Annotated in this window: 801 protein-coding genes, 19 tRNA genes and 52 pseudogenes (2 of these 872 only partly in view); 423 read left to right on the top strand and 449 right to left on the bottom strand. The window is 72.4% G+C overall.

From position 1 onward, the window contains the following. From Prum_RS42800 to Prum_RS42790, 3 genes and pseudogenes are all read right to left on the bottom strand, one after another. Nucleotides 1-158, bottom strand: partial view of a hypothetical protein gene (locus Prum_RS42800; protein WP_173083016.1) — the 5' portion only. 298 nt of this gene lie to the left of the window's left edge; the window shows 158 of its 456 coding nt (coding positions 1-158); the start codon lies at nt 156-158; the stop codon falls past the left edge of the window. A gap of 50 nt (nt 159-208) precedes the next feature. After that, nucleotides 209-1415 (bottom strand): annotated as a pseudogene (locus Prum_RS42795) (IS3 family transposase). A 292-nt stretch (nt 1416-1707) separates the two neighbouring features. Next, nucleotides 1708-3893, bottom strand: a pseudogene (locus Prum_RS42790) (MMPL family transporter). Between the two features lie 208 nt (nt 3894-4101). Here Prum_RS42790 and Prum_RS42785 point away from each other — a divergent pair. Both Prum_RS42785 and Prum_RS42780 read left to right on the top strand, forming a co-directional pair. Beyond that, on the top strand, nt 4102-5316 hold the full coding sequence (locus Prum_RS42785) for a sensor histidine kinase (protein WP_173083014.1): 1215 nt from the start codon (nt 4102-4104) through the stop codon (nt 5314-5316). Continuing rightward, nucleotides 5313-5975 (top strand): response regulator, encoded by a 663-nt coding sequence (locus Prum_RS42780; RefSeq protein WP_173083012.1) that lies wholly within the window; start codon nt 5313-5315, stop codon nt 5973-5975. Before Prum_RS42785 ends, Prum_RS42780 begins: the two co-directional genes overlap by 4 nt. Here the strand turns inward: Prum_RS42780 and Prum_RS42775 are convergent. After that, nucleotides 5972-7603 (bottom strand): amidohydrolase, encoded by a 1632-nt coding sequence (locus tag Prum_RS42775; RefSeq protein WP_173083010.1) that lies wholly within the window; start codon nt 7601-7603, stop codon nt 5972-5974. The two genes, Prum_RS42780 and Prum_RS42775, sit on opposite strands and share 4 nt — an antisense overlap. A 77-nt stretch (nt 7604-7680) precedes the next feature. On the opposite strand from Prum_RS42775, the gene Prum_RS42770 reads away from it, so the two are divergent. Then, a complete protein-coding gene (locus Prum_RS42770; protein ID WP_173083008.1) occupies nt 7681-7800 on the top strand; it encodes a CorA family divalent cation transporter in 120 nt (39 codons plus the stop codon). Here the strand turns inward: Prum_RS42770 and Prum_RS42765 are convergent, their stop codons facing one another. Then, nucleotides 7801-8808, bottom strand: coding sequence for a LacI family DNA-binding transcriptional regulator (locus Prum_RS42765; protein WP_173083006.1), 1008 nt, complete (start codon nt 8806-8808; stop codon nt 7801-7803). It abuts the gene before it with no gap. A 245-nt stretch (nt 8809-9053) separates the two neighbouring features. Here Prum_RS42765 and Prum_RS42760 point away from each other — a divergent pair, with 245 nt between their 5' ends. Next, nucleotides 9054-10370 (top strand): glycosyltransferase, encoded by a 1317-nt coding sequence (locus Prum_RS42760; protein ID WP_173083004.1) that lies wholly within the window; start codon nt 9054-9056, stop codon nt 10368-10370. On the opposite strand, the gene Prum_RS42755 is transcribed toward Prum_RS42760, so the two are convergent. Beyond that, nucleotides 10367-11194, bottom strand: coding sequence for an NAD(P)H-binding protein (locus Prum_RS42755; protein ID WP_173083002.1), 828 nt, complete (start codon nt 11192-11194; stop codon nt 10367-10369). The genes Prum_RS42760 and Prum_RS42755 overlap by 4 nt on opposite strands. Nucleotides 11195-11274: 80 nt before the next feature. Between Prum_RS42755 and Prum_RS42750 the strand changes: the two genes are divergently transcribed. Together Prum_RS42750 and Prum_RS42745 are read left to right on the top strand one after the other, a co-directional pair. Continuing rightward, nucleotides 11275-12207: an AraC family transcriptional regulator gene (locus tag Prum_RS42750; RefSeq protein WP_173083000.1), complete on the top strand. Its 933-nt coding sequence runs from the start codon at nt 11275-11277 to the stop codon at nt 12205-12207. Nucleotides 12208-12238: 31 nt separating this feature from the next. Further along, on the top strand, nt 12239-13306 hold the full coding sequence (locus Prum_RS42745; RefSeq protein WP_218577640.1) for a DUF8832 domain-containing protein: 1068 nt from the start codon (nt 12239-12241) through the stop codon (nt 13304-13306). 82 nt (nt 13307-13388) lie between these two features. On the opposite strand, the gene Prum_RS42740 is transcribed toward Prum_RS42745, so the two are convergent. Further along, on the bottom strand, nt 13389-13838 hold the full coding sequence (locus tag Prum_RS42740; RefSeq protein WP_173082998.1) for a MarR family winged helix-turn-helix transcriptional regulator: 450 nt from the start codon (nt 13836-13838) through the stop codon (nt 13389-13391). Between the two features lie 94 nt (nt 13839-13932). Between Prum_RS42740 and Prum_RS42735 the strand changes: the two genes are divergently transcribed. From Prum_RS42735 to Prum_RS42725, 3 genes are read left to right on the top strand one after another with little or no spacing between them, the layout of a single operon-like run. Beyond that, nucleotides 13933-14889 carry an alpha/beta hydrolase gene (locus Prum_RS42735; protein ID WP_246278483.1) on the top strand — a complete coding sequence of 319 codons (957 nt, stop codon included), beginning with the start codon at nt 13933-13935 and terminating at the stop codon, nt 14887-14889. Nucleotides 14890-14946: 57 nt separating this feature from the next. Then, the gene (locus Prum_RS42730) at nt 14947-16500 is read left to right on the top strand and encodes a Na+/H+ antiporter (RefSeq protein ID WP_173082994.1); all 1554 of its coding nucleotides are present in this window, start codon (nt 14947-14949) and stop codon (nt 16498-16500) included. A gap of 29 nt (nt 16501-16529) precedes the next feature. Beyond that, nucleotides 16530-17450, top strand: coding sequence for a toll/interleukin-1 receptor domain-containing protein (locus tag Prum_RS42725; protein ID WP_173082992.1), 921 nt, complete (start codon nt 16530-16532; stop codon nt 17448-17450). 139 nt (nt 17451-17589) lie between these two features. On the opposite strand, the gene Prum_RS42720 is transcribed toward Prum_RS42725, so the two are convergent. The 4 genes from Prum_RS42720 to Prum_RS42700 form a co-directional block, all read right to left on the bottom strand. Further along, on the bottom strand, nt 17590-19713 hold the full coding sequence (locus tag Prum_RS42720) for an Hsp70 family protein (RefSeq protein WP_173082990.1): 2124 nt from the start codon (nt 19711-19713) through the stop codon (nt 17590-17592). Nucleotides 19714-19745: 32 nt separating this feature from the next. Continuing rightward, nucleotides 19746-20705 (bottom strand): threonine ammonia-lyase, encoded by a 960-nt coding sequence (locus Prum_RS42715; protein WP_173082988.1) that lies wholly within the window; start codon nt 20703-20705, stop codon nt 19746-19748. A gap of 5 nt (nt 20706-20710) precedes the next feature. Next, nucleotides 20711-21286 (bottom strand): TetR/AcrR family transcriptional regulator, encoded by a 576-nt coding sequence (locus tag Prum_RS42710; protein ID WP_246278482.1) that lies wholly within the window; start codon nt 21284-21286, stop codon nt 20711-20713. Nucleotides 21287-21777: 491 nt separating this feature from the next. After that, complete coding sequence (locus Prum_RS42700) at nt 21778-23577, bottom strand: lysophospholipid acyltransferase (protein ID WP_173082986.1); 1800 nt, start codon at nt 23575-23577, stop codon at nt 21778-21780. A 77-nt stretch (nt 23578-23654) separates the two neighbouring features. Between Prum_RS42700 and Prum_RS42695 the strand changes: the two genes are divergently transcribed. Together Prum_RS42695 and Prum_RS42690 are read left to right on the top strand one after the other, a co-directional pair. After that, nucleotides 23655-23987 (top strand): ArsR/SmtB family transcription factor, encoded by a 333-nt coding sequence (locus Prum_RS42695; protein WP_173082985.1) that lies wholly within the window; start codon nt 23655-23657, stop codon nt 23985-23987. A gap of 47 nt (nt 23988-24034) precedes the next feature. After that, on the top strand, nt 24035-24898 hold the full coding sequence (locus tag Prum_RS42690) for a TIGR03620 family F420-dependent LLM class oxidoreductase (RefSeq protein WP_173082983.1): 864 nt from the start codon (nt 24035-24037) through the stop codon (nt 24896-24898). 243 nt (nt 24899-25141) lie between these two features. Here the strand turns inward: Prum_RS42690 and Prum_RS42685 are convergent, their stop codons facing one another. The 4 genes from Prum_RS42685 to Prum_RS42670 all read right to left on the bottom strand — a co-directional run bounded on the left by Prum_RS42685 (nt 25142) and on the right by Prum_RS42670 (nt 27282). Beyond that, the gene (locus tag Prum_RS42685) at nt 25142-25810 is read right to left on the bottom strand and encodes an NAD(P)H-binding protein (RefSeq protein ID WP_173082981.1); all 669 of its coding nucleotides are present in this window, start codon (nt 25808-25810) and stop codon (nt 25142-25144) included. Between the two features lie 178 nt (nt 25811-25988). Beyond that, nucleotides 25989-26546: a hypothetical protein gene (locus Prum_RS42680; protein ID WP_173072782.1), complete on the bottom strand. Its 558-nt coding sequence runs from the start codon at nt 26544-26546 to the stop codon at nt 25989-25991. Further along, entirely contained in the window at nt 26456-26992 is a 537-nt protein-coding gene (locus Prum_RS42675) for an RICIN domain-containing protein (RefSeq protein ID WP_308785420.1), read from the bottom strand. Before Prum_RS42675 ends, Prum_RS42680 begins: the two co-directional genes overlap by 91 nt. A gap of 77 nt (nt 26993-27069) precedes the next feature. Then, a complete protein-coding gene (locus Prum_RS42670) occupies nt 27070-27282 on the bottom strand; it encodes a hypothetical protein (RefSeq protein WP_173082977.1) in 213 nt (70 codons plus the stop codon). A 195-nt stretch (nt 27283-27477) separates the two neighbouring features. Between Prum_RS42670 and Prum_RS42665 the strand changes: the two genes are divergently transcribed. Further along, a complete protein-coding gene (locus Prum_RS42665; RefSeq protein WP_173082975.1) occupies nt 27478-28062 on the top strand; it encodes a permease-like cell division protein FtsX in 585 nt (194 codons plus the stop codon). After that, nucleotides 28059-28604: a SigE family RNA polymerase sigma factor gene (locus Prum_RS42660; protein ID WP_218577639.1), complete on the top strand. Its 546-nt coding sequence runs from the start codon at nt 28059-28061 to the stop codon at nt 28602-28604. Before Prum_RS42665 ends, Prum_RS42660 begins: the two co-directional genes overlap by 4 nt. A gap of 212 nt (nt 28605-28816) precedes the next feature. On the opposite strand, the gene Prum_RS42655 is transcribed toward Prum_RS42660, so the two are convergent. From Prum_RS42655 to Prum_RS50280, 3 genes are read right to left on the bottom strand one after another with little or no spacing between them, the layout of a single operon-like run. Further along, entirely contained in the window at nt 28817-29950 is a 1134-nt protein-coding gene (locus Prum_RS42655; RefSeq protein WP_173082973.1) for a nucleotide disphospho-sugar-binding domain-containing protein, read from the bottom strand. 7 nt (nt 29951-29957) lie between these two features. Beyond that, nucleotides 29958-31934 carry an ATP-binding protein gene (locus tag Prum_RS42650; protein WP_218577638.1) on the bottom strand — a complete coding sequence of 659 codons (1977 nt, stop codon included), beginning with the start codon at nt 31932-31934 and terminating at the stop codon, nt 29958-29960. Continuing rightward, nucleotides 31841-32746, bottom strand: coding sequence for a LuxR C-terminal-related transcriptional regulator (locus Prum_RS50280; RefSeq protein WP_218577637.1), 906 nt, complete (start codon nt 32744-32746; stop codon nt 31841-31843). The genes Prum_RS42650 and Prum_RS50280 overlap by 94 nt, the downstream gene beginning before the upstream one ends. A 124-nt stretch (nt 32747-32870) precedes the next feature. Here Prum_RS50280 and Prum_RS42645 point away from each other — a divergent pair, with 124 nt between their 5' ends. From Prum_RS42645 to Prum_RS42635, 3 genes are all read left to right on the top strand, one after another. Next, the gene (locus Prum_RS42645; protein WP_173082971.1) at nt 32871-33227 is read left to right on the top strand and encodes a VOC family protein; all 357 of its coding nucleotides are present in this window, start codon (nt 32871-32873) and stop codon (nt 33225-33227) included. 35 nt (nt 33228-33262) lie between these two features. Continuing rightward, complete coding sequence (locus Prum_RS42640) at nt 33263-33703, top strand: iron chaperone (protein WP_173082969.1); 441 nt, start codon at nt 33263-33265, stop codon at nt 33701-33703. A gap of 72 nt (nt 33704-33775) precedes the next feature. Continuing rightward, nucleotides 33776-35029: an MFS transporter gene (locus tag Prum_RS42635; RefSeq protein WP_173082967.1), complete on the top strand. Its 1254-nt coding sequence runs from the start codon at nt 33776-33778 to the stop codon at nt 35027-35029. On the opposite strand, the gene Prum_RS52960 is transcribed toward Prum_RS42635, so the two are convergent. From Prum_RS52960 to Prum_RS42625, 3 genes are read right to left on the bottom strand one after another with little or no spacing between them, the layout of a single operon-like run. Next, on the bottom strand, nt 35026-35631 hold the full coding sequence (locus Prum_RS52960) for a DUF4872 domain-containing protein (RefSeq protein WP_246278481.1): 606 nt from the start codon (nt 35629-35631) through the stop codon (nt 35026-35028). The genes Prum_RS42635 and Prum_RS52960 overlap by 4 nt on opposite strands. Beyond that, the gene (locus Prum_RS52955) at nt 35568-36011 is read right to left on the bottom strand and encodes a BtrH N-terminal domain-containing protein (protein ID WP_246278480.1); all 444 of its coding nucleotides are present in this window, start codon (nt 36009-36011) and stop codon (nt 35568-35570) included. Before Prum_RS52955 ends, Prum_RS52960 begins: the two co-directional genes overlap by 64 nt. Then, the gene (locus Prum_RS42625) at nt 36008-36745 is read right to left on the bottom strand and encodes a PIG-L deacetylase family protein (protein WP_173082965.1); all 738 of its coding nucleotides are present in this window, start codon (nt 36743-36745) and stop codon (nt 36008-36010) included. The genes Prum_RS52955 and Prum_RS42625 overlap by 4 nt, the downstream gene beginning before the upstream one ends. A gap of 97 nt (nt 36746-36842) precedes the next feature. Here Prum_RS42625 and amaB point away from each other — a divergent pair, with 97 nt between their 5' ends. Together amaB and Prum_RS42615 are read left to right on the top strand one after the other, a co-directional pair. Further along, complete coding sequence (gene amaB / locus Prum_RS42620; protein ID WP_173082963.1) at nt 36843-38405, top strand: L-piperidine-6-carboxylate dehydrogenase; 1563 nt, start codon at nt 36843-36845, stop codon at nt 38403-38405. 61 nt (nt 38406-38466) lie between these two features. Further along, nucleotides 38467-39456 carry a pentapeptide repeat-containing protein gene (locus Prum_RS42615; RefSeq protein WP_173082961.1) on the top strand — a complete coding sequence of 330 codons (990 nt, stop codon included), beginning with the start codon at nt 38467-38469 and terminating at the stop codon, nt 39454-39456. Nucleotides 39457-39746: 290 nt separating this feature from the next. Here the strand turns inward: Prum_RS42615 and Prum_RS42610 are convergent, their stop codons facing one another. The 7 genes and pseudogenes from Prum_RS42610 to Prum_RS42590 all read right to left on the bottom strand — a co-directional run. Continuing rightward, complete coding sequence (locus Prum_RS42610; RefSeq protein ID WP_173082959.1) at nt 39747-40994, bottom strand: outer membrane protein assembly factor BamB family protein; 1248 nt, start codon at nt 40992-40994, stop codon at nt 39747-39749. Between the two features lie 6 nt (nt 40995-41000). Beyond that, nucleotides 41001-41471: a GNAT family N-acetyltransferase gene (locus Prum_RS42605; RefSeq protein ID WP_246278479.1), complete on the bottom strand. Its 471-nt coding sequence runs from the start codon at nt 41469-41471 to the stop codon at nt 41001-41003. A 145-nt stretch (nt 41472-41616) separates the two neighbouring features. After that, nucleotides 41617-43110 carry a LamG-like jellyroll fold domain-containing protein gene (locus Prum_RS42600; RefSeq protein WP_246278710.1) on the bottom strand — a complete coding sequence of 498 codons (1494 nt, stop codon included), beginning with the start codon at nt 43108-43110 and terminating at the stop codon, nt 41617-41619. Beyond that, nucleotides 43062-44453, bottom strand: coding sequence for a hypothetical protein (locus tag Prum_RS52950; protein ID WP_246278478.1), 1392 nt, complete (start codon nt 44451-44453; stop codon nt 43062-43064). Before Prum_RS52950 ends, Prum_RS42600 begins: the two co-directional genes overlap by 49 nt. Before the next feature lie 11 nt (nt 44454-44464). Next, nucleotides 44465-46174 (bottom strand): carbohydrate-binding protein, encoded by a 1710-nt coding sequence (locus Prum_RS42595; protein WP_246278477.1) that lies wholly within the window; start codon nt 46172-46174, stop codon nt 44465-44467. 46 nt (nt 46175-46220) lie between these two features. Next, nucleotides 46221-46625: a hypothetical protein gene (locus Prum_RS55510; RefSeq protein WP_371871343.1), complete on the bottom strand. Its 405-nt coding sequence runs from the start codon at nt 46623-46625 to the stop codon at nt 46221-46223. Between the two features lie 20 nt (nt 46626-46645). After that, nucleotides 46646-48136: pseudogene (locus tag Prum_RS42590) on the bottom strand (glycoside hydrolase family 127 protein); the annotation flags it as partial. Nucleotides 48137-48297: 161 nt separating this feature from the next. Between Prum_RS42590 and Prum_RS54180 the strand changes: the two are divergent. From Prum_RS54180 to Prum_RS42580, 3 genes and pseudogenes are all read left to right on the top strand, one after another. Then, nucleotides 48298-48873: pseudogene (locus tag Prum_RS54180) on the top strand (LacI family DNA-binding transcriptional regulator); the annotation flags it as partial. Nucleotides 48874-49001: 128 nt separating this feature from the next. Beyond that, a complete protein-coding gene (locus tag Prum_RS55505) occupies nt 49002-49337 on the top strand; it encodes a substrate-binding domain-containing protein (RefSeq protein WP_371871342.1) in 336 nt (111 codons plus the stop codon). Nucleotides 49338-49450: 113 nt separating this feature from the next. Beyond that, entirely contained in the window at nt 49451-50170 is a 720-nt protein-coding gene (locus Prum_RS42580; RefSeq protein WP_173082953.1) for a nitroreductase, read from the top strand. Here Prum_RS42580 and Prum_RS42575 read toward each other — a convergent pair. The 3 genes from Prum_RS42575 to Prum_RS42565 all read right to left on the bottom strand — a co-directional run bounded on the left by Prum_RS42575 (nt 50126) and on the right by Prum_RS42565 (nt 52960). Then, nucleotides 50126-51130: a fatty acid desaturase family protein gene (locus Prum_RS42575; protein ID WP_173084787.1), complete on the bottom strand. Its 1005-nt coding sequence runs from the start codon at nt 51128-51130 to the stop codon at nt 50126-50128. The two genes, Prum_RS42580 and Prum_RS42575, sit on opposite strands and share 45 nt — an antisense overlap. Nucleotides 51131-51409: 279 nt before the next feature. After that, on the bottom strand, nt 51410-52237 hold the full coding sequence (locus Prum_RS42570; RefSeq protein ID WP_173082951.1) for a serine/threonine-protein kinase: 828 nt from the start codon (nt 52235-52237) through the stop codon (nt 51410-51412). 273 nt (nt 52238-52510) lie between these two features. Further along, nucleotides 52511-52960: an STAS domain-containing protein gene (locus Prum_RS42565; protein ID WP_173082949.1), complete on the bottom strand. Its 450-nt coding sequence runs from the start codon at nt 52958-52960 to the stop codon at nt 52511-52513. Nucleotides 52961-53284: 324 nt separating this feature from the next. Here Prum_RS42565 and Prum_RS42560 point away from each other — a divergent pair, with 324 nt between their 5' ends. Beyond that, on the top strand, nt 53285-53749 hold the full coding sequence (locus Prum_RS42560) for a VOC family protein (RefSeq protein ID WP_173082947.1): 465 nt from the start codon (nt 53285-53287) through the stop codon (nt 53747-53749). Nucleotides 53750-53815: 66 nt separating this feature from the next. Here Prum_RS42560 and Prum_RS42555 read toward each other — a convergent pair whose 3' ends face one another. The 5 genes from Prum_RS42555 to Prum_RS42535 all read right to left on the bottom strand — a co-directional run bounded on the left by Prum_RS42555 (nt 53816) and on the right by Prum_RS42535 (nt 59398). Continuing rightward, nucleotides 53816-54946 (bottom strand): ABC transporter ATP-binding protein, encoded by a 1131-nt coding sequence (locus Prum_RS42555; RefSeq protein ID WP_218577636.1) that lies wholly within the window; start codon nt 54944-54946, stop codon nt 53816-53818. Continuing rightward, complete coding sequence (locus tag Prum_RS42550) at nt 54943-56688, bottom strand: ABC transporter permease (protein ID WP_173082945.1); 1746 nt, start codon at nt 56686-56688, stop codon at nt 54943-54945. The genes Prum_RS42555 and Prum_RS42550 overlap by 4 nt, the downstream gene beginning before the upstream one ends. Then, entirely contained in the window at nt 56685-57728 is a 1044-nt protein-coding gene (locus tag Prum_RS42545) for an ABC transporter substrate-binding protein (RefSeq protein ID WP_218577635.1), read from the bottom strand. The genes Prum_RS42550 and Prum_RS42545 overlap by 4 nt, the downstream gene beginning before the upstream one ends. 132 nt (nt 57729-57860) lie before the next feature. Next, nucleotides 57861-58595, bottom strand: coding sequence for a response regulator transcription factor (locus Prum_RS42540; RefSeq protein ID WP_173082941.1), 735 nt, complete (start codon nt 58593-58595; stop codon nt 57861-57863). Then, a complete protein-coding gene (locus Prum_RS42535) occupies nt 58592-59398 on the bottom strand; it encodes a sensor histidine kinase (RefSeq protein ID WP_173082939.1) in 807 nt (268 codons plus the stop codon). The genes Prum_RS42540 and Prum_RS42535 overlap by 4 nt, the downstream gene beginning before the upstream one ends. Nucleotides 59399-59491: 93 nt before the next feature. On the opposite strand from Prum_RS42535, the gene eccD reads away from it, so the two are divergent. Beyond that, complete coding sequence (gene eccD / locus Prum_RS42530) at nt 59492-60871, top strand: type VII secretion integral membrane protein EccD (RefSeq protein WP_173082937.1); 1380 nt, start codon at nt 59492-59494, stop codon at nt 60869-60871. 1 nt (nt 60872) lies between these two features. Then, complete coding sequence (gene eccB / locus Prum_RS42525; protein WP_173082935.1) at nt 60873-62294, top strand: type VII secretion protein EccB; 1422 nt, start codon at nt 60873-60875, stop codon at nt 62292-62294. Nucleotides 62295-62571: 277 nt separating this feature from the next. Here eccB and Prum_RS42520 read toward each other — a convergent pair whose 3' ends face one another. The 3 genes and pseudogenes from Prum_RS42520 to eccCa form a co-directional block, all read right to left on the bottom strand. Further along, on the bottom strand, nt 62572-64206 hold the full coding sequence (locus Prum_RS42520; RefSeq protein WP_173082933.1) for a hypothetical protein: 1635 nt from the start codon (nt 64204-64206) through the stop codon (nt 62572-62574). A gap of 4 nt (nt 64207-64210) precedes the next feature. After that, entirely contained in the window at nt 64211-64516 is a 306-nt protein-coding gene (locus Prum_RS42515) for a hypothetical protein (RefSeq protein ID WP_173082931.1), read from the bottom strand. Between the two features lie 73 nt (nt 64517-64589). Then, nucleotides 64590-68552, bottom strand: a pseudogene (gene eccCa / locus Prum_RS42510) (type VII secretion protein EccCa). A gap of 230 nt (nt 68553-68782) precedes the next feature. On the opposite strand from eccCa, the gene Prum_RS42505 reads away from it, so the two are divergent. Together Prum_RS42505 and Prum_RS42500 are read left to right on the top strand one after the other, a co-directional pair. Next, entirely contained in the window at nt 68783-69103 is a 321-nt protein-coding gene (locus Prum_RS42505) for a hypothetical protein (RefSeq protein ID WP_173082929.1), read from the top strand. Between the two features lie 30 nt (nt 69104-69133). After that, nucleotides 69134-69403 carry a hypothetical protein gene (locus Prum_RS42500; RefSeq protein WP_173082927.1) on the top strand — a complete coding sequence of 90 codons (270 nt, stop codon included), beginning with the start codon at nt 69134-69136 and terminating at the stop codon, nt 69401-69403. Nucleotides 69404-69498: 95 nt separating this feature from the next. On the opposite strand, the gene mycP is transcribed toward Prum_RS42500, so the two are convergent. Beyond that, nucleotides 69499-70785, bottom strand: a complete 1287-nt coding sequence (gene mycP, locus Prum_RS42495) for a type VII secretion-associated serine protease mycosin (protein WP_173082925.1) — start codon at nt 70783-70785, stop codon at nt 69499-69501. A gap of 132 nt (nt 70786-70917) precedes the next feature. On the opposite strand from mycP, the gene Prum_RS42490 reads away from it, so the two are divergent. From Prum_RS42490 to Prum_RS42455, 8 genes are all read left to right on the top strand, one after another. Further along, the gene (locus Prum_RS42490; RefSeq protein ID WP_173082923.1) at nt 70918-71310 is read left to right on the top strand and encodes a YbaB/EbfC family nucleoid-associated protein; all 393 of its coding nucleotides are present in this window, start codon (nt 70918-70920) and stop codon (nt 71308-71310) included. Continuing rightward, entirely contained in the window at nt 71298-71690 is a 393-nt protein-coding gene (locus tag Prum_RS42485; protein WP_173082921.1) for a hypothetical protein, read from the top strand. The genes Prum_RS42490 and Prum_RS42485 overlap by 13 nt, the downstream gene beginning before the upstream one ends. Further along, complete coding sequence (locus Prum_RS42480) at nt 71633-72319, top strand: WXG100-like domain-containing protein (RefSeq protein WP_173082919.1); 687 nt, start codon at nt 71633-71635, stop codon at nt 72317-72319. Before Prum_RS42485 ends, Prum_RS42480 begins: the two co-directional genes overlap by 58 nt. A 1524-nt stretch (nt 72320-73843) precedes the next feature. Further along, on the top strand, nt 73844-78022 hold the full coding sequence (locus Prum_RS42475; protein WP_173082917.1) for a hypothetical protein: 4179 nt from the start codon (nt 73844-73846) through the stop codon (nt 78020-78022). Continuing rightward, nucleotides 78019-78264, top strand: a complete 246-nt coding sequence (locus Prum_RS42470; protein ID WP_173082915.1) for a hypothetical protein — start codon at nt 78019-78021, stop codon at nt 78262-78264. Before Prum_RS42475 ends, Prum_RS42470 begins: the two co-directional genes overlap by 4 nt. Beyond that, on the top strand, nt 78261-78815 hold the full coding sequence (locus Prum_RS42465) for a hypothetical protein (RefSeq protein ID WP_173082913.1): 555 nt from the start codon (nt 78261-78263) through the stop codon (nt 78813-78815). The genes Prum_RS42470 and Prum_RS42465 overlap by 4 nt, the downstream gene beginning before the upstream one ends. After that, nucleotides 78812-79432: a hypothetical protein gene (locus tag Prum_RS42460; RefSeq protein WP_173082911.1), complete on the top strand. Its 621-nt coding sequence runs from the start codon at nt 78812-78814 to the stop codon at nt 79430-79432. The genes Prum_RS42465 and Prum_RS42460 overlap by 4 nt, the downstream gene beginning before the upstream one ends. A gap of 1 nt (nt 79433) precedes the next feature. Then, the gene (locus Prum_RS42455; protein ID WP_246278474.1) at nt 79434-79994 is read left to right on the top strand and encodes a hypothetical protein; all 561 of its coding nucleotides are present in this window, start codon (nt 79434-79436) and stop codon (nt 79992-79994) included. Between the two features lie 21 nt (nt 79995-80015). On the opposite strand, the gene Prum_RS52940 is transcribed toward Prum_RS42455, so the two are convergent. Both Prum_RS52940 and Prum_RS52935 read right to left on the bottom strand, forming a co-directional pair. Beyond that, nucleotides 80016-80417 (bottom strand): hypothetical protein, encoded by a 402-nt coding sequence (locus tag Prum_RS52940; protein ID WP_246278473.1) that lies wholly within the window; start codon nt 80415-80417, stop codon nt 80016-80018. Nucleotides 80418-80804: 387 nt separating this feature from the next. After that, the gene (locus Prum_RS52935; RefSeq protein WP_246278472.1) at nt 80805-81209 is read right to left on the bottom strand and encodes a hypothetical protein; all 405 of its coding nucleotides are present in this window, start codon (nt 81207-81209) and stop codon (nt 80805-80807) included. 48 nt (nt 81210-81257) lie between these two features. Here Prum_RS52935 and Prum_RS42445 point away from each other — a divergent pair, with 48 nt between their 5' ends. The 4 genes and pseudogenes from Prum_RS42445 to Prum_RS52925 all read left to right on the top strand — a co-directional run bounded on the left by Prum_RS42445 (nt 81258) and on the right by Prum_RS52925 (nt 84494). Further along, complete coding sequence (locus Prum_RS42445; protein WP_173082909.1) at nt 81258-81416, top strand: hypothetical protein; 159 nt, start codon at nt 81258-81260, stop codon at nt 81414-81416. Continuing rightward, complete coding sequence (locus tag Prum_RS42440) at nt 81413-83053, top strand: right-handed parallel beta-helix repeat-containing protein (protein ID WP_173082907.1); 1641 nt, start codon at nt 81413-81415, stop codon at nt 83051-83053. The genes Prum_RS42445 and Prum_RS42440 overlap by 4 nt, the downstream gene beginning before the upstream one ends. 53 nt (nt 83054-83106) lie before the next feature. Further along, a pseudogene (locus Prum_RS55500) lies at nt 83107-83673 on the top strand (protein kinase domain-containing protein); the annotation flags it as partial. An 86-nt stretch (nt 83674-83759) separates the two neighbouring features. After that, on the top strand, nt 83760-84494 hold the full coding sequence (locus Prum_RS52925; RefSeq protein ID WP_246278470.1) for a serine/threonine-protein kinase: 735 nt from the start codon (nt 83760-83762) through the stop codon (nt 84492-84494). Between the two features lie 2 nt (nt 84495-84496). Here Prum_RS52925 and Prum_RS52920 read toward each other — a convergent pair whose 3' ends face one another. The 7 genes and pseudogenes from Prum_RS52920 to Prum_RS42405 form a co-directional block, all read right to left on the bottom strand. Then, nucleotides 84497-86644 carry a transglutaminase-like domain-containing protein gene (locus Prum_RS52920; protein ID WP_246278469.1) on the bottom strand — a complete coding sequence of 716 codons (2148 nt, stop codon included), beginning with the start codon at nt 86642-86644 and terminating at the stop codon, nt 84497-84499. After that, a complete protein-coding gene (locus Prum_RS42425; protein WP_218577632.1) occupies nt 86641-87378 on the bottom strand; it encodes a DUF58 domain-containing protein in 738 nt (245 codons plus the stop codon). Before Prum_RS42425 ends, Prum_RS52920 begins: the two co-directional genes overlap by 4 nt. After that, nucleotides 87273-87767, bottom strand: coding sequence for a hypothetical protein (locus tag Prum_RS50265; RefSeq protein ID WP_218577631.1), 495 nt, complete (start codon nt 87765-87767; stop codon nt 87273-87275). Before Prum_RS50265 ends, Prum_RS42425 begins: the two co-directional genes overlap by 106 nt. A 2-nt stretch (nt 87768-87769) precedes the next feature. Beyond that, nucleotides 87770-88716, bottom strand: a pseudogene (locus Prum_RS42420) (AAA family ATPase). Continuing rightward, the gene (locus Prum_RS42415) at nt 88713-90548 is read right to left on the bottom strand and encodes a fibronectin type III domain-containing protein (protein ID WP_218577630.1); all 1836 of its coding nucleotides are present in this window, start codon (nt 90546-90548) and stop codon (nt 88713-88715) included. Before Prum_RS42415 ends, Prum_RS42420 begins: the two are co-directional and overlap by 4 nt. Nucleotides 90549-90600: 52 nt before the next feature. Continuing rightward, complete coding sequence (locus Prum_RS42410) at nt 90601-91860, bottom strand: sensor histidine kinase (RefSeq protein WP_173082905.1); 1260 nt, start codon at nt 91858-91860, stop codon at nt 90601-90603. An 11-nt stretch (nt 91861-91871) separates the two neighbouring features. Further along, entirely contained in the window at nt 91872-92567 is a 696-nt protein-coding gene (locus Prum_RS42405) for a response regulator transcription factor (protein WP_218577629.1), read from the bottom strand. Between the two features lie 37 nt (nt 92568-92604). Here Prum_RS42405 and Prum_RS42400 point away from each other — a divergent pair, with 37 nt between their 5' ends. From Prum_RS42400 to Prum_RS42385, 4 genes are all read left to right on the top strand, one after another. Next, nucleotides 92605-94404 carry an AfsR/SARP family transcriptional regulator gene (locus Prum_RS42400; RefSeq protein ID WP_246278709.1) on the top strand — a complete coding sequence of 600 codons (1800 nt, stop codon included), beginning with the start codon at nt 92605-92607 and terminating at the stop codon, nt 94402-94404. A gap of 4 nt (nt 94405-94408) precedes the next feature. Next, nucleotides 94409-95077: a helix-turn-helix transcriptional regulator gene (locus Prum_RS42395; RefSeq protein ID WP_173082901.1), complete on the top strand. Its 669-nt coding sequence runs from the start codon at nt 94409-94411 to the stop codon at nt 95075-95077. 25 nt (nt 95078-95102) lie between these two features. Further along, on the top strand, nt 95103-95756 hold the full coding sequence (locus tag Prum_RS42390; RefSeq protein ID WP_173082899.1) for a winged helix-turn-helix domain-containing protein: 654 nt from the start codon (nt 95103-95105) through the stop codon (nt 95754-95756). Between the two features lie 90 nt (nt 95757-95846). Next, complete coding sequence (locus Prum_RS42385) at nt 95847-96530, top strand: hypothetical protein (protein WP_173082898.1); 684 nt, start codon at nt 95847-95849, stop codon at nt 96528-96530. Here Prum_RS42385 and Prum_RS42380 read toward each other — a convergent pair. The 4 genes from Prum_RS42380 to Prum_RS42365 all read right to left on the bottom strand — a co-directional run bounded on the left by Prum_RS42380 (nt 96453) and on the right by Prum_RS42365 (nt 100835). Beyond that, on the bottom strand, nt 96453-98084 hold the full coding sequence (locus Prum_RS42380; RefSeq protein ID WP_173082896.1) for an alpha/beta hydrolase: 1632 nt from the start codon (nt 98082-98084) through the stop codon (nt 96453-96455). The two genes, Prum_RS42385 and Prum_RS42380, sit on opposite strands and share 78 nt — an antisense overlap. 109 nt (nt 98085-98193) lie before the next feature. After that, nucleotides 98194-99060: an LLM class F420-dependent oxidoreductase gene (locus tag Prum_RS42375; protein WP_173082894.1), complete on the bottom strand. Its 867-nt coding sequence runs from the start codon at nt 99058-99060 to the stop codon at nt 98194-98196. 42 nt (nt 99061-99102) lie between these two features. After that, on the bottom strand, nt 99103-100377 hold the full coding sequence (locus Prum_RS42370) for a hydroxyacid-oxoacid transhydrogenase (protein WP_173082892.1): 1275 nt from the start codon (nt 100375-100377) through the stop codon (nt 99103-99105). Beyond that, nucleotides 100374-100835 (bottom strand): acyl-CoA thioesterase, encoded by a 462-nt coding sequence (locus tag Prum_RS42365; protein ID WP_173084775.1) that lies wholly within the window; start codon nt 100833-100835, stop codon nt 100374-100376. The genes Prum_RS42370 and Prum_RS42365 overlap by 4 nt, the downstream gene beginning before the upstream one ends. 67 nt (nt 100836-100902) lie before the next feature. Between Prum_RS42365 and Prum_RS42360 the strand changes: the two genes are divergently transcribed. The 5 genes from Prum_RS42360 (at nt 100903) to Prum_RS42345 (ending at nt 105847) form a co-directional block, all read left to right on the top strand. Beyond that, on the top strand, nt 100903-101265 hold the full coding sequence (locus Prum_RS42360; RefSeq protein ID WP_173082890.1) for a metalloregulator ArsR/SmtB family transcription factor: 363 nt from the start codon (nt 100903-100905) through the stop codon (nt 101263-101265). After that, entirely contained in the window at nt 101262-101432 is a 171-nt protein-coding gene (locus Prum_RS54725; RefSeq protein ID WP_308785419.1) for an SRPBCC family protein, read from the top strand. Before Prum_RS42360 ends, Prum_RS54725 begins: the two co-directional genes overlap by 4 nt. A gap of 11 nt (nt 101433-101443) precedes the next feature. After that, nucleotides 101444-101800 carry an SRPBCC domain-containing protein gene (locus tag Prum_RS42355; protein ID WP_308785418.1) on the top strand — a complete coding sequence of 119 codons (357 nt, stop codon included), beginning with the start codon at nt 101444-101446 and terminating at the stop codon, nt 101798-101800. Between the two features lie 25 nt (nt 101801-101825). Further along, on the top strand, nt 101826-102500 hold the full coding sequence (locus Prum_RS42350) for a hypothetical protein (protein WP_173082888.1): 675 nt from the start codon (nt 101826-101828) through the stop codon (nt 102498-102500). Between the two features lie 131 nt (nt 102501-102631). Further along, entirely contained in the window at nt 102632-105847 is a 3216-nt protein-coding gene (locus tag Prum_RS42345) for a BTAD domain-containing putative transcriptional regulator (RefSeq protein ID WP_173082886.1), read from the top strand. On the opposite strand, the gene Prum_RS42340 is transcribed toward Prum_RS42345, so the two are convergent. The 4 genes from Prum_RS42340 to Prum_RS42325 are packed head-to-tail and all read right to left on the bottom strand — an operon-like array spanning nt 105842 to nt 110950. Then, nucleotides 105842-107455 carry a dipeptide ABC transporter ATP-binding protein gene (locus Prum_RS42340; RefSeq protein WP_173082884.1) on the bottom strand — a complete coding sequence of 538 codons (1614 nt, stop codon included), beginning with the start codon at nt 107453-107455 and terminating at the stop codon, nt 105842-105844. The genes Prum_RS42345 and Prum_RS42340 overlap by 6 nt on opposite strands. After that, nucleotides 107452-108330 carry an ABC transporter permease gene (locus tag Prum_RS42335; RefSeq protein WP_218577628.1) on the bottom strand — a complete coding sequence of 293 codons (879 nt, stop codon included), beginning with the start codon at nt 108328-108330 and terminating at the stop codon, nt 107452-107454. Before Prum_RS42335 ends, Prum_RS42340 begins: the two co-directional genes overlap by 4 nt. A 30-nt stretch (nt 108331-108360) precedes the next feature. Next, entirely contained in the window at nt 108361-109314 is a 954-nt protein-coding gene (locus Prum_RS42330) for an ABC transporter permease (RefSeq protein WP_218577627.1), read from the bottom strand. 10 nt (nt 109315-109324) lie between these two features. Beyond that, on the bottom strand, nt 109325-110950 hold the full coding sequence (locus tag Prum_RS42325; RefSeq protein ID WP_173082882.1) for an ABC transporter substrate-binding protein: 1626 nt from the start codon (nt 110948-110950) through the stop codon (nt 109325-109327). Nucleotides 110951-111109: 159 nt separating this feature from the next. On the opposite strand from Prum_RS42325, the gene Prum_RS42320 reads away from it, so the two are divergent. Then, nucleotides 111110-112396 carry an MFS transporter gene (locus Prum_RS42320; RefSeq protein WP_173082880.1) on the top strand — a complete coding sequence of 429 codons (1287 nt, stop codon included), beginning with the start codon at nt 111110-111112 and terminating at the stop codon, nt 112394-112396. 352 nt (nt 112397-112748) lie between these two features. Here the strand turns inward: Prum_RS42320 and Prum_RS42315 are convergent, their stop codons facing one another. After that, on the bottom strand, nt 112749-113804 hold the full coding sequence (locus tag Prum_RS42315; protein ID WP_173082878.1) for an alpha/beta fold hydrolase: 1056 nt from the start codon (nt 113802-113804) through the stop codon (nt 112749-112751). 106 nt (nt 113805-113910) lie between these two features. Here Prum_RS42315 and Prum_RS42310 point away from each other — a divergent pair, with 106 nt between their 5' ends. Together Prum_RS42310 and Prum_RS42305 are read left to right on the top strand one after the other, a co-directional pair. Next, nucleotides 113911-114471, top strand: coding sequence for a PadR family transcriptional regulator (locus Prum_RS42310; protein ID WP_173082876.1), 561 nt, complete (start codon nt 113911-113913; stop codon nt 114469-114471). A gap of 9 nt (nt 114472-114480) precedes the next feature. Beyond that, nucleotides 114481-116553, top strand: coding sequence for a tetratricopeptide repeat protein (locus Prum_RS42305; RefSeq protein ID WP_173082874.1), 2073 nt, complete (start codon nt 114481-114483; stop codon nt 116551-116553). On the opposite strand, the gene Prum_RS54170 is transcribed toward Prum_RS42305, so the two are convergent. Beyond that, entirely contained in the window at nt 116540-116668 is a 129-nt protein-coding gene (locus Prum_RS54170; RefSeq protein WP_281369103.1) for a hypothetical protein, read from the bottom strand. The genes Prum_RS42305 and Prum_RS54170 overlap by 14 nt on opposite strands. A gap of 239 nt (nt 116669-116907) precedes the next feature. Between Prum_RS54170 and Prum_RS42300 the strand changes: the two genes are divergently transcribed. After that, nucleotides 116908-117867, top strand: a complete 960-nt coding sequence (locus tag Prum_RS42300; protein WP_173082872.1) for an ATP-binding cassette domain-containing protein — start codon at nt 116908-116910, stop codon at nt 117865-117867. After that, nucleotides 117864-118655, top strand: coding sequence for an ABC transporter permease (locus Prum_RS42295; RefSeq protein ID WP_173082870.1), 792 nt, complete (start codon nt 117864-117866; stop codon nt 118653-118655). The genes Prum_RS42300 and Prum_RS42295 overlap by 4 nt, the downstream gene beginning before the upstream one ends. Here Prum_RS42295 and Prum_RS42290 read toward each other — a convergent pair whose 3' ends face one another. Genes Prum_RS42290 through Prum_RS42275 form a run of 4 tightly spaced genes read right to left on the bottom strand, consistent with a single transcriptional unit; the run spans nt 118656 to nt 124737 of the window. After that, a complete protein-coding gene (locus tag Prum_RS42290; RefSeq protein WP_173082868.1) occupies nt 118656-121829 on the bottom strand; it encodes an ATP-binding protein in 3174 nt (1057 codons plus the stop codon). Between the two features lie 2 nt (nt 121830-121831). Further along, nucleotides 121832-122446: a carbonic anhydrase gene (locus tag Prum_RS42285; RefSeq protein WP_173082866.1), complete on the bottom strand. Its 615-nt coding sequence runs from the start codon at nt 122444-122446 to the stop codon at nt 121832-121834. A gap of 60 nt (nt 122447-122506) precedes the next feature. Continuing rightward, nucleotides 122507-124423, bottom strand: coding sequence for an MMPL family transporter (locus Prum_RS42280; protein WP_246278467.1), 1917 nt, complete (start codon nt 124421-124423; stop codon nt 122507-122509). Next, nucleotides 124336-124737 (bottom strand): hypothetical protein, encoded by a 402-nt coding sequence (locus Prum_RS42275; protein ID WP_173082862.1) that lies wholly within the window; start codon nt 124735-124737, stop codon nt 124336-124338. Before Prum_RS42275 ends, Prum_RS42280 begins: the two co-directional genes overlap by 88 nt. A gap of 124 nt (nt 124738-124861) precedes the next feature. Here Prum_RS42275 and Prum_RS42270 point away from each other — a divergent pair, with 124 nt between their 5' ends. Further along, nucleotides 124862-125581 carry a TetR/AcrR family transcriptional regulator gene (locus Prum_RS42270; RefSeq protein WP_173082860.1) on the top strand — a complete coding sequence of 240 codons (720 nt, stop codon included), beginning with the start codon at nt 124862-124864 and terminating at the stop codon, nt 125579-125581. Nucleotides 125582-125638: 57 nt separating this feature from the next. Here the strand turns inward: Prum_RS42270 and Prum_RS42265 are convergent, their stop codons facing one another. From Prum_RS42265 to Prum_RS42245, 5 genes are all read right to left on the bottom strand, one after another. Then, complete coding sequence (locus Prum_RS42265) at nt 125639-129310, bottom strand: S8 family serine peptidase (RefSeq protein WP_173082858.1); 3672 nt, start codon at nt 129308-129310, stop codon at nt 125639-125641. Nucleotides 129311-129385: 75 nt separating this feature from the next. Further along, nucleotides 129386-129865 carry a hypothetical protein gene (locus tag Prum_RS42260; protein ID WP_173082856.1) on the bottom strand — a complete coding sequence of 160 codons (480 nt, stop codon included), beginning with the start codon at nt 129863-129865 and terminating at the stop codon, nt 129386-129388. A gap of 52 nt (nt 129866-129917) precedes the next feature. After that, on the bottom strand, nt 129918-131114 hold the full coding sequence (gene hppD / locus Prum_RS42255; protein WP_173082854.1) for a 4-hydroxyphenylpyruvate dioxygenase: 1197 nt from the start codon (nt 131112-131114) through the stop codon (nt 129918-129920). A gap of 92 nt (nt 131115-131206) precedes the next feature. Then, nucleotides 131207-132148, bottom strand: coding sequence for a serine/threonine-protein kinase (locus Prum_RS42250; RefSeq protein ID WP_246278466.1), 942 nt, complete (start codon nt 132146-132148; stop codon nt 131207-131209). 5 nt (nt 132149-132153) lie between these two features. After that, a complete protein-coding gene (locus Prum_RS42245; RefSeq protein WP_173082853.1) occupies nt 132154-134784 on the bottom strand; it encodes an EAL domain-containing protein in 2631 nt (876 codons plus the stop codon). Between the two features lie 188 nt (nt 134785-134972). Here Prum_RS42245 and Prum_RS42240 point away from each other — a divergent pair, with 188 nt between their 5' ends. Then, a complete protein-coding gene (locus Prum_RS42240; RefSeq protein WP_173082851.1) occupies nt 134973-135734 on the top strand; it encodes a hypothetical protein in 762 nt (253 codons plus the stop codon). Nucleotides 135735-135744: 10 nt separating this feature from the next. Then, nucleotides 135745-136155 carry a PPOX class F420-dependent oxidoreductase gene (locus Prum_RS42235; RefSeq protein WP_173082849.1) on the top strand — a complete coding sequence of 137 codons (411 nt, stop codon included), beginning with the start codon at nt 135745-135747 and terminating at the stop codon, nt 136153-136155. A 183-nt stretch (nt 136156-136338) separates the two neighbouring features. Here Prum_RS42235 and Prum_RS42230 read toward each other — a convergent pair whose 3' ends face one another. Further along, nucleotides 136339-136983, bottom strand: a complete 645-nt coding sequence (locus Prum_RS42230; protein ID WP_246278465.1) for a class I SAM-dependent methyltransferase — start codon at nt 136981-136983, stop codon at nt 136339-136341. A 182-nt stretch (nt 136984-137165) separates the two neighbouring features. Between Prum_RS42230 and Prum_RS42225 the strand changes: the two genes are divergently transcribed. Beyond that, entirely contained in the window at nt 137166-139034 is a 1869-nt protein-coding gene (locus tag Prum_RS42225) for a GTP-binding protein (protein WP_246278464.1), read from the top strand. Nucleotides 139035-139143: 109 nt separating this feature from the next. After that, nucleotides 139144-140754 carry an ABC-F family ATP-binding cassette domain-containing protein gene (locus Prum_RS42220; protein ID WP_173082847.1) on the top strand — a complete coding sequence of 537 codons (1611 nt, stop codon included), beginning with the start codon at nt 139144-139146 and terminating at the stop codon, nt 140752-140754. Here Prum_RS42220 and Prum_RS42215 read toward each other — a convergent pair. From Prum_RS42215 to Prum_RS42205, 3 genes are read right to left on the bottom strand one after another with little or no spacing between them, the layout of a single operon-like run. Further along, nucleotides 140744-142114: an aldehyde dehydrogenase family protein gene (locus Prum_RS42215; RefSeq protein ID WP_173082845.1), complete on the bottom strand. Its 1371-nt coding sequence runs from the start codon at nt 142112-142114 to the stop codon at nt 140744-140746. The genes Prum_RS42220 and Prum_RS42215 overlap by 11 nt on opposite strands. 1 nt (nt 142115) lies before the next feature. Then, nucleotides 142116-142967: a fumarylacetoacetate hydrolase family protein gene (locus Prum_RS42210; protein WP_173082843.1), complete on the bottom strand. Its 852-nt coding sequence runs from the start codon at nt 142965-142967 to the stop codon at nt 142116-142118. Beyond that, nucleotides 142964-143338: a TfoX/Sxy family protein gene (locus Prum_RS42205; RefSeq protein WP_173082841.1), complete on the bottom strand. Its 375-nt coding sequence runs from the start codon at nt 143336-143338 to the stop codon at nt 142964-142966. Before Prum_RS42205 ends, Prum_RS42210 begins: the two co-directional genes overlap by 4 nt. 28 nt (nt 143339-143366) lie before the next feature. Here Prum_RS42205 and Prum_RS42200 point away from each other — a divergent pair, with 28 nt between their 5' ends. From Prum_RS42200 to Prum_RS52905, 4 genes are all read left to right on the top strand, one after another. Next, nucleotides 143367-143684, top strand: a complete 318-nt coding sequence (locus tag Prum_RS42200) for a YkvA family protein (RefSeq protein ID WP_173082839.1) — start codon at nt 143367-143369, stop codon at nt 143682-143684. A gap of 225 nt (nt 143685-143909) precedes the next feature. Beyond that, complete coding sequence (locus tag Prum_RS52915; RefSeq protein ID WP_246278726.1) at nt 143910-144434, top strand: hypothetical protein; 525 nt, start codon at nt 143910-143912, stop codon at nt 144432-144434. After that, complete coding sequence (locus Prum_RS52910) at nt 144431-144970, top strand: hypothetical protein (RefSeq protein ID WP_246278725.1); 540 nt, start codon at nt 144431-144433, stop codon at nt 144968-144970. Before Prum_RS52915 ends, Prum_RS52910 begins: the two co-directional genes overlap by 4 nt. 10 nt (nt 144971-144980) lie before the next feature. Beyond that, nucleotides 144981-145136, top strand: coding sequence for a hypothetical protein (locus tag Prum_RS52905; RefSeq protein WP_246278724.1), 156 nt, complete (start codon nt 144981-144983; stop codon nt 145134-145136). A gap of 167 nt (nt 145137-145303) precedes the next feature. Here the strand turns inward: Prum_RS52905 and Prum_RS52900 are convergent. Then, a pseudogene (locus Prum_RS52900) lies at nt 145304-145648 on the bottom strand (class I SAM-dependent methyltransferase); the annotation flags it as partial. Nucleotides 145649-145845: 197 nt separating this feature from the next. Here Prum_RS52900 and Prum_RS42190 point away from each other — a divergent pair. Next, complete coding sequence (locus tag Prum_RS42190; protein WP_173084763.1) at nt 145846-147129, top strand: MFS transporter; 1284 nt, start codon at nt 145846-145848, stop codon at nt 147127-147129. Nucleotides 147130-147227: 98 nt separating this feature from the next. After that, nucleotides 147228-151373 carry an RHS repeat domain-containing protein gene (locus tag Prum_RS42185; protein WP_173082835.1) on the top strand — a complete coding sequence of 1382 codons (4146 nt, stop codon included), beginning with the start codon at nt 147228-147230 and terminating at the stop codon, nt 151371-151373. A 429-nt stretch (nt 151374-151802) separates the two neighbouring features. Here Prum_RS42185 and Prum_RS42175 read toward each other — a convergent pair whose 3' ends face one another. Continuing rightward, a complete protein-coding gene (locus Prum_RS42175) occupies nt 151803-152333 on the bottom strand; it encodes a DUF6584 family protein (protein WP_173082834.1) in 531 nt (176 codons plus the stop codon). A gap of 214 nt (nt 152334-152547) precedes the next feature. On the opposite strand from Prum_RS42175, the gene trpS reads away from it, so the two are divergent. Then, nucleotides 152548-153636, top strand: a complete 1089-nt coding sequence (gene trpS, locus Prum_RS42170) for a tryptophan--tRNA ligase (RefSeq protein ID WP_173082832.1) — start codon at nt 152548-152550, stop codon at nt 153634-153636. A gap of 1 nt (nt 153637) precedes the next feature. On the opposite strand, the gene Prum_RS42165 is transcribed toward trpS, so the two are convergent. Then, on the bottom strand, nt 153638-154324 hold the full coding sequence (locus tag Prum_RS42165; protein ID WP_246278707.1) for a GntR family transcriptional regulator: 687 nt from the start codon (nt 154322-154324) through the stop codon (nt 153638-153640). Between the two features lie 104 nt (nt 154325-154428). Between Prum_RS42165 and Prum_RS50260 the strand changes: the two genes are divergently transcribed. Genes Prum_RS50260 through Prum_RS42135 form a run of 7 tightly spaced genes read left to right on the top strand, consistent with a single transcriptional unit; the run spans nt 154429 to nt 161288 of the window. Further along, entirely contained in the window at nt 154429-155091 is a 663-nt protein-coding gene (locus tag Prum_RS50260; RefSeq protein ID WP_218577625.1) for an ATP-binding cassette domain-containing protein, read from the top strand. After that, entirely contained in the window at nt 155061-155918 is an 858-nt protein-coding gene (locus tag Prum_RS50255) for an ATP-binding cassette domain-containing protein (RefSeq protein ID WP_218577624.1), read from the top strand. The genes Prum_RS50260 and Prum_RS50255 overlap by 31 nt, the downstream gene beginning before the upstream one ends. Nucleotides 155919-155961: 43 nt before the next feature. Continuing rightward, a complete protein-coding gene (locus Prum_RS42155; protein WP_218577623.1) occupies nt 155962-157014 on the top strand; it encodes an ABC transporter permease in 1053 nt (350 codons plus the stop codon). After that, a complete protein-coding gene (locus tag Prum_RS42150) occupies nt 157011-157925 on the top strand; it encodes an ABC transporter permease (protein WP_173082826.1) in 915 nt (304 codons plus the stop codon). The genes Prum_RS42155 and Prum_RS42150 overlap by 4 nt, the downstream gene beginning before the upstream one ends. Before the next feature lie 11 nt (nt 157926-157936). Next, on the top strand, nt 157937-159073 hold the full coding sequence (locus Prum_RS42145) for a BMP family ABC transporter substrate-binding protein (RefSeq protein WP_173082824.1): 1137 nt from the start codon (nt 157937-157939) through the stop codon (nt 159071-159073). Between the two features lie 9 nt (nt 159074-159082). Continuing rightward, nucleotides 159083-160810 (top strand): allophanate hydrolase, encoded by a 1728-nt coding sequence (atzF, locus tag Prum_RS42140; RefSeq protein WP_173082822.1) that lies wholly within the window; start codon nt 159083-159085, stop codon nt 160808-160810. A 19-nt stretch (nt 160811-160829) separates the two neighbouring features. Continuing rightward, entirely contained in the window at nt 160830-161288 is a 459-nt protein-coding gene (locus Prum_RS42135; RefSeq protein ID WP_173082820.1) for a DUF4231 domain-containing protein, read from the top strand. Nucleotides 161289-161892: 604 nt separating this feature from the next. On the opposite strand, the gene Prum_RS42130 is transcribed toward Prum_RS42135, so the two are convergent. From Prum_RS42130 to Prum_RS42120, 3 genes are all read right to left on the bottom strand, one after another. Beyond that, nucleotides 161893-162252: a hypothetical protein gene (locus Prum_RS42130; RefSeq protein WP_173082818.1), complete on the bottom strand. Its 360-nt coding sequence runs from the start codon at nt 162250-162252 to the stop codon at nt 161893-161895. Then, on the bottom strand, nt 162249-162968 hold the full coding sequence (locus Prum_RS42125) for a CHAT domain-containing protein (protein ID WP_371871418.1): 720 nt from the start codon (nt 162966-162968) through the stop codon (nt 162249-162251). Before Prum_RS42125 ends, Prum_RS42130 begins: the two co-directional genes overlap by 4 nt. Nucleotides 162969-164064: 1096 nt before the next feature. Then, the gene (locus Prum_RS42120) at nt 164065-165165 is read right to left on the bottom strand and encodes a DnaJ-like cysteine-rich domain-containing protein (protein WP_173082816.1); all 1101 of its coding nucleotides are present in this window, start codon (nt 165163-165165) and stop codon (nt 164065-164067) included. A gap of 101 nt (nt 165166-165266) precedes the next feature. Between Prum_RS42120 and Prum_RS42115 the strand changes: the two genes are divergently transcribed. The 4 genes from Prum_RS42115 (at nt 165267) to Prum_RS42100 (ending at nt 170006) form a co-directional block, all read left to right on the top strand. Continuing rightward, complete coding sequence (locus Prum_RS42115) at nt 165267-166457, top strand: ROK family transcriptional regulator (protein WP_173082814.1); 1191 nt, start codon at nt 165267-165269, stop codon at nt 166455-166457. Next, complete coding sequence (locus Prum_RS42110) at nt 166454-167296, top strand: LacI family DNA-binding transcriptional regulator (RefSeq protein WP_173082812.1); 843 nt, start codon at nt 166454-166456, stop codon at nt 167294-167296. Before Prum_RS42115 ends, Prum_RS42110 begins: the two co-directional genes overlap by 4 nt. Before the next feature lie 68 nt (nt 167297-167364). After that, nucleotides 167365-168888 carry a cellulase family glycosylhydrolase gene (locus Prum_RS42105; RefSeq protein ID WP_246278463.1) on the top strand — a complete coding sequence of 508 codons (1524 nt, stop codon included), beginning with the start codon at nt 167365-167367 and terminating at the stop codon, nt 168886-168888. Then, nucleotides 168885-170006 (top strand): cellulose binding domain-containing protein, encoded by a 1122-nt coding sequence (locus tag Prum_RS42100; protein ID WP_173082808.1) that lies wholly within the window; start codon nt 168885-168887, stop codon nt 170004-170006. Before Prum_RS42105 ends, Prum_RS42100 begins: the two co-directional genes overlap by 4 nt. 48 nt (nt 170007-170054) lie before the next feature. On the opposite strand, the gene Prum_RS42095 is transcribed toward Prum_RS42100, so the two are convergent. Both Prum_RS42095 and Prum_RS42090 read right to left on the bottom strand, forming a co-directional pair. Further along, nucleotides 170055-171134, bottom strand: coding sequence for an N-acetylmuramoyl-L-alanine amidase (locus Prum_RS42095; protein WP_173082806.1), 1080 nt, complete (start codon nt 171132-171134; stop codon nt 170055-170057). Beyond that, nucleotides 171131-171460 carry a hypothetical protein gene (locus Prum_RS42090; protein ID WP_173082804.1) on the bottom strand — a complete coding sequence of 110 codons (330 nt, stop codon included), beginning with the start codon at nt 171458-171460 and terminating at the stop codon, nt 171131-171133. The genes Prum_RS42095 and Prum_RS42090 overlap by 4 nt, the downstream gene beginning before the upstream one ends. A 57-nt stretch (nt 171461-171517) precedes the next feature. On the opposite strand from Prum_RS42090, the gene Prum_RS42085 reads away from it, so the two are divergent. After that, entirely contained in the window at nt 171518-171973 is a 456-nt protein-coding gene (locus Prum_RS42085) for a GNAT family N-acetyltransferase (RefSeq protein ID WP_173082802.1), read from the top strand. A 25-nt stretch (nt 171974-171998) separates the two neighbouring features. Here the strand turns inward: Prum_RS42085 and Prum_RS54720 are convergent, their stop codons facing one another. The 3 genes from Prum_RS54720 to Prum_RS42075 all read right to left on the bottom strand — a co-directional run bounded on the left by Prum_RS54720 (nt 171999) and on the right by Prum_RS42075 (nt 174218). Continuing rightward, the gene (locus Prum_RS54720) at nt 171999-172121 is read right to left on the bottom strand and encodes a hypothetical protein (protein WP_308785416.1); all 123 of its coding nucleotides are present in this window, start codon (nt 172119-172121) and stop codon (nt 171999-172001) included. A gap of 103 nt (nt 172122-172224) precedes the next feature. Continuing rightward, the gene (locus tag Prum_RS42080) at nt 172225-173235 is read right to left on the bottom strand and encodes a DUF222 domain-containing protein (protein WP_308785415.1); all 1011 of its coding nucleotides are present in this window, start codon (nt 173233-173235) and stop codon (nt 172225-172227) included. Nucleotides 173236-173360: 125 nt separating this feature from the next. After that, on the bottom strand, nt 173361-174218 hold the full coding sequence (locus tag Prum_RS42075) for a lipase family protein (protein WP_281369148.1): 858 nt from the start codon (nt 174216-174218) through the stop codon (nt 173361-173363). Between Prum_RS42075 and Prum_RS42070 the strand changes: the two genes are divergently transcribed. Continuing rightward, nucleotides 174147-174491, top strand: a complete 345-nt coding sequence (locus Prum_RS42070; protein WP_173082798.1) for a hypothetical protein — start codon at nt 174147-174149, stop codon at nt 174489-174491. The two genes, Prum_RS42075 and Prum_RS42070, sit on opposite strands and share 72 nt — an antisense overlap. A gap of 10 nt (nt 174492-174501) precedes the next feature. Here Prum_RS42070 and Prum_RS42065 read toward each other — a convergent pair whose 3' ends face one another. The 3 genes from Prum_RS42065 to Prum_RS52895 form a co-directional block, all read right to left on the bottom strand. Continuing rightward, entirely contained in the window at nt 174502-175107 is a 606-nt protein-coding gene (locus Prum_RS42065; RefSeq protein WP_173082796.1) for a dihydrofolate reductase family protein, read from the bottom strand. A 259-nt stretch (nt 175108-175366) separates the two neighbouring features. Next, nucleotides 175367-176434, bottom strand: a complete 1068-nt coding sequence (locus Prum_RS42060; RefSeq protein ID WP_173082794.1) for a protein kinase family protein — start codon at nt 176432-176434, stop codon at nt 175367-175369. A gap of 78 nt (nt 176435-176512) precedes the next feature. Beyond that, nucleotides 176513-176923, bottom strand: coding sequence for a hypothetical protein (locus Prum_RS52895; RefSeq protein WP_246278462.1), 411 nt, complete (start codon nt 176921-176923; stop codon nt 176513-176515). Here Prum_RS52895 and Prum_RS42055 point away from each other — a divergent pair. The 3 genes from Prum_RS42055 to fxsT (Prum_RS42045) are packed head-to-tail and all read left to right on the top strand — an operon-like array spanning nt 176900 to nt 182197. Beyond that, nucleotides 176900-177226: a TetR/AcrR family transcriptional regulator C-terminal ligand-binding domain-containing protein gene (locus tag Prum_RS42055; protein WP_246278461.1), complete on the top strand. Its 327-nt coding sequence runs from the start codon at nt 176900-176902 to the stop codon at nt 177224-177226. The genes Prum_RS52895 and Prum_RS42055 overlap by 24 nt on opposite strands. Nucleotides 177227-177254: 28 nt before the next feature. Continuing rightward, the gene (locus Prum_RS42050; RefSeq protein ID WP_173082792.1) at nt 177255-177449 is read left to right on the top strand and encodes a hypothetical protein; all 195 of its coding nucleotides are present in this window, start codon (nt 177255-177257) and stop codon (nt 177447-177449) included. After that, on the top strand, nt 177407-182197 hold the full coding sequence (gene fxsT / locus Prum_RS42045) for an FxSxx-COOH system tetratricopeptide repeat protein (protein ID WP_173082790.1): 4791 nt from the start codon (nt 177407-177409) through the stop codon (nt 182195-182197). The genes Prum_RS42050 and fxsT (Prum_RS42045) overlap by 43 nt, the downstream gene beginning before the upstream one ends. Before the next feature lie 58 nt (nt 182198-182255). On the opposite strand, the gene rhaS is transcribed toward fxsT (Prum_RS42045), so the two are convergent. The 6 genes and pseudogenes from rhaS to Prum_RS52885 all read right to left on the bottom strand — a co-directional run. Beyond that, the gene (gene rhaS, locus Prum_RS42040; RefSeq protein ID WP_218577622.1) at nt 182256-183029 is read right to left on the bottom strand and encodes a rhamnose ABC transporter substrate-binding protein; all 774 of its coding nucleotides are present in this window, start codon (nt 183027-183029) and stop codon (nt 182256-182258) included. Then, nucleotides 183008-183304 (bottom strand): type 1 periplasmic-binding domain-containing protein, encoded by a 297-nt coding sequence (locus Prum_RS50250; protein ID WP_218577621.1) that lies wholly within the window; start codon nt 183302-183304, stop codon nt 183008-183010. The genes rhaS and Prum_RS50250 overlap by 22 nt, the downstream gene beginning before the upstream one ends. Nucleotides 183305-183376: 72 nt before the next feature. Next, nucleotides 183377-184348, bottom strand: a complete 972-nt coding sequence (locus tag Prum_RS42035; RefSeq protein ID WP_173082788.1) for an ABC transporter permease — start codon at nt 184346-184348, stop codon at nt 183377-183379. Then, nucleotides 184341-185381: an ABC transporter permease gene (locus Prum_RS42030; RefSeq protein ID WP_173082787.1), complete on the bottom strand. Its 1041-nt coding sequence runs from the start codon at nt 185379-185381 to the stop codon at nt 184341-184343. Before Prum_RS42030 ends, Prum_RS42035 begins: the two co-directional genes overlap by 8 nt. Beyond that, entirely contained in the window at nt 185378-186166 is a 789-nt protein-coding gene (locus Prum_RS52890; RefSeq protein ID WP_246278706.1) for an ATP-binding cassette domain-containing protein, read from the bottom strand. The genes Prum_RS42030 and Prum_RS52890 overlap by 4 nt, the downstream gene beginning before the upstream one ends. A 258-nt stretch (nt 186167-186424) precedes the next feature. Continuing rightward, nucleotides 186425-186921, bottom strand: a pseudogene (locus Prum_RS52885) (ATP-binding cassette domain-containing protein); the annotation flags it as partial. A gap of 300 nt (nt 186922-187221) precedes the next feature. On the opposite strand from Prum_RS52885, the gene Prum_RS42020 reads away from it, so the two are divergent. After that, nucleotides 187222-187743, top strand: coding sequence for a hypothetical protein (locus Prum_RS42020; RefSeq protein ID WP_173082786.1), 522 nt, complete (start codon nt 187222-187224; stop codon nt 187741-187743). On the opposite strand, the gene Prum_RS42015 is transcribed toward Prum_RS42020, so the two are convergent. Both Prum_RS42015 and Prum_RS42010 read right to left on the bottom strand, forming a co-directional pair. Continuing rightward, nucleotides 187703-188722, bottom strand: coding sequence for a PIN domain-containing protein (locus tag Prum_RS42015; protein ID WP_246278460.1), 1020 nt, complete (start codon nt 188720-188722; stop codon nt 187703-187705). The genes Prum_RS42020 and Prum_RS42015 overlap by 41 nt on opposite strands. A gap of 82 nt (nt 188723-188804) precedes the next feature. Beyond that, entirely contained in the window at nt 188805-190046 is a 1242-nt protein-coding gene (locus Prum_RS42010; protein WP_173082785.1) for a multidrug effflux MFS transporter, read from the bottom strand. A 61-nt stretch (nt 190047-190107) separates the two neighbouring features. On the opposite strand from Prum_RS42010, the gene Prum_RS42005 reads away from it, so the two are divergent. Next, nucleotides 190108-190554, top strand: a complete 447-nt coding sequence (locus Prum_RS42005) for a MarR family winged helix-turn-helix transcriptional regulator (protein WP_173082784.1) — start codon at nt 190108-190110, stop codon at nt 190552-190554. 2 nt (nt 190555-190556) lie between these two features. Further along, entirely contained in the window at nt 190557-190850 is a 294-nt protein-coding gene (locus tag Prum_RS42000; protein ID WP_173082783.1) for a hypothetical protein, read from the top strand. 19 nt (nt 190851-190869) lie between these two features. Here Prum_RS42000 and Prum_RS41995 read toward each other — a convergent pair whose 3' ends face one another. From Prum_RS41995 to Prum_RS41985, 4 genes are all read right to left on the bottom strand, one after another. Next, entirely contained in the window at nt 190870-193497 is a 2628-nt protein-coding gene (locus tag Prum_RS41995; protein ID WP_218577620.1) for a beta-galactosidase, read from the bottom strand. Further along, on the bottom strand, nt 193494-194369 hold the full coding sequence (locus Prum_RS50245) for a carbohydrate ABC transporter permease (RefSeq protein WP_218577619.1): 876 nt from the start codon (nt 194367-194369) through the stop codon (nt 193494-193496). Before Prum_RS50245 ends, Prum_RS41995 begins: the two co-directional genes overlap by 4 nt. Then, nucleotides 194366-195337 carry a carbohydrate ABC transporter permease gene (locus Prum_RS41990; protein ID WP_173082779.1) on the bottom strand — a complete coding sequence of 324 codons (972 nt, stop codon included), beginning with the start codon at nt 195335-195337 and terminating at the stop codon, nt 194366-194368. The genes Prum_RS50245 and Prum_RS41990 overlap by 4 nt, the downstream gene beginning before the upstream one ends. 109 nt (nt 195338-195446) lie before the next feature. Then, on the bottom strand, nt 195447-196748 hold the full coding sequence (locus Prum_RS41985; RefSeq protein WP_173082777.1) for an ABC transporter substrate-binding protein: 1302 nt from the start codon (nt 196746-196748) through the stop codon (nt 195447-195449). Nucleotides 196749-196902: 154 nt separating this feature from the next. Here Prum_RS41985 and Prum_RS52880 point away from each other — a divergent pair. Then, nucleotides 196903-197790, top strand: a pseudogene (locus Prum_RS52880) (cellulase family glycosylhydrolase); the annotation flags it as partial. 230 nt (nt 197791-198020) lie between these two features. Next, nucleotides 198021-198389, top strand: a complete 369-nt coding sequence (locus Prum_RS52875) for a ricin-type beta-trefoil lectin domain protein (protein WP_246278459.1) — start codon at nt 198021-198023, stop codon at nt 198387-198389. Between the two features lie 90 nt (nt 198390-198479). On the opposite strand, the gene Prum_RS55495 is transcribed toward Prum_RS52875, so the two are convergent. Then, nucleotides 198480-198755: a hypothetical protein gene (locus Prum_RS55495; protein ID WP_371871424.1), complete on the bottom strand. Its 276-nt coding sequence runs from the start codon at nt 198753-198755 to the stop codon at nt 198480-198482. Here Prum_RS55495 and ppk2 (Prum_RS52865) point away from each other — a divergent pair. Continuing rightward, nucleotides 198639-199213: pseudogene (gene ppk2 / locus Prum_RS52865) on the top strand (polyphosphate kinase 2); the annotation flags it as partial. The gene Prum_RS55495 and the pseudogene ppk2 (Prum_RS52865) sit on opposite strands and share 117 nt — an antisense overlap. Before the next feature lie 165 nt (nt 199214-199378). On the opposite strand, the gene Prum_RS41970 reads toward ppk2 (Prum_RS52865), so the two are convergent. From Prum_RS41970 to Prum_RS41960, 3 genes are all read right to left on the bottom strand, one after another. After that, complete coding sequence (locus Prum_RS41970; RefSeq protein WP_218577618.1) at nt 199379-201472, bottom strand: MMPL family transporter; 2094 nt, start codon at nt 201470-201472, stop codon at nt 199379-199381. Between the two features lie 108 nt (nt 201473-201580). Continuing rightward, the gene (locus Prum_RS41965; RefSeq protein ID WP_173082773.1) at nt 201581-202711 is read right to left on the bottom strand and encodes an acyl-CoA dehydrogenase family protein; all 1131 of its coding nucleotides are present in this window, start codon (nt 202709-202711) and stop codon (nt 201581-201583) included. Between the two features lie 59 nt (nt 202712-202770). Further along, nucleotides 202771-203241, bottom strand: a complete 471-nt coding sequence (locus Prum_RS41960) for a DUF5990 family protein (RefSeq protein ID WP_173082771.1) — start codon at nt 203239-203241, stop codon at nt 202771-202773. Between the two features lie 90 nt (nt 203242-203331). Here Prum_RS41960 and Prum_RS41955 point away from each other — a divergent pair, with 90 nt between their 5' ends. Then, complete coding sequence (locus Prum_RS41955) at nt 203332-203700, top strand: VOC family protein (RefSeq protein WP_246278458.1); 369 nt, start codon at nt 203332-203334, stop codon at nt 203698-203700. A 209-nt stretch (nt 203701-203909) separates the two neighbouring features. Next, the gene (locus tag Prum_RS41950; protein WP_173082759.1) at nt 203910-204458 is read left to right on the top strand and encodes a DUF1062 domain-containing protein; all 549 of its coding nucleotides are present in this window, start codon (nt 203910-203912) and stop codon (nt 204456-204458) included. A gap of 39 nt (nt 204459-204497) precedes the next feature. On the opposite strand, the gene Prum_RS41945 is transcribed toward Prum_RS41950, so the two are convergent. After that, complete coding sequence (locus tag Prum_RS41945; protein WP_173082757.1) at nt 204498-204686, bottom strand: hypothetical protein; 189 nt, start codon at nt 204684-204686, stop codon at nt 204498-204500. Continuing rightward, nucleotides 204656-209002: a serine protease gene (locus tag Prum_RS41940; protein WP_173082755.1), complete on the bottom strand. Its 4347-nt coding sequence runs from the start codon at nt 209000-209002 to the stop codon at nt 204656-204658. Before Prum_RS41940 ends, Prum_RS41945 begins: the two co-directional genes overlap by 31 nt. A 121-nt stretch (nt 209003-209123) precedes the next feature. Here Prum_RS41940 and Prum_RS41935 point away from each other — a divergent pair, with 121 nt between their 5' ends. Then, entirely contained in the window at nt 209124-209447 is a 324-nt protein-coding gene (locus Prum_RS41935) for a CU044_2847 family protein (protein WP_173082754.1), read from the top strand. A gap of 126 nt (nt 209448-209573) precedes the next feature. Here Prum_RS41935 and Prum_RS41930 read toward each other — a convergent pair whose 3' ends face one another. From Prum_RS41930 to Prum_RS41900, 7 genes are read right to left on the bottom strand one after another with little or no spacing between them, the layout of a single operon-like run. Next, nucleotides 209574-209972 carry a VOC family protein gene (locus tag Prum_RS41930; protein WP_173082753.1) on the bottom strand — a complete coding sequence of 133 codons (399 nt, stop codon included), beginning with the start codon at nt 209970-209972 and terminating at the stop codon, nt 209574-209576. 24 nt (nt 209973-209996) lie between these two features. After that, complete coding sequence (locus Prum_RS41925; RefSeq protein ID WP_173082752.1) at nt 209997-210404, bottom strand: MaoC family dehydratase; 408 nt, start codon at nt 210402-210404, stop codon at nt 209997-209999. Beyond that, nucleotides 210401-211159: a PIG-L deacetylase family protein gene (locus Prum_RS41920; protein ID WP_173082751.1), complete on the bottom strand. Its 759-nt coding sequence runs from the start codon at nt 211157-211159 to the stop codon at nt 210401-210403. The genes Prum_RS41925 and Prum_RS41920 overlap by 4 nt, the downstream gene beginning before the upstream one ends. Before the next feature lie 51 nt (nt 211160-211210). Further along, complete coding sequence (locus Prum_RS41915) at nt 211211-214339, bottom strand: ATP-binding protein (protein ID WP_173082750.1); 3129 nt, start codon at nt 214337-214339, stop codon at nt 211211-211213. Between the two features lie 35 nt (nt 214340-214374). Further along, nucleotides 214375-215538, bottom strand: coding sequence for an NAD(P)/FAD-dependent oxidoreductase (locus Prum_RS41910; RefSeq protein WP_173082749.1), 1164 nt, complete (start codon nt 215536-215538; stop codon nt 214375-214377). 16 nt (nt 215539-215554) lie between these two features. Continuing rightward, the gene (locus tag Prum_RS41905; RefSeq protein ID WP_173082748.1) at nt 215555-216769 is read right to left on the bottom strand and encodes a flavin-containing monooxygenase; all 1215 of its coding nucleotides are present in this window, start codon (nt 216767-216769) and stop codon (nt 215555-215557) included. 7 nt (nt 216770-216776) lie between these two features. Then, the gene (locus tag Prum_RS41900; RefSeq protein WP_173082746.1) at nt 216777-217349 is read right to left on the bottom strand and encodes an OsmC family protein; all 573 of its coding nucleotides are present in this window, start codon (nt 217347-217349) and stop codon (nt 216777-216779) included. A 137-nt stretch (nt 217350-217486) separates the two neighbouring features. Here Prum_RS41900 and Prum_RS41895 point away from each other — a divergent pair, with 137 nt between their 5' ends. Together Prum_RS41895 and Prum_RS41890 are read left to right on the top strand one after the other, a co-directional pair. After that, a complete protein-coding gene (locus Prum_RS41895) occupies nt 217487-218497 on the top strand; it encodes a hypothetical protein (RefSeq protein ID WP_173082745.1) in 1011 nt (336 codons plus the stop codon). A gap of 105 nt (nt 218498-218602) precedes the next feature. Further along, nucleotides 218603-219157: a toxin-antitoxin system YwqK family antitoxin gene (locus Prum_RS41890; RefSeq protein WP_173082743.1), complete on the top strand. Its 555-nt coding sequence runs from the start codon at nt 218603-218605 to the stop codon at nt 219155-219157. Between the two features lie 58 nt (nt 219158-219215). On the opposite strand, the gene Prum_RS41885 is transcribed toward Prum_RS41890, so the two are convergent. From Prum_RS41885 to Prum_RS41875, 3 genes are all read right to left on the bottom strand, one after another. Next, entirely contained in the window at nt 219216-221996 is a 2781-nt protein-coding gene (locus tag Prum_RS41885) for a tetratricopeptide repeat-containing protein (RefSeq protein WP_173082741.1), read from the bottom strand. A gap of 383 nt (nt 221997-222379) precedes the next feature. After that, nucleotides 222380-222874, bottom strand: coding sequence for a hypothetical protein (locus Prum_RS41880; RefSeq protein WP_218577617.1), 495 nt, complete (start codon nt 222872-222874; stop codon nt 222380-222382). Nucleotides 222875-222968: 94 nt separating this feature from the next. Further along, nucleotides 222969-223334, bottom strand: coding sequence for an SH3 domain-containing protein (locus Prum_RS41875; protein WP_173082737.1), 366 nt, complete (start codon nt 223332-223334; stop codon nt 222969-222971). Between the two features lie 209 nt (nt 223335-223543). Between Prum_RS41875 and Prum_RS41870 the strand changes: the two genes are divergently transcribed. After that, complete coding sequence (locus Prum_RS41870) at nt 223544-223741, top strand: hypothetical protein (RefSeq protein WP_173082735.1); 198 nt, start codon at nt 223544-223546, stop codon at nt 223739-223741. A gap of 132 nt (nt 223742-223873) precedes the next feature. On the opposite strand, the gene Prum_RS41865 is transcribed toward Prum_RS41870, so the two are convergent. Then, complete coding sequence (locus Prum_RS41865) at nt 223874-224083, bottom strand: hypothetical protein (protein WP_173082733.1); 210 nt, start codon at nt 224081-224083, stop codon at nt 223874-223876. Here Prum_RS41865 and Prum_RS41860 point away from each other — a divergent pair. After that, nucleotides 224082-224468 carry a hypothetical protein gene (locus Prum_RS41860; RefSeq protein WP_173082731.1) on the top strand — a complete coding sequence of 129 codons (387 nt, stop codon included), beginning with the start codon at nt 224082-224084 and terminating at the stop codon, nt 224466-224468. The genes Prum_RS41865 and Prum_RS41860 overlap by 2 nt on opposite strands. A 244-nt stretch (nt 224469-224712) precedes the next feature. On the opposite strand, the gene Prum_RS41855 is transcribed toward Prum_RS41860, so the two are convergent. From Prum_RS41855 to Prum_RS41845, 3 genes are all read right to left on the bottom strand, one after another. Next, nucleotides 224713-225339 (bottom strand): hypothetical protein, encoded by a 627-nt coding sequence (locus tag Prum_RS41855; protein ID WP_173082729.1) that lies wholly within the window; start codon nt 225337-225339, stop codon nt 224713-224715. A gap of 1343 nt (nt 225340-226682) precedes the next feature. Further along, complete coding sequence (locus Prum_RS41850) at nt 226683-226841, bottom strand: hypothetical protein (RefSeq protein WP_173082727.1); 159 nt, start codon at nt 226839-226841, stop codon at nt 226683-226685. 277 nt (nt 226842-227118) lie between these two features. Beyond that, nucleotides 227119-227769: an adenylate kinase gene (locus tag Prum_RS41845; RefSeq protein WP_173082725.1), complete on the bottom strand. Its 651-nt coding sequence runs from the start codon at nt 227767-227769 to the stop codon at nt 227119-227121. A gap of 105 nt (nt 227770-227874) precedes the next feature. Between Prum_RS41845 and Prum_RS41840 the strand changes: the two genes are divergently transcribed. Then, nucleotides 227875-228654 carry an SDR family NAD(P)-dependent oxidoreductase gene (locus tag Prum_RS41840; RefSeq protein ID WP_173082723.1) on the top strand — a complete coding sequence of 260 codons (780 nt, stop codon included), beginning with the start codon at nt 227875-227877 and terminating at the stop codon, nt 228652-228654. A gap of 3 nt (nt 228655-228657) precedes the next feature. On the opposite strand, the gene Prum_RS41835 is transcribed toward Prum_RS41840, so the two are convergent. Further along, complete coding sequence (locus Prum_RS41835) at nt 228658-232047, bottom strand: GMC family oxidoreductase N-terminal domain-containing protein (protein WP_173082721.1); 3390 nt, start codon at nt 232045-232047, stop codon at nt 228658-228660. Nucleotides 232048-232190: 143 nt separating this feature from the next. On the opposite strand from Prum_RS41835, the gene Prum_RS41830 reads away from it, so the two are divergent. Continuing rightward, nucleotides 232191-232781: an NADPH-dependent FMN reductase gene (locus Prum_RS41830; RefSeq protein WP_173082719.1), complete on the top strand. Its 591-nt coding sequence runs from the start codon at nt 232191-232193 to the stop codon at nt 232779-232781. Nucleotides 232782-232823: 42 nt separating this feature from the next. Here Prum_RS41830 and Prum_RS41825 read toward each other — a convergent pair whose 3' ends face one another. The 22 genes from Prum_RS41825 to Prum_RS41720 are packed head-to-tail and all read right to left on the bottom strand — an operon-like array spanning nt 232824 to nt 257667. Beyond that, entirely contained in the window at nt 232824-235412 is a 2589-nt protein-coding gene (locus Prum_RS41825; RefSeq protein WP_173082718.1) for a vWA domain-containing protein, read from the bottom strand. Between the two features lie 22 nt (nt 235413-235434). Continuing rightward, complete coding sequence (locus Prum_RS41820; protein ID WP_173082717.1) at nt 235435-237045, bottom strand: sialidase family protein; 1611 nt, start codon at nt 237043-237045, stop codon at nt 235435-235437. Next, the gene (locus tag Prum_RS41815) at nt 237027-237338 is read right to left on the bottom strand and encodes a DUF6519 domain-containing protein (RefSeq protein ID WP_173082716.1); all 312 of its coding nucleotides are present in this window, start codon (nt 237336-237338) and stop codon (nt 237027-237029) included. The genes Prum_RS41820 and Prum_RS41815 overlap by 19 nt, the downstream gene beginning before the upstream one ends. 11 nt (nt 237339-237349) lie before the next feature. Beyond that, nucleotides 237350-237889, bottom strand: a complete 540-nt coding sequence (locus Prum_RS41810) for a hypothetical protein (protein WP_173082715.1) — start codon at nt 237887-237889, stop codon at nt 237350-237352. A gap of 12 nt (nt 237890-237901) precedes the next feature. Next, a complete protein-coding gene (locus Prum_RS41805; RefSeq protein ID WP_173082714.1) occupies nt 237902-241939 on the bottom strand; it encodes a phage tail protein in 4038 nt (1345 codons plus the stop codon). Beyond that, the gene (locus Prum_RS41800; RefSeq protein ID WP_173082713.1) at nt 241936-243531 is read right to left on the bottom strand and encodes a baseplate J/gp47 family protein; all 1596 of its coding nucleotides are present in this window, start codon (nt 243529-243531) and stop codon (nt 241936-241938) included. Before Prum_RS41800 ends, Prum_RS41805 begins: the two co-directional genes overlap by 4 nt. A 10-nt stretch (nt 243532-243541) precedes the next feature. Next, on the bottom strand, nt 243542-243907 hold the full coding sequence (locus Prum_RS41795) for a GPW/gp25 family protein (protein WP_173082712.1): 366 nt from the start codon (nt 243905-243907) through the stop codon (nt 243542-243544). A 30-nt stretch (nt 243908-243937) separates the two neighbouring features. Further along, nucleotides 243938-244297: a hypothetical protein gene (locus Prum_RS41790; RefSeq protein WP_173082710.1), complete on the bottom strand. Its 360-nt coding sequence runs from the start codon at nt 244295-244297 to the stop codon at nt 243938-243940. After that, entirely contained in the window at nt 244294-245094 is an 801-nt protein-coding gene (locus Prum_RS41785) for a phage baseplate assembly protein V (protein WP_173082708.1), read from the bottom strand. Before Prum_RS41785 ends, Prum_RS41790 begins: the two co-directional genes overlap by 4 nt. A 7-nt stretch (nt 245095-245101) precedes the next feature. After that, a complete protein-coding gene (locus Prum_RS41780; protein ID WP_173082706.1) occupies nt 245102-246262 on the bottom strand; it encodes a hypothetical protein in 1161 nt (386 codons plus the stop codon). Then, the gene (locus tag Prum_RS41775; protein WP_173082704.1) at nt 246262-246579 is read right to left on the bottom strand and encodes a hypothetical protein; all 318 of its coding nucleotides are present in this window, start codon (nt 246577-246579) and stop codon (nt 246262-246264) included. The genes Prum_RS41780 and Prum_RS41775 overlap by 1 nt, the downstream gene beginning before the upstream one ends. 12 nt (nt 246580-246591) lie before the next feature. Beyond that, nucleotides 246592-247362: a CIS tube protein gene (locus Prum_RS41770; protein WP_173082703.1), complete on the bottom strand. Its 771-nt coding sequence runs from the start codon at nt 247360-247362 to the stop codon at nt 246592-246594. Nucleotides 247363-247370: 8 nt separating this feature from the next. Continuing rightward, on the bottom strand, nt 247371-249242 hold the full coding sequence (locus tag Prum_RS41765) for a phage tail family protein (RefSeq protein ID WP_173082701.1): 1872 nt from the start codon (nt 249240-249242) through the stop codon (nt 247371-247373). Between the two features lie 2 nt (nt 249243-249244). Continuing rightward, a complete protein-coding gene (locus Prum_RS41760) occupies nt 249245-251212 on the bottom strand; it encodes a hypothetical protein (RefSeq protein ID WP_173082698.1) in 1968 nt (655 codons plus the stop codon). Nucleotide 251213: 1 nt separating this feature from the next. Next, a complete protein-coding gene (locus Prum_RS41755; protein WP_173082696.1) occupies nt 251214-253040 on the bottom strand; it encodes a hypothetical protein in 1827 nt (608 codons plus the stop codon). A gap of 1 nt (nt 253041) precedes the next feature. Further along, nucleotides 253042-253182, bottom strand: a complete 141-nt coding sequence (locus Prum_RS41750) for a hypothetical protein (RefSeq protein ID WP_173082694.1) — start codon at nt 253180-253182, stop codon at nt 253042-253044. 23 nt (nt 253183-253205) lie between these two features. Beyond that, nucleotides 253206-254009, bottom strand: coding sequence for a T4 family baseplate hub assembly chaperone (locus tag Prum_RS41745; protein WP_173082692.1), 804 nt, complete (start codon nt 254007-254009; stop codon nt 253206-253208). A gap of 2 nt (nt 254010-254011) precedes the next feature. Beyond that, complete coding sequence (locus Prum_RS41740; RefSeq protein ID WP_173082691.1) at nt 254012-254482, bottom strand: phage tail protein; 471 nt, start codon at nt 254480-254482, stop codon at nt 254012-254014. 3 nt (nt 254483-254485) lie between these two features. Beyond that, nucleotides 254486-254866, bottom strand: coding sequence for a phage tail sheath C-terminal domain-containing protein (locus tag Prum_RS41735; protein WP_173082689.1), 381 nt, complete (start codon nt 254864-254866; stop codon nt 254486-254488). Then, nucleotides 254845-255501: a hypothetical protein gene (locus tag Prum_RS41730; protein ID WP_173082687.1), complete on the bottom strand. Its 657-nt coding sequence runs from the start codon at nt 255499-255501 to the stop codon at nt 254845-254847. The genes Prum_RS41735 and Prum_RS41730 overlap by 22 nt, the downstream gene beginning before the upstream one ends. Next, on the bottom strand, nt 255483-256592 hold the full coding sequence (locus tag Prum_RS41725; protein ID WP_173082685.1) for a hypothetical protein: 1110 nt from the start codon (nt 256590-256592) through the stop codon (nt 255483-255485). Before Prum_RS41725 ends, Prum_RS41730 begins: the two co-directional genes overlap by 19 nt. Nucleotides 256593-256644: 52 nt before the next feature. Further along, on the bottom strand, nt 256645-257667 hold the full coding sequence (locus Prum_RS41720) for a hypothetical protein (protein ID WP_173082683.1): 1023 nt from the start codon (nt 257665-257667) through the stop codon (nt 256645-256647). A 150-nt stretch (nt 257668-257817) separates the two neighbouring features. Between Prum_RS41720 and Prum_RS41715 the strand changes: the two genes are divergently transcribed. After that, nucleotides 257818-258543 carry an AfsR/SARP family transcriptional regulator gene (locus Prum_RS41715; RefSeq protein WP_173082682.1) on the top strand — a complete coding sequence of 242 codons (726 nt, stop codon included), beginning with the start codon at nt 257818-257820 and terminating at the stop codon, nt 258541-258543. A 17-nt stretch (nt 258544-258560) separates the two neighbouring features. Here Prum_RS41715 and Prum_RS41710 read toward each other — a convergent pair whose 3' ends face one another. Then, the gene (locus Prum_RS41710) at nt 258561-259175 is read right to left on the bottom strand and encodes an AfsR/SARP family transcriptional regulator (protein WP_173082680.1); all 615 of its coding nucleotides are present in this window, start codon (nt 259173-259175) and stop codon (nt 258561-258563) included. Between the two features lie 287 nt (nt 259176-259462). Here Prum_RS41710 and Prum_RS41705 point away from each other — a divergent pair, with 287 nt between their 5' ends. The 4 genes from Prum_RS41705 (at nt 259463) to Prum_RS41690 (ending at nt 264212) form a co-directional block, all read left to right on the top strand. Then, on the top strand, nt 259463-260155 hold the full coding sequence (locus tag Prum_RS41705) for a hypothetical protein (protein WP_173082678.1): 693 nt from the start codon (nt 259463-259465) through the stop codon (nt 260153-260155). Between the two features lie 514 nt (nt 260156-260669). Next, nucleotides 260670-261266, top strand: a complete 597-nt coding sequence (locus Prum_RS41700; protein ID WP_218577616.1) for a helix-turn-helix domain-containing protein — start codon at nt 260670-260672, stop codon at nt 261264-261266. Further along, nucleotides 261266-263689 carry a VIT domain-containing protein gene (locus Prum_RS41695; RefSeq protein ID WP_246278457.1) on the top strand — a complete coding sequence of 808 codons (2424 nt, stop codon included), beginning with the start codon at nt 261266-261268 and terminating at the stop codon, nt 263687-263689. Before Prum_RS41700 ends, Prum_RS41695 begins: the two co-directional genes overlap by 1 nt. 97 nt (nt 263690-263786) lie before the next feature. Beyond that, the gene (locus Prum_RS41690; protein WP_173082674.1) at nt 263787-264212 is read left to right on the top strand and encodes an ester cyclase; all 426 of its coding nucleotides are present in this window, start codon (nt 263787-263789) and stop codon (nt 264210-264212) included. Between the two features lie 120 nt (nt 264213-264332). Here the strand turns inward: Prum_RS41690 and Prum_RS41685 are convergent, their stop codons facing one another. Both Prum_RS41685 and Prum_RS41680 read right to left on the bottom strand, forming a co-directional pair. Continuing rightward, complete coding sequence (locus Prum_RS41685) at nt 264333-265028, bottom strand: phosphotransferase (protein WP_371871340.1); 696 nt, start codon at nt 265026-265028, stop codon at nt 264333-264335. Nucleotides 265029-265174: 146 nt separating this feature from the next. Further along, the gene (locus Prum_RS41680; protein ID WP_173082672.1) at nt 265175-265843 is read right to left on the bottom strand and encodes a PQ-loop domain-containing transporter; all 669 of its coding nucleotides are present in this window, start codon (nt 265841-265843) and stop codon (nt 265175-265177) included. Nucleotides 265844-265926: 83 nt separating this feature from the next. On the opposite strand from Prum_RS41680, the gene Prum_RS41675 reads away from it, so the two are divergent. Then, entirely contained in the window at nt 265927-266391 is a 465-nt protein-coding gene (locus tag Prum_RS41675) for an Lrp/AsnC family transcriptional regulator (RefSeq protein ID WP_173082670.1), read from the top strand. On the opposite strand, the gene Prum_RS41670 is transcribed toward Prum_RS41675, so the two are convergent. Together Prum_RS41670 and Prum_RS41665 are read right to left on the bottom strand one after the other, a co-directional pair. After that, a complete protein-coding gene (locus Prum_RS41670) occupies nt 266388-267851 on the bottom strand; it encodes a DUF7405 family protein (protein WP_218577615.1) in 1464 nt (487 codons plus the stop codon). The genes Prum_RS41675 and Prum_RS41670 overlap by 4 nt on opposite strands. After that, nucleotides 267848-275656: an RHS repeat-associated core domain-containing protein gene (locus tag Prum_RS41665; protein ID WP_173082668.1), complete on the bottom strand. Its 7809-nt coding sequence runs from the start codon at nt 275654-275656 to the stop codon at nt 267848-267850. Before Prum_RS41665 ends, Prum_RS41670 begins: the two co-directional genes overlap by 4 nt. Before the next feature lie 132 nt (nt 275657-275788). Between Prum_RS41665 and Prum_RS41660 the strand changes: the two genes are divergently transcribed. The 4 genes from Prum_RS41660 to Prum_RS41645 are packed head-to-tail and all read left to right on the top strand — an operon-like array spanning nt 275789 to nt 279335. Then, complete coding sequence (locus tag Prum_RS41660; protein WP_173082666.1) at nt 275789-276313, top strand: PadR family transcriptional regulator; 525 nt, start codon at nt 275789-275791, stop codon at nt 276311-276313. Next, nucleotides 276310-276999, top strand: a complete 690-nt coding sequence (locus tag Prum_RS41655; RefSeq protein ID WP_173082664.1) for an ABC transporter ATP-binding protein — start codon at nt 276310-276312, stop codon at nt 276997-276999. Before Prum_RS41660 ends, Prum_RS41655 begins: the two co-directional genes overlap by 4 nt. Nucleotides 277000-277005: 6 nt before the next feature. After that, a complete protein-coding gene (locus tag Prum_RS41650) occupies nt 277006-279093 on the top strand; it encodes an ABC transporter permease (RefSeq protein ID WP_173082662.1) in 2088 nt (695 codons plus the stop codon). Nucleotides 279094-279104: 11 nt separating this feature from the next. Further along, on the top strand, nt 279105-279335 hold the full coding sequence (locus Prum_RS41645; RefSeq protein ID WP_173082660.1) for a hypothetical protein: 231 nt from the start codon (nt 279105-279107) through the stop codon (nt 279333-279335). 112 nt (nt 279336-279447) lie between these two features. Here the strand turns inward: Prum_RS41645 and Prum_RS41640 are convergent, their stop codons facing one another. From Prum_RS41640 to Prum_RS41630, 3 genes are read right to left on the bottom strand one after another with little or no spacing between them, the layout of a single operon-like run. Next, nucleotides 279448-280101, bottom strand: coding sequence for a hypothetical protein (locus tag Prum_RS41640; RefSeq protein ID WP_173082658.1), 654 nt, complete (start codon nt 280099-280101; stop codon nt 279448-279450). Between the two features lie 10 nt (nt 280102-280111). Further along, nucleotides 280112-281230, bottom strand: coding sequence for an NAD(P)/FAD-dependent oxidoreductase (locus tag Prum_RS41635; protein WP_173082656.1), 1119 nt, complete (start codon nt 281228-281230; stop codon nt 280112-280114). Next, the gene (locus tag Prum_RS41630) at nt 281223-282491 is read right to left on the bottom strand and encodes a cryptochrome/photolyase family protein (RefSeq protein ID WP_173082655.1); all 1269 of its coding nucleotides are present in this window, start codon (nt 282489-282491) and stop codon (nt 281223-281225) included. Before Prum_RS41630 ends, Prum_RS41635 begins: the two co-directional genes overlap by 8 nt. Before the next feature lie 168 nt (nt 282492-282659). Between Prum_RS41630 and Prum_RS41625 the strand changes: the two genes are divergently transcribed. Next, a complete protein-coding gene (locus tag Prum_RS41625; RefSeq protein ID WP_173082653.1) occupies nt 282660-283256 on the top strand; it encodes a dihydrofolate reductase family protein in 597 nt (198 codons plus the stop codon). Between the two features lie 37 nt (nt 283257-283293). Next, a complete protein-coding gene (locus tag Prum_RS41620; protein WP_246278455.1) occupies nt 283294-284445 on the top strand; it encodes a lysylphosphatidylglycerol synthase transmembrane domain-containing protein in 1152 nt (383 codons plus the stop codon). Here the strand turns inward: Prum_RS41620 and Prum_RS41615 are convergent. After that, complete coding sequence (locus Prum_RS41615; protein ID WP_173082651.1) at nt 284358-285413, bottom strand: SMP-30/gluconolactonase/LRE family protein; 1056 nt, start codon at nt 285411-285413, stop codon at nt 284358-284360. The two genes, Prum_RS41620 and Prum_RS41615, sit on opposite strands and share 88 nt — an antisense overlap. Nucleotides 285414-285591: 178 nt before the next feature. Between Prum_RS41615 and Prum_RS41610 the strand changes: the two genes are divergently transcribed. Together Prum_RS41610 and Prum_RS41605 are read left to right on the top strand one after the other, a co-directional pair. Beyond that, on the top strand, nt 285592-287694 hold the full coding sequence (locus tag Prum_RS41610) for a GDSL-type esterase/lipase family protein (RefSeq protein WP_173082649.1): 2103 nt from the start codon (nt 285592-285594) through the stop codon (nt 287692-287694). 42 nt (nt 287695-287736) lie between these two features. Continuing rightward, the gene (locus tag Prum_RS41605) at nt 287737-290994 is read left to right on the top strand and encodes an AfsR/SARP family transcriptional regulator (protein WP_173082647.1); all 3258 of its coding nucleotides are present in this window, start codon (nt 287737-287739) and stop codon (nt 290992-290994) included. A gap of 89 nt (nt 290995-291083) precedes the next feature. On the opposite strand, the gene Prum_RS41600 is transcribed toward Prum_RS41605, so the two are convergent. From Prum_RS41600 to Prum_RS41590, 3 genes are all read right to left on the bottom strand, one after another. Next, nucleotides 291084-291716: a hypothetical protein gene (locus Prum_RS41600; RefSeq protein WP_173082645.1), complete on the bottom strand. Its 633-nt coding sequence runs from the start codon at nt 291714-291716 to the stop codon at nt 291084-291086. A 74-nt stretch (nt 291717-291790) separates the two neighbouring features. Further along, on the bottom strand, nt 291791-293533 hold the full coding sequence (locus Prum_RS41595) for a ferritin-like domain-containing protein (protein WP_173082643.1): 1743 nt from the start codon (nt 293531-293533) through the stop codon (nt 291791-291793). Continuing rightward, entirely contained in the window at nt 293530-294282 is a 753-nt protein-coding gene (locus Prum_RS41590; RefSeq protein ID WP_173082635.1) for a class I SAM-dependent methyltransferase, read from the bottom strand. The genes Prum_RS41595 and Prum_RS41590 overlap by 4 nt, the downstream gene beginning before the upstream one ends. A 137-nt stretch (nt 294283-294419) precedes the next feature. Between Prum_RS41590 and Prum_RS41585 the strand changes: the two genes are divergently transcribed. After that, complete coding sequence (locus Prum_RS41585) at nt 294420-295568, top strand: low temperature requirement protein A (protein WP_173082633.1); 1149 nt, start codon at nt 294420-294422, stop codon at nt 295566-295568. 87 nt (nt 295569-295655) lie between these two features. Then, a complete protein-coding gene (locus Prum_RS41580; protein ID WP_173082631.1) occupies nt 295656-298412 on the top strand; it encodes a helix-turn-helix transcriptional regulator in 2757 nt (918 codons plus the stop codon). On the opposite strand, the gene Prum_RS41575 is transcribed toward Prum_RS41580, so the two are convergent. Continuing rightward, nucleotides 298409-298981, bottom strand: a complete 573-nt coding sequence (locus tag Prum_RS41575) for a hypothetical protein (protein WP_173082629.1) — start codon at nt 298979-298981, stop codon at nt 298409-298411. The genes Prum_RS41580 and Prum_RS41575 overlap by 4 nt on opposite strands. A 450-nt stretch (nt 298982-299431) precedes the next feature. On the opposite strand from Prum_RS41575, the gene Prum_RS41570 reads away from it, so the two are divergent. From Prum_RS41570 to Prum_RS41560, 3 genes are read left to right on the top strand one after another with little or no spacing between them, the layout of a single operon-like run. Further along, nucleotides 299432-301534, top strand: coding sequence for a hypothetical protein (locus Prum_RS41570; protein ID WP_173082627.1), 2103 nt, complete (start codon nt 299432-299434; stop codon nt 301532-301534). A 17-nt stretch (nt 301535-301551) separates the two neighbouring features. After that, nucleotides 301552-302184 carry a hypothetical protein gene (locus Prum_RS41565; RefSeq protein WP_173082625.1) on the top strand — a complete coding sequence of 211 codons (633 nt, stop codon included), beginning with the start codon at nt 301552-301554 and terminating at the stop codon, nt 302182-302184. Continuing rightward, nucleotides 302181-305327: a helicase HerA domain-containing protein gene (locus Prum_RS41560; RefSeq protein WP_173082623.1), complete on the top strand. Its 3147-nt coding sequence runs from the start codon at nt 302181-302183 to the stop codon at nt 305325-305327. Before Prum_RS41565 ends, Prum_RS41560 begins: the two co-directional genes overlap by 4 nt. An 876-nt stretch (nt 305328-306203) precedes the next feature. Here the strand turns inward: Prum_RS41560 and Prum_RS41555 are convergent. Further along, nucleotides 306204-308615, bottom strand: coding sequence for a glycoside hydrolase (locus tag Prum_RS41555; protein ID WP_218577614.1), 2412 nt, complete (start codon nt 308613-308615; stop codon nt 306204-306206). 99 nt (nt 308616-308714) lie between these two features. Beyond that, nucleotides 308715-309155 (bottom strand): Lrp/AsnC family transcriptional regulator, encoded by a 441-nt coding sequence (locus Prum_RS41550; RefSeq protein WP_218577832.1) that lies wholly within the window; start codon nt 309153-309155, stop codon nt 308715-308717. A 146-nt stretch (nt 309156-309301) separates the two neighbouring features. Here Prum_RS41550 and pdhA point away from each other — a divergent pair, with 146 nt between their 5' ends. The 3 genes from pdhA to Prum_RS41535 are packed head-to-tail and all read left to right on the top strand — an operon-like array spanning nt 309302 to nt 312557. Continuing rightward, entirely contained in the window at nt 309302-310378 is a 1077-nt protein-coding gene (pdhA, locus tag Prum_RS41545) for a pyruvate dehydrogenase (acetyl-transferring) E1 component subunit alpha (protein ID WP_173082621.1), read from the top strand. Next, entirely contained in the window at nt 310378-311394 is a 1017-nt protein-coding gene (locus Prum_RS41540; protein ID WP_173082619.1) for an alpha-ketoacid dehydrogenase subunit beta, read from the top strand. Before pdhA ends, Prum_RS41540 begins: the two co-directional genes overlap by 1 nt. Further along, nucleotides 311391-312557 (top strand): dihydrolipoamide acetyltransferase family protein, encoded by a 1167-nt coding sequence (locus tag Prum_RS41535; protein ID WP_173082618.1) that lies wholly within the window; start codon nt 311391-311393, stop codon nt 312555-312557. Before Prum_RS41540 ends, Prum_RS41535 begins: the two co-directional genes overlap by 4 nt. A gap of 375 nt (nt 312558-312932) precedes the next feature. Here Prum_RS41535 and Prum_RS41530 read toward each other — a convergent pair whose 3' ends face one another. The 3 genes from Prum_RS41530 to Prum_RS41520 are packed head-to-tail and all read right to left on the bottom strand — an operon-like array spanning nt 312933 to nt 315201. Beyond that, nucleotides 312933-313931, bottom strand: coding sequence for an ABC-2 membrane transporter-related protein (locus tag Prum_RS41530; protein WP_173082616.1), 999 nt, complete (start codon nt 313929-313931; stop codon nt 312933-312935). Beyond that, the gene (locus Prum_RS41525; RefSeq protein WP_173082614.1) at nt 313928-314815 is read right to left on the bottom strand and encodes an ABC transporter ATP-binding protein; all 888 of its coding nucleotides are present in this window, start codon (nt 314813-314815) and stop codon (nt 313928-313930) included. Before Prum_RS41525 ends, Prum_RS41530 begins: the two co-directional genes overlap by 4 nt. After that, entirely contained in the window at nt 314812-315201 is a 390-nt protein-coding gene (locus Prum_RS41520) for a GntR family transcriptional regulator (RefSeq protein ID WP_173082612.1), read from the bottom strand. The genes Prum_RS41525 and Prum_RS41520 overlap by 4 nt, the downstream gene beginning before the upstream one ends. Nucleotides 315202-315368: 167 nt before the next feature. Here Prum_RS41520 and Prum_RS41515 point away from each other — a divergent pair, with 167 nt between their 5' ends. Next, the gene (locus Prum_RS41515) at nt 315369-315833 is read left to right on the top strand and encodes a (2Fe-2S)-binding protein (RefSeq protein ID WP_308785414.1); all 465 of its coding nucleotides are present in this window, start codon (nt 315369-315371) and stop codon (nt 315831-315833) included. Beyond that, entirely contained in the window at nt 315830-317872 is a 2043-nt protein-coding gene (locus Prum_RS41510) for a molybdopterin cofactor-binding domain-containing protein (protein WP_173082608.1), read from the top strand. The genes Prum_RS41515 and Prum_RS41510 overlap by 4 nt, the downstream gene beginning before the upstream one ends. A gap of 3 nt (nt 317873-317875) precedes the next feature. Here Prum_RS41510 and Prum_RS41505 read toward each other — a convergent pair whose 3' ends face one another. Further along, nucleotides 317876-318229 (bottom strand): YciI family protein, encoded by a 354-nt coding sequence (locus tag Prum_RS41505; RefSeq protein ID WP_173082606.1) that lies wholly within the window; start codon nt 318227-318229, stop codon nt 317876-317878. Nucleotides 318230-318337: 108 nt separating this feature from the next. Here Prum_RS41505 and Prum_RS41500 point away from each other — a divergent pair, with 108 nt between their 5' ends. Beyond that, nucleotides 318338-319765 (top strand): glycoside hydrolase family 30 protein, encoded by a 1428-nt coding sequence (locus tag Prum_RS41500; RefSeq protein WP_173082604.1) that lies wholly within the window; start codon nt 318338-318340, stop codon nt 319763-319765. Here the strand turns inward: Prum_RS41500 and Prum_RS41495 are convergent. Together Prum_RS41495 and Prum_RS41490 are read right to left on the bottom strand one after the other, a co-directional pair. After that, nucleotides 319755-320681, bottom strand: coding sequence for an SMP-30/gluconolactonase/LRE family protein (locus Prum_RS41495; RefSeq protein WP_173082602.1), 927 nt, complete (start codon nt 320679-320681; stop codon nt 319755-319757). The genes Prum_RS41500 and Prum_RS41495 overlap by 11 nt on opposite strands. A 73-nt stretch (nt 320682-320754) precedes the next feature. Next, nucleotides 320755-321465, bottom strand: a complete 711-nt coding sequence (locus Prum_RS41490) for a MerR family DNA-binding transcriptional regulator (protein WP_173082600.1) — start codon at nt 321463-321465, stop codon at nt 320755-320757. Between the two features lie 88 nt (nt 321466-321553). Here Prum_RS41490 and Prum_RS41485 point away from each other — a divergent pair, with 88 nt between their 5' ends. The 3 genes from Prum_RS41485 (at nt 321554) to Prum_RS41475 (ending at nt 322862) form a co-directional block, all read left to right on the top strand. Beyond that, nucleotides 321554-322012: a DUF6194 family protein gene (locus tag Prum_RS41485; protein WP_173082598.1), complete on the top strand. Its 459-nt coding sequence runs from the start codon at nt 321554-321556 to the stop codon at nt 322010-322012. Between the two features lie 173 nt (nt 322013-322185). Further along, nucleotides 322186-322371 carry a hypothetical protein gene (locus tag Prum_RS50235; protein ID WP_218577613.1) on the top strand — a complete coding sequence of 62 codons (186 nt, stop codon included), beginning with the start codon at nt 322186-322188 and terminating at the stop codon, nt 322369-322371. Nucleotides 322372-322379: 8 nt separating this feature from the next. Further along, a complete protein-coding gene (locus Prum_RS41475) occupies nt 322380-322862 on the top strand; it encodes a GNAT family N-acetyltransferase (protein ID WP_218577612.1) in 483 nt (160 codons plus the stop codon). On the opposite strand, the gene Prum_RS41470 is transcribed toward Prum_RS41475, so the two are convergent. Then, nucleotides 322845-323303: a MarR family winged helix-turn-helix transcriptional regulator gene (locus tag Prum_RS41470; RefSeq protein ID WP_173082596.1), complete on the bottom strand. Its 459-nt coding sequence runs from the start codon at nt 323301-323303 to the stop codon at nt 322845-322847. The genes Prum_RS41475 and Prum_RS41470 overlap by 18 nt on opposite strands. Before the next feature lie 92 nt (nt 323304-323395). On the opposite strand from Prum_RS41470, the gene Prum_RS41465 reads away from it, so the two are divergent. Together Prum_RS41465 and Prum_RS41460 are read left to right on the top strand one after the other, a co-directional pair. Next, nucleotides 323396-324229 carry an NAD(P)H-binding protein gene (locus Prum_RS41465; protein ID WP_173082594.1) on the top strand — a complete coding sequence of 278 codons (834 nt, stop codon included), beginning with the start codon at nt 323396-323398 and terminating at the stop codon, nt 324227-324229. 108 nt (nt 324230-324337) lie between these two features. Further along, nucleotides 324338-325096, top strand: coding sequence for an SDR family oxidoreductase (locus Prum_RS41460; protein ID WP_173082591.1), 759 nt, complete (start codon nt 324338-324340; stop codon nt 325094-325096). Between the two features lie 129 nt (nt 325097-325225). Here the strand turns inward: Prum_RS41460 and Prum_RS41455 are convergent. The 3 genes and pseudogenes from Prum_RS41455 to Prum_RS41445 all read right to left on the bottom strand — a co-directional run bounded on the left by Prum_RS41455 (nt 325226) and on the right by Prum_RS41445 (nt 326903). Next, nucleotides 325226-326145, bottom strand: a pseudogene (locus Prum_RS41455) (serine protein kinase RIO). 175 nt (nt 326146-326320) lie between these two features. Then, a pseudogene (locus Prum_RS52860) lies at nt 326321-326521 on the bottom strand (NUDIX hydrolase); the annotation flags it as partial. Then, on the bottom strand, nt 326490-326903 hold the full coding sequence (locus tag Prum_RS41445; protein ID WP_173082587.1) for a VOC family protein: 414 nt from the start codon (nt 326901-326903) through the stop codon (nt 326490-326492). The pseudogene Prum_RS52860 and the gene Prum_RS41445, both read right to left, overlap by 32 nt. 38 nt (nt 326904-326941) lie before the next feature. Between Prum_RS41445 and Prum_RS41440 the strand changes: the two genes are divergently transcribed. Beyond that, the gene (locus Prum_RS41440; protein ID WP_173082585.1) at nt 326942-327340 is read left to right on the top strand and encodes a MerR family transcriptional regulator; all 399 of its coding nucleotides are present in this window, start codon (nt 326942-326944) and stop codon (nt 327338-327340) included. On the opposite strand, the gene Prum_RS41435 is transcribed toward Prum_RS41440, so the two are convergent. From Prum_RS41435 to Prum_RS41425, 3 genes are read right to left on the bottom strand one after another with little or no spacing between them, the layout of a single operon-like run. After that, nucleotides 327252-327791, bottom strand: coding sequence for a deaminase (locus Prum_RS41435; RefSeq protein ID WP_173082583.1), 540 nt, complete (start codon nt 327789-327791; stop codon nt 327252-327254). The genes Prum_RS41440 and Prum_RS41435 overlap by 89 nt on opposite strands. Then, nucleotides 327788-328264 carry a flavin reductase family protein gene (locus tag Prum_RS41430; RefSeq protein ID WP_173082581.1) on the bottom strand — a complete coding sequence of 159 codons (477 nt, stop codon included), beginning with the start codon at nt 328262-328264 and terminating at the stop codon, nt 327788-327790. The genes Prum_RS41435 and Prum_RS41430 overlap by 4 nt, the downstream gene beginning before the upstream one ends. Then, the gene (locus tag Prum_RS41425) at nt 328261-328965 is read right to left on the bottom strand and encodes a response regulator transcription factor (RefSeq protein ID WP_173082579.1); all 705 of its coding nucleotides are present in this window, start codon (nt 328963-328965) and stop codon (nt 328261-328263) included. Before Prum_RS41425 ends, Prum_RS41430 begins: the two co-directional genes overlap by 4 nt. A 164-nt stretch (nt 328966-329129) precedes the next feature. Between Prum_RS41425 and Prum_RS41420 the strand changes: the two genes are divergently transcribed. Beyond that, entirely contained in the window at nt 329130-330527 is a 1398-nt protein-coding gene (locus Prum_RS41420; RefSeq protein WP_173082577.1) for a hypothetical protein, read from the top strand. Nucleotides 330528-330560: 33 nt separating this feature from the next. Next, complete coding sequence (locus Prum_RS41415) at nt 330561-330839, top strand: MoaD/ThiS family protein (protein WP_173082575.1); 279 nt, start codon at nt 330561-330563, stop codon at nt 330837-330839. Between the two features lies 1 nt (nt 330840). On the opposite strand, the gene Prum_RS41410 is transcribed toward Prum_RS41415, so the two are convergent. From Prum_RS41410 to Prum_RS41400, 3 genes are read right to left on the bottom strand one after another with little or no spacing between them, the layout of a single operon-like run. Then, nucleotides 330841-331155: a response regulator gene (locus tag Prum_RS41410; protein WP_173082573.1), complete on the bottom strand. Its 315-nt coding sequence runs from the start codon at nt 331153-331155 to the stop codon at nt 330841-330843. A 6-nt stretch (nt 331156-331161) separates the two neighbouring features. Beyond that, entirely contained in the window at nt 331162-331650 is a 489-nt protein-coding gene (locus tag Prum_RS41405; protein WP_173082571.1) for a sensor histidine kinase, read from the bottom strand. Next, a complete protein-coding gene (locus tag Prum_RS41400) occupies nt 331647-331961 on the bottom strand; it encodes a histidine kinase dimerization/phospho-acceptor domain-containing protein (protein ID WP_173082569.1) in 315 nt (104 codons plus the stop codon). Before Prum_RS41400 ends, Prum_RS41405 begins: the two co-directional genes overlap by 4 nt. 116 nt (nt 331962-332077) lie before the next feature. Here Prum_RS41400 and Prum_RS41395 point away from each other — a divergent pair, with 116 nt between their 5' ends. Beyond that, on the top strand, nt 332078-333832 hold the full coding sequence (locus Prum_RS41395; protein WP_173082567.1) for a sigma-54-dependent Fis family transcriptional regulator: 1755 nt from the start codon (nt 332078-332080) through the stop codon (nt 333830-333832). 49 nt (nt 333833-333881) lie between these two features. On the opposite strand, the gene Prum_RS41390 is transcribed toward Prum_RS41395, so the two are convergent. The 4 genes from Prum_RS41390 to Prum_RS41375 are packed head-to-tail and all read right to left on the bottom strand — an operon-like array spanning nt 333882 to nt 339023. Continuing rightward, a complete protein-coding gene (locus Prum_RS41390; RefSeq protein ID WP_173082565.1) occupies nt 333882-336320 on the bottom strand; it encodes a bifunctional FO biosynthesis protein CofGH in 2439 nt (812 codons plus the stop codon). 20 nt (nt 336321-336340) lie between these two features. Further along, nucleotides 336341-336676 carry a hypothetical protein gene (locus tag Prum_RS41385; protein WP_173082563.1) on the bottom strand — a complete coding sequence of 112 codons (336 nt, stop codon included), beginning with the start codon at nt 336674-336676 and terminating at the stop codon, nt 336341-336343. 2 nt (nt 336677-336678) lie between these two features. Further along, a complete protein-coding gene (locus tag Prum_RS41380; protein WP_173082561.1) occupies nt 336679-337521 on the bottom strand; it encodes a nitroreductase family protein in 843 nt (280 codons plus the stop codon). Beyond that, complete coding sequence (locus Prum_RS41375) at nt 337518-339023, bottom strand: class I adenylate-forming enzyme family protein (RefSeq protein ID WP_173084747.1); 1506 nt, start codon at nt 339021-339023, stop codon at nt 337518-337520. The genes Prum_RS41380 and Prum_RS41375 overlap by 4 nt, the downstream gene beginning before the upstream one ends. A gap of 104 nt (nt 339024-339127) precedes the next feature. Here Prum_RS41375 and cofD point away from each other — a divergent pair, with 104 nt between their 5' ends. After that, complete coding sequence (gene cofD / locus Prum_RS41370; protein ID WP_218577610.1) at nt 339128-340069, top strand: 2-phospho-L-lactate transferase; 942 nt, start codon at nt 339128-339130, stop codon at nt 340067-340069. A gap of 193 nt (nt 340070-340262) precedes the next feature. Continuing rightward, nucleotides 340263-340622: a SecDF P1 head subdomain-containing protein gene (locus Prum_RS41365; RefSeq protein ID WP_173082559.1), complete on the top strand. Its 360-nt coding sequence runs from the start codon at nt 340263-340265 to the stop codon at nt 340620-340622. 124 nt (nt 340623-340746) lie between these two features. On the opposite strand, the gene Prum_RS41360 is transcribed toward Prum_RS41365, so the two are convergent. From Prum_RS41360 to Prum_RS41350, 3 genes are all read right to left on the bottom strand, one after another. Further along, a complete protein-coding gene (locus Prum_RS41360; protein ID WP_173082557.1) occupies nt 340747-341661 on the bottom strand; it encodes a class I SAM-dependent methyltransferase in 915 nt (304 codons plus the stop codon). 32 nt (nt 341662-341693) lie between these two features. Next, nucleotides 341694-343127, bottom strand: a complete 1434-nt coding sequence (locus tag Prum_RS41355) for an RNA-guided endonuclease InsQ/TnpB family protein (RefSeq protein ID WP_281369102.1) — start codon at nt 343125-343127, stop codon at nt 341694-341696. Between the two features lie 143 nt (nt 343128-343270). Further along, the gene (locus tag Prum_RS41350; protein ID WP_173082553.1) at nt 343271-343717 is read right to left on the bottom strand and encodes a helix-turn-helix domain-containing protein; all 447 of its coding nucleotides are present in this window, start codon (nt 343715-343717) and stop codon (nt 343271-343273) included. 47 nt (nt 343718-343764) lie between these two features. Between Prum_RS41350 and Prum_RS41345 the strand changes: the two genes are divergently transcribed. Further along, nucleotides 343765-344967, top strand: coding sequence for an MFS transporter (locus Prum_RS41345; RefSeq protein ID WP_173082551.1), 1203 nt, complete (start codon nt 343765-343767; stop codon nt 344965-344967). Between the two features lie 75 nt (nt 344968-345042). After that, nucleotides 345043-347328 (top strand): M6 family metalloprotease domain-containing protein, encoded by a 2286-nt coding sequence (locus tag Prum_RS41340; RefSeq protein WP_173082549.1) that lies wholly within the window; start codon nt 345043-345045, stop codon nt 347326-347328. Nucleotides 347329-347334: 6 nt separating this feature from the next. Here the strand turns inward: Prum_RS41340 and Prum_RS41335 are convergent, their stop codons facing one another. Further along, nucleotides 347335-347907, bottom strand: coding sequence for a type VI secretion system tube protein Hcp (locus Prum_RS41335; protein ID WP_173082547.1), 573 nt, complete (start codon nt 347905-347907; stop codon nt 347335-347337). A 192-nt stretch (nt 347908-348099) separates the two neighbouring features. On the opposite strand from Prum_RS41335, the gene Prum_RS41330 reads away from it, so the two are divergent. Both Prum_RS41330 and Prum_RS41325 read left to right on the top strand, forming a co-directional pair. Then, entirely contained in the window at nt 348100-348396 is a 297-nt protein-coding gene (locus tag Prum_RS41330) for a hypothetical protein (protein ID WP_173082545.1), read from the top strand. Further along, nucleotides 348354-348800 carry a hypothetical protein gene (locus tag Prum_RS41325; protein WP_173082543.1) on the top strand — a complete coding sequence of 149 codons (447 nt, stop codon included), beginning with the start codon at nt 348354-348356 and terminating at the stop codon, nt 348798-348800. Before Prum_RS41330 ends, Prum_RS41325 begins: the two co-directional genes overlap by 43 nt. Here the strand turns inward: Prum_RS41325 and Prum_RS41320 are convergent. The 3 genes from Prum_RS41320 to Prum_RS41310 form a co-directional block, all read right to left on the bottom strand. After that, nucleotides 348797-349540 carry a hypothetical protein gene (locus Prum_RS41320; RefSeq protein WP_173082542.1) on the bottom strand — a complete coding sequence of 248 codons (744 nt, stop codon included), beginning with the start codon at nt 349538-349540 and terminating at the stop codon, nt 348797-348799. The two genes, Prum_RS41325 and Prum_RS41320, sit on opposite strands and share 4 nt — an antisense overlap. Before the next feature lie 561 nt (nt 349541-350101). After that, nucleotides 350102-351145, bottom strand: a complete 1044-nt coding sequence (locus Prum_RS41315) for a LacI family DNA-binding transcriptional regulator (protein ID WP_218577609.1) — start codon at nt 351143-351145, stop codon at nt 350102-350104. A gap of 89 nt (nt 351146-351234) precedes the next feature. After that, on the bottom strand, nt 351235-352008 hold the full coding sequence (locus Prum_RS41310; RefSeq protein WP_173082541.1) for an ATP-binding cassette domain-containing protein: 774 nt from the start codon (nt 352006-352008) through the stop codon (nt 351235-351237). Nucleotides 352009-352088: 80 nt separating this feature from the next. Here Prum_RS41310 and Prum_RS50230 point away from each other — a divergent pair, with 80 nt between their 5' ends. From Prum_RS50230 to Prum_RS41285, 7 genes and pseudogenes are all read left to right on the top strand, one after another. Continuing rightward, complete coding sequence (locus Prum_RS50230) at nt 352089-352727, top strand: glycoside hydrolase family 125 protein (protein WP_218577608.1); 639 nt, start codon at nt 352089-352091, stop codon at nt 352725-352727. Further along, nucleotides 352655-353451, top strand: a pseudogene (locus Prum_RS54710) (glycoside hydrolase family 125 protein). Before Prum_RS50230 ends, Prum_RS54710 begins: the two are co-directional and overlap by 73 nt. Before the next feature lie 80 nt (nt 353452-353531). After that, nucleotides 353532-353987: an ABC transporter permease gene (locus Prum_RS41300; RefSeq protein WP_173082540.1), complete on the top strand. Its 456-nt coding sequence runs from the start codon at nt 353532-353534 to the stop codon at nt 353985-353987. Continuing rightward, complete coding sequence (locus Prum_RS41295; RefSeq protein ID WP_173082539.1) at nt 353936-354580, top strand: ABC transporter permease; 645 nt, start codon at nt 353936-353938, stop codon at nt 354578-354580. Before Prum_RS41300 ends, Prum_RS41295 begins: the two co-directional genes overlap by 52 nt. A 44-nt stretch (nt 354581-354624) precedes the next feature. Beyond that, the gene (locus Prum_RS41290) at nt 354625-355626 is read left to right on the top strand and encodes an ABC transporter substrate-binding protein (protein ID WP_173082538.1); all 1002 of its coding nucleotides are present in this window, start codon (nt 354625-354627) and stop codon (nt 355624-355626) included. 63 nt (nt 355627-355689) lie between these two features. Then, nucleotides 355690-355983, top strand: a complete 294-nt coding sequence (locus tag Prum_RS52855; RefSeq protein ID WP_246278452.1) for a hypothetical protein — start codon at nt 355690-355692, stop codon at nt 355981-355983. A gap of 17 nt (nt 355984-356000) precedes the next feature. After that, complete coding sequence (locus Prum_RS41285; protein ID WP_246278451.1) at nt 356001-357050, top strand: transaminase; 1050 nt, start codon at nt 356001-356003, stop codon at nt 357048-357050. 25 nt (nt 357051-357075) lie between these two features. Here Prum_RS41285 and Prum_RS41280 read toward each other — a convergent pair whose 3' ends face one another. From Prum_RS41280 to Prum_RS41270, 3 genes are all read right to left on the bottom strand, one after another. Beyond that, nucleotides 357076-359334: a M4 family metallopeptidase gene (locus tag Prum_RS41280; RefSeq protein ID WP_173082537.1), complete on the bottom strand. Its 2259-nt coding sequence runs from the start codon at nt 359332-359334 to the stop codon at nt 357076-357078. Nucleotides 359335-359720: 386 nt separating this feature from the next. Further along, the gene (locus tag Prum_RS41275) at nt 359721-360422 is read right to left on the bottom strand and encodes a peptidylprolyl isomerase (protein WP_246278450.1); all 702 of its coding nucleotides are present in this window, start codon (nt 360420-360422) and stop codon (nt 359721-359723) included. Nucleotides 360423-360546: 124 nt separating this feature from the next. Further along, entirely contained in the window at nt 360547-361209 is a 663-nt protein-coding gene (locus Prum_RS41270; protein ID WP_173082535.1) for a phosphatase PAP2 family protein, read from the bottom strand. Nucleotides 361210-361278: 69 nt separating this feature from the next. Between Prum_RS41270 and Prum_RS41265 the strand changes: the two genes are divergently transcribed. Further along, complete coding sequence (locus Prum_RS41265) at nt 361279-361698, top strand: MarR family winged helix-turn-helix transcriptional regulator (RefSeq protein ID WP_173082533.1); 420 nt, start codon at nt 361279-361281, stop codon at nt 361696-361698. Nucleotides 361699-361778: 80 nt separating this feature from the next. Beyond that, the gene (locus tag Prum_RS41260; protein WP_246278704.1) at nt 361779-362912 is read left to right on the top strand and encodes an epoxide hydrolase family protein; all 1134 of its coding nucleotides are present in this window, start codon (nt 361779-361781) and stop codon (nt 362910-362912) included. Here the strand turns inward: Prum_RS41260 and Prum_RS41255 are convergent. Beyond that, the gene (locus Prum_RS41255) at nt 362845-363726 is read right to left on the bottom strand and encodes an AfsR/SARP family transcriptional regulator (protein ID WP_173082531.1); all 882 of its coding nucleotides are present in this window, start codon (nt 363724-363726) and stop codon (nt 362845-362847) included. The genes Prum_RS41260 and Prum_RS41255 overlap by 68 nt on opposite strands. A 199-nt stretch (nt 363727-363925) precedes the next feature. On the opposite strand from Prum_RS41255, the gene Prum_RS41250 reads away from it, so the two are divergent. The 4 genes and pseudogenes from Prum_RS41250 (at nt 363926) to Prum_RS41230 (ending at nt 366780) form a co-directional block, all read left to right on the top strand. Next, a complete protein-coding gene (locus Prum_RS41250; RefSeq protein WP_173082530.1) occupies nt 363926-364456 on the top strand; it encodes a hypothetical protein in 531 nt (176 codons plus the stop codon). Nucleotides 364457-364546: 90 nt separating this feature from the next. Continuing rightward, nucleotides 364547-365310, top strand: a pseudogene (locus Prum_RS41245) (AfsR/SARP family transcriptional regulator). Between the two features lie 31 nt (nt 365311-365341). Further along, nucleotides 365342-366559, top strand: coding sequence for a glycosyltransferase family 39 protein (locus Prum_RS41235; RefSeq protein ID WP_173082524.1), 1218 nt, complete (start codon nt 365342-365344; stop codon nt 366557-366559). A gap of 80 nt (nt 366560-366639) precedes the next feature. Next, nucleotides 366640-366780 (top strand): hypothetical protein, encoded by a 141-nt coding sequence (locus Prum_RS41230; RefSeq protein WP_173082522.1) that lies wholly within the window; start codon nt 366640-366642, stop codon nt 366778-366780. 7 nt (nt 366781-366787) lie between these two features. Here the strand turns inward: Prum_RS41230 and Prum_RS41225 are convergent, their stop codons facing one another. Continuing rightward, nucleotides 366788-367807 (bottom strand): TerC family protein, encoded by a 1020-nt coding sequence (locus tag Prum_RS41225; RefSeq protein ID WP_246278449.1) that lies wholly within the window; start codon nt 367805-367807, stop codon nt 366788-366790. 83 nt (nt 367808-367890) lie between these two features. Here Prum_RS41225 and Prum_RS41220 point away from each other — a divergent pair, with 83 nt between their 5' ends. The 4 genes from Prum_RS41220 to ppk2 (Prum_RS41205) are packed head-to-tail and all read left to right on the top strand — an operon-like array spanning nt 367891 to nt 372658. Next, entirely contained in the window at nt 367891-368505 is a 615-nt protein-coding gene (locus Prum_RS41220) for an Hsp70 family protein (protein WP_173082520.1), read from the top strand. Further along, nucleotides 368409-370124, top strand: a complete 1716-nt coding sequence (locus tag Prum_RS41215; RefSeq protein ID WP_173082518.1) for an Hsp70 family protein — start codon at nt 368409-368411, stop codon at nt 370122-370124. Before Prum_RS41220 ends, Prum_RS41215 begins: the two co-directional genes overlap by 97 nt. A 19-nt stretch (nt 370125-370143) precedes the next feature. Continuing rightward, nucleotides 370144-371832 carry a SulP family inorganic anion transporter gene (locus Prum_RS41210; protein ID WP_218577605.1) on the top strand — a complete coding sequence of 563 codons (1689 nt, stop codon included), beginning with the start codon at nt 370144-370146 and terminating at the stop codon, nt 371830-371832. Between the two features lie 19 nt (nt 371833-371851). Beyond that, nucleotides 371852-372658 (top strand): polyphosphate kinase 2, encoded by an 807-nt coding sequence (gene ppk2 / locus Prum_RS41205; RefSeq protein WP_173082516.1) that lies wholly within the window; start codon nt 371852-371854, stop codon nt 372656-372658. Here the strand turns inward: ppk2 (Prum_RS41205) and Prum_RS41200 are convergent. Then, nucleotides 372653-373615: a GlxA family transcriptional regulator gene (locus Prum_RS41200; protein WP_173082514.1), complete on the bottom strand. Its 963-nt coding sequence runs from the start codon at nt 373613-373615 to the stop codon at nt 372653-372655. The two genes, ppk2 (Prum_RS41205) and Prum_RS41200, sit on opposite strands and share 6 nt — an antisense overlap. A 68-nt stretch (nt 373616-373683) precedes the next feature. Here Prum_RS41200 and Prum_RS41195 point away from each other — a divergent pair, with 68 nt between their 5' ends. Next, entirely contained in the window at nt 373684-375057 is a 1374-nt protein-coding gene (locus Prum_RS41195) for a hypothetical protein (protein WP_173082512.1), read from the top strand. 6 nt (nt 375058-375063) lie between these two features. Here the strand turns inward: Prum_RS41195 and Prum_RS41190 are convergent, their stop codons facing one another. Beyond that, nucleotides 375064-375849: a YaaA family protein gene (locus Prum_RS41190; RefSeq protein ID WP_173082510.1), complete on the bottom strand. Its 786-nt coding sequence runs from the start codon at nt 375847-375849 to the stop codon at nt 375064-375066. Nucleotides 375850-376411: 562 nt separating this feature from the next. On the opposite strand from Prum_RS41190, the gene Prum_RS41185 reads away from it, so the two are divergent. Genes Prum_RS41185 through fxsT (Prum_RS41170) form a run of 5 tightly spaced genes read left to right on the top strand, consistent with a single transcriptional unit; the run spans nt 376412 to nt 383809 of the window. Beyond that, complete coding sequence (locus Prum_RS41185; RefSeq protein ID WP_173082508.1) at nt 376412-378439, top strand: VMAP-C domain-containing protein; 2028 nt, start codon at nt 376412-376414, stop codon at nt 378437-378439. Then, the gene (locus Prum_RS41180) at nt 378436-379491 is read left to right on the top strand and encodes an AAA family ATPase (protein WP_246278447.1); all 1056 of its coding nucleotides are present in this window, start codon (nt 378436-378438) and stop codon (nt 379489-379491) included. Before Prum_RS41185 ends, Prum_RS41180 begins: the two co-directional genes overlap by 4 nt. A gap of 12 nt (nt 379492-379503) precedes the next feature. Next, a complete protein-coding gene (locus Prum_RS41175; RefSeq protein ID WP_173082506.1) occupies nt 379504-380160 on the top strand; it encodes a hypothetical protein in 657 nt (218 codons plus the stop codon). Nucleotides 380161-380183: 23 nt separating this feature from the next. Next, nucleotides 380184-381461, top strand: a complete 1278-nt coding sequence (locus Prum_RS52850; protein ID WP_246278446.1) for an SAV_2336 N-terminal domain-related protein — start codon at nt 380184-380186, stop codon at nt 381459-381461. After that, nucleotides 381356-383809, top strand: coding sequence for an FxSxx-COOH system tetratricopeptide repeat protein (gene fxsT, locus Prum_RS41170; protein ID WP_246278703.1), 2454 nt, complete (start codon nt 381356-381358; stop codon nt 383807-383809). Before Prum_RS52850 ends, fxsT (Prum_RS41170) begins: the two co-directional genes overlap by 106 nt. A gap of 7 nt (nt 383810-383816) precedes the next feature. Here the strand turns inward: fxsT (Prum_RS41170) and Prum_RS41165 are convergent, their stop codons facing one another. The 5 genes from Prum_RS41165 to Prum_RS41145 form a co-directional block, all read right to left on the bottom strand. Further along, nucleotides 383817-385634, bottom strand: a complete 1818-nt coding sequence (locus Prum_RS41165; RefSeq protein WP_173082502.1) for an HEXXH motif domain-containing protein — start codon at nt 385632-385634, stop codon at nt 383817-383819. A 699-nt stretch (nt 385635-386333) separates the two neighbouring features. Further along, nucleotides 386334-387860 (bottom strand): glycoside hydrolase family 10 protein, encoded by a 1527-nt coding sequence (locus tag Prum_RS41160; protein ID WP_173082500.1) that lies wholly within the window; start codon nt 387858-387860, stop codon nt 386334-386336. Nucleotides 387861-388116: 256 nt separating this feature from the next. After that, nucleotides 388117-389106, bottom strand: a complete 990-nt coding sequence (locus Prum_RS41155) for a fibronectin type III domain-containing protein (protein ID WP_173082498.1) — start codon at nt 389104-389106, stop codon at nt 388117-388119. Nucleotides 389107-389138: 32 nt separating this feature from the next. After that, complete coding sequence (locus tag Prum_RS41150; RefSeq protein ID WP_173082497.1) at nt 389139-389519, bottom strand: VOC family protein; 381 nt, start codon at nt 389517-389519, stop codon at nt 389139-389141. Nucleotides 389520-389524: 5 nt separating this feature from the next. Further along, nucleotides 389525-393442, bottom strand: coding sequence for a S8 family serine peptidase (locus Prum_RS41145; RefSeq protein WP_173082496.1), 3918 nt, complete (start codon nt 393440-393442; stop codon nt 389525-389527). Between the two features lie 116 nt (nt 393443-393558). On the opposite strand from Prum_RS41145, the gene Prum_RS41140 reads away from it, so the two are divergent. Both Prum_RS41140 and Prum_RS41135 read left to right on the top strand, forming a co-directional pair. Next, nucleotides 393559-394437, top strand: a complete 879-nt coding sequence (locus tag Prum_RS41140; protein WP_173082495.1) for a helix-turn-helix transcriptional regulator — start codon at nt 393559-393561, stop codon at nt 394435-394437. Beyond that, complete coding sequence (locus Prum_RS41135; protein WP_173082494.1) at nt 394427-395296, top strand: hypothetical protein; 870 nt, start codon at nt 394427-394429, stop codon at nt 395294-395296. The genes Prum_RS41140 and Prum_RS41135 overlap by 11 nt, the downstream gene beginning before the upstream one ends. Here the strand turns inward: Prum_RS41135 and Prum_RS41130 are convergent. Next, nucleotides 395265-397286, bottom strand: a complete 2022-nt coding sequence (locus Prum_RS41130; RefSeq protein ID WP_173082493.1) for an alpha/beta hydrolase — start codon at nt 397284-397286, stop codon at nt 395265-395267. The genes Prum_RS41135 and Prum_RS41130 overlap by 32 nt on opposite strands. Before the next feature lie 584 nt (nt 397287-397870). Here Prum_RS41130 and Prum_RS41125 point away from each other — a divergent pair. Then, complete coding sequence (locus Prum_RS41125; protein WP_173082491.1) at nt 397871-400645, top strand: ATP-binding protein; 2775 nt, start codon at nt 397871-397873, stop codon at nt 400643-400645. 35 nt (nt 400646-400680) lie between these two features. Next, nucleotides 400681-401655, top strand: a complete 975-nt coding sequence (locus Prum_RS41120) for a YceI family protein (RefSeq protein ID WP_173082489.1) — start codon at nt 400681-400683, stop codon at nt 401653-401655. Here Prum_RS41120 and Prum_RS41115 read toward each other — a convergent pair. The 3 genes and pseudogenes from Prum_RS41115 to Prum_RS41105 all read right to left on the bottom strand — a co-directional run bounded on the left by Prum_RS41115 (nt 401649) and on the right by Prum_RS41105 (nt 406519). After that, entirely contained in the window at nt 401649-402566 is a 918-nt protein-coding gene (locus Prum_RS41115; protein WP_173082487.1) for a calcium-binding protein, read from the bottom strand. The two genes, Prum_RS41120 and Prum_RS41115, sit on opposite strands and share 7 nt — an antisense overlap. A gap of 943 nt (nt 402567-403509) precedes the next feature. Then, nucleotides 403510-405015: a serine/threonine-protein kinase gene (locus Prum_RS54165; protein WP_281369100.1), complete on the bottom strand. Its 1506-nt coding sequence runs from the start codon at nt 405013-405015 to the stop codon at nt 403510-403512. 47 nt (nt 405016-405062) lie between these two features. Then, nucleotides 405063-406519 (bottom strand): annotated as a pseudogene (locus Prum_RS41105) (aldehyde dehydrogenase family protein). Between the two features lie 146 nt (nt 406520-406665). On the opposite strand from Prum_RS41105, the gene Prum_RS41100 reads away from it, so the two are divergent. Then, a complete protein-coding gene (locus Prum_RS41100) occupies nt 406666-407775 on the top strand; it encodes an NAD(P)-dependent alcohol dehydrogenase (RefSeq protein ID WP_173082485.1) in 1110 nt (369 codons plus the stop codon). 59 nt (nt 407776-407834) lie between these two features. On the opposite strand, the gene Prum_RS41095 is transcribed toward Prum_RS41100, so the two are convergent. Next, complete coding sequence (locus Prum_RS41095; RefSeq protein ID WP_218577604.1) at nt 407835-408494, bottom strand: PaaX family transcriptional regulator; 660 nt, start codon at nt 408492-408494, stop codon at nt 407835-407837. 62 nt (nt 408495-408556) lie between these two features. Then, nucleotides 408557-408736, bottom strand: a complete 180-nt coding sequence (locus Prum_RS52845; RefSeq protein ID WP_246278445.1) for a hypothetical protein — start codon at nt 408734-408736, stop codon at nt 408557-408559. 101 nt (nt 408737-408837) lie between these two features. Between Prum_RS52845 and Prum_RS41090 the strand changes: the two genes are divergently transcribed. The 12 genes and pseudogenes from Prum_RS41090 to Prum_RS41040 all read left to right on the top strand — a co-directional run bounded on the left by Prum_RS41090 (nt 408838) and on the right by Prum_RS41040 (nt 419156). After that, on the top strand, nt 408838-409857 hold the full coding sequence (locus Prum_RS41090) for a cupin domain-containing protein (RefSeq protein WP_173082483.1): 1020 nt from the start codon (nt 408838-408840) through the stop codon (nt 409855-409857). Then, entirely contained in the window at nt 409854-410738 is an 885-nt protein-coding gene (locus Prum_RS41085) for a fumarylacetoacetate hydrolase family protein (RefSeq protein ID WP_173082481.1), read from the top strand. The genes Prum_RS41090 and Prum_RS41085 overlap by 4 nt, the downstream gene beginning before the upstream one ends. After that, complete coding sequence (locus tag Prum_RS41080; protein WP_218577603.1) at nt 410735-411952, top strand: FAD-dependent oxidoreductase; 1218 nt, start codon at nt 410735-410737, stop codon at nt 411950-411952. The genes Prum_RS41085 and Prum_RS41080 overlap by 4 nt, the downstream gene beginning before the upstream one ends. Before the next feature lie 11 nt (nt 411953-411963). Then, complete coding sequence (locus Prum_RS41075; RefSeq protein WP_173082479.1) at nt 411964-412383, top strand: acyl-CoA thioesterase; 420 nt, start codon at nt 411964-411966, stop codon at nt 412381-412383. After that, on the top strand, nt 412380-413969 hold the full coding sequence (locus tag Prum_RS41070; protein WP_173082477.1) for a long-chain-fatty-acid--CoA ligase: 1590 nt from the start codon (nt 412380-412382) through the stop codon (nt 413967-413969). The genes Prum_RS41075 and Prum_RS41070 overlap by 4 nt, the downstream gene beginning before the upstream one ends. Beyond that, nucleotides 413966-414793, top strand: coding sequence for an SDR family NAD(P)-dependent oxidoreductase (locus Prum_RS41065; protein ID WP_173082475.1), 828 nt, complete (start codon nt 413966-413968; stop codon nt 414791-414793). Before Prum_RS41070 ends, Prum_RS41065 begins: the two co-directional genes overlap by 4 nt. After that, on the top strand, nt 414793-415965 hold the full coding sequence (locus tag Prum_RS41060) for a thiolase family protein (RefSeq protein WP_173082473.1): 1173 nt from the start codon (nt 414793-414795) through the stop codon (nt 415963-415965). Before Prum_RS41065 ends, Prum_RS41060 begins: the two co-directional genes overlap by 1 nt. Before the next feature lie 124 nt (nt 415966-416089). After that, nucleotides 416090-416431 (top strand): annotated as a pseudogene (locus Prum_RS55485) (FAS1-like dehydratase domain-containing protein); the annotation flags it as partial. Between the two features lie 35 nt (nt 416432-416466). Continuing rightward, nucleotides 416467-416859 (top strand): MaoC family dehydratase, encoded by a 393-nt coding sequence (locus tag Prum_RS55480; RefSeq protein WP_173084732.1) that lies wholly within the window; start codon nt 416467-416469, stop codon nt 416857-416859. Nucleotides 416860-416886: 27 nt separating this feature from the next. After that, complete coding sequence (locus tag Prum_RS41050; RefSeq protein ID WP_173082471.1) at nt 416887-417189, top strand: hypothetical protein; 303 nt, start codon at nt 416887-416889, stop codon at nt 417187-417189. Then, nucleotides 417132-417944 (top strand): endonuclease/exonuclease/phosphatase family protein, encoded by an 813-nt coding sequence (locus Prum_RS41045; protein ID WP_173082469.1) that lies wholly within the window; start codon nt 417132-417134, stop codon nt 417942-417944. The genes Prum_RS41050 and Prum_RS41045 overlap by 58 nt, the downstream gene beginning before the upstream one ends. A gap of 249 nt (nt 417945-418193) precedes the next feature. Continuing rightward, entirely contained in the window at nt 418194-419156 is a 963-nt protein-coding gene (locus Prum_RS41040; protein WP_173082467.1) for a phosphotransferase, read from the top strand. Here the strand turns inward: Prum_RS41040 and Prum_RS41035 are convergent, their stop codons facing one another. Genes Prum_RS41035 through Prum_RS41025 form a run of 3 tightly spaced genes read right to left on the bottom strand, consistent with a single transcriptional unit; the run spans nt 419157 to nt 423702 of the window. After that, nucleotides 419157-419735, bottom strand: coding sequence for a GNAT family N-acetyltransferase (locus Prum_RS41035; RefSeq protein WP_173082466.1), 579 nt, complete (start codon nt 419733-419735; stop codon nt 419157-419159). Continuing rightward, the gene (locus Prum_RS41030) at nt 419722-422454 is read right to left on the bottom strand and encodes an NACHT domain-containing protein (RefSeq protein ID WP_173082465.1); all 2733 of its coding nucleotides are present in this window, start codon (nt 422452-422454) and stop codon (nt 419722-419724) included. The genes Prum_RS41035 and Prum_RS41030 overlap by 14 nt, the downstream gene beginning before the upstream one ends. 54 nt (nt 422455-422508) lie before the next feature. Beyond that, nucleotides 422509-423702, bottom strand: coding sequence for a pyridoxal phosphate-dependent aminotransferase (locus Prum_RS41025; protein ID WP_218577602.1), 1194 nt, complete (start codon nt 423700-423702; stop codon nt 422509-422511). 19 nt (nt 423703-423721) lie between these two features. Here Prum_RS41025 and Prum_RS41020 point away from each other — a divergent pair, with 19 nt between their 5' ends. Genes Prum_RS41020 through Prum_RS41010 form a run of 3 tightly spaced genes read left to right on the top strand, consistent with a single transcriptional unit; the run spans nt 423722 to nt 425664 of the window. Continuing rightward, nucleotides 423722-424261: a helix-turn-helix domain-containing protein gene (locus tag Prum_RS41020; protein WP_173082464.1), complete on the top strand. Its 540-nt coding sequence runs from the start codon at nt 423722-423724 to the stop codon at nt 424259-424261. A 48-nt stretch (nt 424262-424309) separates the two neighbouring features. Continuing rightward, nucleotides 424310-424630: a PadR family transcriptional regulator gene (locus Prum_RS41015; RefSeq protein ID WP_173082463.1), complete on the top strand. Its 321-nt coding sequence runs from the start codon at nt 424310-424312 to the stop codon at nt 424628-424630. Beyond that, complete coding sequence (locus tag Prum_RS41010; protein WP_173082462.1) at nt 424627-425664, top strand: hypothetical protein; 1038 nt, start codon at nt 424627-424629, stop codon at nt 425662-425664. Before Prum_RS41015 ends, Prum_RS41010 begins: the two co-directional genes overlap by 4 nt. 58 nt (nt 425665-425722) lie before the next feature. Here the strand turns inward: Prum_RS41010 and Prum_RS41005 are convergent, their stop codons facing one another. Next, nucleotides 425723-426661 carry a Bug family tripartite tricarboxylate transporter substrate binding protein gene (locus Prum_RS41005; RefSeq protein ID WP_173082461.1) on the bottom strand — a complete coding sequence of 313 codons (939 nt, stop codon included), beginning with the start codon at nt 426659-426661 and terminating at the stop codon, nt 425723-425725. A gap of 50 nt (nt 426662-426711) precedes the next feature. Here Prum_RS41005 and Prum_RS41000 point away from each other — a divergent pair, with 50 nt between their 5' ends. From Prum_RS41000 to Prum_RS40990, 3 genes are all read left to right on the top strand, one after another. Continuing rightward, on the top strand, nt 426712-428289 hold the full coding sequence (locus Prum_RS41000) for a sensor histidine kinase (RefSeq protein WP_173082459.1): 1578 nt from the start codon (nt 426712-426714) through the stop codon (nt 428287-428289). Then, the gene (locus Prum_RS40995; RefSeq protein ID WP_173082457.1) at nt 428286-428963 is read left to right on the top strand and encodes a response regulator; all 678 of its coding nucleotides are present in this window, start codon (nt 428286-428288) and stop codon (nt 428961-428963) included. Before Prum_RS41000 ends, Prum_RS40995 begins: the two co-directional genes overlap by 4 nt. Before the next feature lie 158 nt (nt 428964-429121). Further along, nucleotides 429122-429895 (top strand): hypothetical protein, encoded by a 774-nt coding sequence (locus Prum_RS40990; RefSeq protein ID WP_173082449.1) that lies wholly within the window; start codon nt 429122-429124, stop codon nt 429893-429895. A 111-nt stretch (nt 429896-430006) separates the two neighbouring features. Here Prum_RS40990 and Prum_RS40985 read toward each other — a convergent pair whose 3' ends face one another. From Prum_RS40985 to Prum_RS40965, 5 genes are all read right to left on the bottom strand, one after another. Continuing rightward, a complete protein-coding gene (locus Prum_RS40985; RefSeq protein ID WP_173082447.1) occupies nt 430007-431545 on the bottom strand; it encodes a tripartite tricarboxylate transporter permease in 1539 nt (512 codons plus the stop codon). After that, nucleotides 431542-432045: a tripartite tricarboxylate transporter TctB family protein gene (locus Prum_RS40980; RefSeq protein WP_173082441.1), complete on the bottom strand. Its 504-nt coding sequence runs from the start codon at nt 432043-432045 to the stop codon at nt 431542-431544. Before Prum_RS40980 ends, Prum_RS40985 begins: the two co-directional genes overlap by 4 nt. Nucleotides 432046-432074: 29 nt before the next feature. Then, the gene (locus Prum_RS40975; RefSeq protein ID WP_246278444.1) at nt 432075-433112 is read right to left on the bottom strand and encodes a Bug family tripartite tricarboxylate transporter substrate binding protein; all 1038 of its coding nucleotides are present in this window, start codon (nt 433110-433112) and stop codon (nt 432075-432077) included. Between the two features lie 619 nt (nt 433113-433731). After that, nucleotides 433732-434244: a DinB family protein gene (locus Prum_RS40970; protein WP_173082439.1), complete on the bottom strand. Its 513-nt coding sequence runs from the start codon at nt 434242-434244 to the stop codon at nt 433732-433734. Between the two features lie 11 nt (nt 434245-434255). Further along, a complete protein-coding gene (locus Prum_RS40965; protein WP_173082437.1) occupies nt 434256-434939 on the bottom strand; it encodes a lysophospholipid acyltransferase family protein in 684 nt (227 codons plus the stop codon). Nucleotides 434940-435008: 69 nt separating this feature from the next. On the opposite strand from Prum_RS40965, the gene Prum_RS40960 reads away from it, so the two are divergent. The 3 genes from Prum_RS40960 (at nt 435009) to Prum_RS50210 (ending at nt 436567) form a co-directional block, all read left to right on the top strand. Next, a complete protein-coding gene (locus Prum_RS40960; RefSeq protein ID WP_218577601.1) occupies nt 435009-435647 on the top strand; it encodes a TetR/AcrR family transcriptional regulator in 639 nt (212 codons plus the stop codon). Nucleotides 435648-435728: 81 nt separating this feature from the next. Beyond that, nucleotides 435729-436079 carry an alpha/beta fold hydrolase gene (locus Prum_RS50215; RefSeq protein ID WP_218577600.1) on the top strand — a complete coding sequence of 117 codons (351 nt, stop codon included), beginning with the start codon at nt 435729-435731 and terminating at the stop codon, nt 436077-436079. Further along, nucleotides 436076-436567 (top strand): alpha/beta fold hydrolase, encoded by a 492-nt coding sequence (locus tag Prum_RS50210; RefSeq protein WP_218577858.1) that lies wholly within the window; start codon nt 436076-436078, stop codon nt 436565-436567. Before Prum_RS50215 ends, Prum_RS50210 begins: the two co-directional genes overlap by 4 nt. Nucleotides 436568-436691: 124 nt before the next feature. On the opposite strand, the gene Prum_RS50205 is transcribed toward Prum_RS50210, so the two are convergent. Together Prum_RS50205 and Prum_RS55475 are read right to left on the bottom strand one after the other, a co-directional pair. Continuing rightward, on the bottom strand, nt 436692-436859 hold the full coding sequence (locus Prum_RS50205; protein WP_218577857.1) for a hypothetical protein: 168 nt from the start codon (nt 436857-436859) through the stop codon (nt 436692-436694). After that, nucleotides 436850-437146 (bottom strand): annotated as a pseudogene (locus tag Prum_RS55475) (GNAT family N-acetyltransferase); the annotation flags it as partial. The gene Prum_RS50205 and the pseudogene Prum_RS55475, both read right to left, overlap by 10 nt. A gap of 98 nt (nt 437147-437244) precedes the next feature. Between Prum_RS55475 and Prum_RS40945 the strand changes: the two are divergent. Both Prum_RS40945 and Prum_RS40940 read left to right on the top strand, forming a co-directional pair. Further along, nucleotides 437245-437994, top strand: coding sequence for a ThuA domain-containing protein (locus tag Prum_RS40945; RefSeq protein WP_173082433.1), 750 nt, complete (start codon nt 437245-437247; stop codon nt 437992-437994). An 82-nt stretch (nt 437995-438076) separates the two neighbouring features. Continuing rightward, entirely contained in the window at nt 438077-439810 is a 1734-nt protein-coding gene (locus tag Prum_RS40940) for an MFS transporter (RefSeq protein ID WP_173082432.1), read from the top strand. 80 nt (nt 439811-439890) lie between these two features. Here the strand turns inward: Prum_RS40940 and Prum_RS55470 are convergent. The 5 genes and pseudogenes from Prum_RS55470 to Prum_RS40915 all read right to left on the bottom strand — a co-directional run. Beyond that, nucleotides 439891-440184 (bottom strand): annotated as a pseudogene (locus Prum_RS55470) (class I SAM-dependent methyltransferase); the annotation flags it as partial. 49 nt (nt 440185-440233) lie between these two features. Then, nucleotides 440234-441243 (bottom strand): annotated as a pseudogene (locus Prum_RS40930) (NADP-dependent oxidoreductase). Between the two features lie 43 nt (nt 441244-441286). Continuing rightward, the gene (locus tag Prum_RS40925; RefSeq protein ID WP_173082430.1) at nt 441287-443770 is read right to left on the bottom strand and encodes a DNA gyrase/topoisomerase IV subunit A; all 2484 of its coding nucleotides are present in this window, start codon (nt 443768-443770) and stop codon (nt 441287-441289) included. A gap of 16 nt (nt 443771-443786) precedes the next feature. Then, entirely contained in the window at nt 443787-445823 is a 2037-nt protein-coding gene (locus Prum_RS40920; RefSeq protein WP_246278443.1) for a DNA gyrase/topoisomerase IV subunit B, read from the bottom strand. 35 nt (nt 445824-445858) lie between these two features. Beyond that, on the bottom strand, nt 445859-446611 hold the full coding sequence (locus Prum_RS40915; protein ID WP_173082429.1) for an SDR family NAD(P)-dependent oxidoreductase: 753 nt from the start codon (nt 446609-446611) through the stop codon (nt 445859-445861). Between the two features lie 103 nt (nt 446612-446714). On the opposite strand from Prum_RS40915, the gene Prum_RS40910 reads away from it, so the two are divergent. After that, the gene (locus Prum_RS40910) at nt 446715-447584 is read left to right on the top strand and encodes a helix-turn-helix domain-containing protein (protein ID WP_173082428.1); all 870 of its coding nucleotides are present in this window, start codon (nt 446715-446717) and stop codon (nt 447582-447584) included. Nucleotides 447585-447593: 9 nt separating this feature from the next. Beyond that, complete coding sequence (gene recQ / locus Prum_RS40905; RefSeq protein WP_173082427.1) at nt 447594-449543, top strand: DNA helicase RecQ; 1950 nt, start codon at nt 447594-447596, stop codon at nt 449541-449543. 16 nt (nt 449544-449559) lie between these two features. Here the strand turns inward: recQ and Prum_RS40900 are convergent, their stop codons facing one another. Then, nucleotides 449560-449922 (bottom strand): DNA polymerase ligase N-terminal domain-containing protein, encoded by a 363-nt coding sequence (locus Prum_RS40900; RefSeq protein ID WP_173082426.1) that lies wholly within the window; start codon nt 449920-449922, stop codon nt 449560-449562. 44 nt (nt 449923-449966) lie between these two features. Between Prum_RS40900 and Prum_RS40895 the strand changes: the two genes are divergently transcribed. Beyond that, the gene (locus tag Prum_RS40895) at nt 449967-451430 is read left to right on the top strand and encodes a M28 family peptidase (RefSeq protein WP_173082425.1); all 1464 of its coding nucleotides are present in this window, start codon (nt 449967-449969) and stop codon (nt 451428-451430) included. On the opposite strand, the gene Prum_RS40890 is transcribed toward Prum_RS40895, so the two are convergent. Beyond that, nucleotides 451330-452460 carry a hypothetical protein gene (locus Prum_RS40890; RefSeq protein WP_173082423.1) on the bottom strand — a complete coding sequence of 377 codons (1131 nt, stop codon included), beginning with the start codon at nt 452458-452460 and terminating at the stop codon, nt 451330-451332. The genes Prum_RS40895 and Prum_RS40890 overlap by 101 nt on opposite strands. Nucleotides 452461-452927: 467 nt before the next feature. On the opposite strand from Prum_RS40890, the gene Prum_RS40885 reads away from it, so the two are divergent. From Prum_RS40885 to Prum_RS54160, 7 genes are all read left to right on the top strand, one after another. Beyond that, a complete protein-coding gene (locus Prum_RS40885; RefSeq protein WP_173082421.1) occupies nt 452928-453614 on the top strand; it encodes a hypothetical protein in 687 nt (228 codons plus the stop codon). Between the two features lie 5 nt (nt 453615-453619). Beyond that, nucleotides 453620-453763, top strand: coding sequence for a hypothetical protein (locus Prum_RS40880; RefSeq protein WP_173082419.1), 144 nt, complete (start codon nt 453620-453622; stop codon nt 453761-453763). After that, a complete protein-coding gene (locus tag Prum_RS40875) occupies nt 453763-454716 on the top strand; it encodes a sensor histidine kinase (RefSeq protein WP_173082417.1) in 954 nt (317 codons plus the stop codon). The genes Prum_RS40880 and Prum_RS40875 overlap by 1 nt, the downstream gene beginning before the upstream one ends. Before the next feature lie 134 nt (nt 454717-454850). Then, the gene (locus tag Prum_RS40870) at nt 454851-455498 is read left to right on the top strand and encodes a response regulator (protein ID WP_246278442.1); all 648 of its coding nucleotides are present in this window, start codon (nt 454851-454853) and stop codon (nt 455496-455498) included. A gap of 9 nt (nt 455499-455507) precedes the next feature. Next, entirely contained in the window at nt 455508-455924 is a 417-nt protein-coding gene (locus Prum_RS40865) for an ASCH domain-containing protein (RefSeq protein WP_173082413.1), read from the top strand. 12 nt (nt 455925-455936) lie between these two features. Then, a complete protein-coding gene (locus Prum_RS40860) occupies nt 455937-456410 on the top strand; it encodes a macro domain-containing protein (protein WP_173082411.1) in 474 nt (157 codons plus the stop codon). Nucleotides 456411-456470: 60 nt separating this feature from the next. Further along, a complete protein-coding gene (locus tag Prum_RS54160; protein ID WP_281369099.1) occupies nt 456471-456605 on the top strand; it encodes a hypothetical protein in 135 nt (44 codons plus the stop codon). 31 nt (nt 456606-456636) lie between these two features. On the opposite strand, the gene Prum_RS40850 is transcribed toward Prum_RS54160, so the two are convergent. Further along, nucleotides 456637-458130 (bottom strand): hypothetical protein, encoded by a 1494-nt coding sequence (locus Prum_RS40850; RefSeq protein WP_173082401.1) that lies wholly within the window; start codon nt 458128-458130, stop codon nt 456637-456639. Then, on the bottom strand, nt 458049-461303 hold the full coding sequence (locus Prum_RS40845; RefSeq protein ID WP_173082399.1) for a P-loop domain-containing protein: 3255 nt from the start codon (nt 461301-461303) through the stop codon (nt 458049-458051). The genes Prum_RS40850 and Prum_RS40845 overlap by 82 nt, the downstream gene beginning before the upstream one ends. 315 nt (nt 461304-461618) lie before the next feature. Here Prum_RS40845 and Prum_RS54155 point away from each other — a divergent pair, with 315 nt between their 5' ends. Beyond that, entirely contained in the window at nt 461619-461747 is a 129-nt protein-coding gene (locus Prum_RS54155) for a hypothetical protein (protein WP_281369098.1), read from the top strand. A gap of 32 nt (nt 461748-461779) precedes the next feature. Here the strand turns inward: Prum_RS54155 and Prum_RS40840 are convergent, their stop codons facing one another. Then, nucleotides 461780-462154 carry an ArsR/SmtB family transcription factor gene (locus Prum_RS40840; protein WP_173082397.1) on the bottom strand — a complete coding sequence of 125 codons (375 nt, stop codon included), beginning with the start codon at nt 462152-462154 and terminating at the stop codon, nt 461780-461782. 78 nt (nt 462155-462232) lie between these two features. On the opposite strand from Prum_RS40840, the gene Prum_RS40835 reads away from it, so the two are divergent. From Prum_RS40835 to Prum_RS40790, 12 genes are all read left to right on the top strand, one after another. Beyond that, entirely contained in the window at nt 462233-462376 is a 144-nt protein-coding gene (locus tag Prum_RS40835; protein WP_173082395.1) for a hypothetical protein, read from the top strand. A gap of 77 nt (nt 462377-462453) precedes the next feature. Beyond that, complete coding sequence (locus Prum_RS40830) at nt 462454-462786, top strand: ArsR/SmtB family transcription factor (RefSeq protein WP_173082393.1); 333 nt, start codon at nt 462454-462456, stop codon at nt 462784-462786. Beyond that, nucleotides 462783-463280 (top strand): GNAT family N-acetyltransferase, encoded by a 498-nt coding sequence (locus Prum_RS40825; RefSeq protein WP_173082391.1) that lies wholly within the window; start codon nt 462783-462785, stop codon nt 463278-463280. Before Prum_RS40830 ends, Prum_RS40825 begins: the two co-directional genes overlap by 4 nt. A gap of 12 nt (nt 463281-463292) precedes the next feature. Next, nucleotides 463293-464486, top strand: coding sequence for an NAD(P)-binding domain-containing protein (locus Prum_RS40820; RefSeq protein ID WP_173082389.1), 1194 nt, complete (start codon nt 463293-463295; stop codon nt 464484-464486). A 92-nt stretch (nt 464487-464578) separates the two neighbouring features. Further along, on the top strand, nt 464579-465499 hold the full coding sequence (locus tag Prum_RS40815) for an ROK family transcriptional regulator (protein ID WP_246278441.1): 921 nt from the start codon (nt 464579-464581) through the stop codon (nt 465497-465499). After that, nucleotides 465472-465711, top strand: a complete 240-nt coding sequence (locus tag Prum_RS52840) for a hypothetical protein (RefSeq protein ID WP_246278440.1) — start codon at nt 465472-465474, stop codon at nt 465709-465711. Before Prum_RS40815 ends, Prum_RS52840 begins: the two co-directional genes overlap by 28 nt. Before the next feature lie 60 nt (nt 465712-465771). Continuing rightward, a complete protein-coding gene (locus Prum_RS40810; RefSeq protein WP_246278439.1) occupies nt 465772-466770 on the top strand; it encodes an extracellular solute-binding protein in 999 nt (332 codons plus the stop codon). Nucleotides 466771-466829: 59 nt separating this feature from the next. Further along, the gene (locus Prum_RS52835) at nt 466830-467078 is read left to right on the top strand and encodes a hypothetical protein (protein WP_246278438.1); all 249 of its coding nucleotides are present in this window, start codon (nt 466830-466832) and stop codon (nt 467076-467078) included. Between the two features lie 3 nt (nt 467079-467081). Beyond that, nucleotides 467082-468056: a carbohydrate ABC transporter permease gene (locus Prum_RS40805; RefSeq protein ID WP_173082387.1), complete on the top strand. Its 975-nt coding sequence runs from the start codon at nt 467082-467084 to the stop codon at nt 468054-468056. Then, nucleotides 468053-468871 (top strand): carbohydrate ABC transporter permease, encoded by an 819-nt coding sequence (locus Prum_RS40800; RefSeq protein ID WP_173082386.1) that lies wholly within the window; start codon nt 468053-468055, stop codon nt 468869-468871. Before Prum_RS40805 ends, Prum_RS40800 begins: the two co-directional genes overlap by 4 nt. Next, entirely contained in the window at nt 468868-470058 is a 1191-nt protein-coding gene (locus Prum_RS40795; RefSeq protein ID WP_173082384.1) for a family 4 glycosyl hydrolase, read from the top strand. Before Prum_RS40800 ends, Prum_RS40795 begins: the two co-directional genes overlap by 4 nt. 211 nt (nt 470059-470269) lie before the next feature. Then, a complete protein-coding gene (locus Prum_RS40790) occupies nt 470270-471013 on the top strand; it encodes an N-acetylglucosamine kinase (RefSeq protein WP_246278437.1) in 744 nt (247 codons plus the stop codon). Nucleotides 471014-471177: 164 nt separating this feature from the next. Here the strand turns inward: Prum_RS40790 and Prum_RS40785 are convergent, their stop codons facing one another. After that, complete coding sequence (locus Prum_RS40785) at nt 471178-472491, bottom strand: UDP-glucose dehydrogenase family protein (protein ID WP_173082382.1); 1314 nt, start codon at nt 472489-472491, stop codon at nt 471178-471180. A 149-nt stretch (nt 472492-472640) separates the two neighbouring features. Between Prum_RS40785 and Prum_RS40780 the strand changes: the two genes are divergently transcribed. The 11 genes and pseudogenes from Prum_RS40780 to Prum_RS40735 all read left to right on the top strand — a co-directional run bounded on the left by Prum_RS40780 (nt 472641) and on the right by Prum_RS40735 (nt 485509). After that, nucleotides 472641-472877, top strand: coding sequence for a hypothetical protein (locus tag Prum_RS40780; RefSeq protein ID WP_218577599.1), 237 nt, complete (start codon nt 472641-472643; stop codon nt 472875-472877). Further along, nucleotides 472867-474612, top strand: coding sequence for a fumarate reductase (quinol) flavoprotein subunit (gene frdA, locus Prum_RS40775; protein ID WP_173082380.1), 1746 nt, complete (start codon nt 472867-472869; stop codon nt 474610-474612). The genes Prum_RS40780 and frdA overlap by 11 nt, the downstream gene beginning before the upstream one ends. Before the next feature lies 1 nt (nt 474613). Then, the gene (locus Prum_RS40770; RefSeq protein ID WP_173082378.1) at nt 474614-475354 is read left to right on the top strand and encodes a succinate dehydrogenase/fumarate reductase iron-sulfur subunit; all 741 of its coding nucleotides are present in this window, start codon (nt 474614-474616) and stop codon (nt 475352-475354) included. Beyond that, nucleotides 475351-475740, top strand: coding sequence for a succinate dehydrogenase/fumarate reductase transmembrane subunit (locus tag Prum_RS40765; protein ID WP_173082376.1), 390 nt, complete (start codon nt 475351-475353; stop codon nt 475738-475740). Before Prum_RS40770 ends, Prum_RS40765 begins: the two co-directional genes overlap by 4 nt. Continuing rightward, nucleotides 475728-476096, top strand: a complete 369-nt coding sequence (gene frdD, locus Prum_RS40760) for a fumarate reductase subunit FrdD (RefSeq protein WP_173082374.1) — start codon at nt 475728-475730, stop codon at nt 476094-476096. Before Prum_RS40765 ends, frdD begins: the two co-directional genes overlap by 13 nt. A gap of 65 nt (nt 476097-476161) precedes the next feature. Then, nucleotides 476162-477148: a 2-dehydropantoate 2-reductase gene (locus Prum_RS40755; RefSeq protein WP_173082372.1), complete on the top strand. Its 987-nt coding sequence runs from the start codon at nt 476162-476164 to the stop codon at nt 477146-477148. Nucleotides 477149-477265: 117 nt separating this feature from the next. Then, a pseudogene (locus tag Prum_RS40750) lies at nt 477266-481069 on the top strand (Pls/PosA family non-ribosomal peptide synthetase); the annotation flags it as partial. A gap of 484 nt (nt 481070-481553) precedes the next feature. Continuing rightward, complete coding sequence (locus Prum_RS40745; RefSeq protein ID WP_173084720.1) at nt 481554-482876, top strand: M1 family metallopeptidase; 1323 nt, start codon at nt 481554-481556, stop codon at nt 482874-482876. A gap of 194 nt (nt 482877-483070) precedes the next feature. Further along, nucleotides 483071-483346 (top strand): DUF1876 domain-containing protein, encoded by a 276-nt coding sequence (locus Prum_RS40740; protein WP_173082370.1) that lies wholly within the window; start codon nt 483071-483073, stop codon nt 483344-483346. A gap of 667 nt (nt 483347-484013) precedes the next feature. Next, nucleotides 484014-484223 carry a hypothetical protein gene (locus tag Prum_RS52830; protein ID WP_246278436.1) on the top strand — a complete coding sequence of 70 codons (210 nt, stop codon included), beginning with the start codon at nt 484014-484016 and terminating at the stop codon, nt 484221-484223. Beyond that, entirely contained in the window at nt 484172-485509 is a 1338-nt protein-coding gene (locus Prum_RS40735; RefSeq protein ID WP_246278435.1) for an MFS transporter, read from the top strand. Before Prum_RS52830 ends, Prum_RS40735 begins: the two co-directional genes overlap by 52 nt. A 31-nt stretch (nt 485510-485540) precedes the next feature. Here the strand turns inward: Prum_RS40735 and Prum_RS40730 are convergent, their stop codons facing one another. The 8 genes from Prum_RS40730 to Prum_RS40695 form a co-directional block, all read right to left on the bottom strand. Next, nucleotides 485541-485981: a hypothetical protein gene (locus tag Prum_RS40730; protein ID WP_173082368.1), complete on the bottom strand. Its 441-nt coding sequence runs from the start codon at nt 485979-485981 to the stop codon at nt 485541-485543. Continuing rightward, complete coding sequence (locus Prum_RS40725; RefSeq protein ID WP_246278434.1) at nt 485906-487477, bottom strand: Hsp70 family protein; 1572 nt, start codon at nt 487475-487477, stop codon at nt 485906-485908. Before Prum_RS40725 ends, Prum_RS40730 begins: the two co-directional genes overlap by 76 nt. Before the next feature lie 55 nt (nt 487478-487532). Next, nucleotides 487533-489041: a peroxidase family protein gene (locus Prum_RS40720; RefSeq protein WP_173082366.1), complete on the bottom strand. Its 1509-nt coding sequence runs from the start codon at nt 489039-489041 to the stop codon at nt 487533-487535. Between the two features lie 150 nt (nt 489042-489191). Beyond that, nucleotides 489192-490115, bottom strand: a complete 924-nt coding sequence (locus Prum_RS40715; RefSeq protein WP_173082364.1) for an ABC transporter ATP-binding protein — start codon at nt 490113-490115, stop codon at nt 489192-489194. A 2-nt stretch (nt 490116-490117) separates the two neighbouring features. Next, a complete protein-coding gene (locus tag Prum_RS40710) occupies nt 490118-491068 on the bottom strand; it encodes an ABC transporter ATP-binding protein (protein WP_173082362.1) in 951 nt (316 codons plus the stop codon). A 2-nt stretch (nt 491069-491070) separates the two neighbouring features. Then, nucleotides 491071-491940 (bottom strand): ABC transporter permease, encoded by an 870-nt coding sequence (locus Prum_RS40705; protein WP_173082360.1) that lies wholly within the window; start codon nt 491938-491940, stop codon nt 491071-491073. Next, nucleotides 491937-492932, bottom strand: coding sequence for an ABC transporter permease (locus tag Prum_RS40700; RefSeq protein WP_173082358.1), 996 nt, complete (start codon nt 492930-492932; stop codon nt 491937-491939). Before Prum_RS40700 ends, Prum_RS40705 begins: the two co-directional genes overlap by 4 nt. A 19-nt stretch (nt 492933-492951) precedes the next feature. Beyond that, nucleotides 492952-494667, bottom strand: coding sequence for an ABC transporter substrate-binding protein (locus tag Prum_RS40695; RefSeq protein ID WP_173082356.1), 1716 nt, complete (start codon nt 494665-494667; stop codon nt 492952-492954). A 258-nt stretch (nt 494668-494925) separates the two neighbouring features. On the opposite strand from Prum_RS40695, the gene Prum_RS40690 reads away from it, so the two are divergent. Continuing rightward, nucleotides 494926-496728, top strand: a complete 1803-nt coding sequence (locus tag Prum_RS40690; protein WP_218577598.1) for a glycoside hydrolase 5 family protein — start codon at nt 494926-494928, stop codon at nt 496726-496728. Nucleotides 496729-496884: 156 nt separating this feature from the next. Here the strand turns inward: Prum_RS40690 and Prum_RS52825 are convergent, their stop codons facing one another. From Prum_RS52825 to Prum_RS52815, 3 genes are read right to left on the bottom strand one after another with little or no spacing between them, the layout of a single operon-like run. Next, nucleotides 496885-497049 carry a hypothetical protein gene (locus Prum_RS52825; protein WP_246278433.1) on the bottom strand — a complete coding sequence of 55 codons (165 nt, stop codon included), beginning with the start codon at nt 497047-497049 and terminating at the stop codon, nt 496885-496887. Continuing rightward, nucleotides 497043-497360: a CDP-alcohol phosphatidyltransferase family protein gene (locus Prum_RS52820; protein ID WP_246278432.1), complete on the bottom strand. Its 318-nt coding sequence runs from the start codon at nt 497358-497360 to the stop codon at nt 497043-497045. The genes Prum_RS52825 and Prum_RS52820 overlap by 7 nt, the downstream gene beginning before the upstream one ends. Then, nucleotides 497357-497608: a hypothetical protein gene (locus Prum_RS52815; protein WP_246278431.1), complete on the bottom strand. Its 252-nt coding sequence runs from the start codon at nt 497606-497608 to the stop codon at nt 497357-497359. Before Prum_RS52815 ends, Prum_RS52820 begins: the two co-directional genes overlap by 4 nt. 114 nt (nt 497609-497722) lie before the next feature. Here Prum_RS52815 and Prum_RS40680 point away from each other — a divergent pair, with 114 nt between their 5' ends. From Prum_RS40680 to Prum_RS40660, 5 genes and pseudogenes are all read left to right on the top strand, one after another. Continuing rightward, on the top strand, nt 497723-498700 hold the full coding sequence (locus Prum_RS40680) for a zinc-dependent alcohol dehydrogenase (RefSeq protein WP_173082354.1): 978 nt from the start codon (nt 497723-497725) through the stop codon (nt 498698-498700). 5 nt (nt 498701-498705) lie between these two features. Beyond that, nucleotides 498706-499104, top strand: coding sequence for a 6-pyruvoyl trahydropterin synthase family protein (locus tag Prum_RS40675; RefSeq protein WP_173082352.1), 399 nt, complete (start codon nt 498706-498708; stop codon nt 499102-499104). Beyond that, nucleotides 499101-500117 carry a glycosyltransferase family 4 protein gene (locus Prum_RS40670; protein ID WP_371871337.1) on the top strand — a complete coding sequence of 339 codons (1017 nt, stop codon included), beginning with the start codon at nt 499101-499103 and terminating at the stop codon, nt 500115-500117. The genes Prum_RS40675 and Prum_RS40670 overlap by 4 nt, the downstream gene beginning before the upstream one ends. Next, entirely contained in the window at nt 500117-500887 is a 771-nt protein-coding gene (locus Prum_RS40665; RefSeq protein WP_173082350.1) for a class I SAM-dependent methyltransferase, read from the top strand. Before Prum_RS40670 ends, Prum_RS40665 begins: the two co-directional genes overlap by 1 nt. Then, nucleotides 500884-501813, top strand: a pseudogene (locus Prum_RS40660) (lysylphosphatidylglycerol synthase transmembrane domain-containing protein); the annotation flags it as partial. The gene Prum_RS40665 and the pseudogene Prum_RS40660, both read left to right, overlap by 4 nt. Before the next feature lie 8 nt (nt 501814-501821). Here the strand turns inward: Prum_RS40660 and Prum_RS40655 are convergent. Next, complete coding sequence (locus tag Prum_RS40655) at nt 501822-502511, bottom strand: RibD family protein (RefSeq protein WP_173082348.1); 690 nt, start codon at nt 502509-502511, stop codon at nt 501822-501824. Nucleotides 502512-502599: 88 nt separating this feature from the next. Here Prum_RS40655 and Prum_RS40650 point away from each other — a divergent pair. Continuing rightward, a pseudogene (locus tag Prum_RS40650) lies at nt 502600-503229 on the top strand (GTP cyclohydrolase II); the annotation flags it as partial. A gap of 195 nt (nt 503230-503424) precedes the next feature. On the opposite strand, the gene Prum_RS40645 reads toward Prum_RS40650, so the two are convergent. Next, the gene (locus Prum_RS40645; RefSeq protein WP_173082344.1) at nt 503425-504339 is read right to left on the bottom strand and encodes a UbiA family prenyltransferase; all 915 of its coding nucleotides are present in this window, start codon (nt 504337-504339) and stop codon (nt 503425-503427) included. A gap of 91 nt (nt 504340-504430) precedes the next feature. On the opposite strand from Prum_RS40645, the gene Prum_RS40640 reads away from it, so the two are divergent. Then, on the top strand, nt 504431-505417 hold the full coding sequence (locus tag Prum_RS40640) for a glutamate ABC transporter substrate-binding protein (protein ID WP_173082342.1): 987 nt from the start codon (nt 504431-504433) through the stop codon (nt 505415-505417). Nucleotides 505418-505426: 9 nt separating this feature from the next. On the opposite strand, the gene Prum_RS40635 is transcribed toward Prum_RS40640, so the two are convergent. Further along, nucleotides 505427-506221 carry a 5'-methylthioadenosine/S-adenosylhomocysteine nucleosidase family protein gene (locus tag Prum_RS40635; protein ID WP_173082340.1) on the bottom strand — a complete coding sequence of 265 codons (795 nt, stop codon included), beginning with the start codon at nt 506219-506221 and terminating at the stop codon, nt 505427-505429. Between the two features lie 152 nt (nt 506222-506373). After that, the gene (locus tag Prum_RS40630; protein ID WP_173082338.1) at nt 506374-506517 is read right to left on the bottom strand and encodes a hypothetical protein; all 144 of its coding nucleotides are present in this window, start codon (nt 506515-506517) and stop codon (nt 506374-506376) included. Nucleotides 506518-506813: 296 nt separating this feature from the next. On the opposite strand from Prum_RS40630, the gene Prum_RS40625 reads away from it, so the two are divergent. Then, nucleotides 506814-507539 (top strand): NUDIX hydrolase, encoded by a 726-nt coding sequence (locus Prum_RS40625; protein WP_173082336.1) that lies wholly within the window; start codon nt 506814-506816, stop codon nt 507537-507539. Here the strand turns inward: Prum_RS40625 and Prum_RS40620 are convergent. After that, on the bottom strand, nt 507509-510346 hold the full coding sequence (locus Prum_RS40620; RefSeq protein ID WP_281369097.1) for an ATP-binding protein: 2838 nt from the start codon (nt 510344-510346) through the stop codon (nt 507509-507511). The genes Prum_RS40625 and Prum_RS40620 overlap by 31 nt on opposite strands. Nucleotides 510347-510468: 122 nt before the next feature. Continuing rightward, nucleotides 510469-511506: a DNA polymerase IV gene (locus Prum_RS40615; protein WP_173082332.1), complete on the bottom strand. Its 1038-nt coding sequence runs from the start codon at nt 511504-511506 to the stop codon at nt 510469-510471. Between the two features lie 35 nt (nt 511507-511541). On the opposite strand from Prum_RS40615, the gene Prum_RS40610 reads away from it, so the two are divergent. Further along, on the top strand, nt 511542-512411 hold the full coding sequence (locus Prum_RS40610) for an LLM class F420-dependent oxidoreductase (protein WP_173082330.1): 870 nt from the start codon (nt 511542-511544) through the stop codon (nt 512409-512411). Here Prum_RS40610 and Prum_RS40605 read toward each other — a convergent pair. Then, entirely contained in the window at nt 512395-513648 is a 1254-nt protein-coding gene (locus Prum_RS40605; protein ID WP_173082328.1) for an RNA polymerase sigma factor, read from the bottom strand. The two genes, Prum_RS40610 and Prum_RS40605, sit on opposite strands and share 17 nt — an antisense overlap. Nucleotides 513649-513656: 8 nt before the next feature. Further along, on the bottom strand, nt 513657-514013 hold the full coding sequence (locus tag Prum_RS40600; RefSeq protein ID WP_173082326.1) for a YciI family protein: 357 nt from the start codon (nt 514011-514013) through the stop codon (nt 513657-513659). Nucleotides 514014-514805: 792 nt separating this feature from the next. On the opposite strand from Prum_RS40600, the gene Prum_RS40595 reads away from it, so the two are divergent. Next, complete coding sequence (locus Prum_RS40595; protein WP_173073357.1) at nt 514806-516140, top strand: IS4 family transposase; 1335 nt, start codon at nt 514806-514808, stop codon at nt 516138-516140. A gap of 342 nt (nt 516141-516482) precedes the next feature. Here Prum_RS40595 and Prum_RS40590 read toward each other — a convergent pair whose 3' ends face one another. Both Prum_RS40590 and Prum_RS40585 read right to left on the bottom strand, forming a co-directional pair. Continuing rightward, the gene (locus tag Prum_RS40590; RefSeq protein WP_246278429.1) at nt 516483-517457 is read right to left on the bottom strand and encodes a serine hydrolase; all 975 of its coding nucleotides are present in this window, start codon (nt 517455-517457) and stop codon (nt 516483-516485) included. A gap of 97 nt (nt 517458-517554) precedes the next feature. Next, nucleotides 517555-518538 (bottom strand): pectate lyase family protein, encoded by a 984-nt coding sequence (locus Prum_RS40585; protein ID WP_173082322.1) that lies wholly within the window; start codon nt 518536-518538, stop codon nt 517555-517557. Between the two features lie 238 nt (nt 518539-518776). On the opposite strand from Prum_RS40585, the gene Prum_RS40580 reads away from it, so the two are divergent. Further along, entirely contained in the window at nt 518777-519445 is a 669-nt protein-coding gene (locus Prum_RS40580; RefSeq protein WP_173082320.1) for a cellulose binding domain-containing protein, read from the top strand. Here the strand turns inward: Prum_RS40580 and Prum_RS40575 are convergent. The 3 genes and pseudogenes from Prum_RS40575 to Prum_RS40565 all read right to left on the bottom strand — a co-directional run bounded on the left by Prum_RS40575 (nt 519442) and on the right by Prum_RS40565 (nt 521332). Next, nucleotides 519442-520454, bottom strand: a pseudogene (locus tag Prum_RS40575) (NADP-dependent oxidoreductase). The gene Prum_RS40580 and the pseudogene Prum_RS40575 sit on opposite strands and share 4 nt — an antisense overlap. Then, complete coding sequence (locus Prum_RS40570; protein WP_173082318.1) at nt 520454-520870, bottom strand: organic hydroperoxide resistance protein; 417 nt, start codon at nt 520868-520870, stop codon at nt 520454-520456. Before Prum_RS40570 ends, Prum_RS40575 begins: the two are co-directional and overlap by 1 nt. Before the next feature lie 24 nt (nt 520871-520894). Further along, entirely contained in the window at nt 520895-521332 is a 438-nt protein-coding gene (locus Prum_RS40565; protein ID WP_246278428.1) for a MarR family winged helix-turn-helix transcriptional regulator, read from the bottom strand. 82 nt (nt 521333-521414) lie between these two features. On the opposite strand from Prum_RS40565, the gene Prum_RS40560 reads away from it, so the two are divergent. After that, nucleotides 521415-522182 carry a cyclase family protein gene (locus tag Prum_RS40560; protein ID WP_173082314.1) on the top strand — a complete coding sequence of 256 codons (768 nt, stop codon included), beginning with the start codon at nt 521415-521417 and terminating at the stop codon, nt 522180-522182. Between the two features lie 11 nt (nt 522183-522193). Further along, nucleotides 522194-523804, top strand: a complete 1611-nt coding sequence (locus Prum_RS40555; protein WP_173082312.1) for a thiamine pyrophosphate-binding protein — start codon at nt 522194-522196, stop codon at nt 523802-523804. A 62-nt stretch (nt 523805-523866) separates the two neighbouring features. On the opposite strand, the gene Prum_RS40550 is transcribed toward Prum_RS40555, so the two are convergent. Further along, entirely contained in the window at nt 523867-526338 is a 2472-nt protein-coding gene (locus Prum_RS40550) for a putative bifunctional diguanylate cyclase/phosphodiesterase (RefSeq protein ID WP_173082310.1), read from the bottom strand. A gap of 474 nt (nt 526339-526812) precedes the next feature. Between Prum_RS40550 and Prum_RS40545 the strand changes: the two genes are divergently transcribed. Next, nucleotides 526813-527448 (top strand): TetR/AcrR family transcriptional regulator, encoded by a 636-nt coding sequence (locus Prum_RS40545; RefSeq protein WP_173082308.1) that lies wholly within the window; start codon nt 526813-526815, stop codon nt 527446-527448. 162 nt (nt 527449-527610) lie between these two features. On the opposite strand, the gene Prum_RS40540 is transcribed toward Prum_RS40545, so the two are convergent. Continuing rightward, on the bottom strand, nt 527611-529425 hold the full coding sequence (locus Prum_RS40540; protein ID WP_173082306.1) for an RNA polymerase sigma factor: 1815 nt from the start codon (nt 529423-529425) through the stop codon (nt 527611-527613). A 256-nt stretch (nt 529426-529681) separates the two neighbouring features. On the opposite strand from Prum_RS40540, the gene Prum_RS40535 reads away from it, so the two are divergent. After that, nucleotides 529682-530731, top strand: a complete 1050-nt coding sequence (locus Prum_RS40535) for a pectinesterase family protein (RefSeq protein WP_173082304.1) — start codon at nt 529682-529684, stop codon at nt 530729-530731. A 60-nt stretch (nt 530732-530791) separates the two neighbouring features. On the opposite strand, the gene Prum_RS40530 is transcribed toward Prum_RS40535, so the two are convergent. Beyond that, a complete protein-coding gene (locus Prum_RS40530) occupies nt 530792-531403 on the bottom strand; it encodes a DsbA family protein (RefSeq protein WP_218577596.1) in 612 nt (203 codons plus the stop codon). A 154-nt stretch (nt 531404-531557) separates the two neighbouring features. Here Prum_RS40530 and Prum_RS40525 point away from each other — a divergent pair, with 154 nt between their 5' ends. The 9 genes and pseudogenes from Prum_RS40525 to Prum_RS40485 all read left to right on the top strand — a co-directional run bounded on the left by Prum_RS40525 (nt 531558) and on the right by Prum_RS40485 (nt 539163). After that, nucleotides 531558-532436, top strand: coding sequence for a S1C family serine protease (locus Prum_RS40525; protein ID WP_173082300.1), 879 nt, complete (start codon nt 531558-531560; stop codon nt 532434-532436). Nucleotides 532437-532523: 87 nt separating this feature from the next. Further along, nucleotides 532524-533114, top strand: coding sequence for a sulfite oxidase-like oxidoreductase (locus tag Prum_RS40520; RefSeq protein ID WP_218577824.1), 591 nt, complete (start codon nt 532524-532526; stop codon nt 533112-533114). Next, the gene (locus Prum_RS40515) at nt 533084-533836 is read left to right on the top strand and encodes a ferredoxin reductase (RefSeq protein ID WP_173082296.1); all 753 of its coding nucleotides are present in this window, start codon (nt 533084-533086) and stop codon (nt 533834-533836) included. The genes Prum_RS40520 and Prum_RS40515 overlap by 31 nt, the downstream gene beginning before the upstream one ends. Nucleotide 533837: 1 nt before the next feature. Further along, nucleotides 533838-534092, top strand: coding sequence for a DUF6510 family protein (locus tag Prum_RS40510; protein ID WP_173082294.1), 255 nt, complete (start codon nt 533838-533840; stop codon nt 534090-534092). Continuing rightward, on the top strand, nt 534089-534838 hold the full coding sequence (locus Prum_RS40505; RefSeq protein ID WP_173082292.1) for a phosphotransferase: 750 nt from the start codon (nt 534089-534091) through the stop codon (nt 534836-534838). The genes Prum_RS40510 and Prum_RS40505 overlap by 4 nt, the downstream gene beginning before the upstream one ends. A gap of 617 nt (nt 534839-535455) precedes the next feature. Then, complete coding sequence (locus tag Prum_RS40500) at nt 535456-536229, top strand: SDR family oxidoreductase (protein WP_218577595.1); 774 nt, start codon at nt 535456-535458, stop codon at nt 536227-536229. After that, nucleotides 536226-537230, top strand: a complete 1005-nt coding sequence (locus tag Prum_RS40495; RefSeq protein WP_173082290.1) for a phosphotransferase family protein — start codon at nt 536226-536228, stop codon at nt 537228-537230. Before Prum_RS40500 ends, Prum_RS40495 begins: the two co-directional genes overlap by 4 nt. A gap of 2 nt (nt 537231-537232) precedes the next feature. After that, a pseudogene (locus tag Prum_RS40490) lies at nt 537233-538439 on the top strand (acyl-CoA dehydrogenase family protein). 10 nt (nt 538440-538449) lie between these two features. Further along, the gene (locus tag Prum_RS40485) at nt 538450-539163 is read left to right on the top strand and encodes a TetR/AcrR family transcriptional regulator (RefSeq protein ID WP_173082288.1); all 714 of its coding nucleotides are present in this window, start codon (nt 538450-538452) and stop codon (nt 539161-539163) included. A 258-nt stretch (nt 539164-539421) separates the two neighbouring features. Here Prum_RS40485 and Prum_RS40480 read toward each other — a convergent pair whose 3' ends face one another. Further along, nucleotides 539422-539820 (bottom strand): hypothetical protein, encoded by a 399-nt coding sequence (locus Prum_RS40480; protein ID WP_173082286.1) that lies wholly within the window; start codon nt 539818-539820, stop codon nt 539422-539424. Nucleotides 539821-539892: 72 nt separating this feature from the next. Between Prum_RS40480 and Prum_RS40475 the strand changes: the two genes are divergently transcribed. Next, nucleotides 539893-540117, top strand: coding sequence for a hypothetical protein (locus tag Prum_RS40475; RefSeq protein WP_218577594.1), 225 nt, complete (start codon nt 539893-539895; stop codon nt 540115-540117). Nucleotides 540118-540245: 128 nt separating this feature from the next. Here Prum_RS40475 and Prum_RS40470 read toward each other — a convergent pair whose 3' ends face one another. Continuing rightward, nucleotides 540246-540863: a DUF6230 family protein gene (locus tag Prum_RS40470; protein WP_173082282.1), complete on the bottom strand. Its 618-nt coding sequence runs from the start codon at nt 540861-540863 to the stop codon at nt 540246-540248. A 250-nt stretch (nt 540864-541113) separates the two neighbouring features. On the opposite strand from Prum_RS40470, the gene Prum_RS40465 reads away from it, so the two are divergent. Both Prum_RS40465 and Prum_RS40460 read left to right on the top strand, forming a co-directional pair. Continuing rightward, nucleotides 541114-541725: a sigma-70 family RNA polymerase sigma factor gene (locus tag Prum_RS40465; RefSeq protein ID WP_173082280.1), complete on the top strand. Its 612-nt coding sequence runs from the start codon at nt 541114-541116 to the stop codon at nt 541723-541725. Continuing rightward, on the top strand, nt 541718-542620 hold the full coding sequence (locus tag Prum_RS40460) for a zf-HC2 domain-containing protein (protein WP_173082278.1): 903 nt from the start codon (nt 541718-541720) through the stop codon (nt 542618-542620). Before Prum_RS40465 ends, Prum_RS40460 begins: the two co-directional genes overlap by 8 nt. Here the strand turns inward: Prum_RS40460 and Prum_RS40455 are convergent. Beyond that, nucleotides 542607-543554, bottom strand: coding sequence for a LysR family transcriptional regulator (locus tag Prum_RS40455; protein WP_173082276.1), 948 nt, complete (start codon nt 543552-543554; stop codon nt 542607-542609). The genes Prum_RS40460 and Prum_RS40455 overlap by 14 nt on opposite strands. A 68-nt stretch (nt 543555-543622) precedes the next feature. On the opposite strand from Prum_RS40455, the gene Prum_RS40450 reads away from it, so the two are divergent. From Prum_RS40450 to Prum_RS40410, 9 genes are all read left to right on the top strand, one after another. Continuing rightward, complete coding sequence (locus Prum_RS40450; RefSeq protein ID WP_173082274.1) at nt 543623-544495, top strand: FAD binding domain-containing protein; 873 nt, start codon at nt 543623-543625, stop codon at nt 544493-544495. Nucleotides 544496-544498: 3 nt separating this feature from the next. Then, a complete protein-coding gene (locus tag Prum_RS40445; RefSeq protein WP_173082272.1) occupies nt 544499-544984 on the top strand; it encodes a (2Fe-2S)-binding protein in 486 nt (161 codons plus the stop codon). Further along, nucleotides 544981-547374 (top strand): aerobic carbon-monoxide dehydrogenase large subunit, encoded by a 2394-nt coding sequence (locus Prum_RS40440; protein WP_246278427.1) that lies wholly within the window; start codon nt 544981-544983, stop codon nt 547372-547374. Before Prum_RS40445 ends, Prum_RS40440 begins: the two co-directional genes overlap by 4 nt. Nucleotides 547375-547520: 146 nt before the next feature. Beyond that, nucleotides 547521-548279 carry an XdhC family protein gene (locus tag Prum_RS40435; RefSeq protein WP_218577593.1) on the top strand — a complete coding sequence of 253 codons (759 nt, stop codon included), beginning with the start codon at nt 547521-547523 and terminating at the stop codon, nt 548277-548279. Nucleotides 548280-548292: 13 nt separating this feature from the next. Continuing rightward, a complete protein-coding gene (locus Prum_RS40430; protein WP_218577592.1) occupies nt 548293-548973 on the top strand; it encodes an SRPBCC family protein in 681 nt (226 codons plus the stop codon). Beyond that, a complete protein-coding gene (locus Prum_RS40425) occupies nt 548970-549794 on the top strand; it encodes an isocitrate lyase/PEP mutase family protein (RefSeq protein WP_173082268.1) in 825 nt (274 codons plus the stop codon). The genes Prum_RS40430 and Prum_RS40425 overlap by 4 nt, the downstream gene beginning before the upstream one ends. A 183-nt stretch (nt 549795-549977) precedes the next feature. Beyond that, the gene (locus Prum_RS40420) at nt 549978-550736 is read left to right on the top strand and encodes a pectate lyase (RefSeq protein WP_173082266.1); all 759 of its coding nucleotides are present in this window, start codon (nt 549978-549980) and stop codon (nt 550734-550736) included. 307 nt (nt 550737-551043) lie between these two features. Further along, nucleotides 551044-551430, top strand: coding sequence for a YunG family protein (locus Prum_RS40415; protein WP_173082264.1), 387 nt, complete (start codon nt 551044-551046; stop codon nt 551428-551430). A gap of 114 nt (nt 551431-551544) precedes the next feature. Then, on the top strand, nt 551545-552708 hold the full coding sequence (locus Prum_RS40410) for an MFS transporter (protein WP_173082262.1): 1164 nt from the start codon (nt 551545-551547) through the stop codon (nt 552706-552708). Here the strand turns inward: Prum_RS40410 and Prum_RS40405 are convergent. From Prum_RS40405 to Prum_RS40385, 5 genes are all read right to left on the bottom strand, one after another. Beyond that, nucleotides 552683-554185, bottom strand: coding sequence for an MFS transporter (locus tag Prum_RS40405; RefSeq protein WP_173082260.1), 1503 nt, complete (start codon nt 554183-554185; stop codon nt 552683-552685). The two genes, Prum_RS40410 and Prum_RS40405, sit on opposite strands and share 26 nt — an antisense overlap. 111 nt (nt 554186-554296) lie before the next feature. After that, nucleotides 554297-554506, bottom strand: coding sequence for a hypothetical protein (locus tag Prum_RS40400; protein ID WP_173082258.1), 210 nt, complete (start codon nt 554504-554506; stop codon nt 554297-554299). A gap of 24 nt (nt 554507-554530) precedes the next feature. Next, nucleotides 554531-555307 carry an isocitrate lyase/PEP mutase family protein gene (locus tag Prum_RS40395; RefSeq protein WP_173082256.1) on the bottom strand — a complete coding sequence of 259 codons (777 nt, stop codon included), beginning with the start codon at nt 555305-555307 and terminating at the stop codon, nt 554531-554533. Further along, entirely contained in the window at nt 555304-555495 is a 192-nt protein-coding gene (locus Prum_RS40390) for a hypothetical protein (RefSeq protein ID WP_173082254.1), read from the bottom strand. The genes Prum_RS40395 and Prum_RS40390 overlap by 4 nt, the downstream gene beginning before the upstream one ends. Further along, the gene (locus Prum_RS40385) at nt 555492-556067 is read right to left on the bottom strand and encodes a cytochrome P450 family protein (RefSeq protein WP_173082252.1); all 576 of its coding nucleotides are present in this window, start codon (nt 556065-556067) and stop codon (nt 555492-555494) included. The genes Prum_RS40390 and Prum_RS40385 overlap by 4 nt, the downstream gene beginning before the upstream one ends. A gap of 199 nt (nt 556068-556266) precedes the next feature. On the opposite strand from Prum_RS40385, the gene Prum_RS52810 reads away from it, so the two are divergent. From Prum_RS52810 to Prum_RS40260, 26 genes and pseudogenes are all read left to right on the top strand, one after another. Beyond that, the gene (locus tag Prum_RS52810; protein ID WP_246278426.1) at nt 556267-556509 is read left to right on the top strand and encodes a hypothetical protein; all 243 of its coding nucleotides are present in this window, start codon (nt 556267-556269) and stop codon (nt 556507-556509) included. Then, nucleotides 556482-556748 carry a GNAT family N-acetyltransferase gene (locus Prum_RS52805; protein WP_371871336.1) on the top strand — a complete coding sequence of 89 codons (267 nt, stop codon included), beginning with the start codon at nt 556482-556484 and terminating at the stop codon, nt 556746-556748. Before Prum_RS52810 ends, Prum_RS52805 begins: the two co-directional genes overlap by 28 nt. After that, complete coding sequence (locus Prum_RS40375) at nt 556745-557920, top strand: saccharopine dehydrogenase family protein (protein WP_173082250.1); 1176 nt, start codon at nt 556745-556747, stop codon at nt 557918-557920. Before Prum_RS52805 ends, Prum_RS40375 begins: the two co-directional genes overlap by 4 nt. A 44-nt stretch (nt 557921-557964) precedes the next feature. Next, nucleotides 557965-560181, top strand: coding sequence for a hypothetical protein (locus Prum_RS40370; protein ID WP_173082248.1), 2217 nt, complete (start codon nt 557965-557967; stop codon nt 560179-560181). A 297-nt stretch (nt 560182-560478) separates the two neighbouring features. Next, nucleotides 560479-560553 (top strand) — tRNA-Trp (locus Prum_RS40365). Nucleotides 560554-560738: 185 nt separating this feature from the next. Further along, a pseudogene (locus Prum_RS40360) lies at nt 560739-560972 on the top strand (HNH endonuclease); the annotation flags it as partial. 39 nt (nt 560973-561011) lie between these two features. Continuing rightward, nucleotides 561012-561083: transfer RNA gene (locus tag Prum_RS40355), tRNA-Gln, on the top strand. Between the two features lie 43 nt (nt 561084-561126). Beyond that, nucleotides 561127-562326, top strand: a complete 1200-nt coding sequence (locus tag Prum_RS40350) for an RtcB family protein (RefSeq protein ID WP_173082246.1) — start codon at nt 561127-561129, stop codon at nt 562324-562326. A 37-nt stretch (nt 562327-562363) separates the two neighbouring features. After that, a tRNA-Ser gene (locus tag Prum_RS40345) sits at nt 562364-562449 on the top strand. Between the two features lies 1 nt (nt 562450). After that, nucleotides 562451-562525, top strand: a tRNA-Ile gene (locus Prum_RS40340). Nucleotides 562526-562530: 5 nt separating this feature from the next. After that, nucleotides 562531-562603, top strand: a tRNA-Arg gene (locus Prum_RS40335). Nucleotides 562604-562608: 5 nt separating this feature from the next. Then, nucleotides 562609-562683, top strand: a tRNA-Pro gene (locus Prum_RS40330). 4 nt (nt 562684-562687) lie between these two features. Beyond that, nucleotides 562688-562774 (top strand) — tRNA-Ser (locus tag Prum_RS40325). Nucleotides 562775-562779: 5 nt separating this feature from the next. Further along, nucleotides 562780-562851, top strand: a tRNA-Arg gene (locus Prum_RS40320). Nucleotides 562852-562857: 6 nt separating this feature from the next. After that, a tRNA-Lys gene (locus Prum_RS40315) sits at nt 562858-562929 on the top strand. 1 nt (nt 562930) lies between these two features. Continuing rightward, nucleotides 562931-563004, top strand: a tRNA-Ile gene (locus Prum_RS40310). Nucleotides 563005-563122: 118 nt separating this feature from the next. After that, nucleotides 563123-563195, top strand: a tRNA-Leu gene (locus Prum_RS40305). Between the two features lie 78 nt (nt 563196-563273). Then, nucleotides 563274-563347, top strand: a tRNA-Gly gene (locus Prum_RS40300). A gap of 15 nt (nt 563348-563362) precedes the next feature. Then, a tRNA-Leu gene (locus Prum_RS40295) sits at nt 563363-563436 on the top strand. A gap of 5 nt (nt 563437-563441) precedes the next feature. Then, nucleotides 563442-563517 (top strand) — tRNA-Ala (locus tag Prum_RS40290). 1 nt (nt 563518) lies between these two features. Next, nucleotides 563519-563591: transfer RNA gene (locus Prum_RS40285), tRNA-Thr, on the top strand. Nucleotides 563592-563668: 77 nt separating this feature from the next. After that, nucleotides 563669-563742: transfer RNA gene (locus Prum_RS40280), tRNA-Leu, on the top strand. Nucleotides 563743-563757: 15 nt separating this feature from the next. After that, nucleotides 563758-563829: transfer RNA gene (locus Prum_RS40275), tRNA-Lys, on the top strand. 144 nt (nt 563830-563973) lie between these two features. After that, nucleotides 563974-564048, top strand: a tRNA-His gene (locus tag Prum_RS40270). Between the two features lie 76 nt (nt 564049-564124). Further along, nucleotides 564125-564197: transfer RNA gene (locus tag Prum_RS40265), tRNA-Arg, on the top strand. Nucleotides 564198-564545: 348 nt separating this feature from the next. After that, the gene (locus Prum_RS40260; RefSeq protein ID WP_173082244.1) at nt 564546-564686 is read left to right on the top strand and encodes a hypothetical protein; all 141 of its coding nucleotides are present in this window, start codon (nt 564546-564548) and stop codon (nt 564684-564686) included. A gap of 4 nt (nt 564687-564690) precedes the next feature. On the opposite strand, the gene Prum_RS40255 is transcribed toward Prum_RS40260, so the two are convergent. The 4 genes and pseudogenes from Prum_RS40255 to Prum_RS40240 all read right to left on the bottom strand — a co-directional run bounded on the left by Prum_RS40255 (nt 564691) and on the right by Prum_RS40240 (nt 566744). Then, on the bottom strand, nt 564691-565212 hold the full coding sequence (locus Prum_RS40255) for a sigma-70 family RNA polymerase sigma factor (protein ID WP_173082242.1): 522 nt from the start codon (nt 565210-565212) through the stop codon (nt 564691-564693). Nucleotides 565213-565266: 54 nt separating this feature from the next. Next, a pseudogene (locus Prum_RS40250) lies at nt 565267-566036 on the bottom strand (SAM-dependent methyltransferase). Between the two features lie 16 nt (nt 566037-566052). Further along, the gene (locus tag Prum_RS40245; protein ID WP_173082240.1) at nt 566053-566610 is read right to left on the bottom strand and encodes a hypothetical protein; all 558 of its coding nucleotides are present in this window, start codon (nt 566608-566610) and stop codon (nt 566053-566055) included. After that, nucleotides 566607-566744: a hypothetical protein gene (locus Prum_RS40240; protein ID WP_173082238.1), complete on the bottom strand. Its 138-nt coding sequence runs from the start codon at nt 566742-566744 to the stop codon at nt 566607-566609. The genes Prum_RS40245 and Prum_RS40240 overlap by 4 nt, the downstream gene beginning before the upstream one ends. Before the next feature lie 119 nt (nt 566745-566863). Here Prum_RS40240 and Prum_RS40235 point away from each other — a divergent pair, with 119 nt between their 5' ends. From Prum_RS40235 to Prum_RS40225, 4 genes are read left to right on the top strand one after another with little or no spacing between them, the layout of a single operon-like run. Beyond that, nucleotides 566864-567673, top strand: coding sequence for a polyphosphate polymerase domain-containing protein (locus Prum_RS40235; RefSeq protein WP_246278424.1), 810 nt, complete (start codon nt 566864-566866; stop codon nt 567671-567673). Nucleotides 567674-567678: 5 nt separating this feature from the next. Next, nucleotides 567679-568356 (top strand): DUF4956 domain-containing protein, encoded by a 678-nt coding sequence (locus Prum_RS40230; RefSeq protein WP_173082234.1) that lies wholly within the window; start codon nt 567679-567681, stop codon nt 568354-568356. Then, entirely contained in the window at nt 568356-568943 is a 588-nt protein-coding gene (locus tag Prum_RS52800; RefSeq protein ID WP_246278423.1) for a hypothetical protein, read from the top strand. The genes Prum_RS40230 and Prum_RS52800 overlap by 1 nt, the downstream gene beginning before the upstream one ends. Then, complete coding sequence (locus Prum_RS40225; protein ID WP_246278422.1) at nt 568898-569920, top strand: CotH kinase family protein; 1023 nt, start codon at nt 568898-568900, stop codon at nt 569918-569920. Before Prum_RS52800 ends, Prum_RS40225 begins: the two co-directional genes overlap by 46 nt. A 375-nt stretch (nt 569921-570295) precedes the next feature. Here Prum_RS40225 and Prum_RS40220 read toward each other — a convergent pair whose 3' ends face one another. Genes Prum_RS40220 through Prum_RS40200 form a run of 5 tightly spaced genes read right to left on the bottom strand, consistent with a single transcriptional unit; the run spans nt 570296 to nt 576534 of the window. After that, nucleotides 570296-572374, bottom strand: coding sequence for a beta-galactosidase (locus Prum_RS40220; protein ID WP_173082232.1), 2079 nt, complete (start codon nt 572372-572374; stop codon nt 570296-570298). After that, nucleotides 572371-573228 carry a carbohydrate ABC transporter permease gene (locus Prum_RS40215; RefSeq protein ID WP_308785412.1) on the bottom strand — a complete coding sequence of 286 codons (858 nt, stop codon included), beginning with the start codon at nt 573226-573228 and terminating at the stop codon, nt 572371-572373. Before Prum_RS40215 ends, Prum_RS40220 begins: the two co-directional genes overlap by 4 nt. Next, complete coding sequence (locus Prum_RS40210) at nt 573225-574142, bottom strand: carbohydrate ABC transporter permease (RefSeq protein ID WP_173082230.1); 918 nt, start codon at nt 574140-574142, stop codon at nt 573225-573227. The genes Prum_RS40215 and Prum_RS40210 overlap by 4 nt, the downstream gene beginning before the upstream one ends. 4 nt (nt 574143-574146) lie before the next feature. Continuing rightward, nucleotides 574147-575502, bottom strand: coding sequence for an ABC transporter substrate-binding protein (locus tag Prum_RS40205; protein ID WP_173082228.1), 1356 nt, complete (start codon nt 575500-575502; stop codon nt 574147-574149). 15 nt (nt 575503-575517) lie between these two features. Next, a complete protein-coding gene (locus tag Prum_RS40200; RefSeq protein ID WP_173082226.1) occupies nt 575518-576534 on the bottom strand; it encodes a LacI family DNA-binding transcriptional regulator in 1017 nt (338 codons plus the stop codon). Nucleotides 576535-577148: 614 nt separating this feature from the next. Between Prum_RS40200 and Prum_RS40195 the strand changes: the two genes are divergently transcribed. Together Prum_RS40195 and Prum_RS40190 are read left to right on the top strand one after the other, a co-directional pair. After that, nucleotides 577149-578312, top strand: coding sequence for an ROK family transcriptional regulator (locus Prum_RS40195; RefSeq protein ID WP_173082224.1), 1164 nt, complete (start codon nt 577149-577151; stop codon nt 578310-578312). 239 nt (nt 578313-578551) lie between these two features. Beyond that, entirely contained in the window at nt 578552-580159 is a 1608-nt protein-coding gene (locus Prum_RS40190) for a carboxylesterase/lipase family protein (RefSeq protein ID WP_173082222.1), read from the top strand. Here the strand turns inward: Prum_RS40190 and Prum_RS40185 are convergent. The 4 genes from Prum_RS40185 to Prum_RS40170 all read right to left on the bottom strand — a co-directional run bounded on the left by Prum_RS40185 (nt 580143) and on the right by Prum_RS40170 (nt 583741). Beyond that, complete coding sequence (locus tag Prum_RS40185; protein ID WP_173082220.1) at nt 580143-580973, bottom strand: heme ABC transporter ATP-binding protein; 831 nt, start codon at nt 580971-580973, stop codon at nt 580143-580145. The two genes, Prum_RS40190 and Prum_RS40185, sit on opposite strands and share 17 nt — an antisense overlap. Next, on the bottom strand, nt 580970-581998 hold the full coding sequence (locus Prum_RS40180; protein WP_173082218.1) for a FecCD family ABC transporter permease: 1029 nt from the start codon (nt 581996-581998) through the stop codon (nt 580970-580972). The genes Prum_RS40185 and Prum_RS40180 overlap by 4 nt, the downstream gene beginning before the upstream one ends. Next, entirely contained in the window at nt 581995-582987 is a 993-nt protein-coding gene (locus Prum_RS40175) for a heme/hemin ABC transporter substrate-binding protein (RefSeq protein WP_246278421.1), read from the bottom strand. Before Prum_RS40175 ends, Prum_RS40180 begins: the two co-directional genes overlap by 4 nt. 115 nt (nt 582988-583102) lie before the next feature. After that, nucleotides 583103-583741 carry a neocarzinostatin apoprotein domain-containing protein gene (locus Prum_RS40170; RefSeq protein WP_173082216.1) on the bottom strand — a complete coding sequence of 213 codons (639 nt, stop codon included), beginning with the start codon at nt 583739-583741 and terminating at the stop codon, nt 583103-583105. Between the two features lie 103 nt (nt 583742-583844). On the opposite strand from Prum_RS40170, the gene Prum_RS40165 reads away from it, so the two are divergent. After that, on the top strand, nt 583845-584819 hold the full coding sequence (locus tag Prum_RS40165; protein ID WP_308785411.1) for an HtaA domain-containing protein: 975 nt from the start codon (nt 583845-583847) through the stop codon (nt 584817-584819). Here Prum_RS40165 and Prum_RS40160 read toward each other — a convergent pair. The 8 genes from Prum_RS40160 to Prum_RS40130 are packed head-to-tail and all read right to left on the bottom strand — an operon-like array spanning nt 584788 to nt 590237. Further along, complete coding sequence (locus Prum_RS40160; protein ID WP_173082212.1) at nt 584788-585771, bottom strand: ABC-2 membrane transporter-related protein; 984 nt, start codon at nt 585769-585771, stop codon at nt 584788-584790. The genes Prum_RS40165 and Prum_RS40160 overlap by 32 nt on opposite strands. Further along, on the bottom strand, nt 585771-586346 hold the full coding sequence (locus tag Prum_RS40155) for an AAA family ATPase (RefSeq protein ID WP_173082210.1): 576 nt from the start codon (nt 586344-586346) through the stop codon (nt 585771-585773). The genes Prum_RS40160 and Prum_RS40155 overlap by 1 nt, the downstream gene beginning before the upstream one ends. Beyond that, complete coding sequence (locus Prum_RS54700; RefSeq protein ID WP_173082201.1) at nt 586322-586642, bottom strand: ATP-binding cassette domain-containing protein; 321 nt, start codon at nt 586640-586642, stop codon at nt 586322-586324. Before Prum_RS54700 ends, Prum_RS40155 begins: the two co-directional genes overlap by 25 nt. Further along, a complete protein-coding gene (locus tag Prum_RS40145) occupies nt 586639-587037 on the bottom strand; it encodes a GntR family transcriptional regulator (RefSeq protein ID WP_173082191.1) in 399 nt (132 codons plus the stop codon). The genes Prum_RS54700 and Prum_RS40145 overlap by 4 nt, the downstream gene beginning before the upstream one ends. 53 nt (nt 587038-587090) lie before the next feature. Then, entirely contained in the window at nt 587091-587612 is a 522-nt protein-coding gene (locus Prum_RS50195; protein ID WP_218577591.1) for a hypothetical protein, read from the bottom strand. Further along, on the bottom strand, nt 587591-588889 hold the full coding sequence (locus tag Prum_RS40140; protein ID WP_218577590.1) for a carbohydrate-binding domain-containing protein: 1299 nt from the start codon (nt 588887-588889) through the stop codon (nt 587591-587593). The genes Prum_RS50195 and Prum_RS40140 overlap by 22 nt, the downstream gene beginning before the upstream one ends. Next, nucleotides 588886-589644 carry a polyphosphate polymerase domain-containing protein gene (locus tag Prum_RS40135; protein ID WP_173082189.1) on the bottom strand — a complete coding sequence of 253 codons (759 nt, stop codon included), beginning with the start codon at nt 589642-589644 and terminating at the stop codon, nt 588886-588888. The genes Prum_RS40140 and Prum_RS40135 overlap by 4 nt, the downstream gene beginning before the upstream one ends. Beyond that, nucleotides 589644-590237 (bottom strand): DUF4956 domain-containing protein, encoded by a 594-nt coding sequence (locus tag Prum_RS40130; RefSeq protein ID WP_173082187.1) that lies wholly within the window; start codon nt 590235-590237, stop codon nt 589644-589646. Before Prum_RS40130 ends, Prum_RS40135 begins: the two co-directional genes overlap by 1 nt. 165 nt (nt 590238-590402) lie before the next feature. On the opposite strand from Prum_RS40130, the gene Prum_RS40125 reads away from it, so the two are divergent. After that, a complete protein-coding gene (locus Prum_RS40125) occupies nt 590403-591299 on the top strand; it encodes a phosphodiester glycosidase family protein (RefSeq protein WP_173082185.1) in 897 nt (298 codons plus the stop codon). Then, nucleotides 591292-592383, top strand: coding sequence for a bifunctional glycosyltransferase family 2/GtrA family protein (locus Prum_RS40120; protein ID WP_218577589.1), 1092 nt, complete (start codon nt 591292-591294; stop codon nt 592381-592383). The genes Prum_RS40125 and Prum_RS40120 overlap by 8 nt, the downstream gene beginning before the upstream one ends. Here the strand turns inward: Prum_RS40120 and Prum_RS40115 are convergent. The 3 genes and pseudogenes from Prum_RS40115 to Prum_RS52790 all read right to left on the bottom strand — a co-directional run. Next, nucleotides 592349-592927: an HAD family acid phosphatase gene (locus Prum_RS40115; RefSeq protein WP_246278420.1), complete on the bottom strand. Its 579-nt coding sequence runs from the start codon at nt 592925-592927 to the stop codon at nt 592349-592351. The two genes, Prum_RS40120 and Prum_RS40115, sit on opposite strands and share 35 nt — an antisense overlap. Nucleotides 592928-592993: 66 nt before the next feature. Next, the gene (locus tag Prum_RS52795; protein WP_246278697.1) at nt 592994-593410 is read right to left on the bottom strand and encodes a LysR substrate-binding domain-containing protein; all 417 of its coding nucleotides are present in this window, start codon (nt 593408-593410) and stop codon (nt 592994-592996) included. Nucleotides 593411-593717: 307 nt separating this feature from the next. Continuing rightward, nucleotides 593718-593843, bottom strand: a pseudogene (locus tag Prum_RS52790) (helix-turn-helix domain-containing protein); the annotation flags it as partial. 69 nt (nt 593844-593912) lie between these two features. Here Prum_RS52790 and Prum_RS40105 point away from each other — a divergent pair. After that, entirely contained in the window at nt 593913-594749 is an 837-nt protein-coding gene (locus Prum_RS40105; protein WP_218577588.1) for an EamA family transporter, read from the top strand. Here Prum_RS40105 and Prum_RS40100 read toward each other — a convergent pair. After that, the gene (locus tag Prum_RS40100) at nt 594684-595250 is read right to left on the bottom strand and encodes a CGNR zinc finger domain-containing protein (protein ID WP_173082181.1); all 567 of its coding nucleotides are present in this window, start codon (nt 595248-595250) and stop codon (nt 594684-594686) included. The genes Prum_RS40105 and Prum_RS40100 overlap by 66 nt on opposite strands. A gap of 170 nt (nt 595251-595420) precedes the next feature. Beyond that, a pseudogene (locus tag Prum_RS40095) lies at nt 595421-596107 on the bottom strand (alpha/beta fold hydrolase); the annotation flags it as partial. 109 nt (nt 596108-596216) lie between these two features. On the opposite strand from Prum_RS40095, the gene Prum_RS40090 reads away from it, so the two are divergent. Genes Prum_RS40090 through Prum_RS40075 form a run of 4 tightly spaced genes read left to right on the top strand, consistent with a single transcriptional unit; the run spans nt 596217 to nt 602320 of the window. Continuing rightward, nucleotides 596217-597026 (top strand): PaaX family transcriptional regulator, encoded by an 810-nt coding sequence (locus Prum_RS40090; RefSeq protein ID WP_173082179.1) that lies wholly within the window; start codon nt 596217-596219, stop codon nt 597024-597026. A 23-nt stretch (nt 597027-597049) separates the two neighbouring features. After that, complete coding sequence (locus tag Prum_RS40085) at nt 597050-598636, top strand: FAD-dependent monooxygenase (RefSeq protein WP_173082177.1); 1587 nt, start codon at nt 597050-597052, stop codon at nt 598634-598636. Further along, complete coding sequence (locus Prum_RS40080) at nt 598633-600696, top strand: acetate--CoA ligase family protein (RefSeq protein WP_218577587.1); 2064 nt, start codon at nt 598633-598635, stop codon at nt 600694-600696. Before Prum_RS40085 ends, Prum_RS40080 begins: the two co-directional genes overlap by 4 nt. Continuing rightward, nucleotides 600677-602320 carry a (2,3-dihydroxybenzoyl)adenylate synthase gene (locus tag Prum_RS40075; RefSeq protein WP_173082175.1) on the top strand — a complete coding sequence of 548 codons (1644 nt, stop codon included), beginning with the start codon at nt 600677-600679 and terminating at the stop codon, nt 602318-602320. Before Prum_RS40080 ends, Prum_RS40075 begins: the two co-directional genes overlap by 20 nt. Here the strand turns inward: Prum_RS40075 and Prum_RS40070 are convergent. The 4 genes from Prum_RS40070 to Prum_RS40055 form a co-directional block, all read right to left on the bottom strand. After that, the gene (locus Prum_RS40070) at nt 602313-603551 is read right to left on the bottom strand and encodes a M50 family metallopeptidase (RefSeq protein ID WP_173082173.1); all 1239 of its coding nucleotides are present in this window, start codon (nt 603549-603551) and stop codon (nt 602313-602315) included. The genes Prum_RS40075 and Prum_RS40070 overlap by 8 nt on opposite strands. Nucleotides 603552-603614: 63 nt before the next feature. Next, on the bottom strand, nt 603615-604016 hold the full coding sequence (locus Prum_RS40065) for a PLD nuclease N-terminal domain-containing protein (protein ID WP_173082171.1): 402 nt from the start codon (nt 604014-604016) through the stop codon (nt 603615-603617). 41 nt (nt 604017-604057) lie between these two features. Beyond that, nucleotides 604058-605104 carry a S66 peptidase family protein gene (locus Prum_RS40060; RefSeq protein WP_281369096.1) on the bottom strand — a complete coding sequence of 349 codons (1047 nt, stop codon included), beginning with the start codon at nt 605102-605104 and terminating at the stop codon, nt 604058-604060. A gap of 18 nt (nt 605105-605122) precedes the next feature. Beyond that, nucleotides 605123-605734 (bottom strand): dihydrofolate reductase family protein, encoded by a 612-nt coding sequence (locus Prum_RS40055; RefSeq protein ID WP_173082167.1) that lies wholly within the window; start codon nt 605732-605734, stop codon nt 605123-605125. A 168-nt stretch (nt 605735-605902) separates the two neighbouring features. Between Prum_RS40055 and Prum_RS55465 the strand changes: the two genes are divergently transcribed. Both Prum_RS55465 and Prum_RS40045 read left to right on the top strand, forming a co-directional pair. Next, nucleotides 605903-607504, top strand: coding sequence for a M28 family peptidase (locus Prum_RS55465; protein WP_173082165.1), 1602 nt, complete (start codon nt 605903-605905; stop codon nt 607502-607504). A gap of 71 nt (nt 607505-607575) precedes the next feature. Next, nucleotides 607576-608706: a hypothetical protein gene (locus Prum_RS40045; protein WP_173082163.1), complete on the top strand. Its 1131-nt coding sequence runs from the start codon at nt 607576-607578 to the stop codon at nt 608704-608706. A gap of 932 nt (nt 608707-609638) precedes the next feature. Here Prum_RS40045 and Prum_RS55950 read toward each other — a convergent pair. The 4 genes and pseudogenes from Prum_RS55950 to Prum_RS40025 form a co-directional block, all read right to left on the bottom strand. Further along, a complete protein-coding gene (locus Prum_RS55950; protein WP_503826948.1) occupies nt 609639-610097 on the bottom strand; it encodes an FtsX-like permease family protein in 459 nt (152 codons plus the stop codon). A 701-nt stretch (nt 610098-610798) separates the two neighbouring features. Next, the gene (locus Prum_RS40035) at nt 610799-612046 is read right to left on the bottom strand and encodes an FtsX-like permease family protein (RefSeq protein WP_173082161.1); all 1248 of its coding nucleotides are present in this window, start codon (nt 612044-612046) and stop codon (nt 610799-610801) included. Beyond that, nucleotides 612043-612818: pseudogene (locus Prum_RS40030) on the bottom strand (ABC transporter ATP-binding protein). Before Prum_RS40030 ends, Prum_RS40035 begins: the two are co-directional and overlap by 4 nt. Continuing rightward, entirely contained in the window at nt 612818-613339 is a 522-nt protein-coding gene (locus Prum_RS40025) for a PadR family transcriptional regulator (RefSeq protein ID WP_173082160.1), read from the bottom strand. Before Prum_RS40025 ends, Prum_RS40030 begins: the two are co-directional and overlap by 1 nt. 107 nt (nt 613340-613446) lie before the next feature. On the opposite strand from Prum_RS40025, the gene Prum_RS40020 reads away from it, so the two are divergent. From Prum_RS40020 to Prum_RS39990, 7 genes are all read left to right on the top strand, one after another. After that, nucleotides 613447-614712 (top strand): type I glutamate--ammonia ligase, encoded by a 1266-nt coding sequence (locus Prum_RS40020; protein ID WP_173084702.1) that lies wholly within the window; start codon nt 613447-613449, stop codon nt 614710-614712. Then, nucleotides 614702-615805, top strand: a complete 1104-nt coding sequence (locus Prum_RS40015) for an amidohydrolase family protein (RefSeq protein ID WP_173082159.1) — start codon at nt 614702-614704, stop codon at nt 615803-615805. The genes Prum_RS40020 and Prum_RS40015 overlap by 11 nt, the downstream gene beginning before the upstream one ends. Beyond that, a complete protein-coding gene (locus Prum_RS40010; RefSeq protein ID WP_218577585.1) occupies nt 615806-616981 on the top strand; it encodes a M20 metallopeptidase family protein in 1176 nt (391 codons plus the stop codon). 16 nt (nt 616982-616997) lie between these two features. Then, on the top strand, nt 616998-617921 hold the full coding sequence (locus Prum_RS40005) for a MurR/RpiR family transcriptional regulator (protein WP_173082158.1): 924 nt from the start codon (nt 616998-617000) through the stop codon (nt 617919-617921). 32 nt (nt 617922-617953) lie between these two features. After that, nucleotides 617954-619030, top strand: coding sequence for an N-methyl-L-tryptophan oxidase (gene solA, locus Prum_RS40000; protein ID WP_173082157.1), 1077 nt, complete (start codon nt 617954-617956; stop codon nt 619028-619030). Beyond that, a complete protein-coding gene (gene pepN, locus Prum_RS39995) occupies nt 619027-621522 on the top strand; it encodes an aminopeptidase N (RefSeq protein WP_173082156.1) in 2496 nt (831 codons plus the stop codon). Before solA ends, pepN begins: the two co-directional genes overlap by 4 nt. Before the next feature lie 127 nt (nt 621523-621649). Further along, nucleotides 621650-622525: a proline iminopeptidase-family hydrolase gene (locus tag Prum_RS39990; RefSeq protein WP_173082154.1), complete on the top strand. Its 876-nt coding sequence runs from the start codon at nt 621650-621652 to the stop codon at nt 622523-622525. A gap of 81 nt (nt 622526-622606) precedes the next feature. Here the strand turns inward: Prum_RS39990 and Prum_RS39985 are convergent, their stop codons facing one another. The 5 genes and pseudogenes from Prum_RS39985 to Prum_RS39965 form a co-directional block, all read right to left on the bottom strand. Beyond that, on the bottom strand, nt 622607-623776 hold the full coding sequence (locus Prum_RS39985; protein ID WP_173082152.1) for an ABC transporter ATP-binding protein: 1170 nt from the start codon (nt 623774-623776) through the stop codon (nt 622607-622609). Continuing rightward, on the bottom strand, nt 623773-624852 hold the full coding sequence (locus Prum_RS39980) for an ABC transporter ATP-binding protein (RefSeq protein ID WP_173082146.1): 1080 nt from the start codon (nt 624850-624852) through the stop codon (nt 623773-623775). The genes Prum_RS39985 and Prum_RS39980 overlap by 4 nt, the downstream gene beginning before the upstream one ends. Further along, nucleotides 624842-625818 (bottom strand): annotated as a pseudogene (locus Prum_RS39975) (ABC transporter permease). The gene Prum_RS39980 and the pseudogene Prum_RS39975 overlap by 11 nt, the downstream one beginning before the upstream one ends. 41 nt (nt 625819-625859) lie before the next feature. Further along, nucleotides 625860-627623, bottom strand: a complete 1764-nt coding sequence (locus tag Prum_RS39970; RefSeq protein WP_173082145.1) for an ABC transporter substrate-binding protein — start codon at nt 627621-627623, stop codon at nt 625860-625862. Nucleotides 627624-627657: 34 nt separating this feature from the next. After that, nucleotides 627658-628569, bottom strand: a complete 912-nt coding sequence (locus Prum_RS39965) for an ABC transporter permease (protein WP_173082144.1) — start codon at nt 628567-628569, stop codon at nt 627658-627660. A 65-nt stretch (nt 628570-628634) separates the two neighbouring features. On the opposite strand from Prum_RS39965, the gene Prum_RS39960 reads away from it, so the two are divergent. From Prum_RS39960 to Prum_RS39940, 5 genes are all read left to right on the top strand, one after another. Then, nucleotides 628635-630242 (top strand): amidohydrolase, encoded by a 1608-nt coding sequence (locus tag Prum_RS39960; protein WP_173082143.1) that lies wholly within the window; start codon nt 628635-628637, stop codon nt 630240-630242. Then, nucleotides 630239-631477, top strand: coding sequence for a serine hydrolase domain-containing protein (locus tag Prum_RS39955; protein WP_173082142.1), 1239 nt, complete (start codon nt 630239-630241; stop codon nt 631475-631477). The genes Prum_RS39960 and Prum_RS39955 overlap by 4 nt, the downstream gene beginning before the upstream one ends. Nucleotides 631478-631480: 3 nt before the next feature. Beyond that, a complete protein-coding gene (locus Prum_RS39950) occupies nt 631481-632107 on the top strand; it encodes an FMN-binding negative transcriptional regulator (RefSeq protein WP_173082140.1) in 627 nt (208 codons plus the stop codon). Nucleotides 632108-632110: 3 nt separating this feature from the next. Continuing rightward, nucleotides 632111-632743, top strand: coding sequence for a pyridoxamine 5'-phosphate oxidase family protein (locus tag Prum_RS39945; protein WP_173082138.1), 633 nt, complete (start codon nt 632111-632113; stop codon nt 632741-632743). Nucleotides 632744-632935: 192 nt separating this feature from the next. Further along, nucleotides 632936-633535 carry a hypothetical protein gene (locus tag Prum_RS39940; RefSeq protein ID WP_218577584.1) on the top strand — a complete coding sequence of 200 codons (600 nt, stop codon included), beginning with the start codon at nt 632936-632938 and terminating at the stop codon, nt 633533-633535. Nucleotides 633536-634338: 803 nt separating this feature from the next. Here the strand turns inward: Prum_RS39940 and Prum_RS39935 are convergent. The 5 genes from Prum_RS39935 to Prum_RS39915 form a co-directional block, all read right to left on the bottom strand. Further along, nucleotides 634339-635646 (bottom strand): aspartate aminotransferase family protein, encoded by a 1308-nt coding sequence (locus Prum_RS39935; protein WP_173082133.1) that lies wholly within the window; start codon nt 635644-635646, stop codon nt 634339-634341. A gap of 9 nt (nt 635647-635655) precedes the next feature. Further along, nucleotides 635656-637101: an amidohydrolase family protein gene (locus tag Prum_RS39930; protein WP_173082132.1), complete on the bottom strand. Its 1446-nt coding sequence runs from the start codon at nt 637099-637101 to the stop codon at nt 635656-635658. 10 nt (nt 637102-637111) lie between these two features. After that, nucleotides 637112-637813: a VIT1/CCC1 transporter family protein gene (locus Prum_RS39925; protein WP_173082129.1), complete on the bottom strand. Its 702-nt coding sequence runs from the start codon at nt 637811-637813 to the stop codon at nt 637112-637114. Continuing rightward, on the bottom strand, nt 637810-638028 hold the full coding sequence (locus Prum_RS39920; protein WP_173082127.1) for a hypothetical protein: 219 nt from the start codon (nt 638026-638028) through the stop codon (nt 637810-637812). The genes Prum_RS39925 and Prum_RS39920 overlap by 4 nt, the downstream gene beginning before the upstream one ends. A 127-nt stretch (nt 638029-638155) precedes the next feature. Further along, entirely contained in the window at nt 638156-638929 is a 774-nt protein-coding gene (locus Prum_RS39915) for a COG4280 domain-containing protein (RefSeq protein WP_173082126.1), read from the bottom strand. Between the two features lie 89 nt (nt 638930-639018). Between Prum_RS39915 and Prum_RS39910 the strand changes: the two genes are divergently transcribed. The 6 genes from Prum_RS39910 to Prum_RS39885 all read left to right on the top strand — a co-directional run bounded on the left by Prum_RS39910 (nt 639019) and on the right by Prum_RS39885 (nt 644395). Next, the gene (locus Prum_RS39910) at nt 639019-639567 is read left to right on the top strand and encodes a Chromate resistance protein ChrB (RefSeq protein WP_173082124.1); all 549 of its coding nucleotides are present in this window, start codon (nt 639019-639021) and stop codon (nt 639565-639567) included. A 60-nt stretch (nt 639568-639627) separates the two neighbouring features. Continuing rightward, nucleotides 639628-640458 (top strand): ABC transporter ATP-binding protein, encoded by an 831-nt coding sequence (locus Prum_RS39905; protein WP_173082122.1) that lies wholly within the window; start codon nt 639628-639630, stop codon nt 640456-640458. After that, nucleotides 640452-641483, top strand: a complete 1032-nt coding sequence (locus Prum_RS39900) for a FecCD family ABC transporter permease (RefSeq protein ID WP_173082120.1) — start codon at nt 640452-640454, stop codon at nt 641481-641483. Before Prum_RS39905 ends, Prum_RS39900 begins: the two co-directional genes overlap by 7 nt. Then, on the top strand, nt 641480-642508 hold the full coding sequence (locus Prum_RS39895) for a FecCD family ABC transporter permease (RefSeq protein WP_173082118.1): 1029 nt from the start codon (nt 641480-641482) through the stop codon (nt 642506-642508). Before Prum_RS39900 ends, Prum_RS39895 begins: the two co-directional genes overlap by 4 nt. Nucleotides 642509-642519: 11 nt before the next feature. Then, nucleotides 642520-643545 (top strand): iron-siderophore ABC transporter substrate-binding protein, encoded by a 1026-nt coding sequence (locus Prum_RS39890; protein ID WP_173082116.1) that lies wholly within the window; start codon nt 642520-642522, stop codon nt 643543-643545. Between the two features lie 343 nt (nt 643546-643888). Continuing rightward, nucleotides 643889-644395: a DinB family protein gene (locus Prum_RS39885; RefSeq protein WP_173082115.1), complete on the top strand. Its 507-nt coding sequence runs from the start codon at nt 643889-643891 to the stop codon at nt 644393-644395. Here Prum_RS39885 and Prum_RS39880 read toward each other — a convergent pair. After that, nucleotides 644297-644965, bottom strand: coding sequence for a hypothetical protein (locus Prum_RS39880; RefSeq protein WP_173082113.1), 669 nt, complete (start codon nt 644963-644965; stop codon nt 644297-644299). The genes Prum_RS39885 and Prum_RS39880 overlap by 99 nt on opposite strands. Nucleotides 644966-645018: 53 nt before the next feature. Here Prum_RS39880 and Prum_RS39875 point away from each other — a divergent pair, with 53 nt between their 5' ends. Both Prum_RS39875 and Prum_RS39870 read left to right on the top strand, forming a co-directional pair. Beyond that, nucleotides 645019-646332 (top strand): class I SAM-dependent methyltransferase, encoded by a 1314-nt coding sequence (locus Prum_RS39875; RefSeq protein WP_173082111.1) that lies wholly within the window; start codon nt 645019-645021, stop codon nt 646330-646332. Nucleotides 646333-647192: 860 nt separating this feature from the next. Continuing rightward, entirely contained in the window at nt 647193-650213 is a 3021-nt protein-coding gene (locus Prum_RS39870) for an AfsR/SARP family transcriptional regulator (protein WP_173082109.1), read from the top strand. Here the strand turns inward: Prum_RS39870 and Prum_RS39865 are convergent. Genes Prum_RS39865 through Prum_RS39855 form a run of 3 tightly spaced genes read right to left on the bottom strand, consistent with a single transcriptional unit; the run spans nt 650201 to nt 652545 of the window. After that, entirely contained in the window at nt 650201-650746 is a 546-nt protein-coding gene (locus tag Prum_RS39865) for a calcium-binding protein (protein WP_173082107.1), read from the bottom strand. The genes Prum_RS39870 and Prum_RS39865 overlap by 13 nt on opposite strands. A 15-nt stretch (nt 650747-650761) precedes the next feature. Then, nucleotides 650762-651628, bottom strand: a complete 867-nt coding sequence (locus Prum_RS39860; RefSeq protein WP_173082105.1) for a TIGR03619 family F420-dependent LLM class oxidoreductase — start codon at nt 651626-651628, stop codon at nt 650762-650764. A gap of 11 nt (nt 651629-651639) precedes the next feature. Continuing rightward, on the bottom strand, nt 651640-652545 hold the full coding sequence (locus tag Prum_RS39855; protein WP_173082103.1) for an alpha/beta fold hydrolase: 906 nt from the start codon (nt 652543-652545) through the stop codon (nt 651640-651642). Nucleotides 652546-652601: 56 nt separating this feature from the next. On the opposite strand from Prum_RS39855, the gene Prum_RS39850 reads away from it, so the two are divergent. Both Prum_RS39850 and Prum_RS52780 read left to right on the top strand, forming a co-directional pair. Then, nucleotides 652602-654281 carry an AfsR/SARP family transcriptional regulator gene (locus Prum_RS39850; protein WP_246278419.1) on the top strand — a complete coding sequence of 560 codons (1680 nt, stop codon included), beginning with the start codon at nt 652602-652604 and terminating at the stop codon, nt 654279-654281. Beyond that, the gene (locus Prum_RS52780; protein ID WP_246278418.1) at nt 654275-654520 is read left to right on the top strand and encodes a hypothetical protein; all 246 of its coding nucleotides are present in this window, start codon (nt 654275-654277) and stop codon (nt 654518-654520) included. Before Prum_RS39850 ends, Prum_RS52780 begins: the two co-directional genes overlap by 7 nt. Here the strand turns inward: Prum_RS52780 and Prum_RS39845 are convergent. The 3 genes from Prum_RS39845 to Prum_RS39835 all read right to left on the bottom strand — a co-directional run bounded on the left by Prum_RS39845 (nt 654477) and on the right by Prum_RS39835 (nt 657570). Further along, nucleotides 654477-655727 (bottom strand): RNA polymerase sigma factor, encoded by a 1251-nt coding sequence (locus tag Prum_RS39845; protein WP_173082101.1) that lies wholly within the window; start codon nt 655725-655727, stop codon nt 654477-654479. The two genes, Prum_RS52780 and Prum_RS39845, sit on opposite strands and share 44 nt — an antisense overlap. After that, the gene (locus Prum_RS39840) at nt 655717-656052 is read right to left on the bottom strand and encodes a YciI family protein (protein WP_173082099.1); all 336 of its coding nucleotides are present in this window, start codon (nt 656050-656052) and stop codon (nt 655717-655719) included. Before Prum_RS39840 ends, Prum_RS39845 begins: the two co-directional genes overlap by 11 nt. Before the next feature lie 672 nt (nt 656053-656724). After that, entirely contained in the window at nt 656725-657570 is an 846-nt protein-coding gene (locus tag Prum_RS39835; RefSeq protein WP_173082097.1) for a helix-turn-helix domain-containing protein, read from the bottom strand. An 18-nt stretch (nt 657571-657588) separates the two neighbouring features. Between Prum_RS39835 and Prum_RS39830 the strand changes: the two genes are divergently transcribed. Next, nucleotides 657589-658059: a VOC family protein gene (locus Prum_RS39830; protein ID WP_173082096.1), complete on the top strand. Its 471-nt coding sequence runs from the start codon at nt 657589-657591 to the stop codon at nt 658057-658059. On the opposite strand, the gene Prum_RS39825 is transcribed toward Prum_RS39830, so the two are convergent. Genes Prum_RS39825 through Prum_RS39815 form a run of 3 tightly spaced genes read right to left on the bottom strand, consistent with a single transcriptional unit; the run spans nt 658056 to nt 661839 of the window. Then, nucleotides 658056-660557: an FtsX-like permease family protein gene (locus Prum_RS39825; protein ID WP_173082095.1), complete on the bottom strand. Its 2502-nt coding sequence runs from the start codon at nt 660555-660557 to the stop codon at nt 658056-658058. The genes Prum_RS39830 and Prum_RS39825 overlap by 4 nt on opposite strands. Beyond that, nucleotides 660554-661264: an ABC transporter ATP-binding protein gene (locus Prum_RS39820; RefSeq protein ID WP_173082094.1), complete on the bottom strand. Its 711-nt coding sequence runs from the start codon at nt 661262-661264 to the stop codon at nt 660554-660556. The genes Prum_RS39825 and Prum_RS39820 overlap by 4 nt, the downstream gene beginning before the upstream one ends. Further along, complete coding sequence (locus Prum_RS39815) at nt 661261-661839, bottom strand: PadR family transcriptional regulator (RefSeq protein WP_173082093.1); 579 nt, start codon at nt 661837-661839, stop codon at nt 661261-661263. The genes Prum_RS39820 and Prum_RS39815 overlap by 4 nt, the downstream gene beginning before the upstream one ends. Before the next feature lie 114 nt (nt 661840-661953). On the opposite strand from Prum_RS39815, the gene Prum_RS39810 reads away from it, so the two are divergent. Continuing rightward, nucleotides 661954-663558 (top strand): CocE/NonD family hydrolase, encoded by a 1605-nt coding sequence (locus Prum_RS39810; protein WP_173082092.1) that lies wholly within the window; start codon nt 661954-661956, stop codon nt 663556-663558. A gap of 3 nt (nt 663559-663561) precedes the next feature. Here the strand turns inward: Prum_RS39810 and Prum_RS39805 are convergent, their stop codons facing one another. Together Prum_RS39805 and Prum_RS39800 are read right to left on the bottom strand one after the other, a co-directional pair. After that, on the bottom strand, nt 663562-664596 hold the full coding sequence (locus tag Prum_RS39805) for a zinc-dependent alcohol dehydrogenase (RefSeq protein WP_173082091.1): 1035 nt from the start codon (nt 664594-664596) through the stop codon (nt 663562-663564). A gap of 27 nt (nt 664597-664623) precedes the next feature. After that, nucleotides 664624-665208: a TetR/AcrR family transcriptional regulator gene (locus Prum_RS39800; protein WP_173082090.1), complete on the bottom strand. Its 585-nt coding sequence runs from the start codon at nt 665206-665208 to the stop codon at nt 664624-664626. Nucleotides 665209-665393: 185 nt separating this feature from the next. Between Prum_RS39800 and Prum_RS39795 the strand changes: the two genes are divergently transcribed. The 4 genes from Prum_RS39795 to Prum_RS39780 all read left to right on the top strand — a co-directional run bounded on the left by Prum_RS39795 (nt 665394) and on the right by Prum_RS39780 (nt 671848). Then, nucleotides 665394-667598: an MMPL family transporter gene (locus Prum_RS39795; RefSeq protein ID WP_173082089.1), complete on the top strand. Its 2205-nt coding sequence runs from the start codon at nt 665394-665396 to the stop codon at nt 667596-667598. A 72-nt stretch (nt 667599-667670) separates the two neighbouring features. Next, the gene (locus Prum_RS39790; RefSeq protein WP_173082088.1) at nt 667671-668402 is read left to right on the top strand and encodes a phosphatase PAP2 family protein; all 732 of its coding nucleotides are present in this window, start codon (nt 667671-667673) and stop codon (nt 668400-668402) included. After that, nucleotides 668399-669337 carry a lysylphosphatidylglycerol synthase transmembrane domain-containing protein gene (locus tag Prum_RS39785; protein WP_173082087.1) on the top strand — a complete coding sequence of 313 codons (939 nt, stop codon included), beginning with the start codon at nt 668399-668401 and terminating at the stop codon, nt 669335-669337. Before Prum_RS39790 ends, Prum_RS39785 begins: the two co-directional genes overlap by 4 nt. 51 nt (nt 669338-669388) lie before the next feature. Next, complete coding sequence (locus tag Prum_RS39780) at nt 669389-671848, top strand: immunoglobulin domain-containing protein (RefSeq protein ID WP_173082086.1); 2460 nt, start codon at nt 669389-669391, stop codon at nt 671846-671848. On the opposite strand, the gene Prum_RS39775 is transcribed toward Prum_RS39780, so the two are convergent. Then, a complete protein-coding gene (locus tag Prum_RS39775) occupies nt 671845-673056 on the bottom strand; it encodes a glycosyltransferase (RefSeq protein ID WP_173082085.1) in 1212 nt (403 codons plus the stop codon). The two genes, Prum_RS39780 and Prum_RS39775, sit on opposite strands and share 4 nt — an antisense overlap. 38 nt (nt 673057-673094) lie before the next feature. On the opposite strand from Prum_RS39775, the gene Prum_RS39770 reads away from it, so the two are divergent. The 5 genes from Prum_RS39770 (at nt 673095) to Prum_RS39750 (ending at nt 676332) form a co-directional block, all read left to right on the top strand. Then, entirely contained in the window at nt 673095-673709 is a 615-nt protein-coding gene (locus Prum_RS39770) for a hypothetical protein (RefSeq protein ID WP_173082084.1), read from the top strand. Between the two features lie 30 nt (nt 673710-673739). After that, complete coding sequence (locus Prum_RS39765; RefSeq protein ID WP_173082082.1) at nt 673740-674138, top strand: VOC family protein; 399 nt, start codon at nt 673740-673742, stop codon at nt 674136-674138. After that, the gene (locus Prum_RS39760) at nt 674128-674667 is read left to right on the top strand and encodes an RNA 2'-phosphotransferase (RefSeq protein ID WP_173082080.1); all 540 of its coding nucleotides are present in this window, start codon (nt 674128-674130) and stop codon (nt 674665-674667) included. The genes Prum_RS39765 and Prum_RS39760 overlap by 11 nt, the downstream gene beginning before the upstream one ends. Beyond that, nucleotides 674667-675956, top strand: coding sequence for a hypothetical protein (locus tag Prum_RS39755; RefSeq protein WP_173082078.1), 1290 nt, complete (start codon nt 674667-674669; stop codon nt 675954-675956). Before Prum_RS39760 ends, Prum_RS39755 begins: the two co-directional genes overlap by 1 nt. A 109-nt stretch (nt 675957-676065) precedes the next feature. After that, nucleotides 676066-676332 carry a helix-turn-helix domain-containing protein gene (locus Prum_RS39750; RefSeq protein WP_246278417.1) on the top strand — a complete coding sequence of 89 codons (267 nt, stop codon included), beginning with the start codon at nt 676066-676068 and terminating at the stop codon, nt 676330-676332. 9 nt (nt 676333-676341) lie between these two features. Here the strand turns inward: Prum_RS39750 and Prum_RS39745 are convergent, their stop codons facing one another. Continuing rightward, nucleotides 676342-679149 (bottom strand): AfsR/SARP family transcriptional regulator, encoded by a 2808-nt coding sequence (locus Prum_RS39745; RefSeq protein WP_173082076.1) that lies wholly within the window; start codon nt 679147-679149, stop codon nt 676342-676344. Nucleotides 679150-679291: 142 nt separating this feature from the next. Between Prum_RS39745 and Prum_RS39740 the strand changes: the two genes are divergently transcribed. Continuing rightward, nucleotides 679292-679774, top strand: coding sequence for a nucleoside deaminase (locus tag Prum_RS39740; protein ID WP_173082074.1), 483 nt, complete (start codon nt 679292-679294; stop codon nt 679772-679774). Between the two features lie 110 nt (nt 679775-679884). Here the strand turns inward: Prum_RS39740 and Prum_RS39735 are convergent, their stop codons facing one another. From Prum_RS39735 to Prum_RS39705, 10 genes are all read right to left on the bottom strand, one after another. Continuing rightward, nucleotides 679885-680742, bottom strand: coding sequence for a DUF427 domain-containing protein (locus Prum_RS39735; RefSeq protein ID WP_173082072.1), 858 nt, complete (start codon nt 680740-680742; stop codon nt 679885-679887). 107 nt (nt 680743-680849) lie between these two features. Further along, nucleotides 680850-682946, bottom strand: coding sequence for a cellulase family glycosylhydrolase (locus Prum_RS39730; protein ID WP_371871335.1), 2097 nt, complete (start codon nt 682944-682946; stop codon nt 680850-680852). A gap of 58 nt (nt 682947-683004) precedes the next feature. After that, entirely contained in the window at nt 683005-684201 is a 1197-nt protein-coding gene (locus Prum_RS39725; protein ID WP_173082070.1) for a hypothetical protein, read from the bottom strand. A 45-nt stretch (nt 684202-684246) separates the two neighbouring features. Then, nucleotides 684247-684456, bottom strand: a complete 210-nt coding sequence (locus tag Prum_RS39720) for an MbtH family protein (RefSeq protein ID WP_173082068.1) — start codon at nt 684454-684456, stop codon at nt 684247-684249. Next, nucleotides 684453-690050, bottom strand: coding sequence for a non-ribosomal peptide synthetase (locus Prum_RS50185; protein ID WP_371871334.1), 5598 nt, complete (start codon nt 690048-690050; stop codon nt 684453-684455). Before Prum_RS50185 ends, Prum_RS39720 begins: the two co-directional genes overlap by 4 nt. Beyond that, nucleotides 689957-694624 carry a non-ribosomal peptide synthetase gene (locus Prum_RS52775; protein ID WP_371871415.1) on the bottom strand — a complete coding sequence of 1556 codons (4668 nt, stop codon included), beginning with the start codon at nt 694622-694624 and terminating at the stop codon, nt 689957-689959. Before Prum_RS52775 ends, Prum_RS50185 begins: the two co-directional genes overlap by 94 nt. A gap of 17 nt (nt 694625-694641) precedes the next feature. Further along, on the bottom strand, nt 694642-697176 hold the full coding sequence (locus Prum_RS52770) for a condensation domain-containing protein (RefSeq protein ID WP_371871333.1): 2535 nt from the start codon (nt 697174-697176) through the stop codon (nt 694642-694644). Beyond that, nucleotides 697173-698843, bottom strand: coding sequence for an amino acid adenylation domain-containing protein (locus Prum_RS50175; protein ID WP_218577582.1), 1671 nt, complete (start codon nt 698841-698843; stop codon nt 697173-697175). The genes Prum_RS52770 and Prum_RS50175 overlap by 4 nt, the downstream gene beginning before the upstream one ends. Beyond that, a complete protein-coding gene (locus Prum_RS39710) occupies nt 698840-699847 on the bottom strand; it encodes an iron-siderophore ABC transporter substrate-binding protein (RefSeq protein ID WP_173082066.1) in 1008 nt (335 codons plus the stop codon). The genes Prum_RS50175 and Prum_RS39710 overlap by 4 nt, the downstream gene beginning before the upstream one ends. Nucleotides 699848-699869: 22 nt before the next feature. Beyond that, nucleotides 699870-701141 carry a lysine N(6)-hydroxylase/L-ornithine N(5)-oxygenase family protein gene (locus Prum_RS39705; protein WP_173082064.1) on the bottom strand — a complete coding sequence of 424 codons (1272 nt, stop codon included), beginning with the start codon at nt 701139-701141 and terminating at the stop codon, nt 699870-699872. 97 nt (nt 701142-701238) lie between these two features. Between Prum_RS39705 and Prum_RS39700 the strand changes: the two genes are divergently transcribed. Next, complete coding sequence (locus tag Prum_RS39700; RefSeq protein ID WP_173082062.1) at nt 701239-702195, top strand: methionyl-tRNA formyltransferase; 957 nt, start codon at nt 701239-701241, stop codon at nt 702193-702195. Here the strand turns inward: Prum_RS39700 and Prum_RS39695 are convergent. Both Prum_RS39695 and Prum_RS39690 read right to left on the bottom strand, forming a co-directional pair. Further along, nucleotides 702185-703474 carry a LuxR C-terminal-related transcriptional regulator gene (locus Prum_RS39695; RefSeq protein ID WP_173082060.1) on the bottom strand — a complete coding sequence of 430 codons (1290 nt, stop codon included), beginning with the start codon at nt 703472-703474 and terminating at the stop codon, nt 702185-702187. The two genes, Prum_RS39700 and Prum_RS39695, sit on opposite strands and share 11 nt — an antisense overlap. A gap of 190 nt (nt 703475-703664) precedes the next feature. Continuing rightward, nucleotides 703665-703949, bottom strand: coding sequence for an adhesin (locus tag Prum_RS39690; protein WP_173082058.1), 285 nt, complete (start codon nt 703947-703949; stop codon nt 703665-703667). A gap of 145 nt (nt 703950-704094) precedes the next feature. Here Prum_RS39690 and Prum_RS39685 point away from each other — a divergent pair, with 145 nt between their 5' ends. Genes Prum_RS39685 through Prum_RS39675 form a run of 3 tightly spaced genes read left to right on the top strand, consistent with a single transcriptional unit; the run spans nt 704095 to nt 706358 of the window. Beyond that, nucleotides 704095-705270 carry a sialidase family protein gene (locus Prum_RS39685; protein WP_173082056.1) on the top strand — a complete coding sequence of 392 codons (1176 nt, stop codon included), beginning with the start codon at nt 704095-704097 and terminating at the stop codon, nt 705268-705270. A 39-nt stretch (nt 705271-705309) separates the two neighbouring features. After that, nucleotides 705310-706020, top strand: a complete 711-nt coding sequence (locus Prum_RS39680; RefSeq protein ID WP_173082054.1) for a FadR/GntR family transcriptional regulator — start codon at nt 705310-705312, stop codon at nt 706018-706020. Between the two features lie 20 nt (nt 706021-706040). Then, nucleotides 706041-706358, top strand: a complete 318-nt coding sequence (locus tag Prum_RS39675) for a type II toxin-antitoxin system PemK/MazF family toxin (protein ID WP_173082052.1) — start codon at nt 706041-706043, stop codon at nt 706356-706358. Here the strand turns inward: Prum_RS39675 and Prum_RS39670 are convergent. The 4 genes and pseudogenes from Prum_RS39670 to Prum_RS39660 form a co-directional block, all read right to left on the bottom strand. After that, nucleotides 706297-707634: a hypothetical protein gene (locus Prum_RS39670; RefSeq protein WP_246278416.1), complete on the bottom strand. Its 1338-nt coding sequence runs from the start codon at nt 707632-707634 to the stop codon at nt 706297-706299. The two genes, Prum_RS39675 and Prum_RS39670, sit on opposite strands and share 62 nt — an antisense overlap. A gap of 121 nt (nt 707635-707755) precedes the next feature. Further along, a pseudogene (locus Prum_RS52765) lies at nt 707756-708121 on the bottom strand (sigma factor); the annotation flags it as partial. Nucleotides 708122-708251: 130 nt separating this feature from the next. Beyond that, on the bottom strand, nt 708252-709307 hold the full coding sequence (locus Prum_RS39665; RefSeq protein WP_173082050.1) for a lytic polysaccharide monooxygenase auxiliary activity family 9 protein: 1056 nt from the start codon (nt 709305-709307) through the stop codon (nt 708252-708254). Nucleotides 709308-709539: 232 nt separating this feature from the next. Beyond that, entirely contained in the window at nt 709540-710958 is a 1419-nt protein-coding gene (locus Prum_RS39660; RefSeq protein WP_173082048.1) for an LVIVD repeat-containing protein, read from the bottom strand. A 137-nt stretch (nt 710959-711095) separates the two neighbouring features. Between Prum_RS39660 and Prum_RS39655 the strand changes: the two genes are divergently transcribed. After that, nucleotides 711096-711779, top strand: a complete 684-nt coding sequence (locus Prum_RS39655) for a DUF305 domain-containing protein (RefSeq protein ID WP_246278415.1) — start codon at nt 711096-711098, stop codon at nt 711777-711779. On the opposite strand, the gene Prum_RS39650 is transcribed toward Prum_RS39655, so the two are convergent. The 3 genes from Prum_RS39650 to Prum_RS52755 all read right to left on the bottom strand — a co-directional run bounded on the left by Prum_RS39650 (nt 711780) and on the right by Prum_RS52755 (nt 714741). Further along, the gene (locus Prum_RS39650; RefSeq protein ID WP_173082046.1) at nt 711780-712535 is read right to left on the bottom strand and encodes a hypothetical protein; all 756 of its coding nucleotides are present in this window, start codon (nt 712533-712535) and stop codon (nt 711780-711782) included. A 332-nt stretch (nt 712536-712867) separates the two neighbouring features. Continuing rightward, nucleotides 712868-713533 (bottom strand): response regulator transcription factor, encoded by a 666-nt coding sequence (locus tag Prum_RS52760; RefSeq protein ID WP_371871414.1) that lies wholly within the window; start codon nt 713531-713533, stop codon nt 712868-712870. Beyond that, nucleotides 713521-714741 carry a sensor histidine kinase gene (locus Prum_RS52755; protein ID WP_246278413.1) on the bottom strand — a complete coding sequence of 407 codons (1221 nt, stop codon included), beginning with the start codon at nt 714739-714741 and terminating at the stop codon, nt 713521-713523. The genes Prum_RS52760 and Prum_RS52755 overlap by 13 nt, the downstream gene beginning before the upstream one ends. A gap of 131 nt (nt 714742-714872) precedes the next feature. On the opposite strand from Prum_RS52755, the pseudogene Prum_RS39640 reads away from it, so the two are divergent. The 3 genes and pseudogenes from Prum_RS39640 to Prum_RS39630 all read left to right on the top strand — a co-directional run bounded on the left by Prum_RS39640 (nt 714873) and on the right by Prum_RS39630 (nt 717440). Next, nucleotides 714873-715759, top strand: a pseudogene (locus tag Prum_RS39640) (ABC transporter ATP-binding protein). After that, nucleotides 715756-716481, top strand: coding sequence for an ABC transporter permease (locus tag Prum_RS39635; RefSeq protein ID WP_173082044.1), 726 nt, complete (start codon nt 715756-715758; stop codon nt 716479-716481). Before Prum_RS39640 ends, Prum_RS39635 begins: the two are co-directional and overlap by 4 nt. A 41-nt stretch (nt 716482-716522) precedes the next feature. Continuing rightward, nucleotides 716523-717440 carry a DUF3500 domain-containing protein gene (locus tag Prum_RS39630; RefSeq protein WP_173084688.1) on the top strand — a complete coding sequence of 306 codons (918 nt, stop codon included), beginning with the start codon at nt 716523-716525 and terminating at the stop codon, nt 717438-717440. A gap of 138 nt (nt 717441-717578) precedes the next feature. Here Prum_RS39630 and Prum_RS39625 read toward each other — a convergent pair whose 3' ends face one another. Further along, the gene (locus Prum_RS39625; protein ID WP_173082042.1) at nt 717579-717899 is read right to left on the bottom strand and encodes an STAS domain-containing protein; all 321 of its coding nucleotides are present in this window, start codon (nt 717897-717899) and stop codon (nt 717579-717581) included. 205 nt (nt 717900-718104) lie between these two features. Here Prum_RS39625 and Prum_RS39620 point away from each other — a divergent pair, with 205 nt between their 5' ends. Beyond that, on the top strand, nt 718105-718863 hold the full coding sequence (locus Prum_RS39620; RefSeq protein ID WP_173082040.1) for a class I SAM-dependent methyltransferase: 759 nt from the start codon (nt 718105-718107) through the stop codon (nt 718861-718863). Between the two features lie 4 nt (nt 718864-718867). Here the strand turns inward: Prum_RS39620 and lpdA are convergent, their stop codons facing one another. The 4 genes from lpdA to Prum_RS39600 all read right to left on the bottom strand — a co-directional run bounded on the left by lpdA (nt 718868) and on the right by Prum_RS39600 (nt 724867). Next, on the bottom strand, nt 718868-720253 hold the full coding sequence (lpdA, locus tag Prum_RS39615; RefSeq protein WP_173082038.1) for a dihydrolipoyl dehydrogenase: 1386 nt from the start codon (nt 720251-720253) through the stop codon (nt 718868-718870). 225 nt (nt 720254-720478) lie between these two features. After that, nucleotides 720479-722770 (bottom strand): accessory Sec system translocase SecA2, encoded by a 2292-nt coding sequence (secA2, locus tag Prum_RS39610; RefSeq protein WP_173082036.1) that lies wholly within the window; start codon nt 722768-722770, stop codon nt 720479-720481. Nucleotides 722771-722784: 14 nt separating this feature from the next. Then, the gene (locus Prum_RS39605; protein WP_246278412.1) at nt 722785-723879 is read right to left on the bottom strand and encodes a zinc-binding dehydrogenase; all 1095 of its coding nucleotides are present in this window, start codon (nt 723877-723879) and stop codon (nt 722785-722787) included. After that, on the bottom strand, nt 723863-724867 hold the full coding sequence (locus Prum_RS39600; protein ID WP_173082034.1) for a Gfo/Idh/MocA family protein: 1005 nt from the start codon (nt 724865-724867) through the stop codon (nt 723863-723865). The genes Prum_RS39605 and Prum_RS39600 overlap by 17 nt, the downstream gene beginning before the upstream one ends. A gap of 40 nt (nt 724868-724907) precedes the next feature. On the opposite strand from Prum_RS39600, the pseudogene Prum_RS39595 reads away from it, so the two are divergent. The 3 genes and pseudogenes from Prum_RS39595 (at nt 724908) to Prum_RS39585 (ending at nt 727770) form a co-directional block, all read left to right on the top strand. Further along, a pseudogene (locus Prum_RS39595) lies at nt 724908-725905 on the top strand (glucosyl-3-phosphoglycerate synthase). Between the two features lie 22 nt (nt 725906-725927). Then, nucleotides 725928-727055 carry a glycosyltransferase gene (locus tag Prum_RS39590; protein ID WP_246278411.1) on the top strand — a complete coding sequence of 376 codons (1128 nt, stop codon included), beginning with the start codon at nt 725928-725930 and terminating at the stop codon, nt 727053-727055. Nucleotides 727056-727222: 167 nt separating this feature from the next. After that, nucleotides 727223-727770 (top strand): annotated as a pseudogene (locus tag Prum_RS39585) (hypothetical protein). A gap of 1151 nt (nt 727771-728921) precedes the next feature. Here the strand turns inward: Prum_RS39585 and Prum_RS39580 are convergent. Beyond that, the gene (locus Prum_RS39580) at nt 728922-729896 is read right to left on the bottom strand and encodes a LacI family DNA-binding transcriptional regulator (RefSeq protein ID WP_246278410.1); all 975 of its coding nucleotides are present in this window, start codon (nt 729894-729896) and stop codon (nt 728922-728924) included. Nucleotides 729897-729957: 61 nt separating this feature from the next. Here Prum_RS39580 and Prum_RS39575 point away from each other — a divergent pair, with 61 nt between their 5' ends. Beyond that, nucleotides 729958-731124, top strand: a complete 1167-nt coding sequence (locus Prum_RS39575) for an MFS transporter (protein ID WP_246278409.1) — start codon at nt 729958-729960, stop codon at nt 731122-731124. 1 nt (nt 731125) lies between these two features. On the opposite strand, the gene Prum_RS39570 is transcribed toward Prum_RS39575, so the two are convergent. Continuing rightward, complete coding sequence (locus Prum_RS39570; protein WP_173082028.1) at nt 731126-732385, bottom strand: AMP-binding protein; 1260 nt, start codon at nt 732383-732385, stop codon at nt 731126-731128. An 18-nt stretch (nt 732386-732403) separates the two neighbouring features. On the opposite strand from Prum_RS39570, the gene Prum_RS39565 reads away from it, so the two are divergent. From Prum_RS39565 to Prum_RS48925, 6 genes and pseudogenes are all read left to right on the top strand, one after another. Next, entirely contained in the window at nt 732404-733057 is a 654-nt protein-coding gene (locus Prum_RS39565; RefSeq protein ID WP_173082026.1) for a DinB family protein, read from the top strand. 96 nt (nt 733058-733153) lie between these two features. Then, a complete protein-coding gene (locus Prum_RS39560) occupies nt 733154-734056 on the top strand; it encodes a DMT family transporter (RefSeq protein WP_173082024.1) in 903 nt (300 codons plus the stop codon). Nucleotides 734057-734080: 24 nt separating this feature from the next. Continuing rightward, nucleotides 734081-735561: pseudogene (locus tag Prum_RS39555) on the top strand (glutamate-cysteine ligase family protein). A gap of 207 nt (nt 735562-735768) precedes the next feature. Next, nucleotides 735769-736134, top strand: a complete 366-nt coding sequence (locus tag Prum_RS39550) for a hypothetical protein (RefSeq protein ID WP_173082022.1) — start codon at nt 735769-735771, stop codon at nt 736132-736134. Then, entirely contained in the window at nt 736041-737246 is a 1206-nt protein-coding gene (locus Prum_RS39545) for a hypothetical protein (RefSeq protein ID WP_173082020.1), read from the top strand. Before Prum_RS39550 ends, Prum_RS39545 begins: the two co-directional genes overlap by 94 nt. 24 nt (nt 737247-737270) lie before the next feature. Further along, entirely contained in the window at nt 737271-739517 is a 2247-nt protein-coding gene (locus Prum_RS48925) for a DUF1707 domain-containing protein (protein WP_178132684.1), read from the top strand. A gap of 167 nt (nt 739518-739684) precedes the next feature. Here Prum_RS48925 and Prum_RS39525 read toward each other — a convergent pair whose 3' ends face one another. The 6 genes from Prum_RS39525 to Prum_RS39500 all read right to left on the bottom strand — a co-directional run bounded on the left by Prum_RS39525 (nt 739685) and on the right by Prum_RS39500 (nt 746482). Then, nucleotides 739685-740077, bottom strand: coding sequence for a hypothetical protein (locus Prum_RS39525; protein ID WP_173082018.1), 393 nt, complete (start codon nt 740075-740077; stop codon nt 739685-739687). Next, nucleotides 739987-741477, bottom strand: coding sequence for a SigE family RNA polymerase sigma factor (locus Prum_RS48920; protein WP_178132683.1), 1491 nt, complete (start codon nt 741475-741477; stop codon nt 739987-739989). The genes Prum_RS39525 and Prum_RS48920 overlap by 91 nt, the downstream gene beginning before the upstream one ends. Nucleotides 741478-741529: 52 nt before the next feature. After that, nucleotides 741530-742813, bottom strand: coding sequence for a citrate synthase (locus Prum_RS39515; RefSeq protein ID WP_173082016.1), 1284 nt, complete (start codon nt 742811-742813; stop codon nt 741530-741532). Nucleotides 742814-742916: 103 nt separating this feature from the next. After that, nucleotides 742917-743678 (bottom strand): sulfatase-like hydrolase/transferase, encoded by a 762-nt coding sequence (locus Prum_RS52750; RefSeq protein ID WP_371871332.1) that lies wholly within the window; start codon nt 743676-743678, stop codon nt 742917-742919. A gap of 1248 nt (nt 743679-744926) precedes the next feature. Further along, a complete protein-coding gene (locus Prum_RS39505) occupies nt 744927-746303 on the bottom strand; it encodes a class I SAM-dependent methyltransferase (RefSeq protein ID WP_308785410.1) in 1377 nt (458 codons plus the stop codon). A 5-nt stretch (nt 746304-746308) separates the two neighbouring features. Further along, nucleotides 746309-746482 carry a hypothetical protein gene (locus Prum_RS39500; protein ID WP_173082006.1) on the bottom strand — a complete coding sequence of 58 codons (174 nt, stop codon included), beginning with the start codon at nt 746480-746482 and terminating at the stop codon, nt 746309-746311. Between the two features lie 232 nt (nt 746483-746714). On the opposite strand from Prum_RS39500, the pseudogene Prum_RS39495 reads away from it, so the two are divergent. The 3 genes and pseudogenes from Prum_RS39495 to Prum_RS39485 all read left to right on the top strand — a co-directional run bounded on the left by Prum_RS39495 (nt 746715) and on the right by Prum_RS39485 (nt 750973). Further along, nucleotides 746715-747100: pseudogene (locus Prum_RS39495) on the top strand (VOC family protein). 109 nt (nt 747101-747209) lie between these two features. Further along, nucleotides 747210-747896 carry a helix-turn-helix transcriptional regulator gene (locus Prum_RS39490; RefSeq protein WP_173082005.1) on the top strand — a complete coding sequence of 229 codons (687 nt, stop codon included), beginning with the start codon at nt 747210-747212 and terminating at the stop codon, nt 747894-747896. Between the two features lie 44 nt (nt 747897-747940). Continuing rightward, nucleotides 747941-750973 carry a TIR domain-containing protein gene (locus Prum_RS39485; RefSeq protein ID WP_173082003.1) on the top strand — a complete coding sequence of 1011 codons (3033 nt, stop codon included), beginning with the start codon at nt 747941-747943 and terminating at the stop codon, nt 750971-750973. Between the two features lie 420 nt (nt 750974-751393). Here the strand turns inward: Prum_RS39485 and Prum_RS39480 are convergent, their stop codons facing one another. From Prum_RS39480 to Prum_RS39450, 7 genes are all read right to left on the bottom strand, one after another. Then, the gene (locus tag Prum_RS39480; protein ID WP_173073570.1) at nt 751394-751987 is read right to left on the bottom strand and encodes a transposase; all 594 of its coding nucleotides are present in this window, start codon (nt 751985-751987) and stop codon (nt 751394-751396) included. Further along, nucleotides 751954-752457 carry a winged helix-turn-helix domain-containing protein gene (locus Prum_RS39475; protein ID WP_173073568.1) on the bottom strand — a complete coding sequence of 168 codons (504 nt, stop codon included), beginning with the start codon at nt 752455-752457 and terminating at the stop codon, nt 751954-751956. Before Prum_RS39475 ends, Prum_RS39480 begins: the two co-directional genes overlap by 34 nt. A 141-nt stretch (nt 752458-752598) precedes the next feature. Further along, nucleotides 752599-752826 carry a ferredoxin gene (locus tag Prum_RS39470; RefSeq protein ID WP_173082001.1) on the bottom strand — a complete coding sequence of 76 codons (228 nt, stop codon included), beginning with the start codon at nt 752824-752826 and terminating at the stop codon, nt 752599-752601. Next, on the bottom strand, nt 752823-754112 hold the full coding sequence (locus Prum_RS39465) for an NADH-ubiquinone oxidoreductase-F iron-sulfur binding region domain-containing protein (RefSeq protein WP_218577581.1): 1290 nt from the start codon (nt 754110-754112) through the stop codon (nt 752823-752825). Before Prum_RS39465 ends, Prum_RS39470 begins: the two co-directional genes overlap by 4 nt. Further along, a complete protein-coding gene (locus tag Prum_RS39460; protein WP_173081999.1) occupies nt 754109-754657 on the bottom strand; it encodes a ferric reductase-like transmembrane domain-containing protein in 549 nt (182 codons plus the stop codon). The genes Prum_RS39465 and Prum_RS39460 overlap by 4 nt, the downstream gene beginning before the upstream one ends. Then, nucleotides 754650-755549: an FAD:protein FMN transferase gene (locus tag Prum_RS39455; RefSeq protein WP_173081997.1), complete on the bottom strand. Its 900-nt coding sequence runs from the start codon at nt 755547-755549 to the stop codon at nt 754650-754652. Before Prum_RS39455 ends, Prum_RS39460 begins: the two co-directional genes overlap by 8 nt. Beyond that, nucleotides 755546-755890 (bottom strand): hypothetical protein, encoded by a 345-nt coding sequence (locus Prum_RS39450; protein WP_173081995.1) that lies wholly within the window; start codon nt 755888-755890, stop codon nt 755546-755548. Before Prum_RS39450 ends, Prum_RS39455 begins: the two co-directional genes overlap by 4 nt. Before the next feature lie 98 nt (nt 755891-755988). On the opposite strand from Prum_RS39450, the gene Prum_RS39445 reads away from it, so the two are divergent. After that, nucleotides 755989-757590, top strand: a complete 1602-nt coding sequence (locus tag Prum_RS39445) for a hypothetical protein (RefSeq protein ID WP_173081993.1) — start codon at nt 755989-755991, stop codon at nt 757588-757590. A 6-nt stretch (nt 757591-757596) separates the two neighbouring features. Here Prum_RS39445 and Prum_RS39440 read toward each other — a convergent pair whose 3' ends face one another. Continuing rightward, nucleotides 757597-758205, bottom strand: coding sequence for a TetR/AcrR family transcriptional regulator (locus tag Prum_RS39440; RefSeq protein ID WP_173081991.1), 609 nt, complete (start codon nt 758203-758205; stop codon nt 757597-757599). Nucleotides 758206-758234: 29 nt separating this feature from the next. On the opposite strand from Prum_RS39440, the gene Prum_RS39435 reads away from it, so the two are divergent. Then, nucleotides 758235-758798, top strand: coding sequence for a hypothetical protein (locus tag Prum_RS39435; RefSeq protein ID WP_173081989.1), 564 nt, complete (start codon nt 758235-758237; stop codon nt 758796-758798). On the opposite strand, the gene Prum_RS39430 is transcribed toward Prum_RS39435, so the two are convergent. Continuing rightward, entirely contained in the window at nt 758788-759411 is a 624-nt protein-coding gene (locus Prum_RS39430) for a histidine phosphatase family protein (protein WP_173081987.1), read from the bottom strand. The two genes, Prum_RS39435 and Prum_RS39430, sit on opposite strands and share 11 nt — an antisense overlap. Before the next feature lie 63 nt (nt 759412-759474). Between Prum_RS39430 and Prum_RS39425 the strand changes: the two genes are divergently transcribed. Next, nucleotides 759475-759888 carry an NUDIX hydrolase gene (locus Prum_RS39425; protein ID WP_218577580.1) on the top strand — a complete coding sequence of 138 codons (414 nt, stop codon included), beginning with the start codon at nt 759475-759477 and terminating at the stop codon, nt 759886-759888. Nucleotides 759889-760145: 257 nt separating this feature from the next. Here Prum_RS39425 and Prum_RS39420 read toward each other — a convergent pair whose 3' ends face one another. The 7 genes and pseudogenes from Prum_RS39420 to Prum_RS39390 form a co-directional block, all read right to left on the bottom strand. Further along, nucleotides 760146-760535: a cupin domain-containing protein gene (locus Prum_RS39420; RefSeq protein ID WP_246278407.1), complete on the bottom strand. Its 390-nt coding sequence runs from the start codon at nt 760533-760535 to the stop codon at nt 760146-760148. Nucleotides 760536-760584: 49 nt separating this feature from the next. After that, complete coding sequence (locus Prum_RS39415) at nt 760585-761406, bottom strand: phosphotransferase family protein (protein WP_173081983.1); 822 nt, start codon at nt 761404-761406, stop codon at nt 760585-760587. Then, nucleotides 761403-762007: pseudogene (locus tag Prum_RS39410) on the bottom strand (response regulator transcription factor). The gene Prum_RS39415 and the pseudogene Prum_RS39410 overlap by 4 nt, the downstream one beginning before the upstream one ends. After that, nucleotides 762004-763080 (bottom strand): sensor histidine kinase, encoded by a 1077-nt coding sequence (locus Prum_RS39405; RefSeq protein ID WP_173081981.1) that lies wholly within the window; start codon nt 763078-763080, stop codon nt 762004-762006. The pseudogene Prum_RS39410 and the gene Prum_RS39405 overlap by 4 nt, the downstream one beginning before the upstream one ends. Nucleotides 763081-763094: 14 nt before the next feature. Continuing rightward, on the bottom strand, nt 763095-763823 hold the full coding sequence (locus Prum_RS39400; protein ID WP_173081979.1) for an ABC transporter permease: 729 nt from the start codon (nt 763821-763823) through the stop codon (nt 763095-763097). After that, on the bottom strand, nt 763820-764713 hold the full coding sequence (locus tag Prum_RS39395; RefSeq protein ID WP_173081977.1) for an ABC transporter ATP-binding protein: 894 nt from the start codon (nt 764711-764713) through the stop codon (nt 763820-763822). The genes Prum_RS39400 and Prum_RS39395 overlap by 4 nt, the downstream gene beginning before the upstream one ends. Before the next feature lie 69 nt (nt 764714-764782). Further along, entirely contained in the window at nt 764783-765760 is a 978-nt protein-coding gene (locus tag Prum_RS39390; protein WP_173081975.1) for an NAD-dependent epimerase/dehydratase family protein, read from the bottom strand. A gap of 137 nt (nt 765761-765897) precedes the next feature. Between Prum_RS39390 and Prum_RS39385 the strand changes: the two genes are divergently transcribed. Genes Prum_RS39385 through Prum_RS39370 form a run of 4 tightly spaced genes read left to right on the top strand, consistent with a single transcriptional unit; the run spans nt 765898 to nt 768868 of the window. Next, a complete protein-coding gene (locus Prum_RS39385) occupies nt 765898-766719 on the top strand; it encodes an ABC transporter ATP-binding protein (RefSeq protein ID WP_173081973.1) in 822 nt (273 codons plus the stop codon). A gap of 6 nt (nt 766720-766725) precedes the next feature. Continuing rightward, complete coding sequence (locus Prum_RS39380; protein WP_173081971.1) at nt 766726-768363, top strand: putative bifunctional diguanylate cyclase/phosphodiesterase; 1638 nt, start codon at nt 766726-766728, stop codon at nt 768361-768363. A gap of 59 nt (nt 768364-768422) precedes the next feature. Beyond that, nucleotides 768423-768689: a type II toxin-antitoxin system Phd/YefM family antitoxin gene (locus Prum_RS39375; protein WP_246278406.1), complete on the top strand. Its 267-nt coding sequence runs from the start codon at nt 768423-768425 to the stop codon at nt 768687-768689. Nucleotides 768690-768706: 17 nt separating this feature from the next. Then, a complete protein-coding gene (locus Prum_RS39370; protein ID WP_246278405.1) occupies nt 768707-768868 on the top strand; it encodes a hypothetical protein in 162 nt (53 codons plus the stop codon). 87 nt (nt 768869-768955) lie between these two features. On the opposite strand, the gene Prum_RS55460 is transcribed toward Prum_RS39370, so the two are convergent. The 4 genes from Prum_RS55460 to Prum_RS39355 form a co-directional block, all read right to left on the bottom strand. Next, nucleotides 768956-769246, bottom strand: a complete 291-nt coding sequence (locus Prum_RS55460) for a S1C family serine protease (RefSeq protein ID WP_371871330.1) — start codon at nt 769244-769246, stop codon at nt 768956-768958. Next, nucleotides 769138-769755 carry a S1C family serine protease gene (locus Prum_RS39365; protein WP_371871329.1) on the bottom strand — a complete coding sequence of 206 codons (618 nt, stop codon included), beginning with the start codon at nt 769753-769755 and terminating at the stop codon, nt 769138-769140. The genes Prum_RS55460 and Prum_RS39365 overlap by 109 nt, the downstream gene beginning before the upstream one ends. A 71-nt stretch (nt 769756-769826) precedes the next feature. Beyond that, the gene (locus tag Prum_RS39360; RefSeq protein WP_173081967.1) at nt 769827-771269 is read right to left on the bottom strand and encodes a sensor histidine kinase; all 1443 of its coding nucleotides are present in this window, start codon (nt 771267-771269) and stop codon (nt 769827-769829) included. Next, nucleotides 771247-771978 (bottom strand): response regulator transcription factor, encoded by a 732-nt coding sequence (locus Prum_RS39355; protein ID WP_173081965.1) that lies wholly within the window; start codon nt 771976-771978, stop codon nt 771247-771249. The genes Prum_RS39360 and Prum_RS39355 overlap by 23 nt, the downstream gene beginning before the upstream one ends. Before the next feature lie 137 nt (nt 771979-772115). Between Prum_RS39355 and Prum_RS39350 the strand changes: the two genes are divergently transcribed. Both Prum_RS39350 and Prum_RS55945 read left to right on the top strand, forming a co-directional pair. Then, nucleotides 772116-772688 (top strand): FAD:protein FMN transferase, encoded by a 573-nt coding sequence (locus tag Prum_RS39350; RefSeq protein WP_173081963.1) that lies wholly within the window; start codon nt 772116-772118, stop codon nt 772686-772688. Next, complete coding sequence (locus tag Prum_RS55945; RefSeq protein WP_503826934.1) at nt 772685-772804, top strand: hypothetical protein; 120 nt, start codon at nt 772685-772687, stop codon at nt 772802-772804. The genes Prum_RS39350 and Prum_RS55945 overlap by 4 nt, the downstream gene beginning before the upstream one ends. Nucleotides 772805-773103: 299 nt before the next feature. Here the strand turns inward: Prum_RS55945 and Prum_RS39340 are convergent, their stop codons facing one another. The 3 genes and pseudogenes from Prum_RS39340 to Prum_RS39330 all read right to left on the bottom strand — a co-directional run bounded on the left by Prum_RS39340 (nt 773104) and on the right by Prum_RS39330 (nt 777123). Then, nucleotides 773104-773289, bottom strand: a complete 186-nt coding sequence (locus tag Prum_RS39340) for a hypothetical protein (RefSeq protein WP_173081953.1) — start codon at nt 773287-773289, stop codon at nt 773104-773106. Between the two features lie 50 nt (nt 773290-773339). Further along, on the bottom strand, nt 773340-774191 hold the full coding sequence (locus Prum_RS39335) for an SWIM zinc finger family protein (RefSeq protein WP_173081951.1): 852 nt from the start codon (nt 774189-774191) through the stop codon (nt 773340-773342). Next, nucleotides 774188-777123, bottom strand: a pseudogene (locus Prum_RS39330) (DEAD/DEAH box helicase). Before Prum_RS39330 ends, Prum_RS39335 begins: the two are co-directional and overlap by 4 nt. Before the next feature lie 83 nt (nt 777124-777206). On the opposite strand from Prum_RS39330, the gene Prum_RS39325 reads away from it, so the two are divergent. The 3 genes from Prum_RS39325 (at nt 777207) to Prum_RS39315 (ending at nt 781860) form a co-directional block, all read left to right on the top strand. Further along, on the top strand, nt 777207-777974 hold the full coding sequence (locus Prum_RS39325) for an aldo/keto reductase (protein WP_246278404.1): 768 nt from the start codon (nt 777207-777209) through the stop codon (nt 777972-777974). 80 nt (nt 777975-778054) lie between these two features. After that, nucleotides 778055-780910 carry a YfhO family protein gene (locus Prum_RS39320; protein WP_173081949.1) on the top strand — a complete coding sequence of 952 codons (2856 nt, stop codon included), beginning with the start codon at nt 778055-778057 and terminating at the stop codon, nt 780908-780910. After that, on the top strand, nt 780907-781860 hold the full coding sequence (locus Prum_RS39315; RefSeq protein WP_173081947.1) for a lysylphosphatidylglycerol synthase transmembrane domain-containing protein: 954 nt from the start codon (nt 780907-780909) through the stop codon (nt 781858-781860). Before Prum_RS39320 ends, Prum_RS39315 begins: the two co-directional genes overlap by 4 nt. Before the next feature lie 27 nt (nt 781861-781887). Here the strand turns inward: Prum_RS39315 and Prum_RS39310 are convergent, their stop codons facing one another. Both Prum_RS39310 and Prum_RS39305 read right to left on the bottom strand, forming a co-directional pair. Continuing rightward, on the bottom strand, nt 781888-782628 hold the full coding sequence (locus Prum_RS39310) for a class I SAM-dependent methyltransferase (RefSeq protein ID WP_173081945.1): 741 nt from the start codon (nt 782626-782628) through the stop codon (nt 781888-781890). Next, the gene (locus Prum_RS39305; protein ID WP_218577579.1) at nt 782625-783749 is read right to left on the bottom strand and encodes a glycosyltransferase; all 1125 of its coding nucleotides are present in this window, start codon (nt 783747-783749) and stop codon (nt 782625-782627) included. Before Prum_RS39305 ends, Prum_RS39310 begins: the two co-directional genes overlap by 4 nt. A gap of 77 nt (nt 783750-783826) precedes the next feature. Between Prum_RS39305 and Prum_RS39300 the strand changes: the two are divergent. After that, a pseudogene (locus Prum_RS39300) lies at nt 783827-784536 on the top strand (glycosyltransferase family 2 protein). A 59-nt stretch (nt 784537-784595) separates the two neighbouring features. Here the strand turns inward: Prum_RS39300 and Prum_RS39295 are convergent. After that, nucleotides 784596-785816 carry a S1 family peptidase gene (locus Prum_RS39295; protein ID WP_173081943.1) on the bottom strand — a complete coding sequence of 407 codons (1221 nt, stop codon included), beginning with the start codon at nt 785814-785816 and terminating at the stop codon, nt 784596-784598. 344 nt (nt 785817-786160) lie between these two features. On the opposite strand from Prum_RS39295, the gene Prum_RS39290 reads away from it, so the two are divergent. Continuing rightward, entirely contained in the window at nt 786161-787078 is a 918-nt protein-coding gene (locus tag Prum_RS39290; protein WP_173081941.1) for an META domain-containing protein, read from the top strand. A 30-nt stretch (nt 787079-787108) separates the two neighbouring features. On the opposite strand, the gene Prum_RS39285 is transcribed toward Prum_RS39290, so the two are convergent. The 3 genes from Prum_RS39285 to treZ all read right to left on the bottom strand — a co-directional run bounded on the left by Prum_RS39285 (nt 787109) and on the right by treZ (nt 791246). Next, nucleotides 787109-788353: a glycosyltransferase 87 family protein gene (locus tag Prum_RS39285; RefSeq protein WP_173081939.1), complete on the bottom strand. Its 1245-nt coding sequence runs from the start codon at nt 788351-788353 to the stop codon at nt 787109-787111. Between the two features lie 121 nt (nt 788354-788474). Beyond that, nucleotides 788475-789449: a glycosyltransferase family 2 protein gene (locus Prum_RS39280; RefSeq protein ID WP_173081937.1), complete on the bottom strand. Its 975-nt coding sequence runs from the start codon at nt 789447-789449 to the stop codon at nt 788475-788477. A gap of 39 nt (nt 789450-789488) precedes the next feature. After that, on the bottom strand, nt 789489-791246 hold the full coding sequence (treZ, locus tag Prum_RS39275; RefSeq protein ID WP_173081935.1) for a malto-oligosyltrehalose trehalohydrolase: 1758 nt from the start codon (nt 791244-791246) through the stop codon (nt 789489-789491). A 313-nt stretch (nt 791247-791559) separates the two neighbouring features. Between treZ and Prum_RS39270 the strand changes: the two genes are divergently transcribed. The 8 genes from Prum_RS39270 to larAH all read left to right on the top strand — a co-directional run bounded on the left by Prum_RS39270 (nt 791560) and on the right by larAH (nt 802379). Then, nucleotides 791560-792822: a glycosyltransferase family 4 protein gene (locus Prum_RS39270; RefSeq protein WP_173084676.1), complete on the top strand. Its 1263-nt coding sequence runs from the start codon at nt 791560-791562 to the stop codon at nt 792820-792822. Next, nucleotides 792822-794669: a 1,4-alpha-glucan branching protein GlgB gene (gene glgB / locus Prum_RS39265; protein WP_173081933.1), complete on the top strand. Its 1848-nt coding sequence runs from the start codon at nt 792822-792824 to the stop codon at nt 794667-794669. The genes Prum_RS39270 and glgB overlap by 1 nt, the downstream gene beginning before the upstream one ends. Before the next feature lie 1226 nt (nt 794670-795895). Then, nucleotides 795896-796513, top strand: a complete 618-nt coding sequence (locus tag Prum_RS39260; RefSeq protein ID WP_173081930.1) for a TetR/AcrR family transcriptional regulator — start codon at nt 795896-795898, stop codon at nt 796511-796513. A 21-nt stretch (nt 796514-796534) separates the two neighbouring features. Beyond that, nucleotides 796535-797341: a ferritin-like domain-containing protein gene (locus Prum_RS39255; protein WP_173081928.1), complete on the top strand. Its 807-nt coding sequence runs from the start codon at nt 796535-796537 to the stop codon at nt 797339-797341. Next, nucleotides 797338-797733 (top strand): SDR family oxidoreductase, encoded by a 396-nt coding sequence (locus Prum_RS54150; protein WP_173081926.1) that lies wholly within the window; start codon nt 797338-797340, stop codon nt 797731-797733. The genes Prum_RS39255 and Prum_RS54150 overlap by 4 nt, the downstream gene beginning before the upstream one ends. After that, a complete protein-coding gene (locus Prum_RS54145) occupies nt 797730-799598 on the top strand; it encodes an HAD-IB family hydrolase (protein WP_281369093.1) in 1869 nt (622 codons plus the stop codon). Before Prum_RS54150 ends, Prum_RS54145 begins: the two co-directional genes overlap by 4 nt. Continuing rightward, nucleotides 799595-800788 (top strand): zinc-dependent alcohol dehydrogenase, encoded by a 1194-nt coding sequence (locus tag Prum_RS39240; protein ID WP_173081922.1) that lies wholly within the window; start codon nt 799595-799597, stop codon nt 800786-800788. The genes Prum_RS54145 and Prum_RS39240 overlap by 4 nt, the downstream gene beginning before the upstream one ends. Before the next feature lie 40 nt (nt 800789-800828). Then, nucleotides 800829-802379, top strand: a complete 1551-nt coding sequence (gene larAH, locus Prum_RS39235) for an NPN-dependent hydroxyacid isomerase, LarAH14/15/16 family (protein ID WP_218577578.1) — start codon at nt 800829-800831, stop codon at nt 802377-802379. On the opposite strand, the gene Prum_RS52735 is transcribed toward larAH, so the two are convergent. Continuing rightward, a complete protein-coding gene (locus tag Prum_RS52735) occupies nt 802337-802678 on the bottom strand; it encodes a hypothetical protein (RefSeq protein ID WP_246278403.1) in 342 nt (113 codons plus the stop codon). The two genes, larAH and Prum_RS52735, sit on opposite strands and share 43 nt — an antisense overlap. Between Prum_RS52735 and Prum_RS55455 the strand changes: the two are divergent. Continuing rightward, nucleotides 802563-802874: pseudogene (locus tag Prum_RS55455) on the top strand (1-acyl-sn-glycerol-3-phosphate acyltransferase); the annotation flags it as partial. The gene Prum_RS52735 and the pseudogene Prum_RS55455 overlap by 116 nt on opposite strands. A 423-nt stretch (nt 802875-803297) precedes the next feature. On the opposite strand, the pseudogene Prum_RS39225 reads toward Prum_RS55455, so the two are convergent. After that, nucleotides 803298-804556, bottom strand: a pseudogene (locus Prum_RS39225) (serine/threonine-protein kinase). 76 nt (nt 804557-804632) lie between these two features. On the opposite strand from Prum_RS39225, the gene Prum_RS39220 reads away from it, so the two are divergent. Further along, nucleotides 804633-805589 (top strand): fibronectin type III domain-containing protein, encoded by a 957-nt coding sequence (locus Prum_RS39220; protein WP_173081920.1) that lies wholly within the window; start codon nt 804633-804635, stop codon nt 805587-805589. Here the strand turns inward: Prum_RS39220 and larE are convergent. Further along, entirely contained in the window at nt 805586-806425 is an 840-nt protein-coding gene (larE, locus tag Prum_RS55450; RefSeq protein ID WP_173084671.1) for an ATP-dependent sacrificial sulfur transferase LarE, read from the bottom strand. The two genes, Prum_RS39220 and larE, sit on opposite strands and share 4 nt — an antisense overlap. Here larE and larB point away from each other — a divergent pair. Both larB and larC read left to right on the top strand, forming a co-directional pair. Continuing rightward, a pseudogene (larB, locus tag Prum_RS55445) lies at nt 806424-807023 on the top strand (nickel pincer cofactor biosynthesis protein LarB); the annotation flags it as partial. The gene larE and the pseudogene larB sit on opposite strands and share 2 nt — an antisense overlap. A gap of 91 nt (nt 807024-807114) precedes the next feature. Continuing rightward, nucleotides 807115-808314, top strand: a complete 1200-nt coding sequence (gene larC / locus Prum_RS39205; protein WP_173081918.1) for a nickel pincer cofactor biosynthesis protein LarC — start codon at nt 807115-807117, stop codon at nt 808312-808314. 334 nt (nt 808315-808648) lie between these two features. Here the strand turns inward: larC and Prum_RS39200 are convergent, their stop codons facing one another. Beyond that, entirely contained in the window at nt 808649-809884 is a 1236-nt protein-coding gene (locus tag Prum_RS39200) for a cellulose-binding domain-containing protein (protein WP_173081916.1), read from the bottom strand. A gap of 190 nt (nt 809885-810074) precedes the next feature. On the opposite strand from Prum_RS39200, the gene Prum_RS39195 reads away from it, so the two are divergent. After that, the gene (locus tag Prum_RS39195) at nt 810075-811559 is read left to right on the top strand and encodes a PQQ-dependent sugar dehydrogenase (RefSeq protein ID WP_173081914.1); all 1485 of its coding nucleotides are present in this window, start codon (nt 810075-810077) and stop codon (nt 811557-811559) included. Here Prum_RS39195 and Prum_RS39190 read toward each other — a convergent pair. Genes Prum_RS39190 through Prum_RS39170 form a run of 5 tightly spaced genes read right to left on the bottom strand, consistent with a single transcriptional unit; the run spans nt 811556 to nt 815225 of the window. Beyond that, complete coding sequence (locus tag Prum_RS39190; RefSeq protein ID WP_173081912.1) at nt 811556-812554, bottom strand: aldo/keto reductase; 999 nt, start codon at nt 812552-812554, stop codon at nt 811556-811558. The two genes, Prum_RS39195 and Prum_RS39190, sit on opposite strands and share 4 nt — an antisense overlap. A gap of 34 nt (nt 812555-812588) precedes the next feature. Continuing rightward, a complete protein-coding gene (locus Prum_RS39185) occupies nt 812589-813260 on the bottom strand; it encodes a FadR/GntR family transcriptional regulator (protein ID WP_173081910.1) in 672 nt (223 codons plus the stop codon). A gap of 1 nt (nt 813261) precedes the next feature. Continuing rightward, on the bottom strand, nt 813262-814143 hold the full coding sequence (locus Prum_RS39180) for an amidohydrolase family protein (protein WP_173081908.1): 882 nt from the start codon (nt 814141-814143) through the stop codon (nt 813262-813264). Further along, on the bottom strand, nt 814140-814451 hold the full coding sequence (locus tag Prum_RS39175) for an L-rhamnose mutarotase (RefSeq protein WP_173081906.1): 312 nt from the start codon (nt 814449-814451) through the stop codon (nt 814140-814142). The genes Prum_RS39180 and Prum_RS39175 overlap by 4 nt, the downstream gene beginning before the upstream one ends. 18 nt (nt 814452-814469) lie before the next feature. Beyond that, nucleotides 814470-815225, bottom strand: a complete 756-nt coding sequence (locus tag Prum_RS39170; RefSeq protein ID WP_173081904.1) for an SDR family NAD(P)-dependent oxidoreductase — start codon at nt 815223-815225, stop codon at nt 814470-814472. A gap of 84 nt (nt 815226-815309) precedes the next feature. Between Prum_RS39170 and Prum_RS39165 the strand changes: the two genes are divergently transcribed. From Prum_RS39165 to Prum_RS39155, 3 genes are all read left to right on the top strand, one after another. Continuing rightward, the gene (locus tag Prum_RS39165; protein ID WP_173081902.1) at nt 815310-815558 is read left to right on the top strand and encodes a helix-turn-helix domain-containing protein; all 249 of its coding nucleotides are present in this window, start codon (nt 815310-815312) and stop codon (nt 815556-815558) included. A 179-nt stretch (nt 815559-815737) separates the two neighbouring features. After that, a complete protein-coding gene (locus tag Prum_RS39160) occupies nt 815738-816991 on the top strand; it encodes a low temperature requirement protein A (protein ID WP_246278399.1) in 1254 nt (417 codons plus the stop codon). 153 nt (nt 816992-817144) lie between these two features. Then, entirely contained in the window at nt 817145-817465 is a 321-nt protein-coding gene (locus tag Prum_RS39155) for a GYD domain-containing protein (RefSeq protein ID WP_173081900.1), read from the top strand. Between the two features lie 59 nt (nt 817466-817524). Here Prum_RS39155 and Prum_RS39150 read toward each other — a convergent pair whose 3' ends face one another. After that, the gene (locus Prum_RS39150) at nt 817525-817746 is read right to left on the bottom strand and encodes a hypothetical protein (protein ID WP_173081898.1); all 222 of its coding nucleotides are present in this window, start codon (nt 817744-817746) and stop codon (nt 817525-817527) included. A gap of 89 nt (nt 817747-817835) precedes the next feature. Here Prum_RS39150 and Prum_RS39145 point away from each other — a divergent pair, with 89 nt between their 5' ends. Together Prum_RS39145 and Prum_RS39140 are read left to right on the top strand one after the other, a co-directional pair. Then, complete coding sequence (locus Prum_RS39145; protein WP_173081896.1) at nt 817836-818369, top strand: SigE family RNA polymerase sigma factor; 534 nt, start codon at nt 817836-817838, stop codon at nt 818367-818369. Beyond that, a complete protein-coding gene (locus Prum_RS39140) occupies nt 818366-819430 on the top strand; it encodes a TolB-like translocation protein (RefSeq protein ID WP_173081894.1) in 1065 nt (354 codons plus the stop codon). The genes Prum_RS39145 and Prum_RS39140 overlap by 4 nt, the downstream gene beginning before the upstream one ends. Here the strand turns inward: Prum_RS39140 and Prum_RS39135 are convergent. Genes Prum_RS39135 through Prum_RS39105 form a run of 7 tightly spaced genes read right to left on the bottom strand, consistent with a single transcriptional unit; the run spans nt 819405 to nt 826102 of the window. Continuing rightward, nucleotides 819405-820424, bottom strand: coding sequence for an amidohydrolase family protein (locus Prum_RS39135; protein ID WP_173081892.1), 1020 nt, complete (start codon nt 820422-820424; stop codon nt 819405-819407). The genes Prum_RS39140 and Prum_RS39135 overlap by 26 nt on opposite strands. After that, nucleotides 820421-820945 carry a 3-hydroxyanthranilate 3,4-dioxygenase gene (locus Prum_RS39130; RefSeq protein ID WP_173081890.1) on the bottom strand — a complete coding sequence of 175 codons (525 nt, stop codon included), beginning with the start codon at nt 820943-820945 and terminating at the stop codon, nt 820421-820423. Before Prum_RS39130 ends, Prum_RS39135 begins: the two co-directional genes overlap by 4 nt. An 11-nt stretch (nt 820946-820956) precedes the next feature. Next, entirely contained in the window at nt 820957-821355 is a 399-nt protein-coding gene (locus tag Prum_RS39125) for a RidA family protein (protein WP_173081888.1), read from the bottom strand. Further along, complete coding sequence (locus Prum_RS39120; RefSeq protein ID WP_173081886.1) at nt 821352-822791, bottom strand: 2-hydroxymuconic semialdehyde dehydrogenase; 1440 nt, start codon at nt 822789-822791, stop codon at nt 821352-821354. Before Prum_RS39120 ends, Prum_RS39125 begins: the two co-directional genes overlap by 4 nt. Continuing rightward, nucleotides 822782-824083, bottom strand: a complete 1302-nt coding sequence (locus Prum_RS39115) for an FAD-dependent oxidoreductase (protein WP_173081884.1) — start codon at nt 824081-824083, stop codon at nt 822782-822784. The genes Prum_RS39120 and Prum_RS39115 overlap by 10 nt, the downstream gene beginning before the upstream one ends. Beyond that, nucleotides 824080-825297: a kynureninase gene (kynU, locus tag Prum_RS39110; protein WP_173081882.1), complete on the bottom strand. Its 1218-nt coding sequence runs from the start codon at nt 825295-825297 to the stop codon at nt 824080-824082. The genes Prum_RS39115 and kynU overlap by 4 nt, the downstream gene beginning before the upstream one ends. Before the next feature lies 1 nt (nt 825298). Continuing rightward, nucleotides 825299-826102, bottom strand: a complete 804-nt coding sequence (locus tag Prum_RS39105) for a tryptophan 2,3-dioxygenase (protein WP_173081880.1) — start codon at nt 826100-826102, stop codon at nt 825299-825301. 118 nt (nt 826103-826220) lie between these two features. Between Prum_RS39105 and Prum_RS39100 the strand changes: the two genes are divergently transcribed. Beyond that, the gene (locus Prum_RS39100; protein WP_173081878.1) at nt 826221-826652 is read left to right on the top strand and encodes an Lrp/AsnC family transcriptional regulator; all 432 of its coding nucleotides are present in this window, start codon (nt 826221-826223) and stop codon (nt 826650-826652) included. Between the two features lie 148 nt (nt 826653-826800). On the opposite strand, the gene Prum_RS39095 is transcribed toward Prum_RS39100, so the two are convergent. Then, nucleotides 826801-827817 (bottom strand): aspartate-semialdehyde dehydrogenase, encoded by a 1017-nt coding sequence (locus Prum_RS39095; RefSeq protein WP_173081876.1) that lies wholly within the window; start codon nt 827815-827817, stop codon nt 826801-826803. A 116-nt stretch (nt 827818-827933) separates the two neighbouring features. On the opposite strand from Prum_RS39095, the gene Prum_RS39090 reads away from it, so the two are divergent. Both Prum_RS39090 and Prum_RS39085 read left to right on the top strand, forming a co-directional pair. Continuing rightward, on the top strand, nt 827934-828899 hold the full coding sequence (locus Prum_RS39090) for an ATP-binding cassette domain-containing protein (RefSeq protein ID WP_173081868.1): 966 nt from the start codon (nt 827934-827936) through the stop codon (nt 828897-828899). Further along, on the top strand, nt 828896-829732 hold the full coding sequence (locus tag Prum_RS39085) for an ABC transporter permease (protein ID WP_173081866.1): 837 nt from the start codon (nt 828896-828898) through the stop codon (nt 829730-829732). Before Prum_RS39090 ends, Prum_RS39085 begins: the two co-directional genes overlap by 4 nt. A gap of 266 nt (nt 829733-829998) precedes the next feature. On the opposite strand, the pseudogene Prum_RS39080 reads toward Prum_RS39085, so the two are convergent. Continuing rightward, nucleotides 829999-831207: pseudogene (locus Prum_RS39080) on the bottom strand (D-alanyl-D-alanine carboxypeptidase family protein); the annotation flags it as partial. Between the two features lie 383 nt (nt 831208-831590). Between Prum_RS39080 and Prum_RS39075 the strand changes: the two are divergent. The 11 genes and pseudogenes from Prum_RS39075 to Prum_RS39035 all read left to right on the top strand — a co-directional run bounded on the left by Prum_RS39075 (nt 831591) and on the right by Prum_RS39035 (nt 840209). After that, nucleotides 831591-832931, top strand: coding sequence for an FGGY-family carbohydrate kinase (locus Prum_RS39075; RefSeq protein WP_173081862.1), 1341 nt, complete (start codon nt 831591-831593; stop codon nt 832929-832931). 6 nt (nt 832932-832937) lie between these two features. Then, a complete protein-coding gene (locus Prum_RS39070; RefSeq protein ID WP_173081860.1) occupies nt 832938-833834 on the top strand; it encodes a hypothetical protein in 897 nt (298 codons plus the stop codon). After that, on the top strand, nt 833831-834583 hold the full coding sequence (locus tag Prum_RS39065; RefSeq protein WP_173081858.1) for an ATP-binding cassette domain-containing protein: 753 nt from the start codon (nt 833831-833833) through the stop codon (nt 834581-834583). The genes Prum_RS39070 and Prum_RS39065 overlap by 4 nt, the downstream gene beginning before the upstream one ends. Then, nucleotides 834580-835110 (top strand): annotated as a pseudogene (locus Prum_RS55440) (ABC transporter permease subunit); the annotation flags it as partial. The gene Prum_RS39065 and the pseudogene Prum_RS55440, both read left to right, overlap by 4 nt. A gap of 119 nt (nt 835111-835229) precedes the next feature. Next, nucleotides 835230-835772, top strand: coding sequence for an ABC transporter permease (locus Prum_RS55435; RefSeq protein ID WP_371871413.1), 543 nt, complete (start codon nt 835230-835232; stop codon nt 835770-835772). Then, nucleotides 835681-836676 (top strand): ABC transporter substrate-binding protein, encoded by a 996-nt coding sequence (locus Prum_RS55430; protein ID WP_173081857.1) that lies wholly within the window; start codon nt 835681-835683, stop codon nt 836674-836676. Before Prum_RS55435 ends, Prum_RS55430 begins: the two co-directional genes overlap by 92 nt. A 60-nt stretch (nt 836677-836736) precedes the next feature. After that, complete coding sequence (locus tag Prum_RS52720) at nt 836737-837123, top strand: beta/alpha barrel domain-containing protein (RefSeq protein ID WP_246278398.1); 387 nt, start codon at nt 836737-836739, stop codon at nt 837121-837123. Next, on the top strand, nt 837012-837656 hold the full coding sequence (locus Prum_RS39050; RefSeq protein WP_246278397.1) for a beta/alpha barrel domain-containing protein: 645 nt from the start codon (nt 837012-837014) through the stop codon (nt 837654-837656). The genes Prum_RS52720 and Prum_RS39050 overlap by 112 nt, the downstream gene beginning before the upstream one ends. 2 nt (nt 837657-837658) lie before the next feature. Continuing rightward, a complete protein-coding gene (locus Prum_RS39045) occupies nt 837659-838207 on the top strand; it encodes a P-loop nucleotide/nucleoside kinase family protein (protein WP_173081855.1) in 549 nt (182 codons plus the stop codon). Between the two features lie 29 nt (nt 838208-838236). Next, entirely contained in the window at nt 838237-839199 is a 963-nt protein-coding gene (locus Prum_RS39040) for a 1-phosphofructokinase family hexose kinase (protein WP_173081853.1), read from the top strand. Beyond that, complete coding sequence (locus tag Prum_RS39035; RefSeq protein WP_173081851.1) at nt 839199-840209, top strand: LacI family DNA-binding transcriptional regulator; 1011 nt, start codon at nt 839199-839201, stop codon at nt 840207-840209. Before Prum_RS39040 ends, Prum_RS39035 begins: the two co-directional genes overlap by 1 nt. A gap of 51 nt (nt 840210-840260) precedes the next feature. On the opposite strand, the gene Prum_RS39030 is transcribed toward Prum_RS39035, so the two are convergent. Next, a complete protein-coding gene (locus Prum_RS39030; RefSeq protein WP_173081849.1) occupies nt 840261-840665 on the bottom strand; it encodes an SsgA family sporulation/cell division regulator in 405 nt (134 codons plus the stop codon). 127 nt (nt 840666-840792) lie between these two features. Here Prum_RS39030 and Prum_RS39025 point away from each other — a divergent pair, with 127 nt between their 5' ends. Next, nucleotides 840793-842106 (top strand): radical SAM protein, encoded by a 1314-nt coding sequence (locus Prum_RS39025; protein WP_173081847.1) that lies wholly within the window; start codon nt 840793-840795, stop codon nt 842104-842106. Continuing rightward, the gene (locus tag Prum_RS39020; RefSeq protein WP_173081845.1) at nt 842103-842735 is read left to right on the top strand and encodes a ThuA domain-containing protein; all 633 of its coding nucleotides are present in this window, start codon (nt 842103-842105) and stop codon (nt 842733-842735) included. The genes Prum_RS39025 and Prum_RS39020 overlap by 4 nt, the downstream gene beginning before the upstream one ends. On the opposite strand, the gene Prum_RS39015 is transcribed toward Prum_RS39020, so the two are convergent. Beyond that, the gene (locus Prum_RS39015; protein ID WP_173081844.1) at nt 842732-843541 is read right to left on the bottom strand and encodes an SAM-dependent methyltransferase; all 810 of its coding nucleotides are present in this window, start codon (nt 843539-843541) and stop codon (nt 842732-842734) included. The two genes, Prum_RS39020 and Prum_RS39015, sit on opposite strands and share 4 nt — an antisense overlap. Nucleotides 843542-843576: 35 nt before the next feature. On the opposite strand from Prum_RS39015, the gene Prum_RS39010 reads away from it, so the two are divergent. Further along, nucleotides 843577-845004 carry a M20/M25/M40 family metallo-hydrolase gene (locus Prum_RS39010; RefSeq protein ID WP_246278396.1) on the top strand — a complete coding sequence of 476 codons (1428 nt, stop codon included), beginning with the start codon at nt 843577-843579 and terminating at the stop codon, nt 845002-845004. Between the two features lie 41 nt (nt 845005-845045). Beyond that, entirely contained in the window at nt 845046-845660 is a 615-nt protein-coding gene (locus tag Prum_RS39005) for a response regulator transcription factor (RefSeq protein ID WP_246278395.1), read from the top strand. Between the two features lie 238 nt (nt 845661-845898). On the opposite strand, the gene Prum_RS39000 is transcribed toward Prum_RS39005, so the two are convergent. Beyond that, complete coding sequence (locus Prum_RS39000; protein WP_173081842.1) at nt 845899-847029, bottom strand: M24 family metallopeptidase; 1131 nt, start codon at nt 847027-847029, stop codon at nt 845899-845901. 112 nt (nt 847030-847141) lie between these two features. Here Prum_RS39000 and Prum_RS38995 point away from each other — a divergent pair, with 112 nt between their 5' ends. Together Prum_RS38995 and Prum_RS38990 are read left to right on the top strand one after the other, a co-directional pair. Continuing rightward, a complete protein-coding gene (locus Prum_RS38995) occupies nt 847142-850435 on the top strand; it encodes a galactose-binding domain-containing protein (RefSeq protein WP_173081840.1) in 3294 nt (1097 codons plus the stop codon). Nucleotides 850436-850618: 183 nt separating this feature from the next. Continuing rightward, complete coding sequence (locus tag Prum_RS38990) at nt 850619-851581, top strand: aldo/keto reductase (protein ID WP_173081838.1); 963 nt, start codon at nt 850619-850621, stop codon at nt 851579-851581. Nucleotides 851582-851714: 133 nt separating this feature from the next. On the opposite strand, the gene Prum_RS38985 is transcribed toward Prum_RS38990, so the two are convergent. The 25 genes and pseudogenes from Prum_RS38985 to Prum_RS38890 all read right to left on the bottom strand — a co-directional run bounded on the left by Prum_RS38985 (nt 851715) and on the right by Prum_RS38890 (nt 873539). Further along, nucleotides 851715-853187 (bottom strand): YcaO-like family protein, encoded by a 1473-nt coding sequence (locus tag Prum_RS38985; RefSeq protein ID WP_173081836.1) that lies wholly within the window; start codon nt 853185-853187, stop codon nt 851715-851717. Next, on the bottom strand, nt 853184-853960 hold the full coding sequence (locus Prum_RS38980) for an ABC transporter permease (RefSeq protein WP_173081834.1): 777 nt from the start codon (nt 853958-853960) through the stop codon (nt 853184-853186). Before Prum_RS38980 ends, Prum_RS38985 begins: the two co-directional genes overlap by 4 nt. Further along, on the bottom strand, nt 853944-854897 hold the full coding sequence (locus Prum_RS38975; RefSeq protein ID WP_173081832.1) for an ABC transporter ATP-binding protein: 954 nt from the start codon (nt 854895-854897) through the stop codon (nt 853944-853946). Before Prum_RS38975 ends, Prum_RS38980 begins: the two co-directional genes overlap by 17 nt. Continuing rightward, nucleotides 854894-856111, bottom strand: a complete 1218-nt coding sequence (locus tag Prum_RS38970; RefSeq protein WP_173081830.1) for an amidohydrolase family protein — start codon at nt 856109-856111, stop codon at nt 854894-854896. Before Prum_RS38970 ends, Prum_RS38975 begins: the two co-directional genes overlap by 4 nt. 37 nt (nt 856112-856148) lie before the next feature. Next, complete coding sequence (locus Prum_RS38965) at nt 856149-856844, bottom strand: CPBP family intramembrane glutamic endopeptidase (protein ID WP_173081828.1); 696 nt, start codon at nt 856842-856844, stop codon at nt 856149-856151. 10 nt (nt 856845-856854) lie between these two features. Beyond that, nucleotides 856855-857384, bottom strand: a pseudogene (locus Prum_RS52715) (SagB/ThcOx family dehydrogenase). A gap of 317 nt (nt 857385-857701) precedes the next feature. Then, nucleotides 857702-858478, bottom strand: a complete 777-nt coding sequence (locus Prum_RS38955; RefSeq protein ID WP_173081826.1) for a nitroreductase family protein — start codon at nt 858476-858478, stop codon at nt 857702-857704. A 28-nt stretch (nt 858479-858506) separates the two neighbouring features. After that, a complete protein-coding gene (locus tag Prum_RS38950) occupies nt 858507-859580 on the bottom strand; it encodes a TOMM precursor leader peptide-binding protein (protein WP_173081824.1) in 1074 nt (357 codons plus the stop codon). Nucleotides 859581-859823: 243 nt separating this feature from the next. Then, nucleotides 859824-859949 (bottom strand): hypothetical protein, encoded by a 126-nt coding sequence (locus Prum_RS54140; protein WP_281369092.1) that lies wholly within the window; start codon nt 859947-859949, stop codon nt 859824-859826. 308 nt (nt 859950-860257) lie between these two features. Further along, complete coding sequence (locus Prum_RS38945; RefSeq protein ID WP_173081822.1) at nt 860258-861136, bottom strand: discoidin domain-containing protein; 879 nt, start codon at nt 861134-861136, stop codon at nt 860258-860260. 33 nt (nt 861137-861169) lie between these two features. After that, a complete protein-coding gene (locus Prum_RS38940) occupies nt 861170-861970 on the bottom strand; it encodes an FAD-dependent monooxygenase (RefSeq protein ID WP_246278394.1) in 801 nt (266 codons plus the stop codon). Nucleotides 861971-862113: 143 nt separating this feature from the next. Beyond that, nucleotides 862114-862278 (bottom strand): annotated as a pseudogene (locus Prum_RS52710) (NAD(P)-binding protein); the annotation flags it as partial. A gap of 74 nt (nt 862279-862352) precedes the next feature. Beyond that, nucleotides 862353-863381 (bottom strand): alpha/beta hydrolase, encoded by a 1029-nt coding sequence (locus tag Prum_RS38935; RefSeq protein WP_173081820.1) that lies wholly within the window; start codon nt 863379-863381, stop codon nt 862353-862355. Between the two features lie 3 nt (nt 863382-863384). Then, nucleotides 863385-864053, bottom strand: a complete 669-nt coding sequence (locus Prum_RS38930) for an FKBP-type peptidyl-prolyl cis-trans isomerase (RefSeq protein ID WP_246278393.1) — start codon at nt 864051-864053, stop codon at nt 863385-863387. Between the two features lie 35 nt (nt 864054-864088). Then, nucleotides 864089-865054: a glycosyltransferase gene (locus tag Prum_RS38925; protein WP_173081816.1), complete on the bottom strand. Its 966-nt coding sequence runs from the start codon at nt 865052-865054 to the stop codon at nt 864089-864091. Then, entirely contained in the window at nt 865054-866163 is a 1110-nt protein-coding gene (locus Prum_RS38920) for a DegT/DnrJ/EryC1/StrS family aminotransferase (RefSeq protein WP_173081814.1), read from the bottom strand. Before Prum_RS38920 ends, Prum_RS38925 begins: the two co-directional genes overlap by 1 nt. Beyond that, the gene (locus tag Prum_RS54135; protein WP_173081812.1) at nt 866147-866779 is read right to left on the bottom strand and encodes an acyltransferase; all 633 of its coding nucleotides are present in this window, start codon (nt 866777-866779) and stop codon (nt 866147-866149) included. Before Prum_RS54135 ends, Prum_RS38920 begins: the two co-directional genes overlap by 17 nt. Then, the gene (locus Prum_RS38910; RefSeq protein WP_173081810.1) at nt 866769-867188 is read right to left on the bottom strand and encodes a hypothetical protein; all 420 of its coding nucleotides are present in this window, start codon (nt 867186-867188) and stop codon (nt 866769-866771) included. The genes Prum_RS54135 and Prum_RS38910 overlap by 11 nt, the downstream gene beginning before the upstream one ends. Then, complete coding sequence (locus Prum_RS38905; protein ID WP_173081808.1) at nt 867176-867790, bottom strand: Gfo/Idh/MocA family protein; 615 nt, start codon at nt 867788-867790, stop codon at nt 867176-867178. The genes Prum_RS38910 and Prum_RS38905 overlap by 13 nt, the downstream gene beginning before the upstream one ends. Next, nucleotides 867783-868292, bottom strand: a complete 510-nt coding sequence (locus Prum_RS52695; protein ID WP_246278392.1) for an O-antigen ligase family protein — start codon at nt 868290-868292, stop codon at nt 867783-867785. Before Prum_RS52695 ends, Prum_RS38905 begins: the two co-directional genes overlap by 8 nt. Further along, entirely contained in the window at nt 868196-869230 is a 1035-nt protein-coding gene (locus Prum_RS52690; RefSeq protein WP_246278391.1) for a hypothetical protein, read from the bottom strand. The genes Prum_RS52695 and Prum_RS52690 overlap by 97 nt, the downstream gene beginning before the upstream one ends. Nucleotides 869231-869271: 41 nt before the next feature. Beyond that, complete coding sequence (locus tag Prum_RS52685) at nt 869272-869754, bottom strand: hypothetical protein (protein ID WP_246278390.1); 483 nt, start codon at nt 869752-869754, stop codon at nt 869272-869274. Between the two features lie 89 nt (nt 869755-869843). Then, nucleotides 869844-870692 (bottom strand): annotated as a pseudogene (locus Prum_RS55425) (lipopolysaccharide biosynthesis protein); the annotation flags it as partial. Nucleotides 870693-870706: 14 nt separating this feature from the next. Continuing rightward, nucleotides 870707-871921 (bottom strand): glycosyltransferase, encoded by a 1215-nt coding sequence (locus tag Prum_RS38895; protein ID WP_173081804.1) that lies wholly within the window; start codon nt 871919-871921, stop codon nt 870707-870709. 49 nt (nt 871922-871970) lie between these two features. Next, a complete protein-coding gene (locus tag Prum_RS38890; protein ID WP_246278387.1) occupies nt 871971-873539 on the bottom strand; it encodes an MFS transporter in 1569 nt (522 codons plus the stop codon). A 63-nt stretch (nt 873540-873602) separates the two neighbouring features. Between Prum_RS38890 and Prum_RS38885 the strand changes: the two genes are divergently transcribed. Both Prum_RS38885 and Prum_RS38880 read left to right on the top strand, forming a co-directional pair. Beyond that, the gene (locus Prum_RS38885) at nt 873603-874061 is read left to right on the top strand and encodes a MarR family winged helix-turn-helix transcriptional regulator (protein ID WP_246278386.1); all 459 of its coding nucleotides are present in this window, start codon (nt 873603-873605) and stop codon (nt 874059-874061) included. A gap of 24 nt (nt 874062-874085) precedes the next feature. After that, the gene (locus tag Prum_RS38880; protein WP_173081801.1) at nt 874086-875003 is read left to right on the top strand and encodes a 5'-3' exonuclease; all 918 of its coding nucleotides are present in this window, start codon (nt 874086-874088) and stop codon (nt 875001-875003) included. A gap of 52 nt (nt 875004-875055) precedes the next feature. On the opposite strand, the gene Prum_RS38875 is transcribed toward Prum_RS38880, so the two are convergent. From Prum_RS38875 to Prum_RS38865, 3 genes and pseudogenes are all read right to left on the bottom strand, one after another. After that, a complete protein-coding gene (locus Prum_RS38875) occupies nt 875056-875877 on the bottom strand; it encodes an MHYT domain-containing protein (RefSeq protein ID WP_246278385.1) in 822 nt (273 codons plus the stop codon). Between the two features lie 163 nt (nt 875878-876040). Continuing rightward, nucleotides 876041-878781, bottom strand: a pseudogene (locus Prum_RS38870) (DEAD/DEAH box helicase). Nucleotides 878782-878798: 17 nt separating this feature from the next. Further along, nucleotides 878799-879830: a hypothetical protein gene (locus Prum_RS38865; protein WP_173081797.1), complete on the bottom strand. Its 1032-nt coding sequence runs from the start codon at nt 879828-879830 to the stop codon at nt 878799-878801. A 159-nt stretch (nt 879831-879989) separates the two neighbouring features. Here Prum_RS38865 and Prum_RS38860 point away from each other — a divergent pair, with 159 nt between their 5' ends. Further along, on the top strand, nt 879990-880733 hold the full coding sequence (locus Prum_RS38860) for an HAD family hydrolase (protein ID WP_246278692.1): 744 nt from the start codon (nt 879990-879992) through the stop codon (nt 880731-880733). Here Prum_RS38860 and Prum_RS38855 read toward each other — a convergent pair. From Prum_RS38855 to Prum_RS38830, 6 genes and pseudogenes are all read right to left on the bottom strand, one after another. Further along, nucleotides 880722-881614: pseudogene (locus tag Prum_RS38855) on the bottom strand (diacylglycerol kinase family protein). The gene Prum_RS38860 and the pseudogene Prum_RS38855 overlap by 12 nt on opposite strands. Next, nucleotides 881614-882546 (bottom strand): twin-arginine translocase subunit TatC, encoded by a 933-nt coding sequence (tatC, locus tag Prum_RS38850; protein ID WP_173081795.1) that lies wholly within the window; start codon nt 882544-882546, stop codon nt 881614-881616. The pseudogene Prum_RS38855 and the gene tatC overlap by 1 nt, the downstream one beginning before the upstream one ends. 15 nt (nt 882547-882561) lie before the next feature. Beyond that, nucleotides 882562-882828, bottom strand: a complete 267-nt coding sequence (tatA, locus tag Prum_RS38845; RefSeq protein WP_173081793.1) for a Sec-independent protein translocase subunit TatA — start codon at nt 882826-882828, stop codon at nt 882562-882564. 71 nt (nt 882829-882899) lie between these two features. Continuing rightward, nucleotides 882900-883157 (bottom strand): hypothetical protein, encoded by a 258-nt coding sequence (locus Prum_RS38840; protein ID WP_173081791.1) that lies wholly within the window; start codon nt 883155-883157, stop codon nt 882900-882902. 5 nt (nt 883158-883162) lie between these two features. Continuing rightward, nucleotides 883163-884140, bottom strand: coding sequence for a helix-turn-helix transcriptional regulator (locus tag Prum_RS38835; RefSeq protein ID WP_173081789.1), 978 nt, complete (start codon nt 884138-884140; stop codon nt 883163-883165). After that, complete coding sequence (locus tag Prum_RS38830) at nt 884137-885129, bottom strand: helix-turn-helix transcriptional regulator (RefSeq protein ID WP_173081787.1); 993 nt, start codon at nt 885127-885129, stop codon at nt 884137-884139. Before Prum_RS38830 ends, Prum_RS38835 begins: the two co-directional genes overlap by 4 nt. Before the next feature lie 92 nt (nt 885130-885221). Here Prum_RS38830 and Prum_RS55940 point away from each other — a divergent pair. The 3 genes and pseudogenes from Prum_RS55940 to Prum_RS38820 form a co-directional block, all read left to right on the top strand. After that, nucleotides 885222-885754, top strand: a pseudogene (locus Prum_RS55940) (cation diffusion facilitator family transporter); the annotation flags it as partial. 15 nt (nt 885755-885769) lie between these two features. Continuing rightward, complete coding sequence (locus tag Prum_RS55935; protein WP_503826947.1) at nt 885770-886072, top strand: cation transporter dimerization domain-containing protein; 303 nt, start codon at nt 885770-885772, stop codon at nt 886070-886072. A 12-nt stretch (nt 886073-886084) separates the two neighbouring features. Then, on the top strand, nt 886085-887158 hold the full coding sequence (locus Prum_RS38820) for a DUF3866 family protein (protein ID WP_173084659.1): 1074 nt from the start codon (nt 886085-886087) through the stop codon (nt 887156-887158). A gap of 55 nt (nt 887159-887213) precedes the next feature. On the opposite strand, the gene Prum_RS38815 is transcribed toward Prum_RS38820, so the two are convergent. The 5 genes and pseudogenes from Prum_RS38815 to rfbA all read right to left on the bottom strand — a co-directional run bounded on the left by Prum_RS38815 (nt 887214) and on the right by rfbA (nt 891211). Further along, on the bottom strand, nt 887214-887399 hold the full coding sequence (locus tag Prum_RS38815; protein WP_173081785.1) for a hypothetical protein: 186 nt from the start codon (nt 887397-887399) through the stop codon (nt 887214-887216). A 365-nt stretch (nt 887400-887764) separates the two neighbouring features. Next, entirely contained in the window at nt 887765-889123 is a 1359-nt protein-coding gene (gene pafA, locus Prum_RS38810; protein WP_173081783.1) for a Pup--protein ligase, read from the bottom strand. Nucleotides 889124-889156: 33 nt separating this feature from the next. Then, nucleotides 889157-889756, bottom strand: coding sequence for a dTDP-4-dehydrorhamnose 3,5-epimerase family protein (locus tag Prum_RS38805; protein ID WP_173081781.1), 600 nt, complete (start codon nt 889754-889756; stop codon nt 889157-889159). Beyond that, a complete protein-coding gene (locus tag Prum_RS38800; protein ID WP_246278384.1) occupies nt 889753-890337 on the bottom strand; it encodes a class I SAM-dependent methyltransferase in 585 nt (194 codons plus the stop codon). Before Prum_RS38800 ends, Prum_RS38805 begins: the two co-directional genes overlap by 4 nt. A gap of 11 nt (nt 890338-890348) precedes the next feature. Next, nucleotides 890349-891211 (bottom strand): annotated as a pseudogene (gene rfbA, locus Prum_RS38795) (glucose-1-phosphate thymidylyltransferase RfbA). A gap of 50 nt (nt 891212-891261) precedes the next feature. Between rfbA and rfbB the strand changes: the two are divergent. The 3 genes from rfbB (at nt 891262) to Prum_RS38780 (ending at nt 894155) form a co-directional block, all read left to right on the top strand. Next, nucleotides 891262-892233 carry a dTDP-glucose 4,6-dehydratase gene (gene rfbB / locus Prum_RS38790; RefSeq protein ID WP_173081779.1) on the top strand — a complete coding sequence of 324 codons (972 nt, stop codon included), beginning with the start codon at nt 891262-891264 and terminating at the stop codon, nt 892231-892233. A 70-nt stretch (nt 892234-892303) separates the two neighbouring features. Beyond that, entirely contained in the window at nt 892304-893146 is an 843-nt protein-coding gene (gene rfbD / locus Prum_RS38785) for a dTDP-4-dehydrorhamnose reductase (protein ID WP_173081777.1), read from the top strand. Beyond that, entirely contained in the window at nt 893139-894155 is a 1017-nt protein-coding gene (locus tag Prum_RS38780; protein WP_173081775.1) for a glycosyltransferase family 2 protein, read from the top strand. The genes rfbD and Prum_RS38780 overlap by 8 nt, the downstream gene beginning before the upstream one ends. A 1023-nt stretch (nt 894156-895178) precedes the next feature. Here the strand turns inward: Prum_RS38780 and prcA are convergent. From prcA to dop, 5 genes are all read right to left on the bottom strand, one after another. Beyond that, nucleotides 895179-896021 (bottom strand): proteasome subunit alpha, encoded by an 843-nt coding sequence (prcA, locus tag Prum_RS38775; protein WP_173081773.1) that lies wholly within the window; start codon nt 896019-896021, stop codon nt 895179-895181. A 39-nt stretch (nt 896022-896060) separates the two neighbouring features. Next, complete coding sequence (gene prcB, locus Prum_RS38770; RefSeq protein WP_173081771.1) at nt 896061-896903, bottom strand: proteasome subunit beta; 843 nt, start codon at nt 896901-896903, stop codon at nt 896061-896063. Next, nucleotides 896822-897508 carry an endonuclease VII domain-containing protein gene (locus tag Prum_RS38765; protein ID WP_173081769.1) on the bottom strand — a complete coding sequence of 229 codons (687 nt, stop codon included), beginning with the start codon at nt 897506-897508 and terminating at the stop codon, nt 896822-896824. Before Prum_RS38765 ends, prcB begins: the two co-directional genes overlap by 82 nt. A 22-nt stretch (nt 897509-897530) precedes the next feature. Then, nucleotides 897531-897749, bottom strand: coding sequence for a ubiquitin-like protein Pup (locus Prum_RS38760; protein WP_173081768.1), 219 nt, complete (start codon nt 897747-897749; stop codon nt 897531-897533). Between the two features lie 97 nt (nt 897750-897846). Continuing rightward, a complete protein-coding gene (dop, locus tag Prum_RS38755; protein ID WP_345539039.1) occupies nt 897847-899364 on the bottom strand; it encodes a depupylase/deamidase Dop in 1518 nt (505 codons plus the stop codon). A 179-nt stretch (nt 899365-899543) separates the two neighbouring features. Here dop and Prum_RS38750 point away from each other — a divergent pair, with 179 nt between their 5' ends. Then, entirely contained in the window at nt 899544-900650 is a 1107-nt protein-coding gene (locus Prum_RS38750; RefSeq protein ID WP_173081766.1) for a hypothetical protein, read from the top strand. Nucleotides 900651-901056: 406 nt separating this feature from the next. On the opposite strand, the gene arc is transcribed toward Prum_RS38750, so the two are convergent. The 4 genes from arc to Prum_RS38730 all read right to left on the bottom strand — a co-directional run bounded on the left by arc (nt 901057) and on the right by Prum_RS38730 (nt 905623). Next, on the bottom strand, nt 901057-902838 hold the full coding sequence (gene arc, locus Prum_RS38745; protein ID WP_218577574.1) for a proteasome ATPase: 1782 nt from the start codon (nt 902836-902838) through the stop codon (nt 901057-901059). A 130-nt stretch (nt 902839-902968) separates the two neighbouring features. Beyond that, nucleotides 902969-903556, bottom strand: a complete 588-nt coding sequence (locus Prum_RS38740) for a hypothetical protein (protein WP_173081761.1) — start codon at nt 903554-903556, stop codon at nt 902969-902971. After that, the gene (locus Prum_RS38735) at nt 903549-904472 is read right to left on the bottom strand and encodes a tRNA (adenine-N1)-methyltransferase (RefSeq protein WP_173081759.1); all 924 of its coding nucleotides are present in this window, start codon (nt 904470-904472) and stop codon (nt 903549-903551) included. The genes Prum_RS38740 and Prum_RS38735 overlap by 8 nt, the downstream gene beginning before the upstream one ends. After that, the gene (locus Prum_RS38730; RefSeq protein WP_371871325.1) at nt 904469-905623 is read right to left on the bottom strand and encodes a site-2 protease family protein; all 1155 of its coding nucleotides are present in this window, start codon (nt 905621-905623) and stop codon (nt 904469-904471) included. Before Prum_RS38730 ends, Prum_RS38735 begins: the two co-directional genes overlap by 4 nt. Before the next feature lie 68 nt (nt 905624-905691). Here Prum_RS38730 and Prum_RS38725 point away from each other — a divergent pair, with 68 nt between their 5' ends. The 5 genes from Prum_RS38725 to Prum_RS38705 all read left to right on the top strand — a co-directional run bounded on the left by Prum_RS38725 (nt 905692) and on the right by Prum_RS38705 (nt 912132). Then, on the top strand, nt 905692-906585 hold the full coding sequence (locus Prum_RS38725; RefSeq protein WP_173081757.1) for a RecB family exonuclease: 894 nt from the start codon (nt 905692-905694) through the stop codon (nt 906583-906585). A 9-nt stretch (nt 906586-906594) separates the two neighbouring features. Continuing rightward, nucleotides 906595-907827 (top strand): sensor histidine kinase, encoded by a 1233-nt coding sequence (locus Prum_RS38720; RefSeq protein WP_173081755.1) that lies wholly within the window; start codon nt 906595-906597, stop codon nt 907825-907827. 19 nt (nt 907828-907846) lie between these two features. Continuing rightward, nucleotides 907847-908524 (top strand): response regulator, encoded by a 678-nt coding sequence (locus Prum_RS38715; protein WP_173081753.1) that lies wholly within the window; start codon nt 907847-907849, stop codon nt 908522-908524. Between the two features lie 285 nt (nt 908525-908809). Then, nucleotides 908810-909580 carry an ABC transporter ATP-binding protein gene (locus Prum_RS38710; RefSeq protein WP_173081751.1) on the top strand — a complete coding sequence of 257 codons (771 nt, stop codon included), beginning with the start codon at nt 908810-908812 and terminating at the stop codon, nt 909578-909580. Next, nucleotides 909580-912132, top strand: coding sequence for an ABC transporter permease (locus Prum_RS38705; protein WP_173081749.1), 2553 nt, complete (start codon nt 909580-909582; stop codon nt 912130-912132). Before Prum_RS38710 ends, Prum_RS38705 begins: the two co-directional genes overlap by 1 nt. A 238-nt stretch (nt 912133-912370) precedes the next feature. Here Prum_RS38705 and Prum_RS38700 read toward each other — a convergent pair whose 3' ends face one another. Together Prum_RS38700 and Prum_RS38695 are read right to left on the bottom strand one after the other, a co-directional pair. Then, nucleotides 912371-913186 carry a class F sortase gene (locus tag Prum_RS38700; protein WP_173081747.1) on the bottom strand — a complete coding sequence of 272 codons (816 nt, stop codon included), beginning with the start codon at nt 913184-913186 and terminating at the stop codon, nt 912371-912373. Next, a complete protein-coding gene (locus tag Prum_RS38695) occupies nt 913176-913754 on the bottom strand; it encodes a hypothetical protein (RefSeq protein WP_173081745.1) in 579 nt (192 codons plus the stop codon). The genes Prum_RS38700 and Prum_RS38695 overlap by 11 nt, the downstream gene beginning before the upstream one ends. A 148-nt stretch (nt 913755-913902) precedes the next feature. Between Prum_RS38695 and Prum_RS38690 the strand changes: the two genes are divergently transcribed. Further along, nucleotides 913903-915134: the 5' portion of a serine/threonine-protein kinase gene (locus Prum_RS38690; RefSeq protein ID WP_173081743.1), read on the top strand. 61 nt of this gene lie beyond the right edge of the window; the window shows 1232 of its 1293 coding nt (coding positions 1-1232); it begins with the start codon at nt 913903-913905; its stop codon lies off the right edge, out of view.

The following is a 915134-nucleotide window of genomic DNA, read 5'->3' as shown; positions in this document are numbered from 1 at the left end:
GCCCTGCCCAGAAGCTGGCCGTTAACGCCGTACATGGCGCGATTCAGTTCGGCGCCTGGCCACGCCTGCGCGGGCGTCGCGGTGAAACTCGTGAACACGGTCACGGCTATGGCACACACGACCACCACCCGGCCGAGCCGCTGGCGAATGAACAACATGACTCCCCTTAGTCGATCTTGGGGCTTGACCCCTGATCTTGGACACGGGGTTATGCGGCTGATGCCAGGGTAGTTGATGTTGGTCGGAGTGTCTTCTCGTAGGCGATCGGGGATCGTTGTCCGAGCCGGGAGTGGCGGCGGACGGTGTTGTAGCGGTGCAGCCAGCGGAATGCGGTCAGGCGTCCCTCTCGTTCGTCGGTGAAGGCGCGGCGGCCTTGCAGGGTCTCGCGTTTGAAGGTGGCGTTGAAGGATTCGGCGGCGGCGTTGTCCGCGGAGCTGCCGACCGCGCTCATCGACTGGCGAACGCCGGCGGCACGGCAGGCGGCGGCGAACGCTCGGGAGGTGTACTGGGCGCCGTGGTCGGTGTGCAGGATCGCCCGGCCAGGCTGCCCCGGGTGCGCTGTGCGGCGGCCAGGGCGTCCAGGACGAGGTCGGTGCGCATGTGGTCGGCGATCGCCCAGCCGGCCAGCCGGCGCGAGTGCAGGTCCAGCACGGTGGCCAGGTAAAGAAATCCGCGCTCGCCGACGGGCAGGTACGTGATGTCACCGACATAGCGCAGGTTCGGCGCTGGTGCGGTGAAGTCCCGGCCGATCAGGTCCGGCGCCTTCGCCGCGGCCGGGTCCGGGATCGTGGTGCGCTGCCGGCGACGCAGTCGCAGTCCTTGCAGGCCGATCCCGCGCATCACCCGGGCGATGCGCTTGTGGTTGACCCGCTCGCCGCGGTCGCGTAGCTCGGCGGTGATCCGCGGCACGCCGTAGGTGCCGTCGAAGTCGGCGTGCACGGTCCGGATCCGGGCCGCCAGGGCGGCGTCGTCGGCCTTACGGGCCGCCCGAGCCGCCGCGGTGGCCTTCCAGTGGTAGAAGCTGGACCGGGCCACGCCCAGGACCCGGCACAACCGCTTCACGCCGAAGCGCTGCTGGTGGTCCTCGACGAACTGGAAGCGGTTCACCAGCGCGTCTCCCCGGCGAAATACCGGGCCGCCTTACGCAGGATGTCGCGTTCCTCCTCCAGTTCCCGCACACGGCGACGCAACTGCGCGTTCTCCGCCTCCACCGACCCAGCCGGCGCCGGCGCGGCTTCCGGCCGGATCACCGCCGGGCCGCTGCGCCGCCCATCCGCTAGCCGAATCCAGTTACGGAGCGTCTCCGGGTTCACGCCCAGGTCGTCGGCGACCGACTTGATCGTCGCGTCCGGCCGGGACCGGTACAACGCCACCGCGTCGGCCTTGAACTCGGGCGGGTAGTGCTTCATCACCATCTGTCAGGGACTCCTGTCCACCTGGACCATCAAGATCCAAGTCTCAGGTGTCCAAGATCAGGGGGCAACTCCCCTTCGACGAAGCACGCAGCATAGGGTTCCGTGGCCGACCGCAGGTGAACACAATATGCACAATGGACAGTGATCTTCTTGGCTTCCGGCGCGCGGCGCCCGGCGCGGCGGGCGGCGGCCCGGCTCGACCCGCCGACCTGGATCGGCAATGCCGGCACGCCGTATGGTTTCGGGAAACTGCACAGGTTGAGCGAGCGTGCTGCGGGCCCACCGGTAGAGGTCACGCGGACGCGTGTTCGGCGGCGCGAACGGGTGAGCTCTCCGGCGCGTCGTCGAGTTGGTGACGCAACTTCTCGCCTTCGACGTCCACATTGGGCAGTAGCTTGTCGAGCCAGCGCGGCAGCCACCACGCGGTCTTACCGAGCAGGGTCATCACGGCGGGAACGATGGTCATGCGGACGATGAGGGCATCAAAGAGCACGGCGATGCCGAGGGCGAAGCCGACCGACTTGATGATGGCGTCCGGGGCGAGGATGAAGCCGGAGAAGACGCTGATCATGATGATCGCGGCGGCGGTGACGACCCGAGCGCCGTGGCCGAAGCCGGCGACCACGGCTTCGCGCGGCGGGGTGCCGTGGACGTACTCCTCGCGCATCCGGGTGACCAGGAAGACCTGGTAGTCCATGGCGAGGCCGAAAACGATCCCGATCAGGACGACCGGCAGGAAGCTGATGATGGGTCCGACCTGGTCGACGCCGAGGACGTCGGCGAGCCAGCCCCATTGGAAGACCGCGACGACGGCGCCGAAGGTGGCCGCGACGCTGAGCAGGAACCCGAGCGTGGCCTTGACCGGCACGAGCAGGGACCGGAAGACCAGCATGAGCAGGATGAACGCGAGACCGACCACGATGGCGAGGTAGGGGATCAGCGCGGCGCCGAGCTTGGCGGACATGTCGATGTTGATGGCGGTCAGGCCGGTGACACCGATGGCCGCGCCGGCCGCGGTGCCATCTTGTTGCCGGATGGCTCGGACCAGGTCCTCGGTCGCGGTGTCGCTGGGGCCGCTTGTGGGGATGACGGTCAGGATGGCCGTGTCACCGGCCTGGTTCAGCACCGGTTCCGTGACCGCGTCAACGTTGTCGAGGCCACGGATCTGTCCGGCGACCTGGTCGGCAGCCGTCTGTACGGTGCCGGCGGGCGCGTCGACCGCGACGATGAGTGGCCCGTTGAAGCCCTTGCCGAACCCGGCCGAGAGCAGGTCGTACGCCTTGCGCTGGGTGGTGTCGGGGGCGGCGGTGCTGTCGTCGGGCATCCCGAGATGCAGGTCGAGGGTCGGGACCGCGACCACGCCGAGCCCGACGACGGCGATCAGCAGTGCGGCCACCGGGCGGCGGGTGACCGCGCGGGCCCAGCGGGTGCCGAAGCTGGTCGCGCCGGAAGCCTCGGGTCGCGGAAGCGCTTGCCGAGGATGCGGCGCCCGGCGAAGCCGAGCAGCGCCGGCAGCAGGGTGAGCGCGATGACCACGGCGACCGCGACGGTGAACGCGGCGGCCAGGCCCATCTGGGCCAGGAACGGGATGCCGACCACCGTCAGCGCAGCCAGGGCGATGATCACGGTGAGGCCGGCGAAGACCACGGCCGAGCCGGCGGTGCCGACCGCGCGGCCGACGGCCTCGTGCGGCTCGTGGCCGGCGGCCAGTTCGTGCCGGTACCGGGAGACGATGAACAGGGCGTAGTCGATCGCGACGGCCAGGCCGAGCATCAGCGCAAGGATCGGGGTCTTGGACGACAGGTCGACGAAGCCGGAGAGCATGGTGATGGCGCCGATCCCGATCCCGATGCCGAGGATCGCGGTCAGCAGCGGCAGTCCGGCGGCGACCAGCGAACCGAACGTGATGAGCAGCACGACCGCGGCGACGATCACGCCGATGATCTCCCCGACGCCCATGTTGGCCGGGGGCTCGAGGGCGTCACCGCCGACCTCGACGGTCAGCCCGCTCGCACGGGCCTGGTCCACCACCGCGGTGACCGCGTCACGGGCGCCGTCGGTGAGGTCGTCCGACGGTACCTGGAAGCTGGCCTGGGCGAACCCGATCGTGCCGGCCGGGTTGACCGCGCCGGAGGTGAACGGGTCGTTGACCGAGGCGACCTGCGGTGCCTGCTTCAGGTCGGCGACCGCGGTCTCGATCGCCTGCCGGTACGCCGGGTCGCTGAGCGTCTTCGCGGCGGGTGCCGCGAAGACCACGCGCGCGGTGGCGCCGTCGGCCGACGCCTGCGGGAACCGCTCGGCGAGCAGGTCGATCGCCTTCTGCGCCGGCGTGCCCGGAATGCTGAACGACTCCTGCGTCGGCCCGGACAGGGTGAGCGCGCCGATCAGCGCGGCCCCCAGGACCGCCAACCACACCGCGGTCACCGACCACCGGCGGCGGAACGCGAACCGGCCCAACCGGTATAGGAACGAAGCCATGCTCATTTCTCCCTGTTTGCGGCGTACGGGGTCGCTGTCCGCTTCCGCGGAAATGCGACCCTCGCATCGTTCGCCAGCACGGCCGTACCCGTCATCGGCCTGACGCGGCGACCGCACCCACCGCGATCGCGGTGGCGACCAGGTGCTGCCTACCGCGCTCGCAGTAGATTGTTTGCCGCCCCGCCACCCGGTTGCCTACTGTCAGCTCGTGGGAGCGAAAGACCTGGCCACGAGCCTGATACCAGTCGGCGACCGCATGCGCCGGCTGGCCACCGCGCATCCCACCGCCTTCCGCGCGGCGGGGGCCGGCTTGGTCTTCCTCCTCACCATCCTGGCCGCTGCGACATCGAGCTCGACCGCGCTCACGCCCGCCGTATACATCACCGGCGCGGTGGTCTCGGCCAGCTTCGTCGTCGTCCCCGCCCGGCACTGGCCGACCTGGCTCATTCTGGCCACCGCGACCGTGGGCGCGATCGCCATGAAGCCGACCGGACCAGCCGACTCCCCCGCCCGACCCGCCCTGATCCTGGCGATGCTCGTCTTCTCCGTGCTCAGTGAAAAGACCGCAGTGCTCGCCGCGACCATCGCCGTCAGTGGCGCACTCGCGCTGGCCGGCAGCGTTACGGCCGCCCTCGAAGGAAGGCTCGAACTGGCCAACCTCGCGGCACTCGCATGGGTCGTGGCGGCGGCCGCCCTCGGGCAAGCCATCCGGGCCAACCGCGCGCAGCGGGCCATGCTCGTAGAGCGGGCCCGGCGCGCGGAACAGAGCCGCGAGGACGAGGCCCGCCGCCGTGTCCAGGCCGAACGGCTACGGATCGCCCGCGAACTCCACGACGCCGTCGGCCACCAGGTAGCCCTCATCAACGTGCAGGCCGGCGCCATGACCTTCCTGCTCGAAAAGGACCCCGCCAAGGCCCGGGAGTCCCTGGAGCACATCCAGAACGCCAGCGAGGCCGCGCTCGCCGAGCTCAAGCTCACCGTTGGCCTGCTCCGCCAGCCCGGCGAGCACGAACCCGTCGAGCCGGCCGGACGGCTCAGCCGGCTCAACGAGCTGATCGCCTCCTTCACCGCCTCCGGGCTGCGGGTAACCTGCGACGTCACCGGCCCGGCCAGGCCGCTGCCCGACGCCGTCGACCTCACCGCGTACCGGCTGATCCAGGAATCCCTGACCAACTCCGCCAAGCACGCGGCCGGAGCCTCCGCATCCATCCGTCTCGCCTTCCGGCCCGGGACGCTGGCGCTGACGGTGGAGGACGACGGGGCACAGGCACCGGCTGGCGAGGCCGGCACGATGGGCCACGGCATCATCGGCATGCGGGAGCGAGCCGCCGCACTCGGCGGCCGGCTCTCCGCCAGCCCTCGCCCCGAAGGCGGCTTCCGGGTCACCGCCGAACTGCCCACCGCGGCCGGTGCGACCTCGTGACCGCCGTACGCGTGCTGCTCGCCGACGACCAGGACATCGTGCGCGGCGGCCTACGCCTGATGGTCGACAGCGCCCCCGACCTCACCGTCGTCGGCGAAGCCGCGACCGGCGCCCAGGCCGTGCGACTGGCCCGCCAAGCCCGCGCCGACGTCGTTCTCATGGACATCCGCATGCCCGACCTCGACGGCCTCGCCGCGACCCGCCGGATCTCCGCCGACCCGGATCTGGCCGGGGTAAAGGTGCTGATCCTCACCACCTTCGAGGTCGACGAGTACGTCTTCGAGGCGCTGCGCGCCGGCGCGAGCGGATTCCTCGGCAAAGGCGCCCGCCCGGAAGCCCTCATCGACGCGATCCGCACCGTCGCCCGCGGCGAGGCCCTGCTGTCCCCCGCCGCCACCCGCGGGCTGATCGCCCGCTACCTCGCGCTGAACGACCGCGCCCCGGCCCCGACCGCCGACCTCCTCGCCGTCCTGACCGACCGGGAACGCGAGATCGTCGCCCTCGTCGCCACCGGCATGTCGAACGCCGAGATCGCCGACCACTTCACCCTCAGCCCGCTGACGGTCAAGACGCACGTCAACCACGCGATGACCAAGCTCGACGCCCGCGACCGCGCCCAACTCGTCGTCATCGCATACCAGGCCGGCCTACGCAGTTAGGCGGCGTAGACGAGCGCCCCGCCGATGTAGGTGAGCGCGACCCGGGTGTGGCCGATCTGTTCGGGCGGCGTCGTGAAGGGGTCGCTGTCGAGCACGACGAGGTCGGCCCGGTTTCCGATCCGGAGCGTCCCGGTGTCGTCGAGGTGGTTCACGTACGCGCTGCCGGCGGTGTACGCGGCCAGCGCGGTGCCCAGGTCGAGGCGTTGCTCGGCTAGGAACACGTCGGTGTCCGCGTCGAGGTGGCGCCGGTTGACCGCGACGTGGATGCCGTGGAGCGGGTCGGGACTGCTGACCGGCCAGTCGCTGCCGGCGGCGAGGGTCGCTCCGCAGCGCAGTAGGTCGCCGAACGGGTACTGGCGGGCGGCCAGGTCGGCGGCGAGGAACGGGATGGTCAGGTCGTCCATCTGCGGTTCGTGCGCGGCCCAGAGCGGCTGTATGTTCGCCGAAACGCCGAGCTGGCCGAAGCGGTGCAGATCGTCCGGATGTACGACCTGCAGGTGTGCGAGGTGTGGTCGGGTGTCGCGGAACCCGTTCGCGGCCCGAGCCGCCTGAACCGCGTCGAGGGCCTCCCGGACGGCGCGGTCGCCGAGGGCGTGGAAATGCACCTGGAAGTCGAGAGCGTCCAGCGCGGTCACGTGGTCACGCAACGCGGCCGGGTCGACGAAGCTCAGGCCGCTGTTGGTGGTCGGATGGCCGCACGCGTCGCGGTAGGGTGCGGTCATCGCGGCGGTGTGGTTCTCCGCGACGCCGTCCTGCATGATCTTCACCGTGCCGCAGCGCAGCCGGCCGAGGGTGAGGGCGGCCCGCTTGTCGAGCAGTTCGGGGATCTGGCTGGCATCGCGGTCCCGGTCCCACCAGAGCGCGCCGACGACGGTCGCGGTGAGCAGCCCGTCCCGGGCCGCGGTGAGGTACGCGTCGGTGATGTCCGGGTAGCCGTTGGTGGCGCCGACCATGGCGTCCTGCCAGGCGGTGATGCCCAGCGAGTGCAGCATCGTCTGGGCGCGCAGCAGCCCGGCGAGCCGGTCCGCCGGGGTCACCTCCGGCAGCAGCGACGCGACGAGGCGTACCGCGCCCTCCTGCAGCGCACCCACCGGATTGCCGTCGACATCCCGGTTGACCACGCCGTCGGCCGGGTCTGTGGTGGCCGCGGTGATCCCAGCGCGTTCCAGGGCGAGGCTGTTGACCCAGGCGCCGTGGTGGTCCCGGTTCGTCAGGAACACCGGGCGGTCCGCGACGACCCGGTCAAGCGGTTCTTTTGTCGGAACGCCGCCTGGAAAGGTCTCCATCGACCAGCCGCTGCCGACGATCCACTCCGCGTTCGGGTGCGCGTCGGCGTAGCGCCGGACCCGCCGCAGATACTCGTCCAGGTCGGTGGTGCCGGTCAGGTCGCACTGGCCAAGCTCCATCCCGCCCATCACCGCGTGGACGTGTGCGTCCTGGAACCCCGGCAGCAGCAGCCGACCCGCGAGATCGACCACCTCGGTCCGCGGGCCGACCAGGCCGGTCAGGTCGTGACCGACCGCGACGATCCGACCAGCGCGGACCGCCAACGCACCCGTGCCGGCACGTGTCGCCGTGCGCAGCACCGGACCTCCGGTGAACAGCAGATCCGCGGTGGGGGCAGTCACCGGGTCGAGGCTACGCCGAAGGAGTCGGCGGCCGCCGCCACAGCGCGCGCGTGGTTTTATGCACCCGACGGCGGTGGATGAACTTCGACAAGATGCCCGAACTGAAATGGACCTACGGCTACCCCATGGTCCTGGTCCTGATGCTCGTCATCGCCGCGACCATGTACGTCGGCTTCCGCCGCAACAAATGGCTCTAACTAGCGCAGCGGCTTGGTGGACTCGCGGACGATCAGCTCGGGGGCGAAGACCTCCAGGCTGGGGCCGCGCTCCGCGTCCGGCTCGCGGGCCAGCGTGACCGCGCGCCCGAGGGCGTACCGGATGATCTCCTTGATCGGCATGCGCAGGGTGGTCAGCGCGGGCACCGTGTGGCTGGCGATGAGGATGTCGTCGAAGCCGACCACGGAGAGCCGGTCGGGCACGGTGGCGCCTTGCGCGTGCGCGGCGTGCAGGACGCCGATGGCGACCAGGTCGGTGGCGGTGGCGACCGCCGTGGGCGGCTCGGCCAGCGCCAGCAGGCGGCGGGTCGCCGCGTCGCCGCCGGCCAGGGTGTTGGAGCAGCGCTCCAGGTAGCCGTCCGGCGCGCCGCCGAACCGCTCGCGCATGAAGTCGAGGTAGGCGTCCTCCCGGACCCGGTACTCGCCGGGCAGTTCGGCGCTGACGAACGCGATCCGGCGGTGCCCGAGGGACGTGAGGTGGGCCAGCCCGGCCTGGATGCCGGCCCGGTCGTCGGTGTCCGCGGTCGGGAACTCCAGCGGGCTGGTGCCCTGCCACAGCGCCACCACCGGGACGAGCGAATGCCGCAGGTCGTCGACCACCTGGGGCTGTACCTGCATGTCGCCGAGCAGGATGATCGCGTCGGTGTGCCGGGTCTCCAGCACGGAGGTCAGCGGGGTGGCCTTGTCGAGCTTGCCGTGCACGTGCCCCAGCACGACGTTGTAGCCGTGCGCCATCGCCTCCACGACCAGCTCCTCGACCGCGCCGGCGTAGAACGGGTCGCTGAAGTCGCGTACCACGGCGCCGAGCAGGTTGGTGGAGGCGCCGCGCAGGCCGCGGGCCAGCGGGTTGGGCCGGTAGCCGAGCCGGCGGGACGCCTGGATCACCCGCTCCCGGGTGGCCGGCGCGATCGGGACGGCGGTCGGGACGTTGCTCAGGACCCGGGACACGGTGCTCTGGGAGACCTCCGCGGCCTCCGCGATGTCACGCATCGTCGCGACGGAGCGCCGGACCGCGGGTGGGGCCGGCGGGGGCGGCGGCGGCTCTTTCTGCCCGGGTGCGTCGTCCGGCTTCGATCGGGAACCTCGTGCTGGCGACATCAGCGCCAGACTAACACGCATACGATTGCATTCAGGTTAACGGCCTTTCGTCCATAGTGCACTCGCCGTACGGGCGAGGCGCCCCGCTCACGCCGGGTTCGAGCGCTCTTCAAGGTCCTCCTGCCTATGCTGACCGCGTGCCAAGCCCGCCTCGATTGAGCGTGGTGGTGCCCGCCTTCGAGAACGCCGCGGAGTTGGACGTCACCCTCGGTTCCCTCGCCCGGCAGACCATGCCGCCCGGCGAGTTCGAAGTGGTCGTCGCCGACGACGGCTCGGCGGCCCCGCTCGCGCCCGTCGTCGACAAGTACGCGGACCGCATCGACGTGCGGTGCGTACGCGACGAGCGCAACCGCGGCCGCTCGGCCAACCGCAACGCCGGGGCCGCCCACGCCCGCGCCGCCGTGCTGGTCTTCCTCGACTCCGACACGGTGGCCCACCCGGACCTGATCCGCCGGCACTGGGCGTTCCACGCGAGCCGGGCGGGCCGGCCGGGCGTGCTGCTGGGCCGGCGGCTCGACTGCGACTGGGCGGCCGGCGACGCGCTGCGCCGCGGCGAGATCCCCGCCGCGCCGCTGGTCGACCACTACCGCGGCGACCCGCGCGACGCGCACTGCAGCCTGCCGCAGCACTGGCAGGACTTCCGCCGGGCGCCGTGGCTGCTCGGCTTCACCCACAACGCCTCCGTGGACCGGGCCACCTTCCTGGCCGCCGGCGGGTTCGACGAGACGATGGTCAAGTGGGGCCTGGAGGACAACGAGATGTTCTACCGGGTCTTCCATCACCACGGCGGGCCGCCCGACCTGTTCGAGGTGGACCGGGACGCCGTGGCGTACCACCTGCCGCACTACCGCCGCACCGGCGAACTGCTCGGCACCATGGACAACCTGCGCTACGTGGCCCGCAAACACCCCCGGTACGAGTTCGAGGCCATGCACAGCCAGGGCACGCTCGGGCAGGTGATGGGCCGGGTCCGCCTGTACGGGGACGCGGTCGCCGCCTGCCGGCGCGAGGGTCTGGGCCGGCCCGACCACCTGCCGGCGCCGCTGCGGGAGACCCTCGCCGCCGGCAGCGCGCTGGCGATCGGCTTCGGGGTGGCGAAGCTCCCGCTGGGGCCCGGCTCGTACACGTTCGACCACGACGCCCCGCTCGGCGAGACCAACTGGCACCGGGTCGGGCTGATGCTGCACGACTTCAAGGCCGGCCAGTTCGACGTGCTGGTCAACGTCGACCTGTGGCGCTTCCTGCTGCCGGAGGACCTGAGCCTGCACCTCACCAAAGGGCTGCGGAAGGCCGACCGCATCGACCTGGTGGCCTCCCGCACCGCGCTGGACCCGGCCTCACTGCTCCCGCTCCCCTTCGTCACCGACCTGCCGTACCTGGCGGACCTGCTGCACCCGTCGCTCAAGGTCGAGTTGGCGCAGTACCCGCAGGTGACGGTGCTGAGCGTGCGCTAGGCGCGCCACACCCCGCTGGCCGCGGCGTCGCGCACGAAGTCGGCGAAGTCCCGGGCGTCCCGGCCGGTGACCGCCTTGACGTCGTCCGTGACGTGGGCGTTGCGGCTGTCGAGGATGCGGGAGAACAGGTCGGTCAGGCCCGCCGCCTCCTCGGCCGGCACGCCCTCGGCGATCATCCGGGCCGTGCACTCCTGCGGCGTCACCGGCTCGAACCGCACCGGGCGGCCGGAGGCCGCCGAGATCAGCTCCGCGGCCTCCGCGAACGTCACCAGCCGCGGCCCGGTCAGCTCGTACGTCCTGCCGTGGTGCCCGTCCTCGGTCAGCGCGGCGACCACCACGTCCGCGACGTCGGCCAGGTCGACGAACGGCTCCGGTACGTCGGTCGGCAGCGCGATCACCCCGGTCAGCACCGGCGGGAGCAGGAAGTGCTCGGTGAAGTCCTGGGCGAACCACGTCGAGCGCACCACGGTCCACTCCAGCGCGGACTCGCGTACCCCTTGCTCGGCGACCTCGGCCTCCTCCTCGCCGCGGCCGGACAACAGCACCAGCCGGCGGACGCCGGCCTGCTCCGCCAGTTGGGCCAGCGCCCGGATCGACTCCGCGGCGCCGGGGAACGCCAGGTCCGGGTAGTACGTGATGTAGGCGGCGCTGACGCCGTCCAGCAGCGGCTTCCAGGTGGCCGGGTCGGCGTTCCAGTCGAAGGGCGGCCGCATGGAGCGGGAGCCGGCGCGGACCGCGAGGCCGCGCGCGCCCAGGCGGCTCAGGACGCGGCGGCCGGTCTTGCCGGTGCCGCCGGTTACCAGGTAGGTCCCGTTATCAGTCATGGACCGATTCCATCGCGGCCCGGTGAGACGCTCCATGGTCGAGAAGCTCGGCCGCATACGCGATCGTCTAACCTGGCCGGGTGGACGCTCTCGCTGGCCTCCTCGACGGGCCGCGCGCCCGGCAGGCGTTCCTGCTCCGCGTCCTGCTCGACCCGCCGTGGTCGATGCGGATCCAGGACCGTGCGCCGCTGGCCGTCGCGGCGATCGTGCGTGGCGTCGCCTGGGTGCTGCCCGACACCGGCGACCCGGTCCGGCTGGACCCCGGCGACGTGCTGGTCGTGTGCGGCCCGGACCCGTACACGGTGGCCGACGACCCGGCCACGCCGCCGCAGGTGATCATCCACCCGGACGAGCGCTGCACCACCCTGTACGGCGAGGACCTGTCCATCGCGATGGACCGCGGCGTGCGCACCTGGGGCAACAGCGACGACGGCGCCTCGATGATGCTGGTCGGCACCTACCAGGGCACCGGCGAGATCACCGAACGGCTGCTGCGCGCCCTGCCGCCGCTGCTGGTGCTGCGCGCGGACGAGTGGGACAGCCCGCTCATCCCGCTGCTCGCCACCGAGATCACCAAGGACGACCAGGGCCAGTCGGCCGTCCTGGACCGGCTCCTGGACCTGCTGCTGATCGCGGTCCTGCGGGCCTGGTTCGCGCGCGGCGAGACGGCGCCGGGCTGGTTCCGCGCCCAGGCCGACCCGGTCGTCGGGCGGGCCCTGCGGATGCTGCACAACCACCCGGAGCACCCGTGGACCGTGGCCGGGCTCGCCGGCCGGCTCGGCCTGTCCCGGGCCGCGCTGGCCCGGCGCTTCACCGAACTGGTCGGCGAGCCGCCGATGGCGTACCTGACCAACTGGCGGCTGGCGCTCGCGGCCGACCTGCTCCGCGAGCCGGACGCCACCGTCGCCGCGGTGGCTCACCGGGTCGGCTACAGCAGCGGTTTCGCGCTGAGTGCCGCCTTCAAACGGGTACGCGGGGTGAGTCCTCAGGCGCATCGCGGACGGCCGACTTGATACCCCCACCCGGTATAGGTAGCATGACGCCATGCGAACCTCGATCAAGCTCGGCGGATACGCACTCGGCTTGGTGGCCGTGTTCGGCGCGGCCCTCGGCGTCGGCAACCTGGTCGGCGACCCGGCTCCCGTCGCCGGCGGCGCCGCCCCGGCCCATCCCGCGCCCGCCGTAGGGGTTCCCGGTGGCCTGCAGGTGTCCCAGGACGGCTACCGGCTCGTCCCGGCCAGCCGCGAGCTGGCCACCGGCGCACCGGCGCAGTTCGCGTTCCGCGTGCTGGGCCCCGACGGACAGCCGGTCACCCGGTACACGGCCACCCACGAGAAGGACCTGCACCTGATCGTCGTACGCCGCGACCTGTCCGGCTTCCAGCACGTACACCCGACACTCGCCGCCGACGGCACCTGGTCGATCCCGCTGCGCGCCGGCGCGCCCGGCCAGTACCGGGTGTTCGCCGACTTCCAGCCGGCCGGCCGGGACAGCGGCCTGACGCTCGGCGTCGACGTACCGGCCGCCGGCCTCTACCGGCCCGTCGCGGTGCCCGCGCCCGCGCCGGTCGCCGCCGTCGACGGCTACCAGGTCACCCTGGCCGGAGCTCTCGTCCCGGGTACGTCCTCGAAGCTCACCCTCACCGTGACCCGCGCCGGCCAACCGGTGACCGACCTACAGCCGTACCTCGGGGCGTACGGCCACCTGGTCGCGCTGCGCGACGGCGACCTGGCGTACCTGCACGTCCACCCGGACGAGGCCAGCACCGACCCCGGACCGGCGATCACCTTCTACGCCGAAGTCCCGTCGACCGGCACGTACCGGCTGTACCTGGACTTCAAGCACGGCGACACGGTACGGACGGCGGAATTCACCGCGGCGGCCGGCACGGGGGCGGCCGCCGCGGCCCCGCCGCCACCCCCACCCCCGACCACGGTCACGACTAGGGCCTCCCCCGCCGCCCCGCCGCGCAGGCCCCGCCAGGGGCGCGGGCGCGCCAGCGCCCTGCGGCGGCGCGTCGATCAAGGACTTCCCCGTCGATCAAGGGCGAAAGGCCGCGCTTTGATCTCCAAACCACGACCCTATGCCCTTGATCGACGGCCAAAGCCTTGATCGACGCGCCACGGCACGGCGCTGACGCGCCGCGGCGGGGGCCGCTCGCCGGGCGCACGGCTCGCGTGGGAGGGTGCGAGGGCTACGGGGTGGCGATGTTGGTGCTGACCTTGCGGAGGAGGGCGCGCAGCGTGTCCACCTCGGCGGTGGTGAGGCCCATCGCCTGGGAGATCGCGGGCGGGAGGCGGCGGGCCCGGTCGCGCAGTGCCTTGCCGTCGGCGGTGAGCACGATGTCGACGGTGCGCTCGTCGCCCTTGCGGCGTTCGCGGCGGACGAATCCGGCGGACTCCAGCCGCTTGAGCAGCGGCGTCAACGTGCCGTAGTCGAGGTGCAGGGCCGCGGCGAGGTCCTTGACCGGGCTGCTCCCCCGGCCCCACAGCACCAGCAGCACGAGGTACTGCGGGTACGTCAAGCCGAGCTCGTCCAGCAGCGGCCGGTACACGCCGGTCACCGCGCGCGACGCCGCGTAGAGGGCGAAGCAGAGCTGGTCGTCCAGCGCGAGCGAGTCGGACACGTGCACCTCGGTGGTCATGTGACAAACGTTATCACGTACACGTTTATCTTGTGCACGAGGTAATCGTGGGCTAGGTTTCGGCAGCAGATGGTCAACCCGATGGGAGATGACGATGAGCGACATCGTGCTGGAGCCGGCGGCCCAGGAGTTCGCGGACGCGACCGCCAACCCGCCCTACCTGTTCGACCTGGGCCCGGTGGCGGGCCGCGCGACGGTCGACGAGGTGCAGGCCGGCGAGGTGGACAAGCCGGCGGTGGACGTCGAGGACCTGACCGTGCCGGGCGGGCCGGGCGGCGGCGTGTCGGTACGGATCGTGCGCCCGGCCGGGGCCAGCGGGACGTTGCCGGCGATCCTCTACATCCACGGCGCGGGCTGGGTGTTCGGCAACGCGCACACGCACGACCGCCTCGTCCGCGAGCTGGCCGTGGGCGCGGACGCCGCGGTCGTGTTCCCGAACTACAGCCTGTCCCCCGAGGCCAAGTACCCCACCGCGATCGAGGAGAGCTACGCGGTCGCCACCTGGATCGCCGGGTCCGGGGCCGCGCACGGGCTCGACCCGGCCCGGATCGCGATCGCCGGCGACAGCGTCGGCGGCAACATGAGCGCGGCGCTCACCGTGCTGGCCAAGCGGCGCGGCGGGGTCCAGTTCGTGCAGCAGGTGCTCTTCTACCCGGTGACCGACGCCGCGTTCGACACGCCGTCGTACCGCCGCTTCGGGGAGGGCTACTTCCTGCGCCGGGACGCCATGCGGTGGTTCTGGGACCAGTACACGACCGACCCGGCGCAGCGTGCCGAGATCACCGCGTCGCCGCTGCGCGCCAGCCTCGACGACCTGACCGGCCTGCCGCCGGCCCTCGTCATCACCGCCGAGGCCGACGTCCTGCGCGACGAGGGCGAGGCGTACGCCAACAAGCTGCGGCAGGCCGGCGTGCCGGTGACCGCGGTGCGGTACCAGGGCATCATCCACGACTTCGTGATGCTCAACGCCCTGCGCGACACGAGCGCCGCCACGGCCGCCATCAACCAGGCCGCCACCACGCTGCGGGACGCCTTGCACGCCAAGCCATGAATCCGGCGTCCGGGCGCGGGCTAACCTGACGGCGATCACGTCGGCGGGAAGGCTCCGGTGCGTAGCTTCGAGGCGGTTCTGGTGTTGGTGGCGCTCGCCACCGTCGTCGCGGTGTCGGCCCGCCGGCTGCGCCTGCCGGCGCCTTCCCTGCTCGTGGTGGCCGGCGTCGTCGTGGGCCTGCTGCCCGGGGTGCCGGCCGTGCAGGTCAGCCCGGAGATCGTGTCCCTGGTGGTGCTGCCCCCGCTGCTGTACGCCGCCGGCGAGGATCTGTCCTGGCGGGAGCTGCGCGCCGTGTGGCGGCCGGTGGCCGTACTCGCGATCGGTCTTGTCCTGGCCTCGGCCGCCGCGGTGGGCGCGATCGCCGTGGCGGTGACGCCGCTGTCCGGGTCGATGGCGTTTGTGCTGGGCGCGGTCCTGGCCAGCACCGACCCGGTCGCGGTGACCGCGCTCGGGCGACGCCTGCCGCTGCCCGCGCGGGTGCAGACCCTGATCCAGGCCGAGAGCCTGTTCAACGACGCCACCAGCCTGGTCCTGGTACGCGTCGCGGTGGCCGCGGCCGTCGCGGGCGGCGCGGTGTCCTGGGCGTGGGGTGCCGGGCAGTTCGCGCTGCTGGCTGGGGGTGGCGTCGCGGTGGGTGCGGTCGTGGCGGCCGGCGTCGCCCTGATCCGGCGGCGCACCGAGGACCCGATCCTGGAGACGGTGATCGCGCTGGTCACCCCGTACGCCGCCTACGTGGCCGCCGAGGCGTTGCACGTGTCCGGCGTGACCGCCGTCGTGGTCGCCAGCGTCATCCTCGGCGGCCTCGCACCGCACCTGACGAACGCCGGCATCCGCCTGCAACTGCACGCCGTGTACGGCACCGTGGTCTTCCTGCTGGAGAGCGTCGTGTTCAGCCTGATCGGGCTGGCGCTGCCGGCGCTCCTGGACGACCTGAACGGCTCGCTGGGTGACCTGCCGTGGCAGGTGCTCGCGATCGCGGCCACCCTGCTGGCGGTCCGGGCGCTGTGGGTGTTTCCGCTGTCCCTGGTCATGCGCCCGCGCAGCCGGCCGCCGTGGGCGGCGCCCGCGGTGGTCTCCTGGGCCGGCGCGCGGGGCGTGCTGCCGCTGGCCGCGGCCCTGTCCATCCCGCTGACCACCGACGACGGCGCCCCGCTGGCACATCGCGGGCTGGTGTTGACCATCACCACCGCGGTCATCGTGCTGACGTTGACGGTCCAGGGATTCAGCCTCGGCCCGCTGGTACGCCGCGCCGGCATCGCCGTCACCCCGCAGCGCGCCCGCGACGAGGACGCCACCGCCCGGCTGCACATGGCCCGCGCCGCCCGCGACCGCCTGGACGAACTCGACGACCTGCAGGCGGTCCCCGACGCGGTCAGCCGCCGGCTACGACGGTCGCTGAACGCCCGCGTCGAGCAGGTCCACCCATCCGGCGAGGCCGAGGACTCGATCGAGCCCACGTACCGCAAGGTGCGGCGGGAGCTGATCGCGGTGGAGAGCCGGGAACTGCATAGGCTGCACGAGACCGCGCTCATCACCGAGACCACCCGGCGCCGGCTGCAACGGACCCTCGACCTGGAGGACGCCAGCCTCGCCGACAACCCGGGCGACTGACCCGAACCCGATCAGGGGATGGCGGGTACATGCAGGACTATCCAAAATGGACCATGCCGACGACCTCCGCGGGCCGCAAGATCTTCCTCAGCCATGCCGCGTACGACACGATCGTGGCGAAGGTGCTGCGCGACATCCTCGGACGGGCCGGAGTCGGGGACGTCTTTCTCGACGCCGACGATCTTCGACCAGGCGACCATTGGCTGCCGGACATCCGATCCGCCATCGTGGACTGTGCCGCGATCGTGACCGTGCTGACCCCCCAATTCAGCACCCGGCCGTGGATGGCGGCCGAGTGGGCCTGCTTCTGGGCGGCGGAAAAGCCCACCTACGTGCTGCGGCTCGGCGTCGCCCTGGCTGACGTATTCGAGCCCATGCGGGCGTCAATCATCGGCGACCTTTCCTCGCGCTCGTCCATGACGGCGTTCCTCGACGCGGTCGCGACGGGCAATCACGACAATTACCGGCTCGCGACCGCCCTGGTCGAGCGGGCGGCCGAGGCCCGCGTGGAGCAGGCCGCCGCCGATGCCGACGCGCAACTGGAACGGCTGGTAACCAGCCCCGAAGAGGTGCCCGACGACGTCATCCTCGCCTTGATCAAAGCGGGCCGCGAGGAGGATCTGTCCGCGCTGCATGAGCGAAGCGGCGAGCCGCGGGCGAACATCACCCGCCAGCGGCTGCACCGGGTCGCCCAGGCGCTCATCCGCGCCGGCATCTCCTCCGACCTGGTGCTGCCGCTCGCCCTGTCGATCGACAACTCCAACTACCAACGCGACGCCGTGATCGCCGTGATCAAGGGAGGCGAGCCTTTGCCGGCCCGCCAAGCGTTCGCCGACGAGCTTTACGGGCGCCTTTCGATCATTGCCCGGCGGCGCATCGTCCACGCGGCGCAGGATATTGGCATGCCGCTTTCCGAGAAATGGGAGGGCATACGACCGTTCGGCGACTAATTGGCGAGCCAACGAACCATTCGCCAAATCGCCTTTCGGCGATCAAGGAAAAGTACGTCGATCATGGGCATACGGTCGTGGATCAGAGATCGAAGCACGACCTTTTGCCCTTGATCGGCGGAGAAAGGGGCGCCGGGGGTCACAGCGTGAAGGGCACGTCCCGGGTGTTGGCCGCCGACGCCTTCTCGTCGTCGTGCGGGTCGACCACCTGCAGCACGTACCGGCCGGGTGCCGGCCACTTGACGGCGAACCCGACGTACACACCGGGATGTACGACGTTGTCGGTCATCAGCTCGTAGGGCGGCTCGGGGGCGCTGGTGAGCGTTCCGTCGGGCAGCTTGAGCCGCAGATGCTCCACCCGGAACCAGTGCAGGCCCCGTCCCGTGTACCGCACGTCGAACCGGCAACCGACGACGGCGTACCCCCGGGCTGCCTGTCGGTGCCGGGCGGAGAAGTCGGCCCGCAGATCGCAGCTGGTGAACGCCAACTCCAGGTCCCGGTGGGTGATCCGTAGGTCGGTGAGCACCACGCGGGGCTCGTTGGTGACCGCCTTGCCGGTGCCGAGCGGCAGCACCGACCGTGCCTCCTCGCCCCGACCGAAGACGAGTGCGGCGGCGGCGAGCGGGCCGTCCAGCCGATCGACCGGGAACTCCAGGTGGTAGTCGCTGGCCGCGCCGGACGGCACCGGGTTCGACTCGGTCACCGCGCCTTCGACGTACCGGCTGCCGGTCTGCACGAAGACCTTGAGCCGCCACAGGTCGTACTGCTCACCGGACTGGTTGTCCAGCCGGACGTCGACGACTAGTGGCGGCTGGCGGTTCGGGCGGTGGCTGACGGTGCCGACGGTCACCTTGAGCCCGGTGTACCACACCGCCCGGTCGACCTGGACTCGCTGCTCGCCGTCCGGCCCGGCGGCCTGACCGCTGGTGGCGCCGGCGCCGTCCGGCCGGTTGCCGTCGCCGGCCCGGCCGGCCGCCGACCACGCTTGCCAGCCGTACAGCCCGACGAGGATGGCGGCGACGAGGGCGACCGACACCGCCGGCAGCCGCCAGACCCGGTGCCGCACCACCCGCACCGGCGCCGGCGGTACCGGCGGCGCCATGCTCGGCGGCGGCGAAGTGTCCGGCGCCGCCGGACCGTGGTGCGGCGACCCGGCATTGGTCGACCCGGCGGCGCCAGGCTCGGCCGCGCTGGCGCCCGCCAGGCTGCCCAGCGCGACCACCAGCTCCGGCTGCTCGATCACCGTGGGCGCCACCAGCAGCCGCCGGTGCAGCAGTGTGCCGACGAGCGGGATCCGGCTCGACCCGCCGACCAGGAACACCCCGGCGACCTGGTCCGGACGGCCACCGGCGCGCTGCAGCGTCGCCGCGGTCAGGTCGACGGTGCGCTCCAGGTACGGCCGGGCGGCCCGCTCGAACTCCTCGCGGGTGACGATGGCGTCGGTCTCGAACAGCGGCACGCGTACCAGCGCCGAAGAGCTGCGCGACAACTGCTCCTTCGCGGCCCGCACGTCCTGCCAGAAGGTCAGGCTGCGGCGCTGGGCGACCTCGTCGCCGCCCGGCTCGACGAGGTGCCGCCAGCGATCCGGGTCGGCGCCGCCGACGCTACCGCGCAACTGACCGACAAGGGCGGCGTCGAGGTCCAGGCCGCCCACGTCGTCGAGGCCGGCGCTCGCCAGCACCTCCCACCCGCCGCCCGGCCGCTGCCGCAGGACGCTGGTGTCGAACGTCCCGCCGCCCAGGTCGTACACGATGAGGAGCTTTTCGGGCGGCACTGTCCGGCCCAGCGTCGTGGAGAAGTAGGCCGCGGCGGCGACCGGCTCGGGCACCATGGCCGGCGCCGGCAGGCCGGCCACCTCGGCCGCCTCGGTGAGCACCGCGCGGCGACTGGCGGCCCAGTGCGCCGGGTGGGTCAGCACCAGCCTTCCGGGCAATGCGCCGGCGACCCGGGCCGCCTCGTCGCCGACCCGCCGCAGCAGCGCGGCGACGAGGTCGACCACCCGGAACTCGCGCTCCCCCAGCAGCACGGTCCGCTCGTCGACGCGGCGCTTCGGGTTCGGCTCGTAGCGTGCCGGGTCGAGCCGGGCGGTGCGCTCCGCGTCCCGGCCCACCAGCAGAGCGCCGTCCGCGGCGCCGTAGACCGCCGACGGCAGCAGCAGGTTGGCGTCGAACAGGATGGGCTGCACGCGGCCGGCCGCACCGGTGAGCGCCGCAACGGTATGGGTCGTGCCGAAGTCGACGCCGAGGGTCCCGTCTGCCGCCACGCGGGCCACCGTATCGTCGCCCGGCAATGCCGCTACGCGTGGACCCAGCGGCGGTAGGCGCCGGGATCGACGTTGCCGCCGCAGATGACGGTGACCACGTGGCGGCCGGCGAACCGTTCGCGGTCCTCCAGGACGGCGGCGACGCCGAGGGCGGCCGAGGGCTCGACGACCAGCCCCGCGAGGTCCAGCAGGTCCCGCATCCCCGCGACGATCGACTCTTCCTGGACCAGGACGGCGTCGTCGGCCACCTGGAGCAGGTCGTCGAGTACCTCCGGGATGGGGTGGCGCCCGGCCACACCGTCCGCGATCGTGTCGGCCGAGTCGGTGGTGACGACCCGCCGCGCGTGCCAGGAGCGGGTCATCGCCGGCGCGCCCGCCGGCTGCACGCAGATCACCTCGGCCTCGGGCCGCAACGCCTTCAGGACGTGGCCCACGCCGGTGGCCATCGCGCCGCCTCCCAGGGCGATCAGGACCGCGTCGAACGGCGGGCCGGCGGCCAGTTCGAGGCCGATGGTCGCCGCACCCTCGCAGGTCTCGATGTCCAGGCTGTCCTCGACCAGCCGGATGCCGCGTCGCCGCGCGATCCAGTCCGCCCGCTCGCGGGCGTGCTCGATGTCGCCATCCACCAGCTCCAGTTCGGCGCCGAGGGCACGGATCCCGTCGAGCTTCGCGGCGGGCGCCTGCCGCGACGCCACCACCGTCGCGTGGACGCCGCGGCGGCGAGCCGACCAGGCAAGCGCCTGACCGAGGTTCCCGGCGCTGGCACACACCACCTCTCCGGCGCCGTTACCCGTCAGCAGGCTCGTCACCAGCTCGGTGCCCCGCGCCTTGAAGCTGCGGACCGGGTTGGCCGTCTCCAGCTTGACGCTCACCGCGCAACCCAGCCGGCGCCCGAGCGGCCCGCACTCGTACAGCGGTGTGTCCAGAAAGACCGGGTCGATCACCTGCCGGGCCGAACGGATCCGGTCGAGGTCCAAGCGCGTCTCGCCCACCTACATCACCTACTCGTGCGGCGATCGAGCAGCAGGTCGGCGGCGCGGACAAGGACCTGGGCACGGGTACGGCCGTCGTGGTCGGCGGCGAGGAAGTGCTCGCCGATCGCGAGGCAGAAGGCGAGCAGGCTGCGGGCCTCGACCTCGTCGGCGTCGGTGCAGAAGGTGCCGATCATCTCGCGCAATAGTGCCATGCGCCGGTTGTCCACCCGTCGCAGGCGCTCGGCGACCGCCTCGTCGCGCCGGGCCCAGTCACGGATCGCGAGGTCGGTCGGCAGCAGGCGGTCGCTGGAGAAGGTGAGCATGCCGGCGCGCTGGATCTTGGTGCGCGGATCGCCGCCCTCGCGCTCGATCCGGTCGAGCACCTCGTCGGTGCTTTCCCGCTCCCAGGCGTCGAGCATCGCCTCCAGCAGCGCCTCACGATCGGCGAAGTACCCGTAGAACCCGCCCTTCGTGACGCCAAGTCTCTTGGCCAGCACCTCGACCCGGACGGCGTCCAGGCCGCCGGCGGCGAGCGCCCGCAGCCCTTCCTCGATCCACCCCTCCCGCGGCGTACGCGTCGCGCCCACGATGTGCCTCACCTCACTCTCCTATATACGCCACCGTACAACATGGGTTAGCCTGCTTTTATACGGCAGCGTATAGATAAACGGAGGCCGTCAGATGACCGACTTCAGCTCGCTACCCGACATCGACTACGCCGACCAGTTCACCCTCTCCACGGACATCGACGCGACACCGGAGCGGTGGGCCCGCGCGATGTTCGGCGACACCCCCAGCCTCGCGGAACTGCTGATCTGGCGCGGCGTGCTCGGTCTACGCCTGAGCCGAGGACGTTCGCCGGCCACCGTGGCCGGATGGCTGATCGGCGCGCGCCGCGAAGACTGGATCCGGCTCGAGGCCGCCTCCTGGTTCCTGACCGCCAACCTGTTGGTACAGACCGCCGGCGGACGGGTGACGCTGCGGACCTTCGTGCACTATCGCGGGCCCCTGGGCCATGGCGTGTGGCCACCGTTGTCGGCCGTCCATCGCCGGCTGGTACCCGGCGTGCTCCGCGGCGCCGCGGCACGGCTCAGGCGGGAGCCGGCCGCTGCTGCGCCAGCTCGGCGACCACCGCCACCCGGCGGACCGTCTCGCGCAGCTCGTCGCGAAAGTCCACGCGACGCTGCCGCAGATCCGGTGCGCCCGGATCGAGCAGACCGCGGTGACGGGCCAGCAGCAGCGCCGGTTTGAACAGTTCCAGCGACACCGACTCCTCGCTGGCCAGTCTCCCCTGCAACGCCCACTGCTTGCCGACCCGCAGGCACTCGTCGAGGAACCGCGGCTCGTCGACCTCCTCGCCGTCGGCGGCGGCGAGCCGATCGGCGACGAGGTGGTACGCGTCCAGGAACGGCCGCAGCACCAGCGGGGCGACCAGCGGCCGGCCCTGCTCCAGCCAGCGGCGCGCGTTGGCCGGGGTGAACTCGTGCAGCCCGTCGCCGCCGCCCGGCTCGATGATCGCCAGCTCCAGCGCCATCTGCTCGGCGAAGTCCCGGCGGCGGGCGAAGAAGAAGTCGAACTTCAGCAGGTCACGCAGCCGCAGCGCCTCCTCGGTCGCCGTGGCCAGGCCGTCCGGACCACCTTCCGTCGCGGCGACCAGCGCGAGCTCGCCGATCGCCCGGTCGACCAGCATGTGGATCAGTGTGTTGCGGTAGAACGCGGCCACCAGGTGTTGGCCCGGACCGATCACCCACACCGTGTCGGTGCCGCCGTCGTAGCTGGTCAGCACGCCGGAGGCGACCAGCTCCTGCAACGTACGGCGGATCGTGGCCCGGTCGGTCAGGTTCGCCGCGCCCGCCACCGGCCAGCGCCGGGACTCGATGTAGCCGGCCATCGGCGCGACGGTGTCCAGCACCCCGTCCAGGGTCAGCGCCCGGTCGGCGGCCAGCATCGCCAGGCAGACGACCGCCGTGACGGTGACCGGGGTCGCCTGGTTGATGCGGTGCGAGGTGTCCAGGGCGATCCGCTCGACGACGTGCCGCCCCTGCTGGTCCGCGCCGCGCAGCTCGGCCATCCGCTCGCGGAGCGGTACGGGCTCGCCGAAGTCCAGGTAGGCCCGGCCGAGCCGGTTCGTCTGCAGCCGGGCAAAGTTGATCAGCCAGCGAACGTCCTCGGGCCGCTTTCTGGCCCCGCGCGCCTCGGCGGTCATCGACCCGACCTCGTGCAACTGTTCGTACACGATGGACACGGGAACGATCAGGGCCTCGGTGTCCGGGGCGGCTTCGATCGCGTCCACCACGTAGCGCACGATGCCGTACGTCGGTGGCCGCAGTTTGCCCGTGCGGGTCCGCCCGCCCTCGATGGACCAGCTGAGGTTCTTGCGGTTACGGATCAGTTGGCCGATGTAGGCGCGCAACGCGAGCTTGTACACCGGCTGGTCGTGCGTCGACCGTCGAATGTAGACGATGCCGGAGCGGCGGGCCAGGTGGTTGACCGGAAAGAAGTTGAGGTTCGACCCGCCCAGGGTGAACGCCGGGTCGAGCCCGTGCCGGTCCAGCGCCACCGGCACCGCCGCACCGTCCAAATACGACCGGTGGGAGAACAGGAACAGCAGCGAATACTTGCGGTCCAGCCGGTGCAGCCGGCGCGCGGCCTCCTCGTCCACCAGCAGCTCGTGCGCACGGAACATCCACGTCGTGAACCTGGACCAGGCGCTCATGGCTCGCGCGCTGTGCATCGCACCCATCTCGCGCAGATAGCCGGCGGCCTCGGCGGTCACCTCGCCCGGGTCGCGGCCGAGCGAGCCGGCCAGCTCGGCCAGCCGACCGGCGAACCCGTCGTCGGCCAGCAGCTGGACGACCTCAGGGGTGTCCGATGAGAGCCGACGATTCATCAACCACCTCGCTGGTGAGCGCGATCAACAGTGTGTGCCGTGGCCAATCTGCAAGAACAATATCTACCCTTGGCCGTATGACGCAGACCGAGGTCGTACCCGATCCTGACCTGGTCTTGGCGCTGCGGGCGCTGGCCAATCCGATCCGGCTGCAGTTGCTGTCCTGGTTGCGCGAGCCCGAGCGCAATTTTTCCTTGCAAGGGGCGATCGCCGACCCGATCAAGGTGGGCGTGTGCGTGACGCACATCCAGGCCAAGGCGGGGCTGGCCCAGTCGACGGTGTCGGCGTACCTGGCCGAGCTGCAGCGGGCGGGCCTGGTCCGGGCCACCCGGGTGGGCAAGTGGACCCACTACCGGCGGGACGAACAGCGCATCGCGCGGCTCGTCGCCGAGCTGGGGCAGACGCTCTAGGACGAGCCTCACATCGTAATTCCGCGATACTCCGATATGTTGGGCCAATGGATCTAGGTACCTTCGGGGTGTACACGTTCGACTTCGAGCGCCAGCCGGCCGCACGGATCCGCGACTCGATCCAGGAGCTTGAGGCGCAGGGCTGGCCGGCGTTCTGGTTTCCCGAACTGCTCGGGCGCGAGGCGTTCACGCATGCCGGGTACCTGCTCGCCAGCACCGAGCGGATGACCATCGTCAACGGCATCGCGCAGATCTGGTCGCGGGGTGCCCGATGGACGTACGGCGCGAGCCTCCTGCTGGCCGACGCGTACCCGGACCGGCACGTGCTCGGGCTCGGGTTCGGCGGTGAGCCGCGGCCCGGGACCAAGCCCGTGGCCGCCATGATCGAATACCTTGACCAGTTGGACACGCTCCAGACACCCAACCCGGTGGCCGGCGTCCGCCGCATTCTGGCCGCGTACGGGCCCCGGATGCTGGAGTTGGCCCGGGATCGCTCGGCCGGCGCCCAGACGTACCACGTGAACGTGGCGCACACCGCGCGGGCGCGGGAGATCCTCGGGCCGGACGCGTTCCTGGCGGTGGAACACGCGGTGCTGTTCGAGTCCGACCCGGACCGGGCCCGCACGCTCGCGCGCGAGCACCTGCACCCGTACCTGACCACGCCGTACAACGTCGCGAAGTTCCGCCGGCTGGGCTACTCGGACGACGAGATCGCCGGGGGCGGCAGCGACCGGATCGTCGACGACCTGGTGTTCTGGGGCGACCTGGACACCATCGTGCACAAGCTACGCGCCCACGTCGCGGCCGGCGCGGACCACGTCGCCGTGCAGGTGATCGGGATCGAGCCGGACCAGTCGGCGCTGCCGTACTGGCGGATGCTCGGTGAGGCGCTCCTGCCCGAGTCAGCGTGACCCCGCCCGACCCCACGGAGATCGAAAGCCAGCCGCGGCTGATCACCCGCATCGCCACCTGGCTGCGTCCCGGCGGCTGGGTGGCGCCGCCACCATGTGGTGGAGCCACGCCGACGGGGCCACCTACCGCGAATGGATCGACCAGGCGGGCCTACGCGTCGACACCGAAGAGTTCGTTCCGGAGGCGGACAGCGGCCACCAACTGTTCTGGGCGTCCAAACCAGCCCGGCAGGAAAGCGCCCGTTACGGGGCCGGCACGCGGGCCGCCACCGCTGCCGCGATCGGGGTGTCGCCGCCCACGAGCTCGAACGTCTGGCCGCCGGTGTCAGGGGTGTCCAGCAGGGCGACCAGCACCGCGGCGACATCCTCGCGCGCGATGCGGCCACGCCCGGTGGAGTCGGCGATTGTGACCCGACCGGTGCCCGGATCGTTGGTGAGCATGCCCGGCCGCACAATCGTGGTGTCGAGCCCGGCACGGCCGCGTACCGCCTCGTCGGCAGCGCCTTTGGCACGCAGGTAGGCGACGAACACCGGGTCGCGGCCGTTGTCCGGAGCCTGCGCATCAGCGCCGATCGAGGAGATCATCAAGTAACGCCGTACGCCGGCCGCCTCGGCGGCGTCGGCCAGCAGAATCGCGGCGTCGCGATCAACAGTCTCCTTCCGCGCTGCTCCGCTGCCCGGTCCCGCGCCCGCCGCGAACACCACGGCGCTGGCGCCCCGCAGGTGCTCGGCGACCTGCTCGACCGAACTGTGCTCCAGGTCCACCATCAGGACCTCGGCACCGGCAGCGACAAGATCCGCGGCATGGTCCGGGTTTCTCACCAAGCCGGCCACGGAGTCGCCCCGACCAGACAGCAACCGTTCCAGGCTAAGGGCGATCTTGCCGTGACCACCCGCGATGACGACCCGCATCCTTTACACCCTAGAGCGCTGAGGGCCCGGCCCGTCGTACGTCGCCAACTCGCGGTGATCATGGGCTAGGCAGCACTGAGAGCGCTCTTCGCGCGGCTAGCCCCATGATCGCCGCCAGTCGGTGAAGAACTCGGCCAGAGGTGGACGGCGGCGGGCCGTACCCCTTGGAATAGATCATCTAGAGGCCCATGTCCTGGCGGAGGGACGCGACCATCTTGACGTTCCGGACGTACTCGTCCGCGGATGTGGCCTCGCTGGCCTGGTTCAGCCCGTGCGGCCAGAAGTGTGCACCGTCCGCGTAGAGCACCGCCGACGAGTTGCCGTCCAGCGCGCGCAGCTGGTTGATCGCGTTGCTGCCGGTCCACCGACCGTTGGAGACGCGGGAGGCCCAGCCGCCGTACGTGCCCACGCCGAGGGTGTGCGCGATCTCGTGCTGGGCGGTGGCCTGCACCATGGTCGACTTGGCGCCGAAGCGGATGGTGCCGTTGTAGTTGCCGTCGGCCGTCGGCACGCTGGGCTCGTAGTAGATCGACAGCGACTTGCTGATTCTCAGGTAGCAGTTGTAGACCGTCAGGGCCAGGTTCATCGCCTCGGTGATCCGGTTGTACGAGTCCAGTTGGTCGGCGGTCGGCGCGGAAGCACGGTTCAGGGTGTAGGTGATGCCGCCGGCCCCGGGCAGCCGGCGCCGCCGGTGGTACTGCTCCACCGCTGGTTGGCGCCGCCGTTGCAGGTCCACAGGATGATCGCTGTCCCGTTGGCGGTGCCGCCGCCGCTGGCGTCGAGGCAGAGCCCGGACAGGGCGCTGGTGATGGTCCCGGTGCTGTTGAGGTTCCACTGCTGGTTGGCGCCGCCAGTGCAGTCCCAGATGACGACCTGCGTGCCGGCCGTGGTGCCGTTGTTGTACGCGTCCAGGCACTTGGTGCCCGCGTACGCCCGCAGTTGCTTACCGGAGGTGTAGTTCCACTGCTGGTTACTTCCGCCGTTGCAGTCGTACAGCTTCACCTGCGTGCCGTTGGTCTTGCTCGCGCCGGGCACATCGACGCAGCGGCCGGACGGGACGCCGCGGACCGCGCCGACGGCGGCCGAGGCCGGGTCGGCGACGGCGACCGCGAGCAGGGAGCCGACCAGTACGGTGGCGGCCGCGGCGACCGCGGCGAGGACCGGGCGGAGGGGTCGGGGCATTGACATTCGCCAACTCCTCATGGGGTTGGACGTGAACCTACCCATCCAGATCAATAGATGCAAGCGTCAGCGATCCTTCACCCTTGGCCGCGGTTGCGGGACCCCCTGACGAGCCGGTCGGCGGGGATGACCCGGGTGCGAGCCATGTCGGACAGCGGCCGGGCCCGCATCATCCGCGGCACCGGCGTGGACGCATCCGGCGGCACGTACTGGCGGGGCACCCGGCCGACCGGTCGATCAGAGAGGTCGAGGGTGGGCCCGTTCACCCACTCCGCATGCTGTTCGTCCACTGTGCTCCTCCGACGCCTATATGCCCTTTGCCGTCCGATAGTGGCCTCCGACTGCGGGGTAGCGATAGGCGCCGATCGGATGAGTGGCCTGTCAGCTACCGGACACCCGCCAATGAGGCAGACAGGTGTGTGTGACCGATCGGCTGGCCCACCCAGTCATAGAGGAGGAAGGCAACCACACGACAGGAGCGAGCCATGGACCAGGACCTTCGGGTGCTCTTCGAGCGAGCACTCAGTGACGAGCCCGTTCCGCCTCCTGGTGACCTGGCCCGGGAGGCCATGGCCTTTGGGCGACGTCGCCGCCGCCGGCGCCTGCTGGCAGGCGGTGTGGCGGGGGTGGTCATCGCGCTCGCCGCCGTCGTCGCCGTGGACGTGGTCACCGCGCCACCCTCAGCGCCGACCGCGATGTCGCTGGCGAGCAGGTCGGGGTGCGGCCAGCCGGTCGAGGTGCAGGACGAGATTGCCGTCTTTCTGAGACAGGACGTCACCGATCGGCAGCGTGCCGACCTCGACGAGTCGCTGCGGTCCGACCCGCGGGTCCGGCAGGTGCGATTCGAGACGAGGGAGGCGACCTACGAGAAGTTCAAGGAGACGTATCGGGACGCGCCTGACTTGCTCGCTGCCGTCAAGCGTGGGCAGATTCCGGAGTCGTTCCGGGTCACGCTGGCCCAGCCGGAGCAGAGCCTGCCGATGGAGGAGGAGCTCCAGCGGCGGCCGGGAGTGGAGGGCGTCGTCCGCACGGTGTGCGACCGTCTCCAGGGGACGGAGGAAGGCGAGTGACCGAGGGTCCGATCGCCCGGTGGAGCCTGGCCCGCCGCCGACAGCAAGCCGCCCGGGACGAGGAGTTCACCGAGTTCGTCACGGCGACCGCGCACGGCCTGCGCCGCACCGCCTACCTGCTGTGCCGCGACTGGCACCTCGCCCAGGACCTGACACAGACGGCGCTCGCGCGCATGTACGCCTCCTGGGGGCGCGTCCGGCGCAGCGGCAACCTCAACGCGTACAGCCGCCGCGTGCTCATGAACGCCATCTTCGACCAGCGCAAGCGGCGCAGCAGCGGCGAGGTGGTGGTAGCCGAGCTGCCCGAGTCCGCGGCGCGGCCGCGGGAGGCGACGGTCGAGGTGCACGTCACGCTGATGCGGGCGCTGGCCACACTACCGATCCGCGACCAGGCGATCGTCGTGCTGCGCTACTGGGAGGACCACAGCGTGGAGACGGTCGCCGAGATCCTCGACGTCTCCGCGTCGGTCGTCACGACCCAAAGCGCGCGGGCGCTCACCCGGCTGCGCGCGCTGCTGGGCGAGGAGTTCATCTGGACCTGAGCGGCGTACGACGTGGGGTGCGGTCCCGAAGCGCTTTGCTCTGCTTCCCTGCAGGAAACACTTGAGCGACCGCAATACGGACGCCGGACCGTTTGGTTGTGGATCGCGGAGGGTGCGGCCGCGGGAGCAACGGCCTGGACCGCGACGGGCGTCGCGGCAGCTCAACATCTTTCGATTTTCCCCTCTCGACCCGCCCTGCTATCGACAATCAGTTACTCGGTCAAGGCGGTCAGGCGTGGTAGCAGGCTTGCGGGGCTGGGCATTGCCCGCATCTCGGCCTGGACTTCGGCGGCGGTGTCGCGCAGGGCGCTGTCGTGGATAAGACGGTGGAGTTGGGCGCCGTCGACGTTGCCGGTCTCCGAGTGGATTCCCACGCCTCTGTCGTGGACCGCGCTCGCGTTGATGTGGCGGTCGGCACCGCTGGGTAGGACCAGTTGCGGCACTCCGGCATCGAGCGCCGTCAGCGTCGTGCCCGCGCCGCCGTGATGGATGATCGCGGTGCAGGAGTGAAGAAGCGTGTTGATCGGAATCCAGCCGGCCACGCGCACGTGCGGAGCGAGGGCGCCGAGCGTGGACGTGTCGATGTCGCCGAGGGCGAGCACGAGTTCGACGTCCAGTGCCGCTGCGGCGGCGATGATCTGCTGTACGGCGTCGAGCCCACCGCGTTCGGGCTCGAGGGTGCCGAGGGTTACCGCGATGCGGGGGCGGTCGACGGCCGGCTGGCGTGACCAGTCCGGCAGCACGCCGCCTCCGTTGTAGGGCACGTACCGCATCGACCAGCCGCACACCGGGCCGTCGAGCATGCTCGGGGGCGCGACGTCGATCGTGGCACTGCGTTGGGGAACGTCGGCGGCCGCGTGGCGGTCGAACGCCTCCGCCATGCGGTCGCGGTACAGCTCAGCCATCCCGTCGGTGCGGGCGAGGCCGAATCCGTGTGTTACCAAAGGGATCCCGAGTTTGCTGGCCACGACCGTGCCCGCGCCGTCAATCTGGGACTGCACCAGCAGGTCCGGGCGCCAGGCGGTGGCAACGTCGAGAGCACCGTCGACCAAGACGTTGGACAGCACGGCGAGGTAGTCGATCGCCTGCCGCAGGTCACGCAGCTTCTGCCCGCGCAGCGACCGCAGCCGTTCGATGACTTCCGGCCGTTCCCGCATGCGCCGCGCGCGGTCGGCGGCGAACCCGGTTGCCACGTCGACCACGGCCAACCCGGCCCGCTCGACGGCCAGCGCCGGGCCGGCGGTCGCGACGAGCACGTCGTGGCCGGCGCTGCGCAATGCCCATGCGAGTGGAACCATCGGGAACACGTGGCCGATGCCGGGCGTGGAGACGAACAGTACGCGCACGCGACGACTATTCCACGTACGTCGGCGCCAGGCCGAGGTCGGAAAGGGCCGCGGCGCCGGTTGCGGCATACTCACCGCCGGTGAGTACAAGCGTCCGCGCCCATTGGTAGCGGCAGCCGGCGGCGTCGAATGCCGCGGCGGCGGCGAGCATCCGGTCCTGGTCGCCGTCGAGCAGGGCCGCTGCCCGCTCCACCAGAGCGCCGGCGATCGGGTTTCCGGCCACGATCGACCGGGCGGCGGCGATGCGGTGGCGCGCGTCGGGGGTCCCGGTGAGCGCGGCCGCCTCGGCGCGCAGCGCGGCGTACCAGTGCAGCCACACCCAGATGACCCACTCGTCCATCTCGGCGGGCTCGGCCTTCAACCCCGCCAGGGCCCGGTCGGCCCGCCCGCGGTGGAGCAGGACGATCGCGTCGAATACCGCGCTGTGGCCGGCCTTCTGCTCCGGTGCCAATCCGAGCTTGTCCACAATGGCCAGCCACTCGGCTCGCGCCCCGTCGTCGCCGCGCAGGCCGTGGACCATCGCTACCGCGGCCGCCGCCATGGCGAAGTTGGGCGCGTGCAGGCTCTCGGAGCGTTCCCACGCGTCCAGGAACCGCCGGCTGCCGGCGAGCACGTCGTCGACGTTGCCCGCCAGCGCATCCGCCACCAGCAGCCGGGACGTGGCGAAGTCACCCCGTTCGGCCAGCAGCGGCAGGTCGCGAAGCTGCTCGCCCCATCGGCGGGCGCCCACCAGGTCACCCACTCCGACGCAGGTCTCGGCCGCTTCGGAGAGCGCGTTCGCCCGCTCATGCGCGCTGGCCGGCGTCACCGGCACCGAGGCGAGCAGGTCGACCCGCCGGCGGGTCGTGTCCGCGGTGGCGAAGGTGTCGCCCGCCCAGCACTGGGCGGCGGTGAGCGCGTCCAGGGCCGCGCTCTGGGCCAGCGGATCGCCGGTCCGGCGGGCCAGGTCGACCGCCCGCCGCGCCCGCGCGATCGCCCCTGCCGCATCCGAGTCGGCGGCGTCGTTGAGCACCCCGCACTCGGCCAGGGCCATCGCGGCCTGGGCGGCGGGGTCGTCGCCGGCCAGCTCGCGGGCCTCGGAAAGCAGCGCCGCGGCCTCGCCCGGCGGTGGCGGCTGGGAGAACGTGCCGGAGAACCGGTAGACGGTGGCCGCGGCCGTGGCCAGGTCGCGGGCGGCCCCGGCGGGGTCCCCGGCGCTCCGTGCGGCGTCCGCGGCGGCGCGGTGGAGCCGGTACATATCCTCACCACGCATCCGGCAACCGGCCACCGCCGCGGCGGACCGGAGCGCCGACCCCGCGGCGACCGGCTCGCCGGCCAGCGATGCCGCCTGTTCGTACCGCTGCTGCGCCTCACCGACCAGGTTGCGGGCAAAGGCGAGCGCGGCCAAGGAGCTGGCCAACTGGTACGCGCCGGCGCGGTGCTCGGGGACGCCGGCCGCCCAGCCGAGCGCGGCCCGCAGATCGTCGGCGATCGCGTCGAACCGCACCCGCCAGGGCCCGTCGGCCGCCCGTATCCCCTCGACCAGGTCGGCCGCGCTGGATATGCACCAGCGCAAGTGTCGAGATTGGACACCGTCGAGCTCGTCGGCGCCGGACAGCTGCTCGGTTCCGTACTGGCGGATGGTTTCCAGCACGCGATAGCGGGTGCCGCCGGCCGAAGGGGTCGCCGCCAGCAGGCTCTGCTCGGCGAGCCGCGCCAGCCCGTCCATGACCGCGGCCGGTTCGACCGGAGGGAATCCGGCAACCTGTCCGGCGGCGTCCACGGTGAACGGAGCCACGAAGACCGCGATCCGGCGCAGCAGCGTCCGATCCTGCGGCTCGAGGAGGGCGTGGCTCCAGTCCAGCATGGCCCGCACCGAGCGGTGCCGGTCGTCGACCCGGGCGCCGCCGGTCAGCAGCCGCAACTGGTCGGGGAGGACGTCGGCGAGGCCGTCCAGTCCGAGCGCGGGCAACCGGGCGGCCGCCAACTCGATCGCCAGCGCCACGCCGTCCAGCCCCGGCAGATCTCGGCGGCCTGCTGGTGCTGCTCCGGCGCCAGCGGCCAGCCGACCGCCGCGGCCCGTTCGAGGAACAGCGCGGCCGCGTCCGAGTCGCCGTCGCCGGTCAACGACAGCGGCGGGATCGGGTAGACGCGCTCGAACGGCACCATCAACCGGGCTCGGCTGGTGGCCAGCACGGTCAGCCGCGGGCAGCCGGCCAGCAGCCGTTCCAGGAACGGTGCCACGCCGTCCCGGACATGCTCACAGTTGTCCAGTACGAGCAGGGCGTGCCGGTCGGCCAGGGCGGCGATCACCGACTCGTCCATGGTGCGGTTTTGCTGTTCGCCGATGCCGATCGCCGCGGCCACCGCCGCTCCGACCATCGCCGGGTCGGTGATGGGGACCAGGTCGACGAACCACACGCCGTCGGCGAAGTCGCCGGCCGCCGCTGCCGCGACCGCCAGCGCCAGCCGGGTCTTTCCCACCCCGCCCGGGCCGACCGCGCTCACCTGCCGGTGGGCGGTGACCGCTTCGGCCAGCGCTCCCCGCTCCTGTGCCCGGCCGACGAACGACGTCACCGGCGAGGGCAGCGCCGAGGCCGCCTTGCCGCCGCGGGCGACTCGGCTCCACTCGGTGGCGACCTGCGCGAGCGCCCGCCGGTCCGGCGCACCGAGCTTGCGCAGCAGCGAGGACACGTGCGTCTCGACGGTGCGCACGGAGATGTACAGCCGCGCGCCGACCTCCGCGTTGCTCAGGTGCTCCCCGACCAGGGACAGCACCTCAGCCTCCCGGACCGAAATCCCCGCCTGAGCCACCACGGGCTCCATCCTGCCGTACCCGTGGGTCGGCTCCGTGGTGGTCCCCGTGGTCACCACGGATGTGGGCCGGCCGCGGCCGGGAGAGGCTCTTCGCAAGACAAGCTTCACGAGATCAGGAGTGACCATGACCGGCTCTGCCACCCAGGGGATCAAGACCGTGCTGCATCCCGTTTCCGACCTGGCTAAGGCCAAGGAGGTGTACGCGGCGCTGCTCGGCGCCTCGCCACAGACCGACTCGTCCTACTATGTCGGCTTCGAGGTCGAGGGTCAGCAGATCGGCCTGGTGCCGGGCGGCGGGCCGCAGGGCATGACCTCGCCGGTGGCCTACTGGCACGTTCCGGACATCGAGGTGAAGCTCGCCGAGGTGACGGCCGCGGGCGCCACCGTGAAGGAGCCCGTGCGGGATGTCGGCGGCGGCCGCCTGGTGGCCACCGTCACCGACCCCGACGGCAACGTCCTCGGACTGCTGCAGGACCGATAGCCAACTCGTAGGACCCGGAGGAGAGGAACCCCGCCATGAAGGACAAGACGTACGACGGATTCACCGCTGAGGAGCGGGACGCGATGAAAGAGCGCGCCCGGGAGCTGAAGGCGACGTCCCGCCGCGGCGCGCGCGCGGCCAACGCGGACGGCGAAAGCGAGGTACTCGCGAAGATCGCCGAGATGCCGGAGTCGGACCGCGCCCTCGGCGAGCGCCTGCACGCCATCATCAAGGCCAACGCGCCAACGCTCACGCCGAAACTCTGGTACGGGATGCCCGCGTACGCCAAGGACGGCAAGGTCGTCTGCTTCTTCCAGAGCGCGCAGAAGTTCAAGACGAGGTACGCGACGCTGGGTTTCAGTGACGTGGCGACCCTCGACGACGGCGCCATGTGGCCGAACTCCTTCGCGCTGACCCGGTTGACGCCCGCCGACGAGGCGAGAATCGGCGCGCTCGTGAAGCAGGCGACGAGCTGAGGTCGATATTTGCTTGAGGTCGGCACGGCGCCCCGGCTACGGTCCTGGCTGCGATATCGACAGGACCTCACCATGGACAGCCTCACTTCGACCTCGCCCCGGAACCTGTGGCGGCAGCGCGACTTCCAACTGCTGATCGGCGGGCGGCTGGTCTCGCAGCTGGGTGACCAGCTTCAGTTCCTCGCACTGCCTCTTCTCGTGGTGACGCTGACCGGGTCCGCCATCGAGGCCGGTGTCATTCTCGGTCTGCAGACCGTGCTCTACCTGGTCTTCGGGCCGGTGGCCGGCGCGCTGGCCGACCGGTGGGATCGCAAGAGCACGATGATCTGGTGCGAGGTCGGCCGCGGGGCGCTGACCGCCACCGTCCCCATCGCCGCGGCGTTCGGCGCGCTGGGTATGCCGCAGCTGTACCTCGTCGCGGTGCTGAACGGGGTGCTCAGCACCCTGTTCGGGGCGGCGAACAGCTCCGCGTTGCCGAACATCGTCACCAAGACCGACCTGCCCGCCGCGCTGGGGACGGTCGGGGCGATGTCCAACGCGCTACGCATCCTCGGCGGCACCGTGGCGGGCCTCGCCTACGCCGTGGGCCGCACGTTCCCGTTCGCGTTCAACGCCGCCTCGTTCCTGGCGTCGGCCGCGGCCCTGCGGGCCATCCGCGCCGACTTCCAGCAGGAGCGGGCCACGGCGTCAGCCTCGCCGCGCGTACTGGTGGCCGACATCGGTCACGGCCTGGCCTGGCTGTGGCGCAGGCCGGTGATCCGGACGCTGGCCGTGATCGACGCGGCGGACAGCCTGCGGTACGGCGCCGGCTACCTGCTGATCATCATGCTGGCCCAGCGCCTGGACGCGAACCCCACCCAGGTCGGGATCGTGTTCACCGGCGCCGGTGCCGGCGCGCTCCTCGGCAGCCTGCTGGCACCGGCGCTCACCCGCCGGTTTCCCCTCGGGGCGCTGTCCATCACGATGCTGTGGGTCGAAGCGTTGGCCTTTCCGTTCTACGCGGTGGCGCCGACGTGGTGGCTGCTTCTGGTCGTGGCGTTCGCGGAGTCGGTGGTCTCGCCGATCTACAACGTCGCCCTCGACTCCTACCGGCTCGCCGTCACCCCCGACGCGCTGCGGGGCAGGGTCACCAGCGCGATCGACGCCCTCACCACCGGGAGCGCGGCGATAGGGGCCCTGGTCAGTGGCGCCTTGATCGCCGTGCTCGGGGCGCCGGCACTGACCCTCGTCCTGGCCGGATGGCTCGCCGTCCTCGCGCTCGCGGCGACGCTGAGCCGAACCGTCCGCACCGCGACGTCAACGACCTCACCGGACCTGACCGCTTAGGGCCGGATGCCGGTCAGGGTCTGCATGGCGTGGCGTTCCCGGTCCGCGAGCTCGGTGAGGATCGCCGAGGCGCGGGTCAGGTGGTCCGGGTCGCCGGTCTCGCCGGCTGCCGTGATGTGGCCGGCGACCTCGGTCCACAGCGGAGCGATCTCGGCGTACAACCGGTGGCCGAGGCGGAGGTTGTCGTCGTCGACGATGGTGGCGCATTCGGCGAGGAAGTCGCGGTACATGGCGCGGAACAGGGCGCCGCCGGTCCCGCCGCGTTCCATCAGTGACGCGGCCAGCGGGAGGTCGCGGGACGGGTCGCTGGAGCGGTCGAGCCACCGCGCCACCCGTCCGGCCGCCTTGCCGATGCCGCGGTGGCCGAGGTTGGCGATGGGTGGGTTGAGGAACGCGTGCGCGTTGTCGCGGATGGCCGCCCGGATGGCGTCGCCCAGGTCGGGCCGGCCGGCGGGGGCGGCGATGGTGTAGGAGAGGTTGCGGGCGGCCATCGGTCCGCGCTCGTTGCGGGCCCGTTCCAGGCTCGTCAGCGTGGTCGTCACGGTGCCGCCCTGCTGGGCGGTGTCGACCAGGTAGGCGTGGGTGTCGTCGTAGCCGTACATCGCGGCGAAGTGGCCCCGAAGTGGACCTTGGTGGTGAAGTAGTCCAGGTGGTAGGAGTCCAGTTGCAGGCCGACCGGGCGTCCGGCGGTGAGGGCGGCGGCGACGTTGCGCCAGGCGGTACGGGTCGAGGCGGTCTCCTGGATGTGCAGCGCCAGGCCGAGCCGGTCGGCCACGGTACGGGTGATCGCGGTCGGCTTGGTGCGGCCGCCGAGGAACGGAAAGTCCATGTTCTTGGCGTCCCAGTAGACGAAGCCCAGACCCTCACCGAGGCCGAACAGCATAGGCTCGGACAGGTCAAGCCCCTCGTGACGCAGCAGAGCGCCGAGCGTGGTGGTCTCGCAGTGCTGACCGGCGGGGAACGAGACGTTCTCGATGATCATTCGATGAGGGTAGACAGATGGAAGTCGCCGTCGCGGCGGTACGCCTCGGCGAACGCGTACCGGCCGTGGTGTCCGGCTCCGTGGTAGATGTGCGCGGCCCTGTCGAGCACCTCGTGCAGGGCGCGGCCGCGCTCGTAGGGGTCGGCGATGTTGGCGTAGCCGGGCACGAGCGCGCCGAGGTCGGCCGGGCTGAGCTGGTTTTCCCAGTGCGCGGCGGAGAACTCCAGCTGCGTGCGCAGGGCGTTCATGGCGGCGACCTTGACCGGCCAGTACGGGGCGACGTCGACCACGCAGTTGGGGCGGGACGGGGTCATGTAGTAGACGGTCGGCACCGGGTGGGGCGGCAGGCCGTCCTCGGCGGCGTACCCGCGACCGGCCAGGCCGAGCGCCTCGAGGATCAGCGTCATGGCCGGGCGGCGGTCCGGGTCGAGGTCGGTCAGCGACTGCTCGGGGTCCTGGGTGATGACGATCGACGGGCGCACCGTGCGGATCACCCGGACCAGGGCGCGTTTGTGGGCCTCGTCGGCGGCGACGTGACCCTGCTGGAAGCCGAGAAAATACACCGGTACGCCGAGGATCTCGGCCGCGGCTCCGACGTCGGCGCGCATCAGCTCGTCGCAGACCAGCAGCGCCGCCTGCGAGCTGCCACCCGCGGCGGTGTTCGCGGCCAGCGCGCCGCCGCAGTCGACCAGCTCCGTGCCGTAGACGCCGATCAGCAGGACCCTGCTGCCCATCACACGCTCCTTCGCACCGCACAGCGATCTTGGAGGCCAAAGATAGGGTAACTTCCGGCTTCGCGCTCGGCGCCGCATCGATCAGAGGACAGAGACCATGAGTACGAGCACCGTCGCCCTGCCGACCACCGCCGACCTGCGGGAGCGCGCTCTCGACGCGCTCCTGCGCTGTGGTGTCAGGCCCGAGGCGACCTGGGCGCCCGGCACCGGCCCCGCCGGCTCGCTGACCGCCCGTACTCCCATCACCGGCGGCGACCTGCGCGACGTGGCCGCGGCCGGCACGGCCGACATCGACGCCGCCGTCGCTGCCGCCCACGACGCGTTCGGGATCTGGCGGAAGGTGCCGGCACCATTACGCGGTGTGCTGGTCCGCCGGCTCGCCGAACTGCTCCGCGACCATCGCCAGGAGCTCGCCGACCTCGTCACGGTGGAGGCCGGCAAGATCCGCTCGGAGGCGCTCGGCGAGGTGCAGGAAATGATCGACGTGTGCGAGTTCGCGGTTGGCCTGTCACGCCAGCTGTACGGCCGCACCATGCCGTCCGAACGCCCCGGCCACCGGATGATGGAGACCTGGCATCCACTCGGTGTCGTCGGCCTGATCACCGCCTTCAACTTCCCGGTCGCCGTCTGGGCATGGAACACCGCCATCGCGTTGGTCTGCGGCGACACGGTGGTCTGGAAGCCGTCCGAGCTGACCCCGCTCACCGCCTTGGCCTGCACCGCACTGCTGGAGCGGGCAGCGGCCGACAGCGGTGCGCCACACGACGTTCACCGGCTGGTGCTGGGTGACGGCGTGGTGGGCCAACACATCGTCGACTCGCCCCGGATCGCCCTGGTCAGCGCCACCGGCTCGACCCGGATGGGGCGGTCGGTCGGCCCGCGTGTCGCGGCCCGGTTCGGCCGCAGCATCCTGGAACTCGGCGGCAACAACGCGGCGGTGGTCACCGGCTCCGCCGACCTGGACCTCACCGCCCAGTCGATCGTCTTCGCCGCCGCCGGCACGGCCGGCCAACGGTGCACGACGCTGCGCCGGCTGATCGTGCACGCGGACGTCGCGGACGCGTTGACCGAGAAGCTCCGCGTCGCCTACGGCGCGCTGCCCATCGGTGATCCGTTCGCCGGGCAGACCTTGGTCGGTCCGCTGATCAACGCCGATTCCTACCAGCGGCAGCGCGCGGCCCTCGACCAGGCGCGCCGGGATGGCGGTGAGGTGCTCGCCGGCGGCAGCCGACGGCTCGCCGACACGGCCGCGGACGCCTACTACGTCGAGCCGGCACTGGTCCGCATGCCGGCACAGACCGACGTGGTACGCGAGGAGACGTTCGCGCCGATCCTGTACGTGCTCACCTACCACGAGCTGGACGAGGCGATTGCGCTGCACAACGCCGTACCGCAGGGATTGTCCTCGTCGATCTTCACCCGGGACCAGGCGGAGGCCGAGCGGTTCCTCGCCGCGGACGGCTCGGACTGCGGCATCGCGAACGTCAACATCGGTACGTCCGGGGCCGAGATCGGCGGCGCGTTCGGCGGAGAGAAGGAGACCGGCGGCGGCCGGGAGTCCGGCTCCGACGCGTGGCGGGCGTACATGCGCCGGGCCACGAACACCGTCAACTACTCCGGCGAACTGCGGCTGGCTCAGAACGTCAGCTTCACCGGTTGACCCGAGACGCTTTCGTATGACTTCGCTCTGACACGGATAGGGGGACACGTATTCTGCGAACATGGACGCCGGCGCCCGCAGTAGCAGCGATAAATGGTCGCCGACGCGGTCGAAGTCTCGGCGGAAACAGAGGTCGCCAGGAAGAAACCCACCACCCCACTGGCCGAAACAGCCCGGCGGAAACTGGCCGCAGATTTCTGCCACGGTTTCGGCGATAACCGCGCTGGTAGCCCTCGCCTTCACCGGTTTGTCGTTCATGACGACACGCGACCAGATCCGCATCGCGGTGAACGGTCAGATGGCGGACCGGTTCACCACCGCGACCAGCCAACTCGCCAGCGACGAACTGGAGATCAGGCTGGGTGCCATCCACGCGTTGGGTCGCATCGCCCACGACTCGTCGTACGATCACCCAGCCGTCATGGAGATGCTGGCCACCTTCGTGCAAACTCATGCCCCGCTTGTCCGGCGACCGGGCCGGGCACCGTTGTGCACGCGCGGGGAGGTCCCCACCGACGTGGTCATGGCGCTGTCCGCCATCGGCCACCGCAATCCCCTGCACGACGGGTCACGGGTCATTGATCTGCACGGCACCTGTCTGAACTTCCTCGACCTCGACGGGGCCGATCTCAGTTGCGTCAACCTGAGCGGCGCCCACCTGGAAAACGCCATCCTGGAAAATACGATCCTCACCGGTGCGCTACTCGGATCCGCGCGCCTGACCGGCGCGAATTTTCTCGCGGGCCGCCTTGACCATGCGTTCCTCGGCGGCGCCATCGTCGACGGCGAGCAGGGGCCCGCGATCTTCCAAGGAGCCAACCTGGTGGGCGCGCACCTTACCGGGACGCACTTCACCGGCGTCGATCTGACAAACGCGAATCTCGACCGGGCTTTGCTGGCCGGGTCGACATTTGCCGGCGCGGACCTCACCGGGGCGAGCCTTGGCACGTACCTGCGCGACTCGGACCTTACCGGCGCGATTGGTGTCGACCTATCAAAACAACTTTCCAATCCCCCGTGCCGAAGCCGGTGCCCTGCTCTTGACGGGTGAAGCTACCAAACGCCGGCCGCTCCACGGTGGACTTCAAGGAACTCAACCCGGGTCCGCCAGGCCCGTGCAAGCCTGGTCCCATGACATACACCGCTAACTCTTCGAGCCACGATGACCCGCCCTTCGACGACTTCCAAGTGAAGGGCAGCGGCGAGGAATGCCCGACGTCGGGCTACTGGGTACGGGTCGGTTCCGGCGGAAACGATCGGAGGTTCCTCAACGCGGGCGACGAATTCCCAGATTTCGATGGCAAACCCGCCAAGTGGCAGGGCGCGTACTCGAGTTAAGACCTAGCCCAGCCGCCACATGGTCAGCGTCCCGGCGCCGCTGCGGCAGGCCAGCAGCCGCTCGGACGTGACGCAGGAGTCGGCGGCGACCACCGCTTCCGCCAAGGGGTAGACCCGCTGGGACGCCAGCTCCACCGCCACGATCTGGGTCCGGCCGTCGACCCGCCAGCGGGTGGCCACCTGCCGGCCCGCCGCGGGCGCCCCGACGCCGGTCCAGCCGGCCAGCTCCAGCACGGGCCGCCCGGTGACGGGGTCGACCAGCGTCACGGCGGGTGCGGCGGGGTTGAAGGCGTGCAGCACGAGTGGCTGCCCCGGGGCGTTCGGCGCGCCGGGCCGCTGCCAGCGGACCTGCCCGTCGGCCGGGTCCACGGCGGCGGTGCCCTCCCCGTCCGTGACGCACAGCCAGGGGCCGCAGCGGCCCAGCAGCAGCCCGTTCAGCGGCGCGGCGACCCGCCAGCGCGGCCGCAGCGTGGCCCAGTCGTACATGACCAGCTCCACGCGGGCGTCGTCGAAGGCGCGCAGCAGCAGGCCGTCGTCCGTGCCGTACGCGTCCGTCGCCTGGGGCGTGTCGGGCAGCGGCCGGCTCCGCCGGGTGGCGGCGTCGAGCAGCACCGTGCGGCCGGCCGCATCGCGCTGGAGCAGGCCCGCCAGGGCACCGTCGGCCGCGCCCACCGGCGTCAGCGTCGCGCCGTCGGGACGGGCGCCCCACAGCCAAACCTCCTGCCCGGTGGCCAGCTCCAGCAGCCGGTACGAGAACGGTCCCGGGACGGCCGCCGGATCGTCCGCGAGCACGACCAGCCCGGCCGCCCGGTCGATCAGCCGGACGGTACCGTCCCGGCGCCAGCGCGGCACGCCGGTGGCGGCCTCGACCACGGCGGTGAACACCCTGCGAGGGCCGGTGTCCGCGACCACGCCCTGCAGCAGGACCAGGTCGCCGACGGCGTCGGCTACCAGCCTGTCCGCCTCGCCGAGGGGGGCGCTCCAGCGCTGCCCGCCGCCGGCGGGGTGCGCCGTCACGACGCCGCCGGGCCGAGCCAGGTAGAGCGTGTCGCCGGCCGCGGCCATCCCGCCGAGGGGGACGCCGTCGAGCACCACCGGCCGGTCCCAGGGGCGCTCCACCGGCACGGCGGCGCCGCCCAGCAGCAGAAGCAGCGCGGCAACGGCCGCGACCACCCCTGGCCAGCGGTGCCACGGCCGGTACCGCGCGGTGGGCGCCGCGGCGGACACGACGTCGAGGTCGATCACGGACACCGGTGGCTACTTGTCGGCTTGCTTGTCCAGGTGGACCAACACCACGCCTGGTTTCAACTCCTCCCGGCGAACCTCGGTGTATCCGTGCCGCTCGTACAGCCGGATGTTGGCGCGGCTGAGATGCCCGGTGAACAGCGTGTAGCGGTCGACGTCGCCGGCGGCCTCGCGCTCCAGAGCGGTCAGCAACCGGGTGCCGATGCCATGGCCCTGAAGATCTGGCGCAACCGTGAGTCGCCCGATGTGCAGGACCGATCCGTCGAGGCGGCCGCGGACCGCGCCGACGATGCGATGCCTCATCGTCGCCTTCAGCGCCAGGCTTGAGCTGAGCTCAGCCGCCAACTCCTCGTACGTCTGCGTGAGGGCGGGCAGCGAGGCATCGCTGTAGAGCTGCGCCTCGGTGACGTACGCGGCTCGCTGCAGGGTGAGGATCTCGCCCACGTCCGCGGTGTCCACGGGAGAAATCAGGGTGTCGGCCACCAGCCGAGGGTAGAAGATCTGCGCAGTAGTTGGATCTAGAGACGTTTTGGGTTTGGGGTCAGGCGGCGTCTTGGGGTTTGTCCGAGCAGATCTAGACGAGAAATGGTTCGGAGCTAACCATTTCTCGTCTAGATCCATGGATCGCCTAGGGTGCGAGGAGCACGTCGACGTAGTCGACGTCGACAACGCCGGGCTGTGTGGCCTTGGCGAACGTCAGTGTGGAGGTGCCGGCCGGCAGGTCGACGACCGCGGTCGTTTGGCGGATCATCTGCCGGAACTGGGTCGGGTCGTACCAGACCGGCTGCCACGGGCCGTCGTCTACGCGCAGGAGGTGTCCGGCCTTGATCTGGGCCCGCCGTTCCTCCTCGGTGCCGGCGGTCGAGTAGCCGATCTTCAGCCGGTACCGCCCGGCGGACGGCACGGTCACCGGTACGCGCAGGGTGCTGTCCGGCTGGCTGAGGTTGGCGACGTACGCGTCCCCGGACACGTAGGGGGCGAAGAAGTTGCCCTCGCCCATGTCCACGGTGACGAGGTTGGCGCCCGACCACTGGCCGTGCTCGGCCTCGACGCGGGTCCGGAACGGGGTCACGTCGATGTGGTCGACGCCGACCGTGCCGGGTCCGAGCCGGAGGCTGATCCGGTTGCGGCCGCGGGTGAGGTCGGCGTGCAGGCGGTTGGTCGAGAACGGCGCCGCCGTCGCGGTGGGTGGCAGGTCGATCGTCTGCCGCCGTCCGTTCACCGTCACCACGCCGTGGACCGGCGCCCCGGTCGGGTTGGTGTAGCGCAGGTCGAGGGCGTACGCGCCGGCCGTGGGTGCCGTGACGGTGAAGTCGAGGCGGTTCGCCCGCACGTACCGGTTCTCGGACGCGAGCGGGTCGGCCACCACCGCCGACCGGCCAGCGGCGGCCTCGGCCTCGTACCGCCGGACCGGTCCCGGGAAGCGTGGTGCCTGCCGCTCGGGTCGGATGACCGCCAGGTACGCGGCGGAGTCCTCGATGCCCGAGACCGGGACCGAGATGGCGCCCTCGTGGACCCGGTACGTGCCCTCGAACAGGGGCGCCGGGCCGTCGGAGACGCCGTCGGTGCCGGTCCACTCGGTGGCGAAGATCTGGACGTTGGCCTTGCCGCCGAAGTGCGGGAGCGCGGCGAGGCCGGCGACCTTGAGCTGGATGTCGCCGTCGCCGCCGCCGAAGATGACCCGGACGGTCCGGGTGCTCGGGTCGGCGCTGGCCAGGCCGTCCAGTTGGGGTACGCGCGGTACGTCGACGCGGGTGGTGACCGTGGCGTGCCGCTCGTTGCCGGAGGAGTCGGCCGCGGTGGTGCCCGCGGTCTCGTCGAAGTGGTACGCGGCGACGTTGCCGTTGCCGGGAGCGCTCAGCAGCGCCCCGAGTTCGGCCGGTGCGAGGGCGCGGTCGTAGATGTGGAAATCGTCCACTGTGGCGTCCAAAAGCGGGTCGGCGTACTGCGAGCGGCCGATCCAGTTGTTGGCGGTGTCGCCGCCGTTGAGGTCGGACGGGCTCAGGGTGAGGTTCGGGTTGGTGCCGACCGGCTCGCCGTTGACGTACAGGGTGCCGGTGGTGGCGGACTTCGTCACCGCGACGTGGGTCCATCCGGTGGGCAGCGGTGCGGTGCCGTCGATCCGCTGCTCCGCCCCGCCTCCGCCGTTGGTGATGGCGAACCGGACGGTGTTGCTGCCTGACTGGGGGTCAGGAACATGTTCACGCCCTGGCCGGTGCCGAAGTCGAAGATCCTCGACCAGGTGGCCGGCGAGCTGATGTTCACCCAGGTGGCGACGGTGAAGTCGGTGAGGCCGCGCAGCACGCCGGGCGGCATGGCGACGTACCGGTTGGCGTCCGTGCCGTTGAGCTTGATGGCGTTGCCGAACCCGGCCCGGCCGGGGACCCTTGTGGACGGTGCGGGCACCGGGTCTCCGACCTGGATGTACCGGCCGGCCCGCGCGGGCGGTGTGGTCTCGACCATGTTTCCGGTCATGTCGCCGTACCACTTGAACACCCAGTAGTTGCCGGTCGGCTGCGCCTCGTACGCCGGGCCGGACCCGCCGCCGACGGGCACCAGCAGGTCCGAGAGCCGGCCCGGCTTGTGCCAGAAGGCCAGGTTGGCGGTGTCCACTTTGGCGCGTTCGAGGCGGGCCACATGCCGGGTCAGCCACCCTGGCACGCCGGCGTCGCGCGGCGCCGCGTACTCGTTGATGCTGATCGGCAGCGGGCCGACGCCCAGCTCCCGCTCGAGTTCGCGGTAGCGCTGGACGCGGGCCTCGATGTCGACGCCCCGGTCGGTGCCCAGTTCATGCCAGGAGATGATGTCCGGCACGGTGCCGGACGCGACCGCCGCGGTGAGGAACTGCCGCATGCCGTTCTCGTAGTCCCGGTCGTGGCTGGGGCCGATGATGGGCGTGTGCGGGTCGAGGCTGCGGATGAGCCGGTAGGTGCGGGCCCACATCTCGTCGAAGCTGCCCCAGGCCGCGTTCCAGGTCCACTGTGGCTCGTTCCAGATCTCGTAGCCGTAGATGTTGTCGGCACCCGACGCGAGCGTGTCGCGCACGATCCTGTCGACCTGGGCGTACCAGTAGTCGTCGCCCTGCCACTGGTACGGGAACGTGGGGAAGATGTCGGGCAGGCGGATGGTGACGGTGGCGCCGTTGCGCTTGGCCGCCTGCCACACCTTGAGGGTGTCGCCGACCGGCGCCGGCTCCCCGTTGGGTCGGTGGGTCGCGCCGGGTGGCGGTTGGGTGAACATCGTCGGCCGGGTCGGTGCGATCCACCGGTCCGCCGGCCAGCCCTCGTCGGCCAGGCCGTAGAGGCCGCCGGACGCGGCGTGGTCGACCGGCTTGAACGGCTTGGAAACGTCGACGGCCAGCACCAGCGGCGCCCGGTCCGCCGCGGCCGCGGCGGCCTGGCCGGGAACGGCGAGGCCGGCCGCGACGGTGATCAGTGTGCTCGCGGAGGCGGCGATGCGCTTCACGGCAGGCCCCCTCACGTGAGTTGGATGTAGTCGAGCTCGGCGTACCCGGTGCCGCCGCCGAAGAACGGCGAACCCTTGGCGAGCCGGATGACGTTGTATCCGGCGCGCAGGTTCACGGTGGTGCTCACCGTGCTGCCGAACTGGCCCCAACCGGCCGTGGGCGGATAGCTGACGGTGGACCAGCCGCCACCGTTGTACGCCAACCCCTGTGTCGACGTGGCCCCCGTGCCGTTGGCGTACCCGATCGCCATGGTGTATGTCCGGGCGGTGGGCACGTTGACGATGAAGTCGACGTAGCTGTGGGTGCGGAAGTCGGTGCTGTTGTCGATCCTGCCCACGTACCCGCCGCTGGAGGCGCTGGCGGCGCTGAGCCGTTGGGCGTGGAAGACGGCCGCGTTCTCCGCCTCGTACCGCTGCTGGTAGCTCGGCACGCCGCTGGTCGGCTCGACCACGATGTGGTAGGCGCGGCCGGCGTCCATGTTGGGCACGCTGACGCTCACGGCGCCGCCGCTGACGGTCGCGGTGGTGTCCGAGTGCGCGGTCGGTGCGGTCACCGCGGTGAACCGGCCGGAGTTCGGCGTCGACTCCAGGCGCACCCGCACGGTGCCGCCCAGCGCGCCGAGGCCGGTCAGGCGCACGGTGTTGGTGCCGGACTCGTTGCCGAAGATGACGTGCACCTGCCGGCGGGTGGGGTCGTAGGACGCGAATCCATCGATCCCGCTCTGCGTCTGTGGCGTGGTGGTGACCATGTTGCCGGCCATGTCGCCGTACCACTTGTAGAGCCACCAACTGCCGGTGGGCTGGCTGTTGTTGACGACGAGTCCGTTGACGGTGCCGTACTCGTACCAGAAGGCGCGGTTGGCCATCTCGACGCCGGCCCGTTCCAGCTTGGCGATGTAGCTGGTCGCCCGGCCGGGCACGTCGATCTCGTCGGTCCAGCCGTACTCGTTGATGGAGATGGGACGCGGGCTGATGCCCAGCTCCGACTCCAGCGCCCGGTACGCCGACACGTGCGCGGCGACCTGCGCCGAGGTGCCGGGCAGCTCGTGCCAGCAGACGATGTCCGGCAGCGTGTTGGTGTTGCGGGCGTGGGTCAGGAACGAGCGCATCCAGGTCACGTTCCAGCCGGTGATGCTCGGGCCCAGGATCGGGGTGAGGGCGTCACGCGAGCGGACCCGCTGGTGGGTGCGCACCCAGCCGTCGGTGAAGCTGCCGGCGGCCCCGGTGTTCCAGGTGTAGTCGGGCTCGTTCCACAGCTCGTAAGCCTCCACATTGCTCACCGTGGTGGCGGCCATCCGCGCGTTCACCATGGTGTCCACCTTGGACAACCAGTCGTTCCAGCTGACCCACTGGTAGGGGAAGTTCGGGTAGATGTCGGGCAGCCGGATCACCATGCCGGCGCCGGTGCGGATCGCCTGCTGCGCGACCAGCAGCGCGTCGCCGCCGGGCGGCTGGCCGTTCGGGCGCTGCTGCACGCCGGGCGGCGGCTGCACGATGTTGCGCATCCTGATCGGCAGGAGCATCGAGTCGGGGGGCCGGTTGTTCTCGGCGAGGGCGTACAGCCCGCCGGAGGCGACGCGGGTCACCGGCCTGAACGGCGAGCCGACGTTGACGGTGAGGGTGGAGTTCGCGGCGTAGGCCGTGTTGGTGATGGCGACGCTGGCACCGGTGGCGGCCAGCGCGATGGCCGCCACCGCGGCGCGGGCGAGTCGTCTGTGCACGTGACACCTCTCGTGGGGGTTGGGGTGACGTGTGACGGGATTGGGGTTACGGGGTGGCGTCGGTCGGGATCCAGACGCGCATGGGGCCTTCGACGCGGTTGCCCCACAGGAAGTACGGGATCGCGGTGAGGGCGACCGGCCGGCCGGGCGAGACCTCGCGGGACTCGCCGTACAACGGCGGTGTCGACGGCGGCCGGGCGAGCCCGGTCGCCGTCAGGGCGACCACGCCGTCGGGCAGGTCGCCGACGGTCGACGGCCGCACCGCGGCTGAGGTGTCCACCCGCACGTCCGCCAGCGGAATCCCCGCGGGCAGATCGGCCTGCTCGACGCAGTAGACGAGCGGCCCTCGGGCGAGGGCGACGCAGCCGCGCACGGCGTCGACGTACGGGTGGGCGGTGACCAGGCGCGGGGCATGTCCAGGTCGAGGACGACGGTGCTGGTGGTGGGCCATGCCCGGCTGATCCGGGCGTACCCGGCCCGCACCGGGGCGGTGACCGGCGCGCCGTCGACCGTCAGCGTGAACGACGTACACCACGCCGGGATGCGCAGTGCCAGGGTCCATTCCCGCGGGGCCTGCGCGGGTTGCGTGGTGACCGTCATCCGGACCTGTCCCTGCCACGGATAGCCGGTCACCACGGCCAGGCCGACCGCGGTGTCGCCGACCCGGGCGCTCACCATGCCCGAGCCGTACAGGTGGACCTGCAGACCGTCCGCGTCGGTGGTGGCGAGGTAGGACTGCAGCGAGGCCATCAGCCGGGCCAGGTTCGGTGGGCAGCAGGCGCACGAGTACCACGGTTGGCGGCGGTCGGGCGCGTGGTCGTTGGCCGAGTCGTGGTCGGCGCGGCGTTGCAACGGGTTGGCGTAGAAGAAATGCCGGCCGTCGGTGGCGATGGCCGCGGCGATGGCGTTGTAGAGGGCGGTCTCCATCGCGTCGGCGTACCGGCCGGTGCCGGTGGCCAGCAGCATCCGCCAGTTCCACTGGAAGCTGGCGATCGCGCCGCAGGTCTCCGCGTACGCCCGCTCCGGCGGCAGCTCGTACGCGTTGCCGAACGCCTCGTCGCGGTGCCGGGCGCCCTGTCCGCCGGTGATGTACGTCTTCGTGCCGTGCGCGTCCTCCCACAGGCGTTCCGCGGCGCTGATCAGCTCGGGGTCGCCGGTCTCCACGGCCACGTCGACCGCGCCGGCCAGCAGGTACCACTGGCGCACGACATGTCCGGTGGCGGTGCTCGCCTCCCGGACGGGCACGTGGTCCTGCCAGTACGCCGGCCCGAACCGCCCGTGGCCGCCCAGTCCCTGTCCGCGCAGGTCGATGAAGCGGCGCGCGGTGTCCAGGTACGGGCGGTGGCCGGTGAGCCGGTACAGCTCCACGAGCGCCGTCTCGATCTGCGCGTGGCCGCACACGGCCGGCACGCCACCGGGCCCGTACCGGGCCACGATCAGGTCCGCGAAGCGGCGGGCCACGCCCGGCAGCCGCTCCCCCACGCCGACCCGCGCCGCCGCCACGGCGGCCTGGATCAGGTGTCCGGCGCAGTACAGCTCGTGGCTCCAGTCCAGTTCGCGCCAGCGCAGCTCCGGTTTCTCGGTGGTGAAGTAGGTGTTGAGGTAGCCGTCGTCGTCCTGGACCTTCGCCAGCAGCTCGGCGGTGCTCTCGACGAACTCCCGCAGCCGGGGGTCGGCGTCCGGGTGGGCCAGTTCCCAGGCCGCCGCCTCCAGGGTCTTGTAGATGTCGGAGTCGGCGAACCACATCGGCGTGTGCTCACGGTCGGTGAGCCCGAGGACCCGGCGCACGTTGTCCAGCGCGCCGGCCTCCTCCAGCTGCGCGACGCAGTGCGGCAGGGTGGCCGTGGCGTTGCGCCGCTGCCAGGCGCCGAGCAGGCCGCCGGCGTTCAGCCGAACGCCGTCGACGTCCAGCGGCCGCAGGGCGCCGTCCGTGGGGGCCACCGGCCCAGTACGTGGTGTCATCCCTTGAGCGCTCCCGAGGCAGCGAGGAAAACAAGGCAACCGGTTTCCGACAGGTTAAGGACCAGGCGTTCGACACGTCAAGACTGATGTCGATGCATAATCCATCGACGTGATCTGTTGACGTAAGATGGCGACGGAAACCCCGGTGGAAAGTAGGGAACGTGACCAAGCCAGGCCGCCCAGCAACCATCAGCGACGTGGCCGCGCTCGCCTCGGTGTCGGTCGGAACGGCCTCCAAGGCGCTCAACGGCAACGGTTCGCTGCGGCCGGAGACCCGCCAGCGCGTACTGCACGCCGCGGAACGCCTCGGGTTCCGGCCCAACGCCGCCGCCCGCGCGCTCAACGAGGGCCGCACCTACACCGTCGGCATGATCACCACCGACAGCATCGGCCGGTTCAGCATCCCGATCCTGATGGGCGCCGAGAACGCGCTCGGGGCCGGCCGCATGTCGGTGTTCCTCTGCGACGCCAGAGACGACCCGATCCGCGAGGAGTACTACCTGCACACCCTGCTCGGCCGCCGGGTCGACGGGATCATCGTGACCGGCCGGCGCAGCCAGGCCCGGCCACCGATCGCCGCGGACCAACCCGTACCGGTCGTGTACGCCTTCATCAGTTCCACCGACCCGCAGGACTGCTCGGTCGTCCCGGACGAGGCGGGCGGCGCGGGCAAGGCCATCGAGCACCTGCTCGCCGTCGGCCGGCGCCGCATCGCGCACGTGACCGGGCCCGAGCACCACCATTCCGCGCAGGTCCGGTCCGCCGCCGCGCGGGCCCGTCTGGCCGACGACGGCCTCGACCTCGTCCTGCCCCCTTGTACGGCCAGTGGAGCGAAGGCTGGGGCCGCCAGGCCGCGGGCCTGCTCGTGGCCTCCGGTACCCACGTGGACGCCGTCTTCTGCGGCAGCGACCAGATCGCTCGGGGCGTCTCCGACGGCCTGCGCACCGCGGGTGTGCGGATCCCGGACGACGTCGCCCTGGTGGGCTTCGACAACTGGGACGTCATGGCGCTGGCCTGCCAACCACCGCTGACCAGCGTGGACATGGACCTGGAGGGGCTCGGGCGGGCGGCGGCCAACCTGCTCCTCGCCGCCATCAACGGACAGCCCACCCCGGGCCGGCAGACCCATCCGTGCCGCCTGGTCGTCCGCGAGTCCACCGCCGCCCCGGGCGGCTGGCCGGCGCGGTCTTCGTCCCGTTGAGGTGCCCCGGGCGGGCGTACAGTGAGGGCGTCGCTCGGGACCCCGGTGAACGCTGTGCGCCGCCGGAAGGGACCTTCACCATGGCCATCAACTCCTGTCCCCACCCGACCGACATGAGAGCCGACACCCAGGCAGTGACCGAGGCACTCGCCTCGGCGGTGGCCGCAGCCGGACTCGCCCCGTCGATCCACGACACCCGGCCGTGGCGGTGGCGCATGACCGACAACGGGCTGGACCTCCACCTCGAATCCAGCCGACTCTCCGACGTCACCGAGCCCGACGTCCGCCTGGCGACACTGAGCTGCGGGGCAGCGCTGCACCACGCCCGGGTCAGTCTGGCCGCGCAAGGCTGGCGCGCCACCGAGACCCGGATGCCCGACCCCGCCCGGCCCGAGCACCTCGCCCGGCTCCAGGTGGACGGCCCCGCGCCGGCTCCGGTCGAGGCGCTGACGGTACGCCGTACCAACCGTCGCCCGCCGCCCGGCCGGCGGATCGGCCCGGACGAGCTGGCCGCGATCATCACAGCCGTGCACGCCGAAGGCTCGCTGCTGCACGTCCTGTACCCGAACCAGGCGGAGTTGGCGTCTTGGACCGGCGTCACCCGATCGACTGGCACCGGCAGCAGACACGACCGGTCAGCGCTGCTCGCGATCCGCTACAAGCGCGGCGAGCAACCGATGAACTGGCTTCGCGCCGGAGAAGCACTGTCCGCGGCTTGGCTCACCGCCGCCGAGATCGGCGTCTCCCTTCTGCCGCTCAGCGCCAACGTCACCTACCCGTACGTGGTCCTACACCTGAGCAGCATCGACCTGCCGATCAACCGGATCCCCTAGATGGTCGCCGCGGCCCACGGTGTTCAGGTGTGCCAGCGCCTGCCGGTAGGAGTCGATCAGGCTGGTCTGCGCGTAGGGCAGACCATGGCCCAGGCAATAGTCGCGGATGACCGGTTGTGCGTGCGGCAGCGACGGGCGCGGCATGTGCGGGAACAGGTGGTGCTCGATCTGGTAGTTGAGCCCACCCAGGAGTAGATCCGTCAGCCGTCCGCCCCGCACGTTGCGGGCGGTCAGGACCTGGCGGCGCAAGAAGTCGCTGTCGTCCTGCTTGGACAGGATCGGCATGCCCTTGTGGTTGGGGGCGAACACCGCTCCCAGGTACAGCCCAAGCAGTCCCTGATGGATCGCGACGAAGACCAGCGCCTTGACCGGAGACAGCACCAGCAGCACGACGGTGACGTACGCCGCGATGTGCAAACCGAACAGCAGCGCCTCCGGCAGCCGGTTGCGGTAGCCCGGGCGGGTCAACGCCTTGACGCCGGAAACGCGCAGGTCGATCGCCAACAGCAACAGCATCGGGAAGAACAACGCACCCTGGTGGCGGGCGACCAACCGGCCCAGTCCCCGCCGGGCGCCGGCCTGGGCGCTGGTGTAGACAAGGTTCTCACCGCCGATGTCCGGATCGAGACCCTCGTGGTTGGGATGGGCGTGGTGGCGGTGATGCTTGTCCACCCACCAGCCGAACGCCAACCCGATGCCAAGGTTGCCGTGCACCCACCCGACCAGGTCATTGGCGGGCCGAGATCGGAAAATCTGCCGGTGCCCGGCATCGTGGGCCAGGAACCCGTTCTGCGCGAACGCGAAGGCCAGGAACGCCGCGGTGAACACCTGCCACCACGAATTGCCCAGCAACACGAACACCGCCCAGCCGGCGGCGAGCATGAGCAGACACGCGGTGATGCACACGGCGTAGAAGGTGGGACGCCGCTCAAGCAGACCCGCTTGGCGCACCTGCCTCATCAGCTCGGCGTAGTCGCTGCCGCGGCGCGGCGAACCGGCGCGAACCTGCGGGATGGTCACGTCAAGAGTGGTCACTACGGCCTCCGGCAACGGGCGGTCATCACGTCGCCGGGGTCCTGGGCAACCATCGCCCCAGATCCTACCCGGGCCGGGGCGGCGCCAACCTCACCGAAACGGCGTCCATAGACGTCCGTCACAGTAACCGCCGCGCCTGGCAGATCGAGACCAGTTCGCGGGCGCTGGGCCGGTCGCCCGGGTCGCGGGCCAACGCCCACCGGATCAGCTCGTCCAGGTTCGGGGGCAGCCCGAACAGATCTGGTTGCGCCAACTGGACCCGCAAGATCCACTCCTCTTCACTGCGGCTAGCGAACGGGTGGAGACCGCTCCCAGGTGGGCGAGCAGACAACCCCACGCGAAGACGTCCACCGCCGGCGTGGCTGGGTCGGTACGCAGCTGTTCCGGTGCGGCCCAGCCACGGCTGCACTGCACCATCCCCTCATCGCCACACCGCTCGCCAACGTACCGGGCGATACCGAAATCAATGATGCGAACGTCATGCCCACGCACGAGCAGGTTCGCCGGCTTCACATCGCAGTGCACGATGCCCTTTCCGTGGATCGCCGCAAGCGTCTGGGCCAGCCCCCCTCCAAGCGTCCAGAGCTGCTCAGCCGGCGTCGGCCCGCCCACCAACGTGGTGCCGCTGCGATAGCCCGGAAGATGAGCCGTCACCAGGTACGCGCCCGCCGTGGACACGCCGTGACCGACGGCCGGCGCGGTGCAGTCCGGATCGACGGCGGACGCCAACCGGTACTCGCGCAGGCATGCCTCGGCAGCCCCGTCAACGGCGTGCAGGAGCTTGACCGCGACCGGCTCACCGGTGGGCGCTACCGCGTAGAACACGTCTGCCATCCCGCCCGCCCCGAGACGCGATACCAACCGGTAGCCGTCAACGTTGACCGGGTCGCTCTGGTGAAGCGCCCAGGTGTCGACAGTGGAGTCCGGGTCTGCCAACGCTCCTGCCTCGGAGGCGGTGGGCGCGGTCGTGGAGCGGTACCCCGGGTAGGCGGCGGTCGCGCTGAACGTAGGTGGCTCGGCGAGAACGGTCATCTGGTCAACGCTCTTTACGGGACACGCCGTAGGTGTGCCCGGCCGGGACGGCACCTCCACTGAAGCGCCGGGGAGTCGCTGGTCGTGACCGCAGGGTCGAGGACGCGGTGAGGTCCGAACAGAATGTGCGGGCGAGGTCCGGGCCCACGGCCTGCGAAGAGACCTCCCCTTGGGGAGGAGCCGCCAGCCTGACATGTACGGAAGCGCCCGCCTGTGGCGGCGCACGTACCCATAGGCTACTCCCGATATCGTCAGCACGCACGCCCAAGACCGTCAGGCGGCAATCGTCACATTGGCCTGCACCGTCACCGCCGTAGGGACGGGTTCGGCTCCCAACGGATATTCGGACCTTGCGGGCCGGCGCTGTGGCTGCTCGATCGGGGCGGTGAAAACCCCGAGCAACCCGGTCGCCTCCAGAACCCGGCGGACAATGGGCTGCGGATCGGTGACGCGCACCTGGCATCCGGCCCGGGCAGCGGCGTTGCGCACGCCGATGAGCGCACCGATTCCGGTGCAGTCCATGAAGGTGACCCCGGCGAGATTGACGTCGAGCAGGTTGAGACTGTGCCCGTGCAGCACGCGCAGCAGCCGCTCGCGCAATGCGGCCGCGGTTGCCAAGTCGACCTCTCCCGCGACGGCCACCCGGGCCGTGGCCGGCGACGGGATGCTCGTCTCGACGTACAGCGGCGCCAACGTCGCCAGCGGGGAAAAGGGTGCGGACATGGTGTTCCTCCAGCCCAACTGCCTACGAGGATGGCGAGTGTTGAGCGAGCGAGGACTGGGCCCGTGGCCGGGGACTGCAACCCGACATGTCGCGGTGGAGTTGCGGGCTCGACGAGCTGCGCACGTCGGTCGGCGCAGCTATACCGCAGGATACTCCCGAGACGGCTCCGTCGGGGCCTGGTCGTTCGCCGAATATCCCGTGCGGTCGCGTAGAGTTGGGCTCGTCGCTCGTGTCCCCGGTGGCGTGACAGTCCGCCACTGGCGGACGCATCGAGCGGGCCCCGAGATCTGGTGACCGGGCCACCAGCAGAAAAGTGGTCTGCCATGGCTGACGTGAAGCCCATCCCCGACAACTATCCCCAGGTCGTGCCCTACCTCTGCATCGACGGCGCCAGCACAGCGATCGATTACTACCGCACCGTGTTCGGAGCGACCGAACGGATGCGGATGTCCGAGCCAGACGGCAGGCTGGGCCACGCCGAACTGGAGATCGGCACAGCCGTAGTCATGCTGTCGGACGAGTTCCCGGACCTGGGCATCCGGGGACCGAAGAGCATCGGCGGCACGCCAGTCACCATCAGCCTCTACATCGAAAACGTTGACGACGTCTTCAATCGGGCGATCGAGGCCGGCGCCACCGCCCTACGCCCCGTCACCGATCAGTTCTACGGCGATCGCACCGGCCAGTTCGTGGACCCGTTCGGGCATCGGTGGAGTGTCGCCACCCGCATCGAGGATCTTTCCCCGCAGGAAATGGCCAAACGCGCCGCGACGGCGACAAGCGCCTGAACGCCACCTCGAACACGAGGACATGGCGATGATGGGCAACTTCACGGCCGAACGCTGACGAGCCCGCTACTCGCCGGCGAGCAGGTACGCGCGTTCCTGGTCGATCGTGATGTCGACGTTGGTGCCCTCGACCAGCAGCTGCCGGGGGTCGCGGCCAGGCTCGGTGACGGTGATGGTGCCGCTCGTGGTCTCCACCTCGTAGTCGATGGTCGGGCCGTGGAACGTGGAGCGCAGCACCACGCCGATCCCGGTGCCGCCGTCGGTGACCGGCACCAGCGCGATCGTCTCCGGCCGCATCATCAGGTACGCGTCGCCGCCGGCCGCCGCGTCCTGGTGGGCCGCCACCTCCAGCCGCTGGCCGAGCGTGTGCACGACGGCGGTGCTGCCGTGCACGCGCTCCACCATCACCTCGATGAAGTTGGCCCGGCCGATGAAGTCCGCGACGAACACGCTGGCCGGCCGCAGGTAGATCTCCCCCGGCGTGGCGACCTGCTCCACCCGGCCCCGGTTCATCACCACGATCCGGTCGGACATGCTCATCGCCTCGTCCTGGTCGTGGGTGACGTAGATGCTGGTGATCCCGAACATCCGCTGGATCCGCCGGATCTCGGCCCGCATCGCGCCGCGCAGCTTTGCGTCCAGGTTGGACAGCGGCTCGTCGAAGAGCAGCACCTTCGGCTGCACCACCAGGGCCCGGGCCAGTGCCACCCGCTGTTGCTGCCCGCCGGACAGCTCGTGCGGGCTGCGGTCCTCCAGGCCCACCAGGTTCATGCTGGTCAACGCCATCCGCATGCTGGTAGCGATCTCGTCGCGGGAGCGCCGCAGCAGCCGCAAGCCGTACCCGATGTTGCCGGCGACGGTGAGGTGCGGAAACAGCGCGTAGCTCTGGAACACCATGGCCATCGGCCGGCGCTGCGGCGGGATCGCGTCGATGACCTGGCCGTCCAGCCGGATGTGGCCGGCGGTGGCCTCCTCGAACCCGGCGACCATGCGCAGGGTCGTGGTCTTCCCGCAGCCGGACGGGCCGAGCAGCGTGATGAACTCGCCCGGTGCGACGTCGAGGGTCACGCTGTCGACGGCGGTCACCGCGCCGGAGCGGCTGGCGAAGCTCTTGGTCAGACCGTCCAGTTGCAACCGTCCACTGTGGGCGGCTGCCCGGATGCCGGTGGCGGTCGATTCGGTCATGGCGGTGGTCATGGCTTCTGCCTCTCCGTGGCGGCGACGCGTTGCAGGGTCGCCCCGCCGCCGACCACGAGCCGGATGAGCCCGAAGGCGGCCAGGACGATGGCGGTCAGCACGGTGCAGTAGGCGAAGGCGACGCCGTACCGTCCGGTGCTGGCGGCGCTGAGCACCTGCGAGGTGATGATTTTTGTCTGCGGGGTGACCAGCAGCACGATCGTCGATATCGACGTCATGCTCCGGGCGAAGCTGTAGCTGAGGCCGGTCAGCAGGGCCGGCCGGATGAGCGGCAAAGTGATCCGCCGGAATGTGTACAGTGGACCGGCGCCGAGGTCGGTCGACGCCTGCTCGACATGCGGGTGCAGCTGGGTGAGCGCGGCCACCGCCGTGCGCTGGCCCGCCGGCAGGCTGCGCACCACGTAGGCCAGGATGATGGCCGCCGCACCGCCGGCGACGGCGCCGCCGCCCACGAGGCTGGGAAACACCTCGAACGGGCCGACGTACCGTTCGGGACGGTACGCGAGCACGAAGCCGATGCCGAGCACGGTGCCGGGGACGGCGACGCCCAACGTGCCGGCCAGGTCCAGCAGGCCGGCGGTCCGCCGCAGATGCCGGACCACCAGCCAGGCGATGACGACGCCGAAGGCGGCGGCGACCGGGGTGGCGACGGCGGCGAGTACGACGGTGTCCCGCACCGCCTCCTGGCCCACACCCATCACCACCTCGCGCAGATACTCCAGGGTCAGCGTGTTGTCCACGCCGAACACGCGGGTCACCGAACCGGCGATGACGGTGCCGTAGATGCTCACGATGACGGCGGCCACCAGCACCGCCAGGCCGAAGATCGGCCAGCGCACCCAACCGGTGATCAGGTGCACGCTGCCGGACGGCCGCCCGGTGATGGTGGTCCGCACCTTGCGGCTGAGCCAGTACCGCTGGGCCAGGAAGAGCCCGACGGACGGGACCAGCAGGATGACGCAGTAGACGGCGGCGCTGGTGGTGTCGTACTCGCCGGACACCGCCAGGTAGGCGCGGCTGGCCAGCACGGTGTAGTCGCCGCCCAACACGAGCGGGTTGGCCAGGTCAGCGATGGCCTCCACGAACAGCAGCAGGAACGGGCCGACCAGCCCGGGTGCCAGCAGCGGCAGGATGACCGTGCGCAGGATGCGCCACGGGCCGGCGCCCAGGTTCATCGCGGCCTCCTCCAGAGCCGGGTCCAGCCCCCGCATCATGCCCAGCAGGCCCAGGTAGGCGACCGGGAACAGCGACAGCGACAGCACGAAGACCAGGCCGTCCAGGCCGTAGATGTCGTACTCCAGGCCGAAGACGCCGTTGCTGATGACGCCGCGGCGCCCGTACAGCACGACCGTGGCGGTGGCCACCGCGAACGGTGGGCTGACGATCGGCACCAGCGCCAGCACGTGCAGGATTCGCTTGCCGGGCACGTCGAGTCTGGTTTGGACGAACGCGAACAGGAAACCCAGCGCCGTGCCGCCGGTCCCGACGAGGGCGCCCAGCACCAAGGTGTTGCGCAGGATCTTCAGGTCCACTGAGGACGTGAAGAACTCGCCGTACCGGTGCAGCGCGCCCGGCGCGAATGCGGTCGCCAGGACCGCGGCGAGCGGCACCACGCTACCGATCGCCACCAGCAGCACGCTCGCCACGACGAACGCCCGGACGCCGAGGTCCGGCCGGCGCCGCCGGCGGGGTGCCGCCGCGGATGGCGGTGGCACCTCGCGATCGGTCAGCACGTCGGTCATGACTTCGGCGCCTGGGCGACGTCGATGTCGAACCGCTTGGTCAGCGCGGACTTCGCCTTCCCGGCGACGACCGGGTCGTACTCCACCAGCTTGATCTGGCTCAGGTCGACCACCTTGTCGGAGACCTTCGCGCCGGGGTTGGTCGGGAACTGGTACGCCTTGACCGTCGGGCCGACCTCCTGCGCCTCGGTGGTCAGCGCCCAGTCGACGTACTTCTTCGCGCTCACCGGGTTCTGCGCGCCCTTGACCAGCGCGACACCGCCGGTCTCGTAGCCGGTGCCCTCACTCGGGAAGCTCACCGCCAGGTCGGGAAAACCGCCCTCGCGGGCCGCGACGCAGTCGTGCGAGAAGATGACACCCACGGCGACCTCGCCGCGGGCGGCCATCTGCGCGGGTGCGGCCCCGGACTTGGTGTACTGCAACACGTTGGGGTGCAGCTTGCGCATGTACTGCATGGCCTTGTCCTCGCCCGCCGCGCCGCCGCCGCCGAGCACCACCTGCGTCCACAGCGCCGTGTACGCGGTGCCGGACGTGGACGGGTGCGCGATGCTGATGTCCTTGGCCAGCTTCGGGTCGAGCAGGTCCGCCCACGAGGCGGGGGCCGCGACCCCCTTTTCCGCCAACACCTTCGTATTGGCGCAGAACCCGAGCGCGCCGACGTAGACGCCGGTCCACATGCCACCGGGATCCTTGTACCGGGCCGGGATCGCCGCCGCGTTCGGCGAGACGTACGGCTCCAGCAGGCCCTCACCGCCGGCCGCGGCGAACCCGTCGGCCGGGCCGCCGTACCAGACGTCGAACTCGGGGTTGTTCTTGCCGGCCTTGATGCGGGCCAGCGCCTCCCCGCTGGACAGCCGCACGAAGTCCGCCTTGACCCCGGTGGACCGGGTGAACTGGGCGGTGGTCGCCGCGCACCACTCCTCGGTGGCGCCGCACACCACGTGGACGATCCCGCCGTCGTCCTGGGCCGGTGTGCTGCCGCCCGCCTCCCGCGCGCAGCCCGCCGCACCCGCCAGGGCGGCCGCCGCCAGCAACGCCAATGCTCGTCCGCCTCGTCCTACCTGACCCACGGTCATGACGTCGACCTCCTGCTGGAGCCAATGTTGCGGCCAGGTTAGAGGCGGATGGACGGTCCGCCGGTGACGGCGGTGTGAGCGCCGGTGACAGCGGTGTCACCGATCCGGCTCGGCCCGCTCCGCCGGGGCGAGGTCGGCCATCAGATAGCCCACGCCGCGCAGCGTGCGCACGTAGCCGGCGCCGCCCGGCACGCCGGCCAGCCGGGACCGGAGCCGGTACACGGTCGACTTCACGACGTCCCGGCCGCCCATCAGGTCGGCGGTGCCCCAGACCTCGCGCAGCAACTCCTGCCACGACTGCGGCACGCCCCGCCGGTTGGCCAGGTGCACCAGCAGCTTGAACTCGGTGAACGGCAGGTCCAGCCGATGCCCGGCCAGCACCGCCGTCCGGGTGGCCGGGTCGATCACCAGGTCGCCGACCCGGATCGCGGTGCCCGTGCCGCGCCCTCGCCGCACCAGCGCCTGCGCCCGCAGGGCCACCTCCCTCGGGTGGAACGGCTTGGTGACGTAGTCGTCGGCGCCGTGCTCCAGCCCGGCGATGACGTCGTCGTGCTGGGCCAGCGCGGTCAGCATCATGATGGGCACGTCGGAGCGGGCCCGGATCCGCTCGCACAGGGTCAGGCCGTCCATTGTGGGCATCAGCACGTCCAGCACGACCAGGTCGACCGAGCGCGTCCGCAACAGGTGCAGGGCGGTGGCCCCGTCCGGCGCGACCAGCACCGTGAAGCCCTGGGTTTGCAGGGCGAACTCGATGATCACGGCCATGTGCGGCTCGTCGTCGACGACCAGCGCGGTCGGGCCGGCCGTACCGGTCTTCGGGTCGGGGTTCATCGGGACTCGCCTCGGGGCAGCGTGAGCAGGAACGTCGTCCCGCGGGCCGACGCGGTGTGCACCATGATGTCACCGCCGTGCAGCTCCACGATGGTCTTCGTGATGACCAGGCCGAGCCCGGTGCCGTCGGCCAGTGGGCGGCCGGTGGCGAACCGGCGGAACAACCGGTGCCGCTCGTCCGGGGTCATCCCGGCGCCGTCGTCGGTGACGTAGACCGCGACGCCGGTGTCGATGACCGCCACCCGCACGTCGATGCTGCCGCCCGCGGTGGTGAACCGGCTGGCGTTGGACAGCAGGTTGGTCAGCGCCTGGGTCAGCAGCTGCGGATCGCCCTGGATCCGCGGCATGACCTGCGGCGTGTCCAGGCTGATCCGCTGCTGGCGCTGCGCGCACAACGGCCGCATCGCGGTGACGACGTCCCGGGTCACCACCGACACGTCGACCCGCTCCGGCCGCGGCGTGAACAGCCCGGCCTCGATCTTCGCCTGGATCAGCAGGCTCTCGCACAGCCCGATCACCTGGGTGCACTGGTGGTCGACCACCTGCAGAAACCGTTCCTGAGCCGGGGTCAACGGGCCCGGCGTCCCCTCCCGCAGCAGGTCCACCGCTCCCTTGATCATGCTCAGCGGGGTGCGCAGCTCGTGGCTGAGCGCGGTCACCTGCTCGGCCCGGCGCTTGACCAACTGCTCCAGATGGGCCAGCTCGCCGCCGCGGGCGGCGCCCACCCGGCGCAGGTACAGGGCCACGAGGCCGCCGCCCAGCAGGGCACCGAGCAACGCCACGATCGCCAACCGCACGGCCACCATCCCACTGTAGGGAGACCGACCAGCGCGGTCGCGTGGCCGCTACCGGCCGGCCCGGTTTCCCCGCCGGCGCCGCTGGGCCACCGTGGTCGCATGAATGCCACCGGACTGGTCCGGCTCACCGTCGCGGCGCCGGCCCGGCGGATCGACCTCGCCCTGCCCGAACGCGCACCCCTCGCGGAGCTGCTGCCCATCCTGTTAGGACAGGCCGGGGAGGACCTGCCCGACGCCGGGACAGCGGCGGACGGCTGGGTGCTGCGCCGCGCCGACGGCGCCATCCTGGAGCCGGCCCGCACGCTGGCCGCGCACCGGGTACGCGACGGCGAGGTGCTGCACCTGACCCACGCCGGCACCGACTGGCCCGAGTTGGAGTACGACGACGTCGTCGACGCCATCGCCACCGGCTCGGCCCGGACGGGTGGCGCCTGGGCGTACCGGCACACCCGGTGGACCGGCCTGGCCGCCGGCGTACTCGCGGTATTGCTCTGCCTGCTCGCGGTGCTGCGGGCCGGACCGCCGTGGCCCGGCCCGGCCGGATGGGCGCTCGGCGCCGCCGCCGTGCTGCTGTGCGCGGGCGCGCTGCTGGCCCGGGCCGGCGGTGACGCCGGGGCCGGCGCGGCCGTCGCGCTGGCCGCGCTGCCGATGGCCTTCGCTGGCGGCGGGACGCTCCTGGCCGGCGAACGCGCACTGACCGGGCTCGGCGCCCCGCACCTGCTGGCGGCCGGCACCGCGCTGCTGGTCGCCTCCATGGCCGGCGTGCTCGGTGTGGTGGACCGCGCGGCGTGGTTCGCCGGCGGCGCGAGCGCCGGCGCGCTCAGCGTCGCCGGCGCGTGGCTGAGCACGTTCGAGGCGCTGCGGGGGTACCAGGCCGCGGCGATCGTGGCAGGGCTGGGACTGGCGTTCTCCCCCGTGCTCGCGCCGCTGTCGATCCGGCTCGGCCGGGTGCCGATGCCGGTGCTGCCGCGGGCCGCCGCCGACCTGGTACGCGACGATCCGCAGCCGGCCCGCACGGCCGTGTACGCGGCGGTGCTGCGCGCCGACAGCCTGCTCTGCGGCATGGTGGGCGGCCTCGCGCTGGTCGCCGCGGTGTGCCAGGCGCTGCTGGTACGCCGCGGCGGCACCCCCGGGTGGGTGCTGGTGAGCATCCTGGCGGTCGGGTTCCTGCTGCGCGCCCGCCTGTACCCGATCGCCCGTCAGCGGGCGCCGATGCTGCTCGCCGGGCTCACCGGCGCGGTGTGCCTGGCCGCCGGACCGCTGACGGCCGACCCTGACCGGTACGCCACGACCGGGGCCGGCCTGCTCCTGGCCGGCGCGCTGGCCGTGCTGCTCGCCGTCCGGTACAGCACCCGACCGCCCGGCCCGTACCTGAGCCGGTACGCCGAACTGCTGGAGGTGCTCGTGGTGCTGGCGATCGTCCCGGTGGCCTGCTGGGTGCTCGGGCTGTACGGCTACGTCCGCGGGCTCGGTGGCTGACATGGCCTCCAAACGCGACCAGCTGCACGCGTACCAGTTCCTGGCGCAACGGGTCGTCTCCGCGCAGGTGACCAGGGAGAGCGACCCCGAACAGCCACCGTTTCGCCGGCCCGCCCTGGCCGCGGTCGGCAGCCTCGCCATCGCGGTGATCGCGCTGGCGGTGGTCGGCGTCTACGGGTTCATCGTGCCCGGCGGCAACCGCGGCTGGCAGGGCGCCGACGCGGTGGTGGTCGAGAAGGAGACCGGGACCCGCTACGTGTACCTGGACGGCCGGCTGCACCCGGTCGCCAACTACTCCTCCGCCCTGCTGGCGCTGGGCCGGTACGGGGACAGCCGCCGGGTGTCACGCAAGTCGCTGGTCGGGGTGCCGCGCGGGCCGCGGATCGGCATCCCGGACGCGCCGGACGCCCTGCCCGGACCGGACCGCGTGCTCGACGAGGGGTGGACGTTCTGCTCGCAGCCGGGCACCGACCGCACCGGCGCGACCGTGCCGCGGTCGGCCCTGATGGTCGGGCACCGGCCGGCCGCCGGCCAGCCGATGGGCGAGCGCGGGCTGCTGGTGCGGGTGCCCGAGACGGGCCGGCTGCACCTGGTACTGCGCGGCTACCGGCACGAGATCGCCGACCGGGACGCGGAACCGGTGGCGGTGGCCCTGGGCGCCGGTGCGGCGATCCCGATGAGCCCCACGGTGATCGAGGCGCTGCCGGCCGGACGGCCGATCGCCCCGATCGCGGTGCCGGACGCCGGCAAGCCCTCCCGAGCCGTACCGGGCCGCACCGACATCAAGGCCGGGCAGGTGCTGGTGGTGGGCGTGTCCGACGCGGCGCGCCACTACCTGGCCGAGGTCAGCCGCCTGCGCCCGATCAGCCCGCTGCAGTACGACATCCAGCTGGCCGCACCCGGCACCGCCGCCGCGTACGGCACCGAACGGCCTTCCGGCATCCCGCTGACCCTGCCGGAGGCGGCGTCCGCCACCCGGACCCCGGACCTGCCGGCCGCCGCCGGTGACCCGCCGCGGGTACGTCCCCGGCTCGCCGGCGGGGACGCGGCGACCACCGTCTGCCTCGTCTTCGAGCCCGGGCAGGGCGTACCCGGACTGCTGCTGGACCCCGCGATGCCGGCGACCGATCCGATGGCCGGCACGCCGGGGCGCACCGACGCGGGTGCCCGGCTCGCCGACCGGATGCTCGTGCCGCCCGGCTGGGTCGCGGTGGTGGAGTCGATGCCGAGCGCGGACGCCCCGGCGGGCACGCTGATGGTGGTGACCGACATGGGCATCGCGTACCCGGTGGCGGATCCGGCGCTGCTCGAGGTCCTGGGCTACCCCAACGTGCGGCCGGTCCGGGTACCCGCCGGTGTGGTCGCCCGGATCCCCATGGGCAGCGGCCTGAGCCACGAGGCCGCCCTGCGCCGCACCACCTGACGCCGCCCTTGATCGCCCGCCGCGCCCTGCGCGGCCCCCTCGCCGCGTCCGCGCCGGGCCGGGCCCTCTGCGTCGATCAAGGACTCCGCCGCCGATCAAGGGCAAACGGTCGTGGAATGGAGATCGAACCACGGCCCTATGCCCTTGATCGGCGCGGAAGTCCTTGATCGGCGCGGCCCGGGCCCGGCGCGCGCGGGTCCGGCGCGGCCCGCGCGGGTCAGGAGCGGGCCGCGCGGGTCAGGAGCGGGCCGCGCGGGTCAGGCGCGGCGCGCGCGGGTCAGTGGGCTCGGCTGGGCCGGGGTCGGGTCGTGGCCTCGTCCACCCGCCACAGGTCCTCGTCGACCACCTGCGCCTGGACCGCCACCGGCGGCTCCGCCTTTCGCTCCGGCCTGGCCCGGCGGGTCCGGACCGGGATCAGGCCCTGCTCCGACCTGCCCGCCTTGCCACTGAGCAGCTCGGGCAGGCCGGGTGTGGACGATGGGCCGTTCCCCCGCCCGGCCGGTGGGCGGCGGGCCGCACCCGACCCCGGCCGGCCACCGCCGCCCGTACCCGCCCCGGCGCCGCCCATCATCGGCGGCATGATCGGGGGTATCGCGCCGCCCGCCGTCGATGTCCCGGCGGGCGTGGCACCGCCCAGCGCGACCGGCGGCGACCCGGTCGCGGCCTGTTGCGCGGCGCTGACCGGCACCGCGGCCTGTGGCAGCGAGGTGGACCCGGACCCGCCGAGGCTCACGCCGGGCACGCCGGCGCCGCCCACCCCGGTCCCGCCACCGATCGGCCGCACCGCCGGCACGGAGCCGCGAGATCCGGTGTTTCCGCCGGGTGGGAGCCCCGGCGTGACGACCGGTGGCAGGACCGGCGGAACGTACGGCGTCAGCGGGGACGTGCCGGGAGGTAGCCCGCCGCCCGTCAGCGGGGGCAGGCTCGGCGGAAGGCTGGGCGCCAGGGCACCGCCGAGTCCGGACAGCGACGGCTCGGCGATCTGGTCCAGGCCCGCACCGCCGGCACCTGGCAACGCGGCGCCGTCGGGCAAGGCGCCACCGCCACCGGGCAAGCCGGCACCTTCCGGCAAAGTGGCACCGCCGGGCAAAGTGGTGCCGCCGTCTGGCAGCGTCGCGCCCTCCGGCAGTGTCACGCCATCCGTGGGGAGCAAGCCATCCGGAAGGAGCGTGCCGTCGGGTAGTGCGACTCCGGCCGGCAGCACGGCGCCGCCGCCGGGCCGCGCCGTCGCGCCGAGCGGGGCACCGCCGCCGCCGCCGCCGCCGCCAGCAGGCCCGCCACCCAGGTCCGGAAACTGTTGCCCGCTAGCGGCGGCGGTCAGCTTGCCGGCGGTTTGCTCGTACGCCGTGGCGAGTTGTCCCATCGCCTCGCTCGATCTCACATGCTGTTCCACGATTCCGGTGTTCGCCGCGTTGATCTGGTCCAACAACGAGCCTTCTTGGAGGGCGACTCCCATGGCGTATCCGGCGTCGAAATCCGCCCCGAACGGGGCCGGAGCCCGCAAGATGGCCAGATTCGCCTCGTGTTGGTCGCGCGCCGCTGTCAGCGCGAGCGTCTGTTCGTAGGCGTCTCGGACCGTCCCGAAGGTGCTCATGATCTGATTGCTCAGGTCGTACAGCGCCTCGAACGGGTTGTTGCCGGTGATGAGCCCCAACCAGTCGTTGAGGAGGCGCCGGATGTCTAGGGACGTTTCGGAGAAGGCGTCAAAGGCTCCGTCCGTCCAATCCCCCGCCAGGGCGTCGGCGGATTGCTTCAGCGAACCGTCCGCCTCAATCAACTCGATGCGCGCGTTCTCCCACATGCCCCCCTTCTTCTGGAGCAGCTCACAGTTTGTGAGCTCGTGGAGCATGATGTCGTACTGTTCCTTGATGGAAAGGCCCATGTAGTTCGCTGCGTACGCCGGCGCTTCCACCTGATCACTCCGTGGGTTCGACGATGCCGATGAAGGTGGCCGCCGCGGCGGAGCTCGCGTCGAGATACGCCACGCCGCTCGCCGTCACTCGCCGTGTGAGGCCCTCGAACTCGGCGTTCGCCGACGTGACGAACCGCGCCAGCAGATCGCCGGCCAGCATGTCCGCGTGGACGAGGAGCGCGCCGGCACCGGGCAGGCGGCTGTTGAGGGGTTGATGCGGGCCGACCAGGGCCGGGTCCGGGCCTTGCGGCGCGTACGCCATCATCGGGTCCGGCTTGCCATCGATGAAGCCGCCTGACGTCTTCGGCATAGGTCCTCCCAATCGACCGTTCGGTGCCCGCCAGGCGACCTGAGCGCCTGGTCGGGTGGAGTGCAGGGCTTGGTCATTCCGCCGGCGGGAGCCAGGCCAGCTGCACCAGCACGGAGGGCTGGCCGCGGGAGGTCAGGCGTCCTCGCCCGGGCGGCAGCGGCTCCGCCCGGAGTCCACCCAGCAGCGGACCTTCGGCCCGGTCGCCGGAGAGCATGAGGCCGGGCGAGCCGATGTCGCGCAGCCGGGCGAAGACCTGCTCGAACATCGCGCGACCGGCGCCACCGGTACGGCGGGTGAGGACCACGTGCAGGCCGATGTCGCGGCCCTGCGCCAGCATCGGCATCAGCGGCATCAGCGGGTTGCCGGTCGGGCTCGCCACCAGGTCGTAGTCGTCGACGAGGACGAACAGTTCCGGTCCCTGCCACCAGCTGCGGGTGCGCAGCTGGGCGGGGGTGACGTCGGGGCCGGGCAACCGGTCGGCGATCCCGCGGGCGGCCTCGGCCATCAGGCCCGCCGTCGACTCCTGGTCGACACCGAAGCCGAGCAGGTGTCCGGGCGGCACCTCGCCGAGCAGCCCCCGGCGGTGGTCGACCACGATCACCCGCGCCCGGTCCGGCCCGTACGTGTCCACGATGCGGCGGGCGAGCAGGCGCAGGAGGCTGGTCTTGCCCGACTGGGTGTCGCCGAGCACCAGCAGGTGCGGGTCGGCGCCGAGGTCGACGTGGGCCGGGCCGAGGTCCTGCTCGACGATGCCGACCGTGAGCCGCAGCCCGTCCGGATCGTCCGCCGGCAGCGCGCCATAGGGCAGCTTGGTGGGGAGCATGCGCACCGCCGGTGCCCGGTCGCCGGTCCAGGCCGCGGCCACCGCGTCCACCAGACCGGCCAGGCCGCCGGCCAGGTCGTCGGCCGCCTGGACCGAGTCCAGCCGCGGCAGCGCCATCAGGATCTGGTGCCGGCTCGCGCAGACGCCCCGGCCCGGCGCGTTCTCCGGTACGCGCAGCGCGCTCGCGCGGTCGACCATCGAGTCGATCGGGTCGCCGAGCCGCAGCTCCACATTGCTGCCGAACAGGTCTCGGAGGTTCGCCCGCAGGTCGATCGGGCGCGAGCAGCCGACCACCACGTGCACGCCGTAGGCCAGCCCCCGGGTGGCGACGCCGGTGACCGCCTCCTCCAGGTCGTCGAACTCCTTGCGCAGGGTCAGCCAGCCGTCCACGACCAGCACCACGTCGCCGTGCGGATCGTCGGTGACGGCGCCGGAGGCCCGCAGCGCCCGGTAGGCGGCCATTCCGTCGATGTTGTGCTCGGCGAACCGGCGTTCCCGGGCGGCGAGCAGCGTGACCACCTCGGCGACGGTGCGCCGTACCGCGCCGACGTTCTGCCGGCCGGCCACGCCGGCGACGTGCGGGAGCCCGCGGATCGAGCCGAGCGAGCCGCCGCCGAAGTCCAGGCAGTAGAACTGCACCTCGCGGGGGTGTGGGTGAGGGCGAGGCTGGTGATGATGGTGCGCAGCGCGGTGCTCTTACCGGCGCGCGGCGCGCCGACCACCAGGACGTGGCCGGCGGCGCCGCCCAGGTCCAACACGAGCGGGTCGCGCCGCTGCTCCAGCGGCCGGTCGACGACCCCGACCACGGCCCGCAGTCGCCCGTTGAGGTCGGGCCGTCGGGCGCGCAGGCCGCGTACCGGGTCGGCGGTCAGGCCGCCGAGCAGCTGGTCCAGGGTGGGCGACTCGGCCAGCGGCGGCAACCACACCTGATGCGCGGGCGCCCCCTGGCCCGCGAGCCGGTCCACCAGGATGTCCAGCAGGCTCTCCCCCACCGCGTCGGGGTCCTCGGCGGGCGTGACGACCGCCGCCTCGTGCTCGGCCTTCGGCGCGATGTAGGTGGTCGAGTACTCGGCCAGCCCGAGCGGCTCGCCCGCGTCGGGCTTGGCGACCGGGGCGACCGAGGGGCTGTGCACCCCGGACACGTAGGCCGCGCGAAACCGGGTCAGCGGGTCGGTGCCGAACCTCAGGAAGCCGTGCCCGGGGGCGGTGGGTAGCGAGAACGCGTCGGCCACGCCGAGCGCCGCGCGACTGTCCATGTCGGACAGCGTGCGCAGCCCGATCCGGTACGACAGGTGGGTGTCCAGGCCGCGCAGCCGTCCCTCGTCGAGGCGCTGGCTGGCCAGCAGCAGGTGTACGCCCAGCGACCGGCCCACCCGACCGATCTGCACGAAGGTGTCGATGAAGTCCGGCCGCCGCGACAGCAGCTCGCTGAACTCGTCGCAGACCACGAACAGCGTCGGCACCTCGGCCAGCGGGGCGCCCGCCGCGCGGGCCTTCTCGTAGTCGCGCAGCGAGGAGAAGTTGCCGGCCGCGCGCAGCAGTTCCTGGCGCCGCAACAGCTCACCGTTGATCGCGTCGGCCATCCGGTCGACCATCGGCAGCTCGTCCACCAGGTTGGTGATCACCGCACTGGTGTGCGGCAACCGGTCCAGCTTGGCGAATGTGGCGCCGCCCTTGAAGTCGATGAGCGCGAAGTTCAGCACGTTGGGCGGATGGGTCACGGCCAGCGCGAGCACCAGCGTACGCAGCAGCTCGCTCTTGCCGGAGCCGGTGGCGCCGATCAGCAGCCCGTGCGGGCCCATACCGTCCTGAGCGGACTCCTTGAGGTCCAGCTCGATGGGGGTGCCGTCGGCCCGGATGCCCAGCCGCACCCGCAGGCGGTCCCGGCTGGGCCGCTGCACCCAGGTGGCGGCCGGGTCGAACGCGTACGGGTCGCCGAGCTCGAGCAGCTCCGCCAGGCCGAGCTCGACGCTCAGCGGCTGCTCGCCCGGCCCGCCCCTGGTCAGCCGGAGTGGGGCCAGCTGGCGGGCCAGACCCTCCACTGTGGCCAGTGGTGCGTCGTCGGCCCGACCGATCTCGGTCTCCCCTCGGCCGACAGGCTGGACAGCCAGCCGTCGGCCGCGACCGCGAGCACGACCGCAGACCGTTCCAGCGCCCGGGCGGGCGGCGTGGTCAGGTCGATGACCGTGACGCCCTCGACTCCGCCGGCGCTCATGAGGTGGTCCGAGCCGGCGCTGTCACCCCGTCGAGCACCACGACCAGATGCGGCCCGGACACCAGCACGCCGCCATGGTCCGGGTCGAAGCGCGGCCGGGCGCCGAGCAGGTCCTCCAGCATCGCCTCCAGCGCGGTGATCGTCGTGGCGACGAGCCGCACCGGGCCGAGCGCGTCGGTGCGGTCCGGGTGCAGCGCGTGCGGCAGCCATTTGAGCCACTCCCAGTCCGGGCGGCGCTCCGCCGCGGCGCACACCGCGATCCGCAGGTCGTCCGGCGGGTGGAAGGTGGCCAGCTGGGCCAGGACCGCCCGGACCAGGCCGGTGGCCCGGTCCCGGTCGCCGCGCAGGTAGACCCGGCTGAACCCGTTGACCGCCATCGCCAGCGGCAGGTCCGGCAGCGCCGAGTACGTGGTGACGAACCGCCGCAGCGCCAACGCGGACAGCGGCTCCAGTTGCTCCATCGGCTTGGTGTCCGGCGGGATCAGCACGGTGGCCAGGCTCTGCCGGCCGACACCGATGCGCGCCACGCCGAAGTCCGGGTCGTCGCGGCGCCGTTCCCACAGCCGGTAGCTGGCCACCAGCGACCACAGCACCCGCGGGTCGGGGTACAGATAGGACAGTGCGGTCCGTTGCCGGCGGGCGGTGCGGGTGACGCGGACCCGGTGCTGCGCCAGCCCGCGCAGGTAGAGCCGGCGGGCCTGACCCATCTCGCGCTTGCTCGGCCCGCCGCTGTTGAGGAACGCCACCCCGACCATCGCCAGCATGCCCACCCCGAAGAGCCCCATGACCACATAGCGCAGGCTCCCGAACGACCCGCCCGAGACCAACGGGATCATCATCGCGCCCATGATGGCCACCATGGGCAGCACCATCACGGCCTGCGTCCACTGCCGGGCCGGTGGTGCCGGGATCTCGGGCGGAGCCTCCAGCGTCAGCTCCCCGGACGGCATCTCCGGTGCCGGCTGCCGGGACGGCCTGCGTACGACAACCGACGCCACGACAGTGACCTCCCCACGTTGCGCTCATGCGGCATCGTCGCCGCTGCCGGCCGGGTATGGGCCCGGATGGCAGGAAGGTGCCGGCGCGGCCGCCGGTCCGCCCGGCGCCCGTAGCGTCGCCATCGGACGCCGCATCCGCGGCCCCGGGCCGTCCGACGGGGCGGCACCCAGCGACGGCGAACGGGAGCTAGCCCATGCCGGATCCTTATCTTGCTGGCCAGACGGAGGCGATGAGTGCGGCGGGGGTCACCGCCGACGGCGTCGCCAAGGCCGTCGATGAGTACGTGAAAAAGCTACGACCGGTGGTAGCGGAGCAACGGGAGCACTGGCGGAACGCCGGGCTACCCATCTTCGAGGAGAAGGTCTTCGAGTGGGAGACGGCGAGTGCCCGGTTCATCACCCTGCTGGACCAGCTCTCACAAGCGGCGACCGGATCCAGCGCGGGCTACCAGACCGCCAGCGCGGACGGCGCGGCCGTCATGGCCTCCATCCAGAGCGCCCCGTTCAACGGCGTCCTCGGCGGCCCGACCAGCGCCGGCTACCAGGTCTGACATCTTCGAGTGGAAGGGTAGGGCGAAACTATGGGGCAGCCCGGGTGGGTCAGCGGCGACTTCGGACGGCTCGACACGCTGCAGCAAACGGTCTTCCAAACCGCCGCCGGCATCGACGGCGAACACGGGTACTGGACCAGTCAGGTCAACGCTCTCGCGGACCAATGGTCCGACCAGCCCGGCGTGAACTTCCAGGAGATCAGCGCGGCGGCGGTCGCGGTCGACAAGGCGAACAACGAACTCCTCCAGCTCCTGGGGGCGGCGTCGGACAGGTGCGGACCATCCTTGAGGACGCGCTGAACTACGCCACCAGGTTGACGTCCTTCCGGTAGTCCGCGACACCGGAAACAGAATGGCCCTGGGCACGCGGCCCGGGGCCATTCGCTGGCGGCCGGTCAGGGCCTCGGCGCCTCGACCGGAGGCGGGGGAAACAGGAAGATCTCCTCCGGCAGGTTCTCGCCGACCGGGACAGTGGGCGGCGACGCGGCCCGCGCGGGCGCCCAGCGCCGGCGCCGGCCCCGCAGCACCGACCAGGCCAGGGCCGCGGCTACCAGGATGGCCGCCACCGCCCCGCCCAGGCCGGCCTTCGCCAGGTGGCCGGTGCGGTGCCACCAGGCCGCGTCCCGGGCCGCCTGGTGATCCGGGGGCGGGAGCGCCACGGCGGCCATCGGGGCCGGGCCCTGCGCCGGCGGGGTCTCGGTCACCGCCCGGTACGGGTCGACGAGGCCGGCGCCGTACTCCCCGCTTTTGCGGCCGCCTCTGGCCGGTGAGGCGGTCGCGATGAGGCGCCGGGCCACCTGCTCGGCGCTCAGGTCCGGGTGGGCCGAGCGCACCAGCGCGGCGGTGCCGGCGACGAACGGCGTGGCGATGCTGGTGCCATCCCAGTACGCGTGGCCGCCCACCCTGGCGGCGGCGAGCACGCCCGCACCGGGAGCGACCAGGTCGACGTGGTCGCCGGCCTGTGAGCCGGACGCGCGCGCGCCGGCGATGTCGACCGCGCCGACGCCCAACACCCCGTCATAGGCCGCGGGGTACGACGCGCGGGTGCCCTGCCGGTTGCCGGCGGCCGCGACCAGCAGGACGTCCCGGGATCGGGCGTACGCGACCGCGTCGCGTACCACCGGGAAGTCGCCGTACCCCGACAGCGACAGGTTGATCACCTTGGCGCGGTGGTCGGTGGCGTACCGGATCCCCCGGGCGAGGGCGGCCGGGTCGATCGGGGTCGGGTCGCCGCTGTCGGCGAGTTCGCGGTCGGTGATCCGTACCGGCAGGATCGTCGCGCCGGGCGCGACGCCGTGGAAGCCGACCCCGTCCACCGGCGCCGCTGCGATCACGGAACCGACCGCGGTGCCGTGCGAGACGCAGTCGAACGCGCCCGGCAGGTTGCCCGCGAAGAAGAAGTCCCGTCCCCGTAGGACCTTTCCGGCCAGCTGCGGGTGGTCACCGTCCACTCCGGAGTCCACGACCGCGACCACGACACCCGTTCCGGTGCTGTGCCGCCAGGCGCCGCGCACGTCCAGCAGTTGCTGCGCCCATGGCTGGTCGGCGACGACCGGGCGGGCGGGCTCCGGGTCTCGGCAGGCGCCCGCCGGCGGCACGGCGGCCGGTGCGGGCGGAGCACCGACCATCGGCGCGGCCAGGACGATCGCGGTGGCCGCCAGGGCGGCCGTCGGTCTCCTCATGGTGCGCCATGGTCGGCTCGCGTTCACCCGTCGCGGTCAGCCATGGCCTGAACCGGACAGTGCGCCCCGCGCGGATTGGCCCCGCGGCACGCTATCAGCGCGCCGACGGATGTGCGACCAACGGGAGGCGGCATGGATGCGCTACCAGGCGGCCTGACCGAGCGACTGGCCGAGTACCAGCGGCTGGCCGCGCAGGTCCGCGCGCTGCGGGACGGGGTGGACGGGATCAGCGCGACCGCGTACTCGCCGGACGGTCTGATCACCGCCGTCGTCGGCGGCCGCGGCGAGCTGCTCGACCTCGTCCTCGACCCGCTGATCGGCCGGGACCAGGACGCCACCGCGCTGGCCGAGGCCATCGCGGAGACCATCCGGGACGCCGCCGGGCAGGCCACGCAGGAGGCCACGCGGCTCACCGAGCGGCTGGTGGGCGAGAGATCCGGGCGCCACGCGGACCCGACCTACGGTCCGGTCCTGTACGTGCTCGACGGCGAACGCGAACGGGGGAAGCGGCTGTGGGAGAGGTAGCCCCCAACGGGGACGGCATGGCCATGAACCTCCCGGAGATCCGGGCGGTGCTGGACGAGCTGGGCAAGCTGGGAGGCGACCTCAAGGCCGACTGGGGCGGCAGGCAGACCCAGATCGGCGCGCTGGAGCGCCCGCTCGGCAACGGACCGCTGGGCCGCTCGTTCGCCAGGGACTACAACACCGTGGTGGTGGATCTCACCGCTGCCGCCGACAAGCTCCTCGCCGCGCCGGAACGCCATGCCTCGACCGGCGAGCAATGCCTGGGGCCTACGACGAAGCCGGGGCCGCGGCCGACCGGGCGTTCCAGGTCTGAGCGCCGGCCATGGCGATTCCGGAGCCGGTCGACCCCAGCGGTCTGTGGGCACTCATCGTCGACCTAAGCGCCCACACGATCTGGCCGCCGGACAACGAGGACAGGGTGTTCGAGCTCGCGAACGCCTGGGACGCTGCAGCCACCATGGTCGAGGACGCGCGGGCCCCCCTCCTCGCGGCCCAGGTTCGGGTGCTGACAGCCTGGCCGGACACCGCCGGTGCGCAGTTCGCCAGCAACGGCATCCAGCTCGCCGAGTCGTACGGCGAGTTGGCCGCCGTCATGCGCGACCTCGCCGACTTCGTCCGCACGTACGGCCAGCAGATCGTCGAAGCGAAGGTCAACATCGGCGTCGAGATCGCCATCAACGCGGCGCTGTTCGCCGCGATCATCGCCCTTCCCGGCGGCGGCCTGCTGGCCGGCGTGCTGGCCCGGACGATCGGCACCCGGCTGGGCTCGATGATCGAGGCGATGGCGGGCCGGAGCCTTCTCGGTCCCCTGCCGGGCCGCGCCAACGCGCTGATCCGGGGCGCGGCGGAGATGGCCACCGAGGCCGGGGACGAGGTGATCAACCGGACGTTGACCATATTCGGGACCGTCCAGATCCTCGACGAGGTGGAGGAGGAAGGGTACGAGGTCGGCGTCCAGGACGTGTTCGTCGCCGGCGTCGCGGGCGCCCTCGGTGCCCCCTCGCCATGATCGTCGGCCGCCCCATCGGTGCGATCACCGACCGGCTGGAGGGCGGCCTGGCCGGTGCCGGCATGCCGGACTGGCTCTCCGCCCAGATCGGCACCGCCGTCCGGTCCAACCTCACGAACGGGCTCACGTCACCGGTCGCCGGCCACGTCGCCAACAACGCGGCGGACGGCAACTGGGAGGCGCTGGTCGACGGCCAGGCGTACGTCGACGCGGTCGCCCGGGACGGCGTCTCCGCCGGGATCGTGGGGTCGTGGCGCGCCAACACCGTGCTGGCCGCCACGCAACTGAACCCGCTGAGCACGTCGACCATCGAGGCGGCGCTGGCCGCGGCCGGGGTCGACGTCTCGGAGCTCACCCCGCCCGGCGGACCGCCGGATGCCAGTACCGGCCAGGGTGGCGGCCCGGCGCCGGCCACCGCGGCACCGTCCGGCGGCGCCGCCACCGCCCCACCCGCGGGTGGCCCACCGGGCGGGACCCCGGCGCTGCCCGCCGCCGACGCCGCCGGCACCCCGGCTCCCGCCCCGGCACCGGCCGAGCCCGGGATCGCGAGCAACGGCACCACCGACACCGGGATCGCGAGCAACGGCACCACAGAGGCCGGAGTCGCGGCCAACGGGTCCACGGACGCCGGGCAGAGCGGGATCGGCCCCGCCGCGACCGCCGATCCGGCCGCGGCTGCCCCCGGTGCGGTGTCCGGGCCGGCGTCGGACCCCGGCTCGGCGATCGCCCAGGGTTCGGCCAACGCCGCCGGGACGCCGGACCCCGCCGCGGGCACGGCCGGGCGGGAGGCGCCTTCGGGCGCGCTCGCGCCGCAAGCACCCGCCGGTACCGCCGGACTGGACACCTCCGCGGCGGCCCCTGCCGGCGCTGCCGCGATCGCCCCGGTCGCCGCGACGGCGGCGGCCGGCACTCCCATCCACACGACCACCACGTCCGCGCCGGCAGCCGCGCCCGCGGCACCGGCCGCCGCCGCGCCGACCGCCGCACCCACCGGACCGGCCGGGCCAGCCGGTCCACATGGGACAGCGGCGCCAGCCGGGACAGCCGCGCCGGCAGCGAACGGCGCGGCTACGCCGGCGGGCACGGCCACGCAAGCAGGTCCACATGGGACGCCGGCGCCTGCTGGTCCGAAGGGGACGGTCGCGGTAGCCGGCACGGCCGCGGCGAACAACGCCGGGCCGGTGGACGCCGCACCGGCGGCCACCACGACCACCGGCCGAGCGGCGAACTCCACCGGCCCCGACCCGACGCCGGCCACGCAGGACACCGCCGGCCGCACCCCGGCACGGCCGGCCCCGGTGTCCACGCCCGCCGCTGCCGGAGCGCTCGCGGCGGCGGCCGCCGCACCCGCCACGTCCGCAGGCCCCGCAACCCGTGGACCGGCACCCGCACACACCCGGGTCATCGGTCGGGACCGGCCCCGCGCTGCGACCGACAACTCCTACACGGCCACCTCCATCCCGGGGCACCCTCGACGAGTGGGCCGGCGGACGCCCCGGGACGTTCCAGGCGCTGCTGAAGGCAATGGCCGTACTGAAGGCTTTGGGGATATTGGACGTCACGCCGGTGGTCGACCCGGCGGAGCCGGACGTGGCGCTCGTGCGGCTGCCGGGACGGCCACCGCTGCGGTTCGTGGTCGGAAGTACGCCCGAGGGTGTGCGGTCGGAGCGGGACACCGTCGTGAAGGATGGCGAGACCTTCATCGAGGTCCTGATCTCGGACAGCACACCCATCGACGCCGACGCGCGCGTGCGGTGGCTGATGCGTGCCGTGGGCCATGAGGTGAGCGAGGACCACGCCGTACGGAGCGAGGGCTTCGTGGCGCGGCAGAAGGCGAGGCTGCGCGGCAAGGCGGGCCGGCCCGAGCGGCCCGCCCACCGCGACGCGCTGGGACACGGGGCCGACCCGCGGCTGGACCGGCTGAGCCCCCACGACGAGGGTCACCGGGCGGAGGTGCGGATCCTGCTGAAGTTGCTGAGCACGGACGCTGCGGCAAAGGAGGCGATCGAGGTCGAGCTGGGCCTGCTCCTGGATGAACTCGGCATCACCCATCCGGACGCGGCCGATCCCGACCGCAGGCACGGCGGACATCGCCTGGAACTGTTGAATCTCGCGGGGTTGAACCTCACCGCGGACGAGCTCAAGGCGCTCGACCCGTTCCTGGAAGAGAATCCCGACTGGCGCTCGGACGAGCGGCGGCTGAGCCACCTCGCGGCCACCGGCGAGGTCGGGACCGTGCGGCTCGGTGACGGCACCACCGTTCCGGTACGGGTCTCCAAGGGCACCCGCGCCGGAAGAGGGTTCCGGGTCGAGCCGGCGACGCCGAGGATGGTCGACGGAATACCCGTACGCGATGCGGACGGGCGCGTGGTCATGGAGCCAGCCAAGATCATCTTTGATAAGGGTGCCCAGATCCTGAAGGTGGCACGGCGCGCCTTGACCCGCCTGGCGCTGGAGACGGAGCCATCGGTCTTCGGCCCGAGGCCGCCGGCGCCGAAGCGGGTCCGCGAGGCGGCCAGGCTGGCCGCCGCCCTGGCCGCCGCGACCCCCGCCATCCAGGAGGGCCTGGACAAGGTCGGCGCGGAGCTGCTCGGCCCCCACCCCGCCGACGAGCGGCCCACCGTCCGGATCCGGACCGGCATCGGCGACATCGCCATGGAACTGCAGTTCGGTGCGCTGCCCGACGGTCAGGCGTACCGGGTGGAGGTCGCCACTCCGCTCGGCGCCGAGACGGAGCTGCGGGCCAGGGTGATCATCACGAACGCGAAGGGGATGACCAGGGCGCTCATCGCCGCGGCCATCGCCGAGGCGGTCACGCAGGGCGTCCTGACACTTCGCGAGTACGGCCCGGTGGGGCTGCTGGCGGCCGTCGAACAGGTGCTGCGCGCGGGCAAGCTCGACCAGCGCGCCGTCGAGGCGTTGCTCGCGACCGCCGCCCAGGCGGCCAGGATCGGCCAGCCCGACCACGTCGTGCGGTTTCTCGCCGCCGCGCAGGTGCTCACCGACCAGGGCGGGTCGCACCAGCGCGTCAAGGCGCTGCGGCGCTGGCTGGCCGAGATGGGCCACCCGGACCTCCTGTCGCGCATGTTCGACACCCGGTCCAAGGCGGACCCGGACGAGGTGTTGTCGTTTCTGCAGATGGCGCTGGACATGGCCGCGGAGAGGTTCACGCCCAGTTCGGTGAGCGGCGCGCTGATCCGGGACGGCGAGCTGCGGGTGGAGATCGGCGGCAAGCTCCACCACCTGCCGATCAAGGTCGTCGAGTCTGGTCAGCGCGAGTTCGCCGTCCGGCTGGTGGCGGACCCGGACGTCGACGGCGGATACCGGGTGGAGGTCCGGGAGGACGCGAGCGCCCCGGTGCTCCAGATCGAGGCCGCCGGCGTGCTGGCGGAGTTCGCCAGCCTGATGGCGCATGTCGAGTCCGGCGAGGCGCTGGACGAGCCCGCGAAACGCAGGGCCAACGGGGCCGCCCACCGGGCGCGGGTCGAGGCGCTCGCGGTGTACTACCGCATGGCCAACAAGGGCCAGCGGCTCCTGATCGAGCGGTACGTCCAGGCGACCACGCCCGTAGGGAGTGGACGCGTCCTACTCAGGCTGCGGGAATCGACCGGCTCGGGACGGTTCCGGGCCGGCAAGCCGCTGACCGCGGACCGACCCGACGTCCGGGTACACGGGCACCACATGTACCGGCGCATCGTCCAGACGTTCGGCAGCGCCGGCAACACCCTGTCCGTCGGGCCGGAATTCGGCCGCGACCCCGTCGGGATGTGGACGAGCGTGCTGTCCGGGCTCGCCGGCAACGTCTTCCAGGGGAACGCCGACGCGCGGCTCGGCAAGCCGTTGAGCCACACCCGGCTGATGGACAACCCCAGCGCCGAGCTGGCGAAGACGCCGGACGAACCGCCCGGCCCCAGCAAGGGCGACCCGTTCAGTGACAACCTCAACAAGCGGGTGCCGGCCGCGGTCTCCGCCAGCCTCGTCGCCCTGGCCGTCCAGCTCGCCGGTGGCGACGTGGCCAAGGCCGGCCTTGGCGGATCGGTCACGTTCCTCGCGTCGATCACGCAGGCGGTGGCGGACAAGCTCGCCGATCCGCTGGAGTTCACCGCGGTCGACAACCGCAAGGACCTGGAAAAGGCGGAGCCGGACACGGCCCGCAACCGCCTGGCGGAGAACCTCCTGCACCGGATCTGGCGACTCAACGAGGCGGAAGGGACGCCCGGCCAGCAGACACTGGACGAGTTGGAGTCCTCGCTCGACGGCATCGACAAGGCGATCGAAGGGGCGCAGGCGGAGGTCGACAGCAAGCTGGCCGAGCTGAGGTGGCGCCACGGCCTGACCCCACAGCTGGTCCGAACCCTGTGGAACAACACCGGCGGCAAGGTGACCCGGTGGCGGTTCGCGCCGCCGCCGAGCGGCCCGACCTACGACCTGGGCCTGCCGAAGGCCACCGCCCGCCCGTTCGCCAACCCGCTCCGGGTCGGGTTCCAGCAAGGGGTCATGCAGGTGCCGTCGCTGGTCCTCGGCTTCTTCACGACCCCCGCCCTGCTCATCGCGAACATGTGGATGCAGGTGGGTCGCGGCCTCGGGTACGGGTACGAGTGGACGTCGCTGTCGGCGCGGCAGGCCGACGACGCCAGCGCGGTGGCCGCCGCGCGAGCGCTGGCGCAGCTCCGGCTGGCCAGGGCCATGATCCTGCAGATGCTGAACGAGGGTGACGCGCGCCCGCGGCTGACCGATCCCGACGCCCAACTGCGCTCCGCCCTCGCCCAGATCATGCGGCAGATCCAGACGGACCGCGCCCGCGGCATCCCACGGGACGAGTCGAACCGGTCGCAGGCGCGCAAGCACGTGCTCGGCTTCATCGGCGGCGTGATCCTGGCCAAGCTCTTCGTGCCGGACATCCCGGCCGGCCCGACGCAGCCCGCCGGGGAGGGTGGCAACGATCTGGTCTGGCTGGCCGGGCAGCTGATCTACACCGCGTTCTACATCGTCGGCGAGGGAGCCATGCGGCTGGTCAACCCCATCCTCAAGCAGATCGATGCCGACGCGCAGCTGCGCGCCCAGGCGGACCGGCTCCCGCTCGCGGACCAGGAGATCGCGGCGGACGTGCGGGCGCTGTCGGAACGGATCGGCCAGGTGACCGACCAGATCAAGCCGAGGCCGAGGCCGGCGCCGGACGTGCCGGGCGGACCCATGGCCAAGACGGGCAGGAGTCTGATCCGCACGGCGCTCGCCGGCGGGCGCCTCGTGCGGGGACACGTCGCGCTGCGGCCGGGCGACAACCCCGTCGGCCGGGTATGGCTGGGCCGGGTCGACGGTCGGGCCGTCGACCGCCTCGTCAAGCATGTCCGCATCCTGGCCCGGGTGGCGGCGCTGGCGGCGACGAACGACCGGGTCCCCGTGGGGCTCGCCCCCGCGATCATGCGCCCGTACGTGCATCGGCAGCTCGAGCTGCTGGGCCTGCTGACGGAGCAGGCCGGCGCGAGCGCCCGGTGGACGGCGGTGGTCAACGACGTCAAGACCCGGTACGGCATCGACCTCGACACCTACACCGAAGTGACCAACCTGCGCGGCAACCCGGCGCAGAACCCCATCGTCAAGGCGCTCGACGTGATGGTCCGCAATGGATGGTCCACCTCGAACCCGAATGTCCCGGCGGCCAGCGCGATCTGCGCCCCATCGGCCCCAACCGCGTACGCGTGACCACAGTGGATGGATCGTTCGACCTGGTGGTGCGGGAGCGGGTCGGCGACCGGGCGGTGCTCGAGGCGCAACCGCGAGGACCGCACCGGCTGTACGTCGCCCCGGCCGTCCTGGCCGATCCGGCCCAGCTCGCCAGGGTGCTGCACGCCGCCGTCGACGCGCACGTGACCGGCCATATCGGCGCCGACGTGGTCCTGGTCCTGCAGGATCCCGATCCGAAGGTGTTGGAGGGGGACCTATGAGCACCGGCCCGGCGGGACTTGTCGCGGTCGGCCACTACCTGGGTGCCTTCCCCACCCACGACGGCCGGTGGCGGCACGAGATCCGGCGCGGACCCGAGGTCGAGGAGCTCACCGAGGCCGAGGCGGGCGCCTGGGCCGGACCCGGCGACCCGACCCACCGTCCGTACACACTGGACCGGTTGGTCGACCGCGGCCTGCTCGTGCCGGTCAGCTGGGACGACGGCGCCGACTTCGCCCGCGGTCACCGGCTGCTGCCGCTGCTGTACGGGCTAGGGCCCGACCCGGACGCCCCGGACCGGTGCCACATCGGCACGTTCGGGCGTCCTGTCGTCACGGTGGACCGGCTCGGCTACGACCTGTGGGCCGAAGCGGCCGCCCACCCTTCGCTGTGGCATGCCTGCCGCCGGTACGCCACCGCCGGCGGGCCGGGCCCGAACGATCCGCACGCGGTCCTCGTCGCCCTGCTGGAGCGCCTCGACACACTCACCGCCGCCGGTGCGGCCTGCCTCGACCTCGCCGTACCCGCCGACCCGGGAGCGGGGACGACATGACCGGTACACCCCTGATGTTTCCCGTCGGCCACTACCTCGGTCCGGACGGCGGCACCTCCGGCCGGCTGGCCGGCGCGCACCGCGTGCGGGCCGGTGGGCAGGTCAGGACCCTTCCCGGTGGCGACCCGTACACCCTGTGGCTGCTGGCCCACGGCGTCGCCGGTGGACCGCAGCCCTGGACGCCGGCGCACGCCTTCGCCGCCGCCGAGTGGCTGTCCACGGACCGGTTCCACCGGGCCGTCGAAGACCTCGCCCGCCGCGGGCTGCTGCTCGTCATCGACCCGGACTCGGCCGAGGCCGCCGCCATGGCGCGGTCGTACCGGTGGCACAGCATGCTCCACGGTCACGGCATGCGGCTGGAGTGGTCCGGCCGGTACGGCATCGGCGGCGCCGAAGGGCCGTGGCTGCTGGTGGACAACCTGGCCCACGACATCTGGCGCTGGGCGCCGATCACCCCCACGCTCTGGGACGCGTGCGAGGCCCTCGCACCGTCGTACCGGCGCCCGCCGAACGACGACGATCCGATCGTGACCGGCCCCGACGACCTGCTGCCGCACCTGCTGCGCAGGCTGCACCCGCTGGCCTGCGCACACGCCGGCTTCCTGGACGAGGCATAGCATGGGCCGTGTGGCACTGCGGCTGGCGCGCACGAGCGCGGAAGCGCACCTCTACATGGAGTTGCGCCCGTGCCAGGCGTGCGGCGAGAGCGCGTTCGAGCCGTCCAGTTCGATCATCGAGGCGGACGGCGACCTGGCCAGTCGCTACTCCGGCGCCTGCCCGTCGTGCGGCGCGGCTCGCGAGTTCACGTTCCGCCTGCCCGACGACATCCCGCTGCCCAGCGACGACGACCCCAGCTTCGGCGACGACCGGCCGTCCGAACTGCTGGACGCCGGGGAGTGGCTGTGGCTGGGTGACGTGCTCGCGAGCGACGCACCGGCGGACCCGGCGGGTTTGGCCGCCCCGGAGCGCAGGCTGGCCCGCATGGACCTGCTCACCGCGGCGTCCGCCCTGGCCGAGGTGCTGAAGTTCGTTCCGCCCGACGCCGACGCCGTGCCGCCGCAGGCGTTGTGGAGCGAGCGCGGGCGGGCGGTCTACGCGGCCGAGCCGGGCCGGTTTCGCCGGCTCCGGCTAGAAGCCGTCCGCGATGTCTACCGCGACGTCGCGGCCCGCTTCGCCTGACCGCCGCCGGCGGGGTGCACGTCATGAAAACCTCAGGTGCCCTGCCCGATCGTGGGTGAGGGCGCGCGAACCGCGCCGCCTGACCGCGAGGGACGGGAGGTCGGCCGTGGACGCCGCCGAGCGCGCCGCCGCCCCCGCACCCGGCGCGCCGGGCGTCGCCGCCGCGGACCGCACGGCCGGCGTGCCAGCCGTGCACCGCAGCGTCGCCGCCGCCCCGGTGCGGGTCGCCCCCGCGGCCACGGGCCTGACGGTGGCGGCCGCCCGGCAGGCGGCCCCGCGCATCTCCATGCCGGCCCGTCGCGTCCTGCCGCCACCGGCCCCGCCACGGAACCCGCCGAGCCCGCCGACGCGGGCCGCGGTGTCCGCGCCGCCCGCCGCGGCGGGCCGCCGCAACCCGATCCGCGAGTACGCCGCACGGCTCAACCTGATCCACGTGCTCTGCTGGCAGATCGCCGTGGCGGCGGTGGTGCTGGCCGTGCGCCAGCCGCTCCCGGTGCTGGTGGGCCTATCGGTGGGTGCGGCCGCACTGGTCGCGCTGACCGCCGTGCGGGTCGACGGACGCTGGCTCTGCGAGCGCGGCGCGCTGGCCGCAGGCTACCTGTGCCGGCCCCGGAGCCGCGAGCTGCCGGACGAGGCCGCGAAGGTGCCCGCGCTGCTGGACCTGCTGGTCCCCGGCTGCACGGTGCGGTCCGTGCAGACCGGTGACGGCCCGGCTATGGCGACAAGTCACCGCGGCGGCCTGACCGTGGTGCTGCGACCGCACAGCGAGCGGGTACCGGCGCCGCGGGCGCTGCTGTCGCTGGTGGACGGTCAGCCGGGCACGCTGGGCGTGCAGACGGTGCACCACGCCGGGGTCCGGCGGGGCGGCCCGGCGAAGGCGTGGCTGGCTGTGCACGCCATCCGCGCTGTCGACGCGCCGGACGACGACGATCTGGCGCTGGTGCTGCGCAACTCCGTACGCCGGATGCGGCGGGCGTTGACGCGGTCGGGCACGCCGGCGCAGCCGCTGGCGGAGGAGGCCGGGCGTGCGCTGATCGCCGGGCTGGCCCATGTCGCCGGCGGCCGCGACGACGTACGCGAGGACTGGCGGTTCTGGCGTACCGGCGGCGTCTGCCAGGCCACTTTCCAGCTGCGGGGGTGGCACCGGCTGGCCGACGCGCGGTCCGGGCGGCTGATCGCGGAGTTGTTGACGGCGGTCCCCGGGGTCGCGGTCACGGTGACCGTCGCCGCTCGTTCCGGTCCCGACCGGCCACGGGTGGACGGGTGCTGCGGCTGGCCGCGACCACCGAGGCGGCCGTCGAGACGGCGCTCGCCGCGCTGGCGGTCCGCGCCGCCGCCTGCGGCATCCGCCTCGTTCGACTCGACGGTACGCAGGCCCGTGGCGTGGCCGCGTCGCTTCCGATCGGAGTGTTCCCGACATGAACGCACCCCGCGCGCTGCTCGTCGCGGCCGGCCGGCACGGCGCCTACCCCACGATCGGTGCCGCCCTGCACGACGCGCCGGACGGCGGCGTCATCCGCGTCGCCGAGGGCCACTACCCGGAGACGTTCGAGCTGGTCGACCGGTGGCTGACGATACGGGCGGAGGACGGCGCGACGGTGACTCTGGACGGCACCGGCGGCGACTGGCCGGTGGTGAACGTGCACGGCGGGTCGCTGGTCCTGCAGGGCGTCGAGGTGCGCGGGAGCGTCACCGCCGTCCAGGCGTTCGACGCGGAACTGACGGTCGAGCGGTGCACGATCAGCGCCCAGCGCGGCGCGGCGCTCAGCGTGCGGGGGTGCCGGCGGTTCGCGGTGAGCCGGTGCACGGTCCGGGACGCGGCGGCCGGCATCGTGGTGGAGAACTCCTCCGGCACCGTCGAGGACACCTCGATCACCGACGTGGCCGGCGACGGCGTGGTGGTGGGGCTCGGCGCCGACCCGCAGATCCGCAACTGCACGATCTCCGGCTGCGGCCAGCGCGGCATGTACATCTACCAGTACGCCCGGCCGGTGGTAGAGGGCTGCGAGATCCTGCGGACCGCGGGCGAGGGCATCGCGGTGGCCCAGCACAGCCGGCCGCTCGTACGCCGTACCCGGGTGCGGGACGCCCAGCGGGTCGGCATCCTCGTCGGCGCCGGGTGCGGCGGGTCGGTGCAGGAGTGCCAGGTGGACAACACCGCCCCGCCCGGCGTCGAGGTGACCGCGGGCGCCACGACGACCGTGGTCGAGCCGGTACGGCCGCGCGCCGCCGGCGGCGACGCCGGGCTGGGCGACCTGCTCGCCGACCTGGACGGCATGGTCGGCCTGGCCGCGGTGAAGGCGGAGGTCCGGGCCCTGGTCGACGAGATCCAGGTCAACGAGTGGCGGCGCAAGGCGGGGCTCCCGGTGGGCGGCGTCAGCCACCACCTGATCTTCACCGGCGCCCCGGGCACCGGAAAGACCACCGTGGCGCGCACCTACGGCAAGCTGCTCAAGGCGCTCGGCGTGCTCGCCCGCGGCCAGTTCCACGAGGTGTCCCGGCGTGACCTGGTCGGCCAGTACATCGGGCACACCGCGGAGAAGACCTCGGTGGTGTTCGAGGCGGCCCGGGGCGGGGTGCTGTTCATCGATGAGGCGTACACGCTGTCCCGGCAGGCCGGTTCCGGCGGTGACTTCGGCCAGGAGGCGATCGACACCCTGGTCAAGCTGATGGAGGACCATCGGGACGAGATCGCGGTGATCGTCGCCGGCTACACCGCCGAGATGGCCGACTTCCTGGCCGTCAACCCCGGCCTGGCCTCGCGCTTCGCCAAGACCATCGAGTTCGACAGCTACACCCCGACGGATCTGGTACGCATCATCGGCGGCATGGTCGCCGAGGGCGAGTACCTCCTGGACGGCGCGGCGCATCCGGTGCTGCTGGAGCACTTCGGCCGGATCTGCGACGATCCCGCGTTCGGCAACGCCCGGGATGCGCGCCGGCTCTTCGAGGGCGTACGCAAGGCCCAGTCGCAGCGGCTGCGCGCGCTCGGCCGGATGCCGGAGGTGGCCGAGCTGCGCCGGCTGACGGCCGAGGACGTCGTCGCGGCGGCGGCGTGAGCGGCCTGGCCTGATCGGCCGGCGGCGGGGCAGACTTCTACTGTGGAGCCGGGATGAGCAGCAGCACCACGACCGACCCCGACGGCGACGGGCTGGTCCAGCTGGCCGACGGCCCGGTGGCGGCCGTGCTGGCCGGTGTGGACGCCACCACCGGCGAGGCGTTCGCGTTGAAGGTCTTCCCCGGCCCGCTGGACCGGCCTACCCGGGCCGCGCTGGACGCCGAACTGGCCCGGCTGTCCGCCTTGCGCGCCCATGCCCCGATCCTCGTCGCCGACCGGGTCGAGGCCCGCCCGGACGGGCGCTGCGCCCTGCGCATGGAGCTGTGCGCGCAGTCGTTGCCGGACCTGCTCGACTCGTTCGGGCCGCTGTCGGTGCCGGACGCTCTCGTGCTGGGCACCGTGCTCGCGACGGCGCTGGCGACCGCACACGGCGCGGGGCTCGTGCACGGCGGGGTGACCGCGGGCAACGTGCTGTTCCGGCCGTCCGGCGAGCCGGTGCTGTCGGACTTCGGCGGCACGCTGCGCCACGCGTTCCCCCGGGACCCGCTGCCGGGCGTGGAGCACCTGGCGCCGGAGACGGTCCGCGACGGCACCACGGACGAACGCTCGGACCTCTACGGCCTCGGCGTGATCCTGCACCTCGCGCTGTCCGGCCGTCTCCCCCATCAGGGCCGCCCGGCGAGGAGCAGGGTGAGCGGCTGCTGCGCGTGCTGGGGACCGCCGCGCCGCCACTGGTACGCGCCGACGCGCCGCCGGAGCTCATCGCGGTGGTGTCCGAACTGTTGGCCAAGGACCCGCACGCCCGCCCCGCCGACGCGGCGACGGTGGCCCAGCGCCTGGACACCCTGCGCCGGCAGGCCGTACCGCCGGAGGAGCCGGCGGCACCGTCGACTGTGGACGCGAGCGGCGCCCCACCGGCGTTCGACGACTTCGCCCGCGCGACGCCGCCGCCGAGCCCCACCGCACCGCTCCCCCACGGCAAGCCGATCCTGGTCTTCGGCCCCAAGGCGCCATCGTGGCGCACGGGCCGCAAGGCGTTGCTGTCCGCCGCGGCGGGCGTCGTGGCGCTGCTGGCCGCGGCGGGCGCGGTGCTCCTGGTGAGCCAGCCGGACGAGCTCGCCGACCCGACGCCACCGGCGCAGACCGCGACGGCCGGCCCGGCGCCCAGCCCGACCCCGGCGGGGCGGCTGGAGCTCGCCGATCCCACCGACCGCGGCGACGTCGTGGAGCTGTCCTGGCGCAGCAGCGAGCCGATGGACTTCGCGGTGGTCGTGGCGGCCGAGGGCGAGCGGGCCAAGGTGCTGTTCGTGCAGCGCAACACCAGCCACCGGGTGCCGGTCGATCCGGTGCGCAGGTACTGCTTCCGGATCCAGGGCACCGACGGCACGCACGTGGTGGAGAGTGAGGCCAAGCCGATCCGCGGGGCGCGGTGTGTGACGTGACGTCACGGCGGTAGCAGGCTGCGGGGATCGAGCCCGGCCCGCAGCCGCGCCCGCCACCCGCGGCGGGCCAGGCCCCGACGTACCGCCCGCACCGCGGCCCAGGCTTCAAGGCCGTCGCGCTGTCCCGGCGCCGCCGCCCACAGCGCCCGGTCCACAGTGGCGCCCAGCCGACCGATGCCGTCCACAGTGGCCTGATCGGTGACGGCCGCGGCCGCGGTGCCCAGGTCACGCACCGTCATTCCGGCCGATACCGCGACACCGTGCTCGCGCAACCGGTCGCGGACCTCCTCCCACGCGCCCACGACGGCGCCCGGTCCTGGCCGGCGCCGTCGCCGCCAGGTCCGCCCAGCCTTCGCGGCCGGCACGCCGAGCAGCCACACCGCCGCCAGGGCGACCGGGACGCCAAGCAGGTACGCCCACGGCAGCGAGCCGGCACCGCCGCGCGCCCCGCCGGGCCGCGGCTGGCTGACCGGCGGGTCGCGCAGGTCCTCCGGCGCGGGCAGCCGGGACCGCGCCTGGGCCGTCATGGCGGCCAGCCCGCTGCCGGCGGTGGCGCCACCGGCCGAGGCGGTGCCGCTGGGATCCAGCGGCACCCAGCCGATCCCGGCCACCGCGACCTCCGGCCAGGCCAGCACGTCGCCGTTGCGGACCGTGTAGCCGCCGTCCGGGTCCTGCCGGGCGGGGGCGCGGAAGCCGACGACCAGGCGGGCCGGGATGCCCCGGATCCGGGCCAGCGCCACGTACGCGGCGGCGAACTGCTCGCTCGTGCCCCGCCCGCCGCGCAGCAGGAAGTCGGCCAGTTGGGGCCAGGCGTGCCCGGTCGGCAGGTCGTCGCCCACCGCGGTCCGGTAGTTCTCCCGCAGGTGACGCTCCAGCGCCAGGGCGGCCTGGAAGGACGGGCGCACCCCGCGTACGGCCCGCTCGGCGACCGCGGCCACCCCCGGCGGCACGGTCCCGACGCCGCCGAGACCGCCCGGTATCCCGGTGTCGGTCGCGGCGCCCGCCAGCGCCGCCGCGCCGACCTCCGGCTGCCACCAGCTCAGGGTGTACCGCGCGGGGCCGCTGGATCCGGGCAGCAGCAGGGTGCCGTGCCGCTCCTCGACCAGCGGGGAGGCGCCCTGTACGCCGGCCGGCCACGTCTGGGTGGGCAGCCACGGGCCGCCGATGCCGGTGGCATCGATGTGCGCGGACCGGCGGTGCACCGGCACCGTCACCGCGGGGCTCGGCCGCAGGTCGACACCCATCCGCCGATACCGGTCGGAAGATGTCCAGTTGACCCCGTCGAAGGCGTCCAGCACCACCAGCGGCCAGCGGTCCACGCCCGCCGCACCCCGTACCCGGAACGCGGCGACGCCGGGGTGGGCGAGCCGGTAGGCGATCTCGTCGAGCGGGCTGGTCACCGCCGTGTCGGCGAGTGGGGCCGGCCGGTCCTGTCGCAGCGAGTACCGGGCCGGCCCGGCCGGCACCACCGGTCCGGCCAGGACCGCCGCCACCGAGGCCAGCGCGACCGCCGGGGTGACCCGCCGCACGGCCCCCGCCACCCGGCCCGGCCCGGCGGCCGGCGACTCGGCACCGTCCGGCGCCCCACCCGCGGCCAGCAGCAGGGCGGCGGCGGCCCCCGCGTAGGCCAGCGCCGCCACGGTGGCGGGGCCCGCGGGAAGCGGGGCGTAGAGCTGGGTGAGGACCGCGACGGCCAGGCTCGGCGCGAGCGCCGGCAACGGGCCCAGCCGGTACAGCACCTCGATGCCGGCGACGCCGGCGAGCACCACCAGCAGCGGGACGAACAGCAGCAGGTCGGGCTCCGGCCGTGCGGGCCAGGTCGACTGCAGGGTCAGCTGCCAGGAGTCGGTGACGCCGGTGGCCAGCGCCCGCAGCGTCCGCCCGGTGGGCAGCCCGGCCCGCGTGGTCGGCCACAGCGACGTCTCGGCGACGGCGAGGATTCCGGCCCCGGCCAGCAGCACCGGGCGCCAGGCCAGCAGCGCCGCGCGCCGGGCGCACGCCAGCGCGCCCAGCAGCAGCGTCGCCGCCGGCACGCCGACGGGCAGCAGCAGCGCGGCCCAGCCGAACGCCGGCGCGAACAGCAGCGCGGCGATCGCGGTGGCGAGCATCAGGCAGGCCGTGGGCAGGGCGCGCACCGATGCCGTGCTCACCCCAGGACCTCGTTCCAGCGGTGTACGGCCTGGGCGGCGCTGTCCGCGCCGAGGATCCGCACGCCGGGCAGCGCGGCGGGCGTACCCGCGGCGGTCAGGTCCAGGACGACGATCGGCGAGAACCGGTGCCGCAGCGCGGCGAGCTGCGCGGCGCCGGCCGTGACGACCACGAGGCCACCCCCGGCGGTACGGCCGGCGGACAGCGGCTCGGGTACCAGGGCCCCACCGCGCTGCCCGTCCTGGCGGAGCTCGCACAGCTCGTCCAGCAGCAGGCGGGCGGCCCGCACGCCGCCCGGTGTGCGCAGGTCCCGGCCGCCGGAGGTGACCAGCCGGCTGTGGTGTCCGGCCCGGGCGGAGGCGGCCAGCAGGGACGCCGCCAGGTCGACGGCCTCCTCGAACCCGTCCGCGCTCAGCGCGTGCGGGCGGGTGTCCAGCAACAAGGTCAGCCGCGGCTGCTGCGGATCGGCCAGGTCGCGCACCATCAGCCGGCCGGTCCGGGCGGTCGCCTTCCAGTGCAGGTGCCGCACCTCGTCGCCGGGGACGTACTCGCGGACGTCCCGCAGGTCCGCCGACCCCCGCACCGCGTCGGCGGTCGGGCCGTCGTGGTGGTGGCGGGGGTACGCCCCGGTCAACGTCCGCGCCGGAAGCTGCCGGGGATGCACCCACAGCTGCGCGGTCGCTCCGGTGGGGAGCCGGTTGCGGGCCAGCCCGAACGGGTCCACCCGGTGCAGCACCAGCGGCCCGACGGTCGTTCGGCCCGGGTGCCGGTCGGCAGCTCGTAGTGGTAGAACGCCTCGGCGCCGGCCGGCAGCGCCCGTACCCGGATGGTGCGCGCCGCGCCGCCGGCCGCGTCGGTGGCCAGAAAGCCGGGCATCCGCCGGGCGCCCGGGTTGCCCACGCGCAGGCTGGCCAGCGCGGGCCGCCCGCGCTCGACCCGGTCCGGGTAGACCGACCGGCGCACCCGCACGGTCAGGCCACGCACCGTGAGCAGGACCGCGGCCAGCACGGCGCCGAGCAGCGCCGCGCCCAGCGCGCGCAGGAACGGGTAGCCGCCCCACTGCCCGAACGGCAGCAGCACGGCGCCGGCGACGAGCACGGCCAGGCCGCGGCGGGTCAGGCGCACGGTCAGCGACCCGCGCTGGACACCGGCGTGGCAGTGGCGGTGAGCACCTCCGCGACGATCTCGGCGGTGCCGTCCCGGCTCAGCTCCGCCTCCGGGGTCAGGACGAGCCGGTGCGCCAGGACCGGGATCGCCACGTCCTTGATGTCGTCGGGCGTGACGAAGTCGCGCCGGTCGATCGCCGCCAGCGCCTGCGCGGTACGCACCAGCGCGATGCTGCCGCGCACGCTCGCACCGAACCGCACCGCGGCGTGCTCGCGGGTGGCCGCCGCGAGCCGTACGGCGTACTCGCACACGGCCCGGTCGACGTGCGAGGTCCGCACCTGCGCGATGGCCTCCCGCAGCGCGGCCATGTCCACCACCGCCGGCAGATCGTCCGCGGTCCTGCCCGCCTGGCCGTCCATAATCACGCTCACCTCGGCGTCGACGTCGGGATAGCCCACCGAGAGCCGGACCAGGAACCGGTCGAGCTGCGCCTCGGGCAGCCGGTAGGTGCCCTCCAGCTCGATCGGGTTCTGGGTGGCGATGACCAGGAACGGCCGCGGCACCTCGTGCGCCTGCGCGTCCACGGTGACCCGGCGCTCGGACATCACCTCCAGCAGCGCCGACTGCGTCTTCGGCGTGCCGCGGTTGATCTCGTCGGCCACCACGACGTTCGCGAACACCGCACCGGGATGGAAGGTGAACCGCTCGTCCTTCTGGTGGTAGACGGTGACGCCGGTGATGTCGCCGGGCAGCAGGTCCGGGGTGAACTGGATGCGGTTGCACGCGCCGCCGATGCTGCGGGCCAGGCAGCGGGCCAGGGTGGTCTTGCCCAGGCCCGGCACGTCCTCGATCAGCATGTGCCCTCGGCCAGCAGCGCGGCGACCGCCAGCCGTACCAGGTCCGGCTTGCCGCGGATCACCTGCCGCACGTTGTCCGCGATCCGCGCGGCGACGTCCGCCGCGCTCATCCGGAGACCCACAGGTAGTGGTTGGACTCGAGTCCGTCCACGACCACCCACACGCGCGTGCCGACGATGCCGTAGTGGAACGCCTCGAACGTCAGGTTGCCGCTGCCGTCGGTGGTCCGCGCGGCCCCGGGGTTGGTGTAGCTCTCGTGATCCGAGTACGGCGTGACCTGGTAGCTGGTGTTGGCCCGGAACCCCCGCAGCACCACGCGCATCAGCCCGCAGTCCGGCGCCAGGCAGGTCTGGCCGTAGGACTCGGTACTGCCCCGGGACACCGTGACGGTCCGGGTGACCGGCAGCGTCGCCTGCGCGGTCGCGGGTGCGCCACGGCCGGCGCTGTTCTGCGCCGCCACCGTGATCCGGTACGCGACGCCCCGGGCCAGTCCGGCGATGGTGTACGACCGGGCCCCGCCCGGCCGGGTGCTCGAGCCGCCACCGCTGCCGGCGGCGCGGGCCCAGGCGACGCGGTAGGCGCTCACCGCGGCGCCGTTGGCGGCGGCGGCACCCCAGGTGACCACCACGTTGCCGCCCTGGACGGTGGCGCGCAGGTTGGGTGGCATGCCGGGCGGGCTGGCCGGCAGCGCGGGCGGTCCGGTGCTCTCGTCGGTCTCCCGCGACGGTGGCCGGGCGGATCTCGGCGGCGGCTGCGGGCCTTCGCTGGCCTGGGTCGGCGGGGCCGCCGGCGAGGTGGACGGGGCGGCCGGCGTCGGTGAGGTCGCCGCCTGCCCACCGCCGGCCACCGGCACCTGGCCGACGCCGCCGCCGTGGTCCACGACCAGCACGTGCGTGCCCTCGGTGCCGTCGACGTAGACCCGCTCGTCCTCGCCGCGGCTCAGCCTGGGCTCGCCGGCGTCCGGGGGCACCTGAACCTCCCGCAACGGCTGCCCCGAGCCGCTGTACGTGCGCACCGTGTTGCCTTGCCGGTCCAGCAGCACCACCGACGACCGGCTGGCCGACGGCGCCGCGTACGCGCCGTCGGGCAGGTCGACGGTGACCGGCGCGGCGCTGTCCTTGTCCGTGCCGACCGCGGTGGCGTCCACCAGGTACATCCGCTGGCCGGTGGGGTCGAGGATGGCGACCCGGCCGTCCACGTCGGCCGGCGCGACGCGCGCGGTGGGTGGGGCGTCCACCCCGATCCGGGTCGGCCTGCCGAGTCCACCGTCGGTCACCGGACTCAGCGTGTTGGCCGTGGTGTCGACGAAGACGGGACGCTCCCGCACCACGGTGAGGGCGCCGGCGTGGCCGCGTGGCGCGGTGGCCGGGCAGGACATCCGGTCGGCGCCGCGGGCCAGCTTGCAGATCACGCCGGAGTCGACGCGGTGCAGCCACAGCGTGCCGTCCGGGGTGGTGACGGGCTCACCGAGCACGCCGCCGGCGGGGATCGTCGCGGGCGAGTCGCCCAGCCGTACGACGCTGCCGGCCTCCCGGTACACCAGGTAGGGCCCGCCAGCGACCTCGACGGCCACCGGGCGTTCCCCGGTCGGCGGCGTCACCGTCCCCTCGACCGACAGGCTCGACTTGCCGAACTCGACGATCCGGGACTGGCCGACCACGTAGCCGCTGGTGTCGCTCTGGACCACCTGGCTGCCCGGCTCGATGCCGTCCACCTTGGCCTGGGCGTCGACCGTCCCCGCCGAGCCGTTGATGTGGAACACGAGTTCCAGTGCCGGGCTGGCGACCCAGTGCCCGCCGGGCGCGAACCGCAGCCCGGGCCCCGGCCCGTCCGCCGCGGAAACCGCGGCCGTCACGACGACGAGGCTCGCACCGACCAGCAACGCCAACGGCATCTGGGCACGCCGCGCCCAGATGCGGCGGAGGAAACCCAATCCGGTCACACGCCGAGCATAGAAGCAGCCGTATAGATCCGGTCCATAGTGGGTACACGGCTCAGGACTCGGCGGCCGGCAGCACCAACTCGAATATCGCGCCGCCCTCCTCCGCGTTGTACACCCGCAGCGTGCCGCCGTGTGCCTGGGCCACCCAGCGCACGATGGACAGTCCGAGCCCGCTGGACCCGCCGCTGCTGCTGAACCGGTCGAAGCTCTCCCTGGCCACCGAGGCGTCGATGCCCGGTCCGTGGTCGGCCACCATGACGCGCCCGCCCGCGACGGTGATGTGGACGACGGCGGGGGCGTCCGGTCGCCGCCCGTGCCGCAGCGCGTTGTCCAGCAGGTTGCCGACGGCCCGCTGGACCAGCCCGGGGTCGGCGTTCACCTTGGTCGCCGCCACCGTCACCGTGACCTGCGCGTCGCCGGTGGGCGTCTCCTCCACGACGGTGGTGACCAGCTGGTCCAGCCACACCGGCTGGATGGCCAACTGCTCGACCCCGGCGGCCAGCCGCGCGCGCATCAGCAGGCCGTCGATGATCGTGCCCATCCGCGCCGCAAGGTCCACCGCGCGAGCCATCAGGTCGGCATGCTGGTCCGGGTTGGCCTGCGCCGTCTCGGCCAGCGCCCGCAGCCCCGCCACCGGCGTACGCAGGTCGTGCGCGGTGTCGGCCAGGAGCACCTCCTGCTGCTCCAGGGCGGCCACGACCGGCCGCGTCACCCGGCCGGACAGCAGGTGGCCGGCCAACCCGCCGGCGGCGGCCAGCAGCACGACGCCACCGATGACCAGCAGGATCATCCGGTCGTGCCCGTCCTCCTGCCCCGTCGCGTCCGCCACCGCGACGATGGCCCCGATGAACTGCCCGTCGGTGCTGCGAAACGGCTCGACGCCGACCCGTACCAGCTCATCGCCGGTGCCCCGCTCGTAGCTGTGCAGCCGGTAGCCGCTGCGCACCCCCAGCTCGGCGAGGCCGGCCAGCGTCGCGGGATCCACCGGTACGCAGGTGCGCTGGCTGACGTGGCCGGAGAACCGCGCGGCCTCCCCGGGGAGGATCGCGAACTGCGGGCACTGGGTGTTGATCTCGTCCCGGTTGACGAACGTCGTGTTGAGCGTGCCGTCGTACTGGACCAACCGGAGCACGACCGACGTCACCCGAAGCAGCTCCGCGTCCAGCCGCTCCTCCCGCCGCTGCGCGTCTTGGTCGATCAGCAGCCAACCGAGGACGGACAGCCCGATGGTGTTGATGGCGGTGAACAGCGCGGTGGGCCACCAGCGCAGCCGGCGCGACCGGTCCGCCGCCGACCTGCTGCTGTGCTTCATGGTTCGCTCGCTCACGTGCCCGGACGCGGCCCGGCCAGCCGGTAGCCGCGGCCCCGCAAGGTGTGAATCAGCTCCGGTTCGCGCAGCTTTCCGCGCAGCCTGCGCACCACCACGTCGACCACGTTCGACATCGGGTCGGTGCTGCTGTCCCAGCAGTGCTCGATCAGCTCGTCCCGCCCCACGGCCTGCTCCGGCCGCGCGATCAGGTACTCCAGCACGGCGAACTCCTTGGCAGTCAGGGTGAGCAGCACACCCGCCCGCCGCACCTCGCGGCGGGCACAGTCCACCACGAGGTCGGCGTGGCGCAACACCGAGGGTCGGCCGGCGCCGGCGCGCCGGCACAAGGCCAGCACCCGGGACGTCAGCTCCGCGATGGCGAATGGCTTGACCAGGTAGTCGTCGCCGCCGTGCTCGAAGCCCGCCACCCGGTCGGCCAGGCTGTCGCGGGCCGTCAGGAACAGCACCGGAACAGCCCAGCCCTGCTCGCGCCGCCGGTGTACATAGTGGACGGAGTCACCCTCGGGCAGCATCCGGTCGAACACGACGCAGGCGTAGTCGCCGGCGGCCAGTGCCGCGTCGGCGGTGGCGATGTCGACCGCCTGGTCGACCCGCAGGCCGGCGCCGGCCAGATCGGTCGTGACCGCGAGCCGCAGATCGTCGTCGTCCTCGACCACCATCACCCGCACGGTGTGCCGTCCCGCGGGCATGTCATCGGAACCTCAGGTCCGAGGGCCGATCGTGGAGATGGCGCGGGGCTCCGGGTCCGGCGAACGCGAGCGGGAGGGTGCGGCGACGGTGCTGTTCCATGTTCTGGGGCCCCTTGAGGTCCACGGCGGCGACGCGGCGGCATGCCGGCTGGGTGCGGGCAAGCCCGCCACGCTGCTGGCAACCTTGCTGCTGCAGCCTAACGCCTGGGTGGCGGCGGACGAGCTGACCGAGACGATGTGGCCGGAACATGCCGTGCCCGTCTCGGTCCGGGCCAACCTGAAGACGTACGTCTGGCAGCTGCGCCGTCTGCTGCCGGACCACGACGGCCAGCCCCGGTTCGAGCGCCGGGCCGGTGCGTACCGGATCCGGGTCAGGCCCGGTGAGCTGGACGCCCACCGGTTCGGCGAGCTCACCGCCGATGCCCGGCGAGCCGCGGCGGCGAACGAGCCGGACGCGGCGGCGACCCTGCTGGAGCAGGCGCTGCGGCTGTGGCGCGGGCGCCCCTTCGCCGGCCTCGACACCGCCGCGGCCAGGACCGTGTCGAGCCGGCTCGAGCAGCAGCGCGACGAGGCGCGCGAACACCTCGCCGAGCTGCAGGTCGCGCTGGGCCGCGGCGTGGACGCGGTGGCGACCCTGCGGGCCGTCACCGCCGAGGCACCGCTGCGCGAAGGGGCCTGGGTACGGCTGGTGCGCACGCTGCACGCGGCGGGCCGGCGTGCCGAGGCGATCGTCGCCTACCGGCAGGCCCGGGAGGTCCTGTCCACCGAGCTAGGCGTCGAGCCGGGAGCCGCGCTCACCGAGGCGTACCGGCTGGTGGCCGGCGGTACGCCGAGCGGGAAGGTCCGCCGCGAGCTGCCCCGGGACGTGCCGCTGACCGGCCGGGCGCACGAGCTGGCCACCGTCATGCGGGCCGCGACGGGCCTGATGCCCGTGGTGCTGGTCGACGGCATGGCCGGAGCGGGCAAGACCGCCTTCGCGGTGCACGCCGCCCACCGGCTGGCGCCGGCCTACCCGGACGGCCAGTTCTACCTGGACCTGTCGGGCGCCGACCAGCAGGGCCGGCCGGACACGGCGTACACCCTGGAACGGTTGCTGCGCGGCATCGGCGTACCCGCGGCGGCCGTTCCGTCCGATGTGGACGAGCGGTCCGCGCTGTGGCGCTCCGAGCTGGCCGACCGGCGGGTGCTGCTGGTGCTGGACGGCGTGCCCGACGGCGGCCGGCTGGCGCCTTTGCTGCCCGCGGCCCCCGCGTGCCTGACCCTGGTGACCACCGCGAGCCGTGGCTGGCACCTGGACGGCGCGGCGCGGATCGCGCTGCGGCCGTTGGCGCAGGTCGACGCCGCCGCCCTGTTCCGGTCGGCGGCCGGCCGGCGGGCGTTGGCGGAGCCGGCGGCCGTCGCGGCCGTCGTACGCCGCTGCGGTGGCCTTCCGGCCGCGCTGCGCGACGCCGCCGCCCGGCTCCAGTCGCGACCACAGTGGACGGTCCGGCGGCTGGCCGACGAGCTCGACGACGATCCCTGCCGGACGCTGACCGACACCGTCCGCCGCTCGGTCGCCGATGTCTGCCGGCGGTTGGCCGGTGCCGAGCAGGCCGCGTGGCGCGCACTGGGCGACCTGCCCGAGGACTTCGCCGCCGCCGCCGCGGCACCGGCCATGGGCGTCACCGCGGGCGCGGCGCGGGCTGCGATGGAGGCGCTGGTCGACCGCGGCCTGCTGGAGGTCGTCTCGCCCGAGCGCTACCGCAGCCATTGCCTCGTCCGGCATCTCGCCAAGTGCGCCGCGCCGGGGACTGGCCCGTCGAGGACTCACCTACGCGACCACCGCAGGGTGGCGTGAGGCGATGTTGGCTGCCCGCGGTGCCCGCCCGGCGGTGCTGTCGACGCACGCCGGGATCGACGCCGTGCTGTCGGCGGCCACCGGCGACGTGCTGATCACCAGCTCGCTGTACGCGGGTCCCGGCGACCCGATCGGCACGCTGCGCCGCGTCGACTACGAGAACCTGCGCCGCGGAGTGCGCTACCGGGTGCTCTTTCCGGACCGCGCCCGCGCCGTCCCGGTGCTGGCCGCACGGCTGGGCAGCCTCGCGCTGGCCGGCGCCGAGGTACGCACCCTGCCGGACGTGCCCATGGACGCGATGGTCGTCGACGAAGCGCTGGCCATCCTGCCCCACGAGCAGGGCGACGGCCGGCCGGGCGGCGTCGCCATCTTCCGGCTGCCCAGCATGGTGAGCACGATCATCGAGCTGTTCGAGCGGGTCTGGCCAGCGGCGGTGCCCCTCATCGCGTCCGACGTCCCGCAGGGCGCCGAGCTGTCCGAGCGCGAACGGGAGCTGCTGGCGCTGCTCTCGGACGGCTGGACCGACGAGTCCGCGGCGGCCCGCCTGGGCATCTCCGTCCGCACGGTCCGCCGCATGATGTCCACGATCATGAACCGGCTCGGCGCCCGCAGCCGGTTTCAGGCCGGGGTGAAGGCGGCCGACCGCGGCTGGCTCGCACGACGGGCGGGCTGACGGCCGCGCGCTACTGTTTGCGATTGTGCGGGTACTGGTCACCGAGGACGACGCGGCGCTGCGGTTGGCGGTCGACGCATCGCTGCGGGGCGCGGGGTTCGCAGTGGACACCGCGGCCGACCTTCCCCAGGCGGACGAGGCGCTGAGCGTCAACTCCTACGACTGCGCGGTATTCGACCGGATCCTGCCCGGCGGCGACGCCCTGCGGTACGTGGCGGTGCGCCGCCAGGCCGGCTGGTCCATACCCGTGCTGTTCCTCACCGCACGGGACGCCGTGAGCGACCGCGTCGCCGGTCTCGCCTGGGGCGATGACTACCTCGTCAAACCGTTCGCGGTGGCCGAGCTGGTGGTCCGGGTACGCAGCCTGTGCCGGCGCGGCGAGGCCGGCCAGGCCCCCGTGCTGCGACACGCGGACATCGAGCTCGACACCGGCAGGCACGAGGCCACGCGGGCCGGCGCGCCGCTCACCATGACCGCGAAGGAGTTCGCGGTGCTCCGGCGGCTGCTCACCGACGCCGGGCGACCGGTGCCGCGGGACGAGCTGATCGCCGCCGCCTGGGACGAGCTGGTCCCGCCCGCCTCGAACGTGCTGGAGGTCGTCGTCGCCCAGCTGCGCCGCAAGCTCGGGGCACCCGCGGTGCTGCACACGGTGCGCGGCGTCGGTTACCTGCTGCGCTGAGCGTGTCCGCTACCGGCCGACCCGCTTCCCCGGCCGATGCTCCCCCGGCACTCTGGACGCATTCCGAAGACCAGTGCCTGGGGAGCTGACATGAAAGCAACCGCCGCCCTCCTGCTCGCCCTGACCGTCGCGGTGGGCGGCGCGGGCGGTTGTGGTGCGGATACGCCGGTCGACGAGCCCGTCGTCTTCGGTAGCGCCCGACCGGCCGGGACCAAGCTCCCGATCACCGCGCCCGCCGGCACGGTGGTGCCGGCCGAAAGCTGGCCCAGCGCCTGCCAGTTCCTCACCGACGGGGAGATCACCGCGCTGCTGCCGCAGGCGACCGACATCGAACGGGCGCCGCACAAGGTCAAGGTCATCCAGCTCGCCACCAAGGCCCCGACCGCCGCCGAGGGCTCGTGCACGTTCTCGTTCTGGCTCAAGGGCGCCACGATCGAGGACGCCCGCTCCCGGGTCGAGGTCTCCATCGCGGCCCTGGCTGATCCCGACATCGTCACCCGGGCCTACACCAACCAGCTCAGCCGCGACCGCGAGCGGTCGGACCGCCCGCGCGTGGAGGACCACGGCGACCGGTTCGGACCGCAGGCATGTTACAGCTGGCTACAGGCGACCTTCTACCTCGTCTGCCGGCAAGGGCCGCTGATCTTCGAGGTGACCGGCACCGGGTTCGGCACCTTCGCCGGCGTGCCCACCGCCCTAGCGGCCAAGTCGGAGCACTGGCGGGACAAGGTGCAGGCCCCGGTCGCTCAGCTCGTCGCCAGCAAGGTCCCGTGAGGTCGTCCCCGCGAAGGGGATGGCATCCACGCCGCAAACCACGCGCCGGCCGGGGGCCTGCCCGGTGAGCAGGTACCGGCTGACGTGACCGTCCACACAGGAGGACAGGAACAGCGAGGTGTGCCCCCAACCCTCGACCGTGATCAGGGACGACCGCGGCAGCATCCTGGCCGTGCTCACCGCGTCCTGGTAGCGGGTGGCCGGGTCGAAGCGGTTGCCGATCACCAGGACCGTGTTGGCGGTACGCCGGTTGAACGGCCCGGTGTACCGGTCGCCGTCCCGGCCCGGCCAGAACGCGCAGATGCTGGAGCCCCAGTTCCAGATCCGGCCGAAGTACGGGTACTTCTGGTCCGCCCGCCGGGCGGCCCGCGCCCAGGCCGAGACGTGGTCCGGGTTGTCCGTGTCCGCGCACGTGACCCCGGCGAAGCCCTCCTGGACCTGCTCGTACGCCCGCCGCCCCGGCTGGCCGAGCCGGGCCCGCAGGGCGCGCAGCGCCTCGGCCGCCGCTGCCGGCTGGGCCAGCGTGTCGATCTGCTGGAGGAGGTCGGCGAAAACCGGCCAGATGAACGGGTCGAACAGCGCGCCGAGCGTCGAGGCCACCAGGTCGTGGTAGCCGAACGTGATCGTGCCGCCCGCGCCGTCGGGCAGGGTGAGGGCCTGGGCCTGCAGCCGCTTCGCCAGCCGGTCGTACCGCCGCTTCGGGTCGCCCGCCGAGAACGCGCAGTTGTCGCCGCCCCGGTCGCACAGCCGCAGGAACTCCAGCAGCGTCGCGTAGGCGCCCTGCTCGCTGACCAGCCGGGCGTCGACGGGCAGCGTCCTGGCCTGGTCGCCGCGGCCGGTCGCGAAGGACACCGGGTCGATCACCCCGTCGACGATGACCGCGCGGACCCGGTCCGGGAACATGTTGGCGTACGTGGAGCCGATGTAGGAGCCGTACGAGTACCCGGCGAAGGTCATCTTCCGATCACCGACCGCGCGGCGCAGAAGGTCCAGGTCGCGGGCCACGTTCGCGGTCGACATGTGGTCGATGATCGGTCCGGCCCGGCGGGCGCAGGCGGCGGCGTACGTCCGGTTGCTGGCGATCCACGCCCGCTCCTCCGCCCGGGTGAACGGGAACGCGAACGGTGGCAGGGCGGCCAGCGCCTCGTCGGTGGTGTCGAAGCACTGCACCGGGGTGCTGCGGGCGATGCCGCGCGGGTCGAAGCCGACCAGGTCGAACCTGGCCCGCACCTCGGCGGTGTAGAGCCGCTTGCCCTCGATCTGCACGAAGTCCACGCCGGAACCGCCCGGCCCGCCGGGGTTGAGGAACAGCGAGCCGATGCGGCGGGCCTTGTCGGTGGCCGGCAGCCGGGTCAACGCCAGCGTGATCTGCGCGCCCCGCGGCCGGTCGTAGTCCAGCGGCACCTGCGCGGTCGCGCACTCGAAGCCCGGCAGATCAGGCGCGCACGCCCGCCAGACCAGTGAGGGCACGGCCGGGCCGGACGCCGGCCCGGCCACCGCGCCCGCCGGAGCCAGGACCATCGCACCGGCGAGGACGACAGCCAGCACACGCATGCGTACCCCCAGGACCGTTCGTCAACCTTGTCCGAACCTGTCCCAATATAGGGGGTATCGCTCCGGCACGTGTGGCAAACGAACCTCGCGACGAATGGTCAGATGTCGGTCAGATGTCGGCGAGCCGGGGCACGACCCGTTCGGCGAGCTGGTGGACGAACTCGACCGGGTGCCCCTCCGGCATCGTCTGCACCTCGGTCACGCCGAGCTTGGCGTACTCGGCCACGTCCGCGACGAACGCGTCGACGTCGAGCAGGGCCGGGCGGGTCACGAGCACCGTCTTCTCGATGGCGTCGTAGCTGCGGCCCTCCGCCTCGCAGTGTCCACGCAGGACGTTCAACTTGTGCGCCACGTCCGCGGGCGCGGTGCCGAACACGTTGCACGCGTCGGCGTACCGGGCCGCGAGCAGGAGCGTCTTCCGCTCGCCACCGCCGCCGATCATGATCGGCGGGTACGGCCGGCTCAGCGGGGCCGGCACGCACAGCGTCTCCGCCAACTGGTAGTGCTTGCCCTCGAACGGACCGTTGTCCTCGCTCCACATCTGCCGGCAGATCCGCAGCGTCTCCTCCAGGCGCTCGAAGCGCTCGGCCACCGGTACGACCGGCACGCCCAGACCCCGCTGCTCGCGCTCGTACCAGGACGCCCCGATGCCCAACCGGGCCCGGCCGCCGGACAACACGTCCAGCGTGCTGACGATCTTGGCCAGGAGTCCCGGGTACCGGTACATCACCCCGGTGACCAGCAACCCGAGCGTCATCCGCTCGGTCCGGCCCGCCAGGTAGCCCAGCGTCGTGTAGCCCTCGAGCATCGGCTCGTCGGCCGCCGCCATAGCGTCCATCTGGAAGTAGTGGTCCATGACGGTGAAGGACGAGACCCCAGCCTGCTCCGCGACCCGCGCGGTCTCGGCCAGGGTCGGCGCGATCGCCGCCGGGTCGGCCGGCGTGGAGTAATTCCAGTAGTGCAATCCAAGCTTCATCGTTCCGCACGCTACAACTTCGAGCGCGCTCGAACACAAGGGTCAGGTCCAGAGCGTCAGCGAACGGGTGAGGATGCCGGCGATGTCGTCCTCCGTCACCGGCCGCGGCGCGGTGGCCAGCAGCCGCTGCTGCTTCATCGTGCCCGCGACCAGCGCGTCGATGTCCCGCTCGCGGTAGCCGACCGCGCCGATGCCGTTCGGCATCCCGATCGCGCGCATGAGCGAGATCAGTTCCGCGGGCAGCCGCTCGACCGGGTCGCCGGTCCGCCGCGGCGCCAGCAGTTGCGCGGCGCGCAGGTGGCGCTCCGGGCTGGACGCGAAGGTGAAGCGGAACGCCTCCGGGGCGGTCAGCGACACCGCCATGCCATGCGGCACCAGAGGCTCGCCGTCGGGGTAGCCGTCCGGGCGGAAGTCCCGCACACCACCGGCGATCGGGTACGCGTTGGCGTGCGGGAGGTGCACCCCGGCGTTCCCGAAGCCCATGCCCGCGAACGTCGCCGCCATCGCCAGATCGGTCCGGGCGTCGAGGTCCGCACCGTCCGCCACGGCCGCCCGCAGCGAGCGGGCCAGCAGCGCCAGCGCCTTCTCGGACCACATGTCGGCCACCGGGTTCGCGCCGCAGTACGGCACCCGCTCGTGCGGCGCCTTGCGGTCGAAGGCGGTGTACGGCTTGGCCGTGTAGCTCTCCAGCGCGTGGCACAGGATGTCCATCCCGCTGGCCGCCGTCACCTGGGGCGGTTGCGTGACCGTCAACAGTGGATCGACGACCGCGAGCGTGGGGCGCAGGGAGGCGTGACTGATGCCGGTCTTCACCTTGAGGTCGAGCACGTCCAGCACGCAGATCGTGGTGCTCTCCGAGCCGGTACCGGTGGTGGTGGGCACCGCGACGAGCGGTTTGAGTGGCTGCCGCGGGGCCAGTCCGGCGCCCACCGGCGGGTTGACGTACTCCATCAGGTCACCGGGATTGGTGGTGAGCAGGTTCACCGCCTTCGCCGTATCGATGCTGGATCCGCCGCCCACCGCCACGAACCCGTCCCACGGCCCGCCGTGGCTGGCCGCCTCGACGGCGTACCGCAGGGACACGTCGGTGGGCTCCACGTGCACCTCGGTGAAGATCTCGGCCTGGATGCCGTACCCGCGCATCGCCGCCACGATCCGGTGCGGGGAGCCGGTCGCGGCCACCCCCGCGTCGGTGATCACGAGCACGCGCTGAGCGCCGTACTGACCGAGGTCGAAGCCGATCTCGTCGGCCGCGCCCGCACCGAACTTCAGCCGCGGCGCCGCGTACGTGAAAACGGTCTCCCCGCCGGCGGTCATGGCGTCCCCTCGTCCGCGCTGGGTTCCAGCAGCCGCAGTGCACCGCGCACCTGGTCGGGCACCGGGACCGGCTGACGGGACCGGGCGTCCACGTACACGTGCACGAAGCGACCCACCGCCGCCGGCTCCTCCCGGCCACCGCCGAACAGCGCCAGCTGGTACACGACGCTGGACGTACCCAGCCGTTCCAGCCGGATCCCCGCGGTCACCACATCCGGGAAGCGGAGCTCGGCGAAGTAGCGGCAGCGGGTCTCCACCACGAGGCCGATCGCCGGCAGCCGCCGGATGTCGGTGCCGGACGCCTCGATCAACCAGCCGTTGACCGCCGTGTCGAACATCGAGTAGTGGATCACGTTGTTGACATGACCGTAGACGTCGTCGTCCGACCAGCGGGTCGGCAGTTCACGAAGCACCGGAAAGTCCGCGCGGCGCAGGCCGCGCACGTCGTCGCCGTCCATCTGGTCCACCACCGCAGCCTCGCACACACGCTTGCCTGACGCGTAACACGATGGTTACGCTTTCCCGGTGGACGAGGTGGCGGCGGCAATCGCTGACCCGGTGCGGCGCGACATCCTGGTGATGCTGCGCGAGCAGCGGCTCCCCGCGGGGGAGATCGCCGACCGCTTCATGATCAGCCGGCCCGCCGTCAGCCGGCACCTGCGGGTGCTCCGGGAAAGCGGCCTGGTCCGCGACACCCTCGTCGGCCGGCAACGCTTCTACGAGCTGGACACGTCACGGTTCGCCGGCTTGATCGAGTGGCTCGACCAGTTCACCCGGGCCGCCAGCTGGGAGCGCCGCCTCGACGCGCTGGAGACCGAGGTCTATCGCACCCGTCGCGAGCGCCGACAGCGCGGCACGACGGATCAACAACAGGAGAACACGGCATGATCAATCCACCCACCGGCCGGCTCTTCCCGACCGCCGACGGCCACGACCTCATCGTCAGCCGCACGTTCCGGGCACCCATCGAGGACGTGTGGGCCAGCGTGACCGAATCCGACCGCACCGCCCGGTGGTTCGGACCGTGGCACGGCGATGCCGCCCCGGTCACATGATCAAAATGCAGATGGCGTACGAGGATCAGGCACCCTGGTTCGACGTGCGGATCGACGCATGCGACCCACCCCGGCGACTGGCCCTGTCGACGACCGGCGAGTCCGGCAACTGGCGGATCGAGCTGCTGCTGTCGCACACCGACGGTCAGACCGAGCTCCGGCTCGTGCACCACCTCGACACCACCGACGAGATCGGCGAGATGGGTCCCGGCTGGGAGTACTACCTGGACATGCTGGTGGCGGCGCGGGACGGCTTGCCCACGCCCAGTTTCGACGACTACTACCCGGCGATGAAGCCCTACTACGATTCGCTTCGCGCTATCTCCGGCACGCTCGCGAATGTACCAACTCGGCGTTCGCTACGGTGAGCGGATGATCGACGGTGCTCGTAGCTTGCGACAGGGACAGGTCACCGAGGCGGAGGTCCGCGCGGCCGTAGGGATGTTCCGCGAGGCATACAAAGCGAAGCAGGTGATCGCCGCTCTCGCCGAGTTCGAGCACTACGTCACCGACGTGCTGCTTGTGGACGGTGACCTGCACGTGCCCGGCGACCTGGACCTGAGCGACGAGCGGGCCTACCTTCTTGTCGTGCGCGGTGACCTCACGGTCGGCGGCTACTACGGCGACAGCGATGACCCCGAGTCGTTCCTCCTTGTGACCGGCGACATGCGGGCGCGGGACGTGGTGACCGGCGGCTGGCTGGAGGTGCACGGCGACCTGCATACCGGCCGGCTCATCGGCGACTACAACGACTGCTCGGCCTTGATCGGCGGTGACGTACACGCGGAGCTGTTCTACGGCGAGGAGCACTGGTTCACGGTTGAAGGCCGGGTCAACGCGAACGTCGTCGTCGGCAGCCCGCGCATGTCGGGCAAGGCTCCCGCCGGTCTGGAGCTCGACGACGTACGACTGTTGGAATACTTCGACCGCGAGCTGCTGTGCGTCGACGACGACACCGACGACGACGGCTCGCCGCTGGTGGAGGTCGACGGCTTCCAAGACTTCGGCGCCCTCAAACGCCGCGTCTGGGCCGGGCAACCACTCAAGGGGCACGCCGAGCGGACTTAGCCCGCAGGCGGCGAACCTTGTCGCTGGGCAACTGCTGCGCCAAGAGGGGTGCGGTAGAATCCGGTCCGTCTACATAGGTTGCGAGAACGGGCGTAAGCGGCAGATCGTTTCATGTCATCCGGGGTAGCTGCGTGGCTGTACCAGTCCCTTCCGTCCTGCCCAGCGGCGAAGATCCGCCGGCTGGCGAACATTCTCTACAACTACGGATCCTCGGCCCGCTGCGGCTCTGGCGCGACGGTGTCGAACTGGATCCCGGCCCCCGGCAACAGGCATACCTACTGGCTCTGCTCCTGGCCCGCGTTGGCAGGCCGACCAGCACGAGTGAGCTGATCGACCTGATCTGGGGCGAGGACGTTCCCGTCAGCGCCCTCAATGTCGTCCAGAAATACGTCGGCGCGCTGCGGCGGCTACTGGAGCCCACGATCCCCCTCCGTGGCATCGGCTCATACCTGCATCGCCGCGGCAACGCCTACCTGTTCACCGCCGCTGCCGGCACGCTGGACCTGGTCACCTTCCGGGAACTCGTCGATACGGCCAGGGGCGCCCTGGCTCAGCAGCGCCCCGATGCGGCGCTTGACCACTACGTCGAAGCGCTGGGCCTCTGGCGTGGCCCGGCAGGCAACGGAATCGCCAATGGAACAACCGCGGCGCCGGTCTTCGCCGCACTCGACGACGAGTTCTGCGACACCTGCGTAGCGGCGGCCGAACTGGCGGTGTCGCTGCGCCAACCAGAGCGGGTGCTCCCGGCGTTGCAGCTGGCGGCGTCGGTGGCACTGTTGCACGAACCCGTGCAGGCCGGTCTTATCGGCGTCCTCGGCGCGGCCGGACGCCAGGCGGAGGCGCTGTCGGTGTTCCACACGGTCCGCGACCGCCTTGCCGACGAACTCGGCATCACCCCCGGCCCGACGCTGCAGGACGCGCACCGGAGGGTGCTGACGCAGCCCTCCACGTCGCCACCGCCGGCAGGGACGGGCGAGAGCGTGCGGGCGCCCGCGGTCGGCGACCTGGTCGGTCGGACCGAGGAACTCGCCATGCTGCGCCGCACTGTGGAAGGGGCGCTCGCCGGCCGCACAGCGGTCGGCATCGTCGAAGGCGAACCCGGTGTGGGCAAGACCCGCTTGCTCGAGGCTGCCGCCGCCGACGCGGACCGGCGCGGCGCGCTCGTCGTCTGGGGCCGCTGTCTGGAGGGCGACGGAATACCGTCGCTGTGGCCGTGGGAACAGGTGCTGGGCGCGGTCATCGATAGCTTGCCCGCGCCGTCGCGGGAGAAGTGGCTTGCCAGCGAGCTCGGCGGCCTGCTCGAGCCGCGCGACGATGACGCCGCCGCACGAGCTGTTCCCGACAGCAACGCCCAGTTCCGGCTGTTCGAGCACGTCGTTGCGGTCATCGGTCAGGGCTCGACGCAACGGCCGACACTTCTGGTTCTTGACGATCTCCAATGGGCCGACGCCGCCTCCCTGCAGCTCTTGAGCCATCTGGCGGGCCGACTGCCCAACGGCACCTCGATCATCGGCGCATTGCGCGACCGCGCGCCCACACCCGGCTCGGGCCTGTCCCGGGTGCTGGCTGCCGCCAGCCGTCTGCCCGGGCACCGCAGGTTCCGGCTCGGCCCACTCGACCCGTCCGGCGTGGCCGAACTCATCCGCCGCGAAACCGGCCACGATCCAGGCGTCGGCGTCGCCCGCACCATCCACGCCCGTACCGCCGGCAATCCGTTCTTCGTTCGGGAACTGTCCCGGCTGCTCAGCGACAGCGACGCGCTCAACGACGGTGCCGCAACAGCACGGGCCGGGGTCCCGTCCACCGTGCGGGACGTCGTCCGCGATCGGATGGCCGGCCTCGACGACGGCGCGCGCGACCTGCTGCATGTCGCCGCGCTCATCGGCCGCGACGTCGACCTCAGGCTGCTCTCCCGCGCCGCCGCTGTCGATGTCGCGGACTGCCTCGAACGCCTCGAACCGGTGCAAACGCTCGGCTTGCTCGAAGCCACGCCGGAGGACCCATCCTCGTTGCGCTTCGCGCACGACCTGGTCCGCGAGTCGGTCTCCGAGACCACGACGCAACAGCGGGTCACGCGGCTGCACCTGCGCGTCGCAGACGCCCTCGAACTAACCCACGCGGACGACGAGTCCACCATCGAACGCCTCGCCTACCACCTGTGGGCCGCCGGCCCCCTCGCCGACCCGGTGCGTGCCGCGGAGGCGTTGGTGCGCGCCGGCCACCGAGCGGCGAGCAGGTTCGCTTTCGACGCCGCCGATCGGCACTTGCAGTCCGCGGCGCAGATCGCGCAGGCGGCGGGACTCCTGGAAGTGGAGCTGTCCGCCCTTTCCGTGCTCACCGTTGTCGCCAGGCGGCAGGCACGATATTCCAGCCCCACCGTCGAGTTGGTGGAGCGCGCCGCATACCTGGCGGGCAAGCTAGGCCGGGAGGCGGATGCCGCCGACTTCCTCTACGTTCGCCTGAACGCGGCCTATGCCTCCATGGAGAGTGAACGGGGCAGATGGGCTCGCCAACTGTACGAGCTGGGTCAGGCGTCCACCGATCCGGTCGTACGCGTGTCGGCTCGGCAAGCGTGGGGCCTGCACCAGTGGGACATCGGCCAAATCGGCGAGGCGTACCGGTCCTTCAGCGGGAACAACTACTACACCATTTTCGACGGTGTCGTCACGCGGAGCGCGGAGCCCCCGTTTCGCCGTGACATTCCGCCAGGAGGCGGGGCTGGATGGCACGCCGTGATGACCGCGTTGCACGGTGATCCCGACACGGCGCGGACTTTCATCGACACGTGGGACGACCCGGGCGACCCGCACGTGGTCTCGGTCTGGGTCTACTACACCGGCATGATTGCTTCGATGGCCGGTGATGCGACCTTGGCGAGGCGCGCGGTCGAACGGTGGATCGCCGAAAACCTTGACCGCCTCAACACCCAGCGCGACCACTACATACGCCAGTACTGGTGCTGGGCACGTGCCCTCACCGGGGAGGACCCCGCCGGCGCTGCGGCGGAGGCCGAACAACTGCTGGTCGCGACGCTACTTGACCCGCCGCGGTGGGGCATCGCATACCAGTACGGACTGATCGCCGAGATGTGGCTGGCAGCCGGGGTGCCCGACAAGGCCCGCACCGCCCTCGATCGAGCCGACGAGGCCCTCGACGCCTATGGCCAACGCTTCGCCGAAGGACTTCTGCTGCTGCTCCGGGCCCGCCTACTGCATGCCTGCGGCGAGTCCACCGCCGTCGTCCGCGCAGCCGCGCAAAGGGCCCGCGCCCTGTCCACCAAACGCGAGGCCCACCTTTTCGCCGGCCGCGCCGATACATTCCTCGCGGAACTCGACCAGAAATCATGACGTCACCTCTTGGTGGTCGCGACGCCCGGGGATCGCGTCCAGCAGCTGGCGGGTGTACGCGCTGGCCGGGTTGGCGAATACCTCGGCGGTCGTGCCGTGCTCGACGACGCGTCCACGATGGAGCACCGCGACATGGTGCGCCACTTGCGCGACGACGGCGAGGTCGTGCGAGACGAAAAGGTAGCTCAGTCCCAGCTCCCGTTGCAGTTCGGCGAAGAGCGTAAGGATCTGTTCCTGGACCGAGACGTCGAGCGCGGACACCGGCTCGTCGAGCAGGAGCAGCTCCGGCCGCAGCGCCAGCGCCCGAGCGATCGCCACCCGCTGGCATTGCCCACCGGACAGCTCGTGGGGGCGGCGGCGCAGGAACGACCTGGGGAGGCCGACCCGGTCCAGCAGCTCGTCGGCGGCGGCGCGCCGCGACGCGCGGTCGCCGACCCGGAAGCTGACCAGCGGCTCGGTGACCACTTCCTCGACGCTGAACCTCGGGTCGAGGGAGGCGAACGGGTTCTGGTGGACGAGCTGGAACCGGCGGCGCAGCGGGCGCATCTGGCGCCAGCTCAGCCGGGTGATGTCGGTGCCGTCGAAGAGCACCCGGCCGCTGGTTGGGCGTTCCAGCCCGAGCGCGACCCGCAGCGTGGTCGTCTTGCCCGAACCGGACTCGCCCACCAGGGCGAGCGTCTGTCCCTTGGGGACGGTCAACGTGACGCCGTCGACCGCTCGCACGGTGCGGGCGGCCTTGGGCGACCGAGGGAGGGCGAAGTCCTTACTGATGTCCTCGATGCGCAGCAGCGGCGGTGCTGTTGGCACCTCGGTGAAGCGGGGGACGGCTCGGGGCGTGGCGGCGAGCAGCCGTTGTGTGTACGCCTCTCGCGGGCTCACCAGGATGCGCTGCGGTGCACCCTCCTCGACGACTCGGCCGTCATGCATGACGACGACCCGCTGGGCGCGTTCGGCCGCCACGGCGAGGTTGTGCGTGATGATGAGCAGCGATAGGCCGCGCGCGGCCACCAGCCCCTCAAGGTGGTCGAGGATTCGGTTCTGCACGGTGACGTCCAGCGCGCTGGTCGGCTCGTCCGCGATGATCAGCTTAGGATTGCCGGCCAGCGCGATCGCGATCAACGCGCGCTGGCGCATGCCGCCGGACAACTGATGCGGGTACTGCCGGGCCCGCAGCACGCCGTCGTCCAGGCCGGCGGCCTCCAGCGCCGCGACGACCTCGGCGTCCACCGACCGCTTGGTCACGTCGGGGCGCCGGCGCACCACCTCGGCGACCTGTGGGCCGATGCGCAGCGTCGGGTTCAGGCCGACCATCGGGTCCTGCGGCACGAGGCCGACGACGCTGCCCCGGATGGCGCGGAACGCCCGTTCACCGGCGCCGGTCAGGTCCCGCCCGTCCACCTCGATGGTCCCACCGGTGACCCTCGCGGACGCGGGCAGCAGCCCGAGGAGGGTGGATGCGAGCGTGGTCTTGCCGGAGCCGGACTGACCCACGACGGCTACCGTCTCTCCAGAGTGGACGGTCAGATCGAGGTCGCTGACCACAGCGGTGTGCCGGCGCTCCCCTCCGTACACGACCGACAGGCCGCGCACCCGCACGAGCGCGCTCATCGCTGGATCTCCTCGAGGCTCTTGGAGATGTGATTGAGGCTGAAGACGACGAGCCCGAGGAACAGCCCCGGCAGCAGGCTCAGCCAGGGCGAGGTGATCAGGTAGTTGCGGCCCTGCGCGATCAGGGTGCCCCACTCGGCGGCCGGTGGCGGCGCGCCGAGGCCGAGGAAGCTGAGCGCCGACACCATCAAGATCGCGACACCGAAGTCGAGCACCGCGAGCACCAGCACCGGTCCCCACGAGTTGGGCAGGATGTGCCGCACCACCACCCGAAGCCAGGACGCGCCGCCGGTGCGGGCCGCCTCCACGTACGGCAGAGTCTTGACCTTGAGCACCTCGGCGCGGGTGATCCGGGAGAAGCCCGGGAAGATTCCGACCGCCACCGCGATGGCGGTGGGCAGCATCGCGAAGCCGAGCGCGGTCACGATGGTCAGCGCGAGCAGGAGCCGCGGAATGGCGAGGGCCACGTCCACCGCCCGCATCAGCACAGCGTCCACCCACCCGCCGACGAACCCGGAGATCACACCGATCGTCAGGCCGGCGAGCAGGGCGAGGCCGACCGCGCTGAGGGTGGTCCTGATGGTGAGGGTCGAGCCGTACAGGACCCGGGTGAACAGATCCCGGCCGAGCTCGTCGGTTCCGAAGAGATGGACGCCGCTGGGCGCCTGGAGCTTCTGAGCCGGCGCGGTGGCGTACGGGTCGTAGTGCGTGAACAGGCTCGGAAAGAGCGCCGAGACGACAACAAGTAGGACGAACCCGACGGCCATCACCAAGCCCGGGCGGCGCAGCGCCGCCGGCCATCTCCGGCGTCTGGTGTGGACGGCCGGCGCGGCGGTACTCGACTGCCCGGCCTCCACGGCGACGTCGACTGGCACGGCAACCTCCGGCGGTCAGGCTCTGGTTGTTCAGTGCGTGCGGTGCGCGTGCGTGACGCGCGGATCAATCAGCGGGTAGATGAGGTCGACGACCAGGTTTATCGCGACGAACGCGGCGGCGACCACCAGCACGACCGCCTGGACGACGTGGACGTCCTGGGCGAGCACGGCCTCCTGCGCGAGGCGCCCGAGGCCGTCGCGGGTGAAGACGGTCTCGACGACCACCGCCTCGGCGACGGTCGCGCCGAGCAACATCCCGAGCAGGGTCAGCGCCGGCAGCGCGGCGTTGCGCAGCGCGTGCCGGGCCTGGACGACGTGGCGGGACAGTCCCTTGGCACGGGCGGTGGTGATGTACGGCTCCGCGAGCGAGTCGTCCAGGCTGCGGGTCAGCACCTGGGCGAGCATCGCGGACGTCGGGATGGCCATCGTGATCGCCGGCAGGATCAGCGTCTGCCAACCGTCCGAGCCTGTGGCCGGCAGCCAGCCCAGCGAGAACGCGAACACCTGGATCAGCAGCAACCCGATGAAGAACGGAGGGAACGACACCCCTACCGCGGGCAACCGGCGCAGCAGAACCCGAGCCGGGCGCCACTGCACGTACGCGGCCAGGTACGCGACGGCAACACCAACCACGACAGTGAGCAGGATCGCCGTCATGCCCAGGGCCAAAGTGGAGCCGAGGCGCGGCACCAGCAATTGGGACACCGGAACGTTCTTGGAGATCGAATTCCCGAAGTCGAGGCGCACCAGCTGCCACAGCTGATCGAAATACTGCACGTACACCGGCTCGTCCAGGCCGTACTTGGCCTCCAGAGCGGCCAACTGCTCCGGACTGAGGTCCTCGACCTGCACGTCCCCGGCCGCCAGCAGCAGCGCGACCGGGTTGCTCGGCAGCAGGTACAGCACCACGAACGTCACGGTGAACACCGCCCACAGCACGCCCACCGCCTGGGCGAGCCGGCCGAGGATGTAGCGCAGCATCATCACCTGCGTCCTACTTGGACAGCCAGATGTCGTTGGCCCGCAGGAACGCCTCGCTGGTGAAGGCGAAGCCGCGGACCTTGCTGGACAGGCCGGCGAGCTGCACCCGTTCGAACACCGGGAACGACACGCCCTGCTCGACCAGGTACTTCTGCAGGTCCGCGTAGACCAGCCCGCGCTTGGTCGGGTCGACGGCCTGCAGGCCCTTCGCGAACAGCTCGCTGACCTTGGTGGCGGTGGCTCCATCCTGGCTGTAGATGGCCGTGCCCTGCTTGCTCACCGCCTGGTCCAGCGCCGAACCCAGCACGCTCGGGTCCGCCCTGGTCAAGACCGTCAGAGCCAGGTCAAACCCGCCGGACGCGAAAATCTCGACCCGCTGCGCAGCGGTCACCACCTTCAGGCTCAAGTCGATGCCCACCTTCTTGAGCTGGTCCTGCACGAGTTGGTCGCCGGGTGACGCGACGGTGACCGGGTCGACAAGGGTCAGCTTCTTGCCGTCCTTGTACCGGTATCCGTCGCTGCCGAGCTTCCAGCCGGCCTCGTCGAGCAGGCGGGCGGCGCCGTCCGGGTCATACGCCAGTGCGGCAGACTGGTCGGCGAAGTGCGGTGTCGTGGAGTCGAAGACGCTGGCCACCACCGGGTAGTCGGCCCAGTAGATGGTTGAGGCGTAGGTCTTGCGGTCGATCGCCTTCTGCAGTGCCTGGCGGACCGTCAGGTCGGCCAGTGGCCCGCCCTTGGCGACGTTGGGCACCAGTTGGTAGCTGATGCCGGGCAGCGGGCGCGACTCGATGCTCCCGCCGGCGGCCTGGATGAGTTGCTGGTCGGCCTCGGAGATGGGCTCGCGCGGCCAGGCGATGTCGATGGCGCCGCTGGTGAGGCTGCCGACCCGGACACTGTCCTCCTTGATGTAGCTGACCTCGATGGCGTCCAGGTACGCCGCGCCCTGGTTCTTGACCAGCGAGGACGGCCAGGCGTAGTCCTTGCGCTTGGTCAGGCGCGCCTGCTTCGCCGCGGTGTAGCTGTCCAAGGTGAACGCCCCGGACCCGACGACCTTGCCGGCGCACCGCTGCTCGGGAGTCTCCTGGTAGGTCTTGGGCGACAGGATCGCCAGCGTGGTGGTCGACGTGGCCTGCAGGAAGGCCGCGTTGGGCGTGTCGAAGTCCACCGTGACGGTGTCGGCATCGACCACCGTGGACGATGCGTATCCGGCGAGGTAGGTCAGGCCCAGCACCGACCTCGGCCCGAGCGCGAACGTGCCGTCCAGGGATGTCTTCACCGCGGCCGCGTCCAGCGGCGTGCCGTCGCTGAACGTCACCCCCTTGCGCAGGTTGAACGTGTACGTCTTGGCGTCATCGGATACCGCCCAGTCGGTCGCCAGCCAGGGCACGATCTTGCCGGTCTCCGGGTCCTGGTCGGTGAGCGAGTCCGCGATCTGGCGGTCCAGTGAGCGGCTCTCGATCCAATACACCTGGTTGGGGTCGATGCAGCCCTGCGCGTCGTCCCAGAAAGCGATCTTCAAGGTGCCGCCGGGGACCGGTGTGTCACCGGCGGCGGCCGTCGGGGAGCCACCACCGCCACAGGCAGCAAGGCCCATCACGGCCGCGAGCGACAGGGCCCCGATGCGTCTGGGCTTTCTCATGGCGGTGCTATCAACGTCATGCCCGCATGCTAGGTGGACCCACTTGACGATGATGGAATCCGGCTGCGATGCGCTTCCAGCCTCGTTCAGTACTCGTCAAGTACCCGTCCTTACGCTGACCGGCTACCACGGCTTGTGAACGAGATTGAAGGGCACACATTGCATCAGCGTGCGTACGAGGGCCTGTGCACCGCCGAGGAGAAGCGGCACACCTCGCTCATCCGCAACCCGAAACTGACATTGTTCGCGCTCGCGCTGGGGACCTTCGCGATCGGCACCGGCGAGTTCGGCAGCAACGGCATCATCCAGCTGTTCGCGTCCGATCTGGATCTGTCGATCCCGGTCGCGACGTACGCGATCACTTCGTACGCCTTCGGGGTGATGGTCGGCTCTCCGGCGATCACCCTGCTCGCCGCCCGGGTCAACCGGCGCACCCTGCTGCTCGGCCTGATCGCGCTGTTCCTGGTCGGCAACGGGCTCTCCGCGCTGGCGCCGAACATCGCGCTGCTGGTCGTCTTCCGGTTCGTCGCCGGCAGCGTGCAGGGCGCATTCTTCGGCGCCGGGGCCGTCGTCGCCGCGTACGTGTACGGGCCTGGCAAGGGCGGCAAGGCGTTCGCCACCGTGATGGGCGGCCTCACCGTCGCCACCATCTTCGGGTCGCCGCTGGGCACATTCATCGGTCAGAACGCCGGCTGGCGGGTCATGTACTGGACCGTGGTCGCCGTCGGTCTGCTCGCCGGCGCCGCCCTGGTGACCTGGCTGCCGCGAACCGATGAACTGCGCGGCGGCTCCATCGCGAGCGAGCTGGGCGCGCTGCGCCGGTCGGGTGTCTGGCTGATGGTCACCGTCGCGGCGCTGGGCATTTCGAGCATCTTCGCCGTCTACACGTTCATCGGCCCGTTCGTCACCGACGCGGCCAGGCGGGACGCCTCGCTCATCCCGATCGCGCTCGCCGTCTTCGGTCTCGGTATGGCAGTCGGCAACTACCTCGGCGGACGCGTCGCCGACCGGTACGACCACCGCGGCCTGATCTGGGGCTACGGCGGCGCCCTGGCGCTCCTGGTCGTGATCGGCGTGGCCGGCGATGACTTGGCGGTCCTGCTGCCCTGTCTGTTCGGCGTCGGCGCGACCACGATGTTCGCGATCCCCACCATCCAGGTCCGGCTGACCGGCTTCGCCCCCGACGCCCCTACCCTGATGGGCGCGCTCAACCTCGCCGCCCTCAACCTGGCCAACTCGCTCGGCGCGATCGGCGGCGCGATCACCCTCGACGCCGGCTGGGGCACCCTGTCCACCGTCTGGGCCGGCTTCATCCTCACCACCGCCGGCCTGCTCCTGTACGTCGGGACCGTGGCCCGGGTGAAGCCCCTGGCTCAGGGTGAACAGCTACCGACTAGCTCTCGTCCTGGTACGCCGGCAGAGGTCCGGGCGCGCCCAGTCGCGTGAACCATTTCGGCGGTTCCGCGGCGGTGAATGCCTGCACCATCGAGGCGAGCCAAGCCGCGAAGGACGGGAAGTCCGGCCTCGCGAGCTCCGGAAACTCCCACTCGCCGCTGTCGACGTACCGCGCATGTCCTTCTTGGTCGTCTTGGTGGTGGTAGTACACGGGGTACTCCCCGTCCGCGTCCGGCTGGGTGACGTCGAAACACCAGACCGCCTCGCCGCCGGCCCCGGCGAAGCCGACGAGGTGGTTGGTGCTCAGATAGCGGTCGTCGCCCCGGCTGACTTCCTCGGGTAGGTGGACCAGCTCCGCATTGAGCTCCGCGATCTCGTTTTCGTCGACGATAGACCGTCCCGTCTACGCCGTTGCCAAGGGACGGACCCGGGTGAGCAGTTCGGTGAGGAACTGGTCGGGTCGGGTGAGCATCGACGTGTGTCCGGTGTCGGGCAGGCGCACGAATTCCTTTGCCGGCGCGTCGACGGCGGCGAGGTACTGCTCGGCGAGCGATGGCAGGGTGTGCAGGTCGGCGTCGCCGTGGAGGATGAGAAATGGCGTCTCGAATCGGGTGCCGAGCGTTTCGGGGGTGCAGGACATGGTTTCGGCGAACAGGCGCGGCGGCAGGAAGAGGGCGCCGAAGGCGCCGCGGTAGACGTCGGCGAGCGAGTACTCCGGCCAGAACAGCACGGCCGCCGGGGCGCTTCGCTGCCAGGCGCGCATGTCGGGGTCGGTCGCCATGCTCCAGCGCAGTTTGGTGATCCAGGTCCGGGCGTCGCGGTACGGCGGCGCGTGGCGTTCGAGGGCCTTGACCGCTCTGCGGTTGCCCGCCGTGCGCGCCCGGTCCAGTGCCAGCTGGTGGGTCAGGTGTTCGTTGCGGGCCATGTCGGCGATCTGTCCGGTGCCGACGTAGGCGTGCAACAGGTCGGGGCGGCGCCGGGCGATGGTGACGCCGACGATGCTGCCCTGTGAGTGACCGATGAGGATGACCTTGTCCTGGTGCAGGTGTCGCCGGACCCACTCGACGACTTCGATGCCGTCATCGGCGAGCTGGCCGAACGTCCACGTGTCGCTGCCGGCCTTGCCGTTGCGTCCGCGGGTCCGGCCGACGTCACGGCGATCCCACAGGACGACGGTGAAGTGCTGCTCCCACGCTTGCAGGGCCGTGGTGAACGGCTCCATCGGCAGGCCCGAGCCGGCGAGGATCAGCAGGATCGGGTTGGCCCGGTCCACGCCTCGGATCTGGATCCACTGATCGATTCCGCCGATCCTGATGTAGCGGCCCTCGGCGATGCCGGCGGGTGTGTCGATGGCGAGCGCGCGGGCGACGCGGCGTTGGCGCAGCCTGCGGTAGGCCAGCGGGACGGCGGCTGCGAGCGCGGCGATGCCGGCCGCGCTGCCGAGGACGATGCCGATCATGATTTCCCTCCGGGGCTCCAGCCAGTACGAAGAAAATGACATGTTGGTTTCTACATGTCAAGCCCTACATGTACGCTGTCGGGAGGACCGATCGGGAAGGCCGCCGATGTCATTGCGGTACGCGTTGCTGGGACTGCTCGCCGAGGAGCCGGCCAGCGGGTACGACCTGACCAGGAAGTTCGAGCGTGCGCTGCAGCGCTACGCCTGGCACGCCCAGCACAGCCAGATCTACCCGGAGCTCAACCGCCTCGCCGCCGATGGCCTGGCCATGGTGGTCGCCGAAGGGGCGCGGGGGCGACGGACGTACGCGATCACCGACAAGGGCCGCACCGAGTTGCGGAGTTGGATGCTCAATCCGCCGGACGTGTTCGTCGTCCGCCACGAGTTCGTGCTGCGCCTGTTCCTGTTGTCCACACTGGACCCCGACGACGCGCGCGCCGTGCTGCGTCCGGTCGTCGAGGACAGTGCACGGGAGCTGGCGACACTGCGCGAATCGATCGATACGGCCGACACCACGACCCCACCCGGCGCGCTGCCCGCGTTCGGCCGCCTGGTTGCCGAGTACGGCCTGCGTTCGTTCCAGACCATGCACGACTGGGCACTGTGGGCACTGGACCAGATCGACCAGGCCGACACCACCGCCCCGGAGATCAACCACAGCGAATAAACTCCACGAGTGACGGCCAGGTGGCTGCGCCAACGGCTCGTTCCCGCGTGGTGGGTGGCGACGTGCGCGCTCGCGGTGGCGGCCCCGGCCGTGGTCGCCGCGTTCGGCGTCACCCGGCCCCCGATCCTCGGCGCGGCCGCGGTGGTGGCCGCGCTTGCGACGGCGTTGGCGGGCAACGCACAGCAGCTGCACGCTCGCACGAGCGAGCGTGCCGAACGCCGGCGCCTCGCCATGCGGGAAGGCTTGCTCATCGACCGGCGGGGCCGGCCGCCACAGGTGCGGGACATCCGCGACGCGACCGTGCTCGGCGTCCATCCGGCCATCAGCGACGCGTCGGCCGGCAGGACGAACAAGGTACCCGCCTACGTTCCACGCGAGATCGACGACCGGCTGCGGGCGCGGCTGCGCGAGGGCGGCTTCGTGCTCCTCGTCGGCGACTCGTCGTCCGGCAAGTCCCGCACCGCGGTCGAGGCGATGTCCGCCGTCCTGCCGGACCACGTCCTGATCAGCCCGCTCACCAGGACGGCGGTGCCGGCCGCCGTCGAGACGGCCGGGCGAGCCCGCCGCTGCGTCGTATGGCTCGACGATCTGGAGCAGTACCTCGGCGCGGACGGACTGACCCGAGCCCGGCTCCTACAAGTGGTGGCCTGGCCCGATCCCGACCGGTTGGTCCTGGCCACGATGCGGGCGGCCGAGTACGCCCGGGTGATCGATCCGGCCGGCGACGAGCGGGACGAGCGGGCCTCCCGCGAGCAGGCCGAGGACGCGCGGGCCGTCTTGGCGCTGGCCGAAACGATCCCGCTGGCTCGGATCTTCACCGCGACCGAACTCCGCACACCCATCATCAAGGCCGGCGACCCCCGGCTCGCGGACGCACTGCGGCATGCCAACCGGTACGGCGTGGCCGAGTACCTCGCCGCGGGTCCGGAGTGCTTGACGTTGTGGAGCAACGGATGGGCGGCGGGGGTGCATCCCCGCGGCGCCGCGCTGGTGGCTGCCGCCGTCGACGCGCGTCGGGCCGGCGTCACCGCACCGCTGCCGCGCACCCTGCTCGACCAGGTCCACGAGCACTACCTGGACCGGCGGGGCGGGGCGACGCTACGCCCCGAGGTGCCCGCAGCGGCGTGGGAGTGGGCCACCCGGCCACGACGAGGCACCACGGGACTGCTGGTGCCCAACCCGCGGGTGGTCGATGGCGTCGACGTCTTCGACTATCTGGTCGACAGCGTGGAGCGGAACGCACGGGCAACGGACCGGATCCCCGACGAGCTGCTCTCGGCACTACTGCTCGTCGCCGATCCAGCCGAGTTGACCCGGGTCGCCGGCACCGCGTTCGAGGCCGGCCATGAAAACACCGCGCTGCGGGCACATCGCGGGGCGTACGAGCGTCGCCTGGCCGAGCTGGGTCCGGACCACCCCGACACGGTGGCCAGCCAGCACAGCGTCGCGTACGCGCTGACCCGGGTCGGCCAGCCCGATGCCGCCCGACCCATCTGGCAGGAGCTCGTCGCCACGTACACGAGGATGTCCGAGACGGACCAGGTCTGGGCCCTGCGGGCCCGACAAGGTCTGGCGAACACCCTGCCGCCGGCATCGGCGGCGGTCGAGCTGGCGCACCTGTACGAGGAGTTCCGTCGCGCCATCGGCCCAGACGACCGCCTGAGCCTGGCCTGCCGTAGCGACCTCGCCGGAGCCCTGTCCGCCGCGGGCCGTCACGACGAGGCCCGGACCGTGTTCGACGCGTTGCTCGACGATCTGCGGCGCGTGCCCGGCCACTGGTACAACGGGCCGGTCGGGGCACGTCACCAGATCGCCTACGTGCTCACCTCGCTCGGCCGGCTGGACGAAGCCGAACCCCTGTGGGAGGAGGTGGTCGCCGCGTACCTGGACGAGCGCGGCGTGGACCACCCACTCACGCTGCGGGCCCGGCAGGGAATCGCCTGGGTCGTACTCGAACGGGGCCGGCTGCCAGCGGCGCGAGAGCTTCTCGCACCGCTGCTCGGGGACTACCAACGCGTTCTCGGCCCCGAGCACCCGTGGACCGCGAGCTGCGTCGAGATGCTGGCCCTCACTCGGCGGTGATGTCGAGCGGTGCGGCACCGCGCGGCACGGTGAGCAGGGCGACGACGGCGACGGCCGCCGCGGCGATGGCGAGGACGCCGAGTGCGGGCTGCAGGCCACCGACGGCCGTGCCCACACCGGCGAGCAGCAGCGGTGAGGCGAACTCGCCGACGAAGAGGAAGCCGGTCCACAGCCCGGTGCTTGCGATCGACGGTGTCGACGATGGTGCCCGCGAACGGCGCGGCGAGTCCGATCATGAGTGCCGGCACGGTGAGCACGACGGGTACCAGCACGTCGACGCCGGCGACGGCGGCGAAGTGCGCGTGAAACCGCGGTGAAGCCGCCGTGATCCTGGGTGGGCGCAAGCTCTGCGGCATGACACACACGCCATCCCAGCCGGCGATCGTGGCGAGCGGGCTGCGCAAGTCGTTCGGCGACAAGGTCGTGCTCGACGGCATCGACCTGCACGTCTCACAGGGCACGATCTTCTCCATGCTCGGCCCCAACGGTGCCGGCAAGACCACGACGGTCCACATCCTGTCCACGCTGATCCGCGCGGACGGCGGCGAGATCCGCGTCGCCGGCCACGATCCGACCCGCGACCCCGACGCGGTACGCGCCGCGATCGGCCTGACCGGCCAGTTCTCCGCGGTGGACAAGTTGCTCACCGGCGAGGAGAACCTGCGGCTCATGGCCGACCTGCACCACCTGGGCCGCCGGGAGGGCCGGCGGCGGGCGGGTGCGCTGCTGGAGCGGTTCGACCTGGTGGAGGCCGGCAAGAAGACCGCCGCGACGTACTCCGGCGGCATGCAGCGCCGGCTGGACCTGGCCATGACACTGGTCGGCGACCCACAGGTGATCTTCCTGGACGAGCCGACCACGGGCCTGGACCCGCGCAGCCGGCGCGGCCTGTGGCAGATCATCCGCGATCTGGTCGCGGGCGGCGTCACGATCTTCCTGACCACGCAGTACCTCGACGAGGCGGACCAGCTGGCCGACCGGGTCGCCGTGCTGGACCACGGTCGGCTGGTGGCCGAGGGCACCCCGGCCGAGCTCAAGCGCCGGGTCGCCGGCGGGCATCTCAGCCTCCAGTTCGCCGACGCGGCCGAGCTGGACCTGGCCGCCCGGGTACTCGGCGACGTGACCCGCGACGACGACGCGCTGACCGTGCAGGTGCCGCACGACGGCGGCGTCCGGTCGCTGCGCGCCCTGCTGGACCGGCTCGACGACGCCTCGATCGAGGTCGCCGGCCTGACCGTGCACACCCCCGACCTCGACGACGTGTTCCTGGCCCTGACGGGCCAGGACAAGAAGGAAACGGAGACCGTCCGATGAGCACCATGTCGTACGCCCTGACCGACTCGGCCACGATGCTCCGGCGGCAGCTCAAGCGGATGGCCCGCTACCCGTCCATGACGTTGCAGTTGGCCGGCATCCCGGTGATCTTCCTGCTGCTGTTCGTGTACGTCTTCGGCGGCACCCTCGGCAACGGACTGGGCGGCACGGCCGGCGGGCGCGGCGCGTACGTCAACTACGTCACGCCCGGGATCGTCATGATGACCGTGGCCGCCGTCGCCCAGGGCACCGCGATCTCGGTCGCCATGGACATGACCGAGGGCATCATCGCCCGGTTCCGCACGATGGCCATCGCCCGCGTCTCGGTGCTGACCGGGCACGTCCTCGGCGCGCTGGTGCAGACCCTGCTCAGCGTCGCGGTGGTCGTGGGCGTCGCGCTGCTCATCGGGTTCCGGCCGACTGCCACCCCGGTGGAGTGGGTCGCCACGGTCGGCGTGCTGGCGATGCTCACGTACGCGCTGACCTGGCTGTGCGTCGCGCTGGGCATGGTGTCCAAGACGGTCGAGTCGGCGAGCAACCTGCCGATGCCGCTGGTGTTCCTGCCGTTCCTGGGCAGCGGGTTCGTGCCCACCGAGTCGATGCCGACCGCGCTGCGCTGGTTCGCCGAGTACCAGCCGTTCACGCCGATCATCGAGACGATCCGGGGGCTGCTGTTGGGCACCGGGATCGGCAACAGCGCGGTCCTCGCGACCGCGTGGTGCGCCGGCATCGCCCTGGTCGGCTACCTGTGGGCGAAGAAGCTCTTCAACCGCGACCCGACAACCTGATCAGATCCGGTCACGCTCGCGCAGCGCGGCGATCGCGGCGGCTCGCAGGCCGTCACCGCTCAGGCCGGCGTACGAGGACACCGCGTCCGCGTACGCCGGCCCGTCGGCCTGTGCGGCGGCCTGGTGGGCCCGGGTCGCCGACATCGTCGGCTGGAACCCGCGCAGGAAGCGGAACCGCTCGGCCAGCGCGACCAGCCGCGCCCCGCAGGCCACGACCCGCGCGTTGCCGGTCCGGGCGCCGCGGTCCAGGTCCATCGCCGCCAGAGCGAGCAGCAGCGCCCCGCACGTCGGCAGGTCCATGAAGAACGGCGGCGGCTTGTCCACCGGGTTCGCGAGCAGCGTCGACAGCCTCGGCGCCACCTCGCGGGCGAGCTGTTCGACGAGGTCCAGCCGGCCGTGGTACGCGTGCGCGACGACCACGACGGCGTGCGCTTCCAGCTCCCACGGGTCCCGGCCGGCCGGCTCGATCCGGTACAGCGAGCCGGCTGCCTCCCACAGTTGGTCGTACGCCCGCCGCCACAGGGCCAGGCCGCCCTCGACGTCGCCGCGGGCGAGCCGGATCTCGGCCCGGATCCCGGTGTCGAACGAGATCACGCCGTACTCGTCGCCACGCCGTTCCTCGGTCGCCACCGCCAGCCAGCGCTCGGCGGCGTCGTAGTCGCCGATGTGCATGCAGGCCACCACCACGCCCCACCGGAAGCCGATGGAGTCCGGCCACGGCCCGAGCAGCCGCAGCCCCGCCTCGAAGTGCCAGCGCGCCTCGGCGCCGTGGTCGAGTTGCAGGGACAGCTCGCCGACGCGGCCGTGGGCGAGCAGTTGGGCCCACGGGCTGGCCCGCTCGTCGAGACCGTCGAACATGCGCCGGGCCGCCTTCAGGGCCGCGTCCGGGTCGCCGGCGGACTCCCACAGGTAGCTGGCCGCGGCGTTGGCGCCCGCGGCGACCAGCGGCTCCTGGCTGTCGCACAGGGCGCGCAGCGCCGGGCTGTCCGGCCCGAGGATGTCGCCGATGGCGCCCAGCAGGATCGCGATGGCCCCGATCAGGGTGTCCGGCGGGGGCGGCGGCAGCCGGCGCAGCACGGCGAGGCAGCGCGTCGCCCGCGGCCCCTGGAGCATGACGGTGTTCGCCGCGCACACGGTCGCCGCCACCCGGGTGACGCCGACCATGTCGGGGGCGGGCCGGAAGTGCGAGAGCACCCAGCCGGCCTCGTCCTCCAGCGCGTACAGGCGGGGGTAGTTGGACTCCGCGGTCCACAGCTCGCCCAGGACGGCGGTGGTCGCCGCGACGGTGGGGCCGTCCTCGCGGGCGACCGCGTGCCGCAGGGCCAGCACCAGGTTGTCCTGCTCGCCCCGGACCGTACCGCCGGACGTGTAGGGGTCAGCGCCGAACAGCGCGCCGTGCCACGCCACGCCGAACTCGCGTGCCCACGCCAGGAAGCCGTCCACCACGCGGTCGTTCTCGCCGGCCTCCTCGCGGCGGGCGGCGCTGAACTCCCGCACCGTCTCCAGCATCCGCAGCCGGGTGCCGGACCCGGTCTCCACCACCTTGAGCAGCGACTGGTCCACCAGGTCCTCGACGATCGGCAGCGCGTCGTCCACGCCGAGCACGCGCCCGGCCGCCTCGGCGGTGAACCCGCCCGGGAAGATCGACAGCGCCCGCATCGCCGCCTGCCCGGCCGGTGCGAGCAGGTGCCAGCTCCAGTCGACCACGGCCTGCAATGTCCGGTGCCGCTCCGGGGCGTCCCGGGCGCCGCCGCGCAGCAGCCCGAACCGGTCCCGCAGCCGGTGGGCGATCTCGGCGACCGACATGACCCGCACGCGCGCGGCGGCCAGCTCGACCGCGAGCGGCAGCCCGTCCAGGTGCCGGCACACCTCGGTCACCGTGTCGTCGGGCAGGTCGGCGCCGGGGCGCGCGGCCCGCGCCCGCTGGCCGAAGAGCTCCACCGCCGTGGGCAGGCTCAGCTCCGGCAGCGGGTACACCGACTCGGAGGTCAGGCCGAGCGGCGCCCGGCTGGTGGTGAGCACCCGCAGGTCCCGGGTCACCGACACCAGCGAGCGGACCAGTTCGGCGGCGCCGCGGATGACGTGCTCGCAGTTGTCCAGCACCAGCAGCACCGGGCCGGGGCCGAGGGCGGCGGCGATGCCGGTGACGACGTCGGGCGGGATCGCGGCGTACCCGCCCAGGCTGAGCCGGCCCTCGCCGACGCCGAGGACCGAGGCGACCTCGGCGACCACGTCGTCGTCGGAGGTGACGCCGGCGAGGCCGACCAGGTGCACGACCCGCTGCTCGGCCTGGCGGCTGACCACCTGGGCGAGGCGGGTCTTGCCCAAGCCGCCGGGGCCGACGATCGAGGTGACCCGGGACGTGCGCAGCAGGTTGGTCACCGCGTCGATGTCGCCGTCCCGGCCGAGCAGCGAGTTGGGCTCCTCCGCCACGCCGTGCCGCACCGCCGGCGCCGTACCCGCCAAAAGCTCGTGGTGGACGGCCCGCAGCGCCGGGCCGGGGTCCGTGCCGAGGTCGTCGCGCAGCGCCCGCCGGTAGCTGTCGTAGCGGTCCAGCGCGGCCGCCGGACCCACCGTGCCGGCCTCGCAGCGCAGCAGCTCCAGCAGTACCTCTTCGTCGCGCGGCAGCGCGAGCACCAGGCCGGCCAGCGGCGCCGCGGCCTCCGCGTGCCGGCCGAGCCGGGCCAGCGCCAGGGCCCGCGTCCGCACCAGCGAGCGCCGCGTCGCCGCCCGCTGCGCGCGCAGCATGGACAGCGGATCATCGGGTACGGCGTCGCCGTCCTCGATGTCCGGCGAGAGCCCGAGGCCCGCCTCGGCCTCGGCCAGCGCGGCGAGGTGGTCACCGGCCCGCGCGTGGCGGTCGCTGGCGGCCGCCCGGGCCAGGATCGCGGCGGCGTCGACCTGGTCCTCGGCCAGCGCGAGCCGGTAGCCGGTCGGCGTGGTGAGGATGGCGCCGGAGCCGAGCAGCCCGCGGGCCCGGGAGACCAGGATCTGCAGCGCCTTGGTGGGGTTTTCCGGCCGCTCGTCCGGCCACAGCCCGTCGACGAGCCGGGCGGTGCCGCAGCCGGTACGCAGGTCGGCGGCCAGCAGCGCGAGCAGGCTGTGCAGCCGCGGACCGGTGATGTCCTGCCCGCGGTACGCCACGCGGGAGAGCAGGATCAGGTCGGCGGCCACGGTCAAAGCGTAGACAGCACTTCGACCCGGCCGGTGTCCACGTCGTAGACCGCGCCGGCCACGGTGGCCGCGACGCTCATGCGCAGCCGGCGGGCCGTGGCCACCACGTGTGCGCGGGTGGCGATCCGGGCGGCGTCGGTCCGGGCGAAGTCGACGGTGCCGATGTTCCGGTCGATCTCGTCGAGGACGGCGTTGGCGCCTGCGCCCGGCCGGCGTGGTTCCATTGCCGCGGCGATGGCGGCGCACCGGGTGTGCCCGAGCACGAGTACCAGCGTGACCCCGAGCATGTCGACGGCGAGCCGCGCGGACGCGACGGCGGCCTGGTCCAGCGCGTGCCCGGCCGTACGGATCGCGCACACCGCCCCGAAGTCCTGGTCGAACACGGCCTCCACGGGCACCCGCGAGTCCATGCACCCGACCACCGCCGCGTACGGCCGGGGGTCGGCGGCCGCGGCCAGCGCGGCGGCGAGCCGGTGCCCGTGCCGGGCCGCCCCGGCGACGAACCGCTGGTTGCCGGCGACGAGCTCCGCCAACACCCCTTCCGGCGTGGCCCTGCGCGCCGGGGCGGGCCGCGGAAACGGGATGGGCGCCGCCGTGGGATCGGGAAACCGGAACATACGTCTGATCGTGAAGGATCCGGGTCGTCATAGCGACCCGGATCCTTCGCGTTGTTCGCGCTACGCGTTGACCAGCTCGCGCTCGGGCTCGGCCACCGGGAGGTGTTGCTCGGGGCGGCCCTCGACGTGCAGTTCGGGCAGGCGGCGGGACAGCCAGGCGGGCATCCACCAGGTGGCGCGGCCGAGCAGGTGCATCACCGACGGGACCAGCAGCATCCGGACCACGGTCGCGTCGACCAGGATCGCGGCGGCCATGCCGACCCCGATCACCTTGAGTACGACGTCGGGGCTGGGCACGAACGCGGCGAACACCGCGATCATGATGGCGGCGGCCGCGGTGACCACGCGCCCGGTGCCGGCCAGCCCTTCGGTGATCGCGCGCCCGCTGTCGCGGGTGCGGATCCACGTCTCCCGCATCCGGCTGACCAGGAACACCTCGTAGTCCATGGACAGTCCGAACAGGACGGCGAACATCAGCACCGGCACGAACGCGGGCAGCGGCGTCTCGGTGTCGATGCCGATCAGCTTGCCGGCCCAGCCGCCCTGCAGCACGTAGGCCACCACGCCGTACGCGGCGGCGACCGAGAGCAGGTTCATGGCGGCCGCCTTGACGGCGATGGCGATGCTGCGGAACGAGGCGACCAGCAGCACCATCGACAGCAGCACCACGCCGGCGATCAACAGCGGGATGCGCCGGGCGATGTTCTCGGTGCTGTCGATGGAGGCGGCCGTGACGCCGCCGACGCGCACCGTCGTACCCGTGTCGCGGGTGGCGTCCGGGATGGTGGTGTCGCGCAGGTGGTGCACGAGGTCCTCGGTGGCCGCGTCCTGCGGGCCGCTGCCCGGGATGACGGTGATGACCGCGGTGTCCCCGGCCGGGTTGAGCTGCGGCGGTGTGACGGCGGCGACGCCGGGCGTGGCCGCGAGAGCGGCGCCGAGGCGTTCCAACGTGGTGGTGTCACCGGCGGTGGGCAGCTCCGCGGCGAGGACCAGCGGGCCGTTCGCGCCGGCGCCGAAGCCGGCGGCCTGCATGTCGTACGCCTGCCGGGTGGAGGTCTCCTCGCGGTTGTTGCCGGCGTCGGGGAAGCCGAACCGGACGCCCAGGAACGGCGCGGCGAGCGCGAGCAGCACGGCGGTCCCGGCGAGCGCGGAGATGACCCGGTGCCGCTGGACCAGCCGGCTCCAGCCGACCCAGCCGCGGCCGGGTTGGATGTGCCCGCCGACCGCGACGTCGACCCGACGCCGGCCCAGCGGCAGGCGCAGCCGGTCGACGTGCCGGCCGAGGTAGCCCAGCAGGGCCGGGAAGAGCGTGACGCTGGCCGCCATGACCACGAAGACGGCGAGGATCGTCACCAGCGCGGCGCCGCGCATGAACGACAGGCCCATCGCGAACAGGCCGAGCATGCTGACCACGACCGTGCTGCCGGCGACCAGGACGGACCGGCCGGCGGTGTCGAGGGTGGCGACGGTGGCCGCCTCCGGGTCCAGGCCGGCGGCCCGCCACTCGCGGAACCGGGTCACCATCAGCAGCACGTAGTCGATGCCGATGCCGATGCCCATCATCGTGGCGAGCGAGGTCGACCAGTCCGGCGCGTCGACCAGGCGCAGCAGCAGCCCGGTGAGCGTGCTGCTGACCGCGAGGCCGGCGATCGCGACGATGATCGGCAGGCCGGCGGCGACCACCGAGCCGAACGTCAGCAGCAGGATCACGGCGGCGGCGATCAGGCCGATGGTCTCGGAGCCGATCTCGCCCTGCTCGGCGAGCTGGACGGTCTGCCCGCCCAGGGCCACGTCGAAGCCTGCACCGTCGACGCCGTCGGCACTGCCGGCGCTGTCGGCAATCGCCAGCATCCGCTCGCTGTCGACGACCGGCATGTCGTTGGGGTTGGTCACGTCCAGGCGCAGGTGCGCAACCAGGGTACGGCCGTCGGCGGAGACGCCGCCGGGCGCGCTGAACGGGTCGTCGACGCCCGCCACGTGCGGCACCGCCGACAGGTCGGCGAGCAGCTTCTGGACGTCGCCGCGGGCCCCGCCACCCCCGCGTCGGCGCGGACCACGACGTTGACGATCTCGCCGGACTGGGCCGGGAACCGCTCGCTCAGCAGTTCCTCCGCGGCCTTGGAGTCGGATCCGGGGGCGGAGTAGTCGGCGGCGAAGTCGCCGCCGAAGGCGGCCGACAGGCCGATGGCGAGCGCCAGCGCCGCCAGCCAGAGCAGGACGGTGCGCCCGCGGCGCCGGTAGGTGAGGCGGGCAAGCCGGCCCAGTGGGCCGATCCGGGACTGTTCGTTCATCGTCTTACCTCACGCGAAGGGGCGTCATTTGCGTTACGGTTCATAACAAACACTATGAGCCGTCACTTGTCAAGCGGCTTCACGTCTGTAACGATGCTTAACGAAACGCTTACCTGGAGGACCCATGAGCACCGCCCAGCGCGCGGCCCCTCGGCGCGAACGGGCACGCGCCGCCACGATCAACGAGATCAAGCAGACAGCGCTGTCCCTGATGCGCGCGCACGGCCCGGACGCCGTGAAGTTCACCGACATCGCCCGCGCGATGGACATGACCCCGCCCGCGCTGTACCGGTACTTCGCCGACCGGGACGCGCTGATCAGCGCCCTGATCGCCGACGCGTACGAGGCGCTGGGCGCCCGCGTCGCCGAGGCCCGGGCCGCCGCGCCGCCCGGCGACATCAAGGCCGCCTGGCTGGCCGCCGGTCAGGCGTACCGGCACTGGGCGCGCGAGGAGCCGCAGCAGTTCACCCTCATCCTCGGGCTGCCGCTGCCCGACTACGCCGCCCCGAAGGACGGTGCCACCAGCGAGGCGGCCGGCCGGGCGATGGCCCAGCTCTCCGCCCTGTTCGTCGAGGCGATCCAGCGCGGCGAGCTGCGCCCACCGCTGATCCGTGACGTGCACCCCACCGTCGAGGCGTGCGCCCTGGTCAAAAGCGGCAAGCACGACACGCCACCCATTCCGGCGGAGAGCTTCCAGGCGATGCTGCACGGCTGGGCCGCGCTGCACGGGTTCACCTGCCTGGAGGCGTACGGCCACTTCGACTGGATGGACGAAGAGGCGCGCGACCAGCTCTTCCTCGGCCAGCTCAAGCTCGTCGCCGTAGCCGCCGGCCTGCCCTACTGACTGCAAGGAAGGGCCCCTTGTTATGCAAAAAGCGATAACAAGGGGCCCTTCCTTGCACTAGCCGATCTGGTACGCGCGCAGCACGGTCTGCTCCAGCGTGTTGCCGGCCGCGTCGGTCACCCGGGCGCGCAGTGAGGCGTGCCCGGTGGCCGGGTGGTGCACCGTGACCGTCCACCGTGGACCGTTGCGGGTCACCGCGGCCTTGCGCCAGGTGCGCCCGCCGTCGTACGACACGTCCACCGTGAACCGCTTGACCCGCACCGCACCGGCGTCCTGCCGCTCCACGTACGCCGGGAACGTGAACGCCCGCCCGCCGGGTGCCCGGTTGCGCACGTCCACCGCCGGGTCGAACCGGGTCGTCAACAGCGGCAGCGGCTCGCCCTCATCCGCCCCGGACGACCGGAACGTCCAGGCCGCCGACACCTCCGTCCACAGTGGCCACCAGTCGACCGCCCGCCGGGTCTGGGCGACCAGGCGGTACCGACCCGGCTCGTCCGGCACCGGGAAGCGGGCCGCGTCCGGCACCGGCGCGGTGCCCACCTCGACACCGTCGCGGTACAGGGTGATCGAGCCGGAGTCGGTGCCGTCCTCGGCGAACGGCACCCGCGGGCGGCCGGCGGCGTCGCCGTACATCGGCAGGACGGCGTCGATCGCGCCGTCCACCCGCCGGACCCACGGCCCGTCCCGGAAGGTCGGCCCGGCGACCGCCTTGTTCCACGCGATCCGGTACGCCTTGCCGGCCTTCAGGTCCAGCGTGTCGTGGAGCGTGTCCCGCGGGCCCCAGTACCCGTGCGTGATCAGCTCCCAGTTACCGGGCGTGAAGTACTCCACCTGCTCCCGTCCGGCGGCCGTCGGCTGCGACCAGCCGCCGCCCAGCCGGGTGCCGAAGAACGGGACGGACGCCACGTAGTACCGCGCCGTGCCGGGGGCGTTGTCGTGGTACGCCGTCCGCACCGCCGCCAGGTCCCGGGTGCGCGGCCGGTGCACCTGGGCGGTGCTCACCTGCCCCGTCACCCCGTACGCCAGCTCGTAGCGGTACTTGGGCAGCGGGCGGCTGGCGTACGTGGCGGTGAGCCCGCCCGCCTTGGCCAGGTCGGCGAAGCGGGCCGCGGTCGGCCCGTACCCGCGCAGCGTCGGCAGCGCGGGCACCGGCTCCTCCTCGGCGGCCCGCACGGCGGCGACGCCCAGGTCCTCGGTGACCAGCACCATCGCCAGCCGGCCGCCGGCCTGCTTGATGTGCTCGGTGCGCCGGTACGCCTCCTCGTACGTGGTCTCGCCGGACACCTCGAAGAGCACCAGCTTGCCCCGCGCGTCGACCTTGGCCAGGTCCTCGGGCGTGCCCGCGCCGGCGTGCACGACGGGCAGGGTGAGTGCCTCCTCCGGCGTGGGCGAGCCGGACAGCCAGCCGGCCGCGACCTCGAACCGCTGGTCGCCGGCCGCGAACAGCTCCAGGTCCGCCTCGGACGCCCGCCGCGACTGCCCGAACGCGAACGACGACGAACTGGTGCCCGGCACGGTGGCCGCGTACGCCTCGTGGAAGCGCGGATCCAGGGACGTGCTCATGCCATGGACGCAGCCGCAGTCGCTGACCTTCGTCATCGTCTGCACCACGTAGCCGCCGCCACGTGCCGCCGGGTTGTCCGCGGTGACCGAGACCTGCTTGCCGTCCCGGGCGTCCAGGGTCTGCGTGGCGTCCCGGTTCAGCTTGAGCTCCGGGTGGGTGATGAACGCGAACGTGGGCTCCTGCCCGGCCCGGGGCGTCTCGATGGTCGCGTGGACGGCGTACCGGCCGGCGGGCAGCCGGTGCGTGCCCACGCCGCCCCAGAAGAAGAAGTCACTGCGGTCCAGGTCGAAGATCACCACGCTGGGGTAGTCCGACTCCCCCACCGCGGCGCCGTCCCGGTCGACCAGGTTGAGGGTCAGGTCGTACATCTCCGGCTCCTGGGAGACGGACAGCGCGGTTCGGGTGGCGACCGCGCCGCCGGCGCCGCGGGCGGTGAGCACGCCGCCGTACGTGCCGGCGCCGCCGTCCCGGGCGGACACCAGCAGGTCCACGGTGGCGCTGCCGCCGGCGGGCACGGTCACCGTGCTCCCCGGGAGGCTCAACAGGCCCTCGGGTGCCGGGCTACCGTCGCGGCCGGTGAGCGCGGCGTCCAACTCCAGCGTCACCGCCTCGGTGCCGGTGTTGTGCCAGGTGACCGGCCGCTTCGCGGTGCTGCCCGCGGTGGGCCACTTCAGGTACGTCGACACGCTGCCGGTGGCGGTGACCGCCTGCCGGGTGGCCCGGTCGGCGTCCACCCGCCCGGTGCCCACCGCGTACGGCCCGGCGCCCTCGACCGGGACGGCGGTGCTCATCAGCGCGGCCTTGAGCCGGTCGCCGGTCCACTCCGGATGCTGCTGGGCCAGCAGCGCCGCCGTGCCGGCCACGTGCGGGGTGGCCATCGAGGTGCCGCTCAACCGCTGGTACGCGTCGCCGACCGGCTCGCCGAGCGGCGGCACGCCGGCCGGGCGGGCCGCGACGATGTCCTCGCCCGGCGCGGCCAGGTCCGGCTTGACCGCGCCGTCGCCGATGCGCGGGCCCCGGTTGGAGAACTCGCTGAGCACGTCGGTCTTGCTGAGGCTACCCACGGCGAGCGCCTCGTCGGCCGCGGCGGGCGTCGACACCCACTCGTCGGCGCCGTCGTTGCCGGCCGCCACCACGAAGAGGGTGCCGTGCTCGCGGGACAGCGTGTTCACGGCCGCCGACAACGGGTCGGTGCCGTCCGTGCCGTACCCGCCGAGGCTCATGTTGACCACGTCGGCGCCGGCGTCCGCGGCGGCCCACTGCATGCCGGCGAGAATGTCGTCGAATTCGCCCCAACCGCTGTCGTCGAGGACCTTGCCGACGGCGAGCGTGGCGTCCGGGGCGACGCCCCGGTACCGGCCCTCGGCGGCCGCGCCGGAACCGGCCACGGTGGACGCGACGTGCGTGCCGTGCCCGTTGCCGTCCGCGGCGCTGCCCTTGCCGGAGAAGTCCTTGGCGGTGGCCACCTTTCCGGCCAGGTCCGGGTGGTCGGCGGCGATTCCGGTGTCCAGCACGGCGACCCGCACCCCCTTGCCGGTGAGGCCGCGCTGCCAGGCGGCCGGGGCGCCGATGTGCGGCACGCTCTCGTCCAGGCTGGCCTTGGCCCGCCCGTTGAGCCACACCGTGGCGATGCCCTGGGTACGCAGCCCGCTCGCGGGCGACAACTCCCGCCAGAACGCGCCGGACCGGTCCGCGTCGACCGCGGTCATGCCCACGCCGGGCAGGGCCCGCCGCATGTGTGCCCCGGGCGGGGCGACCAACTTCGCCGCGCGGGCGCCGCCGGCGTACCCGATGAGCAGTGGGATGCGCGCGGCGTGCGCGTCGTCCAGGCCCTGCCGGACCAGGCCGGTGACGTTGAAGAGCTGCCAGTCCAGCGTGCCGGCCCGCAACAGGCCGGCGGCGTCGGCCGGGATCAGGTACCGGTCGCCGTGCCGGACCACCTCCTGGAAGCGCGCCGGGCGCGAGCGCGGCGCCGGCTGCACGGCCAGCACGCCGCTAGGCCGCACCAGCACCCGGTCACCGGTGATCAGGGTGACCCAGGTACCGGGATCGGCGGTGGCGGGCGGCGGCGGTGCGGCCCGGCCGGCGGGCGGCACGGCCAGCGCGGCCGCCAGCGCCACCACCACGGCGGCCAGGCCGCTGGTCAGGCGGGTACGTCGGATCATCCGATCTCCTCGATGCGTCGGGAACTGTCCACACAGTCCTTGCCCCGACGCGCTCGCGGTGTTCCCGTGGCCGGTTCACGGTTGGCTCCGGCTCCGTTCCACTGCCTCGAGGAACCGGCGGAAGACCGGCCAGGGAATCCAGCAGGTGCCGCGCACGGTCAGGCTCTCGCCAGGTACGACCTCGATCAAGCTGGTGACGCCGTCGTCTTCGGACAGGGTGTACGGGCCGACCGCGTACCGCTTGCCGTCATGGATCCAGACCTGCCGGGCCGGCAGCGGCTGGGCCGGGCCGCGCAGCCCGGACAGGTCGCCGATCGACATGACCTTGCCGAGGAACCAGTACAGCACCGCCCAGGGCACCGATCCGCCGGCGCGGGCGTGCACCTCGGCGTGCTGCGGCTCCATCGCGGTGAAATGGTCGCCGGACGGGGTCGCGTCGGGCAGGTGGATGTCGAGGTACGGGCCATCGGCGGCGGGGTCGGTCGAGCGCAGTTCGTAGGCGACGCCGTCGGTGCGGAAGCCGGCGACAATCCGGTACCCGGGTATCTCGTTCACGGCATCAGGCTCCCACCCGCATGCCTACCGAGATGGGGTACGGCGGGGATCCTCAGAGGTTGCCGCGCAGCTCCTGCTCCCGCTCGATGGCCTGGAAGAGGGCCTTGAAGTTGCCCTTGCCGAAGCCGAGCGAGCCGTGCCGCTCGATGAACTCGAAGAACACCGTGGGCCGGTCGCCGAGCGGCTTGGTGAAGATCTGCAGCAGGTAGCCGTCCTCGTCCCGGTCGACCAGGATGCCCCGCTTGTGCAGCTCCTCGACCGGCACCCGGACGTTGCCGATCCGGGCCCGCAGCTGCGGGTCCTCGTAGTACGAGTCGGGGGTCGCCAGGAACTCCACGCCCGCGGCCCGCAGGCTGTCCACAGTGGTCAGGATGTCGTTGGTGGCAAGCGCCAGGTGCTGGGCGCCGGGGCCGCCGTAGAAGTCCAGGAACTCGTCGATCTGGCTGCGCTTCTTGCCGACCGCGGGCTCGTTGAGCGGGAACTTGACCCGGTGGTTGCCGTTGGCGACCACCTTGGACATCAGCGCCGAGTAGTCGGTGGCGATGTCGTCGCCGATGAACTCCGCCATGTTCACGAAGCCCATCACCCGGTTGTAGAAGGCGACCCACTCGTCCATGTGCCCCAGCTCGACGTTGCCCACCACGTGGTCCAGCGCCTGGAAGAGCCGCCGCGGCGAGCCGTCCGGCTTGACCACGGTGGACGGGCGGGCGACGTACCCGGGCAGGTACGGGCCGTGGTAGGCGGACCGGTCGACGAGTGTGTGCCGGGTGTCGCCGTACGTGGCGATGGCGGCGATCCGGACCGTGCCGTGCTCGTCGGTCAGGTCGTGTGGCTCGTCGAGGACCCTGGCCCCCTGGGTACGCGCGTACGCCACGCACTTGTCGACGTCGGTCACCTCCAGGGCGATGTCGCTGACCCCGTCGCCGTGCTTGGCGTGCCGGGCGACCAGCGGGCTGTCCGGTGCCACCGCCCCCTGGATGACGAAGCGCACCGCCCCGCTCTTGAGCACGTACGCGCTGTGGTCCCGGTTGCCGGTCTCCGGACCGGAGTACGCGACCAGGTCCATGCCGAAGGCGAGCTGGTAGAACTTCGCCGCCTGGGCCGCGTTGCCGACCACCCACACCACCGCGTCCCAGCCCACCACCGGGAACGGGTCGGCGAGCGGGTCGTACTCGACCAGGCCCACCAGCTGCTTGAGCTGGTCGACGCTGAGCTCGGCCAGCCGTTCCTCATCGGTCAGAAGCTCCATGCAACCATCTCAGCCGCAGGCGTTGGGCTGTGCAAGGGTTGCGATTTCGGTTGGACAGCCTGAACAATCCGTCCAGGGTCAGGTGCCGAATACTAGGCAAATTGTCCAGATGCGAACAGGGCAGCGACGGCGGTCGCTACCAGCACGAAGCCGGCGACGGCGAGTTGGATGCGGGTCAGCCGGCGCAGCACCGGGTCGTCCGGTGCGGCCGCCCGCGGCTGCTGGCCGGACGCGATCGGCAGCAGCCACCGCTCCACCTCGCCGGCGGCGGGCCGGCGGGCCGGGTCCCGGTCGAGCAGCCGCTCCAGGACCGGGGCCAGCGGCCCGGCGCGGCGCATCGGGTCCGGCGGCTCGGCGGTCAGGGCGGCCAGCGTGCCGGCGGTCGTCGGCCGCTGGTACGGCGCCCGGCCCTCCACCGCGGCGTACAGGGTGGCGCCCAGCGACCACAGGTCGGTCGCGGGCGTGGACGCGCCGTCCCGCACCCGCTCCGGCGCGATGTACTGCGGCGACCCGATCAGCACGTCGCCCGGGGCCATCGGCCCGTCGCCCGCGTGCACCGCCAGCCCGAAGTCGGTCAGCACGACCCGCCCGTCGTGGCCGATCAGGACGTTCTGCGGCTTGACGTCGCGGTGGATCACCCCGGCCCGGTGCGCCGCCCGCAGCCCGGCCAGCATGCCCAGCCCGACCCTCGCGGTGTGCGCCGGAGTCAGCGGCCCGTCGGCGACGATCACGTCGTACAGGGAGCGCGACGGGACGTACTCCATGACGATCCACGGCCGGTCGGTGTGCAGGATGTCGTGGATCTGCACGACGTTGGGGTGGTTGAGGCACGCGCCGGTGCGCGCCTCGCGCAGCGTGCGCCGTACCCGGTCGAACTGCCCGTCCGCGGGGAGCCAGTCCGGGCTCAGCACCTCCTTGACCGCCACGTCGCGGCCGAGCATGTCGTCGGCGGCCAGCCACACCTGGCCCATCCCGCCGCTGCCGATCGCCTGCCGGAGCCGGTACCGCCCCGCGATCACCGTTCCTGTCGTCACGACCCTTATTCGGCGGCGCCGACGTGGCGGATGGGTCGGGAAAACAGATGTCCCTGCCCCAGTTCGCACCCCAGCTCGCGGAGCAACTCGTGCTGCACGCTCGTCTCGATGCCCTCGGCGATCACGTCCATGCCGAGGTTGTGCCCCATCAGGATGATCGTGCGGACCAGCTCGCGGGCCTTGCCGCTGGCGGCCATGTCGGCCACGAACGACTTGTCGATCTTCAGCGCGTCGATGGGCAGCTCGCGCAGGACGCTCAGCGACGAGTACCCGGTGCCGAAGTCGTCGACGTACAGCTTCAGGCCCTGGTCGTGCAGGGTCTGCAGCATGGTCTGGGCGGCCTCCAGGTCGTGCACGACCACGCTCTCGGTGATCTCCAGCGCGATGCAGCGGGCCGGCAGCCGGGCCTGGCGCAGGGCCGCGGCAACGGTAGCGGCTGCGTCGCCGTACCAGAACTGGCGGTCCGAGAGGTTGATGCTGACCCACAGGTCGTCCGGGACCGTCCCGGTCCGGCGCCAGGCGGCGAGCTGCTGGCACGCCTCGCCGACCACCCAGCTGCCGATCGGCACCATCAGCCCGGCCTCCTCGGCCACCGCCAGGAACTGCGCCGGCGGCAGCAGCCCGCGGGTGGGGTGCTGCCAGCGCAGCAGCGCCTCCAGCGCCACGGTCCTCCCGGTGGCCAGGTCCACGATCGGCTGGTAGTGCAGCTCCAGGTCCCCGTCGACGATCGCGTGCCGCAGTTCCGTCTCGATGCGCAGCCGGTCGACCGCCTCGGCCCGCATCGACACGTCGAAGACCGCGTGCGAGCCCTTCTTGCGGGACTTGGCCCGGTACATCGCGATGTCCGCGTTGCGCAGCAGGTCCTCGGCGTTCTCGTACTGGCTGCTCCCGGCCGCGATGCCGACGCTGGCGCTGACCACCAGTTCCTGGCCGGCGACCTTCTGCGGCCGGACGATGGCCTCCTGTAGCCGTTCCGCGATCGCGGTGAGCACGGCGGTGTCGCCGAGGCCGTCGACGAGCACCGCGAACTCGTCGCCGGCGAAGCGGGCGGGCGTGTCCGCGGGGCGAACCTCGGCGCTGATCCGCTCCGCGACCTGGCACAGCAGCCGGTCGCCGGCCAGGTGCCCGAGGCTGTCGTTGACCACCTTGAGGCCGTCGAGGTCGAGGAAGAGCACCCCGAACTGGTACCCCGAGCCGGTCTGCGCGCGGCGCAGCGCGTGGCCGACGCGTTCCAGGAAGAGGGTGCGGTTGGGCAGGCCGGTGAGCCGGTCGTAGAGGGCGGCGTGCCGCAGCTGATCTTCCTGCTCGCGCAGCGACGTCACGACCGCCCGGTGGTCGAGCATGCCGCACAGCAGCGCGGCCCACTGGTTGACGGTCTCGACGATGGACGACTTCTGGGTGTCGATCGGGCCGACGTGGGCCAGCATCCCGCGGTCGCTGGCGCGCAGCCGGACCGGCACCACCACGGCGATCTGCCCGGAGCCGGGGTCGGACTCCTCGATCAGCTCGGCCGGCGGAAAGGCGCTGACCGGGATCGGGTCGTCGGGCTTGATCTGGTGGTCCGGGTCCCGGTGGAACGTGCCGGCGATCTCCAGCAGCGGGTCGGCGGCCTGCTCGGCCGGCTGGTCGGGCAGCCACAGGCCGAGGCAGCCGCTGGTCGCCTGGGAGCGTTCGAGCCACTGCAGCGCCGTCGGGTCGCCGTCGCTGCGCAGCAACTCCATGGAGATGCCGTACTGGGTGTTGAGCGCGCCCTCCAGGTACTGGTTTTCGGCGGCGAGCCGGGTCTCCGAGGGCGGTTGCGGAGGGCATCCGCAGGACTGGCGGGTGACCAGGGCGGACCTGCCTTCCCGGGCGTACCGCCGTCCCGGTGGCACCGCCTGCCCCGCCAGCATCGCCAGTAACAGCACGCCGGCCTCCTCCCCCACCTCGTCGAAGCGCGACTCGACGGTGGTCAGGTTGGGCTCCACGTGCTGGGCGGCGGTCACGTCGTCGAAGCCGACCAGCGCCTGGTCGCGCGGCAGCGCGTACCCGGCGGCGGTGAGCCCGCGGATGACGCCGACGGCGTTGTAGTCGTTGGCGCAGAAGCAGGCGGTGGTCGGCAGGCCATCGGCGAGCATCCGCGCGGCGGCCACCTCGCCGCCGGTCGTGAAGTTGTTGTCGGCCGCGAAGGTCAGGGCCGGGTCGTACGGCAGGCCGTGCGCCGCGAGCGTCTCCTGGTACGCCAGGTGCCGCTCGCGGATATCCTCCTGGGCCATCCAGCCGACGAAACCGATCCGGGTGTGCCCGTGGCTGATCAGGTGCTCGACGGCGAGCCGGGTGCCGCTGCGGTTGTCCGGCACGACCACCGGACACTCGAACCCCGGCACCTCTTGGCTCACCATCACCACCGGCTTGCCCGCCGCGCGTAGCGCCTCCAGATACTGCTGGTCGGCCGAGTTGAGGATCACCACGAAGCCGGCCGCGTGCCGCCACGCGATCGGCGGCCGGAAGTCGGACAGGTTCAGGTAGGTGATCTCGTCCACGCCGGGGTCGAACGTCTGCACGGCGACGACATGCCCGTCCACCGCCGCGGTCGCACGCGCGATCCCCCGCAGCAGCCCGCCGAAGTAGTGCCCGGACAGCAGCGGCGTCAGCACACCGACAGTGACCCCTCGCGCCAAATCCGAACCCCCGCCCCCTCGCCATCGCGGACCCGGATGTGGGTTGAGCGTACCCAGCGTGACTGGGTACGGGGCCCGGCTGTTTGGTTGGTGGCTCTTGGCACCATCTCTAAAGCATCCTAGGATGTAGGTTACGGGGAGTCGTCGTTGCTACGCTGTCCGTTGTGGACGGTCGGCAGGTGCGGCGCGGACAGGTCACCCGCGCCGTGGTCGTCGCGATCGTCCTCCAGTTGCTGGGCAACGGCGCCGGCCTCCTGATCGCGTACGTCACGGGCGGTGAGTACAGCCCCGTCGTGGTCGCCCTGACCATCACCGGCGTCAGCGTCGTGATCGGGCTCGCCACCGCACTGCTGCCCTCCTCGCCGCCACCGCCCCCGCCCCCATATTCCCCGTACCCGCACCCCCGGCGGCCCGCGGGCGGCGTCAGCCGGATGTCCGTCGCGGCCGCCGTCGCCGTCATCCTGCTGCTGTGCGGAGTCGGCGGCGCCGCCGCGGCCTGGGGCATCCAGGAGGGCTTCCAGGCCGTCCGGGGCCTGGTCGACCCCGCCGCCGAGGAGGGCACGCCACGCCTCGCCAAGCCGGTCACCGGCAAGTCCGGGCCGCTGTCCATCACCGTGGAGGCGGTCGAGGTGACCAGCCGGGTCACCAAGGTGTCGCTGCGACTGGAGAACGGTGGCGCCAAGTCGATGACCGTCCCCGTCTACGGCAACGCCCAGTTCGTCCTCGCCGGGGGCCAGACGCTGCGCGCGGACGGCCAGGACATGATCGACGTACCGCCGGACGTCCCCGTCGAACGGGAGATCGTCTTCGACGGCACCCCTGCGCCGGCGGCGCGCACCGCCACGCTGACCTTCAGCCACGTGCTCGACCAGACCTTCGCCGTCGACTCGATCACCGTCCGGAATATCCGCCTCACCGCTCCGTAGGGTGGTGTCCATGGACCTCGACCGAGCCCTCGACTTCGTCCGGCACAACCACCGCGCCGTGCTGACCACGTACCACCGGGACGGGCGGGCGCAGGTCTCGCCGGTGACCGTGGGTACCGACGAGGCGGGCCACGTGATCGTCAGCACCCGCGAGACCGCCGCGAAGACCCGCAACCTCGCCCGCGACCCGCGCGCCCTGCTGTGCGTGATGAACGACGGCTTCTACGGCGACTGGATCTACGTCGAGGGCACCGCCACCATCGTCCACCTGCCCGAGGCGCTGGAGCCGCTCGTCGACTACTACCGCGGCATCTCCGGCGAGCACCCCGACTGGGACGACTACCGCGCCGCCATGGTCCGCGACCGCCGCGTCCTGCTCCGCATCACCCCCACCCACGCCGGCCCCGACCACTGGGGCTGACCCCCTTTCTCTCCTCTCTCCCCCACCCGCCGCGCTCCGCCGCGCCGATCAAGGCTTTCTGCGTCGATCAAGGGCGAACGGCCGTGCTTTGATCTCCGATCCACGACCGTTTGCCCTTGATCGACGGCGAAATCCTTGATCGACGCCGCGAAGCGCGGCGCGGCGTCCGGGAGCGCGGGGAGGTTAGGGCTTGTGGGCCAGGAGGTACGCCTGTGGGGTTTTCTCCTGGCCCTCGCGCTCCTTCACCACCCGCGTACCGAGCACGATGCCGGCGTCGGCGAGCAGTTCCGCGATCCGGTCGGGCTCGAGCCGGTACGCGTCGGCCGCCACCTCGTGCCCGTACGCCTGCTCGACGCGGACCACTTCGTCGCCCGCCTGGAACGCCAGGATCAGCTGCCCACCCGGCGCCAGCACCCGCGCGAACTCGGCGAACACCACCGGCAGCAGCTCCGGCGGGGTGTGGATGATCGAGTACCAGGCCACCAGGCCGCCGAGCGCGCCGTCCTTGAGGTCCAGGTCGGTCATGGTCCCGACCTGGAATGCCAGCCCCGGGTACGCCTCCCGCGCGACCGCGATCATCTCGGGGGTCAGGTCGATCCCGGTGACGTCGAGGCCGAGCGAGTCCAAATAGGTCGTGATCCGTCCGGGTCCACACCCGACGTCGGCGACCGGTCCACCGCCGCCGGCGCGTACCAGCTCGGCGAAGGTGCCGAGCAGGGCCCGCTCCAGAGGCGCCGCGGCGAGGTGGTCCTTCAACGTTTCGGCGTAGTCGACCGCGACGATGCCGTACGCGGTCCGGGTCTCGGTGATGTAGATCGGCTCACTCACCCGGAGCACCCTACCGAGTAATTCGGTCGCGGTTCGGGCGGCCGGGTGCTTGGCTAGCCGGAAGGACCCATGGGAGCCGAGGAGCACCGACATGCGAGCGACGTTCATCTCTATCGAAGTTGACCTGTACGTCGATTCGAAGGGCATGACGTTTGCTGCACGGCAGCTTGAACCTGGGGATTTTGGCGCACGTCGACGCCGGTAAGACCACCCTCACCGAGCGGCTGCTCTACGCCGCCGGGGTGATCCGCGAGCCCGGCCGGGTCGACGACGGCACCACGCAGACCGACTCGCTGGCGCTGGAACGGCAGCGTGGCATCACGATCCGGTCGGCGGTGGTGTCGCTGGCGATCCGTGGCACCGCCGTCAACATCATCGACACTCCCGGTCACCCCGACTTCGTCGCCGAGGTGGACCGGGTGCTCGGGGTGCTCGACGGCGCCGTCCTGGTGATCTCGGCGGTGGAGGGCGTGCAGCCGCAGACCCGCGTGCTGATGCGCGCGCTGCGCCGGCTGCGGGTGCCGACGCTGCTGTTCGTCAACAAGACGGACCGCCGGGGCGCCGACGTCGAGCGGGTGCTGGCGCAGATCCGGCAAGGCCTCGGCGTCACCGCCGTGCCGATGCCCGACGGTGGGCGGGACGCGCTGGTCGAGGCGCTCGCCGAGCACGACGACCGGCTGCTGGCGCAGTACGTCGAGGACGACCCCGGACTGACCGGCAAGCGCTTGCGCGCGGCGCTCGCCGCGCAGACCGGGCGCGCGCTGGTGCACCCCGTGTACGCCGGGTCGGCGGTCACCGGGGCCGGCGTCGAGGCGCTGATGGAGGGCCTGGTCGAGCTGCTGCCCACCGCGACCGGCGACCCGGGCGGGCCGGCCAGCGGCACCATATTCAAGATCGAACGCGGCACGGCCGGCGAGAAGATCGCGTACGTGCGGATGTTCGCCGGCACGGTGCGCGTCCGGGACCGCCTGCGCGACGGGCCGGACAAGGTGACCGGCATCAGCGTCTTCGAGGGCGGTGCCTGGGTGCGCCGGGACGCGGTGTCGGCGACCGAGATCGGCCGGCTGTGGGGGTTGACCGGCATGAAGATCGGCGACCCGATCGGCGCGCCGCACGCAGAGCGAAGTCACCACTTCGCCCCGCCGACCCTGCAGGCCGTCGTCGAGCCCGTCCGGCACGACGACCACGTCGCGCTGCGCTCCGCGCTGGCCCAGCTGGCCGAGCAGGATCCGCTGATCGACGTGCGGACCGACGACACCCACCACGAGCTGGCCGTCTCGCTGTACGGGGAGGTGCAGAAGGAGGTCATCCAGGCGACGCTCGCCGCCGACTTCGGCGTCGAGGTCACGTTCCGGCAGACCACGCCGCTCTACATCGAGCGCCCGGCCGGCGTCGGCGAGGCCGTGGAGTGGCTCAACACGCCGCAGAACCCGTACCGCGCCACGATCGGGCTGCGCGTCGAGCCCGCGCCGCCGGGCTCCGGCGTCGCGTTCCGGCTGGGCGTCGACTTCCGGGTGGTGCCGCTGTACGTCTACCGCAACCTGCCGGAGTTCGCGCGCGCCATGGAGCAGTACGTCCGCGACGCGCTGCGCGAAGGGCTGTACGGCTGGCCGGTGAGCGACTGCGTCGTGACGATGGTCCGCGGCGGCTACAGCGTCCCGGACGGGCCGCCGTCCACCCGCGGGCCGCTCAGCACCGCCGCCGACTTCCGCAAGCTCACACCGGTGGTGCTCGGGCAGGCGCTGGCCGACGCGGGCACGGCGGTGTGCGAGCCGATGTCCCGGGTCCGCATCGACGCACCCGTCGACGCGCTCGGCGCCGTTCTCGCCGCCCTCAGCGACCTCGCGGCCACCGTGGAGACGCAGTCGGTGCAGCGGGCGGACGTCACGGTCGAGGCGGTGGTGACCGCGGCCCGCGTACCCGATATCCAGCGCCGCCTGCCCAGCCTGACCAGCGGCGAAGGCGTGCTGGAGTCGGCGTTCGCCGGTCACCGGCCGGTGCCTGGACGGCCGCCGGTAAATCCGTTGCGGGCCGCGTCCGGCCGCGCGTAGCGTGGGCGGCGATGTGATCCATTGACGATGTCCGCGCTCGCGCCCGAGGCTGTTGCCCGGCGGGCGGAAGGACCGATCCCGTCGGTGGGTGTTCACAATGTCTCAGCCCATGTCTCAAGCACCTTTGCTCGCTCACGACCTCGTCCGCACGCTCGGCACGCGCCGCGTGCTCGACGGGGTGTCGCTGACCGCCGCGCCCGGCCACCGGATCGGGCTGATCGGCGAGAACGGCGTCGGCAAGACCACGCTGCTGCGCCTGCTGGCCGGCGCGGACGAGCCGGACGGCGGCACCGTGGTCCGCCCGGCCGACCTGGGCTTTCTGCACCAGGAGATGCCGTTCGACCACGCCGTCACGGTCGCGGCGGTGCTCGACGAGGCCCTGCGCGAGGCCCGCGACGACCTCGCGGCGCTCGACCGGCTCGGCCGCGCGCTCGCGGCCGGCGGCACCGACCAGCACGAGCTGCTTCGCGAGTACGGCGAGCGCCTCGACTCCGCCGAGCGGCGCGACGCGTGGGGTGCCGACCGGCGCGCGGAGATCGTGCTGGCCGGGCTCGGCCTCGCCGCGATACCGCACGACCGGACGCTCGGGTCGCTGTCCGGCGGGCAGCGCAGCCGCCTGGCGCTGGCCGCCCTGCTGGTACGCCGGCCCGCCGCGCTCCTGCTCGACGAGCCCACCAACCATCTCGACGACGCCGCCGCGGTGTTTCTGGAAGGGCACCTGCGCGAGCTGCCCGGCGTCGTGGTGCTGGCCAGCCACGACCGGGCGTTCCTGGACGCGGTCTGCACCGACCTGATCGACCTCGACCCAACCCTGTCCGGCCCCACCCGGTACGGCGGCAACTACACCGACTACCTGGCCGCCAAGCACGCCGAGCGGGAGCGCTGGCAGCGGCGCTTCGTGCAGGAGCAGGAGGAGCTGGCCGAGCTGCGCCACGCGGTCGCGGTCACCGCCCACCAGGTCGCGCCGGGCCGGCCGCGCCGCGACAACGAGAAGATGGGGTACGACTACAAGGGCGGCCGGGTGCAGAGCCAGGTCTCCCGGCGGGTGCGCAACGCCGCCCGGCGCCTGGAAGAGTTGGCGCGCGACCAGGTCCGCAAGCCGCCGGAGCCGCTGCGCTTCAGAGTGACCGTGTTCGCCGCCACGGCCACCGGAGCAGACACGCTGGTGTCGCTGCGGGACGTCCGGGTGCCGGGCCGGCTCGCCCTGGACCGGCTGGACCTGGCGGCCACCGACCGGCTGCTGGTCACCGGCGCCAACGGCGCGGGCAAGTCGACGCTGCTGGCCGTGCTGGCCGGGCGGCTGGCCGCGGATGGCCGGATGCGCGGGCGGGAGCGCCTGACGGTCGGGTTGCTGGCCCAGGACACCGTCTTCCACCGGCCCGACCGCACCGCACTGGAGACGTACGCGCTGGCGCTCGGCGCCGAGCGGGCGGAGTCCGTGCCGCTGCGGTCGCTGGGGCTCATCGAGCCGCGCGACCTGGGCAAGCGGGTCGGTGAGCTGTCAGTCGGGCAGCGCCGCCGGCTCGCGCTGGCCCTGCTGGTGGCGGACCCGCCGGAGCTGCTACTGCTCGACGAGCCCACCAACCACCTGTCCCCGCTGCTCTGCGACGAGTTGGAGGCGGCGCTCGGGCCGGGGCCGGGGGCGATCGTGGTCGCCAGCCACGACCGCTGGCTCCGCTCCCGCTGGACCGGCCGCGAGCTCCGCCTGCCTAGGGGGTGAGGGTCACCGTCACGGTCCGGGTGTAGAAGTCGCGCGCGGCCGGGCCCTGCTCGCGTGGGCCGTAGCTGGACTCCTTCTCCCCGCCGAACGGCGCGTGGAAGTCCACCCCGGCGGTCGGCCCGTTGACCTTGACCATGCCGGTCTCCAGCCGCGGGGCCAGGGTCAGCGCAGACGCCAGGTCCCGGGTGAACAGCGCGGCGACCAGCCCGTGGCGTACCGCGTTGGCGGCCCGGACAGCGTCGTCGGCCGACGCGGCCGGGACCACCGCGCAGATCGGGCCGAACACCTCCTCGGTCAGCAGTTCGTCGCCCTCCGGCACGCCGGTCACCACGGTCGGCGCGGCGTACCAGCCGTTCCAGTCCAGGGCGACGCCGCCGGTCAGGATCTTGGCGCCGCGCCCGGCGGCCCGCTGCGCCGCGGCCACCACCGCCGAGCGCGCCGCCGGCTCGATGACCGGCCCGACCGCGGTGCTGGCCTGCCCCGGGTCGCCGACCTCCAACGCCTCGACGGCGGCGACCAGCCGCTCGGCGAAGCCGTCCGCGTCGCCCACGACGATCACCCGGCTGGTGGCGGTGCACTTCTGCCCGGCGTACCCCATGGCGGCGCCGGCGATGGTCCGGGCGGCGAGGTCGAGGTCGGCGTCCGGCAGGACGACGGACGGGTTCTGCCCGCCCATCTCGCACTGCGCCGGTACGCCGCGCGCCGCCGCGGCCTGGCGGACCAGCCGGCCGACGGCCGTCGACCCGGTGAACGAGATGGCGTCGGCCGTCTCGACCAGCGCGGCGCCGGCCGCCCCGGCCCCGGTGACCACCCGCAGCACGCCGCCGGGCAGCGCGCCGGCGAAGAGCTCGGCCAGCCGCAACGCCACGGCCGGCGCCTGCTCGGCCGGCTTGAGGACCACTCCGTTGCCGTACGCCAGGGCCGGCGCCGCCTTCCACAGCGGGATGGCGACGGGGAAGTTCCACGGCGTGATCAGTCCGGCGACGCCGTGCGGGCGGCGCCGGGTGTGCAGCAGCGACACCCCGTCGGCGGCGGGAAACACGTCGCCCTCGGGCAGCAGCGCGGCCTGGGCGAAGTACCGCAGGATCGCCACACCGCGGGCGACCTCGCCGGTGGCTTCGCCGATCGGCTTGCCCACCTCGCGGACCACAAGCGCGGCCAGCTCGGCGGACGCCTCGGCCAGCGCCTCGGCGCAGGCGCTCAGCGCTATCGCGCGCTCGGTCGCGGGGCGGGCCGCCCAGTCCACGCCGGCCTCCCGGGCCTGCCGCACCGCCTCGGCGACCTCGCCTGGACCGTTGTCCGGCACCTGGGCCACGACGTCCTCGGGCGCCTGCGGAGAACGGCTTTCGATCAGCGACACGTCAGTCCCCTTCTCCTCGACCCACCACCGTCACCGGGTTGCGCAGGGTGCCCACCCCGTCGATCGTGATCTCGACGAGGTCACCGGCGCGCAGCGTGAAGTCACGATCCGGAACTACCCCGGTCCCGGTCAACAACACCACGCCGGCCGGGAAGTCCAGCGCCCGGGTCAGCCAGCCGACCAGGTCGGCGAAGCCGCGGGCCAGCCGCGCCGTGGACGTCCGCGCGGCGTACGCGCCGGCGCCGTCCCGCTCCACCCGCACCGACACCGCGAACGGGCCGGGGCCCGCCTCCCACGCCGGCACGATCGCCGGGCCGAGCGCGCAGGCCCGGCTGTAGATCTTGGCCTGGGGCAGGTAGAGCGGGTTCTCGCCCTCGATCGAGCGGCTGCTCATGTCGTTGCCCACGGTGTAGCCGAACACCTCCCCCGCCGCGGTGACGACCAGGCCCAGCTCCGCCTCGGGCACGTCCCAGCCGGAGTCGGCGCGGATGCCGACCGGCTCCCCGTCGGCCACCACCCGCGCGGCGGTGCTCTTGAGGAACAGCTCCGGCCGGGCCGCGGTGTAGACGTGGTCGTACAGCGCGGCGTGCGCCGACTCCTCCCGGCGGCCCTCGCGGCTGCGCTGGTACGTCACCCCGGCCGCCCACACCTCCTGCGCGTCCACCGGTGCGAGCACCGACACCGGCCCGCCGATCGGTTCGGCGGCGGCCTCGTACGCGGCGCGCGCCCGCGCCAGCGGCAGGGCGAGCAGGTCGGACAGGCCGGCGTCGAGGGCGTACAGCCCGCCGTCCCGGCGCACCGCCCAGCGGCGCGCCCCGGACCCATGATCAACGACGTGGATCAACACGGTCATGACCGCGATCCTGCCCGATGCGACGGCTCCCCGCGCCGCCTACTTCGCGGGGAGGCTCCGCGCGTACGCCACCCCCGCCCGACCCACCGGCCCAGGTCGGCGTCGCTCCGGCACGCCGACGGTGCGACGGTGAGCCAGCCGCGCAGCCGCCGCCCCCGCATCTCCATCAGGTCGGCACCGGGCTCGACCAGCAGGTCGTCGGACTCGTCCGGATCGACGCGGACCAGCAGCCCGCCCTGGCCCCGTACACCCACCGCCATGTTGCCGTTGAGCAGCATCGCCAGGCCACCGAACATGCGCTTCTCGGCCAGCCCGGGCTCGGGGCCGATCAGCTCCCGCACCCGATCCGCCAGCTCCTCATCAAATGCCATACTTCGCATCCTCCGCTACCGTGGCGACATGTCCCGCGAAGCCTGGACCGTCGTCATCGTCCTCGGCGTGATCATCGCGGTCGCGTCGCTGATCGGCGCGATCGTGCTGGCGGTACGGGTCTGGCGCACCCGCAAGCTGCTGGTCGGCATGGGCGCCGGCGGCAAGCTCGCGTTCTACGGCGCGCTGCTCTATACGATCCTCCCGGTCGACGTCCTGCCCGACCCGATCTACCTGGACGACATGGGCCTGCTCGCCGGGTCCCTGCTCTACCTGACCCACCTCGTCCGCAAGCAACGCGCCACCCCACCCCCGCCCCACCGCGACCGCGAACGCCTGCCCTCGTAACCCGAGCCGCCGATCAAGGACTTCTGCGCCGATCAAGGGCAAAAGGCCGCGAATCGGAGATCACACCACGACCATTCGCCCTTGATCGACGGCATTGCCCTTGACGCCCTGGACGAGCTGGCACCGGATGATCGGGGCAATCTCGCCCGCGGCGGGTGATCTGCGGTCACCCACCGTCGCGCAAGCTGGGACGCGTAGGACACCTGCCCACTTCTAGGGACTGCCGTGACGACGACGTACGGTGTGGTCCGGGCCTGGCCGGCGGCCGCCCGGGAGGCCGCGCGGCGCACGCTCGAGCGGTACGGCGAGCCCGACGAGGCGATGCCCAGCCGGCTGATCTGGCGGCACGCCGGCCCGTGGAAGCGGGTGGTGGTGCACCGCGACCCGGTCGAGCACCGGTTTCCCTACCCGCACGAGGACCGGGTGGAGGGCTGGATCGACTTCCGGGTGCCGCCGGAACGCGCCGGCGACGTGGCCGCCCTGACCGGCAGCGTCCGGGTCGAACGCACCCGCGGCGAGCTGGCCGCCCGCTGCGACGGCGAGCCGATGAACTTCCTCGCCCTCAACCTGGCCCACGACCTGGTCACCGGCCGGGTCGACGTGGCGCGGGCGCGGGCCGCGTACACCGAGCTGGCCGCCGGGCTGCTGCTGGGCCGCACCGAGCCGTACACCCGCGGTCTGGCCTTCGGCCCGCCCGGCCCGGGCGCCGCGGTGGCCGACGAGGACGAGCCGGGAGGAGGAGCCGGGTGAGCACCGACCTGACCCGCGACTGGCCGCGGAGCGCGGCCGACGCGGCCCGCGCCGTCATCGACCGGTACGGTCCGCCGGACGAGGCGGGCCCGAGCCTGCTCATCTGGTACGGCCGCACGCCGTGGCGACGCATGCTGGTGCACCGCGACGTGGCCCCGCACCGGTTCCCCAAGCCGCACGTCGACGTGCTGGAGCAGGTCGTCGCCCACCAGGTGCCGGCGGACAAGGTCAGCGAGCTGGCCCGGTTCAACGGCAGCCTGGTGTACGAGCGCACCCGCGGCGAGCTGTCCTGCCGCTGCGCGGACGAGGAAGGCAACCTGCTGGCCCTCAACCTGGCCCACGACATCGCCGTACACGGACTGGACGTCGCGGAGGCGCGGCGGCGCTGCTACGTGGCGATGCAGACCCGGCTCGGCGACGAACGCGACCCGTACCTGGACCGGCTCGCGTTCACGCCGGCCGGCGCCGGCGACCCGGACGAGGTGACCCTGACCGCCTTCACCCCGGGAGCGCCGGGCGGCGGGCAACCACGCTGACGTACCCGATGTGGCCGAAGAACTCGCCGGCGTCGGACCGCCGGCGGGCCTCGGCCTTGAGCGCCGCGGCCAGGTCGGGGCCGACCCGGCCCCGGCGAGCAGCGCGTCCGCGCCGCGGTCGATGATCGCCAGCAGGTACGCGCCGGAGGACGGCGCCTCGACGTAGCTGTGCCCGCGCAGCCGGCCCTGCTCGAACCCGGCGCCGCGCACCAGTCCGGGCAGCCGGCGGCCCAGCCAGCGGTCGTGGATCAGGTTCTCGGCGGTCGCGTCGGCGCACGCCTGCAGCGGGTCGTGGTCGCTGGTGGCGCAGCTGATCGTCATGTAGTCGCCGTCGAACACCGCCAGCCATCCGCCCGGCCGCAGCAGCCGGTACGCCTCGGCGAGCGCCCGCTCCGGCCCGGGAATGTGGCACAGCGTGGTGTGAAAGACGACCACGTCGACCGTCTGGTCGCCCAGCGGCACCGCCCGCCCGTCCCCGGCGACGAAGGTGACGTTGGGCAGGTCCCGCGCCAGCTCCCGGCCCCGGGCCAGGAAATACGGCGACGGGTCCACCCCGACCACCGACCCGACGCCCGGCAGGCCCGCCAGAAACCGCGCCACCGGCCCGGGCCCGCAGCCGATCTCGACGACCCGCGCGGCCGGCGGAAACTCCACATCGGACAGATACGCGCGCCGCATCGCCTGCTGCTGCGGATCGGCGCCGCGCAGCTCCAGGATCTCCGCCAGCGGTCCCGTTACGGCGGTAGCGGCGCGACTGATGGTCGCATAGACGTCCGGCACGGCCCATCCCCCCTCGCGGCCGCGGTCCCCGCCACCCTACTCGCCCGCCGCCCACACCACGTGCCTCTCGCGCGGCGCGCGGCTAAGATCAACCAATCCCCGCCGCCGAGTCCCCCACCGTCGCCGCGCCCGCACCGCGGCGCAACCGCCATTTCACCGCCTTCTGGGCGTCGCAGATCCTGTCCGTCTTCGGCGACTCCTTCTCGCAGTTGGCGGTGCCGCTGCTGGTGCTGGACCTGACCGGTTCGGTCGCGACCGCGGGCTTGCTCACCGGCGTCATGGGCACGACGACCGTGCTCACCGGCCTGTTCGCCGGGGTCGTCGTGGACCGGGTGAACCGTTCGCGGCTGCTGGTCGGCTGCGACGTGGCCCGGATGCTGCTGCTCGCGGTGATCCCGATCGTCACGCTCGCCGCGGGCGCGCCACCGATCTGGCTGCTGTTCGTGCTGCTCCCGCTGGCATCGGCGATCGGGATGCTCTTTCAGGTCGCGGCCGTCACCGCCGTACGCAGCCTGGTGGGCGCCGCCGAGGTGACCAAGGCCAACGGCCGCCTCTACGCCGGCACCGCCCTGGCCTCGCTCCTCGGCCCGGCCGCGGCGGGCGCGATCTCCGGATGGATCGGCCCGCCGGCCGCGATCGCCGTCGACGCCGCGACCTTCGGCGTCTCCGCGGCGTTCCTTCTTCTGGTACGCCTGCCCGCGCGCACCCCCGCGGCCGGCGCCGACCCCGGTCGCACCCGGCCGTGGGACGAGTTCCTGGCCGGCGCCCGCTTCCTGTTCCGGCACCCGGTGCTCCGCCCGCTGACCGGCCTGCTGACCGTGTTCATCCTGCTCACGTACGGCGTCGACGACGTCGTCGTGTACCACCTGCGCAACGGCCTCGACCAGCCGGACGGCACGATCGGCCTGGTCCTGATGGCCGGCGCGGCGGGTGCCATGACCGGTTCGCTGGTCGTGGCCGCGCTCCGCAAGCGGTTCGGCTTCGGCGCCTGCTGGATCGGCTCGGTAGCCGTCGGCGGCGCCGCCGTCGCCAGCCTGAGCCTGACCGGCGGCCCGGTCGACGTGGCCGCCCTGATGGGCGTCTACTTCTGCACCACCAGCGTCGCCGGCATCTGCTCGATGTCGCTGCGCCAGGAGGTCACGCCGGACCACCTGCTCGGCCGGGTCACCTCCACGTTCTGGACGATCCACTTCTCGCTCGGCGGCGTCGGCGCGGCGGGCCTGACCTGGCTCGCCCAGCACCACGGCGCACGGCTCGCGTTCGTCCTGGCCGGCGGCGGTGCCCTCGTGGTGGCGGGCGCCGCGCTGCTCACCCCGGTCCGCCGGCCCGTTATCGGTGTGTCGTCAGGGGTTTCGGACAGCTCCGAGCGGAAGGCGTGAACTAACGGATCCTGCCGGTAACGGCGGCGTCGGTCATCCACGCCCGTTCCGGAACCGGACCGTTCGCAGCACGTTCATGTCTTCTGTCGGAGGTGTACATGCGCACCCGCAGGACGTTCTCCGCCGCGCTGACCGTCGTGGTGACGGTGGCGATGTTTGGCGCCGCGCCGGCCGCGGCCGCACCGGAGCCGGGACCGGCGGCAGCACCGGAGCTGCCGTCGCTACCCGGCCAGACCGCACCGGCCGCCGGCGCGCTGGCGTCACCGCGGCCCGGCGACGTGACGGCCGGAATGGTCGTACTGGCCGCACCGGACCTCGCACCGGCGCAGGTCACGTACCAGTGGCGGCGGGCCACAGTGGACGATTGGGCCGACATCGACCCCGCCCACGTGTCCGCCGCGGCCGGCGGCACCGCTTTGGCGTGGAACGTCCGGGCTGCCCTCGACGCGGCCGAGTCCCCGGCCCGCGACGGGCCGCTGGAGGTGCGGGCGACGTACCCGGGTGGCGCGAGCGCGCCGGTGCGTTTCCTGTTCGACGGCGACCTCGCCTCGGCGGCGTCCCAGCCGCTCGGGCCGGGCATGGTGAACCTGGAGACCGGCGAGCTCACGCTGCCCGGCCGCGGTCTGTCCGTCGCGTCGTACGGCTCCGACCTCGCCGTTGGCACCACCTTCCGTAGCCGGCACGCCGGCGTGCTGGACGGCGCCGGGATCTTCGGCCCAGGCTGGGTGACCACCGTGGGCGTGTCCAGCCTGGGCGCCCGGTACGGCCGGCTGCGGGTCACCGGGTCACTCGTCCATGTTGGACTCGCCGACGGGACCGCGCTCGGGTTCACCGCCGTCGACCCGACCCGGTACGCCCCGCCGCCCGGGCACGAGACGCTGGCGCTGGTGCGTGAGGCCGGCGGCTTCCGGCTCACCGACGAGCGGGGCGTCGGCGTGACGTTCACCCCGATCGGCGACGCGTACTATCCGGCGGTCGTCAGCGCGCCCGGCACGGGCCAGGTCACGACCGTCTCGTGGGAGGCGACGCAGACCGCGGCCAGGCCGACCCGGATCCTCGCGCCGGCGCCGGACGGCGTCGACTGCACGGCACCGGTCCGCGGCTGCCGTCTGCTCACCTTCTCGTACGCCGACCAGGCCACCGGCGACGGCGACCACCCCGGCCGGCTCAGGCAGATCGCGCTGACCTCCTGGGATCCGGACGCCACGCCGCCGGGCATGCGCACGGTCCCGCTGGCCCGCTACCGCTACGACGAGGCCGGGCGGCTGCGCGCGGCGTGGGACCCGCGACTGGACTACCCGGACGAGGCCGGGGCGCACCACGTCGCCGACACCTACGGCTATGCCGCCGACGGCAGCCTCGCCGAGGTGGGGCCGGCCGGCGAGCAGCCCTGGCAGCTGACCTACACGACCGTGCCCGGCGACCCGGGCGCCGGGCGGGTCGCGGCGGTGAGCCGCACGACCGGGGCGGGCACGGCTCGCACGTCGGTGGTCTACCGCGTGCCGGTCGCCGGGCCGCCGTTCGACATGTCCGTGGCGCAGACCGCCCGCTGGGGCCAGGACCCTGCGCCGGTGCGGGCCACCGCGGTCTTCCCGCCCGGCCAGGTCCCCGACGGCGACCAGCCCGCGGGCGTACCCCCGGCGGCCTGGCAGCGGGCGACGGTGATCTATCTCGACGGCAACGGCCGGGCGGTCAACATGGTCTCGCCGGGTGGGCACGCGAGCACGACCTGGTACGACCGGTTCGGCAACGTGGCGCGCGGCCTGAGCGCCGCCAACCGGGCCCGGGCGCTGGCCGCCGGCGCCGACAGCGCCGCGCTGGCGGATCGACTGTCCACAGTGTACGTCTACGACGCCGGCGGTCGACGGGTGCTGGAGACGTTCGGGCCGGAGCACGACGTCATGGTCGACGGGGCGGTCGTGCGCGGCCGCCAGCACTCCCGGTTCAGCTATGACGAAGGGGCGCCGGCCTACCCGGACGGCACCGGCCCCGGCCTGTTGACCACCCGCATCGACTCGGTCCGGCACACCGGCTCGACCGACTCCGCGGCGCGGACGACCCGCTACGAGTACGACTGGGAACTGCGCCGGCCCACGGCGACGGTGGTCGACCCGGGCGGGTTGGCGCTGACCGAGCAGACCACGTACGACCCGGAGACCGGCCTGCCGACGCGAACCGCGTCCACCGCGCCGGCCGCCGTCACGCCGGCCGACCTCCCCACGTCCGGCGCCCGGCAGACCGTCTACTACGGCGCCGGCACCGGCCACCCCGAATGCGACAACCGTCCGGAGTGGGCCAACCTGCCGTGCCGGGTGCAGCCGGCCGACGCGACGCGGCCCTGGACCACCTACACGTACGACCAGTACTTCCAGCCGCGGACCGTCACCGAGCGCACCGCCGACGCGGTCCTGCGGACCACCACGATCGGCTACGACGGCGCCGGCCGGGCGCGCGAGGTCGCGGTGTCCGGGATCGGAGCGCCGGTGCCGGTGCGGCGCACGGCGTACGCGGCGTCGACCGGCCTGGTCGAGCGGACCGAATCGGTCCAGGGCGGCGCCGTGGTCGCCCAGATCCTGCGCCGCCACGACGGGCTGGGCCGCCCGGTCGGCTACACCGACGCCGACGGAACCGAGTCGAGCACCGCATACCATCCCGGCGGGCAGGTGGCGACCGCCTCGGACGGCAAGGGCACCCGCGCCTACGGCTACGACGAGCGCGGTCTGCCGGTGACGGTCACCGACTCGCTCGTGGGCACGTTCACCGCCGGGTACGACCCGGACGGCAACGTGGTCAGCCAGACCTGGCCGGCCGGCGTGAGCGTGCACACCACCTACGACGAGACCGGGCTGCCGGTCGGGCTGCGCTACGAGCGGCCCGGCTGCGGACAGCCGACCTGCACCCTGTACGGCGAGACGCTCGTTCCGACCGCACACGGACAGGTCGCCCGGCAGACCGGCACCGGGCCGCAGCGGTCCTACGGGTACGACGCCGCCGGGCGGCTGACCTCGGTAGAGGAGGGCGCCGCCGCCGACTGCGCGCGCCGGACGTACGGCTTCGACGGCTCGACCAACCGGACCACGTCGACGGCGGCTGCCTGCACCGGCGACCCGCCCACGTCGACCCGGTCCTGGGCGTACGACGCGGCCGACCGGCTCGTCACCCCGGGGACCACGTACGACCAGCTCGGCCGGACCACGGCGGTGCCGGCCGCCGACCTGGTCCAGGGATCGGATCTCGCCGTCACCTACCACGTGACCGACATGGTGCGCTCGATCACGCAGGCCGGCCGGACCGCCGAGTACGCCCTCGACGCCGGCGGCGACCGGATCCGATCCTGGACCGACAGCGGGGTCGAACGGCGCCACCACTACCAGGACGACAGCGACAGTCCATCATGGACGGAGGAGTCGACGTCGACGTGGAGCAGGCAGATCCGGTCCGTCTCCGGCTTCGCCGGCGTACACGGCGGTGGCGGGCTGGCCCAATGGCAGCTGACCAGCCTGCGCGGCGACGTGGTGGCGACGCTGGAGGGCGGCGGCCCGGCGGCACACCCAGCCGACGAGTACGGACGGGCCGGTCCCGGCACCGGCGTACGCCGCTACGGCTGGCTCGGCGCGTACCAGCGCGCCGCCGACACGCCGGGCGGGCTGGTGCTGCTGGGCGTCCGGCTCTACAACCCGGCCACCGGCCGCTTCCTGACCGTCGACCCGATCGACGGCGGCAACGCCAACGACTACGAATACTGCACCGGCGACCCGGTCAACTGCCATGACCTCGACGGCCGGGCCGGCGGGTTCTGGCGCAAGCTGCTCGGCGGCGTGATCGCGGTCGTCGGCGTCGTCGGGGCGCTGGCGTGCGGCGTCTCGGTGGTGTGCGGCGTGGCCGTCGGGATCGGGGCGGCCGGCGCCGGCTACACGGCGGTGCACGCGGGCACCCCGGACTGGAGCTGGCGAGGTCTGTTCACCACCATGGCGATCGGCGGAGGGCTCGGCCTGCTCGGCCCGCTCAGCTCCGGCGTACGCGGCAGGATCGGCCAGCGGGTCGCCGACCTGCCCTACATCGGACAGCGCAGCCGCCTGTTCGGCCGGCTCAACATACCCGGCGGCGTACAGGGCAGCCTCAACCACGGAGGGTTGCGGATCGGCTGGTGGTGGACGGGCACCGCCGCGGCGGGACGGCCAGTGTTCCGGATCGCCATCGGCGGACGCCACTACCGGATCAACTGGCACATCGACATCCTCTAGCAGCCGGACAGCAGCTTGCGACCGTCCGGGGACCACACCGGTTTGAAGAACTCAAACCGGTCCGTGCGTGCTCGGACGGTCAGCGGGCGGCCTGCTCGACGCGTTGGCGGGCGAGAGCCAGCGCCGCGGCGAAGGGTGTCACACCGGCCCGCGTAGCGTCCTTCAGGATTCCGGTCAGGGTCTGGCCAATGCCCTGAACGCGGCGTCGCAGACCGCGTGCAGCGCCGCGACGACCCCGGTGGCGGTGTGCGTGGAGGAGTCGCCGCTGCCGCCGTCCTCCGGCGGCCGGCAGAAGACGTACGGGGTGCGTCCACGTCGCCGTACCGAGCGTCGACGCCCTTCACGCGTTCCTGATGGACAAGTTCAGCAAGCGCCGCGAGATCGTCGGCTTCCGCAGCTCGGTGATCTACCAGCACTCCCGCAACCAGGTCATCGCGCCCCTACCCACGCACGAATGAGTGCGATCAGTCCGACGATCGCGAGGCCGAGCAGCCCGAGCGCGAACACCACGTACAGCAGGAACGGCCCGAGGATCAGCCACGAGAACGATCGACCCGCCTGCGCCACCGCCGGCGCCGGCTCGTCGGCGACGGCCGTGACCGCGCCGCCGGCCTCCGCCTCCACCTGCTCGATCAGGGAACGGTAGCGGCGGGCGGCCCGCTGCCCCAGCCGCCCGCTCGGGTCGTCGCGCAGCCGCAGGGCCGACAGCCGGGTCCAGGCCCGGGGCAGCGCCCGCTCGAACGCGGTGACCTCCGCCGCGGTGACCTCCTCGGTGAGGAAGCCCCACCGGCCGGCCTCGACCGGGTTGCCGATCCGGCGGTTGAGGGCCGCCCGGCGGGCCCGCAGTTCCAGGTCGTTCGGATAGGCCGCGACCAGGCTGGCGAGTCGCTGCATCGCCGGATGGACGTGGCCGAGCTCCAGATCGCGGTCCACCCGGGCCAACACGTCACGCAACGCCACGGTGAGCCATTATCGGCGAAGCTCGGTTGCGGTCCGCGATGGGCGTCGGGCACGATCGAAGCATGTCCCGCGTTCTCGTGAGCTGGCGGTGGTCGCCCGACCGGCGACCCTGACCACTCACGTCCTGGGCCGCCCTCTCGCGGCCGCCACCCGGGACGAACGCACGGCTAGGCAGCCTCGAAAGGTCGGCCTCCCGCACTCAAGGAGACCACCGATGTCTAACCGGACCCCATCACAGCAGGCCGCACTCGACCGCAGCGCCGCGCTCGAGCACCAGGTACGGGCGGCACCGCGCACGTTTCGAGTCCTGACCGGCGATCGGCCCACCGGCGCCCTGCACATCGGCCACTACCTCGGCACGCTCGCGAACCGGGTTCGACTACAGAACCTCGGCGTCGAGGTGATCGTGTTGATCGCCGACTACCAGGTGATGACCGATCAACAGGCCGGCCGGCGGCTGCCCGCCACGGTCCGCGGCGTCGTCGCCGACTACCTGGCCGCCGGCATCGACCCCGACCGATCAACGATCTTCACGCACAGCGCCGTCCCGGCCCTCAACGGACTGGTGCTGCCGTTCCTGAGCCTGGTCAGCGACGCCGAGTTGCACCGCAACCCCACCGTCAAGGCCGAGGCCGAGGCCACCGGCAGGCCGCCGACCGGTCTCATGCTGACCTACCCCGTTCACCAGGCCGCCGACATCCTGTTCTGCCACGCCAACCTGGTCCCGGTGGGTCTCGATCAACTCCCGCACCTGGAGACCACGCGGCTCATCGCCCGGCGATTCAACGAACGCTACGCCCAGCACGCGCCGCTGTTTCCCGAGCCCGACGCGCTGCTCACCGCCACGCCGATGCTGGCCGGACTGGACGGAAAGAAGATGAGCAAGACCCGGCGCAACGGCATCGCCCTGCAAGCGACCGAAGACCAAACCGCGGCGATGATCCGGCGCGCGCCCACCGACAGCGAACGGCGCATCACGTACGACCCGGTCGCCCGGCCCGCCGTCGCCAACCTGCTCGACCTGCTCGCGGCCGCCAGCGGCGCGGACCCGCGTCGGCTCGCCGACGAGATCGGCAACGGCGGCGCCGGCCGTCTCAAACAGCTGGTGACCGAGGCCGTCAACGAACTGCTCCGGCCCGTCCGGGAACGCCGGGCCGGCCTCGCCGACGACGTCTCCTATCTCGACAGCGTGCTCGACACCGGCAACACGCGGGCCCGCCAACTCGCCGACGCCACCCTCGCGAGGGTCCACCACCTGCTCGGGATGACCTACGCCAACCGGCAATTGCGGCTCGTCGGCTAGGTCACCGGCCCTCCGGGCCCTGCTGGTTGGCTTCGGCCCCGGGCCAGGCGCGGGCCACGTCGGCGCGGGTGCTGGCGACGTGGGCCCGCCCGATCCGCTCCGCCTCGGCGCTGTCCCGGCGGCGCAGCGCCTCGACGATGGCGCGGTGGTCGCGCAGCGACTCTTCCTTCCGGATCGGCGCCACGGTGGAGAAGTAGAACCGGGCGCGCATGCTGAGCGAGCGGACGAACCCGGTCATCCACTCGTTCTGGGAGCAGGCGGCCACCGCGATGTGGAACTCCGCGTTGACCCGCGCCAGGTCGAGCGGGTCTTCGGCGGCCGCCTGCCGGGTCAGGATGGCGTCCAGCTCGGCGAGCTGGTCGGCGGTACGGCGTTCGGCGGCCAGGGCGGTGGTGCGCCCCTCCAGTTCGAGCCGGGCCTCGAACAGGTCGGCCAGCTCGTCTTCGGTGCGGGCCCGGACGTACGCGCCGAGGTGCGGGCGGTAGTCGATCCAGCCGTCGGCGGCGAGGGAGCGCAGCGCCTCGCGTACCGGGATGTGGCTGACCCCGATCTGCTTGGCGAGGGAGTCCGCGTTGAGGTGGGTGCCGGGTGGCAGCAGGCCGCTGAGGATGCCCTCGGCGAGCATGTCGCGGACCCGGTCGCCGGTGTTGCCGGCGCCGGCCGCGCGCTCCAGCCGGGGCAGCCCCATGGTCGTCACCGAGCCATCCTATAGGAACTGGGCCATCCTATAGGAGCGTCACGCGTTACCACCCCGACACAGGGCGGTAACGAACGGACTGTCCTATAGGACGCATGAAACCACTCCTCGCGGTACGCGGGCTCACCTGCCGCTTCGGGGACGTCGTGGCCAACGACGGGATCGACTTCGACGTGGCACCGGGCGAGGTGCACGCGGTCCTCGGGGAGAACGGCGCCGGCAAGAGCACCCTCATGAAGCTCATCTACGGGGTGTACCGGCCGGACGCCGGGGAGTTCCTCGTCGACGGCGTACCGACCGCCATCGGCTCGCCGGCGGCCGCCCGCGCCGCCGGGATCGGCATGGTGTTCCAGGACATGCGCCTGGTGCCGGCGCTCACCGTCGCGGAGAACATCGCGCTGGCGCTGCCCGGCTGCAAGGTCAACAAGGCGGAGATAACCGCCGCCGCCGAGCGGTACGGCCTGCCGGTGCACCCCGGCGCGCTGGTACGCCACCTGTCGATCGGCGAGCGGCAGCGGGTCGAGATCCTCAAGGTGCTGATGAGCGGGGCCCGCCTGCTTATCCTGGACGAGCCGACCAGCGTGCTGGCCCCGCAGGAGGTCGACGCGCTGTTCGCCGCGATGCGGGCGCTGCGCGCGTCGGGGCTCTCCCTGGTGATCATCACGCACAAGCTGAACGAGGCCCGCGCGATCGCCGACCGGGTCACCGTGCTGCGCGGGGCAGGGTGGTGCTGCGCGACGCGGATCCGGCCGGGCTGAGCGACGCGGAGCTGGTCGAGGCGATGGTCGGCCGCGCCGTGCCGCCCCTTCCCCAGGACCGCAAGAGTCAGGAAACGGCAGCGGCCGTGGTCGAGCTGCGCGGCGTGCACGTCGCGGGCGACCGCGGGCACGCCGCGCTGCGCCAGGTCGACCTCGATCTGTACCCGGGCGAGCTGGTGGGCGTGGCGGGGGTCGCCGGCAGCGGGCAGCGGGAGCTGTGCGAGGTGATCCTCGGCCTGCGCAAGGCGGCCGCCGGTACGGTGCGGCTGGCCGGCAAGGCGCTGCACGGGCAGCCGCGCCAGGCCATCGCGGCCGGCGCGGTGGGCGTACCCGAAGATCCGATCACCGACGCGGTCGTGCCTGGACTCACGGTCCTGGAGCACCTCGCGCTGGCCGGCGCGCCGCGCGGCCGGCGGCGGATCGGGGTCGACTGGCGGTCGGCCGCCGCGGCGGCCGACCGCCGCGACGCGACGGCACGGTTGCGCATGGCGCCCCGGCACCGCGTGCTCGGCGAGCTGTCCGGCGGCAACATCCAGCGGGTCGTGCTGACCCGGGCGCTGGGCGAGCCGGCCGCGCTGGTGGTGGCCGCGTACCCGAGCCGGGGCCTGGACATCGCGACCACCCGGCGCACGCAGGAGCTGCTGATCGAGCAGCGGGACGCCGGCGCCGCGGTCCTGGTGGTCTCGGAGGACCTGGACGAGCTGCTGTCCATTTCGGACCGGATCGCGGTGCTGCACGACGGCCACCTCGCCGGGGTGGTCCGCCCGGCCGAGACCGACCGGTACGCGATCGGCCAGCTGATGGTGGGAGGTGGGTGGGCGGCATGAGCGCGCAGCGCGAATGTTCCGCCGCTTCTGGCGGGAGGGCAGCATGACCGACACCGCGGTCGCGACGACCGACGTACGCCCAGAAACTGTCGACAATCGACAAAAGAACACGGGGTGGCTGCGCTGGGTCGTCGGGATCGCCGCCGCGCCGGCCATCTTCGGCGCCTTCGCCGCCGCCAAGGGCGTCAACCCGCTCGCCATGTACGCCGACCTGCTGGCCTCGCTGGCCGACCCGGCCCAGGCCCAAACCGTCGTGGTACGCGCCGCGATCCTCATCCTCGCCGCGCTGGCGGTCGCCGTACCCGCGCGGGCCGGCCTGCTCAACGTCGGCGGCGAGGGACAGATCGTGATCGGTGCTGTGGCGGCGGCCGGCGTCGGCCTGGTCGCCGATCAGCGGCTGCCCGGCGGCCTGGTCCTGGCGCTGATGGCGCTCGCGGCGATGGCGGCCGGCGCGGCCTGGGCCGGGCTCGCCGCCGGGCTGCGGCTCACCGTCAAGGTGAACGAGGCGATCAGCACGCTGCTGCTCAACTTCATCGCCATCGACATCATGCTCGGGCTCATCTACGACCCGTGGAAGGACGCCTCCGGCTTCGGCCAGCCGTCCTCCCGGCCGCTCGCCGACACCGCCCGGCTGCCGCTGTTCACCACGGGCGGCACGGTGAACGCCGGCATCGTGCTCGCCCTGCTCGCCCTCGGCGGGGTCTGGTGGGCGCTGCGGTACACCGAGTGGGGCTTCCGGCTGCGCGTGGTCGGCGGCAACCCCGAGGCGGCCCGCCGAGCCGGCCTGCGGGTCGGCCCGCTGCTGCTGTCCGCGATGCTCGTCGGCGGCGCGCTGGCCGGCCTCGCCGGGCTGGTGCACTTCGCCGGCACCGAGTTCAAGCTGCGGCCCGGGATGACCACCGGCTTCGGGTACGTCGGGTTCCTCGCCAGCTGGCTGGCGATGCACCGCCCGCTGCGGGTCGGCCTCGCCGCGCTCCTGCTGGCCGCGATCGCGATGGGCGGGGACAGCCTGCAGATCGACTCCGGCCTGCCGGCCGCCTCGCTCAACGTCCTGATGGCCGTCGTCCTTCTGGTGATGCTGGGGAGAAAACGATGATCTTCGTCGACGTGCTGGCCGGCGGGGTACGCGGCGGGACGGCCATCCTCTACGCCGCGCTCGGCGAGACCCTCGCCGAGCGGGCCGGGGTGATCAACCTCGGCACCGAGGGCAGCATGCTCACCGGCGCCCTCGCCGCGTACGCGGTCACCGCCGAGACCGGCAACCCGTGGGCCGGCGTGCTCGCCGGTGCCCTCGCGGGCGGCCTGCTGGCCGCGGTGCACGCGTTCATGGTGCTCTCCCGGGGCGCCAACCAGCTGGCCACCGGCCTCGTGGTGCTCTTCCTCGGGGCGGGACTGACCGCCATGTTCGGCGCCGCGTACGTCGGGCAGGCGATCAGCCCGTTCCAGCCGTACCCGATCCCGGTCCTCGCGGACATCCCGTGGCTCGGACCTGTGCTCTTCGACCACGACCCGCTGGTGTACGTCTCCTACCTGCTCGCCCCGGCGCTGTGGTGGCTGCTGTTCCGCAGCCGGTGGGGCATCGTGGTACGCGCCGCCGGCGAGCGCCCCGAGGTGCTCTCGACGTACGGCCACTCCCCCGTGCTCGTGCGCTACCTGGCCGTCGTCGGCGGCGGGCTGCTCGCCGGGATCGGCGGCGCCCACCTGTCCACCGCGTACGCCAACGCCTGGTTCGAGAACATGACCGCCGGGCGCGGCTTCATCGCGGTCGCGCTGGTCATCTTCGCCGCCTGGCACCCGCTGCGGGCGGTCGGCGGGGCGTACCTGTTCGGCGCGGCGCTGGCCCTGTCCCCCGCGCTGCAGGCACGCGGCTACGGCTTCAACCAGTTCGTCCTGGACGCGCTGCCCTACCTGGTCACCATCGCCGCCCTGATCGTGCTGGGCCGGCGCCGCGTCAACTCCGCCCCGGAAGGGCTGTCCAGAGTGTTCGACCTGACCCCGACCCGATAGAGGTGCGACCCATGAGGATCCTTCCCGTGCTGGCGGCGGCCGTGCTGCTCGCCGGCTGCGCCACCAACAGCACCAGCGGCACCACCGGCGGCACCGCGACCGGCGCGCCGGGCACCGGCGGCACGAAGATCGGCTTCATCTTCGTCGGCCCCAAGGACGACTACGGCTACAACCAGGCCGCGTACGAGGGCAGTCAGGCGGTGGCCAAGGCGTACCCCGACCTGGAGGTGCTCACGGCCGAGAACGTGCCCGAGGACGACAACGCCACCCGCGTCATGGAAGGCATGATCCGCAAGGGCGCGAAGATCATCTTCGCCACGTCGTACGGCCACAAGGACCCCGCGCTGAAGGTGGCCGCGGCCAACCCCGACGTCGTCGTCCTCCAGCAGGGCAACATCGTGGACGGCACCGTGCCGGCGAACTTCGGCACCTACTTCGGCACCGTCTACGAGCCGGTCTACCTCGCCGGCATCGTCGCCGGCAAAGCCACCAAGACCAACAAGCTCGGGTACGTCTACGCGTTCCCGATCTCGCAGACGCTCGACAACATCAACGCCTTCCAGCTCGGCGCCGCGTCGGTCAACCCGGCCGCCAAGACGTACGTCGTGAACACCTCCAACTGGTGCGACCCGGCCAAGCAGGCGGAGGCCGCCAAGAGCCTGCTCTCCCAGGGCGTCGACGTGATCAGCCAGCACCAGGACTGCACCGCCACCGTGATCCGGGCGACCGAGGCCGCCGGGGCGTACACCGTCGGCTACCACGCCGACGCCAGCTCGCTCGCCCCGAAGGGCTGGCTGACCGGTTCCGAGTGGGACTGGGGCCCGCTCTACACGAAGATGGTGCGGACCGCGCTGGACGGCAAATTCACCGGCTCGGCGTACAACGCCAACTTCCGGGTCGGCCTCAAGACCGGGGACAACCCGTTCGTCCAGTCGCCGTACGGCCCGGCGGTGGACGCCGGCACGAAGACGCTCGTCGACGACGCGAAGGCTAAGATCAGCAAGGACGGTTCGCCGTTCCTCGGCCCGGTCGTCGACCAGGCCGGCACGGTACGCGTCACCGCCGGCACCGTGCCCGACTACAAGACCATCGAGTCGATCGACTACTTCGTGAACGGCGTGGTAGGCAAGATTCCCTCCGCGTCCTAAGAGGTGCATGTGCAGCCACTGTGGACCCTGCGGCTGGAGCAGACCGAGGTCGACGCGGCCACCCGCCGCGCCGACCCGGCCGCGCCCCTGGCCGGCGTGCCGTTCGCGATCAAGGACAACATCGACCTGGCCGGGCACCCCACCACGGCGGCGTGCCCGGCGCTCGCCGACACCCGCGCCAAGGCGTCGGCGACCGCGGTACGCCTGCTCGTCGAGGCCGGCGCGGTGCCCGTCGGCAAGACCAACATGGACCAGTTCGCGACCGGGCTGGTGGGCACCCGCAGCCCGTACGGGGCCTGCCACAGCGTCGCCAGCCCGGCCCACATCTCCGGCGGCAGCAGCTCCGGCAGCGCCATCGCGGTCGCGAGCGGGCTGGTGCCGCTGGCGCTCGGCACCGACACCGCCGGCTCCGGGCGGGTGCCCGCCGCGTTCAACGGCATCGTCGGCGTCAAGCCCACCCGCGGGCTCGTGTCCACCACCGGCGTCCTGCCGGCGTGCGCAGGCGTCGACTGCGTGACCACGCTGACGCGTACCGTCTCCGCCGCCCGACCGGCCCTGGCGGCCCTGACCTGGGCCGACCCCGACGACCCGTGGTCCCGGCCGGTCCCGGCGCGGCTGCCGGCCGGCATCGCGGCCCGGATGCGGGTCGTCGCCGTGCCCGACGCCCCGCTCGACCTGGACCCGGAGCACCGCACCGCCTGGGCGGCGGCCGTCGACCGGCTGCGCGGCCTCGTCGCGCACGTCGTACCGGTCGACATCACCCCGTTCCTGCAGGCCGCCACCCTGCTCTACGAAGGACCGTGGGTCGCCGCCCGGTACGCCGCCTTCGGCCATCTGCTCGAACCCGACGGCCCGCACCTGGACCCGACCGTCCGGCAGATCGTGCTGCGCGGGCGCGACATCGCCGGCCCCGACGTCTTCGCCGGCCTCGAACGGCTGGCCACCCTGCGCCGGACCAGCGAGGCGGTCTGGCCGGACGTCGACGCCCTGCTGCTGCCCGTCACCCCCGGGCATCCCCGGCTGGCCGACGTCGCCGCCGACCCCCTCGGCGTGAACGCCCGGCTCGGCCAGTTCACCAACTTCGCCAACCTGCTCGACCTGTGCGCCGTCGCCGTACCCGCCGGCGAACGCCCGGACGGGCTGCCGTTCGGCGTGCAGTTCATCGCCCCCGCGTTCGCCGACGCACCGCTGCTGGACCTCGCCGCCACGTGGTGCGGCGAGCCGGTGTCGCCGCCGCCGGTGCCGCCCGGCTCGACACTGCTCGCGGTCGCCGGCGCGCACCTGTCCGGCCTGCCGCTCAACCACCAGCTCGTCGGCGGCGGGGCCCGGCTCGCCTTCCGGGCCCGCACCGCCGCCGGATACCGCCTGTACCGCCTGCCCGGCCCCGGCCTACCCCGGCCGGGCCTGGTACGCACCGGCGACGGCCCGGCCGGTGGCATCGCCGTGGAGGTGTGGCAGGTGCCGCACCAGGCGGTCGGGCAGCTGCTGGACACGCTGCCCGGGCCGCTCGGGCTCGGCGGGATCACGCTCGACGACGGTACGACCGTGGCCGGCTTCCTCGCCGCGGAGCACGGCGTACGCGACGCCACCGACATCACCGCCTCCGGCGGCTGGCGAGCCGCCCAGTCCCCTGACCGCGCCCCGCCCGGTTTGTGCGTCAGACCGTGGGCCAGCCGGCCCTCCCCGCCACCGGTACAGTCCGACAGCGCGGACACTCGGACGCGACGGTGGCGATGACGGGAGACGGGCGCGAACCATGCCAGGCGGCGATCTTGCGGATTTTCCTGACGTCGGCCAGTCCCCGGCCGAGCTTCTCCTGGTCAAGCGGTTCCGCTGGTACTCGCGGCAGGCGACCAAGACCCGGCTCGGCTACCTGGCGTTCGGACTCGCCCAGCTGTCGGCCGCGCTGGTGATCGCGGCGTCGGTCGCGTTCAGTGCCCCACGCTGGTTCGCACCGGTGCTGGGCGCGGGCATCGCGTTCCTCGAAGGCGCCCGCGGCCTGCTGCGGATCCAGGACAACTACCCGGCATACCGTGCGGCGGCCGAGGAGCTCCGGAACGAGGGGTGGCTGTTCGCGCAGCGCGCCGGCCCATACGCCGACGCCAACTCCCCCGAGGTGTTGCTCGCCGAACGCGTCGTCGAGATCAGCACGCGCGAGAACACAGCTTGGGCCTCCGCCATACGCAGGGGCGACACGGCCGGCAATCCCGCCTGACCGATCGACGCCGCAAGGGCGGCTGTGGCGAGAAAATTCGCGAGCGAGCACGTTGCGCCCTTTGATCTTTCTTGGTGGGGCAGGGCCAGATCTTGTGGACGGAAATGCCCGACATAACCGGGCGCAAGATCCCGGTTTGGCCCACCAAGAAAGATCAAAAGGCTCCGTGGGGATCAGACACCCTGCGGGAGAGCTACGCGCCTGGCCCTCCAGGGGCAACCCGGCTTGCGCGTGGCGAGGCATACCAGGCGCTTGTCGACGAGGGTGACATGCCGCATAGATCTTGGCGACTTAGCGTTTCCCCAGCAGGAAGATCATCTACGCTGTGCCGCGCATTGCGCCACCCACAACCCCTAGCTCAACGACGTCGATCAAGGGATTCCACGCCGATCAAGGGCAAAGGGTCGTGGATCGGAGATCAAAGCACGACCGTTTGCCCTTGATCGACGGAGCGGGCGGCGGGGCGAGCCTCTACCGCCGCACGGGGCGGGCGCAGGGCGCACGGGGCCGACGCACGGCACACGGCGCGGACGCAGGGCGCACCGGGCGGACGCGAGCCCGAGTGGCGCGGGCGTGGGACGGGCGGGTGGCGTGGTGGCTTGGGTCAGGCGGCGTCTTCGGCGGCGGCTAGGGCGGCTAGCTGCTCGTCGTCCATCTGGTCGATGTCGACCTCCTCGCCGTCGACGTTGAGCACCACGCGCTTGAGGCCGCGCAGATCGGTGACCAGGCCCTGCAACTCCTGGACCAGGTGGCGCAGGCTCGCGACCAGGTCGCCGCCGCTGCGGGTGAACGCCACCGCGGCAGCCACCACCGCGATCACCGTCGCCAGGTCGCGGGTCTCGGTGGGCGCGGCCTGGACGCGGTCGACGCCGTCGAGCTGGCCGAGCCGCTCCCGCACCGCGGCCGCCACGGCGTCGGCCTGCCCAGGGTCGGCGAGTTCGATGTGGAAGCGGACGACGTTCATGCGGGGCTCCCAGAGGTGGTCGGCTGCGGCGTTCCCAGGCACATGAGGAAGAACGGCGCCCAGTGTGCCAGCCGAGTGAACAGCAGGTCGGTGTCGAGGTGGTGCAGGGTCGCGCGGCGCAGCGCCACGTCGGCGGGCAGGCCGTCGAGCAGGCCGCGGTGAAACGCCAGGGTCAGCGGCCGGGCGATGCCACCCTCCACTTGCCACAGTGCGCCGAGCACCTGGCGGGCGCCGGCGGCGAAGAACGCGCCCTGCAGGCCGAAGAGGTCGTCGCCGGGCAGTTCGGCCATCCCCCGCCCGCCGATGGCGCGCTGACCGGAGCAGCAGGCCGACAGCACGACGGTGGCGCCGTCCAGCCGCCAGTGGACCAGGTGCAGGCCGTCCAGGCGGGACGCGGCGAGCAGCAGCCACGACTCCAGCGGGGTGTCGCTTTCCACGTTGCTGCCGTGCACCGCCAGGTGTACGCAGGTCGGCGCCGTCGCGGGGTCGGACATCAGGCCGCGCAGCGTGTCCTGCCGGGCCGCGGGGCCCAGCAACGCCCGCGCCGGCACGCCCTTTTCCGTGTACGCCTTGGCGACCTGCGCCGCCTCCGGTTCGGCGCTCGGCAGCGGGGCGGGGGCACCGGGCCGCCGGCGTGCGGCGCCGCCCGGGTGTAGTCGGTGACGCCCACGCTCAGCACCCGCAGCGGGGGCACCTCGGTCGGGAGCAGCAGGCAGGTCAGGTTCGGGATGGTGGCCACGGCCATCGCGTGCAGCAGCCGGCGCCCCTCGAACGGCAGCGCGGCGAACGGCACGGCGTGCAGCGCCCGGTGCGGCGCGACGAGGAGCCGGCGGGCCCCGGCCAGCGCGGCGCGTACCGGGTCGGGCAGGACCGCGGGCGCGATCCGGTCCAGCAGCGGGGGCAGGTCGCGGGCGGTGACGCGGTCGGAGTACACGGCGGCGGCCAGCTCGTCGACGGCCCGGCGCTGGTCGGGGTCGACGGGCTGGAGGTGGCTGGTGGCCCCGTCCGGCGCGACGACCACGATCAGCAGCCGGGTCGGGTCGACCCAGTAGTAGGAGACGGCGCGCTGGTCCGGGGCGAGCGCACGGCGTACCCGGTCAAGGTGGAACGACGGCGCCGCCGGCCCCGCGCGGGCGCCGAGCGTCACGAGCCGGTCGAAGAGGGTGCGCCGGCGCTGCCGCAAAGGCAGCGGGTCGGCGCCGCCGTGCCGGGCGCGGTGTTCGTCGATCTGGCGGCTGAGGTCGGCGAGCTGCCCTTCCAGCGCCGCGTCGTCCGGCGCCCGGCCGGGGCGCGGCAGGGCGTGGCTCTTGGACAGCTCCATCCAGGTGAGCATGCGCGGGTCGCCGAGCTCGTGGGCGGCGCGCACACCGTTGGCGTAAAGGGAGATCACCCGGCGCAGGTAGGCCGCCTGCAGGTACGGCGCCGTCGTCTTGTGGCGGTCGCGCTGCACCAGCGCGATGCCGGCCGCGCACAGGTCCAGCACCCGGTCCAGGGCGCCGATTTCGAGGTACGCCTCGGCGGTGCGCGCGATCGCCGCGGCGAGCAGCCCGGTGGCGAGCGTCCCGTCCAGCTCCCGGGCGGCGGTCTCCAGCATCGGGACGGCCATGCCGGCGGGCCCGACGCGCAGGAGGATCTCGCCCTCGCGCAGCGCGGCTTCGGCGGCGAGGGCCGGCAGGCGCAGGTGCCGGGCCTCGGCGCGCAGCCGGCGGGCCCGGGCGAGCAGGTCGTCGCACGGGTCGCCGGGGCCGCGCAGGGCGTGGTCGGCCGCGAGCCGGTCCAGCGCCCGCATGACCATGCCGGTGCTGCTCAGGCTCACTGATCCCCGTGCTGGCGGCGGTTGAGCTGGTCGAAGATGTCGCCGAGCGACTCCGACATGCGCCGGGAGAAGTCGATGTTGTCCTGGCTGCCCTGCGCGATCGAGCCGTCCAGGTCGTCGCCCTTTCGCCGGTACCGGCTGGCCTCCGGCTCGGGCAGCACCCGGGCCAGCCCGCCGTAGACCTGGCGCAGCAGCGCGCGGATCCGGTTGGCCTCGACGACCGGCGTCTGCCCCGACGGCGTGGTTTCCCCCGACATCAGCGCCATCATGGACGACATCAGCGCGTCGGCCATGGCGGCGCCGGTGGCCTGGTCGGCCAGCGGGGCGACGACCCGCTCGGCCGCCCGGAAGTGGGCGGTCGCCTCGTACTCGTCGCCTCCGGCGCCATGTAGTTCGGCGATGTCGACGTGTGTCTCGGCGACGTCGAGCGGGTCGGTGACCCGGTCCAGCTTGCGGCCCAGGTACGCGAGCCGGGCGTCGACGTCGCGGTCCTGGGCGAAGCGCACCTCGCTGCGGCGGTCGGCGCAGTCGGCGATCTCGGAGGCCAGGTCGAGGTCCTCGTAGAACCAGCCGGCCTTGGTGTAGGCGTGCTCGGCGCGGATCAGTTCGCCGTTGTCGGCCAGGGCACGGGCGAGCATCTTGGTCGTGTCGGCCAGCCGCTTCTTCACGTCCCGCTGGTCGTCCCGGCCCAGCCGCTTCAGGTCCTCGATGATGCCGTCGAGGCTCTCGACGGTGTCGGCGCTGGCACCACCGACCATGCCGAGCAGCGCCTCGGAGGCGCGCCGGTCGATCCGGGACAGCTCCAGCATCAGCTCGACGTCGGTGAGCAGCTCCGGCGGCTTGTGGAACGTGGGTAGCCGGTCGAAGATCCCGCCGAAGTCGGGCGCGTGCCGCCGGAACGCGTCGGCCGCCTCGACCGCACCGCTGCTGAGGTCGGCGTCGCGGCCGAGGTCATCGTCGTCGTCCTCATCGGACGAACGTATGTACACGCCTGTGCCGTGACAGGCGCCGCAGTTCAGCACCAGGCCCTCGCGCATGGCGTACGGATGGCTGCTCGCCGGCGAGATGCCCGTGCCGTGACACACCGGGCAGTTCATCCCGCGACCGTACTACCGGTACGCAAGGGCATCGGCCCCCTTGTATGCTGTGCGGGCCGGCCAGCGAGCCAAGCGCAGAGGCCAACCAGTGCTGAGGAGTCGTGAGCGCGACGACATCGAGCAAGCCGCACGCGAGCAGCAAGGCGGCGGTCCTCGACGCCATCCGGGCAGCCGGCACGATCAGCCGCGTCGGCCTGATCAACGCCACCGGCTTCACCGCGCCGACCATCTCCAACCTGGTCCGCAAGCTCATCAACGAGGGCCTGGTCGTGGAGACCGGTCACGCCGAGTCCACCGGCGGCAAGCGCCGGGTCCTGCTCCAGCTCAACCATGCCGCCCGGTACGCGGTGGGCGTCCACCTGGACCACGGCGTCATGACGTACGCGCTGACCAACCTGGGCGGGGTCGCGGTGGCCCGGATCGCCCGGCCGGGCGCGGGCGCCGCGGAGCCGGCGGTGGTCGTCGCGCGGATCGCGGCCGAGATCGCGACCCTGATCGACAGCGTCGGCGTGGAGCGCGGCCGGGTGCTGGGGGTCGGCCTCGTCTTTCCCCGGCCGCTCGGCGGCCCGCTGGGCCCGGCGCTGGAGCACGCCACCGGGCTGCCGGTCGTCCTGGACAACGACGCGACGGCCGCCGCGCTGGGCGAGCAGTGGACCGGCGGGTTCGGCACCGCGACCGCAGCGGCGGCCCTCTACCTGGGCACCGGGATCGGCGCCGGGCTGGTCATCAACGGCATCACGTACCGCGGGCCGAGCGGCAACGCCGGCGACATCGGGCACGTGAGCGTGCAGGCGGACGGCCCGCCGTGCTGGTGCGGCGCCCAGGGCTGCGTCGAGGCGGTTGCCGGGCCGGCGGCCGTGGTCGCGCAGGCCCGCGCGGACCGGACGCTCGCCGCCGCGACGGGGCTGGCGGAGAGCGCGAAACGCGCCTCGGTGGCGACCGACTTCGCCGCGATCAGCCGGGCCGCCCGGCGCGGTGAGCAACGGGCCCTCGCCCTGCTGGAGCGGTCCGCCCGGTACGTCGCGACGGCCACCCGCGGCCTGGCGGCCATCATGGACCTCGACGTCCTCGTGCTCACCGGGCCGGGCTTCGCTGTGGCGGGCTCGGTGTATCTGCCCATCGTCCGGCGCGAGCTGCACGGGTACGCCGTGGACGTGCGGCTGTCCCGGTCGGCCGCCACCGCGTCCGCGATCGGTGCCGCCGCGCTGGCCCTGGAGTCCGAGTTGGTCCCGCTGAGCCACGGGCTGCGCCTGCCGGAGCGCCTGGACTCCTTCTCCGAGTCGGCCGGATGAGTGCGACAAGCGCGGTGGGCCTGGTGCTGGCCCGGCCGCCGCGGCTGCTGGGCGCCGAGCCGTTCTTCATGGAGTTCATCGCGGGCATCGAGGAGCGCCTGGCCGAGCGCGACCAGTCGGTGCTGCTGCACGTCGTCGCCAACCACGCCGCCGAGATCGCCGCGTACCGCCGCTGGGCCGAGCGGCGGCTCGTCGACGCCGTCGTGCTGGTGAACCCGGCCGTCGACGACGCCCGCCCGGCGGTCCTGCGCGAGCTGCGCCTGCCGGTCGTCGTGGCGGGCGAGCCGGCCGGCGGCGCCCCCGCCGTACGCCGGGACGACGTCGGCTCGGTCCGGGCGGCGGTGGCCCACCTGACCGGGCTCGGGCACCGCCGCATCGCGCGGGTCAGCGGTCCCGGCACGCTGGTGCACACGCGGACGCGTACCGCCGCACTGGTGGCGGCGGCCGGCGTGGCCGGCGTCGACGCCGTGGTGGTCGAGGGCGACTACGCGGAGGAGTCCGGCGCGAAGCTCACCGCCGCGCTGCTCGGCCGGCCCGAGCCGCCCACGGCGATCGTGTACGACAACGACCTGATGGCGGTCGCCGGCCTGCACACCGCCAAGGAGCTGGGCCTGCGGGTCCCCGCCGACCTGAGCCTGATCGCGTGGGACGACTCCAGCCTGTGCCGGCTGGCGTCGCCGCCGCTGACCACGATGAGCCTGGACGTGCACATGTTCGGCGACCTGGTGGCCGAGTCCGTGCTCCGGCTGATCGACGGCGAGCCGGTCGCCGAGCGATGGTGTCCAACGGAGACGGTGGTGGCGCGGGAGACCACCGCACCGCCCGCGGACTTGACTTAAAGAGGTTAATAAACAAAGCTCCTGGACGCGCTCCCATCGATGGTCACCTCAATGACAGAGGAGATCTGATGATGAAACGTCGTTATGCCCTGCTAGCGTGCGGCGCCGCCGCGACGCTGGCGGCAGCGGGCTTGGTGGCGATCACGCCGCCCGCGTTGGCGGCGACTGGATGCACCGTGGCGTACACCGTGCAGAGCCAGTGGCCGGGCGGATTCCAGAGCAACGTCTCGATCACCAACCTGGGCTCGCCGGTCACGAGCTGGACGCTGACGTTCGACTTCCCGAACACCGGCCAGCGCGTCACCCAGGGCTGGAGCGCCACCTGGACGCAGTCCGCGGCGCGGGTCACCGCGGCCAGCATGAGCTGGAACGGGTCGCTCGGCACCGGCGGGTCCACCGCGATCGGATTCGTCGGCGCGTACAGCAGCGCCAACCCGGTGCCCACCGCGTTCTCGCTCAACGGCACGGCCTGTACCGGCTCGGTCAGCTCGCCGACGCCCGGCCCGACGACCGCGTCCCCGACGGCGCCCACGGTCCCGCCGACCACACCACCCACCACCCCGCCGAACACCGGCGCGGCGCCGGCGCTGCGGGTGTCCGGCAACCAGCTGCAGACCGCGAGCGGAGCGACGTACCGGCTGCTGGGCGTCAACCGGGCCAGCGGCGAGTTCGCCTGCGTGCAGGGCAAGGGCATGTGGGACAGCGGCCCGGTGGACCAGGCGTCGGTCAACGCGATGAAGACCTGGAACATCCGCGCGGTCCGGATCCCGCTCAACGAGGACTGCTGGCTGGGCCTGTCCGGCTCGCCCAGCGGCGCCACGTACCAGCAGGCGGTCAAGGACTACGTGAACCTGCTGGTGGCCAACGGCATCAACCCGATCCTGGACCTGCACTGGACCCACGGGCAGTACACCGGCAACATCTCGGCCTGCGCGGACGTCAACGCGACCTGCCAGAAGCCGATGCCGAGCATGCAGTACACGCCGCAGTTCTGGACCGGCGTGGCCAACGCGTTCAAGGGCAACAACGCGGTGGTCTTCGACCTGTTCAACGAGCCGTACCCGGACGCGTCCAACAACTGGTCGGACATGCCCGCCGCGTGGCGCTGCCTGCGCGACGGCGGCACCTGCACCGGCATCTCGTACGAGGTGGCCGGCATGCAGGACCTGGTCGACGCGGTCCGCGCCACCGGCGCGAGCAACGTGCTCCTGGTCGCCGGCCTGACCTGGACCAACGACCTGACCCAGTGGCTGACCTACAAGCCGAACGACCCGCTGAACAGCATCGTGGCCTCCTGGCACTCGTACAACTTCAACGCCTGCGTCACGACGTCCTGCTGGGACAGCCAGATCGGCGCCGTCGCCGCGCAGGTGCCGGTGCACGCCGGTGAGATCGGCCAGGACACCTGCGCGCACAACTACATCGACCAGGTCATGGCCTGGCTCGACAGCAAGCGCATCGGGTACACCGCCTGGACCTGGAACCCGTGGGGCTGCGGCAGCGGCAACGTGCTCATCACCGACTACAACGGCACCCCCACCAGCACCTACGGCGAGGGCTACAAGGCACACCTGCTGGCGGTGACCCCATGAAGCGGATAGCCGCCGCGGCGCTCGCCCTGCTCACCGCGGCCCTCATGGTCACTGTGGCACTCACGGTCACCGTGCCCAACCCGGCGCTGTCGGCCGCCGCCGCGGTGAAGATCATGCCGCTCGGCGACTCCATCACCGCCGGGCCCGGCTGCTGGCGCGCCTACCTGTGGGACCGCCTGCAGCGCACCGGCTACACCAACATCGACTTCGTGGGTACGCAGTCCGGCGGCGGATGCGCCGTGCCGGTCGACCCCGACCACGAAGGACACGGCGGCTTCTCGGCCACCGGCATCGCGGACCAGAACCAGCTCCCGCCGTGGCTGTCGGCGACCAACCCGGACATCGTGCTGATGCACCTGGGCACGAACGACATGTGGGGCGGCTACATCCCCACCGACAACAAGATCACCGCGCTGACCAAGCTGGTCGGTCAGATGCGCGCCAACAACCCCAACATGAAGATCATCGTCGCGCAGATCATCCCGATGGGCGCGAACGCCTGCGCCACCTGCCCGGCCGACGTGGTGGCGTTCAACAACCGGATCCCGGCCTGGGCCGCCGGCCTCACCACGACCCAGTCCCCGATCGTCGTCGTGGACCAGTGGACCGGCTTCAACACCGCCACCGACACCGGCGACGGCGTGCACCCGAACAACGCCGGCTTCCAGAAGATGTCCGACCGCTGGTACCCGGTGCTCACCCAGGTCCTCAACGGCATCATCCCGCAGCCGACCGTCTCACCGACGGTCTCGCCCACCGCGTCCCCGACCGTGTCACCCACGGTGTCGCCGACGGTCTCGCCGACCTCCGGCGGCGGCCGGTGCACCGCGGCGTACAAGGTGGTCTCCCAGTGGACCGGCGGATTCCAGGGCGAGGTCACGGTGACCAACGGCTCGGCCGCCGCCTCCTCGGCCTGGACGGCGACGTTCTCGTTCGCCAACGGGCAGCAGGTCACTCAGGCATGGAACGCCACCGTGACGCAGAGCGGAGCGGCGGTCACCGCCCGGAACCTGAGCTGGAACGGCAACCTGTCCCCCAACGCCTCCGCCACCTTCGGCTTCCTAGCGAGCTGGACCACCACCAACGCACTTCCCACCGTTACCTGCACGCTCACCTAACCCCCGCCCCACCCCCGTCCCGGTGATCAGGGAGTGCCTGCTCCCTGATCACCGCGATCGGACGGCGGAGCCCAGGTCGAACGCGGTGTCATCGTCGTTCTGCCCGAGCAGGTAGAACTTCCGGATGCCGGAGGCGATGCCGACGCTGATCCGGTCCAGGCGCTCGTCGTCGGTCACGTTGGCGAACTCCACGCGCACGGTCGGCGCCTTCGTCTGCTCGAACAGCCGAGAGTATTCCGGGTGGACGCCCCGGTCGGGCACGTCGGCGATCCGGACGACCTCCGCCTGGATGAACTCCGCGAGCGGCCTGCCGACGTGGGAGTACACGTCGTCCGCGCTGCCGAAGTAGTACGTGGCGCAGCCGGGGCCCGCCACGGTCGAGTCCGCCACACTCAAAGTGATCATCAGCTCGGCCTTGATGTCGTTGGCGAACGCCGCGATCTCGTCCTCGTCCTGCATCGGAAAGTCGGCGCTGTTGAGCATCCACGACTGAACACCGCGGAACTCGGCGATATGCGCCTCCAGAAGATGCCCGACCCGATCGATCAGCGAGTCCGCGAGAACCGCGTGCCGGCCGGTCGTCATCGCCGTACGCGACACGAGATCGAGGATGACGAAGCCGCCCTGCTGCGTACGGACGATAAAGCTGATCATGTGTTGCTGCTGAATAGTGGGCCTGTGGTCACGGTCGATGCCATGCTCCTCGAGAAACTTCAGCACCCGCTGAGTGACCTTGCCGCAGACCCCGTCGTTCAAGATGTCGTAGTCGTTCTGCAGGCGCCGGACGGCGAGCTCGGTGCTCTCCTGAAAGACGCCGTCGATCAGCGAGTCGTCGCCGTAGCCGAGCTCCACCAGCTGCCGCTGCAGATCGAGGACGTCCTTGCCCTGCATCGGACGGGCCCGCAGCCGCGCGAGTGCCCGCGGTTTGCGCGTCGAGGACGGCAGGAGCGTGCCGGCCGCTCGCGGCCCCGGCGACTCGGTCGAATCCCGCTCGTCGATGTCGCGGGCGTCGGTCGCCGCGAGCTCGATCAGCCAGCGGGGCGAAGGCGTGGCGGTCTTTCGGTCGAGAGCGAGCTGCGCACGCGCGGCCAGCACCTCCAGTCGCGTGGGTGGTCGCCGGGTGGTCACTTCGACGCGCCTCCTCCGGACTGGTCGGCGAAGGACACGAGACTGACCTGGCTGATGATCGCCTGAAGCAACCCGGCATCGTCGTGCTCGATCGCGTGTGACGCACTGATCAGAGCGATCAACGCTGACATCCCGACGCATCGCCGGCGCTCGTCATCCGACGCTACCGCGTCGGCGGCCCACTGCACCCGTTTCCACCATTGCTCTTTGCGATCATTGCGCGCCTTCTGCCGAACGGTCAGCGCCACGCCGACAAGCACGATCACCGCCGCCAACAACGGAATCAGATCGATGATCACGTCGACCCACGTGGATTCCGGCGTCACGACGGCCATCGTAATCTGGTCGATCCACCCCGTAGCCGTCCACTATGGTTCCGCCGCATGCGACTTGAATTGATCACACCGAAGAACTACGAGGCGGCGCTGGCGCTTTCCGTGCGCCCGGACCAGGAGGACCTGGTCTCGCCGGTCGTGAAGTCACTGGCCGAGGCGTACGTCTTCGCCGACCACGCCTGGCCCAGGCTGATCTACGACGGCGACCGGCTGGTCGGCTTCCTGATGGCCTTCCTCGACATCCCCTGGGCTCCCGAGCGCGACCCCGACGATCGGCGTTCCGGCCTCTGGCGGCTGAACATCGCGGCCGACGCCCAAGGCAAGGGCTACGGCCGGTTCGCTGTGCAAGCCGTGTGCACGGAGATCGGTGCGCGCGGCGGCACCCGAGCGTACGTCACCTGGGAGCCCCGCGCCGGAGGGCCGGAGGAGTTCTATCTGAAGCTGGGCTTCCGGCCGACCGGCGAGCAGAGCGGTGGCCAGACCGTCGGCGTCCGCGACCTGTGAGACTTTGAGCCCCACCACGTGTCCCCTATTCGCGTTGGTGGTGGGTGTTGCGGCGTGGTCGGCGCTCCAGGTCCACATAGGCGGGTGGGATGAACTCGGGCATTCCGTCCGCGGCGATCCGGACCGTCCAATGCCCACGATGGATCAACCGATGGTGGTAGCCGCACAACATGACGCTGTTGCCCAACGTGGTGGGTCCGCCGTCGGCCCACGACCGGACGTGGTGCCCGTGACACCAGCGCGGTGGCCGGTCACAGCCGGGGAAGGCGCAGCCCTTGTCCCGTAAACTCCAGCGCCCGCCGCAACGGTCCGCTGATCAACCGTCGGGTGCGGCCCAGGTCGAGGATCTGCCCATCGCCACCCAGGATGGCGGGGATGATTTTGGCGTCGCAGGCCAGCCGGCGCACCTGCTCCGGACTGAGCCGCTCACCGGTGTCCAGGGTGCCTACGCCAAGGGCCAGGCGCAGCACGTCGAACGACACGGTGACCACCACGTGCGGCCGTTCCCCGCCGTTTTCGGGTAGGTCTTCGGTGCGCATGGCGAGGTCGCAGATCTCGACGAGGGCGTCGGCGCGGCGTTGGGCCGGGGTGCGCACGTCCACGTCATGCCGCGGCGCGCACAACGGATCCAACGCGGCGTTGACGGTAGCGGCGCCGTCCTCGTCCAGCCAGCCCGTCAGCCGCACCCGGCCGTCCCCGTGCCGGGTCAGATGGAACGCCCGCGTCTGCCGCGCACGCGCTTCCATCCGCTCCAACGCCTCCGCGTCGGCGGCCTCGGCGAGCTCGGGGGCCACGTAGGCGAGGATGCCTTCGCCGTAACGGCGAAGCGTGTTCGGCTCGAACTCGGCGGCCCGACCGATCATCGCCTTCTCCGCCTTACCCACCACCTCAGCCGGAAGACGCCGCAACGCGGCCGCGATCACCTGAGCCTGCTCGGTATTGACCAGGCCGTCGGCGACGGCCTTGGCCAGCACCGGCCGCGCGTCCAACGCCTGGGCCAGCTCCAGCATCCGCTTGGCCGCGTGCGGACTGATCCGTAGGTGCTCGCGCAGCCACGCTTTGGTGCTGGTGGCGTGCTGCGTGATGGCCAGGCCCCGGCTGTCGATCTCCCGAATCAGCCGGGACTGCACCGCTGCGACGGCCTGCACCACCGCGTGCACCAGGTCCAAACACTCGACCAGATCCTCGTCGCGCAACGACCACGTGGGTGTGCTGACGCTCGCGTCGGCCGTGGCCTTGAGCTCCGTCAACACATCCGGCATCACCCATCCATCGTCATACGCGCGCGCGAAGATCACTGTCCCATCCGGCGGCCAATTTGTTGATCAGGGAGCATCTCGCGCGGGTCGCGGCGTGTCGGCAAAGGGACAGAGCTAAGCGCGTATGGTCAACCCTCGCCGAAGAGGTGGTCGAGCCAGGTCAGGACCTGCGGCGCCGCCACGGAGAGCACCGTGAAGTGATCGGCTCCAGGCGCCGGCGCGTACTCGATGTCGGTGCCGGAAGCGGCGAGCTGAGCGGCCGTGATCTCGGTGAGCACGGCGGGCAGTGCGTCGCTCGTGCCGTGCGCGAGCCGGACCGGCCGCGGGTAGCGCGCCGTGGGCACCTCGTCGTCGGCGAAGAGCGCGGTGAAGGCGGTCATCGCGGCCGCCGGGTCGCGGAAGACGTCGGCGTTGGTGAGGCCGGCGACCGCCCCGGCGATCTCCTCGATGCATGCGCGGCCGGCCCGGCTCACCAGTTCCAGGCCGAACGGCGTGAACCACTCATCCGGCCGGAACTCGCCCGGATTCGTCACCGGCAGGGTCCGGCCCAGGTACGGCACGAACGGGCTCAGCGGCGCCTGCGGGTCGCGCGCCGCCGCGAACTGCAGCGCCCACTGCGTGGTCGGCGCGACCGCGACGGTGCCGACGTGGCGCAGCGACGGCGCGTACGACGCCGCGAGTGACCCGGCCCAGAGCGCGGCGTGGCCGCCGAGGGAGTAGCCGACCGCCGCCCAGGAGCGGGAGACCGGCGCGATCCGGCGCGCCGCCCGGACGGCGTCGATGAGGGCGTACGCCTCGGCGCGACCGTCCACACCGGACGCCTCGCCGGGCGTGCCGATGCCCTCGTAGTCGGTGACCGCCACGGCGTACCCGGCGGCGAGCAGGGCCTCCCGAACGGCCGCGCGAACGGCGGCGTGCCGGCCCGGGACGCGGCACAGGCGTCCGGCGTGCCGCTGAACCCGGGGCCGAACCCGACCAGCCGCCACCCGCCTCCCGGTGGGCGCCCCGGCGGCACCGACACCGTCCCGCTGACCACGGTCGGGCGGCCGTTCCACGTGGTCGACGCGTACCGGATCCGCCACGCGGCGCCGGTGCCGGCCAGGCGCAGGGCGGCCGGCAGCGGCTCGGCGACGACGACGGTCCCGGGCGGCCTGCCGGCGCCGGCCCCGGGCGGGGCCGCGGCGGCCTGGGCCCCGGGGACGGCGAGCAGGACGGTGACGAGGGCGGCGCGCAACACGCGACCACCCTGTCACACATAGACAGTTATCGCTACGACTGCGGCAGGTGCTCCTTGGCGTCCTCATAGGACGCTTCGGCGGGGGCGTCCGCCGGGGCGTAGACCAGGCTCAGCACGCCGGTCTGGAACGTCTGCGCCGACACCAGCTTCAGCGGGATGGGCTCGCCGACGTCGAACAGGCGCATGCCGTTGCGGACGGCAATCGGGTGGACCAGCAGGTGCAGCTCGTCCAGCAGGCCGGCGGCCAGCAGCTGGCGCACCACCGAGACCGAGCCGCTCATGCCGATGGTGCCGCCTTCCCCCTCCTTCAGCGCCCGGACCGTCTCGACCAGGTCGCCGTGGAGCTGCTCGGAGTTGCGCCAGGTGAACTCGAGCTTCTGGTTCGACGCCACGATCTTCCGGACGTCGCCGAGCGCCTTGGCGAAGGCGGCGTCCTCCTCACCTGCCGCCTCCCGCTCCGGCCACGCCCCGGCGAAGCTGTCGTACGTCTTCCGCCCGAAGATCATGGTGTCCGCCTGGCTGAACGTGGCGTCGACGGCCGCACCCATCTCGTCGTTGAAGTACGGGAAGTGCCACTGGTCGGGGGCCTCGACAACCCCGTCGAGCGAGATGAACAGCCCAGCAATGATCTTCCTCATGGTTGCCCTCCAGATAGTTGTCGCGTCCGCACGGGGTAAGACCCTCCACCCCGCCCAAAATCATCGCCGTCCCACAAACCTGCCGACCTTCAGTCTCCTCGCCCACAGGTGCGCCACCTGGCTGGTCTCATCCTGGGACGGGCCGTCGAGCGCGGGTCTTACGCGGTGACCTGGCAGTTCTTTCCGGCGAGCGACGTCATCGCGCTGTTCACCAGTACGGCCGCGTCGGCGCAGCCGTACCGGGCGGAGCCCCGGGACCTCAGCGGAAGGCTGGGGCGGTTTGCAATCGCAGGTCACCCCAGCGCTGCACGGTCGCGGCGAGGATCTCGTCGGCCAGGTCGGCGAGCGCCGGCACCACGGCGTGGCGCTGCGCCGTGAGCCGCATCCGGTGCTGGATGACGGCACGTCGGGTGGGGCCCGAAGTCCCGCCACCCGGAGCCTCGCGCTCCTCATCGAGCGCCCCGGCGAGAAACCACCCCGTGGACAGCAACGCGCAAGCGGCCACCGCCACATCGAGGTCCCGGTCGAATGCCGCGTCACTAACGACCGGAATGCTCGGACCCACCGCGGTCCGCCACCGCGCCAGCGCGGCGTCAGCGACCTCGGCCGGCAGGCCCCACGAGCACCAACACGATGGCCACGGTACGAGCAGATAGGCGGCATCCCAGGCCACGTGGCGCATCGCGGCCTGCTCGAAGTCCACCAGCACCAACCCCGCCGGTGTGACCACGTTGTTGTCGGGGCACGCGTCCGCGGGGGTCAGCGCCCACCCGCCCGGGCCGAGCGCGGCGGCGGCACCGCTCAACTCCGCCAATGCCTTCGCTCCGGGTACCACGCCAAGGGTCGGCAGCCGCGCGGCCAGCAGATCGGCTGCGAGCGCCAGGAGATCCGGCATGGAATCCAGCGAGGAGACGCCGCCCAGGGCGGCGGCGAATCGCGGTCCGTCGCCGGTGGTGGCCGCGTGGACCGTGGCGAGCGCATCGGCCCACCAGTACAGCCGCTGCGTCGCCACACCGGCATCGTCGCCCAGGAGCGCGTCGGCGAGGCTCGGCCCGTCGCCGACGTCCGCCAGCACCACCAGCGGCGGGTCATCGACGGCAGCGATGAGGTCCGGTACGGGCAGCCCGCGCCCGCGCAGCACCGCCAGGGCCGCCGACTCCCGCGACCAGTGGTCGGCGAACCCCGGCGCGTGCGCCTTGACGATGACCGTGCCCGGCCCGCCGTCCACCGTCGCCCGGACCACCTGGCTCCGTGAACTGCTGCGCAGCGTCTCCACGGCCGCCAGCGTGCAGCCGAGCGCCCGCCCCGCGTTCGCAAGTATGTCCATGTCGTGGCGGTCCCACCCTTGGCCGGAGGTGCTCGAACGGTCCGCGGCAAATTTTCCCAAGCACACCGGCGATCGTCTTCAGTAGCTACGCGTCCCGTTGCTGTACTCCACGCCCCAGGCCGAGCAGTGGCCCCAAGCAAACGACGTTACGCCGGCGTCGTACAGAACCGTCGTATGGCGCCAGAAGAAATGATCTCCGATTGATGGTCCGGCAGGCACCCCACCGTAGTAGTAGTTCAGGACGAGCGTCGCCAGGGACTCACCCGGCGGCCCGAGCCCGGCCAGCGCCATGATGATGACGGGCGCAGCAGCGGTGGTACCTGATCTACCAGATCGGCAACAACGAAGAACGCGATCTACCGCCGCTGGCCGGACCGTCTCGCCCTCGGCGTCGCCGCCTACCGGCAGCTGACCACGACCATCCAACCCCCGGACACCAGCGATCTGCGCGCCGACGTCCTGGAGATGCTGCGCCGCGCGAACCGGCACTGGAGCTCCCCGCTCGGCATGATCCTGCGCGATCTCATCGCCGCGGCCGGCGGCGCGCAGGCCCTCCTGGCGCAGCTGGGTGAGCAGTCCACCGACGCCGCGGCGGCCACCTGGCTGGTCATCCTGGGACGCGCCGTCGCACGCGGGGAAGCCTCCCCGGAATCACTGCACCCGCGCGTCGCGACCGTCGCCATCGTCCTGCTCCGCAACGAGTTCGTCACCCGAGGCGTGCCCGCGGCGCCCGACGAGGTCCTCATCGAGATCGTCGACGAGGTGTACCTGCCCCTCGTACGAGCCCGGTAGCCTCGTCAGGATCCCCTAGCCTGAGCGCGTGGCCGTTCCACTGTGGCTCGACGTCGCCGACAAGGTGGGCTCCGTCGTGGGCGCCCTGGCCGGTGTGACCAGCCTGGCCGTGGCGGTCCGGTTGAGCCTTCCGCCGCGCGGCGACGAGGCCGGCCGCCCAGCGGTTCCGGTCGCGCGGCGGTGGCTGTGGATCGGTGGGGTCCTGGGCCTGTTCGCCTGCTGACGCTGGAGCGTGGGCCGCTGCCGCTGGGACCGGACCTCAAGGCGTTGCTGCGCTCGCAGTGGGAAGACGCGAGCCACCACCGCTACCAGTTCTTCGACGGACACGCGCCGGCCCTGCCGAAGATCTATGTGGAGCAGCGCGTGGAGCGTTCGGCGCGCGGGCTCGTGACCGGCCAGGCGGGCGTGCCGGGCCTGTTGACGGTGCGTGAGGTGTTCGGCCAGCACGCCGACGCGTTCCCGAACGTGCTGGTGGTGTCGGGTCCCGGCATGGGCAAGTCGACGCTCGCCGCCCAGCTGGTGTACGAGCAGTGCGCGTGGTGGTTGGCGGCACGGCGCAACAGCCGTCCGGATGACGCGCCGTTCGGCGCCGCCGTGCCGATCGCGCTTCCGGCGCGGTACCTGGTCGGCCGGAGCCTGCCGGACGCCCTGCTGGACGCCACCCGTCGCCTGGCGGCCGGCGCGGACGGCGTCCGGTTTGACGATCATCCGCTGCCGGGGGTGCCGTGGCTCGTGCTCGTGGACGGCCTCGACGAGGTGCTCCGGCCGCACGAGCGGTCCCAGGTGCTGGGCAGCCTGACGGCATGGCTGTCGGACGATGGCGCGCCGTTCCGCTTCTTCGTCACGACCCGGCCGCTGCCCTACGGCGAGCTCGCCGACGTACGCTCCCGGCGCGTCGGCGAGTTCGTGCTGCGTCCGTTCAGCGAGACCGACATCCGGACGTTCGCCACGAACTGGTTCCTGGCGCGCGCCCCGGAGCAGGAGGCCCGGACGGCGGCGGACCTGTTCGGCAGCCGGCTGCTGTCCGCCCGGCTGCGCAACGTCGTACGGGTTCCGTTGCTGGCGACCATCGCGGCCCTGGTATTCGAGAGCGATCAGGACCAACCGCTGCCGACCAGCCGGGCCGGGCTGTACGAGCGGTTCGTCGAGCATCTCGTGGACGGCCGCCGGCAGACGAGGGAGCAACTGGACCGGCTGGCGCGGGAGTTCAAGCGGTCCGGCGCCGCGGGCGCCCAGGCCTGGCAGTGGCTGCGGGACAACCGGATGGTGCTGCTCGAACACCTCGCCGACGCCTACCTGACCGGCGCGGTGTCGCCGATCACCGCCCGCGCGGAGACGTGGGTGGCGAGCCACGCGCCGGCGCAGGCGTTCGACGGCGTGCCCGGTTGGAAACGGCACCTACGGGCCGTGCTGACCAGCACGGGCGTTCTCGCACCGCACCGCGGCGACCTCGCCTTCACCCACCACAGCCTGGCCGAGTACCTCGGCGCGGGTCCCCGGGCGAAGCAGTTCGAGTCCGCCACCTGGTTCGCCGACGTGCGCAGCCCGGAGTCGCGCAACCTCGCGCTCTTCGTCCTGGCGCGCAGCCTGGCGCCCGCCGACCCCCTCGTCCAGACCCTGCTGGACAGCCTGGGCGCGGACGTGGTGGCCGCCGGTGACGTGCTGGCCGACGGCATCGACGTGTCGGTGCCGCTGCGGCGCCGGGTGATCGACGCCCTCATCGGGCAGCTGACCGCCGAGGATCCGACCGCCCCCGAGGCGCTGCGCGTCCTTGTCGATCTCCTGTCCGACAAGGGTTTGGCGAACAGACTCGTCGGCATCGTCGAGGACGACACCGCCCTGCCGTGGGCCAGGGTGCTCGTCGCCGACGCCCTCGACCAGGTCGACGGGCAGAGCCGGTACCTGCGTCGCATGGCGCAGACGCCGGCATTGGAGCTGCGCGCCCGCGCCTGGGCGTTTCAGCAGCTGCGCCGGCGCGGCGGCGAGCACGACGCCGACGCTCCGGCGACGGATGTCGAGCCGGAGCCCGGGTTGCCGGAGCGCACGCCGCCGGGCCCGCTGGCGCGGCACGCGTACCGGCTGTCGCTGGAGAATCAGCCGCGCGGCTCCGCGTTCCGGCTCACCAGCGCGCTCGCGCTGGCCGGCGACGGCTCCCGGGCCGGCGAGGACGAGCTGCACTCCTGCGTCACCGACACCTCGCTGCGGATGGACCTACGGCTGGAGGCCGCGCGCGCCCTGGTGCGGGTGGGCCCGGAGCACGGGGAGGCGCTCCAGCGGGTGCTGGCCGACGCCGGCCTGGGTGTCGACGTCCGCATCCCGGTCGCGGTCGCGCTGACCGAGGTCAACGACGAGTCGGCCCGCGAGCTGCTGCGGGAGATGGCCGCGCAGCACCCGGCCCTCGCCCACTCGCTGCCCGCCGTGCACGTCGCGCTCGACACGGTACGGGTGGAGCGGAGGGTGCAAGAACGGCCCGTCGTGACCGTACCCACGGAGGCGGAGTCCGTCCGCATCTGGGCCGGCGTGCCGATCCGCAACCCGGACTTCACCGGACGCGAGGATCTGCTGGAGCGCTTGCGGGAGGCGTTGCAGAGCTCGTCCCGGGCGGTGGTGCGGCCGCAGACCTTGCAGGGCATGGGCGGCGTCGGGAAGACGCAACTGGTGCTGGAGTACGTCTACCGGTTCGCCGCCGACTACGACATCGTCTGCTGGGTGCCGGCGGAGCAACGGTCGTCGGTCGTTGCCACGCTGGCGGAGTTGGCACCGCGACTGGGTCTGCCCGTCAGCGAGGACCGCTTCGAGACGGCCCGGGTCGTGCTGGACGCGTTGGCTGTCAGCCCGGCACGCTGGCTGCTGGTCCTCGACAACGCGGACGACCCGGACATCATCGAGCCCCTTGTGCCGGCGGCGGGCGGGCACGTCGTCCTGACCTCCCGGAACCAGGAGTGGGCGCAGGTCTGGGACTCGATCGAGGTCGACGTCTTCCGCCGGGACGAGAGCGTCGAGCTGCTGCGCAGGCGCGCCGATGTGATCTCCGTGGACGACGCCGACCGGCTGGCCGAGCGGCTCGGTGATCTCCCGCTGGCGTTGGACCAGGCCGCGACCTGGCAGGCCGCCACCGGCATGCCGATCGCGGAATACCTCCAACTGCTGGACGAGCACATCGGGGGCCTGTTGTCCGAGGGCAGGCCGACGTCGTACCCGGTCACCGTGGCTGCGTTCGTCGGCCTGGCACTGGAGAAGCTGCGTGCGATCTCGCCGGCGGCCGCCCAGGTGATGGAGCTGTTCGCGTTCCTCGCCCCGGAGCCGATCTCCGTCGCGGTGCTGCGTAGGGGCCGCGACGCGGCGATGTCCGAGCCGCTCCACCAGCTACTGGGCAGTGCGGTCCCCCTGAGTCGCGCGATCCGCGAGCTGCGCCGCTACGGGCTGGCGAAGGTGGACCCCGACCAGCGGATGCAGGTGCACCGGCTGGTCCGGTTGGTCATGCGCGATCGCCTCTCGCCGGAGCGGTACCAGGAGGCCAGATCCAACGTGCACCGCCTGCTGGCGTCGGCGAACCCGGCCAGCCCGGACGACCCCGCCGCCTGGCGGACGTACGCCGAGATCGGGCCGCACGTGCTGGCGGCCGAGTTGATCGACGCGGACGACGAGGACGCCCGCCGGGTGGTGCTCGACCAGATCCGGTACCTGTGGGTCACCGGCGACTACGAGGGCGCCCGCCGAGTCGGTGAGACGGCTGTCGCGGAATGGCGCACGCACTTTGGCTCCGATGCGGAATTGACCTTGCTCGCGGCCCTCCACCTGGCGGACGCTCTCCGGTCGCTCGGCGAATACCAGGCGGCACGGGCCTTGACCACCGACGCGTTCGAGCGGCTCCGCGCGACCAGGGGCGAGGATCACGAGTTCACGTTCCAGGCGATGCGCCGACTCGGCGCCGACCTGCGGATCGCCGGCGAGCTGCGGGCGGCGTACGACCTGGAGGTCGACAACCTGGCCCGGCACAGTCGCGTCCTCGGGGACGAAGACGCCGAAACCCAGCGGGCCCGCGACGGCGTGGCGACCAGCCTGCGCCTGCTCGGCGACTTCGCCGAGGCGTACCGGATCGACCGGGCCACCGCGAGCGGGTGGGCGGAAATCCTTGGCACGACTCATCTCTGGACGCTGTCCAGCCAGGCGAACGTCGCCCGCGACCTCTACGCGTTGGGGCGCTACGCCGAGGCGCTGGAGCTGCAGCGGGCCACCTGGCCGGCGTACCGCGACCAGCTCGGCGACGGCCACATCGAGGTGCTGCTGGCGGCCCGCACGATCGCGATCGCGACCCGTAAGCTGGGGCGGTACGGTGAGGCGCTCAGCCTGGTCCAGGAGCACTACCGCGCGGTGCACGCACTGTTCCGGCCGGACCACGAACACGTCCTCGCGGCGACCACGAGTTACGTCAACGCGCTGCGCGCCACCGATCAGCTGGGCATGGCGCTGGGCCCGGCCACCGAAGCGGTGAGCCGCTACCAGCGGATGTTCGGGGAGCGGCATCCGCTGACCCTGGCCGCCGCCACCAACCTGGCCATCATCCTGCGCGCCCAGGGTGATGCGCGCGCGGCCCGGGAGCTGGACGAGAAGACGCACAAGGCCATGCTGGAGACGCTGGGACCCGACCACGAATACACCCTGTGCGTGGCCAACGGCGTCGCCAACGACCTCGCCCTGCACCACGACCTGGCCGGGGCCAGGGAGCTGTCCGCACGCACGCTGGCGATCTCCCGCCGGGTGCGGGGCGACGGGCATCCGTACACCTTGGCGTGCGCGGCCAACGCCGCGTTCGACCTGCGGGCAACCGGCGACCTGGCCGGCGGGCACGCGTTGCACAACCAGGCTCTCGCGGACCTGGCGCGGGTGCTCGGCGCGGACCACCCGGAGCACCTCGACGCGGCCCGGGGCAAGCGGGCCGAGTGCGACATCGAGCCACCGCCGATGTGAGCCGGGGTCAGGCCCCACTGCCCCGGCGCCGGCGGAGAGCCGGCGCCGGGTTTGTCGGTCAGAAGTTGAACTGGTCGATGTTGGCGGAGTCGAAGACGGTCGGCGGGCCGAGCACGACCACGCTGTCCGCGCCGATGGTGTACTCGCCGAGCTTGCCGGCGGTGAACTTCTCGCCCTCCTTGCCGGTGATCATCCCGGAGGCCAGCGCCGCGCCGGCGTACGCGGCCAGGTAGCCCAGGTCGGCCGGGTTCCACAGGGCGAAGTTCTTGACCGTGCCGTCCTTCACGAACTCACGCATCTGGTTCGGCGTGCCCAGCCCGGTCAGCGCGACCTTGCCCTTGTACTGCGACCCGGACAGATACCGCGCCGCCGCCGCGACACCCACCGTCGTGGGCGAGATGATGCCCTTCAGATCCGGGTACGACGCGAGCAGCCCCTGGGTCTCCTGGAACGACTTCTGGTCGTCGTCGTTGCCGTAGGCGACCGTGACCAGCTCGATCTTGCTGTATTCGGGCTTTTTCAGTTCGGTCTTCATCAGGTCGATCCAGGCGTTCTGGTTGGTCGCGTTCGCCGTTGCCGACAGGATGGCGATCTTCCCGGCGCCGCCGATCTGGTCCGAGATCAGCTTGACCTGGTTCTCCGCGATGCCCTGCGCGGTGACCTGGTTGACGAACAGGTCCCGGCAGTCCTTGTTGGTGTCCGAGTCGAACGTGACCACCTTCGCCCCACCCTGCCGGGCCTGGCCGATCGCGCCGCAGATCGCGTTCGGGTCGTTCGCGGAGATCACGATCACGTCGGAGCCCTGCTGGGTCAGCGTGTTGATGTACGACACCTGCGAGGACGCCGATGCCTCGGATGGGCCGACCTCCTTGTACTCCCCTTGAACTCCTCGACCGCGGCCTTGCCGCCGTTGTCGGAGGTGGTGAAGTACGGGTTGTTGACCTGCTTGGGCAGGAACGCGACGCTCAACCCCTCCTTGATCGACCCACCCGCACCGGCGGTGGCGTTCCCGCCGGACGGGGTGTCGCTTTCGTCGTCCGCGCACGCCCCGGTCGCCAGCAGCATGGACAGGGCGAGGACGGACGCGCCGGCCTTTATCGCTCTCATAGCTTCGGTCCTTTCTTCACATAACGGGTGGTCGACGGGATGGGTTGGTCGACGAGACGGGCACGGAGTGGGTCAGGCGGTGGCGGGTCGTCGCCGGCGGATCCGGGCGCGCAGCATGCTGGCCGCGTTGGGGCCGACGACCGAGATGATCAGCAGGGTGCCGGTGACCACGGTTAGCGTGTCGGCCGGCACGTCCGCCAGTTGCAGGGCGTTGCGCAAGGTGATCAGCAGCAGGACACCGGCCATGACGCCGACGAGCGTGCCCCGGCCGCCGAAGATGGACACGCCGCCGAGCAGCACCGCGGCGACGACGGACAGTTCCAGGCCGGCGCCGTTGTCGGCGCGGGCGGACGCGTAGCGCATGGTCCAGAAGAACCCGGCCAGCGCGGCGACCGTGCCGGTCAGCACGAACAGCCAGAACTTGGTCCTGGCCACGGAGATGCCGGAGAACGCCGCGGCCTGGTCGTTGTTGCCGATGGCGTACAGGCCCCGGCCGATCGGGGTGGCGTGCAGCACGACGGCGAACACCACGGCCAGGACGAGGACCACCAGCGCCACCCACGGCACGGTGGTGCCGGGCAGCGCCTCGATCATGTTTCCGGTCCAGGAGAACGGGAAGTCCGCCACCGCCTTGTCGCCCAGCACGACATAGGCGAGTCCTCTGTAGAGGGCGAGCGTGCCGATCGTCACCGCCAGGGACGGCAGCCCGAAGCCGGTGATGAACAGTCCGTTCACCGCGCCGAGCACGGCGCCCAGCAGGACCACGAGGGGCAGGATCAGCGGCAGCGGCAGCCCGTGCAGCCACAGCTGGCCCATCACCGCGCTGGACAGGCCGAGCACGCTGGCGACCGACAGGTCGATCTCGCCGGTGATGACGATCAGCGTCATCGGCAGCGCGATCAGCGCGATCGGGATGACGTCCAGCAGCAGGAAGCCCCAGAAGCGGGAGCTCGCGAATCCCTCGACCAGGATCGACGAGCCGATGATCACCGCCACCAGCACCACGATGACCAGTACGTCCCAGGTACCCAGTCGTTTAAGCACCGCGGGCCCTCCTTCCCCGGAGCCGGTGGGCGATCCGGGCGGTCAGCGCCCGGTCCAGGCCGATCGCGGCCAGGATCAGCGCGCCGACGACCGCCTGCTGCCAGAACGGGTCGATCCGCAGTACCGGCAGCGCGGCACCGATCGTGGACAGCAGCACCGCGCCCAGCGCCGCCCCGTACACCGAGCCGGAGCCGCCGAAGATGGCCACCCCGCCCACGACGACGGCGGCGACCACGTTCAGCTCGATGCCGGTGCCGGCGGCGGCGTCGAGGGTGCCGAACCGGGCCGCGTACAGCACGCCGGCCAGACCGGCCAGCCCGCCGGAGACCGCCATCGCGGCGAAGACCCGCTTGCCGACCGGGATCCCGGACAGCCGGGCCGCGGCCGGGTCCGACCCGATCGCGTACAGCTCCCGGCCCGAGCGGTAGTTGCGCAGGTAGAACCCGGCGACCAGCAGCACCACGACCGCGAACAACGCCAGCACCGGCACCCCGAGCAGGGTCTGTGTGCCCATGTTCTTGAACCCGCGCGGCATGTCGGCCGCGTTGATCTGCTGCCCGGCCGCCCACGAGTAGTCGATGCCGCGGAACACGTACAGCGTGCCGAGGGTGACCACGAGGGCCGGGACGCGGGCGACCGCGATCAGCGCGCCGTTGACGATTCCGCACAGCAGGCCCAGGCCGACACCGGCCAGCAGGGCCAGCACGATGGGCGCGTCCGGCATCGCCAGGAAGAGCTTGCCGGTCGCGAACGCGGACAGCCCCAGCACCGAGCCGACGGACAGGTCGACGTTGCGGGTGATGACGACGATGGCCTGCCCGACGGCCAGCACGACCAGGATGGTCGCGCCGAGCATCAGGTCCTTGCGGCCCTGCGCGTTCAGGAACCGCGGGTTGGAGATCGTCGTCACCGTGATCAGGAGGATGAGGGCGAGGGCGATGCCCAGCTCCCGCACCACGAACAGCCGGTGGGCGCCCCGTACGTCGCCGCGCGCTCGAGTGGGGCCGGGGGCCGGCTTGGTCGCGGTGGTCACGACTTCGCCCCCTGACCGGTCGCGGCCAGCATCACCGACTCCTCGTCGGCGGCCTCCCGGGCGATCTCCGAGACCAGCCGGCCCTCGTGCATGACCAGCACGCGGTCCGCCATGCCCAACACCTCCGGCAACTCGCTGGAGACCATCAGCACGGCCACGCCCTCACCGGCCAGCTGCGACATCAGCCGGTGCACCTCCGCCTTCGTGCCCACGTCGATGCCCCGGGTCGGCTCGTCCACGATCAACACCTTCGGCATCGTGGACAGCCACTTGGCCAGCACCACCTTCTGCTGGTTGCCACCGGACAATGTGGACACCGGGTCGGCCAGCCGGCCGGCCTTGACCTGCAACCGCCGCGTCCACGTCTGCGCGGCGCGCCGTTCCGCCCCGCGGCCCAGCAGGCCGAGCCGGGACAGCGACCAGCGGCGGGTCAGCGTGGCGTTGCGCTCGATCGACAGCTCCATCACCAGGCCCTGCTGGCGGCGGTCCTCCGGCACCAGCGCCACCCCGGCCGCCATCGCCGCCGCCGGCCGCCCCCGCGGCAGGCGCGTGCCGCCGACCCGGATCTCGCCCGAGTCGTACCGGTCGACGCCGAACACCGCCCGGACCACCTCGCTGCGACCCGCACCGACCAGGCCGGCCAGCGCGACGATCTCCCCACCGCGCACCGCGAAGCTGACGTCCTCGAAGACGCCGTCGCGGGTCAGGTGGCGCACGTCCAGGAGCACCTCACCGGCCCGCGTCTCCTCCTTCGGGAAGAGCTGGGACACCTCCCGACCGACCATCCGCCGCACCAGGGTGCTCACGTCCAGGTCCTCCGCCCGGTCCGAGGACACCCACCGCCCGTCCCGCATCACCGTGATCCGCTGGCAGAGCGCGAACACCTCGTCGAAGCGGTGCGAGATGAACAGCACCGCCGCACCGTGCTCGCGCAGCGACCGGACCACCGCGAAGAGCCGCTCGACCTCCACGCCGGACAGCGCCGCCGTCGGCTCATCCATGATCAAAATCCGGGCGTCAAAAGACAGCGCCTTCGCGATCTCCACGAGCTGTTGATCGGCGATCGACAGCCCTCGCGCCGGCCGATCCGGATCCAGGTGTACGCCCAACCGCGCGAACAGCTCGGCCGCCCGCTGCCGCATCGCCGCGCCGTCGATGCGCCGCAGTCCCCGCAGCGGCTGCCGCCCCATGAAGATGTTCTCCGCCACCGACAGGTCCGGAAACAGCGTCGGCTCCTGGTAGATCACCGCGATGCCGGCGGCCCGCGCGTCGGCCGGCCCGCCCAGCAGCAGCGGCTCCCCGTCCAGCGTCACCGTGCCCGCGTCCGGGCGTGTACCCCGGCCAGCACCTTCACCAGCGTCGACTTGCCCGCGCCGTTCTCCCCTACCAGCGCGTGCGCCTCGCCCGCGTACAGCTCCAGGTGCACGTCGATGAGGGCGTGCACGGCGCCGAACGACTTCCGGACACCGGACAAGGCCAACAGCGGCGCTTCGCCTCCCTGCCGCTCGGGCACATCAGCCTCCCGGTTAAAACGTTTCATTATGACCTGTGAGGGTCACGTTAAGGGCAGATTTCAAAGGCCGTCAAGAGGTCGTTGAAACCGTTGCCGAGCCGCGATCGAGGCAAGCCCTTTCCTGTTCAAGCGCGCTTCAGCACCCCGCGTCCCACCCGTCCCACGCCACCCTCAGCCGTGTCGATCAAGGACCTTCCCGTCGATCAAGGGCGTACGGTCGTGGTTCGATCTCTTTTCCACGGCCGTATGCCCTTGATCCGCGCGGAAGTCCTTGATCGGCGCGCAACGCACGAGCGGCGGGTTGAATGGGTCCACTATGGTCCAGTCGTGACCGACGAAGAGCTCGCGCCGCCTCAGGTTCCCGCGCCGGTGCGCACGCGACAGCGACGCTGGTGGCTGCCGGCGACGATCGGGGCGGCGGCCGTGCTCATCGCCGTCACCGTGATCGTCGTCGTCACGCAGCTCGGCGGCGGCCCCGCCGGCGACTTCGCCGACGCCTCGGACGAGTTCCGCTCGCGCGTCGACGACGCGCTGCCGCAGGTCGAGAGCGAGGTCAAGGCCGCGACCGGCGGTCAACTGCTCGACCCCAAGCTGCAACGGGCCGGCGACCACATGCGAGCGATCGCGGACGCGCTCGACGCCTACCGCGCCAGCGTGGAGAAGATCGACTTTCCCGACGGGGTGCCGACCAGCCGCCTGGTCGAGGTCCTGACCAGTACCGCAAAGATCGTCAACGTCTCGGCCGGAGGGTTCGCGAAGTCCGAGTTCGAGCAGTTCCTGAACCGGACCTGGCCGGCGCTCGACAAGGTCATCGAGGAGGCGGCGCAGGACGTCCGGGTCCAGCTGTGACCAGATAGTCGTCGGCGTCGGGGCTCCACTGTAGAGCGACCGCGCCGGTGGTGGCCGCCGCCTTGCAGAACTGAAGGAAGCTGCGATAGCCGAGCTTCTTCTCGCTGAAGTCCGGCCGTACCCGGCGAAGCTGGTTTTTGAGACCGGAAAGGGCGACCGAGCCGTCGCCGCCGGTCAGGTCCAGGACCACGACGCGCAGCAGCTCGAACGCCACCTCCCGATCGCCGTGTTCGGGAAGGGTGACCTCGGGGTCGCCCTTGGCGGGGCCTTCGGCCAACTCGATCACGTTGCGCTCGGCGAGGTGCCGCAACAGCTCGCCGAACGTGCGGAACCCGTAGTCGGACTCGCTGAACGTCGGGTCCTTGCGGAGCAGGGTGCGCTTCAGCGTCGAGGCGGTCACCTCGCCGCTGGAACTGCCCTGCAGGCCGGCCACGGTCTGGGCCACGAGGACGGCGAGCGTGTCGACGTCACGCGCGGGCTCCTCGACCGGCGGCTGCGGCTCGGGTTCCTGCTCCGCCTGCCGCGGATCGGGGGCCGGCGGCCGCGCCGAGGTGGGCCGCCGGCTACGGACCGGCGGGATGTCGACGCCCTCCAGGCGGTCGTAGTAGAGGAACTCGTCGCAGGCCGGCGGGAGCAGGGCCGACGTGGACTTCTCCACGCCGACGCCGATGACCCGCTTGTTGAGCTCGCGAAGCTTGTGGACCAGCGGGGTGAAGTCACTGTCGCCCGTGCAGATCACGAACGTCGAGATGTACCCGCGCTCGAACGCCAGTTCCACGGCGTCGACGGCCATCTTGATGTCGGCGGCGTTCTTGCGCGAGGCGCCCATGCGCTGGGGTATCTCGATGAGCTCGACGTGCGAGCGGGTCAGCATCCGGCGGTCCTCGTCGAAGAACGACCAGTCGGCGTACGCCCGGCGGACCACCACCCGGCCCCGCTCGGCGAGGGCGTCGGCGATGGGGCGAAAGTCGAAGGCCATCCCGCCCGGTGGTCGCGGGCGCCCAGCGCGAGGTTCTCATAGTCCAGGAACAGGGCAATCCGCTCTTCGAGATCCACGAAAGTCACCCTACGCCCAGGGACCGCGCTCCACGGGTCAGCACGGCAACGGTCGTCAGCGACAGCCCGGCCGCCGCTGTGATGATCAACGCCATGGGTACGGCGCTGCCGGTGCCGGCGAGGCCCACCAGCGGGGCGGCGAGGGCGCCCACGGTGGACTGTGCCGCGCCCAGGACGGCCGCCGCGGTGCCGGCGTGGCGGCTGTGCCGGTCGAGGGCGAGCGCGACGCCGTTGGGCATGACCATGCCCATGGTGCCCACGAAGACGAACAGCGCCACCACGACCGTGACGAGGCTGCCGATGGCGGCCCCGGCGAGCAGCGCCAGGGCCGCGCCCAGCCCGACGGCGAGCGTCGCCCGCAGCAGGGTACGCGGCGGGTACCGGTCCAGCAGGCGGGCGTTGAGCTGCCCGACCGCGACGAGGCCGACCGCATTGACGCCGAACAGCAGGCTGAACACCCCGGCGGGCAGGGCGAAGACGTCCTGGAAGACGAACGACGACCCGGAGATGTACGCGAACAGACCGGCGTACGCGAGGGACTGCGCCAGCGCGTACCCGATGAAATAGCGGTCGGCGACCAGCCGGCGGACGGCGCCCAGCGTCGTCGCGAGGCCGCCGGTGCTGCGCCGCTCGGCGGGCAGCGTCTCCGGCAGGCGCCAGGCCACGGCGGCGGCCAGGACCGCGCCGATCACGGCGAGCGCGACGAAGACGCCCCGCCACGACGTGAACCGCAGCAGCAGGCTCCCCAGGCTCGGCCCGGCGATCGGGGCCAGCCCGAAGACCAGCGTCAGCCGGGAGAAGTACCGCGCCGCAGCGCCGCCGGAGTACAGGTCGCGCACGATGGCCCGAGCGACCACGACGCCGACGCCGCCGGCGAGGCCCTGGACCAGGCGCAGCGCGACCAGCGCGCTGGCCGACGGCGCGAACGCGCACAGCAGGGACGCGAGCGCGTACGCGGCCACACCCGCGACGACCGGCCGGCGGCGACCCCAGCGGTCGCTGAGCGGGCCGGTCACGAGTTGGCCCAGGGCCAGGCCGATCAGGCACGCGGTGAGCGAGAGCTGCACCTCCGCGTCGGGCACCGCGAAACCGTCCGCGATCTGCGGAAACGCCGGCAGGTACAGGTCCATCGACAGCGGACCGACCGCGGTGAGCGCGCCGAGGAGGACGAGCAGCGCGCCACCGCCGCCGCGCCGGGCGGGCGTCGGCGGCCGGAGAGCGGTAGCTTGCTGCGTCAGTACGGCCACAAGCCGACGATAGCTCTGTACTCAGATATATTGCACTGTGAAGCACATTACGGGGACCGCGATGGACAACGACGAGACGGCAGAGGAACTGAGCTTCGTGCTCGGCCGGTTCCACCAGGTGCTGCGCCGCGCCGCCGTACACCGGGCCGGGCGGGAGATGCTGCCCAACGCCCAGGTCGAGCTGCTGCGCCTGGTCGAGCAGCGGCCCGGCGTCAGCGTCAAGGAGGCCGCCGAGGCGCTGCGGATGGCGGCCAACACGGTGAGCACCCTGGTCGGGGACCTGGTGGACGCCGGGCTGCTGGCCCGCACGCGGGCGCCCGAGGACCGGCGCTCCGTGCGCCTCGACCTGACCGAGGCGGCCCGCGAGCGCCTGGCCGCGTACGCCACCCACCGGCGCGCCCTGGTCGCCGACGCCCTCGCCCAACTCGACGCGGACGCCCGCCGCGACCTGGCCCGGGCCACCCCGCACCTGCGCCGCCTGGCGGACCTCGTCGCGGGAGAGGACTGACCATGGACGCCAACTCGGTCCGCGGCTCCGTCAACGCGGTGCCGTACGGCATCGACTTCGCGGCCGACCTGGGCGACGACACCGTACGGCGGTTGGCCGACAGCATGATCCATCAGCGGCACTTCCCCCGCCCCGCCGCGCAGTACGCCGAGGCGGTCAAGGCCGTCCTCGCCGCGGGCCAAATCCCGCCGCAGTCCCTGGCGATGAGCACGCGGTACCCGGAGGCGGAGTTGCTCGACTTCCTGCGCCGCCTCGACCGCCACCTGGACGAGCTGCGACCCTGGCCCGAGCCCTAGGGCCGCCCACGGCGACTTGTCAGTGGGGTTGCTGGAGGCGGACGGTGCGTAGGACAGGGGTCGCCGGGCCGGCGGTGCCCCGTACCAGCAGGGTCAGTCGGGTTCCGGCCGCAGTCCAGGCGGCCGGGATCCACAGCGCGTCCGCGTCGCCGCCGGAGAAGCGGGGCCGCTGCGGGTCGGCCAGCCACACCCGGCCGAGGCACTCGCCGCCGGCCCATCCGGTCGCGCGCAACTGCGCGCCGTCGAGCCGTACCAGCCAGCCCGCGCCGGACGACGGGAGGTCCAGGTCCAGCCAGACCTCCTCGCCGGCCGCCAGGGCGAGCGGCAGCGCGACCTGCTCCCCCACCGGCTGGGCGTCGTCGGCGTACGCGGTCAGCGCGCTGTCGTCCTGGACGGCGCAGGACCAGCCGGTCACCGGGCGCAGGCTGAGCAGTTCGGCCCGCACGGGCGCGCCGCTGGGGTTGTGCGACGTCGTCAGCGACACCTGGCGGGTGCCGGACGGCAGCAGCAGCCAGGGGTCCTCCGGGTGGACGGTCACCGGTGCGCCGGCGTCGACCGCGACCCGCACCGGTTCGGCCAGCCCGGCCAGGTGCAGGGCCGACACGCGGTCCGGATCGGGGTCCAGCGCGCGGGTGTACGTGACCGGCACGCCGACCCGGGTGCTGCTCCAGCCGCCCAGTGTGCGGGTCGGCGCGGGCTCGCCGGCCCACTGGTCGGCGCCGTCCACGGTCCAGAGGGCGGACAGGTCACGCGCCGCCTCGACCGTCCACAGTGTACCGAGGCCGCGCAGTCCGCCGAGGTGCAGGGCGGGCAGGCGGGCGTCGTCGAAGTTCGCGTGTCCCCAGATCTCCACGGTGGCCCGAATCTCGGTGGCACCGCTCTCGAGTCCGCTTGGTACGTCGCGCACGTCGATCCGCTCGGTGGCGCCGAAGCGGGCGATCGTCGGCAGCGCCCGGCCCGCGATCGACAGGTCCACCAGATCGGCGGCGCCGACCAGGAGCAGCTCGTCGACGCCGGTCAGGTCCGTGGTGCTCGCGTACGTCCCGCGGCCGCGGTAGACGCCGAGCGACTCCAGCGCCGGCGGCAGGTCGTGCGCGTCGCCGGCCGGCATGGCCGAAGCGGCGCCCGGCCGCCGCCGGGCGATGGTCACCTCGGTCGCCAGTCCCGGCGACCGCGGGGACGGCGGGGTGGCCACGTCCACGCTGCCGTCGGCGTGCAGGGCGGTGAGCCGGGCCGCCTGGGGCGGCGGCAACACCACCACAGAAAGCCCGGAGGCCTCCACAGTGGACCCGACCGCGACGACCACCGGTGGGTGTCCATCCAGGACAACCGTCACGGGTACGTCGGAGGCGAAGGCCAGGGCCAGCCGCCCGCCCTCGGCCGCGACGGCCACCAGGTCGGCGGAGGCCAGGCTCAGCGTCCGGTCGACGCCCCACGGGTGCAGCGGCAGGTCGAGCAGCAGCAGCGGGCTCGCGTCGGCCGGGACGGCGACGGACACGCCGCCCACCGTGGCGGTCCCCGGCGTGGTGCCGAGGTTCGGCAGCGCCAGCACCTGGCCGCCGCCGTCGAGGTCCAGCGCCGCTGGCGACGTACTCGTGGGGAAGTCCGTGGTGACGGCGTGCCGCGACCCGCCCGTCGTCGCCCGGGCCAGCCGCGGACCCAGCGCGCCCACGACGCGCGCCAGCACCTGCGCCTCGACGAACTCCGCCCGCTCGGCCCCGGTCGACGAGACGTACCCGCCGAAGTCGTAGCCGTGGCTCATCAGGTTGCCGGGTGCGCCCCAGTTGCCGGTGGACGGCGTGTAGCCGAAGTTCCAGCCGGAGGATTGGAGGTAGGGCGCGATCAGCGAGGCGCCGCTGGCCAGCAGCCGCCGCAGCGTGCGGTGCCGGCGGTTGGTCTCGGTGATAAGCAGCGGCAGGCCGCGCTCGGCCAGCAGGTGCGCGTACCGCCGCACCTCGGCCTCGATGTGCGGCGAGTCGTCGTCGGGGTAGAAGTTGCACGCCGGCACGACGCCGGCCACGTCTCCCGTCGCCCCGGTCAGGTCGCCCTGGCCCGAGCAGGCGATGAGGGGAACGGTGATGCCGTGCTCGATCGCGTGGTCGCGCAGGGCGGTCAGGTAGCCGGCGCGATCGGCGCAGTCGAAGAAGTCGAGCTCGTTCTCCACCTGCACCATGATCACCGAGCCACCATTGTGGAGCTGGCGGGCCGCCAGCAGCGGCAGCACCTGGTCGAACCAGCGGCGCACCTCGGCGAGAAAGCGCGGCTCGTTCTGCCGCACCCGCAGCTGCGGGTCCAGGCCGAGCCACGCCGGCAGCGCGCCGCCGTCCCACTCCGAGCAGATGTACGGGCCGGGGCGCGCGATGACGTACAGGCCGGCCTCGTGGGCGAGGTCGAGGAAGGCGGCGACGTCGTGCCGGCCGTCGAAGGACCACCGGCCGGGCGCGGTCTCGTGGAAGTTCCACGGCAGGTAGACGTCGACGCAGGTGTACCCGGAGGCGCGCACCTGCGCCAGCCGGGCCGCCCACTCCTCGCGCGGCAGCCGGAAGTAGAACAGCGAGGCGCAGAGCAGCAGCCGCGGCTGGCCGTCGATCCGGACGCCGCCGGCGTCGAGCTCGACGCCACTGTCCACGATGGTTTGTACCGTCACTTGACCCCTGCGCTTCCGCCGCTGATGTCCATTTCGTACAGGTACCGCTGACCCAGGTAGTACACGATGATCATGGGTAGCGTGAGCAGGATCGAGCCGACCATCACCAGGTTCCACGGCGGCGCCTGCATGGCCGCCGAGGTGCTGCTGATGTACTGGATACCGAGCGCCAGCGGCATCTTCGTCTCGTCGTTCAGGTAGATCAGCGGGCCCATGAAGTCACCCCAGGTGTACGTCAGGGTGAAGATGCCGATCGCGATGAGCGCCGGCATCAGCATCGGCAGCATGATCCGGCGGTAGACGCCGAAGAAGCCGAGCCCGTCGATCATGGCCGCCTCGTCGATCTCCCGCGGCAGCCGGGAGACGAACTGCCGAATCAGGAAGACGTTGAACCCGTTGGAGAAGAAGTTCGGGATGATCAGCGGCAGGTACGTGTTGATCCAGCCGAGCTCCTTGAAGAGGATGAACTGCGGGATCATCGTGATCTGCGTCGGGATCATCATAGTCGCGATGACCACCAGGAACAGGCCGTTCTTGCCCGGTGCGCGCAGCCGCGCGAACGCGTACCCGATGAGCCCGCTGGACAGCATCTGGCCGAGCACCGAGAAGACCGAGATGACGACGGAGTTCAGCAGGAAGCGGCCCATCGGCAGGCTGGTGTCGAAGACCCGGGTGAAGTTCTCCCAGTGAAACTCGCGCGGGATGATCGTGAACGTGTTCGCGTTCACCGTCTGGTCCGACGACAGCGCGATCGACACGACCAGCACCAGCGGCACGCACAGCAGCGCCGACACGATCATCAGCGTCGCGTACGTGAAGGGCGTGGCCCGGAACGCGCGAAGGGTGCGCGTGGTCGTAGCGGTCGTGGTCACTTGACCTCCGTCTCGTAGAACACCCACCGGCGCGCGGTCCGGAAGGCGATGAGCGTGAAGCCGAGGATCACGACGAACAGCAGCCAGGAGATCGCCGAGGCGTACCCCATGTGGTAGAAGGCGAACGCCTGGTCGAACAGGTACGGCACCATCGTCTGGCTGGCGTCCTCGGGTGCCTGCGTGCGGCCCCGGGTCAGCACGTACACCTGGGAGAAGACCTGGAACGCGCCGATCAGGCCCATCACCAGGTTGAAGAAGATGATCGGGGTGAGCTGCGGGACGGTGATGCTCCAGAACTGCCGGATCGAACCGGCGCCGTCCACTTCGGCCGCCTCGTACAGCTCGCGCGGGATGCCCTTCATCGCCGCGAGCAGCAGGACGGTGGCGCTACCGACGCCCCACACCGACAGCAGGATCAGCGACGGCTTGACCCAGACCGGGTCGAGCAGCCACGACGGGCCGGAGATGCCGACGAGGCCGAGCAGGTCGTTGACCGCGCCCGACGGCGCCAGCACCATCTTGAAAACCATCGCCGCGGCCACCAGCGGCACCAGCGTCGGCAGGTAGATGAGCGTGCGGAACAGCTTGCGCGCGCGGACGTGCTTGTTGAGCAGGTTGGCCAGCCAGAGCCCCAGCAGCAGGCCGAGCGGCACGGAGACCGCCGCGTAGTAGACCGTGTTCCAGAGCGAACTCCAGAAGACCGGGTCCTCGGTCAGCAGCTGGCGATAGTTGTCCAGCCCGACCCAGTTGGGCGCGGTGAACGAGTCCCAGTCGGTCAGCGAGAGGTAGATCGAGGCGATCATCGGGCCGAACAGGAACACCAGGAAGCCGATGATCCACGGCGAGGCGAACAGGTAGAACCAGAGCGCCTCCTTGCGCCGGCGGCTGCGTAGCCCGCCCAGACGCGACACAGGCCGCTCCGGGGCGGCACCGGCGCGGGCCGGTGCCGCCTCCGCGAGGTCGGTCATGCGCCGCCTCCCGCAGCCGCCACAAAGCGGAGCGACTGGCGGCTACAGGGAGGCTCAAAAGGCGCATGACCCGCGCGAGCGGAGCGAGCGCAAGCCAGTTCGGTCATCGCTACCCCGCAGGCTTGATGATGGTTTCGAGCCGCTTCTGGACGGCGTTCAGCGCCGTCCGGGCGTCCTCCTTGCCGAGCCAGACGTTGTTGAGGCCGTTCTCGAACGCCTTCTGCATCTCGTTCCACTCGGGGATGAACGGCGCCCGGTAGATGAACGAGCTCGACTCGCCGAATACGTCCATGTCGACCGGCTTGGTCATCCACGTCGGCTTGAGGAACGCGTCGCTCTTCTGCACGTCGAGGTTCGCCGGCACGTCCTGGCCGGTCTCGATGATGAGGTTCTGCGCCTCCGGCGAGCTCAGGAACTCGATCGCCTTGATGGCCGCCTCCGGGCTCTTCGACGTGCGGGAGATGGCCAGCCCGCTGCCGAAGGCCGTCACGGCCTGCTGCTTGCCGCGCCACAACGGCGCGACCCCCCAGTCCACATCGGACTTGAGGAGCCCGCTGATCCCCCAGAACCCGGTGGCGTTGACGGCCACCTTCCCGTTCGCGAACGCCTGGTCGCCGCCGACGTCGGTGCCCATGTCCGCGTACTGCTTCTGGGTCGGCACCACGCCGTGCTTGTGGGTCAGGTCGGCGACCCACTGCACCGCCTCGACCACCGCGTCGCTGTTCGCGGTCGGGCGGCCGCTGTCGTCGATGATCTTGCCGCCGTTCTGGTACGCCAGGCTCCACCACTGGGCCCACCAGCCGGCACCGGCGAAGCCCCACTGCTTGCCGGCGACGGTGAGCTCCTTGAACGAGGACAGCGCGGTGTCCCAGGTCCAGTCCGCCGTGGGCGGCTGGACGCCGGCCTTGGAGAACAGCGTCTTGTTGTAGTAGACGATCATCGCGCCGGAGCGGTCCGGGACCGCGTAGACCTTGTCCTTGTACGAGTACAGCGAGCCGACCGGGCCGAAGCGCTGCGCCAGGTCGATGCCGGCGCCCTTGGCCAGGTCGTCCAGCGGCAGGAGCTGGTTCTTGCTGGAGTAGACGTTGACGTTCTCGGCGACCTGCATGATGTCCGGGCCGCTTCCGCCCGCGATCATCGTCTGCACCTTCTGCTCGTACGTCTCGCTCGGGATGAGCTGCAGCGTTATCGAGATCTCCGGGTACTTCTTGACCAGCAGGTCGATGCGCTTCTGGTACGCGACCTTGTCGGTGTCGCCGCCCCAGACCGTCATGACCAGCTTGCCGCCACTCTTGCCGGAGCCGCTGTCGCCGTCGCTGTCCGAACCGCACGCGGTCAGCGTGATGATGCCCGCCGCCACACTCATGCCGAGGAATCCCCGGCGGGTGAACTGGATCTTGTCGGTGGTCATCGCGCTGTGCCTCCGGATGTTGGGGGAAGGTTTCCGGCCCGTTAAGTGATCACGAAGCCTAGGTACCCGCCAACCCTTCGTCAAGGGGAAAGAATAAGCTCCTTAAGAACCGGTAACGAAGTGGTAACAAGGGCTTGTGGGCAGCTCACAGGCCATGACACGGTGCCATCCCCCGCGAACCGTCCCTGGAGACCACATGCTCAAGGACCTGATCAGACCCAGAACGCCCCTGACCCGCGCATTGACCGCCGGATTCGGCGCGGCGGTGCTCCTGCTCGTGCTCCAACCCATGGCGTACGGCGCCACCGCGTCGCGGCCCGGCACCAGCGACTTCCGCGGCGTCAACTGGGCGGATCCGCGCGACAACTACGCCAGCGACCCGGTGGTGCCCAGCGGCCTGTCGCTGACCGACGACTACCGCACCGTCTACCGCACCACCCAGCGCATGGTGGCCGGCTTCCGGCAGAACCTGGGCGCCAACACGCTGCGACTACCGATCAACCCGGCCAGCGTGGGCACCACCTGGTGGAAGTCGTACAAGGCGACCATCGACGCGGCCACCCAGAGCGGTGACAAGGTCATCGTCAGCTACTGGGAGGCCAACACCAGCAAGGACGGCTTCGTCGACGACGACGCCGCCTGGACCGCGATGTGGGACACGGTGGTGAAGGAGTACAAGCGCAACCCCCGCGTCTACTTCGAGCCCATGAACGAGCCCCACGGCTACACCCTGGACCAGTGGGTGTCCGTCACCTCCGGATGGCTGGCCCGGCACAAGGACGTACCGCGCGGCCGCGTCGTGATCAGCGGGACCGGCTACAACGACAACGTCACCGGCGTCGGCGCCGCCCCACAGCTGCGCGGAACGCTGCTGTCCCTGCACTTCTACGGCTTCTGGGCGAACGACACCACGGTCGAGGCGTGGACCGCCAACCTGCTTCCCCGGATCGGCGACTACGCCAGCCGGACCATCATCGACGAGGCCGGCTCCCCGATGACGATCGGCCTGAACTACGGGGCCCGCGACGGCAACGTGTCCACCGCGTACTTCGCCACCGTGACCAACACCGCGCGGGCCCTGCGGATGGGCCTGGTGTACTGGCCGGGGCTGCGCTTCGGCGACTCGTACTCGATCGAATCCCTGACCGCGGACGGCAAGCTGGTCGACAACAGCGCCACCGGCGTCGCCCGGCTGCGCTGGGGCTACGGCTTCGGAAAGACCGAACCCGTCAACGACCTGCCGCCCGCGCCCCCGGCGAGCCCCTGCGCGGGGTGGGCTCCGGCCGCTGCGTGGACGTGCCCGGCTTCAGCACGACCAGCGGCACGCAACTCGACCTCTGGGACTGCAACGGCGGCGGCAACCAGTCCTGGAACTGGGCCGCGAACAAGCAGGTGCAGATCTACGGCACCAAGTGCATGACCGTGGGCGGCACCGGGACGACGGCCGGAGATCCGGTGGTCATCGCCGACTGCACCGGCGCCGCGGCCCAGCAGTGGGACCTCAACGCGGACCAGACGGTCACCAGCGTCGCCAACCCGGCGCTCTGCCTGGACGCCTCGGGCGGCGGCACCGGCAACGGCACCGCGGTCGACGTCTGGTACTGCAACGGCGGCACACACCAGGCGTGGACCAGAGGCTGATGGCCGTGCGGTGAACTTCGGTCGACGGCCTCGCCACCACGGCACTCCGCGCCTTAGCGTGTCGGCATGGTCGACGTGAACGAATCGCTGCTAGAACGCCTGGGCGACTACCGGGTCGTCGACGATGACGACGACGACCCGGTACTGGTCGGCCACGACGGCCAGCCGGTCGACACCTGGCGGGAGGGCTACCCGTACCCGGAGCGGATGAGCCGCGACGACTACGAACGGGACAAGCGCCTGCTGCAGATCGAGCTGCTCAAGCTGCAGAACTGGGTCAAGGCCACCGGTGCCCGGCTGGTGGTCCTCTTCGAAGGGCGCGACGCCGCGGGCAAGGGCGGCACCATCAAGCGGTTCATGGAGCACCTCAACCCCGCGGCGCCCGCGTCGTCGCGCTGGAGAAACCCAGCGAGCGCGAGGCCGCCCAGTGGTACTTCCAGCGGTACGTCGCCCACCTGCCCGCGGCCGGTGAGATCGTCCTGTTCGACCGGTCCTGGTACAACCGCGCCGGCGTGGAACGCGTCATGGGCTACTGCACCCGCACCGAGTACCTGGAGTTCATGCGACAGGCGCCCGAACTGGAGCAGATGCTGGTGCGTTCGGGCATCCATCTGGTCAAGTTCTGGTTCTCGGTGTCCCGCCGCGAGCAGCAGACGCGCTTCGTCATCCGGCAGGTCGACCCGGTCCGCCAGTGGAAGCTCTCCCCCACCGACCTGGCCTCGCTGGACCGGTGGGACGACTACACCGAGGCCAAGGAGGCGATGTTCTTCTACACCGACACGGCCGACGCGCCCTGGACGGTCATCAAGAGCAACGACAAGAAACGGGCCCGGGTCAACGCGATGCGCCACGTACTGAACCTGTTCCCGTACCACAACAAGGACGCCGACCTGGTCGGCGCACCGGACCCGCAGCTGGTCGGCAGCGCCGCGCAGATCTTCGAGACCGACGAACGACCGACCAGGCCATTCCCCAGCTGTAGCCGGCCGTCACGTGCCCGCCAGAGCGGGTTCGCGGGCGGACTCGCCCGCCGGCGGCGGATCGTCGTGCTGCTTGAACAGCTTGCTGGGCCACCACATCCATCGACCCACGTCCAGGGTCAGCGCGGTGACCAGCACCGAGCGGACGATCATGGTGTCCAGCAGCACACCGAACGCCACCGTGAACCCGAGCTGCGCCGCGAACACCAGCGGCAGCGAGCCCAGCGCCGCGAACGTCCCGGCCAGCACCAGACCCGCCGAGGTGATCACGCCGCCGGTGGCGGACAGGCCGGTCAGCGCGCCGCGCCGGGTGCCATATCGCAGCGCCTCCTCCCGTACCCGGGTGACCAGGAAGATGTTGTAGTCGATGCCCAGGGCGACCAGGAACACGAACGCCAGCAGCGGGAAGGCGGCGTCCGCACCGGCGAAGTGGAACACGTGGTTGAACACCAGGCTGCTCACGCCCAGGGCCGCGCCGAACGACAGCACCACCGTCGCCATGAGCAGCAGCGGTGCGACGATCGCCCGCAGCAGCAGGGCGAGGATCAGGAAGACCACGACGAGCACGATCGGGATGATCACCTTGGAGTCGCGGGCGGCCGCCCGCTGTATGTCGAGGGTGATCGCCGTGCTGCCGCCGAGCCGGGCATCCGCGCTGTCGATCTCGTGGACCGCGGTCCTGGCCCGCTCGACGGTACGCATCGCGGCCTTGCTGCTGGGCGCGTCCGCGAGCGTGGCGAGAATGAATGCCTCGCCGTCCTTGATCACCGGCGGCGCGACGTCGGCGACCCCTGGGACGCCGGACAGCACGGTCTTCACCCGCTCCGCCGAGGCGGCCTTGGCCACGACATAGATGGGGTCACCCGACCCGGCCGGGAAGTGCCGGGCCTGGATCTCCTCGCCGACCACCGTCGCCGGCTTGCTGGTGAACTGGTCCCTGCTGGAGATCCCGTCGGCCTTGAGCCCGAACACCCCGACCGCCATCACGCCGAGGACGAGCGCGGCGCCGATCCACACGATCCGCGGCCGGCCGGAGACGGCGGCGCCGACCCGGGTCCAGATGCCCTCCTTGGTCGACCCGGTCGACCCGTACGACGGCCGCACCGGCCAGAAGATCCAGCGGCCGCAGATGACCAGCAGGGCCGGCATCAGGGTGACCATGGCCAGCAGCCCGACGAGGATGCCGACGGCGCAGGCCGGCCCGAGCCCCTTGGTGGAGTTGAGGGTGGCCAGCAGCAGCATCAGCAGGCTGACCGCGACGGTCGCGGCGCTGGCGACGATCGCGGGACCGGAGCGGTGCAGGGCCACCGCCATCGCCTCGTGCCGGTCCTCGTGCCGCCGCAGTTCCTCCCGGTACCGCGAGGTGAGCAGGAGCGCGTAGTCGGTGGCGGCACCGAACACCAGCACGGTCAGGATGAAGCTGGTCTGCGCGTTGACGGTGAGCCCGGCGTGCTTCGCCAGCAGATAGATCACCGCTTCCGACATGACCAAGGCGCCGCCCGCGGTCAGCAGCGGCAACAGGGGCAGCAACGGGCTGCGGTAGGTGAACAGCAGGATGACGACCACCACCAACGCGGTGATCATCCCCAGGGCGCCTCCTCCGCCGAACGCCTTCATCGAGTCGGACGCGTAACCGGCCGGCCCGGTGACGTGGAAGCCGAGACCGTTGGCGTTCCGTTCGCCGATCTTGTTCATCTCGTCCACGGCCTTGCGGATCCCCCTCCAGCCCTCTGTGCCGGAGTGCACCTGGACCACGGTCTGGATGGCCTTGCCGTCCTGGGCCTTCGCCGGGCCCTGCGGCTGCCCCACGACGTCCTTGATGCCCGTGAACGCGTCGGCGTCGGCCTGGGCCTTGGCCAGGTCGGCGGAGGTGACGCCCGCCGGCCGGTCGTAGATCACGATCGCGGGCAGGGTCTCGGCGGGCTGGAACTTCTTGGCCTGCTCGACGACCTCGGTCGCCTCCGCGTTACCGGGCAGCCAGGCCGAACTGTCGTTCTTCTCCACGTCGCCGAGCTTGCCGGCGAACATGAAGGCCGGGACCAGCATGGCGATCCAGAGGGCCGCGATGACCCATTTCGCCACCCTGCCGCTGGGCAAGGACATCGCTTTTCGCATCGTGTCGCGCATCGGGGTGCCTCCTGTCGCGGTTAGCCCCCGAAGAGCGATCCAGGCGGCCGGAGTGTGACATCAGCTCCCGAAATGTGAGCCGGCTCACCGGAAGGCCGGGATGGTGGCCGGCTGTCCCATGAGGACGGCTCCCGCGGCGTCGTACATGGCCGGGCTGAGGAAGGCATGCTCCTGGGGCACCAGCGCGTCGCCGAGCAGCGCGGGCAGCGGGTGGTCGCGGTAGATGGCTACGACGCCGGACAGCGAGACGACCTGGTGGACCACCTCCGAGCAGGTCCGGGCGAGATACGCCGCCGAGAGCCGCAGATGGGCGTTCTGCTCCTCGCCGACCTGGCCACCGGCGACAACTGCCTCCCATGCCTCGTCAGCGGCCTCGTAGAAATAGGCGCGGGCCGAACGCAGCCTGGCCTCCGCCTCGGCGATACCGGCGCGGTAGTAGCCGCGGTCCGCGAGCTTCGGAGCACCCGTGGTGCTGGCCCGGCCGCTGCCCACCTCCTCGGCGAAGTCGAGCGCGGCCCGGGCCACGCCGGCGGAGACCACGGACAGCGACTGGGCGGCGTAGGCGATCGCCGGGTAGCGGAACAGCGGCTCGTCGATCACCGGCTCCCCACCACGGACGAAGGTCCACTCCCGGTCGACCTCGACGTCCTTGGCGACCACGTCGAACGAGCCGGTGCCCTGCATCCCGACGACGTCCCAATCCTGCACGATCTGAAGGCGTTCCGGACGGATGAGCGCCCCGCGCGGCCTGCCGAGCGCGTCGTCGCCGGGGATGCCGACGCAGATGATGTCGGCGGCCATACAACCGCTGGCGAACTTCCACCGGCCGTTGACAAGGAAGCCTCGCTCGGTCGGCGTCGCCCGCTGAGCCGGGTGCAGCGCGCCGGCCAGGACGACATCGGGGCCGTCGGCGTACAGCACCTCCTGCGCCTCGAGCGGCAACGAGCCGAGATAGATCGGCAAGGAACCAAAGCTCGCGACCCAGCCGGTGGAGCCGTCGACAACCGAGATCCGCTCGATCCGCCGCAGAAACTCCGCCGGCGACATCCGCTCGCCGCCGAACCGCTCCGGCGTCGCGACCCGGTACAGGCCAAGCCGCTTGAGCTGGGCGACGAAGTCCTTGGACACGTAGCGCTGCTCGCGGAACTCCCAACGACGCGCAACCAACTCGGCGAGTACCTCGTCCAGTTCGACCCCGCCCCGCGCCTGCACCATCGTCCACCTCACGCTCCGCGGGCCTGCGACCCGACGCTACGGAGAACGACGAACCCCCCTCAGTGGTGATCACCTCGGGCCAGGGTGTCATGCAGCGCCCACACGATGTTCGGTGGGCGGACACGGGCGCACAGCGGCTCGCCCTTGGCGTCGGTGAGGCCGACCCGGCAGACCAGCACCCCCGCGCCGTCGTGCGCGGCGCGCAGCAGGTCGGTCGGGACATCGCCGAACATCAACTTCGCCCGCCGGAACATCTCGAACCGGTCCCCCGTCACCGCGCCCCAGCTCAGGTAGAGGAACCGCGCACCCGGTCGTCCGTGGACCCAGGGCCCGCCGACGTCCAGCAGCCCGTCCACCTCGCGGCTGGTCACCTCGAACTGCCAGGTCGCCTCGGCCGCGCCGGCCGGTACTCGGTCGACCACCTCGGCCCGGCGCTGCACCCCCACGTGTACGTTGCCCAGCCGCAACGCGTCGGCCCCGGCGCCAGCACGCCGCCCAGGCAGGTCATGACCCTCGATCCGGATCTGCACACCGCCACTGTAAGTCGGGCATCGCCCAGGTCGGCGACGCGGGCGGTACGTCCCCCGCGAAGGCGTCAGAGCCGGCTAAGCTCTCACGCCGTGGCGGTTGGTCGTTTGGCGGCGGTGACACTGGACTGTGATGATCCGCCTGCGCTGGCGCGGTTCTGGGCCGAACTTGTTGGCGGCGAGATAGCGCTCGCCGGCGAAGCATTCGTCGCCGTGAAGACCGAGCGCGGCTGGTTGGCCGCCGTGCGGGTGCCGCACTACCAGCCGCCGACCTGGCCCGGCGCGGCGATGCCCAAACAGATCCACCTCGATGTCGCGGTCAGTGACCTCGACCAGGCGGAGGCAGCGGCGATCCGCCTCGGGGCACGCCGCGCCGCCACCCAACCGGCGCCGCATCGATGGCGGGTGATGCTCGACCCCGCCGGTCACCCGTTCTGCCTGTCCACCCAGATGCCGGAATAGAGCCCACGACGAGCTGGCGGTGAGGCGCTCGAAACCAGTGGCGCAGCGCCGCTGTGCGCCATTACCGTGCTGCCGAAGCAGGTCGTCTAGGCAAGGACGTGCCGTTGTACACCCTGTGAGACCTACCGAGCGCTGATTTGTCGCGCGTCGCGCATCTGCGCCGCGCTCCTTCTTTGCTGCGGACTTCTCACTGAAACCGGTGTATTTCTGTGCTCAAAAACTGGGTGGTCGTGCCCATCTGCCTGCCGCTCGTTCGCCGCCGCTGCCACGCGTGCGGGTCCGAGCGCTTCCGGCCAAGCGGCAAATTTCGCGTCAACGCAAACCACAAGCTCATCGACGCCTGGCTCCTCGTGCTCTGTACCGCCTGCGGGGAAACCGCAAAGCTCACGGTCCTGGAGCGGATGAATGTGCGCTCCGTACCACCTGATCTGCTGGACCGGCTGCATCACAACGACCCTGGCCTGACAGCTCAACTGCTCCAGGATCCGGTCGTGCAGCGCCGTAATCGCATCGCCCTCGACTGGGACAACGCCTGGCGCCTCGACACCGGCGGATCGGATCACCTGGACCGCGAGATGATCGACGTCTCGGTCCGCTTCGCGGCGCGGATCCCGGTCCGGCCGGTGCGACTGATCGCTGAAGGCTGCGGTCTTTCGCGGGCCGAGGTCGAGAGACTGATCACGGAGGGGAAACTCGTTTCGGCGGTCCGGCTGAGCGGCAAGCTCTCCGGCGACTTCACCTTCACGCTCAAGCGCTGAGCCCTCCTCGGGATCACGTGCCTGTCCCCAGCGCCACTCTTACGGCAAGCCGGCGGCGGCGAAGAAGGAACCGATCGCGGTGACGGTGGTCGGTAGGTCGCCGAGGCCGAGGGACAAGGCGTACCAAGCGGTGCCGGCCAGCGCGGCGGCCTTCGCGGCCGTGCGGAGCCGGGCCGGCCGCCGCGCCGCCTTCGTGATCAGTGGCAGGTGCGTGGTGAGGATGGCCACCCGATGCCCGCGGCGGCGACGGCCAGCGCGGGCCGGGCCGTGGCGGGCAGCGCGTCCAGGACGAAGCCGCCGGCGCGGTTCAGGATGTCCCGGACGGTGTCCGATGCCGGGACCCGCAGCTCGGCGGCGCCCGGTCTGGCCAGGAGCGCGGCCACGCCGCCGGCCGCCCAGGCCGCCCATCGGGCGCGGCGCGCGGCGACGAACGAGCGGGCCGGGCGGAGCAGCAGGCAGCCCATGACCACGAGCACGGGCAGCACGAGCTGGCTCTGCACCGCGGCGATCCGGGTGGCCAGCGGCGGTGCGAGCGCCTCGCCGCCGGCGACCAGGACCGCGGCGGCGCCGACGTAGGTCGCCGCGTAGGCGGCGGCCACGGCCAGGGCCAGGCTGCGCGCGTCGCGGCCGGCCACCGACAGCGCCGCCCGCCAGGCACCCGGCGGTGGTACGCGGAGCCGCCGCGGCCGGGGATACCGCTCGGCGGCCTCGCGGAGGGCGACCGCCAGCGCCAGCCGTGCCGCGTGGTCGGGCCCGTCGGTCTCGTCGAGCTCCCGCAGCAGCCGCGCGTACCACGGGCAGGCGCGGGCCGGGGACCGGCGCACGTGCCGCTCCGCGCGCCTGGCGTCGTGGGGATCGGCGACCAGCCGGGCCAGGGCGGCGCGTGCCACACGCGCGGCGGTCGGGCCGATGCTGGCCTCCAGGCGGTGGTCGGTCCAGTCCGGATGGGCCATGCCCGCCGGTGCCGCGATCCGCAGCGTCTCGGCACGGTCGTCCATGGCCCGCTGCGCGGCGGCGAGCTCCGCGCCGGCGGGGGCCTGCGGCGCCGGTGTCTCGTCGACGGCGGGAAGCAGTGCCGCCAGGATCTCGCCGGCCACGGCCGGGGACGACGCCGCGGCGATCGCGTGCGCCAGCGCGTCGTCCCGGTCGCCGCTGCTGCGCAACCATGCCCGCAGCCGGGCGCCCGCGGCGCCGTTCACCGTCGTCAAGGGCGGCAGGCGCCGCGCCGGCGGAAGGCCGTTGACCGCCGCGGTGAGCGTGTCGAGTTTGAGCGCGACGGCGCCGAACCGGGCGACGAGGCGCTGGCCGCGGGGCAGGTCCCGGTCGCCGGAGTGCGCGCGCAGCAGGTCGAAGGCGACGCCGTACTCGCCGCGGTGCCGGGCCAGGTCCACCGCCGCCATGACCTTGAACAGCACCGGTACGAGCGGGTCGGTGTGCCAGGCCAGGGTCAGCCAGGCCGCCGTTCCCGCCTCCCCGATGGCCTCCAGTTCGGTGATCGCGTCGAGCCGCTGGTCCGGGTCGAGCATCCAGTCGACGGCGCGGGCGGCCAGTTCGGGCGCTGTCGACGCGGGGCGGTCGGGTGGGAGGTCCGGGCCGGCCGACCTGGCGAGTGCGTCCGCGACCCGGCCGTGGCCCTGGCTCGTCAGGGCGTCGGTGAGGTATCCGGCGGCGCCGTCCGTCAGCCCGCCCTCGGCGCGCGCCGCGGCGAGGATCCGGCGGGTCCCGTCCGGGTCGCGGCCGGCCAGCCGTGCGGCGCCGTCCGCGAGCCAGAGCAGGTCGCCCACCCCGACCGACAGCACCTCGGCCATGGCGCTCGGCCTGGCCAGCCCGCCAGGACGGCTCAGGCCGGCCGCCCACAGGTGCTGGCGCACGTCCGCCAGCCGCTCGGTCATCGGCGCGCCGGCACCCGCCGGGCCGACGAGGCGGAGCGTCTCGATGGCCTCGATCCGCTGGGCGGGCGTCCGCGCCGGGCTGACCGCATGCACGAGCAACTGCCGGTCGGCGGTGGGCCCGTGCCCGAGCTCGGTCAGGAACACCGCCGCCCGCACCCGGCTCTCGGGGGCGCCCGCGGCGGCCACCGCCGTCGACAGATGGCCGATCGCCCGCTCGCGGTCCGCGGCATCACCGATCAAAGCCAGGGTGTACGCGGCCCAGAGCCCGCCCGCGTCGTCCGGGCGGCTGCCCGCGAGGATGGCCGCGAGCGCGTCGACGGCCACCCGGCGGTTGCCCTCGGTGCCGGTGAGGACCAGGGCGCGGGCCGCCGCGATGCGCTTGATCGGGGCGACCCGCCGGTCCAGGGCCAGCCGGGTGAGGCGTTCCGGTCCGGTGGAGCGGGCGTGCAGCGACCGCAGCGCGTACGTCAGGGCGGGCAGGGCGGCCTCGTCGACGACCTTGAGCCGGCGGACGGCGGCGAAGCCCGCGGCGAGCAGCCGGTCCACCGACCCGTCCGGCAGTGGGAGGCCGTCGCGCAGCACGGCGCAGAAGTCGAGCAGCTGCGGGCGCCGCACGAACGGCGGCCGCGGGTCCAGCCGTATCCGCAGCAGCCGGCGTAGCACCGGCGCCGGGTCGTTGCCGGCGTCGGCCCACCGGGCCAGCCGGAACATGTCGAGGTTGGTGACACCGTCCCGCCGCACCCGGCGCAGCCACTGCCGGGTGTCCCACTCGGCGCGGACGTTGTACCCGGCGGCGAGGTACTCGGCGAAGCCCCGGTGGATGAAGCGCAGGTCGTCGCCGGCGACGGTCAGCAGGCCGGTGCCGAGCAGCATGGCGCGCAGGTGCCGGGGCAGGTCGGGTACGTCCGGCGCGGGCCCAGCCTGCTGGCGCAACCAGTCGTGGGCCAACGTGGTCGTGGCGGTCTCCTCGCCCGCCTCCAGGCGGCGGTGCGCCACCTCTTCCAGCCACTCCTGGGTACGGTCGAAGAGCAGGTCCACCAGGCGGGTCGCGGCCGGCCCGTAGACGGCTAGCTGCTCGGACAGGGCGCGGTGCAGGTCCTGGCGGCGCTGCCGGGCGTACACCAGGTTGGTGACGAACCGCTCGTACAGACCGGTACGGCTCATCGGCAACGGCCCCTGTGGACGGTCCTCGAAGACGACGGCGGCGATCGTCGCCAGCAACGGCATCCGGACCAGCGGATCCAGTTGGCGGTGGTCGACCTCGTCGAGGAACGCGTCGGCGTTGCCCCGCGCCCGCCGGGGCGTACGGGCGGCGAACCACGACCCGGCGAAGCGCTCCAGGCCGGGCCGGTCGAACTGGCGCAGCTCGTAGTCGCCGAACCGCGGCTCGGCGGACAGGTCCGGCAGGTGCGCGCCGAGCCCGGCCAGCTCCCGCCCGAATAGCGGCCGGCTGGTGACCAGGAACCGCCAGGACGAGCCGTACTCGGCGACCCGGTGACCGAGCACGCCGATCAGCCGCTGGCGCTCGTCGCGGTCGAACACCTCGTCCAACCCGTCCACCAGCAGCAGCCACTCCACGCCGGGCAGCACCGCCGGGTCGAGCGTCTCCGGGTCGACCGGGCGGTCGAGGTAGTCGGACAGGTCCCGCTCCACCGCGCCGGCCAACAACTCCAGCCACGGCCGCCGGCCCAGCATGGCGGTCGCCGGCACGCGTACGGCCAGCGCCGGCCCGTACGGCGCGGGCGCCTCGCCCTCGGCGTCCAGCCACCAGGTGGCGGTCTCCCCGACGATGTGCTGCACCAGTGCCGACTTGCCGGCCCCGGGCCCGCCGACCACCAGCGTGTGCCGGTGCCGGCGCAGCACCTCGGCGACCGAGCGGACCGGGACGTCCGTGCCCGGCCCGGCGTACCGCGGCGCGGCCCGCTGCCGCACGTAGATGGTGGACAGCGCCGGCGACGGCCCGTCGACCAGCCGGTACGGCAGCCGCTCGGCCGCCCGGCACTGGGCCACAAGCAGGTCGTGCAGCGGGCTGCCGGGCTTCGGGCGGATCCGCGGGCGGGCCGGACCGGCCGGCGGCCCCAGCGCCGAGGCATGGCCGGACCGCACCAGCGCCACGTCGGTGGCCTGCACGATCCACCCGCCGCGCGGGGCGGCGTAGTCGCGCGAGCCCTTGACGATCCCGTACACCAGGCCGGTGCGGACATCGAGCGCCGGCGCGCCGCTCATCCCGTCGGCGATCTCGTCGTCCTTCAGGCGCAGGAACTGGCCGCTGCGCCCCACCACGGTCAGCCGGAGCGTGTGCTCGTCGAACCCGTTCGGCGTATCCAGGCTGAACCCGTACGCGAACAGCTCCGGCGGCACCGTGAGGTCGCCGGCCAGCCGGGCCACCGGATGGTCCGGCGCCGCCGTGACCCGCACGATCGCCACGTCCGGGTGCGCGTAGAACTCGCCGTCGCCCCGCTCCGCCGGCGCCCGCACCACCACCTCGCCGGCGAGGTCGTGCCCGCGCCAGCGCACCACGACCCGGTCCGGCCGCCGCCACACCACGTGCGCGCAGGTCACGACCAGGTGCGGCTCGATGAAGAACCCGCTACCCAGGAACTCCGCGCCGGCCCACACAGACACCGTGGCGCCGCGGACCACCTCGGCCATCGAAGACGCCTGCAGTACGATCGCCCACCCTCCCCGCAGCTACCAGGCACATCTTCTCCGACCACATCGGATCATGCGATAGTCCTGGCAGCCATCGGACCACCGCGACGTTGGGGAAGCCATGCCGGATCAGGCGCCGCAGACCAGAACAGTCCCGATCACGCTCCCGGATGGCTCCACCATCCTCGCCGAAGTGACCGCGGCCTCCACCGGCGGCGACGCGGGGCGGCGCCAGCTGCGCCTGGACGACATCCGCGAGGACATCGCGCGGATCAGCCAGTTCATGTCCGAGACCCTCACCCGGGCACTGCCGGACCCGCCGCGCCGCTACGGCGTCGAGTTCGGACTCAAACTCGGTGTGGAGACCACCGGCCTCACCAGCATCCTCGCCAAGGCCACCGGCGAGGCAACCGTCGTGGTCCGCCTGGAGTGGGAACGCCCGTAGCCGCTATGCCCGGCGCGCTACCGCGCAACCACCGCCAATGGCTGGCGCCAGCCTGCGGTGATCATAAGGTTAGCGTTGGGGAGAGCGCTTGCACTGACGCTCACTTCATGATCACCCCGCACACCCTCACGTGCCGGGCGGGGCGAAGAACTCCATCGGCAGGTCGTCCGGGTCCTTGAAGGACAGTCCGGAGCCGTAGTGGGCGTCGACAATGCCCCCGTGCTTGATGCCCAGCGTGTCGAGGCGTTCCTGCCAAGCCGCCAGCTCGCCGCGGTCGACGCAGGCGAACGAGACGTGGTCCAAGCCGGGCCGGCGCGGGTCGAAGCCGCCCGGCCATCCGCCGTCGGGGAAGTGGTGCAGTCCGAAGAGCATCCCGTCGCCGATCGCGAAGACCACGTGCCGGAACGGCCCGGTGTCCTCGTCCAGCACGGGCTCGCTGTCGAAGAGCTGGCGGTACCAGGGCACGCTCTTGTCCAGGTCGCTGACGGTGACGGCCACGTGGGTGACCGCAGGGAACGTCGTCATGTCCTTCTCCATGGGTTGAGTGGTCTAGCGGTCGAGTGGTACGCGGTAGACGTGCGCGTCGCCGTCGAGGACCTTGACGCCGTCGCCGTTGGTGACGGTGGTCCTTATCCGCGCGACCGGCTTGGTGGGGTGCACCTCCAGCACCTCGATCTCCGCGGTGATCTCGTCGCCGGGGCGTACCGGGGCCAGGAACTCCCACGCCACGCGCAGGAACACCGAACCGGGTCCCGGCAGGTCTTCGGCGAGTAGGGCGTTGAGCAGGCCGGAGGTCACTCCACCTTGGACGATGAGGCCGCCGAACCGGGTGCCCGCCGCCAGTTCCTCGTCGTAGTGCAGCGGGTTGCGGTCCCCGGTCATCTCGGTGAACAGCTCGATGTCGCGCCGCTGCACCACGCGGGTGCGGCGGGCGGTGGTGCCGACCGGCGGGATCATCGCGCACCTCCCGCGAACGCCGCGCTGCTCAGGCGCGCCGGTGCCGCCGCGGCGAACGCTTCGGTGGCCCACCAGTCGCGAAACGCGTCCTCGCCCAGCTCGTCGATGAGCGGGGTCGTCTGCGTAGCGTGCGCGCGCAAAGCCACCTGCTTGCGGTCCAGCGCCTCGTCGTCGAGGCGGACCAGCAGGGCGAGGTCCTCGGCGGCGGTGACCGGCCCGTGACCGGACATCCAGATGCCGAGGCGTTCGTTGACCGGCCCCCAGGTGGCGTGGAACGCGGGCGTGCACGTGGCGTACAGCAGGCGGGCCCGGGTGCCGGTGGCGCGCCAGGCGGCCGTGGTCCAGGCCGACACCGCCCGGTGGTCCGGGTGTCCGGTCATGCCGTCGGGTCCGAACGTCACGATCGTCCGCGGCCGTACCTCGTCGATCAGCCGGCTGACGGCGGCCACGCCGGCGGCCTCCGGGATCTGGGCGCAGGCGCCGTCGAGGAACCCGAGCCAGTAGTGCTCGGCCACGTCGACCGCGGCGAGGCTGGCCACCAGCTCGTGCCGGCGTACGGCCGCGAGGCGACCGGGCGGCCAGCGTCGCGGGTCGGGCGTGCCGCGTTCCCCGTAGGTGGCCGTCGCCACGGCGACGCGGTGGCCGCGGTCGCGGGCGGCCGCCATCAGGCCGGCGGACAGGTACGCCTCGTCGTCCGGATGGGCCCAGACGCCCAGCACGGTGCCCAGCTCCCCGATCGCCAACGGTTTGTGCATGACGCCCACCTTCCGCATCCCGCCTTCCCCCGACCTTCCCCACGAGATTGGCTATCCGGTGGCGGCCGGGAAGGACGCCAGCAGCCGCCGGCAGCGCGCCGCGTCCAGCGGCTGCACCGATTCGTCGAAGAACTCCGCGGCCCGGGTCAGCAGCGCCGCCGCGCCGGCGGTGTCGCCTTCGGCCCGCGTGATGTGTGCCCGCGCCTCCAGCAGGGCGGCCTGCCAGGCGGTGCCCTCCCAGGCCGCCGCCGACCGGCCGGCACGCTCCAGGTGCCGGCGCGCCTGGCCCAGCTCACCGGCGTGGGCGCTGGCGATGGCGGCGGGCACCTCGAACATCACGGCGCAGAAGTTGCAGAAGTCGCTCTCCCCGAGCGTCGCCTCGGCGGCGTCGACGATCGCCAGGGCGGAGGGCGCGTCCTCGGCGGCGGCGACCATCGTGCCGTACACCCGCTGCAGGAGGTGCATCGCGAGCAGCGACCACCGCGCCAGCGGCAGGGCGCGCCGCAGCAGCCGGCCGGCCGTGGCCCGGTCGCCCAGGGCGAGGTGCACCTCGGCGAGGCGTTGCAGCGAGTGCGCCTCGCCCGCGGTGGCACCGATCTCCCGGTGCAGGTCGGCCGCGTCGGCGAGCTCCCGCTGCGCCAGGTCGAGGTCGCCGTGCAGCAACGCCGCCTCCCCGATCAGGGCGCTGGCGAACGCGACCGCGCGCAGCGCGCCGGCCCGTTCGGCGGTGGCGCGCAGGGTGCCGGCGAGCTCCAGCACCTCCGCGTACGGGGTGGGCCCGTACAGCAGGTACTCCGCCACGCACAGGTGCGAGTCGAAGACCGCGGTCGCGAGCGCCGGATCCTCCCGCGTGCGCAGCAGCTCGATGCGCAGCAGCTGGCTCCACTCGCCCCGGTTGTGGGTGACCAGGCCCTTCAGTGTGATCAGATCCAGCTGCTGCCAGGTGGTGATGGCGCCGGACGCCTGGCTGACCGCCCGCAGCGCCCCGTCCAGGTCGCCCCGCCAGTAGGCCAGCTGCCCCCGGGCCAGCATGATCGTGGCGTCGTCGCGGCCGCCGTCGGTCTCCAGCCCGTCGAGCATCGCGGCCCCGGTCTCCAGGTCGCCGGAGTGCACCGCCAACCTGGCCATCCGCGCGCGCAACGTGCGCCGTTCGCCGTCGTCGTCCGCCGCCGCGATGGCCTGCCGGTAGGCGTTCATGAACGCGGGATCGCCGATCGCGCCGAGCAGGTCGGCGCGCAGCGCGAGGATCCGTGCCAGGTCCGGGCCGTCCGCCGCCGGACGCACCGAGTCCACAAAGGACAAAGCCGCGCGGTACGCGCCGACGGCCGCCTCCGTCTCGGCCGCCCGCAACGCGTACGGCACGGCCAGCACGGGCTCGCCGGCGGCCAGCAGGTGGTGACCGATCCGGGCCGGCGAGGCGTTCAGCGCGATGAGGCGCTGCGCGCAGTCCCGGTGCAGCAGCCGCCGGCGGTGCGGTGGTACGTCGCCGAGCAGCGCGTCCCGGATCAGCGGATGCCGGAACCGGTAGCCCGCCTGGGTCCGCTCGACGACGAGGGCGGCCAGCGCCGCGTCGAGGCAGTCGAACGCCTCCGGCTCGGGCAGCCCGCACAGCGCCAGGAACTCGTCGGTGTCGAATGTGGAGCCCGTGGTGGCGACGTGTTCGAGGGTGGCCCGTACCGCGGGAGTCAGCATCGCGAGCACGGCGTTGCCGGGCCGGCGGACGTCGACGCCCGGCTGGCCGGCCGTGCGGGCCAGTTCGACCACCGCGAACGGCACGCCCGCCGAGACCTGCCAGATGTGCTCGACGTCGGCGGCGGGCAGGTCCGGCCGGCAGGCCAGCGCCAGCGCCGCGGTCTCCGCCCGGTCCAGCGGGGACAGCGCCACCCCGGCGCCGGCGGCCCGGCCCAGCAGGCTAGACCTGACCTCCTCGAACGCCTCGGTCACCGGCTGGCGGCGATGGGCCAGCACGATCAGCAGGCGCTCGGTCGAGCAGCTGCGGGCCAGGTAGTGCAGCAGCCGGAGGCTGGCCTCGTCGGCCTCGTGCGCGTCGTCCACGGTCAGCAGCACGCCCGGCCCGGCGGCGGCGAGCCGGACCAGCTCCGCGACGGCGACGAACAGCCGCTGGTGGGACGCCTCGCCGTGCCAGTCCAGCGCCCGCCCGGACAGGGCCCGGTCGATGTCGTCGCGGCACTGGTCGTCCAGCCCGTCCAGCAGCGTCGGATGGCGCCGGCACAGGTCGGCCAGCGCCTCCAGGACCGGCGCGTACGGCCAGGCGCCCTCGATGGCGGAGGCCACCCCGTACCCGGTGCGCCAGCCGCGCCCGGCCGCCTTGCCGCGCAGCCACTCCGCGACCGCCGACTTGCCCATGCCGGCGGCGCCGGACAGGAACACCGCCCGGCCCCGACCCGCCGCGGCCAGCTCCATGGCGGCCTCCAGCGCGGCCGCCGCCGCGGCGTGGCCGACGAGCGCACCGGCCGCGGCCGGTGCGGTCAGGTCCGGCTCGGCGTCCAGCAGCGAGTCGCGCAGCGCCACCGCCTCGTCGCTGGGACCCACGCCCAGCTCCCGCTGCAACGCCCGGTCCATGCGCTCGAACTGGCGCAGCGCCGCCCGCCGGTCGCCCCGCGCCGCGTGCTCGCGCATCAGCGCGAGGTGCGCCTCGACGTCGGTGGAGTCGATCTCCACCAGGTCCGCCCAGCGCCCGGCCTGACGCAGTACCCGCAGGTAGAGCAGCTGCAGCCGGTCGCGGGGCTCGGACGCCCACGACTCGTAGCGGTCCGCCGGCAGCAGCGGTCCGGCGTACGCGTCGGCGGCCTTCGCGGCGGCCGTGGCGTCCCCGGCGTCCAGGGCGCTCGCCGCGAGCTCCTGGAAGCGCAGCGCGTCCACGCCGACCGGCACATCCGGACACAGCAGCACGGACGAGCTGCGCAGCACGACGCTGTCGGGGCCGAGGACACGGCGGGCGAAATGGGCCGCCTTGTGCAGCCGCGGGCCCGCGTCGTCGACGTGCACGTCCGGCCACAGCGCGTCGATGACCTGCTCGCGGTGCAGTTGGCGGCGCGGCGCCAGCGCCAGGATCTTGATCAGCGCGGCCGCCTGGCGCCGGGTCCAGGCCGCGTCCGGCACCGGGCGGCCGTCGAGGGCCACCTCGAACCGTCCGAGCAGCGAAATCTCGACCCCCATCAGGCCAGAATCCACCACGGCCCGCTGGCCAGCTATCAGGTATCCGAACGTATCGGGGAGAGCGCTTCCACCTCGTCGGTCATCGCCGAGCTCAACGCGAACAGCAGCCGCCGGACCGCCGGCGTGTCCCACTGGTACCCGGCGAGCTGGTCGACCACCGCGAACGTCGGGCCGGACAGCCGGTCCCGCCGGGCCTGGAACTGGGACAGCGCCGCCGCCTCCGGCGTACCGCACAGCACCGCACCGACCGCCTCGGCCAGCAACTGGGCGTCGCGCAGCGCGTCGGTCATGCCGTGCGTGCTCAGCGGATCCAGGAAGTAGCCGGCGTCGCCCACCAGGGCCCAGCCCGGACCCCACGCCCGCCGCAGGAAGCCGGGCCGCCCGGGAAACGCCCGCAGCCGGCGTGGCGGCTGCGCCGCGCCGAGCCGGCCCCGCGCCCCGCCGGCGACCTCCGCGAGCAGCCGGTGGTACCCGGCCCGCACGTCACCGGCGACCTCGCGGGCGAAGCGCTCGGACGACGTACCGGCGAAGACGCACACCTCGCCGTCGTTGGTGGGGATGAAGCCGGCGGCGCCGCCCGGCCGGTAGAACCACTCGTAGCCGGTCGCGTCCAGCCCCGACCAGTAGCCGTAGACGACGGCGCCGCGGTGGGCGCCGATGCGCTCGGTGCGCGCGCCGGCCCGCCGGGCGACCAGGGAGCGGACGCCGTCGGCGCCGACCGTCAGCCATGCCTCCGCGTGCACCGCCGCCCCCGAGCGGTCCCGCCCTCGCACACCGCTGACCCGGCCCTCGCTGTCGTACACCAGGTCTGTCACGGTGACCCCGTACCTGATCTCCGCGCCGGCCGCGACCGCCGCGTCGGCCAGCGCCGTGTCCAGCAGCGTGCGGCGCGGCGCGTACAGGGCGTCGACGCCGGCGGCCGGCCGGATCGAGACGGTGGCGCTCTCGCCCGGGTAGTGGAACCGCACCTGCCGCACCGGGGGCGTGCCGGCGGCGGCGATCCGCTCCAGCACGCCCCACCGGCGCAGCTGCGCGGCGCCGCCGCGCATCAACGCGTGCGTGGAGAGGGTGTCGGCGCCCCGCCTGGCCCGCTCCAGCACCAGCACGCGCAGGCCCCGGCGGGCCAGCAGCAGGGCGGTGCTGGCGCCGGCGCAGCGCGCGCCGACGACCACGACGTCGTACCGGTCGCTCGTGGGCATGGTGGTTCTCCGTTGTTCAGGCCCGCCGGCAGGCGAGGTGGTGGGCGGCGAGGTGATCGGCCAGGAAGGCGGCGTCGTGCCGGGCGCCGTCGACGTACGTCGCGCTGCGCCGGTGCTGGAACCGCAGGCCGATCGCGTACAGGCCCGGGGCCGCGGTCACGCCGCGCCGGTGCCGCAACAGTCCGGCGCCGTCGAGCACCGGCACGTTCAGCCACGGGTACGACGGCCGGAAGCCGGTCGCCCAGATGACCGTCCCGATCCCGGCGCGCTCGAGGTCGAGCCCGCGCGGCCCGGGTGTGACGGTCGCCGGGCGGATCATCGCCGCGGCTCCGGCACCCGCGCCCGCGTACCCGTCGATGGTCGTCAGGACGCGCCGCAACCGGGCGTCGGCGGCCGCGGTGGTCGCGGGCAGGTCGTCGGCGAACCGGACGCGTCCGCGCTCGACGGCGGCGAGCCTTCCGGCGAGGGTGACCCCGCGCCGCGCCAGGGCGGCCAGGTCGACCGCCCGGCCGGCGCCGCTCAGCTGCGGCGACGGCTCGGCGTGGGCGCGTTCGGGCAGCTCGTCGGCGGTACGGTCGAGCGACCCGACCCGGTCCAACCACCAGAAGATGTCCCGGCCGCGGTAGCGGCGCGGCAGCCGGGTGTGCCGGCCGACCGCGAGCGTGACCTCGCGGCCGGCCCGGCGCAGCTCGTCGGCGATCTGCACGCCCGACGCGGACGCGCCCACCACCAGCACGCCACCCGCGGGCAGCCCGGCCGGCTCCCGGTAGGCGGCCGAGGTCAGCTGCGCCAGGCCGACCGGCAGTGCGGCGGCGCACCCGGGCACCCGCGCCCGCGCGTGATAGCCGGTCGCGATCACCACGTTCGCCGCCGTCCAGCACCCCCGATCGGTACGCACCAGGTACCCGCCGGCCACAGCACGAACTTCCGTCACGGTGGTCTGATCCAGCACCGGCGCGGCGAACGAGGCGGCGTAGCCCTCCATATGGCGGACGAACTCCCCCGCGGTCATGAAACCGTCCGGCGCGCCGCCCCGGTACACCCAGCCGGGCAGCCGGCTGAGCCAGTTCGGGGTGAGCATGCGAAACGACTCCCACCGGGCGCTGCGCCAGCGCTCGGCCAGCCGGCCGCGCTCGATCACCACGTGCTCGACGCCCCGGTCGGTCAGGCAGCGGCTCACCGCCAGCCCGGCATGCCCCGCGCCGATGACGACGGTGTGGATGCTGGACACCGCTCGGTCAGCCCGTGGTGACGTCGATCTGGACCGGTACGCCGTTGGTCACGACGTCGTAGACCGCCGACCGGGCGCGGGACTGCTCGATCAGGCCGCGCAGCACCTCGTCCGGCGCGTCCCCGGAGATCCGGAAGCTGACCCGGATGCCCTGGTAGCCGTTGCGGACCTCACCGGACAGGCCCAGGATGCCGAGCAGGTCGATGTCGCCCTCGACGGTCGACTCCACGGCCGTCAGCGTCACGCCCCGGGCGGCGGCGATGTTCGCCAGCCCGGACGTCAGGCACGCGGCCAGGGCGTGCAGCACGAACTCGACCGGCGTCGGCCCGTTGCCGTTCCCGACGAGGATCGCCGGATGGTCGGCGTCGTACGTGAAGTCCTGCGTACGGCTGGTGTCCTCCTGACCGGCCCCGTAGAAGCCGCGGATCGTGCTGCGGTTGTGCGTCCCGCTGACCCACCGGTTGGTGGCCCGGAACTGAAACTTGGCCAGGCTCGGCTCGCCCCTCACCGCGTCCAGGGTGGCGAAAAGGGTCGGCGCGTCCACGCCGTTGCGGGGCGGCCGGCTCGTCGTGGTCGTCACGGTGCTCTCCTCGGTCGCCGGGCGGCCGGGCTGCGGAGGATTCCGCGGGCTGCGAACCGGCGCTGGCGACGGGTGGAAAGCTAAGAAGGCGGCCTTCCCCGGCCCTTCCCCGAGAATTCCCGTCGCACAATGGTCCGATGACGGGTGGCGGGCACGGGCCGATCGTCGAGACGCTCATGGCCTGCGCCGAGCCGTCCATCCGCTGGAAGATCCGCACCCAGGTGCTGGACGAAGACCCGGCCTCCGCCGGAATCCTGCGGCTGCGCGACGAGATCCGCCACGGCGATCGGGTACGCCGGCTGCTGGCGCCCTGTTTGTCGGCGGACCGGCCGCCGGTCTACGCCAAGTGGCAGGGGGCGCACTGGGTCCTGGCGGCCCTGGCCGACCTGGGGTATCCACCCGGCGACCCGGCCCTGCACCCGCTCCGCGAGCAGATCTTCGCCACGTGGCTGGACGAGTCGTACTACCTGGAGTTCGAGGCGACCACGAAATCCGCGGCGTACCGGCGGCGCGGCGTGCCGGTCATGCGCGGCCGCTATCGCCGATGCGCCTCGCAACAGGGAAACGCACTACGCTTCCTGGCCACGCTCGGGTTGGCCGACAGCCGAAGCGACGCCCTCGCGGAGCGGCTGCTGCACTGGCAATGGCCGGACGGCGGCTGGAACTGCGACAAGAACCCGGCCGCCGGTACGTCGTCCTTCTGCGAAACGCTGCTACCCATGCGCGGGCTGGCGGCGTACGCGGCGCGGGACGATGGCGCCGCGTCCGCCGCCGCTCGGCGCGCGGCCGAGGTCCTGCTCGCCCGCCGTCTGGCCTACCGGGTCAGCACCGGAACCCTGATACATCCCGAATTCGCGAAGCTCCACTGCCCGCTCTACTGGCACTACGACGTGCTCGGCGGGCTGACGGGCATGGCCGAGCTCGGCTTGCTGGGCGACGCGCGCTGCGCGGACGCGCTAGATCTGCTCGAATCGCTGCAACTCGCCGACGGCTGGCCCGCCCACGCCCGCTACTACCAGGTATCGACAGACATCGCGCACCATCACGACTCGGTGGACTGGGGTGGCACGAGCGTCCGCCGCGCCAACCCGTGGGTCACCGCGGCGGCCCTCGCCGTACTCAAGGCCGCGGGACGCCTCCAGCTATGAGATTGTGACGACGTCCCATTGCGCCGCGCCCGACCGCCTCGCACCAGCCGGTTCGTCTACTACATCCCGGTGCTTCGCGGCAGGACCCGGGACAATCCCGCTGGTGTGATCCGTCGCCGCTCTGTCAACGGCATCGCGGTCGACGAGGCGTTCACCCGCAACCTCGTCTGGGAACCCACCCACGCCCTACACGCGTCCGACATCGGCCGCAGCGATCGGGACTACACGCAGATCACGGCGGCCGAGGCCGAGGCGTTCGTCCAGCGGGTCACCGCGAAGCTTGGCCGCTACATCACCGAGCCGTCCCCAGGCGTACCCCTCCGGATCAACATCGACGACGCCACGGCCCACGAGGGACCGTCCTATCACTACCGGGGCGAACCGTTCAGCGGCAGCCTGCTTCGGATCGACGACACCGGCGCCGTCATCGAGATGATCCCGGTCCGCGACGGCGTCGTCCACGGCATCGTCCGCGAGTGGTTCCCGGACTCCACCCAGCGATCCCAGACCACCATGCGCGACGGGGTACCGGCCGGCACCGCCTACACCTGGCACCCCAACGGCCAGCTCGCCGAAGCACGGGAATTCGACGACGATGGCCACGTGGTACGAACGCGCCAGTGGACCGAGAACGGAAGAGTCCTGAGGTTCCCCCTCTAGCTCGCTGGCGGCGGCCCATACTCGGCCCGTACGGCGGCGGCGGCCTCCGGGTCGCCCGCTATCTCATACAGGTCCGCGAGGGTTTCGGCGGCGGAGTGCAGCCGGTCGGTGAACGCGTCCGGCTCGGTGGCGGCCAACACCGCGTACAGGCCCAGCCCTTCTCGCGCCGCTGCGATCGCTTCCACCGACGACTCGTCCAACGCCACGCACACGCAACCCGTCCCCCACAGAGACCCGGCCAGGTCGGGCACGTACGCGTCCCGGTTGCCTTCCACCAACTCCCGCCGAAGGGCGACAGCTTCCTCGCTGGCGGCCAACGCTTCGACCCGCCGCCCCGCCTCCGCCAACCGGACCGCGTAGTTGTTGACCGACATGGCCAGGTCGGGCAGGTACGCATCCCGGCCGCCTTCCACCAACTCCCGGTACAGGGAAACGGCTTCCTCGCTGGCGGGCAACGCTTCGGCCCGCCGCCCCGCCCCGCCAACGCGATCGCGTGATTATTGACCGAGCTTGCCAGGTAGGGCAGGTGCGCGTCCCGGTTGCCTGCCACCAACTCCCGCCGAAGGGCGACGGCTTCCTCGCTGGCGGTCAGCGCCTCGACCCGCCGCCCCGCCTCCGCCAACCTGCTCGCGTAGTTGTTGACCGACATGGCCAGGTAGGGCAGGTGCGCGTCCCGGTTGCCTGCCACCAACTCCCGCCGAAGGGCGACGGCTTCCTCGCTGGCGGTCAGCGCCTCGACCCGCCGCCCCGCCTCCGCCAACCTGCTCGCGTAGTTGTTGACCGACATGGCCAGGTAGGGCAGGTGCGCGTCCCGGTTGCCTGCCACCAACTCCCGCCGAAGGGCGACGGCTTCCTCGCTGGCGGTCAGCGCCTCGACCCGCCGCCCCGCCTCCGCCAACCTGCTCGCGTAGTTGTTGACCGAACCGGCCAGGTAGGGCAGGTAGGCGTCCCGGTTGCCTTCCACCAACTCCCGGTAGTAGGCGACGGCGTCCTCGATGGCGGTCAGCGCTTCGGCCCGCCGGCCCGCGTCCGCCAACCGGACCGCGTGGTTGTTGACCGACAGGGCCAGGGCGGGCAGGTACCCGTCCCGGTTGCCGGCCACCAACTCCCGAAATAGCGCGACCGCCTCTTGGCTGGCGGTCAGTGCTTCGGCCCGCCGACCCGCCTCCGCCAACCGGATCGCGTGCCAGGTACGCCACCAGGCTCGGTCGATGTCGGGGGTGTCGGGGGTTTCCTGGTCGAGGGCGGCGCGGGTCAGGGCGAGCGCGACCGGGTTCAGTTCCCGCGTCGGAAACGGCACCCTGCCGGCCAGGTCCCGCATTTGCTGAGGGTCGAGGTTGGCGGTGGGTAGCAGCGCGGCGAGCCGGGCCGCGAATGTTCCCGGAAATTGGAGGGCCACGGTCAGCACGGCATCGGCCATGACGGGGGTGTCGGTTTGCAGCGCGATCTCGATCAGGTCGACGGCGGCCGGGTGGTGGATGGTGGCGCGGCCCAGGATCGTCAACGCCTGGACCGCCTGCCCGGCCGTTAGGCCGGTGAAGATCGCCGCCCGCTGATCACGGGTGCAGGTGGTCAGTTCGTTGACGGCGAGGGTTTCGGCGAGCAGATCCGGTTGCAAGGTCCCCAACCGGTCTACCGCACCGGCCCCGTCGGCGGGGTAGAGATGATACAGCCATCCCACCCACCGCGCCACATCCACCCGATCCGGATCGACCAGCCCATCATTCTCCGTGCCGTCTGCGAGTGCCGTGCGCACGACGTGTTCGGCCTGCTCGCGGTCGGTAGCGCCGAGCAGCGCGGCGACCGCGACCACCCGCCGCAACATGACCCCGGCCTGTTCCGGGTCGCCTGGTAGCGGCAGCCGCGTCCGGTCGGCGGCGGCCCGCCAATAGCGGGCTTCGTGGCCGAGCACCTCGCCGATCACGTCAAAGCGGCCATCCGCGCTGCGCGGCCCGCCCAACACCAGCAACAGCGCCTCAGCATGCAGCCGCAACAACCCGGCGCCCCGATCCCGGACCCGATCCGGGACCACCGGTACCGGCCGGTCCAGGTGACCGGCGAACTGGGCCGCCGCGTCCGCCACCACCGCACCCGCCGACCGATCATCGGCAGCCGCGTCCAACGCGATCACGTTGGCGGAGGTGGTGAGCGCGTCCAGCACCGCCGCAGACGCCTTGTGATAGCTGGACAGCGACGTCCACCACGGCCCGGCAGTACGGGCCAGCAGCAGCACCCGCACCACCCGACGCCGAGGCTGGGACGCAGCTACGAGCAGCGCCGCCAAACCGGCCGGGTCACGGGCGTCGGCGTAGTCCACGACCAGCAACACCCGACCCGCACCGCCCGGCTCGTCCAACAACCCGGCGGTGGCTTCCTCCCGCTCGTGGGCGATCCACCAACACTCCCAGCCGTCCAACAAGCCGCAGAACCGGTACGCGAGCCGGGTTTTGCCGAACCCGCCCGGCGCGACGACCAGCCGCACCGGACCCGCGTCCCGGCCGGCGCACCAGGTTGTCAACTCGGTCAGCACCTGACGGCGGCCGAAGAACTCGACCACCCCGCTGGTCGGATGCAGCAGCCATGCCACCGACGGCGGCAACTGCGGCACCCGCACACCAGCCACCGCAGCCCGCCGCTCACGCAGCCGCACAGTCCCGGCGCCGACCGCGGCCACCAGGGTGGGGCCGAACGCACCAGCCAGCGCCGCAGCCACACCGGCTCCCACGGCAGACCAGTCCTTGCCATCAGCCACCAAGGCCCACGCAGCGGCAGCGCCGATCGCACCGACCAGCAGGCCCGCCACCACCCGGCCGGCCCAGCCCCGCCACCACAGCAGCACCCACGAAACCTACCGACCGTCGTCAACCCACCACGGCGTCTTGACCATGAACCGACACCAGCGGGCCAGAACGGAACACCCGTCAAGCCTCCAGGTTCGGCCGCTTCACCCTCCACACCCCATGACCCTGGTATTGCAGCTCTCAGGTTGAAACAGCTCAATGTGGCTGGATGGACCATTCCCGCCGGACGGAAGGTCAGCAAGGATGAACGGTCACGTGGCGTGCGATACGCCGATTCGTTGGAGGCCCAACATGCGTACAGTCAAACGACTCGTCATCGTCGTCGCCGCCGCGGCAGCTACGTTGCTGGCCTGGCAAGCCGCTGCCGCGGCGGCGTCGATGGTCGAGTACGCGCTGCTCTGAAGCACAGCACCTGCGCCGGTCAGATGGCTAAGTAGTGCAAGCAGGTCGTGCGGGTCTCACCACCCACCTGTCGCTGCCCCAGCCACTTGATGGCAAAGACCATGGCGATCTGGGTGTAGACGCCGACGCCCTCAGGCGGATCCGGCAGACCGACGGAACGGTATATCCACGTGACGGCATTCCTGGTGAGCGGACCGTACTTGCCGTCCTGGGTCAGCCCGGCCTGATGGCAGCTGTTCAAGCTTCCCTGGAGCACGAAGACCGCGGATTGCGCTCCGCCGCCGTTGTAGCCGTCATACAACTCGAGCTGGCAAAGGTAGTTGCCCGAGTTACGCCCGAGGGACGGAATGTGAAAGACGTAGCCGCTACTCGGGCGCAACGTGGTCCATGAGTTACAGGTCGGATAGGCCGCCGATGCGCTCGACGCCGGCGCGATGAGCGCGGTGGTCGCAACGATCGCACCGACTGCGGCGGTTAGGAGACGTCTCAGCTGTTTTCGCATCATCAACTCCACTCATGACTTCGACGAATGTTGATAAACCTGACAGCTCCACCGCCCCGGGCGCGCGCCGCAACCGGCGGAGAGCACCCTGCCGCCGCTGCGCCGGTCAGAGCCGCTGCAGGTAAATACGCGCCATCCAACCGATGCCGCCGGTGCCGAGCCGGACCGCTACCCATTCGTACCCATCCGCGTGCTGGATAGGAACGCACGGGACGACGACGATATCGCCCCGGTACTTCCTTCGCAGGATCGTGGCGGACAGGCCGGGGGCGGTCCGCACGGCGACGCCGTCGCCCGTTACCACATATCTGTGGTCGGTGCAGATCGCCGGCGCCTCAACTGCGGAGCCCGACGCACCTGGCGCTGCTTGTGCAGTGCCCGCTACCAGCACCGTCGACGCCAGCGTGACCCCCACGAGGAACACGCGGGTTGCGGTCAGCAGGTGGCGCTTCATGACATCGTCCCCCAACATTTGGTCGCCTTCGACGCCGAGCCGGTGCCATTGATGACGCAAGATCCATTGGGCTGCGGTGGATTGGTGCCACCATACGGGCGACCCTGGGGCCGTAGACAGAAATGAATGACGGCATGCGCCGTCAGCTGGAGAAGTGCCTGGTCAGGTCCACCCCAAGGTTTTCCGGTCCGGATCCGGCGGGTGACGGAAGCGGTAGGGTGTCCGAGGTGAGTGCTGGCCCGTACTCCCCCGTTGCCGTTCTGGCGGAGATCGCGTTCTGTTTCCGTTGCCGCAACGCCAAGGTCCTTTGGCCGGACGGGTCGAGGCGGCCGACGTGGTTCACCGTCGACCCGGACAGCAAACCTGCCCAAGACCTGCTACAACGCCTCGATGCGGCGGCCGGCGAGGACCGCGACGCGAGCTGACGCCTGTCGGCGGCATGACAGGGCGATCGAATCAGATGATCGGCCGGTACCCCACCCCGTTCGGGTGCCGTAGCTTGCGGCAGTATCCGTCGCCACAGAGTCTGTGGTTTGCATTTGGGAGAGTCGGTGGGATCACAGACCGGTAATGGTCGGCTCGACACGGCAAAGACACTTACCGAAATTGTCGGTGTCATTGCTGGCGTCGTTGCGCTCGTCTTCCTGGCTTGGCAAACCAGCGAGCTTCGCAGACAGAACGACGCCATCGCCGAGACGCTCAATCAAGCGTACCGGCAAGATACCTTCGACAAGACCCTCGGATTTGACGAATTTGTCGTGGAGCATGCAGACCGAAAACTGTCAGATAGGCACCTCCGCCCACCAGCGCCTGGCCGACGCTCAGTTCAGGCTCGGCGACGAACACAACAACGGCTGGCGGACCGAGCAGACAGGCCGCTGCCAGCAAGGCACCCACAGCCACCAACGCAGCGCTCGCCGGCACGCGGGCGGCCATGCGGACATCTGTCCTGCGAAGCGCGACCAGCAGCACCGCCCGCTCCCGCTCTTCGAGACCGGCGACACCGGCCAGTTCCCGCGCGTTGATCCGATGCACCCGCCGGGCGAGGGCGAGCACCCGTCGCCCACGAGGCCCGTACGTACCTGTCCACACCGGGGCCAGTACACCGTCCTGCCCACCGAGTCGCAACGGCTCATCGGACCCACCGCCTGACCTTTCCACCGAGGACGAGCCGACCAGTAGCGCATTCAGCGCCCAGGTCTCCTTCCGGCGGGCGCGCGCCGCACGACCTGCCCCCGCAAGTGCCGGCAACACAGCGCCCGCAGGCCGCCAGAACCCGGCAACAGACGTTTCCGTATCCCCTGACCTCGACGAGAACCACGGCTAGAGCCAAGTCGATCTCAACGCGGCAGCGCACGCTATTTGCGGCAGATGAGTGCAACTCGTATCTCGTTTCTTATGTTGGCGGCTGGCTGCCTGTCGTTCCGTTGGCCGGAATATTCATCCGGGACGCTCGCTTGGAAATTCTCGGATCTCGGGGAGACGTGGGTGGACAGCGGCGCAAGGAGCGATTGATCCGCTTTTGTTCTTTCAGCGAAGGCCAACCATATTGCTCTCGCGCCCAATCGATTGCACGAGTGTTCGGCAGGAGGCCACCAAAACGCGGCTTGTCCGGTAATTGACTGAAAGGAATGTAAACAGCCAACGCAGCAAGAGCCATGGTAGCCAGAAAGGCGATCGGCCCAGCGATCATGGTGATCCAATTTTCGACACCCAACAGCAGGACAACGAGAGCCGCAGCTTCGCCTGCTAAGAATAGCGCGACTCCGCACTGGATCGCTCGATATAGTTTCTGCTGTCGATAATACTCAACGAACGACTGGACAGTCATAACGTCAAGAGGTTCAAAAGGCGATTCTGGCTCATTATCGACATGTCTTGCCAGTGCTTCATAACGTTTTCTTAGTGCTTCACGCTGCCGCTCATTCTGCCGTCGCCAAACACCGGACAGCATAACTATCAGTGCGATGGCGAAGGCAGCGAGGAGTTGCGCTGCTGTCGTGTAGAAGTCCTCGTTGTCCACTTAAGTAGCGTGACATGTCTGCGCAACAGGCGCGATGCCGAAGTGGCGACGCACTGGTCCTGGCATGTCCGGGAGCATGCCGGCGCGTTAGCTGACCACCAGCGGAACGGCGCACCTCCAGCCAGCGCGCCTAATCGCGGCAGATGAGGACGTCCGGCCTGTAGGTCCACGGGTGCGGCGGCGGGGCTGGCGTGAGGTCAATACACTGCTCGATGTGGCCGACCAAAGGAAAAAGGGCGGAGACGCTACCGGGCTACTTCTATCACGCATTCCTACTAAGAAATGGCGCACTCGCCCAGCGTCTATACCCCTTGGCCATTCGCAACTCAAGAGCGCTCGCCGCCGTGCTCATTGGCCTGTTTACCGCAGCTCGGTCGACTGTGCCAGGGTCAATTCGGACCAGCGGAAATCCAGCAGTTCGCCGAGGCGGTTCCACTACTCCTGCGGGATGAACTAACCGCCGGTACAGACGAGGTTACTCGTGTAATTCTGCACGAGCTAGGCGATCCCAGCGCCCGCATCGACGATATCAATCCAGCTGCTCGCACCGCTATACAGCAAGCAGTCGTCGTTACGGCAACGCGTGATCTTGGCCTTCTGCCAAATGATATCGAGGAAATGGTCGCCAGGGCGGAGGCACTTGCCCGACAGTGGGGAATCAGCCCTCCAACATACAGACCTGGTCTTTTCATGAGATGGCGTTTCGAAACAGCAGAGCTTCGTTGGTACGGCTGGCCCAGGCGACGGCGGTGGTCAGAGGAACGAGCCGGAGCGTTTCTTCTCCGGCGTAGCCGCGACCTTCAGTGAGATGTGTCAAACCGACGCCAGATCGGATAGGCGGTGGACGCACTGTCATCGGCAGATGAGCGAGCCGATCAAGGACTCTCGTAGGCGGAGCTGTAACGCACTGTTGTCGGCTCATCTCGGCTTCTTATTGACGTGGAGGACGACGTGGCCGTGTTTGCGGTGGACGACCACGCCGCCTGGGCGACCATCGTACGCAGGCCACCGGCAGACGCACCCCGTCCGCCGCCTCGCAGAGCACGCGGACGACTTCCGCCACGTCGTCGATCGACCAAGGTCAGGGGCTCCGCACCGGAGTTACACACGCGCAACTTAAGACCGACCTTGAGGACCAGGGTTACCGCCTATCCGATCCGTGTCCACGATGGCCGGTCGCCCCGCTCTAACTCGCGGCAGAGACAGTCGTGGATCATTAGACTCCGAGAGCGCGTTGGGGGTCGAGTCGCCTCGGAGATCAACACCTCGAAACGTGGCCTAACCTGGCGTGTTGGGTTTGGGTGTGTCGGGAGCAACTCGCCGAGATCTATGCGGCCGATCCCCTAAACGATCGCGATTCCCGCGGCGATGAGGCCGTACTCGATGGCGGTGGCGGCGGTGGCGAGCGTGTACGCGGCGCCAGACGCGACGGCGACCAGGGCCGCTCCAGCAAGTGCGGTGGACACGACGGCGAGCCGGCGGAGCCGGAGGCGTACGGACATGGGTGACTCCTCCTCTTGAATGCCTGCCATCAGGTTAGGCAGCGCACCGGCCGCTGTCCTGAGCAGTCCGGCTCCCCAGTTGGGCTCGTGCGCGACGCCGCCCAACCCCCTCAAGCCGCGCGACGTCGATCAAGGAGAATGCCGTCGATCAAGGGCGAATGGTCGCGGTTTAGAGATCAAAGCACGACCATTCGCCCTTGATCGACGGGAAAACGGGAAGCGGGCCCGGCGCGCGGCGGGCGAGCGGGGGGGGGGAGGGAGGGAGGGAGGCGGGCGGTTAGGGCTCGCCGAAGGCGGCGCCTAGGCCGGTCAGGTCGACCGGGGTGCGTACCTGCTCGGGCACGTGATCGACGAAGGCTCTCATCACCTCGAGGGCGGCCAGGATCTCCCGCCCGACCTGCTCGGCCGGCCGCATCGCATCGACCGTGACGAGAATGCCGCGGGCGCCGTACCAGGCGACGATGGGATGGGTGACCTCGTGGTAGATGGCCAGCCGGCGCCGGATCACCTCCTCGGTGTCGTCGGAGCGGCCTTCCAGGGCGGCCCGGGCGAGCAGGCGCCGGATGAGTTCGTCGTCGGCGGCCTTGAGGTGCAGAGCGACGTTCGCGGTCATGCTCAGTTCGAGCCCGACCTGGTACAGGGCTCGGGCCTGCGCCATGTTTCGGGGCACCCCGTCGAGCACGTATCCGCCGGACGTCGCCGCAGCCGCCTCGATGGCCCGCCTGACCATATCCAGCACCAACTGGTCCGGCACGAGTGTTCCGCTGTCGAGGTGCCGTTGCACGGCCAGTCCCAGCTTGGTACGGCGTGCCACATGATCACGTAGCAGGTCGCCGGTCGCGATGTGCGGTATCCCGAAGTGTGTGGCGATAAGGGCGCCCTGGGTCCCCTTGCCGGCACCGGGCGGCGCCACCATCAACACGCGCATCCCGGCCTCCGTGTCCGTCGTTTCGATCCGTCGCCACCGACGATCACTACATCTCACAGTAGGCGCTGGCTCGGCCGGGAGCCGGCGTGTACCTATGATCTCCGCATGCACTCCGGCGGTGGCTTCACCGATCGATACGGGCCGTGGGCACTGGTGGCCGGCGCGTCAGAAGGTATCGGGGCGGCGTGGGCCCGCGCCCTGGCGGCGCGGGGACTCAACCTGTTCCTCGTCGCCCGGCGCGCCGAGCCGCTCGCGGCCCTCGCCGGCGAACTGCCCACCCGTACGGTCACCGTCGCCGCCGATTTGTCCACACTCGACGGGCTGGAGGCGGTGTACGCGGCGACCGCTGGGCACGACATCGGCCTGCTGGTGGCGAACGCGGCGCTCTCCCCCGCCGGCTCCTTTGTCGACGCCGAGCCGGCGGCCCTGCAACGGATGCTCGACCTCAACTGCCGGGCGCCGCTGCTCCTGGCCCGCCACTACCTGCCGGCGATGGTCGGCCGGGGCCGCGGCGGGCTGATCATCATGGCGTCGCTGGCCGGGCAGCAGGGCTCGCCGGGCCTGGCGACGTACGCCGCCACCAAGGCGTTCGACACGGTGCTGGCCGAGGGACTGTGGGGTGAGTTGCGCCGCGGCGGCGTCGACGTGCTGACCTGCACACCGGGTGCCGTGCAGACCCCCGGGCTGGCCAGGGCGTCGAGCACGCGGCCGCCGGGAACGGTGGACCCCGACACCGTGGTGGCGGCCGCTCTCCGCGCGCTGGGCCGCCGTCCACGCACCGTGCCCGGCCGGCTGATGCAGGTCTCCTCGGTCGTAATGTCCCGCCTGCTCCCCCGCCGCACCGCGATCAATGCCATGGGCCGGGCGTCGCGCAACCTCAGTTGATGATCACGCGACGTGGTGACGGTCCAGGTGGGCGCTGATGATCGGGTAGACGTCGTGGCGGGCGTTCCGGCCGATCAGCGCGTCGAGGTGGGCGTACCCGGGTAGCAGGATTCGCTCGTAGTGGTCGGCGCCGTTGGCGGCGACCAGCCAGCGCAGCGTCCGCAGGCTGCCCGCCGGGCGGAAGATGGCGTTGTGCTCGCCCTGCAGCAGCAGGATCGGCAGCCGCAGCCGTTCCGGGTGGGCGAGGTACAAGTCGGTGCCGTCGGCGTCGACCGCGACGCCGCGCCGGACCATCCGGGCGATGTGGGCGAGCGCGGCCAGGTCGCCGACGCCGAAGAGGTCGTCGATCCGGTCGTGGGTGGCCTCGTCGAGTTGGGCGTGCCGGTGCGTGCACCCGTAGATCGCGTTGATCCAGCGGCAGATCGCCCTGCCGCAGCGCTCGCCGGCCGGCATGGGCACGGCCCGCAGCAGCAGGTCGGCCACGGTGTTGGGCAGCGTCGGCCCGCGCAGCGGCTCGACGTTACGCAGTCCAGCCGCGGCGAGCAGCCGGTCCACCCGCAGCGCGAGCTTGGTGTGGTTGAGCGCCGAGCTCGCGATGTGCAATGTGGACTGCATGCAGACCGCCGACCGTACGCCATCGAGGCCGGCGGCGAGCGCCATCATCAACGTGGCCGAGCCCATGCAGTGCCCGACCGCCTGCACGTCGCCGGCGCCGGCGACGCGCCGCACCTCGGCCACGGCCGTCGGCCAGTCCCGCAGCGCGATGTCGTCGATGGTGAACGACGACCGCGCGGACGGCAGGTCGATGCCGGCCCGGTAGTCGAACAGCCAGACGTCGTACCCGCCGGCGACCAGGTGCTCGACCAGGTTGGTCTCGATCGTCTCCAGCAGGAACGAAGTCGCCGCCATGCCGAACCCCGCCGCCAGCAGGACCGGGCCGCGCTCCCCACCCCGGTACCGGATCAGCCGCAGCCACGCGTCGCGCCCGAGCTCGTCGCCCTCCCGCCACCGCCCGCTGCCGTCGCACCAGCGGGCCTGCGGCGCCGGCAGGCGCAGCGGGCGGGCGGCCGGCCCGGTGAGCGGGACGGACCGGCGGGTGGCGGGCAGGCCGCCCACCTCGCCCAGCGGCGCGGTGTAGATGGTCAGCAGCGACCGCAGGAACCGGGCGTGGAAGCGGGCCAGCCAGGCCGCCTGGTCGCGGCGGCCCGGCACGCCGGTGACCCGCATGCTGGCGACCAGGCGGGCGAGGTCGGCCGGGGTCAGGGTCATCAGCCCGGCGGCGACAAGTTCGCCGGTGCCGGCGTCGGTGATCGCCACCCGCAGCGTCGTGGTCTGGCTCCACAGGGCCAGCCCGAACGCGTCGGCGCCGTGCAGAATCTTGGTGCCCTCGAACCGGAACCGGCGCCCGTCGTCGGCCTCCAGGCCCATCGAGTACCGCATCTGCCAGGTGCCGACCCGCGTGGCGTCGCGTTGCACGAGGCGGAAAACGCCGTCCACCACGCGCAGCCGGCGCGGCGACAGCACGGGGGCGGTGACGGTGCCGGCCAGTGTCCCGGGCCGTGCGGGGTCCTCCAGCAGGCCCGGCAGGTCGTCGAGGCGTACCGTCACAGTGAACTCGATGCGGGTGCCGTCGGCCCGCCCTTGCGCCGCGCCCTCCTCGGCCGCGCCGGCGTGCGCCGCCGGCCCGGCGTACCCGGACATCCGGTCGGTGAAGGTGAGGCCGGGCCGCTCGGCGCGGTCCGGCGCCGCCGGCCGCGGCCTCGCGCGCGCGTCGCCGACGAGCGCGTCGGCGGCGCGTTCGGCCAGGGCGGTGATGGTCAGCAGCGGGTTCGTCGCCAGGGGTCGCGGCACGATCGCACCATCCAATACGAACAGTCCATCGTGGACAGCCTCGGCACCGCCGCGGAACACCCGGCCGCGGTCGTCGACCACGCCGGTGGCGCCGTCGTCGCCCATCGGGCAGCCACCGAGCGGGTGGACGGTCAGCGGCGCGTCGAGAGAGGTGGGCCGGGACAGCCGGGCGGTGACGAGCTCGGCGCCGAGCGCCGCCGAGGCCGCCCGCAGCACCGGCGCGCCGGCGCCGGACAGGACCTCGTCACAGGCCCAGGAGCTGGACATGCGCAGCCCCTCCGGCCCGTACGTGAGGCGGCCGTCGCCGGGATCGTCGCCGACCAGCAGGTACATGAGCGTGTGCTGGGCCGGCCGGCCCGCACCGGCGAACACACCGGCCAGCCCGGCCGGCAGCCGCCGGACGACGCGGCGCACGGCGGCCGGGATCCCGCCGGCCACACCGGCCGCGGCCAGCACGGCCGGGATCAGCGGACGCAGGACAGCGGGCACCGCGCCATCCTCGACGAGTACGGCCGGCGCGTCCCCGCCACCGACATGCAGCATCCCGGCGATGGTCGGCCCCACCGGTGCCCGCGGGTCGGGATCGCGCCGGCCGAGGCCGAATCCCCGCACCGGGTTGTCGCCGTCGTAGGCGTAGGCCAGCGCGTTTCCGTTGCCCGAGAAGGCGTGACCGAGCCGCGGCGACAGCGCCAGGCCGGCCGCGCGGGACCGGAACAGGAGCTCCGTGGAGCCCAGCGCGCCCGCGGCGAGGACGACCGTGGTGGCCCGGACGAACATCGACGGCCCGGACCCGTCGCCGGGCGCGCGGAACGCCACGATCCACCCGCCCACCGGCGACGGCAGCACGGTGCGGGCCTCGGCCTCGCAGAACACGTGCGCGCCGTGCGCCACCGCGAGCGGCAGGTAGTTCGTCGCCACCGTGTTCTTCGCGCCGTGGTTGCAGCCGGTCACGCAGTCGCCGCACAACCGGCAGGCGGACTGGTCGACACCCACGTGGTTGGGGCCGTCGCGAAAGCTCACCGCCACCGGGGCCCTGGTCATCTCGCCACCGGCCGCCGCGGCCGCCTTCGCCAGCGCGTCCAGCTTCGCCAGCCCCGGCCACCCGTCCGGGTACGCGGTGACGCCGAGCATCCGTTCGGCCCTGGCGAAGTACGGCGCCAACACGTCGCCGCCCCGTCCACGCAGCGCGCTCGGCCACCGGTCGTCGTCGAACACGTCCGGCGCCGGGCGGGCCGCCACGCCCGCGTTGATCAGCGACGTGCCGCCCAGCCCGCAACCGACCAGCACGTCGATGCCGTCCCCGGTACGCAGCTCGAACAGGCCCGTCCGCGATCCCCACCGGCGGGCGCCCGCGCGTACCTGGAACTCCCGCGCGCCCGCCCACAGCGTGGCCGGAAACTGACCGGGGTGGAATTCGCGCCCGCGTTCCAGGACGCACACCCGCCGGCCGGCCATCGCCAGCCGGGCCGCGGCGACGGCCCCGCCGTACCCCGAGCCGACCACGACGGCGTCGTAATGGTCCCGCAAATGATCGACAGTCACCGATAGTCGGCGCACTCTCACAGGCTGCCGGCCACGCCAACCCGGGTCAACCCCGCAGGCGTTGAAGCGTGAGCCGCCCGTTGGCGGGTACTCAAGACAAGATCCCGATCAGGCAATCACGCAGTCAGGAAAAGGGGAGCACCATGGCATACAAGGTCGGATACTTCATCGGCAGCCTGTCCTCGACGTCCGTCAACCGCGAACTGTCGAAGGCGCTCATCCGGCTCGCGCCCGACGACCTCGAATTCACCGAGATCCCGATCCGCGACCTGCCGCTGTACAGCCCGGATTTCGACGCGAACTACCCACCCGAGGCGCTCGCGCTCAAGGAGGCGATTCACCGGTCCCAGGCGGTCCTTTTCGTCACACCCGAATACAACCGCTCCATCCCGGGGGCGCTGAAGAACGCCATCGACTGGGCCTCGCGGCCGTGGGGTCAGAACTCCTTCGACCACATCCCGGCGGCGGTGATCGGGGCGTCGATCGGGCAGATCGGCACCGCGCTGGCGCAGCAGAGCCTGCGCGCGGTGCTCACCTTCTGCAATGCCCGGCAGATGACCGCGCCCGAGGCGTACATCGAGTACACCCGGCAGCTCTTCCCGGGCGATGGTGAGGTCACCGACGAGCCTATGAAGACGTTCCTCGCCACCTTCATGGCGGAGTTCCGCGACCACATCGTCCGGGTCCTGACCGTCCTGCCCCGCCAGTCCCACCTCGTCCAGACCTCCCGGTAGATGGGTTGGCGACCAAGCCAACCCATCTACCGGAGACCTCTGTCAGTCCTGCACGCGGATCTTGGGCAGCAGGGTGCCGTTGGCGAGCACGCGCAGGGTCGGCCGGTCGTGGTGGCGGAACAGGATCACGCGCCGGTACGTGCCGTCGGTGAACACCGGCGCCGGTACCTGGTTGTGCACGTGCTCGAAGGTGCCGTCTTCGAGCGCCCAGTACACCAGGTGGTCCTTGTTCGGCCCGAATAGCTTGCCGCGGCCATCCTTCGGCGTGATGGTCACCCGCACGGCGCGCAGCTTGCTGGGGTGATTGTGGATCCGTTCCTGCCGGATCCGCGTGGCCCGGGCGTCGACCTTGATGCCGGCGACGGTGGTGATGGCGAGCTGGCGGTCGAACGGGTGCCCCTGGGTGTCCTGGCCGTCGGCGAAGAGCGTCCAGCGGTACACGCCCTCGTCGAAGACCTGGGCGAAGGTGTTGGAGTAGTTGCCGTCACCGTCCGGGTCGTGCAGGAGGTTGGTGCCGTCGACGAACACACCGGTCGGGCGCGTGCGGGGCCAGGTCTTCCAGCCGCGCCGCCGCATCACGTCCTCGATCATCGCGGCCTGCAGCGGCGGCACGTCGCGGCGCTTGGGATCCACCAGGTCCTTGATGCTGACGTTCGGGCCCAGGCCGGCGAGCGCCTCGCCCAGGCTCTCCCCGGGTGCGTCCAGCTCCGCGCGGACGGTCGCACCGAGGATCGGGGAGCCGTCGTGGCGCAGCCGTACGGTCACCGTCATGTCGTCGCCGGTCAGGAACGCCGGCTGGTTCAGCGCGACCGTGCCCTTGACCCGCAGGTCCTCGTAGGCGAGCACGTTCGCGGCGGGCAGCGGGCCGAGCGGCGTGCCGTTGATGTCCACACTGGTCAGACGCCAGATGGCCGGGGCGCCGCCGGTGGAGCCGATGACGTCGACGACCGAGCCCGCGTGGTGCGTGGACGAGGAGATGGGATCCATCGGCTCAGCGTCGAACGCACTGGTGGCCGGGTTCCATCGTTCCAGGATCAGACCCACCTCGCCGGCCGGCAGGCCGCCGCGCAGCACCGCGAAAACAAGCCGCTCCGCCCCGGTGGCGGTGGAGAAGTACGCCCGGTTGGCGTCGACCGGCAACCCGGGCGGCGCCGTGTTGCTGGCCTGCTGGTGGGTGATCTCCTGGGAGAAGGCCAGCATGTTGCCGAATTCCCCGGCCAGTTGGCTGGGCTGGGCGGCCGAGCCGAACTGGCCGCCGGTGTCGGTCGCCAGCTCGTTGAGCAAGTCAGACTCCACAGTGACACCGAGGCCGATGATGAAGAGCCGGCCGGCGGCGTGGATGTCGGCCCGCAGGGGGTGCGCCGAGTCGGTCAGTGCCTGCGTGACCGACTGGATGGTGCCCGGCGGCAGGCCGGCACCCGCGCTCGGGTCGACCGATCCGATGAAGACGCCGCCGGCGTTCTGGAACCCGTCGGTGATTTCTATGATGGTGTACTGCTTGTCCCCCACCGGTCCACCGGTGGCGAGCAGGTCGTACCCGGCCATCAGGCCGTCGCCGATCGGCGTGCACGTGCCGGGCACCCCGAGGTCCAGCGTGAGGATGTCGTTCCTCGCCTTGGGCAGCTCGGTCATCGGCATCCGGGTCTGGATGGCGGACGACGGCGGCAGCGCGTGCCACGCGCAGGTGTTGTCCTCGAAGACCACGATGCCGATCCGGTCGTTCGGGTTGACCCCTTCCCGGACGTTCGCGAAGAGATGGACCAACGCGCGGGTGGCGGTCACCGCGCTGTCCCACCGCCCCTCCAGGCCCATGCTGCCGGAGCGGTCGAGCACGAGCACGATGTGCTGCGGCCGGGCGCGGATCTCCAGGTCGACCGGGTCGCTTTCGGTCTCCAGGAAGCCGGTCGTGTCGTTGGCGTCGGTGCCGCCGAACGCCGTCTTGACCCGCAATTCGATCGGCACCGGCCGGTACACCTTCGGCATGGCCAGGTCCTCGAACGTATCGTCATCCGTGTCCACCGGCAGTGGATCGATCACGATCGGTCCGGTGTGGCTCCACCGGAAACCGGGGTTGAGCGCCGCGGGCAGGCCGCCGAGGACGGTGCCCGCCTGCGGGTTGGCGGCCGTGAGCGTGATGTTCTCGCTCTCCAGCACCGCCCCGGCCACCGGGGCGGCCACCACGGCCCGCGGGTCGCACGCCACGAAGTTGCGGGTGACGGCGCCGGGCCCGCCCGTGGACAGCGTCCAGTCGGCCGGACCGTCCACCTTGGCGCGCAGCTCCCAGTCCTGCAGGAGGGCGCCGCCACCAGTGTCCTCGGCGATGTGGACGGTAAAGGTGATCCGGCCGCCCGACGGCGGCGTCTCGTCCACAGTGATCCTGAAGCCATCCACGACCACCCCCTCCGGCAGCCCCACGAGGCTCGGCAGGTTGATGACGACCGACGACGGGACGGGACCCGTCCGCTGCAGCGTGAGCGTGTCGACGGTCGCCGTGGCCGGGTAGGTGATGATGAAGTCCTGAATGTCGAAGTCGTTGAGCGTCAGGCTGTGATTCGCGATGAACGCCTTCGACTCGGTGATCGTGTAGCTGTTGGTGTTTGGTGCGGTCTCGGTGAGAGTGGGCGTGGGCACGTTCATTTCCCCCTTGTGCGGTTCAGATAGACGTGAGGATCTGGGTGGCGTACAGGTCGAAGTTGCCGGTCCGGTTGCTCATGAAGACCAGCCAGATGCCCTGCCCCGGGACGAGCACGGGATGGGGCCGCTGGTCGTTGGCGGCGTGCCGGGTGACCAGCTGCGGCGGGCTCCAGTCGCTGCCGATCGGCGGGCGGCGGCGCAGGACGATCTCGTTGTCGGATCCGGACAGCAACCGCTGGTAGAAGAGGTAGATGGTGCCGTCGGCGTCCCGGACCGCCGCCGGCTGGGTGTCATTGGTGTCGGTCCCGGGGATCACCGTCGCGCTGCCCCACGCGCCGCCGGTCGCGCTGATCACGCGCAGGTTGTCCCCGGCGTCGAGGAAGACCATCGCGTCGTTGGCGCTCAGCGCCAGCACGAACGGGTCGGCGGGTGCGCCGAGCGCCAGCGGTCCGGTGGTGGCGCCGACCGTACCGTCGGCCGCGTTCAGGCGCAGGCCGTGCAGGTTGGTGCCCTCGACGAAGGCGGCCCAGACGGAGCTGCCGGACGCGGCGGCGTGCAGGTCCCGCACGGTGGTGGTCACCGTGCTCAGCACCACCGGCGCGGTGTCGACGAACGTGGTGGCGACGTGGTCGTAGCGGCGGTAGGTCCACTGGTTGGTGGACCCCTGGTGGCTGAGGAAGACGACCCGGTCGCCGGCCAGCACCGCGTGCGGAGACTGGTCGCTGGTGCCGGACACGGCGGCGACGTTCTGCGTGCCGACGCCGGGCAGTCCACCCAGCGCCGCCCGCTTCATCACCACGTCGGTGGTGCCGGCCACGACCGTTGGGTACGCCACGATCAGGTCTCCGGTGGGCAGCGCGACCGCGGTCGGTTCGACGTTGGCGGTGGTTCCGCTGGTCACCGCGACAGCCGCGGAGAAGCCGCTGTCCGGGCGGGCCAGGTCCAACCGGGCCGCGAACACCTGGTTGATGTTGCTGACCCGCGACGAGTGCCAGACCACCACCAGGCCGCCGGTCGAGTCGAGCAGCGCGGCGCGGCGCAGCACGTCGTTGCCGGTGCCCGGGGAGACCGGCAGGTCCGATGTGGACGGCAGCCGGCCGGCGATCAACGCGTTGATCGCGTCGCGGAGGCTGACCACCGGCCGGTTCTCACCCCGCCGGTACGCGAGCGGGTCGCCACCCACCGTGTCGGCGATGAGGTGCGCGGGCGGTAGCAGCAGGCCCCGGCCGCGCCGGTCGGCCACGTCCGTGACGGCGATCGTGGCGACACCGCCGCGCCGGTTGAGCGTGGCCAGCGGGTAGTAGATGTGGCCGGGGATGTGATCGGATTGGCCAGGTGCCGGTACGGCGGTGCCGGGCCGGACCCGCACCACCCACTCCCGGCGCATCCGGGCGCAGCTCTCCACCCCCAGCCCCGAATGCACGAGGTCCGGCTCCTCGTCCCCGGTGATCAGCCGCTCCCACACGTCGAGGTACGCGGTGAGCGTGGCGGCGCTCCCCGGCGTGGTCAACGCGGCGGCGACCGGCACGCCGAGCCGGGTGGCGAGCGCCGCGGCCCCCGGCTGGGAGACGTGCAGCGGCTGCGCCGCGTACCGCACGTCCGCCGCGACGATCACGTCGATGCCGTCCACGATGATCCGCCCGGTGTGCCGCAGCCCGGCCTCGGCCGGTGACGTGCCGCCCGGGGCGGGGGTACCCCGGCGGCGATGGTGAAGTCGTTGTCGAGCCCGCCGACGACGCGGAAACCGTCGTTGCCGGCCGGGATCCCGTCTCCCACGTACCACTTGAGGAAGGCACGCAGCTCGAACTTGCGGACGTCGTCGAGCTCGTTCCAGTCCGCGTCGACGATGGGTACGCCCTGCTGCAGGCGCACGTTGACGTACTGCAGCAGCGGGTCGAAGGTGCTCGGGGTCATGGTGGCCATCGGCTTCTCCTTCAGAACGTCAGCCAGATGGTCCGCTCCAGCGTGCTGGCGGGGTCCTTGGCGATCACGAGATGGGTGACGTAGTTGATCAGTACGGTTGCCCCGCCGATCTGCCCGACGAGGCCGAACTCGCGCAGGTTGCCGGTCAGGTGGTTGCCGCCGGGCCAGGGCGGCACGCCGGGGCCCAGGGTGGCCTGGATCTGCAGCCGGTTGGTGGGCGTACCGGAGACGGTGCCCGCGTCCAGGAAGTCGATCTGCAGGCCGGACGGGCCGAGCGTGAACGGGTTGGGGTCGACGAGGGCGGTCTGTCCGGACGTGGCCGGGGGCGGCCCGGTCTCGTCCCACTGGCTCAGCCCGGCGCCGACGGCCAGTCCCAGCACGCCGGCCGACGCCGGGGCGCCGCGCATGAACGTGGCCAACAGGCGCCGGCAGTCGGTGACGATCGAGTTGCGTCGCCAGCCGCGGTCCCAGACCACCCGGCCCGCCGGATCGCGCAGCACGTCGCGGTATTCACCGCGCAGCTCGCCGGCGGGGTACTCCACTCGGGTCACGGTCGTCTCTCCTTACTGGAACGGCGGCCACCAGGTGCGGCGCCGGAGCGTGCTGAGTTGGGTGGGGTCGGCGGTGACGCTCGTGCCGTCGGTGGCCAGGTAGACCAGCCAGTCCCGCAGCGTCACGGCGATCTGTTCGCTCGGCCCCTGGTAGATCTCCACGAACGGGTAGTCGTCGCGGAAGGCGTCGGTCAGCTCGTGGCCCGGCGGGAAGACCGCCTCTTCCAGGGCCGCCGAGCGCAGCACGATGACGGCCCGCACGTTGACCGGCAGGAACCGGTCGAGCAGTTGGCGCAGCCGGTCGGCGTCCCGGCGGACCAGCGGGCGCCCGGCCGGGCCGCGCTGCACGTACAGGCCGATCGTGGCCGGTGTGTACAGCTCGTCCGGCGCGAGCGGGCCGCCGTCCGGCCGCTGCGGCGTGTAGTCGAGCAGGTCGCCGAACTGGCGGTGGCCCCGGTTGCGGTCGAGGTCGGCCAGGACGGCGCTGATCGAGCCGGCGTGCCGGCGCACGGCCGCCTCCTCGGGCGCCCGCCGGCTGGTCGCGGCGTCGGCGGCGCCCGGCACGCCGCCGCCCAGCCGGCCCAGCGCCACGTTGCGGTCGCTGCGAAACAACAGCCACTGGGCGCCGCCGGGCATCCTGACCGGCGCCGGGTTGGTGTCCGCGGTGGGTCCGGTGTGGACGGTGACGGGCGCGCCGGGGGTACCGGACGCGTTCACGAGGACGGACCACAGCCGTGGGCCGCCGCCGCGGTTGCTGCGCAGGAACACCTGCACCGCGCCGCCGGTGAGCGGAGCGAGCGCCGGCTCCCGGTCGGTGTTCCGGCCGCCCGCCGCGGTCGTGGTGACGGCGACCGGCGCGGACCACGAGGCCGCGGGCCAGGTGAGCGAGCGCAGCCGGATCAGCCACGGATCGGCTTCGTCGGCCGTGGCCTGCCGCTCGGCCCAGGTGAGCCAGAGCCGGTTGCCGTCGCGTACGGCGTGCGGGTCCCGGGCGCCGCTGCCGGTCGCCGCGAACCGCAGTGGTGCGGACCACGGCCCGTGCAGGGCGCGGACCGCGTTGCCCACAAGTCCATCCACAGTGGACACGACGCGCCAGGTGGCGGCCGGGTCCGGACCGCGGACGGCGAGCCCGGCCGGAGTACCCACCCACACCGTGCCGTCCGGTTGCGCCAGCACCGCGCGGCAGTCGTCGCTGGGCAGCCCGTCGCCGGTGCCGTGCCGCCGTGCCGTCATGGCCGAGGAGAGCTCGACCAGCCCGGCGGCCGTGGCCACCCACACCGGGCCGGTACCGGCCAGCGCGGGCGCGACCGCCCGGGTGTCGTTGGTGCCCGGTCCGGCGCCGGCGGCGACGAGGTCGACCATGGCCGCGGTGCCGTCGGCTCCGACCCGCGCGAGGCCGCTGCCGGTGGCGACCCAGACCGTCCCGTCGGGGCCCTGCGCCACCTGCCGCGCGCCGGCCGTCTCGGCCACCGCCTGCCAGGTGCCGCCCGGCACCCGCCGGGTCAGCCCGGCGGCGGTGGCCACCCAGACCGTCCCGTCGAGCGTGGCGAGCACGTGCCGGGTGTCGTTGCTGGGCAACCCGTCGGGCCCGGCGGTGACGGTCTGCCAGGCGCCGGTGGCGTCCCGAGCGCTGACGCCCGCCGGGTGGGCGAACCACGCCGTCCCGTCCGGCGCCACGCCGACGGCCCGTACGTCGTTGCTGGCCAACCCGCCCCCGGTGGTGGCGGTGGTGAGCACCGCGACGGTGCCGTCCGGCCGGAACACCGCCCCGCCCGCCGCGGTCGCGAACCACGACGAGCCGTCCGCGTCGACCGCGACGCCCCGTACGTCGTTGCTGGGCAGGCCGTTGGCGGTGGTCAGCGCGGACCAAGGACCGTCGCCGGTGCGTACGCCCACGCCCGCCGAGGTGGCGACCAGCAGCCGGTCGTCCCAGCGCAGCCGGGCCAGCTGCCAGGCGCCGCCGACGTGGGTGGACCAGAACAGCCGGATGGCGCCCCCCGGGTCGAGCAGCGCCGTGCCGTCGGCGTGCCGGCCGGCCGGCAGCGGAGTCTCGGCCGCCGGGCCCCAGTCGACGGTTGGTTCCCATCCGCCCTGCCCGTTCAGGTGCCGGTCGCCGAAGCCGAGCGCCCAGGCCGCGGTCGAGGCGGCCAGGTCGACGCGGAGCGCCACGCCGGGGCCGGTGGCCGTCGTGCGCAGCGCCAGCGAACCGTCCGCGGCCACGCTCGCGGCCACGCCGGCCAGCCCGCCGTTCAGCGCGGCCGCCACCTGCTCGGCGGTGGCCGCCGGGTTGGTGGCCGGCACGGTGAACGTCTCGGTGGTGCCGTACCCGGTCAGCGCCAGCCGGGTCCCGGCGGTGAGCCGGAACGGCGCGGTCACGTCGCCGCGCAGCCGCGCCGGCGTGAGTGGTCCGGCCGCGCCGAGCCGCCACCGCAGCCGCGCCTGCGGGGTGCCCGGATGCTCCACCCAGGACAGCCACAGCCGGCCGTCGGCCAGTGCGACGAGTGCCGGGTCGGCCTGCGCGGCGACCGGGCGCGCCTCGACCGGCTGCGTGTCGTACCAGCGTCCGCGCAGGTGCGTCTTGACGTGCAGGCGCGGCTCGCCGCCGCCCGCGCCGACGGTGCTGCCGTGGGCGACCCAGAGCCGGCCGGCCGCGTCGACGGCGGTCGCCAGCCGGCCCTGGGCGGCGCCTTCCAGCGAGACGAGGCTGGCCGGCGAGGCCATCACCTCGATCCGCGAGGACGCGGCCGGCAGCAGGGACCGCAGCCGGAGCGCACCACCGGCGGCCTCGGCGCGCAGCTCGTCGAGGGCGGCGTCGACCACCTCGGCCACCTCGGCCGCCGTCGCCGCGGCGGGGTCGGCGAAGTCCGCGGCGCCGAAGGTGACCGTCACCGGCAGCCCGCCGTCGACCGCGACGGTCAGGCAGATCCCGTCGTGCAGCGCGAACGGCTCGGTCTGGGCGCCGGTGAGCTGCGCGGCCACGCCCACCGCGCCGGTCGCCAGGTTGTTGGGGGCTGCGAAGCCCAGCGCGGTCACCGCGTCGTCGACGCCCTGCCAGGAGTTGGTCGACAGAACGCTGGCGAAGATGTTGCGTTGCGGGGCCGCGTTGGCGCGGGCCACGTGCTGGGCGAACTCGGCGACCTGCGTGGACCAGCCGGTGTAGTGGTCGACGAGGCTGCGCAGGCCGGGCAGGGTGCCGACCGCGCCGTAGAGTCGCGGCGCCGTCCGCAGTTCCAGCCGCTGCCGGGCGATCTCCTCGTCCGCGGTGAGGTCCCAGCCGATCCACTGGGCCAGCAGCGGCAGGAAGCGGGCGTCCACCTCGGCCGTGTCGCGCAGCCGCCGCAGGCCCTCGGCGGAGCTGCGCAGGCTGTCCAGGGCGGCGCCGAACGGGTCGACGAACCGGCGCAGCTGCCCGCCGGTCGCGCTGGCCTCCGGCAGCAGCCCGGTGGCCGCGTCCGGGGTACGCCCGATCGTGTCGTGGCGCCGGTACACCTCGGGGATCTGCTCGTAGAGCATGCGGTTGTGCCCGTACACCTCGCCCGCGGTGGCGGTGGCCCGCAGCCGCTCCCGTTCCGGGCCGGCCGGCAGGGTCGGGCTGTCGAGCTGGTAGTAGTACGGCACGCCGGCGTCGAGCTGGCCGCCGATCCCGCCGACGTCGAGCAGCTCGACCTCCTGGCGCAGCACCGTCCGGTCGGCGCCGAGAACGGTGCGCACGGTGCGCCGCAGCACCTCCCGCGGCTGCCCGCCGGCCAGCTCCGCGACGGTCACGGTCCGCTCGCGGATGCGCAGCGGGCCGTCGACCAAGTCGCGGTCGGGCAGGTCGACGACGGCCAGCACGCCCGGCTCGGGCGGCGGCGGGAACAGGGTGCTGTCGTAGAGCACGCCGGTGGCGCCGGGCGCAAGCGGCGCGAAGGCGAAGTCGCGCCGCTTGCGGCGTACGGTCACCTCGGGCGGGTCGGCGACGGTCTGTCCCGCCTCGGGGAGGAAGGTCCAGCGCAGCCGGATGCGCCGGCCGACCAGGTCGGCCGTCGCCCCGAACTCGGCGATTTTCACCGCGCCTCCCGGAGGCGGACGTCCAGCGCGCCGAGCGCCGGGATCTCGAACTCGCCCAGCTCGATCCGCCCTTCGGCGGGTACGTCGAGGGAGACCGCGTCGCGCAGGAACGCCGGCAGGGCGGCCAGCGGGGGCAGGTGGTGCTGGGCCAGCTGCGCGTCGGGGTCGAGCGCCGGCTGGTCCTGCCGCCGGAACCGGGTGATGGTCACCGCCACCACGCCCTCGGTCGCCTCGACCGCGGCGTAGAAGTCGCTGAGGTACACCGTCTGTCCAAAGTCGACGCCATCGAAGGCGAGCACCCGGGCGATCGCCGCCTCGACGCCGCTGATCACCGTGTCCGCCGCGAACCGCTCGTCGGTGACCACCTCCGCCACGATGTCGACCGCGACGTACCGGGCGTCCAGCACCCGGACCAGCGTGCCGGCCATCCGCTTGTCCTCCAGGTAGCCGACCAGCCGGCGGCGCAGCGTCTCGGGCACCGGCCGGCCCGCCGAGCCAGCCGGGGCCACGTACACGTCGACCTGGTTCCATGCCTGGCTGCGCGCGCGGACCTTGGCGACCGCGCCGGTGCGCTGGATCAGCGCGACGTAGTCGCTGGCGGTGACCGCGCGGTTGATCGCGCGGAACGCGAACGGGGCGAACCGGATCGCGTGGTCGGCCCGCTCGGCGTCGCTGCCGCCGGCGGCGCCCCGCGGGTTGGTGACCGCCTGCAGGGTCGGGATCGTGGTCAGCGCGGCGGTGATGGCGCCGGCCGCGACGTTGCCCGCCCCGCCCAGGCACACCCGGTACGTGGCCCGCACGTTGCCGGCGCCGACGGGCGGGGTGCGCCCGGCGCCGAAGACCACGTGGGCGGTCCCGGTGCCGTCCACGAGCACCTGGTAGTGCCGGGCCTCCGGGTGGGACAGCACCGCCCGGCCGTCGGAGGCGATGTCGAACAGCAGGCTGTCCCGGCGGTCCCAGACGACCCAGCCGGCGCCCTCTTCCACCTCGACCACCACGGACTCGACGAACACCGCCTGGTCGGGCAGGCGGAAGGTCTGGTTCGGCTCGCCGGTCGAGGAGCCGAGCACGGCCGGCCCGATGACGCGGCTCTGCTCGACGGGCAGGTTGTCGTAGCGGCGTACCGGCCGGCCCTCGCTGTCGACGCCGGCCCGGAGCTGGTCGGACCTCAGCGCCAGCGCCAGGTCCGGCCCGAGGTACGTGAACTCGACCGGCGCGCCCGAGGGTGGCCGGGAGGCGAACCGGGCGCCGTGCGGTACGACCACGGTCTGCGGACCGGAAGGGTCGGCAAAGGTCAGGGTCAGGTCGGCCGCCGCCGGGGTCGCCGGGCTCAGCTCGTACCCGACGAGCCGCAGCAGGTCCACGACGCTGTCCCGCTCGGTGGCGGTGGACGGGAACATCTCGCTGGCGATGCGGTCCTGGTAGTACAGGATCACGTCGCCCACGTACGCGAACATGTCGACCAGGAGCATGCCGAGGTCGGCCGGGGACTGGTCGGTCCACTCGGGCAGCCGCTGCTGGGCCAGGCGCAGCAGCGCCGCGCGCAGCGAGCGGAAGTCCTTGTCGGTGTAGTCGATCGCGGGGACAGTCATCGCGGATACCTCACACCAGCGGGACGATCATCTCGCCGGCCGCCGGCCGGTCGCTGTGGACGTACTCCAGGACCAGGCGCAGCTCGCCTTCGCGCCGGTCCAGGCGGGCCCGGGTCACCACGATCCGGCGCTCCCACCGCACGACCGCCTCGTGCGCCTGCTTGCGCAGCAGGTCGGCGGTCACGTCGTCGTCCGGCTCGTGCACCAGCGAGTGCACCCGGGTGCCGAACTCGCGCAGCATCGGTCGCTCGCCGAGCCGGGTACCGAGCAGCACGTGCAGGTCCTGGCGTACCTTCTCGGGGCCGGCCGACCAGGCCACACCGCCGGTCTGCGGGTCGACCCGGAACGGGAAGGCGGGCCCTTGGGGTTCTGGCATTGCGGCCTCCGGTATATGCACAGTGGACGGTCAGTCGAGCGGGCAGTCGGGTAGCGCCGGCGGTGCGGGCAGCGCGGGTACGGCCGGGACGGCGGGCAGGCCGGGGATGGCCGGTACGGGTACCGGGATGGCCGGCACCGGCGGCGCCGGCAGTCCGGGCATCGCCGGCACGCTGAGCGCGGGCAGCGCCGGCGGCGCCGGGATCGCGGGCAGGGCGGGGACCGCCGGTACGGGTACCGGGATGGCCGGCACCGGCGGCGCCGGCAGTCCCGGCATCGCCGGCACGCTGAGCACGGGCAGCGCCGGCGGCGCCGGGATCGCGGGCAGGCCGGGGATCGCCGGTACGGGTACCGCGATGGCCGGGAAGGCCGGGAAGTCGCAGGCGCTCACTTGACCACCACCGAGCTGGTCAGGTGCACGCCGGGCAGCAGTTGCAGCGGGGCGAGCTGGAGGCTCGTCAGAGTGGGACCCATCGCGTGCGGGTGGACGTGGGTCAGCAGGGTGTTCCACAGCGTCTGGAAGGCCGAGCCCATCAGCGTGGGCTCGCCGGCGCCGCTGCCGGCGGCGACCGTGGTCGCGTCCAGGATCACCTTGGCTGCGCTGATGTGGACGGTGTCGCCGGCGATGTTGACCGTGGTGCCGTCCGGGTTGACCAGCGCGGTGCCGTCCTCCCCCATCGCCAGGTGGTTGCCGTGCTGCTCGACCAGCGTCGCGGTCCCGTTCTCGGCGTCCAGGTGCAGGTGCGAGCCGGCCGCGTTGGCCAGCAGGATGTTGCCCTTGGCGTCGATCGAGACGAACGCGTTACTGGCGTGCCGGACCAGGACGCGCTCCTCGCCGGCGGTGTCGTCGATCTCGACGACGTGCCCGGCCGGGGTGTGGATCACCCGCTGGTCCGCGGTCTTCGCGGGCGCGCCGGCCTCGGTGTACCAGGCGCCGACCCACAGCGGGCGGCGGGTGTCGCCGGCCTCGAACTCCACCCACACGTCGGCACCCTTGGGTGGCACGAAGTAGTGCCCGTACGGCAGGCACGCCTGGGCCACCACCTCGACGCCCCTGCCGAACACGTCCGGGCAGGTGACCACCAGCGTGCCCCGGTGGGTCTCGTCGGTGTTGTCGACGACACTGCCCCGGTACTTGCCGTAGAAACGCCCCACGTGGCGGCTCAACTCGTTGGTGTACACGTTCACCTCCGGCTCACCTCGTCGCCGTGAACTTGGTGAAGTAGCTGGGCCGGAACCGGTTGTTGACGCGTTCCCGGGTGTAGACGTGGTTGACCTTGGCCAGGTACCACTCGCCCTCGGCCCACGGCGCGACGCCGGTGATGAGCACCCGGGACTTGGCCCGCAGCTGGACGTTGCCGACCGCCACGCCGCGCCCCCGCTGCCCCAGCCGCCGCAACGGATCCGGCCGCACCCGCACCGCCACCCCCGCGGCGTCGGCCGCCTCGCCGGTCACCTTGCCCTCCGGTGGCTTCAGCCGGGCGGTCGCCGCCGCGGACAGCTCGGTCAGGGCCTCGATCGCGGACCGCTGGCGGGGGGTCACGTTCCGGTCGGTGTCCGGCGGCGGCAGCGGGGGCGGCGGTGCCGGCGGCGTCGCGGGCAGCTCCACGGACGCGCCGGTGGCCGGGTCGGTGGTGCTGGTGGCGAGCGTCGGCGTCGCGCCCGAGCTGATCCGCTCGTAGTCGAACTCGATCAGCTCACCGATCCCGCGGCAGTAGCGCAGGTTTCCTTCCGGCTCCGCGGTGGCGAGGCGGTCGACGGGTACGAAGTAGAAGGCCGACACCTTGCCGTCGTACTCGACGAAGGTGCGGCACCCCTGCCGGTCCGCCTCGCGCAGGATGAACTGCCACTCGTTGAGGCCGTCGGCGGGGCGTCGCGCGTTCTGCGCGGTCAGCGGGGCGTCGTCGGTCGGCTGGATGTCCTCCGGGCGTTTCACCGCGATGTGGTAGTCCGCGCGCGTCGCGATCCGTTTCAGCACCTCGCTGAGCCGCTCGCCGACCGCCCACTCCGTCGGCACGTACGGCTGGCGGCTCATCCGGTATGTGAAGTCGAGCGCGGTGAGCTCGATCTTCTGCCCCTCGGGCTGGGCGAGCACCCGGGCACTGGTGATCTCGCCCTCGAAGATGGCCGCGGGCTGCGCCTGCCAGCCCAGCGTGAGCCGGACGAACAGCCCTTCGAACCCGGCGCCGGCGAGCGCGCCGGTGTGGTCGTCCAGGACGATCGTGGCCTTGTCGGTCAGCTGGTCGTGGTCCTCGATCTCGATGGACTGCACCGGCGGGGAGACGTCCCGCCAGTCGGTGCGGTCGAGGCTGACCTCCACCTCGCCCACCGGGCTCTTGTCGCTTGCCTCGGCCATCAGAACACCCGCTCCCGGCTGATCCGGCCCGGCTGACCGGTGGCGGGCACCGACACGACCTGGCCGGGGCGCAGGTCCAGCGGGAACGCCAGCGGGTTGGTGTCGGCGATCCGCCACCACGCCTCGCTGTCCTGGAAGAACCGCCACGCCACGTCCTCGATCCCGTCGAGGCCGGTCACGAGGTGCTGGTACGTCACCAGGGCGGCGGGGGGCGGCGCGTATCGGCGGATCGCCACCGTCGGATGCACGGTGCCGGTCGCGTCGGCGGCGGCGTACACGTCGAGGCCGCGGTAGCGGGAGGTGATCGGGACGGTCATGCTCGCCCTCCGTCAGGAGAAAATGGTCTGGGCCACGCCGGCGCCGGGCAGCACGTGCTTGAGGTCCGACAGGTTCAGCTGCCCGTACGACTTGGCGACCTCGACGTGCCGGCCGATCCAGTCGAGGCTCGTCGCGATCGAGTGGGTCTGCTCGCTGAGCGTCAGGCTGATCTCGGCGCGCAGCGGGGTGAGATCCTCTTTGAACTTCGTGATCTTGATGTTGAGGTCGGTCATCACGCAGACGAGGTCGATGTCGCCGAGCTTGAGGTTGCAGGTCGGCGGCCGGGTCGGCGGGCAGAACTTCTTCGGCCCGATAAAGGCCAGCACGTCGCTGAGCGCGTCCCAGGCCGGGTTCATGAAGGAGCGGAGCACGGCCAGGCTGGGCTCGATCCGGCCCGCGAAGCGCGGGTCGTCGTCGATCGGGATGACGTCGTCCGGCGCGGTCGCCGGCGGGACGATCGGCGGTGGCGGTATCTCGCTCGCGGCCCGCGCGTCGAGGGCGAAGTCGAGCGCGAACGTGCGCGGCTTGCCGGCGTCCGCCTCCAGCGGCTTGGTGCCCACCAGCAGGCTGCCCATCTCCTTGAAGTCGTCGAACACCCCCAGGCCGAAGCCGATCGCGCCGACGCCGGCCTCGCTCTGGTCGAAATCCCACGAGCCGAAGTTGTTGGCCTCCCGGTACCCGAAGCTCTTCTTCTCCGACAGCAGCTCCGGGTTGAACTGGAACCGGAAGATCAGCGGTGGGACGTTGGTGATGTTGGCCAGATAGCCGGTCTTGCGAGGCATGGCAGCTCCTAGGTCGGCACGGGCAGCCGGCTGTCGCCGCCGCGCAGGTTGTAGTCGAACCACATCCGGGCGTGCCGCTCGATGTCGTCCCGGTCGGGCGGCAGCGGGAAGTCGCCGGGGCCGAGCGGGTTCGGCGGCCCGGGTGGTGGCAGCGGGGTGAGTCCCGGCTCGCCGGCGCCCTCCACCTCGATGACCACCTCGTCGATCTGGACGGTGGCGCGCGGCCGGTCCATGGCGCCCTCGACGATCCGCTGCGGCACTCCCGCGCGGCCCTCCGTACCGGAGAAGTGGCGGGTGATGGTGCCCAGCAACGTGTCCAGGCCACCCCCGGTCAGCCACCGCTCGTACGCCTGGGCGACCGTCTCCAGGCCGGTTTTCGGCGTGGACTGCTCGCCGACCACCAGGCTCTCGGCGAGCGTGATGGACTGCGCACGGACCGCCGCCAACTGTCCGGCGAGCGTGCTGTCGGAGAGCCGGGCCTCGGCGACCGCCGCGGTGTCCAGCCGGGTGCCGAGGGTGCGCAGCCCCCGCTCCCCGGTGTCCGCCACGCTCCGCAGCCCGTCGGAGGTCACCTGCCGCAGCTTGTCGAACGCCCCGGTGGCCAGTTTGGCCAGGTCCGGGTGGGCGAGGTCGGCACTGAGGTCGGGGACCCGCGGCAGCGAGGTGACCGGTGGCCTGGCGCCGGGCGGGCCGGGCGTGACCGGGCTGGGGAAGACCATCTTGGCCGCGTCGGTGAGCGCCTTCTGCTGGTCCTGGGTGAGCGTCAGGGGCTTGTCGTTCTTCAGCTCGAAGATCGGCGGCAGGATGGCCGGAAGCACCCGGACGATGTGCATCAGCACGCGGAACACGCGCAGATCCCCGAAGTGGCGCAGGATCGCGTCGAGGGTCGGCACCAGCCAGTTGAGCAGTCCGTCCACTGTGAACTTGACCGCGACGCCCACGACCGCCACGAGTTGGAGCACGGCCAGCAGCGCGTCCTTCAGTGTGTCGAAGGCCGCCGAGAGGATCCCGTCGAGCGTGGTGGCCAGGACGCGGACCACGCCGGCCGCGAGCCGGGCCACCATCGCGACGGTGTCGAAGGCGACCACGGCGACCGCGCCGCGCAGCATCAGCGCGTTGCGCAGGGCGAACTGGAGGGTCTCGGCGATGGCCAGCCGCACGTCGCCGAGCCGCGTGATCAGTACGGCCATCGTGCCGAGCGCGATCGGTATCGCGATGATCAGGCCGTCCACCACCCGGCCGATCCCGGCCAACACGACGGTGGCGCTGTCGGCGAGGCGCTGCCAGCGCTCGCCCTCCGGGGTACCGGGCAATGTGGACACCTGGGCCGCGCCTTGGGTCTGGCCACCGGCGGCCAGGAACAGCCCGGTGAGGCTGTCGATCGCGACCCGGATGCTCTGCAGTTGGGCGGTGAGCGTGGAGCCGCCGATCGGCTCGCCGCGTCCGGTGACCGGGGTGGGCGGCTGCACGCCGGTGGTCTGCGGCTGCGCGCCCAGGCCGAGCAGCCCGATGATCCGCTCGACCCGCTCCGCGATGGCCAGGATCTCGGCGATCTGCGCGGCCAGCAGGACCGAGCTGATCGGGGCGGCCGCCAGGCCGCCGACCAGGTTGCCGACGAACCGGCCCACGCCGCCGAGCAGACCCTCCAGGAACGCGCCGAACCCGCCGCCAGGCGCCAGGTCGTTGATGTTGATGATGTAGACCTTGAGGGCGCCGTCGATCATCGGCGGTTCGCCGAACTTGGGGCCGGCGGCGATCACCGAGGTGAAGGCGAATGTCGCGTACGTCGAGGTGGCCCGCTCGATGTCCTCCAGCGCCCGCCGCGCGAACCGGGTCTGCGTCAGCAGCAGGCCGAGCTGGGTGATGATGGCGTCGTCCACGCTCACCGCCCTCCCGCGTCCGCGAGCTCGCGCAGCTTGCGCCGGCCGCTCGTGTACGCCTCGCGTACGGCGGCGGCGAAGTGGGCCGCGACCGCGTCGGCGAGCGACTCGTCCAGCTCCCGGCCGGGGGCGGCGCGCAGGGTGAGCCGGGGCACCAGCACGCGGCCGACCGCGGCCCGCCGCAACAGGATGTGCGGGGACGTGGGCGTGACCGGGACGGTCAGCTCGGTGCCCTCGGCCGCCTGCTCCCGCCAGTGCGCGGCGAGCCCCGCGACGTACCCGGCGAGCACCTCGCCGATCACGACGAAGCCGCCGTCGGCCAGCCAGGTCTCGAACCCGGCCGCCAGCGGGTCGGCCTGCCGGGCGGCGAGCGCCGCCCGTTCCCGGGCCACCTCCGACCCTTGGAAGCCTTCGGCCAGTTGGGCCGCCTGCGGGCCGATCCGGGCCAGCTGCCCGCCGGCGCGCAGGTCGGCGGCCCGGGCGGCGCCCCGGGCGAACTCGACGGCCAGCCCGTCCAGTCCGGTCGCGGTCGCGTCGAGGGCGCGGCCCAGCCCGGTCCGCACCGCGGTGCCGATCCGGCCGGCCTCGTCGCGCATCTGCTGGAACCGGCCCCCACCGAACGGCGTCTGGGACAGGTCCGGGAAGTCGGACCGGAAGCGCAGCGCCACGCCTTCGGGGAACGCCGGCAGCTTCGCGGTCGGACCGCCGGTGTCGAACAGCGCATGCACCAGGCGCCGCAACTGGGCGATCTTCGCGAACGGGTACCCGAAGTACGGCGGGATGACGTCGTCCGCCAGGTCCTCGGCCGCGTCGACCAGCTCCAGCAGGAAGTCGCGGAGGCTGGTGTTGATCCCCTCTCCGTCGCGGTCCAGCAGGTCACCGAGGGCGACCGGAGGGAAGATTTGGGCCCACCAACCGAGCAGCTCGCGCAGGTCGAAGCGCATGATCGCGTTCAGCACGGGGTCCAGCAGGACGATGAACTTCAGCACGCCGACCAGGTAGTCGGTCAGTTTGCCGACGAAGCCCCGGAGGCCCGTCCACAGGTCGGTGAGGAACGCGCGGGCCAGGCGCTGGGCGAAGAGCACGTTCGCGGCGACGACCTCGTGGCCGCCGAGGACCAGCCGCACGCCGCGGTCCGCCAGGCCCACCAGCGTGGTGAACGCCAGCTCGAACAGCGTGGCGCGCAGCTCGAGCACGTGCCGCTCGATCGCGGCGAACTCGTCCAGCAGCAGGATCCGCACCCGCAGCGCGACGCCCTCCAGCAGCACCCCGAGCAGGGCGGGCAGCGTACCCACGACGGTGGTCGCGCCGAGCAGGGCGAACGCCGCGGCGTCGAGCTGGTCCGCCAGCGGCCGAGCCGGCTGCTCCGTACCGGCCGGGACCACGTCGCCCGCCGCACCGGCGGCCGGCGCCGGGATGCCGAGCGTGTCGAGGGTGCGGCGGATCTCGCGGACCAGCCGCTGCACTTCACCGCCCTGCCGGCTCGCCTCGGCCAGCGCCCGGAACCCGAGCGCGGCGAGGCCGATCAGGTCCGAGGCGGTACGCGCGTCCGGGTCGAACATCGCCGGCCCCGGGGTGGCGAACCGGCGTACCGACGCCTCGATCTCGTCGAGCACCCGGATGGCGGCGGCGAGCAGGCGCGGGATCGCCGTCTCCTGGCTGTCCGGGCCGAACGGCGCGCCGGCCAGCCGGATACCGGTCAGGAACCCGAGCCCGCCCCTGGCCAGGTGCTCGGTGAACGAGGGCGGCGGTACTGCGAGCGTGAGCACCTCGCGCTGGCCGGGTTCCAGCCACAGCGTCACCGCGCCGTTGTAGAACCGCACGATGGGGAACCGCCGGGTCGCCAGCTCGACCGTCCGGCCGGCCGTGCGGCGCCGTTCCAGCGCCGGTGTGATGCCCCGCTGGGCGAGAACGGCGCCGCGCAGCTGCGTGGCGAAGGCGGCGGCGAGCGGGGCGAGGTCGATCGGCATCTCAGGCCCCGTCCGCGACGTACGACTGGCGCTGCAGCCGCTCGGTCAGCAGCGCCTCGAACCGGCGGACCACGCCGACCGGCGCGCCGGGCATCCGCAGCCGGAGGGTCTTCACGACCGGGCGCAGCCGGTTGTTGTCCGGCAGGTCCAGCACCGGCAGCCGATCCGGGACAACGTCGCCCGCGACACCGGCGGCCGGCGCCGGGAGCCCGTACACCAGCTCGTCGGCGGCGGCGAGCACCGCGGCCAGTTGCGGTGCGGCGGTCACCCGCAACTCGGGCGGCAGGACGCGGCCGACGACCGCACTGAGCGCCGTGCGGAACCCGGCCAGCCGCTCGCGGTTACGGGCGAGCGCGTCGGCGGGCGGCCCGAACCGCTCGGCCAGCGCCCGCCGCTCGGCGGCGAAGATGCTCGGCAGCCGACCGGCGCGGGCCGCCGCGGCCCGCGCGTCGGCGCTCAGCTCGACCGGGGCGATGGTGAGTCCGGCGGCGGCACGCTCGATGGCGGCCAGGTCCAGCGCCGGCACCGCCGCGCCCCCGAGGTCACGGCTGAGCTTGGCGGTGTCGGGCAGGGTGGGCAGGTCCGGGAACGGCGGGATCGGTGGCAGCTTGGGGAGCACGGCCAGCAGCGGGGCCAGCGGGTTCGGCCCGGGCGGCGGCTTCGGCTTCGGATTCCTCTTCTCCTCCTCCTTCTTTGCCACCTCCGCCGCCTCGAGCACGGCGGAGACGACGTCGAGCTGGTTCTTGAAGGCGGTGATCACGCGGCCGGTGGGGTTGGTGGTGAACAGGTCCAGGAGCTTCGCGCCGAGCTTGGCGACCCAGTCGCCGAGGCTGGCGACCAGCGCCGTCCCGGCCCCGCTGAACGCCTCGACGAGCACGTCGAACTGGGCCAGCAGCGCATCGCGGATCTGCCGCACCTGCCGTCCGGCCACCGCCATCGCCCCGACCAGCACGGCGGCGATCGACAGCCGGCCCGAGCGCAGCTCGTCGACGCGCTCGCCCAGTCCGCCGAGCACGATCCGCAGCGCGGCGGTGGTCCCCCCGGCCAGGTCGCCGAGCCGGACCAGGGTCAACGCCATCGGCTCCAGGATCGGCGTCAGCCGGGTGACCATTGTGGACACCGCGCCGAGGCCCTGCGCCAGCAGCGCGGCCAGCCGGTCGGCGAGGTCGAGCACCCGGCGCAGCAGCGGATTGCGCACGGCCGACCGGGCTCCGGTGAACTGGCCGAGCAGCGACACGGTCGCGTTCATCAGCCGGGCCAGCGCACCGAACAGGTCGAAGACGGAGCGCACGTCCCGGCGGTCGCCGAGGGCGGACATCAGCGAGAACCCCACCCCCGCCGCGGCCAGGCCGCCGCCGAACAGGATCGCGGTGCCGCCAGGCGCGACGGCCAGCCCGAAAATCAGCAGGCCGGGGATGGCGACCAGAACCAGCGCCTTCCACAGCACGCCCAGGCCGAACCCGCCGGCCTTGAGCAGCAGCGCGGCGCCGATGATCGCCCCGACCGGGCTCAGCAGCAGGCTGGCCAGGGTGCCGGCGAAGCCGAGCAGCGGTTCGGTGAGGTTCGGCCCGCCCGGGCTCTGCGCCACCGACCCCTGCACGGCCAGGAAACGCGCGTCCAGCTCGGCGAGGTTGGTGATGTGCGCCCGCAGGCTCAGCCCCTGGAACGGCAGCCGCGAGCCGAACCAGTGCACGAGGAACGCGCCGCGGGCACGCTCCACAATGGTCGATTCGAAGGCGACGATGTCGAGCCACGGCGTGAGCGCCCCGCCGGCCGCGCGCAGCGCGCCCAGCGACGACTTCAACAGCAGCGCCAGTGGCATCGACACGTCACCTCCTTCCGCCCTCGATCTGTGCGTTCTCCCGCTCGATCTGCTCGACGAGCAGTCGCAGGTACTGCTGCCGCTCGGCGGTGTCCAGGTCCATCAGTTCGGTCCACGACCAGTGCAGGTGGTAGCCGAGGAAGAACACCTCGCGGCGAAGTTGGTCGGCGTCTACTCCGGCGCTAAAAAATGCGTCATGTCCAGGCTGGCCCGGAAATGGTGGTCGCAGGCCGGACAGTCCAGCTCGCGGATCAGGTCGATGCCGGGCGCGGCGTCGTTGAACGCCCGGTCGATCAGCCGCCGGTCGGTCAGCGTCAGGTCCGCCAGGATCTTGGTGCCCAGCGCGTCGAGGCGGTGCGGCGGCACGTCGCCGAGCGAGCGCAGGCACCGCGACAGCAACGCGTTCTTGCCCAGCGAGGCGTTCTTGCGCATCTGCGGCGCGGCGGCCGACTCGTCGTCCCCGCGCGCCATCCGCAGCCGCATCGCGGTGTGCACGGTGCCGTCCCGGTCCAGGTACCCGTCCCGCAGGTCGACGATGATCTCTTCCGGCGACGCGCCCTCGGGCAGCGACCGGGTCGGCAGCGCGTCCAGGTCCTCGATCTGCTCGAAGTGCTCGCCGCAGGACGGGCAGTGGTACCCGGCCCGCAGCTCCGGCCCGAACGTGAACGCGCGCAGCTTGATCAGCAGGAAGTTGCGGTCGACCGAGTACATCGTCTCGACGTCGTAGTGGCGCACGTTGTCCAGTTCGCCGAGCCGGGTCACGCAGCTTTGCAGCAGCGCGGTCACCAGCTTGCCGCCGTTGCGCTGGTTGCCGGGGTCGGCGAGCAGCGCCTCATCGCGGCCGGTCATCTTGCGCAGCACGACCTCGCGGTGCACCCGGCCCTCCTGGTCGGTGTACCCCACCGGCAGCGTGACCTCGATCTCGCGGGACACGGGAACGCGCGCGCCGGACGGTGCGTCAGCGGTGACGGTCATGGTCAGTCCACCCTCTCGAGGCCCTCGTGCTCCAGCACGATCGTCTGGACGAACAGGTTGGTCGACCCCGCCTCGAGGTCGCTGAACTTGGATGACTTGACCCAGGCCCCGTAGAAGGCGAACCGCACGACGCTGACGCCGAGGTGGCGCTTCTCGACCATCCCGTTCTTGCGGACGGTCGAGCCGCCCTGCACCGGCGCGTTGAGCCGGAACGTCTGCCGGAACCAGTCCCGAAACCGCTTGTCCTGCGCGCTGCCGTCCACGTACCGCTCGATGGTCAGCGGCTCGAAGCGCACCTTCGCCGCGGACAGCTTGAAGACGTGCTCGCTGCCGCCGTCCGGCTGCTCGATGGTGTCCAGCTCGCCCTCGCTGAGCCCGGACACCTTGCTGACCCCCGGGCTCTGCGTCCCGTCGATCACCAGGACGAACTCGTTGGCCCGCAGGCTCTCGTAGAAGTCGCCTACCTTCGGCATTTCTCACGCCTCCCTGGCCGTGCCGCCGCTCGGCTGCTGGCCCACGATGATCACGATGGTTTCGGCCGGTCGCGAGGGGTAGAAGTAGACCTCGACGGTGAGCCGGCCCTGCTCGATCTGGTCCGGCGGGTTGTTCGTCGCGTCGACGATCACCGTGAACGTCTCCTCGGGCGAACCGGTGCCGAACGCTCCCTGCCGCCAGAGCCCGGTCAGGAACGGGTTGACGGTGCCGAATTTGATGGCACTCCACAGCGAGTCCCGGTTGGGCTCCTGGCGCACCCAGCGCAGCCCTTCCCGCAGGCTGCTCTTGACGAAGTTGAACAGCAGCCGGACGTTGACGTACCGCCACCGCGGGTCGGTGCTCAGCGTGCGGGAGGCGTCCACGATGACGCCCGCGCGAGGCACCGCCCGGACGCCGTTGACGCTGCCGTTGACCACCAGGTCGGTGTGATCCGCGTCGGAGAGCCGGTGCTCGACGTCGAGCACGCCGAGCAGGTTGGCCTCGTCGCCAGCGGGCGCCTTCCAGATCCCCGGGTGGTCTCGATGCGCGCGTACACGCCCATCACGTGGCCCACCGGCGGGATGGCGATGCGGGGATCGCCGCCCAGGCCGATCGGGTCCGGCACGATGATCCAGGGGCCGTACAGCGCGCCGTACACGTTCTTGCCCTGCAACGTCTGGCCGTACGCGACGGCCTGCCCGCCCGCGACGAAGTTCTGCGGCACCGCGGCGACCAGCATCGCGTCGCCGCGCCCGGCGCAGTAGGCGAGCCCGGCGTTGGCCACCGAGCTGTCCGTCCGCTCGGTACAGATCAGCTGCACGTCGTACGAGTCGAAGGCGAAAAAGCCGGTGCGGGCCGACTCGTCGCCGATGAAGTGGCTGGCCAGCGGGGTGCCCTCGGCACCGCCCAGCAGGGGCAGGAATCCGGTGGTGGCGGCCGGCCGGTCCGCGCCCGGGTTCGGGGTGCCGACGTCGTTCAGCCGGACGTACCGCGACCCGGTCAGCTGGTGGTTGAGCACCCGGGGGCGTAGTTGGCCAGGTCGGACTCCATCGTCAGGCCCGTGTGGGTCTCCACGACGTGCTCGTCGTCCCCGGCGCCGCTGGCCACGATCAGGTCGAACTCGGCGGTGCTGACGGTGACCGCGCGCAGGTCGGTGAAGGCGCCCGGATCGGGGACGTTCGGCGTCCAGGTCACCGCGCCGGTGGCCGGGTTGACCGACAACACCTTGACGCGGGCGGTGGTGGTGCCGTCCGTGATGATGACGGCGTCGCCGGCGGTGAATCCCGCGGACCGGGCCAGCTCGGTGCCGCCGGCGCTGAGCGCGACCGGCGTGCCGCGGGTCGGGTTGCCCATGACGGTGAACCCGAGCGTGGCGTTGGCGGCGGTCACCTGCAGGGCGCTCCAGTCGCCGGACAGCCGGGCCACCTCGCCGGTCGAGGTCAGCACCAGTTGGGCGTTGCCGGCGCCGCCGAGCGTGGCCACGAGCAGCGTGGTCCGGCGGTTGATCGCGTTGCGGACCTCGTCCCGGGTGGCCGCGGCCGGGTTGGCGAAATCGCTGGCGGCGAACGTGATGACCGTCGGGCTGGCCGCGCCGTCCACCCGTACCGAGAGCGCGGGCAGTGCGGACATGTTCACGGTGGCCGCGAGCGCGGTACCGGAGGTGGTGGCCGGCGCCGACTCGCGCAGCCGGGTCTGGGCGGAGAAGCTGTGCCGTATCCGCAGGTAGACGTCCCGGCCCCACAGGCCGGGGTCGGCCTGCCCGCGGAAACCAGCCTCGACGGCGAGGGTGGCGGCGTTCCCCGCGTCGTTGAGGGTGCGGGCGGCGGGTGCCGCGCCGGTACCGCCGGTCGTGTCGACCACCCGGTTGACGTACGCGGTCTGGCCGCCGTTGTCGAAGAAGCCCTTCACCAGGTACGCGCCGAGCCCTCCGCTGAAGTGCCCGCCGAACCGCTCGACGAACTGGGTGAAGCTGGTCACCCGGGCCGGTTGGTTCGGTACGCCGCGGCGGGTCAGGACGTTGAACGCGCCGACCGACGTTGCCGCGGCGGTGATGGACGGCGCACCGGCGCCGTCGACCTCGACGACGTTGACGCCGATGTTGAATGCCATTGCGGATCTCCTTAGCTTCCGTGCTGCCGGGTTCGGGCCCGCGCGAGCGGGGTCACGCTGCCTCCTGGTCCACGAAGACCTCCACCTCGCGGACGTCCCGCACCGGCTGGCCGGCGGCCGACGGCGACCGCGCCTCCACCCGGTAGTGCAGGACCGGGTCCGGGCCGGAGCCGGTGGCGAGGCGTTGCCGCCGGCTGATCCAGACCAGATCAACCGGCAGCCGATCGCTGTGGAAGGTGAGCTCGTCGGCGGGGGCGAGCCGGTCTACTACCGCCTCGATCAGGGCGGCCTGGCCGGCCCGGCTGTCGGCGACGGCCGACACGGCGTAGTCGATGTCGTACGGCGCACCCGGCGGCACCATCCGCGCCCCCTCGGTGGTGAAGTCCTGCAGCCGCCGGGTGTCGCGGACGCGGGCCGGTGCGAAGCGCAGGTCGATGTGGACGATGTCGATGGCCGGCGCGTCCGGCAACGGATCCCCGGCCGCCCGGACGGCGACCGGGACCGCCTGCCCGGCTAGGGAGATGCCGGACAGGCGGTCGACCACGGCCCGGTCGGTGTCGGCGAGCATCTGTGGCCGCACCGCGACCAGGTCGTCGAGGTACACGGTGAACGGCCGCCCGGTCGCGACGCACCGCAGCTGGATCGCGTTCACCGCGGTGGCGACGCCGGGATCGAGGTCGTGGGTGCTGAGCCGGACGCTCTCCCAGACCAGTGCCGTACCCACCGGCAGCAGCCGGTGCCAATGGTTGTCCGGGTCGCCCAGTGGCACCGCCGCCGATCCCAGGCGCAACTCCAGGAAGAACGGCGCCCCGCCGTGGCCGGCGGCACGGTCGGCCCGGATGGACAGCCGCAGTTCGGTGTGGCCGGAGATGTCCACGGCCGGTATGGAACGCCGCAGCGCGTGGCCGCCGGCGCCCGCGGTGGCCGTCACACGGACGGCGACCCCGTCTGGTCCCTCGCCGACCACGACCGTCTCATCGTGGATGGCGATGTCAGTGGAGGGGGTCACGCCGTCGGCGCGCACCGCCGTCCACTGCGCCGCCGCCGCGAGGGCGTCGATTGGGAGAGCAGTCATCGGCGGTGCGCTGCCGGCACGGTCGTTCGCATGCGGAGCACACTCCGGCACCGCCGTCACCCGGCCGTCACGACCCGGACGGCCCGCCGTGACGGCACGGTGACGGTCCCCTGCCAGGCTGCGTTTCGCTTGTCCGGTTGGGGGGATCAGTTGACCAGCGTTGCGGTGCCGTCCGCGGAACTTCGGCTGCGCCTGCTTGGAAGATGGGCGCTGTACGGCGCCGACGGCGGCCTGTTGTGCCCGTCCGGCAAGCGACTCTTGACGTTCCTGGCCCTGCGCGGCGCCTGTAGTCGACGCGTGCTGACCGCCACCATCTGGCCGGACGCCTCGGACGACAAGGCGCTGGCGAGCCTGCGCACCGCCCTATGGCGCATCCGCCGGGTCCACCCCGCGCTCGTGGTCGGCGGCGACGCCCTCGCGCTCGGCGACGGCGTACAGGTGGATGTGCCCGCACTGCTGGCCCTGGTACAGGCGCTGGCCGCCCGCGAGGGCGCGCGGTCCACCCTGACCGCCGTACCCGAGCAGCTCCTCAGTGGAGACCTCGTGCCCGGCTGGCGGGACGAGTGGCTGCTCGTCGAGCGGGAACGGATTCGCCAGCTACGGCTGCACGCGCTGGAGACGCTGGCTCGTACGTTCGCCGCCGACGGGCGGTACACCTTGGGGCTGGCGGCCGGGCTCGCGGCCGTACGCGCGGAACCGCTGCGCGAAAGCGCCCAGCGGGCGGTGATCGACCTCTACCTGCGCGCCGGTGATCGGGGCCGGGCCCGGCGCCACCTGGAGGCGTACCAACACCTGCTGTATCAGCGGCTCGGCGTCGCGCCCTCGCCGCGTACGCTCCGGCTGCTGCGTGACGACCAACCGGCCGGCCGGCCCTAGGGCCGGCCGGCCTTGAGTCACAGCAGTTTGGTCGCCAACCCGGACGGGATGCGGTCGGACAACAGGGTGCGCGTGGGCTCGGACGGGCGTACCCCCAACTCGACATCGAGGAGCCGGGAAAGCAACACGTACTGCCGCAGCGCCTCGCCGATGTTGTCCTCGGCGAGGTGCACCTCCATGACCGTCCGATGTGCACTTTCCCGCAGCGGTTCGAGACGCACGACGTCCAATGCGATGCTCAGCGCCTCGGCCCACCGCCCAGCCGCCAGATGCCGCGCGGCCTGCGTCTCCCGCGCCCGCAGGCTCGTCTGCCGCAGCCGTTCGCGCTCGTAGAGCACCCAGTCGTCGTACCAGCCCGGCAGCAGGTCGCCGACGTAGGGCGTGCCGGCCGCGGCACGCTCCACGTCATGGATGTCCACCCGCAGCTGCGCCGCGAGCGCGATCCCTTCCCCTTCGGCACGCAGCAGCCTCGGCACCGTGCGGCGCAGCCGCCACATGGCGGTGCGCAGCCGTGCCAGGGCGCGCTCCGCGTCCACGTCCGGCCACAGCGCGGCGGCCACCGCGGAACGGAAGCTCCGGCCCTCGATACCGAGGAACGCGACCAGGCGCTGGGCGTTCATCCGCAACGGCACGAGGACCCCGTCGACCCTCAGCGCGAAGCCCCAAGGAGCGTCAAGGTGGCCGGCGCGTCGAACGTAGACGGTGATCCAATCGTTGATGTGCTCATCGGTCCCCCTCCCAACGCCCCCAATGGAATCCACGATCGAGGGAACCGGACAAGGACTAGTCGGTTCTGCGACATGATGTATCAGGCGCCGGCGGATCACCGGAATCGGGTCCGCCGAACGGATCCTTACCCGGCTGGCTCGTGGAACCATCCGCCGGGTGCACGCCTCGTTATCGGTGGAGGTGATGGACGATGTCGATCAGGATCCGCCGCGGCCTCGCGGTCAGCGTCGCAGTTGTCCTGGCACTGGTCTTCGCTCCCGCACCGGCGCGGGCGGGCGGCTGGGCGGTTACGGTGCTCGACCCGCTGCCCGAACGGGTCGAGGCGGGCAACACCTACACGGTGGGGATGTGGCTGCTGCAGCACGGCTTCCACCCGTACGAAGGCGAGGATCTCGGCGCGGTCGAGCTCCACCTGGTCTCCGCCGCCGGCGAGACCACGGTATTTCCGGCCGTCGCGCTGAAGGAGCCCGCCCACTTCGCCGCCGTGATCGTCGTCCCGCACGAGGGCAACTACGCTGTCGTGGCCAACCAGGGATGGTTCCCCGACTACCGGATCGGCACGCTCACCGCGTCCGGACACCTCGACGTGCTCCCCGTCCCGGTCCAACTCACCAAGGAACACCTCGCCAAGTACTGGCCTGGCGCCGCCCACCCGCCGATCCTTCCGGCCGATGCGAGCCGAGACGCCGTCAACGAACAGGCCGCCCTACCGCCACCAGCCGCCGACACCACGGCACCGGTCCAGCCGGCATCACCGGGTACGCCGCGGCTGGCGATCCTGGCCGCGGTCGCCGGGCTGTTGGCCCTCGGTGCCGCCCTGTTCAGCCGCCGTCGCCTGGTAGCCCGTCGCCGCCCAACCGAGAGTCCGGCCGCCGCTCCGTGAGTGGGGCGCCCCTTCGCAGGCTGGCGCCGATCGCTCGACTTGGTGGGGTACAACGGGATCTTGGGCCCGGTTAAGTCGGATACATCCGGCGCCCCACTCGCGGCGAGGCACCCCACGCGGGCGCCCTACTGGGCTTGGCACGACTCGACGGCGATGCGGACCGACTCGCGTCATGACCGTGGCGAAGAGTTGCCCCTGGAGGGGCAATTTCTCGCCACGATCGCCAGATCGTGATCCCGCCCCACCACGACCGCGGGCACCTAGCCTCGTCCCGGCGCTCCCGCACCCGGGCCCAGGCCCACGGCGTCGACGCGTCGATCAAGGACTTCCGCGTCGATCAAGGGCAAACGGTCGTGGATCGGAGATCAAAGCACGGCCATATGCCCTTGATCGACGCGTAAGCCCTTGATCGACGTACAAGCCCTTGATCGGCGCGCATGTCCTTGTTGGGCGCGGAGGAGGGGCGGAGCCACTCGATGTTGACAGTGTTATTTGACAGTGTCAGTATGGGTGGATGGTGAGTGAGGGGTGGACGATCGACGAGTTGGCGTCACGGGTGGCGGCCGCGCTCGGCGACGGCTACCCCGGTGCGCCCAACGGGCGGGTGCGCGACGTGCCCGACGCGCGCGCGATCCGGTGGTACGCGACGATCGGGCTGGTCGACCGGCCCGCCGCCATGCGCGGCCGCACGGCCCTCTACGGGGCGCGCCACCTGCTGCAACTCGTCGCCGTCAAGCGGCGCCAGGCGAGCGGGCGGAGCATCGCCGAGATCCAGGCCGAGTTGGCCGGGGCGAGCCTGGACGCGCTGCGGACCATCGCGGCGGTGCCCGACGCCTTGCTGGCCGAGACCGAGGCCACTGAAACGCAGGCCACCGAAACGCAGGACACCCAAGAGCCGGCCCGCTCGGCCCGCTTCTGGACCGAGCGCCCCGCGCCGCCACCGCCGGCCACCGCCGCCGCGGCGGGCCTGCTCACCGGCGTACCACTGGATGGTGGCGCGATGCTGTTGCTGCCGGCGGCGCCCGACCCCGACGACCTGAACGCGATCGCGGCGGCCGCCCGGCCGCTGCTCGACCTGTTGTCCGCACGTGGCCTCTTGAGGAGCGCATGATGACCGTTGTCACCCCGATGACCGAGGCCGAGCTGACCCGCGAGCGTGACCGGGCGGGCGAGTCCGGGCTCGGCGCCCTGCGCACCGAGCGCGGCAACCTGCCGCTCGACCGCCTCGATGTGCGTGCCGACATCACCGGCCTGGTCGGCCGGATCGAGCTGACCCAGGACTTCCTGAACGTGCACGACCAGGCGCTTGAGGCGACCTATGTCTTCCCGCTGCCCGACCGTGCGGCCGTCACCGGGATGCGGATGGTCGCGGCCGACCGGGTGGTCGAGGCGAAGCTGGCCGAGCGCGGCGCCGCGCGGCAGGAGTACGAGCAGGCGATCGCGGCCGGCAAGCGGGCCTCGATCGCGGAGGAGGAACGGCCGGACGTCTTCACGATGCGGGTCGGCAACATCCTGCCGGGCGAGCGGGTCAGCGTCACGCTCACGCTCGCCGGCCCACTGTCCATGGAGGACGGTGAGGCGACGTTCCGGTTCCCCCTCGTGGTCGCGCCGCGGTACATCCCGGGCGCGCCGCTGCCCGGGCCGAGCGTGGGCGACGGGCACGGCGTCGACACGGACGCCGTGCCGGACGCGTCGCGGATCACGCCGCCGGTGCTGCTGCCCGGCTTCCCGAACCCGCTGCGCCTGTCCATCGACGTCGGCGTCGACCCGGGCGGCCTGCCGCTGGGTGCGGTCCGGTCCAGCCTGCACACGGTCGCCGAGGACGGTGGGCGGTTCCGGGTGCTGCCGGGCGAGCGGGCCGACCGGGATTTCGTGCTGCGCCTGGCGTACGGCGCGCCGCAGGAGGCGGCGGCGCTGGTCACGGTCGCCGACCCCAAGGGCGACGAGGGCACGTTCCAGCTGACCGTGCTGCCGCCGGCCGGTGCCGGGCAGCCGCGCCCGCGCGACGTGGTCCTGCTGCTTGACCGCTCAGGCAGCATGGGTGGCTGGAAGATGGTCGCCGCCCGGCGGGCCGCCGCGCGCATCGTCGACACGCTCGGCGACGCCGACCGGTTCGCGGTCCTGGCATTCGACCACACGGTGGAGACGCCCGACGCGCTGCCGTCCGGGCTCGTCGCCGCCACCGACCGGCACCGGTTCCGGGCCGTCGAGCACCTGGCCCGGATGGAGGCCCGCGGCGGTACGGAGTTGTTGCCGCCGCTGAAGATGGGCGTCGCCCTGTTGGCGGCCGGCGAGGGCGAGCGTGACCGGGTGCTGGTGCTGGTGACGGATGGCCAGGTCGGCAACGAGGACCAGATCCTGCGCGAGGCCGGCGGTGCGCTGGCCGGCGTGCGGATCCACACGGTCGGGGTGGACCGGGCGGTCAACGCCGGCTTCCTGGGCCGGCTCGCGTCGGCCGGCGGCGGCCGCTGCGAGCTGGTGGAGAGCGAAAACCGGCTGGACGAGGCGATGGACAGCATCCACCGCCGGATCGGCGCCCCGCTCGTGACCGGCGTCTCGCTCGTCGCAAATGGACTGTCGCTCATGGACGGTTCGCAAACGCCGGCCCGCCTGCCGGACCTGTTCCCCGGCGTGCCGTACGTGGTTTCCGGGCGCTACCGCGGCGCCCCGTCGGGTGCGCTCACGCTGCGCGGCTCCACTCGGGACGATCACGAGTGGACGGTCAGCGCCACCGCCGAGCCCAGCGACAACGCCGCACTCACCGCGATCTGGGCCCGAGCGCACCTGCGCGACCAGGAGGACCGGTACGTGTCGGCGCACGGCGACCCGGCCGCGCTGGAACAGCGGATCGTGGACACGTCGCTGCGCTTCAGCGTGCTGTGCCGGTTCACCGCATACCTCGCCGTGGACAGCCGCGTCGTCGCCGAGGGCGGGCCCGGCCACCGCATCGTCCAGCCGGTCGAGCCGGCCTCGGGGTGGGAGATGCTCGGTGCGGGCCCAGGCGCCGCGCCCGGTGCCGCCCAGCCGAGGTCGATGGCGATCGGCTACGCCCCGCAGGCCGGTACGCGCGGCGTCAAGATGTCCAAGCGGCGCGGCCGGGGTGGTCCCCCGCTGCCGCCGCCCGCCGCGTCCCCGGCGGCCGCGGCCGGGCCGGAGAGCGCGGCCGGATCCGGGTTCGCCGACGTCCTGTCGGTGAAGCTCGCGGGCGTCGTCCGGCCAGCCGCCGCACCCGCCATGCCCGCCCCGCCGGTGGTCGAGCCGGCCGCCCTCGCCCAGCAGGAGGCGCAGCGGCTGCGAGGGCTCACCGACCGGCCGCCGTACGAGCGGCGCGAGGCCCTCGAAGACCTCGGCAGCCGGCTGGCCGCCCTCGCCGGCGACGGCCCGCTGCGGGAGCTCGCCGAGGCGTTGCGCCCCGACGCGATCCGCCAGCGCCCGTTCGAGGAGCTGTGGGCGTACACCTTGGAGGTCCTGGACGCGGTGGCCGGTGGCGGCGCGGCGCCGGACCGGCGCGGCTCGTTCTGGCGCCGCCCGTGAGCTGTGCCGTTCTCCGGCGGTGGGCCCTGACCTCGGCCGATACTGGCCGAGGGGGGCGTCGCTCCAGCGGCGACGCCGGGCACAGGAGGGCGACACCATGAACGTCAACGAACTCAGGAAGCTCAACACCCACTTCTTCGACGAGGTCTTCCGCCGCCGCAACGTCGACGCGATCGACGAACTGCTCAGCGACGACTTTGTGGAGCACACGCCCGCGCCCGGCCAGGACACCGGGAAGCAGGGCGCCAAGGAGTTCATCGGGCAGGCGCTGGCGGCCTTCCCGGACATGGACGTGGAGATCGAGCACGAGATCGCCGAGGGCGACACGGTCGCCACCGTGGTGCGGTTCACCGGTACGCACCAGGGCGAGTTCGCCGGCGTGCCGGCCACGGGGCGCAAGGTGAGCGTCTACTTCATCGACGTGACCCGCTACCGCGACGGCCTGTGCACCGAGCACTGGGGTCTGCCGGACATCGGGAACCTCATGGTCCAGCTGGGCGCGGCCCCGGGCGGCCCCCGCTAGACCCCCGCCCCGGCCGCGGGCGCCGGGCGGCGCGGCGCCCGCGGGCGGCGGCGCATCGCGTGCCCGGCGGCGCGGCGCCCGCGCGCCTCGGCCGCGGGGCCGCACGCGGCGGCCGAGGGGTCAGGCGGCGGCCAGGCGGGCCAGGGTGCGCGTGCCCATCCGGCTCATCGGTGGGTTGCTCTCGTGGTAGTACCAGACCGCGCCCATCGACTGCTGGAACGCCCACGCCTTGCCGCGCTCCCACTCCAGGTCGTCGCAGCCGAGATCGGCGCGGAGCGCCCGCCGCGGTCTGTCCTCCAGCAGATGCCAGGCGCCCACGAGGTCCAGCGCCGGGTCCGCCGCGCGCAGGCCACCGACGTCGAGTACGCCGGCCAGCCGTCCCCGGGATACCAGCACGTTGCCGGGGATGAGGTCGCCGTGGGTCATCAGGTCCGGGACCGGGCCGCGCGGCAGGTCCCGCAGGACCGTCCACATGCGACGTAGCAGCGGTACGTCGAGGAACCGCTCGCTGCGCTCGAAGCAGGTCTCCATCCAGGTGTCGTGGGCACGCAGGTCTCCCCCGCGCCCGCCGCCACGGAAGGTCCGGCCGCGCGTGTCGATCCCGCGTACCCCGCCGATGAACTCGGCCAGGTCGTGCGCGAACGCCTCCGACTCCCCGGGTCGTCGTCGGTGGCCACGACGCCGGGCAGCCAGGTCTGCACCGACCACGGCAGCGGGTAGCCCGCCCCGGGGGCACCCAACGCGACCGGTTCGGGGGTGGGGAACCGGGTGCGTCCGGACAGTTCGCGGGCCGCGTCCGCCTCGGTCGACAGCCACCGCCGCGTCGACTCGACGTCCGCGGGTTCCAGCGGGAACCGGGCCGCGAGCCGGTCACCGACGCGGAAGATGGCGTTGACCGTCCCCGGCGAGTCGACGCTCTTGATCGGCAGGTCCCGCCACTGGGGAACTGGTCGTCGACCAGTTCACGCACCGTCCGCGGGGACACGGTCAGCTGGTTGGCATGCATCCGCACGCCGGCGAGCCTCGCGTGTCCCGATCATCGACCGCAACCGACTTTCCCGGGTACGCCAGATGCGGGTCAGCATGAGGACGGCCGCGGTGACCCCGGTGACGCCGAGGACGATCAGCCGCGGGTCGGACCGGTAGAACCCGTAGGTCAGCCAGCAGGACAGCTCGCCGAGGATGAGGAGCCAGGTGCCGTACGCGAGCCCGGTGGGGTGCGTGGTGCGGTAGGCGGTCCACAGCGACGGCGTGACCTGCACGATGGACGCCGCGGTGAGCAGGGCGCCGAGCCCGGCCCGGCCGAACGCGGCGTACGCCCCGACGAGCAGCACCGCCCAGCCGCAGATCACCGCCGCGGCCGGCCAGGTGGCGCTGCCCCGCCGGGCGAGCGTCACCGCGATCGCGCCGGCGAGCAGGGCGGCGGCGGACGACGGCAGCATCGCCGCCCAGTAGCCGGAAAGGACGAAGTAGCCGAGCCACGCCGCGTTGTTGACGCTGGTGAGCGTCGCCCACGACCAGGAGACGCCGGCGGTGTCGCCGGTGCTCCGCAGCTTGATGATCTGTGGCAGGTACTGGGGGATCCCGAACGCCGCGGCGACGATCGGCAGGTACGCGAGCAACTGCTCCATATCGGGCGAGAATAGGCGAGTTTGCCCGCACGAATATGGCGATTTTGTGCTCCCGATGGCCTATTTGAGATAGAGTTTTGCGCATGGATCGGATCGACAGAAAGATCCTTGCTCTGCTGGAGGCAGACGGCCGCCTCACCGTCACCGAGCTGGCCCAGCGGGTCGGCCTCACGCCGGCTCCGTGCCACCGGCGGCTGCGCGAGCTGGAGCGCTCCGGGGTGATCCGCGGCTACCGCGCCGTCGTCGACCCCGCCGCGCTCGGCCTGGGTTTCGAGGTCCTGGTGTCGGTGACGATGGACCGGGAGGACGCCGGCACGATCACCGAGTTCGAGCGCAGCCTGGCGACAGTTCCGGAGGTACGCCACGCGGAGCGGCTCTTCGGCGACCCCGACTACCTGGTCCGCGTCGCCACCGCCGACATCGCGGCGTACCAGCGGCTGCGCGACGAAAAGCTCGCCACGCTGCCCGGCGTGCAGCGGCTCACCTCGACGATCGTGATGAAGCGCGTCGTCAACGAGCGACCGTTCCCCATGGATCGCCCGCGCTAGGCCAGCTCCACCAGGGGAAACGCGCGGTGGCGACGGGGCGGTACGAGGAAGTTCTGCCGACGGGTGCAGGTGATGAAGCGCTCCAGCCCGTTGTCGTGCTCGGGCACCCGGTGCTTGCGGGCCAGGTCGACCGCCGCCTGGCTGCGCCGCATCGTGGCGAAGAAGTCGGCGCTGGGTACGAAGACGCTGAAGTGCAGCTTGGGCTGGTTGCCGCCGTCCGGCACGTCCAGCGCGTCGAAGCCCGGACCGTCCACCCGGATGTGCATGGGCGTGCCGTCCGGGGCGCGGGAGCTGCGTTGCAGGGTGGACAGGTGGCCCATGCGGCGTTCGCCCGCCGGCAGGCCGATGCCGCGGGCGGTGCGCTCGGCGTAGTCCGGGCCGCGGTTCTCGGCCGGCAGCAGGGTCGGCCCGCCGCCGTCAGTGAGGCGGTCGCCGCTGCCGGGGTGGATGGGCGGGGCGTGGAACATGTACTGCACCCGTTTGCCGAAGCCACCGTTCGGGCTCGGCGGGGTGGTCGCCGAGGCCATGTCGTAGTACTGCAACATGTCCAGGATCACGTGGGACAGGTGCTGGACGCCGCCGTTGTCGAAGTAGTCGCCGGGCCGGGCGGTGCTCAGCCGGGCGGACGGGTGGCCGGCGAAGGTGCAGATCGCCGGCGGGCCGGAGGCGCCCGCCTGCTGGTCGGAGAAGCCCATCCACATGGGAGAGTCGGGCTGGATGAATCCGGCGTACGGCAGCGTGTTCTGCTCGGCCACCGCGCGTGGCAGCCCGGCCTGGGTGAACATGTGCCGGCTGGAGGTGAGCGTGAGCAGGTCGCCGAAGGCCGGCGACGGCGTGTGGCGGCCGGCGAGCGTGTCGCTGCCGCGGATCCAGGCGAGCGCGTCCTGGATCACCGTGGCGCGGTCGCCGCGCAGGGTGAGGAGCAGGTCGTTGCCCTCGATCCGGACCGGGACGTTGAAGCGCCGCTTGGTGGCCGCCGGCACGTCGGTCGGCCCCGGCACCGCCTCCTCCAGGACGTACCGGCGCGGGTCGGCGCGCAGCCGGGGCATCGCCCGCGCCACCAGGTCCGGTGGCAGCCGGGCGAAGTACGGCAGTCCATAGGAGACGAACGTCATCAGCCCCGCCGCGCCGAACGCGTACCGGTCCTCCAAAGTAGACAGGACGCGGCGCAGCTCGGCCTGGTCCGCCGGCCCGGGCGTGCGGGACAGCGTCGCGGTCAGGAAGACGGTGTGCACCGGCGGGGTGACGACCGCACCGGCGGCGCCCGAGTCGTGCTCGGGCGTGCAGTAGGCGGCGACGTCGAACTGGATGTCCGGCAGCCCGCCGGCCGCCGGCGCGGACGCCCGCCGTGGGGCGCGCGCCACGGGTGCCGCCGCGCCGAGCCCGGCCAGCGCCATCGCGAGTACGCCGGCGCCGCGCAGCGCCGCCCGGCGGCCGACTGGGGAAGCCACGTCGCTCACTTCGACAGGTTCGGGAACATGCTCTTGTCCCAGATGTAGGTGTCCACCGTGACCTTGGTGTCCAAGGTGATGCTGCTCTTCGGGTCGCCGGCCCGTCGGATGATCTCGTTGATCCGGTGGTGCCCCTGCCCGATGAGACCGTCGTCGCGCAGCAGGACATGCTCGCCGCTGGACGGCTGGTTGAAGGAGCGGAGCAGGTCGTCGTCGTCCAGCCCGCGCAGCCGGTTGCCCTTGCTGGGGTCGAGGGTATGACTCGGCCGGGCGTCGAGGAGCTCCCGGACGGTCTTCTTGACCAGGCCGCCGCAGTTGTGCACCAGCAGCTGGCCGTCGGTGACGTAGTAGTTGTGGTCGCCGGCGACCTCGAAGTTGTAGACGGTCACCTGGGCGGTACGCCGGCTGATCGCGGTGATCGCGCGGGTGGTGCCGTCCCGGCTGAGCAGGCGGTCGCCCGCCTTCAGCTCGCCGGCGGCGACCCAGCCCCGGTCCGGCACCCAGAACGGGTGCTGCGGGGTGACCTGCACCGTCGCGTCGCCGGTGGAGATGGTGAGCAGCTCCTCGGCCGGCCGCTGGAAGAGCCCGGTGACGGTGCGCAGCCGGTTCTCGCCGGTGTCCAGGTCGCGGGCCCAGACCTTGTCGCCGACCTCGACGTCCTCGATGGGTTCGGCACCGTCCTCTGTGGAGACCGTCGTGCCGGCCGGGAAGCAGTTGCACGGCGCGGCGGAGGCCAGCCGCCGCAACGCCCCGCCGCCGCGGCGCAGCAGCGCGCCGGCGCCCGCGCCGAGCCCGCTGAACGCGGCGCCGAGCAGGAAGTCGGTGGCGGCGTCGCCCCAGGTGTACTTGCGGCCGGTGAGCTTGGCGATGAGGAAGCCCTCCAGCACGCCGGCGCCGCCGGCGAGCAGCACCGCCCCGCATACCGGGCACAGGCCGTCCGGATCGGACAGGTTGATCGGGTCGGAGTACGCGTAGTTGTAGAGGTTGGTGGTGCCGCCGGACAGGCCGATGGGGTCCTGGCTGAGGAAGCGGCCCAGTGCGGGGCTGTAGTCGCGGGCCCGGTTGTGCAGCAGGCCGGCGTCGGCGTCGTACTCGCGGCCGGCGTACTGCTGGGTGTTGGTGTCGTCCGCGCCGGAGGCGGTGACCGCGCCGTACGGGTCGTAGCCGTACCGGGTGACGATCTGCCCGTCCGGGTCGGTGAGCGCGAGGGTGCTGCCGAGGTGGTCGGTGATCGGGGTGCGGGCGTCGGCACCGCTGCCCCGCCGCAGGGTCTGGTCGGGCCCGCCGGTCCAGCGTGCGATCCCGCCCGCGCCGGTCAGCTCCCGCACCAGGTTGGTGCCGTCGTACTGGTACCGGGTGGTGGCGCCGGCGACGGTGCGGCTGGCCCGGCGGCCGACCGCGTCGTACGTGTAGGTGACGTCGTCGGCGGTGGCGAGCTGCCCGCGGGCGTTCCAGGTGTACGCGCTGGCGCCGTCGCCGGTCAGGTTGCCCTCGGCGTCGTACGTCAGGGCCTGCCCGCCGCGGCTGGTCATCCGGTTGTCGGCGTCGTAGCTGACCGAGGGGCCGGACGCCGGGATGGTGACCTGGGCCAGGCTGCCGGTGATCTGCTCGATCCGACCGGACGGGTCATAGCCGTAGCGCAGGTCGCCGATGCCGTCCCCGTCCGGGGTGGTGTACGCGATGGCGGACAGCTGGTTGGCGGCGTCGTACGCGTACGTGGCGACCGCGCCGGGGCGGCTGATCCGGGTGGCGCGGCCGGCGCCGTCGTGCTGCCAGGCGACCGTCGCCGCCCCCTGGGCCACGGAGGTGACCAGGCCGGAGTCGTCGTACGCGTAGGAGACCGGCGGCTGGCCCGGCACGGTCAGCTCGACCCGGCGGTCGGCGGCGTCGTACCGGTAGCCGACCGTCCCGTCCGGGCCGGTCTCGGCGACGACCCGGTCGTACGCGTCGTAGCCGTAGCGCAGCAGCCCGCCGCTGGTGTCGTCCACTTCGGACAGCCGGTCGACGGCGTCGTAGCGGTAGTCGACTGTGGACTCCTGGGTGGCGCCGTCGACGCCGTACCGGGCCCGGGTGGTGCGGCCGAGGGCGTCGTAGCCGAACGCCGCCACCGTGCCGCGCCGGTCGGTGAAGCCGGTGAGCCGGCCCAGCCGGTCGTACGCGTACCGGGCGGTGTTGCCCAGCGCGTCGACCGCGGTCGCCGTCCGGTCCTGCGCGTCGTACGTGAAGGCGCTGTCGTTGCCGCGGGCGTCCACGAGCCGGACCAGGTTGCCGTTGCCGTCGTACGCGTACGTGGTGGTGCCGCCCAGCGGGTCGGTCGCGGACAGCACCTCGTTGTCCGGGCCGTACCGCACCGACGTGGTGGCGCCCATGGGGTCGGTGACCGCGACGGGCCGGCCGACGGCGTCCAGGTGGGCGCGCAGGGTGCGGCCGAGCGGGTCGGTGGCGGCCACCAGGTCGCCGGCGTCGTACGTGTACGTGGTGATGTTGCCGAGCGGATCGGTGTACGTGGTGCGCTGCCCGGCGCCGTCGTACCCGGAGCGGCTGGTGCGCCCGGCCGGGTCGGTGACGGCGGTCAGGTTGCCGGCCGGGTCGTACGTGTAGCGGGTGGTGTGGCCGAGCGGGTCGGTGACCGTCAGGGGTTGGTCGTACCAGCCGCCGTAGCTGAACCGGACGGTCCGGGCGTCCGGCGTGCCGGCCCGCTCGGTGACCTCGACGGGGTTGCCGCGCTCGTCGTACGCGTACGTGGTGACCCGCCCGTACGGGTCGGTGATGGTCGCGGGCTGGTGGGTGGACGGGTCCCGGGCCACGGTGGCCCGCCGTTGCAGGGGCGTGCCGGCGGCCAGCGTCTGCGCCACCATCCGCCCACGGGCGTCGAACTCGGTCTCGCTGACCACGCCTTCCGGGTCGGTGACGGCGGCCTTCGTGACGGCGCCGCTCGCGTCCGTGGTGTAGGCGAACTGGTACGTGGACCCGTCGGCCAGGGCCTGGGTCTGTACCCGCCCGGCGGCGTCGTAGGAGTTGGTCAGGTAGGTGATGCCGCGCGGGTCGGTGATGGTGGTCATCCGGTCGCTCGCGTCGTACCCGTAGCCGGTGGCGCGGCCGCCGGGCGTGGTGACCTGGGTGAGCCGGCCGCGCGCGTCGTACGCGTAGCGGACGATCCGGCCGCCGCTGTCGGTGGCCTGGACGACCCGGTTGCCTGAGTCGTAGCTCAGCCGGATCCACCGGCCGCCGGGCGAGGTGATCTGGGTGATGTTGCCGGACTGGCCGCCGGAGGAGCGGGTGATGGTGATCTGGTTGCCGTTGCGGTCCCGGATCGCTTGCAGGGGCGCGTTTTCGCCGAACACGTACGTGGTGCCGTCGGCGCTGGCCAGGTCCCAGCCGTTGCCGTTCCAGCGGATGGTGCTGTTGCGGAACGGGCCGGTGGTGTCGACGGCGCCGAACACCGCGTCGGACCAGGAGGTGCCCGGGCTCGTCCGGACATAGTGGACCTTCGCGCTGTCCGGGAAGACCAGGTCCACCTCGGTGTACTCGTGCTGGGAGTGCAGGAACACGCCGTAGGTGAAGTTGGTGCCGAGGCCGAAGGCGCGCATCGCGGCGTCCTGCGGCCGGTAGGTGCGGGTGACGGAGATCGGCATGACGTCGGGCACCACCAGGTCGGTGTGCGTCTCGACGAACAGGCCGCTGCCCAGGTCGACCGGGTCGCCGCCGCTGGCGCCGTCCTCGTCGGGGCCCTCGCCGGCCGGGCGCATGCCGCTGCCGTTGAACATCGCCCCGGTGAACTCCCACACCCGTACGCCGGGGTCGGGCACGACCTGCTTGCCGTCCGCGCTGACGGTGCCGCGGCCGTAGACGTACCAGCCGGCCTCCGCGCCGGTCGCCGCGCACGCCGGCGGTGCGGTGGCGGGCCGGGCCGCCGTCTTGCGCGGGTACGACTTGACCGGCGCCGGTCGGCACGGCACCCGCTGCGGGTCGTAGTCCCAGAAGTCCAGCCGGGTGCCGGGCGCCAGCCCCTGGGTGTTGGGGTAGACGACCTGGGCGCCCTTGGGCAGGATCACCGCGCCGCCCGGCTGGACGGTGAAGTACGCCGGGGTCTGCACGCCGTGCGGCAGCGGGAACGGCGGCTGGTCCACCGGGATCGGCGTGATCGACAGCTCGGTGACCGGCTTGCCCTGCCGGTCGGTGACCACCGACCCGCGCGGCAGGCGCACCTCGAAGCCGGGGATCAGCGGGGTGGTCAGGACGGTCTGGGCCTTCGTGGTCGGCGACGGGATCCGCACCGCGTGCGCGGTGTCCAGCCGGGTCATCCAGATCGGGTACGGCAGCGCCTGCACCCGCCCGGCGGACACGTCGACGCCGACCTCGTACCGCCCGAACGACCGGCCCGGGGTGTTGGCCGTCGACCCGTCGATCACCAGCACGTGGTGCCCGGCGGCCAGCCCGGTCAGCAGGAACCGGCCGGTGTCGTCGCTGCGCACGGCGCGGCGTCCGATGTGGAGGGTCGCGCCGGGCAGCGGTCCGCCGTTGAGGAGCAGCACCTCGCCGGAGACCCCGGTGCTGCCGGCGGGCGCGGGCAGGGCCGGGCGGCCGGTCTTGGCCTGCGCGTCGGCCCGGTGGCTGCGCCAGTCCGCGCCGGCCAGGTTGAACCGGTCGGGTACCCAGGTCTCGGACCGGTCCGGTGGTGGCGCGGCGGCGCGCGGGCGGCGCTGCAGGGCCCGCTCCTGCGCCGAGACGGCCGGCGCGCTCAGCACCGCCGGGGCGGCCGCGGTCACCGCGGCGGCGGCGGTCGTGCTGGTCACCGCGACCGTGGAGCTGCCCAGGTTGGTCGAGTCCGGGTTGACCAGGATGGTGTACGTGCCGGCGACCGGCAGCGTCACCGTGGCCAGGTTGCCGCTGATCCCGCACCAGCCGCTGGCCAGCGTGGTGCCGTCCGGCCGCCGCAGGTACGCGGTGACGTAGTGGTTGGCCCCGTACGTGCCGGCGGTGCAGCGGACCGTCACCGCCTGGCCGGCGGTGCCGGGGAAGGACACCACGGCGTTCTGGCCCATGACCGTGGTGGTGACGGTCACCGCGGCCCCGTTGACCGTGGTCGCCGCCGCCGCGTCCGGCGGTACGCCGTACAACTGGACGGTGACCGAGCCGAGGTTCTCGCCGCCGGCGTTGATGAAGAGGGAGTACGTGCCGTCGACCGGCAGCACGGTGGCGTCGAAGAAGCACGTGGTCCCGCAGTAGGCGCTGGTGATCGTGCTGCCGTCCGGCCGGCGCAGATACGCCTCCACCGCGTAGTAGGTGGCGAACGTGCCGCCGGTGAACCGGATCGAGACGCGCTGGCCGGCGGTGCCGGCGAAGGAGACCAGCATGTTCTGGCCCGGCACGGTCGCCGTGACGGTCACCGGCGGGCCGTCCACCACCGCGGTCGCGGCGTCGTCGGGCGGCACCGCGTTCATCCGCACGGTGACCGATCCGGTGTAGTACGTGGCCGGGTTGAGCAGCAGCGTGTAGGTGCCGTCGACGGTCAGCGTCGCCGCGTCGAAGTAGCAGGTGGTCCCGCACCAGGCGCTGGTGATCGTGCTGCCGTCCGGCCGGCGCAGGTACGCGTCGAGCGTGTAGTACGGGTTGAACGTGCCGCCGCTGAACTTGACCGAGACCCGCTGGCCAGCGGTCGCGGCGAACGAGAGCACCGCGTTCTGGCCCGGCGCGGCCACGGTGACCGTGACCGGGTCGCCGCCGGGTGTGATGGTGCCGGTGAGGTCGGCCGGCACCTGGTACACCCGTACCTGCACCGACCCGGTCAGCGGGCCGGCGGGGTTGACCAGCACGGTGTACGTGCCGTCGACCGGCAGCGCGAGGGTGTCGATGAAGCACTCCACGCCGCACGGCCACTTCGAGGCGAGCGTGGTGCCGTCCGGCCGGCGCAGGTACGCGTCGACGTTGTTGCTGCCGCCGAACGCGCCGCCCTCCAGGCGTACGGCGATCCGCTGGCCGGCGGTCCCGGCGAAGGACAGCACCGCGTTCTGCCCCGGCGTGGTGAGCGTGACAGCGACCGGGTCGCCGCCCGGGGTGAGGACCGGCGTCGGGTCGGCCGGCACGGCGTACACCTGAAGGGTGATCGCGCCGATCTCCTTGGTGGCCGGATCGACCACGACGGTGTAGGTGCCGTCGGCGGGCAGCGCGGTGGTGTCGAAGAAGCAGCCGGTGTTGCACCAGGCGCTGGTGATCGTGCTGCCGTCGGGCCGGCGCAGCACGGCGGTCATCGCGCCGTAGAAGCCCGGGTACGCGCTGGCGGTGAAGTTGACCGAGATGCGCTGGCCGGCCGTGCCGGGGAAGGAGACGACCGCGTTCTGCCCGGCTACGGTGGTCACCCGGACCGGGTCACCGCCCGGCGTCGTGCTCGCCGCGACGTCCGGCGGGACGGCGTAGACCTGAGCCGTCATCGGGCCGGCGTTGGTGCCGGTCAGGTCGTACACCAGGCTGTAGGTGCCCTCGACGGGCAGCACCGCGGCCTCGAAGAAGCACCCGGTGCCGCAGGTGAGGCGGGACATCACCACGCCGTCGGGCCGCCGCAGGTACGCGTTCGCGCGGTCGTAGTTGTTGAACGAGGTGCCGCTGATCATGGCCGCGACCCGCTGGCCCGCGGTGCCGGGGAAGGTCACCACGGCGTTCTGGCCGGGCGCGGTGGTGGTGAGCGTGACCGGGGCGCCGCCGGCCGTGGTGGCGGCGGTGACGTCCGCGGTCACCTGCGTGAAGAGCGCGGTGACCGCGCCGGTGACGGTGCCGCCGGCCGTGATCAGCAGCGTGTACGTGCCGGCCACCCGCGCGGTGACCGAGTCCAGGTAGCCGGTCGTGGACAGGCAGCTGACCTCGCTGATCCGCCGGCCGTACGGGTCCAGGAGCTTGGCTGCGAAGCCGCAGGACGGGAACGTGCCGGCGGACAGGGTGGTGCTGACCCGCTGGCCCTCGGCGAGGTCGACCAGCAGCATGCCGATGTCGCCGGCGGTGCCGATCGTGACGGTCCGGGCGGTGCCCACCGCGGTGCGGCCGGTGTACACCACGTCGGTGGCGGCGTACGGCGACGGCGCCACGAACACGTCGGTCGTGCTGTCGGCGCGCCCGGTCGGCGTACGGACCCGGAGCCGGCCGGAGCTGGCGCTGAGCGGCGCCTGCACGGTCAACGACCCGGCGGCCGCCGCCTGGGTCGCGGCCGCGACCTGCCCGATCGTCACGCTGTTGTGGATGCGCTCGGCGGCGAAGCCGGCGCCGGTGACCGTGAGCGTGCCGCCGGCGGCGACCACCGCCGGGGAGACCGCGGCGATGCTCGGGCCCGCGGGCCCACTGTCCACGGTGAACGGCTCCGGGCCGGTCGCCGTCTGGCCGGCGACGCTGACCGTGACGGCGCCGGTGGTGGCGCCGGCCGGGACGGTGGCGACCAGCCGGTACGGCGACGCCGACGTCACCGTGGCCGGCTCGCCGTTGAACCGCACCTCGTTCTGCGCCGGGGTGGCGGAGAAGCACCCGCCGGTGATCGTCACCGGCGTGCCGGCCGGCCCGTGCGCGGGCACCAGCGCGCGTACCGAGACGGCGGGCGCGCCGAGGTTCTCGACCGCGGTGGTGTTGCCCACCGCGTCGTAGCCGTACCGGACCGCCCGCCCGTCCGGATCCGCCGCGCCGGCCAGCCGGCCGGCCGCGTCGTACCCGTAGGACACCGCGTCGCAGGGTGCGGCGGCGCTGGCCGGCGCGGGCGGCTCCCCCACCACGGCGGCCACCGGGCCGATGACCACGACGCTCAAGAAAGTCGCGATGGTTTTCTTGGTCCGCACGGCCGCACCTCCTGCGAAAGAAAGTGGCCGAACCGTACGGGCCGGCGCCGGCGGCGGGACAGAGCAAAGCGAGTACCCAGACGGCGGGGCGCTCTTCCCGTCGGGTATACCCGACGGGTATAGTCCTGGGTCATGACCGTGGGGTACGCGCTGCTGGGCCTGCTCGAGGAGGCCGAACGACACGGCTACGACCTCAAGCAGTCGTACGACCGCCGGTTCGGCGGATCCCGCCCGGTGCGGTTCGGTCAGGTCTACCGCACGCTGGCCCAGCTCCAGCGCGACGGCCTGATCGAGGTCTCCGGCGTGGAGGCCGGCGCCGGACCGGAGCGCAAGCGCTACTCGATAACGGCGGAGGGGGTGACCGACTTGGAGCGCTGGCTGTCCGAGCCGGAGGATCCGCAGCCCCAACTGCAAGCCGTGCTCTTCCAGAAGGTGGCGCTGGCCCTGCTGTCCGGCCGTTCCGCCGAGTCCTTTCTGGACAGCCAGCGCGACCGCCACCTGGCGGCCATGCGCGAGCTGACCGCCGCCCGGCGCACCGCCGCACCGCAGGACGCGCTGCTCATCGACTACCAGCTCTTCCACATCGAGGCCGACCTGCGCTGGATCGACCACGCCGCCGGGCGGCTGGGCACCCTGGCCGAGGAGATACAGCTATGAGCCCGCTGCTACACGCGCACGGGCTGCGCAAGAGCTTCGGCCCGACCCCGGCGCTGCGCGGGGTGGACGTCCAACTGAAGGCCGGCGAGGTGCTCGCGGTGATCGGGCCCAGCGGGTCGGGCAAGTCCACCCTGCTGCACTGCCTGGCCGGCATCCTGACCCCGGACGCCGGCGAGGTGACGTACGACGGCAGCCGGCTCGACCTGATGCCGGACAAGCGACGCGCCCAGTTGCGGCGCACCGAGTTCGGCTTCGTGTTCCAGTTCGGACAGTTGGTGCCTGAGCTGCCGGTGCTGGAAAACGTCGCGCTGCCGCTGCTGCTGGGCGGGCACAAGCGCCGGGCCGCGGTGGACACCGCCTGGCGGTGGCTGACCCGGCTGGGCCTGGACCCGGTGGCCTACGGGCTGCCCGGCGAGCTGTCCGGCGGCCAGGCCCAGCGCGCCGCGATCGCCCGGGCGCTGGTCGCCGGCCCGCGGCTGGTCTTCGCCGACGAGCCCACCGGCGCGCTCGACTCGGTCGCCGCCGACACGGTCATGGAGCTGCTGGTCGACGTGGCGAAGGCGGCGCGCGCCGGCGTCATCGTGGTCACCCACGAGGCGCGGGTCGCGGCCTACGCCGACCGCTGCATCACGGTACGGGACGGGCGCGTCGCGTACCCGGCGGCGGTGCCGGCACGGGGAACGTGAACGGCGGTGCGGACGCTCGCGCTCGGGGTCCGGATCGCCTTCGCGGGCGGCCGGGAGAGCACCGCCCGGATGGTGCTGATGGCCGGCGGCGTGGCGGTCGGCGTGGTCCTGCTGCTGCTCAGCCTCGCCACGCTGCCCGCGATGCAGGGCCGCATCGACCGCCTGGCCTGGCACCGCACGTCCGCGGCGAGCGCGCCGACCGCACCCGATCCGGCGCTGTGGCTGCCCGTCACCGACTGGTACGACGGCCGGCAGGTCATCCGCATCCAGGTGGCCGCGCTCGGACCGCGCCCGCCGGTGCCGCCCGGCCTGGACCGGCTGCCCGGCCCCGGTGAGGTGGCGGTCTCGCCGGAGCTGGCCGAGCTGATCCGTCGCGTGCCGGACGACCAGTTGCGCGACCGATTCCCCGGACAGGTGACCGGCACGATCGGGCCGGACGGGCTGATCTCCCCGGAGGAGCTGGTCGCCGTCGTCGGCCGTACGCCGCAGCAGCTGCGCGACACGGCCGGCGCGTACGAGATCCGCGGCATCGAGCAGCCGGGCGACGTCATCGACCTGCGCGGCATCATCCAGGTGATGATCATCCTGGTGACCGTGCTGATGGTCGGCCCGGTGGTGGTCTTCGTCGCCACGGTCACCCGGGTCGGCGCGGCCCGGCGCGAGCAGCGGTTCGCCGCGATCCGGCTGGCCGGGGCGACGCAGGGGCAGACCGGCGTGCTCGCCGCCACCGAGACCGCCCTCGCGGCGATCGTCGGGGCCGGGCTGGGCTGGGGCGGCTTCCTCGCGCTGCGCGCGGTCGCGACACGGCAGGTGACGATGGACGGCACCCTGTTCTTCGCCGACGACCTCACCGCGCCGGCCTGGCAGCTCGCGCTGGTACTGGCCGGGATGCCGCTCGTCGCGGTGGCCACCACCCTGGTCTCGCTGCACCGGGTGCGGATCACTCCGCTGGGCGCCCGCCGGCGCCGGCGCCCCCGGCCGCCGCAGGGCTGGCGGCTCATCCCGATCGCCGCCGGCACCCTGGGGATCGTGCTGGCGAACCGCAGCGTCGACGACGAAACGGCCCAGCTGACCGCGCTGGTGCTCGGCGTCGGCTCGCCACTGTCCATCCTGGTCGGTCTGGTGCTCGCCGGCCCGTGGGCGTGCATGTGGGTCAGCCGCGGGATGGCCCGGCTCAGCCGCCGCGCCACCACGCTGATCGCGGCGCACCGGATCGCGTCCGACCCGTACACGACGTTCCGTGCGGTCGGCGGGGTGGCGGTCGCGGTGTTCGCGGTGACGCTGGGCGCGACCGAGACGCCCGATGTGGACGCCGGCGCCCGGCCGGTGCTCGACCCCGGCGTGGTCGCCATCGAGACGCGCGGCGCGCCGGACGCCGCGCTGACACCCCTGGCGACCGCGGACGCCGTGGTGGCGCGGGTCCGCCCGGGCGGCCAGCTCGTCGTCCGCTGCGCCGACCTGGCCCGGGTCAGCGCGCTGACCTGCCCGCTGCCGGCCCGGCTGGCGGCCGGCTCCCATCCGGTCGACCTGCCGTCCACCGGGTACGCCGAGCCCGAGCCGGGCGACCAGAGCCTCCCGATCCACGCCATCTACGTGCCCACCGACGGCAGCACCGCGGCCCGGGAGCGGGTACGCACCGCCGCCGCGGCCGCCGCGCCGTACGCGCTGGCCCGCACCGCTCCAGAGTGGACGTACGACCCGGACTGGGAGCTGGACGGGGCGGGCAACGGGCTAGCGCTCGTCCTGGCGTTCGTGCTGCTGGTGGCGGCATGCAGCCTGACCGTCGCGGTGGTGGCCGGGCTGATGGAGCGCCGGCGCCCGTTCGCGCTGCTGCGCGCCTCCGGCGTACGCCTCGGCGAACTGCGCCGCATCGCCATGCTGGAGACCGCCGTGCCGCTGGTGGTCACCGTGCTGGGCGCGATGCTCACCGCCATGGCCATCCAGTACGTCATCAACCCGGACGCCTGGCGGCTGCCCGGCGCCGGCTTCTTCCTCGCACTCGGCGGCGGCGTGCTCGCGGTGCTCGCCGTGTGCACGCTCACCTGGCCGCTGATGGACGTGGCGACCCGCCACCACACGATGCGCTTCGAGTAGGAGGTCCACCCGTGCGACGTCCCGCTTCGCTGCTCCTGCTCGGCATGGTCCTCAGCGGCTGTGGCGCCGTCGACCTCGGTGGGGGTGGTCCGGTGGAAGGCGTGCCCGGTTCCTCGGCCGCCCACCCCGCCATCACCGGCGCACCCGTGCTCGACCTGCCCCCTGGCGCCGCCCCGCGCCGCCCCCGCGGCGCGCCGATCAAGGCTTTCCGCGCCGATCAAGGGCATATGGCCGTGCTTTGATCTCTTTTCCACGACCGTTTGCCCTTGATCGACGCGAAAGTCCTTGATCGCCGCGGAGCGGGGCGGGGCGGAGCGGCGTGGGGCGGAGCGGAGCGGCAGGGGGCGGCAGGGGTTAGGCGCGGGTCAGGGTCCAGGTGATGCCGCTGTCGTCGGCCGGTGCGAGGATCAGCGTGCCGGCCCGGCACTCGTACGTGCCCTTGCCCAGGAACGGGTCGACGTCCACGACGTTGCCGGTGTCGCCGGCCCCGTCGCCGAGGTAGTCGCCGATCCGCACGTTGTCGAAGACCCGCAGCCGCAGCGGCTCGGTCAGCTCGACGGTCAGCCGGGTGTCGCCCCACTCCACCGGCGGGACGGGCTCCCACGTACCCGTCTGGCCGGCTCCGGTGCGGACGGTCCCGGCCACCCGGCCGGCGTACGTGAACTGGCCCTTGACGTCGGCGCCGCCGACCTGGGCGGCGAAGTCCACCGGTCGCATCTGGGCGAAGTCGGCGGTCACGGCGCCGTTCGCGCCGATGGTGACCGCGACGCCGCTGCCACCGCTGAGGGTGGCGCTCGCGCCGCCGCCGCTGGCCGATCCGCGCGCCTCGGTGCTGGTCCACGAGCCGGTCAGGCACGGCGCCGCGGTGCCGGTGGCGGCGGGCGCGGGCGTCGTGGTGGCGGACGGGCTGGCGCTGGGCGACGAGCCCGCCGGGTCGGGGATTTCGCAGCCGGCCGCGGTCACGCCGGCGGCCACCACCGCGAGGGTCGCCAGTACTGGGGTACGCATGCCCCCTTCGCTACCCGGGATCGACGGATCGAAAACCGCCAGCATGCGCCGCGAGGCGCTCGAAGCGGAACGCGGACAGGGCCGCGTCCCGGTCCTCGCCGAGCGCCTCGGCGGCGACCAGGTCACCGGCGTGCAGGCAGAGGGTCGCGCCGCTGTGCGAGACGGCGAAGTGGAAGTTGGGTAGGTCGGCCACCCGGCCCAGCACCGGCAGGCCGTCGCCGGGGATGGGCCGCCGCGCCACCCGGACGCTTTCCACGCCCGCGTCCCGGATGCCCGGGTAGAGCGTCCGGCCGGCGGCCAGCACCCGTGCCGCGGCCGTCTGCTCGTCGGCGCCGTCCGTGTCGGGGTGGTGCAGCAGCAGCAGCCCGGCGCCGTCCGGACGGAGGTGGACGTGCGGGGCGTGCACGACGCGGGACACGGCGACCGCGGCCGGCGAGGTGTAGACGAGCACGCCGCGGGTGTTGCGCATCGGCAGGACCAGGCCGGCGAGCTCGGCGATCCGGGCGGCCTGGGGGCCCGCACAGTTCACCACCGCGTAGGCGGCCACCTGCCGTCCGGAGGCGAGCCGGACCGCGCGGACCGCGCCGGCGGCCAGCTCCAGGCCGGTGACCGCGTCGTGGCGGATCAGCTCGGCGCCGGCGGTGACCGCACGGGCGAGCAGGTGGGCGATCAGGCGGGTCGGCTCGATCCAGCCCTCGCGCGGATACGAGGCGATCCCGTCGGCGGGCAGCGCGGCCGGGTCGAGGTCGGGTTCGAGGGCGACCGCCTCCGCCCGGGTGAGCCAGCGCGCCTCGTACCCGTAGTCGAGGACGCCCGCGACCTTCTGGCGCAACTCTTCGCGGCCCTGCTCGTCGGCGGCCCACTCCAGGTTGCCGCCCTCGTGGTACCAGTCGCTGTGCGGCACGCCGGCCGCCAGGTCGCGGTGCGCCGCCATGCCCGCGACGCTCAGGTCGTGGTAGCTGCGCGGCTGCTTGCCGCAGGAGTTGGTCCACGAGAACGTCGCGCCGGAGGTGCCGCCCGCGGGCACACCGCCGTCCACGACGGTGACCCGGGCGCCGCGCCGGGCCAACGAGTGCGCCACCGCCGCACCGTAGAGGCCGGCGCCGATCACGACCACATGCTCAGCCATGCGATCCACCGTCCACGATGGGCGGCGGATAGTCCAGGCGCCGCGGGTCGGGCAGCCGCCACGGCTCGTGCACAGCGGGGCCCGGCACGCCGGCCAGCTCCGGCAGCCAGCGGCGTACGTAGGTGCCGTCCGGGTCGAAGCGGTGCGCCTGCCGGACCGGGTTGAACCGGCGGTACGGCTTGGTGTCGTTGCCGGTGCCGGCGACCCACTGCCAGTTGCCGCAGTTGTTGGCGACGTCGGCGTCCAGCAGCCGTTCGGCGTACCAGCGGGCGCCCTCGCGCCAGTCGAGTGCCAGGTGCTTGGTCAGGTACGCGGCGGTGATCAGCCGGGCGCGGTTGTGCAGGAAGCCCTCGGCGGCCAGCTGCCGCATGCCGGCGTCGACGACCGGTACGCCGGTGCGCCCATGCCGCCAGGCGTCCAGCGCCGCCGGGTCGTGCCGCCACTGCTCGGTGACACCGGGCCGGTACGGCTTGTCGGGCAGGTCGGGAAAGGCGGCGAGCACCTGGTGGTAGAAGTCCCGCCAGCACAGCTGGCGCACGAACGGCTCCACGCCGACGGACGCGGCGGTGACCGGGGACAGGCAGCCGAAGTGCAGGGCGGCGCTGAGCCGGGAGGTGCCGTCGCCGGCCAGGTCGTCGTGCCGGTCGGCGTAATCGGCGGCCGCGGGTCGCCAGGCCGCGAGCCGGTGCCGCGCCACGGTTTCGCCACCGGGTACGTCGTGGTCGGGCAGCTCGCCCGGCGCCAGGCCCGGCGGCAGCGCGATGCGGCGTGGTGCCGGCAGTTCGGCCCTACGCGGGTACGCCTGCCAGGCCCGCCAGTACGGGGTGAACACCTTGTAGTGGTCGCCGCCGCCGCTGGGTCGCAGGGCACCGGGCGGCACCACGCTCACCCCGTCGAAGAGCTTGAGCGCGAGCCGCTCCCGCGCGCAGGCGGTGGCGAGGCGGCGCTGGCGGTCCGCGGCATACCGGCTGGCGTCGGCGGCCAGGCCGATGCCGAACGCGCCCGCCGCACGCGCGACCCGGACCGCCTCGGTGACCGGGTCACCGTGCCGGATGACGAGGTCGCCGCCGCGCTCGCGCAGCGACCCGCGCAGGTCGGCGAGCGCCCCGGCCAGGTAGCGGTGCCGGTGCGCGCCGGCGCGGATCCGCGGGTCCAGCACGAACAGCGGCACCACCTGGTCCACCATCGCGCAGGCGGCGTGCAGGGCCGGGTTGTCGTGCACCCGCAGGTCGCGCGTGAACAGGACAACAACTGTCCGCATCAGACCGCCAATCGACGCACAAAACGACGCAACTCGTACTCACGGTAGCGGCCGCGATGGCCACCCGATCACCACGCCCCTCCGGGACACGGCGGCGCGCGACGCGCTCACCCGTACGCTGGCCCATCTGGGCTAGTTTCGTCCCGACTGAACGCATTGGAGGCTCCGATGAGCAGCGTCGTATGCGACATTTCGATCTCCGCCGACGGGTACGCCGCCGGCCCGAACCAGACCCGCGACAAGCCGTTCGGCGACGGGCCGATCGAGCGCCTGCACGCCTGGATGTTCGACACGCCCGACGAGAACAAGGCCGAGGTCGACGCCATCGTCGCGGCCGGCGCGTTCATCATGGGGCGCAACATGTTCGGGCCCATCCGCGGCCCGTGGGACCTGGACTGGCAGGGCTGGTGGGGCGACGACCCGCCGTACCACAGGCCGGTGTTCGTGCTCACCCACCATCCCCGCGACCCGCTGCCGATGCGCGGCGGCACCACGTTCACGTTCGTCACGGACGGCATCGAGTCGGCGCTGGCTCAGGCGCGCGCCGCCGCGGGCGAGCAGGACGTGGCGATCGCCGGCGGGGCGTCGACGGTCAACCAGTACCTGCGCGCCGGCCACATCGACGAGCTGCGCACCCACGTCGCGCCGGTCACGCTGGGCGCCGGCGAGCGACTCTTCGACGGCGTACCGGCCCTGGACCTGGAGCTCGCCTCGACCCGGGGCGCCACGCTCGTCACGCACATCACCTACCGGGTGCGGCCCTAACAGCGTTCTCACAGGTCGGCACGAGATCATGGAGGTCATGGCGGCGGCCCGGCGGTGGCGGCGGTGGCGGCTCCCCCTGATGGTGGCCGTCGCGGTCGCCGGCATGGCCGTGGTCTTCCTGAGCGGGCGGCTGCCCGACCCGCGCGAGCTGCTCACCGCGCTCGCCGGCGCGGAGTACGGTTGGGTCGCCCTCGCCGCGCTGCTGCAGGCCGTTTCGCTGGCCGCCTTCGCGTACCAGGAGCGCCGCGTCCTCGCCGCCATGGGCGTACGGCTGCGGCACGGCCAGGCCATGTCGATCACCCTCACCCGGGCGGCACTGGCCATCGCGCTGCCCGCCGGCGCCGCCGTCGCCACCGGGTACGCCGTCCGCGAGTACCGGCGCGCCGGAGGCACCCGCGAGATCGGGGCGGCCACCGCGGTCGTGTCCGGGATCGCCGCCATCGGCGGGCTCACCATCCTGTACGTGGGTGGCGGCGCCATCGTCGTGGCCGAGCAGTCGACGACGTTCCTGAGCTGGCAGCCGCTCGCGGTGGTCGCCGCGCTCACCGCCCTGACCTTCGGCGGCGTGGCACTCGGCCGGCGGATGTCGCGCTGGTCCGCGCAGGGCGGACGGGTGCCGCGCTACCTGCGCCGCCCGCTGGCCGCCGCCCGGGACGCGTGGCAGGCCGGCGCCGCCCTCCGTGGCCGGGACTGGGCGGCGGCACTGGCGTACGCGACGGTGAACTGGCTCGCCGACCTGCTCTGCTTCGCCGCCGCCACCCGCGCGTTCGGCCTGCCGATCAGCCTGGTCACGCTCGGCGGCATCTACCTCGCCGTCCAGGTCGTACGCCAGGTGCCGCTCACCCCCGGCGGCGCCGGCGTCGTGGAAACCACCTTCGTGGCGGGCCTGACCGCGGCGGGCGCCACCGCCATCCCCGCCACCGCGGCGGTCCTGGTCTACCGCCTGCTGTCCTGCTGGCTCCTGATCCCCATCGGCGGAGCCGCCGCCCTGACCCGCCGCCCCGCCCTGCGCCGTGGGCTCGCCTCCCCGCGCCGCAGCGTCGCCGCCCTGCGCCGATCGAGGGCGAACGACGCGAAAATCCCTGATCCCGAGGCGGGGTTCTATCCCCCGACCCAGTGCGGCAGCGGCGCGCCGGGGACAGGCGATCGGAAGGTGGGCAGCGAGGTCCCACCGAGGGACCCGACGTAGACGGTGCGCAGGTCCGGTCCGCCGAAGGTGACGCTGGCCATCCGCGGTGCCAGTCCGTCACCCGGCCTGGCGTCGAGGGCTCCGCTGGCGCCGCTGGTGGCGGCGGACACCAGGGCGTCCTTGACCGCACGGTCGCCGTCCTCCCAGATCGTGAGCACGTCACCCTCGGGAGTGATCGCGACCAGTCGGTCCTTGCCGATCAGCGTCGTCCACAGATTGCCGTACGCGTCGAAAGCGAACCCGTCGGGCGCTCCGTGCAGGCGCTCGGGCCCGTAGATTTCGCGGCCGGAAAGGCGCCCGCCGGGTTCGACCCGGAAGCGGGTCATATGGTCGGCGCCGGTCTCGGCGACGTAGAGCCACCGCCCGTCCGGGCTGAAGCGAACCTCGTTCGCCCCGCCCAGGTCGGTGGCGACCACCCGAGCCGGCGCGGGCGTGCCGGCGGACCAGTCGTCGACGACGGCCAGGTACCCGTCCGACTCCACGGCCCGCACCCGGTCGCGCCACGCCTGCGCCGAGGCGGTGACCGAGAACCACAGGCGGCCCTCGGCGTCGAACGCGGGAAAGTTGGCCTTGCCGATCGGCCGGGCGGTGCCGTCGGGCCACATCACCGTGTCGGCGACCAGGGACCAGTGCCCGTCGCGGGTGAGGTGCTCGATCCGGTTCGTGCCGAAGTTGGCGATGACGAAGTCGCCGCCGGCGTCGAAACAGAGCCCGTTCGGCATCGAGAAACCCTGGTTGCCGTCGATGTTCGGGTTCTCGTCGGGAGCGAACGGCCCGCCGCCGTCGCGCGGACGGATGACCTCCTGAACAGCGCCGGGATCGATGTGCACCACGCCACCGCCGAGGTCGGCGACCCACAGGTCGCCGGACGGCTGGGCAAGCACACACTCGGGACGGCGAAGGCCAACCCCGGTGAGCGTGATCTCGGCGGGGTCTACCGACCAGCCGGCCAGCGGGTTGTCGCTCATTCGATCATCGTGCGGCTGGTCGTGGCACGCCGGAAGCGGGTCCTTACAGATCGCAGCCATGGCCAGCGCCGATACCTGCTCCGTTGTTGATCACGACGCAAGAAACACTCAAGGTTTTGCGCAGGTCCGCCCACCACACTGTCCCCACAGGACCGAGCCACCCGATGAGGAGAGCGGCATGGCGGGCAGACTGTGGCGGCGCGGTGTGGTGGTCGGCGGGGTCGTTCTCGCCATGGTGCTGTCCGTGGGCGGGGTCGCGCTCGCCGCCGCCCCGCTGCGCCTCATGGTGGTGGGTGACTCGATCAGTCAGGGTTCGTCCGGCGACGTCACCTGGCGGTACCAGCTCCATCAGCATCTGGCCCGCTCCGGGGTCTCCTTCGACCTCGTCGGCGACCGGACGGACCTGTACAACAACATCACCAACCAGCACGGCGACCAGAGCTACCCGTACGCGTTCGACCGCGACCACCACGCGCTGTGGGGACGGGCGCTGGCACAGGAGAAGGACACCATCCAGGCCGCGGTGGCCGGCAACGGGGCCGATGTCGTCCTGGTGCTGCTCGGCATCAACGACGTGATCTGGTTTTCGCACAGCGCGGCGCAGATCGCCGACAACATGCGGGCTTTCGTCACCAACGCGCGGGCGGCCAACCCCGCCGTCACCGTCGTCATTGGACACACGCTGTCCCGCTGGGACCCGTTCGCCAGGACGTACCTCAACGTGGCTCAAACGGCCGACATCAACGGCCGGTACGACGCGCTGGCGGCGGCGATGTCGACGTCGACCTCGCGGGTGGTCAGCACGGCGAACCCACCAGGCTGGGATCCGGCGGTACACACCTGGGACGGCACGCACCCCAGCTCGACGGGCGAGGCGCGCATCGCGGCCGCGTTCGCCAACGCCCTGAGCGGCGTCGGCGTCGGCGCCGCCTACTCCGGGCCGGTGGATGTGACCTGGCCGTGGGCCGGGCCGGCGGTGAGCGCCACGTCGCTGGACCGCGCGGTCCGACTCAGCTGGTCGGCCACGCCCGGCGCGAACGCCTATGTGGTCGAACAGCGCAACATCAAGCCGTTGAACGAGGCCGGCTTCACGCGGCTGCCCATCCCCATCGAGGGCACCACCTGGACCACGCAGGGCCTCGCCGGAATGGAGGTCGACTACCGGCTGGTGCCGAGCAAAGGGCTCATGGAGGGCCTGCCGGGCGGCCACACCCGCGCCCTGTACGGCGGCGCCGCGCCGGGCCCGGTGACCCTCGACGGCGCGCCCGGCTCCACCGACAACACGGCACGCCTGTGGTGGTCCTCGACGCCGAACGCGACCGGCTACTACATCGAAGCCATCGACCTGGCCCGCGGTCCGGACACATGGACGCGGCTGCCGCTCCCGGTGACGGCGACGTCGTTCGATCCGGGGCTGCTGTACGCCGGCTCGTGGTACCGGTGGCGGATCGTGCCCGTCAACGGGCTGCTGGAGGGTCCGCCGTCCAGCCCGATCGAGATCCGCACCACGGGCGCGCCGTACTACACCCGCTTCTTCGCCCTCGGCGACTCGTTCTCCGCCGGCACGGGCAACCTGAACTCCATGTACGAGGCGTGCTACCGCTCCCCCACCGCCTGGCCGTACATGGCCAGAGCCCCGTGGGAACCGGCCACCGAGCTGCTGGCCTGCGCCGCCGCGACGGTGGCCGACGTGCGCGCCTCCCAGCTGGGACAGATCCCCTGGCACGGGCAGGGTCCGACCCTGGTCACGATGACCATCGGGGGCAACGACGCCGGCTTCGTCGACGAGCTGCTCAACTGCGTCATCGGCGCGACCTCGTGCACCACCCGGGAGGCCGCCTTGGCGACCCGGATCGACGGGCTGTACAGCCGGCTCCGGACGCTGTACCGGGACATCAGGCTGCGGGCGCCCGGCGCCGACATCTTCGTGGCCGGCTACCCGCAGCTCGTGGCGCCGCAAGGATCCTGCTCGATCCTGCTCGGCGGCCTCGACGAGGCCGAGCGGGAAATGATCGGGCGGCTCGGCGCCCGGCTGAACATCGTCATCCAGGCGGCCGCCACCGCCGCCGGCGTCGTGGCCTTCACCACCAACGTGACCACCCGGTTCAGCGGCAGCCTGCACGCCGCGTGCGGTACCGAACCGTGGATCAACAACCTCGTCATCGGCTACGAGATCTCGTCCTTCCACCCGCACGAGGCGGGAAACCTGGGGTACGCGCTCGCGCTCAACGACTCGCGGATCCTGCTGAACACGACCGGCGCCGTCCGCGAGGCACCATGACGAAGGCTTGAAGTCGCGAACGGCAACCGCTATGCCAGGAGCATGGCGACGGAGTTCGGGGTGCTCGGCGATGTCGAGATCCGCGTCGATGGCGTCCCGGTCGACGCCGGCCCCGCCCAGCAGCGCCGGGTGCTCGCGGCCTTGCTGGTGGACGCCGGCAGGCCCGTCCCGGTCGACCGGCTGCTGGGCCGCGCCTGGCCGGACGGCCCGCCGAGCCGGGCCACCCTCTACAGCTACCTGTCCCGGCTGCGCCAACTGCTGGCCCCCATCGGAGTACGCCTCGCCCGGCGGGCCGGCGGCTACGCCCTGCTGACCGATCCGGAGTCCATCGATCTGCACCGGTTCCGCGGGCTCGTTGCCGAGGCCCGCGCCGCGCCCGCCGACGAACGCGCCCACGCGCTGTTCACCCGGGCGCTCGCGTTGTGGCGCGATGACGCGTTCGCCGGCCTCGACGGCGCGTGGCTCGACGGGCTCCGCGACGCGCTGAGTCAGGAGCGGCTCAGCGCCGCCCTGGACCACCACGACGTGTTGCTGCGCCTCGGCGAGTACGCCGAAATGCTGTCCGGGGCGGCCGCCGTCGCCCTCGCGCATCCGATGGACGAGCGGCTGGCCCGCCAACTCATGCTCGCCAACTACCGGGCCGGCCGGCCGGCGGCCGCGTTGGACCAGTACCGGCGGATCCGGCGCCTGCTGGTCGCGGAGCTGGGCGCCGAACCCAGCGTCGATCTGGAACGGCTGCACCGGCTCATCCTCGCCGCCGATCCGGCACTCGCCGTCGACCTGGCGCGGCCGCCGTTCCCCGCGCTGCTCCCGCCCGACCTGCCGGACTTCACCGGACGCACCGACCAGGTCGCGGCGTTGGCCGAGTGGCTGGCACCCGGCGACGGGCACGGACGCACGGCGCTCGCCGTGGCCGGCATCGCCGGCATGGCGGGCATCGGCAAGAGCGCCCTCGCCGTGCACGTCGCGCACCAGATCGCCCGGTCCTACCCCGACGGCCAACTGCACATCGACCTGCGCGGCGCGGAACGCACACCGCCGGACCCCGCGGACGCGCTCGCGCTCTTCCTCCGCGCCCTCGGCGTCGACTGGCGGGCGATCCCCACCGACCCCACCGAACGGAAGTCGCTGTATCGCAGCCTGATGGCGGACCGCCGGATCCTCGTCGTCCTCGACAACGCCGCCTCCGCGAAACAGGTCAGGCCGCTGCTGCCCGGCGCGGCGACGTGCGCGGTACTCATCACCAGCCGGCCGCGGTTGACCGGATTGGAGGGCGCCCGCTGGATCGAGCTCGGGACGCTCTCCGCGGCCGGGGCGACCCATCTGCTCGGCCAGATCGCCGGCGAGGATCGGATCACCCGGCAGCGGGCCGACGCCGCCGAGGTGGTGCGCCTGTGCGGCGGCCTGCCGCTGGCCATCCGGGTGGCCGGAGCCCGCCTCACCGCTCGCCCCGGCTGGCCGCTGGCGCACCTCGCCGCGCTGCTCGGCGACGAACGGCACCGGCTGGACCAGTTGGCGACCGGCGACCTGGCGGTCCGCGCGTCGCTGGCGTTGAGCTACGAGGCGCTGGAGCCGCCGGCCCGGCGCCTGTTCGGCCTGCTCGGCCTGTTCGACGTGCCGGACTTCACCACCTGGCTCGCGGTCGCCGTGCTCGAGACGTCCAGCCACCGGGCGGACCAGTGCGTCGAGTCCCTTGTGGACGCCCAGCTGCTCACCCTGGTCGGCAGCGACCGCGCCGGCCAGCTCCGGTACCGCCTGCACGACCTGGTAAGGCTGTTCGCCCGCGAACGCGCCGAGGCCGACCTGACCGCCGAGCAACGCATCCGGGCGCTACGGCTCGGCCTTGGCGGATGGTTGGCGCTCGCCGAACGGATGGCTCCCCACGTGCCCGGCCCCTGCTACGCACCGATCAGCGGCTCCGCGCCGCGGCCGCCCATCGCCCTGGAGAGTGCCGGCGTACCGCCGCCCGATCCGGTGCGCTGGTTCGACGCCGAACGCGCCGCGCTGCTGTCCGCGGTACGCCAAGCCTGCGACCTCGGCCTGGAGGAACTCGCCTTCGACCTGGCCGGCTGCCTGGAGAAGTACTTCGACCTGCGCGGCATGTACGCCGACTGGGCGGCGACCAACAGCCGGGTCATGCGCGCCTGCCAGCACGCCGGCAACCTGCGCGGCGAGGCCGTGATGCTGCGCGGGCTGGTCGACGTCCGCACCTGGATCGCGGACGCCCCACCCGACCAGGCGATGACCGAGTCCGGGGCCAGTGCCGAGCGGCTGCTGGACATGTTCACCCGGCTCGGCGACGCCCGCGGTATCGCGGACGCCGAAGTCACCCACTCGTGGGCGCTCACCGCCCAAGGCCGCCACCTCGACGCCCTCGACGCCGCCACCCGCGCACTGCACCGCGCCGAAGGCGCCGCCCACCCCGGCGGGCAGGCGCGCGCCCACGTGGCCCTCGCGCTGGCCCACCGCGAACAGTCCCGGCTCGACCGCGCCGTCACGCACCTGACCGAGGCGCTGTCCGCCGCACGCCGCCTGGGCAACGCCCGGTACGAGGCGACCGTCCTGCAGTTCCTCGGCATCGGCCACCTCGAGATGGGCGACCTGGACTCCAGCGAGCGGCACCTGGCCGAGTCGCTGGCCATCTCCCACCGGTTCCGCGACAACTACACCGAGGCGCTCACCCTGCTCGCCCTCGCCCGCCTCCAGCTACGGCGCGGCGATCCCCGCGCGCGCGTCCACGCCGACGCCGCGCTCGCCATCGCCCGCGAATACCACATGCCCCACCACCTCGCCGACGCGCTCGCCGTGCTGGGTGAGATCGAGCTCGCCCACGGTCGGCCGGCCCAGGCGGCCAGCCTGCTGACCGAGTCCGTCGCGATCTGGCGCACCCGCGGCTGGCTCTCCTACCAGGCCGCGACGCTGACCACACTGGGGCGCGCGTACGCGAGCATCGATCCGCCAGCCGCGCGACGCGTGTTCAACGAGGCCCGCGCCCTCTACCTGCGCCTCGGCCACACCAGCAAAGCGAACGACGTGACCGGCCTACTGACCCAACCCACCCCGAACCACCATAGCCCCGCCCGGCGCCGTCGCGTCGATCAAGGGCATATGGCCGTGGTCCGATCTCCAATCCACGACCGTATGCCCTTGATCGACGCGAAAGTCCTTGATCGGCGAGGCAGGCCAGGGCTGGGCGCGGGCCGAGTTCTGAGCTACCGCGACGCCCGTCGCGGCAGCTCAACATCTTTCGATTTTCCTCACCCGCGCCGCAAGACGCCTCGAGCACGTTGCACCTCTTGATCTTTCTTGGTGGGGCAGGGCGGGATCTTGCGGGCGGAAATGCCCGACATAACCGGACGCAAGATCCCGGTTCGGCCCACCAAGTGAGATCAAACGCGCCGGTGACGGCCGACGGTGCTGGTCACTGTCTCGGTGCGGTGTCGGCGCAGCGCGATGAGCAGTGCGAGGCCGCTGAGGACCAGCATGCCACCGAGCGTGGCGACGGCGTCCGCGGTCAGCCCGGACCGCGACCGACCGGTCACCGGGAGGCCGCCTCCGCCGGCCGGGCAGGTCTGCGCCAGGTCGAAGGCGCCGTCCGTGCCCGTGATCTCCGCGGTCGCGCCGGTGAGGTTGAACGGATTGACCAGTTCGCCGCTCGCGGTCGCCCCCGCCGACGTCCTGATCCACGCCTTGTCGCCGACGATCGCGCGGTCGCCCGCCGCGCTGGTGGTGATGGTCTCCGTCACGGGGCCGCCCTCGGTGGCGAACGTCAGTGCCAATGACGCGAAGGTGCCCTGCTGCGGTGTACGTAACGCGAAGACCCAGACGTCGTCGCCCGCGAACGGGCCGCCGCCGAGCGCCGCATCGCACTTCTGGGTCGCGAACGCGGCCGCGGTCGTACCCGTGTCCGCCGGATCGATCGTGGCTGTCGCCGCGGCCGACGCCGGTGCGGCGAACCCTAGACTCATGATGGTGGCGACGGCGGCGGCGCCGCCAAACCGGGTGAAGGAACGAGTGTCCACAGCCTTCAGACAAGCACGACCGTCCCGTCCGAATAGCCAGAATCGCACTCTTCGCCCAGGACGAGGAATCTCGACTACCCTGGCGCGGCTTCGGCCCGAACCTCACCGGCGTGCTCGTCGCGGAAGTCAATCTCGCGGTGGGTTCCGTCGCAAAGGGGCTTGTTGGCGGAGTGGCCGCAGCGACACAGCGTCATCCTGTTCCGGGTCTGGAGTGGCTGACCGTCCGCCCGGACGACAGGCACGTCTCCGGTGACCCAAAGGGCGCTGGCCAGACCGTTCTCCTCCGCGAGGACCGAAACGGCCTGCGGCAGGTCGGCTTCGATTGGTTCGCCCCCGCGGTGCAGGGCGTAGCTGTACGACCCGGACGGGCAGTGGTCGATCCGCCCCATGATGTTGGAGCGGACATCGCTGTCGGCACTGTCCGCGAGCATCGCCGCGATCGGCCTGGTGCGGCCGAGACAGAACGCGGCGTGGATGCACAGCTCGCCCACCCGCTGGGCCGAGATGCCGACCCCGTCGTGGACGTGCTGCAATTCCTCGTACGACCTAACGTCCGCCGTCTCCGTGCCGTCGAACCCGATCACCGCGTGCGTACCGTCGCAGAACGGTTTCGAGCCGGAGCGGCCACAGCGACACAGCACATACGTGTCCCCGGTCGCGATGGCGTCACCGGTTTCCCACGTCAGCGCGGCGTTCTCCGCGGACACGATCTTGCGTTTGCGGCGCAGCGGAATCCGTCCGTGGACGACGTATGGCCCATCGGGGAGTACCACGATCCGGCGGCTCGCCGCCCGGGACTCCGGTGGTACGTACTCGAATGTCGGGCCGGCGGTTGTGCCCTCGCCATCGGACATCTCAAACAGGCCCTGCGCCTGGGCCTTGAGGGCGTACATGGTGCCGGTCGCGACGCCGAGCATCTCCGGGCTGCCGTTGAACGCCTGCTCCAACAACCGCAGCACGGCGCAGTAGGTGTGGTTGAAGTCTTCCTGGGCGGTCCGGATCGGACTACCTGGAGCGTGGTCGGCCAGACGCGGGTTGCGTCGCATCGAATAGACGCCGTCGAGGTCGACCGAGAGGGTCTCGCCGGTCGGCCCGGACTGCGGGGTGTCACCGCGCCGGTATCGCCGGCCCATCTTGAGCTCCTGGAACCGGTAGTAGTGCGCGACCTCGTCCCGGTCCGGATGGAAGATGTCCTGGTCGCCGTCCCAGACCTCGCCACGCGCTGTGCCTTCGCCCTGCTCGACGATCTCCTCCAGCGCGGCCAATGCCGAGTCGAGATCGGTGACCGCTGCCAGTCGCCCGCCGCTGTGCCGGAATGGGCCGGCGGTGACCTGGCGAGCCGGGTCACCGCTGAACACCTTCCGCTCGCCGAGTTCGACGCACAGGCGGCGCAGTCCGTCCTCAATCGCGCCGTAGAACTGCCCGATCGTGTCAAAGTTGTCGCCCTCGGCCGGAGCACCGGGCGGTGCCGGCCGTTCGAGGCGGAGGAACATCTCGAGTGCTTCGGCCCCGAACGGAACCAGTGACAGCTCCAGAGAGCGGTCGCCGTGGGGCAGGCGCCTGGGATAGCGCGGCAGCATCCGCGGCGTGTCCAGCCGAGGGTGCCCGCCGACGGCGTTGAGCAGGTTCGCGGTCAGCGCCAGGTGGATCATCTCTTCGACGAAGACGCTGCCCACCACCTGTACGGCTTCGGGGTTCCGCGATGGGTCAAGCGAGTAGAGCGCGCAGAGGTACGGCGGCAGAGTGGCGTGTTCCAATTCGATCGCCCATTGAAGGTGCTGGCGAAGACCGTCGAGCCGCGGTTCTGGATGATTCACGGGCGCCTCACATGAATGAGTTGCATCGAGACCTGCTCGGTGGCGAACAAGCGGCCGAAGCGCTCGCCTTGACGAACCGCCAACGCGTATGCACGGGCCGCGTGGTGCCTCGCGGCGACGGCCGCGCGGACCTGCTCGACCCGCCGCGACCAGGACAGCGGCGCACCACCGGGCCAGCTGGTCTGCTCGAGCAGCTTGAATCCCGTACGGGTCAGGAGCGCCCCGAGCTCCTCCTGGGTCGGGAAGTGGTTGCCCTCCGGAACCGGAAGGGTTTGCGGGCTTCGGGCAACGACCACCAGCAGGCCCAGCGAGGCACCGGGCATCAGCACCCGATGGATCTCCCGGAGCAGAGCGGCCTTGTCCTCGACGGTGCACAGCACACCCAGGCACCAGGCCACGTCCACCGACCCCGCCCGAAGTGGAATCCTGGCTCCGTCGGCGGTGATGACCGGAAGCCCGAAGAGCCGGGCGGCGGCCCTGCATGCGGTCTGCATCGGTTCCAACAGGACGGGACGGACCCCGAACCGCTCGGCTGCCCACGCGGCCGGACCGCCCGCGCCCGCACCGACATCCAGCAGCCTGCTCCCGGCGGACAGCTCGCACGCCTCGGCCAGCCAGGCCAAGGCCGACGGGTTCGAGCTGCCACGGCAGGCGGCCGGTATCGCGTACCGATCCCCGAGCTGCTCGACCGCGTCGGCGGTCCAGCCCGCGACGTCGTCGAACTCGGCAATCATCGCCGCTACAGCCACAGCAGAGCTCCTGTCTGATCCGGTCCGCAGCTAAGACCGAACAGCCCCGCCGCCTGTGACAGCCCGTCCAGGAGAGATCAGCCTGTCACAAACCGCCCGGTTGTCCGGTCCTACGCGGTGTGGAGCTACACGAGCGGATGACGGGGCGTGCCGTCGACGAGCCGCACCGGGCGTCGACACAACTGGAGCTGCTGTTCGACCTGACGTTCGTGGTGGCGATCGCGGCGGTCGTGCTGCAGCTCGGTCACGGGTTGGCCGAGGGGCACGCCGCAGCGGTCGTGGGGCCGTTCCTGCAGGTGTTCTTCGCCATCTGGTGGGCATGGATGAACTTCACCTGGTTCGCCTCGTCCTACGACACCGACGACGTGCCGTACCGGCTGCTCACCCTGCTGCAGATGGGCGGGGTGCTCGTCCTGGCCGCCGGCGTGCCGTCCGCGTCCGAGGACGGCGACTACCGGATGGTGACGTTCGGCTACCTGCTGATGCGGGCGGGGCTGGTCGTGCTGTGGCTGCGGGCGGCACGGGAGGATCCGGAGGGCCGCCGGACGGCCGTCCGGTACGCCGCGGGTATCGGCACGCTCGAACTCCTCTGGCTCGTCCGCCTGCTGCTGGATGAGCTCGGTGTGCTCACGGGCGCCGCGCTGACCGTGGGGTTCGCGGCCCTGGCCGTGGCCGAACTCAGCGTTCCCCCGTGGGCCGAGCGCAGCCGACCCACGAATTGGCATCCACACCACATCGCCGAGCGGTACGCGCTGTTCGCCATCATCCTGCTGGGGGAGAGTGTTCTGGCGGTGTCGACCGGGATCGCCGATGTCCTCACCTCCGGTCTGGACGGATCGTTGGTCGTCGTCGCCGGCTCCGGCCTGGTGCTGCTGTTCGCGCTGTGGTGGCTCTACGAGCTGGAGCCAAGCGCGGACGGACTGTCCACCCGTCGTGAGCGCTCGTACCTGTGGGGCTACGGCCACTACGGGGTCTTCGCCGCCCTCGCCGCGCTCGGGGCGGGCCTGGAGGTCGCTGTCCGGCAGACCGGGGCGCACCACACGCTGGGCACGCTCGCCACGGGCTACCTGGTCGCGGTCCCGACGGCGGCGTTCCTGGCGCTGCTGTGGGTGAGCCACGCGCCGATCGTGCCTCGCTCCACCGTACGGCCATCCGTCGCGCTCGGCGCCTCGGCCCTCGTGCTGCTGGCCCCGGTGGCCGGCGCCGGGGCCGGTGTGGGCGCGATCGTCGCCCTCGTCGCGCTGGTCGCCGCCGCGGCGGTCGCGGTGACCGTCGCACGCGGCTGACTGTACGGACCGCGGCCACGCGTTGCATCATGGGGGGCGACCCGAGTTGATCAGGGTCTGGCCCTTGACCTGCGCGGGTGGTGGTGGATGTCGAGCAGCGCTCCTCGGCGCGGGCTGCGTGGCAGGCGTAGTGAGTGCGAGGCGCTGGATCGGTTGGTCGCGGACGCCAAGGCCGGGCAGAGTCAGGCACTGGTGCTGCGCGGCGAGGCCGGGGTCGGCAAGTCCGCACTGGTCGAGCACCTGGTGGGCAACGCGGCCGGATGTCAGGTCCTGCGGGCCGCCGGCGTCGAGTCGGAGATGGAGCTGGCATTCGCCGGGCTGCACCAGCTGTGCGTGCCGGTCGTGGGACACCTCGACCGCCTTCCCGGCCCGCAGCGTGATGCGTTGTCCATCGCGTTCGGAATGAGAGCGGGAAACGCGCCGGACCGTTTCCTCGTCGGGTTGGCGGTGCTCAGCCTGCTGGCCGAGGTGGCCGAGCAGCGGCCGCTCGTCTGTGTGGTGGACGACACTCAGTGGCTCGATCGGGTCTCCGCGCAGACGCTGGCCTTCGTGGCGCGCCGGCTGCTTGTGGAGCCGGTGGCCTTGGTGTTCGCGGTGCGTGCACCGACGCAGGGTCCGGGCGATGACCGGTTGACGGGACTGCCGGAGCTCGAGATCCGGGGTTTGCGTGAGAGCGATGCGCGTGCGCTGCTGGACGCGGTGTTCCCCGGGCGGCTGGACGAGGGCGTCCGGGACCGGATCGTCGCCGAGACCCGCGGCAACCCCCTGGCCCTGCTGGAGCTGACACGAGGGTTGACGGCGGCGGAGCTGGCCGGCGGGTTCGGGCGTCCCGACGCGCAGCCGCTGGCGAGTCAGATCGAGCAGAGTTTCCTGCGGCGCGTCGGAGGGCTTCCGGCGCAGGCGCAGCGGCTGCTGCTGGCGGCGGCCGCCGAGCCGGTGGGCGACCCGTCGTTGCTCAGGCGGGCGGCCGAACGGCTCGATATCGGCGCCGACGCCGCGGCGGCGGCCGAGGCGGCAGGGCTGATCGAGTTCGGTGCGCGGGTGCGGTTCCGTCATCCGCTGGTGCGCTCGGCCGCCTATCGCGCGGCAGACCCCGCAGACCGCCGGGACGTGCACCGGGCATTGGCCGAGGCGACCGACCCCGACTCCGACCCGGATCGCCGGGCCTGGCACCGCGCCCACGCCGCGGTCGAACCCGACGAGGCCGTAGCCGGCGAACTGGAGCGCTCAGCCGACCGGGCCCAGGCCCGCGGCGGTATCGCGGCAGCCGCCGCGTTCCTGCGGCGGGCCACCGAGCTGACACCCGACCCGGCCAGACGCGGCGCCAGAGCGGTGGCCGCGGCGCGGGCCACCTTCGAGGCCGGGGCCCCCGACGAGGCGCTCGAGCTCCTGGCCGCCGCGCAGCTGGGCCCGACGGACGAGCTCCTGCGCGGGCGGCTGGCCCGGCTCCGCGGCCAGATCGTCTACGCGCGCCGGCGCGGCGGTGAGGCGCTGCCGTTGCTGCTCGACGCGGCCAACCAATTGAAACGCGTCGATGACCGGCAGGCGCGGGAGGCGTACCTCGAAGCGGTCGGAGCGGCGGTCTTCGCCGGCCACCTCAACGGAGGTATCGGAGTGCGGGAGGCGGCCGAGGCCGCCCGCGCCGCACCGCGGGGACCGCAACCGCCACGGCAGGTCGACGTACTTCTCGACGGCCTGGCGACGCAGTTCGTCGAGGGCTACGTGCCGGCCGCGCCGCTGTTGAAGCGCGCTCTGCATGCGTTCCGGCGGGACGCCGAACGCAACGACGGCGACATCATGCGCTGGCTCTGGCTGACGTGGATGGTCGCCGGCGACCTGTGGGACGACGAGGCGTGGCACGAACTGACCACGCACGCGGTCCGGGCCGCCCGGCAGGCCGGCGCGCTCAACTTCCTTCCCCTGGCCCTGACCTACCGCGCCTCCGTGCACGTGCACGCCGGCGAGTTCGACCTGGCCTCGGCGCTGATCGAGGAGTCCGACGCGATCACGGAGGTGACCGGCAACTCGCCCCTCGGATATGCCTCGCTGGTGCTCGTCGCCTGGCGTGGCGAGGATGCCCAGGCAGCGGCGCTGATCCAGGCCCAAGGCCAATGGGCGACCACCTGGGGTGAAGGGCGGGCGGTCGGTTTGGGCCACTACCTGACCGCGGTGCTGTACAACGGCCTCGGTCAGTACCAGGCCGCCCTGGCCAGCGCGGAGCGGGCGGGCGAGCACGACGATCTGGCGGTCGTCGGTTTCGCCCTCGTCGAGCTCGTCGAGGCGGGCGCCCGCGCCGATGCCCCCGACGCGGCCGCGGCCGCCCTGCGACGACTCGAGGAGCGAGCGGGCGCCAGCGGCACGGACTGGGCCCTCGGCGTGCTGGCCCGGTCGAAGGCGCTGCTCAGCGACGGCCACGCCGCTGACCTGCTGTACCGCGAAGCCATCGAGCGGCTCCAGCGCAGCCGGATCGCCGTTGACCTCGCGCGCACCCACCTGGTGTACGGCGAGTGGCTGCGCCGCGAGAACCGGCGCCGCGACGCGCGCGAGCACCTGCGCACCGCATACGAGATGTTGCGGGGTTTCGGCGCTCAAGCCTTCGCCGAGCGCGCCCGCCGCGAACTGCTGGCCACCGGCGAGACGGTCCGCCAACGTGCGGTCGACGTACGGGAGGCCCTCACCGCGCAGGAAGCCCAGATCGCCCAGCTCGCCGCCGGTGGGAAGACGAACTCCGAGATCGGCGCCGAGCTGTTCATCAGCCCCCGCACGGTGGAATGGCACCTGCGCAAGGTGTTCACCAAACTCGACGTCAACTCGCGGAACAAGCTCCGCGGAGTGCTGGCCTAGGGCCTGCCCTGAAGCGCCAAGCTGTGTACGTCGGCGCTCGGCAGCCACAGCCACGCGTCCGCCGCGTACTCCTTCTCGACGGCCACGACCCGGCGGCACCACCCGGGCCGTACCGACGACCGTCCACTGCGGACCCAGTCGCGGTGCACGCCGTCCGCGAAGATGACCGCGAGGTCGGCCTCGCCGGCCAGGTCGAGTGCCTGTCGCAGCGGCGGCGCGCTGACCAGCCGGCTGACCCCGATCACCGCCTGCCCGGCGAACCCGTTGCGCGACAGGTCGACCGGACCGTCGTCGAACGCCAGGCGCAGCCGCAGCCGGGCGGCCGGCTCGCACACCCGGTTGTACCGCCACAGCGCGGCCGACAGCTCCAGGCAGAAGTCGCCGACGACCCGGGCCAGGGGCTCGTCGGCCGGGATCAGCGCCAGTTCCTCGTCGCCGATCGGCTGCCGGATCCAGCGGCGGCGGTCCAGGCCGGCCCGCTCCCCCGCACGATCCAACAGGTCGATGAGGTCGCGCTGGACAATCGCCTGCCGGATGTCGTCGTGGCGGCCATATCCCTGAACGTCCACGGAAAGGCAGAGATAACGTGCGACGCCGTTCCGCCGGCCGATTCGGGGCCATTTTCGCGCGGTGGTCATGAGCATGTGCCGCATCGGGACTCCTCGGTGTCTTATCGCTTCGGGTCCCGGCCGGGGCTCCCTTGGTTGACGGTGAACAGTGCAGCAGCCGAAGCGGCCGTCCGGCCACGGAGCCGGACGGGCCCGGAGGTTCCCGGATGCGACGGACGGACCCAATAACGCGGAATGCGTGGCCCGAATGGACGATCGGCATCCAAACAGGACCGATGGTGTTCCGGATTGTCGATCAGTAGCCTGGCCGACGAGTCCGTTGGCGCACCCGCGAAACGCCGGCGGTTGGGGGTGAGCACGCTGACGCCCGAATCCGATTCCGACCCATCCCGAGCGCGCACGAGGGGCGAACTTGGCGCGGCGCTCAGGGCCCTCTGTCACCACAAGGGGATGTCGCTCGGCGAGATCGAGCAGCAAACCAAAGGCTGGGAGAAGCCCCTACGGCCACTCAAGAGTTCCACCCTGAGCAACGCGTTCACCGGCAAGACGCTGATCAGCCAGGAATTCCTGGTGGGCCTGCTCACCCTCTTCGAGGCACCGGAGAGCGTCCGGCGGCTGTGGCTGCACGCTCAGGCGCGCATCAAGGACGCGGAGCACGGCACCACCGTGCACCGCGTGATCAGCGTCAACCGCTTCGACACGGCGTCCCCGCGCGACCTCGGCATCCACAGCGCGATCATCACGCCGGACACGACCGACGAACTCCCGGCGTACATCGAGCGGGACTTCGACTTCCGGCTGCGGGCCGCGCTGACGAACGAGGGACCGACCCGCGGCTGCTTCGTGATCCTGGTCGGCGGTTCGTCGACCGGCAAGACCCGCTCGCTGTACGAGGCGATCCACGAGGTGGCGCCCAACTGGCACCTGGTCCAGCCGGCGGAGACCGAGGAGTTGCTGGAGCTGAAGGACCATCCGCCCAGCCAGACCGTCTTCTGGCTGGACGAGCTGCAGCGCTACCTGGGCAGCCGCCCACCGCTGTCGCTGGAGTGCGTCCGCGCGTTGACCCGGAAGCCGAACATCGTGGTCGGCACGCTGTGGCCCGACCAGTACGACGCGCGGGTCATCCCCCGGCAGTCCAACACCGGCACGGACGAGGCCGACGACGTCCGCCGCCTGCTGCGCAGCGCGATCGTGATCAGCGTCGAGGAGGACCTCACTCCGGACGAGCTCGAACGCGCCCACGGCCTCGCGGAGCGGGATACCCGGATCCGGATCGCGCTGCGGACGCGCGACGCGGGCCTGACCCAGGTGCTGGCCGGTGGTCCCGCCCTGGTGCTCCGCTGGGAGCAGGCGCCCGACCCGTACGCCAAGGCGATGATCACCGCCGCCGCCGACGCGCACCGCCTCGGCGTGCAGTCGCCGCTGAGCGAGAGCCTGCTGGCCGGCGCCACATTCGGGTACCTCCGGAACGCCCTGCGGGTGACGCCGCCGGACGTGTGGCTGGCCGAGGCACTCCCGCACGCCACCCGGCCGCTGCACGGCAACGTGTCGGCGCTGTCGCCGGTCGACGGCGGGCGACCCGGCACCCTCGCCGGCTACACCATCGCCGACTACCTGGCCCAGCACCTGCGACGGCACCGCCGTGTCGAGTGCGTCCCGCACGAAGCCTGGCGGGCCCTCGTCGCCGGGCTCGACCGCTCGGCGGACCTGCGCCGGATCGCCGACAGCGCCGCCGCCAGGCTGCGGTACGCCTACACCGAACAGGCCCTCGAACGGCTCGTCGACGAATTCGGCGACGGCGCCGCCGCGATCGAGCTCACCCACCTGCTGATCCGTCAGGACCGGTTCCAGCAGGCGGTCATGGTGTTGCGCCGGCGGCTGGAGGTCGAACCCCGGGACCGCGCCGCCGGCCGCCGCCTCGCCCGCGTCCAGGAGCTCTGGCAGCGGGTGGAGGAGATCCGGCCGGCCGCGCACGCAGGCGACCCGGCGGCGCGCGAGCGGCTCACCGAGATCCTCGCCGACGGGGGCGTCTGCGACGACCTGCGGACCCGGGCCAAGACCGGCGACGCGCTCGCCGCCGAGGAGCTGGTCGAGCGGCTCGTCGACCGCGGCCGCCTGCGGGAGCTGCGGCAACGCGCCGACGGTGGCCACCTGTACGCGGCGGAGGCCCTCGCCGACCTGTACGTCGCCTGGGGCGACGTGGACCTCCTGCAGGCCCGCGCGCGAGCGGGCGACCCGGCCGCGGAGCTGCGCCTGTCGAAGGTGCACGAGGAGGGTGTCCGCACGGCGGGCGCCGAGTCGGAGGCGGCCGACCTCCGGGCCGCCGCCGGCGGGGATCCGGAGGCCGCGCGGAGACTGTGCGCGCTGCTGTTCGAGCTGCGCGACCGGGCCGGACTGCGCGCCGAGTTGGAGGCCGGCACGTACGGCGCGGCCGACCGGCTCATCGCCCTGTACACGGCCGAGGAGACAGTGCCGGCCGAGCAACTGGCCAACCTACGCGCCTTCGGACTGACCGCCGACGGCGCGCCGATCACACCCACCCCCAGCCCATGACCTCCGGAGGACCACAGATGGCCGACGACCTGACCCACACGGACTACGCGTTCCTGATCCTGCTGAAGATCGAGGGCAGGGAGGTCGACAACACCGAGCTGTTCAACGCCCACGGCGTCCGGCTGTACAAGGACGACACCATGCGCCTCAACGGGCTGGGCTACCTGGAGTCGAACACGCGAGTCCGGCCCTACCGGCACAAGTTGACGCCGACGGCCAAGAAGCTGCTGGGCGACCCGTTGACGGTCACCGAGGACGGGGCCGACGTCAAGAAGAGCAAGAGCAAGAACGGCAGCAAGGAGCAGCAGCTGTGGGCGGCGCTGTCGGCCCTGCACGCGTACCACCTGGGCCGGCCTCGCGCGCCGGAGCCGGTGCACGGCGGTCTGGGCGATCTGGGCGAGCGGATCCGGTCCGCCTACGCCGGCCTGGCCACCGAACCCGGTGCGTGGGTGAGCCTGACCCGGCTGCGTCCCCTGTTCGGCGACGTGTCGAGGGCCGAGCTGGACAAGGCGCTGGAGCGGCTGCTCGACGCCCCGGACGTCGACCTCGAGCCCGAACCCAACCAGAAGACGCTGAAGGTGGAGGATCGGCGGGCGGCAGTGGAGATCGGCGGCGAGCACCGGCACGTACTGGCGATCGGCATGCGATGACCGAAGACGAACGCGCCGCGCTCGCCGCGCTGCGGCTCACCTGGGCGCCGGTGCCGGACGACGTCTGGCGGCCCTCGCCGCTGCACGTCGACGGCCTGCACACCGACGTCATACACGAACTGCAGGCCGGCATCGCCGACGCGACGGCCAGTCCCGGTCCCAGTCCGATCAGCCTGGCGCTGCTGGGCCGGCGCGGCTCGGGCAAGACCCACCTGCTCGGCTGGCTGCGGCAGCGCGTACAGGAGCAGGGCGGCTACTTCTTCCTCGTCAGCCTGCTGGACGAGCAGACGTTCTGGCCCAGCGTGCTGGCATACATGCGCGACAGCCTGGCCCGGCCGGTGGTGGGCCGGGAGACCCAGTTGCGGCTGCTGCTGCGCCGGCTGTCGTCGCGCATCGGCGCGCCCCGGGCGGCCCGCCGGGCGGTGATGGGCGAGACCGCGCTGACCCGGCCGGCCCTGGACGCCTTCGTCGACGGGCTGAAGGACTACGACCCGTACGTCGCGGACCTGAGCCGGGACACCGCGCGGGCGCTGGCGCTGAGCGCCTCGGACCGGTCCGAGCACCGCGACGTCGCCGACAACTACTTCATCTCGGACGAGGAGTCGATCCCCGGCGAGCGCACGGACTGGGGCATCCGCCGCAAGCCGCACACCGCGGAGGACATCGTCCGCGACCTGTCGTTGCTGCTGGCGCTGACCGGCCCGTCGGTGATCGCGGTGGACCAGATCGACACGCTGGTCGCCCAGTCCACGCTGAGCGCCGACCTGACGCTCAACGCGGACACGCGGGCCGAGCAGCGGCAGGCGTTGGCCCTGGAGAACGTCGCGAGCGGGCTGCTGCGGCTACGGGAACGCACGCGCCGCACCCTGACCGTGGTCGCTTGCCTGCCCACGACCTGGACGCTCATCGAGACCCGGGCGACCAACACGGCGGCCGACCGGTTCCGCCGATCGCCGGTGCTCAAGGGCATCCTGGACGCCCGGCTCGCGCAGGAGATCGTCGAGCGGCGGTTCGGCGCCCGGTACGGCGACATCGGCTTCACCCCCGCCTACAAGACGTGGCCGGTGCGCGGGTCCGCGTTCGCGGAGGCCGGCAACTACACGCCGCGCCGGCTGCTCATCGAGATCGACCGGCACGTCCGGGCCTGCCTCAAGGCCGGCGAGGTGCGCGAGCTGACGAGCCTGGCCAGCGCGCCGGACGACGACGAGGAGCCCGGCAGCCCGGCACCGGCGCCGGAGGCCCCCGAGGACATCCTGGCCCAGATCGACGCGCGGTTCGAGGAGCTCAAGCGGGACGCCGACATCACCTCCCCGCTCGAAGGCGACACCGAGGACGTGACGTTTCCGGCCCTGCTCACCGCGGGGCTGACCGCGTGGATCCTGGAACGCGGGGAGGGCGCCGAGGCGTTCACGCTGGACCCGCCGCCCAGCGACAAGCCGGACCTGCACGCCCGGCTGCGCCGCACCCTGGACGAGAACACCGAAGACCAGGTGCACTGGTGTTTCCGGGCGGTCAGCGACACCCACCACGCGGTGGCCGCGCTGAACCGGATCCGCCGCGCGCGGATGGCCGCCGGGCTGACCGCCGAGGTCGCCAAGCGCAAGCTGTTCCTGATCCGCAACGGCCCCTGGTCATCCGGGGTCAAGACCCAGCAAGCGGTCAAGGAGTTCCACCACGACGGCGGCCAGACCCTCGCCGTCGACGGCGCGGATCTGCGGGTGCTCGCCGCCCTGCACGGGCTGCGCGACGAGCACCCGACGGTGCTACAGGCGTGGCTGGTCAAGCGCCGGCCGGCGGCGCAGCTGACGCTGTTCAAGGAGGCGCTGGCGGACGCCGACGACTGGACGCGGGCAGGCCCGCCGCCGGTCGCGCCGGCGCGCGACGCCGGGCCGGGCGCGGGCACCGGCCACGAGCTCGTGATCGGGTACGGGCCGGAGGACGACGCACCCCTGCGGATGCCGTTGGAGGCGTTGCGCAAGCACCTGGCCATCTTCGCCGGGTCGGGTTCCGGAAAGACGGTGCTCATCCGCCACGTCATCGAGGAGTGCGCGCTGCTGGGTGTGTCCGCGATCGTCCTGGACCCCAACAACGACCTGGCCCGGCTCGGCGACCCATGGCCCGAACGGCCGCCGCAGTGGCGGACCGGCGCCGCCGAGCGCGCGGCCGAGTACCTCGCCAACACCGAGGTGGTGATCTGGACTCCGCGCCGCGAGTCGGGCCGCCCGCTGAGCTTCCAGCCGCTCCCGGACTTCGCCGGCGTCCGCGACGATCCGGACGAGTTCGGCGAGGCGGTCGAGGCGGCCGTGGCGGCCCTGGCGCCGCGCGCCAAGCTCGTCGGCCGCACCAACAAGGTCCACCTGGGCCTGGCGGTGCTGCGCCGCGCGGTGGACCACTACGCGCGGCAGGGTGGGCGCGACGTCCCCGGGCTCATCCACCTGCTCGACGACCTCCCCGACGGGGTCAGCGGCCTGGACGGCGCGGACAAGATCGCCGCCGGTCTGGCGCAGACGCTCACCGCCTCCATGGACAACGACCCGCTCTTCGGCGGCACCGGCACCCCCGTCGACCCCGGCATTCTGCTGACTCCGGCACCGGGCAAGCGCGCCCGGGTCTCGGTGATCAGCCTGATCGGCCTACCGGCCGAGGAGGCCCGGCAGAGCTTCGTCAACCAACTCCAGATGGCCCTGTTCGCCTGGATCAAGAAGCACCCCGCCGCGCACCGGCCGCTGCTCGGGCTGTTCGTGATGGACGAGGCGCAGACCCTGGCGCCCTCGGGTGCGATGACGGTGTGCACCCAGAGCACCCTGGCGCTCGCCTCCCAGGCCCGCAAGTACGGCCTCGGCCTGATCTTCGCCACCCAGGCGCCGAAGGGACTGCACAACCGCGTATCGGGCAACGCCACGACCCAATGCTTCGGGCTGCTGAACGCGCCGGTGCAGATCGACCATGCCCGGGACATGGCCAAGATGAAAGGTGGAGACGTACCGGATCTGGCCCGGCTCACCTCGGGCGAGTTCTACGTCGCGGTGGAGGGTGAGCCACCGCAGAAGGTGAGCGCGCCGCTATGCCTCACTTACCATCCGCGGGCTCCGCTCACCACCGACGAAGTCATGGCCCGGGCCCGGCAAGACGGACCTGCGTGATCGCGGACGGTGCCGGCTGGCGGCACGACGTCCGCAACCACGCTCGCCAAGAATCCCACTCTCAGGAACCTGGCGAGTCGTCCACCGCCAGAATATGCGACGTTCAGGCCGCGACGACCACCCGGTACGTGCGGGTCTGTGTGCCGTCTTCGCTGGTCGAGGTCACCACCCAGGTGGTCTCCCGGGCCGACGACGCGGCCCGCTCCACCCGGACGGTGGCGTACGGGTCGGCGGCGGTCGCGGTGACCACGCTGCGCGCGGGCTTGGCCACGGTGACCCGGTAATCGGGCCGGTCTGGGTCGAAGTCCGCGACCGGTACGCCATCCACCGCGATCGACGACAGGGTGGCGTCCGACGAGACGCCCGGCGACTTGGTGTACACCTCGATCTCGCCGACCGTCAGGTAGCCGCCGGGCCGGGGCGTGAAGACCACGCACACGGCGTCGGTGGTGGTGGCCGCCACCGGCACGTCGACCACGGGCGAGCCCGCGGTGCCCACGGCCACCTCGCCGCTCGCGTCGGCGCACGTGCCGCCGGCGCCGCGCACCTGGACGCGCACGCTCTGCGCCAGGCCGCCGCCGCCCGAGCTGTCCCGGTAGAAGTACGTCGCCACCCGTACCACGTCGACCGCGCGGGGCAGCGTGACGGTGATGGTCTCGGACGGGTTCTGGGTGCCGGGCCGCCAGTTCGACCAGGCTTTCTCCGCGGTGACCCCGTTGCGCAGCCCGGCCGTCGAGTAGCCGTTCTCGGTGTACGTCGCGGTGACCGAGGCGCCGTCCGCCAGCGCGGCGTTGGCCTGCGCCGCCTCCGTGACCTGCACCCGCACGGTCGCCGGCAGGGTGGTGCCGTCCAGCACCCGGGCCACGCCGGTCAGCGTCACCACGCCGGTGCGGTCGAAGGCGCCGGCCGGCGCCGGGTCCCAGGTGACCGGCAGGGTGGCCGTACCGCCGTTCGCGCCGAGGCCGACCACAGTGGACGGCAGGACCGGGTTGCCGCCGGCGTACGCCTTGGCCCGTCCCGGCTCGGTGGCTGTGAAGACGTCCACGGTGACCTTCGCGGTGGCCTTGACCCGCCGGCCGAGCACATCGGTCGCCGTGCCGCGGACGGTGACCACATCGGGGTACGCCAGGCCGCGGCCGGCGGTGTCTGCCAGGTGACCGGCAGGGCGCGCCGGGCGCCGCTGGCGAGGACCGCGGTCACGGTGTCCGGCAGCGTGGGCGTACGGCCGGGGACGGTGTAGAGCTGTGCGGTCTCGGTGCTGGCGACGTTCTCATCCAGCACGGTCCAGCGCTGGTTGCCGGCCCCGTTGGGCAGCCAGATCGACACCGGGCTGCCGTCCGCGGTGGCCGCGCCGCCCACGTCGAGCAGCCGCTTCGCCGCGACGTTGATGAACGTGTACGTGCCGTCGCCGGTGGTGGACAGGATCCACTGTGCACCGTCGTCGGGCGTGGTCGCGCCGTCCTCCAGGACGGTGGCTCCGTCGCGCACGGCCAACCGCGTGCCGCCGCCGGCGTTCACGATGGTGTAGCGGTCCCGGTTGGTCACGCCGTGGCGCACCTTGCGGACGTACCAGAGCTGGTCGGCGCGGCCCGTGTCGTTGGTGCGCAGCACCGTGGCCGCGCCATCCGCGGACGGTGCGAGCGACCGTCCACTCTGTACGCCCTGCAGCCGGTACGCGTGGCCGGCCTGGATGTGCTGCCCGTCGGCGGCCACCGAGGAGACGCCGCTGATCAGGAACGTGGTGACCGACTCGCCCGACACGGTGAGCGTCGCGGACCGGCCGGACACGCGGACCGGGGTGCCACGCACGAGCTTGCCGGCGGCGCTGGTCACGACCGGGGTGACGGTGGCGTTGGCGCTCACGTTGGAGAACCGGGACAGGTCCAGCGTCACCGCGCGCGGGTCGGGGTCGGCGTTGGCGTGCACCACGACCGCGCCGCGACTGGACTTCTTGACGGCCGCCACGCTGGCCGGGTCGTCCACTTTGACCAGCCGGTCGCCGGGGCGGATGTAGTGGGTGAAGTTGCGGATCGTGTCGAACTTGGTGTTCGTCCTGATAGGACACGTCTCCAGCGTGTCGGTGGCCGTGCAGGTGAACGGGACGTGGATGCTGCCCCACTGCAGGTTGCCCTCGGCCTGCATGTTCTCGCCGTCCTCGATGGGCTGCCACAGCACCCACGCCGACGGCTCCAGCTCGCGCAGGTCGTCGATGATGCGGCGAGCCATGCCCAGGCCCGAGTCCATGCTGGTGAAGTCCCGGCCCCAGCTGCCCTCGACCTCGCTCATCCACAGCTTGCGGCCCTCGGCCTTGGCCACGTCGCGGGCCGCGGTGCGCTGCCCGGTGCCGTACGTGTGCACGTTGAGCTGGCTCACCGCCGCCTGCGCATCGGCCGGGTAGCCGTACCAGTCCTGCAGGAACAGGCCCGGGTTGGTCTCGTCCGGCGCGGAGATCACCGCGTCGGTGCTGGCCGTCGCGAGCTGGCGCTGCAACGCCAGCACCACCTGCGCCTGCGACGCGGGACCGGCGTGCGCGCCCTCCTGGCGTCCGCCGGTCGGCTGGCCGTCCGCCCCGAGGGTGGTGCCCCAGTACGGCGTGTTCGGCTCGTTCAGCGGGTCGATGCTGTCGAATCGGATGCCGTACGTGCGCTCCAGGTGCTCGACGACCCGCACCAGGTAGGTGGCGAAGTCGTCCACTGTGTCCGGTCGAATCTGGTCGGTGCTGGAGTTGAAGCCGCCGGAGACGTACCCGCTGACGGTCTGGAACCACGGCGGCGAGTTGCTGAACGCCTCCCACGTGTCGACCTTGTCCTTGATCTGGTCGAGCCACCAGCGCTGGTTGGCGTCGGCGTCCCAGTTCCAGTGGTCCGGGTTGTCCGGGTCCCACCAGTCCTTGTCGGTCGGCCCGTACGGCTGCGGCGCGTTCCAGTACCCGGGCACGGCGCCGCCGCGGCGCAGGTAGTCGCGCACGGTCGGGGCGTTGCCGCCGCCGATGTTGTACCGGGCGATGTTGAGGCGCAGCCCGTCCTCACCGAAGAGCAGGTCGACGAGCTTGTTGCGGACCTCGTCCGGGTAGCCGCCGGTGGCGTTCGCGAACCAGACCAGGCTGGTGCCCCAGCCCTCGAACGCCGGCTGCTGGTACGACGGGTCGATCCGGACGACGACCCCGGTCGCGGCGGCCGCGGGCTCGGCTGCCGCCGGCACCGCCGCGGCGCTCGTGGTCAGTCCGGCGCCGAGCGTCGCCGCCACCGCCGCGCTGGCCAACCTGGTCACGCTACGCTGAGCCGTCATCGCACACCTTCTGATAAGGGTTAACGAAACCGTGAGGTAATCAGCCAAGCTACGGCAGCGACGACCGCCGCACAAGGCATCGATCAACGCTCCAACCCCTCAGACCAGGGAACGCCGGCCGGCCAGCTCCTCGAACACCAGCCAGGTGCGGGTCGAGCGCACCCCCGGCACCGCGTGCACCCCGGCGATCACCACGTCGCGCAGGGTCGCGTTGTCCGGCGTCCGGACCAGCATCATGATGTCGACGTCCCCGCCGACCAGCGCCATGTGCTGCACGTACGGCACGTCGCGCAACTGGTCAGAGATGGTGCGCCAGGCGTTCTGGTCGATGTTGAGCAGCACGTACGCCGTGGTGCCGAGCCCGGCCCGCGCCGGGTCGAGCCGAGCGGTGAACCCGGTGATCACCCCGTCGGCGGCCAGCCGCTCCAGCCGGGCGTACGCGTTGGTGCGGGAGACCCGGATCCGCTCGGCGAGCGTGCGCACGGACATCCGGCCGTCCGCCGCCAGCTCGCGCAGGATCGCCCAGTCGACGTCGTCCAGGGACGGTGCCGAACGTCCCGCCGGACCGCCCGGCAACGCGGGTGCGCTTGACAGATGGTCCACCGCTGCCCCCTATACAGATCCGATCGTCCTCACTTTACCGGCGCTGTTGAGCCATCTGGCCGCAGGCCGCACCATCTGGTGGCATGGCACTGCTCCTCCCCTCGGCCGAGCCGGTCCGGTACCTCACCGACACCGGCACGCCGGTGACCGACCCGCCGGCGTACCCGGTGCCGGACCTGGACCTGCTGGTGACCGCGTACCGCAAGATGGTCGTCGGCCGCCGGTTCGACACCCAGGCCACGGCGCTGACCAAGCAGGGCCGGCTCGCCGTGTACCCGTCCAGCCACGGCCAGGAGGCGTGCCAGGTCGGCGCGGTCCTCGCGGTCGGCGCCGGCGACTGGCTCTTCCCGACGTACCGCGAGTCGGTGGCGCTGGTGACCCGCGGCGTCGACCCGGTCGAGGTGCTCTCGCTGCTGCGCGGAGACGCCCACTGCGGCTACGATCCGCGCGCGCACCACGTCGCTCCACAGTGCACACCGCTGGCCACGCAGACCCTGCACGCCACCGGCCTGGCGTACGCGGAGCGCCGCAAGGGCTCCGGCGCGATCGCGCTGGCCTTCATCGGCGACGGCGCGACCAGCGAGGGCGACTTCCACGAGGCGCTGAACTTCGCGGCCGTGTTCCGGGCGCCGGTCGTCTTCCTGGTGCAGAACAACCGGTACGCGATCTCCGTGCCGCTGGAGCGGCAGAGCGCCGCGCCGTCGCTGGCCGCCAAGGGCATCGGGTACGGCGTACCGGCCGAGCAGGTCGACGGCAACGACCCGGTGGCCGTGCTGGCGGTGCTGACCGCGGCGGTGGCGCACGCCCGCTCGGGCGCCGGACCGTTCCTGGTCGAGGCGCACACATACCGGATGGACGCGCACACCAACGCCGACGACGCGACCCGCTACCGCGCCGCGGCCGAGGTCGACGAGTGGCGGCGCCGCGACCCCGTCGCCCGGCTGGAGGCGTACCTGCGCGGGCGCGGCGCGCTCACCGACGCGGACGCCTCGGAGATCGCCGCCGAGGCCGAGGAGTACGCCGCCGCCCTGCGCGCCCGCATGAACGCCGACCCCGACCTGACCCCGACCGACCTGTTCGACCACGTGTACGCCGAGCCGACCCCGCAACTGCGCGAACAGCGGGCGACACTGCTGGCAGAACTGGTGGAGGCGCCCTGATGGCACCCACGACGATGGCCCAGGCGCTCAACACGGCGCTGCGCGACGCCCTGCACGAGGACGACCGGGTGCTCGTGTTCGGCGAGGACGTCGGCGCCCTCGGCGGCGTCTTCCGGATCACCGACGGGCTCACCGACAAGTTCGGCGACGAGCGGTGCTTCGACACCCCGCTGGCCGAGGCCGGCATCGTGGGCTTCGCCGTCGGCCTGGCGATGGGCGGGTTCCGGCCGGTCGTCGAGATGCAGTTCGACGCGTTCGCCTACCCCGCCTTCGAGCAGATCGCCTCGCACGTGGCCAAGCTGCGCAACCGCACCCGCGGGCGGCTGAGCCTGCCGCTGGTCATCCGCATCCCGTACGCCGGCGGGATCGGCGGCGTCGAGCACCACTGCGACTCCAGCGAGGCGTACTACGCGCACACGCCGGGGTTGAAGGTAGCCACCCCGGCGACGGTGGCCGACGCGTACTCGATGCTGCGCGAGGCTATCGCGGACCCCGACCCGGTGGTGTTCCTGGAGCCGAAGAAGCTGTACTGGTCGAAGTCCGATGTGGACCTTCCACTGCGGACGGAGCCGTTCGGGCGGGCCGCGGTCCGGCGGGAAGGCCGGGACGCGACGGTCGTGGCGTACGGGCCGGCGGTGCCGGTCGCGCTCGCCGCCGCGGACGCCGCAGCCGGCGAGGGCTGGGATCTGGAGGTCGTCGACCTGCGCACCATCGTGCCGTTCGACGACGAGACGGTGACCGCGTCGGTGCGCCGCACCGGCCGCTGTGTGGTGGTGCAGGAGGCGCCCGGCTTCGCCGGGGTCGGCGCCGAGGTGGCCGCCCGCGTGCAGGAGCGCTGCTTCCACAGCCTGCACGCGCCGGTGCTGCGGGTCAGCGGCTTCGACGTGCCGTACCCGCCGCCGATGCTGGAGCACCACCACCTGCCGGGCGTCGACCGGGTGCTCGACGCGCTCGACCGACTGCAGCGCGACGACGAACCCGATCCGCGGTTCCTGGCCGTGGGCGGGCCGGCATGAGCACCGTCTTCCGCCTGCCCGACCTCGGCGAGGGCCTCACCGAGGCGGAAGTGCTCGACTGGCGGGTCGCCGTCGGCGACCACGTCGCGATCGACCAGATCGTCGTCGAGGTGGAGACCGCCAAGGCGGCCGTCGAGGTGCCGATCCCCGTCGCCGGCACAGTCGTCGAGCTGTACGCCCCGGCCGGCGCGACGGTCGCGGTCGGCGCACCGCTGATCGCCGTCGCCGCCGCGCCGGACGCGGAGGCCGGCTCCGGCAATGTCCTCATTGGATACGGCACCGGTGCCCTCGCGGGCCCGTCACGGCGACGCCGCCGTCCCACCCCGGTGGCCGCACCCCGGGTCATCTCCCCCGTCGTACGGCGGCTCGCCAAGACGCACGGCGTGGACCTCGCCACGCTGACCCCGAGCGGGCGGGGCGGGATCATCGTACGGCGCGACGTCGAAGCCGCCATCCCCTCTACTGTGGACAGTGTTGGTACCCGGATCCCGCTACGCGGCGTGCGCCGCGCCATCGCCGACAAGCTCGTGCGCAGCCGTACCGAGATCCCCGACGCCACCACCTGGGTGGACGTCGACGCCACCGCGCTGCTGGAGTTGCGCGCCGAACTGAACCGCGACGCCACCGAGCCGATCGGGCTGCTGGCCCTGCTGGCCCGGATCTGCGTCGCCGGCCTGCAACGCTTCCCGCAGCTCAACGCGTACGTGGACACCGCCCGCGAGGAGATCGTCCAGCTCCCGCACGTGCACCTCGGCTTCGCCGCGCAGACCGACCGCGGCCTGGTCGTACCCGTGGTGCACGACGCCCACCGGCGCACCCTCGCCGACCTGGCCCAGGCGCTGCGCGAGCGCACCGAGGCGGCCCGCGCCGGCACCCTCGCCCCGTCGCACCTCACCGGCGGCACCTTCACCCTCAACAACTACGGCGTGTTCGGCGTCGACGGCTCGACACCGATCATCAACCACCCGGAGGCCGCCCTGCTCGGCGTCGGGCGGGTGCTGCCGCGCCCCTGGGTCGTCGACGGCCAGCTCGCCGTGCGCAGCGTCGCGCAGCTGTCCCTGGCGTTCGACCACCGGGTCTGCGACGGCGGCGTGGCGGGCGGCTTCCTGCGCTTCGTCGCCGACTGCGTCGAGCGCCCCCAGCGACTCCTCCTGCACCTCTAGGGCGTCTCGCGGCGAGGGTGAGGAAAATCAAAAGATGTTGAGCTGCCGCGACGCCCGTCGCGGTCCAAGCCGTCGCTCCCGCGGCCTCGCCCTCCGCGTCCCACGATCCGCCGGCCCGCAGGGCCGGCAACCACGGCGGGCAGGCCGAGAGGTGGAGTGCCACCGCGAACAAGCTTCGCTCTGTCGATTGTGGACCGCGCAGGGCGAGGCCGCGGGAGCAGCGGTCCCGACCACGACGGACGTCGCGGTAGCCCAAGCCTGTCCCTTGGCAGTTAGATCTAGACGAGAAATGGTTCGGAGCTAACCATTTCTCGTCTAGATCCAGTCTAGATGAAGCCGCCGACCGCCAGTCCCACCACGACCGGCTGACCGGGTTTAGACGATCCGGTGGCGGATCCACCAGAAGCAGAACGCGCCGAGCAGTGCGGCCAGTCCGATGAAGACTCCGGCCTCCGCCCACTGCATCGGCCAGAAGTGGCTGTCGGGGTGGTAGAGAAGGTCCTGCCGCAGGCCGAGCGATCCGAGCCACTCGTTGCACTGGGTCATGGTGGCGTTCGGGCCGCAGGTCGTGAGGTCGACGGGACCGCTGAATGTGCTCCCGTCGCTCGTGATCGTGCGATTGCTGACGACCCAGCCGCCGTCGAGCCCTCTGCCGACGACGTCGATCGTGCCGGTGTCAGGGCTGATGGAGACCCCCTGGAGGTTCTGAGCTGTTAGCGCGAGCGTTTCGTGCTCGGCCGGGACCAGATGCGCCCGCACCCACAGCGGCATGGCCACCAGCGCCGCCACGTAGATCGCCAGCGTGGCCGCGATCGCCGGAACGACCCGGCGCAGGAGCATCCCGGTCGTGACGCCGAGCAGGAAGGCGAAGAGCGCGTACGCGACGGGCACGATCCCTCGCGACCCGTACAGCAGCGGAAGCATCCGGTCCTGGGAGGCGCTGTCGACGCGTTGCGACCAGACGGTCACCGCCAAGGCGAGCAGGCCGGTGCTCGTCGCCGCGATCGCGCCACCCGCCACGAGCTTGACCGCGAGCCAGCGGGTTCGGGTCACCGACTGATTCCACGCCAGACGATGGGTGCCGGCCTCGAGTTCCCGGGCGATCAGCGGAGCGCCCCAGAAGATTCCGAGCAGTACCGGCAGTAGATACGCGGCGCCCAGCGCGGCGACGTACGTCGGGAACGCGGCACTGCTGCGGAACCGGGAGAGGAAGACTTCGACGACGCCGTCGCAGTCGCCGCTACAGGCCGCGACCTCGGCGTACAAGTCGGTGATGGTGCGCGCGGTGATCAGGAGCAGGACGCCGAACGCCACGAGCGTCGCCGCCGCGATCACCGTCTGGGAGCGGAACTGACGCCAGGTGAACCAGATCATCGGGTGGGCTCCAATACCGGCCGGGACGACGTGGCCTGCGACATGTACGCCAGCACCAGGTCTTCGAGGGTGAGCTGTTCGACGGTGAACGGCGTTCCGTCGAGCGGAACGTCGGCGCGGACGATGAGCGTGGACTGCCGTTCGACGTGGCTCTCCTCGATGACCTCCACGCCGTCGGGCAGGTCGTCGACGTCCCGCCGGGCGCCGGTGAGCCGGAAGTGGCCCTCCAGCAGGTCGTCGACGTCACCGGCGACCCGTACCCGGGAAGCGACCAGCACGATGAGGTAGTCGCAGACGCGTTCCAGGTCGGACACCAGGTGGGAGGAGAGGATCACGCTGGCGTGGTGCTCGGCCGTGAAGCTCATCAGTCCTTTGAGGAATTCCCGGCGGGCCATCGGGTCCAGGCTGGCCACCGGCTCGTCGAGGATGAGCAGCTCCGGCCGTTTCGCGATGGCCAGCGTGAGCGCGAGCTGGGCGCGCTGGCCGCCTGAGAGCCGGCCGGCCTTCTGCCGCAGGTCCAGGCCGAACTGGGCGATCCGCTCCTCGGCCGCCGGCTGGTCCCACCGTGGATTGGCGGAGGCGCCGAACCTGAGGTGATCGGCGATCGACATGCCCGCGTACGTCGGCGTGTCCTGCGCGACGAACCCGACCTTGGCCAGCTGGGCCGCGCCGGACGCCGGTCGGCCGCCGAGGACCTCGATCGAGCCCGCCGTCGGGGTCAACATGCCGGCCGCCAGCTGCAGCAGCGTCGTCTTGCCCGCGCCGTTCGGGCCGACCAGCCCGACGACCCGGCCGGACGGGATGTCGAGGGTGCAGTCGGACAGTGCGGGATACCGCCCGTAACGCTTGGTAAGACCCACGGCCCTGAGCGCGGGTTTGGTCATGTGGACTCCTCGATGGGGGTGCGGACGGTGGTCGCGATGAGCGCGTCGATGCTTTCGTCGTCCAGCCCGGCGGCGCGCGCCTTGTCCAGCCAGGTGCGCAGCTCCTCGCGCAGCGACTCGTGCGCGGCGAGCGACTGATCGGTCAGGGTGCGGGTCACGAACGTGCCCACTCCCGGCCGGGCGGAGACCAATCCCTGGTACTCGAGCTCTCGATACGCCTTGAAGACCGTGTTCGGGTTGATCGCCACCTTGGCGACCACGTCCTTGACGGTCGGCAGGCGGTCCCCCTCGACCAGCAGCCCCAGCCGCAGCGCCTGCCGCACCTGCTGGATCAGCTGCATGTAGGGAGCGACGCCGGAGCGGCCGTCGAGATGGAACTCAATCACGGTGACGTCTCGTTTCACTAGATGCCTAGCACTATAGGGAAGGGGCCCGGGTACCTGTCAAGAAACCCGCCCGGTCACATCATTTCGGCCACAGTCATTGATCAATTTATCTACGGTTTTCGATACTGTGTGACGATCGGCCCGTTCGGGCAGCGCGGGGAGGGGATGTGGTGGGCGGATACCGGTTGCACGTCAACGGTCGGCGTCAGGTGGTCGATGTCCCCGGCGACACCCCGCTGCTGTGGGCGTTGCGGGACGAACTCGGGCTGACCGGGCCGAAGTACGGCTGCGGCGTCGGAGCCTGCGGGGCGTGCGTCTCGCTCGTCGACGGCGCCGCCGCGCGGCCGTGCGTCCGAACGGTCGCCGACTGCGAGCGCACCCGGATCACCACCATCGAGGGGATCCAGGACCATCCGGTGCAGCGGGCCTGGCTGGAACTCGACGTCGCACAATGCGGCTACTGCCAACCCGGCCAGATCATGACGGCCGTGGCCCTCCTCGCCCGCGTCCCGGATCCGACCGACGCGCAGATCGCGGAGGCGTTGCGGGACAACGTGTGCCGGTGCGGGACGTATCCGCGCATCCGGGCGGCCGTCCGGCGAGCGGCCGAGATCGCCCGGGGTGAGCGGTGATCACCCGGCGGTCCTTCCTGACGGCGGGCGCGCTGGTGGTGGCCGTGCCGGTGGGGACGGCGGCGGGACCCGCGAGTGCCGCACCCGGCACCGAGCTGCCGGACCTCGCCCCGACGGTGTTCGTCCGCGTCGACCACCACGGCCGGGTGGTGGCCACGGTTCCGAAGCCCGACACCGGTCAGGGCGTGCGGACCATGGCCGCTGTACTGGTCGCCGAGGAATTGGCCGTCGAGGTCGCCGACGTGACGCTGGAGCAGGCCCTCGGCAATACCGCCCGGTATGGCTCCCAGTCGGTGGGCAACTCCATGTCGAGCCGGCACATCACCCAGCCGTTGCGCACCGCCTCCGCCACCGCGCGCTGCCTGCTCGTGGCGGCGGCCGCCGCGCGGTGGCAGGTGCCCGTCGCGGAGTGTGTCGCGCGGCGCGGACGGGTCGAGCATCCGCGTCGGCGGCCGCTGCGCTACCGCGAACTGGTCGGTGACGCCGCCGCGATCGATCCGGCCACCGTGCCCGTCACCCTGACACCGCCCGACCAGTGGCGGCTCATCGGCCGTACCCCGGCCGGGCGGGCCGACGCGCGCGCCATCGTCACCGGCCGCGCCCGCTACGGCGCCGAGTCCGCGCCACCGGGCAGCCTGATCGCCGTCGTGGCTCGGCCGGCGTGGATCGGTGCGCGGGTCGACACGGTCGACCATGCCGCCGCGCTTGCGGTGGTCGGCGTGGTCGCGGTCGTCCGGCTCACCCCGCCGGGAGACGGGCAGGGCGGGGTCGCGGTCGTCGCGACGTCCACCGCCGCGGCGCTGCGCGGCCGGGACGCGCTGCGCGTCACCTGGACCGGCGGAAACCCGACGGCCGACAGCCGCGCCTGGCTGGCGGACCTGGAGACGGCGCTGCCGCCCCTTACAGGGACTCCGGACGTGCTGCGCGTGTTCCGCCTGCCGCTGCTCGCGCACGCGCCGATGGAGCCGATGAACGCCACGGCCCACGTCACCGCGTCCGAGGTGCGGGTGTGGGCGCCGGTGCAGAACCCTGGCGGGCTGCGTACCCAACTGGCCGCGCAACTCGGCCGGCCCGAGGCCGAGGTGACGGTGACCCCGACGCTGGCCGGCGGCGCGTTCGGCCGGCGCATCGAAATCGACCCGGTGCAGGAGGCGGTGGCCTGCTCGCGGACCGTCGGCCGGCCGGTCACGGTGCGCTGGACGCGTGACGACGACACCCGGCACGACTCGTATCGGCCGATGTCGGTGCACCGGCTGGGCGCGACGCTCGGCCCGGACGGCGTGCCCACCGGCCGCGTCCACCACGTGGCGACCTGGCCGTTGACCGTCTCGGCGCCGTTCAGCAACCCGGCGGTGGTCAGGGCCAGCGGCGACCACTTCCCCTACGCCGTGCCCGGCGAGGTGTCGGTGACGCTGCGGCCCGCCCCGCTGCGCACCGGTTTCTGGCGCTCGGTCTACGCCGGTCAGTTCGCCTACGCCGAGGAGTGCTTCCTCGGTGAGATCGCCCGGCGCGGCGGACACGACCAGGTGGACCTCCGGCGCCGCCTGCTGCCGGCGCCCTCCCGCCTGCGCGCGGTGCTCGACGCCGCAGCCGTTCGAGCTCCCGCACCGGACGCCGGGCAGAGCCGGGGCGTGGCCTGCCATTTCGAGTACGACTCGGCGATCGCGGTGATCGTCACCGCCGACCCGGCGGCCAGGAAGGTGCTGCGGGTCACGGCGGCCGTCGACGTCGGCGTCCCGATCCACCCCTCCGGGGTCGTGGCCCAGGTCGAGGGCACGGTGATCGACGCCCTGTCCACTGTGCTCGGTGCGCAGATCACCGTGCGCGACGGTGCGGTCGTCCAGTCGTCGTTCCGGGACTACGCGTGGGCGCGCATCACCGACTGTCCCGAGATCGACGTGGTCCTCGTACGGTCGGACGCGCCCATCGGCGGCCTCGGCGAACTCGCGTACCCACCGGCCGCGGCGGCGATCGCGACGGCCCTCGCGGGCAGCGGCGAGCCCGTCACCGGAATGCCGTACGGCGTCGAGGTCGGCTGAACGCTAGTCCTCCACCTCGGCCATGGATCGGGGGGCCGGGACGGGCTCGAAGTGGATGTTGCCGGCGGGCACCATCCAGGTCATCACCTGGACGGCGAGCCGCCCGGCCCGGACGGCCGGGTCGGCGCCGCACAGCTCGCGGGCGGTGGCCGGGTCGACCGACATCACGCTGATGCCGCGCAGCCGCTCGTCGTCCTGGTCGAGCAGCGGCCCGCCGCCGATCAGGTACCCCTGGTCGCGCAGGTCCGCCCGGAACGCGAGGTGCGCGTCCTGCAACGCGTCCGCCTCCTCCTCGCTCAACTCGGGCGCGTTCGGCGGCCGGACGAGGAGCACCAGGGTGTGCTGGTCGAACTTCATGGCGCGACTCTAAGCCCCCGGCGGGCGTTGACGCGCCGCTTCCATCGAACATAGGTTATGTCTAACGTTCGGAAAATTCCCGGAAGCTCGCCGCGCTCGAGGAGCCCCATGAAGCCACGCAAGGCGCTCGCCTGCGCGGTGGTCTCGGCCACCGTGCTCGCCATCGCTCCCAGCCCTGCCGGCGCGGACGCGGCCGGCACCGGCAACACGATCAGCTTCCAGCAGCGGCTGCAATCGATCGACGGCCTCGGCTTCGCCGCGGCGTTCCAGCGCGCCACGATCCTGCGCGGCGACCGCGGCCTGTCCCCGGAGAGCACCCGGGCCGTGCTGGATCTGCTCTTCGACCGCGAGACCGGGGCCGGGGCCTCGATCGTCCGCACCGGCATCGGCTCGTCGACGGACGAGGTCTACGACCACATGAAGACGATCCTGCCCACCGACCCGGGCGGCCCGGACGCCACCCCGGCGTACGTCTGGGACGGCAACGACGGCGCCCAGGTGTGGTTCCTCAAGGAGGCGCAGAAGTACGGGGTGCGCCGGTTCTTCGCCGACGCGTGGAGCGCACCCGGGTTCATGAAGACCAACGGCACCGACATCCAGGGCGGGGAGCTGTGCGGGGTGCCCGGCACCTCGTGCGCGAGCGGCGACTGGCGCCAGGCGTACGCCAACTACCTGGTGCAGTACCTGCGCTTCTACCGCCAGGAGGGCATCCGCATCACGGACGTCGGCTTCACCAACGAGCCCGACTGGACCGCCTCGTACGCCTCGATGCGCTTCACCCCCGAGCAGGCCGCCGACTTCGTCAAGGTGCTCGGCCCGACGCTGCGCCGCAGCGGGCTGGGCACCGAACTCGTGTGCTGCGACTCCTTCGGCTGGCACCACCAGGCGCCGTACACCGCCGCCATCGAGGCCGATCCGATCGCCAGGCGGTACGTCGCCACGCACGCCGGCCACATGTACGCGAGCCGGCCGGACACGCCGCTGCCCACCGACAAACCGACGTGGATGACGGAGTGGAACCCGACCGGCAACACCTGGAACGAGGCGTGGGACGACGGCAGCGGCTGGGCCGGCATCACCCTCGCGGAGAGCATCCACCAGACGTTCGCCGACGCGCAGGCCAACGCGTACGTCTACTGGGTCGGCATGTCGCTGGGCACCACCCGGGCGTTCATCCAGCTGCCCAACTCCGGCGACGGTTACCGCGCGTCCAAGCGGCTGTGGGCGTTCGCCGCGTACTCCCGGTTCATCCGGCCCGGCGCGGTACGCGTACCCGCGCAGGTGGCGGACCCGCTGGTGAAGGCGACCGCGTTCCGCAACCACGACGGCTCGATGGTCGTCGAGCTGCTGAACACCGGGACGGCCGAGGTGAGCACCTCGTTCGCCACCGACACGCGGATCCGCCACGCGACCACGTACCTGACCGACGAGACCCACTCCGTGGAGCGGGTCTCGGACGTGCGGTCACGCGGAACGCGCCTGCTCCCGGTGCGGTTGCCCGCCCGGTCGCTGACGACGCTCGTGCTCAGGAGTTGACGACGACCACCTCGTACGTCGGCGAGGTCGGCGGGATGCCGGTGTCGAAGTGCGCGTTGACGGCGGCGAGCTTGTAGCCGAACAGCGCCGCCGTGGTCGGGATGGCGAAGTTCGGGCTGGTGATCACCTTGGTCAGCGTGCCCTGGGTCAGGTCGCCGCTGAGCTGGAAGCGGGAGATCTGGTTGCTGAAGTTCTGCACCGCCCACAGCCGCCGGCCGTCGAGCACGATGCCGTCCACATTGGGTACGTCGACGCCCGCGATCTCGGCGCTGGCGCCGGTGACCGGGTCGACGGTGTAGAGGCGGGCGTGCGCCGTGTGGGCCACGATCAGGGTCTTGCCGTCGGGGGTGGCCACGATCCCGTTCAGGTTGAACTCCCCGCTGGTGTCGCTGGCCGGGCCGGTGACGGCCAGCGTGCTGAACGCCCCCAGCTTCCCGTGCTTGTCGACCGGTACGAAGTAGAGCTCCGCCTTGAAGGTGTTGGTGAACCAGGCGCCGCCCCGGGTGACGGTCACGTCGTTGATGAGGCTGGTGTTGGCGGGGCCGAATTGGTACGTGGCGACGGTCGCGCCGGTGCGGGTGTTGTAGACGTACGCCTGGCCGGTGAACCCGCCGGCGACGAAGAGCAGGTCGTGGCGCACGTCGGCGTACATGCCGACGGCCTGCCGGCCGGTCGGGACGTCGATGAAGAGTTCCGCGGTGCCGCGGCGGATGTCGCCGCGGAAGATGTCGCCGGCGAACAGGTCGCCGGCGTAGAAGGTCGAGCCCTTGCCGGCGGCGATGCCCTCGGCGGACGTCGCGCCTGGCAGGACGATGACCTTGTCGGCCCGGGGCGCGGCGACGGCCGGGGCGACCGAGGCGCCGAGCAGTCCCAGCGCGAGCAGCGGCGCGGCCACGCGTCGCAAAATCTTGGACATTTCCACTCCTAACGGTTGTCTCCGCCCGATTCTGCACGATAGTGACGACCGGCGCGGGCGATACGCGCCGTCTCTACGTACCCGCGTAGTAGGCCGCCAGGTACTCCTGCAGAGCGGCCGAGGCCCACAGCCGGCGCAGGCTGAGCTGGCGGACCTGCTCGTCACGGCGGGCAAGGTGCGCGAGGGCGTGCTCCACGCCGCCGTCCGCGCGCATCGTGGCGATGGCGGCATCGATGATCGCGAAGGCGAACCCGCCGGCGCGCAAGACCGCGACCAGGTGGGCCGCGCGCTGCTCGGTCGGACCGTACAGCCGGTACCCGGTCGCCCGGTCGCGCTGCGGTTGCAGCAGCCCTCGGCGTTCCCACAGGCGCAGGACCGGGGTGCGGACGCCGACGTCGGCGGCGACCTGGCCGATGCGGGCCTGGCGCCGCAGGACCGGCGCCGGCGCGGCGGCCACCTGGGCGAACGCGCGCGTGGCAGCGGCGATCGTGGCACGTTCGCGGGCCAGCTCGGCGTGGCTGTCGTCGACCTGCGCCAGGGCCGCGGCGAGGTCACCGCCGTGCACGGCGGTGAGGATCGCGCGGGCGCGCTGCCAACCGTGGCCGGCGGCGAGGGCGCGCACGGTGCGCACCGCGTCGGCGTGCTGGTCGGTCAGGACCCGGTAGTTGTTGGCGGCCCGCCCGGCCGGCGGCAGCAGCCCGGCGGCGAGGTAGTTGCGCACCTGCTGCTCGCTCACCCCGGCCAAGTCGGCCAGGTCCACCACCCGCCACCGCCGCTCGCCCACCTTGCCACCCTATTTGAGGGTTCACTCGGAAAGTTGCCGCCGTTCTCGCGCAAAGTCGCTAATAGCGATTGAATGAGAAAATTGAGACATGGATGCCACAGAAATGAGCCACTACGTCGCCGCGTCGTTCGACGGGGTCAGCGCCATCGAGAAAGACGGCGACACCTACTTTTTGTACGACCCGGACTGCGACCTGCCGCCCGAGCGCCAGTTCCCGTTCGTGACCATCGTGACCGGCGACCGCCACGACACCGTCTCCCACCTGGACCGGCCGGACACCTACCGCATCAACATCGGCCTGACCAAGGCCACCTACACCGCCCGCTTCGGCGCCGCACCAACCCAGCGCGACGCCGACGGCGTGCTGGAGACGGGGTACGACTACGCGGCGCAGGACACGCTCATGCCGCACCCCGTCTACGGCTCCCAGCACTGGGTGTGCGTGGTCAACCCCGGCGCCGCGACCCTGAACACCGTCCGCACGCTGATCGCCGAGGCGTACGAGTTCGCCGCCCGCAAGCACACCAACCAACGCACCCGCCGTTAGCCCAGGGGCGCCCGGGTCCGCGCGCCGCTTGCGCCGCGCCGCGCGCCGATCAAGGACTTTCCCGCCGATCAAGGACTTTCCCGCCGATCAAGGGCGAACGGCCGTGCTTCGATCTCCAAACCACGACCCTTCGCCCTTGATCGACGCACAAATCCTTGTGCCATGATCGACCGATGGAGCGCCTGAGCAGCCGCATCGTCTACACCAACCCGTGGATGACCGTGCGCGAGGACAAGGTCCGACGACTCGACGGCTCCGACGCGGAACTGAGGGACATGGTGCTCGCCGGCGACATCGTCGACGCGCCGTCGGTCGCCGCGCTCACCCTCTACACCCTGCACGGCGGGACGCCGTGTTGATCCGCCCGGTGAGCCGGCCGGACCTGGACAGCGTGTCCGCGCTGACACCCACCCGCGACGTCGCCGAGGTACGCCTGCAGGCCGCCGAACGGGGCGCCGAAGACATGCTGGTGGCCGTGGTCGACGGCGTCGTCGGGGCGGTGAGCGTCCGCTGGCAGCACGGCTGCGACACACCCAACCCCTGGCTGTACGGCCTGGCCGTGCTCGCCCCGGCCCGCCGGCACGGGATCGGGCGCGCACTCGTCGCGGCCGCCGAGGCGGCCTGCACCGCCCGTGGCGTCCACACGATCAGCTTGGACGTCGACACCGACAACCTCGGTGCGATCGCCTTCTACCGCAAGCTGGGATACGAGTCGGTCCGCCCGCATGAACACCGGTGGCGCTCGTTCGACCCCCGTACCGGAGCGGTGACCGGCGAGGGCACGGCCTCGACCTGGATCATGCGAGCGGACCTTGGGCGGCGTGCCGTCACGTCAAGCCGGCGCCCGTAGCGCGTCGATCGCGTCGACGTACTTCAGCAGCAGCCGGGCGAACTCCAGCCGCTCCTGCTCCGGCCAGTCGCGGGTGATGTACTCGAACGCGACCCGCTGGTGCTGCCGGAAGCGTTCCAGCGTCGCGGCGCCCTCGGGACTGAGCCGCAGGACGGTGCGTCGCCCGTCGCGCTGCGACGCGGCCCGGACCAGGTAGCCGGCGCCGATGCAGTCGGTGACCATGCGGCTGGCGACCGACGGGTCGACCGCGAGCCGCTCGGCCACCACGCCGACGGTGACCTCCCCGTCTGCACCGTCCTCGACGATGTTGAGCACGAGCGTGCGGGTGAGGTCCTTGGCCGGGACCGGGTTCTCCACGTCGAGCAGCACGCTGCGACGCAGTCGCGAGAACGCCGGACCGACCGCGTCCAGCAGGCCGGCCGTCTTCTGCCTCGGTGCCATGGGGCGATCTTAAACGTTTGACGGACACCAGGCATGTGCTAACTTGCAAACACATGCATGATGTCATGCACATATCTCGTTCGAGGAGACTCATGACCATCCTCATCACCGGCGCACGCGGCAAGATCGGCGACGGCGTCCTGAAACGTCTACACGCCGCCGGCCACGCCCTACGCGCGTCGAGCCGCGTACCGGAGCGCCTGCACGCGCCCGACGGTGTCGAAACCGCCCTGCTCGACCTGACCAAGCCCGACACATTCGGCGCCGCCCTGCGCGGCATGGACCGCGTGTTCCTCTACGCGGAGCCCGAGGGTATCGACGAGTTGGTCCGCGCCGCCGAAGCCGCCGGCGTCAAGCACATCGTGCTGCTGTCGAGCTCGGCGGCGCTGTCCCCCACCGCGCTGCGGGACCCGCTCGGCCGCCACCACGTCCTGGTCGAGCGCGCACTGCTGGCGTCCACCGTCCCGGTCACGATCCTGCGACCTGACGCCTTCGCCAGCAACGCGTTCGGCTGGAGCCACGCCATCCGGTCCGGCGAGCCGATCGAGCAGGCATATCCAGACGCCAACGTGGCGCCGGTCCACGAGGACGACATCGCCGACGTCGCGGTCGTCGCACTCACCGAGGACCGCCTCGTCGGCCAGGCCATCACGCTCACCGGACCGCGGTCGATAAGCCTGCGCGAGCAGATCGGCGTCATCGCGGACCGGCTCGGCCGCGACATCGCCATCCACGAACTGACCCGCGTCGAGGCCGAGGAAAAGATGGCCCGGTACATGCCGGCCGAGTTCGTCACCTCGCTGCTCGACTTCTGGGCCGGCGCCGTCGCCGATCCGGCCGCGGTCAGCGATGCCGAGCGAGTGACCGGCCAGCCGGCCCGCACCTTCGAGCAGTGGGTCGACGAGCACCTCCCCGCCTTCCGCTAAGCGGATTCTCGAAGAGATTTCGCCGGAGCCGTCACAGGCCGCCGGGCTGCCCGGTCTTAGCTGGTGACCGGACGGCAACCAATGCCCCGGCGTACAGGAGGGCTTGTCATGAAGATCGTGGTTATCGGCGGCACCGGCCTGATCGGCTCGAAGCTCGTGGCCAAGCTCGGCGAGCACGGCCACGAGGCGGTCGCGGCGTCGCCGAACACCGGCGTCAACACCCTCACCGGTGAGGGCCTGCCCGAGGCGTTGGCGGGCGCGTCGGTGGTGGTCGACGTGTCGAACTCGCCGTCCTTCGAGGCCGCCGCGGTGCTGGAGTTCTTCCAGACCTCCACCCGAAACCTGCTCGCGGCCGAGGCGGCGGCCGGGGTGGGCCACCACGTCGCGCTGTCGGTGGTGGGGACCGAGCGGCTGCCCGGCAGCGGCTACTTCCAGGCGAAGATCGCCCAGGAGAAGCTGATCGAGGACTCGCCGATCCCGTTCTCGATCGTGCATGCGACGCAGTTCTTCGAGTTCGTCCGCAGTATCGCCGACGCTGCCACGGACGGCGACACGGTCCGGATGGCGCCGGTGCTCTTCCAGCCCATCGCGGGCGACGAGGTCGCCCAGGCGGTCGGCCGGGTCTCGGTGGGCACGCCGTTGAACGGCCGGGTCGACGTGGCCGGGCCCGAGCGGTTCCGGATGGACGAGTTCTTCCGGGACGCCCTGGCCGGTTGGGGCGACCCGCGCGAGGTGGTGACCGACCCGCACGCGCACTACTTCGGCGCCGAGCTGGAGGAAGGGACGCTCGTACCGGTCGGCGAGGCGAGGATCGGCGAGATCAAGTACGCCGACTGGCCGGGCCGCACCGCGGCCGGCGGTCGCTAATCAGGAGTCGCCGCCGCCGCCGATCAAGGACTTTCGCGCCGATCAAGGGCAAACGGTCGTGGATCGGAGGTCAAACCACGGCCGTTTGCCCTTGATCGACAGGCGCGGGGCAGGGCGGGGCGGACTCGCTCAGGCGAGACCGGCCTCCTTTCGGAGCAGCGCGGGTAGCTCCTCGGGCGCCACCGTTCCCCGGTCAGGTCGTGCCCGGCGAACCACTTGCCCACGTTCAGCGCGTCGCGATCCAGGAAGTACCCGCCGCGGGGATTCGCCACGACGTCGACCACCTGCGGCAAGTCGATCATGACGACCCGGCCGCGGTGGACCAGCAGGTTGTAGGCGGACAGGTCACCGTGGGCCAGCCCGAAGCGGGCCAGCGTCGCGAGCATCTCCACGACCTGGTCCCACAGCGGGGCCAGGTCGGCTCCCCGGGTGCGGATCTCGGCCAGCCGGGGCGCCGCCGTGCCATCGGGCTCGCCGATGAACTCCAGCAGGACCTCGGTGCCGAGGATCTGCACCGGGTACGGCACCGGCATGCCCGCCTCGTACAGCCGGCACAGCGTGGCGAACTCGGCGTCCGCCCATTGCGCGGCGACCACCTGCCGGCCGAACGCGGTACGGTTCGCCATCGCCCGGTTCGTTCGGGACTCCTTGACCCGACGCCCCTCCAGGTAGCCGGCGTCGCGGTGGAAGAGCCGGTGTTCGGCGCTGCGGTAGCGTTTCGCCGCGAGCAGGCACGACTCCTCGGTGTGCGGGACGCCCCGCCGCAGCAGGAAGACGTCGGCCTCCTTGCCGGTCTTCAGCACGCCCAGTTCGGTGTCGACGGCGGCGAGCGCGGTCACCAGCCAGTCGGGGTGTGGTCGTGGCCCGCGCTGCCCGGCCGTGGACTGGTCCCAGGTGGACCAGCGGTCGCCTTCCGGCAGACCGTCGACGGCGTCTAGGGCGTCCTCGCTGGGCAGCGTGGAACGGCCTGGGTGGCGCTTGTCGAAGTGTGATGAATCGTCGTCGTCAAAACGCCGTTTGCCACGGCGTCGCGGCTCGAAGTCGCGCACGGATGGTGCTCCTCGGGACGAAAGCGGGAAGGGCAGGCGGCATCGCGCCCACAGCGGGCTTCAACACTCGGCTCGCCTCCCTCCGCTCGACCGGCACGCAGCCGGTCCCCGATCGACGTCGCGCCAGCTTGCCAGGCCCCTGCCGGCGGGCGCAACCGGTTTTTCTCGCTGTCCGCCGCAAGACACCGTGGTATCCGGCGGTGTAGCAGGTCATGCGCACCAGCGTTCCGTCAGGGTGTCCGTGAGCCTGGGCGTGGAAGGTGCCGACGCGTTCGGCGCTGTCCGCGGCGACGGTGACGCTGAGTTCCTCCCGGACCTCGCGCACCAGGGTGTCCAGATCGCCCTCACCAGGCTCTCGTTTGCCGCCCGGGATGTAAGGCGATCTTGTCGATGACGGTCACTGCGGACTCCCAGTAGACCTCCACGCGCCAGCCGTCCGGGTCGAGGCACTTGAACGACACGAGGGCTGGCTCGTCATCCCGTTCGACAACCGCCACACCGTCGGCCTCCAACCGTGCACATAGGACCCGGACCGCATCCGCGTCGGCCATGGCGAACCCGAAGTGCAGGAAGCCCGACGGCACGCTCACCTCGGCGTCCGGGTGCAGCGCCAGGTCGAACCCATCGGCGTTGCGAACGATCACGGTGCCGTCCGGGTACGACTGCGCGGTTGTCGCGTCGAACCCGAAGTACTTCGTGTAGAACCCGAGGCTGCGTTCGTAGTCGCGCACGGGCAGCGCGAGATGGCGAAGGTGCACGACTCAGGTCTACACGCTCGGGGCGCTTTAATGGGCGCATGACGTCAGTCGCTGCCTTGACCATCGGGGAGCTGGCTCAGCGGTTCGGGCTCGCCCCGCACGTGCTGCGGCATTGGGAGGCCATGGGCCTGCTGGCGCCCGACCGTGACAGCGGCGGGCAACGCCGCTACGGCGAGGCCGACGTGGTGCGTGTCGCGATGATCCTGCTGGGCAAGGATGCCGGGTTCGGCCTGCGCGACCTGCGCACGCTGTTGGGCGCCGGCAGTCCGCGGGACCACCCCGAGATACTGCGACGGCACGTGGCCATGCTGGAGGACCGCATCGCGCGAGCGACCGCGGCGAAGGTGCTTATCGAGCAGGCCCTGTCGTGCCCGCTGCCGTTCGATGAGTGCCCGGACGCGTGGGAGCACATCGCGGCGTACATCCCACCGCCGTGACGCCGAGGACGTCGTTGTTGATCTCGGCGACGAGGTACGCCAGGTCGCCGACCTCGACGACGTCCAGCCCGCCGCGGCGCAGTATTTCGGCGCCGTGGCAGTCGGCGAGCAGCGGCGGCTCGCGCATCGCGAACACCACGCGCCGGATGCCCGCGGCGAGGATCGCGCCGGCACAGGTCAGCGGCCGCGATCGGCGGGCAGTGCAGGGTTCCAACGAGCTGTAGAGCGTCGCTCGGGAAAGGTCGCATCGGCCGGCCAGTTTCGCCAGTGCGACCTCCTCCGCGTGATCGTGCGGATCGCTCTCACCGGTGTGGCCGGCGGCCAGCACGACGCCGCCGTGGTCGACGACGATCGCCCCGACGGCGTAGCGCGCCCGCGACGGCGGCGCGAGCCGGGACAGCGCGATCGCCGAGGTCAGCCAGCGGCGGTCCGGCACGGTGCTGACGCTCATGCCGCCGCCAGCGGGTGGAAGGCGCGCCGGAAGTAGAGCAGGGGATGGTCGTCCTGGACGGCCACGTCGCGTACCCGGGCGACCAGGATGCTGTGGTCGCCGCCGTCGTAGCGGGCGTGGGCCGCGCAGCTCAGGGTGACCGGCGCGTCCGGCAGGACGGGCACTCCGCGACTGTCCGATGTGAACTCGCCGCCGGCGAACTTGTCGCCGCCCCGGGTGGCGAGCCTGGTCGCCAGGGCCAGGTGGCGCGGGGCGAGGATCTGGATGGTCCAGTCGTCGCTCTGCTGGAACGCCGGGTGGCACGTCGCGCTCTTGGCCAGGCAGACCAGGACCAGCGGCGGGTCCAAAGACAAAGAGCAGAAGGAACTGGCGGTGAAGCCCCAGGGTTTTCCGGCCCGGTCCGCGGTGGTCATGATCGTGACGCCGGACGGGTACGCCGCCATCGCGTCGCGGAACCGGTTGGCGAAGGTCATCGCTGTGCCTCCCTCGGCTCGAAGCGGTAGCCGGCGCCGCGGACGGTACGGATCCAGCGCGGCTTCCGCGGGTCTTCCTCGATCTTGTTGCGGAGGCGGTAGACGTGCTCGGTGACGGTGGACTCCGAGGTCCAGCCGGACGTGTCGTGCCAGACGCTCTGCAGCAGCTTGCGGCGGGACAGCACGATCCGCGGCGCGCTCGCGAGACAGACCAGCAGGTCCAGCTCCTTGGCGGCGAGCTCGACCGGGGCACCGTGCAGCGACACCTCGCGCGCGTCGAGGTCGATCACGAGCTGGCCGTACACAATCTTGAAGTGGTCGCCGCCGCGACTGCGCCGCAGGATGGTCCGGACCCTGGCCACGAGCTCCCGGGGCGAGAAGGGCTTGACGACGTAGTCGTCGGCGCCCAGCTCGAGGCCGACGACCCGGTCGGTCTCGCCGGCCCGCCCGGTCAGCAGGATCACCGGGATCTGGCTGTCCGCGCGTAGGCGGTGCAGCACGTCCAGCCCGTCGACCGTGGGCAGGCCGATGTCGAGCACGACGAGGTCCACCTGCCGCTCCCAGGCGATGGCCAGGGCGTCCCGGCCGTCGCCGGCGGTCCGGGTCTCGAAGCCCGCCTCGCGCAGCGCGCGTTCGACGAGCGCGCGGATCCGCTCGTCGTCGTCGACGACGAGGACCCGCCTGCCCTCGGTCTCCGTCATGGGCTGAGCCTGCGCCGCGGTTCTCACGCCTCGCTCACCGTCCTCTCAATGGCCGATCAACGGCTCGACGCGTTGATCGGATGTTGTTGCCGGCGTCAGCTGCCCCCGAGAAAGCGGTCCCACGCTGAACCGCGTCGCCCACCCGTACCCGAGGAGGCAGTCAGATGCCGGCGATCACCTATGACGTCAAGACCAACGGCAGGGTCCACCCCACCACCAAGGAGCAGGAGGACCTGACCCGCGCGTTCCAGAACACCCCGCCGGTGTTCCAGTTGCTGTCCCAGCTGCGCACCCGCCGATTCGGCCGCGGCTTCACCTACGAGACCGGCGAGGAGGAGATCCACCCGGCCACCGGGCTGCCCCAGTTCCTTCCCGAGGGCGAATTCAAGTACAAGTCCCAGGCGGACCCGACGCCGCTGACCGAGGTCCAGGAGGCCCTGGTGCTGTGGGCGGCGGGCGGGCCGAACGGCCAGATCGTCATGGACCTGCCCTGCGGCGTGGACATGGCGACGTTCCTGTGCGTGTCCGGCCGTACGATCCCCGGCCCCTGCAACGACTCGCAGGTGCACTTCTTCGTGGTCAACGACCGGGGCACGTTCTTCTGGAAGCCCACCCGCAAGCGGGACAAGCCGGTCGAGATCGAGGGACCGGACGACTACTACAAGATCCTTCAGTGGTACCGGGACGGGCTGATCCAGCTCTCCGACCGCCGCATCGACCTGTCCTGGGGCGTACCGAACCGGCTCATGGGCGCCTGGCAGTGGAACTTCAACAAACCCGGCACCACGATCATCCTCCCGGTCGGCGAGATCGCGCTCGAACAGATCAACCTGCTGCTGACCTTCTACGAGTGGGCCGGCTGGTACATCGTCGACGACGACGGCGAGCCCAACGTGGGCGCGGACTTCCTGCGCGAGCACACCAAGCTCACGCTCCCGTACCCGCACAAGAAGTTCGAGGAGCTGTGCCTGCAGGCCAGCGACTACGTCGTCGGGCACGCGATCGCCAACGCGAAGCTCGCCGCCGAGGCGCTGGGCCTGGGCTACTGGAACTTCTGCGGCTTCGCCGAGGACCTGGTGCTCGGCAGCCTGCCCGAGATCGCGAACGGGCTGGGCTTCGCGTACAACGAGGTCAACGGCCAGCGCTACTCGATCGGCCGCGAAGGTGTGTTCGAGAGCTGGGCGTACCCGGCGCCGTGGTGGAACAGCATCGACGAGCTCGTCGACGCGGTCGTCGACTACCGGTACGGGAAGAAGGGCGACTTCTTCGGCAAGGGCGGGGCGTCCGGCTCCGAGCTCGACGAGCTGCCCTTCAAACGGGAGCAGTTGAGCAGTTTCCGGGGCAACCCTCGGCTGCGGTACGAGGACTGGACCATCGAGGCCGTCAAGCGCGACCTGAAGCACAACGTGGAGAAGTACGGCCGGTACCCGGTCAACTTCAGCGCGATGCAGTGCAACTTCATGATCCAGCTGCACAACGTGGACGCGGCGTACTACGACAAGTTCTACGTGCCCGGCTACATCACCGACCGGATCCGCAACCAGGACGCGGTCTGGCACTGAGCGATGACGGTCACAGTGCAAGTACCGCATGGCATGGCGTGGTGTACCGGTGGGCGGCGGGTCGTCGACGGCGAGGGCGCCACGGTCGGCGAGCTGTGGGCGCACCTGGCCGCCGCGTACCCGGAGCTGATGTGGCGGCTGTCCACCGAAGCCGGTGAGCCCAGCCGCTGGATCCGGGTCGCCCTCGACGGCCAGAAGGTCGCGCAGCAGGACGTGCCGCGGGCGTCCCTGGCGGGCGTCACGATCGTCGCCATCACCGTGATGGAGGCGGCGCCGGCAGCGGCGCCCATGGGAAGCAGAAACCCCTTCTAGGTCATCGAACAAGCACACGTTCGATCACCTCCGCCAGCTCCGCCAGCGTGTACGGCTTGCGGAGCAGCGCGGTGGCCTCGGGCGGGACCGGCGCGTCCCGCGGTCCGCCCGAGGTCGCCACGATCGGGACGGGCAGGCGTGTCCAGCCGCCGCCCGGCACTCCGATGTGGACGATGGCGAGATCCGCCGCCCACGCGCTGTCGAGCGCGGCCGCCACGTCCGCCACCGCGTACACCTCGTGTCCCAGCACGCCGAGCTGCCGTGTCAGCAGCGCGCGGACCCGGTCGTCGTCCTCCACGACGAGGATGCGAGCCATCCGCCGCTAGCCCGGGTACGCCGCAAGCTCGATCGAGAAGCACGAACCCCGACCGGGCGTGCTCTCGACGCGCAGCCGTCCGGACAGGGCCGCGACCAGCTCGCAGGTGATCGGCAAGCCGAGCCCGTGGGCGCGTTCGCCGCTGCGGGTGCGCATCAGCGCCGCGATCTGGCCGGCCGTCAGCCCCGGGCCCTGGTCCCGCACCGCGACCGTGACGGTGTCCGCGTCCCGGCTCACCGCGACGCTCACCTCGCTGTCCGGCGGGCCGCAGTGGATGGCGTTGGTGAGCAGGTTGAGCACCGCCTGGCGCAGCCGCAGCGGATCGGCGCGGACGGCGTCGTCCCCGGTCCCGCGGTCCAGCCCGACCCGCACGTCCGCCGCCTGGGCCTCCGCCGAGATCAGCAGCACGGCCTGGGCCACGACCGCGCCCGCCGACACCCGCGTGGGCTCCCTGACCCCGTCCAGCAGGCTGGCCATGTGCCGGCCGGCGGTCACGACGCCGAGCAGGCAGTCCCCCGCGCCTCGCCGACCAGCAGCATCTCCGCGAACCCGAGCAGCGCGTGCAGCGGGGTACGCAACTCGTGCACCAGCTCGGCCGTCAGCCGGTACGGGTCGGGCTCGGGCTCGACGCGTTCCAGCAGCGCCGCCAGGTTCCGCAGCGCGTCCAGCATGACGGCCACGTCGCGGTGTTGCTGCTCGGACAGGCCCGGCACCGCCGCGAACAGCTCGGCCGTGCCGTACAGGACGCTGAACTCGTTCGCGAACTCGTGCAGCAAGGGACGCGCGTACGGGATGGTCTGCGTCATACGCCCATGACAGGCGATGGCGCCGGTGCTGGCTGTTCCAGGTTGAGACAGCTCGCGCCTTCCGGAAACCGCGCCGCATCGTATCGTTAACGGGAAACCGCGAGGTGGTGGTGCGGATGGACTCTAACCACGTCGAGCGCGCCCGGGAGAAGTTCCTCCAGGGCGACAGCCCGGACGCCACCGTGCGTACACACATCCTCGCCTCGTGGCGACGGTCCGTGACGGCGGGCGTGCCGGCCGACCGGTTCGACATCCCGTACGACCCGGACCTCGACTTCGACGGCAGCCTCGCGGCGTGCGCCCAGCCGGTCCTGGACCGGCTGCAGGACCAGCTGTCCGGGATGGCGGTCAGCGTCGTGCTCACCGACGCCAACGGCCGGCTGCTCGACCGCCGGGTCGGCGAAAGCCACCTGCGCGACAAGCTCGACCAGATCTGGTTCGCGCCCGGATTCAGCTACGCCGAGCGGCACGCCGGCACCAACGGCGTGGGTACGACGCTGGAGAGCGGCGCGTCCACCCTCGTCGTCGGCGCCGAGCACTTCACCGACCGGCTGCGGCCGTTCGCCTGCGCGGGCTCGCCGATCCACCACCCGCTCACCCACCGGGTCGAGGGGATCCTCGACATCACCTGCCTGGCCGAGGAGGCCAGCCAGCTCATGCGGGTGCTGGCCAGCCAGGCCGCGCAGAGCATCGAGCGGCTGCTGCTGGAGCGGGTGTACGCCGGCCCGACCGCCCTGCTGAACGAGTTTCAAATGACCTGCGCCCGCTCGGCCAACCCGGTCCTGGCCGTGTCGGGCGACTTCATCATGTCGAACTCCGCCGCCACCCGGCTCCCGGCGATCGACCGGGAGCATCTGCAGCAGCTCGCCACCGGGCTGGCCGGCGGTGCGCGCGGCGAGACGCGGCTGCTGCTCAGCGCCGGCGAGTCTCGCCTGCACTACGTTCCGGTGCAGAGCGGGCGGCGGTCGTTCGGCGTCGTGCTGGAGGTCAGCTACCTCAAGCTCAAGTGGACGGGCGGCGCGGGCGCGGCGGCGCCCGCCCACCCGTTCCCCGGCCTGGCCGGCGCCGACGCGGCCTGGCTCGACGCCTGCGGCGCGCTGCGCCGCGCGGCCGCCCGGTCGATGCCCGCGCTGGTGCTCGGCGAGCCCGGGGCCGGCAAGTACGCCCTGGTGCGCGCCGCCCATCGGGAGCAGCGGCCGCACCAGCGGTTCACCGTCGTCGACTGCGCACCCGAGGCCGCCGCGCCGTGGGACGCCCTGCAGACCGCGCTGGCCGACGCGGACGGCACGGTTGTGCTGCGCCACCTGGACCGGGCCGACCGTGCCGTCGTGACGGCGATCCGCGCCGCGTTCGCCCAGCCCGCGCCGAGCCGCTGGCTCGTCGGGATGGTCGCCGCCGCGACCATGGAGGAGTCCATCCCGCCGTACGACCTGCTCGACCTCTTCGACGCGGCGATCGCCGTACCCCCGCTGCGGCACCGCACCGGCGACCTGCCGCCGCTGGTCGAGGCGCTGCTGCGCAAGCTGGCACCGGGCCGCCGGGTGGGCTGCTCGGCGGAGGCGGCCCGCCTGATCGCCGGCGGCCACTGGCCCGGCAACGTGGCCGAGCTCGAATCCGTCCTGCGTGCCGCGCTCAAGCGCCGCCCGGTCGGCGACATCGAAGCCGGCGACCTGCCGCTGAGCTTCGTCTCGGCCACCAGCCGGCGGCGGCTGTCCCGGCTGGAGGCCGCCGAGTGCGACCTGATCGTCAAGACGCTCTGGGAGACCAAGGGCAACCGGGTACGGGCCGCGGCCATCCTCGGGATCAGCCGGGCGACCCTGTACCGCCGGATGAGCGCGTTCGGGATCGAGTTCGTCGGCCAACGCCCATAGACGCGCCCCGGCTCTCCGCGTCGCGCCCCGGCTTTCCGCGTCGCGTCGATCAAGGCATTCCGCGTCGATCAAGGGCATACGGTCGTGCTTTGATCTCCAAACCACGACCATTCGCCCTTGATCGGCGGGCATCTCCTTGATCGACGTGATCGGCGGCGACCTCGGCGTACAGGGTGGTGCGTTGGCGTACCGGCCGGCCGACGGCGGCGGCGATGGCCGTGAAGTCCGCGGGCCGCAGCCCCTGGCCGTGGGTGGCGCCCGCGGCTCGGCTGATGTTCTCGTCCATCAGCGTCCCGCCGAGGTCGTTGACGCCCGCGTCGAGCAGCTGGCGCGCGCCGACCGGGCCCAGCTTCACCCAGGACGCCTGGATGTTGGGGATGTCGTCGCGGTACGCGATTCGGGCGACGGCGTGCATGAGCAGGGTCTCGCGCCAGGTCGGTCCGCGGCGCGCGCGGCGCTTGAGGTAGATCGGCGCGGCCATGTGCACGAACGGCAGCCCGACGAACTCGGTGAACCCGCCGGTCTCGCGCTGCAGCGCACGGGTCCGCAGCAGGTGGCGTACCCAGTGCACCGGCTGCTCGACCGAGCCGAACATGATGGTGACGTTGCTGCGCAGCCCGATCGCGTGCGCGGTGCGGTGCACCTCCAGCCACTGCTCGGTGTCCAGCTTGTCGGGGCAGAGCACGGCACGGACCTCGTCGTCGAGGATCTCCGCGGCGGTACCCGGCAACGACCGCAGCCCGGCCGCCCGCAGCCGCCGCAGGTACCGCTCCAGCGACTCGCCCGAGCGCCGGGCACCCTCCCGTACCTCCAGCGCGGTGAACCCGTGGAGGTGCAGGCCCGGCACGGCGTCGTGGATCGCCCGCGCGACGTCGACGTAGAACTCGCCGTCGAAATCCGGATGGATCCCGCCCTGTAGACACACCTCCGTCACGCCGAGCTCCCAGGCTTCGACCGCCCGGCCGACGATGTCGTCCAGCGTCAGCAGGTACGGCCGGCCGCGCAGATTCAGCGACAGCGGCCCCTTGGAGAACCCGCAGAACGTGCACCGGAACGTACAGACGTTGGTGTAGTTGATGTTCCGGTTGGCGACGAAGGTGACCTCCTCCCCCACCAACGCGCGGCGCAGCTCGTCGGCGACCTCCGCCACCGCGGCGACCTCGGGACCGCGCGCGCCGAACAGCGCCAGCAACTCGTCCGGACCGGTCTCCTGCCCGGCCAGCACCCCGCCGAGCACCTCCCTGATCTTTCCCGAGACGGCGGCCCGGCCCGGTACGAGCACGACTGGATCTGTGTCCGCGCCGGAGTACCAGGCGGTGGAGCGGCGGCCGATCTGGACGACCTCGGCGCCGGTGCCGACGTTCTTCGCTTCCGCGTGCCGCTCGGGCCAGTGCGCGCCCGGATCGTCGCGGCCCAGCGCGTCGGCGTCGGACCGGTCGAGCACGGGAAACCGCATCCGTTCGTCGAGCCACCGGTCGGCGGCACGGGCGTACTCGGGATAGATCGGCAGGCGGGACGCGAGGACGTGGCCGGCCCGCTCGGTGGCCTCGCGCAGGCGTTCGATGGCGGGCCAGGGGCGCTCGGGGTTGACGTGGTCGGCCGTCACCGGCGACACCCCGCCCCAGTCGTCGATGCCGGCGGCGATCAGGGCGCCGAGCGCCTGCGGGTCGGTGAGGTTCGGCGGCGCTTGGACGTGGACGCCGGCGGGCAGGATGAGCCTGGCCAGCGCCACGGCCCGGACGTGGTCCTCCGGCGGGCAGGCCGGTGCGCCCCGCATCGCGGTGCCCGGCTTGGGGAGGAAGTTCTGGACGATGACCTCCTGCACGTGGCCTTGCAGGGCATGCGTGGCGGCGATGGCGTACAGCGCCGCGATCCGGTCGGACTCCGTCTCGCCGATTCCGACGAGGATGCCGGTCGTGAACGGGATCCGCTGCCGGCCGGCTTCTTCGAGAGTCGCCAGCCGGCGGGCCGGGTGCTTGTCCGGTGCGCCGCGATGGGCCACGAGGTCGGGGTCCAGCGACTCGATCATCATCCCCTGCGAGGCCGACACCCGCCGCAGGGCGGCGAGCTCGCCGGCGGCGATCGCGCCCGCGTTGGTGTGCGGGAGCAGTCCCGTCTGCGCGACCACCAGCTCGCACATGGCCGCGAGGTAGTCGACGGTCGAGGCGTAGCCGCGCCCCGCCAGCCACTGCCGCGCCTGCGGGTACCGGGCTTCGGGGCTCTCGCCCAGCGTGAAGAGCGCCTCGTGGCAGCCCGCCTCCGCGCCCCGGGACGCGATCGCCAGGACCTCCTCGGGTGTCAGGTACGGGCTGGGCAGGGCGCGGGGCGCGGTCGCGTACGTGCAGTAGCCGCACCGGTCGCGGCACAGCCGGGTCAGCGGGATGAACACCTTCGGCGAGTACGTGACGCGGGTGCCGAAGGTGGTGTCGCGCAGCCGTCCCGCCGCCGCGACGAGGTCCGCCGTGGCGGCCCGGGCCAGATCGTCCATGGCGCTCTTCCCGATCGTGGTCAGCTCATCCAGGCCGGTTGCTCGGTCAGCAGGCGGCGCCCGTTGGCGATGAAGAAGGCCCGGATGACGTTGCTGCGGTGCAGCTGGGCGTTGGGCGAGCCACCCAGGCTCGCCGCGAACGCCTTTGCCGCGTTGGTGTAGAACCCGCGCTTGCGGTACTTGCGGGTCGCCTCGTCGAAGATCTCCTCGACCATCGTGTCCGGATCGCGCTCCACGTACACGGCGAACGACTCGAGCAGGTCGAGCCGTTCGCCGCGCTCCCCCAGCGTGAGGTCGGTGAGCGTCGCGGCGTACCGCTGGACCGATCGGTGTGCGGCGAAATCGGGGCTGGGCACGGTCAGTCCGGCAGGCCGAACATCGCCGCGAGCGCCCGGATCTCCCGGCGCCGGTACGGCAAGGGCGCCGCCTGCCGGATCATGCCCGCGTCGACCAGCTCCGCCACGACCGCCGGATCCCGGTACAGCGCCTCGCCCCAGCGGCCGTCGAAGTAGAGGTCCTCGAACTCGGGCCGGGGGCGTTGGCCGCCGGCCTCGGTGCCCTCCGCGGCGTACCCGAGCAGCTGGATCTGCGCGACGGTGGCCGTGTCGGGAATCCCGAGCAGGTCGGCCATCTGCTGGCGCTTGCCGGTCAGCAGCTGCGTGCCGAGGCCCTCGTCCTGGGCGGCCAGCAGGGCGGTGCCGATGGCGATGCCCGTCTCGATGGCCGACAGCCACTCGGCGAACCGCAGCTCCCCCGCCATGACGTTGAAGTCGGCGGTCTTGAGGACGATCTCGTCGATGAACTGCTCGCTCCAGCCGTAGCTGGACGTCAACGCGCCGGCGTCGATCAGGCCCTTCAGGTTGTCGCGCAGGTGCTCCCAGCCGGCCATGTCGATGGTCCAGTAGATGTGCACCGGCGCCTGCGCGGCCTGCGGCTGGTTGTAGAGGGCGTCGACGAGCCCGGCGAAGACGTCGGGGTCGGTCTCGTCCCGGTAGACGACGACGGCCTTGCGGACGTGGCCGGCGTTGCCGTGGCACGACTGGAGCCGGGCCGCCTCCAGGACCTTCTGGACCTTCTCCCGCTCGACCGGCTGCCAGGGCTTGTAGTAGCGGATCGAGCGGCGCTGGCCGACGGCCTCCTTGAACGTCAGGCCCAGCGCCGACGACGTCCCGGCCACCTTCTCCGGATGCACCATGGTCATTTCTTCACTCCTCGCAGTAGGTGTTTCTGGATCTTCCCGACGGACGTGCGGGGCAGCTCCGGGACGACGTACACCTCATCGGGGACCTTGAACTTGGCCAGCTCCCGGCGGCAGTGCGCGATCACGTCGGCCGGGTCGAGGTGGGCGCCCTGCCGCTGGACGACGTAGACGTGGATCGCCTCGTCGCGCATCGCGTCGGGTACGCCGACGGCGGCCGACTCCAGGACGCCCTCGACCTGGTCGACCACGCGCTCGATCTCCCCGCACGCGACGTTCTCCCCGGACCGCTTGATCATGTCCTTGGCGCGGTCGACGAAGTGCAGGAAGCCGTCGGCGTCGGCGCGGACCACGTCGCCGGTGCGCAGCCAGCCGTCGGCCAGCGCGGCCTCGGTCGCCGCCGGGTCGTCCAGATAGCCGCTCATCAACGTGCGACCGGGGTCCCCGCCGACCAGCAGCTGGCCGGGCTCCCCCACCGGGACGTCGGCCCCGCCGGCGTCGACGATCCGCAGCCGGGCACCGGGCAGCGGGCGGCCGATGCTGAGCGGGTTCCGCGGCCCGTACAGCGGATTGATCGTCGGTGGGATGACGGTTTCCGTCATGCCGTACAGCTGCACGAGGGGCGTGGCGAACCGGCGCTCGAACTCGGCGGCCTGCTCCGGCGAGACGTTCTGCGCGAACAGCGTCGCCCGTAGGCGGTGGTGGTGCGAGAGCCCGTTCCTGGCCAGGATCATCCGGATCGGCGCGGCGAAGAGGCTGGCGACGGTGGCGCCCAGCACGGCGGCCTGCTCCGACCAGCGGCTCGCGCTGAACCGGGGCGCCAACGCGATGGACGCGCCGGTGACGAGCGCCGACATCGAGCAGTAGTACTGGGCGTTCCCGTGAAAGAGCGGCAGGACGACGAGGAACCGGTCGTCGGGACGCAGCCGGACATGATCGGCCACGGCGTCGCCGACGGCGAGGTACGCCGCGTGCGTGATCTGCACGCCCTTGGGCCGGCTGGTCGTACCCGACGTGTAGAGCACGCCGAGCACGTCGCCCGGGGCGGCGGCCGGCGGACCCGGGCGCGGTGCCACGCCGCCGATCCAGTCGGTGGTGACGTCGACGACCGTCTCGGCGGCCGCCTCGCGTACGGCCGGCACCAGATCGGATCCGGTCAGCACGATCCGGCAGCCGGAGTGGCCGAGCAGGTAGCGCAGTTCGGCCACAGTGGACTGTGGATTCGTCGGCACGATGACCGCGCCGAGATAGGCAGCGGCGAACCAGATGTCGTAGAAGTCCGGGCAGTTGCCCAGGTGCACGCCGAACCGGGTGCCGGCGTTGACTCCGAGACGGGACAGGGCGGCGGCCGTCCGCCGCGCGCGAGTGTCCTGTTCGGACCAGGTCGTCGTCTCGACCGCTCCCGGTTCGCGTTCGAAGACCAGAAAGGGGGCGTCCCGGCGGATGGCGGCCTGCGACGCCAACACGCCGGCCACCGTGTCGCTACCCCGCGCCGGAACGATCATCACGCAGGCCATTGTGTGAGCCGGTTCTCACCCCGGCTTCAACCCTTTCTCAACGCCTCATCAACGAAACGGGCCGGCGCGGATCGCGGGCTTATCGTCGGCTGGTGAAGATCGTCGGGCTGGGTGGCGGCATCGGCGCGTCCAGGCTCTGGACGGCGCTTCTCGCCCGCGGTGGCGACATCGACCTGACGCTGGCCGTCAACACCGGCGAGGACCTCTGGATCCACGGCCTGCGGGTGTGCCCCGACCTGGACACGGTGCTGTACGCGCTGTCCGGCCGCCAGGACACCGAGCGCGGCTGGGGCGTACGGAACGAGACCTGGCGCTGCATGGACACGCTCCGCGAGATCGGCGGCGACCAGTGGTTCAACCTGGGCGACCGGGACCTGGCGGTACACCTGTACCGGACCGGGCGGCTACGCGCGGGCCACCCGCTCAGCGCGATCACCACGGATCTGGCCCGGGCGTTCGGGATCGGCTGCCGGGCGCTCCCGGCGACCGACGCCGAGCTCACCACCCGGGTGGTGACCGCCGACGGGCGGGACCTGCACTACCAGGAGTTCCTCGTCCGCGAGCACGCGAACCCGAAGGTCGCCCGGACGTACCTGCGGGGACCGGCGCCCGCCGAACCCGCCGTCGGGCTCCTCGCGCACATCGCGTCGGCCGACGCCGTCGTCATCGGCCCCAGCAATCCCATCGCCAGCCTCGGCCCGATCCTCCACCTCGCCGGGGTACGCGAGGCGCTGAAGCGCGTTCGGGAACGGACCGTGGTGGTGACCCCGATCGTCGACGCGGTACCGATCACCGACCCCGGCGAGCGGGCCCGCGCGCGCAGCCGTGCCCGCCTGCTCACGGCCGCCGGTTTCGCCCCGACCCCGACCGGGGTGGCGGCTTTCTACGCGGACGTGGCCGCCACGTTCGTCCTCGACCGGGCCGATCTCGCGCAACTGCCCGCGGTCGAGAAGGAAGGACCGCGGGTCATCGCCGTGGACACCCTCCTGCACCGGGGCGCCGACCCCGAACCGCTGCTCGCAGCGCTCGCCTGATCGCTGGCGGGCGCGCGTGCACCCGGATGCCATCATCGAATTCATGACCATGCGGTATCAGCGTTGGCGGTCCGCAGCAATCGTCGCCGTTGTCGCGAGCACTGTCGCCATCGGGTCAGCCGCTTGCACGGACTCGAAAGATGAGGATCAACCGCCGCCGCGGCAACTCCGCAACCCGGTGTCGGTGCATGTGGTGGATCGGATAGACAAGGCCGCGTGCGTCACGGGTGCGGGCGGTGTGCCCGGCCCGGGAGCCGGCGGGGACTGGTGCTACTTCCTCGCCCCGGGCCTCGACGTGACCAGGGCGGAACGGGTCGAGCTCATCCCGGAACAGACCGGCGACGCCGCCGTCGCGGTGACTCTCACGCCGGCAGACCGCGACTCCTTCGCCGCCTGGACCACACGGTCCGCCGGACGCCAGATCGCCTTCAACGTCCAGGGCCGGGTGGTGCAGGCACCCGACCTTCTCGAACCGCTCAGCGGCGACATGGTCTACATCTCCGCCCTCACCGAAGCCGACGCCCGCACCCTGTTCCGACAGCTATGGGAGTGAGTCCACTTTGTCCTCGAAGACCAGCCGGATCCGCGCGGGATTGGCTGCGTCGTAGAAGGCCCCGTACCGTCCCCGCCTACGGGGGCCGTGCCTTGCGTGGTGGACATGCGGGCTCCTCGGCGCGTCAGGCGAATGATGCCGCGTTCGGCGGCCGGCCGTCGCCTCGTGCGGGCCGGCGCGCCCGCAGGAAGGCCGTGGCCATCGTGCGGCGCGTCGGCGTGCCGGCCGCCGCCCGGTCGGTCATGTACGCGTCGAGGCGCCCGCGCTCGCCGACCGTCAGCGTCGCGGCGATCGCCTCACCGTACGTCGGGACCAGGGGGTTGGGCGCGACCCGCTTGAGGGTCTCCCAGTCGGCGATCGGATCGGCCGGCACGTCCAACTCGGCGCGGTAGTCCAGTTCCACCGCCGCGAAGCCCGCCGTCACCGCCCAGTCGACGAGGTCCCGCTCGTCGAAGTCGATCATCGGCCGCTCGGCCTCCTCGGTGGCGCCCCGGTAGACGTCGCGCACCTTGGCGAGCAGGTCGTCCACCGGCGAGGCGCCCAGGCCGAACAGGTCGTCGGGGCGGTGCCGTACCACGAAGCGGTTGATGGGCTCGAAGATGGACAGCCGTCCACCCGGCCGCAGCACCCGGAAGAACTCCGCGAACGCGGCGGCCTTGCGGTCGGAGTAGATGAGCACCGACCGGGTCGTGACGACGTCGACGCAGGCGTCCGGGATGCCGGCCAGATTCTCGGCCGGCGCCCGCACGAAGCTGCACCGCTCATCGCCGCCGGCGAGGCGCCGGCACTCGTCCAGCAGGTCCCGCGAGACGTCGCTGAAGATGACGCGGCCCGCCGGGCCGAGGCGGTCGAGCGCCCCGAACGCGATCAGCCCGGTCCCGCAGCCGACGTCGAGCACCACGTCGTCGGGCCGCAACTCGGCCCCGTCGAGGACACCGTCGCGGAACGCCGCCAGATCGAGGGCGCTGCGGGCGCGCAGCGCGGCGCTGTCGCCGTCTCGGCGGGTCAGCAGCCACTGCGCCCACTTGTCTCTGCTCACCGCGCAACCATAAGTGCGGTGTCCACTGACGTTCACCGGGTTTCCGGTGGGTGTTGTGGATCCTCGCCGGTGTGGGCGAGCGACTCCCCACCACTGTGTGGTGGGGCGGGCCACCGCTGGCCAACTGACCCTCGCGCCGCCCGTGGTGCGGGTGGGCGGCGGGGGTCACGCCGGGATCGGCCGGCACCGGGTAGGTGTCGGCCGGCTCGACGGTGCGTGACCACCCCAGGCAACACGACAGACGAGCCTGCCGGGGTGGTGGGTCCGCCGCCCGGGGTGCGGGTGGCGATGCTGGCAGCCGCGACAAGATCACGGTGCCCGGTCAAAGCACAGTGCGGGCAGGTCAGGACCCGCCCGGATGGTTTCGGTATCCGCCGCGAGCAGCCCGGGCAGGTGGACGAGGTACCCCGCTCGTCCACCAGGTGAACGGTGATGCCGGCCAGGGTCGCCTTGTCGACGAGGATCCGGATCAGCTGCCCAACCTGCCACTGCCGAAGTCGCAGGTTGTGCCGCCGGCCCGCAGCCAACTGGAGCACGCCGCGGGGGTCGCCCATGTGCAGGGTGCCGACCCGCTGCTGTACCGCCCAGGTGATGACGGTTTTGGCGGCCTCGTGCTGGGCCTGACGGACCCGCCGCCCATGCCGGCCTTCCACCGCCCGGGACCGGCGCCGGTATTTGCGCCACCGCCGGGAGCCGCGCTGCCCGCGCGTGGGCGCCCGGCCGGCGACCGCGCGACGGCGTTGTTTGGTGTCCGCCAGGTGCATGCGGTGTTCGCCGCGGATCGCCCGCCCCGACACCAACAAGGCTTGCCCGTCCGGGCCGGCGACCGCGTAGGGGTGGATGACGCCCAAATCTACGCCGGCTATCCGTGCTGGATCCGGTCCGCAACCAGGCTCGTACACGGTGACCGGAACCTCGGCAGTGACGTCCAGGAACAACCGCCCACCCTCGGCCAGCAAAGTCACGCTTCGGACCTGCTCGGCCGGGTACGGCAACGACCGGGCCAGGCGCAGCCACAACGGCCGGCCACCCCTAGCCGTCGGGAGTCGCACCCGCCGGCCCCCGGGGTCCAGGGTGAAGGTGCCGTGATACCAACGCACCGGCACCAGACCACGCCGCCGTCGTGGGAACCGGGCCGTGGCGTCACCGTCACGGCGGCGTTTGGCGGCGGCGAACCAGGCGTCGGAGAACCTGCGCAACACCGACCGGGCACCAGTACTGTCCAGCTCGCCGAAGGTGCCCGGACCGGAAGCGGCCAGTTCGCGGCACAACTCCTGATACGAGGCCAGCGGTTTGTCCCGCCGTTGCCTTCGCCAGGCGTTGAGCTCCAGGACGCACGCCCACACGTCACCAGCGGAACGCAGCAGTCCGAAACACCGACGGCGCTGCCCGACCGTCAACCGCAACCCGACCCGAGCCGTCCGATACACCACAGCCGGGGCGGCGGGATCGCGACGGCGTGGCATACCCGACAGCCAACACCACCCCTACGACACTTTCCGCGCACGGCCAACCCCTTCCCGTGCGGCTCCATCCCCCGCCCAGCGTGGAGGACCCACGAGATCACCTCACACAGGAGCGGAACGTGGAGCCGGCCGCTTTATACTGGCTAGCCGCGTGCGATGAGCACGGCGGCGTCAAGAATGCGGTGCCAGTCGAGCTCCGCCAGCGGCCGTGTCGACGCCAGCGAGCCCAGTCCGGCCATGGCCTGCAGCAGGCGTTCGCGCATGGCCGTCTCGGGTAGCTTCGCGGCCTTCGCCAGTCTCGCGGCTTCGGTCGCGAACCGCGGGGACCGCGAGAACTGCGTCAGCGAGTCGGGCAGCGCCGCCGGCGTCCGCGGCACCGGCTGATCGTCCTGCGCCAATTCCACGATCAGGCGCGCGCCCAGTGCGGTGGCGAGGCTGTTGACGGCGGACAGTGTCGGGTTGCCGCGGCCGTTCTCCAGGTTGGCGATGTACGGCACCGAGAGCCCGGCGTCCGCCGCCACCGAGGCGATCGTGCGTCCGGCCGCCGTCCGGCGGTTGCGCAGCCGGACACCGAGAGCTGCTATCTCCACAGAAGAAATCTTGCCACATAATGTTCTGTCGGAATAGAGTCCGCGGCATGCGGCTCGCTGTGCTGCGCAACCGGAACTTCCGCCGGCTCTGGATCGCCGCGACGATCGACTCGTTCGGCTCCTGGCTGCTGGTCATGGCGGTGCCGCTACAGGTCTTCGCGCTGACCACCTCCGTGCCGTCCACCGGTCTGGCGCTGGCCATCCAGGCCCTGCCCGCCATGCTGATCGCGCCGTGGGCGGGCGTGGCGGTGGACCGCTGGCACCGCAAGAAGGTCCTCGTGGCGGCCAACGTCGTGGCCGCGGCCGGAGTCGCCCTGATGCTGCTGGCGAACACGTCCGACCGGATCGCCTTCATCTACCTGGGGCTGATCGTCGAGAACGTCGCGCTCTGCTTCCTGCGGCCCGCGATCGCGGCCGTCACACCGGCGGTCGTCGGCCGCGACGCCGGCCTCGCCTCGGCCAACGCGCTGTCCGCCTTCACCAACAGCGCCTTCCGGGTACTCGGCCCGCTCGTGGGCACGCTCCTGGTCGCCGGTGGCTGGTTCACGGCCGTCGTCCTGCTCGACGTCGCGACCTACCTCGCCGCCGCCGCGATCATCACGAGCGTCGCCATCGGCCGCGCCGACCCACCGGTCCGTGTCCGCGCACGGCTCGTGCGCGAGCTGCGCGGCGGAGTCCGCCACATCGCGGGTACGCCGTTGCTGCGCGGCCTGCTGGCCACCAGCTGGGTCTACTGGACCGCGAACGCCGCGCTCACCGCGCTGCTGATCCCGTTCGTCGCCACCCGCCTGCACAGCTCCGGGCAGGCGCTGGGCTACCTCATCGCCGGGCTCGGCATCGGCTACCTCGGCGGATCCGCCATCAGCGGCACCCTGATCGCGCGGTACCCGACCCGCACCATCCTCGCGACCGCGTACGCATCGGTCGGGCTCTGCTTCCTCGTCATGTTCACCGCGACCGCGCTGCCCGTCGCCCTCATCGCCGTGACGGCCAGCGGCGTACCCGGCGCCGTGGCACAGGTCGTCACCGGGTACCGCGTGCAGACCTCGACACCGGACACCGCGCTCGGCCGAGTCTGCGCCGCCTTCTACACCAGCGACGCCGTCGCCGCCGTCACCGGCGCCCTCGCCGCCCCGGCGGTCGCGTCCCTCACCGGACTCGACACCGCCCTGCGCGCCTTCAGCGCCGCGATACTGGTCGCCGCGGCCATGGCCACCGTCGTATTTACCACTGTCGGCTCTGGAGGGTGAAGAATTCGGAATTCGGCTCGTAACGCCGGTGTCGAGGGAGGCTGTTCGTAGCACACGGGGCGGAAGGAGCCGGGCATGAGCGCGATCTTTGGAGAGCGGCTGCTCTTCCCCCAGGAGGCCGGTCCGAGCGTGCAGCTCGTCGTCTGGGGCGACGAGTTCTACGCACGCCGCGAGACGACGTCCGGCTACACCGTCGTGTACGACCGCGGCCTCGGTCTGTACTGCTACGCCCAGCTCGTCCTGGGTCGCTTCACATCGACGCGGGTGCCGATCGCCAAGCCGCCACCACCCCGGGTGCCGCCCCACCTGAGCGAGTGGGAGCTGGTACGCCGGGACCGGGCCGCCGTACGCAGCCGCGCGCTGCTGCAACCGGCCGTGGTGGCCGACTCCGACGTGCAGCTCACGTTCGGCTCCGCGGGTGGCCTGCTGCCCGGCCGCCGCGTCAGCCGCGGCAGGATCCGCGGGCTCACCGTCCTCGTGGCGTTCCCGGATCAGGGCTCGTCGGTCACGACCGCGCAGGTGGACGCGATGCTCAACCAGCCCGGGTACGCCTTGGACGGCAACCGCGGCTCGGTCCGCGACTTCTGGCTGAGCATGTCCAACGGGAAGCTCGACTACAGCAACGACGTGGTGGGGCCGGTGACGCTGTCCCGCCCGATGTCGTCGTACTTCGTACCCGAGGACACCCCCGCACCGGCGTCGGCCCTGGTCAACGAGGCGCTGGACCTGGTGCTGGCCGCGGGCGTCAACCTGCGCGACTACGACTCGCGCGGCGAGGGCGTCGTGGACGCGCTCAGCTTCATGTACGCCGGCCTGACCCTCTACCAGATGCCGTTCTGGCCGCACAACAGCGTGCATCAGCGCACGCTCCCCGGCGGCATCCGCACCCACTTCTACACGATCACCAGCATGGGCCGCAGCCGCGTCGACCTCTCGATCGGGACGTTCTGCCACGAGGCCGGCCACCAGCTGTGCCGATTCCCGGACCTGTACGACTACGGCAAACGCGACGGCGACCTGGAAAAGAGCGCCGGTCTGGGCCGCTACTGCGTGATGTCGTCGGGCAACCACCTCGGTGAGGGCCGGGGCCCCGCCGCCCTGTGCGCCTACCTGCGCGACCTGGCCGGCTGGCCGGACGAGGTCGTGACGCTGAACGGGCCCGGCACGTTCGAGGCCGTCCACGGCGACTACGCGCGGGTGCTGAGGTACGACACCGGCCTGCCCAACGAGTACTTCCTGGTCGAGAACCGCAGCCAGCTCGGCGCGGACGCCCAGCTGCCCGACGGCGGGCTGGCCGTGTACCACTGCGACACGCTGGGCTCGAACGAGCTGCAGGAGGGCACGGCCAGCAGACACTTCCAGTGCGCCCTGTTGCAGGCGGACGGCCACCTGGACCTGGAGAACGGGATCAACGTCGGCGACGCCGGCGACCTGTATCCCGCCCGGTCCGGCGTCGCGTTGGCCGACTCCACGAACCCGTCGTCACGGCGGTGGGACCGCACCGGCACCGGGCTGGTGATCAGCGAAATCGGCGCGCCCGGTCCGGTCATCCGGTTCCGGGTCGGCGGGCAGCCCACACCGCCGGCACCGGCCTCGACCGGCGTGACGAGCGCGGCGACCACCGCGGTGCTGCTGATCCCCGACGACGTGGCCGCGGGCGTCGACAGCCATCTCCAGCTCACCGGCACCGGCACCATCGCCGCGATACGTGTCCACGCCGACATCATCCACACGTACATCGGCGACCTGACCATCGAGCTGCGCGCTCCCGGCGAGGGTGGCGTCGTGCTGCGCGACCAGGTGGGCGGCGGCACGGACGACCTGCACGAGACGTGGACGTCCGCGACGACGCCGGCGCTGGCCGCGCTGGTCGGCAAGCCGTTCGCCGGCCGGTGGACCCTGCACGTCGCCGACCGCGCCCGGCGGGACGTGGGTCGCCTCGACCGCTGGCGCCTGGAGGTCGACCCCACCGCGCCGACGGCCGTGATCGAGGTGGCCGCCAGCATCCCGGCGGGCGGCATCGCGATTCCCGACGCCGACCCCGCCGGGATCGCCAGCACGCTCACCGTCGCGCAGACCGCCGTCGTGGCCGGCGTGCAGGTCACTGTCGACATCGGACACCCGTTCGTCGGTGACCTGGTCGTCGACCTCACCGGGCCGTCCGGCGCCGTCGCCGTCCTGCACAACCAGACCGGTGCCGGCAGCGACGACCTGCGCCGGTCGTACGACGCGACCAATGTGCCGGCGCTCGCCCCGTTCGCCGGCCTGGGCGCGGCGGGCACCTGGACGCTGCGCGTCCGCGACGTCGCCGCGCAGGACATCGGTCACCTGCGCGGCTGGACGCTGCGACTCACCACATAGGACGTTCTACACCGTGAACTGGCTCTGGTTGACCACCGCGCCGTTGCGCAGGAACTTCCAGGTGATCTGCCGGAACGCGAGCGAGAACCGGACCTGACCGTCGGCGGCGACCGCGACACTCGTCAGGACCGCGTCGGCGAGATCGACCGCGAGGTACGCCGTGGCCGCACACCTCTTCGGGTCGGCGCACAGGGTCAGCACCGCCGTACGCATGCGCCGGGCGGTGGTGACGTTCCGGAACAGCGCCGGGTATCCCCCGTCCACCACCCCGCTGACCTGCAGGTCGGCGAGCTGCGGCCGGCCGGCGCCGCCACCGGCGCCGACCGGTGCCTTGACCGCGTCGGAGAAGTCGACGACGTCGATCCCGCCCGCGATCGCGCCGCCCTGCCCGGCGACGCCCTCAAGGACGATCCCGCCGCGCACCGCCGCGGTGGTAGGCGCCGCCAGTGCCACCGCGACCGGCGCGGCGGCGTGTGCCGGTGGCGCGGCCGAGGCGGCCAGCCCGAGCCCGCCAGCCATCATCGTCACCGCGACCGACGCCCACACGCCGCGGTGGCCCTTCCGTCCCGTGATGCCCATCCTCGCCATCCCTTCAGACTGTGGACACCCCTCATACGAGCGGTCGGGGACGCCGGCCCACCTCCGTCCGGGATTTCTTTGTCAGATCATGGGCGACATTGACGCACGCCGTTACAAACCCTAAACTCGCCGGTAACTTACCGATCGGTAGCAACTCTCTGCGGGGCCCCGCACACCTGTGGAGGTGCACACGTGTCGATCACACGTCCGATCCCCGTACTCACCGCACTGCTCCTCATCGTGGCCACGGCCGCAATCCCCCAAACCCCTGCTATGGCGAGCCCGGCCTGCCCGACGGACGGCATCCCGTTCAGCAACCAACTCAGCAACGGCAACGTCAAGATCGGCCGACTCGACCCGGCCACCGGCGCCTCCGGCACCGCCTGCGGCGTCGTGGTCTTCACCCCCGAACTCACCCTGAAAGCCACCATCCCCAAGAGAACCTCGTGTTCGAGCCGCTGTCCGTGCCCATCGACAAGCTGGGCCTGATCAACGTGCCGGTACGCATCAAGCCCGCCAGCGACTTCACCGGCCCGGTCGAGTTCGCGGCGGACGGCATCCACATCGCACTCACCGGTGAGGTGGTCGCCGAGGCGGACATCCTGCTCAACACGTGCACGATCGGCCCGTTCCGCACGTCGCTCACCACTGACCACAGTGGAGCGTTGATCGGCGCGCCGTTCGCGGGCACCGACCCGGCCAACCTCACCGGCAAGCTGGTCGGCAACGAGGACGCCGTACCCCGCGCCAACCGCACCTGGAAGTGCCCGATCCTGATCGCCGACCTGTTCGATGCGATCACCGGCCTGCCCTCGCCGGCCGGCCAGTCGTGGCTGACGTTCGACAGCAGCCTCACCCTCACCCCCGCCGCAGCGACCACGCTGCGCGGCTAAACATTGGTGGAGGGCAAGGCGAGCCGGTCCGGCCCGGTGCCGAGGGCGGACCGGCGATGCGGGTTGGCGAGATAGAACTCGATCACCTCGGCGACCCGCTCGTCCGGGACCGCCGAGTCCGAGTCGCTGATCTCCACCGTGCGCGGGTATCCCGGCGGTCGCAGGCGCAGGTGGATGCCCTCCTCGTCCCGCTCGACGGAACCGATCCGGTCCCAGGGCAGCACCCGGCCGTTGAGCACAACGCCGCCCGCGGTGACGGACACGCCGCCGGACAGCCGGAAATCCTTGCACGTGATCACCGCGAGAGCCAGCGCGGTCCCGCCGGCGATCGTCGACCCGATCACGCCGGACCACGTCTTGCCGGCACCGACCTCCCCGCCGGCGAACACCAACCCGCCGCTCACCAGCGTGATCACCCCGAACGCCCGCAGGGCCAGCGTCCGGCGAAGCACGCGCGCGTGCAGGCCCGCGAGCACGCCGCCACGCACCACCAGCGCCGGCCGCCACCGCAAGTCGGCCGTGCGCCGGCGCCGGCGCTCCCACTGCGTGGCGGCGATATGCACGCCGGTCGCGACGAACACCACCCCGCTGACGTCCGGCGCGGCGGCACCGGCGCGCCGCCCGTACTCCCACAGCGCCCCAGCCGCGCCAAGGCCCGCGAGCGCCGTGACGGCGGCGATTCCGGCGCGGACCCACCACACCCGGTCCCGCCCCGGCTGCTCGATCACCACGCCGCGCACTATGCCACCCCCGCTCAAGGCCCTCCCACGCCGCCTGTGCGGCCCACGCGCCGCCTTCGGCGGCCCGGCCGCCACCTCTCGCGCCGCCCAGGCGGCCCGTCCGCCGCCCAAGGCGGCCCTCCGCGCCGATCAAGGAATCTTGCGTCGATCAAGGGCAAACGGCCGCGGATCCGAGATCAAAGCACGACCGTTCGCCCTTGATCGACGCGGAAAACCTTGGTCGACGCGGAACGCGCCGATCCGGCGCGGACCCGCGCCGACCCCACGAGGCCCGCTCGGGCCGCGCGGTGGCCGCGCGGTGCGCGGGCGCCGGCCCCTACGCCGACGCCGGCCCCTACGCCGACGCCGGCCCCTGCGTCGATCAAGGACTCCTGCGTCGATCAAGGGCAAACGGCCGTGGATCCGAGATCGAAGCACGGCCATTCGCCCTTGATCGACGCGAAAAACCTTGATCGACGCGGAACGCGCCGGCCCGGCGCGGGCCCACGCGCGGCGCACGGTGCGCGGCGGGCGGTGCGCGGTGCGTGGTGCGTGGGCGGCGGGGCGGGATGGGGTACGGGGTCAGGGGCGACCGGGGCGGCGGGTGGTGCGGGCGCCGGTCGGAGGTGGGATTTCGCCGCTGCCCCGGGGCACCAGCGTCGGCGGGATGACGCGCCGGGTTGGCGGGTCGCCCCAGCCGTCGATCCGCGCGAAGAGGGTCTGCGCCGCCGCCGTGCCGAGGACGACGGGGTCGCCGGCTACCACCGACAGCGGTACGGGCAGCATGTCGGCCAGCGGGAAGTCGTCGAACCCGACCACCGCCACGTCACGGCGCGGCCCGAGCGCGCGGAGCAGGCCCTGGGTCATGAAGCCGGTGGTGGTGAAGATGGCGGTCGGCGGGTCCGGCACGGCGAGCAGCTCGCGTGCGGACCGTTCGGCCTCGGCGACGGAGCCGGTTGACAGCCGGCGGATCAGTGTCGCGTCGATCGTGCCCACCTCCGCCCGCATGGCTTGGCGGAAGCCGCGCAGCCGCTCGGAGGTGGCCCAGCGGCTGGGTGCGACGATGGCGCCGATCCGGCGGTGTCCCTGTGCGGCCAGGTGTCGCACCGCCATCCGTGCGCCTTCGGCGTTGTCGAGCACCACCTCGTCCGCTGACAGGCCGCCGCCAGGCCGGTCGACGAACACCACCGGGGTGCCGATCTCGATCTCGGGGCGCAGGTAGCCGTAGTCGCGCCCGCCCGGGACGATGAGCAGTCCGGCGACCTGGCGGCCGAGCAGTCCGTCGATGGCGGCGCGCTCGGCCAGCGGGTCTTCGTCGGCGCTGGCGAGGACGGCGGCGTAGCCCCGGCCGCGCGCCTCGGCGATGACGGCGGACGCGACGCCCGCGAAGAACGGGTTGGTGAGGTCGCCGAGCAGCAGTCCGATGTCGACGGTGCTCTGGCCCGATCGCATGCCGCGCATGCTGCGGGCCACCTCGTTGCGGCGGTATCCGGTGGCCGCGATGGCCGCCTCGACCCGGGCCCGGGTCTCCCGGCTGACCCGGCCCTCGCCGTTGACCACCCGCGACACGGTCTTCATGCCGACTCCGGCGAGTCCGGCGACCTCCTTCATCGTCGGCCGTGCCACGACTGGTCCCCTCTCTACTCCGCGGCGGTCGCGGCGAAGCTACACCACGTTCAGCGCCGCGAAGCTACACCACGGCCAGCGCCGCGAAGCTACTCCGGCGCGGTCGCCGCGCCGAGCGCGCCCGTCATCGCCCCGAGCACGCGTTCGGCGGTGGCTTCGGCCCGGTTGAAGACGGCCACCCGCTGGCCGAGTCGCAGCACTTCGATGCGGTCCGCCACCTCGAAGACGAAAGGAAGATTATGGCTTACCAGGATGACGGACACGCCCTGCTCCCGTACGGACTCGATGAGCGCCTTGACGCGGCCGGTCTGGACGACGCCGAGGGCGGCGGTCGGTTCGTCCATCAGGACCAGCCGGCTGGCCCACAGGACGGCGCGGGCCACGGCGATGCCCTGGCGCTGGCCGCCGGACATCGTGCCGACGCGGCTGCGGGTGTCCTGTAGTCCCACGCTGAGCCGGCCGAACGCCTCGTCGGCGCCGGCCCGCATACGGGGTTTGTCGAGCATGCCGAGCATGCCGAGCAGACCGGGCCGCATCACCTCACGGCCGAGGTAGAGATTGGCGGCCGGGTCCAGGTCGGGGGCGAGCGCGAGGTCCTGGTAGACGGTCTCGATGCCGTACCGGCGGGGCGCGAGCGGGCTGCTGAACGCCACCGGCTGCCCGTCGACCTCGATCCGCCCGGCGTCCGGCTGGATGACCCCGGAGATCACCTTGATCATGGTGCTCTTGCCGGCGCCGTTGTCGCCGACGAGCGCCACGACCTCGTTGCGGTTCACGGTCATTTCGGCGCCCCGCAGCGCGCGTACGGTCCCGTAGCTCTTGGTGATCCCGGACAGCCGCAGGATCGGGGTATCGCTGGTCATCGGAGCTCCCTACTGTCAGGATGACAACGCTGTCGCATGACTAGGGCGACTGTCAACACCCCACCCACCAGGAGGTTTGCGTGCCACTGCCGGACGAGTCCCTGCCCGACAGCCTGGCCGCCGTGTCCGATCGGGCGTCCGCGCGGCTCGCCGCGGGCGCCGGCGGGGCGGAGACGTTTCGCCGCTGCTTCGCCAGCGCCTGGACCACGACCCTGCGCGGCGACCCGGCGTACCCGTTCGTCATCACCGGCGACATCCCGGCGATGTGGCTTCGGGACACCGTGGGCCAGCTGCGCCCGTACCTGACCGGCGCCGCCGACCCCGACGTGCGGCGCGTGCTCGGCGGCATCGTCCGGCGCATGGCCGCCGCGGTGCTCGCCGACCCGTACGCCAACGCGGTCAACGACGGGCCCACCGGGCACCGGGTCGACGACCACGACCGGCCGGTGCCCGGCCCCGACATCTGGGAACGCAAGTACGAGCTCGACTCGCTCTGCGCGGTGCTCTCCTTCGGGTACGAGCTGTGGGCGGTCACCGGGTCGGCCGCGCACCTGCGGGGCGAGTTCGTCGAGGCGGTGGCCCGGATCCTGCAGGTCTGGCGGGTCGAGCAGGACCACGAGCGGGCCTCCCGTACCGGTTCGAGCGGATCGACGGGCCCTTCCGGGGCGACACGCTGGAGCGCGGCGGCCTGGGCACGCCGGTGGCCAGGACCGGGATGACGTGGTCGGGGTTCCGGCCCAGCGACGACCGCTGCACGTACGGCTACCTGGTCCCGGCCAACGCGGCGGCGGTGGTGGCGCTGGACGGCGTCGTCGAGCTGTGCGAGCGCGGCGTGCTGCCCGGGCACCTGGGCGCCGAGGCGCTGGACCTCGCGGTCGAGATCGCCACCGGCATCGTCCACCACGGTGTCGTGCCCACCCCCGCCGGCCCGATCTACGCGTACGAGGTGGACGGGCTGGGCGGGGCGAACCTGATGGACGACGCCAACGCGCCCAGCCTGCTGTCCCTGCCCTACCTCGGCTGGTGCGCCGCCGACGACCCGATCTACCGGCGTACCCGGGCGTTCGTGCTCGGCGACGGCAACCCGTACTTCTACCGGGGCAAGCACGCCAGCGGGTGGGCAGCCCGCACACGCCGCACCGGTACGCGTGGCCGATGGCACTGTGCATGCAGGCGCTCACCGCGAGCGACCAGCGGGAGGCCGAGCACCTGTACGCGACGCTGCTGGCCACCGACGCGGGCACCGGCCAGATGCACGAGGGCTTCGACGTGGACGACCCGGGCGCGTTCACCCGGCCGTGGTTCGCCTGGGCGAACTCGCTGTTCGCCGAGCTGGCCCTGCGGCTGGCGGACCTGCCGGTGCCGCGCCCAATCCCGCCCGTCCCGGCCGCGGTGGCCGCCGCGATGCGCGCGATGAGCACCGGTGCGGCAGCCGGCCGTTGACGGATTCGATCAGCGGGGTTACCGTCCCTGGTCAAACAGGTGACAACGCTGTCACCACCCTGACCGGTAGAGGTGAGGCGATGGCGGTACAAGAGGCGTCACCGGAGGACGTCCGGCCCAACGAGACGATCCCGGACACCGCCGCGCCACCCGCGCGCCGCGTACGCCTGCAGGCCCTGCGCCGTACCCAGCGCAGCTGGTCGGTCGTGGTCCTGCTGGCCCTGATCGCGCTGTTCTCGGCCATGCGGCCGGAGCAGTTCGTGTCCTGGTTCAACGCCAAGAGCATCGCCGTCGACGCGTCCAGCTACCTGCTCATCGCGGTGGGCATGACGTTCGTGATCACGATCGCCGGCATCGACCTGTCGGTCGGCTCGGTGCTCGTGTTCTCCGGCGTGGTGAGTCTCAAGGCGATGCACGCCATCGGCGGCGACGGGCTGCTGGTCTGCCTGGCCGGGCTGGGCGTCGCGGTCCTGTCCGGGCTGCTGTGGGGGATGGTCAACGGCCTGCTGACCACCCGGGCGGGGTTTCGCCCCTGATCGCGACCCTCGGCACGTTCGCCGCCGCGACCGGGCTCGCGTACATCCTCGCCGGCGGCCAGGACATGCACGGCGTACCCACCGCGCTCGCCGACACCCTCGGCTTCGGCAGCTTCCTCGGCGTGCCGTACACCGTCCTCGTCGCGCTCGCCGTCGCCGCGGCCGGCGCGTTCGTCATGGCACAGACCCGGTTCGGCCGCTACACCGCCGCCATCGGCTCCAACGAGGAGGCGGTACGCCGCGCGGCTGTCAACGTCGACCGGCACATCGTCAAGGTGTACGTCCTGTCCGGCGCACTGTCCGGGCTGGCCGGCTTCGTCAGCCTGGCTCGATTCCAGACCACCACCCTCAACGGCCACCAGACCGACATGCTCCAGGCCATCCTCGCCGTCGTCATCGGCGGGACCAGCCTGAGCGGCGGCATAGGCACGGTCCTCGGCACCGTCGTCGGCGTCGCCATCCCGTCCGTCCTGACCGACGGCTTCGTCATCCTCGGCCTGGAACCGTTCTGGCAACAGGTCGCGCTCGGCGGCGCACTGGTCGGCGTCGTGATGGTCGACCAGCGCCGCCGCCGGCGCAACGCCCGCACCTAACCGGCTCGCAGCCCTTCCCCATCCACGTACCAGGAGGGTCCACAATGCACGCACGCGCCACGGCCTGCCTCGCCACGGCCGCAGCCCTAATGATCACACTCGCCGCCTGCGGTTCCTCGGACGACGGCGGCTCCAATACCGCGTCCAGCTCCGGCACCGGCGAAAAGAAGGTCAAGGTCACGTTCATCCAGGGCGTGGCCGGCGACCCGTTCTACGAGACGATGTCGTGTGGCGCCAAGGACGAAGCCGCCAAGGACAACGTCGACCTGACCATCCAGGGCGCCAAGAACTGGGACGTCAGCCTCCAGATCCCGCTGCTCAACTCGGTGATCGCCGCCCACCCGGACGCCCTGTTCATCGCGCCCAACGACTCCCAGGCCCTCGTCCAGCCGCTGAAGCAGGCGACCAGCGCCGGCATCAAGGTGGTGCTCGTCGACACCACGCTGTCGGACACCAGCTTCGTCTCCTCCGCCATCGCCAGCGACAACGTCAAGGGCGGCGAGGCCGCCGCCGACGCCCTCGCCAAGCTCGTCGGCGAGAAGGGCAGCGTGCTGCTGGTCGGCGGGCAGCCGGGCGTGAGCACCGCCGAGGCGCGGCAGAAGGGCTTCGAGGAAGGGCTCAAGAAGTACCCGAACATCAAGTACCTGGGCAACGTCTTCACCACCAACGGCGTTGCGAAGATCTCCCAGCTCGTCTCGGCCCAGCTCGCGGCCAACCCGGACCTGGCCGGCATCTTCGCGCTCAGCACCGACCAGAGCGAGGGCGCGAACAACGCGGTCAAGGCCGCCGGCAAGGCCGGTCAGGTCAAGGTGGTCGGCTTCGACGCCGGCCCGACGCAGGTCGAGCAGTTGCGCAACGGCGTCGTGCAGGCCCTCGTGGCCCAGCAGCCGGCCCAGATCGGCGCCGACGGCGTGCAGCAGGCCGCAGCCGCGGCGCGCGGCGAGACCGTGGAGAAGCAGATCGGCACCGACTCGACGGTCATCACCGCCGACAACGTCGACGACCCCGCGGTCAAGAAGTTCCTCTACACCACGACCTGTTCCTGACCCGGACGGCGTAAAGCGCCGGGGTGGCCTGGCCGGGCCACCCCGGCGCGTACGCTGCATGACATGATCGACCGCGCCCGCCTGACCGCGCTGCTGGCCCGCGAGCGGGCGGCGTACGCGGACCGCAACCCCCGCTCCGCGGCCGCCTACGCCCGGGCCGAGTACCTCTTCGGCCGGGTGCCGATGACCTGGATGAACAAGACCGCCGCCGGCTTCCCGATCTACCTCGACACCGCCCGCGGCGCGCGGGTGACCGATGTGGACGGACACGAGTACGTCGACTTCTGCCTCGGCGACACCGGCGCGATGGCCGGCCACTCCCCGCACCGGTCATCGAGGCCGTCACCCGGCGGCTGAGCGGCGGCCTGGCCACGATGCTGCCCACCGAGGAGGCCGCCGAGGTCGGCGCCGAACTGGCCCGCCGCTTCGGCGTTCCACAGTGGAGCTTCGCGCTCACCGCCACGGACGCCAACCGCTGGGCGATCCGCCTGCTGCGCGCCGTCACCGGCCGACCGCGGATCCTGGTCAACAGCTACTGCTACCACGGTTCGGTCGACGAGTCGCTCATCGTGGTCGGCCCGGACGGCCGGGCGCGCAGCCGCGACGGCAACGTCGGCGCCCCGTACGACGTCACCCAGACCAGCCGCGTCGCCGAATACAACGACCTGGACGGCCTGGCCCGCGAACTGGCCCACGGCGACGTCGCGGCCGTGCTCATGGAGCCCGCGCTGACCAACATCGGCATCGTCCTGCCCGAGCCGGGCTATCTGGCCGGCGTCCGGGCGCTGACCCGCGAGCACGGCACGTACCTCATCAACGACGAGACCCACACGTTCTCCGCCGGGCCCGGCGGCGCCACCGCCGCGTGGAGCCTCGAACCCGACGTCGTCACCATCGGCAAGGCGATCGGCGGCGGCATCCCCATCGGCGCCTACGGCCTGTCGGCCGCACTGTCCGCACTGCTGAGCGAACGCTCAGATCTGGACCTCGTCGATATGGGCGGCGTCGGCGGCACGCTCGCCGGCAACCCGCTCTCGCTCACCGCCGCCCACGCCACCCTGCGCCAGGTGCTGACCGACGCGGCGTTCGCCGGCATGATCGAGGTCGCGACGGCGTTCGCCGCCGGGGTCCGGAAGACCATCGACGAGTACGCGCTGCCGTGGTCGGTCAACCAGCTCGGCGCGCGGGTGGAGTACCGCTTCGTGTCCCCGGCCCCGCGTACCGGCGGCGAGTCGGCCGCGCACGCCGACGCCGACCTGGAGGACTACCTGCACGTCTACCTGGCCAACCGGGGCGTCCTGCTCACCCCGTTCCACAACATGGCCCTGGCCTGCCCGCAGACCACGGCCGATGACGTGGCCCGGCACCACGAGGTCTTCGCCGCCGCCGTGGCGGAGCTGATGGGCGGTCCCACCACCGCGTGATGGTGAGACCGCCCGCAGCACTGTCCTACAGCGACAGTGTCCAGCTGTTGATGTAACCGGTGTCTATGGACGCGGCGTCCTGGACCCGCAGCCGCCACGTGCCGTTGGCGGCCTCGGACGACAGGTTCACCGTGTACGTGGTGTCGATGTTGTCGGCGCTGCCGCCCGTCCGGCTGCGCAGCGTGTAGCTGCTACCGTCCGGCGCGACCAGCGAGACGACGAGGTCACCGACGTACGTGTGCACAATGTGGATCTCGACGGTGCTGGTCGACGAGGCGTTGCGGTTGCAGCCGGTGATGCCGACCGTCGACTCCACCGTCGTGTTGTCCGGGATCGTCACGTCGGTCGGGTTGACCGCGACGCAGCCGGGTGCGTTGTTGACGTTCAGGGTGAACGTCGCCGAGTGGGTGTTCGCCGACGACGTACCCGTGATGGCGACGGCGTAGCTGCCCGCCGGCGTCGTCGACGACGTGCTGATCGTGACGGTGGCGGAGCCGCCGGCCGTCACCGACGTCGGGCTGAACGTGGCGGTCGCGCCGGTGGGCAGGCCACTGGCGGTGAAGTTCACGGTCAGCGCGGTGCCGTTGGTGACCGCCGTGGTCACCGTCGCGGTGGTCGAGCTGCCCGGGTCCACCGACGCGGAGGCGGGCGCCACCGTGATGGAGAAGTCGTTGCCGGTCGGGCAGGCCGCGTCGTTGCCGGCCACGTTGACGGCGGTCCAAGCCGCCTGGACGGTCTTGTACTCGGTGGAGCACAGGCCATACAGGTCGGTCGCGGCGGAGAGCGTGTACGCCCGCGCCGTGTTGCTCGGCGTGCTGCTGTTGACGTACCGGGTGTTGGAGACGAAGTAGGTGTCCAGCGCCCGGAACCAGATCTTCTCCGCCTTGGCACGGCCGATGCCCACGACGGCCGCGGCCGAGCCGCACACCGGGGAGGTGCCGTACGCGGTGGCGCCGGTGCCCTCGGCCAGGTTGAAGAAGAAGTGGTTGCCCGGACCCGAGGAGTAGTGCACGTCCACGCTGTTGGTGCTCGACGACCAGCAGCCGTGCGACGAACCGTCCAGGGTCGGGTTGTACATGTACCGCAGCGGCGTGTTGTTGCCGTTGATGTTGATCTTCTCGCCGACCTGGTAGTCGCCGGGGTCGGCCGTGGTGTTCGCGTAGAACTCGACCATGTTGCCGAAGATGTCGCTGGTCGCCTCGTTGAGGCCACCCGACTCACCGGAGTACGTCAGGCCGCCGGGGACCACGTTCTCGGTGACGCCGTGGCTCATCTCGTGGCCCGCCACGTCGAGCGAGACCAGCGGCCGCGCGTTGCCGGAGCCGTCGCCGTACGTCATCTGCGCGCCATCCCAGAACGCGTTGACGTAGGCGTTTCCATAGTGGACCCGAGACGGCACGCCGGTGCCGTTGCCGAAGATGCCGTTGCGGCCGTGCACGTTCTTGAAGTAGTCGAACGTCATCGCGGCGCCGAAGTGCGCGTCGACCGCGGCCGACTGCCGGTTGGAGGTGGCGCCGGTGCCCCACGCGTTGTCGGCGTCCGTGAACGTCGTACACGTGCTGGTGCCGTTGTTCATGTCGCAGGTACGGCCGTTGCCGTGCGACGGGTCGATCATGCTGTACGTCGAGCCGGACAGGGTGGTGTCCACTGTGACCGTTCCAGCGTAGACACTCGCCCCGGTGCCGTTGACGCTCTCGATTTCGTCGAACTCCCCGATGTACGCGCCGGTCTGTGCGTCACTGATGACGTGCAGCCGGGACGGCGTCTGCCCGTCCGGCGCCCAGCCGTTGACCAGGGTCTCCCACGCGAGCCGGCCGTTGCCGCTGCTGGCGTCGACGAAGAGCTCAGCGGAGCCGACGCCGGTCACCGTGCCGGAGAACCGGCCCCGGGCGCTCTCGCGGGCCTGCGCGGCGGTGACCTTCGCGGTGGTGCTCAGCGTGAGCGGCGCGGCCAGGCCGACCGAGGTGCCCGCGTAGGCGCCGTCGGCCTTGGTGTGCACGATGAGGTCGCCGCCGTAGACCCGCAAACCTTGGTACGTGCGGGTGTAACGGACGTGGGCCGCGCCGCTGCGGTCGACCTTGCTGCTGTAGGCGGTGTACGCCTCGCCGCTCGCGGCGGCGACGTCCCGGGGGTGGGCCTTGAGTGCACGATCAGCCTTGCTGACCACCGACGAGTCCGGTCCCGCTGGTGCGACCGGTGGTGCGGCCGAGCCGCTCGCGGCGGTGGCCACGAGGGCGCCGCCGACCAGCATGGTAATGCTGGCCAGCGCGAGGGGTCTTTTCACGCAGTTCCTCCCGAATCCGGCAAGGGGGGTTCACTAATGCCCATATGTATATCCATGTACGTGCAGGGCCGGGAAGACGATCATGTATACCGGGGTGGTCATATCAATGGCGTGTACAAACCGTGTTCGGCGCACCGCCTATCCGTAGCCACGCCGCTGACCAGCCCCGCCGGCGCCGAGGTGACCACCGGCCCTTGCGCGCCGATCAAGGATCTCCCCGCCGATCAAGGGCATACGGCCGTGGATCAGAGATCAAAGCACGACCATATGCCCTTGATCGACGCACGAATCCTTGATCGACGCAGCCCCCGCGACGCGCGAACGCAGCCGCGCGACGGCGAAAGCGGCCCGCGCACCGAGGGCGAGCGCGTGCCGGGGAGGCGGTGTTAGTCGACGGTGACCGTCTCGAAGGTGAGGGGGATCTTGGGTTGGCCGCCGCCGGCGGTGCTGGACGCGTCGTGGCCGCCGGCGGCGATCTGCTCGACGATGTCCAGTCCGGCGGTGACCGTGCCGAACGGCGTGTAGGCCGGACTCAGCGTGCTGTCGCGGAAGACGATGAAGAACTGGCTGCCGTTGGTGCCGGCCCCCGCGTTCGCCATGGCCACCACGCCACGGGTGTACGTCGCGCCGGCGAGGTTCTCGTCGCCGAACTGGTAGTCCGGCCCGCCTCGGCCGGTGCCGCTGGGGTCGCCGCACTGCAGCACGAAGATGCCCTCGGTGACCAGGCGGTGGCAGCTCGTGCCGTCGAAGAACCGCTTGGCGGCAAGGTGCTGGAAGCTGGCCACCGTGCACGGCGTGGCCGCGCGGTCCATCGCGATGGTGATGTCGCCGCGGTTGGTGGTGATCCGCATCGTGGCCTTGCCGGCGCGGGGAGCTCCGTCGAAGTCGGGCGGCCCCACCGCCTTGATGTCGGGGCCGGCCGACGTGCTCGTGGCGGTGCAGGACGAGGACGTCGAGGCCGGCGAGGATGTCGCCACCCCGGTCGGGCTGGTCGTGACCGAGGCCGCGCCCGGATCCGGGTCCGAGTCCTGGTTGGCGAGGTACACGGCGGCGCCCGCCGCGCAGCCCAGGCACAGCAGGAGCAGCACCGCCCCGCCGACCGCCAGCCCGATGATCAGGCCGCGCCGGCTCTTGGCTGGCGGTTGCGGCGAGTACGGCGGCTGTGGCGGGTATGGCTGGTACGGCTGGCCAGGTGGGGCGGGGGTGCGTAGGTCACCGCGTGAGGGTACCGGCCGGCGTCGAGGTGCCGGCGTGCTCCAGCGGGAGGCGGGCGAGCGTACGCCGCAGGGCCAGGCCGAGCAGCAGCCCGGCGGCGCAGTCGGTGAGCCAGTGGTAGCCGAGGTACGTCACGGCCACGAAGACGATGAGCACCGGGGCGAGCAGCACGGCGCGCCGGGTCCGTACGCCCAGCGGCCGGCGCAGCAGGCGTTCGGCCAGCACGACCAGGACGGGGTACCAGATGACCGTGTTGACCACGTGCCCGGACGGGTACGACCACCCCGCGTCGTTGGCGAAGAGTTCCACCGCGTCGTGCCACGGCGCGTGCGGTGCGGACCGGTCGATCAGGATCTTCAGCGGCACCACGACGGCGTAGCTGGCCGCGGCGGTGACGAGGACCAGCAGGACCGGGCGGGGCGTGCGGTCCCGCACGGCCAGCAGGGCGGCCACGACGAGCAGGATCGAGGCGATGAGGTTGGCCGAGCCGAGGAAGTAGAGGCCCTTCGCCGCGACCCGCAGCGCCTCGGGGCGGTGCGCGTCGCACCAGTCCCGGACGGCGATGTCGGCGTCGAGGAACGCACCCGCCGCGAGGGCCCCGGTCAGGACGGCGAAGCCGGCGACGAGCCCGGCGTCCACCCGCCATCCGTACCGGCCCACCCGTCCACCTTACGGGTACCCGGCCGCAACCGTTAAGCAACTTATATAAGTTAGTGATACGGTTTCGCCATGCTGAGCGTCCCCGAGCTGACCTCCACGCTGGAGGAGTTCACCCGGATGTTCATCCGGTTGCCGTCGGTGCAGCGGTTGAGCTTCACGACACTGTCGGTGCTGCACACGCTCGCCGGCCGCGGCCCGAAGCGGCTGGCCGAGCTGACCGCCAGCGAGCAGGTCACCCAGCCGGCGATCACGCAGATCGTGACGAGGCTGGAGCGCGACGGCCTGGTCGAGCGCCGGCCCGACCCGTCCGACGGCCGCGCGGTGCTCGTGCACATCACCCCGGCCGGATCGGCCATTGTGGACGGCCGGCGGGCCGACCGGGTCGCGCACCTCGCCGACCTCACCAGCCGGCTGACCCCGGCCGAGCGGGCCGCCATCGCGGCCGCCCTGCCCGCCCTGGCCCGCCTGGTGAAACTCAACGAACGGTAGGAGAAGACCATGCAGCCGACACCCATCCACGTACCCGATGAGGTGCTCGCCGACCTGCGGCGGCGCCTGGAGCTGACCCGCTGGCCCGACGACGCGGGCAACGAGGACGGGTACTACGGGTCAAGCGCGCCTACCTACAGGGGCTCGTCGAGTACTGGCACACCGGGTACGACTGGCGCGCGGCCGAGGCGGCCATCAACGCGTACGAGCACTACCGGGTCGACGTCGACGGCGTGCCGGTGCACTTCATGCGCAAGCCCGGCACCGGACCCCGGCCGATCCCGCTCATCCTCACCCACGGCTGGCCCTGGACGTTCTGGCACTGGTCCAAAGTGGTCGATCCGCTCGCCGACCCGGGCGCGTACGGCGGCGACCCGGCCGACGCGTTCGAGGTGATCGTCCCGTCGTTTCCCGGCTTCGGGTTCTCCACGCCGCTGCCCGACCACCCGGACATGAACTTCTGGAAGGTCGCCGACCTCTGGCACACCCTCATGACGAAGACCCTCGGCCACCGGCGGTACGCGGCCGCGGGCTGCGACGTCGGGGCGCTGGTGACCGGCCAGCTCGGTCACAAGTACGCCGACGAGCTGTACGCCATCCACATTGGATCCGGGCAGAAGCTGAGCATGTTCAACGGCGACCGGGCCTGGGACCTGTCCGGCGGCCAGCCCATCCCGGACGGCCTGCCCGACGACGTCCACGCCCGGATCGTCGCGCTGGACAGGCGCTTCGCCGTCCACCTCGCCGCCCACGTGCTCGACCCGGGCACCCTGGCGTACGGGCTGTCCGACTCCCCCGCCGGGATGCTCGCGTGGATCCTGCGCCGCTGGGCCAACTGGAGCGACAACGGCGGCGACCTCGAGTCCGTCTTCACCCGGGACGACCTGCTCACCCACGCCACGATCTACTGGGTCGGCAACAGCATCGGCACCTCGATCCGCACGTACGCCAACAACAACCGCTACCCGTGGACCCCGTCCCACGACCGGCGGCCGGCCGTCGAGGCGCCCACCGGCATCACGTTCATCGGCTACGAGAACCCGCCCGGCGTCACCACCGACGGGCGGGTCGCGCACTTCCTCGCCAGCGAGCGCGGCGGCTGGTACAACCACGTCAACCTCACCGTGCACGAGCGTGGCGGCCACTTCATCCCGTGGGAGATCCCCGATCTGTGGGTGGACGACCTGCGCCGGACACTACGCGGGCGGCGCTGAGCCGGCGCCGGGTCAGCCGCAGCCGGCGCGGGTGCCGCCGGGCCGGCCTCGGGCGCCGGATCACCGCCGCGGGCGCGGCCACCGCCGGGTCGTCGGTCAGCACGGCGCGGTGCGCGGCCACCAGTTCCCGGCCCGGCCCGACCCCGAGCCGGTCCACCAGGACCTCCCGCACCGCCTGGTACGCCTCCAGCGCCTCGGCCTGCCGGCCCGAGCGGTACAGGGCCACCATCAGCCGGCACCACAGCGACTCACGCAGCGGCTGTTGCGCCGTCAGGCCCCGCAGGTGGGCCACCAGATCGGCGTGCCCGCCCGCGGCGAGCAGCAGGTCGACCCGGCGCTCGGCCGCGGCGAACCACTCCTCGGTCAGCCCCGGTCCGTACTCGCCGGCGAGCGCCTCCGATCCCACGTCCTGCAGCGGCTCGCCGCGCCAGCAGGCCAGCGCGCGGTCGAGCAGTGCCAGCTCCGCGGCGCCCGCCGCCGACCGGGCCGAGCTCACCAGCGCACGGAACTGGAACACGTCCACCGCCTGGGCGGGGACCGCCAGCGTGTACCCGCCGCGGGTGCCGGTGATGACGTCCATGCCGACGTCCTGCCGTACCCGGGTCACCACAGTGGACAAAGCCCGCCGGGCCAGCGCCGGGATGTCCTCGGCCCAGGCGTAGCGGGCCAGTGCGTCGATGCTGACCACCCGCCCGGGGGCGAGCGCGAGCGCGGCGAGGATCACCCGCCGCCGCGGCGCGGCGAGCGCCACCGTCCGTCCGTCCGCCACTACCCGGACCGGGCCGAGCAGGCCGACCTCAAGAGCACCGTTCACAGCACCCCCGTGTTGCTACCTGCCATGTACAACCACCCCGTTGGTTTGCGTACGCCGCGATACAAGCACAGTGGCATACCCGTGTCTGCGCCTCGCAAGATCATCGGCCGGATTCGTTGCGCTATCACGCAACGCCGCAGGCCGCCGCGGGTATGTCGGTGAAACCGATATGAAGGCGGCTCCGCCTACTCTTCCGGCCATGAGGCAAGCCGTGCTACATCGCTGGCCGAGCGCGCTCGGGCTGGCCGCCGCGGCGTTCCAGTTGGCCACCGGCGCGGACCGGGACTCCGTCGCGATCGTGATCGCCGTCGCGACGCTGTGCTATCTCGGCGCCGCCGCGCTCGACCGGCCGTGGATCGCCTGGGCCGGGGTCCTCGGCGCCAGCGTGGTCGTCACCGTCTGCGAGCTTGCCGGACTGCCGTGGTGGGCCGGCCTCGGCCTCACCGCCCTGGCCCTGCTCGGCGCCGGCCTCGCCGGCGGGGCGCCCCGGCCGGCGCTGACCGCACAGACCCTCGCCCTCGCCGGGTACGGCGGGTTGGCCATGACCGCGCTGGTCGTCGCTCCCCGCGCCGGCCTGGCGCTGGCCGGTGTCACGCTGGCCGCCCACGCCGCGTGGGACGTCGTCCACTATCGACGCAACACCGTGGTTCCCCGGTCGCTGGCCGAGTTCTGCGTGCTCCTCGACGTACCCCTGGGAATAGGCGCGATCGTCCTGGCGGTGGTCGACTGACCCGGTGCCCGGCGGACCGGCGTCCCAGGATTCCGGACATCGCCGCGCCGGCGGCGGGCGTCCGCACGGTCCACGACGGACAGTGGTGCGGTGACGGGGAATGCGGTCGGCACGGGGGTGCCGCTGATCGGGGTGTTGGGTTCGCTGACGGTGTCGGTGCGCGGGCGGCCGGTGGTGCCGACGGCATCGAGGCTCCGCACGATGCTGGCGGTGCTGGCGCTGGCCGCGGGCGAGCCGGTGCCGATCGGGCGGCTGGCCGCCGCCGTGTGGGGAGACGACCCGCCGCAGGACGTCCGCCGGACCACCCAGGTGTACGTCGCGCGGCTGCGCCGCCTGCTGGGCGCGGAGCTGATCCGCACGGTGCCGGCCGGGTACGCGCTGATGGTCGAGCCGGACAACGTGGACGCCCGGCTGTTCGTCCGGCTGGTCGACGCGGCCGCCCGCGCGACCGAACCCGATACCGAGCGGGCCTTGCTGGTGGCGGCGCTGGCGCTGTGGCGCGGCGACCCGTTCCAGGACGCGCGGTCGGCCTGGCTGGACCGGGTGGAGGCGCCGCGGCTGGTGGACCGGCGGCTGGCGGCGCTGGAACGGCGGATCGAGCTCGATCTGGCGGACCCGAGCCCGGCGCTGGTGGCCGAGTTGCAGGGCCTGACCGCCCGATACCCGCTCCGGGAACGCTTCTGGGCCAGCTGATGACCGCCCTGCACCGCGCCGGCCGGCAGGGCGAGGCGCTGGCCGCGTACCAGCGGCTGTACCGGCTGCTCACCGAGGAGTTGGGCATCGAGCCAGGCCCGGCGGTACGCGCGGTGCACCGCCGCGTCCTGGGGCAGGCCACGGTCGGCGGCCCGCGCTGACGCGGTTGCCTGCCTACGGGCATGCACCCATGTGAGCCACACACTCAAGCGGGCGGCACCTGCCCTGTTTTCCGCACTGGCGATGCTCGTCACCGGCGCCGTCGGACTCGGCCACCCCGCGCTGGGCTGGGACGAGAACGCCACGCACCTGGTCGGCCAGCGCAGCGTCGAGGACATCCTGCGGCAGGCCGGCGCCATGGACGGGGTCATCACGCCGTACTACCTGTTCATGCATTGCTGGACCGCCGTCTTCGGCACGTCCGAGATCGCGCTGCGGGCCCCGTCGCTGATCGCGATGGCGGCGGGCGTGGGCGTCGCGGCGGAACTGGGCCGGCGGCTGCTCGATCCGGCGGTCGGGCTCGTCGCCGGCCTGATCCTGGCGACGCTCCCACCGCTGTCCCGGTACGCCCAGGACGCCCGCGCCTACGGCTTCGCCTTCCTGCTCGCGACGCTCGCGACGCTGCTGTTCTACGAGGCGGTGCGGCGTCCAGGATGGTGGCGCTGGATCGGGTACGCCGCGACGGTGCTGCTGCTCGGCCTGGCGCACATCCTCGGCCTGCTGGTGCTCGCCGGCCACGCGTGGGCACTGGCCACCCGCTGGTGGCACGACCGGGACCGGGACCGGCGGCTCCTGCGCGCCGTGCCGGCGACCGCCGTGGCGCTGCTTCTCGTGGCGCCGCTGGTCGTGCTCGGCTTGGGCCAGCGCGGCGACCAGCTGGACTGGATGGCCCCGGTGACGCTGGGCACCGTGCGCGCGGCGCCGGGGAGCCTGGCCGGCTCGGGCACGGCCGCCCTGCTGCTGGCGCTCGCCGCACTGCTCGCGGTGGTCCGCCGGCCCGAACGCCGGCTGGTCGCGGAGCTACTCGTGGCGGTGACGGTGCCGCCGGTGTTGCTGCTGGGCGTGTCGTTCCTGCTGGATCCACTGTGGATGCCGCGGTACGCCCTCTTCGTCCTGGCCCCCGCGGCCCTGCTCGCGGCGGCGGGCCTGCGGACGGTACGGCCACCCGCGACGCCCTACCTCGCCGGTGCCCTGCTGGCCGCGCTGACCCTGGCGGCCCTGCCCGCGCACCGGACGCTACGCGGTCCCGCCGCCCACCACGGCCCGGACTTCCGCGCCGCGGCCCGGGTCGTCGCCGACCACCAGCGCGCGGGCGACGGCATCGTCTACCACCCCGCGGGCGCTGGTCGCTCCGCGCCGGCATCGACTACTACCTGCCGGGCGACGCCGCCCCGACCGACCTGTTACTGACCCGCCCGGCCGCCGACGCCGGCCGGCTCGACGCCGAGCAGTGCCCGGATCCGGTGCCCTGCCTCGGCGACACCGGGCGCGTGTGGCTCTTCCGGATGTGGTCCTCCGGCACCCCGTTGGATGGCGCCGGCGCCCTGGGCCGGGCGCTGGGCGACGGCTACCGCATGGTCGGGCTGTGGCAGGTCACCAAGGGCACCGTCGCACTCTTCGAACGACGGTGACGGCCGGTCATTGACGCGGTTCGTTGCGCTCGTTCACGGGAGTGGCGCGCAGCGAGCCGGCGTGGGCGCGCGCGGTCGGGTCGCGGCGGACCTTGACGAGGCTGGCGACGGTGGTGACGGTGAGGACCACCCCGATCACGCCCAGGGACAGCGCGGTGCTGACCTCGGGCACGCTGTCGTCGATGTCCTTGTGGGCCCAGTGCAGGACCAGCTTGACCCCGATGAACGCCAGGATGATGGCCAGGCCCGTGGACAGGTAGACCAGCCGGTCGAGCAGCCCGCTGACCAGGAAGTACAGCGCGCGCAGGCCGAGCAGGGCGAACGCGTTCGCGGTGAACACCAGGTACGGCTCCTCGGTGACGCCGAAGACCGCCGGGATCGAGTCGAGGGCGAAGAGCAGGTCGGTGCTGCCGATGGCGACCAGCACGATGAACAGCGGCGTCACGGCACGGCGGCCGTCCAGGCGGGTGAACAGCCGGCCGCCGGAGTACCCGTCCGTGACCGGCAGGACCCGGCGGGTGGCCCGGACCAGCACGTTCTCCTGCACGTCGGGGTCCTCGTCGCGGTGCCGGAAGAGCTGCACCGCGGTGAAGATCAGCAGGAGGCCGAAGACCAGGAACATGAACGTGAACAGGTTCAGCAGCGCGGCGCCCAGCAGGATGAACGCGGCCCGCATGATCAGCGCCAGGATGATGCCGAAGGTGAGCACCTTGTGCTGATACTGGGCCGGCACCGCGAACGTGCTCATGATGATGACGAACACGAACAGGTTGTCGACCGACAGGCTCTTCTCGACGATGTAGCCGGCGAAGTACTGGGTGCCGAATTCGCCGCCGTGCTGCGCGATGAGCACCAGCCCGAACCCGATCGCCACCGCGATGTAGAACAGCGACCAGGCGACGGCCTCCTTGAAGCCGATCACGTGCGGGCGTACCGCCGCCAGGGCCAGGTCCACAGCCAGTAGGCCGAGGATCAAACCGATCGTGACCAGCCATGCGACCGCACCGACGTCCACTGTCTCCTCCAATCGGCGAGCGTCCACTTGATCATAACGGGACAAACGATCACTAGCATGGCGGATCGGTTGACGGGCGTCGCTACGGTAGCGGCGTGTATGGATATGAATCCTCTCGGCTCGGCATCGACTTCGGGACGACACACACCGTCGCGGCCCTCACGGTGCAGGGCGCGCGCGTACAACAGTTGCTTTTCGACTCCGGTCCGCTGCTGTCCTCCGCGGTGTACGGCGAAGATGACCGGCCCCTGCTCGTGGGGCGCGACGCCCACCGCGGCGCCCGGGTCGACCCGACCCGCTTCGAGCCCAACCCCAAGCGTCGCATAGACGACGGGACCGTCCTGCTCGGCACCCGCGAGTACCCCGTGGCCGAGCTCGTGGCCGCCGTGCTGCGCCGGGTCGCCGCCGAGGCCGCCCGGGTCGGCGGCGGATCACCGGGGGCCACCGTTCTGACGTACCCGGCGAATTGGGCCACGACCAGGCGCGGCGTGCTCGCGGAGGCCGCCCAGCGCGCGGGCCTCGGGCAGTTGACCCTCGTGCCGGAGCCGGTCGCGGCGGCGGCCTACTTCACGACGGTGCTCGGCCGCCCGGTGCCCCCGGCGCCGCCCTGGTGGTGTACGACTTCGGCGCCGGCACGTTCGACACCAGCGTGCTGCGCCGCCGGCCCGACCAGGTGTGGGAGGTGCTCGCCAGCGACGGCGTCGACGTAGGCGGCCTGGACCTGGACGCCGCCGTGGTCGACCTGGTCGGCGAGGCGATGGCCACGCGCGACCCCGCACTGTGGGCGCGGCTGCGCGAGTCCGACGACGAGGCGGTACGCCGCCAGCGGCACACCCTCTTCGAGGAGGCCCGCGCGGTGAAGGAGCAGCTGTCCCGGGCGCCGTCGGCGACGGTGCACGTGCCGCTGTTCGACACGCACGTGCACGTGACGCGGGAGCAGTTCGAGGCGCTGGCCCGGCCGTGGCTGGCGCGTACCGTCGACCTGACCGCCGCGGCCCTGGCCCGCACCGGCCTGGCCGCCGACCAGGTCGCCGGGCTGTTCCTCGTCGGCGGATCGAGCCGGATCCCGCTGGTCGGCACGATGCTGCACCAGCGCCTCGGCATCGCGCCGACGGTCATCGAGCAGCCCGAACTCGTGGTCGCGCTGGGCAGCCTGGACGCCCTGCCCGGCGGCCGGCCCGCGGCCGCACCCGTCTCCGCGCCGCCGCCGCTCGCGCCCGTCTCCGCCGCCCCGATCTCGGCCACGCCGGTATCCCCCGTCGTACCCGCCTCGGCGGTCCCCACCGCCGGCCCGCCGCCCGTCCCGCTGTGGCCCACCCCGCCCCCGCTCACCAAGCCACCGGCCCGGCGGACCCGGCCCCGCATCGGGTACGCCCTCGCCGCGGCCGCGGTCCTGCTGGTGAGCGCGGGCGCGGTCGCCAGCTACCAGTTGCTCGGCAACGACACGGGCGGCGACAACACCGGCAACAACACCGGTAACGGCACCGGGGCGAGCCCCGACAGCAGCATCGTCGTCGGCGCCAAGCCGCAGGAGAACGACGCCCAGGCCGGCGCCGCCCGGCAGACCGCGAAGATCGACAAAACCGTGTGGTACGGCGGCTTCAAGCTGACCTTCGGCACCGCCCAGTACGACGACTCCCAGGACCCGCCGCTCACCATCGGCGTGACCCTGGAGAACCTGACCGACCGGCAGGAGTACCCGGACGTGGACCTCGTGGTCAAGCTCGGCGCCCAGAGCTACGAGGGCGGGTTCGAGGGCAGCAACCCCGTGCCCGCCCGGGCCACCAGCAACGGCACGGCGGCGTTCCGGCTCCCGGAGCGGCCGGAGCGCCTGACCGACGGCGTCCTGACGGTCGGGCGGGCCGGACTGCTCCAGGCGATTGTCCCGTTCGGCGGCGACGGCGAATTCGTCCCGCTGGAACCGAAGACCGTGCTGACCAACAAATCCGTGTCGGCGGGCGCCCTGACCATGACGGTCGCCAGGTGCGAGATCCGCGGCGACAACCTGGAAACCGGCTATCAGGTCAAGGACGGGCAGCGCCACCTGTCCTGCCGGATCGACATCAAGTACCACGGCGCGGACAACCGGCCCGGCGGGCAGAACATCGACACCGGGAACTTCCGCCTCCGCCTCCCCGACAAGCGCACCGTCGAGGCCCCGCTGCCCGGCACGTCCGCGCTGCTCAACCCGGACGAGGTAGCCAAGGACGAGGCGCTGATCTTCACATTGACGTGGCCCGCGCCGGGCGACTACGCCCTGCAGCTGCTCGACCTGGGCTGGCTCAACCACGACCCCCGTCCGCGAAAAACACCCGCGAAATCCCCCTAACCCTGACGTAGGTCCCGGGGTGCGACGATGCCAAGGTGATCACGTTGCTGCCGGGGCTCGCCCAGTTGCGCCGGTACCAGAGGTCCTGGCTGCGGGCGACCTGCTCGCCGGGCTCACCGTCGCGGCGTACCTGGTGCCCCAGGTGATGGCGTACGCGGGGCTGGCCGGCCTGCCGCCGGTGACCGGGCTGTGGGCGATCCTGGCACCGCTGGCGCTGTACGCGCTGCTCGGCTCGTCGCGTCAGCTGTCGGTCGGGCCGGAGTCCACCACCGCGCTGATGACCGCGACCGCCGTCGCCCCGCTGGCCGCCGGCGACCCGGGCCGGTACGCGGCGCTCGCGGCCACGCTCGCCGTGGTCGTCGGGGTGCTGTGCCTCATCGCGTACGCCGTCCGGCTGGGCTTCCTGGCCGATCTGCTGTCCCGGCCGATCCTGGTCGGCTACATGGCCGGCGTCGCCCTCATCATGATCTCCGGACAGCTCGGCAAGCTCACCGGCGTACCCGTCGAGGGCGACACCTTCGCCGCGGAGCTGGCCTCGTTCGTGTCCAACCTGGACGATATGCACACGGCGACGCTGCTGTTCGCGCTCGCGGTCCTGGCGTTCCTGTTCCTGGCCGCCTGGCGCTTCCCCAGCCTGCCGACGCCGCTGCTCGCCGTGCTGCTGGCCACCGCCGCCGTCGCGATGTTCGACCTGGAACGCCGCGGCATCTCGGTCGTCGGCCCGATCCCGGAGGGCCTGCCCACCCCGACGCTGCCCGATCTCGGCGACATGCGGGACCTGCTGCTGCCGGCGGTCGGCGTGCTGGTCGTCGGCTACACCGACACCGTGCTGACCGCCCGCTCCTTCGCCGAGCGGGGCGGCTACGAGGTCGACACCAACCAGGAACTGCTGGCGCTCGGCGCGGCGAACGTCGGCGCCGGCGTGCTGCGCGGCTTCCCGATCAGCAGCAGCGGCAGCCGCACCGCGCTCGGCGCCGCGGCGGGCAGCCGTACCCAGGTCTATTCGCTCGTCGCGCTGGCGGCGGTGCTCGGCGTCCTGCTGCTGCTCGGACCCCTGCTGGAACGCTTCCCCACCGCCGCGCTCGGCGCCCTCATCGTGTACGCCGCGGTCCGCCTCATCGACGTGCCCGGCTTCCGCAAGCTCGCCGCGTTCCGGCGGACCGAGCTGGCGCTGGCCGTCGCGGCGTGCACGGGCGTGCTGGTCTTCGACATCCTGTACGGCATCCTCGTCGCCGTCGGCCTGTCGGTCGCCGAGATGCTGCACCGGGTGGCCCGCCCGCACGACGCCGTCCAGGGGCTCGTGCCCGACCTGGCCGGCATGCACGACATCGACGACTATCCACAAGCGACGACCATCCCCGGCCTCGTGGTCTACCGGTACGACTCGCCGCTGTTCTTCGCCAACGCCGAGGACTTCCGGCGCCGCGCCCTCGCCGCCGTCGACGACCAGCCGGACCCGGTGGCCTGGTTCGTGCTCAACACCGAGGCCAATGTGGAGGTCGACAGCACCGGTCTGGACGCCCTCGACCTGGTGCGCGCCGAGCTGACCGGGCGCGGCATCGTCTTCGCCCTGGCCCGGGTCAAGCAGGACCTGCTCGACGACCTCACCGCGTTCGGGCTCACCGCGTCCGTCGGCGCGGACCGCATCTTTCCCACCCTGCCCACCGCGGTGGCCGCGTACCAGGAATGGCGGCGCACGCAGGGATAGCCCGGGCTACGGTGAGCGGATGGCACGTAAGACCGAGCGGCTCCCGCGCAAGATCTACGAGGAGGAGCTCTTCCGCCTCCAGGGCGAGCTGGTCAAGCTCCAGGAGTGGGTACGGGTGGAGGGCGCCCGCGTCGTGGTGATCTTCGAGGGACGGGACGCCGCCGGCAAGGGCGGGTCGGTCAAGCGGGTCGCCGAGTACCTCAACCCCCGCATCGCGCGGATCACCGCACTGCCCGCGCCGACCGAGCGGCAGCGCACCCAGTGGTACTTCCAGCGGTACGTGGAGCACCTGCCGGCCGCCGGGGAGATCGTGCTGTTCGACCGCAGCTGGTACAACCGGGCCGGTGTGGAACGGGTCATGGGCTTCTGCACCGAGGCCGAGTACCAGCGGTTCCTGCACCAGTGCCCGATCTTCGAGGAGCTGCTGGTGCAGGACGGCATCCTGCTGCGCAAGTACTGGTTCTCGGTCAGCGACGCCGAGCAGGAGCGCCGATTCCGGGCCCGGCTGGACGACCCGATGCGGCGCTGGAAACTGTCCCCTATGGACCTGGAGTCGATCACCCGGTGGGAGGACTACTCCCGCGCCAAGGACGAGATGATGGCCCGCACCGACCGGCCCGAGACCCCGTGGTACGACGTGGAGAGCGACGACAAGCGGCGGGCCCGGATCAACATGATCGCCCACCTGCTCTCGACCGTGCCCTACTACGAGGTCGAGCGCCCGCCGCTGCGGCTGCCCGAGCGCCCACCCGCCGGCGGCTACCAGCGGCCGTCGCGCAAGGCCATCACGTACGTGCCGGACCACGCCGCCACGCTGGAGTCATGAGCTCTGGTGGTCGAGCCGGTACCGCGAGGGCGGCACCGAGTAGTGCGTGAGGAACGCCTGCCGCAGCGTCTCCGTCGTACCGAACCCGCACCGCCGCGCCACCGCCGCCACGGGCAGCTCGGTCGACGTCAACAGGTGCGCGGCCGCCTCGGTCCGCGCCCGGCGTACGTACTGCGCGGGCGCCTCGTGGACGTACGTGAGGAACAGCCGGGACAGGTGCCGCTCACTGACGCCGGCGATGGCGGCCAGCGCGGAGATGCTCAGGTCGTCGCCGAGGTGGCTCACGATGTGGTTGGTCGTCCGGCGTACCACGAGGTCGTCGGTGGACCGGCGGGCCAGGAACATGCTCATCTGCGCCTGCGCCCCGGGCCGTTGCAGGTACGCGACCACGCCGAGCGCGACGCCCCGGGCCAGCGCCATCCCGTGGTCCTCCTCGATGAACGCCAGGGTCAGGTCGAGCGCGCTGGTGACCCCGCCGGACGTCGCGATGTGGCCGTCCCGGATGTAGATCGGATCCGGGTCGACCTGGACCTCGGGATAGCTGCGGGCCAGCTGCTCGGCGTACATCCAGTGGGTGGTGGCGCGGCGGTTGGTCAACAGCCCGGCCTCGGCCAGCACGGTCGCCCCGGTGCAGACCGACGCCACCCGGCGGGCCAGCGTGGCCAGCCGCCGGACGTGGCCGACCAGCAGTTGGCTGGCCGCGGCCTGGGTGTGGCCAAGGCCGCCGGAGATCAGCAGCGTGTCCATCGGGGCGTTGAACCGCTCCAGCGCCGCCTGCGCGTGCAGCTGTAGCCCCGAATCGCACGTGATGCTGTGCTCGCCGGGCGTGGCCAGCACGGCCCGGTACGGCGGGTTGGCGCCGATCCTGTTCGCGATGTCCAGGCTGGACGTGACGCAGGCGATGTCGAGCAGTTCCGCCCCGTCGTAGCCGACCACCAGGATGACCCGTTCCTGCATTCCTCAACGCTACTGGTCGCCACGCTCGTCGATGTCTCGGTAGGATGTGCCCGCTGCTGGAGGGGGCCATGTCCTTCAAAGAGGTATTGCGCGAGAAGGTCCACGAGCTCAAGGGCGAGGCGCTCGACGCGTACGCCGCCGAGCTGGAACGGCGCGGCCTGGGCTTCGACGCCGACGGCGAGCTGCTCTCCCTGCCGGACAGCAGCTATCCGGGGTACGCGCTGGAGTACATCCAGGCCGAGCGGGACGCGTACCGGCGCTTCACCCAGTCCCTCGACGAGCTGGTGACCCGGTTCGAGGGCTACTACGAGCTGAGCCCGCACCCGTTCACGGTCATGCGCGACAAGCTCGGCGGCCGGCACGAGGACGAGGGCCACTCGTGGACGCCGTACGGAAAGGTGCACCGCGCGGCGGACCAGTGGGTCGGCGACGTCAAGGTGATGATCGACTGGGAGGACTGGGCGGGCGACGGCGCGGCGGCCTTCCTGCTGACCTTCATCGCCCCGTTCGAGACGGCGGCGGCGCAGCAGATGGCCTGCCTGCGGGAGCTCACGGTCATCACGGAGTCGTACCGGCAGGCCGCCCTGAAGGGCCAGAAGGACCTCATCAACATCGCCAGGCTCGGCATCGCCGCCTTCGCCGCGATCAACCCGACCAGCGCCAACACCGACCCCGCCGCGCCCGGCTGGGGCAACACCTTCAGCCTGTTCAGCATCGTGCTCAGCGCCGTCGGGCTGACGATCGCCACCGGCGGCGCCGACATCGTCATCGGCGGCACCTCCCTCGCGTTCAGCACCGTGTCGACGCTGATGTCGGTGACCGAGGAGACCGACCCCGGGCAGATGGTCGTCACCGGCGCCACGGCCCAGGACGTCGTGCTGTCGACGTGGGACGCGCTCACCGAGTTCGACCGCCGGCTGGCCGACAACGACGACGTGATCCGCGGCGCGCTGGACACCGACCTGAACAGCACGACCTGCTACGCGAGCCCCACGCTCGCGCGCGAACCCAACCCGGGCATCACCATCGGCGACGACACGTTCCGCACGATGTCCGTCCAGTCCGTGCCCGGCACCCCGATCGGACGCGACAAGGTCGTGGTGTCCATCATGGAGCTCTACCGGGCCGGATACGTCGACCTGCCCAACGCCGCCGACCTCTACCAGCAGGCCCGCGACGTCCTGTACCAACTGGAGATCCCCTTCGACCAGACCTTCCTGGCACCGACGTCGTATCCGCTGTTCAACACCGCGCGCGACCGCCTCCGCGACGTGTTCACGTACGTCGAGAACGATCTTCGCTACGTGGCCACCGCGCTGATCGAGGCCGCCGACTGCTACCACCTGACCGACGAGCAGGGCGCGGAGGTGATCCGGCAGAAGGACCTGCTGGTGCCGCCGGCCGGCCCGCACGTCCCGGGGATCGTGTCCGGCATATCGTAGAGCGGCTCAGGTCAGCCGGACCGACAGGCCCTTGCCGCCGAACTCCCGGCACACGAAGGCCGGCTCGTTCGGCGAGCTGAGCGACTCGTCGTACCGGTAGCCGATGTCGGCGAACTCACGGATCGCCGCGGCGGTGTCCGTGACCCGTTCGGTGACGAGCCAGCGGGCGAAGCAACCACGGGCGATCTTCGCGTGGACCACGACGAACTTGGGCCGCTTGGACGCGGGGTCGACGGTGAGGAACGTCGGCGTCACCACCCGGTCCGGGTCGACGTGCGGCAGCACGGTCCGGCTGTACTCGTTGGCGGCGAGGTTGACGATGCGGCCGGACCCGGGCAGCTGCTCGGCGATCGCGGTGCCCCAGAACTGGTAGAGATTCTTGGCGACGCCGGGTGCGAGCCGGTGGCCCATCTCCAGCCGGTACGGGCTGATGCCGTCGAAGGGGCGCAGGATCCCGTACAGCCCGGACAGGATGCGCAGGTGCGCGTCCGCGTACGCCCGGTCGGCCGGGTCGAACGAGTCGACCCGCAGTCCACTGTAGATGTCACCGACGAAGCTGCCGGCCGCCGGTGCCTGCTGGTCCGCCGCGGTGCTCCACGCGGCGTACTGCCGGCCGGTCTTGGCCGCCAGATCGGCGGACACGGCCATGACCCGCGCGAGCTGCTCGTGCGACAGCGTCCGCACGTGCGCGACGAGCTCCTCCGCCCGGTCCAGGAGCACCGGCGTGCCGGTCGGCGCGGGGCCGGACGCCGGCGGGCGCATGGTCTTCGAGCTGTGCATCAAGATGATCACGGGCCGCCTGCCGCCTCCGGTGCTCGCCGTCTCCGACTCAAGGTCATTATGCCCGCCGCCGCCCGGGACCAAAGCACACGGGGTGACCGCGCCGATGCCCGGGCCATTGGGCGCGAGACAGGCAATTGGACAACATCAATAATGCACGTATTTGATATTCGCCGGGGATCCTCCGATCATCGTTTTGTCGATCGTGGAAGTGGCCGCCGTGGTGATCCCAACGATTCAGATCATTCGGATGCCGATCTCACTTTCGGCACGTAAGAGGGATTCCGGCGGACAGCCACCTGTACGACCGACGGTTCCTTTGTCATACTGTGGATCCCCTTTCCCTGTGCGGTCGCAGTCTTGATCCTTTTTCAGGATTGGAGTACGTCGAGTTGGCGTGGAGGAAGATCGACTCTGGAATAACGCAATGGGCAGTCCACTCGGCGCCTTCTCCGCGGCGGTGAACTGAAATGGCGCCCGCCTCGACTCCCCGGCTCGAGGCAACAAATCAGAGTCGAGTTGGTGGGACGTCACGATCGGAATCATCGCCCCACTGGCGGTCGAGGGAGCGGCGATGTCCGCGCTGCTGCGGGACGCCGTCGTGGTGCGAGTGGACGACGACCCGCACGACTACCGGATCGGCCACCTGGACAGCATCGACCCGAACCGGCCACACCGCGTGGCGCTGACCACGATGGCCCTGGACAACACCCGCAACGCCGCGACGACCTGCACAGACCTCCTGCGGACGTTCCCGAGCATCCGCTGTGTCCTGCTCACCGGGATCGCCGGCGGGGTACCCGCGCCACAACACCCGGAGCGTCACGTCCGCCTCGGCGACGTCGTGGTGCCGGTCAGCGGGGTCGTCGACTATGGACATACCAGGGAACGCGCCGGCGTCGCCGAGCCGCGGCGCCCGCTCGGCGGCCTGTCGATGGCGATGCTCCGCGCCGTGCGGCGCATCCAACAGTCGGCCTACACCGGCGCCCCGCCGGCCTGGCAGGAGTGGCTCCTGCCGGCCCGGGAGCAGCCGATGGCCACGTTCGCCCGGCCGCCGGCCACGACCGACCAACTCCACGCCGGCGACAACATGATCGACCACCCGGCCCCCGCGGCGAGCGGCCATGTCGACGGCGAGCCGAAGATCCACTATGGCCGGATCGGCTGCGCCGACGTCCTGCAGATGGACGAGAAACGCCGCGACGACCTGGCCACCCGACACGAGGTGCTGGCGTTCGAGATGGAGTCCGCCGGGGTCGCGGCGAGCGCGACAAGCCGCGGCGTGGAGTGGTTCATGGTGCGGGGCGTGGTCGACTACTGCGACCGGCACAAGACCGACCGCTGGCACCCGTACGCGTCACTGACCGCGGCCGGGTTCACCCGCCGCCTGCTCGCCGACTGCCGGCCCTTTCCGGTGTGGCGCACCGTGACCGGCAGCGGCGTCATCGCGCTCATGTCCGACCAGCAGGCGGACCGCCTGGTGGCGCTGCTCGACGAGGCACCACCGCTGGACCTACCGAGGCTGTGGCGGGCGGCGGTGGGCAACGCCGTACCGATGCCGGCGGCACCGCCGGACAACGTCACCGATCTCTTCCACCATCTGCTGGGGGTCAACGCGAATGCCGAGAACCTGCCGCCGGCGCTCGCCGCGGCCGAGGAAGTGGCCACCCACTGCGACAGCCGGCTCGCGTCCCGGATCCGCGACTGCGTCGACCAGGTGGCCCTCCAGTTGCAGATCGTCGAGGCGGTACGCCGCCGCCGCGGGCTCGCCGGTCCGCGCGCGCAGCCCCAGCCACCGGACCCGGCGCCCGCGGCTCCTATCCGCCCCTGCCTGCTGATCCAGATCGAGCGCGACGGGATCGACCAGCAGGCGTGCGAGGTCAGGTACTGGATCCAGCGGCGCTCGGACAGCTGGGACCCGGAGCCGGGCGAGCCCCGCCGGACCACCTTCCAGCGGGTGGAGCGGGTGATGCAGGAGGCGATCCGGCACGCCGAATCCGTGTGGCGGGACGGGCAGGGCCCGTTCGAGATCGAACTGTTGCTGCCGACCGACTTGTTGCACGAGGCGGTCGAGTGGTGGCGTACGGAGTTGGAAGAGCCGGCACCGACCCCGCTGTGCCTCGACTACCCCATCGTCGTACGCAGCCTGGACCGGATGCGCGCCACCTTTCGCCACCGGGTGTGGGCCGACCGGTGGAAGGCGCTGTGGCGGCCGCCGGCCCGGCACCGGCTCTACTGGGGGCGCCCGGCTACGGACGACAGCCTCGATCAGTGGAACGCCGTACTGCGCACGGACACCGAGATAACCACCGTCTCGCTCGGCACCTCGCCCGAGCGGTCCGAAGGCGGCGCCGAGCTACGGTCTGCCCTCAACGCGGGCGTGCCGGTCATCCTGTGGGACCGCCGCGTCCCGCTGGACAGCAGCACGATCCGGCTGATCGAAAAACTCGCCGAAGACGAGCCCGAACTGCTGCGCGACCGGCTCGCGGAGCTGCGCCGGGCGGCGGCGACGGCGGCCGACCAGCCGCACCACCCGGGGCGCCACCTGGCACTGCTCTGGGACGACCCGGAGCGAACCGTATACGAAGGGCCGAGATCGTGACCGATGTCGATGACCGCATCACCGTCCACGACGGCGGCCGCCGCGCTCCGGCCTGGTGGCGTTACCGCGGCGACGGCATCCCGGCAGACGACGATGCGCGCACCCGGCTGCCGGATCCGCCGCGGTGGCGTACTTTTCGCGGCCATCCAGCCCAGCCGGCCCCGCCGGACGACGAGGATGTCGACCGCAAGCTCGGCCAGATCGACTCGGACCGGTTACGCCGGCCCTCGCGCCGGGAGGGCGACATGGTGAACGCCGCCATCCTGCTGCGCAGACCGCTGCTGGTCACCGGGCTGCCCGGCACGGGAAAGTCGAGCATCGCCTTCCGGATCGCCCGAGAGCTCCGGCTCGGCCGCGTGCTCCAGTGGCCGATCACCAGCCGGACGACCCTGCGCGCGGGCCTGTACGAGTACGACGCCATTGGTCGCGCGCAGGCCGCGAAGGAAGCCGCCGACGGACCGGCCGGCCCGGATGTGAGCATCGGCGACTTCGTCCGGCTGGGTCCGCTCGGCACGGCGCTGCTCGGCTATCCCCGACCGCGGGTGCTGCTCATCGACGAGCTCGACAAGAGCGACATCGACCTGCCCAACGACCTGCTGCACACCTTCGAGAACGGCGAGTTCACCGTTCCCGAGCTCGTCCGGGCACGGCGGCGCGAGCCGGAGGTGTCGGTGTACACCGACGACCCGGACCGCACCGCGACCGTGCGGGACGGGTGGGTGCGCTGCCACGCGTTCCCGATCGTCGTCATTACCAGCAACGGCGAGCGCGAGTTTCCGCCGGCCTTCCTACGCCGCTGCCTGCGCCTGGAGTTGCAGCCACCGGACGCGGACGACCTGGCCGTGATGATCCGCGCGCAGCTACCCGAGCTCGGCGACGAGCAACGCGGGCTCATCGACGACTTCCTCGCCCGGATGTCGAGCGACGCTCTCGCCCGCGATCAGCTGCTGAACGCGGTGTTCCTGACCACCTCCGGCGCGTACGCCGACGACGGCGAGGGCTGGCAGAGCCTCATCTCGGCGGTGTGGCACTCGCTGTCGGCAGAACGCTGACGGAGGTCCACAGTGGACCATGACGACGGGACCAACGGCTACTCCGGTCCGCCCAGCTGGCAGGAACTGGCGGACGCCCTATGGCTGGCCGCGACCGCCCAGAGCGACCTGCCACACACTCCCGCGGCACCTTTCACCGAGACCGCGGGGCCGCCGCCGGTCGGTCCGGCTTCCAGCACCGACCCCGCCACCCACCTTCCGGCGGATACCCAGCCACCCGGCGCCCCAGACCTTCCGGCGGGCTCCGGCTCCGATCCGGTCCGCACCCGGACGGAGACGTTCGACGTCGAGGAGCTGGGCGAGCCCATGGTCGCGGCGCTGCCAGGGAGCCAGCGGATCGGCCGGGCGCTGCGGCCGTTCAAACGCCGGGTGCTGTCGGCAACCGAGACGGAGCCGGATGAGGAGGCAACCGCCGACTACGCCGCGGACACCGATCTGTGGATGCCGCAGAGCCGTCCGCTGCAGGCCCGCTGGCTCAGCCTCGTCCTGGTGCTGGACGGCAGCCCGTCGATGGCGGTGTGGCGGCCGACGATGACAGCGCTGCGTTTCCTGTTGGAGCGGCATGGCGCCTTTCGCAGTGTCCGCACTTTCCTGCTGTCGCCGGGCGATGGCATGGAGGGCCCCGCGTCCGCGGGCTGGGTGGGGGGACCCGCAGCCCGGCCGAGCTGATCGATCCCGCCGGCCGCCAGGTGATGCTGGTGTTCACGGACGGCACGAGTCCGCTGTGGACAGACCCGCGGACCGATGGGCTGCTTCGCATGTGGGGCGGCTCAGGACCGCTGGCGATCCTCAACCCGTTCCCACAGGCACACTGGCACCGCACCGGCCTACTGCCGAGGCGCTGCCGGCTCCGCGCGCCGCGCGCGGTCTCCGCCAACGACCGGCTCCGCATCCGGTACCCGGACGAGTACGCCGACCCGTTCACACCGCCGGCCGACCAGCGGTCGCTACCGGTACCCGTGCTCGAACTGGACGCCCGGTGGATCGGGTGGTGGGCGCGGCTGGTGACCGGCAAGACGAGCTGGGTGGATGGCGTCGTCCACGCGGTCGACCCCGCGGCGCGCCTGCTGCCCGAGCCGCCGCAGCAGGTCTCCCCCGGCGACCGGGTGAGCCGGTTCCGGAAGGCGACCTCCGCGACGACCTTCCGGCTCGCCACATACGTCGCCGCCGCGCCCCTGGACCTGCCGCTGCTACGGCGGGTCCAGCAGGCGATGCTGCCCAACTCCGCCCCGCACCATCTCGCCGAGGTGGTGACCAGCGATCTGGTCGTCTGGAACGCCGACACCAACCAGATCGACTTCGTCACCGGCGTACGCGAGGCGTTGCTGGCCTGCTCCACCCGCGACGACTCGGGGCGGGTGATCCGGACGATCGCCGCGCACCACCGTCCGGGCGGTGGCGGGCGCACCTTCACCCGGGTCATCGATGCCCCGGACGAAACCCCAGACCTCCCCGTCACGGCGGAGACGCTGCCGATGGCACGGATCGAACTCGCCGTACTCAACGCCCTGTCCGGGCCCTACGCCCGCCGCGCCCACCGCTTGCGGCGTGCGATCGACGCCGCCGAACGCGGTACCGACCAACCCCCCGGCACGCCCCGCCCCCGACTGGCCCGCCGAACCGGGCGGCAGTCGCCGCCCCCGGTGCATCAGACATCGGTGACCTCGAAGACGGTGATGCTCCCATGCCCACCCGCCCCGACCCCGACCGCCCGCTCGAAGACCCAGGATTCCTGCCGCCGTCGTACTGGGATCCGGCGGAACTGCCCGACGACGACCCCATCCAGTCGCTGCGGGCATTTCTCGAAGGGCCGGAGCATGAGACCGGCCCGGAAGTGTGGGGCGACATTCCCACCCGAAATCCGGTGTTCACCGGGCGTCGGGCCTTGCTGGAACAGTTGGAGCGCAGGCTCGAGACACAACGGGTCGCCGCCGTGCTGCCGCAGGCGCTACACGGCGAGGGTGGCGTAGGAAAATCACAAATCGCTATCGAGTACGCCTACCGCCATCGCGGCGACTACGACGTGATCTGGTGGGTGCCCTCCGAGCGGCCGGCGCAGATCCTCGCCTCCATCATCGAACTCGGCAACCGCCTGGGGATGGACGTCGGCAATGAGGTGATCACCGCCGTGCCCAAGGTCCGGGAGGCGCTGCGCGCCGGCACCCCGCACCCCAATTGGCTATTGATCTTCGACAATGCCGAGACTCCGGAAACGGTACGGGAATACATTCCCGAGGCCGGCACCGGCAAGGTGATCGTCACATCGAGGCGACAAGAGTGGGGCCAGATCAGCGAAACGCTCGAGGTGGACGTCTTCGATCGTTCGGAAAGCATGGAACTGTTGCAGGCGCGCAATCCCCAACTCGACGGCGTGGACGCCGACCGGCTCGCGGCGGCGCTCGGCGACCTTCCGCTCGCGATCGAGCACGCATCGGCCTGGGTGGCCACGACGGGAATGGCGGTCGACGAGTATTTGGAACTGCTCGCCCAGAAGCGCGACGAATTGACGATGGTGGTATCTTCGCCCGGCTACGAAATGCCCGTCGCAGCGGCGGCCAACGTGGCGCTCGACCGGCTCGCCACCGAAAATCCGGCGGCTCTTCAGCTTCTGCAGGTCTGCTCGTTCTTCGCCCCCGAGCCGATCGACTGGGACCTGTTCACCGGTCCGCGGAGCACTCCGATCGCGACGGAGCTCGATGAGGCTCTGCAGGACGCGAGCCAGTTCGACCGGGCCCTGCGCGATATCCAGCGGTACGTCCTGGCCAAGATCGACCATCGCAGCCAGACCCTGCAACTGCACCGTCTCGTCCAGGCGGTGCTGCGCGGCCGGATGCCGGACACCCAACGCGGTCCGATCGAGCACGGGGCACACATCCTGCTGGCCGGCGGCGGCAAGCCCGGCGAGCCGAGCGACCAGGCGCACTGGCTGCGCTACCAGGCCCTCGCATCACACCTCACCGCCTCCAACGCCACCCGCTGCGAGGAGTACTGGGCCCGCGAGCTCGTCCTCAACCTCATCGAGTTCTACTACTACTGGGGCGACTACCGCAGCGGGCGCAACCTCGCCCAGCAGGTCGTCGAGGAGTGGCGTGCGATGCCCGGCCTCGGCGCGGACCACCGCCAGACGCTGAAGGCGGAGAAGTGGCTCGCGTACTACTGGTGGGCGGAGGGCGAGTTCAACAAGGCCACCGAAATCACCACCGAGAGCCTCGACCGGTACCGGCGGACCGTCGGATCCGACCATCCAGAGACGATCGATGCGATGAACATGGTGGCCCTCACCCACCGCGCGTCCGGCCGGTTCTCCGCCGCCCGCGACACCGACCTGGAGGCGTTCGAGCGGGCCGGACGGGTGTTCGGCGAGGACCACCCGAACACCTTGCGGGCGGCGCACAGCCTCGGCGTGAGCCTGCGCCTGACGGGTGAATTCCGCACCGCGCGGCGGCTGGACGGCCACACGTACCGCAAGCGCGTCACCGTCCTCGGGCACGACCACCCGGAGACGCTGCGGACGCTGAACAACCTCACCATCGACGAACGCGAGTGCGGCGACTACGTGCGCTCGCGCCGGCTGGTGGAGAACCTCTACCAGCGGTACGTGGGGCTGTTCGGCGTCGGGCACCCCGAGACGATCAAGATCGCCCGCAACCTCGCCGTCGCCCGCCGCCGCTCCGGAGACCACGAGTCCGCGTACAAGCTGGCCGAGGACACCATGAGCCGCTTCGAGGAGCGGTTCGGGCCGCTGCACCACGACGCCATCGCCGCCGCGCTGAACTTCGCGGTCGACATCAGGGAGACCGGTGCCCTGGAACGCGCGCGGGAGCTGGCCGACCTGACCGCGGCCCGATACCACTCGACGCTCGGCGCCGAACACCCGTACACCTTGTACGCCCGGACGAACCTCGGCGTGGTGCTCCGGCTGCTCGGGGAAGTGCGCGCGGCCAGCGAACACAACGAGTCCTCCTGGCGGACGCTCAACCGGTTGCTCGGCCCGGGACACGTCCTCACCCTCACCTGCGCGATCAACCTGGCCAGCGACCGGATAGCCATGGGAGATCCGGCCGGCGCCCACGAACTCGACGCGCAGACCCTCCATCACTCCCGGCAGATCATTGGCGCCGACCACCCATCGACGCTGGCCTGCGCGCTCAATCTCGCCCTGGACCTGGTCGCGTTGAACCGGGACGCCGAGGGCGAGTCCCTGTTCGACGAGACCCTCCGGACGTACAACGACGTGCTCGGCGCGGGGCACCCCGCGATCGCGGCGGCACGCGACCGCGCCCGCGCGAACTGCGACGTGGATCCGATGCCGCTGTAAGGCGCCCTTACCCGGGCGGGCCGAGCGCCGGGGCCAGCCACGCCGCGATGTCGAGCGGGTCCGTACCTCCACCGATCCTCGCGTGCACGGCTCGGACGAGCTCCGGCCGTTCCCGAAGGGCCCGGGCCGTGCCCGCGTGGCGTCCCGCTCCCCCGGCGAGGGCCAGTCCGACCCATGCGCGAAGCTCGTCGTCCGGGCCGGGCTCGGCCGATGCCACGGCCTTGTTGTACGCCGCCTCCGAGGCCGCGAGGTCCCCCGCCACGAGCGCGTTCTCCGCGGCGGACAGCACATGCCAGCCCTGCGGATCCGTGGTCTCCGGCAGGCGCTTGCCCTGCGCGCGAAGCCGGGTGAGCGCGGGAATCCTTTGGTGCCACCGGATATCGGGGTGCGGCACGATCCGCGCCGGCCCGGCGGACGGAGGTGTGCCGCCGGCGGTCCACGCTGTCGCCAAAGCGGCCACCTGCCGCTCGTCGATGTGCAGGTGGCGCAGCCGCCAGCCGGCCCGATGACTGTCGGCGTTGATGCCGGCCAGCCGCGTCACCTCCGCCGGCACCGTTTCGTCGGACCACGTCAGGAGCCGGGCGAGGAGCCCGTCGACGAAGCGTCCACCCTGGTCGGTGAGCGCGGCCGCGCCCCGCACGATCCGGGCCGCCTCGATGGTCTGCGTGCGGGCGTACGCGAACTCCAGGTCGGCGAGGGCGGCCAGCGGTCCGCTGACCGTACGCCGGTGCCGGCGCCAGAAGTTGGCGATGCCGAAGAACGCGTAGACGCCCTGCAGCAATCCGTGCAACGGCCGTGGATCGTCGCGCCACGGCGCGTAGTACAGCGAGCCGTCATCCTCTCCGGCGAGCCGGAGCAGATGCATCAAACCACCAAGGCCAATGTGTTGATACTCGTGGACCAGGGCGACGGCCAGCGTCAGCGCGTCCGGCGGCTCGGAAACCATCACGCTGCCGAACGCCTCGCCGTTGGAGGCGCTGCGGGTGTCCCAGCCCGGCACCGGTGCCAGCGGCACCAGCGACACGACCCCGTCCGCCATCGCGGCCGCCTCGTCCGGATGGTCCCGGCACAGCAGGCTCCACGCGTCTTCCAACAGCGCACACCACCGCGCGAACGCCTGACCGTCCAATCTGGCCGGTGGCACCGGATCCGCGAGATCCCGGAACGGGTCGAGATCGTCAAGCCACACCGTCAGAGTCGGGCCGTCGCCGACCCGCACCCGCCGCAGGCACCACCACTCATCGGTGTCCATCTGGCGCCACGGCTCGATGACGACCTCACACTCGCCGTCGATGAGGCGGATCACGCCGCCCGTGGTACTGGCCTCCACTGTGGTCACGTCCGCCGACAGCCGCGCCATTCCCGCCGCCGGCAGCATCACGCAGCCGTCGCGTACCGGGACCGTGGTGGACCACGTAAGGCCGGCACGGGCCGCAGCGGCCAGACCGAGGGCGTGGATGCCCCCGAAGTCCACCCACAGCGGCAGGTCGCTGCTGGCCCCGCCCCGGTGCCGCCGCAACGCGTACGCCGCCCAGCTCCCCACCTGCGGGTAGAGCATGAGGTCGTCGAACGCCTCCGGCGCCGCCGCTTGGGCCGCGGTCAGGATGCCCCGGACACTCCCGGCCGCCGGCAGCGGCCCGAGGAGGCGGTCCGGGTCTTCCTCAGCGGTATCCAGCAGTGTGCTGATGAGGAGGAGCCGTCGACTCCGCTCCGTCTTCCACAGGTATTGGGTAATCTCCGCGGAGCCGGTACCGGTCGACAGCGTATCGAACCAAGCGACCGGCAACCGGTGGCGCGGAATGGCATTTGGGTGGGCGTCCGCCACCAATGGAGGCTCTCCTCGTCCGTAGCGTCCTGTTAAGATTAGTCAGCACGCCCAGGCGGACCGGAGCCCAGGTTGACCCGAGGTCGCTCGACCTGGTTCAGCATGGCATCGCGAAAGGGCTCAAGGGCGTCGGCGGGCCTGCGGCGGAGTTCGTCGAAAGACAAGCCGCCAAGGTCAGGCAGCTCTGTCTCGACGTCCGCTGAGCTAGTGTTCAACCGTGTATTCCGTTCTCGCCGCCGACCCATGCGCAGCAAAGGGCAACGGACGCACGAAGGCCAATATCCCGCGAGAGCCTATCTGAGACAGCCGATCTTGGGGGACGAACTCGCCGGGAATTGCTCAGCCGGCCGGGCGGCGGAGGCGCCCTTGTCGGGACGGCGGGACGGGCCCCCAGCAGTTCGATGCCGCCGTGCCGCAACGGCCGCCGCCTCCTCCATGCCGGATTGCCGCCCGCAGCCATTCCGGCTACCCCGCGCGTGAACGCCCCATCGGCGCTCCGGACGCGTGTACGACAAAGACGATCGCGCCGGCGCCGGACGCTTTGCGATCGTGTGCGGCGTGCCTCCAGCCAGCGCCGATCAAGGGAAACCGCGTCGATCAAGGGCGAACGGTCGTGGATCGGAGATCAAAGCACGACCGTTCGCCCTTGATCGACGACAAGAGGGGCCGCTGGACGCGGTCGGGGCGGATGGCCGGCCGTCAACAGGGCACACAGCACGGCCGGGACCAGCCACCGCCGGCGTGATCTCCAAAAGAAGCCGCCCGACCCGCGGACGAGTCGGGCGGCCTGGGTGGTGACCGGTCAGGTGGCGGTGCAGGTGGGGTCAGGCCGCTGCCGGTGCCGTTGGCCTGGAAGCCGAACTCGGTGCTCTGCCCGGCGGCGATCTGGCCGTTGTAGCTCACGTTCGTGAACTGGACCGCGCCGGTGTTACCGCTGCGGTTGGCGTTCCACGCGTTGGTGATGGTCGCGCCGGACGCGAGCGTGAGGTTCACCCGCCAGCCGTTGGTGCCGGACGACCCGGCCGTGATCCGGACGGTGGCCACGAAGCCGCCGGTCCACTGGTTCACCGACACGGTGGCGGTGCAGCCGCCCGGCCCGCTGGTCGGCGCGGTGGTCGGCGGCGTCGTGGGTGGCGTCGTCGGCGGGGTGGTGGGGACCGTCGTCGGCGGCGTGGTGGGTGCCGTGGTCGGGCCTACGTTCAGCGCGGCCAGCACCGCGTCGTACGCCGGCTTCTTGTTGCCACCGCCGTCGAAGAGCAGCGGGTTCTGGGACGCGCGCCAGGAGTCGCTGTCCCGGACGCCCCAGGTGGTGATGCCGTTGCAGCGCGCGACCGCGAGGCAGTCGGCGACCACGTTGCGGTACGTGGCGGCGGGTGCGCCTTCGATGTCCAGCTCGGTGATCTGGACGTCGACGCCCAGCGCGGCGAAGCTGGACAGCGTGGTGCGGTAGTTGCTGGGGTACGGCGAGCCGCTGTTGAAGTGGGACTGCAAGCCGACGCAGTCGATCGGCACGCCGCGCTGCTTGAAGTCCTGCACCAGCCGGTACACGGCCTGGGTCTTGGCGTGCGTCCAGTCGTCGGTGTTGTAGTCGTTGTAGCAGAGCTTGGCGCCCGGGTCGGCGGCGCGGGCGGCGCGGAACGCCGCCTCGATCCAGTCGTTGCCGGTGCGCTGCAGGTTGGAGTCGCGGCGGGCGCCGCTGCTGCCGTCCGCGAACGCCTCGTTGACCACGTCCCACGCCACGACCTGGCCGCGGAAGTGGGTGGCGACCTGGGTGACGTGGTTGAGCATCGCCGACCGCAGCGCGGTGCCGGACATGCTCTGCATCCAGCCCGGCTGCTGCGAGTGCCAGGCCAGGGTGTGCCCGCGCACCTGCATGCCGCGGGACCGGGCGTGGCTGACGATCCGGTCCGCGTTCGTGTAGTTGAACTGGTTCTGGTTCGGCTCGGTCGCGTCGATCTTCATCTCGTTCTCGGGCGTGACCGAGTTGAACTCCCGGTTGAGGATCGTCACGTACGCGGTGTCGCTGAGCTTGCTGGCGGCCACGGCGGCACCGAAGTACCGACCGCGCTCCGCGGCGCTGGCGCCCAGGGTGGTCGCGGCGGTGGCGGAGGTCGCCATGATCATCGTGACGCAGGCCGCGGAGCCGAGGACGGCCATCGCGGCCGCCGCCCGCCGTGCGGTCCGTGCCGACGGCCGCCGGAACAGGCGGCCGGAATCGTTTGTCATTTGTTGTGCCCCTCAGAACGGTGGTGGGTGGGTGCTCATCGGCGCGTGCGGACGCCATGGGCCGGGGTGCCACTCCGCCAGGCCCGTTGTGCTGGCGCACAACCCGTCCGAGCCTCCCGCCGGCTTCGGTCGCGCGGGCCCGGACCACGCTCAGATTACGGAAGGTTTCCGGTAAATCCAAGGGTGACGATGGGCGAGTTTCATCGACAGGTCCGTGAACAGGAAAGACGTGAGATCTACGCGCGGTAACCGTGCGTCAGCAGGCCGCGCCGTTGAGCCGGACGGTGGCGGGATCGGGCCGGCCCGGTCCGGTGAGCGCCATGTCCAGCGTGAGCGTCTCGCCGGGAGCCAGCGAGTCGGCCCAGCCCTCGTACCAGAAGACGACCTGGTCGCCGACCTGCTGCCAGCCCGCGGACCAGGACCAGGCCACGACCGTCCCGGCGGGCAGAGTGAACCGCACCGACCAGTGCATCCGGCCCGGGCCGGTGTACGTCACGGCCAGCCGATAGGTGCTCGGCATCCCCGGCGTCGGCCCGGCGAAGGCGACCCGGCACGCGGCGGCCGGGTCGGGCGGCGTCCGCAGCCGCAATGGGGCGGACGGCGCGGAGCGGTTGCCCGCGGGATCCTCGGCGACCACGACGACCGTGTAGTCCAGGTCCGGCACCAGGACGTTGAGCCGGCCGGTCGCGTCTTCGTACCCGTACGAGAACAGCGTCTGCTGGGTGCCGAAGACCCGGTAGATGAGGTACCGGATCACGGCGACGTTGTCCGTGGACGGCGCCCAGCGCAGCTCGGCGCTGGTCGGGGTGAGCGCGGTGACGACCGGCGTGCCGGGCCGGCTCGGCGGCTGCGACTCGACCGGCGCGGTCAGGGTCCGGAACGTGACCGGCTCCGACGCGGCCCCGTAGTTCTGCCCGTCCGAGGCCCGCAGGAAGAACGTGTACGACGTGCCGGGTGTCAGCCCGCCGAACCGGAACGAGGTGGTCCGGGCGACGTTGTAGAGCATGTCGCCGCGGTCGGGCGTGCGCTGCCAGATCGCGTACTCGGTGATGACGCCGCGGTCGTCGGTCGCCGGCGCCCAGGTCATCGTCGCGCCGGTGTACGTGATGCCGGTGATCACCGGACGGCCGGGCGGGCCCGGCGGCACGGTGTCCGGCGGGTCGGCGGCGGCCACCTGGCCGGGCAGCAGGACCACGGTCGCGGCCACCACCGCGACGGCGATCCGGCACACCCGACTCGGGGTCACCCACCCATCGTCGGACCTCTCATCGAGGATTGTCAATCAGAGGTGGTGAAGAATTCGATGGCGATGTTGTCCGGGTCCTTCGCGTTGAGGTGGACGCCGAACTGGTCCTCGACGATCGGCGAGTACAGCACGCCCTGCTCGTCCATGCGCCGCCGCCACTGCTCCAGCTCCGCGCGGGACTGGACGTGGATGCCGATGTGGTCGAGCCCGACCCGGACCGGATCGAACTCGGTCGCCTGCCGGGTACGGAAGCCGACCATGAGCGCGGGCCCGATGCAGACCGCCAGCGCCCCGTGCTCGTCGGTGGCCGACATGATGGTCTTCCCGTCCAGCAGCCGGTTGTAGAAGTCGGCGCTGCGCTGGACGTCGGTGACGGTGAGCATGATGTGCCCGACTCCCTGTGCCGACGGCATCGAGATCACCTCCCCGATAGACCGTACGCCCGGAGCACCGTCTGCGTGACCGTGTTGCCCGCGGCGTCGACCGCCCGCACCCGCAGGCTCATCGCGCCGGCCGTGCCCGGGTGCGTGACCGTGGCCGCGTACCGGCCACCACCGAGCGCCTTCGTCGGCACCTTCGTCCACTGTCCGCCCTCGTTGGAGGAGGTCCACAGCTCCAGCTTCCGGATCGCCGGCGCCGGGCGCAGGAACGGGCTGTGGTGGGCGTCGAGCGTGATCCGGTGCGTCCCGCCGGCGGGCAGCGTGTTGTCCAGGCGCAGGTTCAGGTCGTACCCGAGGAAGAGCTGGCTGGTGGGCTGGCAGACGTCCTTCGGCTTGGGGAACGTGATGTACCAGCCCATGCAGTTCGCGCCGTCCGCGGTGTCGGTGTAGCCGCTGGTGGGCCGCTGTGAGGTGAACGTCCACTCCGTGTCGACCGTGCGGGCGTAGCGCTGCGTCGTTAACCAGGTCTCGTAGCGCTCGGTCAGCCGGTAGTTGGCCTTCTCCGGCGGCAGCGTGAAGTACGGGTTGTAGTAGAGGAAGAACGGCGGCGCGATCCACACGATGCCGGTCTGCTGCGGCACCTCGACGCCGTCCCGGTACAGCTTCATCTCCGTCTGCTTGTCGCCGTACCAGCCATTGGTGATGTCCCACGCCTGGAAGCCGCCGCCGGTGCCGTCGTTGTCCAATGTGTGCACCGGGTTGAACATGTCGCCGTTGCGGCAGGACAGGCAGGTCGGCGTGAAGTACCGCGGCGTGCTCGGCGAGTAGATCGTGGTGTTGGACACCAGCGGCTGCTCGCCCAGCTCGTCGACCCGGCTGCCGGCGCGGGTGAACTCCTCGATCCGGGTCTCGGCCCAGCCGCCCGCCCGGGTGCCCGGCGGCGTGTCGTAGCTCATGCTCCCGCCGTGGAACCAGCCCAGATCCCGGCGCACCGGGCCGAGGTACGTCGTGACCACACCCGGCGCCCGCACCGGCAGGCCGTTTCCGCTGCCGACCCGCCGGATCGGAGAGATGCCGGGCAGTTGTGCGGTCCAGTCGAGGTTGGCCACGCCGGTGGTGTCGCCGTGCAGCCGGTTCTCGATCCGGTACAGGTCGTCCGAGCGGACCGTGCCGGTGAGCGTCGACGGGATCCGCCCCTCCCACGGGTAGCTCAGCGCGTACACGTAGTCCGGGCGGGTCGTGGCGTCGATGTCCACGGTGACCGGTCGCTTGGCCACCGCGTCCCGCAGCGCCCGGCCCTGCGCGGCGTCCAGGCTGACCGTCGGGATCGGGTAGAGCGGCCAGTACGGCCGCTGCGCGTACGGGTCGGGGTCGAGGAACCCACGCCCGCTGGCGCCGAACCCGGCCACCCCGGCCGCACCCGCCGTCGCCGCCGCGCGCACCCGGTCCAGGGCGTACCCGCTGCAGAGCGGGGCGCAGATGTCGGACAGGTCCAGCAGCACCAGCTTGCCGCGTACGTCCAGTGTGGACAGGTCGGCGCCGGGAGCGGCGTACACCACGGGCAGGGTGCTCCGCCCGTCGAACCGGGCGATCTCGTCGTCGCCGACGAAGGGGTTCGGCACCGGGTAGCGCGCGTCCAACGAGGAGCCGCGCGCCCGCATGCTGAGCCGCGGCTCGACGTACACCTGCTGGCTGAACGCGTAGAACGAGCCGACCGTCGGCTTCGGACCGGTGGGCAGCGTCCACAGCGTGATGTCACCGAACATGCGGACCTCGGTACGCACCCGCACCGCCCCGCCGGCGCCGGCGCTCTCGAAGCCGAAATGGTGGGCGTACCGCTCGGCCGGCTTCGGCAGCGCGGTGCCGATCCGGCGGGCGTTGCGCACGTCGAACACGACGGTGGCGTCGTTGCGCACGTCGGCGTCCGGGACGGTGACGAGGGCGGCGTTCATCTCACCGGCACTGTCGCGCCACTCCACGAACGTGCGCACCGCGTACCGGCCGGCGTAGATCTGCCCGCTCACCTCCGGCCGGTCCGCCGTGGTGCCGATGGCCGGCACCTCGTCCCGGCCGTCGATCCGGGCCAGGACGTACCCGCCCCAGAACAGGTTGGTGGCGCCGTCCGGCGGAATCGCGCGCAGGGTGAGGTTGACCTTCTTCAGGTCCCGGAACGCGCCGACCGCGGTGCGCACCTCGACCCCGTCCGCGCGGGCCACCACCGCGCCCTCGTACCAGGTGTCCGGGCCGCCGGCCGGGTGGAACGTGGCCGCGACCGCCGCCGTACCGTGTGCCGGCACGGTCACCGTCGCGGGGTCCAGGCGCAGCATGCCGGCCGGGGCGATCCCGGTGCGGGGCGTCACGCTCGCGCTCAGGGCCAGGGTGACCGGCTCGTCGCCGTCGTTGGTGTACGTGACGGTGCGGGCGACCGGCTCGGTCTGGGCGTACGGGATCCGTCCAAAGTCGACACCGCCGGTGCCGATCACGCCCTGCGTCGTCGCCCGCGCCACGTCCACCCGGCCGGCGCCCTGCTCGTACGCCCCGTGCCCGGCGTCCTTCGCGGTGCTCATCAGCGTGTCCTTGAGCCGCTCGCCGGCCCAGTCCGGGTGCTGCTGGGCCAGGATCGCGGCCGCGCCGGCCACGTGCGGGGCCGCCATCGACGTACCAGAAATGGTGGTGTATTTGTCGTCGACGACCGGACCGAGCGCGGTGCCGTCGGCGCGGGCCGCGGTGATGGCGACGCCCGGCGCGGCGATGTCGGGCTTGAGCCCGTAGTCGCCGAGGCGCGGCCCGCGGCTGGAGAACGGCGCGAGCCCGTCCTGCTTGTCCACCGCGGCCACGGTCAGCGCGGCCGCCGCGGCGCCCGGCGAGTTGATGGTGCGGCTGCCCAGCGCGCCGTTGTTGCCGGCCGCGACGACGAACAGCGTGTCTGACTGAGCGCTCAGCGTGTTGACGGCCTGGCTGAGCGGGTCGGTGCCGTCCGTGCAGCAGCCGCCCAGGCTCATGCTGACCACGTCGGCGCCCTGTTGCACGGCCCACTGCATGCCGGCGATGACCTGCGAGTCGAAGCCGCCGCCGTCGTCGCCGAGCACCTTGCCGACCAGCAGCGACGCGCCCGGCGCCACCCCCTTGCGCCGGCCGTCCGAGGCGGCGCCGGAGCCGGCGATGGTCGACGCGACGTGCGTGCCGTGCCCGTTGCCGTCCTGCACGGCCTGGCCCGGCACGAAGCTCTGCGAGGCGGTCACCTTGCCGGCCAGATCCGGGTGCCCGGCGTCGACGCCGGTGTCCAGCACGGCCACCGTGACGCCGGCACCGTCCAATCCCGACGCCCACGCCTGCGGCGCGCCGATCATCGGCACGCTCTGCTCCAGATCGGCCCGCACGCGCCCGTCCAGCCAGATCTTCTCCACCGGCCCGTCGCTCGCGGCGTCCCAGAACTGGCTGGCGCGCGGCTTGTCCACCGCCATCGCGACGGCGTCGACCACGGGCAGGGTCGCGGTGCGGGCGCTCGCCGGCAGGTCCGCCGGGGCGCGCAGCCCGTTGCGCTGCCGCACGATCACCGGCAGCGTCTTCGTGGTCGCGTCGGCGTACCCGTTGCGGACCAGGTAGGCCACGTCGAACAGGCGCCGGTCCAGGCGCCCGGCCTCGACCGCCCCGAGCGCGTCCGACGGGTACACGTAGAGCGCGTCGCCCTCGCGCACGGTGGAATACAGTGCGGCCGGCCCATCCGGCCGGTCCGCCGGCTTCGTGACCTCGGCGGTGAACTCGCCGTCCGGCTCGATCCCCACCGACACCACGTCACCGGTCAGGAGCGTGACCTGCGCCAGCGGCGTGCTCGCGCCGTACCGCGCGGCCTCCGTCGCGGAAGGCGCCGCGGGTGGCGGCGCCGCCGCGGCCGGCACCGCCACGAGGGATGCCATCAGCAGGAGTACGGCGGCAGCCGGCACCGATCGACGCATGGGCCCTCCCAGGGATGTTTGTTGATCTACCATGGCAGCGGCCGGCGCTGGCCGGAAGGCGGCAACGCGGCCACTTCATGCCAGTGGCAACAAGTGGCCAAGGCCAGGAGGGCACGGTGCCGGACGACGTCGACGCGGCCGACTTGGCCGACCGGTACGCGGCTCTGCTGGACCGCGAACGGCAGCTCGTCGCCGCCCGCGAGCGGGTGGCCGCGCTGGACGAGCGCTTCCGGCACGCGGCGCCGCACACCGACGGGCCGGCCGCGGTGGAAATGGTGCGCGGCGCGGCCGGCATACGTTGGCACTTCTTCCAGCTCCAGCGGGACGCCCCCGGCGAGGTACGCGGCACCGAGGGGCCGCCCTACCTCGTCCCGGACACCACAGTGGACAACAACACCCGGGAGGTGCTCGCGGCCGGCACCCGCTACCGGATCCTGTACGACCGGCGGGCGCTCGACGTGCCCGGCCGCCCCTACGGCGACCTGCTGGACGTCAGCGACGGCCGCCTGATCCGCATCGGCACCATCCCGGTGAAGCTGCTGCTCACCGACGCGCCGGCCGGCCTGCTGGCGGTGCCCGGCCCCGGGCCCGGCGGCGTCTGGACTGAGGAGCGAAGCGACGAGGGAAGGCGCCGCCTCCCAGGGCCCGGGGCCCGCGCGAGCGAAGCGAGTGCCAGCCGGCACAGCCCTGAGGACGGCCCGCCCGCCGTCGTGCTGGTGCGCGACCCGGCGCTGCTGGCCGCGCTGTCCGCGCTGTTCGAGCTGTACTGGGAACGGGCCGTGCCGGTCAGCGTGCGCGCCGAGGCCGACGTGCTCCCCCTGCTGGTCGCCGGCCTCACCGACCAGGAGATCGCGGCCAAGCTGGGCTGGAGCCACCGCACGGTCCGCCGCCGGGTGCGCGATCTGATGGCGCGGCTGGGCGCACAGACCAGGTTCCAGGCCGGGTACGCCGCGGTCCGCCGCGGCTGGCTGGAGGGCAACGACGATGCCGACTGACCAACCGCTCAGCGTCCTGGGACTGTCCGCCACGCAGGAGGCGGCGTACGAGTTGCTCGTGGACAGTCCGATGTCGACGGTCGACGAGCTGGCCGGCCGCTGGCCGTACCCCGAACCGCTGGCCCCGGCCCTGGCGGCGCTGGCCGCGGCCGGGCTGGCCCGCGCGACCGCCGGCCGGTACGCCCCGGTGCCGCCCCGGGCCGCGTTCGACGCCCTGCTCGCCGACGGCTGGCGGCGGCTGCACCGCGAGCGCGAAGAGACCGACCGGCTCGCCCGCGACCGGGTGTCCGGCGGCGGCGCCGGCCCGGTCGAGGTGGTGGTCGGCGCGGAAGCCGTACACGAGCACGTGGCCCGCGCCGTCGCCTCGGCGCGCCGGGAGGTGCGCCGGCTCGGCGCGGTCGGCCCGGAGCCGCCCGCATCCGTCGCGACCCGGACCATCCGGCCCGACCCGCCCGCCGAGCCCGGCCACCACGTGCGGACCGCCGGCGTACCCCTGGATCTGTGCCTGGTGGACGACCGGCTCGGCCTGGTGCCGGCGGACGGCGACCGCTACGGCGGCTGCCCGGCCCTGCTGGTCGTCCATCCGAGCGAGCTGCTGCGGGCGCTGGGCCTGCTCTTCGAGGCGCTCTGGGAGCGGGCCGGCACACCCCCGGCACGGCAGGAGCCCGACCGTCTGGTCGGGCTCTTGCTCACCGGGCTCACGGACGATGCCATCGGGCGGGCGCTGGGCGTGAGCACCCGCACCGCCCAGCGCCGGGTCGGCGCGATGATGGCCGCGGCCGGGGCCCGCACCCGCTTCCAGGCGGGCGTCCAGGCTGCCCTGCGGGCTATGCCTCCACCGGCGTCGCCACCGCGGTGACCGGCGCCTCGCCCGGGACGCGGCGCGGGCCGGAGCGCAGATCCAGCACGAGCAGGGCCAGGTTCGCCACCGCGGCGGCGCCCACGATCGTGGTCAGCAGGGACATCAGGTCCGCCGCCGCGCCGAACCCGAGCACCGCGCCGAGAAGCGCACCGGCGAACGCCGCCACCAGGCCCAGCCGGCGGGCCACCCGGGTCCGCTCCGGGCGTACCCAGGCCAGGTAGGTGCCGAGCGCGATCGCGAGGCCGATCGACGGCACCGCCAGCACCGCCTCGCCGACGAACAGCCGCGGCCACAGCGTCCAGAGGCCGAGCACCGCCAGGCACCACCCGCCGAAGCCGATCGGCAGCGGGGTCAGGATCCGCATCCAGGCGCCGCCCCGCGGCCCGAAGCCGCCCCGGCGGCGGACCCGCAGCACCATCCACCCCAGCAGCACCAGGGCCAGCAGCGCACCGCCGACCAGCAGGCCGACCAGGACCTTGGCGATGGTGGACATCGTGGGTCCGACCTCGAAGTCGACGGGCTGCCGCTCGTACCCGGAGTCGTCGACCTCGCCGCGGTCGAAGAACGCGGTGAGCAGCCGCGTGCCGGCCTCCTCCTGGTTGCCCCAGAAGTCCGCGGAGTGGCCGAAGTCGGCCAGCTTCACCTGGTGCCCGTTGGGCAGCGCCGGCAGCAGTTCGTCGGTGGCCAGCTCGGCCGGAGTGGTGAAGTCGACGGTGCCGCTGATCAGCAGCGTCGGCACCTGCGACGGGCGCACCGTCTGGTACTCGTCGGTGTCGGGGGTCGCCGGCCACACCGTGTGGATCCCCTGCGGGCCGCCGAAGAGCATGTCGGCGGCGGTGTTGCGCAGGATCGAGCCGTGGTCGCCGCCGTCCGCGTAGTGCCGCTCGACCGCCTTGGCGTCGATCATCCCGAACGAGGCGAACTCGCCCCACACGAACGAGCCCGGAATCGTCAGGTCGGCCAGCACCGACATCGCCCACAGGCTGCCGGCGTCGCCCTTCTGCGCGGCCAGGAACGCGTCCACGACGGTCGGTGCGTTCAGCGGCGCGGCCGCCTTCGTGCTGTGGAACATGCCGAACATCCCGGCCGCGCGCACGTTGCCCTCCTTGACCGCGAACGGCCCCCACCGACCGGGTACGTCGTCGGCGACCTCGCGAGTCGCGCCGGGCAGGTCGTCCGTGCGTGCCGAGCAGTTGGCGTCCTGCTGGCAAAGCTGGGCGTACTGGGCGAACTGGCGATCGGTGATCTCCGGATCCCAGATGAAGTGGCCGGGCGGGTTCACCGCGAGCATCACCGACCGGTTCAGCGCCGCGGGATGCCGCCAGGAGTAGACCATCGCGGTCCGGGTACCCGCGCTGGAGCTGATCAGGTTGATCTTCTGGTAGCCCAGCGCCGTCCGGGCCGTCTCCAGGTCGTCGACGCGCTGCGGGATCGAGTACCCGGTGACGTCGACCCCGTCGTCGGCCAGCCGCCGGGCGCACGCCGCGAACGCGTCGACGTACTCCTTCTTCGACTCCGCGCCGCCCAGGTCGGCCGAGTGCCGCAGCGCCTCCGTCACCTCTGGACAGTCCAGCCGCCGGGAGCCGTCGACGCCCCGGTAGCCGACCAGGACCACGTCGTGCCCCTCGGTCAGCCGGCTGGCCTGGGGAAACTCCAGGTTCGTCGCCCCCGGCCCGCCGTTGAGCCGGAAGATCGGCTCACCCGGGTTGGGCCCGGTCGCCTTGATCCGGATCACCGGCAGCGCGATCAGGTCGGACTCGGGGTCGCGCCGGTTCTCCGGCACCACCAGCGTGCCGCAGTCGGCGGCCAGGCTCCCCGCCTCGGTGTCGTACGTGCACTCCTCTAGGGACAGCGCACCGGAACGGGCGCCCGCCGGGACCGCCAGGGTCTCCTCGGGCCGCAGGCTCAGAAAGCCGAGGGCGAGCGTGAGCACGCCGGTGATGGCGAACGCCAGGAGGCGTGCCACGGAACGGAGGGATCGCGTCATGGCAGGGACGCTATGGCCACCCCGACGCGCAAACGTCCCCCGCGACGGTCACCCCCGTACCCTCCCAGGGGTACACCCCCGCCCCACCACTCACCGCGCGGTGATCATGGGCTTTGCGACCGGGAGAGCGCTCCCCTCCGCCGCACCGCCCATGATCACGCGTAGGCGGCGGGCCACCGACCGGGTGGGTGGCGGCGCGGCACGCAGAAAGGCGCCGTCCGGACCGAGCGATCTCACTTGGTGGGGCAGGAGGGATATCCTGCTGCGCCCCACCAAGTGAGATCCAAAGCGACCGACCGCCGGGCGGAGCAGGCACCGCGCGACGCGACCGTGCCGGGAGGCCGCGCCGATCAAGGAAAAGGCCGTCGATCAAGGGCAAACGGTCGTGGTTTGGAGATCAAAGCACGGCCATATGCCCTTGATCGACGGCGGATCCCTTGATCGGCGCGCGAAGGGCCGCCGCACGACGGGGCCGCACGCACGACGGGCCGCCGCACGACGGGGCCGCACGCACGAACGGGCGGGCGCGGGAGGGCGGGGCGCGGCGTGCGGTGTGGGAGGGGCGGGGGGCGGAGAATGTGGGGGTGGGTAGGGGGCTTGTGGGGCGGGAGGGGGAGTTGGCCGCCCTGGACGCGCTGCTGGCCTCGGCGCTTGCCGGGGACGGTGCCGTCGCGCTGGTCGTGGGCGAGGCGGGGATCGGCAAGAGCGCGGTTGTCGAGGCGGCGGCGCACCGGGCGGCCGGGGCCGGCGTACCCGTGCTGGCCGGGCGGGCCGTCGCCGAGGATGGGGCGCCCGCGTTCTGGCCGTGGCAGCGGGTGCTCGCCCAGGGGCGCCACCACGGGCTGGCGCCGGAGCTACTGGACCTGCGGACACGGCCGGACAAGGACACCGCCCGGTTCCGGGCGATCGAGGAGACGGTGGACGCCCTGTGCCGGGCCGCCGAGCCGGCCGGGCTGCTCGTCGTACTCGAGGATGTGCAGTGGGCCGACGACGCCTCGCTGGCGCTGCTGCGGCGGCTGGCCGCGAGCCTGTCCGGGGCGCGGCTGCTGGTGTTGGGCACGCTGCGCGACCCGGACGGCGGGCGGCCGGCCCCGCCCGCGCCGGCCGAGCTGAACGCGCAGGTGGTGGCCGTCGGCGCGCTCGGCGTCGAGGACGTCGCGGCGTACCTGGGCGACGGGGTGCACCGCTCCTGGCCGGGGCACGTGCACCGGCTCAGCGGCGGCAACCCGCTCTTCGTCCGTGAGCTGGCCCGGTTACTCACGCGCGAAGAAAAGAGCCAGCCGGCCGGCACCCTGCCGCTGCCGAACGAGCTGCGCCGGCTCGTGGCCCAGCGGAACGGCCAGCTGAGCCCCGGGTGCCAGCGCCTGCTCGGCGCCTGCGCGGTCGCCGGGCAGGAGATCGACGCCGCTCTCGTCACCGCGCTCGACCCGGACGCGGACGCGCTGCTGGCCGAGGCGGTCACGGCCGGGGTCCTGGTGGACGACCCGCTGACCCCGGCCACGCTGCGCTTCGCGCACGATCTGATCCGGCAGGCGACGTACGCCGACCTGCCGCGCACCGAACGCATCGGGTGGCACCGGCGGATCGCCGACGCCATCGAGGCGGCGGGCGTCGGCGAGCACCGGCTCGGCGAGGTGGCTCGGCATCGGGTCCGCGCTGCCGCGGGCACGGCGGAACGGCGTACCGCATCGGATGCTTGCGCCGCAGCGGGGCGGGTGGCGGCCCGCGGCCTGGACCTCGGCGGCGCCGGCGAGTGGTTTGGTCAGGCCCTGGACCTGCTGGACGGGGCGCCGGAGCGGCGGGCGGAGCTGTTGCTGGCGCGGGTGGCGGCGCGGTTCGCGGACGGGCAGTTCGCGTCGGCGCTGGCGGACTGCGCGCGGGTGGCCGACCTGGCCGAGCGGTTGGGCCGGGCGGACCTGGCGGCGGCCGCGGCGGTGGCGGTACGCGGGTTCGCGTACGGCGAGGAGGTCGCGGCCCTCTGCGAGCGCGCCCGGGCCCTGCTCGGCGGCGAGGACAGCGCCCGGCACGCGGAGGTCCTCGCCCAGCACGCGTTCATCCTGGCCCAGGCCGGCCGGTTCGCCGACGCGGACGGGATCAGCGGGCGCGCCATGGCGATGGCCGAACGCAGCGGCGACCCGGCCGCGCTCGTCGGCGCGATCCACGCCCGGCACCAGGTGACCGGCGCACCGGAGAGCGTCGGCGAGCGCCTGGTGCTGGGCGCGCGCATGGTCGCACTGTCCACGGAGGTCGGTCGGCCCGACACCGCGCTGTGGGGGCACCTGTGGCGCGTCGACGCGGCGTTCCAGGTGGGCACGCTGACCGCCGTGGACGCCGAACTGTCCGCCCTGTCGCGGCTGGTCGAGCGGCATGGCGGCCAGCTCGCGCGGTGGCACCTGCTGCGGGCCCAGGCGGCGCGGGCGGCGGTCACGGGACAGTTCGAGCGGGCGCTGCACTGCGCCGGGGAGGCCCGCGCGCTGGCCGCCGGGCTGCAGGACCCGAGCGGCGAGGGCATGTACTGGGCCTTCGTCACCTCCCTCGCCCCGTGGCTGGGTGAGCTGCCCGGCATCCGCGCGGGGCTGGACTGGTTCGCCGAGCACGCCCGGGACGACGCGCCGATCGGGACCGCCACGATGAGCCTCTACCACTCCCGGATCGGCGATCTCGACGAGGCGGCGGCCTGGTTCGACCGGCTCCGGCCACGCCTGGACGACCTGCCCCGGGACCTGATGTGGCTGCCCGTGACGGTGCAGGCGGCCGAGGTGGCGGCGCTGCTCGGCGACCAGGCCGTCGCTGACCGCTGCTACGACCGGCTGGTCCCGCACCGCGACTGCTATCTGTACGCGATCACCGCCCTGTACGGCGCCCTCCCCCGTGCCCTCGGCGTCATCGCGCGGGCCCGGGGCGACCTCGACCTGGCCGACCGGCACCTGGCCGAGGCGGTCGCGATGGAGGAGCGGATCGGCGCGCTGCCGGCGCTCGCCCTCGCCCGGCTCGACCACGCCCGGGTGCTCGCCGCCCGCAGCCGGGCCGGCGCCCTGGCGCTCGCTGAAAAGGCCGCGGGCGCCGGCCGCCGCCTGGGCATGCCGCCGCTGGCCACCGCGGCGTCCGCGCTGGTCGACGAGCTTTCCGGGGTACGCGGGGGTGCCGCGACCCTGACCGCCCGGGAGCGGGAGATCGCGGGCCTCGTCGCGGACGGGCTGGCCAACCGGGCGATCGCCGAGCGGCTGGTGCTGTCCGAACGGACCGTCGAGACGCACGTGCGCAACCTGCTGGGCAAGCTGGGCCTGACCAACCGCACCCAGGTGGCCGCGTGGGCCGCCCGGGCCGGGATACGTACCGGATCTGCGTGGAAGCACTGAGGCCCTAGCCGGCGGGGTACGCCGAGCATGGGCTCATGTTCGCTTCCATTGACACCGTTTCGATCCAAGCGCCCGCCGGTTACGTCCTGTCCGAGGTCGGGCGGGACCGCCGGCGGGTCGTGTCGCTGTGGCCGACCCTGGCGCAGGCCCGCGCGGCCGGCGGCGAGTGGTACGAGGTCGAGCAGGACCTGGCCGGTCCGGACGCCGGCGTGCCGGCGCGGGCCGCGACCCTGCTGGAGTTCGACGGGCCGCAGGGACCCGCGCGGATCGCCGCCGCCCGGCTGGCCTTCCACGACCGGCTCGCCCCGCTCCTGCGCGCCACGCCCGGCTGCGTCCGGGTCCTCGTGCTGTGGCAGCCCGAGACCTGCGCGCACGTCGTCGTCAGCCTCGCCACGTCGCTGCCGGCGCTGGCCGCCATCGGTCAGGCCGTCAACACCAGCCCGCTGCTGCCCGGCGAGGATCCCGCGCTGCTGCCCGGCCCGGACCGGGTGGCCATCAACGAAGTCACCGACCGCCCGGCGATCGCCACCGGGACGTACACGATCGACCCTGTGCGGACGACCGTCAGTTTTACCGTCAAAGAAATGTGGGGCCTGGTGAAGGTGCGCGGCACCTTCACCGTCACGGCCGGCACCATCGTCGTCGCGGACGACCCGGCTCAGTCGTCGGTCCGGGTCGAGCTGGACCCGGCCAGCTTCGCCAGCGGCAGCAAGCGCCGCGACAAGGACGTCACCGGCAAGAACTTCCTCGCCGCCACGGCGTACCCGGACATGGGCTTCACGGGCAACGGCGCGGCGTACGGCCCCGACGGGTGGACGATGCGCGGCGCGCTGACCGTCCACGGCGTGACCGCACCGGTGACCCTGCGGCTGGTCTCCGGGCGCGAGACGACGGACGGCTGCGCCTTCGTGGCCACCGCCGTGGTCGACCGCACCGCGCACGGGGTGAGCCGCGGGGCCGGCCTCATCGCCCGGGAGCTGACCGTGGAGATCTCGGTCGTCGCTCAGTAGATCTCCTCGCAATCGTGCAGGGCATCGGCGCCGTCCGTCGCGCACTGGTCGGTGCCGGTGCCCCCGTACAGCGAGTCGGTGCCCTCCGAGCCGTGCAGCAGGTCATTGCCGCCCAGGCCGTACAGCAGGTCGTTGCCGCCGTACCCCCACAGCGAGTCGTTGAGCGGGCCGCCGATGAGCAGGTCGGCGCCCCCGCCCCCGGTGAGGCTGGTCTTGGCCGATCCGGCGATGAGCGTGTCCGCGTACGCCGTACCGGTCACGCCCCACACCGACGCGCACACCGTGTCACCCTCGTCCGGCGCACCGTCGCCGCCGGCCGCGCCGCCGATCGTCACGTACACGCCCTCGGTGTGCTGGTCGTAGAACACCCACGCCCCGGCGCACATCGTGTCGGCCCCCGTACCGCCGTCCACCCGCAGATAGGCGGTGCCGACCGGGCGTTGCAGCGAGTCGTTGCCCGGCCCGAGGTCGACGTCGAGGTACGGGCCGGCGCCGCTGCCGATCTCGATCGTGTCGTTGCCGGTCCCGCCGTAGATGTAGGCGTACGTGTCGAAGGACGCGTTGTAGTCGAGCTGGTCCGTGCCCCCGCCCAACTGCACCCCGAACCAGGCGATGCCCGACTCCGGCTTGGTGCAGATCGCCTTCGTGTTGTCGCCGCTGACGTTGACGCACCCGTACCCGGGGACGATCCTGCTGACGTCGTCGATGAGGTACGCCGACGGTGACCCGTAGTTGGTGATCACGACGTCGTTGTTCTTGCCGATCCCGCCGTAGTAGCGCAGGTGGCTATCGTCCTCCCAGTACGCCTGATTCGGGGTCGGCTCCGGCTGGGCGCCGGCCGCGGCCGGAACAACCAGCCCGACCAGCGTCCCGAGCGATCCAGCAAGGGCAAGGCGCGTCCACTGTGTCACGGCGACCTCCGGCGATCCGCTACGTTGCGGATCATCGTGACGCACCCCGCGCCCCCACACAGTCACCCACCCGACTCCCCACCCCCGCATGCCCGCCGCCCCACGTCGCGGCCCCGCCCCACCCTCGCCCCGCCCCACGTCGCCCCCGCCCCACGTCGCGCCTCGCCCCACGTCGCGCCTCGCCCCGCGTCGCGCCTCGCTCGGCGCGCCGATCAAGGACTTCCGCGTCGATCAAGGGCATATGGCCGCGCTTTGATCTCCGATCCACGACCATTTGCCCTTGATCGACGCACGATCCCTTGATCGAGGAGCCGCAGACCGATGCCGGCACGCGAGGCCGCCCTGCCGCTTGGCGGAGCGCACGTAGATGATCTTCACTCCAGCGATATGCCACATTTGCACGACCGCCCTGTAGATCTTGGTCACCTACCGTCGCCAGGGCAACGCTGATATACCAAGATCTATGCGTTTGCCGACGAGCGGCCCTTCCTTGTGGGAGTAATGCGGCATATCGCCCTCGCCGGCAAGCGCGCGGCACACGCCGCCGCATCGCCCGCCATGCACCGCACCTCCCCCGGTCGATCCGGTCGCGAACACGCCACCCCGCCGCGCCACCCCGACCCGCCACGCCACCCCGACCCCGCCGCGCCACCCCACGGCCGCGTCGATCAAGGATTTCCCCGCCGATCAAGGGCAAACGGTCGTGGATCGGAGATCAAAGCGCGGCCATATGCCCTTGATCGACGCAGAAGTCCTTGATCGACGCGGCGCGCGAGGCAGGACACGGCGCGGGCGGCGTGAGGCAAGGCGCGGCGCAGGCGGCGCGCGGCAAGGCGCGGCGTGGACGGCGCGAGGTAGGACGCGGCGTGGGCGGCGCTAGGCGGGACGGGGCGGGGCGCAGCAGCGCGGGCGGGGCGGGGGAACGCGGGACGCGGAGGGCGGGCTAGGTGGGGGCGTTGACCCAGGTGGCTACGCCGGCCTTGCAGCGGATGCGCATCCTGATGAGGGTGTCTGCGCTCTTGAACCAGATGCGTACGCGCACGGCCGGGCCCGGCTCGGCTTTGGTGACCCAGTACCCGGGCTCGGTGGTCCACTTGACCGCGTGCGCCTGGTCCGCGAGGCACTCCACGGTCACCGTGCCGCCGCCGGATGTGAGTGTCTGCTGCTCCGGTGCCGGTGTGGTGGGGGCCGCGGTCGCCGACGGGGTGGGGGCGGCGGCGCCGGTCTCGGCCGGTCCGGAGCGGGTGGTGGGGCCGGTGGTGCCGTCGACCGGTGGGATGCCGGGACGGGGTGCCACCGGGGGTGGGGTGGTGACGGGGCCGGGCGTGGTTGACGGTCGGGTGGTGGGCTCTTCGAGGCCGGTGGGGTTGGCGCCGGCCGCCGCTTCGCCGTTCGTGCCGGCGGGGTTGGCGAGCAGGGCGGCGCCCACCGCCGTCGCGACGACGGTCCCGGCGACCACGGCGACGACGAGGCTGCGGCGGCGCCGGCGGTCTCGGGCGGGGCGGGGCTCGACCGTGGGCACGTCGGAGATCGGGTCCGGAACAGGCACGCCGCCAACGGTGCCGGCCGGGACGGGCGTCATGGGCAGCCGTACGCCGGCGGCGTCGGCGAGGACGGCGGCCACCTCGGCGGCGGTGGGCCGGTCGGCGGGGTCCTTCACCAGGCACTGCCGGCACAGGTCGACGACCTGCGGCGGCACTCCGGCGACCGGTGGCAGCGGGACCGGCTCGTGGTACTCGTGCGCCCGCAGCATCTGGGTGGTGGTCTCGACGTTCCACGGCAGGCGGCCGACCAGCACGCAGTGCAGCAGCAGGCCGAGCGCGTAGACGTCCGAGGCGGGCACGACGTCGCCGCCGGTGAGCCGCTCGGGCGCCAGGTAGGCGGGGGTGCCCACCATGCGGTCGTCCTGGTCCAGGTCTTCCAGCGGGCCGGCCGCGGCGGCGATGCCGAAGTCGACGACCTTGGCGCCGGACGGGGTGAGGACCACGTTGGCGGGCTTGATGTCGCGGTGGACCAGGCCGGCCTCGTGCGCCGCCGCGATGCCGCTGGCCACCTCGGCGCAGACGCGCATCGCCTCGGGCGGCGGGAGCGGACCGGCGGCGAGTCGCTTGCTCAGCGTGGGGCCGCGCAGCAGCTCCATCACCACGAAGGGGACCGGCTGGCCGGCGTCGTCCAGCGACTCGCCGAAGTCGTACACGCTGGCCACGTGGGGGTGGGCGAGGCGGGCGGCGGAGCGTGCCTCGGCCTGGATCCGTAACCGGGCCGAGGCGTCCACGGTCAGCGGCCGGGCCAGGACCTTGACCGCCACGGAACGGCGCAGCACCTCGTCGGTGGCCCGCCAGACCACCGCCATGCCGCCGGCACCGATCTGGTCCTCCAGTCGGTACCGGCCACCCAATACGCGCAGCGCCTCCACGCGGCACAGTCTGCCGTAGTCCAAACCGGTCACATAACCGTCGTCCGGACGATCAACATCGACTCCCAGCGATCATGCGCCTAACTCATCGGGATATATACGGATTTGGTCTGGGTGTACTCGTGCAGGCCCTCGGGTCCGTATTCGCGGCCGTAGCCGGATTGCTTGTAGCCGCCGAACGGCAGGGTGACGTCGAGCATGCCCCAGGTGTTGACCCAGACCATGCCGGCCTTGAGCGCGCCGGCCACCCGGTGCGCCCGGCCCAGGTCGCTGGTCTGCAGGCCGGCGGCCAGGCCGAACGCGGTGCCGTTGGCCAGCGCCACCGCCTCCTCCTCCGTGTCGAACGCCTGGACGGTCAGCACCGGCCCGAAGATCTCCTCCTGCACCACGCGGGCGTCCTGCCGGACATCGGCGAGGACGGTCGGCGCGAAGAAGTAGCCGTCGAGGGACTCGACCCGGTGGCCGCCGGCGACCAGCGTGGCACCCTCCTCGGTGACGCCGAGCTGCACGTAGGACTTCACCTTGTCCAGGTGGCGCTGGCCGGCCATCGGGCCCACGACCGTGTGCGGGGCGAGCGGGTCGCCCACCGGTACGCCGCCGGCCGCGCCCGCGACCCGGGCCAGCATCTCGTCGTACACGGGGCGCTGGACCAGCAGGCGGGTGCCGCCCATGCAGAACTGGCCGGTGTTGAAGACGAAGCCGGACACGGCGGCGTGGGCGGCGGAGTCGAGGTCGGCGTCCGCGAAGATCAGGTTGGCCGACTTGCCGCCCAGCTCGACGGTGGCCGGCTTGAGCGTCTCCGCGGCCGCCGCGGCGATCTTGCGGCCGACGGCGGTGGAGCCGGTGAACGCCACCTTGTCGACGCCGGGGTGGCGGACGAGGCGCTCCCCACCGCGCCGCCGCCGGTGACCACGTTGAGTACGCCGGCGGGCAGGCCGGCCTCGGTGAGCAACTCGGCCAGGCGCAGCGCGGTGAGCGGGGTGTCCTCGGCGGGCTTGTGTACGACGGTGTTGCCCGCGGCAAGTGCCGGCGCGATCTTGCTGGTGGACAGGATCAGCGGGAAGTTGAACGGGGTGATGGCGGCGACCACGCCGTACGGCTCGTGCCGGGTGTAGGCCAGCGCGGGCAGGCCGGTCTGGCGGGTCGCGCCGTCGATCGAGTACGCCAGGCCGGCGTAGTACTCGAAGTGGGTGACCGTGTTGCCGACGTCGATCATCCGGCTGAACTGGATCGGCTTGCCGGTGTCGAGGGTCTCCAGTTGGGCCAGCTCCTCGGCGTGCTCCTGGATCAGCGCGGCCGCGCGGTAGAGCACGCGGGACCGCTCCCGGCCGGACAGGCCCGACCAGACGCCGCTGTCGTACGCCCGGCGGGCCGCCTCGACCGCGGCGTCCACTTCCGCGTCGGTGGCGTCGGCCGCGGTGGTGACCGCCTTGCCGGTGGCCGGGTTGACGACGTCGCGCCGCAGGCCCTCGCCGGACCGCCAGCCGCCATCGATGTACAGCCGGCCGGGGGCCAGCGGAGCCGTGGGGGTGGTCATGTCAGGGCCCTCCGAAACGTCGGCGCAACAACTCTGCCATCTACCGTGACGCACGTTCGACATCATGTCAACCACAAGATGCTTGACGACCTTCAAGGTAAGTGTCACATAATTGGGCCGAGACAAGACAGACGAGAGGAGTCGCCATGTCCCGCACCGCGACCGCGGCGGTGGCGCCGTCCCAGGGCGCACCGTTCACGCTCACCGAAGTCACGCTCGACGACCCACGCCCGGACGAGGTCGTGGTCCGCATGGTCGCCGCCGGCCTGTGCCACACCGACCTGTCGGTACGCGACGGCCTGCTGCCGGCCCGCTTCCCGGTCGTGCTCGGCCACGAGGGCGCCGGCGTCGTCGAGGAGGTGGGCTCGCAGGTGACGGCGGTGGCGCCCGGCGACCGCGTGCTGCTGTCGTTCACCTCGTGCGGCCGCTGCCGCAACTGCGTCGACGGGCACCCGGCGTACTGCGACACGTGGCTGCCACGCAACCTCCTGGGCGGCGCCCGGATGGACGGCTCCGCCACGATCCGGTCCGGCGGCGAGGACGTCTCTGGGCACTTTTTCGGGCAGTCGTCGTTCGCTACGTACGCCTTGGCGGACGAGCGGAGCCTGGTGAAGGTGCCGGACGACGCCCCGCTGGACCTGCTCGCCCCGCTCGGCTGCGGGATCCAGACCGGCGCCGGCACGGTGCTCAACGTGCTGCGCCCCGAGCCCGGCAGCACCCTGGCCGTCTTCGGCGCCGGCACGGTCGGCCTGGCGGCCGTCATGGCGGCCGCCCTGCGGGGACTGTCCCGGATCGTGGCCGTGGACGTCGTACCCGCGCGGTTGTCCCTGGCCCTCGAACTCGGCGCCACCGACGCGGTGGACGCGCGCGGCGGCGATGTGGCCGCCGCGCTGCGCGAGCTGACCGGCGGCGCAGGCGTGGACTTCGCGGTGGAGGCGTCCGGCAACCTGGCGGCGCTGTCCGCGGCGGTGGACGCGCTCGCGCTGCGCGGCACCTGCGCGGTGGTGGGCGCGCCGCCGTTCGGGAGCACGATCCCGCTCGACGTCAACGCGATGCTCGGCGGCAAGCGCATCGTCGGGGTCACCGAGGGCGACGCCAACCCGCCGGTGTTCGTCCCGGTCCTCGCCGACCTGGTGACGCGCGGCATGTTGAAGCTCGACCGCCTGGTGGAACGCTTCGCGTTCGCCGACATCGAAAAGGCCGCCGACGCCGCCTCTCGCGGCGAGTCCCTCAAGCCGGTGCTCACCTTCGAGTGAGGTTAGGAAGGGCACCTTGCTATGCAGAAAGCGTTAACAGGGTGCCCTTCCTTGCAGCTCTAAGGCGCGAAGTCGCTGCCGTGACTGCGCACCAGCGCGGCCAGCGACGGCTCGAACTCGCTCACAATCTGCACCACCCTTTGCTCCGACAGCCGGGCCAGCCCGTCGTAGAGGTCGATGAACAGCTCCCGGGCGCGCGTACGCGGCCACCGCGGGGGCAGGAGCACCGCGGGCAGTTCGGGGTCGAGGTTGGGAAAGTTGCGCCAGTCGTCCATGAGGGCGGTGCGGGCGATCAGCGCCTCCGAGGTGCCCACCTTGCCGGCGCGCCACCGCTGCTGGACCGGCTCGTACTCCTCCAGCAGCCGCTCGTACTCGGCGCGCAGCGCGTCCAGGTCCCAGGCGCTGATCGGGTCGCCGCCGACCGGGCTGCCGTCGGCCACCTCCGCGGTGAACACCGTCGCGGTGTCCACACCCAGCTCGGCGAGGACCGCGGTGACCTCGGCGACCCGCTCGTGCGGGGAGACCCAGAGCCCGTCGTACAGGGACGCGAAGCCCCACCAGCCCAGCCGGGTGCGCAGCGTGTGCCGCAGGTCCCGGCGGTCTTCCGGCACCGAGAACGCGGCCACCGTCCAGCGGCCGGCCCACTCCTCGCCGCGCGCGCCGAACGACAGGATGTGCCGGCTGCCCTCGGTGAGCACCTCGGCGGCGCGGGCGCTCAACGCGTACGACGTGCGCCGCCCCGCCTTGGACAGCTCCAGCAGGCCACGCCGGGCCAGCCGGCTCAGCGCGGCGCGCGCGCTGACCTCGGTGATGCCGAACTCCCCAGCAACGCCACCAGGGCCGCCGACGGCAGCGGGGCGCGCTGGCCGTACCAGTAGTCGCCCAGCAGGGTCAGCAGCAGGTGTTGCGGGCTGCCGCCAGCCTGCATGCGGGGAAGGTCGACCTCGGCGTCGGTAGACATGCCGTCACTGTACAGATTCTCCGCCGCCCGCCACGGCCCCTGACACAGTGATATTAGACAGAAGTCTTGACGACAGGTCAGAGACGAGCCACTCTGGGGACATGACCGACCCGTACGAGGCGATTGCCCGGCTCGGCACCGCCCCGCTGTGGCGGTACTACGGCAACCTCTTCGCCGCCGAGCCCAAGAGCCGCGCGGTGCCGTACCTGTGGCGATACGCGGCCCTGCGGCCGTACCTGCTGCACTTCGCCGACGCGCTGTCGCTGGAGGAGGCCGAGCGCCGGGTGCTGATGCTGGTCAACCCCGGCCTGACCGAGCCGCCCGCGACCACCACCACGCTGTACGCGGGCATCCAGGTGATCGTGCCGGGCGAGACCGCGCAGGCACACCGGCACACGGCCGCCGCGTTCCGGTTCATCATCGAGGGCCGCGGGGCCTACACCACGGTGAACGGCGAACGGGTCCACATGCACCCCGGCGACCTGCTGCTGACGCCCGGCTGGCACTGGCACGACCACGCGCACGAGGGCGACGGCCCGATGCTGTGGCTGGACGGCCTGGACTACCCGCTCGTCAACGCCCTGGACGCCGGCTTCTTCGAGCTGTACGGCGAGCGCACGCAGAAGGCGGCCGCACCGGACGACCTGTCGTCGCGGCAGTTCATCCACGGCCGGCTCACGCCCGCCTGGGACCCGCAGCCCGGTCCGAACTCGCCGATCGGCAACTACCCGTGGACGGAGACGGCCCGGGCGTTCCACGCGATCGCCGACGACGCGGTCGGCAGCGACAGCGACGGCGTGGTGCTGGAGTACACCAACCCGTGGAACGGCGGCCCGGTCATGCCCACCATCGGCTGCCGGATCGCCCGGCTGCGCCCCGGCTTCCGCGGCACGCCCCGCCGGCAGACGCCGAGCACCATCTACCACGTCGTCCGCGGCGCGGGCGTGACCACAGTGGACGGCCAGCGGCTGGAGTGGGGCGAGAAGGACGTGTTCGCGGTGCCCGGCTGGGCGCTGTACGAGCACGCCAACGCGTCCGCCAGCTCCGACGCGGTGCTGTTCTCGTACACCGACGCCCCGGCGATCACCGCCCTGGGGCTCTACCGGGAGGAGATCCGGTGAGGCTGGCCGTATTCAGCTCCGACTGGGGCGCCCGGCTGGGCGCCGTCGACGGCGACGACCTGGTCGACATCACGGACCTGGTCGCCGCGCCGGCCGGGCTTGCCGGTCCGCTGCACGCTCTGCTGGAGCAAGGACTTGATCTGGTACGCCTGGCCGGCGCCAACCTGCGTGACCGTCCCCGGGTACCGGTGCGCGACGCGACGCTCCTGCCGCCCCTCCCCCGGCCCGGCAAGATCGTGGCGGCGCCGGTGAACTACCGCGACCACCAGGCCGAGATGGCCGCCCCGCTGACCGTCGCCGACCTGGGTGTGTTTCTCAAGGCCCCGTCGAGCGTCGTCGGCCACGGCGGCACCGTGTCCCTGCCGTACACGGACCTGCGCACCGACCAGGAGGCCGAACTGGCCGTGGTCATCGGCCGCCCGGCCCGGCACGTGAGCGTCGAGCGGGCCCTGGAGTACGTCGCCGGCTACACCTGCCTGTTCGACATCACCGTACGGTCCACAGAGGACAGGTCGACGCGCAAGTCGTTCGACACGTTCACCCCGCTGGGTCCGTGGGTCACCACGCCCGACGAGGTCGGCGACCCCGGCACCCTTTCGCTGCGCTGCTGGGTCAACGGGGTGCCCCGGCAGTCCGCCAGCACCGCCGACCTCATCTTCGGCGTCCCGCGCCTCATCGCGTACGCCAGCTCGGTCATGACCCTGTGGCCGGGCGACGTCATCGCGACCGGGACGCCGGCGGGCGTCGGGCCGATCCGGCACGGCGACCGGGTGTCGATGGCCATCGAGCGGGTCGGCCGCCTGGAGGTCACGGTGACCGCCGCGGACGCCATCCCGTACGCCTCCCGGCCGGGCGCGAAGACAGCGGCGGTGACCGCGTGAGCACGAACCACCGCCCCGTCGTCGTCGTGGGCGCGGGCCCGGTCGGCATGTCCGCGGCGCTGGCGCTGCGCGCGCTCGGCCGGCCGGCCACCGTCCTGGAGGCCGGCACCGAGGACCGGCTGCGGCCGGGCAGCCGGGCCATCTTCGTGCACGGGGCCACTCTGGAAGTGCTCGACCGGTCCAGTCCGGGCCTGGCCGGTGACCTCGCCGCGCACGGGCTGGTCTGGCAGACCAAGCGCACCTTCTACGCCGGCCGGCAGGTCTTCGCCCGCACGTACCCGCCGCCGGCCGCCGGCGTGCTGCCGCACTTCACCAGCCTGCCGCAGGTGGAGACCGAGCGGTACCTGCTGCAGGCGTGCAAGGCCGCCGGCGTCGAGTTCGTCTGGAACGCCGAGGTGGTGGACGCCGTCGCCGGCCCGGACGGGGTCACGCTGACCACCGTCGCCGGCACCCGCTGGAGCGCCGAGTACGCGATCGCCGCCGACGGCTCCCGGTCGGCCGTCCGCAAGGCGCTGGGCGTGCCGATGGAGGGCAGCCGCTCCGACGGCTGGTACGTCGTGGTCGACGTCGAGGAGGACCCGGGCGACCCGATGCCGGTCGAACGGGTGTTCCACTACGCCCATCCCCGGGTGGACGGGCGCAACGTGCTGCTCGTCCCGTTCGCCGGCGGCTGGCGGGTCGACCTGCAACTGCACGACGGCGACGACCCCGAGCGGCTGAGCCACGGCGACGGGCTGCGCGGCTGGCTGCGCGCGGTCCTGCCGCCCGCGTACGCCGAGCGGGTCGCCTGGGCTTCGACGTACCAGTTCCTGCAGGTGGTGGCCGACGACCTGGCCGACCCGTACCGGCGGGTGCTGCTGGCCGGCGAGGCGGCGCACCTGTTCGCCCCGTTCGGCGCGCGCGGGATGAACTCGGGCGTGCCGGACGCCGACGCCGCGGCCGCGGCCGTACACCTGGCGCTGTCCACGCCCGTGCCGGCGCGGGCGCGGGCCGCGGTGGAGGACTTCGCGCTGTCCCGGCGGCGCGCGGCGCTGTTCAACCGGGACGCGGCCGGTGCCGCGCTCGCCCACCTGCGGCCCGGCCCGCGCGAGCGGGCGGCGCTGGAGGAGGCGGCCCGCGGCGCCGACCGCGACGAGAGCTTCGGGCATTGGCTGGACACCGCACCATACGGGCCGCGCGACCTCCCGCCCGGCAATACGATCTACAAGTACTGAGGCTGTGAGTCATGGGTGAGCCCGCGTCGATCATCACGCGCCGTCGGCTGGAGTGGTCCGAGACCGATCCGATGGGCCGATGGCACTACTCGGCGATGCTGCGCTTCGTGGAGAGCGCCGAGACCGAGCTGCTCGTACGGCTCGGCGTCGAGCACGAGGTCGGTGGCCGGACGCCCCGGCTGAACCTGACCGTCGACTTCCTCGGCGCCCTGCACTACGCCGAGGTCGCCCAGACCACGCTGGCCGTCGAGCACGTCGGGCGCAGCTCGCTGCGCTACGCGTTCACGGTCAGCCGGTCCGGCACCGCGCTGGCCCGCGGGTCCCTGACCATCGCCTGGTTCGACCCGGATACGGGGCGGACCGCGCCCTGGCCGGAGCATCTGCGCAAGGCGTTCACCGAGGCGGGGCTGCAGGAAGGGGTGGACTCGTGAGAAGCACGATGGGGTCGATGCCGCTGTCCATCGGGATGGTGCTGCGGCGCGGCGCCGCGATGGGCCCGCACGCCCGGCTGGTCGGGTACGCGCCGGCCGGCCGGGCCGAACTGGGCTGGCCGGATCTGGCCGCGCGGGCCCGCCGGGTGGCGGCGGCGCTGCCCGGGCTCGGCGTACGCCCCGGCGACCGGGTCGGCACGTACGCCTGGAACGGGCTGCGGCACCTGGAGCTGTTCTACGGCGTACCGATCGCCGGCGCGGTGCTGCAGCCGCTCAACGTGCGGCTCTACCCGGACCAGATCGCCTGGATCGCCGAGCACGCCGACGACAAGGTGATCTTCGTGGAGGCGTCGCTGACCGCGCGGCTGGCCGAGATCCGCCCGAAGCTCACCGGCGTCCAGCGGTACGTCGTCCTGCCCGACGGCACGCAGCCGCACCCGGACTTCGAGGACGCCATCGACTACGAGGAGCTGCTGGCCGCCGCCACCGACGACGAACCGTCCGAAGTGGACGAGTTCGCGGCCGCGTGCCTGTGCTACACCGGCGGCACGACCGGCCGGCCCAAGGGCGTCGCGTACTCGCACCGCTCGCTGACCCTGCACGCGATGAGCGGCCTGTTCGTCGACTCGTTCGCGATCCGGGAGCGGGACGTCCTGCTGCCGCTGACCCCGCTGTTCCACGCCACCGCGTGGGGCATGCCGTACTCGGCCGCGCTCGCCGGCGCCGGCCTGGTCCTCGCCGGCCAGGACACCAGCCCGGCCACAGTCGTCCGGCTGATCCGCGAGGAGCGGGTGACCGTCGCGGCCGGCGTGCCCACGTTCTGGCTGGCGGTCGACCAGCTCGGGCCGGCGGCGGACGACCTGGCCAGCCTGGACCGGATCCTCTGTGGAGGGTCGGCGATCCCCCTCGAACTGATCCAGCGGTACCACCGGCGCGGGGTCGGCATGCAGCAGGGCTGGGGCATGACGGAGATGTCGCCGTCGGGCAACCTCACGATCGTCCGCGGGCACCTCGCCGGGCTGCCGGAGGCCGAACAGCTGGCGCTGCACGCCACCCAGGGCGTCACCACCGCCGGCGTGGAGCTGCGCGTGGTCGACGGCGAGATCGAGGTACGCGGGCCGTGGGTCACCGCGTCCTATTACGAGCCCGACGACGACGCCAACACCGCGCGCTTCCACGACGGCTGGCTGCGCACCGGGGACGTCGGCACCATCGACCCGGACGGCTACCTGCACCTGCTCGACCGCACCAAGGACCTGATCAAGTCCGGCGGCGAATGGATCAGCTCGATCGAGCTGGAAAACCACCTCATGGACCACGACGCGGTCGCCCAGGCGATGGTCATCGCGGTGCCGCACCCGACCTGGGGTGAGCGGCCGGCCGCCCTCGTCGTACGCAGCGGCGACGTCACCGCGGACGAGCTCATGACCCACCTGCGCGGCCGGGTGGCCAGCTGGTGGGTGCCCGACCTGGTGGAGTTCGTCGACGCGCTGCCGACGACCGCCACCGGCAAGTTCGACAAGCGCGGCGCGCGGGCGCGCTGGCAGGACAAGTTCGCACTCACCTTCAACGGAGGACCGCAGTGACCGGAATCTTGGACGGGCGGGTGGCCATCGTCACCGGCGCCGCGCGCGGGATCGGGCAGGCCACCGCCGCCCTGCTCGCCGAGCACGGCGCCCGGGTCGTCTGCGCCGACCTGGACGGCGACGCGCTCAAGCAGACCGTCGAGCTGCTCGGCGGGCGGGGCGTGGCGGTCGCCGGCGACCTGACCGACCCGGCCGTGCCGCAGGAGCTGGTCGCCCGCGCCATCGAGGAGTACGGCCAGCTCGACATCCTCGTCAACAACGCCGGCTACACCTGGGACGGCATCTTCCACAAGATGACTGACGAGCAGCTCACCGCGATGCTCGACATCCACCTGGTCGTGCCGTTCCGGCTGCTACGGGCCGCCGCGCCGGTGCTGCGCGAGGCGGCCAAACGGGACGCCGCCCAGGGCCGCGAGGTCTTCCGCAAGGTGGTCAACGTGGTGTCCATCTCCGGCACCATGGGCAACGTCGGGCAGGCCAACTACTCGGCCGCCAAGTCCGCGCTGGTCGGCCTGACCAAGACGCTCGCCAAGGAGTGGGGCCCACTCAAGATCAACGTGAACGCGGTGGCGTTCGGGTTCGTGGAGACCCGGCTCACCGCCGCCACCGCCGACGCGGGCACCTTCGACCGCGGCGACCGGCAGATCCAGCTCGGCATCCCGGCGCAGATCCGCGAGCAGGCCGCCGCCCGCATCCCGCTCGGCCGCGGCGCCACCCCCGCCGAGGCGGCCGGCGGCATCTTCCTGCTCTGCACGCCGTGGTCCAACTTCGTACACGGGCAGGTCGTCACCGTCGCGGGTGGACAGTCCGAGGGGATGAGCTGATGCGCCTAACCAACGTCGCCGTGCCGCTGGGGTTGGCGTGGTCGTCGCCGTTCTGCCGGTGGCAGGGGCCGCTCGCCGAGATGTCCAGTGTGGACCTCGCCGTCGACGTGACGAACCGGGCGCTGGACGCCCGCGGGTTCGACGTCCGCGAGATCAGCCATGTCGCCTTTGGTACGACCGTGCCGCAGGCCACCTCGTTCTACGGGGTCACCACCATCACGCCCCGGCTGGGGCTGCCCGGGGTGACCGGGCCGACCCTCGCGCAGGCGTGCGCCACCTCGGCCGCCGTCGTGCAGTCCGCCGCCGTACAGGTCGAGTTGGGCGCGCACCGGACCGCGCTGGCGCTGACCACCGACCGCACCAGCAACGGGCCGCTGATGGTCTGGTCCGCGCAGGGCACGCCCGGCGGCTCGCCGCACACCGAGCACTGGGTGCTCGACCCGATGAAGTGGGACCCCAACACCGGCGGCTCCATGCTGGACACCGCCGAGAACGTGGCCGCCGACGAGGGCTACACCCGCGCCGAGATCGACGAGGTCACGCTGCTGCGGTACGAGCAGTACTTCTCGGCGGGGCCTCGGAACTATCTCGTTGAGGCGCATGTCCCCGGGCGGCGCGGTTTCAGTATCGTCGGCGACGACTTCGGGGTGCACCAAACCACGGCCGAAGGGCTGGCCAAGCTCTCCCCGGTGCGGCCGGACGGGGTTGTCACGTACGGGTCGCAGACCCACCCCGGCGACGGCACCGCCGGGCTCGTACTGAGCACGGTCGAGCGGGCCCGGGAGCTGAGCGGCGGCGCCGGGGTGGCCCGCGTGCTGGCTGTGTCGTTCGCGCGCGCCGAGCGGGCCCGCATGCCCAAGGCGCCGGTGCCCGCCGCGCTGTCCGCCCTGGCCGACGCGGACCTGACCATCAAGGACATCGCCGTGGTCACCACGCACAACCCGTTCGCCGTCAACGACGTGTACTTCGCCCGGCAGACCGGCTTCCCCGTGGAGATGATGAACCCGTACGGCTGCAGCCTCGTCTACGGCCACCCGCAGGGCCCCACCGGGATGCGGGCCATCGCCGAGTTGATCGAGGCGCTGCGGGCACGCGGCGGCGGGCGCGGCCTGTTCACCGGGTGCGCGGCGGGCGACACCGCCGGCGCCGTGGTCGTGGAGGTTACCCCGTGAGCGAGCGAGCTGGCGCGGCGGCGTCTGGACTGAGGAGCGAAGCGACGAGGGAAGACGTCGCCTTTAGCGCCGCGCGAGCGAGCGAACCAGGAGGCACAGATTGAGCCCTTTTGACCTCTCCGTCGTGGACCGCTGGAGCGACGAGCGCACCGTCGAGGTCACCGCGGCCGGCGTCGAGGCGTACGCCGCGGTCGTCGGCGGCCCCTCGCCGGTGTACGCGGTGGCGCCGGCCATGGACCTCGTGTTCGCGGTCGCCGAGGCCGCGGTGCCGGCCGAGCTGCGCGCCCGCGTCGTGCACGGCCAGGAGGACCTCGTCTTCCACCGCCCGCTGCCGGTGGGCGAGAAGGTCACCCTGCGGGCCGCCGTCGTGGGCCTGCACGGGAAGGGCTCCGGCACCACCGCGACCATCAAGGTGGAGACCCGCGACGCGGCCGGCCAGCTCGTCAACGAGCAGTACGTCACCGAGTTCTACCGCGGCGTACCCACCGATCTGGCCGCCGGATCGGCGGCGCCCCCGCTGCCGCGCGAGCCGCTGGACGGTCCGCCGCTGCACACCGCCACCACCCCCCTGCCGCCCGACCTCCCCGCCAGTACGCCGACGCGTCCGGCGACCACAACCCGATCCACCTCGACGACGACTTCGCCCGCGCGGCCGGGCTGCCCGGCGTCATCGTGCACGGGCTCGCGTCGCTGGCCATCGCCACCGGCGTGGTCCTGTCCGCAAGCGGTAAGACCGGCCTACGCCGGCTCGGCTGCCGCTTCACCCGCCCGGTGGCGCCCGGCGACACGCTCACCACCCGGGTGTGGGCGCACGAGGGCGGCTACCGGTTCGACGCCGTGGACGGCCACGACCAGGTGGTCCTGGGGTCGGGGGTCGCCATTCTGACACCGTGAGGCGGCGTACCGCCCTACCGTAAAGGGATGATCCGCATCGCGACGTTCAACGCCAACAACCTCTTCTCCCGTTGGTCGTTCCAGACCGAGCTACCGCGCACGGTGTCCGACGCGGCGGTTCCCTCGGTGAACGTCGACGGTGCCGAGGCCGCCGGCGTAGCCGACCACGCCGCCACCAGCGACCAGCCGGTGCCCACGCCGGACGTCGTCGACGTGACCCTCCCGGACGGCACCCCGCTGACCGGCGTGCTGCGCACGTTCCAGGGCGGCTGGTGCGCGGCAAGGACCCCAAGGCGCGCGCCTGGATCGCACAACGAATCAAGGCGCTGAACGCGGACGTGCTGTGCCTGCAGGAGGTCGAGGACCAGGACGCCCTCGACGCGTTCCACCGCGACGACCTCGTGCCGCTGAACGTTCGGTACCCGTACCGGGTCGTGGTCGAGGGCAACGACCGGCGCCGCATCGACGTGGCCATCTGCTCCCGCCTGCCGATCACCCGGATCAGCTCGTGGCGGTTCTTCCCCAATGTGGACGACGCGGTGTTCAGCCGGGACCTACTCCAGGCCGAGGTGACCGCGCCCGACCGCAAGCCGCTGCGCATCTTCGTCAACCACCTCAAGAGCAACTTCATCGCCGACGAGTTCCGGCTGACGCCCGCCGAGATCGAGGCCGAGAAGAAGAACATCGCCGAACGCCGTACCAGCCAGTCCGAGGCGATCCGGACGATCCTGCGCCGGCAGCGGTTCACCGGCCGGGTCGTGATGACCGGCGACATGAACGACGCGCCCGACTCCCCCACCCTGGCACCGCTCGCCGACGTCGGGCTCGCCGAGCAGGTCGGCGCCGGCACCACCATCCCCAGCCCGAAGCGCAACGGCGCCCTGGTGGCGGACACGTTCGGCGACCTCAGCGCCCACATGTGGACCCACCGGCACCGGGCCAAGGGCGTCACCACGTTCCACCTGTTCGACCAGATCTGGACCACCCCCGACCTGCCGGTGGTCGGCGCGCACGTCATGCGCCGTACCCAGATCGGCGGCGACGGCTCCGACCACGACCCCGCCTGCATCGACCTAGACCTCTAACCCCTCCGCCCCTCCCCGCACCCGTCCGCACCCGGCGGCGCCGGTCCGCGCCGGTCCGCGCCGGTCCGTCGATCAAGGACTTTCGCGTCGATCAAGGGCGAACGGCCGTGCTTTGATCTCCAAACCACGACCGTTTGCCCTTGATCGGCGGGCAGGTCCTTGATCGGCGCGGGCAGGTCCTTGATCGGCGCGGGCGGGGGTCTTGTGGGCATGGAGTGCGGCGGGGACCGAGGGTCATATCATCTTAGGGTGGGCATTTTGGACACTGTGGTGTCCCGTACGCCGCTGAGCGAGCACGACGGGCGCTCCGGCGGCACCCTGGAGCGGGTCGTCCTCGCCGACGGCCGGCGGCTGATCGTCAAGCGCACCACCTTCGCGGCCGACCTCGGGCGCCGCCTCACCGGCGACATCGAGGGCCGCGAGTACGCCCTGTGGCGCGACGGCGTGCTCGACCGGCTCGGCGCGCCGCACGCGATCGTGGACGGCTGGCGGGACGGCGAGGAGACCGTCGTCGTCATGCGCGACCTGGGCGCCGCCGTCGTCGGCTGGGACAAGGTGCTGACCCGCGCCGAGGTGTCCCTGCTGCTCGCGACCGTGGTCGCGGTGCACCGCGCGGGCGCTCACGCGCCGGGTGACCCGCTGCTGCCGCTGCGGACCCGGATCCCGTTCTTCGCCCCGGCCCGGATGCGACCGGTCGCCGCCGAGTTTCCGCTGGCCGCCGCCGTGATCGAGGGCTGGGCGCACTTCGCGGACCTGGCCGACGCCGACGTGGCCGGCCCGGTCCTGGCGCTGCTGGACGACCCGGCTCCGCTGGTCGGCGCGCTCGCCCGGCGGCCACACACCCTGATCCACGGCGACCTGTGGCCGGTGAACACCGCGTTCACCGGCGACGGCGTCGTCCTGCTCGACTGGAACCTGGCCGGGTGGGCGCCGCCGGCCCTGGACCTGATGGAACTGCTCGCCGGGGCCGGCGCGGCCAACCTCGCCGTCACCCGCGAGGAGGCGATCGACGAGTTCCGCGAGCTGTGCGGCGCGGGCCACGACGAGCCGGGCCTGCGCCTGGCCCTGCTGAGCGGGCTGGTCGAGTTCGGCTGGAACAAGGCTCTCGACGCGGCGACCGACGCCGACCCGCAACGGCGGGACCGGCACCGCGCCGACCTCGACTGGTGGATCCGCCAGGCCCGGGTCGCGCTCGGACAGTTGACCGCGTGATCAGGCGGCCGGCCGCCGCATGATCCAGATCGTCAGCGGATCGGCCGAGACGGTGCGGACCACCTCGAAGCCGGCGCGCTTGTAGACCTCGACGTTGCCGGGGTTGCTGGTCTCCAGCACCGCCGGCAACCCGTCCTGCGCGGCGCGCCGCAGCCCGGCCGCCATGACGGCGTGGCCCCAGCGGCGCCCGGCCCGCTCCGGGTGCGTGCCCAGCACCCCGAGGTACCAGAACGGGCCGCCGGGCAGGGCCCCGTGCACCGCCTCGTCGTACGCCTCGACGCGGGCCAGCGCGTCCGGCGGGAGCTGGGCCGCGAGGTCGTCGCTGTCCGGCTCACCGGTCGGGGCGTCGGGCGCGTCCCACATGGCCAGCGCCGCGCCGCGCTCGACCGTCCAGATCGTGCCCCGGTCCACCCGCTTGTCGAAGAGGTGCCCGAAGAAGGCGGCCGCGTACGCCGGGTAGGTGTCCTCCTCGGGGAACAGGTACCGCAGGACCGGGTCGTGCGCGAACGCGGCCACCAGCGAGCCCATCGCGCGCTCGCGGTCCGCCCGGGTGGCCACGGTGATGTCAGGCGCCGTCATGATCACAACGGTATCCCGTCCGGATCGGCCGCTCAGGCACCAGCCAGTGCCGGCTGCGCGGATCGTCGTACATGTCGATGCACGGGTTAGGCCGGTACGGGTGGAACCGGACGGCCCGCGAGCACAGGCTCATGAGCGGCAACCAGTACAGCAGCAGCGGCCCGAGTGTCGCCAGCGCGACGTGAGCGGCAAGCGACCACGAGGCCACCGGCGCCAGCGCCACGGCGTAGGTGAGGGGAAGCGCGCCGAGGAAGACGATGATGCTTACTACGTCCGACAGATTCCAACCTTCCGTCACCCTCAACCAGTGCCCCGACTCCGCTAACTCTGGCACCCCGAAGTACCGCCGCGGCCACGACCCCTTGGCCGTGTTGTCCGTCCAAGTGCCCAGAGCGACGAAGACGCCGAACGCGACGCCCGCCAGCCCGATGTGGAGCAGGAGGGACCACCAGCCAAACGGCCGCACGAGCACGCGCCAGTCGATCGCCAGCACGGCGACCGTGCCGGCGAGGGCCGCCAGGCTCCCGACCACCGAACCGACGCGGCCCGGCCAGAAGAGCGAGAAGGACACCGACCGGGCGCGATCCCGCTCCACGCGCCCGAGCCGCCCGGCCGCACGCGCCTCGTAGAAGCGGTTGGGCTCGGGCGGGGTCACCTTCAGGTACTCCGCCCAGGCCAGCAGGGTGACCAGGTTGCTGGTGACCGGGAGGCCGTCGGTGAACGGGTACGCCAGCCCGCGGATCGCGGGGGTGAGGAAGGCCCGCTCGTACGGGTCCAGGCGGATCAGCTCGGCGAAGCCGTCCGGGTCCATGACCAGGGTCAGCAGCCGGCTGATCAGCGTCGCGCACTCGGGCTGCGCCTCGATGCCGGGTGCGGTGAGGCACCGCCACAGCGGCTCGACCAACCGAGGATCGTCAGGCGCCCGGGAGATGACGCGCGGCACCAGGCCGGCGATGCGGGCCGCGTTGGTGCCGGCGAGGGCGCTCAGCAGCGGCAGCAGCCCATCGATGTCATCGCGCAGCGCCCGCAGGTCGACGGTCGGGTCGGTCAGCGTCGTCGCCAGCCGGTGCACGGCCATCTCCTGCACGCTGGCCCGGGGCGAGATGGTGGCGGCGATCAGCGCGGACAGGTGCTGCTCGTCACCGTCCGGCGTCAGCCGGTCCAGGATGGCGGTGGCCACGCCGTCGGACGCCTTCGCCCGGCCGAGGCAGTGCCCGGCCAGCGCGGGGTCCACGGCGGACAGCCGGGGCAGGAAGTCGTTGGCGGACCGCTGCTCCAGGCCAGCGGTGTAGAACAGGATCACCTGCCGCCACTGCGCGTCGGTCGCCCGGCCGACCAGGACGTCGGCGCCGTCCGGCAACAGCCGCAACTCCTCGGCCACCAGGTGCTCCTGGATCGAGCGGTGCCCGAAGATGAACCGCCTACCCTCCACGACGTCGCTGAGCAGTCCCGAGCGGTCGACGATCTCGTCGACGAGCGCCCGCGGCTCGGCCAGGCTGTCCAGGTGCGGCGCCAACTGTTCGGCGAACCTGACGAGGGCGGTCTTCTCGAACTCGTCGAAGCCGGCCGGCTCGCGCGCGGAGGCGAGCGCGAACTCGCGCAGCAGCCGGTACTTGTCGCCCACCGGGAAGCGGAGCGCGTTCCCAACCGGGTCCCGTTTGAACCGGTGCCGGTCCAGCATTTCCTTGATCATCGTCTGGTACAGCTCGGCGATCGAGCTGGGGATCTCGTAGTAGTCCTTGCGGGCGTACAGGCCCACGGACATGGCCAGCACCAGCGGCGTGCGGTGCAGGTCGAGCGTGCCGGACGCGCGCACCGCCTGCAGGAAGCTCTCCGGCCCGTCGGCCGTCTTGAACTTCGACCGCAGCGCGTTGAGGTAGCTGAACACCTCCGAGTTGCGCAGCGGCGCGAGCGTGCAGACCCGGTCGGCGATCGGGCCGATCCACTGCTCGCGCAGTTCCCGGAAGTTCTGCTTGCGGCAGGTCACAATGATGCGCGCCAGATAGGTGGGCCGGTCCCGGTTGCTGTCCTTTGTGAACCGGTAGACGGCCTCCAGCACCGCCTGCTGCCGGTCGTCGGTGACCTCGTCGAGCCCGTCGAGCATGACGACGACCTGGCCGCGTTCGAGCAGGTAGGCGAGGAACCTGCCGGCCTCGTCCGGGTCCATGCCGGCGCCCGACACCAGGATCTCGCTGACCAGATAGTCGGCCAGCCCGCCGGAGTGCTCCAGGTAGCGGGAGAACTTACGGAGCTGGACGAGAAACGGCAGGTCGACCGAGGCCGGCCGGGGCCGGTGGACGCCGGGCCGCGGCCGGAGCACGCCAACCCCGTACGCCTTGAGCAATGTGGACTTTCCCGAGCCGGGGTCACCCTCGATGACCATATTGCCGGCAGCCCGGTCGGCGAGTACGTGGGTGGCGACGGCACGCACCTCGCGGTCGGCGTCCGGGTCGTGGAAGGAGAGCGAGACGAACGTCCGGGTGAGGTCCAGGTCCTCCTTGTCCTCCAGGTACGGGTTGTCGTAGACGCCCCACGTCTTGACGAACCAGGAGGCGTACCGGTGCTGCGGGCGCCCGGCCCGAAGCATCCCGGCGCGCCACCAGCGCCCGATCGCGCGGCGGCCAGGGGCGGCGACGAGCCCGACGACCGCGACGACCAGAGCCAGGAGCGCCAGGATGTCGCCGACGCTCCACTTGTGATCCCTGACCCAGTCCAGCACGCTAAACGGCTACCGGATCCACCGATCTGATCGCAACCTTCTGTCGGCCTTGTGTCACCCGTTGCGGGGAGCCAGGCCCGCGGCCGCCAGGCGCTCGGGCAAGGTGGCGAGGCGGTCGACCGGCTCGGCGCTGAAGACGAAGCGGACGTGCCGGGCGGCCACCGCGTCGCCCCAGCCGGTCATCGGGGTGGCCGCCACCGCGCCCTCGCGCAGCAGCGCCCGCGAGGCGTCGGCCGGATCCACCCCGAGCGCGACCGTGTCGAGCAGCAACGACCAGCCGCCCCCTGGGCGTACCAAAGGCAAGCCGGACAGTCCACTCAGGATGGTGTCGCGGCGGCGCTGTAGCTCGGCGGCGCTCGTGGCTATGTGTTTGTGGTCGCCGCGCAGTACGGCGGTGGCCGCGGCCCGAGCGATGCCGACCGGCGTGGTGGTGTTGTAGACGTGGGCCCAGCCGACGTGCTCCACAAGGGAGCGTGGGCCGGCGACCCAGCCGACCCGCCACCCGATCATGCGGAACTCCTTGGACAGCGAGCCGATCACCAGCGTGCGCTCGGCCATCCCGGGCTCGCGCACCGGGTGGATCAGCTCGCGGCCGTCGAAGAGCAGCGACTCCATCGCGCTGTCGTAGATGAGGATCAGGTCGCGGTCGCGGCACAGGTCGCACACCGCGCGCCAGTCGTCGTGGTCGAGCACGGCGCCGGACGGCATGGACGGGCTCATCAGCAGCAGCGCGCGAGTCTTCGGGCCGACGGCGGCGGCCAGCGCGTCCCGGTCGAGGCGCCACTCGCCGTCGACGACGAGGTAGGGCACGAACCGCGGCACGCCGCCGACCAGCCGGACCCGGTTGACCAGGCCGGCGTACGTCGGGTCGGTCAGCACCACCTCGTCGCCGGGGTCGATGGTGGCCAGCAGGCAGTCCAGCGCCGCCTCGGTGCCGCCGCTGGTCACCACGACCTCGTCGCCGGGGTCGTACCGGTGGCCGGCGCGGTCGGCGAGCACGTCGGCGATGGCGGCGCGCAGGTCCTCGTCGCCGGTGAACGGCAGCCACGAGTTGGCCGGCGGCGTGGTGAGCGCGGCCGCGGTGACCGGCACGGCCTCGGGCGGCAGCGGCAGGTCGGTGTCGAGGTTTTCCAGCCGCAGCACGGGCCAGCGCCCGGTGATGCGGTCGGCACTGTGGGCCACCTTGTCGATGCCGAAGCCGCGGACGGCCTCCATCCGACGGGCGGGCCTGACTCCTGAAGTAGCCATGGTGCCTACTATAGTAGGCATGACCGAGCCCGCGGCCAGGATCGCCGCAAACCTGCGCACACTCCGCGAAAACCGCGGTCTGTCGGTCGTGGCCCTGGCCGAGCGCAGCGGCGTCGGCCGGGCCACGCTGACCAACCTGGAGGCGGGCCGCGGCAACCCGACGATCGACACGCTCTACGCGCTCGCGGACGCGCTCGGCGCCGCGCTCGGCGACCTCATCGACGAGCGGCCCCGGACCCCGGTCGAGGTCATCCGCGCCGGTCACGGCACGCGCGTGGAGGGCGCGGTGTCCGCGCGCCTGCTTGATCGGGTACGCGGGCACCGGCTCGCCGAGTTGTACGAGGTGGACTTCGCCACCGTGGCCCGGCACGCCGACCCGCATCCGCCCGGCGTGATCGAGTCGCTGCTCGTCACCGCCGGGCGACTGCGGACCGGGCCGCTCTCAGCGCCAGTGGAACTGGGACCGGGAGACTTCATCCGGTTTCCCGGCGACGTCCCCCACCTCTACCAGGCGATCGGCGGCCCGGCGCACGGCGTGCTGGTGATGAGTCATCCCTAGAACGCGCCTCTCTAGGTATATACCGTGTCGCGATATATACTTCCGCGCATGAACGAACAGACCTTCCTCATCCTCACCGCGCTCGCGGGCGAACCGCAGCACGGGTACGGGGTGGTCGAGGATGTCCTGCGCATCTCGGAGGGGCGGGTGCGGCTGCGCGCCGGCACGCTGTACGGGGTGCTCGACCGGCTGCGCACCGACGGCCTCATCGAGGTCGACCGGGAGGAGGTGGTGCAGTCCCGGCTGCGCCGCTACTACCGGCTGACCGGGCTGGGCGCCGAGCGGCTGGCCGACGAGACCGCCCGGCTGCGTCGCAACGCCAACGCCGCCGCCGCGCGGCTGCGCCTCTTCGCGGAGGGGACGGCGTGAGCGACGAGTTGGAGAGCCGCTACCGGCGGCTGCTGGCCTGGTACCCGTGGTCGCACCGCAGGGTGTACGAGGAGGAGATGCTCGCCGTCCTGGTCGCCGGCGCGGAGCCCGGCCAGCGGCGCCCGACGCTCGGCGAGTCGGCCAACCTGATCGCGTCTGGGCTGGGCGCCCGCCTGCGGGCCGCGGTCCCGGGCTTCGCCAACCCGTCTTGGGTCGACGCGGCCGCCGTGTTCGGCCTGCTCGCCGCGCTGGTGCTGGTGTCCCAGCGGATCGTCCGGCTCTTCGACCCCTTCGGCCTGGCACCCGAGCTCTACCTGCGCGCCGCCGACTGGGGCGCGGTGGTGCTCGCCGCGGCGGCCGGCCTGCGCCGCGTCGGCGCCGTGCTCGCGTGGGCCACCGTCGTGGGTGAGGCCGCACTCCTCGCCGGGCGGTACGACACCGATCCGGTATCCACGATCCAGACGCTTTGGCCGTTCGCGCTCGGCGTGGTCGCCGCGGCCGCGCTGACCGTGCCGGCCCCGCCCCGGCGCGCGCTTGCGGTGCTGCGGGCGCCCCGGCTGGTCGCGTTCGTCGCGGGCGTCGGCCTGATCCACACCATGACCGTCGTCAACCGGCACCAGCGCGTCTCCATGTTCGAGGACGGCGGCGGGGTGTCCTACATGTGGTACGGCTTCGAGAGCACGTCGGAGACCGTCCTGTACCTGATGCTCGCGGCCGTCGTGGTGGGCGCGGTCGCCGCCGCGCTTGCCGCGTTCACCCTGCCCGGACCGGTGTGGCGGCGGATCGCCCTCCTGCTGGCACCGGTCGCGGCGATCGCGGCCATCGTCGAGTACACCCTAGAGGGGTGGGCGTACTCCAACATGCACATGGGACACCCGATCTACCTGGTACCGGTGCAGTGGACGCTGCTCATCGCCGTACCGCTGGCGGCATTCGCGGCCGGCTCGCTGCTAGTCCACCGCCTGGAGCACACCGCACGGCTGGCCGCCCTCGGCCGCACCGCCGACCGCGAACGCCTCGAACCCTCCCAGTGATCATGGGGTGTGCAGCAGAAATCGTCCGTTAGCTGCTGCACACCCCATGATCACGCGGCTACGAGCGGACGGCGGCGATGCGGGCGTTCTCCGCGGCGATGAAGGTGCCGAAGGCGTCGTCCGCCAGGTAGGCGTCGGTCCAGCCGTTGCGGGACAGCGCGTCCCGCCACTCCGCCGAGCCGTGCAGGTGAGACACCACCTCGCGGAGGGCGGCCCGGTCGTCCCCGCTCAGGTCGGGCGGGGCGACCAGGCCGCGCCAGTTGGCGAAGACCACGTCGACGCCGACCTCGCGCAGCGTCGGTGCGTCGACGCCGGGGATCCGGGCCGGGCTGGTCACCGCGAGCACCCGCAACTGGTTCGATCGCACCTGGTCGACCGTCTCGCCGATCCCCGACACGCCGAACGCGACCACCCCCCGGAACACCGCCGCCAGCAGGTCTCCCCCACCGTCGAAGCTGGCGTAGTTGACCCGGGCCGGGGCGATGCCCGCCGCCTCGGCCATCAGCATCAGCGCCAGGTGATCCGGCCCGGCCACGCTGGAGCCGCCGCCGGCCGGGGTCGCCGCCGGGTTGGCCCGCCACGCCGTAATCAGGTCGGCAAGTGTCCGGTACGGGGCCGCGTTCGGCACCACGACCAGCGCCGGCTCCTCGATGAGCCGCGCGATCGGGGTGGTGTCGCTCAGCCTCGCGCGCGCCTGTTCGGTCTGCTGGGCACCGACCACGCCCAGTCCCATCAGCATCATGAGGTCGCCGTTGCCGCGCTCGTACACCAGGCGCTGCAGGCCGACCGTGCCGCTCGCGCCGGGCAGGTTGAAGACCTCGGGATCACGCACGATCCGCGCCGCGTCGAGCGCCCGCGCGACCGTGCGCGCCGTGATGTCGTACCCGCTGCCGGGCGCGTTGGGCACCATGATCCGCAGGTCCGCGGACCCGGCGCCGCGCGAGCCGCAGCCGCCGGCCAGCAGCGCGGCGGCCGCGAGCACGGCACGGCGTCGCATGGGTACCCCCTCTTGCTCTTGTGACCTTCGGGCAGTTTGCTGTTTCCAGCATGTTGCCTACCAGCCTTCTCCGTCGACCGTGGCGCCTGTCCCTCGCCCGGCAGTTCCTGCTCCTGCAGCTCGGGATCGTGCTGCTGGTGGTGGGCGCGGTCGCGGCCGTCTCGGTCGCCCAGGCCGATGCCCGCTTCCGGTCCGGCGAGGGCCGCCAGTTGCGGTCCGTCGCGGAGACCGTGGCGGCAAACGCGACGGTACGCCAGGAGCTGTCTGAGTCGTCAGTCAACTTCGAGCGATTGTCCGCCGAGGCGGAGACGGCCAGAAGCGTGTCCGGTGCGTCGTTCGTCCTGATCGCCGACGCAGGCGGGGTGCTGCTGACCGGGCTCGACCGCAGCCAGACGGTGCCCCTCGGCGGCAGCACGGTCAAGGCGGGCAAGTCCTGGGTGGGCGTGGTGGGGAGCGCCCTCGTCGCGCACGTGCCGGTGCTCGGCGAGGACCGCGAGCTGGTCGGCCTGGTCGTGGTCGGCCAGGAGTACCCGACCTGGCCGGAGCAGCTCGCCGACGCGGCCACCGACCTGCTGACGTACCTGCTGCTGGGCACCGCGCTGGGCGTCCTCGGGTCATGGCTGCTGGCCCGCCGGGTCAAGCGGCAGACGCTGGGCCTGGAACCGCGCGAGATCACCGGCCTGGTGGAGCAGCGGGAGGCCATGCTGCACGGCATCCGGGAGGGCGTGCTCGGCAGCGACGCGGCGGACCGGGTGACCCTGGTCAACGACGAGGCGATCCGGCTGCTGGACCTGCCGGACGACGCGGTCGGGCGGTCGCTGCACGCGCTGAAGCTGGAACCGCGCCTGCTGGACGTACTCACCGGGCAGGCCGCCGGCGCCGACCAGATCGGCCTGCGGGCCGGCCGGGTGCTCGTGCTGAACCGGATGCCGGTGATGGTGCGCGGCCGGCGCGTCGGGTCGGTGACCACGCTGCGCGACCGGACCGAGCTGACCGCGCTGCGCCGCGAGCTCGACCTGAGCCGGCACACCACGGACACGCTGCGGGCGCAGGCGCACGAGTTCACCAACCGGCTGCACACCATCGCCGGGCTGGTCGAGCTGGGCGAGTTCGACGAGGTGGCCCGGTACATCAGCCGGGCCAGCCGGGCGCTCGCGGAGCTGACCAGCGACGTCACCTCGCGGGTGCCGGATCCGGCGCTGGCCGCGCTGCTCATCGCCAAGGCCAGCCTCGCCGCCGAGCAGGGCATCCAGCTGATCATCTCGCCGCGTTCGGAGATGCCGCCGGTCGACGAAGGGCTGTCGGCCGACCTGGTGACGGTCGTCGGCAACCTGGTCGACAACGCGTACGACGCGGTCGGAAGTGGGGGTTGGGTGGAGGTCGAGCTGACCGCCGACGGCGGCGACGTGCTCGTGGTGGTCCGCGACTCCGGTGCCGGGATCGCGCCGGAGCTGGTGCAAGAGGTGTTCCAGCAGGGGTACACGACCAAGGCCGCGGCCGGCCACCACGGCCTCGGGCTCGCCCTGATCCGGCTGGTCTGCTCCCGGCGCGGCGGGTCGGTCGAGGTGGCCGGGTCGACGTTCACCGCGCGGATCCCGCTCGCCTCGGTACGGGCGGTGCTGCCATGATCCGGGTGCTGGTCGTCGACGACGACTTCATGGTGGCGAAGGTGCACGCCGGATTCGTGGGCCGGGTGCCGGGCTTCACGGTGGTCGGCACCGCGCACACCGGCGCCGACGCGCTCACCGAGGCTTCGCGACTACGCCCGGATCTGGTCCTGCTCGACATCTACCTGCCCGACATGTCCGGGCTGGACGTGCTGCGCCGGCTGCGCGACTCCACCGCCGAGTCGGACGTCATGGCGGTCACCGCCGCGCGGGACGTCGACACGGTACGCACGGCGCTGCGCGGCGGCGTCGTGCACTACCTGATCAAGCCGTTCACCTTCGACACGCTGCGCGAGCACCTGGAGCGGTACACGGCCGCCCACCGCCAGCTCGCCGGCGCCGGCGAGGTCGGCCAGGACGACGTCGACCGGCTCTTCGGTGCGCTGCGGCCGGCCCAGGTCAGCCTGCCCAAGGGGCTCACGCCGCCGACCGCCGAGCTGGTCGGCCGGGTGCTGCGGGACAGTGCCGGCGACCTGTCCGCCGCCGAGTGCGCGGAACGCGCCGGCCTGTCCCGGGTCAGCACGCGGCGCTACCTGGAGTACTTCGTCGCCGCCGGCAAGGCCGAGGTCCGCCTGCGCTACGGCGGCACCGGCCGCCCCGAACGCCGCTACCACTGGGTTTCCTCCTCCCGCTGATCCTTTTTGCCCCGTTCCCCGCCTGCCCGTGTCCGTTGACCCTTCGCCCCGGTGATCATGAAGTTGTCGTGATCAGAGAGCGCTCTCCCTGGGGACAACTTCATGATCGATGGACGCCCGGGTTGACGTCGCTGGCTAATGGGGTTAGCTTTTAGGCTATGAAGACTAGCCAGGCTGCCGTCGGTGCCATCGCGCTCGCTGTCGCGGGTGTCCTGTTTGTTCTCTATCCCGCCGTTCGGCCGTGGCACGACGAGTCCACGGTGGACGGAGCCGTCGCGTCCATCAGTTCGGGGGCATGGGTGGCCGCGCATCTGTTCGCAATGCTCGGTTTCATCCTCGTGGCGCTCGGCCTGCTCGCCCTGCGGGACACGATCGGTGGCGGCCTCGCGCACGCCGCCGTGGTCACCACCTGGATCGGCGCCGGACTGACCCTGCCGTACTACGGCGCCGAGGACTTCGGCCTGCACGCCATCGCCGAGCAGTACCGGGACGGCCAGCGCTTCGACCTGCTCGGCACCGTCGACGCGTTCCGCTACCACCCGGTCGCGGTCACCCTCTTCGCCGCCGGGCTGCTCGCGCTGGCCGCCGGCGCGGTGCTGGCCGCCCTCGCGGTGCGCCGCTCCCTCGTCCTGCCCCGCGCCAGCGGCGTGCTCTTCGCGGTCGGGTTCGCGCTGTTCCTCCCCAGTTCTTCACGCCCGCGCCGGTCCGGATCGCGCACGGCGTACTGCTCGGCGCCGGCTGCGTGTGGCTGGCGATCGCGCTGTGGCGAGCCCGCCCAGCCCCAGGCCGTACCCACTGAGCGGCCCCACCCTCCCGGGGCCCGCGCGGCGTGGCCGCGCCGCGGGGCTGGCCCGCGCCGATCAAGGGCTTGCCCGTCGATCAAGGGCGAACGGCCGTGGTTTGATCTCCATTCCACGACCGTTTGCCCTTGATCGACGCAGAAGTCCTTGATCGACGAGCGCGCCACGTGACCGGCGAGCGCGCCGCGCGGCAAGCGAGCGCGTGACGAGCGCGCCGCGTGAGCCGCGAACGCGTCGACCGGCTCAGTCGTCCTCGGCCAGGGCGATCTTGGTGGCCTGGCCGCCGCGGATCCGGGCGACGACCCGCGGGGCGTACGGCACGAGGACCGCCAGCACCGCGAGCGACAGCAGGACCGTGGTGAGCGGCCTGCTCACGAAGACGGTGAAGTCCCCGTTGGCCAGCCCCAGCGCCCGGCGGAACTGCTCCTCCATCATCGGGCCGAGGATCAGTCCGAGGATGACCGGCGCGATCGGGAAGTCGTACCGGCGCATGAAGAATCCGATGACGCCGATGCCGTACGCCAGCAGCACCTGGAAGATGCTGCCGGACACCGCGTACACGCCGAGGGTCGCGAAGACCAGGATCGACGCGTACAGCACCGGCCGCGGCACCTGCAGCACCTTCACCCACACCCGGATCAGCGGCAGGTTGAGCAACAGCAGCAGCACGTTGCCGACGTACAGGGACGCGATGAGCGCCCACACCAGCGGGCTGCCCTCCTCGAAGAGGTCGGGCCCGGGCTGCACGTTGAAGATCTGGAACGCGGCCAGCATCACCGCGGCCGTGGCCGACGTCGGGATGCCCAGCGTCAGCAGCGGCACGAGCACGCCGGAGAACGACGCGTTGTTGGCCGCCTCCGGGCCGGCGACACCCTCGATGGCGCCGCTGCCGAACTCCTCCCGGTTGCGCGACCGCTTCTTCTCGTACGTGTACGACAGGAACGTGGGCAGCTCGGCTCCGCCCGAGGGCAGCGCGCCGAACGGGAAGCCCAGCGCCGTACCGCGCAGCCACGGGCGCCAGGACCGGCTCCAGTCCGAGCGGGTCAGCCACGCGAACCCGCGCGCCGGCTCCAGCGGCGCCACGGTCGCGGGCAGGTCGCGCAGCCGGCTGGCGATGTACAGCGTCTCGCCGATCGCGAAGAGCCCGACGATGACGACCACCATGTTGACGCCGTCGAGCAGGTTCACCGAGCCGAACGTGAACCTTGCCTGACCGGTCAGTGAGTCGATGCCCACCAGGCCGAAGAACAGGCCCAGGCTCAGCGACATCAGTCCGCGTACCATCGACCGGCCGACCAGCGCGGTGACCGCCACCAGGGCGAGCACGGCGAGCGCGAAGTAGTCCGCGGCCCGGAACATCACCGCGAACTTCGCCATCGGCACCGCGAGCAGGCTCAGCAGCACCGTCGAGATGGTTCCGGCCACAAAGGACCCGATGGCGGCGGTGGCCAGCGCCGCCCGCGCCCGCCCGCGCCGGGCCATCTGATAGCCCTCGATGGAGGTAGCGACCGACGCGGACTCGCCCGGCGTGTTGAGCAGGATCGAGGTGGTGGACCCGCCGTACATGGCGCCGGCGTAGATGCCGGCGAACATGATGAGCGCGCCCACCGGGTCGTTCATGTTGAAGGTCAGCGGCAGCAGCAGCGCGATGGTCAGCGCGGGACCGATGCCGGGCAGCACGCCCACGAGCGTGCCGATCGTCACCCCGATGGCCGCGAAGAGCAGGTTCTCCGGGGTGAGCACGGCGCCGAAGCCGTCGAAGAGGTTGGGCAGGAAGCTCATATCGGTAGCACTCCGGCGGGGAGCTGGATGTCCAGGAACCGGGTGAAGGCAAGGTAGATGACCAGCGACAGGCCCAGCGCGACCACGATGTCGCGCAGGATGACCTCGCGGACCGGCCGGCTGCTCAGCAGCCGGGCAGCCACGACGAAGAACACCGCCGTGGCGGGCACATAACCGACCACTGTGTACTCCAGCACCAGCGCGTAGCCCACCAGCGCGACCATCAGGGCCGCCGGGACGAACCACGACGTCCGCGCGGCGCTTTCGCCGTCGTCCTGCGCCGGCTTCGCCTTCCACGCCTGGATGAGGTACGCCGTCGCGAGTGCCACCCAACCGCTGGTGACGATGAGGGGCGCCAGCCGCGGACCGTCCACTGTGATGCCACGCTCGACCGCCTCGCCGATCGCTTGGGCCAGCAGGCCCAGGCCGGCGAGCAGTACGACCCCGCCGAGCACGCGCGGCCCGATCGGCGCACGCCCCGAGGGGACGGTGTCAGCCACCGTCCCCTTCGGACGTTCGTCGGTGATGCTCATTTGCTGGCCAGCCCGATCTCGCTCAGCACGGCGGTGATCCGGGTGGTCTCGCTCTCGAAGAACTGCTTGGCCTCGTCGCCGCTCTTGTAGAAGTCCTCCCAGCCCTGGTCGGTCAGCACCTGCTGCCACGGCAGCGACTGGTGCAGCTTGTCCACCATGGACACGATGGCCTGCCGCTGGGCGTCGGTGACGTCGGGCGGGGCCACGACGCCGCGCCAGTTCATCAGCTCCACGTCGTACCCGGCCTCTTTGATCGTGGGTGCCGGCGTGCCGGCGCCGGCGTCGACGCCCTTCGCACCGGAGACCGCGAGGGCCCGCACCTGGCCGTCCTTCACCAGATCCTTGAATTCGCTGACGCTGGACACGCCCACCGAAAGGTCGCCGGACAGCAGCGCGGCCTTGGTCTCGCCGCCACCGGAGTACGGGGTGTACTTGGCCAGCTTCGGGTCGACACCGGCCGCCTTGGCCAGCAGCCCGACGAGGATCTGGTCGGTGCCGCCGGCCGAGCCGCCACCCCAGTTGATCGACGACGGGTCGGCCTTGAGGTCGGCGACGAGCTCCTGCAGCGTCTTGTACTTCGACTTGCTCGGCACCACGATGACCTCGGCCTCGGCGGTGAGCGTCGCGATCGGCGTGGTCTGCGACAGGCTGACCGCGGACTTGTTGGTCACCACGCCGCCGACCATGACCAGGCCGGTCACCATCAGCCGGTGCGGGTCGGCCTTGTGCTTGCTGACCAGCTGCGCCAGCCCGATCGTCCCGGCCGCGCCGGCCACGTTGTCGACCTCGACGGCCTGCGAGGTGATGCTGGCATCCTTGAGGCTCTTCTGCATGGTGCGCGCGGTCAGGTCCCAGCCGCCGCCCGGGGAGGCCGGCGCCATGATCCGGATCGTGCTGGTGGGGTACTCCACCGTCTCGGACTTCGTACCGACGCTGTTGCCGCCGTCGGCGCACGCCGTGGCGCCGAGCACGAGGGGCACGCCAGCGGCGAAGGCGAGAACGCCCTGCCGTACCCGAATGGCTCTCTCTATCACCGATGTCGCTCCTCGTCCCAGATGTTGCGTGCGTGTTACGGCACATCGTGGTGGGACCGGTGACCCAGGTCACGGTTGTGATCGGAGAGTGCCTTCTGTTCCTTTTGGTCACAGACCCGCCGGCCACCGCCAGGCTCGGCGCACGCCGGCCCTGCGCAGGCCCGCGCGTCCCCGCCGCGTCCCGCCGCGTCCTGGCGCGTCCCGGCGCGTCCCGGCGGAGCCCGGCGCGTCGATCAAGGGCTCCCTCGCCGATCAAGGGCAAACGGCCGTGGTTTGGAGATCAAAGCACGACCGTTCGCCCTTGATCGACGGACATTCCCTTGATCGCGGAGCGCCAGGCGCGCCCGCGCGCCGCTGCGCGCTGCGCGCTGCGCACGGGGCCCGGGGGCGTGGGGCGCGGGCGCCCGCAGCGCAGGCCGCACGCCACGGCGCGTCGATCAAGGATTTCACCGTCGATCAAGGGCAAACGGCCGTGGATTGGAGATCCAAGCACGACCCTTTGCCCTTGATCGGCGCGGGAGCCCTTGATCGGCGCGGACGGCCTTGACCGGCGCGGGAGGCCCTTGATCGACGGCGGAGGTCCTTGATCGACGGAGGTCGCGGCGGGCGGGCGCGGGGGTTAGTAGTAGCCGCGTTCGCCGTCTAGGAGTTCGCGGATGGCGTCTAGGTGGCCGGCGTGGCGAGCCGTCTCCTCGACCATGTGGATCACCATCCAGCGCAGGGTCGCGGCGGACGACTTGAAGTCCGGATGCTTGCCCACCTCGTCCAGCGGGTGGGCCGCGATGATCTCGTTCGACGCGGCGCACTGGCGTTCGTACTCGTCCAGCAGTTGGGCCAGCGGTACGCCGTCCACCCGCATGTCGGCGTCTTCGGGCTCCTCCGCGAACTGTGGCCCGTCGGCCGGCCGGCCCAGGAAGAGGACCTCGAACCAGGTCCGCTCGGTCCAGCGCAGGTGCGAGACCACGCCGGCCATCGTCATCAGCGGCGACGCGTGCAGGACCGGCCGGTGGGCGTCCTCTTCGGACAGTCCCGCGCACTTCCACTGGACGATCGCGCGCTGCATGTCGAGCCAGCCGACCAGTTGGGTGCGCTCGTCGGCGACGAACGGAGGGCGTACACGGGAAAAAGTCATGGACCCCGACGCTAGCCCTCGGGGCCCCGCGGCGCCCGCGAGTTTTCCCCGGCGGGCGCGGTGTTGTAGGCGGCCACCCGCTCCTGGCCGGACAGTTCCGCGATGCGGTCCATGATCTCGTCGGTGACCCGGCGGCGGGCCTGGGCGTCGCCGGGCTCGCCGTACGACGGGTCGAACGTGAGCGGCACGCCGAAGCGGACCGTGACCGGGCGGATGCGGGGAAGGCGCGCGCCGATGGGCTGGATGTCGTCGGTGCCGGCGACGGCGACCGGTACGACCGGGGCGCGGGCGGTCAGCGCGAGCCAGCCGACCCCGGTACGGCCACGGTAGAGCCGGCCGTCCCGGGAGCGCGTGCCCTCGGGGTAGATGCCGAACGCGCCGCCCGCGCCGAGCACCTCCATGGCCGCGTCCAGGGACGCCAGGGCCGCGCGGTGGGCGCCCCGGCGGACGGGTACGGCGCCGAGGCCGGTGAACAGCCAGCGGGTCAGCCGTACGTCGAAGTACTCGGCCTTGGCCAGGAACGCCACCGGGCGCGGCGCGACCAGCGGGATCACCAGGCTGTCCACGAACGAGAGGTGGTTGCTGGCCAGGATCACCGGGCCGCGCCGGGGCACGTGGTGCCGGCCCTCCACGGCGGGGCGGTACAGGAGCCGGAGCGGGGGCGCCATCATGCGCCGGGTGACCGAGACGAGCATCCCCGCACTATAGCGACCGAACGTTCGTATGCTATATCGTTCTGCGCTGTGAGCCCCCGCAGATCTGTCGTGGAGACTGGCCGGACCCGGGCCGCGATCGTCGCCCGCGGCGTGGCCGTCGCCTCGGTCGAGGGGTTGGAAGGGCTGACCATCGGCCGGCTCGCCGCCGACCTCGGGATGAGCAAGTCCGGCCTGCTCGGTCACTTCGGCTCCAAGGAGGCGCTGCAGCTGGAGGTGGTCGACGCCGCCGCGGCGATCTTCACGCGCGAGGTCGCGGACCGGGCGACCGGCACCGCGCCCGGCCTGCCCCGGCTGCGCGCGCTCTGCGCCGCGTGGGTGTCCTATCTGGAGCGTGAGGTCTTCCCGGGCGGCTGCTTCTTCATCGCGGCGGCCGCGGAGTTCGACGACCGCGCCGGCCCGGTGCGGGACGCCGTCGCCGGGTTGACCGCGCTCTGGGAGCGGGACCTGCGCATCCACGTCCGGCTCGCGGTGGCGGCCGGCGACCTGCCCGCCGGTACCGACCCGGACCAGGTGGTCTTCGAGCTGGGCGGGGTGCTGATGGCGCTCAACTACGGCCTGCGCCTGCGCCGCGACCCCGGGGCGCCCGCCCGCGCCCGGCGCGCCCTCGACCAACTCATAGGGACGGGGCCGACAGTTGCGGCCCGGGCCGGCCGCGCAGCACCCGCAGCGCGACCGCCGGCCGCATGAGCGCCGTCGGCGGCGCCACAAGGTGCAGCACGTCGATGAGCACACGGCAGACGTACGTTAGGCCGGGCATACGATGACGGCGTGGCCTTTGCTGATCTTGCCGACGTCCGGCTCTTCTACACGGACGACGGCCCCGACGCGGCGGTGCCACTGCTGCTCGTGCACGGGTGGGGCGGTGACTCGAACAACTGGGCGCCGCACCTGCCCGAGCTGACCCGCGACCACCGGGTCATCGCGGCCGACCTGCGGGGACACGGCTACTCCTCGGTGCCGCCGTCCGGGTACGGCCCGCGCGACATGGCCTTCGACCTGGCCCAGCTCCTGGACCGCCTCGACGCCGGCCCGGTGATCGCGGTCGGGCACTCCATGGGCGCCCAGGTGGTCACCGCACTCGCCGTCGAGCACGCCCCCGGGTACGCGGGGTGGTGGTGATCGACCCGGCCTACGGCGCGACCGGGTCGGAGGCGGACCGGTTCGCCGAGCGCCTCGGCGAGCTGAACGCGGGCGGGGCGGAGGCCGCCGTACACGGGATGGCCGGCGCGTTCCGCCCGTCGACGCCGGCCTGGCTGCGCACCTGGCTGGTCCGGCAGATGCTCGGCACGCCGGGGCACGTGCTCGCGCAGGCGTACGCCGGCATGTACCTGGCCCCCGACGCGTTCGGCGAGCGGTCGGCGGCCGAGGCGTACCTGGCCCGGCGGACCTGCCCGGCGCTGTGCGTCGCGTCGCTGCCGGAGCCGGCGGCGTGGGAGGCCCGGCAGCTGCGCCATCCGCTGTCGACCACGGTCGTATGGGAGGGCACCGGGCACTACCTGCACATGGAACGCCCGGCCGAGTTCGTCGCGGTGCTGCGCCGCTGGCTCGTTACGACTATGGTCGCAGGCCCCGTCACTCCCCAGGGGGAGACGGGAGCGGCACCGTAGTGCGACGCGCCGGGCGGCGGCCCGCACTAGCGTCGATGGCATGGGGCGCACCGCATTGATCGCGATCGGGATGAGCATCGTGGTGATCGCGGGCGGGCTGGGCCCGTGGCGCGAGGGGCGCGAGCTACTCCAGGTCGGCCGGGCGCAGACGGAACACCTGCAGCCGCAGGCCGTAGTACTTTTCCGTCTCCCCGACCCACTGCATCCCGATGCGCCGGGCGGTCGCCCGGCCCGGGTGTTGGCCGGGCGGGCGACCGCTAGCACCTCGTCGAAGCCCTCGTCGAACGCCCACCGCGCCACCCGGCGACCGGCCTCCGCGGCGTACCCCTGGCCCCACGCGTCGGGGTGCAGCTGCCAGCCCATCTCCAGGTCGTCGCCGCCCGGCGGGAGCGGGAGCAGCACCGCACCGCCGATCACCTGCTTGTCGTCCTGGCGCTCGATCGCCCAGCGGCCGGCCGGCGCGACCAGGCGCTGGTCCTCGGCGGTCCACTGCTGCAGGATCAGGCGCATCGCGCCCAGGTCGGGGACCGTGTCCATCGCCGGGCTCAGCCACCGGGACACGCCGGCGTCGCCGTACACGGCAAGCGCCGCCTCGGCGTCGTCGAGCTCCCACGGGCGCAGGACCAGTCGCTCCGTCGTCAGCCGTCCAGCCACCCGCCAACTGTAGCCTCGTAGACGTGCGTCTTTGGCCCGCCGCCGCCCTGCTCCTGCTGGGCTGCGGCGCGGCCGAGGCGCCCCGGCAGCCGGCCGCGCCCACCGGGTACGACGTGCTCGTGTTCACCCGCACCGAGGGCTTCCGGCACGACTCCATCGCCGACGGCGTCCAGGCCATGCGGGAGTTGGGCGCGCGGGACGGGTTCGCGGTGACCGCCACCGAGGACCCCGGCGCGTTCACCGCCGAAAGCCTGTCCCGGTACGCGGCCGTCGTCTTCCTCAACACCACCGGCGACGTGCTGGACCCGCCGCAGCAGGCGGCCTTCGAGGGGTACGTCCGAGGAGGCGGCGGGTACGTCGGGGTGCACGCGGCGGCCGACACCGAGTACGACTGGCCGTTCTACGGCGCGCTCGTCGGGGCGTACTTCGCGCGGCACCCCGCCGTCCAGCCCGCCACGGTACGGGTGAGCGACAGGTCACACCCGGCGACGGCGCACCTGCCGGAGAGCTGGAGCCGCGTCGACGAGTGGTACGACTTCCGCGCCAACCCGCGCGGCACCGTGCGGGTCCTGGCCACCCTGGACGAGTCGACGTACGACGGTGGCGGGATGGGCGCCGACCACCCGCATGCCTGGTGCCACGAGTTCGCGGGAGGCCGCTCCTTCTACACCGGCGCCGGCCACACCGCGGCGGCGTACGCCGAGCCCGACTTCCGCGCCCACCTCCTCGGCGCGATCCAATACGCGGCCGGACGCACACAGTCTCGCTGCTGAGCGTACCGACCGAAACACGCACAGCCACTGGAAAGCTCGCTCACAAGGCCGTACCCAGAAGGTGGGCATACGCTAGGGCGTCATGGCCACCACCCGGGACTCGCACAACCTGCGCGCCGTGCTCGCCGTACGCGGGTTTCGGCGCCTGCTCGGCGTGCGCCTATCCAGCCAGCTCGCGGACGGGTTGTTCCAGGCGGCACTGGCCGGCAGCGTCCTGTTCAACCCCGACAAGCAGACCAGCGCCATGGCCATCGCGGCCGGCTCCGCCCTGCTCGTCACCCCGTACTCGCTGATCGGCCCCTTCGTCGGCGTCTTCCTGGACCGGTGGAGCCGGCGGCAGCTGGTGGTGATCACCAACCTGATCCGGGCGCTGCTGGTGCTGCCCGCCGCCGCCCTGATCCACGCCGGCGACAACGGCGTGGCGTTCGTCGTCGTGGCATTCGCGATCATCGGGCTGAACCGCTTCCTGCTGTCCGGGCTGTCCGCCGGCGTGCCACACGTGGTGGAGGACCGAAGACTGGTCACCGCCAACTCGCTGGCCAGCACGCTGGGCACGATCTGCTTCTCGGCCGGCCTGGGTATCGCCGTGCTCCTGGTCAACTCGACCGTGTCGGCCGGCAACTCCGGGTACGCCGTGATGGCCCTGCTGGCGCCGCTCGGGTGGGTCTTCTCCTCGCTGCTCGCCCGGCGCTCCTTCGAGGTGGACGACCTGGGCCCGGACCACACCCTCAAGACCCCGGCCTCGATGAGTTCGGCGCTGGCCGCGACCGTCCGCGGCATGGCCGACGGCCTGTCCCACCTGGCCGCCCGGCGCGGCGCCGCGTACGCGATGGCCGCCAAGGCCGGCTTCCGGGTGCTCTTCGGCGTCATGACCCTGGCCCTGCTGCTGCTCTACCGCAACTACTTCGTCACCGACGACAACGTGCACGACTCGATCACCGGCCTGGTCTTCGTGGTCGGCGCCGGCAGCGCCGGAGTGTTCGTCGCCGCCCTGGTCACGCCGCCGATCACCCGCCGCATCGGCGGCTGGGCGTGGATCGCCACCCTGCTCGTCGGCGTCGCCATCGCCCTGCCGATCTTCGCGGTGCCGTTCACCCAGCCGCTGCTCGTCGTCGCCGTGTTCTGCATCAACATCGCCGCCCAGGGCACCAAGATCGTCGTGGACACGTCGATCCAGCACGAGTGCGACGACGACTACCGCGGCCGGGTCTTCGCCGTCAACGACACCACCTACAACCTCTCGTACGTGGTGGGGCTCTTCCTCGCCGCGCTCACCCTGCCCGGCGACGGCCACTCACCCACCGCCGTGTTCGTCGTCGCCGCCGGGTACGCCGTGGTGGCCGGCTGGTACGCGCTGGTCGGCGGCCGCTGGGCCCGCCGCGAGGGCGACGACATCGCCCAGCCCGAACCCACCCCGGTCCCCACCCCGTGGGCTGACCCCGCCCCGGCTCGCGCGCCGCGCCCCCTCCCCCGTCGATCAAGGGATTCACGAGGGGCGGCGGGCCAGCGCGAGCGTGGTACGGAGGTCCAGCACCACCGCGCCGCCGAAGCCGTCCACAGTGGAGCGCAACGCCGCCAGCGCGCGGGCCTGGAGGTCGGGCTGCGCCGGCGGAACGGGGAGAACGTCTGCACCAGTTGCAGGTACCGCTCCGTGGACAGCGACTCGTGGCGGCGGAACACCCGCGCCTCGACGCCCACGAAGAGCCCACTCCCGGCGATGTCCTCGACGAACCACCCCTCCGTCCGCTCCGTCGTCCCCGGATCCGCCGCGTGCAGCGCATCCGCGATCGCCTGGGCGTGCACAGGATCCGCGTAGTCGTACTTGTGGCCGAACACGGCCAGCGTCCCGCCGGGGGCGAGCGCGGCACGCACCCGCTGGTTGCGGGTGGCCTCGTCGAGCCAGTGCCACGCCATCGCGCACGCGATCAGCGGCACGCCCCCGGCCGGCGGCGCCCACTGCTCGAACGTCCCGAGATGCACCCTGGCCTGCGGAAACCGCGACCCCAGCACCGCCGCCATCCGCGGATCCGGCTCCACACAGGTCAGCGGCGCCCCGAGCCGCGCCAGCACCGCCGTACCCTTGCCGGTGCCGGCGCCCAACTCGACCACCTCGCCCGGCACGCCGCCGTGGTAGTCCAGCACCGCGTCCGCGATGTCCGGCGGATAGCCGGGCCGCACGTCGTCGTACATGTCCGCGACCGCACCGAAGACCCCCGTCATGACGGACATCCTGGCACGCTCAGTCGATCAGCACGACCAGCTTTCCGCGCCCGTGGCCGGTCTCCATCTCGCGGTGCGCGTCCGCCGCCCGCTCCAGCGGAAACGTCCGGCGCACGTGGATGCGCAGGTCACCCTTCTCGTAGAGGTCCACCAGCGCGGCCAGCCGCTCCGCCGACCGCAGCGGCGGGGTCAGCCGGACGCCCAGGTCGGCGGCCTTGTCGTGCTCCACCAGGGTCAGGATCCGGTCCCGGTCCTTGACCAACTCCAGCGACACGTCCAGGGCGTCGCCGCCCGCCCCGTCCAGCGCCGCGTCGACCCCGTCCGGCGCCACCGCCCGCACCCGGTCCAGCAGCCCTTCCCCGTACGCCACCGGCGTGGCACCCAGCGACCGCAGGTAGTCGTGGTTGTCCTCCCGGGCGGTGCCGATCACCCGCGCGCCCCACAGCACCGCGAGCTGCACCGCCACCGTGCCGACCGACCCGGCCGCGCCGTGTATCAGCAGCGTGTCGCCCGGCCGCTGCTGACTGGCTCCCTTCGGTCGCTCCGGCCCTGGCTGCTGGATCAATCCGGGCTGATCGCTCCGCGCCCAGCTCCGGATTGATCCAGCCCCAGGCCCGATGCGCAGCTCGTTCAGCGCGATGTGCGCGGTCTGCGCCCCCGCGGTGAACCCGCCGGCCACCTCCCACGGCATGCCCGCCGGCTTCGCCGTGACGTGTGTGGCCGGCACCACCACGTACTCCGCGTACGCCTGGACCTGCCCGAAGCCGAGCACCTCGGCACCGAAAAAGACGCCTTCCACGCCCGAACCGACCTGGTCCACGACGCCTGCGAACTCGTTGCCCGGGATCTTCGGCAGGCCCGGCGCCACACCGGGCGGCGTCCAGCCCGCCCGCACCGCGCAGTCGTACGGCTGCACCCCCGCCGCCCGCACCCGCACGCGCACCTGCCCGGCACCCGCCTCCGGCGTCTCCAACTCCATCAGCCGGAGCACGTCCGGCCCCCGTACTCGCTGAACGCTGCCGCTCTCATGTGGACAGCCTCCAACCTCAACCAAGGTTGAAGTCAACCGCGGCTAGCCGCGCTCGATCAGGTGCCCGACCACCTTCGGCCCGTACATGGCCGCACCCGACCCGTCCCGCCGCGGGTCCACCGCCGGCAACGTCACCGGGTCACCGGTGCCGCTCGCCGCCGCCGGGCGCGGACCCACCCACGCCAACGCCAGCCGCCGCTCACCCTTGAGGAACCGCTGCGCGCGCACCCCGCCGGTCGCCCTCCCCTTCGGCGGGTACGCCGACAGCGGAGTCACCTTGACGCTGCCACCCGTGGAGGTGACCACCATCGGCTCCCCGTGCTCCGGGTCGTCCGTACGCACCGCGCCGAAGAACACCACCTGCGCCCCGGCGTCCAGGTTGATACCGGCCATCCCGCCACCCTTGAGGCCCTGCGGACGCACCACCCCGGCCGGGTACTTGAGCAGCGACGCGTCCGAGCTGACGAACGCCAGCGTCTCCGAACCGTCACCCAGCCACGTCGCGCCGACCACCTCGTCGCCCTCGCGCAGGCCGATGACCTCGAACTCGTCGGACCGGACCGGCCACTCCGGCGCGCAGATCTTCACCACGCCCTCCCGGGTGCCCAGCGCGAGCCCCGGCGAGCCAGCCGCGCCGGCAAGCGGGGCCAGCCCGATCACCGCCTCCCCCGGCTCCAGCGGCACCAGCTCCGACGCCGACATCCCGCCGCTCAACGACACCGTCCCGGTCTGCTCCGGCAGGACCGGCAACGGCAGCACGTCGGTCTTGAACGCCCGCCCCTTACTGGTCACCAGCAGCACCTGGCCCCGCGCCGTCGTGTGCACCACCGACCGCACGCTGTCGTGCTTGACCCGACCCTTGCGGCTGCGCCCCTCCGCCGCCTCCTCCGACTCCACCGCCGTACGGGCGACCAGCCCGGTCGCCGACAGGATCACCTGGCACGGATCGTCGCCGACCTCCAGCGGCCCGGACGGCACGGACGCGGCCAGCGTCACCTTCAGGTCGCCGTCGATCAGCGTCGTACGCCGCTCGCTCGCGAACTCCTTCGCCACCTGGGCCAGCTCGTCGGCGACCACCTTGCGCAGCACCGCGTCGTCGTCGAGGATCGCGGACAGCTCGGCGATCTCGGCGCGCAGCCGCTCGCCCTCGGTCTCCAGCTCGATCCGGTCGAACTTGGTCAGCCGCCGCAACGGCGTGTCCAGGATGTACGTCGCCTGGATGTCGGACAGCTTGAACTGCGCCATCAGGGCGTCCTTGGCCGCCTGGGCGTTGTCGCTGGCCCGGATCAGCCGGACCACCTTGTCGATGTCGATCAGCGCCAGCAGCAGGCCCTCGACCAGGTGCAGCCGCTCCTGCCGCTTGCGCCGCCGGTACGTCGTGCGCCGCGTCACCACCTCGTACCGGTGGGCGAGGAAGACCTCCAGCAGGGCCTTGAGCCCCAGGGTCTGCACCTGCCCGTCGACCAGCACCAGGTTGTTGACGCCGAACGACTGCTCCAGCGGGGTCAGCCGGTACAGGTCGGCGAGCAGCGCCTGCGGGTTGACGCCCACCTTGCACTCGATGACGAGGCGGGTGCCGTTCTCCCGGTCGGTCAGGTCCTTGACGTCGGCGATGCCCTGCAGCCGCTTGGTCTTGGTGACCTCGTCGGTGATCTTCTCGATCACCTTCTCGGCGCCCACCCCGTACGGCAGCTCGACCACCGTGATGGCCTGGCGCCCGCGGCTGCCTTCGAGCGGGCCGATCTCCACCTTGCCGCGCATCCGCACGACGCCGCGGCCGGTCTCGTACGCCTTGCGCACCTCGTCCAGGCCCAGCAGCATCCCGCCGGTCGGCAGGTCGGGGCCGGGGACGAACTCCATCAGCTTGTCCAGCGTGGCGTCCGGGTGGTTGATCAGCCACCGGGCGGCCGCCACGACCTCGCCGAGGTTGTGCGGGATCATGTTGGTGGCCATGCCGACCGCGATGCCGGACGTGCCGTTGACCAGCAGGTTGGGGAACGCCGCGGGCAGCACGACGGGCTCCTCCAGCGAGCCGTCGTAGTTGGGCCGGAAGTCGACCGTGCCCTCGCCCAGCTCACCGACCAGCAGCATCGCCTCGCGCGACATCCGAGCCTCGGTGTATCGCGAGGCCGCCGGTCCATCGTCTGGGCTCCCAAAATTTCCATGCCCGTCGATGAGTGTCGCGTTCAGCGAGAAGTCCTGCGCCAGCCGGACCATCGCGTCGTAAATCGCCCCATCCCCGTGTGGATGGTACTTACCCATGCAGTCGCCGACAACTCGGGCACTCTTCACATACGGGCGATCTGGCCGGTGGCCCTGCTCGTGCATCGAGAAGAGGATGCGGCGGTGCACCGGCTTGAGTCCGTCGCGCGCGTCCGGGAGCGCCCGGGAGTGGATCACCGAGTAGGCGTACTCCAAATAGGAGTCTTCGACCTCGGCGATCAGCGAGTTGTCGTGGACCGTCGCGCCCGCCTGGTCGAACGCGGACAGGTCGACCTTCGTCTGGGTGCCCTTGCGGCGTGCCATTGCTGTGCGCTCTCCCTCAGGCGTCGATCGTGTCGCGGTCGACCCGGCCGGCGGAGTCGATCAGCCAGGAACGGCGGGGCGGCACGGCGTCGCCCATGAGCAGCTCCAGCACCCGCTCGGCCTCGTCCACGTCGTCCAGGGTGATCCGCCGCACGGAGCGGGTGCCCGGGTTCATCGTGGTCTCCCACAGCTCGTCGGCGTCCATCTCGCCCAGGCCCTTGAAGCGCGGGATCGGCGTGACGACCTGTTTGCCGGCCTTTTCCAGCCGGGCGACCGTGTTGGTCATCTCGGCCTGGGTGTACGTGTAGATGGTCCGCGGCTCGCGACCCTTTGTCGTGATCTTGTGGAGGGGCGGCATCGCGGCGTACAGCCGGCCGGCCTCGATCGCCGGGCGCATGTACTTGGCGAAGAGCGTGATCAGCAGGGTGCGGATGTGCGAGCCGTCGACGTCGGCGTCCGCCATGATCAGGATGCGGCCGTAGCGCATGGCGCCCAGGTCGAAGGTGCGGCCGGAGCCGGCGCCGAGCACCTGCACGATCGCCGAGCACTCGACGTTGTCGAGCACCTGTTGCAGGTTGGCCTTTTGCACGTTGAGGATCTTGCCGCGGATGGGCAGGAGCGCCTGGTACTCCGAGGAGCGGGCCAGCCGGGCGGTGCCGAGCGCGCTGTCGCCCTCGACGATGAACAGCTCGCTGCGCTGCACGCCGGTGGATCGGCAGTCGACCAGCTTGGCCGGCATGGCCGCGCCTTCGAGGGCGGTCTTGCGGCGGGCGGCGTCCTTCTGCTGTTTCTGGACCAGCCGGACCCGGCCGGCGTCGACGATCTTTTGCAGGATCGTGCGGGCCTCGGTCTTGGTCTTGCGCCCGTCGACCCAGGCGCGCAGGTGCTGCTCGACCACGGCCTGGATGACCCGGGTGATGCCGGCGGTGGACAGCTCGTCCTTGGTCTGCGAGGTGAACTGTGGCTCCGGGATCCGCACGTGCACGACCGCGGTCATGCCCTCCAGGACGTCGTCGAGGACGGGCGGCTCCTCCTTGGGTCGCAGCAGGCCGCGGGTGTTGCGGATGGCGTCGACGAGGGCGCGGGTGACGGCGCGCTCGAAGCCCTTGCGGTGGGTGCCGCCGTGCACGTTGCGGATGGTGTTGGCGAAGCACTCGACGGTGCGGTCGTAGCCGGTGCCCCAGCGGAGCGCGACCTCGATCTCGGCCTTGCGCTCCACATTGGACTGCATGACGCCGTTTTCGTCGGCGGCGTTTTCCCGGTACGTCCCGGTGCCCTCGATCACCACGGTGCCGCAGACCGGCTTGTCGCCGTCCGGGGTGAGGTAGTCCACCATGTCGACCAGGCCGTTGGGGAAGTGGTTGACGTCTTCCCCGTCGGCGTGGCGCAGCACATAGGTGACGGTGGGCACGAGGAACGCCGTGTTGCGCACCTTGGCGCGGACGGCCTCCAGGTCGAGCGCGGCGCCGGTCTCGAAGTAGCGCGGGTCGTGCCAGTACCGGATGGAGGTGCCGGTCGGCTGCCCGGCCTTGAGCTTGCCGATGACGCGCAGGCCGGCCTGCGGGGTGAACCGGGCGGTGGGGCCGGGCCCGTCGAACACGCCCGGCACCCCGTACTCGAAGGACATCTCGTGGATCTTGCCGGCCCGCCGGACGGTGACGTCGAAGCGGCGGGCCAGCGCGTTGACGGCGGAGGCGCCGACGCCGTGCAGGCCGCCGGAGGTCTTGTAGCCCGAGCCGCCGAACTTGCCGCCCGCGTGCAGCCGGGTCAGCACCAGTTCGACGCCGGACAGGCCGGACTTGGCGTGCACGTCGGTGGGGATGCCGCGGCCGTCGTCGTCGACCTGGACGGAACCGTCGGCGTGCAGGGTGACCACGACGCGGGTGGCGTGACCTGCGACACCCTCGTCGGTGGAGTTGTCCAGGATCTCGTTGACCAGGTGGTTGACGCCGCGGCTGTCCGTCGACCCGATGTACATGCCGGGACGCTTGCGGACGGCGTCCAGCCCTTCCAGGTGGGTGAGGTCGTCAGCCCCGTACAGCGTCTCGGTCACGCCAGCAGCGTAGCCGCCAGCACCGACAACAGCCGTCAGGCGCCGCCGGTCACCCTGATCACCTGCCCGGTGATGCCCGTGTTGGCGGCCGAGCCGAGGTAGACGACGGCGCCGGCCACCTCGGCGGCGTCCAGCAGCCGGCCGATCGGCGCCAACGCGCTGTAGTGGTCGCCGAATGCGTCCGTGATCTCGGTGTTCCGGTCTGTCCGGGTCAGGCCGGGCATGACCACATTGGACAGGATGTCCCCATCCCGGCCGAGCCCGATCGCGGCCGACTTGCTGAACCCGTGCAGCGCCGCCTTGGCCGCGCCGTAGTACTCCCCGCTGGGCATGCCGTCCTCGGCGACGCTGGACGAGACGTGCACCAGCCGGCCCCAGCGGCGCTCGCGCAGGACCGGCGCCACGGTCCGGGTCAGCCGCAGCGCGCCCTCGATGTTGGCCCGCAGCACCGGCAGCCAGTAGTCGTCCGGCGCGTCCTCGAAGTGCCCTTGCGGCAGGCCGTCGGCGCCCCAGTTGACCGCGTTGTTGACCAGCACGTCGATCCGGCCGGTCCAGTCCAGCACCTGCTTGACCAGGGCCGTGGGCGCGGCGGGGTCGCTCAGGTCGTACCCGATGAGCAGGGTGCGGTCGCCGATCTCCTTGGCCACCTGCTCGGCGTCGGAGCGCGAGTTGCGGTAGGTGATGACCACGTCGGCGCCCTCCGCGGCGAAGCCGCGGGCGATGTGCCGCCCGATGCCCCCGGATGCGCCGGTGACGATGACGGTGCGGTTGGTAAGTCCTAGATCCATACCCACCACCGTCGTTGGTCGCCCGCCGCGGAACCAGACCGCGCCGAGGCTGGCCTTGTCAGGGCCACGATGGGGTACGCCGTGGGTGTGTAGCCTCGCAAATATGACCGACCTGGGGGCGTTCCTGCGCGGTCGCCGCGAAGCCGTCACTCCCGCCGAGGTGGGGTTGCCGACCGGGCCCCGCCGCCGCACACCTGGCCTGCGCCGGGCCGAGCTGGCCACCCTCGCCGGGGTGAGCGTCGAGTACCTGACCCGGCTGGAGCAGGGGCGCGACCGGCACCCGTCGATGCAGGTGCTGGCGGCGCTGGCCGACGCGCTGCGGCTGTCCAGCGAGGAGCGGATGCACCTGCGTGGCCTGGCCAAGGTGGCCGGGGGCGGCGGTGCGTTGGTGTGCGCGGGACTGGAGCCGCCGGCACGCGAGGTCCGGCCCACCGTGCGGGCGCTGCTGGACCGGCTCGAGCCGGCCCCCGCGTACGTGATGAACCGGCTGGCGGACGTGCTGGCGTACACGTCGGGGTTCGCGCGGCTGGTGGGACCGGTCGGGCTGCTGGACGCGGACCCGCCCAACCTGGCCCGGTACGTCTTCGCCGACGCGCGGGCGCGGGCGGCGTACCCGGATTGGGACCGGGTGGCGGGCGAGCGGGCCGCGACGCTGGCGGTGGCGATCGGCCCCGACGACCACCATCGGGCGGAGCTGGTCGACGACCTGACCGTGATCGCGGGGGCGGCGTTCGCCGCGCGGCTGGCGGCGGCGACCGTGCCGCGGCGCACCGGGATCGAGCGGCTCGCGCACCCCGAGGTGGGCGAGCTGCGGCTGGCGTACGAGATCTTGGAGCTGCCGGAGGCCGACGACCAGCGGCTGGTCGTCTACCTGCCGGCCGACGAGGCCACCTCGGCGGCGCTGGACCGGCTCGACGGGCGGCGCCCCGGCGCGCTGCGGTCGGTCCCCCAGGCTGTCGGTCGGTCGGCCTAGAATCGCCCGGTGGCTCTGGAGGTCCTGCAACGCGTATTTGGGTACGACTCGTTCCGGGGCGACCAGCGGGAGATCATCGACCACGTGAGCGGTGGCGGCGACGCCTTGGTGCTCATGCCCACTGGTGGCGGCAAGTCGCTGTGCTACCAGATCCCGGCGCTGGTGCGCGAGGGCACCGGGGTGGTGATCTCGCCGCTGATCGCACTCATGCAGGACCAGGTCGACGCGCTGCGGACGCTCGGCGTGCGGGCCGGCTTCCTCAACTCGACGCTGGACTTCGGCGAGCGGCGGGCGGTCGAGGCGGCGTTCCTGGCCGGCGACCTCGACCTGCTGTACCTGGCGCCGGAGGCGCTCGGCACCGCGGCCGTCCAGCGGCTGCTGGACCGGGGCACGATCTCGCTGTTCGCGATCGACGAGGCGCACTGCGTGTCGCAGTGGGGGCACGACTTCCGGCCCGACTACCTGGCGCTGTCGATGCTGCACGAGCGCTGGCCGAAGGTGCCCCGGATCGCGCTGACCGCGACGGCGACCACGGCGACCCACACGGAGATCGCGACCCGGCTGCAGCTCGGCGACGCCCGCCACTTCGTGGCCAGCTTCGACCGGCCCAACATCCAGTACCGGATCGTGCCGAAGAACGAGCCCCGCCGGCAGCTGCTCACGCTGCTGCGCACCGAGCACGCGGGCGACGCCGGCATCATCTACTGCCTGTCCCGCGCGTCGGTGGAAAAGATCGCCGAGTTCCTGGTGGAGAGCGGGATCCCCGCGCTGCCGTACCACGCCGGGCTGGACGCCCGCACCCGCGCGACCAACCAGTCCCGCTTCCTGCGCGAGGACGGCCTGGTCATGGTCGCCACGATCGCGTTCGGGATGGGCATCGACAAGCCGGACGTACGCTTCGTCGCCCACCTCGACCTGCCCAAGTCGGTGGAGGGCTACTACCAGGAGACCGGCCGGGCCGGGCGGGACGGGCTGCCGTCGACCGCCTGGCTGGCGTACGGCCTGCAGGACGTGGTGCAGCAGCGCAAGCTGATCGACTCCTCCGAGGGCGACCTCGCGCACCGGCGCAACCTGGCCGCGCACCTCGACGCGATGCTGGCCCTGTGCGAGACCGTCGAGTGCCGGCGCGTGCAGCTGCTGGCGTACTTCGGCGAGGAGAGCAAGCCCTGCGGCAACTGCGACACGTGCCTGACGCCGCCGGAGTCGTGGGACGGCACGATCGCGGCGCAGAAGCTGCTGTCGACGGTGCTGCGGCTGCAGCGCGAGCGCAACCAGAAGTTCGGCGCCGGCCAGTCCATCGACATCCTGCTCGGCCGCAAGACCGACAAGGTCACCCAGCACGGCCACGACGCGCTGACCGTGTTCGGCATCGGCACCGAACTGGGCGAGTCCGAGTGGCGGGGCGTGGTGCGCCAACTGCTGGCCCAGGGCCTGCTCGCGGTGCAGGGCGAGTACGGCGTCCTGGTCCTCACCGAGGGCAGCACGTCGGTGCTGAGCCGGCAGCGCGAGGTCCGGCTGCGGCGCGAGCAGGCGCGGCCGACCACACCCGCCAAGTCGCGCTCGGCGGCGGCCGCCGCGGAGCTGCCGGCGCAGGCGGCACCGGTGTTCGAGCGGCTGCGGGCCTGGCGCGCGGCCACCGCCAAGGAGCAGGGCGTGCCGGCGTACGTCATCTTCCACGACGCGACCCTGCGCCAGATCGCGACCGAACACCCCACCACCCTGGCCGCCCTGGCAACGGTGAACGGCGTAGGCGAAAACAAACTGGCCAAATTCGGCCAACAAATCCTAGACACCCTCGCGGCCCTTAACCCCGGCCGCGCCCCTCCCTCTGCCCGTCGCGGGGCCGCCCTTCGCGCCGTCGCGCGGGCCGCCCCCTTTGTGCGTCGATCAAGGGCATATGGTCGTGCTTTGATCTCCAAACCACGACCATATGCCCTTGATCGACGCGAGATTCCTTGATCGGCGGCCCGACGGCCTACGCGGCGGGTGGTTGCTCCTTCGTCTGGTGCATCAGCCACCCTTCGGCGGTACGGATCAACGCGTACCGCCGCGGCAGACCCCTACCGTGCAGCGTGAACAGCAGCCGCCGCTCGTTGCGATCGTGCTCTTCCCACCAGCCCAGATCGGCGATCGACTTGTCCTCGTCCTGGTAGGTGAGGTGCTCCATGTCGTGGTCGGCCACCTCGACGGCGAGGCGGTTGTGGGTCGGGTCGGTGGGCAGGCCGCGCGGCAGCGCCCAGGACCGGAGGACGCCGCCCTCCTCCAGGCGCAGGTCGAAGTGGTGCCGGGGCCGCCGGTGCTCGTGCAGCACGAATCGCGGACGGTCTTCGCCTGCCATAATCTCCCGTTCTAGCAGCGGCATAAGTCGACTACAGTCAATCCATGCGGCGGCGCGACGTGTTGCTGGGGTCCAGCGCGCTGGGCGTGGGTGCGGCGCTACCTGCTCTACCGCCGGCACCTTACCTCCCGGACGAGGACACCATCTTCGGCTGGATCAAAACCGTCTACTCGCACGGCATCCGGCGGCCCGGCTACCCGGCCGATGTGTGGGCCGAGCGGTGGATCGCCTCCCGGTTCCGCCGCTTCGGGCTGGAGCGCGTACGGCTGGAGCCGGTCCCCGCCCAGCGCTGGCGCCCGCATCGCTGGTCCCTGCGGGTCACCCCGAACGGCGGCGCGACCCGGTCGGTGCCGTGCTACCCGGTGCCGTACGCCGCTCCGGCCGACGGGCTGGAGCTGGAGCTGGCCGGATACGACCCTTCGGTGTCAGCCGCGGGCAAGGCGGTGTTGTACGACGTACGGTTCCTGCGGTTGCCCGCCGACCTCGGGCTCAGCGCTGTCCTCCCGGACCGCGTCGTCGACCCCGACCGGACCCTGCCCGGCACCGAGCACGTGCTGCCGTTCGGGCCGGAGCTGCTGGCCGTCATGGAGCCGTCGATCGCGGCCGGCGCGGCGGCGTTCATCGGCTCCCTGACCGGGCATCCCGACGACTCGCACCACTACTACGTCCCGTACGACGCGGTCCGCCGCCCGATCCCCGGCGTGTGGATCAGCGGCAGCGACGGTGCGTGGCTGCGCGGCCTGCTCGCCGCCGGGCCGGTCCACGTGCGGCTCACCGCCACATCCACAGTGGACACGATCACCTCGCACAACGTGGTTGGCGAGCTGCCCGGCGCCGACGACGACCTGGTGATCGTCGGCTCGCACCACGACGGCCCCTGGTCCTCGGCGGTCGAGGACGGCAGCGGGATCGCGCTGGTGCTCGCGCAGGCGGCGTACTGGTCGTCCGTGCCCGCCGCCGAGCGCCCGCACCGGATGGTGTTCCTGCTGCACGCCGCGCACGTGGCGGGCTTCACCGGCCAGCTCGACTTCATCGCCCGGCACCGCGCCGAGCTCGACCGCACCGTGCTGGAGGTGCACCTGGAGCACGCGGCACGCCTGCCCGCGAACGGGCTGCCGGTGCCGCGCTGGTTCTTCACCAGCCAGGTGCCAGCGCTGGAGGCCGCGGTACGCGGCGCGCTGGTCGCCGAGGGCGTACACCGGTCGCTGATCCTGACACCCACGGCGCTCGGCGAGCAGCCGCCCACCGATGCCGCCTTCTACTACCGCGCGGGCGTACCGATCGTGAACTTCCTGTCCGCGCCGTACTACCTGTTCGACCGCGCCGACACGCTGGACAAGGTGGACCGGGCCGGCCTGGTGCCGCTGACCCGCGCGACGATCCGCGTCATCCAGTCGACCCGCGGTGTCACGCCGGCGGACTGGCGCCGTCTTGTTTCGCGTCCACCTTCGACGATCGCCCGCCCAAACCGACGCCGTGCTGAAGCAGAGCGCCAAAAACGAAGCTGAACAACCCGCCGACCAGAAGGATCCCCAAGTCCCGGACCGTGCCGGCGTTTCGCGCCTCGATCACCGCCAATCCTCCGCAGCCGGCCGGCGCCGCGGCGTCGAGCGGAGGGCTGCTCTCGTTCCCGTCGGGACTGACCACCCCGGCATTGGGGTACTGCTCTCTCGATGCCGGCGGCTCACAGGTCCACACGCCCGCCTCTTCGCCGATCTCGCCAAGGGACTTCGTCCAGGGGTTGCCGTCAACCAACCGAGGAGCAGGTCTGGATTGGCCGTCCGCGATGTGGCCGTTGGTCCGCACAATGACCCGACCGAACGTCACCGCGGCTGGGAGAGTGGCGGCCTCGCCGCCGTTGGAACTGTTGAGCGCGACATCGAACACGCTCCCGGCGTCGTACGCCCCGGCCCGCGCTTGTCCCACCGCGGTGGACTCAACGGCCACCAGTTCCGGCAGTACGAGGTAGCAGGATCCGGTCGAGCGGGGCGAGGTCCATTTGGCGTCGAACTCGAGCACGAGCGGCGTCCGGTGGCTAGCCCAATCTTGAATCGACACCCCGTATAGGCTACCGCCGGTAGTCGAGTCCTCTCGATGCGTAAAGGTGACCTTTCCGCTCCGGTTCGGATTAGGCACCTGGTCGGGGCCGTATACGTTGAGCAAGGCATCCGGAAGGTCGTAGCCGGACCAGTCGAGCATTCGCAGTCCGTCGTACGTCGTGTGCAAGGCCAGCCCCAGATGGCCAGCGCCGCCTATCTGTGCACCGTGCGTCTTCCAGAATTGAGGCGTCCCGGAGACGATCGCCTTCACCTTGACAGTGTCTTCGCATCCCGTCAGGTGAACCGGCACGTCGACCAGGACGTCCATTCTTAAGCCCGCACCGTTGTCGGGGTTGACTCCCCTGATGACGGCGGTAATGTCCGCCGCCTGAGAGCTGGGCTGCGAGACGACGATGATTTGGCTGTAAACAATGACGATGACGATTGCGGCCAACGCGATGAGTCCGAGCTTTTGCCATTCCCGCGCCTTTGTCATCATGGCGCAGACCTTACGTCGCACCGCGAACCAGCCGCATCGACACGCCAATGGGTCCGTCGTCGATCAAGGAATACGCCGCCGATCAAGGGCAAACGGTCGTGGATCGGAGATCAAAGCACGGCCATATGCCCTTGATCGACGCGGAAAGCCCTTGATCGGCGCGGAAGTCGTTGATCGTGTACCCCAGCGGGGGTATGGGAAGGGTCCCCGGGAGGGCGACGGTTTGGGCGGCGCGGCGCCATAGCGTCCCACGCCATGAGAGGCATCCTGAAGCAGGTCTGGTACGCGGTGCGGCCGCTGACGGCGCAGCAGCGGTTCCTGTGGTGGTGCGGCACGCTGATGCTGGCGTCCGGTGCCGCGCACACCGTCGTGGCGGTGGTGGATTGGGCGCCCTGGTGGGGCGCGGTGTCGTGGCGCAAGCCGGCGGTGTTCGGGATGTCGTTCGGCATCCTGTCCTGGTCGGCGGTGTGGATCATGCGGCAGCTGCCGGTACGGCGGTGGGGTGGCTGCCGGCCGTACTGCTCGGCGCCGGGTCGGTCGTCGAGATCATCGCCGTCACGATGCAGCGGTGGCGGGGCGAGGCGTCGCACTTCAACTACGGTTCCTCGTTCGACGAGGCGGTCTGGTCCACGATGGGCAATGTGGTGCTCCTCGTCGCGCTCGCGCTCACGGTGTTCCTGGTCTGGTCGCTGGTGCGGTTCGAGGGTTCGCCGGCGGCCCGGATCGCCGTCGTGGTGGGCCTGCTGGCGATGGAGGTGAGCGGCTACATCGGGTTCGGCATGGCGGACAAGGGCGAGAAGGCGGTGGAGGCCACCGGCCAGGTGCCCGAGACGGTGAAGTTCGGCGCCGAGGGCAGCGCCAAGCTGGCTCACGCCGTGGGCATGCACGGGTTGCAGCTGCTGGGCTTGCTGGCGATCGGTCTGGCCATCGGGTCGGTCGCACGGCGTACCCAGATCAAGATCATGGTGTTGGCGGCCGCCGGCTATGCGGCGGTGTTCGGCGGGGTGGCCGCGACCGCGTACGCCGGCCGAGCCTGGACCTCGCCCACGGCGGCGATGGCTGCGCTCATCGCGGCGGGCGCCCTGGCCGTCATGGTCGCGGCCGCCGCCACCGTGACGCGGCTTAGCCCCGCTCGCGCCGACGTGGTGAAGTAAGCGTCATGAGACGGATCGTCGATCTGCCGCCGCAGGCCGTCGACGCGGCCCTGGCCGGCCTCGCGGTGGCGGTGATGGTGACCGTGCGGATCACCGCGTCGCCGCCACTGGGGCGCGGCTGCCGGCCGCGATCGCGCTGGCCGTGGTGATGGGCGGCGCCCTCGCGGTGCGGCGCCGGTTCCCGGTGGCCGCGTACGCGGCGGGCTCCGCGGCCCTGGTCGCGGAGTCGCTGTGGGTGCCGACGGACGGGCTGTCGCCGTTCGTGAACCTGATCGGCATCTACTCCATGGGCGCCTACGCGACCCCGCGGCGCGCCCTGCTCGGCCCGCCGCTCATGCTGCCCGGCATCGTGGCGTTCTTCGCCGGCAACGACACCGACGCACCGGCCGCGCTGGTCGCCGGGGTGGTGTTCGTCTGGCTGCTGGCCTGGGCCGCCGGGTACGCCGGGGCCCGGCGCCGCGAGCGCATGGAGCGCGAGCGGCGGCTGATGAGCCGCGACGCCGTGTCCGACGAGCGCAACCGGATCGCGCGGGAGCTGCACGACCTGCTCGGCCACACGGTGAACGTGATGCTCGTGCAGGCCGGCGCGGCCCGCGTGGTGCTGGACAGCGACCCGGACCACGCCCGGGAGATCCTGACCGGTGTCGAGCGGACCGGGCGGGAGACGCTCGACGAGCTCGACCGGGTGCTGGGCGTGCTGCGCCGGGAGGACGGCACCGACCTGCAGCCGGGCCTGGCCGAGCTGCCCCGGCTGGTGGAGCGGATGGCCGGCGTCGGCATGGACGTCGAGGTCCGGCTCGACCCGCCGGAGCCCGCGCTGCCGCGCAGCATCGACCTGTCCGCGTACCGGATCGTGCAGGAGGCGCTGACCAACGCGTTCCGCCACGGCCGGGCCTCGTCGGCCAGCGTCGAGGTGCGCTGTGAGGGCCGGCGCGTGCAGCTCGACGTGCGCGACGACGGGCGCGGCCCGCAGGCGGGCTACCGGCCGGGCCGCGGGCTGTTGGGGATCTCCGAACGGGTGGCGGTCTTCGCCGGCACCGTGGAGCACGGAGGAGGTGACGGAGGCGGCTTCCGCGTACGGGCCGTCCTCCCGTTGCCATGAGTGAGCGCAGCGGCGCGGCGTCGTCTTCACAGCGGCGTTACGAACCGCCACCGCCCTCGGACGCCGCCGCCGCTGTGAGGACGTCGCCTTCGGGCGCCGCAGAGCGAGCGAACCATCAGGCACGGCCCGTCAGCGTGCTGTTGGCCGACGACGACGCGCTCATGCGCGCCGGGCTCGGCGTCGTGCTCCGCACCGCCGCCGGCATCGACGTGGTCGGCGAGGCCGGCGACGGCATCCAGGCCGTGGAGCTGTGCCGCACCCTGAACCCCGACGTGGTGCTCATGGACGTACGCATGCCGGGCATCGACGGCATCGAGGCCACCCGGCGCGTCGTCGCGGCCGAGCTGCCGACGAAGGTCCTGGTCCTGACCACGTTCCGGCATGACGAGTACGTCTGGGGCGCGCTGCACGCCGGGGCGAGCGGCTTCCTGCTCAAGCGCGCCTCGCCGGAGCGCCTGGTGGACGCGGTGCTCACGGTGGCGGCCGGGGACACGCTGCTCGACCCGGCGGTCACCCGCGAGCTGGTCGAGCACTTCGTCCGGCGTACCGACCCGGGCACGGTCGAGGATCCCCGGCTGGCCCGGCTGACCCACCGCGAGGTGCAGGTGCTGCGCCTGATCGCCGAAGGGCTGTCCAACGACGAGATCGCCGACCTGCTCGTCATCGCCGAATCGACCGCGAAGACGCACGTGAAGCGCATCCTCGCCAAGATCGGCGCCCGCGACCGCGCCCAGGCGGTGGTGATGGCGTACAAGGCCGGCCTGGTCAAGCCGGGCGGCTAGTCTCACGCGGTGACCACCGACCTGCCTACCTTCGAGTTCGCCTTCCCCGGCCCGCTGCGCGACAAGCTGGTCGCCGCCGTGCTGGACGGGACCAAGACCACCACCACCGGTCTGCTCCAGGACTACGAGATCGACGACGAGCCGCTGCCGGTCGTGGGCACCCGGTCGGCCGTGATCGACTCCGCCGGCCGCCCGGTCGCGGTCATCGAACTGACCGAGGTCCGGGTCAGCCGACTCGGCGACGTCGATCTCGACCACGCCCGCGGCGAGGGCGAGGGCCACGACTCGGTAGCCGCCTGGCGAGCCGGGCACGAGAACTTCTGGCACGGCCCGGACTACCGAGGCTGGCTGGGCGACCAGGACTTCACCGTGGACGACGACACGCCAGCCGTACTGGAGCGGTTTGAGCTCGTCGCGGTCCTCTGACACCGTTGCGGCGTGGTACCGCTGCGGATCATCAGGGGCGACGCGACCAGTCCCCAGGCCAAGGGGCCGAAGGTCATCGCCCATATCTGCAACGACCTCGGCGGGTGGGGCAAGGGCTTCGTCCTGGCGATCTCGCGTCGGTGGCCGGAACCCGAACGCGCCTACCGGCAGTGGCACCGCGAGCGTTCCGGCAATGACTTCGGCCTTGGCGCTACCCAGTTGGTCCAGGTCCGGCCCGACACCTGGGTGGCCAACATGGTCGCCCAGCGCGGCATCCGCAGCGGCAGCAACGGACCACCGATTCGATACGACGCCGTCGAGCGCTGCCTGCGCACGGTCGCCGAGCACGCCACGCGGTTGACCGCCACCGTCCACATGCCACGCATCGGTTGCGGCCTGGCCGGCGGCCGATGGGACCGCATCGAACCACTCGTCACCGCGGCCTTGTGCGACCACAGCATCGCCACCACCGTGTACGACCAGTGAGCCCGCCTCGGTCGGCCTCGATCCGCTGCGGTAGATGGTGGCGAGGGGTACTTTGCTGGGGTGGAACAGCGCATCAGCCTGGTCACCCCGGGGGTCGCCGACCCGGATGGCCATGTCTGGGAGGTCGCCTACAACCCCGGTCTGCCCCTGGGCCCGGACGGCGCGATCAGCATCCCCGACCTCGGCGCCCAGTAGACGGTGCCGTTGGTGGCCGGCGGTCTCGATGTCACTCGGGGTGCTCGTATAGCTCATCAATGATCTTGACGACGACCTGTGGGTATCGGCGCGCCATTGCCGGTAGGAGGGCGGACCAGGACCCTACGGCCAGAGCGTGGCCGAACAGGTGACCGGCGCGGGCCGGGCTCGCCGTTTCCGCCAACATCGCCAGTGCCTGTGCCTGCTCCTCGGGTTCGGTGATGCCGCGGGCGACCGCCTCGGCACGATCCAACTCACCCGCGGCGGCGGCTTCGACCACGCCGGTCAGCACCCGCGCCCGCTCGTCGGGTTCGGTGATGCCGCGGGCGATCGCCTCGGCACGATCCAGCTCCCCCGCGGCGGTGGCCGCCTCGACCACCGCGACCAGGGCTCTTGCCTTCCCATACAGTTCGGTGACGCGGCCGGCGGCGGCCTCGGCATCCGTGATGAGCCGCCGGGTCGAGTGCGGGTCGCCGGCGACGGCGGCCACCGCGGCCAGTGCCTGCGCCTGTTGCTCCGGATCATCGATGCCGTTCACGATCGCCTCGGCTCGGTCGAGGTCGCCGACCGTGGCCGCCGCCTCGGCGATCAGGGTCAACATTCCTGTCCGCCGATGCGGATTGGTCACGTTGCGGGCGGCGTTCTCGACGGCGTCGACGAGCACCCGGGTACGGTCCCGATCGCCGACCGCGGCGATGGCCTTGGCCGCCGCGGCCAGCATCCGGGTTTGATCGTCCTGATTCCGACCGTTGACGGCGATGGCTTCGGCGCGATCGAACTCACCCACGGCGGCGGTCGCCTCGACCACCACGGTCAGCACCGGCGGCCAGTGGTAGGAGTTGGTGAGGCTGCGGGCCAATGCCTCGGCGCGGCTGAGCTCTCTGGCGGCGACGGCCGCTTCAACCACCCCGATCAGCGCCGTCTCGCGCCGATTCGGATCGCTGATGCGACGGGCGAGAACGTCGGCCCGGTCGATGCCCGCGGCGATGGCGATCTTCTCGAATGCCCGGGTCAGCGCATGGACGTCGAGCATGGAACCGGTGATGTCGAGCGCGGTCGCGGCGGCCGCCTCGGCCAGGTGCCGGGAGTGGTCCGCATCGACGACGGCCAACGCGGCCAGCGCCTGCATCCGCACCTCCGGCCCCGTAATGCCGCAGGCGATCGCTTCGGCGCGAGCCAGGTCGCCGACGACGGACAGCGCCTCGGCGACCTCCGCCTGCATCCACATCTGCGCGAACTGCCAGGTGATGCCGCGCGCGACCGCTTCGGCGGCATCGGCGAGCGGCCGGGCCCGGTCCAGGTCGCCGGCCGCGGCGGTGGACCTCGCCGCTGCGGCCAGCAGCTGCGCCTGTTCCCGGGGAGAGGTGACGCTCCGCGCGATCGCTTCGGCTCGGTCGACGTCTCCCGCGGCGGCGGCCGCGTTCACCACGGCCGCCAGCGCCTTCACCGACCTGCCCGGCCGGATGTCTCGGGCGGCGGCCTCGGCCCGGTCCAGATCGCCGGCGGCGGCGACGGCGGCGACCATGGCGATCTGTACGTCCGCCCCCGAACGAAGTCGTGGATGCGCGCGATCGCGTCGGCGCGGTCGAGATCTCCTGCCGCCACGGACGCCTCGACCAGTGCTGCCCGCACCTGCGTCCGCTGGTCGTGGTCGGTGATGCCGCGGGCGGCCTCGCGGGCCTCGTCGACGAACCACCCGGTGCGGTCCAGGTCGCCGATGGCGGCGGCCATCCTGGCCGCTGCCGCCAACGCGTGTGCCTGCGCCGACGTGCTCGGGGCGGCGACGCTCCGGGCGATGGCTTCGGTCGTGTCGTCCAGCAGCTGGCGGCGGACGCCGTTGTCGTCGGCGCGCAGTGCGGCGAGCGCCCCCGTTCGCAGGTCCCGATTGACGATGCCGCGGGCGGTCGCCTCAGCACGTTCGAGGTCATCGCTCGCGGCTCTCGCCTCGGCGACCACGGCGAAAAGGTGCGCCTGCCGGTACGGGTCGGCGACGCCACGCGTGGCCGATTCGGCCTCGTCGGCCAGTCGCCGGGTGCGGTCGAGGTCACCGGCGGCGCCGGTCGCCGTCGCCGCGGCGGCCAGGATCTGCGCATCTTGGTACGGGTCGGCAAGCATGCGTGCGGTCAGCCTGGTCAGTTCCGACCGGCCGGGTCCGGCCATGTCGGCCAGTTCGGTCATCCGCCGGGCGCTCTGACGCCGGTCGGCGATGCTGCGGTGCGCGACCGTTTCGGCCTCGTCGGCCAGTCGCCGGGCACGGTCGTGATGCCCGGCGGCGGCAGCGGCGGTGGCCACCGCGGCGAGCGCCTGAGTCTGGTTGTCCGGGTTGTAGATACGGTGGGCGACGGCCTCGGCCCGGTCGAGGTCCCCGGCGGCGGCGATCGCCCCGGCTGCCGCGGCCAGGGCCCGCGCCCGTTCGTAGCCGTGGTCGGCGCGGTCGGCGAGCGCTTCGACAGCGTCGGCGAGCTGGCCGGCGCGGCGGCGGTCACCGGCGCGCGCCGCCACGTCGGCCACCGCGGCGAGCGCCTGCACCTGCGGGTACAAATCGGTTGTGCTGCGGGCGGTCACCTCGGCGCGGTCGAACTCGCCGGCGCTGGCGATCGCCCGGGCGGCGGCGGCCAACGCCCGTGCCCGCGCGTACGGATCGACGGTCCCGCGGGCGAGCGCCTCGACCTTGTCGGCCAGCATGCCGGCGCGGTCCCGGTCACCGGCGGCGATCGCCGCCTCGGCCACCGCCGCCAGCGCCTGCAGCCGCGGGTACGGGTCGGTCGTGTCGCGGCCGACCTTCTCGGCACGGTCGAGGTCCCCGGCGGCGGCGATCGCCCCGGCTGCCGCGGCCAGCACCTGCCCGTGCTGGTACGGGTCGAGGGCAGCGCGGGTGAGCGCTTCGGCGCGGTCGAACTCGCCGGCGGCGGCGATCGCAGCGGCCACCGCGGCCTGGGCCCGGGTCTGCTGGTACCGGTCGTCGATCAGGTCACAGGCCGCCTCGGCGCGGTCGAACTCGCCGGCCGCGGCTAACGCCTTCGCCACGGCGACGAACGCGCGGGCCCGGTCGTGCGGGTCGGTCACGTTGCCGGCGACCGTCTCGGCGGCGAGTGCCGTCCGCTGCGCCCGGTCGAGGTCACCGGACCCGGCGGCCGCCATCGCCACGGCGGCGAGTGCCCGAGCCCGGCGGAACTGGTCGGTGATGCCGTGCGCGACCGCCTCGGCCCGGTCCGGTTGGCCGATCGCCGCCCACACGGCGGGCAGCACGGTAGGTATCTCGGCATTGCGCGACGCGACACGGTCGCGGCGGATCGACAGTCGGGCCATGGCCAGCAGGTCGGGCTCGGGTTGGGCGAGGACCAGGTCCTGCGCGGTGGTGATCTCGCCGAGCGCGGCGGCGTCCCCGCCGGTGAGCGACAGCATCCGGTCGTGCCGGGTCGGATCGGTGGCCAGGGCGACCAGACGCGGACTGTCGCGGGTCTCGGCGAGCAGTTGCGGGTAGCCCCGGATCAGGTACCGCGGAGTGTCGGCCGGCCAGTCCCGGGCGGCGTAGGTCGCGGCCCAGTCGTGGAGCCGTTGGCGCCAGTCATCGATGAGACGGACACCCAACCGCGCGACCGCCTGCACGTACAGGGTCTCGTGGGTGAACAGCAGCACCGGTGGCCCGGCTCCGCCGGGGCCGGCCCGGCTGCCGACGGTGCGGCCGAACACGCTGCTCAGGAGAGCGTCGAGCTCGTACGGGGCGCGGCCGGTCAGGTGCTCGAGGTCGGGCTGGGCCAGGCCGCCGCCGGAGGCGGTGACCAGACCGACGACGTCGCGGGCGAGGCCGTCGGGGTCGCTGGTCAGCACGTGGTCGAGTTCGGTCTGGGCGGCCTCGGTCAGGCTGCGCGCGTGCGGCGACGGCGGCAGCGGCCGGCGCGCGCAGGTGTGCAGCGGATGGTCGGGGTCGACGTCCCGGGGAAGTCTCGGGTCGGGCCGCCCGGCGACGATCACGCGTAGCCGCTCGTCGTGGCGGGGCAGCAGGGAGGCGATGCTCGCCAGCCCGGACCTGGGCCGGGTGCTGTGGTCCTCGTCGAGCCCGTCGACGACCAGGACGAGCCGCGCGCGCTGCCGCGCGGCTTCGACGAGGGCCGCTTCCAGGAGCCGGTGCCGGAGCGCATCGCGCTGAGCGACGGTGACCAGGTTCGGCAGGGTCTGGCCGGTGATCGCGGCCAGCTGCTCGAGCAGCACATCGGTGTAGGCGGTGGCGTCGGCGTAGCCGACCATCCGGCCGGTCACGAAGAACGACACCACCCACACGTCCGGCGGCGGATGGGTGACGAACCAGGCCATCAGCGCCGTCTTGCCCGCCCGGGCGTCGGCCCGCCACCACACGTAACGCTCGGCGCCGTCGCAGAACCCGGCCAACTCCGCGAGCTCCGCGTCCCGGTCGTGCAGCTCGACCGGGGCGATCGTCCGGACCTGCGCGACGTATCCCGACCGGATCCACCAGCCGGGGTGCTGGCGGACCACCGCGGCCTCGGCCGCATCGCGGGCCCGGCGGGCCGCGGCATGCTTGCGCAGCCCGAGGTCGACCTCGTCACCGACCGCGCCGAGCGCCTCCAGCAACCGTCGGGCCTGGTCCGCGTCGGCGGGCAGCAGACCGCGCAACAGCTCCCCGACCCGGGTCGGCGCGGACAGCCCCATCAGTCCCGCGACGGTCCGCTGGCTGGGCATGCCGTTGGCGCGGTGCAGCCGGTCGCAGTAGACGAACCACGACCGGACCGTGCGGTCCGCGGGCCACCCGGACGAGTCGATCGGCCCCCACGCGCCAACGCCACCCCCTGGCTGACATTGCGGGACTGTGCGGCAAGTGTCCTCCGATCGTCCCGAAGGTTCCACCACTCCACCCACGTCAACGCCGGGAACGGTTCGCCGCCGGCCGGCACAGCACATCGACGCGCCCGCAGCGCCCGTTCGATCGGCGACGCTGAGCCGGTCAGACGGAGCCGACGCCGGCCCGCAACACCTACCACCGACAGGAACTCCGCCATGGGTATCTGGACCGACACCATCACCAACGACCTGATCAAACTCGCCACCGCCACAGCAGTCCTGGCCACCGCGGTCGTCAACCGGCGCCGGCGCCGGCGGCGGGATGGCACCCGTCGCCGGCGCTGACCCAGTAGACGGCGCCGGGACGCCCTGCAGTACTACGCCTCGACTGTGTCTCGCGTTGCGAGCAGGGCGGCGAGTTGGCGGATGATGCCGGGTCGGGGGCGGTAGTAGACCCAGGTGCCGCGGCGTTCGGCGTCGACGAGGCCGGCGTCGCGAAGGGTCTTGAGGTGGTGAGAGATCGTCGGCCCGCTCAGCGTGAACGCCGGGGTGAGTTCGCAGACGCAGATCTCACCGGCGGGCGCTGAGGCGATCATCGACATGAGTTGAAGTCGGACCGGGTCGCCAAGGGCCTTGAACGCCGGAGCGAGCACGGCAGCCGTCTCGGGGGACACCGTCTGCTCGCTGATCGGCTCGCAGCACGCCGCTCCCGCGGAGAGGTCGGTGAGCGAGAGACCAGCCTGCTTTGACATTCGTCTAGCTTGACAGGTCTCGAAGCAGGGTGCAAACCTGATTAGAGAAGCGTCTAAACAGACTGAGGAGTGTGGGTCATGTTCCGGATCGTTCGCCGCCGGATCAGCGATGGGGTGCGGTTCTGCGACAGCTGCGCCGAGGTGACGACCGCCGCTCAACGGGCGGAGCGCCGGTACGAGCGCGGCCAGGCGTCGGTCCGGGCGTGGATCGTCCCGCGTTGACTGCGCTTCGCGAGACCAACAACCGAGGCGCTAAGCTTTCATCGTTGATCGGCGATAGACGATGAAGGTTCATATTGATGTCCGAGCTGTTGAATCGGAAGGTCGCGGAGCAATACGCGTCCTGGTTCCGCGCGTTGGCCGACCCGAGCCGGGTGCAGATCGTGGAGTACCTGGCCCGGCAGGACCGGCCAATGCCGGTCGGCGAGATCGTCGCCGCGGTCGGGTTGGCGCAGTCGACTGTGTCGCAGCATTTGAAGGTGTTGGCGGACGTACGGTTCGTCCTGGTCGAGCCGGTCGGCACGGCCCGGTACTACCGGATCAACCGCAACTGCGTCACCTGCTTCCCGTCCGCGGCGGACGTGGTGATGGGCAACCCCGCACCGGATCCTCCCGCGGAGGTGTGCGGATGAAGATCCGACCGATGCGCGAGGCGGACGCCGACGCGGTGCTGCGTATCTATCAGGCGGGTATGGACTGCGGCCACGCCAGCTTCGAGTCGGTGGCGCCGCCGTGGGCGGTGTTCGACGCGAGCAAGCTGCCCGATCACCGGTACGTCGCGGCCAGCGACCACGACGAGGTCCTCGGCTGGGTCACCGTCTCGGCGGTCTCCAGCCGGCAGGTGTACGCGGGGGTTGTCGAACACTCCGTGTACGTCGACCCGCGAGCCCAGCGCCGCGGCGTCGGCCAGGCGCTGCTCGAAGCTCTGATCGCGTCTACCGAGGCGGCGGGGATCTGGACCATCCAGTCCGGAGTCTTCCCGGAGAACACCGCCAGTCTTGCCCTGCACCGCCGGGCGGGCTTTCGCGTCGTCGGCGTCCGCGAACGGATCGGCCAGCACGCCATGCACGGCGGCTGGTGGCGCGACGTCGTCTTCATCGAACGCCGCAGCCCCGTCATCGGCTGAAGGAGTTCCACTGTGGACGTACGTGCGGATCTGCCGGTCGTGGTCATCGGCGCTGGCCCGGTCGGGCTTGCCGCTGCCGCTCACCTTCATGAGCGCAACCTTCCCTTTGCCGTCCTCGAGGCCGGCGACAAGCCGGCCGCGGCGGTGCGGCAGTGGGGCCATGTGCTGCTGTTCTCGCCCTGGCGCGACAACATTGACGGCGCGGCCCGCCGTTTGCTGACCGGCGAAGGTTGGGCCGAGCCCGACCCGGACGTCCTGCCGAGCGGCGCGCGGTTGGCCGCCGACTACCTTCAGCCCTTGGCGGATCTGCCCGCGCTCAAGCCGCATGTGCGCTACGGCGCTCGGGTCACCGCGGTCACCCGTCTTGGCGTGGACCGCGTCCGCACCGCCGGCCGGGAGGCGACGCCGTTCCTCGTCCGGCTCGCCGGCGGCGAAGACCTGCTCGCGCGGGCGGTGATCGACGCGTCCGGCACCTGGGAGACGCCCAACGTGATGGGCGCCTCTGGCATCCCCGCCCACGGCGAAACGGCCGCCGGGCGTTTCATCGAGCAGGCGTTGCCGGACGTGCTGGGCGCGGACCGGGACCGGTTCGCTGGCCGCCGCACACTGGTCGTGGGGGCCGGCCACTCAGCCGCCAACACGCTGCTGGCCTTGGCGGATCTCGCCGTGCGGGCGCCCGGCACGTCGGTGGTGTGGGCGATCCGATCGGCCAGCCCGACCCGCACGTACGGCGGTGGGGCCGCTGACGCGCTGCCGGCCCGGGGTGCCATCGGCAGCCGCCTCCGCGAGCACGTCGAGTCGGGCGCGATCGAGCTGCTCACCGGGTTCGGCGTCGATGCCGTCTCGCCATCCGGCGACGGTGTGGCCGTCTCGGACGGCACCCGGACCGTCACCGCGAATCGGATCGTCGCGGCGACCGGCTTCCGGCCCGAGCACGGCTTCCTGGCGGAGCTGCGCCTGGACCTCGATCCCGTGCTCGGCTCGACCCGGGCCTTGGCGCCGTTGATCGACCCGAACGAGCACTCCTGCGGCACCGTCCCGCCGCACGGCGTCGACGAGCTTGCCCATCCCGAGCCGAACTTTTACGCGATCGGGGTCAAGAGCTACGGCCGGGCGCCGACGTTCCTGATGGCGACCGGGTACGAGCAGGCGCGCTCGGTCGTGGCCGCGCTGGCCGGCGACTGGGCGGCCACGAGACCTACGTGAAGGATCCGAGTCGGGGGCTTGACCGGGGGTCGCAGCGAGACCTAACCTCTCGGATCAGTTAGTTAAGTTGCCTAACACTTCGAGGGGACGGGATGACGCGACTCGCCGGCTCGTCCAAGCTGCTGCGCGCCATGAACGAGAGCGCCGCGCTGGCGCTGTTGCTCGACCGTGGCACGCTCACCCGGGGCGATCTGCGGGAGCTGACCGGCCTGTCCAAGCCCACCACGTCCGAGGTGATGCGCCGCCTCACCGACGCGGGCCTCGCGCTCGTGGTGGGTCACACCAGCGGCGGCCCGGGCCCGAGCGCGGAGATCTACGCCGCCAACCCGGCCGCCGGGCACGCCATCGCCATTTCGGTACGGGAGACGCCGCCCGGCCTGGTGGGTGTCCTGTGCGATCTGACCGGCACGGTGGTCGCCCGCGCCGAGGCGGAGGCGGGCGAGCCGGTCGCGACGGTGAGCGGGCTCGCCGCCGACCTGACCGCCCGCGCCAGACTCACACCGGGCGCCGTCAATCTGGTCCAACTCGGGCTGCCCGGCTCGTACGACGCGCGGGCCGGCCTGGTCCGGCACATCGACGCGCCCGGGTGGGACCGACCCGGGCTGGTCGCCGACCTGGCCGCCCGCATCGGGGCCACGGTCGCGGCGGACAACGACGTCAACCTCGCGGCCATCGCCGAACGCCACCACGGCGTGGCCGGCGACGCCGACAGCTTCGCGCTCGTCTGGTTCGGTGGCGGCCTCGGCCTCGCCATCGATCTGGGCGGCACGCTGCTGCGCGGCGCGCGCGGGGGCGCCGGCGAGATCGGGTACGTCCCGGTCGGGCTCGGCGGCGGCGACCTGACCGACCTGGTCGGCGGCCCCGGCGTACTCCGGCTCGCGGCCGAACACGGCGTGGCCGCACCGACCCCCACGACGCGGTGGCCGCTGGCGGCGACGCTTTTCTCGACGCGCTCGCCGGGCGCATCGCGTACGGGCTCGCGGCGGTGGCCGCGGTACTCGATCCGCCCCTGATCGTCCTGGCCGGCGAGGTGGCGCGGGCCGGCGGCCCGGGGCTCGCCGACCGGGTGACCGCCGCGCTGCGCGCCACCACCCCGCTCGACACCGCCATCGCCGTCACCGGCATCACCGGGGACCCGGTCCTGCTCGGCGCGCTCGTCGCCGCGCACCAGGCCCTCCGCGAACAGATCATCGACAACCTGCGGGACGCCGTCCCAGCCGCCTAACCCCCTCATTTCAACACCGCACACGGGAGTGGATTCACCATGCCCACAATCAGCCGAAAAATGCGTGTAAGTAGTGCAATAGCCGCCGTGCTCGTCCTCGCCGCCTGTACGCCCGGCGCGGCCGAGAAGCCCGTCGCCTCCCCCGGCGTCGAGGCCAGCGGGACGGTGGAGTTCTGGCACTTCTTCACCGACCGCGAGGCCAAGGCGATCGACACGATCGTCGACGACTTCCGGGCCAAGCACCCGAAGATCACCGTGGTGGTGAAGTCCGGCCAGGACGACACCAAGATGCTCCAGGCCATCGGCGCCGGCCAGGGCCCCGACGTGGGCCTGTCGTACTCCACCGACACGGTCGGGAAGTTCTGCGCCAGCGGTGCCTGGCTCGACCTCAAGCCGTACGTCGAGCGGGACGGCGTCGACCTCGGCAAGCTCCAGCCGACGGTGCGCAGCTACACCGAGTTCAAGGGCAAGCGGTGCGCGATGCCGTTCCTGGCCGACACGTACGGCTTCTACTACAACAAGAAGCTCTTCACCGAGGCCGGCATCACCTCCCCGCCGAAGACCCTGAGCGAGCTCACCGACGCCGCCAAGAAGCTCACCAAGCGCAAGGCGGACGGCACCATCGAGCGCGCCGGCTTCCTGCCGCTGTTCGGCTTCTACGAGAACTCCCCCTCGCACCTGTCCCCCGCCGTCGGCGCGAAGTTCCTCAACGGCGACGGCACCAGCGCGATCGGCTCCGACCCTGCCTGGCTCGAGCTGCTCAAGTGGCAGAAGGACCTGGTCGACTGGTACGGCTACGACAAGCTGGAGAAGTTCCGCGCCAGCCTCGGCGACGAATGGTCCGCCGACCACGCGTTCCACAAGGGACAGGTCGCCATGATGGTCGACGGCGAGTACCGGATCGCGTTCCTGCGCGACCAGGCCAAGGACGTCCAGTTCGGCACGGCCCCGCTGCCGGTCAGCGACGCGCACCCCGACTGGTACGGCGCCGGCTACGTCACCGGCAACGTCATCGGCGTGTCCAAGACGGCCAAGAACCCGAGGCCGCGTGGGAGCTGATCCGCTACCTGACCACCGACACAGGCGCGATCGTCAAGCTGGCCAACCTCATCAAGAACGTGCCGAGCACCACCGACGCCCTCGCCGCCCCCGGCGATCTGGCGACCGACGCCGACTTCAAGGTGTTCATCGACATCCTCCAGAACCCGCACACCGTCACCACGCCGCCCAGCGCGGTCGGGCCGGCGTACGAGGAGACGCTCGCGACGTTCGTGCAGAAGTATCAGGCGGGCCGGGGCGGCGACCCGAGCGCCGGCCTGAAGGACGTCGACAAGCAGATCAACCAGCTCGTCCAGCTCGCGGGCTGAGCGATGACGGCTCTGTTGGAGAGGCGAGCCGGCCGCGCCACCGCGGCCGGCCCGCCGCCGGGCCTGCGCCAGCGCCGGCGCCGCGAACGCCTCGTCGTACTCAGCTTCATGGCCCCCGTCCTGCTGGGCCTGGTCGTCTTCCTGGTCTACCCGCTGCTGGCCAGCGTGTACTTCTCGTTCACCACGTTCGACCTCATCAACGCACCGCAGTGGGTGGGCCTGCGCAACTGGCGGCACCTGCTGGAGGACCCGAACGTCCGCAAGGCGGCCACCAACACCCTGTGGCTGGTCGCCGTGCTGGTGCCGGCCCGGATCCTCGGCGCGCTCGGCACCGGCGTACTCCTGGCGCGGTTCAAGCGCGGCTCCGGCCTGTACCGGACGCTGTTCTACCTGCCCGCGCTCGCCCCGCCGGTGGCCGCGACGCTGGCGTTCGTCTTCCTCTTCAAGCCCGGCACCGGCCCGGTCAACACGCTCCTGGCCGACCTTGGCGTGCAGGGTCCACTGTGGTTCAACTCGCCGACGTGGGCCAAGCCGTCGCTGGTGCTGCTGGGCCTGTGGGGCATCGGCGACCTGATGATCATATTTCTGGCCGCCCTGCTGGACGTGCCCAAGGAGCAGTACGAGGCCGCCTCGCTCGACGGCGCCGGGCCGGCACACCAGTTCCGCTACGTCACCCTGCCGAACATCGCGCCGGTGCTCCTGTTCGCCACCGTCACCGGGGTGATCCAGACGTTGCAGTACTTCACCCAGGCGGCGGTCGCGGCGAGCGTCGCCTCCGGCGCGGCCACCACCGGCGGCGGCATCTCCTCCACGTTCGGCTATCCGGAGGGGTCCACATTCACCTATCCACTGTGGCTGTACGTCGTCGGCTTCCGGTACGGCGCCCTCGGCTACGCCAACACCCTCGCGGTGGTGCTCTTCGTGGTCGCGATCGCGGTGACCGCGGTGCTGCTACGCCGGTTCCGGAGCTTCGCATGAGAACCCTCGCCTTCGTCGGCCGGCACGCGATCGCGATCGCGCTGTCCGTCATGTTCCTGTGCCCCATCGTGTTCCTCGCGCTGACCTCGTTCATGACCGACGACCAGGCGCTCACCGCCAGCCTGTGGCCGGCCAGCTGGCACCCCGGCAACTACACCGAGGTCTTCGCCCGCACGCCGCTGCCGCGCTACCTGCTCAACACCATCGTGTACGCCGTCTGCGCCACCTGTTTCATGCTGCTGGCCAGCGTGCCCGCGGCGTACGCGCTGGCGAAGCTGCGCTGGCGCGGCCGCACCGGCGTCTTCGTGGCCATCATCTGCATGATGATGCTGCCGCCGCAGGTGACCACTGTTCCCCTCTATCTCATGTGGGCGAACTACGGCCTCACCGGCACGATCTGGCCGCTGGTCCTGCCGATGCTGCTCGGCGACGCGTTCTCCATCTTCCTGCTCCGCCAGTTCCTGCTCACCATCCCGGACGAGTACCTCGACGCGGCCCGGGTGGACGGCTGCGGGGAATGGCGCACGCTGCTGCGGGTGGTGCTGCCGATGGCCAAACCCGGCATCGCCGCCGCCGCGATGTTCCAGTTCTTCTACGCCTGGAACGACTACTACGGCCCGCTGCTCTACACCAGCGAGAACGAGTCCAACTGGACGCTCTCCATCGGGCTGGCCTCGTTCCGCTCGCTGCACCACGTCGAGTGGAACCTGATCTCGGCGGCCACGCTGCTCACCATGGTGCCCATCGTCGTCGTCTTCTTCTTCGCGCAGAAGGCGTTCGTGCAGGGCGTGACACTCACAGGGGTCAAAGGATGAAAATCGCGGTCGTGGGCGGCGGGTCCACGTACACGCCGGAGCTGATCGACGGGTTCGCGCGGCTGCTCCCGGACGCGCAGGTGTGCCTGGTGGACCCGGCGGCCGACCGGCTGGCCGTGGTCGGGCCGTTCGCGGCGCGGCTGCTGCCGGGCACCACCTGGACCACCGACCTTTCGGCCGGCCTGGACGGCGCGTCCATTGTGGTCATCCAGCTGCGCGTCGGCGGGCAGCAGGCCCGGATCCACGACGAGACCTTCCCGCTCGCGTGCGACTGCGTCGGCCAGGAGACCACCGGCGCGGGCGGGCTCGCCAAGGCCGTCCGCACGGTGCCGGTGGTCCTCGACGTCGCGTCGCGGGTCGCACCGGACGCCTGGATCGTCAACTTCACCAACCCGGTCGGCATCGTCACCCGGGCGCTGCTGGACGCCGGCCACCGGGCGGTCGGGCTGTGCAACGTGGCGATCGGCTTCCAGCGCCGGTTCGCGGCGCTGCTGGGCGTCGCGCCCGAGGCGGTCGACCTCGACCACGTCGGGCTCAACCACCTCACCTGGGAGCGTTCGGCCTATGTGGACGGTGTGGACCGGATGCCGGAGCTGCTGCGCGACCACCTCGACGCGCTCGCCGCCGAGGTCCAGCTGCCCACCGCCGTACTGTCCACTCTGGGCAGCGTGCCCTCGTACTACCTGCGCTACTTCTACGCCCACGATCTCGTTGTCCGACAGATGCGGGGCAAGCCCACCCGGGCGCACGAGGTGGCCCGGATCGAGGCCCAACTGCTCGACCTGTACGCGGACCCGGGCTTGACGGAAAAGCCCGCCCAGCTGGCCCAGCGCGGCGGCGCGTACTACTCCGAGGCCGCGGTCGGGCTCATCGGCTCGCTGCTGTCCGGCGACGGCGCCCACCACGCGGTCAACGTCCGCAACCGGGGCACCCTGCCGTTCCTGCCCGACGACGCGGTCATCGAGGTGACCTGCGCGGTGGACCGGGACGGCGCCACGCCCCGCCCGGTCAAGGCCGTCGGCCCCGCCCTGTCCGGCCTCATCGCCGCGGTCAGCGGGTACGAGGAGCTGGCGCTGGCGGCGGCCCTGCACGGCGGACGCTCCCGCGTGTACGAGGCGCTGCTAGCCCACCCCCTGATCGGCCAGCACGAGCAGGCCGACGCCCTAGCCGACGAGGTCCTCGCGTGAGCGCGCCGCTAGGCGCCGGCCCTCGTGTTGATCAGGGACCGTCTCGGGCGTGTCGCAGCGTGCCGAGGGAGCAGGTCCCTGATCAACACCGGCGAGGGCTCTACGTCGCCGTCGACGGAGGGGCCACCAAGACCGCCCTTGTGCTCGGGACGTCCAGCGGGGAGGTGCTGGCGTCCGTGCGGGGGCGCGGTCGTCGCCACACTACGTGGGGGTGGACGGCAGCATCGCGGTGATCGACGCGCTGGTCCGCGAGGCGCGCGCCGTGGCCGGGCTGCCAGCGTCGGCGGTGCTGGACCGGGCCGAGGTCTACCTGGCCGGGGCGGACCTACCGGCCGAGGTGGAGGTGCTGGACAAGGCGGTCGGCGAGGCCGGCTGGGCGCGCGAGCACCGGGTCGACAACGACACGTTCGCCCTGCTGCGCGCCGGCACCGACGCCCGGGACGCGGTCGCGGTGGTGTGCGGCACCGGCATCAACTGCGTCGGGCGTACGGCCGACGGGCGCACGGCGCGCTTCCCGTCGCTGGGGCCTATCTCCGGCGACTGGGGCGGCGGTGAGCACCTCGGCCAGATCGCGCTGTACCGGGCAGCCCGCGGCGAGGACGGGCGCGGCGCGGCGACGGCGCTGTCCGCGGCGGTGGCCGGGCACTTCGGCCGGGCCTCGGTCGAGGAGGTGTCCGCCGGGCTGCACTTCGAGCAGATCCCGAAGACGCGGGTCGACGAGCTGAGCCTGGTGCTCTTCGCGGTCGCCGCCGCCGGTGACGCGGTGGCCCAGCGGATCGTCGCCCGGCAGGCGGAGGAGATAGTGAGCCTGGTCCGGGTGGCCGCCGGGCGGCTGGACCTGCACGACACCCCGTACGCGGTGGTGCTCGGCGGCGGGGTGCTCGCCGCCCGGCACCGCCTGCTGCAGGACGCCATCGAGGAGGGGTCGCGGCGCATTCGCCGTACGCCGCGCTGACGTTCCTGACCGCGGCCCCCGTGACCGGCGCCGCCCTACTCGCCCTGGACGCATTCGGCGCCCCACCGTCGGCGATTCGCGTGTTGCGCGCAGCCCTCCGTTGACCTTGCAAGGAAGGGCACCTTGTTATGCAAAAAGCGATAACAAGGTGCCCTTCCTTGCATCTAGGGGCGGCCTAGGGCGCGGTATTCCCAGCCGGCCGCGCGCCACGTCGCCGCGTCCAGGGCGTGCCTCCCGTCGACCACGCGGCGGTGGGTCACGGCGTCGCCGAGGACCGCCGGGTCGATCTGGCGGAAGTCGGCCCACTCGGTCAGCAGCACCACGACGTCGGCGTCGCGGGCCACGTCGAGGGTGCTGGTGCCGTACGTCAGCTCGGGGTGGATCCGGCGGGCGTTGTCCATGGCGGCGGGGTCGAAGACGCGCACCACGGCCCCGGCGCGCTGCAACGTGCTGGCCACGTCGAGGGCCGGCGCGTCGCGGACGTCGTCCGAGTTGGGCTTGAACGCGGCGCCGAGCGCGGCGACGCGTACCCCGGAAAGATCGCCACCGACCAGCTCGCGCACCAGGTCGACGGTCCGGGACCGGCGGCGCTTGTTGATGTCGTCGACCTCGCGCAGGAACGAGACGGCCTGGCCGACGCCCAGTTCCTCCGCGCGGTGCATGAACGCCCGGATGTCCTTGGGCAGGCAGCCGCCGCCGAAGCCCAGTCCGGGCTTGAGGAAGCGGCCGCCGATCCGGTTGTCGTAGGCCAGCGCCGCGGCGAGGTCGTGCACGTCCGCGCCGGTCCCCTCGCACACCTCGGCCATGGCGTTGATGTAGGAGATCTTGGTGGCCAGGAACGAGTTGGCGGCGACCTTGACCAGCTCGGCGGTGGCCGGGTCGGTGACCACGGCCGGGACGCCCTGGGCGAGCACCGGGGCGTACGCGGCCCGCAGCTGCTCCTCGGCCCAGGCGGATGTCACGCCGAAGACCAGCCTGTCCGGTTTCATGGTGTCGTCGACGGCGTAGCCCTCGCGCAGGAACTCGGGGTTCCAGGCCAGCTCGACCGCGTCGCCGGCCGGCGCGAGGCGGCGGACCAGCGCGGCCAGCCGGGCGGCCGAGCCGATCGGCACGGTGGACTTGCCGACCACCAGGGTGCGGCGGCGCAGGTGCCCGGCCAACTCGGTGACGGCGCTGTCGACATAGCTCATGTCGGCGGCGTACGACCCGGGCCGCTGCGGCGTCCCGACGCAGACGAAGTGGACGTCGCCGAACTCGCCCGCCTCCGCGGACGAGGTGGTGAACCGCAGGCGGCCCGATTCGAGGGCCTTGGCCAGCAGTTCCGGCAGGCCGGGCTCGAAGAACGGCACCTCGCCGGAGCCGAGGCGCTCGACCTTGCCCGGGTCGACGTCGACGCCCAGCACCTCGTAGCCGAGGACCGCCATGCAGATCGCGTGGGTGGCGCCGAGGTAGCCGGTGCCGATCACGGTGAGACGCATCCTGACCACGGTAGGGCCGGTTTCTAGTTGATCACGCCATCTGTCCGGAAACGGACTGTTTCAAGATCTGGAACGAAAGGGTTCCACGGCCGCTCAGGGAGTGGGACCATATTGACAGACTCCGCCCTAATCGATCAGAGGAGCGGGCGATGGTCGGACACCGGATCCATTTCGTCAGCGAGCGCGCGCCGTGCGGCCGGATGGTCGAGGGGGACCACTACCGGGACTCCGACGACTACGGTCTCGTCTTCACCGACGAGTACTACTCCTGCGGCTGCCGCAAGATCCAGCACCAGTTCCACGACGGCAGCGTGCAGACGCGGTCGGTCCGCCACGACGGCAAGGTGCTCTTCGACGACTGCGGCCCGCTGCACGATGCCTCCTGACCTCGCCACGACGCACGACGTCGTCATCGTGGGCGGGGGCGGCGCCGGCCTGCGCGCGGCGATCGCGGTCGCCGAGGCCGACCCGGGGCTGTCCGTCGCCGTGGTCAGCAAGGTCTACCCCATGCGCAGCCACACCGTCTCCGCCGAGGGCGGGGCCGCGGCGTCCATCACCGCCGAGGACAGCTTCGACGAGCACGCGTACGACACGATCTCCGGTGGCGACTGGCTGTGCGACCAGGACGCGGTGGAGATGTTCGTGCGCGAGGCGCGGGCCGAGTTGCTGCGCCTGGAGCACTGGGGCTGCCCCTGGAGCCGTACGCCGGACGGGCACGTCGCGGTGCGGGCGTTCGGCGGCATGAAGAAGATGCGCACCTGGTTCGCCGCCGACAAGACCGGCTTCCACCTGCTGCACACGCTGTTCCAGACGTCGCTGAAATACCGCCCGGTGATCCGGTACGACGAGTGGTACGCCACCAAGCTGCTCGTCGACGACGGCCGGGTCTGCGGCGTGGTGGCGATCGAGCTGATGTCCGGGCGGATCGAGGCGATCGGCGCCAAGGCGGTCGTCCTCGCCACCGGCGGCGGCGGAAAGGTCTTCCCGTTCACCACCAACGCCAACATCTCCACCGGCGACGGGATGGCCCTGGCGTACCGGGCCGGGGCGCCGCTGAAGGACATGGAGTTCGTCCAGTACCACCCCACCGGGCTGCCGTTCACCGGCATCCTCATCACCGAGGCGGCCCGCGCCGAGGGCGGCTGGCTGCTCAACAAGGACGGCTACCGCTACCTGCAGGACTACGACCTGGGCCAGCCCACCCCGGACCCGGTGCTGCGCAGCATGGAGCTCGGGCCGCGCGACCGGCTCTCCCAGGCGTTCGTGCACGAGGCGGCGAAGGGCCGGACCATCGACAGCCCGTACGGGCCGGTGGTGCACCTCGACCTGCGCCACCTCGGGGCCGCGAAGATCGAGGCCAAGCTGCCGATGGTGCGCGAGCTGTGCCGGGAGTACGAGCGCATCGACCCGGTGCGCGACCTCGTCCCGGTCCGGCCGGTCGTGCACTACATGATGGGCGGCGTCCACACCGACATACAGGCCGCCACCCCGCTGCCCGGCCTGTACGCGGCCGGCGAGACCGCCTGCGTCAGCATCAACGGCGCCAACCGGCTGGGCTCCAACTCGCTGCCGGAGATCCTCGTCTTCGGCGCCCGCGCCGGGGCGGCCGCCGCGGCGTACGCGGCCCAGGCACCGCCGATCGGCGCCGCGGTGGCCGCGCAGGCCGCCGACGAGACCCGCCGGCTGGAAGCGCTGCTGGCCCGCGAGGGCGGCGAGTCCGTCGCGACCATCCGGGCCGCGATGCAACATGCCCTGGAGGGCGCCGCCGGCATCTACCGCGACGGGGACACCCTGGCCAAGGCCGCCGACACGCTCCGCGAACTACAGGAGCGGGCCGCCTCCACGGGCCTCGGCGACAGCAGCCGTACGTTCAACACGCAGCTGGTCGCGGCGCTGGAGCTGGCCGCGATGCTCGACATCACGGAGTCCATTGTGCACAGTGCGGTGCGCCGGGAGGAGTCGCGCGGCGCGCATCAGCGCACCGACTTCCCGGCGCGCGACGACGTCAAGTACCTCGCCCATTCCCTGGCCCACCGCGAGGCCGACGGCGGCTGCCGCATCGAGTACGCGCCGGTCACCGTCACCCGCTGGCCGCCGGGCGAGCGCGTCTACGGGAGGTGAAATGGCGGAAATCACCCTGAGGGTCTCCCGCTACCAGCCGGAGACCGACACCGCGCCAACCTTCCAGGAGTACGCGGTGCCGCTGCGCGAGGACTGGGCGATCCTCGACGCGCTCAACTACATCAAGGACGAGCTCGACCCGACCCTGTCGTACCGCTGGTCGTGCCGGATGGGCATCTGCGGCAGCTGCGGCATGACCGTGAACGGCGAGCCGAAGCTGTCCTGCGGCACGTTCCTGGTCGACCACGCGCCCGGACCGATCCTGGTGGAGCCGCTGCGCAACTTCCCGGTGATCCGCGACCTCGTCATCGAGATGACCGACTTCATGCACAAGCTCGGCGCGGTGCAGCCCTGGATCATCCGCGACGAGACGGAAGACGACCCCAGCAGCGAGCTCCTCCAGACACCGTCCCAACTGGACGACTACAAGCAGTACAGCATGTGCATCAACTGCATGCTGTGCTACTCGGCCTGCCCGGTGTACGGCCTGGACTCCGCGTTCATCGGCCCGGCCGCGATCGCGCTCGCCCAGCGGTACAACCTGGACTCCCGCGACGAGGGCGCGGCCGAGCGGCTCGACGTGCTGTCCGACGACGAGGGCGTGTGGGGCTGCACGTTCGTCGGCGAGTGCACCCGGGCCTGCCCCAAGGGCGTCGACCCCGCCGGGGCCATCCAGCGCGCCAAGCTGGTCGCCGCCAACGAGGCGATGAAGGCGTTCCTGCTCCCCAAGTGGGCGCGATGACCGAGTTGCGGCAACGCCTGTACCGCCAGCGGGTATCGCTGTTCTGGTGGCTGTCCAAGCCGACCTACCTGCTCTTCGTGGTACGCGAACTGACCTCCGTCGCCGTGGTGTGGTTCGTGGTGTACCTGCTGCTGCTGGTGCGCGCGGTCGGCGCCGGACCGGAGTCGTACCAGGACTTCCTGGACTGGTCCGCGCGGCCGTGGATGGTGGCCGTCAACGCCGTCGCGCTGGCGCTGGCCGTCTTCCACACCGTCACCTGGTTCCTGGTGACGCCGCAGGCCATGGTGCTCAAGGTGCGCGGCCGCCGGATCCCCGGAGCCGCCCTCGCCGGCGCGCTGTACGCGATGTGGTTCCTGGTGTCGGCGGTGATCCTGTGGCTGCTGTGAAAGAGGATCGCGCCTCGCCCGAGCCGTTTCTGTGGCTGGCGTTCAGCGCCGGCGGGGTGGTGACCGCCCTGACCGTGCCGGCGGTGCTCTTCCTGTTCGGCATCGCGTTCCCGCTCGGCTGGCTGGACCCGCCGTCGTACGCCGACATCTTCACGCTGCTGCGCAACCCGCTCGCCCGGCTCGTCGTGGTGGGCCTGGCCGGGCTCGGGCTCATGCACGCCGCGCATCGCCTGCGCCACACGGTCCGCGACGGACTACAGCTCCAGCGGCACGGCACCGCCATCGCCGCCACCTGCTACGGCACCGCCGCCCTGATCACCGGCTACGCCGTCTACCTGGTGGTGTCAGCCCTCTAAGTGCAAGGAAGGGCACCTTGTTATCGCTTTCTGCATAGGAAGGGTCCCTTGCTAACGTCGCGGGTGTGAGGGTGTGCATCGTCGGGGCGGGCGCCGTCGGGAGCGTCATCGGGGGGCGGGTGGCCGCTAGCGGTGGCGCCACGACCACAGCTCTGGCGCGTGGGGGGACGTTGGCGGCGCTGCGGGCGCACGGGTGGCGGCTGCATACGGCGGACGGCCTCGTCACCGGGCCGGTCACGGCCAGCGACGACCCGGCGGAGTTGGGCGAGCAGGACGTCGTCGTGCTGACCGTCAAGGCCCACGCGCTGCCCGCCCTCGCCCCCGCGCTCGGACCGTTGATCGGCGCGGACACCGTGGTGGTGCCGGCCATCAACGGGGTGCCGTGGTGGTTCTTCGACGGCATCGGCGGGCCGTTCGACGGGCTGCGGCTGCGCGCGGTCGACCCGGACGGGTCGGTGGCCGCCGCGATCCCGACCGCCAACCTCGCCGGCTGCGTCGTCCACCTCAGCGCCAGCGTCGTCGAGCCGGGGTTGGCCCGGCACCACGCCGGCAACGGCCTGATCCTCGGCGAACCGCGCGGCGGGACGAGCAAGCGCGTGGACGCCCTCGCCGAGTTGCTGACACCGGCCGGCTTCGCGGTCACCGTCTCCACGCGGATCCAGAACGAGATCTGGTACAAGCTGTGGGGCAACATGACGATGAACCCGATCTCGGCACTCACCGGGGCGACCGCCGACCGGATCCTGGACGACGACCTCGTCGACGGGTTCATCCGCGCCGTGATGGGCGAAGCGGCGGCCATCGGCGAACGGATCGGCTGCCCGATCGCGCAGACCGCCGCCGACCGGAACGCCGTGACCCGCCGGCTCGGCGCGTTCAAGACGTCGATGCTGCAGGACGCGGAGGCCGGACGGCCGCTGGAACTGGACGCCATGGTCACCGTCGTACGCGAAATCGGCGCTGCCGCTGGCGTCGCCACCCCGTACATGAACGCGTTGCTGGGCCTGACCCGGCTGGCCGCACGGGAACGCGGCCTCTACCCCGCACCATAGGGACGCGTTGTGGCGGCGGACACGAAGCTGTCGTTCGGCCGTTACCTGCTCGTCAGGTCCCGTACCCTGGACGGTTGGCACGCGCGCCCCGATGGCGTCCGTCCAGGAAGGTGCGCGATGACCCTCACCCCTGTGCTGCCCGCCGCTGTGTACGCAACGGAACGCGCCCCCGACCGCCGCACGCTGCTGGACATCTTCGCCGCGACGGTCGCCCGCTATCCAGACGCGCCCGCACTCGACGACGGCACCGAGGTGTACGACTACCGCCGGCTGGCCGCCGAGGTCGAGGCGCAGTCCGAAAAGCTTGCCGCCGCGGGCATCGGCGCCGGCGACCGCGTCGGGATCAGGATCTCTTCGGGTACGGCCGAGCTGTACACCGCGATCCTCGGGGTTCTCGCGGCCGGCGCGGCGTACGTACCCGTGGACGCCGACGATCCGGACGAGCGGGCCGCGCTGGTCTTCGCGGAGGCCGGCGTGTGCGCGGTGCTCGGCGACGGCGGCGCGCTCACCATCCACGCTGCCGGCAACGAGCCGCGGCCGTACGACGACGCGTGGATCATCTTCACCTCCGGCTCCACCGGCCGGCCGAAGGGCGTCGCGGTCAGCCACGCGTCCGCGGCGGCGTTCGTGGACGCGGAGGCGCGGCTCTTCCTCAAGAACGCGCCCATCGGGCCGGGCGACCGGGTGCTGGCCGGGCTGTCGGTGGCGTTCGACGCGTCCTGCGAGGAGATGTGGCTGGCCTGGCGGCACGGCGCCTGCCTGGTGCCGGCGGCGCGGTCCCTCGTCCGCAGCGGCGTCGACCTCGGCCCGTGGCTGGCCGACCAGCGCATCACCGTCGTGTCGACGGTGCCGACCCTGGCCGCGCTGTGGCCCGCGGAGGCGCTGGACGACGTACGGCTGCTGATCTTCGGGGGCGAGGCGTGCCCGCCGGAACTGGCGGAGCGGCTCGCCGTGGACGGGCGCGAGGTCTGGAACACGTACGGGCCGACCGAGGCCACCGTCGTGGCGTGCGCCGCCCAGCTGACCGGCGAGGGCCCGGTGCGGATCGGGCTGCCGCTGGCCGGCTGGGAGCTGGCGGTGGTCGACGCGGACGGCGAACCGGTGCCGATGGGCGACACCGGCGAGCTGGTCATCGGCGGCGTGGGACTGGCCCGCTACCTGGACGCCGACAAGGACGCCGAGCGGTTCGCGCCGCTGCCGTCGCTCGGCTGGGACCGCGCCTACCGCAGCGGCGACGTGGTCCGCGCCGACCCCGCGGGGCTGATCTTCGTGGGCCGCAACGACGAGCAGGTCAAGCTCGGCGGCCGCCGGATCGAGCTGGGCGAGGTGGACGCCGCACTGCAGGCCCTGCCGGACGTCGCGGGCGCCGCGGCGGCGGTGCGCCGTACCGGATCGGGCAATCAGATCCTGGTCGGCTACGTGGCCGTGCGCGAAGGCGCACCGTTCGACCCGGCCGCGGCGCTCGCCCGGCTGCGCGAGCAGCTGCCCGCCGCGCTGGTCCCCCGGCTGGCGGTCGTCGAGGCGCTGCCCACCCGGACCTCCGGAAAGGTGGACCGGGCCGCGCTGCCCTGGCCGCTGCCCGACACGGAGGCGGCGGACACCGCGCCGGCGGAGCTGTCCGCGACCGAGGCGTGGCTGGCCGACGGCTGGGCCGAGGTCCTCGGCGTACGCGTCACCGCCCCGGACGCGGACTTCTTCAGCAACGGCGGCGGCAGCCTCGCCGCCGCGCAGCTCGTCGCGTGGATCCGGGCCCGCTTCCCGCAGGTCTCCGTCGGCGACCTCTACCAGCACCCGAGGCTCGGGCAGCTGGCCGCGGTGCTGGAGACGCGGGGCGCGGCCACCACCACCAAACGCGAGGTCGCACCCACCCCGCGGCGCGCTGGCGTGATCCAGACGCTGCTCATGGTGCCGCTGATGACGGTCGTCGGGCTGCGCTGGCTGACCGTCCTGGCCGCGGCGGCCGAGCTCCTCGGCACGCCGTGGGCGCCGGTGGTCTCCTGGTGGTGGGTGGCGCTGGGCTGGCTGGTGCTCTTCAGCCCGGTCGGCCGGATCGCCATCGCCGCCGGCGGGGCGCGGCTACTGCTGCGCGGCGTCCGTCCCGGTCGCTATCCGCGCGGCGGCGCGGTCCACCTGCGGCTCTGGACGGCGGAACGCCTCGCCGAGCTGAGCGGCGCCACCAGCGTCGCCGGGGCGTCCTGGATGACCCGGTACGCGCGTGCGCTGGGCGCCCAGATCGGGCCGGACGTCGACCTGCACTCGGCCCCGCCGGTCACCGGCATGCTGCGGCTCGGCCGGGGCGCGGCCGTGGAGCCCGAGGTCGACCTGTCCGGGTACTGGGTCGACGGCGACGTCGTACACATTGGACAGATCCGGATCGGCGCCGGCGCGCGGATCGGCGCGCGCAGCACGCTGCTGCCGGGCGTACGGGTGGGCAAGGGCGCGGAGATCGGGCCGGGCTCGACGGTGCGCGGGACGGTGCCGCAGGGACAGCGCTGGGTCGGCTCGCCGGCCACCCGGGCCGGCCGGAGCGCGCACGCCTGGCCGGAGGAGCGGGCGCCCCGGTCCCGGCGGTGGGCCACGGCGTACGGCGTCACCTCGGTCCTGCTGGGTGTGCTGCCGGCGGTGGCGGCGCTACCAGGCGTGGCGGTGCTGGCGTACGCGGTGCACGGCACCGCGACCGTGGGCGCCGCGGTGACCGCCGCCCTGCTCGCCGCGCCGCTGGCCGCCCTGGCGTACCTCGCCGCGTACGCGGCGCTGGTGCTCGGCGCGGTGCGGGCGCTGAGCGTGGGCCTGCACGCCGGCTACCACCCGGTGCACGGCCGGATCGCGTGGCAGATCTGGGCGACCGAACGGCTGATGGGCATGGCCCGGGTCGGGCTCTTCCCCTTGTACGCCAGCCTGCTCACGCCGGTGTGGCTGCGGCTGCTCGGCGCGAAGGTGGGCCGGGACGTCGAGGTGTCCACCGTGCTCGCCCTGCCAAAGATGACCACGGTGGCCGACGGCGCGTTCCTGGCCGACGACACGATGGTGGCCACCTACGAGCTCGGGCACGGCTGGCTGCACGCGGCCCCGGCCCGGATCGGCAAGCAGGCGTTCCTCGGCAACTCGGGGATGGCCGCGCCCGGTCACTCGGTGCCCAAGCGCGGGCTGGTGGGCGTGCTGTCCTCCGCACCGCGGAAGGCGAAGAAGGGCTCGTCCTGGCTGGGCATGCCGCCCATGCCGCTGCGCCGCTCGCCGGAGGAGGCGGACAGCAGCCGGACGTTCGACCCGCCGGTACGGCTGAAGGTCGCCCGGGCCCTGGTCGAGCTGTGCCGGCTGGTGCCGGTGGCCTGCGGCGCGGTGCTCGCCGTACTCGTACTGGCCGCGCTCGTCACGCTGTGGAACGCGTTCGGGCCGGTGGCGGCGGGGGCGCTGGCCGGCGCGGTGCTGCTGGGCGCGGGCGTGCTGGCCGCCGCGACGGCGACCGCCGTGAAGTGGGCGCTGGTGGGGCGGTTCCGGGCCACCGACCGGCCGCTGTGGGACTCGTTCGTGTGGCGCAACGAGCTGGCGGACACGTTCGTGGAGGTGCTCGCCGTGCCGTGGCTGATCGGTGCGGCCACCGGCACTCCCGTGCTCACCGGATGGCTGCGTACGATGGGCGCCAAGATCGGCCGTGGAGTATGGCTGGAGACGTACTGGCTGCCGGAGTCGGACCTGGTCCGCATCGGCGACGGAGCCACCATCAACCGCGGCTGCGTCGTGCAGACCCACCTGTTCCACGATCGGATCATGAGTATGGACGAGGTCACGCTGGCGCCCGGCGCGACGCTGGGCCCGCACGGCATCGTGCTGCCCGGCGCGAGCATCGGCGCCCGTACGACGGTCGGGCCCGGCTCCCTGGTCACCCGGGGCGACACCGTGCCGGCAGACTCCCGCTGGCTGGGCAACCCCATCGCGGCCTGGCCCCGGGGCCGGTCCAAGCCGGAGCTGGGCGCGCAGCGACCGGCCCGGCTTGGACCGGCAGCCGGGGCCGAAGCGAGCGCAGCGAGCCAGCCAGCAGAGCCCGGGGCCGGTCCAAGCCGGAGCTGGGCGCGCAGCGACCGGCCCGGCTTGGACCGGCAGCCGGGGCCGAAGCGAGCGCAGCGAGCCAGCCAGCAGAGCCCCGGGGCCGGTCCAAGCCGGAACTGGGCGCGCAGCGACCGGCCCGGCTTGGACCGGCAGCCGGGGCCGAAGCGAGCGCAGCGAGCCAGCCAGCAGAGCCCCGGGGCCGGTCCAAGCCGGAACTGGGCGCGCAGCGACCGGCCCGGCTTGGACCGGCAGCCGGGGCCGAAGCGAGCGCAGCGAGCCAGCCAGCAGAGCCCCGGGGCCGGTCCAAGCCGGAGCTGGGCGCGCAGCGACCGGTCCGGCTTGGACCGGCAGCCGGGGAATGAGGGAAGCCGCCAGGCCGGGTGCGGACCGGTCCGGAGACTCGTACCTTCCTCAGCACGGCAACGGCGGCTACCGGGCCATCCACTACGACCTGGACCTGGACTACCGGATCACCACGAACCGGCTCGCCGGGTCCGCCACCATCACCGCGCTGGCGACGCACGGGCTGTCCCGGTTCAGCCTCGACCTGGCCGGGATGCGGGTCGGCCAGGTACTCGTGGACGGCGCGCCGGCGAAGTTCGCGCACGAGGGCCGCAAGCTGCACGTCCGGCCGGCGGCGGCGATCCCGGCCGAGGCGGAGTTCCGGGTGGAGGTGCGGTACGCCGGCCGCCCCCGGCCGGTCGACGGACGGTGGGGCGACATCGGGTGGGACGAACTGTCGGACGGCGTCCTGGTGGCCAGCCAGCCGGTGGGCGCGCCGTCCTGGTTTCCCTGCAACGACCAGCCGTCGGACAAGGCCAGCTACCGGATCGCGGTGAGCACGGCCACGCCGTACTCCGTCATCGCCACCGGAAGGCTGGTGGAGCGCCGGCGGAGCGCGAGCACGACGGCCTGGGTCTACGATCTGCCGGAGCCGACCCCGACCTACCTGGTGAGTGTCCAGATAGGACGGTACGAGCGGATCGACCTGGACGCCGGGGGGCCGCCGCAGCGGGCGGCGCTGCCGACGCGGTTGCGCCGCCGGTTCGCGTACGACTTCGGGCGCCAGGGCGAGATGATGCAGGCCCTGCAGCGCTTCTTCGGCCCGTACCCGTTCGGGGAGTACACGGTCGTGGTCACGGACGACGACCTGGACGATCCGATCGAGGCGCAGGGCATGTCGATCTTCGGCGCGAACCACGTGGACGGCCGGCGCACGCACGAGCGGCTGGTCGTGCACGAGCTGGCGCACCAGTGGTTCGGCAACAGCCTGTCGGTGGCCGACTGGCGGCACATCTGGCTCAACGAGGGGTTCGCGACGTACGCGGAGTGGCTGTGGTCCGGCGCGTCGGGCGGGGCACCGGCGGAGGCGCTCGCCCGGATGTGGCACGCGCGGCTGGCCGCCCGGCCGGCTGACCTGCGGATCGCCGACCCGGGCGTGGCACGGATGTTCGACGAGCGCCTCTACAAGCGCGGCGCGCTGACCCTGCACTCGCTGCGCCGCGAGGTCGGCGACGAGCGGTTCTTCCGGCTGCTGCGGGCGTGGGTCGCCGAGCACCGGCACGGCACGGTGACGACGCCGGCGTTCACCGCGCTGGCGGAGCAGCACGCGGGCCGGCCGCTGGGCGAGTTCTTCGCGACCTGGCTGCACCGCGCGGCGCTGCCCGCCCTCACCGCCTGAGCCGGCGCACGCGGTCCCGGTAGGGGTCCCCTGTGGGGCGTTGCGACGTGAGCAGGGCTCCCCTATACCTGCCCAGGCGTGTACAGGGGAGCCCTCCTCACGGCCGGACGCCCAACGGGGGTCCCCCACGAAGGGCTGGCGCTACCGGCCGGGAAGGGCGACGCTAAGGATGAGTGCTCCAGGAGGTGGTCCCCATGGCTCTCGCGAAGCGGTGGACCGTGGATATCTTCATCGACGAGCAGGGCGACGAGCGGCGTACGCGCGCGGAGGCCCGGCTGGAGTCGCAGGACCGGGTGGGCCTGGCCGGCATCGGCACGGCGCGGCGCAACCCGGTCGATCCCGAGGTGCCCGCGATCGGCGACGAACTGGCCGTTTCCCGTGCTTTGTCCGATCTCGCCCACCAACTGCTGGACGCGGCGGCTGGCGACATCGAACAACACACCCACCGGCGAGCCCACCTCCGCGCCTGACCCACCACCCACGCACCGCCCGGCGTGGCCGCACGTCGTGCCGTGCGCCGCACCGCAGCCCGCCCGGCGCGCCGCCCGTCGATCAAGGACTCCTGCGTCGATCAAGGGCAAAGGGTCGTGGATCGGAGATCAAAGCACGACCGTTCGCCCTTGATCGACGGGCAGGGGCTGATCGACGGGCAAGGGCTGATCGACGCCGCGGCACCCCAGGCGGGCACACCCGGGCGCCGCACCGCGCCTCGCACGCCGAGGAGTACGAGGCCCGCGCGGTAGCCCCGCCCCGCCGCAGGGCTACCGCGGGCCCTACGCGCCGATCAAGGACTTTCCCGTCGATCAAGGGCAAACGGTCGTGGATCGGAGATCAAAGCACGACCCTTTGCCCTTGATCGACGGCTATGTCCTTGATCGGCGCACGCCCGCGCGCTGCGGGACGGCGCCGGCGCGGGGTGCAGCGCGGGGCGGGGCGGGGTGCCGCGCGGCGCGGGGAAGTCTGTCCATTGTGGTGGGTGGGCGGTACCTACCGGCCGGCCGGCTGTGATCAGCGACACCTTTACCGGTAATTGGTACGGATTCTGTCGCACCGGATCTTTATCTTCACCAGAGCCAGAAGGTGCCGGCAGTTCCCACTGGTGGGCCGGCACGGGGGACCTCACCGAAAGGCATTGAGATGTCACAAGACACCGCCGCGGCGACGCCGGTCGCGGGGGGCGCGGCCGACGTCGACCCCAAGCGCTGGCTGGCGCTCGTCGTCATCGCCATCGCCCAGCTCATGGTCGTGCTCGACGCCACCATCGTCAACATCGCGATGCCCGGGCGCAGGAGGCGTTGGAGATCTCCGACGCCAACCGGCAGTGGATCGTCACGGCGTACACGCTGACCTTCGGCGGCCTGCTGCTGCTCGGCGGCCGGATCGCCGACTACGTCGGGCGTAAGAAGGTCTTCCTGATCGGCCTGGTCGGCTTCGCCGGCGCCTCGGCGCTCGGCGGCATCGCCACCAACGCGGGCACGCTCTTCGCCGCGCGTGGCCTGCAGGGGGCGTTCGGTGCGCTCCTCGCGCCGGCCGCGTTGTCGCTCATCACGGTGACCTTCACGGACGTCAAGGACCGGGCCAAGGCGTTCGGCGTGTTCGGCGCGATCTCCGGTGTCGGCGCGGCGATCGGCCTGATCCTGGGCGGCCTGCTCACCGAGTACACGAGCTGGCGCTGGACGCTGCTGGTCAACATCCCGATCGCGCTGATCGCGGTGGCCCTGGCACTGCCGATCGTGCGGGAGAGCAAGGCGCACGGCAACACCAAGTACGACATCCCGGGCGCGGTGCTGGCCACCGGTGGGCTGGTCGCGCTGGTGTACGCGTTCACGAAGGCGGCCGAGGACGGCTGGTCCGCCGGGATCACGCTGGGCTTCTTCGCGGTCGCCGCGATCCTGCTGGTCGGGTTCGTGGTGTTCGAGGCCCGCTCGTCGCACCCGCTGCTGCCGCTGCGGGTGGTGCTGCACCGCAACCGGGGTGGCTCGTTCCTGACCTCGGTGCTGCTCGGCGCCGGCATGATGGGCATGTTCCTGTTCATGACGTACTACTTCCAGGGCACCCTGCAGTACTCGCCGATCAAGAGCGGCATCGCGTACCTGCCGTTCTCGTTCGCGCTCATCATCACCGCGATCGTGGCGAGCGGGCTGCTGCCCAAGGTGGGTCCGCGCGGCATGATGACGGTCGGCGGCCTGCTGGCCACGGCAGGCATGATCTGGCTGACCCAGCTGCGGATCGACTCGTCGTACCTGACGCTGATCCTGCCGGCCCTGGTCATCATGGCGGTCGGCATGGCCCTGGTCTTCGTGCCGCTGGGCAACACCTCGCTGACCGGCGTGGACGAGCACGACGCCGGCGTCGCCAGCGCGATGGTCAACACCACCCAGCAGGTCGGCGGCTCGCTCGGCGTCGCGGTGCTCAACACCGTCTTCACCACGGCGTTGGCCTCGTACGTCACGGACCACGGCCCGCAGTCCGCGCCGCTGGGCGTGGTGCACGGCTACAACGTGGCGTTCACGGTGAGCGCGGTGCTGATCGCCGCCTCCACGCTGATCGTCTTCCTGTTGGTCCGCAACACCAAGCAGGACACCGCGGCCGGCGCCACCGAGGAGGCCCGAGCGATGGTGCACGTCGGCTGACCCGCCGCCACACCACCGGCGAGCCCGTGCGTCACAGCGTGATGCACGGGCTCGTCGCCGTCTGGGTCTGCCCGCTCCAGACCGCACCGTCCAGGGTGTACTCCATCACCTGCAGCTTCGACTTGACGTAGAACTCGCCCGAGTAGCCGTCGATGTCGATGGTGAAGCTGTTCTGCGAGGACGCCTTCTCGATCACGCCGGTGTCCTTCTGCTCGACCAGCCCGCCGCCGCACTCGTACGTCTCGATCACGTACCGCACCTTCGACGACACCGTGTCGTAGTCGAAGACGTTTTCCAGGGTCATGCTGGCGCCGGCGTACGCGGGAAAGCCGTTGCGGCCCTTGATGGACGTGCTGAACCGGACCTCCGGCACCGTCCCGCTCCCGGACTTGCGGGTCATACGCACCCCGACGGACTCGGAGACCAGGTCCTCGTCGTCGGTCCGGTTGCGCGGGGCGATGGTCTGTTCCACGGTCGCCTTCGTCGGCGTGCTGCCGGCCCGGGTGGTGGTCGCCGTCCCGGGCGCCCGGCCGCCCCGGTCGGGCCGGCGGTGCCGCTCGGCCCGGTGGCCGCCGCCCCGGTCGCGGTGCCGCCCGGTGACACGGTCCCGGCCTGGCCGGTGCCGGCCGCGTCGACGAAGGCCGCCGAGCGCTCACCGGCCCCGTCCCCGGCCAGCCGGCCGCCGCGGTCCCCGTCCGACAGCAGGCCCTTGCCGACGACGACGCCGGTGACGGCCAGCACGACAGCCGCGGTCCCGCCGGCCACCGCCAGCACGACCCGCCGGCGCCGGCCCGGCTTGGCGTCCACGGCCGGGAGCGGTGCCGCGGCGCGTACCCGATCCATGACGACGGTGGCCGCGGCACCGACGGAGGCCGCAGAGAAGGCCGCGCGCAGGCTGCCCTCGGCCACCACCAGCTCGGGCTGCTCGAGGACGGTCGGCGCGATGCCGAGCGCGCGGTGCAGCTGGGTCGCCACGATGGGCATCCGGCTGGCGCCGCCGACCAGGATCACGCCGGCCAGCTGCGGCAGGTCGACGCCGGCGTCGAGCAGCGCGCCGCGCGCCACCGTCACGGACCGGTCCACGACCGGCCGGGCCAGCTGTTCGAGCTGCTCGCGGGCGATCGGGGCGTCCTGCTCCAGGACCGGTACGTGCACCAACGCGGTCCCGGTGCGGGACAGTGCCTCCTTGGCCGCCCGGACGCCGTCCCAAAGCTGCCGGTGCCGCCGCCGGTCGGCCGGTTCGGCCGGCGATTCCAGCCGGCGCCAGGCTCCCGGGTCGCGGCCGCCGTAGACGGCACCGAGGTGCGCCACGAGCGCGGCGTCCACGTCGAGGCCGCCGGTGTCGCCGAGCCCTTCGGAGGCCACCACCGCGAACCCCTCGGGCGTGCGCCGCACCACCGACGCGTCGAACGTGCCCGCGCCGAAGTCGTACACCAGCAGGTGGCCGCCGTCCGGGACGCGGGCGCCGAGCAGCTCCGCGAAGTGGAACGCGGCCGCCAGCGGCTCGGGGACCAGGGTCGGGCCGGCGATCCCGGCGCGGGCCGCCGCGTCCAGCAGCACGCCGCGCCGCCGCGCGGCCCACGACGCCGGGTACGTCAGGACGACCTCGCCCGGCCACCGGCCGGCGACCCGCCGCGTCTCCTCGACGACGCGGCGCAGTACCGCGGCGATCGCCTCGCTCACCGGCACCTCGGCGGCCCCGAGCAGCAGCACCCCCTCGTCGATCCGGCGTTTCGGGTACGGCTCGAAGCCCTCCGGATAGGACATCGCCGCGTTGACCGCGTCCCGCCCGACGAACAGTTCGCCGGACGGGTCCGCGAAGACGGCCGACGGCAGCAGCGGGGCACCGTCGAAGAGCACCGGCCGTGCGCGCCCGTCCGGCCACCTCAGCATGGCCACCGTGTTCGACGTGCCGAAGTCGACGCCGACCTGGAACGTGCCCAGGTCGGCGTCCAACTTGGTGCTCAAACCACAACCCCGTGGATATCGACCGATCTTGGTACCTACCGGCCGATGAGTGTACTCATTGCCCGCGGCTGGCCGGGTCCACCCGCGCCCAGCGCAGCAGGTCGGTCATCTTGAACGTGCCGGGGGTGACGGCGGGCAGGGTGGGCGTCCAGCCGGGCTGGACGCGCAGGTAGCCGTTGGGGTCGAGTTGCAGCAGGCCGATGAAGACCTCGCCGATGATCCGGCCGCCGGTCGGGCCGAGGGTGACGCCGTTGGCGAGGCGCTCGGCCTCGGCGAGCACGTAGTACCAGAGCGGGGTCTGGTTCTCCAGGGCCACTCCGTAGTCGGCCAGCTCCTGCAGGTGCAGCATCGGGTTGCCCATGTTCTGGGCGATGCGCTGCCCGGCGGGCACTCCCCAGGTCAGGGTGCGCAGCAGGTTCCGGGTGGCCAGCGAGGTCGGCGGGTCGCCGCTCGCGATCGCGCCGAGCGGCAGGTGGAACAGCGGCGTGGAGATCTTCGTGTCGATCCGCTTGTTCGGCCGTACGTGGGTGGTCTGCGCGCCGCCGAAGTCGAAGAACGTCTGCCAGCCCACGAACCGCCGGCGCGCCCGCGCCCCGCCGCGCAGGTCGACCGGGTCGGCCTGGCCCTCGCCGGCCGGGTCGAAGATGAACCCGAAGAACGGCGTGCCGTCCGCGTTGCCGGCGAGGTTCAGCCGGTACGACGGCCGGATCATGCTGTGCCCGAAGCGGTACGCGATCTGGAATTCGACCGGGATGAACGCCGGGTTGGGGTCGGGGCGGAACCAGCGGCGGCCCCCGCTGAGGATGGTGTTGACCATCGACTGCCCGACGATGGTCGGCAGGAACTCCTTCAGGATGATCCAGTGGTAGTGCCAGGTGAGGGTCCGCCGCGCCTGGGCGAACTGCTGCGCCGCCGGTACGCCCTGGGCCCGCAGCTCGTCGACGATCCGGTTGTGGGCCAGGATGAACGCGGACTGGAACCCGGCGATGATCGCGTTCTCGTCGTTGCGCGGGTCCCCGATGATCGCCGTCCCGTTGCTGCTGCGCGGCAGGTCCTCGAACAGTCCGTTGGACTCGATGCGCAGCTTGACCCGGTCGGACTCGTAGAGGGCGGGTGAGGCGACCGGGCCGCCGCCGTACACGGTGTCCAGGTCGAACGACGGCGTACGGCTGTTCGGCGACGACTCCGGCGTGGTCGGGATGCCCAGCGGCGAGGCGGTGTCGAACGTCATGTCGTGGTCGAGGAACTGGCCGAAGAACGTGACCCCGGCGGTCATGTGGATGGTGGTGCCGTCGGAGTTGTCGCGGTTGTTGGGGCTCAGCTCCGGGTTGGTGATGAGCCGGACCGGACCCTCGGCGAGCGGGTCCTTGGCGTCCAAGATGCCGCCGGGCTTGCCGATGTCGATGAGCGCGGCCCGGCGCCGGTCGTCGGCGGGGATGAAGGGGGGCAGGTCGGGGAACATGCGGCCGAACCGGTCGGCCGGGGTGGCGGCGTACGCCTCGTGGGCGCCGATGGCCGCGGGGGCCGCCCCGATCGCGACGGCGCCGGCCGCGGTGGCGCCCACCCGGGTGATAAACCCGCGGCGGCTGACTGAACTTGCTGAGGTGGACTCGTGACGACCTCGTCGTCGTGCACCCATGAGGGTCCTCCTGGATCGATGGATTCGATCCAGATTGTGGGACCGCTCCCACGATCTCCGCAGGACCCCCAAGGGTTACTGACCAAGCCGCGCGCACCCCACGAGATGGTCGCCATCCACGCTGGCCAGCGCCGGCACCTTCCCGTCGGCCTCGCAACTGCCGTCGGCGCGTAGCCCATGGTAGGCACAAGGATCCGCGGAGTCGATAGGGGGCCGGCTGCGCCACTTGCGGTGCAGCTGCGGCACCGACGCCAGCAGCGTCCGCGTGTACGGGTGCCGCGGGTCGCCGAACACCTTGTCCGCCGGCCCGGTCTCGACCACCACGCCGCGGCGCAGGATCACCGCCCGGTCGCTGAGGTAGTGGCCCAGGGACAGGTCGTGCGTGATGAACAGGATCCCGAGGCCGCGGGCCTTCAGGTCGGCCAGCAGATTGAGTACGTCGATGCGCGTCGACGCGTCCAGCATGCTGATGATCTCGTCGGCGACGAGCAGCTCGATGTCCAGCAGCAGCGCCCGCGCGATCAGCAGTCGCTGCAACTGGCCGCCGCTGAGCTGATGCGGGTACTTGTTGAGCACCTGCGCCGGGTCGAGCCGGACGGCTTCCAGGGCGGCGTCCACCTTCTCCCGCCAGCGCGCCGCCGGCACGCCCGGGAAGAAGCCGGCGCGGATCGCGTGCAGCACCCGGTCCGCCTTGAAGATGGGGTTGTAGCTGCTGAACGGGTCCTGGAAGACGCCCTGCACCCGGCGGTAGTAGCCGGTCAGCCGCCGGCCCCTGAGCCGGGACACGTCGGTGCCGTCGAACCGGATCGCGCCACGGGTGACCGAGGCGAGCCGCAGCACGAGCCGGCCGAGGGTGGTCTTGCCGCTGCCGCTCTCCCCGATCAGCGAGACCACCTCGCCGGGGCGTACGGCGAAGCTGACGTCGCGCAGCGCGGCCATCTCGCGGCCGCCGAACGCGCCGACCTTGTACGTCTTGCCGACCCCGTCGAGCTCCAGCATCGCTACGCCACCTTCCAGCAGGCCACGTAGTGCTCGTCGTCGACCTCCACGAACGGTGGCTCCTGCGCGCACTTGTCGAACGCGTACGGGCAGCGGGCCCGGAACCGGCAGCCGGCCGGCGGTTTGAGCAGCCCCGGTGGGCGGCCCGGGATGCCGGTCAGCGGCTTGTCGGCGTGCCGCACCCCCACCTCGGGCAGCGACGAGATCAGCATCTGCGTGTACGGGTGCAGCGGCGCGTTGACCACCGCCTCGGCCGGGGCCTTCTCGGCGAGCTTTCCGGCGTACATGACCATGATGGTGTCGGCGATCTGGTACACCAGCGAGATGTCGTGGGTGACCACGATCATGCTGGTGACGAAGCCGCGGTCGCGGAACTCCACGAGCGCCTCGGCCACCGCCCGCTGGGTCGACACGTCGAGTGCGGAGGTGACCTCGTCGGCGATGAGCAGCCGGGGATCGAGCAATGTGGACAGCACCATGACCACCCGCTGCTTCATCCCGCCGGACAGCTCGATCGGGTAGTTGTCGAGCACCTCCTTGGCCAGGCCCACCAGGCGTAGCCGCCGTTCCAGCTCGGGGCGGATCGCCGCGTAGTCGAACCCGCGCGAGGTCAGCAGCTCGGAGATCATCTTGCCGATCTTGCGGGTGGGGTTCAGTGCGCTCATCGCGTACTGCGGGATGACCGAGACGGTCTTGAACCGGAACGCGTTCATCGCCTGCGCGTCCGCGATCGGCAGGACCTGGCCGTCCAGCTCGACCGTGCCGCCGACGTGCTTCATGCGGCCGTCCAGCCGGACCAGGCTCTTGCCCAACGTGGACTTGCCGCAGCCCGACTCGCCGGCCAGCCCCATGATCTCGCCGTCGGCGACGGTGAACGTGGCGCCGTCGAGCGCCCGTACGTCGCCGCGCAGGGTCCGGTAGTACACCCGGAGGTTGTCGACCTTCAGTGCCATCCCTACATCTCCCGCAGCTTCGGGTTGAACACCTCGTCGAGCCCGACGTTCATGATGAACAGCGATCCGACGATCAGCGTGATGCCGAGCCCCGGCGGGATGAACCACCACCACAGGCCGAGCTGTAACGCGCTCCAGTGCACCGCGTTGTTCATCATCAGCCCGAGCGACATGGTGTCGGTGGGGCCGAGCCCGATGAAGTCGAGCGTCGCGGCCGCCAGCACCGCCCCGCCGAAGAGCAGGATGAACGTCATGAACAGGTAGGAGCTCATGTTGGGCGCGATCTCCCGGCGGATGACCGCGCCGGAGCGCATCCCGCTGAGCCGGGCCAGGTCGACGAAGTCCCGCGACCGCAGCGAGAACGTCTGCGCGCGGACCGCCCGCGCCACCCACGGCCAGGAGAACAGCCCGATGAACAGGGCCTGGCTCGGCACGCTCTTGATGCCGATGTACGAGTGCAGGATGATCAGCACCGCGAGGGCGGGCAGCACGAGCACGATGTTCGTCAGCATGTTGAGGATCTCGTCGACGAGGCCGCCGCGGTAGCCGGCCACGAAGCCGATCGTCATGCCGATGGCCGCGGCGATCCCGCCGCCGAGCAGGCCCACCAGGTACGTCGACCGGATGCCGTGGGTGAACTGCAGAAACACGTCCTGCCCGAACGTGGTGGTGCCGAACCAGTAGTCGGCGGACGGCGGCTCGCCGGGCGGCCCGACGTACTCGCTATGGCCGTGGTCGAAGAAGAGCGGGGCGATCAGCCCGAGCCCCAGGAAGCCCAGGACGACCACCGCGCCCCCGACGAACTTCCCGTTGCGCAGCGCGAAACCGAACGCCTCGCGGACTCGCCGGGCCTGGGGTTCGACGTCGGTCATGCCGCGCTCCCCTGCATGCCGGTCCTGGTACGCGGGTCGACCAGGACGTACACGATGTCGATGATGAAGTTGGCGAGCAGTACGCCGATGACGATGAAGAGGAAGGCGCCCTGGAGCAGGAAGAAGTCCTGGTTCTGGATGGCCATCAGGATAAGCCGCCCGAGGCCGGGATAGCCGAACACGATCTCGGTGACCAGGGCGCCGGCGACGAGCACGCCCAGTTGCAGGGCCAGGCCGGTCAGCTGCGGCAGCAGCGCGTTGCGGAAGGCGTACCGGCGGATCAGGCGGCGGGGCGCGCCCAGCGACTCCAGGTAGTTCGCGTAGTCGGCCTCCAGCTCGTAGATGATCAGGTTGCGCATGCCGATGGCCCAGCCGCCGAACGCCACCAGAAACAGCGACAGGAACGGCAGGAACCAGTGCTGCAGCAGGCTGTTCAGGAACGTCCAGGACAGACTGGGCTGCAGGTCGAAGGCGTAGCCGCCGGCCACCGGGAAGAGCCCCGCGACGATCGCGAGGCTCCACGCCAGCAGGATCGCCAGCCACATGTACGGCGTGGCCATCAGCGCGTACCCCAGCGGGAGCACGCTGTTGTCGAGCCATTTGCGGCGCGCGGCCAGCGCGCCCACCTTGTTGCCGGTGTACCAGCTGAGCAGGATCGACGGGATGAGGAGGGCGAGCGTGTACGGCACGGCGCCCAGGATGACCTCGGTGACCGGTGCCGGAAACAGCCAGACGCTCACGCCCATGTTGCCCTGGAACAGCTCGGCCCAGTAGTTCACGTACTGCCGCCACAGCGGCACGTCCAGGCCGAAGACGCTGTTGTAGTACTCGAGCATCGGTGCCACGGCGTCCGGGTTGGACACCGAATGGCGGCTGAGCATCCGGCTGACCGGGTCCCCCGGCATGAACCGGGGGACGATCCAGTTGATGGTCACGGCGACGAAGAACGTCAGGACGTAGATCGCCACCTTGCGGGCGAAGTACCGACCCACGCGCGCCCTCCTCTTTCCCTTACTTAGCCGCGACGGGCTTGATCTGGGTCAGTGTCTTGACCGCGCCCAGCTCCCAGATGTTGTTCCAGGTGCACGGGAACGACTTGGGCGCGCCCTGGGCGGAGGACGGCCAGTTGGTCCAGACCGAGTCGTTGAACTGTGCCCAGAGGCCGTTGTACCAGAGCGGGATCGCCGGCAGCTCGGCCAGATGCACCTTCTGCAGGTCGGCGATCGTCGTCTTGTACGCGGGGTCGTCGGAGGCTGTGCGCGCCAGCTTCTGCACCAGGTTCCACGCCTGCGGGTTCTGGTAGCGGGAGAAGTTCGCCGCGAACTGCTGCTTCTGCACCGGGAGTTGGTAGATGTAGTTGTAGTACGTCCACGGCGTGTTGCTGACCTCGGTCCAGTTGTTCAGGAGCAGGTCGAACTTGCCGGTGGTGCGCGCGTCGTCGACGGCCGCGCTGTCCGGGAACTCGGCGACGACGTTGATGCCCGCCGCCTGCGCCCCCTCGGCGATCACCCGGGCCGCCTCCATCCAGTCGGTCCAGCCGGACGGGACGATGAGCTTCAGGGCTATCGCCTTGCCGCCGGGCGCCTCGACCTTGCCGTCGCCGTTGGCGTCCCGGTAGCCGGCGCCGGCCAGGGTGCTCTTGGCCGCGCCGGTGTCGTACGAGAAGCCGGACTGGCTCACGGTGGCCTGGTCGACATACTGGTCGAAGAACGGCAGCAGGCCGGTCGGGTTGGCCGCCTTGACGATGTTGCCGTACACGCCCTCGGCGATCTTCTTGGTGTCGATCGCCTGGGCCAGCGCCTTGCGGAACGCCGCGTCGTTCAGCGGCGCCTTGGTGGTGTTCGGGATCAGCATCGCCGTGTTGATCGGGATCATGTACGGCGGCTCGGCGTAGTACGTCTTGATGTGGAAGTCGCCCTTGACCAGGTTGGCGACGCCGGGCAGGAAGTTGTTGCTCAGGTCGAGCCGGCCGGAGGTGAGCAGGCCGAGCGCCACCTCGTTGCTGGAGTTGACGATGTCGACGACGTACGTGGGCTTGACCTCCAGGCCCAGCGCCTTGGTCGCCCACCACTCGCTCTTCTTCTTCCAGACCATGCGGTCCTGCCCGTGGGTGGAGTACTCGTACGCCCCGGTGCCGACCGGCTTCTCGTTCTTGTGCGAGGTCAGGTCGGCCTCGGAGCGCGACTCCCAGATGTGCTTGGGCAGCATCGCGCGCTGGTAGAGCCAGTTCTCCCACTCCTGCACGCGGGGGTCGGAGAAGGTGACCCGCACGGTGCGCGCGTCCACCGCCTCGGCCTGGGACACCCAGTTCCAGATGTTGCTGTACGGCACGGCCTTGGCCTTGCCGACCTCGAGGGTGAACTTCACGTCGTCGGCGGTGAACGGCTTGCCGTCGCCCCACTTGACGCCGTCGCGCAGGGTCACCGTGTACTGCTTCTTGTCGGCGCTCCACTCGCCCTTCTCGGCCAGCCACGGCTCGAGCTTGAGCGTCTCCGGGTCGAAGAGGAACAGGGGCTCGTAGACCAGGCCCTCGGTGCCGGTGACGAGACCGCCGGGCACGAGGGGGTTCCAGTTCGTCGGCGGGCCCCACAGGGTGCCGCTGGTGTAGAGGGTTTCGTTGCGCGGGTACTGGCCACCGGAGGTGTTGGACTTGCCGTCGCCTCCCTGGCAGGCCGCCAGGAGGCCCACCACCGTGAGCGCCGCGAGATAACGCAATCGATTCCGCATTGACGTATATCCTCCCTCGGGGCGCACTCGCCCCCGCCGACACCGACCACGCAATACGGCTCGGGCGACTACGTCGATGATCAATGGGCCCAGCGCGGAAACTGAACCGCGTAAGTTACGACACTGAAACACGGTCGGGTGATCACGTCAAGTGTCGATGCAGCTTTGTTAGATCCGTTGACACTGAACCGGTTCGGTGATGTCATCAAGGCTCTTGCCCAAACCCCCGCAACCACCTGGCCGCAGAGGAGTCCATCCATGCGTCGCGCCTTCGCGCTGCCTCCCGCCGACCGCGTCTGGCTGGGAGTGAACTTCTGGTCCCGGGTGGGCGGGCCACGCATGTGGCCGCGCTACGACGGCCAGACCGTGGCGAAGGAACTACAGGTGCTGGCCGACCACGGCCTGACGATGACCCGGTCCTTCTTCTTCTGGCCGGACTTCATGCCCACCCCGGACACCCTGGACGAGACGCTGCTCGACCGGTTCGCCGACTTCCTCGACCTGCACGAGGCGATCGGCATGCGCACCGTGCCGACGCTCATCGTCGGGCACATGTCCGGCGAGAACTGGGACCCGGCCTGGCGGGACGGCCGCGACCTGTACGCCGACGTGTGGCTGGTCGGGCGGCAGGCGTGGTTCGCCGAGATGATGGCCCGCCGCTTCGCCAGCCATCCCGCCGTCGCCGGCTGGCTGCTGTCCAACGAGATGCCGCTGTACGGCGGCCTCGGCACCGTGCCCACCGTCACCGCCTGGGCGCAGCTGGTCATCCAGGGCCTGCGGGCCGGCGGCGCGCACCAGCCGGTGTCCATCGGCGACGGCGCGTGGACCGTGGAGACCAACGCCAGCCCGAGCGGCTACCGGCTGCGCGAGCTGGGCCCGCTGGTCGACTGGGTCGGCCCACACGTGTACCCGATGGGCGACGACCCGGTCCGCCAGCACCTGCGCACGGCGTTCCTGTGCGAGCTGGCCACGGTCGCCGGCAAGCCGGTGGTGCTGGAGGAGTTCGGCGCGTCCACCGACTTCGTCTCGGAGGAGAACCTCGGCCACTACTACCGCCAGGTTCTGCACAACTCGCTGCTGGGCGGCTCCGCCGGCTGGGTCGCCTGGAACAACACCGACTTCGACGACCTGATCGACGAGCCGCCGTACTCGCACCACCCGTTCGAGCTGCACTTCGGGGTGACCGACAGCAACGGCGCGCCGAAGTCCGCGCTGCGCGAACTGGCCGACTTCCGGACCGTGCTGGACGCGGTCGACCTGGCGCGGTGCGCGCGCGCCGACACCGAGGTCGGCATCGTGGTGCCGGCCCACGTGGACAGCGAGCACCCGTTCACCGACCTCGGCGACCAGGCCGCCGCGCTGGCCGCGATCGAGCAGGCGTACCTGACCGCCCGCGAGGCCGGCGTGCCCGCCGGGATCGTCCGGGAGAGCGGCGGCATCACCGACGACTGCCGGCTCTACCTGCTGCCGTCGGCCAAGCAGCTGACCGGCCCCGGCTGGCGCCGCCTGGAGGCCCTCGCCCACGCCGGCGCGACCGTGTACGTCTCGTACTGCCACGGCGGCACCGACAACCAGCGCGGCCCCTGGTACGCCGGGCTCAACGCGCTGTTCGGCGTACGCCACCGGCTCCGGTACGGCATCGTCGACCGGATCACCGCCGACACGGTGGAGTTCACGTTCCAGCGGGACCTCGGGTCGCTGGCCGCCGGCACCGTGCTGTCGTTCACCGCCGGCGGCAACCCGCACCAGCGCGCGTACCTGCCGGTGGACCCCGTGGACGCCGAGGTGATCGCCACCGACGCGGAAGGCCGGCCGGCCCTGCTGCGGCGCGCGGTGGGGACGGGCGCGCTGGTGCTGTGCACCTACCCCTGGAAGCGATGGCGGCGGCCACCCCGGAGGTCAACCCCGAGCAGACCTGGCGCCTGTACGCCGCGCTCGCCGACCACGCCGGCGTACGCCCCCCGGTCCGCTCCGGCGACCCGAGCGTGCTGGTCGACCGCCTGGTCCGCGACGACGGCACCCAGTTCATCTGGCTGGTCAGCCAATCCCCAGACCCGCTGACCGTCACCCTGGAGGGCACCCCCTGGCGGACCTCGACACCGGCACCCCCACCGCCACCGTCAACCTCCCGGCATACGGCGTCCGCGTCCTCCGCTCGTCCCGTTGATCATGAAGCTATCGCGCCGAAGGAGATCATCTCCGCGGATAACTTCATGATCAACGGGAGCGGATCTCGCGGTGGTGCCAGAGCCAGACGGTGTCGCGGGTGAAGGACCAGGTGAGAACCGCCAGGGATAGGGCGACGATCGCCAGTGCGGCCGGGTAGGGCAGGGCGCCGGAGGCGGCTACCACCAGGACTATGCCCTGGGTGGCGGCTACCACCTTGCGGGAGAAGCGAGGGGCAGCGAACCGCGCAGCCAGGGTAGCGCCCAGGCGGCCGCGACGAAGACGTACCGGAAGGCGCCGATCGCCAGCACCCAGGGGCCCAGCGACCCGGCGACGACGACGCTCAGCACCATGATCAGGACGGCGTCGACCTCCATGTCGAAGCGCGCGCCGAGCACCGACGTGGAGCCGGTACGCCGGGCGACCTGCCCGTCGACCGCGTCCAGCGCCAGCGCGACGGCCGCCAGGGTGACCAGGGCCGCGATCGGCACCGCCCCGCGGAGTGAGTCGGCCGTCAGCGCCGTCACACCCCGACCAGCGTCGCGCGGGCGAGGGTCACCTGGTTGGCCGGACCGAGCAGGCTCATGCCGGACCGGCGCATGGCGCGGCTCAGCACGACCCAGGTGACGCCGGCGTACGCCGTTCCGGCGAGCCATCCGGCGGCGCCCAGGCCCACTCCGGCGGCGAGGGCCCCCAGCAGGACGAACTGGACCGCCATGCCCACCGTCGGTCCGTCCACCGAGGGTGTGGCGATGGGGCGATCGCTGACAGTCAACATTCCTCCGCAGTCGTCTTAGCCGTTCCCGTCGCCGCGTATGGTTAACCGCAGCTCACCTGTTGAACGGTCGACAGGCGATTTCGGTTCAGCCGGGTTTGAGGAAGGACGCCAATGACGCTGCGTGACCGCGCGTTCTGGCTCCGCACTCCCGGTCACGGCGAGATCCGCCCGGTCACGGTCGCCCGGCACGGCCCCGACCAGGTGCTCGTACGGACTCTGTACTCGGGCGTGAGCCGGGGCACCGAGACGCTCGTGTTCCGCGGCGGCGTGCCGGCGAGCCAGCACTCGGCGATGCGCGCCCCCTTTCAGGAGGGCGACTTTCCGGGCCCGGTGAAGTACGGCTACCTCAACGTCGGCGTGGTCGAGGAGGGCCCGCCGGCGCTGCTCGGCCGGACCGTCTTCTGCCTGTACCCGCACCAGACGCGGTACGCCGTGCCGGCCACCGCGGTCACCACCGTGCCGGACTCCGTACCGGCTCGCCGGGCCGTGCTCGCCGGCACCGTGGAGACCGCCGTGAACGCCCTCTGGGACGCCGCTCCCCTGGTCGGCGACCGGGTCGCGGTGGTCGGAGCCGGCATGGTCGGCAGCTGCGTGGCCGCCCTGCTGGCCCGCTTCCCCGGCGTACGGGTGCAGCTCGTCGACGTCGACCCCGGGCGGGCGGAGGTGGCGACGGCGCTCGGCGTCGACTTCGCGCTGCCCGGCGACGCGGACGGCGAGCGCGACCTGGTCGTCCACGCCAGCGCCACCGAGGCGGGGCTGGCCCGGTCGCTGGAGCTGCTCGCCCCGGAGGGCACCGTCGTCGAGCTGAGCTGGTACGGCGACCGCCGGGTCAGCGTGCCGCTGGGTGAGCACTTCCACTCCCGCCGGCTGGTCGTACGCGGCAGCCAGGTGGGTACGGTGTCGCCGGCGCAGCGGGGCCGGCGCAGCTTCGCCGACCGGCTGGCCCTAGCCCTGGAGTTGCTCGCCGACCCGGCGTTCGACGCGCTGATCAGCGGCGAGTGCGACTTCGACGACCTGCCCGAGGTGCTGCCCCGGCTGGCCGGCGGCGACCTGCCGGCCCTGTGCCACGTCGTGAGATATGGAGACTGACGCCCTTGTTCAGCATCACCGTCCGTGACCACATCATGGTCGCTCACAGCTTCCGCGGCGAGGTTTTCGGCCCCGCCCAGCGCTTGCACGGGGCGACCTTTGTCGTGGACGCGACATTCCGCCGACCCGAACTGGACGCCGACAACATCGTCGTCGACATCGGCAAGGCGTCCGCGGAGCTGGGCGGCGTGCTGGCCGAGCTCAACTACCGCAACCTCGACGACGAGCCGGAGTTCGCCGGGGTCAACACGTCGACGGAGGCCCTCGCCAAGGTCATCGCGGACCGCCTCGCCGACCGGGTGCACGCCGGCGACCTCGGCGAGGGCGCCCGCGGCCTGACCGGCATCACGGTCACCCTGCACGAGTCGCACATCGCCTGGGCCTCCTACGAGCGCGGGCTGTGAGGTTCGTTGCACCGGAGCTGAGCGGCCCGAGCGGGGGCACCAACTACAACCGGCGGGTGTGCCAGGAGCTCGGTGTGCGCGAGGTCTTCGTGCCCGGGGACTGGCCCTGGGCGGGGGATGCCGAACGATCCGCGCTGGCCGGTGCGTTGCTTGGCGTACCAGATGGATCTGCTGTCTTCGTGGATGGCCTGGTGGCGTGCGCGGCGCCCGAGGTGGTCGTGCCGGCGGCGGCCAGGCTGCGCCTGGCCGTGCTGGTGCACCTGCCGCTCGCCGACGAGACCGGCCTGACCCCCGGCGAGGCCGCGGAGCTGGACGCCCGGGAGCGGGCCACGCTGCGGGCCGCGGCGGCCGTCGTCGCGACCAGCGCCACGACCGCGCGCCGGCTGGTCGAGCACCACGGGCTGGCGCCCGCACGGGTCCACGTGGCCGCGCCGGGAGCCGACCGCGCATCACTCGCATCGGGTACGCCGGACGGCAGGCGCTTGTTGTGCGTCGCCGCCCTGACCCCGCGCAAGGGGCACGACGTGCTGGTCGCGGCGCTGGCGAAGGTCGCCGAGTGGCCCTGGGAGTGCCTGTGCGCCGGCGCCGGCGACCCGGACCGGCTGGACCGGCTGGTAGCCGCGCACGGGCTGGACGGGCGGGTGCGGTTCGAGGGCGCGCAGGTCGGCGCCGACCTGGACGCCCGCTACGCCGCCGCCGACCTGCTGGTGCTGGCGTCGCACGCGGAGACGTACGGGATGGTGGTGACCGAGGCCCTGGCCCGCGGCGTGCCGGTGCTGGCCACGGCCGTGGGCGGGGTGCCGGAGGCGCTGGGGCACGCGCCCAGCGGCGCGGTGCCGGGGCTGCTGGTGCCGCCGGGCGACGTGGCGGCGCTGGCCGGGGCGCTGCGGCGCTGGCTCGGCGAGCCGGACACCCGGGAGCGCCTGCGGGCCGCCGCGCGCGCCCGGCGCGAGACCTTGACCGGTTGGGATGTCACCGCCCGCGCGGTGACCGACGTGGTGGGAATGATCTGATGGCGTTCAGCCCGACCTGGCTGGCGCTGCGGGAACCGGCCGACGCCGACGCCCGCGCGCTTTCGCTGCTCGAACCCCTGCTCGGCGCGGCACCGAAGGTGATCCGCGACCTGGGCTGCGGCACCGGCTCGATGGGGCGCTGGCTCGCCGGCCGGCTGCCCGGCCCGCAGCACTGGGTGCTGTACGACGCGGACCCGGACCTGCTCGCCCTCGCCGCGGCCGGCCTGCCCGCCGGCGTCTCGGTGGAGACCCGGCAGGCGGACGTCACCCGGCTGACCGCCACCGACCTCGCCGGCGCCGACCTGGTCACCGCGTCCGCGCTGCTGGACCTGCTCACCCGTGCGGAGCTGGACCGGCTGGTCGAGGCGTGCGCGGGCGCGGGGTGCCCCGCGCTGCTGACCATCTCCGTGACCGGCCGCGTGGAACTCACCCCGGCCGACCCGCTGGACGCGTCGATCGAGGCGGCGTTCAACGAGCACCAGCGCCGCCGCACCGGCGGGCGGGACCTGCTCGGCCCCGACGCGGTCGACGCGGCGGCCGCGGCGTTCACCCGGCTCGGCATGGCCGTGCGGGTGGCGCCGAGCCCGTGGCGGCTCGGCCCCGCACGGGCCGACCTCGCGGCCGAGTGGCTGCGCGGATGGGTCGGCGCCGCCGTCGAGCAGCGTCCGGAACTGGCCGGGCCGGCGGCGGCGGCGTATCTTTCGCGCCGGCTCGCGGACGGATTCGCGGCCGTCGTGCACCACAGCGACCTGCTGGCCAACTTCGAATGAACCCAAATGGGCTCGTCACCGTATGTGTTCCCGTGAGGCGGACGGTGTGGGCCTGGGTAAAGCTGCTCGGCGGGGCGGGCATCCTCGCGCTACTGGTGTGGCGGCTGGGCACCGGCGCGCTCCGGGACGGGCTGCGGGTGATCGACGGCGGCACGCTGCTGGTGGCCTGCGGGATCGGCCTGGCGACCACGGTGCTGAGCGCGTGGCGGTGGTGCATCGTGGCTCGCGGCCTGGGGATCCGGCTCCCGCTGGGCAGCGCGGTCGCGGACTCGTACCGCGCGCTCTTCCTCAACGCGGCGCTACCCGGGGGCATCGTCGGCGACGTACACCGGGCGGTGCGGCACGGCAAGGACACCGGCGACGTGGGCCGGGGCGTGCGGGCCGTGGTCCTGGAACGCTCCGCGGGACAGGCCGTGGTGGTCGCCCTCGGGGTAGGCGTGCTGGTCGTGTCGGGAACCCGTCTCGTCGAGGTCCCCGGGGCGGCGCTGGCCGTGCTCGCGGCGCTCGGGCTGGCCGCCGTGGCCGGCGGGTGGGCGCTGCTGCGGCGGGGCGCCTCGCGGTGGACCCGCGCCCTGCGTACCGCCGGCTCCGACGTGCGGCGCGGGCTGCTGGCGCGCGGAAGATGGCCGGGAATCGTGCTCGCCTCCGCGCTCGTGCTGGTCGGCCACCTGGCCACGTTCGTGGTCGCGGCGCGGGCCGCCGGGGCCTCGGTGCCGCTCCCCCAACTCGTGCCGCTGCTGATGCTGGCGCTGCTGTCGATGATGCTGCCGCTGAACGTGGGCGGCTGGGGACCGCGGGAGGGCGTCACCGCGTGGGCGTTCGCGGCGGCCGGGATGAGCGCCAGCCTGGGCCTGACGGTCGCGGTGGTGTACGGGGTGCTCACCTTCGCGGCGGCGCTGCCGGGCGCGGGCGTGCTGGTGGTGCGCTGGTTCGTTCAGCTCTCGAAACGCTCCGACAGGGCGTACCGGAGCAGCACCACGTCGCCGATCTGGCGTACCTCGGCCAGGACCGCCCGGCGGTCCGGCCCCCACGGGAAGGTGCCGTCGCGCACGAACCGCGGCGCCTGGGAGTCGCCGACGAAGAACGGGGCGATGACCAGGTGCAACTCGTCGGCCAGGCCCCCGGTGAGGAACTGGGTGTGTATCGCCCCGCCGCCCTCGACCATCAGCCGCCCCACCCCGCGGGCATGAAGATCCGCCACCACCAGGCACAGATCCACGGGGTCGCCGCCATCCACCACCGTCGCCACCGCACCGAGCCGCTCGCGCGCCGCCGCCACCGCCGGGCTCGCGCAGTAGACCAGCTTGTCGACGTCGCCGGCCACGAAGAACTCCGCGGCCGGGTCCAGCTCGCCGCGCCCGGTCACGGTCACCTTCACCGGCGTCGGCGGAAGCCCTCGCGCCACCCGTTCCTCCCGGCGGGTGGTGGAACGCACGAGCAGCCGCGGGTTGTCCCGGCGTACCGTGGTCGCCCCGACCAGGATCGCGTCGCATCCGGCACGTACGGCATCAACTCGGTCAAAGTCGGCGTCATTGGACAGTAGCAACCGTGTCCCCGCCGCGGTGTCAAGATAGCCGTCGATCGACATGCCGCAACTGAGCAGGATGTACGGTCGCTCGACCACGGCTGGCGCCTCCTTGCCGTCGGGACAGTTGGCCTGCTCGGAGAGTGTCTGGTCTGCTCGGAGAGTTATGAACGTACAGGGAGAGCCGATGACCCAATCGCCACCCGAGGTCCGCCTGGCGCCGGCCACGGTCCGGCGGCAGGTGACGGTGCCGCTGCGCTTCGCGGACGGGTACGCCACCACCGCGCGCGTCTTCACCTTCGACGGGCTCGCGGACGGCAAGGAACACCTGGCCCTCGGCCTCGGCGACTGGCGGACCGCGCTGCCCCTCGTCCGGCCGCACAGCGAATGCCTGACCGGGGACGTGTTCGGCAGCCAGCGCTGCGACTGCGGTCCACAGTTGCGCGAGGCGGTGGAGCGGATCACCGACGCGGGTGGGTTCCTGCTCTACCTGCGCCAGGAGGGCCGGGGCATCGGCCTGTACGCCAAGGTCGACGCGTACGCGCTGCAGGACACGGGGCTCGACACGTACGAGGCGAACCTGGCGCTCGGGCACGGCGAGGACGAGCGCGACTACACGGTGGCGGCCCAGATGCTGCTGGCGTTGGGCGCCGACCGGGTGGCGTTGCTCAGCAACAACCCGGACAAAAGCGCACAACTGAGCCGGTTGGGCGTGGAGGTGAGCGAGGTCGTCCCGACGGAGGTGCACCTGTCCGCCGCGAACGCCCGCTACCTCGCCACCAAAGCCACCCACTCGGCCCACACCCTCGACCTCCCCATCCCCCTCCCCGCCGCGAGTAGCCCTCGCTCTCCCGCCCCGCCGCGCGCCCCGTCCCCGTCGATCAAGGGCAAATGGTCGTGCTTTGATCTCTAAACCACGACCGTATGCCCTTGATCGACGGGAGGGGCGTCGGGGGACGACGCCCAGCATCGACGGGGAGGACGCCCGGCGGAGGGCGGAGGGCGGAGGGCGTTAGGGCGGGGTGGGGGTGGTGGCTACGCAGGTGGAGAGGAAGTCGGCGGCTGGCAGTGCGAACAGCAGCGACACGACCGCCATGCGTGGGATGGACGGCCGGCGGGCCAGCACGGCGTACCCGGCCAGCAGGACTGGCGCCATCAGGTCCTGGGTCGGCGACGCCTGGCCCGGAACCAGCAGCTCCAGGTGGCAGCAGGCCAGCCACAGTGCGATCGCGGCGGTCCACAGTGTCACGCCGAGGCGGTAGCACAGGCGCGGCCGCCAGCGTACGGCGGCGGTCGCGTCACCGGCGCCGCGGTCGGCGTCCAGGTCCATGACCGTGGTGGGCAGGTACAGGGCGGCGGCCAGCAGCAGGCCCAGCGCGACCATGACGGGCGGGAAGTCGCCGACCGGCCGGTACAGGGACCATCCCGCCAGCGGTCCCAGCACGCCCACCACGACGGCGTTGACGGCCACGTCGGCGCCCGGGCGGGCCTTGAGCCGTACCGGTGGGGCGCTGTAGAGCCAGCCCAGCAGCAGCACCGCGCCCGTCCCGGCGGTGAACGCCGGCCCGACCGCCAGGGCCACCGCCATCGCCACGACCGCGAAGAGCCGGCCCCACCGGGTCAGGTCGGCCTCGGTCACCTCACCGGTCACCAGCGGCGCGGTGGCCTTGCGCGGGTTGCGCCGGTCGCTCGGCAGGTCGTACCGGTCGTTGACGGCGAGCACCGCGCCCCACACCAGCGGGCCGAGGACCACCATGGCGGCCAGCGATTCGGGTACGGCGTGCGCGGGCGGCAGCCAGGTCCGGGTGGCCAGCACCGCCCCCAGGTACGCCCCGGCCCAGCCGAGCGGCCAGAACCACGGCCGGGTGAACCGAACCAGCACCGCCGCCCGGGCCAGCGGCTCGGCGGTCACGGCAACGTCAACCATGCCTCGACGCTATGAAAACGCCGGGTGCCGGGGCCTCCCCAGCGGGAGCCAACCGCCTCCCCCAGTAGAGGGAGGATGCAACGATGCCGGCATGGTCGACGCACGCCTACGGGGTCTCCTCCTCGCCGCTGTCCTCGTCGTCGCCGGCTGCGGACAGGGCGCCACGCCCTCGGCGGGCCGCGGGGTGGACCCGATCGCCGCGCCGCAGCCGCTCGGCGTACGAGATCCGGCGCCGCAGGCAAGTGCGGCGGCGTCCGGGCCGGCGGCGGACGCCTGCGACCGGCGGGCCAGCCTGCGCCCCGGCGGATCGCTGCCGGCGCCGCGCCGCATGCCGTCCGGGTCCACGATGGAGGGCATCTTCCGGGGCGGGCGGCTCATCGTCGGCATCGACCAGGACGCGTACCTGTTCAGCTACCGGGACCAGGACGGCCGGCTGGTCGGCTTCGAGATCGACATCGCCCGGCGGATCGCGGCCGCCATCTTCGGCGACCCGGACGCGGTGCAGTTCCGGGCCATCTCCACGGCCGAACGCGTACCGGTGTTGGAGCGGGGCGACGTGCACATGGTGATCCGCACGATGACGATGACCTGCGAGCGATGGCAGCAGGTCGCGTTCTCCACCGAGTACCTGTCGTCCGGCCAGCGCCTGCTGGTGCGCGCCGGCTCCGGCATCAACGGGCTGGCCGACCTGGGCGGCCGCAAGATCTGCGCGACCAACGGCAGCAGCAGCATCCCCAACATCCAGCGCGCCGCGTCCCGCCCGATCGCCGTGGCGACCGACCTGCTGGTGGACTGCCTCGTCCTGCTCCAGCAGGGCCAGGTCGACGCGATCTCCAGCATCGACACGCTGCTGGCCACGCTCGCCGCGCAGGACCCCAACACCACGATCGTCGGTGACCGGATCACCGACGACCCGGCCGGCATCGCCATGCCCCGCGACGACGCCGACCTCGTACGCTTCGTCAACGCCGTGCTGGACGAGATGCGCGCCGACGGGAGCTGGCGCACCAGCTACCGCCGCTGGTTCGGCGGCGTGGGCCCGGTGCCGCAGCCGCCGGCCGCGCGCTACCGCGACTGATCCGCATCGTCAGCCCAGACTCGCGCGGGACGCCCGCTCGTCGAGCGCGCCGCTGCGGATCGTGCCGATGACGAACGCGGCGGCGTTTCCCGCGGCGGCCTCCTGCGCGGCGTCGTCCTTGTCGTACCCCCAGTCGGAGATTCCCTTGACCACGATCCAGTCCACCTTCTCCGGGGCCGCGGCGGCGTACACCCCGGCTCCCTCCATCTCGCCCCCGGACGCCTCCGGGTCGAGCCGGCGCAGGTCGGCGCGCAGCTCCCGCGAGTCGACCAGGGCGCTGGAGGACAGCAGGGTGCCGTAGTGGACCTTCGTGGCGGTCCAGCCCACCTCCGCCGAGCGGAAGCGGTCGAAGAGCGTCACCGAGGAGGAGACGAAGTCGCCGCGGATGAGCACGATCCTCGGCCCGCCGTCGTCGGGGTCGATCTCCTTCCGGTGGTCGATCGCGCGCAGCTGGCGGCACACGATGACGTCGCCGAGGCGCTGTTCGGCCTCCCGCAGCCCGAAGCAGATGCCGGTCACCACCAGAAAATCCGGGCCCAGGCGGGAGATGAGCGCCGACGCGGTGATCGCGGCCGCGCCGGGGCCGACCGCGCCCGGCTGGGTCTGCGCCAGCAGCACCTCGGCGTCGCCGATCAGGCCCAGCTCGTACACGGTGTGGTGGGGCAGGAACCGCTTGGTCGGCTCGCTGCCGGTGACGGCCTTTGCCGCGGCGAAGACGGCCTCCCGCTCACTCGCGGTGGCGACCAGGAGCAGGACCCTGGAGCGCCGGTTGAGGTCGATCTCGAACTCCCGGAATCGTTGCATCTTGTCCCTCCGGAGGTGGGATGGGGAGTCGACGCCGGACACGAGCCGGGCGGGCCGCACGTGCGACCCGCCCGGACCCAGGCAGGATGGGAACCTGACGTCAGTGTCGCTCACCCACCTACCGGATTCCTGCCGCTGAGCTACCGATCAGCTCATTTGCAGGTGGTGCCGTCCCAGTTGGTGCCCTGCGGGCACTCGGCGTACGCGGGTGCGGCCCCGAAGGCCATTCCCGCGGCGGCGGGGACGCCTACCGCGATGGCGAGACAGAGCAGGGTGTTCCGGAAAAAGGCGCGCATGATCGTTGTCCTCTCAAGCAGAAACCGTGATTGCCGTACGCGAGGAGCCGAGACCTCGGCCGCGGACCGAGACGCTCCGGCTCGCGTCCCCGGGGACGCGAGCGAACCGGTCGGTGGGCCGTCGCCCGCCGGCGGATGACGGTGGCGCCCTGCACGGCGCCCCGCCGCACTGCCCGAGTCGTACGGCGTGCGGGCCCCGGGCAGTTGCGGGCTTCCTCGGCCGGACTTTACGTCACTTAGACATTAAGCCCTGCCGGCTGTTTGTGTCAAGGTGACATTTAGGTAGGCTGTCGACCATGACCGCTCGACCCCGCGACCACGCCACCCTGCGCCTGACGGCGGACCTGGCGATCCTGACGGTGCGCGACGGGCAGCTACAGGTCCTGCTCGTCCAGCGCGGCAACGAGCCGTACCGGGGGCGATGGGCGCTGCCCGGCGGTTTCGTACGCGAGGACGAGGACCCGGACGCGGCGGCCGCCCGGGAGTTGGCCGAGGAGACCGGGCTGGACGGCACGGCGCTGCACCTGGAGCAGGTCGCCGTCTTCGGCACCCCCGGGCGGGATCCGCGCGGCCGGGTCGTGACGGTCGCCTACCTGGCGATCGCGCCCGACCTGCCGCTGCCGGTGGCCGGCTCCGACGCGAGCGGGGCGTGTTGGCAGCCGGTGGACCAGGCGCTGGGAACGCTCGCCTTCGATCACAACGACATCCTGCGCACCTGCCTCGAACGGGCCCGCCAGGCGCTGGAGTACACCACGCTCGCCACGGCATTCTGCGCCGACGCGTTCACGATCGGCGAACTGCGCACCGTGTACGAGGTCGTCTGGGGCATGCCCGTCGACACCCGCAACTTCCACCGGAAGGTGACCAAGACCGCGGGCTTTCTCGTCCCCCTCGACGCCAAACGGACCTCCGAGGTGGGCCGGCCGGCGGCCCTGTACCGCCGGGGGCCGGCCACGACGCTCTACCCGCCGATGCTGAGGTCGACAGTGGACTACGACGAACCGAGCGCCTCCAGCACCTGATTCTGCAGGAAGAGCGCGTTGCCGCTGTCGAAGCACGACACCGCCTGGTCCAGCTCCTGGGTCGCCTCCCGGCCACGGCCGTTGGCCTGGTGCAGCTCGGCCAGCGACTGGTGGATCCGCCCCTCCAGCACCGCGTCGTGGCCGCGCCGGGCCAGCTCCAGGGCCGACTCCAGGTGGCGGGCGGCCAGCTCGCCGTCGCCCGCGAGCCGGGCCGCGTCGCCGAGCCCGTGCAGGGCGTACGCCCGGCCGATGCCGTCGGCGTCGCCGGCCGCGGCGAAGACGTACTGGAACTGCGCCACCGCCGGCGACACATCGCGGCGGGCCAGGTGCACCCGGCCGAGCCAGTACGCGGTCTGGGCCAGCAGGCGCGGCTGCCCCGACGGCCGGGCGATCTCGGCGGCGGCGGTCAGCACCCGCAGCGCCTCCTCGTTGTCCCCCAGGTCGAGGTGGGTCTGCCCGATGTACCGCAGCGACTGCCAGGCGCCGACCGTGTCGCCGCTCTCCTCGTACAGCTCCAGGGCGCGCCGGAACGTCTGGATGGCGTCGGCGAACCGGCCCCGCCGGCGCAGCGCGTTGGCCAGCGTACGCAGCGCGATAGCCTGCCCGTGCGCGTCGCCGCACCGCTCGAACGCCGCCGCGGCGGACGCCAGCTCGCGCGGCCCGGCCACGCCCGGACGGCCGCTGGCGAGCAGCGCCGGCTGGCCCAGGATCGCCGTCATCGCCGCCTCGCCGCGCACGTTGCCCACCCGCCGGCAGGCGTCCAGGGCGCACCGGTGGGTGGCGTGCCACTCGTCCAGGTACGCCCGCACGTTGTAGAACTCGTGCGTCGAGATGGCCAGGTCCCAGCACAGCTCCGCCAGGCCGAGGTCGGCCGTGTGGCGCACCGCGGCCCGGATGTTCTGCCGCTCCCGCTCGTACCACTCGGAGGGCGCCGCGTCGACGTCGGCCAGCAGCGCGCGCGGCGCGAGCCAGTCCGGGGTGTCGCCGTGGACCACCTCGAAGTCCCCGCCGTACGTGGCCCGGTGCGCGCGCCGGCACAGCGTCAGCAGGGCGCCGTAGACCCGCTCGGCCAGCGCCTGGCGCTCGGCCGCGGCCAGGATGTGCCGCTCGGCGCGGGCCCGCGCGTACTGGCGGGTCAGGTCGTGCAGCCGGAACCGCCCGACGGTGGCCGGCTGCAGCAGCCCGCACGCCGCGAGCCGGTCCAGCGCCGCCACCGGGTCGGCGCCCCGGCCGGCCAGGATCGCGGCCGCCGTCCAGACGCCGACGTCGACCACCCGCACCAACCCCAGGCCGACGAAGAGCAGCTGGGCGTCCTCGTCGAGCCGCTCGAAGCCGGCGCCGATGCTGCGCGCCACGCTGCGGTCGCCGTACACGAGCGCGCCGAGCTTCTCGTCGGCCAGGCGCTCCGCGAGCTCCGCGGCGCTGCGGTCCGGGTCGCTGGCCCGCAGCGCCGCGGCCACGCAGATCGCCAGCGGCAGGCCGGCGCAGAGCTCGACGATGGTACGCGTGGCGGCCGGCTCGGTCAGCGGATCCACCGCCGAACGGCGCACGATGCGCCGGAAGAGCTCGGCGGCCTGGGGCGGCGCCAGCGGCTCCAGGCTGGGCAGGTGGTGCGCGCCGGCGATGTCCGGCAGCCGGTGCCGCGCGGTGACCAGCACCCCGCACCCGGGGTTGCCGGGCATGAGGTCGCGGATCTGGGCCTCGTCGCGGGCGTCGTCCAGCACCAGCAGCACCCGCTTGTCGCCGAGCAGGGTCCGGTACAGCCCGCGCCGCTCGTCCGCCGACTCCGGCACGTCGACGATGCCGAACGCGCGCAGGACCTGCGCCAGCACCTCGTCGGTCACGGCCGGTTCGGTGCCGGTGCCGCGCAGCTCGACGTACACCTGGCCGTCCGGGTACCGCTGCCGGACGGCGTGGCCGACCCGGACCGCGAGGGCGGTCTTGCCGATGCCGCCCGGTCCGGTCAGCACGACGACCGGCGGCGCCCCCGCCGTTCCCTGGCGCAGCAGCCGGCCCGCCTCGGAGACCTGCCGGTCCCGGCCGACGAGGTCGGCGGCGTCCATCGGGAGCTGCCGGGGCACCGCGCCCTGCCGGGGCAGCGGCCACCGCCGCGGCGCGTTCACCCCCGCGTGCTCGGTGGCAGCCCGCTCGTCGTTGCTGGCGACCGCGTACCGCAGCCGGCGCAGCCGCGGATCGGGCGGGGCGGCCGCCTCGTGCTCCAGCGCCGCCGCGTACCGGTCGTACGCGGCCAGCGCCTCGGTCGCGTGACCCAACCGGAACAGCCCGAACATCAGCAGCTGGCACAGGCGGGCGTCGGTCGGGTCGTTCCGGGTCAGCGCCTGGAGGTCCGCGACGACCGACTCGTACCGCCCCCGCCCGAGCTCGATCTCGGCCAGCCGGACGACGGCCCGCTTGCGGCGCCGCCGGAGATCGTCGCCGAGTCCGGGCGGGAAGTCGCCGGGAATGCCGTCCAGCGGGTGCGGGCCGCGCCAGAGCGCCAGCGCCTCGCGCAGCAGCCGCGCCTCGTCGTCGGTGCCGTTGCCGACGGCGGCCTCCGCCTCCCGCAGGAGCCGCTCGAACAGCAGGCTGTCCAGGTCGTCCGGCGCGACCCGGAGCTCGTACCCGTAACCGGAGTGCGTCACGATATCGTCGCCGCGACCAATGGTGGCCAGCAGTCCCCGCAGCTTTGATACGCATTTGTATAACTGCGTCTCGTCTACATCTGTTTTGCCCCAGGCAACCCGCAGCAATTCACCGGTCGGAATCCGATCATTGGCGTTGATCATCAGAAACGCTAAGATCGACAACCGGTGCCCCGGGGGAGATCTATTCCGGGACCGGCGCCAATGATCAGCCGACCCAAGATTCGATACATCATCGCCGCGACTCCGTTCTTGATCCCGGAGTATATAGCCACCGTTGATATCTACTAATCGTCCATGGCCAGGTCGACGCGCACCCCGAGCAGCCGCACCGGCCGGTCGAGCCGGAATTTCTCCAATACGATCAGCGCCGCCCGCTCGATCACCGCGACATCGGTCGTCGGACCGTCGCGCAATTTCATCACCCGGGTGGGGGTATAAAACGAGGCGAAACGCACCTTGACCGCCACGTGCGTCACCCGGCGTCCGGCGCCGACGATCTCGGCGCCCAATTCCCGCGCCAGCACAGCGACGCCGGCGGCGATCTCTTCGCGATCGGTCAGATCACGGGGGTACGTCGTTTCGCGGCTACGGGACCGAGCGATCCATGGCTCGGTCACGATCTCGGTGTCCCCCAGGCCGCGGGCGAGCACCAGCAGCCACGCTCCCTGCCGCGGCCCGAACCGCGCCCGCAGCGCGTCGGCGTCGGCGGTCGCCAGGTCGGCGACGGTGTGCAGGCCCAGCTCGGTGAGCTTGGCGGCCGTCTTCGGGCCGATCCCCCACAGCTCGCCGGCCGGCCGTTCACCCATCACGGCCATCCAGTTCCCGGCGGTCAGCTCGTAGATGCCGCCCGGCTTGCCGAACCGGGCCGCGATCTTCGCGGTGGTCTTGTTGTCGCCGATCCCGATGGCGCAGCTCAACCCGGTCTTGTCCAGCACCGCGCGCCGCAGGTCGGCGGCCAGCGCCCACGGGTCGGCCACCTCGGCGCCCACGAACGCCTCGTCCCAGCCCCACACCTCGACGCGTACCGGAAAGGATCGCAGCGTGGCCATGACCCGCGCGGACGCCGCCTCGTACACCGGCGGGTCCGACGGCAGGAACACCGCCTCCGGACAGCGGCGGAACGCCGCGCGCAGCGGCATCCCGGACCGCACGCCGAACGCCCGCGCCTCGTACGACGCCGTCGCCACCACCTGGCGGGCCCGGGTCGGGTCCCCGTCGCCGCCGACGACCACCGGCCGGCCGCGCAACTCGGGGCGGCGCAGCACCTCGACCGCGGCGACGAACTGATCGAGGTCGACGTGCAGCAGCCACCACGGGCCCACCCGATCACCATACGGCCGACGTAGGCTGGTGGCCCGTGAAGCTTGGCTTGCACTACTGGAACTACACGACCCCCGCCGACCCCGCACGGATCGCGCCGACGCTGGCCCAGACCGCCCGGATCGCCGACGAGGCCGGGATCGCCTCGTTCAGCGTGATGGACCACTACTTCCAGATGCAGACCCGGCTGAGCGCCGCCGACGAGCCCATGCTGGAGGGCTACACCACGCTGGGGTACGTCGCCGCGCTGACCACCCGGATGACCCTCGGCGTGCTGGTCACCGGCGTGACGTACCGGCATCCCGGCCTGCTCGCGAAGATCGTCACCACCCTCGACGTACTGTCCGGCGGGCGGGCCCAGCTCGGCGTCGGCGCCTCCTGGTACGAGCGGGAGCAGCGCGGACTCGGCGTGCCCGTGGTGCCGGTGCGCGAGCGGTTCGAGCGGCTGGAGGAGACGATCCAGATCTGCCGGCAGATGTGGAGCGACGACAACGGCCCGTACGAGGGGCGGTACTACCGGCTGGCCGAGACGCTGTGCGTACCGGCACCGCTGGGTGGGCGGCGGCCGGAGATCCTGATCGGTGGCGGCGGCGAGCGCAAGACGCTGCTGCTGGTCGCCCGGTACGCCGACGCCTGCAACCTCTTCGCCGGCGTGGACCGGGTGGCGCACAAGCTGGACGTCCTGCGGGCGCACTGCGCCAACGAGGGCCGGGACTACGACGCGATCGAGAAGACCGTGATGGTCAGCGCCCCGGTGCTGGCGGACGTGGACGGCCTGCTCACCGAGGCCGAGGCGTACGCGAAGCTGGGCGTCAGCGAGATCCAGGTGCTGCCCGACCGGCACCCGGTCGAGTTCGTCGAGGCGGTCGCCGAGCGGATCGCGCCGCGGCTCAGCTCAATTCGCTGAGGCGGCGCTCCAGAAACCTGCGCTCCGGCTCGTTGCCGACCAGTTCGAGGGCCTGCCGGTACGCCTCCACGGCCTCGTCCCGGCGGCCGAGCCGGCGCAGCAGGTCGGCGCGGGCGGCCGGCAACAGGTGGTAGCCGGCCAGCCGCCGGTCGTCCACCAACTCGTCGAGCAGGGCGAGGCCGGTCGCGGGTCCGTCCACCATGGACAGAGCCACCGCGCGGTTGAGCTCGACCAGCGGCGACGGGGCGATCGAGCGCAGCACCGCGTAGAGCGCGACGATCTGCGGCCAGTCGGTGGTGGCGACGGTGGCGGCCTCGTCGTGCACCGCGGCGATGGCCGCCTGTAGGGCGTACCCGCCGGGGCGCCCGCCGGTCAGGGCGGCGACCACCAGGCGGCGGCCCTCCTCGATCTTGTCGCGGTCCCACCGCCCCCGGTCCTGGTCGTCGAGGAGCACGAGCTGCCCGCGGGCGTCGACCCGCGCCGCGCGCCGGGCGTCGACCAGCAGCATCAGTGCCAGCAGGCCGGCGACCTCGCGCTGCTCGGGCAGCAGCCGGCGCAGGATGCGGCCCAACCGGATCGCCTCGTCCACCAGGTCCGCCCGGGTCAGCGCCGACCCGCTGGTGGCCGCGTACCCCTCGGTGAAGATCAGGTAGACGACCCGCAGGACGGCCGGCAGCCGGTTGGGCAGCTCGGCGGCGTCCGGCACGCGGAACGGGATGCGGGCATCGCGGATCTTGCGCTTGGCCCGGACCAGCCGCTGCGCCATGGTCGCCGTCGGCACCAGGAACGACCGGGCCACCTCCTGGGTGGTGAGGCCGGCCAGGCAGGACAGCGTCAGCGCGGTCTGCGCCTCCAGCCCGAGCGCCGGGTGGCAGCAGGTGAAGAAGAGCCGCAGCCGCTCATCCGGCTCGTCGTCGGCGTCGCCCCAGTCCGGGTCCGGGGGCGGGCGGGGCGGCTCCGGCCGGTCGGCGTCCGCCTGGAGCAGCGCCAGCCGGGTCGCGAGCCTTTTGTCCTTGCGCAGGATGTCCACCGCCCGGTGGCGGGCCACCGTCAGCAGCCACGCCGCCGGGCGCGCGGGAACCCCGTCGCGAGGCCACCGCTGCAGCGCGGTGGCCACCGCGTCGGAGGCGACCTCCTCGGCGAGGTCAAGGTCGCCGAGGGTACGGACCAGCGCCGCCAGCAGGCGGCCCCACTCCTCCCGGAAAACCGCCTCGACCGAGTCGGCCGCCCCGTTCACCCAGGCTCCTAACCCGCCGTGTCGAACTCCATGATCGGCCGGACCTCGACCGAGCCGTACTTCGCGCCCGGGCACCGGGCCGCCCACTCGATCGCCGCGTCCAGATCCGGCACGTCGATCAGGTAGAACCCGCCCAGGACCTCCCGGGTCTCCGCGAACGGACCGTCCGTGACGACCCGCTCGCCGTCCTTGAGCCGCACCGTGGTGGCGGTCGTGCTGGGCTCCAGCGCGTCGCCGGCCCGCTGCACCCCCGCCTCGGCGACGGCCGTCGAGTACGCCCAGTAGTCGTTCATGACCTGCTCGGCCTCGGCCGGGTCAGGCGCGCCGGTCGGCTCCTCGCCGTAGATCAACAACATGTAGCGCATGACGTCTCCTACGCTCTCGGCAGCCGCGTACCGGCCACCTCTCATCCTGACGACGGCGAAGACGCCCGCAATCGACATCCCGGAGCAAAGAATCTCCGACCGGCTGCCCGCAGCCCACCGCCCGGACCCTCCGCAGGGAGCGCGGGCAGCGCTTTCCCGCCCGAGCGGGGGACCCCTGTTGGGCGATCCGTCGCGAGTAGGGCTCCCCTATTCCGCCCGCCCCCGCCCCCTACCCGTCGATCAAGGGCAAACGGTCGTGCTTTGATCTCTTTTCCACGACCATTTGCCCTTGATCGACGCAGAAGTCCTTGATCGACGACAGGCTGCGGTGAGGGCTTGCACCCCTCGGCCTGACCTCGTGCGCCGCCTCGCGGGAGCCGCCCGGCGAGGACGTGGGCAGTGTCGGGTGCGCGCGGGGGTTACCCCTGAGTAGGGCTGCCCTCTTGGGGGCGCGGACCCGAGTTGGGCGACCCTTATACCGCTGAGGTCGCCCATGATGGCGCCCTCAAGGCCAGGCAGTAAGGGACCTCGGTACAGCTCGGCCGGTAGCCCCGACTTCTGCGGTGATCATGAAGTTAGCGTCCGAGTAAGCGCTCTCCCCGACGCTAACCCCATGATCACCGCAGACTGGCGTCGATCTAGGAACAATGCCGCTCAGTTAAGGGTCTGGCCGGGCGTTGTTGATGGGGCCGGGGTAGACGGGCAGCGAGGCTCCGGTAGACATGGCTGTCCTCACAAGACGGTCATGATCTGTAGGGAGCCTCGCTGTCCACGTATTTTGTCACCCGCCGGATGATCAAGGTCGCTGCGGGTGTGTTCGCCCCAGGGCACGTTGGGGAGTTGACGCAGCATGTGCCGTTCGAGATGGTCGATGCCGCGTTGGCGGAGGCCGGTCTGGGTAAGTCCCGTGTGCGTGAGGTACCAGCCCGGGTTGTGGTCTACCTGCTGTTAGCCGGCGCGTTGTTCGCCGAGGTGGGCTACCGGCAGGTCTGGGACAAGCTGGTAGCGGCCCTGGACGGTGTGCCGGTGGCGAACCCGACCTCGGGTGTGCTGGCCCAGGCCCGCCAACGCATGGGACCGGCTCCTTTGCGGGCCTTGTTCGACCTGGTGCGGGGACCGGGTCCGGCGCCGCGTACCCGTGGGCGGTGGTGGCGAGGGCTGCTGGTCTGCGCTATAGACGGGACCAGCGCGGCTGTCCCGGCCAGCGCGGCGAATCTGGCCGAGTACACCCCGCATCGCTGCAACCATGGCGGGTCGGGCTATCCGAAGCTGCGGCTGCTGGTGTTGGTGTGCTGCGGAACCCGGACCGTCATCGACGCGATCTTCGGGCCCACCGGGGTGGGGGAGATGCCCTACGCCAAACGGTTGGTGGCCAGCCTGCGTCCGTCGATGGTCGTGCTGTTGGACCGGGCCTTTGGGGCGGCGGACCTGATCGAGGCGATCGCGCAGGCCAGGGCATACCTGGTGGTGCGGGTCAAGGACAACCGGAAACTGCCGGTGATACAGCGGCTGCCGGACGGCTCATACCTATCGGTGATCGGCCAACTGCGGGTCCGCGTGGTGGAGTGTCAAATCCACGTGCAGACCACGGCCGGGCGTGCCACGACCATGTACCGCCTCGTCACCACGCTGATTGAGCACCACCACTATCCGGCGTTCGACCTGGTCCGGCTCTACCACGAACGGTGGGAGGTCGAAACAGCGTTCCTGGAACTGAAATCGACGATCCTGGGCGGGCGGGTACTACGAGCCAGGACCCCGGCCGGGGTCCGCCAGGAGGTCTACGCCCTGCTGGTGACCTACCAGGCCATCCGCCTGGCCATGGCCGACGCCACCGACACCCAGCCCGACCTTGACCCCGACCGGGCCTGCTTCACTACCGCCTTGAGCGCGGCGCGTGACCTGGTCGTGCAGGCGGCGAACGCCATCACCGGCGCGGTGATCGACCTGGTCGGCGCGATCGGCCGGCGAGTCCTAGCCAACCTCATGCCCGAGCGTCGGACCAGGCGCGCCCCGCGGATCGTCAAACGAGCGATCTCCAAGTACAACGCCAAAGGCCCCAACATCGACCGGAAGACCTACCAGGCCACGATCAGCATCGACATCCTCGTGCCCCAGAGCCCTTGACGACGCCACACCACGCCTTAACTGAGCGGCATTGGATCTAGGAAGAATCGTGGGTATAAACCGGACTCGATACCCACGATTCTTCCTAGATCGATTCGGCCGCTCGACTTGGTGGGGCACACCGGGATCTTGGGCCCGGTTATGTCGGACACGTCCGGACGCAAGATCCCGCCCTGCCCCACCAAGTCCGCTGCCAGCAAGCGGACCTCGCCGCCGATCAAGGACTTCCACGCGGATCAAGGGCAAACGGTCGTGGAAAAGAGATCAAACCACGACCATATGCCCTTGATCGACGCGCAGAGGCGCGCAGAGGCGGCGAGGCGCGGAGGAGGAGCGTGGGGGTCAGCCGCCGTCTACGGCGTGGAAGGGGGTTACGGTCTGGCGGGCGGTCGCTGCCGGGACTGTCGCCGTGGCAATGGAGTCGAACAGCATCCGGCCCAGTACGGAATGCGCCTGCACCGCCGGCTGGGTGGCGCCGTAGTTGTTCACATCGGACAGACCCCCGGCGAAGAACGCAAACGTCAGCGCGGGCGCCCCATCCGCGCCGAACATGATGCCGACCTCGTGCCGCCGATCGCCGTCGGCGCCGTACTTGATGGCGATCCGGCTGCGCTCGGCGGACGACATGTTGCGCCGGATCCCGTCGTGGTAGCCGTTGATCCAGCGGGTGATCCGCAGCAGGAAGTCACACGACGCCGGCGACAGCAGCGTCTTGTTGGCCAGCCGCCACAGCAGGTCGTGCGTCTCGCGCGGGGTGGTCACGCCGAGGAAGAAGCGGTTCGGGTTGGCCACCGGCTCCACCCGCGTGTACGTGAACCCCTTGGCGGCCAGGATTTGGTTAATCTCCAGCGCCGGCACGACGCGCCCGCACATGCGTACCGCGGTGTTGTCGGAGACCAGCAGCATCGCGGTGAGGAAGTTGGCGATGGTGATGTCGTCACCCCACACGCCATGCAGGTGGTAGATGCCGCTGCCGCCGAGGATGATGCTGCCCGGCAGGTCCAGCTTCTGCCCGAGGCTCAGCTCGCCACGGTCCACCTTGTCCAGGACCGTCATCGCGACGAAGAGCTTCTGCACGCTGGCGCCGCTGATGACGAAGTCGATGTCGTCCTCGATCACCGTCTGCAACGCGCCGGTCGCGTCGACGGCGGCGACGTGCGAGTGCCAGTGCCCGCCGGCCTTGGTCTTCTGCCGCTCGTAGCAGTGCCGGATCGCGTCCGGTCCGGTAGCCGGTGCGGCCGCCGACGCCGGCCGGGCCACCGCCAGGGACGCCACTGCGGCGCCCGCTCCGATGGCTACGCGCCTGCTGATGCCCATGGACATTCATCCTCCCCGTGAGTCTGACGACCCCGCGGAGGCTACCCGCAAAGGGCGGCGGGCCAACGCCCGCCGCCCTTTCTTCATCGGAAACGCATCAGATCTTGCCGGTGCCGGCTCCGTTGATGACCGTGTTCTTCACGGTGCTCGCGGCATCCATCGAGTACGAGTACGGGATGCCGGCGACGCTGCCACCCGTCTGCCCGCTGCCGGAGTTGACGAAGTGGTTGTTGCGGGCCACCAGCGACCCGGCCGGCGAGCTGCCCTCTCCACGGTGGAACGGGTCCGAGACGTTCTCGAAGTAGTTGCCCTCGACGAGGACGCCGGCCTCGCAGGTGGACGCGACGCCGTAGCTGCCGATGCTGCGGTAGTAGTTGTTGAACACGTGCACGGGGTTGCCGAAGCGCACCCGCGGGTGTCGCTGGTTGCTGCCGTCGAAGTAGTTGTTGTTGTACGTCACCCGCAGGTGACCCCGGTCCTCGCCGCCGTTGCTGTCGGAGTGACCGAGCAGCGCGGTCTTGTCGTGGTTGAAGAACCGGTTCCACGACACCGTGACGAAGTCGGACGCGCGCTTGACGTCGACCGCCCCGTCGTACCCGCTGCTGAAGTTGTTGTGGTCGATCCAGACGCGGGTCGAGTACTGCACGTTGATGGCGTCGTCGCCCCAGCTCCGGAAGTTGATGTTCCGGATGATGACGTTGCTGACGCTGGCCACGTTGAGACCGCCGCCGGTGATGGCGGCACCGCTGCCCACCCCGATGATGGTCTTGTTGGCGGCCACCTTCTGCATGCCGCTGATCGCGATCGTGCCGGACACGCGGATAACCCGCGAGCCGCTGGCCTGCATGTTGCTGATCAGCGCGGAGGCGGTGGTGACGGTGACCGGCGAGGCGCTGCCGCCGCCGCTGGTGCCGCCGCCCTGCGTGGCCCAGCCTTGCAGGTTGAACGTGGCGGCGGACGCGTTGGGCATCGCGACGAGTACGCCGGCGCCGGCGAGCGCGAGGGCCGCTACGCCGATGAGCGGTCCGCGCCAGCGGCGTGACCGGTGCCGGTCGGACGGGTCGGCTTGGTGTTGCGTCATGGGGAAACCTCCCATAGGACGGTGAGTCGCATCCGGTCGGCGCCGTGGCAGAACGGCACCCGGTGAGTGCGGCCCGGTGGGAGCCCGGTGGTCGGGGAAGCGGCGGAAAGCGCTTTCCCGTCGATAGAGTATCGACTCACATAAATCATGTCAACGAGGGGATTCCCTGCCCGTTGTAGATCGCGTTACGCTGTCCCGCGCAGTGCAGATACCTGAAAAAGGTTCATGGGGAGAGTGAGTGCGCACCCGGCCCGACTTCCGGCCCTTCGGGAAGCCCAGCAACTCCGAGGTCCTCGTCCTGTGGGCACCGGCCGCGCTGGGCGTCGCCGTGGCGTTGACGCTTTTCGCGGCGGTCACTTTGACCCCGGGCGAGGCGCGGGAAGACGACGAGGTCCGGCCGCGCGCATCCATCAACTACGCGTGGACACCGCCCGCGTACGAACCGCCACCGGTGCCCGCCGACATCCCGGGGACCACGACGCCCAGCCCGTCGCCGAGCGCGTCCCCCAAGCCGTCCCCGTCGCGCTCGCCGGTCGCCCGGCGTACCACGGCGAAGCCGCCGACCACGCAGGCGCCGCCCGCGCCGCCCGCCGTGACCGGCGACTACCGGGTCCTCAACTCGTACGGCGACTCGTTCATCGCCGAGGTGTTGGTCACCAACTCCTCGGGCAGCGGCCGGGATTGGACGGTCCGGCTGCAGTTCCCCACGAACGTGGGGCGGCTGCACACGTTCTGGGTCGAAGGGGCGCCCCAGGCGACGCTTCAGCGCCTGGGGCCCGCGTACGTCTTCACCAGTGGGGTCGAGGTGCCGGCCCGCTCGTCGGTGCCGTTGCGGTTCCAGTTCGAGCGGTGGGGGCAGGACAACGACCCGAGCGCGTGCGCCGTCAACGGCACGCCCTGCGACTAACTCTCTATCCGTACCAGCATCTTGCCGACGTTCTCCCGCGCAGCATGCCGAGGAACGCGGCCGGCGCGTTCTCCAGACCGTCCACAATGGTCTCGTCGAAGCGGACCGTGCCGTCGCGCAGCCAGCCGGCCAGCTCGGCGGTGAACTCCGCCGCCAGATGCCTGTACGACGTGACGATGAACCCGCGCAGCGTCAGCTGCTTGGTGATGGCCAGCGCAAGGTTGCGCGGCGCCGGGGTCGGCTCGGTCGCGTTGTACTGCGCGACCGCGCCGCACAGCGCCACCCGGCCGTGCACGTGCAGCGCCCCGAGGGCCGCCTCCAGTTGCTCGCCGCCGACGTTGTCGAAGTAGACGTCGATGCCGTCCGGCGCCGCCTCGCGCAGCCGGTCCCGGATCGGCCCGTCGTGGTAGTCGAACGCCGCGTCGAAGCCCAACTCCCGCAGATACGCCACCTTGGCCGGGGAGCCGGCGCTGCCGATGACCCGGCCCGCGCCGCGCAGCTTGGCGATCTGCCCGGCGAGGCTGCCGACCGCGCCCGCCGCCCCGGACACGAAGACCGTCTCGCCCGGCTTCAGCTGGGCGATCTCCACGAGCCCGACCTGCGCGGTGAGCCCGATCCCGCCGAGCGCGCCGAGGTACGCGGTCGCCGGCGCGATCGCGGTGTCCAACACCTTGGTCTGCGCGGCGTCCAGCACCGCGTAGTCGCGCCAGCCCAGGCCGTGCGCCACGATGTCGCCCACCTTGCGGTCGGGCGACTGCGACGCGACGACCTCGCCGACCGCGGCGCCGTCGAGCGGGGCGTCGATCTGGAACGGCGGCACGTACGACTTCACGTCGTTCATGCGGTTGCGCATGTACGGGTCGACCGACATCGCCGTGTTGCGCACCAGCACCTGCCCGGCGCCCAGGTCGGGCACCGGCACCTCGACGAGCCGGAAGTGCTCCGGCGTCGGCCAGCCGGCACCCGGGCGCGACGCCAGCTGAATCTGCCTACCGATCAGGCCGGCCATCAGGCGACCGCCAGCGTCACGTCGATGTTGCCGCGGGTGGCGTTGGAGTACGGGCAGACCTGGTGCGCCTTTTCCACGACGTCCAGGGCGATCGCCCGCTCGACCGCCGGCATCGCCACGGTCAGCGCGGCCGTGAGACCGAACCCGCCGCCGTCGGTCGGGCCGATGCCGACCCGGGCGGTCACCGTCGAGCCGGTGGCGTCCACTTTGGCCTGCCGGGCGACCAGCTTCAGCGCGGAGTGGAAGCAGGCCGCGTAGCCGGCGGCGAAGAGCTGCTCGGGGTTGGTGGCGCCACCCGGGCCGCCCATCGACTTCGGCACGGCCAGGTCGGCCTCCAGCAGCCCGTCCGTGGTGCGGGTGTGGCCGTTGCGGCCATCGCCGGTCGCGACGGCCTCGGCGGTGTAGAGCACCTGCATGGGGGGATCGTCCCTTCTAGGGGGTCAGTGGGCGGCCGTGCGCAGCACGCCGGCCAGCTCGGTCAACGTCCGGTGCAATGTGGACAGCTCCGCTGTGGACAGTCCGGTGGCGGTCCCCAGTGCGGCGGGCACCTTCCGCGCGCGGCGGCGCAACGCCGTACCCGCGGCGGTGAGAGCGATCTCGACGACGCGCTCGTCGCCGGCGAACCGCCGGCGTGTCACGAGCCCCGCGGCTTCCAGGCGCTTGAGCAGCGGCGACAGCGTCCCGGAATCCAGGTCCAGCTCGTCGCCCAGCTCCTTCACCGTCCGCCCGTCGCGCTCCCAGAGCAGCAGGAGCACCAGATATTGCGGGTACGTCAGGCCGAGCTCGTCCAGCAGCGGACGGTAGAGCGCGGTCGCCGCCCGGGAGGCGGAGTACAGCGCGAAACACACCTGCCGGCGCAGGAGCAGCTCTTCGTCCACACCCAGAACGGTAGTGCACAACTCGATTGCACACAATCGAAGTGGGTGTGACGGGCCCGACAGGAGGCGGTAGCGTCGCCGCATGACGCTCCTGACGGACCTCGCCGCCGCGATCGCCTCGGGCGGTGTCGAGGTCGTTGACCTGACCGCTCCCCTGTCCTCGCGGACGCCGATCCTGACCCTGCCCGAGCCCTTCGGGCAGACGAACCGCTTCGCGCTGAGCCAGATCAGCCGCTACGACGCCGCCGGCCCGGCCTGGTACTGGAACAACATCTCCACCGGCGAGCACACCGGCACCCACTTCGACGCCCCGATCCACTGGGTCACCGGTCAGGACAAGGCCGACGTGTCCCAGGTGCCGCCGCGCCAGCTGGTCGCGCCCGCCGTGGTGCTGGACTTCAGCGCGCAGGCCAAGTCCGACCCGGACTTCCTGCTGGAGATCGAGCACGTCCTGGCCTGGCAGGAGGACTACCCCAGCGGGCTGCCGAAGGGCGGCTGGCTGCTGCTGCGCACCGGCTGGGACGCGCGCGGCGACGACGACGCGGCGTACCTCAACGGCGGCCACACGCCGGGCATCTCGGTGGCCTGCGCCAAGTGGCTCGCCGAGGAGACCTCGCTGCTCGGCGTCGGCGTGGAGACGGTGGGCACCGACGCGGGCACGGCACACTCGTTCGACCCGCCGTTCCCGTGCCACTCGTACCTGCTCGGCGCCGGCAAGTACGGCCTGACCCAGCTGCAGAACCTGGCCGCCCTGCCACCGACCGGCGCGGTCCTCATCGCCTCGCCACTGCCCATCGTGGGCGGCTCGGGCAGCCCGGCGCGAGTCCTGGCCCTCGTCGAGAGAGCATGAATCGAGAGAGCATGAAAGTCGCCGAGGTCGTCGGCAGGTCGCTGGCCGCGCACGGCGTCAAGCACGTGTTCGGCGTCGTGGGCAGCGGCAACTTCCACGTCACGAACGCGCTCGTGGCGGCCGGCGCCCGGTACGTGCCGGCCGCGCACGAGGGCGGGGCGGCCAGCATGGCGGACGGGTACGCCCGCGTCTCCGGCCGGCTCGCCGCGCTCTCCGTGCACCAGGGACCCGGCGTGACGAACGCGCTCACCGGCGTCGCCGAGGCGGCCAAGAGCCGTACCCCGCTGGTGGTGCTGGCCCCGGAGGCGACCAGCCCGCGCTCGAACTTCTTCATCGACCTGCCCGGGCTCGCCGCGTCGGTGGGCGCGGAGTTCCGCCGGGTGGGCGCCGCGACCGCGGCGGACGACGCGGCGTGGGCCTGCCGGGCCGGCCGCACCGTCGTTCTCGGTCTGCCGCTGGACGTGCAGGGTGAGCCGGCGGCACTCACGGCGGTGGCAGTGGCGGCGCCCGCTGAGGAGCCCGCGCCTCCCGTGGCATCCCTTGTGGACGCGCTCGCGGCGGCGCGGCGGCCGGTCTTCATCGCCGGCCGGGGCGCGAGCCGCCGGGGTGAGCCGGCGCGGGCCGCCCTCACCGCGCTGGCCGACCGGTGCGGCGCCCTGCTGGCCGTGTCGGCCGCCGCCAAGGGCCTGTTCGCCGGCGACCCCTGGTACGTCGACGTGTCCGGCGGGTTCGCCACGCCCCTGGCCGCCGAGCTGATCTCCGGCGCGGACCTGGTGGTGGCCTGGGGCAGCACGCTGAACATGTGGACCACCCGGCACGGCCAGCTGATCCCGCCGGACGCGGTCGTGGCCCAGGTCGACCGGGATCCGGCGGCGCTGGGCGTCAACCGGCCGGTGGACGTGGCGGTACGCGGCGACGTGGTCGCGGTGGCCCAGGCGTGCGCCGCGGCCCTGGCACCGGCGCCCGGCTGGCGCACCCCCGAGCTACGCGCCCGCATCGCCGCCGAGGGGCGCTGGCGCGACGTGTCCTACGTGGACGAGAGCGGGGCCGGCCGGATCGACCCGCGCACGCTCAGCGTCGCGCTGGACGACCTGCTGCCCGCCGAGCGCACGGTGGTCGTCGACTCGGGCAACTTCATGGGGTACCCGTCGATGTTCCTGTCCGTGCCGGACGCCGCCGGGTTCTGCTTCACGCAGGCGTTCCAGTCGATCGGGCTGGGGCTGGCCTCCGCGCTCGGCGCGGCGGTCGCCCGGCCGGACCGGCTCACCGTCGCGGCGCTGGGCGACGGCGGCTTCCTCATGTCCGCCGCGGAGCTGACCACCGCGGTACGCCTCGGCGCGCCGCTGCTCGTGGTGGTGTACGACGACGCGGCGTACGGCGCCGAGGTGCACCACTTCGGCCCGGACGGGCACCCGCTGGACACCGTCACGTTTCCGGACGCCGACCTCGCGGCGATCGCCCGCGGGTACGGCTGCGCCGGCCTGACCGTACGCGGGCGCGGCGACCTGGACGGCGTGCGGGCCTGGCTGGACGGGCCGCGGGAGCGCCCGCTCGTGGTCGACGCGAAGGTGGTCTCCGCCCGCGGCTCATGGTGGCTGGAGGAGGCGTTCCGCGGCCACTGAGCGAGTGCAAGGAAGGGCCCCTTGCTATCGCTTTTTGCATAGCAAGGGGCCCTTCCTTGCACTCACGCGGTCGGGCGGTGGCGCATCGCGATCACCCGCGCGCCAAGGTGCAGCGGCGGCGCGAGCGCGCCGGCTCGCAGCGCGGCGAGCAGCTCGTCGGCGCCGGACGGCGGGCCGAACAGCTGGCCCTGCCCCGCCGTGCACCCGAGCTCCCACAGCGCCCGCCGCTGCTCGGCGGTCTCCACGCCCTCGGCGACCACGTCCAGCCCGAGCGAGCGGCCAAGCTCCACTGTGGACCGCACCGCGGCCGCCGCCTGCGCGGAGGCGCGCATCGCGGCCACGAACGTCTGGTCGATCTTCAGCTCGTGGACGGGCACCTCGGACACCACCGCCAGCGAGGAGTGGCCGGTGCCGAAGTCGGCCAGGGCGAACCGTACGCCGGCGGCACGCAGCCCGGCGAGCACCTCGCCGACCGTCTGGAGCTGCCCGACCGAGGTGGTCTCGGCGAGCTCCAGCACCAGGGCCGCCGGCTCGATCCGGTGCGCGCGCAGCTCGGTCAGGACCAGCCCGGAGAACGTCGGGTCGAGGAGGCTGTGCGGGGACACGTTCAGCGCGAGGGCCAGCTCGAACCCGGCCGCCCGCCACTGGCGCAGCCCGGCGAGGGCCTGCCGCAGCACCCCGGCGGTGAACGCGCCGAACAGGTCGGACCGCTCGACCAGCGGCCGCCACAGCTCCGGCGGCAGGTCGCCGTGCCGGGGATGCCGCCACCGGGGCAGCGCCTGCGCACCGACCGCCTCGCCGCTGCCGAGGTCGACGATCGGCTGGAAGTCGACGGTGAACTCGCCACCGGCCACGGCCCGGGCCAGCTCGCCACCGAGCGAGAGCCGGCGGTGGTCGGCGGTGTCCCGGCCCTGCTGGTAGTCCACGATGGCCATCCCGGCGCGCTTGGCCTGGTACATCGCGACGTCGGCCCGGCGCAGCAGCTCGCCCGCGCTCATGCCGGGGCTGGCCAGCGCGATGCCGGCGCTCGCCTGCACGGTGACCTGCATGCCGGCGAGACCGACCGGCTCGCGCAGGCAGTCGAGGATCCGCCGGGCCCGGTGCAGCGCGGTCGCCGGGGCGGGCAGGTTGCTGAGCAGGATCGCGAACTCGTCGCCGCCGAGCCGGGCCACGGCGGCCTTCGCCGCGGTGGCGGCCGCCCGCAGCCGGCCGCCGACCTCGACCAGGAGCTGGTCGCCGAGGGCGTGGCCGAGCGTGTCGTTGACCTCCTTGAAGCGGTTGAGGTCGACCAGCGCCAGCGCCGTGGTGCCACTGGTGGGCGGCTGCTGCCCGGCCGCGATGAGGTCGAGCAGCTGGCGGCGGTTGGCCAGCCCGGTGAGCGGGTCGATCCGGGCGTCGCGGGCGTGCCGGTCGGCCTGGTCGGCGAGGCACTCGTACGCCCGCGCGTTGTGCACCGCCGTGGTGAGCGACGCGGCGTACGCGCGCAGCGTGCTCTCCTCCCGGCCGCTCAGGCCGGCGGCGGGCGGCAGGGCCAGCCGCAGGACGCCGATCGCGGCGCCGTCCCGGCCGCCGAGCACCCGGCTCGCGGTGAGGGCGGCCGGCGGCGGGGCGTCGGCCGCGGGGCCGTCGTAGACGATCTTGCCGGCGCCGGCCCGGACCACCCGCGGCGGCTCCGCGTCCCACAGCTCGACCTGCGCCTGGCGGGCGTTGAAGAGCGCGACCGCGCCCTGGGCGGCGGTGTGCAGCACGCCCTTGAGGTCGACGTCGTTGAGCGCGTCGGTGGCGGCGGCGAGCTGCTCCCAGGTGTGCCGCTCGGCGCGCAGGTGCAGCCGGTGCATGTAGACGAGGTACAGCACGAGCAGCGCCGGCGGGATCACGATCATCAGCCACGGGTCGATGACGGCCAGCGGGATGGCCCCGGCCGCGAGCAGAAAGCTGGCCGCGTTGATGCCGGCCCGGACGTCCCAGTCGGTGCGCGTCACCTGGCCCCACGTGCGGCCGGTGGCAAGGGACAGGGTCGTGCCGGTCAGCACCTCCTCGACGACGGTGTACGCCACCGCCGCCAGCAGCAGGGCCAACGCGTACGCGGTCCACTCGCGAAGGAGGTCGGTGCCGGTGGGGGCCGGGTGGACGCCGGCGATGGCGACCGCGCCGGTCGCGGCGGCCGCGGCGAGGACGTCCTTGCCGGTGTTGTGCAGGGCCTTGTGTACCCAGGTGGCGCTGCGCCGGCGGAACGCGGCGCGGGTGACGGCCGCGGCGGACGCGGTGCAGACGATCACCCAGGCGGGCGGCAGGATCAGGGCCGCGATGAGCACCGCGGCGGTGATGGAGGTCAGGCGCGTCTCGGTGCGGATGCGCACCGGCGCGGAGCAGCCGACGCCGACGGCGATCAGGCCGAGGGCCACCACCAGGTACGGGATCTCGGTCCGGGACGGCGGGGAGAGGTGGGCGAGGGCCCACGCGAGGCAACCGATGGCCAGAAGCAGGACGAGACCGGTCAACAGCCGTAGCTGCCCGGTCTCACCCTTGCGCACGCCAACCTGCTCTCTCCACTGTGGAGCGTTTCCATCGACCGGTCGACATCCGGTCAGGCTACCGCAGCGCAGAGTGAGATCGACACCCTCTCACCGCACTTAGTCCCAGTCCCATCCGCGCGTCATGACCGCCCCTCCTTCCCGTACAACCCCGGGACACGGTAAGGAGCAGTCATGCCGGATTGGAAGCTGAAAACGTCTTTTAGAGCAGACTAAGCCTATTCCGGCGGTGTTGTTACGTTGCGTCCCTTTCTCGGAACGCTCCGCAACCGTCGGATCGGCACTTTACCCAGCTCACGCACCACCGGCATCAGTGGTTCAACGCTGATGCGCACGTCTCACCGGCGGAATCATGGCGGACATCACCGCATCGACGCGGTTCGACCCCATGTGGACGCCTACCTGCGCGGGCCGGGGCACATCGGACCCATAGCCGGTGCGACCTGCGCTTCGGGCGCCGGATAAGCTCGCGCGGTGGACGATTCGGGGGCCCTACGGCGGCAGCGCGGCCGCCCCCGCGACCCCGAGATGGAGGCGCGGGTCTACAGCGTCGTCGTCCTGGTCTTCGCCGAGAAGGGCTGGGCCGGCTTCACCCTCGACGAGGTGGCCCGCCGTTCCGGTGTCGGAAAGGCGTCGGTCTACTTGCGCTGGCGCGACAAGCGCGAGCTGCTGCTGGCCGCGATGCGCGACCGGCTCGAGCCGTTCCGCGGCTGGACCCACACCGGCGACCTGCGCGAAGACCTCAAGGCGATGGCCCGGTACGTCTTCCGCATGTACTGGGGCTGGGCGGGCCTGGCGATCATGCGGCTGTGGCTGGACGCCCGCACCTACCCCGACCTGTTCGCCGAGCTGCAAAACTTCTACCTGTTCGGCAGCGTGAAGATGGTCGAGGACATGGTCCGGTCGGCGGCGGCCCGCGGCGAGCTGCCCGCGTCGACCTCCCCCGCGCTGGTGCTCGGCACGCTCTTCGGGGTCGCGACCGTCCAGGTGTCGATGGCCCCGCCCGCGCCGGACGAAGACGTCGCCTACCGCACCGAGGTGTACGTCAACCAGATCGTCGACATGGTCCTGCACGGCCTGCGCACCGCCGACGCCGGCACCGCGAGCTAGGGCCCGTTTTATAAGGGTCGGTCGAGCCGAGGCGAGGCCCAGGCGGCGATCCGGCAAGCCGGGCGGAAGGTCGCATACCGGTGTTGTATGCGGCCTTTCGACCGGTGCCGCCGGTCGTCGTCTGGGTCCGCCGCAGGCCGGCCAGCCCTTATAAAACGGGCCCTAGGTCACCATCGACCGCTGCGGCACCCGGCTCGGGTCGGCCGGCGTCGACCTGGTCAGGTACTGGGGCACCGGCGCGCCGTCGGAACCGGTGTCCCGCACGTGCCCGTACCGGATGGCGCCGCGCTGGTAGTCGGGCCCCTGGCGCAGGTCCTGGGTCACCCCGCTCCACGTCGTCGGCGTGACGGTCAGGTCGTAGTCGGCGGAGGTGCCGCTGCGCTCGTTGTGGTGCAGGGTCACCTCGCCGTCCAGGTAGTAGAACTCCGCCTGCCACATCTGCTGGGCGCCGGATGGCAGCCGGGCCGGGTCGCTGCCCGGCCGGCCCATCCAGGTGTACCCCGGCGTGGTGGTGCCGGGCATGCCGTCGTCCATGCGGCGACCGCCGCCGGACCCGGCGTGGAAGAGCTTGCCCTTCAGCCCGGTCCACGTCGGCATCGCGATCTCGCCGCCGCAGTTGTAGTACGCGACCGCCCAGCCGACGTGGAAGTAGCCCTGGCCCCGCAGGGTCACCTTCTGCCCGCGCTGTTGCAGCATCATCGGCTGCCCCGGGTACGGCTGCCAGTACGAGCCGCCCACCGGCTGGACGCGTGCGCCCTCGGGCCGCCGCGGCAGTGCCCCGGGCTTCCTGTCCGCGGGTGGCGCGGGGTCCGGACCGTCCACATTGCTGCCGTACCCGGGCTTCGGCGCCACGTCGACCGGCACCGGTGCGCGTTCCTCGGGAAGCTGGGCGCGCGCGCCGCGCCCGCTGTCCGCGGCGCTCGGCGACGGCTCCGCGGCGGCACTGGTGGCCACCGGCGGCGCGGCGGCGCCCGGCGGGTCGGCCGGACCATCGGGTACGAGCAGGTAGACGCCGCCGATCGCGAGGACCACGGCGCCGGCGTACAGGGCGGCGCGGGCCCCGGGCCGCTGGGCGAGCTGGTCGCGGGCCTGACCGAGCCAGCCCTCCCCGTCCGGCGCGTCGGCACCGCCGCTCAGCCCGTCCGCGGTGGCGTCCGCGACGACGAGGCCCTGCGCGGTGTCGCCGAGGCGGGCGGCCAGCTCGATCGGGATCGGCAGGAGCGAGATGCCGGCTAACAGGCGCTCGGCGGGGACCAGGTCGGCCCAGTGCCGGCCGCACTCGCGGCAGGCTTTCGTGTGCCGGACCAGGCGCTTGCGCCACAGCGTGCTGGGCTTGGCGTCCCAGCCCTCCAGCATGTCGATCAGGTCGGTGCAGTGCCGGTCCGACCACAGCGCCCGCACCACGACCCGGGCGGACTGCAACTGGGTCTTCATCCGCTGGACGCGGACGGCGGCGTGCGGCGTGCTGATCTTCAGCGCGGCGGCGAGCTCGTCGCGGGTCAGCTCGCCCGCGGCCTCCTGCCACCACAGCGTCAACAGCCGCCGGTCGTCCGGGTCGAGCCACCGGGTGGCCTCGGCGACCTCCTTGCGCTGCCCGGTCAGGCCGAGCTCGGTGATCGTGAGGTCGACGAAGTCGGCGGACGGGTCGGCGAGGTCGCCGGCCTCCTCCAGCCCGCTGCGGGCGAACATCTCCTGCCGCGCCCTCGCCCGGGCCCGGATCTGCTGCATCGCGATCGCCACCAGCCAGGACCGGAACCGGCTGGAGTCGCGCAGGCTGTCCAGCTTGCGGACGACCCGCAGCATCGTCTCCTGCACCACGTCGTCCACGTCGGGGTGGCCGTCCAGGGCCCGGCCGACGATGTTGTAGACCAGCGGCAGGTGCTCGGCGACCAGGTCGTCCAGCGACCGCTTGTCCCCGCCGCGCGCGGCGGCGACCGTGCCGACGTCAACCACGTCGAGCCGTGCGTGCCTCCCCATCGCGCACCACCTCGCCCGCATGCCCAGTGAATCGTTCCGGCAGGCCGCGCAGTACGTGTCGCTTCCGCTGCCCCCTGGGCAAAGTAGTTTATTGGACGCCGCGTGTCCATAATTCTGTCGGAACTTCTGTCCCACAGATCACATGGGCCCCTTCTGTTCACATCCCAGCCAATTTTCCGCCTAGTTGACGGGCCACCTATAGACATCTATGGTTTTCCCACTGGAAAGCCCTTTCCTCAGCAGCGGGAGGCCATTTATGCGGGCGATGACGGCGGTGTTCGCGGGCGTGTTCGCCGTGGTCGCGGCGGGCGCGGGCGGCGGTGCGGCAGTGGCCTGGCCGGGCCCGCATGTGACGGTCGCCGCAGACGGCAGCGGGGACTTCACGACCGTCCAGGCGGCCGTCGACGCCGTACCGGCGGGCAACGCCAGCACGTTCACCATCAAGATCAAGCCGGGTGTCTACCACGGCCAGGTGATCGTCCCCGCCACCAAGCCGTACGTCTTCTTCCGCGGCCAGGGCGCCGACCCGACCCAGGTGGTCATCGTCGACGACCGCGCCAACGGCACCCCCAAGCCGGACGGCGGCACCTGGGGCACCTCCGGCAGCGCCTCGGTCACCATCGACGGCCACGACTTCCAGGCGCGCAACCTCACGTTCGCGAACAGCTTCGACGAGGCCGCCCACCCCGAGATCAGCGGCAAGCAGGCGGTCGCGGTGCTCACCCGCGCGGACCGGCTGGTCTTCGACAACGTGCGCTTCCTCGGCAACCAGGACACGCTCTACGTCAACAGCCCGGACGCCGCCACACCGGCGCGGGTCTACCTGCGCAAGTGCTACGTCGAGGGCGACGTCGACTTCATCTTCGGCCGGGCGACCGCGGTCTTCGACCGCTGCCGCATCCACTCGCTCGACCGCGGATCGACCACCAACAACGGGTACGTCACGGCGGCCAGCACCAGCATCGCCAACCCGTACGGGCTGCTGTTCACCCACTGCACCTTCACCGGTGACGCCCCGGCCGGCACCGTCTACCTCGGCCGGCCATGGCACCCCAGCCAGGACCCGAACGCCATCGCGCAGACCCTCATCCGGGAGTCCACACTGGGCGCACACGTCATCGCCGCCGCACCGTGGACCGACTTCGGCACCTGGTCCTGGCGCGACGCCCGGTACGCCGAGTACCGCAACCGCGGGGCCGGCGCCGTGCCCAGCGCCGACCGTCCACAGTTGACCGCCGCCGAAGCCGCCACGCTGACCCCGCGCACCTATCTGTCCGGCGTGGACGGTTGGCACCCCGAGCGCTAGTCCCCGTGATCAGGGCGTCCTTCAAGTCGTCCGGACGACTTGAAGGACGCCCTGATCACGTCAGCCGCGCAGGAAGACGCCGAGCCGCTCCTCGACCTGCTGGGCCGTTGCCGCGCCGACCATCACCGGCACCATCCGGTCGCCCACCTGCACCAGCAGCGTCGGGAACGCCCGCACGCCCATCTCGCGTACCTTCGCGAAGTCGTCCTGCGCCACGCCGAGCGACCACGGGTGGTCGAACCCGGCCACCACGGCGTCCGCGTCCAGGCCGTACGACACCGCGATCCGCTTGTGCGTGGACGGCTCGGCCAGGCTCATACCGTCCACAAAGAACGCCTCGTGCAGGGCGGCCGACAGCTCGACCGCCCGCTCCGGCGCGGCCCGGCGCAAAGCGGCGAACCCGCGGGCGGCGGCGACGGAGTTCATCACGAACGAACCATCGGCGGTCAACCGCTCGTACCCGTCGCCGAACCAGACACCGGTGAGGTCGCTGATCCGCCGGTTCGTGGCCCGTACGTCGCGGAGCTGGCGGATCGGCACCCGCCCCTGGCCGACGTACAGTCCGCCGGACACCACCTCGACCTCGATGCCTGGATGCAGGGTGGCAATGTCCACCATGGTCTGTGCGAAGCCGTACGACCACGCACAGTAGGCATCGAACACGTAAATCATGCGTGCCACGTCCATCGGTCCCCAACGACCTGAAACGGTGTGCGGACCTACCGTAGTTGATCTGCGTTGAAAATCTCTTTTGCGTTTCACTCAGCCAAACGGGCCCAACATCCGTACCAACGGTTACGCGACGGACCGGGACGCTGGAGGGGCCATGACATCACCGCTGGGACTGCGGGATCTGGAGGGCCCACAGTTCGCGCCGCCGCGGTCGTACCCGAGACACCGGGCCGACCTGCCCCCGGGGACGGTGTGGGACTCGCCGCCGCCGCAACGGCCGCGCGGGCGCGGCCCGCGCCTTCTGGTGGCCGGCCTGGTCGTGGCCGTGGTGTCCGCCGGCACCGGCGGCGCCGCCGGCTGGTACGCGTCGCTGTGGGCCAACGCGCCCGGCCTGCAGACCCGCAACGTCGCCGCCAACACCGCGGTGCCGGACGCCCTGGTCAACGCCGCCGAACAGGCCCTCGCCGGCGTGGTGTCCATCGAGGTGGTCAGCGACGACGAGGCCGCCACCGGCTCCGGCTTCGTCATGGACGACCAGGGCCACATCATGACCAACAGCCACGTCGTGCTGGCCGGCGGCGACATCACCGTCGTGGGACAGGACGGCCGGGAACGCACCGCCCGCCTGGTCGGCCGCGTGTCGCGTACGGACATCGCGGTGATCAAGGTGAGCGGTGACCTGACCACGCTGCGCCCGCTCACGCTGGGCCGCAGCGCCGACCTGAAGGTGGGCGAGCCGGTGCTGGCGGTCGGCTCGCCGCTCGGCCTGTCCGGCAGCGTCACGGCCGGCATCGTCAGCGCCGTGGATCGGCAGGTACGGCTGGGCAACTCGGCACGGCAGAGCGCCGTGCAGACCGACGCGTCCATCAACCCCGGCAACTCCGGCGGCCCGCTGGTGAACGCCCGCGGCCAGGTCGTCGGCGTGAACACGGCGATCGCCACGCTGGAGGGCAACGGCTCGATCGGCATCGGGTTCGCGATCCCGATCGAGCGCGCCTCGCAGACCGCGCAGGAGATCATCGCGACGGCGTGATCAGGGCGTCCCTCAAGTCATGAGAGCAACTTGAGGGACGCCCTGATCACGCCGCGCGGACGTGGAAGACTGGGCCGGGTGGGAATCGTGACCCCCGGCTTCCGTGGCCGGCCGCGCTCGTCCGGGCCCAAACTGCCGCCCGGGCAGTACCTGACCGAAGACTTTCCGGTGCTCACCGCCGGACCGACGCCGCGCGTCCCGGTGGACCGATGGGAGTTCGTCGTCACCACCGAGACCGGCCAGCAGCACCGGTGGTCGTGGGCCGACCTGATGGCCCTGCCCGCCGAGACGCCGACCGTCGACATCCACTGCGTCACCAAGTGGTCCAAGCTCGGCACCGACTGGGTCGGCGTCTCCCTCGACACCCTGCTGTCCGATGTGGAGACCGCCGCCGACTTCGCGTTCGTCCACTCGTACGGCGGATACACCACCAACCTGCCGCTGGAAGACCTCCTCGACGGGCAGTCCTGGATCGCCTACCGGTACGACGGCGCCGACCTCGCCCCCGAGCACGGCGGGCCGGCCCGGCTGCTCGTGCCGCACCTGTACTTCTGGAAGTCGGCCAAGTGGGTGCGCGGCATCCAGCTCCGGCTGGACGACGAGCCCGGCTTCTGGGAGAGCGCCGGCTACCACGACTACGGTGACCCGTGGCGCGAGCAGCGGTATCAAGGCGACTGACGTGGCAGGTCGGCCAGCTCGTCGAAGCCCGCGCCGAAACCCCCACCGCCCGCACCCTCGTCCTTGACGTGCCCGACTGGCCGGGACACCTGCCCGGCCAGCACGTCGACGTACGGCTCACCGCCGACGACGGCTACAGCACCCAGCGCAGCTACTCGATCGCCGCACCCGCCGACGGCGACCGCGTCGAGCTGACCGTCCAAAGTGTCCCGGACGGCGAGGTCTCCCCGTACCTCACCGAGGTCTTCGCCGTCGGCGACCAGGTGGAGATCCGCGGCCCGGTGGGCGGCTGGTTCGTGTGGCGGCCGGCCGACACCGCCCCGGTCCTGCTGGTGGCCGGCGGCTCCGGGATCGTGCCGCTGATGGCGATGGTCCGGGCCCGGCGCGCGGCCGGCAGCCGTACCCTGTTCCGCCTCATCTACTCGGTGCGCACGCCGGCCGACGCCTACTACGCCGACGAACTGCGCCGCCGGGTCCGCGACGACGCCGGCCTGGACGTAACGTACGCGTACACCCGGACCGTCCCCGACGGCTGGCCCGGCCAGCCGCGGCGGCTGGGCGTCGCGGACATCAACACCGCCGGCTGGCCGCCCGACCTCGCGCCGGCCTGCTACGTCTGCGGGCCGACCGGCTTCGTCGAGACGGTCGCCGACATCCTCGTCGCGCTCGGCCACGACCCGCGACGGGTCCGCACCGAACGCTTCGGCCCCACTGGAGGTTGACATGGACTTCACCGACGGGAACGCGCTCGCCGGCCCGCTGCGGGAGATCTTCGCGGTCGACATGACCGCGGCCACCAGCCGATGCGCGGCCTGCGGCCACGCCGGACCTGTCGCGACCCTCCGGGTGTACGCCCACGCGCCCGGCCTCGTCGCCCGCTGCCCCGGCTGCGAGGAGGTCGTCCTGCGGCTGGTCCGCGCCCCGGACAGCGCCTGGCTCGACCTGCGCGGCGCCGCGTCCCTCCGCATCCCGCTATGAGGTTGGTGGGCTCCGGGCGGAACGCCGACGTGTTCGCGCTCGACGAGCAGCGCGTGCTGCGCCGGTACCGCGAGGGAGGGGACGTGGCCCACGAGGCGGAGGTGATGGCGTACGTCGCCGGGCGCGGCTACCCCGTGCCCGCCGTACACCGCGCCGAAGGCCCCGACCTGGTCCTGGAACGGCTGGACGGCCCGACCATGCTCGCCGCGTTCGACGCCGGGACGCTCGACCTGGACGCCGGCGCCCGACTGCTCGCCGACCTGCACACCCGCCTGCACGCGGTGCCACCCCGGGGCGCGGACTGCGTCCTGCACCTCGACCTGCACCCGGACAACGTGATCCTCAGCGCGCGCGGCCCGGTCGTCATCGACTGGCGCAACGCGACAGACGGCCCCGCCGACCTGGACGTCGCCCTGTCCGCACTGATCCTGGCCCAGGTCGCGACCACCCCCGGACAATGGTCCGAGCCGGCGCGCGCCCTGTTGCCGCCCTTCCTCCGCTACGCCGGCGGCCAACCGACCCGCATGCTCGACCGCGCGGTGGCGATGCGCGCCGCCGACCCAAACCAAACCGCCCCCGAAGCAGCCGCCCTCACGACCGCCGCCACCCTGATCCGCACCCACACCCCTAACAGCCCCTCGTCGCCCCGCCGCCCCGCCCACTCTTCTCGCCGATCAAGGGCATACGGCCGTGCTTTGATCTCCGATCCACGACCATTTGCCCTTGATCGGCGCGGAATTCCTTGATCGACGCGGTGAGGCGGGCGTGCTGAAGGTCGCCGGCTGCCGGGGCGCCCGCCCACCGCCGCACGCCCACCGCCGCACGCCCTGCCGCAGTCCACCGACGAACGGCCGCTGGCGAACGCCCGGCTGCCGGCCACGGGCGGTCTGCCCTGGCGACGACGGCGGCCCGACCTGGTGCACAGCGGGCCGGCCGCCCGAGCGCCGCGCATCACCGCCACGGTCGTGGGCAATGTCCCATCCGGCCAGCGCTGCGCCGCCGCGGGCCGCGGGTGACCCGTGAGTAGGGGCCCCTCCTGGGAGATCGGGCGTGAGTGGGGCGCCCCTGTACAGCTCAGCGCGGGTACAGGGGCGCCCCGCTCACGTCGGGACGCCCAATAGGGGCCCCCTTTAGGGTGCTCAACCCGGCCCACCCGCCCCACCCCGCCGATCAAGGAATACCCCGTCGATCAAGGGCATACGGCCGTGGTTTAGAGATCGAAGCACGGCCGTATGCCCTTGATCGGCGGGAAGAGAGGGCGGCGCGGCGCGGCGCGGGGATAGGGCGGCGCGGTGGGGAGTGGAGGGGTGAGGGGTGGGGCGTGGCATGCTGGGCGGACGTTACCAAGGAGTAGGAGCGAGGAGTGGGAGGCAGCCAGGTGGAGGGCCGACTCGACGGGAAGGTCGCGCTGGTCACGGGCGCGAGCCGGGGCATCGGGTACGCCGTGGCAGCGCGGCTCATCGCCGAAGGGGCCAGGGTGTGCGTGACCGCGCGCAAGGCGGAGCCACTCGCCGAGGCGGCCGCGGCGCTGGGCGGGCCCGGGTACGCCATCGCCGTACCGGGGAAGGCGGATGACGCCGACCACCAGGCGGAGGCGGTCGCGCGTACGGTCGAGACGTTCGGGAGCCTCGACATCCTGGTCAACAACACCGGCATCAACCCGACGTTCGGGCCGCTGCTCGACGTGGACCTCGCGGCGGTGCGCAAGACGTTCGAGGTGAACGTGCTCGCCGCCATCTCCTGGGTACGCCAGGCCCGCGACGCGTGGCTGGGCCAGCATGGCGGAGCCGTCGTCAACATGTCGTCCATCGCCGGGCTCGGTCCCGCGCCGGGGCTCGGGGCGTACGCGGCGAGCAAGGCGGCGCTGATGCAGCTGACCGAGCAGCTGGCCGTCGAGATGGCCCCGGCGGTACGGGTCAACGCGGTCGCCCCCGCCGTCGTGAAGACGGTCTTCGCCACCGCGCTCTATGCGGGCCGCGAGGAGCAGGTGTCCGCCGGCTACCCGCTGGGCCGGCTCGGGGTGCCGGAGGACATCGCCGCGGCCGTCGCGTTCCTGGTCTCCGCCGACGCCTCCTGGATCACCGGGCACACGCTGGTCGTCGACGGCGGCCTCACCCTCGTCGGAACACTGGGATGAGCCCACCGGGGCTCGACCTCGCCCGGCTGCGGGACTACCTGGGCAGCGCACACGAGCTGAGCGCCGAGGTGATCGCCGGCGGCAAGTCCAACCTCACCTATGTCCTGCGCGACGGGACGCACACCTGGGTGCTGCGCCGGCCGCCGCTGGGGCACGTGTTGCGTACCGCGCACGACATGGCCCGCGAGCACCGGGTGATCAGCGCGCTCGCGCCGACCGCCGTGCCGGTGCCCCGGACCGTCCTGCTGTGCGCCGACGCCGAGGTGATCGGCGTGCCGTTCTATCTCATGGAGTACGTCGACGGCACCGTCTACCGCACCGCCGAGCAGACCGCCGGGCTCGGGCCGGAGCGGGCGCGCACCCTGGCGTACACGCTCGTCGACGTCCTCGCCGACCTGCACGAGGTGGACCCCGAGTCGGTGGGACTCGGCGACTTCGGGCATCCGGCCGGATTCCTGGAGCGGCAGCTTCGCCGCTGGAAGGCCCAGCTCGACGCGTCCCGCAGCCGCGATCTGGCGGGCATCGACGAGCTGCACGCACGGCTCACGGCGAGCACGCCGGCATCCATGAAAAGCGGCATCGTCCACGGCGACTACCGCCTCGACAACGTCATCGTGGGCGCCGACGGCCGCGTGGCCGCCGTACTCGATTGGGAGATGGCCACGCTCGGCGACCCGCTCGCGGACGTCGGCCTGCTGCTGGTCTACTGGGACGGGCTGGCCGGGTTGGGCAGCAACGCGGTCTCCACCGCGGTGCACCCGGGCGCGGGGTTCCCGTCCGGCGACGCGCTCGCCGCCCGCTACGCCGCCCGCCGTGGCGCCGACCTGACCACATTGGACTGGTACATCGCCTTCGGCTACTTCAAGCTCGCGGTCATCGCCGAGGGCATCCACTACCGGTTCGTGGCGGGTAAGACCGTCGGCGCCGGGTTCGACCACATCGGCGAGGTGGTCGAGCCGCTGGTCGCCGCCGGCCACTCCGCTCTGTCGAAAGAGGACTGACCATGGACTTCGGTTACGACGCGACGACCGAGGACCTCCGCGCGCGGTTGCTGTCCTTCATGGACGAGTACGTCTATCCGGCCGAAACCGTCTTCGCCGAGCAGGCCGGCGCGGGTCCAGAGTGGACCACTCCCCGATCGTCGAGGAGCTCAAGGAACGGGCCCGCGAACGCAAGCTGTGGAACCTGTTCCTCCCGCACCACCCGGCCGGCGCCGGCCTCACCAACCTCCAGTACGCCCCGCTCGCCGAGATCACGGGGCGCAGCCCGTACCTGGCGCCGGAGGCGCTCAACTGCGCCGCGCCGGACACCGGCAACATGGAGGTGCTCGCGATGTTCGGCACGCCGGCGCAGCAGGAGCGCTGGCTGGCGCCGCTGCTGGCCGGGGAGATCCGGTCTGCGTTCTGCATGACGGAGCCGGACGTCGCCTCCTCCGACGCCACCAACATCGCCACCCGGATCGAGCGCGACGGCGACGCGTACGTCGTCAACGGGCGCAAGTGGTGGTCCAGCGGCGCGATGAACCCCCGCTGCGAGATCCTCATCGTGATGGGCAAGAGCGACCCGGAGGGGCCGCGGCACCGCCAGCAGAGCATGATCCTGGTGCCCGCGAGACGCCCGGCGTGACGGTGCGGCGGGGTATGCGGGTGTTCGGCTACGGCGACGGTCCCCATGGCGGTCATGCCGAGATCACGTTTGAGGGCGTCCGCGTACCCCTGGAGAATTTGATCGCGACGGAGGGTGACGGTTTCGCGATCGCCCAGGCACGGCTCGGGCCCGGGCGTGTGCATCACTGCATGCGGCTGATCGGCATGGCCGAGCGGGCGCTGGAGCTGATGTGCCGCCGCGCGGCGGCGCGGGTGGCCTTCGGCCGCCCGATCGCCGAGCACGGCGTGGTCGCGGACTGGATCGCCGAGGCCCGGGTACGCATCGAGCAGGCCCGCCTGCTGGTCCTCAAGACGGCCTGGCTGATGGACACGGTGGGTAACAAGGAGGCACACACGGAGATCCAGGCCATCAAGATTGCCACCCCGCAGATGGCCGAATGGGTGCTGGACAAGTCGATCCAGGTGCACGGCGCCGGCGGGGTGAGCCAGGACTTCCCGCTCGCGCAGCTGTGGACGGCGGCGCGGACGCTGCGCCTCGCCGACGGCCCGGACGAGGTGCACCGCGCGGCGCTGGCCCGCCGGGAGATCCGCCGGTACGCCTGAGCTGGACCCGATGCGGCACTATGAGGAGATGTCGGAGTTCGCCCCGCTGGGCACCGGGATCCCCGGGTCACGGTCCGCCACCGCCCCCGATCGGCGGCTGCCGCGGGGCCGGCACGACCTGCCCCGGGAGTTCGTGGCGCGGACCCAGCGCGACCGGCTGATCGACGCGATGGCGCGGACCGTCGCGGAGAAGGGGTACGCCAGCACGTCGCTCGGTGACGTGTGCACCGCCGCGGGCGTGTCGACCCGGGCGTACTACCAGCACTTCGCCGACAAGGAGGCGTGCTTCCTGGCCGCCTTCGAGAAGGGCGTGGAGCTGCTGCAGAAGAGCGTCGTCGTCGCGTACGGGCAGCCGGGGCGCTGGCCCGAGCGGATGCGGCGCGGCCTCGGCACGCTGCTGCACCTGCTCGCGGCGGAGCCCGCGTTCGCGGCGCTGGCGGTGGTGGAGGTGCTGGCGGCGGGGCCGCGGGCGATCGCCGGGCGGCGTGCGCTGCTGGGCAGCTACGTGGACTTCTTCGACGACGCGCCGCGCCGGGGCGGCCAGCCGGAGGTGCCCCGGGTCGCCGTCGAGGCCGTCATCGCCGGCGTGTACGGCGTGATCTACGACCACGTGTCGACGGGGCGCGCGGCGGAGCTGCCGGATCAGCTGCCCGGGTTGACGTACGCGGTGCTGTCCCCGTTCATCGGCCCCAAGGCGGCGGCCGCCGCGGCCGGACTCCCCTGAGGGTTGCTCTCCCCCTCGCCCTCGCCCCTCGCCCTGGCCCCAAAAGGGCTCCCCTATACCCGCTGAGACGGTGACAGGGGAGCCCTCCTCACAATTCACGCCCAAGAGGGCTGCCCTTTGGGGAGAGGCCGGCCACGGCGCGCGCCGATCAAGGGAAACCAGCGCGATCAAGGGCAAACGGTCGTGGCTCGGAGATCGAACCACGACCGTTTGCCCTTGGTCGACGGGGGACGAGGCCGTCGACGGGGATCCGGAGCGCTACGCCGTCACGGTGATCGGGGACGCGGGGTCCGTCGTGTTCGCCACCTCGTACGTGGCGCGGAAGACCGCGCTCGTCGCCGCGGTCGGGCAGCCGAGGCCGCCGGTGACGCGGATCGGGACGTTCACGCCGGCGGAGAAGTCCAGCCGGGGCGGGGCGCCGTCGACCCACGGGCCGGTGATGGTGGCCGGGCCGTCGGGGGCGACCACGATCGTGCAGGACGCCAGGCCGGAGATGGTGGTGACCACGCCGCCGGTCGGGATGGTCATGGTGCCGGTGGAGCCGGCCGGGTCGTACTGCAGGGCGATGGACCAGTCCCCGTTGGTGTTGTTGGTGACGCTGGTCGCCGTCGTGAGGAAGATGCCGGTCGGGCAGGCGCCGCCGTTGTTGTTGAACACCGGCGGGGCGACGACCGAGGTGACCGGGCCGTCAGGGCTGGCGTTGCCGGGCTCGGCGGGACGGCGCCGGTGGTGGTGGACGTGTTGCAGGCGACCGTGACGCTGCCGACCTGGAAGCTGGCGGTGGTGCCGGCTACCAGGGAGGCGCTGAAGCTGTGCCCGGCCGGGGTGACGGTGGTGGAGGACGCGGCGAGCGCCGGCGCCGCGGGGACGACCGCCAGGGAGGCGGCGACCAGCGCGGCGAGGACAGCGGCGCGCCGGAGGGTGGGGACGGGTTGCCCATCTCGATCTCCTTGATCGTAGGCAGGACGGGGGCGGGGAATCCCCTGATCCAGAAAATGAGGCTTTTCTGGATTGCTCGTGACGCTATTCCCAAGCGTCGATCTAGTCAAGGGACCCCCGCCCCGGCCCGGAGCCGCGACGTACTAGAAGCACTCGTCCTTGCCCGAGCTGACCTTCATCCGCAGGCCAGAGAGCTTGAACGTGCCGGCGTTGGTGGACCACGCCACCTGCTGCAGGTTGTCGATGTGCACCTTGTCGGCCTGCTGGCTGAACAGTCCCTGCAGGCCCTGCGCGCCCGGCGGGCCCTTGTCCAACGTGGAGGCGTCGCGGCCGATCTCGATGTTGGTGAAGGTCGCGTTGCCGTCCATCTGCGCCATGTCGACGAACATGTTCTCCGCCACCACCGGCGTCTTCGCACCAGCCGTGAGCTTGAGGCTGATGTCGCCGACGAAGGGCAGCGTGGTGAGCACCGACTGGCACAGGTTGGTCAGTTCCGCGTGCTTCATCGCGGCCACGGCGACGGGCTCGGCCGAGCCGTCGGCGTGTTGGTCGATCCAGCCGTAGTTGACGAAGCCGTTCGCGTCCAGGGTGTCCGCCGAGACCTTGAACTGCTGCCCGGAGACCATGAAACCGGCCGCCAGGACACCGTTCGAGATCATGATCAGCACCGCCGCGGTCACGGTCGTGACCACGCCAACGGCCACCGCGAACCGCCGCCACTGGGTACGGCCGGCGGCCGGGACGCGGTACGTAGCGCTCATACCATTGTTCCTCTCCGTGAGGGCCAATCGAGCAATCCAGAAAAGCCTATGCTTCTGGGTGGACGCACGGTATCCCCGGGGCCACGACGCGTCAAGATCTGAAGACTTCCTTAAATCTTCCTTAGGTTCGATCCATGCCCGGCTCAACCCCGTATGCGAGGACAACAAACGATCACGACTGGTTGGGGGACCGCGTGTGGAAGCTCTCATGTCATCGCCACGCCACCTAGAAGCGCGGCCGGAAACGGCTATGGCGTCCGGCGACGATGCCTGGTGGCGCCGCCCGGCGACGAGCCGCGGCCGACATTCTCGAACACCTGCGCGTCCGGTCGGGCGGACGGCCAACCGGACCGGCATCCATCGGGCCGAAGGCGGCCTGCTCCGGAGCCTGTACGACCAGCACGCCGAGCCGCTACTCATGATCGCCCTGAGCATGACCGACGGCGACCGGCGGATGGCCGAGGAGGTGGTACGGGAGACGCTCCTGTCGGCCTGGCGGGACGTCGACCAGATCGACGTGGCCGCCTCGTCGCTGCGCCCCTGGCTGGTCAGCCTGGCGCGGCGGATCGTCGACGACTGGCGGCGGGAGCCGGACGACGGCGCGCCGGTCAACCGGTCGCCGGTGGTGGAGGCCGCGGACGACGTTGGGCAGGCATTGCAACGCATGATGGTGCTGGACGGGCTGCGCGCATTGCAGCAGCCCGACCGTGAAATCCTCGTCGAGGCGTACTTCCGGGGACGCGGCGTGCGCGACGTCGCCGCCGAGCTGGGGTTGCCGCCGGAGACCGTCAAATGGCGGCTCTTCTTCGCCCTTCGCGCCCTGCAAAAGGTCCTTCTTGGACCGGGGAGTGACGATGTTTGATCCCTGCGTCCACCCTGACGTGGGCGCGTACGCCTTGGGCCTGCTCGAACCGGACGAGCTCGCGGCGTACGAGCGACACCTGCGCGGCTGTGCCGATTGCACCCGGACCCTCGCGGGCCTGGACCCCTTGGTGCAACTGCTCGGCACGGTCGACGCGGCGAGCCTGGTGGCCGCGACCGGTGCGGGAATGGGCCATCGATTTCCCGAGCGGCCACCCGAACCGGTCGTCACTCTTGTCCAGCGCCCCCGGCCGGCGCACCCGTACACCCGGCGGCTGACCCTGGCGGCGGCCGCCGCCGCGGTCGTGGTGCTGGTGGGCCTCGTGACCTACGTGGCCCGCTCCAGCGTGCACACGCCGGTCATCCCGCTCGCCGAGCCGCCGCCGGGCGCGGCCGCGGCGACGGCCACCACCGCTCCCCCGCCGCGCACGGCGCCGGCGAGCAACCGACCGGCCGCCACGACCTCGCCCCCGCGCCGGAACACCGGCCCGGAGCCGAGCCCGCCCCGGCGTACCCCGGCATCGACCCCGACGCCGACGCCCGGCGCGTCCGCGACGGACACCATCAAGGTCGGACCGGCCGGCGGAAACGGAAACGCCGAGCGGTACGACGGCAGCGACCCCGCGACCGGCACCACCGCGCAGGTCGAGGTGGTGCCGACGGCGGCCGGCGCCGACGTCACGCTGACCCTCGCCCACCTGTCCGGGCCGCGGGAGGGCACGCTGCTCGCCGTAACGACGAAGGGCACGACCGAGACCGCGCTGCGCTGGCGGATCCCGGCCGGCACCGACGAGGTCACCCTGCTCGGCGGCACGACCAGCAAGGCATTCGAACGCTTCGACGTGGTCGACGAGAACGGGCGGGTCCTCGTCACCATCCCGGTCAACTCCAAATAGTCACATACACCGGCGGACGGAACCGCGACGGCGGCACACCGGCACCCGGCGAGCACATCAGCTGCATCGCGTCCGGGGTGCCGAGGAAGTTGCGCAGCCGGCGGGCCGCGTCCGAGCGGCGGTCCGCGCCGAGCGTGGTCACGTGCCAGCAGGCGTGCACCGGCGTGCGTTCGGTGTCCACGATGGACAGCTCGCCGCGGCGCAGCTGGCGGCTGACCAGTCCGGAGACCGCGGGCGCGACGCCCGCGCCATCGGCCGCCGCGGCCCACGCCGCCGTCTGGTTCGGAAAGACCTCAATGCGCTCTTCGGGTACGCGGAATCCGCGCAGCAGCCGGCCGGTGTCGCTGTCCGGGTCGGCGCCGGACGGGTCCACCAGCCACCGCCAGCGACCCGGCGGGCCGGCGTGGCGCACGCGCGGCGCGCCGACCACCACCATCCGGTAGCGCAGCACCGGCTCGGAGGTCAGGCCCGCCTCCGGATCCGACCCGAGGTCGGGGCCGAGCGCGACGTCGGCCAGGCGGTTGGGCAGCAGCACCCGCATCTCCGCGGCCGACGCCACCCCGGACGACGTCTCGATCGCTCCGCCGAACCGGCGGCCGAACGCCTCCACCAGCGGTGTCGCGATGAACTCGGCGATCGTGCTGGTGACCAGCAACCGCAGCTGGGCGGGGGCGCCCTGCCCGGCGCGCACCGCGGCCTCCGCCTCCGCGCCGAGCGCCACCATCTGCGACGCGATGCCGAAGAGCCGGTTGCCGCCCTCGGTCAGGGCCATCGCGTTGCCGTCGCGGATCACAAGCTGGTCGCCCAGGTGCTGGCGCAGGGCAGCCAGCGAACGGGACACGGCCGGCTCGCTGACTCCGAGCACGTCGGCCGCTGCCTTCACCGACCGCAGGCGCGCGACGAGCACGAAAACCCCGAGCTGTGTGAGGGTCACAGCAGTAGTCCTAACCTTTCGGTTATCGCGGTATTGCTAGCCTCTCACAACGCTCCCACCATGGCATAATGCAGGTTCCCGCGCACTTTGAGTATGAACGGGCAACCAGCGTCGACCATGCCCTCACCCTGCTGGCTAAGTGGGGCAGCGAGGCGCGCGTCGTCGCGGGCGGGCACAGCCTCATCCCGATGATGAAGCTGCGGCTGGCACGGCCCGAAGCACTCATCGACATCAATGATCTTGACGAGTTGGCGTACATCCGGCTGTCCGGCGACGCTCTGGTCATCGGGGCGATGACCCGGCACGCCGACCTGCTCGCCTCGCCGCTGGTGGGCGAGCATTACCCGATCTTCCACGACGCCGAACGGGTGATCGCCGACCCGATCGTGCGCAACCGCGGCACCGTCGGTGGCTCCCTCTGCCAGGCCGACCCGTCCGAGGACCTGTCGGCGGCGTTCGCGGCGGTCGACGCGGCGGCGGTGATCCGCGGCCCGGACGGCGTCCGCACGGTGCCGGCCCGGGAGTTCCACGTTGGACCGTACGAGACCGTCGTCGGCCCCGGCGAGCTGCTGATCGAGCTGTCCGTGCCGGTCAAGCCGGGCGGCGGCAGCGCGTACGAGAAGGTGGAGCGCCGGGTCGGCGACTGGGCGGTGGCGGCCGCCGGCGCCGCGATCTGGCTCACCGGCGACACGGTCTCCGACGTGGGCATCGGCCTCACCGCGGTGGGCGCCGAGCACTTCCACGCGCCGGAGGCGGAGGCGTTCCTGCGCGGGTCGCCGGCGACCGACGAGAACCTGGCCGAGGCCGGCCGGATCGCCGCCGAGCACTGCGAGCCGGCGGCCGACCAGCGCGGCCCGGCCGACTACAAGAAGCACCTGGCCGGCGAGCTGACCGTGCGCGCGCTGCGCCGCGCGGTGGCACGAGCGAGAGGGACGGCGTAACCCATGCAAATCACCGTCACGGTGAACGGGCAAGAGCACACCGCGGACGTCGAGCCGCGGCTGCTGCTCGTCCACTTCCTGCGCGACCAGCTCGGCCTGACCGGCACGCACTGGGGCTGCGACACGTCCAACTGCGGCGTGTGCACGGTGTGGCTGGATGGCACTCCCGTGAAGTCCTGCACCGTGCTGGCCGTCATGGCGCACGGCCGCACCGTGCGTACCGTCGAAGGGCTCGGCCACGACGGCGAGCTCGACCCGGTGCAGCAGGGCTTCGTCGAGTGCCACGGGCTCCAGTGTGGATTCTGCACGCCCGGCATGATGCTGACCGCCCGCTGGCTGCTCGACCGCAACCCGGATCCGTCCGAAGAGGAGATCCGGGAGGCTATCTCCGGCCAGTCCTGCCGGTGCACCGGCTACGAGAACATCGTGCGGGCGGTCCGCTGGGCCGCCGAGCACCCGGCTCCTGCCGTCAGCGAGGTGACGTCGTGACCACTGTGGATTCCCCGCCCATCGGCTTCGGGCGGATGCACCGCAAGGAGGACGCCCGGTTCGTACGCGGCCGCGGCACGTACGTCGACGACGTCAACCTGCCCGGGATGCTGTACGGCGCGGTGCTGCGCAGCCCGTACGCGCACGCCCGGATCGTCTCCATCGACACCAGCGCGGCGCAGGCCCACCCCCGGGTCAAGGCGGTCATCACCGGCCAGGTCCTGGAGAGCCTCAAGCTCGCCTGGATGCCCACCCTGTCGTACGACACGCAGGCCGTGCTCGCCACCGACAAGGTCCGCTTCCAGGGCCAGGAGGTGGCGTTCGTCGTCGCCGAGGACAAGTACTCGGCGCGAGACGCCCTGGAGCTGATCGACGTCGAGTACGAGCCGCTGCCCGCCGTCGTGGACGCCCGCAAGGCCCTCGACCCCGAGGCCCCGGTGATCCGCGACGACAAGGAGGGCAAGGCCAACAACCACATCTTCGACTGGAGCGCCGGGGACGAGGCGGCCACCGACGCCGCGTTCGCCCGCGCCGAGGTCGTGGTCGCGCAGGACGTGCTCTACCCGCGCGTACACCCGGCGCCGCTGGAGACGTGCGGCGCGGTCGCCGACTTCGACAAGGTCACCGGCAAGCTCACCATGTGGTGCAACACCCAGGCGCCACACGCGCACCGCACCGTGTACGCGCTGGTCGCCGGCCTGCCCGAGCACAAGATCCGGGTGATCTCGCCGGACATCGGCGGCGGCTTCGGCAACAAGGTCCCGATCTACCCCGGGTACGTCTGCGCGATCGTCGGCTCGATCGTCACCGGCAAGCCGGTCAAGTGGATGGAAGACCGCTCGGAAAACCTGATGAGCACCGGCTTCGCCCGCGACTACCACATGCACGGCGAGGTCGCCGCCGACCGGGACGGCAAGATCCGGGCGCTGCGGGTGAAGGTCATCGCGGACCACGGCGCGTTCAACGGCACCGCCCAGCCGACCAAGTTCCCGGCCGGCTTCTTCCACGTCTTCACCGGCTCGTACGACATGGAGGCGGCGCACTGCGCGGTCACCGGGGTCTACACCAACAAGGCCCCCGGCGGCGTCGCGTACGCCTGCTCGTTCCGCATCACCGAGGCGGCCTACCTGGTCGAGCGCCTCATCGACGTGCTGGCGTACGAGCTGAAGATGGACCCGGCGCAGCTGCGCATGAAGAACCTGCTCAAGCCCGAGCAGTTCCCCTACCCCAGCCCGACCGGCTGGGAGTACGACTCCGGCGACTACCCCAAGGCGCTGCGCCTGGCCATGGACATCGCCGGCTACGAGGAGCTGCGCAAGCAGCAGGCGGCCGAGCTGCAGAACTGGCTCGCCGGCGACCACACCGGCACGCTCACCGGCATCGGCATCAGCTTCTTCACCGAGGCGGTCGGCGCCGGACCGCGCAAGCACATGGACATCCTCGGACTCGGCATGGCGGACGGCGCCGAGCTGCGGGTGCACCCGACCGGCAAGGGCGTGCTGCGCATCTCGGTGCAGTCGCAGGGCCAGGGGCACGAGACGACGTACGCCCAGATCGTCGCCGAGGAGCTGGGCATTCCGGTGGACGACATCGAGGTGGTGCACGGCGACACCGACCAGACCCCGTTCGGGCTGGGCACGTACGGCTCCCGCTCCACCCCGGTCTCCGGCGCGGCGACCGCCGTCGTGGCCCGCAAGGTGCGCGAGCGGGCCAAGCTCGTCGCGTCCGCGATGCTCGAGGTGGACGAGGGCGACCTGGAGTGGGAGAAGGGCCGCTGGTACGTGCGCGGCGACCGCGAGCAGGGCAAGACGATCCAGGAGATCGCGATGGCCGCACACTCCAGTTTGGAGCTGCCGGACGGCGTCGAGGGCCACCTGGACGCGACCACCGTCTACAACCCGCCCAACCTCACGTTCCCGTTCGGCGCGTACATCTGCGTGGTGGACGTCGACCCGGGCACCGGCCAGGTGAAGGTGCGGCGCTTCGTGGCGGTGGACGACTGCGGGGTGCGGATCAACCCCACCATCGTCGAGGGTCAGGTCCACGGTGGACTCGCGGACGGCGTGGGCATGGCGCTGATGCAGCTGATCGCGTTCGACGAGGACGGCAACTGCCTCGGCGCGTCCTTCATGGACTATCTGCTGCCGACCTCGGTGGAGTGCCCGTCGTGGGAGCTCGGCGAGACGGTCACCCCGTCGCCGCACCACCCGATCGGCGCCAAGGGCGTCGGTGAATCCGCCACGGTCGGATCGCCGGCCGCGGTCGTCAACGCCGTAATGGACGCGCTCAAGCCGTTCGGCGTACGGCACGCGGACATGCCGCTCACCCCGGCCCAGGTGTGGCGGGCGATCCAGGGCCGCCCACTACGCACAGACCTGGCAATCCAATGAGGAGCGAGGACCGCGGCGCGGCGCCGCTTTCCCAGCGGCGTCACGAGCATGCGACCCCCGCGGACACCGCCGCCGCTGGGAAGGCGGAGCCTTCGGGCGCCGCGGTCCTCGCGACCAGGAGTTACGGTTACGGTCGGTCGGATCTGTTGCTGCGTGCGGAGGACCTGCGAGCCCGGCGGACGCCGTTCGTGCTCGCCACGGTCGTCCGCGCGCAGCGGCCGACCAGCGCCAAGGCCGGCGACAGCGCGCTCGTGCTGCCGGACGGCACGCTGGACGGCTTCGTCGGCGGCACCTGCGCCGAGTCGACGGTGCGCCAGCAGGGCTTGCGGCTGCTCGCTTCCGGCGAGTCGACGCTGCTGCGCATCACGCCGTCACCGTCGTCTTCCGATGAGCCCGACGAGGGCTCGATCACCGTCGCCAACCCCTGCCTGTCCGGCGGCGCGCTGGACATCTTCCTGGAGGCGATGATCCCGCCCCCGCTGGTGCACGTCCTCGGCGCCGCGCCGGTGGCGCGGGCGCTCTGCGAGATCGGCAAACCACTCGGGTACGACGTGGTCGCCACCGAAGACCCCGGGGTCGCGGTGCCGGCCGACGCCGTGGCGGTGGTGGTCGCCTCGCACGGGCGCGACGAGGAGCCGGTGCTGACCGCCGCGCTGCGGGCCGGCGTGCCCTACGTGGCGCTGGTGGCCAGCCGCAAGCGGGGCGCCGCAGTACTGTCCACACTGGACGTGTCCGAGGTGGACCGGGCCCGGGTGCACTCCCCCGCCGGCCTGGACATCGGCGCCCGTACCGCCCCGGAGGTGGCGCTGTCGATCCTGGCCGAGATCGTGGCCAGCCGGCCCCGGTCGGCGGCGCCCCCACCGGTGGTGCCGGCTTCGGCGGCGTTCCTGCCGGTCATCGAGTAAGAGAGAGGTTTCCGTGCGGCTGGACAACGAGTTCGTCGTGCCCCGCCCCGTCGACGAGGCGTGGGCGGTGCTCACCGACATCGAGCGGATCGCGCCCTGCATGCCCGGCGCAAAGCTGACCGAGATCGACGGCGACGACTACCACGGCACCGTCAAGGTGAAGGTCGGCCCGGTGGTCGCCCAGTACGCCGGCGTGGCCCGCTTCCGCGAACGCGATGCGGACCGGCACCACGCGGTGCTGGAGGCGACCGGCAAGCAGAGCGGCGGCCCGGGTCGCGCGTCCGCACTGGTCACCGCCGACCTGGCCGCCGAGGGTGAGGGCAACACCCGGGTCACGGTCAGCACCGACCTGAGCATCGCCGGCCCGCTGGCCCAGTTCGGCCGGGGCGCGATCGCCCAGGTGAGCGGCCGGCTGCTGGACCAGTTCGTGGCGGAACTCCGCAACACCGTCCTCGCGGACGCTCAGCCTGCGCCCGCAGCGCCCCCGGTGGCCGCCCCTGATCTGGAGGCACCCCCGCCGCCGCCCCTCCCGCCGCGGACCCGGCCCCGCGAACCTGCTCCGGGTAGCCGCCGGCCCCATCCTGATCCGCCTGATCCCCCCGGTGCTCATCGTCGCCGCGGTCATCCTCCTCCTGATCTGGCTCATCTAACGCCGGTGCGCGTGTCGTACCTGCGTGGTGGACTGGCGGCATGACTTCGGAGCACCTTGAGAAGACCCGGGCTTTCCACGCGCTGCACGTCGCCGGCACCCCGCTCGTCCTGCCCAACGCGTGGGACGTCGCCAGCGCCTGCCTGGTGGAGGAGGCCGGGGCCGCGGCGGTCGCCACCACGAGCGCGGGCGTGGCCTGGAGCCTCGGCGCGCCGGACGGCGACCTACTCGACCGCGACCGCGCGATCGACCTCGTGGCCCGCGTTGTCGCCGCGGTAGACGTGCCGGTCACCGCCGACATCGAGAGCGGGTTCGGGGCCGATCCGGCCGGGGTCGCCGACACGATCCGCCGCCTGCTCGACGCGGGTGCGTCCGGCGTCAACATCGAAGACGCCCACCGCGACGGGCTGCGGCCGGTCGACGAGCAGGCCGCCCGGATCGCCGCGGCGCGGCAGGCCGCCGACGCCGCCGGGATCCCATTGTTCGTGAACGTGCGTGTCGACACCTACCTGCTGCGGGTGGGCGACCCGGCCACCCGCCTGCGCGAGACGCTCGACCGCGCGTCGGCGTACGTCGCGGCCGGCGCGGACGGCGTCTTCGTCCCGGGCGTCACCGACCCGGCCACGGTCGCCGAGTTGTCCGCCTCGATCGCCGTCCCGCTCAACATCCTGGCCGGGCCGGGCGCGCCCACGATCGCGGAGTTGGGCAGGCTCGGCGCCGCCCGGGTCAGCGTGGGCTCGTCGGTCGCCCTGTCGGCGTACGGGTTGGCCCAGCGGGCGGCTCGCGAGCTGTTCACCACCGGGACGTACGACGCACTGGCCGGGGCGCTCGACTACGGCAGGCTCAACGAGTTGCTCCGGCATTGACGGTTATGCGGGTCTTGCCCTAGCCTCGACGGGAGGAAACCGCTTTCTTCGGGAGGTCTATGGCGTAACCGCCCTGGTTCGCCACGCGGGGACGGTCGCGTTCCGTCCCCGGCTCTCCGCACGGTGACCTGGGCGCTCTTGCCGCACATCGTCCAGCAAGAGTCCCCATTGGAAGGTCACGACATGTCAATACGAGCACTCAGCAGATGGCGTGGTGGCGTCATCGTCGGGGCGGCCGCCGCCACCCTCGCCGCCGCCGGCGTGGTCGGCGCACATCTGGCCGCCGCCGACACCCCGCCCGCCACCGGGCAGGTCACCCTCACCGCAACCATGGCCGTCAGCGGCACCTTCGACGGCGCCAACCGCCGGTTCATCGGCGGCGGCGACCTCGGCGGCGGCGGTCAGGAGGAGGGTCAGGACCCCCTGTTCCAGCTCGCCGACGGCGCCACCCTGGAAAATGTGATCATCGGGTCGCCGGCCGCCGACGGCGTGCACTGCGCGGGCAGTTGCACGCTCCGCAACGTCTTCTGGGAAGACGTCGGCGAAGACGCCGCCACGTTCCGCGGCACCGGCGCGACGGTCGTCATCGAGGGCGGGTCCGCCAGCAACGCCGACGACAAGGTGTTCCAGGACAACCGGGGCGCAGGCGGTTCGGTGACGATCCGCGACTTCGAGGTGGACACCTTCGGCAAGCTCTACCGCTCCTGCGGCAACTGCTCCACCCAGGCCCGGCGCGACGTGGTGCTCAGCAACGTCACCGCGACCGCGCCCGGCGGCGTGCTGGTCGGCATCAACGTCAACTTCGGCGACACCGCGCGGCTGTCCGGCGTCACCGTCGACGGCGACATCGGCCTGTGCGACCTCTTCGAGGGCAACGACACCGGCGACGAGCCGGAAAAGGTCGGCGAGGGCCCCGACGGCACCAACTGCGTCGCCTCCTAGGACCCGCGGCGCGCGCCGATCAAGGGCTTCTGCGTCGATCAAGGGCATACGGTCGTGGATCGGAGATCAAACCACGACCATTCGTCCTTGATCGACGTGAAAGCCCTTGATCGACGCGCCGCTGCGCCACGCGCGCCGCAGCGCCACGCGCGCCGCAGCGCCACGCGCGCCGCAGCGCCACGCGCCGCACCCGCCCGACGCCGCGTTGATCAGGGACGGGCTCCCCGGCGCGCCGCAACCCGCCCGAGCCGTTCCCTGATCAACGGGGATAGAGAGGAGGAGGCGGGGCGTGGCATACGCTCCGGACATGCCGACGTGGACCTTGAACGATGTGGAGGGCGCGTTCCGCGGGGCCTGGGGCCGGGACACCTGCGACGAGCACGACCTGGCCCAGTGGCGGACGGATAACAAGGCCCGCGGGCAGTGTGGGGTGACCGCGCTGGTCCTGCGCGAACTGATCGGCGGCGACCTGCTCTTCGGCGACGTACGAGTCGCCGGGGTACGCACCGGCGGCCACTGGTGGAACCGCCTGCCCGGCGGCCTGGAGGTGGACCTGACCCGCGAACAGTTCGGCCCCGACGAGGTCGTCACGGGCGGCGAGGTCGTGGACGTGCCACCCGGTCCGCCGCGCCGCTGCCGCGAGCAATACGACCTCCTGCGCGCCCGCGTCCACACCCACCTGGGCCTGTCGTGAGCCGGTCCTACGTGGTCACCGGCGGAGGGCGGGGCGTCGTGGCGAGCTTCATCACCGGCGCGACCGTGCCGGTCGACGGTGGACGGTCGGTGCTGGCCCAGGACCCGAGGGCTGATGGAGGCGTACCGGACGCTGCTGCGCGTGCCGGGTGTGCCGGCGCAGGCCGTCGGCGGGCTGCTGGCCCAGGTCACCCAGGGGGTCGCGCCGATCGGCACGGTCCTGATCGTCGACGAGGCCGCCGGCTCGCTCACCGTCGCCGGCCTGGCCGTCGCCGGGTTCTCGCTCGGCGCCGGCGTCGCCCGGCCGGTCCAGGGCCGGATCATCGACGCGCGCGGGCCGCGGCCCGTTCTCGCGGCCACCGGCGCGGTGCACGCCGCCGCGCTGGTGGCGCTGGTCCTCGGCGCGCGGTACGGCGTACCGGCCTGGACCCTGGTCGCGCTCGCCACGCTGGCCGGGCTCGCGCTGCCGCCGGTCTCGGTCACGATGCGGGTCGCCTGGGGGCAGCTGGCCGACCCGGCCGGCCGCACCGCCGCGTACAGCCTGGTCTTCCTGGTGCAGGAGCTGGCGATCCTGGCCGGGCCGCTGGCGTTCGCGGTGATCGTCGCCGCCGTGTCCACCCGGACGGCCGTCGCGGTGGTCGCGGTGGCTGCGGGCGCCGGCACGTTCGCGCTCGCCTGGACGGTGCGCGGCGTGCGCGCGAGCACCGCGGCCGGCCCCCGCTCGAACCCGCTGCGTAGCAACGGCATGCGCCTGCTGTTCGCCGTCGTCGTGCTCGTGGGTGGGACCATCGGGGCGCTGGAGGTCGGCCTGCCGGCCCTGGCGTCCGAACGCGGCGCGCCGGCCGCGAGCGGCGCCCTCGTCGCGGCGCTCTCGCTCGGCGGCATCGCCGGCGCCATCGGGTACGGCGTGCCACGGTGGACGGTCCGCCCGGCGGCCCGCCTCGTCGCGCTCCTCGCCGCGATGGCCGGGGCGCTCGCGCTCGTCGCCGTGCTGGGCCCGCTGGCGGCGATCGGGGTGGCGCTCTTCCTCGCCGGGATCGCCCTCAACCCCGCGCTGACCACGGCGTCCCTGCTCGTCGACGAGCTGACGACGGCGCAGGCCGAGGCGTTCGGCTGGCTGTCGACCGCGATCGGGGTCGGCGGCGCCGCGGCCGGCGCGCTGGCCGGGGTGGTCGGGCAGCGGGCCGGCGCCGCCGGGGCGCTGGCCCTACCGGCCCTGTTCGCGATCGCCGGTGCCCTGCTGGCCCTGCCCCTTACGCGGCCGCCTCCCGCAGGCTGAAGCTCGGCTCCTCGCGCGGCGCCACCTCGCGGCTGGTCACGGCCAGCGTCGCGACGGCAAGGAACGCGAACGCGAGCCCGGCCGCACCGAACGCCCACCCGTACCCGCTGGTCGTGGCGACGTCCACGGCGTCGCCCAGGCCCACACCGCCGCCGGCGCCGCCGGTGTCCGTGCTGGCCACGTGCGTGGTACGCGCCGCGGCCACCGCCATCAGCAGCGCGACCCCGACGGTCGGCCCGACCTCCATGGCGGTGTTCATCATGCCGCCGGCCAGCCCGGCCTGGCGTGGGGTCACGTCGGCCATCGCGAGCACGGTCGAGCCGGAGAACGCCAGCGCCACCCCGGCCGGCAGCAGCACGAGCCCCGGGAGCAGGCCGGTGACGTAGTCGGTGCCCGGCGCCAGCGCGGCCAGGTGCAGGAAGCCGGCGGCGGCGAGCGCGAGCCCGGTGGCGATCACGGCAGGGGCGCCGTACCGCTCGATCGGCCGCCGGCCGATCCGACCCATGACGATCAACGAGATCGCGTACGGCACGAAGGCGACCGAGGTGCGCAGCGGCGACCAGCCCTGGACCTGCTGCAGATACAGGGCCAGCAGCAGGCAGATCACCGAGGAGCCGGCGGCGGACAGGCCGATCGCGAGCAGGGCGATCACCCGCTGCCGGTTGGCCAGGAACGACATCGGCAGCAGCGGCGTCCGCCCGGCCACCTCGACCAGCACGAACGCGCCGAGCAGGATCAGCGCCGCGCCCAGCGGGAGCAGCACCTCCGGCGAGGACCACGCGTGCTCGTCGGTGATCACGAGGCTGTAGCTGAGCAGCGTCACGCCCGCGGTCGCGAGGATCGCCGCCGGCAGGTCGAGCCGCGGCCGATCCACCGTGGACCGGGGCGCGCGGGGCACCAGCCGCGCCGTCAGCAGCAGCGCGAGCGTGGCCACGAAGACCGGCAGCACGAACATCCACCGCCACGACGCCCAGGTGCACGCGATGCCCGCCAGTACGATGCCGGCCGTCGCGCCGAGCACGGACAGCCCGCCCCACCGGACCATCGCGTGGTGGTAGCCGGCCGGGTCAGGGAAGATCCGGCGCAGCACCGACGTCGCGGCCGGCGCGATGAGGGCCGCCCCGATGCCCTGGCCGAACCGGGCGCCGACCAGCGTGGCGTACTGCGGCGCGAACGCGGCCACGGCGGACGCGCCCGCGAAGATCAGCAGGCCCAGGACGAGCATCCGGCGCCCGCCGTACCGGTCGGTGAGCCGGCCGCCGAAGAGCAGCAGGCCGCTGAACGACAGCGCGTACGCCGCGCTGACCAGTACCAGCTCCGAACGGCCGAGCCCCAGCTCACGGCCGATGGTGGGGAGCGGCACGGAGACCACGGTGATCGTGAAGATCAGGGTCGCCTGCACGAGGCCGAGCAGGGCGAACGCCCGCCTGCGCCGGGCACTCGCGCGTCGGGGAAAGGGTACAAGGGCTACTGTCACGGCTCCTCCCGCCAGAGAACCGCGGATGTGTTTCGACCAGTACGTCGACGCTCAGTATTTGGTTCACTACCAGGTGCATCTATTTTCGACGGGAGACCGCGATCTGTCTACTCAGTGCCCGTCGCCGATCTGGCCGCCCAACCAGCGCTGGGTCTGCTGCGTATCCCGCCCGGCCGCGAACCGCTCCTTGCGGAGCTCCGCCTCCCCGGTGGTGGCGGCATCTTCTGTGGAGCCCTGCCGGCGCCGGTCACGCCAGGCCACGAAACCGATGAGGCCGCCGAAGACGGCGGCGAACGCACCGACGATCGTCGCTATCACCATGCGCCGAGGGTAAGCCAGCGACGCTCACCCGAGCAGCCGCTGGATCTCGGCGTAGCCGACCAGGTCGGCCGCGATCGGCCCGCCCTCCGCGACGGCGGCCGCCGTACGCAGCGCCGCGTCCAGGGCCGCCCGGAACAGCAGCGACCCGGTGCTGATCCGCCGCACGCCCAGGCCAGCCAGCTGCGCGACGGTGTGCCGGCCGGGCGCGAACAGCACGTTGAGCGGGGCATCGACCGCCGCCACCAGGGCGGCGATGGCCTCGTCGTCCACCACTCCGGGCACGAAGACGCCGTCCGCGCCCGCGCCGGCGTACTCCTGGATGCGCCGGACCGCCTCGGGCAGCGCGGCCGCCGTCGCGGGCCGCAGCCAGTGCGTGTCGGTGCGGGCATTGACAAACATTTCGGGTACGCGGGCCTTGGCGGCCGCGATCACCTGGCGTTGCCGGTGGATCGGGGCGAGGGTGCCGTCCGGCCGGCCGTCCTCGATGTTGACGCCGGCGACGCCCAACTCGGCCAGCTCCGCGACCAGGTCCGCCACCGCGGCCGGGTCGTCGCTGAAGCCACCCTCGACGTCGACGCTGACCAGGCACGGCAGCCCGCGCAGGCGGCGGGCGAGATCAACGGTCTCGGCGCGGGTCGCGGCGACTCCGTCCGGCTTACCGGCCGCGGCGGCGACGCCGAGACTGGTGGTGCCGACGGCCGGGAAGCCGCGGTCGGCGAGGGCGGCGGCGGAGGCGTAGTCCCAGGCGTTCGGGAGCAGCAGCGGCCGGTCGGCGTGGTGCAGCGCGTGGAACGAGCTCATCCGCTCTCCTCCCCGTGCACGGCGCCGACCGCGATGGCGAGCGCGTGGTCGCGACCGGGGCAGACCCGTGGCTCCCCGCCGAACGGCAACCCCGCCGCGGCCAGATCCACGGTGACCGTGGCGCCCGCGGGCACGGCGACGTCGCCCACCGTCACGTCCACGGTGGCCAGTCGCCGGGTGGTGGTCACCGGCGGCGCCTCGCGCAGCGCCTCGGCGACCGACCCGCATCGCGCCCCTCGCGAATGAGCACCCCGGTCCCCACGTACGCCTGCACGAGAATGCTGATCCGCGCGACGCCCACGCCCCTTCCCGTCGATTCGGGCCTGAGAACTTCGAGATCGGCGAGGAGGGAGGCGACCGCGGTGTCGGCGACGCGCTCGCGCGCGGGGTCTCCCGGGGACAGGTAGACCGCGGCGATCTGCGCTACCGCGGTTACCACGGCGTCGATTCGGTCCGCGGGGACGCCTAGTGCGGACGCGAGGACGGCCACGGGCACGGTCCGGGCGGCTTCCTCGGCGGTGGCCGGGGCGGTCAGCTTCGCGGCCGCCTGGCGCAGGTCGGCCGGGTCCAGCGTGGCCAGCTCCGCCACGACGAGGGCGCGCCGCCGGGCGTGCTCGACGCCGTGGCTGAACCGCACCACCGCCGACCGCAGCCACGCCATGGTGCCGACCGGCCCGGCCGCTCCCGGTGGAGGCGGTACGAAGCGCGGGTCGGCCAGCACCGCGCGTACGTCGTCGGGCCCGCTAAAGACGATCTCCATGCCCCCGACGCTAGGTCCCCACCCTTCGGCCCCGACCGAACAATCCCGCCCCGCCCCGCCGATCAAGGCTTTTCCCGTCGATCAAGGGCGAATGGTCGTGCTTTGATCTCCAAACCACGGCCGTATGCCCTTGATCGACGGCGAAGTCCTTGATCGGCGCGAGGACGCGGCGGCGCAGCGGGGGACTAGATTCGCGGTCATGGCGGAGCTTTCGGTACGGCCGATGACGGACGTCGAGTTCGAGCGGTGGCAACGGCATCTGGCCGAGGAGTTCGCGGCCGAGCAGGTCGCGGCCGGCAACTGGGCAGCGGACGAGGCCCTCCAGCACGCCCTCGACGGCAACGCCGCGCTGCTGCCGGACGGCCTCGCGACCGAGGGCATGCTGCTGCTCAAGGGGTACGCCCGGACGGCACCGTGGTGGGCACGCTGTGGATCGGGCTGACCCATCCGCGCCGCACCCCCGACTGCGCCTTCATCTACGACATCGAGGTCGACCAGGAGCACCAGGGCGCCGGCTACGGACGGGCGCTGCTGGCCGCCGGCGAAGACGCCGTCCGCGCCGAGGGCGTGGGCTCCCTGGAGCTCAACGTCTTCGGCGGCAACACCAGGGCCATCGGCCTCTACGAGTCCTCCGGCTACACCGTGGTAACCCAACAAATGCGGAAGGCTCTTCGGTCATGACGGATCGAGCGTTCGACATCGCCCTGTTCGGCGCGACCGGCTTCACCGGCACGCTCACCGCCGAGTACCTCGCGGCTCAGGCACCGGCCGGTACCCGGTGGGCGCTGGCCGGGCGTGATGGCCGGCGGCTGCGGGAGCTGCGCGACCGGCTCGGCGCGGACGTCGAGGTCGTCGAGGTCGTCGAGGCGGACGCCGCCGATCCCCGATCGCTGCGCGACCTGGCCGAGTCGGCCCGCGTCGTCATCACCACCGTCGGCCCCTACATCCGGTACGGCGAGCCGCTGGTCGCCGCCTGCGCGGAAGCCGGCACCGACTACGTCGACCTGACCGGCGAACCCGAGTTCGTCGACCGCGTCTACCTCGCCCACCACGCCACCGCCGCCCGCACCGGCGCGCGGCTGGTGCACGCCTGCGGGTTCGACTCGATCCCGCCCGACCTGGGCGCGCTGTTCACCGTCCAGCAACTGCCGGCCGACCAGCCGATCCGCATGCGCGGCTACATCAGCGCCAGCGGCCGGCCGTCCGGCGGGACGTTCGACACGGTCCTGACCAACTTCGCCCGCTGGCGCCCGGCCGCCCAGGCGCACCGCGAGCGGCGCCGCGCCGAGCCGGCCGACCCGTCCCGCACGGTCCGCGGCGCCGCCGGCCGCCCGCACCACCAGCCGGCCATCCGCGCGTACGCCCTGCCGATGAACAGCATCGACCCGCAGATCGTCCTGCGGTCCGCCCGCGCGCTCGACCGGTACGGCCCGGACTTCTCGTACGGCCACTTCGCCGCTGTGCGTACCCCGGTAACCGCCGCCGGACTGGCTGTCGTGGCCGGCGGCGCTTTCGCATTGGCGCAGATCGGCCCGGCTCGGCGGGCGCTGCGCCGGCTCCGCCCGCCCGGCTCCGGCCCGACCGCCGCGCAGCGGGCGACCGCCTGGTTCCGGATGCGGTTCGTCGCCGAGGCCGGCGACCAGCGGATCGTCACGGAGGTCGCCGGCGGCGACCCCGGCTACGGCGAGACCGCCAAGATGCTCGCCGAATCCGCGCTGTGCCTGGCCCACGACCCGCTCCCGGCGACCGGCGGGCAGCTCACCACGGCCGTGGCCATGGGCGACGCGCTACGCGCGCGCCTGGAGCGGTCCGGCATCACCTTCCGCGTTCTCAATCTTGCGGAACGTCGATAGGCTGTGCGCATGAGAGATCTGTCCACTGTCGACGGCGCCGCCAGGTGACGGACACGGCGTGGCCGACGGTCAGTTGCTGGCTGGCGGCGGAGTTGACCGGCACGCGCGACAAGCGACCCGCCATCCTCGGTGACTTCCTGGCGCTCGCCCAGGACGGTTTCCTCGATGTCATCGCCAAAGCCGACATGTACACGCTGCGCCGGACGGAGGAGGTCCCACCGGGCCTGCCGTTCGAGCGGGCGGAACTGCTGGCCGGGCTCTTCTTCAGCCTGGAGGCCACGCTGCTGCGGCCCTCGGCGCGCAGCGCGATGACCGACTCGTGGGCCGACCGGATCGGACTCGACGATCTGCGAAAGGCGACTCAGCGCAGCGCCGCCGAGCTCGGCCTCACCCGCCGGCTCCCGCTGCCCGGATTGACGGCCGCGGGCAAGGCCGAGCGGCGGCGCCTGCAGGAGCTGCCGGCGCGGCTGGACACGGCGCACGGCGATCCGCGGGCGGTGCCGTGGGCCAGGTTGCTGCTCGACGACGACAAGTTCCGGCACTGGTACGGCACGCACGTGCTCCAGACCGGTCTGCCCGCCTGGTTGGTGTTGGGCGACGGCCTGCCCGACAGCTTCGACCTGCTGGGGCCGCTGGGCATCGGCGGGCTGTTCGAGGCGCTGCTGCACCAGGTCGTCCCGCGCCGGCCGAAGATGGCCCCCTCCCGCGAACGGGACTACATCGTGTCCTACGCACCGGCTCCCGCAGCGCAGCCAGCCGCGCCGGCGGCGGACGAGGACGATGTGGACCCGGCGGACCTGCTCGGTCCGCCGCTGCTGACCGCCGAACGGTTCCTGCGGGCCCGGGCCGCCGCCGGCCCGGACGCCGCGGCCGGCGTGACCGACGTGGCCGCCGCGCGCGACCTGCTGAGCCGGCTGCGCGAATCGGGCGACGCGAGCGCGATCGCCGACGCCGACGAACGCCTACTCGCCCTGGAGCGGATCGGGTCCACCGAGTACGAGCCCGACTGGCCCACCCAGGTGATCGCCCGCCGCCAGGAGCTGGCCGGATCCGACCCGCAGCGGCACGGTCCACTGCTCGGCCTCGCGCTGGCCCTACACGCCCACCTGCTGCTCGACGCCGACCTGACCGACGCGGCGAGCGCCGAGGCCGAACACGCCATCGCCGTGCTCACCCGGCACCTGTCCCGGGCCGGCCGCATCCAGCCCGCCCTCGTCCTCGCCCAGGACGCGGCCGCCATCACCGCGCTGGAGAGCGGCCGCCCCGCCGAGGCCGAGCGGGTGCTGACCCGGTCCACCGAGATCCTGCGACGCCTCACCGCCGACGACCCCGGCCACGCCGACGACCTCGCCCACCACGAGGCCCTGCTGACCGACGAGGCGCTGCCACTCATCGCCGGCCCAGCCATCGTCCAACTGGACCGGCAGCTCGACGAGGGCATCCAGCTCAGCCGCGCCGGGCGCCTGGCCGAGGCGGAGCCGCTGCTGGCCGACGCGATGGCAAAGTCCACATTGCTCATCGACCCCGACCTGCGACCGGATAAGGCGACCGGCTGGGACCGGGCGCTACTGTGCCGCTCCGGCAAGGCACACTGGCGGTATGTGATCGCGGCACACGCCCGGGGCCACGCGGCCGAGGCCCTGGACGCCGGGCAGCGGGCCATCTGGTGCTACCAAACCGCCAAGGACCTCGCCCCCGCCGGATCGGCCGAACTGGCCGAGGTCACGGCTCAGCTCATGACCGTCCTCGCGGACGTCGCCGAGATCGCGAACGGCACCGGCGACGCCGGCATGAGCACGGTGCTGACAGACGAGGGCATCCGGCTCGGCCGCCTGGACACCGCCGCGGACCAGGCGATCCAACGGGCGCTCGGGACGCTGCTGCACAACAAGGCGAACGCGATGACCAACGCCGTCGTACACAGCGCCCAGGCCGGCACGCCGCTGCCCTACACCGGGCCGCAGCTCGGCGGCACCATCGCCGACGCCGTCACGATCCGGGAAAGTCTCGCCCACGTCGACGGCCTCGCCGTATGGGAGCTGACCAACTCGCTCCTGCTCGGCGCGCACATCGCCGCGCTCGTGCAGAACCCCCGCGCCGCGGTCGAGCTCTTCTGCCGGGCCGGGGCACTGCTCGCCGGCCTCGGCACAGCCGCCGACTCGCTCGCCAACCGGCAGCGCCAGATCGGCGACATGCTCGCGGCGGTCGCACCCCAACAGGTGGCGGCGGCCCGCTCCGCCGGCCGATGGCCACTGCCATAGTCATTCCGACCGAAATACTGTTGCGCGGCACCGGAAAAGCGCCGTACCGTACTTACCACAAGAACAACCGAATGGGAGACGAAGACATGTTCTGGCAACCCTCATCCGAGCCGCGGCGACTAGCGCCGTGCGGGATCGCGGGCATGCCACGTGTCCGGCGATCCATAGACATCACCGCCAGCGAAAACCCCTACCTGGGCACCAGGCGGCGACGATAGCGCGCACCCAAAGCGCCAACGCCGCCCACCCAGTACGGGACCCGGGCGGCGTTTTTCGTTGCACCGCATCACATTTCTCAGGGGTGTAGCTCAGCACGGTCAGAGCGCCGGTCTCCAAAACCGGTTGTCGCAGGTTCGACTCCTGCCACCCCTGCTTCGCCCTGGGCTCCGGCCCGGAATGGCGCCGAAAATTGAGAACTCCACAGTGGATGGCACAACACGAAAAGGCCCGGCCGGCCGGCAAACACACCGGCTGGCCGGGCAATCGGGGACGACCGGCACGGCGACCGGGCCTGGTTTGGGACCAGGACGCAGCGCGTTCGACTCGCGCGTCTCCGACGGTCCGGCGTCCTGCACCGCGACGGCCACCGGTGCGGCTACTGCGGCGGTCCCGCCACGACCGTCGACCACATCCTGCCCCGCTCCCGCGGCGGCCGGAACACCTGGACCAACACGATTGCAGCTTGTGGCGGCTGCAACCAGCGCAAGGGTGACCGCACGCCCGCCGAAGCGGGCATGCGGTCGCGGTTCCGGGCGACCGTCCCGACGTGGGCGTCGCTCACCGTGCGCTGATGGTGCGGCCGGCGGACCTCTCGCTCCGCCGGCCGCCTCTGGGAGCTGATGTAACCGGCAGCATGGTTGCCTCTGAAGCAGCTCGTCCAGGTTCGAATCCTGGGCTCCCAGCGACGTACGTAGAAACAGCGCCGACCACAGGAGGCAGACGGTCATGGGATACGAGATGCTGGCGGGCACGAAGGTGCCCGTGCGGGTCTGGACCGACCCGTACGGCATCGAGCCGCAGGCCGCCCAGCAGCTGCGCAACATCAGTCAGCTGCCCTGGGTCGAAGGCGTCGCGGTGATGCCGGACGTCCACTACGGCAAGGGCGCGACGGTCGGATCGGTCATCGCCATGCGGCAAGCGGTCTCCCCCGCCGCCGTCGGCGTCGACATCGGATGCGGCATGTCCGCGGTCCGCACCTCGCTGACCGCGGCCGACCTGCCCGACGACCTCGGGCCGCTGCGCAGCGCCATCGAGGCGGCGATACCGGTCGGTTTCGCCCAGCGCGACACGGCCATCAACCCACGCCGGGTCCGCGGCCTCGACCAGCGCGGCTGGGACGCCTTCTGGGCCGGCTTCACCGGCCTCGACGACCGCGTGTCGCGGCTGGAGCACCGCGCCCACCACCAGATGGGTACGCTCGGCGGCGGCAACCACTTCATCGAGGTCTGCGTCGAGCAGGGCGGCCCCGACGACGGCCAGGTCTGGCTGATGCTGCACTCGGGTTCCCGCAACATCGGCAAGGAGCTCGCCGAGCGGCACATGGCGGTCGCCCGCGGCCTGCCGCACAACGACGGCCTGCCCGACCGCGACCTGGCCGTGTTCCTCGCCGGCACGCCACAGATGGACGCGTACCGCCACGACCTGTGGTGGGCCCAGGAGTACGCCCGCCGCAACCGGGCGGTCATGATGGCCGTGCTCTGCGACGTCGTGCGGCAGCACCTGCCGCAGGCGACCTACGGCGAGCCGATCTCCTGCCACCACAACTACGTCGCCGAGGAAACCTACGGCGGAGTGGACGTGCTGGTGACCCGCAAGGGCGCGATCCGTGCCGGCGCGGGCGACCTGGGCATCATTCCCGGGTCGATGGGCACCGGCTCGTACATCGTGCGCGGCCGGGGAAACCCGGACGCTTACTGCTCGGCGTCGCACGGCGCCGGGCGGCGGATGTCGCGGGCGCAGGCGAAGCGGACGTTCACGACCGACGACCTGGTAGCGCAGACCGCCGGCGTCGAGTGCCGCAAGGACGTGGGCGTGGTCGACGAGATCCCCGGCGCGTACAAGGACATCGGGGAGGTCATGGACCAGCAGCAGGACCTGGTCGAGGTGGTCGCGCGCCTCAAGCAGGTCGTCTGCGTGAAGGGATAGCCGACGCGGCGCCGGACTCCGGTCCGGCGCCGCACATGGAGGGTTCGCCATCGGCACGGCAAGCGGGTTGCTAACCCGTCGCGGGTCACACCGTTGTGGGTTCGACTCCCGCACCCTCCGCCAGGTCGTCGTGGCCAAGCTGGTTAAGGCACTTCGCTGATAACGAAGAGATGCGCTGGTTCGAGCCCAGCCGACGACACTCATGCCCCATGGCGCAGCCGGAAAGCGCGCGACGCTACGAACGTCGAGGCCGCAGGTTCGAGTCCTGCTGGGGGTACGCATCGGGACGTGGCGCAGCTTGGTCAGCGCGCCGCGTTCGGGACGCGGAGGCCGCCGGTTCGAGTCCGGCCAGCCCGACAGTGGAGAGGCCAGCCGATTGGTGCCGGCGCCCGTCTCGAAAACGGTGTAGGGCTTGCCCGTGTGGGTTCGACTCCCACCCTCTCCGCCACGCCTCTCCCGCTAGCTCAACGGACAGAGCACCGTCCTCCTAAGACGGCTGTCCGGGTTCGAGTCCCGGGCGGGAGACGACGAGCGCCGTTAGCTCAGTGGTAGAGCTGCCGCCTTTTAAGCGGACTGTCCGGAGTTCGATCCTCCGACGGCGTACTGCGGGTAGGAGCACCGGTCGTGCTCAACGGCCTCATAAGCCGAGTCAGGTGGGTTCGACTCCCACACCCGCCCCCGTCCCGATGGCGCGGTGGACGAATAGGACAATCTCCTCCACCAGCGGCGCGTCGGGCACGACACACGCCGGATGGTGGTTCCGAGGCGCTGCCCGTAAAGCTGCCCTCGGAGCCATGCCGCGGTAGCCCAACGGGAGAGGCAGCCGGCCCAAACCCGGCTCAGCGCGGGTTCGACCCCCGCTCGCGGTACTTACGCCTTCGCCCGACTGGTCGGGCCCTGCCCCGGTACGGCAGGTCAGCGAGTTCGAGGCTCGCCGGAGGCTCGTTGCGGTTGTAGCTCAACGGAAGAGCGTCGCCTCGCCATGGCGAAGATCCGAGTTCAATTCTCGGTAACCGCTCCAACTCCCAGCTATCTCGCCCTCGTAGCCCAATGGCAGAGGCACCGTCTTGAGGAGGCGGTCATGTGCGCGTTCGACTCGCGCCGAGGGCACGCACGCCGACGAAGCTCAACGGGTAGAGCATGCGCCTTGCAAGCGCAAGAAAACCGGTTCGAGGCCGGCCGTCGGCTCCATGCCAGCGCAGCACGACAGGTGGTGCACCGGATTCGTAACCCGGAGGTAGGGCGTTCGAGCCGCCCCGCTGGCTCTGTGGGCGACGCACAGGTGTGCAGCGCTGTCTTGCAAACAGCGCCCGCTCGGTTCGATACCGAGGTTGTCCACCATGCCCGGGTAGCCCAACGGCAGGAGGCGGCCGGTTCAGAGCCGGCATAGTGCGCGTTCGAGTCGCGCTCCGGGTACGCAGTACACAGCAAGGGTCGTGAGCATGGATGGTTATGCTCCGGGCTCTTACCCCGGAGAGCAGGGTTCGAGTCCCTGGCGGCCCACTTGAGTTGCTTCGTTGCGCCCGGCGGCCGTGGCTGCTCGGGTCGTCCGTGGCGAATTTCTGCCCCTGGAGGGGCAACTGCTCGCCACGATCACATTGGACCAGCCCTCTACCGGGTACGGGCACTGACCAGAAGGCCGAAGTTGTGACGGTAGCTCAACGGTAGAGCGCTGGGATGTGGCCCCAGTCGTTGCGGGTTCAACTCCCGTCCGTCACCCCATGCAGGCGCTCACGTGGCGCGAGGCGCTGGCTGTAAACCGGTAGCCCTGTGGGTTCAACTCCTGCCGCCTGCACCATGCCCTCGTAGCGCAGCGGAAGCGCACCCGTCTCCGAAGCGGGAGGTCGGAGGTTCGAGTCCTCTCGGGGCACGCTCGAGAATGCCATCCACTGTGGACAGCGTGAGCGCGGGCGTTGGCTGCCCGGCCGTCCCTCATAAGGACGGTGTGCCCGGATCGACACCGGGGCTCACGACGGCGGCGGGGCCGGCTCCCAGACGTGCTTCCTTCTATCTCGACTGTAAATCGATGCGATCAGCGCGTCGACTCAACGGCCCCGCCCGCGTTTCTCAACGGGCGACGAGCAGCCGCAACACGTCGGTGGCGGTGTCGACGTACGTGTCGTGGCTGCCGGCCGCTGTGCCGGGCCGGGAGACCAAGGCTCGCGGCCCGGCTGCGTGGTGGGGGCGCGGACGCCGTCGGTACGGCCCGGGACGCGGCGGTGGCCGCGCTGCAGTTCCTGGTCCGGGGTGACCTGCCGGTGCCGGTGGGCGCGCGGGTGTACGCGCTGCACCCGGCTGGGCTGGACGGCGCAGCCGTGACGCTGGTGGCCGCCGCGGATCTCGCTGCCGTGCTGGCGTGATCCGCTACGCCGCGGTGGTCAGGGCCGCCATGAGGTCTTCGCGCGCCCTGGCCACCCGGGACCGGATCGTCCCTATCGGACAGTCGCACACCTGGGCCGCCTCCGCGTACGTCAGACCGGCCACTTGGGTGGCCACGAACGCCTCGCGCCGGTCGATCGGCAGCGCGTCCAGCAGTTGGCGCAGTATGACCCAGTCCTCGAAGCGGCCCGCCGCGGCCTGCCGGGCGTCCAGGGCCACGACGTGCGGCGCGGCGCGCACGGCGTGGATGTGGTCCGCCGCTACCCGGCGGGCGATGGCCAGCAGCCAGGTCACCGCGGACGAGCGGGCCGCGAACCCGGGCAGCGACCGCACCGCGCGCAGGTAGGTTTCTTGCGTCAGGTCCTCCGCTGCCCGCGGGTGGACCAGGTGGGCCAGGAACCGCAGGACCCGCGGCTGGGTGGCGCGCACGAACGCGGCGAGGGCCTCTTGGTCGCCGTCGCGGGCCGCCAGCGCCAGACCGGTGACGTCGGGCTCGCGCGGCAGCATACGGGGAACGCTAGCGGTTTCGGCCGGCTCGGCGAACACCCCGGGGGGAACCGTCTAGGGCTTGCGGCCGATTCCGCAGTAGACATCCAGTTCGTCGGGCGGGTCGGTCGCCGGCCGCCACCGGGGCGCCGAGACGACGCCGGGCTCGACCAGGTCGAGACCGGTGAAGAAGCGGGCGATCTCGTCCGGGCTGCGCAGCAGGTACGGCGGCTTGGCCGACTCGTTCCAGATGCGCTCGGCCTCGGTGTGCCGCTCGCTGCGGGTGCCGTCCAGGACGGTCAGGTAGCTGCCGGACGGCAGGGCGCCGACGAAATGGTCCACGATGGACCGTGCCTCGCTGCCGTCGGTGACGTGCCCGAGCAGGCCGGACATGATCAGCGCGATGGGCTGGGTGAAGTCGAGCGTCCGGGCCGCCTCGCGCAGGATCGCGGCCGGCTGGCGGGCGTCCGCGTCGATGTAGTCGGTGGCCCTTCGGAGCTGGAGGTGAGCAGCGCGCGGGCGTGCACCAGCACCAGCGGGTCGTGGCCGACGTACACGATCCGGGAGGTCGGCTCGACGCGCTGGGCGACCTCGTGGGTGTTGTCCGCGGTGGGCAGCCCGGTGCCGACGTCGAGGAACTGGCGCACCCCGGCCTCGCCGGCCAGGTAGGTCACCGCCCGCACGAGGAACGCGCGGGAGGCGCGGGCGTTCTCGACGATCTGCGGGAACGCGGCCCGGATCTCGTCGCCGACCTGCCGGTCGACGGCGAAGTTGTCCTTGCCGCCCAGCCAGTAGTTCCAGATCCGGGCGGTCTGGGGGATGGACGTGTCCACGCGCGACAGCATAGCCCTGCGCGCGGCGTCACCGGCCGGGTACGTCGTGCGGGGTGTAGGCGGCCCGGAAGAAGCCGCGGATCGGGCGCTGGCCGAGCCCGAGGTTGTGCGCGAACGAGGTCGGCTTGGCCGGCGCGCCGGCGTCGAACGCGATGAAGACGTCGTCGCGGCGGCCCCGGTTGGGGTCGTACACCCGGACGGTGACGCGGCTGCCGGCCGTGTCGTACGCATACGCCAGCACCTGGTGGTTGCGGCCCAGGTCCTGCGGCCGCGCCGAGGCCACGGTGACCACGCCGATCGGCACCGGCAGGTGCCGGTCGATGTCCTTTTTGATCTGTGGCCATTGGACGCGGATCGTCCGCCAGCTGAGCCCGCGCTCAGTCAGTACCTTCCGGCCGAAGACCGTGAACGCGCTGTCGCCGTCCGGCAGGTTCATCCACTGGTAGTACTGGGCGACGCCGGCCGGCACGTGCCAGGAGTCGATGAGCCGCTGGACGATGTAGCGGTAGAGCGGGGCGCCGGCCGGCGGGCGCTCGGGTGGCGGTGCCGCGTCGGCCCGCCAGTAGTCCAGCGCGGCGAACGTCATGCCCCGCACAGCCCGTCGGCGGCGTTCCCCACGCCGATGTCGCCGAACGGCGTGGGCAGCAGCACGGCCGGCTGCGACGGCCACGCGTTGTCGAATACGAAGCCGTGCCGGGACGGCAGGAAGTTCTCCGCCATCCATCCACGCTAGCCGTGGCGGCGGCCGGGCGCGGTCAGCTTTCCGACGCCGCGTCGTTCACCTTTCGTTCGCTGTGCGTTTTGAGGTTGTTTTGATGTGTGTCAGCTTTGCTGGTGTGATGGGTTCGGAGGCTGGCCATGCCCTGCGCGGGCCGAGCAGGCTACACGCGTTCAACCGGTACGAGATCAAGTACCTGGTCGAGCGGTCGCTGGTCGACGTGCTGCGCGAGGAGCTCGCCGCGCGTCTGGACCTCGACACGCACGCGGCCGGCGGCGGCTACGGCGTCTGGAGCGTCTACTACGACACTCCTGGGCTGCGGTTCTACTGGGAAAAGATCGAGGGCTTGCGGTTCCGCCGCAAGCTGCGCCTGCGGCACTACGGCGACCGGTTCGCCGTCGGTGACGACACCCCGGTGTACGTCGAGATCAAGCAGCGGGTCAACAGGGTCACCCAGAAGCGGCGGGTGCGGGTGCCGTACCAGCAGGCGCGCCAGCTCTGCGACCAGCGCCAGATGATCGACGTGGGCGACTCGGGTGGCGGGTTCCTGCAGGAGGTGCTGGGCCTGGTCGGCCGGCTCGACCTGCGGCCGATGGCGATGACCGGCTATCAGCGCGAGGCGTTCGTCGGCCGGGCCGCCGACGTCGGTCTCCGGGTGACGCTCGATCATCGGGTACGCGGCCGCGACCGCGACTTCCACCTCGGCGCGGCGGCGGAAAACCGGTTCATCATCCCGCCTCGACTGGCGGTGCTTGAGGTCAAGGCCAACGACCGGGTGCCGTACTGGCTGACCGACCTCACCGCCAAGCGCAACCTCGCGGTCGTGCGGGTGTCCAAGTACTGCCAGAGCGTCGAGGCGTTCGGCCGGGCGCCACGGTCCGTGTTCCACGTGCCCGAAGAGCCAATCGTTCTCGCCGAAATGGAGTACTGACCACTATGGACCTCAACGTCCAGGATCTGTCCGGCACGTTCAGCGTCGGCGACATCGCGATCGCCCTGGCCCTGTCGTTCGTGTTGAGCGCGGCGATCGGCTGGGTCTACCGGGCCACCCACCGCAACGTGTCGTACAGCCAGTCGTACGTACAGACGCTGGTGATCCTCGGCATGATCATCTCGCTCATCATGCTCGTGGTCGGCTCCAACATCGCCCGCGCGTTCGCGTTGGTCGGCGCGCTGTCGGTGATCCGGTTCCGCAACGCCATCAAGGAGACCCGCGACGTCGGGTTCATCTTCCTCGTCATGGGCATCGGCATGGCCTGCGGCACCCGCTTCTACACCCTGGCCGTCGTGGCCACCGTCGCCATCTGCCTGGCCGTGGTCGTGATGCAGCGGTTCAACTGGTTCCACCTCAACGTGCAACGCCAGGTGGTCAAGATCCAGGTGCCGGCCGACGAGGACTACACCAACGAGGTCCAAGACGTGCTGATCCGGCACACCGCCGAGTTCGAGCTGGTCAGCATGGAGTCGATACGCGGCGGCGCGCTGACCGAGTTGCTCTACACGGTCAAGCTCAAGAAGGCCACCGAGCCCGGCGACCTGATCGCGGCGCTGCGCGAGCGCACGTTCGGCCAGCGGGTGACCATCTTGACCGGCTACGACCAGACCGACCTGTGATGCGACGCCTCCTGCACCGGCTCCCGGTCCGGCTGCGCCACCACTGGAAGGTGGTGGCCGCGTGCGGGCTGTTCTTCGCCGCCCTGGTCGGCCTCGCCGGCACCACGCGGGTGACGCCGATCGTCACCAGCGACGAACGGGCCGAGGCGGCGGTCGTCACGCAGGACGTCACCGGCACCGTCGACCTCTTCGACGGCACCAAACCGCACCGGCTCACGCTGTCCTATTCGGACGACGACTACCAGCGGATGCTCGACCAGTACTGGGAGGACGGCGAGAAGGAGTACGTCGAGGCGGACCTCGTCATCGACGGCACCGCCCTCGACAGCGTCGGGATCCGGCTCAAGGGCAACTCCACCCTGGCCGCGCTGACCCGCAACGGCGAGCGCGCCCCGAACGGCTTCGGCGGCCGGGCCATGGGTGGCGGCGGTCCGGCCGGCGGCGGTGCTTTTGGCGGCGGGGCTCCCCTGCCGGTGCTCCTGGCGGCGGGGCTCCTGGTGGTGCTTTTGGCGGCGGCGGTCCCGGCGGCGGCTTTGGGGGCATGGGCGCGCTCAAGGCCGAGGAGCCCGAGTCGCTGCCCTGGCTGATCAGCTTCGACGAGTACGTGAAGGGCCGCCGCTACCAGGGCCGCACCGAGATCGCCGTACGCCCCGCCGGCCGCGGCGGCAGCACCGGCCTGAACGAGGCCGTCGCCCTCACCCTCACCGGCGCCTCCGGCGAGCCCAGCCAGGAGTACGCCTACTCCACGTTCACGGTCAACGACCGCCCCACCGTGACCCGCCTGCTGGTCGAGCACCCGGACCAGACGTACGCCGACGCCCTGACCGACGACGGCGTGCTCTACAAGTCCCGGGCCAGCAGCCAGTTCACCGACCAGGGCGGCGACCCGACCGACTACCAGGACGACTTCGACCAGATCAACCTCAAGGGCAGCCAGGACCTGCAACCGGTGATCGACCTGATCAGGTGGGTAGAAGGCGCGTCCGACCAGGAGTTCGCCGCGGGACTCGCCGACCGGGTCGACGTACCGTCGCTGGCCCGCTACGTCGCGCTGCAGAACCTGCTGCTCAACTTCGACGACATGAGCGGGCCGGGCAAGAACTACTACCTGTACTACAACCTCGACACCAAGAAGTTCACCGTGCTCACCTGGGACCTCAACCTCGCGCTGAGCGGCGACGCCAACCAGGGCCCGCACGACGCCGGCCGGATGGGCGGCTTCCGGATGCCCGCCGGCGGCGCCACGGCTCCTGACGGCGGGGCCGCGGCCCCGGGCGGCGGTCAGGGCCCCGGCGGTGGCGGCCCCTCGATGGGCCACCCGCTCAAGGACCGCTTCCTGGCGGCCTCGGCGTTCACGCAGGTCTACGAGGACGCCTACCGCGACCTCTACCACAAGCTGTACGCCAGCGGCGCCGCCACCGCGGCCGTCGACCGGGCCGTGGCCGCCCGCACCGCCAACGGCGGCGACCAGTCCACCGCGGACCAGGAGGCCGCCACCCTGCGCACCCTCATCGCCAACCGCACCAAGAGCCTGGCCGCCAACGAGGTCATCGCCCGAAGCTGAACGGGGTGAATCCGGGCTGTCCGGTCACCACGAGCAGCACGGACACCGGCAGAAGCAGAAACACCACGATGACGAGCGTGGTCAGTCGCAAGCGTCGCACTTGTCTTCCCCCAGTCGTGGATGGGTGATGTGAGTGCGACGCTAAGGCGGCCCGCGACCGGCGAACAGGGACAGGTGTCCCGCCTTATTTCTCCCCGTCAACCCCGGCCGGTTCCGCTTCGTGCGGCCTCGTCGATCAGGGACTTCCGCGTCGATCAAGGGCTTCCGCGTCGATCAAGGGCAAACGGTCGTGGATCGGAGATCAAAGCACGACCATATGCCCTTGATCGACGGGAAAGCCCTTGATCGGCGCGGGGAAGGGACTGTGGGGAGGGGTTAAGGGCGGGGGTGGAGGATGCGGACGTCCCAGGCGGTCAGGGTTAGGGCGGCGCCCGCCTCGTACTCGGCGCCGGACAGGACGTCCCGCACCGGCTCGGGGGCGGTTACCGTGGCCGGCTCCCAGGACCAGTTGTGCAGGAAGCGGACGCGGCGCCCGTCAGGAGCGGTCGCGCCGGTGGAGGTGACCGTGGGCGGGGTGTCGCGCCAGCCCGTCACGTCCGGCACCGCCCAGCGGAAGAGCGCCTCGGCCAGCCCCGCCGACGGCACGGTACCGACGTACGTGATGCGGCCCGCCCCGTACGCCCGGGTGGTCGCGGCCGGCCACCGTCCAAAGTGGGGGTGCTCGTAGCCGGCGAGCACCTCGGCGCCGTCCAATTGCAGCCCGTCGACCCATCGGGTGGCGGCCGCCCCGTCCGGCAGCCGCAGCGGCGAGGTGTCCGCGGCGCGTACCGGCACGTCGGCGGTCAGGTTGGAGAACTCGTCGTACCAGACGCCGGCCGCGCCGGCGAGCCGCGCCGGCTGGACCTCGCGGCGGGCCCGCGCCTCCGGGTCCGCGTACGCGGAGCGGGGTCCGAGCACCAGGTGCCCACCGGCCTCCGCGTACGCCGCTAGCGCGTCCAATATGGAGTCGTCCGCGATGTAGAGCCCGGGCGCGACGAGCACCGGATGGCGGGCGGCGAAGGCGGCCGGATCACCCAGTTGCCCGGCGTGCAGCACCCGCACCTGGAGCCCGGCGTCGAACGCGCCGCGGTAGAACTGCTCGATGATGGTCTGGTACGTGCGGCGGTCCGGCCCGCCGTCCGGCGTGGCCAGCTGCGGCTGGGCCGACAGCGCCCACTTGCTCGGCGTCGAGTAGAGCAGCGCGACGTCGGCGTCCGGGACGAGGCCCGCCACCAGATCGCCGGCGGTCGCCAGCTCCGCGCCGATCCGGGCCAGTTCCCGGTACGTCCGTCCGGGCCGGCCGCTGTGCGGGAGCACGCCGCCCCAGTACGTCTCGGTGCCGAAGTGGATGCTGCGCCACTGCCAGTACTCCACCATGCGCGCCCCCCGGGAGACGAGCGCCCAGGCGGCTTGGCGCCACTGGCCGTCGTACCCGGGCTGGTTTGTCCATGGGTAGCCGATGGACTGCGCGTTCGTCTCCGTGACGAGGAACGGCTCCTGCCGGGACGAGAACATCCGGTCGGCGGTCAGGTACAGCGCCCAGGTGCCCTCGGTCAGCCAGAACTGCCGCGCCGACTCCCCCGCCGGCACCGCGAACCCGTCCTGCATCACGTAGTACGGGTTGCCCGCCGTGACGTCGAGGCTCCGGGTGAGGTCCTCATCGGACACTGCCGGCCGGTCGTACGAGATGCAGGTGGTGACGAACTGTCCCGGCCGGGCGTACTCCCGGACGATGCCGGCCTGCCAGGCGATGAACTCGTCGACGAGCGTGGCCTGGAAGCGCCGCCACGCCAGGTCGTACTGGGGCTGGTAGTTGCCGTCCGGCACCCACAGGTCGGCCCAGGTGGACAGCCGGTGCGACCAGTAGACTAGGCCCCATTCGCGGTTGAGCGTTTCCACGTCGCCGTAGCGCTCCCGCAGGTGGTCGACGAACCGCTGGAACACGCCGTGGTTGTGCAGCAGCTCGTTGCCCGGCTCGTTGTCCACCTGGAAGCCCACGACGGCCGGATGGTTCGCGTACCGGGCGACCATCTTGCGGATCACCCGCTCGGCGTGGAAGCGGAACGCCGGGTGCGTGAAGTCCACCTCCTGCCGGCCGCCCCAGGGGATCCGCTGACCGGTCGCGCGCTCCCCCGCGATCTCCGGGTATCGCCGGGCCAGCCATGGCGGCACCGCGTACGTCGGCGTGCCGAGCACCACGGCGATGCCCCGGTCGTGCGCGCCGTCCAGGACCGGCTGGAGCCAGTCCAGGTCGAACACGCCGTCCTCGGGCTCCCAGGTGGACCACACGGACTCGCCGACCCGGATCACCGTGAACCCGGCGTCAGCCATCAGGTCCAGGTCCGTCTTCAGCAACTCGTGGGGCTGGTACTCGTAGTAGTACGCGGCGCCGAACAGCACGCGACCATCGGTCATTGCTTGACTCCTCCGGTGGCCAGGCCGCTCTGCCAATACCGTTGCAGCATCAGGAAGGCGGCGATGAGTGGGATGACGGACAACAGGGAGCCCGTCACCACCAAGGACAGCAGCCCGCCGGTCGCGCCGCCGCCGGCCTGCGCCTGCGACGACCAGTTGGCCAGGCCCACGGTGACGGGGTAGAGCGACGGGTCGTTGAGCATGATGAGTGGCAGGAAGTAGTTGTTCCACGTCGCGACGAGCGTGAAGAGCAGCACCGTGACGAGGCCCGGCGCGAGCAGCCGCAGCGCCACCTGCCAGAAGATGCGAAACTCGCTGGCGCCGTCGATGCGGGCCGCCTCGATGAGGCTGTCCGGCACCGCCTCCTCGGTGTAGACGCGCATCAGGTAGAGCCCGAACGGGCTCACCAGCGAGGGCAGGATGATGGCCCACGGCGTGTTGACGAGCCCGACCTTGCTGAAGAGCAGGTACGTCGGGATCGCCAGCGCCGTGGCCGGCACCATGATGGAGCCGAGGACCGCGTTGAAGAGCAGGCCGTTGCCGCGGAACTTGTACTTCGCGAACCCGTAGCCGCCGAGCGCGGCCAGCAGCGCCGCGCCGCCCGCGCTCACCACGGCGTACACCGCGGTGTTGAGCAGCCAGCGGCTGTAGACGCCGCCGTCGTACGTCAGGGTCTCACGGGCGTTGGACAGCAAGGAGAAGTCGCCGCTGAACCACAGCCCGAAGCTGTTGAACAGGTCGCCGGTGGTCTTGGTGGAGGCGACGACGAGCCAGAAGAGCGGCAGCAGGAAGTACACCAGGAAGGCGAGCATCGCCAGGAACAGCAGGGTGCTGCGCGGGCGCCGCCGGGTCACGACGCCCTCCGGCGGTTTCCGATGAGCAGGAACGCGTACGACACGACGACGATGACGAGTCCGAGCAGGAACGACACGGCCGCCGCGTAGTTCACCTCCTGGCTGGTGAAGGCCAGCGAGTACGCGTACAGGTTGGGCGTGTAGGAGTTGGCGATGACGTTGGGTGCCAGCCGCTGCAACAGGTTGGGCTCGTTGAAGAGCTGGAAGCTGCCGATCACCGAGAAGATGAGGGCGAGCATCAGCGCCGGCCGGATCGCCGGGATCTTCACGCTCCACGCGGTACGCCACGCGCCCGCCCCGTCGACGGCCGCGGCCTCGTACAGCTCGCTCGGGATGGCGCGCAGGGCCGCGTACAGGATGATCATGTTGTAGCCGGTGTACTCCCACGTGACGACGTTCGCCAGGGAGCCGAGCATCAGGTCGTCGCTGAGGAACTTCGGCGCGGTGACGCCCAGCTTGTCGGCGAGCTGCGCGATCGGGCCGAAGTCCGGGCCGTACAGGTAGCCCCACATGAGGGTGGCCACGACGCTGGGCACCGCGTACGGGACGAAGATGCCCAGCCGGAACACCCTCGCCAGGCGCAGCACGCCGCTGTCCAGCGCGAGCGCGAAGAACAGCGCCAGGCCCAGCATGAGGGGCACCTGCAGGAGGAAGAACTTGCCGACCCGCACGACGCCCTCGACGAGCTGGTCGTCGGTGAGGGCGCGGCGGTAGTTGTCCAGCCCGGCGAACGTCGTACCACCGATGAGCTGCTCCTTGAACAGGCTCAGGTACGCGGCGTACAGCAGCGGCAGCACGAGCATCGCCAGGAAGACGACCAGGAACGGCGCGACGAACAGGTAGCCGCTGGCGGCCTGGCGGGCTTGCGCCCGCCGGGCCCGCCGCGGGATCGTGTTGGTGGTCACTGTGGACATCCGCCTACCCGACCGTGAATCCCTGGTTCTTGGCGTACGTCGTGATACGGGACTGCCATTGGTCGAGCGCGGCCGAGGTGTCCGCCTTGTCGGCCAGCGACTTGCCGACCGTCTCGTCCCAGTCGCTGACCGTCTGGTCCAGGAACGGCGGCCAGGTGAAGCCGGTGGAGACCGTGTCGCTGATGCCCGCGAAGAGCTCGTTGACCGTCTGTCCACCGTAGAACGCCGGCTTCTGCCCGGTGAAGCTCGGGTCGGCCAGTAGCGCCCTCGTCGGCGGGAAGAGGAACTGCTCGGTGGCGAAGAGCCGGGTGGACTCCGCGTCGGTGTTGAGGAACTCGGCGAACTTGGCGGCCGCGATCGGGTTCTTGGTGGACTTGATGACCGCGGACGTCGACCCGCCCCAGTTGCCGGACTTGTTGTCGCCCGCCGTCCACTGTGGAAGCGGTGCGGCCCGCCACTTGCCGCTGGTGTCCTTGGCGCTGGTGGACAGGAAGACCGGGCCCCACGCGGCAGTCAGCCAGGTGGCGTACTTGCCCCGGTTGAGGGCCTGGTACCACTGGTCGGTGAAGTCCGGGTCGGTCGAGACGACGCCCTCCTTGGCCAGCCCGCTCCAGTAGTCGGCCAGCTTCTTGGAGGTCGCGTCGTTGACGTTCACGCTGATCTGGTCGGGGGCCGAGCTGGTGAACGGCTTGGCGCCGGCCTGCCAGAGCAGGCCCATCCAGACGCCGTTCTGGTTGGAGGCCAGGTTGGTGATGTAGACGTCCGGGTCGGCGGCGTGCAGCTTGCGCGCGGCCGCGGCGAACTCGTCCCACGTCTTGGGCGGCTGGATGCCGTACTTGTCGAAGATGTCCTGCCGGTAGAGCATGCCCATCGGGCCGGTGTCCTGCGGGATGGCCCACACCTCGCCGTTGCGCCCGGTCACCTGCTGCCAGGTCCAGTCGACGAACTGGCTCTTCAGCGCCTCCGCGCCGTACGGCCGCAGGTCCAGCAGGCTGTCGGTGATCGTGAAGGTGGGGATGTACTGGAATTCGATCTGCACCACGTCGGGCGCGCCGCTGCCGGCCTTCAACGCCGTGCGCAGCTTGGTGTACTGCGGCTCGCCCTGGCCGGCGTTCACCACATTGACCTTGATGGCCGGGTACTTCTTCTCGAAGAGGGCGACCTCCTTCTCGATCTGCGGCACCCATGTCCAGAACGTCAGCTCGGTCGGCGTCTGCATCGCCTTGTCGATGTCGGCCTGGCTCACGCTGGCCGTGGTCTGGCCCGAGCCGCCGTCATCACCCCCGCCGCAGGCCGCGAGCGTCAGCGTGGTGGCGACCCCGAACGCCAACCACCGCATCGCGGATCGTCGTAGTGTCATGGCGGTACTCCTTACCTAGTGGGGTGGTGCGGTCGACTCGCGGACGACCAGGTGCACCGGTGGTTCGTCGTGTGGCGTCGGTGGGCTCGTGTCCTCGATGCGCTCCACCAGGAGTTCCAGGCCGTGCGCGGCCATGACGTCGAACTCCTGCCGGACGGTCGTCAGCGGCGGCGACAGGTACGCCGATATGGGGATGTCGTCGATGCCGACGACGCTCACGTCGTCCGGCACGCGGCGGCCGGCCTCGGCGAACGCGCGCATGACGCCGACGGCCATCTCGTCGTTGGCCACGAACACCGCGGTCAGGTCGGCCACCCGCGCCAACTGCCGGCCCGCGGCATAGCCGGACGTGGGCGACCAGTCGCCCTCGATGACCGGCGGTTCGGGTACGCCGGCGGCGGCGAGCGCCTGCCGCCAACCGCGCACCCGATCCCGGGCCGAGAACCACCGGCTCGGCCCGGCCACGTGCCACACCGTGGCGTGCCCGAGCCCGAGCAGGTGCTCGGTGGCGACGCGGCCCGCCACGACGCCCTCGTCGTCGAGGACCAGCACGTTCGGCCCGGCCAGCCCCGGCATCGGGCCGAGGCTGACCACCGGCACGTCCAGCTCCAGCCGGACGCCCTCGCCCTCGTCGACCGGGTCCGACAGGATGATCCCGTCGACGCCTTGGTCGAGCAGCGCCTCCATGGCCTGCGTGATGCCGGCCTGGCCTTCCAGGATGGTGACCAGGCTCAGCGAGTAGCCGACGCCGCGCACAGCCCGCTCCAGCGCCACCAGCGTCTGCGCCGGGCCGTAGAGCGCGCTGCCCAGCGTCACCACGCCGATCCGGTGGAACTTGCCCAGGTTGAGCGCGCGGGCCGCGGTGTTGCGCCGGTATCCGAGCTCGCGCGCCGCCGCCAGCACCCGGTCCCGTACGTCGACGCTGACGTAACGCTCGCCGTTCATGACGCGGGAGACGGTCTTCTGCGAGACGCCCGCCAGGCGCGCCACATCGGTGCTCCCCGGTGGGCGGCGAGGCGGCGACTCGGGCATGGCGAGGCTCCTGACTACGTAGTCATGGCTGTGTCGCCTCTCACTGTCTACGTAGTCACATACCACTGTCAAGAGCTTGTTACAGACACGTTGCCATAGCGCTCTCCGCCACCACGGCCGTTCGCCGATCAAGGCCCTCGCGCCCCGTCGATCAAGGCTTTCCGCGTCGATCAAGGGCATATGGTCGTGGATTGGAGATCAAAGCGCGGCCGTTCGCCCTTGATCGACGGGGAAAGCCTTGATCGGGTACGCGCCGGCGCGGTGCCCGGGGAGCGGGAGCAGCGCGTGGGGAGCGCGTGAGGGCGGCGGCGCGCGGCGAGGCCGGGAGCGCGGGAACGGCGGGAAGTGCGCGGACGCGGGGGCGGCCGGCTGCGTACTCGCCTGAGTTCCACCGCAGCTGACCGCGGTCCCGCGGCCGGCCGGCACTCTCGACCCGCGACTGGCCTGGCCCCGGGTCCGAGGACCGGATGGCGCACCGGCTCGGCCAACCGGACACACCTTTTCGGCTCATCCCGTTCAAATTCGAGCCGCGGACGACGCTATCCGTGCCGGAATGCCCCGTCAACACCCCTGTAATAGAACCGTTTTCGTTCTAATAGCGTTACGCTGGGCCGATGGATCTCAGCGCCAACGAACGGCTTGTCCTCGACGCCCTCGCCGGGGGTGGCGTGGCCAGCCGGGCGGAGCTGAGCGCGCGGACCGGCCTGCCGAAGACCACGGTCGGCGGGATCGTCGACCGGCTGCTGCGGCGCGGCGCGGTGACGCAGCGGCCGCCGGCGCCGCGCGCGGGTCGCGGCCGGCCGGCGGGTGCGCTCGCGCTCGCCACTCCTAGCGGGCCGGTCGCCGTCCTCGCGCTGAGCCACACGACGATCCGGGCCGCGGCGGTCGGCTGGGACGGCACGGTGCTGGCCCACCGCCAGGACGCGCTGGCGGGCGACCGCGACGAGGAGCGGGTGATCGGCCGCGGGGTCGACCTGCTCACCGACGCGCTGGCCGAGGCCGGGCTGCGCCCCGACCAGGCGAGCCGCGCGGTCGTCGGCGTGCCGGCGGCGTACGAACGCGGGGTCGGGCCCACGCTCGGCCGGATCCCCGAGACGGCGCGCGAGGCCGTACCCGGACTGGCGGAGGTCTTCGGGTGGCTGCGGTCCGATCCGGCGCCGGCCGTCGGCGCGCGCCTGGGCGTGCCCGCGGTGGCCGAGAACTACGCGAACCTGGCCGCGCTCGGCGAGGCCGCCTTCGGGGCCGGGCGCGGCGTGGACAGCTTCGTGTACGTCAAGGTGGTCGAGGGCGTCGGCGCCGGGCTGATCCTGGGCGGCCGGCTGCACCGGGGAGCCCGCGGCATGGCCGGCGAGCTGGCGCACGTGCAGGTCCTCGACGACGGCCCGTGGTGCGTCTGCGGCAGCCGCGGGTGCCTGGCCACCACGTACGGCGGCTTCGTCCCGCCGTTCCGGCCGGCATACCCGACGCCGCTGACCGTCGCCGACATCGGGCGGCTCGCCGCGGCGGGCGAGCGGGGCACCCGGCGCATCATGGCGGACGCCGGCCGGCGCGTCGGGCGCGTACTCGCGGACATGTGCGTGCTGCTCAGCCCGGACGCGTTCATCGTGGACGGCATGCTCGGCGCGGCGGCCGAGCCGTTCGTCGCCGGCGTGCGCGAGATGATCGACCGCCACACCCCGGGCGTGCTGGCGGACACGGTGCGGGTGCTCCCCGGCGAGCTGGGCGATCGGGCCGAGCTGCTGGGCGCGGTCGCCCTGGCCCGGACGGATCGGCCGTAGCCATTGCGCGGATCCCCGCCCACGGGATATGTTCTGGCACACAACAAAGCCTTCCCGACCTCGGCCGGCCGGTGAAGGCGCCAGCGCCGCGACCGTTCCACGCCGGCTTCCCGTCCGGCGTACCCGCCTGAACGTCGCCTGGCCAGCACTCCCCGTTCAATGCCTCGCACCCACGAGCGGCACCAGGTCCGGTGCACGCCGGGACCTGCCGTGCCCGCATAACCGGAGGTACGAACCAGATGCGAAAAGTGTTGATAGCCGTGGCGTCGGCTGCGGCGGTGGTCGCGACCGCCCTGCCCGCCATGGGCAACCTCGGAGGCGGACCCGACCCCGCCTACCCCGGCCAGTACCCCGTCGTCCACACCGACAAGGGCGCGGTCCGCGGTGAGGCCAAGTCGTTGGTGACCGTCTACAAGGGCATCCCGTACGCCGCGCCGCCGGTCGGCGCCCTGCGCTGGAAGGCACCCAAGCCGGCCGCGCAGTGGAAGGGCGTGCGCGACGCGACGCAGTTCGGCGGGTCCTGCGTGCAGGGCACCGGCTGGGATCCCGGCTACGACAAGCCCACGCTCACCGAGGACTGCCTCTACCTCAACGTCTACCGGCCGACCGACACGTCGAAGAAGAACCTGCCGGTCTTCGTGTGGAACCACGGCGGCGGCAACACCGGCGGGGCTGGCCGGGACACCAACCCGGACAAGTTCGTGACCCGGCAGGACGTCGTCTACGTCACCATCAACTACCGGCTCGGGGCCATGGGCTGGCTCTACACCCAGGGGCTGGACAGCGAGAACACGGACGGCTCCGCCGGCAACTTCGGCCTGCTCGACCAGCAGGCGGCGCTGCGCTGGGTGCAGAAGAACATCCGCGCCTTCGGCGGCAACCCGGACAACGTCACGCTGGCCGGCCAGTCCGCGGGCGCGCGCAACACCTGTACGCAGCTCGCCTCCCCCTCCGCGGCCGGCCTCTTCGACCGCGTCATCCTCCAGAGTGGAGGGTGCAACGCGCCGGGGCGGACCCGCGCCGAGGCCACGGTGAGCGGTGACCGGTTCGCGGCCGAGTTGGGCTGTCCGACCGGCGCCGGCCAGGTGAGCTGCCTGCGCGCGAAGAGCCCGGCGGACGTGCTCGCCACCCAGGGCAAGGTCGCCCAGTCGGTCTCCGTCGTGGGCACAAAGGTGCTGCCGACCGACCCGCTGGACCTGCTCAAGGCCGGCAAGCTGACCAACCTCCCGGTGCTCGTCGGCGGCACCTCCGACGAGTCGCAGCAGAGCGTCTTCGGCCAGTACGACTACCGGGGCAACCCGGTCACGCCGGCCCAACTCGACGCGCTGATCGCCGGCGCGTACCCGAACGGCGCCGCCCAGATCCGGGCCCTCTACCCGGCGGCGAACTACAAGTCCCCGACGGTTGCCTGGGGCACGATCCAGAGCGACCAGCGCGCCTGCCGCGACCAGACCCTGCGGGACCGGCTGGCGCGGGACACCCGCACGTACGCGTACGAGTTCGCGGAGAAGGACGGCCCGCCGTTCACCTCGATCTGGCGCCTGCACACCGACTACCCGTTCGGCGCCACGCACGTCAACGACCTCGGCTACCTGTGGGACTACCTCGGCACCGCGCTGCCGTTCAGCACGGCGCAGGTCGACCTGTCCAACCAGATGATCAGCTACTGGGGCAGCTTCGCCCAGGACGGTAACCCGGACGTGCGGTACGCGCCGGCCTGGCCACGGTACGCCCCGCAGGGCAACCTGCTGCAGTTCGCGGCGCCCAGCGCCCAGCGGGTGAGCCACGCCCAGATCGGCACCGAGCACCACTGCTCGCTCTGGGACGCGGTCAGTCCCGCGGTGTGACGGCGGCTCCTCGTACCGGCAGCACCAGCGGGCTGCCGGTACGGGGGTGCGCGAGCACCTCGATGTCGTGGCGGTACACCGCGCTGAGTGTGCCCTCAGTCAGCACCTCGGCCGGCGGGCCGGCGGCGACCAGCGCGCCGCCGGCCAGCAGCGCGATCCGGTCCGCGTACGCGGCGGCGAGGCCCAGGTCGTGCAGCACCACGACGACCGTGTCGCCGGCCCGGGCCCGATCGCGGGCCAGGGTGAGCACCAGTTCCTGGTGGTGCAGGTCGAGGGCGGCGGTCGGCTCGTCGAGCAGCAGGATCGCGGTGCGCTGGGCGAGCACGCGGGCCAGCGCCGCGCGGGCCTGTTCGCCGCCGGACAGCGCGGAGAACGGGCGCGCCACGAAGCCCTCCACGCCGGTCAGCCGCATCGCCTCGGCCACGGCGTCGTCGTCCTCGGCAGACAGCGGCGTGCCGGCCCACGGCGCCCGGCCCATGGCGACGACGTCCGCGACGGCGAACGGAAACGACAGCGCGGTCCGCTGCGGCAGCATCGCCCGCCGCCGCGCCAGCTCCACGGTGGACCAGTCGGTCAGGGGTACGCCGTCCAGCTCGACCGTGCCGGCGGCGGTGGGCAGGTCGCCGCACACGGCGGACAGCAGCGTCGTCTTGCCGGCCCCGTTCGGCCCCGCGAGGGCGAGCAGCTCCCCCGCCCGCGCGTCGAGGTCCACATCGGACAGGACCGGCGTCGCGCCGCGGTCGACCCGCAGACCGCGTACCCGGATGGCGACATCGCCCGGCGCGGGCCGCACCGGCGCGCGGAACCGCCTCATCCCCAGCCGCCCGCGCGGGTGCGGGTGCGGCGCAGCAGCCAGAAGAAGCAGGGTCCGCCGACCACGGCGGTGAGCACCCCGAGCGGCAGCTCCTGGTAGTCGACGAGGGTACGGGCGGCCAGGTCGCCGGCCACCACGACGATGGCGCCGCCGAGCGCGCTGGCCGGCAGCAGCACCCGGTGGCCGGGCCCGGCGACCATGCGCACCAGGTGCGGCACCACCAGGCCGACGAAGCTGATGACGCCGGTGAACGCGACCGCGGACGCGCCCAGCAGCGCGGTGACCGCGATCATCGTGACCCGCAGCCGTTCGACGTGCACGCCGAGGTGCCGGGCCGGCCGGTCGCCGAGGGCGAGCAGATCCAGGCGGCGGGCCGCGAACAGGGCGGCGGCGATGCCCGCGACCGCGCACGGCAGGGTCGTGCCCACGCTCGCCCAGGTGGCCTGGGCGAGGCTGCCGAGCTGCCAGAACGCGATGGCCCGCACCGCGTCCGCGTCGCCGAAGAACATCAGCAGGCCGATCAGCGCGCCGGCCACGGCGTTGACCGCGATGCCGGTCAGCACCAGCGTGACCACTTCGGTGCGGCCGCCGGACCGGGACATCGTGTAGACGAGAAACGTTGCGGCGAGCCCGCCGGCGAACGCGGCCGCCACGACCGTCCAACCGCCCAGTGTGGACACCCCGGTGGCGATGGCGGCGGCCGCACCGACCGCGGCGCCCGACGAGACGCCGATGACACCCGGTTCGGCGAGCGGGTTGCCGAACAGGCCCTGCATGAGCGCGCCCGCGCAGCCGAGCGAGGCGCCCACGATGACGGCCAGCACCACGCGCGGGAACCGGACCACCCACAGGGCGTTCTCGCCCTGCGCCGCGCTGGGCATCGGTCCGATGTCGACACCGGCCCGGTGCAGCAGCGAGCCGAGCACCTCGGCCGGCGGCACCCGGACCTGACCGGTGCCGGCGGCGGCCAGGCACAGCAGCGCGAGGCCGACGCCGAGTCCGATGAGGAGGGTGGTCCGCCTCACCGGCACGACTCGTGCACGGCCGTGGCGAGCGCCTGGATGGCCTTGCCGGTGCGGGCGCCGAAGTTCAGCAGCAGCCCGTCGTCCATGTCGACGATCCGCCGCTGCTGGCCCGCCGGGGTCTGCGCCACGCCGGGGAGCTTGAGCAGGCCGTCGACGCCGCCCACCGACGCCAGGCCCTCGGTCATCACCAGAATCACGTCCGGGGCGGCGTTGATGAGCCCCTCACTCGTGAGTGGACGGAACTTCCGCAGCCCGATCCCGGTACCCGCGTCGACCCCGCCGATCGCCGCGATCATCTCGTCGGAGCCGGCGCCCTTGCCGCCCATCAGGTAGACGCCGGCGGTGCCGCGGACGTACAGGAACGCGATGCGCGGCGGCGTCGTGCCGGCCGGCAGCGCCGCGCGGGCCTGCGCGATCTCCTCCTCGACGCGCTTGACGAGCGCCTCGCCGGCCCCGGGCACGCCGAGCGCCGCGGCGATCGCCCGGATGTGCCGGGGCACCGCGGCGAGCGTCTGCTCGTCGTCGATCAGCACCACCGCGATGCCGGACTTGCGCAGCTGGTTCAGCACCTCGGGCGGGCCGATGCTCTCGTCGGCGAGGACCACGGTGGGGTTCAGTTTCAGGATCGCCTCGCCGGACAGGTCGTGCCCGGCCGGGGTGACCACCGGCAGTCCCGCCGCGGCGGTGAACGTGGTGGACGTGTCCCGCCCCACCACGCGCCCGCCGAGGCCCAGGCTGAACACGATCTCGGCGATCGAGCCGTACAGGTTGACCGGCAGGATCCGGCTCGCGTCGGTCACCGTGACCGCGCGACCGTCTACTGAGGACACGGTCGCCGGCAGCGCACTGCCGGGGTCCGCGCCGATCGGCGCGACGTCGGTGGACGCGACCACGGCGGTGGCCGGGCCGCATCCGGCGGTCTCGGCCCGCGGTGCCGGGGCGCCGCAAGCGGCGAGGACCAGCGCCGTGGCCAGCCAGGCTCGCCTCACGACCGGGACCTCCGCCGCCACGCACGCATTCCCAGGAGTACGACGAGAGCGGCCCCCAGCAGGGCGACACTGACCATCCACCACCGTCCGGCGGTGGTGCTGTCGCTGACCCGGATCACTTCGAGGGGGCATCGGCTGGCGGCGTGGCCGGCGCCGGCGTGCTCGCGGCGGCCTGGCTCGGCTCCGGGGCCGGCGTGGTGGTTGTCGGCGCCGAGGTCTTCGGTGCGGTGGTTTTCGGTGCGGTGGTCTTGGGGGCCGCCGCCTGCTTCGGCGCGAACGCGATGGGCGCCCGCGCGTCCTGCGACCGGTCGGCGCTGCGGGTGTGGTCGTTGCGGGTCACCACCGCGCACTTGCGGACCGTGCAGTCGATGTCACCGATCTTCGGGGTCACCGTGATCCGCACCCGGAACGAGCCGCCCGGCCCGTACGGCACGGCCAGGCCCTCGCCGTACGACGGCGGGTTGGACGAGATCCAGTGCGAGGCGCCCAGGCTCCCGCTGGTGTCCGCGCCGCCGCCGCACGGGGTGGGCAGCTTGCCGGCCCCGTTGTCGACGCAGTACGCGACGTAGATGCCCTTCTTCTCGTCGTACCCGGAGCCGGAGACGGTCACCGTCTCCCCCGCCCGGTTGAGCCCGCTGGTCTTGCTGACGGTCAGCTTCTGCCCGCCCGGCCCACGGACGGTGGTGTCCGCGTACGCCGGACCGGCGCTCAGCAGAGCGATCCCGCAGATGGCGGCGACGACGCTGATCCGCAAGGCGGCCTCCCGGAATTTTGGTTAGCCTAACCTAAGTGGATCACGCGCTTCGCGCAAGCGGGTGACCGGAGGATTTCGCAGAAGATTAGGTGAGCCTAACCTAATGGCGTTTCTGGCGTCCAGAAGGAAAGGCATCAGCATGGACATACACCACACCGGCGGCATCCGCCGGTCCCTGCAGTGGGTGGCGGCCGTCGCCGTCGGCGTCGCCGCTTCGATCGCCGCCGTCGCGCCCGCCTCGGCGGCGCCCGTCGACGTCACCGGCGGCGCGCTCGACTGGGGCTTCAAGGCGTCGTTCCGGGCGTACGTGCAGACCGGCAACGGCAACCCGCCGATCGCGGTGAGCAACGGCGCGACCCGCAACGCGGACGGCACGTTCAAGTTCCCGGCGACCGGGTGCTCGTCCGCCTCGCCGGGTGGCCGGCCGGCACGGTGGGCATCGAGGTGTGCGGCGGTGCCGGCCGGGCGGCTCGGCGGACTGCGCGATCGACGCCGCCGTGCAGACGTACGTCGCCCGCACCGGGGCGGGCGGGGCGCCGTTGACCGTCACCGCGCCGCCCGGCGGCTGCCCCTGCGCCATCCGGGTGACCACTCTGGACGGTGCCGTCACCGCCACGGCCCCGCTCGCGGTGCGCGGCGTGCCCACCGTCCCGGCGACCGCAGCCCCCGCCACCGCCGTACCCGTCCTGGTCGGCGTCGACCTCGACGGCGGCCAGCCCTGGCTGGGCTGGCCGGCGCGGCGCACCCTCGTGCTGCGGGTCCGCAACGACGGCACCGCGCCGGCCGGCGTGACCCCGGTGGTCACGGTGGGCCGTGGCGCCGACCCGACCGGCTTCGTCGCGCCGCCGGCCGTGCCCCCGCTGGCCCCCGGCGAGGAGCGCGCGATCCGGATCCCGGTCACGCTCCCCGCCCCGGCCCTGGGCACCTACACCATCCGCGGCGAGGTGTCCGGCACCGCCTTCACCGCGACGGCACGGCACCACCCGTGGTCCGTCCCGGTGGCCCTGGCCCTCGTCATCGCGGCCCTCGCCGTACGCCGGCCACGCTCACGTCGTACGGCGGCGCACGATGGCGATGACGGCGGCGAGCAGGACGGCGGCGAGCCCGAGGAACAGCCCCGATTCGATGGCCTGGAACGTCCAGAAGGCGCTCGTGGGGTGGTACTCGGCGAAGTGCCGCAGCCCGTGGTCGGCCATGTACCGCTCGGCGGCGGTGTCGGACCCGTACATGGCGTGCTCGCCGTCGTAGATCTTCATGAGGATCGACCACCGCTCAGCGTCGGTGAGCCGGCGGCCGGAGCCGTCGACCCAGCCGCTTTCGACGACCCAGTCCGTGGTGGGCCGCCAGGCGGCGGACGCGTCGACCCCCGGATCGGTGATCCGTAGCCGCGGCGCCTGATACCGGGGCCGCAGGTACTCCTCCATCGGCACCCGGACCGCGACGAAGGCGACGAGGGTGACGCCCATGGCCACGATCGTCCGGCGCAGCAGGACGCCGGCCAGCGCGCCGAGCGCGAACGCGAACAGCGTGGCGGAGCCCAGGCTGGGCGCCGCGATGATGAACGCGGCGGAGCGCATGCGACCGTCGATGTCGTCCAGCGGGCCGCGCCACCACGTGAGCAGCGCCGCGAGCGCGACCGCGACCAGGGTCACGCCGAGGCCGACGGCGGCCAGCTTGGCGGTGAGCCAGCGAGTGCGGGTCACGCTCTGCGTGAACGCCAGCTTCCAGGTGCCGCGCTCGAACTCGCGCGCGAACAGCGGCGCGCCGACGAACACCCCGGCGAGGCCGGGCAGCAGGGCGACGAACACCAGCCGGTTGCTCCACTCCAGATTGCGGACCACGAACTGGTCGACGATCTGCGCGCAGGCGCTGCGGCTGGCGGAGTTGGTGACGCACGCGGCGACGCCGTCCGCCCGGTACGCCTCGTGCATGCCGATGCCGCCCAGCACCAGGGGTACGGCGATCGCGGCCAGCAGCGCCGCCGCGAGGACCAGCTCGGCGCGGTGCTGCCGCCAGGTCACCCAGAGCATCACTCCGCCTTCCCGTCGGCTTGCAGGTAGGCGAGGACGAGGTCTTCGAGGCTGACCGGATGGGACTCCCACCGGGGGTGAGCCGGCACGGCGGCGGGTTGCCGCACGAGGAGGTTGCTGTGCCGCTGCCCGTGGGTCGCGCAGACCAGCCCGTCGAACGGGCCGGTGTCGTCGCGGCGCGGGCCGGTCAGCAGGCGGTGGTCGGCGAGCAGGTCGTCCACCTCGCCGGCCAGGCGTACCCGGCCCTGGTGGAGCAGGACGAGGTGGTCGCAGACCCGTTCCATCTCGGTGACCAGGTGCGAGGAGAGCAGCACGGTCAGGTCGCTGTCCGCGACGGCCTCCACAAGGGACCGCATGAACTCGCGCCGGGCGACCGGGTCCAGGCTGGCCGCCGGCTCGTCGAGCACGAGCAGGCGGGGCCGCTTGGCCAGCGCCAGGGTGAGCGCGACCTGCGCCTGCTGGCCACCGGAGAGCTTGCCAGCCTTGCGCCCCAGCGGGATGCCGAGCTCGCGCAGGCGCGCCTCGGCGCCGGCCCGGTCGAAGCCGGGGTTCATCGACCGTCCGAAGTGGAGCATGTCGGCGACGCTGAAGCCGCGGTAGAGGGGTGGTCCTGGGCGACGAAGCCCACCTGGGCCAGCGCGGCCGGCCGGTCCATGCGCAGCGGCTGGCCGAACAGCTCGACCGTGCCCTCGGTGGGCTGCAACAGGCCGATGGTCAGGTGCATCAGGGTGCTCTTGCCGGCACCGTTGACCCCGACCAGGCCGACGATCCGCCCCGCCGGCAGGTCGAGGTCGCACTCGCGCAGCGCCCAGGCACCGCGGCCGTACCGCTTGCCCAGGCCCACCGTGCGCAGCGCGGGCTCGCCGGTCACGCGGCTCCCGCCTGGGCCTGCTCGTCGTCGTCGAGGGTCGCGCTCACCAGGGCGCGGACCTGCTCGTGGTCGAGCCCGCTGTCCCGGGCGGTGCGCAGCCAGCCGCGCAGGCCCCGGGACAGCCGGGCGTACGTCGCGGCGGGCACCTGGTCGACGTTGCCGCTGACGAAGGTGCCCTGCCCGGCCCGCGGGGTGACCAGCCCGGCCCGTTCCAGCTCCCGGTACGCCTTGGCGACGGTGTTGGGGTTGACCACCAGCGCGGCGGCCACCTCGCGCACCGTGGGTAGCTGGTCACCCTCGCGCAGGTAACCGAGCAGCAGGCCGCGGCGGACCTGATCCACCAGTTGGAGATAGGTCGGCACCCCCGACCGGGTATCGAGCCGGAACGCGAACATCGCACCACACCTTCAGACAGTGTCCTCTTGTACTAGTGCGATAGTACACAGGGCTAGCGGCGGCGGCCTCCGCCGGGGCCGCCGCCGCCCGCGGGGGCCTCGCCGGCCGTCACCGTCGCGATCGACGTCGCCGAGCCGAGGCTGCCCGACGCGGCCAGGCCGCCGGTCGAGTCGCCGGACGCCGTGCCACCGCTGTAGATCTGGTACTTCTCGCCCTTGGTGATGGCCGACGAGGAGTGCACGAGGTTCTGCACGTCGCTGCTGGTGACGAACGTGGCGACCACCTTGCCGTCCGCGTCGACCACCTGCAGGGTGGTGCCGGAGGCGACCGTCGAGGTGAACGTCGCCGACAGCCAGCCCTGCGCGGAGTCGGTGTCCGGCGCGACCGCCATCCCGGCGCTGCCGGCCGCCAGCAGCACACCACCGCTGATCGTGAATGTGCCGTTGACGTCGAGCGCGCCGTTGCCGTTGCTGGTCGGCCCGTTGACCACGACGGTGCCGCCGGTGATGGTCGCGGTGCCGTTGGAGTCGAACCCGTCGCCGTCCGCGTTGATCACCAGGGTCCCGCCGGACACGGTGACCGAGTAGTCCCCGACCGCCTCGCCGCCGCCCGGCCCACCGCCGCCCGGCGCGCCACCCCGCCGCCGGTGCCGCCGGCCGCGTTGATGCCGTCGTCGCGGGACACGATGTTCACCTCGCCTCCGCTCAGCACGATCGCCGCGCTCTCCAGGCCCTCGTTCGAGTTCGTGATGTCCAGCGAGCCGGCGTCGACGACCAGCTTGGCCTCCGCGTGTACGCCGTCGTCGCCGCTCGCCGCCGTGACCGTGGCGCCGCCCAGCCGGACGGCCGCGTCGCTGTTGATGGCGTCGTCGGAGGAGTCCAGCTTGACCGTGCCGCCCTCCAGCACCGCGGCCACGCCGGCCTTGAGCGCCTTGGTGGAGGTCTCGTCGGTCGGGGCGACGCCGCTGCCGCCGCCCGCCGTGACGGTCAGCGTGCCGCCGGTGACCACCAGGTCGGTGGCCGCGTCGGCGCCGTCGCCCTTGGCGGTGACCGTGACCGTGCCCCCGGCGACCGCGATGTAGCCGGCGTCCGCCTCGTCGGCGTTGTCGGCCTTGAGGCCGTCCCCGCCCGCGGTCACGGTGATCGTCCCGCCGTCAACAACCAGGTAGTCCTTGCCGCGGATGCCGTCGTCGGCCGCCTCGGCGGTGATGGTGCCGGACGCGATGACCAGACCGTCCTGGCTGGCGATCGCGTCGTTTCCGTTGCCCTTGACCGTCAGCGCGCCGTTTCCGGCGATGGTCAGGTCGGCCGCGCTGTAGAGCGCCGCGTTGACGTCGGCGTCGTCGGCGTACGCGCTGGCGTCGCTCAGCTTGTTCTGGCTGCCGTCGGCGAGGAGCACGACCACCTTGTCCGCCGCCGTGGCGGCGATCGCGGCCGTGGACGAACTGGAGATGTCGACCCCGTTCAGGATCAGCTTCACCGTGGCGTCCGCCGCCTTGATCACGACCTGGCCGTTGAGGCTGCCGCTGAGCCGGTACGTGCCACCCGCCGTGATCGTGACCGTGGCCCCGTCGACGCTCACCCCGTCGCCGCTCGCCGTCGCTGAGTCGCCGGTCAGCTTGACGTCGACCACCTGCGACTCGTCGTACGCGACGTCCTGATCCTCGGCGTGGTCGGACTCGTTGTCGGCCAGCACCGCGGCGGCGCTCAGGTCGCCGCTCACCGCCGCCGCGGCCGTCGTGGCCCCGGACGACGTGCTCGCGGCGTCCTCACCGGTCGAGCAGCCGGCCACCGCGGCAGTGGCCAGCACGGCCGAAAACACCGCCGCGGTCAACTTCCTGCGGATCCTCATGAATAGCTCCTGTCGATCGTCATCGGGGAGAGGTGCCGGCTCAACACCGGATGCCAGCGGTTGGCGGGAAGGTCGGGGCGCAGCACCGCCAGGCCGGTGCCGAACTTGGACAGCGCGCACGGCCGGTGCCCGAGTGACCACAGCAGACGGTCGACCGCGCTGGCCGAGGCGCCCGGTGACTTGGTCTCGACGACCGCCCGGTCCGGCATGCGCACGCCGGACCCGTCCGGCAAGGCGAAGGACAGCTCGGTGTCGATGGTCACCCGGCCGCCGCTGGCCGGGATGAAAAGCGTGGCGCGCTGGTAGTGGGTGACCAGCACCCGGTCCATCGGCCGCCGCCCGTGTCCGGGCAGGACCGCGTCGATGTGGGCGTACGCCGACGCGTCCAGGTCGTGCATCCCGCCATCCGGGTACGGGAACCGGTACTTGACCGTGTCGCCCCGCCGTTGCTGGGTCTTGACCTCCAGGAAGTGGCCGCCCGTGTCGACGTACTCGCGGATCCGGACCTTGAATCGGCGCCGGCGGCCGCGGGCGGTGGCGAGGTAGCTGTCCAGAGTGGACGTGTCGAAGTAGTCGGAGCGGTACCCGAACTCGCGCCGGCCCTCGATCTGCAGGATCCGCACGTCGGGTCCCAGGCCGTGCAGCAGCGCCGGCAGGTCGGCAGCGGGCAGCACGTACTTGCGGTCGCGGCGGGTCAGCAGGGCGGCCCGCTCGACGAGTTCGGCCAGCCCGATCGGGCGCAACTGGTCGAGCATCAGGACGCCACCCGCTCGATCCGCGGGCTCGGCTCGTGCCGGATCGCGCCCTGGCCGGCGCGGTACCGGACCTCCACCAGGGTGCTGTCGTTGACCAGGTCGACGTGCTTGACGTCCACATTGACCACCTGGCCGCCCAGCAGCATCTCCAGGTGCGAGCGCAGCGCCGCCTCGTCGGTGTACGCGGTGTCCAGCCGCAGGCTCTGCTGCTTGTAGCGGCGGAAGAGCTGCGGGTGGTCGCCGACGTACAGCGCGGCGAGGATGAGCGCCATCAGGCCACCGGTCAGCGCGCTGATCCCGCCGGTGATGCCGGCCAGCAGCCCCAGCGCGAGCGCGGCGAAGTAGTACGCGATCTCGTGCTGGGCGATCTCGTAGGAGCGCAGCCGGATGATGGACAGCACGCCGAACAGGCCCAGTCCGAGCCCGATCCCCACGCCGGAGGAGCCGAGCACCATCGAGACCGCGAGCACGCCGATGTTCACGCCCAGGAAGGCGGTCACCAGGTCCCGCCGGTGGTGCCGGGGGAAGTAGACGGCGAACGCGAGGATCGCGATGGCGGCGAGGTCGGCGGCGATGACCGTCAGCTGATTCACGGCTTTTCCTTCATCCGGGGTTAACGACGCGTTCAGTTGACCGGCCTTACCTGTGTGGTTCCTATGACCACGGTGTGCGGAGCGCATGAGTCCGCTCAGTAGACGCTGAGCTGGCACACAGGTTGGTCACATCGGGCCCTCACAAACGGCCGGTAGACCTGCCGCATGTTGCGAAGAGCGAAACGCGTCGTGGTGGCCACGGTGGCCGCGGTACTCCTGTCCGCGGGCGGCGGCACCGCCTGGGCGCTCAACCGGTACGTCGTCGACCACGTCGAGATATCCGACGTCCGCGCGTACGAGGCGGCACAGTCGGGCACCACGGTGGAAAGCTCGACCGGCGACGCCACCATAAAGATCAACAAGGTGACCACCGGTAGCGGCGCGGACACGGTGACGTACTACGTCGCCGACGTGACGCTCACCGACGCGACGCAACTGCGCTCCGCGTTCGCCGAGAACAGCTTCGGCGAGAACATCATCGAGAACACGTCGGCCATCGCCGAGGACAACGACGCCCTCTTCGCCATCAACGGCGACTACTACGGCTTCCGCGACACCGGCATCGTCATCCGCAACGGGGTCGTCTACCGCGACGAGGGCGCCCGCGCCGGGCTGGCGTTCTACCGCGACGGCACCGTCAAGGTGTACGACGAGACCGCCACCACCGCCGAGCAACTGGTCGCCGACGGCGTGTGGAACACCCTGTCGTTCGGGCCGGCCGTGCTGCAGGACGGCGAGATCGTCGCCGGCATCGAGAACGTCGAGGTGGACACCAACTTCGGCAACCACTCCATCCAGGGCGACCAGCCGCGCACCGCGATCGGCGTCATCGACAGCAACCATCTCGTCTTCGTCGTGGTGGACGGCCGCAGTTCCGGCTACAGCAAGGGCGTCACGCTCACCGGGCTGGCGCAGATCATGAAGGACCTGGGCGCTACCACGGCGTACAACCTGGACGGTGGCGGATCGTCCACGATGTACTACGACGGCGCACTGGTGAACAACCCGCTCGGCAAGGGCAAGGAGCGCGGCACCTCCGACATCCTCTACATCGGTGGGTGAGCCGGCCGTGATCGTGCTCATCCCCGCGTACGAGCCGGACCACCGGCTGGTGAACCTCATCGGCTCGCTGCGCTCCGCCGCACCGGACGCCCAAGTGGTCACAGTGGACGATGGCAGCGGACCCGCGTACCGGCGGGTGTTCGACGCCGTCGAGCGCCTCGGCTGCACCGTCCTGCGGCACGCGGTCAACCTGGGCAAGGGGCGCGCGCTCAAGTCCGGCTTCCGGCACATCGCCCAGGCGTACCGCGGGCAGGACGTGGTGTGCGCGGACGCCGACGGCCAGCACAGCGTGGTGGACATCCTGCGCGTCGCCGGGCAGGTGCGCCGCGACCGCCTGGTGCTCGGCACCCGGCGGTTCACCGGGCGGGTGCCGCTGCGCAGCCGGGTGGGCAACTCGGCGACCCGGGTGCTCTTCGCGGCCGCCACCGGGTGCCGGGTCCGCGACACCCAGACCGGGCTCCGCGCGTACCCGGCCTCGATGCTCGACTGGCTGCAGTCCGTGCCCGGCGACCGTTTCGAGTACGAGATGAACGTGCTGCTGGAGGCGGCGCGGACCGGGCGGCCCGTGGAGGAGGCCGACATCGCCACCATCTACCTGGAGCGCAACGCCTCCTCGCACTTCCGCCCGTTCGCCGACTCGGTGCGCATCTACCGGCCGCTGCTGCGGTTCTCCGCGTCGTCGGTGCTGGCGTTCGGCGTGGACACGGCGGCGCTGCTCGCGCTGCACGCGGTCACCGGCGCGCTGTTGCCGTCGGTGGTCGGCGCCCGCGCGCTCAGCTCCACCGTCAACTTCCTGGTCAACCGCAGGTACGTCTTCGCCGGCGAGCGGCGGACGTGGCACGCGGCCGCGGTGCGCTACTGGCTGCTCGTGGCCGCCCTGCTGGCCGCCAACTTCGCGGTGATGGCCGGGCTGACCGCGGCCGGCCTGGCGCTGCTGCCGGCGAAGCTGGCCACCGAGGCCACCCTGTTCACGGTCAGCTACCTGGTGCAGCGCCGGACGGTCTTCACCGTCCGGCGCCCACCTCGCCGCGTCGAGCAGCTACCGCCGGCTAGGACAGCTGACCACCGTAGTCGGGCAGCTTGAACGTCCGCTCGGCGTGCCCACCGGCCAGGTCGCTGTCGTTGTTGCCGATGTTCGCCACGATCGTGTAGCCGAGCCGCTCGATGGCGATCCGGGCGTTGGTCTTCATGGTCTGGTTGGACGAGAAGTCGAACGTGCCGCGCAGGTACAGCCCGCCGATCACGTACCCGACGGTCTCCAGGTTGTAGCGCGTCCAACCGGTGATGATCTCCGGCCGGGCGGTCACGAAGAACACCGTGGCGCCCGCCGCCCGGGCCTGCTGGGCGGTCCGCAGGATCGGCGCCGTCGCCGGGTAGACCAGGCCCGACGCGTACGCCTCTTCCAGCGCCGTGTTGTCGATGTCCAGCACGATGGCGGCCCGTACGGACGGGTCCGGCAGGCGGGTGCCGAGGTACTGCCGGGCGGTGTCGGCGACCGCGGTCACGTCGGCGACCCACGTCGCGTACGACGGGAGCGCGGCGGCGGCCGGCGCCGTAGCCGCAGGGCTGAGCAGGGCAAGAGTGGCGGCGACCGCGGCCACCGCCACCCGGAGAAGTCCTCTGCGCACGGGGGATCCTCCTTTAGGAACGTGAGACTTTCTCATTGTTGCCGAGGCAGTGACGGCTGTCGAGATCTACCGCCCGTACGCGTCGCGGCTCAGCGCGACCAGGTCGTCGAGGTGGGCCGGCGGGTCGTCCGTCCACCAGGCGAGCCATACCGGGATCGGCGGGGCGTCGCGCAGCACCCGGTACGCCACACCGGGCCGCGGGTTCTGGTTCGCGGTCGCCTCGGAGGTGACGCCGACGGCCTGCCCGGCCGCGATCAGCGTGAGCCACTCGTCGACGCCGTGCGTGTGGCGTACCGCGGGCGTGGCGTCCGGCGGCCACAGGTCGAGCGTGGTGGTGCCGGTGCGGGCGTCGATCGCCACCGTGTACCGGGCCAGGTCGCGCAGCCGCACGGACCGGCGGCGGGCCAGCGTGTTGTCGGTGGCCACCGCGGCGAAGCGGCGCTCCTGCCCCAGCAGCGCGGTCGCGAACCGGGCGTCGTCCAGGGCGCGGCGGACGACCGCGACCTCGGCGACCCCTCGGCGAGGCCGCCGGTCGGGCTGTTGGCGTGCACGAACACCAGTGGCACCCCGGGATGCAGCGTGGTCCAGGTCTTCTGCAGGCGCCGGGTGTGCTTGCCCAGCGCCGCCCAGGCGTATCCGACCCGCAACTCGGTGCGGGCCTGCTCGGTGACCCGGTGCAGGTGCGCCACCTCGTCCAGCACCCGCCGCGCGCCGGCGAGCACCCGCGTACCCGTGGGGTGAGGGCGATGTGGCGGGTGGTGCGCTGCAGCAGGCGGGCGCCGAGCGCGGCCTCCAGCGCGGCCACCGCGCGGGAGACCGCCGCCTGCGAGACGCCCAGGCGCGCGGCGGCGTCGGTGAACGTCCCCGCGTCGACCACCGCGACGAACGCGCGCAGCTGATGCAGCTGCAAATCCATGCGTCGAGCGTATAGGTGCAGCGGCTGGCGCATTTCTCATCCGCGCCGGCCCCCCGAACACTGGGCGCCATGAACGTGCTCGGTGGGGTGGCCACCATGATCGCCAGCGGCGGCAGCAACCAGATCGGTGCCGCGATCGGCGCCCGCGCGTTCGGTTCGATCGGGCCCGCCGGCGTGGTCGCGGTACGGCAGTTCGTGGCCGCCGCCGTGCTGCTGCCCGTGGCCCGGCCGGACGTGCGTCGCTTCACCTGGGGCCAGTGGTGGCCGACGCTGCTGCTCGGGCTGGTCTTCGCCACCATGAACCTGAGCCTCTACACCGCCGTCGACCGCATCGGTCTCGGCCTCGCGGTGACGCTGGAGTTCCTCGGCCCGCTGGCCGTCGCGCTGGCCGGCTCGCGTACCCGGATGGATTTGCTCTGCGCGGTCGGCGCCGCCGCCGGCGTGTACGTCCTGGTCCTGCCCGGCGGCAGCAGCGACTACCTCGGCGTCGGCCTGGGCCTGCTGGCCGCCGCCTGCTGGGCGGCCTACATCCTGCTCAACCGGCTGCTCGGCGCGCGGCTGCCCGGCCTGCAGGCGCCCGCCGCCGCGACCGCCGTGTCGGCCACCCTCTACCTGCCGGTCGCGGTGTTCCTGATCGCTCAGGGCCGCGTGGACGCCACCGGCATCCTGTACGCCGTGGCCGCCGGCGTCTTCAGCTCGGTCATCCCGTACGCCGCCGACCTGGTCGCCCTGCGCCGCGTCCCACCGCGCTTCTTCGGCCTGGTGATGAGCATCCACCCCGTACTGGCCGCCCTGGCCGGCTGGGCCATCCTGGCCCAGTCCCTAGCCGGGCACGAGTGGCTAGGCATCGCGATGGTCGTCGCCGCGAACACCGTCGCCGTCGCCGTGTCCAACCGTCGATCTTGAGCGATGCGCGGCGACGTTCACGCGGTTGGCGCAGGCGAGGGAGCAGAAGCGCCGGCGGCCGTTGCGGGACGTGTCGACGTACACCATGGCGCAGCCGGACCTGTCGCAGCGCCCCAGGCGCTGCCCGCCCGCTCCGCACAGCGCCACCGCCAGCCCGCCCGCGACGGCGGCCTTGATCCGCGCGACCGGGTCCTCGGTGCCGGTGATGTAGTGCAGGTGCGGCGGGTGCCCGTCGTGCGCCGAGACGCGTACCGAGGTGGTGGCCTCGGCCAGCAGCTCGTTGACCAGGCGGGTCTGCCGCGCCCGGTCGCGCTCGCCGAACACCGGCCGGACCCGGTCGACCCAGGCATCGAGCGCGCGGGCCTGGGTCGCGTCGAGCTTGCGGCTGGTCATCTCGTGCTCGGTCAGCATCCGCTCCAGCGCCGGCGGGCTGACGTCGTCGGCGTTGGCGAGCGCGGCGGCCAGGAACGCGCCGGTGCCACCGTAATGGTTGAACTGCACAAGACCATTACAGCACGCTGGAACGCATGGAGTTCTGCGACAGCTGCGGGCACCCGACGGCGCTCGCCGAGACGGAGTCGGCGCACCACACGTCCCAGGGGCTGGTCCGATACCGCCGATGCGCCTGCGGCCACCGCTGGGTGGAGCTCGCCCCTTCCTGCCCAGACCGGTCAGGCTTTGAGGAGGGCGGCGGCGAGCTCGGCGGGGCGGGTGAACTGGGCCTCGTGGCTGCCGGGCGTCTCGATCACGGGCACGTCGCCGAGCCGCTCCGGGAAGCGCGGCGTCCAGCCCCACTCGCCCGGCGGCAGCGCCAGGTCGTCGACGCTGATCACGTAGCTGGCCGGTACGCCCAGCGCGGCCGGGTCGATCGGTGCGACCGTCTCGGTGAAGTACCGCAACGGCTGCGGCGTGAGCAGCCCGTGCACCACCCGCTGGAGCTCCTCCCCCGCGTCCTGCATGAACGCCGACACGAACACCTCGTACGGGAAGATCACGCCGTCGTTGCCGGACGCGGCCGCGACCTGCCGGAACATCTCGGCGTAGTGCGGCGGCACCTCCTCGATCAGCGGCACCCCCTCGGCGGGCACGAACGCGCTCCAGTAGACGAGCTTGCGCAGTCGCGAGGCGAGCCGGGGCGCGGCGCCGGTCAGCGGGTAGCCGCCCCAGCTGTGCCCGACCAGGGTCACGTCGCGCAGGTCCTCGCCCTCGACGAGGTCGACCACGAAGTCGGCCACGTCGGCCAGGCTGTGCTCGCGGGGGTCGTCGCCGTCGGCGAGACCCGGCAGGGTCGGGGTGAGTACCCGGTGGCCGGCCGCGCGCAGGTGCTCGGCGACCGGGCGCCAGCTCCAGCCCCGTGGCCGGCACCGGTGATGAGGACGAAGGTCTCCGCCATGATGTTCTCCTTGAAAGGGCCTATCAGGGGTTTATAGTGAAACGTCTGTGGGACGATCGTCAAGAGGATGAAACATGAAGGCACGGTCGCTGGTGTTCGACCTGTTCGGGGACTACCTGCGCTACCGCGGCGGATCGGCCCGGCTGCGCACGCTGATCGCGCTCATGGACTGCTTCGACGTCCCGGAGCCGACCGTCCGGGTCGTGGTCACCCGGCTGCGCAGCGAGGGCTGGCTGGCCTCCACCCGGGACGGCCGGGAGACCGTGTACGCGCTGACGGACACCGCCTGGGAGCTGCTCGACGAGGGCCGGGACCGCATCTTCGCCCGAGCGAAGGGCCCATGGGACGGGCACTGGCACATGGTCATCTACTCGGTGCCCGAGTCCGAGCGGGCCTTGCGCGAGCAGCTGCGCAAGCGCCTGGCCTGGCTCGGCTTCGGCTCGCTCGCATCCGGCGTCTGGCTGAGCCCGCACGACCGCGTGGGCCAGGTCCGGGCCAGCTTCGCCGAGCACCCGGTGGTCCGGATCGACGCGTTCCGGGCGAAGTCCGAGGGGCTCGCCGCCGACCAGGACATGGCCGCCCGCGCGTGGGACCTGAACAGGCTCAACCAGGACTATGTGGACCTGCTGGCGCGCTACCGGCCGCAGGTGCTCGAGTACCGGGCCGGCGAGCGGCACGGCCGGGCGGCGCTGGTCGAGCGCACCCGGTTGATCCACGACTACCGGCTCTTCCCGTTCCGCGACCCGGATCTGCCGCCCGAACTGCTGCCGGCGGGCTGGTCCGGCCGCGCCGCGCACGAGGTCTTCCTGGAGGCGCACGGGCTGCTGCGCGGGCCCGCCGAGGCATACGTCGACGAACTTGTTTCGGAATCTGGACGGCCGTAGCTCGGACGTTATATGTTGGGTCGGTGACCAGCATCGCGGTGATCGGCGGCGGCCCCGGCGGCCTATTCTTCGCCACGCTGATCCGGCAGGCCGACCCGTCGGTCGAGGTGACGGTCTTCGAGCGCAACCGCGCCGACGACGCGTTCGGGTTCGGCGTGGTCTTCTCCGACCGGACCCTCGCCGGCATCCACGAGGCCGACCCGGTGCTGCGCGAGGCGCTGGACGCGCACGGCCGGCACTGGGACGACATCGAGGTGCGCGTCAAGGGCGAGCGGATCCGCTGCGGCGGCAACGGCATGGCCGCGATCGAGCGGCGCACCCTCCTGGCGCTGATGCAGGCCCGCGCCGTCGAGGTCGGCGCCCAACTGCGCTTCCGCACCGAGGTCGACCCCACCAACCTCACCGGGTACGACCTGGTCGTGGCCGCCGACGGCGCCGGCTCCCGCACCCGGGAGAGCCTGGCCGGGCTGGAGTCCACTGTGGAGACCGCCACGGCCAGGTTCATCTGGTTCGGCACCGACTACCTCTTCGACGGCCTCACCTTCGTCCACGAGCGCGGCCCGCACGGGGTCTTCGCGGTGCACGGCTACCCCATCAGCGAACGGGTGAGCACGTTCATCGTGGAGTGCGACGAGCCGGCGTGGCGGGCGGCGGGCCTGGACGGGTTCGACGCCACCCAGCCGCCCGGCCAAAGCGACCTGGACAGCAAGGAATACCTGGAGAAGCTCTTCGCCGAGCAGATCGACGGGCACCGGCTGCTGGTCAACAACTCCCGCTGGGCCAGCTTCCGCACCCGCCGCACCCGGCGCTGGCACGTGCTGCACCCGCGGCCGGTCGCGCTGCTCGGCGACGCCGTACACACCGCGCACTTCTCGGTCGGCTCCGGCACGAAGATGGCCATGGAGGACGCGATCGCGCTCAGCGCCGCCCTCGTGGCGCACGGCTACGACCTGGCGGCGGCGCTGCCCGCGTACGAGGCCGCGGCCCACCCGTCGGTGCGCGCGATCCAGGACTCGGCGCGCCCGAGCCTGGGCTGGTGGGAGCGCTTCGGCGAGTACCACGACGCCTTCGAGCCGTGGCAGTTCGCCTACCACTTCCTGTCCCGCAGCATCACCGACGCGCGGCTGGCCCGCCGGGCCCCGGACTTCGTCCGCGCCAGCCACGACCGGTGGCGCGCCAACCACGGCGCCGAGCCGCTGGCCAGCCCGCTCCGGCTCGCCGGCCAGACGCTGCCCGGCCGCGCGCTCGTGGTGACCCGGCAAACCGCCCGGCTGCCCGGCGCCGACCTGCCGCTGCTCGACGGCGGCGACCCGGCCGGGCCGGCGTGGGGCGCCTGGTTCGCCGCGCCGGACGACGAAGCCGGGCTGCCCGCCGCCGAGGCGAGACTGTCCACTGTGGTGGCATCCGGGCCGGTGCTGGTGGCGGTGCACGGCGGCACCGCGTACACCCGGGCCCGGCTCACCGAGCAGGTCCGGCTGCGGCATCGCGTTCCCGCGCTGCTGGTCGACGACGGCCTGGACCGCGATCGCGCGGTGACCGCGCTGCTGTCCGGCCGGGCCGACCTCGTCGGCGCCGCCGCCGACACCGTGGCCTCCTGGGCGGGACCGTGAGCCTTGTGCCGCTGTTCGCGCCGCGCGGCGTCGCGGTGGTCGGCGCGTCGCGCGACCCGGCCAAGCTCGGTGCCGCACTGGCCCGCTCGCTGCGCCCCTTTCCCGGGTACGTCGGCCTGGTCAACGCCCGCGAGCCGCGACCGGCCGACGGCGTGTACGCCACGGTCCGCGACGCCGCCGCGCAGGGCCCGCTGGACCTGGCGATGATCTGCCTGCCGGCGCCCGCCTGCGCCCCCGCGCTGGCCGAGGCCGCCGCGGCGGGCGCCCGGGCGGCGATCGTCTACGGCGGCGGGTTCGCCGAGGCGGGCCCGGACGGCGCCACGCACCAGCGCGAGCTGTCGGCCGTGGCCACCGACACCGGGGTACGCCTGCTCGGGCCCAACACGTCCGGTTTCCTCGCCCCCGGGCACGGCCTGACCGCGAGCTTCGTGCCCGGGGCGGCCGCGGTGCCCGCCGGCCGGATCGCGGTCGTGGCCGCCAGCGGCGGGGTCAACCACGCGCTGGCGTTCCTGCTCGCCGAGGCCGGGCACGGGGTGAGCCTCGCGGTCGGGCTCGGCAACGGCGCCGACGTCGCCGCCGCCGACGTCCTCGACCACCTGGCCGGCACGCCGGACACCGCCACGGTCGCGCTGCACGTGGAGTCGGTCCCCGACGGGCGGCGGCTGGTCGAATCCGTCGCGCGGCTGGCCGCCACCCGGCCGGTCGTGGCGCTCGTCGTCGGCCGGCACGAGATCGGCGCGTTCGCGGCGTCGCACACCGGGGCGCTGGCCACCTCGTGGCGTACCGCCCGGGCCGCGCTCGCCCAGGCCGGCGCCGTGCTGGTGGACGACGAGCGGGAGCTGGTCGACGCCGTCTCCGCCCTGGCCCTGACCCGGCTGCAACCGGCGGCCGCCCCCGGCGTCGGCGTGGTGACCGCCCAGGCCGGGCCGGGCCTGCTGCTCCTGGACGACCTGCGCGGGCGCGGCGCGCGGGTGCCGGAGCTGACCGCCGCGACCCGCGACGAGTTGGCGACCGTGCTGCCGCCGCTGACCTACCAGCGCAACCCGGTGGATACCGGCCGGCCGGGGCCCGGTTTCGCGCGGGTGCTCACCACCGTCGCCGCGGACCCCGGTGTGGACCTGGTCGCCGGGTACGCCCTCGCCGAGCCCGACGCGTTCGACCTGGTGGCGGCCGTGGCGGCGGCGGGCGACGCACCGCTGGTCTTCGGCGTCGGCGGCGCCGGACCGGACGTCCAGCGCATCCGCCGCGAGCTGGTGGCGCGCGGCGTGCCCGCGGCCGTGGACCCGACCGGGGTGGCGGCCATGGTGGGTGCCCTGATCACCGACGCCCGAGCCCGCCGCGATCCGGAGACCCCGGCACCCGCCGGCCACATCGTGGAGGTCGGCTCCGGACCCTTCGACGAGGACCGGGCCAAGGCCCTGCTGGAACGCCTCGGCGTGGCCACGATGCCGCGCCGCGCCTGCGCCGACCGCGCCGCCGCCCACCGGGCCCTAGCCGACCTGCCCGGCCCGGTCGCGGTGAAGCTGCTGGACGCGGCCGTCCTGCACAAGACCGACATCGGCGGGGTACGCCTCGGCGTCGCCACCCCGGACCAGCTCGACGCCGCCCTCGACGCGCTGGAGGCGGCCGGCGCCCGGCGGTTCCTCGTCGAGGCGATGGCACCGGACGGCGTCGACCTGGTGGTCGGCGCGCGCCGCGACCCGGACTTCGGCCCGCTGGTGCTCTGCGGCCTCGGCGGCACCATCGCCGAGGCCCTCGCCGACGTGGCGCTGCGGCTGGCCCCGCTGAGCCGGGCGCAGGCCGCCGCCATGCCGAACGAGCTGGCCGGCCGGGCGCTGCTGGACGGCTGGCGCGGCGGGCCGGCCCTGGACCGGGACGCCCTGGCCACGGTGCTGGTGGCCCTCGGCGACCTGCTGCACGCCCATCCCACGCTCACCGACATCGAGATCAACCCGCTCCGGCTGACCGCGCAGGGCCTCATCGCCCTGGACGCCGTGGTCGTGGCGGACACCGCGCTTGCCCAAGAGCTGGAGACACCCGATGGCCACACCGATTGCTGACGGCACCGTCCCCTGGCCGGACGCGGACGCCGCCCGATACGTCGCGGCCGGCTACTGGACCGGTGCGCCGCTGGGCGACCTGCTACGCGCCGCCGCGGACCGTACGCCCCGGGCCCTGGCCCTGGTCGACGGCGACGTGAGCCTGAGCTACGCCGAGCTGCTCGACCGGATCGACGCCGCCGCCGGCCGCCTGCTCGACCTGGGCCTTGTCGCCGGCGACCGCATCCTGGTCCAGCTGGCGAACGGGTGGGAGTTCGTCGTGCTCACCGGCGCCTGCCTGCGGTCCGGCATCGTGCCGGTGATGGCACTGCCCGGGCACCGCCGCACCGAGCTCGCCTACCTGGCCCGGCACGCCGAGGCCGCCGCGATCGCCGTACCGGACCGGCTGCGGGACTTCGACCACCAGGCGCTCGCGCACGAGCTGGCCGGCGAGGTGACGGGCCCCTGGCATGTGCTGGTGGCCGGTGACTTCGTCGCGCCGGGCAGCGTGGACCTGCGCGCGCTGTGCACCCCGGGCGCCTCGCCGACACCGGCCCTTCCGCCTCCGCACAGCCGCGACGTCGCCGTCTTCCTGCTCTCCGGCGGCACCACCGGACTGCCCAAGCTGATCGCCCGTACGCACGACGACTACGCGTACAACGCGCGGGCCAGCGCCGCGGTCAGCGGGGTCGACGCCGGCACCGTATACCTGGTGAGCCTGCCGGCCGGGCACAACTTCCCACTGGCCTGCCCGGGGATCCTGGGCACCCTGTTGGCCGGCGGCACCGTCGTCATGCTCCCCTCCCCCGAGCCGGCCCGGGCGTTCGCCACGATCGCCGCGCGGGGTGTCACGCACACCGCGGTGGTGCCCGCCGTCGCCGGCCGCTGGCTGGAGCACGCCGAGACGCACGGCGCCGCCGAGCTGGCGTCGCTGCGGGTGCTGCAGGTGGGCGGGGCACGCCTCGCCGACGAGCTGGCCCGCCGGGTCCGGCCGGTCCTCGGCGCGCGCCTGCAGCAGGTCTTCGGGATGGCCGAGGGCCTGCTCAACTACACCCGGCTGGACGACCCCGAGGACGTCATCTGCACCACCCAGGGCCGCCCGATGTGCCCCGACGACGAGGTACGCCTGGTCGACGAGGCCGACCGGGACGTGCCCGAGGGCGCGCCCGGCTCGCTGCTGACCCGGGGGCCGTACACGCCGCGCGGCTACTACCGCGCCGCCGAGCAGAACGCCCGCGCGTTCACCGCCGACGGCTGGTACCGCAGCGGCGACATCTGCCGGCGTACCCCGGAGGGCAATCTCGTGGTCGAAGGGCGCGACAAGGACATGATCAACCGGGGCGGCGAGAAGATCTCCGCCGAGGAGGTGGAGAACCTCATCTACCAGCTGCCCGGGATCAGCCAGGTCGCCGCCGTCGCCATGCCCGACCGGGAGCTGGGCGAGCGGGTCTGCGTCTACGTCGTACCGCAGCCGGGGCACACGCCGCGGCTCGACGCGATCCGGCTCGGCATGGAGGCGATGGGGATCGCGCGGTTCAAGCTGCCCGAGCGCCTCGTGCTCGTCGACGAGCTGGCCACCACCAAGGTCGGCAAGGTGGACAAGAAGGCGCTGCGTGCCGACATCGCGGCCCGGCTCGTCACCTGATGGTGATGGGGTTGACGACGTCGGCGGTCACCGTCAGGAGCGTGAAGGCTCCGCCGATCAGGATGACCGCGTACGTCAGCGGCATCATCTTCAGGTAGTCCACCCGGCCCGGATCCGGCCTGCCCAGCCGGGCCGCGACCCAGGAACGTGCCCGCTCGAACCAGGCGATGGCGATGTGACCACCGTCGAGCGGCAGCAGCGGCAGCAGGTTGAAGAAGCCCATGAACACGTTCAGCCCAATGAAGATCATCAACACCGTGGACCAGAGGCCCAGCGACGCCGCCTCGCCGCCGAGCAGGCTGACACCCACCACGCTGACCGGGGTGTCCGGGTCGCGCTCGGCGCCGGTGATGGAGCGCCACAGCGCCGGCACCTTCGACGGGATCCGCTTGGCCGCCTCGTAGGTCTGCCCGGCCATCCAGCCCGAGTACTCCACGGTCGCCCCGAAGGCACCGATCGGCCCGAAGGTGACCTCCCGCGGAGCGGAGACGTGCAGGCCCACGCCCAGGGCGGCCACGGTGCCGACCGGACCGGTCGGGTTGTCCAGCGGCGCCCGCCGCACCGCGCTCAGGTCCACCCGCACCGTGCCGGGCTGCCCGTCACGCGTGTAGGCCACCGACGCCGGCCCCGGCGTGGTCTGCCGGATCACCCGGAGCATGTCGGCGTACGTCGCGATCGGCACCCCGTTGACGGCGGTGAGCACGTCGCCGTCACGCAGCCCGGCAGACTTGGCCGGCGACACCGGGTCGGTGGGGGCGCACGCCCGGACCGCGTCCGCCGTGACACAGTCGCCGACCACGATCGCGGCCGGTTGGGCGGCGAGCTCGGCCTGGGTCTGCGGATAGTCGAGGTTGGGCACGCCGACGAACGCGGCCGCGAACCAGAGGCCGACGATCGCCAGCAGGAACTGCATCGTCACACCCGAGGCCATCACGACGGTCCGCTTCCACACCGGAAACCGCCACATCACCCGGTGCTGGTCCGCCGGGGCCACGTCGTCGTCCGCCGGCGTCATCCCGACGATCTTGCAGAAGCCCCCGAGCGGGATCGCCTTCAAGCCGTACTCGGTCCCGCCCCGGCGCCACGAGAAGATCGTCGGCCCGTAACCGACGAAGTACTGCGTGACACGCATCCCGAAACGCTTCGCCGTGATCAGGTGCCCGGCCTCGTGCAGGCTCACCGAGACGAGAATGGCCAGCGCAAAGGCCATCGTGAACAGCACCCTCGACATCAAGTTCCCTTCGCGGCCCGGCGACGCTGTCGCACAACGCCTGGAAAGGTACCCGACGTCCGGTCAGGACGGTTCGCTCTCGCCGTCCTGACGGCGCAGGTCTTCCTCGCGCCGGCGCAGGTCGGCCTCCCACTTGCGGAAGAGTTCGTCGTCGTCACGCCGCTCGCGGGACTTGCCGCGCAGGAACTCGGGGTCGTCGTCCGGGGCGACCGGGCGCGGCCGCTCGTACTCGGGGAATCCGCTGCCGGGCTTCCACGCGCCGGCCCGGCCGGCCCGCTGGTGCTGCGGGCGCCCGGCGACGAACCACACGATCGGGCCGATGGGCGGGAAGAGCAGGATGATGAATACCCACGCCACCTTCGGCAGGTTCCGTACCGCGAACTCCTCGGTGGACAGGCAGTCGATCAGCGCGACAACGACCAGGATCAGGTCGATGAGGAACAGCAGGCCGTAGAGACGAATCACGCCGGACATCTTGCCGCAAGATCAGGCAAACGTGTGCCCCGTCAGAAGTGGGCGGTGATCCGGCGGGCCGGGCCGTCGACGGTGACCAGCCCTCCGTACGGCAGGATCCACTGGGGATCGGTGTGGCCGAGGTCCACATCGAACACCACCATCGCGGACGCGTTGTAGCGGTCCAGGGCGCGCAGGATCGCGGCGCGCTGGTCGGCCCGGTACCGCTCCCGCTCGGCCGGCTCGGTCCGGCGTTCCAGGCTGCTGGCCTTGGCCGTGCCGACCACGATCGCCGGAAACTGCTCCAGCAGGCCGCGCTCGCCGGCGTTGCGCAGCATCCGGTACACCTCGGCGGCCGGCGGCATCTCCTCGGAGGTCTCCAGTAGCAACACGCAGCCGGCGTAGTCGCCGGCGGGGCGGATCCACCGGTTGGCGGCGAGGTTCCAGTGCAGGATCTCCAGGTTGCCGCCCCAGGTCGGCGCGGTCACCACCCGGTCCGGCTGGTGCCAGCTCCAGCCGGGCGCCGCCGCTGTCGGCGACGGGGTGTCCAGCGACGCCGGCTCGTTCCAGTCCAGCTCCTCCTCGCTGAACACGTCGACCTCGTGCAGCGCCAGGTCTTCCCGCCCGAACAGGGCCGCCCGCAGCGACGCCGCCGACACCGGGTGCGGCCCGCCGACCCGGCCGAGGTGCATCATGGTCGATCCGCCGTGATAGCTGACCACGCCCTGGTTCCACAGCCAGTTGAGCAGGTTGGTGTTGTCGCTGAAGCCGCAGAAGGGCTTCGGGTCGCCGGTCACCACCGCCGGGTCCAGGAACGGCAGGACGGTCAGCTGGTCGTCGCCGCCGATGCTCGCCAGGACCGCACGCACGCCCGGGTCGGCGAACGCGGCCATCAGGTCGGCCGCCCGATCCTCGGGTGCGGCGCCCAGGCGGCGGGTGGTCGGGTACTCCACCGGCTCCAGGCCGAAGTCGTCCCGCAGCCGTCGCATCGCCCGTTCGTGGATGGCCGGGAACATGCCCGGCGCGGCGAACGAGGGCGACACGACGGCGACGCGATCGCCGGCGGACAGCTTTCGTGGCACGGTGAGGTCAGGGCGCACGCCGCCCATCTAACACGGTCAGAAGTCCACCGTGCCGTACTCCGGGGCGCCGGCCAGGTCGAGGGTCTGCACCGTGACGCCGGCCGGGGTGCTGCGCACCGCGGACAGGCGGAACTTCGCCGGGGTACGTCCCTCGGCGAACAGGCGCAGGCCCGTGCCGAGCACCACCGGGAAGACGATGAGCCGGATCGTGTCGATGAGCCCCGCGTCGAACAGCGTCTGCGCCAGCGCGCCGCTGCCGTGGATCTGCAGCTCGCGACCGGGCTGCTCCTTGAGCTTGGCGACCTCCGCCACCACGTCGCCGCCGAGGACGGTGCTGTTGTTCCAGTCCGCCCGCGTCAGGGTGCGGGAGGCGACGTACTTGGGCAGGGTGTTGAGGCGGCTGGCGATCGGGTCGTCCGGGTCGGGAAAGTTCGGCCAGCTCCCGGCGAAGATCTCGTACGTGCGGCGGCCGAGCACGAACGCGTCGACCTCGTCGAACACGCCGCTCATGAACTGGCCCAGCTCCTCGTCGAAGAACGGGACCAGCCAGCCGCCCTGGGTGAAGCCGTCGCGCGGGTCCTCGGTCGGGCCGCCCGGCCCCTGGCAGACGCCGTCGAGGGTGACAAATTCGGTCAATGTCAGTCTCATGCCCCTAAGACTTACCAGCCCCACGGGACTCATCGGCGCCAAGCGAGATTTCCTGTGACGAGCTAGGGACAGAACGTGATGATCTTGGTCGCTCGCGCCTAGATTCTGAGATGTCGTTGCACATTCCCCGAGAGATCGTTCCACATTCCCCGAGAGAGAGGACACACCGTGGTGACTCGCTCGTTACGACGACGCCTCGGCGCGACCGCTGCCGTGGCGATGTTGCTGGGGACGTTCGCCGTCGCGTCACCCGCGCAGGCGACCTCCAGCAAGGTCAACCCTGACAAACTAGCCAAATCCGTCACGCTCGCGGGCGTCCTGCGGCACCTCGTGGCGCTTCAGGCGTTCGCCTCGCTCAACGGCGGCACCCGCGCGTCGGGCAGCCCCGGCTTCGACCGGAGCGCCGACTACGTGGCGACCCTGATGCGGCTCGCCGGCTACCGCGTCACCCGCCAACCGTTCCAGTTCAACTTCTGCGAGGACACCGGCTCGTCGTTCGCGCAGAACTCGCCCACCCCGACGACGTACGTCGACCAGGTCGACTACGACGTGCTGGACTGCTCCGGCGACGGCACGGCCGCCGGGCTGGTGGTCCCCGTCGACCTCGTGCTCACCACGCCGAACGCCAGCTCGTCGGGCTGCGAGGCGACCGACTTCACACCCGCGGTCAACGGCAACATCGCGCTGGTGCAGCGCGGCACCTGCCCGTTCGGGCAGAAGGCCGCGAACGCCGAGGCGGCTGGCGCGACCGGCGTTATCATCATGAACCAAGGCAATACGACCGGCCCGGACCGCCAGGACCTGTTCTTCGGCACCCTGGGCAACCCGGTCGGCATCCCGGCCATCTCGGTGTCGTACCCGATGGGTGTCGCGTTCGCCGGCACCGCGAACCTCAACGTGACGATCACGACCGAGACGATCGCCGAGGTCCGCAACACGGAGAACGTGATCGCCGAGTCCCGGTACGGCGACCCGAACGAGGTCGTGATGTCCGGTGCCCACCTCGACTCCGTGCCGGCCGGCGCGGGCATCAACGACAACGGATCCGGCAGCGCCGGCATCCTCGAGGTCGCGCTCCAACTGCGCAACGTCAAGACCAAGAACAAGCTCCGCTTCGCCTGGTGGGGCGCCGAGGAGGCCAACCTGGTCGGCTCGACGTTCTACATCAACAACCTGCCGGCGGAGGAGCACGCCAAGATCGCTCTCTACCTCAACTTCGACATGATCGGGTCGCCCAACTACACGTTCGGCGTGTACGACGGCGACGACTCGGCCGCCGAAGGCGCGGGTCCCGGGCCGGCCGGCTCGGCCCAGATCGAGGCCGTCTTCCAGGCGTTCTTCGCCAGGCGCGGTGAAGCCACCGCCGCGTCCGACTTCACCGGACGCTCCGACTACGGCCCGTTCATCGCGACCGGCATCCCGGCCGGCGGCCTGTTCACCGGCGCCGAGGTGCACAAGACCGCGGCGGACGTCGCGCTGTGGGGCGGTGTCGCGGGCGCGCAGTACGACCCGTGCTACCACCAGAAGTGCGACAGCCTGACGCCCGAACGGGACGGCGCCGACGCCGCCCTCTACCGGCAGCTCCGGCGGGAGTACCGGCTGTTCGGCAACGTCAACACGTTCGCGATCGACACGAACGCCGACGCCGTAGCGACGGCCGTCGCCACCTTCGCGAACGACACATCCACCATCCCGCCACGCGTCGTGGCAACGACAGCGGCCCGGTCAGCCCCCGCGGCGACCACCGCTCACGGCCTCTGGCTGGAGTAACTCTGATCGTGAAGGATCCGGGTCGTCATGGCGACTCGGATCCTTCGCGTTCCTTGGTGACTCCTCACGGCATGACGAGACGATCGCGGCGGGTACTGGCCGTCACCGTGCTGGTGCTGGCCACGGCCGCCTGCACCGCGCAGCGGCCCGAGCCCTCGCTCCCAGTCCCCGCGGAAACGGCGCACCTGACCGCCCGCCTCGACGTGCCGGCCGGGTACGCGCCGCTGTCCGTCGAGTTCGCCGACGCCCGGCGCGGGTACGCGCTGTTCGTCCGCTGCGGCGGCGAGCGGTGCGAGGCGCGGCTGTTCGGCACCGAGGACGGCGGCCGGAGCTGGCGGGCACGCACCCACCCCCGGCCGCAGGCGAAGAACCACCAGATCTACGTGGGCGGCGGACCGGTGGTGGTGCTGCTCGCCGAGCCGCACGCCTGGTACGTCTCCCGCACCGGCGCCGCGACCTGGCAATCCCGCCCGTACGACGCCTCGGGCGTGCCGCCGGCCGACTATCACTCCGCGGATGGACAGTTCTACCTGGACTGCCCGGAGAAGGGCGGCTGCGCCTTCCGGGACTGGACCGCGCCGGACTGGCACCAGGACGTACCCGCCGATCTGGACAGCGCCCGGTCGCTCACCAACGGCCGGGACGGGCGCCTCTGGCTGGCCGGCGTGGACGGCGGGCGGGCCGTCACCGCGTACGGCAAGTCCGCCGGCCACTTCACCCCGCTCGCCGTGCCCGAGCAGCCCGGCGGCACGATCTGGAACGCCCGGGTCGCGACCTCCGCGGACGGCCGCGACGTCTGGCTGGTCGCCGACCAGGAGCAGGCGTCGTCCGGCGGCCAGGGTGGTGGTCGGCTCGCCGTACGCCACGCAGCCGCCCGCAAGGGCACCGGCCTCCCGCTGATCTGGCAGCTCCAGGGCGGCTCCTGGGTGCCGCGCCCGATCACCGGCATCACCCAGGAGCGGCGCATGCCGTACGCGGTGGCGCCGGCCGGCGGTGGCCTGCTCGCGATCACCGGGCCCGACGTGTCCGGATACCTCGACGGCGGCGCCTACATCCCCTCCCCGGGCATGCCACGGCTCGACTGGGTGGGCCAGCTCCCGGACGGCACCCTCTACGGCCGCGACAACCAGCCCGGCATGACGTACCTGAGCACCGGCACCGGCGCCCGCCGCACATGGACCGCGGTGAAGGTAACCGCCTAGCTCCCACCCTCCCCCGCCGACCGCCGGCTTCCCCGCCGATCAAGGGCTTTCCCGTCGATCAAGGGCGAATGGTCGTGCTTTGATCTCCGATCCACGGCCGTTTGCCCTTGATCGACGCGAAAGTCCTTGATCGACGCGGGCGGGCTGTGGCGGGGCTGCTGGGCACGACACGCGCGACGGGAGCCCCCAAAAGGGGTCCCCTGTTGGCGGCCCGGACGTGAGGAGGGCGCCCCTATACCCGCCCCGGCGTGAACAGGGCGCCCCTCCTCACGCCACAACACCCAACCAGGGCGCCCGCAAGGCCGGATGGTTGGGGAACCCGGCACAGCGCAAGATGCCTCGCCGGTGGCCGCGCCGTTCCCTGACCACTCGGACGGTAGCCCGATAGCTGCGGTGATCATGAGGTTAGCGTCAGAGCAAACGCTCTCCCCGACGCCAACCTCATGATCACCGCAGGCTGGTGTCGATCTAGGAAGAATCGTGGGTATCGAGTCCGATTTATACCCACGATGCTTCCTAGATCGATTCGATCGCTCGACTTGGTGGGGCAGGGCGGAATCTTGGGCGGCCAAGAACCCTTAACTACCCGGCCATGAGGGCGCCCCACTCACGCAACGGGCGCCGCCCCACCTCCCCCGCGACCCCGCACCTCACCGATCAAGGACTTTCGCGTCGATCAAGGACGAACGGCCGTGGATCGGAGATCAAAGCACGACCATTCGCCCTTGATCGACGGGGAGGCCGGCACGGCGAGAGCGGCACCAGGAGGCCGGCACGAGGAGGGAGCGGCGCGGGGAGGGAGCGGCGCGGGGAGCGGCGCGCGCGGGGAGCGGCGCGCGCGGGGAGCGGCGCGCGCGGGGAGAGGAGGCCGCGGGGAGAGGAGGCCGCGGGGAGAGGAGGCCGCGGGGAGAGGAGGCCGCGGGGATGGAGGGTTACTCGGTGCGGAGGGCGTCGGGGCGGGTGGCGGCGCGGACGAAGGGCAGCGCGGCGACGGTGGCGAGCAGGCAGGCGGTCAGGGCGGTGCCGGCGATGGCCGCGTAGCCGGGCCAGGGCAGGTGGATGCCGGTGGCCGCCGGGTCGGTCGTCACCCGCAGGTACAGCCATGAGGTGGCCGCCGTGACGAGGAGCGCGAGGCCGACGTTGAGCAGCAGCGGCAACGCGGTGTGCAGCAGGAGGCTGCGGCGCAGCAGTCGGGCCGGCGTACCCATGGCGGTGAGCGCGGCGTGCGCCCGCTGGCGTTCGCGGACCGCGTCGGCGGTGGTGACGGCGAGCGACAGCCCACCAGTGAGGATGACGGCGAGCGCGGCGATCAGTGCCGCCTGCCGGTAGCCGTCCGATTCGGAGCGGGCCAGGTCCACCGCCTCCGCCGGCGTGGTCGGCGGCAGGACCATCGCGACCGGGCCGAGGGTGGTGCGGACGGCCTCGACCGTGCCGGGCCGGCCGTCGGTGCTGACCAGCAGCGTCGGGAACCAGCGGCCCGGCGCGTCGTACCCGGGCAGCAGCGCGGGCGGCACGAGCAGGTCGCCCCAGATGGTGAAGCCGTACGAGACGTCCTGCGTCAGGCCGCCGGGCAGGTCCACGGTGTCCACGGTGTTGGGTACGCGGACGATCGGCGCCGCCGGGTCGGACCGTTCCTCGGTCTCGGCGGCCGGTTGCAGCCGGCCGGCGGCGGCGAGGGTCTCGGCGTCGAAGGTGCTGGACGGTAGCCGGTAGACGGTGTCCGGACGGCAGCCGGGCAGGGCGCCCACCACGGCGGCGAGTTGGGTGCAGTCGGCCACGACCGCCGTCACGCCCCGGTCGACGCCGGTGCTGTCGGGCGTGGCCGCGACGCCGGGCGGGCGCAGCGTGACCGAGCGGATCGCGGCGGTCGCGGCGACTCCGGGCAGCGCGCGCAGGGCCGTGGCCGCGCCGTCCGCATCGGAGTCGGCGGCGAGCGTCACGATGACCGTGTGGTCCGGCAGGACGCCGGCCAGGTGGCTGTTGCCGCCCATGCCGCCCGGCGCCAGGATCGGCAGGAACGCGAGCACCCACCCGACCACGACCACCACCAGCGCCGTGCCGGTGACCGTGCGGGCCGCGCCGGCCGGGTCGGTCAGCAGCCGGCGCCCGGCGAACTGGCTGGACAGGCCGGGACCCCAGCGGGCCAGCAGCGCCCCGGCCAGCCGGGACAGCGGTGCCGCGCCGATCGCGATGCCGACCAGGCACGCCGCGCCCCGGCGAAGAGCAGCGCCTTCGCGTGCCAGGCACCGGTCGGCAGGGCGCCCCGGTCGGCGTACGCGCCGGCCAGCGCCAGCAGCCCGAGGGCGAGCGGCGCCAGCCGCAGTGGGCCGGCCGCGGGCCGGCCGGCCTGGCGGCGCGCGGTCAGCGGCGTGGACACCGCGCGGCGCAGTGCGAGCACGCCGGCCGCGCCGGTCAGGACGGGCACCCCGAGCAGGACGGCGAGCATGACCGGCAGGGGTGGCGCGAGGTCGCCGGCGTAGAGGCCGTCCCGGATCGGCATGATCTCGGCCGCCGGCGCTCGCAGGAGGAGGAATACCGCGAGCCCGGCCAAGGCGCCGAGCACGCCGACCGCGGCGCCCTCGACGGCACCGAGCCGGCGCAGCTGGCGGGGCGTGGCACCGACCAGGCGCATGGCGCTGGCACGGCGCTCCCGGCTGGCGGCCGAGAGTCGGGTCGAGGTGCCGACCAGGACCAGCAGCGGGGTGATCAGGCCGACCGCGGCCAGGCCCAGGATGATCGGCAGCGCCTCCACCGGGTTTCGGGTGCTCCGCATGCCGGTGCCGTCGACGAACGCGCCCTGCGACGCGAGCAGGCCCCTGGCCGGCTTGGCGAACCCGGGCGCGTAGTCCTCCCGCGCGCCGACCCCGTCCAGCTCGCCCGCGGCGACGCCGGCCACCGCGTACAGCTCGTCGGGGCCGACCAGCCCGGCCCGCGTCACCTCGCCGAGCACCCTGCCGGGCAGCCGGGGCGCCAGCTCGTCGCCGTGCTCGCCGGCCAGGGCCCGGCTCAGGGCGGGCGAGACGTAGACCTCGCCGGCCCGCGGCGTGCGCGGCAGGCCGGGCGGCGGCGGCACGTCCGGCCCCACCAGCTCCACCAGGAGTACGCGGACCTGCCGCTCCCGCCACAGCCCGACCGACAGGCGGGTGCGCACCCCCTCGGACCCCGACAGGGACTCGACGTCGGCGCCCCGGCCGGCGGTCTTGGCGACGCGCTCCGCGGCGGCCGGCAGCGCGCCGGTCATGCCCATCAGGAGCGCGACCGCGACGGCCACCCCGCCGACCATCATGACCAGCCGCACCCGGTTGGCGCTGAACGTCAACCGCAGCCCGAGCCCGATCACAGGGCGGCCGGCGGGGCCGAGCTGGCTGGCTCGCTCCGCTCGCTTTGGCGCCGGTTGCCGGCAGATTCCGGGCTCGTCGCTCCGCGCCAAGCTCCGGAATCTGTCGGCCCCGGCGCCATGATGCGGCCGTCGTGCAGGACGACCTCGCGATCGGCGTACGCCGCGATGCGCGCCTCGTGGGTGACCAGCACGACGGAGGCCCCTGGGCGCGGGCGGCCCGCATCAGCTCGTCCATGACCAGCTCGCCGTTGAGGCTGTCCAGCGCGCCGGTCGGCTCGTCGGCGAACACGACGCGCGGCTCGCCGACCAGCGCGCGGGCGACGGCGACCCGCTGCCCCTGGCCGCCGGACATCTCGCCGGGGCGCTTGCCTGCCACGTCGGGGACGCCGAGCCGCGCCAACCACTCCCGGGCGCGGGCCTCCGCCGGCCGCTTCTTGGTGCCGGCCAGCCGCAGCGGCAGCGCGACGTTCTCCGCGGCGGTCAGCTCCGGCACGAGCGAGCCGAACTGGAACACGAACCCGAACTCGTCGCGGCGCAGCCGGCTGCGCGCCTCCTCGGACTGGGCGTCGAGGCGGGCGCCACGGTAGCGGACCTGGCCGCCGTCCGGACGCAGGATGCCGGCCAGGCAGTGCAGCAGCGTGGACTTGCCGGAGCCGGACTGGCCCAGCAGCGCCACCACCTCGCCGGCTTGGATCGTGATGTCGACGCCGGCCAGGGCCTGGGTCGGGCCGAACGCCAGCCGCAGGTCCTCGGCGTACAACAGGGGCTCGATCACGCTAACTCCAAGGCGAGACGGTCGAGGCGGGCGGCGGTGTGCTCCAGCCAGCGCAGGTCGGCTTCGAGGTGGAAGATGGTGAAGTCGCAGGCCAGCACGGTGGTCAGGTCGGCGCCGCTCTTGCGCCGGATCAGCTCGCGCATGCTGGCCACGTGCGCGGTCCGCTGGGCGTGCAGCACCCGGCCGGCCGGACGGCCGGAGCGCAGCGCGAGGATCAGCTTGGTGAAGACCACCGACTGCAGGTACGGCGTGTGCCCCTCCGGCTCGGCGAACCACCGCTCCAGCCGGGTCACCCCGTCCGGGGTGAGCGCGTACGTCGTGCGCTCCGGCCCGCCGACCTGCTCGACGGAGACGACGTGGATGGCGCCGTCCCGGCTCAGCCGGCCGAGCGTGGCGTACACCTGGGCCGGCTTGATCGGCCGGCGCTCGCCGAACGAGTGCTCGTAGTCCCGGCGCAGGTCGTAGCCGTGCCGTGGGGCGGCCTCCAGCAGCCCGAGCAGAGTCTCCGCGATTGTCACGCCCAAAGTAGTAACCGAGTTACTAGTGGCCTGTCAAGCCGCCTCGTGCGGATCAAGGGAAGAAATGATAGTTTCAGGTTCCACTTGAAACGGGAGATGTGAGCAGAATGCTTCAGGCCGCACGGACCGTATTCGTCGGCACCTGCGATCTGTCCGGCCAGTACCGTGGGCGGTCCGTCCCGTACTCCCGGCACCAGGCCGTGCTCGACCACGGCACCGGCTGGGTGCCCGCCAACCTGGCGCTGACTTGCTTCGGCCCGATCGCCGAACCCAACGGATTCGGCTCGGTGGGCGACCTGCGGCTGCTGCCCGACCCGGCCACCGGCGTGGAGATGGACGGCGTCCTGCTCTACCTGGCCAACCAGACCACTACCGACGGTGAGCCCTGGCACGCCTGCCCGCGTGCGATGCTGGTCCGGACGCTGGAACGGCTCCAGCGGGAGACGGGCCTGCGCGTGGTGGCCTCCTTCGAGCACGAGTTCACGCTGCGCGGGGCGGCGCCCACGAGCGCGATGACGTTCGGCCGGCTGCGCGCCGCCGGCGGGTTCGGCACCGCGCTGGTGGACCTGCTCGAAGGCGCCGGGCTGGAGCCGGAGAACTGGCTCCCCGAGTACGGCGACGACCAGTACGAGATCACCCTGCGGCCCGCGGACGGGCTGGTCGCCGCGGACCGGGCCGTGCTGCTGCGGGAACTGGTGCGCGACCTGGCCCGCCGGCACGGGTCGAGCGCGACCTTCGCTCCGCTGACCGATCCGGACGCGGTCGGCAACGGCGTACACGTGCACCTGTCGCTGCGCGACGCGGACGGCCGGGCGGCGCTGTACGACCCGGCGCGGCCGGGCCGGCTGTCGACGCTGGGCGCCCGGTTCTGCGCCGGGGTGCTGCGGCACGCGTCGGCGGTCGCGGCGGTGACCGCGGCGAGCCCGGTCTCGTTCCTGCGGCTGCGGCCACACCGGTGGAGCGCCGGCGGCGCGTTCCTTGGCGAGCGCAACCGCGAGGCGCTGCTGCGGATCAGCCCGACGGTGCAGATGGCCGGCGCCGACCCGGCGGCACAGTTCAATGTGGAGTACCGCGCGGCGGACGCCACCGCGAACCCGTGGCTGACCCTCGGCGCGGTGGTCGCCGCCGGGCTGCAGGGCATCCTCGACGGGTACGACGAGGCGCACGTCCATACCGGCGAGCCGACGGACGTTCCCCCGTTGCCCGGCAGTCTGGAGGACGCGCTCGACGCCCTCGCCGCCGACCCGGTGGCCGCGAGCTGGTTCGACCCGACCCTGCTGTCCACGTACGTGTCCGTCAAGCGGGCTGAGATCGCCGCGCTGGACGGGCTCAAGGACGCCGACCGCTGCCAGCGACTCGCCGATGTCTACTGAGGACCTGCCACCCGTGCCGCTGGTCGACCACCACGTGCACGGGGCGCTGCGGCGGGACCTGACGCGCGCCGAGTTCGAGTCGTCGATCACCGAGTCCGACCGGCCGGTGCCGGCGTGGATATCCACATTCGACTCCTCGCTCGGCTTCGCGGTACGCCGCTGGTGCGCCCCCGTCCTGGACCTGCCGCCGTACGCCGACCCTTCGGCCTATGTGGAACGCCGCCGGGAGTTGGGCGCCGCCGAGGTGAACCGGCGGTTCCTCGGTGGCGCCGGGGTGGCGCGCTTCCTCGTCGAGACCGGCTTTCGTGGCGAGGAGCTGCTCGACCCGGCGGGGATGGCCGCCGCCGCACGAGCAAAGGCCGACGAGGTGGTCCGGCTGGAAACGGTGGCGGAGGAGCTGGCCGGCGTCGCCGCCGCGGACTTCGCCCCCCGGTACGCCGAGCGCCTCGCCGAACGGGCCGGCACGGCCGTGGGACTCAAGACGGTCGTCGCGTACCGGCACGGGCTGGACTTCGACCCGGCCCGGCCGAGCGCCCGCGAGGTCACCGCGGCGGCCGGGGACTGGCTGCGCGCGGGCGGCGGCCGGCTGACCGACCCGGTGCTGCTGCGGCACGTCATCTGGGCCGGCGTCGACAGTAGACTGCCGCTGCAGGTGCACACCGGTTTCGGCGACCCGGACCTGCGCCTGCACCGGGCCGATCCCCTGTTGCTGACCGGCTTCCTGGAGCAGGTCGAGCCGACCGGAGTGCCGGTGTTGCTGCTGCACTGCTACCCCTACCACCGGCAGGCGGCGTACCTGGCGCACGCGTACCCGCACGTCCACTTCGACGTGGGCCTGGCGCTGAACTACGTGGGCGCGGCCGCCTCGACCGTGCTCGCCGAGGCGCTGGAGCTGGCCCCGTACGCCAAGGTGCTCTACTCCTCCGACGCCTGGGGCCCGGCCGAGCTGCACTACCTCGGCGCGCTGCTGTGGCGCCGGGCGATGTCGGCCGTGGCGCGGGCCTGGGCGTGGCCGGCCGGCGAGGCGGCCAGGGTGGCGGAAATGATGGGGTCCGGCAACGCCCGCCGCGTCTACCGCCTCCGGGAGTCCTAGGTGAGTGTCGACGCGCGGCCCGACATCGAGTTCGCCGCCTTGCATGCCGCCCTCCGCGCGGAGCTGCCCGCCGCGCGCCGGCTGCGCCGCCGGATCCACGCCGACCCCCGCCTCGCCGCGGACGAACAGTCCACTCTGGACCTGGTGCTGGGGCAGCTGCCCGGCCCGGCCCAGCCGGTGGCGCAGACCGGCGCGCTGGTGCGCATGGGCCGGCCGGGCCCCGCCGTCGCGGTACGCGCCGAACTCGACGCCCTGCCGCTGGTCGAGGAGACCGGGGTCGCGTGGGCCTCGGTCAACGGCGCGATGCACGCCTGCGGCCACGACGTACACCTGGCCGCGCTCGTCGCCCTCACCCGGGCGGTGGCCCAGGTCGACGGCGCGGTCCCGCTCGTCGCGGTGTTCCAGCCGCGGGAGGAGACGTACCCGTCCGGGGCCCGGGACATCGTCGAGTCCGACGCGCTCGACCGGGAGGGCGTCGCCGCGGTGGTCGGCGCGCACGTGCAGCCGGTGCTGGCCGGCGGCCAGATCGCCTGTACGCCGGGGGCGGTGAACGCGGCCGCGGACGAGTTCGTGGTGAGCATGCACGGGCGGGCGGGCCATGCCGCGTACCCCCATCTGAACCGCGACGCGGTGCTGGCGCTCGCGCAGTGCGTGGTGAGCCTGCAGCAGCTGATCAGCCGGGACACCGACCCGATGGTGCCGGCGGTGCTCACGGTCGGTGCGATCGCCGGCGGCGAGGCGGCCAACGCGACCCCGGGCGTGGCCACCGCGCGCGGCATCATCCGGTCCATGTCGGAGGCACACCGCCGCACGCTGCACGAGCGGCTGCACACGGTGGTGGCCGGGGTGGCCCAGGTCCACGACTGCACCGCGACCGTGGAGATCATCAGCGGCGAACCGGTGCTGCACAACGACCCGGGGCTCGCGGCGGCCACGTCCGTCCTGCTCGCCGCGGCCGGCTACGAGGTGGTTGACTCGCTGCGTTCGTGCGGCGCCGACGACTTCGCGTACTACGCCGCCCGGTACCCGTCGCTCATGCTCTTCGTCGGCCTGGGCGACGGCCGGGGCCCGGCCCTACATCACCCTGCGTTCCTGCCCGACGACGGCGCCGTCGACCGGGTGGCCGAGGTGATGCTGGCCGGATACCTCGCCGCTACCCGCATCGGAGTTTACTGAAGGTAAGGTTCCGCCCATGGCCGAGGCAGGCAAGGCGTCGCACGGCACCCGCCCGACGGTGGGGGTGACCGTGCAGCGGCGCGTGCAGGACCGGATGGACGAGCTGAGCGCGGGCGAGCGCAAGGTCGCGCGTACCCTCCTGGCCACCTATCCCGCCGCGGGCCTGGAGTCCGCGGCGGACCTGGCCAAACGCTCGAAGGTCAGCACCCCGACGGTGCTGCGCTTCGTGACCCGGCTGGGCTACCAGGGCTACCCCGACTTCCAGCGCGTGCTGATCCGCGAGGTGCACGAGCGGATGGGCTCGCCGCTGGCCCAGTACGACGAGCAGGAGGCGCGCCGCGGCGGGCAGCAGTTCCTGCCGTACGTCTCGTCGACGTTCGTGACCACGGTCAAGGAGACGTTCGACAACGTGCCGCGGCACGACTTCCTGCGCGCGGTCGAGCTGCTGGCCGACAGCCGGCGCCAGATCAGGCTGCTCGGCGGGCGGTTCAGCCACGTGCTCGCCGAGTACCTCGCCGCGCACCTGCACATCATGCGCAACGACGTGGTGTGCCTGACCGGGGGCGACATGGCGCGGGCCGGCGCGCTGCTCGACGCGTCCCGACGGGACGTGTTCGTGATCTTCGACTTCCGCCGCTACCAGCGCACCACCATCGAACTGGCCACCGCCGCCGCCACGGCCGGAGCCTCGGTGGTGCTGCTGACCGACCAGTTCCTGTCCCCCATCGCCGACATCGCCGAGGCGGTGCTGCCGGCCCGGGTCGACGCGCCGAGCCCGTTCGACAGCCTGGTGCCCGCGATGGCGCTGGTGGAGAGCCTGGTCGCGGGCGTCAGCGAGAAGCGCGGCGAGGAGACACGCAAGCGGGTGCGGCGGCTGGAGGAGCTACGGATGGACGCAGGCTGGACCCCGGAAGCCGACGAGTCAATCATTTCACCTTGAGGTCTTGATGTGCTGTCTGTAGCGTTTGATACATGCAGGACGTGATCGTGGTCGGCGGCGGCGCCATGGGCTCGGCGACCGCCTGGGCCCTCGCCACGGCCGGCCGCGACGTGCACCTGCTCGAACGCTTCGAGCCTGGGCACGACCGCGGCGGCTCGCACGGCGCCACCCGGATCTTCCGGCTGGTCTACGCCGAGCCCGACTATGTGACGCTCGCCCAGCGCGCCCTGCGCCTCTGGCGCGACCTGGAGGAGGAGTCCGGCACCCCGCTGCTGACCACCACCGGCGGGATCGACCACGGCCCGGCGGCACTCGGTGTGGCCGACGTCCTGACCGCGCACGGCGTGCCGTTCACGGTCCTCGACGCCGCCTCGGCCAGCCGGCGGTGGCCCGGGATGGCCTTCGACTCCCCCGTCCTGCACCAGCCGGACGGCGGGCGCCTGCTGGCCGACGCGGCCATCCAGGTCCTCCAGCGGCTGGCGACCTCCACGGGCGCGCTGATCGAGCACGGCCGCCAGGTCACCGGCATCGCCGTCCGTGGCGACGACGACGTCGAGGTGCGCACAGCCGAAGGCATGCTGCGCGCGCGGCACGTGGTGGTGGCCGCCGGCGGGTGGGCACCCGGGCTGCTGCGCGGCATCGCCGACCTGCCGCCGCTGCGCGTGACGCAGGAGGAGCCGGCGCACTTCCAGGCCCTCGACGGCGACGCCACCTGGCCGAGCTTCATCCATTGGCGCCCCGACCACGACGCGTACGGGCTGCTCACGCCCGGCGAGGGCGTGAAGGTGGGCTTCCACGGCACCGGGCCGGTCGTCGACCCGGACCGCCGCGACTACACCCCGACCGAGGAGGGCAGCCGCATGCTGCGCGACTACGTCCGCCGGTGGCTGCCCGGGCTCGACCCGGACACCGCCACACCGATCAGCTGCCTGTACGACAACACGGCCAGCTCCGACTTCGTCCTCGACCGCGTCGGGCCGGTCACCGTGACCACCGGGTTCTCCGGGCACGGCTTCAAGTTCGTACCGGCGATCGGGCGGATCGTCGCGGACCTCGTGACCGGTGCGGCGCCCGCCCCGGCCCGCTTCTCGCTGGCGGCCCACGCGTGACGACCTGGCTGACCCGCACCGAGGCCCAGCAGCGCGCCGCGCTGCTGCGCGACATTTCCTATGACATCGCGCTCGTCGTGGACAGCGCCGCGGACACCTTCCGCTCCCGCACCACCATCACCTTCGCGTGTACGACTACCGGCGCGCACTCCTTTGTGGACGTTGCCCCGTCGGCGCCGCGGGTGGCGACGCTGAACGGGCGGCCGCTCTCGTTGACCGGCACCCGGCTCGAACTGCCCGACCTCGCCGCGCACAACGAGCTCGTCGTCGAGGGCGACTTCGCGTACAGCACGTCCGGCGAAGGGCTGCACCGCTTCGTGGACCCGGTGGACGGCGCCGTCTACCTGTACTCGATGACGTTCCTGGCCGAGGCCAAGCGGATGTTCGCCTGCTTCGACCAGCCCGACCTCAAGGCGCCGTTCACGTTCCACGTCACCGCCCCGGCGGACTGGGTGGTCGTGTCCAACGGCCCGGTCGCGTCACGGGACGGCGACACCGTCCACTTCGCACCGACCAAGCCGATCCCGACGTACGTCACCGCGGTGGTCGCCGGGCCGTACCACCGGGTCACCGACACCGTCGCCGGTCCGGACGGGCCGATCGAGCTGGGCCTGTACTGCCGAGCCTCGCTGGCCCAGTACCTCGACGCGGACGACCTCTTCGCGGTCACCAAGGCCGGATTCGACTTCTTCCACTCCGCGTTCGACTACCCGTACCCGTTCGGCAAGTACGACCAGGTCTTCGCGCCCGAGTTCTACGCCGGCGGGATGGAGAACGCCGGCGTGGTGGTCTACCGGGACGAGTTCGTGTACCGCTCCCGGGTCACCGGCAGCGAACGCTTCGAGCGGGCCGAGACGCTCGTGCACGAGCTGTCGCACATGTGGTTCGGCAACCTGGTCACCACCCGCTGGTGGGACGACACGTGGCTCAACGAGGCGTTCGCCACGTTCGCCGCCCACCTGTCGCTGGCCGAGGCCACCAGCTTCACCGAGTCGTGGACCGTGTTCGCCCAGCAGACCAAGGCGTACGCGTACGAGCAGGACCAACTGCCCACCACCCACCCCATCTCGGCGGACGTCCCGGACCAGCAGGCCGCCCTGCTCAACTTCGACGGCATCACGTACAACAAGGGCGCGTCCGTGCTCCGGCAGCTCGTCGCGTACGTCGGCCGGGACGCCTTCCTGACCGCTCTGCGCGCCTACTTCCGCCGCCACGAGTACGGCAACACGTCGCTTGCCGACCTGCTGGCGGCCCTGGAGGAGGCCAGCGGCCGGGACCTGCGCGCCTGGTCCGCCCAGTGGCTGGAGACGTCCCAGGTCAACACGGTCCGTCCGGCGTTCACAGTGGACTCCTCCGGCGCGTTCACCGCGTTCGCGGTTTCGCAGGATGCTCCGCCCGGGCACCCCACCCTTCGCCCGCACCGCCTCGCCATCGGCCTGTACAGCGGGACTCCCCTGCGCCGCGTGCATCGCGTCGAGGTGGACGTCACCGGGGCCCGGACCGAGGTGCCCGCGCTGGTCGGCGTCGCCCAGCCCGACCTCGTGCTGGTCAACGACGACGACCTGACGTACGCCAAGGTGCGCTTCGACCCCGCGTCCCTGGAGGTGCTGCGCGGCCGCATCCCGGACCTCGCCGACACACTGCCGCGCGCGCTGTGCTGGGCCGCGGCGTGGGACATGACCCGCGACGGCCAGCTGCCCGCCCGCGAGTACGTCGACCTGGTGCTCGCCGGCATCGACGCGGAGACCGAGTTCACCGTCTTCCACGCCCTGCTGTCGAATGTGGACACCGCCCTGCGCCAGTACGTGGCGGACCCGGACCCCGGCTGGACCGCGCTGGCCGCCAAGGCATGGTCCGCGCTGGAGACCGCCGAGCCCGCCAGCGACCGGCAACTCGCCTGGCTCGGCGCGTTCACCCGGTCCGCCGGCGGCACCGACCACGCCGGCCAGCTGCGCGCCCTCTACGACGGCGACGTCAAGGTGGAAGGGCTGGCACTGGACCTGGACGCGCGCTGGCGGATCCTGCAGGGCCTCGTCCCGTACGGCGCGGCCGGCGACGAGGACATCGCCGCCGAGCTGGCACGGGACCCGAACTCCTCCGCCGAGCTGCACGCCGCCACCACCCGCGCGCTGCGCCCGCAGGCCGACGCGAAGGAACGCACCTGGACCCTGCTGACCGGCGGCAGCCCGCTCAGCGGCCAGTCCCGGGCGGCGTACGCCGAGGGCTTCTGGCACCGCGCCTCGTCGCTGACGGCGTACGTGCCGCGCTATTTCGCCGCGCTGGACAGCATCTGGCGCCGGCACGACGCGGGGCTGGTCGCCAAGGAGCTGACCTCCGGTCTCTTCCCCGCCGTGGTCGCACCGTCCACCCTGGAGGCCGCCGACGTGTGGCTGGCCCGGGACGACACTCCCCCGGCCCAGGGCCGGCTGGTGCTGGAGAAGCGCGACGAGATCGCTCGGGCGCTGCGCAACCGCTCCGCCGACGCCAGGTGAGCTCGCCCGGCGGCGCGGCGATGTCTTACCGGCGGCGTCACGGACCCGCGCCACCCCCGGACCTCGTCGCCGCTGGTAAGTCATCGCCTTCGGGCGCCGCCGGGCGAGCTCACCAAGGAGGCAGAGCATGACCACCGTCGCCTATCGGGGCCACGAGACCTGGTACCGGGTCATCGGGGACGGCCCACGGGCGCCCGTCGTCATCCTGCACGGCGGGCCGGGCGCCGGCCACGACTACTGCGTACCGATGGGCGCACTCGCCGGCGACGGCCGCGCGGTCGTGCTCTACGACCAGCTCGGCTGCGGCAACAGCACCCACCTGCCGGACGCCGACCCCGGCTTCTGGACCGTCGAGCTGTGGGTCGAGGAACTCGCCAACCTGGTGCGTACGCTCGGCATCGCGGACCGCTTCCACCTGCTCGGCCAGTCGTGGGGCGGGATGCTCGCCGCGGAGTACGCGCTGGCGCACCCGGACGGCCTGCTGTCGGTGTCCATCTGCGACAGTCCCGCCGCCAACGAGCTGTGGCGCGCGGCCGCCCACCGGCTGCGCGCCGCCCTCCCTCCCGACGTGCTCTCCGCGCTGGAGCGCCACGAGGCCGCCGGCACCCTCGACGCCGAGGAATACCAGGCCGCGGTGCGCGTCTACGAGCAGCGCCACGTGTGCCGGCTCGATCCCATGCCGGCTCCGCTCGCGGCGACGTACGCCCAGATGGCCGCCGACCCGACCGTCTACCACACCACGAACGGCCCGCACGAGTTCTCCGCCACCGGCACGTTCCGCGACTGGACGATCGTGGACCGGCTGCCCGGCATCACGGCACCGACACTGGTGGTGGCCGGCGCGTACGACGAGGCGGCGCCGGAGGTATGGGCCCCGTTCGTCGAACGCATCCCGGACGTACGCTCGCACGTCTTCCCGAACTCCAGCCACCTGCCGCATCTTGAGGAGCCGGACGCGTTCCTGGCGGTGGTAGGCGCCTTCCTCCGCGCCCACGACGCCTGACCACCACGCCTGACCTCGGCCGCACGACCTACGCCGCCCACCGCGCTTGGCCGCGTGAGCCGGGCCACTGGGCCGCGTCGATCAAGGACTTGCGCGTCGATCAAGGGCATATGGTCGTGGATCTGAGATCGAAGCACGACCGTTTGCCCTTGATCGACGGGGAAGTCCTTGATCGACGCGGCCCAGCGGCGGGCGACGCGCGGGGCAGGCGGGCGCGGGCGACGCGCGGGCGGGGCGCGGGGGGCCGGGGGCGGGCGGGGGCGGGGGCGAGGGGTTAGGCGGGGGTGGGATCGGGGTGGGGGTGGGGGTTGGGAAGTGGCAGGCTACGCCGTCGGTCAGGTGCGGGGTGTCGGTGGCGCAGCGGGCGCGTTGGGTGTCGTCCAGCGCGTCCCGGTAGCGGGGGCAGCGGCCGCGGAAGGAGCAGCCCACCGCCGCCTCGCCGGCCTTCGGCGGGTCGCCGCGCAGCAGGATGCGGTCGGGGCGGTCGCGCCGGGTGGGGTCCGGCACCGGTACGGCGGACAGCAGGGCCTGCGTGTACGGGTGCTGCGGCGAGGCGTACAGGGTGTCGCAGTCGGCGACCTCGACGATCCGGCCCAGGTACATCACCGCGACCCGGTCGCAGATGTGCCGCACCACCGCCATGTCGTGGGCCACGAAGACGTAGGCCAGGCCGTACTCGTCCTGCAGGTCGTCGAGGAGGTTGACGACCTGCGCCTGGACCGAGGCGTCCAATGCGGACACCGGCTCGTCGCACACGACCAGCTTCGGGCGTAACGCGATCGCGCGGGCGATCCCGAGGCGCTGCCGCTGGCCGCCGGAGAACTCGTGCGGGTAGCGGTTCTCGTGCTCGGGGTTCAGGCCGACCCGCGCCATCAGGTCGCGCACCTCGGCCCGGACGCCGTGCGCCGGGCGTACTTTCTGGATGCGGAACGGTGCCGCGAGGATGGCGCCGGCGGTGTGCCGCGGGTTCAGCGAGGCGTACGGGTCCTGGAAGATCATCTGTAGGTCGCGGCGCAGCGGCCGCAGCTTGCGCTCCGGCCATCGGCCGATCTCGTGGCCGTCGAAATGAACGCTCCCGGATGTTGGATCCATGAGCCGGGTGACGAGTCGCGCGGTGGTGGACTTGCCGCACCCCGACTCGCCGACCAGTCCGAGCGTCTCGCCGGCGCGGACGGAGAAGGAGACGCCGTCGACGGCGCGTACGGGGCCGAAGTGCTTGCGCACGTCGGTGACCGTGAGCAGGTCGGTCATGAGGTCACCGCCAGGTGGCAGCGCGCCGTGTGCCCGTCCCCGACCGGCACCAGTTCCGGCCGCTCGGTGTCGCAGCGGCCGTCGGGGACCTCGCCACGGTGCGTGCAGCGGGGCGCGAAGGCGCAGCCGTCCGGCAGCGCGAGCAGCGAGGGCGGCTGGCCGCCGATGGGCACCAGCCGCTCCCGCCGGTCCCGGTCGATGCGTGGCATGGACTCCAACAACCCCCACGTGTACGGCGCCCGCGGCCGGCTGAACACGTCCGTCACCGACCCTTGTTCGACGCACTGGCCGGCGTACATGACGACCACCGAGTCGCAGGTTTCGGCGACCACGCCCAGGTCATGGGTGACCAGCAGGATCGTGGATCCGAAATCCCGGCGCAGGTCCTTGACCAGTTCGAGGATCTGCGCCTGCACGGTGACGTCGAGGGCGGTGGTCGGCTCGTCGGCGATGAGCAGCTTCGGCGTGTTCACCAGCGCCATCGCGATCATCACGCGCTGCCGCATCCCGCCGGAGAACTGGTGCGGGAACGCGTCGTAGCGGCGGTCGGGCTCCGGGATGCCGACCCGGTCGAGCAGTTCCACGGCGCGCGCCCGCGCGGCCCGGCGGCCGACCCGGTTGTGCGCCCGGTACGCCTCGCTGATCTGCCGTCCGACCGTGTAGTACGGGTGCAGCGCGGAGAGCGGGTCCTGGAAGACCATCGCCAGCTCGGCACCGCGCAGCCGGCGCAGCTGCGGCTCGGGCGCGGCGACCAGGTCCCGGCCGCCGTACCAGATCTCGCCGGAGACCCTCGGCCCTGCTGGCTGGCTCGCTTCGGCCCCGACGGCCGGCTGCGTCCGTCCTCGTCGCTGCGCTCCTCGAAACGGACGCAGCCGGCCGCGGGCCGGACCGGTGCGGACCAGCCCGAGGATCGCCTGGCTGGTCACCGACTTGCCGGAGCCGGACTCGCCGACGATGCCGACGATCTCGCCGGGCGCGACGTCGAAGGACAGCCCGTCGACGGCGCGGACCAGGCCGTCGTCGGTCGGGAAGTGCACGCGCAGGTCGCGTACGCGCAGCAGCGGCTCATCGGGCATGGCGCACCCGTGGATCCAGGATCCCGTACAGCAGATCCACGATGACGTTGGCGAGCACGATCAACAACGCGGACACGATCGTGACCCCCATGATCACCGGTAGGTCCTGTTTGGTGATGGCGGCGTAGGCCAGCCGGCCCATGCCGGGGAAGCTGAACAGCGTCTCGATGAGCACCGCGCCGCCGAGCAGCGCGCCGATGTCCAGCCCCACGAGGGTGACCAGCGGGGCAGGGCGGCGCGCAGCCCGTGCCGGCCGATCACCACGCGCGGGGCCAGGCCCTTGGCCCAGGCGGTCCGCACGTAGTCCTCGCCCATGGTCTCCAGCATGGTGGCGCGGGTCAGCCGGGCGTACAGGGCGGCGAAGAGCAGTGCCAGGCAGATCCACGGAGGGATCATGTTGACGAACCAGCCCACCGGGTCGTCGGTGAACGCGACGTAGTTGATCCCGTCCGGGTACCACCGCAGCCAGGCCGGCCCCGAGGTGAGCAGGTAGATCAGCAGCATGCCGGTGAAGAACTCCGGCACCGAGACGCCGACGAGCGCGACCGTGGTGGCGAGCCGGTCGAAGACCGAGCCGCGGCGTACGGCCGACAGCACGCCGGATGCGACGCCGAACAGCAGCCACAGCACGGCCGCGCCGACGGTGAGCCCCAGCGTCACCGGGAACGCCTCGCCAATCATCTCCAGCACCGGCCGGTTCTGCCGGAAGGAGTAGCCGAGGCAGGGCGCGGCGCAGTGCACCTCGGTGGCGCCGTCGCTGAGGTCGCGCCCGGCGACGATGCCGGACATGAACGTCCAGTACTGCTCGGGCAGCGGGCGGTCGAAGCCGAACTTCTGCGCGACCGCCGCCGCCTGCGCCTCGCTGGTGTTCTTACCGGTGTAGAAGAACGCGAGGTTGGCCCCCGTGAGCCGGGGCGCGAGCTGGAAGATGGCGAACGTGACCACGCTGATCACGAACACCACCATCAGCGCGCCGGCAAGCCGCCCGAGCAAGTACCGGACCATCGTCACTTTCCGTCGCTGACCCCGAGGTTGACCAGGTCGTACCCGCCGGCGTCGGCGCGTAGGTCCACATTGGTCACCCGCGGGTTCCGGTAGAGCAGGGCCTTCTGGTAGAAGTACGGCAGGTAGAGCGCGCGCTCCATGGTCTGCTTGTCCAGCTCCTTGAAGATCTGCGCCTGCTCGGCCAGCGGTGCGGTGGCCGAGCGCTTGATGAGTCCATTGAGGACCTCGTCGTTGACGCTGACGTAGTTGGTGGTGCCCTCCGCCTGGATCCGGGCCCCGTCGACCAGCAGGCTCAGGAAGCCGTTGCCGCTGGGGTAGTCCGGCGCCCAACCGATCGACGCGATGCCGAGCTGCTGCTCCTTGACGGTGGCGGGCGCGCCGATGTAGTTGCCGTAGTACACGCTCTCGTCCTGCTGCTTGCCGGTCACCGTGATGCCGACCCGCTTGAGCGCCGCCTGGACGCTGGCGAAGATCTGCGGGTCCTGGCCCGAGTTGGTGTACGCCATGACCGTGCTGAACCCGTCCGGCTTGCCGCACTCGGCCAGCTCCTGCTTGGCCTTGTCCACGTCACCGGTCCAGTCCGCGCCCGACGGGTACGCGTTGGCGTTCGCGTCGTGCCCCGGCACCGCGGGCGGCAGCAGCGTCGCCGCGTAGCTGCCGCCGTACGTCCCGCCCGACTGCACGAGCAGGTCGCGCTTGTCCAGGGCGTACGCGATGGCCCGCCGGCAGTGCACGTTGTCCAGCGACGGCGCCGTCGGGAAGATCGCGAAGAGCCCGACGAAGCCGCTGACCGGGTTGTCGGCGTTGGCCTTCAGCGCCGGGCTGCCCAGGATCTCGGACTGGAACGTCGGCTGCACGCCACCCCCGGCGGCCAGGTCCAGCGAGCCGTTCTTCAGCCGGGCGTCCAGGTCGTCGGGGTTGCTGAGCAGGGTCAGGGTGACCTTGTCCACCTTGGGGTGGCGCACCTCGTCGGTGTCCTGGCTCCAATGTGGATTGCGTTTCCAGGCCACGCTCTGCCCCGGCGTGTACGACTCGAAGACGAACGGCCCGGAGGCGACCACCGATTTCGTGTACGACGCGCCCTTGTCCTGCGCGCGCGGCACCGGGGCGGTCGCCGGGAGCGCCATCAGGTAGTCGAAGTCCGCGAACGAACCGGTCAGGCGGAACACGATCGTCTGCGCGTCCGGCGTCTCGATCCGCTCCAGCCCACCCTTCTTGTCCTTGTACGGCCCCTCGTACTCCGGCGTCCCCTCGTCGTCGCAGGTGTCCAGCAGGCACAGGAAGTAGCCGGCCGGCCCGCCGGAGATGACGTCGGTGGCCCACATCCGCTCGAAGCCGTACTTGATGTCGGCGCTGGTGATCGCCGCCCCGGTGGAGAACTTCAGCCCCGAGCGCAGCTTGTACGTCCACACGGTCTTGTCGGCGTTCGACTGGCCCAGCGCGGTGGCCAGGTCGGGCACCAGCTCGCCGGATTTCATGGTGCGGGCCTGGTCGCCGTACCCGGGCGAGGCGACCAGCGTGCGGGTCATCAGCCGCTGCAGGTTCCAGCAGTACCCGTTGTAGGTGGCGGCCGGATCCCAGGAGTCGCAGTCCGCCGTGCCGCCGAGCCGCAGCGTGCCGCCGGTCTTGTCGGAGGCGTTGACCACGCCGGTACGGGCCGCGTCGAAGCCGCCCGAGCCGTCGCCGCCCTCCTTCTTCTCCGCGGTTCCGGAACAGCCGGCCAGCATGACGGTGGCCAGCACGCCGGCCGATATCGAACGTCTCATCTGCGCCTCAATCAGAATCAGTGTCAAATTAGGGTTAATGTGACCGCGGGTCGAACGCGTCGCGAAGCCCGTCGCCGAGCAGGTTGAACGCCAGCACCGTGAGGACCACGACGAGGCCGGGAAAGAGCATGTAGGCCGGGTCGACCGTGAACACGTGCGAGGCCGAGCCGAGCAGTTGGCCCCACGAGGTCTCCGGCGGCTGGACACCGACGCCGAGGAACGAGAGCGCCGCCTCGGCGAGGATGCGCGTCGGGATGGTCAGCGCGGACACCACCAGGATCGGCGAGAGCAGGTTCGGCAGGATCTCGGCGAACAGGATGCGCCGGTTGGAGGCGCCCAGCGCGCGGGCCGCCTCGACGAACTCGCGCTGCCGCAGCGAGATGACCTGCCCGCGGATCAGCCGGCCCACGTACGGGAATCCGAAGAACCCGATGACCAGGATCAGCACCGCGACGCGCAGGCCGTTGCCGGACAGGAAGAACAGGCTGTCGACGCCGCCGAGCACGACCAGCAGAGCGATCGAGAAGAGCAGGACCGGGAACGCGAGCAGCACGTCCATGATGCGCGAGAGCAGGCTGTCGACCGCGCCGGGGAAGTAGCCGGCGACCAGCCCGAACCCGACGCCGAGCAGCATCGACAGCGCGGTCGCACCCAGCGCGATGAGCAGCGAGGTGCGCGAGCCGTACAGCAGCAGGGCGAGCACGTCCCGGCCGGTCTTGGGCTCGACGCCGAGCGGATGGTCGGCGCTGATGCCGCCGAAGGCGCCCTCCGGGAACCCGACGTTGTCGATGCTGAGCAGCTCGATGTGGCGTTCGGTGTCGATGCCGAGCAGCCCGCAGACCGCCGGCGCCCCGATCGAGAGCAGCGTGACGACGGCGAGGACGATGGCGCTCGCCAGCGCGGTCCGGTCGCGGCGCAGGCGCCGCCAGGAGGGGGATGCCGTCACTTCCCAAGTAATGTCACATACAGATCATGGTGTCAACGCTGATTCTGTAACGTATAGTTCTTCCCGTGCTCGACCTCCGGCTACAGAACGCGAACGTCCTCACCATGGATCCGGCCCGGCCCACCGCCACGGCGGTGGGGGTCTGGGCCGGGCGGATCATCGGCCTCGACGACCAGATCGCCGGCCTCCCGGCCCGGCGGACCATCGACCTGGGCGGCGCGACTCTACTGCCCGGCCTCGTCGACTCGCACACCCACCTGATCGCCGAGGGCTTCGCCCAGGGAGCCGTCGACGTCTCGGCCGGCACCACCGTCGAGGCCGTCCTGGACACGATCGCCGCGGCCGCCGCGGCTGCGGACGCCGGCGCCTGGATCGACGTCGTCGGGTACGACCAGCGCCGGATCGGCCGCCACCTGACCCGCGCCGAGTTGGACCGCGCCGGCGGCGGGCGCCGGGTGATCGTCGACCACATATCCGGGCACGCGGCCGTGGTCAGCTCGGCCGTCCTGGCGGGCTTCCCCGCCACCCACCCCGACCTCGACGGCGTCGCTCGGGGCGACGCTGGCGAGCCGACCGGAGTGCTGTACGAGCGGGCCACCGGGCTCGCCCGCGGACTCCGGTTACCCCTGTCCACCGGGGAACTGGTGGACGCCCTGGGGCACGCAGCCCAGACCTGCGTGTCCCAGGGTCTCACCGGCGCGGTGGAGGCCGGCGTCGGCGCGCTCGGGATCGGCTTCAGCCCGGCCGAGGTCGCCGCGTACCAGACCGCCCGCGCCGCCGGCCGGCTGCCGATCCGGGTACAGCTCATGGTCTCCGCCGACGCCCTGCACCCGCTGGCCGCGCACCGCGACGACCCCATCCGGCAGGGCATCGACCTCGGGCTGCGCTCCGGATTCGGGGACGACCACCTCGGCCTCGGCGCCGTGAAGATCTTCACCGACGGCGGCGTGATGGTGCGGACCGCCGCGCTGACCGCGCCGTTCGAGGGCACCGACAACGTCGGCGTGCTGGCCCAGCCCGCCGAGGAGATCCGCGCGGTCGTCCTGGACGCGCACGCCGCCGGCTGGCAGGTCGGCATCCACGCCATCGGCGACCGGGCGATCGACCTGGCCCTGGACGCGATCGAGGCGGCCCAGCGGGCGTACCCGCGGCCGGATCCGCGGCACCGGATCGAGCACTGCGGCATCACCCGCGACGACCAGCTCGACCGGATCGCGGCGCTCGGCGTCATCGCGTCCATCCAACCGTGCTTCCTCGTCGACAACGCCGAGGACTACGCGGCCGTGCTGGGCCCTGCGCGGATGCACTGGCAGTACCGCGGGAAGTCCTTTGTGGACCGCGGGATCGGCATCGCGGGCGGCTCGGACCGCCCGCTCGGCGCCGGCTCCCCGCTCGTGGGCATCCAGTTCATGGTCGAGCGGACCTCGCTGCGCGGCACGGTCACCGGCCCGGACGAAGGGCTCTCCGTCGAGCAGGCCATCGCCGCGTACACCAGCGGCGCCGCTTACGCGGCGCACCGCGAGCGCGACTTCGGCACGGTCAGCGCCCGCAAGCACGCCGACTTCACCGTGCTGTCCGACGACCCACGCCGGGTCGACCCCAGCCGGATCGCCAAGCTCGACGTGGTCGCGACGATCGTCGGCGGCAGCATCGTGTACGGCGACCTGGCGTGAACGACGTATTGGAACGGCTCGTCGCCGGCGCCGTCGCCGACCCGGGCGGGCCGGGGTGCGTCGTCGGGCTCGTCCGGCCCGGCGAGCCGCTGGTGACCGCGCGGCGCGGGCTGGCCAACCTCGAGCACCGGGTGCCGATCACCGACGACACGGTGTTTCACGTCGCCTCGGTGTCCAAGCAGTTCACCGCGTACGCCGTGGCGGCGCTGGCCCAGGACGGCAAGCTCGGCATGGACGACCCGGTGGCCGCCCACCTGCCGTGGTTTCCGTTCCCGGACATCACGCTCGACCACCTCGTCCGGCACACCAGCGGGCTGCGCGACCAGTGGGAGATGGTCGAGGCGGCCGGCCGCCGGATGGAAGACGTCATCACCACCGCCGACGTCGTCCGGATGGTCGCCGCGCAGCGCACCCTCAACTTCTCCCCCGGCGACCGCTACGCGTACTGCAACACGGGGTACACACTGCTCGGCCTGGTCGTCGAGGCGGTGTCCGGGCAGCCGCTGCGCGAGTTCTGCGCGGAACGCGTCTTCGAGCCGCTGCGGATGACCCGCACCCGCTTCGTCGACGACCACCAGGAGGTGGTCGAGGACCGTGCCGACTCGTACGCCACCCGCCCCGCGGGCGGCTACCGGCGGATCGCGCTGTCGTACGCCACCGCCGGTGCCACCAGCCTCAACACCACCGTGGGCGACCTGGCTCGGTGGGCGGCGCACACGATGACCCCGCCGATGCGGGCGCTGCGCGAGACGGGTGCGGGGTACGGGCTGGGCGTCCACGTGGACACCACGGGGGTGTGGCACGCGGGCGCCGACGCCGGCTTCCGCAGCCACTTCCTGGTGCTGCCGGACGCCGGGGTCGCCGGGATCGTGCTGGCCAACCACGCCGGCGTCGACACGGAACGGCTGTGCGCCGCGGCCGTCGGCATCCCCGAGCCGGCGCCCAAGCCCGCCCCGACCGCGAGTGTCGGCACCGCCGATCGGGTGGCGCCAGCGGCGTACCCCGGAATCTTTTATTGCGACGAGGCGGATGCGCACGTGCGGCTGGTCGACCACGACGGCGCCCTGTGTCTGGCCCGGCCGACGCTGGCGGCGACGCCGCTGCGGCCGGTGGGGCCCGAGACGTTCGAGGTCGACGTGGCCGGCGACGAGCGGGTCACCCTGGTGCTCGGCGCGGATCACCTGCTGTACAGCACCGACGGTGCCCGAAACCTCCGCTTCGACCGGATCCGGTGAGCGATGCTGGAGCAGCGCGGGTACGCGATGACGGACGTCGCCGAGGTGCGCGCGCTCGTGCGCGACCACGGCTGGGCCACGCTGGTCACCGGCACGGCGGCCGGCCCCGTCGTGTCCCACCTGCCGGTCCTGCTCGACCCGGACGGCGGCGATGACCTGGCGGTGCTGGGACACTTGGCCCGTGCCGACGCCGAACTGCACGGACTCGGCCAGCACGAGGTGGCGCTGGTGGTGCAGGGCCCGCACGGGTACGTCTCGCCCAGCTTCTACGTGTCCGGCCCGTACGTGCCCACCTGGAACTTCGTGGTCGCCCACCTGCACGGGCGGCCGGACGTGCTCGGCCCCGCCGACACCTACGAGGTGCTCGAACGAACCGTCGACCACTTCGAGCGCGACCGGCCGGTGCCGTGGCGGCTGGCCAGCGTCGCCGAGTACGCCCACCGGATTTCCGGCGGCACCACCGCGTTCCGGCTCCGCCCCGACCGGATCGTGGGCAAGGCGAAGCTCAGCCAGGACAAGCCCGCCGCCGACGTGGACAGCGTCATGGCGGCCCTGGACCGCGACCCCACCCACGCCAACCCCGCCCTGGCGCAGGCCATGCGCCAGCGCCTGGCTAGCTTGAAGGGATAGCTGATGGGCTCCGTCCTCCCCGAGATCGACGACCGGCTGCGTGGGTGGCTGCTGCGCCAGCCCATGTTCTTCGTGGCGACCGCGCCGAGCGGCGACGGCGGCCACGTCAACCTCTCGCCCAAGGGCGGCAAGGGCACGCTGGCCGTGCTCGGCCAGCAGGAGTTGGCCTACGTCGACCTCTTCGGCAGCGGCATCGAGACGGTCGCCCACCTGAAGCAGAACGGGCGGATCACGATGATGTTCTGCTCCTTCGAGGGCCCACCGATGATCATCCGGGTGCACGGCCGGGGCGAGCCGGTGGAGATGGCCGACCCGCGCTTTCCCGACCTGCTGGCCCGCTTCGACCTGGCCGAGGAGGCGCGCAGCTCGGTGCGCGGGATCGTCCGGATCGACGCCGCCCGGATATCCGACTCGTGCGGGTTCGTCGTGCCGGTGATGGCGTACCAGGAGGAGCGCCGGCAGCTCTACCGCACCGCCGAGGCGTGGCTGGAGCAGCGCGGGCCCAGCGCGATCCGCGACTACTGCGACGTCAACAACGAGCACAGCATCGACGGGCTGCCCGGCCTTTCCCCGTTCGGCGGGGACATCGGCGAAGATCAACGCGCGCGGGCCGCCCACGAGGGACGCAAGCTGTAGGGCCTTTACCAACGTGGGGGCCGGAGCGAGGCGAGGCCCAGGCGGCGATCCGGCAAGGCGGGCGGAAGGTCGCATACCGGTGTTGTATGCGGCCTTCCGCCCGGCGCCGCCGGTCGTCGTCTGGGCCCGCCGCAGCCCGGTCATCCACTTTGGTAAATGCCCTATAGGACGGTACCCGCTAAGCTCGCGCGCGTGTGGACAGTCACCCTCATCTGCGGCGCGGCCGGAGTGGGAAAGTCGAGCGTCGCCGCCGCGCTGGCCCGCCGGTACGGCACGCCCCTGGGTGAGGTGGACGACGTCGTCACCGCGCTGCGGGCCATGACCACCGCCGAGCAGCAGCCGCTGCTGCACTACTGGGACACCCACCCCCAGGTCAAGGCGTGGCCGCCGGAGAAGGTCGCCGAGCTGCACCTGTCGGTCGCCGACGCCGTGGAGCCCGGCCTGTCGGCGGTGATCGCCGACCACGTCTCGGCCGGGGCGCGGGTCGTCCTCGAAGGCGACTACCTGCTGCCCGAGCTCGCCACCGGGTACGCGGGCGGTGCCGTGCGCGCCGTCGTCATCGACGAGCCCGACGAGGACCAGATCGTCGCCAACTACCGCGCCCGCGAACCGGGCTACGGCGAGCAGCGCAACCGTGCCCGGGTGAGCGCCATGATCGGCGCCCAGTTGGCCGGACGCGCCGTGCGATGCGGGATCGCCGTGGTGCCCGCCCGGCCCTGGACCGACCTGCTCGACCGCGTCGACAACGCCCTACGCGGCCTCGGCTCCGGCGGCCCCAGCCGCACCACCTAACCCTTGCGCTTTCCTCGTCGCCGTTGGGCCTTCCTCGTCGCCCGTGGGCCTTCCTCGTCGCCCGTGGGCCTTCCTCGTCGATCAAGGACATATGGTCGTGATTGGATCTCTTTTCTACGACCGTTTGCCCTTGATCGGCGCTTAAGTCCTTGATCGACGAGCGTTGACGGCGGGACGGGCCGCTCCCAGCCCAACCACGAGCGGCACGCCGTCCGGGTCGGGGGTGACCCGCCAGTAGGGGTCCCCTCTTGGGCGACCGGCCGTGAGCGGGGCGCCCCTGTACAGCTCTGCGCGGGTACAGGGGCGCCCCAAGGCCGGGTAGTTAAGGAAAGTGGGCCCTTGTCAAGCGGTGTCGGCGCTGTTCGACGTGGCCGGGGCGATCGGGCCGGCCGCTCGGACGTATCCGGCATACCCGACCGCGAGACCCCAGGCCATCCACGACCGTGGCGAGTAGTTGCCCCGTGGACGGCAACTACTCGCCACAGTCGTCAAGACCCGCACCGGGTTCCCCTAACTACCCGGCCTTGGGGCGCCCCACTAACGCGCGAACTCCCCACAGGGGACCCCTACTGTGGGCGAGCCCCGCCCCGCGCAGGCCGCCCACCCCACCCCCGCGTTCGTCGATCAAGGAATTCCGCGTCGATCAAGGGCGAATGGTCGTGGATTGGAGATCAAAGCACGACCATATGCCCTTGATCGACGCGGAAAAACCTGATCGACGCGGAAACCCTTGATCTACGCGGAGGCCCTGATCGACGCGGAGGCCCCTGATCGACGAGGGGAGAGGGCAAGAAGGGGGCGCCTCACCAGCCGCGGTAGCGGGCGATCGCGTCCTCGGGGACCTGGCCGGACTCGACGTCGCCGAGGGCGGCGTCCAGGACCTGGACCGCCAGGTCGACCTCCTCCTCGGTCAGCACCAGCGGCGGGGTCAGCTCGATGACGTTGCTGTCCGGCCCGACGTAGTCGACCAGCACGCCCAGCTCGAACGCGCGGAACACGGTCAGCGCCGTCTCCAACGTCGCCGGCGCCTTCGTGGCGCGGTCGGTGACCAGCTCGACGCCGATGGTCAGGCCGCGGCCGCGTACGTCGCCGACGAGTGGGTGCCGTTCGGCCACCGCGCGCAGGCCGGCCAGGAACCGCTCGCCGAGGACGGCGGCCCGGGTCCACAGCTGCTCGGTCACGATGGTGCTCAGCACCGCGCGCCCGGCGGCGGTGCAGACCGCGTTGCCGATGGTGGTCAGCAGGATCTGGCCCTCGGCGGCCGCGTCGACCTCGGCGGGTAGCACGGCTGCGGACAGCGGCAGGCCGCCACCGAGCGTCTTGCCCAGCGTCAGTACGTCGGGGACGACACCGTCGGCCTCGAACGCGTGCAGCGTGCCGGTGCGCCCGAGCCCGACCTTGACCTCGTCGGCGCACAGCAGCGTGCCGTGCCGGTCGCACCGCTCGCGCAGGCCGGCCAGGAACCCGTCGGGCGGCACGATCACGCCGCCGTCGTTGGTGACCGGCTCGACCATCACCATGGCGACGTCCCCAGTGGACAGTTCCGCGTCGACCCGGCCCAGCACGTCGGCCAGGAGCGAATCAACAAAAGCGTGCGGCCGGTACGGGTACGGGTACGGCACCTGCGCGAGGCCGGGTTCGGGGCGCAGGCCGCCGGAGACGTACACGCCGGAGACGCCTTGCGACTCCCCCAGCCCGCCGTGGTACGAGCCGCCAAACGTGAGCACCCGGGACCGGCCGGTCGCCGCCCGGGCGGCCCGGATGGCAGCGGTGTTGGCGTCGGTGCCGGCGTGTCCGATGTAGACGCGGCGGTCGGTGCCGCCGGGCAGCAGGGCGAGCAGCTCCTCGGCGAACCCGACCGTCTCGGGCGTGGCTCCCATGAGCGCGGACACGCCGGCCATCTCGCCGGCCGCCTTCGTCACGGCGGCGGCGACGGCCGGGTGGGCGTACCCGAGGCCGGCGGCGCCGAACGCGGCCGTGAGGTCCAGCAGCCGCCGGCCGCCCTCCTCCACCAGCCACGGGCCGGACCCGCTCGTCGTGGCGAGCGGGTAGAAGCGCAGGTGCAGCACGCTCGCCACGGCGGCGAGGTCGCGTTCGTACAGCGCGGGCAACGAACCCCTTCAGGATGAGCCGCGGACCGGCCGGCCGGGCATGGCGTCGAGCACGAGCTCGTGGTCCCGAACCACGAATTCGCCGTTCACGAGGACGTGCGCGATCCCGGCGGACGGCCGGATCGCCGTGTAGGTGGCCCGGTCCGCGATCGTGGACGGGTCGAAGAGCACCAGGTCGGCGTCCGCGCCAGGTTGGATGCGGCCCTTGTTGCGCATGGCCGGGGCGACGCCCTCCAGCAGCTGCGCCGGCAGCAGCGAGCACCGCCGTACGGCCTCCATCATGGACAGTACGCCCAGCTCGCGCACCAGCCAGCGGAACGTGCGGGCGTACCCGCCGACGCTGCGCGGGTGCACGCGGGCGGTGGGCGGCACCGGCCACGTGTCGCCCGGCAGCCGCCGCCCACCGTCCACAATGGGCATCGTGTCGGTGGCGACGACGGTGTCGGTCAGCAACAGCGTGCGCAGCAGCAGGTCGCGCTCGACCGGGTCGGCCTCGTCGCGGAAGTCGATGATGACCAGGCCGCCCGGGTCGTCGGCGCGCAACTGGCGCAGCCGCGCCTCGTCGGCGACCCGCTCCCCCGTCGCCAGGTACGTCAGCACGGTCGTCGGCCGGCCCTGCGAAGCCAGCGCCTCGGGCGACAGGAACGGCGCGCCGATGTTCGTCGACGCCGCGCCGTACGGGTACGCCTCGGTGGTGACCCGCACGCCGCGGGAGCGCGCGCCGGTGATGGCCGCGCAGATCTCCTCCACGTCGTTCTCGGAAGAGCTGTTCAGGTGGCAGATGTGCAGCTGCGCGCCGGTCTGCTCGGCGGCGGCGAGCACCTCGGCGACGCCGGCCATCCCGGCGTACCGCATGTGCGTCCAGCACGGCACCCCGAGCGACGCGGCGCGGGCGGCGAGCGCCAGGTACTCCGACCGGTCGGTGTCCGGCGCGTACCCGAGCAGGACGCCGAACCCGAGCGCTCCGTCCGCGACCTCCTGGGACAGCAGGTCGAGCAGGCGTGCCAGGTCACCGGGCGAGCAGGGGCGGCTCCAGTTGGGCAGGTGCACGTTGGCCAGGCCGACGTCCAGCGCGTCGCCGTCCAGCGGCACCCCGTCGAACAGGTGCATCCGGCCGACCTCCCAGCCCGCCGAGTAGCCGAAGTTGATCGGCCGGCCCTCGTCCGCCGCCTGGCGGTACCGCGCGGCTACCGGCAGCCCGCCGGCCTCCAGCTCCAGCGCGGTCGTCACCCCGTCGAGGGCCTGCAACCGCATGCCGACCCGGTCCTGCGCGTGGCTGTGCAGGTCGATGAAGCCGGGCGCCAGGACCAGCCCGGTCGCGTCCAGCACCGTCGCGGCCGGCGGCGGCGTCTCGCTCACGCTGACGATGGCGCCGCCGCGCATGCCGACCGCGCGGACGGCGTCCAGGCCCGAAGCGGGATCGACGACCCGGGCGCCCACCACTACAAGATCCACCAGTCACACCCTAGCCGGCGAGACTGCCGATCGTGAACGTCACGGCCGCCGCCAACACGCCCAATAGGAGCTGCCGGCCACCGCCGCGCCAGAGCGCGCGCCCGGTCAGCCGGGCCACGGCCGCGCCGGTCGCGAAGAGCGCCAGCAGCGTCAGCGCGACCGCGCCGCCGACCGAGTCCAGCCCGAGCAGGAACGGCAGCAGCGGCACCAGCGCACCGAGGGCGAACGCGGTGAACGACGATACGGCCGCAAGCCACGGCGAGGGCAGGTCGTCAGGGTCGACGCCGAGCTCCTCGCGGGCGTGCACCCGCCAGGCCGTCTCCGGGTCGCGGTGCAGCTGCTGGGCCACCAGCTCGGCCAGGTCACGGTCCAGCCCGCGGGCCTGGTAGAGCAGCGTCAGCTCCTCCTGCTCGGCGTCCGGGTCCCGGGCCAGCTCGCGGCGTTCGATGTCCAGCTCGGCGCGGACCAGGTCGGACTGCGAGGCCACCGACGTGTACTCGCCGACCGCCATCGAGCAGGCACCGGCGGCCAGGCCGGACAGCCCGGCGAGCACGACCACGCTGCCGCGCCCGCCGCCGCCGACAACGCCGGCGATCAGCGCCGCGTTCGACACCAGGCCGTCCATCACCCCGAACACCGCCGGGCGCAGCCATCCGCCGGTCACGTCGCGGTGGTGCCGGTGCAGCTCCATCGGGTACGCCGAAGAGGTCATCGCGTGCTCCGGCGTACGTCGACGACCATGCTCAGCGCGAACAGGGCGAACAGCAGAACCGCTCCGGCCACCGGGACGGCGGAGACGCTGAGCAGGCCGGCCGCCCACAGCGCACCGGTGAGGGCCAGCGCGGTGACCACGGCGACCGCGATCTTCCAGTCGTCGCCGACGATGAAGTCGTACCAGAAGCGGCCGAACGCCCGCAGCGCGTTCATGACGAGACCTCCTGGTGAGTTCGCGCAGCGGCGCCGGAAGGCGACGCCTTCCCGCCGGCGGCGGTGTACGAGGGCGGTTTAGGTGCGCGACGCCGCCGGGAAAACGACGCCGCGCCGCTGCGCGAACTCACGGTACCTCCACAGTGGACTTGAGCCGGGGCAGGCCGGCGACCAGCAGGCGGGACAGGGCCAGCCAGCCGGCGAGCAGGACGAGGATCGCCCAGTCACCGCCGGGCCAGTGCAGGCTTTCCCGGCCGTCCCGGAAGAACCCGATGCCCTCGAACATCCAGTAGCTGCCGAACGCGGCCAGCAGCACGCCGACCCCGTACTTGAGCAGGTTCTCCGGGATCGCCGCGAGGGGGCGGTGCAGCGCCGCGCCGAGCCCGAGCACGATGACGCCCGCCGCGGCCGCGCCGGCGATCGCGCCGCCCATGTTGCCGGCGTTCAGGCCGAACGTGATGACGACGAAGACCACCTCGACGCCCTCCAGGAAGACGCCCTTGAAGGAGACGACGAAGCCGAAGGTGTCGATCCCGTACCGGCGCTTCTCCCCCGCCTCGCGGGCCGCCGCGGTCTGCGACGCGTACTCCTTGGTCTCGTCGTGCAGCGCCTTGAGCCCGCTGGAGCGCAGCGTGGCCTTGCGCAGCCACTGCAGCCCGAAGATCAGCAGCAGCGTGCCGACCACCAGTTGGAGTGCCGCCTCGGGCAGCCAACTGGACAGCGCGTAGCCGACGGCGGCGGTGAAGACGACCAGCGCGACCAGCGCGGCGGCGGTGCCGGCCAGGGCCGAACGCCAGCCGCGGGTGAAGCCCATGGCCAGCACGATGGTCAGCGCCTCGACGAACTCGACGAACGAGGCGGCGAACGTGGCGGTCAGAAGTCCCCAGGTCGTGGCGTCCATGCACCCACCCTTGATCAGATGTATCAGCTGTTACGACGCGACGGTAGTTACAGTGTGCTCGGATTGTCAACGATGGCTAGGCTCTCTTCATGTCACGGGACATGTCTTGGCTGCTGCTCGTCTACCGGGTGCCCACCCAGTCCTCCCGCGCCCGGGTGGCGGTGTGGCGGGAGCTGAAGCGCCTCGGCGCGCTCTACCTGCAACAGGCCGTCTGCGTGCTGCCCGACCGGGAGCCGGTGCGCGCCGCCCTGGAGAAGGTCCGCGCCAAGATCAACGAGATGGACGGATCGAGCCTGTTCTTCGTCCTGGACGGCGTCGAGGAGCACGAGCAGGCGTTCATCCTGGACGGGTTCCGGGCCAACTCCGCCAAGGAGTACGCCGAGATCGTCGAGGAGTGCGAGACCAAGTTCTTCAAGGAGATCGAGTTCGAGCGGTTCCGGGAGAACTACACGTTCGAGGAGACCGAGGAGATCCGCCAGGACCTGGAAAAGCTGCGCCGCTGGATGCAGCGGGTCGAGGAGCGGGACTGGTTCGAGGCGCCCGGACGGGCCGACGCCGTCGCGAAGATCGCCGAGTGCGAGCGGCTCCTGGAGGAGTTCGAGGCGGACGTGTACGAACGGGTCGGTGACCGCCCGTGAAACAGAAACTTCAACTCGTGGTATTGACTGTTCGTATGTAACGGCTGTTTCATTCGCTTCATGGCAGGCGAAGCGACCCCCCTGTACGCCACCGACTTGGCGCTCTGCTACGACGAACGGCGGGTCGTCGACGGCCTTTCTGTGGCGATCCCGGACAATTCACTCACCGTCATCGTCGGACCGAACGCGTGCGGCAAGTCGACGCTGCTGCGTGCGCTGGCCCGCGTTCTCAAGCCGACCGCCGGCGCGGTCTTCCTCGACGGCGCGCGCATCTCGTCGTACTCGACCAAGGAGGTCGCGCGCCGCCTCGGGCTGCTGCCGCAGACCGCGGTGGCGCCGGACGGCATCACCGTGGCCGACCTCGTCGCCCGCGGCCGCTACCCGCACCAGCGCCTCTTCCGCCAGTGGTCGGACGCCGACGAACGGGTCGTCGGCTGGGCGATGGACTGCACCGGGGTCGCCGACCTGGCAAGCCGGTACGTCGACGAGCTGTCCGGCGGGCAGCGCCAGCGGGTGTGGCTGGCCATGGCGCTGGCCCAGGAGACGCCCGTGCTGCTGCTGGACGAGCCGACCACGTTCCTCGACATCGCCCACCAGATCGAGGTGCTGGAGCTGTGCGCCCGGCTGCACGCCGAGCACGGCCGCACCCTGGTCGCCGTGCTGCACGACCTCAACCAGGCGGCCCGCTACGCCACCCACCTGATCGCGCTCAAGCACGGGAAGATCGTGGCGACCGGCCCACCCGCCGAGGTGGTCACCGCGGCGCTCGTGGAGAGCGTCTTCGACGTGCGCTGCCGGGTCATCGACGACCCCGAGACGGGCACTCCTCTGGTCGTACCCGCGGCGCAGCAGGCCCCGCGCGCCGAGCGGGCGGCGGTCGCACCGTGCTGACCGAAGCGGCCGGCCCGGTGGTGCGGCCCGCGCTGTCCCGGCGGGCCGTGGGCCTGGTCGCGGGCCTGGCTGTGCTGGCGCTGGTGCTCTTCCTGAGCGTCTCGGTCGGCACCCGGTCGATCCCGCTCGGCACGGTGTGGGACGCGATCGTCCACTTTGACGGGTCGCCGGACCAGCTGGTGGTCCGCGACCTGCGGGTGCCGCGCACCGTGCTCGGGCTGGCCGTCGGCGCCGCGCTGGGCCTGGCCGGCGCGCTCATGCAGGCGCTGACCCGCAACCCGCTCGCCGACCCCGGCATCCTGGGCGTCAACGCGGGCTCGGCGCTCGCGGTGGTCTGCGCGATCGCGTTCTTCGGCGTGAGCACGCTGACCGGGTACGTCTGGTTCGCGCTGGCCGGTGCGCTGATCGCCACCGTGCTGGCGTACACGCTCGGGTCGGTGGGGCGCAGCGCGGCCACGCCCGTGCGGCTGGCCTTGGCCGGCACCGCCATCGGGGCCGTCCTGACCGGCTTCACGTCGGCGGTGGTGCTGTTCAACCAGACCGCGTTCAACGGCTTCCGGGCCTGGAGCGTGGGGTCCCTGGCCGGCCGGGACGCGGGGACGGTCCGCCAGGTGCTGCCGTTCCTGCTGGTCGGCATCGTGGCGGCGCTGGCGCTGGCGGGCCCGCTCAACGCGATCGCGTTCGGCGAGGACCTGGCCCGCGCCCTGGGCGCGCACATCGTCCGTACCCGGGTCATCGGCGTCGTGGCGGTGACCCTGCTGTGCGGTGCGGCCACCGCGGCGATCGGGCCGGTCAGCTTCCTGGGCCTCACCGTGCCGCACATCGCCCGCGCGATCACCGGGCCGGACCACCGCTGGCTGCTGCCGTACTCGATGGTGCTGTCCGCGACCCTGCTGCTGGGCTCCGACGTGGTCGGCCGGGTCGTGGCGCCGCCGGGCGAGCTACAGGTGGGGCTGGTGACCACGGTGATCGGCGCCCCGGTCTTCGTCGCGCTGGTGCGCCGCCGCCGGCTGGCGCAGTCGTGAACACGCTGCGCCTGGGCGGCGCCGTGCGGCTGCGCTACCACCCGCGCTCGGTCGCGGTCACCACCGTCCTGCTGGCCGCCGCCGCGGTGATACTGGTGCTCGAGGTCGGCACCGGCGACCTGCCCATCGCGCCCACCCACGTGATCAAGACCATCTTCGGGTACGGGACGGCCGCCGACCACTTCATCGTGGTGACCCTGCGGCTGCCGCGGGCCGTCGCGGCGGCCCTCGTGGGCGTCGCGCTGGGCGCCAGCGGTGCCGCGTTCCAGAGCCTGTCCCGCAACCCGCTCGGCAGCCCGGACATCATCGGGTTCACGACCGGCGCCGCCACCGGGGCGGTACTCGTGATCGTGGTGTGGCACGGCACGCAGGTCGAGGTGGCCCTCGGCGCGCTCGTCGGCTGCCTGGCCACGGTCGCGCTGGTCTACCTGCTGGCGTACCGGAAGGGGGTGCAGGGCTTCCGGCTGGTCCTGGTGGGCATCGGCATCGGGTCGGTGCTCACCTCGATCAACTCGTACCTGCTGCTGCGGGCCAACATCGAGGAGGCGCAGCAGGCGTATGTCTGGCTGACCGGCAGCCTGAACGGCCGCACCTGGGACCAGGTCCGCCCGCTCGCGGTGGCCGTGCTGGTGCTGCTGCCCGCGCTGGCCGCCCTGGGCCGGCGGATGCGGATGCTGGAGATGGGCGACGACGCGGCCAAGGCGCTCGGCATCCGGGTCGAGGCCAGCCGCCTGTGGCTGATCCTCCTCGCCACCGGGCTGACCGCGGTGGCGGTGGCCGCCGCCGGCCCGATCGCGTTCGTGGGGCTGGCCGCGCCACAGATCGCGCGCCGGCTGGTCGGCACCGCCGGCGCCGGCGTGCTGCCGGCCGCCGCGACCGGGGCGCTCCTGCTGCTGGCCGGCGACCTGCTGGCCCAACGTCTGTTCACGTCCACGCCGCTGCCGGTCGGCGTGGTGACGGTCTGCCTCGGCGGGATCTACCTCGGCTGGCTGATCGTGCGCGAGTACCGGAGCAACCACGGATAAAGGAGCACTCCATGCGTTTTCTCCGCGTCACCCCCTTGGTCCTCGTCCTGACTACCACCCTCGCCTGCGGCTCCTCTTCCTCGGGGGATGAGCCGGCGGCGGCGTCCTCCGGCGGCGGCGCCTTCCCCGTCACGATCGCGCACAAGTACGGCAGCACCACCATCACGGCCGAGCCGAAGCGGATCGTCACCGTCGGTCTCACCGAGCAGGACCCGCTGGTCGCCCTCGGCGTGGTGCCGGTCGCGACCACCGAATGGCTCGGCGGCTACCCCGGCGCGATCGGCCCCTGGGCGCAGCCCAAGCTGGGCGGTGCCGCCCCGCCCGAGGTGCTCAAGGACGCCGGCGACGGGCCACAGTTCGAGAAGATCGCCGCGCTCAAGCCCGACCTCATCCTGGGCCTCTACTCCGGACTGACCAAGGAGGCGTACGGCACGCTCTCCCAGATCGCCCCGACCGTGGCCCAGCCCGCCGCGTACGGCGACTACGGCATCCCGTGGCAGGAGCTCACCGAGAAGGTCGGCCAGGCGGTCGGCAAGCCCGAGCAGGCCAAGCAGCTCGTCCAGGACGCCGAGGCCGCGTTCACGGCGGCCAAGCAGGCCAACCCGGCGTTCGCCGGCAAGACCGCGCTCATGGCCACGCCGTACGACGGCATCTTCGTGTACGGCAGCGAGGACCCCCGCTCGCGCATGCTCACCTCGCTCGGCTTCTCCCTCCCGGCCGACCTGGACAAGGTGCTCGGCGACAAGGTCGGCGCCAACATCAGCCGGGAACGCACCGACCTGCTCGACCGCGACGCCCTGGTGTGGATCGTCCCGAACGTCGCCGACGACGCCAAGAAGCTGCACGGCGACTCCGTCTACAACGGACTCAACGTGGTCAAGCAGGGCCGCGAGGTCTACATCGACGAGACCGGCGACTACGGCAACGCCATCTCGTTCGTGTCGGCGCTCAGCCTCCCGTACGTCCTGGAACGCCTCGTCCCCCAACTAGCCGCCGCCGCAGACGGCAACCCCGCCACCCCCGTCACCCCCGCCTAACCCCGCGCGCCCCTCCCCGCGCCCCTCCCCGCGCCCCTCTCGCGCGTCGATCAAGGGCTTACGCGTCGATCAAGGGCATATGGTCGTGCTTTGATCTCCAATCCACGACCGTTTGCCCTTGATCGACGGGGTTCTCCTTGATCGGTGGGGACATAACCGGGCGCAAGATCCCGCCCTGCCCCACCAAGTCCACTGCCGGCAAGCGACCGGCCCCGCCGAGCTGCCCGGTGCTGGCGGTGATCATGGGCTTAGCCGCGGAGGAAGGGCCCTTCCTGCCGCTAGACCCATGATCGCCGCCGTAGCCGCCGCAGCAGCGGGGGCCCGAGGGCGTCATGATCTCAGGATGGCTGACGAACGACCTGATCCGCCGCGCGTTGGTGGGGAGCGCGAGATGCTGCGCGCCTTCCTGGACTACCACCGCGCGACACTCGCCTGGAAGTGCGACGGGCTGTCCGACGAGCAGCTGCGCCGCCGGTCGATGCCGCCGTCGACGCTGTCCCTGCTCGGCCTGGTGCGGCACATGGCCGAGGTGGAGCGCACCTGGTTCCGGCGGGTCATCGACGGGGAGGACGTGCCGCTGGTGTGGTCGGCCGAGGGCGACTTCCAGATGGCGTACGAGGCGGGCACGGCCACCCGGTCGGAGGCGTTCGACGCCTGGCAGGCGGAGGTCGAGCGGTCCCGCCGGATCGAACGGTCTGCGCAGTCGCTGGACGTGACCGGGTATCAGGCCCGGTGGGGCGAGGACGTGTCGCTACGCTTCGTGATGCTGCACCTGATTCACGAGTACGCGCGGCACAACGGGCACGCCGACTTCCTGCGCGAGGGAGTCGACGGGACCGTCGGCGCGTAGGTCAGCCGGGCCGGTAAGCCCGCCGCCTGCGCCACACGACCACGGTGAGCACGCCGCCCACGGCGAGGCCAAGCACGGCGGCAGCCCCGCTCGCCGCCACCGTGGTCGCCAGCTTGCGCAGCAGCCGCCCGTTGTCGGGCTCCTCCCCACCGCGAGCAGGGCGCTGCGGGTCTGCGCCGCCGGGGCACAGGTGAGGTCCACGCTGCCGTCGCGGTCGGCCCGCAGCTCGTACCGCGCCGCCCAGGTCCGACCCCCGCTGAAGAAGGTGAACGTGTAGGGCGCCTCGGTGACGGCGACCGGCGCACCGGCCATCGTCCCGGTGCACCGCCAGTCGTACGAGGCGGTGTCCGGACTGACGTACAGCACCGCCGGCTGCCCAGCTCGCAGGTCCACCCGCACCGACTCGCCGCCGCGGAAGCGGTCGCCCAGCGCCGGGAAGTCCTCGATCCAGGACAGGATCCCGGTGACGAGCAGGGCGCCCGATGCGGCGACGCCGAGCAGTGCCGCCCCACCGGCCACCGCGTACCAGCGGCGGCCGGGCGGACGCCGGCTCGGGTCGATGCGGCTCATGACCGCCATCCTGCCCTGCGCGCTCGGGCGGCCGGCTGGGGGACCATTGGGGCATGCGTACGAGCCCCGACCGCGAGCGCTGGCCGGACGTGGCTACCGTCCCCCGGGCGCCGCTGCGGGCGGCCGCCGTCGCCGGGCTGGTGCGGTGGGTGGCCCGCCGCCTTCCGCTGCGGGTTGTCACCGACGGCGGCGGCACGCAGGGTCCGGACCGTCCCGGGGTGCCCGTGCTGCGGCTGCACCGCCCCGAGGCGTTCCACCGGCGGCTGGGCGCCCGCGGGCTGATCGGCTTCGGCGAGGCGTACCAGGCCGGCGACTGGGACACCGACGACCTGGCCGGGCTGCTGACCGCGTTCGCCGGCGGGCTGCTCGACGGCCGCCTCGGCCCGCTGCGCCAGCTCGGCCGGCTACGGCACGTCGCCGCGCTGCGTCCCTTGTACGGCGCGCGCATCCCGCCTGCCGAGGAGGACACAGTGGACGGTGCGCGGCGCAACATCCAGCATCACTATGACCTGTCCAACGACCTCTTCGCCCTCTTCCTCGACGAGACGATGACGTACTCGTCTGCGCTGTTCGACCCGGACCCGCGCGGGGCGACGGCGGCCGATCTCGGCGACGCCCAGCGCCGGAAGATCGACCGCCTGCTGGACCGGACCGAGGTCGGCGCCGGCACCCGCGTACTCGAAGTCGGCACCGGCTGGGGCGAGCTGGCCATCCGCGCCGCCCGGCGCGGCGCCCTGGTGCACACCGTCACCATCTCCGCCGCGCAGCGCGACCTGGCGGTACGCCGGGCCGCCGCGGCCGGCGTCGCCGACCGGGTGACCGTCGACCTGCGCGACTACCGGCACGTCGAGGCGGAGCCGTTCGACGCCGTCCTCAGCGTCGAGATGATCGAGGCCGTCGGGGAACGCTACTGGCCCACCTACTTCGCGACCCTGGACCGGCTCCTCGCGCCCGGCGGCCGGGTCGGGCTGCAGGCGATCACCGTGCCGCACGAACGGCTGCGCGCCTCCCGCACCGGTTCGCCACCGGCCACCTGGACGTGCAGCAGTTCGTCCTCGACCGCCAGACCGCTGCCTGGGGCCTGTATCAACGTGGATGACCGGGCTGCGGCGGACCCAGACGACGACCGGCGGCGCCGGTCGAAAGGCCGCATACAACACCGGTATGCGACCTTCCGCCCGCCTTGCCGGATCGCCGCCTGGGCCTCGCCTCGCTCCGGCCCCCACTTTGATACAGGCCCCAGGGCTACGCGGCGCAGACCGAGTACGACAGGACGTTCCACGGCCCGGCGCCGGTCCCGTTGTCGTGCGCCCGCACCTGGGCGACGCCGCCGGCCACCGCGCTCACGGTCAGCTCGTCCAGCGTGACCGCGCCCCGGCCGCCGCTGACCTCGCCGCCGACGCCGGTCTGCGTGGTGCCCGCCGGGCAGGACGCCGAGTGCACCGATTTCGGCGAGGCGTTGTCGGAGCCGCTGGCCGGGCTGGCGACAACACGCTCCATTGTGGTCGCCCGGTTGCCGCAGATGGCGTACGCGACAAGGCCCCAGGCGTGGTTGGGGTCGCCGACCTGGTACGCGCCGACGTTGACGAAGCTGAGGTCGTCGCTGATCTCCAGGTCGTCGAGGACCACGTCGCCCCGGCCGTCGACGATCTGCGCGCCGAGGCCGTACACGGACAGGTTGCCGGGGCAGTACGCGACGGCGTTCTTCGGCGACGTCCAGCTGCGCGGCAGCTCGTAGCTGACGCGTCGCAGGTTGAGCACGGGGTCGCCGCACATCGCCACCGCCGTGGCGGACCAGGCGCCGGCGACGCCGCCGTGTTCGAGCCCCCGCACGCTCACGCTGGTCAGGTCGGCGTTCGGCACGATCCGGTCGAGCACCACGTCGCCGAACCCGTTCGAGATGTAGCCCGCACCGCCCAGCACCTTCGTGTCGCCCGGACACGTCGCGACGGCGTCCTTCGGGTCCGAGTTCATCGGCGTTCCGCCGTACACGTTGACCCGGCCGGACACGGCGTAGCCGGCGCTGCCCGGCCCGACCACGACGGCGGCGGCGCTCAGCGCCACGGCGACCGCGGCGGCCGCCAACGCTCGCCTTCCCTTGGCCCGCATCGTTGCCTCCTTCCGTATCCAGAGCCGGCGACTACGGCCGGTGATGCCCGGTGTCGGCTTACCGACCCGCCGTAAGCGGCCGCGGGGTGCTCTACTTCACCAACCAGCGGGAGGTGGGATGGCATCCGGCAGCCTGCTCGTCGTTGCCGCGGCGGGCTACGGCAAGACCACGGCGTTGGAGGCCGCGTGCGCGGACGGCCAGACGGCGTACGTCACCGCGTCCGACCTGCTCGGCGGCGCCGCCGTCGGCGGGACGGTCGGGCACGTCGCCGTCGACGATGCCTGCCGGCTGGACCCGCCCAGGCAGGTCCGGCTGGCCCGGTTGCTCGCGGCATTCCCCGGCCACGTACGGGTCTCGGTCGCCTCCCGCCACCCGCTGGACCCGGCGGCCGTCGCCGAGCTGCCCGGCCCGGTCACCGAGCGTGGCCCGGCCGACCTCGCGCTCACCCCGGACGCCCTGTTCCGGGTGCTGCGGGAGGAGCACGGCCTCGCCGACGCCGACCTCGCGTACCACGTACACCACCTGACCGCCGGGTGGCCGGCCCTGACCCACCTGGCCGGCGACGTGCTGCGCCGCGGCGCCGGCCGCCACGACCTGCTGCCCGCGCTGGTCGAGGCCGCCACGACCTGGGTACGCGAGGAGGTGCTCGCCGGCCTGCCCGCGTGGCTGCTCGACCTCGTGGCGGACCTCGATCCCATCACCGAGCCGCTCTGCGCCGCCGTCATGGCGGCCACATCGGACGGTCCGGAGTGGACACCGGGCGAACTGCGCCCGCTCGCCCGCACCGGCCTGCTCGTCGCCAACGGCCTCGGTGCACCGCGGCTCGTTCCGGTGCTGCGGGCGGTTCTGCTCCGCGACCGGCACCTCCGGACGGCCGCCGAGGGCCTGCCCGGCCGGCTGCGCACGGCCGCCGCCTGGTATCAGCGGCACGGGTACGCCGTGGCGGCCGCCCGCGCGTTCCAGGGTGCCGGCGACGCGGGCGCGTGCGCCGCGCTGGTCGAGTCCGGCGGCGACGGCATGCTCGCGGCCGGCGGCGCGGCCGAGGTCGTCCGGTTGATCGACGAGCTGCCGGCCACCGCCCGCACGCCGCGGGTGCGGCTGATCCGGGCCGACGCGCTGCGCATGGCCGGGCGGGCCCTGGAGTCCGTACAGGCGTTCACGCCGCTCCTCGTGGACGCGGCGGAGACCGGCCACTGGACGGCGGGCCTGGTCTGGCGGGCGGCCATGCTGCCGTACATGCGCGGCGACTTCCGGGCCGCCCTCGACCTGCTCGACCGGGCACCGGAACCCCCCGCCGTGCCGACCGCCGACGACGCCTCGGTGCTGGCCTGCCGCGCCACCACGCTGCACCTGCTGGGCGAGAGCGACGCCGCCGCGGCCACCGCCGCCCGGGCGCTGTCCGCCGCCGGGACCGCCGGCGACGACCGGGCCCGGGCGTTCGCGCACATCGCCGCCGCGATGATCGCGATCGGGGTACGTCGGGAGGAGCACCTCGCGGAGGCGCTGGCCGCCGCGGAGCGGGCCGGCGACGTCGTCCAGCAGGCGCGGGTGCTGGCCAACCAGGCGGACTGCCTGCTGCGCGCGGCCCGCTACCCGCAGGCCCTGCGGGCGTCCGCCCGCGCCGTACGGACCGCGGAGGCGGGCGCGCCACCGGGCGTGCTGGTGACCGCCCTGCACAACGCGGGCGAGGCGCTCACCCGCCTCGGCCGGTACGAGGAAGCGACGCTCCACTGTGAACGTTCCATCCAGATCTCGCACCGCGCCGGGCTGCGCCGCACCGCGCCCGGCCTCTACGGCCTGGGCGAGATCAACCGGCAGCTCGGCCGGCCGGAGCAGAGCCGGGTGGCGTTCGAGGAGGCGATCGAGCTGGCCCGCGGCCACCGCGAGCCGCAGGTCCTCGTGCCGGCGCTGGCCGGCCTCGCGCGGCTGCTCGCGGACGGCGGCGATGTGCCCGCGGCGCTGGCGGCCGCGGCGGAGGCCGAGCAGGCGGCGCCGCCCGGGCTGGCCGCCGTGGCGCTGGTGGCGGCGGGCTGGGTGGCGCTGGCCGGTGGCGACGCCGACCAGGCGCGCGGGCGGGCCGCCGACGCCGTGTGCGCCGCCCGGGCCAGCCGGCACGCCGACGCGCTGGCCGAGGCGCTGGAGCTGTCCGCGGTCGCCGGCGCCGACGTCGAGGCGGCCCGGGCCGCGCTGCGCGAGGCGGAGACGATCTGGGAACGCGCCGGCGCCCCGCCCGCCGCCGACCGGATCCGGGTGCTGCTCGGCCGACTCCCTGGCGCCGACGGCCCGCAGCGCTGGGCGGCCAAGACGGCGGCGCGGCGGCTCGTCGCGCTCGGCGTCCCGGCCGTCGACGGCGCCGGGCTGGTGCCGGCCGACGCCGCCCCCGTGCGGGTGCGCGTGCTCGGCCGGTTCGAGGTGTACGTCGGCGGGCAACCGGTGCCGCTGCCGGCCTGGCGCTCCCGGCAGGCGCGTACCCTGCTCAAGATCTTGATTGCCCGGCGCGGGCGCCCGGTGCCGCGCGCGGAGCTGTGCGAGCTGCTGTGGCCGGACGACGAGCCGCGGCGCACCGGGCACCGGCTGTCCGTACTCCTGTCGGTGGTCCGGACCGTGCTGGACCCGACCCGGCTGCGGCCCGCGGACCACTACCTGCGCGCGGATCTGGCCGGGGTGTCGTTCGACCTCGACCGGGTGGCGCTCGACGTGGACGGGCTGCTGCGGGACGCGGCGCACGGGCTGCGCCTGGCCCGCGAGGGCGAACCGGACCGGGCGCGGGAGATCCTCACCGAGATGGACGCGGCGTACCACGGCGACCCGTTCGCGGAGGACCCGTACGAGGACTGGGCGGACGGCCTGCGCGAGGAGGCCCGCGCCGTGTGGCTGCGCGGCCTGCGCGAGCTGGCCCAGCTGTGCCGCCGCTGCGCCGACCTCGACCAGGCCGCGACGATCCTGGTACGGCTGCTGGTGGCCGACCCGTTCGACGAGCCGGCCCACCGGTCGCTGGTCGAGGTGCTGCTGGCCGCCGGGCGCCACGGCGAGGCCCAGCGGGCGTACGACCGGTGGGCCGGGGCGATGCGGTCGATCGACGCCCCGGTGCCGAGCCGTGCCGTGCTGCGCGTGCGGGCCGCCGCTCAGCAGGCATAGGTGCTGACCCAGTCGATGATGTAGACGATGTACTGCTCGTCCGAGGTGGGCTCGTCGGAGCACTCGTCGGCGCCCGACCCACCGTCCACAGTGTCCGCTCCCGGCCCGCCGATGAGGAGGTCGTCGCCGACGTTGCCGTTGACCACGTCGTCGCCGGCGAGTCCGGCGATGTCGTCGTTGCCCTGGTTGCCGTGCATGACGTCGGCGCAGTCGCCGCCGATCATGAGGTCGTCGCCGTCACCGCCGTTGATGGTGTCCCGCCCGCCGTACCCGAGGATGAGGTCGTCGCCGCCGTGCCCGCGGATGATGTCCGGTCCGGAGGTCCCCTCCAGCACGTCGTCGCCGGACGTGCCCTCGATGTAGGCGCCGATGTGCCCGTCACAGTCGTCGATGGCGTGCGCCGGCCCGCCACCCGGCACCGCCAGCCCCACCGCCGCCAGCGTGGCGGCCGACCACAGTCCCACCCTCGCCCGTACCCGCATGGTGTCCCCCTCCGTCGCGCCCGTGGGCCGCCCGACGGCGACCGCGGACACGGTCCCACCGGGACGTCATCGTGGCGTCATCGTGAGCCCGAACCGCTCGGCGAACACGGACATCTGGTCGTGCTGCTCGGCCGGATCGTCGGCGGTGGCCGCCACGACGATCCGGGTCACGCCCTGCGCGGCGAACGCCTCGACGCGTTCCGGGGGCATGTCGATCGACCCCCAGCGGGTGTACTCCAGCGCGTCCGGGTCGCGGCCGGCCCCGGCGGCGGCCGACCGGGCCAGGTCCAGCTGCCGGGCCCGCTCGTCGGGAGTGAGCGCGCCGCCGGGAAAGTAGCCGTCGCCCCGCCGCCCGGCCCGGCGCGCGGCCGCCCGGCTCGACCCACCAATGTGGACGGGCAGGGTGCCGCCGCCGTACGGCTTGGGAAAGCTGCACGCGTTGTCGAAGGCGAAGAACTCGCCGTGGAAGCTCACCCCCTCCTCGCCGCCGGCCCAGAGCAGCCGGAGCACGTCGATCGCCTCGTCGGCGCGGCGGCCCCGGCTGCCGAAGTCCACGCCCACCGCCGCCGCCTCGCCGGGCAGCGTGCCCAGCCCCACGGTCAGCCGGCGCATCCGGCCCCGGGACAGCACGTCGATGGTGGCCAGGCGCTTGGCGAGCACCACCGGATGGTGGTACGGCAGCAGCAGCACCGCCGTGCCGAGCAGGATCCGGCTGGTGGCGGCGGCGACGAAGCTCAGGCAGTCGAGCGGGTCGGCGAACGGCAGGGCCGGCGGCAGCGGCATCGGGCCGACCATCGCGCCCGGGTACAGCACGATGTGCTCGGGGATGTACAGGGCCTCGAAGCCACACTCCTCGGCGTGCCGCGCGTACCCGGCGAGCCGGTCCGGGTCGACGCCGTAGAACGGCGTGCTGTAGTTGATCGCGAACTTCACACCGCCGGATGCTAGACCTTGCCGCCGGTGTCAAGGCAAGGCCGCGCGAGCAACCCGCGCAGGGCCTTCACCACCTCGGCGGGGGCCTCCTCGGCCAGGAAGTGACCCGCCGACGTGGTGTGGTGCTCCAGGTCCGGGGCCCACGCGCGCCACAGCGCGGCGGCGTCGTAGCCGAGGACCGCACCCCAGTCCTGCTGTACGACGGTGACCGGCATACCCAGTCGCCGTCCGGCGGCCCGGTCGGCGCGGTCGTGGTCGGCGTCGATCCCGGCCGACGCCCGGTAGTCGGCGACGATCGAGGGCACCGCCTCCCGCGACGCCCGCAGGTACTCGGCGCGCACCTGCGCCGGGATGGCCCCCGGGTCGCCGGTCCAGGCGTCCAGGAAGTGGCCGAAGAACGCGTCCGCGCTGGCGCCGATCATCCGCTCGGGCAGGCCGGGCGGCTGGGCCATCAGGTACAGGTGGAACGCGACGGCGGCGCCGGCCCCGCGCAGCACGTCCCACATGTCCAGGGTCGGCAGGACGTCGAGCGCGGCGAGGTGGGTGACCACGCCCGGGTGGTCGAGGCCGGCGCGGACCGCCACCAGCGCACCGCGGTCGTGGCCGGCGAGGGCGAAGCGGTCGTGGCCGAGCGCCGCCGCGACGGCCACGACGTCCGCGGCCATGGTCCGCTTGGCGTACGTCGCGGGGCCCGCCTCGGCCGGCTTGTCGCTGGCGCCGTAGCCGCGCAGGTCGGGGCAGATCACGGTGTGGTCGGCGGCCAGGTCGGCGGCGACGTGCCGCCACATCAGGTGGGTCTGCGGAAAGCCGTGCAGCAGCACGATCGGGCGGCCCGCGCCGCCGACCGCCACGTTCAGGGTCACGCCGTCGGCGGCCGCGACGCGCTGGTAGTCGAATCCGGGAATGGCAAGCGTCATGCCCCCACCGTGCCGATCACCGATGAGCAACCGATGAGCGCGGTAGGTTTCTGCCCGTGGAGGTCGGCTTCGGGGTGCTCGGACCGGTCGTGGCCTGGGACCGCGCCGGCACACCCGTCGATGTGAAGGGTCCGCGGCACCGCGCGGTGCTGGCCCGGCTCATCGTCGCGCGCGGCCGGGTGGTGCCGGTCGACCGCCTCGTCGACGACCTGTGGGAGGCGCCGGCGCCGGGCGCGGTGGCCACGGTCCGCACGTTCGTGGCGGCGCTGCGCCGCGCGCTGGAGCCGGGGCGCCCGCCGCGCCAGCCGGCACGGCTGCTGGTCACCGAGGGACCCGGGTACGCCCTGCGGGCCGCCCCGGACGCGGTCGACGCCTGGCGGTTCGAGGACGCCGTCGCCGCCGCGGCCACGGCACCGCCCGCCCCGGCACACGAACGCCTCGACGCCGCCCTCGGCTGGTGGCGCGGTCCCGCGTACGCGGACTTCGCGGGCGAGCCGTGGATCCGCGCCGAGCGGTCCCGGCTGGACGAGCTGCGGCTGACCGCGGTGGAGCGGCGGGCCGAGGCGGCGCTCGCGCTCGGCCGGGCGGCGGACGCCGTACCCGGCCTGGATGTCCATGCGGCGGAGCATCCGTGGCGCGAGGAGGCGTGGCGGCTGCTGGCGCTGGCCCTGTACCGGGCGGACCGGCAGGGCGACGCCCTCGCCGTCCTGCGCCGGGCCCGCGACCTGCTGCGCGAGCAGTTGGGCGTCGACCCGGGCCCGCGCCTGCGCCGGCTGGAGAGCGACATCCTCCGGCACGCCGACACCGGGGACGCGGAGCGGGTCTGGACGGCGGCCACCGCCGCGTACGACCGGACGGTGACCGGCCCGGCCCGGCTGGAAACCACGGTCGGGCTGCTGCGGAGCCTGGCCGTGACCGGGGCGCGCGGGCTGGCGGCGGCCCGCGAGCAGCGTGCCGCGGCGGTCGCGGCGGCCGAGCGGCTCGGCGACCCGGAACTCACCGCCCGGGTGATCGGCGGCTACGACGTACCCGCGATCTGGACCCGGTCCGACGACCCGCAACAGTCCGCGCGGATCGTGGCGGCGGCGGAGCGCGCCCTGGCCGCGCTCGAACCGGACGGGCACGACGCGGCCCGGGCCCGGCTGCTGGCGACGATCGCGGTGGAGTCGCGCGGCACGCGCGCCGCGCGCGGGCCGCAGGCGGCCCGGGAGGCCGAACGGATCGCCCGCCGGCTCGGCGACCCGGCGGTGCTGGCCTTCGCGCTGAACGGCGTGTTCATGCAGAGCTTCCACCGCGCCGGCCTGGCCAGGCGGCGGGACGAGGTCGGCGCCGAACTCGTGACGCTGTCCGGGCGGCACGGCCTGTCCACCTTCGAGATCCTCGGTCACCTGATCCGCGTGCAGGCCCGCGGCGCGCTCGCCGACTTCGCCGGGGCGGACGAGCACGCCGCCGCGGCCGATCGCCTGGCCGCGCGGCACGAGCGGCCGCTGGTCGGGGTGTTCACCGGCTGGTACCGCGCCATGCGGCTGGCCGCGACCGGGGCGGCGCCGGCGGACGCGGAGGCCGCCTACCGCGCGGCCGCGGTCGGGCTCGACGGCGCCGGAATGCCCGGGTCGAGCGCGGCCTGCTGCCGCTGGCCCTGCTGTGCCTGCGGGTCTGGCACGACCGGCCGGCCGGGTTCGACGACGCCACCGACTGGGGCCCGTACGCGCCGTGGGCCCGCCCGCTGGTGCTGATCGCCCGCGACCGGCCGGCCGAGGCCGCGGCGGCGCTGCGCCGGATCCCGGACCCGCCGCGCGACCTGCTCTTCGAGGCCCTGTGGTGCCTGACCGGCCGGGCCGCCACCCTGCTCGGCGACCGCCCGCTGGTGGACCGCGCCACGGCGGAGCTGACCCCGGCGGCCGGCGAGCTCGCCGCCGCGAGCGGCCTGCTCACGGCCGGCCCGGTGGCGCTCCACCTGGCACGCCTGCGCTGACCTCCTCGGCACGGTGGAGGAGGGCGCGGCGCTCCGGGCCGTTGTCGGACCGGGCCGCCGCCTCGCGGAAGAGGCCGGCGGCGCGCTCCGGCTCGCCGGCCCGGGCGACCAGGTCCGCCTCCACGGCCACGGCCAGCGGATACCTGTCCAGCGCTCCCCCGGCCCGGGCCGCCGCCAGCAGGTCCAGCCCGGCCGCCGGCCCGTACGCGTAGCCGTGCGCGACCGCGCGGTTCAGCTCGATGACCGGCGAGGGCTGCCGCGCGGCCAACTCGTCGTACCACGCCGCGATCGCCGGCCAGTCGGTCGCCTCGGCCGTCGCCGCGGTGGCGTGGCAGGCGGCGATGCGGGCCTGCAGCGTGTACGGGCCGGCGCCCGGCGCGGTCTTCAGCACGCGCAGCCCTTCGTCGATGGCCGCGTGATCCCACCGGGACCGGTCCTGCTTGTCGAGCGTGCGCAGGTTGCCGGCGCCGTCACGGCGGGCGTCGCGCCGGGAGTGCTGGAGCAGGAACAGCGCCAGCAACCCCGCCACGTCGGGCTGGCCCGGCATGAGCCGGTCGAGCAGGCGGGCCAGCCGGATGGCCTCCTCCGCGAACGCCGGCTCGCCGTCGGCGTCGTACCCGCGGGTGAACAGCAGGTACAGCACGGCGAGGACGCCGGGCAGCCGCTCGGCGAGCGCCGGCCCGGTCGGCACCCGGTACGGGATGCGCGCGTCGGAGATCTTCGCCTTGGCCCGGGTCAGCCGCCGGGTCATGGTCGACTCGGTGACCAGGAACGCGCGCGCGATGTCGCCGGTCGGCACCCCGCAGATCGTGCGCAGCGTCAACGCCACCCGGGCCTCCAGCGACAGCGCCGGGTGGCAGCACGTGAAAACGAGCCGCAGCCGGTCGTCCACCACCTCGCCCGGCGCCACCTCCGGACCCGGGTCGGACAGCGTCAGCACGGCCAGGTCGCGCAGCTTGCGGCGTTCGACGGTGACCCGACGCAGTACGTCGGTCGCCCGGTTGCGGGCCACCGTCATCAGCCAACCGCCCGGGTTGCCCGGCACGCCGTCGCGCGGCCAGCGCTCCATGGCCTGCGCGAGCGCCTCCTGGGCACAGTCCTCGGCCAGCGTCCAGTCCCCGGTGACCCGGATCAGGGTGGCCACGATCCGGGCGTACGAGTCGGCGGCCGCCGCCGCGACGGCCTCCGCTGTCGCTTTAGAACTCATCGACCGCGAACGGGCGCAGCTCCAGCCGCCCGCCGCGCGCCATCGGGTGCGTGCGGGCCACCTCGATCGCCTCGTCCAGGTCGGCGCACTCCAGGATGTCGAAGCCCACGATGACCTCCTTGGTCTCGGCGAACGGCCCGTCGGAGACCAGCAGCTCGCCGTCGCGCACCCGGACCGTGGTGGCCGCGGAGGTCGGCGCCAGCGCGTTGCCCTTCAACCGCCGGCCGTTGCTGTCGTTGTCCGCCACCCAGACCTCGATGTCCGGTTCGGGAGCGGTATCGGTGTCGGGCGCGGTGTCGGTGCAGACGAACATCAGGTACTTCATCGTGCGCTCCTCCTCGTCGGATCGTCACCAGCATGACGAACCCCCACCCCCGAACCGGACACCCACCGCCCCACTCTGCGGTGGGTGTCCTACTCACGACCAAGGTGGTGATCATGAAGTTAGCGTGCGAGAGAGCGCTTCCTTCCGGGGACAACTTCATGATCACCCAAGCCGTTGGGCTTTGGGTCCACCCGGTACCGGGTCGATGCGCCCGCAGGAACCCGGACGCCGGTGATCGTGGTGACCAATTGCCCTCCGAGGGGCAATTGGTCACCACGATCACCCGAACAGACGCGCCCCCGCCGCCGCGCCACGCCCGCCCGGCGCCACGCCCCGCCCCGCCCGGCCCCGCCCCGCCCCGTGCCACGCCACGCCCCGCCCCGCGACGCGGCCACCGCGCCGCGCCCCCCGCGACGCGCTCCCCGCGCCGCGGCGCTTCGCGGCGATCAAGGACTTCTGCGTCGATCAAGGGCAAAAGGTCGTGGATCGGAGATCAAACCACGGCCGTTCGCCCTTGATCGACGGGAAAGTCCTTGATCGACGCCGCGCGGGCGCCCGCCGCGCGGCGCCCACCACACGGCGCCCACCACACGGCGCCCACCACGCGACGCCCACCACGCGCGGCGCCCACCACGCGCCGGGGCCAAGCGCGCGCGGGGGTGGGAGGGGGCGTCAGGTGGTGACGGGGTGTTGGTGGCGGGTGCAGGCGTCGGCGTAGGCGACCGGGGTCATGCCGACCGCGCGGGTGAAGTCGCGGATGAAGTGGGACTGGTCGAAATAACCCAGCTCGGCGGCCACCTCGCCCCAGGTGCCGGCGGTGCCCTCGGCGAGCCGGGCGGCCGCCTCGTGTAGCCGGTAGCGCTGCAGCACCCATTTGGGGCTGACTCCGACGTACCGCTCGAAGAGGCGCTGCAGCGAGCGCGGCGACATGCCGAAGCGCCCGGACACGTCGGACACCCGGGTGACGGACCGGTCGTGCAGCAGGGCGCGGACGACCTCGCCGACCCGGGCCACCTCCGGGTCGGGCGCCGGCCAGTGCGCGAGCAGGTGCCGCTCGGCGACGTCGACCAGCGCGTCGAGGTCGGGGCAGGCGGCCAGGTCGGCGGCGAACCGCCCGGCGTCGGCGGCGCCCCACAGCCAGGCCAGGGGCCGGACCTCGCCGGTCAGCTGGGACACCGGCTGGCCCAGGAACGGCAGGAACCCGCCCGGCCGGAACTTGACGCCGAAGACGCGGCCGCTCCCGGCGCACTCGTAGGTGAAGCGCTCGCGGCCGACGCCGCCGATCATGGCCTGGCCCCGGTCGACGATCAGGTTGACGCACGGGTGCGGCAGGAGGGTGACCGGGGCGCGGCGGCCCTCGGGCAGGTCCCAGCTGACCAGCCAGTGCCGCTCGACCAGGGCGGCGAGCCCGGCCGATGCCGGCACCCGGTCGATCCGGAAGTCGACGCCGCGCACCCCGAGCAGGCCGTACTCGCTGGTCGTCTGCTGTCGCGTTTGTCCAAGCCGATCCCCGTCCACCCGACCAGCATGGACGACATGACTGACAAAACCAGCCCGGCCCCCGCCGGTCACCGCTCGCTGTCGACCTTCTTCGCCGTGTACGACTCGGCGAAGGCGCTGGAGTTCTACCGGGAGGCGTTCGGCGCCGAGGTGGTACGCCGGATGGACGCGCCGGACGGGTCGGTGTCGCACGCCGAGGTGCGGCTGGGCGACTCGCTGTTCATGATGAGCGAGCCGATGCCGGCGTTCGGGATCGTCGGACCCCCGGCGGAGGGCAACGCCTTCACGATGACCTTCTGGACCGCGGACGTCGACGCGGTGTACGAGCGCGCGGTCGCGCTCGGCGCGACCGCGCTCTCACCCGTGGCGGACGTCTTCAGCGGCGACCGGATGGGCGTGCTGCGCTGCCCGTTCGGGGTGCGCTGGTGCATCGCCCGGCACGACCGTGACGTGCCCGACGCGGAGGTCGAGGCCGCCGCCCGGGAGTGGATGGCCGACCAGGGTTAGACCACCATCCGGCGGACCAGGATCAGCCGGGGCCGGGTCAGCAGGGTGGTGGCGACCACGGCGAGCACCGGTGCCGCCAGCACGGTGATCGCCAGTGGGAGCCACGGCACCTGCCAGGCCAGGTCCCGGCGGAACGCCACCATGCCGGCCGCCGGCGCGATGCCGCCCGCGACGCCGAGCAGCGCGCCGAGGCCGACGATCAGGCCGGCCTGGGCCGCCGCGATCCGCCGCCGCAGCCGTGGGCCGGCGCCGACGGCGGCGAGGGTGGACAGGTCGTTGCGCATCTCCGCGGTGGCCAGCCCGACCGCGACCGCGCTGGCGGCGAGCGTGACCAACCCGCTGATCACGGCCAGGACCAGGAACATCGGGCCGTACTTGCGGTGTGGGCTGTGCTTGCTGCCGACGGTGATCTCCGTTGGAAGGTGCTCCCCCGCCTCGACCTGTGCGGCCAGCGCTACCGAGTTCGCGGCGACCAGCTCGGCGCCGGTGGGCACCCGGGTGGTGTCGACGATCAGCCCGCCCGTCTCGACGGCGAGCTTGCGCGCGGCGGCGGTGGGTTCGGCGATGACCGCGCCGGGCACGTCGGTGTAGACGTCCGGTGCGGGCACCACGGTCGCCGGGAGCCGGAACGCGGGCCTGCCGTCCCTGGGGATCAGCTCGACCGTGCCGCCGTCCACAAGGGACGGCGCGAAGGCGACGACCCCGCCGCGGCGCAGCGTCTCCAGGGCCTCCGGCGGCGCCTGCGCACCGGTCACCGCGCGGATCAGTTCCGCGCCGCCGACGGCCACCAGCTGGGAGGGGAACGCGGGCAGCCCGGTCTGCCCGTACTCGGGAGCGCTGTCGGTGTGCGCCGCGGCGGTGGCGGCGACCGGGCGTACCGGCACGACCGCGCGGGTGGGCAGCGAACGCTCCAGCTCGCCGAGGCGTTCCGGGGTCAGCCGCTGGGCCACCGCCGCCGGCACGAGCACCTGCCCGGTGCGGGCGGTCGGCTGGATCGCCATGCTGTCGACGCTCTCCGCCGAGTGGTAGAGCATCAGCGCCATGCTGCCGGCCACGGCCGTACAGACGGCGGCGACCGAGGCGGCGGTGCGCAGCCGGTGCCGGGCGGCGTGCCGGGCCGCCAGCCGTACGGCCAGCGGCAGCCGGGGCGCGGCCCGGCCGGCGATGCTCACCAGCACCGGGGCGAACGCGGTGACGCCGAGCAGCACGGCCACCGTGCCGGCCGTGACGGTGACGACCCCATCGGTCGTTCCGGACGCGACCAGCGCGGCCAGCGCCCCGGCGCCGGCCAGCAGCAGGCCGCCGACCAGCCAGACCAGGTTGTCGCCCCGGGACGCTTCCTCGCGGCCGGAGGTCGCGGACCGGAACGACTGCCGGGCCGCCGCGCGCGCCGGCCCGAGCGCCGCCAGCAGGCCGACCGCGACAGCGAACAGGGCGATCAGGACCAGCCACGGTACGGGTAGCACGCCCTCGGTCAGCGGATGGTTGGCGATCCGCTCGACCCGGTCCCGGTTCAGCCCGTACGCCAGCGCGCCCAGCCCGACGCCGCAGACGCCCGCGAACGCGCCGAGGACCAGCCCGTTGGCCAGCACCATCCGGGCGACCTGCGCGGGCCCGGCCCCGACCGCGCCCATCATGGCCAGCTCGCGCCGCTGCCGGCGGGCACCGACCGCGAACGCCGCACCGGCCAGCAGCGCCACCTGCGTACCGGCGAAGCCGACGACCAGCACGAAGGCCGCCGTACGGGTGGCCAACTCGGCGGCGTCCGGCCGCAGGTCGGGCCGGTGGAAGGTGCTGAAGCTTGACGTGCAGGTCCGCCCACCGCCCACCTGGTCCCGGCAGGTCATGAGCGTGGCGGGGTTCGGCGGCTGCCAGCCTTGTCCGCCGGCGGGCAGCCCCACCAGGGTGTGCGGGCCGCTGGGGCCGAGTGGGTGGTCGGCGGGGCTGACCACGATCGGTTTGCCCAGCTCCTCGGCGCTGTCGATGAGGCCCACCACGGTCCGCTCGCGCAGCGGCAGGCCGGTCCACAGTGGATCGCCGACGCCGACGCCGACCGCCTTGGCGAGGCTCGCCGAGACCGCCACCTCGGCGGGTCCGCGCGGCGCCCGGCCGGCCCGGACCGCGAACATCCCACGGGTCAGCGGGTGGTCCACGTCGACCGCCTCGTAGTCGCGCAGGCTGTAGGAGCCGTCCGCGCGCACGACCGTGCGGCCGTACGTGATCCGGGTGGTCTCGCTGCCGGCCGGCAGGGTGGCGAGCACCTTGTCCGCGCCCGGTCCGTCGATCTTGTAGTCGGCCCGGCCCAGCCGCCAGGTCGCTTCGGCGTCGGCCGAGGTGTACGTGCTGGCGTAGGACAGGGCCAGCGCGGTGCCGGCGAACACCGGCAGCGCCAGCATCAGCACGACGAGCAGGGTGCGGGCCTTGCTCCGGTACGCCGTGCGGCGGGCGACGCGCACCGCGACCCGCCAGGAACCGGCGATCTCCACGAGACGTGTCACGGGACCAGCAGCTCCTCGACTCGGTCCGGCCCGCCGGTGGTGTCGACGATGCGCCCGTCGCGCAGGAACACGATCCGATCCGCCCAGCTGGCGAACCGCGCCTCGTGGGTGACCAGGACGGCCGCCGCGCCGGCGTCCACCCGGGCCCGGATCAGGTCCAGCACGGCCTGCCCGGTGCCGGAGTCCAGTGCCCCGGTCGGCTCGTCGGCGAGCAGCAGCCGGCGCTGCCCGATCAGCGCCCGCGCGATCGCCACCCGCTGCTGCTGGCCGCCGGAGAGCTGGTCCGGGAACCGGCCCGCCTCGTCGGCCAGGCCCACCTCGGCGAGCGCGGCCAGCGCCTCACCCCGGGCGGTACGCGCCGGCACGCCGGCCAGTTCCCGGGGCAGCGCCACGTTCTCCGCCGCGGTGAGCGCGGAGACCAGGTTGAAGTCCTGGAAGACGTACCCGATCCGGTCCCGGCGCAGCCTGGCGAGCGCGCCCGGGGCGAGGCCGTAGAGGCTGGTGTCCTCGACCCAGACCTGGCCGGACGTCGGGGTGTCCAGGCCACCGCCGATCGCCAGCAGGGTGGACTTGCCCGAGCCGGACGGGCCCATCACCGCGACGAGTTCGCCGGCGGCGACCTCGAGGTCCAGCGCGTCCAAGGCGCGGACGGTGGCCCGGCCGGACTGGTAGAGCCGGCTGACCTGGGCGAAACGCAGTACCGTCATCGTCCACTCCTCGTGCTGGCGCGGCCGGGCTTGCGCACGCGGATGACCGGGGTGAGGCGCCCGCCCCGGCGCAGCACGGTGGACTCGACGTGGTCGAGCCAGCGCACCTCGCCTTCGAGGGCGAACACGAGGCTGTCCAGCAGCAGTACGCCGGCCACGTCGTCGGCCTCGTCCGCGGTGCGGCGCAGCGTGTTGTAGTCGCGCATCAGCCGCAGCGACTCGGTGCGCTGCCGCTGCACGACCATGCCGACGTCCACGCCGGGGGTGGTCGCCGCCATCAGCAGCTTGATGGCCAGCTCGTTGCGCGGCCGGTCGGCGTCGGCCACCGGGGTGCTGAACCAGGTGTCCAGCGCGGCCCGCCCGGCCTCGGTGATCGCGTACAGGGCGCGGCCCTCGGCGTTGGTGCCCTCGGCGGCCACCATGCCGTCCCGATCCAGCCGCTCCAGCGTCGTGTACACCTGGCCGACGTTGACCGGCCAGGTGCCGCCGGTCCGCGCCTCGAACTCGGTGCGCACCTGGTAGCCGTACTTGGGCCCGTCGGCGAACAGCGCCAGCAGGCCGAACTTCACGCTCAAATCCCCCGCCACCTTACTCAGTAAGTAGTTACCGAGTAAGCAGTATGGGGGCGCGCATCACCAGCGTCAAGCTCAACGCTTGCCATTTATTTGACATGCGTCCAGTATTGTGTCGTGAGCCTGGTTAGCCGCGTCCTGGAACGCCAGTTGAAGCTGTCCCCGCCGCTGACCCGCGACCTGGTCGTCCAGCGGGACCTGCGGGTGCCGATGCCCGACGGGGTCGACCTGCTCGCGGACCGCTGGGCGCCGGGCGCCGGGGGCGAAGGGCTGCCGACCGCGCTGATCCGCACCCCGTACGGCCGCCGCGGTGTGTTCGGCGTGGTCATGGCCCGCCCGCTGGCCGAGCGCGGCTTCCAGGTGCTCGTGCAGAGCACCCGCGGCGGGTTCGGCTCCGGCGGCACGTTCGCGCCGATGCGGCAGGAGCGCGCGGACGGCCTGGCGACGATGGACTGGGTGGTCAAGCAGCCGTGGTTCGGTGCCGCGCTCGTGCTGGTCGGCGTCAGCTACATGGGGTACGTCCAGTGGGCCGTCGCCGACCGCCTCCCGCCGCAGGTCAAGGCGCTGGTCCCGCAGGTGTCCGAGTCCGCGCTGAGTCTGGGGTTCCTGCGCCGGGACGGCTTCGCGCTGGAGGCCCCGTTCATGTGGGGCGTGCTGGTCGGCAGCCAGGAGCGCCGCGCGGCGCTGCTCCGCCAGCCGTTCCAGATGCGCAGGACCCGCCGCGCCATGGACACGCTGCCGCTGAACCGGGCCGACGTCGCCGCCCTCGGCCACCCCTCGGCGTACGTGCAGGACATCCTCGCGCACGACGCCGACGACCCGTACTGGACCGACGTCGACCACCGGCACCGGGTGGCCGAGGTGAGCGTGCCGGTCAGCTCGATCGGCGGCTGGTACGACATCTTCCTGCCCGGCCAGCTGCGCGACTTCCAGGCTCTGCAGGAGGCGGGCCGACCCGCGCGGTTGACGGTCGGCCCGTGGACGCACGCCGAGTTCACCAGCGCCGGCGTACAGGAGGCGATCGAGTTCGCGCTCCCGCTGGCCCGCGGCGAGCAGCCGCCCGAGCGCGCCCCGGTACGCCTGTACGTGATGGGCGAGGAAGCCTGGCGCGACTTCGACTCCTGGCCGCCCGCCGGGTACGCCGCCCAGCGGTTCCACCTCCAACCGGGCGGCGGGCTGTCCACCGAGCCGCCCGGCGCGTCGGAGCCGGACCGGTACCGCTACGACCCGGCCGAGCCGACCCCGGCGGTCGGCGGCGTACGCCTGGAGCGCGGCTCGGCCCGGGTCGACAACGCGGCCCTGGAGGCGCGCCCGGACGTGCTCACCTACACCACCGCCGCGCTCGACCGGGACGTCGAGGTGGTCGGCGAGGTCAGCGCGGAGATCTGGTTCGGCTCCAGCCTCCCGCACGCGGACGTCTTCGTGCGGCTGTGCGACGTCGACCCGCGGGGCCGCTCGACGAACGTCTGCGACGGGCTGACCAGCCTGTCCGGCGCCGACGAGGTCAGCGCCGCCACGGTGTCGATGTGGCCGACCGCGCACCTGTTCCGGCGCGGCCACCGCATCCGGGTCCAGGTTTCCAGCGGCGCCTTCCCCCGGTACGCCCGCAACCCGGGCACCGGGGAGCCGATCGGCACCGCGACCACGCTGCGCGCCGCCGACCAGGCGGTCCACCACGACCCGGACCGCCCGTCGGCGGTGATCCTGCCGGTACGCGCCTGAGCGCTACCCTTCGTCGCCGAAGGTCACGATCACCTTCTCGGCCGCCCCCGGCGTGAGCGCGAGCCGGAACGCGTGCTCGACGTCGGCGAACGGCACGCGGTGGCTGATCAGCCGCGCGAAGCGGTCCCAGTGCCGGGCCAGTTGCGGGGTCACCTCGAAGATCTCCGTGGGGTAGCCCTGGGAGCCGAGGATGGTCATCTCGCTGCGCAGGATGGCGCCGAGGTCGATGGGCTCGGGCTTCTTGTGCACCGCGACCGTGACCAGCTTGGCGCCCCACTTCGCCGAGGTCAGCGCGGTGTTGACCACGGCGGCGACGCCGGCCGCGTCGATGTAGATGTCGGTGTCGGGGCGGGGCTGGCCCAGCGAGTTCGCGCCGGTGCCGTGCAGCTCGGCCAGGCGGGCGGCGACGTCTTCGCGGGAGGAGTCGATGACCGCGTCCGCCCCGACGGCGAGGGCGGTCCGCAGGCGCTCGGGCAGCACGTCGGCGACGGTCACGTGCGCCACGCCGCGCAGCTTCAGCCAGATGGTGGCGCCGAGCCCGATCGGGCCGGCGCCGAACACCAGGACCTTGTCGCCCGGCTTGGCCTCGGACCGGTTGACGCAGTGCAGCGCGACCGCCATCGGCTCGTTGAGGGCGGCCACGTCGTACGGCACCTCGTCGGGGATCACCGCGAGGCTCGTGCCCACGACCGCGTCCTCGATGAGCAGGTACTCGCTCATGCCGCCCAGCGCGCCGCCGCAGCCGATGATGCCGGAGGGCGCGGCCTGCGGGTTGACCACCACACGGTCGCCCACCTTGACGTCGGTGACCTCGGCGCCCACCTCGACGACCTCGCCGGCCGGCTCGTGCCCCAGCGGCACCGCCCGGGTCTGCCCGTCCGGGCCGATGGGCATGCCGCCCAGGTGCAGGAACGTCACGTCGGTGCCGCAGATGCCGACCGCGCGCATGCGCAGCAGCACGTCGCGGGGGCCGGGCGCCGGGCGTTCGATGTCGACGACGGCGATGGCGCCCGGGGCGCCGGTCTGGACTGACTTCATGATCGGACTCGCTTTTCTCGGAACCGTTTACTGAGGGCGGCGCGGCGCGCGCAGGCCGAGCGTGCGGCGGCCGGCGTCGAGCAGCAGCGGGCGCAGGGTTTCCGGGTCGAAGTCGGCGGCGAGCCGCGACGGCCCCACCGAGCAGGCGATCCCGGCCAGCGCCACGGCGGCCCTGACCTTTCCCGCGGGCGTCGGGTCGAGCGCCTCCAGGAGCGCGACCTGACGTTCGACGAGACCCTCCACGTTGTGCTGGGAGCGCAGCATCTCGACCGTCCCCGGGTCGCCCGCGAACACCGGGATCAGGTCCTGGTTGCGCACGACGAGGTCGACGAAACCGGTGAGCACGGTGTCCGCCCGGGCGTGCGCGGTGCGCTGCGCCTCGGCCGCCTCGACGGACTCCCGCATCTGCGTCACCAGCGGCTCGATCACCGCGGCGAGCAGCTCCTCGCGGGTACGGAAGTGGTGGTAGACGGCCGCCTTGGTGACGCCCACCTCGTCCGCGATCATCTGCAGCGACGTGCCGGCGAAGCTGTGCCGGGTGAACAGCCGGATGGCGGCGTCGATGAAGCGCTGCCGGCTGTCCTGCGCCTTCACTGCTGCTGCGGTGGACATGTTTACTCCTCCGTAACTTCCCTGGACCCGCAGCCTAGCTTGCCGTTCGGCTAGGCGCAAGCCTGTCGATCGGCAAGCCAGCAACTAGCCGATCGACTAGTGATCTGCTTCACGATCGGCTAGTGTTCGACTTGCCGATCGGCTAGCGTCCCGATGGTCAGCACAACATCCCAGAGGAGACACCGATGGCTTCGTTCCTGTACCGGCTCGGCCGGTTCGCCTTCCGCAGGCGCTGGCTGGTCCTCGGCCTGTGGCTCGCGGTGCTCATAGCGGCGCTGGTCGGCGCCGCCACCCTGTCCGGCAAGACCCAGGACGCGTTCCGGATCCCCGGTACGCAGTCGCAGCAGGCGATCGACCTACTGCAGGAGCGCTTCCCGCAGGCGTCCGCCGACGGCGCCACCGCGCGGGTGGTCTTCGCCGCACCGGACGGCCAGCAGCTCACGAGCGCGGCCAACAAGGCGACCATCGAGCGGGTCGTCGCCGAGTTGAAGCAGGCCCCGCAGGTCGCCTCGGTGTCCGACCCGTTCACCTCGGGGGCGGTCAACGAGGCCGGCACGGTCGGCTTCGCCCAGGCGACGTACCAGGTGCAGTCCGGGGAGCTGACCGACCAGACGCGGGACACGCTCACCGGCATCGTCGACGAGGCGCGCGCCCAGGGGCTGACCGTCGAGGTCGGCGGCGACGCGCTCCAGCTCCAACCGGAACAGGGCATCACCGAGATCGTCGGCGTCGCCGTGGCGGCCGTGGTGCTGGTCATCACGTTCGGCTCGTTCGTGGCCGCCGGCCTGCCGCTGCTGACCGCCCTGCTCGGCATCGGGATCGGCATCGGCGCCATCACCGCGGCGACCGGCTTCGTCGACCTGTCCTCGACCACCCCGACCCTCGCCCTGATGCTCGGCCTCGCGGTCGCGATCGACTACGCGCTGTTCATCGTCTCCCGGTACCGGCACGAGCTCGGCGCGGGGCGCGCCCCCGAGGAAGCGGCGGGTAGGGCGGTCGGCACCGCCGGATCGGCCGTCGTCTTCGCCGGGCTGACCGTCGTGATCGCCCTGGCCGCGCTGTCCGTGGTCGGCGTGCCGTTCCTGACCCAGATGGGCATCGCCGCCGCCGGCACCGTCGCGGTCTCCGTGCTCATCGCGCTGACCCTGCTGCCCGCCATGCTGGGCTTCGCCGGCAAGCGCATCCTCGGCAAGCGCGCCCGTAGCGGCCAGCACACCCGTGACCCCGAGGCCGGCACCAAGAACTTCGGCACCCGCTGGGCCCGCGGGGTCGCCCGCCGGCCGGTCATCGCGCTGCTGATCGGCGTCATCGGGCTCGGCGTCATCGCGATCCCCACCCTGGACCTGCACCTGGGCATGCCGGACGACAGCACCGCCGCGCCGGACACCACCCAGCGCAAGGCGTACGACCTGCTGGCCGGCGGGTTCGGCGCCGGCTTCAACGCACCGCTGACCGTTGTGGTCGACGCCCCGGCCGGCTCGGCGCAGACCTCCGCCGCCCAGGTCGCGAAGGAGATCACCGCGCTGTCCGACGTCGCCGCGGTTACTCCCGCGGTCCTCAACCAGACCGGCGACACCGCCCTGCTGACCGTCATTCCGAAGAGCGGCCCCAGCGACACCGCCACCGAGGACCTCGTGCACGCCATCCGCCAGCTGGACGGCTCGGTGCCGGACGCGAGCATCGGCGTCACCGGCCTGACCGCCATCAACATCGACGTGTCCAAGAAGCTCGGCGACGCGCTGATCCCGTACCTGGCGGTCGTGGTGGGCCTGGCGTTCGTCCTGCTGATGCTGGTGTTCCGGTCGATCCTGGTGCCGATCAAGGCCACCGCCGGCTTCCTGCTCAGCATCGTGGCCACGTTCGGCGCGGTCGTCGCGGTCTTCCAGTGGGGCTGGCTGGCCGACCTGCTCGGCGTCGACCACACCGGGCCGATCATCAGCTTCCTGCCCATCATCCTGATCGGCATCGTGTTCGGCCTGGCCATGGACTACCAGGTCTTCCTGGTCACCCGGATGCGCGAGGACTACGTGCACGGCATCCCGGCGAAGCAGGCCGTGGTCAGCGGCTTCGGCCACGGGGCGCGGGTGGTCACCGCCGCCGCGATCATCATGATCAGCGTCTTCTCCGGCTTCATCCTCTCGCCTGAGTCGATCGTCAAGTCGATCGGGTTCGCCCTCGGCGTGGCCGTCCTCTTCGACGCGCTCGTCGTCCGGATGACGATCGTGCCGGCCGTGATGACGCTGCTCGGCAAGTCCGCCTGGTGGCTGCCGCGCTGGCTCGACAAGCTCCTGCCCAATGTGGACGTCGAGGGCGAGAAGCTGCGCCACCAGCTCGACGACGTGCCCGAGCCGGCCCCCGCCGACCGCGTTCCCGAACGCGTTCCGGCCTGACGCACCCCGCGCGGGTCGCCGCCCACCCGGCGGCGGCCCGCGCACTCTCCTCCGTCCGAAAGGGACAACGCCGTGGAACGTCCGCGCCCGCTCCGGGAACTGCTGCTCGTCGCCGGACTGTTCCTGGCGTACAAGCTCGGACGGCTTGCCGTCGCCGGCGACGTGTCCACCGCGTACACCAACGCCGCCCACGTCTGGGACCTCGAACGCGCCATCGGCCTGCCCAGCGAAGCCGCCCTGCAGCACGCCATCCTCGGCGTCGACTGGCTGGTCCGCGCCGCCAACCTGTACTACGCCGGCGTGCACTTCCCGGCCACCGCCGCGCTTCTGCTGTGGACGTACCTGCGCCGCCCCGCCCTCTACCGCTGGGCCCGCACCACCCTCGCGGCCCTGACCGCGACCGGTTTCGCCGTCCAGATGCTGCTGCCGCTGGCGCCACCGCGACTGCTGGCCGCCGCCGGCATGGTCGACACCGGCCACGCGGTCGGACCGAGCGTCTACGGCAATCCCACCAGCGACGTGCTCGCCAACCAGTTCGCCGCGATGCCGTCCCTGCACGTCGGCTGGGCAGCCGTGGTGTCCATTGTGCTCATCCGCGCCACCCACGGCCCGTGGCGGTGGCTCTGGCTCTTCCATCCAGTCATCACGCTCGCCGTCGTCGTGGTCACCGCCAACCACTACTGGCTCGACGCCGCCGTCGCCCTGGCGCTGCTCGGCGCGATCGCCCTCGTCATGGCACGGCTGCCCCGCCCGGTCCGGATCGAGACGCGCACCCCGGTGCTGGCCGGCCGGCGGCTACCGTGACCACGCTCGCCGTACCCGTGCGCAGCCGCTGGTGGCGGATCGCCCTCGTCGCCGTGGCCGGCGCCGCCGCGGTCGTCGTGCTGCGCGGCCGCCTGCCCGACACCGGCGCGGTCCTCGCCGCGGCGCAGGCCGCCGACGTCCGCTGGGCCGCCCTCGCCGTGCTGGCCCAGACCCTGTCCCAGGCCATGTTCGCGCGGCAGCAGCGCCAGTTGCTGACCGCGTTCGGCGTCGGCATCTCGCCGCTGCGCGCCCTCGCCATCAGCTACAGCCGCTCCGCGATCAGCATGGCGCTGCCCGCCGGATCGGCGGTCTCGGCCGCCTTCGCCTTCCAGCAATTCCGGGTACGCGGGGCGAGCCGCAGCACGGCCGCGACCGTGGCCATCCTGTCCGGCGTCGCGTCCACGGTCGGCCTCGTCGTGCTGTACGCGGCGCTCCCGGTGGTGGCCCGGCCGTGGCTCGCCATCCCGGCGGCGGCGCTCCTCGGCGGCGCCGCGTGGTCCGCCGTCCACGTGGCCCGGACCTGGCGCCCGGCCCGGTTGCCGCGCTGGCGCGTACTCGCGCAGCTGGCCAACCTCGCCCGCGAGGCCCGCGCGGTGCCCGCCCGCCACTGGGTGGCGACCATCGCGTTCGCCGCCGCGAACTGGCTGCTCGACCTGGCCTGCCTCGCCGCCGTAACGCACGCCTGCGGCCTCACCGTGGGGTACGGCGAACTGGCCACGGTGTACCTGGCGGCCCAGGTCGCCCGGCAGATCCCGCTCACGCCCGGCGGGATCGGCCTGATCGAGACGAGCCTGCTCACCGGCCTGGTCGCGGCGGGCGCGGCGCAGACCGGCGCGGCGGCCGCGGTGCTCGGCTACCGGATCATCTCGTTCTGGCTGATCCTGCCGGTCGGCCTGACCACCTACCTCGGGCTGCGCCGCCAGCTAGAAAAATAGCTTAGGCTAACCTAAGATGATCTCCTCCGTGAGTCGACCGAGGAGATACCCGTGCGCCGAACGTTGCCCCTCTGCCTGGCGGTACTCGCCGCGGCCGCGACCGCCCTGGCCGTCCCGGCCGGCGCCGCGGCGGAGCCCGTCACCGGTACCGGCTCGGAAGGCCAGCGGCTGACCGTCTCGAAGACCGTGCTGGACCCCGCCGGCGAGACCGTGCGGGTGACCGGCACCGGGTACGACACGGCGAAGAGCATCTACGTCGCGGTCTGCCAGGACAACGGGGACGGGAACCTGCCCACACCGTGCGCGGGCGGCGCCGACACCACCGGCGGATCCGACGCGATGAAGTGGATCGGCACCGACCCGTACGGCAGCGGGCTGGCCATCCCGTGGGGACCGGGCGGCACGTTCGACGTGCAGATCGTGGTGCGGGGCAAGTCCGAAGGACTGGACTGCGCCCGGCTCACCTGCGCGGTGGTGACCAGAGTGGACCACCGCAACAGCGCGGACCGCTCCCAGGACGTACGGATACCGGTCACGTTCACCACGCCGCCGGCGGGACCGGGCGAGGGAGACGGAGTCGAGCCCGGCACGGTCGCGGTCAAGGAGACCGGCGTGCTGCGCGTACCGGAGGGCCCGTCGCCGGTGCTCCTGCACCCGGAGTCCGGCACGCTCTACGTCGGCGCCGTGCTCGGCAGCGGCAAGGGCGGCGTGTACGCGCTGGACCCGGCCACCGGCGCCGAACTGAGCCGGGTCACCGACGTCAACCTCGGCGCCACCGTCCGCCGCAACGCCAAGGTCAGCTATCTCATCGGCCCGGCGCCCGGCGACGGCGTGTACTTCGCGTCCGGCCCGGTCCTCGGGTACACCCGCACGGGCGACACCCAGGCGGTCGGCCTCGCCGCCCCGCTGGCCCGCACGGTCCGCGGCGCCGCGCCCGGCCTGACCCCGGACACGGTGTTCGTCTCCCGCGCGGACGGCACCCTGGAAGAGGCCCGGTACACGGACGGCGCCTGGCAGACCACCCGATCCGTCCCGATCGGTGGCAGCGGACCGGTCACAGTGGACACCACCACGGGTACGGTCTGGGTCGGCACCGGCATCGGCGCGCTGACCAAGGTCGACGCGGGCACGTTCACCGCCAGCACGCTCGCCATCGAGACCGGCAGCACCGAGGGACCCTCGTCCCTCACCGCCGATCCGCGGCGTGGACGGCTCGTGCTGACCGCCAACCTGCCCGCCGCGGTGGTGGTCGTCCACGCCGGCACCGGCGCCGTCCTGCACCGCGTGGCCGGCGAACCCGAGCGCCCGCCCACCCGGTCCTACCTGGACCCGAGCGGCGAGGTCCTGTACGTCCTGGCCCCCGGGCACCCCGAGTCGCGGGTGCTGCTCTACGACGCGGACACGCTCGCACCGCTGGCCGACCCGGTGACGGCACCGTCCAACGTGCACGGTGTGGCGGCCCGGCCCGGCGGCGCCGAGTTCTTCGTCACCAACAACGCCGAGGACACCGTCTCCCGGTACGCCAAGCTGGTCTCCCCCGCGGTCACCGCGCACCCCGCCGACCTCGCCGCCCAGCCCGGCGCCGACGTCACCTTCACCGCCGCGGCCACCGGCACGCCCGCGCCCACCGTGCGCTGGCAGGTCAGCCCGGACGGCGCCCAGACCTGGCACGATCTGGCCGGCGCGACCGAGACGACGCTGTCGTTCCCTGCGCGGTCCACACAGGACGGATACCGGTACCGGGCACTGTTCACCAACGAGCTGGGGACGACGCGTACGACGGCCGCGACGCTGACGGTCACCGCGCCGAGCCCGTCGCCGAGCGCCAGCACGCCGACGCCCGCGCCCACCCCGACCGTGACCGCCACGCCTACCGCCACCGCCACGCCCGACGGGCCGTACGGCACCGGCACGGGCACCGGGGCGGACGGCCAGACGCTGACCGTCACGCCGGTGAACAACCTCGACCCGGCCAGCCAGAAGGTCACCGTCACCGGTCGCGGGTACGACGAGTCCAAGGGCATCTACGTCGCCTTCTGCGCGTACCAGGGTGCCGGGCAGCTGCCCACGCCCTGCCTCGGCGGCGCCGACATGAGCGGTGACTCGCACACGTCCGCGTGGATCGCCAACGACGACCCGTACGGCGCGGGCCTGGCCACCCCGTACGGCCCGGACGGGTCGTTCGAGGTCGAGCTGACACTGAGCGCCAAGGACGAGAGCCTCGACTGCTTCCAGGTGACCTGCGCGGTGGTGACCAGAGTGGACCACCGCAACAGCGCGGACCGCTCCCAGGACGTCGCCGTCCGGGTCGGCTTCGCCGGTCAGGACCCGGTCGACCCGAGCAACCCGACCACGCCGGGCGGCGGGGGCGGCAGGCTCCCCCGTACCGGCAGCGCCTTCGTGCTGCCCGTGGCCGGGCTCGGCGGGCTGCTGATCGCCGCCGGCATCGCGATCGTCGTGGTGACCCGCCGTCGCCGGGTGCCGCGGGCCACCACCCCTAAGGCATCCTAGGATGAAGGTGTACGCACGTCCTCGTACGCCCGCAGGGTCTCGTCGGCGAACCGGTCCGGCGTGTGCTCCCGCGCGATCATCTGCCCGCGCCGGCCCAGGCCGCGCGCCTGGTCGGGCGCCCGCAGCAGCGCGGCGATGCCGGCGGCGAACGCGGCCGGGGCCGGGTCGGTGAGCCGCATGGCGGCGGACAGCGGGTGGCTCCCGTGCAGCGCCCCGTCCGTCAGCACGATCGGCACGCCGGACAGCGCCGCCTCGTGCAGCACGATGCCCTGCGTGTCGGTCGCGGACGCAAACGCGAACACAGTGCTGGCCCGGTACGCCCCGTGCACCTCGGCGGGGGGCAGCGCCCCGGTGACGACGGTGTGCGCGGCCAGCCCGGCCCGGTCGAGCCGGCGCTCCAGCCGCAGCCGCCCGGACCGGGGACCGACCAGCAGCAGCGTCGCCGCCGGCACCTGCCCGCGCACGATCCGGAACGCGGCGAGAAGCAGCCGGATGCCCTTCTCCGCGGACAGCCGGCCCACGAAGAGCACGACGGGGGCATCGCCGGCGATCCCGAAGCGGGCCCGGAACTCGGCACCCGTGGGACCGTCCGGCGGGAGGCTCGCCGGGGTGGCGATGACCCGCACCTTGCCGGCGTAGGCCGCCATCCGGCAGCGGCGCAGGGCGTTCGCCGTCGGCGCGATGATGACCCGCACCGCGTCGAAGATCCGCGCGTTGGCCTCCTCGACCGCCCCGTACTGCCCACCGGGGTGCACGGCCGGGCCGCGGCGCAGGTGCCGCCCGTACACGGCGGTGCCGGCCCGGATCACCGGGGTCGGGATGTAGTAGTGCTCCGCGTACCCGTGCATGTCGGTGTGGTACGTGTAGACCGCCGGGACGCCGAGCTGCCGCGCCACGGTGAGCCCGGCCGCCCCGAGCGGGCCCGGCGTGTGCACGTGCGCGACGTCCGGCCGCCACGCCCGTACCCGCTCGCGCATCGCCCGGATCGGGAAGAACGCGAACCGGAAGTCACCCATCCCGGTCGGCATCGACGGCACCCAGATCACCTCGCCCACCCCGGCCTCGGCGTCACCCCACAATGGACCGGTGCTGACCACCGCGCTGTCGTGACCGCGCCCGCCCAGCAACCGGACGAGCAGCCTGATCGAGGACGCGATGCCGTTGACGCCACCGACCGTGGCGTCGGTGAAATGTAGGATCCTGGTCAATGCCCCCGCGTCCCTCACCCGTCACGCCACTGTGGGCAGTGGGCACGGCCGTCGCCGTGTGCGCGGCTGGCTTCGGCGCGCTCACCGTATTCTCGGCGCTGCGGCCGGCGCCCGCAGCCCTGCCGGGCCTGTTCGACTTCGCCAGCGCCACGTGGGGCGACGGGCTGGCGCTGCCAATCATGTGCGGCGCCCTGGTGTACGCCGTGCGCACCCTCCCGGCCGCCCGGCGGGACGCGCCGCTCGCCACCGCGGCCGGCCTCCTCGGCGGCGCCCTCGGCATGGCCACCGAGGCGGTGTGGCTGCGCGCCGACTCGCCCCGGCTCAACTGGACCCTCCCCCAGGCGCACCACTTCACGGTGGCCGGCTGGTACCACGCCGCGTTCCTGGTGCTGGTGTGCACGGGGGCCGCCGCGCTGTGGGCGCTCGCGCTGCACCGCACCGCGCACGCCGGGCGGCTCCCCTGGCGTACCAAATGGTCTCTTGCCGTCGCGGCGGCCGCCGGGGCCGCGTTCCTCGCGCTGCTCATGGTCGACGCCCGCGCGGCCGTCGTGACCGACGGGCGGAGCCTGCTGGGACTGCTCACCGGGACGGCAGCGATCCTGGCGGCCGCCGGCGGGGCCGCCGCCCGGCGGCGCCGGGCGAAACCCGGTTGACCGGCCGGATCACGGCGGCAGACTACCGCCATGAGCCGGCTCGCCGCCATCGTCATCCACTGCCGCGACCCGTACGTCGCCGGGCCGTTCTGGTCGCGCGCGCTCGGCCTGCCGCCGGTCGACGAAGACCGCGACAAGCTCGCCAGCCGCACCCTCGAACCGGACGAGTCGGTGCTGCTGCGCGACCCGCAGGGCCGGTCGCCGGACGTGTGGGTGAGCCCGACCGAGGACGACCTGGACGAACGCGGCCGCGGCCTGGTCCACCTGGACCTGCGGCTGGACAACCTGGCCGAGCTGGACGCGCTGGTGGCCGCGGGCGCCACGGTCCGCTGGGAGGTTACCTCGCCGCACCGCTGGACGGTCCTGGCCGCGCCGGACGGCGTGCTCTTCTGCGCCATCCATCCGCGGGAGGACGAGCATGGAGCGTGACCGCCTCGTCAAGCTGAGCAAGCGGATGTCCAAGGCGCTGCGCCACAACCCCGGCCGGGTCGGCCTCGTCCTGGACGCCGCCGGCTGGGTCCCGGTGGACACCTTCCTGACCGCGATGGGGATCAGCCGGCCCGACCTCGACGCGGTCGTGGCCGGCAACGACAAGCAGCGCTTCGCCATCGAGCACGGCCCGGACGGGGTGGAGCGGATCCGCGCCAACCAGGGCCACTCGATCGCGGTCGACCTGGAGCTGCGCCCGCAGTCCCCGCCCGAGGTGCTCTACCACGGCACCAGCGCGGCCGTCCTGCCGTCCATCCGCGCCACCGGGCTCAACCGCGGCGGCCGCCACCACGTCCACCTGTCCGCCGACACCGCCACCGCCCACCGGGTCGGGGCCCGGCGCGGCGGCGCCGTCGTCATCATCACCGTGAACGCCGCGGCGATGGCCGCCGACGGGCACGACTTCTACCGCAGCGCGAACGGCGTCTGGCTCACCGAATCGGTCCCCCCGGCGTACCTTCTGACGTGATGGCCTCGCTGGTGTTCTTCCCCGCGCACAACGACCGCGGCCAAGAGCTACTGGACTCGTACGTGCGGCCGGCGTGCCGCGACCACCGCGTCCGCCTGCGGGTTGCCGACCGCGGCGCACACCGGGGTACGGCGCTCAAGGCCCAGGTGTTCGCGGACCTCGTCCTGTGGGACTGTTCCGTCGAGCCGGCCGGCCACGTGTACGGGGCGCTCGACACCTGGTCCAAGGTCCGCGAGAACAACCTGCTCGTCAGCCGCACCCCGCTGCCCCGCAATGTGCTCGCGCGGCACCAATGCGCGCCGATCCATGGCGCCACCTTCAGCAACGCGGTGCTCGGCGAATGGCTCGACCGCTGGCTGGCCAACCGGTTTGGCGACCCGGTCAGCGACGCACCTACCGCCGACCTCGCTCGGCACTACTGGATGTACGACCGGCCCGCCGACTACTTCCTCAGCTTTCGCGGCACCCACGAGGAGAGCGCCGCCGACTGGGCCGCCGCGTACGCACGGACCCACGGGGTGACCGTGCGCATGGTGCCGGCGGGCGAGTACTCGTACCCCACCGAGTGCGTGACCCAGCAACAGATGTGGGAGGGCGTGGCCCGCCTGCGGCTGGAGATGACCGCCACTCGGCGCGTGATAGTGCACTGGTCTGCCACCGGATACCTCGATTCGTTCTGGACGTCCAGCGAGCTGTTGCTGGCGCTGTGGATGCACAACCACCTCGACCGGTCCGGCCGAGCCATGCTGGACGAGGCCCTCTTCGTCGCGGACGGCAAGGCGCCGGCACCGCTGCGGGACATCGCGCTGCCACGGCCCACCGACCCCGAGCTCGACCGCCTCGTCGAGCTCCTCAACAACGCCGACCCGTACACGTCGGCGCCGGAGACCCAGATCGCGCCGCGCGGGCTGGGCCGGCTGACCCGGCTCTTCGTACGGCGGTTCGGTTGGTACAAACCGGAGTTCACCACGCCGAGCTTCTGGCACACGGTCCGCGTCCCTTGTCCGGGCTGCCGGCCAGCCGACCGCCAGCCCGGTGCCATCTCCTGGTCCCGCCACCTCGCGCTCCCTGGCGACGCGCCGGCCACGGACTATTTCGGCTACTTCCCGGCCGAACCCGCGAGCCTGGAAGGCGGCACGCTCACGTGCCCCGGCTGCGGCCATCGGCTCCGGCTGGTCAACCGGCGCGGCGTACGCACGTTGTGGGTGCCCGTGCTGACAACGGAGAAAGACCAGGACCGGCCGGTGATCCAGGAGCACAAGGTCTGGGAAGTGGTTCCGGCCGACTAGGTGCCCGATGCGCCATCGCGCAGCGCCACCTGCGTGATCGCGCAGGCGCCGGACACGAATCGGCAACGGGTGATGGACCCTGCCGGCCGGTGGGTGGTTACATGCCCGCGTGCCACAGGACATGCTCGACCCCCGCGAGCAGGCGCTGGTCAAGCTGCTCGCGCAGGGCCACACCGACGCCACCGCCGCCCGCGAGCTGCGCATCAGTACGCGGTCGGTCTCCTCGATCGTGCGGACCCTCATGGACCGGCTCGGCGTGGACAACCGCTTCCAGCTTGGCCTCGCCCTCGGCGCTCTGCACGCCGCCACCCTGCCGCCGAACCCCGATGTCCCCGATGTGGACGGGTCTAGACATGGTCGGGGACCGCATACCTGAGAGTCATATTTATACCTGTGAGGTATCTGCCTCACGTCTCGCATCCCGCCCGGCCGATTCGGCCTGGAGGGTCGCGATGGCGTCGCTGACCTCGCGGGCCTGCGGGTCGTCGAACTCCTTCAGGGTGGCCACGGCGCCGTCCCACGCCGCCCGGGCCAGCTCGGCGTGGCCGGCCAGGAAGAGGGACTTGCCCACGTCGACGCGGACCATGGCCTCGAAGCGCGGGTTGCCGAGCGAGCGGAACATGCCGATGGATCGGCGGAAGGCGTGCAGGGCCTGCCGGTGCCGCCCCAGCGCCAGGTACGCGCGACCGAGGTGATGCTGGTTGGTCGCCTCGCCGTTGACCTGATCCAGCTCACGGTTGATGGCCTGGGCCCGCACGTGGCAGTCGATCGCCGCGTCGTAGTCGCCGGCCGCCTGGAGCGCGACCCCGAGGTTGTCCAGGTTGAGGGCGCGCCCGCAGTCGTACCCGATCTTCTCGCAGTACGCCAGGGCGCGGCTGGCGTACCAGCGGGCGGTCTCGTGGTCGCCCTGCTCGCCGTATGCCAGGCCCAGGTTGCCCAGCACCATCGCCTCGCCGCGGGCGTCCCCCGCGTCCTGGAAGCAGGTCAGCGCGGCCTGGAAGTGGCCGGCCGCGGCCGGGTCGCCCTTGTAGTAACACATGCAGCCCAGGGCGTTGAGCACGTAGCCCTCGCCGATCCGCTCGCCGGCGACCGCGGCCGCCGCCACCGCCCACCCGTGCAGCTCGATCGCGTCGTGCAACGGGATCCGGCGCTCGAAGAACGCGATCATCGACATGACGATGCGCCACGAGTGGCCGCTCCAGCCGTTGTCGTGGGCCCAGCGGATCACCGACCGGATGCCGTCGTACTCCTCCTCGAACCAGGCCATCGCGGTCGTCACGTCCGCGAACCGCGGCGGCGTCGCCTGGGGCAGGTACGGCGCCACGTAGTCGCGGCGGCGGTGCGGGAGCAGGCGGCTGTCGGCGGCGACCGCCGCGTGCAGGTACCAGTCGAGTAGCCGGTGCACCGCCCGCACCCGCTCCGGCTCGCTCTCGTCGCGGCTGGCCTGCTCCCGCGCGTACCAGCGGACCAGGTCGTGCAGCTCGTAACGGCCAGGCCGGCGCTGCTGCACCAGGTGCGCGGCCACAAGGTGGTCCAGCACCCGCTCGGCCCGGTGCACCGGCAGGCCGGACAGCGCCGCCGCGGCCGCCAGCGAGACCTCGTCGGCCGGGTGCAGCCCCAGCTTGCGAAACATGCCGGCCGCGTCCGGGCTCAGCGCGCGGTACGACCAGGACAGCGCGACCCACAGGTCGTTGTGCGGGTCGCCGTCCCCGTCGCGGAACACGTCCAGCCGGGCCCGCTCGTCGGTCAGCGCCCGCACGACGCGGGTGAGGCCGCCCGCCCGCTGGGCCCGCTCGGCGACGATCGCCAGGGCCAGCGGGTGCCCCGCGCACAGCTCCACGAGGTGGGCCGCGGGACCGCTCTCGGCGGCCACCCCGTCCGGCCCGTACGCCGATGCCAGCAGCGCCAGCGCCTCGCCCGGCCGCAGCGGCCCGAGCGTCACCCGGTGCGCGCCGTCCCGTACCGAGAGGCCGCGCAGCTGGTTGCGGCTGGTGACGATGACCAGGCTGTCGCCGCCGGGCAGCAGCGCGCGCACCTGGCCGGCGTCCCGCGCGTTGTCCAGCAGCATCAGCACCCGCCGGCCGGCGAGCGTGCTGCGCAGCAGGGCGGCCCGCTCGTCGGCGCCCGGCGGGATCAGGTCGCTGCGCACGCCGAGGCCGCGCAGCAGCGCCTCCACCGCCGCGGACGGCGACACCGGCTCGCCGGGGCCGTAGCCCCGCAGGTTCAGATACAACTGCAGATCCGGGTACGCCGGCGCGATCGAGTGTGCGAAGTGGACGGCCAACGTCGTCTTCCCGATGCCCGGTGCGCCGTCCAGCGCGACGATGCGGGTCAGCCGCCGTTCGTCCCCGCCCATCGCCGCCGTCAGCCGGTGCAGCTGCTCCAGCTCGGCCCGGCCGGTGAAGTGGGCCACGTCGTGCGGCAGTTGCCGGGTGGCGCCGGCCTCCACCGGTGGCGCGGCGGACGCCCCGTCGCGCAGGACCCGGGCGTGCACCTCCTGCAACGCGCCGCCCGGCTCGATGCCCAGCTCGTCGACCAGCGCCGCCCGCACCTGCCGGTACGCCTCCAGCGCCTCCACCCGCCGGCCGGAGCGGTGCAGCGCGTCGATCAGCCGCGCCCACAGCGACTCGCGGGTCGGGTGCACCCGTACCAGATCGCGCAGCTCCGGGATGACGGCGCTGGACTGCCCGGACCGCAACTCCAGGTCCATCCGCCGCTCGGCGGCGGCCGACCACTCGTCCTCCAGCAGGGGTACGACCTCGCGGTCGAGCCACACCGACTCCACACCCGTGAACGGCCGGCCCCGCCACAGCGCCAACCCCTGGCGCAGCAGCTTGAGCTCCCCCTCGGACCCGTCGCCGGTCTCGGCCGCGCGCCGCAGCAGGTCGCGGAACGCCCACAGGTCGATCCGGTCCACCGCGACAGCGAGTTGGTAGCCGTCCCGCGCGGTCTGGATGGCGAACGGCCCGAGCAGCCGGCGCAGCCGCGCCACGTACGTGTGGACCGTGGCCCGCTCGCGGCGTGGCGCCCGCTCCGGCCACAGCCGCGCCGCCAGCAGGTCCACCGACACCGACTCTCCCGCCGACACCAGCAGCGCGGCCAGCAGCACCCGCATCTTTCCCGCCGGCACCGACACGGCCCGCCCGCCGGCGCGCACCTCCCACGGCCCGAGAATCCGGAAACGCACGTCCACCCCGCTGATCATCGTCCCCCCTCGATGACGCACCCACAAAAGTCAACCCCACCCAGCGACACAAACACTCATACGCCCCCTCCTGCGCTCCTTGATCGGCGAACGCCGAGGGCCACCGGGCGCGGCCCGTTAGGGTTCGGGCATGACCGGATCCACACAGGACGCGGCGCTGTTGGCCCGCGCCATACGGCTCGCCCTCGACAACGCCGCCGCCGGGCAACTGCCCTTCGGCGCGCTGGTGGTACGGGACGGCGCCGTCCTGGGCACCGGCGTCAACACCGCCCTGCGGGACCGCGACCCGACCGCGCACGCCGAGGTCGCGGCCGTCCGGGACGCCTGCCGCGCGGTGGGCCAGGTGCACGTCACCGGGGCCACGATCGTGTCCAGCTGCGAGCCCTGCGCCGTGTGCCACTCCGTCGCCGTGACCGCCGGCGTGACGCGCATCCTCTACGCCGCGCCCAAGGAGGCCGTACCGGACCTGGGCTACCCGGCCCCGAGCGACAACGCCGAGTTGCTGGGCCGGATGCAGGAGCTGCTCCGCTCGGCCGCGCCCGACCAGCTCATCCACGTACCGATCGAGGGCGCCGAGGAACCGTTCCGCCGCTACGTCGCCGGCCGGGCCTGACGCCGGCCGGCGTTCGCCGATCAAGGACTTTCCCGCCGATCAAGGGCGAACGGTCGTGGAAAGAGATCCAACCACGGCCATATGCCCTTGATCGACGCACAAATAGGGGGCTAGAGGTCGTTCTCGAAGCTCCGGTCGCGCCACCAGTCGGGGTTGGCCCAGGGGCCGCCGGGGCGGGTTTCGCGGACGCCGTCCACGTCGACGTCGACGCGCTCGTTGAAGAACGCCACCTGGTCGCGGGCCGGCGCGGCGTCCGGCCGCGGCTCGCGGTACGTCCAGGCCAGGTTCACGTACGGCGCGTCGCCGACCAGCACCGACCAGTAGACGGCCTCGCCCTTGTACGCGCACCGCGTGGTGTGCTCGGTCGGGGTCAGCGGGGCGACCACGTCCTCGATCGGGAAGTACCAGCGCGGCACGAGGCCGGTCTCGTAGATGACGGTGGCCCGGTGGCTCTCCGCCAGCGTCACCCCGTCCAGGCTCACCCGGACGTGCCGGGACGACTGGAGCGCGTCGACCCGGTGGTACGGGTCGCGCACGTGCGCGATCGCGAGCAGCTCCTCCTCGTACCACTCGTCCATGGCCCGCCAGAAGAGGGCGACCAGCCCGCGGAGCCGCTCGGCCTCCGGCGGCGGGGCCGGGTACGCGAGCGCCGCGCGTTCGACGAAGCGGTCACCGAGGCGCAGGTGCCAGAGCTCGCTCGCGCCGAGGAACGCCGACGGCTTGCCGGCGCCCGCGGGCTCCAGCAGGTCCATGCGCACGTCCTCGGGCGGGAAGTAGCAGCGCGGCAACCGCCCCGGCTCGTGCAGCAGCTGACCGCGCGCGCTGTCGACGATCGGCTCGCCGGCGACGAGGCCGCGCATGCGCCGCGGGTACGGATCGATCAAGACCGAGCCGGCCCGCGGCAGCTCGGGTGCGAACACACCGGCCGGGGCGTGGCCGAACGGACCGGTGCCCATCGTGAGTGCCATTGCCCCAGCCTCTCACTTCCCGGCCGGGCCCAACCCCGTCGATCTTGAACTTGTCAGGCCCACATGTCCGGAATGGAACCTGACAAGTTCAAGATCGACCGCAGCTCTCAGGTGAGCGTTCCCGTCACGTTGCCGCCCGACTTCGTCACGTAGTAGGTGAGCTGGGCGCCGCTCCAGAAGTGGAACGTCAACGTGACGCGTTGCCCCTCGTTGACCTCGGCGAAGAACTCGGGCTTGAGGGTGATGGTGTTGGCGGTGTAGTTGGGTGCGAAGGTGACGTCGAACTCCTTGAACGAGGTCCAGTTGTGCGGGCCGGCGTTGCTGCCGTCGGCGTACCTGGCCTCCATGGTGGCGAGCTGGTCGCCGCGGAACTGGGCGGGTACGGCGAACGCGCCGGTCGTACCCGTGGCGCCCGCGAGGATCGGGGTGTCGTAGGTGATGATGCTGATCCGCCACGGCACCCCGGCCGAGAAGCGGGCCTGGATGTTGGTGTTGACGCCGTACGCCCGGCTGCCGACCAGCCGGGTGACCGCGGCGGCGGTGAGCGTCAGGGTGCTGCCGGACACGGTGTAGTCGGCGCCGTTGGCCAGATCGGTGGTGCCCTGCCGCAAGCCTTGGAAGCTCAGCCCGTTCAGGTTCAGGGTCAGCGACTTGCTGGTGATCGCGGCGGTGCGGGAGACGTACACCTGGTCGGATGAGGCGGTGCCGGAGCGGGTGGTCCAGCTGGACTTGATCTGTCCGATCAGCTCCGCGTCGGCCCACGCGAACGACGTACGGCCGAGGTGCTGGCCGTTGTCCCACAGCATGGTGGTGATCTGCCGGTTGCGGGCGTAGTAACCGAAGTACTCGAAGAACTTCAGCTTCTCGCCCTGCTCGATGGTGCCGGTGTGCCGGTCGAAGCCGAGCAGGCCGTACTCGCCGATGATGACCGGGATGCGGCGGGCGACGAACGCGTTGTAGACCCGGTCGAACGCGCCGGTCAGGTCACTTTGGACGGTGGCGTCGAAGCGGGTGCCGCCGGCCACGTTCACGCTGAACGGCCAGTACCCGTAGTAGTGCACGGTGGCGATCAGGTTGGCGTCGCCGGTGGCGGTGAACCAGTTCAGCGCCGGGTCGACGCGGGCGGCGTCGGCGGAGGTGTGCAGGGTCGGGATGACCAGCAGCCGGGACGCGTTGCCGCCGCCCGAGGCGCGCACGATACTGCGGAACGACGTGTTCAGCTCGTTCAGCAGGCTGATGGACTGTGCCTCGTCCGACGCGCCGGTGAACTGCGGCTCGTTCACGCTCTCGAACACCAGCCGCGAGGAGTGGCCGCGGAACGCGGCGGCGATCTGCGTCCACAGCGCGTTGTACCGGGCCAGGACGTTGGTGCGGTCGCTGGGCATCGTGTTGATCCACTGCCACGAGTCGTGGTGAATGTTGATCATCACGTAGAAGCCGTCCGCGATGGCCCAGTCGACGACCTCCTTGACCCGGTTGAGCCAGGCGGCGTCGATCGTGTAGTTCGGCGCCGACCCGTGGTGGTTGCTCCACGTGACGGGGATCCGGATGCTGTTGAAGCCCTGCGCCCGCACGTTGTCCAGCAACGCGGCGGTCACCCGCGGGTTGCCCCACGCCGTCTCGTCGGCGCCCACCGCGTCCAACGAGTTGCCCAGGTTCCAGCCGGGCTGCATCGCGGCGACGGCCGCCATCGCGTTGCCGGGCTGCGGCGACGTCGTGGGCGAGACGGTCGGCGAGACGGACGGCGAGACGCTGGCCGACGGACTCACGGTCGGCGACGCCGTCCCACCCACGCTGCCGGTGCAGACCGTGCCGTTGAGCGCGAACGACGTCGGCGCGGTGTTGGAGCCCGTCCACGAGCCGTTGAACCCGAACGAGACCGTCGCGTTCGTCGCGATGGCCGCGTTGTAGCTCACGTTCCTCGCGGTGACCTGGCTACCCGACGACGTGACGGCCGCGTTCCACGCCTGCGTCACCGCCTGACCGTTCGGGAACGTCCACACCAGACTCCACCCGTTGATCGGGTCACCGAGGTTGGTCACCGCCACGTTGCCGGTGAACCCGCCCGGCCACTGGCTCGCCACCGAGTACGTCACCCGGCAGCCGGCCGCCGCCTGCGCGCTGACCGCCACCATTACCCCGGCCGCCAGCAGCGCGGCCGCGCCGCCCGCCACCAGACCGACCCGCCAACGGGTACCTCGCACGGTGCCACGCTCCTCGCTGAGACGACGCCAGACGTGGCACGCAGAGTAAGTCGGGTCGTCAAACTTTGTCAATCGGCGGATGACTATCTAGCCCGCGTACGGCCAGGTAGACGGCGCGGACGGCGAGGGTGCGTTCCACGTCGTCGATGATCGGTGCGAAGAACTGCCGCCGGTGGTCCGCGTCGCTCATCGAGGTGACCGCGAAGTACATGCTGCCGAACCCGGCGAAGAGCGTCGCGTTGCGCAGCAGCGCCACCGGCACCGCCGGAAACAGCACCGACCGCGCCGGCTCGCCCCCGATCCATTGCTCGGCCGTCTCGGGCGTCACCACCAGCACGCCCAGCACCAGGAAGAACGCGAACAGCGCCAGCCCGACCACGGCCGCCTGCACGAGCTGGCGGGTGGCGAGCACCAGCAGCAGGTTGCGGGACTGCCGGCCGTTGAGCGGCACCGCGGGGAGCGGCCCGTCCGGCGTGACGTCCTCGATCGGCGCGTCGGCCAGCGGCGTGTCGGCGCAGGCCGCGGACAGCCGCGGCGGGCTCAGGTCCTGCTCCACCCGGCCGATCTCGTCGCGCAGCCGGGCCGCCGCGGCGAGCACCGTCACGGCCGCGAACAGGCCCACGACCAGCGCCAGCCGCCACCACCCGAGCCGGTTCATGGCCTGCCACAGCTCGCCGGTGAAGAACAGGAACAGCGTCACGAACAGCAGCGCCGGCAGCGCCCGCCCCAGCAGATGCACGCTGTTGCGCAGGTCGTAGATCGTGTGCCGGACCGCGCGGCGCAACAGCGCCCCGAGGCCGTACGTGGTGACCAGCAGCGTCCCGGCGAAGACCGCGGCGAAGAAGATGACGAACCCGAGCAGTCCGACCACGCCGCCTCCGGGCGGCGTGACCGCGCCGTCCACGGCCAACTGCAGCAGGGGTACGGCGACCGGCATCGCCGCGTACCCGGCGAGGATCGCCACGGTGGTACGCCGGGACAGGCGCGGCGCGCGGCGCACGAGCGCCCCGATGGCCCACCGGACGGCCACCGTCACCGCGGCCACCGCGCCGAGCAGGACCCAGCGCCCCGAGCCCGCGGACTTCAGCGGCACCAGCCACACCAGGCTGGCCACGGCCACGAGCGTCAGCGACGGCAGCATCCGCGGCAGCACGTGCGACGCGAAGCCGTACCCCTCGATCATGGTCGGCACGCCGCGGCGGACGAACCAGCGCTCGGTCCGGCGCGTCAGCGCCCTGGTCGCGGTGAACGGCACGGCCCGATCATGTCAGGCTTGCGCAGCTCAAGCGGCCACCGCCACTCAATCGGCCATCGCCTCGCGCAGGCTGCGCGGGCGCAGGTCGGTCCAGTGCGTCTCCACGTACGCCAGGCAGGCGTCCCGGGAGTCCTCGCCGAACACGGCGGTCCAGCCGGCCGGGACCGCCACGAACGATGGCCACAGCGAGTGCTGGTCCTCGTCGTTGACGAGCACGAAGTACCGGCCGTCGGGGTCTTCGAACGGGTTGGTCACGGGGTCTCCTTCAGGTGTCGTACCAGGCCGGACAGGGCGCGCAGCCAGGTCTCGGCGACGTACCGCACGGCCGGCTCGGCCAGCACGCCGGACGGCCAGATCCAGGTGGCCCGCAGGCGTGGGCCCTCGGGGCGGTCCTCGGTGTGCGCGTTGATGGACAGGACGTACCGCTGCGGCATGTCCGGGTCCACGCCGATGTCGAGCGCGTCGGCCTCGGGGGCGAACGCCCAGTCGGTCGCCTCGGGCAGGTCGAACCGGCCGAGGTAGTTGAACTCGATCGGCGGCACCCCGTACGCCGAAAGCTCCGGCGCGGTGCGCGGGTTGAGGTGGCGCAGCAGGCCGTACCCGAGGCCGTGGTCCGGGATGGACCGCAGGTGGGCGCGGACCCGGGCGAGCGCCTGCCCGGCGGCCGGCCCGCCGGCGAACGCCTCGGCGAGGTCGACCGGGCCGGGGTCGAGGCACACCGGGTAGAGGCCGGTGAACCAGCCGACCGTGCGGGACAGGTCGACGCCGCCGGCCACGTGCTCCTGCCGGCCGTGGCCTTCGCGCGCCACGAGTACGGCACCGTCGCCCCGCCACCGCGCGACGGCGAGCGCCAGCGCGGTCAGGAAGACCTCGTCGACGTCCTGGGTCAGCAGCGGCGCGGTCACGTCCGGGGGCAGGTCGACGGTGAGCTGCCGGGCGGCGGCGGCCACGTCGCGCGACGGGTCGAGCGGGCGCTCCACGGGCAGCGGGTCGCCGCCGTCGAGGATCCGGGTCCACAGTGGCAGTTCGGCCTCCCGGGCCGGGTCGACCGCGCGCTCGGTCAGCAGCCGGGACCAGCGCCGGAACGACGTCGGCACCGGCGCCGGGTCGGTGCCGTCGCGCCAGGCTGCTGCCAGGTCGGGCAGCAGGATCGCCCAGGAGACCCAGTCCACGACGTAGTGGTGCACGACCAGCAGCAGGCGCCCCGGGCGCGGGCCGGCGTCGAACCACACCGCCTGCACGAGCACGCCGGCCGCGGGGTCCAGCCGTTCCTGGGCGGCGCGGGCCTGCGCCGCGATGGTGTCCCGGAGGTCCGCGCCGTCGACCCGGACGTGCCGTACCGGCACGGCCACCGACCCGGGCGGCGGCACCTCCAGGGCGTCCCCGACCAGCCGGGCGCGCAGCATGTCGTGCCGGTCCACTACGGCGCGCAGCGCCGCCGCCAGCCGGTCGGCGCCCAGCCCGGCCGGCACCTGGACCAGCACCGACTGGTTGTAGCCGTCGAGCGAGCCGCCGCCCTCGCGTACCCAGCGCAGGATCGGGGTGAGCGGGACGGTCCCGGTGCCGTCCACATCGGACACCACGTCGGCGGCCACGGAGGCCACCGCCGCGAGGCCCGCCACCGTACGGTGCTGGAGCACGTCCCGGGGCGTGACGGACAGCCCGGCCGCGCGGGCCCGGCGGACCAGCTGGATCGCCACGATGCTGTCCCCGCCGAGCGCGAAGAAGTCGTCGTCGACGCCCACCTCGGGCACGTTGAGGACCCCGGCGAACAGGCGGCAGAGCGCCTCCTCGCGCGGGTCGCGGGGGCGGGCGCCGGTGGCGGCGAACACCGGCGCCGGCAGCGCCTTGCGGTTCAGCTTGCCGTTCGGGGTGAGCGGCAGCGGCCCGTCCAGCACCAGCACCGTCGCGGGGACCATGTAGTCCGGCAGGAGGGCGGCCACGTGCGCGCGCAGTTCGGCGCCGTCGACCGGGTTGCCCTCCGGTACGGCGTACCCGACGAGGCGGGTGAGCGTGCCGGTGCGGTGCGGCACGACGGCCGCCTGGCCGACGCCCGGGTGGCTCGCCAGGGCGGCCTCGACCTCGCCGAGCTCGACCCGGAAACCGCGGATCTTCACCTGGTCGTCGACCCGGCCGAGGAAGTCCACCGTCCCATCGGCGCGCCAGCGGGCCCGGTCACCGGTGCGGTACATCCGCCCCGCCCCGAACGGGTCGGCGACGAAGCGGGACGCGGTCAGGCCGGGCTGGCCCAGGTAGCCGCGGGCCAGGCCGCGGCCGGCGACGTACAGCTCCCCCACCACGCCGGGCGGCACCGGGCGCAGGGCGGCGTCCAGGACGTACACGCGGGTGTTGGGGTCCGGGCGTCCGATGGGGACGGCGCCGGTCCAGCCGGGCTCGGCCGCCCACAGCGTGGAGTTGACTGTCGCCTCGGTCAGCCCGTACGCCGCGAACAGGCGCAGGTGGCCGGCCCAGCGGCCGATCAGGTCCGGCGGGACGGTCTCCGTGCCGACCAGCAGCACCGCGCCCGCCGGCAGCGGGCACTCCGGCGGCAGCGCGGACACCAGCGACGGCGGCAGGATCATGTGGGTGATGCCCTGCTCGTCGAGCAGGTCGGTCAGCACCTTGTCCGGCACCCGCGCCTCGTCGGGCACCAGCACCAGCCGGGCGCCCGTGCACAGCGCCATCGCCAGCTCGAACACGGCCACGTCGAAGCCGACCGAGGCGAAGTGCAGCACGTGGCTGTCGGCGCTCACCCCCATCCGGTCGACCGCGGTGGCGACCAGGCTGGCGATGCCGTCGTGCGGGACGGCGACGCCCTTGGGCCGTCCGGTCGAGCCGGAGGTATAGATGACGTACGCGGCCTGGTCGAGCCGGACGTCCACGGTGGGCGGTGCGGACGGCGGCAGATCGGCGAGGTCGCCGGCGCGGAGCACCACCCGCGCCCCGGCGTCGGCCACCATGTACGCCAGCCGGTCGGCCGGGTGCATGGTGTCCAGCGGCAGGTAGGCGGCGCCCAGCTTCAGCGTGCCGAGCACCGCCGCGACCATCCGCACCGAGCGGGGCATCTCGATCCCGACCACGTCCTCGGCGCGTACGCCGCGGCGGGCGAGCAGCCCGGCGACCCGGTCGGCCAGCTCGTCCAGCTCCCGGTACGACACCTCCCGGTCCCCGTCGACCACGGCCACCGCGTCCGGGCGGGCGGCCACCTGGCGGGCGAACAGCGCCGGCAGCGCCTCCTCCGGCACCTCCCGGTCGGTGGCGTTGAAGCCGGCCAGCACCTGCTGCCGTTCGTCCGCGCCCAGCACGTCCAGCCGGCTGACCGGCGACTCAGGGTCGGCGACGGCCGCGGCGACGAGCCGGTTCAGCCGCTCGCCGAGGCGTACCACGGTGTCCCGGTCGAACAGGTCGGTGCGGTACTCCAGCAGGACGCTCAGCCCACCGTCCACGTCGGACTCGACGAACCCGAACACCAGGTCGAACCGGGCCGTCCCGGTCTCCACCGGCTCCGGTGTGACCGCCAGCCCGGCGAGCGCGAAGTCGGCCGCCGACCGGTTGCGGTACACCACCATCACCTGGAAGAGCGGGTTGCTGGCCAGCGACCGGTCCGGGTTGAGCGCCTTCACCACCGCCTCGAACGGCACGTCCTGGTGCGAGAACGCGGCCAGGTCGGCCCCGCGCACCCGGGCGACCAGCTCCGCGAAGCTCGGGTCCCCGGTCAGGTCGGTGCGCAGCACGAGCGTGTTGACGAAGAAGCCCACCAGGTCGTCGAGCGCCTCGTCGGTCCGGCCCGCGATCGGCGCGCCGAGCGGGATGTCGGTGCCCGCGCCGAGCCGGTGCAGCAGCGCGGCGACCGCCGCGTGGGCCAGCATGAACATGCTCGCCCCGCTCTGGTGGGCGAGGCGGCGCAGGCCCTGGGCCGCCGCCGGGTCCAGCGCGATGCTCAGCGCCGCGCCGGCACCGCCCGCCGCGGCGTGCGCCGGCCGGTCGGTGGGCAGGTCGATCCGCTCCGGGACACCGGCCAGCGCGCCGCGCCAGAAGTCCAGCTGCTTGGCCGCGAGACTGTCCGGATCGGACTCCTCGCCCAGCAACGCCCGCTGCCACAGCGTGAAGTCCGCGTACTGCATCGGCAGCGGCGTCCACTCCGGACGGTGGCCGGCGCGCCGGGCCGCGTACGCGGTGGCAAGGTCGCGCAGGAACGGTCCGTCCGACCACTCGTCGGTGGTGATGTGGTGCAGCAGGATCGCCACCACGTGCTCGCCGGGCCCGTCCGGGACCACCGTGACGCGCAGCGGCAGCTCGGTCGCGAGGTCGAAGGGGCGCCGGACCGCCGCGGCGACGTCACCGTCCGGGGCGACGTCCACGATCGGGTACGCCGAGCCGGCGGGCAGGACCCGCTGGACCGGCCGGCCGTCCCGCTCGGCGAAGACGGTGCGCAGCGCCTCGTGCCGGTCGACCACGTCGCCGAGCGCGGCCCGCAGCGCGTCCACGTCGAGGTCGCCGCGGACCCGCATGACGATCGGGAAGTTGTACGCCGCCGACGCCGCCCCGTCGAGCTGGTCGAGCACCCACAGGCGCTGCTGGGCGTACGAGGCGGGGATCTCGTCCGGCCGCTCCAGGCGGACCAGCGGCAGGCGGCTGCCGCTGGTGCCGGCCCGACCGGCCAGCTCCGCCACGGTGGGCGCCTCGAAGAGGTCGCGGATGGCCAGCTCGGCGCCCAGCGCCGTACGGGCCCGGCTGACCAGGCGGGTGGCGAGCAGCGAGTGCCCGCCGAGGTCGAAGAAGTTGTCGTCGACGCCGACCCGGTCCAGGCCCAGCACCTCGGCGAAGAGTCCACACAGGACTTCTTCGTGCGGGGTGGCCGGCGCCCGGCTCGGCCCCCGCGCGGCGGCCGGCTCGGCGGCCGGGAGCGCCCGCACGTCCAGCTTGCCGTTGACGGTCAGCGGCAGCCGGTCGAGCGTGACCAGCGCCGGCGGCACCATGTAGTCCGGCAGGTGGCGCTTGAGGTGCTCGCGCAGTTCCCGCACCAGCGCGCCGGTGCCGCGCGCGGCCGCCGGGTCGTTGGTGAGCGGGCGGCGGCCGGCCGGGCGTACCGGCGCGAACGGCAGCGCGCCGTCCCGCAGGAAGTACGCGTCGAGGCTGCCATCGTCGGCCGCCGACCACGCGACGTGCACCTGGTAGCCGAGCCGCTCGCCGAGCGCGTACAGGTCCTCGGGCTCCACACCCCCGTCCACCAGGCGGGCGTTGGGGATGCCGGTGACCCGGGCGGCTGGCCCGGTGACGGCGTCCAGTGTGGTCGGTGCCGCGTCGACCGCGGGGGCCGAGCGCCTGAGCACGGCGTCGTAGCGGTAGCGTGTCAGCTCGTTGTGCGCCCGGCCGCGGCGCACCCGGACCGCCGCCGGGGCGAGGGTGGCGAAGTAGTCCGGGTCGACCAGCAGTTCCTTCTCCAGGGCGGCGACCCGCCGGGTGTCGCCGCCGGCCCGGGCCGCCGCGACGGCCGCGTGGAAGTGCCCGGCGAGGCGCAGGTTGCGCACGTCCCCGACGAAGACCGCGCCGTCCGGCCCGACCAGGTCCAGGGCGCCGGTCAGCACCCGGGTCAGGTAGTCGGCGCCCGGGAAGTACTGGATGACCGAGTTGACGACGACCGTGTCGAAGAAGCCGCGCGGCAGCCCGTCGAGGTCGTCCGCCGGCTGGCAGCGCAGCTCCACCCGGCCGGCCAGCTCCGGCACGGCGGCGACGTCGGCGCGCAGCTGCTCGATCACCGACGGGGCCAGGTCGGTGCCCCAGTACGCGTCGCAGTCCGGCGCCAGGCGGGACAGCAGCAGGCCGCTGCCCACGCCGATCTCCAGCACCCGCCGGGGTGCAGTTCGCGGATCCGGGCCACCGTGGTGTCCCGCCACTCCCGCATCTCGTCCAGCGGGATCGGCTGGCCGTCGTAGCTGCTGTCCCAGCCGGAGAAGTCCTCCTTGGACACCGCGGTGCCGATCTCGGCGTACTCGGCGTCGTAGATCTGTTGCCACTCACCGACCTGCGCGCGCTCGGCCTCCGCGCGGTCGCCGTCCGTGGGCGTGGCCGGCACGACGTACCCGGACAGGCGCCCGTCGCGGGCGACGACCGCGGCCTGGGCGACCCGCGGGTGCGCGCCGAGCACCGACTCGATCTCGCCCAGCTCGATCCGGTATCCGCGGATCTTGACCTGGTCGTCGGTGCGGCCGAGAAAGTCGAGATTTCCATCGGGGCGGCGGCGCACCAGATCGCCGGTGCGGTACATCCGTCCACCCGGGAGGGACGGATCGGCGACGAACCGGGCCGCGCTCAGTCCGGGCGCGTTGAGGTAGCCGCGGGCCAGCCCGGCGCCGCTGATGTACAGCTCCCCGGGGGTGCCGTCCGGCACCGGCCGCAGCCAGGTGTCCAGGATGTACGCCCGGGTGTTCCAGATCGGGCGGCCGACCGTGGGCGTGGCGCTCTCGTGGGTGCCGCCGCCGAGCGTGTTGATGGTGTACTCGGTCGGCCCGTACAGGTTGTAGCCGAACGTGCCGTCGGTGTCCCGCAGCCTGTTCCACACCGCGTCGGAGACCGCCTCGCCGCCGAGCAGCACGAGGGGCGGGCGGTGGGCGCCGTCGAGCAGCCCCTCCTCGATCAGGTGCTGGGCGTACGTCGGGGTGACGTTGACGACGTCGATCCGGTGCCGCTCGCAGTACGCGACGAGCGCCTCGGCGTCGCGGCGCAGCTCCTCGTCGCACACGTGCACCTCGTGCCCCTCGACGAGCCAGAGCAGCTCCTCCCAGGACATGTCGAACGCGAACGACACGGTGTGCGCGATGCGCAGCCGGCGCCCGCCGGCCGCCGCGATCGCCGGGGCGAAGATGGCCTCGCGGTGGTTGAGCTGCATGTTGGTGAGCCCGCGGTACGGCGTGACGACGCCCTTGGGCCGGCCGGTGGAGCCGGAGGTGTAGATGACGTACGCGGGGTGCCGCTGGTCGAACCGGCGCCCGACCGGGCTCCCGTCCAGCCCGGCCAGCTCGGCGGCCACGGCGGGCTCGTCGAGGGCGACGCACTCCCCCGGCAACGTCGCCGCGACGGCCACTGTGGACAGCACGCAGACCGGCGCGGCGTCGTCCAGCATGAGCGCCAGCCGCTCGGCCGGGTGGTCCAGCTCCAGCGGCAGGTACGCGGCGCCGGTGCGCAGCACGGCGAACAGCGCGACGACCATGTCGGTCGACCGCGGCAGCGCGAGCGCCACCACCCGTTCCGGCCCGGCGCCGCGGGCGATGAGCAGCCGGGCCAGGCGGTTGATGCGCGCGTCCAGGTCGGCGTAGGTGACCGCCTCGGGTTCGGGTGTCCCGGAGGACTCAGCGGCGAAGACCAGCGCCACGTCGTCCGGCGTACGGGCCGCCTGGGCGGCCAGCAGGTCCGCGACGGTGTCGTCCGGTACGGGGTGCCGGGTCGCGTCCCACTCGGCCGCCAGGCGGGCCGGCTCGCCGTGCGGCAACACGTCGAGCCGGCCCACCGGCGCGTCCAGGTCCCCGCCGGCGGCACCGAGCCGCTCCAGCACCGCGGCGAAGCGGTCGAGCACCGCGGCGGCGCGGGCCGGCTCGACCACGTCCGGCCGGTACGCGAGCATGACGCGCAGCCGCTCGGCCGGCGTGACCACCAGGGCGAGCGGGAAGTGGGTGGCGTCCACGCTGTCCACCTGCTCGACGCCGTGCCGCTCGCGCAGCGCCGTCAACTGGTCTTCGCCGCCCACGTTCTGCAGCGCGAAGAGCGTGTCGAAGAGCTGGGTGTGCCCGGTCTCCCGCTGGATCGCGCCGAGCCCGACGTGCTCGTACGGCATGAGCGCGGTCCGCTCGGCCTGGATCCGGCGCAGCAGGTCCCCGACCGACTCGCGGGGGTCGAGCGCGACCCGCACCGGCACGGTGTTGAGGAAGAGCCCGATCGCCCGTTCGATGTCCGGGATCGGCGCGGTACGCCCCGCCACCGTCACGCCGAACACCACGTCGTCCCGGCCGACCAGGTTGGACAGCACCAGCGCCCAGGCGGCGTTGAGCACGGTGTTGAGGGTGACGCCGTGCTCGCGGGCCACCGCGCGCAGCCGCTCGCTGACCCCGTCGGGCAGTTCGACGCGGCGGCGCTCGGGCAGCGTCGGCCTGAGTCCACGATCAGCGGTCGGGCCGACCAGGGTGGGCTCGGTCAGCCCGGCGAGCGCGTCCCGCCAGGCCCGCGCCGACTCGTCCGCGTCCCGCGTGGCCAGCCACGCCAGGTAGTCCCGGTACGACCCGCCCGGGGCCGGGGTGTCCCCGCCGTACCCGGACAGCAGTTGCTCCAGGAACACGGACGCGGACCAGCCGTCCCACAGCAGCACGTGGTGGGTGAGCACGAGCCGGTCGCGGCCGCCGCCGAGGCGTACCAGCAGCAGCCGGAACAGCGGCGGGTGGGCGAGGTCGAAGCGCCGGGTCCGGTCGGCGGCCAGCAGCTCGCCGAGGCGGGCGTCCCGCTCGGCGTCCGGCAGACCGGACAGGTCCACTTCGGACAGTGGTACGTCGACGGCCGCCCCGATGAACTGCACCGGTGCCCGCAGGCCGTCGCTGGTGAAGCCGGCCCGCACGCTCGGGTTGCCGGCCAGCAGCGCGGCACAGGCGGCCCGCAGCCGTTCGGCGTCGACCCCGCGGGTGAACTCGAACGCGGCCTGCGCGGTGTAGACGTCGATCGCCCCGGCGTCGTAGCTGGCGTGGAAGTACAGCCCCTCCTGCAGCGGGGACAGCGGCCACACGTCCGCGACCGGCACCGGGCTGGCCCGGCGTACCCGGTCGGTCTCCTCCGGGGTGAGGGTGACCAGCGGCGCGTCCGCGGCGGCCGGTGCGGCGGTGCCGACCGTGGCGGCCGCGGCGAGCGCGGCCGGCGTGCGGTGCGCGAAGACGTCGCGTGGGCTGACCTCGAGGCCGGCGGCGCGGGCCCGGCTGGACACCGCGATGGACAGGATGCTGTCGCCGCCGAGCGCGAAGAAGTCGTCGTCGACGCCGACGCCGGCGAGGCCCAGGACGCCGCCGACGATGTCGCACAGCAGCTGTTCGCGGGCGTCGCGCGGGGCCCGGGCGGGGGCGCGCTCCACCTCGGGGGCGGGCAGGGCGGCCCGGTCCAGCTTGCCGCTCGGGGTCAGCGGCAGCGCGTCCAGCACCACGAACGCGTCGGGCACCATCGGCGCCGGCAGCGACGCGGCCAGGGCGGCGCGCAGCGCGGAGGGGTCCACTATGGAGTCCGGTGCGGGTACGACGTACGCGACGAGCCGGCCGGCCGCGGTGGCCACCGCCTCGGCGATCCCCGGCTCCCGGCGCAGCCGGGCCTCGACCTCGCCCAGCTCGACCCGGTTGCCGCGGATCTTCACCTGGTGGTCGGCCCGGCCGAGGTACTCCAGCGCCCCATCGGCGCGGCGGCGCACGAGGTCACCGGTGCGGTACATGCGCCCCGGCGCGAACGGATCGGCGACGAACCGCGACGCGGTCAGGCCCGGCCGGCCGTGGTAGCCGCGGGCCAGCTGGGCGCCGGCGATGTACAGCTCGCCGGTCGTCGCCGGCTGCAGGAACGGGTCGAGGACGTAGAGCCGGGTGTTCCACACCGGACGTCCGATGGGGACCGTGCCGCCGCCCTCGTACGCCCAGGAGGTCACCTGGACGGCCGCCTCGGTGGGGCCGTAGACGTTGTGCAGCGGTACGCCGGTCGCGGCGCGCCACCGCTCGGCCGACTCGGCGCTGAGCGCGTCGCCGCCGGCGAGCACCCGCCGGACGCCGGCGAACGCGCCCGGATCGGCCTCGGCGAGCGGCCCCAGCATCGAGGACACCGTCAACACCGTGGTGACCCCGTGCTCCCGGACGAGCCGGGCGACCTCGCGCGGATCCCGATGCCCCTCCGCCCCGGCGAGCACCACGGTGGCGCCCGCCCCCAACGGCCAGAAGATCTCCAGGATCGACGGGTCGAAGCTGGTAGACAACTGATGCAGGACCCGATCGTCCGCCCCGAGCCGGAAGTGTTCCCGAGCCCACGCCAACTGGTTACCGATCGCGGCGTGCGTAACAAGCACCCCCTTCGGCTCCCCCGTAGACCCCGACGTGTACAGCAGATACGCCGCGTCGCTGGCCGCAGCCGTCGATCTTGGAGTTGTCATGCCCAGTTGTCCGGGTATGGAACCTGACAAGTCCAAGATCGGCCCCAGGGCACCCGAGTCCGCGAGCATGTAAGCGCGGCGAGCGCGGGGGTAGGAGGGGTCTACGGGGAGGTAGGCGGCGCCGGTTTTTAGGACGGCTAGGAGGGCGATGATGAGGTCTACGGAGCGGGGGATGGAGACGGCTACGATCTGGCCCGGGCCGGCGCCCTGGGCGCGCAGGCGGGCGGCCAGCGCGGACGCGCGGGCGTCGAGGTCCGCATAGGACACCCGCTCGTCGCCCGCGATCAGGGCGGTCGCGTGTGGACGGAAAGTGGCCTGCGCCTCGAAGTCGGCCACCAGCGTGGTGGCCGGCAGCTCGCGCACCGCGCCGGCGAGCGGGGCCCGCTCGGCCGGCTCCAGCAGGTCGACCCGCGCCACCGGGCGGTCCGGGTCGGCGGCGACCGCGGCGAGCAGGCGGGCGAGCCGGTCCGCGATCCGCCGTACGGCCGGGCCGTCGAGCCGGGTGGCGTCGTGCTTGAGCCGCAGCTCCAGCCGGTCCCCCGGGAGCACGATGAGCGCCAGGGGTAGTGCCCGGTGTCCACGTAGTCCGGGACCCCGGCGCGCAGCGTCCCCGCCGGATCGGCGAGGTCGCCGTCGACCGGGTAGTTCTCCAGCACCACGATGGTGTCGAACAGCTCGCCCAGCCCGGCCATCCGCTGCAGCTCGGCCAGCCCGGTGTGCTGGTGGTCGAGCAGCGCGGCGCGCTCCGCCTGCAGGGCGCCGAGCGCGCCGGCGAGGGACTGGCCGGGCCGCCACCGCATCCGTACCGGCAGCGTGTTGATGAGCAGCCCGACGAGCGACCCGACACCGTCCACATCGGACGCCCGGCCGGAGACGGTGGTGCCGAAGACGACGTCGGTGCGGCCGAGCAGGCGGCCCAGCAGCAGGCCCCAGGCGCCCTGCACGACCGTACCCAGGGTCAGGCCGCGCTCGCGGGCGCGGGCGGCGAGGCCGGCGGTGACCTCCTCGGGAAGCGCGACGCGGACCTCCCCGTGCCGCGGCGCCGCCGGGGGCCCGTCCGCGACCAGGCGGGTGGGCTCGTCGAGGCCGTCCAGGGTGGACCGCCACGCCGCGGTCGCCGCCGCCCGGTCGCGGCCGCCCAGCCACGCCAGATAGTCCCGGTACGGGGTGGCGGCCGGCAGCTCGGCGCCGCCGTAGCTGGCCATCAGCTCGCGCAGCAGGACGGAGACCGACCACCCGTCCGCGACGATGTGGTGAAACCCGATCAGCAGGTCGTGCCGTTCACGGTCGCGCCGCACCAGCGTGGCCCGCAGCAGCGGCGGCCGGGCCAGGTCGAACGGGCGGTCCCGCTCCTCCTCGGCGACCGCGCGCAGGGCCTGCTCGACGACGGCGTCGACGGCCGCCTGGGCCTCGTCACCCGTCGCACCGGCGGCGTGGGCGGCCCGCTCGGCGACGGCGAGCACGCCGGACAGGTCGACGTCCCGCCACGGCAGCTCGACCCGGTCGGCCACGAGCTGGACCACCCGGCCGTCGGGGCGCTGCCGGAAGCCGGCCCGCAGCGCGGCGTGCCGGTCGAGGAGCCCCTGGGCGGCCCCGCGCAGGGCGGCGGCGTCCAGCGGCCCGGTCAGCGCGACGGCGAGCTGGATGGCGTACCCGCCGGCGTCGCCGTCGGCGTACGCGTGGAAGTAGAAGCCCTCCTGCAGCGGCGTCAGTGGCAGCACCTCGGCCGCCCAGCGCTCGTCGGGCAGCGGCTCCAGCTCGACCGGCTGCTGACTGTCCGCACGGTCAGCCACGGTGCCGGCGACCGCCGCGAGCGCGGCCGCGGTGCGATGCCGGAACATGTCCCGCAGCGACAGGGCGAGCCCGGCCTTGCGGGCCTGGACGAGCAGGCCGATCGCGACGATGCTGTCGCCGCCGAGCGCGAAGAAGTCGTCGTCGACGCCCACGCCGGGCAGGTCGAGCACGTCGGCGTAGATGCGGCACAGCACGGCCTCGCGTGGGGTGCGCGGCCGGTGGCCGGTGACGAGCGCGGCGAAGTCCGGTGCGGGCAGCGCCTTGCGGTCCAGCTTGCCGCTCGGCGCCACCGGCAGCTCGTGCAGCGGCACGAAGGCGGCCGGCACCATGTACTCGGGCAGCCGCTCCCGGGCGTACCCGCGCAGCGCCCGGGTCAGCGCGTTGACGTCCTGGAACGCGGCCGGGACGTTGTGCCGTTCCCGGCCCGGCCGGCCGGGCCGGTAGACCTGGCCCGGGTCCTCCCCCGGCAGGGCGAACACCGCGTCCAGCTCGCCGCGGTCGCCGTCGCCCGACCAGGTGACGGCGGCGTCGTATCCCAGCGACTCGCCGAGCTCGTGGAGGTCGTCCGGGTGCACGCCGGCCGTGCTCAGGCGGGCGTTGGGCAGCCCGGTCACCCGCACGCGCGACGGCCGCCGCTCCCGCAGGTACGCCGGGAGGCCCTCCCACGGCACCACCGGTGCGTCCGATGTGGACGCCGGCCCGCGGCGGAGCACCACGTCGTACCGGTAGCGGCTCAGCTCGTTGTGGTAGCGCCCGCGCTTGACCCGCAGATCAGCCACGAAACCGGGCACGCCGGTGAAGAAGTCCGGGTCGAGCACCAGTTCGCGCTCCCACGCGATGGCCCGGTCGACCGCGGCGGGGTCGGCCGTGCCCGCGCGCTGGGCGGCGATGTCCACGCGCATGTGGCGCAGCAGCCGCAGGTTGCGCACGTCGCCGACGAACACCCTGCCGCCGGGCCCGACCAGATCGGCCGCCGACGCGAGTACGCCACGGAGGTACTCGGCGGTCGGGAAGTACTGCGTCACCGAGTTGATGACGACGGTGTCGAAGGACGGCAGCCCGGACAGGTCGCCGGCCGGCTGGCAGCGCAGCTCGACCTTGCCGGCAAGCGTGGGGTCGGCGGCGACCCGGGCACGCAGCGACCGGATGCCCTCCTCGGACAGGTCGATCCCCAGTACGCCTCGACCTGCGGGGCGACCCGGGACAGGATCATTCCACTGCCGACACCGATCTCCAGCACCCGGCGCGGGCGCAGCGCCAGTACGCTGTCGACGGTGGCGTCCAGCCAGGCGCGCATCTCGTCGAGCGGGATGGGCTCGCCGTCGTAGCTGCTGTTCCACCCGATGAACGGGTTGTCCTCGGCCACCTGGAAGAGCGCGTCGTGGGCGTCCTTCCAGCCCTGGACCTGAGCGTCCGGGTCGGCCGTGCTGCCCGCCGCCGGGACCGCGTACGCCACCAGGCGCCCCTCCCGGGCCACCACGGCGACCTGCGCGACCGACGGGTATCCACCGAGGACGGCCTCGACCTCGCCGGGCTCCACCCGGTAGCCGCGGATCTTCACCTGGTCGTCGGCCCGCCCGACGAAGTCGAGGCGCCCGTCGTCGAGCCGGCGCACCACGTCGCCGGTGCGGTAGAGCCGCTGCCCGGGCTCGAACGGCGACGCGACGAAGCGCTCCGCGGTCAGGCCGGGCCGGCCCAGGTAGCCGCGGGCCAGCCCGGCGCCGCCCAGGTACAGCTCCCCTTCGGCGGCGGGCCGCAGGGAATCGTCCAGGACGTACGCGGTGGTGCCCGGGTCGGGGACTCCAATGGGGACGGACGAGCCGCTGGCGTCGGGATCGCAGAAGCCGAGCGTCGAGTTGACGGTCGCCTCGGTCGGCCCGTACGCGTTGAACATCCGGCGCCCGCGGGCGTGCCGGGCCACCAGTTCCGGCGCCACCCGTTCGGTGCCGGCGAGCAGCGTGGCGCCCTCCGGCAGCACGCAGTCCGCGGGCAGCGCGGCGAGCAACGCCGGCGGCAGGATCAGGAAATCGGCGCCGTGCCGGTGGATGTAGTCGGTCAGCGCCGCGCCCGGCACCCGCCGCTCCGCCGGTACGACGATGAGCCGCCCGCCGGACAGCAGGCCGAGGCACAGGTCCCAGAACGCGACGTCGAAGCTCGGCGACGCGAACTGCAGCACCCGGCTGTGCGGCCCCACGCCGAGCCGCTCGACCTGGGTGGCGAGCAGCTTGGCCACGCCGGTGTGGGAGAGCACCACGCCCTTGGGACGCCCGGTCGAGCCGGAGGTGTAGATGACGTACGCGGCGTTGGTGACGCGCGACGACCTGGCCGGGTCGGTGTCCGGGTAGCCGGACACGTCCGGCACGCTGTCCAGCACGCAGACCGGGGCGGCGTCGGCCACCATGTAGGCGATCCGCTCGTCCGGGTAGTCCGGGTCGAGCGGCAGGTACGCCCCGCCGGCCTTGAGCACCGCCACCTCGGCGACGATCATGTCCACCGATCGCGGCAGGGACAGCCCCACCACCCGTTCCGGCCCGACGCCCCGCGCGATCAGGGCGTGCGCCAGGCGGTTGGCGCGGGCGTTCAGCTCGGCGTACGTCAGCGTGGTGTCCTCGAACACGAGGGCCACCGCGTCCGGCGCTTGCCGTACCCGCGCCTCGAACAGGTCCGGCCAGGTCTTCGCTTCCACCGTCACTTGCCCGTGCCCCCGGCGAGGATCGGCACCACCTGGTCAATGGCGTACGGGATGCTCAGCACCGTGTTGAACGACAGCGCCCCGCCCAGCGGCGGCTCCTCGTACGGCAGGAACACGGCCCGCTTCTCCTGGGCCACCTTCAGCCCGGCGTAGACCTTGTCGGCGGTGACCCGCTTCTCCGCGCCCGGGTCGCTGGTCAGGAAGAGCAGCCGGTCCACGTCGATCAGGTCGAGCCGCTCGGAGCTGATGACGGTGGCGTTCTCCTTGCCGGCCAGCTTGTCGATCTCGGCCGGCACGGTGAACCCCATCTCCTTCAGGAACACCAGCTTCGGGTCGGTGGAGGAGAACACCGCGTACTGGCCGGGCTCGAACGGGTCCACCACGGCCACCGTCTTGCCGGCCCAGTCCGGGTGCTGCTGCCGTACGTCCGCGAACTTCTTGTCGATCCCGGCGATCAGCTCCTCGGTCTGCGCCTGCTTGCCGAGCGCCTTGCCGATCGCCAGGGTCATCGCCTGCCACGGCGCCAGGTAGTCGCCGTACTCCTTGGGCTGGCCGACCGTCGGCGCGATCTGGGACAGCGTGTCGTAGTTCTCCTTCGTCATGCCGCTGTACTGGGCGATGATGAGGTCCGGCTTGAGCGCGGCGATCTTCTCGAAGTTGAACTCGTCCCGCTCGCCGACGATCTCCGGCGCGGTGCCGCCCCACAGCGGCTGCGCCCACGGCCACTTGCCGTACGGGCGCTCCTTGAACCAGTCCACGGCGCCGACCGGCTTGACGCCGAGGGCCAGCGCGGTGTCCTGGTCGCTGAGGCCGAGGGTCACCACCCGGGTCGGCGCGGACTTGATCTCGGTCGTGCCGTACTTGTGCGCCACCGTCACCGGGAAGGCGCCGGCCGTGGCGGACGCGGCCGGGCCGGCGGTGTCCTCATCGGACCCTCCGCCACAGGCGGATATGGCCAGGACCGCCACGGCGGCCAGGGCCAGGGGCAGGCGTGATCGCAACATGGGGTTCGCTCCCTGGGAATGCTCAGATGTACTGCGGTGCCGGGACTTCGCTGTCCACGATGGAACGGAGGATCTCGGCGGCCCGGATGGCGGTGTTGGACAGCAGCGACGACGTGATGCCGTGCGTGTGCTCGGTGCCGCCCTGCAGGTAGATTCCGGGCCCGAGATCCGGGTCGGTGAGCACGCGGTAGTCCCGCCCGACGCGCAGGCGCCCCTGCTCGTCGCGGCGGCACCCGCAGGAGTCCAGCAGCGGGCCGGGGTCGGCGGGTCGGTAGCCGGTGGCGTAGACGACGGCGTCGGCGTCCAGCACGGTGCTCGCGCCGGTGACCAGCGACCGCACCGTGGTCCGTACACCCGCGGGGGTCGCCGCGACGTCCTCGACGCGGGACACGTTGAACATGCGCAGCCGCGACGTGCCGAGCACCTTCTCGCGGTAGACCCGGCGGTACAGGTCGTCGATCAGGTCGGCGTCCACGACGGAGTAGTTGGTGTTGGCGTGGTAGTCCACAAGGGACTGCTTGACCTCCGGCGGCGCCTCGTAGAACTCGCCCACCGCGGCCGGGTCGAAGATGCGGTTGGCGAACGAGCTGTCGTCGGCCGGGCTGTAGCCGTACCGGGAGAAGACCGCACAGACCTCGGCGCGCGGGAAGCGCTCGTGCAGGAACGCGACGACCTCCGCGGCGCTCTGTCCGGCCCCGACCACGACGAAGCGCGACCCGTCCGACAGCCCGGTGACCCGGTCGAGCAGGTCGCGGTTGTGCCAGATCCGGTCCGTCGCCACCACCCCGTCCGGCAGGTGCGGGCGCAGGCCGGTGGCGAGCACCAGGTTGCGGGCGCGGTAGACGCTCACCCCGTCCTTGCTCCGCACGGTCACGTCGAGGTGGTCCCCGTCGACCGGCTCGACGCCCACCACCTCGTGGCCGTAGAAGACCAGGTCGTCCACCTTGGCCGCGGCCCACTCCAGGTAGTCGTGGAACTCCACGCGCAGCGGGAAGAGGTTCTTGTGGTTGATGAAGTCGATCAGCCGGCCCTTGCCGTGCAGGTAACACAGGAAGCTGAACTCGCTGGTCGGGTTGCGCAGCGTGACCAGGTCCTTGAGGAACGACACCTGCATGGTCGCGTCCTCGATCAGCATCCCGCGGTGCCAGCCGAACCGCGGCTGCCGCTCCAGGAACACACCGGTGGTCTTGTGCCGGGCGACCGCGTTGTGCTCGGTCAACGCGATGGCCAGCGCCAGGTTCGACGGGCCGAAGCCGACTCCGACGAGGTCGTACACGGGTACCGCCTGCGACATGCCTGCCCCATCACTCGGTTGCGACTTAGGACAGCCTTGCTTAAGTTATCGAGTTAGGCAAGCCTTGCCAAACTGATCACACTGTGGAGGGTCGTCAATGCGGGTCGTTATGTTCGGGTACCAGACCTGGGGTCACCGCACCCTGCAGGCCCTGCTCGACTCCGACCACGAGGTCGTCCTCGCGGTCACCCATCCCAAGAGCGATCACGCGTACGAGAAGATCTGGGACGACTCCGTCGCCGAGTTGGCCGAGAAGCACGGCGTACCCGTGGAGATCCGCAACCGCCCCGACGACAGCCTGGTGGAACGGCTGCGCGAGGTCAACCCGGACGTCATCGTCGCGACCAACTGGCGCACCTGGATCCCGCCGGAGATCTTCGCGCTGCCCCGCCTCGGCACCCTCAACGTGCACGACTCGCTGCTGCCCGCGTACGCCGGCTTCTCCCCGCTCATCTGGGCCCTGATCAACGGGGAGGAGCGGGTCGGGGTGACCGCGCACATGATGGACGGTGAGCTGGACGCCGGCGACATCGTGCTCCAGCGCGCCGTGCCCGTCGAACCCACCGACACCGCGACCGACCTGTTCCACAAGACGCTGGAGCTCTTCGGCCCGATCACCGTGGACGGGCTGGCGCTGATCGCCTCGGGGCGTACCGACTGGGTCAAGCAGGACCGCTCGCGGGCCAGCTTCTTCCACAAGCGCTCCATCGAGGACAGCCGCGTCGACTGGAACTGGCCGGCGCAGGACCTCGAACGCCTGATCCGGGCGCAGTCCGACCCGTACCCGAACGCGTTCACGTACCACCGCGGCGAGCGGGTGCGGATCCTGGCCGCCGCCGTCTCCGACGGCCGCTACGGCGGCACGCCCGGCCGGATCTTCATCCGCGAGGGCGACGGCGTCGTGATCGTCGCGGGCGCCGACGCGCGCCATGGCCGCAACCACGGCCTGCTCATCAAGCGGGTACGCCTCGACGACGGCACCGACGTGCCCGCGCTCGAATACTTCCGCACCATGGGCGGCTACCTCACCCCCACCCGCACGGTTAGGGGTTGAGGAGCTCCAGCATGCCGAGCGCGTGGGCGGTGGCCAGGGCGCCGGCGCGGTTGCGGGCGCCCAGCTTGCGGAACAGGCGCGCCTGGGTGTTCTCGACGGTCTTTTCGGCGATGCCGAGCGACCGGGCCGTCTGCCGTACGCTGTGGCCGGCCGCGATCGAGCGCAGGATGTCGCCCTCGCGGGTGGTCAGCTCGGGCAGGCCGCTTTCCGGCTCGCCCGCGTGGGTGCCGGCGGCGGCGAGGACCCAGTTGGCCGCGGTGGGGTCGATGATCAGGTGGCCGGCGGCGGCGAGGGTGAGGGCGGGCACGAGGGCCTCGCTGACGCGCTCCGCGGCGACGATCGCGACCGCGCCCCGCCCCAGCGCGTCGAGGGTCTCGCCACGGCTCATCGGCTTGGAGCAGACCACCATGACCGGTACGCGGGAGTCGCCGAGCCGCTGCCAGTCCTCGACGGCGGGGTCGACGAGGACCACGGGGACGGTGCCGGAGCCGGCGTGGTCCCACAGGTCCAGCCCGCCACCGGAGCCGCCGTCGGTCACGAACGGGATGCGCTGGGCGAGCAGCGCCACGGCGACGTCATACCGGGCGGGCACGTCGGGTCCACAGAGGACGACGAGGGTCAGGCCGCCCGAGGCGTACACCCGGGGGCGGGGCAGGGGCGCGCGGTTGACCAGCCCGAGGGTGATGGCGCGGGCGATGGCGTGGCTCTGGCTGGTCACGGCGAGCTTCTGGTAGATGCGCCGCTTGCAGTTTTCCACCGCGAACGGGGTCATGTTGAGCAGCTCGGCGACGCGGCACACCGGGTGGCCGGCGGCGGTCAGTGTGATGATCTCCCGTTCCTGGGCGCTGAGCCCGCCCGGGGCCGGCACCGGTACCCCGAAGCGCAGCGCGTCGACGTGCTGGTGCAGCAGCATGAGCAGCGCGTCGAGGCCGTGCGAGCTCGGGATCAGCGTGTCCACGCCGGCCTGCCGGCTGGCGGCCAGCTCGGCGGAGGACAGCCGCTCGTAGAGGACGATCACGCGGATGCGTTCGTGGCGGTCACGCACGGTACGCAAAGCCCGTAGGGCCTCCCCCACGACGGCACCGGCGTCGTACAGGATCAGGTCGGGGCCGCACAGGTCGCAGAGGCCGAGCAGGGCGGCGTCGTCGGCGACGTGACCCACGACGGTGAAATCGGGCTGCCCGGCCAGGCAGACCGTGAGTGTGTCCCGAAAGATTCGCTTATGGGAGCGGATCGCCACCCTGACGAGGCGCCCGCTGGACGGCGGTACCTGTCGCATTGCCGGCCTCCCCAGGCAGCCGCTCTCCCGGCTACCGGCTGGATCGCCGAGATTCGAGGCTACGTTTCAAGTTTGTTACATAGACCCGAGTCAGTGTCAACCTTCGGCGAGGCAGCCCTAGGGGGTTTCTGTCGTCCGGAAAGCGGCAGCGGGGGCACCGCTGCACCAGCGGAGCGCCCCCGCTTCACCGTCAACCAGGCTGCTCGCCCACGGCGAACTGCACGGCGCCATTGGCGTCCACGTTGGCGTCGAGCGCCTTGTCATCGAGGATGCGCGCCGCTTCGGACTCCAGGAACAGCCGGGCCCCGGCCTCGTCGACGACCTTGTCGCCCTCCATGGGCTCGGCGGCCAGGCTGAGCATGAGCGAGCCCGCGGTCGCGTCGGTGGCGATGCGCAGGCCGGCCCCCTCGGGCACCTGTGGCTGGTCGGTCAGGTTGCGGATCACTTCCACCGCGTTGTCGGTCAAGGTGAGCATCGTGAACTCCTCCGGTCGAAAGGCCAGTTCAGGCCGCCTTACCCAGCCCCGGGCGAACCGAACCTCCTTGACTGGCGCCGTCACACGCCCTTAACGTCTCCGCAACAGCGGACGTCCTATGTCTGATCCACGAGCGGAGACGAACATGAGACTTGCCCTCCTGGGTGGCGTGGCCCTGCTGGCCACCGCGTGCGCCCCACCGGCCACGCCGGCGGAGCGTCCCACCTGCGCCGAGTCGGTGCCGTACACCGCCGGGACCGAGGGGTACAGCGGGTTCCGCATCCCGGCCGTCGTCGCCACCCGGTCCGGCGCGCTGCTGGCCTTCGCCGAGGGCCGGGTCGGCGGGCTCGGCGACGCCGGCAACATCGACCTCGTGCTGCGCCGGTCCACCGACGGCGGCTGCACCTGGGGGCCCCTGACGGTGGTCGCGGACAGCGGCGCCAACACGTCCGGCAACCCCGCACCGGTGGTCACCGCGAGCGGCCGGGTGGTGCTGCTTTCGACGTACAACGGCGGGACCGCGACGGAGGCCACGATCATGCGCGGCGAGGTCCCGGCCGACCAGAGCCGCCGGGTCTTCGTCCAGTCCAGCGACGACGAGGGTACGACGTGGTCGGCGCCGCGGGAGATCACCGCGAGCGCCAAGGCGGAGAACTGGCGCTGGTACGCCACCGGCCCGGTGCACGGGGTCCGGCTGGCCCGCGGGCCGCACCGGGACCGCCTGGTCATCCCGGCCAACCACTCCATCGCCCCGCCGGCCGGCTCGGCGGACACCGGCGTCGAGGCCAAGTACTACGGCGGGCACACGCTCTACAGCGACGACGGCGGCCAGACCTGGCGGATCGGCGCGGTGGACGACAACCCGAACGGGTACCTCAACGTCAACGAGACCACGGTGGCCGAGCTGCCGGACGGCCGGCTCTACCTGAACACCCGCGAGCACAACGGCACCGGGCCGGGCACCCGGGCGGACGCGTACAGCCGGGACGGTGGCGCGACGCTGGAGGCCCCGTACCGGCCGCAGGCCACCCTCGCCGGGCCGGTCGTGCAGGGCAGCGTGCTGCAGCTCGCCGGGCCGGGCGCCGCCCTGCTCTTCGCCGGTCCGGCCGACCCCGCGGCCCGGGCGGCGCTGACGCTGCGGGTGAGCACCGACCAGGGGGCCACCTGGCGGCCGGCGCTGGCCCTTTCGGGGCTGCCGGCGGGCTACTCGGACCTCGTCCAGTTGGGCCACACCAGCATCGGCGTGCTGTACGAGACCGGTGACTGGGGGACGTACGAGAGGATAGCCTTCCGCCGGATCGCCATCCAGGACATTCGATAGGGTAACCTCGGACGTCCTATGACTTGCTAGAGGAGCACCATGACCCACCCGCGGCGGGGAGCCAGCGAAAACCAGCGGGCGCTGCAAGAAGCGATCAAGGACCTGATCGTCCGGCGCGGACTGGCTCCTGGCTCCCTGCTGCCCACCGAGAGCGAGCTGATGGCCGAGCTGTCGGTCAGCCGGCACCCGCTGCGCGAGGCGATCAAGGCGCTGCAGGCGCTCGGCATCGTGGACATCCGCCACGGTCTCGGCACGTACGTCGGCACCCCCTCGTTCTCGCCGCTCGAAGCCGGCCTGACCTTCCACAGCCACCTGTCCCTGCACGGTGACCTGCGCGACATCGGCGACCTGGTGCAGATCCGCGAGGTGCTGGAGACCGGCCTGGTACGCCAGGTGCTGGCCCAGATCGACGACGCCGACATCGACACGCTGGAAAACGCCGTGTCCACGATGGAACGGGAGGCCGCCCAGGGGCACTACTCCCCGGAAGCGGACTGGCTCTTCCACAAGACGCTCTACCAGCCGCTGCGCAACGACCTGATCAGCGACCTGCTGCGGGTCTTCTGGAGCGTCTTCGACAAGGTCAACGCGCAGCTCCCGCGTACCGAAGACAAGCCGGAAGCGGCGGCGGCCGCGCACCGGGCGATCCTGACCGCGCTGCGCGGCGGCGACCCCGAAGTGCTCGCCGCGGCGATGGCCGACCACTTCACCGACATCCGCGAGCGGATCTCGCGCGTGCCCCGCCGCTAGGGCGGGCGTACCATCTGCCCGTGAACCGCGGCGAGGTCTGGACCATCGGCGACCGGGCCGACCTGCGCTACCGGGTCGTCGTGCTCTCCGGCGATACGCACAACGAACGCCCCAACGCCGCGCCGTACTGCGCGCCCGTGGTCCGGCAGCGGGGCACCACGGACCTGCCACCGTTCGCGGTGCCGCTGTCCGAGACCGACCCGGTGTCCGGCGTCGTGGTGGTCAACCGGATGCGCCGCCTGCCGGCGGCCGCCGGCGCCGAACGGCTCGGCATGATCACCGGCGCCAGCCTGGCCCGGCTCGACTCGGCCCTGCGCGACCTGTTCGAGCTGACCTAGCAGCTCCAGACGAGCGGGTCGGCCAACTTCTCGACGACGATCCCCGGACCGGCGTGGGCTCGATCACGAGGGCGCGCAGCCCGTACAGGACGCGGGCGTCGTCGCTGAGGGACACCGGGTAGGCCGCCTCCGAGCCGGGCAGGGTGACCGGGGCGCCGTCGCGGGCCACCTGCGCCGCTCCCCCATCGGGCGCGGGCAGCACCACCCAGCCCGAGGAGTTCACCGCGATCGCCGGCTCGGACCGGTCCGGCCAGACGTCGACGTCGCCGGTCGCCAGGTTCCAGCGGGCCGCCATCCGGCGGACATTGTCGTTGCCCAGCGGGAGCAGCGGGTCGATGCCGGTGAAGCCCTTGTCGCTGGCCTGCGGCGGCGCGGTCTCGTCCGGCGCGGCGCCGACCCAGCCGGCGGCCCACTGCCCGCGTACGGCCAGCACCCGGCCGGTGTCCGCGCCCTCCGGCAGCGCCAGCCGGCGGCCGTTCCCGTCCGGCCCCCACGCGTACGGCAGGGTGCCGCTGCCCAGCGCGCCGACCACCGTCCCGTCGTCGGCGATGCCCGTCGCCCGGGCGTTGTCGGGGGCGTCCAGCACGACCGCCCGCTTCGGCTCGGCGGCCGGCCAGAGCACCACGACCGTCCGTTCGCCGCGCACCGCGTCGCCGACCACGTCGCCGCGCGCGTTGATCGCGTACGGCGTCACCGGGCCCGTCTTCGACACCAGTGGCAGCTTGCGGAAATCGCCGCCGCCGTCCAGCACCCACGCGAACTGCTCTCCGCTCGCCGGGGTGACGGCCGTCCCGACCACGGTGCCGGAGGCGTTGACCGCGACCGCGTCGACCGCCTCGGCCGGCACCTTCAGCACCTCGGGCGTGCCGTCCGTCCAGCGCACCACCATCGTGCGACCGTCCTTCGTGACCACGCCCCCGACCGCATACCGGCCCGTGGGGTCGGCCGCCACCCGCCCGGTGAGCGTCCCCACACCGGCCGGCGCCGCCAGCTTCCGTACCGTGCACGAGGCGAACGGGGCCGGCGTGGCGGTGACCGCGTCGCCGATGGGCGGCGCCGTCCGGTCGTTCCCGGTCGTGTTCAGGGCCTGACTGACCGACGCGGCGGCGACCGCCGCCACCACCGTCGCGGTCGCCACCGCGAGGTACCGGCGGCGCCGCCGCACGGTGACGCCCGCCGCCATCGCGCGCGCCAGGTCCGCGCGCGGGTCCGGCACCCGAGCCGTCTCCAGCAGCACGCGTACGTCGTTCGCCCGGTCCTCGATGTCGCTCCTCACGCCGGTTCCCTCCCGTTGCCGTCCCGCGCTGCCACGAAGGGCGTGTCCCCGAGACGCTCGCGCAGTGTCGCGAGCCCCGGGAGGTCTGTGCCTTGACGTTGCCGGTCGAGCAGCGCATCGCCGCCGCGACGCTCTCCACGGGCATGTCACAGAGGAACCGCATGACCAGCACCGTCCGCTGCCCCTTGGGCAGGTCGGCCAGCGCCCGGACTACCAGGTCGCGGGTCTCCACACCGGACTCGCCCAGGTCACCCCGCTCCGGGGTGGCCGACATGAGCCACACCTTCGACCAGGCCAGGCGACGCTCGTCGATGTACGACCGCACCAGCATCCGGTGCACGTACCCGTCGAGATTGTCCGCCTTCTGCGCGCGATCCCAGTGCACGTAGAGCTTCGTGACAGTGGTCTGCACCAGATCGTCGGCCCGGTGCTCGTCACCGCACAGCAGGTACGCCGCGCGGTGCCACCTGGCCAATCGTGCCGACACGAACTCCACGTACTCCGAATCCACACCCCCTTAACGGATGCGGCGGGGTCCGCGGTTGCGTCCGGATGCAAGGAAGGGCCCCCTGCTATCGCTTTCCGCATAGCAGGGGGCCCTTCCTAACCGGTGAACGCTAGGTGCAGACAGCGTTGTTTAGGCGTACGCCTGTGGGGCCGGGGGAGCCGCTGCTGACGAAGCCGATGGTCGCCGACGCACCGGCTGCCAGGCTGGTACTCCAGCTCGGCGCCGCGGCGGTCACCGTGGTGCCGCTCTGGGTGACCGTGGCGTTCCAGCCGCTGTTGATCGTCGCGCCGGCCGGCATGGTCCACGTGGCCGTCCACGGGTTGACCGCGGCGGTGCTGTTGTTGCGGACGGTCACCTCGCCCTGGAAGCCGCCGCTCCACTGGCTCACGGTGCGCACCGTCGCCGTACACGTGGCCGGGCCGCTCGTGGGCGCGGTGGTGGGCGGCGTGGTGGGTGGCGTCGTCGGCGCAGTGGTGGGAGGCGTCGTGGGCGGGGTCGTCGGCGGGGTGGTCGGCGTCGTCCCACCGAACTGCACGTCGACGCAGTTGTAAAACGCCTCTGGGCTGTCCGAGCGCTGCCAGATCGAGTAGATGATGTGGCGGCCCGTCTTGTTGGGCAGCCGGGCGGTCCAGGAGTACTCGGCGCCCGACGTCCCGCTGCCCAGCGGCGGGTTGGTGACCTGGTCGAAGGGCGTGGCGTCCAGGTCGGACCAGCGCAGCGGCTGGGTCGGGTCGAACCCGTCCCGGGTGATGTACTGGTACCAGGTGCCCGGGTGCGGCGCCCACGCGTTGTAGCGGAACGTCATCGTGGCGCCGGACTGGAGCTGGGTGACCGGCCAGTCGGCCCGCGCCGCGTTGTAGGCCGCGTACTTCGTGGTGCCGCCGCCGCAGAGCTGGCCGTCCGGGATGATCGTCCGGTGCTGGCCTGCGGCGTTGCTCTGGAGGATGGCGTAGAAGTCCCACAGCGGCTGCTTGCCGCCCTGGGCCACGGCGTCCACACAGGCCGGAATGGTCGGATTGAGGTCGCCGTTGCCGTTCGCCTTACCGTCCAGATAGCACGTGTACGTGCGGGTGGGCGGAGACACGAACGCGCCGTGCGCCAGCGCGGGGGTGGGTTTGATGAGCAGCGGGATCCCGCTACCCACCAGCGCGGCGGCGACAAGCACCGCCAACCTGCGTTTCGCTTTCACATCGTTGCCTTTCGTCGCAAGAGTCGTCAACGGCACTCGCCGGGGGTGTCGCCCGTTGACACCCACACCCGGCGCGCCATCGCGGTCGAGAAAGGCCACTCGCAAGCCAGCACGCGCGCGGCTATTGAATCATGGATGTGAATACGTGAGCAAACGAGCAGGCCCGGCCGCCCCTCGGCGGCCGGGCCCACGCGGTGCCCCTACGGCGTCAGTAGCGCGTCTGCGACTGCGCGTTGAGCCGGTGGAACCTGTTGAACTCGGCGCCGAAGAGCCGCCAGTCCCGCACCTGCAGGACGTCGAGGCCCTTCACGATGTCGCTGGAGTAGATGTAGCCGTTGTAGTAGTACGCCGACCACGATCCGCCGAGCGTCAACGTGGTCGCCGACAGCGGACCCCGCTCCCACCACGCGATTTCCTTGGGCCGGGACGAGTTGGTGAAGTCCCAGACCGAGATGCCGCCCTGGTACCACGCCTGGACCATGATGTCGCGGCCGGGCACCGGGATCAGCGAACCGTTGTGGGCCACGCAGTTCTCGGTGTCCGCGTTCACCCGCGGGATCTTGAAGTAGCTCTTGAACTCGAGCCGGCGGCGGTCGCCCCAGCCCTTGATGTCGTAGATCGCGTCGGCGCCCTTGGTGGGCCCGATGGCCGCGGTGCACTCCGCACCCACGCCGCCACCCAGCTCATCGGTGAAGATGACCTTGGTGCCGGAGTTGTTGAACGTGGCCGAGTGCCAGAACGAGAAGTTCTCCAGGTCGCGCACCCGGTTGATCACCCTGGGCGCTTCCGGCTTGGAGATGTCCAGCAGGATGCCGTCACCCATGCACGCGCCGGCCGCGATGTCCTTCGACGGGTACGCGGTGATGTCGTGGCAGCCGGTCGTGTTGCTGCTGGTGGTGCCCGGCCCGTTGCCGGTGTCACCCGGGAACAGGTTGGGCGTGGCCACCACGGCGGCGTCGGTCGGCGACTTGACCGGCACCTTGACGATCGAGATCAGGTCGTGCGGCGGCAGGCAGTCCGGGAACGTCGCCGACGGGAAGTACGACGACACGTACACGTACACGGTGCGGCCGTTCTTGGTCGGCACGATCGTGTGGGTGTGCGAGCCGCAGTTGGTCTCGACGGACTTGACGTACCGCGGGTTGGTCTTGTCGCTGATGTCGAAGATCCTGATGCCCTCCCACGACTCCTTGATCGTGGCCGACTGGCCCGTGCTGTTGCACGAGTCGTCGCTGCGGGAGGAGTCGGTGGACAGGAAGAGCAGGTCGTTGTAGACCGAGACGTCGTTCTGGCCGCCCGGGCAGAACACCGTGGCGACCACGCTCGGCGCGCTCGGCCTGCTGAGGTCGTAGATCGCGAACCCGTTGTAGTTGCCCTGGTACGCGTACTTCCCCTGGAAGGCGATGTCCGAGGTGATGGCGCCCGCCAGCGGGCCGGGCTGCGGCACGTTGACGAGCTGGCGGATGTTGTCGCTGCTGACGATCTCGTCGACGCCGGGGATCTCGGCGGCGGTCGGCGCTTGGGCGCTGCTCGGTGTGGCGGCCACGGCACCGGTGAGCAGGAGTGCCACCGATGCCACGGCCACGACGCGCAGCCGTCGTAACCCTTGTGGGGTCGGTCTTGTCATGGCTTTTCCCCGTTTCCCGAAAGGTATAGAGGATGGAGCACACCTTACCGACGCATCGTAACCGTCGATGTGACCCCAGTCACTTCGATGGGCATCGGCGAAAGGTACTATCGCGCGCACCGTAACGGGGGAGGTCGATGATCGTGACGCGCCGCGGATATACGATCGCTGCCGCCGTGGCGGTCGCGCTGGCCGGCGTGATCGTCGCCGTGGCGCTGCGATCGTCCGATCCGGACCGTCCGGCCGCGAGCCCGACCGCGACCGCCTCCCCCACCGGTTCGCCGATCCCGGTCATCATGCCGGGCCGGCCCGGCGAGTCCGCGTCCACTGTGCCGTCCGACCAGGTCAAGGCGCCGGACGGCTCCCGCTACAACACGCTGGACACGTGGTTCGTCCGGATGATGATCCCGCACCACCAGCAGGCCCTGGAGATGGCCGCGCTCGCGCCGACCCGGGCCAAGCACCCGCAGATCCGCGCGATCGCCGACCGGATCACCGCCGCCCAGGGCCCCGAGGTGCGGTTCTTCCGCACCTGGCTGCAGCAGCGCGGCCTCGGCGAGAAGTCCGACGAGGGCGGCCACGACCACGGCGCCATGAAGGGCATGCAGCCGCCGGAGGCGATCCGCGGCCTCGCCGGCCTGACCGGCGACGCGTTCGACAAGATGTTCGTGGACATGATGGCCGCCCACCACGAGGGCGCCATCACCATGTGCACCGACGTGCTGCGGGTCGGCGTCGACCAGCGGATCCAGGAGCTGGCCACCGGCATCGCGGCCGAGCAGCAGGCCGAGATCAACCGGCTCCGCGAGATCCCGCTCTAGCTAGCAGCCGATCTTGGTAGTGGCCAGCGCGATGTCGTCCAGCAGCACGTCGTACGCCGGGGGCGTCGGGTTGCCCTGGTAGAGCTGCCAGCCGATCTTCACGGTGTCGAAGCGCGGGAACACGAAGTCGACCGGGTTGCCGCCGTGCTGGGTGGTGGTGACGGTCAGGTCGGGCTGGGCCACCCCGTCGATCCACACCGAGATCCGGTTGTCGGAGGCGTCCGCCTCCCACTCGACGCACTGCCAGCGGGCGGCCACCGACGGCGCCGACTCCCGCCAGTTGGTCCAGTCACCGGTCGGGCCGCCGTCCCCGCCCACGCCCCACAGCGCCCGGTCCAGCGTCGGCACGTACTGCCCGCCGAGCGGGCGCACGATCTCCGCGCCCTGGCCGGTCGCCTCGACCAGCGTGTAGTGCGCCCAGTCCGGCGCGGTCGGAAACGCCGACACCCGCAGCCGGATCCGCCCGAAGAAGCTGTTGCCGGGCGCCGCGAAGTCGTCCACCCTCAGGAACGCCCGCCCGTTGCCCTCCGTGTGCACGCGCAGCACCTTGCCGCCGCCGCGCCGCTCCACCGTCAGCGTGCCGTGCTTGGTGTCGATCCCCCACCGCAGGCTGGCCGCGCCGCCGGCCGGCAGCCGCTCGAAGTCCTCGCAGAAGAGCAGGGCCTGCCGGGCGCATCCGCCGCCGGACGAGGCGGGCGCCGCCGCCGGTGACACCAACACCAGGAGTACGCCAAGAGCAGCCGCCACAGTACGCATATCGATATTCTTACATGCCTCGCTATCCCCCGTTGCCCCCACGCCCCACGCCCCACGCCGTGCGGTCTTGCGCCGTGCGCCGTGCTCCGCGCGGTCTTGCGCCGTGCGCCGTGCTCCGCGCGGTCTTACGCGTCGATCAAGGTCTTGTGCGTCGATCAAGGGCATATGGCCGCGCTTTGATCTCCGATCCACGACCGTTTGCCCTTGATCGACGTCGAATCCCTTGATCGACGCGCGACGCACGGCGCGCGACGCACGGCGCGCGGAGCACGGCGCGCGGAGCACGGCGCGCGACGCACGGGCATGGCACGGCGCGGGCGCGCACCGGGCCGTCAGGTGAGGCCGGCGTCGTGGGCCAGGAGGGCTACCTGGACGCGGTTGTTGAACTCCAGTTTGGTCAGGACGCGGGAGACGTGCGCCTTCACGGTGGCCACGCTCATGTAGAGCTCGCCGCTGATCTCCGCGTTGGAGCGGCCCTGGCCGACCGCCACCGCGACCTCGCGCTCCCGGTCGCTGAGCCGGCCGAGCAGGGCGAGCGCGCGCCGGCGGCGGCCGTCCGCGCCGGTGTCGCTGACGTGCGCGATGAGCTGCCGGGTCACCGCCGGGGACAGGATCGGCTCGCCGGCCGCGACCCGGCGTACGGCGCGCAGGATCTCGGCGGGCGGCGTGTCCTTGAGCAGGAAGCCGCTGGCGCCGGCCCGCAGCGCGCGCAGCACGTACTCGTCGGCGTGGAACGTGGTCAGCACGATCACGTCGGGCGGGTCGGTGCGGCGGCGCAGCGCCTCGGTGGCGGCCAGCCCGTCGAGTTTGGGCATGCGGATGTCCATGAGCACCACGTCCGGCGTGTGCGTACGGACGGCGGCGGCCACCTCGGCGCCGTCGGCCGCCTCGCCCACCACCTCGACGTCCGGGGCACCGCCGAGGATCATCGCCAGCCCGGCCCGGACCAGCGCGTCGTCGTCGACGATCAGGACGCGTACGGGGGTCACGCCGGCCACGGCAGCCACGCCCACAGCCGGAAGTCGCCGGAGGGCGTACGGCCGTGCTCCAGCCGCCCGCCTACCAGGGTGGCGCGCTCGGTCAGCCCGACGATGCCGGTGCCGGCGCCGGGGATCTCCGGGCCGAGCGGCACGCCGACCGGCCACGGGTTGCGCACCTCGACGGACAGCCCGTCGCCGGCCGCCCCCGACAGTGTCACGTCCACAGTGGAACCGTACGCGTGTTTGCGGGCGTTGGTGAGTCCTTCCTGCACGATCCGGTACGCGTTGCGCCCCACCCCGGCCGGTACGGCGGCGAGGTCGTCGACCTGGCGGTCGAGGCGTACCCGCATGCCGGCCAGGCGGGACTCGTCGATCAGGCCGGGCAGGTCGGCGAGGGTGGGCTGGGGGCGGTCCGGCGCCTCGTCGGCGGGGTCGTCGCGCAGCACGCCGATCACCTCGCGCAGCTCCTGCAGGGCCTGGTGGGCGCTCTCCCGGATGACGCCGGCCGCCCGAGCCACCTCGTCGGGCGGCGCGTCCGGCCGGAACTCCAGCGCGCCCGCGTGCAGGCTCAGCAGCGAGATGCGGTGCGCCAGTACGTCGTGCATCTCCCGCGCGATCCGGGCCCGTTCCAGCTGCCGCGCCTGCGCCACCCGCAGCTGCTGCTCGGCCTCGGCCCGGTGGGCCCGGTCGCGCAGCGAGATCACCAACTGCCGGCGGGCCCGCACGAACATCCCCCACGCCAGGATCAGCAGCGTCGCGAACGCGCTCCAGGCCAGGTCGACCCAGAGCGGGCTGCTGTCCCACTCCGGCCGCAGGAGCGGGAAGAGGAAGCCACCGGCGAACCCGATCGCGCCCACCGCCGCCGCGACGGCGAAGCGCCGGTGCACGGCGACCGTGAAGTACCCGACGACGGCCGCGCCGATGCTGGTCGCCGCGTACACGCCGACCGCGCTGAGCGCCAGCGCGACGCCGACCGGCCAGCGGCGGCGCAGCCACAGCGCGCCGCAGGACAGCAGGCCCAGGAGCAGGTCGAGCGTGTTGCGCCCCGGGTCGACGCCCTCCTCGTAGCCGATGGCCGCCATGGCGAGCGCCACGCCCACGGCCAGCACGAAGACGAGCACGTCCACGACCCAGTCGCGCGGCGTGCGCCGCGCGACGCCACCGGCGTCCGGGTCCGGCTCCGCGAGCAGGGAGCCGGGCAGCAGCGCGCGGTACTCCGTACTCATGATCAAAATGGTACGGCCGTCCGCCCGGCCGGGCATCCAACCAAAGTCGAATCCACGCCGTAGACCTCGGTCGCGGGCCGCCGACCTCGGGCCGACGCGCCCGAGCACCCCGAGGCCGCACGCTCGACCGCATGATCAGTGTGGAGCACCTGACCAAGCGGTACGGCCCGCACACGGCCGTCGACGACGTCTCGTTCCGGTGTGAGCCGGGCACGGTGACCGGGTTCCTCGGGCCCAACGGCGCCGGCAAGTCGACCACGATGCGGATGATCTGCGGCCTCACCCCGCCCACCGCCGGCGGCGCGACCGTCGGCGGCGTGCCGTACCGGCGGCTGCCCAACCCGGGCCGGCACGTCGGGGTGCTCCTCGACGCGTCCGCCCAGCACCCGGGCCGTACCGGCCGGGAGACCCTCGCCCTGGCCGCGCAGATCATGGGCGTCGACCGCGGCCGGGTCGGCGAACTGCTCGACCTCGTCGGGCTCGACACGGCCGCGGCCCGCAAGCGGGTACGGGCGTACTCGCTGGGCATGCGGCAGCGGCTCGGCCTGGCGTACGCACTGCTGGGCGACCCGCGCGTGCTCATCCTCGACGAGCCGGCGAACGGCCTGGACCCGGAGGGCATCTTCTGGATGCGCAGCGTGCTGCGCGGCTTCGCCGACCGGGGCGGCACGGTGCTGCTCTCGTCCCACCTGCTGCGCGAGGTGGAGGCGGTCGCCGACCGGCTCGTGGTCATCGGGGCGGGCGGGTCGTGGCCGACGGCACCAAGGAGGAGCTGCTGGCCGGTGCCGGCACCCGGGTACGGGCGCTGGAGCCGGAGAAGCTGGAGTGGGCGCTCACCACCGCCGGCGTCCCGGTCACCCGGGAGCACGACGGCGCGCTGACCACGCAGTCGGACACCGAGGCCGTGGGCCGGGTGGCCACCGCGGCCGGCGTGGTGCTGCTGGAGCTGCGCCCCGCCGACGGCGGCGGGCTGGAAGAACTCTTCCTGGAACTGACCGCGAAGGAGACCGCCCGATGACCACGCTGACCATGGTGGAACTGCGCAAGATGGCCGACACCCGGGCCGGGTTCTGGCTGCTGGCGGTGGTCGCGCTGGCGTACGCGGCGCTGGTGACCGTGATCATCTTCGTGGCGGACGCGCCGGACCTGACGTTCCAGTCGCTCTTCCAGGCGACGCTGCTGCCGTCCGGGATCCTGCTGCCGGTGCTGGGCATCCTGTCCGTCACCAGCGAGTGGACGCAGCGCGGGGCGCTGACCACGTTCACCCTGGTGCCGGAGCGGTGGCGGGTCGCCGCGGCGAAGCTGCTCGCCGCGGCCGTACTGGCGGCGCTGTCGGTCGCGGCCGGGCTGGTCTTCGCGGCGGTGGGCAACCTGGTCGGCATGGCGGTGGCCGACGGCGACGGCAGCTGGCACCTGGGCGCGTCCGCGCTCGGCGGTGCCGTGCTCTTCCAGGTCATCAACGTCGTCATGGGCGTCGCGTTCGGCATGCTGCTGATGAACTCGGCGCTCGCCATCGTGATGTTCTTCGTGCTGCCGTCGATCTGGGGCGTGCTCACCGGCATGATCGGGGCGCTGCGGACCCCCGCCGAGTGGCTGGAGCTGAGCGTCACCATGCAGCCGCTCGCCGAGGACACGATGACCGGGTCCGGCTGGGCCAAGCTGGGCACGTCGGTGGGCGTGTGGGTCCTGCTGCCGCTGGCCGCCGGGCTGATCCGGCTCATGCGACGGGAAGTGTCGTAGGAGCAGGGTATACAGGTCATGTGGTGGGCGTACCAGATGAGATGCGCGAAGCCGCGGTCGCGCTGCTGGCCGCGCTGGACGGTGAGCAGCGCGACCTGGCCCGGCGGAGCTTCGGCGACGACGCGGCCCGGCGCTGGATCGAGTATCGGCCGCGGGCGCGGCCCGGGGCCTGCCTGGCCGACCTGGACCGCGCCGGCCGCAAGGCCGCGCACCGGTTGCTGGCGACGGCGCTGAGCCCGCACGCGTACGCCCAGGCGATGGCGATCGTGGCGCTGGAGGAGGTGCTCGACCGGGCCGAGGGGTGGGCGCGCGGGCGGCACAGCAACGACTACTGGGTGGCGGTCTTCGGCGATCCGGGTGACGAGGCGTGGTCGTGGCGGTTCGAGGGGCACCACGTGTCGGTGACGATGACGGTGGCCGGCGCCCAGGTGTCGCCCGCGCCGGTGTTCCTGGGCGCCAACCCGCACCGGGTCAGCCACGCCGGCCGCACCGTGCTGCGGCCGCTCGCCGCCGAGGAGGACCTGGGCCGGGCGCTGCTGGAGGCGATGGGGCCGGCGGGGCGGCGCGCGGCCATCGTGTCCGACCGGGCGCCCGACGACATCCGCAGCGCGACCCGCGGCCGCACGGACCCGATCGAGCCGCGCGGCGTGCCCACCAGCCGGCTCGGCCCGTCCGCGCGCGCCACGCTCGACGCCCTGGTCGCGCTCTACCTGGACCGGCTCCCGGCCGAGCTCGCCGCGCGCGAGCACGCGCGGATCGCCGCCGGCGAGCGGCACTTCGCCTGGGAGGGCCCGACCGGGCCGGGCACCAGGCACTACTACCGGGTCCAGGGCGAGGACCTGCTGATCGAGTACGACAACACGAGCGACGACGGAAACCACGCGCACACGGTCATGCGGCGCCCGAGGAGCGACTTCGGCGACGACGTGCTCGCCGCCCACCGCGCGGTCGCGCACTAGCGGGCGCTCAAACAGGCCCCAGGGCCTGTTCTATGAGGGTCGGTCGAGTTTTATGAGGGTCGGTCGAGCCGAGGCGAGGCCCAGGCGGCGATCCGGCAAGCCGGGCGTCGTCTGGGTCCGCCGCAGGCCGGCCAGCCCTCATGAAACAGGCCCTAGGCCCAGGAGCGGCGCGACGCCGGTGATGCGCAGGATCTGGTCGACGATCCGGCGGGGGTTGCGGACCCGCAGCGTCGCGCCGTAGGTCTCCGCCGCCTGCCGGCCCCGCAGCAGCGCCCGGACGCCGCTGGAGTCGAGGAACGGCACGTTGGTCAGGTCGACCACGACCTCGCGTACCGGGCCGTCCAGGGCCGCCGCGACCGCGGCCACCACGCTGCGCTCGTTCTGGATGTCGACGTCGCCGTGCAGATGGACCACCGCGAGGCCGTGGCTGTCGCAGGGTTCCGTGCGCACGAGCGTCATACCGTGTCGGTACCCCCACGCGGCCGCGCTCACACCCCGGGCAGCTGATACCGGACGGGCGCCGCGATCGTGGCGAATGGTTGCCCCTGGGCGGGCAACTAGTCGACACAGTCGCCGAGTCTCTTAACTTCCCGGCCCTGGGGCGCTCTACACGCTGGGGCGGCGGCCCTCGACACGAGGGCGGGCGGTAACTAGTCTACTGAGTATGAGTCCTTACATACTCGATGCTTCGGCGTGGCAGGAGAGCTGGGACCGGCAGCAGGAGGCGTACCTGCCGGACCGGGAGGAGCGGTTCGCCGCCCTGCTGGAGGTGGTCGACGCGGTCACGGATGGGCGGCCGCCGCGGGTGCTCGACCTGGCCGGCGGCACCGGGTCGATCTCGCTGCGGGTGCTGCGCCGCTTCCCCGACGCCACCACCACGCTGCTCGACGTCGACCCGGTGCTGCTGCACATCGCCGGCGCCACCCTCGATGACCGGGCCACGGTGGTGACGGCGAACCTGCGTACCCCGCAATGGCTGGCGGCGTTGCCGCACCGGGAGTTTGACGCGGTGCTTACCGCGACGGCGCTGCACTGGTTGCCGGCGGACCGGTTGACCGACCTGTACGGCGAGATCCGCAGCGCGCTACGGCCCGGAGGCGTGTTCGTCAACGCGGACCACATGCCCGACGACGGGCTGCCCGGCCTCAGCGCGCGGCTGGGCGACCGGTCCGACGCCCGCCGCCGGGCCCGGTACGCCGCCGGCGCGGTGCTGTCCTGGGAGGACTGGTGGGAGCACGTGGGCGGCGACCCGGTGCTGGGCCCGCTCCTGCCCGAACGCAAGAAGGTCTTCGCCGAGCGGCACGCCACCGAGTTCGCACCCCCGGTGTCCTGGCACCTGGACACGCTGCGCGCCGCCGGGTACGCCGAGGCCGGCCTGGTCTGGCGCGGCGCCCGGGACGCGGCGGTGGCCGGCGTGGCCTGAGCCGTCACATATTGATCATGTGGCCGGCCAGGCCGTGGATCGCCTCCTTGACCGCCTCGCCGAGCGTGGGGTGGGCGTGGACGTTACGGGCGACCTCGTGCACGGTCAGGTCCCACTGCTGGGCCAGCGTCAGCTCCGGCAGCAGCTCGGTCACGTCCGGCCCGATGAGGTGGGCGCCGAGCAGCTCGCCGTACTTACCGTCGCTCAAGATCTTGACGAAGCCGGCCGTGTCGGCGAGGCCGTGCGCCTTGCCGTTCGCGGTGAACGGGAACTTCGCGACCCGTACGTCGAAGCCCTTCTCCCGGGCCTGCGCCTCGGTCCAGCCGAAGCTGGCGATCTGCGGCTGGCAGTACGTGGCCCGCGGGATCATCGTGTAGTCCAGCTCCATGGTCTCGGCGTCGGCGATCGTCTCGGCGGCGATGATGCCCATGGCCTCGGCGGCGTGGGCGAGCATCAGCTTGGCGGTCACGTCGCCGATCGCGAAGATGTGCGGCACGCTGGTGCGGCACCGGCCGTCGACGTCGATCGCGCCGCGCTCGGTGCGGCGTACGCCGGTCTTGTCCAGCCCGTAGCCGTCGACGCGGGGCTGGAAGCCGATCGCCTGCAACACCTTGTCGGCCTCCAGCACCTGCCGCTGACCGTCCCGGGACACGGTGACCCGCACGCCCGATGCGGACTCCTCGATCGACTCGACCTTCGTGGAGGTGAGCACGTCGATGCCCAGGCGCTTGTACCGGCGGGCCAGCTCGGCGGAGACCTCGGCGTCCTCCAGCGGCACCACGCGGTCGAGGAACTCCACAATGGTCACCTTGACGCCGTAGTTGTGCAGGACGTACGCGAACTCCACGCCGATCGCGCCGGCCCCGGCGATGACGACGCTGGCGGGCAGGGTGTCGCTGAGGATCTGCTCCTCGTACGTCACGACGCGCTCGCTCACCTGCGTACCGGGCAGCAGCTTGGTGGTCGCGCCGGCCGCGATAACGCAGTGGTCGAAGGTGACGGTCTGCTCGCCGACGCGCAGCGTGTGCGGGTCGGTGAACACCCCGCGGGCGTCGTACTGGGTGATCTTGTTCTTCTTCATCAGGTAGTGCACGCCCTTGACGCGGCCGTCGGCGACCTTGCGGCTGCGCTGGAACGCCGCCCCGTAGTCGAAGCTGACCGTGCCGTCCACCTGGATGCCGAAGGTGCCGGCCTCCTGGGTGAACAGGTGCGCCAGCTCGGCGTTGCGCAGCAGGGCCTTGGACGGGATGCAGCCCACGTTGAGGCAGACGCCGCCCCAGTAGCGCTCCTCGACCACCGCCGTCGACAGCCCGAGCTGCGCGGACCGGACCGCCGCCGTGTACCCACCCGGACCCGCGCCCAGGACCACCACGTCGAAGTGTGTGCTCATGCGTCCGATGCTATGGGCGCCGGGCGGCGCCCGCAGGCGACGTCGATCAAGGACTTTCGCGTCGATCAAGGGCAAACGGCCGTGGATCGGAGATCAAACCACGACCATTCGCCCTTGATCGACGGCACGGGCCTTGATCGACGCGCCCAGCCTGCCGGGCGAGCCCAGCGCGCCGGGCGAGCCCAGCGCCCGACGCGCCCAGCCCACGGCGGGGAGGGAGCCGGCTTAGCGGGAGGAGGACAGCCGGCGGCCCACCGCGGAGATCAGGCGGTCGAGCTCGGAGCCGAACGGGTTGTCGTGCACCAGGTACGTCCACGTGGCGCTCGGCCGGACCATGTCGGACCCCTCCGGCTGCCAGTCCTCGGTCACCTCGGTCTGCTCGAACGTCTCCAGCGTGCGCGCCTCGATCTTCGGGAACAGGTCGTTGAACGCCGGCACCGCCGAGCGGTGGAACTCGTCCAGCGGGTCCAGCCGCCCCAGCGCGCGCAGGTGTACGCCCTCGCGCACCTCGTTCAGCTCGGCGAGGTGCTCGGCCCACAGCCGGTCGAGGTGGTAGAGCGCGATCGAGCGGGCCACCCGGGACAGCAGCTCCTCGTCGATGTCCTCGCACTTCTCCTCGTACCGGTCGCGCAGCAGGTCGGTGGCCACCTCGGTGGTCAGCAGCCGCTCGCGCCGCGCGGCGAGGGCGATGCGCTGCTGCTCGATCACCACGCTGTACCGCCAGGTGTTGCGGTGGATCTCGTGGTTGACGCCCTCGGCGACCCGCTGGGCGTGCTCGACGGCGTACGTGACGGTCTCGTCGTGCACCAGGCCGTCGGCGTCCATCTTCGGCGAGCCCGGGATCAGCTCGGGCGCGTGCCGGACGACCAGTTCGTCCTCCAGGCTCACGAAGAACACCGAGTGCCCGGGGTCGCCCTGCCGGCCGGAGCGGCCACGCAGCTGGTCGTCGACCCGGCGGCTGTCGTGCCGGCCGCTGCCGATGATGTAGAGCCCGCCGAGCTCCTTGACCCGGTCGTAGTCGGCCTGGTCGCTGCCGCCGAGGCGGATGTCGACGCCGCGGCCGGCCATCTGGGTGGAGACGGTCACCGCGCCGTGCGTGCCGGCCTCCGCGATGATCGCCGCCTCCTCCTCGTCGTTCTTGGCGTTGAGCACGACGCACGCGATCCCGGCGGCGGTGAGGCCGGCGGCGAGCTGCTCGGACTCCTTGACGTCGAGGGTGCCCACGAGCACGGGCCGGCCGGCCTCGTGGTTGATGCGGATCTCCTCGATCAGGGCCTCTTCCTTCTCGGCCTGGGTGGCGTAGATGCGGTCCGGATCGTCCACCCGGATGCACGGGGTGTTCGACGGGATGACCGCGACCTCGAGCTTGAAGAACTCGCGCAGCTCGTGCCCCACCAGCACCGCCGTCGCCGTCATGCCGCACAGCGTCTTGTAGAGCGCGATGTACGCCTGCACGGTGATGGTGTCGAGCACCTCGCCCTCGGCGGTCGCGTTGAGCCCCTCCTTGGCCTCGACAGCGGCCTGCAGCCCGTCCGGCCAGCGGCGGCGCTGGGCCACCCGGCCGCGCATCTCGTCGACCAGCTCCACGGCGCCGTTGCGCACGATGTAGTCGACGTCCCGGTGCAGCAGGGCCTGGGCGTGCAGGGCCACGTTGATGGCGGAGAGCTGCTCGACGTTCTCGTCGGCGTACAGGTCGATGCCGTCCAGCTTGGCCTCGACGGCGCGCAGCCCGCGGTCGGTCAGCGCGACGCTGCGGCCGTCGTCGGCGATCTCGTAGTGGCGCCTGTTGACCAGGCCCTTCACCAGCGCGGCGGCGGCGTGCACCGGGTCCTGCTCGCCGGGCACGGTGCCGGCGAGGACCATCGGCACCCGGGCCTCGTCGATCAGGATGGAGTCGGCCTCGTCGACGATGCAGGTGGCCAGCTCGCGCTGCACCCGGTCGTCGATGTCGGTGACGAGCTGGTCGCGCAGGTAGTCGAAGCCGGCCTCGCTGACCGAGACGTACGTGACGTCGTTGCCGTAGGCGGCCCGGCGCTGGTCGTGGCTGGACGCCTCGGTGACCCAGCCGACGGACAGGCCGAGCAGGCGGTAGACCGGCGCCATCCAGAGCGCGTCGCGGCGGGCCAGGTAGTCGTTGACGGTCAGCACGTGCACCGGGCCCTTGCCGCGCCGGACGTGCCCGTACGCGGCGATCGCGGCGGTCAGCGTCTTGCCCTCGCCGGTGGCCATCTCGGCGACCTTGCCGGACAGGAGCGCCATCGCGCCGAGCAGCTGCACGTCGTACGGCGTCTGGTCGAGGCCGCGCTTGGCCGCCTCGCGCCCGAAGGCACAGAGGTCGTGGTACTCGGTGGCCTCACCGGCGGCCTCGGTCAGCTCGGCGTCGGAGAGCTCCGCCAGCTCCTCCGCACGTGCACTGATCTTGGGCAACTGCTTCTCCAGCGGGCCGAGGTCGACCGTCGTACCCGGGCGCTGGAGAAAGCGCTGCATCCTGCTCTTCAACCGTTGCGACACACCCATGAGGCGCAACGGTACTATTCAACCCTCCAAGATCGTCGACACCTCCTGGCGGCGCCGCGCGGCAAGGTCGGTGAGCAGGCCCGGCGCCTCGTCGAACGGCACCACCGCGGAGACCAGATGCCGCCGGATCGCCGCGCCGCGCTCGCGCAGCAGCGCGACCGTCTCCGCCGACAGCCGGTCCCGGTCCCACGCCGCCGACAGCCCGCGCGGCACCCGGCCGATCTGCGCGCACCGCACCGCCAGCCCGTTGTGGTGGAACTCCTCCCCAGCCGCACCGCGTCCGCCCCGCCCTGGTAGAAGGCCAGATCGATCACCGTCCCTTGCGGCCGCGGCAGCCGCAGCGCCAGGTGCAGCGCCGCCGCCCGGCCGCGGCACTGAAAGACCACGTCCGCGCCGGGCCCGGCCCGCCACCGGGTCTTCAGCGCGACCGCCGGGTCGCCGCCGGCCGGGTTGAGCGCCGCCAGACCGAGGGCCTCCGCGACCGCTCGCCGCCGCGACGTCTCATCGAGTACGACGACCTCCTGCGCCCCGTGGCGAGAGGCGAACAGCGCGGTCAGTAGCCCGACCAGGCCGGCACCGACGACCGCGACACGCCGTCCCCGGATGCCGTCGCCGAGGTCCCGCACCCCCGGGCCGTAGAGGTCGGCGGCCGCGTGCAGCAGTCCGTTGGCGCAGATCGGCCCGGCGTGCGCGACGTACACGCCGAGGATCGGGTCCAGGTCCGGCGGCAGCGGCACGAACCGGTCGGTCAGCGGGTCGGCGAGATAGCCGGTGCGGTGGCCGTACGCCATCGCGACCACGGCGCCCTCGCGCACGGCCGGGGTGGCGCTCTCGGCGACCCGGCCCACCTCCATGTAGCCGAGCCGGGTCACCGGGTACACAGTGGACGGCTCGCCGGGGCGGAAGAGTCCGAGGGCCGCGTCCCACGACGCCGACAGGTACGGGTTCGTGCCCTTGACGTAGCTCAGTTCCGTCCCGGCCGAAACTCCACTGTAGAGCGTGTTGACCCGGAAGGTGCCGTCCCGCACGGGTTCCCGCTTGACTCGCTGGACCTCCACTGTGCCCGGTCCACTCACGACGACAACTCGATCCTCAGTGTCCGCAGACATCGACGGCCTCCCCGGTGGCGGCCGCCTCCGCGATCGCACAGGCGAGCCGATGGGTGCGCAGCGCCTCGCCGTACGGGCAGCGGACGTCGTCGCCGACGCCGAGCACCGCGTCGACAAACGCCCGGTCCACGGCGCGGTGGGCGGCCCCGACGTCGGCGGGCATGCGCTCCTCGCCCGCACCGTCCCGCACCACCAGATGGTTCTCGTCGATCGACAGGGCAAGCCCTTCGGCGTACACCTCGATGCCCGCGCGATGCTTCCAGCCAAGGACGCAGGCCGTGGTGAGCGACCCGACCGCACCGCCCTCAAAGCTGAGCGTAGCCGCGCTGGCCGCGTCGACGTCTGCAAGGAAGGGCCCCCTGTTATCGCTTTTTGCATAGGAGGGGACCCTTGCTAACAGCTCGCCGGCGGTGGCGCGGACCTGGCGCACCTCGCCGGCTAGCACGCGGGCGAGGTCGAGGACGTGGGCGGCCTGCTCGACCACCGGGCCGCCGGAGGTGGCTCGGCGGGTCCACCAGGCCGCCGGCGGCACCGTGTCGAGCCAGGCGCCCACGACGAGCCGCACCGGCCGGTCCTTGAGCAGGTGGCGGGCGCGGTCGACGGCGGCCAGGTAGCGCCAGTGGTGGCCGACCGCGGTGACGACGTCCGCGGCGAGCGGCGCGATCCGCTCGGCGGTGGCGAGGTCGGCGGCGAGCGGCTTCTCCACGAACATCGGCAGCCCGGCCGCCAGCACCGCCTCCTCGGCCGGGCCGTGGGCGAACGGCGGGACGCAGACGTAGACGGCGTCCGGCTCGGCGTCGAGGAGCCCGGCGACGTCCGGGAACGCCCGGGTGCCGTGCTCGTCCGCCAGGTCCCGGGCCGCGTCCGCCCGCACGTCCGTCACCCCGACCAGCCGCACGTCCACGAAGCCCGCCAGGACCCGCGCGTGCCGCCGTGCGACGTTTCCGGCCCCAATGATCCCTACCGCACACTTCTTGAGGTTTTTCACGCCGGATTGAGTACCCGGATTCGCGGGAATTCCTACACCTATGTGGCATTCGCGTTCGGTGACGCCTGTCGTGGAAGCCTGGTCCGCCTACCGGACCCGCACCGCGACCCAGTGGAAGCCCCGCGATCTGGTCCGCGACAAGGGGGCAAGCTCGGTCAGCGTGGTCATCCCGGCCCGCGACGAGGAAGACACCGTCGGCCCGATCGTCCGTACGATCCGCCGGCACCTGGTCGACCGGGTACCCCTGGTCGACGAAATCATCGTGGTGGACTCCCGGTCCCGCGACGCCACCGCCCAAGTGGCGGCGGCGGCCGGCGCCCGGGTGGTCTGCCAGGACCGGATGACCCGCGGCCTGCCCCGCCTGGAGGGCAAGGGCGACGCGCTGTGGGCCGGTCTCGCGGCGGCGGAGGGGGACGTCGTCGCGTTCGTCGACGCCGACCTGCGGCGCTTTCAGCCGCACTTCGTCAGCGGCCTGCTCGGCCCGCTGCTGACCGACCAGTCAGTGGCGTTCGTGAAGGGGTTCTACCACCGGCCGCTGGAGGGCTCGGCGGGCGCCGAACGGGACGGCGGCGGCCGGGTGACCGAGCTGATGGCGCGGCCGCTGCTCAACCTCTTCTGGCCGGAGCTGGCCGGTTTCGTGCAGCCGCTCGCCGGCGAGTACGCGGGCCGCCGGACCGTCTTGGAGCAGGTGCCGTTCGTGTCCGGGTACGGCGTGGAGACCGCCATGCTGATCGACCTGCTGGAGCTGGTGGGGCTGGACGCCCTGGCCCAGGTCGACCTCGGCGAACGGCGGCACCGCAACCAGAGCACCGAGGCGCTGGGCCGGATGGCTGCGCAGATCCTCTACACCGCCTGGTCCCGGCTGCACCGGCAGGGCCTGGTGACCACGGCGAGGCCGCCGACGTCGGCCCTGACCCAGTTCCGTCGCGGGGCGGTGCGGAGGCGCTCCCGGGGCTGGACCGTGAGGTCGTGGTGACCGACGTGTCGGTGCGCGAACGCCCGCCGCTCGCCCGCGTGCGCGCGGTGGTCAGATCATGAGGGTGCTGATGAACGCCGGGCCGTGGCTACCGGTCCCGCCCGGCGGATACGGGGCATCGAGAACGTCGTCGCCACCCTGGTGCCGCCGCTGCGCGCGCTCGGGGTGGAGGTGGTGCTGGCCACGGTCGGCGCCAGCACGCTGCCCGCGGACGGCCGGGTGACGGTCTTCGAGGACGGGCAGTTCGCGGCGCTGCAACGGCCGTACAACCAGGTGAGCGGCGTCGCCCAGGCGCACCTGCACGGCGTCGTCCGGGCCCTGCGCTCGGGCCTCGACGTCGACCTGGTGCACGACCACGTCGAGGCGGCCGGCCTCGCCACCGTCGCCGCGCTCGGGCTGCCCGCCCTCCACACGCTGCACTGGGACCTCGGCAAGCACCCGGAGCTCTACGGCACCTTCGACGGCGGCGGCCGGGTGTGGGTCAACGGCGTCTCCGCGGCGCAGCTCGCCCGGGCGCCACAGGCCCTGCGGGACCACGCGATCGGGCACGTGCACCTCGCCACCCCGCTCGCCGACGGGGCCGACCGGCGCCCGCTGCCGGCCAAGGGCGACCACGTGGTGATCCTCGGCCGGATCACCCCGGGCAAAGGGCAGGACCTGGGCGCGCGGCTGGCCCACGAGTACGGCTTCGACCTCGTGCTGGCCGGGCCGGTGGGGCCTCATCACTCGGCTTCGTCGCTTGTTCTTGATTCGGACAATCCGGATGTGCGCTTCTTCCGTTCCTCGGTGGCGCCGTACGTGGACGGCGTACGGGTGCGGTGGCTCGGCACGGTGGCTCCGCCGTTCCGGGACGAGCTCGTCGGCACCGCCCGCGCGATGCTGGCGCCGCTGCGGTGGGAAGAGCCCGGCGGCACGTTCGTGGTGGAGTCGCTGGCGCTCGGAACCCCGGTGGTGGCGCTTGCCCGCGGCTGCCTGCCCGAGCTGGTGGAGCACGGGCGTACCGGCCTGCTCACCTCCGCGGAGGAGGAACTGCCCGACCTGCTACACGCGGCCGACAAGATCGACCCACGGGAGTGCGCGAAGGAGGCGGCGGCGCGCTTCACCCCGTCGGTAATGGCGACCCACTACCTGTCCCTCTACAAACGCGTCCTCAACTCACCTCCCCCGGCCTCGCCCCGCCTCGACTCAAAAGGGCAGCCCCTTGGGGCGTGAATTCCGAGAAAGGGTCCCGTATACCCGCCGACGCGGGTATACGGCAGCCCTTTTGGGGTCAGTGCGAGGCGCTGAGTACCCCGCGGGTGAGGAATTCACTCACTCGTGTTCATGAGCAACTCTCGATACGCTAAGTACTTGCGCGATAAACAATCAGTGGGGATGGGATGAGCTGGGACCGGGAACTCTTTCCCGAACCCGTGTCGCACCGGCCGGGGCCGATCATCACCGGGCACGTCGTACGCCTCTCACCCGGTTACCCCGCGAGGTCAAAGTGGGCCAGCCCGTCCTGGTCGCCGTGCTCGCCGCGGCGAGCGTCGCGCGGATCATCGGGAGGCTCGTCGTCTCGGTGCTGCGGGCCGGCAGCGGCGGCGGCTCCCGGCGCAGCTGGAAGGAGCTGCGCAAGGGCCCCGAGTACCTGGTGACGCCGCTGCGCATCAGGGCTACCGACGGCGTGCTGTGCGAGATGGAGATCCACGGTCACCTGCCGCAGAGCGCCCTGGAGCCGTCCGACCACGTCCAGATCACCGTGCGTCGCCAGAAGGACCCCGAACTGGCCCCCCGGGTGGAGCGGATCGTCAACCTGACCACCGCCCAACTGCTTACCCCGCACCCGCCGAACCTGTGGTCCCACCTCGGCCCCGCCCTCCTGGCCCAGGCCGCCATCGGCCTCCTCGTCTTCGGCACAGTGGCCGCCTGCACCCTGACCACGTAGCCCCGCCCTCCCCACCGCCTCTCCCCGCCGACACGCCGACGCGTCGATCAAGGGCCTCCCCGCCGATCAAGGGCATATGGCCATGGTTCGATCTCTTTCCACGACCGTTTGCCCTTGATCGACGGCGAAGTCCTTGATCGGCGCGGTGGGGACGCAGGGAGGTTGCCCACGTGGCGGCGGACGCCGGCGAATAGGGCCGGGCCGATGCAACGTGTGACCCGTGAGTAGGGGTCCCTCCTGGGGAATCGGGCGTGAGTGGGGCGCCCCCAAAGGCCGGGTAGTTAAGGGAATCAGGTCCATGTGAAGCGCTGATGTGACGCGGCCATCGCCCTCGACTTTGGCGACTGTGTCGAGAAGTTGCCCGCCCAGGGGCAACTGCTCGCCACGGTCGCGGCGTAGGTCGGCCCTGCCGTCGATCACATGACCGGCCCGGTGGGTGGACCGGGATCCAGTGGCCGGTTGTGTCGGATACATCCGGGTGCGGGCCCGGCCCACCCTTAGCCAGGTCGAAGCTGGCGGTGGATCTAGACGAGTTAGGGCTCGATGTCAGCCATAACTCGTCTAGATCTACCCCGCCTCGTCGTCGCGGCCTTGACGTCCGCACCGGCCCCCTGATGTTGCGGCCATGGAGGGCGCCCCTGTTGTGCGCTGTCCGGTGACAAGGGGGGTGTCATCAGGGTCAGGTGACCGCGCCGTTCCCGATCACCCGGACGGTGTGACCCGGCTCCTGCGGTGATCATGAAGTTGACGCCCGGGGAGAGCCCTTTTCCCTGCCGCTAACTTCATGATCACCGCAGGCTGGCGTCGGCTCCAACGCTGGGCAAGCGATCAGCCGCGCGGCTTGACAGCGCCCAGGAATCCTTAACTACCCGGCCTTGAGGGCGCCCCCACTCACGACATAGCGGGTACAGGGGAGCCCCACTCACGCCGGAGCGCCCAACAAGGGTCCCCTTTTGGGACTCGCCGGCCCAGCGCCGCCCCGCCGCCCGCCGAGCCGCCCACCCCGCCGATCAAGGATTTCCGCGCCGATCAAGGGCAAACGGTCGTGGAAAAGAGATCAAAGCACGACCGTTCGCCCTTGATCGACGCAAAAAGAGGTGCAAAAAAGAGGTGCAAAAGAGGGGCAAAAGAGGCGCAAGAGAGAGGCGGGGTTAGGCGCTTTCGCGGAGGAGGAGGTGGGAGGGGTAGGAGGTGGCCGCGGGGGCTCGGGTGCCGGTCAGGATGGCCGTGACGGCGGCTGCCGCGATGCGCTCCACCGGGTGGGTGGCCGTGGTGAGGGCGGGCACGCTGTACGACGCGAACGGGATGTCGTCGAAGCCGGCCACCGCGATGTCGCCGGGCACGTCCACGCCGCGTACGCGGAGCACCGCCAGTGCGCCCAGCGCCATCGCGTCGCTGGTGGCGAAGAGCGCGTCGGTGTCGGGCCACTGCTCCAGCACCGTGGACATCGCGGCCTCGCCGCCCGCGTAGGTGAAGTCGCCGGGCACCATGCGCACCGGCAGGGCAAGCTCCCGTACGGCGGTGCGGTACGCGTCGACGGGGCGCCGCGTGCACGGCATCCACTGCGGGCCGGACACCATGGCGATGCGGCGGCGGCCGGAGGCGTACAGGTGATGGATCATGGTGGTGGTCGCGCCGCCGTTGTCGATGTCGAACGCCGGCACGGTCGGAGAGCCGATGCCGATCGAGGCGACCCGCCCGGCCAGCCCGTCCGGCACGGCGGCCAGCACCGACTCGGTGGTGTTGAGGACGAGTACGCCGTGCACGCCCCGGTCGGCCGCGAGCCGGGCCAGCGCCGGGCCGGGCGCGTCGGCGGGCAGCCACTGCAACGAGACGCCGACGCCTTGGGCGGCTCCCACCTCGGCGGCGGCGCGGACGACGCGGTCGACGTACGGGTCGTCCAGGACGTGCGGGTCCATCCCGGTGACCGCCACGACCAGCCGGAACCCGGCGCCGGTCACGAGCGCGCGGGCGGCCGGGTTGGGTGCGTAGCCGAGCCGGGTCGCGGCGGCGTGGACCCGGTCGCGGGTGGTGGGCGAGGCCGGCCCGTACCCGGCGAGGACGCGCGACGCGGTGGACCGGGAGACGCCCGCGGCCCGGGCGACGTCATCCAGCGTGGGAGGCATGACACACATCATGCACCCCAACCGTTGATGTGAGAGCGCTCCCGCGGGTGTGATCAAGACCGTGACGGCGACGCTGACCCAAACCAACTCTGCCCGTACGGCGGTCGCCCTCGTCTTCGGGCTCAACGGCCTGTCGCTGGCGAGCTGGTTCGCCCGGGTCCCGGCCGCCCGCGACGCACTCGGGCTCACCGCGGGCGAACTCGGCGTGCTGCTGCTCGCGATCTCCGCCGGGGCGGTGCTGTCGCTGCCCACGGCGGGCGCGGTCGCGCACCGGGTCGGCGCCGCCCGTACCGTCGCCGGCGCCGCCGTCGTCGGGGCCGGCGGGCTGGCCCTCGTCGGGTTGGGGGCGGGTGTCCTGCAGAACGTCCCGCTGGTCGCCGCCGGCCTGTTCGCCCTCGGCTACGGCTCCGGCACCTGCGAGGTCGCCATGAACGTCGAGGCCGCCGCCGTCGAGCGCCGGCTCGGGCGGACCATCATGCCGCGCTTCCACGCCGCCTGGAGCCTCGGCACCGTGGTCGGCGCGGGCCTCGGGGCGGCCGCCGCACGGGTGGGCGTGCCGATCGCCGTACACCTGCTGGTGGTCGCCGCGGTGATGGGCGCCGGAACGGTGGCCGCGACCCGCGAATTCCTGCCGGCGGCGGAGCCGGAGGCCGCCGGGAAGGGCGGCGGCGTCCTCGCGGCCTGGCGGGAGCCGCGCACCGTCCTCATCGGACTGCTGGTGCTGGTGATGGCGTTCACCGAGGGTACGGCCAACGACTGGCTCGCGGTCGCGTTCGTGGACGGGCACGGGGTGAGCCAGGCGGCCGGGGCGCTGAGCTTCGGGGTGTTCGTGGCGGCGATGACGGTGGGGCGGACCGCCGGCACGGTGGCCCTGGACCGCTGGGGCCGGGTGCGGGTGCTGGCGGCCACGATGCTGCTCGCCTCGGCCGGGGCGGCGACGGCCGTGCTCGCCGGCGCGTGGCTCCTGGCGCTGGCCGGCGTCGCGCTGTGGGGTCTCGGCGCGTCGCTCGGCTTCCCGGTCGGGATGAGCGCCGCCGCCGACGACGAGCGCCACGCGCCGGCCCGGGTCAGCGTGGTGGCGGTGATCGGGTACACGGCGTTCCTGGCGGGGCCGCCGCTGGTCGGGCTGCTCGGCGACCACGTCGGCGTGCTCCGGGCGCTGCTGGTCGTGCCGATCCTGCTGCTGCCGGCGATCGCGCTGATCCCGGCGACCAGGAAACCCGCCTAGACTAGAGCCGCTGCTTCTGCACCTTGCCCATGTCGTTGCGGGGCAGGGCGTCGAGGAAGCGCACCCGGCGCGGGCGCTTGTGCACCGACAGCTGGGTGGCCACGAACCCGATCAGCTCGTCCGCCCCCACCCCGTCGGCCACCACGTACGCCACGATCTCCTGGCCCAGGTCGTCGTGCGGTACGCCGACCACCGCGGCCTCCCGCACCGCGGGGTGGGACAGCAGGGCATCCTCCACCTCGCCGGCCCCGATGCGGTAGCCGCCGCTCTTGATCAGGTCGGTGGACAGCCGGCCGACGATGCGGTGGCTCCCGTCGGCGTCGATCGCCGCCACGTCGCCGGTGCGGAACCAGCCGTCCGCCGTGAACGCCGCCGCGGTGGCGTCCGGCCGGTTGAGGTAGCCGGAGAAGAGCGTGGCGCCGCGCACCTGCAGCTCGTCGTCCACGATCCGGGTCCGCACACCGGACACCGGGCGGCCGACGTACCCGGGCCGGCGCTCGCCGTCCGCCCGCGCGGCGACCGTGATGAGGGTCTCGGTCATGCCGTACCGCTCGACCGGCCGGTGCCCGCTGAGCCGGTGCAGCGCCTCGAACACCGGCACCGGCAGCGCGGCGCTCCCCGACACCAGCAGCCGGGCGGGCGCGAGGGCCCGCGCGGCCGCCCCGTCCTGGACGATCCGGTGCCACACCGTCGGCACGCCGAAGTACAGGGTGCCGCCGGCCGCCGCGTACGCCGCCGGCTGCGGGCGCACCGTGTGCACCAGCCGGGACCCGGTGCGCAGCGCCCCGAGCACGCCGAGGACCAGGCCGTGCACGTGGTACAGCGGCAGGCCGTGCACCAGCACGTCGTCCGCGGTCCAGGCCCACGCGTCCGCGAGGGCGTCCAGGTCCGCGGCGATGGCCTCCCGGCTCACGAGTACGCCCTTCGGCGGGCCCGTCGTGCCGCTGGTGAACAGGATCAACGCCGCGTCCGGCGCCGACGCGGCGTCCGCGACCTCCGCCAGGATGTGCGACCGCTCCAGCGGCCCCGCGTCGGGCGGCACCGGCACCACGGGTACGCCCACGGTCAGCCCGGCGACCACCGCGACCACGGTGTCCAGGGAGGCGGTGGCGTCGACCACCAGCGCGGGCTGGCCGGCGATCTGGGCGGCGCGGGCGGCGGCAAGATCGGCCAACTGGGCCCAGGACGCCTGCCGCTCCCCCACCCGTACGGCGTCCGCCCGGTCCCCGAACCGCCCGGCCAGCGCCGGTAGAAGCTCCATCGCGCCTACCCTAAGGGCATGGCGACCGTGGTCGACATCGAGATCGGGGCCAAGAAGGTCTTCGTCTGGGCGGTGGACTGGCCGGGCTGGTGCCGCTCCGGGCGCACCGAGGAGGCGGCGCTCGCGGCCCTGGCCGACTACGTCCCCCGGTACGCCGTCGTGGCGGCCGAGGCCAGGGTGCGGTACCCGAAGTCGGCCGGGGACACGCTCGAGATCCGGGAACGGCTGCCCGGCAACGCGTCGACCGAGTTCGGGATCCCCGGGCAGGTCAGCGCGGGCGACGCCGAGCCGGTCCAGGCGGCCGAGGCGACCCGCGCCGGCAAGCTGCTCACCGCCGCCTGGTCGGTGCTCGACGCGGTGGCCGCCGTCACCCCGGCCGAGCTGCGCAAGGGCCCGCGCGGCGGCGGTCGCGACCGGGACAAGATGCTGGGCCACGTGGTCGAGGCCGAGGCCGGGTACGCCCGGATGATCGGCGTCAAGCAGAAGCCGCCGCCCTTCGACGACGCCGAGGCGGTCGCCGCCCTGCGCGCCGAGATCCTCGCGGTGCTGGCCAAGCCGTCCGACGGTGCGCCGCTGCGCCCCAAGGGCTGGCCGGCCCGGTACGCGGCCCGCCGGATCGCCTGGCACGTGCTCGACCACGTGTGGGAGATGCAGGACAGGTCTCCCTCTTGAGGATGAGGTCGCCTCGGCCGTCTACCGCGCATGACGTAGCACACAAACCCTCCGTTGGCTGACGCCAAGGGGCCGAACGCGAGCAATGATCAGTTCATGAGTGCGTTACCGCTGGCCGTGATCTTCGCGATCGCGTCCGCAGCGGCGTACGCGGCCGGAGCGGTGGCGCAGGAGCGCCTCGCCGCGGAAGCCGACCACGAACCCGTCCTGGCCCTGCTGCGGCGTGCGCGCTGGTGGCTCGCGGTCGGACTCAACGCGGCCGGCGGCGGGCTGCACGTGGCCGCGCTGGCGTACGGACCGCTGTCCCTGGTGCAGCCGCTGGGTGTGCTCACCCTCGTGCTGGCCCTGCCGATGGGCGCGGCCATGGTGGGGCGGCGCGTGTCCACCGGCCACTGGCGGGGAGCGGGCCTGACGGTCGCCGGTCTCGTCGTACTCCTGCTGCTTGTCGCTCCCGCGACCGGCGCGGAGGCCCTGGGATCCGGCGACGCCGGACTGCTCGCGGTGGTCGCCGCCGCGACGGTGGCCGCGCTGATGGTCGCCGCCCGGCTGGCGAAAGCAGCCATGGCCCGCAGCCTGCTCTACGCGACCGCCTCCGGGATCGCGTTCGCCGTCGCGTCGGCGCTGACCCAGACCGTGGCCCTGCGGGCCGCCGAAGACGGCGTGCGCGCGCTCTTCAGCCCGGTCGCCCTGGCGCTGGCCGTCATGGCGGTCGGCGGGCTGCTGCTGGCGCAGGTGGCGTACCGGGACTCGGGGCTCGGCGCCCCGCTCGCCACGGTGACCCTGGCCAACCCGATGGCGTCCGCCGTCATCGGCATGGCGCTGCTGGGCGAGCGGTTCGCCGGCGGCGCCGCGGGCGCGGCCCTGGCGCTGACCGCCGCGACCGCCGCCTCGTGGGGCGTGGTGCTGCTGGCCCACCCCGCGCCCGTGCCCGCCGCCGAGGAGGAGCCGGTCGGAGAGCCCGACACCGCCGAGGAACGCGAACCGGTACTAGTGTCCTAGCCCGCGCCGTGCCACCGTAATGGCATGGGCACCGAGGTCGGGCGGCACCAGTTCACCCGGGAGGACCGGGCCCGGCACCGCCAGAAGGTCCGGCAGTGTCTGGACGTGTTCGCCGAGATGCTGCGCGGGTCGAAGTTCGAGTTCGAGCGGCCGATGACCGGGCTGGAGATCGAGCTCAACCTGGTCGACGACGAGGCCGAGCCGGCGATGCGCAACGCCGAGGCGCTGGCCGCGATCGCCGATCCGGACTTCCAGACCGAACTGGGACAGTTCAACATCGAGATCAACGTGGCGCCACGCCGGCTGGCCGGGGACGGCCCCGCCGACTTCGAGCGGCATGTGCGGGCCAGCCTCAACGCCGCCGAGGACAAGGCCCGCACCGTCGGTGCGCACATGGTCATGATCGGCATCCTGCCGACCCTGCACCGCGAGCACCTGACCCTGGAGTCGCTGTCGGCCAACCCGCGGTACGCCCTGCTCAACGAGCAGATCTTCGCCGCCCGCGGGGAAGACCTGGAGATCCGCATCGACGGCGTGGACCGGCTCGCCGCCACCGCCGACACGGTGGCGCCCGAGGCGGCCTGCACCAGCACCCAGTTCCACCTCCAGGTCAGCCCGGGAGACTTCGCCGCGTACTGGAACGCCGCCCAGGCCGTCGCCGGCGTCCAGGTGGCGCTCGGCGCCAACGCGCCGTTCCTGTTCGGCCGGGAGCTGTGGCGGGAGACCCGCATCCCGCTCTTCGAGCAGGCCACCGACACCCGGTCCGAAGAGATCAAAGCCCAAGGGGTACGCCCGCGGGTGTGGTTCGGGGAGCGGTGGATCACCTCGGTGTTCGACCTCTTCGAGGAGAACGTGCGGTACTTCCCCGCCCTGCTGCCGGTGTGTGACGACGAGGACCCGGCGCAGATCCTGGCGCAGGGCGGCACGCCCCAACTGAGCGAGCTGCGGCTGCACAACGGCACCGTCTACCGCTGGAACCGCCCCGTGTACGACGTGGTGGGCGACCTCCCGCACCTGCGCGTGGAGAACAGGGTGCTCCCCGCCGGCCCCACGGTCGTGGACACCATCGCGAACGGCGCCTTCTACTTCGGCCTCGTCCGCACGCTCGCCGAGTCGGACCGTCCGCTGTGGTCCCAGATGTCGTTCAGCGCCGCCGAGGAGAACTTCCACAGCGGCGCCCGCCACGGCATCACCGCCACGGTGTTCTGGCCCGGCCTGGGCTACGTGCCGGTCACCGAGCTGGTGCTGCGCCGCCTGCTCCCGATGGCGTACGACGGCCTGGACGCGTGGGGCGTCGACGCCGGCGAGCGCGACCGCCTGCTCCGCATCATCGAGCAGCGCTGCCTGACCGGCCGCAACGGCGCCTCCTGGCAGGTGGACGCGCTGCACCGCCTCGAAGACGAGCGCAACCTGGAGCGCGCCGACGCGCTGCGCGCCGTGCTCCAGCGCTACATCCCCTCATGCACGCCAACCTCCCCGTCCACGAGTGGCCGACAGACGGCTAACCCCCGCGCCGATCAAGGGCTTTCCCGTCGATCAAGGGCTTTCCCGTCGATCAAGGGCGAACGGTCGTGCTTTGATCTCCGATCCACGGCCGTTTGCCCTTGATCGGCGCGAAAGTCCTTGATCGGCGCGCGGACGGGCCGGCTCCACCGCTTCGCTTACGATGACGAACGCGCTGGCGAACGGCCGCGCGGCACATCGGGGGCAGGGTGAGCGGGCAAGTGGTGACGGCGCCGGAACGCGCCGGCGTGGCCGCCGGGAGTCGCACGGTGTTCGCCGTGGGCGCGGCGGCGGTGCTGGCGCTGCTCCTGGCCCGCAACCACCGGGTGTTCACCGGCGCGGTGTACGAACGCGGCGACTTCGCCGCCAACTCGATCATCACGGCCGACGCCAAGCACTTCGAGCTGCTGGTCGGCAACTACTCCCGGCTGGGCTTCTCGCACCCGGGGCCGGCGTTCTTCTACGTGCAGGCGTTCGGCGAGTGGTTCTTCCACGACCTGCTGGGCGTCGTGCCCGCCCCTGGAACGGCCAGTGGCTGGCGCTGCTCGCGCTCAACGCCGTACTCGTGGCGCTGAGCCTGGCCATCCTGCACACCTGGACGGGCGCGTGGCGGGCGACCGCGCTGTCCGGCTCGGCCGCCCTGGTCTTCTTCGCGGTGCAGCCGCCGCTGCTGGCGTCGGCGTGGATGCCGCACCTGTACGTGGCGCCGTTCCTGCTGCTGCTGACCGCCGGAGCGTCGGTGGCGGCCGGGCGGGTCGCGCACCTGCCGGCGCTGGCGCTCGCCGCCGGGCTGCTGGTGCACGGGCACGCCGGGTTCCTGTTCTTCGTGCCGGTGCTGGTCGGCGCGGCCCTCTTCATGGCCTGGCGGGCGTCCGCCCTCACCCAGCGGGTGCCGTGGGCGGCCACCGGCGCGGTGGTCGGCGTGTTCCTGCTGCCGATCGCGATCAACCTGCTGCTGCACTGGCCGGGCGAGTTCAGCCGCTACTTCGGGTACGGCGGCAAGCAGGGGCTGCACGGGGCCGGCGCCACGGCCGGGTTCGTGCTGCACTTCTGGGCGGAGCGGACGGCGCTCGCGGTGGTGCTGTTCGTGGGCCTCTTCGGCGGGGTGGCGGCGCTCGCCCGGTGGCAGCCGGCCGGGCCACCGCGCCGGTTCCTCGGCGCCGGCCTGGCCATGGCCGCGCTGGCGACGGTCCTCTTCGCCGGGTACGCCGTGCGCGGCGTCGACGACTTGGAGCAGACGTACGTCGGGCACTTCTCCCGGGCGGTGCCGCTGCTCCTGCTGATGCTGCTGGTGGCCGGGGTGGGGGCGCGGCCGGTGGTGCTGGTGCTGGCGGTGGTGGTCGGCGCGCTCGGCATCGCGAGCCGGTCGCCGGCGCTGGCCAGCAACCCGGAGCACCTGCCCGAGCTGCCCCGGGTGCTGACCGCGCTGAGCGAGCACGCCGCCGGCCGGCCGGTGGTGGTCGACGTCCAGCAGGAGGCGTGGCCGGCGTTCACCTCGATCGTGGCGTACGGCGACCGGGTCGGGCAGCGGATCTGCGCCCGGGACGAGCGCTGGCGGTTCCTGGTCACGCGGGAGCACATCTGCACCGCCGACGACGTGGCACAAGGCCGCCCGGTACGCCTCACGACGTACCTCCCGGTGGGCTCGACGGCGGTGGCGGTCGTCGACGGCGCGTACCTGTATTGATCTTGTGCGCTAGGATGGCCGGCCGTGACGGCAAAGGAACGGCGGGACATGCTGCGCGCGTCGAGCGCTGACCGGCAGCGGGCCGCCGACGTGCTCGGGACCGCGTTGCGGGAGGGCCGGCTCGACGCGGCGGAGTACGACAACCGCTCCCGGTCGGTCCAGGACGCCAAGTCCGTCGGCGAACTCAACGCGCTGCTCGCCGACCTGCCCAGCCAGCTCGGGGTCCGGGACTGGGCCGACCAGTTGCGGGTCCGGCAGGGTGACCGGGAGCAGGTCAATCGCTGGCTCGCCGACGCGGTGACCGACGGCCGGTTGACCGAGGCCGAGCACGAACGGCGGCTCGCCGGGGTCGCGTCGGCCGGCACGTACGCCGAGCTCAAGCCGCTGGTGGACGGCGTACCCGGACCGCCGGAAACACCGCGCGCGGACCTGTTCGTGTCGGCCGCGGACCGGCAGGCGGTCCTGGACCGGCTCGCGGCGGCCCTGACCGACGGCCTGCTGAGCGCCGACGAGCACCGCGACCGGCGGGCCGACGTAGGGCGGGCCGAGCGGTACCGGCAGCTCGACGAGCTCGCCATCGACCTGGGCGAGCGGGCCAACCCGGCCGAGCGGGCGCGCGCGGTGCGGCGCCTGGACCACGCGCACGCCGCCGGCCAGCTGGACGCGGCCGAGCACGCCAAGCGGGTCGCCGCCGCCACCGCGGCGACCCGGGACCGCGACCTGGCCAAGCTGCTCACCGACCTGACACCGACGCCCGGCAGCCGGGCGACGGCGAATTCGCTGCTGGCGCTGAAGCGGCGGCACCGGCTCACCGACGCCGAGCGGGAACTGGCCGCGCAGGAGCTGCAGCACGCGCTGGACGACGGCCGGCTCACCCTCGACGAGTACGACGAGCGGGTGACCAAGGCGTACGCCGCCGGCACCGCGGGCGCGCTCCGGCCGCTGCTCGACGACCTGGTCGTACCCGACGAGCAGCCACCGGCCGGCACGGCGCCGCGGCGGCCGGCCAAGGGGCGCCCCGCCGGCCTGGCCGTGGCCGTGGTCATCGTCGTGGTCTTGGCCGTGATCGGCGCCGTCATCGGCCTGACCGACGAGGATCCCGGCACCGGCGACGCCGCCGCCGGGCCGAGCCTGGGCGTGCGGTGGATCGCGGCGTTCGACCGCCCGCCCGGCGCGAAGGGTCTGGGCACCTGGTTCACCGACGGCGCGGTCATCCGGGCCCGGGACGACCGGGTCGTCGCGTACGACCTGGCCGATGGCCACGTCGAGTGGACCTTCCAGGTGCCGGCCGACAACGAGCTGTGCACGATGAGCCGCGCCGTCGACGGCGACGTCGGCATCGTGGGGTACGGGCCGGAATACCGGTGCACGACGATCGTCGGCCTCGACCTCCGCACCGGGCAGCCGCTGTGGCAGCGGCCGCGCCCCGGGGGCGGCATCGACTACCGGTACGCCCACGAGGTCGCGCTCGCCCGGGACACCGCGGTCATCCGGGAGCCGACCGGTTTCGTCGCCGTCGACGCGCGGAGCGACGCGCAGCGGTGGCGGCTGCCGGTCGCCAAGGGCTGCCTGCCGTACTCGGTGACCGCCGCCGGCGACGTCGCCGCCCTGCTGACCGCGTGTCCCGACCGCACCATGACGCTCGCGCTCGTCGACGCCGCCTCCGGCAAGGAGCGCTGGCGCGCGCCGCTGCGGATGAGCCAGGACGACGACGAGGACGGCGCCTACAAGGCGACGGTGGTGCTCTCGCTCGATCCGGTCGTGGTCCGGACCAGCGACGCGGGCGGCGCGTTCATCGCGTTCGACGAGCAGGGCAAGCGGCGGGCCACCATCGCGCAGCAGCAGCCCGACTGGGACCTCGCGCTCGACGTGTTCCCGACCAACTGGGTCGCCCGGCCGTGGTACCCGGTGGTCGTGGTGGGCGACGTTCTGGTCGCCCCGACGCGCAAGCCCGGCGACAACGAGGACAAGGGCGTCGCCGGGTTCTCGCTCACCGACGGCCGGCGGCTGTGGCACACCGACCCGGGGTTCGTGTCGAGCCTCGGCCAGGCCGGGGACGACGTCGTCGCCGTGGCCTACGTGGACTACGAGCTGCAGTTGCTAGCACTGTCCACTCAGGACGGTACCGTGCGGGCGCGGGTGAAGCCCGGCGAGAACGCGCTCACCCTGGGCGGCGTCGACGTCGAGGTGCAGCGGGTGGGTGACCGGTACGTCGTGGTCAGCCCCGCGGGCGACAGCGTCCCGCCGGTCACCGTGATCGGTCCGCGCTAGCCGGTGGCGCGGCGCCCGCCGCACCACGACGGCGCCGATCGAGGGAAAGCCCGCCGATCAAGGGCAAACGGCCGTGGTTTGGAGATCAAAGCACGACCATATGCCCTTGATCGGCGGGGAGGCCCTTGATCGGCGCACAGAACGGGCGGCGCGCGGAACGGGTGGGGTTAGCCGGCGGTGATGTTGGTGGCGCCTGGGGGGAGGAGGGCGGCGTTGGGGGCGGCGTCGTGGCGGGTGCCGTTCAGGCGGTAGGTGATGCGCTTGCCCTCGGCCGCCACCAGGATGCCCTGCCCGTCCGGCAGTTCCAGGCGCACCGGCAGGGCCGCCTTCCAGTTCGCGAAGCCGCTGGCGACCGGCTGGAACGGCGCGTCGCCGCGGGCGAGCAGCACGATCACGCGGGACGGGTCGTCGTCGTACTGGATGGTCTGCACGAGCAGGCGGCGGCCGTCCGGGGTGACGCCGTAGACCGTCAGCAGCGGGGAGCCGTTGTGCGTGTGGTAGCCGGCCGGGTCGATGTACGGGGCGAGCGCGCTGACGTCGTCGACGTACCGCCGGACCACGCCCTGGCGGTCGGCGCCCCACACCTGTTCGGCCCCGGGGAGGGTGTGCTCGTACGCCGGCGGGGCGGGCCTGTCCTTGCCGCCGGGGAACAGGACCTCCGTCGCCTTCTCCACGAAGACGGCGTTTTTCCGGTCGGCCGGCGGGCGGACCAGCCCGATGGTGACCTTCTGCTTCTGCGACGCGAGCCGCAGTACGGCGGCGCCGCCCACGAACGCGATCCGCTGGTAAGTGCGCTCGACCCGCCCGTCCGACGTGTATCGCAGCGCCGGCGAGAAGTCCACCGGGACCCCGCCGTCGAGCACGACCAGCACGTCGTAGTCGGCCCGAGCAGCACCGCCTGGGGGACGAGGTCCAGGTTGGCGTCGGTGACTGTGCCGACCGTGCCGATCTTCGGCCCGCGGGTGGCCGGCTCGACCCAGGCCGCGACGGCGACCATGCGCTCCCCCGAGGGCTGGGCGACCACCGGGTTGGTGTTGGTGCGCTGGACGATGTACGCGGCCGGGCCGACCGGGGTCGTCCCGGCCCACAGGATGTTCGGCTCGCCGCGCACCCCGACCTCGATGTCGACCAGGTGGCTCCGCCAGGCGTCCCGCACTTTTCGCAGGTAGGCCGCGTCACCGGCGAGGTCGCCGCGGGTCGGGGTGTCGAGCAGCGGACCGGCGACCTCGAGTCCGCCGCCGGGCGTACCCGAGAAGCGCAGGACGCCCCCGGCGGACGCCGCGGCGGCGAGGGCGAGGCCGCCGCCGAGGAACGCGCGGCGCCGCACCAGGCGGCGGCGCCCGCCCCGGCGGACGTCGTCCACCAGCGTCGGCGGGGCGGCCAGGTCGTCGGTCGCCCGATGCAGGACGGTACGGATGTCGGTGTCGGTGAGGCTCATCGCGGGCTCCCAGTTCCGTCGGTCACGGGTACGACGAGGCCGGAGCCCGGCCAACTCCTCGCGGAGCCGGGCGAGCCCCCGCGAGGTGTGGCTCTTGACGGCTCCCTCGGAGCAGTCCAGCGCCTGGGCCACCTCGGCGACCGGCAGGTCCTCCAGGTAGCGGAGCACCACCGCGGCGCGTTGCCGGGGCGGTACGGCGCGCAGCGCCGTGATCACCGCCTCGCGCAGCGCCACGTCACCGGCGTGGTCGGGCGTGGGCGGGTCGAGGTCACCGAGCGCGCGTTCCGGCCGGCGGGCACGCCGCCGCCACCGGTTGGCGGCCCGGTTGACCAGTGCCTTGCGGGCATACGCCTCGGGTGAGGCGTGGACCCGGCGCCACCGCACGTAGAGCTGCTCCAGGACCTCCTGGAGCAGGTCTTCGGCCGCGTGCCGATCGCCCGTGAGCAGGTAGGCGACCCGCAGCAGCGGCACCGACCTGCTCCGGACGAACTCGTCGAACGCCCCACCCCGTGCGTCTCCCATCGGCCCTCCCGGTCTCGTCGACCATCAAGGACACCGGGTGGGGCGATCCGGTTTACCGCTGCTCGACGGGAACGAAGGCGCGCTCCGCGGAACCGGTGTAGACCTGCCGCGGACGGCCGATCTTGTTGGCCGGGTCGCCCATCATCTCGCGCCACTGCGCGATCCAGCCGGGCAGCCGCCCGAGCGCGAACAGCACCGTGAACATCTTCGGCGGGAAGCCCATCGCCTTGTAGATGAGGCCGGTGTAGAAGTCGACGTTCGGGTAGAGCTTGCGGGACACGAAGTAGTCGTCCGCGAGCGCGATCTCCTCCAGCTGCATGGCCAGGTCGAGCAGCTCGTCCGGCTGATGCATGCGGTCCAGCACCTCGCGGGCGGCCTGCTTGACGATCGCGGCGCGCGGGTCGTAGTTCTTGTAGACCCGGTGGCCGAAGCCCATCAGCTTGACGCCCGGCTCCTTGTCCTTGACCCGCCGCACGAACGACTGCACGTCGCCGCCGTCCGCCTTGATGCTGTCGAGCATCTCCAGCACGGCCTGGTTGGCGCCGCCGTGCAGCGGACCGGAGAGGGCGTGCACGCCGGCGGAGACCGAGGCGAAGAGGTTGGCCTGCGCGGAGCCGACCAGGCGCACGGTCGAGGTCGAGCAGTTCTGCTCGTGGTCGGCGTGCAGGACGAAGAGCATGTCGAGCACCTTGGCGACGACCGGATCCACCTCGTACGACGTGGCGGGCACCGCGAACGTCATGCGCAGGAAGTTCTCCACGTAGCCCAGCGCGTTGTCCGGGTACATGAACGGCTGGCCGATCGACTTCTTGTACGCGTACGACGCGATCGTGGGCACCTTTGCCAGCAACCGGACCGTGGAGATCTCCACCTGGTCGGCGTCGAACGGGTCGAGCGCGTCCTGGTAGAACGTGGACAGTGCGCTGACCGCCGAGGACAGCACGGGCATCGGGTGCGCGTCGCGCGGAAAGCCGTCGAAGAAGCGGCGCAGGTCCTCGTGCAGCAGCGTGTGCATGCGTATCTTGCCGCTGAATTCCGCCAACTGCGCCGCGGTCGGCAGTTCGCCGTAGATCAGCAGATACGAAACCTCGAGAAACGACGCCTTCTCGGCCAGCTCGCCGATCGGATAGCCGCGGTAGCGCAGGATCCCCGCGTCACCGTCGATGTACGTGATCGCGGAGGTGCAGGAGGCGGTGTTGACGAAGCCCGGGTCGTAGGTGACGTACCCGGTCTCCTTGAGCAGCTTGCCGACCTCGATACCCGATGCGCCCTCGACCGCATCGTGCACGGGCATCGACAGCTGTCCGCCATGGTGGTCGAGCTTCACATCGGTCATGTGGTCCCTCGCTTGGCGCCGCAGATTCTGTGTCAATGCGTTTACTCAACCGTAATACCTGCGGTTTTGACAGTGCCCGGCGCGCATCTGGCTGAGGGATGCGTCACTCCAAACGGATCACATCCACCTGGTTCTCGCCTGTGCGGAAAACGGACTCGTCGGTGATGAGTGCGCCGAAACGGTGCCCTTCCTTGTCCGGCTTGGCCACCTGGGTCACCGCGGCGATCCGGCCGTTGACCGCCACCGCCAGCAGGGTGCCGGCGGGCACCGAGGACGGCACCGTGCCGTACACGAGCGCGGGGATGGTGCCGGACGCGAGGTCGACGGCGCGGAAGTCGTCGGCGTTCGAGACGGTGGCGCTCGCCGTCCGGCTGCCGGCGGCCGGCAGCGCGGCCGCGGGCGTGCCGATGAGGTCCGCGCGGGGCTGCGCCAGCGCCGCCGGCCGCCCGGCCGAGCCGCGCAGGACCTCCGCGAAATTGGCCGGTCCGGGGACGGTCACCGGCTTGCTGGGTACGTCGTGGTAGCGCTTGTCGACCCGTTCGCGCGTCTCGCGTACGGCGGAGATGCCGTCCGTCTTCCACGGCACCGTCACGCCGGCGAGGTCGGCGACCGTGGGCAGCAGGTCGACGTGCTCCCAGTTGCGGTCGTCGACGCGGCCGGCCGCCTGGCGCGGCTCCTTGATGAACAGCGGCACCCACAGCACCTCGTCGCCGGCCTTCTGTACCGCGCCCATCCCGCGCCCCTGCGCGTCCGGCGTGAAGCTGACCCCGTGGTCCGCGGTGACCACGAAGAGCGCGTCCTCGTACAGCTTCGACGCCTCCATCGCGGCGATCGTCTCGCCGAGCAACCGATCCGTGTACGCCACCTGCGCCAGGTGCCGCTGCTGGGCCAGGCGCACCCAGCCCTCCCCGCGCCGTTGTCGTCGTTGGGCAGGTCGGGCGAGGAGTAGCGGACGCCGGACGGCAGGTAGCTCCACGGGCCGTGCGGCATCAGCAGGTGCAGGAAGTGCAGCGTGGGCTTGGCCGCCGGCTGCAACCCGGCCAGGAAATCGGTGAAGCGGGCCGGCTGGTTGTCGCCGAGCCGGTCGAACCGGAAGTCCGGCGAGGCGGGCGGCGGCGCGTCGTCACCGCTCTCCTTCTCGGTGGTCTCCTGGTACGACTCCTCCGGCTTCTGCGTGGAATCCGACGGCGAGGCGAGCTGGCGCAGCAGCTTCGCGCTCTCCCCGAGCAGCACCGGCAGCCCGCCCTTGGGCGTCTCCCGCTCGCACACGCTCGGCAGGCACAGCTGCGTGATGCTCTCCCGCACCTTCTCCTCGTACGAGTCGTCGAGCAACGTGAACAGGTTGTCCGGGTGCTCGGTGAAGTGCGGCGCGGCGTTGTCCTTGGCCGGGTACTTGCCGGTCAGCATCGCCGGCACCGCGTACGGGGTCCAGCCGCTGACCCCGGTGGCGTTGCGGTACCAGGTGGCGTCGCCGGCCAGGCGGGCGAAGTTGGGGTACGTGGCCGCGTCGATCCGGCCGTCCGGGCCGAGCAGCGACACCAGCGGAAACTCGTCGAGCAGCAGCACCACGATCGGCGGGTGCTCCTGCTTCGCCTTGCCGCCCGGCCCGGAGCCGCCGCCCTCGCGGGCGAGCAGCACGGCCGAGGACGGCGACGCGAACACGAACAGCAGCGCGAACGCCACCGGTCCCACCGCCGCGAGGCGCAGCACCTGGGCGGGCGCCCGCCACCGCAGGTACGCCGCGGTCAGCCCGGCCGCGGCGAGGATCGCGAGGAGGGCGAGCGGCACTCCGCGTACCGGAAGGAGATTTTTGCCGACCTGGACCGCGAGGACCGCGAGCAGCCCGCCCACGGTGGCGGCGTGCACGGCGAGGCGGGACGGCGCCCAGGCGAGGCCGCACAGCGCGCCCACGGCCCACAGCACCACCGGCGGCACCACCGTCACCGCCAGCACCAGCAGCAGCACCTCGCGCCGGCTGGCGCCGTAGAAGAGGAAGAAGTCGGGGCTCTTGCCGGTGATGTCCAGCAGCGGCTGGGCGACGGCGAGGCCGCACAGCGCGGCGACCTCCAGGAAGGCGAACAGCTCCCGCTTGGCCCGTCTTGGCGGCTCCTCCTCAACCACGACTCAGTCCACAGTAGAGCGTCCTGGTGCTGCGCTGCTCCCGGCGTTCCACGGTGAAGCGCTCGGCGAAGAGCTTCTCGAACGCGTCCCGCCGGTAGTCGGCGAAGAGCCCCTCGGGCTTGTTGGCCAGCAGCCGCCGCGCCATCGGGTCGTCCGGCTCGACGAACTCCACCACGACCCGCCGGCCCAGGGCGGCCAGCCAGTCCACGATCTCGGGAAGCGGTACGTTGCGCCCGATCGCGAGGTGGTGGACCACGGCGAGGGCGAGGACCGCGTCGGCCTGGCCGGCCCGCTGCTCGAACGAGGCCCGCTCCCGGCCGCGCCAGCCGATGCCGGGCGACGGGTCGGCGAGGTCCATGACGAGCGGCAGGATCCGCTTCTCGCCGTCGGCGCGCAGCCGGCGGTAGAGGCCGTCGACGACGGCGGCGTCGCTCTCCACGGCGACGACGTACTTGGCGTGCCGGGCCGCGATCCGCGAGTACGTGCCGTCGTTGGCGCCCAGGTCGAGCACCAATCCGTCCACAGTGGACAGTGCACTGTCGACGAACGCGGCCTTGGCCGCACGGTCCTCGTCGGAGTACGTGCACGTCTGCTGGTAGCCGGACCAGTGGCTGGCCGGTGGCTGCCAGTCCAGCCGCTGGACGAGCTTGTCGATGGCGCCGACGGTCGCCTTGCGCAGCTCGGCGCCGAAGCCGGCCTCCCGCAGCTCGGCGCGGACCGCCCGGGTGCTCTCCCCCGCGTTGCGGGACTGCACCGCGTCGTGCAGGTGGACGTGCTTGAGCACGCCGGCCTTGAAGCGCCGCCCCCCGCCGAGCAGCCGCCGCATCTGGGCCGGCTCGATCCCGTCGACCGCGGCGCGCAGCCACGGCTGGAAGTCGACGCCCAGGTGCGCCTGCGCCATCAGCGGGTAGAGCATGGTCTGGCAGAACTGCCGGTAGCCGGCCCACGGCTCGCCGTCGCGCGCCGGCTCGAACGAGCCGATGTCGATGAAGACCGGGGCGGCCCCGCGCCACTGCAGGTTGTACGCCGATCCGTCCTTGGTGGTCAGCCCCTCGTCGAGGGCCGCCCGCAGGATCTCCAGGTGCAAAAGGGCGGCGTCGCGCAGCATCGCGAAGGACCACTCGTACGGGTACGACACGAACGGGATCCGCTCGTGCCGGAGCACCAGGGCCCAATCGTCCCGCTGGCTGGCTTCCTCGGTCTCGCAGATCTTGCCTGCACCGACAAAGCGGCCGAAGAATTCGGTGGCGACCAGCGCCCGCCAATCGTCGGCGGCGCCGGGACCGAGCCCGCGAAGCACCTCGCCGTCGACATAGAAGACCCGGCCGGCCGGGTCGCGGAAGGACGCTGGCTCGGCGCGTACGGCCATGTGGGTCAGTCTTTCTCGGCGGCCGTGGTTTCGGTGACGCTGTCGGCGGGACGGCGGCGGAAGCGGCCGGTGAGCCGGCGCCAGTAGAGCTTCACCGCGACGGCCATGCCGGCCGCGCCCGCCACCACCGCTTGCACGATCAGACTGCCGGATCCGGCGTCGAGGTATGCGAGCCTCATATATCCACTCCCCTTTCCATCCCCCGTTGCAGTGTTTGACCTGGCTTAAACCCGGATGAATGTATCGGAGTGCACCTTAGAGGGACAACCTGGGAGAAACCTCAGAGCGGTTCATCACACCGCCAACCAGGCGACACTGCCGGTACACCTCAACCTACCCTGCCGCTCTGCCGGGCGCATGGCGTCCGATTTCTTCAAGACCATCGGTGACCAGCGCCTCTAGCGTGAGCCCATGGCACCTCGAGTTGACTGCGTCGGCCTGGTCGTGGCCGACATGAGCCGTTCCCTCGCCTTCTACCGCCGGCTCGGCCTGGCGTTCCCGCCCGAGGCCGACACCGCCCCGCACGCCGAGGCCCCCTGCCCGGCGGCATGCGCATGCTCGTCGACACGGTGGAGACGATCCGCTCGTTCGACCCCGACTTTCAGCCCGGAACGGGCGGCGGGTTCGGCCTGGCCTTCCTTTGCGACTCCCCCGCCGAGGTCGACAAGCTGTACGCCGACCTGAAAGCCGCCGGCTACGAGGGCGAAAAGGAGCCCTGGGACGCCGACTGGGGCCAGCGCTACGCCGTAATCACCGACCCCGACGGCAACGGCATAGACCTCTTCGCCCCCCTTTGACCGCCGCCCCGTTGATCAGCCCCCGTTGATCAGGGAATGGCTCTGGCGTGTCGTCGGCGTGCCGGAGAGCTGGTCCCTGATCAACAACCGATCCGGGTAGCCTCGCCGTGTGTACGAGGAGCGGCCGTCGCGGCTCCCCGGTGCAGTCGTCTGGCGGCGCACCCCGGAGCCGGAGGCGCGGGACGCGCGCGTCCTGCCCGACGGCTGCATGGATCTGCTCTGGTGGCGCGGCGAGATCGTCGTGGCGGGCCCAGACACGGTCGCCAAGGTGGCCTCCATCCGCCCCGGCGATCACCTCGTCGGCCTGCGGTTCCCGCCCGGCGTGGCGCCCGTGGTGCTGGGTATACCGGCCCAGGAGTTGCGCGACGCCCGGGTGCCGCTCGCGGCCCTGTGGCCGGCCCGGGAGGTACGGTCCGCCGTGGACGCGCTCGCTGCCGCCCCCGGCCGGGCCCTGGAGGCGCTCGCCGCGGACCGCCTCGCCACCACCGGCGGGCCGGATCCCGCGATCGCCCCGATCGTGGCCCGGCTGCGCGCCGGCAACACGGTCGCGGCGGTCGCCGACGAGGTCGGGCTGAGCGAGCGGCAGCTGCACCGCCGGTCGCTCGCCGCGTTCGGGTACGGCCCGAAGACGCTCGCCCGGATCCTGCGCATGGAACGAGCGTTGGAGCTTGCCCGCGCCGGCACTCCGCTGGCCACGGTCGCGGCGGTCAGCGGGTACGCCGACCAGGCCCACCTGTCGCGGGAGGTCCAGGCGCTGGCCGGTGTCTCCCTTCGGACACTGAGCGCAACCGCGTGACCGGTATGCTCGCCTGATCCCCGCGCCGTCCACTGAGGAGCGGCATGTCCACGGCCACTGACGAGCCCACCGGCGATCCGGCGCACGACGGACCGTCCGCGATCACCTTGCGGGCGCGCGTCCAGGTCCGCGAGGAGGCCGGGCACGACGCCTGGGCGGTCGCCTGGTCGTGCGACGGCCAGCGCCTGGCGATGGTGTCCAACCGCGGCGGCAGCGTGTGGACCGCCGACCCTGGCGGCTGGGAGTACCGGCCGGCGTTCGAGCTAGGCCACGGGAGCGAGGGCAGCTCCGGCTACGTCGCCTGGTCGCCGACCGACCCGCACCTTCTCGCCCAGTGCCGCGAGGTGACCGTGACGCTGCTGCGCGTCGACGCCGACGGCCGCGGCTGCTCGACGGTGTGGCGGGCACCCTACCCCGCCAACCACGGGCACCGGCAGAACATGTCGTTCTCGCCGGACGGTGCCCGGGTCGCCGTCGCGGACGGCGGCCCGGAGATCACCATCCTGGACGTCTCGACGGGAAAAGTCGCCGACAAGCGGCCCGCCGGCTTCGACGCCATGGAGGTCGGCTGGTCACCGTCCGGCGATCGGCTCCTTGCGCTCGGGAGCCGCGGTCATGCCGCGATCATCCCGCTGCGGGCCGACCTGAAGGGCTGGGATGTCGCGGAGCAGAGGTCGGAGATCATGTGGTCCGCGTGGTCGCCCGATGGCAGGCTCGCCTGGGACGCCGGCGACGCCGTCCACGTGTGGGATGGGACCGGGTTGCCGCTGGTCACCCTGGAGGGGCACACCGGCAACGTCGTAGGCGTGGAGTTCTCCCACGACGGCCGCCTGCTGTACTCGGTCGGCAGGGATCAAGCGCTCCGGGTCTGGCGCACCGACACGTGGCAGTGCGTGGCGGTGGTGCCGATCGAGGACGCGCACTACTACACCGGCGGCCTGCGCGCCCACCCGACACGGCCGATGCTCGCCCGCCGCACCCAGGAAATGCAGACCGTCGAGCTGTACGAGGTCGACGTCGACCGGCTGCTCGGCACGGTGACGACCACCTCCCGCACGTACGCCAACGCGAAGGTGCTGCTCCTCGGCGACACCGGCGTCGGCAAGTCGGGGCTCGGGCTGGTGCTCAGCGGCCAGCCGTACCGGCCGACCGACTCCACCCACGCCCGCCAGGTCTGGACGTTCGACACGCGCGAGGTCGAGCTGCCCGAGGGGCACACCGAGACGCGCGAGATCCTCCTCTGGGACCTGGCCGGCCAGCCCGGCTACCGGCTCATCCACCAGCTGCACCTGGCCGAGGCGGCGGCCGCGCTCGTGGTCTTCGACGCGCGCAGCGAGGCCGACCCGTTCGCTGGCGTGCGGTACTGGATGCGGGCGCTGCGGCACTACCGCCAGGGCGGCGGCCCGAGCGAGGTGCCCGCGATCCTGGTCGCGGCCCGGGTGGACCGGGGCGGCGTACCGGTGAGCCCGCATCGGCTGGCCGCGGTCTGCGACGAGCTGGGCGTCGTGGCGCACCTGGAGACCAGCGCGAAGGAGGGGCGGGGCGTCGCGGAGCTGGCCGAGGCGATCCACCGGGCGATCGACTGGTCGACGCTGCCCCGCTCGATCTCGACGGAGCTCTTCGAGACCATCAAGCGGTTCCTGCTTGAGGAGAAGGCCACCGACCGGGTCCTGGCCTCCGGCGACGACCTCTTCCGCCTCTACACCCGCCGGCATCCCGAGTACGTCGCGGACGGCGAGCTGCGGGCCGGCTTCGACACGTGCGTCCGCCTGCTAGAACGGCGCGACCTGGTACGCCGGCTGTCATTCGGCGGCTTCGTGCTGCTGCGCCCCGAACTGCTCGACGCGTACGCCTCGGCGATCATCGACGCCGCTCGTGGCCAGCCGGACGGGCTGGGCTACATGGCCGAGGACGACGCGCTCGCCGGCCGGTTCCCCATCCCCGAGGACGCGCGGCTACCCGGACCGGGCGAGGAGCGGCTGCTGCTGATCGCCACGGTCGAGGAGCTGCTGCGGCACGACCTGGCGCTGCGCGAGCCGACCGACGGCGGCGTCGACCTGATCTTCCCGTCCCAGTTCACCCAGGACCCGCCGGACGCCCCCGACACGGCCACCACCGACGTCGCGTTCCGGTTCGAGGGCGCGGTCAAGACGGTCTACGCCACGCTTGCCGTTCGGCTGTCGCACGTGGCCGCGTACCGGCGCGAGGAGATGTGGCGCAACGCCAGCACGTACCGGGCCAAGGTCGGCGGCCTGTGCGGCCTGCGCGTACGCGATCTGGACGAGGGCCGGGGCGAGCTGACGCTCTTCTTCGACGAGGCGGCGAGCGAAGAGACCCGGTTCCTGTTCGAGGACTACGTGCACGCCCACCTGACCGCGCGGGCGCTGCCGGGGTCGGTGCGGCGCGAGCGCGTGTTCACCTGCGGCCAGTGCGGCTACCGGCTGCCCGGCGACCTCGTACACCGCCGCCAGGGACGAGGCGACACGAGCATGACCTGCCCGGACTGCGAGCGGGTGAAGATCTCCCTGCTCGACCGGGAGGACCGCCTGGGGGCGGCGTCGATGCGTGAGGTCCGCGAGATGAACGCCACCGCCGACGCCACCCGCGACCTGGCGGCCGCCACGGCGACGATCCGGGGCAAGGAAACGGCCGGCGACTACGACGTGTTCCTGTCGTACAACACGAGGGATCGGGCGACGGTCGCCATGATCGCCGAGCGGCTGCGGGCCGACGGCATCCTGCCGTGGTTCGACACGGCCGACATCGAGCCCGGGCAGCGCTGGCACGACGAGCTGGAGCGGCGGATCCGCCAGGTCGACGCGGGCGCGGTGTTCGTTGGCCCGCACGGGCTCGGCCCGTGGCAGGACATGGAGCAGCGAGCCTTCGTGCATGAGTCGGCCCGGCGGGAGTTCCGGATCATTCCTGTGCTGCTTCCGGACGCGCCGAACGATCTGGTGCTGCCTGTCTTCCTGAGCCAATGGCACGCCGTCGACTGCCGGGTTACCGAACCGGACCCGTTCCAGCGGCTCCGCTGGGCGATCACTGGCGAACGTTGGCAGGACGCGCCGCCGGTCTAGAGACGTTTTGGGTTTGGGGTCAGGCGGCGTTGTGGTTTGTCCGAGCAGATATGCCCCGGCCCGCGCCACCTGCGGACCGCACGCTCCCGCGGGCACCGCGCAGGTCGGCGGCTCGCAAGCGCTCGCCGAAACCCCCGACCAGCGCTGCCAGCCCCGCCGCACAAGACCCAAGGACAACAGCCGAGCGCCGCCCGGGAGACGGCCCTGTGAAGGTGTCACGGGCTGTGAGGTCCATCCATTAGATCTTTCCGTGGTCCACACCCCATCGCCGCGCAGGCATCGCCCGTCGGGGATGGTTGTGGACCGCGCAGGATGCGGCCGCGGGAGCGACGGCCCGGACCGCGACGAGCACCGCGGCAGCTCAGAACTCGATCCTGACTCTGAACCTGACCCCGAAAGGTCTCTAGAGAGCTTTCGGGGTCAGGGTGGGGATAGTCCGGTAGCGGTGAGGTAGCCGTCGATGATGCCTGCGCGGTATTGCATGCGTTTGAGGCGGTTCTTCACGGCTGCGGTTAGTGCGGTGGCGGTGGTGGCGGGAAGGTTGGCCAGGCTGCGTTTCATCGTGGACCAGACCTTCTCGACCGGGTTGAGTTCAGGGGCGTAGCCGGGCAGCAGGTAGACCCTCAGCCAGGGCCGGTCGGCGATCAGTGCGCGCATCCGTGTGGACTTGTGTCCTGATAGCCGGTCCCAAACCAACACGATCGGCGCGGCGAGTTGTCGGTGGGCGGCGTCCAGCAGGTCGGCGAAGTCGGGTTCGCGGAAGCCCTTCGGGTCGCCTTTGCGGCCGCGGTAGGTGCGGGTGCGGTAGATCAGCCGGCTGGGGTGGCCGGGCCGGTAGCAGACCAGCCCGGCTATCGATACCCGGACGTTGCCTTTGGCGGTGACCTTGACGACCGGGGTGTGGCCGCGTGGGGCCCAGGTGGTCGCCTTGGCGGGGTGAAGAGTTTGGCCGGCTTCGTCGGCGAAACAGATCCAGGCGTTCAGCCTGCCCGCGAGTCTTTTACCGCTGGCCACTGATATCGGCGCCAGCGGGCGATGGCTTGCTCGTCCCGCTCGATCGCTCGCCGGGTCGGCAGTTGTGGGCTGAACCCGAGCCGCCGCATCGCTTCCCAGGTCGTGGTCACGCTGACCCGGACCTTGAACATCAACCCGATCAACGCCGCGACCCGGGCCAAAGTCCAGCGCTGGTCCTCGCGGTAACCAGCCGCGGCCGGACCTAGTTCCAGCCGCGCCTTGAGCTTGGCCAACTGCGCGTCGGACAGTGTCGGGTCCGGGCCCGGCGCACCTTTGGACGCCAACGCCTGCACGCCACCGCCCTGCCAGACCCGCCGCCACTGGTACGCCGACTTCTGCGACACCTCTAACCGTTTGGCGACCTCGACCGGCGCCACCCCTTGGGCGAACAGGTCCGCGGCCTGCCGGCGGACCTGCTCGCGCCGCACTCGCGCGGACTGGTTGACGCCGCCGCCATCGCCGTACCTCATACCCCCAAGCCAAGCGGACAAACCAGCAGAAAGCGATCACCCGCAAGAAGCATTGTGGACAGACAACAAACCCTAACCCCGAAAGCTCTCTAGACAATCCAGCGCGGTCACCGGCGAGCGCTGGCAGGAGGCCCAGCCCGGCTAGCGCTGGCGGGCCAGCTTGCCGTCTACGCGTAGCGCGAGCGTGGGGCAGGCGGCGACCGCGCGTCTCGCGTGGGAGACGAGGTCTGGGGGTAGGGGGTCGGTGCTGATGATCGGGTAGCCCCACTCGTCCAGGGTGATGCGCTCGGGGAGGAGTTCGCGGCAGCTCGCGTGGGCTACGCAGGCGATCGGGTCGACTTGCAGGCGCAGGCCGGGTTCGTCGCTCATTTCCACCCCTTGTCCCGGTGCCGCTTGTCGGGCAGCGGCAGGATCGGGTCGCGGCTCACGCCCGTGCAGGTCCAGCCGTCCATGTGTGTTTCCAGGTCCGCCGCGAACGTGGTGAGCGCGCTGTTCACCAGCCGGGTCGCGCCGTCCGGGTGCCGGCACGCGCCGCGCCCGGTGACCATGCCGATCCGGCGGGTCAGGCGCTGGCGGGTGGCCGGGTCGCAGCGGGCGAACGCGACGGCGGCCAGGTCGTTCGCGATCGCCGGCAGGCCGAACTGGCACGGGCCGCACTGGGCCGCCGACTCCTCGGCCAGGTAGCGGGCCACCCGGGCGGTCTCGGCCAGGCCGCACGCCCCGGCGGGCAGCGCGACGATGGCGCCGGCGCCGAGCGTCGTACCGCCCGGACCGGAGCGGTCGTGCGACAGCGGCAGGCTCCAGCCGTCCGGCAGCGACACCCAGGTGCCGAAGTAGCCGCCGACCAGCACCGCGCTCAGCGGCTCGGTCGCGCCACCGGCCGCGTCGAGGACCTCGCCGAGCCGCATGCCGGGCGCGATCTCGTACACGTTGGGCTGGGCCACCGCGCCGCTGATGGTGACCAGCGTGGACCCGGGGTCGCTCTCCGTGCCCAGCTCCCGGAACCAGTACGCCCCGTACGCGGCGATCAGCGCGATGTGCGCGAGGGTCTCCACGTTGTCGACGAGCGTGGGGCGGCCGCCGACGCCGCGCTCGAACGGCCGCGGCGGCACCGCGGTCGGGCGGGCGTCGCCGCTGTTGATGTAGTGCACGAGGGCGGACTCCTCGCTGGCCACGTACCGCCGGGGGACGCGGACGAGCCGCCACTTCACCGGGTCGTCGCGGCGCTGGGTGAGCTCGCGTTCGAGCCGGTCGGCGAGGCTGGAGCCGCGCTCGACGCAGAGCATCACCCGGTCCGCGCCGACCGCGTGGGCGGCCAGCACGGCGCCGTCCAGCACCAGGTGCGGCGCCGCGGTCAGCAGCATCCGGTCCTTGCGGCTGGCCGGCTCGGACTCGCAGCCGTTCGCGATCACCACGGGCCGTTTGTCGCCGCCGGCGACGGTCGCGAGCTTGCGCCCGGTCGGGAAGCCGGCCCCGCCCCGGCCGCGCAGCCCGGCCCCGAGCACCTCGTCGATGAGCCGCTGCCGCCCCGCCTCCCCGGCGTACCGGGCGAGCGGCATCGCCCCGTACGTCGAGCGGTGCTCCGCCAGCCGGCGCCCGCCGGCCAGGAGGCGGGGCAGGGTCGCGGGCATGGCCCGTTCCAACATGATCGTCATGAGAGCCTCGCCATGATCTTCTTGCGGGCGGACGCGAGCCGCCAGGCCATACCCGCCAGGACGGCGAGCGCGCAGAGCACCCCCAGGATCAACGGCCAGCCGGACATCGCGTCGGTGCCGATGCCCAGGCCGTGCGCCAGCGCGATCGGCCAGCAGATGTACGCCAGCCAGTGCAGCGCCCGCCACAGCCGCTGGTTGATCCGCGGCCGCAGCAGGCTGGTGACCAGCAGGGCCAGGATCAGGTCGAACGCCACCGTGCCCAGACCGAGCCAGAACGGGTGGTACGTCGACACGAACGGTACGACGTTGTCGATCCACCGGATCGGCACGTACGAGTCGGCGGAGACGCTCACGATGTGCACCGCCAGCAGTGCCAGCGTGAGCAGCGAGATGTTGCGGTGCAGCCCGGCGAGCGTGAACCGGGGCCAGGTGACCGTGCCCACCCGCATCGGCCCCAGGATGCCCAGCAGCACGGTGGCCGTGAGCAGGAGCATCGAGACCATGCCGCTGGCCCGCGCGGCATGCCAGAGCGACACGTCAGGCATGGTTGCTCCAATTGGCGACCGCCACGACCCGTCCGTCGTGGGCGACCAGGCGCGCCGGCAGGCCGGCGTCGCGCAACCAGGCGTCCGCGCCGTGCCCGCGGACGATCGCCGCGGTGGCCGCGGCGTTCGCGTCCACACAGGTCCGTGCGGCGACCGACACGGTACGCCACACAGGTTCCGGCACATCTCCGGTACGCGGGTCGACGATGTGGTGCACCGCGCGCCCGCCCCGGCGCCAGGCGCGCTGGGTGACGCTGGAGGTGGCGAGCGCCCCGGACCGGATCGTCACGAGCGCGTCGCCGCCGGTCCGGTGGTCGTCGCCGATCCCGACCAGCCAGCCGCCCTCGGGCGCCGGACCCGCGGTGGCCAGGTCGCCGCCCAGCGACACCAGGACGCCGCAGCCCAGCTCCGCGATCCGGGCCGCCGCCCGGTCGGCCGCGAACGCCTTGCCCGTCGACCCGAGGTCCAGCACCACGCCGTGGGGCACCAGCACCCGGCCGGGTTCGGTCCGGATCCGCCACCACCCGGGCGCCGGCCGCGGAGTCACCGCGGCGACGTCCACGTCGTGGGACAGCGCGGCGAAGTCCCGGTCGTACCCGAGGTCGACCATGGCCTGGCCGACCGTCGGGTCGACCAGGCCATCGGTGGCCGCGGCGGCGCGCAGGGCGGCGGCGAGCGCGGCGGCGAGCATTGGGCTCACCGGCGCGGCCCGCCCCCGGGGCAGCCGCATGATCTCCGAGTCGGGCCGGAACCGGCTGTACGCCTCGTCGACGGCGGCCAGCTCGGCGCGCAGGAGGCGTTCCGCCTCGGGCAGCGCGGCCTCGTCGGTGACCAGCAGCACCGCTGTGGTGCCGAGCGCCGGAAAGGCGACACGGTAGCGGGTGGTGGTCATGACCCGCCCGACTGCGCGTCGGGCTCTTCCTGGGGGGCCACCTCGGGAGCCTCTTCCGGAGCCTGCTCGGGCGGCTCCAGCGTGGCCTCCTCGTCCGGCGCCTGCTCCGCCGCCGGGCTCTTGGTGGCGGACGGCTTCTTGGTGGCCGGCTTTTTGGTGGCGGACGGCGACTTGGTCGAGCTCGCGGGCTCGACCGCCGGTGCCTCCTTGGGCTGCGCGAACGCCCATCCGAAGAGAACGGCGAGCGCGGCTGCGCCGCCCGCCGTCGCCTGGGTGACCGTACGCTGCCGGCGCAGTCCTTGGTCGCGCCGGTCCACGTGCCGGGCTCGGGGGCGGTCCATAGGCTCCCTCACAACGATGACGAGTACCCGGTGGTACGTGTGGTTCCGCCGCAGGGTTCATTTGTTCGTGCGGTACGGTGCCACCAGTGGAGCGGGTGGTGGCCGAAGCTAACGTCAGGGCGCGGCAGCGGTTGGGGTGGCTGGTGGTCGCGGCGGTCCCGGTCCTGTTCGCGGCGTACCTGGCGATATCCCGGGGCGTCGGGGTCAACTCGGACGGCGCGAGCAACGCCATCCAGGCGTGGGACATGCTGCACGGCAACGTCCTGCTCAGCGGCTGGACCGTCACCGACGTGTCGTTCTACACCAACGAGCTGCTCCTCTTCGCGCTCGTCGAGGCGGTGTACGGCTACCACGCCGACACCACCCACGCCGTCGCCGCCCTGGTGTTCACGCTGCTCGTGCTCGTGGTCGCCGCGGCGGCGAAGGGCCGGGCCACCGGCCGCGAGGCGGTCTTCCGGGTCGCGGTGGCGGTCGCGATCGTCGCGGTGCCGGCGCTGGGCTTCGCGGCGGTCACCCAGCTCAGCTCGCCGGACCACACCGGTACGGCCATCCCGCTGCTGCTCACCTGGCTCGTCCTGGAGCGCGCCAAACCCGGACGCTGGGTGCCGTACGCGATCGCCGCGATGCTCGCCTGGGGGCAGATCGCCGACCCCCTGGTGATGTACATCGGCGTGCTGCCGCTGATCGCCGTCGGCGGCTTCCGCGCGTTACGGGGGAAGGAGTGGCGCGGGCTGGACGCCCGGCTGGTCCTCGCCGGCCTCGGGTCGGTGCTGCTCGCGCAGGCCACGATGTACGCGATCCGGCTGGCCGGCGGCTTCGGCGCGCACGCCGCCGAGGCCATGCTGAGCCCGGTCGCCGACCTCGGCAAGCACCTGTGGCTGGGGGCGCGCGTGCTGGCGGTCAACTTCGGCGCGTACCCGCCGGACCGGGAAGGCCCGGCCGGTGTGGCGATGAGCCTGCTGCACCTGGTCGGGCTGCTCGCCGCCCTCGCGGCGATGGCCGTCGTGGTGAGCCGCGCGCTGCGCCGGCGGCACAGCGAAAGGCTGGACGAGCTGGTCGCGGCGGGCATCCTGGTGAACGTCGGTGCCTTCGTGGTCTCCGCCCTGCCCACCGACCTGCTGTCGGCCCGCCAGGTGGTGGCGGTGCTGCCGCTCGGCGCGGTGCTCGCCGGCCGGGTGTGGGGGCCGCGGCTGGCCTCCTCGCAACGGACTCTCGTCCCCGCCGTCGTGGTGCTCGCGCTGCTCGGCGCCGAGCTGGCCGCGCACGCGACCGCGCCGTCGAAGCCGGGGCACGCCGTGGACGTGGCGGACTGGCTGGAGTCGCGCGGGCTGCGCTACGGCGTCGGCGAGTACTGGAACGCCAACAACATCACCGTGCTCACCGGCGGCAAGGTGCAGGTCGCGCCGGTGGTGGCCGGCGAGCGGATCGCCGCGTACCGGTGGGAGTCCAAAGCGGACTGGTACGACGCCGGCGCGCACGACGCCACGTTCCTCGTCGTGGACACCCGCAACCCGGCGTCGCGTACGGAGGCGGTGGCGCGGGCGCAGTTCGGGCCGCCGGTGTCGCGGCACGCGTTCGACGGCGCGGTCGTGCTGGTCTACGACCGCGACCTGCTGGTGGGGCTGCCGGCGTACTGCGTACCCGAGATGGCGCCGAGCATCGAGGAGTGCCCGTCACACGGGTTCCCCTTGTTTGGTTGAGCAGGCTCAGCCGGATAGTCCTTTCAGGACGGCCCGCACGCCCTCGACGAGCACCTGCTCGCCGACCTCTGGGGTGCTCAAGAACCAGCCGGGCAGCGGGCTGCGCAGCGCGTGCGTCAGCTCGATGCTGACAATGCCGTGCATCGCGGTCCACAGCAGGTACGCCGCCCGCTGCGGGTCCCATCTGGCCGGTATGCCGGCCGCGGCGACCTCGTCGACAAGCAGCGTGAAGTTCATCGCGAGCGCCTCGGCGCGCAGCTCCGGTGAGGGGTCGAAGCCGGCGATCGGGCGCTCGAAGAGCAGCGCGTAGAGCGCGGGGTTGGCGAGCGCGAACTCCCGGTACGCCCGGCCCAGCGCGACGATGCGGTCCGGCGGCGACCCGGGCGGTACGGCGGTGAGCACGTCGCGCAGCAGCTCGAACCCGCGCCGGTAGACGGCCTCCAGCATGCCGGTCCGCCCGCCGAACCGGGTGTAGATGCCCATCGTGGACGATCCGGCGGCCTCGGCGACCCGCCGCACCGTCAGCTCGGCCGCGCCGTGCTCCTGCAGCACCTCGAGTCCGGCCGCCACGAACCGGTCACGAAGTTCTGACGAGGCGCTTACGTCCGTTGCCATGATCCATAACGTACCTTATAACAAGCGTTATGACTCCTTTCAGCCTCTACCGCCTGGCCGGCGCCGCCGCGACCGTGTGCGCGACCCTGCTGGTCTTCAACGCCGCCCGGCGGGCCGGAGCCCTCCCGGAGAACGGCTTCACCCACGCGATCGCCCCGTTCGCCGCGCTGGCCGGGCTCTTCACGGTCGCCGCGCTCTACCTCGTACAACGCGCCGAGTCCGGCGTGCTGGGCCTGGTCGGCTTCGCCCTCAACGCGGCCGGGCTCGCCGGGGCGTTCGCCATCGAGTACACGCTGCACTTCGTGTTCCCGTACCTCGGCGACGGCGTCGTGGACGGTCTGGTCGACGGCGCGACCGGCCGGGCGTTCGCGGTCACCGGCGTGGTCCTGGTGACCGGCGTCGCCCTCTTCGGCGTGGCCAGTTGGCGCGCCCGGATCCTGCCCGCCGTCCCGGTGGCCCTGTACGTCGGCGGCATGATCCCCGGCAGCCTCCGGACGCTCTTCCCCGCCCCGGTCTACCTCACCGGCCTCGTCGTCGCGGCGGCCGGCGTCGCCTGGCTGGGCCTTACCCTGCGCCGGCGGGCTATGCCGTGAGGTGGGCGGTGTCGTTGTAGCGCATCAGCAGCCACGGGCCGTTCGGCTCGGTGAACTCCCACTCCGTGATCGAGGTGAAGGCCGGGTTGATGTACGCGCCGGTGCCGGGGCGCGGCACGTCGAACCGGGTGAGCAGGGTCCACGAGATGAACCCGCCGTGGCTGACCGCCACCACCCGCCGGCCCGGAAAGCGCCGCGGCAGGTTGTCGACGGTACGGCGGACCCGGTTGACGAAGTCGTTCCAGCACTCGCCACCCGGGGCCACCACCCGGTTGGGCTCGGCCTGCACGTCGAATGACCCGTACCTCGCGGCGAACTCGGCGATCGGCAACCCGTCACCGAGGCCGGGGTGCAGCTCGCACAGGTCGCAGTCGACGATGAAGTCGTCGGACCGGTACACCGCGGGCGCCAGGATCCGTGCGGTCTCCTGCGCCCGCGGCGTACCGCTGGAAAGGAGCACGTCTGCGCCGAACTCCTCGTCCGCGAAGCGGCGGCGCAACGCCCGCGCCTGCTCCCGGCCGCGCGGCGTCAGGCCCGGACACCCCCGCGGGCCCGCGACGAGGCCGCGGCGCCCGTGCTCGGATTCACCATGACGGATGAGTACCAACCGCATGGCGCCCAAGCCTAGGACCCCAACTAGCCTTGGCGCGTGCCGTACACAAGTCCGATCGATGTGATGCTTCTCCTGATCCGCGCCGGCGACATCCTGCTCGCTCTGCGTGACGGCACGGGGTACGCGGACGGTCTGTGGAACCTGCCCAGCGGCAAACTCGAAGCCGGCGAGCACGCGCTTGCCGCGGTGCTGCGCGAGGCCCGCGAGGAGGTGGGCGTGCACCTCGGCCCGGCGGACCTCCGGCCGGCAGGCACGCTGCACTACCGCAATCCGGAAGGCCAAGGCCGGCTTGGCCTGTTCTTCGCGGCGACGGCCGACCCGGACCGGCACGGCGAGCCGGTCAACGCCGAGCCACACAAGTGCGCCGGGATCGGCTGGTTTCCGATCGGCACGCTGCCGCCGAACACGGTGCCCTACACCGCCGAGGGTGTAGGGCTCTACCTGCGCGGTGAGCCCTTCGGCGTCGCCGGCTGGTGACGCAGGCTGCGGCGCAGGGCCCGGCGCGGACAGCAAAAGCCGGACGGTGAGCCAGCCCAACCCCTCCAGCCGGGCCAGGATCGGATGGATCGTGCCGCTGGCCAGCCCGGCGGCCGCGCCGATCAAGGATTTGTGCGTCGATCAAGGGCATACGGTCGTGCTTTGATCTCCGATCCACGGCCGTTTGCCCTTGATCGACGCGAAAGTCCTTGATCAACGAGGGTCGGGCACCCGATCCGCGCTACGAGCTGGGCTGCCTAGGCCAGTTCGTGGCCGGTGGTGCTGTCGACGTGGTCGGGCACCTCGCCCTCGTGGCGGTCCCCCGTCGTGAGCGTGCCGGACGGCTCGAACATCAGGATCGACCCGCCCGGCGAGGACGGCTTGTGCTCGGTGCCCTTCGGTACGACGAACGTGTCGCCCTGGCGCAGCACCACCGTGGTCTCGTTACCGTCGGCGTCGCGCAGCGCGACGTCGAACTGCCCGTCGAGGACCAGGAAGAACTCGTCGGTGTCCGCGTGCACGTGCCACACGTGCTCGCCCTTGGTGTGGGCGATCCGCACGTCGTAGTCGTTCATGCGCGCGACGATCCGCGGGCTGTACACGTCGTCGAAGGAGGCCAGCGCCGCGGCCAGGTTCACAGGTTTCACGGGTGCGATCGTCCCCCGGCGCCGCGCCCGCGTCTTGAACGCTGGTGCGTTACGGCGGGAAGAGCCAGGCGAGGGCGGTCAGCGACTTGGTCACGTACGCGCCGCGGCCGGTCTCGACCCCGTACGCCAGGTCCTCGAAGACAGCGCACCGGGCGTAGAAGACGGCGCGCTGCTCCACATCGGACGACCCGTAGGCGCGCATCGCCGCCGCCAGCGCCGCCGGACCCAGGTCGCGGTGGATGAGGCCGAAGTCGAACGCGGGGTCCACGAGGGCCGCGTCGCTCCAGTCGATGACGCCGGTCACCGCCCCCGTACCCGGGTCGACGAGGACGTGCTCGATGCCCAGGTCGTTGTGGGAGAAGACCAGCGCCTCCGCGTCGTGCGGCGGAGCCGCCTCCAGGAACGCCTCGATCCGCCGCCGGAACTCGGCGGGCACCTGCCCGGCGATGGCCGCGTACGTCTCGACGGCCTCGCGCCGCCAGTCGGCCAGCGCCAGCTCGTCGGCGTCCACCAGCCGGGCCATCCGCTCGACCGGCGCGGCGTGCAGCGCGGCCAGCAGCTCGCCGAGCACGGCCGCGACGCGGACTCCGTCCACTGTGGGCGCTTCCAGCAGCGGGACGCCGGGCAGCTTCGGGTACGCCAGGCAGCCCGCGTCGGTGAACCGGGGCTCCGGGACGGGCAGCGGCGAGATGCTCCGCACGGCGGTGAGCAGCCGCGCCTCCCGGTCGGCGTCGGCGCCCTTGCCGAAGCGGACGATCAGCTCGCCGTTGACCTCGTACGCCACGTTGTCCAGCCCGCTGCCGAGCCGCACGACGGAGGTGACCACGTAGCCCGGCAGGTGCGCCTCCACCAGGTCGCGGACGGCGTTCACAGCCAGCCGCCCTGGTCGGCGAGGCGGACCGCTTCGGCGCGGGTACGCGCGCCGGTCTTGCCGATGGCCGAGGAGAGGTGGTTGCGCACCGTCCCTCGGAGAGGCCGAGCGCGGCGGCGATGTCCGCGATCGTGCCGCCGTCCCGGGCCGCGCGCAGCACGTCGGCCTCCCGCTGGGTGAGCGGGCCGTCCCCGCTGGCGAGCGACTCCGCCGCGAGGCCCGGGTCGACCACGCGCAGCCCGGCCGCGACCCGGCGTACCGCGTCGGCGAGCTGGCGGGCCGGCGTGTCCTTGACCACGAAGCCGCTCGCGCCGGCCGCCATCGCCCGGCGCAGGTACCCGGGGCGGCCGAACGTGGTCACCACGAGCACCTTGCAGGCCGGCAGCGCCACGCGCAGGGCCGCGGTGGCGGCCAGGCCGTCGAGGCCGGGCATCTCCACGTCCAGCAGCGCCACGTCGGGACGGGTGCGGCGGGCCGCCTCGACCACCTCGTCGCCGCGGCCGACCTCGGCCACCACCTCGAGGTCGGCCTCCATGGACAGCAGGGCGGCCAGGGCGCCGCGCACGAGCGCCTGGTCGTCGGCCAGCAGCAGGCGGATCACGGTACGCGTACCCGCAGCGTGAACCCCTGGTCGGGCGCGTGGCCGATGGTGAGCGACCCGCCGGCGGCCTCGGCCCGTTCCCGCAGGCCGGCGAGCCCGCGCCCGGCGGCGCCCTCCGACGGCCCGTGACCGTCGTCGGTGATCTCCACCTCGGAGGGCACGATCCGGATCCGGCAGCGCTTGGCGCCGCTGTGCCGCACCACGTTGGTGACGCCCTCGCGGACCACCCAGCCGAAGAGCGGGCGCCGGTCCGCCGGCACGGACTCCACGTCGTCGGGCAGGTCGGCCTCGATGCCGGCGGCGGTGAGGGCGGCCTGCGCGCCGGCCAGTTCCGCCGCGAGCGACGCCTCGGCGTACCCGGCAACCGCCGCGCGCACGTCGCGCAGGGACTGCCGGGCGAGCCGCTCCACGTCGGCGATCTCCTCCTCGGCGCGTTCGGGTGCCAGCTTGACCAGGCGCCCGGCCAGCTCGGCCTTGACCGCGACCACGGTCAGCGAGTGGCCGAGCAGGTCGTGCAGGTCGCGGGCGAGCCGGTTGCGCTCGTCGGCGACGGCCAGCCGGGCGATCTCCTCCCGGGCGGCGGTGAGCTGGGCGTTGCGGGTGATGAGCTGGACCACGCCCCACACCGCGAAGGACGCCAGGAAGATGGAGAACGCCAGGCCGTACTGGGGCTCCCAGCCGCCGACGAAGTGCGGCAGCACGATGGGCGTGGCGGCGAGCACGGCGGCGAGCACCAGGGCCGGCCGCATCGGCAGCGTGAAGAAGCCGGTGACCGCCACGTAGGTGAGCATGCCCAGCGCGCTTTCCCCGACGGCCGGCGCCACGCCGATCGTGAGGGCGAGCAGCACGCCCGGGATGGCCCACCGGGCGACCAGGGGGATCGGCTGACCCGTGAAACGGGCCTTCCGCATGATCACGAAGAAGATGACGAAGACGACCCCGAAGAGCGCCACGGTGGCGAGCCCGAGGTCGCGGGCCCAGGCGTCGTCGCTGCGCCACGCGTCGCGGAGCGGCTCGCCGAGGTAGACCAGCCAGATGGCCGCCCACACCCACACGAACCGCCCACGACCCATGGTCCGCACGGTACTCACGCCCGGGCCGTGTCCGCACGGAACCGGCGCAGCGCCACGAACCCGAGTCCCACCGCCCAGGCCAGCAGGACGGCGACCGCGTGCAGGTTCAGCGAGCCGTGGAAGAGCGGGCTGCGCGCGACCTGCCCGACCCAGTACGCCGGGGTCAGCTCGGCGATGTCGCGCATCACCCGCGGCATGGTCTCCACCGGCACCCACAGCCCGCCGAACGCCGCCAGCGCGATCGTCAGCAGCCCGGAGATGGGCTGGACGCTCTCCGGCGTGGCGATGTACCCGATCACCAGGCCGAGCGCCGCGAACGGCAAGGCGCCCAGCCACGACCCGATGGCGACCAGCGCCCAGGTGCCGGCCGGCAGGTGCACGCCGAGCGTGATCGCCCCGAGGACGTACACGACGGCCAGCGGCGGCAGCGCCATCAGGAACGACAGCAGCAGCTTGATGGCGACGTACCGGGACGGGCGCAGCGGGGTGAGCCGCAGCTGGCGGTTCCAGCCGATGCCGCGTTCCAGGGCGATCGAGCCGCCCAGGCTCATCGCGCTGCTCATCGAGCCGAAGACCCCCAGGCTCACCATCAGGTACGCGGTCACGGACGCGCCGTCCAGCGTCTGTCCCTTGTTGAGCCCGCCGAAGACCAGCAAGAGCAGGGCCGGCATCAGCAGACTGAAGATCACCACGCGCCGGTTCCGCAGCAGGCGCTTGAGCTCCATCTTCAGGTACGTAGTCATTGTGCCGCCGCCCCTTCCATGGTCAGCGCGACGAAGGCGTCCTCCAGGCCGCGCGCGTTCACCTCGATGTCGCGGGCAGGCGTGCTGGTGAGCAGTGCGCGCAGGGCGGCGTCCGAGTCGCGGCAGGTCAGCAGCACCGCGTCGCCGCGGCTTTCCACCTCGTCGACGCCGGGCAGCGCCGCGAGGGCGTTCAGGTCCGCGCCCGGCAGGGTGGCCCGGATGGTACGGCCCGACACGAGCGCCTTGATCTGTGCGGCGGTGCCGTCGGCGACCACCCGTCCGGCGCGCATGAAGACGATCCGGTCGGCGTACGCGTCGGCCTCGTCCAGGTAGTGCGTGGCGAACAGGACGGTCCGGCCGTGGCCGCTCTCGTCCCGCATCGCCGCCCAGAAGGCGCGCCGGGCCTCGACGTCCAGCCCGGTGGTGGGCTCGTCGAGCACGATCAGCTCGGGGTCGGCGACGAGTGCCATCGCGAAGCGCACCCGCTGCTGCTGGCCGCCGGACAGCTTGCCCACCCGGCGCTTGGCGAGGTCGGCGAGGCCCGCGCGCTCCAGCACCTGGGCGACGGGGCGACTCTTGGGCTGCAGCGCGGCGGCCAGCTCGACGATCTCGGCGACGCTCAGGTCGGGCAGCAGGCCGCCAGACTGGAGCATCGCGCCGACCCGGCCGCGGGCGATCGCCTCGACCGGGGGCAGCTCGAAGAGCCGGGCCGCGCCGCCGTCCGGCCGGGTCAGCCCGAGCAGCATGTCGATGGTGGTGGACTTGCCGGCGCCGTTCGGCCCGAGCAGGGCCACCACCTCGCCGGGCTGGATGGACAGGTCGAGGCCGTCGACCGCGGTCACGTCGCCGTACCGCTTGGTGACGCCGCGAAGAGCGATGGTTGGTGTCATGCCTCTTACGGTCGCCCGCTCTTCGCCCCCAAGGCGCTGCCGGCCGTCAGCCTCCGGGCATGACGGATGTCATGACCGCCAGGTACGCCGGTACCAGTAGAAGGTGCGCCGCACGCCCTCGGCCAGCTCCACCGAGGGCTCGAAACCGGTGAGCCGGCGCAGCTTGGACAGGTCCGGGGCGCGGCGGGCGGGCGAGTTGGACGCGGCCGGCTCGGCCAGCACCTTCGCCTCCACGCCGGCGATGCGCAGCACCATCCGGGCCAGGTCGCCGACCGTGGTCTGGGCCGAGTCGTTTCCGATGTGGACGATCTCACCGACGGCGGCCGGCTGCTCCATCAGCCGCAGCGTCGCCTCGACCGCGTCGTCGATGTAGCAGAACGCCCGGCGCCGGTGCGGCCCGGCGACCAGGAACGGGTCCTCGCCCTTGACCGCGCGCACGCACATCTGCGGGATCAGGTGGTCGGTGCTCATCCGCGGGCCGTACACGTCGTAGAAGCGCCCGACCACGACGCGGCTGCGGCCGGCGCGCGCGGCATGGACCAGCGCGGCCTCGGCCAGCAGCCGGCTGGCCGCGTACGCGGACCGGGGCTCGGCGAGGTCGCCGACCACGACCGGCTCGCTCTCCTCGGTGGGCACCTGCACGACGCCGTTCTCCACGCCGTCCGCGTGCACCTCGCCGGAGGAGGCGAAGAACACCTTGTCGCCGGGGGCGGCCCAGTCCAGCAGGTGCAGGGCGGCCAGCGCGTGCCCGCGCACCACCCGCACCGGGTCGGCCTCGATCACGCGGGGCAGCGGGCCACCGCCGAGCAGGTAGATCTGTGCCCAGCCGCGGGGCAGCGCGGCCCAGGTCGCGCCGTCGGACAGGTCGCCCCCGATGATCTCGACGCCGGGGACCGCGCCGAGAGCGGCGACCTCCTTGGGGTCACGCCCGCGCGTGAGGTTGTCGACCACCACCACGTGGTAGCCCTCATCCACCAACCGCCGGGCCAGGTGCAGGCCGAAGAAGTCGGCACCGCCAAGGACCAGTACCCGCTTACGCAGGCTCATCGCGCCGCCGCCGTTCACCGCCTACGTCCCCCAAGCCCACGCCCAGGTCAGACGTTATCAAGAACGGCAATCAGCGGCGTACGTCTATTCCCCGACACTTATGTTAGGCTCACCAAACTTGATAATGGAGGTGAACGGTGTCGGCACGCCTCACGGGCGAGGGCCTCACGCTGGCCTACGAGCAGCGGGTCGTCGCCGAAGGGCTGAGCGTCACCATCCCGGACAACTCGTTCACCGTCATCGTCGGCCCCAACGCCTGCGGCAAGTCCACCCTGCTCCGGGCCCTGTCCCGGATGCTCCGCCCGCGCACCGGCGCCGTCCACCTCGACGGCAAGGTCATCACGTCGTACCCGTCGAAGGAGGTCGCCCGGCGGCTCGGCCTGCTCCCCCAGACGTCGATCGCGCCCGACGGCATCACGGTGACCGACCTCGTGGCCCGCGGCCGCTTCCCGCACCAGCGCCTGCTGCGCCAGTGGTCCCGGGAGGACGAGCGGGTCGTGCGCGAGTCGATGGCGGCGACCGGCGTCAGCGACCTGGCCGACCGGCTCGTCGACGAGCTGTCCGGCGGCCAGCGCCAGCGGGTCTGGCTCGCCATGGCCCTGGCCCAGCAGACCGGCATCCTGCTGCTGGACGAGCCCACCACGTTCCTGGACATCACCCACCAGGTCGAGGTGCTCGACCTGTGCGCCGACCTGCAGGAGACCGGCGGCCGCACGCTCGTCGCGGTGCTGCACGACCTCAACCAGGCCTGCCGGTACGCCACCCACCTCATCGCCATGCGCGCCGGCCAGATCGTCGCCGAGGGCGCGCCCGGCGCGATCGTCGACGCCGACCTGGTCCGCGACGTGTTCGGCCTCGACTGCCGCGTCATCCCCGACCCCGAGACGGGCAGCCCGCTCGTCGTGCCCGCCGCCCGCCGACGCGCGGGTGACGCGGATCGCGCGTTGGCGGTAGCCTAGGGCCCGATGACCGAGGCGGAGCGGAGGCTCTTCGTCGAGGCGTGGGCGAGGGCAGTCTACGGCGCCTCGGCGGCTCCCCTGACGTACGTCGAGCTCGTGGCGCTGCTCGACCGGCTCAGCGCCAGGCTCCCCGACGCCGGCCCGGAGCTCGTCGCCGCCGGCCTGGGTACACCGGAGACCCTCGGCCGCACCGTCGCCCTTATGCACCAGCATTTCCCCGCAGACGTCGTCGAGGCGGTCGCCACCGGCTACGCCCGCGCCCTGCGCGACCACACGCTCGACGCCCAGGACTCGCTGCGGCACGCCGCACTCGCCGCCCGCGCGCAGGCCGAGGCCGCGCTGCGGGAGAGCGAGACCCGCTTCCGGTACGCCGTGCTGCATGACCCGCTCACCGCGCTGCCCAACCGCACGTTCTTCCACCGCGCCCTCGAGCACGCGTGCGCGGTCACCCGCCCCGGCGTACGGCTCGGCGTGTGCATCCTCGGCCTCGACGGCTTCCGGACGGTCAACGACAGCCTCGGGCACGGCGTCGGCGACCAGCTGCTGGCGTCGGTGGCCGAACGGCTGGGCCGGCTCGGGCGGCTCCTGGTGGCCCGGGTGGGCGGTCTCCTCGTGGCCCGGGTGGGCGGAGACGAGTTCGCGATCCTCATCGACGACACCACCTGCACCGACGACGCCGTCAAGGTGGCCGACGCGGCCCTCGCCGCGCTCGCCGACCCGATCCGCGTCGACGGGCACGACCTGCGGGTCTCCGCCAGCGTCGGGGTCGTCGAACGGCCGGTCGCCGGCACCGACCCCAGCGACCTGATGCGCGCCGCCGACATCACCCTGCACTGGGCCAAGGCCGACGGTCGGGGGCGGTTGGCGGTCTTCGACGCCGACCGCAACGCCACCGACGTGGCCCGCTTCCGGCTCTCCGCGGCGCTGCCGGCCGCCCTCGAACGCGGCGAGTTCACCCTGCACTACCAGCCGATCGTGGATCTGGAGGACGGCACCGTGGTCGGCGCCGAGGCGCTCGCCCGCTGGGAGCACCCACGGCTCGGCCTGGTCGGCGCGGCCGGCTTCATCGGCCTGGCCGAAAACACCGGGCTCATCGTGCCGCTCGGCGCCCGCCTGCTCGAACGCGCCTGCCGGGACGCCGCCGGCTGGCCCGAACCCCTCGTCGTCAGCGTCAACCTCGCCGTGCCGCAGGTGCGCGAGCCCGGCCTCGCACCCCAGGTCGCCTCGATCCTCGACCGCACCGGCCTGCCCGCCAACCGCCTCCAACTGGAGATCACCGAGTCGGCCGTCATGGGCATCGACGACGACACGATCCACACCCTGCGAGCGCTCGCCGACCTCGGTGTGCAGATCGCGATCGACGACTTCGGCACCGGCTACTCCAACCTGGCGTACCTGTGCGACCTGCCCGTACACGGGCTGAAGCTGGCCGGCCGCTTCCTGAAGGGCCGCCGCCCGCGCGGCGAGGTCGACCCGACCCGCGAGGCGCTGCTGACGACGCTGGTGGCGCTGGGGCACAAGCTCGGCCTGAGCGTGACCGCCGAGGGCATCGAGACAGCCGCCCAGGCCCGCCGCCTGCGCGGCATCGGCTGCGACCTAGGCCAAGGCTGGCACTTCGGCCACCCCACCCCAACGTTCCCGTGATGTAGGTACAACAGATGGGCAGCGTCTCCGTCCGAGAGTTCTCCTACGATCCAAGTGGCATGTTCGCCCGCGTCGAACAGGGCGAGACCATCGAGGTGACCAGGCACGGCAAGGTCATCGCTGTCCTGCTTCCGGGATCCGGCACGCTGGGCCGCTACGCCGATCTCGTAGCCAAGGGAGTCATCCGGCTCAAGGCAACGACCACGAGTGATCTCGACCGCGTTCCTCAATACGCCGTGCCAGCCGACATCTCTGCTTTAGACGTGCTCCTCGCCGAGCGGGCCGAGGGTTCGTCTTCCTCCACGCCTCCGCGCTCATCACCCTGATCGCGGGACGCCAGTACGTGTCCGAACTACGCGAGTTCCTGGCCGGACGCCCCGGCATGCCGATGGGGACCTCCACGATCGGGTTCGTGGAACTGGTCTCGTACGACAGGCGCATGTTGGACGTCGCCCATTCGATGGGTCTGCCGACGGCCGCACCAGGTCTCGCCGACGCCACCTAGAGCCCCAACCTCGTCGATCTAGGACGAATCGTGGGTATCGAGTCCACTTTATACCCACGATTCGTCCTAGATCGACGAGCGCAGACGTCACCCGGCGAGGCGAGCCGCAACGGCGGCGGCGGTGTCGATCGGGATGGCGAAGCCGACGCCGATGTTGCCGCTGTCCTCGCCCGTCGTGGCGATCGCGACGTTGATGCCGATGACCCGGCCGGTCGAGTCCACCAGCGCGCCACCCGAGTTGCCCGGGTTGATCGGCGCGTCGGTCTGGATCAGGTTGCCGAGGCTGCTGCCGCTGTCCTCGATCGTGCGGCCGACCGCGGACACGATCCCCGCGGTGACCGTCCCTTCCAGACCGAGCGGGCTGCCGAACGCCAGCACCGAGTCGCCCACCCGCAGGTTCGCGCTCGTGCCGAGCTGGGCCGGGTCAGGTCGGACACGCCCTCGGCGCGTAGCACCGCGAGGTCCGCGGTCGGGTCCGTGCCGACGACGGTGGCCGCGACGGTACGCCCGTCGGCGAGCGTCACCCGCACGCTGCGGGCACCCTCCACGACGTGGTTGTTGGTGAGGATTAGGCCGTCGGCGGTGAGCACGACGCCCGAGCCCTCGGCGCTGCCGCTCGACGTCGACACGAGGACCGTCACGACGCTCGGCTGCACCTCGGAAACGATCTGCGCGGCGGTCAGGGTGCCGGAGTTGGCGACCTGCGTGGTGCTCACCGTCGTCGTCGAGGCGGGCGCCGCGCTGGCCACCTGGGTGGCGAGCAGACCGCCGCCGACGCCCCCGGTGACGGCGAGCGCGGCAGCCACGGTCGCGGCCATCACGCGCCGGCGCCACTGCGAAGCCGGCTGCTGCGGAGTGAACTGCGGAGGAGCCATCAAGTCTGTCATGAGTCCACCTTGGACCTCGGCCTTGATGATCAGCTTTGCCGCCACTGTGCTGTCCCTGTGAAGCCAGGCGGTCAGCGGCCGGGCAGCGTCACGGTGAACTCGGTGTGGCCGGGCTTGCTGCTCACCTCGACGGTGCCGTGGTGCGCCTCCACGACCGCCGCCACGATGGCGAGGCCCAGCCCGGTGCTGCCGGCCGCCCGCGAGCGCGAACTGTCCCCGCGGGCGAACCGCTCGAACACCTCCGCCTGCAGCTCGGGCGCGATGCCGGGGCCGTTGTCGACCACGCTGATCACGGCGCTGCCGTCGGGCGCCACCCGCAGCACGGCGGTCACCTCGGTGCCGGGCGGCGTGTGCGTACGGGCGTTGGCGAGCAGGTTGGCCAGCACCTGGTGCAGCCGGGCGGCGTCGCCCGGAACCGCGATCGCCTCCTCGGGCAGGTCCAGCCGCCAGCGGTGGTCCGGGCCGGCCACATGGGCGTCGCTGATCGCGTCGATGAGCAACATGGACAGGTCGACCGGCTCGGTCTCCAGCGGCCGGCCGGAGTCCAGCCGCGCGAGCAGCAGCAGGTCGTCGACCAGCGTCGTCATCCGGGCCGACTCCGACTCCACCCGGCGCAGCGCGTGCGCCACATCCGGCGGTACGGCGTCCCGCCCGCGCCGGGTCACCTCGGCGTAGCCCCGGATCGCGGCCAGCGGCGTACGCAACTCGTGGCTGGCGTCGGCGACGAACTGGCGTACCCGCATCTCGCTGGCCTGGCGCGCGGTGAGCGCCCGCGCGACGTGCCCCAGCATGCGGTTGAACGCCGCGCCGACCTGGCCCACCTCCGTACGCGGATCGGTGTCCTTCTCCGGCACCCGCACCGACAGCGCGACCTCGCCCCGGTCGAGCGGCAGCTCGGCGACCCGGCTGGCGGTGGCCACGACCCGGCGCAGCGGGCGCAGCGAACCGCCGATGATCAGCGCGCCGACGCCGCCGGCCAGCAGCAGCCCGCCGGCCACCACCGAGACCTCGACCCACACCATCCAGAACACGGTGTCCTGCAGGTCCTCCATCGGCAGCCCGGTGATGGTCGTGCGACCGGCCTGCTCCGTGACGACCAGGCGGTAGTCGCCGAGGTCGTCGCCCAGGTCGACAGTGTGTGGCTTGCCGTCTTCGGGCAGGCCGGCGAGGGCCTGCACCGCCTCGGCGGACGCGGGCTGCTCGTCGGGCGGCCCGGGCCGCGACTTCAGCAATACGTACGCGCTGGTGACCGCGCCGTTGGAGACGGTGGCGGTCAGTGTGCCGGGCGGCTGCCCGGCGCGGAAATGGTCGGGGCTCCCGTAGCCGCCCGGCTTGCCGTCCGGCGGCGCCTGAGCCGCCTCGTTGAGCTGGCTGTCGAGCCGGTCGAGCAGGGAGTGCCGCAGCGCGAGCGTGGTCACCGTGCCGATCACCAGGCAGACGACGGCGAGCAGCGCGATGACCGCCGCGAGCAGCCGGGCCCGCAGCGACCAGCTACTCGGCCGGCTTGAGAACATATCCCGCACCCCGGAGCGTATGGATCATCGGGGAGCGCCCAGCGTCGATCTTCTTGCGCAGGTACGAGATGTAGAGCTCCACCACGTTCGCCTGCCCGCCGAAGTCGTAGTTCCAGACGCGGTCGAGGATCTGCGCCTTGCTGAGCACCCGGCGCGGGTTGCGCATCAGGAAGCGCAGCAGCTCGAACTCGGTCGCCGTCAGCGTCACCAGGTCCCCGCCGCGGCGCACCTCGTGGCTGTCCTCGTCGAGGCTCAGGTCGCCGACGACGAGCACCGCGTCCTCGCGGACGGTGCCCACGCCCGCGCGCCGCATCAGGGCACGCAGCCGGGCCACGACCTCCTCCAGGCTGAACGGCTTCGTCACGTAGTCGTCGCCACCGGCGGTCAGCCCGGCCACCCGGTCCTCCACCGCGTCCCGGGCGGTCAGGAAGAGCACCGGCACGTCCGGCATGACACCGCGCAGCCGGCGCAGCACCTCCAACCCGTCCAGGTCGGGGAGCATGACGTCCAGCACCACGGCGTCCGGCTCGAACTCCCGGGCCATCCGTACGGCCGTCATACCGTTGCCGGCGCTGCGTACCTGCCAGCCTTCGTACCGCAGCGCCATCGAGAGCAGGTCGGTAAGGGTCGCTTCATCGTCGACGACGAGCACCCGCACCGGCTCGCCATCGGGCCGGCGCAGCTCGGGGCCGGCCGACCTCGCGTTCATGCTGATCACGTCCTTTATGCTCGCGAGCGCCTCTGTGCCCGAGCTAAGGCCATTCTGTGTGGCGCCTGTGAGCATGTCACAGCCAGGGCACAGGCGTGTCTGATCCGCCACACAGTCTGGTCGCGGACGCTTCGGCCATGCATTTGGTACGGGTGGAGCTCGCCGACCCGGCGCACCTGCGGGCGGCCCGGCGAGCGGTGGACCGGGAGGTGGCCGCCGCACGGACGGCGCTGGCGCGGGAACTGCCCCGCGCACAGCTCGCCGCCGGCCGGCCGGTACGCGTCAGCGCGCTCCTCGCCGACCTCATCGCGGCGGCCCTGGACGCGGCCCGCCGTACGGACGGCGACGTGGACCCCACGGTGGGCGCCGCGCTGCTGCGGCTGCGGTACGCCAGCCACCGGCCCTGGCTGCCCGCGTGCGGCTCGGGCGCCGGCGTGCTGGAGAAGCCGGCGCCCGGCTGGCGCGAGGTACGGCTGGACGGGCAGTGGCTGACCGTGCCGCCGACGATCCTGCTGGACCTGGGCGCGACCGCGCCGGCGCGTACCGCCGAGCGCTGCGCGGCGCTGGTCCTCGAACGGTACGGCACCGCCGCCCGCGTGGAGATCGACGGTGACGTGGCCAGCACCTTGGGGCCCGCGCTGGGCAGATCCCGGGGGCGGTCCTGGACCCGTCGACCGGCCGCCCGGTGCAGCGGCGCTGGCGGGAGGTGACCGTGGAAGCGGCCACCTGCGTCACGGCGAGCGCGTTCGCCACCGCCGTGGCCGTACGCGGCGACGCCACCCTCCCCGACGGCGTCACCGCCCACCTGGAGTCAGTCGCCGCCTGACAAGTAGATCTAAAGCGGTTTGGGGGCCGGGGTGCCTCGCGAAGCCCGTCAGGCTTGATGTCTTCGCGAGTCACCCCGGCCCCCAAACCTGACCAGGTGACTCCAGTCGAAACACTCACCAACTTGGGAGTTGCCGCCGACCTTTACCACCCCGGGGTGGTAAAGGTCGGCGGCAACTCCCAAGTTCTAAAGCTTGACTGTCGGTCTTTGCTTGACCAGGTCGGTTTTGGGGGCCGGGGTGACCTGCGAAGACATCAAGCCTGACGGGCTTCGCAGGTCACCCCGGCCCCCAAAACTCCCTAGATGTCCTTGGCCCGGGCGCCCAGGTCGGTGGCCGGTCCGTCGAACGTCCGCAGCACCCGGAAACGACTGGGCGGTGGCGTGTTGACCAGCCGCAACGCGTGGCGCCGGAGCTCGTCAGCCTGGTCCGGCTCCAGCTGGTCGATCAACTCGTGGAGGTCGCTGTAGTTGTGTGCTGCGGTCATCGCGGCTCTCCCGGTCGGCGGCAGTACTGCCACGATAGCGGGCGGGCACGCTATGGCGGTGCCGTGGCGCCGAAGGCTTCGTACGCGGGGCGTAGGCGCTCCACGAGGCCCGGCCCGCCCAGCGCCGGCCCCGGCGTGGGCAGCTGGCGCAGCAACAGGTCGGGCTCGGTGTCCAGGGTCTGCGGGCGGGCCGGCAGCGGCTGGGGCGGGAGCCAGAAGCGGTCCAGCGCCTCGGACAGCGGCGCGTCCGGCACGTCGGCGAGCACGGTGGCCGTGCTGGCGAGGGTGCGGGCCGGCCGGCTCACGGCGGGCTCGTCGCTGCCGCGCAGCGCCCGCAGCCGGGCCAGCAGCGCGGGACGCGACCGGCCGCGCCAGTGCAGGATCTGGAACGGGTCGGCGTCGAACTCCTCGGCCAGCAGGTAGAACGTCGCCGCCAGGTGCTTGCACGGCACCGCCTGGTCCGGGCAGGAGCAGCGCATGGAAAGGTCCGCCACGGCCTGCGGGAAGAGCGGCGTGCCCTGCGCGGCGAGGAGCTCCTCCAGTTCGGGCGGTACGTCGCCGGCCAGCAGCCGGGCGCTGTAGATGGCCTGCCCGGCGAGGGCCGCTTCGATCCGATCCCACACCGCCGGCGGGAACGGGGCCAACCCGATCCGCACCGCGTACGGCGTGACGGCCGAGCCCTGCACCGACGCGGTGACCTCACCGGGCGCCACGGCGAGGGAGAGCACCTGCCCCTTGCGGGCGTACGACCGGCCGCGGGTGAGCCGGCTGCCGATGGCGAGGGACTCCAGCACGGCGAGGAACCGCCGCGACCACCATGACTCCCCGATCGCCCCGCGGGTGCTGCGCGCCTTCAGCCCGCCCTCCACCCGGCGGGTCGGCTGGTACTGCCGGAAATTCACTCCACCACCGCCCGGGCGTCGAGCCGCAACAGGTCCCGAAGATCCGATGTGGACAGTGAGGTGAGCCAGTCCTCGCCGGTGCCCACGATCCGCGCGGCCAGGCCCCGCTTGTCCCGGATCATGTCGGCGATCTTCTCCTCGACGGTGCCCGCGCACACGAACTTGCGCACCTGCACCGCCCGCCGCTGCCCGATCCGGTACGCCCGGTCGGTCGCCTGGTCCTCCACCGCGGGGTTCCACCATCGGTCGACGTGCACCACGTGGTTGGCGGCGGTCAGCGTGAGCCCGGTGCCGCCGGCCTTCAGGGACAGCACGAACAGCGCCGGCCCACCGTCGCTCTGGAAGCGCGCCACCATCGCGTCACGGTCCTTCTTGGACACTCCACCGTGGAGGTAGAGCACCTCGCGACCGAACCGGGCGGACAGGTGCGCCCGCAGCATCCCGCCGAACTCGGCGTACTGGGTGAACAGCAGCGCCTTCTCCCCGCCCCGAGCGCCTCGTCGAGGATCTCCTCCAGCCGGGCCAGCTTGCCGGAGCGCCCGGCCAGCCGGGTGTCGTCGTGCAGGAACTGCGCCGGGTGGTTGCACACCTGCTTGAGCTTGGTCATGGTGGCCAGCACCAGCCCGCGCCGCTCGATCCCGTCGCTCTGCTCGATCTTCAGCAGCATGTCGTCGACCACGGCCTGGTACAGCGACGCCTGCTCGCCGGTCAGGTTGCACAGGACGTCCATCTCCAGCTTCTCCGGCAGGTCCGAGATGATCGACTTGTCGGTCTTGAGCCGGCGCAGCACGAACGGTCCGGTGATCCGCCGCAGCCGCGCCGCCGCCTCCTCGTCGCCGTGCCGCTCCACCGGCTCGGCGTACTTGCGCTTGAAGGTCGCCGCCGCGCCCAGCAGCCCCGGGTTCGCGAAGTCCATGATGGACCACAGGTCGGCGAGGCGGTTCTCCACCGGTGTACCCGTGACCGCGACCCGGTGCCGGGCGGGCAGTGCCCGGACCGCGGCGGCCTGGCGGGTGGCCGCGTTCTTGATGGCCTGGGCCTCGTCCACGACGACCCGGTGCCAGGCGATCTCGCCGAGCGCCTCGGCGTCCCGCGCCGCGATCGCGTAGGTGGTGACGACCACGTCCGCCGCGCGCACGGCCGCGGCGAACTTCGCCCCGCGCGGCCGCTCCGCCCCATGGTGTACGTGGATCCGCAGTCCCGGCGCGAACTTGGCCGCCTCGCGCTCCCAGTTCCCCACCAGCGACATCGGACACACCAGCAACGTCGGCCCCACCTCCGGCGCGTCGCCCGCCATGAGAGCCAGCAATTGAATCGTTTTTCCCAAGCCCATCGAATCCGCGAGAATCCCGCCCAGGCCAAGCGACTCTAGGAACGAAAGCCAGGCCAACCCGCGCTTCTGGTACGGGCGCAACGTGCCCACGAAGCCGGCCGGCGGCTCCACCGGGGCCAGGTGCCGCTCTGCCTGACCGGTCAGTAGGTCGCCGAGCGCCCCGTCCGCCGTCACCGCCTGGATGGGCAGCGCGTCCGGGTCGTCCTCCATGGACAGTCCGAGGTGGAGCAGCTCCCCCACGCTCATCTCGCCACCGGACTTCAGCAGCTTGAGGCCGGCGGCCAGGTGCTTGGAATCCAGCTCGACCCACTGCCCGCGCAGCCGGACCAGCGGCGTCTTGAGCTTGGCGAGCGTGCGCAGCTCGTGCTCGGTCAGCGGCTCGTCGCCGAGCGCCAGATCCCAGCGGTAGTCCACAAGGGACTCCATGCCGACGGCGGAGCGGCTGGCGACGGTGCCGGGCGCGGTGCGGCTCTTGGCGTGCAGGCGGGCGCCGAGCCGGGAGCCGGCCTTGCCCCACCAGGTGGGCAGCAGCACGCCGAACCCGGCCGCGTGCAGCTGCGGCGCGCCCTCGCGCAGGAAGCGGTGGGCGCCGGAGACGTCCAGCCCGAGCGCGGCCGGCTTGGCGGTGCGCAGCGCGTCGTCCAGTTCGGGCCACAGCCGGCTGGCCCGGCCCAGCTCGGTCAGCAGGGTCTCCTGCGGCGCGTCGAGATGCCGGGCCAGGGCCACCAGCGCGCCGCGCGAGCGCCACACCTTCTCGGCGTCCACGACGAGGCTGGGCTCGTCGGCGGCCTGCAGCGCGAAGTCGACCCGCCAGTCCTGTACCTCCTCGTCGGAGGCCGGCTCGACCAGCCGGAAGCAGGCGCGCACCGCCCCGCCTGCCGCGTCGCGCTGCCACCCGCCGAGCTCGCCCGCGAGCGCGGACACGTCCGTGGGAATGCGCCGCTCGCGGCCGGTGAGCGCGGCCAGCCAGGCGCCGCTGGGGGTGCCCCGGCCGCCGGCCAGGCGTACCCCGTCGAGGGCCGCGCGGGCCGCGGCGTCGACCAGCGCGTCGAGCGCGGCGGCGGTGAGCTCGGTGGGCGTGCCCCCGGCGGCCCGGCCGGCGGGCGGCAGCGCGGCGGCGAGCGCGCGGGCCCACGCGGCGTCCGCGCCGGTCAGCAGCGGACGCCACACCGCAAGGTCGCCCTCGATCGTGGGCAGGACCCGGCCGCGCCGCACCAGGTCGGCCGCGAACGCGGCCACCTCGGCCAGGTGCCGCAGCGAGGCGCCCTGCTGGCTGGCCCAGGAGCCGCCCTGGCCGGCGGAACTGGCCAGGAGCAGCGGCAGGGCCGCGTCGGGGTCCAGTTCCAGCACGGGTACGCGCCACGCGCCGAGCGTGATCGCGCCGGTGACCTTGGCGGGCAGGTCGGTCCGGACCAGCTCGGGCGAGTCGAGCGGGCGGCTGCCGGCGGTGGGCAGGTCGAGCGCGGCCCAGCCGTGCGCTCCCTTGGCCGCGTGGTCGCCGAGCGCGGCGGCGACCGCCTCGGCCGGCGCGGCGAACGGGTGTGGGCGGGCGGCACGCCGGGAGGACCGGACCGGGGCGGCCGAGTCTTCCGCCCACAGGGCGAGCCGCCCCGCGTGCGACCAGAACCCGTGTACGACCAGCACCGCCCAAGTCTGCCAGCCCGGCTGGGTAGGTTGGTGGCATGACACAACCCAGCGTGAAGGTCGCCCCGGACCTGGACATGCCGCTGCTCGGCTTCGGCACCTGGCAGCTGCCCGGCGAGCAGGCGTACGAGCCGGTGCGGGTGGCGCTGGCGACCGGTTACCGGCACCTGGACACCGCCACGATGTACCGGAACGAGGCGCAGGTGGGCCGGGCGCTGAGCGGCAGCGGCGTACCCCGGGAAGAGGTCTTCGTCACCACGAAGCTGCCGGCGGAGCGCGTGGGCCGGGAGCGGGAGACGATCACCGCGAGCCTGCGCGCGCTGGGCATCGACCGGCTGGACCTGTGGCTGGTGCACTGGCCGCCGAACGGCGCGGCCCGGCCGGAGACGTGGCGGGAGTTCGTGGCGGCCAAGGCGGACGGCCTGACCCGCGCGATCGGCGTGAGCAACTACAGCATCGCCCAGATCGACGAGCTGATCGACGCGACGGGCGAGGCCCCGGTGGTGAACCAGATCCCGTACAGCCCGGCGCTGCACGACCCCAAGCTGCTGGCCGAGCACCGGGAGCGCGGCGTGGTGGTGGAGGGTTACAGCCCGTTCCGGCGCAGCAACCTGCGCGAGCCGGTGTTCGGACAGATCGCCCAGGCGCACGGTGTGACGGCGCCCCAGGTGATCCTGCGCTGGCACCTGCAGCACGAGATCGTGGTGATCCCGAAGTCGGCGACGCCGGAGCGGATCCGGCAGAACTTCGACGTCTCCGGCTTTACGCTCACCGATGAGGAGATGGCGCGGATCGACGCCGTGTGAGCAAGCCGTAGGCTGTGCGGGCCCGTGTTCGCGTACCACCGGCCGGCCCCCGAGGAAGCTTGATGGTCTTGTCGCGCGCAGTGCCGACACCTAGCGATACGACGCCCAGCGCCCCGCCGGAGCCAGACCGGCTCGCGCCGCAACCGAGGCTGCTGTCCGGCATCGTGCTGGCGGCCATCGCCTGTTTCGCGCTGCTCGGGATCGGCTCGCCGCTGCTCGGCCAGTCGGTCTTCGGGGCGACGGACGAGATGGTCACCATGTCGCCGTACAGCGAGGTGCCGGAGTTCGCCGCCGAACGGCCGACGAACAACTACCTCGACGACACGTGGGATTCGGCGATGCCGAACACGATCCTGTTCGCGGATCGCCTGCGCGCCGGCGAGATCGCCGCGTGGAACCCGTACACGGCCGGCGGGGTGCCGCTGGGCTCCACGCCGAACTACGCGCTGGCGTCGCCGCTGACCGTGCCGTTCTACGTGCTGCCCGGGTGGTTCGCCCCGGGCGTCATGAAGCTGCTGGAGATCCTGGTCGCGGTCGGCGGCACGTACCTGTTCCTGCGCCGGCTGCGCCTGCGGCCGGCGCCCGCACTGCTGGGCGGGCTGGTGTTCGCCAGCAGCGCGTTCATGGTGGTGTGGACGAACTGGCCGCAGACCCGGGTGGCCGCGTTCATCCCGGCCGTGTTCTGGGCCGCCGAGCTGATCGTGCAGCGACACCGGGCCCGGGACGCCGCCGTGCTGGCGCTCGCGGTGGCGGCGATGCTGTTCGGCGGGTTCCCCGCCGTCACGGGGTACACGCTGGCCACGGCGGGCGTGTACTTCCTGGTGCGGGTCTGGTGCGAGCACGGCCGGGAGCGCCGCCGGGCCGTCGGCACGCTCGCCCTCGCGGGCGGGGGCCTGGCCGGCGCGGTGCTACTCGCCGCGGTGCAGCTCGTCCCGTGGGTCGTGTTCATGCGCTCGGCGTACGTCGTGGGGCGCGGGCAGACGCCGGACGACCACCTGTCCATCGCCAGCCTGGTCACCTCCGTCGCGCCGTGGGCGCTGGGCTCCACCAACCCCTACGGCGACGTGTACTGGTACCTCAAGGAAAACCTGGTCGAGTCGATGTCGTACGTCGGCGCGGCCGCCCTGGTGCTGGCGGTGGCCGGCGCGGCGATGGCCCGGCGGGGGCGGGCGCTGCTGCCGCGCGGCGCCTGGGCGGTCCTGGTCGGGGGCGCCATCGCCTGGCTGGTGCTCATCTACGGCGGCCGGATCCCGCTGACGGTGGCGCAGAAGATGCCGTTCCTGTTCTCGGACAACTTCGTCGGGCGGGCCCGGTGCATCCTCGGGTTCCTGGTGGCGGTGCTCGCCGCGGTGGGGCTGGAGCTGCTGCTGCGCCGGCGTACCGCCACCGACCGGCCGCGTCGCGGGGCGCTGGTCTGGGCCGCCCTGGTGTGGGGCGGCGTCGCGCTGGGCGGGCTGCTCGCGCTGCGCCTGGCCCGGCAGTCCGCCTTCCGGGCCGACCGGCGACTGGACGGCGGCGGGTCGGCGCGGCTGGACCACCTCACCGGCGAGCTGGCGGTGGGCGTGGCGCTGGTGGTGCTGGCGCTGGCCTGCGCGGCGGTGCTGTGGTGGCAGAGCGGCCGGGACGGCGGTGGGCGGCCCGCGCTCCGGCTGGTCGCGGCCGGCCTGCTGCCCCTGCTGGTCGCCGGGCAGGCCCTGACATTCGTGGTGCCGTACTGGCCGCGGTCGGACAAGAGCACCTTCTACCCCGTGACGGATACGCACCGGTACCTGGAAGCACATCTGGGACACGACCGCTTCGCCAGCCTGTACCGGGCGCTGAGCCGCAGCGTCGACAGCGTGCACGAGCTGCGGTCGGCGACCGGGCACGCGTTCACCGAGCAGCGGTACGGCGAGCTGATCCGCTCGATGGGCAACGCCTCCGGCTGGACGTCCACCAACGTGTCGGTGGCCGGCGGGCTGACCTCCATCGCCAGCCCCACCCTGGACCGGATGGCGGTGAAGTACGGCGTGGCCGCCCTCGACGGCCCGGTGCCCGGCGAGGCGCGCGCGGCCCCGACGGCGAACGGCGTGGCCGCGCTGGCCCCCGGCACGGCGGTGACCCGCCCGGTGCCCGGCACCGGCCCGGTCCGGGCGCTGCAGCTCACCCCGACGGAGAGCGCGGACTGGACGCCCACCGACCGGATCGAGGCGGTGGTCACCGACGCCACCGGCCGCGAGGTGGCCCGGACCAGCCGCCGGCTCGGCAAGGTCACCGGCGGCGCGCCCCTGTTCATCCCGGTGGCGGCCGAGGACGTACCGCCGGGCACCGCGCTCACCGCGACGATCACCGTACGCGCCGCCGAGCCGCTGCCCGTCCAGGCGGTGGACGGGCAGGCCACGGTCGGCGCGGTCGGCTCGGCGGACGACGGGCTGAAGCTCGCGTACGTGGGCAGCGCCGCGGTGTACGAGCGCACCCGGGCGGTACCCCGCATCCGGTGGGCGGCGAACCCGGTGGTCGACCCGGACGGCGCCGACCGGCTCCGGCTCCTGCGCTCCGGCACGCTGACCGCCGACCAGGTGGTGCTGGAGCAGCCGGCCACGGCGGGCGGCGGCACGGCCCAACTGGAGGTCACCCGGGACGGCACCGACGACACCGAGGTCACGGTGACCGCGCGCGGCACCGGCTACCTGGTGCTGGCCGACCCGATCCAGGACGGCTGGACGGCCACGATCGACGGGGCGCCGGCGACGCTGCTGCGCGCCGACCACGCGTTCGTGGCGGTCGCCGTGCCGGACGGGCAGCACACCGTGCGGTTCGCGTACGCCAGCCCGCACGGGAACGCCGGCGGCTGGCTCACCCTGGGCACCGGGCTGCTGATCGTGGCGGTGTTCGCCCTCGGGGTGCTCCGGGATCGGCGCCGCAACCTGCGGCAATTAGGCTCGGCCGCATCATGAACAAGACATCGTCCTGGCGGTCGCGGCTGCGCGTCGCGGTCCTGGTGATCGTGCTGGCGGCCGCCGTGGCCGCCATCGTCCGCAACTGGGCCGAGCTCGAGGCGGCGCTGCGCGAGCTGTCGCCGTGGGCGGTCGCCGGGGCGTTCCCGCTGTCGCTGCTGGCGATGGTGGCCGCCCTGTTCACCTGGCGCTCGCTGATGGCCGACTTCGGCGCCAAGCTGCGGGTCGGTGACGCGGCGCGGATCTTCTACCTGAGCCAGCTCGGCAAGTACATCCCCGGCTCGATCTGGTCCATGCTCAGCCAGGCCGAGCTGGCCCGCGACCTGCACGTGCCGCGGCGCACCACGCTCACCGTCGGCGTGCTGACGATCGTCATCGCCGAGGCCGTCGGCCTGTCCGTGGCGCTGGTGACGCTGCCGTTCGCCGCGCCGGCCGCCGCCGAGGAGTACTGGTGGGTGGCGCTGCTCGCGCCGCTGTTCCTGATCGGGCTGCACCCGAAGCTGCTGACCTGGGGGGTCAACCTCGCGCTGCGGCTGCTCCGCCGGGCGCCGCTGGACCACCCGCCGTCGTGGCGCGGGCTGCTGCGCACCGCGGGGCTGCAGATGCTGGTGTGGCTGATGTTCGGGCTGAGCGCGTGGGTGCTGGTGCTCGGGCTCGGCGGGTCGCCCGGCGAGGCGCTGCCGGCGGCGATCGGCGGCTACGCGCTGGCCCACTGCGTCGGGCTGCTCGCGGTGGGGCTGCCCGCCGGCGCGGGCGTCCGCGACCTGGCGCTGGCGGCGGCGCTCTCCTCGGTACTGTCCGCGCCCGAGGCGTTCGTCGTTGCCCTGGTCGCCCGCATGATCATCACCGCCGTGGACCTCCTCCTAGCGACGCTGCAACTAAGGCGCCGCCGCCGAGCAGAGCCGTCGATCTTGGAGTTGTCAGGCGCCATTCCGGACAACTCGGCCTGACAACTTCAAGATCGACGGGCTGGGCGGCTAGGTGGGGCGGCGGGCTAGGGCTACTAGGCCGGGGCCCTTCCTCGGGGAGAGGGACTGGAGGGCTACGAAGGGGGCTACGCCGGCGCGGATGGCCAGGCCGCTGAGACGGGCGGCGGGTTGCAGGACGCGACCGCTGCCGGCCGTGCGTTCCTCCACCGTGGACTGGGCCACGTCGGACTTGCGGCGGGTGGCCAGGCGGTCTCTCACGCTGTCCAGGGCGTAGCCCAGCGGCCAGGCGTAGTGCCGCAGCGTGACGTCGACCGCCCCGGCCGCGGCCAGCCGCTCGCCGAGCTGGTCGGAGCTGTACCGCCGGTAGTGGCCCACGTGCTCGTCCCACGGGCCGAAGCGCTCCGGGTCGGAAGGCACGGACAGCAGCAGGTGCCCGCCGGGGCGTACCAGGGGCAGCCACTCCGCCAGCGCGCCCGCGTCGTCGGCCAGGTGCTCCAGCACCTCGAACGCGCACACCAGGTCGTACGTACCCGGGTCGGGCGCCTTGTGGTGGTCGCCGTGGATGACCGTGCCGCCGGCCGGGGTGATCTGGTCGTGCGCGGCCTGCCAGGAGGTCTCGTCCGGCTCCACGGCCGTGTACGTCGCCATCCGGGCCAGCCGCGCGCCGAAGCCGCCCCGGCCGCACCCCAGCTCAAGGATGGTCGACGGGGCGACCCGCCGTACGGCGTTGCGGACGACCGCCCAGCGCAGGGCGGCGCGCGGGGCGAGCGGGGGTGCGGGCTGGGTCATCTGTCTACCTTCGACTCAGGGTGGACGCGCTCGCGCAACGCCCGGACGGTCTCGACGGGACGGTAGCGGTCGCTGGCTAGGGCGTACCCGCTGCTCTTGAGGGTGGCGAGTTGGGTGGCGTCGCCGGCGAGCTCGCGCAGCGCGGCGGCCAGCGCCCCGGGGTCGCCCGGCGGGACCAGCACGGCGGCGTCGCCGAGCGCGGCGCGCTGCGGGGCGGTGTCGGAGGTGACGACGACGGATCCGGCGGCGAGGCCCTGGTAGACCTTGGTGGGGACGACCCGCAGCGCCTTGTCGGTGGTGCCGAAGATGCCGAGGCTCACGTCGTGTGCCGCCACCAGGTCGGGCAGCTCGGCGCCGGGCACCCAGTCGAGCCAGGTGACCCGGGGGTTGGCGGCGGCCAGCTCGCGGCAGCGCGCGTAGTCCTGGCCGGTGCCGACCATCGTGACCGCGACGCGGTCGTCGCCGGCCAGCTCGGCCAGCGCGGCCCCGATCGTCGCCGTGCCGTGCAGCGGCGTGAACAGCCCCACGAAGACCACGCTGAGCTGGCCGGCCGAGGGGCTTGGCAGGCCACCGCCACGAGCGAACCACTCCGATGAGGCGCCCACCGGTACGACGACGGCGCGGTCGGCCGCCTCGGCGGGCAGCGTCGCGGCCTGCTCGGCGGTGTCGACCACGACCACGTCGGCGCGCCGCAGCGCGGCGCGGTCGATCCAGCGCATGAGCCGGTGCTTGAGGCCGCCCTTGCCGGCCAGCCCGCGGTCCTGGGCGGTGCCGGCGGCGGAGACCAGGTGGTCGAGGGCGATCGGCGTGGACCGGAAGAGCAGCCGGGCCAGCCGTACGTCGAAGTGGCCGAGGTAGCCGACGAGCACCGCGTCGGGCCGCTGGCGGCGCAGCTCCCGGCGTGCCCCTACGACCAGGCGGGCCCAGCACGCGGCGAGCTTTCCGGCCAGCACCGGCAGGCGCCAGGGCTGGCGCAGCATGGCCACCCGGGCCGCGGTCGACAGGTGCAGCGGGGCGTTGACCTCGACGACCTCGTCACCGCTTGCCCGCAACCCCTCGATGAGCACGGCTACCCGTGGGTGCCGCTCGACGTCGTAGGTCCCGAACGCCAGCCAACGCACCCGCAGAGCGTACCGGACACACGTCAACCTGATATCGTCTGCGCGGCGCGGCGCCGAAAGCCACTATGAGAGGTCCCATGAAGCTATCGATCCTGATGCCCGTCTACAACGAGGCGGCGACGATCGCGGTCGCCGTCAAGCGCGTTCTGGACGTGGCGTATCCGGTCGACTTCGAGCTGGTCATCGTCAACGACGGCAGCAAGGACGGCACGCACGAGTCCCTCGCCGCCATCGACGACCCTCGGGCGCGGGTGATCACCCACGAGAAGAACCGTGGGAAGGGCGCCGCGATCCGCACCGCGGCGGAGGCGGCCACCGGCGACTACATGATCATTTGCGATGCCGACCTGGAGTACTCCCCGAGGAGATTCCGGGGCTGCTGGCACCGGTGATCGCAGGCGAGGCGGAGGTCGTCTACGGCACCCGGACGTTCGGCAGTCACTCGTCGTTCTCGTTCTGGTACGTGATGGGCAACCGGCTCGTGACCACGTTCGCGAACGTGGTCTTCAACTGCTACATCAGCGACCTGGAGACCTGCTTCAAGCTGATGCCGCTGGCGCTGTACCGCCGGCTCGACATCCGGTCCGCCGGGTTCGGCATGGAGGCCGAGGCGACCGGCAAGCTGCTCCGGTTGGGGCACCGGCCGTACGAGATCTCCATCTCCTACCGCGCCCGCGGGCGCGAGCAGGGTAAGAAGATCACCGCCTGGGACGGCGTCGAGGCGCTCTGGATCATCGCGCGTACCCGCGTGGCCATCCGTGGTAAGTACCGCGCCGGGGCGGCATAGGCACTTACGAACGCCGGACGTGCCCCGGATCCAGGGCACGTCCGGCGATATTGTTTCGCCTATCGCGTCTCGACCCGCAGCCCCGCACCTATAGCATCTTCGCCATCCCAGTACGCATTTATGTCGGGCAACGTGCTGAACAACGAGGTTCCTCCGGCAGGCGCGCCGTCCGCCGGACAACTGGTCGTACCACCATGGTGGATTCCAAAGGCCCATCGGCCGCTGCCGCCAGGCCAGTACCAGCCGCCGCCGCTATCGCCGGGGCAGCCGTCCGCATCCACACGGACCATACCTCTGGAGTCGACCGTATTTGTGACGACGCCACAGACCGCGCCGCGCCGGGCGTTCAGACACACGCCGTCGCCTACGGCAATAGACGCGCGGTACTGAATCGCGAGGTCAACGTCCACAGTCGTATTGGGATTGGTCTCGGTGTACATGTATCCACCTGTGACCCAATATGAGCTGTCGACCCTAATGCGGGCCACGTCGACATTTCCTACATTAAAAAACGACTGCAGCGGCCCGAACGGCTGCCCACCATGTCCCCACTGCACACCACGACCGCCGCCCTCCCCTTCGGCGCAATGTCCGGCCGTAATAATCCACCGGCTTACAGGAGGGGTCGAGGTCCGTGCGGTGAAGCCGAGCGAACACCATGCCCTGTCGCTATGATGCCAGATGTTGATCCCGCTGCGAGCCGGATTGCCGCAATGGTATCTGTCGGTGCAAACCTCCGGCACCGCATCACTGGCGGCAGGCGGGACCAGTCGCACCTGGGGCAGGGAGGCCGTCGCCGCTTTCGTCTGCGCCATCGCGCCCGGCTCCACAGCCACGACCACGCGATTGGAAGACACATCCACGCCCGCGTAGCGGAATCCGTGACCAAGGCCCCGAACCCCCTTCTTGTTCAACGAGTTGGCCACGCCTTCCAAGGCCCGATAGCTGAATTTGACGCGTCGAGTCATCACCTTGACACCAAACTGCGAGCCCAGTTCAACAACCCGGCGGTCTGTTTCGGCGTCCGTGACGGCCACCCGCTCTGTATTGGTCAACGGCTCGTAAGACGAGCCACCGAAGCCCGCAGGGCGCTCGGCGCTCAATCGCTCGCGCAGCAAAATCCGCTTTCCTTGGCCGGCGGCCGCCTCTTCGGCTTGTGCCCGGGTCAGTTGCGGAAAAGTCTTCAGATAGGCTCTCGTCAGGAGTTCAATTTCCGAGATTGCGGCTGGTGCCGCCGCCGCGCTCTGAAATGGCACGGCACTGACCAGCAACGCAAACACGACTCCGGCGACAATTCTTCGCGTGCGGATAATCCTTGAACGGCCACGGACCACTCCTGGTGGCACGGACATGGCGACCCCTCCTCGCTACCGTCGGGTACACGAGGGATACACGAACACCTATGGCCCCCGCCTTAGCCCGTCGCGTTGAATCTACATATCCGAATGCGCCTCGCGAAACGGTTGAACCTTGAGTCATCGTGTGGTAGCCCGGCGATCATTCCGTAGAATGTGGTGATACATGGCTTTGGGTCGTTCGCCCGCCGCACTGCCGGACAACATAAATACGACAAGGTGTAATAAACCATAGGTCCGGCACTCACGTCATCATCCAGAATGAGCACGTGGATCGAGGCAACCGTTGGACGTCCATCACCGTCGGAACCTACATGTACAAGAGAGCCGTCGCCCTGGCCGTCGTTCTGTGGTTCATCGCAGGTTGCGGCGCCGCCGCGCCAGACGGATCCAGCGGGCAGCCAACGGATGCGTCGGCGGCCGCCCAGGCTGCCGGATTCGACCCGGTTGCATTGATCGGATCCTGGCGCCTCACCGCTCCCGGTGAGCAGCCTGATGCAATTCTGCGTATTGCCGCGGAGGGCTACTTCCTGACATTATGGCGCTCCTGCGGCGTCCAGCCGGGATCCTGGCGGGCCGACCACGTTGGTCTGTTCGTCGCCCAGCTGGATGGTGACGGAGGATGTCCGGCGCCACACGGCGCTGACGCGACACCAGGGTGGCTGCGGCGGGCGACCGCCTTCCGGATCGACGGCGTGGATCGTGTGCTGCTCGACGCCAGCGGTGTCCAGGTCGCCCGCTTGGTGCCCGGCGGCCACCCGACCCCGATACCCGCCAACGTAGCGCCGGCTTGGGCGGAACCACCGGTCGTAACCGACGCCGCACGGCGTGAGCTCGCGCCGGCGGCGCCGTTGCCTCCGGGTCTAGTCCCGGCCTCGCGCGACGTTCTGGACCGCCGGTGGGTGCCGGCCGATAGCGGACGAGATGGTCCGAAAGGGCCCTTCGTTGAACTGCATCGCGACGGCCGCTGGCACGGATCCGACGGCTGCAATGACGTGGCCGGGCGGTGGACCACCGGGCCCTCCGGCGTCATGCTGGCGACCGCCGGGCCCACCACTGAGATCGGTTGCGCCAACATCCTGGTCGGGGAGTGGCTCGCCAGGACCCGACAGGCCGGCTTGGACCGGGAGGTGCTCGTGCTCATGGACGCCCGGGGCACAGAACTCGGGCGCCTCCGACCCATCTGACGGGCCTCCCGGGCGTCATTAGAGGACCGCTCACCCGCCTGCGGGTACGGGCTTTCGCGGGAGTTGGTCCGGCTTCGGGGCGGCTATGACGGGCTGCGTCGCCTCTTTGCTCCGGTCGCGCCACGGGATCGCCGCCACGCCGGCCGCGATGACGAGCAGCGACGACCACCGCAGGGTGTCCTCGGTGAAGTAGTTGAGCTTGGGGTACGGCACGGTCACCAGGTAGAAGAAGGCCGCCCATCCACTGGCGAGCAGCGCCCAGACCAGGCCCAGGCGCTTCTGCAGCAGCAACACGAACGGCAACGGCCAGAGCAGGTACTGGACGCCGAACCCGGCGGTGACGGCCAGGAACGCAAGGAGGAGCGCCGCGGTCAGCGCGATGGCGTCGGCCTTGCGGAAGAGCACCAGGACCGACAGCACGGCAACGGCGGTCACGAGCGTGCCAACCCGCTGAATGGTGTCGATCTTCGGCCCGGCGTAGCCGAATCCGGCGACGTCGAGGTAATTGAGCACACCCGCCCAGCCCCACCGGCCCACCAGCGACCGGTACGACGTAAGTACGTGCACCGCCTCCCGCACCGAGTCGTGCAGGAACAGCGGGATCGACGCCAGTAGCAGGAGTGGTGCCACCACCGCGCCCGCCGTGACCGCCCACCACCGCCGTACCGGCACCTCACGCAGGATGCCCGGGATTAGGATCACCGGCCAGGTCTTCGAGGCGACCGCCAGCCCGGCGAGGAGCCCGGCCCAGCCCGGACCACCTCGACGCGCCGCCAGTAGGGCGCCCACGCCGAGCGCCAGGGACACCGGCTCGACCTGGCCATGCACGGCCGTCACCAGGATGGCGAGCGGGCAGACCGCGTACAGGAACGCCGCTAGTGACCCACGTTCGGCGCCGCCGAGACGCATGAGGAGAACAATCATGGCGAGGTCGGCCAGTACCGGGGCGATCTTGCCGGCGACCTGCCAGGGCAGCCCGGTAGAGATCTCGGCACCGAAGATGTACGGCATAAGGGGCAGAAAGTTCCACTGGAACCTGGGCAGGCCGGTCAGTGGGTCCGCGCCGTCGAGGACGAGCCGTCCGGCGTTCTGGAAGTAGATCGCAACATCCCGCGGCGTCAGATCGTACGACAGGGCCACGGTGACCGCCCGCACGCCGAGACCGACGGCCAGCGCGACCCACAGCGGGGGCGCCCAGCGGCGCCAGAACGCCGTACCGAACGCCACGGCGCTCATGGCCACAAGAGCCCAGAGCGCGACCACAGGTCCCTGCACCGGCATATCCCTCATCTGCGGCACCCGATCATGGACTCTGACGCCGATCAAGGGCAAATGGTCGCGAACGGAGATCAACTCACGACCATATGACCTTGATCGACGGAAATGCCACACCCCGTCAGTCGGGTCGGGACCGGACGATCAAGTCGGCGAGCAGGGCCACGGCGGCGATGATGAGGCCGGCGACGATCAGCAACATCGCGTTGGTGGTGACCCGGAAGTAGTACTGGACGATGTCGACGATCGCCTTGATCCCGCCCGCGAAGATCATGAACAGGGCGAGCGGCATCAGCACCTTGATGGGGTTGAAGTACACCACCATCCGCAGCACCTGCAGGATGTAGCGGTACGCGTCCCGCACGAAGTGGAACTTCGAGGTGCCGGACCGCTTCGCGTAGTCGATCGGGATGTAGTCGACCTGGTGCTGGTTGGACAGGAACGCCAGCGTGATCGTGGTGACGCAGGAGAACCCGGGCGGCAGCAGCCGCAGGTACGGCAGCGAGACCTGGCGCCGGAACGCGCGCAGCCCCGAGTTGAGGTCGGGGATCTTGGTGCCGGCGAGGATCTCGGCGACCTTGCGGATGGTCCACTTGGCCGGCACCCGCAGCGCCTTGTGCGTGCCCTGCTCGGTCGTGCGCGCGCCCACCACCTGGTCCACGTGCGGGTTGTCGACCAGGTACTGCACGAACTCCGGGATCCGCTCGTTCGGGTACGTCATGTCGGCGTCGGTCCACACCACGACCGACCCGTACGCCTCCTGCGAGCCGATCCGCCGCGCGGTGCCCGACCCGCCGTTGCGCCCGAACGGCACCAGCCGCATGTGCGGGAACCGCGGCTCCGCATCGCGCAGCACGGCCAGGGTGTTGTCGGTCGACTTGTCGTCGATGACCATCAGCTCGTAGCTGAACCCGCTGGCGTCCATCGCCTTCGTGATCCGCTCGATCTCGGCCACCACGTGCTCCTGCTCGTTGTAGCAGGGCAGCACGATCGTGACGTCCAGCGTCTCCTGCTGGGCGTGGGCCGGCGCGGCGTGGCCGCCGGGCGCGGTCGGGTAGCCGGCGATGCGGCTCCGGGTCCCTTGCTCGATAATCATCCTTGATCACAATCTGGCTGCGTTGGCAGTGGGTGTGGCTCAGCGGGAGAATACCGGCCCGGTTTTACAGATTGACACCACGGCGGCCGACTCGGGCGGCATTTCGGCGAACTCCTGACCCACCGTCACACCCGGCTCCGTGGCCAACAGTACCGACTCCGGCTCGGCCGGCAGCGGCAGCCGCGCGGCCGCCGGCCCGAGGTTGGCGGCGACCACGGTGTCCCCGCGCCGGATCACGACAAACCGGTCACCCGACCACACCTGGACCCGATCCAGGCGCGGGTCGGACAGGTCCGGCCGGCTCTTACGCAGCGCGATCAGGCGCCGGTGGAAGTCGTACAGCTCGCGGTGGGCGGGCTTGTCCAGCTCGGCCCAGTCCAGCCGGGACCGGGTGAAGGTCGCGCGGTCCTGCGGGTCGGGCACGTCGTCCGGCGGCCAGCCGTGCGCCGCGAACTCCCGGCGCCGCCCGCCGGCAACCGCCGCCGCCAGCTCCGGCTCCGGGTGGCTGGTGAAAAACTGCCACGGGGTACGCGCGCCCCACTCCTCCCCCATGAAAAGCATCGGCGTGAACGGCGAGGTGAACAGCAGCGTCGCGCCGACCCGCAGCAACCCGGGGCGCAGCAGTTCGCTGATCCGGTCGCCCCTGGCCCGGTTTCCGATCTGGTCGTGGTTCTGCAGGTACGCCACGAACCGGTGCCCCGCCGTCCGCTCCCGGTCCACCGGCCGCCCGTGCGTACGCCGCCGGAAGCTCGACCACGTCCCGGCGTGGAAGAACGCCCCGGTCAGCACCGCGGCCAGGCACTCGACCGAGCCGAAGTCGGCGTAGTAGCCCTGCCGCTCGCCGGTCAGCAACGCGTGCAGGGCGTGGTGCGCGTCGTCGTTCCACTGCGCGTGCAGGCCGTACCCGCCGGCCTCCCGCGGGGTGATCAACCGCGGGTCGTTGAGGTCGGACTCGGCGATCAGCGTCAGCGGGCGCCCCACGGCCGCCGCGAGCGCGTCCACCTCCGCGGCCAACTCCTCCAGCACGTGTACGGCGCGGTGGTCGACCAGCGCGTGCACGGCGTCCAGGCGCAGCCCGTCGACGTGGTAGTCGCGCAGCCACATCAGCGCGCTGTCCAGCACGTACCGGCGTACCCCGTCGGAGAGCGGCCCGTCCAGGTTGAGCGACCGGCCCCAGGTGTTGGCCTCCGCGGACAGGTAGGGCGCGAACCGCGGCGCGTACGCCCCGGACGGGCCGAAGTGGTTGTAGACCACGTCGAGGATGACCCCCAGCCCGCGGGCGTGGCACGCGTCGACGAACCGCTTGAGCCCGTCCGGCCCGCCGTACGCCTCCTTCGGCGCGTACCAGCAGACCCCGTCGTAGCCCCAGTTGTGCATGCCGTTGAACGCGTTCACCGGCAGCAGCTCGACCAGGTCGACGCCCAACTCGACCAGGTGGTCCAGGCGCCCGATCGCCGCGTCGAACGTGCCCTCCCGGGTGAACGTCCCGATGTGCAGCTCGTACAGGACGCTGCCGGGCAGGGCGCGGCCGGGCCAGCGGGCGTCCGTCCACTCGAACGCGGCGTGGTCGTACGTCCGGCTGGGCCCGTGTACGCCGTGCGGCTGCCACGGCGAGCGCGGATCGGGCAGCGGCTCGCTGGACTCGTCGATCAGGTACGCGTACTCGGTGCCCGGCCCGGCCTCCGGAACGTCGGCGCGCCACCAGCCGTCGGGGTACTGGGCGAGGTCGCGCACCTCGCTGGCCAGGCTCAGGCGTACCCGTAACCGCTCCGGTGCCCAGACCGCGAATTCCCCCACGGTTCGTTCCTACCGTGTCTTCGCTCACCATGTGCCCGATTTGGAATGCGCTCGTAACACGAGTTCCTTTACCTTAGTGAAGGCCCACTCGGGCCTTCACTCCAAGATCACGCAGAGCCGCCGCAGGCGCCGGCCAGCGTTTCGCTGTACCTACTCCCCTCTGTACCTGCTCCCAAGAAATGGAGTCCTTGTGACCCTGCGGGTCGACCCCACCGACGGCGCCTTCCGTCCCACCCCGACCGCCTCGACCTTCCCGCACACCGGTCTACCGACCGCGACCGGCCCCGCGCCTGACGGGCGCCGTCGCATCCTGATGCTCTCCTGGGAGTACCCGCCCGTTCTCGTGGGTGGCCTGGGCCGGCACGTGCACCACCTCGCCACCACCCTCGCCGCCGCCGGGCACGAGGTCACCGTCGTCACCCGGCACGCGCCCGGTGCCGCCCTCGAGGAGTACGCCGAGGGCGTGCGCATCGTCCGCGCTCCCGAGGACCCGCCGGTCTTCCCGCTCGCGACCCCGTCGCTGCTGGCCTGGACGATGGCCTTCAACCACTCGCTGACCCGGGCCGCCCTGCGCGCCGCCCAGTCCGGCGAGTACGACGTGATCCACGCGCACGACTGGCTCGTCGCGCACGCCGCGGTCACCCTGAAGGAACAGCTGGACCTGCCCCTGGTCACCACGATCCACGCCACCGAGGCGGGCCGGCACCAGGGCTGGCTGCCCGAGGAGATGAACCGCACGATCCACTCCGTCGAGTGGTGGCTGAGCCAGGAGTCCGCCCGCGTCATCGCCTGCTCCGAGTACATGCGGTGGGAGGTCAACCGCCTCTTCGACGTGCCCGTCGAGCGGCTCGACGTGGTCGCCAACGGCGTGGAGATCGACCGCTGGCAGGTCCCCGCGGCCGCGGTCGACTCGGCCCGCAAGCGGTTCGCCGGCGACGGCCCGCTGCTGACGTTCGCCGGCCGCCTGGTGTACGAGAAGGGCGTGCAGGACCTGATCGCCAGCCTGCCGAAGCTGCGCGCCATGCACCCCGGCGTGCGCCTCGTGATCGCCGGCGACGGCCCGTACAAGCCGGAGCTCGAGGCCGACATCCACCGGCTGGGCCTGTCCCAGACCGTGACGTTCCCCGGCTTCCTCGGCGGCACCGACCTGCCCGCCGTGATCGCCGCCTCGGACTGCTTCGCGGTGCCGAGCATCTACGAGCCGTTCGGCATGGTCGCCCTGGAGGGCGCCGCGGCCGGCGCCCCGCTCGCGGTGGCCGCCACCGGCGGGCTCGCCGAGTTCGTGACGCCCGGCTTCAACGGCATGACGTTCCCGGCCAAGGACCCGGACGCCCTCGCCGACGCGGTCGGCGCGCTGCTGGCCGACGGCGAGATGGCTCGCACGCTGGCCGGCCGGGCCCGCGCGATGGTGCACGAGCGGTACGGCTGGCAGGCCATCGCGGCACGCACCGCGGCCGTCTACTCCGCGGCGATCGCGCAGGCGCCGGCGTTCAACGCGGCGCAGGCCGAGGCCCGCATGGCCAGCGGCCGCATGCCGATCACCATCCGCGAGGGCAACCTCCTGGCGGTCGCCTGATGCTGGACACCCTCGTGAACGACCGGATCAGCGAATTCGACCTGCACCTCATCACGCAGGGCCGGCACGAACGGCTCTGGGAGGTGCTCGGCGCGCACACCGTGGCCGGCGGCTCCCGCTTCGCCGTCTGGGCGCCGAACGCCCGCGAAGTACAGGTGGTCGGCGACTTCAACGACTGGGACGGCACGCCGCTTAAGGCCCAAGGCCCCAGCGGGGTGTGGGCCGGCTACGTGCGGGGCGCCGCGCCGGGGCACCGCTACAAGTACCGCATCCACGGCGCGGACGGCCGCTGGGTCGACCACGCCGACCCGCTCGCCCGGGCCACCGAGACGCCGCCGCTGACCGCGTCGGTGATCGACGAGTCGGCGTACGAGTGGGGCGACTCGGCGTGGCTCGCCGGCCGCCGTTCCGACCACCACGCGCGGCCGATGTCCGTGTACGAGGTGCACCTCGGCTCCTGGCGGCCCGGCCTGTCGTACCGCGAGCTGGCCGACCAGCTCGTCGGGTACGTGGCCGACCTGGGCTTCACACACGTGGAGCTGATGCCGGTCGCCGAGCACCCGTTCGGCGGCTCCTGGGGCTACCAGGTGACCGGGTACTACGCGCCGACGGCCCGGTTCGGGTCGCCGGACGAGTTCCGGTACCTGATCGACCGGCTGCACCAGGCCGGCATCGGCGTCCTGCTGGACTGGGTGCCGGCGCACTTCCCGCGCGACGAGTGGGCCCTCGCAAAGTTCGACGGCACCGCGCTGTACGAGCACCCGGACCCGCGCCGGGGCGAGCACCCGGACTGGGGCAGCCTGGTCTTCAACTTCGGCCGGTACGAGGTGCGCAACTTCCTCATCGCCAACGCGCTCTACTGGCTGGAGGAGTTCCACATCGACGGGCTGCGCGTCGACGCGGTCGCCTCGATGCTGTACCTGGACTACTCGCGCGAGCACGGCCAGTGGGAGCCCAACGCGTACGGCGGCAACGAGCACCTGGAGGCGATCGACTTCCTCCGCTCGCTGAACGAGACCGTCTACCGCCAGCACCCCGGCGCCGTGATGATCGCCGAGGAGTCGACCGCGTGGCCCGGGGTTTCCCGGCCGGTCGACTGGAACGGGCTCGGCTTCGGTCTCAAGTGGAACATGGGCTGGATGCACGACACTCTCGCGTACGTCGGGCGCGACCCGGTGCACCGCACCTTCCACCACGACGAGCTGACCTGGCCCACGGTGTACGCCTTCGACGAGCAGTTCCTGCTGCCGATCAGCCACGACGAAGTCGTACACGGCAAGGGCTCGCTGATCGGCAGGATGCCGGGCGACCGGTGGCAGAAGCTCGCCGGGCTGCGGGGGTTCCTCGCATACCAGTGGGCGTTCCCGGGCAAGCAGTTGCTCTTCATGGGCTGCGAGCTGGCCGACGACCGGGAGTGGAGCGAACAGGCCGGGCTGGACTGGACGCTGAGCGGTGAGCGGGTCCCCGACCTGCTGCGCGACCTGAACCGCGTGTACCGGGAGTCGCCCGCACTCTGGGCCCGCGACACGGATCCGGCTGGTTTCGGCTGGATCCGGCACGACGACCGCGCGTCCAACGTGGTCTCCTTCCTGCGCCACGCCGACGGCGAGGTTCTCGCCTGCGTGGTCAACTTCTCCGGCGTCCCCCGGCTGAACTACCGGCTCGGCCTCCCGGCCGCCGGCCGCTGGGACGAGGTCGTCAACACCGACGCGCACTGCTACGGCGGCTCAGGCGTGGGCAACTTCGGCGCGGTGCGCGCCGAGGACACGCCCGCGGACGGCCAGCCGTACTCCGCCGAGGTGCACATCGGCCCGTACGCCGCCGTCTGGCTCCGCCTCTCCACCTAGCCCCTCACCCCAACCGCCGCCCCCGCGCCCCGCAGTGGGCGGCGGCGCCCCGTCGATCAAGGACTCCCCCGCCGATCAAGGGCATACGGTCGTGGTTGGATCTCTTTTCCACAGCCGTTTGCCCTTGATCGGCGGGAAATCCCTTGATCGACGAACGCGAGGGTGGCACTCGCGGCCTGCGGGGCGTGGTGACCCGTGAGTAGGGGCCCCTCCTGGGGAATCGGGCGTGAGTGGGGCGCCCTCAAGGCCGGGTGGTTAAGGGAATCAGGTCCATGTGAAGCGCTGATGTGACGCGGCATCGCCCTCGACGTTGGCGACTGTGTCGAGAAATTGCCCGCCCAGGGGCAACTGTTCGCCACAGTCGCGGCGTAGGTCGGCCCTGCCGTCGATCACATCACCGGCCCGGTGGGTGGACCGAGATCCAATGGCCGGTCATATCGGATACATCCGGGTGCAGGCCCGGCCCACCCCTAGCCAAGTCGAAGCTGGCAGTAGATCTAGACGAGATAGGGCTCGATGTCAGCCATAACTCGTCTAGATCTACCCCCGCCTCGTCGTCGCGGCATTGACGTCCGCACCGGCCCCCTGATGTTGCGGCCTTGAGGGCGCCCCTGTTGTGCGCTGCCAGGTGACCGCGCCGCTCCCGATCACCCGGACGGTGACCCGGCTCCTGTGGTGATCATGAAGTTGACGCCGGGGAGAGCCCTTTTCCCTGCCGCTAACTTCATGATCACCGCAGGCTGGCGGCGGCTCCAACGCTCGGCAAGCGATCAGCCGCGCGGCTTGACAGCGCCCAGGAATCCTGAACTACCCGGCCTTGAGGGCGACCCACTCACGGGGGCACCAGCCAAGCGGGGCGCCCTTCTCACGTCGGAACGCCCAGTAGGGGCCCCCTTGGGGCCCTGTGCGCTCCGCCCCGCCCACTCCGGCCCCGCCCGCTCCAGCCCCGCCCTGCCCGGCTCGCCGATCAAGGGATTCCGCGTCGATCAAGGGCAAAGGGTCGTGGTTTGGAGATCGAAGCACGACCGTATGCCCTTGATCGACGAGAAGGGGGGCGCGGCGGCGGCGACGAGAAGGGGGCCGCGGGACGGGGCGCGAGATGGGGGCGGGGTGGGGTGTGACTGGGGTCGCTCTTGATGCGGGGGGTGCTGGCGTGACAGCATAACCGGAATCAAACTGGACCGTTTGGTTTGACGGGGAGCCACGACGGATCGCGCGGGGGTGCGGTGGAGCTGGATTCACGGCGTGCCCAGGCCAAGCGCGCCCAGATCCGCAACGGCGCTCTCACCGCCTTCCTGGAGTCGGGGGTCGCCGGCACCAGCATGGATCACGTCGCCGCCTGTGCCGGCGTCTCGAAACAGACTCTTTACGTTTACTTCCGCAGCAAGGAAGACCTGCTCGTCGACGTACTCGGTGGGATCGTGACGTCCCTCGACGAGCGCGCGCCGCTGCTGGCCGACCGCCCGGTCACCTCCCGGGAGGACCTGCGCGACGTGCTGTCCGAGGTGGGCTGGGTGATGGTCAGCCACCTCATGAGCGACGACTACCTGGCCCTGTTCCGCATCTTCATCGCCGAGATGGCCACCACGCCGGGGCTGCTCACCATCTGGCGGGAGACCGTCCCCGCACGCTTCCTGGCCCGCGTCGAGGCCGTGCTGGACCGCGCCCGCGCCGCCGGGGTCATCAAGAGCGACCTGGACCTCGACCTCGCCACCCGGCTCTTCATCGGCCCGATGATGACCTTCGTCTTCCTCGACGGGCTCGCCCGTCCCGACAGTGTCCTGGTTCCGAATCGCAAGCGGGTCGACGAAGTGGTCGACCTGTATTTGCACGCCGTCACCTGATCCCCCTCGGAGGCCGGCCGAATGTCATTCAACCTCGACCACTACAAACACACCGCCAAGGCCGTACAGGTGGACGACATCGACTTCGATGACTTCCGCGACCAGCCCTTGTCCGCCGATGCCCTGCGCTGCCTGCACTACATGACCGACGTGGAGACGCATACCGTCTGCTACCTGCGCGACCTGCTCGTCACCCCGTCGCACCAGAACCCACGGATCACCACGTTCCTGACCATGTGGAACTTCGAGGAGTTCTGGCACGGCGATGTCATCGACCGGATCCTCGCGGTGCACGACGAGATCAACGGGCTGCCCCGGCACGAGTCGGTGCGCCGGGCCCAGGGGTTCGCCGGCAACGTGGTCGCGCCGATCACGCAGTGCCTCGCCGCGGCGGTCCTGGGCGAGGATTTCATCGCCACGCACATGACCTGGGGAGCGGTCAACGAGTGGTCGGCGCACGCCGCCTACGGCAGGTTGATCGAGCTTGAACAGCATGCGACGCTGACGAAGATTCTGCAGCGTATCCAGCAACAGGAGAGCCGACACTTGGCGTTCTACATGTCCGAAGCCCGCGAACGGCTGGAGAAGAGCCGGCGTGCCCAGCGCATCACCCGGTTCGCGCTGCGCCGTTTCTGGGCCCCGGTGGGATCGACCATCACGCCCAAGGCGGAGACTCGGTTCGTACTCAACCACCTGCTCGGCGGGGAGGACGGCGGCAAGATGGTGCGGATGCTCGACGGGAAGGTCGACAAGCTGCCCGGCCAGGAAGGGCTCGACCTGGTGTCCAAGGCCATGGCGAGCTTCGGCGTGCGGGTCGCTACCGCATGAGCCACTTACACGGGGAGCACATCCTGCTGACCGGCGGCACCGGTTTCCTCGGTCAGGCGCTGCTGGAGAAGATCCTGTCCAGCTACCCCGAGACCCGGGTCACGCTGCTGGTCCGCCGCCGGGGCAGCTCGTCCGGCAGCGACCGGCTGGCCACGCTGCTGCGCCGGCCGGTGTTCAACCGCTGGCGGGACGCGGTCGGCGCGGACGGCGTCGCCGCGGCGGTCGCCGAGCGGGTCAAGGTCATCGACGGCGAGCTGGGCAACACCGAGTTCACGCTGCCCGGTGACGTCGGCGCGGTGATCCACGCGGCCTCGACGGTGTCGTTCGACCCGCCCATCGACGACGCCTTCCGCACCAACGTGCAGGGGTCGTCGACCTCTACGACGCCGTGAAGAAAGCGGGCGTCACGCCCCACATCGTGCACGTCTCGACCGCCTATGTCGCCGGGGCGCGCAAGGGCGTCGTACCCGAAAGATCGCTGGACCACGACGCGCGGTGGCGGACCGAGCTGGCCGCGGCGCGCGCGGCGCGGGAGAGCGTGGAGTGGGATTCGCGGCGCCCGGCGGTCCTGCGCCGCCTGCTCGCGGAGGCCCGCAAGGACCACGGCAAGTCCGGGCCGCAGAGCACCTCGGCCGCCGCCGAGGAGCGGCGCAAAGAGTGGGTCGAGAACCAACTGATCGAGTACGGCCGGCTGCGCGCGCAGAGCGTCGGGTGGCCCGACGTGTACACGTTCACGAAGGCGCTCGGCGAGCGGGTGGCCGAGGAGACCCTGATCGGCGTGATGCCGCTGTCGGTGGTCCGGCCGGCGATCGTGGAGAGCTCGCTCAAGCACCCGTACCCGGGGTGGATCGACGGCTTCAAGATGGCCGACCCGCTGATCCTGGCGTACGGCCGGGGCATCCTGCCGGAGTTCCCCGGCCTGCCGGACGGCGCGCTCGACATCATCCCGGTCGACATCGTGGTCAACGCGACCCTCGCGGTGGCGGCCGCGCCGCCGCCGGTGGACGAGCCCGCGTACTACCACGTGGGATCCGGCGCCCGAAACCCGCTCACCTTCCGCGGCATCCACGAGAGCGTCCGGGAGTACTTCACCGAGCACCCGATGCCGGACGGCGGGCGCGGCCAGATCAAGGTGCCGGAGTGGACCTTCCCCGGCGCCCGGCGGGTGGAGCGGCAGCTGCGTACCGGCGAGAAGGTGCTGTCGGTGGCGCAGAAGCTGCTGCTGTCCGCCCCGGCCACCAAGCGCACCCGGCACTGGCAGGACGACCTGACCCGGCAGCAGGACAAGGTCGACTTCCTGCGCAAGTACGCCGACCTGTACGGCGTCTACACCGAGGCCGAGGTCGTCTACACCGACAACAAGCTGCTGGCGCTGCACCGGTCGCTGCCGGCCGACCGGGTCGAGGACCACGGCTTCGACGCCGCCGTCGTCGACTGGCACCACTACCTGCAAGAGGTGCACTACCCGGCCGTCACCGCCACCATGCGCAAGGCGACCGTCGGCAGGCGCACCAGCAACAGCGCGCTGCCGCCGCTCAAGCGCTCGGCGAACGGCGGCGACGTGGTGGCCGTGTTCGACCTCGAAGGCACGATCGTGGCGTCCAACGTCATCGAGACGTACCTGCTGGCCCGGCTCTGCGACCTGCCCCGCTCCGGCTGGCCCGGCGAGCTGGCCGACCTGGTCCGCAAGCTGCCCCGCTACCTGGCCGCGGAGCGCCGCGACCGGGGCGAGTTCCTGCGCACGTTCATGCGCCGGTACGCCGGCGCCGACGAGGCGGGCCTGGCCCGGATCGTGCACGACCGGCTCGGCGACGCGCTGCTGCGCCGTTCCCACCCGGAGGCGATCCGGCAGGTGCGCAAGCACCGCGCGGCCGGGCACCGCACGGTCCTCATCACGGGTACGGTCGACGTCCTGGTCCAGCCGATCGCCGGCCTCTTCGACGAGGTGGTGGCCAGCCGGCTGCACGTGCGGGACGGCCGCTACTCCGGGTTCCTGGAGTCGCCCCCGCTGGTCGGCGAGGCCCGCGCCGCCTGGCTGCGCCGGTACGCCGAGAACGCCGGCGCGCTCCTGACCGAGAGCTACGCGTACGGCGACAGCTATTCCGACCGCCCGCTGCTGGAGGCTGTGGGGCACCCGATCGCGGTCAACCCCGACCCGCACCTGTACCGCCACGCCCGCTCCCGCCGCTGGCCGGTGGCGCAGTGGAAGGCGTACACGTTGCCCGTGGGCGACGCGTTCCTGGAGACCGTGCCATGAACCTGAATCTGGAGTACCACCGCTCGCCGGCCCGCTACATGGCCGCGCGCACCGCGACCGGCACCATCGCCAGCGGGCGGGCGTCGGGCTGGTGGGCTGCCAACATGTCGCCGCTGCGCCTGGTCAACCGCCCCGACCCGCGCCCGCCGGGGCCGGACTGGACCCGGGTCAAGCCGCTGCTGTCCGGCATCTGCGGCTCCGACCTGGGCCTGCTCACCGGGCGCAACTCGCCGTACCTGTCGGCCCTGGTCTCGATGCCCTTCACCCCCGGCCACGAGGTGGTCGGCGAGACCCTGGACGACCTGCCCGACCTGCCGCGCGGGTCGCGCGTGGTGCTCGACCCGGTGCTCGGCTGCCTGCCCCGCCAGGTCGAGGTCTGCCCCGGCTGCGCCGCCGACGAGCACAGCCGCTGCGACCACATCACGTCCGGCGCGGTCTCGGCCGGCCTGCAGACCGGCTTCTGCGCGGACACCGGCGGCGGCTGGAGCCGGATGCTGGTGGCGCACGCCAGCCAGCTGCACCGGGTGCCGGACGCGCTGGACGACGAGCGCGCCCTGCTCGTCGAGCCGCTCGCGTGCGCGGTCCACTCGGTGCGCCGGATCTCGATCCCGGACGGCGCCAGCGTGCTCGTGGTGGGCGCCGGCACGGTCGGCCTGTTCACCACGCTCGCCCTGCGCGAGTACACCAAGGCCGGCCCGATCTACGTCATCGCCCGGTACGCCCACCAGCGCGAACGGGCCCGTGAGATGGGCGCCACCGAGGTGCTCTCCTCGGACCGGGCGGCCCGGGCGCTGCGCCGCGCGACCGGCGGCTTCCTGGCCCGGCCGGAACGGGCGTCCGAGTTCCTGCTCGGCGGCACCGACATCGCGTTCGAGTGCACCGGCGGCTCCGGGCTGGACACCGCGCTGCGGGTCGTCCGCGCCGGCGGTACGGTCCTGATGTCCGGCATGCCCAATGCCGGTGCCGACCTCACGCCGGTGTGGTTCCGCGAGCTCAACCTGGTCGGGGCGTACGCCTCCGGCGGCAACGACTTCCCGGACGCGCTGGCGCTGGCCCAGTCGGCGCCGCTGACGGGGTACGTCGACGCGATCTACCCGCTGTCCCGCTGGCGGGACGCGATCGGCCACGCCAGCGCGGCTGGACGGTTGGGCTCGGTCAAGGTGGCGTTCGACCCGACGAAGGATCAATAGGGGGATTTGACCCGTGAGTAGACCAGGTTTCGTTCTCGAGGTGGACGAGCGCACCCCGGCATTGCTGATGCACGAGGGTGAGGGCTTCCGCCTGGAGAAGCTGCCGCTGGGCAGCCGGGTCATCTACCCGCCGGAGTCGCTGCCCGGGCTGCGCGACATCGACGCGCAGATCCGCAAGGCGCTGGCCAACCCGCTCGGCCGCGAGCCGCTGCACGAGCTGCTGCGCCCCGGCATGCGGCTGACCATCGTGTTCGACGACCTGTCGATCCCGTTGCCGCAGATGCGTACGCCGGACATCCGCCAGCGGGTCATCGAGCACGTGCTGGAGCTGGCCGCCGCCAAGGGCGTCGACGACGTCGAGCTGATCGCCGGCAACGCGCTGCACCGGCGGATGACGCCCGCCGAGCTCAAGCGCACCGTCGGCGAGCGGGTCTACCGGTCGTTCTTCCCGCGCCACCTGCGCAACCACGACGCCGAGGACAAGGCCAACCTCACCGTCATCGGCCACACCAAGCACGGCGAGATCGTCGAGATCAACCGCCGGGCCGCCGAGAGCGACCTCATCGTGTACGTCAACGTGTCGCTCACCGCGATGAGCGGCGGGCCGAAGTCGGTGTCGGTCGGGCTCGCCTCCTACCGCAGCCTCAAGCACCACCACAACGTGCACACGCTGCGGCACTCGCGGTCCTTCAACGACCCGGCGAACTCGGCCATGCACCACTCGTACGACCGGATGGCCGGGCTGCTCGGCGACAGCCTCAAGATCTTCCAGATCGAGACGACGGTCAACAACGACACGTTCCCGACCCAGCTCGGCTTCCTGAACAAGCGCGAGTGGGAGTGGTCGCTGAAGGACCAGGCCACCTACCTGGCGGTGAAGCGCGCCAACGACCTCGCCCCGGCCAAGCAGCGCCGGCAGCTCTGGCACAAGACCGCGTCGCCGTACGGGGTCACCTCGGTCACCGCGGGCGACCCGGTCCAGGTGCACGAGGTCACCATGCGCCACATCCTGCGCCAGCAGCTGACCGAGGTGGACGGTCCGTCCGACATCGGCATCTGGGGCCTGCCGTACATCTGCCCGTACAACGTCAACTCGATCATGAACCCGATCCTGGTGATGTCGCTCGGCCTCGGGTACTTCTTCAACCTGTACCGCAACCAGCCGATCGTGCGGCCCGGCGGGGTGGCGATCTACTACCACCCGGTGCAGAACGAGTTCCACCCCGTGCACCACCCGAGCTACATCGACTTCTTCGAAGAGGTGCTCGCCGAGACCACCGACCCGGTGGCCATCGAGACCAAGTTCGAGGAGCAGTTCGCCACCGACCCGTGGTACATCCACCTGTACCGCAACAGCTACGCGTACCACGGCGTGCACCCGCTCTACATGTGGTACTGGGGCGCGCACGCGCTGGAGCACCTGGGCGACGTCATCTTCGTCGGCGGCGACCGCAAGACGACGTCCCGCATGGGCTTCCGGTCGGCGTCCACGCTGAACGACGCGCTGGAGATGGCCCGCGAGCGGGTGGGCGGCTCCCCCACCATCACCTACCACCACACGCCACCGCTCGCGATGGCCGACGTACGGTGAGGGCACGTCATGGGCTTGATCAAGGATGTCCGGGCGCTCACCGGCGGGCGGGACTGGCGCGGCCGGTCGCGTACGCCCCGCTCGGCGATCGCGCACGAGCCGCCGGCGCCGCCCCGCGAGTTCCCCACCGGCTGGGCCCGCACCCAGGTGGCCCAGGCCGCCCGGCGGGTCCTGCAGCGCGGGGTGCTCACCCCGCTGGCCTGGAGCACGACCAAGCCGGAGATCGAGGGTCGGGACCGCCTCGCCGGGCTCAAGGGTCCGGTGGTGTTCGTGGCCAACCACAGCAGCCACCTGGACACCCCGCTGATCCTCGGCTCGCTCCCCCGCCACCTCGGCCAGCGGGTCGCGGTCGGCGCCGCCGCGGACTACTTCTTCGACGCCCGCGTGCGGGCGGTGGTGACCGCGCTGGTGTTCAACGCGTTCCCCGTCGAGCGGCACCGGTCCCGCCGGCTGCGCAGCCTCGCGCCGTACCTGCTGGCCAAGGGCTGGAGCCTGCTGCTCTTTCCGGAGGGCACGCGCAGCGAGGACGGCTGGATGTCCCCGCTGCGGCTGGGGCGGCGCACCTGTGCGTCACCCAGGGCGTGCCACTGGTCCCGATCGGGCTGCGCGGCACGTACGCCGCGATGCCGCGCGGCCGCAACTGGCCGGTGCCGGGACGGGCCCGCGTGGTGGTCCGGTACGGCACCCCGCTGCACCCCGAGGAGGGCGAGGGCGCCCGCGGGTTCAACACCCGGATGGCCGAGTCGATCGCCCAGCTGTGGGCCGAGGAGGAGCTCGGCTGGTACGGCTCGCTGCGCGCCCAGGCCAAGCGCGAGCTGTCGCTGCCCAACGGCCACCAGTACCCGCAGGGCTCCTGGCGCCGCACCTGGGAGTCCACCCGCCCCCTGGCCACCCCCGCCGCACCCCCGCCTGGGAGGACTAGCCGGCGGAGCCGGCCGAGCTTTCCGCGCTCGGGGTCGACCCGGCCGCCGGCACCGACCCGGTCGGCTCGGGCGCCGCGCTCGTCGGGTTGGACGGGGGCTCCGCCGACTCGCTGGGCTCCTCGCTCGGCGTGGCCGCCGCGCTCGTCCGTGGGGCCTGGCTCGGCGGGGCGGTCGTCCGCGTGCCCGGCGTGTTGGTCCGCTGCGGCTGGCCCGGCTGGGTGGCCCCGGTCGTGGCGGGCGCGCTCGTGGTGCCGTCGGCGGGCGGTGCGTCGCCGTTCGCGGCGAGCAGGAGCGCCGCCCCCACGGCCAGCACGCTCGCGGCGGCCACCGCGCCCACGACCGCTACGACCCGGCGGCGCCGGCCCGTAGCGGGCGGCCCGCCGGGAACGAGCACCGCGGGCAGTTCCGCCGTCGCCGTGACGCCCGTGCCCGCCGCGGCGGCCTCGGCGGCGTCCGCCATGGCGGCGGCGGTCGGGTACCGGTCGGCGGGGTTCTTGGCCATCGCGCGGACGACCACGGCGCGTACCGGCGGGGGCACGTCGGCGGGCAGTTCCGGCGGTTGCGCCTCGACGTGCATCATCGCGATGGCCAGCGGGCTCTCGCCCATGAACGGCGGATGCCCGGCCAGCGCGTGGTACGCCACCGCGCCGAGGGCGTACACGTCGGTGGCGGCCGAGACGGGCCGCTGGGACGCCTGCTCGGGGGCCATGTAGAACGCGGTGCCGAGCACGCCGCTGGTCCGGGTGAGGCTGGTCAGCTCGGTGGACCGCGCCACCCCGAAGTCCAGCAGCACCACCGTGCCGTCTGGCCGGATCAGCAGGTTGCTCGGCTTGACGTCGCGGTGCACGATGCCGCCGGCGTGCGCGGCGTCGAGCGCCCGCGCGGACTGGGCCACGACCGACATGGTCTCCGCGGCGGTCAGCCGCCCCTCCCGGGCGATCCGGGCGGACAGCGGCTCGCCGTCGACGTACTCCATCACCAGGTACGTCGCCCGGCCGCCCTCGGGCAGGTCGCACTCGCCCCGGTCGTACACCTGAACGACGCCGGGGTGGCGGACGGCGGCCATCATGCGCGACTCGGCGAGGAAGCGCGCCCCGAACGACGCGTCGTTCGACAGCGTGGGCAGCAAGATCTTGACCGCGACCGTACGGCCGAGGAGGAGATCGGTCGCCCGCCACACGTCTCCCATGCCCCCGTGGCGACCCGGGCGTCGAGGCGGTAGCGGTCGTCGAGCGAAACTCCAGAACTCAGCACGCTCTACCGATACCCACTCCCGGCGGCCTTGACCACCCCTTGACGCAGCCTTGACCCCGGCAGTCACGTTTGACGTATGAGGCGAATCACTATCAGTGCGCTCTGTGTAGCGCTCGCCGCGGCGCTCCTCGCCGTCGCCGCGGCACCCGCGGGGGCGGCGCCACGCCGCGATCGAACGCCGCCGACGACGCCCGGCAACCTGCGCGTCACCGCCGTCACGGCGACGACGATCTCGCTGGCCTGGAACGCGGCCAGCGACAACGTCGGGCTCAACGCGTACATCGTGTACCAGCAGTCCGCGCTGGGCACCTACGGGATCTACCACTCGCCGGGCTCGACCACCTTCACGGACACGATCGGCGTACGGGGGTACACCAAGACCTACTGGGTGGTGGCCGAAGACACCTCCGGCAACCGCTCCGGTGAGAGTAACCGGGTCACCGCCACCACGACGCCGGACACCTCGCCGCCCACCGCGCCGGTGCTGACCGTGACCGGCGTCACCCAGTCCACGGCGTCGCTGTCCTGGACGGCGTCGACCGACGACGCCGGCACACCCGGCTACCGGATCTTCGTCAACGGGGCACCCGCGCAGTTCACCACGCCGATACCGTCCGCCGGGATCCGGACGGCATCGGTCCGCCATCTCACCCCGGGCACGGCGTACACGTTCACCGTCCGGGCCGCGGACGCCGCCGGCAACCTCTCCCCGCCCAGCAACGCCGTGGTGGCGACGACCGCGCCCAGCGCGGACGCGACGGCGCCGACCACGCCGGGCAACCTGCGCATCACGTTCGACATGGGCTGCGCGGTCGACCTGGCCTGGAACGCGTCGACCGACAACAGCACACCCATCGAGTACGAGGTGTTCGTCAACGGCGGCATCCAGACGATCTTCGTCGGGGTGACGACCGGCTTCGTGTACCACACCAACGTCAATGGGCTGAACACGTTCGCCGTCCGGGCGGTCGACCCGTCCGGCAACAGCTCCCCGCTCAGCAACGAGGTGACGAGCGCCTTCGCCGAGTGCTAGACCCTCCGCCATTGCTCCGGGTCGGTGAGCATCTCGTTCATCGACCCGGAGCGGAACGCCTCCACCGTCAGCGCCGCCCCGTCGAACCCCGCCGCCAGGATCGCGGCGCGCAGGTCCGGGTCGTCGCGCGCCGGCTCGACCACGTGCTCGTCCACCTCTAGGCGGACCGAGCCGCCCAAGTCCCGTACCCGGACATTGTGCACATGATGGGCGGCGAGCAACCGGCGGGCGGCGGCCTCCGCGCGCTCCACCCGGGCCAGGCGCGCCGGCGTGATCGCCACGCCGTACGCGATGCGGCTGGACAGGCACGCGGCGGCCGGCTTGTCCGCGGTCCGCAGGCCCCAGGTCCGCGCGATCGCGCGGACCGCGCCCTTGTCCAGGCCCAGATCGGCGAGCGGGGTACGCGCACCGCGCTCGGCCGCGGCCCGGATGCCCGGCCGGAAGCCGGCGGCGACGTCGGAGGCGTTCGTGCCGGTGGCCACCGCGGCGAACCCGTGCTCCTCGGCGACCCGGGTCGCCGTGTCCAGCAGCGTGCTCTTGCAGAAGTAGCAGCGCCGCGGCCCGTTCTCGCGGTAGCCGGCCACGTCCATCTCGCGGGTCCGCACCGCGTGGTGCTCGACCCCCAGCCGCGCGCAGAACTCCGCCGCCTCGGCCACCTCCGCGGCGGGCACCGCGGGCGAGACCGCCGTGACGCCCGCCACCCCGTCCGGCCCCAGCGCCCGCGCCGCCGCGGCGAGCACCACGCTGGAGTCGACGCCGCCGGAAAGCGCCACGAGCGTCCGGCCGTATCCTGCGAGTTCGGCGACCAGCCGGTCCGCGGCAGATGGGGGCAGCATGACTGAACGGTACCCAAACGGGGCCGGCGCGGAGATCGCGGATCTCGGCTTCGCCCGGCTCGACCTGGACCGGGCGGCGCGCACCGGCGACCCGGAGGTGGTGTTCGGCCGCGGCAAGACGCCCCAGCAGATCGTCGCCGCGCTGCGCGCGCTGCACGAGGCCCACCCCGACAACGCCGTCCTGGCCACCCGGCTGTCCGACGAGGCGCTCGCCCGCTGCCGCGCCGAACTGCCCGGCGCCGAGGTCGACGAGGTCGCGCGGGTCGCCGTCCTCGGCGATCCGGGCCCGGCCCGCGGCCGGGTCGCGGTGGTCGGGGCCGGCACCGCCGACCTGCCGGTCGTCCGGGAGTGCGCGACCACGGTACGGGTCTTCGGCGCCGAACCCGACGTCATCGTCGACGTGGGCATCGCCGGCCTGCACCGGCTGCTCGCCCAGCGGGACCGCATCGACACCGCCGACGTCGTGGTCGCGGTCGCCGGCATGGAGGCCGCACTGCCGTCGGTGGTCGGCGGCCTCACCGGCGTCCCGCTGATCGCGGTGCCGACCAGCATCGGGTACGGCTGGCACCTGGACGGCCTCACCGCCTGGCTCGCCACGCTGAACAGCTGCGCTCCCGGGGTGCTGACGGTCAATGTGGACAATGGCTTCGGCGCGGGGTGGCCGCGGCCCGGATCGCCCGGCGCGCTCGATGAGCGCACTGTGGGTGGACGCCTCCAACGGGGCGGCCGGAGACATGCTGTTGGCCGCACTCGTGGACGCCGGCGCGTCACTGTCCACTGTGCGTTCCGGGCTGGACACTCTCGGCCTGCCTCTGTCCGTGGAGATCTCGCCGGTGCGGCGTCACGGGTTCCGGGCCTCCTACGCCCTCGTTACCTCTCCCGCGGAGTCGCACGTCCATCGTGGACTGTCCGATGTGCTTGCCCTGCTTTCCCCGCTCCCCGGCCCCGTGGGCGGCTTCGCGCGGGACGTCTTCACCCGGCTGGCCGAAGCGGAGGCCCGCGTGCACGGCACCGGCGTGGACCAGGTGCACTTCCACGAGGTGGGCGCGCTCGACGCGATCGCCGACGTGGCCGGCTGCGCCCTGGCCCTGCACGACCTGGACCTGCTGGCCGCCCCGGTGCGCGTGGTCTCCCCCGTCGCGGTCGGCTCCGGCACCGTCCACACGGCACACGGCCCGCTCCCGGTGCCCGCGCCCGCCGTCGTCGAACTGCTCGCCGGAGCCGGCGCGCCGATCGCCGCCCACAACGCGACAATGGAACTGTGCACCCCCACCGGCGCCGCCCTGCTGGCCACGCTCGCGACCGCCTGGGGCCCGCCGCCGGCCATGACACCGCGCGCGGTCGGCGTCGGCGCCGGCACCGCCGACCCGCCGGGCCACCCCAACGTGGTACGCGTGCTGGTGGGCGCCCCTTCCGGGGCCCCTTCCTCCGCTGACTGGATCTCCAGCGATCTGATGCAGGTCGAGGCCACGGTGGACGACCTGGACCCGCGGGTGTGGCCGGATCTACTGTCGCAACTGCGCGACGTCGGCGCCGCGGACGCCTGGTGCGTGCCGGCGCTGATGCGCAAGGGCCGCCCCGGGCAGGTGCTCACGGTGCTCGTCGACGCGGCCCGGGTCGACCTGGTGTGCCGGGTCGTGTTCACCCAGACCACCACGCTCGGCGTACGCCTCCAGGCGGTGTCGCGCCGGGCCCTGCGCCGCGACGAGGTCTCCGTCGCGGTGGCCGGCCACCCCGTCCGGGTCAAGCGCGGCCACCTCGGCGACCAGGTCGTGACCGTCCAACCTGAGTACGACGACGCCCTGGCCGTAGCCCACGCCACCGCCCTCCCCGTGGCCGACGTCCTCGCGACCGCCCGCTCCGCCGCCACCCCCGAACACCCACGGTGATCCGGGGCTTTTGCCGTGGGCTTTGCCGTCGATCAAGGGCATATGGTCGTGCTTTGATCTCTTTTCCACGACCATATGCCCTTGATCGACGGGGTTTCCCTTGATCGACTCGGGGTGAGCGCCCTGCGCGGTGGCCCTGAACACCGAAGACTACGTACGCCTCACCCGGCCCCGCCTCGCCTCCCTGACCGCCTAGCCGGGCCTGCCCTTCGGCGTTCGCGATCAAGGACTTTCGCGCCGATCAAGGGCGAACGGTCGTGGATCGGAGATCGAACCACGACCGTTCGCCCTTGATCGACGTGCTCAGGCGGGCCGCGACGTGCTTAGGGCGGGGTTAGTAGCCGTACCTGGACTTCAGGTGGCGCCACCAGTCGCGGAACATCCACTTGTCGAACTCGGTGATCGTGCTGGCGCTGCCCGCCTTCATGATGAAGCAGCACTGGCCGGTCGGGGTCCAGTCGTAGAAGTCGTCCAACCCATACGTATGGCCCAGTTCGTGCAGGAAGATGTGGATGTTGTCGGAGTTCAGGGCGCCCATGAAGTACTCGCTGCCGACGCGCTGTCCCCAGTCTCCGCCGGCACCTCCGCCGAACCCGGCCGTGAGCCACAGCGAGTGGTCGTAGTGCCGCGCCGCGCCGCCCGGGCAGTTCGGGTACGTGCCGCCCTGGTTGAAGAAGCGACCGCACGGCTCCGAGCACTGTGGAGCGTTCTCGCGGATGTTGTTGACGTAGATGTCGACCGAGGTGTCCGACCACTGTAGCTGCGCGCGGTCCCGCACGGCCCAGCCGACGACCCGCACCGGAACGTCGGTATACGGCCAGTTGTTGTGGCCGACCATGACGTCCATCCACTTCTTGTACTGCCGCTGCAGGGCGGCGTGGATCTGGTCGCGCTGCGTCGCCGTCACCGAGGCGGACGAGTCCCACCGGACGCAGTAGTTGATGTAGCCCCGGTTGGCCAGAAGCTGGTCCCAGCCGTAGTTCCGGAAGCCGTACAGGTTGCCGTTGTTGTAGGTCTGCTCCTGGTGCGTCCAGACCTCGTTGAGCGGCTGTACCAGGTTGGACGGCGGGTTCCAGCCGCTGGTGGGCGGCGGCGTCGTCGGGGGTGCGGTGGTGGGCGGCGCCGTGGTCGGCGGGGCGGTCGTCGGGGCTCCGGTGGTCGGCGTGACCGAACCCGTACAGGTCGTGCCGTTGACGGCGAACGACGTCGGGCTGGTGTTCGTCGTGCTGAACTGGCCGTTGAAGCCGAACGACACCGAGGCGTTGGTGGCCACCGACCCGTTGTAGCTCATGTTGGCCGCGGCGACCTGGCTGCCGCTCTGCGTCACGGTGGCGTTCCACGCCTGGGTGATCGACTGCCCGGACGGGAACGCCCAGGTCAGCCGCCAACTGGTGAGCGGGTCGCCAAGGTTCGTGATGCTGACGTTGGCGGTGAAGCCGCCGCTCCACTGGGACGGGACGGAATACGTCACCCGGCACCCGGCCGCGGCGGCCTGGGCCACCACGGTGGTGCCGATGCCGGCGGCCACCGCGACGGCAGCGACGCCGGCCGTTAGGACGGCACGTTTCATCGTGCTCCTCGCATGTTCTCGTGCGACCCCGCCCGGCGACCGCTGGATAGTTGAGGGCCTATACATACCACGAAGACAGCGAAGATCACGAATTCGTTCCGTGCGCGAGCGTTTCTCGACCCGCCCCTTGATCACGGGGTGGCGGGACACCCATCGGGCGGATATTGTCCCGTCAACGATGGGAGTGAATATGTTGCGACGTCGATGGGCGGCCGCGGCCGTCACGGTGGTCGTCGTCGGTGCGCTGCTGACCCCCACCGGGCCGGCCCACGCCGACGTCGTACCCCTCGATCAGCTCACGATGACCACGACGCAGGTGGCCTTCGGCCTCCAGCGCCCGACGGCCATCGCCGGCATCGACAACGGCCGCCTGCTCATAACCGAAAAGCCCGGGACCATCCGGGTGTACGACCCGGCCAGCGGCCTGGCCAGCACGCCGGTCCTCGACATCTCCGCGCGCGTCGACGTCTCCGGCAACGAGCGCGGCCTGCTCGGCGTCGCCGTGGCCGCCGACTTCGGCAATACCCAGACGGTGTACGTCGCCTACACCGCCCTGCCCGACGGCACGCTCACCCTCTCCCGCGTCCGCCTCGGCGACGCCGCCAGCGAGCAGGTCATCCTCACCCAGCCGCACAGCCAGTTCGGCAACCACAACGGCGGGCAGGTGGCCTTCGGCAGCGACGGCTACCTGTACTGGAGCCTCGGCGACGGCGGCTCGGCGAACGACCCGCTGGCCAGCGGACAGAGCCTGGCCACGCTGCTCGGCAAGATCGTGCGGCTGGACGTGAGCCGTTCCTGCGACGGGCGCAACTACTGCGTACCCGAGGACAACCCGTTCGTCGGCCAGGCCGGCGCCCGCGCGGAGATCTGGACGTACGGCCTGCGCAACCCGTGGCGGTTCTCGTTCGACCCGGCGGGCGGTTCACTGTGGATCGCCGACGTCGGCCAGGGCACCACCGAGGAGGTCAACCACCTGGCCGCGAACCAGGGCGGCGCCAACCTCGGCTGGTCCTGCCGCGAAGGGCTCGCGGTGTTCAACGCGGACCGGTGCGTGGCCGGCGCGACGTACGTCGACCCGGTGCACACCACCCGCACCTCGTTCGACGGGTGCGCGGTGATCGGCGGCTACGTGTACCGGGGTTCGCAGTTCGCCAGCCTGGCGGCGGGCACCTACGTGCACACCGACTACTGCTCGGCCGCCGTGTGGGCGGTCCGCCAGAAGGCCGACGGCACCCACGAGAGCGCCCGCATCGCGGAGCTGGACACCGTCCAGCCGACCAGCCTCGGCGTCGACTCCAACGGCGAGCTGTACCTGGTCAACGACCTGCCCGGCCAGCTGCACAAGCTGTCGTTCGCCCGGGTGGTGAAGTGCACGGTCAGCTACACCACGCAGACCTGGGGCACCGGCTTCCTGGCCAACGTCACGGTCACCAACACCAGCACCGCCCCGATCAACGGCTGGACGCTCGGCTGGACGTACCCGGGTCCGCAGAAGGTGGGCAGCGCCTGGAACGCCACGGTGACCCAGAACGGCGCGGCCGTCACCGCCCGAAACGCCAACTGGAACGGCACGATAGCGCCGGGTGCGTCCGTGACGTTCGGCTTCCTGGGTACGCCCGGCGGCACGCAGCCGCCGCCCACCACCTTCACCCTCAACGGCGGGACCTGTAGTTAGGCTCCGGCCTCGGCCAACCGCCGCAGCTGCTCGGCGCTCAGCTTGACGTCGAGCGCCGGCAGCGCGGCGGCGTACTGCTCGACGGTCCGGGGGCCGATGAGCGTGACCATCGTCGGGTCGTCCTGGTGCAGCAGCCAGGCGATGACGAGCTGGTTGGGGGTGACGCCGACCTCGGCGGCCACCTCGGTCAGCACCGCGATGCGCGCCTCGGCGTCCGGCCCCTCGTACGGCTCCATGATGCCGTGGCCGCGCCGCTTCTCCGGGTCGTCGTAGACGCCCTTGAGGATCGGCGAGTACGCGACCAGCGTCAGCTCGGGGTTGGCCCGCAGGAAGTCCATCTGCTCGTCGTCCACGATGGACGCGTGCTGCAGCCCCGCCCGGCGGCGCAGGTAGCTGTGCTGCTGCTGGAGGGCCACCGGCGCCGGCAGGCCGTACCGGTCGGCGAGCTGGCGGATCCGCTCCAGGCGCCACGTGCGCACATTGGACCAGCCGATGTAGCGCGCCTTGCCGGCCTTGACGATGTCGCCCAGCGCACCGAGCGTCTCCTCCAGCGGCGTGGACCGGTCGTCGACGTGGACGTAGTACAGGTCGACGTGGTCGGTGCCGAGCCGCCGCAGGCTGTCGTCGATGGCCCGGCGCAGCGTGTCGCCGCCGGCGCCCTCGAAGTTGCGGGCGATCAGGTCCCAGGACTTGCCGCGCACCTCGTCGGGGTCGTGCACCCACGCGCTGCCCTTGGTGGCGAGGAAGACGTCGTCCCGCTTGCCGGTCCGGGCAAACCAGCGGCCGAGCAGCTCCTCGCTCTCGCCGCCCTGGTCGCCCGGCCGGGTCCACCACGCGTAGCAGTTGGCGGTGTCGATGAAGTTGCCGCCCGCGCCCGCGTACCGGTCGAGGATCTCGAACGACGACTCCTCGTCGGTGAGCGTGCCCATCAGCATCGCGCCGAGGGCGAGCTGGCTGACCCGCTCGCCGGTGTTTCCCAAGGTCACGGTATTCATGAGAGTGACGCTACGACTTCGAGTGCGCGCGAAGTCAAAGGGCGCGGCGGAGCCAGTCTTCGACGCCGGCCACGTGCACCGTGGCCCAGGACCGGGCCAGCTCGGGCTGGCGCGCCGCGATGGCCTCGAGGATCGCCGCGTGCTGCTCGCGGGTCTTGGCCACCGCGCCCTCCTGGGTGAGGCCGCGCCAGATGCGGGCCCGGGTGGTCGGCCCGGAGAGGCTGTCGATCAGGGAGCAGAGCACGCCGTTGCCGGCCCCCGCCGCGATCCGGCGGTGGAACTCCAGGTCGTTGGCCACCAGCGCGTCGACGGTGGGGGCCTCGCCCAGTTCGTCCATGAGGACGCGCAGCTCCGCGATGTCCGCCTCGGTCATCCGCTGCGCGGCGAGCGCCGCGGCGCCCGGCTCCAGGATGCGGCGTACCTCGAAGAACTCCAGCACGGTGTCGTCGCGGTGGAAGTCGACCACGAAGCTCAGCGCGTCCAGCAGCAGGCCGGGGGCGAGGCTGGTGACGTACGTGCCGTCGCCCTGGCGCACGTCGAGGACGCGGATCAGGGACAGCGCCTTGACCGCCTCGCGCAGGGAGTTGCGGGACAGGCCGAGGCGTTCGGCGAGGTCGGCCTCGCGGGGCAGGCGGTCGCCGGGCCGCAGGTCGCCGGCCACGATCATGCCCTTGATCTTCTCGATCGCCTCGTCGGTGACCGCCACCTCAGCCTCCTTGTTCGACGAGGTACGGAGCCAGATCGTACGTCCGGATCGCCGTGTCGCCGTACACCGCCGCCCGCTCGGCCCGCGTCAACGCGGGCAGCGCCGCGTCCAGGGCAGCCCGCACCCGGGGGTACGTCGCGGCGAGCAGGCACACCGGCCAGTCCGAGCCGTACATCAGCCGGTCCGGACCGAACAGCTCGACCGCGGTCTCGACGTACGGGCGCAGATCCTCGACCGTCCACGTGGTCCAGTCCGCCTCGGTGACCAGCCCGGACAGCTTCGCCGTGACGTTCGGGTGGGCGGCGAGGGCGGCCAGCGCGCCCGCCCAGCCGTCCAGGCCGCGCTCCCGACTGTGCTTCCTACTGATCTGTGGCTTGCCCAGGTGGTCCAGCACGAACCGGACCTGCGGCAGATCGCCCGCCAGCCGGGCCGCCGCCGGGATCTGGTCCGCGCGCAACACCAGGTCGAACGGCAGTCCAGCGGCCGCCACGGTACGCAGGCCGCGGCGCACATCGGGCCGGTCGAGGTACCCGGGATCGGCCTCGCCCTGCACCTGAGACCGGACGCCGACCAGGTGCGACCCGCCCGGCAGCGCGCGGTAGCCGGCGAGGGTGTCGGCCAGCGCCGGGTCGGCCGGGTCCGCCCACGCCACCACGCCCGCGATCCGCGGCGTCTGTTCCGCGTACGCCAGCAGCACGGCCGCCTCACCGGTGTCCTCCCGACCGCCCTCCACCAGGACGGTGCGGTCCACATCGGACCCGTCGAGCGCGGCGTCGAGGTCCGCGGGGCCGAAGGTGCGCCGGATCGGGGCGAGCGCGGGTGCTTCGAGCCACGCGTAGCCCTCGCCGATCCGCCACAGGTGGTGGTGGGCGTCGACGGTCATGGCAGCTGCCACACCAGGCGCAGCCCGGAGTCGTTGCCGGAGTAGTCGTCCTCGACCTCCAGCAGCTCCGCCATCCGCGCCTGCCACGGTACGTTCGCCGGGTGGTCGCGCAGCGCCGCCCGCATGGCCCGGTAGTCCTCGACGTCGACGAGGTGGAAGAGGTCCCGGCCGTCCCGCCAGATCCGCCAGGCGTGTACGCCCGCGGCGCGCAGGGCGGCGTCCAACTCCGCTGGAATGGTGGAGTGCACCTCCTCGTACTCGATCTCCTTGCCCGGCTTGAGCCGGGTGTGCAGCGCGATACGCTCCATGCCGGTCCTCCGATGTTTTTAGGGGGTGCGCATCCGCAGGCCCTGCATGCCGCCGTCGACGGCGAGCACCGCGCCGGTGGTGGCGCCGGCGAGCGGGCTGGCGAGGTACGCGATGGCGGCCGCCACCTCGTCCGCGCTGACCAGCCGCCCGGTGGGCTGGCGGGCCTCCAGCGCGGCCAGTTCGGCGGCCGGGTCGGGCGCGGCCTCCAGCAGGCGCCGCACCCAGGGAGTGTCCACAGTGGCCGGGTTGACGCAGTTGACCCGGATGCCCTCGCGGACGTGGTCGGCGGCCATGGCGAGGGTCAGCGACTGCACGGCGCCCTTGCTGGCGCTGTAGAGCGCGCGCTGCGGCAGCCCGGCCGTGGCCGCGATCGAGCAGGTGTTGACGACGGCGGCGTGCCGGGACGCGCGCAGGCGCGGCAGCGCGGCCCGGGTGGTGCGGACCATGCCGACCACGTTGACGTCGAGCACCCGCAGCCACTCGTCGTCCGGGTTGGTCTCGACCGTGCCCCGCGCGCCGATGCCGGCGTTGTTCACCAGCACGTCGAGGCCGCCCAGCGCGTCCACCGCGGCGGCGACGGCGGCCCGCACCGACGCGTCGTCGCGCACGTCCGCCGCGAAGCCCAGCAGCGGCTCGGGCAGGCCGTCCGGCTCAAGATCGAGGCAGGCCACCCGGGCGCCCCGGGCGGCGAGCAGCGCCGCCGTGGCGAGCCCGATCCCGGACGCGCCGCCGGTCACGATGGCCGCGAGGCCGTCGAACTCGCCATTCCGCATACATCGGATGTTTACCAGGTCACTACGGCGCCGTCAAAACCATCGGCATGGCGAGTATTTTAATACCAGGACTATTATCTGACCATGGTCAGGACCCCGTTGACGGAGGCGGAACGCCGGCGCGGCCGCGCGCTCGGCCTCGCCCTGCAGCGTGCCCGCGGGCGGCGCAGCGCGGCCGAGGTGGCCCTCGCCGCCGGGATCAGCCTCGACACCCTCCGCAAGATCGAGCGCGGGGCGATCGCGACACCGGCGTTCTTCACCGTGGTGGCGCTGGCCCGCGCGCTGCGCCTAGACCTGGACACCTTGGCCCAGGTCGAGGACGCCGCCGCCTAGCCCTCCCGCCCCCTTGCCGCGCTCCCGTGCCCTTTTTTTGGCGTCGATCAAGGGCGAATGGCCGTGGTTTGATCTCCGATCCGCGACCATATGCCCTTGATCGACGCGAAAGTCCTTGATCGGCGCGCGCCGGCCCGGTTCCGCTTTGGGGTGGCCGGGCGACGCCTTAGGGTGGCGGCGTGACGCGTCCCGTACCGACCCGCCGGCCCTGGTACCGGCCGATGGTGGCCCGCCACCCCGACCAGCCGCACCGCGTGGCCACGCCGCTGGAGCTCTTCTTCGACCTGTGCTTCGTGGTCGCCGTCGCGCAGGCGGCCGGTGCGCTGCACCACGACGTCACCGCAGACCACATCGGGCACGCGGTGCCCAGCTACCTGATGGTGTTCTTCGCGATCTGGTGGGCGTGGATGAACTTCACCTGGTTCGCGTCCGCGTACGACACCGACGACGACATCTACCGGCTCACCACGCTGGTGCAGATCGCCGGCGCGCTGGTGCTGGCCGCCGGCGTTCCGCGCGCGTTCAAGGACGCCGACTTCACCGTCATCACGTACGGCTACGTGCTGATGCGGCTGGCCATGGTGGTGCAGTGGCTGCGGGTCGCCCGGTCCGACCCGGAGCGCCGGTCGGCCGCGCTGCGGTACGCCGGCGGCATTACGGTGGTGCAGCTCGGCTGGGTGCTGCGGCTCCACCTGCCGGACAGCCTGCTGACGGTCAGCTTCGTGCTGCTCGTCCTCGCCGACCTCGCCGTGCCCATCTGGGCCGAACGGCTCCAGAAGACCACCTGGCACCCGCACCACATCGCCGAGCGGTACGGCCTGTTCACCATCATCGTGCTCGGCGAGTCGATCCTGGCCGCGAGCATCGCCGTCCAGTCCGCCGTGGACGCGGACCTCGGCGACGCCGGGCTGTTGACGCTCGCCTGCGCCGGCATCGTCGTCGTGTTCGCGATGTGGTGGCTCTACTTCGATCGGCCCGCCCACGATCTGCTGACCTCGTTCCGGGCCGGCATCCTCTGGGGGTACGGCCACTACCTGATCTTCGCGTCCGCGGCCGCGGTCGGCGCCGGCCTCGCGGTCGCCGTCGACCACGAGATCCACGTGTCCCACCTGGGCTCGGTCGCCACCGGCTACGCGGTCGCGGTACCGGTCACGGTGTACCTGGTGAGCGTCTGGCTGCTGCACGTGTGGCCGCACCAGCGCGGCCCGAGCACCGTCGCGTACCCGCTGACCGCCGTCCTGGTCCTGGTGGCCCCGCTGACCCCCGCCCCGCTCCCCTGGTCGCCGCCCTGCTGGCCCTCCTGGTCGCGGTCACGGTCGTGGTCGCCCGCCGCACCCACCCCGCCCCCGCGCCCACCGACCCCGACCCCGACCCCGTCGATCAAGGGCAAACGGCCGTGGATTGATCTCCAAACCACGACCATTCGCCCTTGATCGACGCCAAAACCCTTGATCGACGCCAAACCCTTGCGGGCCTGACCGCGCCGGGGTGAGGCTGGAGGGTGGATCGCGCACGCGCTCCGAGACCGCCGGGCCCACACCCGTCCTGTAGCGGTCCGGCACCGCCTACTCAAGGACGGTGATCCCATGCCCAAATTTCTGATCAAGGCGAGCTACACCCTCGACGGGCTCCGCGGGGTGCTCAAGAACGGTGGCAGCAGCCGCGCCGACGCCGTTCGCAAGACGGCCGAGAGCGTCGGCGGCCACATGGATACGTTCTACTTCGCCTTCGGCGACGACGACGCCTTCGTGATCTGCGACCTGCCGGACAACAAGGCCGCCGCGGCGGTGGCCTTCACGGTGGGCGCCGCCGGCGGCGCCACCACCAAGACCGTAGTCCTGCTCACTCCTGAGGAGGTGGACGCCGCAACCCACCAGAAAGTCGACTACACGGCCCCGGGCGCCTAGTCGCACCCCCGACTCGCGGGTTTGTGAACGTTTCCTGTCGCCGGAGCAGCAGGAAACGTTCACAAACCCCGACCGAGATCCCACAGGCGCGCGACGGCGATGGGATCCGCGCTCACGTGGTGCAGGTGCCGGAGGACCAGGTAGTCGGCTATCCGCCAGAGGGTTTCCTCCACCGCCGCCAGGTCCTCCGCGTCCAGGTCGGGTCGGCGGCGCGCCAGCCGTTCCCGCTCCGCGTGCACGATGCCCCCGACTCGGTGCGCAAGATCGTTATGCGTGGCCACGCCAGCAGAGTATTACTACATTTCGTAGTAGTCATCGCCCCCAAGGGAAGCCAGCCAACCTTCCCGGGGCATCCCGCGTTTAACAGCGCATGGATCGGTACGAAGGGCTGCGCGAGTTCGTGCTCACCCGGGGCCCCTCGCTGTCCCGCACCGCGTACCTGCTGACCGGCGACCACCAACACGCCGAGGATCTGCTGCAGCAGGCGCTCACCAAGACGGCCGCGCACTGGCGCCGGGTCCTCGCCGGCGGCAACCCGGAGGGCTACGTCCGCCGCGTCATGGTCAACGAGCGCACCTCGCGGTGGCGCCGGCGCCGCTACCTCGAGGTCAGCGGCCCGGCCGCCGACGAGGTGCTCGCCGCCGGCCCGCCGTCAGGTCCGAGCGACGAGGCCGAGTCAGCGGTACGACGGATAGGGCTGCGCCGGGCATTGGCCGCGTTGCCGCCGCGGCAGCGCGCCGTGATCGTCCTGCGGTTCTTCGAGGATCTGACCGAGGCGCAGACCGCCGAACTCATGGGCTGCTCGACCGGCACCGTGAAGTCCCAGACCCATGCCGCCCTCAACCGGCTGCGCGCGCTCGCGCCGGAACTGCTCGCCGACTTCGCACCGGAGGTGACCCCGTGACCACCAACCGTCTGTCGCAGGCCCTCGACGACCTGTCGACCGAAGCCGGCTCGTACGCCAGCTACGACGCCGTGGTCGCCGCGACCGGACGGCGCCGCCGCCGGCGTACCGTGCTGATGGCAGCCGCCGCGGTGCTCGCGGTCTCGCTCGGCGGCGGCGTGGTCGCGGCCCTGGGGGCAAGCGCGCCACCGCCGGCGCCCGTGGCCGCATGGCCGGAGCCGGACGCACCGCCGCGGCCCCTGCCCGCGACGGGCGCCGTCGGCCGGGGCGCGTTCGCCTACAGCACCTGTGTGGACGACGCCACCTGCGGCAGCTGGCTCGTCACCGACGACGGGAGCCGGTACGCGCTGCCCAACCCGGGAAAGCTGTCCCCGGACGGCCGGTGGCTGGGCTACGGCCTGTCGCCGGACAAGTATCTGGTCCGCGACCTGACCGGCGACACAGTCTGGACGGTGACGGGCGGCATGGGCGGCGTGGTGTGGTCGACGGACAGCCGGTGGCTACTGCTGACCGACGGCACAGAGCCGCGCCAGAAGTGGTATCTGCGCCTCGACACCCGCACCGGCGAGCAGCGCACGTCGGACGTGCCGTTCGGGTTCGCCGACGCGGTGCTGCCCAGCGGCGAGGTGCTCTACACGGCGGACCCGTTCACGACCGGCAAGCAGCTGCTGCTGACCCGGTACGACCCGGCGACCGGAGCCAAGGCCGAGATCCAGCTCGCGGCGGGCGACAAGGAGTCCGCTGTGGAGCCCGACGGGCAGCGACACACCGTCGTGGCCGGACCCGGCAACACCGTCCTCATCGGACTGTTCAGCCCGGACCTGACCGCGCTGCTGGAGTACGACCTGGGCACCACCGACATGATCGCCCGGCACGAGGTGCCCGAGCAGGCCGGCGAGTGGCAGCTGATCGGCTACCTGCCCACCGACGGGATCGTGCTGACCCGGTGCGACGACGAGATGACCGACGTGGTGCTGCTGAACCCGGTCAGCGGGGAGTCCCGCGTCGTGCTCACCCTGCCGGGCAAGGCGGGCGTCACGCTGGCGGCGTCGGACCGGTGAGCCCCAGGAAGCGGTGCGCGTTGCCGGACAGCAGCTTCTCGCGCTGGGCGTCGGTCAGGAAGTCCGCCTTGCGGATGACCTGGCCGGCCGGCCGCTCGCCCAGCGGGTACGGGTAGTCGCTGCCCAGCAGCACGTGGTCCTCCCCCACGACCGACACCAGCAGCCGCAGGGCCGCCGGGTCGAACACGACGGTGTCCACGCAGAACCGTCCGATGTAGTGGCTGGGCGGGAAGGCGGAGCCGCCGCGGACCACGTCGCCGCGGCGGTGCCAGGCGTTGTCGGCCCGCCCCAGCCAGAACGGGAAGCTCCCGCCGCCGTGCGCGAAACACAGCCGCAGCGTCTCGGGCACCTCGTCGAAGACGCCGCCGAGGATCATCGCGAGCACGGACAGGTGGGTCTCCGCGGGCATGCCGGTCAACCAGCGGGCCATCCACCGGTCCAGCCGTGGCCCGTCCGGCATGTCCCACGGGTGCACGAAGACGGGCGCGCCCACCTCGGCGCAGTGCCGCAGGAACGCCACGATCCCCGGGTCGTCCAGGTCGCGGTCGCCGACGTGGTTGCCGATCTCGACGCCCGCGTGCCCGGCGGCCAGGCACCGGTCCAGCTCCGCGCAGGCCGCGTCCGGGTCCTGCAGCGGCACCTGGCAGAACGGCACCAGGCGCGGCCCGCCCGCCGTGGCGCACTCCAGCGTCAGGTCGTTGAAGATGCGCGCGACCTTGATGGCCTGGGCGGCCGGGCGCTCGTATGAGAAGAAGACCGGGGTGGGCGAGACCACCTGGACGTCGACGCCGTCGTCGTCCATGTCGGACAGCCGGGTGGGCGGGTCCCAGCAGTTCGCGCCGATCGGCCGGAACTCGGTCTCGCCCACCATGATCATGGCTTCGCGCTCGGAGTCGAGGCGCAGCCAGGGCCAGCCGGTGCCGCCCGCCTCAACGCTCAGATCCGGCCAGCCCTTGGGTACGACGTGCGTGTGCACGTCGACGACTCTGTTCATCCCTTACCGGGGTGCAGCGTGCCGCACTTGTCGCAGGTGCGGGCCTGCTCGTCGGCGTAGAACGCGCCGAACACCGGCGGCAGGTCCTGCACGATGTCCCGCACCTGGAGCTCCACCTCGTGGACGACGTTGCCGCACTCCGCGCAGTACCACTGGAACTTCTCCAGCGTGCCCTCCTCGCGGACCCGCTCGACGACCAGCCCGACCGAGCCGACCTCGGGGCGCTGCGGCGAGTGCGGCATGTTGCCGGGCAGCACCCACATGTCGCCCTCCTTGATGTGGACGGTGTCCGGCCCGTCCGGCGTCATCACGTTCAGGTGCATGTTGCCCTTGATCTGGTAGAAGAACTCCTCGTACGGGTCGACGTGGAAGTCGGTGCGCTGGTTGGGCCCGCCGACGACCATCACGATGAAGTCCGCCCCGGTGGGAAACATCTGCTTGTTGCCCACCGGCGGCTTGAGCAGGTGCTGGTTGTCCTTGAGCCAGTCCGGGAAGCTCACCGGCTGCGCGACGTCGGACATGGCGAAACCCCCTACGGTAGAAGTGCGACGGCCTGCATCTCGATCAGCAGGTGCGGGTGCGGGAGTTGGTGCACGGCGACGGTGGTACGCGCCGGGCCGCTCTCGTCGAAGTACTCGGCGTACACCTCGTTGTAGCCGCCGAAGTCGTTCATGTTGACCAGGTAGGTGGTCAGCTGGGTCAGGTCCTCCAGGTTGGCGCCGACGGCCCGCAGGATGTCCCGGACGTTCTCGATGACCGCCCGGGTCTGCACCCGGATGTCCAACGTGGTCGTGCCGAGTTCGTCCACAGTGGCGCCGGCGATCGTGTTGTCCGGGCGCCGGCTCGACGTGCCGGAGACGAACGCGAACCCGCCGGCGACCTTCACGTGCGGGAAGCGGCCGCGGGGCTTGGCTTTGTCATCCAAGATCATGACAGGTCCACACAGACGTTGGTCAGCTCGGAGTAGAACGCCAGCGAGTGCACGCCGCCCTCGCGCCCCACGCCGGACGCCTTCATCCCGCCGAACGGCGTGCGCAGGTCGCGCAGGAACCAGGTGTTGACCCAGACCAGCCCGGCCTCCAGCGCGGCCCCGGCGCGGTGCGCGCGCCCGACGTCCCGCGTCCAGACCGTCGCCGCGAGCCCGTACTCGCTGCCGTTGGCGAGCGCGTACGCCTCCTCCTCGGTGTCGAACGGTGCGACGTGGCAGACCGGGCCGAAGATCTCCTCCCGGTTGGTGCGGGCGTCCGGCGGGAGTCCGGTGAGGACGGTCGGCTGGACGTACGCGCCGCCGTCCCGGGCGTCCCCGAACGACGGCACGCCGCCGCCGGTCACCACCGTGGCGCCCTCGGCGCGGGCCAGCGCGTAGTGGGAGAGCACCTTCTCCCGGTGCTGCCGCGAGATCATCGGCATCGTGGTGACGCCCTCGTCCTGCGGCCAGCCGTACGCCAGCGCGCCGGCCCGTTCGGCGAGGCGGGACACGAACTCGTCGTACACCGGGCGCTGCACGTAGAGGCGCTCGGTGCACAGGCAGACCTGGCCGCCGTTGAAGAAGCTGGACCGGGCGCAGCCGTCCACCGCCGCGGTCAGGTCGGCGTCCGCGAAGACCAGGCCGGCGTTCTTGCCGCCCAGCTCGAACGAGACCGCCTTCACCCCGTCCGCCGCCGCCCGCATGATGGCGGCTCCGGTGGCCGACTCGCCGGTGAACGTGATGGCGTCGATCCCTGAGTGCCGGGTCAGGAACTCGCCGGCCGAGTCCGGGCCGAACCCGTGCACCAGATTGAAAACCCCATCGGGTACGCCGGCCGCGGCCATCGCCTCGGCGAGCAGCGACGCCGAGGAGGGCGTCTCCTCGGACGGCTTGACGACGACGGCGTTCCCGCACGCCAGCGCCGGCGCCACCTTCCAGGTGAGCAGCAGCAGCGGCAGGTTCCACGGCACGATGACGGCCACCACGCCCACCGGCTTGCGGACCGCGTAGTTCAGCACGCCGGCGGAGGCGAACGACTCGGTCGGCGCGCTCGACGCGATGTCGGCGAAGGCCCGGAAGTTGGCGGCGCCGCGTGGCACGTCGAGCGTGCGGGCCTGGGCGACCGGCTTGCCGGTGTCGGCCACCTCGGCGGCCACCAGGTCGTCGAAGCGCCGCTCCAGCTCGTCGGCGACCCGGCGCAGCACGGCCGCCCGGTCCCGCTCGGTGGTGCGCCCCCACGGGCCGGCGAGGGCGGCCCGGCCGGCGGCGACCGCGGCGTCCACCGTGGACCGGTCGGCCTCGCACACGTCGGTGACGAGGTCCCCGGTCACCGGGCTGTACGTCGGGAACGTCTTGCCCGACTCGACGAACTCCCCGCCGACGAAGTGCCTCAGCGCCATGCCGACCTCCCCAGCGCGGCGGCGGCCGCACCCGCGGCGAGCGCCACGGCCGCGCCGAGCACCTGGTGCTGGCGGCGCACCCGGCGGCGCACCTCCGCGTACGGCGTGGTGGTGAACGAGACCAGCTCGTAGCGGGAGACGTACCGGCCGGGCAGGGCGCGCTCCAGGGCGTGCTCGACCTTCTTGCCGAGCTGGAAGAGCGGGGAGGCCACCTTGTCCCGCATCTCCACGAAGTTGGCCAGCGCCATCTGGGCGATCGCCTCCACGTTCTCCCGGCGGCGGGCCTCGAACAGCGGCAGCGCGTCCGCCCACTCGTCGCCGGTCTCGGCCAGGCAGCGGTCCAGCTCGACGCAGTCCTCGAACGCGCAGTTCGCGCCCTGGCCGTAGAACGGGACGATGGCGTGCGCGGCGTCGCCGATCAGCGCCAGCCGACCGTCCACCTGCCATGGTCCACACCGGACGGTGCCGAGCTTGCCGACCGGGTTGTGCTGGTAGTCGTCGACCAGGTTGGGCATCAGCGGGAGCACATCCGGGTAGTGGACGCTGAAGTGCCGCTCGATCGCCGCCGGGCTGCTCAGCGACGCGAAGCTGGCAGTGCCGCCGTTGGGCCAGAAGAGCGTGCAGGTGAACGACCGGTCCGGGTTGGGCAGCGCGATCATCATGGAGGTGCCGCGCGGCCAGATGTGCAGGGCGCCAGGGTCGAGCGCGAAGTCGTTGCCCAACGGGGGGATCGTCAGCTCCTTGTACCCGTGGTCCAGGAAGTCCAGCGACTCGTCCAGCATCCCGTACCCGAGCAGCTGGCCGCGGACCGCGCTGCCGGCCCCGTCGGCGCCGAGGACGACGTCGGCGGCGGCCTCGACCTTGCCCTGCGGCGTCTCGAATACCAGCGGGTCGAGCCCGACGAGCCGGTGCTCGAAGACGAGGCGCACGCCGGGTGTGGCGGCGGCCGCGTCGAGCAGCGCGTTGTTGAGCGCCCCGCGGCTGATCGAGTTGATGGCCCGACGACCGTCCACACTGTACGGCTGGAAGTCCAGGTGCCCATCGATCGGGTGGATCATCCGGCCGCGCATCGGCAGGGCCGCGGCCATCACGTCGCCGTCGAGCCCGACCCGGCGCAGCGCGTCCAGGCCGCGCTCGGACAGGGCCAGGTTGATGGAGCGCCCCCGCTCGGCCCGGCCGGCACGCGGATCCGACCGTCGCTCGTAGACGGTCACCTCGTGTCCGCGCCGGCCCAGGAAGCAGGCCAGCAGGCTGCCGGCCAGCCCGGCGCCGACCACGGCGACGTCGGTCATCCGTCCACCTCCCGGGCGAGGGCGTCGGCCGCCCGCCAGCAATCGTGGTACGTCGAGTAGAGCGGGACCGGCGCCAGCCGTACGACGTCCGGCTCGCGGGCGTCGGCGATGACGCCGTACCGGTGGCGCAGCACCTTGGTGAGCCCGGCGGCGTCAGCGACCCGCAGCGACAGCTGGCTGCCGCGCCGCTCCGGGTCGCGCGGCGTCACCACGGTCAGCGGCAGCGCGTCCAGCAGCCCGTGCAGGTATCCGGTCAGCCGTACGCTGCGCTCGCGCAGGGCCGCCATGCCCACCGTGTCGAAGATCTCCAGCGAGGTGCGCACCGGGCTCATCGCCAGGATCGGCGGGTTGGACAGCTGCCAGGCGTCGGCGGTGTCCGGCGGGCGGGCCACCGGCGCCATCTCGAAGCGGGTGGCCGGCTCGGTGCTCCACCAGCCCTCGAAGCGCGGCAGGTCGCCGCCCGTGTGTCGCTCGTGGACGAACGCGCCGGCGACCGCGCCCGGCCCGCCGTTCAGGTACTTGTACGAGCACCAGGCCGCGAAGTCCACATTCCACTCGTGCAGCCGCAGCGGCACGTTGCCCACCGCGTGTGCCATGTCCCAGCCGACAACCGCCCCGGCGGCCTGCCCGGCGGCGGTGATGCCGGCGATGTCCCGCAGCTCGCCGGTGAGGTAGTCGACACCGCCGAGCAGCACGAGCGCGATCCGGTCGCCGTACTCCTGAATGGTTTTGCGGACGTCGGCGGTCCGGATGACGGCCGTGTCGGGGTCGAGGCCGTGGAAGCGGGCCTGGCTGCGGACCGCGTAGCTGTCGGACGGGAAGGTGGTGTCCTCCACGAGGATGTGCGTGCGCTCCCCGCGCGGGCGGTAGAACGACACCATCAGCAGGTGCAGGTTGACGGTGAGGGAGTTCATCACCACGGTCTCGCTGGGCAGCGCGCCGACGAGCCGGGCGGCCGGATCCCGCAGCAGCTCGTGGTACGGCAGCCACGGGCGGTCGGCGTCCAGGTGGCCCTCGACGCCGAGGGTGGCCCAGGCGTCCAGGTCCCGGGCGAGCTCCACTGTGGTCTGTCGCGGTTGGAGCCCGAGCGAGTTGCCGGCCAGGTACGCGGTCTCGGCGTAGTCGCCGCCCTCGGCCGGCGGGATGTGGAAGAGGTCGCGGTGGCCCGGGTCGGCCGCGTCCCGCTGGCGGGCACCCTCCTCCGGGGACGTCATCTCACATCGCCGTCCGCGCCGACCACAGCTCGGGGAAGACCACGCGCGCCATGCTGCGGGTCAGCCACGTGGCACCGGCCGAGCCGCCGCTGCCGGGCTTCGCGCCCATCGTGCGCTGGACCGCGACGAGATGCTTGTAGCGCCAGTCGCCGAACTGCTCGGCCACATCGGTGAGGGCCTCGCCGAGGGCGTGCAGCGCGCTGTCCGGCCGGTCGTCCCGGTAGATCTCCACCCAGGCGGCTTCGACTCCGGGGTCGGGTTCGTGCTCCTTTGTGAGGTCGGTGTCCACCGAGACCTCGAAGCCGCGGCGGGCCAGCAGCGCGATCACGTCGTCCCAGACGCTCGGGGCGTGCAGCGCCTCGACCAACTCGGCGTGCACCTCGGCCAGCCGGTGGAAGGGCCGGATCACCGGCTCGCTCTTCAGGCCGAGCAGGAACTCCAGGTGGCGGTACATCGCGGACTGGAAGCCGGACGCCTCGCCGAGCGCGCTGCGGAAGCGGTTGAAGTCGCCCGGGGTCATCCAGCGCAGGCTCCGCCAGGCCGCGTTCAGCCCCTCCAGGTGCAGGGCGGTACGCCGCAGCGGCGGCACCGCGCCCCACACGTCGTCGTCGCGCAGCGCCCGCTGCACCTCGCCCAGCTCGAACCGGGCCAGGCCGAAGTACAGCTCCATCACCTGGCTGATCATGAGGAAGGACATCTCGCCCGGGTCCTTGCTCAGCGGCTGCTGGAGCGAGTGCAGCGTGGTGGCGTGCACATAGGCGTCGTACGGGACCTGGTCGGGAAAATCGAGCTTCGGGCCGGTCACGCCTTCATCGTCGCTCCGTGACGGGCGATCGCGGAATGCGAGATCAACGGTCGTTTAGGCTGATTGGCAGCCGGTCGTGGGCACTTGGGCCGGTCGACTTAACGAACGGAAGGTCGCCGTGGACGACATGGACTGGGCGCTGCTCCGGGAGCTGCAGCGGGACGCCCGGCTGTCGTACAGCGAGCTGTCCCGGCGCGTACACCTGTCCCCGCCGGCCGTCGCGGAACGGGTGCGGCGGCTGGAGCAGGCTGGCATCGTGACCGGCTACCACGCCCACGTCGACCTGGCCAAGGCCGGCCGGCACGTGGTCGCCGTGATCCGGATGTCCTGTTACGGGGCGCGATGCGTCTTGCGTGATCCCAGGGTGGCCCAGTGGCCCGAGGTACTGGAGATCCACCGGGTCACCGGCGACGCCTGCTGCATCCTCAAGGTCGCCACCGGCGCGATGGAGGAGTTCGAGGAGGTCATCGACCGCCTGGCCCCGTACGGCCAGCCGTCGAGCACGATGGTCCTCTCCACCCCCTTGTCCTGGCGCCCCGTGGTCCCCTGACCCCCGCGACCCCAGCCCGTTGCGCGTCGATCAAGGGTTTCTCCCGCGATCAAGGGCAAACGGCCGTGCTTTGATCTCGGATCCACGACCGTTTGCCCTTGATCGACGCGGAAATCCTTGATCGACGCGCGGGGCGGGGGCGCCACCGTTAGGCGGATATAAGCTCCGCGATCTGTACGGCGTTGAGCGCGGCGCCCTTGCGCAGGTTGTCGCTGGAGCAGAAGAACGACAGCCCGTACTCGACCGTCTCGTCGGCGCGGATCCGGCCGACGAACGTCGGGTCCTGCCCGGCGGCCTGCAGCGGCGTGGGCACGTCGCTCAGCACCACGCCGGGCGCACCGGCCAGCAGCTCCCGCGCCCGCGCCGGGCTCAGCGGGGCCGCGAACCGGGCGTTCACCTGCAGTGAGTGGCCGGTGAACACCGGCACCCGCACGCACGTGCCGGCCACCTTCAGGTCGGGAATGCCCAGGATCTTGCGGCTCTCGTTGCGCAGCTTCTGCTCCTCGTCGGTCTCGTCCGACCCGTCGTCGACGATCGACCCGGCGAGCGGCAGCACGTTGAACGCGATCGGCCCGGCGTACACCCGCGGCTCGGGGTGCTGCACCGCCGCGCCGTCGAACGCCAGCTCGGCGGCCCGGTCCGCCATCTTGCGCACCTGCTCGTCGAGCTCGGCCACGCCGACCAGGCCGCTGCCGGACACCGCCTGGTAGGTGGACACCACCATGCCGAGCAGCCCGGCCTCCGCGTGCAGCGGGCGCAGCACCGGCATCGCGGCCATCGTCGTGCAGTTCGGATTGGCGATGATGCCCTTGGGCCGCCGCGCGGCGGCGTCGGGGTTGACCTCCGACACCACCAGGGGTACGTCAGGGTCCATCCGCCATGCGGACGAGTTGTCGATCACCACCGCCCCCGCGGCGGCGACCCGCGGAGCCAGCTCTTTGGCCGTGCCCTTGCCCGCCGAGAAGAGCACGATGTCCAGGCCGCTGTAGTCGGCCGTGGCCGCGTCCTCCACGGTCACCTGGGTGTCCCGCCAGGGCAGCGCGCGGCCGGCCGAGCGGGCCGACGCGAAGAGCCGGAGGCGGTCGACGGGAAACTGGCGCTCGGCCAGCACACGGCGCATCACGCCGCCTACCTGGCCGGTGGCTCCGACAATGCCGATCTGCATGGCGCCAGGCTACCGGCCCCGTCCGTCCGGCTCTGCGGCGATTTCCCACGTTGTGAGCTGGGCCGCTGCGAGCTCGGGGCGGAAAGTTGTCGGGGTATCGGGCAGCATGACGCTCCATGGACTACGCCATCGAAGCGCAGGGCCTCGTCAAGCGGTACGGGACGGTGGTCGCCCTGGACGGGCTGGACCTCGCGGTCCCCGAAGGAACGGTAATGGGCCTGCTCGGGCCCAACGGCGCCGGCAAGACCACGGCGGTGCGCGTCTTCACCACGTTGCTGAAGGCCGACGGCGGCACGGCGCGGGTCGCCGGGCTCGACGTGGTGACCGAGGCCCGCCGGCTGCGGGAGGTGATCGGCCTCTCGGGGCAGTACGCGGCGGTCGACGAATACCTCACCGGCTTTGAAAACCTGGACATGGTCGGCCGGCTGTACGGGTTCACCGCCAAGGCCAGCCGGGAGCGGGCGCGCGAGCTGCTGGAGCGGTTCGACCTGGTGGAGGCCGGTGACCGGACGGTCAAGGGCTACTCCGGGGGCATGCGGCGCCGGCTCGACCTGGCCGGGGCGCTGGTCGCCAAGCCGCCGGTGCTCTTCCTCGACGAGCCCACCACGGGCCTCGACCCGCGCAGCCGGATAGGCATGTGGGGCGTGATCGCCGAGCTGGTCGCGGCGGGCAGCACGCTGCTGCTGACGACGCAGTACCTGGAGGAGGCCGACCGGCTGGCCGACAAGATCGCGGTCATCGACCACGGCAAGGTGATCGCGCTGGGCACGTCCGACGAGCTGAAGGAGCAGGTGGGCGGCGAGCGGCTGGAGCTGACCGTCCAGACGCGGGCCGACCTGGACAGCACCCGGACGGTGCTGGCCCCGCTCGCGTCCGGCGACATCGCGGTCGACGAGCAGACCCGGAGGGTGACGGTGCCGGTGACCGGCGGTTCGGTGGCCCTGATGGAGAGCCTGCGGCTGCTGGACGCCGAGGCCGTCAAGGTGCTGGACGTGGGCCTGCGCCGGCCCAGCCTCGACGACGTGTTCATGACGCTGACCGGCCACGCGGCCGAGGAGGAGACGGAGGTGGTAAAGCGATGACCAGCGCGACGGTCAGCACCCGGGCGACGACCTCGCCGGCCACAAAATGGGTGCGCGACGGCCTGGTGGTGGCCCGGCGCAACCTCATCAAGATCAAGCGGGTGCCCGACCTGCTGGTGTTCTCGACCGCCTCGCCGATCATGTTCGTGCTGCTGTTCGCGTACGTCTTCGGCAGCGCGATCGAGATCCCCGGGGTCTCCTACCGCGAGTACCTGATGGCCGGCATCTTCACGCAGACCATGCTCTTCGGGGCGACCATCACCGGCAGCGGTCTGGCCGACGACATCCAGAAAGGGATCGTCGACCGGTTCCGCTCGCTCCCGATGGCCCGCTCGGCCGTGCTCGTGGGGCGTACGACCAGCGACCTGGTCAACAACGTCATCGTCATCATCATCATGTCGATCACCGGGCTGCTCGTGGGCTGGCGCATCCACTCGTCCCCGCTGGAGGCGCTCGGCGGGTTCGCGCTCCTGCTGCTGTTCGCGTACGCGTTCTCGTGGGCGATGGCGGTGATCGGGCTCTCGGTGCGCAGCCCCGAGGTGTTCAACAACGCGAGCTTCATCTTCGTGTTCCCGCTGACGTTCATCGCCAACACCTTCGTCGGCACGGACAACCTGCCCGGCCCGCTGAAGGTCTTCGCCGAGTGGAACCCGGTCTCCGCGGTCACCCAGGCCGCCCGGGAGCTCTTCGGCAACACCAGCCCGGCGATGCCGCCGCCGGACGCGTGGCCGCTGCGGCATCCGGTGGTGACGTCGTTCGCCTGGGTCGTCGTGCTGTTGGCGATCTTCGTGCCGCTCGCGGTGCAGCGCTATAAGAAGGCGGTGAGCCGTTAGGGCCTGTCGTCGCGGTAGCGGGAGCCGCCGCGGTAACCGTCCGGCGGCGGGGCATCCCGCCGGCCGGCGGGCGGCGGGCGGTCCCACGGGCGACCGGGCGACCGCGAGGCGTCCCGGTGGCCGGGCGACCGCGGATCGGCCCGGCGCGGTGCGCGAGCGCCGTCGGTCCGCAGTGGACGGCCGCCGTCCCGGGCGACCAGCGGCGCGGTCGGGTCGCGTAGGGCGCGGCGGCGTTCCAGCGCGGCGCGGCGGGCCCGGACGACGGCCCGGCGGCGGGTGACCATCACCAGCAGCACGAGCAGCACGGCCGCCACGGCGACCGCCAACCCGACCGCGGCGGTCGGCGACGACCCCGGCACGCCCGTGCTGGCGGACGCCCCGGCGGGCGCGTCCTGGCCGGCGCGGGGCTCGGCCGGCGCCGGCGTCGGGTCGACCTCGCCCGGGTCGACGAGGCGGCCGACCGTGGCCTCGGCCGGGAGCGCGAACCCCCAGTCGAGCAGCTTCGCGGTCTGCGCCGAGGCGCGCAGCGGGCGGGCCTCGGCGCCCAGCACGGCGGCCACCAGGGTGCGGTCGCCGCGCTTGGCCGCGCCCACGAACGAGTGCCGGGCCAGCGTGGTGAATCCGCTCTTCCCGCCCAACGCCCCCGGGTACGTCTTGAGCAGCGCGTTGTCGTTCTGGATCTGGAAGCCGCGCGGGTCCTTCGGCGGCTGGGCCGGGATCTTCGCGGTCTTGGTGGCCACGTACTTGCGGAAGTCGGCGCGGGCGAAGCAGGCGCGCGCGATCAGCGCCAGGTCGTACGCGCTCGTGAACTGGCCCGGCCCGTCCAGCCCGGACGGGGTGACCGCGTGGGTTTGCAGGGCACCGAGCCGGCGGGCTTCGGCGTTCATGGCGGCGACGCCGGCGGCCTGCCCGCCCGACCCGCCGCCGGTGCGGGCGAGCGCGTTGGCGGCGTCGTTGCCCGAGTCGAAGAGCAGGCCCATCCACAGCGTCTCGACCGTGTACTTGCCGCCCAGCAGCAGCCCGACCGCCGAACTGCCCGGCTCGATGGCGAGATCCTGCCGGGTCACCATGACGACCTGCTTCGGGTCCAGCTTCGGCATCATCGTGGCGGCCAGCAGCATCTTCTGCACGCTGGCCGGGGTGGCGTACTCGTGCGGGCCGCAGGCGCCGAGCACCTGGCCGGTGTCCAGGTCGGCGACGATCCACGAGGAGGCCGTCAGGCTCGGCGGGGTGGGCGCGCCGGCCGGGACGGTCAGCCCGGCGGTGGCGAGCCCTTCGCCGCCGATCACGGCCTGCTCGGGCGGCAGGGCCGGCGGCGACGGTTTGGGCGGCCGGGACGGCACGGGCGACGGCTGGGTGGCCGGGCACGCCACGAACTCCGGCGCCGCCACCGCCGGTCCGCTCACCCCGACAACCGCCCCGCTCGCCAGAACTGTGCCCGCCAGCACCGCGCCGAATCCCCGCTTACCCCACATCGCCGACGAGCCTAACGGCCTCTCCCCCGCCTTGGTAGGCCGACGATCTAGCGCGTGGCCGACGTGCTGACCGCCGAGTAGGGGGCGCGTGGCGGGCGGGGTAACGGGAGACCCGTGTGTAACGGAGAGGTTTCGGGTTCTTGACGAATCGTGGGCGCGGGAAATAGCGTCCCAGTCATGACATCGATGTCATAGGGGTGACCACTGGCATCAGGAGGCTGCGTGCGCGTCATGGGGACTCACGAGCATCGCCACAGGCGGGCGGTAGCGCTCCCAGAAATCGCTGTATTGCAGGGGAAGCAGCCAAGCGCCGGGTGCGCGGGCTGGGCTACGGAAGCACGCCGGACGCGACGTGGCACCGGTCACATCAACGAGATTCGTCCATGACTACGATGACATCCGCGCTCCTGGTCGGCGTCGACATGGGCACCAGCCGGGTCAAGGCGATCGCCGTTGACCTGGGCGGGGTCGTCCGCGGCGAGGCCGAGCGGCCCACCCCGTGGCGGCGCGAGGCCGGCCGTACGGAGGTCGACCCGGCCGCGCTCGCCGACCTCGCCCGCACGGTGGCCGCCGAGGCGGCGACGGCAGCCGCCGAGGAGCCGACCGTGCTCGGCATCGGCGTCACCGGCATGGCCGAGACCGGCGTCCTCGTCGACGGGCAGGACCGGCCGCTCGCCCCCGCGATCGCCTGGCACGACCCGCGCGGCGACCTGGACACGATCAGCAAGGAACTGGGCGACACGACGTTCCGGACGACGACAGGGCTGCCGGTCACCCCGATGCCGTCCCTGGGCAAGCTGCTGTGGCTGCGCCGCAACAACCCGGACACCAAGGACGCGACGCGCTTCTACTCCGTCGCCGAGTGGGTCGTACGGCGGCTCGGCGGCCAGCCGGTCGCCGAGCTGTCCCTGGCCAGCCGCACCGGCCTGCTCGACCTCGCCAGCACCCGGCCGTGGGACGCCGCCACCGCACTGCTGGACTGGCCGCCGCTGCTGTCCGACCTGGTCGTGGCCGGTACGCCGGCGGGCCGGGTCGGCGGGGACGACGCTCCCCCGGTCCTGCGTGGCGCGGTGCTGACCGTCGCGGGCCACGACCACCAGGTGGCGGCGTACGGCGTCGGCGCCGCCACCGACGGGGCCCTTTTCGACTCCCTCGGTACGGCGGAGGCGCTGGTCCGCACGATCCGCCCGCCGCTGGACCCGGTGGAGATCGACGGGCTGGCCCGGCGCGGGATGACGGTCGGCTGGGGCGTGGTGGCCGGCCACCTGTGCATCCTCGCCGGGCTGCCGACCGGGCTCACCCTCGGCCGGATCGCCACCATGATCGGCGCCGGCACCCCCGCCGACCGGGACGCGCTGGGCGAGCAGGCCCTGGCCGCCACGGCGCACCCCACGCTGCGCCTCGTCGACCCGCGCGACGGGCAGTTCGGGCTCGCCGGGATCAGCGACGGGGTCACGCCGGGCGTGCTCTGGCGTACCGCGGTCGAGGACCTCGTCGCCTCCGCCGAGCGGCTCCTTGAGCGGATCGACGCGCTGGCCGGGTCGTACCGCGATGTGGTCGCCGCCGGCGGCTGGCTGCGCAACCCGGCGCTGCTGGCGGCCAAGCGGCGGCAGTACCCGCGGATGCGCACGACCACCATCACCGAACCGGGCGCCTACGGCGCCGCGCTTTTGGCCGCCGCGGCGGCCGGCACCCCCCTCAACACCCAGCCCCAGGAAAGGTAACCCGCAATGCCCACCACCCTTGATCAGATCGCCAACGAGGCGGGGACGTTCGCCATCCTCGCCATGGACCAGCGCGGCACGCTGCGGAAGATGCTCGACAAGGCCGGTCAGCCGTCCGCCGACCAGGACCTGAGCGACTTCAAGGTGGACGTGATCGGCGCGCTGTCGCCGTTCGCGTCCGGGGTGCTCACCGATGTCGAGTACGGCGTCGGGCCGGTCCGCGCGGCCGCCGCCCTCGACGAGCGGGCCGGCCTGCTCATCTCCAGCGAGCGCTCGCCGCAGCCGACCTGGAACGGCGAGCAGCGCACCGAGTACTCGTCCGCCGAACGGGGTCCGGACTTCGTCGCGGAGAACGGCGGCGTCGCGCTGAAGTTCCTGGTCCGCTGGCGCCCGGACCGGCCGGCCGGCGCGGATGAGCCGGACCTGGCCCGGGAGGCCCTGGACGCGGTGCGCGCGGTCATCGCCGACTGCCGGAGGGCCGGCATGCCGTCCGTGATCGAGCCGCTGGTGACCCTGCTGCCCGGCGACGACCCGGCGCAGAAGCACCGGCTGGTGATCCGCTCCGCCGAGCTGCTCGCCGAGCTGGGCCCGGACCTGCTGAAGCTGGAGTGGCCCGGCGACGCGCAGGGCTGTGCTGAGGTCAGCAAGGTCTGCGGCGCCGTGCCGTGGGCGCTGCTGTCCGCGGGCGTGGCGTACGAGGAGTTCGTCCAGCGGGTGCTCACCGCCATGGACGCGGGCGCCACCGGGTACATCGCGGGCCGCGCGTTCTGGGGCGAGGCGGTGAACCTCACCGGCGACGAGCGGCGGCGGTTCCTGCGTACCACGGCGGTGGACCGGATGGCCGCGCTGAACGCGGCGATCGAGGGCCACGGCCGGCCATGGCGGGAGGTGGCAACGGCATGACAGAGCCAGTCTTGGGCGCGTACGGCGTGGTCAAGACCTTCGGCCACGTACGGGCGCTGCGGCACGCCTCGTTCGAGGCGTTCCCCGGTGAGGTCACCGCGCTGGTCGGCGACAACGGCGCGGGCAAGTCCACGCTGACCAAGATCCTGGCCGGCGTCTTCGGCCCGGACGAGGGCGAGGTACGCGTCGACGGCCAGCCGGTGCGCCTCGCCGACCCGCACGACGCCAAGCGGCGGGGCATCGAGACGGTGTACCAGGACCTGGCGCTGGCGCCGGACCTGGACGCGGCCGCCAACGTGTTCCTCGGCCGCGAGGTACGCCGGTTCGGGTTCCTGCACAACCACCCGGAGATGCGCCGGCGCACCGCGACCGCGTTCAAGGACCTCGGTGTGGGCCTGGTGCAGGACATGCGGGCGCCGGTGGCGGCGTTCTCCGGCGGGCAGAAGCAGTCGGTGGCGATCGCCCGCGCGGCGATGTGGGCCACCAAGGTGATCCTGATGGACGAGCCGACCGCGGCGCTCGGCGTCATCCAGACCGCGAAGGTGCTGGAGCTGGTCGAGCGGATCCGGGACCGGGGCATCGCGGTCGTGTTCATCTCGCACAACCTGCCGCAGGTGCTGCAGGTCGCCGACCGGATCGAGGTGCTACGGCTGGGCGCGCGGGTGGCCCGGTTCCAGCGCGGCGAGGCCGACGTCGACCGGCTCATCGCGGCGATTTCCGGCGCGTACGCGAACGAGGTGGGGAAATGACCGCGCAAACCAAGCCCACCGAGCCCGACACGCAGGAGCCGGTGACCCCGCGGGTCTCCTTCGTCTGGGCGCTGGTGCGCAACCCCACGATGGTCACCTTCGGCGTCCTGTTGCTGATCATCGCGGCGTTCTCCATCATGGCGCCGGACACGTTCACCCAGCGCAGCAACTTCGTGCAGCTCGCGCAGAACGTGGCCATCCTGACCGTGGTCAGCGTCGGCACCACGTTCGTCGTGATCACCGCCGGCGTGGACCTGTCCATCCCGAGCGGCATCGTGCTCGGCGAGGTGTTCGCCGTGCACGCGCTGCAGCTCATCAACACCGGCGACGGCACCACCGCGGCGGACGTGGCCGCGGACCAGACCAAGGGCTGGTACATGCTGGTCGCGCTCGCGGGGGCGCTGCTGGCCGGGCTGCTCATCGGCACGATCAACGGCCTCGTCGTGGCGTACCTGAAGGTGCCGCCGCTGCTGGCGACGCTGGGCACGCTGGGCGCCGGCCTCGGGTTCGCGCTGATCCTGCAGAACGGCGTCAACACCGCCACGTACGCGCTGGACCCGGTCGGGCACGGCTCGTGGATCCCGGGATCCCCAACCTCATCCCGATCGCGCTGCTCGTCGTCGCCGCCGGCTTCGTGCTGCTGCACATGGCGGTGTTCGGGCGGCACACGTTCGCCATCGGCTCCAACCCGGAGGCGGCGAGCCGGGCCGGCATCAACGTCAAGCGGCACCTGCTCAAGGTCTACATCATCGGCGGTACGGCGGCTGGCTTCGCGGGCTTCCTGTCGCTGGCGTACTTCAGCACCACCAGCATCGGCGGGCACTCGACCGACAACCTGCAGGCCATCACCGCGGTGGCCCTGGGCGGCACCAGCCTCTTCGGGGCGTCGGCTCGATCATCGGGACCCTCATCGGGGTGTGGATCCCGGCGGTGCTCAAGAACGGCTTCGTCATCACGGGGGTCCAGCCCTACTGGCAGGACGTCGCGGTGGGCCTGGTGCTCATCGTCGCCGTCTGGTTCGACCAGCTCCGCCGTCGCTCGCGCGACCGGGGCTGAGGCAATCCCGACCCACGGAAAGACCCCACAGGAGGAAACCCATGAAGAAGATCGCGGCGGTAGTCGCCGCCGGGGTGCTGCTGCTGGCCGCCGGCTGCGCGGACGACGACGGAGGCACCTCGGGCACAGGTAGCGACAGCGGCTCCGCCTCCGGCAAGAAGTTCGTGCTCATGGTCGGCGTCAAGGGCGACCCGTTCTACATCTCGATGGAGTGCGGCGCCCAGGAGAAGGCCAAGGAGCTCGGCGTCGAGCTGCAAGTGCAGGGCCCGGACAAGTTCGACGCCACCCTGCAGAACCCGCTGCTCGACGCGGTGGCCGCGGCCAAGCCGGCCGCGCTGCTGGTGGCCCCGAACGACGTGAAGGCGTCGGCCACGCCGCTGAAGCGGATCCAGGACGCCGGCAGCAAGGTCGTGCTCGTGGACACCACAGTGGACGACACCAGCATCGGCGCGTCCCGGATCGCCACCGACAACAAGCTCGGCGGCACGAAGGCCGCCGAGGCGCTCAACGAGCTGCTCGGCGGCGCCAAGGGCAAGGTGCTCGTCATCTCCACCGACCCCGGTGTGTCCTCCGTGGACGCCCGGGTGGCCGGCTTCGAGGAGGCCGTGAAGACCAAGTACACCAACTTCACGCTCGCCGCGGCCACCCAGTACTCGCACAACTCGCCGCAGACGGCCGCCAGCATCATCCAGGCCGAACTGCAGCGCAGCCCGGACATCGTGGGCGTCTTCGCCACCAACCTCTTCTCCGCGCAGGGCACGGCGACCGGCGTGCGCGCCGCGGGCAAGAGCAACCAGGTCAAGGTCGTCGGCTTCGACGCCGGCCCGGACCAGATCAAGCAGCTGGAGGCCGGTGACGTGCAGGCGCTGGTGGCGCAGAAGCCGTACGACATCGGGGTGCAGGGTGTCGAGCAGGCCGCCGCCGCGGTCGAGGGCAAGACGGTGACGGCGAGCATCGCCACCGAGTCCCTCATCGTCACCAAGGACAACATGAGCAACCCCGACGTCAGCAAGTACATCTACAAAGACAAGTGCTGAACGTGTGGGGCCGGACGACCGTGGGACGTCCGGCCCCACACCTCGTGTGAAGGGACCACAGTGGACCTCGGCATCGTTCGCCGCCTGACCCGCCTCGCCACCGACGACGGCTTCTTCTGCGTCGCCGCGCTCGACCATCCGGAGAACTACCTGGCGCTGCTCGACCCCGACATCACGCGGGTGTCGTACGAGACCGCCGTGGAGTCCAAACTGGACCTCGGCGCCGCGCTGGCCCGGCACGCGTCCGGCCTGCTGCTGGACCCCGTGTACGCGCTCGGGCAGGCGATCGCCACCGGCGCCCTCCCCGGGACACCGGGCTCGTCGCCCCGATCGAGGTGCTGGCGTACCGGCCGGACACGCCGCCCGGCTGGGACACCGCCACCCGGCTGCGTCCGAAGTGGACCCCGGAGAAGATGGCCAAGCTCGGCGTCGACGGGGTCAAGCTGATCCTGTTCTACCGGGCCGACCTGACCGAGACCGCCGCGGAGCAGCGCAAGCTGGTCGCCGACCTGGCCGCGGACTGCCACGCGTGGCGGCTCCCGCTGATCGTCGAGCCGATCTGGTACCCGCTGCCCGGCGAGGAGCCCGGCGAGACCCAGCGGGCCGACGCCATCGTCGCGTCCGCCGCCGAGTTCACGCTGCTGGGCCTGGACATCCTCAAGATGCAGTACCCCGGTTCGGCCGGCGCCTGCCGGGACCTGGACGCCGCCGCCACCGTCCCGTGGGTGCTGCTGAGCGAGGGCGCCGGCTTCGACGACTTCGCGGCCCAGATGGAGGTCGCGGCCCGCGCCGGCGCCAGCGGCTACATCGCCGGCCGCGCGGTCTGGGGCGACGCGGTCGGGCGTACCGCCGCTCTGGGACGCGTCGGCGAGCGCCTGGACGCCCTCAACGCCATCGTCCGCGCGCACGGCCGCCCCTGGGCCGAGCGGGTGCCGGCGGGCGCGATCACGCCCACCTGGTACGAGGCGTACGGGGAATAGGCATGGACGCCCGGGCGTACGTGGTGGCCGGGGCGCCGGCGACGGGCAAGAGCACGTTCGGCGCGGCGCTGGCCCATGCGGCCACCGCCGCGCCGCTGGACCAGGACGTGCTCACCGGGCCGCTGACCGCCGTCGTGGCCGGCCTCGTCGGCGCCGCGCCGGGCGATCTCGACGATCCCCGGGTACGCGGTGCCACCCGCACCGCCACCTACGACGCGCTCCTCGACACCGCCACCGGGTGCCTGGCCGCCGGGGTGTCCGTGGTGCTGGTCGCGCCGTTCACGGCGGAGCGGTCCGACCCGGGCGCCTGGGCCGTGCTCAAGGACCGCTTGAACGCCCCGGGCGGCGTCGTGCTCGCCTGGACCACCTGCCCGCCGGCCGAGGTGTCCCGCCGGCTGGCCGCCCGCGGCGCCCCGCGCGACGTGCGCAAGCTGTCCGACGTCGACGGCTTCCTGCGCTCCGGCGCCCTCGACCCACCGCGGGTGCCGCACGTCGTGGTGGACACCACCGCGCCCCCGGCGCGCCAGATCGCCGCAGTCCTGACCCGGTAGCCTGCCATCGGCTTTTCATTGGAGGACCCTTGCTCATCGCGACGCCGAACATCACCGTCGACCGGACGGTCCGGCTGCCGGAACTGCGGCCGGGGAGCGTGCTGCGGCCGTACCGGGCGGTGGTGACCGCGGGCGGCAAGGGCCTCAACGTGGGCCGGGTGTCCGCCGCGTTCGGGCGCCGGGCCACCCTGGTCAGCTTCCAGCCGGAGGCGGACGCGGACACCGTCGCGCGCCTGTTCGCCGCGGAGCCGGTGCAGTTCGCCGGCGTGCCGGTGCCGGGCGACGTCCGGGTGGCCACCATCTACCTGGAGGACTCCGGCCGGGTGACAGTGCTCAACGAGCCCGGCCCGCAGATCTCCGCCGAGGCATGGGCCCGGTACGAGGACGCGCTGGCCGCCGAGCTGGCCAGCGGCCGGCACGCCACGCTCGTCTGCTCGGGCAGCCTGCCCCCGGGCGTACCGGACGACGGGTACGGCCGGCTCACCCGGATCGGGCGCGACGCCGGCGTACGGGTGGTCGTGGATGCCGCCCGGTCCGCGCTCGCCGGCACGCTCGCGGCCGGCCCGGACGTGGTCACGCCCAACCTGGCCGAGGCCGAGGGGGTGCTGGCCGGGCACGAGGAGGAATCGGTACATGAGGACGACCCTGACGTACCAGATCGGGCTGCCGAAGCGGTGCGCGAGCTGTGCCGGCGGGGCGCGCGCTCGGCGGCGGTGACCGCCGGCGCGGCCGGTACGGCCTACGGCGACGCGACCGACGTCGCCTGGGTGCCCACCGTCCGGGTGGACGTGGTGAACCCGATCGGCGCCGGCGACTCGTTCGTGGGCGGCCTGGTCGAGGCGTTCGAGGAGGGGCGTACCGGGATCGACGCGGTGGTCTTCGCGGTCGCGACCGCGACCGCGTCCGTCGAGCAGGAACTGGCCGGCGGCGTCGACCCGGCGCGGGCGCGGGAGCTGGCCGCGGCGCTCGCGGGCGCCCGCCTGGGGGCCTGATGTCCCGCCGGCCCACGCTCCGCGACGTCTCGATCCTCGCCGGGGTGAGCGCCAAGACGGTCTCCCGGGTGGTCAACGACGACCCGGCCGTCGCCCCCGGCACCGCCGAGCGGGTCCAGGCGGCCATCCGCGAGCTGGGCTTCCACCCCAACCCGGTGGCCCGGTCGCTGCGCGTGGGCCGGGACGACGCGGTCGGCCTGGTGGTGGAGAACATCGCCGACCCGTTCTTCGCCGAGGTCACCAGCGCGGTCGAGGAGCTGGCCCGGGAGCGCGGCATGTTCGTCGTGATCTCCAGCGCCGGGTACGCGCCGGAGAACGAGCGGGTGGTGGTCAACGGCCTGGCCAACCGCCGGGTCGCCGGCCTGATCATCACGCCGACCTCGGGCGATCACTCCTACCTCGGGCACGGGCCGGCCCGCTTCCCCACCGTGTTCGTGGACCGGCCGCCGATCCAGCACGACTCCGACACCGTGCTCGCCGACAACGAGGGCGGCGCCCGGCTGGCCACCAAACACGTGATCGACCACGGGCACCGCCGGGTCGCGTTCATCGGCGACCGGCTGCACATCTACACCACCCGGCTGCGCTACCAGGGCTTTCGCGCGGCGATGCTGGAGGCCGGCCTGCCGGTCGACGAGCGGCTGGTCCGGGTCGACGCGATGGGCGCCCAGAACTCCACCTCCGCGATGGTGGACATGCTGCACGCGGACCCGTCCCCCACCGCGGTGATCTCGGCGAACGCGCGCACCTCGCTCGGCGTGGTCAGGGCCCTGCACCAGGAGGACCGCACCGACGTCGCGCACGTCAGCTTCGACGACTTCCAGGGCGCGGAGAGCCTCAACCCGCCGGTGACGGCGGTCTACCAGGACCCGCAGGGCATGGGCCGGCAGGCCGCCGAGCTGCTCTTCGACCGGATCAACGGCGCGGACGGCCCGCCCCGCCGCGTGGTCCTCCCCGTCCGCCTCATCATCCGCGGCTCCGGCGAACTCCCACCCCCACCGGGCGGTTAGGAAGGGCCCCCTCCTATGCAAAAAGCGCTAATAGGGTGCCCTTCCTTGCACCTAGGCGAGGAGGGAGCGCAGCTCAGCGTCGACGTCGATGTGGGCCTGCTCCGCGCCGCGCGGGACGATCGCCAGCATGTCGGCCGCGAAGCGGCACAGCGGCAGCCGCGGCAGGTCGATCTCCAGCACGTCCCGGCCGTTGCGCAGGGTCACGCTGACCACCCTCCCGCCGGGTTCGGTGCCGACCAGCACGTCGCCGACGCCCGCGGTGCCGGTCAGGCCCGCGATCAGCAGGTCGCGGGCGAAGACCCAGCACGATGCCGCCGTGTGGTCCGCGCTCACGATCAGGTGTACGGCGTACGGGTCCATCGCGGCATAACCCAGCCCGACGCTCACCACACCGTCCACCGACGGTGAGTACGCGTGGCCGCGCAGGAGTTGCCAAGTCGAGCGCTTCGTGGCCAACCGTTCCTCCTCCTTGAAGACCTAATGAGTACGAATCCCGGGGGCGAAAAGTTCGATGGAGCGTGATCGTGGGCACGCCGGCCGGATGCGGGCGGCCCTCCCGGCGCCGAGGTGGGAGGCTTAGGCCATGCGCACCGAGCTGATCGAAGACCTGATGAGCCGTTTCCCGCACATCCCGCGGGAGGCTGTGATCAAGGAAGACCTGCTCCGGGGCGGGATCGCCTTCGACGATTCGGTGCTCACGGACGGCGACGACGGGCAGGTCAAGCCGAAGTCGTACTTCATCTTCTCCTTCGACCACCGTACGCTGCCCGAGCTGGGCGCGGCGGCGCTGCGCCGCCCGCCGGAGGAGGTCGTGCTCACCGGTGGGCCGTACGACCTGCGCCGCACCGTCGTCTCGGTACGCGTCAACCCGGACTCGCCGTACACGGTCAAGGCGGACGAGGACGGCGTGGCCCGGCTCTTCCTGGACGGCCGGGCGATCGCCGACGTGGGGCTGCCGCCGATGCCCGACTACTACCGGCACACCCTCGCCAACGGCAAGTCCGTCATGGAGGTCGCGCCGACCATCCAGTGGGGCTACCTGATCTACCTGACCGTCTTCCGGGTCTGCCAGTACTTCGGCGCCAAGGAGGAGTGCCAGTACTGCGACATCAACCACAACTGGCGCCAGCACAAGGCGGCCGGACGGCCGTACACCGGGGTCAAGCCGGTCGCCGAGGTGCTCGAAGCGCTGGAGATCATCGACCGGTACGACACGGGGCGCACCTCCCACGCGTACACCTTGACCGGTGGCAGCGTGACGTCGAAGGTCGACGGGCTCGCGGAGGCCGACTTCTACGGGCGCTACGCCAAGGCGATCGAGGAGCGTTTCCCCGGCCGGTGGATCGGCAAGGTGGTGGCCCAGGCGCTGCCCAGGGCCGACGTGCAGCGGTTCCACGACTACGGGATCCGGATCTACCACCCCAACTACGAGGTGTGGGACAAGCGCCTGTTCGAGCTGCACTGCCCGGGCAAGGAGCGCTACGTGGGCCGGGCGGAGTGGCACCGGCGGATCCTGGAGTCGGCGGAGGTCTTCGGCCCGCGCAACGTCATCCCGAACTTCGTGGCCGGCATCGAGATGGCCGAGCCGTTCGGCTTCCGCACGGTCGACGAGGCGATCGAGTCGACGACAGAGGGGCTGCAGTACTTCATGTCGCGCGGCATCCTGCCGCGCTTCACCACCTGGTGCCCGGAGCCGACCACGCCGCTGGGCCGCACCAACCCGCAGGGCGCGCCGCTGGAGTACCACATCCGCCTGCTGGAGGCGTACCGCGCGACGATGGACGCCAACGGCCTTTCGACCCCGCCCGGGTACGGCCCGCCGGGCGCCGGCAACGCGGTGTTCTCGGTCAGTTCGTTCATGGACACCCTGCCGGCCGACGCCGTCGTCGCGGCATGATCCTCGTCTACTCGCGGACCACCGGGTTCCGGCACGACTCGATCCCGGCCGGGGTGGCCGCCCTGGCTTCCCTCGGCTTCGCGACGGAGGCCACCGAGGACCCGGAGGCGTTCACCCGGGCCAACCTGACCCGGTTCGACGCCGTCGTCTTCCTGAACACGAACGGCACCGTGCTCACCGACCCGGGCCGGGCCGCCTTCGAGGCGTACGTCCGGGCCGGCGGCGGCTTCCTCGGCGTGCACTCGGCCGCCGCCACCGAGTACGACTGGCCGTTCTACGGCGCGCTCGTCGGGGCGTACTTCGACCAGCACCCGCCCGTGCAGCCCGGCGCCGTCACGGTGTCCGATAACGATCACACGGCGACGGCCCACCTGCCGGCCACCTGGTCCCGCGTCGACGAGTGGTACGACTTCCGCACCCGCCCCGACGCCCGGGTGCTGCTGCGGGCGGACGAGTCGTCGTACGAGGGTGGCCGGATGGGCGCCGACCACCCGCTGGCCTGGTGCCACGAGCGTGCCGGCGGGCGGGCGTTCTACACCGCGCTGGGGCACACGATCGAGGCGTACCAGGAGCCGGCCTTCCGCGCCCACCTCGCGGGCGCACTGGCCTGGGTGACGAGCACGGACTAGGGCTTGCGCCCGACGGCGGCGTACGTGTGGATCGGGCCGGTGGGCCAGTCCGTTTCCGGCCGCCAGTCCGTGGTGAGCACCAACCCCGGCTCGAGCAGTGCGAAGCCGTCGAAGTACGCCAGCGCCTCGGCCCGGGACCGCAGCGTCATCGTGTCCGCGCCCCGCCCGTACGCCTTGTCGTACTCCTGTTTGAACGGCTCCATCTCGCTCTCCGGCCGCCCCTCGAAGGTGGCCACGGACAGCACCAGGTAGCCGCCCGGCGCGATCGCGTCCCGGTACCGCCGCACCGCGTCCAGCGGCCGGGTGCCGGGCAGGTGGTGCAGCACGCCGACCAGCAGCACCGCCACCGGCTCGGCGAAGTCGATCAGCCCGCGCACGGTCGGGTCGGCGAGCACCCGGTCGGCGTCCAGCAGGTCGGCCCGGATCACGTCGGCCTGCGGGTCGACGGCGAGGATCGAGGCGCTGTGCGCGGCCGCGATGGGGTCGATGTCGACGTACACCACCCGGGCGTCGGCCGCGTGCTTCTGCGCGATCTCGTGCACGTTGCCCACCGTCGGCACGCCCGACCCCAGGTCGAGAAACTGCCGCACGCCCGCCTCGGCCAGGAACCGCACCGCCCGGCGCAGGAACGCCCGGTTGGCCCGCATGGTGTCGCCCAGGTTCGGCTTGATCGCGGACAGCCGCGCCGCCATCTCCCGATCGACCGCGAAGTTGTGGCTGCCGCCGAGGAAGTAGTCGTACACCCGTGCGGGGCTGGGCGAGTCGAGGTCGAGCTTGCGGTACCAGGACTCGTCACCGTCGGGCACGCGGACAGCCTAGCTCACGCCTAGGATATCCAGACATGGACACTTCTCGACGGGCGTTCATGGTGTCCGCCTCCGCCGCAGCGGCGGTCCCGCTGATCGCCGGAGCGACACCCGCCAGCGCCTCAGGGACACCCCCTGGGCCTGGCCGCCCCAGCAAACCCCAACGGCCGAGCCGCGCCCTGCGGGCGCTGCTCGACGACATCGACCGGAGCCGGATCGAGGCCGCGGTACGCCGCCTGGCCGACTTCGGCACCCGGCACACGCTGTCCAGCCAGGACGATCCGGTCCGCGGCATCGGCGCCGCGCGGGACTGGATCTTCGACCAGTTCACCGGGTACGCGGCCGCGTCGGGTGGCCGCATGACGGTGGAGAAACAGTCGTACGTCCAGCAGCCGGGGCCGCGCATCCCCGTCCCGACGGTGATCACCAACGTGGTGGCCACCCTGCGCGGCACCACCGCACCCGAGCGGGTCTACGTGATCTCCGGTCACTACGACTCGCGCGTCACCGACGTGCTCAACGCGACCGCCGACGCGCCCGGCGCCAACGACGACGCGTCCGGCGTGGCCGTCGTGCTGGAGCTGGCCCGCGTGCTGGCCGGCCGCCCGACCGAGGCGACGATCGTGTTCACCGCGGTCGCCGGCGAGGAGCAGGGGCTGTTCGGCTCGGCGTTCCAGGCGCAGCGGTACAAGGCGGCCGGCGCCGACGTGCAGGGCATGTTCAGCAACGACATCGTCGGCAGCAGCACGGCCGACGACGGCACCCGCGACCCGCGTACCGTCCGGCTGTTCGCCGAAGGCGTGCCCACGTCGGAGACACCGGCGCAGGCCACGGTCCGCCAGTCCGTCGGGGGTGAGAACGACTCGCCCTCGCGCCAGCTGGCCCGCTTCGTGCAGGACGTCGCCGAGAACGACGCGACCGGCATGGACGTGCGGGTCATCTACCGCCGCGACCGCTATCTGCGCGGCAGCGACCACATCTCGTACCTGCAGCAGGGCTACCCGGCGGCCCGGTTCACCGAGCCGAACGAGGACTTCCGCCACCAGCACCAGGACGTCCGCGTCGAGGGCGGCGTGCAGTACGGCGACCTGCCGGAGTTCTGCGACTTCGGGTTCATCGCGCGGGTGGCGAAGGTCAACGCGGCGACCCTGTGGTCGCTCGCCCAGGCCCCCGGTACCCCAAGAACGCCAACATCCTCACGGCCGCGCTCACCAACGACACGACGCTGCGCTGGCAGCGCGGCACCGAGCCCGACCTGGCCGGATATGAGGTGGTGTGGCGGGAAACCACCGCTCCCGAGTGGACCCACGTCATCCCGGTCGGCGACGTCACCACGGTCACCATCGACCTGTCGAAGGACAACGTCTTCTTCGGCGTACGCGCCGTGGACCGCGACGGGCTGCGCAGTCCCGTCGCCTTCCCGACTCCCGCATCTAGCTAGTCGCGGCCCCGCTGGCCGCTAATCTGTACTCGCTTCATCGCTGTCAGTTACCGGGAGCGGCGGGTGATTCGAGTCCTGCTCGGCCAGCGGGGCCGGCTACTGCGCGAGGCGCTCGCCGCCGTGATGTCCGCGGAAGACGACCTGGACGTCGTCGCCGAGCTCGCGCACGCGGACGACGTGCTGCCCGCGGCCCGGCGCGACCGCCCACACGTGGCCGTCCTCGACGTCGCGCTCCCCGGCACCCTCGCCGTCACCGAGCTGTGCCCCGCGCTGTGCGACGCCCTGCCCGCGTGCGGCGTGCTGATCCTGCTCGACCGCCACTCCGGCGCCGGCATCGGCCGCGCCCTCGCCCGGCTGGCCCCGCGGGTCGGCCTGCTCGGCGCCGAGACGTCCCCGTTCGACCTCATCGAGAGCGTCCGGCAACTGGCCCGCGGCGAGCCGGTCCTGGACGCCGAGGTCGCGGTGGCCGCTTTGACCGCCGGGGAGAACCCGCTCACCGACCGGGAGTGCGAGGTGCTCCGCATGGCCATCGACGGCGCGCCCGCCAAGGAGATCGCGCAGCGCCTGTACCTGAGCGCCGGCACCGTCCGCAACTACCTCTCCCGCATCCTGGCCAAGACGGGCGCCAGAACCCGCATAGAGGCAATCCGCATAGCCCAAGAATCCGGCTGGATCTAACCCCTTGCCCTCTGCCCCGCGCTCCAAGCGATGATCATGGGCTCTGCAACACGAAAACGGCCCGATGACGCCGCACAGCCCATGATCGACGCGCAAGGGCGCCCGGCGCCTTCCTCGTGCGCCGATCAAGGGATTTCTCGCCGATCAAGGGCATACGGCCGTGGATTGGAGATCAAACCACGGCCGTTTGCCCTTGATCGACGGGGAATTGGCGGACGATCGACGAGCTCGGGCGGGGCTAGAGCGCGACCAACTCGGTGGGGAGGGTGTTGAGGCGGTCTACGCCGGCCTCGGTGCAGACGACGATGTCTTCGATGCGGGCGCCGTGCCGGCCGGCCAGGTAGATGCCCGGCTCCACCGAGAACGCCATCCCGGGCTCCAGCACCCGCTCGTCCCCCGCCACGATGTACGGCTCCTCGTGCCCGTCCAGCCCGATCCCGTGCCCCGTACGGTGCAGGAACGCCTCGCCGTACCCCGCATCGTCGATCAAGGAACGGGCGGCGGCGTCGACGGCGCCCGCGGTGACGCCCGGCCGCACCGCCGCGACGGCGGCCCGCTGCGCGGCGTACAGCACCTCGTAGTAGGCCACGAAGTCGGGCGGCGGCGCGCCGACCGCGTAGGTGCGGGTGGAGTCCGAGCAGTAGCCGGACGGCATGGTGCCGCCGATGTCGACGACCACCGGGTCACCGACCGCGATCACCCGGTCCGACGTGCCGTGGTGCGGGCTGGCGCCGTTCGGGCCGGACGCGACGATCACGAAGTCCACGGTGGCGTGCCCCGCGTCCCGGATCGCCCCGGCGATGTCCGCGCCCACCTGCGCCTCGGTGCGCCCGGGCCGCAGCCACTCGCCCATCCGCTCGTGCACCGCGTCGATCGCCGCGCCGGCCTCGCGCAGCGCCGCCACCTCCGCCGGCGTCTTGCGCATCCGCAGCGGCGCGAGCACCTCGCCGGCCAGGCGCTGCCGCGCCCCCGGCAGCGCGTCGCGCAGCGCGAGGGCGTGCATCGCCCACATCCGGTCCGACAGCCCGACCGCACCTACCGGTCCACTCTTGTTTCCTGCTCCGCTGCCGCGACCGCTGAGCGCCTTCACCACCAAGGGGTACGGGTCGGAGCCGTCGACGTGGTCCACGATCTGCACCCCCGTGCCCCGCGCCGGGGACGTCTCCGCCGCCGGACGCTCCAACCGTGGAACGATCAGCGTCGATTGACCGGATGCCGGGACAACCAGGCAGGTCAATCGCTCCAGCACGTGCGCGTCGTACCCGGTCAGATAGCGCAGATCGGAGCCGGGCGTGATGAGCAGGGCGTCGAGGCCGGCGGCGGCGATGGCGTGTTGGGCGCCGGCGAGGCGTTCCGGTGGGTAGAGCACGGGCCGAGCGTAATGTACGCTCCCCTGTACGCATGACGTGAGCGCGACCGGGCGGCGTCGCTCAGTACCGGCCTATGGCCGTTCCCACCCGGTCACCTCAAGGAGTTTCGCGATGCGAAAAACTCTGTCTATCCCCTTGGCCGCCCTCCTCGCGGTCGGGATCGTGGCGACGCCGGCGAGCGCCGCGCAGACCATCGGCTTCCCCACGTTCTCGGGGCCCGCCATCCCGCAGCCGCCCGTCGCCTACAACACCGGTAACACGATGCAAGCGATCTACGACGCGGAGAGCGGCGGCACCGACTTCTGGGTCGACCGCCTGCTGTCCCGGTCGGGCAGTGACCCGTCCGACGCCGACGGCGGCATCCTGATGACCCGCGGACGCGGCGCGTTCATGAAGCTGCACACCCCCGGGACCATCGGCTTCGCCGGGCGGGTCGCCTACTTCGAGAGCATCAGCGACCAGAGCGCCTACACGGTCGCGATCACCCCCGGCACGTTCACCGAGCAGGTGGCCCAGCGCTGGCAGGCGCCCAGCCACTTCAAGAGCGTGCACACGTCCGGCTCGATCCGGGTCAACCAGACCAAGTTCATCACCGACAACAACGTGCTGGTTACCAACCTGTCGATCACCAACACCGGCACCGCCTCGTCGACGCTGCAACTGCGGGCCACCTCGCCGTACGCGACGACCGCCAGCGGCACCGAGCTGACCGGCTCGCGGGCCTCGTTCAACAGCCTGACCACCCTCTTGCCGCGACTGGGCGGGGACAGCGGGTTCGCCGTCAGCAGCGGCGGCCTCAACCGGTCCGTCACCGTCGCCGCCGGGCAGACCGTCGAGGCCAAGGTCGTGATGGGCTTCGCCGTCAACGAGATCCCGGAGTCGCTGTCCGAGTACAACACCTACCGCGGCTTCACCAACGCCACCGCGTTCGGCACCCACGTGCGGGCGTACAACAAGTGGTGGGCGGACAACGTCCCCTACATCGACGTGCCCGAGGCGGCCATCAAGAAGAACATCTTCTACCGCTGGTGGCTGATGCGCTTCAACAACTTCGACGGCGACATCCCGGGTCAGACCTACCAGTTCCCCACCTCGACCGAGGGCGTGCTGGGGTACAACAACGCGATCGTGCTGACCCAGCCGATGCACATCGACGACCTGAAGTACCTGCGCAACCCGATGTACGCCTACGGCAACTGGCTCAACGTCGGGACGGTGTCCCGCAACGGGCGGTACATGGACAACCCCGGTGACCCGGCGAACTGGAACAACTCCTACACCCAGTACATCTCCGAGGCCGGCTGGCGGGCGTACCAGATCCACGGTGGGCAGACGGCGATGCTCGCCAACTTCGCCCGGTACGCCGAGCAGGACGTCAAGGGCCAGCTGTCGTTCTACGACCACGACAACGACGGCGTCATCGAGTACGACTGGGGCGCGCTGACCGGCAACGATGCCGACGCGGTGTCGTTCCACTGGCGCTCGGGCTGGCTGGACCGCGCGGAGGGCGCGTACGTCTACAGCAACGCGCTCGCCGGGCAGCAGGCGTACGCGATGCTGGGCAACACGGCCAAGGCGAACGAGATGCAGACGCTCGCCAACCGGGTCCGCGACGGCATCATCAACCAGCTGTGGAACCCTTCGCGCCAGCTCCTCGAACACCGGCACGTGTCCACCAACGAGTTCGTGCCGTGGAAAGAGATCAACAACTACTACCCGTACTCGGTGGGCCTGATGCCCAACACCGACCAGTACCGGCAGGCCCTGCGCCTGTACGACAACCCGGCCGAGTACCCGATCTTCCCGTTCTTCACCGCGAACCAGGTGGATAAGGCGGCGGCCGCCGCGGCGGGCCAGCCGGGCAGCAACAACTTCTCCACCATCAACTCGACGGTGCAGTTCCGGCTGTACTCCTCGGTGCTGCGCAACTACCCCAACTCGTGGATGACCGCCGAGAACTACAAGCAACTGCTGTACTGGAACACCTGGGCGCAGTACGTCGGCGGCAACACGGCCTGGCCGGACGCCAACGAGTTCTGGGCCGACTGGAACGGCGGCTCCCGGACCATCCAGTACCGGTCCTGGATCCACCACAACATCCTCGGCAGCAGCAACTGGACCGTCATCGAGGACGTGGCCGGGCTCCGGCCGCGCAACGACAACCAGGTCGAGCTGTCCCCCATCAACATCAACTGGACGCACTTCGCGGTGAACAACCTGCGCTACCGCAACAGCGACCTGTCGATCGTGTGGGACGACCCGGCCGACGGCATCACCCGGTACGCGGGCGTGCCGCAGGGCTACTCGGTGTACGTCAACGGCACCCGGGCGTTCACCGTGGACCGGCTGACCCGGGTGATCTACAACCCGACGACCGGCGCGGTGTCGCTGCCCAACGGCGGCACGACGTCGTTCAACACCGCGATGCCGAACATGCAGGCCCCGCAGAACGTCAACCAGAGCAGCGCCCGCGTCGTCGACATGTTCGCCAAGGCCGGCGTGGACCTGACCTCGACCCTGCCCAACCTGGCGCAGGGCGCGACCTCCTCCGCGTCGTTCACGGCCTCCGGCACGACGACCGCGGCGGCGATCGACGGCTTCACCATCAACGACCCGATCTGGGGCGCCAACGGCTCCGCCAACGCGACCGACTGGTACGAGATCAACTTCGGCCAGTCGCGGGCGGTGGACGAACTGCGGATCCACTTCCGGGACAGCCGGCCGCAGAACGCCACCTACCGGGCGCCGTCCTCGTACAACGTGCAGTATCTGAACGGCAGCACGTGGACGAACGTCGCGGCGCAGGTCAAGACGCCGGCCGCGCCGCGAGCGAACTACAACAACGTGCGGTTCACGCCGGTCAACACACAGCGGATCCGGATCCAGATGACGCACGCGTCCGGTTCCAAGGCCGGCCTGACCGAGGTGAAGGCGTACAACCGGGGCGGCACCATCCCCGACCCGAACCCGCCGACCGGCAACCTCGCGCCGTCGGCGACGCCGACCGCGTCGTACACGTCGGCCTGGGAATCGGTCGCCGCGCTGAACGACAACATCGACCCGCCGTCGTCCAACGACACGGTCAACCCGCGCTGGGGCACCTGGCCCAACGAGGGTGAGCAGTGGGCGCAGCTGACCTGGCCGTCGGCCGTCTCGCTGAACCGGGCCGAGGTGTACTTCTTCGACGACAACCAGGGCATCGACCTGCCCGCGTCGTGGAAGCTCCAGTACTGGAACGGCAGCGCGTTCGTCGACGTGGCGGGCGCGAGCGGCTACCCGATCGTGGCCAACCAGTACAACAACGTCACCTTCACCACCGTCAGCACCACCCAACTCCGGGTGGTCCTGCAAAGCGCCGCCGACTCCGTCGGCCTGCTAGAGATCAAGGCATACGCGCCAGCGTGATTGTGATCCGGGCGTCCCTCAAGCCGCTGACGCGCCTTGAGGGACGCCCGGAAAGCCCGCCGATCAAGGGCATATGGTCGTGCTTTGATCTCCGATCCACGACCGTTCGCCCTTGATCGACGCGGAAGTCCTTGATCGCCGCGGGCCGCCGCGCGGTCCGCGCGCGCCGCATAGGGTGGAGTCATGGAGTACGTGCGTCTCGGCTCGACCGGCCTGAAGGTCTCCCGCATCTGCCTGGGCATGATGAGCTACGGCTCCTCGCAGTGGCGGGACTGGGTGCTGGACTACGAGCCCGCCGAGCCGATCGTGCGCCGCGCCGTGGAGCTGGGCGTGACGTTCTTCGACACCGCCGACATGTACTCGGTCGGCGCCAGCGAGGAGGTGACCGGCAAGCTGCTGGGTGCACTCTTCAACCGGCGCGACGACTACGTGCTCGCGACCAAGGTCTTCAACCCGATGGGGGACGGGCCCAACGATCGGGGCCTGTCGCGCAAGCACATCCTGGCCGGCATCGACGACTCGCTGCGCCGCCTCGGCACCGACTACGTCGACCTCTACCAGATCCACCGGTGGGACTACGACACGCCGATCGAGGAGACCATGGTGGCCCTGCACGACGTCGTACGGGCGGGCAAGGCCCGGTACATCGGCGCGTCGAGCATGTGGGCCTGGCAGTTCGCCAAGGCGCAGGAGGTGGCGCGGGCGAACGGGTGGACCCCGTTCGTGTCCATGCAGAACCACTACAACCTGGTCTACCGCGAGGAGGAGCGGGAGATGCTGCCGCTCTGCCTCGATGAGGGCGTCGGCGTCATCCCGTGGAGCCCGCTGGCCCGGGGCCTGCTGGCCCGCGCCGGCGCCACCACCCGGGCCGCCACCGACGACTACGCCCGGCTGCTCTACCAGGAGTCGGACGCGACCGTGGTGGAGGCGGTGGGCCGGGTGGCGGGGGCCAAGGGCGTGCCCAGCGCCCAGCTGGCGCTCGCCTGGCTGCTGCGCCAGCCGGCCGTGACCGCCCCGATCGTGGGGGCCACCAAGCTGCGCCACATCGAGGACGCGGTCGCTGCGGTCGACGTACGCCTGACCGACGAGGAGGCCGCCGCGGTGGAGTCCCCGTACCTCCCGCACGCCGTCAGCGGACACGAGTGACGGCACTGCTCGTCGATCAAGGACTTTCGCGCCGATCAAGGGCGAACGGTCGTGGATCGGAGATCAAAGCACGACCATATGCCCTTGATCGACGGGGAAAGGTCCGCGCGCAACGCGCGGCGCGCGCGGCGGGTCACGGGTACGGCAGGGGGGCGCGGACCAGGTCGGTGAAGGGGACCGGGGCTGGGCGGTGGCCGGACTCGTGGGCGGTGTGGGCGTAGCGGGGGTGGCCGAGGCCGGGCGCCGACTGGGGGTACGGCGGGGACAGCTCGGGGATCATCACCTTCACCAGCGCGGTGTGCCGGAACTGCGGCGGCGACAGGTCGAAGACGATCGGGTCCCAGCCGCGCGCCGCCAGTACGCCCATGAGCCGGTCCCAGCGCGCGTCCAGGGAGCGGTCGTCCATGGTGGGCAGCGACGAGAGTGGCACCTCCCGCCCGCCGTTCAGGTACGCGTCGAGCTTGGCCTCGTTGCCGGCGTACCCGTAGTAGGGGATCGCCTGGATGTAGTTGACGAACTGCTCCGACGTGGCGTCCTCGGCGATGTCGAAGAGCCGGGCGAACGCGTGGCTGAACTCCCACTGCGGGGCCAGCAGGCTCAGCTTCATGCTGCGTTCGGCCTGGGCGAACTCGGTCAGCGCGGACAGCAGCGCCGTGTCGATGTCGGGCGCGACCGCGCAGCCGGCGGCGTACCGGTACCGGGTGAACCACGGGGTGAACGCCTTGGCGGTGATCACCGGGAACTCTTCCAGGTCCAGGTTGTGGTAGTAGAACCCCACCTGGTCGGGCGACCGGTCCAGGTGGCCGAGCAGCCGGCGCAGCCGCCGGTCCCGGGCCGGCCGGTCCAGCACGATCCGGTCCAGCGGGATGCCGCAGTACCAGCGCAGGTTGATCCCGTCCCGCTCGAACAGCTCGACGATCCCGTGGTAGAGCGCCTCGGTCCGGTTGATGTGGCTGGCCAGGCCGCCGCTCGGGGCCAGCCCGATGAGCGGCTCCTCGGGGCCGCGGACGTACAGCAGCAGGGCCAGCTGGGCGGGCACGTACACGGTCGCGCCGGAGCGCAGCCGGGTGCCGGCGATCCAGCCGAGCGGGCTGTCCTCGGTCCACGGCTGGTAGATCGGGCTGGTGGCGAGCTGCTCGGGCGCGAAGATGGGCATCTGCTCCGGGTGCACGCAGGTCAGCCCGCGCGCGGTCAGGTCCCGGTACGTGCCGTGCACCACCTGGTCGGTCAGGTCCAGGAACGCCAGCGCGCCGAGCACCCGTTCGACCGACTCACCCACCGACGAGGCGAGCATGCCGAACAGGTCGTACCCCTTGCCGCCGCCGTAGATCTGGCTGCCGATGCCGGTCTCCACTCCGGACAGTCCGAGCAGCCGGCGCAGCACGTGGTCGAGATCGAGGTACTGGCCGTGTCCCACGTACATCGGCAGCCCCGGACCCGGGCGGAAGTAGGTGGTGAACGTGCGCAGCAGGCCGTACGGCGAGTAGAGCGCCATGACCTCGCGCAGCGCGGCGCGCTCGCCGTCGGACAGGCGCGGCCGCAGCAACGGGTCGCGGTGGTTGAGCCAGTCGCCGCGCAGCCGGCTCCGATTCTCCAAGGACGTCATCGCACTACCTCCCAGCGAAACTTGCGGTGCGCGGCGACGGCCGCCGCCAGCGCGAGCAGGGTCAGGACGGCCAGCGGCAGCAGCTCGCTGGTCAGGCTCCGGCCGAGGTACGCCCGGGTCAGCACCTCGAGTACGGGGGTGAGCGGGTTCCACACCGTCGCGTACTGCAGCCAGGTGGGGAACTCGTCTCGGTCGAACACCGCGCCCGAGCTGAACATCAGGAAGAAGAACGCCGCCGTGCCGGCCATCTGGGTGGTGCGCACGCTGTTGCTCAGCCCGCCCAGGGTCAGCCCCAGCAGAAACATCGGCGCCAGGCTGAGCACCACCACGCAGAGGAAGACCGGCACCGAGCCGCCGAACCGTATCCCGTACAGGATGGCCTGGGTGATGAAGAGGCTGCCGACGGAGATCAGGAACATGATGGCGCCGATGACCACCTGGGAGAACAGGTAGCACCAGAACGGCAGCGGCGTGAGCCGGTACCGCACCAGGATCCCCGCCACCCGGGCCTCGGTGATGTTGAACGCGACGCCGAGCAGCCCGAGGTTGCACGCCACGATCGCGATCACCGACGGCAGGTACTCGTCGATGTAGCGGTGCCCGTCGGTGACCTGGTCGCCGTAGACGACGCCGACGAACAGCAGCAGCGCCTGCGGGAAGAGCATGGTGAAGAACACCGCCGCCGGCTCGCGCAGGAACAGCAGGGTCTCGTAGCGGCACAGGGCCCACAGCCCTCGGGCGAGGCCCGGCCGCGCTTCAGCGGTGTGCGTCATAGATCGCTCCGGTCGACATGAGGTAGAAGTCCTCCATCCGGGCCGGCCCGACGGTCAGCCGGTCGAGCACGTCCTTGGCGACCGCCGGCGGCAGGTCGCCGAGGCCGTCGCGGGCCTCCTCCAGCAGCCGCATGACGGTGCGGGAGTAGGCGGCGTCGCCGTAGCCGTACACGGTGCCGTCGACGACCTGCAGGCCGCTGTGACCGGGCACCCGCTCCAGCCACGCGGCGAGGCCGTCGTGCCGGGGCGCGCGCAGCCGCGACCCGAGCCCGGCCGTGCGCAGCAGGTCCGCGGGCCGGCCGACCGCGGCGACGCGGCCGCCGTCCAGCAGGTGCAGGCGGTCCGAGTACTCCTCCGCCTCGGCCATGTCGTGCGTGGTGAACAGGATCGCGGCGCCGGCGTCCGCGCTGGACCGCAGCAGCCGCCACAGCGCCAGCCGGGCGTGCGGGTCCAGCCCGACGGTCGGCTCGTCCAGCAGCAGCAGCGGCGGCCGGCCGATGAGCGCGACCGCGAGCAGGACGCGGCGCTTCTGCCCGCCGGACAGCTTGCCGAACGGCCGGTGCCGCTCGCTTTCCAGCCCCATCCGGGCGAGGGTCTCGCCGACGTCGCGGGGCCGGGCGTGCACCGCGGCGAACAGCTCCAGCGCCTCGCCCACCCGCAACCGGGCGGGCAGGCTGGAGTCCTGCAGCTGCGCCCCGAACAGCGCGTGGTAGACCCGCGGCCCCTCGGCCGGGCGGTGACCGAGGATGTCCAGGTCGCCGCCGTCCGGCCGGCGCAGCCCTTCGACGCACTCGACGAGGGTGCTCTTGCCGGCGCCGTTCGGGCCGACGACGCCGATCACCTCGCCCGCCGCGGCGGTCAGCGACACGCCGCGCAGCACGGGCCTTCCCCGGTACGCCTTCGTCAGCTCCCGCACGGTCAGGACGGTTTCCTTCACGGGACCACCTCCAGGGTCGCGGTAGCGGGCGCGACGGCGAGCGCGGCTCCCGCGAGCGCCGCGGTCAGGGCGGGCGCGGTGAACGGGTCGGCGGGCAGCGCCAGCACCCCGGCCGACCACGGCGGGATGCCGAGCCAGCGCGCGTTGCCGGTGGTGGCCGCGGCGAGCACGGCGGCACGGTCCAGCCCGGCGGCCTCCCAGATGGCCAGCTCGGCGTGCAGGGCGTACCCGGGCACCAGCGAAACGCCCGGCGCGTCGCTGCCGGCCACCAGCGGTACGCCGACGGCGGCCAGGTCGACAAGGCACCGGCACAGCGCCGCCCAGCCCTGCTCGAACTCCTGCCGCGCCTGCCCGCGCAGCTGCTCGTAGCCCAGGTACCGGCGGGCGTACTTGCGGCCGAACGCGAGCCCCGGGCCGCGCATCTGGTGCAGGTGCTTGTGGTACGGCGCGACCGCTTCGAGGCGGTCGAGCAGCGGCTCGGCGACCGCCTCCTCCAGGACCGCGGCGCGGCGCCAGGCCAGCAGCAGCGGGGTGACCGCGGTCGCCGTACCGGCCACTGTGGACATCAGGTCGGGGACGAAGTGGGCCTGGGCCGGGTCGGCCCAGGCGCGCACGATGTCGGCGGGCGAGCGCCGGCCCACCGCCGTGGCGGCCGGAACCGCTGGGGAGAGGCACAGCGGCAGGTGCTCGACGCTCGCCACGCCCAGCCGCACGGCGGTCACCGCGTCCGTCCGACCTGGACGGTGTGCCACGCGGAGCCCGTGTGCGGCCGCCTCCTCGACCGCGGCCGCCACCCACCGCGGCCGCAGCGCCGAGTAGGTCTTGACCCAGGTGAGGCCCTCGGCGGCCGCCCGGCGCACCGCGTCCCGCACGCCGGCCTCATCCACCACGAGCCGGCAGTGCTCGACCCGGCCGGGCGGCTCGTCCAGCACCGGGCCGGCGGCGCGGACGATCGGCGCGTCCGGCAGCAGCGGCAGGTTAGCCGCCATCTCGGCGTGGTTGCCCAGGTCGCGGACCGCGCCGACGCCAGCCTCCCGCAGCAGCGCCAGGAACGCCCGGTGCGGCGCGAACGGCGTGTCCGCGTTGGGGTACGCGCGGTACCCGGTGACGTGGCAGTGGCCGTCCACCAGCGCGGGCGCCAGGAACGCGTACTCGCGGCGGTCGCGGTCCACCGGTGGCGGGCCGTCGCCGACCTCGACCACCCGGCCGTCCATTGTGTGCACCCAACCGGGTCGGCCGCTGCCTGACCCGTCAAACAGTCGCGGGGTCGTGAGTAACACGGGCCACCTCCTGCCGCCACATCCGCCGGGCGACCAGCCCTTGGAAGGTCAGGTGGGCCACGATCGCCGCCCACACCGCGCCGAACAGCACCGCCAGCAGCCCCCAGGCCAGCCCGGAGAACGCCTTGGCGATGACGTGGCGGCGGCCGAACGGCGCGTGGTTGAGTCCGAACAGGACCGCCTGCACGGCGAGCGCGGCACCCAGCCACAGCTCGGTGCGCAGCCCGCGGATCAGGAAGCCGCGCCACAGGATCTCCTCCAGCACGGCGGTGAGCACGCTGAGCACGAGGAAGCCGTACCGGACGGACAGCCAGGAGCGGGCCGCGCGCACGGCCGGCGCGGCCTGGGTCGCCGGGCGGTGCACGCGGCTCATGAACCACAGCTCGCCGGCGTACGCGCCCACACCTCCGGCCAGGCCCGCCACGAGGGCCAGCCCGGCGCCCACGATGGACGGTGCGCGCAGGCCCAGCTCGGTCGCCGACCAGCCGGCGTGGGCGCACGCGGCGACGGTGACGGCGACCAGCACCGCGCCGTACGCCACCGGGCCGAGGCGGTCGACGCGCAGCGCCGGCCGGTCCGCAAATCGCGCGGCCAGCGGCTCGCACACCAGCCACAGCAGCATCCCGGTGCCCGGCAGCAGCAGCACGACGTAGAGGACGCGCTCCATCGCCCCTCCCCTACGATCCCGGCGGCGGGCCGCAGGCGAACAGCAGCGACACGAACCGCTCCCGCCCGTCCAGCCGCGCGAACTCGCACGTGGCCTCGTCGTCGAACGCGGCCACCGCGCAGGTGGTCAGGTTGAGCGCGGTGCCGACCAGGTAGAGGTTCTGGGTCAGCACGCCGACGTCGACGTGCACGAAGCGGTAGCCGCGGGTGCCGTACTTCCACTCCACCCGGCTCATGTCGCACACCATCAGAAACACCGCGTGCGCGCTGAACAGCCAGCTCGCGTACGGGCCACCTCGGTCAGCTTGCCGCGCATGTTGCCGCGGTCCAACTGGGCCATGGCGTGGTCGGCCGGGTCGTACAGGTACAGCCCTTGCGGCAGCCCGGATACGTCGTTGGCGACCATCAGCAGGTCCACCGGCGCGAGCCCGCCCTCCGAGGGCGCCCGCCGGAACGGGTACGTGCGCGTGTTGTACGCCGGCTGGTAGCCCCGCAGGCCGGCCGCGTGGTGCAGCAGCGTGCTCAGCGTGGCACAGGACATTGGGGACGGTCCGAAGTGGTGCCGCGAACGGCGTTCCTCGATGGTCTCGTCGAGCGGGGCGCCGAGCTTCTCGTCCGGCGCCGGCAGCGGAAAGCTCGGCAGCCCGGACACGTCCGGCAGGGGCATCGGCGGGCGCAGGTAGAGCAGCTCCGCGTGGGTGGCGCCGTCGAAGAGCGCACCGGACCGCATCGGCGCGTGCACCAGGTCGCGTACCCGCAACGGCGGCTGATCCGGCGCCACCCGCACCGTACCCAGCAATGTGGACAGTGCCGGAAGGTCGGCCGGGCGCAGCCCGTTGAGGTCGACCTCGTCGCTGGTCATGGCTTCTCCCCTCGGCGCAGCACGAGCAGCGCGAGCAGCGAGTGCTCCACGCCGTCGTGACCCAGCAAGGCGTCCAGCTCGTCGTCGTAGAAGTCGAACACCGGCCGGGGATCCAGGCCGCGCTCGGCGGCGAGGGCGCCGAGGAGGTTCACCAGGACGCCGGTCTCCATGAGGGTCCGCCGGTAGCCGCGCGGGCCGTTGAAGAGCATCATCCGCCAGGGCACGCCGGTGACGAGCAGGACCGGGTCGTCGCCGGCGAGCAGCCGGGCGGCCGGCTCGGGCACGGCCCGGCGCAGCGCGTCCCGGTCCGCCGAGCTGAGCCGCCGCTCAAGCCACACCTCGCCGGCGCCGGGCAGCTGCCGGTATACGCCGCCCGGCAGCAGCACGCTCAGATCCACCGCGTACAGCAGCCGGGCCGGCGGGCCGTCCTGCCCGAACGGCGCGAGGACCGACGCGACCGGGGCGGGCAGCGCGGCGTGCGGGACGCGCGCTTGCGCCGCGGCCGGCGCCATGTCCTCCTCGTGTACGCGGCCGCAGGTCTCGAGGTACCAGTTGCGCACCGCGGCGATCTCGGCGTCGGTGAACCGCCGGTCCGCCTGGTGCCGGGTCAGCTTCGTGTTGACGTGGAAGAGCTCGGCGACGTCGTCGCCGGCCGACAGCCGCTCGGTGAACGCGGACGCCTTGCGGTCGGCGAGGGCGGTGACGTTCGGGGACGGGACGAGGGTCTGCTCCAGGAGCCGCCGGGTCACGTCGTCGAGGGTGGGCGCGGTCATCGCATTCCTTTCACAGCAGGCGCCGCCTTCACAGGAAGGGGTGGCGCAGATCCGGTCGCAGCTCGGCGCACGCGGGGCAGCGGGGCAGCCGCAGCACCCGCTCGGTGATGACTTCCAGCCGTTCGAAGTCGATGCGCACCGCGCGGCCGACCAGGAAACTGGTGCCGTCCACCAGGAACGGCAGCGCGGCCGACACCGCCCAGGAGGCGGCGATGCCCGCGAACGGCGGCAGCAGCTGCGGCCCGTCGCCGGCCGGCCGGCGGCCCAGCTCCTCCTTGTAGAGCAGGTACTCGGTGCGCAGCGCGCGGGACGACTCGTGCTGGATCTCGAACTCGTTGTAGCAGGCCGAACGCCCCGGCACGACGAGCGGGCCGACGACCAGCTCGCTGCCGTCCGCGTACACCGGCAGCCACGGCTTCTCGGCCGCGACGGCCAGCTCGTTGACCCGGTGCAGCAGGCCCGGCGCGAACGCCTCCAGCGCCACCACCGTCAGGTCGGCCTCGTCGATCAGATCGGCGAGCGCCTCGGTGTCCTCAATGGACTGCGGCCGGGTAGTGACGTTGTCGAACCCGGCCGCCACGGTCGCCCGCTCGAACGCCTCGGCGATCGGCCGGCCGACCTCCCCCGCCGTGCCGATGGTGCCGCGCAGGAACGCCTGGTCCGCGGCGCCGACCGGGCGGTCGTCCAGGCCCACCACGGCGCCGGCGCCGAGCGCGGCCAGCTGCCGGGCGACCTGCCCGCCGATCCCGCCGAGGCCGGCCACGCCGACCGTGGCGGCGGCCAGCCCGGTCGGCGCCGCGCCGGTGAGCATCTGCAGGTACATGGCCGACAGCGCGGAGTCCTCGGCGACCAGCACACCGTCGTCGATGAGCTTGTCCAGGACCTCGGTGGCGCCGGCCGGGTCGGCCAGCTCGGCCGCCGTCTCGGCCCGGCTCCGCGGGCGGTCGAACGCCGCCAGCACCGGACCGAGTACCCGCCGGCGCCCCTCGTCGCGGAGCATCCGGGAGTACGCCGACCGGGCGCCGTGCCGGTAGAGCACCTCGTCGTCGGTGCACCGCACGACGGTGACGTACGGGTTGAGCACGAACCGCTGTTCGGCCATGGTCTTTCTCCGTCCGTGAGAGATTAGGGCGTATCTGGTGGATCTTGTGGGTGCGAGGCGAGGTCCAGGCGGCGTCCGGTGGTGCCGGGCGGAAGGTCGCATACCGGTGTTGTATGCGGCCTTTCGATCGGTGCCGCTGGTCGTCGTCTGGGCCCGCCGCAGCCCCACAAAGGTCCGCCGGACACGCCCTGGACCCGTTGCCGCGCCCGGGCGCGGCAACGGGCTTTACAACGCCGACCGTCCTCAGTAGACGTCGAGCGGCAGGTCGATGATCGCGGTGCAGTTACAGTTGCAGCACCAGCCACCCGGTGCCACGGTCGCGTCGGCCGAGAAGTACTTCTCCTCGATGCGGTCGATCGTCTTCAGCATGTTGTCCACCTCCTTCCGGACCGGGATCCACCGCGAGGTAGCGACCACCATGGATCCGCGGCAACCCGGTGGTCCCTGCTCCGGTGGTCACGCCAGACGCTATTGGCGGCCCCACCCACCCCACAGAGCACTCGTGGTACCCACGCAGCCACTAACCGTGATCGCGATACCCAGCCCGCCGCCCGCCCTTTGCCCGTCGATCAAGGGCATATGGCCGTGCTTTGATCTCCGAACCACGACCGTATGCCCTTGATCGACGCGGGATCCCTTGATCGACCGCGCGGACCGGCGCTACCGCGCCAAGGGACTCAGTGGACCTCGAACTCGAAGAGCGAGTAGCCGTAGCTGCCCGAACGGCGGGTGCAGTTCACCCGGACGTACCGGGCCGCGACCGGGCCGGCGTCGATGCTGACGGTGCCGCCCGCGCCGCCGCTCGTGGCGTACACAGTGGACCAGGTCCGGCGGTCGGTCGACACCTCCACGCGGTACTGCGTCGCGTAGGCGTGCTCCCACAGCAGGCGTACCCCGGTCACCGTCCACACCTCGCCGAGGTCCACGGCGATCCACTGCCCGTCGGTGAACGCACTGCTCCACCGGGTGTCCGGCTTCCCGTCGACCGCGGCGGCGGGCGGCCATGGCTCGCCCTCGCTGCCGGAGGCGGTGGCCGGGCGGTGCAGCGCCAGGTTGGCCCGGGACGGGTTGGGCCGCCCCACCAGCCGGGTCGGGCGCGCCGTCGTCGGTGACACGCTGGGAGCGCCGGGCGTCGACGTACCCGTGGGCGGGCTCTGGATCGTGCCTGTCGCGGCCGGAAGGGTGGTCGGCGGGCCGCTGGGCGCCGGGGTCTGCGGTGTGGGGCCGGTGGCTTCCGGCGCGAGGCCGACCGGCGCGGACGTGTCCTGCGTGGGACCGGACGCGCTGGCGTCGCCCGTGGTCCGGATGGCCGCGATGCCCGCCGCCGCGCCTAGCGCGAACGCGCACGCGATCGCGGCACCGAGCCACCACCGCCGCCGGCGGGTGGCGGGGACGGCGGCCGGCTCCGGCTCGGGCGCCGGCGCATCGTCGACGGGCGCGGTGCCGCCGGACAGGGTGCGCGCGCCGGCGGGGAACATCGCCCGCAGCGACGCGGCCCGCTGGCTGGCGAAGGCCACGGCCGGCTCGGAATCGGGCGGCTCAGCGCTGTCCGTCACGTCGGGCAGGCTACACGGCACGCGGCGGGCGGCCTACGGGGGAGATCGCAAAGGGCCGTAGGTCTCGCGGTAGGTGCGCGGGCCCACGAACGGCAGGATCGTGTCCCTGATCCACGCGGGCATGCTGGCCGTCTTGGACAGGCGGTCGGTCATCGCCTGCACATGGTCCACCCGCGGCCGGCGGCGGCGCTCGTACTCGGGGCCGACCCGGCTCCAGTCGTCGTGCGTGGCGAGCAGTTCGGCGAGGACGAGGGCGTCTTCGACGGCCAGCGCGGCGCCTTGGGCCCACACCGGGGCGGTCGCGTGCGCGGCGTCGCCGATGAGGACCAGGCGGCCGTTGGTCCAGCGGTCGACGCGTACCTCCTCGACGGGCGAGTGGTACAAAGAGGACTGTTCGGTGAGGACGGCGTCGACGACCTGGGGCACCGGATCCGGAAAGCGGGCGAACGTCGTCCGCAACCACTCCGGATCCGCGCTGACCGTGCCGCCGCGGAGCGCGGAGGCGTACCCGTAGACCTCCTTGGCGTCCACCGGGATCAGCAGGAACGCGCCCGCGGCGCTCGACCAGACCGTCCAGCAGTCGACGCCGGGATTGGGCGCCATGAACCGCCAGCTCGCCGTGGACAGCAGCGACGTACGCAGCTCGGCCTCGCCGACCACGGCCGGGCGGACCGCGGAGCGTACCCCGTCGGCGCCCACCGCGAACGCGTAGCTCTCGCCCTCGACCTCGACCCCGGCGGGGGTCTGCCGGATCGACGCCACCGGGGTGTCCCACCGCACGGTGTCCGCGGGCAGCCCGCGCCCGAGCAGGTCGAGCAGGTCCCGGCGGCGCACACACCGGGACCGGGAGTCCTCCCCCAGAATTCGTCCTCGTCCACGGCGAACAGGACCCGCCCGCGGGCGTTGCGGTACTCCCGCCGCCGCACCGGCGCGCCCAACCGGGCCAGATCGTCCGCCAGACCGAGCGCGCCCAGCGCCCGGACGGCGTTGCCGGGGAGGTTGAGCGCCAGGCCCGCGTCCGGCGGCCCGGCCAGCCGGTCGACGACGGTGGCCACCAGATCGCGCTGGCGCAGGGCTTGCGCAACGGCCAGGCCGGCTATCCCGCCCCCGATGACAAGGATTCGACCATCCACGATGCCCATCATGCCCGTGACCCCATGATCAAGGCGTCCCTCAAGTCACTATGACGACTTGAAGGACGCCTTGATCATGGGGTTTAGCGGGACAGGTGGTGGGATAGCCAGGAGAGGGCTACGGGGTAGCGGTAATCGATGGCGCCGTGGCCGGCGTCGAAGTGCTCGAAGTGGATCCGCTCGTCGGGGACGCCGATCCGGGCCAGGCCGGCCCGGAACGCCTCGGCCCCGAGATCCAGGAACCACTCGTCGCGGGTGCCGGCGTCGATCCAGATCGCCCGCTGGGAGCGGAGCGCGTCGGCGTACCGGTCGATCATGCGGACCGGGTCCCAGGCGAGCCAGCGCCCCCACGCGTCGGGCCGCAACTGGCCGGTGTGCGGGTCGAACGGCAGCTCGGGCACCCCGTTGTCGCCGGCCGAGAAGCAGGCGGCGCAGCCGAGCAGCATCAACAGCGAATGGTCGGCATCCTTGGTGAAGGCGGTACGCGACCGGAAGTCCTGCCACCAGCAACCGATGTCGCCGCCGTAGTCCCGCAGGTAGCGCACCGCCTTGCCGAACTCGGGCAGGTAGCAGTACTCGTACAGGGCGTCGCCGGCGTGGGTGGCGAACGCGCCGAACAGGTCCGGCCGCAGCATCGGCGTGATCATCGCGCCGAAGCCGCCCGAGGACTTGCCGGAGACGGCGCGCGAGGCCGGGTCGGCGATCGTGCGGTAGCGCGCGTCCACCCACGGCACGACCTCGTCGCACAGGTACGAGTGGTACGCGCCGGTGCCGGGCGAGTCGACGAACTGGGAGCCGCCGTACGTGGTCCAGGCGTCGACGTACACCACGATGCACGGGGGCGCTTGGCCGGAGGCGAACACCGCGTCGGCGGTCTCGATGAACGGCTGCCGGTACGCCGAGCGGTTCGCCCACATGGCGAGGTGGCCGGTGTAGCCCTGCAGGACGTACACCGCCGGGTAGCGGGTGTCCAGCGCGGCGTCGTACCCGGGCGGGGTGTAGACCCACAGCGGCCGCTGGTACGGGTCGCCGAGCGGGTTGTCCCGCAGCAGTGCGGAGTCGATGACCTCGTGGTCGATCCGGCCGGCGAGCTCACCCTGCCAGGGCAGCATCGCTTACTGGGCCGCGAGGATGTCGACGACGAAGCGCAGGGCCCCGGCCGGCTCACCGCCGGTGGGGTTCTCGCCGTACGCCAGGTCGGCCGGGATGTCGAGCTGCACGCGGCTGCCGACCTTGATCCCGACGAGCCCCTGGTCCCAGCCCGGGATGACCTCGTTGGCGCCGACCTGGAACGAGTACGCCTCGCTCCGGTTCCAGGACGCGTCGAACTCCTCGCCGGTCTTGTACGACACGCCGACGTAGTTGACGGTGATGAGCTGGCCGGCCTTGGTCGCCGCGCCGGTGCCCTTGATGATCGGGGTGACCGTGAGCTTGGTCAGCTCGCCGGTGCCGGCCTTGACGACCGGCTTCGTCTTGAGCGCGGGGTCGGCGCCGGCCGGCACGGGCGGGAAGTCGGCCGCCGGGGCGCTGGGCGCCGGCGGGCTGGGCTCCGCGGCGCTGGCGCTGGGCTCAGCGGAGGCCGTCGGGGCGGCGCCGACCGGGGCGGCGGGCTCGTCCCCGCCGCTACGGGCGACGAAGAAGACGACGGCGAGCAGCACGACCACGGCGAGGCCCGCGCCCGCGCCCGCGTACGCCTGGTTGCGCTTCTTCCGCGCGGCCGCCTCGGCTGCCGCTGCCTCGGCGGCGGCCCGCCGCTCCTGCTTGGTCGTCCGCTGCTGGATCAAGGAGTACTCCCGGGTAGGCGTGACTGGCGGACACACTACCGGCCCCGCCTGGACGGCACCGCCCGACCGGCCAGCACCCGCGTGTACACCGCCTCCAGGGCGCGTACGGCCTGCTCCTGGTCGTAGCGGGCGATCCGCTCCCGGCCGTCGGCGCGCCGGCCGTCCGCGAGCACCGCCGCGCACGCCGCCGCCAGGTCCGCCACGAGCGTGCCGGAGAACGGGACGACCGCCGACGGGGTGACGCCGTCCAGCACCTCGGCGGCGTCGCCGACGTCCACGCTCACCACGGGCAGGCCCATGGCGGCGGCCTCCTTCACCACGAGCGGGCCGCTCTCGGTGCCCTGCCGGGAGGTGACGAGGAGCAGGTCGGCGGCGGCGAACTTGGGCACCACGCCCGCGCGGGACTGACCCGGCGCGGGCAGCAGCAGGGTGCGCGCGCCCAGCCGGTCCACGACCGCCCGGAAGACGTCGTACCCCTTGACGGGGTTGTCCGGGGCGGCGCCGAAGAGCACCACGGTCTCGTCCGGGCCGAACCCGAAGCCGGCCCGTGCCGCCGCCCGCGCCGCCGGGTCAAACGGGGCGAACAGGCCGAAGTCCACGCCCGGCGGGACGATCGCCCCGTCCGGGTCGCCGGCCGCCAGGGCGAGCCGGCGGGACGGGTACACGCGGGCCGCCGGGTTGCCGTCGAAGAGCCGGGTGAGCCGCCACTGCCACGGCGTGTTGACGTCGCTGCCGTACAGGGACAGGATCCGCGGCACCCCGACGACCAACCGGGAGGCGAGCGCGGTCAGTCCATAGTGGACGTGTACGAGGTCGTAGGAGCCGCGCCGGCGTACCCGGCCCGCGGCGAGCAGGTAGTCCAGGCGGCCGCGCTCCTGCGCCACCACCTCCACGTCCACCTCGTGGCCGAGCCGGCGCAGCCCCGCCACCTGGTCGGCCACGAACACGCCGCGGAAGCTCCCCGGCGCCGGCCACAGGTTGGTGACGGCCAGGATCCGCATCAGAAGAAGGCCCGGACCGCGTCCACGACCCCGGCGAGCTGCGCGTCGCTCAGCTCCGGGTACAGCGGCAGCGACAGGCACTCGTCCGCCCACGCCTCGGTCGACGGCAGGTCGCCGCGCCGGTAGCCGAGGAAGGCGTACGCGGGCTGCAGGTGCACCGGAATCGGGTAGTGCACGCCGGCGCCGATGCCGCGCTCCTTCAAGAACGAAAGCAGCGAGTCGCGGCGGGAGGTCCGCACCAGGGCGTGGTGGAACACGCTGCGCCGGTCCGGGGTGGCCGGCGGGAACCACAGGTCGCCGACGCCCGTGAGTTCCTCCTCGTACCGGGCCATCAACGCGGCGCGCCGCCGGTTGTCCGCGTCCAGCGTGGACAGCTTCACCGACAGCACGGCCGCCTGCAGCGTGTCCATGCGGTGCGCGTACCCGATGATCTCGTGCTCGTACTTGCTGGTGCGGCCGTGGTCGCGCAGCCGGCGCACGGTCGCGGCGAACGCGTCGTCGTTGGTGGTGATCGCCCCGGCGTCGCCGAACGCGCCCAGGTTCTTGCCCGGGTAGAACGAGAAGCAGCCGGCCAGGCCGTACCCGCCGGCGCGGACGACCGTGCCGTCCGCGCGGACGACCTCCGCGCCGTGCGCCTGCGCCGCGTCCTCGATCAGGGGTACGCCGGCGTCGGCGGCCACCGCGGCGATCTGCTCCAGGTCGGCGGGGCGGCCGTGGATGTCCACCGGCAGCACCGCGCTGACCCCGTCGATGGCGCCCTTGAGCGCCACCGGGTCCATCGCGCCGGTCTCCGGGTCGATCTCGACGAACCGGGGCCGCGCGCCCAGCCAGCTCACCGGCTCGACCGTCGCGATGAACGTGTGCGCCGGCACCGCCACCACGTCGCCCGCGCCCACGCCGGCGGCGGCCAGCGCGAGGTGCAGGGCCGCCGTGCCCGATCCGACGCCGATCGCGTGCTTCGTGCCGCAGTACGCCGCGTACGCCTCCTCGAAGGCGCGCAGCTGCGGCCCCTGGATGAACGCGGTGGACTCCAGGACGTCCTGGACGGCGGCGTCGATCGCCGCCCGGTGCCGCAGGTACGCGGCCTTGACGTCAACCAGCGGAATCAAGGGAACCCCCAGGGTAGGGACGGTGGTCGAGCCCGGCCGGGCACAACAGCTCGTCGATGGTCTTCACCTGCCGGGCGGCGGCGCCGACCACGACCGCGCCGGGCTTGACGTCCTTGGTGACGACCGCGCCGGCGCCGATCAGCGCCCGCTCCCCCACCCGTACGCCGGGCAGGATGGTGACGTTGGCGCCGATCCGCGCGCCGCGTCCGATGTGGACCCCGCGGGTGCAGACGGCCACGTCGGGGCAGCGCGGGAACGGCGCGTTGGTCAGCGTCACGCGCGGCCCGAGCCAGGCGTCGTCCTCCAGGACGGAGTACTCGGGCACGAAGCAGTGCGAGTGCACGCGTACCCGGTCTCCGATGTGGACGGTGTGCTCCAGCACGGACAGCGAGCCGACCGAGACGTCGTCGCCGATGACGGTGTGCTCCCGGACGAGCACGTGGTGCCCGGTCTGGAAGCGGGTGCCGGCGCGCACCCCCGCGTAGACGACGGTGTGGCTGCGCAGGACGGCGCCGGCGCCCAGGACGGCGCCCTTCACGACGCAGAACTCCTCGACCGTGCTGCCGGCGCCGAGCCGGGCGTCGTCGGCGACGAGGGCGAGCGGGCTAACGGCCACCGTTGTCCACCTTCATCTGCGCCCCGCCGGCCCGCAGCGAGGCGTCGACGGCCTCCAGGACGGCGACGACGTCGACGCCGTTCCAGCCGTCGGTGCGCGGCCGGGTGCCGGTGTCGGCGGCGTCCAGGAAGTGCCGCAGCTCCACGCCCAGCGGCTCGGCGACCTCCAGGGTCGGGGCGTGTACGACGCCGTCGCGCAGCTTGTACTGCCACGCGCCGTACGCGTCCTCGTAGAGCTTGTCCGCGCCCTTGTCGTAGACGCGCAGCTTGGCCTCGGCGTCCATGTCGTCGTACACCAGCATCTGCTTGCTGCCGACCACCGTGGTGCGCCGCGTCTTGGACGGGTCGAGCCAGCTCACGTGCATGTGCGCGAGGACGCCGCCGGGGTACCCGACGGTCACGAACGCCACGTCCTCCACCCGGGCGTTGAGGTAGCGCGCCCCTCCGCCGCCGCCCACTCGGGCCGCTGCCCGACCAGGTAGTTGGCGATCGACACGTCGTGCGGCCCGATCGACCAGAACGCGTTGATGTCGCTCTGGATCCGCCCGAGGTTGAGCCGCTGCGAGTGCAGGTAGAGCAGGTCGCCGAACGCGTCGCCGTCCACCAGTTCCTTCATCCGGCGCACCGCCGGGACGTACTCGAAGGTGTGCCCGACCATCAGCGTCAGGCCGCGGTCGTCGGCGAGCGTGGCCAGCTCGACGGCGTCCACGGTGGACAGCGCGAGCGGCTTCTCGACCAGGACGTGCTTGCCGGCCGCCAGCAGCCGGCGGGTCAGCGGCGCGTGCGTGGCCGCCGGGGTGGCCACGACGGCGGCGCCCACGGCCGGGTCGTCGAGCACCTCGGCGAGGTCCGCGGTGACCCGCACGTCCGGGTACAGGCCGGCGGCCTTCGCCCCGCGCTCCTCGGACAGCTCCACCAGGTACCGCCACCGGTCGCCGGCGTGGGACTGCAGGTTGCGCGCGAGGTTGGGTCCCCAGTACCCGAACCCGATCAGCGCGACGGCGTCACTCACGTGCGGTCTCCTCTGCAGAGCGCGCCAGCCAGACCCAGGCCAGGCCGAGCACGGTGAACAGTTGCGCGGGGAAGAGCGGGTCCTCCAGCGACGGCGCCAGGAAGGCCACCAGCACGCTGAACGTGAGCGCGGCGACCGCCCACAGCCACACCGCGCGCGGCCGGCGCCAGGCCGCCCGCACGACGGGTGCGATGAGCAGGAAGAGCCAGACGAGGTACGCCAGCACGCCGAGCGCCCCGGTCTCCACGAGCAGGTGCAGCCAGAACGAGTCGACCTGCTTCTCGTTCGAGCCGTACAGCCGGAAGCCGTCCGGGCCGAAGCGCGGGTCCTGGTACCAGCGCGGGTCGTTCTGGTACGCGACGATGCCGCCGAACTGGCCCACGCCGTACCCGAGCAGCGGCCGCTTCAGCCACAGCTCGCCGCCCTGCTGGGCGTACAGGACGCGGACCTCGCGCTCGGGGATCTTCTCCGCGTCGTCGGCGCAGTCCGCGCGGGTCTCCACGCAGGTGTTGTCGCCCTCGGCGCCGCTGGGCAGGTGCAGCGCGCTGAACACCCCGGCGAGCCGGCGGGACAGCTCGGTCCGGTTCTCCGGGCTGATGGCGAGTTGGGCGCCGGCGAAGCCGAGCACCAGGGCAACGGCCAGGGCTGCGGAGCGCCACCGCCCCGGCGCAGCACGCAGATCACCGCGACGCCGGCCACGAAGCCGATGGTGGACTCGCGCGACTGGGTCGCCGACAGCGCCAGCGCCAGCCCGGTGAACGCCGCCCACGTTGTGCGCGAGCTGAGCGGACGGGTGACCATCCACGCGAGCAGGCCCAGCATCGCCATCGCCAGCAGGTGACCGAGGTGGTTGGGGTGATCCAGCAGCGCGTGCGCCCGGTTGATCCCGGCCCACGTCATGTTGATCCAGCCCAGCCCTTCGTACGCCGGCTGACCGACGACCGTCTGCACGATCGCGAGTAGGGCGTTGAGGCCGACGATCCCGGCCACGACGGCGAGCACCCGGCGCACCTGCCGGCCGCTCGGGTCGGCGGCCCGCCAGGCGTAGAAGACGATGGCGCCGCGCAGGTAGACGTACGCCGCCTCGGCGGTCAGCCGCGCCGGCGAGTCGCCGAGCAACCCGGACAGCACGAGCACCGCGCCGAGCACGACGAGGGCGATGTCGGCCGGGGTACGGAACTCGCGCCAGCGCCGCTCCATGGCCACCTTGACCACGGTGACCGCGAGTACGGCCAGGTACAGCGCGTTCTTGACGGTCTTGGGCCACTCCGGGGCGTCGGCGACCAGGTTGCCGCGGGCGTCCTGCACCGGCGTGGCCAGCAGCACCTGCACCCACGCCTCGAAGAGCACCCAGACCAGCAGCGTGCCGAGCAGCGCGACCAGGATGGTCGGCGCCCAGCGGACCGCGGCCGGGGCGACCCGTTGTTGTACCGAAACCATTCCCGTCCTCTGCTGTGCGGCGTCTGGCCAGACCCGGGCCATCACACCCTCCGCCGCCAACGCGACGGTGAACTCCCGGCGTCCCGGGGCTGTCCGACCGCCGAATCGTCACGGAGCGCGCGCATGTGCCCGGATAGCACCGCGACGCCGATGACCAGGGCGGACGCCGCCAGGGCGAGGCGCACGGAGACGTCGGCCACACCGTCCGTGACGGCCGCGACCGCGTACGCGCCGCCGACCACGGCCGCCGCGAGGCGCGCCGGAGCGGCCCACGGCATCGCGTGCTGCCGCCACGCGGTGACCACCGGCCCGCCCGCGGTGACCGCGGTCCCGCACAGGTAGCCCAGGCCGACGCCGGTCGCGCCGAGCGGGCCGCCGAGCGCCGCCACCACGGCCAGGCCGGTGAGCAGGCCGGCCACGGCCGAGCCGACCGGCACCCGCACGTGCGCGCCGCTGGACAGGGCGTTGACCGAGGGCACGGCCACCACGGCCAGGTAGGTCGCGGCCAGGATGAGCCGCAGCACCGGGGCGCCGTCCGCGTACCGGGGCCGCCGAACAGCGTCATCACCTCCGGCGCGAGCAGCAGCGCCGCCGCGAACGCCGGGGCCGGCAGCACCAGCAGCGCCCGGGTGGACAGGTCGGCCTGCCGGCGTACGCCGTCGACGTCGCCGGCCCCGTGCGCCCGCGCCATCGCCGGGAACAGCACGATCCCCAGCGCCCGGGGCAGGAAGTACGCCGGCGCGATCAGCGTCACCGCGGCGGCGAAGTAGGCCACCTCCCGCGGCGCGGCGAAGTGGTTGGCCAGCAACTGGGTGCCCTGCAGGAAGCCCTGCGAGCACAGCGTGCCCACGCAGGCCAGGGCGACGAACCCGGCGATCTCCCGCGTCCTCACGACGGGCCCGCGCCCACCCCGGGTCAGGGGGCGCAGGCGCCACCAGGCGCCCGCGGTGAAGAGCGCGTAGCCGGTGGCCAGCGGCAGCAGGTACAGCGACCAGCCGGCGGCCACCACGGCCGCCGTCGCGCCCAGCGACGCCGCCGAGCAGGCCAGCTCCAGCTTCGTGTACGCGGGAACGAGCCCGAAGCCGTACAAAACGGATTTCTGGCCGGAGTACGCGGAGAAGGCGCAGCACAGCGCGGCGACCTGGAACGCGTCGACCGCCCGCAGGTCGAAAGCCACCGCGGCAGCCACCGCCGCGCCGAGGCTGATCGGGACCGCGCCGGCCCAGCCCGCCCGGGTCAGCAGCCGGTGCACGCCCCGGGCCGCCTCCGGGTTTCCGGCGCCCAGCTCGTACGGGATGAACTTGGCCGCCGCGCTGGCCACCCCGGCCGGGAGCAGCAGGCTGCCGATGGTGGTGACCGCGATCAGCGAGCCGACCAGGCCGTACGTCTCGGGGTCGGTGGCACGGCTGACGATCACGCCGTGCAGCAGCCGGGTCAGGCCGAGGGCGACCAGGCCCGCCATGGTCAGCAGCAGGGTCACTTCGCGGTGAGCCGGTCGATCACCGAGAAGTAGTGCCGCTTCTGCTCGCTCCACCGCAGCCCGGCCATGACCTCGCTGGCCCGCCGCGCCTGGGCGAGCGCCCGCCGCGGGTCGAGGGCCAGCTCGCGCATGGCCTCGTACAGGGTTTCCTTGCCGGCCGGGTCGACGTAGCGGACCGCGTCGTCCGGGAAGTACCGCGCGATGACCGGGTTGCGGAACGTGATGACCGGGATGCCCAGGCTGGCGTACTCCAGCAGCTTGGTGGGCAGCACCCCGTCGGTCCACGGGTCGATCTGGCTGGGCACCAGTCCGATGTGGACCCGGTCCAGCTCGGCCACGATCTCGGGCAGCGGGTAGAGCCGGGTGGGCAGGTCCACCGCGTCCGCCACGCCCAGCGCCCGGGCCCGCTCGCCCAGCTCGTCCAGCCCGTCGCCGCTGCCGCGTACCTGCAGCCGCGCGCCCGGTACGGTCCGGCGCAGCTCGGCGAGGGCCTCGGTGGCTGCGACGAGGCCGTGCCGGGGCGCGATCAGCCCGTGGTAGCTGAACACCACCTCGCCGGCCGGGTCCCAGCCGCGCGGCTCCGGCCGGGGCGTGAAGAGCCGCTCGTCGGGGCAGTTCATCACCACCGACACCGGCCGGCGGGTCATCGTGCGGATCAGGTCGGCGTACGGCTCGTGCACGGTCAGCACCTCGGTCGCGAACCGCAGCGCGGCCCGTTCCGAGGCGGACACCGCGGCGAGCACCCGGCGCCGGTCGACGAACTTGGACGCGAACAGCTTCGAGGTCAGGTCGTGCACGTCGAGCAGCAGCGGTACGCCGAACAGCCGCGGCACGGAACCGGCGAACACCAGCGCCTCGGGCATCGAGTGCGCCTGCACCACGTCGAAGGCGCGCGGCCGGCGGGCCAGCCAGCCGGCGGCGCGGGCGCCGAACCCGCCGTACAGGGACAGGTACGCCTTCGCGGAGCTGCCCCGGTACTTGCGGGTGGGCAGGTGCACGACGCGTACGCCGTCGACGACGTCCTGCGCCGGCCGGCCGGGCGCGTCCAGCGCGGCGACGGTCACCTCGTCGCCCCGCGCGACGAGCGCCTCGGCCTGCCGGCGCACCCGCGGGTCCGACTCGTACTCGCTTACCACGATCATGCCGACCCGCAACGGGCGGCCACGATCGCGCCGCGGCGGGCTGGCGTTTTGGGTCGCCGACAAGGTCACGGGCCGAGGATAGGTGCGCGAAAGGCACCCGTCCCGGCCCGCGAAGCACTTACGCCGAGCTTTCGCCTGCCGTACTCCCGGCGTAAACCTGCACGTCACCGGCCGGCTCCGGCATAGTCCGGCGTCGATTGCGGAAGGCCAGGATCAGTGCCACCGCGCCGGCGAACGCCACCAGCCCGGCCCATCCGGCGGTCACGTGCATGGCGTGCACGAACGCCCGGTTCGCGGCGTCGACCAGGTCGGGGCGGCCCAGGACGGTGGCGACGTGACGGGTCGCCTCCGCCGAGGGTCGGGCGCCCTCGCGTACCCCCTCGGGAAGCCCGGCCAGCGCGGGCCCGATGCCATGCCGATAGCTGGTGGTGAGGATCGTGCCGAGGACGGCGATGCCCAGGACGCTGCCGACCTGCCGGATGGTGTTGCTGACCGCGGACCCGGCGCCCATCCGATCCATCGGCAGCGCGGCGACGACCGCGGCGGTGGTCGGCGCGACGACGGCGCCGATGCCGAAGCCGCTGAGCGCGCCCACGACGCACCACCAGAGCAGCGGGGTGTCCACGGCGAACGCCAGGTTGGCCGCGAACGCCAGCGCGACCAGGACCAGGCCCGGACCGGCGACGGCGGCGACGCCGAAGCGCCCGGCCAGCCGGCTGCCGAGCGGCGCGCCGGCGATGACGCCGAGCGCGCCCGGCAGCGCGACCAGGCCGGCGTCCCAGGCGGACATGCCCCGCGCGCCCTGCAGGTAGAAGGCGCCGAAGAACATCTGCCCGGTGACGGCGAAGAACATCGCGCCGAGGGCCAGGTTGCCGGCCGCGAACCGGCGGTTGCGGAACAGCCGCGGGTCGAAGCTGGGCTCGGCGGCGCGCAGTTCGGCGGCGACGAACCCGGCGAGCAGGGCCAGGCCGGCCGCGATCGAGCCGCAGACCTGCCACCGGCCCCAGTCGGCGCGCTGCCCGCCCTCGATCAGGCCGTACGCCAGCAGCCCCAGGCCGGCGGTGGACAGCACCAGGCCGAGCGGGTCCGGCCGGCGCCGCTGCGGGCTGCGCGGGTTGGGCACGTACACCGCGATCCCGAGCAGGCTCAGCCCCACCAGGGGCACGTTGACGAGGAAGACCGAGCCCCACCAGAAGTGGTCGATGAGCAGGCCGCCGAGCAGCGGGCCGCCGGCGACGCCGACGCCGCTGGAGGCGGCCCAGGCGGCGATCGCCCCGGGCCGGCGCTCCGGCGGGAACGTGAAGCTGATGATCGCCATCGACGCCGGCATGATCATGGCGCCGCCGGCGCCCATCAGGCCGCGGGCCACGATCAGCTCGGTGGGGCCGGACGCCCACGCGGCCCAGAGCGACGCCACGCCGAACATGACGACCCCGGCCACCAGGATCCGGCGGTGCCCGTACCGGTCGCCGAGCGCGCCGGCGACGAAGAGCGCGGTGGCGAACAGCAGCGAGTACGCCCCGACGGCCCACTGGAGCTGCCCGGGGCTCGCGCCGAGTCCGGCGGACGGGTCGGCGAGGCGTTCGAGGGCGACGCCCAGGATGGTGGCGTCCAGCCAGATGAGTACGGCGGAGAAGACGAGGATCGAGAGGATCCGGTTATCCTTTGACAGGTCCCTGACGGTCACGGCCCCGAGCCTGCTAGATCGTCAGGAACCTGTCAATAGTCTTTCGCATGCAGAATGGACGCCGTGACCGCTGAGCCCCGTACCGAGGAGTGCCTGAGCTTCCTGGTCCGCCACGCGTGGCTGAGCATGCGCGGCGTGGTCGCCGAGGCCCTCGCCGGCCACGGGCTCTCCGCGGCGCAGTACGGCTCGCTGCTGCTGCTCCAGCAGGAGCCGGGCATGACGGTCGCGGATGTCGGCCGGAAGGTGTCCAGCACCCGGCAGTCCGCCAACGAGATGCTCGCCGGGCTGGAGCGCGCCGGGCTCCTCGAACGCCGGGCGCACCCCCGGGACCGGCGCGCCCAGCAGGTTTTCCTGACCGAGGCGGGGCGGGCCCGGCTGCGCGAGGCCATCCCCGACGTCCAGGCCGTCGAGGGCGAGTTGGAGGCCGGCTTCACCGCCGCCGAGCGGGACGTCGTACGCCGCTGGCTGCTGCGGATGACGACAGCGGGTGCCCCGAGCGAGGAGGAGATCCCGACCAGCTGAGGGATCTGTGACAGGCTGTCCGGCATGACCCTGCTCCTGGTGGACGCGCCGAGCCTCTACTTCCGGGCGTACTTCGGCATCCCGGAGTCGGCGGCGCGGGCGCCCGACGGCACCCCGGTCAACGCCGTACGCGGGTTCCTGGACTTCCTGAGCACGCTGATCAAGATGCGCGATCCGGACCGCATGGTGTGCGCGCTCGACGCGGACTGGCGGCCGGCGTGGCGGGTGGCGCTGCTGCCGTCGTACAAGGCGCACCGGCTGGCCGACGGCGGGCCGCCCGGGGCGGAGATCGTGCCGGACACGCTGGTGCCGCAGATCCCGCTGATCCTCGACGTGCTGGCCGCGATCGGCATCCCGGCCGTCGACGCCCCCGGGTACGAGGCCGACGACGTGCTCGGCACGCTGGCCACCACCCAGCCCGGCCCGGTCGAGGTGGCCTCCGGCGACCGCGACCTCTTCCAACTCGTCGACGACGCCAAGCCGGTCCGGCTGCTCTACTGTGGACGCGGCGTGGCCAAGCTGGAGGACTGCGACGACGCCGCCGTGCGCGCCAAGTACGGCGTACCCGCCGCGGCGTACGCGGACTTCGCGGCCCTGCGCGGCGACCCGAGCGACGGGCTGCCCGGCGTGCCCGGCGTCGGCGAGAAGACCGCGGCCCGGCTGGTCACCCGGTACGGCGACCTAGCCGGCATCCTGGCCGCCCTGGACGACCCGAAGGCCGGCTTCGCCGCGGGGCTGCGCGCCAAGCTGGACGCCGCCCGCGACTACCTCGCGGTGGCCCCCAAGGTCGTGGAGGTCGCCCGCGACATCGACCTCCCGCCGCTGGAGCCGGCGCTCCCCCGCTCCCCGCAGGACCCCGACCGGTTGTTGGCGCTGGCCGAGAAGTGGGCCCTCGCGGGCCCCGCTCGCCGCTTGGTCGACGCCTTGGCATCGCGCGGCTGACCCCGGCCCCGGCCGGGCCCCAAAGAGGATCAGCGGAGCGAGGTTCAGCGCGTCAACGGCGGCGGGTCGAGGAGGGGAAGTTGGTGCGGCGGGCCGCCAGACCGTGCGGGGACGGCTCGGGCGGGGGCGGCGGGGCGTTCTCGCGATGGGCCATCCGCGCGTCGATGTAGGCGGCGCCGGCGCGGTCGTCGTCGTTCGGGGCGGCCAGCACGGCGTAGATCAGCGCGATCGCCACCAGGATCACCGCGAGGATGATCGGCACCAGCAGGTTGGACGCCGTCGCGCCGGACGGGTCCGGATCACCCGGGGTCACGTGCTCGTGCGCCGACATCGAGGACATGCCGGTGAAGTGCATGCCGTTGACGGCCACGCCCATGACCAGCGCCGAGGCGACGATCGCGACCGCGCCCTTGACGTTGACCACCAGCCACAGCGCCACGGTCGCCGCCACGACGGCGATCGCCAGCGACAGCCCCACCCGGGTCGGGTCGTAGTCGATCTGCGCGTCCACCCGCATGGCCGCCATGCCGGTGTAGTGCATCGCACCCACGCCCAGCCCGGCGAAGAGTCCACCCAGGAGGATCTTCACGAACGACGGCCGGCCCAGCGCCGCGATGAACAGTCCGACGCCGACCACGACGACCGCGAGCAGCGCGCTGGCCGCGGTCAGCGCCACGTCGTACCGGATCTGGCGGCCCTGCACGGAGAAGCCGAGCATGGCCATGAAGTGCATGCTCCAGATGGCCGTGCCACCGATGGCCCACGCCGCCAGCATGAGCCACCAGGCGCGCTGCGCCGAGTTGAGCGCCTCCCGCGCCCGTACGGCGCAGGTCAGCCCGAGCAGCGACCCGAGCACCGAGAGCGCGTAGCTCAAGATCGGTGTGATCGGACCGTATACAAAGTGATGAATCTCCACAGTGGTCCCCAAGACCCGCAACGCACCGCAACACGGAAGCGATTCGCGTTTGCGATCATTTAGGGACGCCCGGCGTTCCGCAATTGGACCTTCGGTCAAACGTCAGACCGTAATCCGAAGATCACCCTACGGCGTTGTATGCGAGCACTCCGCGATTGACGGCCCCCATCGCCGCCCGGGCGGCCTCCCGCAGCCGGGGCGTCGCCGAGGCCGCCTCCGCCACCTGCCCGAGCAGGTCGACGACCTGCCGCGCCCAGCGCACGAAGTCGCCGGCCGGCATCTCGCCCTCCAGGTTGTGCCCGCTGGCCAGCACCTTCGCCAGGTCCTCGCCACGGGCCCACCGCAGGATCGGCCACACGAACCCCAGGTCGGGCTCGCGGGTCAGGTCGAGCCCGCGGGCCGCCTCGTCGACCTCCAGCTCGGCCCACAGCTTCTGGGTGGCGTCGACCGCGTCGGAGAGCGCCCCGCGCGGCACCGAGGCCCGCTCGTCGCCGTCCCGGCGCGCCTCGTACAGCACCACGGACACGGCCGCGGCCAGCTCCGCCGGGGCCAGGCCGTCCCAGACGCCGCGGCGCAGGCACTCGGCCACCAGCAGGTCCGCCTCGGTCCAGATCCGGGCCAGCATCCGGCCGGCGTCGGTCACCTCGCCCGCGGCCGTCAGGTAGCCGCGGCTGGCGAGCAGGTCACACACGTTGTCGAACGTGCGGGCCAGCGACCCGGTCCGCCCGGCCACCTTCTCCCGCAGCTGCTCGGTGTCGCGCTGCAGCCGGTGCCGGCGCTCCGCCCAGCGGGCGTGCTCCTCCCGTTCCTCGCAGGCGTGGCACGGGTGCTGCCGCAGCTGGATGCGCAGCAGGGCCAGCTCGTGGTCCTCGCCGTTGCCTCGCGAACGGTTGCGCCGGCCGGCGTGCCGGTCCAACCCGGTGGCGGTCACCTCCGCGGCCAGGTCGCGGCGCGCCGCGGGCGAGCGCGGATTGAAATTCTTGGGTACGCGGACGCGGGCCAGCACCTCGGCCGGCCCGCTGAAGTCGGCCGACGTGACCCGCCCGGCCCAGCGGTCCTGGGTCAGCACCAGCGGCTTCGGCTCGCCGAACCCGGCGTTGCCCGGATCGAGCACCACCGCGAGCCCCGCCCGGCGGCCGGACGGCACCCGGATCACGTCGCCGACCCGCAGCCGTTCCAGGGCCCGGACCGCCTCGGCGCGGCGCTGGCTGCTGCCCTGCCGGGCCAGCGCGCGCTCACGGTCGGCGATGGCCACCCGCAGCGCGAAGTACTCGTCGAAGTCGCCGTGGTGGCAGCGCACCTCGTTGCCGTACGCCTCGACGGTCTCGACGTTGCGCTGCACCTGCCGGGCCAGGCCGACCACCGACCGGTCCGCCTGGAACTGCGCGAACGAGGACTCCAGCAACTCCCGGGCGCGGTCGGTGCCGACGGTGCCGACCAGGTTGGCGGCCATGTTGTACGACGGCCGGAAGCTGGACCGCAGCGGGTACGTGCGGGTCGAGGCGAGCCCGGCCACGTGCCGCGGGTCGACCTCGGGCGCCCACACCACGACGGCGTGCCCCTCCACGTCGATGCCGCGCCGCCCGGCCCGCCCGGTGAGCTGGGTGTACTCCCCGGCGTCAGGTCCACGTGCGCCTCGCCGTTGAACTTGACGAGCCGTTCGAGCACCACGCACCGGGCCGGCATGTTGATGCCGAGGGCCAGCGTCTCGGTGGCGAACACGGCCTTGACCAGCCCCCGGACGAACAGCTCCTCCACGACCTCCTTGAACGCCGGCAGCAGGCCCGCGTGGTGGGCGGCCAGCCCGCGCTCCAGCCCGTCGAGCCACTCCCAGTAGCCCAGCACGGACAGGTCTTCACCGGGGATGGCCATCATCCGGGTCTCCACCACCCGGCGGATCTCGGCGCGCTCCTCCGGCGTGGTCAGCCGCAGCCCGGCGTGCAGGCACTGCTGCACCGCCGCGTCGCAGCCGGCCCGGCTGAAGATGAACAGGATCGCCGGCAGCAGCCCCTCACGGTCCAGGCGCTCGACGATGTCGGCGCGCAGCGGCGGCCGCCACCGCCGGCCGCCGCGCCCGCGCGGCGGGTAACCGTCGGTCAGCTCCAGCCGGCGCAGCGTCTCCCGGCTGTAGCGCAGCAGCTCCGGGTGTACGTCGTGCTTGCGGGCTGCGTCGGCGTCGTGGAACAGGTCGAACATCCGGCGCCCGACCAGCATGTGCTGCCACAGCGGCACCGGACGGTGCTCGCTGACCACCACGGCGGTCTCGCCGCGCACGGTTACCAGCCAGTCCGCGAACTCCTCCGCGTTGGACACGGTGGCCGACAGGGAGACCAGCGTCACCGACGCCGGCAGGTGGATGATGACCTCTTCCCAGACCGCGCCGCGGAACCGGTCGGCCAGGTAGTGCACCTCGTCCATCACCACGTACGCCAGACCGTCCAGGGTGGACGAGCCGGCGTACAGCATGTTGCGCAGCACCTCGGTGGTCATCACCACCACGGGCGCGTCGCCGTTGATGGCGTTGTCGCCGGTGAGCAGCCCGACCGCGTCGGGGCCGTAGCGCTGCACCAGGTCGTGGTACTTCTGGTTGGACAGCGCCTTGATCGGCGTGGTGTAGAAGACCTTTCGCTTGACGCCCTCCGCGCGCAACGTCAGGTGGACGGCGAACTCGCCCACCACGGTCTTGCCCGCTCCGGTGGGCGCGCAGACGAGGACTCCGCTGCCCCGTTCCAGGGCCTCGCACGCCTCGCGCTGGAAGTCGTCGAGATCGAACCCGAGATCGAGGGCGAAGTCTTCGAGCGCCGGAAAGGACTGCTCGGCCCGGCGGCGCGCCGCGACGAACCGCTCGGCGGGGCTGCTCATAGGCCAAATCTATCGTGTCAGGTCAGCCCGTACTCATCGCGGCGCGGGACGAGGCGCATGGCGAGCCGGGCGCGGCCGGGGCCGTCGACCTGGCGCGGGCCGTATTTGGCGTCGAACATGCCCAGCACGGCGGTGCGGTCCGGCACCGAATCGCCGTCCACGCGGGCCAGCCGGAACGTCTGCCCGAGCCGCCCGTCGATGGTCAGCGGGTTCCCGCTGACGATCTCCAGGCTACCCGTGCCGTGGTCGGTGAGCTGGTCGACCATGGGCGCGCCGTCGATGAAGCAGTCGCCGTCCACGATGACGAAGTGCACGCCGCAGTTGCGCAGCGGCGTGTCCTCGTGAAACACCGTGATCGGCACGGTGATGTAGTCGCTCAGCGGCCGGGTGCTGGGGTGCCGCCACAGGTCGTCGAAGCGGCCCTGCACGAAGTCGCCCAGCGGGCTGGACAGGTAGACCTCCAGGTGCGGCGCGGCCGACGCCCGGATGCCGATCGGGAAGAACGAGATCAGCGCCTTGTCGTCCCAGCGAAACATCTGGATCGACGGGGACGCGTCGTAGATGCGCACCTGGAAGCGGGTCAGCGTGCCGGCGTCCAGGGCGCCGGCGAAGTCGTTGAGGTGGCGCAGGTTGTCCTGGATCACCCGGCGCACGTCGACCGGCCGGATCTCCTCGGCGCGCTGGTCGGCCGCCGCCGAGTCCGGGTCGAGCAGCAGCACCCGTACCGTCGCGCCGTTGCCCAGGGCGGTGCGCACGGCGGTGAGGAAGCGGCCGCGGCTGGTGCCCTCCAGCATGTGGTTGCCGGTGTCCATCACGGCCACCAGGTCGACCGCGCCGGCCACGTGGTCGCTGAACTCGTCGTGGTCGAACGACGGGTGCTCCTCCACCCGGGAGCGGCGCAGCTCCTCGAAGATGGGGTCGAAGACCGCGTACGACAGCGCCACCATGACCACCGCGGCACCGATGTTGAGCAGCAGGTCGCTGTTGAAACCGCGGGTCAACCGGGCCCACACCAGCAGCACGGCGGCGACCGTGAGCAGGGCCAGCACCCCACGATGCGGCGAGCCCGGCGGCGCAACCGGGCGCGGGTCAGTCTCCACCAGCCGCGCAACGGCCCTCCCCCTATGTGGTCCCTCCCATACCGGACAGTGAGCGTAACCCGCGGGTCGGCCGGCGGGAGTCGGCCGGCGACTCGATAGGGTCACGACGTGCCGGACCAGACCGAACCATCCGCTAACCGACCCGTGCGGCGCCCGGTGGAGGCGGTGCTCTTCGACTTCCACGGCACACTGGCGCAAGTGGAGGACGCGGTCGAGTGGGTCATCGCGGCCGCCCTGACCTGCGGCGCGACGCTGGAGCGGGCGCGGGCCACGGTGCTGGCCGACCGGCTGGTCACCGTGGGGCGGGCCGGCGGGCCGGTGCCGGTCCGGGTGCCGCCGCACCTGGCCGAGGTGTTCGCCGACCGGGACCTGTACGAGGACTCGCACCGGGCCGCGTACGTCGGGCTCGCCGCGACCGTCGGCGTGGGCGTGGACGGCATCGAGGACGCCCTGTACGAGCGCCTGCTGCACCCGGACGGCTGGGTCCCGTACACCGACACCGCCGGCACGCTCGCGGCGCTGCGCGAGGCCGGCGTGCCGATCGCGGTGGTCAGCAACATCGGCTTCGACATCCGGCCGCTCTTCGCCGCGTGGGGGCTCGCCGAGTTCGTCGACGCGTGGGTGCTGTCGTACGAGGTGGGGCGCACCAAGCCCGACCCGGCCATCTTCCTGCGCGCCTGCGGGGCCCTCGGCGTGGAACCGGAGAAGACCCTGATGGTGGGCGACACCCCCGCCGACGCCGGTGCGGTACGCGCCGGCTGCGCCGCCCTGGTGCTGCCCGCCGCCGAACCGGGCCTGGCCAACGGACTCGCCGCCGTACTCGACCTGGCCGGCGCCAAGCTAGGTGAGTAGCCGGACGGCCCGGGGACCGCCGTGATCGTCACCGGCAGCGGGTACGCCCGCTCGCCGTCGACGTACGTGGTGATGCCCTCGCCCTCGATCTCCACGGTGCGCGCCCGGTAGGTGTGCACCTGCGGGTGGTCGACGTGCGTGCCCTCGTACGTCTTGCCCTTCAGCTTGATCAAGGTGGTGCGGTTGACGTTGCCGAGCACCACGTCGAGCACGCCGTCGGTCGGGTCGGCGGACGGGACGATCCGGATGCCGCCGCCGTAGCTGGCGCAGTTGCCGACCGCGAGCAGCACCGCGTCGATGCGCTGCTCCTCGCCGTCCAGGCGCAGCACGTACCGCCGGGGCTTGAGCCGGACCACCTCGATGAGGATGGCCAGGTCGTACCGGCGAGGCCCGCGCGGCCAGCGCATCCGGTTGGCGCGCTCGTTGACGACGGCGTCGAACCCGGCGGCGAGCACCGCGCCGTACCACATCTGGCCGCCGTCGGCGCCGGTGAGGCGCGCGAGGTCGACCGGCCGCGTGCGGCCGGCCTTCACCGCGTCGGCGATGGCCGCCGCCGCCGCGAGCGGCTCGGACGGCACGCCGGTCTCGACCGCGAAGTCGTTGCCGGTGCCGGCGGGCACCGCGCCGAACGGCACGTCCGTGCCGGCCACCGCCTGCAACGCCAGGTGCACGGTGCCGTCGCCGCCCACGGCCACCAGGGCCCCGGCGCCGCCGGCGACGGCCGCGTGGCACGCCGCCTGGGCTTCTTCCCGGGTACGGGCGTCGAGCAGCCGGACGGGACGCTCCGCCTCGGCGAGCCGGTCCAACAGGGCCGGGAAGAGATCCTTGTGCCGCCCGCGCCCGGCCTCCGGGTTGGCGAGCACGACCAGGTCGCCGGTCATCAGGTGGTCTCGTCGTAGCGGCGCTCGATGGGCAGCGGCGCCGCCACCGGGGTGACCACTTCGAACTGCTCGCCGGCCTCGATCGGCTCCGTGTCGTACTCCAGCGGGGACGCCTCGTCATCGTCGAGGCTGTCGAAGCTCTCCTGCGCCCGCCGCTTGCGGCGGTCGTTGATGAACGCCACACCGACCGCCGCGAAGTAGAGCACGCACAGGCACAGCGCGAGCGCGGTCATGCCGAACGGGTCCGGCGTCGGGGTGGCGATCGCGGAGAACGCGAAGAACGCGAAGATGGCCACCCGCCACCAACTGAGCAGCCGTTTAGCGCTGGCCAGGCCGACGAAGTTGAGCATGAGGATGATCAACGGGAACTCGAACGCCACCCCGAAAATCAGGATCAGGTTGGTGACGAACGAGAAGTACCGGCCGACCTCGAGGGTGGTCTGGATGTTGTCCGGCCCGATCTGCAGCAGGAACTCCAGGCCGGTGTGCACCACGAAGAACGCCAGGAACCCGCCGGCCGCGAAGAGCGGGGCGGCGATCGCGGCGAACGCGTACGCGTAGCGCCGCTCGTGCCGGTGCAGGCCCGGCGCGATGAAGGCCCAGAGCTGGAACAGCCAGATCGGCCCGGCGATGATCAGGCCCAACCAGAGCGAGAGCCGCAACTGGAGCAGCAGGACGTCGGCGGGTCCGAGCTGCAGCAGCATGCACTGGCCCTCGGCGTTTTTGGACTGGGGCAGCGCGCAGTACGGGTTGTCCATGATGTCCATCACCCGCTCCGAGAGCAGGAAGCCGATGATGAACCCGATCAGGATGCCCAGGGACGCGCGGAACAACCGCGTGCGGAGCTCGCGGATGTGCTCGATGAGGGTCATCGAGCCGTCGGCGGCCCGCTCAAAGTTGCTCGGACCGCGCCGCCGGAGAGAGAACGCCACGGGGGGAGCCGGGGATCAGATGTTGTCGCGGGTGCGCTGCACCGGGTCGACGACCGGCTGCTGCTGCGCGGTGGTCGGCGGCAACGGCTGGCGCTGGTGCTGCGCGTCCGCCTTTTCCGCCAGGTCGCGCTCGTCGTCGTCGGTCAGGTGCTTGGTCTCCGCCTTGATGATCCGCAGCGAACGGCCGAGCGAGCGAGCCGCGTCGGGCAACCGCTTCGCGCCGAAGAGCAGGACCAGCACAACGACGAGTACAGCGATGTGCCACGGCTTGAGGGCGCCCATGGGAAGCTCCTGTTGCTGATCGGTCGTGAGGACTGACGAGCCCTATCGTACGTGCGTCTGGCGGACAGCCGTCAACGGCTGTGCGCGCCGCGTTTGACCTTGATATCGGCCAGGCGCTCCTGGGTGATCTCGGTCTTCAGCCGCAGCGTCTCGACCTCCCGCTGGAGGGCCAACGCGGTGGTCTGCAGCCGCTCCGCCTCGGCCTGCCGGCGCTGCAACGTCAGTGCCGCCCGGCGCAGGCGACCCAGGCGCCCCACCACCGGACGCACCGCCAGCACCAGTATCACCAGCCCCAACAGCACCGCGGCCAACACGACCCACTTCACCACGGCGCTCAACTGTACTGGCCTTCCTTCTCGTACTCGCCCTCTTTGTCGTACTGGTCCAGGGCCGCCGCGGCCTGCGCGCGGACCCCTTCGATCAGGTCGGGCGGCGCGACCACGGTGGCTTCCGGCCCGAGGCCGAGCACGAACCGGCGGGCCCAGGCCAGGTCGGTGACCCGCAGTGACACGAGCCACTCCTCACCGTCGGGGCGCACGTTCTCGCAGGGGTAGTACTCGGTGATCCAGCGGCCGCCGCGGCTCACCCGCAGCGTGACGATCGGCAGCTCCGGGCCGGGCTGGAAGATGCCCTCGCTCACGTCGTGCAGCTGCACCTGGCGCGGCGGGCGGGCCGGCTCGTCCAGCTCGGTGAGCGCGTCGATCCGGTCGGCGCGGAACAGCCGCACCGCCTCGGCGCGGCGGCACCACGCCTCCAGGTAGCCGCGGCCGGCGACCATCAGCACCCGGATCGGGTCGACCACCCGCTCGGTGGTCTCGTCGCGGGTCGCCGTGTAGTACGTGATCCGCAGCGCCCGCTGCCGCTCGACCGCGCCGCGGATGGTGTCGAGCCGGTCGGCGTTGCCCGGCAGGCGCACGGCCACCGGCGCGCCGGCCAGATCGCCCGCCGCGCTCTCGATCTTGGCGAGGGCGCGCTCGATCGCGTCCCGGTTGGCCATCCCGGGCGTCTCCGCCAGCATCCGCAGCGCCACCACCAGGGCGAGCGCCTCGTCGGGCGTCAGCCGCAGCGGGCGGTCGATGCCGGCGTCGTACGTGATCGTGACGTGCACCCCGTCGAACGCCATGTCGATCAGGTCGCCCGGCCCGTAGCCGGGCAGCCCGCACACCCACAGCAGTTCCAGGTCCTCGCGCAGCTGCTTTTCGCTGACGTCGAGGTCGGCGGCCGCCTCGGTGATCTCGATGCCGGGGCGGGCCAGCAGGTAGGGCACCAGGTTGAGGAGCCGGCCGAGCCGGTCGGCCGCTGCGGCGTTCATCGCATACCGGCGGAGGCCGCCTCGTGCCGGGTGGCGATCTCCTTGAGCCGCTGGATGACCGCCTCGCGCACCTCCGGCGGCTCGAGCACCCGCACGTCCGCGCCGTAGCCCACCAGCGAGGCGGCGAACCCCTCGGCGTCGGCGAAGTGCATCACCATGCGGTCGCCGGCCGGCCCCGGCTCGATCTCGTGCGCCCAGCGGCGCAGCCCCGCCGCCCGTCCCGGCCGCACCACCACGGTGGCCCGCCCGGTGCGCTCGACCGGCCCGGACCAGCGCGCCACGTGGCTGATCAGGTCGACGCCGGCCGGTGGCTCGTACGCCCCCGGCTTGCCGGTGGCCTTGACCGCGCCGACGACGCGGGACAGCCGGAAGCAGCGGGTGGCGTCGCGGTCCAGGTCGTGACCCACCACGTACCACCGGCCGCGCCAGCAGACCACGCCCCACGGCTGGAGCCGGCGGGTGGTCGGCGCGTCGCCCTCCGGTACCCGGTAGTCGAACGTCACCGTGCGCCGGTCGCGGGCCGCGGCCGTCAGCGGCGCGAACGTCGGATCGACCGTCACCACCGGCTCCACCCCGAGCGTGGCGTGCGGGTCGACGTCGATGCCGGCGGCGCGCAGCTTGGCCAGGCCGGACGACGCGGCGGCGGCCAGCCCGGTGTGCTGCCACAGCCGGGCGGCGATGCCCACCGCGGCCGCCTCGTCGGGCTCCAGCGCGATGTCCGGCAACGCGTACTCCCGCGCGGCGATCCGGTAGCCGGGCTCGGCGTCGAAGACGCTCGCCGTGCCGGTCTCCAGCGGGACGCCCAGCTCGCGCAGCTCGGCCTTGTCGCGCTCGAACTTACGTTGGAACGCCTCGTGGTCGCGCGGGTCGTCCGGGTCGTGCTCGTAGCCCGGGACGGTCGCGGCGATCTGCGCCGCGGTCAGGAACCGCCGCGTGGAAAGCAGGCAGATCACCAGGTTGACCAGGCGTTCCGTGCGAGTCCGCGACACGCCCCCGACTCTAACCCCATTCGCACGCCCGTACGGCCTCCGGCAGGCCGCGTCGCGCGTCGGGTTTCCCTCTCTTGAGGCACAATCCGCTCGTGTCGGATGTTTCCCGCGAGAGTGTCGGCACCGTCATCGTGGCGGGCGCCGCAAACCTGGCCATCGCCGCCGCCAAGCTGGTGGCCGGCCTCATCTCCGGCTCGGCGGCGATGCTGTCCGAGGCGGCCCACTCCCTGGCCGACACCGCCACCGAGGCGCTGCTGTTCACCGCGCTGCGGCGCTGTTCACGTTCGTGGCGGGCGCTGGCTTCTCCATCACGCACGGTGTGCACACCATCCGCTCCGGTGAGCACTCGGGCGACTACCTCGTGTCGTACGTGGTGCTGGCCGTGTCGTTCGCGATCGAATCGGTGTCGCTGACCCGCGCCGTCCGACGCCGGGTGCGCGGCGAGGCGGCCCGCTGGCGCACCACGCCGGCCCGGTTCCTGCGGCTGACCGCCGACACCGCGGGCAAGGCGGTCTTCCTGGAGGACAGCGCGGCGCTCATCGGCCTCCTGCTGGCCGGCGCCGGGATCGGGCTGTCCCAGCTCACCGGCGACGAGATGTGGGACGGCCTGGCCTCCATCGCGATCGGCCTGCTGCTGCTCGTGGTGGCCGCGATCCTGGCCCGCAGCAACGTGTCGCTGCTGGTCGGCCAGGCGGTGCCCGGCAAGATCCGGGACGCGATCGAGGCGGAGCTCGCCGCGGTGCCCACCGTCGACCGGGTCGACACGCTGCTCACCATGCGCCTCGGCCCCGAGGACATGCTCGTGGCCGCCAAGGTGGACTTCGCCGACGACGCCACCGGCGCCGACATCGAGGCCGCCGCAGACGAGGCCGAACGCCGGCTCGCCGCCCACTTCCCGGGCATCCGGTACGTCTTCCTCGACCCGACCCGGCGCCGTGGTTAGGTTTCGGTCATGGTGGTGCGTTGGCGTTCCGGGACGGTCACGGCGATCGGCCGGCGGTGGCACGGCGCGGTCACGCTCTCGGTGGATGTCGCCTCCGGGACGGTCCGGGCGCTCGCCTACCCCGCGCTGGTCGGCGAGCCCGAGGTGGGCGACCGGGTGCTGCTCAACGTCGGCGCGCTGGAGATGGGCCTCGGCACCGGCGGGTACGCCCTGGTCGTCGCGCTCCCCGACCGGCTGCCCCCGGACCCCGGCCCGTCCTCGCGCGACCTCGGCCACCTCGTGAAGGCGCGCTACACCCCGCTGCAGGCCATCGTGCTGGGCGTGGACGAGGAGGCGTCGCCGCACCACGCCGTGCTGGCCGACGCCTCCGACATCGGCGGCATGCCGGTGGTGGTGGCCGACCTGCACTCCGCGCTGCCCGCGATCCTCGCCGGCGTACGCGCCGACGCCCCCGCCGCCCGGGTGGCGTACGTGATGACCGACGGGGGCGCGCTGCCGGCCTGGTTCTCCCGCACGCTCGACGGGCTCCGCGGCCACCTCGCCGGCACGGTGACGGTGGGCCAGGCGTTCGGCGGCGACCTGGAAGCGTCGACCGTACACAGTGGACTGCTCGCGGCCCGGCACGTGCTCGGCGCGGACGTGACGGTGGTCACCCAGGGCCCCGGCAACCTGGGTACGGGCACCACGTGGGGCTTCTCCGGCGTGGCGGCCGGCGAGGCGGTCAACGCGGTAGCGGCGCTCGGCGGCCGGCCGGTGGGCGCGCTGCGGATCTCCGACGCCGACCCGCGCCCCCGCCACCGCGGCATCTCCCACCACAGCCTCACCGCGTACGGCAAGGTGGCCCTGGCCCCCGCCGACCTGGTCATCCCGCAGGGCCTGCCCTTCGACGTCGACGAGACCCCACTGGCCCGCCACCGCGTGATCCACGTCCCGATCGACGGCCTGGAGCGGGCCCTCAAGGCGTCCCCAGTCCCCTTGTCCACAATGGCCCGCGGCTTAGACGAAGACCCCTGGTACTTCCTAGCTTCGGCCGCCGCCGGCCGCCACGCCGCCGCCCTCCTCCCGCCCCCCTCTCGTCGATCTTGAAGTTGTCAGGTCCAGATGCCCGAAATGGAACCTGAAAAGTTCAAGATCGACGGGGTTAGCTGGCGACGATGAGCGTGATCCAGGCGCCCAGGATGACCACGAGAATGAGGGCGAGCACCCAGGTTGGCACGGTGTGCTCGCCGCGGCGATTGCGGGCGATCTCGGCGGCGATCTTCTGCCGGCGCCGCTGGATCAACCCCGGCCGCCGCGCCTGGTCGTCGGAGGGTTCGGGCTGTGCCATGGTGCCGACGAGCCTACTCCCCCGCCCCCTTCCCAAGAGGGCAGCCCTCTTGGGGCGTGCGGCCGTGAACAGGGGCCTCCCTGCTGGGCCGCCCGGCCCTGAGAAGGGCACAGGGGAGCCCTTCTCACGCACAACTTCCAACAGGGGTCCCCTACTGGGGCGTAACCCCGCCCCGCCCGGCTCGGCCGCGCACCCCGCCCCGCCGGGCCGCCGCACACACCGCACTCCCAGCCGCGTCGATCAAGGACTTCTCCGCCGATCAAGGGCAAACGGTCGTGGAAAAGAGATCCAACCACGACCATATGCCCTTGATCGACGGGAAGAACGGGGCGTGAGGAGGGACGGCCGCGAGGAGAGAGGGCGGCTTACATGCTGGCGATTAGGCGTTCTACGCGCTCGTCGTAGGCGCGGAAGGGGTCCTTGCAGAGGACGGTGCGTTGGGCCTGGTCGTTGAGCTTCAGGTGGACCCAGTCGACGGTGAAGTCGCGCCGCTTCTCCTGGGCGTGCCGGATGAACTCGCCGCGCAGCCGCGCCCGGGTCGTCTGCGGCGGCGTCTCCTTGGCCTCGAAGATCTCCAGGTCGGTGGCCACCCGGTCGACCTGGCCACGGCGTTCCAGCAGCCCGTACAGGCCGCGGCCGCGGCGCAGGTCGTGGTACGCCAGGTCCATCTGGGCGACCCGCGGGTGGGACAGCGGCAGGTCGTGCTTTTCCTGGTAGCGCTCGATCAGCCGCAGCTTGCTCACCCAGTCGATCTCGCGGGAGACCGGCTCCAGGTCGCCGAGCTCGACGGCGCGCAGCACCCGCCCCCACAGCTCGACGACCCGCTTGGCGGTCTGGTCGCCGCCCCGCCGCTCGACGAACTCGGTGGCCTTGGCCAGGTACTCCTGCTGGATCTCCAGGGCGCTGACCTCCTTGTTGGAGGCGAGCCGCACCTTGCGCCGGCCGGTGACGTCGTGCGAGACCTCGCGGATGGCGCGGATCGGGTTTTCCAGCGACAGGTCGCGCATCACCACGCCGGCCTCGATCATGCGGAGCACGATGTCGGCGCTGCCCACCTTGAGCAGGGTGGTGACCTCGTTCATGTTGGAGTCGCCGACGATCACGTGCAGCCGGCGGTAGCGCTCGGCGTCCGCGTGCGGCTCGTCGCGGGTGTTGATGATGGGCCGGCTGCGGGTGGTGGCGGAGGAGACGCCCTCCCAGATGTGCTCGGCCCGCTGGGACAGGCAGTAGACAGCGCCGCGCGGGGTCTGGAGCACCTTGCCGGCGCCGCAGATCAGCTGCCGGGTGACCAGGAACGGGATCAGCACGTCCGCCAGCCGGCCGAACTCCCCGTGCCGGGACACCAGGTAGTTCTCGTGGCAGCCGTACGAGTTGCCGGCCGAGTCGGTGTTGTTTTTGAACAGGTAGATCTCGCCGGCGATGCCCTCGTCGTGCAGGCGCTTTTCGGCGTCGACGAGCAGGCCCTCCAGGATCCGCTCGCCGGCCCGGTCGTGGGCGACGAGGTCGGCGACGGAGTCGCACTCGGGGGTGGCGTATTCGGGGTGGGAGCCGACGTCGAGGTAGAGCCGGGCGCCGTTGCGCAGGAAGACGTTGCTGGAACGCCCCCACGACACCACCCGGCGGAACAGGTAGCGGGCCACCTCATCCGGGGACAACCGCCGCTGCCCCCGATACGTGCAGGTGACGCCGTACTCGGTCTCAAGGCCGAAGATTCGCCGTTCCATGAACAGACACTAGCCGTCTGAAGGCCCTGGCCGTCACTCCTGGCGCAAGGTTTCGGTGTACGCGCGGCACGTGTCGTACACCGGCAACAGCCCGGACGCCATCGCCTCGGCGAGGCTCGGGGCGGCGTCGTCGCGCGCGGACAGCTGCGGCGCGTCGGCCGGCCACTCGATCGCGAGGTCGGGATCGAGCGGGTGCACGGTGTGCTCGGCGCCCGGGTTGTACGTCGTGGAGCACAGGTACGTCAGCGTCGCGTCGTCGGTCAGCGCGCAGAACCCGTGGCCCAGCCCTTCGCCGATGTAGACCGCGCGCCGGTCGACGTCGTCCAGCCGTACGGCGTCCCAGCGGCCGAACGTGGGCGAGCCGACCCGGATGTCCACGATCACGTCGAGGACGGCGCCGCGCGGGCAGGTGACGTACTTGGCCTGGCCGGGCGGCACGTCGGCGAAGTGGACGCCGCGCACCACACCGCGGGCGGACACCGACATGTTGGCCTGGGCCAGCTCCAGCGGGTGGCCGACCACCTCGGCGAGCTTGTCGAAGCGGTACCACTCCAGGAAGAGCCCGCGCGGGTCGCCGTGCGGCTGCGGGGTGATCTCCCAGGCACCGTCGATGCTCAGCGAACGAATCTTCATACCCGGGCCACCGTCACAAACTCGTTGTACGTGAAAAGCTTCCCCATGAACCGCGGAAACGGGAACGAGTACTGTCGGATGACCGTCATCCCGAGGTCGCGGCACATCGCGGCCGCCTCCGTGAAGCCCACGAACCGCACGTGCGTCGCGTCGCTGGCGTACCCGCGCTCCTGCGGGGTGATGAAGACCGCGGTCCCGCCCGGCTTGACGCTCGGCAGGTACGACTCGACGACCTCCCGCGCCTGCTCCTCGGGCATGTGCTCCAGCAGGTGCGCGGCCAGCATCGAGTCGAAGGTCGCGGTGCGGTCCGTCGCGAAGAACTCCTCGATCGTGTACGCCTCGAAGCCCTGCGCGCGGGCCACCTCGACGGACGTCGGGTTGTGGTCGACGCCGACCCCGTTGCCGACGCCGAGGTGGGCCAGGTTGCGCCCCAGCCCGCAGCCGACGTCGAGCGTGTGGCCGAGCTTGAGCCGGCGGATGTTCCACCGGTACGGCCGCTGCACGTCCAGGACCTGCTTCCAGCGCGCGCCGGTCACCCGTTGCAGGCGCTCGGTGTAGTCCTGACCCTCGGTCCCCCGCACAGGTGGCAACCCTATCCCTCCAGCAGAGCCAGCAGATAGTCACCGTATCCGCTCTTGGTCAGCGGCACGGCCAGCTCGCGCAGGCGCTCGGCGTCCAGGAACCCGGCCCGCCACGCGACCTCCTCCACGCAGCCGATCTTCAGGCCCTGGCGCTCCTCGATGACCCGGACGAACTCGGCGGCCTGCATCAGCGAGGTGAACGTTCCGGTGTCCAGCCAGGCCGTACCCCGGTCGAGCACGGTCACCGACAGCTCACCCCGCTCCCGGTACGCCTCGTTGACCGCGGTGATCTCCAGCTCGCCCCGGTCGCTGGGCTTGAGCTGCCGGGAGATCTCGACCACCTGGTTGTCGTAGAAGTACAGGCCGGGCACCACGTAGCGGGACTTGGGCCGGTCCGGCTTCTCCTCGATCGACAGCACCTTGCCGGTGCCGTCGAACTCCACCACGCCGTACGCCTCGGGGTTGGCCACCGGGTACGCGAACACCCGCCCGCCGGCCAGCCCCGCGTTGCCGGCGAGCTGCGAGCCCAGGCCGGCGCCGTGGAAGATGTTGTCGCCCAGGATGAGCGCGACCGGCTCGTCGCCGATGAAGTCCGCGCCGATCAGGAACGCCTGCGCGATGCCCTCCGGCCGCGGCTGCGCCTCGTACCGCAGGTCCAGGCCCCACTGCGACCCGTCGCCGAGCAGGCGCTGGAACTGCGCCTGGTCCTCGGGGTCGTGATGATGAGGATCTCCCGGACCCCGGCCATCACCAGCGTCGAGAGCGGGTAGTAGATCATCGGCTTGTCGAACACCGGCATCAGCTGTTTCGACACTGCCCGGGTGATCGGCCACAGCCGCGACCCCGTGCCGCCAGCGAGAAGGATTCCGCGCACGCCGGTACCCTACCGGCACCCCACAATCCCTCGCGTAGACTCCGGACCCTGTGAGAGTCCTCGTCACCGGCGGAGCCGGGTTCATCGGGTCGGAGTACGTACGTGAGCTGCTCCACGGCAGCCTGCCGGTGGGCGCGCCCGCGGCGGTGACCGTGCTCGACAAGCTCACCTATTCCGGCAATCTGGCCAATCTGGCCCCCGTCAAGGACGACCCGCGGCTGCGGTTCGTGCAGGCCGACATCTGCGACGCCGCCGCCGTGGACGAGGTCGTGCCCGACCACGACGTGATCGTCCACTTCGCGGCCGAATCGCACGTCGATCGCTCGATCGCCGGTGCCGCGCCGTTCGTCACGACCAACGTCCTGGGTACGCAGACGCTGCTCGACGCCGCGCTGCGGCACGGCACCGGGCGGTTCGTGCACGTGTCCACCGACGAGGTGTACGGGTCGATCGAGGACGGCTCCTGGACCGAGGAGTGGCCGCTGGCCCCCAACTCCCCGTACTCGGCGTCCAAGGCCGGCTCCGACCTGCTCGCGCTGGCCTACCACCGCACCCACGGGATGGACGTCGTGGTGACCCGGTGCTCCAACAACTACGGCCACTACCAGTACCCGGAAAAGGTCATCCCGCTCTTCGTGACCAACCTGCTCGACGGCGGCACCGTGCCGCTCTACGGCGACGGCGGCAACATCCGGGACTGGCTGCACGTGCGCGACCACTGCCGCGGCATCGCGCTGGTCCAGGACAAGGGCCGGCCGGGCGAGGTCTACAACATCGGCGGCGGCACCGAGCTCACCAACAAGGAGCTCACCGGGCTGCTGCTGGAAGCCTGCGGCGCCGACTGGGACCGGGTCACCCCGGTCACCGACCGCAAGGGCCACGACCGCCGCTACAGCCTCGACATCACCAAGATCAGCCAGGAGCTCGGGTACGTCCCGAGCGTCGACCTGGAGACCGGACTGGCCCGGACGGTGCAGTGGTACCGGGACAACCGCTCCTGGTGGGAGCAGCTCAAGGGATGAGCGGGAGTCGCGAGGCTACGGCCAGGACCACGACGGCGGACGAGCGCCGAGCGACGGAGCGTGGTAGGCAATGAGCGGGAGTCGGATTCTCGTCACCGGCTCGGGAGGAATGCTCGGGCAGGACCTGCTGGGCGTACTCAAAAGGCAGCCGGACCTCGATGTGACCGCGCTCACGCGGGCGGACCTGGACGTGACCGACGAGGCCGCGGTCTTCGCCGCGGTGGCCGGACAGGACGCGGTGCTGAACGCGGCGGCCTGGACCGACGTCGACGGCGCCGAGGCCCGCGAGGCCGACGCGACCGCCGTCAACGGCACCGGCGTGGCGCACCTGGCCGCCGCCTGCGCCGCGACCGGCGCGCGGCTCGTGCACGTCTCCACCGACTACGTGTTCCGCGGCGACGGCGTCTCCCCCTACCCGGAGGACGCGCCCACCGACCCGATCAACGCGTACGGGCGCGGCAAGCTCGTCGGCGAGCGGGCCGTGCTCGCGGCCGGCGGCTACGTGGTCCGCACCGCGTGGCTGTACGGGGCGCACGGGCGCAACTTCGTCGCCACCATGCTGCGGCTGGCCGGCGAGCGCGACACCCTGGAGGTCGTCGACGACCAGCGCGGCCAACCGACCTGGTCGTACGCCCTCGCGTCGCGCCTGGTGGAGCTGGCTTTCGCTGACGCTCCGGCGGGCATCTACCACGGCACCGCGAGCGGCGAGACCACCTGGTACGGCCTGGCCCGCGCGGCCTTCGCGCTCAGCGGGCTGGACCCGGACCGGATCCGCCCCACGACCAGCGACCGCTACGTGCGACCGGCCCCGCGCCCCGCCTACAGCGTGCTCGGGCATGAGCGGTGGGCCCTGGCCGGGCTGCCGCCCATGGAAGACTGGCAGACGATGCTTTCGGGGTATCTGCGTGGCTGACCTGCCACGCGTCAGCGCGATCGTGCTGGCCTGGCGCGACGAGCCGCTGCTGCGCCGGTCCGTCGAGGCGCTGCTCGGGTCGGTCAAGGTCGACGTCGAGGTGGTGCTCGTCGACAACGGCTGCACCAACCCCGACCTCGCGATGTTGGCTGCGCTGCCGGGCGTGGTGGTGGCCGGCACCGGCGCCAACGTGGGCTTCTCCGCCGGCTGCAACCAGGGCGTCGCCGCGTCCTCCGGCGAGTACGTCGCGCTGGTCAACGGCGACGCCATCGTCGAACCCACCGCCCTCGCCCGCCTGGTGGAGGTGCTCGGCGACCCCACCGTGGGCATCGCCGCGGGCGCCGTCCGCCTCGCCGACGAGCCCGACCTGCTCAACTCCCGCGGCAACGAGATCCACGTCCTCGGCGTGAGCTGGGTCGGCGGCTTCCGCGAACGCGACACCCGCACCGAGCCCACCGAGACCGCCGGCGCGATGGGGGCGTTCGTGGTGCTCCGGCGCGCCCACTGGGACCGGCTCGGCGGCTTCGACGAGCACTACTTCGCGTACGTCGAGGACGCCGAGATCGCCGTACGCACCTGGCGGCTCGGGCTGCGCGTCCTCAACGTGCCCGACGCCGTCGCCCTGCACGGGTACGAGTTCAGCAAGGTCAGCTTCAAGTACTACCTGATCGAGCGGAACCGGCTCATGTTCGTGTCCACGGTGTGGGGCACAAAGTCGTTGGTGCTGCTCGGGCCGCCGCTGCTGGCCCTGGAACTGGTGATGACGCTGCTCGCCCTCAAGGAGGGCTGGCTGCGCGACAAGCTCCGCGGGTACGGCTGGCTATGGCGACACCGCCGGCATCTACGGATGCGCCGCCGTTCCTTGCAAGCCGAACGGGTGGTGCCCGACCGCGAGTGGATGCGAGTCCTGACCGACCGCTTCGACACCCCCCTGATCAACCCACCCGGCGTGGGCGTCCTGAACGCCGCCATGTCCGCCTACTGGCGCCTAATCTCCCGCCACCTCTAACCCGTCGCCACGCCCCCTCCCGCCCCACCTCTCCTCCCCGCCCCCTCCCCCTGCGTCGATCAAGGACTGTGCCCGTCGATCAAGGGCAAACGGCCGTGCTTCGATCTCCAAACCACGGCCGTATTCCCTTGATCGACGCGGAAATCCTTGATCGACGCGGCTGGCGAGGGTCCAGCGCCCCTCCGCGGGAGATGGCCCCCACGCGCCGCCCGTCGCCGCCAACCGCCCGCTCTGCGTACGCCCCGAGAGCGCTCCCCGCGTGAGCAGGGCGCCCCTACGCAGGGACTGCGCCCGAGGCGCGGGTAGTTAGCGGAACCCGGGTACAGCGCAAGATGCGTCGCCGGCGGCCGCACCCTTCCCCGACCACTCGGACGGTAGCCCCATCCCCTGCGGTGATCATGAAGTTAGGTCGGAGAGAGCGCTCTCCCCGACGATAACTTCATGATCACCGCAGGCTGGCGTCGATCTAGGAAGAATCGTGGGTATCGAGTCCGATTTATACCCACGATTCTTCCTAGATCGATCCCGGTCGCCCCACCAAGTCCACTGCCAGCAAGCGACCAGCCGACGCCAATTGACTGCACCCCAGGGACCCCTTACCTACCCGGCCTTGGGGCGCCCCACTCACGACGAGTCGCCCAACGGGGCGCCCGACTCACGGCCCCGCGCGCCGCCAACGCCTCCCTCCCTGCCCGCGATCCAGGGCGAGTGCGCATGATTGAAGATCAACTCACCCGGATTCGCCCTAAATCGCCGGGGCACGGGCGCGCGAGACGTGGGAGCGCAGGCGGGAGTACAGGGTAGGCGGGGCGCGGGTGGGCGCGGGGCGACGAACGCGCGGGAGCCCGAGCGCCTCGTCGATCAAGGGCTTGCGCGTCGATCAAGGGCATATGGTCGTGGTTTGGAGATCGAAGCACGGCCATTTGCCCTTGATCGGCGGGAACCGGGCTGAGCCTTGATCGACGCCGAAGGGGCTCCGCGGGAGCGACGCGTCCCTGCCGGGGCGCAGGGGACGGGGCGGGGTTACTCCTTGGTGTCGCCGTCTTCGAGGTCGTCGAGGATGTCCAGGTCATCGGAGGCGGCGGACTGGGGTGGGGCCTTCTTGGGCTCCTCAGCCGCCGCAGGCGTGTCCGGGGTGGCGGGCTCCTCCGCCGGGGGCTCGGGCGCCTTCTCGGGCTCCAGCAGCGCGGTCAGGGCCGCCCCCGTGACCCGCCGGAACGTCCGCCCGGCCCGGGCGCGGTCGAGCAGCGCCACCTCGAGCTGGCCGGCGCCGAGAGTACGGGCCGCGCCGCCCTCGCCGCCCACGCTGCCGAGCGCCTTCACGGCCAGCCGCAGCGCCTCGCCCAGCGACATGCCGGAGCGGTGCGCCTCCTTCAGCGAGCCCGCGATCGACTCCGACTGGCCGCCCATCGCCATCACGCCGGGCTCGTCCTGCACCGAGCCGTCGTACGTGATCCGGTAGAGCTCGTCGGCTCCCGGCGCCGCGCCCACCTCGGCGACGCAGATCTCCACCTCGTACGCCTTGACCTGCTCGGTGAAGATCGCACCGAGCGCGTGGGCGTACGCGTTGGCGATGGCGCGCCCGGTCACGTCCCGCCGGTCGTAGCTGTAGCCGTTGAGGTCGGCCATCCGCACCCCGGCCCGGCGCAGGTTTTCGAACTCGTTGTACCGGCCGACCGCGGCGAACCCGATGCGGTCGTAGATCTCGCTCACCTTGCGCAACGAGGTCAGGTTTTCGGCGACGAACAGCACCCCGCCCTCGTACGTGAGCACGACGGCGCTTCGGCCCCGGGCGATGCCCTTGCGGGCGTGCTCCGAGCGGTCGCGCATGATCTGCTCAGGCGAGGCGTAGAACTGCATGGCCACGGCGGCGGGTCTCCTTCGACCTAGTGGGTGGGCGGCGGGTCAGCCGCCGACGTTTTCCATCCGGCGGTTGACGACGCCCTCGGCCACGCTGGCCGTCTCGGCGTCGGTGAGCCGGCGGGTGCCCTCGGCGGTCGCCGTCATCACCACCGGGTAGATCTTGCGGGTCAGGTCGGGACCGCCGGTCGCCGTGTCGTCGTCGGCCGCGTCGTAGAGCGCCTCGACGGCCAGCGTGATCGCCTCGTCGGCGGACAGGCCGGCCCGGTAGCGCTTCTTCAGCGCCGACTTGGCGAAGAGCGACCCGGAGCCGATGCCGTCGTAGCCGCCGTGCTCCTCGTAGAGCCCGCCCGCGATGTCGAAGCTGAAGATCCGGCCGGCCTTGGCCGGGTCGCTGGCGGCGAGGTCGAAGCCCGCGAAGAGCGGCACCACCGCGAGGCCCTGCAGCGCCGCGCCGAGGTTGTTGCGGATCATCGTGGCGAGCCGGTTGGCCTTGCCGTCGAGCGAGAGCATCGCGCCCTCGATCTTCTCGTAGTGCTCCAGCTCCACCTGGAACAGGCGCATCAGCTCGATGCCCACGCCCGCCGTGCCGGCGATGCCCACCAGCGAGTGCGCGTCGGCCGGGTGCACCTTTTCGATATCGCGGCTGGCGATCATGTTGCCCGCGGTGGCGCGCCGGTCGCCGGCCATGACCACGCCGCCCTGGCAGACGATGGAGACGATCGTGGTGGCGTGCGGGGCCAGGTCAGCGGAGTATCCGGGCGGCAGTGGACGGCGGCCGGGCAGCATCTCCGGCGCGTTCAGGCTCAGAAACTGAGTGAAGGAGGACGTCCCCGGGCTCGTGAAAAAATCTGGTAGACGCCTGGATGGATCAAAACCCGCTGGCACGTGCTTCCCTTCAGGTAGGTGATCGCCTTGGCAAGATACTCCACGTCGTCCCGGAACTGACCGAGGCCGCCGTTGCAGTTGAAGCAGAGTATCCCGCGTATCCAGCCGGTCACATGGTCATGGTCGACGTGTTCGGGGTCGGGTGCGCCACAGATCGCGCAGACGCCGCCTTGCTCCGCGAGGAGCTCGTCGACGTCCTTCTGCCCGATCCCGTACCGCCGCCGCAGGTGGTACTCCCGAGACCCGCCGTAGAGCCGCAGCCTGGTCTCCTGGCCTTTAGCGTTGTGGCAGGGCTTGCAGTAGCTGGCGTATCCAGTGCTGTCCGACCGGTTGCGAGGGAAGTCGTCCAAGGGCTTGATCGCCTCGCAGGCCGGACAGTATCGGTGCCCTTCCGGCACCACGCGCCCGTGCCGGACGTCGCGGTCGAAATTGGCCTTCACCCGGCGCGCGTAGCTGGCCTTCGATCGCTCGTTGAAACAAGGCTTGCAGTAGCTGCCCTTGCCGTCCGGACGCTTCGGGTTAGCACAGAAAACATCGAGGGGCTTCCACTCACCGCAGTCGCGGCAACGACGAAGCCCATCGCGGTCATCGCTCAGGCGGGGCATGTCCGATTTATCCCGCTATGATCTACTCTCCCCCTTTTTGTACGTATCCACGGACGAATTCCTCTGCGTTTTCTTCCAGGACCGAGTCGATTTCGTCGAGGAGGTCGTCGACGTCCTCGGTGATCTCGGCGTGCCGCTCGGCAACCTCGGGGTTGGCCTCGGGCGCCGGAGCCTCGTCGACTTCTTCGTCGCGGCGGGCCTTGCCGGACTGCGATTGACCGCCGGTGTCACGGGTAGCCATTCGGGTCCCTCCTCAACATCGCTTTCAGAAAACCTACCTCGCCGGTACGACGAAATGGCCCGCCGCGCACGGAGGACCTTCCGGGAAGGGACCGCCCTCAGCCCCCGGTGATCGCCTCTAGCAGATCCTTGGCGCTCTCGCAGCGGTCGAACAGCGCCCCGACGTGCTTGCGCGTCCCCCGCTCCGGCTCCATCATGGGCACCCGGACGAGCGATTCGCGCCCTACATCGAAGATGACCGAGTCCCAGCTCGCGGCGACCACCTCGGACGCGTACTGCGCCAGGCAGCGGCCGCGGAAGTAGGCGCGGGTGTCCTCGGGCGGTTCGACCATGGCGGTGCGGGTCTGGTCGTCGGGCAGCAGGGTCTTCATCGAGCCGCGGGCCACGAGCCGGTGGTAGAGCCCCTTCTCCGGGCGCACGTCGGAGTACTGCAGGTCGACGAGCTGTAGCTTGTGCGAGGCCCACCCGAGCTTCTCCCGCTCCCGGTAGCCCTCCAGCAGCCGCAGCTTGGCCACCCAGTCGAGCTCGTCGGCGCACAGCATCGGGTCGCGGCCGAGCCGGTCCAGCAGGCTCTCCCAGCGGCTGAGCACGTCGAGGGTGGGCGCGTCGGCGTCCGTGCCGTACCGGTCGTCCACAAAGGACTTCGCCCGCTCGTAGTACGCCCACTGCAGGTCGAGAGCGGTGAGGCGGCGGCCGTCGCGCAGCCGCATGAGGTGGGTCAGGCTGGGGTCGTGGCTGACCGCCTTGAGCTCGGCGACCGGGTCGGCGATGCCGAGGTCGGGGGTGAGCACCTTTTCCTCGATCATCGTGAGGACCAGGGCGGTGGCGCCGACCTTGAGGTACGTCGAGATCTCGGACAGGTTGGCGTCGCCGATGATGACGTGCAGCCGGCGGTACTTGTCGGCGTCGGCGTGCGGCTCGTCGCGGGTGTTGATGATGGGTCGCTTGAGCGTGGTCTCCAGCCCGACCTCGACCTCGAAGAAGTCGGCACGCTGCGAGATCTGGAACCCGGGCTGCGAGCCGTCCTGCCCGATGCCCACGCGGCCGGCGCCGATCACGATCTGCCGGGTCACGAAGAACGGCGTCAGGTACGCCACGATGTCCGCGAACGGCGTCTGCCGGCGCATGAGGTAGTTCTCGTGGGCGCCGTAGCTGGCGCCCTTGTTGTCGGTGTTGTTCTTGTACAGGTGGATCGGGTGGGTGCCGGGGATGGTGGCGGCCCGGCGGGACGCCTCGGCCATCACCCGCTCACCGGCCTTGTCCCAGCGCACCAGGTCGAGCGGGTTGGTCACCTCGGGAGTGGAGTACTCCGGGTGGGCGTGGTCGACGTACAGCCGGGCGCCGTTGGTCAGGATGACGTTGGCGAGCCCGAGGTCCTCGTCGGCGAGCGCCTCGGCGGGGTCGTAGGCCGCCCCGGAGTACGTGAATCCGCGCGCGTCGCGCAGCGGCGACTCCTCTTCGTAGTCCCAGCGTGCCCGGCCGCCCCGGGTCAGCTCGGGCCGGGCGCCATAGGCGTTGACCACCTGGGAGGAGGTGACCATCGGGTTGGCCCCGGGCTGACCGGGCACCGAGATGCCGTACTCGACCTCGGTTCCCATGATCCGCCGAACACTCATGCCTGCCCTACCTCACGTCCGCCCCAGGGCGCCGCACGCGCGCCGCCCATTTGAGCGTAGTCCGACAGTCGCGCTCCGCGCTGCGCCGCACCGGGCCAAACCGCGCCGGCGGAGCGTTTGCCGGACACTCTTCCGCCCGTCACCTGCCGTTCGCCCACCCCGTGCATCATGACGCGGCCATGCGACAAAAATGCTGGGGAGCCGCCGCGGTGCTGGCGGCGACCGCCACCGCCATGATCTGGACGTACGCCTCGACGCACCAGATCTTCCCGGACTCCCAGTGGTACCTCATCTACACATACCACTATTTGGGGTACGACAAGGCGCACGGTGAGCAGATCGTCCTCGACTACGTCCGCGACCACGGGACGTTCAAGCCGTACGACTATCTGTGGGCGTCGAAGCCGTTCACGCTCAGCTATCGGCCCCGGGTGTTGCTGCCGCTCCTGTCGATCCCGTTCGTGGCGCTGTTCGGTCCCGGGGGCATCGTCGTCGTACCCGGACTCGCTTTTGTCGCCGCGATGCTGCTGATCTACCGGTTCGCCACCGTGCACGCGACGGTGCCGGCCGCGGCGGCGGCGAGCGTACTCGCGGTGCTGTCCCCGCTGGTGGCCAAGTGGTGTGTGGGCGGCCTGACCGACTCGCTGGCACTGCTGCTGCACACGGCGATGCTGCTGTTGCTGCCCTGGCGCAAGCCGGCGACGCCGCGGACGGTGGCCGCCCTGGCGGCCGTGACGTTCCTGGTGGGCACGGCGCGCGTCATCACCCCGTACACGGTGGCGACGGTCGCGGCGGTCTGGTGCTGGGCGATCTGGCGGGAGCGGGAGCGCTGGCGGTCCTGGACCGCGGCGGCGGCCGGCGCGGCCGCCGGGGTGGTCGCCGGCGCGGTGTGGAGCAAGCTGCTCAGCGCGCCGCTGAGCAGCCGGGACCACTTCTTCAGCATGACCGAGGGGCGGGCGCGGACGCTCGGGCAGGCGCTGCCCTGGTACCGCGAGGCGGTGCCCACCGCCCTGTCCAAGGAGGCCACCGTCGTGCTGTCGAGCTGGCCGCTGGTGCTGCTCCTGGTGCTGTCGCTGGTCGCCTGCGTGACCGCGCGGCGCACGGTGGTGCCGTGGCTGGTCGGGTCCGCGTGGGCGGGCGCCACCGGCATCTTCCTGATCGCGCCGTTCATGACCATGTTCCGGTACGAGCTGCCGATGCTGCCCGCCCTGGTGGTGGCCGTGTCGGTGCTCGTCGACCAGGCGGTGAAGGGGCTGGTACGCCAGCCCGAACCCGTACCCGAATAGCGTTGTTGATCGCTGCGCGGATCTGGCCGGCCAGGGAGACGCGGCGGCCTTGACCCCGCCCCGCCCGTCGACCGTCCCAACCACGACGGTGATCATGAAGTTAGCGCCAAGGAAACCGCTTTCCTCGCCGCTAACCCCATGATCACCGCGCGGGGGAGCCTGCCGGCTGACGTCGATCAAGGAGGGGACGCCCCTCCCGCACGACCTCTCGCCGATCAAGGAAAACCGCGTCGATCAAGGGCAAACGGTCGTGGTTTGGAGATCAAAGCACGGCCATATGCCCTTGATCGACGTGAAGAGCGGGCGTGAAGAGCGGGCGTGAAGAGCGGGCGGGAGCGAAGGGCGGGCGCGGACACGGGCAGGGCCCGCGACCCCTGGAGGGGTGCGGGCCCTGATCGATGGAGCGCTACAGGTACTGGCCGGTGTTGCTGACCGTGTCGATCGAGCGGCCGGCCTCGGCGCCCTTGCCGCCGGAGACGAGCGTACGGATGTAGACGATCCGCTCGCCCTTCTTGCCGGAGATGCGGGCCCAGTCGTCCGGGTTGGTGGTGTTGGGGAGGTCTTCGTTCTCCCGGAACTCGTCGACGCACGCGTCGAGCAGGTGCTGCAGCCGCAGCCCCTTGCGCCCGGAGGACAGGAACTCCTTGATCGCCATCTTCTTGCCGCGGTCGACGATGTTTTGGATCATGGCGCCGGAGTTGAAGTCCTTGAAGTACAGGACCTCCTTGTCGCCGTTGGCGTACGTGACCTCGAGGAAGCGGTTCTCCTCGGTCTCGGAGTACATCCGCAGGACGACCGCTTCGATCATCGCGGCGACCGTGGCCTGAGCGTCGTTGCCGTGCTCGGTCAGGTCGTCCGGGTGCAGGGGCAGCCCGGTCAGGATGTACTTCGAGAAGATGTCCCGTGCCGCCTCGGCGTCCGGCCGCTCGATCTTGATCTTGACGTCGAGCCGGCCGGGGCGCAGGATCGCCGGGTCGATCATGTCTTCCCGGTTGGAGGCGCCGATCACGATGACGTTTTCCAGGCCCTCGACGCCGTCGATCTCGCTGAGCAGCTGAGGAACGATCGTGTTCTCCACGTCGGAGGAGACGCCGGAGCCGCGGGTGCGGAACACCGAGTCCATCTCGTCGAAGAACACGATCACCGGGGTGCCCTCGCCGGCCTTCTCCCGGGCCCGCTGGAAGATCAGCCGGATGTGCCGCTCGGTCTCGCCGACGTACTTGTTGAGCAGCTCCGGGCCCTTGATGTTGAGGAAGTAGCTGGTGTGCTTCTCCTCACCCCGGCCCTCGGCGATCTTCTTCGCCAGCGAGTTGGCGACCGCCTTGGCGATCATCGTCTTGCCGCAGCCGGGCGGGCCGTAGAGCAGGATGCCCTTCGGCGGCCGGAGCTGGTGCTCCCGGAAGAGGTCGGAGTGCAGGAACGGCAGCTCCACCGCGTCCCGGATCGCCTCGATCTGGGACTGAAGGCCCCCGATGTCGGCGTAACCGACGTCCGGGACCTCCTCGAGGACGAGCTCCTCGACCTCGCTCTTCGGGATGCGCTCGTACGCGTACGCCGAACGCGGCTCGATCATCAGCGAGTCGCCAGCCCGCAGCGGGCTGCCGATCAACGTCTCGGCGAGGTGGACGATGCGCTCCTCGTCGGCGTGGGACACCACCAGCGCCCGGTCGCCCGGACCGCCGGCGGGGTGCTCCAGCACCTCCTTGAGCATGACCACCTCGCCAACGCGTTCGTAACCGAACGCGTCGACGATGTTGAGCGCGTCGTTGAGCAGGACCTCCTGCCCGCGACGCAGCTCGTCGACGTCGAGCGACGGAGATACCGCCACCCGTAGCTTGCGACCGCCGGTGAACACGTCCACCGTGCCGTCGTCATGCCTGGCCAGGAAGACGCCGTAACCGCTCGGCGGCTGTGCCAGGCGGTCAATCTCTTCCTTGAGCGTCACAATCTGGGCTCGAGCCTCTTTGAGAGTGCTCACGAGCCGCTCGTTGTTTTCGGTCAGTCGGGCAAGCTGCGCCTGCGTTGCCGCTAGCCTCTCCTCGAGCTGCCGGACGTGTCGTGGGCTTTCGGTCAGCTTACGCCGCACCAGAGCGAGTTCCTCCTGAAGGAACGCGACCTGAGTGGAGAGATCGTGGGCCTCCTTCTCCCACCGTGCGGCGCGCGAGTCCGCGTCGTCGCTGCGTGCCACGTCCCACCTCCCCGGGGGCTCAAAACGTACTGCCATAACACTAACCGGTGTTACGACGATTCGAACCTACGCAACACCCTCGTCACTGACTCTTGATCTCTTTGGTCCAGCGACTGGGACGACAACCCGGCTACAGCGTCGGTCTCCCCACCAACGACGCCACCAACCGGGCAAACTCCTCCAGTCGCCCAATCTGCCCCGCACCGCCGTCGTCGAGGGTCTTGCCGAAGCGCAGGGCGTCGTGGCGTACCGCGTTCTGGTGCTCCTCGGTGGGCGCGGCGGGGTTCGGACCGGCCTCGTCAAGGGAGCTGAGCAGCAGGTACACGTCGATGCTGTCGACCCGGACCTGCCCGGTCGGGGTGCGGGTGAGGCGCCGCCGGCAGCCCACCTCGGTGACCGTGGACAGCGGCACCACGCGCAGCGACGAGGTCATCGACCCGGCCGGGCCGTCGCCGGGGGCGACGTCCTCGCCGTGCCACAGGATCAGCCGGCTGCCGTCGCAGACCACGACCTCCTGCCAGACGCCGTTGACCTCGTTGACGAAGCGCTCCAGCGTGAATCCCAACACGGTGGCGCCGCGCAGCACCCCACCGAGGGCCTCCAGGGCCACGTCGGGGTCGCGCAGGTAGGCCCGCGCCGCCGAGTCCAGGTCCGTGTACGGCGACCAGTCCGGAAAGACCGCCGGTAGCTCACCGCCCCCGAAAGCCGGCCTAGCCACCGCCGCCCGCCCCTTCAGCGCCGCGGGCCGCGGCCTTGCGCATCTGGTACGCCTCAGCCCCCTTGCTCGGCTTGCGACGGCGGGCCGGCGCGGTCACTCCCGGTGCCAGCCGCCGGGTGGAGACCAGGAACGCGGTGTGGGCGATCATGCGGTGGTCCGGGCGGACGGCCAGCCCGTCGGCGTGCCAGTCGCGCACCAGGGACTCCCAGGCGCGCGGCTCGGTGAAGCCGCCCCGCTCGCGCAGCGCCTCGACCAATTCGGACAGCTGGGGCGTGGTCGCCACGTACCCGATGAAGACGCCGCCGGGGACGAGCGCCCGCTCGACCAGGTCGAGCGCCTCCCACGGGGTCAGCATGTCCAGAATGATCCTGTCAAAGCCGGTTTCGTCGCATTCGGCCACGTCGCCGTTCTTCAGCGTCCACGCCGGGTGCGGCCCGCCGAAGAACGCCTCGACGTTCTTGCGGGCGATCGCGGCGAAGTCCTCGCGCAGCTCGTACGAGTGCAGCTCGCCGGCGGACCCGACGGCCCGCAGCAGCGAGCAGCTCAGCGCGCCCGACCCGGCGCCGGCCTCCAGCACCTTGGCGCCCGGGAAGATGTCGCCCATGGCGACGATCTGCGCCGCGTCCTTGGGGTAGATGACCTGGGCGCCGCGCGGCATGGACAGCACGTAGTCGGACAGCAGCGGCCGCAGCGCCAGGTACGCCGTGCCGCCGCTGGACGTCACCACGCTGCCGTCGGGCAGGCCGATCAGCGCGTCGTGGTCGAGCGCCCCGCGATGGGTGTGGAACGACTTGCCCGGCACCAGCACGATCGTGTGCATCCGGCCCTTGGGGTCGGTCAACTGCACCCGGTCGCCCGGGCGGAACGGGCCACGGTGGGCAGGGATCGACTCGACGTCGGACAGCGCGGCGGTCACGAATTCATCTTCCGGTTGGGCTCGAGGAGCTGGGCGAGGTCGGCGACGTGCAGGACGCCGACCACATCTTCACCCGCGGTCACCAGATACTGCGCGCCCGGGTGGGTCTGGACGGTCTTGATGACCTGCTCGCCGCTCAGGCCGACCGGAATGGTGTGGATGCCGTCGATGCCGCGGGCGACCGTGTCGACCGCGACCCAGGGGCGCCGCTCCGCCGGCACGGCGGCGGCCGCGGCCCGGTCGACGAGGGCGACGAGCCGCCCGGCGGAGTCCGCCACGCCGAGCGAGACGTCGGCCGGCCCGGCGTCGCTGCCGCGGCGCTGCGCCTCCGCGAGCGGCGTGCCGGTGGGCACGGCGAACACGGGACGGGCCAGCCGGGCGACGTCGATGAGCGGGAAGCGCCGGCTGATCCGGGCCACCCGGATCGACTGCCCGGCGCCCTGCCACAGCGTGAACGCGACGAGCAGCATGAACGCGAGCCCGAACGGCGACAGCACGTCCGCGATGGTCAGCAGGGCGACCACGGCGGCGGTGCCGATGGCGACGGCGCGCCCGACCCAGCCGGCGACCTCGGTGCCGAGGTGCCGGTCGCGGGTGATCGCCCACACGCCGGCGCGCAGCGCCCGCCCGCCGTCCAGCGGCAGGCCGGGCAGCGAGTTGAAGATGGCGACGATGATGTTGCTCACCGCCAGCTGGAACGCGAGCTGGTTGGGCAGGGTGCGGTCGGGCAGCGCGAGGGTGGCGGCGGTGGCCAGCACGCCGAGCACGAGCGACACGGCCGGGCCGGCGAGCGAGACCAACAGGTCGACCTTGGGGTTCGGCGCGTCGCGGTCCATCTCGGTGTAGCCGCCGAGCAGCTCCAGCGTGATGCCGCGCACGCCGATACCGTACCGGCGGGCGGTGAGGGCATGGCCGAGTTCGTGCAGGAGCACCGAACCGAGCAGGCACACCACGAAGCCGAACCCGATGACGTAACCGGCCACTTGCGACAGATCCAGCTCCCGCCGGACGAACTCGCCATAGATGACCGTCACCAGCAGCGCGAGCAGCAGCATGGAGGCGTTGAGGTACAGCGGCACACCGAGCACCCGCCCCACGGCTAGCCCGGGTCGGCGCTCGGGACGGTCCTGCCGCGGTGCGCGATCCTCCACGCCTCGATGCTACGGGTTGCGCCGCGCGCCGCGCGCTTCTGTCGTACCCGTGCCATAGCCTTCTGCGCATGACGGTGGCTGAGCCCGATGTCGTGGGCCCTGAGGTGACCTACCCGACCTTGTCCCCGTCGCGGGCCGCCGACTTCAAGACCTGCCCGCTGCTGTTCCGGTTCCGCACCATCGACCGGCTGCCCGAGCAGCCCACGGCCGACCAGGCCCGGGGCACGCTGGTGCACGCGGTGCTGGAGCACCTGTTCGACCTGCCGGCCGCCGAGCGCACCCCGGCCGCGGCGCTCGCCCTGGTGGCGCCGCAGTGGGCCCGGCTGACGGAGGAGGCGCCGCTGCTGGCCGAGCTGTTCGCCGACGGCGAACAGGAGGGCTTCCTCGCCTCGGCCGGCGACCTGCTGGACGGGTACTTCGCGGTGGAGGATCCGCGCCGGCTGGAGCCGGCCGAGCGGGAGAGCCTGATCTCCACGGTCATCGACGAGCGGCTGCTGATCCGCGGCTACGTCGACCGGCTCGACGTCTCGCCGGCCGGCGACCTGCGGGTGGTCGACTACAAGACCGGCGGCGCGCCGCGCGAGGCGTTCGAGGCGCGGGCGCTGTTCCAGCTCAAGTTCTACGCGCTGGTGCTGTGGCGCACGCGCGGGGTGGTGCCCCGGGTGCTGCGCCTGCTCTACCTGCGCGACCAGGAGATCTGCGACTACGCGCCGGACCCGGAGGAGCTGCTGCGGTTCGAGCGCACGCTGCTGGCGCTGTGGCAGGCGATCGACCGGGCGACCGCCGAGCGAGACTTCCGGCCCAAGCCGAGCCGGCTCTGCGACTGGTGCAGCCATCAGGCCCTCTGCCCGGAGTACGGCGGGACGCCGCCCCCGTTTCCCGAACGGACGATCCCCCTCATCCCGCAGGAGGAGGACCGGCTCACCGCGGGCGACGAAGGACAGGCGCGCGGTAACGGATAGCGTCGCTGCATGGCCCGCGCCGACGCTCCGCTCGCCGGCCGGCCGCTGTTCGGCGGCTGGTGGGCACGGTTGCGCCTGGACGGCGAGACCCGCCGCACGCTGCGCTACGACGGCCTGCTCGCCGCCGCGGTCGTCGCCGTCGAGCTGGTACTGACCGCCATCGGCCCACCGCAGCCGCGCGAGGTCGGCTGGCCGGGTGTCGTGCTGTTGAGCCTCACCGGCGCCCTGCCGCTGCTGCTGCGCCGGACCGCCCCGTGGAGCTCGGTGGTGCTGCTGCTGGCCGCCGGCGCCGCCTCGGCGGTCACCGAGCACCAGATGGTCACCGGGACGGTGGCGATCCTGCTGCTGACGTACACGGTCGCGGCCCAGTTCGTGCTGCCGCGAGCCTCGCTGGCCACCGCGCTGCTCTGGGTGCCGGTCGTGATCCTCAACCTGGTCACGCCGCCCGACCTGCGCCCGAACGACATGTCGGCCGGCTACGTCATCTTCCTCAACGGCCTCATCGCCATGGTGTGCTTCTTCGTCGGCCGCACCGTGCACGCCCGGCGCACCTCGACGGCGGCGCTGGAGGAGCGGGCCCGCGCCGCCGAGGAAAACCAGCGCGCCCTCGCCGAGCAGGCGGTCGGCGACGAGCGCCGGCGCATCGCCCGCGAGCTGCACGACGTGGTCGCGCACCACGTCAGCGTGATGGGCGTGCTGGCCACCGGCGCGCGGCGGGTGCTGAGCCGCGACCCGGACTCCGCCGACGAGGCCCTCGCCACCATCGAGGACACCAGCCGCACCACGCTGCGCGAGATGCGGCGCCTGCTCGACGTGCTGCGCACCGACGCCGAGCCGGCCGCCGACCTGAGCCCGCAGCCGGGCCTGGCCGGCATCGAGGCGCTGGTCGAGCAGGTACGCGAGGCGGGCCTGCCGGTGGCGCTGCGGGTCGACGGCTCCCCCGGCCCGCTCGATCCCGGGGTGGCGCTGACCATCTACCGGATCGTGCAGGAGGCGCTGACCAACGCGCTCAAGCACGCCGGGTCGGCCACCGCGCAGGTCCGGCTCAGCTTCGGCGTGTACTGGCTGATCGTCGAGGTGTTCGACACCGGCCGCGGGCCCGCGCCGGGCTCGGACCGGGTCGGCCACGGCCTGGTCGGCATGCGCGAGCGGGTCGCCCTCTACGGCGGCACGCTGCGCACCGGCCCCCGGCCCGGCGGCGGCTTCCGGGTGTACGCGAAGATCCCCATGGAACAGCGTTGACGGGTAAAGAGGAGCACGCGTGACAGGCACCGAGCGGCCGGTACGGATTCTGCTCGCCGACGACCAGCCGCTGCTGCGTACCGGGTTCCGGATGGTGCTCGGCGCGGAGGAGGACCTGGACATCGTCGGCGAGGCCGGCGACGGGGCCGAGGCCGTCGACCTGGCCCGCCGGCTGCTGCCGGACGTCGTCCTCATGGACATCCGGATGCCCCGCATGGACGGGGTGGCCGCGACCCGCGCGATCGTCGACGCCCGCCTGCCGGTGCGGGTGCTCATCCTGACCACCTTCGACCTCGACGAGTACGTCGTCGGCGCGCTGCGGGCCGGCGCGAGCGGGTTCCTGGCCAAGGACGTACCCGCGGAAGACCTGGTCACCGCGATCCGCACGGTGGCCGCGGGCGAGGCGGTGGTCGCGCCGCGGATCCTCAAGCGGCTGCTGGACCGCTTCGCGGAGAGCCTGCCGGACCCGTCGGCGACGCCGCCGAAGGCGCTGGACTCGCTGACCGAGCGGGAGCGCGAGGTGCTCATCCAGGTGGCCCGCGGGCTGTCCAACGCGGAGATCGCCGGGGCGCTGTCGGTGAGCGAAACCACCATCAAGACGCATGTCGGGCACGTGCTGACCAAGCTCGGGCTGCGCGACCGCGTACAGGCGGTCGTCCTCGCGTACGAGACGGGTCTGGTACGCCCCGGCGCCTGACTCCTCCTGCAGGAGTAGCGGGCGCCCGGCGGGGGACGTACCCGAAGACTCTCCGCAAGCACGACGGCTCGGCGCCCCTGGTCACCTAGCGTGAGACAAAGCATCGGGGGTGCACGCGCTCAGGGGTAACCCTGAGCGCGTGTAGGGGGTGGCCCGCATCGAAAGGTGGGTTTCGGGTTCACCCCGTGGACGGACGATTCCGCTCTTGCCCGCCCTGACCATGGATGCTGCCGGCCGGTGCGCACGAAGCTCCGGCCGGACCAGATTTTCTTCCGAGGGGGACAAGTGACAACGACGGTAGCCCGAGACACGCACGTGGCGGCCCGCGCCAGCGACGTGTGGAAGGTGTACGGCTCCGGCGAGGCCCAGGTGGTCGCGCTGCGAGGGGTGACCGCCGAGTTCGAACGGGGCAGGTTCACCGCGATCATGGGCCCGTCCGGGTCCGGCAAGTCCACATTGATGCACTGCCTGGCCGGGCTGGACTCGGTGACGCGCGGGCAGGTCTCCATCGGCGACACGGTGGTGACCGGACTCGGCGACGCCGGCCTGACCAAGCTGCGGCGGGACAAGGTGGGCTTCATCTTCCAGCAGTTCAACCTGCTGCCGACGCTGTCCGCGCGGGAGAACATCCTGCTCCCGCTGTCGATCGCCGGACGCAAGCCGGACCAGGCGTGGTTCGACACCGTCATCCAGACGGTCGGCCTCGGCGACCGGCTCGGCCACCGGCCGTCCCAGCTGTCCGGCGGCCAGCAGCAGCGGGTGGCGTGCGCCCGCGCCCTGGTGGCCCGGCCCGAGGTGGTCTTCGCCGACGAGCCGACCGGCAACCTGGACTCCCGCTCCGGCGCCGAGGTGCTGGGCTTCCTGCAGCGCTCGGTCCGCGACTACGGCCAGACCATCGTCATGGTGACGCACGACCCGGTGGCCGCCTCGTACGCCGACCGCGTGGTCTTCCTCGCCGACGGCGGGATCGTCTCCGAGCTGCTGGACCCGACGCCCGAGTCGGTGCTGGACACGATGAAGCGCCTCGACGTGCTCACCGGTGAGGCGGCGGCCTGATGCTGCGCGCCACTCTGAAAAGCCTGCTCGCCCGCAAGCTGCGCCTGGTCCTGTCCGGGCTGGCGGTGGTGCTGGGCGTGATGTTCGTGGCCGGGGCGTTCGTGCTCACGGACACGCTGGGCCGCTCGTTCGACGCGGTGTTCGCGTCCGCGCTGTCGCAGACCGACGTCGGCGTGAGCGCCAAGCCCAAGGTGGAGGTCTCCGAGTTCGAGGGCGAGGAGGTGCAGGCCCCGATCCCGACGTCCACGGTGGACACCGTCCGGTCGGTGCCCGGCGCCGCCAAGGTCACCCCGTACGTGTCCGTCGACGGCGCCCGCCTCATCGGCAAGAACGGCAAGGTGGTCACCTCGTTCGGCCCGCCGCAGCTCGGTGAGAGCTGGACCGGCGAGGACGAGCTCGTGCAGTTGCGCGAGGGCCGCGGCCCGACCGCCGACAACGAGATCGCCATCAACGCCACCCTCGCCAAGACCGCCAAGGTCACCGTCGGCGACACGGTGGGCGTGCTCACCCTGGAGCCGAAGAAGGACTTCAAGATCGTCGGCATCTTCGGCTACAGCGGCGGCCGGGACAGCCTCGGCGGCGTACAGCAGGTCGACTTCACCGAGCCGGTCGCGCAGAAGCTGATGCTCGGCGAGACCGGTGTCTACAGTGGAATCACGGTGAAGGCCGCGGACGGCGTCTCGCACGAGAAGCTGCGCGACGACATCGCCGCCGCGGTCGGCAGCGGGTACGAGGTGAAGACCGGCAAGCAGCTCGCCGACGAGGCGTCCGACAGCATCAAGCAGGGGCTGAGCTTCTTCAACAACATCCTGCTCGGCTTCGCCGGCGTCGCGCTCTTCGTGGGGATCTTCCTGATCCTCAACACGTTCTCCATCATCGTCGCGCAGCGGACCCGGGAGCTGGCGCTGATGCGCGCGGTCGGGGCCAGCCGCCGGCAGATGATCGGCTCGGTGCTCGTCGAGGCGGTCATCATCGGCCTGGTCGCGTCCCTGCTCGGCCTCGGCGCCGGCGTCGGGGTCGGCGCGCTGCTGGCGTTCGCCTTCAGCAACCTCGGCGGCGGCGGCCTGGAGATCGCGTCGGTCGGCGTGCCGGCCAGCGCGGTGATCAGCTCGTTCGTGGTCGGCCTGCTCGTCACGGTGATCGCCGCGACGCTGCCGGCGCTGCGGGCCTCCCGCATCCCGCCGGTCGCGGCGATGCAGGACGTCGCCAACCCGGACCGCCCGCTGACCCGGGTCACCATCATCGGCGCGATCATCGGCGCCGCGGGCGGCGCGCTGCTGGCGTTCGGCCTCAGCGGCAACGCCGGCGACGGGACACTGTGGACCGTCCTAGGTGGAGTGCTGATCACGTTCATCGGCGTGGCACTGCTCACCCCGCTGATCAGCAAGCCCGTGGTGTCGCTGCTCGGCCGGCTGTTCTCCTGGTCGGTGCCCGGCAAGCTGGGCCGGCTCAACTCCGGGCGCAACCCGCGCCGCACCGCCATCACGGCGGCCGCGCTGATGGTCGGCATCGCGCTGGTCACCGGCGTCACGGTGATCCTCGACTCGGCCAAGTCGAGCTTCACCAAGCTCGCCGAGAACACCATCAACGCCGAACTGGTCATCTCCGGCACGCAGAGCGGGCCACGCCCGCCGAGCTTCGACGCCGCCGTCCTGGACAAGGCCGCGGCCCTGCCCGGGGTACACGAGGTCGCCGGCCTGTACGCCGACATGGCATCGGTCGACGGAAAGCGGGAGTACGTCACCGCGGTCAGCGACATCGGCGCGCTGAAGGACATCTACCGGGCCACGCCCACCGCCGGCACCATCGACAGCCTCGGCGACGACCAACTGCTGGTCGACTCGAAGACGGCCAAGGACATGGGCCTGTCCGTGGGCGCCACGCTCTCGGTGCAGACGTCCCGGGGCGACGCGAAGACGTACACGCTCTCCGGCGTCTACAACGAGTCGGATCTGTACAGCGGGTTCGTGCTCCCGGTGACGGCGGCGAAGGGCTTCGCGGTGCCCCAGCCCACCCAGGGCTACCTGCAACTCGACCCGGGCACGTCGGTGTCGCAGGTGCAGTCCGAAGTGGACAAGCTGCTCGCGGACAGCCCCGAGGTCTCGGTGGCCGACCGGAGCACGTTCATCGACGAGCAGACCAGCAGCCTGGACGGCGTCCTCACGATGATCCAGATCCTGCTGGCGCTGGCGATCCTCATCGCCGTACTCGGGATCGTGAACACCCTGGCCCTGTCGGTGCTGGAGCGGACCCGTGAGCTGGGCCTGCTGCGGGCCATCGGCCTGCGCCGGGCGCAGACCATGCGGATGGTCACGGTCGAGGCCGTGGTGATCTCGATGTTCGGCGCGCTGCTGGGCGTCGTGGTCGGATCCGGGCTGGGCGCCTCCGTGGTGCGCGCCCTGAAGGACGACGGCATCACCGACCTGGTCCTTCCCTGGTCCCAGATGGGGCTGTTCGTGGTGCTGGCAGCGGTCGTTGGAGTGGTCGCCGCGGTCCTGCCCGCGATCCGCGCAGCACGGCTGAACGTGCTGGGCGCCATCGCGCACGAATAGCCCAGATCGGGGGTAGATGGGGGGCGGCTCGGGCGGGCCGCCCCCATCGTTGCCCCCGCCCCCGTCCCCGCCCCCGTCCCCGCCCTCCCGTCCCCCGCCCACGGCGCCGGCCCGCGTCGATCAAGGGCTTCCGCGTCGATCAAGGGCAAACGGCCGCGCTTCGATCTCCAAACCACGACCATATGCCCTTGATCGACGCACAAAGCCTTGATCGACGAGCGAACGCGCGGCGTACGGGTCAGTGGGTCTCGGTCATGCTGGCGAACACGATCACGTTGTCCGTGTACCGGCCGGCCTCGTACTGGCCGCCGCAGGTGACCAGGCGCAACACCGGTACGTCGACGTCCGCGTACACGCGGTCGGTGGGGAACGCGGTCTTGGTGAACCGCTCGACCGTGCTGACCGTGAACACCGCCGTACGCCCGTCCTCGCGGGTCACCTCGATGGGGTCGCCGGGCTGGATCCGGGCGAGGTACCAGAACACGGCGACGGCCTTCTTCGAGTCGACGTGGCCGACGACCACCGCGGAACCCGGCTCGCCGGGCGCCGGCCCGGGGGCGTACCAGGATGCCCGGTGCGCTGTCTCGTACGGGGGTGTCTCGATCGTGCCGTCCGGCAGCAGGCCGATCTGGTCGACCCAGGCCCGAAGGTTGATGGACGGAATCGCGATCTTCGTCGGGACCGACCGGTCGAGCGCGGGCGCCCGCCAGATCGGCATGCCGGCGGGGACGCGGTCCGGCTCCGGCGCCTCCCGTACGACGGGTGCCGGCGCCCCGGTCGCGGCGGGCGCGGCCAGGGCGGGCGGTCCGGCCGGCGCGGCGGTGGCGGACCGGATCTGCGTGACGCCCCAGCCGGCGAGGACGGCGACGAGCAGCCACGCAATCAGCCGGTTCCGGCGTACCCGCGAACTGGATGGCGGCCGCGGCGGCGGGGCACCCGTGCCCGGCCCGAAACCGGGCCGGGCACCAGGGCCGAGGCGGGGCACCGGGCGGCGCCCCACGCCGGGCTGGAAGCGGCGGGCCGGGCCCGCGTCGTACCGGGCGCTAGGCCCCACGGCGGCGCCGGCGGCTCAGGGTGAGGACCAGGCCGGCCGCGCCGGCCACGGCGAGAGCACCGACGCCCAAAGCCACGCTTCCGGCCTGCTGCCCGCCGCCGCCACCGGTCTCCGGGGCACCGCTGGGCTTGACCGTCGGCTTCGGCGTGGAGTCGGTCGCGCAGGCGTGGGTGAGGACAAACTGCGGGGCCGTACCCGTGACCTCGGCCGAGGCGCCGGTCAGCGTCCAGCCCGCCGGGGTGATGATCCACGCCTTGCTCGTACCCATGTCGTTTTCGATCTCACCGGCCGGCCCGGGGAGGGAGACCGACCCGTTCGCCCCGAAGTTCGCGGTCAGTGACAGGAAGACGCCGTTGTTCATGGGCAGGTTGAACACCCACACGTCCTCGCCGGGGTGCGGCCCACCACCGAAGTTGGGGTCGCAGTTCTGTTCGGCCTTGGCGGCGGTCGTCGGGACGTTGCCGGGATTGATGTTGATTTGGACGGCCCACGCCGGACTGGCCGGGCCTACGACGAGAACGCCGGCGGCGGCCACCACGCCGAGCCGGTACAGCCACGCAGCACGCATTACACCCTCCAGGCATACCGGATAATTCCGGCAAAAGCGTATGTCAGCCGGAGGTTTGGGCTGGTCAGCCGCGTGCCGGCGTGTCTTGCCACATCGGCGGCCACCCCTCGGGCGACACGGTTGGACCGGACCCCGCACACTGTTGTCCGTGTCCTCGTTCCAGCCCGGACTGCGCCTGCACGATCGCTTCACGCTGGTGGAGCGGATCGGGCTGGGCGGGATGTCGGAGGTCTGGCGCGCCGGCGACGCGGTGCTCGACCGCCACGTCGCGGTGAAGGTGCTCGCCGCGCCGGTGGCCGTCGACCATGCGGCGACCTGGCGGGAGGCCCGTGCGGCGGCCCGCCTCGCCCACCCCCACGTCACCCAGGTGTACGACTACGGCGAAGCGCCCATGCCGGACGGCTCGGTCGTGCCGTACCTCGTCATGGAGCTGGTCGACGGCCAGCTGCTGGCGGACCGCCTGCGGGCCGGCGCCCTGCCCTGGCCGGAGGCGGCCCGGATGGCGGCGCAGGTCGCCGGCGCGCTCGCCGCCGCGCACCGCCTCGGCGTCGTGCACCGGGACGTCAAGCCCGGCAACGTCATGCTCACCGCGGCCGGGGCGAAGGTGCTCGACTTCGGCATCGCCGCGCTCCTGGACCGGCCCGAGCCGGAGCGCGGCCTCGTGGTCGGCACCCCCGGCTACGTCGCCCCGGAACGCCTGGCCGGCGCCGCCGCCGAGCCGGCCAGCGACGTGTACGCCCTCGGCGTGCTGCTCCACGAGGCGCTCACCGGGCGACCGCCCCGCCCGGGCGCCGCCCCGGACGTGCCCGGGCTGCCGCCGGACATCGCCCACCTGTGCCGGGCCTGCACCGCGGCGCAGCCGGCCGACCGGCCCACCGCCGCCGAGGTGGCCGCCCGCCTGGGCTCCCCCGCTGTCGCCCCCGCGCCGGTCGCCCGCTTCCCGTCGCCGCCCACGATCATCGAGCGCCTCCCGGCCCGGCGCGAGCCCAACCGGCTGCTCCAGATCGGCCTCGCCGGCGCGGTCATGGCGATCGGGTTGACCGTGGCGGTGGTCGCCGCCGCGCTCTACCCGGACGGGTCGACCGGCGCCGCCCAGCCCGGCCCGACGGCCACCGCCACCGTCTCGCCGACGCCGCCCGCCTCGACCGCGCCGCCGACCACCCCGCCGCCCTCCGCGCCGGCCGCCGTGCTCGTGGCGCTGGACCGGACCGTGACCGAGGCGCTGAACGACGGCCGCATGGACCGGCGCGCCGCCCGCCGGCTCCGCGACCGGATCGACAAGCTGCGCGAGGACGTCCAGGACGGCGAGTCGGACGAGCAGATCCGCGACCGGGTCAGGGACCTGCTCGACGACATCGACGACCAGGCCGACGAGGGCCG

It is taken from the genome of Phytohabitans rumicis (assembly GCF_011764445.1).
Lineage (GTDB): Bacteria > Actinomycetota > Actinomycetes > Mycobacteriales > Micromonosporaceae > Phytohabitans > Phytohabitans rumicis.
Note: the sequence above shows the minus strand (reverse complement) of the source record. Positions and strands in the feature narration are given on the sequence as shown.

What these genes read in the sequence shown, in the direction of transcription:
- Prum_RS40020 (WP_173084702.1), top strand. Translation starts at nt 613,447, where the DNA reads ATGCTTCAGGCCGCACGGACCGTATTCGTCGGCACCTGCGATCTGTCC.
- Prum_RS41120 (WP_173082489.1), top strand. Translation starts at nt 400,681, where the DNA reads ATGTTCGCTTCCATTGACACCGTTTCGATCCAAGCGCCCGCCGGTTAC.
- Prum_RS41605 (WP_173082647.1), top strand. Translation starts at nt 287,737, where the DNA reads ATGGCGACGGAGTTCGGGGTGCTCGGCGATGTCGAGATCCGCGTCGAT.
- Prum_RS42150 (WP_173082826.1), top strand. Translation starts at nt 157,011, where the DNA reads ATGATCTTCGTCGACGTGCTGGCCGGCGGGGTACGCGGCGGGACGGCC.
- Prum_RS40495 (WP_173082290.1), top strand. Translation starts at nt 536,226, where the DNA reads ATGAGCCCACCGGGGCTCGACCTCGCCCGGCTGCGGGACTACCTGGGC.
- Prum_RS39885 (WP_173082115.1), top strand. Translation starts at nt 643,889, where the DNA reads ATGGCTGACGAACGACCTGATCCGCCGCGCGTTGGTGGGGAGCGCGAG.
- Prum_RS39710 (WP_173082066.1), bottom strand. Translation starts at nt 699,847, where the DNA reads ATGTTGCGATCACGCCTGCCCCTGGCCCTGGCCGCCGTGGCGGTCCTG.
- frdA (WP_173082380.1), top strand. Translation starts at nt 472,867, where the DNA reads ATGCCTCCTGACCTCGCCACGACGCACGACGTCGTCATCGTGGGCGGG.
- Prum_RS40900 (WP_173082426.1), bottom strand. Translation starts at nt 449,922, where the DNA reads ATGGCAGGCGAAGACCGTCCGCGATTCGTGCTGCACGAGCACCGGCGG.
- Prum_RS40425 (WP_173082268.1), top strand. Translation starts at nt 548,970, where the DNA reads ATGACTTCGGAGCACCTTGAGAAGACCCGGGCTTTCCACGCGCTGCAC.
- Prum_RS39350 (WP_173081963.1), top strand. Translation starts at nt 772,116, where the DNA reads ATGCATTTGGTACGGGTGGAGCTCGCCGACCCGGCGCACCTGCGGGCG.
- dop (WP_345539039.1), bottom strand. Translation starts at nt 899,364, where the DNA reads ATGAGTGTTCGGCGGATCATGGGAACCGAGGTCGAGTACGGCATCTCG.
- Prum_RS41460 (WP_173082591.1), top strand. Translation starts at nt 324,338, where the DNA reads ATGAAGATCGTGGTTATCGGCGGCACCGGCCTGATCGGCTCGAAGCTC.
- Prum_RS40850 (WP_173082401.1), bottom strand. Translation starts at nt 458,130, where the DNA reads ATGGTCGCCGCCGTCGCCGCCGCCGGCGATCTGGACCGGGCCGAGGCC.
- Prum_RS41300 (WP_173082540.1), top strand. Translation starts at nt 353,532, where the DNA reads ATGGCGGTACAAGAGGCGTCACCGGAGGACGTCCGGCCCAACGAGACG.
- Prum_RS40350 (WP_173082246.1), top strand. Translation starts at nt 561,127, where the DNA reads ATGGGATACGAGATGCTGGCGGGCACGAAGGTGCCCGTGCGGGTCTGG.
- Prum_RS39280 (WP_173081937.1), bottom strand. Translation starts at nt 789,449, where the DNA reads ATGATTATCGAGCAAGGGACCCGGAGCCGCATCGCCGGCTACCCGACC.
- Prum_RS42265 (WP_173082858.1), bottom strand. Translation starts at nt 129,310, where the DNA reads ATGATCCGACGTACCCGCCTGACCAGCGGCCTGGCCGCCGTGGTGGTG.
- Prum_RS38980 (WP_173081834.1), bottom strand. Translation starts at nt 853,960, where the DNA reads ATGACGCACACCGCTGAAGCGCGGCCGGGCCTCGCCCGAGGGCTGTGG.
- Prum_RS41465 (WP_173082594.1), top strand. Translation starts at nt 323,396, where the DNA reads ATGACCATCCTCATCACCGGCGCACGCGGCAAGATCGGCGACGGCGTC.
- Prum_RS39175 (WP_173081906.1), bottom strand. Translation starts at nt 814,451, where the DNA reads ATGGAGCGTATCGCGCTGCACACCCGGCTCAAGCCGGGCAAGGAGATC.
- Prum_RS40595 (WP_173073357.1), top strand. Translation starts at nt 514,806, where the DNA reads ATGATCAAGGTCGCTGCGGGTGTGTTCGCCCCAGGGCACGTTGGGGAG.
- Prum_RS42145 (WP_173082824.1), top strand. Translation starts at nt 157,937, where the DNA reads ATGAGGATCCTTCCCGTGCTGGCGGCGGCCGTGCTGCTCGCCGGCTGC.
- Prum_RS42370 (WP_173082892.1), bottom strand. Translation starts at nt 100,377, where the DNA reads ATGACCGCCGGCGGGGAGACCGTTTTCACGTACGCGGCGCCGCGGCTG.
- Prum_RS41910 (WP_173082749.1), bottom strand. Translation starts at nt 215,538, where the DNA reads ATGCCCACGAGCGACCGGTACGACGTCGTGGTCGTCGGCGCGCGCTGC.
- Prum_RS41375 (WP_173084747.1), bottom strand. Translation starts at nt 339,023, where the DNA reads ATGATCGTTCCGGCGCGGGGTAGCGACACGGTGGCCGGCGTGTTGGCG.
- Prum_RS42310 (WP_173082876.1), top strand. Translation starts at nt 113,911, where the DNA reads ATGTCATTGCGGTACGCGTTGCTGGGACTGCTCGCCGAGGAGCCGGCC.
- Prum_RS39695 (WP_173082060.1), bottom strand. Translation starts at nt 703,474, where the DNA reads ATGCGACAGGTACCGCCGTCCAGCGGGCGCCTCGTCAGGGTGGCGATC.
- Prum_RS41130 (WP_173082493.1), bottom strand. Translation starts at nt 397,286, where the DNA reads ATGACGCGATCCCTCCGTTCCGTGGCACGCCTCCTGGCGTTCGCCATC.
- Prum_RS39485 (WP_173082003.1), top strand. Translation starts at nt 747,941, where the DNA reads ATGTCCACGGCCACTGACGAGCCCACCGGCGATCCGGCGCACGACGGA.
- Prum_RS42385 (WP_173082898.1), top strand. Translation starts at nt 95,847, where the DNA reads ATGAAAGCAACCGCCGCCCTCCTGCTCGCCCTGACCGTCGCGGTGGGC.
- Prum_RS38955 (WP_173081826.1), bottom strand. Translation starts at nt 858,478, where the DNA reads ATGACCGCGCCCACCCTCGACGACGTGACCCGGCGGCTCCTGGAGCAG.
- Prum_RS42200 (WP_173082839.1), top strand. Translation starts at nt 143,367, where the DNA reads ATGTCCCGCGAAGCCTGGACCGTCGTCATCGTCCTCGGCGTGATCATC.
- Prum_RS39760 (WP_173082080.1), top strand. Translation starts at nt 674,128, where the DNA reads ATGGAGCGTGACCGCCTCGTCAAGCTGAGCAAGCGGATGTCCAAGGCG.
- Prum_RS40235 (WP_246278424.1), top strand. Translation starts at nt 566,864, where the DNA reads ATGGGTTCGGAGGCTGGCCATGCCCTGCGCGGGCCGAGCAGGCTACAC.
- Prum_RS40835 (WP_173082395.1), top strand. Translation starts at nt 462,233, where the DNA reads ATGTTCCGGATCGTTCGCCGCCGGATCAGCGATGGGGTGCGGTTCTGC.
- Prum_RS39135 (WP_173081892.1), bottom strand. Translation starts at nt 820,424, where the DNA reads ATGAACAGAGTCGTCGACGTGCACACGCACGTCGTACCCAAGGGCTGG.
- Prum_RS50260 (WP_218577625.1), top strand. Translation starts at nt 154,429, where the DNA reads ATGAAACCACTCCTCGCGGTACGCGGGCTCACCTGCCGCTTCGGGGAC.
- Prum_RS39985 (WP_173082152.1), bottom strand. Translation starts at nt 623,776, where the DNA reads ATGACCGACCTGCTCACGGTCACCGACGTGCGCAAGCACTTCGGCCCC.
- Prum_RS41035 (WP_173082466.1), bottom strand. Translation starts at nt 419,735, where the DNA reads ATGACGGCGCCTGACATCACCGTGGCCACCCGGGCGGACCGCGAGCGC.
- Prum_RS39435 (WP_173081989.1), top strand. Translation starts at nt 758,235, where the DNA reads ATGACTCCTTTCAGCCTCTACCGCCTGGCCGGCGCCGCCGCGACCGTG.
- Prum_RS41850 (WP_173082727.1), bottom strand. Translation starts at nt 226,841, where the DNA reads ATGTCCGTACGCCTCCGGCTCCGCCGGCTCGCCGTCGTGTCCACCGCA.
- Prum_RS52955 (WP_246278480.1), bottom strand. Translation starts at nt 36,011, where the DNA reads ATGATCATCGAGAACGTCTCGTTCCCCGCCGGTCAGCACTGCGAGACC.
- Prum_RS41015 (WP_173082463.1), top strand. Translation starts at nt 424,310, where the DNA reads ATGAACGAACAGACCTTCCTCATCCTCACCGCGCTCGCGGGCGAACCG.
- Prum_RS41630 (WP_173082655.1), bottom strand. Translation starts at nt 282,491, where the DNA reads ATGCGGACAGTTGTTGTCCTGTTCACGCGCGACCTGCGGGTGCACGAC.
- Prum_RS42480 (WP_173082919.1), top strand. Translation starts at nt 71,633, where the DNA reads ATGGCGATTCCGGAGCCGGTCGACCCCAGCGGTCTGTGGGCACTCATC.
- Prum_RS41425 (WP_173082579.1), bottom strand. Translation starts at nt 328,965, where the DNA reads ATGACGGAGACCGAGGGCAGGCGGGTCCTCGTCGTCGACGACGACGAG.
- Prum_RS39800 (WP_173082090.1), bottom strand. Translation starts at nt 665,208, where the DNA reads ATGTCCACCGCAGCAGCAGTGAAGGCGCAGGACAGCCGGCAGCGCTTC.
- Prum_RS39705 (WP_173082064.1), bottom strand. Translation starts at nt 701,141, where the DNA reads ATGTCGCAGGCGGTACCCGTGTACGACCTCGTCGGAGTCGGCTTCGGC.
- Prum_RS42410 (WP_173082905.1), bottom strand. Translation starts at nt 91,860, where the DNA reads ATGAAGCACAGCAGCAGGTCGGCGGCGGACCGGTCGCGCCGGCTGCGC.
- Prum_RS40710 (WP_173082362.1), bottom strand. Translation starts at nt 491,068, where the DNA reads ATGGCACTGAAGGTCGACAACCTCCGGGTGTACTACCGGACCCTGCGC.
- Prum_RS42740 (WP_173082998.1), bottom strand. Translation starts at nt 13,838, where the DNA reads ATGACCACCGAGGTGCACGTGTCCGACTCGCTCGCGCTGGACGACCAG.
- Prum_RS41640 (WP_173082658.1), bottom strand. Translation starts at nt 280,101, where the DNA reads ATGCGTACCCCAGTACTGGCGACCCTCGCGGTGGTGGCCGCCGGCGTG.
- Prum_RS39905 (WP_173082122.1), top strand. Translation starts at nt 639,628, where the DNA reads ATGGCAGGCGAAGCGACCCCCCTGTACGCCACCGACTTGGCGCTCTGC.
- Prum_RS39220 (WP_173081920.1), top strand. Translation starts at nt 804,633, where the DNA reads ATGAGGCGAATCACTATCAGTGCGCTCTGTGTAGCGCTCGCCGCGGCG.
- Prum_RS40965 (WP_173082437.1), bottom strand. Translation starts at nt 434,939, where the DNA reads ATGCTCGTCTCGGTCACCCGGCGCATGATGGCGCCCCCGCTCCGGCTC.
- Prum_RS39065 (WP_173081858.1), top strand. Translation starts at nt 833,831, where the DNA reads ATGACAGAGCCAGTCTTGGGCGCGTACGGCGTGGTCAAGACCTTCGGC.
- Prum_RS39460 (WP_173081999.1), bottom strand. Translation starts at nt 754,657, where the DNA reads ATGCCTGACGTGTCGCTCTGGCATGCCGCGCGGGCCAGCGGCATGGTC.
- Prum_RS41705 (WP_173082678.1), top strand. Translation starts at nt 259,463, where the DNA reads ATGTCGATCAGGATCCGCCGCGGCCTCGCGGTCAGCGTCGCAGTTGTC.
- Prum_RS42560 (WP_173082947.1), top strand. Translation starts at nt 53,285, where the DNA reads ATGGCTGACGTGAAGCCCATCCCCGACAACTATCCCCAGGTCGTGCCC.
- Prum_RS40485 (WP_173082288.1), top strand. Translation starts at nt 538,450, where the DNA reads ATGCGGCACTATGAGGAGATGTCGGAGTTCGCCCCGCTGGGCACCGGG.
- Prum_RS42575 (WP_173084787.1), bottom strand. Translation starts at nt 51,130, where the DNA reads ATGAGGCAGGTGCGCCAAGCGGGTCTGCTTGAGCGGCGTCCCACCTTC.
- Prum_RS40470 (WP_173082282.1), bottom strand. Translation starts at nt 540,863, where the DNA reads ATGAGCGCTACGTACCGCGTCCCGGCCGCCGGCCGTACCCAGTGGCGG.
- Prum_RS39440 (WP_173081991.1), bottom strand. Translation starts at nt 758,205, where the DNA reads ATGGCAACGGACGTAAGCGCCTCGTCAGAACTTCGTGACCGGTTCGTG.
- Prum_RS42100 (WP_173082808.1), top strand. Translation starts at nt 168,885, where the DNA reads ATGAAGCGGATAGCCGCCGCGGCGCTCGCCCTGCTCACCGCGGCCCTC.
- Prum_RS41435 (WP_173082583.1), bottom strand. Translation starts at nt 327,791, where the DNA reads ATGAGCGTCAGCACCGTGCCGGACCGCCGCTGGCTGACCTCGGCGATC.
- Prum_RS39120 (WP_173081886.1), bottom strand. Translation starts at nt 822,791, where the DNA reads ATGGCGCTGAGGCACTTCGTCGGCGGGGAGTTCGTCGAGTCGGGCAAG.
- Prum_RS41265 (WP_173082533.1), top strand. Translation starts at nt 361,279, where the DNA reads ATGCTGAGCGTCCCCGAGCTGACCTCCACGCTGGAGGAGTTCACCCGG.
- Prum_RS39145 (WP_173081896.1), top strand. Translation starts at nt 817,836, where the DNA reads ATGGATCGGTACGAAGGGCTGCGCGAGTTCGTGCTCACCCGGGGCCCC.
- Prum_RS41500 (WP_173082604.1), top strand. Translation starts at nt 318,338, where the DNA reads ATGAAGCCACGCAAGGCGCTCGCCTGCGCGGTGGTCTCGGCCACCGTG.
- Prum_RS39580 (WP_246278410.1), bottom strand. Translation starts at nt 729,896, where the DNA reads ATGCCTCCCACGCTGGATGACGTCGCCCGGGCCGCGGGCGTCTCCCGG.
- Prum_RS41865 (WP_173082733.1), bottom strand. Translation starts at nt 224,083, where the DNA reads ATGCTCCACGACAAATTCGTCAAATCCGAGGGTCTTGTCGAAGGTATC.
- Prum_RS40015 (WP_173082159.1), top strand. Translation starts at nt 614,702, where the DNA reads ATGTCTACTGAGGACCTGCCACCCGTGCCGCTGGTCGACCACCACGTG.
- Prum_RS42395 (WP_173082901.1), top strand. Translation starts at nt 94,409, where the DNA reads ATGTTGGCTGCCCGCGGTGCCCGCCCGGCGGTGCTGTCGACGCACGCC.
- Prum_RS40825 (WP_173082391.1), top strand. Translation starts at nt 462,783, where the DNA reads ATGAAGATCCGACCGATGCGCGAGGCGGACGCCGACGCGGTGCTGCGT.
- Prum_RS41525 (WP_173082614.1), bottom strand. Translation starts at nt 314,815, where the DNA reads ATGACCAAACCCGCGCTCAGGGCCGTGGGTCTTACCAAGCGTTACGGG.
- Prum_RS38970 (WP_173081830.1), bottom strand. Translation starts at nt 856,111, where the DNA reads ATGGACGGCCGGGTGGTCGAGGTCGGCGACGGCCCGCCACCGGTGGAC.
- Prum_RS40090 (WP_173082179.1), top strand. Translation starts at nt 596,217, where the DNA reads ATGAAGGCACGGTCGCTGGTGTTCGACCTGTTCGGGGACTACCTGCGC.
- Prum_RS39085 (WP_173081866.1), top strand. Translation starts at nt 828,896, where the DNA reads ATGACCAGCGCGACGGTCAGCACCCGGGCGACGACCTCGCCGGCCACA.
- Prum_RS42220 (WP_173082847.1), top strand. Translation starts at nt 139,144, where the DNA reads ATGTCTCAAGCACCTTTGCTCGCTCACGACCTCGTCCGCACGCTCGGC.
- Prum_RS39130 (WP_173081890.1), bottom strand. Translation starts at nt 820,945, where the DNA reads ATGTCCGACGTCGCGCAGCCGGTGAGCTTCCCGGACTGGCTCAAGGAC.
- Prum_RS40535 (WP_173082304.1), top strand. Translation starts at nt 529,682, where the DNA reads ATGCGGGCGATGACGGCGGTGTTCGCGGGCGTGTTCGCCGTGGTCGCG.
- Prum_RS54725 (WP_308785419.1), top strand. Translation starts at nt 101,262, where the DNA reads ATGATCAATCCACCCACCGGCCGGCTCTTCCCGACCGCCGACGGCCAC.
- Prum_RS42455 (WP_246278474.1), top strand. Translation starts at nt 79,434, where the DNA reads ATGGGCCGTGTGGCACTGCGGCTGGCGCGCACGAGCGCGGAAGCGCAC.
- Prum_RS42110 (WP_173082812.1), top strand. Translation starts at nt 166,454, where the DNA reads ATGAGTGCGACAAGCGCGGTGGGCCTGGTGCTGGCCCGGCCGCCGCGG.
- Prum_RS40625 (WP_173082336.1), top strand. Translation starts at nt 506,814, where the DNA reads ATGACCGCTCGACCCCGCGACCACGCCACCCTGCGCCTGACGGCGGAC.
- glgB (WP_173081933.1), top strand. Translation starts at nt 792,822, where the DNA reads ATGCTGGACACCCTCGTGAACGACCGGATCAGCGAATTCGACCTGCAC.
- Prum_RS42120 (WP_173082816.1), bottom strand. Translation starts at nt 165,165, where the DNA reads ATGAACTGCCCGGTGTGTCACGGCACGGGCATCTCGCCGGCGAGCAGC.
- Prum_RS40840 (WP_173082397.1), bottom strand. Translation starts at nt 462,154, where the DNA reads ATGTCAAAGCAGGCTGGTCTCTCGCTCACCGACCTCTCCGCGGGAGCG.
- Prum_RS41410 (WP_173082573.1), bottom strand. Translation starts at nt 331,155, where the DNA reads ATGGCTCGCATCCTCGTCGTGGAGGACGACGACCGGGTCCGCGCGCTG.
- Prum_RS39475 (WP_173073568.1), bottom strand. Translation starts at nt 752,457, where the DNA reads ATGAGGTACGGCGATGGCGGCGGCGTCAACCAGTCCGCGCGAGTGCGG.
- Prum_RS42210 (WP_173082843.1), bottom strand. Translation starts at nt 142,967, where the DNA reads ATGACCGTGTTGATCCACGTCGTTGATCATGGGTCCGGGGCGCGCCGC.
- Prum_RS41990 (WP_173082779.1), bottom strand. Translation starts at nt 195,337, where the DNA reads ATGACCGACCTCGCGGAGGCGGCACCGGCCCGCGCCGGTGCCGCCCCG.
- Prum_RS40895 (WP_173082425.1), top strand. Translation starts at nt 449,967, where the DNA reads ATGCGGCGGCGCGACGTGTTGCTGGGGTCCAGCGCGCTGGGCGTGGGT.
- Prum_RS40990 (WP_173082449.1), top strand. Translation starts at nt 429,122, where the DNA reads ATGAAGACTAGCCAGGCTGCCGTCGGTGCCATCGCGCTCGCTGTCGCG.
- Prum_RS42550 (WP_173082945.1), bottom strand. Translation starts at nt 56,688, where the DNA reads ATGACCGACGTGCTGACCGATCGCGAGGTGCCACCGCCATCCGCGGCG.
- Prum_RS40195 (WP_173082224.1), top strand. Translation starts at nt 577,149, where the DNA reads ATGGATCTCAGCGCCAACGAACGGCTTGTCCTCGACGCCCTCGCCGGG.
- Prum_RS39870 (WP_173082109.1), top strand. Translation starts at nt 647,193, where the DNA reads ATGGCATCCGGCAGCCTGCTCGTCGTTGCCGCGGCGGGCTACGGCAAG.
- Prum_RS41920 (WP_173082751.1), bottom strand. Translation starts at nt 211,159, where the DNA reads ATGCACAAACCGTTGGCGATCGGGGAGCTGGGCACCGTGCTGGGCGTC.
- Prum_RS41620 (WP_246278455.1), top strand. Translation starts at nt 283,294, where the DNA reads ATGGCGGCGGCCCGGCGGTGGCGGCGGTGGCGGCTCCCCCTGATGGTG.
- Prum_RS38725 (WP_173081757.1), top strand. Translation starts at nt 905,692, where the DNA reads ATGACGGTGGCTGAGCCCGATGTCGTGGGCCCTGAGGTGACCTACCCG.
- Prum_RS40105 (WP_218577588.1), top strand. Translation starts at nt 593,913, where the DNA reads ATGAACGTGCTCGGTGGGGTGGCCACCATGATCGCCAGCGGCGGCAGC.
- Prum_RS40225 (WP_246278422.1), top strand. Translation starts at nt 568,898, where the DNA reads ATGGGCGCGCTCAAGGCCGAGGAGCCCGAGTCGCTGCCCTGGCTGATC.
- Prum_RS42755 (WP_173083002.1), bottom strand. Translation starts at nt 11,194, where the DNA reads ATGACTGATAACGGGACCTACCTGGTAACCGGCGGCACCGGCAAGACC.
- Prum_RS39765 (WP_173082082.1), top strand. Translation starts at nt 673,740, where the DNA reads ATGAGCCGGCTCGCCGCCATCGTCATCCACTGCCGCGACCCGTACGTC.
- Prum_RS39010 (WP_246278396.1), top strand. Translation starts at nt 843,577, where the DNA reads ATGGACACTTCTCGACGGGCGTTCATGGTGTCCGCCTCCGCCGCAGCG.
- Prum_RS52690 (WP_246278391.1), bottom strand. Translation starts at nt 869,230, where the DNA reads ATGGTTTCGGTACAACAACGGGTCGCCCCGGCCGCGGTCCGCTGGGCG.
- Prum_RS40210 (WP_173082230.1), bottom strand. Translation starts at nt 574,142, where the DNA reads ATGTCCACAGTGACCACCAACACGATCCCGCGGCGGGCCCGGCGGGCG.
- Prum_RS42355 (WP_308785418.1), top strand. Translation starts at nt 101,444, where the DNA reads ATGGCGTACGAGGATCAGGCACCCTGGTTCGACGTGCGGATCGACGCA.
- Prum_RS42505 (WP_173082929.1), top strand. Translation starts at nt 68,783, where the DNA reads ATGAGTGCGGCGGGGGTCACCGCCGACGGCGTCGCCAAGGCCGTCGAT.
- Prum_RS39890 (WP_173082116.1), top strand. Translation starts at nt 642,520, where the DNA reads ATGCGTTTTCTCCGCGTCACCCCCTTGGTCCTCGTCCTGACTACCACC.
- Prum_RS39195 (WP_173081914.1), top strand. Translation starts at nt 810,075, where the DNA reads ATGTTGCGACGTCGATGGGCGGCCGCGGCCGTCACGGTGGTCGTCGTC.
- Prum_RS39325 (WP_246278404.1), top strand. Translation starts at nt 777,207, where the DNA reads ATGACACAACCCAGCGTGAAGGTCGCCCCGGACCTGGACATGCCGCTG.
- Prum_RS55430 (WP_173081857.1), top strand. Translation starts at nt 835,681, where the DNA reads ATGAAGAAGATCGCGGCGGTAGTCGCCGCCGGGGTGCTGCTGCTGGCC.
- Prum_RS40410 (WP_173082262.1), top strand. Translation starts at nt 551,545, where the DNA reads ATGGAGGCGTACCGGACGCTGCTGCGCGTGCCGGGTGTGCCGGCGCAG.
- Prum_RS39115 (WP_173081884.1), bottom strand. Translation starts at nt 824,083, where the DNA reads ATGACCGACGTCGCCGTGGTCGGCGCCGGGCTGGCCGGCAGCCTGCTG.
- Prum_RS42130 (WP_173082818.1), bottom strand. Translation starts at nt 162,252, where the DNA reads ATGAACGTCGTCCGCTTCCACATCGAACTCGCCGACCCTGGGCAGGCC.
- Prum_RS42315 (WP_173082878.1), bottom strand. Translation starts at nt 113,804, where the DNA reads ATGATCGGCATCGTCCTCGGCAGCGCGGCCGGCATCGCCGCGCTCGCA.
- hppD (WP_173082854.1), bottom strand. Translation starts at nt 131,114, where the DNA reads ATGGAGCTTCTGACCGATGAGGAACGGCTGGCCGAGCTCAGCGTCGAC.
- Prum_RS42270 (WP_173082860.1), top strand. Translation starts at nt 124,862, where the DNA reads ATGAGCACCGCCCAGCGCGCGGCCCCTCGGCGCGAACGGGCACGCGCC.
- Prum_RS42060 (WP_173082794.1), bottom strand. Translation starts at nt 176,434, where the DNA reads ATGGACATACTTGCGAACGCGGGGCGGGCGCTCGGCTGCACGCTGGCG.
- Prum_RS48920 (WP_178132683.1), bottom strand. Translation starts at nt 741,477, where the DNA reads ATGGGAGACGCACGGGGTGGGGCGTTCGACGAGTTCGTCCGGAGCAGG.
- Prum_RS41530 (WP_173082616.1), bottom strand. Translation starts at nt 313,931, where the DNA reads ATGATCTGGTTCACCTGGCGTCAGTTCCGCTCCCAGACGGTGATCGCG.
- Prum_RS40255 (WP_173082242.1), bottom strand. Translation starts at nt 565,212, where the DNA reads ATGCTGCCGCGCGAGCCCGACGTCACCGGTCTGGCGCTGGCGGCCCGC.
- Prum_RS39180 (WP_173081908.1), bottom strand. Translation starts at nt 814,143, where the DNA reads ATGACCGTCGACGCCCACCACCACCTGTGGCGGATCGGCGAGGGCTAC.
- Prum_RS39500 (WP_173082006.1), bottom strand. Translation starts at nt 746,482, where the DNA reads ATGAGGCTCGCATACCTCGACGCCGGATCCGGCAGTCTGATCGTGCAA.
- Prum_RS42325 (WP_173082882.1), bottom strand. Translation starts at nt 110,950, where the DNA reads ATGAGAAAGCCCAGACGCATCGGGGCCCTGTCGCTCGCGGCCGTGATG.
- Prum_RS41680 (WP_173082672.1), bottom strand. Translation starts at nt 265,843, where the DNA reads ATGGAGCAGTTGCTCGCGTACCTGCCGATCGTCGCCGCGGCGTTCGGG.
- larE (WP_173084671.1), bottom strand. Translation starts at nt 806,425, where the DNA reads ATGCTGCCCCCATCTGCCGCGGACCGGCTGGTCGCCGAACTCGCAGGA.
- Prum_RS54155 (WP_281369098.1), top strand. Translation starts at nt 461,619, where the DNA reads ATGGGTATCTGGACCGACACCATCACCAACGACCTGATCAAACTCGCC.
- Prum_RS38760 (WP_173081768.1), bottom strand. Translation starts at nt 897,749, where the DNA reads ATGGCTACCCGTGACACCGGCGGTCAATCGCAGTCCGGCAAGGCCCGC.
- Prum_RS40555 (WP_173082312.1), top strand. Translation starts at nt 522,194, where the DNA reads ATGAAAGTCGCCGAGGTCGTCGGCAGGTCGCTGGCCGCGCACGGCGTC.
- Prum_RS42080 (WP_308785415.1), bottom strand. Translation starts at nt 173,235, where the DNA reads ATGCCGGATGTGTTGACGGAGCTCAAGGCCACGGCCGACGCGAGCGTC.
- Prum_RS39430 (WP_173081987.1), bottom strand. Translation starts at nt 759,411, where the DNA reads ATGCGGTTGGTACTCATCCGTCATGGTGAATCCGAGCACGGGCGCCGC.
- pdhA (WP_173082621.1), top strand. Translation starts at nt 309,302, where the DNA reads ATGGCACTGCTCCTCCCCTCGGCCGAGCCGGTCCGGTACCTCACCGAC.
- Prum_RS40420 (WP_173082266.1), top strand. Translation starts at nt 549,978, where the DNA reads ATGTCAATACGAGCACTCAGCAGATGGCGTGGTGGCGTCATCGTCGGG.
- Prum_RS39450 (WP_173081995.1), bottom strand. Translation starts at nt 755,890, where the DNA reads ATGGACCGCCCCCGAGCCCGGCACGTGGACCGGCGCGACCAAGGACTG.
- rfbD (WP_173081777.1), top strand. Translation starts at nt 892,304, where the DNA reads ATGAGCGGGAGTCGGATTCTCGTCACCGGCTCGGGAGGAATGCTCGGG.
- Prum_RS40375 (WP_173082250.1), top strand. Translation starts at nt 556,745, where the DNA reads ATGACGGATCGAGCGTTCGACATCGCCCTGTTCGGCGCGACCGGCTTC.
- Prum_RS42330 (WP_218577627.1), bottom strand. Translation starts at nt 109,314, where the DNA reads ATGATGCTGCGCTACATCCTCGGCCGGCTCGCCCAGGCGGTGGGCGTG.
- Prum_RS39920 (WP_173082127.1), bottom strand. Translation starts at nt 638,028, where the DNA reads ATGAACGCGCTGCGGGCGTTCGGCCGCTTCTGGTACGACTTCATCGTC.
- Prum_RS42675 (WP_308785420.1), bottom strand. Translation starts at nt 26,992, where the DNA reads ATGCCCCGACCCCTCCGCCCGGTCCTCGCCGCGGTCGCCGCGGCCGCC.
- larC (WP_173081918.1), top strand. Translation starts at nt 807,115, where the DNA reads ATGAGCGCACTGTGGGTGGACGCCTCCAACGGGGCGGCCGGAGACATG.
- Prum_RS39170 (WP_173081904.1), bottom strand. Translation starts at nt 815,225, where the DNA reads ATGCGGAATGGCGAGTTCGACGGCCTCGCGGCCATCGTGACCGGCGGC.
- Prum_RS39565 (WP_173082026.1), top strand. Translation starts at nt 732,404, where the DNA reads ATGGCGACCGTGGTCGACATCGAGATCGGGGCCAAGAAGGTCTTCGTC.
- Prum_RS41420 (WP_173082577.1), top strand. Translation starts at nt 329,130, where the DNA reads ATGCCGGCGATCACCTATGACGTCAAGACCAACGGCAGGGTCCACCCC.
- Prum_RS39820 (WP_173082094.1), bottom strand. Translation starts at nt 661,264, where the DNA reads ATGACGGTACTGCGTTTCGCCCAGGTCAGCCGGCTCTACCAGTCCGGC.
- Prum_RS41700 (WP_218577616.1), top strand. Translation starts at nt 260,670, where the DNA reads ATGGTGAGTGAGGGGTGGACGATCGACGAGTTGGCGTCACGGGTGGCG.
- Prum_RS42770 (WP_173083008.1), top strand. Translation starts at nt 7,681, where the DNA reads ATGAACTTCGACAAGATGCCCGAACTGAAATGGACCTACGGCTACCCC.
- Prum_RS42645 (WP_173082971.1), top strand. Translation starts at nt 32,871, where the DNA reads ATGACCGGCTCTGCCACCCAGGGGATCAAGACCGTGCTGCATCCCGTT.
- Prum_RS41675 (WP_173082670.1), top strand. Translation starts at nt 265,927, where the DNA reads ATGGATCGGATCGACAGAAAGATCCTTGCTCTGCTGGAGGCAGACGGC.
- Prum_RS40715 (WP_173082364.1), bottom strand. Translation starts at nt 490,115, where the DNA reads ATGCTGGAGCTCGACGGGGTCGGCAAGACGTACAAGGTCGGCGCGTTC.
- Prum_RS42375 (WP_173082894.1), bottom strand. Translation starts at nt 99,060, where the DNA reads ATGAAGCTTGGATTGCACTACTGGAATTACTCCACGCCGGCCGACCCG.
- Prum_RS52850 (WP_246278446.1), top strand. Translation starts at nt 380,184, where the DNA reads ATGCTGGTGTTCACGGACGGCACGAGTCCGCTGTGGACAGACCCGCGG.
- Prum_RS39740 (WP_173082074.1), top strand. Translation starts at nt 679,292, where the DNA reads ATGACCGGATCCACACAGGACGCGGCGCTGTTGGCCCGCGCCATACGG.
- Prum_RS40240 (WP_173082238.1), bottom strand. Translation starts at nt 566,744, where the DNA reads ATGGCGGAGAACTTCCTGCCGTCCCGGCACGGCTTCGTATTCGACAAC.
- Prum_RS55435 (WP_371871413.1), top strand. Translation starts at nt 835,230, where the DNA reads ATGGCGGTGTTCGGGCGGCACACGTTCGCCATCGGCTCCAACCCGGAG.
- Prum_RS39630 (WP_173084688.1), top strand. Translation starts at nt 716,523, where the DNA reads ATGCGCGAAGCCGCGGTCGCGCTGCTGGCCGCGCTGGACGGTGAGCAG.
- Prum_RS41060 (WP_173082473.1), top strand. Translation starts at nt 414,793, where the DNA reads ATGCGCCTAACCAACGTCGCCGTGCCGCTGGGGTTGGCGTGGTCGTCG.
- Prum_RS41970 (WP_218577618.1), bottom strand. Translation starts at nt 201,472, where the DNA reads ATGTCCTTGCCCAGCGGCAGGGTGGCGAAATGGGTCATCGCGGCCCTC.
- Prum_RS40570 (WP_173082318.1), bottom strand. Translation starts at nt 520,870, where the DNA reads ATGCAGGTGCTCTACACCGCCGAGGCCGTCGCGACCGGCGATGGCCGC.
- Prum_RS41560 (WP_173082623.1), top strand. Translation starts at nt 302,181, where the DNA reads ATGACCGAAGACGAACGCGCCGCGCTCGCCGCGCTGCGGCTCACCTGG.
- Prum_RS41895 (WP_173082745.1), top strand. Translation starts at nt 217,487, where the DNA reads ATGACGGGTGGCGGGCACGGGCCGATCGTCGAGACGCTCATGGCCTGC.
- Prum_RS40890 (WP_173082423.1), bottom strand. Translation starts at nt 452,460, where the DNA reads ATGATGACAAAGGCGCGGGAATGGCAAAAGCTCGGACTCATCGCGTTG.
- Prum_RS40875 (WP_173082417.1), top strand. Translation starts at nt 453,763, where the DNA reads ATGGGCGGCGCCCTCGCGGTGCGGCGCCGGTTCCCGGTGGCCGCGTAC.
- Prum_RS39560 (WP_173082024.1), top strand. Translation starts at nt 733,154, where the DNA reads ATGAGTGCGTTACCGCTGGCCGTGATCTTCGCGATCGCGTCCGCAGCG.
- Prum_RS40140 (WP_218577590.1), bottom strand. Translation starts at nt 588,889, where the DNA reads ATGAGGATCCGCAGGAAGTTGACCGCGGCGGTGTTTTCGGCCGTGCTG.
- Prum_RS42340 (WP_173082884.1), bottom strand. Translation starts at nt 107,455, where the DNA reads ATGAGCGCGCTCGTGCGGGTGCGCGGCCTGTCGGTCGTGTACGGAGGG.
- Prum_RS39685 (WP_173082056.1), top strand. Translation starts at nt 704,095, where the DNA reads ATGAGACTTGCCCTCCTGGGTGGCGTGGCCCTGCTGGCCACCGCGTGC.
- Prum_RS39700 (WP_173082062.1), top strand. Translation starts at nt 701,239, where the DNA reads ATGCGGGTCGTTATGTTCGGGTACCAGACCTGGGGTCACCGCACCCTG.
- Prum_RS41775 (WP_173082704.1), bottom strand. Translation starts at nt 246,579, where the DNA reads ATGACCGTCCCGATCACCTCCCGCTACCGCGGCCTCGACGTGTACGCC.
- Prum_RS50235 (WP_218577613.1), top strand. Translation starts at nt 322,186, where the DNA reads ATGGAGCGCCTGAGCAGCCGCATCGTCTACACCAACCCGTGGATGACC.
- Prum_RS39360 (WP_173081967.1), bottom strand. Translation starts at nt 771,269, where the DNA reads ATGTTCTCAAGCCGGCCGAGTAGCTGGTCGCTGCGGGCCCGGCTGCTC.
- Prum_RS52845 (WP_246278445.1), bottom strand. Translation starts at nt 408,736, where the DNA reads ATGTCTACCGACGCCGAGGTCGACCTTCCCCGCATGCAGGCTGGCGGC.
- Prum_RS39470 (WP_173082001.1), bottom strand. Translation starts at nt 752,826, where the DNA reads ATGAGCGACGAACCCGGCCTGCGCCTGCAAGTCGACCCGATCGCCTGC.
- Prum_RS39340 (WP_173081953.1), bottom strand. Translation starts at nt 773,289, where the DNA reads ATGACCGCAGCACACAACTACAGCGACCTCCACGAGTTGATCGACCAG.
- Prum_RS39310 (WP_173081945.1), bottom strand. Translation starts at nt 782,628, where the DNA reads ATGACCCAGCCCGCACCCCCGCTCGCCCCGCGCGCCGCCCTGCGCTGG.
- Prum_RS42105 (WP_246278463.1), top strand. Translation starts at nt 167,365, where the DNA reads ATGATGAAACGTCGTTATGCCCTGCTAGCGTGCGGCGCCGCCGCGACG.
- Prum_RS38925 (WP_173081816.1), bottom strand. Translation starts at nt 865,054, where the DNA reads ATGCGGATCCTGGCCGTCACCAACCTGTGGCCGGCGCCGGGGAGCTTC.
- Prum_RS40630 (WP_173082338.1), bottom strand. Translation starts at nt 506,517, where the DNA reads ATGCGCGCCTTTTTCCGGAACACCCTGCTCTGTCTCGCCATCGCGGTA.
- Prum_RS42700 (WP_173082986.1), bottom strand. Translation starts at nt 23,577, where the DNA reads ATGAATCGTCGGCTCTCATCGGACACCCCTGAGGTCGTCCAGCTGCTG.
- Prum_RS39425 (WP_218577580.1), top strand. Translation starts at nt 759,475, where the DNA reads ATGCTTCTCCTGATCCGCGCCGGCGACATCCTGCTCGCTCTGCGTGAC.
- Prum_RS40510 (WP_173082294.1), top strand. Translation starts at nt 533,838, where the DNA reads ATGGACTTCACCGACGGGAACGCGCTCGCCGGCCCGCTGCGGGAGATC.
- secA2 (WP_173082036.1), bottom strand. Translation starts at nt 722,770, where the DNA reads ATGGGTGTGTCGCAACGGTTGAAGAGCAGGATGCAGCGCTTTCTCCAG.
- Prum_RS40600 (WP_173082326.1), bottom strand. Translation starts at nt 514,013, where the DNA reads ATGCGCTACATGTTGTTGATCTACGGCGAGGAGCCGACCGGCGCGCCT.
- Prum_RS39380 (WP_173081971.1), top strand. Translation starts at nt 766,726, where the DNA reads ATGACCGAGGCGGAGCGGAGGCTCTTCGTCGAGGCGTGGGCGAGGGCA.
- Prum_RS42540 (WP_173082941.1), bottom strand. Translation starts at nt 58,595, where the DNA reads ATGAACCCCGACCCGAAGACCGGTACGGCCGGCCCGACCGCGCTGGTC.
- Prum_RS39620 (WP_173082040.1), top strand. Translation starts at nt 718,105, where the DNA reads ATGAGTCCTTACATACTCGATGCTTCGGCGTGGCAGGAGAGCTGGGAC.
- Prum_RS39035 (WP_173081851.1), top strand. Translation starts at nt 839,199, where the DNA reads ATGTCCCGCCGGCCCACGCTCCGCGACGTCTCGATCCTCGCCGGGGTG.
- Prum_RS40970 (WP_173082439.1), bottom strand. Translation starts at nt 434,244, where the DNA reads ATGACTTTTTCCCGTGTACGCCCTCCGTTCGTCGCCGACGAGCGCACC.
- Prum_RS40005 (WP_173082158.1), top strand. Translation starts at nt 616,998, where the DNA reads ATGGCCGAGGCAGGCAAGGCGTCGCACGGCACCCGCCCGACGGTGGGG.
- Prum_RS38950 (WP_173081824.1), bottom strand. Translation starts at nt 859,580, where the DNA reads ATGGCCGAACAGCGGTTCGTGCTCAACCCGTACGTCACCGTCGTGCGG.
- Prum_RS39355 (WP_173081965.1), bottom strand. Translation starts at nt 771,978, where the DNA reads ATGAACGCGAGGTCGGCCGGCCCCGAGCTGCGCCGGCCCGATGGCGAG.
- Prum_RS40445 (WP_173082272.1), top strand. Translation starts at nt 544,499, where the DNA reads ATGCAAATCACCGTCACGGTGAACGGGCAAGAGCACACCGCGGACGTC.
- Prum_RS39690 (WP_173082058.1), bottom strand. Translation starts at nt 703,949, where the DNA reads ATGCTCACCTTGACCGACAACGCGGTGGAAGTGATCCGCAACCTGACC.
- Prum_RS40880 (WP_173082419.1), top strand. Translation starts at nt 453,620, where the DNA reads ATGAGACGGATCGTCGATCTGCCGCCGCAGGCCGTCGACGCGGCCCTG.
- Prum_RS40230 (WP_173082234.1), top strand. Translation starts at nt 567,679, where the DNA reads ATGGACCTCAACGTCCAGGATCTGTCCGGCACGTTCAGCGTCGGCGAC.
- Prum_RS39515 (WP_173082016.1), bottom strand. Translation starts at nt 742,813, where the DNA reads ATGACCGATGTGAAGCTCGACCACCATGGCGGACAGCTGTCGATGCCC.
- Prum_RS52855 (WP_246278452.1), top strand. Translation starts at nt 355,690, where the DNA reads ATGATCGACCGCGCCCGCCTGACCGCGCTGCTGGCCCGCGAGCGGGCG.
- Prum_RS39990 (WP_173082154.1), top strand. Translation starts at nt 621,650, where the DNA reads ATGACCACCGTCGCCTATCGGGGCCACGAGACCTGGTACCGGGTCATC.
- Prum_RS40070 (WP_173082173.1), bottom strand. Translation starts at nt 603,551, where the DNA reads ATGTCGAGGGTGCTGTTCACGATGGCCTTTGCGCTGGCCATTCTCGTC.
- Prum_RS40785 (WP_173082382.1), bottom strand. Translation starts at nt 472,491, where the DNA reads ATGCGTCTCACCGTGATCGGCACCGGCTACCTCGGCGCCACCCACGCG.
- Prum_RS42155 (WP_218577623.1), top strand. Translation starts at nt 155,962, where the DNA reads ATGACCGACACCGCGGTCGCGACGACCGACGTACGCCCAGAAACTGTC.
- Prum_RS39875 (WP_173082111.1), top strand. Translation starts at nt 645,019, where the DNA reads ATGCGTACGAGCCCCGACCGCGAGCGCTGGCCGGACGTGGCTACCGTC.
- pafA (WP_173081783.1), bottom strand. Translation starts at nt 889,123, where the DNA reads ATGGAACGGCGAATCTTCGGCCTTGAGACCGAGTACGGCGTCACCTGC.
- Prum_RS42460 (WP_173082911.1), top strand. Translation starts at nt 78,812, where the DNA reads ATGACCGGTACACCCCTGATGTTTCCCGTCGGCCACTACCTCGGTCCG.
- Prum_RS39945 (WP_173082138.1), top strand. Translation starts at nt 632,111, where the DNA reads ATGGGCTCCGTCCTCCCCGAGATCGACGACCGGCTGCGTGGGTGGCTG.
- Prum_RS40190 (WP_173082222.1), top strand. Translation starts at nt 578,552, where the DNA reads ATGCGAAAAGTGTTGATAGCCGTGGCGTCGGCTGCGGCGGTGGTCGCG.
- Prum_RS38720 (WP_173081755.1), top strand. Translation starts at nt 906,595, where the DNA reads ATGGCCCGCGCCGACGCTCCGCTCGCCGGCCGGCCGCTGTTCGGCGGC.
- Prum_RS40160 (WP_173082212.1), bottom strand. Translation starts at nt 585,771, where the DNA reads ATGCTCTGGGTGACCTGGCGGCAGCACCGCGCCGAGCTGGTCCTCGCG.
- Prum_RS41075 (WP_173082479.1), top strand. Translation starts at nt 411,964, where the DNA reads ATGGGTGAGCCCGCGTCGATCATCACGCGCCGTCGGCTGGAGTGGTCC.
- Prum_RS42185 (WP_173082835.1), top strand. Translation starts at nt 147,228, where the DNA reads ATGCGCACCCGCAGGACGTTCTCCGCCGCGCTGACCGTCGTGGTGACG.
- Prum_RS42625 (WP_173082965.1), bottom strand. Translation starts at nt 36,745, where the DNA reads ATGGGCAGCAGGGTCCTGCTGATCGGCGTCTACGGCACGGAGCTGGTC.
- solA (WP_173082157.1), top strand. Translation starts at nt 617,954, where the DNA reads ATGCAGGACGTGATCGTGGTCGGCGGCGGCGCCATGGGCTCGGCGACC.
- Prum_RS40830 (WP_173082393.1), top strand. Translation starts at nt 462,454, where the DNA reads ATGTCCGAGCTGTTGAATCGGAAGGTCGCGGAGCAATACGCGTCCTGG.
- Prum_RS40560 (WP_173082314.1), top strand. Translation starts at nt 521,415, where the DNA reads ATGACGCTCCTGACGGACCTCGCCGCCGCGATCGCCTCGGGCGGTGTC.
- Prum_RS39090 (WP_173081868.1), top strand. Translation starts at nt 827,934, where the DNA reads ATGGACTACGCCATCGAAGCGCAGGGCCTCGTCAAGCGGTACGGGACG.
- Prum_RS41145 (WP_173082496.1), bottom strand. Translation starts at nt 393,442, where the DNA reads ATGCGTCGATCGGTGCCGGCTGCCGCCGTACTCCTGCTGATGGCATCC.
- Prum_RS42165 (WP_246278707.1), bottom strand. Translation starts at nt 154,324, where the DNA reads ATGGGGCTGCCCCGGCTGGAGCGCGCGGCCGGCGCCGGCAACACCGGC.
- Prum_RS40645 (WP_173082344.1), bottom strand. Translation starts at nt 504,339, where the DNA reads ATGGTTGACGTTGCCGTGACCGCCGAGCCGCTGGCCCGGGCGGCGGTG.
- Prum_RS40800 (WP_173082386.1), top strand. Translation starts at nt 468,053, where the DNA reads ATGAGAACCCTCGCCTTCGTCGGCCGGCACGCGATCGCGATCGCGCTG.
- Prum_RS41185 (WP_173082508.1), top strand. Translation starts at nt 376,412, where the DNA reads ATGTCCGCGCTGCTGCGGGACGCCGTCGTGGTGCGAGTGGACGACGAC.
- Prum_RS39025 (WP_173081847.1), top strand. Translation starts at nt 840,793, where the DNA reads ATGCGCACCGAGCTGATCGAAGACCTGATGAGCCGTTTCCCGCACATC.
- Prum_RS39980 (WP_173082146.1), bottom strand. Translation starts at nt 624,852, where the DNA reads ATGCCCGATGAGCCGCTGCTGCGCGTACGCGACCTGCGCGTGCACTTC.
- Prum_RS41555 (WP_218577614.1), bottom strand. Translation starts at nt 308,615, where the DNA reads ATGACGGCTCAGCGTAGCGTGACCAGGTTGGCCAGCGCGGCGGTGGCG.
- Prum_RS41390 (WP_173082565.1), bottom strand. Translation starts at nt 336,320, where the DNA reads ATGGACGATCTGGCCCGGGCCGCCACGGCGGACCTCGTCGCGGCGGCG.
- lpdA (WP_173082038.1), bottom strand. Translation starts at nt 720,253, where the DNA reads ATGAGCACACACTTCGACGTGGTGGTCCTGGGCGCGGGTCCGGGTGGG.
- Prum_RS39165 (WP_173081902.1), top strand. Translation starts at nt 815,310, where the DNA reads ATGGTCAGGACCCCGTTGACGGAGGCGGAACGCCGGCGCGGCCGCGCG.
- Prum_RS39830 (WP_173082096.1), top strand. Translation starts at nt 657,589, where the DNA reads ATGACTGACAAAACCAGCCCGGCCCCCGCCGGTCACCGCTCGCTGTCG.
- Prum_RS40665 (WP_173082350.1), top strand. Translation starts at nt 500,117, where the DNA reads ATGGCGTTCAGCCCGACCTGGCTGGCGCTGCGGGAACCGGCCGACGCC.
- Prum_RS42005 (WP_173082784.1), top strand. Translation starts at nt 190,108, where the DNA reads ATGGACAACGACGAGACGGCAGAGGAACTGAGCTTCGTGCTCGGCCGG.
- Prum_RS40395 (WP_173082256.1), bottom strand. Translation starts at nt 555,307, where the DNA reads ATGAGCTCGTTCCACGCGCTGCACCACGCCGACCGGCCGCTGCTGCTC.
- Prum_RS41415 (WP_173082575.1), top strand. Translation starts at nt 330,561, where the DNA reads ATGGCGTGGTGTACCGGTGGGCGGCGGGTCGTCGACGGCGAGGGCGCC.
- Prum_RS52890 (WP_246278706.1), bottom strand. Translation starts at nt 186,166, where the DNA reads ATGGTCGGTCGGGAGGTGTCCCAGCTCTTCCCGAAGGAGGAGACGCGG.
- Prum_RS40125 (WP_173082185.1), top strand. Translation starts at nt 590,403, where the DNA reads ATGTTGCGAAGAGCGAAACGCGTCGTGGTGGCCACGGTGGCCGCGGTA.
- Prum_RS38985 (WP_173081836.1), bottom strand. Translation starts at nt 853,187, where the DNA reads ATGACGTCCTTGGAGAATCGGAGCCGGCTGCGCGGCGACTGGCTCAAC.
- Prum_RS40705 (WP_173082360.1), bottom strand. Translation starts at nt 491,940, where the DNA reads ATGACCGACGTCGAACCCCAGGCCCGGCGAGTCCGCGAGGCGTTCGGT.
- Prum_RS38935 (WP_173081820.1), bottom strand. Translation starts at nt 863,381, where the DNA reads ATGCTGCCCTGGCAGGGTGAGCTCGCCGGCCGGATCGACCACGAGGTC.
- Prum_RS40045 (WP_173082163.1), top strand. Translation starts at nt 607,576, where the DNA reads ATGACGAGACGATCGCGGCGGGTACTGGCCGTCACCGTGCTGGTGCTG.
- Prum_RS40055 (WP_173082167.1), bottom strand. Translation starts at nt 605,734, where the DNA reads ATGAGACTGACATTGACCGAATTTGTCACCCTCGACGGCGTCTGCCAG.
- Prum_RS42365 (WP_173084775.1), bottom strand. Translation starts at nt 100,835, where the DNA reads ATGGACGGCGACGACGTGCGCGGCCTGCGCCGCGCGGACTTTCCGGTG.
- Prum_RS41340 (WP_173082549.1), top strand. Translation starts at nt 345,043, where the DNA reads ATGAGCGCGATCTTTGGAGAGCGGCTGCTCTTCCCCCAGGAGGCCGGT.
- Prum_RS42055 (WP_246278461.1), top strand. Translation starts at nt 176,900, where the DNA reads ATGCTGCGCCGCGCGAACCGGCACTGGAGCTCCCCGCTCGGCATGATC.
- Prum_RS40765 (WP_173082376.1), top strand. Translation starts at nt 475,351, where the DNA reads ATGACCGAGTTGCGGCAACGCCTGTACCGCCAGCGGGTATCGCTGTTC.
- Prum_RS38965 (WP_173081828.1), bottom strand. Translation starts at nt 856,844, where the DNA reads ATGGAGCGCGTCCTCTACGTCGTGCTGCTGCTGCCGGGCACCGGGATG.
- Prum_RS38995 (WP_173081840.1), top strand. Translation starts at nt 847,142, where the DNA reads ATGCGAAAAACTCTGTCTATCCCCTTGGCCGCCCTCCTCGCGGTCGGG.
- Prum_RS52830 (WP_246278436.1), top strand. Translation starts at nt 484,014, where the DNA reads ATGTCACAAGACACCGCCGCGGCGACGCCGGTCGCGGGGGGCGCGGCC.
- Prum_RS41625 (WP_173082653.1), top strand. Translation starts at nt 282,660, where the DNA reads ATGAGCAGCGTCGTATGCGACATTTCGATCTCCGCCGACGGGTACGCC.
- Prum_RS40525 (WP_173082300.1), top strand. Translation starts at nt 531,558, where the DNA reads ATGACATCACCGCTGGGACTGCGGGATCTGGAGGGCCCACAGTTCGCG.
- Prum_RS38880 (WP_173081801.1), top strand. Translation starts at nt 874,086, where the DNA reads ATGACCCTGCTCCTGGTGGACGCGCCGAGCCTCTACTTCCGGGCGTAC.
- Prum_RS42515 (WP_173082931.1), bottom strand. Translation starts at nt 64,516, where the DNA reads ATGCCGAAGACGTCAGGCGGCTTCATCGATGGCAAGCCGGACCCGATG.
- Prum_RS40145 (WP_173082191.1), bottom strand. Translation starts at nt 587,037, where the DNA reads ATGTTCGCGTTCCGGCTCGATACCCGGTCGGGGGTGCCGACCTATCTC.
- Prum_RS41725 (WP_173082685.1), bottom strand. Translation starts at nt 256,592, where the DNA reads ATGGCATTCAACATCGGCGTCAACGTCGTCGAGGTCGACGGCGCCGGT.
- Prum_RS41655 (WP_173082664.1), top strand. Translation starts at nt 276,310, where the DNA reads ATGAGCCCGCTGCTACACGCGCACGGGCTGCGCAAGAGCTTCGGCCCG.
- Prum_RS39075 (WP_173081862.1), top strand. Translation starts at nt 831,591, where the DNA reads ATGACTACGATGACATCCGCGCTCCTGGTCGGCGTCGACATGGGCACC.
- Prum_RS41135 (WP_173082494.1), top strand. Translation starts at nt 394,427, where the DNA reads ATGCCGACTGACCAACCGCTCAGCGTCCTGGGACTGTCCGCCACGCAG.
- Prum_RS40640 (WP_173082342.1), top strand. Translation starts at nt 504,431, where the DNA reads ATGGTCGACGCACGCCTACGGGGTCTCCTCCTCGCCGCTGTCCTCGTC.
- Prum_RS41965 (WP_173082773.1), bottom strand. Translation starts at nt 202,711, where the DNA reads ATGGTGCAGGCGCGGGGCGGGGTCGAACTGGACGAGGTACTCGCCGAG.
- Prum_RS40450 (WP_173082274.1), top strand. Translation starts at nt 543,623, where the DNA reads ATGCAGGTTCCCGCGCACTTTGAGTATGAACGGGCAACCAGCGTCGAC.
- Prum_RS41780 (WP_173082706.1), bottom strand. Translation starts at nt 246,262, where the DNA reads ATGGCCGAGGCAAGCGACAAGAGCCCGGTGGGCGAGGTGGAGGTCAGC.
- Prum_RS41860 (WP_173082731.1), top strand. Translation starts at nt 224,082, where the DNA reads ATGCAGACCGAAAACTGTCAGATAGGCACCTCCGCCCACCAGCGCCTG.
- Prum_RS40815 (WP_246278441.1), top strand. Translation starts at nt 464,579, where the DNA reads ATGACGCGACTCGCCGGCTCGTCCAAGCTGCTGCGCGCCATGAACGAG.
- Prum_RS40465 (WP_173082280.1), top strand. Translation starts at nt 541,114, where the DNA reads ATGGCGTCCGGCGACGATGCCTGGTGGCGCCGCCCGGCGACGAGCCGC.
- Prum_RS39605 (WP_246278412.1), bottom strand. Translation starts at nt 723,879, where the DNA reads ATGTCTGCGGACACTGAGGATCGAGTTGTCGTCGTGAGTGGACCGGGC.
- Prum_RS39755 (WP_173082078.1), top strand. Translation starts at nt 674,667, where the DNA reads ATGGCCTCGCTGGTGTTCTTCCCCGCGCACAACGACCGCGGCCAAGAG.
- Prum_RS41925 (WP_173082752.1), bottom strand. Translation starts at nt 210,404, where the DNA reads ATGATCCCGCCGGTCGGCACCACCGCCCGCCGCACCCGCGTGGTGCAG.
- Prum_RS38805 (WP_173081781.1), bottom strand. Translation starts at nt 889,756, where the DNA reads ATGAAGATTCGTTCGCTGAGCATCGACGGTGCCTGGGAGATCACCCCG.
- Prum_RS39315 (WP_173081947.1), top strand. Translation starts at nt 780,907, where the DNA reads ATGAACAAGACATCGTCCTGGCGGTCGCGGCTGCGCGTCGCGGTCCTG.
- Prum_RS40910 (WP_173082428.1), top strand. Translation starts at nt 446,715, where the DNA reads ATGACCGACCTGGGGGCGTTCCTGCGCGGTCGCCGCGAAGCCGTCACT.
- Prum_RS40780 (WP_218577599.1), top strand. Translation starts at nt 472,641, where the DNA reads ATGGTCGGACACCGGATCCATTTCGTCAGCGAGCGCGCGCCGTGCGGC.
- Prum_RS41610 (WP_173082649.1), top strand. Translation starts at nt 285,592, where the DNA reads ATGGCGGGCAGACTGTGGCGGCGCGGTGTGGTGGTCGGCGGGGTCGTT.
- Prum_RS41845 (WP_173082725.1), bottom strand. Translation starts at nt 227,769, where the DNA reads ATGCGCGTGTTGATGGTGGCGCCGCCCGGTGCCGGCAAGGGGACCCAG.
- Prum_RS42285 (WP_173082866.1), bottom strand. Translation starts at nt 122,446, where the DNA reads ATGTTCCGGTTTCCCGATCCCACGGCGGCGCCCATCCCGTTTCCGCGG.
- Prum_RS41290 (WP_173082538.1), top strand. Translation starts at nt 354,625, where the DNA reads ATGCACGCACGCGCCACGGCCTGCCTCGCCACGGCCGCAGCCCTAATG.
- Prum_RS40985 (WP_173082447.1), bottom strand. Translation starts at nt 431,545, where the DNA reads ATGAGCTTCCTGCCCAACCTCTTCGACGGCTTCGGCGCCGTGCTCACC.
- Prum_RS39795 (WP_173082089.1), top strand. Translation starts at nt 665,394, where the DNA reads ATGGCTTCGTTCCTGTACCGGCTCGGCCGGTTCGCCTTCCGCAGGCGC.
- Prum_RS41815 (WP_173082716.1), bottom strand. Translation starts at nt 237,338, where the DNA reads ATGGCCACCATGACCCCGAGCACCTTCGACCCGCTGCTGCAGTACGTC.
- Prum_RS39125 (WP_173081888.1), bottom strand. Translation starts at nt 821,355, where the DNA reads ATGATCTTGGATGACAAAGCCAAGCCCCGCGGCCGCTTCCCGCACGTG.
- Prum_RS39505 (WP_308785410.1), bottom strand. Translation starts at nt 746,303, where the DNA reads ATGGCCGTACGCGCCGAGCCAGCGTCCTTCCGCGACCCGGCCGGCCGG.
- mycP (WP_173082925.1), bottom strand. Translation starts at nt 70,785, where the DNA reads ATGAGGAGACCGACGGCCGCCCTGGCGGCCACCGCGATCGTCCTGGCC.
- Prum_RS42405 (WP_218577629.1), bottom strand. Translation starts at nt 92,567, where the DNA reads ATGCCCGCGGGACGGCACACCGTGCGGGTGATGGTGGTCGAGGACGAC.
- Prum_RS40200 (WP_173082226.1), bottom strand. Translation starts at nt 576,534, where the DNA reads ATGCCCGAGTCGCCGCCTCGCCGCCCACCGGGGAGCACCGATGTGGCG.
- Prum_RS40590 (WP_246278429.1), bottom strand. Translation starts at nt 517,457, where the DNA reads ATGGGCATCAGCAGGCGCGTAGCCATCGGAGCGGGCGCCGCAGTGGCG.
- Prum_RS39735 (WP_173082072.1), bottom strand. Translation starts at nt 680,742, where the DNA reads ATGGCACTCACGATGGGCACCGGTCCGTTCGGCCACGCCCCGGCCGGT.
- Prum_RS41585 (WP_173082633.1), top strand. Translation starts at nt 294,420, where the DNA reads ATGACGGGGCGTGCCGTCGACGAGCCGCACCGGGCGTCGACACAACTG.
- Prum_RS39625 (WP_173082042.1), bottom strand. Translation starts at nt 717,899, where the DNA reads ATGACGCTCGTGCGCACGGAACCCTGCGACAGCCACGGCCTCGCGGTG.
- Prum_RS40810 (WP_246278439.1), top strand. Translation starts at nt 465,772, where the DNA reads ATGCGTGTAAGTAGTGCAATAGCCGCCGTGCTCGTCCTCGCCGCCTGT.
- Prum_RS41695 (WP_246278457.1), top strand. Translation starts at nt 261,266, where the DNA reads ATGACCGTTGTCACCCCGATGACCGAGGCCGAGCTGACCCGCGAGCGT.
- Prum_RS38750 (WP_173081766.1), top strand. Translation starts at nt 899,544, where the DNA reads ATGCGACAAAAATGCTGGGGAGCCGCCGCGGTGCTGGCGGCGACCGCC.
- Prum_RS39855 (WP_173082103.1), bottom strand. Translation starts at nt 652,545, where the DNA reads ATGACGCTTGCCATTCCCGGATTCGACTACCAGCGCGTCGCGGCCGCC.
- Prum_RS40530 (WP_218577596.1), bottom strand. Translation starts at nt 531,403, where the DNA reads ATGATTTACGTGTTCGATGCCTACTGTGCGTGGTCGTACGGCTTCGCA.
- Prum_RS39680 (WP_173082054.1), top strand. Translation starts at nt 705,310, where the DNA reads ATGACCCACCCGCGGCGGGGAGCCAGCGAAAACCAGCGGGCGCTGCAA.
- Prum_RS41250 (WP_173082530.1), top strand. Translation starts at nt 363,926, where the DNA reads ATGAGGCAAGCCGTGCTACATCGCTGGCCGAGCGCGCTCGGGCTGGCC.
- Prum_RS42665 (WP_173082975.1), top strand. Translation starts at nt 27,478, where the DNA reads ATGGACCAGGACCTTCGGGTGCTCTTCGAGCGAGCACTCAGTGACGAG.
- Prum_RS40245 (WP_173082240.1), bottom strand. Translation starts at nt 566,610, where the DNA reads ATGACGTTCGCCGCGCTGGACTACTGGCGGGCCGACGCGGCACCGCCA.
- Prum_RS42400 (WP_246278709.1), top strand. Translation starts at nt 92,605, where the DNA reads ATGGCGCGGGGCTCCGGGTCCGGCGAACGCGAGCGGGAGGGTGCGGCG.
- Prum_RS40505 (WP_173082292.1), top strand. Translation starts at nt 534,089, where the DNA reads ATGAGGTTGGTGGGCTCCGGGCGGAACGCCGACGTGTTCGCGCTCGAC.
- Prum_RS39405 (WP_173081981.1), bottom strand. Translation starts at nt 763,080, where the DNA reads ATGGGTCGTGGGCGGTTCGTGTGGGTGTGGGCGGCCATCTGGCTGGTC.
- Prum_RS39950 (WP_173082140.1), top strand. Translation starts at nt 631,481, where the DNA reads ATGCTGGAGCAGCGCGGGTACGCGATGACGGACGTCGCCGAGGTGCGC.
- Prum_RS39805 (WP_173082091.1), bottom strand. Translation starts at nt 664,596, where the DNA reads ATGAAGTCAGTCCAGACCGGCGCCCCGGGCGCCATCGCCGTCGTCGAC.
- Prum_RS40400 (WP_173082258.1), bottom strand. Translation starts at nt 554,506, where the DNA reads ATGGTGATAGCGACGATCGTCGGTGCGTTCGCCGCCGTCTTCGGCGGC.
- Prum_RS41150 (WP_173082497.1), bottom strand. Translation starts at nt 389,519, where the DNA reads ATGCCGTCGGCACAGGGAGTCGGGCACATCATGCTCACCGTCACCGAC.
- Prum_RS42465 (WP_173082913.1), top strand. Translation starts at nt 78,261, where the DNA reads ATGAGCACCGGCCCGGCGGGACTTGTCGCGGTCGGCCACTACCTGGGT.
- Prum_RS41440 (WP_173082585.1), top strand. Translation starts at nt 326,942, where the DNA reads ATGACGTCAGTCGCTGCCTTGACCATCGGGGAGCTGGCTCAGCGGTTC.
- Prum_RS42275 (WP_173082862.1), bottom strand. Translation starts at nt 124,737, where the DNA reads ATGAACGAACAGTCCCGGATCGGCCCACTGGGCCGGCTTGCCCGCCTC.
- Prum_RS41690 (WP_173082674.1), top strand. Translation starts at nt 263,787, where the DNA reads ATGAACGTCAACGAACTCAGGAAGCTCAACACCCACTTCTTCGACGAG.
- Prum_RS42085 (WP_173082802.1), top strand. Translation starts at nt 171,518, where the DNA reads ATGCGACTTGAATTGATCACACCGAAGAACTACGAGGCGGCGCTGGCG.
- Prum_RS42635 (WP_173082967.1), top strand. Translation starts at nt 33,776, where the DNA reads ATGGACAGCCTCACTTCGACCTCGCCCCGGAACCTGTGGCGGCAGCGC.
- Prum_RS42380 (WP_173082896.1), bottom strand. Translation starts at nt 98,084, where the DNA reads ATGCGTGTGCTGGCTGTCGTCCTCGCCGGTGCGATGGTCCTGGCTCCG.
- Prum_RS41535 (WP_173082618.1), top strand. Translation starts at nt 311,391, where the DNA reads ATGAGCACCGTCTTCCGCCTGCCCGACCTCGGCGAGGGCCTCACCGAG.
- Prum_RS42570 (WP_173082951.1), bottom strand. Translation starts at nt 52,237, where the DNA reads ATGACCGTTCTCGCCGAGCCACCTACGTTCAGCGCGACCGCCGCCTAC.
- Prum_RS41800 (WP_173082713.1), bottom strand. Translation starts at nt 243,531, where the DNA reads ATGACTGTCCCCGCGATCGACTACACCGACAAGGACTTCCGCTCGCTG.
- eccD (WP_173082937.1), top strand. Translation starts at nt 59,492, where the DNA reads ATGAATGCCACCGGACTGGTCCGGCTCACCGTCGCGGCGCCGGCCCGG.
- Prum_RS40845 (WP_173082399.1), bottom strand. Translation starts at nt 461,303, where the DNA reads ATGCCCAGCCAGCGGACCGTCGCGGGACTGATGGGGCTGTCCGCGCCG.
- Prum_RS41570 (WP_173082627.1), top strand. Translation starts at nt 299,432, where the DNA reads ATGTCGCTCGGCGAGATCGAGCAGCAAACCAAAGGCTGGGAGAAGCCC.
- Prum_RS40635 (WP_173082340.1), bottom strand. Translation starts at nt 506,221, where the DNA reads ATGCAACGATTCCGGGAGTTCGAGATCGACCTCAACCGGCGCTCCAGG.
- Prum_RS40915 (WP_173082429.1), bottom strand. Translation starts at nt 446,611, where the DNA reads ATGGATCTAGGACTTACCAACCGCACCGTCATCGTCACCGGCGCATCC.
- Prum_RS40740 (WP_173082370.1), top strand. Translation starts at nt 483,071, where the DNA reads ATGGCTCTCGCGAAGCGGTGGACCGTGGATATCTTCATCGACGAGCAG.
- Prum_RS42640 (WP_173082969.1), top strand. Translation starts at nt 33,263, where the DNA reads ATGAAGGACAAGACGTACGACGGATTCACCGCTGAGGAGCGGGACGCG.
- Prum_RS41400 (WP_173082569.1), bottom strand. Translation starts at nt 331,961, where the DNA reads ATGACGCAGACCATCCCGTACGCGCGTCCCTTGCTGCACGAGTTCGCG.
- Prum_RS41505 (WP_173082606.1), bottom strand. Translation starts at nt 318,229, where the DNA reads ATGAAGTTCGACCAGCACACCCTGGTGCTCCTCGTCCGGCCGCCGAAC.
- Prum_RS41020 (WP_173082464.1), top strand. Translation starts at nt 423,722, where the DNA reads ATGACCGAGCCCGCGGCCAGGATCGCCGCAAACCTGCGCACACTCCGC.
- Prum_RS42065 (WP_173082796.1), bottom strand. Translation starts at nt 175,107, where the DNA reads ATGAGGAAGATCATTGCTGGGCTGTTCATCTCGCTCGACGGGGTTGTC.
- Prum_RS39155 (WP_173081900.1), top strand. Translation starts at nt 817,145, where the DNA reads ATGCCCAAATTTCTGATCAAGGCGAGCTACACCCTCGACGGGCTCCGC.
- Prum_RS39270 (WP_173084676.1), top strand. Translation starts at nt 791,560, where the DNA reads ATGCTCTCCTGGGAGTACCCGCCCGTTCTCGTGGGTGGCCTGGGCCGG.
- Prum_RS42135 (WP_173082820.1), top strand. Translation starts at nt 160,830, where the DNA reads ATGCCAGGCGGCGATCTTGCGGATTTTCCTGACGTCGGCCAGTCCCCG.
- Prum_RS42475 (WP_173082917.1), top strand. Translation starts at nt 73,844, where the DNA reads ATGGCCGTACTGAAGGCTTTGGGGATATTGGACGTCACGCCGGTGGTC.
- Prum_RS39020 (WP_173081845.1), top strand. Translation starts at nt 842,103, where the DNA reads ATGATCCTCGTCTACTCGCGGACCACCGGGTTCCGGCACGACTCGATC.
- Prum_RS42300 (WP_173082872.1), top strand. Translation starts at nt 116,908, where the DNA reads ATGACACACACGCCATCCCAGCCGGCGATCGTGGCGAGCGGGCTGCGC.
- Prum_RS54140 (WP_281369092.1), bottom strand. Translation starts at nt 859,949, where the DNA reads ATGCTGAAGACGATCGACCGCATCGAGGAGAAGTACTTCTCGGCCGAC.
- Prum_RS39915 (WP_173082126.1), bottom strand. Translation starts at nt 638,929, where the DNA reads ATGGACGCCACGACCTGGGGACTTCTGACCGCCACGTTCGCCGCCTCG.
- Prum_RS39840 (WP_173082099.1), bottom strand. Translation starts at nt 656,052, where the DNA reads ATGAAGTACCTGATGTTCGTCTGCACCGACACCGCGCCCGACACCGAT.
- Prum_RS39880 (WP_173082113.1), bottom strand. Translation starts at nt 644,965, where the DNA reads ATGAGCCGCATCGACCCGAGCCGGCGTCCGCCCGGCCGCCGCTGGTAC.
- Prum_RS52755 (WP_246278413.1), bottom strand. Translation starts at nt 714,741, where the DNA reads ATGAGTACGGAGTACCGCGCGCTGCTGCCCGGCTCCCTGCTCGCGGAG.
- Prum_RS41830 (WP_173082719.1), top strand. Translation starts at nt 232,191, where the DNA reads ATGGCATACAAGGTCGGATACTTCATCGGCAGCCTGTCCTCGACGTCC.
- Prum_RS42490 (WP_173082923.1), top strand. Translation starts at nt 70,918, where the DNA reads ATGGATGCGCTACCAGGCGGCCTGACCGAGCGACTGGCCGAGTACCAG.
- Prum_RS41160 (WP_173082500.1), bottom strand. Translation starts at nt 387,860, where the DNA reads ATGACAAACGATTCCGGCCGCCTGTTCCGGCGGCCGTCGGCACGGACC.
- Prum_RS42615 (WP_173082961.1), top strand. Translation starts at nt 38,467, where the DNA reads ATGGACGCCGGCGCCCGCAGTAGCAGCGATAAATGGTCGCCGACGCGG.
- Prum_RS41985 (WP_173082777.1), bottom strand. Translation starts at nt 196,748, where the DNA reads ATGACCACCGACAAGATCCAGTTCACCCGCCGGGGATTCCTCGGCATG.
- Prum_RS41005 (WP_173082461.1), bottom strand. Translation starts at nt 426,661, where the DNA reads ATGCGACGCCGTGCCGTGCTCGCGGCCGCCGCGCTGCTGGCCGGCGGC.
- Prum_RS42690 (WP_173082983.1), top strand. Translation starts at nt 24,035, where the DNA reads ATGGATCTAGGTACCTTCGGGGTGTACACGTTCGACTTCGAGCGCCAG.
- Prum_RS42235 (WP_173082849.1), top strand. Translation starts at nt 135,745, where the DNA reads ATGGACCTCGACCGAGCCCTCGACTTCGTCCGGCACAACCACCGCGCC.
- Prum_RS41745 (WP_173082692.1), bottom strand. Translation starts at nt 254,009, where the DNA reads ATGACCGTCACCGCTGACGCACCGTCCGGCGCGCGCGTTCCCGTGTCC.
- Prum_RS38815 (WP_173081785.1), bottom strand. Translation starts at nt 887,399, where the DNA reads ATGGCACAGCCCGAACCCTCCGACGACCAGGCGCGGCGGCCGGGGTTG.
- Prum_RS42695 (WP_173082985.1), top strand. Translation starts at nt 23,655, where the DNA reads ATGACGCAGACCGAGGTCGTACCCGATCCTGACCTGGTCTTGGCGCTG.
- Prum_RS41470 (WP_173082596.1), bottom strand. Translation starts at nt 323,303, where the DNA reads ATGGCACCGAGGCAGAAGACGGCCGGCCTGCTGGACGCGGTCGGTCCG.
- Prum_RS40220 (WP_173082232.1), bottom strand. Translation starts at nt 572,374, where the DNA reads ATGACCGATGGTCGCGTGCTGTTCGGCGCCGCGTACTACTACGAGTAC.
- Prum_RS41090 (WP_173082483.1), top strand. Translation starts at nt 408,838, where the DNA reads ATGACCGACCCGTACGAGGCGATTGCCCGGCTCGGCACCGCCCCGCTG.
- Prum_RS40690 (WP_218577598.1), top strand. Translation starts at nt 494,926, where the DNA reads ATGCGTCGCGCCTTCGCGCTGCCTCCCGCCGACCGCGTCTGGCTGGGA.
- Prum_RS39395 (WP_173081977.1), bottom strand. Translation starts at nt 764,713, where the DNA reads ATGACACCAACCATCGCTCTTCGCGGCGTCACCAAGCGGTACGGCGAC.
- Prum_RS42565 (WP_173082949.1), bottom strand. Translation starts at nt 52,960, where the DNA reads ATGTCCGCACCCTTTTCCCCGCTGGCGACGTTGGCGCCGCTGTACGTC.
- Prum_RS39925 (WP_173082129.1), bottom strand. Translation starts at nt 637,813, where the DNA reads ATGACCTCTTCGGCGTACCCGATGGAGCTGCACCGGCACCACCGCGAC.
- Prum_RS39570 (WP_173082028.1), bottom strand. Translation starts at nt 732,385, where the DNA reads ATGGAGCTTCTACCGGCGCTGGCCGGGCGGTTCGGGGACCGGGCGGAC.
- Prum_RS38765 (WP_173081769.1), bottom strand. Translation starts at nt 897,508, where the DNA reads ATGCCCCGCCTGAGCGATGACCGCGATGGGCTTCGTCGTTGCCGCGAC.
- Prum_RS39910 (WP_173082124.1), top strand. Translation starts at nt 639,019, where the DNA reads ATGTCACGGGACATGTCTTGGCTGCTGCTCGTCTACCGGGTGCCCACC.
- Prum_RS41495 (WP_173082602.1), bottom strand. Translation starts at nt 320,681, where the DNA reads ATGTCCAAGATTTTGCGACGCGTGGCCGCGCCGCTGCTCGCGCTGGGA.
- Prum_RS39045 (WP_173081855.1), top strand. Translation starts at nt 837,659, where the DNA reads ATGGACGCCCGGGCGTACGTGGTGGCCGGGGCGCCGGCGACGGGCAAG.
- Prum_RS41580 (WP_173082631.1), top strand. Translation starts at nt 295,656, where the DNA reads ATGTCGAGCAGCGCTCCTCGGCGCGGGCTGCGTGGCAGGCGTAGTGAG.
- Prum_RS41930 (WP_173082753.1), bottom strand. Translation starts at nt 209,972, where the DNA reads ATGACGACGTTCCCTGCGGTCACCCACGTGGCCGTCACCGTCAGCGAC.
- Prum_RS42745 (WP_218577640.1), top strand. Translation starts at nt 12,239, where the DNA reads ATGCGAACCTCGATCAAGCTCGGCGGATACGCACTCGGCTTGGTGGCC.
- Prum_RS39070 (WP_173081860.1), top strand. Translation starts at nt 832,938, where the DNA reads ATGCCCACCACCCTTGATCAGATCGCCAACGAGGCGGGGACGTTCGCC.
- Prum_RS42555 (WP_218577636.1), bottom strand. Translation starts at nt 54,946, where the DNA reads ATGACCACCGCCATGACCGAATCGACCGCCACCGGCATCCGGGCAGCC.
- Prum_RS41740 (WP_173082691.1), bottom strand. Translation starts at nt 254,482, where the DNA reads ATGCCGAAGGTAGGCGACTTCTACGAGAGCCTGCGGGCCAACGAGTTC.
- Prum_RS40805 (WP_173082387.1), top strand. Translation starts at nt 467,082, where the DNA reads ATGACGGCTCTGTTGGAGAGGCGAGCCGGCCGCGCCACCGCGGCCGGC.
- Prum_RS41635 (WP_173082656.1), bottom strand. Translation starts at nt 281,230, where the DNA reads ATGGCTGAGCATGTGGTCGTGATCGGCGCCGGCCTCTACGGTGCGGCG.
- Prum_RS41760 (WP_173082698.1), bottom strand. Translation starts at nt 251,212, where the DNA reads ATGCCGATCGACCTCGCCCCGCTCGCCGCCGCCTTCGCCACGCAGCTG.
- Prum_RS40940 (WP_173082432.1), top strand. Translation starts at nt 438,077, where the DNA reads ATGGCCACCACCCGGGACTCGCACAACCTGCGCGCCGTGCTCGCCGTA.
- Prum_RS41310 (WP_173082541.1), bottom strand. Translation starts at nt 352,008, where the DNA reads ATGACCAGCGATACCCCGATCCTGCGGCTGTCCGGGATCACCAAGAGC.
- Prum_RS40795 (WP_173082384.1), top strand. Translation starts at nt 468,868, where the DNA reads ATGAAAATCGCGGTCGTGGGCGGCGGGTCCACGTACACGCCGGAGCTG.
- Prum_RS40460 (WP_173082278.1), top strand. Translation starts at nt 541,718, where the DNA reads ATGTTTGATCCCTGCGTCCACCCTGACGTGGGCGCGTACGCCTTGGGC.
- ppk2 (WP_173082516.1), top strand. Translation starts at nt 371,852, where the DNA reads ATGGCACGTAAGACCGAGCGGCTCCCGCGCAAGATCTACGAGGAGGAG.
- Prum_RS39845 (WP_173082101.1), bottom strand. Translation starts at nt 655,727, where the DNA reads ATGAGTTCTAAAGCGACAGCGGAGGCCGTCGCGGCGGCGGCCGCCGAC.
- Prum_RS39240 (WP_173081922.1), top strand. Translation starts at nt 799,595, where the DNA reads ATGAACCTGAATCTGGAGTACCACCGCTCGCCGGCCCGCTACATGGCC.
- Prum_RS39660 (WP_173082048.1), bottom strand. Translation starts at nt 710,958, where the DNA reads ATGACAAGACCGACCCCACAAGGGTTACGACGGCTGCGCGTCGTGGCC.
- Prum_RS41285 (WP_246278451.1), top strand. Translation starts at nt 356,001, where the DNA reads ATGCTGCCCACCGAGGAGGCCGCCGAGGTCGGCGCCGAACTGGCCCGC.
- Prum_RS39970 (WP_173082145.1), bottom strand. Translation starts at nt 627,623, where the DNA reads ATGAGACGTTCGATATCGGCCGGCGTGCTGGCCACCGTCATGCTGGCC.
- Prum_RS39465 (WP_218577581.1), bottom strand. Translation starts at nt 754,112, where the DNA reads ATGACGATCATGTTGGAACGGGCCATGCCCGCGACCCTGCCCCGCCTC.
- Prum_RS38990 (WP_173081838.1), top strand. Translation starts at nt 850,619, where the DNA reads ATGGAGTACGTGCGTCTCGGCTCGACCGGCCTGAAGGTCTCCCGCATC.
- Prum_RS38705 (WP_173081749.1), top strand. Translation starts at nt 909,580, where the DNA reads ATGCTGCGCGCCACTCTGAAAAGCCTGCTCGCCCGCAAGCTGCGCCTG.
- Prum_RS55510 (WP_371871343.1), bottom strand. Translation starts at nt 46,625, where the DNA reads ATGGCCCACCACCAGCACCGTCGTCCTCGACCTGGACATGCCCCGCGC.
- Prum_RS41200 (WP_173082514.1), bottom strand. Translation starts at nt 373,615, where the DNA reads ATGCAGGAACGGGTCATCCTGGTGGTCGGCTACGACGGGGCGGAACTG.
- Prum_RS42295 (WP_173082870.1), top strand. Translation starts at nt 117,864, where the DNA reads ATGAGCACCATGTCGTACGCCCTGACCGACTCGGCCACGATGCTCCGG.
- Prum_RS40385 (WP_173082252.1), bottom strand. Translation starts at nt 556,067, where the DNA reads ATGGAGATCGTCTTTAGCGGGCCCGACGACGTACGCGCGGTGCTGGCC.
- Prum_RS40745 (WP_173084720.1), top strand. Translation starts at nt 481,554, where the DNA reads ATGAGGGAAGCCGCCAGGCCGGGTGCGGACCGGTCCGGAGACTCGTAC.
- Prum_RS40205 (WP_173082228.1), bottom strand. Translation starts at nt 575,502, where the DNA reads ATGACACTACGACGATCCGCGATGCGGTGGTTGGCGTTCGGGGTCGCC.
- Prum_RS50250 (WP_218577621.1), bottom strand. Translation starts at nt 183,304, where the DNA reads ATGAGAGCGATAAAGGCCGGCGCGTCCGTCCTCGCCCTGTCCATGCTG.
- Prum_RS42735 (WP_246278483.1), top strand. Translation starts at nt 13,933, where the DNA reads ATGAGCGACATCGTGCTGGAGCCGGCGGCCCAGGAGTTCGCGGACGCG.
- Prum_RS41345 (WP_173082551.1), top strand. Translation starts at nt 343,765, where the DNA reads ATGCGGCTCGCTGTGCTGCGCAACCGGAACTTCCGCCGGCTCTGGATC.
- Prum_RS41935 (WP_173082754.1), top strand. Translation starts at nt 209,124, where the DNA reads ATGCCGGATCAGGCGCCGCAGACCAGAACAGTCCCGATCACGCTCCCG.
- Prum_RS41430 (WP_173082581.1), bottom strand. Translation starts at nt 328,264, where the DNA reads ATGACCTTCGCCAACCGGTTCCGCGACGCGATGGCGGCGTACCCGTCC.
- Prum_RS41395 (WP_173082567.1), top strand. Translation starts at nt 332,078, where the DNA reads ATGGACTCTAACCACGTCGAGCGCGCCCGGGAGAAGTTCCTCCAGGGC.
- Prum_RS41380 (WP_173082561.1), bottom strand. Translation starts at nt 337,521, where the DNA reads ATGACCATGGTGCATCCGGAGAAGGTGGCCGGGACGTCGTCGGCGCTG.
- Prum_RS39635 (WP_173082044.1), top strand. Translation starts at nt 715,756, where the DNA reads ATGACCACGCTGACCATGGTGGAACTGCGCAAGATGGCCGACACCCGG.
- Prum_RS42440 (WP_173082907.1), top strand. Translation starts at nt 81,413, where the DNA reads ATGAACGCACCCCGCGCGCTGCTCGTCGCGGCCGGCCGGCACGGCGCC.
- Prum_RS41485 (WP_173082598.1), top strand. Translation starts at nt 321,554, where the DNA reads ATGGATGCCACAGAAATGAGCCACTACGTCGCCGCGTCGTTCGACGGG.
- Prum_RS42725 (WP_173082992.1), top strand. Translation starts at nt 16,530, where the DNA reads ATGCAGGACTATCCAAAATGGACCATGCCGACGACCTCCGCGGGCCGC.
- Prum_RS38695 (WP_173081745.1), bottom strand. Translation starts at nt 913,754, where the DNA reads ATGCGTGCTGCGTGGCTGTACCGGCTCGGCGTGGTGGCCGCCGCCGGC.
- Prum_RS41000 (WP_173082459.1), top strand. Translation starts at nt 426,712, where the DNA reads ATGTTGCCTACCAGCCTTCTCCGTCGACCGTGGCGCCTGTCCCTCGCC.
- Prum_RS40995 (WP_173082457.1), top strand. Translation starts at nt 428,286, where the DNA reads ATGATCCGGGTGCTGGTCGTCGACGACGACTTCATGGTGGCGAAGGTG.
- Prum_RS41100 (WP_173082485.1), top strand. Translation starts at nt 406,666, where the DNA reads ATGTCCCGCACCGCGACCGCGGCGGTGGCGCCGTCCCAGGGCGCACCG.
- Prum_RS39650 (WP_173082046.1), bottom strand. Translation starts at nt 712,535, where the DNA reads ATGCGTACTGTGGCGGCTGCTCTTGGCGTACTCCTGGTGTTGGTGTCA.
- Prum_RS52810 (WP_246278426.1), top strand. Translation starts at nt 556,267, where the DNA reads ATGGCGGAGCTTTCGGTACGGCCGATGACGGACGTCGAGTTCGAGCGG.
- Prum_RS52800 (WP_246278423.1), top strand. Translation starts at nt 568,356, where the DNA reads ATGCGACGCCTCCTGCACCGGCTCCCGGTCCGGCTGCGCCACCACTGG.
- Prum_RS40770 (WP_173082378.1), top strand. Translation starts at nt 474,614, where the DNA reads ATGGCGGAAATCACCCTGAGGGTCTCCCGCTACCAGCCGGAGACCGAC.
- Prum_RS41615 (WP_173082651.1), bottom strand. Translation starts at nt 285,413, where the DNA reads ATGAGCGACAACCCGCTGGCCGGCTGGTCGGTAGACCCCGCCGAGATC.
- Prum_RS40925 (WP_173082430.1), bottom strand. Translation starts at nt 443,770, where the DNA reads ATGGCACGCCGCAAGGGCACCCAGACGAAGGTCGACCTGTCCGCGTTC.
- Prum_RS41025 (WP_218577602.1), bottom strand. Translation starts at nt 423,702, where the DNA reads ATGGCTACTTCAGGAGTCAGGCCCGCCCGTCGGATGGAGGCCGTCCGC.
- eccB (WP_173082935.1), top strand. Translation starts at nt 60,873, where the DNA reads ATGGCCTCCAAACGCGACCAGCTGCACGCGTACCAGTTCCTGGCGCAA.
- Prum_RS39095 (WP_173081876.1), bottom strand. Translation starts at nt 827,817, where the DNA reads ATGCAGATCGGCATTGTCGGAGCCACCGGCCAGGTAGGCGGCGTGATG.
- Prum_RS39190 (WP_173081912.1), bottom strand. Translation starts at nt 812,554, where the DNA reads ATGAATACCGTGACCTTGGGAAACACCGGCGAGCGGGTCAGCCAGCTC.
- Prum_RS40585 (WP_173082322.1), bottom strand. Translation starts at nt 518,538, where the DNA reads ATGACGCAACACCAAGCCGACCCGTCCGACCGGCACCGGTCACGCCGC.
- Prum_RS39400 (WP_173081979.1), bottom strand. Translation starts at nt 763,823, where the DNA reads ATGACTACGTACCTGAAGATGGAGCTCAAGCGCCTGCTGCGGAACCGG.
- Prum_RS39655 (WP_246278415.1), top strand. Translation starts at nt 711,096, where the DNA reads ATGATCGTGACGCGCCGCGGATATACGATCGCTGCCGCCGTGGCGGTC.
- Prum_RS42000 (WP_173082783.1), top strand. Translation starts at nt 190,557, where the DNA reads ATGGACGCCAACTCGGTCCGCGGCTCCGTCAACGCGGTGCCGTACGGC.
- Prum_RS39255 (WP_173081928.1), top strand. Translation starts at nt 796,535, where the DNA reads ATGTCATTCAACCTCGACCACTACAAACACACCGCCAAGGCCGTACAG.
- Prum_RS41940 (WP_173082755.1), bottom strand. Translation starts at nt 209,002, where the DNA reads ATGGCCGAGGTGGTCCGCGGCGCCACGGTGTCTGTGTGGGCCGGCGCG.
- Prum_RS41050 (WP_173082471.1), top strand. Translation starts at nt 416,887, where the DNA reads ATGATCCGCATCGCGACGTTCAACGCCAACAACCTCTTCTCCCGTTGG.
- Prum_RS41565 (WP_173082625.1), top strand. Translation starts at nt 301,552, where the DNA reads ATGGCCGACGACCTGACCCACACGGACTACGCGTTCCTGATCCTGCTG.
- Prum_RS42205 (WP_173082841.1), bottom strand. Translation starts at nt 143,338, where the DNA reads ATGGCATTTGATGAGGAGCTGGCGGATCGGGTGCGGGAGCTGATCGGC.
- Prum_RS40415 (WP_173082264.1), top strand. Translation starts at nt 551,044, where the DNA reads ATGCCGACGTGGACCTTGAACGATGTGGAGGGCGCGTTCCGCGGGGCC.
- Prum_RS42765 (WP_173083006.1), bottom strand. Translation starts at nt 8,808, where the DNA reads ATGCGTGACATCGCGGAGGCCGCGGAGGTCTCCCAGAGCACCGTGTCC.
- Prum_RS39390 (WP_173081975.1), bottom strand. Translation starts at nt 765,760, where the DNA reads ATGAGCCTGCGTAAGCGGGTACTGGTCCTTGGCGGTGCCGACTTCTTC.
- Prum_RS40540 (WP_173082306.1), bottom strand. Translation starts at nt 529,425, where the DNA reads ATGGGGAGGCACGCACGGCTCGACGTGGTTGACGTCGGCACGGTCGCC.
- Prum_RS42500 (WP_173082927.1), top strand. Translation starts at nt 69,134, where the DNA reads ATGGGGCAGCCCGGGTGGGTCAGCGGCGACTTCGGACGGCTCGACACG.
- Prum_RS38835 (WP_173081789.1), bottom strand. Translation starts at nt 884,140, where the DNA reads ATGAACGCCGCAGCGGCCGACCGGCTCGGCCGGCTCCTCAACCTGGTG.
- Prum_RS40165 (WP_308785411.1), top strand. Translation starts at nt 583,845, where the DNA reads ATGGCGTTTCTGGCGTCCAGAAGGAAAGGCATCAGCATGGACATACAC.
- Prum_RS39200 (WP_173081916.1), bottom strand. Translation starts at nt 809,884, where the DNA reads ATGAAACGTGCCGTCCTAACGGCCGGCGTCGCTGCCGTCGCGGTGGCC.
- Prum_RS42685 (WP_173082981.1), bottom strand. Translation starts at nt 25,810, where the DNA reads ATGCGGGTCGTCATCGCGGGTGGTCACGGCAAGATCGCCCTTAGCCTG.
- Prum_RS41840 (WP_173082723.1), top strand. Translation starts at nt 227,875, where the DNA reads ATGCACTCCGGCGGTGGCTTCACCGATCGATACGGGCCGTGGGCACTG.
- Prum_RS39375 (WP_246278406.1), top strand. Translation starts at nt 768,423, where the DNA reads ATGTTCGCCCGCGTCGAACAGGGCGAGACCATCGAGGTGACCAGGCAC.
- Prum_RS40075 (WP_173082175.1), top strand. Translation starts at nt 600,677, where the DNA reads ATGGCCACACCGATTGCTGACGGCACCGTCCCCTGGCCGGACGCGGAC.
- trpS (WP_173082832.1), top strand. Translation starts at nt 152,548, where the DNA reads ATGTCTAACCGGACCCCATCACAGCAGGCCGCACTCGACCGCAGCGCC.
- Prum_RS41540 (WP_173082619.1), top strand. Translation starts at nt 310,378, where the DNA reads ATGGCACCCACGACGATGGCCCAGGCGCTCAACACGGCGCTGCGCGAC.
- Prum_RS41875 (WP_173082737.1), bottom strand. Translation starts at nt 223,334, where the DNA reads ATGTTGGGGGACGATGTCATGAAGCGCCACCTGCTGACCGCAACCCGC.
- Prum_RS40695 (WP_173082356.1), bottom strand. Translation starts at nt 494,667, where the DNA reads ATGCGGAATCGATTGCGTTATCTCGCGGCGCTCACGGTGGTGGGCCTC.
- Prum_RS41195 (WP_173082512.1), top strand. Translation starts at nt 373,684, where the DNA reads ATGTCCTTCAAAGAGGTATTGCGCGAGAAGGTCCACGAGCTCAAGGGC.
- Prum_RS54150 (WP_173081926.1), top strand. Translation starts at nt 797,338, where the DNA reads ATGAGCCACTTACACGGGGAGCACATCCTGCTGACCGGCGGCACCGGT.
- Prum_RS41660 (WP_173082666.1), top strand. Translation starts at nt 275,789, where the DNA reads ATGACCGTGGGGTACGCGCTGCTGGGCCTGCTCGAGGAGGCCGAACGA.
- Prum_RS41355 (WP_281369102.1), bottom strand. Translation starts at nt 343,127, where the DNA reads ATGCCACGCCGTCGCGATCCCGCCGCCCCGGCTGTGGTGTATCGGACG.
- Prum_RS41915 (WP_173082750.1), bottom strand. Translation starts at nt 214,339, where the DNA reads ATGGGGGTCGAGATTTCGCTGCTCGGACGGTTCGAGGTGGCCCTCGAC.
- Prum_RS40185 (WP_173082220.1), bottom strand. Translation starts at nt 580,973, where the DNA reads ATGAGGCGGTTCCGCGCGCCGGTGCGGCCCGCGCCGGGCGATGTCGCC.
- Prum_RS40135 (WP_173082189.1), bottom strand. Translation starts at nt 589,644, where the DNA reads ATGCTCGACCAGTTGCGCCCGATCGGGCTGGCCGAACTCGTCGAGCGG.
- tatA (WP_173081793.1), bottom strand. Translation starts at nt 882,828, where the DNA reads ATGGGCGCCCTCAAGCCGTGGCACATCGCTGTACTCGTCGTTGTGCTG.
- Prum_RS39365 (WP_371871329.1), bottom strand. Translation starts at nt 769,755, where the DNA reads ATGACAGACTTGATGGCTCCTCCGCAGTTCACTCCGCAGCAGCCGGCT.
- Prum_RS39455 (WP_173081997.1), bottom strand. Translation starts at nt 755,549, where the DNA reads ATGACCACCACCCGCTACCGTGTCGCCTTTCCGGCGCTCGGCACCACA.
- Prum_RS41770 (WP_173082703.1), bottom strand. Translation starts at nt 247,362, where the DNA reads ATGCCTCGCAAGACCGGCTATCTGGCCAACATCACCAACGTCCCACCG.
- kynU (WP_173081882.1), bottom strand. Translation starts at nt 825,297, where the DNA reads ATGACGTCCCCGGAGGAGGGTGCCCGCCAGCGGGACGCGGCCGACCCG.
- Prum_RS41795 (WP_173082712.1), bottom strand. Translation starts at nt 243,907, where the DNA reads ATGCCAGAACCCCAAGGGCCCGCCTTCCCGTTCCGGGTCGACCCGCAG.
- Prum_RS42580 (WP_173082953.1), top strand. Translation starts at nt 49,451, where the DNA reads ATGAGAGCCGACACCCAGGCAGTGACCGAGGCACTCGCCTCGGCGGTG.
- Prum_RS52960 (WP_246278481.1), bottom strand. Translation starts at nt 35,631, where the DNA reads ATGTACGGCTACGACGACACCCACGCCTACCTGGTCGACACCGCCCAG.
- amaB (WP_173082963.1), top strand. Translation starts at nt 36,843, where the DNA reads ATGAGTACGAGCACCGTCGCCCTGCCGACCACCGCCGACCTGCGGGAG.
- Prum_RS41335 (WP_173082547.1), bottom strand. Translation starts at nt 347,907, where the DNA reads ATGGGCATCACGGGACGGAAGGGCCACCGCGGCGTGTGGGCGTCGGTC.
- Prum_RS42015 (WP_246278460.1), bottom strand. Translation starts at nt 188,722, where the DNA reads ATGGCCTTCGACTTTCGCCCCATCGCCGACGCCCTCGCCGAGCGGGGC.
- Prum_RS41720 (WP_173082683.1), bottom strand. Translation starts at nt 257,667, where the DNA reads ATGACTGCTCTCCCAATCGACGCCCTCGCGGCGGCGGCGCAGTGGACG.
- Prum_RS55950 (WP_503826948.1), bottom strand. Translation starts at nt 610,097, where the DNA reads ATGGTCCTGCCGCCGACCACGCCGGCGGAGGCGGTGGACCTGGCCCGC.
- Prum_RS40680 (WP_173082354.1), top strand. Translation starts at nt 497,723, where the DNA reads ATGACGCTGCGTGACCGCGCGTTCTGGCTCCGCACTCCCGGTCACGGC.
- Prum_RS40155 (WP_173082210.1), bottom strand. Translation starts at nt 586,346, where the DNA reads ATGCTCCACTTCGGACGGTCGATGAACCCCGGCTTCGACCGGGCCGGC.